The organism is Paraneptunicella aestuarii, from assembly GCF_019900845.1.
Classification (GTDB): domain Bacteria; phylum Pseudomonadota; class Gammaproteobacteria; order Enterobacterales; family Alteromonadaceae; genus Paraneptunicella; species Paraneptunicella aestuarii.
Map to the genome: position 1 here is coordinate 3,633,301 of NZ_CP074570.1, position 922,746 is coordinate 4,556,046.

At 43.9% G+C, this 922,746-nt stretch carries 774 protein-coding genes, 14 tRNA genes, 3 rRNA genes, 1 other RNA gene, 5 pseudogenes and 1 CRISPR repeat array (1 of these 798 only partly in view); of the genes and pseudogenes, 359 read left to right on the top strand and 438 right to left on the bottom strand.

Annotated elements, in window-relative coordinates; translation table 11 throughout:
- Positions 1-119: 119 nt before the first annotated feature.
- The 3 genes from pspC to pspA are packed head-to-tail and all read right to left on the bottom strand — an operon-like array spanning position 120 to position 1,517.
- Entirely contained in the window at positions 120-554 is a 435-nt protein-coding gene (gene pspC, locus KIH87_RS13835) for an envelope stress response membrane protein PspC (protein ID WP_232358451.1), read from the bottom strand.
- Positions 551-787 (bottom strand): envelope stress response membrane protein PspB, encoded by a 237-nt coding sequence (gene pspB, locus KIH87_RS13840; protein ID WP_232358452.1) that lies wholly within the window; start codon positions 785-787, stop codon positions 551-553. The genes pspC and pspB overlap by 4 nt, the downstream gene beginning before the upstream one ends.
- 49 nt (positions 788-836) lie before the next feature.
- Positions 837-1,517: a phage shock protein PspA gene (pspA, locus tag KIH87_RS13845; protein WP_232358453.1), complete on the bottom strand. Its 681-nt coding sequence runs from the start codon at positions 1,515-1,517 to the stop codon at positions 837-839.
- A gap of 214 nt (positions 1,518-1,731) precedes the next feature.
- On the opposite strand from pspA, the gene pspF reads away from it, so the two are divergent.
- Genes pspF through KIH87_RS13875 form a run of 6 tightly spaced genes read left to right on the top strand, consistent with a single transcriptional unit; the run spans position 1,732 to position 8,142 of the window.
- The gene (pspF, locus tag KIH87_RS13850; RefSeq protein ID WP_232358454.1) at positions 1,732-2,820 is read left to right on the top strand and encodes a phage shock protein operon transcriptional activator; all 1,089 of its coding nucleotides are present in this window, start codon (positions 1,732-1,734) and stop codon (positions 2,818-2,820) included.
- Positions 2,807-4,444 (top strand): ABC transporter substrate-binding protein SapA, encoded by a 1,638-nt coding sequence (gene sapA / locus KIH87_RS13855; RefSeq protein WP_408635750.1) that lies wholly within the window; start codon positions 2,807-2,809, stop codon positions 4,442-4,444. The genes pspF and sapA overlap by 14 nt, the downstream gene beginning before the upstream one ends.
- Positions 4,441-5,472, top strand: coding sequence for an ABC transporter permease (locus KIH87_RS13860; protein WP_232358455.1), 1,032 nt, complete (start codon positions 4,441-4,443; stop codon positions 5,470-5,472). The genes sapA and KIH87_RS13860 overlap by 4 nt, the downstream gene beginning before the upstream one ends.
- A complete protein-coding gene (locus tag KIH87_RS13865; RefSeq protein ID WP_232358456.1) occupies positions 5,459-6,352 on the top strand; it encodes an ABC transporter permease subunit in 894 nt (297 codons plus the stop codon). Before KIH87_RS13860 ends, KIH87_RS13865 begins: the two co-directional genes overlap by 14 nt.
- Positions 6,352-7,344 carry an oligopeptide/dipeptide ABC transporter ATP-binding protein gene (locus KIH87_RS13870; protein WP_232358457.1) on the top strand — a complete coding sequence of 331 codons (993 nt, stop codon included), beginning with the start codon at positions 6,352-6,354 and terminating at the stop codon, positions 7,342-7,344. Before KIH87_RS13865 ends, KIH87_RS13870 begins: the two co-directional genes overlap by 1 nt.
- Entirely contained in the window at positions 7,345-8,142 is a 798-nt protein-coding gene (locus KIH87_RS13875; protein ID WP_232358458.1) for an ATP-binding cassette domain-containing protein, read from the top strand.
- A gap of 92 nt (positions 8,143-8,234) precedes the next feature.
- On the opposite strand, the gene KIH87_RS13880 is transcribed toward KIH87_RS13875, so the two are convergent.
- From KIH87_RS13880 to KIH87_RS13925, 10 genes are all read right to left on the bottom strand, one after another.
- Positions 8,235-10,130, bottom strand: a complete 1,896-nt coding sequence (locus KIH87_RS13880; protein ID WP_232358459.1) for a SurA N-terminal domain-containing protein — start codon at positions 10,128-10,130, stop codon at positions 8,235-8,237.
- Between the two features lie 232 nt (positions 10,131-10,362).
- On the bottom strand, positions 10,363-11,985 hold the full coding sequence (locus KIH87_RS13885; protein ID WP_232358460.1) for a methyl-accepting chemotaxis protein: 1,623 nt from the start codon (positions 11,983-11,985) through the stop codon (positions 10,363-10,365).
- Positions 11,986-12,387: 402 nt separating this feature from the next.
- Positions 12,388-12,660 (bottom strand): HU family DNA-binding protein, encoded by a 273-nt coding sequence (locus KIH87_RS13890; protein WP_232358461.1) that lies wholly within the window; start codon positions 12,658-12,660, stop codon positions 12,388-12,390.
- A gap of 294 nt (positions 12,661-12,954) precedes the next feature.
- The gene (lon, locus tag KIH87_RS13895) at positions 12,955-15,303 is read right to left on the bottom strand and encodes an endopeptidase La (RefSeq protein ID WP_232358462.1); all 2,349 of its coding nucleotides are present in this window, start codon (positions 15,301-15,303) and stop codon (positions 12,955-12,957) included.
- Positions 15,304-15,448: 145 nt separating this feature from the next.
- On the bottom strand, positions 15,449-16,726 hold the full coding sequence (clpX, locus tag KIH87_RS13900) for an ATP-dependent protease ATP-binding subunit ClpX (RefSeq protein ID WP_232358463.1): 1,278 nt from the start codon (positions 16,724-16,726) through the stop codon (positions 15,449-15,451).
- Positions 16,727-16,994: 268 nt separating this feature from the next.
- On the bottom strand, positions 16,995-17,624 hold the full coding sequence (clpP, locus tag KIH87_RS13905) for an ATP-dependent Clp endopeptidase proteolytic subunit ClpP (RefSeq protein WP_232358464.1): 630 nt from the start codon (positions 17,622-17,624) through the stop codon (positions 16,995-16,997).
- Between the two features lie 90 nt (positions 17,625-17,714).
- Entirely contained in the window at positions 17,715-19,016 is a 1,302-nt protein-coding gene (gene tig, locus KIH87_RS13910; RefSeq protein ID WP_232358465.1) for a trigger factor, read from the bottom strand.
- A gap of 321 nt (positions 19,017-19,337) precedes the next feature.
- Positions 19,338-19,413, bottom strand: a tRNA-His gene (locus tag KIH87_RS13915).
- 41 nt (positions 19,414-19,454) lie between these two features.
- Positions 19,455-19,531 (bottom strand) — tRNA-Arg (locus KIH87_RS13920).
- A 140-nt stretch (positions 19,532-19,671) separates the two neighbouring features.
- Positions 19,672-19,748, bottom strand: a tRNA-Pro gene (locus KIH87_RS13925).
- A gap of 423 nt (positions 19,749-20,171) precedes the next feature.
- Between KIH87_RS13925 and KIH87_RS13930 the strand changes: the two genes are divergently transcribed.
- Positions 20,172-20,834, top strand: coding sequence for a hypothetical protein (locus KIH87_RS13930; RefSeq protein ID WP_232358466.1), 663 nt, complete (start codon positions 20,172-20,174; stop codon positions 20,832-20,834).
- 194 nt (positions 20,835-21,028) lie between these two features.
- Complete coding sequence (folD, locus tag KIH87_RS13935; protein ID WP_232358467.1) at positions 21,029-21,883, top strand: bifunctional methylenetetrahydrofolate dehydrogenase/methenyltetrahydrofolate cyclohydrolase FolD; 855 nt, start codon at positions 21,029-21,031, stop codon at positions 21,881-21,883.
- Positions 21,884-21,982: 99 nt separating this feature from the next.
- On the opposite strand, the gene KIH87_RS13940 is transcribed toward folD, so the two are convergent.
- Genes KIH87_RS13940 through KIH87_RS13955 form a run of 4 tightly spaced genes read right to left on the bottom strand, consistent with a single transcriptional unit; the run spans position 21,983 to position 26,594 of the window.
- Complete coding sequence (locus tag KIH87_RS13940; RefSeq protein WP_232358468.1) at positions 21,983-23,071, bottom strand: DUF4340 domain-containing protein; 1,089 nt, start codon at positions 23,069-23,071, stop codon at positions 21,983-21,985.
- A 15-nt stretch (positions 23,072-23,086) separates the two neighbouring features.
- A complete protein-coding gene (locus KIH87_RS13945) occupies positions 23,087-24,925 on the bottom strand; it encodes a Gldg family protein (protein ID WP_232358469.1) in 1,839 nt (612 codons plus the stop codon).
- 5 nt (positions 24,926-24,930) lie between these two features.
- Positions 24,931-25,665 (bottom strand): ABC transporter permease, encoded by a 735-nt coding sequence (locus tag KIH87_RS13950; RefSeq protein WP_232358470.1) that lies wholly within the window; start codon positions 25,663-25,665, stop codon positions 24,931-24,933.
- A complete protein-coding gene (locus tag KIH87_RS13955; RefSeq protein WP_232358471.1) occupies positions 25,665-26,594 on the bottom strand; it encodes an ABC transporter ATP-binding protein in 930 nt (309 codons plus the stop codon). Before KIH87_RS13955 ends, KIH87_RS13950 begins: the two co-directional genes overlap by 1 nt.
- A gap of 164 nt (positions 26,595-26,758) precedes the next feature.
- Here KIH87_RS13955 and tsaA point away from each other — a divergent pair, with 164 nt between their 5' ends.
- Together tsaA and KIH87_RS13965 are read left to right on the top strand one after the other, a co-directional pair.
- The gene (tsaA, locus tag KIH87_RS13960) at positions 26,759-27,454 is read left to right on the top strand and encodes a tRNA (N6-threonylcarbamoyladenosine(37)-N6)-methyltransferase TrmO (RefSeq protein WP_232358472.1); all 696 of its coding nucleotides are present in this window, start codon (positions 26,759-26,761) and stop codon (positions 27,452-27,454) included.
- Between the two features lie 271 nt (positions 27,455-27,725).
- Positions 27,726-28,334 carry a hypothetical protein gene (locus tag KIH87_RS13965; RefSeq protein WP_232358473.1) on the top strand — a complete coding sequence of 203 codons (609 nt, stop codon included), beginning with the start codon at positions 27,726-27,728 and terminating at the stop codon, positions 28,332-28,334.
- 493 nt (positions 28,335-28,827) lie between these two features.
- Here KIH87_RS13965 and KIH87_RS13970 read toward each other — a convergent pair whose 3' ends face one another.
- Positions 28,828-31,239, bottom strand: coding sequence for a TonB-dependent receptor (locus KIH87_RS13970; RefSeq protein WP_232358474.1), 2,412 nt, complete (start codon positions 31,237-31,239; stop codon positions 28,828-28,830).
- A gap of 248 nt (positions 31,240-31,487) precedes the next feature.
- On the bottom strand, positions 31,488-34,025 hold the full coding sequence (hrpB, locus tag KIH87_RS13975) for an ATP-dependent helicase HrpB (RefSeq protein WP_232358475.1): 2,538 nt from the start codon (positions 34,023-34,025) through the stop codon (positions 31,488-31,490).
- 374 nt (positions 34,026-34,399) lie between these two features.
- Here hrpB and KIH87_RS13980 point away from each other — a divergent pair, with 374 nt between their 5' ends.
- Positions 34,400-36,274 carry a motility associated factor glycosyltransferase family protein gene (locus KIH87_RS13980; RefSeq protein ID WP_232358476.1) on the top strand — a complete coding sequence of 625 codons (1,875 nt, stop codon included), beginning with the start codon at positions 34,400-34,402 and terminating at the stop codon, positions 36,272-36,274.
- On the top strand, positions 36,271-36,969 hold the full coding sequence (locus KIH87_RS13985; protein WP_232358477.1) for a hypothetical protein: 699 nt from the start codon (positions 36,271-36,273) through the stop codon (positions 36,967-36,969). Before KIH87_RS13980 ends, KIH87_RS13985 begins: the two co-directional genes overlap by 4 nt.
- An 86-nt stretch (positions 36,970-37,055) precedes the next feature.
- Here the strand turns inward: KIH87_RS13985 and KIH87_RS13990 are convergent, their stop codons facing one another.
- The 3 genes from KIH87_RS13990 to KIH87_RS14000 form a co-directional block, all read right to left on the bottom strand.
- Positions 37,056-37,880, bottom strand: coding sequence for a 23S rRNA (adenine(2030)-N(6))-methyltransferase RlmJ (locus tag KIH87_RS13990; RefSeq protein WP_232358478.1), 825 nt, complete (start codon positions 37,878-37,880; stop codon positions 37,056-37,058).
- A 174-nt stretch (positions 37,881-38,054) separates the two neighbouring features.
- The gene (locus tag KIH87_RS13995) at positions 38,055-38,714 is read right to left on the bottom strand and encodes a 2OG-Fe(II) oxygenase (RefSeq protein ID WP_232358479.1); all 660 of its coding nucleotides are present in this window, start codon (positions 38,712-38,714) and stop codon (positions 38,055-38,057) included.
- 160 nt (positions 38,715-38,874) lie between these two features.
- Entirely contained in the window at positions 38,875-39,402 is a 528-nt protein-coding gene (locus tag KIH87_RS14000; protein ID WP_232358480.1) for a hypothetical protein, read from the bottom strand.
- A gap of 162 nt (positions 39,403-39,564) precedes the next feature.
- Here KIH87_RS14000 and KIH87_RS14005 point away from each other — a divergent pair, with 162 nt between their 5' ends.
- Entirely contained in the window at positions 39,565-39,771 is a 207-nt protein-coding gene (locus KIH87_RS14005; RefSeq protein ID WP_232358481.1) for an NF038104 family lipoprotein, read from the top strand.
- A gap of 25 nt (positions 39,772-39,796) precedes the next feature.
- On the opposite strand, the gene KIH87_RS14010 is transcribed toward KIH87_RS14005, so the two are convergent.
- The gene (locus tag KIH87_RS14010; protein WP_232358482.1) at positions 39,797-41,404 is read right to left on the bottom strand and encodes a methyl-accepting chemotaxis protein; all 1,608 of its coding nucleotides are present in this window, start codon (positions 41,402-41,404) and stop codon (positions 39,797-39,799) included.
- Between the two features lie 211 nt (positions 41,405-41,615).
- Positions 41,616-43,802: a response regulator gene (locus tag KIH87_RS14015; protein ID WP_232358483.1), complete on the bottom strand. Its 2,187-nt coding sequence runs from the start codon at positions 43,800-43,802 to the stop codon at positions 41,616-41,618.
- A 355-nt stretch (positions 43,803-44,157) separates the two neighbouring features.
- On the opposite strand from KIH87_RS14015, the gene glgC reads away from it, so the two are divergent.
- Together glgC and KIH87_RS14025 are read left to right on the top strand one after the other, a co-directional pair.
- Positions 44,158-45,447, top strand: a complete 1,290-nt coding sequence (glgC, locus tag KIH87_RS14020) for a glucose-1-phosphate adenylyltransferase (RefSeq protein WP_232358484.1) — start codon at positions 44,158-44,160, stop codon at positions 45,445-45,447.
- A 389-nt stretch (positions 45,448-45,836) separates the two neighbouring features.
- A complete protein-coding gene (locus KIH87_RS14025) occupies positions 45,837-46,874 on the top strand; it encodes an SO_0444 family Cu/Zn efflux transporter (RefSeq protein ID WP_232358485.1) in 1,038 nt (345 codons plus the stop codon).
- Positions 46,875-46,992: 118 nt separating this feature from the next.
- Here the strand turns inward: KIH87_RS14025 and KIH87_RS14030 are convergent, their stop codons facing one another.
- Positions 46,993-47,292 carry a 4a-hydroxytetrahydrobiopterin dehydratase gene (locus tag KIH87_RS14030; protein ID WP_232358486.1) on the bottom strand — a complete coding sequence of 100 codons (300 nt, stop codon included), beginning with the start codon at positions 47,290-47,292 and terminating at the stop codon, positions 46,993-46,995.
- A gap of 209 nt (positions 47,293-47,501) precedes the next feature.
- On the opposite strand from KIH87_RS14030, the gene KIH87_RS14035 reads away from it, so the two are divergent.
- Entirely contained in the window at positions 47,502-47,693 is a 192-nt protein-coding gene (locus KIH87_RS14035; RefSeq protein ID WP_232358487.1) for a hypothetical protein, read from the top strand.
- Between the two features lie 38 nt (positions 47,694-47,731).
- Here the strand turns inward: KIH87_RS14035 and KIH87_RS14040 are convergent, their stop codons facing one another.
- Complete coding sequence (locus KIH87_RS14040) at positions 47,732-47,971, bottom strand: hypothetical protein (RefSeq protein ID WP_232358488.1); 240 nt, start codon at positions 47,969-47,971, stop codon at positions 47,732-47,734.
- Between the two features lie 601 nt (positions 47,972-48,572).
- On the opposite strand from KIH87_RS14040, the gene KIH87_RS14045 reads away from it, so the two are divergent.
- The 5 genes from KIH87_RS14045 to KIH87_RS14065 all read left to right on the top strand — a co-directional run bounded on the left by KIH87_RS14045 (position 48,573) and on the right by KIH87_RS14065 (position 54,843).
- Positions 48,573-49,829, top strand: coding sequence for a hypothetical protein (locus tag KIH87_RS14045; RefSeq protein ID WP_232358489.1), 1,257 nt, complete (start codon positions 48,573-48,575; stop codon positions 49,827-49,829).
- 2 nt (positions 49,830-49,831) lie between these two features.
- On the top strand, positions 49,832-50,293 hold the full coding sequence (locus tag KIH87_RS14050; RefSeq protein ID WP_232358490.1) for a hypothetical protein: 462 nt from the start codon (positions 49,832-49,834) through the stop codon (positions 50,291-50,293).
- Positions 50,293-52,821, top strand: a complete 2,529-nt coding sequence (locus KIH87_RS14055; RefSeq protein ID WP_232358491.1) for an ATP-binding protein — start codon at positions 50,293-50,295, stop codon at positions 52,819-52,821. The genes KIH87_RS14050 and KIH87_RS14055 overlap by 1 nt, the downstream gene beginning before the upstream one ends.
- Complete coding sequence (locus KIH87_RS14060) at positions 52,818-53,894, top strand: HD domain-containing phosphohydrolase (protein ID WP_232358492.1); 1,077 nt, start codon at positions 52,818-52,820, stop codon at positions 53,892-53,894. Before KIH87_RS14055 ends, KIH87_RS14060 begins: the two co-directional genes overlap by 4 nt.
- 130 nt (positions 53,895-54,024) lie before the next feature.
- On the top strand, positions 54,025-54,843 hold the full coding sequence (locus KIH87_RS14065; RefSeq protein WP_232358493.1) for a hypothetical protein: 819 nt from the start codon (positions 54,025-54,027) through the stop codon (positions 54,841-54,843).
- Positions 54,844-54,852: 9 nt separating this feature from the next.
- Here KIH87_RS14065 and KIH87_RS14070 read toward each other — a convergent pair whose 3' ends face one another.
- The 5 genes from KIH87_RS14070 to KIH87_RS14090 form a co-directional block, all read right to left on the bottom strand.
- Positions 54,853-55,839 (bottom strand): DUF2339 domain-containing protein, encoded by a 987-nt coding sequence (locus KIH87_RS14070; RefSeq protein WP_232358494.1) that lies wholly within the window; start codon positions 55,837-55,839, stop codon positions 54,853-54,855.
- Positions 55,840-55,859: 20 nt separating this feature from the next.
- A complete protein-coding gene (locus KIH87_RS14075) occupies positions 55,860-56,867 on the bottom strand; it encodes a CobW family GTP-binding protein (protein WP_232358495.1) in 1,008 nt (335 codons plus the stop codon).
- Between the two features lie 124 nt (positions 56,868-56,991).
- Positions 56,992-57,153 carry a hypothetical protein gene (locus KIH87_RS14080; protein WP_232358496.1) on the bottom strand — a complete coding sequence of 54 codons (162 nt, stop codon included), beginning with the start codon at positions 57,151-57,153 and terminating at the stop codon, positions 56,992-56,994.
- A gap of 148 nt (positions 57,154-57,301) precedes the next feature.
- Positions 57,302-58,729, bottom strand: a complete 1,428-nt coding sequence (locus KIH87_RS14085; RefSeq protein ID WP_232358497.1) for an amidohydrolase family protein — start codon at positions 58,727-58,729, stop codon at positions 57,302-57,304.
- Between the two features lie 103 nt (positions 58,730-58,832).
- A complete protein-coding gene (locus tag KIH87_RS14090) occupies positions 58,833-59,951 on the bottom strand; it encodes an AraC family transcriptional regulator (RefSeq protein ID WP_232358498.1) in 1,119 nt (372 codons plus the stop codon).
- 340 nt (positions 59,952-60,291) lie between these two features.
- On the opposite strand from KIH87_RS14090, the gene KIH87_RS14095 reads away from it, so the two are divergent.
- Positions 60,292-61,896: an ABC-F family ATPase gene (locus KIH87_RS14095; RefSeq protein ID WP_232358499.1), complete on the top strand. Its 1,605-nt coding sequence runs from the start codon at positions 60,292-60,294 to the stop codon at positions 61,894-61,896.
- 63 nt (positions 61,897-61,959) lie between these two features.
- Here KIH87_RS14095 and KIH87_RS14100 read toward each other — a convergent pair whose 3' ends face one another.
- A complete protein-coding gene (locus KIH87_RS14100) occupies positions 61,960-63,831 on the bottom strand; it encodes a S8 family serine peptidase (RefSeq protein WP_232358500.1) in 1,872 nt (623 codons plus the stop codon).
- 561 nt (positions 63,832-64,392) lie between these two features.
- On the opposite strand from KIH87_RS14100, the gene KIH87_RS14105 reads away from it, so the two are divergent.
- Entirely contained in the window at positions 64,393-64,503 is a 111-nt protein-coding gene (locus KIH87_RS14105) for a type II toxin-antitoxin system HicA family toxin (protein WP_232361492.1), read from the top strand.
- A gap of 375 nt (positions 64,504-64,878) precedes the next feature.
- On the top strand, positions 64,879-65,421 hold the full coding sequence (locus tag KIH87_RS14110; protein ID WP_232358501.1) for a toll/interleukin-1 receptor domain-containing protein: 543 nt from the start codon (positions 64,879-64,881) through the stop codon (positions 65,419-65,421).
- Here the strand turns inward: KIH87_RS14110 and KIH87_RS14115 are convergent.
- Positions 65,396-66,557, bottom strand: a pseudogene (locus tag KIH87_RS14115) (IS3 family transposase). The gene KIH87_RS14110 and the pseudogene KIH87_RS14115 sit on opposite strands and share 26 nt — an antisense overlap.
- Positions 66,558-66,644: 87 nt before the next feature.
- Here KIH87_RS14115 and KIH87_RS14120 point away from each other — a divergent pair.
- Positions 66,645-66,995 carry a hypothetical protein gene (locus tag KIH87_RS14120; RefSeq protein WP_232358502.1) on the top strand — a complete coding sequence of 117 codons (351 nt, stop codon included), beginning with the start codon at positions 66,645-66,647 and terminating at the stop codon, positions 66,993-66,995.
- A 660-nt stretch (positions 66,996-67,655) separates the two neighbouring features.
- Here the strand turns inward: KIH87_RS14120 and KIH87_RS14125 are convergent.
- Both KIH87_RS14125 and KIH87_RS14130 read right to left on the bottom strand, forming a co-directional pair.
- Entirely contained in the window at positions 67,656-69,011 is a 1,356-nt protein-coding gene (locus KIH87_RS14125) for a tyrosine-type recombinase/integrase (protein WP_232358503.1), read from the bottom strand.
- A 120-nt stretch (positions 69,012-69,131) separates the two neighbouring features.
- Positions 69,132-69,208, bottom strand: a tRNA-Pro gene (locus KIH87_RS14130).
- Positions 69,209-69,513: 305 nt separating this feature from the next.
- On the opposite strand from KIH87_RS14130, the gene KIH87_RS14135 reads away from it, so the two are divergent.
- The 3 genes from KIH87_RS14135 to KIH87_RS14145 all read left to right on the top strand — a co-directional run bounded on the left by KIH87_RS14135 (position 69,514) and on the right by KIH87_RS14145 (position 70,955).
- Positions 69,514-69,702, top strand: a complete 189-nt coding sequence (locus tag KIH87_RS14135) for a hypothetical protein (protein ID WP_232358504.1) — start codon at positions 69,514-69,516, stop codon at positions 69,700-69,702.
- A gap of 219 nt (positions 69,703-69,921) precedes the next feature.
- On the top strand, positions 69,922-70,107 hold the full coding sequence (locus tag KIH87_RS14140) for a hypothetical protein (protein WP_232358505.1): 186 nt from the start codon (positions 69,922-69,924) through the stop codon (positions 70,105-70,107).
- A gap of 77 nt (positions 70,108-70,184) precedes the next feature.
- The gene (locus KIH87_RS14145; RefSeq protein WP_232358506.1) at positions 70,185-70,955 is read left to right on the top strand and encodes a hypothetical protein; all 771 of its coding nucleotides are present in this window, start codon (positions 70,185-70,187) and stop codon (positions 70,953-70,955) included.
- Here KIH87_RS14145 and KIH87_RS14150 read toward each other — a convergent pair.
- Complete coding sequence (locus KIH87_RS14150) at positions 70,952-71,230, bottom strand: hypothetical protein (protein ID WP_232358507.1); 279 nt, start codon at positions 71,228-71,230, stop codon at positions 70,952-70,954. The genes KIH87_RS14145 and KIH87_RS14150 overlap by 4 nt on opposite strands.
- Positions 71,231-71,307: 77 nt before the next feature.
- On the bottom strand, positions 71,308-71,571 hold the full coding sequence (locus tag KIH87_RS14155; protein WP_232358508.1) for a hypothetical protein: 264 nt from the start codon (positions 71,569-71,571) through the stop codon (positions 71,308-71,310).
- A 276-nt stretch (positions 71,572-71,847) separates the two neighbouring features.
- Between KIH87_RS14155 and KIH87_RS14160 the strand changes: the two genes are divergently transcribed.
- The 4 genes from KIH87_RS14160 (at position 71,848) to KIH87_RS14175 (ending at position 73,168) form a co-directional block, all read left to right on the top strand.
- Positions 71,848-72,105, top strand: a complete 258-nt coding sequence (locus tag KIH87_RS14160) for a helix-turn-helix domain-containing protein (RefSeq protein ID WP_232358509.1) — start codon at positions 71,848-71,850, stop codon at positions 72,103-72,105.
- Entirely contained in the window at positions 72,083-72,361 is a 279-nt protein-coding gene (locus tag KIH87_RS14165; protein WP_232358510.1) for a helix-turn-helix domain-containing protein, read from the top strand. Before KIH87_RS14160 ends, KIH87_RS14165 begins: the two co-directional genes overlap by 23 nt.
- Positions 72,362-72,444: 83 nt before the next feature.
- Entirely contained in the window at positions 72,445-72,714 is a 270-nt protein-coding gene (locus KIH87_RS14170) for a helix-turn-helix domain-containing protein (protein WP_232358511.1), read from the top strand.
- 199 nt (positions 72,715-72,913) lie between these two features.
- Complete coding sequence (locus tag KIH87_RS14175; protein WP_232358512.1) at positions 72,914-73,168, top strand: helix-turn-helix transcriptional regulator; 255 nt, start codon at positions 72,914-72,916, stop codon at positions 73,166-73,168.
- A 137-nt stretch (positions 73,169-73,305) separates the two neighbouring features.
- On the opposite strand, the gene dcd is transcribed toward KIH87_RS14175, so the two are convergent.
- Positions 73,306-73,893, bottom strand: coding sequence for a dCTP deaminase (gene dcd, locus KIH87_RS14180; protein ID WP_232358513.1), 588 nt, complete (start codon positions 73,891-73,893; stop codon positions 73,306-73,308).
- A gap of 185 nt (positions 73,894-74,078) precedes the next feature.
- Here dcd and metG point away from each other — a divergent pair, with 185 nt between their 5' ends.
- Positions 74,079-76,106: a methionine--tRNA ligase gene (metG, locus tag KIH87_RS14185; RefSeq protein WP_232361493.1), complete on the top strand. Its 2,028-nt coding sequence runs from the start codon at positions 74,079-74,081 to the stop codon at positions 76,104-76,106.
- Between the two features lie 124 nt (positions 76,107-76,230).
- Here the strand turns inward: metG and KIH87_RS14190 are convergent, their stop codons facing one another.
- Together KIH87_RS14190 and KIH87_RS14195 are read right to left on the bottom strand one after the other, a co-directional pair.
- Complete coding sequence (locus KIH87_RS14190; RefSeq protein WP_269751477.1) at positions 76,231-77,304, bottom strand: methyl-accepting chemotaxis protein; 1,074 nt, start codon at positions 77,302-77,304, stop codon at positions 76,231-76,233.
- A 123-nt stretch (positions 77,305-77,427) separates the two neighbouring features.
- A complete protein-coding gene (locus KIH87_RS14195; RefSeq protein ID WP_232358514.1) occupies positions 77,428-78,168 on the bottom strand; it encodes a class I SAM-dependent methyltransferase in 741 nt (246 codons plus the stop codon).
- A 91-nt stretch (positions 78,169-78,259) separates the two neighbouring features.
- On the opposite strand from KIH87_RS14195, the gene gloB reads away from it, so the two are divergent.
- Complete coding sequence (gene gloB / locus KIH87_RS14200) at positions 78,260-79,027, top strand: hydroxyacylglutathione hydrolase (RefSeq protein ID WP_232358515.1); 768 nt, start codon at positions 78,260-78,262, stop codon at positions 79,025-79,027.
- 39 nt (positions 79,028-79,066) lie between these two features.
- Entirely contained in the window at positions 79,067-80,719 is a 1,653-nt protein-coding gene (locus KIH87_RS14205; RefSeq protein ID WP_232358516.1) for a lytic transglycosylase, read from the top strand.
- Here the strand turns inward: KIH87_RS14205 and KIH87_RS14210 are convergent.
- The 3 genes from KIH87_RS14210 to KIH87_RS14220 are packed head-to-tail and all read right to left on the bottom strand — an operon-like array spanning position 80,716 to position 83,253.
- Positions 80,716-81,243, bottom strand: a complete 528-nt coding sequence (locus KIH87_RS14210; RefSeq protein ID WP_232358517.1) for a glycoside hydrolase family 108 protein — start codon at positions 81,241-81,243, stop codon at positions 80,716-80,718. The two genes, KIH87_RS14205 and KIH87_RS14210, sit on opposite strands and share 4 nt — an antisense overlap.
- 38 nt (positions 81,244-81,281) lie before the next feature.
- Positions 81,282-82,472, bottom strand: coding sequence for an ABC transporter permease (locus KIH87_RS14215; protein ID WP_232358518.1), 1,191 nt, complete (start codon positions 82,470-82,472; stop codon positions 81,282-81,284).
- A gap of 1 nt (position 82,473) precedes the next feature.
- On the bottom strand, positions 82,474-83,253 hold the full coding sequence (locus KIH87_RS14220) for an ATP-binding cassette domain-containing protein (protein WP_232358519.1): 780 nt from the start codon (positions 83,251-83,253) through the stop codon (positions 82,474-82,476).
- A 179-nt stretch (positions 83,254-83,432) separates the two neighbouring features.
- Here KIH87_RS14220 and KIH87_RS14225 point away from each other — a divergent pair, with 179 nt between their 5' ends.
- Both KIH87_RS14225 and KIH87_RS14230 read left to right on the top strand, forming a co-directional pair.
- Positions 83,433-84,131 (top strand): Yip1 family protein, encoded by a 699-nt coding sequence (locus KIH87_RS14225; RefSeq protein ID WP_232358520.1) that lies wholly within the window; start codon positions 83,433-83,435, stop codon positions 84,129-84,131.
- 127 nt (positions 84,132-84,258) lie between these two features.
- Positions 84,259-84,888 (top strand): hypothetical protein, encoded by a 630-nt coding sequence (locus tag KIH87_RS14230; protein ID WP_232358521.1) that lies wholly within the window; start codon positions 84,259-84,261, stop codon positions 84,886-84,888.
- Positions 84,889-84,937: 49 nt separating this feature from the next.
- Here KIH87_RS14230 and KIH87_RS14235 read toward each other — a convergent pair whose 3' ends face one another.
- A complete protein-coding gene (locus tag KIH87_RS14235; protein ID WP_232358522.1) occupies positions 84,938-85,756 on the bottom strand; it encodes a DUF3025 domain-containing protein in 819 nt (272 codons plus the stop codon).
- Between the two features lie 158 nt (positions 85,757-85,914).
- Here KIH87_RS14235 and KIH87_RS14240 point away from each other — a divergent pair, with 158 nt between their 5' ends.
- Both KIH87_RS14240 and asnB read left to right on the top strand, forming a co-directional pair.
- Positions 85,915-87,537: a M28 family metallopeptidase gene (locus KIH87_RS14240; protein ID WP_232358523.1), complete on the top strand. Its 1,623-nt coding sequence runs from the start codon at positions 85,915-85,917 to the stop codon at positions 87,535-87,537.
- A gap of 511 nt (positions 87,538-88,048) precedes the next feature.
- Positions 88,049-89,719 carry an asparagine synthase B gene (gene asnB, locus KIH87_RS14245; protein WP_232358524.1) on the top strand — a complete coding sequence of 557 codons (1,671 nt, stop codon included), beginning with the start codon at positions 88,049-88,051 and terminating at the stop codon, positions 89,717-89,719.
- Positions 89,720-89,798: 79 nt separating this feature from the next.
- Here the strand turns inward: asnB and KIH87_RS14250 are convergent, their stop codons facing one another.
- The 3 genes from KIH87_RS14250 to queE all read right to left on the bottom strand — a co-directional run bounded on the left by KIH87_RS14250 (position 89,799) and on the right by queE (position 92,005).
- Positions 89,799-90,698, bottom strand: a complete 900-nt coding sequence (locus KIH87_RS14250) for an amino acid ABC transporter substrate-binding protein (protein ID WP_232358525.1) — start codon at positions 90,696-90,698, stop codon at positions 89,799-89,801.
- A gap of 116 nt (positions 90,699-90,814) precedes the next feature.
- On the bottom strand, positions 90,815-91,216 hold the full coding sequence (locus KIH87_RS14255) for a hypothetical protein (RefSeq protein ID WP_232358526.1): 402 nt from the start codon (positions 91,214-91,216) through the stop codon (positions 90,815-90,817).
- 114 nt (positions 91,217-91,330) lie between these two features.
- A complete protein-coding gene (gene queE, locus KIH87_RS14260; protein ID WP_232358527.1) occupies positions 91,331-92,005 on the bottom strand; it encodes a 7-carboxy-7-deazaguanine synthase QueE in 675 nt (224 codons plus the stop codon).
- Positions 92,006-92,132: 127 nt separating this feature from the next.
- Between queE and queC the strand changes: the two genes are divergently transcribed.
- Complete coding sequence (gene queC, locus KIH87_RS14265; RefSeq protein WP_232358528.1) at positions 92,133-92,789, top strand: 7-cyano-7-deazaguanine synthase QueC; 657 nt, start codon at positions 92,133-92,135, stop codon at positions 92,787-92,789.
- A gap of 160 nt (positions 92,790-92,949) precedes the next feature.
- Positions 92,950-93,732 (top strand): serine O-acetyltransferase, encoded by a 783-nt coding sequence (gene cysE, locus KIH87_RS14270; RefSeq protein ID WP_456320194.1) that lies wholly within the window; start codon positions 92,950-92,952, stop codon positions 93,730-93,732.
- 85 nt (positions 93,733-93,817) lie between these two features.
- Here the strand turns inward: cysE and KIH87_RS14275 are convergent, their stop codons facing one another.
- From KIH87_RS14275 to KIH87_RS14285, 3 genes are all read right to left on the bottom strand, one after another.
- Positions 93,818-94,741, bottom strand: coding sequence for a LysR family transcriptional regulator (locus KIH87_RS14275; RefSeq protein WP_232358530.1), 924 nt, complete (start codon positions 94,739-94,741; stop codon positions 93,818-93,820).
- 241 nt (positions 94,742-94,982) lie between these two features.
- A complete protein-coding gene (gene uvrB / locus KIH87_RS14280) occupies positions 94,983-96,986 on the bottom strand; it encodes an excinuclease ABC subunit UvrB (protein ID WP_232358531.1) in 2,004 nt (667 codons plus the stop codon).
- Positions 96,986-98,368 (bottom strand): MATE family efflux transporter, encoded by a 1,383-nt coding sequence (locus KIH87_RS14285; protein WP_408635756.1) that lies wholly within the window; start codon positions 98,366-98,368, stop codon positions 96,986-96,988. The genes uvrB and KIH87_RS14285 overlap by 1 nt, the downstream gene beginning before the upstream one ends.
- 1,091 nt (positions 98,369-99,459) lie before the next feature.
- On the opposite strand from KIH87_RS14285, the gene KIH87_RS14290 reads away from it, so the two are divergent.
- Together KIH87_RS14290 and KIH87_RS14295 are read left to right on the top strand one after the other, a co-directional pair.
- A tRNA-Asn gene (locus KIH87_RS14290) sits at positions 99,460-99,536 on the top strand.
- Between the two features lie 64 nt (positions 99,537-99,600).
- Positions 99,601-99,677: transfer RNA gene (locus tag KIH87_RS14295), tRNA-Asn, on the top strand.
- 37 nt (positions 99,678-99,714) lie between these two features.
- Here the strand turns inward: KIH87_RS14295 and KIH87_RS14300 are convergent.
- Both KIH87_RS14300 and KIH87_RS14305 read right to left on the bottom strand, forming a co-directional pair.
- Positions 99,715-100,002, bottom strand: a complete 288-nt coding sequence (locus KIH87_RS14300; RefSeq protein WP_232358532.1) for a helix-turn-helix domain-containing protein — start codon at positions 100,000-100,002, stop codon at positions 99,715-99,717.
- Positions 99,995-100,306, bottom strand: a complete 312-nt coding sequence (locus tag KIH87_RS14305; protein ID WP_232358533.1) for a type II toxin-antitoxin system RelE/ParE family toxin — start codon at positions 100,304-100,306, stop codon at positions 99,995-99,997. The genes KIH87_RS14300 and KIH87_RS14305 overlap by 8 nt, the downstream gene beginning before the upstream one ends.
- A gap of 253 nt (positions 100,307-100,559) precedes the next feature.
- On the opposite strand from KIH87_RS14305, the gene KIH87_RS14310 reads away from it, so the two are divergent.
- From KIH87_RS14310 to glpQ, 17 genes and pseudogenes are all read left to right on the top strand, one after another.
- Positions 100,560-102,974 carry a zinc-dependent metalloprotease gene (locus tag KIH87_RS14310; RefSeq protein ID WP_232358534.1) on the top strand — a complete coding sequence of 805 codons (2,415 nt, stop codon included), beginning with the start codon at positions 100,560-100,562 and terminating at the stop codon, positions 102,972-102,974.
- Positions 102,975-103,129: 155 nt separating this feature from the next.
- Positions 103,130-103,810 (top strand): hypothetical protein, encoded by a 681-nt coding sequence (locus KIH87_RS14315; protein WP_232358535.1) that lies wholly within the window; start codon positions 103,130-103,132, stop codon positions 103,808-103,810.
- Positions 103,811-103,822: 12 nt separating this feature from the next.
- Entirely contained in the window at positions 103,823-104,251 is a 429-nt protein-coding gene (locus KIH87_RS14320; RefSeq protein WP_232358536.1) for a hypothetical protein, read from the top strand.
- A 221-nt stretch (positions 104,252-104,472) separates the two neighbouring features.
- Positions 104,473-105,057, top strand: a complete 585-nt coding sequence (gene rsxA, locus KIH87_RS14325; protein WP_232358537.1) for an electron transport complex subunit RsxA — start codon at positions 104,473-104,475, stop codon at positions 105,055-105,057.
- Positions 105,054-105,650: an electron transport complex subunit RsxB gene (gene rsxB, locus KIH87_RS14330; protein WP_232358538.1), complete on the top strand. Its 597-nt coding sequence runs from the start codon at positions 105,054-105,056 to the stop codon at positions 105,648-105,650. The genes rsxA and rsxB overlap by 4 nt, the downstream gene beginning before the upstream one ends.
- Entirely contained in the window at positions 105,647-107,785 is a 2,139-nt protein-coding gene (gene rsxC, locus KIH87_RS14335) for an electron transport complex subunit RsxC (protein WP_232358539.1), read from the top strand. Before rsxB ends, rsxC begins: the two co-directional genes overlap by 4 nt.
- Positions 107,786-107,788: 3 nt before the next feature.
- Positions 107,789-108,913 carry an electron transport complex subunit RsxD gene (rsxD, locus tag KIH87_RS14340; RefSeq protein WP_232358540.1) on the top strand — a complete coding sequence of 375 codons (1,125 nt, stop codon included), beginning with the start codon at positions 107,789-107,791 and terminating at the stop codon, positions 108,911-108,913.
- Complete coding sequence (rsxG, locus tag KIH87_RS14345; RefSeq protein ID WP_232358541.1) at positions 108,913-109,569, top strand: electron transport complex subunit RsxG; 657 nt, start codon at positions 108,913-108,915, stop codon at positions 109,567-109,569. The genes rsxD and rsxG overlap by 1 nt, the downstream gene beginning before the upstream one ends.
- Entirely contained in the window at positions 109,566-110,285 is a 720-nt protein-coding gene (locus KIH87_RS14350; RefSeq protein ID WP_232358542.1) for an electron transport complex subunit E, read from the top strand. The genes rsxG and KIH87_RS14350 overlap by 4 nt, the downstream gene beginning before the upstream one ends.
- Before the next feature lie 31 nt (positions 110,286-110,316).
- On the top strand, positions 110,317-110,979 hold the full coding sequence (gene nth / locus KIH87_RS14355; RefSeq protein ID WP_232358543.1) for an endonuclease III: 663 nt from the start codon (positions 110,317-110,319) through the stop codon (positions 110,977-110,979).
- 58 nt (positions 110,980-111,037) lie between these two features.
- Positions 111,038-113,194 (top strand): DEAD/DEAH box helicase, encoded by a 2,157-nt coding sequence (locus tag KIH87_RS14360; protein WP_232358544.1) that lies wholly within the window; start codon positions 111,038-111,040, stop codon positions 113,192-113,194.
- A gap of 2 nt (positions 113,195-113,196) precedes the next feature.
- Entirely contained in the window at positions 113,197-113,877 is a 681-nt protein-coding gene (locus tag KIH87_RS14365) for a DUF2290 domain-containing protein (protein WP_232358545.1), read from the top strand.
- 308 nt (positions 113,878-114,185) lie between these two features.
- Positions 114,186-114,302, top strand: a pseudogene (locus KIH87_RS14370) (endonuclease III); the annotation flags it as partial.
- A 282-nt stretch (positions 114,303-114,584) separates the two neighbouring features.
- Entirely contained in the window at positions 114,585-114,797 is a 213-nt protein-coding gene (gene cspE / locus KIH87_RS14375; RefSeq protein WP_232358546.1) for a transcription antiterminator/RNA stability regulator CspE, read from the top strand.
- 403 nt (positions 114,798-115,200) lie between these two features.
- Positions 115,201-115,584 carry a lactoylglutathione lyase gene (gene gloA / locus KIH87_RS14380; protein ID WP_232358547.1) on the top strand — a complete coding sequence of 128 codons (384 nt, stop codon included), beginning with the start codon at positions 115,201-115,203 and terminating at the stop codon, positions 115,582-115,584.
- 412 nt (positions 115,585-115,996) lie between these two features.
- Positions 115,997-120,526 (top strand): EAL domain-containing protein, encoded by a 4,530-nt coding sequence (locus KIH87_RS14385; RefSeq protein ID WP_232358548.1) that lies wholly within the window; start codon positions 115,997-115,999, stop codon positions 120,524-120,526.
- Between the two features lie 52 nt (positions 120,527-120,578).
- Positions 120,579-121,595 (top strand): glycerophosphodiester phosphodiesterase, encoded by a 1,017-nt coding sequence (gene glpQ, locus KIH87_RS14390; protein ID WP_232358549.1) that lies wholly within the window; start codon positions 120,579-120,581, stop codon positions 121,593-121,595.
- Positions 121,596-121,629: 34 nt separating this feature from the next.
- Here the strand turns inward: glpQ and KIH87_RS14395 are convergent, their stop codons facing one another.
- Genes KIH87_RS14395 through KIH87_RS14405 form a run of 3 tightly spaced genes read right to left on the bottom strand, consistent with a single transcriptional unit; the run spans position 121,630 to position 125,149 of the window.
- Complete coding sequence (locus KIH87_RS14395; RefSeq protein WP_232358550.1) at positions 121,630-122,991, bottom strand: dicarboxylate/amino acid:cation symporter; 1,362 nt, start codon at positions 122,989-122,991, stop codon at positions 121,630-121,632.
- An 18-nt stretch (positions 122,992-123,009) separates the two neighbouring features.
- Positions 123,010-123,858, bottom strand: coding sequence for a substrate-binding periplasmic protein (locus KIH87_RS14400; protein ID WP_232358551.1), 849 nt, complete (start codon positions 123,856-123,858; stop codon positions 123,010-123,012).
- A gap of 52 nt (positions 123,859-123,910) precedes the next feature.
- On the bottom strand, positions 123,911-125,149 hold the full coding sequence (locus KIH87_RS14405) for a DcaP family trimeric outer membrane transporter (RefSeq protein ID WP_232358552.1): 1,239 nt from the start codon (positions 125,147-125,149) through the stop codon (positions 123,911-123,913).
- A gap of 409 nt (positions 125,150-125,558) precedes the next feature.
- Between KIH87_RS14405 and KIH87_RS14410 the strand changes: the two genes are divergently transcribed.
- The 3 genes from KIH87_RS14410 (at position 125,559) to KIH87_RS14420 (ending at position 130,472) form a co-directional block, all read left to right on the top strand.
- Positions 125,559-128,897 (top strand): PAS domain-containing hybrid sensor histidine kinase/response regulator, encoded by a 3,339-nt coding sequence (locus KIH87_RS14410; protein WP_232358553.1) that lies wholly within the window; start codon positions 125,559-125,561, stop codon positions 128,895-128,897.
- Positions 128,898-129,498: 601 nt separating this feature from the next.
- Positions 129,499-129,756 carry a helix-turn-helix domain-containing protein gene (locus KIH87_RS14415; protein ID WP_232358554.1) on the top strand — a complete coding sequence of 86 codons (258 nt, stop codon included), beginning with the start codon at positions 129,499-129,501 and terminating at the stop codon, positions 129,754-129,756.
- Positions 129,757-129,860: 104 nt separating this feature from the next.
- On the top strand, positions 129,861-130,472 hold the full coding sequence (locus KIH87_RS14420; protein ID WP_232358555.1) for a hypothetical protein: 612 nt from the start codon (positions 129,861-129,863) through the stop codon (positions 130,470-130,472).
- 603 nt (positions 130,473-131,075) lie between these two features.
- Here the strand turns inward: KIH87_RS14420 and KIH87_RS14425 are convergent.
- The 15 genes from KIH87_RS14425 to KIH87_RS14495 form a co-directional block, all read right to left on the bottom strand.
- Positions 131,076-131,348: a hypothetical protein gene (locus KIH87_RS14425; protein WP_232358556.1), complete on the bottom strand. Its 273-nt coding sequence runs from the start codon at positions 131,346-131,348 to the stop codon at positions 131,076-131,078.
- A gap of 211 nt (positions 131,349-131,559) precedes the next feature.
- Positions 131,560-131,745, bottom strand: a complete 186-nt coding sequence (locus KIH87_RS14430; protein WP_232358557.1) for a RebB family R body protein — start codon at positions 131,743-131,745, stop codon at positions 131,560-131,562.
- Positions 131,746-131,785: 40 nt separating this feature from the next.
- Positions 131,786-132,049: a RebB family R body protein gene (locus KIH87_RS14435; RefSeq protein ID WP_232358558.1), complete on the bottom strand. Its 264-nt coding sequence runs from the start codon at positions 132,047-132,049 to the stop codon at positions 131,786-131,788.
- Between the two features lie 121 nt (positions 132,050-132,170).
- Complete coding sequence (locus tag KIH87_RS14440) at positions 132,171-132,449, bottom strand: hypothetical protein (protein WP_232358559.1); 279 nt, start codon at positions 132,447-132,449, stop codon at positions 132,171-132,173.
- Entirely contained in the window at positions 132,427-132,954 is a 528-nt protein-coding gene (locus tag KIH87_RS14445; protein WP_232358560.1) for a RebB family R body protein, read from the bottom strand. The genes KIH87_RS14440 and KIH87_RS14445 overlap by 23 nt, the downstream gene beginning before the upstream one ends.
- A gap of 371 nt (positions 132,955-133,325) precedes the next feature.
- Positions 133,326-133,619, bottom strand: a complete 294-nt coding sequence (locus KIH87_RS14450; RefSeq protein WP_232358561.1) for a hypothetical protein — start codon at positions 133,617-133,619, stop codon at positions 133,326-133,328.
- Positions 133,620-133,757: 138 nt separating this feature from the next.
- Positions 133,758-134,021, bottom strand: coding sequence for a RebB family R body protein (locus KIH87_RS14455; protein ID WP_232358562.1), 264 nt, complete (start codon positions 134,019-134,021; stop codon positions 133,758-133,760).
- 64 nt (positions 134,022-134,085) lie between these two features.
- Positions 134,086-134,346 (bottom strand): RebB family R body protein, encoded by a 261-nt coding sequence (locus KIH87_RS14460; protein ID WP_232358563.1) that lies wholly within the window; start codon positions 134,344-134,346, stop codon positions 134,086-134,088.
- Positions 134,347-134,392: 46 nt separating this feature from the next.
- Positions 134,393-134,653 carry a RebB family R body protein gene (locus tag KIH87_RS14465; RefSeq protein WP_232358564.1) on the bottom strand — a complete coding sequence of 87 codons (261 nt, stop codon included), beginning with the start codon at positions 134,651-134,653 and terminating at the stop codon, positions 134,393-134,395.
- A gap of 66 nt (positions 134,654-134,719) precedes the next feature.
- The gene (locus tag KIH87_RS14470) at positions 134,720-134,980 is read right to left on the bottom strand and encodes a RebB family R body protein (protein ID WP_232358565.1); all 261 of its coding nucleotides are present in this window, start codon (positions 134,978-134,980) and stop codon (positions 134,720-134,722) included.
- A gap of 51 nt (positions 134,981-135,031) precedes the next feature.
- Positions 135,032-135,292 carry a RebB family R body protein gene (locus KIH87_RS14475; RefSeq protein WP_232358566.1) on the bottom strand — a complete coding sequence of 87 codons (261 nt, stop codon included), beginning with the start codon at positions 135,290-135,292 and terminating at the stop codon, positions 135,032-135,034.
- Between the two features lie 94 nt (positions 135,293-135,386).
- Positions 135,387-135,605: a RebB family R body protein gene (locus KIH87_RS14480; protein ID WP_232358567.1), complete on the bottom strand. Its 219-nt coding sequence runs from the start codon at positions 135,603-135,605 to the stop codon at positions 135,387-135,389.
- Positions 135,606-135,966: 361 nt separating this feature from the next.
- Complete coding sequence (locus KIH87_RS14485; protein ID WP_232358568.1) at positions 135,967-137,490, bottom strand: sigma 54-interacting transcriptional regulator; 1,524 nt, start codon at positions 137,488-137,490, stop codon at positions 135,967-135,969.
- 1,179 nt (positions 137,491-138,669) lie between these two features.
- Positions 138,670-138,984, bottom strand: coding sequence for a hypothetical protein (locus tag KIH87_RS14490; protein WP_232358569.1), 315 nt, complete (start codon positions 138,982-138,984; stop codon positions 138,670-138,672).
- 123 nt (positions 138,985-139,107) lie between these two features.
- Positions 139,108-139,548: a hypothetical protein gene (locus tag KIH87_RS14495; protein WP_232358570.1), complete on the bottom strand. Its 441-nt coding sequence runs from the start codon at positions 139,546-139,548 to the stop codon at positions 139,108-139,110.
- Positions 139,549-139,737: 189 nt separating this feature from the next.
- Between KIH87_RS14495 and KIH87_RS14500 the strand changes: the two genes are divergently transcribed.
- Entirely contained in the window at positions 139,738-140,139 is a 402-nt protein-coding gene (locus KIH87_RS14500) for a hypothetical protein (RefSeq protein ID WP_232358571.1), read from the top strand.
- A gap of 62 nt (positions 140,140-140,201) precedes the next feature.
- Here the strand turns inward: KIH87_RS14500 and KIH87_RS14505 are convergent, their stop codons facing one another.
- The 8 genes from KIH87_RS14505 to KIH87_RS14540 all read right to left on the bottom strand — a co-directional run bounded on the left by KIH87_RS14505 (position 140,202) and on the right by KIH87_RS14540 (position 149,518).
- Positions 140,202-141,320 (bottom strand): hypothetical protein, encoded by a 1,119-nt coding sequence (locus KIH87_RS14505; protein ID WP_232358572.1) that lies wholly within the window; start codon positions 141,318-141,320, stop codon positions 140,202-140,204.
- A 143-nt stretch (positions 141,321-141,463) separates the two neighbouring features.
- Positions 141,464-142,291, bottom strand: coding sequence for a lamin tail domain-containing protein (locus KIH87_RS14510; protein WP_232358573.1), 828 nt, complete (start codon positions 142,289-142,291; stop codon positions 141,464-141,466).
- Between the two features lie 13 nt (positions 142,292-142,304).
- Positions 142,305-142,934, bottom strand: a complete 630-nt coding sequence (locus KIH87_RS14515; protein WP_232358574.1) for a glycoside hydrolase family 19 protein — start codon at positions 142,932-142,934, stop codon at positions 142,305-142,307.
- 173 nt (positions 142,935-143,107) lie between these two features.
- The gene (locus tag KIH87_RS14520) at positions 143,108-144,451 is read right to left on the bottom strand and encodes a DUF6765 family protein (protein WP_232358575.1); all 1,344 of its coding nucleotides are present in this window, start codon (positions 144,449-144,451) and stop codon (positions 143,108-143,110) included.
- A gap of 303 nt (positions 144,452-144,754) precedes the next feature.
- Positions 144,755-144,964 carry a hypothetical protein gene (locus KIH87_RS14525; RefSeq protein WP_232358576.1) on the bottom strand — a complete coding sequence of 70 codons (210 nt, stop codon included), beginning with the start codon at positions 144,962-144,964 and terminating at the stop codon, positions 144,755-144,757.
- A gap of 58 nt (positions 144,965-145,022) precedes the next feature.
- Complete coding sequence (locus KIH87_RS14530; RefSeq protein ID WP_232358577.1) at positions 145,023-145,907, bottom strand: hypothetical protein; 885 nt, start codon at positions 145,905-145,907, stop codon at positions 145,023-145,025.
- 372 nt (positions 145,908-146,279) lie between these two features.
- Entirely contained in the window at positions 146,280-146,945 is a 666-nt protein-coding gene (locus KIH87_RS14535) for a response regulator transcription factor (protein ID WP_232358578.1), read from the bottom strand.
- Between the two features lie 251 nt (positions 146,946-147,196).
- Positions 147,197-149,518, bottom strand: coding sequence for a TonB-dependent receptor (locus KIH87_RS14540; RefSeq protein ID WP_408635757.1), 2,322 nt, complete (start codon positions 149,516-149,518; stop codon positions 147,197-147,199).
- Positions 149,519-150,144: 626 nt separating this feature from the next.
- Between KIH87_RS14540 and KIH87_RS14545 the strand changes: the two genes are divergently transcribed.
- From KIH87_RS14545 to KIH87_RS14555, 3 genes are all read left to right on the top strand, one after another.
- Entirely contained in the window at positions 150,145-151,440 is a 1,296-nt protein-coding gene (locus KIH87_RS14545; RefSeq protein ID WP_232358579.1) for a GntP family permease, read from the top strand.
- Positions 151,441-151,538: 98 nt separating this feature from the next.
- Positions 151,539-152,582 (top strand): extracellular catalytic domain type 2 short-chain-length polyhydroxyalkanoate depolymerase, encoded by a 1,044-nt coding sequence (locus KIH87_RS14550; protein WP_232358580.1) that lies wholly within the window; start codon positions 151,539-151,541, stop codon positions 152,580-152,582.
- On the top strand, positions 152,575-153,351 hold the full coding sequence (locus KIH87_RS14555) for a 3-hydroxybutyrate dehydrogenase (protein ID WP_232358581.1): 777 nt from the start codon (positions 152,575-152,577) through the stop codon (positions 153,349-153,351). The genes KIH87_RS14550 and KIH87_RS14555 overlap by 8 nt, the downstream gene beginning before the upstream one ends.
- Positions 153,352-153,424: 73 nt before the next feature.
- On the opposite strand, the gene KIH87_RS14560 is transcribed toward KIH87_RS14555, so the two are convergent.
- Positions 153,425-154,285 carry a flagellar protein MotY gene (locus KIH87_RS14560; RefSeq protein WP_232358582.1) on the bottom strand — a complete coding sequence of 287 codons (861 nt, stop codon included), beginning with the start codon at positions 154,283-154,285 and terminating at the stop codon, positions 153,425-153,427.
- 588 nt (positions 154,286-154,873) lie between these two features.
- Here KIH87_RS14560 and rnt point away from each other — a divergent pair.
- Entirely contained in the window at positions 154,874-155,500 is a 627-nt protein-coding gene (rnt, locus tag KIH87_RS14565; protein ID WP_232361497.1) for a ribonuclease T, read from the top strand.
- A gap of 92 nt (positions 155,501-155,592) precedes the next feature.
- Here rnt and KIH87_RS14570 read toward each other — a convergent pair whose 3' ends face one another.
- Positions 155,593-156,198, bottom strand: coding sequence for a peroxiredoxin (locus KIH87_RS14570; protein WP_232358583.1), 606 nt, complete (start codon positions 156,196-156,198; stop codon positions 155,593-155,595).
- 460 nt (positions 156,199-156,658) lie between these two features.
- Between KIH87_RS14570 and KIH87_RS14575 the strand changes: the two genes are divergently transcribed.
- Positions 156,659-156,853: a (2Fe-2S)-binding protein gene (locus tag KIH87_RS14575; protein WP_232358584.1), complete on the top strand. Its 195-nt coding sequence runs from the start codon at positions 156,659-156,661 to the stop codon at positions 156,851-156,853.
- A 171-nt stretch (positions 156,854-157,024) separates the two neighbouring features.
- Here the strand turns inward: KIH87_RS14575 and KIH87_RS14580 are convergent, their stop codons facing one another.
- Positions 157,025-157,369 (bottom strand): Grx4 family monothiol glutaredoxin, encoded by a 345-nt coding sequence (locus KIH87_RS14580; RefSeq protein WP_232358585.1) that lies wholly within the window; start codon positions 157,367-157,369, stop codon positions 157,025-157,027.
- Positions 157,370-157,718: 349 nt separating this feature from the next.
- Here KIH87_RS14580 and KIH87_RS14585 point away from each other — a divergent pair, with 349 nt between their 5' ends.
- The 4 genes from KIH87_RS14585 to KIH87_RS14600 all read left to right on the top strand — a co-directional run bounded on the left by KIH87_RS14585 (position 157,719) and on the right by KIH87_RS14600 (position 163,586).
- Positions 157,719-158,300 (top strand): Fe-Mn family superoxide dismutase, encoded by a 582-nt coding sequence (locus KIH87_RS14585; RefSeq protein ID WP_232358586.1) that lies wholly within the window; start codon positions 157,719-157,721, stop codon positions 158,298-158,300.
- 537 nt (positions 158,301-158,837) lie between these two features.
- A complete protein-coding gene (locus KIH87_RS14590) occupies positions 158,838-160,760 on the top strand; it encodes a PrkA family serine protein kinase (protein ID WP_232358587.1) in 1,923 nt (640 codons plus the stop codon).
- Between the two features lie 15 nt (positions 160,761-160,775).
- Complete coding sequence (locus KIH87_RS14595) at positions 160,776-162,062, top strand: YeaH/YhbH family protein (protein ID WP_232358588.1); 1,287 nt, start codon at positions 160,776-160,778, stop codon at positions 162,060-162,062.
- Positions 162,063-163,586, top strand: a complete 1,524-nt coding sequence (locus KIH87_RS14600) for a SpoVR family protein (RefSeq protein WP_232358589.1) — start codon at positions 162,063-162,065, stop codon at positions 163,584-163,586.
- An 84-nt stretch (positions 163,587-163,670) separates the two neighbouring features.
- Here the strand turns inward: KIH87_RS14600 and KIH87_RS14605 are convergent, their stop codons facing one another.
- A complete protein-coding gene (locus KIH87_RS14605; protein ID WP_332460718.1) occupies positions 163,671-165,227 on the bottom strand; it encodes a hydroxymethylglutaryl-CoA reductase in 1,557 nt (518 codons plus the stop codon).
- A gap of 383 nt (positions 165,228-165,610) precedes the next feature.
- Between KIH87_RS14605 and KIH87_RS14610 the strand changes: the two genes are divergently transcribed.
- The gene (locus KIH87_RS14610; RefSeq protein WP_232358590.1) at positions 165,611-166,282 is read left to right on the top strand and encodes a hypothetical protein; all 672 of its coding nucleotides are present in this window, start codon (positions 165,611-165,613) and stop codon (positions 166,280-166,282) included.
- Positions 166,283-166,311: 29 nt separating this feature from the next.
- Here the strand turns inward: KIH87_RS14610 and KIH87_RS14615 are convergent, their stop codons facing one another.
- Together KIH87_RS14615 and KIH87_RS14620 are read right to left on the bottom strand one after the other, a co-directional pair.
- A complete protein-coding gene (locus KIH87_RS14615; RefSeq protein WP_232358591.1) occupies positions 166,312-167,778 on the bottom strand; it encodes a wax ester/triacylglycerol synthase domain-containing protein in 1,467 nt (488 codons plus the stop codon).
- Positions 167,779-167,793: 15 nt separating this feature from the next.
- Complete coding sequence (locus KIH87_RS14620; protein ID WP_232358592.1) at positions 167,794-168,423, bottom strand: TetR/AcrR family transcriptional regulator; 630 nt, start codon at positions 168,421-168,423, stop codon at positions 167,794-167,796.
- Positions 168,424-168,712: 289 nt separating this feature from the next.
- On the opposite strand from KIH87_RS14620, the gene KIH87_RS14625 reads away from it, so the two are divergent.
- Entirely contained in the window at positions 168,713-169,495 is a 783-nt protein-coding gene (locus tag KIH87_RS14625; RefSeq protein WP_232358593.1) for a ParA family protein, read from the top strand.
- 90 nt (positions 169,496-169,585) lie between these two features.
- Here KIH87_RS14625 and KIH87_RS14630 read toward each other — a convergent pair whose 3' ends face one another.
- Positions 169,586-170,794 (bottom strand): DUF445 domain-containing protein, encoded by a 1,209-nt coding sequence (locus KIH87_RS14630; protein ID WP_232358594.1) that lies wholly within the window; start codon positions 170,792-170,794, stop codon positions 169,586-169,588.
- A 419-nt stretch (positions 170,795-171,213) separates the two neighbouring features.
- Here KIH87_RS14630 and KIH87_RS14635 point away from each other — a divergent pair, with 419 nt between their 5' ends.
- Entirely contained in the window at positions 171,214-172,692 is a 1,479-nt protein-coding gene (locus KIH87_RS14635) for a DUF3336 domain-containing protein (RefSeq protein ID WP_232358595.1), read from the top strand.
- A 284-nt stretch (positions 172,693-172,976) separates the two neighbouring features.
- Complete coding sequence (locus tag KIH87_RS14640) at positions 172,977-173,309, top strand: hypothetical protein (RefSeq protein ID WP_232361499.1); 333 nt, start codon at positions 172,977-172,979, stop codon at positions 173,307-173,309.
- A 156-nt stretch (positions 173,310-173,465) separates the two neighbouring features.
- Here KIH87_RS14640 and KIH87_RS14645 read toward each other — a convergent pair whose 3' ends face one another.
- From KIH87_RS14645 to fadR, 3 genes are all read right to left on the bottom strand, one after another.
- Complete coding sequence (locus KIH87_RS14645) at positions 173,466-174,062, bottom strand: hypothetical protein (RefSeq protein WP_232358596.1); 597 nt, start codon at positions 174,060-174,062, stop codon at positions 173,466-173,468.
- 85 nt (positions 174,063-174,147) lie between these two features.
- Positions 174,148-174,504, bottom strand: coding sequence for a phasin-related domain-containing protein (locus KIH87_RS14650; protein WP_232358597.1), 357 nt, complete (start codon positions 174,502-174,504; stop codon positions 174,148-174,150).
- A 229-nt stretch (positions 174,505-174,733) separates the two neighbouring features.
- Complete coding sequence (gene fadR, locus KIH87_RS14655; RefSeq protein ID WP_232358598.1) at positions 174,734-175,444, bottom strand: fatty acid metabolism transcriptional regulator FadR; 711 nt, start codon at positions 175,442-175,444, stop codon at positions 174,734-174,736.
- A gap of 412 nt (positions 175,445-175,856) precedes the next feature.
- Here fadR and nhaB point away from each other — a divergent pair, with 412 nt between their 5' ends.
- From nhaB to KIH87_RS14670, 3 genes are all read left to right on the top strand, one after another.
- Positions 175,857-177,434 carry a sodium/proton antiporter NhaB gene (gene nhaB / locus KIH87_RS14660; protein WP_232358599.1) on the top strand — a complete coding sequence of 526 codons (1,578 nt, stop codon included), beginning with the start codon at positions 175,857-175,859 and terminating at the stop codon, positions 177,432-177,434.
- A 155-nt stretch (positions 177,435-177,589) separates the two neighbouring features.
- Positions 177,590-178,102, top strand: a complete 513-nt coding sequence (gene dsbB, locus KIH87_RS14665; RefSeq protein ID WP_232358600.1) for a disulfide bond formation protein DsbB — start codon at positions 177,590-177,592, stop codon at positions 178,100-178,102.
- Positions 178,103-178,292: 190 nt separating this feature from the next.
- Positions 178,293-179,324, top strand: a complete 1,032-nt coding sequence (locus tag KIH87_RS14670) for a hypothetical protein (RefSeq protein WP_232358601.1) — start codon at positions 178,293-178,295, stop codon at positions 179,322-179,324.
- A 198-nt stretch (positions 179,325-179,522) separates the two neighbouring features.
- Here KIH87_RS14670 and KIH87_RS14675 read toward each other — a convergent pair.
- From KIH87_RS14675 to KIH87_RS14690, 4 genes are all read right to left on the bottom strand, one after another.
- A tRNA-Ser gene (locus KIH87_RS14675) sits at positions 179,523-179,613 on the bottom strand.
- Between the two features lie 239 nt (positions 179,614-179,852).
- The gene (gene csrA, locus KIH87_RS14680) at positions 179,853-180,074 is read right to left on the bottom strand and encodes a carbon storage regulator CsrA (protein WP_232358602.1); all 222 of its coding nucleotides are present in this window, start codon (positions 180,072-180,074) and stop codon (positions 179,853-179,855) included.
- Between the two features lie 138 nt (positions 180,075-180,212).
- Positions 180,213-182,810 carry an alanine--tRNA ligase gene (alaS, locus tag KIH87_RS14685; RefSeq protein ID WP_232358603.1) on the bottom strand — a complete coding sequence of 866 codons (2,598 nt, stop codon included), beginning with the start codon at positions 182,808-182,810 and terminating at the stop codon, positions 180,213-180,215.
- Between the two features lie 156 nt (positions 182,811-182,966).
- Entirely contained in the window at positions 182,967-183,503 is a 537-nt protein-coding gene (locus KIH87_RS14690; protein ID WP_232358604.1) for a regulatory protein RecX, read from the bottom strand.
- Between the two features lie 17 nt (positions 183,504-183,520).
- Between KIH87_RS14690 and KIH87_RS14695 the strand changes: the two genes are divergently transcribed.
- Positions 183,521-184,705, top strand: coding sequence for a GNAT family N-acetyltransferase (locus tag KIH87_RS14695; protein ID WP_232358605.1), 1,185 nt, complete (start codon positions 183,521-183,523; stop codon positions 184,703-184,705).
- Here the strand turns inward: KIH87_RS14695 and KIH87_RS14700 are convergent.
- Positions 184,685-185,632, bottom strand: coding sequence for a DUF808 domain-containing protein (locus tag KIH87_RS14700; protein ID WP_232358606.1), 948 nt, complete (start codon positions 185,630-185,632; stop codon positions 184,685-184,687). The genes KIH87_RS14695 and KIH87_RS14700 overlap by 21 nt on opposite strands.
- A 546-nt stretch (positions 185,633-186,178) precedes the next feature.
- Between KIH87_RS14700 and KIH87_RS14705 the strand changes: the two genes are divergently transcribed.
- A complete protein-coding gene (locus tag KIH87_RS14705) occupies positions 186,179-189,574 on the top strand; it encodes a S8 family serine peptidase (RefSeq protein ID WP_232358607.1) in 3,396 nt (1,131 codons plus the stop codon).
- Positions 189,575-189,787: 213 nt separating this feature from the next.
- On the top strand, positions 189,788-190,885 hold the full coding sequence (locus KIH87_RS14710) for a hypothetical protein (RefSeq protein WP_232358608.1): 1,098 nt from the start codon (positions 189,788-189,790) through the stop codon (positions 190,883-190,885).
- Positions 190,886-190,995: 110 nt separating this feature from the next.
- On the opposite strand, the gene KIH87_RS14715 is transcribed toward KIH87_RS14710, so the two are convergent.
- From KIH87_RS14715 to metA, 4 genes are all read right to left on the bottom strand, one after another.
- On the bottom strand, positions 190,996-191,616 hold the full coding sequence (locus tag KIH87_RS14715; RefSeq protein WP_232358609.1) for a DUF938 domain-containing protein: 621 nt from the start codon (positions 191,614-191,616) through the stop codon (positions 190,996-190,998).
- A 36-nt stretch (positions 191,617-191,652) separates the two neighbouring features.
- Positions 191,653-194,274, bottom strand: coding sequence for a methionine synthase (gene metH / locus KIH87_RS14720; protein WP_232358610.1), 2,622 nt, complete (start codon positions 194,272-194,274; stop codon positions 191,653-191,655).
- A gap of 11 nt (positions 194,275-194,285) precedes the next feature.
- Entirely contained in the window at positions 194,286-195,344 is a 1,059-nt protein-coding gene (locus tag KIH87_RS14725) for a homocysteine S-methyltransferase family protein (RefSeq protein ID WP_232358611.1), read from the bottom strand.
- Positions 195,345-195,415: 71 nt separating this feature from the next.
- Positions 195,416-196,339 carry a homoserine O-acetyltransferase MetA gene (metA, locus tag KIH87_RS14730; RefSeq protein ID WP_232358612.1) on the bottom strand — a complete coding sequence of 308 codons (924 nt, stop codon included), beginning with the start codon at positions 196,337-196,339 and terminating at the stop codon, positions 195,416-195,418.
- A gap of 206 nt (positions 196,340-196,545) precedes the next feature.
- On the opposite strand from metA, the gene KIH87_RS14735 reads away from it, so the two are divergent.
- The 4 genes from KIH87_RS14735 (at position 196,546) to KIH87_RS14750 (ending at position 202,582) form a co-directional block, all read left to right on the top strand.
- Positions 196,546-197,427 carry an MOSC domain-containing protein gene (locus KIH87_RS14735; protein WP_232358613.1) on the top strand — a complete coding sequence of 294 codons (882 nt, stop codon included), beginning with the start codon at positions 196,546-196,548 and terminating at the stop codon, positions 197,425-197,427.
- Positions 197,428-197,745: 318 nt separating this feature from the next.
- Positions 197,746-198,951 carry a pyridoxal-phosphate-dependent aminotransferase family protein gene (locus KIH87_RS14740; RefSeq protein ID WP_232358614.1) on the top strand — a complete coding sequence of 402 codons (1,206 nt, stop codon included), beginning with the start codon at positions 197,746-197,748 and terminating at the stop codon, positions 198,949-198,951.
- A gap of 217 nt (positions 198,952-199,168) precedes the next feature.
- Positions 199,169-201,784, top strand: coding sequence for a response regulator (locus KIH87_RS14745; RefSeq protein ID WP_232358615.1), 2,616 nt, complete (start codon positions 199,169-199,171; stop codon positions 201,782-201,784).
- 93 nt (positions 201,785-201,877) lie between these two features.
- On the top strand, positions 201,878-202,582 hold the full coding sequence (locus KIH87_RS14750; protein ID WP_232358616.1) for a methyltransferase family protein: 705 nt from the start codon (positions 201,878-201,880) through the stop codon (positions 202,580-202,582).
- 193 nt (positions 202,583-202,775) lie between these two features.
- On the opposite strand, the gene recA is transcribed toward KIH87_RS14750, so the two are convergent.
- From recA to mobA, 4 genes are all read right to left on the bottom strand, one after another.
- Positions 202,776-203,825, bottom strand: a complete 1,050-nt coding sequence (gene recA, locus KIH87_RS14755) for a recombinase RecA (protein ID WP_232358617.1) — start codon at positions 203,823-203,825, stop codon at positions 202,776-202,778.
- A 337-nt stretch (positions 203,826-204,162) separates the two neighbouring features.
- A complete protein-coding gene (locus KIH87_RS14760) occupies positions 204,163-204,906 on the bottom strand; it encodes a sugar nucleotide-binding protein (RefSeq protein ID WP_232358618.1) in 744 nt (247 codons plus the stop codon).
- On the bottom strand, positions 204,906-205,391 hold the full coding sequence (pncC, locus tag KIH87_RS14765) for a nicotinamide-nucleotide amidase (protein WP_232358619.1): 486 nt from the start codon (positions 205,389-205,391) through the stop codon (positions 204,906-204,908). The genes KIH87_RS14760 and pncC overlap by 1 nt, the downstream gene beginning before the upstream one ends.
- 95 nt (positions 205,392-205,486) lie before the next feature.
- Positions 205,487-206,038 (bottom strand): molybdenum cofactor guanylyltransferase, encoded by a 552-nt coding sequence (gene mobA, locus KIH87_RS14770; RefSeq protein WP_232358620.1) that lies wholly within the window; start codon positions 206,036-206,038, stop codon positions 205,487-205,489.
- Positions 206,039-206,807: 769 nt separating this feature from the next.
- On the opposite strand from mobA, the gene mutS reads away from it, so the two are divergent.
- Positions 206,808-209,405 (top strand): DNA mismatch repair protein MutS, encoded by a 2,598-nt coding sequence (gene mutS / locus KIH87_RS14775; RefSeq protein ID WP_232358621.1) that lies wholly within the window; start codon positions 206,808-206,810, stop codon positions 209,403-209,405.
- A gap of 53 nt (positions 209,406-209,458) precedes the next feature.
- Here the strand turns inward: mutS and KIH87_RS14780 are convergent, their stop codons facing one another.
- A complete protein-coding gene (locus tag KIH87_RS14780) occupies positions 209,459-209,863 on the bottom strand; it encodes a response regulator (RefSeq protein ID WP_232358622.1) in 405 nt (134 codons plus the stop codon).
- A gap of 303 nt (positions 209,864-210,166) precedes the next feature.
- Here KIH87_RS14780 and KIH87_RS14785 point away from each other — a divergent pair, with 303 nt between their 5' ends.
- From KIH87_RS14785 to KIH87_RS14825, 9 genes are all read left to right on the top strand, one after another.
- On the top strand, positions 210,167-211,798 hold the full coding sequence (locus tag KIH87_RS14785; protein ID WP_232358623.1) for a CTP synthase: 1,632 nt from the start codon (positions 210,167-210,169) through the stop codon (positions 211,796-211,798).
- A 128-nt stretch (positions 211,799-211,926) separates the two neighbouring features.
- On the top strand, positions 211,927-213,219 hold the full coding sequence (gene eno, locus KIH87_RS14790) for a phosphopyruvate hydratase (protein ID WP_232358624.1): 1,293 nt from the start codon (positions 211,927-211,929) through the stop codon (positions 213,217-213,219).
- Positions 213,220-213,321: 102 nt separating this feature from the next.
- The gene (locus KIH87_RS14795) at positions 213,322-214,014 is read left to right on the top strand and encodes a hypothetical protein (protein ID WP_232358625.1); all 693 of its coding nucleotides are present in this window, start codon (positions 213,322-213,324) and stop codon (positions 214,012-214,014) included.
- A gap of 135 nt (positions 214,015-214,149) precedes the next feature.
- Complete coding sequence (locus KIH87_RS14800) at positions 214,150-216,837, top strand: tetratricopeptide repeat protein (RefSeq protein WP_232358626.1); 2,688 nt, start codon at positions 214,150-214,152, stop codon at positions 216,835-216,837.
- A gap of 437 nt (positions 216,838-217,274) precedes the next feature.
- On the top strand, positions 217,275-218,831 hold the full coding sequence (gene leuA / locus KIH87_RS14805; RefSeq protein ID WP_232358627.1) for a 2-isopropylmalate synthase: 1,557 nt from the start codon (positions 217,275-217,277) through the stop codon (positions 218,829-218,831).
- On the top strand, positions 218,832-219,938 hold the full coding sequence (leuB, locus tag KIH87_RS14810) for a 3-isopropylmalate dehydrogenase (protein ID WP_232358628.1): 1,107 nt from the start codon (positions 218,832-218,834) through the stop codon (positions 219,936-219,938).
- 2 nt (positions 219,939-219,940) lie between these two features.
- Positions 219,941-221,344 (top strand): 3-isopropylmalate dehydratase large subunit, encoded by a 1,404-nt coding sequence (gene leuC / locus KIH87_RS14815; protein ID WP_232358629.1) that lies wholly within the window; start codon positions 219,941-219,943, stop codon positions 221,342-221,344.
- Between the two features lie 7 nt (positions 221,345-221,351).
- Positions 221,352-221,969 carry a 3-isopropylmalate dehydratase small subunit gene (gene leuD / locus KIH87_RS14820; protein ID WP_232358630.1) on the top strand — a complete coding sequence of 206 codons (618 nt, stop codon included), beginning with the start codon at positions 221,352-221,354 and terminating at the stop codon, positions 221,967-221,969.
- Positions 221,970-222,083: 114 nt separating this feature from the next.
- Positions 222,084-223,313: an HD-GYP domain-containing protein gene (locus tag KIH87_RS14825; RefSeq protein ID WP_232358631.1), complete on the top strand. Its 1,230-nt coding sequence runs from the start codon at positions 222,084-222,086 to the stop codon at positions 223,311-223,313.
- A 77-nt stretch (positions 223,314-223,390) separates the two neighbouring features.
- Here the strand turns inward: KIH87_RS14825 and KIH87_RS14830 are convergent, their stop codons facing one another.
- The 3 genes from KIH87_RS14830 to KIH87_RS14840 are packed head-to-tail and all read right to left on the bottom strand — an operon-like array spanning position 223,391 to position 226,183.
- Positions 223,391-224,089 carry a hypothetical protein gene (locus tag KIH87_RS14830; RefSeq protein ID WP_232358632.1) on the bottom strand — a complete coding sequence of 233 codons (699 nt, stop codon included), beginning with the start codon at positions 224,087-224,089 and terminating at the stop codon, positions 223,391-223,393.
- Between the two features lie 38 nt (positions 224,090-224,127).
- Positions 224,128-225,279: a general secretion pathway protein GspB gene (locus tag KIH87_RS14835; protein ID WP_232358633.1), complete on the bottom strand. Its 1,152-nt coding sequence runs from the start codon at positions 225,277-225,279 to the stop codon at positions 224,128-224,130.
- Positions 225,272-226,183 carry an ExeA family protein gene (locus tag KIH87_RS14840; RefSeq protein WP_232358634.1) on the bottom strand — a complete coding sequence of 304 codons (912 nt, stop codon included), beginning with the start codon at positions 226,181-226,183 and terminating at the stop codon, positions 225,272-225,274. The genes KIH87_RS14835 and KIH87_RS14840 overlap by 8 nt, the downstream gene beginning before the upstream one ends.
- Positions 226,184-226,498: 315 nt before the next feature.
- Here KIH87_RS14840 and KIH87_RS14845 point away from each other — a divergent pair, with 315 nt between their 5' ends.
- The 4 genes from KIH87_RS14845 to hemW all read left to right on the top strand — a co-directional run bounded on the left by KIH87_RS14845 (position 226,499) and on the right by hemW (position 230,997).
- Positions 226,499-227,740 (top strand): multifunctional CCA addition/repair protein, encoded by a 1,242-nt coding sequence (locus tag KIH87_RS14845; RefSeq protein WP_232361500.1) that lies wholly within the window; start codon positions 226,499-226,501, stop codon positions 227,738-227,740.
- Positions 227,741-228,033: 293 nt separating this feature from the next.
- Positions 228,034-229,221 (top strand): ATP-dependent RNA helicase SrmB, encoded by a 1,188-nt coding sequence (gene srmB / locus KIH87_RS14850; protein WP_232361501.1) that lies wholly within the window; start codon positions 228,034-228,036, stop codon positions 229,219-229,221.
- A gap of 12 nt (positions 229,222-229,233) precedes the next feature.
- Positions 229,234-229,824: an XTP/dITP diphosphatase gene (locus KIH87_RS14855; RefSeq protein WP_232358635.1), complete on the top strand. Its 591-nt coding sequence runs from the start codon at positions 229,234-229,236 to the stop codon at positions 229,822-229,824.
- Positions 229,825-229,851: 27 nt separating this feature from the next.
- A complete protein-coding gene (gene hemW / locus KIH87_RS14860; protein WP_232358636.1) occupies positions 229,852-230,997 on the top strand; it encodes a radical SAM family heme chaperone HemW in 1,146 nt (381 codons plus the stop codon).
- A gap of 85 nt (positions 230,998-231,082) precedes the next feature.
- Here the strand turns inward: hemW and KIH87_RS14865 are convergent, their stop codons facing one another.
- The 4 genes from KIH87_RS14865 to KIH87_RS14880 all read right to left on the bottom strand — a co-directional run bounded on the left by KIH87_RS14865 (position 231,083) and on the right by KIH87_RS14880 (position 234,545).
- A complete protein-coding gene (locus KIH87_RS14865; RefSeq protein WP_332460719.1) occupies positions 231,083-231,886 on the bottom strand; it encodes a DUF2884 family protein in 804 nt (267 codons plus the stop codon).
- Positions 231,887-232,041: 155 nt separating this feature from the next.
- Positions 232,042-232,530: a PAS domain-containing protein gene (locus tag KIH87_RS14870; RefSeq protein WP_232361503.1), complete on the bottom strand. Its 489-nt coding sequence runs from the start codon at positions 232,528-232,530 to the stop codon at positions 232,042-232,044.
- A gap of 26 nt (positions 232,531-232,556) precedes the next feature.
- The gene (locus KIH87_RS14875; protein ID WP_232358637.1) at positions 232,557-233,561 is read right to left on the bottom strand and encodes a response regulator; all 1,005 of its coding nucleotides are present in this window, start codon (positions 233,559-233,561) and stop codon (positions 232,557-232,559) included.
- A gap of 654 nt (positions 233,562-234,215) precedes the next feature.
- On the bottom strand, positions 234,216-234,545 hold the full coding sequence (locus tag KIH87_RS14880) for a hypothetical protein (protein ID WP_232358638.1): 330 nt from the start codon (positions 234,543-234,545) through the stop codon (positions 234,216-234,218).
- 688 nt (positions 234,546-235,233) lie between these two features.
- Between KIH87_RS14880 and KIH87_RS14885 the strand changes: the two genes are divergently transcribed.
- A complete protein-coding gene (locus KIH87_RS14885) occupies positions 235,234-236,433 on the top strand; it encodes a lytic murein transglycosylase (RefSeq protein ID WP_232361504.1) in 1,200 nt (399 codons plus the stop codon).
- Between the two features lie 59 nt (positions 236,434-236,492).
- Entirely contained in the window at positions 236,493-237,365 is an 873-nt protein-coding gene (locus KIH87_RS14890) for an alpha/beta fold hydrolase (protein ID WP_232358639.1), read from the top strand.
- Positions 237,366-237,438: 73 nt separating this feature from the next.
- Here KIH87_RS14890 and KIH87_RS14895 read toward each other — a convergent pair whose 3' ends face one another.
- The 4 genes from KIH87_RS14895 to KIH87_RS14910 form a co-directional block, all read right to left on the bottom strand.
- On the bottom strand, positions 237,439-238,368 hold the full coding sequence (locus tag KIH87_RS14895; RefSeq protein WP_232358640.1) for a coiled-coil domain-containing protein: 930 nt from the start codon (positions 238,366-238,368) through the stop codon (positions 237,439-237,441).
- A gap of 8 nt (positions 238,369-238,376) precedes the next feature.
- A complete protein-coding gene (locus KIH87_RS14900) occupies positions 238,377-239,078 on the bottom strand; it encodes a hypothetical protein (RefSeq protein ID WP_232358641.1) in 702 nt (233 codons plus the stop codon).
- Complete coding sequence (locus KIH87_RS14905) at positions 239,062-239,613, bottom strand: RNA polymerase sigma factor (RefSeq protein WP_232358642.1); 552 nt, start codon at positions 239,611-239,613, stop codon at positions 239,062-239,064. Before KIH87_RS14905 ends, KIH87_RS14900 begins: the two co-directional genes overlap by 17 nt.
- Positions 239,614-239,861: 248 nt before the next feature.
- On the bottom strand, positions 239,862-240,791 hold the full coding sequence (locus tag KIH87_RS14910) for a hydrogen peroxide-inducible genes activator (protein WP_232358643.1): 930 nt from the start codon (positions 240,789-240,791) through the stop codon (positions 239,862-239,864).
- A gap of 550 nt (positions 240,792-241,341) precedes the next feature.
- Here KIH87_RS14910 and KIH87_RS14915 point away from each other — a divergent pair.
- Positions 241,342-243,027 (top strand): methyl-accepting chemotaxis protein, encoded by a 1,686-nt coding sequence (locus KIH87_RS14915; protein ID WP_232358644.1) that lies wholly within the window; start codon positions 241,342-241,344, stop codon positions 243,025-243,027.
- Positions 243,028-243,259: 232 nt separating this feature from the next.
- On the opposite strand, the gene KIH87_RS14920 is transcribed toward KIH87_RS14915, so the two are convergent.
- The 6 genes from KIH87_RS14920 to KIH87_RS14945 all read right to left on the bottom strand — a co-directional run bounded on the left by KIH87_RS14920 (position 243,260) and on the right by KIH87_RS14945 (position 250,538).
- Positions 243,260-244,525: an inorganic phosphate transporter gene (locus tag KIH87_RS14920; protein ID WP_232358645.1), complete on the bottom strand. Its 1,266-nt coding sequence runs from the start codon at positions 244,523-244,525 to the stop codon at positions 243,260-243,262.
- Between the two features lie 12 nt (positions 244,526-244,537).
- On the bottom strand, positions 244,538-245,215 hold the full coding sequence (locus KIH87_RS14925) for a TIGR00153 family protein (RefSeq protein ID WP_232358646.1): 678 nt from the start codon (positions 245,213-245,215) through the stop codon (positions 244,538-244,540).
- A gap of 62 nt (positions 245,216-245,277) precedes the next feature.
- Entirely contained in the window at positions 245,278-245,994 is a 717-nt protein-coding gene (gene phoU, locus KIH87_RS14930; RefSeq protein ID WP_232358647.1) for a phosphate signaling complex protein PhoU, read from the bottom strand.
- Positions 245,995-246,006: 12 nt separating this feature from the next.
- Entirely contained in the window at positions 246,007-246,819 is an 813-nt protein-coding gene (pstB, locus tag KIH87_RS14935) for a phosphate ABC transporter ATP-binding protein PstB (RefSeq protein WP_232358648.1), read from the bottom strand.
- A gap of 4 nt (positions 246,820-246,823) precedes the next feature.
- The gene (gene pstA, locus KIH87_RS14940) at positions 246,824-248,395 is read right to left on the bottom strand and encodes a phosphate ABC transporter permease PstA (RefSeq protein WP_232358649.1); all 1,572 of its coding nucleotides are present in this window, start codon (positions 248,393-248,395) and stop codon (positions 246,824-246,826) included.
- Complete coding sequence (locus KIH87_RS14945) at positions 248,388-250,538, bottom strand: ABC transporter permease subunit (protein ID WP_232358650.1); 2,151 nt, start codon at positions 250,536-250,538, stop codon at positions 248,388-248,390. The genes pstA and KIH87_RS14945 overlap by 8 nt, the downstream gene beginning before the upstream one ends.
- A 693-nt stretch (positions 250,539-251,231) precedes the next feature.
- Between KIH87_RS14945 and KIH87_RS14950 the strand changes: the two genes are divergently transcribed.
- The 6 genes from KIH87_RS14950 (at position 251,232) to KIH87_RS14975 (ending at position 259,624) form a co-directional block, all read left to right on the top strand.
- Positions 251,232-251,732 (top strand): glycine cleavage system protein R, encoded by a 501-nt coding sequence (locus KIH87_RS14950; protein ID WP_232358651.1) that lies wholly within the window; start codon positions 251,232-251,234, stop codon positions 251,730-251,732.
- A gap of 121 nt (positions 251,733-251,853) precedes the next feature.
- Positions 251,854-253,974: a polyphosphate kinase 1 gene (gene ppk1, locus KIH87_RS14955; RefSeq protein WP_232358652.1), complete on the top strand. Its 2,121-nt coding sequence runs from the start codon at positions 251,854-251,856 to the stop codon at positions 253,972-253,974.
- A gap of 59 nt (positions 253,975-254,033) precedes the next feature.
- Positions 254,034-255,587, top strand: a complete 1,554-nt coding sequence (ppx, locus tag KIH87_RS14960) for an exopolyphosphatase (protein ID WP_232358653.1) — start codon at positions 254,034-254,036, stop codon at positions 255,585-255,587.
- Positions 255,588-256,041: 454 nt separating this feature from the next.
- Complete coding sequence (locus KIH87_RS14965) at positions 256,042-258,642, top strand: TonB-dependent receptor plug domain-containing protein (protein WP_232358654.1); 2,601 nt, start codon at positions 256,042-256,044, stop codon at positions 258,640-258,642.
- Between the two features lie 190 nt (positions 258,643-258,832).
- Entirely contained in the window at positions 258,833-259,420 is a 588-nt protein-coding gene (locus tag KIH87_RS14970) for an RNA polymerase sigma factor (RefSeq protein WP_232358655.1), read from the top strand.
- Positions 259,421-259,624 carry a hypothetical protein gene (locus KIH87_RS14975; RefSeq protein ID WP_232358656.1) on the top strand — a complete coding sequence of 68 codons (204 nt, stop codon included), beginning with the start codon at positions 259,421-259,423 and terminating at the stop codon, positions 259,622-259,624.
- A gap of 64 nt (positions 259,625-259,688) precedes the next feature.
- Here the strand turns inward: KIH87_RS14975 and KIH87_RS14980 are convergent, their stop codons facing one another.
- The 6 genes from KIH87_RS14980 to KIH87_RS15005 all read right to left on the bottom strand — a co-directional run bounded on the left by KIH87_RS14980 (position 259,689) and on the right by KIH87_RS15005 (position 264,766).
- Entirely contained in the window at positions 259,689-261,005 is a 1,317-nt protein-coding gene (locus KIH87_RS14980) for a tetratricopeptide repeat protein (RefSeq protein ID WP_232358657.1), read from the bottom strand.
- A gap of 9 nt (positions 261,006-261,014) precedes the next feature.
- Positions 261,015-261,623, bottom strand: coding sequence for an energy transducer TonB (locus KIH87_RS14985; RefSeq protein WP_232358658.1), 609 nt, complete (start codon positions 261,621-261,623; stop codon positions 261,015-261,017).
- A gap of 2 nt (positions 261,624-261,625) precedes the next feature.
- The gene (locus KIH87_RS14990) at positions 261,626-262,033 is read right to left on the bottom strand and encodes an ExbD/TolR family protein (protein ID WP_232358659.1); all 408 of its coding nucleotides are present in this window, start codon (positions 262,031-262,033) and stop codon (positions 261,626-261,628) included.
- Positions 262,034-262,110: 77 nt separating this feature from the next.
- A complete protein-coding gene (locus tag KIH87_RS14995) occupies positions 262,111-262,644 on the bottom strand; it encodes a MotA/TolQ/ExbB proton channel family protein (RefSeq protein WP_232358660.1) in 534 nt (177 codons plus the stop codon).
- Positions 262,645-262,661: 17 nt separating this feature from the next.
- Positions 262,662-263,993 (bottom strand): MotA/TolQ/ExbB proton channel family protein, encoded by a 1,332-nt coding sequence (locus tag KIH87_RS15000; protein WP_408635816.1) that lies wholly within the window; start codon positions 263,991-263,993, stop codon positions 262,662-262,664.
- Between the two features lie 47 nt (positions 263,994-264,040).
- Complete coding sequence (locus KIH87_RS15005) at positions 264,041-264,766, bottom strand: DUF3450 domain-containing protein (RefSeq protein ID WP_408635817.1); 726 nt, start codon at positions 264,764-264,766, stop codon at positions 264,041-264,043.
- Positions 264,767-265,085: 319 nt separating this feature from the next.
- Here KIH87_RS15005 and KIH87_RS15010 point away from each other — a divergent pair, with 319 nt between their 5' ends.
- From KIH87_RS15010 to KIH87_RS15020, 3 genes are all read left to right on the top strand, one after another.
- Positions 265,086-266,468: a sigma-54 interaction domain-containing protein gene (locus KIH87_RS15010; protein ID WP_232358663.1), complete on the top strand. Its 1,383-nt coding sequence runs from the start codon at positions 265,086-265,088 to the stop codon at positions 266,466-266,468.
- Between the two features lie 444 nt (positions 266,469-266,912).
- Positions 266,913-268,199 (top strand): SdrD B-like domain-containing protein, encoded by a 1,287-nt coding sequence (locus KIH87_RS15015; RefSeq protein WP_232358664.1) that lies wholly within the window; start codon positions 266,913-266,915, stop codon positions 268,197-268,199.
- 266 nt (positions 268,200-268,465) lie between these two features.
- Positions 268,466-269,749 carry an SdrD B-like domain-containing protein gene (locus tag KIH87_RS15020; RefSeq protein ID WP_232358665.1) on the top strand — a complete coding sequence of 428 codons (1,284 nt, stop codon included), beginning with the start codon at positions 268,466-268,468 and terminating at the stop codon, positions 269,747-269,749.
- Positions 269,750-269,839: 90 nt separating this feature from the next.
- On the opposite strand, the gene KIH87_RS15025 is transcribed toward KIH87_RS15020, so the two are convergent.
- From KIH87_RS15025 to phoB, 7 genes are all read right to left on the bottom strand, one after another.
- Positions 269,840-271,138 (bottom strand): hypothetical protein, encoded by a 1,299-nt coding sequence (locus KIH87_RS15025; RefSeq protein ID WP_232358666.1) that lies wholly within the window; start codon positions 271,136-271,138, stop codon positions 269,840-269,842.
- 316 nt (positions 271,139-271,454) lie between these two features.
- Positions 271,455-274,100 carry a TonB-dependent receptor domain-containing protein gene (locus tag KIH87_RS15030; RefSeq protein WP_232358667.1) on the bottom strand — a complete coding sequence of 882 codons (2,646 nt, stop codon included), beginning with the start codon at positions 274,098-274,100 and terminating at the stop codon, positions 271,455-271,457.
- A 149-nt stretch (positions 274,101-274,249) separates the two neighbouring features.
- Positions 274,250-276,994 (bottom strand): hypothetical protein, encoded by a 2,745-nt coding sequence (locus tag KIH87_RS15035; RefSeq protein ID WP_232358668.1) that lies wholly within the window; start codon positions 276,992-276,994, stop codon positions 274,250-274,252.
- A 292-nt stretch (positions 276,995-277,286) separates the two neighbouring features.
- A complete protein-coding gene (locus KIH87_RS15040) occupies positions 277,287-278,090 on the bottom strand; it encodes a 2OG-Fe(II) oxygenase (RefSeq protein ID WP_232358669.1) in 804 nt (267 codons plus the stop codon).
- Positions 278,091-278,093: 3 nt separating this feature from the next.
- On the bottom strand, positions 278,094-279,026 hold the full coding sequence (locus tag KIH87_RS15045; RefSeq protein WP_232358670.1) for a PstS family phosphate ABC transporter substrate-binding protein: 933 nt from the start codon (positions 279,024-279,026) through the stop codon (positions 278,094-278,096).
- Positions 279,019-280,332 carry a phosphate regulon sensor histidine kinase PhoR gene (gene phoR / locus KIH87_RS15050; RefSeq protein WP_232358671.1) on the bottom strand — a complete coding sequence of 438 codons (1,314 nt, stop codon included), beginning with the start codon at positions 280,330-280,332 and terminating at the stop codon, positions 279,019-279,021. The genes KIH87_RS15045 and phoR overlap by 8 nt, the downstream gene beginning before the upstream one ends.
- Positions 280,333-280,581: 249 nt before the next feature.
- Positions 280,582-281,271 carry a phosphate regulon transcriptional regulator PhoB gene (phoB, locus tag KIH87_RS15055; RefSeq protein ID WP_232358672.1) on the bottom strand — a complete coding sequence of 230 codons (690 nt, stop codon included), beginning with the start codon at positions 281,269-281,271 and terminating at the stop codon, positions 280,582-280,584.
- Positions 281,272-281,680: 409 nt separating this feature from the next.
- On the opposite strand from phoB, the gene KIH87_RS15060 reads away from it, so the two are divergent.
- The 21 genes from KIH87_RS15060 to KIH87_RS15160 all read left to right on the top strand — a co-directional run bounded on the left by KIH87_RS15060 (position 281,681) and on the right by KIH87_RS15160 (position 306,201).
- Positions 281,681-283,432, top strand: coding sequence for a sensor histidine kinase (locus tag KIH87_RS15060; protein ID WP_232358673.1), 1,752 nt, complete (start codon positions 281,681-281,683; stop codon positions 283,430-283,432).
- A gap of 155 nt (positions 283,433-283,587) precedes the next feature.
- Positions 283,588-284,487: a recombination-associated protein RdgC gene (gene rdgC / locus KIH87_RS15065; protein ID WP_232358674.1), complete on the top strand. Its 900-nt coding sequence runs from the start codon at positions 283,588-283,590 to the stop codon at positions 284,485-284,487.
- Positions 284,488-285,353: 866 nt separating this feature from the next.
- Positions 285,354-285,914, top strand: a complete 561-nt coding sequence (locus KIH87_RS15070; RefSeq protein ID WP_232358675.1) for a GNAT family N-acetyltransferase — start codon at positions 285,354-285,356, stop codon at positions 285,912-285,914.
- Between the two features lie 201 nt (positions 285,915-286,115).
- Complete coding sequence (locus tag KIH87_RS15075) at positions 286,116-287,324, top strand: ATP-grasp domain-containing protein (protein ID WP_232358676.1); 1,209 nt, start codon at positions 286,116-286,118, stop codon at positions 287,322-287,324.
- A gap of 9 nt (positions 287,325-287,333) precedes the next feature.
- A complete protein-coding gene (locus KIH87_RS15080; RefSeq protein ID WP_232358677.1) occupies positions 287,334-288,656 on the top strand; it encodes an ATP-grasp domain-containing protein in 1,323 nt (440 codons plus the stop codon).
- The gene (locus KIH87_RS15085) at positions 288,643-289,701 is read left to right on the top strand and encodes an NAD(P)/FAD-dependent oxidoreductase (RefSeq protein ID WP_232358678.1); all 1,059 of its coding nucleotides are present in this window, start codon (positions 288,643-288,645) and stop codon (positions 289,699-289,701) included. The genes KIH87_RS15080 and KIH87_RS15085 overlap by 14 nt, the downstream gene beginning before the upstream one ends.
- A 1-nt stretch (position 289,702) precedes the next feature.
- On the top strand, positions 289,703-290,605 hold the full coding sequence (locus tag KIH87_RS15090; RefSeq protein ID WP_232358679.1) for a dihydrodipicolinate synthase family protein: 903 nt from the start codon (positions 289,703-289,705) through the stop codon (positions 290,603-290,605).
- A 25-nt stretch (positions 290,606-290,630) separates the two neighbouring features.
- On the top strand, positions 290,631-291,005 hold the full coding sequence (locus tag KIH87_RS15095) for an L-rhamnose mutarotase (protein WP_232358680.1): 375 nt from the start codon (positions 290,631-290,633) through the stop codon (positions 291,003-291,005).
- A gap of 50 nt (positions 291,006-291,055) precedes the next feature.
- On the top strand, positions 291,056-292,072 hold the full coding sequence (locus KIH87_RS15100; protein WP_232358681.1) for a beta/alpha barrel domain-containing protein: 1,017 nt from the start codon (positions 291,056-291,058) through the stop codon (positions 292,070-292,072).
- Positions 292,072-292,743, top strand: coding sequence for an HAD family hydrolase (locus tag KIH87_RS15105; protein ID WP_232358682.1), 672 nt, complete (start codon positions 292,072-292,074; stop codon positions 292,741-292,743). The genes KIH87_RS15100 and KIH87_RS15105 overlap by 1 nt, the downstream gene beginning before the upstream one ends.
- Before the next feature lie 23 nt (positions 292,744-292,766).
- The gene (locus tag KIH87_RS15110) at positions 292,767-293,480 is read left to right on the top strand and encodes an SDR family oxidoreductase (RefSeq protein WP_232358683.1); all 714 of its coding nucleotides are present in this window, start codon (positions 292,767-292,769) and stop codon (positions 293,478-293,480) included.
- A 29-nt stretch (positions 293,481-293,509) separates the two neighbouring features.
- Positions 293,510-294,244 carry an SDR family oxidoreductase gene (locus KIH87_RS15115; protein ID WP_232358684.1) on the top strand — a complete coding sequence of 245 codons (735 nt, stop codon included), beginning with the start codon at positions 293,510-293,512 and terminating at the stop codon, positions 294,242-294,244.
- Between the two features lie 9 nt (positions 294,245-294,253).
- Positions 294,254-295,477 (top strand): hypothetical protein, encoded by a 1,224-nt coding sequence (locus tag KIH87_RS15120; RefSeq protein ID WP_232358685.1) that lies wholly within the window; start codon positions 294,254-294,256, stop codon positions 295,475-295,477.
- A gap of 87 nt (positions 295,478-295,564) precedes the next feature.
- On the top strand, positions 295,565-296,839 hold the full coding sequence (locus KIH87_RS15125; protein WP_232358686.1) for an ATP-grasp domain-containing protein: 1,275 nt from the start codon (positions 295,565-295,567) through the stop codon (positions 296,837-296,839).
- A 19-nt stretch (positions 296,840-296,858) separates the two neighbouring features.
- Positions 296,859-298,151 (top strand): lysine N(6)-hydroxylase/L-ornithine N(5)-oxygenase family protein, encoded by a 1,293-nt coding sequence (locus KIH87_RS15130; RefSeq protein WP_232358687.1) that lies wholly within the window; start codon positions 296,859-296,861, stop codon positions 298,149-298,151.
- 146 nt (positions 298,152-298,297) lie between these two features.
- The gene (locus tag KIH87_RS15135) at positions 298,298-300,247 is read left to right on the top strand and encodes a class I tRNA ligase family protein (RefSeq protein WP_232358688.1); all 1,950 of its coding nucleotides are present in this window, start codon (positions 298,298-298,300) and stop codon (positions 300,245-300,247) included.
- Position 300,248: 1 nt separating this feature from the next.
- A complete protein-coding gene (locus KIH87_RS15140) occupies positions 300,249-301,151 on the top strand; it encodes an ABC transporter substrate-binding protein (RefSeq protein ID WP_232358689.1) in 903 nt (300 codons plus the stop codon).
- A gap of 11 nt (positions 301,152-301,162) precedes the next feature.
- Complete coding sequence (locus tag KIH87_RS15145) at positions 301,163-302,269, top strand: NAD(P)/FAD-dependent oxidoreductase (protein ID WP_232358690.1); 1,107 nt, start codon at positions 301,163-301,165, stop codon at positions 302,267-302,269.
- A 10-nt stretch (positions 302,270-302,279) separates the two neighbouring features.
- Positions 302,280-303,533: a succinyl-diaminopimelate desuccinylase gene (gene dapE, locus KIH87_RS15150; RefSeq protein ID WP_232358691.1), complete on the top strand. Its 1,254-nt coding sequence runs from the start codon at positions 302,280-302,282 to the stop codon at positions 303,531-303,533.
- A 20-nt stretch (positions 303,534-303,553) separates the two neighbouring features.
- The gene (locus tag KIH87_RS15155; RefSeq protein WP_232358692.1) at positions 303,554-304,723 is read left to right on the top strand and encodes an HlyD family efflux transporter periplasmic adaptor subunit; all 1,170 of its coding nucleotides are present in this window, start codon (positions 303,554-303,556) and stop codon (positions 304,721-304,723) included.
- Complete coding sequence (locus tag KIH87_RS15160) at positions 304,720-306,201, top strand: MFS transporter (RefSeq protein WP_232358693.1); 1,482 nt, start codon at positions 304,720-304,722, stop codon at positions 306,199-306,201. Before KIH87_RS15155 ends, KIH87_RS15160 begins: the two co-directional genes overlap by 4 nt.
- 40 nt (positions 306,202-306,241) lie before the next feature.
- On the opposite strand, the gene KIH87_RS15165 is transcribed toward KIH87_RS15160, so the two are convergent.
- Positions 306,242-307,075: an HDOD domain-containing protein gene (locus KIH87_RS15165; RefSeq protein ID WP_232358694.1), complete on the bottom strand. Its 834-nt coding sequence runs from the start codon at positions 307,073-307,075 to the stop codon at positions 306,242-306,244.
- Between the two features lie 357 nt (positions 307,076-307,432).
- On the opposite strand from KIH87_RS15165, the gene KIH87_RS15170 reads away from it, so the two are divergent.
- The 3 genes from KIH87_RS15170 to KIH87_RS15180 all read left to right on the top strand — a co-directional run bounded on the left by KIH87_RS15170 (position 307,433) and on the right by KIH87_RS15180 (position 311,417).
- On the top strand, positions 307,433-309,115 hold the full coding sequence (locus tag KIH87_RS15170) for a dipeptidyl-peptidase 3 family protein (RefSeq protein ID WP_232358695.1): 1,683 nt from the start codon (positions 307,433-307,435) through the stop codon (positions 309,113-309,115).
- A 249-nt stretch (positions 309,116-309,364) separates the two neighbouring features.
- Positions 309,365-310,969, top strand: a complete 1,605-nt coding sequence (locus tag KIH87_RS15175; RefSeq protein WP_232358696.1) for an SIR2 family protein — start codon at positions 309,365-309,367, stop codon at positions 310,967-310,969.
- Positions 310,962-311,417, top strand: coding sequence for a nucleoside 2-deoxyribosyltransferase (locus tag KIH87_RS15180; RefSeq protein ID WP_232358697.1), 456 nt, complete (start codon positions 310,962-310,964; stop codon positions 311,415-311,417). The genes KIH87_RS15175 and KIH87_RS15180 overlap by 8 nt, the downstream gene beginning before the upstream one ends.
- A gap of 146 nt (positions 311,418-311,563) precedes the next feature.
- On the opposite strand, the gene KIH87_RS15185 is transcribed toward KIH87_RS15180, so the two are convergent.
- From KIH87_RS15185 to KIH87_RS15210, 6 genes are all read right to left on the bottom strand, one after another.
- Positions 311,564-312,370: a hypothetical protein gene (locus KIH87_RS15185; protein ID WP_232358698.1), complete on the bottom strand. Its 807-nt coding sequence runs from the start codon at positions 312,368-312,370 to the stop codon at positions 311,564-311,566.
- A gap of 66 nt (positions 312,371-312,436) precedes the next feature.
- Positions 312,437-312,634, bottom strand: coding sequence for a hypothetical protein (locus KIH87_RS15190; protein ID WP_232358699.1), 198 nt, complete (start codon positions 312,632-312,634; stop codon positions 312,437-312,439).
- A gap of 305 nt (positions 312,635-312,939) precedes the next feature.
- On the bottom strand, positions 312,940-313,188 hold the full coding sequence (locus tag KIH87_RS15195; RefSeq protein WP_232358700.1) for a hypothetical protein: 249 nt from the start codon (positions 313,186-313,188) through the stop codon (positions 312,940-312,942).
- 109 nt (positions 313,189-313,297) lie between these two features.
- Positions 313,298-313,996: a hypothetical protein gene (locus tag KIH87_RS15200; RefSeq protein WP_232358701.1), complete on the bottom strand. Its 699-nt coding sequence runs from the start codon at positions 313,994-313,996 to the stop codon at positions 313,298-313,300.
- Complete coding sequence (locus tag KIH87_RS15205; RefSeq protein ID WP_232358702.1) at positions 313,989-314,576, bottom strand: sigma-70 family RNA polymerase sigma factor; 588 nt, start codon at positions 314,574-314,576, stop codon at positions 313,989-313,991. The genes KIH87_RS15200 and KIH87_RS15205 overlap by 8 nt, the downstream gene beginning before the upstream one ends.
- Before the next feature lie 8 nt (positions 314,577-314,584).
- Positions 314,585-315,226: an energy transducer TonB gene (locus tag KIH87_RS15210; RefSeq protein WP_232358703.1), complete on the bottom strand. Its 642-nt coding sequence runs from the start codon at positions 315,224-315,226 to the stop codon at positions 314,585-314,587.
- A 164-nt stretch (positions 315,227-315,390) separates the two neighbouring features.
- Here KIH87_RS15210 and KIH87_RS15215 point away from each other — a divergent pair, with 164 nt between their 5' ends.
- Together KIH87_RS15215 and KIH87_RS15220 are read left to right on the top strand one after the other, a co-directional pair.
- Complete coding sequence (locus KIH87_RS15215) at positions 315,391-315,777, top strand: DUF6516 family protein (RefSeq protein WP_232358704.1); 387 nt, start codon at positions 315,391-315,393, stop codon at positions 315,775-315,777.
- Positions 315,770-316,204: an HVO_A0114 family putative DNA-binding protein gene (locus KIH87_RS15220; protein ID WP_232358705.1), complete on the top strand. Its 435-nt coding sequence runs from the start codon at positions 315,770-315,772 to the stop codon at positions 316,202-316,204. The genes KIH87_RS15215 and KIH87_RS15220 overlap by 8 nt, the downstream gene beginning before the upstream one ends.
- Positions 316,205-316,327: 123 nt before the next feature.
- Here KIH87_RS15220 and KIH87_RS15225 read toward each other — a convergent pair whose 3' ends face one another.
- The 7 genes from KIH87_RS15225 to folB all read right to left on the bottom strand — a co-directional run bounded on the left by KIH87_RS15225 (position 316,328) and on the right by folB (position 321,664).
- Positions 316,328-317,743 carry an NAD(P)(+) transhydrogenase (Re/Si-specific) subunit beta gene (locus tag KIH87_RS15225; protein WP_232358706.1) on the bottom strand — a complete coding sequence of 472 codons (1,416 nt, stop codon included), beginning with the start codon at positions 317,741-317,743 and terminating at the stop codon, positions 316,328-316,330.
- A 13-nt stretch (positions 317,744-317,756) separates the two neighbouring features.
- A complete protein-coding gene (locus KIH87_RS15230) occupies positions 317,757-318,062 on the bottom strand; it encodes an NAD(P) transhydrogenase subunit alpha (RefSeq protein WP_232358707.1) in 306 nt (101 codons plus the stop codon).
- Between the two features lie 16 nt (positions 318,063-318,078).
- A complete protein-coding gene (locus KIH87_RS15235; protein ID WP_232358708.1) occupies positions 318,079-319,245 on the bottom strand; it encodes an NAD(P) transhydrogenase subunit alpha in 1,167 nt (388 codons plus the stop codon).
- A 173-nt stretch (positions 319,246-319,418) separates the two neighbouring features.
- The gene (locus KIH87_RS15240) at positions 319,419-319,784 is read right to left on the bottom strand and encodes a histidine triad nucleotide-binding protein (RefSeq protein ID WP_232358709.1); all 366 of its coding nucleotides are present in this window, start codon (positions 319,782-319,784) and stop codon (positions 319,419-319,421) included.
- 127 nt (positions 319,785-319,911) lie between these two features.
- Positions 319,912-320,709 carry an undecaprenyl-diphosphate phosphatase gene (locus KIH87_RS15245; RefSeq protein WP_232358710.1) on the bottom strand — a complete coding sequence of 266 codons (798 nt, stop codon included), beginning with the start codon at positions 320,707-320,709 and terminating at the stop codon, positions 319,912-319,914.
- 44 nt (positions 320,710-320,753) lie between these two features.
- A complete protein-coding gene (gene folK, locus KIH87_RS15250; protein WP_232358711.1) occupies positions 320,754-321,242 on the bottom strand; it encodes a 2-amino-4-hydroxy-6-hydroxymethyldihydropteridine diphosphokinase in 489 nt (162 codons plus the stop codon).
- 56 nt (positions 321,243-321,298) lie between these two features.
- Complete coding sequence (gene folB, locus KIH87_RS15255; RefSeq protein WP_232358712.1) at positions 321,299-321,664, bottom strand: dihydroneopterin aldolase; 366 nt, start codon at positions 321,662-321,664, stop codon at positions 321,299-321,301.
- Positions 321,665-321,784: 120 nt separating this feature from the next.
- Between folB and plsY the strand changes: the two genes are divergently transcribed.
- Positions 321,785-322,381 carry a glycerol-3-phosphate 1-O-acyltransferase PlsY gene (plsY, locus tag KIH87_RS15260; RefSeq protein ID WP_232358713.1) on the top strand — a complete coding sequence of 199 codons (597 nt, stop codon included), beginning with the start codon at positions 321,785-321,787 and terminating at the stop codon, positions 322,379-322,381.
- A gap of 46 nt (positions 322,382-322,427) precedes the next feature.
- Here the strand turns inward: plsY and tsaD are convergent, their stop codons facing one another.
- Complete coding sequence (tsaD, locus tag KIH87_RS15265; RefSeq protein ID WP_232358714.1) at positions 322,428-323,462, bottom strand: tRNA (adenosine(37)-N6)-threonylcarbamoyltransferase complex transferase subunit TsaD; 1,035 nt, start codon at positions 323,460-323,462, stop codon at positions 322,428-322,430.
- Positions 323,463-323,820: 358 nt separating this feature from the next.
- Between tsaD and rpsU the strand changes: the two genes are divergently transcribed.
- The 7 genes from rpsU (at position 323,821) to KIH87_RS15300 (ending at position 334,438) form a co-directional block, all read left to right on the top strand.
- Positions 323,821-324,036 (top strand): 30S ribosomal protein S21, encoded by a 216-nt coding sequence (gene rpsU, locus KIH87_RS15270; protein WP_008845199.1) that lies wholly within the window; start codon positions 323,821-323,823, stop codon positions 324,034-324,036.
- A gap of 60 nt (positions 324,037-324,096) precedes the next feature.
- Entirely contained in the window at positions 324,097-324,543 is a 447-nt protein-coding gene (locus KIH87_RS15275) for a GatB/YqeY domain-containing protein (RefSeq protein WP_232358715.1), read from the top strand.
- A 456-nt stretch (positions 324,544-324,999) separates the two neighbouring features.
- Positions 325,000-326,778, top strand: coding sequence for a DNA primase (gene dnaG, locus KIH87_RS15280; RefSeq protein ID WP_232358716.1), 1,779 nt, complete (start codon positions 325,000-325,002; stop codon positions 326,776-326,778).
- Between the two features lie 380 nt (positions 326,779-327,158).
- Positions 327,159-328,997, top strand: a complete 1,839-nt coding sequence (rpoD, locus tag KIH87_RS15285; RefSeq protein ID WP_232358717.1) for an RNA polymerase sigma factor RpoD — start codon at positions 327,159-327,161, stop codon at positions 328,995-328,997.
- A 400-nt stretch (positions 328,998-329,397) separates the two neighbouring features.
- Positions 329,398-332,463: a PAS domain-containing protein gene (locus tag KIH87_RS15290; protein ID WP_232358718.1), complete on the top strand. Its 3,066-nt coding sequence runs from the start codon at positions 329,398-329,400 to the stop codon at positions 332,461-332,463.
- A 232-nt stretch (positions 332,464-332,695) separates the two neighbouring features.
- Positions 332,696-333,154 (top strand): NUDIX domain-containing protein, encoded by a 459-nt coding sequence (locus KIH87_RS15295; protein WP_232358719.1) that lies wholly within the window; start codon positions 332,696-332,698, stop codon positions 333,152-333,154.
- 42 nt (positions 333,155-333,196) lie between these two features.
- Positions 333,197-334,438, top strand: coding sequence for a serine hydrolase domain-containing protein (locus KIH87_RS15300; protein ID WP_232358720.1), 1,242 nt, complete (start codon positions 333,197-333,199; stop codon positions 334,436-334,438).
- 63 nt (positions 334,439-334,501) lie between these two features.
- Here the strand turns inward: KIH87_RS15300 and KIH87_RS15305 are convergent, their stop codons facing one another.
- Positions 334,502-336,415: a methyl-accepting chemotaxis protein gene (locus KIH87_RS15305; protein WP_232358721.1), complete on the bottom strand. Its 1,914-nt coding sequence runs from the start codon at positions 336,413-336,415 to the stop codon at positions 334,502-334,504.
- Positions 336,416-336,693: 278 nt separating this feature from the next.
- Between KIH87_RS15305 and KIH87_RS15310 the strand changes: the two genes are divergently transcribed.
- The 3 genes from KIH87_RS15310 (at position 336,694) to KIH87_RS15320 (ending at position 340,062) form a co-directional block, all read left to right on the top strand.
- Entirely contained in the window at positions 336,694-338,451 is a 1,758-nt protein-coding gene (locus KIH87_RS15310) for an acyl-CoA dehydrogenase family protein (protein ID WP_232358722.1), read from the top strand.
- 325 nt (positions 338,452-338,776) lie between these two features.
- Positions 338,777-339,427: an OmpW/AlkL family protein gene (locus KIH87_RS15315; RefSeq protein WP_232358723.1), complete on the top strand. Its 651-nt coding sequence runs from the start codon at positions 338,777-338,779 to the stop codon at positions 339,425-339,427.
- Between the two features lie 173 nt (positions 339,428-339,600).
- A complete protein-coding gene (locus tag KIH87_RS15320) occupies positions 339,601-340,062 on the top strand; it encodes a methyltransferase family protein (protein ID WP_232358724.1) in 462 nt (153 codons plus the stop codon).
- Here the strand turns inward: KIH87_RS15320 and KIH87_RS15325 are convergent.
- From KIH87_RS15325 to KIH87_RS15345, 5 genes are all read right to left on the bottom strand, one after another.
- Positions 340,059-340,322 carry a DUF1289 domain-containing protein gene (locus tag KIH87_RS15325; RefSeq protein WP_232358725.1) on the bottom strand — a complete coding sequence of 88 codons (264 nt, stop codon included), beginning with the start codon at positions 340,320-340,322 and terminating at the stop codon, positions 340,059-340,061. The genes KIH87_RS15320 and KIH87_RS15325 overlap by 4 nt on opposite strands.
- 136 nt (positions 340,323-340,458) lie before the next feature.
- Positions 340,459-342,534 (bottom strand): M13 family metallopeptidase, encoded by a 2,076-nt coding sequence (locus tag KIH87_RS15330; RefSeq protein ID WP_232358726.1) that lies wholly within the window; start codon positions 342,532-342,534, stop codon positions 340,459-340,461.
- Between the two features lie 291 nt (positions 342,535-342,825).
- On the bottom strand, positions 342,826-346,020 hold the full coding sequence (locus tag KIH87_RS15335; RefSeq protein ID WP_232358727.1) for an alpha-amylase family glycosyl hydrolase: 3,195 nt from the start codon (positions 346,018-346,020) through the stop codon (positions 342,826-342,828).
- Between the two features lie 257 nt (positions 346,021-346,277).
- Positions 346,278-346,733: a hypothetical protein gene (locus tag KIH87_RS15340; protein ID WP_232358728.1), complete on the bottom strand. Its 456-nt coding sequence runs from the start codon at positions 346,731-346,733 to the stop codon at positions 346,278-346,280.
- 121 nt (positions 346,734-346,854) lie between these two features.
- Positions 346,855-350,943, bottom strand: coding sequence for a two-component regulator propeller domain-containing protein (locus KIH87_RS15345; RefSeq protein ID WP_232361505.1), 4,089 nt, complete (start codon positions 350,941-350,943; stop codon positions 346,855-346,857).
- 226 nt (positions 350,944-351,169) lie between these two features.
- Between KIH87_RS15345 and KIH87_RS15350 the strand changes: the two genes are divergently transcribed.
- Both KIH87_RS15350 and KIH87_RS15355 read left to right on the top strand, forming a co-directional pair.
- The gene (locus KIH87_RS15350) at positions 351,170-352,474 is read left to right on the top strand and encodes a M12 family metallo-peptidase (protein ID WP_232358729.1); all 1,305 of its coding nucleotides are present in this window, start codon (positions 351,170-351,172) and stop codon (positions 352,472-352,474) included.
- Between the two features lie 59 nt (positions 352,475-352,533).
- Entirely contained in the window at positions 352,534-353,526 is a 993-nt protein-coding gene (locus KIH87_RS15355) for a calcium-binding protein (protein ID WP_232358730.1), read from the top strand.
- A 155-nt stretch (positions 353,527-353,681) separates the two neighbouring features.
- Here the strand turns inward: KIH87_RS15355 and lpdA are convergent, their stop codons facing one another.
- The 4 genes from lpdA to KIH87_RS15375 all read right to left on the bottom strand — a co-directional run bounded on the left by lpdA (position 353,682) and on the right by KIH87_RS15375 (position 360,679).
- A complete protein-coding gene (gene lpdA / locus KIH87_RS15360) occupies positions 353,682-355,103 on the bottom strand; it encodes a dihydrolipoyl dehydrogenase (RefSeq protein ID WP_232358731.1) in 1,422 nt (473 codons plus the stop codon).
- 286 nt (positions 355,104-355,389) lie between these two features.
- Positions 355,390-357,066, bottom strand: a complete 1,677-nt coding sequence (gene aceF, locus KIH87_RS15365; protein ID WP_232358732.1) for a dihydrolipoyllysine-residue acetyltransferase — start codon at positions 357,064-357,066, stop codon at positions 355,390-355,392.
- Between the two features lie 21 nt (positions 357,067-357,087).
- On the bottom strand, positions 357,088-359,760 hold the full coding sequence (gene aceE, locus KIH87_RS15370) for a pyruvate dehydrogenase (acetyl-transferring), homodimeric type (protein ID WP_232358733.1): 2,673 nt from the start codon (positions 359,758-359,760) through the stop codon (positions 357,088-357,090).
- Positions 359,761-359,920: 160 nt separating this feature from the next.
- Positions 359,921-360,679, bottom strand: a complete 759-nt coding sequence (locus tag KIH87_RS15375; RefSeq protein ID WP_232358734.1) for a GntR family transcriptional regulator — start codon at positions 360,677-360,679, stop codon at positions 359,921-359,923.
- A 576-nt stretch (positions 360,680-361,255) separates the two neighbouring features.
- On the opposite strand from KIH87_RS15375, the gene KIH87_RS15380 reads away from it, so the two are divergent.
- Positions 361,256-362,908 carry a methyl-accepting chemotaxis protein gene (locus KIH87_RS15380; protein WP_232358735.1) on the top strand — a complete coding sequence of 551 codons (1,653 nt, stop codon included), beginning with the start codon at positions 361,256-361,258 and terminating at the stop codon, positions 362,906-362,908.
- 79 nt (positions 362,909-362,987) lie between these two features.
- Here KIH87_RS15380 and ampE read toward each other — a convergent pair whose 3' ends face one another.
- Both ampE and ampD read right to left on the bottom strand, forming a co-directional pair.
- Positions 362,988-363,848 carry a beta-lactamase regulator AmpE gene (gene ampE, locus KIH87_RS15385; RefSeq protein ID WP_232358736.1) on the bottom strand — a complete coding sequence of 287 codons (861 nt, stop codon included), beginning with the start codon at positions 363,846-363,848 and terminating at the stop codon, positions 362,988-362,990.
- Complete coding sequence (gene ampD / locus KIH87_RS15390; protein ID WP_408635818.1) at positions 363,835-364,419, bottom strand: 1,6-anhydro-N-acetylmuramyl-L-alanine amidase AmpD; 585 nt, start codon at positions 364,417-364,419, stop codon at positions 363,835-363,837. Before ampD ends, ampE begins: the two co-directional genes overlap by 14 nt.
- Before the next feature lie 203 nt (positions 364,420-364,622).
- Between ampD and KIH87_RS15395 the strand changes: the two genes are divergently transcribed.
- The 10 genes from KIH87_RS15395 to KIH87_RS15440 all read left to right on the top strand — a co-directional run bounded on the left by KIH87_RS15395 (position 364,623) and on the right by KIH87_RS15440 (position 375,847).
- Complete coding sequence (locus tag KIH87_RS15395) at positions 364,623-365,171, top strand: retropepsin-like aspartic protease family protein (RefSeq protein ID WP_232358738.1); 549 nt, start codon at positions 364,623-364,625, stop codon at positions 365,169-365,171.
- A 72-nt stretch (positions 365,172-365,243) separates the two neighbouring features.
- Positions 365,244-366,113, top strand: a complete 870-nt coding sequence (gene nadC / locus KIH87_RS15400) for a carboxylating nicotinate-nucleotide diphosphorylase (protein WP_232358739.1) — start codon at positions 365,244-365,246, stop codon at positions 366,111-366,113.
- Between the two features lie 324 nt (positions 366,114-366,437).
- Positions 366,438-366,845, top strand: a complete 408-nt coding sequence (locus tag KIH87_RS15405; RefSeq protein WP_232358740.1) for a pilin — start codon at positions 366,438-366,440, stop codon at positions 366,843-366,845.
- Between the two features lie 84 nt (positions 366,846-366,929).
- Positions 366,930-368,147, top strand: coding sequence for a type II secretion system F family protein (locus KIH87_RS15410; protein WP_232358741.1), 1,218 nt, complete (start codon positions 366,930-366,932; stop codon positions 368,145-368,147).
- 166 nt (positions 368,148-368,313) lie between these two features.
- The gene (locus KIH87_RS15415) at positions 368,314-369,201 is read left to right on the top strand and encodes a prepilin peptidase (protein ID WP_232358742.1); all 888 of its coding nucleotides are present in this window, start codon (positions 368,314-368,316) and stop codon (positions 369,199-369,201) included.
- On the top strand, positions 369,198-369,833 hold the full coding sequence (gene coaE, locus KIH87_RS15420) for a dephospho-CoA kinase (RefSeq protein ID WP_232358743.1): 636 nt from the start codon (positions 369,198-369,200) through the stop codon (positions 369,831-369,833). The genes KIH87_RS15415 and coaE overlap by 4 nt, the downstream gene beginning before the upstream one ends.
- Positions 369,834-370,005: 172 nt before the next feature.
- Positions 370,006-370,758, top strand: coding sequence for a cell division protein ZapD (gene zapD / locus KIH87_RS15425; RefSeq protein ID WP_232358744.1), 753 nt, complete (start codon positions 370,006-370,008; stop codon positions 370,756-370,758).
- An 18-nt stretch (positions 370,759-370,776) separates the two neighbouring features.
- Positions 370,777-371,001: a DNA gyrase inhibitor YacG gene (gene yacG, locus KIH87_RS15430; RefSeq protein WP_232358745.1), complete on the top strand. Its 225-nt coding sequence runs from the start codon at positions 370,777-370,779 to the stop codon at positions 370,999-371,001.
- Positions 371,002-371,150: 149 nt separating this feature from the next.
- Complete coding sequence (locus tag KIH87_RS15435) at positions 371,151-373,511, top strand: BspA family leucine-rich repeat surface protein (protein ID WP_232358746.1); 2,361 nt, start codon at positions 371,151-371,153, stop codon at positions 373,509-373,511.
- A 62-nt stretch (positions 373,512-373,573) separates the two neighbouring features.
- Positions 373,574-375,847 (top strand): BspA family leucine-rich repeat surface protein, encoded by a 2,274-nt coding sequence (locus KIH87_RS15440; protein ID WP_232358747.1) that lies wholly within the window; start codon positions 373,574-373,576, stop codon positions 375,845-375,847.
- A gap of 45 nt (positions 375,848-375,892) precedes the next feature.
- Here KIH87_RS15440 and mutT read toward each other — a convergent pair whose 3' ends face one another.
- From mutT to mraZ, 20 genes and pseudogenes are all read right to left on the bottom strand, one after another.
- Positions 375,893-376,276 (bottom strand): 8-oxo-dGTP diphosphatase MutT, encoded by a 384-nt coding sequence (gene mutT, locus KIH87_RS15445; protein WP_232358748.1) that lies wholly within the window; start codon positions 376,274-376,276, stop codon positions 375,893-375,895.
- Positions 376,277-377,065: 789 nt separating this feature from the next.
- Positions 377,066-377,143, bottom strand: a pseudogene (locus KIH87_RS19515) (SEC-C metal-binding domain-containing protein); the annotation flags it as partial.
- 87 nt (positions 377,144-377,230) lie between these two features.
- Positions 377,231-379,768, bottom strand: a pseudogene (gene secA / locus KIH87_RS15450) (preprotein translocase subunit SecA); the annotation flags it as partial.
- Between the two features lie 362 nt (positions 379,769-380,130).
- Entirely contained in the window at positions 380,131-381,048 is a 918-nt protein-coding gene (locus KIH87_RS15455) for a M23 family metallopeptidase (protein WP_232358750.1), read from the bottom strand.
- A gap of 270 nt (positions 381,049-381,318) precedes the next feature.
- Positions 381,319-382,233, bottom strand: a complete 915-nt coding sequence (lpxC, locus tag KIH87_RS15460; protein WP_232358751.1) for a UDP-3-O-acyl-N-acetylglucosamine deacetylase — start codon at positions 382,231-382,233, stop codon at positions 381,319-381,321.
- 226 nt (positions 382,234-382,459) lie between these two features.
- On the bottom strand, positions 382,460-383,611 hold the full coding sequence (gene ftsZ, locus KIH87_RS15465) for a cell division protein FtsZ (protein ID WP_232358752.1): 1,152 nt from the start codon (positions 383,609-383,611) through the stop codon (positions 382,460-382,462).
- A gap of 58 nt (positions 383,612-383,669) precedes the next feature.
- On the bottom strand, positions 383,670-384,899 hold the full coding sequence (gene ftsA, locus KIH87_RS15470) for a cell division protein FtsA (RefSeq protein ID WP_232358753.1): 1,230 nt from the start codon (positions 384,897-384,899) through the stop codon (positions 383,670-383,672).
- Positions 384,900-384,968: 69 nt separating this feature from the next.
- Entirely contained in the window at positions 384,969-385,712 is a 744-nt protein-coding gene (locus KIH87_RS15475) for a cell division protein FtsQ/DivIB (RefSeq protein ID WP_232358754.1), read from the bottom strand.
- On the bottom strand, positions 385,713-386,657 hold the full coding sequence (locus KIH87_RS15480) for a D-alanine--D-alanine ligase (protein WP_232358755.1): 945 nt from the start codon (positions 386,655-386,657) through the stop codon (positions 385,713-385,715).
- The gene (gene murC / locus KIH87_RS15485; protein ID WP_408635761.1) at positions 386,657-388,126 is read right to left on the bottom strand and encodes a UDP-N-acetylmuramate--L-alanine ligase; all 1,470 of its coding nucleotides are present in this window, start codon (positions 388,124-388,126) and stop codon (positions 386,657-386,659) included. The genes KIH87_RS15480 and murC overlap by 1 nt, the downstream gene beginning before the upstream one ends.
- A complete protein-coding gene (gene murG, locus KIH87_RS15490; protein ID WP_232358756.1) occupies positions 388,123-389,253 on the bottom strand; it encodes an undecaprenyldiphospho-muramoylpentapeptide beta-N-acetylglucosaminyltransferase in 1,131 nt (376 codons plus the stop codon). The genes murC and murG overlap by 4 nt, the downstream gene beginning before the upstream one ends.
- Complete coding sequence (ftsW, locus tag KIH87_RS15495; protein WP_232361507.1) at positions 389,250-390,746, bottom strand: cell division protein FtsW; 1,497 nt, start codon at positions 390,744-390,746, stop codon at positions 389,250-389,252. The genes murG and ftsW overlap by 4 nt, the downstream gene beginning before the upstream one ends.
- A 41-nt stretch (positions 390,747-390,787) precedes the next feature.
- On the bottom strand, positions 390,788-392,143 hold the full coding sequence (gene murD, locus KIH87_RS15500) for a UDP-N-acetylmuramoyl-L-alanine--D-glutamate ligase (protein ID WP_232358757.1): 1,356 nt from the start codon (positions 392,141-392,143) through the stop codon (positions 390,788-390,790).
- Between the two features lie 32 nt (positions 392,144-392,175).
- Positions 392,176-393,261, bottom strand: a complete 1,086-nt coding sequence (gene mraY / locus KIH87_RS15505; protein ID WP_232358758.1) for a phospho-N-acetylmuramoyl-pentapeptide-transferase — start codon at positions 393,259-393,261, stop codon at positions 392,176-392,178.
- The gene (locus KIH87_RS15510) at positions 393,255-394,652 is read right to left on the bottom strand and encodes a UDP-N-acetylmuramoyl-tripeptide--D-alanyl-D-alanine ligase (protein WP_232358759.1); all 1,398 of its coding nucleotides are present in this window, start codon (positions 394,650-394,652) and stop codon (positions 393,255-393,257) included. Before KIH87_RS15510 ends, mraY begins: the two co-directional genes overlap by 7 nt.
- Positions 394,649-396,187 (bottom strand): UDP-N-acetylmuramoyl-L-alanyl-D-glutamate--2,6-diaminopimelate ligase, encoded by a 1,539-nt coding sequence (locus KIH87_RS15515; protein ID WP_232358760.1) that lies wholly within the window; start codon positions 396,185-396,187, stop codon positions 394,649-394,651. The genes KIH87_RS15510 and KIH87_RS15515 overlap by 4 nt, the downstream gene beginning before the upstream one ends.
- Positions 396,177-397,976, bottom strand: coding sequence for a peptidoglycan D,D-transpeptidase FtsI family protein (locus KIH87_RS15520; RefSeq protein WP_232358761.1), 1,800 nt, complete (start codon positions 397,974-397,976; stop codon positions 396,177-396,179). The genes KIH87_RS15515 and KIH87_RS15520 overlap by 11 nt, the downstream gene beginning before the upstream one ends.
- Positions 397,976-398,299, bottom strand: a complete 324-nt coding sequence (gene ftsL, locus KIH87_RS15525) for a cell division protein FtsL (protein ID WP_232358762.1) — start codon at positions 398,297-398,299, stop codon at positions 397,976-397,978. Before ftsL ends, KIH87_RS15520 begins: the two co-directional genes overlap by 1 nt.
- Positions 398,296-399,234 (bottom strand): 16S rRNA (cytosine(1402)-N(4))-methyltransferase RsmH, encoded by a 939-nt coding sequence (gene rsmH / locus KIH87_RS15530; protein WP_232358763.1) that lies wholly within the window; start codon positions 399,232-399,234, stop codon positions 398,296-398,298. The genes ftsL and rsmH overlap by 4 nt, the downstream gene beginning before the upstream one ends.
- Positions 399,231-399,689 carry a division/cell wall cluster transcriptional repressor MraZ gene (gene mraZ / locus KIH87_RS15535; protein ID WP_232358764.1) on the bottom strand — a complete coding sequence of 153 codons (459 nt, stop codon included), beginning with the start codon at positions 399,687-399,689 and terminating at the stop codon, positions 399,231-399,233. Before mraZ ends, rsmH begins: the two co-directional genes overlap by 4 nt.
- 434 nt (positions 399,690-400,123) lie before the next feature.
- Between mraZ and glpK the strand changes: the two genes are divergently transcribed.
- Together glpK and KIH87_RS15545 are read left to right on the top strand one after the other, a co-directional pair.
- The gene (gene glpK, locus KIH87_RS15540) at positions 400,124-401,611 is read left to right on the top strand and encodes a glycerol kinase GlpK (RefSeq protein ID WP_232358765.1); all 1,488 of its coding nucleotides are present in this window, start codon (positions 400,124-400,126) and stop codon (positions 401,609-401,611) included.
- A 135-nt stretch (positions 401,612-401,746) separates the two neighbouring features.
- Positions 401,747-402,706 carry a hypothetical protein gene (locus KIH87_RS15545; protein ID WP_232358766.1) on the top strand — a complete coding sequence of 320 codons (960 nt, stop codon included), beginning with the start codon at positions 401,747-401,749 and terminating at the stop codon, positions 402,704-402,706.
- Between the two features lie 17 nt (positions 402,707-402,723).
- Here KIH87_RS15545 and KIH87_RS15550 read toward each other — a convergent pair whose 3' ends face one another.
- Positions 402,724-403,653, bottom strand: coding sequence for a diguanylate cyclase domain-containing protein (locus tag KIH87_RS15550; protein ID WP_232358767.1), 930 nt, complete (start codon positions 403,651-403,653; stop codon positions 402,724-402,726).
- A gap of 55 nt (positions 403,654-403,708) precedes the next feature.
- Positions 403,709-405,106 (bottom strand): PhoH family protein, encoded by a 1,398-nt coding sequence (locus KIH87_RS15555; protein WP_232358768.1) that lies wholly within the window; start codon positions 405,104-405,106, stop codon positions 403,709-403,711.
- A 527-nt stretch (positions 405,107-405,633) separates the two neighbouring features.
- Between KIH87_RS15555 and rapA the strand changes: the two genes are divergently transcribed.
- The 5 genes from rapA to KIH87_RS15580 all read left to right on the top strand — a co-directional run bounded on the left by rapA (position 405,634) and on the right by KIH87_RS15580 (position 412,373).
- Positions 405,634-408,510 (top strand): RNA polymerase-associated protein RapA, encoded by a 2,877-nt coding sequence (gene rapA, locus KIH87_RS15560; RefSeq protein WP_232358769.1) that lies wholly within the window; start codon positions 405,634-405,636, stop codon positions 408,508-408,510.
- Positions 408,511-408,538: 28 nt separating this feature from the next.
- A complete protein-coding gene (locus KIH87_RS15565; protein ID WP_232358770.1) occupies positions 408,539-409,231 on the top strand; it encodes a pseudouridine synthase in 693 nt (230 codons plus the stop codon).
- A gap of 92 nt (positions 409,232-409,323) precedes the next feature.
- The gene (locus tag KIH87_RS15570) at positions 409,324-410,409 is read left to right on the top strand and encodes a DUF3530 family protein (RefSeq protein ID WP_232358771.1); all 1,086 of its coding nucleotides are present in this window, start codon (positions 409,324-409,326) and stop codon (positions 410,407-410,409) included.
- Between the two features lie 187 nt (positions 410,410-410,596).
- A complete protein-coding gene (locus KIH87_RS15575; RefSeq protein ID WP_232358772.1) occupies positions 410,597-410,920 on the top strand; it encodes a hypothetical protein in 324 nt (107 codons plus the stop codon).
- Positions 410,921-411,068: 148 nt separating this feature from the next.
- The gene (locus tag KIH87_RS15580; protein ID WP_232361508.1) at positions 411,069-412,373 is read left to right on the top strand and encodes an AmpG family muropeptide MFS transporter; all 1,305 of its coding nucleotides are present in this window, start codon (positions 411,069-411,071) and stop codon (positions 412,371-412,373) included.
- A 7-nt stretch (positions 412,374-412,380) separates the two neighbouring features.
- Here KIH87_RS15580 and KIH87_RS15585 read toward each other — a convergent pair whose 3' ends face one another.
- The 6 genes from KIH87_RS15585 to rppH form a co-directional block, all read right to left on the bottom strand.
- Complete coding sequence (locus tag KIH87_RS15585) at positions 412,381-413,337, bottom strand: GGDEF domain-containing protein (RefSeq protein ID WP_232358773.1); 957 nt, start codon at positions 413,335-413,337, stop codon at positions 412,381-412,383.
- A gap of 3 nt (positions 413,338-413,340) precedes the next feature.
- On the bottom strand, positions 413,341-414,351 hold the full coding sequence (locus tag KIH87_RS15590; protein ID WP_232358774.1) for a response regulator: 1,011 nt from the start codon (positions 414,349-414,351) through the stop codon (positions 413,341-413,343).
- Positions 414,352-414,406: 55 nt separating this feature from the next.
- Positions 414,407-415,240, bottom strand: coding sequence for a thymidylate synthase (locus KIH87_RS15595; protein WP_232358775.1), 834 nt, complete (start codon positions 415,238-415,240; stop codon positions 414,407-414,409).
- 40 nt (positions 415,241-415,280) lie between these two features.
- Positions 415,281-416,078: a prolipoprotein diacylglyceryl transferase gene (gene lgt / locus KIH87_RS15600; protein WP_232358776.1), complete on the bottom strand. Its 798-nt coding sequence runs from the start codon at positions 416,076-416,078 to the stop codon at positions 415,281-415,283.
- A gap of 226 nt (positions 416,079-416,304) precedes the next feature.
- Entirely contained in the window at positions 416,305-418,584 is a 2,280-nt protein-coding gene (ptsP, locus tag KIH87_RS15605) for a phosphoenolpyruvate--protein phosphotransferase (protein ID WP_232358777.1), read from the bottom strand.
- 7 nt (positions 418,585-418,591) lie between these two features.
- On the bottom strand, positions 418,592-419,125 hold the full coding sequence (gene rppH, locus KIH87_RS15610; protein ID WP_232358778.1) for an RNA pyrophosphohydrolase: 534 nt from the start codon (positions 419,123-419,125) through the stop codon (positions 418,592-418,594).
- Between the two features lie 101 nt (positions 419,126-419,226).
- Between rppH and mutH the strand changes: the two genes are divergently transcribed.
- On the top strand, positions 419,227-419,910 hold the full coding sequence (gene mutH / locus KIH87_RS15615) for a DNA mismatch repair endonuclease MutH (RefSeq protein ID WP_232358779.1): 684 nt from the start codon (positions 419,227-419,229) through the stop codon (positions 419,908-419,910).
- A 28-nt stretch (positions 419,911-419,938) separates the two neighbouring features.
- On the opposite strand, the gene KIH87_RS15620 is transcribed toward mutH, so the two are convergent.
- Together KIH87_RS15620 and KIH87_RS15625 are read right to left on the bottom strand one after the other, a co-directional pair.
- A complete protein-coding gene (locus KIH87_RS15620; protein WP_232358780.1) occupies positions 419,939-421,048 on the bottom strand; it encodes a helix-turn-helix transcriptional regulator in 1,110 nt (369 codons plus the stop codon).
- Positions 421,049-421,119: 71 nt separating this feature from the next.
- The gene (locus KIH87_RS15625; RefSeq protein WP_232358781.1) at positions 421,120-422,604 is read right to left on the bottom strand and encodes a CYTH domain-containing protein; all 1,485 of its coding nucleotides are present in this window, start codon (positions 422,602-422,604) and stop codon (positions 421,120-421,122) included.
- A gap of 263 nt (positions 422,605-422,867) precedes the next feature.
- Between KIH87_RS15625 and KIH87_RS15630 the strand changes: the two genes are divergently transcribed.
- The 14 genes from KIH87_RS15630 (at position 422,868) to KIH87_RS15695 (ending at position 435,822) form a co-directional block, all read left to right on the top strand.
- Entirely contained in the window at positions 422,868-423,515 is a 648-nt protein-coding gene (locus KIH87_RS15630; protein WP_232358782.1) for a TIGR04211 family SH3 domain-containing protein, read from the top strand.
- Between the two features lie 487 nt (positions 423,516-424,002).
- Positions 424,003-427,161: a bifunctional proline dehydrogenase/L-glutamate gamma-semialdehyde dehydrogenase PutA gene (gene putA, locus KIH87_RS15635; protein WP_232358783.1), complete on the top strand. Its 3,159-nt coding sequence runs from the start codon at positions 424,003-424,005 to the stop codon at positions 427,159-427,161.
- 145 nt (positions 427,162-427,306) lie between these two features.
- Positions 427,307-427,588 carry a cell division protein FtsB gene (gene ftsB, locus KIH87_RS15640; RefSeq protein ID WP_232358784.1) on the top strand — a complete coding sequence of 94 codons (282 nt, stop codon included), beginning with the start codon at positions 427,307-427,309 and terminating at the stop codon, positions 427,586-427,588.
- Between the two features lie 60 nt (positions 427,589-427,648).
- Entirely contained in the window at positions 427,649-428,398 is a 750-nt protein-coding gene (gene ispD, locus KIH87_RS15645) for a 2-C-methyl-D-erythritol 4-phosphate cytidylyltransferase (RefSeq protein ID WP_232358785.1), read from the top strand.
- 11 nt (positions 428,399-428,409) lie between these two features.
- Positions 428,410-428,898: a 2-C-methyl-D-erythritol 2,4-cyclodiphosphate synthase gene (gene ispF, locus KIH87_RS15650; RefSeq protein WP_269751498.1), complete on the top strand. Its 489-nt coding sequence runs from the start codon at positions 428,410-428,412 to the stop codon at positions 428,896-428,898.
- Positions 428,899-430,011 carry a tRNA pseudouridine(13) synthase TruD gene (gene truD / locus KIH87_RS15655; RefSeq protein ID WP_232358787.1) on the top strand — a complete coding sequence of 371 codons (1,113 nt, stop codon included), beginning with the start codon at positions 428,899-428,901 and terminating at the stop codon, positions 430,009-430,011.
- Between the two features lie 47 nt (positions 430,012-430,058).
- Positions 430,059-430,805, top strand: coding sequence for a 5'/3'-nucleotidase SurE (surE, locus tag KIH87_RS15660; RefSeq protein ID WP_232358788.1), 747 nt, complete (start codon positions 430,059-430,061; stop codon positions 430,803-430,805).
- Positions 430,806-430,809: 4 nt separating this feature from the next.
- On the top strand, positions 430,810-431,460 hold the full coding sequence (locus tag KIH87_RS15665; RefSeq protein ID WP_232358789.1) for a protein-L-isoaspartate(D-aspartate) O-methyltransferase: 651 nt from the start codon (positions 430,810-430,812) through the stop codon (positions 431,458-431,460).
- Positions 431,457-432,035: a YqaA family protein gene (locus KIH87_RS15670; protein ID WP_232358790.1), complete on the top strand. Its 579-nt coding sequence runs from the start codon at positions 431,457-431,459 to the stop codon at positions 432,033-432,035. Before KIH87_RS15665 ends, KIH87_RS15670 begins: the two co-directional genes overlap by 4 nt.
- A gap of 5 nt (positions 432,036-432,040) precedes the next feature.
- Positions 432,041-432,859 carry a peptidoglycan DD-metalloendopeptidase family protein gene (locus tag KIH87_RS15675; protein ID WP_232358791.1) on the top strand — a complete coding sequence of 273 codons (819 nt, stop codon included), beginning with the start codon at positions 432,041-432,043 and terminating at the stop codon, positions 432,857-432,859.
- A gap of 84 nt (positions 432,860-432,943) precedes the next feature.
- Positions 432,944-433,924 carry an RNA polymerase sigma factor RpoS gene (gene rpoS / locus KIH87_RS15680; protein WP_232358792.1) on the top strand — a complete coding sequence of 327 codons (981 nt, stop codon included), beginning with the start codon at positions 432,944-432,946 and terminating at the stop codon, positions 433,922-433,924.
- A 229-nt stretch (positions 433,925-434,153) separates the two neighbouring features.
- Positions 434,154-434,369, top strand: a complete 216-nt coding sequence (locus KIH87_RS15685) for a hypothetical protein (RefSeq protein WP_232358793.1) — start codon at positions 434,154-434,156, stop codon at positions 434,367-434,369.
- Between the two features lie 73 nt (positions 434,370-434,442).
- Complete coding sequence (locus KIH87_RS15690; protein ID WP_232358794.1) at positions 434,443-435,342, top strand: hypothetical protein; 900 nt, start codon at positions 434,443-434,445, stop codon at positions 435,340-435,342.
- Positions 435,343-435,522: 180 nt separating this feature from the next.
- Positions 435,523-435,822, top strand: coding sequence for a DUF6170 family protein (locus KIH87_RS15695; RefSeq protein ID WP_232358795.1), 300 nt, complete (start codon positions 435,523-435,525; stop codon positions 435,820-435,822).
- A 75-nt stretch (positions 435,823-435,897) separates the two neighbouring features.
- Here KIH87_RS15695 and KIH87_RS15700 read toward each other — a convergent pair whose 3' ends face one another.
- The 10 genes from KIH87_RS15700 to ccmA form a co-directional block, all read right to left on the bottom strand.
- Entirely contained in the window at positions 435,898-436,761 is an 864-nt protein-coding gene (locus KIH87_RS15700) for an MlaA family lipoprotein (RefSeq protein WP_232358796.1), read from the bottom strand.
- Positions 436,758-437,987 (bottom strand): c-type cytochrome biogenesis protein CcmI, encoded by a 1,230-nt coding sequence (ccmI, locus tag KIH87_RS15705; RefSeq protein WP_232358797.1) that lies wholly within the window; start codon positions 437,985-437,987, stop codon positions 436,758-436,760. Before ccmI ends, KIH87_RS15700 begins: the two co-directional genes overlap by 4 nt.
- A complete protein-coding gene (locus KIH87_RS15710) occupies positions 437,984-438,475 on the bottom strand; it encodes a cytochrome c-type biogenesis protein (protein ID WP_232358798.1) in 492 nt (163 codons plus the stop codon). The genes ccmI and KIH87_RS15710 overlap by 4 nt, the downstream gene beginning before the upstream one ends.
- Positions 438,476-438,511: 36 nt before the next feature.
- Positions 438,512-439,102, bottom strand: coding sequence for a DsbE family thiol:disulfide interchange protein (locus KIH87_RS15715; protein ID WP_232358799.1), 591 nt, complete (start codon positions 439,100-439,102; stop codon positions 438,512-438,514).
- Entirely contained in the window at positions 439,102-441,120 is a 2,019-nt protein-coding gene (locus KIH87_RS15720) for a heme lyase CcmF/NrfE family subunit (protein WP_232358800.1), read from the bottom strand. Before KIH87_RS15720 ends, KIH87_RS15715 begins: the two co-directional genes overlap by 1 nt.
- 9 nt (positions 441,121-441,129) lie before the next feature.
- Positions 441,130-441,615, bottom strand: coding sequence for a cytochrome c maturation protein CcmE (gene ccmE / locus KIH87_RS15725; protein ID WP_232358801.1), 486 nt, complete (start codon positions 441,613-441,615; stop codon positions 441,130-441,132).
- 99 nt (positions 441,616-441,714) lie between these two features.
- A complete protein-coding gene (gene ccmD, locus KIH87_RS15730) occupies positions 441,715-441,936 on the bottom strand; it encodes a heme exporter protein CcmD (protein ID WP_232358802.1) in 222 nt (73 codons plus the stop codon).
- Positions 441,926-442,681 carry a heme ABC transporter permease gene (locus KIH87_RS15735; RefSeq protein WP_232358803.1) on the bottom strand — a complete coding sequence of 252 codons (756 nt, stop codon included), beginning with the start codon at positions 442,679-442,681 and terminating at the stop codon, positions 441,926-441,928. Before KIH87_RS15735 ends, ccmD begins: the two co-directional genes overlap by 11 nt.
- Before the next feature lies 1 nt (position 442,682).
- A complete protein-coding gene (ccmB, locus tag KIH87_RS15740; RefSeq protein WP_232358804.1) occupies positions 442,683-443,348 on the bottom strand; it encodes a heme exporter protein CcmB in 666 nt (221 codons plus the stop codon).
- Entirely contained in the window at positions 443,348-443,974 is a 627-nt protein-coding gene (ccmA, locus tag KIH87_RS15745) for a cytochrome c biogenesis heme-transporting ATPase CcmA (protein WP_232358805.1), read from the bottom strand. The genes ccmB and ccmA overlap by 1 nt, the downstream gene beginning before the upstream one ends.
- Positions 443,975-444,161: 187 nt before the next feature.
- On the opposite strand from ccmA, the gene KIH87_RS15750 reads away from it, so the two are divergent.
- On the top strand, positions 444,162-446,132 hold the full coding sequence (locus tag KIH87_RS15750; protein ID WP_232358806.1) for a hypothetical protein: 1,971 nt from the start codon (positions 444,162-444,164) through the stop codon (positions 446,130-446,132).
- Positions 446,129-446,479 carry an EscU/YscU/HrcU family type III secretion system export apparatus switch protein gene (locus tag KIH87_RS15755; RefSeq protein WP_232358807.1) on the top strand — a complete coding sequence of 117 codons (351 nt, stop codon included), beginning with the start codon at positions 446,129-446,131 and terminating at the stop codon, positions 446,477-446,479. Before KIH87_RS15750 ends, KIH87_RS15755 begins: the two co-directional genes overlap by 4 nt.
- A gap of 208 nt (positions 446,480-446,687) precedes the next feature.
- On the opposite strand, the gene KIH87_RS15760 is transcribed toward KIH87_RS15755, so the two are convergent.
- Positions 446,688-450,584 carry an amino acid adenylation domain-containing protein gene (locus tag KIH87_RS15760; RefSeq protein ID WP_232358808.1) on the bottom strand — a complete coding sequence of 1,299 codons (3,897 nt, stop codon included), beginning with the start codon at positions 450,582-450,584 and terminating at the stop codon, positions 446,688-446,690.
- A gap of 681 nt (positions 450,585-451,265) precedes the next feature.
- Here KIH87_RS15760 and KIH87_RS15765 point away from each other — a divergent pair.
- The gene (locus tag KIH87_RS15765) at positions 451,266-452,189 is read left to right on the top strand and encodes a DMT family transporter (RefSeq protein WP_232358809.1); all 924 of its coding nucleotides are present in this window, start codon (positions 451,266-451,268) and stop codon (positions 452,187-452,189) included.
- Positions 452,190-452,323: 134 nt separating this feature from the next.
- Positions 452,324-453,016 carry an HAD family hydrolase gene (locus KIH87_RS15770; protein WP_232358810.1) on the top strand — a complete coding sequence of 231 codons (693 nt, stop codon included), beginning with the start codon at positions 452,324-452,326 and terminating at the stop codon, positions 453,014-453,016.
- Between the two features lie 38 nt (positions 453,017-453,054).
- Here the strand turns inward: KIH87_RS15770 and pptA are convergent, their stop codons facing one another.
- The 31 genes from pptA to KIH87_RS15925 form a co-directional block, all read right to left on the bottom strand.
- Complete coding sequence (pptA, locus tag KIH87_RS15775) at positions 453,055-453,279, bottom strand: tautomerase PptA (RefSeq protein WP_232358811.1); 225 nt, start codon at positions 453,277-453,279, stop codon at positions 453,055-453,057.
- A gap of 158 nt (positions 453,280-453,437) precedes the next feature.
- Positions 453,438-453,857, bottom strand: coding sequence for a DUF2802 domain-containing protein (locus KIH87_RS15780; RefSeq protein WP_232358812.1), 420 nt, complete (start codon positions 453,855-453,857; stop codon positions 453,438-453,440).
- A 231-nt stretch (positions 453,858-454,088) separates the two neighbouring features.
- The gene (locus KIH87_RS15785) at positions 454,089-454,577 is read right to left on the bottom strand and encodes a chemotaxis protein CheW (RefSeq protein ID WP_232358813.1); all 489 of its coding nucleotides are present in this window, start codon (positions 454,575-454,577) and stop codon (positions 454,089-454,091) included.
- Positions 454,578-454,600: 23 nt separating this feature from the next.
- On the bottom strand, positions 454,601-455,419 hold the full coding sequence (locus KIH87_RS15790; RefSeq protein ID WP_232358814.1) for a chemotaxis protein CheW: 819 nt from the start codon (positions 455,417-455,419) through the stop codon (positions 454,601-454,603).
- On the bottom strand, positions 455,416-456,195 hold the full coding sequence (locus tag KIH87_RS15795) for a ParA family protein (protein WP_232358815.1): 780 nt from the start codon (positions 456,193-456,195) through the stop codon (positions 455,416-455,418). The genes KIH87_RS15790 and KIH87_RS15795 overlap by 4 nt, the downstream gene beginning before the upstream one ends.
- A gap of 43 nt (positions 456,196-456,238) precedes the next feature.
- Positions 456,239-457,342, bottom strand: coding sequence for a protein-glutamate methylesterase/protein-glutamine glutaminase (locus KIH87_RS15800; protein WP_232358816.1), 1,104 nt, complete (start codon positions 457,340-457,342; stop codon positions 456,239-456,241).
- A 392-nt stretch (positions 457,343-457,734) separates the two neighbouring features.
- On the bottom strand, positions 457,735-459,981 hold the full coding sequence (locus KIH87_RS15805) for a chemotaxis protein CheA (RefSeq protein ID WP_232358817.1): 2,247 nt from the start codon (positions 459,979-459,981) through the stop codon (positions 457,735-457,737).
- A gap of 13 nt (positions 459,982-459,994) precedes the next feature.
- Positions 459,995-460,741, bottom strand: a complete 747-nt coding sequence (locus KIH87_RS15810) for a protein phosphatase CheZ (RefSeq protein ID WP_232358818.1) — start codon at positions 460,739-460,741, stop codon at positions 459,995-459,997.
- Positions 460,742-460,776: 35 nt separating this feature from the next.
- Positions 460,777-461,160: a chemotaxis response regulator CheY gene (gene cheY / locus KIH87_RS15815; protein WP_232358819.1), complete on the bottom strand. Its 384-nt coding sequence runs from the start codon at positions 461,158-461,160 to the stop codon at positions 460,777-460,779.
- A gap of 46 nt (positions 461,161-461,206) precedes the next feature.
- Positions 461,207-461,932: an RNA polymerase sigma factor FliA gene (locus KIH87_RS15820; RefSeq protein WP_232358820.1), complete on the bottom strand. Its 726-nt coding sequence runs from the start codon at positions 461,930-461,932 to the stop codon at positions 461,207-461,209.
- The gene (locus tag KIH87_RS15825; RefSeq protein ID WP_232358821.1) at positions 461,929-462,795 is read right to left on the bottom strand and encodes a MinD/ParA family protein; all 867 of its coding nucleotides are present in this window, start codon (positions 462,793-462,795) and stop codon (positions 461,929-461,931) included. The genes KIH87_RS15820 and KIH87_RS15825 overlap by 4 nt, the downstream gene beginning before the upstream one ends.
- Complete coding sequence (gene flhF / locus KIH87_RS15830; protein WP_232358822.1) at positions 462,792-464,198, bottom strand: flagellar biosynthesis protein FlhF; 1,407 nt, start codon at positions 464,196-464,198, stop codon at positions 462,792-462,794. The genes KIH87_RS15825 and flhF overlap by 4 nt, the downstream gene beginning before the upstream one ends.
- Positions 464,199-464,223: 25 nt before the next feature.
- A complete protein-coding gene (gene flhA / locus KIH87_RS15835) occupies positions 464,224-466,323 on the bottom strand; it encodes a flagellar biosynthesis protein FlhA (protein WP_232358823.1) in 2,100 nt (699 codons plus the stop codon).
- Between the two features lie 180 nt (positions 466,324-466,503).
- Entirely contained in the window at positions 466,504-467,628 is a 1,125-nt protein-coding gene (flhB, locus tag KIH87_RS15840) for a flagellar biosynthesis protein FlhB (protein ID WP_232358824.1), read from the bottom strand.
- Between the two features lie 12 nt (positions 467,629-467,640).
- Positions 467,641-468,420 (bottom strand): flagellar biosynthetic protein FliR, encoded by a 780-nt coding sequence (gene fliR / locus KIH87_RS15845; RefSeq protein WP_232358825.1) that lies wholly within the window; start codon positions 468,418-468,420, stop codon positions 467,641-467,643.
- 6 nt (positions 468,421-468,426) lie between these two features.
- Complete coding sequence (fliQ, locus tag KIH87_RS15850; RefSeq protein ID WP_232358826.1) at positions 468,427-468,696, bottom strand: flagellar biosynthesis protein FliQ; 270 nt, start codon at positions 468,694-468,696, stop codon at positions 468,427-468,429.
- Positions 468,697-468,706: 10 nt separating this feature from the next.
- Positions 468,707-469,438: a flagellar type III secretion system pore protein FliP gene (gene fliP / locus KIH87_RS15855; protein WP_408635819.1), complete on the bottom strand. Its 732-nt coding sequence runs from the start codon at positions 469,436-469,438 to the stop codon at positions 468,707-468,709.
- 25 nt (positions 469,439-469,463) lie between these two features.
- Complete coding sequence (gene fliO, locus KIH87_RS15860) at positions 469,464-469,766, bottom strand: flagellar biosynthetic protein FliO (RefSeq protein WP_232358828.1); 303 nt, start codon at positions 469,764-469,766, stop codon at positions 469,464-469,466.
- Between the two features lie 124 nt (positions 469,767-469,890).
- Positions 469,891-470,328: a flagellar motor switch protein FliN gene (gene fliN, locus KIH87_RS15865; protein ID WP_232358829.1), complete on the bottom strand. Its 438-nt coding sequence runs from the start codon at positions 470,326-470,328 to the stop codon at positions 469,891-469,893.
- 21 nt (positions 470,329-470,349) lie between these two features.
- A complete protein-coding gene (gene fliM / locus KIH87_RS15870; protein WP_232358830.1) occupies positions 470,350-471,408 on the bottom strand; it encodes a flagellar motor switch protein FliM in 1,059 nt (352 codons plus the stop codon).
- Positions 471,409-471,427: 19 nt separating this feature from the next.
- Positions 471,428-471,949 (bottom strand): flagellar basal body-associated protein FliL, encoded by a 522-nt coding sequence (gene fliL / locus KIH87_RS15875; RefSeq protein WP_232358831.1) that lies wholly within the window; start codon positions 471,947-471,949, stop codon positions 471,428-471,430.
- Between the two features lie 250 nt (positions 471,950-472,199).
- Positions 472,200-474,047 carry a flagellar hook-length control protein FliK gene (locus KIH87_RS15880; RefSeq protein ID WP_232358832.1) on the bottom strand — a complete coding sequence of 616 codons (1,848 nt, stop codon included), beginning with the start codon at positions 474,045-474,047 and terminating at the stop codon, positions 472,200-472,202.
- Between the two features lie 229 nt (positions 474,048-474,276).
- A complete protein-coding gene (gene fliJ / locus KIH87_RS15885; protein ID WP_232358833.1) occupies positions 474,277-474,720 on the bottom strand; it encodes a flagellar export protein FliJ in 444 nt (147 codons plus the stop codon).
- 3 nt (positions 474,721-474,723) lie between these two features.
- Entirely contained in the window at positions 474,724-476,055 is a 1,332-nt protein-coding gene (gene fliI, locus KIH87_RS15890) for a flagellar protein export ATPase FliI (protein ID WP_232358834.1), read from the bottom strand.
- A gap of 72 nt (positions 476,056-476,127) precedes the next feature.
- Positions 476,128-476,919 carry a flagellar assembly protein FliH gene (gene fliH, locus KIH87_RS15895; RefSeq protein WP_232358835.1) on the bottom strand — a complete coding sequence of 264 codons (792 nt, stop codon included), beginning with the start codon at positions 476,917-476,919 and terminating at the stop codon, positions 476,128-476,130.
- A 27-nt stretch (positions 476,920-476,946) separates the two neighbouring features.
- A complete protein-coding gene (gene fliG / locus KIH87_RS15900; RefSeq protein ID WP_232358836.1) occupies positions 476,947-477,999 on the bottom strand; it encodes a flagellar motor switch protein FliG in 1,053 nt (350 codons plus the stop codon).
- Between the two features lie 2 nt (positions 478,000-478,001).
- Positions 478,002-479,705: a flagellar basal-body MS-ring/collar protein FliF gene (gene fliF, locus KIH87_RS15905; protein ID WP_232358837.1), complete on the bottom strand. Its 1,704-nt coding sequence runs from the start codon at positions 479,703-479,705 to the stop codon at positions 478,002-478,004.
- 15 nt (positions 479,706-479,720) lie between these two features.
- On the bottom strand, positions 479,721-480,047 hold the full coding sequence (fliE, locus tag KIH87_RS15910) for a flagellar hook-basal body complex protein FliE (RefSeq protein WP_232358838.1): 327 nt from the start codon (positions 480,045-480,047) through the stop codon (positions 479,721-479,723).
- Positions 480,048-480,259: 212 nt separating this feature from the next.
- A complete protein-coding gene (locus tag KIH87_RS15915) occupies positions 480,260-481,609 on the bottom strand; it encodes a sigma-54-dependent transcriptional regulator (RefSeq protein WP_232358839.1) in 1,350 nt (449 codons plus the stop codon).
- Positions 481,610-481,613: 4 nt separating this feature from the next.
- Positions 481,614-482,885: a sensor histidine kinase gene (locus tag KIH87_RS15920; RefSeq protein WP_232358840.1), complete on the bottom strand. Its 1,272-nt coding sequence runs from the start codon at positions 482,883-482,885 to the stop codon at positions 481,614-481,616.
- Between the two features lie 200 nt (positions 482,886-483,085).
- Positions 483,086-484,567, bottom strand: coding sequence for a sigma-54 dependent transcriptional regulator (locus KIH87_RS15925; RefSeq protein ID WP_232358841.1), 1,482 nt, complete (start codon positions 484,565-484,567; stop codon positions 483,086-483,088).
- Positions 484,568-485,032: 465 nt separating this feature from the next.
- Here KIH87_RS15925 and KIH87_RS15930 point away from each other — a divergent pair, with 465 nt between their 5' ends.
- A complete protein-coding gene (locus tag KIH87_RS15930) occupies positions 485,033-486,043 on the top strand; it encodes an IS110 family RNA-guided transposase (RefSeq protein WP_232358842.1) in 1,011 nt (336 codons plus the stop codon).
- A 349-nt stretch (positions 486,044-486,392) separates the two neighbouring features.
- Here KIH87_RS15930 and KIH87_RS15935 read toward each other — a convergent pair whose 3' ends face one another.
- A complete protein-coding gene (locus KIH87_RS15935) occupies positions 486,393-487,193 on the bottom strand; it encodes a flagellin N-terminal helical domain-containing protein (protein WP_232358843.1) in 801 nt (266 codons plus the stop codon).
- Positions 487,194-487,538: 345 nt separating this feature from the next.
- The gene (locus KIH87_RS15940; protein ID WP_232358844.1) at positions 487,539-487,811 is read right to left on the bottom strand and encodes a hypothetical protein; all 273 of its coding nucleotides are present in this window, start codon (positions 487,809-487,811) and stop codon (positions 487,539-487,541) included.
- 787 nt (positions 487,812-488,598) lie between these two features.
- Between KIH87_RS15940 and KIH87_RS15945 the strand changes: the two genes are divergently transcribed.
- The 9 genes from KIH87_RS15945 (at position 488,599) to KIH87_RS15985 (ending at position 501,654) form a co-directional block, all read left to right on the top strand.
- A complete protein-coding gene (locus tag KIH87_RS15945) occupies positions 488,599-489,897 on the top strand; it encodes a GGDEF domain-containing response regulator (RefSeq protein WP_232358845.1) in 1,299 nt (432 codons plus the stop codon).
- A gap of 391 nt (positions 489,898-490,288) precedes the next feature.
- Positions 490,289-492,577 carry a LamG-like jellyroll fold domain-containing protein gene (locus KIH87_RS15950; protein ID WP_232358846.1) on the top strand — a complete coding sequence of 763 codons (2,289 nt, stop codon included), beginning with the start codon at positions 490,289-490,291 and terminating at the stop codon, positions 492,575-492,577.
- Positions 492,578-492,811: 234 nt separating this feature from the next.
- A complete protein-coding gene (locus KIH87_RS15955) occupies positions 492,812-495,097 on the top strand; it encodes an LPS-assembly protein LptD (RefSeq protein ID WP_232358847.1) in 2,286 nt (761 codons plus the stop codon).
- Positions 495,098-495,112: 15 nt separating this feature from the next.
- Positions 495,113-496,396, top strand: a complete 1,284-nt coding sequence (gene surA / locus KIH87_RS15960; protein WP_232358848.1) for a peptidylprolyl isomerase SurA — start codon at positions 495,113-495,115, stop codon at positions 496,394-496,396.
- An 11-nt stretch (positions 496,397-496,407) separates the two neighbouring features.
- Complete coding sequence (gene pdxA / locus KIH87_RS15965; protein ID WP_232358849.1) at positions 496,408-497,397, top strand: 4-hydroxythreonine-4-phosphate dehydrogenase PdxA; 990 nt, start codon at positions 496,408-496,410, stop codon at positions 497,395-497,397.
- A complete protein-coding gene (gene rsmA, locus KIH87_RS15970) occupies positions 497,398-498,213 on the top strand; it encodes a 16S rRNA (adenine(1518)-N(6)/adenine(1519)-N(6))-dimethyltransferase RsmA (RefSeq protein WP_232358850.1) in 816 nt (271 codons plus the stop codon).
- A gap of 2 nt (positions 498,214-498,215) precedes the next feature.
- Positions 498,216-498,599 (top strand): Co2+/Mg2+ efflux protein ApaG, encoded by a 384-nt coding sequence (gene apaG / locus KIH87_RS15975; protein ID WP_232358851.1) that lies wholly within the window; start codon positions 498,216-498,218, stop codon positions 498,597-498,599.
- A 100-nt stretch (positions 498,600-498,699) separates the two neighbouring features.
- On the top strand, positions 498,700-499,506 hold the full coding sequence (locus tag KIH87_RS15980) for a symmetrical bis(5'-nucleosyl)-tetraphosphatase (RefSeq protein WP_232358852.1): 807 nt from the start codon (positions 498,700-498,702) through the stop codon (positions 499,504-499,506).
- Between the two features lie 123 nt (positions 499,507-499,629).
- Complete coding sequence (locus tag KIH87_RS15985; RefSeq protein WP_232358853.1) at positions 499,630-501,654, top strand: HAMP domain-containing methyl-accepting chemotaxis protein; 2,025 nt, start codon at positions 499,630-499,632, stop codon at positions 501,652-501,654.
- A 171-nt stretch (positions 501,655-501,825) separates the two neighbouring features.
- Here KIH87_RS15985 and folA read toward each other — a convergent pair whose 3' ends face one another.
- The 4 genes from folA to rplU form a co-directional block, all read right to left on the bottom strand.
- Positions 501,826-502,314, bottom strand: coding sequence for a type 3 dihydrofolate reductase (gene folA, locus KIH87_RS15990; RefSeq protein ID WP_232358854.1), 489 nt, complete (start codon positions 502,312-502,314; stop codon positions 501,826-501,828).
- A gap of 30 nt (positions 502,315-502,344) precedes the next feature.
- Positions 502,345-503,499, bottom strand: coding sequence for an Obg family GTPase CgtA (gene cgtA, locus KIH87_RS15995; RefSeq protein ID WP_232358855.1), 1,155 nt, complete (start codon positions 503,497-503,499; stop codon positions 502,345-502,347).
- Positions 503,500-503,656: 157 nt separating this feature from the next.
- On the bottom strand, positions 503,657-503,914 hold the full coding sequence (rpmA, locus tag KIH87_RS16000) for a 50S ribosomal protein L27 (RefSeq protein ID WP_232358856.1): 258 nt from the start codon (positions 503,912-503,914) through the stop codon (positions 503,657-503,659).
- A gap of 16 nt (positions 503,915-503,930) precedes the next feature.
- Positions 503,931-504,242: a 50S ribosomal protein L21 gene (gene rplU / locus KIH87_RS16005; RefSeq protein WP_232358857.1), complete on the bottom strand. Its 312-nt coding sequence runs from the start codon at positions 504,240-504,242 to the stop codon at positions 503,931-503,933.
- A 231-nt stretch (positions 504,243-504,473) separates the two neighbouring features.
- Between rplU and ispB the strand changes: the two genes are divergently transcribed.
- Positions 504,474-505,445 carry an octaprenyl diphosphate synthase gene (gene ispB, locus KIH87_RS16010; RefSeq protein WP_232358858.1) on the top strand — a complete coding sequence of 324 codons (972 nt, stop codon included), beginning with the start codon at positions 504,474-504,476 and terminating at the stop codon, positions 505,443-505,445.
- Positions 505,446-505,494: 49 nt separating this feature from the next.
- Here the strand turns inward: ispB and KIH87_RS16015 are convergent, their stop codons facing one another.
- The 5 genes from KIH87_RS16015 to KIH87_RS16035 form a co-directional block, all read right to left on the bottom strand.
- A complete protein-coding gene (locus tag KIH87_RS16015; RefSeq protein ID WP_232358859.1) occupies positions 505,495-505,932 on the bottom strand; it encodes a hypothetical protein in 438 nt (145 codons plus the stop codon).
- Positions 505,933-506,165: 233 nt separating this feature from the next.
- Entirely contained in the window at positions 506,166-507,461 is a 1,296-nt protein-coding gene (locus KIH87_RS16020; protein WP_232358860.1) for a pyridoxal phosphate-dependent aminotransferase, read from the bottom strand.
- A 605-nt stretch (positions 507,462-508,066) separates the two neighbouring features.
- Positions 508,067-508,681 (bottom strand): hypothetical protein, encoded by a 615-nt coding sequence (locus KIH87_RS16025; protein WP_232358861.1) that lies wholly within the window; start codon positions 508,679-508,681, stop codon positions 508,067-508,069.
- The gene (locus tag KIH87_RS16030) at positions 508,678-508,914 is read right to left on the bottom strand and encodes a hypothetical protein (protein WP_232358862.1); all 237 of its coding nucleotides are present in this window, start codon (positions 508,912-508,914) and stop codon (positions 508,678-508,680) included. Before KIH87_RS16030 ends, KIH87_RS16025 begins: the two co-directional genes overlap by 4 nt.
- Entirely contained in the window at positions 508,904-509,185 is a 282-nt protein-coding gene (locus KIH87_RS16035; protein ID WP_232358863.1) for a helix-turn-helix domain-containing protein, read from the bottom strand. Before KIH87_RS16035 ends, KIH87_RS16030 begins: the two co-directional genes overlap by 11 nt.
- A gap of 120 nt (positions 509,186-509,305) precedes the next feature.
- Here KIH87_RS16035 and KIH87_RS16040 point away from each other — a divergent pair, with 120 nt between their 5' ends.
- Positions 509,306-509,587 (top strand): helix-turn-helix transcriptional regulator, encoded by a 282-nt coding sequence (locus KIH87_RS16040; protein WP_232358864.1) that lies wholly within the window; start codon positions 509,306-509,308, stop codon positions 509,585-509,587.
- Between the two features lie 244 nt (positions 509,588-509,831).
- On the opposite strand, the gene secF is transcribed toward KIH87_RS16040, so the two are convergent.
- The 3 genes from secF to tgt all read right to left on the bottom strand — a co-directional run bounded on the left by secF (position 509,832) and on the right by tgt (position 512,573).
- Positions 509,832-510,773: a protein translocase subunit SecF gene (gene secF, locus KIH87_RS16045; RefSeq protein ID WP_232358865.1), complete on the bottom strand. Its 942-nt coding sequence runs from the start codon at positions 510,771-510,773 to the stop codon at positions 509,832-509,834.
- 306 nt (positions 510,774-511,079) lie between these two features.
- Positions 511,080-511,418: a preprotein translocase subunit YajC gene (yajC, locus tag KIH87_RS16050; protein WP_232358866.1), complete on the bottom strand. Its 339-nt coding sequence runs from the start codon at positions 511,416-511,418 to the stop codon at positions 511,080-511,082.
- A 33-nt stretch (positions 511,419-511,451) separates the two neighbouring features.
- The gene (gene tgt, locus KIH87_RS16055) at positions 511,452-512,573 is read right to left on the bottom strand and encodes a tRNA guanosine(34) transglycosylase Tgt (RefSeq protein WP_232358867.1); all 1,122 of its coding nucleotides are present in this window, start codon (positions 512,571-512,573) and stop codon (positions 511,452-511,454) included.
- A 502-nt stretch (positions 512,574-513,075) separates the two neighbouring features.
- Between tgt and KIH87_RS16060 the strand changes: the two genes are divergently transcribed.
- Together KIH87_RS16060 and KIH87_RS16065 are read left to right on the top strand one after the other, a co-directional pair.
- Positions 513,076-513,768, top strand: coding sequence for a substrate-binding periplasmic protein (locus KIH87_RS16060; protein WP_232358868.1), 693 nt, complete (start codon positions 513,076-513,078; stop codon positions 513,766-513,768).
- A 166-nt stretch (positions 513,769-513,934) separates the two neighbouring features.
- Positions 513,935-515,992: a TonB-dependent receptor gene (locus KIH87_RS16065; protein ID WP_232358869.1), complete on the top strand. Its 2,058-nt coding sequence runs from the start codon at positions 513,935-513,937 to the stop codon at positions 515,990-515,992.
- Positions 515,993-516,099: 107 nt separating this feature from the next.
- Here the strand turns inward: KIH87_RS16065 and KIH87_RS16070 are convergent, their stop codons facing one another.
- Both KIH87_RS16070 and KIH87_RS16075 read right to left on the bottom strand, forming a co-directional pair.
- Complete coding sequence (locus tag KIH87_RS16070) at positions 516,100-516,723, bottom strand: DUF6151 family protein (protein ID WP_232358870.1); 624 nt, start codon at positions 516,721-516,723, stop codon at positions 516,100-516,102.
- 197 nt (positions 516,724-516,920) lie between these two features.
- Complete coding sequence (locus KIH87_RS16075) at positions 516,921-517,628, bottom strand: alpha/beta fold hydrolase (protein ID WP_232358871.1); 708 nt, start codon at positions 517,626-517,628, stop codon at positions 516,921-516,923.
- Positions 517,629-517,957: 329 nt separating this feature from the next.
- Here KIH87_RS16075 and KIH87_RS16080 point away from each other — a divergent pair, with 329 nt between their 5' ends.
- A complete protein-coding gene (locus tag KIH87_RS16080; RefSeq protein WP_232358872.1) occupies positions 517,958-518,569 on the top strand; it encodes a hypothetical protein in 612 nt (203 codons plus the stop codon).
- Between the two features lie 14 nt (positions 518,570-518,583).
- Entirely contained in the window at positions 518,584-519,402 is an 819-nt protein-coding gene (gene rlmA, locus KIH87_RS16085; RefSeq protein WP_232358873.1) for a 23S rRNA (guanine(745)-N(1))-methyltransferase, read from the top strand.
- Positions 519,403-519,462: 60 nt separating this feature from the next.
- On the opposite strand, the gene KIH87_RS16090 is transcribed toward rlmA, so the two are convergent.
- The gene (locus tag KIH87_RS16090; RefSeq protein ID WP_232358874.1) at positions 519,463-521,970 is read right to left on the bottom strand and encodes an alpha-amylase family glycosyl hydrolase; all 2,508 of its coding nucleotides are present in this window, start codon (positions 521,968-521,970) and stop codon (positions 519,463-519,465) included.
- 251 nt (positions 521,971-522,221) lie between these two features.
- Between KIH87_RS16090 and KIH87_RS16095 the strand changes: the two genes are divergently transcribed.
- Together KIH87_RS16095 and KIH87_RS16100 are read left to right on the top strand one after the other, a co-directional pair.
- Positions 522,222-522,803: an HAD family hydrolase gene (locus KIH87_RS16095; protein WP_232358875.1), complete on the top strand. Its 582-nt coding sequence runs from the start codon at positions 522,222-522,224 to the stop codon at positions 522,801-522,803.
- A 160-nt stretch (positions 522,804-522,963) separates the two neighbouring features.
- Complete coding sequence (locus tag KIH87_RS16100; RefSeq protein ID WP_232358876.1) at positions 522,964-527,415, top strand: Ig-like domain-containing protein; 4,452 nt, start codon at positions 522,964-522,966, stop codon at positions 527,413-527,415.
- Positions 527,416-527,516: 101 nt separating this feature from the next.
- Here the strand turns inward: KIH87_RS16100 and KIH87_RS16105 are convergent, their stop codons facing one another.
- The 3 genes from KIH87_RS16105 to KIH87_RS16115 form a co-directional block, all read right to left on the bottom strand.
- Positions 527,517-528,344, bottom strand: a complete 828-nt coding sequence (locus KIH87_RS16105; protein WP_232358877.1) for a polyphosphate kinase 2 family protein — start codon at positions 528,342-528,344, stop codon at positions 527,517-527,519.
- A 243-nt stretch (positions 528,345-528,587) separates the two neighbouring features.
- Complete coding sequence (locus KIH87_RS16110) at positions 528,588-529,136, bottom strand: ssDNA-binding protein (RefSeq protein WP_232358878.1); 549 nt, start codon at positions 529,134-529,136, stop codon at positions 528,588-528,590.
- Between the two features lie 228 nt (positions 529,137-529,364).
- Positions 529,365-530,060, bottom strand: a complete 696-nt coding sequence (locus tag KIH87_RS16115; RefSeq protein ID WP_232358879.1) for a S24 family peptidase — start codon at positions 530,058-530,060, stop codon at positions 529,365-529,367.
- A 177-nt stretch (positions 530,061-530,237) separates the two neighbouring features.
- Between KIH87_RS16115 and KIH87_RS16120 the strand changes: the two genes are divergently transcribed.
- From KIH87_RS16120 to KIH87_RS16215, 20 genes are all read left to right on the top strand, one after another.
- Entirely contained in the window at positions 530,238-530,582 is a 345-nt protein-coding gene (locus KIH87_RS16120) for a Mor transcription activator family protein (RefSeq protein WP_232358880.1), read from the top strand.
- A gap of 339 nt (positions 530,583-530,921) precedes the next feature.
- On the top strand, positions 530,922-531,248 hold the full coding sequence (locus KIH87_RS16125; protein ID WP_232358881.1) for a phage holin family protein: 327 nt from the start codon (positions 530,922-530,924) through the stop codon (positions 531,246-531,248).
- A 291-nt stretch (positions 531,249-531,539) separates the two neighbouring features.
- Positions 531,540-532,067, top strand: coding sequence for a hypothetical protein (locus tag KIH87_RS16130; protein ID WP_232358882.1), 528 nt, complete (start codon positions 531,540-531,542; stop codon positions 532,065-532,067).
- Positions 532,067-532,657 (top strand): phage baseplate assembly protein V, encoded by a 591-nt coding sequence (locus KIH87_RS16135; protein WP_232358883.1) that lies wholly within the window; start codon positions 532,067-532,069, stop codon positions 532,655-532,657. Before KIH87_RS16130 ends, KIH87_RS16135 begins: the two co-directional genes overlap by 1 nt.
- Entirely contained in the window at positions 532,654-532,989 is a 336-nt protein-coding gene (locus KIH87_RS16140; protein WP_232358884.1) for a GPW/gp25 family protein, read from the top strand. Before KIH87_RS16135 ends, KIH87_RS16140 begins: the two co-directional genes overlap by 4 nt.
- Complete coding sequence (locus KIH87_RS16145) at positions 532,986-533,876, top strand: baseplate assembly protein (protein ID WP_232358885.1); 891 nt, start codon at positions 532,986-532,988, stop codon at positions 533,874-533,876. Before KIH87_RS16140 ends, KIH87_RS16145 begins: the two co-directional genes overlap by 4 nt.
- Complete coding sequence (locus tag KIH87_RS16150; protein ID WP_232358886.1) at positions 533,869-534,480, top strand: phage tail protein I; 612 nt, start codon at positions 533,869-533,871, stop codon at positions 534,478-534,480. The genes KIH87_RS16145 and KIH87_RS16150 overlap by 8 nt, the downstream gene beginning before the upstream one ends.
- Positions 534,481-534,893: 413 nt before the next feature.
- Positions 534,894-535,649, top strand: a complete 756-nt coding sequence (locus KIH87_RS16155) for a phage tail protein (protein WP_232358887.1) — start codon at positions 534,894-534,896, stop codon at positions 535,647-535,649.
- The gene (locus KIH87_RS16160) at positions 535,646-536,488 is read left to right on the top strand and encodes an NHL repeat-containing protein (protein ID WP_232358888.1); all 843 of its coding nucleotides are present in this window, start codon (positions 535,646-535,648) and stop codon (positions 536,486-536,488) included. Before KIH87_RS16155 ends, KIH87_RS16160 begins: the two co-directional genes overlap by 4 nt.
- 362 nt (positions 536,489-536,850) lie before the next feature.
- On the top strand, positions 536,851-537,507 hold the full coding sequence (locus tag KIH87_RS16165) for a phage tail protein (RefSeq protein WP_232358889.1): 657 nt from the start codon (positions 536,851-536,853) through the stop codon (positions 537,505-537,507).
- Positions 537,508-537,510: 3 nt separating this feature from the next.
- Positions 537,511-538,185 carry a hypothetical protein gene (locus KIH87_RS16170; protein ID WP_232358890.1) on the top strand — a complete coding sequence of 225 codons (675 nt, stop codon included), beginning with the start codon at positions 537,511-537,513 and terminating at the stop codon, positions 538,183-538,185.
- A 5-nt stretch (positions 538,186-538,190) separates the two neighbouring features.
- Positions 538,191-538,595 carry a hypothetical protein gene (locus KIH87_RS16175; RefSeq protein ID WP_232358891.1) on the top strand — a complete coding sequence of 135 codons (405 nt, stop codon included), beginning with the start codon at positions 538,191-538,193 and terminating at the stop codon, positions 538,593-538,595.
- A gap of 207 nt (positions 538,596-538,802) precedes the next feature.
- A complete protein-coding gene (locus tag KIH87_RS16180) occupies positions 538,803-539,963 on the top strand; it encodes a phage tail sheath subtilisin-like domain-containing protein (protein ID WP_232358892.1) in 1,161 nt (386 codons plus the stop codon).
- Entirely contained in the window at positions 539,963-540,475 is a 513-nt protein-coding gene (locus KIH87_RS16185; RefSeq protein WP_232358893.1) for a phage major tail tube protein, read from the top strand. Before KIH87_RS16180 ends, KIH87_RS16185 begins: the two co-directional genes overlap by 1 nt.
- Before the next feature lie 165 nt (positions 540,476-540,640).
- Positions 540,641-540,889 carry a phage tail assembly protein gene (locus tag KIH87_RS16190; protein WP_232358894.1) on the top strand — a complete coding sequence of 83 codons (249 nt, stop codon included), beginning with the start codon at positions 540,641-540,643 and terminating at the stop codon, positions 540,887-540,889.
- 38 nt (positions 540,890-540,927) lie between these two features.
- On the top strand, positions 540,928-541,035 hold the full coding sequence (locus KIH87_RS16195) for a GpE family phage tail protein (RefSeq protein ID WP_232361509.1): 108 nt from the start codon (positions 540,928-540,930) through the stop codon (positions 541,033-541,035).
- The gene (locus KIH87_RS16200; RefSeq protein ID WP_232358895.1) at positions 541,028-543,076 is read left to right on the top strand and encodes a hypothetical protein; all 2,049 of its coding nucleotides are present in this window, start codon (positions 541,028-541,030) and stop codon (positions 543,074-543,076) included. The genes KIH87_RS16195 and KIH87_RS16200 overlap by 8 nt, the downstream gene beginning before the upstream one ends.
- Positions 543,073-543,519, top strand: coding sequence for a phage tail protein (locus tag KIH87_RS16205; RefSeq protein WP_232358896.1), 447 nt, complete (start codon positions 543,073-543,075; stop codon positions 543,517-543,519). The genes KIH87_RS16200 and KIH87_RS16205 overlap by 4 nt, the downstream gene beginning before the upstream one ends.
- Positions 543,516-543,719, top strand: coding sequence for a tail protein X (locus KIH87_RS16210; RefSeq protein ID WP_232358897.1), 204 nt, complete (start codon positions 543,516-543,518; stop codon positions 543,717-543,719). The genes KIH87_RS16205 and KIH87_RS16210 overlap by 4 nt, the downstream gene beginning before the upstream one ends.
- Positions 543,710-544,723, top strand: coding sequence for a phage late control D family protein (locus KIH87_RS16215; protein ID WP_232358898.1), 1,014 nt, complete (start codon positions 543,710-543,712; stop codon positions 544,721-544,723). Before KIH87_RS16210 ends, KIH87_RS16215 begins: the two co-directional genes overlap by 10 nt.
- Before the next feature lie 23 nt (positions 544,724-544,746).
- On the opposite strand, the gene KIH87_RS16220 is transcribed toward KIH87_RS16215, so the two are convergent.
- Complete coding sequence (locus KIH87_RS16220) at positions 544,747-545,391, bottom strand: hypothetical protein (protein WP_232358899.1); 645 nt, start codon at positions 545,389-545,391, stop codon at positions 544,747-544,749.
- Complete coding sequence (locus KIH87_RS16225) at positions 545,384-545,653, bottom strand: helix-turn-helix transcriptional regulator (protein WP_232358900.1); 270 nt, start codon at positions 545,651-545,653, stop codon at positions 545,384-545,386. The genes KIH87_RS16220 and KIH87_RS16225 overlap by 8 nt, the downstream gene beginning before the upstream one ends.
- Before the next feature lie 153 nt (positions 545,654-545,806).
- Between KIH87_RS16225 and KIH87_RS16230 the strand changes: the two genes are divergently transcribed.
- The 9 genes from KIH87_RS16230 (at position 545,807) to KIH87_RS16270 (ending at position 550,937) form a co-directional block, all read left to right on the top strand.
- Entirely contained in the window at positions 545,807-546,013 is a 207-nt protein-coding gene (locus KIH87_RS16230; RefSeq protein ID WP_232358901.1) for a hypothetical protein, read from the top strand.
- 480 nt (positions 546,014-546,493) lie between these two features.
- Entirely contained in the window at positions 546,494-546,781 is a 288-nt protein-coding gene (locus KIH87_RS16235) for a helix-turn-helix domain-containing protein (RefSeq protein ID WP_232358902.1), read from the top strand.
- A 1-nt stretch (position 546,782) separates the two neighbouring features.
- On the top strand, positions 546,783-547,496 hold the full coding sequence (locus KIH87_RS16240; RefSeq protein WP_232358903.1) for a hypothetical protein: 714 nt from the start codon (positions 546,783-546,785) through the stop codon (positions 547,494-547,496).
- Positions 547,497-547,600: 104 nt separating this feature from the next.
- Complete coding sequence (locus KIH87_RS16245) at positions 547,601-547,744, top strand: hypothetical protein (RefSeq protein ID WP_232358904.1); 144 nt, start codon at positions 547,601-547,603, stop codon at positions 547,742-547,744.
- Between the two features lie 193 nt (positions 547,745-547,937).
- The gene (locus KIH87_RS16250) at positions 547,938-548,645 is read left to right on the top strand and encodes an AraC family transcriptional regulator (RefSeq protein ID WP_232358905.1); all 708 of its coding nucleotides are present in this window, start codon (positions 547,938-547,940) and stop codon (positions 548,643-548,645) included.
- Positions 548,646-548,747: 102 nt separating this feature from the next.
- A complete protein-coding gene (locus tag KIH87_RS16255) occupies positions 548,748-549,086 on the top strand; it encodes a tRNA-binding protein (protein WP_232358906.1) in 339 nt (112 codons plus the stop codon).
- Positions 549,087-549,184: 98 nt separating this feature from the next.
- Positions 549,185-549,616: a transcriptional repressor gene (locus KIH87_RS16260; RefSeq protein WP_232358907.1), complete on the top strand. Its 432-nt coding sequence runs from the start codon at positions 549,185-549,187 to the stop codon at positions 549,614-549,616.
- Between the two features lie 362 nt (positions 549,617-549,978).
- Positions 549,979-550,446: a chemotaxis protein CheX gene (locus KIH87_RS16265; RefSeq protein WP_232358908.1), complete on the top strand. Its 468-nt coding sequence runs from the start codon at positions 549,979-549,981 to the stop codon at positions 550,444-550,446.
- Between the two features lie 71 nt (positions 550,447-550,517).
- Positions 550,518-550,937, top strand: coding sequence for a secondary thiamine-phosphate synthase enzyme YjbQ (locus tag KIH87_RS16270; RefSeq protein ID WP_232358909.1), 420 nt, complete (start codon positions 550,518-550,520; stop codon positions 550,935-550,937).
- A gap of 24 nt (positions 550,938-550,961) precedes the next feature.
- Here the strand turns inward: KIH87_RS16270 and KIH87_RS16275 are convergent, their stop codons facing one another.
- The 12 genes from KIH87_RS16275 to KIH87_RS16330 all read right to left on the bottom strand — a co-directional run bounded on the left by KIH87_RS16275 (position 550,962) and on the right by KIH87_RS16330 (position 564,498).
- Entirely contained in the window at positions 550,962-551,597 is a 636-nt protein-coding gene (locus tag KIH87_RS16275) for a DUF4919 domain-containing protein (RefSeq protein ID WP_232358910.1), read from the bottom strand.
- Between the two features lie 65 nt (positions 551,598-551,662).
- Positions 551,663-553,054 (bottom strand): replicative DNA helicase, encoded by a 1,392-nt coding sequence (dnaB, locus tag KIH87_RS16280; protein ID WP_232358911.1) that lies wholly within the window; start codon positions 553,052-553,054, stop codon positions 551,663-551,665.
- Between the two features lie 167 nt (positions 553,055-553,221).
- Positions 553,222-554,193, bottom strand: coding sequence for a DUF4097 family beta strand repeat-containing protein (locus KIH87_RS16285; protein WP_232358912.1), 972 nt, complete (start codon positions 554,191-554,193; stop codon positions 553,222-553,224).
- 26 nt (positions 554,194-554,219) lie between these two features.
- Complete coding sequence (locus tag KIH87_RS16290; RefSeq protein WP_232358913.1) at positions 554,220-554,747, bottom strand: hypothetical protein; 528 nt, start codon at positions 554,745-554,747, stop codon at positions 554,220-554,222.
- Positions 554,734-555,306: an RNA polymerase sigma factor gene (locus KIH87_RS16295; RefSeq protein WP_232358914.1), complete on the bottom strand. Its 573-nt coding sequence runs from the start codon at positions 555,304-555,306 to the stop codon at positions 554,734-554,736. Before KIH87_RS16295 ends, KIH87_RS16290 begins: the two co-directional genes overlap by 14 nt.
- A gap of 177 nt (positions 555,307-555,483) precedes the next feature.
- Positions 555,484-555,936 carry a 50S ribosomal protein L9 gene (gene rplI / locus KIH87_RS16300; protein WP_232358915.1) on the bottom strand — a complete coding sequence of 151 codons (453 nt, stop codon included), beginning with the start codon at positions 555,934-555,936 and terminating at the stop codon, positions 555,484-555,486.
- 31 nt (positions 555,937-555,967) lie between these two features.
- Positions 555,968-556,195: a 30S ribosomal protein S18 gene (gene rpsR, locus KIH87_RS16305; RefSeq protein WP_232358916.1), complete on the bottom strand. Its 228-nt coding sequence runs from the start codon at positions 556,193-556,195 to the stop codon at positions 555,968-555,970.
- 24 nt (positions 556,196-556,219) lie between these two features.
- Entirely contained in the window at positions 556,220-556,609 is a 390-nt protein-coding gene (gene rpsF / locus KIH87_RS16310) for a 30S ribosomal protein S6 (protein WP_232358917.1), read from the bottom strand.
- Positions 556,610-556,826: 217 nt separating this feature from the next.
- Positions 556,827-557,726 carry a DMT family transporter gene (locus KIH87_RS16315; RefSeq protein WP_232361510.1) on the bottom strand — a complete coding sequence of 300 codons (900 nt, stop codon included), beginning with the start codon at positions 557,724-557,726 and terminating at the stop codon, positions 556,827-556,829.
- Between the two features lie 256 nt (positions 557,727-557,982).
- A complete protein-coding gene (locus KIH87_RS16320) occupies positions 557,983-559,800 on the bottom strand; it encodes a trans-sulfuration enzyme family protein (protein WP_232361511.1) in 1,818 nt (605 codons plus the stop codon).
- A gap of 718 nt (positions 559,801-560,518) precedes the next feature.
- Complete coding sequence (locus KIH87_RS16325; RefSeq protein ID WP_232358918.1) at positions 560,519-561,466, bottom strand: alpha/beta hydrolase; 948 nt, start codon at positions 561,464-561,466, stop codon at positions 560,519-560,521.
- Between the two features lie 329 nt (positions 561,467-561,795).
- On the bottom strand, positions 561,796-564,498 hold the full coding sequence (locus KIH87_RS16330) for an alpha-amylase family glycosyl hydrolase (protein WP_232358919.1): 2,703 nt from the start codon (positions 564,496-564,498) through the stop codon (positions 561,796-561,798).
- Between the two features lie 309 nt (positions 564,499-564,807).
- Between KIH87_RS16330 and KIH87_RS16335 the strand changes: the two genes are divergently transcribed.
- Positions 564,808-566,403 carry a metallophosphoesterase gene (locus KIH87_RS16335; protein WP_232358920.1) on the top strand — a complete coding sequence of 532 codons (1,596 nt, stop codon included), beginning with the start codon at positions 564,808-564,810 and terminating at the stop codon, positions 566,401-566,403.
- Positions 566,404-566,479: 76 nt separating this feature from the next.
- The gene (locus KIH87_RS16340) at positions 566,480-566,869 is read left to right on the top strand and encodes a hypothetical protein (protein WP_232358921.1); all 390 of its coding nucleotides are present in this window, start codon (positions 566,480-566,482) and stop codon (positions 566,867-566,869) included.
- Between the two features lie 126 nt (positions 566,870-566,995).
- Here KIH87_RS16340 and KIH87_RS16345 read toward each other — a convergent pair whose 3' ends face one another.
- The 9 genes from KIH87_RS16345 to KIH87_RS16385 form a co-directional block, all read right to left on the bottom strand.
- Positions 566,996-569,152 carry a S46 family peptidase gene (locus tag KIH87_RS16345; protein WP_232358922.1) on the bottom strand — a complete coding sequence of 719 codons (2,157 nt, stop codon included), beginning with the start codon at positions 569,150-569,152 and terminating at the stop codon, positions 566,996-566,998.
- A gap of 125 nt (positions 569,153-569,277) precedes the next feature.
- A complete protein-coding gene (locus KIH87_RS16350) occupies positions 569,278-569,724 on the bottom strand; it encodes a PaaI family thioesterase (protein ID WP_232358923.1) in 447 nt (148 codons plus the stop codon).
- A gap of 105 nt (positions 569,725-569,829) precedes the next feature.
- Positions 569,830-570,558 (bottom strand): RipA family octameric membrane protein, encoded by a 729-nt coding sequence (locus KIH87_RS16355; protein WP_232358924.1) that lies wholly within the window; start codon positions 570,556-570,558, stop codon positions 569,830-569,832.
- Positions 570,555-571,310 carry a DUF6445 family protein gene (locus KIH87_RS16360; protein WP_232358925.1) on the bottom strand — a complete coding sequence of 252 codons (756 nt, stop codon included), beginning with the start codon at positions 571,308-571,310 and terminating at the stop codon, positions 570,555-570,557. Before KIH87_RS16360 ends, KIH87_RS16355 begins: the two co-directional genes overlap by 4 nt.
- 319 nt (positions 571,311-571,629) lie before the next feature.
- A complete protein-coding gene (locus KIH87_RS16365; RefSeq protein ID WP_232358926.1) occupies positions 571,630-572,205 on the bottom strand; it encodes a glutathione S-transferase family protein in 576 nt (191 codons plus the stop codon).
- A gap of 62 nt (positions 572,206-572,267) precedes the next feature.
- Complete coding sequence (locus tag KIH87_RS16370) at positions 572,268-575,441, bottom strand: efflux RND transporter permease subunit (RefSeq protein ID WP_232358927.1); 3,174 nt, start codon at positions 575,439-575,441, stop codon at positions 572,268-572,270.
- Positions 575,438-576,568 carry an efflux RND transporter periplasmic adaptor subunit gene (locus tag KIH87_RS16375; RefSeq protein ID WP_232358928.1) on the bottom strand — a complete coding sequence of 377 codons (1,131 nt, stop codon included), beginning with the start codon at positions 576,566-576,568 and terminating at the stop codon, positions 575,438-575,440. The genes KIH87_RS16370 and KIH87_RS16375 overlap by 4 nt, the downstream gene beginning before the upstream one ends.
- A gap of 327 nt (positions 576,569-576,895) precedes the next feature.
- The gene (gene erpA, locus KIH87_RS16380; RefSeq protein WP_232358929.1) at positions 576,896-577,240 is read right to left on the bottom strand and encodes an iron-sulfur cluster insertion protein ErpA; all 345 of its coding nucleotides are present in this window, start codon (positions 577,238-577,240) and stop codon (positions 576,896-576,898) included.
- Positions 577,241-577,309: 69 nt separating this feature from the next.
- Entirely contained in the window at positions 577,310-578,032 is a 723-nt protein-coding gene (locus tag KIH87_RS16385) for a DUF6776 family protein (protein ID WP_232358930.1), read from the bottom strand.
- 265 nt (positions 578,033-578,297) lie between these two features.
- Between KIH87_RS16385 and KIH87_RS16390 the strand changes: the two genes are divergently transcribed.
- Positions 578,298-581,057 (top strand): ATP-binding protein, encoded by a 2,760-nt coding sequence (locus tag KIH87_RS16390; protein WP_232358931.1) that lies wholly within the window; start codon positions 578,298-578,300, stop codon positions 581,055-581,057.
- Positions 581,058-581,093: 36 nt separating this feature from the next.
- On the opposite strand, the gene KIH87_RS16395 is transcribed toward KIH87_RS16390, so the two are convergent.
- Both KIH87_RS16395 and KIH87_RS16400 read right to left on the bottom strand, forming a co-directional pair.
- Entirely contained in the window at positions 581,094-582,329 is a 1,236-nt protein-coding gene (locus KIH87_RS16395; protein ID WP_232358932.1) for an oligosaccharide MFS transporter, read from the bottom strand.
- A gap of 27 nt (positions 582,330-582,356) precedes the next feature.
- On the bottom strand, positions 582,357-583,865 hold the full coding sequence (locus tag KIH87_RS16400) for a glycoside hydrolase family 32 protein (RefSeq protein WP_232358933.1): 1,509 nt from the start codon (positions 583,863-583,865) through the stop codon (positions 582,357-582,359).
- A 429-nt stretch (positions 583,866-584,294) separates the two neighbouring features.
- On the opposite strand from KIH87_RS16400, the gene KIH87_RS16405 reads away from it, so the two are divergent.
- Complete coding sequence (locus KIH87_RS16405) at positions 584,295-586,784, top strand: TonB-dependent receptor domain-containing protein (RefSeq protein ID WP_232358934.1); 2,490 nt, start codon at positions 584,295-584,297, stop codon at positions 586,782-586,784.
- 106 nt (positions 586,785-586,890) lie between these two features.
- Here KIH87_RS16405 and KIH87_RS16410 read toward each other — a convergent pair whose 3' ends face one another.
- On the bottom strand, positions 586,891-587,919 hold the full coding sequence (locus KIH87_RS16410; protein ID WP_232358935.1) for a LacI family DNA-binding transcriptional regulator: 1,029 nt from the start codon (positions 587,917-587,919) through the stop codon (positions 586,891-586,893).
- Positions 587,920-588,220: 301 nt separating this feature from the next.
- On the opposite strand from KIH87_RS16410, the gene KIH87_RS16415 reads away from it, so the two are divergent.
- Together KIH87_RS16415 and KIH87_RS16420 are read left to right on the top strand one after the other, a co-directional pair.
- Positions 588,221-589,906 (top strand): chloride channel protein, encoded by a 1,686-nt coding sequence (locus KIH87_RS16415; RefSeq protein ID WP_232358936.1) that lies wholly within the window; start codon positions 588,221-588,223, stop codon positions 589,904-589,906.
- A 27-nt stretch (positions 589,907-589,933) separates the two neighbouring features.
- Positions 589,934-590,365, top strand: coding sequence for a CopD family protein (locus KIH87_RS16420; protein ID WP_232358937.1), 432 nt, complete (start codon positions 589,934-589,936; stop codon positions 590,363-590,365).
- Between the two features lie 2 nt (positions 590,366-590,367).
- Here KIH87_RS16420 and KIH87_RS16425 read toward each other — a convergent pair whose 3' ends face one another.
- The 4 genes from KIH87_RS16425 to KIH87_RS16440 form a co-directional block, all read right to left on the bottom strand.
- Entirely contained in the window at positions 590,368-591,870 is a 1,503-nt protein-coding gene (locus KIH87_RS16425) for a methyl-accepting chemotaxis protein (protein ID WP_232358938.1), read from the bottom strand.
- Between the two features lie 258 nt (positions 591,871-592,128).
- A complete protein-coding gene (locus KIH87_RS16430; RefSeq protein WP_232358939.1) occupies positions 592,129-592,290 on the bottom strand; it encodes a hypothetical protein in 162 nt (53 codons plus the stop codon).
- Positions 592,291-592,835: 545 nt separating this feature from the next.
- Positions 592,836-596,000, bottom strand: coding sequence for an efflux RND transporter permease subunit (locus tag KIH87_RS16435; RefSeq protein ID WP_232358940.1), 3,165 nt, complete (start codon positions 595,998-596,000; stop codon positions 592,836-592,838).
- 6 nt (positions 596,001-596,006) lie between these two features.
- Positions 596,007-597,200 (bottom strand): efflux RND transporter periplasmic adaptor subunit, encoded by a 1,194-nt coding sequence (locus KIH87_RS16440; protein WP_232358941.1) that lies wholly within the window; start codon positions 597,198-597,200, stop codon positions 596,007-596,009.
- A 131-nt stretch (positions 597,201-597,331) separates the two neighbouring features.
- Between KIH87_RS16440 and KIH87_RS16445 the strand changes: the two genes are divergently transcribed.
- The 5 genes from KIH87_RS16445 (at position 597,332) to KIH87_RS16465 (ending at position 602,297) form a co-directional block, all read left to right on the top strand.
- Positions 597,332-597,976 (top strand): TetR/AcrR family transcriptional regulator, encoded by a 645-nt coding sequence (locus KIH87_RS16445; RefSeq protein ID WP_232358942.1) that lies wholly within the window; start codon positions 597,332-597,334, stop codon positions 597,974-597,976.
- Between the two features lie 131 nt (positions 597,977-598,107).
- Complete coding sequence (locus KIH87_RS16450) at positions 598,108-598,542, top strand: hypothetical protein (RefSeq protein WP_232358943.1); 435 nt, start codon at positions 598,108-598,110, stop codon at positions 598,540-598,542.
- Positions 598,543-598,656: 114 nt separating this feature from the next.
- Positions 598,657-599,667 (top strand): aspartate carbamoyltransferase, encoded by a 1,011-nt coding sequence (locus KIH87_RS16455; protein WP_232358944.1) that lies wholly within the window; start codon positions 598,657-598,659, stop codon positions 599,665-599,667.
- 75 nt (positions 599,668-599,742) lie between these two features.
- Positions 599,743-601,029 (top strand): glutamate-1-semialdehyde 2,1-aminomutase, encoded by a 1,287-nt coding sequence (gene hemL / locus KIH87_RS16460; RefSeq protein ID WP_232358945.1) that lies wholly within the window; start codon positions 599,743-599,745, stop codon positions 601,027-601,029.
- Positions 601,030-601,169: 140 nt separating this feature from the next.
- Positions 601,170-602,297, top strand: coding sequence for an adenylate/guanylate cyclase domain-containing protein (locus KIH87_RS16465; RefSeq protein ID WP_232358946.1), 1,128 nt, complete (start codon positions 601,170-601,172; stop codon positions 602,295-602,297).
- A 33-nt stretch (positions 602,298-602,330) separates the two neighbouring features.
- Here KIH87_RS16465 and KIH87_RS16470 read toward each other — a convergent pair whose 3' ends face one another.
- Together KIH87_RS16470 and mrcB are read right to left on the bottom strand one after the other, a co-directional pair.
- Positions 602,331-602,735 (bottom strand): DUF1801 domain-containing protein, encoded by a 405-nt coding sequence (locus KIH87_RS16470; protein WP_232358947.1) that lies wholly within the window; start codon positions 602,733-602,735, stop codon positions 602,331-602,333.
- Positions 602,736-602,750: 15 nt separating this feature from the next.
- The gene (gene mrcB / locus KIH87_RS16475; protein ID WP_408635820.1) at positions 602,751-605,018 is read right to left on the bottom strand and encodes a penicillin-binding protein 1B; all 2,268 of its coding nucleotides are present in this window, start codon (positions 605,016-605,018) and stop codon (positions 602,751-602,753) included.
- A 312-nt stretch (positions 605,019-605,330) separates the two neighbouring features.
- Between mrcB and thpR the strand changes: the two genes are divergently transcribed.
- Positions 605,331-605,876 (top strand): RNA 2',3'-cyclic phosphodiesterase, encoded by a 546-nt coding sequence (gene thpR / locus KIH87_RS16480; protein ID WP_232358949.1) that lies wholly within the window; start codon positions 605,331-605,333, stop codon positions 605,874-605,876.
- 5 nt (positions 605,877-605,881) lie between these two features.
- On the opposite strand, the gene KIH87_RS16485 is transcribed toward thpR, so the two are convergent.
- From KIH87_RS16485 to KIH87_RS16580, 20 genes and pseudogenes are all read right to left on the bottom strand, one after another.
- Positions 605,882-606,919 (bottom strand): GGDEF domain-containing protein, encoded by a 1,038-nt coding sequence (locus tag KIH87_RS16485; RefSeq protein WP_232358950.1) that lies wholly within the window; start codon positions 606,917-606,919, stop codon positions 605,882-605,884.
- Between the two features lie 188 nt (positions 606,920-607,107).
- Positions 607,108-608,682 (bottom strand): methyl-accepting chemotaxis protein, encoded by a 1,575-nt coding sequence (locus KIH87_RS16490; protein WP_232358951.1) that lies wholly within the window; start codon positions 608,680-608,682, stop codon positions 607,108-607,110.
- Positions 608,683-608,699: 17 nt separating this feature from the next.
- Positions 608,700-609,350, bottom strand: a complete 651-nt coding sequence (locus KIH87_RS16495; protein WP_232358952.1) for a DUF6436 domain-containing protein — start codon at positions 609,348-609,350, stop codon at positions 608,700-608,702.
- 54 nt (positions 609,351-609,404) lie between these two features.
- Complete coding sequence (locus KIH87_RS16500) at positions 609,405-611,138, bottom strand: hydrogenase maturation protein (RefSeq protein ID WP_232358953.1); 1,734 nt, start codon at positions 611,136-611,138, stop codon at positions 609,405-609,407.
- 1,265 nt (positions 611,139-612,403) lie between these two features.
- Entirely contained in the window at positions 612,404-613,081 is a 678-nt protein-coding gene (locus tag KIH87_RS16505; RefSeq protein ID WP_232358954.1) for a hypothetical protein, read from the bottom strand.
- 184 nt (positions 613,082-613,265) lie between these two features.
- Complete coding sequence (locus KIH87_RS16510) at positions 613,266-613,439, bottom strand: response regulator (RefSeq protein ID WP_232358955.1); 174 nt, start codon at positions 613,437-613,439, stop codon at positions 613,266-613,268.
- Between the two features lie 179 nt (positions 613,440-613,618).
- Positions 613,619-614,801 (bottom strand): annotated as a pseudogene (gene tuf / locus KIH87_RS16515) (elongation factor Tu).
- A gap of 74 nt (positions 614,802-614,875) precedes the next feature.
- Positions 614,876-616,978 (bottom strand): elongation factor G, encoded by a 2,103-nt coding sequence (gene fusA / locus KIH87_RS16520; RefSeq protein ID WP_232358956.1) that lies wholly within the window; start codon positions 616,976-616,978, stop codon positions 614,876-614,878.
- Between the two features lie 42 nt (positions 616,979-617,020).
- Entirely contained in the window at positions 617,021-617,491 is a 471-nt protein-coding gene (gene rpsG / locus KIH87_RS16525) for a 30S ribosomal protein S7 (RefSeq protein WP_232358957.1), read from the bottom strand.
- Positions 617,492-617,567: 76 nt separating this feature from the next.
- Positions 617,568-617,942, bottom strand: a complete 375-nt coding sequence (gene rpsL / locus KIH87_RS16530) for a 30S ribosomal protein S12 (RefSeq protein ID WP_232358958.1) — start codon at positions 617,940-617,942, stop codon at positions 617,568-617,570.
- 320 nt (positions 617,943-618,262) lie between these two features.
- Positions 618,263-622,447: a DNA-directed RNA polymerase subunit beta' gene (gene rpoC, locus KIH87_RS16535; protein ID WP_232358959.1), complete on the bottom strand. Its 4,185-nt coding sequence runs from the start codon at positions 622,445-622,447 to the stop codon at positions 618,263-618,265.
- A gap of 115 nt (positions 622,448-622,562) precedes the next feature.
- On the bottom strand, positions 622,563-626,591 hold the full coding sequence (rpoB, locus tag KIH87_RS16540) for a DNA-directed RNA polymerase subunit beta (protein WP_232358960.1): 4,029 nt from the start codon (positions 626,589-626,591) through the stop codon (positions 622,563-622,565).
- Positions 626,592-626,857: 266 nt separating this feature from the next.
- Positions 626,858-627,232 carry a 50S ribosomal protein L7/L12 gene (rplL, locus tag KIH87_RS16545; protein WP_232358961.1) on the bottom strand — a complete coding sequence of 125 codons (375 nt, stop codon included), beginning with the start codon at positions 627,230-627,232 and terminating at the stop codon, positions 626,858-626,860.
- Positions 627,233-627,292: 60 nt separating this feature from the next.
- Positions 627,293-627,817: a 50S ribosomal protein L10 gene (gene rplJ / locus KIH87_RS16550; RefSeq protein ID WP_232358962.1), complete on the bottom strand. Its 525-nt coding sequence runs from the start codon at positions 627,815-627,817 to the stop codon at positions 627,293-627,295.
- 251 nt (positions 627,818-628,068) lie between these two features.
- A complete protein-coding gene (gene rplA, locus KIH87_RS16555; protein ID WP_232358963.1) occupies positions 628,069-628,764 on the bottom strand; it encodes a 50S ribosomal protein L1 in 696 nt (231 codons plus the stop codon).
- A gap of 3 nt (positions 628,765-628,767) precedes the next feature.
- Positions 628,768-629,196 (bottom strand): 50S ribosomal protein L11, encoded by a 429-nt coding sequence (rplK, locus tag KIH87_RS16560; RefSeq protein WP_232358964.1) that lies wholly within the window; start codon positions 629,194-629,196, stop codon positions 628,768-628,770.
- Positions 629,197-629,628: 432 nt separating this feature from the next.
- Positions 629,629-630,165, bottom strand: coding sequence for a transcription termination/antitermination protein NusG (gene nusG, locus KIH87_RS16565; RefSeq protein WP_232358965.1), 537 nt, complete (start codon positions 630,163-630,165; stop codon positions 629,629-629,631).
- Complete coding sequence (gene secE / locus KIH87_RS16570) at positions 630,165-630,542, bottom strand: preprotein translocase subunit SecE (protein WP_232358966.1); 378 nt, start codon at positions 630,540-630,542, stop codon at positions 630,165-630,167. The genes nusG and secE overlap by 1 nt, the downstream gene beginning before the upstream one ends.
- Positions 630,543-630,580: 38 nt before the next feature.
- A tRNA-Trp gene (locus KIH87_RS16575) sits at positions 630,581-630,657 on the bottom strand.
- Between the two features lie 267 nt (positions 630,658-630,924).
- Positions 630,925-631,710, bottom strand: a complete 786-nt coding sequence (locus tag KIH87_RS16580; RefSeq protein ID WP_232358967.1) for a substrate-binding periplasmic protein — start codon at positions 631,708-631,710, stop codon at positions 630,925-630,927.
- A 286-nt stretch (positions 631,711-631,996) separates the two neighbouring features.
- On the opposite strand from KIH87_RS16580, the gene pyrC reads away from it, so the two are divergent.
- Positions 631,997-633,031, top strand: coding sequence for a dihydroorotase (pyrC, locus tag KIH87_RS16585; protein WP_232358968.1), 1,035 nt, complete (start codon positions 631,997-631,999; stop codon positions 633,029-633,031).
- Positions 633,032-633,089: 58 nt separating this feature from the next.
- On the opposite strand, the gene KIH87_RS16590 is transcribed toward pyrC, so the two are convergent.
- Positions 633,090-634,241 carry a Na/Pi symporter gene (locus KIH87_RS16590; RefSeq protein ID WP_232358969.1) on the bottom strand — a complete coding sequence of 384 codons (1,152 nt, stop codon included), beginning with the start codon at positions 634,239-634,241 and terminating at the stop codon, positions 633,090-633,092.
- 437 nt (positions 634,242-634,678) lie between these two features.
- On the opposite strand from KIH87_RS16590, the gene purE reads away from it, so the two are divergent.
- Both purE and KIH87_RS16600 read left to right on the top strand, forming a co-directional pair.
- Positions 634,679-635,170, top strand: coding sequence for a 5-(carboxyamino)imidazole ribonucleotide mutase (purE, locus tag KIH87_RS16595; protein WP_232358970.1), 492 nt, complete (start codon positions 634,679-634,681; stop codon positions 635,168-635,170).
- On the top strand, positions 635,167-636,303 hold the full coding sequence (locus tag KIH87_RS16600; RefSeq protein WP_232358971.1) for a 5-(carboxyamino)imidazole ribonucleotide synthase: 1,137 nt from the start codon (positions 635,167-635,169) through the stop codon (positions 636,301-636,303). The genes purE and KIH87_RS16600 overlap by 4 nt, the downstream gene beginning before the upstream one ends.
- A gap of 12 nt (positions 636,304-636,315) precedes the next feature.
- Here KIH87_RS16600 and KIH87_RS16605 read toward each other — a convergent pair whose 3' ends face one another.
- The gene (locus KIH87_RS16605; RefSeq protein WP_232358972.1) at positions 636,316-637,023 is read right to left on the bottom strand and encodes a uracil-DNA glycosylase family protein; all 708 of its coding nucleotides are present in this window, start codon (positions 637,021-637,023) and stop codon (positions 636,316-636,318) included.
- Between the two features lie 122 nt (positions 637,024-637,145).
- Positions 637,146-637,451: a DUF962 domain-containing protein gene (locus KIH87_RS16610; RefSeq protein ID WP_232358973.1), complete on the bottom strand. Its 306-nt coding sequence runs from the start codon at positions 637,449-637,451 to the stop codon at positions 637,146-637,148.
- Positions 637,452-637,597: 146 nt separating this feature from the next.
- Here KIH87_RS16610 and trxA point away from each other — a divergent pair, with 146 nt between their 5' ends.
- Both trxA and KIH87_RS16620 read left to right on the top strand, forming a co-directional pair.
- The gene (trxA, locus tag KIH87_RS16615; RefSeq protein ID WP_232358974.1) at positions 637,598-638,443 is read left to right on the top strand and encodes a thioredoxin; all 846 of its coding nucleotides are present in this window, start codon (positions 637,598-637,600) and stop codon (positions 638,441-638,443) included.
- Between the two features lie 61 nt (positions 638,444-638,504).
- Positions 638,505-639,470, top strand: coding sequence for a zinc transporter ZntB (locus tag KIH87_RS16620; RefSeq protein ID WP_232358975.1), 966 nt, complete (start codon positions 638,505-638,507; stop codon positions 639,468-639,470).
- A gap of 25 nt (positions 639,471-639,495) precedes the next feature.
- Here KIH87_RS16620 and KIH87_RS16625 read toward each other — a convergent pair whose 3' ends face one another.
- The 9 genes from KIH87_RS16625 to KIH87_RS16665 form a co-directional block, all read right to left on the bottom strand.
- Positions 639,496-640,215: an HAD-IA family hydrolase gene (locus KIH87_RS16625; protein WP_232358976.1), complete on the bottom strand. Its 720-nt coding sequence runs from the start codon at positions 640,213-640,215 to the stop codon at positions 639,496-639,498.
- 156 nt (positions 640,216-640,371) lie between these two features.
- A complete protein-coding gene (xerC, locus tag KIH87_RS16630) occupies positions 640,372-641,274 on the bottom strand; it encodes a tyrosine recombinase XerC (protein WP_232358977.1) in 903 nt (300 codons plus the stop codon).
- A 38-nt stretch (positions 641,275-641,312) separates the two neighbouring features.
- Positions 641,313-641,996, bottom strand: a complete 684-nt coding sequence (locus KIH87_RS16635) for a DUF484 family protein (RefSeq protein ID WP_232358978.1) — start codon at positions 641,994-641,996, stop codon at positions 641,313-641,315.
- The gene (gene dapF, locus KIH87_RS16640) at positions 641,993-642,823 is read right to left on the bottom strand and encodes a diaminopimelate epimerase (protein WP_232358979.1); all 831 of its coding nucleotides are present in this window, start codon (positions 642,821-642,823) and stop codon (positions 641,993-641,995) included. The genes KIH87_RS16635 and dapF overlap by 4 nt, the downstream gene beginning before the upstream one ends.
- 32 nt (positions 642,824-642,855) lie before the next feature.
- Positions 642,856-644,106, bottom strand: a complete 1,251-nt coding sequence (gene lysA, locus KIH87_RS16645) for a diaminopimelate decarboxylase (protein ID WP_232358980.1) — start codon at positions 644,104-644,106, stop codon at positions 642,856-642,858.
- Complete coding sequence (gene lptM / locus KIH87_RS16650) at positions 644,106-644,303, bottom strand: LPS translocon maturation chaperone LptM (protein WP_232358981.1); 198 nt, start codon at positions 644,301-644,303, stop codon at positions 644,106-644,108. The genes lysA and lptM overlap by 1 nt, the downstream gene beginning before the upstream one ends.
- Before the next feature lie 40 nt (positions 644,304-644,343).
- Complete coding sequence (locus KIH87_RS16655) at positions 644,344-645,507, bottom strand: HD domain-containing phosphohydrolase (protein WP_232358982.1); 1,164 nt, start codon at positions 645,505-645,507, stop codon at positions 644,344-644,346.
- Between the two features lie 370 nt (positions 645,508-645,877).
- Positions 645,878-646,864: a lipase secretion chaperone gene (locus KIH87_RS16660; RefSeq protein WP_232358983.1), complete on the bottom strand. Its 987-nt coding sequence runs from the start codon at positions 646,862-646,864 to the stop codon at positions 645,878-645,880.
- Positions 646,865-646,960: 96 nt separating this feature from the next.
- On the bottom strand, positions 646,961-647,881 hold the full coding sequence (locus KIH87_RS16665) for a triacylglycerol lipase (protein WP_232358984.1): 921 nt from the start codon (positions 647,879-647,881) through the stop codon (positions 646,961-646,963).
- Positions 647,882-648,216: 335 nt separating this feature from the next.
- On the opposite strand from KIH87_RS16665, the gene rraB reads away from it, so the two are divergent.
- From rraB to KIH87_RS16695, 6 genes are all read left to right on the top strand, one after another.
- Entirely contained in the window at positions 648,217-648,570 is a 354-nt protein-coding gene (gene rraB / locus KIH87_RS16670; protein WP_232358985.1) for a ribonuclease E inhibitor RraB, read from the top strand.
- Positions 648,571-648,593: 23 nt separating this feature from the next.
- The gene (locus KIH87_RS16675) at positions 648,594-649,823 is read left to right on the top strand and encodes a nucleoside recognition domain-containing protein (RefSeq protein ID WP_232358986.1); all 1,230 of its coding nucleotides are present in this window, start codon (positions 648,594-648,596) and stop codon (positions 649,821-649,823) included.
- Positions 649,824-649,882: 59 nt separating this feature from the next.
- On the top strand, positions 649,883-650,740 hold the full coding sequence (locus KIH87_RS16680) for an alpha/beta hydrolase (RefSeq protein WP_232358987.1): 858 nt from the start codon (positions 649,883-649,885) through the stop codon (positions 650,738-650,740).
- Between the two features lie 216 nt (positions 650,741-650,956).
- Positions 650,957-651,793 (top strand): HDOD domain-containing protein, encoded by an 837-nt coding sequence (locus tag KIH87_RS16685; RefSeq protein ID WP_232358988.1) that lies wholly within the window; start codon positions 650,957-650,959, stop codon positions 651,791-651,793.
- 256 nt (positions 651,794-652,049) lie between these two features.
- Positions 652,050-653,186 (top strand): GGDEF domain-containing protein, encoded by a 1,137-nt coding sequence (locus tag KIH87_RS16690; RefSeq protein ID WP_232358989.1) that lies wholly within the window; start codon positions 652,050-652,052, stop codon positions 653,184-653,186.
- 224 nt (positions 653,187-653,410) lie between these two features.
- Positions 653,411-653,959, top strand: a complete 549-nt coding sequence (locus KIH87_RS16695; RefSeq protein WP_232358990.1) for a DUF3016 domain-containing protein — start codon at positions 653,411-653,413, stop codon at positions 653,957-653,959.
- Between the two features lie 106 nt (positions 653,960-654,065).
- Here the strand turns inward: KIH87_RS16695 and KIH87_RS16700 are convergent, their stop codons facing one another.
- Together KIH87_RS16700 and KIH87_RS16705 are read right to left on the bottom strand one after the other, a co-directional pair.
- Positions 654,066-654,425, bottom strand: coding sequence for a hypothetical protein (locus KIH87_RS16700; protein ID WP_232358991.1), 360 nt, complete (start codon positions 654,423-654,425; stop codon positions 654,066-654,068).
- Between the two features lie 100 nt (positions 654,426-654,525).
- Entirely contained in the window at positions 654,526-654,837 is a 312-nt protein-coding gene (locus KIH87_RS16705; RefSeq protein WP_232358992.1) for a hypothetical protein, read from the bottom strand.
- A gap of 143 nt (positions 654,838-654,980) precedes the next feature.
- Between KIH87_RS16705 and KIH87_RS16710 the strand changes: the two genes are divergently transcribed.
- Positions 654,981-655,172, top strand: coding sequence for a hypothetical protein (locus tag KIH87_RS16710; RefSeq protein ID WP_232358993.1), 192 nt, complete (start codon positions 654,981-654,983; stop codon positions 655,170-655,172).
- 1 nt (position 655,173) lies between these two features.
- Here the strand turns inward: KIH87_RS16710 and epmB are convergent, their stop codons facing one another.
- Positions 655,174-656,199 (bottom strand): EF-P beta-lysylation protein EpmB, encoded by a 1,026-nt coding sequence (epmB, locus tag KIH87_RS16715; protein WP_232358994.1) that lies wholly within the window; start codon positions 656,197-656,199, stop codon positions 655,174-655,176.
- Positions 656,200-656,244: 45 nt separating this feature from the next.
- Here epmB and efp point away from each other — a divergent pair, with 45 nt between their 5' ends.
- The 3 genes from efp (at position 656,245) to KIH87_RS16730 (ending at position 658,653) form a co-directional block, all read left to right on the top strand.
- Positions 656,245-656,814, top strand: a complete 570-nt coding sequence (gene efp, locus KIH87_RS16720) for an elongation factor P (protein WP_232358995.1) — start codon at positions 656,245-656,247, stop codon at positions 656,812-656,814.
- 84 nt (positions 656,815-656,898) lie between these two features.
- The gene (gene epmA / locus KIH87_RS16725; protein WP_232358996.1) at positions 656,899-657,885 is read left to right on the top strand and encodes an elongation factor P--(R)-beta-lysine ligase; all 987 of its coding nucleotides are present in this window, start codon (positions 656,899-656,901) and stop codon (positions 657,883-657,885) included.
- A gap of 96 nt (positions 657,886-657,981) precedes the next feature.
- On the top strand, positions 657,982-658,653 hold the full coding sequence (locus tag KIH87_RS16730) for a flagellar brake domain-containing protein (protein ID WP_232358997.1): 672 nt from the start codon (positions 657,982-657,984) through the stop codon (positions 658,651-658,653).
- Positions 658,654-658,658: 5 nt separating this feature from the next.
- On the opposite strand, the gene hutH is transcribed toward KIH87_RS16730, so the two are convergent.
- From hutH to hutC, 3 genes are read right to left on the bottom strand one after another with little or no spacing between them, the layout of a single operon-like run.
- Positions 658,659-660,176 (bottom strand): histidine ammonia-lyase, encoded by a 1,518-nt coding sequence (gene hutH, locus KIH87_RS16735; protein WP_232358998.1) that lies wholly within the window; start codon positions 660,174-660,176, stop codon positions 658,659-658,661.
- A 13-nt stretch (positions 660,177-660,189) separates the two neighbouring features.
- A complete protein-coding gene (gene hutU, locus KIH87_RS16740; RefSeq protein ID WP_232358999.1) occupies positions 660,190-661,887 on the bottom strand; it encodes a urocanate hydratase in 1,698 nt (565 codons plus the stop codon).
- A gap of 15 nt (positions 661,888-661,902) precedes the next feature.
- On the bottom strand, positions 661,903-662,622 hold the full coding sequence (gene hutC / locus KIH87_RS16745) for a histidine utilization repressor (protein WP_232359000.1): 720 nt from the start codon (positions 662,620-662,622) through the stop codon (positions 661,903-661,905).
- Between the two features lie 114 nt (positions 662,623-662,736).
- Here hutC and hutI point away from each other — a divergent pair, with 114 nt between their 5' ends.
- Positions 662,737-663,975: an imidazolonepropionase gene (gene hutI / locus KIH87_RS16750; RefSeq protein WP_232359001.1), complete on the top strand. Its 1,239-nt coding sequence runs from the start codon at positions 662,737-662,739 to the stop codon at positions 663,973-663,975.
- A 158-nt stretch (positions 663,976-664,133) separates the two neighbouring features.
- Here hutI and KIH87_RS16755 read toward each other — a convergent pair whose 3' ends face one another.
- Complete coding sequence (locus KIH87_RS16755) at positions 664,134-666,485, bottom strand: TonB-dependent receptor (protein ID WP_232359002.1); 2,352 nt, start codon at positions 666,483-666,485, stop codon at positions 664,134-664,136.
- Between the two features lie 260 nt (positions 666,486-666,745).
- Between KIH87_RS16755 and KIH87_RS16760 the strand changes: the two genes are divergently transcribed.
- Complete coding sequence (locus KIH87_RS16760; RefSeq protein ID WP_232359003.1) at positions 666,746-667,759, top strand: LacI family DNA-binding transcriptional regulator; 1,014 nt, start codon at positions 666,746-666,748, stop codon at positions 667,757-667,759.
- A gap of 38 nt (positions 667,760-667,797) precedes the next feature.
- On the opposite strand, the gene KIH87_RS16765 is transcribed toward KIH87_RS16760, so the two are convergent.
- The 3 genes from KIH87_RS16765 to KIH87_RS16775 all read right to left on the bottom strand — a co-directional run bounded on the left by KIH87_RS16765 (position 667,798) and on the right by KIH87_RS16775 (position 670,490).
- Positions 667,798-668,283, bottom strand: a complete 486-nt coding sequence (locus tag KIH87_RS16765; protein WP_232359004.1) for a hypothetical protein — start codon at positions 668,281-668,283, stop codon at positions 667,798-667,800.
- Between the two features lie 12 nt (positions 668,284-668,295).
- The gene (locus tag KIH87_RS16770) at positions 668,296-669,045 is read right to left on the bottom strand and encodes a hypothetical protein (RefSeq protein WP_232359005.1); all 750 of its coding nucleotides are present in this window, start codon (positions 669,043-669,045) and stop codon (positions 668,296-668,298) included.
- A gap of 278 nt (positions 669,046-669,323) precedes the next feature.
- Positions 669,324-670,490 (bottom strand): methionine aminotransferase, encoded by a 1,167-nt coding sequence (locus tag KIH87_RS16775; protein ID WP_232359006.1) that lies wholly within the window; start codon positions 670,488-670,490, stop codon positions 669,324-669,326.
- A 256-nt stretch (positions 670,491-670,746) separates the two neighbouring features.
- Between KIH87_RS16775 and KIH87_RS16780 the strand changes: the two genes are divergently transcribed.
- Positions 670,747-673,023: a TonB-dependent receptor gene (locus KIH87_RS16780; protein WP_232359007.1), complete on the top strand. Its 2,277-nt coding sequence runs from the start codon at positions 670,747-670,749 to the stop codon at positions 673,021-673,023.
- Complete coding sequence (locus tag KIH87_RS16785) at positions 673,020-674,324, top strand: PepSY-associated TM helix domain-containing protein (protein WP_232359008.1); 1,305 nt, start codon at positions 673,020-673,022, stop codon at positions 674,322-674,324. Before KIH87_RS16780 ends, KIH87_RS16785 begins: the two co-directional genes overlap by 4 nt.
- 186 nt (positions 674,325-674,510) lie before the next feature.
- On the opposite strand, the gene KIH87_RS16790 is transcribed toward KIH87_RS16785, so the two are convergent.
- The 3 genes from KIH87_RS16790 to KIH87_RS16800 form a co-directional block, all read right to left on the bottom strand.
- Positions 674,511-676,283 carry a cache domain-containing protein gene (locus tag KIH87_RS16790; RefSeq protein ID WP_232359009.1) on the bottom strand — a complete coding sequence of 591 codons (1,773 nt, stop codon included), beginning with the start codon at positions 676,281-676,283 and terminating at the stop codon, positions 674,511-674,513.
- Positions 676,284-676,360: 77 nt separating this feature from the next.
- Positions 676,361-677,032, bottom strand: coding sequence for a beta-phosphoglucomutase (gene pgmB, locus KIH87_RS16795; RefSeq protein WP_232359010.1), 672 nt, complete (start codon positions 677,030-677,032; stop codon positions 676,361-676,363).
- A 15-nt stretch (positions 677,033-677,047) separates the two neighbouring features.
- On the bottom strand, positions 677,048-679,396 hold the full coding sequence (locus KIH87_RS16800; RefSeq protein WP_232359011.1) for a glycoside hydrolase family 65 protein: 2,349 nt from the start codon (positions 679,394-679,396) through the stop codon (positions 677,048-677,050).
- Positions 679,397-679,543: 147 nt separating this feature from the next.
- On the opposite strand from KIH87_RS16800, the gene KIH87_RS16805 reads away from it, so the two are divergent.
- On the top strand, positions 679,544-680,818 hold the full coding sequence (locus tag KIH87_RS16805; protein WP_232359012.1) for an MFS transporter: 1,275 nt from the start codon (positions 679,544-679,546) through the stop codon (positions 680,816-680,818).
- Positions 680,819-680,961: 143 nt separating this feature from the next.
- Here the strand turns inward: KIH87_RS16805 and accC are convergent, their stop codons facing one another.
- Genes accC through aroQ form a run of 3 tightly spaced genes read right to left on the bottom strand, consistent with a single transcriptional unit; the run spans position 680,962 to position 683,255 of the window.
- The gene (gene accC, locus KIH87_RS16810) at positions 680,962-682,317 is read right to left on the bottom strand and encodes an acetyl-CoA carboxylase biotin carboxylase subunit (protein ID WP_232359013.1); all 1,356 of its coding nucleotides are present in this window, start codon (positions 682,315-682,317) and stop codon (positions 680,962-680,964) included.
- Between the two features lie 11 nt (positions 682,318-682,328).
- A complete protein-coding gene (gene accB / locus KIH87_RS16815) occupies positions 682,329-682,784 on the bottom strand; it encodes an acetyl-CoA carboxylase biotin carboxyl carrier protein (protein ID WP_232359014.1) in 456 nt (151 codons plus the stop codon).
- A gap of 30 nt (positions 682,785-682,814) precedes the next feature.
- Positions 682,815-683,255 (bottom strand): type II 3-dehydroquinate dehydratase, encoded by a 441-nt coding sequence (aroQ, locus tag KIH87_RS16820; RefSeq protein ID WP_232359015.1) that lies wholly within the window; start codon positions 683,253-683,255, stop codon positions 682,815-682,817.
- A gap of 598 nt (positions 683,256-683,853) precedes the next feature.
- Between aroQ and upp the strand changes: the two genes are divergently transcribed.
- Positions 683,854-684,432 carry a uracil phosphoribosyltransferase gene (upp, locus tag KIH87_RS16825; RefSeq protein WP_408635821.1) on the top strand — a complete coding sequence of 193 codons (579 nt, stop codon included), beginning with the start codon at positions 683,854-683,856 and terminating at the stop codon, positions 684,430-684,432.
- A 76-nt stretch (positions 684,433-684,508) separates the two neighbouring features.
- Here upp and KIH87_RS16830 read toward each other — a convergent pair whose 3' ends face one another.
- Both KIH87_RS16830 and cutA read right to left on the bottom strand, forming a co-directional pair.
- On the bottom strand, positions 684,509-686,344 hold the full coding sequence (locus tag KIH87_RS16830) for a protein-disulfide reductase DsbD (protein WP_232359017.1): 1,836 nt from the start codon (positions 686,342-686,344) through the stop codon (positions 684,509-684,511).
- Positions 686,341-686,658 carry a divalent-cation tolerance protein CutA gene (cutA, locus tag KIH87_RS16835; protein ID WP_232359018.1) on the bottom strand — a complete coding sequence of 106 codons (318 nt, stop codon included), beginning with the start codon at positions 686,656-686,658 and terminating at the stop codon, positions 686,341-686,343. The genes KIH87_RS16830 and cutA overlap by 4 nt, the downstream gene beginning before the upstream one ends.
- Positions 686,659-686,888: 230 nt before the next feature.
- On the opposite strand from cutA, the gene KIH87_RS16840 reads away from it, so the two are divergent.
- The 7 genes from KIH87_RS16840 to KIH87_RS16870 all read left to right on the top strand — a co-directional run bounded on the left by KIH87_RS16840 (position 686,889) and on the right by KIH87_RS16870 (position 694,450).
- Complete coding sequence (locus KIH87_RS16840; RefSeq protein ID WP_408635822.1) at positions 686,889-687,368, top strand: FxsA family protein; 480 nt, start codon at positions 686,889-686,891, stop codon at positions 687,366-687,368.
- 387 nt (positions 687,369-687,755) lie between these two features.
- Positions 687,756-688,046: a co-chaperone GroES gene (locus tag KIH87_RS16845; RefSeq protein WP_232359020.1), complete on the top strand. Its 291-nt coding sequence runs from the start codon at positions 687,756-687,758 to the stop codon at positions 688,044-688,046.
- Positions 688,047-688,111: 65 nt separating this feature from the next.
- A complete protein-coding gene (gene groL, locus KIH87_RS16850) occupies positions 688,112-689,758 on the top strand; it encodes a chaperonin GroEL (protein WP_232359021.1) in 1,647 nt (548 codons plus the stop codon).
- Positions 689,759-690,762: 1,004 nt separating this feature from the next.
- A complete protein-coding gene (ltrA, locus tag KIH87_RS16855) occupies positions 690,763-692,421 on the top strand; it encodes a group II intron reverse transcriptase/maturase (RefSeq protein WP_232359022.1) in 1,659 nt (552 codons plus the stop codon).
- Positions 692,422-692,558: 137 nt separating this feature from the next.
- Positions 692,559-692,711 carry a YegP family protein gene (locus KIH87_RS16860; RefSeq protein WP_232359023.1) on the top strand — a complete coding sequence of 51 codons (153 nt, stop codon included), beginning with the start codon at positions 692,559-692,561 and terminating at the stop codon, positions 692,709-692,711.
- A 695-nt stretch (positions 692,712-693,406) separates the two neighbouring features.
- Positions 693,407-693,589 (top strand): hypothetical protein, encoded by a 183-nt coding sequence (locus tag KIH87_RS16865; RefSeq protein WP_232359024.1) that lies wholly within the window; start codon positions 693,407-693,409, stop codon positions 693,587-693,589.
- A 96-nt stretch (positions 693,590-693,685) separates the two neighbouring features.
- Positions 693,686-694,450: a hypothetical protein gene (locus tag KIH87_RS16870; RefSeq protein ID WP_232359025.1), complete on the top strand. Its 765-nt coding sequence runs from the start codon at positions 693,686-693,688 to the stop codon at positions 694,448-694,450.
- Between the two features lie 13 nt (positions 694,451-694,463).
- Here KIH87_RS16870 and KIH87_RS16875 read toward each other — a convergent pair whose 3' ends face one another.
- On the bottom strand, positions 694,464-694,739 hold the full coding sequence (locus tag KIH87_RS16875; RefSeq protein ID WP_232359026.1) for a hypothetical protein: 276 nt from the start codon (positions 694,737-694,739) through the stop codon (positions 694,464-694,466).
- A gap of 352 nt (positions 694,740-695,091) precedes the next feature.
- On the opposite strand from KIH87_RS16875, the gene KIH87_RS16880 reads away from it, so the two are divergent.
- The 4 genes from KIH87_RS16880 to KIH87_RS16895 all read left to right on the top strand — a co-directional run bounded on the left by KIH87_RS16880 (position 695,092) and on the right by KIH87_RS16895 (position 702,317).
- Positions 695,092-696,258, top strand: coding sequence for a DNA cytosine methyltransferase (locus KIH87_RS16880; RefSeq protein ID WP_232359027.1), 1,167 nt, complete (start codon positions 695,092-695,094; stop codon positions 696,256-696,258).
- Positions 696,251-697,033, top strand: coding sequence for a PmeII family type II restriction endonuclease (locus KIH87_RS16885; RefSeq protein ID WP_232359028.1), 783 nt, complete (start codon positions 696,251-696,253; stop codon positions 697,031-697,033). Before KIH87_RS16880 ends, KIH87_RS16885 begins: the two co-directional genes overlap by 8 nt.
- A 457-nt stretch (positions 697,034-697,490) precedes the next feature.
- Entirely contained in the window at positions 697,491-699,617 is a 2,127-nt protein-coding gene (locus tag KIH87_RS16890) for a sensor domain-containing protein (protein ID WP_232359029.1), read from the top strand.
- A gap of 327 nt (positions 699,618-699,944) precedes the next feature.
- Positions 699,945-702,317: a putative bifunctional diguanylate cyclase/phosphodiesterase gene (locus KIH87_RS16895; protein WP_232359030.1), complete on the top strand. Its 2,373-nt coding sequence runs from the start codon at positions 699,945-699,947 to the stop codon at positions 702,315-702,317.
- A gap of 53 nt (positions 702,318-702,370) precedes the next feature.
- On the opposite strand, the gene KIH87_RS16900 is transcribed toward KIH87_RS16895, so the two are convergent.
- Complete coding sequence (locus tag KIH87_RS16900) at positions 702,371-703,561, bottom strand: E22 family MetX-like putative esterase (protein WP_232359031.1); 1,191 nt, start codon at positions 703,559-703,561, stop codon at positions 702,371-702,373.
- 279 nt (positions 703,562-703,840) lie between these two features.
- Between KIH87_RS16900 and KIH87_RS16905 the strand changes: the two genes are divergently transcribed.
- Positions 703,841-704,236, top strand: coding sequence for a hypothetical protein (locus KIH87_RS16905; protein WP_232359032.1), 396 nt, complete (start codon positions 703,841-703,843; stop codon positions 704,234-704,236).
- A 2-nt stretch (positions 704,237-704,238) separates the two neighbouring features.
- Here the strand turns inward: KIH87_RS16905 and KIH87_RS16910 are convergent, their stop codons facing one another.
- Positions 704,239-704,991, bottom strand: coding sequence for a phosphatase (locus tag KIH87_RS16910; protein ID WP_232359033.1), 753 nt, complete (start codon positions 704,989-704,991; stop codon positions 704,239-704,241).
- Between the two features lie 252 nt (positions 704,992-705,243).
- On the opposite strand from KIH87_RS16910, the gene KIH87_RS16915 reads away from it, so the two are divergent.
- The 4 genes from KIH87_RS16915 (at position 705,244) to KIH87_RS16930 (ending at position 710,632) form a co-directional block, all read left to right on the top strand.
- Positions 705,244-706,686 carry an AsmA family protein gene (locus tag KIH87_RS16915; protein ID WP_232359034.1) on the top strand — a complete coding sequence of 481 codons (1,443 nt, stop codon included), beginning with the start codon at positions 705,244-705,246 and terminating at the stop codon, positions 706,684-706,686.
- 159 nt (positions 706,687-706,845) lie between these two features.
- The gene (locus KIH87_RS16920) at positions 706,846-708,411 is read left to right on the top strand and encodes a SulP family inorganic anion transporter (RefSeq protein WP_232359035.1); all 1,566 of its coding nucleotides are present in this window, start codon (positions 706,846-706,848) and stop codon (positions 708,409-708,411) included.
- A 295-nt stretch (positions 708,412-708,706) separates the two neighbouring features.
- Complete coding sequence (locus KIH87_RS16925; protein ID WP_232359036.1) at positions 708,707-709,423, top strand: hypothetical protein; 717 nt, start codon at positions 708,707-708,709, stop codon at positions 709,421-709,423.
- Positions 709,424-709,651: 228 nt separating this feature from the next.
- Positions 709,652-710,632: a bifunctional helix-turn-helix transcriptional regulator/GNAT family N-acetyltransferase gene (locus KIH87_RS16930; protein ID WP_232359037.1), complete on the top strand. Its 981-nt coding sequence runs from the start codon at positions 709,652-709,654 to the stop codon at positions 710,630-710,632.
- 57 nt (positions 710,633-710,689) lie between these two features.
- Here KIH87_RS16930 and KIH87_RS16935 read toward each other — a convergent pair whose 3' ends face one another.
- Positions 710,690-712,117 carry an aldehyde dehydrogenase family protein gene (locus KIH87_RS16935; RefSeq protein ID WP_232359038.1) on the bottom strand — a complete coding sequence of 476 codons (1,428 nt, stop codon included), beginning with the start codon at positions 712,115-712,117 and terminating at the stop codon, positions 710,690-710,692.
- 77 nt (positions 712,118-712,194) lie between these two features.
- Positions 712,195-713,838 (bottom strand): acetolactate synthase large subunit, encoded by a 1,644-nt coding sequence (locus KIH87_RS16940; protein WP_232359039.1) that lies wholly within the window; start codon positions 713,836-713,838, stop codon positions 712,195-712,197.
- A 630-nt stretch (positions 713,839-714,468) separates the two neighbouring features.
- Here KIH87_RS16940 and KIH87_RS16945 point away from each other — a divergent pair.
- From KIH87_RS16945 to KIH87_RS16960, 4 genes are read left to right on the top strand one after another with little or no spacing between them, the layout of a single operon-like run.
- A complete protein-coding gene (locus tag KIH87_RS16945; protein ID WP_232359040.1) occupies positions 714,469-715,434 on the top strand; it encodes a MipA/OmpV family protein in 966 nt (321 codons plus the stop codon).
- A gap of 7 nt (positions 715,435-715,441) precedes the next feature.
- Positions 715,442-715,831 (top strand): DUF3019 domain-containing protein, encoded by a 390-nt coding sequence (locus tag KIH87_RS16950; protein WP_232359041.1) that lies wholly within the window; start codon positions 715,442-715,444, stop codon positions 715,829-715,831.
- Positions 715,831-716,532, top strand: coding sequence for a response regulator (locus tag KIH87_RS16955; protein WP_232359042.1), 702 nt, complete (start codon positions 715,831-715,833; stop codon positions 716,530-716,532). Before KIH87_RS16950 ends, KIH87_RS16955 begins: the two co-directional genes overlap by 1 nt.
- Before the next feature lie 53 nt (positions 716,533-716,585).
- Positions 716,586-717,809, top strand: a complete 1,224-nt coding sequence (locus tag KIH87_RS16960; RefSeq protein ID WP_232359043.1) for an ATP-binding protein — start codon at positions 716,586-716,588, stop codon at positions 717,807-717,809.
- A 34-nt stretch (positions 717,810-717,843) separates the two neighbouring features.
- Here KIH87_RS16960 and KIH87_RS16965 read toward each other — a convergent pair whose 3' ends face one another.
- On the bottom strand, positions 717,844-718,206 hold the full coding sequence (locus KIH87_RS16965; RefSeq protein WP_232359044.1) for a hypothetical protein: 363 nt from the start codon (positions 718,204-718,206) through the stop codon (positions 717,844-717,846).
- A 389-nt stretch (positions 718,207-718,595) separates the two neighbouring features.
- On the opposite strand from KIH87_RS16965, the gene ccoG reads away from it, so the two are divergent.
- From ccoG to KIH87_RS17000, 7 genes are all read left to right on the top strand, one after another.
- Positions 718,596-720,053, top strand: a complete 1,458-nt coding sequence (ccoG, locus tag KIH87_RS16970) for a cytochrome c oxidase accessory protein CcoG (protein ID WP_232361512.1) — start codon at positions 718,596-718,598, stop codon at positions 720,051-720,053.
- Between the two features lie 103 nt (positions 720,054-720,156).
- On the top strand, positions 720,157-721,146 hold the full coding sequence (locus tag KIH87_RS16975; protein ID WP_232359045.1) for a serine/threonine protein kinase: 990 nt from the start codon (positions 720,157-720,159) through the stop codon (positions 721,144-721,146).
- 240 nt (positions 721,147-721,386) lie between these two features.
- Positions 721,387-723,105 (top strand): acetolactate synthase 3 large subunit, encoded by a 1,719-nt coding sequence (locus KIH87_RS16980; protein ID WP_232359046.1) that lies wholly within the window; start codon positions 721,387-721,389, stop codon positions 723,103-723,105.
- A 1-nt stretch (position 723,106) separates the two neighbouring features.
- Positions 723,107-723,604: an acetolactate synthase small subunit gene (ilvN, locus tag KIH87_RS16985; protein ID WP_232359047.1), complete on the top strand. Its 498-nt coding sequence runs from the start codon at positions 723,107-723,109 to the stop codon at positions 723,602-723,604.
- Positions 723,605-724,266: 662 nt separating this feature from the next.
- Positions 724,267-725,832, top strand: coding sequence for a S8 family serine peptidase (locus tag KIH87_RS16990; RefSeq protein WP_232359048.1), 1,566 nt, complete (start codon positions 724,267-724,269; stop codon positions 725,830-725,832).
- A 229-nt stretch (positions 725,833-726,061) separates the two neighbouring features.
- Positions 726,062-727,633, top strand: coding sequence for a S8 family peptidase (locus KIH87_RS16995; RefSeq protein WP_232359049.1), 1,572 nt, complete (start codon positions 726,062-726,064; stop codon positions 727,631-727,633).
- Between the two features lie 173 nt (positions 727,634-727,806).
- Positions 727,807-730,899 (top strand): ligand-binding sensor domain-containing diguanylate cyclase, encoded by a 3,093-nt coding sequence (locus KIH87_RS17000; protein ID WP_232359050.1) that lies wholly within the window; start codon positions 727,807-727,809, stop codon positions 730,897-730,899.
- A gap of 215 nt (positions 730,900-731,114) precedes the next feature.
- On the opposite strand, the gene KIH87_RS17005 is transcribed toward KIH87_RS17000, so the two are convergent.
- The 7 genes from KIH87_RS17005 to KIH87_RS17035 form a co-directional block, all read right to left on the bottom strand.
- A complete protein-coding gene (locus KIH87_RS17005; RefSeq protein WP_232359051.1) occupies positions 731,115-734,036 on the bottom strand; it encodes a hybrid sensor histidine kinase/response regulator transcription factor in 2,922 nt (973 codons plus the stop codon).
- A gap of 93 nt (positions 734,037-734,129) precedes the next feature.
- Positions 734,130-735,305, bottom strand: a complete 1,176-nt coding sequence (locus KIH87_RS17010) for a heme biosynthesis HemY N-terminal domain-containing protein (RefSeq protein WP_232359052.1) — start codon at positions 735,303-735,305, stop codon at positions 734,130-734,132.
- Positions 735,302-736,672: a uroporphyrinogen-III C-methyltransferase gene (locus KIH87_RS17015; protein ID WP_232359053.1), complete on the bottom strand. Its 1,371-nt coding sequence runs from the start codon at positions 736,670-736,672 to the stop codon at positions 735,302-735,304. Before KIH87_RS17015 ends, KIH87_RS17010 begins: the two co-directional genes overlap by 4 nt.
- Entirely contained in the window at positions 736,672-737,442 is a 771-nt protein-coding gene (locus tag KIH87_RS17020; protein ID WP_232359054.1) for a uroporphyrinogen-III synthase, read from the bottom strand. The genes KIH87_RS17015 and KIH87_RS17020 overlap by 1 nt, the downstream gene beginning before the upstream one ends.
- Positions 737,442-738,371 (bottom strand): hydroxymethylbilane synthase, encoded by a 930-nt coding sequence (gene hemC / locus KIH87_RS17025; protein ID WP_232359055.1) that lies wholly within the window; start codon positions 738,369-738,371, stop codon positions 737,442-737,444. Before hemC ends, KIH87_RS17020 begins: the two co-directional genes overlap by 1 nt.
- A gap of 128 nt (positions 738,372-738,499) precedes the next feature.
- Positions 738,500-738,877, bottom strand: coding sequence for a DUF2914 domain-containing protein (locus tag KIH87_RS17030; RefSeq protein ID WP_232359056.1), 378 nt, complete (start codon positions 738,875-738,877; stop codon positions 738,500-738,502).
- Between the two features lie 81 nt (positions 738,878-738,958).
- Positions 738,959-739,630: an alpha/beta hydrolase gene (locus tag KIH87_RS17035; RefSeq protein ID WP_232359057.1), complete on the bottom strand. Its 672-nt coding sequence runs from the start codon at positions 739,628-739,630 to the stop codon at positions 738,959-738,961.
- Between the two features lie 237 nt (positions 739,631-739,867).
- On the opposite strand from KIH87_RS17035, the gene gmk reads away from it, so the two are divergent.
- From gmk to KIH87_RS17075, 8 genes are all read left to right on the top strand, one after another.
- Positions 739,868-740,521: a guanylate kinase gene (gmk, locus tag KIH87_RS17040; RefSeq protein WP_232359058.1), complete on the top strand. Its 654-nt coding sequence runs from the start codon at positions 739,868-739,870 to the stop codon at positions 740,519-740,521.
- Positions 740,522-740,609: 88 nt separating this feature from the next.
- Positions 740,610-740,882 (top strand): DNA-directed RNA polymerase subunit omega, encoded by a 273-nt coding sequence (rpoZ, locus tag KIH87_RS17045; RefSeq protein ID WP_232359059.1) that lies wholly within the window; start codon positions 740,610-740,612, stop codon positions 740,880-740,882.
- A gap of 118 nt (positions 740,883-741,000) precedes the next feature.
- Positions 741,001-743,127 carry a bifunctional GTP diphosphokinase/guanosine-3',5'-bis pyrophosphate 3'-pyrophosphohydrolase gene (gene spoT / locus KIH87_RS17050; protein WP_232359060.1) on the top strand — a complete coding sequence of 709 codons (2,127 nt, stop codon included), beginning with the start codon at positions 741,001-741,003 and terminating at the stop codon, positions 743,125-743,127.
- A 10-nt stretch (positions 743,128-743,137) separates the two neighbouring features.
- Entirely contained in the window at positions 743,138-743,521 is a 384-nt protein-coding gene (locus tag KIH87_RS17055) for a Rid family detoxifying hydrolase (protein ID WP_232359061.1), read from the top strand.
- 37 nt (positions 743,522-743,558) lie between these two features.
- Positions 743,559-744,293: a tRNA (guanosine(18)-2'-O)-methyltransferase TrmH gene (gene trmH / locus KIH87_RS17060; RefSeq protein ID WP_232359062.1), complete on the top strand. Its 735-nt coding sequence runs from the start codon at positions 743,559-743,561 to the stop codon at positions 744,291-744,293.
- Positions 744,294-744,360: 67 nt separating this feature from the next.
- A complete protein-coding gene (locus KIH87_RS17065; RefSeq protein ID WP_232359063.1) occupies positions 744,361-745,062 on the top strand; it encodes a peroxiredoxin-like family protein in 702 nt (233 codons plus the stop codon).
- Positions 745,063-745,185: 123 nt separating this feature from the next.
- Complete coding sequence (gene recG, locus KIH87_RS17070) at positions 745,186-747,267, top strand: ATP-dependent DNA helicase RecG (protein WP_232359064.1); 2,082 nt, start codon at positions 745,186-745,188, stop codon at positions 747,265-747,267.
- Positions 747,268-748,035, top strand: coding sequence for a class I SAM-dependent methyltransferase (locus KIH87_RS17075; protein ID WP_232359065.1), 768 nt, complete (start codon positions 747,268-747,270; stop codon positions 748,033-748,035).
- A gap of 24 nt (positions 748,036-748,059) precedes the next feature.
- Here the strand turns inward: KIH87_RS17075 and KIH87_RS17080 are convergent, their stop codons facing one another.
- Positions 748,060-748,455, bottom strand: coding sequence for a DUF3718 domain-containing protein (locus KIH87_RS17080; protein WP_232359066.1), 396 nt, complete (start codon positions 748,453-748,455; stop codon positions 748,060-748,062).
- A gap of 447 nt (positions 748,456-748,902) precedes the next feature.
- Positions 748,903-749,301, bottom strand: a complete 399-nt coding sequence (locus KIH87_RS17085; RefSeq protein ID WP_232359067.1) for a DUF3718 domain-containing protein — start codon at positions 749,299-749,301, stop codon at positions 748,903-748,905.
- Positions 749,302-749,665: 364 nt separating this feature from the next.
- Between KIH87_RS17085 and KIH87_RS17090 the strand changes: the two genes are divergently transcribed.
- From KIH87_RS17090 to KIH87_RS17100, 3 genes are all read left to right on the top strand, one after another.
- Positions 749,666-750,847 (top strand): BaiN/RdsA family NAD(P)/FAD-dependent oxidoreductase, encoded by a 1,182-nt coding sequence (locus KIH87_RS17090; RefSeq protein ID WP_232359068.1) that lies wholly within the window; start codon positions 749,666-749,668, stop codon positions 750,845-750,847.
- Positions 750,848-751,315: 468 nt separating this feature from the next.
- Positions 751,316-751,696, top strand: a complete 381-nt coding sequence (locus KIH87_RS17095) for a hypothetical protein (protein WP_232359069.1) — start codon at positions 751,316-751,318, stop codon at positions 751,694-751,696.
- Between the two features lie 17 nt (positions 751,697-751,713).
- Complete coding sequence (locus tag KIH87_RS17100) at positions 751,714-752,142, top strand: hypothetical protein (RefSeq protein ID WP_232359070.1); 429 nt, start codon at positions 751,714-751,716, stop codon at positions 752,140-752,142.
- Positions 752,143-752,357: 215 nt separating this feature from the next.
- On the opposite strand, the gene KIH87_RS17105 is transcribed toward KIH87_RS17100, so the two are convergent.
- The 3 genes from KIH87_RS17105 to KIH87_RS17115 form a co-directional block, all read right to left on the bottom strand.
- On the bottom strand, positions 752,358-752,930 hold the full coding sequence (locus tag KIH87_RS17105; RefSeq protein ID WP_232359071.1) for a hypothetical protein: 573 nt from the start codon (positions 752,928-752,930) through the stop codon (positions 752,358-752,360).
- 127 nt (positions 752,931-753,057) lie between these two features.
- The gene (locus tag KIH87_RS17110) at positions 753,058-753,855 is read right to left on the bottom strand and encodes an ankyrin repeat domain-containing protein (protein ID WP_232359072.1); all 798 of its coding nucleotides are present in this window, start codon (positions 753,853-753,855) and stop codon (positions 753,058-753,060) included.
- An 11-nt stretch (positions 753,856-753,866) separates the two neighbouring features.
- Positions 753,867-774,371, bottom strand: a complete 20,505-nt coding sequence (locus KIH87_RS17115) for a putative Ig domain-containing protein (protein ID WP_232359073.1) — start codon at positions 774,369-774,371, stop codon at positions 753,867-753,869.
- 1,153 nt (positions 774,372-775,524) lie between these two features.
- Between KIH87_RS17115 and KIH87_RS17120 the strand changes: the two genes are divergently transcribed.
- The 3 genes from KIH87_RS17120 (at position 775,525) to KIH87_RS17130 (ending at position 781,882) form a co-directional block, all read left to right on the top strand.
- The gene (locus tag KIH87_RS17120; protein WP_232359074.1) at positions 775,525-777,495 is read left to right on the top strand and encodes a choice-of-anchor X domain-containing protein; all 1,971 of its coding nucleotides are present in this window, start codon (positions 775,525-775,527) and stop codon (positions 777,493-777,495) included.
- Between the two features lie 439 nt (positions 777,496-777,934).
- Positions 777,935-780,067, top strand: a complete 2,133-nt coding sequence (locus tag KIH87_RS17125) for a hypothetical protein (RefSeq protein ID WP_232359075.1) — start codon at positions 777,935-777,937, stop codon at positions 780,065-780,067.
- Between the two features lie 69 nt (positions 780,068-780,136).
- The gene (locus tag KIH87_RS17130) at positions 780,137-781,882 is read left to right on the top strand and encodes a hypothetical protein (RefSeq protein ID WP_232359076.1); all 1,746 of its coding nucleotides are present in this window, start codon (positions 780,137-780,139) and stop codon (positions 781,880-781,882) included.
- 346 nt (positions 781,883-782,228) lie between these two features.
- Here the strand turns inward: KIH87_RS17130 and KIH87_RS17135 are convergent, their stop codons facing one another.
- Both KIH87_RS17135 and rho read right to left on the bottom strand, forming a co-directional pair.
- A complete protein-coding gene (locus KIH87_RS17135; RefSeq protein WP_232359077.1) occupies positions 782,229-782,807 on the bottom strand; it encodes a hypothetical protein in 579 nt (192 codons plus the stop codon).
- Between the two features lie 231 nt (positions 782,808-783,038).
- A complete protein-coding gene (rho, locus tag KIH87_RS17140; RefSeq protein WP_232359078.1) occupies positions 783,039-784,304 on the bottom strand; it encodes a transcription termination factor Rho in 1,266 nt (421 codons plus the stop codon).
- A 378-nt stretch (positions 784,305-784,682) separates the two neighbouring features.
- Here rho and KIH87_RS17145 point away from each other — a divergent pair, with 378 nt between their 5' ends.
- Together KIH87_RS17145 and KIH87_RS17150 are read left to right on the top strand one after the other, a co-directional pair.
- Positions 784,683-785,168: a GNAT family N-acetyltransferase gene (locus tag KIH87_RS17145; protein ID WP_232359079.1), complete on the top strand. Its 486-nt coding sequence runs from the start codon at positions 784,683-784,685 to the stop codon at positions 785,166-785,168.
- Between the two features lie 141 nt (positions 785,169-785,309).
- The gene (locus KIH87_RS17150) at positions 785,310-785,966 is read left to right on the top strand and encodes an OmpA family protein (RefSeq protein WP_232359080.1); all 657 of its coding nucleotides are present in this window, start codon (positions 785,310-785,312) and stop codon (positions 785,964-785,966) included.
- 77 nt (positions 785,967-786,043) lie between these two features.
- Here the strand turns inward: KIH87_RS17150 and KIH87_RS17155 are convergent, their stop codons facing one another.
- Positions 786,044-786,382 carry an antibiotic biosynthesis monooxygenase family protein gene (locus tag KIH87_RS17155; RefSeq protein ID WP_232359081.1) on the bottom strand — a complete coding sequence of 113 codons (339 nt, stop codon included), beginning with the start codon at positions 786,380-786,382 and terminating at the stop codon, positions 786,044-786,046.
- A 287-nt stretch (positions 786,383-786,669) separates the two neighbouring features.
- Here KIH87_RS17155 and KIH87_RS17160 point away from each other — a divergent pair, with 287 nt between their 5' ends.
- Both KIH87_RS17160 and KIH87_RS17165 read left to right on the top strand, forming a co-directional pair.
- A complete protein-coding gene (locus KIH87_RS17160; protein ID WP_232359082.1) occupies positions 786,670-787,158 on the top strand; it encodes a hypothetical protein in 489 nt (162 codons plus the stop codon).
- 291 nt (positions 787,159-787,449) lie between these two features.
- Positions 787,450-788,754, top strand: coding sequence for an inosine/guanosine kinase (locus KIH87_RS17165; RefSeq protein WP_232359083.1), 1,305 nt, complete (start codon positions 787,450-787,452; stop codon positions 788,752-788,754).
- Positions 788,755-788,879: 125 nt separating this feature from the next.
- On the opposite strand, the gene tuf (KIH87_RS17170) is transcribed toward KIH87_RS17165, so the two are convergent.
- The 8 genes from tuf (KIH87_RS17170) to murB all read right to left on the bottom strand — a co-directional run bounded on the left by tuf (KIH87_RS17170) (position 788,880) and on the right by murB (position 793,527).
- Positions 788,880-790,064, bottom strand: a complete 1,185-nt coding sequence (gene tuf, locus KIH87_RS17170) for an elongation factor Tu (RefSeq protein ID WP_232359084.1) — start codon at positions 790,062-790,064, stop codon at positions 788,880-788,882.
- Positions 790,065-790,134: 70 nt separating this feature from the next.
- A tRNA-Thr gene (locus tag KIH87_RS17175) sits at positions 790,135-790,210 on the bottom strand.
- Between the two features lie 3 nt (positions 790,211-790,213).
- Positions 790,214-790,288, bottom strand: a tRNA-Gly gene (locus KIH87_RS17180).
- A 179-nt stretch (positions 790,289-790,467) separates the two neighbouring features.
- A tRNA-Tyr gene (locus KIH87_RS17185) sits at positions 790,468-790,552 on the bottom strand.
- A gap of 8 nt (positions 790,553-790,560) precedes the next feature.
- A tRNA-Thr gene (locus tag KIH87_RS17190) sits at positions 790,561-790,636 on the bottom strand.
- 164 nt (positions 790,637-790,800) lie between these two features.
- The gene (locus tag KIH87_RS17195; protein WP_232359085.1) at positions 790,801-791,532 is read right to left on the bottom strand and encodes a type III pantothenate kinase; all 732 of its coding nucleotides are present in this window, start codon (positions 791,530-791,532) and stop codon (positions 790,801-790,803) included.
- On the bottom strand, positions 791,513-792,511 hold the full coding sequence (birA, locus tag KIH87_RS17200; RefSeq protein ID WP_232359086.1) for a bifunctional biotin--[acetyl-CoA-carboxylase] ligase/biotin operon repressor BirA: 999 nt from the start codon (positions 792,509-792,511) through the stop codon (positions 791,513-791,515). Before birA ends, KIH87_RS17195 begins: the two co-directional genes overlap by 20 nt.
- Complete coding sequence (murB, locus tag KIH87_RS17205) at positions 792,508-793,527, bottom strand: UDP-N-acetylmuramate dehydrogenase (protein ID WP_232359087.1); 1,020 nt, start codon at positions 793,525-793,527, stop codon at positions 792,508-792,510. The genes birA and murB overlap by 4 nt, the downstream gene beginning before the upstream one ends.
- A gap of 384 nt (positions 793,528-793,911) precedes the next feature.
- Between murB and rpoS (KIH87_RS17210) the strand changes: the two genes are divergently transcribed.
- The 4 genes from rpoS (KIH87_RS17210) to KIH87_RS17225 all read left to right on the top strand — a co-directional run bounded on the left by rpoS (KIH87_RS17210) (position 793,912) and on the right by KIH87_RS17225 (position 798,435).
- A complete protein-coding gene (gene rpoS, locus KIH87_RS17210; protein WP_232359088.1) occupies positions 793,912-794,877 on the top strand; it encodes an RNA polymerase sigma factor RpoS in 966 nt (321 codons plus the stop codon).
- A gap of 255 nt (positions 794,878-795,132) precedes the next feature.
- On the top strand, positions 795,133-796,728 hold the full coding sequence (locus KIH87_RS17215) for an AbgT family transporter (protein ID WP_408635766.1): 1,596 nt from the start codon (positions 795,133-795,135) through the stop codon (positions 796,726-796,728).
- 149 nt (positions 796,729-796,877) lie between these two features.
- Positions 796,878-797,972, top strand: a complete 1,095-nt coding sequence (gene hemH, locus KIH87_RS17220) for a ferrochelatase (RefSeq protein WP_232359089.1) — start codon at positions 796,878-796,880, stop codon at positions 797,970-797,972.
- Complete coding sequence (locus KIH87_RS17225) at positions 797,965-798,435, top strand: YaiI/YqxD family protein (RefSeq protein WP_232359090.1); 471 nt, start codon at positions 797,965-797,967, stop codon at positions 798,433-798,435. The genes hemH and KIH87_RS17225 overlap by 8 nt, the downstream gene beginning before the upstream one ends.
- 784 nt (positions 798,436-799,219) lie before the next feature.
- On the opposite strand, the gene KIH87_RS17230 is transcribed toward KIH87_RS17225, so the two are convergent.
- The 4 genes from KIH87_RS17230 to proB form a co-directional block, all read right to left on the bottom strand.
- Complete coding sequence (locus KIH87_RS17230) at positions 799,220-801,088, bottom strand: tetratricopeptide repeat protein (protein ID WP_232359091.1); 1,869 nt, start codon at positions 801,086-801,088, stop codon at positions 799,220-799,222.
- A gap of 41 nt (positions 801,089-801,129) precedes the next feature.
- Positions 801,130-801,537 (bottom strand): hypothetical protein, encoded by a 408-nt coding sequence (locus KIH87_RS17235; RefSeq protein ID WP_232359092.1) that lies wholly within the window; start codon positions 801,535-801,537, stop codon positions 801,130-801,132.
- 495 nt (positions 801,538-802,032) lie between these two features.
- Positions 802,033-803,283, bottom strand: coding sequence for a glutamate-5-semialdehyde dehydrogenase (locus KIH87_RS17240; protein ID WP_232359093.1), 1,251 nt, complete (start codon positions 803,281-803,283; stop codon positions 802,033-802,035).
- Between the two features lie 142 nt (positions 803,284-803,425).
- On the bottom strand, positions 803,426-804,532 hold the full coding sequence (proB, locus tag KIH87_RS17245) for a glutamate 5-kinase (RefSeq protein ID WP_232359094.1): 1,107 nt from the start codon (positions 804,530-804,532) through the stop codon (positions 803,426-803,428).
- 569 nt (positions 804,533-805,101) lie between these two features.
- Here proB and KIH87_RS17250 point away from each other — a divergent pair.
- From KIH87_RS17250 to KIH87_RS17270, 5 genes are all read left to right on the top strand, one after another.
- Positions 805,102-805,944: a MipA/OmpV family protein gene (locus KIH87_RS17250; protein WP_232359095.1), complete on the top strand. Its 843-nt coding sequence runs from the start codon at positions 805,102-805,104 to the stop codon at positions 805,942-805,944.
- A gap of 5 nt (positions 805,945-805,949) precedes the next feature.
- On the top strand, positions 805,950-806,468 hold the full coding sequence (locus tag KIH87_RS17255) for a DUF3019 domain-containing protein (RefSeq protein WP_232359096.1): 519 nt from the start codon (positions 805,950-805,952) through the stop codon (positions 806,466-806,468).
- A gap of 184 nt (positions 806,469-806,652) precedes the next feature.
- On the top strand, positions 806,653-807,366 hold the full coding sequence (locus KIH87_RS17260) for a porin (protein WP_232359097.1): 714 nt from the start codon (positions 806,653-806,655) through the stop codon (positions 807,364-807,366).
- A gap of 326 nt (positions 807,367-807,692) precedes the next feature.
- Entirely contained in the window at positions 807,693-808,424 is a 732-nt protein-coding gene (locus KIH87_RS17265) for a response regulator (protein WP_232359098.1), read from the top strand.
- A 28-nt stretch (positions 808,425-808,452) separates the two neighbouring features.
- Complete coding sequence (locus KIH87_RS17270; RefSeq protein ID WP_232359099.1) at positions 808,453-809,799, top strand: ATP-binding protein; 1,347 nt, start codon at positions 808,453-808,455, stop codon at positions 809,797-809,799.
- A 26-nt stretch (positions 809,800-809,825) separates the two neighbouring features.
- On the opposite strand, the gene KIH87_RS17275 is transcribed toward KIH87_RS17270, so the two are convergent.
- Positions 809,826-810,221 (bottom strand): glycine zipper domain-containing protein, encoded by a 396-nt coding sequence (locus KIH87_RS17275; protein ID WP_232359100.1) that lies wholly within the window; start codon positions 810,219-810,221, stop codon positions 809,826-809,828.
- A gap of 224 nt (positions 810,222-810,445) precedes the next feature.
- An RNA gene (rnpB, locus tag KIH87_RS17280) (RNase P RNA component class A) lies at positions 810,446-810,854 on the bottom strand.
- A gap of 423 nt (positions 810,855-811,277) precedes the next feature.
- On the opposite strand from rnpB, the gene KIH87_RS17285 reads away from it, so the two are divergent.
- Complete coding sequence (locus KIH87_RS17285) at positions 811,278-812,765, top strand: hypothetical protein (RefSeq protein ID WP_232359101.1); 1,488 nt, start codon at positions 811,278-811,280, stop codon at positions 812,763-812,765.
- Between the two features lie 35 nt (positions 812,766-812,800).
- On the opposite strand, the gene rsmI is transcribed toward KIH87_RS17285, so the two are convergent.
- Positions 812,801-813,640, bottom strand: a complete 840-nt coding sequence (gene rsmI, locus KIH87_RS17290) for a 16S rRNA (cytidine(1402)-2'-O)-methyltransferase (protein WP_408635767.1) — start codon at positions 813,638-813,640, stop codon at positions 812,801-812,803.
- 343 nt (positions 813,641-813,983) lie between these two features.
- On the opposite strand from rsmI, the gene KIH87_RS17295 reads away from it, so the two are divergent.
- Genes KIH87_RS17295 through KIH87_RS17310 form a run of 4 tightly spaced genes read left to right on the top strand, consistent with a single transcriptional unit; the run spans position 813,984 to position 817,377 of the window.
- Positions 813,984-815,771 (top strand): penicillin-binding protein activator, encoded by a 1,788-nt coding sequence (locus KIH87_RS17295; RefSeq protein WP_232359103.1) that lies wholly within the window; start codon positions 813,984-813,986, stop codon positions 815,769-815,771.
- Positions 815,740-816,117, top strand: a complete 378-nt coding sequence (locus KIH87_RS17300) for a YraN family protein (protein ID WP_232359104.1) — start codon at positions 815,740-815,742, stop codon at positions 816,115-816,117. Before KIH87_RS17295 ends, KIH87_RS17300 begins: the two co-directional genes overlap by 32 nt.
- Before the next feature lie 53 nt (positions 816,118-816,170).
- Positions 816,171-816,758 (top strand): phosphoheptose isomerase, encoded by a 588-nt coding sequence (locus KIH87_RS17305; RefSeq protein WP_232359105.1) that lies wholly within the window; start codon positions 816,171-816,173, stop codon positions 816,756-816,758.
- A 1-nt stretch (position 816,759) separates the two neighbouring features.
- On the top strand, positions 816,760-817,377 hold the full coding sequence (locus tag KIH87_RS17310) for a BON domain-containing protein (RefSeq protein ID WP_232359106.1): 618 nt from the start codon (positions 816,760-816,762) through the stop codon (positions 817,375-817,377).
- Positions 817,378-817,483: 106 nt separating this feature from the next.
- On the opposite strand, the gene KIH87_RS17315 is transcribed toward KIH87_RS17310, so the two are convergent.
- The 8 genes from KIH87_RS17315 to zapE form a co-directional block, all read right to left on the bottom strand.
- Positions 817,484-817,969 carry a ClpXP protease specificity-enhancing factor gene (locus KIH87_RS17315; protein WP_232359107.1) on the bottom strand — a complete coding sequence of 162 codons (486 nt, stop codon included), beginning with the start codon at positions 817,967-817,969 and terminating at the stop codon, positions 817,484-817,486.
- A 9-nt stretch (positions 817,970-817,978) separates the two neighbouring features.
- On the bottom strand, positions 817,979-818,611 hold the full coding sequence (gene sspA / locus KIH87_RS17320) for a stringent starvation protein SspA (protein WP_232359108.1): 633 nt from the start codon (positions 818,609-818,611) through the stop codon (positions 817,979-817,981).
- 143 nt (positions 818,612-818,754) lie between these two features.
- Positions 818,755-819,489 carry a cytochrome c1 gene (locus tag KIH87_RS17325; RefSeq protein WP_232359109.1) on the bottom strand — a complete coding sequence of 245 codons (735 nt, stop codon included), beginning with the start codon at positions 819,487-819,489 and terminating at the stop codon, positions 818,755-818,757.
- The gene (locus KIH87_RS17330; protein WP_232359110.1) at positions 819,486-820,754 is read right to left on the bottom strand and encodes a cytochrome b; all 1,269 of its coding nucleotides are present in this window, start codon (positions 820,752-820,754) and stop codon (positions 819,486-819,488) included. Before KIH87_RS17330 ends, KIH87_RS17325 begins: the two co-directional genes overlap by 4 nt.
- Before the next feature lies 1 nt (position 820,755).
- The gene (petA, locus tag KIH87_RS17335; protein WP_232359111.1) at positions 820,756-821,349 is read right to left on the bottom strand and encodes a ubiquinol-cytochrome c reductase iron-sulfur subunit; all 594 of its coding nucleotides are present in this window, start codon (positions 821,347-821,349) and stop codon (positions 820,756-820,758) included.
- Positions 821,350-821,861: 512 nt separating this feature from the next.
- The gene (gene rpsI, locus KIH87_RS17340; protein WP_232359112.1) at positions 821,862-822,254 is read right to left on the bottom strand and encodes a 30S ribosomal protein S9; all 393 of its coding nucleotides are present in this window, start codon (positions 822,252-822,254) and stop codon (positions 821,862-821,864) included.
- Between the two features lie 13 nt (positions 822,255-822,267).
- Positions 822,268-822,696 (bottom strand): 50S ribosomal protein L13, encoded by a 429-nt coding sequence (gene rplM, locus KIH87_RS17345; protein WP_232359113.1) that lies wholly within the window; start codon positions 822,694-822,696, stop codon positions 822,268-822,270.
- A 298-nt stretch (positions 822,697-822,994) separates the two neighbouring features.
- The gene (gene zapE / locus KIH87_RS17350) at positions 822,995-824,092 is read right to left on the bottom strand and encodes a cell division protein ZapE (protein ID WP_269751499.1); all 1,098 of its coding nucleotides are present in this window, start codon (positions 824,090-824,092) and stop codon (positions 822,995-822,997) included.
- Between the two features lie 315 nt (positions 824,093-824,407).
- Between zapE and KIH87_RS17355 the strand changes: the two genes are divergently transcribed.
- From KIH87_RS17355 to KIH87_RS17365, 3 genes are all read left to right on the top strand, one after another.
- Positions 824,408-824,851, top strand: a complete 444-nt coding sequence (locus KIH87_RS17355; protein WP_232359115.1) for a ZapG family protein — start codon at positions 824,408-824,410, stop codon at positions 824,849-824,851.
- A 222-nt stretch (positions 824,852-825,073) separates the two neighbouring features.
- On the top strand, positions 825,074-826,444 hold the full coding sequence (locus KIH87_RS17360) for a DegQ family serine endoprotease (RefSeq protein ID WP_232359116.1): 1,371 nt from the start codon (positions 825,074-825,076) through the stop codon (positions 826,442-826,444).
- Positions 826,445-826,661: 217 nt separating this feature from the next.
- Positions 826,662-827,741 (top strand): trypsin-like peptidase domain-containing protein, encoded by a 1,080-nt coding sequence (locus KIH87_RS17365; protein ID WP_232359117.1) that lies wholly within the window; start codon positions 826,662-826,664, stop codon positions 827,739-827,741.
- Here the strand turns inward: KIH87_RS17365 and KIH87_RS17370 are convergent.
- Positions 827,728-828,552: a hypothetical protein gene (locus KIH87_RS17370; RefSeq protein ID WP_232359118.1), complete on the bottom strand. Its 825-nt coding sequence runs from the start codon at positions 828,550-828,552 to the stop codon at positions 827,728-827,730. The genes KIH87_RS17365 and KIH87_RS17370 overlap by 14 nt on opposite strands.
- 72 nt (positions 828,553-828,624) lie before the next feature.
- Here KIH87_RS17370 and KIH87_RS17375 point away from each other — a divergent pair, with 72 nt between their 5' ends.
- Entirely contained in the window at positions 828,625-829,182 is a 558-nt protein-coding gene (locus tag KIH87_RS17375) for a DUF1415 domain-containing protein (RefSeq protein WP_232359119.1), read from the top strand.
- Between the two features lie 176 nt (positions 829,183-829,358).
- Here KIH87_RS17375 and KIH87_RS17380 read toward each other — a convergent pair whose 3' ends face one another.
- The 7 genes from KIH87_RS17380 to glnA all read right to left on the bottom strand — a co-directional run bounded on the left by KIH87_RS17380 (position 829,359) and on the right by glnA (position 836,230).
- Positions 829,359-829,649 (bottom strand): hypothetical protein, encoded by a 291-nt coding sequence (locus KIH87_RS17380; RefSeq protein ID WP_232359120.1) that lies wholly within the window; start codon positions 829,647-829,649, stop codon positions 829,359-829,361.
- Between the two features lie 143 nt (positions 829,650-829,792).
- Positions 829,793-830,143, bottom strand: a complete 351-nt coding sequence (locus tag KIH87_RS17385; RefSeq protein ID WP_232359121.1) for a hypothetical protein — start codon at positions 830,141-830,143, stop codon at positions 829,793-829,795.
- A gap of 871 nt (positions 830,144-831,014) precedes the next feature.
- Entirely contained in the window at positions 831,015-831,434 is a 420-nt protein-coding gene (locus KIH87_RS17390) for a hypothetical protein (RefSeq protein ID WP_232359122.1), read from the bottom strand.
- A 91-nt stretch (positions 831,435-831,525) separates the two neighbouring features.
- The gene (gene glnG, locus KIH87_RS17395; RefSeq protein WP_232359123.1) at positions 831,526-832,944 is read right to left on the bottom strand and encodes a nitrogen regulation protein NR(I); all 1,419 of its coding nucleotides are present in this window, start codon (positions 832,942-832,944) and stop codon (positions 831,526-831,528) included.
- Positions 832,941-834,008: a nitrogen regulation protein NR(II) gene (gene glnL / locus KIH87_RS17400; RefSeq protein WP_232359124.1), complete on the bottom strand. Its 1,068-nt coding sequence runs from the start codon at positions 834,006-834,008 to the stop codon at positions 832,941-832,943. Before glnL ends, glnG begins: the two co-directional genes overlap by 4 nt.
- Before the next feature lie 87 nt (positions 834,009-834,095).
- Positions 834,096-834,638: a DUF4124 domain-containing protein gene (locus KIH87_RS17405; RefSeq protein WP_232359125.1), complete on the bottom strand. Its 543-nt coding sequence runs from the start codon at positions 834,636-834,638 to the stop codon at positions 834,096-834,098.
- A 182-nt stretch (positions 834,639-834,820) separates the two neighbouring features.
- On the bottom strand, positions 834,821-836,230 hold the full coding sequence (glnA, locus tag KIH87_RS17410) for a glutamate--ammonia ligase (RefSeq protein ID WP_232359126.1): 1,410 nt from the start codon (positions 836,228-836,230) through the stop codon (positions 834,821-834,823).
- A gap of 428 nt (positions 836,231-836,658) precedes the next feature.
- Between glnA and typA the strand changes: the two genes are divergently transcribed.
- Positions 836,659-838,500 carry a translational GTPase TypA gene (typA, locus tag KIH87_RS17415; RefSeq protein ID WP_232359127.1) on the top strand — a complete coding sequence of 614 codons (1,842 nt, stop codon included), beginning with the start codon at positions 836,659-836,661 and terminating at the stop codon, positions 838,498-838,500.
- 163 nt (positions 838,501-838,663) lie between these two features.
- Here typA and KIH87_RS17420 read toward each other — a convergent pair whose 3' ends face one another.
- Positions 838,664-839,044, bottom strand: a complete 381-nt coding sequence (locus tag KIH87_RS17420; RefSeq protein ID WP_232359128.1) for a GFA family protein — start codon at positions 839,042-839,044, stop codon at positions 838,664-838,666.
- A gap of 123 nt (positions 839,045-839,167) precedes the next feature.
- Between KIH87_RS17420 and KIH87_RS17425 the strand changes: the two genes are divergently transcribed.
- The 7 genes from KIH87_RS17425 (at position 839,168) to KIH87_RS17455 (ending at position 847,931) form a co-directional block, all read left to right on the top strand.
- The gene (locus KIH87_RS17425; RefSeq protein ID WP_232359129.1) at positions 839,168-839,674 is read left to right on the top strand and encodes a DUF2244 domain-containing protein; all 507 of its coding nucleotides are present in this window, start codon (positions 839,168-839,170) and stop codon (positions 839,672-839,674) included.
- Positions 839,675-839,909: 235 nt separating this feature from the next.
- Positions 839,910-841,553, top strand: coding sequence for an endonuclease (locus KIH87_RS17430; protein ID WP_232359130.1), 1,644 nt, complete (start codon positions 839,910-839,912; stop codon positions 841,551-841,553).
- A gap of 241 nt (positions 841,554-841,794) precedes the next feature.
- On the top strand, positions 841,795-842,961 hold the full coding sequence (locus KIH87_RS17435; RefSeq protein ID WP_232359131.1) for a tetratricopeptide repeat protein: 1,167 nt from the start codon (positions 841,795-841,797) through the stop codon (positions 842,959-842,961).
- Positions 842,962-843,249: 288 nt separating this feature from the next.
- On the top strand, positions 843,250-843,588 hold the full coding sequence (gene glnK, locus KIH87_RS17440) for a P-II family nitrogen regulator (RefSeq protein WP_232359132.1): 339 nt from the start codon (positions 843,250-843,252) through the stop codon (positions 843,586-843,588).
- 20 nt (positions 843,589-843,608) lie between these two features.
- Positions 843,609-844,874, top strand: coding sequence for an ammonium transporter (locus KIH87_RS17445; protein WP_232359133.1), 1,266 nt, complete (start codon positions 843,609-843,611; stop codon positions 844,872-844,874).
- A 325-nt stretch (positions 844,875-845,199) separates the two neighbouring features.
- Entirely contained in the window at positions 845,200-846,888 is a 1,689-nt protein-coding gene (gene ggt, locus KIH87_RS17450; protein ID WP_408635768.1) for a gamma-glutamyltransferase, read from the top strand.
- A gap of 119 nt (positions 846,889-847,007) precedes the next feature.
- A complete protein-coding gene (locus KIH87_RS17455; RefSeq protein ID WP_232359134.1) occupies positions 847,008-847,931 on the top strand; it encodes a Dyp-type peroxidase in 924 nt (307 codons plus the stop codon).
- Positions 847,932-848,025: 94 nt separating this feature from the next.
- On the opposite strand, the gene KIH87_RS17460 is transcribed toward KIH87_RS17455, so the two are convergent.
- The 4 genes from KIH87_RS17460 to KIH87_RS17475 all read right to left on the bottom strand — a co-directional run bounded on the left by KIH87_RS17460 (position 848,026) and on the right by KIH87_RS17475 (position 852,831).
- Positions 848,026-849,444 carry a M16 family metallopeptidase gene (locus KIH87_RS17460; protein ID WP_232359135.1) on the bottom strand — a complete coding sequence of 473 codons (1,419 nt, stop codon included), beginning with the start codon at positions 849,442-849,444 and terminating at the stop codon, positions 848,026-848,028.
- The gene (locus tag KIH87_RS17465) at positions 849,428-850,771 is read right to left on the bottom strand and encodes a M16 family metallopeptidase (protein WP_232359136.1); all 1,344 of its coding nucleotides are present in this window, start codon (positions 850,769-850,771) and stop codon (positions 849,428-849,430) included. Before KIH87_RS17465 ends, KIH87_RS17460 begins: the two co-directional genes overlap by 17 nt.
- A gap of 106 nt (positions 850,772-850,877) precedes the next feature.
- Positions 850,878-851,777, bottom strand: a complete 900-nt coding sequence (locus KIH87_RS17470; protein WP_232359137.1) for a carbon-nitrogen hydrolase — start codon at positions 851,775-851,777, stop codon at positions 850,878-850,880.
- On the bottom strand, positions 851,770-852,831 hold the full coding sequence (locus KIH87_RS17475; RefSeq protein WP_232359138.1) for an agmatine deiminase family protein: 1,062 nt from the start codon (positions 852,829-852,831) through the stop codon (positions 851,770-851,772). The genes KIH87_RS17470 and KIH87_RS17475 overlap by 8 nt, the downstream gene beginning before the upstream one ends.
- Before the next feature lie 145 nt (positions 852,832-852,976).
- Between KIH87_RS17475 and KIH87_RS17480 the strand changes: the two genes are divergently transcribed.
- Entirely contained in the window at positions 852,977-853,570 is a 594-nt protein-coding gene (locus KIH87_RS17480; protein WP_232359139.1) for a DUF2238 domain-containing protein, read from the top strand.
- 77 nt (positions 853,571-853,647) lie between these two features.
- Here KIH87_RS17480 and KIH87_RS17485 read toward each other — a convergent pair whose 3' ends face one another.
- A complete protein-coding gene (locus KIH87_RS17485) occupies positions 853,648-855,063 on the bottom strand; it encodes an FAD-dependent oxidoreductase (protein WP_232359140.1) in 1,416 nt (471 codons plus the stop codon).
- A 12-nt stretch (positions 855,064-855,075) separates the two neighbouring features.
- A complete protein-coding gene (gltB, locus tag KIH87_RS17490; protein ID WP_232359141.1) occupies positions 855,076-859,542 on the bottom strand; it encodes a glutamate synthase large subunit in 4,467 nt (1,488 codons plus the stop codon).
- A gap of 684 nt (positions 859,543-860,226) precedes the next feature.
- Here gltB and arcB point away from each other — a divergent pair.
- Positions 860,227-862,581 (top strand): aerobic respiration two-component sensor histidine kinase ArcB, encoded by a 2,355-nt coding sequence (arcB, locus tag KIH87_RS17495; RefSeq protein WP_232359142.1) that lies wholly within the window; start codon positions 860,227-860,229, stop codon positions 862,579-862,581.
- 30 nt (positions 862,582-862,611) lie between these two features.
- Here arcB and mgtE read toward each other — a convergent pair whose 3' ends face one another.
- The 11 genes from mgtE to KIH87_RS17550 form a co-directional block, all read right to left on the bottom strand.
- Positions 862,612-863,970 (bottom strand): magnesium transporter, encoded by a 1,359-nt coding sequence (gene mgtE / locus KIH87_RS17500; RefSeq protein WP_232359143.1) that lies wholly within the window; start codon positions 863,968-863,970, stop codon positions 862,612-862,614.
- A gap of 210 nt (positions 863,971-864,180) precedes the next feature.
- Positions 864,181-864,453 (bottom strand): HPr family phosphocarrier protein, encoded by a 273-nt coding sequence (locus tag KIH87_RS17505; RefSeq protein ID WP_232359144.1) that lies wholly within the window; start codon positions 864,451-864,453, stop codon positions 864,181-864,183.
- Positions 864,454-864,490: 37 nt separating this feature from the next.
- Positions 864,491-865,336, bottom strand: a complete 846-nt coding sequence (gene rapZ, locus KIH87_RS17510) for an RNase adapter RapZ (protein WP_232359145.1) — start codon at positions 865,334-865,336, stop codon at positions 864,491-864,493.
- The gene (gene ptsN, locus KIH87_RS17515; protein WP_232359146.1) at positions 865,333-865,776 is read right to left on the bottom strand and encodes a PTS IIA-like nitrogen regulatory protein PtsN; all 444 of its coding nucleotides are present in this window, start codon (positions 865,774-865,776) and stop codon (positions 865,333-865,335) included. The genes rapZ and ptsN overlap by 4 nt, the downstream gene beginning before the upstream one ends.
- 26 nt (positions 865,777-865,802) lie before the next feature.
- Positions 865,803-866,090, bottom strand: coding sequence for a ribosome hibernation promoting factor (gene hpf, locus KIH87_RS17520; protein WP_232359147.1), 288 nt, complete (start codon positions 866,088-866,090; stop codon positions 865,803-865,805).
- A 27-nt stretch (positions 866,091-866,117) separates the two neighbouring features.
- Positions 866,118-867,602, bottom strand: a complete 1,485-nt coding sequence (locus KIH87_RS17525; protein ID WP_232359148.1) for an RNA polymerase factor sigma-54 — start codon at positions 867,600-867,602, stop codon at positions 866,118-866,120.
- A gap of 66 nt (positions 867,603-867,668) precedes the next feature.
- Positions 867,669-868,394, bottom strand: coding sequence for an LPS export ABC transporter ATP-binding protein (gene lptB, locus KIH87_RS17530; RefSeq protein WP_232359149.1), 726 nt, complete (start codon positions 868,392-868,394; stop codon positions 867,669-867,671).
- Positions 868,394-868,909: a lipopolysaccharide transport periplasmic protein LptA gene (lptA, locus tag KIH87_RS17535; RefSeq protein WP_232359150.1), complete on the bottom strand. Its 516-nt coding sequence runs from the start codon at positions 868,907-868,909 to the stop codon at positions 868,394-868,396. The genes lptB and lptA overlap by 1 nt, the downstream gene beginning before the upstream one ends.
- A gap of 16 nt (positions 868,910-868,925) precedes the next feature.
- A complete protein-coding gene (lptC, locus tag KIH87_RS17540) occupies positions 868,926-869,495 on the bottom strand; it encodes an LPS export ABC transporter periplasmic protein LptC (RefSeq protein WP_232359151.1) in 570 nt (189 codons plus the stop codon).
- A gap of 58 nt (positions 869,496-869,553) precedes the next feature.
- Positions 869,554-870,528, bottom strand: coding sequence for a KpsF/GutQ family sugar-phosphate isomerase (locus KIH87_RS17545; RefSeq protein WP_232359152.1), 975 nt, complete (start codon positions 870,526-870,528; stop codon positions 869,554-869,556).
- Positions 870,529-870,548: 20 nt separating this feature from the next.
- Positions 870,549-871,511, bottom strand: coding sequence for a calcium/sodium antiporter (locus KIH87_RS17550; protein ID WP_232359153.1), 963 nt, complete (start codon positions 871,509-871,511; stop codon positions 870,549-870,551).
- 401 nt (positions 871,512-871,912) lie between these two features.
- Between KIH87_RS17550 and KIH87_RS17555 the strand changes: the two genes are divergently transcribed.
- The 9 genes from KIH87_RS17555 to KIH87_RS17595 all read left to right on the top strand — a co-directional run bounded on the left by KIH87_RS17555 (position 871,913) and on the right by KIH87_RS17595 (position 882,509).
- Entirely contained in the window at positions 871,913-872,710 is a 798-nt protein-coding gene (locus KIH87_RS17555) for an ATP-binding cassette domain-containing protein (protein ID WP_232359154.1), read from the top strand.
- Positions 872,710-873,489: a lipid asymmetry maintenance ABC transporter permease subunit MlaE gene (mlaE, locus tag KIH87_RS17560; RefSeq protein WP_232361515.1), complete on the top strand. Its 780-nt coding sequence runs from the start codon at positions 872,710-872,712 to the stop codon at positions 873,487-873,489. Before KIH87_RS17555 ends, mlaE begins: the two co-directional genes overlap by 1 nt.
- A gap of 12 nt (positions 873,490-873,501) precedes the next feature.
- A complete protein-coding gene (gene mlaD, locus KIH87_RS17565) occupies positions 873,502-873,969 on the top strand; it encodes an outer membrane lipid asymmetry maintenance protein MlaD (protein WP_232359155.1) in 468 nt (155 codons plus the stop codon).
- A 46-nt stretch (positions 873,970-874,015) separates the two neighbouring features.
- Entirely contained in the window at positions 874,016-874,660 is a 645-nt protein-coding gene (mlaC, locus tag KIH87_RS17570) for a phospholipid-binding protein MlaC (RefSeq protein ID WP_408635823.1), read from the top strand.
- Positions 874,660-874,965, top strand: a complete 306-nt coding sequence (locus KIH87_RS17575; protein WP_232359156.1) for an STAS domain-containing protein — start codon at positions 874,660-874,662, stop codon at positions 874,963-874,965. The genes mlaC and KIH87_RS17575 overlap by 1 nt, the downstream gene beginning before the upstream one ends.
- 29 nt (positions 874,966-874,994) lie before the next feature.
- Positions 874,995-875,255: a BolA family protein gene (locus KIH87_RS17580; RefSeq protein WP_232359157.1), complete on the top strand. Its 261-nt coding sequence runs from the start codon at positions 874,995-874,997 to the stop codon at positions 875,253-875,255.
- A 169-nt stretch (positions 875,256-875,424) separates the two neighbouring features.
- Positions 875,425-876,690, top strand: a complete 1,266-nt coding sequence (murA, locus tag KIH87_RS17585) for a UDP-N-acetylglucosamine 1-carboxyvinyltransferase (RefSeq protein WP_232359158.1) — start codon at positions 875,425-875,427, stop codon at positions 876,688-876,690.
- A 530-nt stretch (positions 876,691-877,220) separates the two neighbouring features.
- A complete protein-coding gene (locus KIH87_RS17590) occupies positions 877,221-879,347 on the top strand; it encodes a methyl-accepting chemotaxis protein (protein ID WP_232359159.1) in 2,127 nt (708 codons plus the stop codon).
- A gap of 108 nt (positions 879,348-879,455) precedes the next feature.
- Positions 879,456-881,206: direct repeats of the CRISPR family, unit length 32 nt; unit sequence GTTTCAATCCACGCACCCGCGTAGGGTGCGAC.
- Positions 881,207-881,479: 273 nt separating this feature from the next.
- A protein-coding gene (locus KIH87_RS17595) for an IS630 family transposase (RefSeq protein ID WP_232359160.1) occupies positions 881,480-882,509 on the top strand; the annotation gives its coding sequence in 2 pieces (ribosomal slippage) (positions 881,480-881,932 and positions 881,934-882,509; 1,029 coding nt in all).
- Between the two features lie 177 nt (positions 882,510-882,686).
- On the opposite strand, the gene rrf is transcribed toward KIH87_RS17595, so the two are convergent.
- The 5 genes from rrf to KIH87_RS17620 all read right to left on the bottom strand — a co-directional run bounded on the left by rrf (position 882,687) and on the right by KIH87_RS17620 (position 888,197).
- Positions 882,687-882,802, bottom strand: a 5S ribosomal RNA gene (gene rrf, locus KIH87_RS17600).
- A 143-nt stretch (positions 882,803-882,945) separates the two neighbouring features.
- Positions 882,946-885,821, bottom strand: a 23S ribosomal RNA gene (locus tag KIH87_RS17605).
- Between the two features lie 225 nt (positions 885,822-886,046).
- A tRNA-Ala gene (locus KIH87_RS17610) sits at positions 886,047-886,122 on the bottom strand.
- Between the two features lie 232 nt (positions 886,123-886,354).
- A tRNA-Ile gene (locus tag KIH87_RS17615) sits at positions 886,355-886,431 on the bottom strand.
- A 246-nt stretch (positions 886,432-886,677) separates the two neighbouring features.
- A 16S ribosomal RNA gene (locus KIH87_RS17620) occupies positions 886,678-888,197 on the bottom strand.
- Together the 16S, 23S and 5S rRNA genes with 2 tRNA genes alongside form the textbook arrangement of a ribosomal RNA operon.
- Before the next feature lie 518 nt (positions 888,198-888,715).
- Between KIH87_RS17620 and KIH87_RS17625 the strand changes: the two genes are divergently transcribed.
- Positions 888,716-889,495 (top strand): hypothetical protein, encoded by a 780-nt coding sequence (locus KIH87_RS17625; protein WP_408635770.1) that lies wholly within the window; start codon positions 888,716-888,718, stop codon positions 889,493-889,495.
- A gap of 101 nt (positions 889,496-889,596) precedes the next feature.
- On the opposite strand, the gene rplQ is transcribed toward KIH87_RS17625, so the two are convergent.
- From rplQ to KIH87_RS17740, 23 genes are all read right to left on the bottom strand, one after another.
- Complete coding sequence (rplQ, locus tag KIH87_RS17630; protein WP_232359161.1) at positions 889,597-889,998, bottom strand: 50S ribosomal protein L17; 402 nt, start codon at positions 889,996-889,998, stop codon at positions 889,597-889,599.
- Positions 889,999-890,041: 43 nt separating this feature from the next.
- Positions 890,042-891,031 (bottom strand): DNA-directed RNA polymerase subunit alpha, encoded by a 990-nt coding sequence (locus KIH87_RS17635; protein WP_232359162.1) that lies wholly within the window; start codon positions 891,029-891,031, stop codon positions 890,042-890,044.
- Between the two features lie 26 nt (positions 891,032-891,057).
- Positions 891,058-891,678 carry a 30S ribosomal protein S4 gene (gene rpsD, locus KIH87_RS17640; RefSeq protein WP_232359163.1) on the bottom strand — a complete coding sequence of 207 codons (621 nt, stop codon included), beginning with the start codon at positions 891,676-891,678 and terminating at the stop codon, positions 891,058-891,060.
- A gap of 24 nt (positions 891,679-891,702) precedes the next feature.
- Positions 891,703-892,092, bottom strand: a complete 390-nt coding sequence (rpsK, locus tag KIH87_RS17645; protein ID WP_232359164.1) for a 30S ribosomal protein S11 — start codon at positions 892,090-892,092, stop codon at positions 891,703-891,705.
- Between the two features lie 15 nt (positions 892,093-892,107).
- On the bottom strand, positions 892,108-892,464 hold the full coding sequence (rpsM, locus tag KIH87_RS17650) for a 30S ribosomal protein S13 (protein ID WP_232359165.1): 357 nt from the start codon (positions 892,462-892,464) through the stop codon (positions 892,108-892,110).
- A 170-nt stretch (positions 892,465-892,634) separates the two neighbouring features.
- Positions 892,635-892,748: a 50S ribosomal protein L36 gene (gene rpmJ, locus KIH87_RS17655; protein WP_039969906.1), complete on the bottom strand. Its 114-nt coding sequence runs from the start codon at positions 892,746-892,748 to the stop codon at positions 892,635-892,637.
- A 23-nt stretch (positions 892,749-892,771) separates the two neighbouring features.
- Positions 892,772-894,091, bottom strand: coding sequence for a preprotein translocase subunit SecY (gene secY / locus KIH87_RS17660; protein WP_232359166.1), 1,320 nt, complete (start codon positions 894,089-894,091; stop codon positions 892,772-892,774).
- A 6-nt stretch (positions 894,092-894,097) separates the two neighbouring features.
- Complete coding sequence (gene rplO, locus KIH87_RS17665; RefSeq protein ID WP_232359167.1) at positions 894,098-894,532, bottom strand: 50S ribosomal protein L15; 435 nt, start codon at positions 894,530-894,532, stop codon at positions 894,098-894,100.
- Position 894,533: 1 nt separating this feature from the next.
- The gene (rpmD, locus tag KIH87_RS17670) at positions 894,534-894,716 is read right to left on the bottom strand and encodes a 50S ribosomal protein L30 (RefSeq protein WP_232359168.1); all 183 of its coding nucleotides are present in this window, start codon (positions 894,714-894,716) and stop codon (positions 894,534-894,536) included.
- Between the two features lie 6 nt (positions 894,717-894,722).
- Positions 894,723-895,223 carry a 30S ribosomal protein S5 gene (gene rpsE, locus KIH87_RS17675; protein ID WP_232359169.1) on the bottom strand — a complete coding sequence of 167 codons (501 nt, stop codon included), beginning with the start codon at positions 895,221-895,223 and terminating at the stop codon, positions 894,723-894,725.
- Between the two features lie 9 nt (positions 895,224-895,232).
- Positions 895,233-895,586: a 50S ribosomal protein L18 gene (rplR, locus tag KIH87_RS17680; RefSeq protein WP_232359170.1), complete on the bottom strand. Its 354-nt coding sequence runs from the start codon at positions 895,584-895,586 to the stop codon at positions 895,233-895,235.
- 12 nt (positions 895,587-895,598) lie between these two features.
- Positions 895,599-896,132, bottom strand: a complete 534-nt coding sequence (gene rplF, locus KIH87_RS17685) for a 50S ribosomal protein L6 (RefSeq protein ID WP_232359171.1) — start codon at positions 896,130-896,132, stop codon at positions 895,599-895,601.
- A 12-nt stretch (positions 896,133-896,144) separates the two neighbouring features.
- Positions 896,145-896,537, bottom strand: a complete 393-nt coding sequence (rpsH, locus tag KIH87_RS17690) for a 30S ribosomal protein S8 (RefSeq protein WP_232359172.1) — start codon at positions 896,535-896,537, stop codon at positions 896,145-896,147.
- Positions 896,538-896,549: 12 nt separating this feature from the next.
- Positions 896,550-896,855: a 30S ribosomal protein S14 gene (gene rpsN / locus KIH87_RS17695; RefSeq protein WP_232359173.1), complete on the bottom strand. Its 306-nt coding sequence runs from the start codon at positions 896,853-896,855 to the stop codon at positions 896,550-896,552.
- A gap of 11 nt (positions 896,856-896,866) precedes the next feature.
- Positions 896,867-897,406, bottom strand: a complete 540-nt coding sequence (rplE, locus tag KIH87_RS17700; RefSeq protein ID WP_232359174.1) for a 50S ribosomal protein L5 — start codon at positions 897,404-897,406, stop codon at positions 896,867-896,869.
- A 16-nt stretch (positions 897,407-897,422) separates the two neighbouring features.
- Positions 897,423-897,737 (bottom strand): 50S ribosomal protein L24, encoded by a 315-nt coding sequence (rplX, locus tag KIH87_RS17705; RefSeq protein WP_232359175.1) that lies wholly within the window; start codon positions 897,735-897,737, stop codon positions 897,423-897,425.
- Between the two features lie 12 nt (positions 897,738-897,749).
- Positions 897,750-898,115 (bottom strand): 50S ribosomal protein L14, encoded by a 366-nt coding sequence (gene rplN / locus KIH87_RS17710; protein ID WP_232359176.1) that lies wholly within the window; start codon positions 898,113-898,115, stop codon positions 897,750-897,752.
- 415 nt (positions 898,116-898,530) lie between these two features.
- Complete coding sequence (locus KIH87_RS17715; RefSeq protein WP_232359177.1) at positions 898,531-898,995, bottom strand: GNAT family N-acetyltransferase; 465 nt, start codon at positions 898,993-898,995, stop codon at positions 898,531-898,533.
- Positions 898,996-899,567: 572 nt separating this feature from the next.
- Positions 899,568-901,226, bottom strand: coding sequence for an amidohydrolase (locus KIH87_RS17720; RefSeq protein WP_332460721.1), 1,659 nt, complete (start codon positions 901,224-901,226; stop codon positions 899,568-899,570).
- Between the two features lie 14 nt (positions 901,227-901,240).
- Positions 901,241-901,981, bottom strand: a complete 741-nt coding sequence (gene rlmB, locus KIH87_RS17725) for a 23S rRNA (guanosine(2251)-2'-O)-methyltransferase RlmB (RefSeq protein WP_232359178.1) — start codon at positions 901,979-901,981, stop codon at positions 901,241-901,243.
- Positions 901,982-901,987: 6 nt separating this feature from the next.
- Positions 901,988-904,456, bottom strand: coding sequence for a ribonuclease R (gene rnr, locus KIH87_RS17730; protein WP_232359179.1), 2,469 nt, complete (start codon positions 904,454-904,456; stop codon positions 901,988-901,990).
- 110 nt (positions 904,457-904,566) lie between these two features.
- The gene (locus tag KIH87_RS17735) at positions 904,567-905,187 is read right to left on the bottom strand and encodes a tetratricopeptide repeat protein (RefSeq protein WP_232359180.1); all 621 of its coding nucleotides are present in this window, start codon (positions 905,185-905,187) and stop codon (positions 904,567-904,569) included.
- A 169-nt stretch (positions 905,188-905,356) separates the two neighbouring features.
- Complete coding sequence (locus KIH87_RS17740) at positions 905,357-907,504, bottom strand: hybrid sensor histidine kinase/response regulator (protein ID WP_232359181.1); 2,148 nt, start codon at positions 907,502-907,504, stop codon at positions 905,357-905,359.
- A gap of 823 nt (positions 907,505-908,327) precedes the next feature.
- On the opposite strand from KIH87_RS17740, the gene KIH87_RS17745 reads away from it, so the two are divergent.
- Both KIH87_RS17745 and KIH87_RS17750 read left to right on the top strand, forming a co-directional pair.
- Positions 908,328-910,013 (top strand): methyl-accepting chemotaxis protein, encoded by a 1,686-nt coding sequence (locus KIH87_RS17745; RefSeq protein WP_232359182.1) that lies wholly within the window; start codon positions 908,328-908,330, stop codon positions 910,011-910,013.
- A 79-nt stretch (positions 910,014-910,092) separates the two neighbouring features.
- On the top strand, positions 910,093-911,247 hold the full coding sequence (locus KIH87_RS17750) for a DcaP family trimeric outer membrane transporter (protein ID WP_232359183.1): 1,155 nt from the start codon (positions 910,093-910,095) through the stop codon (positions 911,245-911,247).
- 72 nt (positions 911,248-911,319) lie between these two features.
- Here the strand turns inward: KIH87_RS17750 and KIH87_RS17755 are convergent, their stop codons facing one another.
- The 5 genes from KIH87_RS17755 to KIH87_RS17775 all read right to left on the bottom strand — a co-directional run bounded on the left by KIH87_RS17755 (position 911,320) and on the right by KIH87_RS17775 (position 916,195).
- Complete coding sequence (locus KIH87_RS17755; protein WP_232359184.1) at positions 911,320-911,742, bottom strand: helix-turn-helix domain-containing protein; 423 nt, start codon at positions 911,740-911,742, stop codon at positions 911,320-911,322.
- Positions 911,743-911,922: 180 nt separating this feature from the next.
- Positions 911,923-912,618, bottom strand: coding sequence for a TorF family putative porin (locus KIH87_RS17760; protein ID WP_232359185.1), 696 nt, complete (start codon positions 912,616-912,618; stop codon positions 911,923-911,925).
- Between the two features lie 189 nt (positions 912,619-912,807).
- Entirely contained in the window at positions 912,808-913,338 is a 531-nt protein-coding gene (locus tag KIH87_RS17765) for a response regulator transcription factor (RefSeq protein ID WP_232359186.1), read from the bottom strand.
- 11 nt (positions 913,339-913,349) lie between these two features.
- Complete coding sequence (locus KIH87_RS17770; protein ID WP_232359187.1) at positions 913,350-914,723, bottom strand: sensor histidine kinase; 1,374 nt, start codon at positions 914,721-914,723, stop codon at positions 913,350-913,352.
- A 233-nt stretch (positions 914,724-914,956) separates the two neighbouring features.
- On the bottom strand, positions 914,957-916,195 hold the full coding sequence (locus KIH87_RS17775; protein ID WP_232359188.1) for an NADH:flavin oxidoreductase/NADH oxidase family protein: 1,239 nt from the start codon (positions 916,193-916,195) through the stop codon (positions 914,957-914,959).
- 76 nt (positions 916,196-916,271) lie between these two features.
- On the opposite strand from KIH87_RS17775, the gene KIH87_RS17780 reads away from it, so the two are divergent.
- Both KIH87_RS17780 and KIH87_RS17785 read left to right on the top strand, forming a co-directional pair.
- A complete protein-coding gene (locus KIH87_RS17780; protein WP_232359189.1) occupies positions 916,272-916,697 on the top strand; it encodes a MerR family transcriptional regulator in 426 nt (141 codons plus the stop codon).
- Positions 916,698-916,750: 53 nt separating this feature from the next.
- The gene (locus KIH87_RS17785) at positions 916,751-917,521 is read left to right on the top strand and encodes an SDR family NAD(P)-dependent oxidoreductase (protein ID WP_232359190.1); all 771 of its coding nucleotides are present in this window, start codon (positions 916,751-916,753) and stop codon (positions 917,519-917,521) included.
- Between the two features lie 282 nt (positions 917,522-917,803).
- Here the strand turns inward: KIH87_RS17785 and KIH87_RS17790 are convergent, their stop codons facing one another.
- Positions 917,804-918,412 (bottom strand): carboxymuconolactone decarboxylase family protein, encoded by a 609-nt coding sequence (locus KIH87_RS17790; protein ID WP_232359191.1) that lies wholly within the window; start codon positions 918,410-918,412, stop codon positions 917,804-917,806.
- Positions 918,413-918,662: 250 nt separating this feature from the next.
- On the opposite strand from KIH87_RS17790, the gene KIH87_RS17795 reads away from it, so the two are divergent.
- The 3 genes from KIH87_RS17795 to trmB are packed head-to-tail and all read left to right on the top strand — an operon-like array spanning position 918,663 to position 921,051.
- Complete coding sequence (locus KIH87_RS17795) at positions 918,663-919,598, top strand: ABC transporter ATP-binding protein (protein WP_232359192.1); 936 nt, start codon at positions 918,663-918,665, stop codon at positions 919,596-919,598.
- Positions 919,599-919,600: 2 nt separating this feature from the next.
- A complete protein-coding gene (locus tag KIH87_RS17800; protein WP_232359193.1) occupies positions 919,601-920,380 on the top strand; it encodes an ABC transporter permease in 780 nt (259 codons plus the stop codon).
- Entirely contained in the window at positions 920,380-921,051 is a 672-nt protein-coding gene (trmB, locus tag KIH87_RS17805) for a tRNA (guanine(46)-N(7))-methyltransferase TrmB (protein WP_232359194.1), read from the top strand. Before KIH87_RS17800 ends, trmB begins: the two co-directional genes overlap by 1 nt.
- 67 nt (positions 921,052-921,118) lie before the next feature.
- Here the strand turns inward: trmB and KIH87_RS17810 are convergent, their stop codons facing one another.
- Positions 921,119-922,746 carry the 3' end of a tropomyosin gene (locus KIH87_RS17810; protein ID WP_232359195.1) on the bottom strand. 3,373 nt of this gene lie beyond the right edge of the window, so 1,628 of the gene's 5,001 nt are visible here — the last part of the coding sequence; its start codon lies off the right edge, out of view; it ends in the stop codon at positions 921,119-921,121.

Consider the following 922,746-nt stretch of genomic DNA (forward strand, 5'->3'; position numbering starts at 1 on the left):
TTGTAATGCAAGCGTTACAAAATTAAATTAAGACACTGATTAATATAAATATTTCAGTCACAAAAAAGGCAACCAATGGTCGCCTTTCGTATCAGATTAAGTTTGTAAGTTGAATCTAACTACAAATTTTTGAATTCTCGATTCAATTGGAATTCCGAAGAAGTGACATAACTCTCCATTTTTCTCAAGCGCGTCTCCAATTTGCCAAAACTGCTTTCAATGTCGACGAATGCCTGAATAGGCGGCTCTCCTGCTTGCCAAACTCTTGATTTCACTTCAATCTTGGTCTCAACTTTAACATTGCCAGAAGAAGTTCTGTTTCCGCTTCCATCAATTGAGCCGGTACTCTTTAGTCCTTTAGGTTTCTTTTCCAGAATAAACCAGCCAACGATGTAGGCCATCAGGAAAAAACTCCCTCCTGTAAGCAAGAATCCTGACACCATAATGATTCTTACCAACCAAAGTTCCCAGCCAAAATACTCAGCAACGCCAGCACAAACGCCAGCGATTTGGCCTTTGTCGGGATCTCGGTATAACTCTCCTTTTACCTTCATACCTTCTTCCTCCATTCAGGCGTTTCGGCATCCAGAATTGCTTCTAATGTCTGAATACGTTCAGCCATTTGTTCAGCGGTCTGCGCCAATTCATTCAACGACCGTACCTGCTCTTCAGACAATCCCTGACTAATCTGTCTCTTACTTCTGTAATGTAACACTAACCAAATAGGCGCAACAATGACCAAAAATACGATGATTGGCGCTACAATTAAACCGATTAACTCTTCCACCTCGCAATCCCCTCTCGACTTATCTTCACTGAAATACTGGCACTAACAATTACTCTTGTGGGCCTTCACTACTTTTAGCCTGAACTTTCTTCTTCAATGCTTCAAGTTCACTGTCGATCTTGCCATTTTCTTCAAGCTCAGCAAATTGACGTGCTAATGACTGCTTCCCGATATCATAAGACTCAACCTGAGATTCAATGCTATCGATCTTGCGCTCATACTGTTCAAAACGTCCAATAGCATCATCAACATTAAAATTATTCAAACGTTTCTTCACTTCCAGACGTGAACTCACTGTTTTCTGACGCATCAGAATCGCTTTTTGACGATTTTTCGCATCGGCCAGTTTGTCTTGTAGCTGAGTGACTTCATCCTGAAGCTTACCGATTTGCTCATCCACCAAGCCTAGCTCACGTTCCAGCGCATCAGCATGATCAACACACTTCTGCTTTTCCATAAGTGCAGCACGAGCCAAGTCTTCACGTTCTTTACTGATAGCTAACTCAGCCTTACTTTGCCAGTCATCGGCTTCACTTTTCCATTTGTTAATCTGCTGAGTTAATTCTTTTTTGTTGGCAAGGGTTTTTGCGGACGCTGAACGCACTTCAACCAATGTATCTTCCATTTCCTGAATGATCAGTCTGACCATTTTTTCTGGATCTTCTGCTTTGTCCAGCAACGAGTTGATATTTGCATTAATAATATCTGTAAAACGAGAGAAAATTCCCATATTCTAATACCTCAAAAATTATGATGTTAGGGTATCTTTCAGATGCCAATTTCTGTAGACGTGGTCAGACTCATTCAAATAACAGGCCAATCCGTGCTTTTATGTAACTTCATGATAAATAAAAATAAAATTTTAAATAGGCTTTTTAGCAATAGTGGAATATTATTAGTTAAGGCCACAAATTAGTGAAATTTACTAATTTTTGAGGAATCTAATGAGTCGGTTTCGTCAGCAAGATAATTTAATTGGACAAGCAAACAGTTTTCTTGAAGTTCTCGAGAAAGTATCTCAAATCGCATCACTGAATAAGCCAGTGCTCATTATTGGTGAACGGGGAACAGGTAAGGAACTGATTGCCGCTCGCCTACACTACCTTTCCAAACGCTGGGATCAATCCTACCTAAAGCTTAACTGCGCAGCACTCAATGAAAACCTGCTCGAATCAGAGTTATTTGGCTATGAAGCAGGCGCATTTACCGGAGCGACCAAGCGCAGAGAAGGCCGTTTTGAACTCGCCCACAACGGTACTTTATTTCTTGATGAACTAGCCAATACATCTGGATTGATTCAGGAAAAACTGCTTCGAGTCATTGAATATGGAGAATTTGAACGTGTTGGGGGCTCTCGCTCGGTAAAAGTAGATGTGCGCTTAGTCGCCGCCACCAACGAAGATCTTCCCACTCTTGCCGATCAGGGAGAATTCCGTGCAGATTTGCTGGATCGCCTTGCATTCGATGTCATCACGTTACCGCCACTTAGAGAGCGTCGGGATGACATACTCGTACTCGCCGAACATTTCGCAATCAACATGGCTCGCGAAATGGAGATGGAACTATTTAGCGGATTCACAGAGAAAGCGCGTCAAACCTTGCTGGACTACCATTGGCCGGGTAATGTTCGTGAATTAAAAAACGTTGTCGAACGTGCCGTTTATCGCTGTAACAATCCCTATTTACCAGTGCATGACATCATTCTCGACCCATTTGAATCAATCTATCGACCTCAAACCCGTATGAAAACCAAAGATAGGGTTGCAGAGACCGCCATTGCCCAATCTGTTCAAGAGACTCCCACAACATCAATCTCGAATGAAGCGATTGCTCCGAGTAAGCCAATTAACTTCCCGGTAGATTTAAAGAAAAGTAGTCAGGACTTTGAAATAGACTTGATTAAACAAGCACTTGCAGACAGCCAATATAATCAAAAACGTACTGCAGAAAAACTGAGCTTAACCTATCATCAGTTAAGAGGCTATCTCAAAAAGTACAACCTGCTGGATCAAACCGAGAATGCCGAAAGTTAAATTGCTGCACACAAATTGGCGCTGGCTCACAGTATCAATATTCACCTGTGCGTTTCTTTCTGCCTGTACTGAATTTATGGAATTTAATCCCGGCAAGAATGGCCTCGTTTATTGTTCCGAAGGTAATCCAGCAACGTTCAACCCTCAACTTGTTACATCAGGTATAACGTCAGATGCAGTGTCCTACCAGATATATGATCGCCTGATAGAATTTGATCCTGTTACCAGCAAGATAGTGCCGGGGTTGGCCTCAAGCTGGATAATCAGCGACGATGGCCTTATTTACACTTTCCAACTCAGAAAAAACATTCAGTTTCACTCTAATAATTATTTTACTCCCTCAAGAAGTTTCAACGCAGATGACGTCATTTTCAGTATTAATCGCTGGCGCGACCCTGAACATCCGTATCACAACATATCTGGCGGTCAGTACCCTTATTTTTCAAGTCTTGAACTGGAAAAAGTCGTTGAAGATGTAAAACGTATCAACGGCTATCGAATTGAAATACACCTCAATAAACCCGACAGTTCATTTCTTGCCAATTTAGCCACCGATTTCGCCATCGTACTCTCTGCTGAGTACGGTGAATATCTGTTAAGAAAAGGCATACCTGAAATGCTGGATCATGACCCCATCGGCACAGGTCCTTTCCGCTTTCAGAAGCACCAAAAAGACCGATACATTCGCTACTTTAAAAATGACAAATACTGGCGAGATATTCCCATTGTTGACCAACTCATTTTCGATATAACCCCCTCGAGTTCTATGCGTTTAGCCAAGTTAATGACTGGAGAGTGTGACGTCATATCCTTGCCGGCTCACAGTGAACTGGAAATTATTCGTGAACGTCCTAATCTGCAATTGGACGAAAAACCCGGATTAAATGTCGGATTTTGGGCTTTCAATACTTCCCGAGCGCCGTTCAACAATGTGGAAGTACGAAAAGCACTGGCAATGGCTATCGACAAATCAACCTTGCTTGAAGCTGTTTATTTCGATAGTGCCATTAGAGCAAACGGCCTTGTTCCTCCTTCGTCTTGGGCGTATCAGGAAGATCTAAAAGGCACTAGCTACAATCCTGTTTTAGCAAAAGAACTTTTGAAGAAAAATGGCATAGGCGAAGGCTTCAGTATGGACATCTGGGCCATGCCAGTTGAGCGTAAATACAATCCAAATGCAGTTATGATGGCAGAGATCATGCAGGCTTACTTACGCAAGGTTGGCGTAGAGGTAAATATTGTCAGTTTTGAGTGGAATTCCTTCAGACGCAGGCTCACTGAAGGGAATTATGATTCCATTTTAATAGGCTGGTCGGCCGACAATGGTGATCCTGATAACTTTTATCGACCTCTGCTCAGTTGCGCGTCTATTGAATCAGGCACGAATAGAGCCAAATGGTGTTCAGAAAAATTCGACGAACTGATTAATGAAGCGCTCACCTACTCTGATGAAACAACGCGCGCTGCTTTATACCACGCAGCCAATGCAATTATCGCAGACCAGATTCCTTTGGTTCCGATCGCTCATGCCTATCGTTATCAAGCGTACAGAAATAACGTTAAAAACCTGGAAATAAACCCCTTTGGTGGAATTCGATTTGGCGGAGTGTATAAAGAACAATGAACTTATACTTCCTACGCCGATTAAGCCTGCTCATTGTGACGCTAATGGTGCTCTCATTAGCCTCATATTGGCTTGCCCACATTTTCCCCGGTGATCCGGTAGTTAACTTATCTGGACGCAGCAACACCACGCCAGAAGAATACAAACAATTAGTCGAATATTACTATCTCAATAAAAGTGCTTTCAGCCAGTATTTACGCTATTTGGAACTGCTATGGCAAGGGGATTGGGGAACCAGCTTTACTTCTGAACAACCGCTTTTCGATGAAGTACGTTTATTACTTCCAGCCAGTATCGAATTAGGCAGCTATGCTTTATTGATTTCATTACTGGTTGGTATACCAATGGGGTTTATCGCCGGTTTGAATCACGGAAAATTTTCCGATGCCACGTTACTAGGCATAAATCTCATTGGCTATTCCATTCCGGTTTTTTGGTTGGCGTTACTACTGATATTGTTTTTTTCACTGCAACTGGGATGGTTCCCTATTTCTGGCAGAATAAGCCTGCTGTATGAGATTCCCAATAATACGGGATTTATTATCTATGATATTTTAACGGCAGATATTCCCAACAAGCGCGCCGCACTTGTTGATGCGCTAGGTCACATGTTATTGCCGACCATATCAATATCCATTGTAACCAGCACTATCATCATGAAGACGACTCGCCGCTCCGTTATCAATGTGATGTCCAGTGACTATATTCGAGCGGCTTACGCCAAAGGCTTAACTAACTCTCAAGTATTCTTCAAGCATGGTTTACGCAATGCCCTATTGCCCATCATGCCGCAAATTGCCATGCAGTTTACAACCCTGCTAACTAACGCCATGATAGTAGAAACGATTTTTTCCTGGCCAGGTATAGGCAACTGGCTCATTCAAGCCATTTATCAACAAGATTATCCGGCTATTCGTGCAGGCATGCTGTCAGTAGCCAGTCTGGTGGTGATATTTACTGTCTGTATCGATGTTTTGCATAAACTGATTGATCCACAAAGGATGTATTTTAAACGTGTTAAAAACTAGTTTATATCAAGAAGAACTGCATCCTTCACCATTACAACAGACCTGGCTCGAATTCAGTAAAAGTCATGTGGCTTTCTTTGGCCTATGCTGCTTCATGTTTTTTGTCTTTTTAATGCTGATCGGGCCATATATCGTGCCTTATACACCGCAAACACAACATACTGAAGCATTACTCATTCCGCCTGCCTGGGCTCCCAATGGCGGTATTGACTTCATGTTAGGAACCGATGCTTTGGGTAGAGATATTCTAACCCGGGTTATCTATGGCAGCAGAGTCACCTTTGGCATTAGCCTATTTCTGGTCATGATTTCCCTGATTGTGGGAGTTGTCATTGGTGCTTTGGCGGGTATGAACCGCGGTATGCAAAGCAGTATGCTAAATCACTTGTTGGATTCCATCATGGCAATTCCAACACTATTGATAGCCATTATCATTGTAGCTATTTTAGGGCCAGGTCTGGTCAATTCAATGTGGGCCATTACGCTCGCACTAATACCACAATTTATCCACTACACACGGGATGCCGTGAAAAAAGAATTGGATAAACCCTACGTTACCGCCTCTCGCTTAGACGGTGCATCCAGAATGCACATTTTCATCCATTCTGTTTTCCCTAATATCATTCAGATGCTGGTTGTTCAAGGTACACATGCTCTTTCCACGGCGATTTTGGATATCAGTGCTCTAGGATTCCTCAGCCTTGGTGTACAAGCCCCCAAAGCAGAGTTAGGCGCAATGCTATCGGAAGGTTTAGATATCGCCTATATAGCCCCTTGGAGCATTGCAGCCCCTGGAGCGGCAATATTTTTGATGATTGTCTCCATCAATTTAGTCGGTGACGGTCTACGTACCGCACTACACAACAGGTTGCTGCACTAATGCCTTTACTCGATATTAAAAATCTTACTTTGGAAATCCAAACCACCAATGGCTGGGTAAAGGCTTTGGACAAAATCAATTTGTCGATTGGAGCCAACGAAATACGCGCATTAGTCGGCGAATCAGGTTCAGGAAAAAGCCTGATCGTAAAAGCCATTGTTGGGGCGTTGAACGAGGGATGGAGAATCGCAGCAGATCGTATGGATTGGCGAGGTAAAGACCTCACCTTACTGAGCCCGGAAGAACGCCGACAAATTACACGCGAAGATATCGCGGTTATATTTCAGAATCCAGCAAACTCACTGGATCCAACGGCAACGCTGGGAGAACAGTTAGAAGAAGCCATTCCTGAGCACCTTATCGGAAAAGGCTGGTTCTGGGAGCGCAAAGCGCGGCGCAATCAAATCGTCACGGCTCAGCTACATAAAGTCGGCATACGAGAGCATGAGCTATGCGTCTCCAGCTACCCACACCAAATTCCGGAAGATATTTGCCAGAAGTTTATGATTGCCATGGCGTTGGTGTCGGAACCCACCCTGCTGATCGCAGACGACCCAACCATGGGCATGGAAATCACCACCAAGATTCAAATTCTAAAGTTACTCAACAGGCTAAACAAAACCAAAAATTTGAGTATTTTGTTTGTAAGTCACGACCTGTTAGCCATTGCCAGTATTGCTGAAACCATGACGGTTTTATATTGCGGGCAAACGGTAGAAAGTGGCAAATTGATGCAGTTACGCAAACGCCCTCTGCATCCCTATACCAAAGCTCTGTTAGATAGCGCTCCAAGTTTCAGTAAGGATTTACACCCAAAAGCAGATTTGAATGCGCTGGAAGGCACTATTCCCACGTTGCAACATTTGCCGATTGGTTGCCGATTAGGCCCGCGATGCCCAAGAGCACAAAAGGAATGCGTTAAAATACCTACAGTCAGACATATTCAGGATCATTTATATGCCTGCCATTTCCCACTACACAGGAATCGCTAAGTGACGCCGGTACTTTCAGTAAAACAACTTTTACTTAAGCGCAAAACCAGACGTAGTTGGAATCCAACGAATTCTGATCAATTTGTTGTAGGGCCAATTAACTTTGAAATTAAAGCCGGAGAAACCATCGCGGTTATTGGTGAAAACGGCTCTGGTAAATCGACAATAGCAAACCTGCTTGTGGGCGTTGATACGCCAAGCTCGGGCAGCATATTGTTAAATGGTCAGAAACTGCAACACAATAATATGAAACAGCGCAGCTTGAATATTCGCATGATATTCCAGCACGCCCGCGAATCATTAAACCCCGCAGTCACCGTTGGAAATATCCTGGAAGAGCCACTAAAGCTGAATACCGATTTAGAACCAACGGCACGCTTGGAAAAAATTAACGAAACCTTGCTTCAAGTCGGACTCTTAACTGAGCACGCTCATTTCTATCGCCATATGCTCTCAGATGGACAGAGCCAGCGTGTTGCCTTAGCAAGAGCATTGATTCTGAACCCTCAGGTGATCGTAGCAGACGAACCTTTTGCGGCACTGGATCCCTCTGTACGCTCACAAATGGTCAACTTGCTTATGCAGTTGCAACGCAAGCTTGGTCTAAGCTTTATTTTTATCTCTCACAACCTGGGCATAGTACGTCACATAAGTGACCGTATTCTGGTTGTGCGGGAAGGCAAGATTGTTGAGTCAGGAAAAACCGAGACAATTTTCAACTGGCCAAAAACCGAGTACACGAAGAAGCTTATCAACGCATACAGAACGCTGGTTGATAATCGAGTATTTAACCAATAGCGCTTTTGCCTTAATAAAGAACACAAAATGAAGAACACAAAAAGAAAGCCAGCATTAAGCTGGCTTTCTTTTATCTATTTGGAGATAAGCGGTTAATTAGCCGCTTGAGCTCTCTTATACTCTATATCAGCTTGTTCTTTCAGAACCGCCAACACATTAGAGAAGTTATCCTGGCCTTTTCTCATTGCCAATCGTTGAGCCACAGCTTTAACTTCATTGTTATCCAAAGTATCTACCGGGTTCACTTTCTGCAATTCCAACAAGGCAACATCACCGTTAGCCATTTCAACAATCTTACGGCTATCAGTTACAGACAACTTGAACAATTCAGTTCTTAACTGCGAGTCCATAGCACCAGAATATCGGCCTACGCCTGCTTGAACTTGCCATTCCAAAGAATGTTCAGCCAATTTGGCAGTAACATCGTCACCATTAGCAACTGAGTCTTTCAATGCAATCATCCATTCTTTTGCAGCAGCAACTGCTTTTTGCCTGGTTAACTCAGCATCAATATCTGCCGTTACTTCTTCCAGAGATTTAGTTCTGGCATCCTGGTGGTCAGTAACACGAACAAACATCAAATGGTCATCAGAAACACTCAACGCATCACTATTAATTCGTTCTGCAATAAAGTCTGCAGAGAAAACAGTATCCAATACAGTCAAATTCGCTAAATCAGCGGGCGCAGTAGAGCGGCTAAACAAGTCTGACGTTTTCACTTCCAAATTAGCGACTGTCGCAACATCCTGCAAAGAATCCTGAACTTCAAACGCCAATTCACTCATTTGCGTTTGATATTCATAGAACAATTCTGCCGCTTTATCATGTTTCAGAGTTTGAGCGATTTCATCTTTCACTTCATCGAACTCTTTCACTTGTACTGGCTTAATATCGGTCAGCTTAATAATGTGGAAACCGAACTCGCTTTTCACGACCTCAGAAATATCACCCACATTTTGTAAACCAAATGTCGCTTCTTCAAAAGCAGGATCCATCACGTCACGACCAAACCACTCAAGGTCACCGCCATTTTCAGCGCTGAAAGCATCTGCAGAATTATCACGCGCCAAAGCTGCGAAATCCGCACCAGTATTGGCAATATTCAGCAAATCTTGTGCTTTAGCTAACGCAGCGTCTTCATTATCACCAAATTCAATCAAAATGTGCGAGGCGCGACGCTCTTCAGGCGTTTGGTAATTATCCATATGCTCCTGATAGAAAGTGTTAACGTCAGCATCGGTAACTTCAACCTTTTCCATCAAATCAGAGATTTTCAGGTCAACATAGGCGACTTTGACCATTTCTTCGGTTTCAAAGTTAGCAATGTTACTCTTGTAATATTGGTTACGCTCTTCATCTGAAATGCTAACGTTTTTAGCGAATTCATCCATCGATACAGCAACAAAACGGGCATCGCGAGTCTGCTTCTGTAATTGCAATGAATGGCGAGCTTCACTATCCAAAGTAAAGTCAGTACCTAAAAGGATCTGAGACAGTTGTTGACGAGTCAACTCCATGCGCAAGTTGTCTCTAAAATCAGTCACTTTAAAGCCTGACTGGCGAATAAGTGTCTGAAAACGGTCATTGTTAAATACGCCATCAACCTGGAATGCTGGAATGCTGAAAATAGCGTCTTTAACTTGCTCATCACTGACGCGTAAACCCAGTTCTTCGGCCTTTTGATCCAACAATTTATCACTGATCAATTTATCCAGAATGCTTTGACGGAAATTAGCCAGGTAATCTTCATTCGAAGCTAATTGAGAAAAAGCTTCTCCCAGTTGCGATTCCATTCTGGCTCGTTCACTCTGATAAGCTCTTTCCAGAGTGTTACTGGAGATATCTTCACCATTCACTGTTGCAGCAGGAATTTCACTGCCTGAATTCAAGTAACTTCCAACACCCGCAAATACGAAACTCAGGATAACCAATCCTAAAATAACTTTGGCGATAATTCCGCTGGCGCCTTCTCTAATTTTATCCAACATTGTATTTAATACTCTCCAGATAGAGTTCTACACTCATCCGCTAACAGGCTGAAGCATTTGAACTTAACAGCGTGCCAGGCATGTAATTTATGGCTAAATCTAATATCAGGTCAGATGTAATAAACGCATCTAACTATCAGATTCAAGCCCTCAAGCAAAAAATTTGACGCGGTATTATAGACTAATATTTAACTAGGGAATACTGACAATTTTTAACCAGCTCAATAACAGTCTAACGGTCAACCAACTCCGATACAGCTCGGTTTAATTGATCACTGGCACTTTGCACACTTCGGGATAAATCATCGCCTTGAGAAAGCTTTATATATTCGTTAGTCGATGTAATGACATCATTCACAACCTGGGTCATTTCATCAGAAATTCCCTTTTGAGCATCACATGCCTGTTCCAGTTGCTCAAAAGCCTGTTTTAAGGTTTTGACATTTTCTACCACAACATTTAATGCTTGTGTTGCACGAAGAGAATCATCGGAATTTTTACGGGTTAAGTCTCGCCCTGCTCTCATCGACTTTGTGGCATCTTCGGTCATACGAGTAAGCTCAGAAATAATTCGCTCAATCTCATCGGTCGATCCCTGTGTTTTTAATGCCAAACTCCTCACTTCCTCAGCTACAACAGCAAAGCCTCTCCCCTGTTCACCAGCTCGGGCAGCTTCTATAGCCGCATTCAATGACAGCAAATTAGTTTGATCGGCAATTCCCTTTATCACATTAGTCACATTGGCGATTTTGTCGCTTTGAGCCTGAAGCTGTTCAATTTTATCTGCGGTTTCAGACACTCTATTCACCAGGCTTTCAAACCCTTTATTGGCCTCAAGAAATATTTCAGAACACACATCCATATTATTCGCCACTTCTTTAGTGGCAACATTCGCTTGCGATGCATAAGAAATAATATCTACAGACATTTCCCCTAATTCAGATACTTTATTTTCCAAATAAGAGGAAGTGCGAGATTGCTTTTCAGCTCCATCAGAAGACAAACGATTAATCTCGGCCAAGGTATCGAATCCCTGATTCACTCCAGTTTCAGCCTTCTCCAGATAAACCACGGCCTGACCAAGATTAGCTTGTAAAATTCGAACTGAATCTGCCAATCGGCCTAATTCGTGCTCACTTTGATAATCCAGTTTTTCGTTGTAATTTCGATGGGCTAAAGCATCAATGCTTTTGATGATGCGTTTAATCGGGCGAATCACTTGATGACGCAACATATAAAGAACAAATGTCGTGGCGCCAATTGTCAGTAAAAATACCAACACTAAAATTAACGTTGCCGTACTGCTGGCTGTAGCTCGGATCTCTTCAAGGTTATGGGTTGACTCCATCCGAATGCGTTCCGCAGCGTCCTCAAGTAATTTTGCAGGTTCTCTATCAATGCCTCTAACGAAAAGGTCGGCTTGCGTATGGTTAAAGTCATTATTCTGAAATTCTCTGAAACCATCACGATAAGTGATCGACATCGCTTTATGTTTCTCACTGAATGCATGAAGTAATTGTTTGGTTTGCGGCGACAGAGAGTGCTGCAAAAGTAATGTCTGTATGTTTTCTTGCACCAAAGATTCGCGCTGAATAAAACTTTGCCAATACTTTTCTCGACTAGTTCTATCACTGCCTCGAAGCAGGACATTCTTCCACTCTTGAATTTGTGTTTTAAAATTCTGTGAGGAATCATTGATCAGACGCTCAGAACCAATAATGTCACTTTCTACAAGTTCCATATCTGACGCATTGTTATTTAGCTGAATTAAGCTAAACACATTGAGCAATGTCAAAATACAAATCACAGAAATCACCGGTGTACTTATTAATACACCCAAACTTCCTTTCTTCATTTTGTTCTGCACCTGAATAATAAAATACCCATAGCGCTCACCCACAAACAACTATTCCCCTGAAGAGAATCGATCATTTGCAACGGATGAAACCGCCCCCAACCCAAAACACCACCACGATATGCAAAAGAGTGTACAAAACTTAAACACAATGAGTCAAAATTTTACCATCGAAAGATATAGTTAATATTTTACAAAGACTCGGGGAAATTTAGCGACGAACAAACTGAACAAAAAACAAACAGAAATTAAATAAAGCGGAAAGGTTTTCTACGGATTGTAGATATCGAATAATGAAGGCAAGGAGAAATAAAAAGCTTATTGGTTAGAATAAATAATCAGACATAAAAAAGCCCCTGCAAATGCAAAGGCTTTTAAAGCTACTAAACTGGAAGCGTTAGCTTAGTTGCAAGCGTCACGCAATGCTTTACCAGCTTTGAAAGAAGGCACTTTAGCAGCAGCAATTTGGATTGTCTCACCTGTTTGAGGGTTACGACCACTACGGGCAGCACGCTCACGAACAGAGAAAGTACCGAATCCAACTAGAGCTACCTGGTCGTCATTTTTAAGTGCTTCGGTAACTGCATCAGTAAATGCATCCAAAGCACGACTGGCAGCAGCTTTAGAAATATCAGCACTTGCAGCAATCGCGTCGATTAGTTGAGCTTTGTTCACAATATCATCCCCTTCAATTGTTATTATTAATGTTCCGCACAATTGTTGTTGCAGAGACGTTATAACAAGCTTGATAAGTAACTTCAAGCAATGTTTAACAATTATTTAAAAAGTTGGTTGGATCGCCGAAACCCTTAACTGACAAGGCTTCCAGCAAATCTGGTATAAAGGCTACCACAACTTTTCAGTTTGGGAAGCCTTTTATTATCAATTTATTTAAAAAAATGCGGTAAAAATGGGGGCAAAAGCCCCTTCAGACACCAAAACTGCACGAAATTGGCAAGTTATTTATACCTAACTAGCCAATTCTATACCTTCAGGGTTTTCCTGAAGCGCAATTTTAAGCACGTCATCAATCCACTGAACAGGGTGAATTGCGAGGTCTTGTTTTACATTTTCCGGGATTTCTTCCAGATCACGTTCATTATCTTTTGGAATAATAACCGTCTTAATTCCACCTCGATGCGCCGCCAATAGTTTTTCTTTCAAACCACCAATTGCCAACACTTCACCACGCAGGGTAATTTCACCTGTCATTGCAACATCACATCTAACCGGATTGCCTGTTAAACTGGACACCAATGCAGTACACATTGCAATACCTGCACTAGGGCCATCTTTCGGTGTTGCACCTTCTGGAACGTGAACATGAATATCACGCTTTTCATAAAAGTCGTCATTAATACGCAATTTCTCAGCACGGCTACGCACGACTGTCATCGCTGTTTTAATGGACTCCAACATGACATCACCTAATGAACCTGTGAAAGTAGTCTTGCCTTTACCGGGTACAGATGTCGTTTCGATAGTTAATAAATCGCCGCCCACCTGAGTCCAGGCCAATCCGGTAACTTGTCCGATTTGATTATTCTTGTCAGCCTTACCATAGTCAAAACGCTGAACGCCCAGGTAATCTTTAAGATTGTCCTGAGACACAACCACCGATTTACAATTCTTATCGGTCAGAATTTGCTTCACCGCTTTACGGCAAACTTTAGAAATTTCCCTTTCAAGACTACGTACACCAGCTTCACGAGTGTAGTAACGAATCATGCCAATAATGGCGGAATCTTCGATTGTCAGTTCACCTTTTTTCAAGCCATTGCGTGACATTTGCTTTTTAATCAAATGCTGTAATGCAATATTCAGCTTTTCATCCTCGGTATAACCCGCCAAACGAATGACTTCCATACGATCCAATAAAGGACCTGGAATATTCATGCTGTTTGACGTTGCCACGAACATAACATCTGACAGATCGTAATCCACTTCCAGATAATGATCGCTAAAGCTGTTATTTTGTTCTGGATCCAATACTTCCAACAGTGCAGATGCAGGATCTCCACGCATGTCCGAAGACATCTTATCGATTTCATCTAACAGGAATAATGGGTTCTTGACGCCAACTTTAGCCATTTTCTGAATCAGTTTGCCAGGCAATGAACCAATATAGGTACGACGATGTCCGCGAATTTCAGCTTCATCACGAACGCCACCCAACGCCATACGGATGTATTTACGACCCGTAGCTTTAGCAATGGACTGACCTAATGAGGTTTTACCTACACCAGGAGGCCCAACCAAACATAGAATGGGGCCTTTCAATTTTTTCACACGCTGTTGAACGGCAAGATATTCAATAATGCGTTCTTTGACTCTTTCCAACCCATAATGATCGGCATCCAATACTTCCTGAGCCAGATTAAGATCTTTCTTAACCTTACTACGTTTGAACCATGGAACATTCACCAACCAATCAATATAGCTTCGAACGACGGTTGCCTCAGCCGACATAGGCGACATCATTTTTAACTTATTCAATTCCGCCGTTGCCTTTTCCATAGCATCGTCGGTCATTTTCGCATCTTCGATTTTCTTCGCTAATGCTTCAAATTCATCAGGCGTATCATCCAGCTCACCCAGTTCCTTTTGGATCGCTTTCATCTGCTCATTCAGATAATACTCACGCTGGCTTTTTTCCATTTGCTTCTTAACGCGAGTACGGATTTTCTTCTCAACCTGCAACAGGTCGATTTCGCCTTCCATCAGAGCCATCAAGTATTCCAATCGTTCAGAGACGTTGGTCATTTCCAGCACTTTCTGTTTTTCAGCCAGCTTCAATGGCATATGAGCAGCCATGGTATCAGCCAAGCGCGCCGCTTCATCAATACCATTTAAGGAAGTCAATACTTCAGGCGGCACTTTCTTGTTCAGTTTGACATAGCCTTCAAACTGGGAAATCGCTGAGCGGATCATCACTTCCTGCTCAGCTTCAGGCAAATCGATATCATCATTGCGCACAACATTGGCAATGTAATAATCGTCTGTTTGAACGTATTCCTGGATACTTCCTCGTTGATTACCTTCAACCAGAACCTTTACCGTACCATCAGGTAATTTTAAAAGTTGTAATAAAGTAGCAATAGTACCAACGGTATAAATATCATCGGTTTTCGGATCATCAACACCCGCATCTTTCTGTGCTACGAGGAAAATTTGCTTATCTTTATCCATAGCCGCTTCCAAACAGCGGATAGACATTTCCCGTCCAACAAATAAGGGAATGACCATATGGGGATAAACTACAACATCCCGCAACGCTAACACCGGCATTTCGATAGTGGTTAGCTTTTCTTCACTCATTTTCACTCTCTTTAATTTGGTTCGATTCACTTAATGTTTAAATATGGGGTTGGCAAGACAAACTTCAAACATTTATTTGGTAAATCGATTTCTACCGAAGAATTAAAAAAAAGGCCCTCAGGGCCTCTTTTTAAAAGTTGCATTATTACTCGGAAGCGGCTTTTTTCTCAGTCACGTTGTCGTAAATAAGAATAGGTTTTGATTCACCTTTTACCACCGTTTCATCGACAACAACCTTGCTTACATTTTCCATAGAAGGTAATTCATACATGGTATCCAGCAATATTGCCTCAACAATTGAGCGTAAGCCACGAGCACCGGTTTTTCTGTCCATAGCTCGTTGCGCAATCGCATGAAGTGCATCATCACGGAATTCCAAGTCCACATTCTCCAATGCAAATAAAGCTGCATACTGTTTGGTTAATGCATTTTTAGGTTCTTTAAGAATACGAATTAACGCATCTTCAGAAAGCTCTTCCAAACTGGTAACAACAGGCAAACGACCAATAAACTCTGGAATCAAACCATATTTGATCAAATCTTCCGGTTCCACCTGCTGGAACAGCTTACTCAAACTTTTCTTGTTCTCCTGGCTCTTGACCTCGACACCAAATCCAATGCCAGTACCAGTGTGAGAACGCTGTTCAATAATCTTGTCCAGCCCGGCAAAAGCACCACCGCAAATAAACAGGATTTTAGAAGTGTCTACTTGCAAAAACTCTTGCTGAGGATGTTTTCTACCACCTTGAGGTGGAACGGAAGCAATGGTGCCTTCGACCAGTTTCAACAAGGCTTGTTGAACACCTTCACCAGACACATCACGGGTAATAGACGGATTATCCGACTTACGTGAAATCTTGTCGATTTCATCAATGTAAACGATACCACGCTGAGCTTTCTCGACGTCGTAATCACATTTTTGTAGCAGTTTCTGAATAATATTTTCTACGTCTTCACCAACATAACCCGCTTCGGTCAGCGTAGTTGCATCAGCCATAGTAAAGGGAACGTCCAGCAAACGAGCCAGAGTTTCTGCCAATAGTGTTTTCCCCGAACCGGTAGGACCAATCAGCAAAATGTTACTTTTGCCAAGCTCTACACCGTTGTGGGTATCACCATTGCGGAGGCGCTTATAGTGGTTATAAACGGCAACCGACAATACCTTTTTAGCGTAATCTTGCCCAATGACGTAATCATCCAAATGGGTATGAATTTCAGTAGGCTTAGGTAGTGCGTTTTCCTTTTTCCTGGGTGAGATTTCTTTAATCTCTTCCCTAATGATGTCGTTACATAACTCGACACATTCATCACAAATAAAAACAGAAGGGCCAGCGATTAGTTTGCGTACTTCGTGTTGGCTTTTGCCACAGAAGGAGCAATACAATAATTTGCTATCGCCGTCTCCACTTTGTTGCTCACTCATTTAATACACACCTCTGCATGGTTCGAATCGCCTTAACATCAAAAACAGGCCATTCTCCTAAACATATGGGCATCTGACTATTTATCAAAGACAAAATAACCAAGCACTCTATGATGCTCTAACTGCTTCGAAAATTAAACCGACTTGTTTTGGTATAGTATGTAAGTAGCTAACTCACAAGCACTTTTAATTGAAAAATGTTTGCTACCAATACAGGTTAGTTTGCAGTTGGTTCAGATACCAACGATGTTCTTTCGACAAGGCTAAATTAAGCCTTGTTATGGGCATCCATTCGATTGAACAAAACCTGATCGATCAAACCATATTCTTTGGCAGCTTCAGCGCTTAGGAAGTTGTCGCGATCTGTATCTTTGATAACTTGCTCGTAATCACGACCAGTGTGTTCAGCCAAAAGTCTGTTCAATTTTTCTTTAATTGCCAATGTTTCCTTGGCGTGAATTTCAATATCAGACGCCTGCCCCTGGAAACCACTTAGTGGTTGGTGGATCATCACTCGAGAGTTATTTAAGCAATAACGTTTCCCTTTAGCTCCACCAGATAGAAGGAAGGCTCCCATACTACAAGCTTGACCAATACAAACCGTACTCACGTCAGGTTTGATAAAATTCATTGTGTCATAAATCGCCATTCCAGCGGTTACAGAGCCACCGGGAGAATTAATGTAAAGGAAGATGTCTTTTTCCGGGTTTTCAGCCTCAAGAAATAACAGTTGAGCCACAATCAAATTGGCCATGTGATCTTCAACCTGCCCAACCAAAAACACAACATTCTCTTTCAACAAACGAGAGTAAATGTCATAAGAGCGCTCACCTTTAGAGGTTTGCTCAATAACCATTGGAACCAGGGCATTATGTACTTCGGGAACAGGATTAAACATATTTTTGATGTCTTAAAATAAAAAAATGCTCAGTAGGTACTGAGCATTTAAGCAGGAGGACTATAACAAAGTCAATTCAATACAAACATTTTATGCTTGTTTGTTCATGATCTCGTCAAAGTCTTTATTCACTTCAGTTACAGAAGCTTTGGCAAGAACGGCGTCAATCGCCTGATCTTCCAGAGCCAAATTCTGCATCTGTTGCATCAATTCATTGTTGCTCTTGTAGTATTCAATCACTTCTGCCGGATCTTCATAAGCTGAAGCAGTTGTTTCAATCATGGACTGAACGCGAGCCTGATCAACTTTCAAATCTTCAGACTTGATGACTTCACCTAGTAATAAACCAACAGAAACACGGCGACGAGCATTTTCTTCGAACAACTCATCTGGCAATTCAGGCATATTACCAGTCATACCTTGACCGAAACGTTGCATTGATTGACGGCGCAAAGAGTCAATTTCTTGCTTAACCAATGCGGCAGGCAAATCAACAGGGTTAGTTTCAACCAAACCAGCAAGCACTTGCTCTTTAACTTGTGCTTTCAAAGTATTGTCCAATTCGCGCTGCATGTTGCGCTTAACTTCATCACGCAATTTGTTTAAATCGCCGTCTTCGATACCGAAAGTTTTAGCAAACTCATCGTTCAATTCAGGCAATTCCAATTCTTCTACTTTCTTCAAAGTAATTGCGAATTGTGCCGCTTTACCTTTCAATTGCTCTGCATGGTAATCTTCAGGGAAGTTTACGTCGGCAACAAACTCATCACCCGCTTTCTTACCAACGATTGGCTCTTCAAAGCCAGGAATCATTCGGCCTTTGCCCATTTCCAGAGCGAAGTTTTCAGCCTTACCGCCATCAAATTCTTCGCCATCAATAGTACCAACGAAGTCGATAGTGACTTTATCGTCTTCCTTAGCAGCGCGATCAGCCTCGATCCAGCTTGCATGTTGCTTACGCAACGTTTGCAGCATGTTCTCAAGGTTTTCGTCTTTGATTTCTACAACAGGCTTTTCGATTTTGATTTTATCCAGATCTTTCACTTCAATTTCTGGGTAAATTTCAAAAGCAGCAACGAATTCCAAATCATGACCATCTTCGTCTTTCTTAAGCTCGAAAGAAGGCATGCCTGCAGGAGAAAGCTTTTCCTTAGTCACAGCTTCAAAGAAATTACGCTGCATAACTTCACCAGCGATTTCCTGGCGAACAGCTTTACCGTAACGCTTTTGAATAACAGAAACAGGGACTTTACCAGGACGGAAACCATTAATACGCTGGGTCTTGGCCAACTGTTGCAATCTGGATTTAACAGCAGAATCGATAGTATCTGCTGGAACAGTAATAGTAAGGCGGCGTTCTAGACCTTCATTTGCCTCTACTGAAACTTGCATTCTTTTACCTCAACTTTCGTGCCGCAGCACTCTAAACATTGTTTCCAGTCCCATACCAATTGCCAACGTTTTGTGGCGGATTCGGTAACCTCAATGCTGTCTATTTGGGAAGCTGGTCACATTACATGACAAAAAAGACGCAGTAGTATACCGATAGCAATACAAGGAGTCGAGGGATAAAATGCAGGATAAGCATATCAATTTAAATAAAATGCAAAAGAGTGGAAAAACAGCTAAAAGCCACGCGCCACAAGACATAGAAATAAAGAGGAAATTAGAAATAAAAAGGGAATAAAAGGAATAATTAGAGAAGAGAGAAAATGGGGTGGACGATGGGGCTTGAACCCACGACAACCGGAATCACAATCCGGGGCTCTACCAACTGAGCTACGCCCACCACTGGGACTATCGGCTTAATCCATAAGCCTTGAATGTAAATGGCGCGTCCGGCAGGATTCGAACCTGCGACCCACGGCTTAGAAGGCCGTTGCTCTATCCAGCTGAGCTACGGACGCATCAAAATGAGCCGAGTATAAAACCTTTGACTGAATAACTTACTTTACTCAAACAACGGCTATCCTGCTGTGCTCAATGTTGTTATAAAAATTATCACAACATTTCGACCGATACATTCAAATACTAACGTAGGAAAAAGTGGTCGGTGAGACAGGATTTGAACCTGCGACCCCTTGGACCCAAACCAAGTGCGCTACCAAACTGCGCTACTCACCGACTTTTTCCTGCCACTAAATTCCTCAGTGGCTACGGGGGGCGGATATTACTGATTTGGTTCTATGTCGTCAAACACTTTTTTTGCATCTTGTTTTGACTGCTGTTTTTTACGTCAAAAGAGACGAATTTCATTCTGATTTAGCGCCATATTCAGATTTACCTCAACAGGTAGTCCCCCTACAGCTTTGCACATGTTTATGCGTGGAAAATCAGCTCTCGAATCAAGTCAAACTCATCTGTTTCACGTTCTAATACTCACCTTTAGGTGAAATAACCTGAAATATGTCACACGCATTCCGGTTGCTACTATGCTCGTCGCTGATGAGGCATGAAACGAAATTCAGAATGTCTGAACGAGCCATACTCATCCCCAATACAGCACATTTGTTTTTAACCATATCCAAAATTAAAAGGAATAAATCAATGTCTAATGAAACCAGAACCGTACGAATCGCTAACCACGCAAGATTTCCAATTCAAGAGCTGATTGTTCATCATTTTCAGTATACTGGCAGTGATCCAAACAAAAATCGCTACAACGAAAAAACAGTTTTATTTTCAGCGAAAAACAGCTTGGGAAATACTCTATCATTACCTGAAGGTGGCAACATAGAAATCCAGCCAATGGACGGTTTATTCAATCAAGGTGATAAGTATTACGATCTTGTAGTTAATCCAAGCCATAGAAGCCATTGGAATGTAGCGTGGCGCTGCGCAGAGGATGACGGTATTTACTACCTGATTCAGGATGGCGGGAAACTGATGAAGCTATTGGATTCTGCTGTTTCCGACATTTTAAAAGGAATCAAAGCTGCGTTAAAATTCTTTGAAGATACGGGCGCTGAAGCAGCAATGGCTGGCACAGTAATGGCCAGTGTCCATACATTTTTTAAGAATGCCGAACAAGATTCAGACACCATTGAACATAAATTCCATGGCGACTCAACTTGCCGTCAGGATATCCACCTTGGAACCGACGGAGATACTGCTAACACTGTAGACAGAATGAAAGCCGTATTTAACTCTGACAACAAAAAACAATACTGCTCTGTACAGAGCTTCGGCTTTGGCTCAAGCGATGCATAAACAGGCGCAAAAGTAAGCTAGCGGAAGATTCATTTCCACTTAGCACAGTGGGCAGCTTGCATAAGCTGCCCACTGTTTCCGCAAACAGTATTATAAGTATCTTTTAATACACTATTTAATTCTCTCAGAGTTTGCCAAAATTCCTCACTTCGTGAGAAAATGCCCGTCTACATGACAGCCACGGCAAAGAAAATATGACCGCACAAATTATCGACGGAAAAGAAATAGCAAAACACATTCGAGAGCGCGTTGCGCTGCAGGTAATGTCTATTGTTCGTTCAGGTAAACGACGCCCTGGACTTGCCGTTGTTGTTGTTGGCAATGATCCAGCGTCACAGGTATATGTACAAAACAAGCGTAAAGCCTGTGAAGAAGTTGGATTTCTGGAGCGCTCTTACGATTTACCTGCTGACACCACACAAAAGCAGCTGCTGACCTTGGTCGATGATTTAAATGACGACCCTGAAATTGACGGCATCCTGGTTCAACTTCCACTACCTGCGGGACTGGATCCCAGTGAGATCCTTGAGCGCATACACCCAACCAAAGATGTTGACGGTTTTCACCCCTACAATATTGGTCGTCTGGCGCAACGTATGCCAGCACTTCGCCCTTGCACACCCAAAGGCATCATGACCCTGATTGAATCAACCAGTCGCCCGGTAAAAGGCTTGGACGCGGTTGTGGTAGGTTCATCCAATATTGTTGGACGCCCAATGGCGTTGGAGCTTTTGTTGGCTGGCTGTACAACCACAATTTGCCACAAATTCACCAAAGATCTGCAAAGCCATATTGAACGCGCAGACTTATTAGTTGTCGCTGTCGGTAAAGCGGAATTTATTCCTGGCTCCTGGATTAAAGAAGGCTCAATCGTGATTGATGTAGGTATAAACCGTACCGAAGACGGGGGATTAACCGGTGATGTTGAATTCGCAACGGCTCATGAACGTGCAGGCTGGATTTCTCCTGTGCCGGGCGGCGTTGGCCCCATGACAGTAGCCAGTTTGATTGAAAATACATTGGAAGCTTACGTTAAGTACCATTCTTAACATATTCACAGCTTCAATTTTCCATTTAAAAAAGGCGCTGAAATCAGCGCCTTTTTAACATTTTTCGTAAATTCAGATAACAAGCTCCAAAATTAGGGGCTAATTGGTGTTTTCAGCACTTTCACTATTAGCTTCAACATCACTTACCGCAGCTTCATTTTCCTCAACAGGCTCAGACAAAAAGTCTTCCACTGTTTTATCAAACTGATTCGCAGCAAACGACGTGATTTGGTATTGCCATTGCGTCCAATAAGGTGATGGAGCAGTATCAGGAGCAACACCAGAAGCATTACCATCCATATCAAAACGTATCCAGGTTTTATCTTCAACATTGCGCATACGGACACGAATTTCACGCTCATCAAAAGTGCTCAGTTTTAATGATTTAATAGTATTCACATCCTGCCAAATGCTTTCATCAATGGCCGATAAATCATCAAACTGTAATTCCACCAAACTGCTTACCGTGCTGTTTAAAATCGAGCTATAACGAAGTTCACGGCCTTCTGGCATATTTTCCAATTGGTAGTTATCATCTTCTGACATGTTTTTGGATACTGTCCAGCCATGTCCTTTATTTGCTCCACCATCCTCTAGTGTAAGCGACTTCACCTGCTCAGGAGCCACATCCAAAATCGGCTGTAACAGCCAATCCATTTGGCTGTCTGGTAAGGTAATGATTTGGTCGATAAGCCAGGATTGAGTATTACCATTCACCCGCACATAACTGCCGCCCGTACTGGCATTTCCCACTAACAGATCAACAATATTAGTATCTGCACCTGAGCCAGACTGAACTTGCAACAGCACCGATTGGGCATCTTCGGCTTCCAATGGCTCTACGCCCAATCGTGCATACTTGTCTGCCTTACTGGTTTTAGGTTCCACTTTTTGTGCAGAAACCAATTGCTCAAGCAAAGCACTCAACTTTTCCTGAGATACGGGATAGCCATGATAATTGCTTGCAATCCACTGAGTGCCGTTTGACGTTATTTCACGCTTGGCATCAAGCAAAATACCATCGGCATTTTTTATCAGAAAATGACTCACTTGCGCTGCTTGTTCCTGAATATCAGGAAACATCTTGCCTTTAGAGGTTTCTGTCACCTTACCTGAAGGCGTAAACAGCACGCCTAAAATCACGGCGATAGTGACTAATCCCAATAAGGGTAAAACATGTTTATTCATTTTCCCTCCTGCAATCTACGACTTGTATCGAGTACGCAATGAACGCATCACAAACGCTAACATCAGCACCAATAATATTGGCATCAAAGCGATATTCAGAAATTTCAGGCGACTCCCCAAACTTTCAATATCCTTGTCCAATTGATGGCGCACTTCACGCAACTCTTTACGAATCTCAATACGCTTCTCGTTAAATTCCTTAATCGCCTCTTCCTGCTCTTTGCTCAGTGTTAACGCACCACTTTCCATTTGCTGTGACTGCAATTTGCTAAGTTCCGCTTCGGTTTCATTCAGCTGTTGCTCAAGAATTTTTTCTTGATCCATAAACTTCATTTCCGCCACAGCCGTTAACTCTTGCACCTTGGTAAATGGGCGCGCATAAGTGCCTCGGCTACGAATGCTAATGAGAGAATCGCTCCCCGCCATGTTCTCCACCGCATTAGTCAGCAAAGCGCCATTATCGGCAAAAGGCGTAAACACCGTTTGACCGAAGAAGTTAGCCTGACTAACCCAAAAACGGTCTGCCAGAACGTCAGTATCAGCAATCACAACAACATTGATGTTCGCTTCAGCGATATAGTCCATACCGCCTTGCTCATTACCAGCCAAGGCTTTATCAAATGCCGATTTGGCGTTGCCCTGAAAACGCGCTCCCAAAACCATTTCGCCTTCGGTACTCGTCATTTGATCCATTAACTGATCAGGGTCGCGAGTCATGGCATACACCATGGCATTAGTGTGAGTGCTATATTCTGATGAATGCAGTAACGGATGCATTTCCAACTGGCTACCTTCTGCTAATTCCAGACTGCCGAAAGAAGCTCCATTAATCATATCCAACGAGGAGGTGATGACATCATTTTCATCCAGATAGGCTTTATCCAAACCAATAAAACCTACGTGTTTAGTTACGCCTTTTTGAGTACGAATATCTAACCCTTTGGCAGCATCCAACACCACTTGTTCAGGCTCCATTCTGATACCCCAGGCATCAAACAAACGAGATAAACTAGAAGTATTTGCCGACGCCATGCCCGACATCGCCGCCATAGGGTCAGACTCGTGATGAGGATCGACGAAGGTCAGCAACTTGCCGCCCGCCATCACAAACTGGTCGATGGCATAGAGGGTTTTCTCCGATAAATCCTGAGGGTGAATCAACAACAAAACGCCAACATCTTCAGGCACTTTGTCGAATTCCGCAGGCAAGGTTTCAACGTCATAAAGCTCTTGTAACTGAGCATAGAAATGCCAGGGCGGATCAAACTGCCCTGTCATTGGGTTTTGCCCACCCGTGACACTAATGCCTGAAAGCAGTCCTACCTTCAAAGGCTCAGGCTCGCTCAGCAAGTAAATTAGCTGGCTAATGTCATATTCCAAAAAACGCTCTTTTTGAGGGTCGAAAAAGCCAATCACTTGCTGGTCATCTAAAGAGTTTCTCCCCGCCAGACCAAAGTAGATAGATTCTTCCGTACCCGGCATCATGGCAGCCGTTAAGCCAAATTCACTGGCTTGATCTTCAGCCTCTGAAAAAGGCTCAGGATCGACCAAATGCAGTTGAATTTTTCCGTCAGAGGCATTGGCATATTCCTTCAACAAGCTCTCAACCCTGTTCGCATAATTACGCAAACTGGTTAAACCTTCAGAAGTCTTATCTGAAAAGAAGAAATACAAATGAACAGGCTCATCAATGCCATTAATGATTTCTTTACTGCCATCAGACAGGGAGTAAACCTTATCTTCAGTTAAATCAAAACGTGCCGAGCGGAATATTTGATTGTTCAATAGCACCAAAGCAAAGAACAACACCACCAGCAACAACATGGAAATAGGTGTAGAAAATACTTTTTTCATTGTGCTTAATCCGCCTTCTTCTGTTCAATTAACATCAAACCCGCATACAACCAAACGCCGATAACAACTGCGAAATAAACCAGATTGTTTAATGCAATCACGCCTTTCGCCATGTTCTCGAAGTGAGTCATAAAACTAAAGGAAGCAATGGTGTCCAGCAGTACCGTTGGCAACCAACCTTGAAAGGCGTCCAACACGATACTGGAACCACTCAGCACAAACAGGAAGCACACCACAACGGCGAGAATAAACGCCACAACCTGGCTTTTCGTCAGCGCCGACATACAAATGCCAATGGCTAGAAACGCGCCCGACATCAACCAGCTGCCGATATAAGCCGCTAAAATAATGCCGTTATCAGGATTGCCCAGATAATTCACAGTTAGCCAAAGCGGAAAGGTCAATAACAGCGACAAACCCAGCACACTCCAGGCAGCCAGGAACTTACCCATCATGGCTTCAAAAGCCGAAATCGGTAAGGTCATCAGCAATTCAATGCTGCCGCTCTTACGCTCTTCCGACCAGGTACGCATTGCCATAGCTGGCACCAAAAACAGGTACAGCCAAGGGTGGAAGTTAAAGAAAGGGAGTAAATCAGCTTGTCCACGCTCGTAAAAATTTCCTACGTAGAAAGTGAACACGCCCGACATCATCAGGAAGATGATAATAAATACATACGCCACTGGCGTGGCAAAAAAGCTGGCAAACTCACGCTTAAAGATAATACGAATATTGTCCATTATGCCGCCACCTCTTCGGTTAATTCTCTAAACACATCGTCTAAACGCCCTTGCTCAACAAACATGGCCTTAGCGGTTAATTGTTTGTCTTGCATAAAACGTGAGACGGCTTCAATTAATGGTTCTTGCGCATCTTGCACCGGAATAAGGGTTAATATGCCGTTCTCATGGTCGAGTTCTAGCGCAGCAACGCCTGAAATATGTTTGAAAGCTTCGACATCGGGCATAGCATCAAACTGCAAACTTACCGCTTGGAAATAGCGAGAACGCTGCTGTAATGCCAAAGGCGTGCTATCGAATAACATCTGCCCACCAGCAATGATCATGGCGCGGTTACATACAGCAGTGACCTCTTCCAGAATGTGCGTGGAAACAATGACCAACTTGTCTTTGGACAAGTTCTTGATCAGTTCACGAACATGATGTTTTTGATTGGGATCCAGACCATCGGTAGGCTCATCCAGAATCAAAATTTCCGGATCATGCAAAATAGCCTGTGCTAATCCAACGCGGCGTTTAAAGCCTTTAGAAAGGTTATCGATTGGCTTGTCCAACACGCTTTGTAGCTGAACCTGAGCAATCACATCAGCAATGCGCTTTAGCTTATGCTCGCCCTGTAAGCCTCGAATATCAGCAATGAAATTCAACATTTGAATTGGCGTCATATCACCATAGGCAGGCGCACCTTCAGGTAGATAGCCAATGCGCTTTTGAATCTCTCGCCTCGACTCATCCATTGCCATATCGGCAATGCGAATTTCCCCCGAGTCGGGAGAAAGAAACCCGGTGAGCATTTTCATTGTTGTCGATTTACCTGCGCCGTTTGGCCCAAGAAATCCAACCACATCACCCGGTTTTATTTGAAAGGAAAGATTGTTAACAGCAGTAAAATCGCCGAATGTTTTTCTTATATTGGTGACTGTGATCATGATTATCCTCATATGATCAAAGAATTTCATAAAAATGGCGATGCCAAATATGGAGCGTTGAGTTTGAAATTCAAGCGTTTTATCCTTACGCGGAAATGAATTCACATAATATTCAGCTTCCAGGCATCAAAAACCTCACACTAGAGCAATAAAGAGCATAAAACGTGAACATCGACCCCATTGGCTACATTCAAACGCCCTACAAAGAAAAGTTTGCCATTCCAAGGCAACCGGGGCTGGTTTCCTCAGCCAAGGGCATCATCAAAATGAGCGCGGCTTATGCCGATATCAACGCCTTTAGAGGCATAGAACAATTTAGTCACTTATGGCTGATATTCCAGTTTCATCAAGTAGAACAAGGTAAATGGACGCCCTTAGTGCGCCCACCACGCTTGGGTGGAAATGACAAGCTGGGCGTGTTCGCTACGCGCAGCACTCACCGCCCAAGCAACATGGGCATGTCGGTAGTCAGTTTTGACAAAGTAGAACAGAAAGGCAAAGACGTGTTAGTACATGTGTCAGGTGTAGACCTAATGGATGGCACACCGATCCTGGACATCAAACCCTATATCGCCTACGTCGACAGTATTCCAAACGCCCAAAGCGGTTTTGCCGACACAGCGCCCACAACTTACCCGGTAAAATATTCAGAAACAGCGATTAACCAACTTGGTAAAGTTGAAAACAAATATCCAGAATTAGAGCAACTGATCACCGACACATTAGCCTTCAACCCCAGCCCGGCGTACCACAACAAGCAAGATGAAAATCGTGTTTATGGCGTCAAGTTATTGGACTTTAACGTCATCTGGCGATTACACAACGGCACCGTTGTGGTGACAGGGATTGAACGGATATAGATAGCTATTTTTGATAGACGCACTGGATGGCGCATCAAGTGCGCCATGACAAACAACAGGCACTCTGCCCTAATCAATCCGCCGTCATGTAAGAACCGAACATGGGTCAAAAACCACCTCACCACATTCAACCATGTTTATTCGCGCTTTCCCTACCAATCAATATGCTAAAAATCACCGCCATTCAACATGGATATTATATTTACCGGAAAAGTTTCCTCAGTGATATCATCACTTTTCTTTTTTAAAGCTATCAATAGCAGGAATCCTTATGAACAAACAGTCTTCTTTTCTTCTAAAAACCGTACTTTGCTTATCCGCTTTAGCAGCAACTCAAGCGACAGCATATACGCCTCAAACCATGCTGTCAGACGCTAAAGATTCTCGGACAGACTATATTCTGAGTGCTTCAATGAATGATGGCTCCAGGAATTGTGGCTCCATCCAACAAATTACTAACGGCTGGAAAATTGATACAGAAGCTTATTTTAACCACAACGATTTAGCCACAAACACCATGATTGCATCAGCGGGTGGCTATTTCTCGACTGCCACAGGAACCTTTACCGCTCCCATAAACGGCTTATATAGCGTTAATTTTTCTATGCGTATTTCAACCGGTAACGGAGATATTACGTTACGACATAATGGCACTCGAATTGCGGCCACAGGCACAAACCTGGTCGACTATACACAGACTGTTAGCGGATGGAGCACTTGGTCGACTCACAGTGTTTCAAAAAATTTGTATATGAATGCAGGAGACACATTAAATCTTTGGTACGAATCTGGCTCAACCACTGATTGCAGCATCGAAACATCATTCAAATATAATCACTTCAACGTTAACCTGATAAGAGCCGTTGGCGGCGCAGGTTAAACGTTCGTTCCTTTATATTTATTTTATACTCCTTTTAAAGCCCTCCCCTGTTCGAAGAAAAGCGTCAAGGGGAGGCTGAAAGGAGTGATGATATGAATAGCCCTTATAAATAGACGCTCTGGATGGCGCATCAAGCGCGCCATGACAAACAAAGCAAACAGCAGCTCATAAAAATACAGACTCATAAAACCAGACAGGCACTAGCGAATTCTCTCAGAATTCTTATCAGCGAATACGCTTGAACACCATGCTTCAACAACAGCCGTGGTATCTATCACTACCAGGCTAATTCCAGCCATGTTTATTCACTATCACTATGAATATTCTAAACATCACAGGGCTTTGTTAATGATATGGACACTTCCATCTAAACCTAAAGATCAACCAATAGGAGGATGTACTATGTTCGCATCACTAAGAAAGCCACTTCGAACTTATAAAGAAAAAGGCTGTCCATCAAGAACAGCCCTTTTTCTATTTTCAGATTATGTTGTTAGAACAAGTAGTCCAACGACATGTAAAAGTTACGGGGTCTGGCGTAGATCACATTTTCATAGCCTATTGCGCCGTTTGCATCACCGCCTACTTTATAGAGTTTGTCGGTAAGGTTTTCGACGCCTAACGTTAAGCTCCATACTTCACTGACATCAGTATATTTCAGTGCAGCATTCCAGGCAACATAGCCTTCATCGCGAGTATAAGGAGTGTTAGCAGCCTCGAATTCCTGTTCGTCCTTGTACACGCCGTCGACTCTGGCTGTTAGTGTACTGCCATTGTCTAACTCGGTTAGATGGGAGATACCTAAGCTAGATACCCATTTCGGTGTAAAGACGAACTTATCTTCAGTGGTGATCCCAGCGGCTTGGGCTTCCGGTGACACTTCATCGTATTGTGCATCCAGATAGCCTACAGAGGCGTTTATCAAAATAGAATCAATTGGCACCCATGTGGTTTCTATCTCAAACCCTTGAATTGTTGCTTTGGCAGCATTGGTCTGGAATGTGGCAATTCCGCCTTGGTTTGCGGCAACAATCATGTCTTCAAAATCGCTATAGAAGATGGCGGAATTGATTCGCAGGTTGTCTGTTACATCAGACTTTATACCAAATTCATAAGTGGTCACCGTTTCTGGGTCGAATGTAGGCAAACATTCATTGCCTTCGCCACAGCTGCCGTTACCCAAAGCGATAAATGCCTGAGCATCAGGTGTGCTGAAGGAGGTATTGGTTACTCGCCATTCAAAACCACCTGATTTAAATCCGGTAGAAACTGAGCCATACACTCTTGTGTCTTTATTGACGTCGTAAGACAGGTTGACGCGCCAGGTTAACTCATCAAACGAAATGGTATTCTCGACCGGGTCGATCAAATACTCTGTTGTGTTAACAGCGCGTCTTGGAATGCTGGCAAGAGTCGAGTCACAAGCCGCACTTGGCGCTGTCGGACGAAGGTCAATCGAACAACCGGGATAAGCGAAAGCATTAGGTGTCGCATTCTTTTCTTCATCGGTGTAACGAACACCAAAGGTAAAGTGCAAGTCATCACTGATATCGTAAGTGCCTTCACCATATATTGCATAGTTGGAGTTATCGGTGATACCACCGAAGTGAATCGGGTACAAAGTACCTTGTAGCGCACCATCAAAATCCAATTGGTTATCTGATTCTTCTTGGTAATAGAAAGCGCCAGCCACATAGGTTAAGTTTCCAGACACACCATTGATTCTTAAATCAACGGAAGTTTGCTCTGAATCGTAGCTTTCCCTGTTTTCAAACACATTAAGAGGGCTTCCATCGACCTGACGAGCAATGTCTGCCTCAAGCTGGCGATGTGCCAAAATCAATTTTGCCGTCACATTATCGTTAATATCGTAGGTTGTGCCCAAAGACAGTCCCCATGCATCAATGTCATTTTGTGACAAGGTGTTTTCTCCGGTAGCAAAGGGCCCCAGCTGTTGCGATTCGTTATAGCAATTAATGCCTTGGCTACTGTCACCCGCTACGCAACCTTCCGCAGTTGAAGAAGGAGCAAAACCTGCTGATGCGTTAAAGCCATTCCATGCACCGGGTAAGGTCAGACTGTCCTGAAAATAGGCGTTTACTTCTGGCGCTGATTCTTCTCTTTCGCGCACATAATCGGCGATAAGTTTGAAACGTAATTTATCAGATGCCTCTATTTCGAACTTTGCACGAGCCCCTTGAGCATTAGTATTGCCTAATTTTTCACTGTCGGGCACATTCACTCTTGTCACTGTTCCATCACGTTTGCGTGACATAACATTAAATATTCCGCTAACCGAATCGGTTATTTCTGTTTGGAACGTGCCGAATATTTCTTGTCTACCCTGATTACCTAATATTGCTCTTAGTTTCCCTTCTGTATCACCGTGAGGATCATTGGTAGTAATTGAAATTGCGCCCCCAATGGTATTCCGGCCAAACAGGGTTCCCTGAGGACCACGCACAACTTCCACGCTTTGAATATCAGCCAAATCAAGCACAGAGCCTATGGTTCGTCCCATGTACACTTCATCAACATAAATACCGACACCGGGATCCACAACCGGTACATAATCGTTTTGTCCTATACCGCGGATATACACGACAGCATTGGAGCTGGAACCAGACACGGTTCCCGAGGTACTAAAGCTTACATTTGGAGCAATGTTTGCAATACCGGTCAGATCCGCTACGCCCATTTCTTCCAGTAAATCCCCCTGAACCGCCGTAATTGAAAGAGGTGTATCCTGAATGCTTTCAACCCGCTTACGGGCGGTTACAGAGATAACTTCAAGTTCAAATCCTTTGTCGGTTCCATTTTTCTCTAATTGTTCTTGTGCCAGAGCAGTTCCTGCTTCTGACAATAAAATAGATGAAACAGCAAGACTTAATAATGTGCGTCGCATATACCCACCGGTTACTTATCATTAGTGTATTCACAGAGCTGTAGCCCCATGAAATTTAACAAATATTTAAAGTTCGATTAGCATAAAGGCATAGCCACACCCAAACAAGATGAGTGAATATGAATACATATTTAGAATGTGAATGTTGGCTATGATGAACAGTGAAAGAAATGAGTCGGGCAGAGCTGCCAACCACTCGATTTTAGAGAGCAAGGCGTTAACTTAACGCTTACAAAAGCGTTGAACGTCTATCCCCGTGGCTTAATCGACCTACCAGGCTCTGCTTCCAATGCGTTTTCAGGCCAGCGATGCTTGGGATATTTTCCTCGCATTTCCTTCGCAACTTCTAAATAAGAGGATTGCCAGAAGTTTTCTAAATCGCTGGTTGTCTGGATGGGTCGTCTTGCAGGAGAAAGCAATTCAAAGCGCAGTGGCACTTTACCCTGAGCGATACGAGGTGATGTGATTTGTCCGAACATTTCTTGAAGGATCACCGAAACGGTTGGGCCTTGATGTTCGTCATATCGAATATCTACTTTTTTATCACTGGGAGTAACGTATTGTTCAGGCGCATGTTTGGCTAAAAACTGTTGCTCTTCCCATGAAAGGTTGCCGAGCAATAACTCATAAACATTAATCTGCTTGAGCTGTTTAATGGTTTCAACCTGCGTGATGTAGGGCAGTAACCATGTATCCAGGCTATTTAGCAACTGCTGTTCAGAGATGATTGGAAACTCATTCAGGATTTCACCAAGCCATTGTGCTCGCCTTACCCAAGTCGTGCATTGCTCAGTCCAGTTTAAGAAAGTTAACCCTTCTTCTTGTAAAATATCAGCGACACACCGGGTAAATTCGGTTTTAGGCACGGAGTTCAATGCTTCCTCTTTCAATACCAATGCTCTATAGCTGGTTATCTTTCGGGCGAGGATCTGCTCTTTTTTCGCATCAAGGCGGTAGTGGGTCTTTTCTTCAATATATGCACTTATCGCTTCTTGCATCGGCTCAGAATCAATCGGGGCACAAGTGTAGATAGTCCCATCTTTGTTTTTGCCATCACAGTCACAGACCACAATCCAGGGCGAACCTTGCATACTGTCTTCGTCTCGCAAAGTGACACCTCTGCCATTTGCCAGCAGGTATTTGTTGTTGTTTTTGCTGTTTTTATTGAGAGAACCGCGAACCTTGGCAAGCCTGTCGGGATAAGCTCTGAGCAATAGCAGCCCTGAAAGTTGTTGAATATCAGACAAGCTCAATACATTTGCGTTAAAGAAGGAATTAAGGGAAACATTGACTCTGGAAGCCAGGTTGATGGCAGTGGTTCTCACCTGCTCCAGCACACCTTTGTTAATACCCAGATGGTTTTTGACCAGGCTGCGCTCTTGCAAAAAATCGCTTAAAATCATCACCCGTTCGGTAATGTCTGAACTATGGGAATTCACAAGAATATCGCGCTCACTCAAAAGTGCCGCCAGCAAGCAACTCAGCACTTTTTCGATGTCTGAATTACTCGACAAAATCATACTGGCAAGTCGAGGCGTTAAACCCAGTGACAGCGCCTTTAAGCCTAGTGAGGTTGGCTTGTTATTCACATCTAACAAATTAAGGGACTGATTAAGCGTGCGAGCAACTTCATAGTGATGTTGAGGCGGAGGTGTTAACCAATTCGCGTCTTCATATTGAGTTATGCCCCATGCCGCCAGTTCCAATACCACATCGGTTAAATCGGTGACGGTGATTTCCTCAGCTTGAAACGCCTTCAAACTATTTTGTTCAGTTTCACTCCACAAGCGAATACAGTGCCCTGCTTGAATACGGCCTGCTCGACCAGCGCGCTGAGTGGCAGACGCTTTAGAGATTGTCGTCATTTCCAGGCGCGACAAGCCACTTTTTACATCGTAGGCGAGGACTTTCTCAAGCCCGGAATCGATCACTGTGGTAATGCCTTCAATGGTTAAACTGGTTTCAGCAATATTGGTGGCAAAGATAACGCGACGTTTTCCATCATCGGCTTTGCCAAGCACTTTAGACTGCTCAGATAGCGTAAGTGCGCCATAAAGCGCCAAATACTCCACATTGGAGAAAGGCAAAGATGCCGTGACTTCCATACAACGCTGAATGTCAGCTTGTCCCGGTAAGAACACCAAGATATCGCCTTGTGCTTGCTCACTTAAGGCTTTATTGACTGCCCGCATAATGTGTTCCGACAGTTTGGCTTGCGCTTTGCCGAAATACTCGACCGAGACAGGAAAAGTGCGACCCGGGCAGCAGATCACAGGCGCTTGGTTGAGGTAATTCGACACTTGCTCGGTATCAATGGTGGCTGACATCACCAGAATTTTAAGGTCTTCCCTGTACGCTTCTTGCGCCTCCAAGGCCAGCATTAATGCCAAATCGGCATGAATAGAACGCTCGTGAAACTCATCAAAAATAACCAAGCCAACATCGCTAAGCTCAGGGTCGCTTTGCAAGCGCCGGGTCAATACACCTTCAGTGACTATCTCTAAGAGTGTTTGCTCTGAAACTTTGCGCTCATTACGGATCTGATAACCAACTCGCTCACCCACCTTTTCATTCAATTGCTTCGCCAAATAAGACGCAATTGACCGCGCTGCGACTCGCCTCGGTTCGAGCATCACAATCTTTTTCCCTTGAGCAAGCTCACTTTCCATCAAACGCAAAGGCACTAACGTAGACTTCCCCGCCCCCGGCTCGGCTTGTAGTACAAGTGATGAGTTCTGTTTTAAGGCAGAAAGAATATTGGGAATATGCGCTTCGATAGGTAACAAAGTGACAAAGCCAGATAAATTTTTGAGGGGGAGATAATAACAGATTAGTGTATGGGGTACTCAAGAGGTGTGGGGGATAATGAGAACCTATGTTCCTGCTATTATTCCCTGCATGAACGATACTTAACGAATAAAATCACATACTCAATTTCAATAGACAAGCTCGTTTATAGATAACAATATGCACAAAAACATTTCACAGAACCTTAATAAACAAGCACCAAAAACATCAAAACTCTAAGTTATCGACCCATTCAAAGATTCCTTTAGCACTTTGTATTATATCAATTTATACTTTTATCAAGGTTAACAAAATTGACCCGGCGCCGCTTTGAGGTGAAAATTTTTTCATCTCAAAAATGGATTGTCGGTACATGGAAACCTTTCAAAAGAATCTGAATTTTCTGTCTCAACACCAACCGGAATTATTCAAAAAGTTTGTCAATTTTCGCCCTGTTAAACTTCTGTCCAACGCTTCTCTTGTCAACGATATCGAGCTGGACGGTGAGCCTTTTTATGGCATGGATGGTCGCATCGCCAGCGAGATGCAAGTAAAGCATTACTTTAACTTTCCCACACACTATTCACTGACGTACCGCTCACAACCGGGGAATGGTTTTCTTCATCAGGTTGTTATCAATAATCTTAATGAGAAAGCCAAACAATTGGGCTATAAGCCGAGAGCCAAGCCTTTGGTCAGCAACCTGCTCGCTTTAGGCAGTGGCTTAGGCTTTCAAATAGCCGCTCTGCAACAGCAACTCACCTTTGCCAATATCATTCTGGTGGAACCTGAAGATGAAATGTTGTTCCACTTTCTGCATTACACCGACATTGATAAGCTCAGTCAGCAATGCGCTCAACTCGGTGGAACCTTCAATATACTGCAACCCTCCAGTTATCAGGCATTCGCGGATATGACCGCTAATCTGGCTGAGCAAATCGGCTACAATGTGTTTGCCGAAATCAGCGTTTTTCGCCATTACGAAACCCCGCTTTTTGACAACATATTGGAAAACTTTAAAGACCTGAGAAATAGCTGGGTTTCGGCTTGGGGATTTATGGATGATGAATTGATTGGACTGCTGCACACACTGGATAATGCCAAAACCCACTCGTTTGTAGCCGACACAGATGCCACAGCAAACAAAAGTAAAACATTCATCCTCGTCGGGAATGGCCCGTCATTGGATAAGGATATTGATACGCTAAAAAAGTATCAGGATAAGTTCATCATAGTCAGTTGCGGCACGGCGTTAGCAACACTGATCCGCGCTGGTATTAAGCCCGATTTTCATGCCGAAATGGAGCGCAGTAACTTTACTCCCATCGTGCAAAACAAGTGGTTTACTCAAGAGTTTTGCGACAGTACCACCTTATTAGCGCTGAATACCGTTTCTTCAGCTATTACCCGTCAATTTTCCAGTTGTTTACTCTTTACCAAAGGGCAAGATGTCGGCGCTCATATACTGGAAAAGGCGGGTGAACATAAATTCACCCAGCTCTATTACTGCAACCCAACTGTTGCCAATTTCGCCCTGTCGGCAAGCTTGGCTATGGGCGCTGGGCGAATTGTGCTTTTAGGCTGTGATCTGGGGTTTAGAGAAACAGGCAAGCACCATGCGTCGGGTTCAGATTATTTTGAAGCAAATAGCAGGCTTGCCAATATCCAGCCCCATGCAGAAATGAAGGCCGTAGATAATCAAAACCGTGCGATAGCAACAACACGCATCCTCAACCTTGCCCGAAAAAATATGGAAAAGCTGGCAAGCAGTCATAACAACACCGAACTGATTAACTGTTCCAACGGCGTCAAAATTGCCGGGTTTCAATGGCAAAGCTTTGAAGCATTTGCCAATCAACATGCAAGAGAAGACAAAGAAACCAGCTTTACCCTTTCCCTGATCGATCTGGAATTTAAGCCACACCAGATACAACCTGTCATGCAACATTATATGGATACCGCAAACCATATCATCAGCATCCTCGAACAAGAATATAAAGAGCACCACATTCACAAGTTGTTCAATCAGGTAGCAAAGTATTTAACGCAAATAAAAGACTTACACCGCGCCGATATCTTTTTCTCCGGTATTACCAAATATTTCGCAGCATGTACTGCCGGACACCTTTCCCGAATCGCCTCAAACAAGAGGCAGGAATATTGTGATTTCGCCTTACAGGAAATCATCAATATGTTTCAAAGAGCGATAACCAAGCTCGATAATTTAACCAAGGAGAAGCAACTATGAAGTTTAATGTTAAATCTGCATTACCTTCTGCTGCTGTAGCAATGCTGGCAATATCAACTGTTGCAAAAGTTGATAAGGCATTATCTTTTAACGACATGGACAAGTGGGATGTTCCAACTCATACCAAAGCCTCCCCGGAACTCGACAACGCTTATTCCGCCAATGACAGCTTTGGGGCGTGTGATTCTTCCAGTTCATCCGACAGTTTTGGTGCTTGTGATTCTGCCGGCTCAGGTGATTCTTTCGGGGCTTCGGCTTTTGCGCCGTGCGACCCTCAAACCGGTATGGACAGCTATGGCACTTGTGGCGGCGGCACAGTTCAACATGCGGTATTCATTATTGAACGCGATTTTATCTCCGACAATAACTTCTCTGGCGAATACGTTACTGACACACTCTGCGTTAAATATGATCGCGATCAGATCATTGCTCAAGCATTAGGAGATCAGAACAGAACCTACCTGGCAACAGGTAAATATAACGCTACCAATGTTATTAGCATGACCCTCGTCTCAGATCCCAACGTTAAAGGTGATTTAATGGCGAATATGTATTTCTATGGGCCATATTGGGACGGTTATTGGAGAGGAACCTGGAATAATAGAAATGGCGAGGGTGATGTGCAAGCTCAGGTGCTCAATGGGAATTGGGCTTATTATTCCCATGGCTGTAGTTATGTTTTTGGTCATCACTAGCCAGGAAAATTCAGCCGTGAAAGAAAGTTAATCTTTCAATATACATCAGGCCATCATTTAACTTGATGGCCTTTTTAAGAAAATTGTCACTCATCAAGTAATTGTTCAAATCGCACTCGCGCAACACCATCCTCAGAGAGCATACCCGACACTTTCGGCATCACATTGTTAAACTTGTCGGCTAATGTCCAGGGCGGATTCACCACTATCATTCCCGATGCCGTCATACCCTTTTCCGATTCGGCTCTTACGCCCATTTCAAACAATTGCACATTGCGCATTGTCGACGCTTTAATTGATTGCTCCATGGCATCAGTGAATTCGCGATCCACCACCGGATACCAGAGCAAAATCATAGTTTGCGGCATCTTCTTGTAGGCTTTTTCCATCACATCAACAACGGTTTGGTAATCGCTTTTAATCTCATAAGAAGGGTCGATCAATGCAATCGCTCTACGGCTTTTATTGGGTAACAAGCCTAACAAACCTTGAAATCCGTCCTCATGCTTTACGTAACAAACACGTCGTTGTGCGCAATGACGCTGCAAATCGACGATAGTTTGAGGATGCATTTCGAACAGCCAGGCATGTTCACCTTCTCGTAGCATTCGTTTCACCAACATAGGAGACCCCGGATACTCACGCTGTTGTAAGTCCTCACTAACCAAGTCATGGTAATGCTCAAAATCTGGCAGGGTACTCCAGTCCAGCTTTAACACGCCCTGGTCACTTTCTGCGGTTTTACGCGCTTCCGTTGAATCCAGCGAATACATTCCGCCACCAGCGTGTGTGTCGATATAATCGAAGGGCTTGTCTTTTTTCTGAAGGTGGTGAATACACTCAACCAATATCCAATGCTTGATTACATCTGCGTGATTGCCAGCATGGTAACTGTGTTGATAACTGAGCATGAAAATGTCCTGATTAAAATCTGATTTAGCGCTTACATTTAGCACGATTGAGCACTTAGCTCTTGGCATTTAGCCGGGTTCATTGAACGGAGATAGTTTAATAGATACTAAACTCAGATGCTCAACTAAATCCTCTCCTTAACATTCAATTGAGCACCTAAAAACTTGTGAAAGTTACCGTGAAGGATCCACCTTATGGGCATTAGAGCCATTAACCCGGAACCAACCAGCAATAGAGTAACGATCAGCCTTTGCAGGCAACACTTCATGAGGAAATTCTTCACTCAGAAACACCACAACAGTACCCAGTTTCGGGGCAACATAAATTCCGTCGGCATCATCGTCGGAGCGATATAACACCAATTCACCACCATCTTGTTCTTGCCAATCAGGGTTCAAGTACACCACCATCGACAACACTCTGTTTGCCTCTCCCCGGAAGGCGTCATAATGGCGTTTATAAAAATCTCCTTTGCCATAATGAGCGAAATGGGTTTCATAGGAAAACAGTCCAAGGAACAAACGACGATTTACATATTGTTGGAACAGTGCACACCAGTTCAGCCAAGACAGCCCAATCTCGGATGCGCCGGTAATCCAGCAAATTTCGTCTCGGCGGATCACTTCGCTTTTTGTGAAATCGGTTTTACGACCAATACCGGCTTTCTGAAATTTCGCGGAACTCATTTCAAAAGCATAATCTTTCAGGCCAATAGCAAGAGCTTCCGGCAAGGCATTGGTTTGAATACTGAAGCCCTGGCTATGCAAATCTTGCACTATGCGTTCAAACAGGTCTTCAGATACAAGTTGTTCCAGAGGTAATGTGTCGCTCATTTATCGCCTTCGCAAAAATACAAAGCAATTTAACCTCACCGGCACAGTTAAGGTTATTGATAAAGTACGCCACACAACGGGGCAGGTAATATAGGTCAAAAACCAAGCTTGTTGTGGGCGATGCTTTATACTCTTGCCTTCGACAAACGGCAAGCAAAAACTAGTGGCGATGCAGGTAACGGATAAGGTATCTACTGGAAGGTGGCATATAGGTATTTCCACTTCGATCCCGGCACATCTGCCCACCAATCAAGGCTCGATGCCCATCCCAAAAACCTTCTTTTTGTACACCCCAGCAGTGATTGGGCAAATCACGATAACCCGCACTATAAACGGCTAAATTGGGCAGATTAATGACGATATTTCCTTGCTCTTCCCAATGCTGCCAATGCCCTCGCCGTTCACGTTTTTTACGTTTATGTTTCCAGCCATCCTGTTCATACCAACCATCATAATCATGCCAGTCTCCGGTTGCATGTTCCTCGCAATAATGTTTAGCCTGATACTGATTGTTCTGATACCGAGAAGAATACCGATGCTGCTTATGTGATTTATGTTTTCTTTCTTGTTTATCACCTATTTCAATGACGATATTGGCGTCATCAAAATCCCAGTTTACACCCGCAAATGCTTGATTGGTGCATGCCATTATCAGTAATGTCGATAACAGCAAATGTAGGTTTTTCATAGCTCGTCCTCTTAAATCTGAAGAAAAAACGTCACGAGAAAACAGGTTTTCAGTATTAAAGTGAGCGAATGAATTGTTCCTTAACTTATTTTTAACAGGTTTTCATATTCGAAAAACCGGGTTAGTATCCGAGTTTCTTCTCTAGACCTTATAACAGGCGCTATGAACAAATTCCTATTGCTGTTTTTCCTTATGTTGAACCTGTCTGGATGCGTGGCCGTTACGGCTGTATCAACAGCGGTAAGCGTTACTACGACCGTTATTGGCGGAGCGGTAGACGTTGTCGATGCAGTCACACCCGATATCATTGATGACGAGGATGAAGAGGAAGAGAACGAAGAAGATAGCTCGGATGCTCACGAAAATTAACGTAAGCACCCGTTGGACATGAAACCTAAACTCTAAATCGGTTCGCTACTTCATTAAGCGACCGAGACACACCAGACAACTCATTCGCCGCAGAGCGAGTCTCTTTACTGGTATCCCTAACCGCCGTACTGGCAGCTTCTATTTCATCAACACTGGAGCGCATTGCACTGGCATTCGCTTTAATATCCTGAGCCAAATTCGCTAAATCGTGGTTCTCGTTGCTTAAGGCTTCAACAGTATTGGTAATTTCACCCAGCGAAACCACGGTTGATTCAGCCAACGCAACGGATTCATTTGCCTTCGCTTTATTGGAATCCATCGTTGTTACCGTTGAAGAGATGGAAGAAACGATGGTATCCAGAATCTTGTTGATCTCATGGGTCGAGTCATGAGTTCGAGAAGCCAGAGTACGAACTTCATCTGCCACAACGGCAAAGCCTCGACCAGATTCCCCGGCACGAGCCGCTTCAATCGCAGCGTTCAATGCCAGAAGATTGGTTTGCTCTGCAATTTCAGCAATGGTTTTCACCACTGAACCGACTTTATCGCCGGCATTTTTCAAACTCAGCAACATTTCAGCCGACCTTTCAACATCACTGGCAAGCACAGAAATACTGTTAGAGGTTTTTGACACATTCTCTGCTCCCTGCTTCACCTGCTGAGCACCAGTACGAGCCATTTCTGAAGCGCTTAAAGAGCGGTTAGCACTCACTTCAATGCAATTTTCCAAGACTTCAATTTTATTGAACAGTTCTGAAACCTGCTTAAAGAAAGTTAAGACTTGATCGTCAGATAACCGGGCTGACATATTCAGCTTTTCTACCGATGACAACATAGCGGATGCCGAGTGCTGAATTTCCATATTCCCTTCACGAAACGCAACCAATAGCTGGTTAACACTGCTGGCAGCATCACTAATTTCATCATTGGTATCAACAAGGATATTCTGGCGTAAGTCTTTCGCAACCGCGACATCGTCCAATTGTTCAGACAAAGATTTGACAGGTTTAACAATACTGCGTTGTGAAAAGCCAAAGGCTAGTAACGTGATTAACGCAATGGCAACAACGCTGAATATAATCAGGCCGCGCATTAAGGCAATTTCATGGCTAATTTTGGCTGATGCATCTTCCGCCTGCTCACTCACCATGGACTTTACCTTATCCAGCTTGCTGCGAAACTGTTCGGAAGCACTCTGGATAATATTAAGCTGTTCGCGGGCGCCATCCCAATCGACACGTCCAGCCGACATAATCTGCTGTAACTTGCCTAACTCAGTCCAGACAGTCTCTTTCTCGGCTTTAAGCCCTAAAGACTTGGCAAAGGGTAACTGTTCCAATGAACGTATCAACTCATCCAGTTTTGCATCGTACTGCTCCACCTGCTGAGTAAACATTCCCTGCTCCAGTGAGGTGCTATACAAACCAAAAGCCGCAATTTGCATGGCACTTAAATTAGCTGTGGCATTTTCAGCGTTTCTTAATGCAGGTAAGGTTTTTTGAGCAAAATAGTCTTTTTGCTCGTTAATCGCAGTGGATTCCTGATACAGAAAAGTCGCAGTGATGATCAATAGCACCAAAATGGCAGAATAACCCAGCATGACTTTCTTGCTAATAGAATCAAAAATCGACATGAATGTACCTTCACTTTTAAGTTGAATTAACAATGTTTCGAAGCGCATTTTGTATAAGATGATGGGGCAGGAAAATAATAAGCTATCCGCCTAAATACGACCAGCAACACAATAGCCATCGACCTGCGTAAACTAGCATACTTAAACGATAAATCTACGGATTATTTTCCAATACTGATGATTCTTACAGACTGATGAATAAGCATACCATTTAGGCTGACATGGCTTTATCAATAGTCTCCATCAAGATATTTTTATCAATAGGTTTACTTACATGGAAAGCCATTCCAGCCTCTTGTGAGGCGCGTTTATCACTTTCGTAAGCATGAGCCGTGAGCGCTATAATAGGCACCGATAATTTCAATTTCGTCTTAATAATTTTGCTGGCCTGTAATCCATCCATTACTGGCATGTCCACATCCATCAAGACCAAATCAAAACAATCTTCCTGCACCGCTTGCACAGCCTCTTCCCCGTTACAAACATGCTTCACACTATGACCGTTTCCTTCCAACATATGTTTCACAATTTGTGCATTTATCTCATTATCTTCCACAACCAAAACTCGAAGCGCCCGTTTTTCGCCAGATTCGGGTTCTGCACGACCAAGCGCAACTTTCATGTCACGCGTGATAGCGTAAGGGTTAATGGGTTTGGTATAGAGTTTCCAGAATAAATTGGAGAAATGTGGCAATGAGTCCAACTCATCAGACGCCGCAGACACCATGATCAATTTAGGGCATTTACTACCTAACCTGGCCTGTAAAGCTCTGGCAACTTCAATGCCATCCATTCCTGGCATATGCAGGTCGATGAATACGGCAAAATAGTGGCTAATGTCCTTCTCCTGACGCAAAAACTCTTCTCCCGATAGGAAAATATCCGTTTCCATATTCACCTGGCGCAAGATTAATTGCATATAGCGACAACTGGTGTCCAGATCGTCAATCACCGCACAATGCAGAGTGTCGTCAGCACCCGAAGGAGGATGCAATACAACTTTATTGTCAGGTTGTCCTAGTGGTATCTGAACGTAAAAGGTTGAACCTGCATCTTCTTCACTTTCAACCCAAATACCTCCCCCCAACAGTTCGGCTAACTCTTTACAAATCGACAACCCAATGCCTGTTCCACCATATTGTCGGGTGCGGGAGTTATCAACCTGATTAAAGCGTTGAAATATATCGTCCAGTTTTTCCGGGCTAATACCAATGCCGGTATCCTGAACCACCAGCTCTAACATCAACCCCTTATCCACTTTAACACCAGCGGTTACAGTAATGCTGCCGCTGCTGGTAAACTTCACCGCATTATTGAGCAAATTATTGATGATCTGGGATAACCGGGTGGAATCGGCGCGTACCCAAACAGGTAAGTCGGTATTAGCCACAAATCGAAATTTAAGATTTTTGCGTTCACAGGTTATGGCAAAAGGAGACAAACAACTATCAAGCACCACTGGCAACTCAAAGTCGTGTTCTTCCAGTTCGGTTTTACCTGACTCAATTTTGGCAATATCCAAAATGTCGTTCACTATGCTCAGCAGATGTTTTCCAGCCTGATGCGCCTTAAAAATAAACTCTTTGCGCTTTTCATCATTCAGTTCAGATTCGGCTAATTCCAACATCCCCAACGTACCGTTCAGAGGGGTGCGCAACTCATGGCTCATGTTGGCAAGAAATTCTGTTTTGGCAATCGTTGCCCTTTCGGCAGCTTCTTTAAGTAAAATGGCATTTTTACGTTCATCTTCCAATTCATCGGTACGACGCAAAATGCTCTCTTCCATCGGTTTAAAAATGAAGATGGCTTCCATTACCAAAACCAGCATAATAAGGCACCATGCCGCAGAGCCTACAAATTGCAACATTTCCACAGAAGAAGCTGTTTCTGACTCAAACTGACTGACTACAGCATCCAAATCCATCAACAAAGCCTCAATATGCTCTGAATTAAAAACGTAGGATTTGCTCGCCTCTCTATTTCCCTCAGCAACATTACGCGCCACTTGAATATATTCCTGAACCCGCTCATGAAGGCTGGGGGCGCCCAGAAATAATAAATCTCGTAGCTCGGGGGATAAATGCAGCGCTTCTTCTGGACTTGTCGCGCCATCAGTGATGGTCTTATGGTTTAACTCAAAACGGGTAATAGCAGAACGTAATGCTCCCAGGGTTTGTTCTTCGGATTCAGAAAAGTTCTCCAAGATATGAACTTGCAGTGCAATTTTTTGTGACAGCATCCGTTGCATACCTGAAATATTCACAACATAGGCATCATCATATTGTTCAGTCAATATTTTAGCGACCCACAAGCCCGTCAAGGTGACAATAAAGGCTATAAATGCCAGTGCCAATAGATACCGCTGTCGAATGCCTTTGCCTAGTACACTTTCAATCATAGTTGCGCCCGTTTTATATTCCTCTTCCGATAATCATTTAAGAAACCATACGTAAATAGCCATGCTCCAAAAAGACTAAGTAAGTTTCCTGAACCTTTACAATTGTGCCTGACAGTCTAGAGTTAACTATAGCTAATAAAATGAGTTTTTCTGCATTTGGTTCCGCCTTTAGTCGAGATTCAAAACCTGAATATTTACAAACAAAATATACTTCAAAATAAGATTTTGACTTCGACAAGAAAACTATCCAGAATTAACTTTTTCGTAACAATTTCACCTTATTATTGGCGACAATCAAAGCAATTAGAGTGAAATAAGTTACTCTTATTGAAACTCGCATGAGAGAAAATAACTCATGAAAAAATCAGATACTCGCTACATTAGTCGTTTGACTAAAGACACGCTAGCCATTGTATTAGCTGGAGGAAGAGGCAGCAGACTGCACGAATTAACCAGCCTGCGCTCCAAACCGGCAGTTCATTTTGGTGGCAAATTCCGCATCATTGATTTCCCTTTATCCAACTGCATCAATTCTGGCATCAGGAAAATAGGCGTTGTCACTCAGTACAAGGCTCATTCTCTAATCCGACACTTGGTAAGGGGGTGGGGACATTTTAAAAATGAATTAGGGGAATTCATTGAGATTCTTCCTGCGTCACAGCAAATATCAAATGATTGGTATCAAGGCACAGCCGATTCTCTTTACCAGAATTTAGGGTTTATCCAGACACTGGCTCCCAAGTACATTATGATATTGGCGGGTGATCAGGTGTACCAAATGGATTATGGCGACATGCTGGCTGAACATGTGCAAAGTGGTGCCGACTTAAGTGTTGCCTGCATCGAAGTTCCTGTTGAACAAGCCGCTGGCGCGTTTGGAGTGATGACAGTAAATGAAGATGGCAGAATCACCGCTTTTGAGGAAAAACCCCCGCATCCAAAAGAATTAACCGATAAACCCGGCTATACCCTGGCCTCAATGGGTAATTATATATTCAACACTGAGTTTCTGATTGAGCAACTCCTGGCTGACGCAGAAAAGCAGGACTCCTGCCACGATTTCGGCGCTAACATCATCCCTTCCAGCATTGCTGATTTTAATGTTCACGGATTTCGTTTTCGAGACAGAAAAGATGATGGTCAGGATAAAATGCCGTACTGGCGTGACGTCGGTACTTTGGACTCATTTTGGGAAGCCAATATGGATTTGGTGGCGCCCGATCCAGAACTCAACATTTATGATCGCAGCTGGCCAATTTGGACTTATCAGGAACAGCTTCCCCCAGCAAAATTTGTCTTCAACAATGAGGAAAGAAGAGGGCAAGCTGTGGATTCAATGGTTTCCGGCGGTTGCATCGTATCAGGTGGCAAAGTCTCTCATTCAGTATTATTCTCCAATGTCCGCGTTAACTCTTACTCGGAAGTAAACTCTTCAGTATTGCTTCCCAACGTAGTGGTTGGTCGCCATGCCCGCATTCAAAACGCTATCATTGACAGCGCCAGTATCATACCTGAGCATATGGAAATAGGATTTGATGCTGAATACGACAAAGCCCGAGGATTTAGAATTACCGATAAAGGAACTGTGTTAGTGACCCAACAAATGTTGACAAAATATAAGGAGAAGTTGGCAAGCTCGCTCTAACGCTTTCAATCGAATATCAGGGGCTGCTGCACTTGCGTCAATACTAAGCGGCAATAAATAGCAGAACAGCCCCTAAAAACCACCCGTGGATTGATTTGAGATCGTAAAGGTCTACAATGCCAATAATATCCTGTTGTTGGTTAATTAACCTCAGCTGCGCATAAGAAAGCGTTTTGAGTCGGTTATTTTTAGCGACTTCTTCGTTAAGTTTACTTGCAATAGTCTCACTATTGACGCGTATACTCGCCTGGAATTCACTAAAAGTAACGTTCCTCAAAATATTCTAGTGACATATCTGGGCTCATATGATCAATAACCGTTTGAAATATATTGAGTTTCATATTGCTATTGTTCGCTTTCTTATGCGCAGCTGAGGTTAAATATCTAAAATGAACGTCGTTATTAATTTTTGGGAACTCTTCACTCAATCAGCCCCCTGGCTGATGTTAGGCTATCTCATGGCCGGGCTAATTAACGTTTACCTGCCAGAATCCTGGCTGCAAAAACAGCTTGGACAACACTCATTCTGGCATTCAGTAAAAGCGGCATTTATTGGCGCACCACTACCTCTTTGCTCCTGTGGCGTCATACCAACTGCTTTAGGTTTACGCAGACGCGGCGCTTCGAAAAATGCAACCGCCTCGTTCATGGTTGCCACACCCGAAACGGGCGTTGATTCTATTGCGATGACCTACGCCCTTTTAGGGCCTTTAATGGCAATTGCCCGCCCCATAGCCGCAATATTCAGCGCTATTTTAGCAGGTGAAGCCGTTCGCATGGTGACTCAACCAGAAACAGCTCCCCAAGAGCCCCCAAAACCGTCCTGTTGCGGAGGCAAAAAAGCTCAGGAAGAACCCAATGATCTAATGAAAATATTTAACTTTTCATTCGGTAAGCTACTGGCCGACACGGTTAATTGGCTGCTTATTGGCTTGTTATTCGCAGCTTTGGTCAAAACCTACATTCCCGAATCGGCCATTGCCGAATGGGGAGATAGTATGCTGACAATGGTGATCATGATCCTGATCAGCATTCCCATGTATATTTGCGCCACCGCTTCAACGCCTGTCGCTGCAGGAATGTTATTGGCAGGGGTATCGCCGGGAAGCATTCTGGTATTCATGCTAACCGGCCCCGCCACCAATATCGCGACACTGGGCGCGCTGGCGAGCGAGCTGGGGAAAAAAGCCATGGCGGCTTATCTGTTTGGTGTCATTGTTGGAGCTGTTATCGCAGGTTTGGCACTGGATGCCTTTATCGCCATGACAGCACTTGAGGCCGCTGTGAAAGTACAAATGCACGAGCATGAAAGTATGTGGCTATATCAAACAAGCGCCGTGGTATTGTCACTACTAATGCTACGTCACTATGTAAAATGGGTGATGAATAAATTGCAATCTGAAGAGGCCGTCTCTCATCATCATTGAAGACAGTATCACCAAAAACAGTAACCTGAATGTGAAGATATTTGGCGCCTCGGCTTAATGATGTGAAAAATTCAGTAAAACGTAAAAGCGGCGCCAAACACCTTATTCTGAAGAATCTTTAAACGAATAGCGCTTCCATCTTGCCTGCAAGTTTGAAATCCAGTTCGCTGATCCCGCCAGCATCGTGGGTTGTCAAATTCACTTCAACACGGTTGTATACGTTAAACCATTCAGGGTGATGCTTAAGTTTCTCAGCCCAAATAGCAATTTGAGTCATCCAGCCAAAAGCGCGAATGAAACTCTTAAACTTGAATTCTTTGTAGAGTTTACCGTCTCGAATTTCCCACTTAGCTTCCAACCCTTCATTTAAACTGGCTAAAGCAGATTGTATTGACTCTTCGCTTAGTTTTTCAGCCATATTTATTCCTCAATATATTTCATTAAGAGCCGCCTCTAAGCGTATGAGGCGAACAAAAAGTTCACAAGGGGCATACTGATAAAAATTAATACCTAAAAATCCAGGCCCAGTATGATAAAAATGCAGTGGGATCTTGGAGTTATAATAATGAAATAGCAATAGAACCAAACACCATTGCCTAAATTTTGATGGAATACAGCTTTTACAATATGGTAGATAACATCCCTGTTATGGGGGGGATCGTCCTTAAACCTGTCGCTGTTTTGCTCGTTTTATACTTCTCCAACAAGTTCAATGAACATCTATTTAGCGAAGATAACAGCAAGAACAATGATCCCGGCGGCACTAAAGGCAACATAAGGCCGACATCACATGAAAAGTCCTTTAATCAGACAAACTAAATAACCGGCTCAAAACGCTTTCTTATGCGTAACTGAGGCTAAATAACAAGGCTTTCCGCAATTTTTGATGACTTTGAGGCAATATTTCTCTCACAAAGAGAACCTTCATACCCATTAATGACTTCATAAGCGACATCCAGATCACCAAACTCCTCAATTAAATAACCGCTGTAGCGCTGCTTCACAGCCAGTTGGTCTGCTTCCAAGCTCAACCGTAACCAGGTTTTCAGTAACGGATAAGGAATACTGGAATATTTGAAACCATGTTCATCGCCCATAACCCACTCCAATGATATCTGTCGCTGATTAAGTGGAGCAATTATAGGTTATTTAGTTTACCTTTAAAATGATTTTTTAGGCATTGTATAATCTCACATACGCAAGGCAATAAATTGGTTAAAAATGAACCTTTTACTCTACTTTTATTCCTACAAAATAGCTGCTAAAGTGAGCAAATATTTACTCATCCTTATTGATGCCTAAATCGCCGTTTGATAGTGGTTTTTAAGCTCGTGAAATCGTTCAAAAAGCACCACAGAAGTGCTTTGAACTCATGAGAAAATTACTCTTCATAAGCTGGAAAAATATAAATTATTATTTTTTAGTAAGTTACAAATGTATCTTTGCGTTAAAAGATCTGGATAAATAAGCTTGATAGCCAAGAATTTTCAGGGACTATCACTAAAATCCGTTCCAATTTGAAGTGAACAATAAATAGACAATAGAAACTGGGCAGCATTCAGGCAGTGAGACTGAAAATTCCATAACAACGCCTTTCTTGTTGAATTTTCTAGTAAAGCAATAAATCTCAATTGTTCTTACAGATTGGAATATTAACCATATGAGACAAAAAACTGTTTTATACAGTCAGGAAAAAACATGCGTTTAATTTACGCCTTACCCATCACCTATTTAGCAGGACTGTTACTTGTCAGTTCACCCGCCCATTCAGCCCATTCGCTAGACGACAACTGGGAAGTAACCGGATTTGGCACTATAGGATTCGCTCAAACTGACAAATATCAAGACAGAACCCTTCGACGTAATGTTTACCAAGACAGTAGAAAACTCCGGGACGATCCCTTCCTGACCGATTCCCGCTTTGGCTTACAAGTGCATGGGACTATTTCAGACCACTGGGAAATCACAGGCCAAGTCATCGCTCGCTACCAAATAGCCAGAAATCCCGAAGATTACATTCGCTTCCTGTTTATGCGTTATCGTCTTGATAACGAATGGCAACTAGCGCTAGGTCGCCAGCCTTTCGACCTGTTTTTCCTTTCCGATCATCGTGACGTAGGCTATTCCTATGATTGGGTACGCCCACCTACAGAATTATATGGTTTTATTCCTTACGACTCGTTTGATGGCATTAAAGTCACCAAAGAATGGGGAACCTTTGATAGCGCCTGGAGCTGGAATGCATCCATCGGCAACATCAAATCCAAATTTGAAAGTGGTGCCACCATCGAAGATGAGCAGAATGAAACCACAACGGCCAAACCCATTTACGGCACAGAAATCAATTGGCAATCAGACACTTGGCAAATTCGCGCCAATATGGCTTTGTTAAAATTTCGTCAGGAAATTGATAGCGAAGAAAACCTGCGTCAACTCATGGAAAGTATCACACCTTTCTGGCCAGACTTTAAACGGGTAATTGGCGATTTTGTTAAAGACACAACTCTGAGATATGGTGCGATTGGCGCATCATGGCAGGACAATGGCTGGAAAATTCAAACTGAATTCAGCATCCTCGACGCGGACTTCGTGAACTTCAATGGCGAAAGAGCCTACTTCCATGTAGCACACAGATTCCAAAACTGGTTGCCATTCGTCACATTAGGTTATGCTCACGACAGTAACTCACACAAATACACTCCACCACCTCAGGGCTCTGGGTTAGATACCCTGTACGAAGATGTACAAGAGGAAGTAATAAGTTTTCGTCATAACCAACACAGCGTAAGTGTTGGCGTTAGATGGGATTTTGCACGCCAAAAAGCCCTGAAAACACAATGCGATCGTTTTTTCTTCAAGGAAAACTCCGGCAGTTTGCATGTTAGAGTCGATGAAAAATACCGACAAAATGAAACCAAGACCTGGTGTTCAATTTCTTTTGATTGGGTGTTCTAACAATGCAGCGAATCCTTATTTTAATCATTTGGTTATTCTCTGCATTTGCAGTGCAACCCCAAGCCAATGAAGTTCAGCACGAACCTTCATGGCTGGTTGTTGTCAATAGCAATTCAGGGCTAACCAGTTTGTCGCAAGAGCAGGTCATCAGCCTGTTTCTAGGGCGAACACAGTTTTTGCCTACTGGCTCCAAAGCCAAGCCCTTTGACTTCCCGATAGAATCAAACAATCGCGCTAGTTTTTATGAAGCCTTAACAGGCAAAAATATCGCCGACATTGATGCTTACTGGGCTCGCTTACGCTACTCGGGTAGAGCGTCACCGCCCTTACCTCTTAGCAATAGCGAAGAGATCATCAAGCGACTTCGGGAACAAGATTCAGCAATCGCCTATTTACCCGCAGAGTATGCCAGCAGTCTTGATGAATTAGGACTAAAAGCGGTACTGACAATGAGGTACAACTAATGCGCTTTCGACATTTGCAGCACTATATTTTTATGATCATGTTTTGCTGCGCCTCTTTGTTGTCCGTCGCATTTAGTATTCTTGGCTTTCACATGATCCAGAATGATGTGACCAAAGAAAGCCATCAACTCACCCAAAACCTGATGGCCGCAGTTAAGGGAACAGCAACGGCTGCGGTTTTCTCCAACAATGAAGCCGTAGGCCAGGACGTTATTGATGGCTTGCTCAGTAATAACGTCGTTTATTCCGCTAAACTCATCGGCTATTCAGACGACAATATTGAAGGTCTATCGCTAAAAGGTATTAACGAGAAAGGTCACAGCTCTTTTGAACCCATTATTGTCAAGATATCCTCACCCTTTGATGACCGCAAAATATTGGGTGAACTCATCGCTCAGCCAAACGAGGAATGGGTGCAAAAAGCATCTGTAGACGCCTCGTTCACGATGACGATGAGCCTTATTATCGTTATCTTCTCATCCTGTATGCTCACTGCTTATTTGCTGAAATTATTTATTTCACGGCCATTGGTCGATGTAGTTGAGCAGTTAAAAAAGATCCGCCCAGGCAGCAAAGCCAGATTGACGCTCCCCCCCCATTTGAAAACCAACGAAATCGGTTCTCTGGTTGCCGGGTTTAACAACATGTTACGTCGCATCAACAAAGCCATGTTGGTCGAGCGCGGTTTGCGAAGAGACATGGAAGAAGTGCAGGTCAAACTGGAAAAAGCCAAAGAACAAGCGGAATATGCAACCGAGGCGAAAAGTAACTTCCTAGCCACTATGAGCCATGAGATTCGTACCCCCATGAACTCAATTCTCGGGTTTGTCGAATTAGCACTGGAAGACGCCAATATAGGCAAGGAAACCCGTCGTCAATTACAAATTGCTCACAACTCCGCCAATTTCCTCCTGCAACTAATCAACGACATATTAGATGTCAGTAAAATTGAAAGTGGCAAGTTAGAACTGGAACAGCGTCCTTTCGACCTCACAAATTTATTAAGAGAAATTAGTGATTTAATGGAAATTAAGGCTAGGGAAAAGAGCCTGAAACTGAATTTAAGATGTCCCACACTGGACAACCCTCAGTATATCGGCGACCCATTCCGATTAAAGCAAATTCTCATCAACCTTGTGGGTAACGCCATTAAATTCACATCCGAAGGGAAAGTGGAATTAGAGCTTGTAAAACAAGGGGATAACACCTTCAAATTCTCTGTTTGTGATACGGGAATTGGTATTGCAGATGACAAAATTCATCAGATACTCAAGCCTTTCACACAAGTTGACGCTTCCATCACTCGCCAATTCGGCGGTACAGGATTGGGCACAACCATTTCCGCCGAGCTGGTACAAATGATGGGCGGTGAGCTGCATATATCCAGTAAGCTGGGCATGGGGAGCTGCTTTTATTTCTATATCGATCTATTGCCAGATGAAAGTGCTCCAGCCCCCACCCCAAGGCCGCAAGCAGACCATTCAACGCCTCGTTCACCAACAGTAGATACCCCTCTAAATATTCTCCTGGTTGATGACGTAGTTGAAAACACGACACTTGCCAAAATTCGTCTGGAAAAGGAAGGTCATCAGGTATCGACCGCATTAACTGGCGAGGAAGCGACCGAAGCCACTCAACGGCAACTATTCGACATGGTATTGATGGATATTCAGATGCCGGATATGGACGGATACGAGGCTGCTGAAATCATTCGCAACCAAAATGAACACAACAAACACATGCCCATTATTGCCCTGACCGCGAATGTCATGAGTGACGACATCATAAAGGCGAAAAAGGCTGGCATGGACGAATATGTGGGTAAACCGATCAACTTCCCGCTACTGTTTGAAAAAATCCGCACACTGACAAGCCAAAGCTCAGGTGAAGAAACTCAAATAATAGAGCAGGTAATTGATGAAAATGTTGAAAGTATTGCCTTAATTGACTTTCAACAAGGTATTGATACCTGGCAAGACGAAACCGCCTACTACGGCGCATTGCACAACTTCGCCAACAACTACAGTGATATCTTCTGGGATATCAAGTTTCATGTGGATGAATACCAATATCGAGAAGCAGAATTGTTGCTGCACAAGCTGAGAGGCGTATCAGGTAACTTAAGCTTAAACAGGCTACATCAGTTCACCAAACCGCTGGAGAAGGCATTGGACAATAACAAGGAAGAGGAAATTAAAACCCTGTTAAAGTCCTTTATGCTCACCATTAATGAAACCCTCAGAGCCATTGGTACGCTCCCCATGCCGAGCCAAAGTGACACCAAATTTAATGCTGAATTTAAACGCAATAAAAGCCTATGCGTAAAACCGCTTGTAGCCGTGCTCGAAGCATGTATGCAACATGATCCCGATGCATCTGAAGAAGCCATCAAGGACATGAAGCAATATATCGAATCCAACAAAATCATTGATATTGATAAATGTATTCAAAATTTCGATTTTGAAGGCGCAGTTGAACTACTGAATGAATTGGCCGATGAACTGGGATTGGAGTTGACTGAACAATGAGTACAGAAAACACTGAAAAACAATGGCGGATACTGGTTGTCGATGATGAACCGAATAACTTGCAGCTGTTGCGACAACTGCTAAAAAACCAGTATCACATATCCCTTGCCACCAGCGGACATCAAGCGCTTGAAGTAGCAGAAAAAGTCAAACCAGACCTGATCTTACTCGACATCATGATGCCGGGGATCGACGGATATGAAACTTGCACACAGTTCAAGTCGAACCCCGAAACGGCAGCCATTCCAGTGATTTTTGTCAGTGCAAAATCAGAAGTGCTCGACGAACGCCGAGGCTTTGACGTCGGTGCAGTAGATTACATTACCAAACCTGTGTCGGGCCCGATTGTTCATGCTCGTATCGCTACCCATTTGGCGCTATACGACCAGCAACGTACATTTGAAACCCTACTACTGCAACGCACAAAAGAACTGGCGGAAAGCCAGAAAGCCGCTATTCATATGCTTGGGGAAGCCGGTCACTACAATGACGAAGACACTGGCGTTCACATCTGGCGCATGGCAGCCTATGCCGAAGCCATCGCGCGAAAAGCAGGTTGGCATGTGAAAAAAGCTCGTCAATTACAATTCGCCGCACCGATGCACGATACGGGCAAAATAGGGATCCCCGATGCCATATTAAAGAAACCCGGAAAACTCACGCCTGAAGAGTGGGTTATCATGCGCAAGCATACCGAAATTGGGTATGGCATTTTAGTTAAAAGTGATACCCCACTCTTTAAAATGGCCGCAGATATTTCCCTCTATCATCATGAAAAATGGGATGGCTCTGGCTACCCACAAGGGCTGTCCGGTGAACGAATACCTGAATCGGCACGTATCGTCGCACTTGCGGACGTGTTTGATGCACTGACGATGGAACGCCCCTATAAGAAGGCTTGGTCAGTAGAAGAGGCTTTCGCCGAAATAGAACGTTGTCGAGGCCAGCATTTTGATCCCGTCTTGACCGACCATTTTCTGGAAATCAAAGATGAAATACTGGCAATAAAGGACACATGGGATACCGCTGAAGCGAAAATGCGAGAATCAGGACAAACCTTTTTAACCGTGTAGAAGTTTGAATTGCGCCAACAGATTGACTTATCAGCAGCTTATGCCAAGCTGACACAACGATGGTAGATATTTTTACAGCACACTCTGCCGCTGTGAATATCTCTAAAACTCAAGGAAAAGGACTACTAGCATGACACTACACAGACACACCGTCCACAAAGCGTTCACTCAATCGGTCAGGATAACTGCCACATTGGTTTTACTCGGGCTATTCAGTAGCCACAGCCATGCAGGTGCCGCCAAAGTCGCAACCGAAATAGCCACAGAATTTGCCGAGCTATTTGCCAAAAAGAGTGCCGATGACGTCGCACAACTTGGCAAGTATGCCGACGAGGCAGCCGATCTTGCCCTACTACGTAAACTAAACGTTAAGCCCGGCACTTACTCTGACGAATTAATGGATATTTATCGGAAAAACGGCACCGACTTACCCATTGAAGAAGTGAACAACCACTTAAGAAAACGCACGTTGGGCTTAGCGCCTCTTGGCAGTATCGACCCTCAAACAGGTTTACATGCCCCATACGGCGATGAATTTCAGGAAATCTCTTATCATTATCTGGACAAAAACCTGACAGAACGCTCAATAGGCGTCTCTGATGAAGCCACGCCATCCGGCACTCGCATGCTGACTTACAAGAACAGGGAAGTGACAAGTGAGTGTTCTAAAAGAGCGGAGTGGGACAAGATATATTCAATGGCAGAAAATCTTAAAAAACGCTATACCAACCTGAAAGAAGAGAATGTCACCAGCACCATGGTTGATATCGCCAATGAGATACTAAACCTCATTCCCGGCAAATTCCTGATGATTCGAGAAGACAAATATCTGATTGATATTAAATCGCCCAATATCTGTGGCGCTTCATTTAAAATCTCTCGTAAAGGCTTTGAAATCAAGCTTGCCAAAAAAGGCGCGGGCTACGCGACTATCGAGCATAATTTTTAAGTAATGGCTTCAATTATCAGTGATCATCCCGCTCCAACGGATCCCAAGATAGATAACCAGCCCGGCGATTGCGGTCAAACTCAGCGGATATAAGGGAGTATCCGCAAAAATCTCATGTGCGAGATAAAACAGATAGTAAATACCGCCCATCGCCCCCCACAATAAAAACACATTGCGTTTTATCCAGGTGCCAATAGCTAACAACGCTAAATTGAATGCAAAGAATAGCGACTGTTCCCAGAGCTTGTCTGGCACTTCAAGCATAATGCCGAGCCACACCAAAGAGACCCCGAGAATATAGAGCCAAAATGTAAAGTCTTTTCCCTCGACAACCTGTTGCCCCATCACTTTCTTTTCTACCAACAGAGCCAAGAATGTAATCACACCACCAGAGATGGCAATAACCCAATGCCATGTTTCAAAATATTCATCATAGCCCAACCAGACATAAGGAAATTCGATAAGCAAATAGGCCAAGCACAGCGACACGGGCATCATCAAAAACGGGACTTGCAGCCACTTGAGCACACATAATGCACCCACAAACGTGGCAAAAGCAAAAGACCAACAAAAGGTGCGGAGCAATAATTCATTACTTGCCGTATCTTCTGGCCACCAGCCCATCGCCAATGCAATGCCGTAGCACAATAAGGGAATGACAAACACCAAAAAGGTGGCACTGATCCCAAGCAAATGAGACTGCTGCTGACGCTGAAAATATTGAATAACAAAAACCGCTACGCAAACATAAGCAACACAAATACCGATAATGCCCCAGCCACCCAACGCATCTTCACTGATGGACAACAAAAAAACCAAAGCAACGTAAGCGATAACACCACCGACGTTATATAAAACACTGGGGACGGATATGGATGAATGAGCAGCTGAGGAGTTTTCAGCCCTAGCCAACTCCATCAGTTGCTCATATTGAACTTGCGTGATGATACCGCTATCAACCGCTTTTTTTAATTGTTCCGGGCTTAGATTATTCATTAGGGCGTCTTGTTCTTTTGCTATTGATTACTGCTATCAATCACAGCATGACGCAACTCAACTTCGATCTTGTCAAAATCCAGTGGTGCATCGGTGATCACTTCAATACGACTGTCCATCGCTTCATCCAAAGAGGAAACACTTAACACACCATCGGCTTTATTAAAGACAAAAATGCCATTCTGAGTGATAAAAATGGCCTTCAAACGTTCAACTTCGACACCAGAAAGCAAAGGGAAAAGGCGATTAAAATCAAAGACTAATTCTGGTTCAAAACGCGCCCCTTTGGTTTCAAAACCTGGTGCAGGCTTGGGCAAATCAAAAAAGCCATGAAACTGCATGGAAGGCTTTTCGCTTCCGCCATTCTGAACTTCCGTATTTGAACTGTGCTCATTAAAAAAACCAGAAGACTCATTCAGCCAATGCCAATCCAGTTGCCCCTGAACCACGGGCTCTACAGGCACACTAGATTTGCCCATCTTATCGAGAAAGGCTTGCAGGTTTTCCAGTTCATTGCCTTCATACAAGTCAGATTTAGAAGCAATAATTCGGTCAGCAACAGAGATTTGCTGCCGGAAAATATCATGGTTTCGATAACGCTCATCGGTTACTTTGCGAGCATCCACCAGCGTTAACGTAGCGCGCAAATCAATGATGCTGCGATAATAGTCTGTGTCGAATGTGGCTAGCACCTCTTTAGGATGCCCTAAACCCGTAGGCTCAATAAGCAGACGATCAGGTTTTGCTTCACTCAACAACAAATTCAGCGCCACTTGCATCGGCAAACCCGACACACAACACATGCAACCACCCGGCACTTCCTTAATAAAGACCCCTTGATCCGTTCCTGACGCACCAGAAAACATACTGCCATCCACGCCTATCTCACCAAATTCATTGACCAATACCGCCCAGCGCTCAGAATCGGGCTTGTGCTTGAGTAAATGCTGAATCGCGGTGGTTTTACCTACACCTAAAAAACCGGTAATAACATTAGTGGGAACGGGATGATCGATAACAGAACTCAAAATAGGTCACTCTCAATAAGGAAATTCAGGCAATGAAAAACCGTCGTCAATGCCACGGCTGCCAACAATATTGTTACATTATAACAATATAGAAAATGCTTCAATGATACGCTGAAAACAGGCGTTATTTTTTGGATCGAGCAAACAGTACAAAAGGCAAGGCAAGAGGCCCAAACAACAACGCCATCATTATCCAGAACCTGACATCGGCATGTCGTCGCTTGGCTATCCAGTATGTACAACCGATACTCAACAGGGTTAATAGAAGCAACATTATAATCGACATGCACGACTCCTTTTATATTCAGCTATATTCAACGATCATCAACTCAAACTTTAGAACTCGACTGTAACAGAGAATGCAGGTTTAGCTGTTAAATCCTTGCATTAAGTTGTTACAGCCCATTTGCTGCTCACATGATTGTGATCAAGCTCTAATAATTCGACATAATTAAAAGTAGTTCAGATAACAAATTATATTCATCTCTGGCTTTACTAATCAGGGATTCAAGTTCCGATTTAGGCAGCCAGTCACCCTCTTTCACCACGCCGTTCAATTCGGATAACGCATTCACATCGTCAAGAGGGTTTTGCTGAACCACAATCAAATCCGCTTTTTTACCCGGTTCAATGCTTCCCATCGTAGCGCTCTTACCTAATGCCTTGGCTGCGCCAAGCGTGGCGGCATAGACAACGCTTGTGGCTGGCACACCGGCGTCTTGCATCAAACTCATTTCCTTCAAGGTTGCCAAACCATGTGGTGCTAACAGCACGCCAGAATCCGAACCTACCAGTAAAGGCACTCCCGCTTGATACAACTGCCGAGTTATGTTCTGCAAATACGCCAACTCGTGCTCATTAAATCGAGCTTGTTCTTCACTGCTTTGCAACCACCTCTGAACCTGATTATGCGATTCTTCCCAAGCAATAATGGGTGACACATAACCCTCGGGCAATCCAGACACAAAGCGCTGCTTTTGCACACTAATTTGAGTCAGTTGCCAGAAAATGCTCAAGGTTGGGGTCACAGGAACATTCAGCTCAACCAGTTTCTGAATCACTGCTTGTAAAGCCTTATCATCCTGCTTGAAGTTTAACGGCCCCTGAAAGATATCTTCCATATGCTCCAATGACTGCATATCTTGGAGTAAATCCCACTCAGCGCCCCTTGGCGGGTGAGGAGCATGTTTCGCAACCGGCATCGCAAGCTCATTGGCAATTTTAACCACAGCTTGCAAATTCTCGGCAGACAAACCGCCATAGGCTTTGATCAGATCAAAACCTTGCGCTTTGGCAAGTTCCACAAAGGCTTTAGCTTGCTCGGGAGAAGAAACACCCCACGTCATAGGCCGAGCCGGGTTTTCCGGAGAATCTTGCTCCATAATAGGGCTGCTCACCGTCATATCACTGCCTAGCCAAAGATTCTTTTGTAGTTCGTCACGCCATTGTAGATGCTGCTCAACGCCATTCATCACTCGCACATGAGTCACCCCATGAGCCAAAGCCAGCGCCAACGCATTGCGGGAATAAGGGTGAACATGCATATCAATAAGTCCAGGCAGCACATAGGCTCCTTTCACATCAATAATTCGAACCATCTGCTGACTAAGTTTATAAGACATGGCCTGCACGTCTGCGATTTTGCCATTATGAATTAACAAGCGTTGTGAAGGGGTTACTTTGCCAGAAACAACATCAACTACATTGGCGTTTTCCAGTGCTAACCACTTTATCGACGACTGTTCAAAACTGTTTTCAAGCACGTAGTCATTTAGCTGAGGATAAAAGCCCTGACACCCCATAACGAATAACAGTATTCCGAACCCACACGCCCTTACTATTCCCCAAAAACATCGAAACATAGCCAATTCTCCAATAGACCTTAATCAACCGATTAGCCTAAGGAGATTTAGCAAAGATGCGTCCTCGATCACGATTCTGAACGTTTTTTCTATTGATGAAGCATTATGTGTGCGCTCTTTTGTAAGCGCTCGGGGTCATTCCAGTCAGGGATTTAAAGGCATGATTAAAGGTCGATTTAGAGGTAAAGCCGGCATCCATCGCCAGGTCTAATAACTTCCGCTCACTACCCTGCTGTAATTGCTGACATACAGAGTCGATGCGTAAGCCATTAATATAATCATTAAAATTGTGCTGTTGCGACAAATTCACCGCTCTGGAAATATCCCGCGTTGATATTCCAGACAACTCAGACAGTTTCAGCAAGGTCAGCCTTGGCATAAAGTGCCATTCATTATCCAGAATTTGCTGTTGTAGCTGCTCAAAGACGGTTTGATAGAAAGCCAAATTCTCTTCATCATTAATGCTGTCCAACGGTGATTCATCCCGTTTGCTTTCACTTTCTTGTTCATTTAAAGAATTCGTAGAGGACTGTTTCCGATAATTTATATCCAATTGCTTTGCATCGCTCACAAGATCGGATTCACTACGCAAACTGAACAACTCCCGATTAACAATCAACTGCTGCAACACAATTCCGGTAAACAACACAGCCGCAACCGTGCTAATTCCCTGTCCCATCACATTTAATTCGTGCCCTAGTAACGGCTGAATATTTAAGCGAACATGGTTCAGTAAGCTAATGAATGTAAAAATCACCACCAGCCACACTAACCAACCCAAAGACAGCTCTTCAGCATCAGAACGTTGTCGCAACAAGGCCAGATGAAATGCACGCAGATGACGCAGGGATAAAAAAGCATAGGTCAGTCGCGACAAGGTTCCTGCCGCAATCACCATTTGAGGATCATAAGTAAAAGGCAAAGCCAGAAACATCGGCACAAAATGCAACCAATCGGTTGAATGCAAGCGCCCGCCCGCGTTCTCTTGAACCGCAAGATAAATAGCAGGCCCAAACCCAAGCACAAACACCGGCGTTACCAAATACCAACCTCGAGTAATGTTCAGCTCTTCAAGCAAGTTAAACAATGAGCTCAATGCAACCAGCAGCAGCAATACAGAATAACGTCGAAACTGGGGATTGTGAGCAAAAACAGCCAGCCCAAACAACGACAAAGTCAGCAAACTTACCTGCAAGAAATTAACAAAACTGATTGTGAGCACATTGACCTCTGTTGGTTTAGGAGAAGTGAACGATGAGTAATTCTGCCAAAAAAGTTAAATAACCGATTTCTATCCCGATTCGAGGTTAAATATTCAAATCTAACCAGGCAATTTATAGCAGCCCCCCTGATATAAAAAGCCTTTTTAACCAAGCAGTGGAACCATTGATGCCTCAACATGGTCAGTTTTGAGTAAACATCCAAATTCACAGCCTAAAAAATCAGCAACCTTCATCGACTTTAACGCTCGGCTTCTGTATAGTGCGCGCCAATTTGGTTGGTCAGGTAAACACCGCTTCAACTTGTGTAAACAATCCTCTTAAATTCAGGAAGTATCCCTTTTGATTACCATTGCAAACATCACCATGCAATTTGGCGCACAGCCTTTATTTGAAAACATTTCGGCTAAATTTGGTAATGGAAACCGCTATGGCCTGATTGGCGCAAATGGCTGCGGCAAATCAACACTCATGAAAATTCTTAGTAGTGATCTTGCCCCCTCTGCCGGGAATGTTTCGCTTGCACCCGGCACTAAATTAGGTGTGTTAAGCCAAAACCAATTTGCCTTCGAGGATTACAGCGTAGTGGATACCGTCATCATGGGTGACACTAAACTATGGGAAATCAAACAAGAGCGTGATCGCATTTATTCGTTACCCGAAATGTCCGAAGAAGATGGCATGAAAGTGGCGGAACTGGAAACCGAATTTGCTGAAATGGACGGTTACACCGCAGAATCGCGTGCGGGCGATATTTTGCTGGAAGCGGGCATTGCCGAAGAATTTCACTTCGGTTTAATGAGCCAGGTCGCGCCGGGCTGGAAAGTACGAGTGTTATTAGCTCAAGCGCTATTTTCTGAACCCGATATTTTATTGCTGGACGAACCCACCAACAACCTGGATATCCACTCAATTGACTGGCTTATCAACGTGCTAAAGCAACGCAAAAGCACCATGATTATCATTTCCCATGATCGTTATTTCTTGAATTCTATCTGTACCCATATGGCAGATATTGATTACGGTGAATTACGTATTTACCCGGGAAATTATGATGCATTCCAAGCAGCAGCAGCCTTGGTTCAAGAGCAGCTTCATCATGAGAACTCAAAGAAAAGTGCAGAAATCGAAGAATTACAAGCCTTCGTCAGCCGATTTTCGGCCAATGCCTCAAAAGCCAAACAAGCAACATCACGAGCTAAAAGGCTAGAAAAAATCGAATTGGCAGAAGTCAAAGCCTCTAGTCGCCGTTCCCCTTACATCGCCTTCAAACAGCACAAAAAGTTGCACAGACAAGTCCTTATTTTGGAAGAACTCGGTCACGGTTTTGATGAAGGTCCATTATTCCAAAAGGGTAACCTCATTTTAGAAGCGGGCGCCAGAATGGCAGTAATAGGTGAAAATGGAGCTGGCAAAACCACCTTTTTAAAATGTTTGATGAACGAAATTCAAGCCAATCACGGTACGATAAAATGGTCAGAAAACGCAGTGATTGGATATTGTCCTCAGGACAGCTCCAAGGATTTTGATTGTGACCTCACTCTGTTTGACTGGTTAAGCCAATGGAGAACAGAAAAGCACGACGATCTGATCGTCAAAGCCATGTTAGGCCGACTGCTGTTCACCGCCGATGACTTCAACAAGAAAGTAAAAGTCTGCTCAGGTGGAGAGAAAAACCGCCTGTTATTCGGCAAGTTGATGATGATGGATATCAATGTATTAGTGATGGACGAACCGACCAACCACATGGACATGGAATCCATTGAATCCTTAAACAAAGCATTAAAAGCATTTGATGGAACACTGATTTTCGTTAGTCACGACACGCAATTTGTGTCATCGCTTGCAACCCATGTTATTGAAATAAAAGATCAAAGCATGGACATATTCCACGGCACTTATGATGAGTATCAAGCTTCGCAACAGAAGAAAATTCAAGCGGCTTAATTCACCAATAAGGCTAAAAGCCCAAGCCTGAACTGTCAGACTTGGGCGCTATTCAAACTCGCATTACCAGTTAATTCCTATCGCCAAGCGCAGATCGCCTTCACCACTGTTTGAGAAACGGTGAATCTTGAAGTCATAATCCCCGGATGTCGCAGGCGTGAACTCAACCACTTCAAAAGCATTGTTCACAGAATACGAACCGGTAATCAGGTTGCCATTGGGATCGTACACTTTCAGGTCTAAATCCATGTTGGGCTTCTTATTGTCATAGGCATATTGCCCGGGAACCAACCAGGAAATAACAGCTCGAACAGGCACACCAGCGGAAAGATAACGTGTTTTGATGATTTCATTATTGGCATCAAAGTGAGCACCATTAGCGCCTTCCCACCACTCTGAATTCCACGAGTAATAAGCATCATAAAAATCAACCGCACCCACTCCATCTTTTTCACTCAGACTGGTCGCCCCTTCAATATTCTTGCGAGAAGACGCCAACATCACACTTTTTAACGCCTGAGGATGGTTTTTAAAATAGTCATAGGCTCCTAGCAAATCGGCAGCAAATGCCGCCGCGTTAGGGCTCGCATAACTGGTTCCAGACCCGGAACCCGCCGCACCTGTATCAATGCTGGTTCCAGGAGCTACAATCTCTGGCTTCTCAGCATTGGTATCAGGATCGGTAAAGGAAGACGATGCGCTCATAGTGTCGGTCGCGTCATCGTAATTTCCCACTGTCATCACATTGAAAGCCTTCCCGGGAGAAGTCACATTGCCGTCACTCGTGCCCCGGTTTCCCGCCGATTTAAAATTTAATACCTTGTCGTTGTAGGCAAAATTGTCAAAATCTCGATCCAGTGAACCATAGGTAGTGCTAGAGCCTGAACCCCAAGAGTGATTGGTAATATAAATCGCAGGATTATAACTACTAAAATTCACAGAATGATTAGAGCCACAATACAAATGAGCCTTGGGGGAGCCTTTTTGCAGAATAACCCCGACTCGATTTCCATGCCCTGAAGTGCCATGAGATCCAATCTCGGTATAAAGCGAAGTATTGAGATATTGCGTATCCGGGCAAGCCGTACCATTAGCCTCTCTCATGTAAATACCAATGCCATCACCTTGCCTTGTTGCATAAGGAAACGCATATTGGGTCAACTTCATTTCCGCATGTGCACCGTCAAGCTCGCTCTCTTCGGCTTCCACCAGCTCGACACCCGCAATCAACTCTGGATGCTTCTTAGCCAAATTTTCCATCTTATTCAAAAATGAAGGTAATTCATTCATCTGCACAGATCGTTGAATGGAACTAGCGCTAGCATTAACCTCCAAAGAAGCCATTTGCTTAACATCCCAACCTGCCAGCTCAAGGAATCGCTGTTTCTGCGCTCGGTTTTTCGCAGCCCTTTGCTCAAAGCGAGCCGACAAATCCACCTGTTCATTAAGGTTCATCACACTTAGCGAATCAGGATGCACCTCCAATCCATTACGCGTTGACAGTGAAGCTTTACCATTCAACACCTCAAGCTCACCACTCGCCGTTGGCGTGCCAGTCTCAATGTCTTCCCTTAGCACAATTCGAACATCAACACTTATACCTTGATCCTGCTCAGCCATTCCCGCCTGAGAGCTCGCAGAATATTGGCTTAGGACTTTTTGCAAACCCGCCCCAACTAGAGGACGAACATAGTCGGGAACAGAAGCCACTTGACGCCCGTTCTCGTCAAAGTTCATCAACGTAACGCTGCCATCCCGACCGATGATTTTAGCTTGAGTGTATTCCTGTCCATTACGCTTAATTTTCTCTTGAGCAACCACTTTCTGCTCACTGGATAAGTGAGAATTAAGAAAGTCTTGAGCAGCAAAAGTTGTTGAGGACGCCAATAAAGCGGCAATGGAAGATAAAGTGAAAGCAATTTTAGTATTTTTCATTTTCATTCCTGAATGGAAGTCGATAGATATCAAGCACGTAAACCCCATACGCTTGAATTTACCCACGCCCAGAACCAGTAAACGCCACTATAAATACGGTGACACAGTTCCAAGGCGCAAGCGTTATGCCCTACGACAAAAAATAAGCTGCCATCACATTTCAGAGCAGGATTTTTAAAGGCATGTAAAAGGGCAAAACTGAAAATTGGATTTTTTATTTACCCTTAAAGACGTTGATACATTCAACCGGGATTGGTGTCAAGGAGAGCCAATTTTTAGGGAGTGGTTTGCAGGGATAAATAGAGCTGACTCTTATTATTCCCTGAATCGTCAATATTTTATGGAAGTATACAGAGCCACAAAATCCAACATTGACATCACAGACCGATATTTAACTAAATTCATACCACCGTTGGAGTTATAAAAATTGACATTTTTGGGTTATCAGGATTTTCTTTAACAGACGGGTGGTTCAGCAATCCATTCAACAGGAGATATCAGTGATTGAATTCTAAAGAACTAATAAAAGAATCGGAAAAGGATGGCTGGGAATGCATTCGAGTGAAAGGTTCACACCACCAATTCAAGCATAAGATCAAGCCGGGAATAATTACGCTTCCCAACCCCAAAAAGGGTCTGGGGAAAGGCTTAGTAAATAATATTGGGGATTAGTGTTTGTGCTCAGTGCTTTGATGTTATCGAGCCGCTGTTTCTTATAGCTTGGTGTCGATTCACGGTATAGAACTTAGAGTGGAAATTCTCTCTTTCACGCACCTAAAGGCTCGTTTGTAACAACTTAATATTTCTATGTATTTGATAGTAAAGATATAAATAGAACACTTGCCGGATTTACAGAGACCTCTGTAAATTACAATTCTCGCTTTCACCAAAATAACCAACTCAATTAAGGGTAGATTTTTCGGCTATTTCACTGTTAAAATTAAGGAATGTTTACGAAGTGGTGAGATTGGAGCATGACTAATGCTCGTTATTACCGAGAATTCGCAGTAATACACTGTTATGCGAAAAAATAGGAGTTCAGCTTCGATGATAATAAGTGTTTTCTTGAGCCATAATCACGCAGACAAGGAATTTGTTCGAAAATTGGCTAGAGATTTAGGAAATCACAACATTAAATGCTGGCTTGATGAAGCGGAAATGAAAATTGGGGATTCTCTGATCCAGAAAATTAGAGATGGAATAGATACTGTCGATTATTTTGCTGTAATTTTATCCCCAAACTCAGTAAACGCGCCGTGGGTGGTAAATGAACTGGATGTGGCAATGAACCATCAGATAAGTGGGAAATCCATCAAAGTTCTTCCGATCATGCTTAAGGAATGCGATCCGCCAGGTTTTTTGGTTGGTAAACTTTATGGCGATTTCAAGGATGAGAGCAAATATATAGAGTCATTTAAAAAACTATTAAACTCTATCGGCGTAGTTTTTAATAAAAACGCGATGAGCGATGACTATTTCCCAAATAATTTAGGGACTGCCGTCGACAAGGCTGCATCTTATAATTTGCCACTAATGAGTGCTCCATTTCATCGCCCTGTAGTGGTCAACTATTCCCGGACAGTAAATTAAGTTTTTCTTCAGCTAATGCTGGTGCAATCATCCCATTGTGACTATGTGGTCGCTGATGGTTATAGTAGTCCATCAGGTAGTAGCTAATGTCTCGCTCTGCTTGCAGATATGACTGATAGCCAGTTGATGGTATCCATTCCGTTTTCAAACTTCTAAACACACGTTCCATTGGGCTGTTATCCCAACAATTCCCTCGACGGCTCATGCTTTGTTTCATACGATAGCGCCACAGCCTTTGACGAAATTTAAGTGCACCATATTGACTCCCTTGATCTGAATGAAACAAGACATTCTTCGGCCTACCTCTTTGCTCGTAAGCTCTGTCCAGGGCTTTAATAACCAATGCGGTATCAGGATGTTCAGATAACGCCCAACCAACCACTCTGCGAGCATATAAATCCAGAATGACGGCAAGATATATCCATTTATTGCCAGACCAGATGTAAGTAATATCGCCGCACACACCTGATCCGGCTCTTCAACATTAAATTCACGAGCCAACAGGTTCGGAATATCCGGCCTCTCAACCAATGCTACTTTATATGAGTGGCTTCCAGGCTGGGTACTGACCAACGCCATATCTTGCATAATACGGCGGACTTTAAACCTGCCGACGACGATGCCATTTCCGTTCAACATGGCGACTAATGTGCGACTCCCGGCAGACTGGCGACTAAGATTGAAAAATTCATGGAGCATTGCTCTTAACACCAACTCATCACGTTTAATTGACTTGTCTCGCTCACGGTAATCGTAATAACTTGAGCGCGGTACGCTAAATGCGTCGCAAAGTACCTCAATGCTTTCATGCTCTCTTAATTGGTCAATCAGCGCGTATTGCTCCATTCGTCTGACATTAAGAGAGCCGTAGCCTTTTTTAATATGGATTTCTCTCTTTCCAGGCGGTTAATTCGTGCTTCAAGCTCCTGGATCTTTCTATGTTCAGCAGACAGAGCCTTGTTTTCTGGAGTAAACCCACCTCGTTCTTTTTTCAATTGCTCAACCCAGCGACGCATCGCCGTTTCACCAACATCCAGAGCTCGGCAAGCTTCTGGAATTGAATAACCCTGATCAAGAACAAGGCTTGCTGCTTCCAATTTAAATTCTTGAGTAAAAGTTCGACGTTGTTTTGACATTAGACACCTTTCTATTGAGTGGTAAGAATACCACCTAAATTGGTGTCCGGGATTATTAGACCACTACACCCATTTCAATATATAGGCATGAACATAGATAGGGCAGAAAAGGCGGTCGGAGTCAAAGCGAATGATGTTGGTAACATCATAGTTGAGAGCGACGAATGCCATATGCTTTTGGAGGCAGAAGGCAATTTTATAAGTTATGTTGATATAGAGCTGAAAAGAACAGCTCCACATAAGCAGGATCAGGAGTTTGATTCTGAATCAATACTTGGAGCATTGAGTATAAGCTTGTCGGAGCTTGAGTTCATAAGAAAGAAAACGCACTACCATACCTACTATGATCATCGTAGAAGATTGAAAGTTGGAGTTTCCTGTCAATATGATGGAGCACCAATTTCTGTAGGCTTTAGTTCAAAATACTACGGCCAGTAGTGCCAACTACGCATAACAAGCCAATGCACGCGGAGCCAGCTACGTTGCGCAAAATGTGTGGTGTCGCTTCGCTCTTTTACCACAAATTTTGCTCCACTACGCCGGCCCGGTGATTGGGGCGTCAGGAGACAGAAATGTCAGACAGCATAGATGACTTCTTAAACGGAATGATGGAGCTTAAGGACGATGATCAGCTTTATAGCTCCTACAAGAATGCCACTTGGTAAGCCTTTAGGCGATGGTGTCCATCGAAGACGAGGTATGCACCACCATGATGAATCACTCTGGTTGGTTCTATCTCCTGCCCTGCCTCTAAGCTGGTGGCTATGCGATCAACCATAACTTCAAGCCTTATGTTTTGACTTCCTTTTGCCCTCCTTGAAGCATGGCGTCTGTACGAACTTGAAGACGTGGATCTGTGGAGATCTCGGAAAGTGGAAGGTGAATCTTAATGGTCTGTTGTTCTCTCATGATCCTTATGTCCTATCTCCGGGGTATCTTCAAGGCGTAACCGTACGTTGCAATTCATCGACAATAATTAAAAACGCTGTAAGGCTTGATACTAAAGGGAAAACTAAAAAATCAAAAGCCGTACGGAAAAATCTAAAATCAAGACTTTTTTATTTTTTGAGCTTTTGTTTCGTAATTGCGCGGAACATTTTAATTCACCCAAGGCTTTAAGACTTCCGCCTCGGTTAGCCTTTCAATATAAGGCCATAACTTGCCATTGTTCTTATGTTTGCTGTATAGGTCATACGTTAGTGACAAACGCTTGTGACCTGCGAGTATTACCGCGAGTTCTTCGGGGCAACCTATCGCTTCTAACGCTGTTGCAAACTGCCCTCTTAGACTATGTATACCCGTGATATAGCCCTCTTTCTTCTCAAAGCTTTTTGTTATCTTAGCGATCCGGCTTGAGATTGAATTTACATCGTCTTCGCTTGCAATCTCCGGGAATAAATAGTCGTGTCCCTCTGAACGCGACAAGGCATCTTTAAGCAAAGGTAAAATGTGAGAGCAAACAGGAAGGACGCGTACAGCATTTCGAGTCTTTCCTTTCCATATCTCGATCACGAAATCACCTTCATGATCAACAACTTGTTCCCTTTTGGCTCTCGCTAATTCCGACAAACGGCAACCCAAGAAAGGTAACATACGTATAAGGCTATATGTCGCAAAGGGATACGGCCATGTATCAGTGGTTACATTTTCTAGCGTGGTTTCTTTTAGTAAAGTCCAGGCCTCCTCCTCACTAAAATTTCTAAAATGCTTTTGCTCTCGCTGTTCTTCTGTCGCTTCTATCCTTGCGACTTCCCAAGGGTTTACATTTTGTTGAAACTTCTCTCGGGCGCGTCCCCAGCTCCAAACCTCGGCCAGTTTAGATTTATAGTGAGCAACAGTCCCAGCGGAACGTCCACCGTCTAATAGGGCATCTATGAACTTTTGAGCCACACCAGGAGAAATGCTCTCTGGGAATTCCTCAGTATCCAAATACTCAAGGAGTTTCTTAGTGGCTGTTACCACCATATTTCGGTATTTTTTGGGCTTCTTATTTTGGTTAGCTGTGAGCCATTCGTCTTTTAATTCGGAGATTGTAAGCCTGAATTCTTCTGAGATCTCGCCAGAGCGAGCAGATTTGAAAGCCTCAACATATGCCTTGCCATTTTCTTTTCCGGCGTCTGTAGGAGCAAAGGCGTTGTTAAACATATTCTCGGCGTCACTCTCTTGGCGAGCTTGACGAGCTTTCCTTTTCTCTTTTAGAAAGACTTCGCGCATTTCCGAGAAGAAGTCTAAAAAACGGCTCTTGTCGTTTACCGTAGACTTTTTCCTAGCCTCAATCTCTAGGTTTATTTTTGTGTTGATGGCATCTCGTTTAATACGGGCTTCGCTAACATTATGCGTTTCCAAACTCATACAAATATATGTGCCTTCGTATTTCTCAGACAATACTTGTGGGACTCGACGTCGAAAAAGCCATACACCAGATGGAGTTTGTTGAAGGTTTCTATTACTCATTTCAGGCATCCTGCATCATGCGAATGAACACTCGGATGTGCACTCGAATGAACACCTATATAAAATCCTGATTTTAAGGAATAACGTAATAGACGCTAGAAAGCAAGAAGGGTGCGGAATTGGTCGGTATGAGAGGATTTGAACCTCCGACCCCTGACACCCCATGACAGTGCGCTACCAAGCTGCGCTACATACCGACCGAAAAGGATTTACAAACTCGTTATACATTGAGAAGTACATCTCAACGTACGCCAGTTTGAGCGGTGCATTATATATAAAAACCAAAGGATGTCTAACCCTCTTTCGGTTTAATATGGTGAGCCTGTTTCAACTGGCTACACTTCGAGCAGATGTAAGAAACTTCCCCGTTCTGCATCAATCAATACGCTAACTGACGCGATCCCCTTTCAGCATCCTATTTTTACCATCATTTTATTGTAAGAAAGCCTTGATAGGGATAATATACTAACCGTTTCAGTATGACGTTTAGAGAGTAATGCTTATGAATATGAAGACGAAATTAAGCGCGTTTATGTTGTTTGCGTTAGTTTGCGCTTCCCCGGTACAGGCTTGCGATTGGTTCGATAGTTTGTTTGGAACAATTACTATTGAAGCTCAAGCGGGTAATTCGACCATAACAGTTATGGGGCCTGGTGGCGGTGGTGGCGATCCGGGCGTTGATCCCGAATAATTAACATTAACAACATAAGGATTCACTATAAAATGGAGCCTGTTTCAACTGGCTACACTTCGAGCAGATGTAAGAAACTTCCCCGTTCTGCATCAATCAATACGCTAACTGACGCGATCCCCTTTCAGCATCCTATTTTTACCATCATTTTATTGTAAGAAAGCCTTGATAGGGATAATATACTAACCGTTTCAGTATGAAGTTTAGAGAGAAATAATTATGAATAAGAAGACAAAATTAGGCGCGATTGTGTTGTTTGCGTTGGTTTGCGCTTCCCCGGTACAGGCTTGCGATTGGTTCGATAGCTTGTTTGGAACAATTAATGTAAACAATGAACCTGTTATGGGAACTATGGGCGCTGGTGGTGGTGGCGGTGATCCTAAGGGGCCAGTAGATCCTAATTAATCCATTACGTTATTGCCGGAAATGCGGTAACTCCGGCGCGGTTATTCATCAAGAATTACATACAAGGAACCTTTTCAATGAGCGCATCGTTTATGGTGATTGTCTCGCTACTGTATATCGTATTGCTATTTGCCGCGACAATGTACAACCATAAAAAAGAAGAAAAAGACCTCTTTATCAGTAGTGCTTTTGCATTGTTTATCTACGCTACATGCCATTTAGGCAATACTTTATGGGTGTCAGCACTTCCACGAAACGAAATATTAGGTACTCATTATTTATATTTCGCCGCATTTCAAGCACTCCTAGCTACAGGTTTGTTTTTGATCAACCGTGAAAAAATGCGCGTGATCATGTCGATTACCATCTGGTTGCTAGTTGTAGAAGCGCTATTAGGTTACGCTGTGCATCTTGATAGAAATGTTGTCGCCCTAAATGGCGCAGCAACACCGAATATGTCAATCTCTGCAAGTTGGCTATTATGGGATCTAAGAAATTGGATTTCACAATTTAATACTTTCACTGTGTTACTTGCCTTAACTTTACCGAAAATTTATCAGGTAAAAACCGACATGCATCCTGTTGATGCATATGACATTCAGGAAAAAGTGAAAGCCTATTTGGATATGTTTAATCCTTCTTGGCGTATAACCCGAGCTAACGCATTCCTTAACGTTGGTGGTGAAAACCTATGTTTTTTTGACCATGAAGAAAACGGGGAAGGCGTACATAGAGCCGAAGCAGGTATAATACTGCTTAATGAGGTGATTAAGATTTGTTGCTATGAACCCCATAGAACTAAGCCTGTAGGCGTATTTGGGCGCTTTGTCTATTGGCTTAGAAGCTAATCCCCAAAGAGCTCAGCATTATCGACATATAAATCAAAGAATCGGCTAAAGGAAACTTGGCCGATTTTTGTTTTCTCCGCCAGTCTTCTTATAAAAATACCATTCACATTCCCAGCATCTACATAAGCTTTAAATAGCTTAAGGCGTCCTTCGTCTGGCACTTCGTCATAGAGTTGTTCAAACAACTTGGCGTAACTTCCATTATGTTCTGTTTGAATGAGATAACGTAAACGACGAGTCAATAACTCATTGGTGGGCAAATTAAATTCAAACATAACAACCTTAATATATTTTACATCTGCGGTAATGAAACAAGTCAATGATACTACGCAAAGACACCAACGCGAGGGCGTTAGTCTTTTGGATTTTGCTCTTTGTCTTCCGGCTCTTTGCCAAGGAAAAACTCGCCCATCGTGACATTTTCAAGACCGAATGTCTTTACCAACAACGCCACAAATTCCATTGAATAGGTTCCCCGATTCAAGTTGTTGATCATTTGCTGAACTTCGCGGTAATTCTCTTCTTTCCTACCGTATAGCTTGCGGAACATCATCCGAGCATTTTCGTTTTCGTCTCTCAGTTTCTTAACAAATTGCTTGTGCGGTGGGTCTTGCATGTTTTTGTTTTTACATATCATTCCGGCAGTTGTGAGTAATTTAAAGCACCAACGCATAAAAAGCAAAGCGGTTCTCGTTCAAGCCATGTACATACCTCAGCACACCCCAAAGGCAAATTATTTTTAATTTGAACAAACCTCTTGTTGACTTTTCACCAAATCTTTTTTAGTTTGATTATCAAATTAATTTTAGTTTGAATGTGCGTATTTATGATTTCATTTAGATGCCATCACTTGAAATAAATGAATACGTTAGCGTAAGGCAAAAAAAAGAGCATGAGAGAAGTAACACATAGGGATCTCGACTTCATTCGCATTGTTACAGGACGCACGACAAAGCAAATAGCCGAAGACATCGGGGTTACTCGTAAAACCTTTGAAAATTGGGCGAAAGGTCAAGGCTGCCCTGATGCTAATCAATTTTTCAGGATGTTAGCAGCATGTAACGTAAGCCTAGATGATTTGATCTTAATTCTTACCTTGAGCGATAGAAAAAAAGAATGGACATCAAATGAAACACATAACAGGGGATGAGCTACAAGCCATCCGAAAATATGGAAGAAAAACGATCGCTTTTATTTCTCAAGAATTAGGAATTAGCGTCAAAACCCTTATGAATTGGGAAAAGGGGGTAGGTACTCCGAACACAAACCAATTCATAAATATACTGAAACTGTGTGAAGTTGACTCTTATTTATACATTGACCAACTAATGAACAGTGCTCCAGATACGGTATTCGATGCAAGGTTCATTAATGATTTATGTAACAAAAAAGGAAAGCGCGGCTAACGCTTGTTCTCGTGATAAAGACTTTTAATAGCAGCGTTCAATAGGGGAAACAGGGACGTTTCATTCCAAGAAAAGATAAGGCAATGAAAGAGATTAAAGGCGGTGACATAAAAGCGATCCGGCAGTATGCCCAAATGTCGGCAGAGCAATTAGCAAAAGCGGCAGGTGTCACAGTATGCACCTTTATGAGTTGGGAAAGAGGCCATACAGCGCCCAGCATCAACCAACTAATAACGCTGCTTAGAGCGAGTGGGATCGACTCAGAGACATATTTAAAACAAGTGTTTGCTGCGCAACGTTCAACACTGTTTGATTTTTTTAAAGTGGTGCAGTTTAGCCGTGTCAAACGTTAAAGCGGCTTTGCTTCGTATTCTTATCTTCGTTCTTTCAATGGGTGTGACATACCTATTCGGGAAAGAAATTCAGAGCGAAATACAAAGCATCAAAGCTCACTCACCAAGCCCGACATATTGTGACAGTCGTCCCCTGAAAAGCTGTCGTCCGTAACGTTAAACATGATTATTCAAGGTTAAGTTAAACGAGGTACATCAAATGAAAATCATTAAAGGAGTCGATCTAAAAGCGATGCGCCAGTTTGCAAAATTAACGACTGTGCAAATGGCAGAAGCCGCAGGGGTTAAAACCCGTAAAACATACGAAAACTGGGAGAAAGAAGTCGGGTGTCCCAGTGTTAACCAGTTTTTCCAAATGGTAGCGGCTTGCGGGTTAAACTATAAGGACGTATTGGAAGTTTATTTACCTGCGCAAAAACAGAATATGGGAGACACAGGGAGCCAAGGAAGATAATAAAATAACTCAACGGGGTTTTGCTATGAGTAAGGCAGTTTTCACCTTTTAACTTGCTCATAGCCTTTTTTCAATTTCTGTTGATTGGCGCAAAAAACACGTCATTCACGCCAATAAAAAACGCGGGACTATTCGGTTTACTCGTCGTCAGCGCCAATTCGGCTGGCGATAGCTCCGTCTTGTCCGCGGTATTTCGCGTCGGTTCTGGCGTTGTAAGGTTTTTCTGCAAAATCCGACAACAACTCAAAGCTTAATGCACCAATTTTCATATTGGGTTTTAACGCGAGTGGCAGTTTACCACTATTGAAAAATTCCAATACGATGTTGCCGTTCCAACCCGGATCGATTCGGTGTGCCGTTACATGAACCATTAGCCCCAAACGCGCTAGAGAAGATCGCCCATCTAACCAGCCGACAATATTGGCGGGCAACTTAACGGATTCCAGCGTCATCGCCAATGCCAGCTCTCCGGGATGTAAAAAGAAGGCTTTATCATCGGCTATTTCGATTTCATCGCTCATAACCGATTGTAGAGCGGCTTCGATGTCTGACTTTTTGCCACTCAAATCAATATAGGGAGCGGCGTGGTCTTCAAAGACCCGAAACTTGTTACCCAATCGGATATCAACGGTTAGGCCGCTGATCATGTCGGGTTTTGGTGATGGTGAGATGCCGATAATGCCATCTTCCAGGTATTTCATTATATCTTTGTCACACAAGCGCATTTACTTAATCCTCTATGAGCCGGGGCTATTATCTTTAGGCTAGCCGCCAGCTTCAACTAATATTAGAAAAATAGTCGAAAAACATCGTGGGTTGTGTCGCATTTCGCACAATATTGCGGATGCAAAGAAGTCCATTTTTCGGTAACATCGGCGGCCTTTATTTTTAACTATGTATGTAAATGACGATGACGGGTACACCAAGAAAAATCCTCATTACCAGTGCGTTGCCTTATGCCAATGGCTCCATTCATTTGGGTCACTTGTTAGAGCATATACAAACCGACATCTGGTCTAGATTCCAAACCGCTCGCGGGCATGAATGCTACGCGGTATGTGCTGACGACGCTCACGGCACACCTGTGATGCTAAAGGCGCAGGAGCTTGGGATCACGCCTGAGGAAATGGTGCAAAGAACACAGGCTGAGCATCAGGCCGATTTAGAAGCCTTCGGTGTTCACTACCATAACTATCACAACACGCATTCTGAAGAGAACCGTGAGTTATGTAGTGGCATGTATGAATCGCTAAAAGCCAATGGTTACATTTCACAGCGCACCATTAGCCAGTTGTTCGACCCTGAAAAGCAAATGTTCCTACCGGATCGTTTCGTTAAAGGTACTTGCCCTAAATGTGGTGCAGAAGACCAAAACGGCGACAACTGTGACGTTTGCGGCGCAACGTACAGCCCAACAGAATTGAAGGATCCACGTTCTGTGGTTTCTGGCGCAACGCCAATATTAAAAGATTCCGAGCATTACTTTTTCGATTTGCCGCAGTTTGAAGAATCACTGCAAAAATGGCTCAAAGGCGGCAATGTTCAACCTGAAATCGCAAACAAGCTGCAAGAGTGGTTTGAGCATGGACTACAACAGTGGGACATCAGCCGCGATGCGCCTTATTTCGGTTTTGAAATTCCAGGTGCGCCCAACAAATTTTTCTACGTTTGGGTTGATGCACCGGTTGGCTATCTGGCCAGCTTCAAAAATTACTGCGACAAGCATGGCGTTGATTTTGACAGCTTCTGGTCTGTAGATTCCGACGCAGAGGTTTACCATTTCATCGGTAAAGACATCACCTATTTCCATTGTTTGTTCTGGCCGGCAGTATTAGAAGGTTCCGGCTATCGCAAACCAACGGGGGTTAACGTTCATGGTTTTGTCACTGTGAACGGTGCCAAAATGTCTAAGTCCAAGGGTACGTTCATTAAAGCCCAAACCTATCGTAATCACCTTGAACCGGATTATTTGCGTTACTACTTTGCTTCCAAGCTCAGTGACGGCGTCACCGACATCGACCTGAACTTTGAAGACTTTGTGCAAAAAGTGAATTCAGATTTGGTTGGTAAAGTGGTTAACATTGCCAGCCGTTGTGCCGGTTTTATCAGCAAGAAGTTCGATGGCACTCTGCTATTGCCAAGTCAGCTTCCATCTGAACTGACCGATATGCAAGCGGCATCAGAAAGCATTGCGCAATCCTTTGATTCACGCCAATACAGCAAAGCTATTCGCGACATTATGGCGCTGGCAGACAAGGCCAATCAGTACATTGATACCGCAGCTCCGTGGGTGACGATTAAGGATCCTGAGAAGCAACAATTTACTCAAGAGGTTTGCTCAGTAGGCATCAATGCGTTCCGTATTTTGATGACATATCTGGCTCCGGTATTACCGGAATTGACCAGTAAAGCGGAAGCCTTCCTGAATGATAAATTGACTTGGGATAGCGCTCAGAACCTGTTGAATAATCATCAAATCAACACATTCAAAGCACTGATGCAGCGTGTAGACATGGACAAGGTAAACCAAATGGTTGAAGAATCCAAAGAAGACTTAAAAGCCACTGCAACAGCGCAACCTACAGGCTGGCTGGCGAAAGACCCCATCGCAGATGAAATCACCTTCGATGATTTCGCCAAGGTGGATTTCCGTATCGCCAAAATCGCCAAGGCAGAACATGTTGAAGGCGCAGACAAGTTGTTGAGATTGCAACTGGATCTGGGCGGCGAAACCCGTCAGGTATTTGCTGGTATAAAATCGGCCTATCAACCTGAGCAACTGGAAGGCAAGCTCACAGTAATGGTAGCGAACCTGGCACCTCGTAAGATGCGCTTTGGTATGTCGGAAGGCATGGTGTTAGCTGCTGGCCCTGGTGGTGAAGATCTGTTTATCCTTGAACCTCACGAAGGTGCAGAGCCAGGCATGAAGGTTAAGTAGTTATTGAAAATTGAATAACTCTTGATAGCTGAATAATCACGGCATCCAATAACAGAAAAGGCACTCTACAAAGAGTGCCTTTTTGATGTCAGTCTTAATATTACGATAACTTGTAAGTTAACCGTTATATATGGCTCGCCAATTTTTCCAGACTAGTTAGCAAATCACCACTGGCCTTTTCCATTCGACGTAGCGCTTCAATGGTTTTCACATCAATACCCGATGCACCCGCTTGAATAGCTTGCTTGCCTAATTCATGCACTTTTTGCAAAGCACTTTCAACCGCTCTGAATTCCGACATACGACCATACTTTTCAGAACCTTCTGACTGCAACCAACGGGCTAAATCAGTTTCGCCATAAGCAGGAATATGCCCTCTACCACCTTTACCCATCAAGGATTCATAAACAGCAGACTTAAACAACATATTTTCCATCTGTCCGAGAGACAACACACCTCGCTCAGAACAGCTGCGAATGGTATTACGCATAGACGCTGACATGTTCAGCACTTGCGTTACCTTGTCTTTTACTTCTCCGGTTTTCTTCACCAAAACCCGAGACTTTTCAGATACTTCATTGATGTTCGATTCAATGCTCTGAGTACCGCTTTCAATCTTCTCAACCAGGTTGTTAATTTCCTGAGTTGATTCTGATGAACGCATTGCCAGGTTACGTACTTCTTCCGCAACTACGGCGAAGCCACGCCCACTTTCACCCGCACGAGCAGCCTCAATCGCCGCGTTCAATGCCAGTAAGTTGGTCTGCTCTGCAATGGAGTTGATCACGCCAACGAAGTTGCTGATGCTGCTTGCCAAGCCGGATAATTCTCCAGCGTGAGTAACACCTTGTGCTGCAATTTGATCAATCTGGCTTAAGCCACTTTCCGCTTCATCCAGCATTTCTGCAGAACCGGTAAATAAATCTTCGGTATTCTCCAAACGATTTCGCTCAGAAACCAAGGCATCAATAGTACGGTTTTGTACCGCACGTAAAACGCCCAATCCACGCTGACCTTCTAATAAAACTTCTCCAGCAGAGACATCGCTATCATTCTGACTCTCTCGTTCTGCGATGACTGTCTCAGCATCAGTCAACAAATTCTCGAGCTCCCTTACTCTTTCGTGAAGTGAGTTGTTCTCATCTGATAATTCTTTAATTCTTCTGAGTTCTTCTTGGTTATCTTTTTTCCAGAACATATGGTTATGATCCCATGGAGTAGTTTATTAGGAACGGAGTGTATCAACGTTATTTATCGGTCAATATGACAATTTCAGCAACTATTTTTTCCATTAAGCAATGTCATCAGCAGAGAAAATACTCTACTCAGAAGCAGCATTTCGCATGCTGGCTCCAACAGTGGCAAATCGGGTTTTAAGTTTCCATGCTGGCTTGATTAAAGATAATGGATACTCTCGTTTTTTACCAATAATCAAATAAGCCGATGAGAAAAAAGGTAAGTATTTACTCGCAAATCGATACCACCAACTATCGGGGTTAATTTTGGACTCAAAAAACAACGATGAATAGACAAATCGTTGTTCTCCAACAATCTGATACCCCAAGAGACTCAACCAGTCCCGAACACGATGAGCACTAAAAAAACGGGCATCGTGCAGAATGTTATTATTTTTGAAAGGCAACCATCTCAGGCAACCAGGTATGCTGAAAGGGTTAAAACCCACAATAACGACATGTCCGTCAGGCATCATGCAACGATCAACTTCACGCAACACCTGATGAGGATCCTGAGAAAAATCAAGTTCATGAGCCAGCACAAAAGCGTCGATACAACGTTCAGCGAAGGGAAGTTCATAGGATTTACTGATGACACCCGCATTAGTTGAAGCGTGGTCAGCCACATTAATACGATGTTTTATCGGACAGTCAGACAGGCTAAGCTCGCTGCTTAGATTACCCAGCTTGACAAGATGATAACCAAACAACTGACGACTCACCGACGCTAATTGCTCATCGGTCATGCGTTTTAAATCGTCACCTAAATGCAAAGCTTTCCAGCTATTAGGGTACCTTGGAGGATGACTTCGTAAAGCTGGCTTCATAAAAGCGCTTAAGTATCTTGGATTTACCTGTTATGAACCCCATAATACTGCAATTGTTCCCTAATCAATAACAAATTTTACAGGCTCGCTCATGCTCACTATCCACCCTATTCCAGCCTTTACCGACAACTATATTTGGTGCCTGTATAACGATACTTATGCTTATGTTGTTGATCCGGGTGAACATCAACCTGTCATAGATTTTCTGCAAACCAATCACCTGACCCTCGCTGGCATTTTGGTGACTCATCACCACAATGATCACATTGGCGGGATCCGCCAGCTTATTGCTCAATATCAGGATATTCCCATATGGGGGCCAGCAACCGAGCGCTTTCCTTTTGTGAATCGAAAGGTTAAAGAGGGTGATACCGTAGAGCTCGATAAAATAGGAATTACATTACAAGCATGGGAAGTGCCAGGCCACACACTGGATCACATTACTTATATTGGTGACAACAAGCTGTTTTGTGGCGATACCATGTTCTCTGCTGGTTGTGGGCGTTTATTTGAAGGCAATGCTCAGCAAATGCAGAAGAATTTTGATCGCTTCAGAACCCTGCCCGAATCAACCAAAGTCTACTGCACCCACGAATATACATTGTCTAATCTGGAATTTGCCTTGGCAGCATGGCCCAATAATGGCAATATCGCCGAGCATAAAACTTGGGCAAAAGAACAACGAGCGCAGCATCAACCTACATTACCCAGTAGTATTGCGCAGGAAATTCAAGTAAACCCTTTTATGAATACAAACAATGCCGATATTAAAATGAATGCAGAACGGCATTTTAGTGCTAAGTTTGAAACGCCAAACGATGTTTTTGCCGCTTTACGCCAATGGAAAGACACGTTCTAACTTGAAATAGAGACATAGATAAAAGTAGCAATGATACGAATGAAATTAGTTTGGGGTGCGCTGTCGTGTTTGTTTTTGTCTGGCTGTCAGCTAGCCATTACACAAAATACGTCACAACCAGAAGAAATCAATGACTCGGGATTTATTGCCGTTGAACAGGTGCATCAGTGTGACTATACCCCCGACGTTGCCGATTTAACCTTTATCTGTGAAGAAGAAAGTGATGGCACTATTCCAGTATTGCATCCTATTCAGGAGCTGGAGTTTCATTTTACTCAGGATCAGGCTATTGCTGAAAACAGCAATGATATCTGGCAACACATCAAATCAAAGCTAAGCTTTGAAGTACCCGACAACCAGCGTATTCAAGAACAACAACGCTGGTATTTACAAAATCCGGATTACATGGCGCGCGTAAATAAACGTGCAGCACCATTCTTACATCACATTGTAAAAGCTATTGAAGAACAAGATATGCCGATGGAACTGGCGCTGCTTCCTATTGTAGAAAGTGCCTTTGATCCTTTTGCCTATTCTCATGGTCGCGCAGCCGGTATGTGGCAATTTATTCCTGGCACAGGCAAACGTTTCGGCTTGAAACAGAACTGGTGGTATGACGGCCGACGCGACGTTATCGCTTCAACAGAAGGCGCTCTGGCCTATCTCACCTATTTACATGATAAGTTGGATGGTGACTGGCTTCATGCTCTTGCGGCTTACAACAGCGGTGAAGGCCGAGTATTAAAAGCGGTTGCCAAGAACAAAAAACATGGTAAGCCAACGGATTTCTGGTCTCTGGATCTTCCCAGAGAAACGCGAGCTTATGTCCCCAAACTACTGGCGCTAGCCGACCTGCTTAGCAATAGCCAGAATTATAATTTCCCTTGGCCAAAACTGGAGAATAAAGCCTTCACAGAAAGCGTTGATATTGGATCTCAGATTGACTTGGCCTTAGCTGCGGAAATGGCAGGCTTAACAGTTGAAGAACTACACGCTTTAAACCCGGCATTCAACCGATGGGCAACCGACCCCAAAGGGCCTCATAGACTACTGCTACCCGTTGATCATGTTGCTCAATTCCAGACGGCATTGGCTGAAACCGAAAGCAAGGACAGATTGAACTGGGTTCGACATAAAGTACAAAATGGCGACAGCTTATTAAAAATAGCCAAGCGTTATCACACTTCGGTTGATGTTATCAAACAGGTCAACGGCCTACGCGGTAACGTTATTCGCGCAGGTGATCATATGTTGGTTCCTGTGGCTCTGAAATCGCTGGATTATTATTCTCTGTCTCAGGAAGAACGCCTGAAATCGACCCAAAATACGCGCCACGGCTCTTATAAAATCACTCACACCGTGCGTTCAGGTGACACCCTGTGGGACATCAGTCAAGAATATAAAGTGAACGTTCGTCAGCTAGCGAAATGGAACGGCATGGCTCCTACCGATCCACTGAAACCAGGAAAAGAATTAACGGTTTGGGTCAATCAGGTCAGTTCGGATCAGTCTTCAAATGCCGTAATGAGAACCTTAACCTATACCGTGAGAAATGGAGATTCTCTAGCCAGAATCGCCAGCAAGTTTAAGGTTAAAATTAACGATATCACCCGCTGGAATCAGTTGAGCAAAAGCAAATACCTGCAACCGGGTCAAAAGCTTAAACTGTATGTTGATGTGACCAAAACCTAACGAACAGAAATACCATCAACACCTTCCAAAGCACGGTTTATCCAACCTAACAGGAATTTCTTCTGCTCGCTATTCTTGTTGCAGATTTGTGCGTAGCGAGCAATTTTTTGCAAGGTATATTCAGCAATGAATAAAGCATCGTCAAAGGTATTCAGCTTTTGCAGGGTTTTGCTACCAATAATGCCATCAGCATCCGCGCCAATCACTTTTTGAGCCAGGCGCGATGCGGTTGGAATGCCGGCATTCACCGCAAAATCAAAAATACAACTGGCGACTTTTTGCGATTGAATATCATCCCCTCTCACCTTGTTCCAGAACTCTTTTTTATAGAAGTCACTAACCAATGAAGGCAACTGGGCATTATCCGGATCAGCCTCCACTAACGACCAACCAACCCAGTTCGGATGGTATCGCTGAGAAATACCAGCATAGGTTCTACCGCCAGTATCATCAGTAATATTGGTCAACTTGTAACCCCCTTCTTTTTGAATCATTTCATCAAAGGATGGTGTGAATTCAGCCATGCAGACTCTCCATTTGTTGTTAACAAGCTCAAAAAATGCTATCGAAACAGCACTTTTTCTCGTTTAAACCAGACCACACAGAACCATAAACAAGCGCCAGCAATCAACGCCGTTGAAGCAAAGATAGCAAGTAGCGCAGAATAATCCATTGTTCCCTTCACCAATTCCTTTAAGGCCAGCGCCACATTAGTTAAAGGCACCCATGCCCATCCATCTTGCAGTGTTACTCCCGGCAACATGGCAAAAATGATAGGGATAAACACAAAGATCATTAAGAATCCCATGTAGGTTTGAGCTTCTTTATAGCTTTTGGCATAAATCGACAAGCTCAATGTGAGGGACGCAAAAATCGCGACAACCGGAATTAACATCAGCAAGATTAAGGTAAAATCGAGCAACCCGATTTGCTCTACCAACTGACCAATAACGGCTACTGCCATGCCCTGCCCTATCAGAATGCCCCAGCCCACCATGCTTCCTATTGCCATCACCGCCGATGTCATACCGGCAATGGCAACGGTGAAGAACTTGCCTAACACAATTTCATGGCGAGGAATGGGTGCAAGCAACAAGGTTTCCAGCGTTCCCCTCTCTTTTTCCCCAGCACCCAAATCAGCCGCGATATAAACCACGCCCTGCAACAGTAAAACAAAAATAAAATACGGGATCAGGCCACCGATTTTCTCGCCAATGTCTTCTCGCGTATCGGCAAGGTTGATTTTATTTAGCACTATCGGGTTGAGAATGGCGGTTTGTTGTTCAGGTTGAATTCCTAACTGTTGGAACACCGACAGACGCTTTTCCTTCGCGTACTTTTGCACTTTCTCATTTAAACGCCCAAACGTGTTGTTCAGGCTGGCATCGTTCAAGTACAGTTCCAGCTTCGCTTGCCCGCTCTTTAAAACATCACCATCAGCGTTTTTAGGCAGCACCAGCACAAAATCCAGCTCACCATTTTGAATTCGCAGCTTGAAATCACGTTCATCTAATTCAACTTTGAGATATTGCTTATCTTCGGTTAATTCAGTCACCAACGCCTGATGATACTCAGGGTTAACCACGGCATATCGAAGCACTTTAGACTCAACATCCAGCACAGCTTTTTGAGCAAAATAAGCCACGCCGCCGAAAATAAGGGGGAAAATGAACAAAGGTAAGGCCACCATAAAAAACATAGCACGCTTGTCTCGTAGCAATTCGAGCAGCTCTTTACGCATTACCAGCCACATATCAACCTGCCTCCTGTAATGTGTGCATAAAGGAATGATGCAAGGATTCCTCGGACAAAGCCGCAAATGCCGAAAAACTGCCGTTAAAGGTGTTTTTACCTAACTGGATAACACAAACCTGATCACACAAAGCCTGTACTTCGTCCAAATGATGGGTGGAAAAAATCACTGGCGTGCCATTGGCTTTTAATTGCCGTATAAACTCCAGAACCGTTTGCGTTGCCATAATGTCCAGCCCGGTTGTGGGTTCGTCCAGGATCACCACATCAGGTTCATGAATAACGGCTCGAGCAATGGCTGTTTTTTGTTTCATTCCCGTGGAATAGGTGTCGCATCGACGCTCAATAAAGGCTTTCATATCTAACCGCTCGACAACATCATCCAAGCGTTGCTGAATCACCTTATTAGCAAGCCCATGCAAACGCCCAAAATACTCAATGTTTTCTCGCCCGGTTAATCGCCCATATAAGCCAGTAGAGCCTGACAGAAAACCAATCTTCTTACGCAATTGGTCTGGATGCGCAGTAAGTTCTTGTCCATCCACAAAAATGCCGCCATTATCTGGCGTTAAAGCTGTAGACAAGATTCGAAGCGCGGTTGTTTTCCCTGCGCCATTTGGCCCGAGCAGCCCCAACACCTGGCCTCGCTCACACTCAAAACTGACATCCAGCAAGGAATGGAAAAAGCGCCCACGCAAACGAGGATCCTTTAATTCCTGCTCCTGCAATTTTTTGGGGTCAGCCAATTCAAACTTTTTCCCGATATGTTGAATACTGATCAAATGAACTCTTCCTGTGCCGATTATCAATTAACCAAAACAACCTAACAGCTTTGATTAAACGCAAAAAATGACTATCTAAACAGATAACTCTACGATGCAAAAGCGGTCATCTGCGAGAAAATATGTAAAAATACGCTCAGGTTTACAAATACAACGGCGCAATATAGGTACACTAAATAATGCACCCCATTTCCAATCCATTTCAGGCTTGCAAACAAATCATACTCAAACCCAATTCGGTTTTTGCCACCCTGCGAGAAAAGCAAAACTGGTCATGGATACCCTTTTTCCTGATCGTTGCCGCTAATATGCTACCGGGATTATTGTATTTTCAAACCATTGATTTCGATTGGTATATGGAATTGCTAACCAGTTCACAGTATGGACAAGTCAGCCCGGCAGAACAGGAAACTTTCAAGAACAGCATGTCACGCGAACAAATGCGTTACCTAACCATGCTCGGCTCGACAGCAGGCTTGGCAATCGCTAACGCCATATTCGCTGTGTACATCAACCTGTTCACCAAAAGCGACGAAGAAAACACGCGCAACTTTTCAGACTGGTACGGATTCGGATGGTGGGTGTCACTGCCAAGTGTAATAGCCGGGTTTATCGCCACAGTCATTATTCTGCTGTTTGGTAGCGAACAAATGCTACCCACCATTATTAACCCAACGTCGTTGGCATTCCTGTTTAATATGCCATTAGACTCACCACTTCTGATGTTTGGACAAGTGGTGCGCCTGGAAAACTTCTGGACTATGTATTTGATTGCCGTTGGCTTAAGCCAGTGGACCAACCTGCCATCCCGTAAAACGTACCTGATAGCGGTTGTCCCCTATTTTATTATCTGGTTCGCTTTACTGCTCGCAGCGTGATTGAGAATACTGGATGCCGCATCGCGGTGCGGCATGACAAAAAAGCGACAACACTGGCATCATTCTAAACTCGTTTAAGAATCTAACGTTTAATACACCACTCACTCTGTAAAGAGGTGCTGAAATAATGACAAATATACCTCAAGAAAAATTGCAATCAGATGTTGCCGTACAATCCAATGCAGGCATATATACAGCTCGCAGAGCAGCTGAACATCTTCTTCATGAAATAAATAGCAACCATGAATTCCTGATTCCCTCATTTTTATCTTCAATAGCAGCAGGAATAGAGGGGGAAATAAATACTGCCTATATAAATCATTTTCATAAAAAATTTGGGAAACAATATACCAAACATATAAAACCTTACCTTTTCATGAAGATATACGATAGGCTTTCGCAGCTTCCAATTGTCCTCTCTGGATTTAAATATATGCTTAACGATCAGGATGAACGAATTAAAGCTATTTTTGAATTATTTGAGTTAAGAAATAGAGTTCTACACATTAAACATCTTCATCACTATGCTGATATTTATCAGGATGAAAATGGCAATATCCTTAATATAAATTATCACACCCCCAATCACCCAGACCCATACAGGGAACACTTCGCTAACTTTCCCAAAATAGAAGAATTAAATAGTTATTTAGAACTTTTTTACAAAGTAATCAGAAAGTTTAATAACCTATCCGACACCATAAATAGAAGAAACTTTAATCCTGAAGGTTGGTTCATTCGTATATCAAAAACCTAACAATCTGTTTGGAACTGACTCTCAAAAGCAAAAGGACAACACGATTCGTTCATAGCTTCACCCGCTTAGGTCGAAAATACTGTGTATTCAGATAAAATTCCTCTGATTCATTGTCCTTCCACCAGCCAGGAATGCCTAACAATGGCAAGGGGGATAATTCGCCTTTTTTGGTAAAGCTATGAGGTTGATTAGCGAGCTCAAGCAAGCGAGTGTCCAATTGCTGATATTGCTCAGCTAGAGATAATTGCCAAAAGTCTTTTCCAACCTGCACTCCCAACCATTTTCCGGTCAAGCCGACATGAGGTTTCATCAGCATTTCGTAATTGGCATGGCCGAAGACATAAGGGCGTACACATTGAGACCCTCTTAACCAGTCACTTCTACGTTGAACAAAGGCTGCTTGCCATTGGTGTTCTCGCAATAAGTTCGCCATCTCAGGATCGTCGTAAGCCAGCACCACACCGCATTCATCAAAGTGGGTGACTCTATCGCGTCGTGGTGTTCGGGGAGTTAAACCATGCTGTTCAATTTCAGCCATATGAATGTGGTTCAACGCCCGTTTGGTGTCAGGGAACAAGCCCCAGATGCAGGCATTAAAGAAGTCGTGCCAATTACTACTACGTGTAGGTACTTGCTGGTCTTGAAAGATAATTTGTTCGTAATAGCGATCGTCTTCAATCTGTTCGATGAACGTCATACCTTTACTCGCAGTATGCAAAACGTCGCTAATTTGCTCGGAAGTCAACCAATCCGATAGTTCTGAAAAATTTGCTAACAAAGACAAATCAGAAAAAGGTGTACTGGAAAAATGACTCGCCTGCCAAGTTTCAGTACGGGGAAATGCGCGGTAATTATGTGGTTTACTCATTAAATACTTGTCAGTCGAAGAACAGGTTAAATGCCAATACTTGCACGCAAAGCACATACAAGAGTGGTCAATGATTCGGCTATAGCATAGTTTTTTATGTTTCGGCGGTGTACTCTATTGCGGAATTTTTACAAAGTAAAATGTACGATGGAATTTCCATGAATAACAACATCAAACGCACATTAACAACGACCATTCTAGCTGCTGCATTTACCGTGCAAGCAGGTGAAAACAACTTTGATCAGGCTTATAACAGCGTCAGCGAAGCGGATTTACGTAGCCACGTAAAAACCTTGGCATCTGACGAGTTTGAAGGTCGCCAGCCCACCACTATCGGTGAAGAGAAAACCCTGGATTATCTTACCAGGCAGTTTACTGCACTAGGTTATCAACCCGGCAACAATGGCAGTTTTTTGCAACCTGTTGAGCTGGTTCGTATTGAAGCGGATCCAAATGTCACATTACAAATTGGTGATGACAGTTTCGAATACAAACAAAATATGGTGATTGGCACTTCCCGTGAGCAAGAATCCGTATCGTTAAAAGATTCTGAACTGGTCTTCGTAGGTTACGGTGTTAATGCCCCAGAATACGGCTGGAACGACTACGCAGGTGTTGACGTAAAAGGCAAAACGGCAGTGATTCTGGTGAACGATCCCGGATTTGCCAACCCGGACAGCGGTAAGTTTCAAGGTAAAACCATGACTTACTACGGTCGCTGGACATACAAGTATGAAGAAGCCAGCCGCCAAGGTGCCGCAGGCGCTCTGATCATCCACGAAACCGCTCCCGCTTCTTACGGCTGGTCGGTTGTTGCCAATAGCTGGAGTGGCCCTCAGTACCATTTGGTAACGGCAAACGGCAATAAAGACAGAGTCGCTGTTGAAGGCTGGCTTTCTGTTGAAGCCGCTCAAACTGTATTCCAAAAAGCCGGGCTTGATTTTGAAAAGCTGAAAGAACAGGCGAAAAATGGCCCAACAGCCAAAGCCATGAGCGTGAAAGCGTCGGTAACCGTTAAAAGCAGCTTAAAACGCTCCAAGAGCAATAACTTTATTGCCACTTTACCCGGCAGCAAAGCACCAGACGAACACATTATCTACACCGGACACTGGGATCACTTGGGCAAAGACCCATCGAAGAAAGGCGACAATATCTATAACGGCGCTCACGACAACGCAACGGGCACTGCCAGCCTGATCAGCATGGCAAAAGCGTTTGCCTCGTTGAAGCAACGCCCAGCTCGTTCGGTTAGCTTCCTGATTGTCACCGCTGAAGAACAAGGTTTGTTAGGCTCCAAATACTATGCCGAACACCCGGTTTATCCGCTAAACAAAACAGTGGCTAACCTGAATTTGGACGCGATGAATATTCTGGGTCGAACCAAAGATGTCGCTGTAGTCGGTTTCGGAAAATCTGAATTGGAAACCTACTTGACCAAAGCTGCGAAACGCCAAGGCCGAATCATCACTCAGGAAGATCGCCCGGAAGCAGGTTACTACTACCGTTCGGATCACTTTAGCTTCGCCAAAAAAGGCGTGCCAGCGCTGTATGCAGAAGGTGGTGCAGAATCTGCTGATGAAGAAAGTGCCAAGTACCGTAAGAAGATGAAAGTCATCTTAAACGGCTGCTATCATCAGGTGTGCGATGAATACCGCGATAGCTGGGACTTTGGCGGCATCATTGAAGATACACAAATGTTTTTTGAAGTGGGATACGATTTGGCAAATTCTGACGATTGGCCAAAATGGAACAAAACCAGCGAATTCCAACGTCCAGAATAGTTTCACATTCCATTTCGGGTTGTCATAGCGACCAGAAAGTATAGGTTTTTACCCAAAGGCTTCCACCTCGGAAGCCTTTTTTCATGTTTAGTGCGATTATCTGCGTTTTTTTGCAAATTCCCCCTTGCAATTTCCTGCATTACTGGCAGAGTCGTAAGCATTACTATCTTGTGTCGGTTGACCCAAAGAAGCTCAGTCAAAATGATTAATTTGAATAATCTCAATATTAACAATCTCAATGACAATTTGTTGTCATTGCGAAATTGGCTGATTTAATCGGTAAGGAAGGTGACAGAAACGTAACAATAAACATCACACCGTTTGTCTGACATTAAAATACCAATCTGAACCTTCCCTACACAAAAATTCAAGTGTCTACCTTTTGCATAGTTATTCATATCGCTCTGATCCGATCACTGTTATGCAATTTTTGATTCGCTTGTAGTAATTAGTCGAACTTACGATAGTTGACTACCATCCATTAACACAAACTGTAGAGAGACAGTCATATATGTGCGGTATATTCGGTATTTTGGACATCAAAACTGATGTTTCCGAGTTAAGGACCAAAGCCCTTGAGCTTTCTAAATTATTGCGCCACCGCGGCCCGGATTGGTCCGGGATTTGGAATAACGACAACGCGATCCTCTGCCATGAGCGCTTGGCAATCGTTGACGTTGATAATGGTGCCCAGCCTTTAACTAGCCGAAATAATAATCACATTCTTGCCGTCAATGGTGAAATCTATAATCACAAAGATTTGGAAGCTGCATTAGCAACGCCTTACGATTTTAAAACCAAATCTGATTGCGAAGTGATCCTGCCGCTATTTGCAGAAAAAGGACCAGCGTTTATTGACGAGCTCAAAGGCATGTTTGCTTTTGTTCTTTATGATCAGGAAAAAGATGAATACCTGATTGCTCGCGATCACATGGGCATTATTCCTCTTTACACAGGTTTCGATGAACATGGTAACTTCTATGTCGCTTCAGAAATGAAAGCTCTGGTTCCCATTTGTAAAACCGTTCAGGAATTCCCTCCTGGTCATTATTTGTGGAGCCGTCACGGTAAACTGACCCAGTATTATCAGCGTGATTGGATGCAATACGAGAACGTTGCCAACAACGAGTCCAATCTGGATGAATTGAAAGCCGCTTTTGAGAAATCGGTTAAAACCCACTTGATGTCTGACGTACCTTACGCAGTATTGTTGTCTGGTGGTCTGGATTCCTCTCTGGTTTCTGCTGTTGCAGCCAAATACGTTGCCAAGCGTATCGAAGACGAAGATAAAAGTGATGCCTGGTGGCCTCGCTTACACAGCTTCGCGGTAGGCTTGGAAGGCGCACCCGATTTGTTAGCAGCGAAAAAAGTCGCTGACATGATTGGTACAGTTCACCACGAAATTCACTTCACAGTGCAAGAAGGTTTAGACGCCATTCGTGACGTTATTTACTTCCTTGAAACCTACGATGTCACGACCATTCGTGCCTCAACGCCAATGTACCTGATGAGCCGCAAGATCAAGGCCATGGGTATCAAGATGGTATTGTCTGGCGAAGGTTCAGATGAGCTCTTTGGTGGCTACCTGTATTTCCATAAAGCGCCAAATGCAAAAGAATTCCATGAAGAAACGGTACGTAAACTGGATCGCTTACACATGTTCGATTGCGCTCGCGCGAACAAGGCAACCTGTGCCTGGGGTGTCGAAGCTCGCGTTCCGTTTTTGGACAAAGAATTCATGGATGTTGCCATGCGTTTAAATCCAAAAGACAAGATGTGCTCTGGCGAGCGTATGGAGAAATGGATCCTGCGTAAAGCCTTTGATAATGGTGAGTATCTACCACCTGAAATCTTGTGGCGTCAGAAAGAACAGTTTGGTGATGGTGTTGGATATTCCTGGATTGATTCCATCAAGGAGTTTGCTAACGAAGCCGTTAGCGATCAGCAAATGCAAACCGCTGAGTTCCGCTTCCCAATCAATACACCAGAAACCAAAGAAGGTTACTTATACAGAAGTATTTTTGAAGACTACTTCCCGCAAGAAAGTGCCGTAAAATGTGTGCCCGGTGGTAAATCTATCGCGTGTAGCACAGTAGAAGCTCTGGCTTGGGATGAAAGCTTCCAGAATATGGCCGATCCTTCTGGTCGCTCTGTTATTGGTATTCACGGCAGCAAGAAGTAGAGCCGCACTCGTGAATTAAAATGTTGGGCTTGTTGAGTTTTCACTACCAGCAAGCCTCTACTTTTTAGACCAGTTTCACTTACTCACTATTTTCTTTTACTTTTTCTTGCTTCTTTACCGACTTATCCGCTTTAAACCACAATTCTTTGCGATCTAACGGTGTGTTTTCTGGCAATATTGGGTTCTCCAGTTCAAACACGATACGTTTGTCCAGATTGGCCTTTTCAAGATATTTGCGGTGAAACTGCATGAATAACTTATCGAATTTCCCATTAGCAATGGCTCGCTCAAATCCGGTTTTAACCAAATTCGCCAATACCACGTTCTTCTTGTTGAAGAAGAAATAGGTTGCCGTGGGATAATGCACAGCCAAACGCGGCTCTAAATGCAGATAGTTAGGAAAAGCTTCGTGTTCCAGCTCGCGCCACACTTCAACAATGGAACGCGGGAAAAAGCTGGCTGCATCGGATTTCAGCATGGTGTAAATTCGAGGATGATCTGAAGCGGTTGCCACCTCAAAGCCATTAGCCTGCAAAATTTTCACATCCGGCCAATCAGAACCCTGTATTGGCGTAAATCGGCGTAATTCCTGCAATTCTTTCACTGGTGCTAACAGGTCGGCATAATCATCGGTTACCAGAAATAATCTTAATCCGATTAAGCCCTTATAAATCGGAATGCGAACGGGGAGCAGCTCTTCTTCACGAACGGTGTCGGTCATACTCCAGATAACATTGATTTCACGGTTTGCTTTTAACTGCTCAATGGCTCGCCCTTGTAATACCATTTTGTTGGATTGAATTAGTCGGTATTTAACGTTGGTTTGTCCTAAGGCTAACCCCAATACCTGCAATGGATAACTGTTTGACATATCCACTATTTCGCTGGTACGAGCGTAACGAATGTTCCATGTCGCAGCATGGGCAGCAGTTGCGCTCAACCCAATCAGCACGATGAACAAATTCAAAAACAGGCGCATTTTGCTTTGCTTACTCCGGAAAAATACAGCGACAGGGCTCAGCCTACATTGATTTTCACTGTTTATACAATGTTTTACGTTGTTAGTTCTGTTTTACTTGCAAGGAAGATATCGGCCTAGAGCAGTTTAGCTAATTCCCGCTCTTCATCATCCATGACAGTGACTATCACCTTCAAATCATCTCCCACTGACTGCAAGGTGTAAGAAACATAACAGGAAAACAAGCGCTTATTCTCTTCCGCGTAGAAGTTCCATTTTACGTTGGTAAACTGGATATTGTCAGACAAGCGCATGGTTTGGCAGACATCAGGAACAAAATCGACAGCGCCAATCTTTCTTAAGCGCTCCATTAAGCGCTCGATATACATCACAACATCCTGAGTAGAGGTAAACACATCCTTATTATCGTCACTCATGATCACCGCAGGGATAAAATACAATTCTGCAACCGCATTGGCATCATAAGCCCTATACGCTTTTGCATATTTATCAAAAAAAGCCTGGGTACTTTGGGGCATTGGGAAACTCCTCTGATGCAGTTTGTCGCTTGGTTTCAAGCGTGAATATCACATTAAGAATAGGACAAGATCTGCTAACTTGCTCCACCTCATATGCGATATCTCACATTTAACTTATTGAATTCCCAAATACTTGTGAGTTTGCAACGACAAGCGCCAATTCTTCGCAATACAGGTATCAATCGCCAGTTTCGTTGCTCTGGGAAGCTGGCTAATAGGTTGCAGATATATCAAACAATCTTTCTTTACGTCCGCTTGTAACAATGCTTCCAACTCTTCAATATGCACTTCTGTTGCCACAGGATGCTTGATTTCATTGGCTCTGGCTAACGCATCTGGCAACACTTCATAGCCACCACGCATATTTACTTTGGGGGAAACCGTCACCCAGGTTCGAGGATCAACCTTAATCTCAAATGTGCCACTGGTTTCAATTTGCACACTGTAGCCCGCATCATGCAACACGGTCGTTAAAGGACGTAAGTCGTACATAGCTGGCTCTCCGCCAGTAATAACAACATGTTTTGCGGTATATCCCTGCTCACTGAATAGCGCTAATAATTGTTGTGAATCTGCCGCAAACCAGTGCTCAGTATCAGCTGTTTTGGCGAGCACTTCCCGAGGTGATTGCTGTAAGTCTTCCGGTATCTCCCAGGTATGCTTGGTATCACACCACGAACATCCAACCGGACACCCTTGCAAACGTATAAAGATAGATGGCGTACCTGTATAGCTCCCCTCCCCTTGAATGGTTTGGAACAGCTCATTGATTTTATATTCGGTTTGCATCGGGTCTTTATCCTTATTTGTCCTTATTGAAACTTAATCGCTCTGACTGGTACGTAATTGCTTGTGGCAGTCTTGCCACCAGTCATTTAAAATTGCGCTTTTCGTGCATTATAGAGATAGCAAAGGCATGGCTCAAAAGGTTGTTGTAATTTATTCCGGTGGTATGGACTCGTTTACAGTATTGCACAAGGCATTGCGTGATGGTTGCGAAATCTACGCACTGTCTTTCAATTACGGGCAACGCCACAGCAAGGAACTGGAATATGCCGCCCGAGTCTGCGCCGATTTAGACGTTCATCACAAAATCGTTGATATCAGCAGCATCAATCAACTGATTGGCGGTTCTGCCCTTACCAGCGACATTGATGTGCCTGAAGGCCATTACGAAGAACCCAGTATGCAACAAACCGTTGTACCTAACCGCAATATGATTTTGCTGTCGATGGCGGTAGGTTATGCGGTTTCTCTGAATGCGAACAAGGTTTATTATGGCGCACATTCAGGCGATCATGCCATTTACCCGGATTGCCGTCCCGAATTCGTATTGAAGATGAATGATGTATGTCAAATAGCCAACTACGAGCCCGTCGACATTTACGCGCCCTATTTAAATGACAGCAAGATCGACATTCTGAAAGACGGCCTAACTATGGGATTAGACTATGGACAAACCTGGACTTGCTACAATGGTAGAGAAAAAGCCTGTGGCAAATGTGGTGCTTGTCAGGAGCGACTGGAGGCATTCGAGCAAAACGGTGTCACCGATCCCTTGTTATACGAGTAAAATTCTCTGAACACTAAATGACCTAAGCAGACATATGCATATAACAGTTCAGATTAGAATTTCAATTCTCGGGGTTTAATTTTTAAAATGAGGGCGTATATTGTTTGGAATAAAATATTACCTCACTAGAACTCACTAGAAAAAAAGGCGTAACATCATGGTGAAAGAAAGTTTTTGGCAACGGCTTCAAAAAGAAGCTATGGAAGTAGTCACCTCAGAGCCCTTGTTAGCGAGCTATGTTCACGCCTGTATCTTAAACCATCGTAATTTTGACTCTGCATTAAGTTTTATTCTATCGAATAAAATGGCTGATGATGTCATGCCCGCCCTGTCTATTCGTGAGTTTTTTGATGACGCGTTTAAGGAAGACCCAAGCATTGTGGAAGCTGCATTAGCAGATTTAAAAGCAGTTTACGATAGAGACCCTGCGGTAGAGACTTATCTGACCATTTTGGCTAATTTTAAAGGCTATCTAGCACTTCAAGTACACAGATTAGCTCATCATCTTTGGCGCAAAAACAGAAAACATTTAGCGCTATTCTTACAAAGCAGAAACTCGGAAGTCTTTGCTGTGGATATTCATCCTGCCGCCAAAATCGGTAAGGGCGTTATGTTCGACCATGCAACCGGTATCGTCGTAGGTGAAACCGCCGTTATCGAAGACAATGTTTCGATTCTGCAATCAGTCACATTAGGTGGTACTGGCAATGAATCAGGCGATCGACATCCCAAGGTTCGCGAAGGTGTGTTGATTGGCGCAGGTGCAAAAATTCTGGGTAATATCGAGATTGGTCGAGGTTCCAAAGTGGGTGCAGGCAGCGTGGTACTGAATAATGTACCAGAACATGTCACCGTTGTGGGTGTCCCCGCCAAAGTAAGAAGCACTTGTGTTGGCAACCCTGGTGAAACCATGGATCAAACCGACTTTGCCGGTGCAGATTAATCATCCACAGTGAACATTAAAAAAGGTGTCTGACTTAGACACCTTTTTTATGTGCTGCTTTTATGTGCTGGGGATATCAAGCAAGCTAGTGGCCCGCTTGATTCTCAATAAAATAAGCCAACTCTTTAATACAGTATTTGAGAACCGGGTTTAAACGCGTGTTTTTACCATTAAGTACATAAAGCTGTTGCTCAAACTGGAACAGTTCACCACCAATTGGCGTAAGTAGCTCTCGCCCCACCTCAGATTCCGCCAAATAGTCAGGCAATAATCCAACATACTCACCACTCAGTATGGCTGATAAGCACGACTCGTAAGAGTCTGAGAATGTCTGAATAGAAAGACGATTTTCACCACGCACGTAGTTACCGGATGGCATGCCTGAAATCCCGACAGCAGGATATTCTTGCACATTCAAAGGAGTCACTTTACGCGCCCATTTTTTAGCAAGTGGATGATCTTTCAAGCAATACAAACGCCCAACACAAGAGGCGTTAATTTCGTGAAAATTCACTGACTCAGGCTTAACCATATCGTAGCAGGACACCACTAAATGGCACTCACCCGATAAAGCAACATGCTCGACTTCATGGTAAAGGCGGGTTTGAATGTTGATATGAATATCATTGAATTTCTTCATTGTGCTACGCACTGCCTGAGCAACTGCAGCAACCACACTAGGAGGCAAGCTTGCCATGAGAACCAAAGTCACATGACCAGAGTAATCATCATGTAAGCTCTTAAGGTTAAACACGAAGCTGTCAAACGCGTTGAAAATACGCTTGGTTTCCTGAAAGACCAGTTCACCCTCTTTGGTCATTTGGAAACCACCGCGACCACGATGACACAACACCAAATCAAGTCGCTCTTCGAGCTTCTTGATCGCAGCACTGATATTGGGTCTTTGCATTCTCAATACCGGCTCTGCAGCGGTAAATCCGTTACAGGACGCAACGGCATAGAAGACTCTAAGTAATTTTATATCCGACTCTTGCAAACGATTCAGCATAATTTTGTCACCTGAAAAACGGCAGAAAAATCCTTCTGAGAGCACCCTTATCAGGCACTGTTTTCTAAGGTATAAGTTTGCATACTATACTGATATTTCTCTTATGCGCAAACACTGATTGTAATATTCTTTCAAAATCCTTGTTTTGCCCGATAAGCAAAACACACGAAAAAAATAAATTAACTTATTGTTTTTAATAAAAATAACGAAAAACCATTCGGATAATTATCAACTCCAAACTCTAGGAAACTTCAACCATCTTTGCGCGCAAAATTTCTACCTGATCACGCAATGCAGCGGCTTCTTCAAATTCCAAATTACGGGCATGTTCAAACATACGTTTTTCCAATGCCGCAATATCGGCCAACAATTGTTTACTATTGTGAGTTCGATATTCTGCTTTCGGTTCAGCCACTTTACGTGAGTCTTTACTTGATTTGCTTTCGCCAAGATCCATGACATCGGTTACAGGTTTATTCAAACTCTGCGGCTGAATGTTATGTTCTTCGTTATACCTTTCCTGCTTGGCACGACGACGCTCGGTTTCTTCAATCGCTCTTTGCATCGACCCTGTAATGGTATCGCCATAAAGAATCGCCTTACCATTAAGGTTTCTGGCTGCGCGACCAATAGTCTGAATTAAAGAACGATCAGAACGTAAGAAGCCTTCTTTATCAGCATCGAGAATCGCCACCAGCGATACTTCCGGCATATCGAGACCTTCACGCAGTAAGTTAATACCTACCAGCACATCAAATCGTCCCAAGCGCAGATCTCGGATAATCTCCACACGCTCAACCGTATCAATATCTGAATGCAGGTAACGCACCTTAACGCCGTGTTCGTCGAGATAATCACTTAAATCTTCTGCCATACGCTTGGTAAGCGTGGTCACCAAGACCCGCTCATTCACCACGGTGCGTTTACGGATTTCAGATAGCAAATCATCAACCTGGGTCGACACAGGGCGCACTTCAATAATGGGATCGAGCAAACCTGTTGGCCTTACCACCTGCTCAACCACATCACCTGCGGATTTTTCCAGTTCGTATTTTCCGGGCGTCGCGGAAACATAAATGGTTTGTGGCGACAAGCGTTCAAATTCATCAAATTTCAGAGGTCGATTGTCCAGCGCTGACGGCAAGCGAAAGCCGAATTCCACCAAGGTTTCCTTACGAGAGCGATCGCCTTTAAACATGGCACCGATCTGGGAAACCGTGACGTGAGACTCGTCAATAAACAACAAGCCATCTGATGGGAAATAATCAATCAAGGTTGGTGGCGGCTCACCGGGTTCTCTACCCGACAAATAACGAGAGTAGTTCTCAATGCCGGAGCAATATCCCAACTCCAGCATCATTTCGATATCAAACTGAGTACGCTGAGTAATACGCTGCTCTTCAACCAGCTTGTTATTGTCTTTCAATTGCTCTCGACGCTCTTTCAATTCTTCTTTGATATGGTCGATAGCGCTAAGAATTTTTTCACGAGGCGTAACGTAATGCGTTTTCGGGAACACTGTCGCTCTGGCCACATTTTTTTCAACCGCGCCGGTTAAAGGGTCGAAAATGCTGATCCGTTCGATTTCTTCATCAAACAGCTCAACCCGAATCCCTTGCTTGTCTGAATCCGCCGGAAAGATATCAATCACGTCGCCACGAACGCGAAAAGTACCACGCTCAAAATTCACATCGTTACGGCTATATTGCAGCTCAGCCAGACGACGCAAAATATCGCGTTGATCCATGAGGTCTCCCTGACGCAAATGCAACAGCATCTTCATATAAGACTCAGGATCACCCAAACCATAAATCGCAGATACACTCGACACAATAACAACATCGCGGCGTTCCATAAGCGCTTTGGTTGCCGATAATCGCATCTGCTCTATGTGGTCATTGATAGAGGCGTCTTTTTCAATAAAGGTGTCGGTAGTGGGAACGTAAGCTTCGGGCTGATAATAGTCGTAATAAGAGACAAAATACTCAACGGCATTATCCGGGAAGAACTCTTTCATCTCCCCGTATAATTGCGCCGCAAGCGTTTTGTTGTGCGCCAGAATAAGCGTTGGCCTCTGTGTTTGTTCAATCACATTGGCCATAGTGAATGTTTTACCGGAACCGGTTACTCCCAGAAGGGTTTGGCATGCCAAACCATCACTTAATCCCTCAACTAACTGCTCAATGGCTCCGGGTTGATCACCAGACGGCTGGTAATTCGAGTGGAGCTTGAATCCTCTGGACATTACCCCTCCTGCAAGGCAACCTCTTTTTGCTCAGACAACGACATTTCTTCATTGAGTAAGCGATTAAACCAAATATAAGACACGGTACCTGCTCCCATGTAAGCAACAACGCTGCCCCAGAAGATGCCCTTCAATTCAAATACCATGCTACCCAAATAAGACACAGGGATTAAAAATACAAACAAGCGGATCATGCTTAATACTAGTGCAGACATGGGTTTATGCATGGCGTTAAAGGATGAATTGGTCAAAATGACAATACCTTGCAAGCCATAACCGAGTGGCACAATCATCAAAAATAACTGGATCAAGCGTTCTACTTCCGGATCTTTAGCAAAAGCCATAGCAATGAGAGGCGAAGCAGCCCACATAACGAAGAACACGAATAACTGCCAAACCATAATAAATTTCATCGTCTTCAAATAAGCTTCCTTCACTCGATGCATTTTCTCAGCACCATAGTTTTGACTGATGAAAGGTGGCAAAGTCATCGACAAGGATAAAGTCACGATACCCGCAATAGATTCCAGACGGCTTCCAACCCCCCAGGTTGCAACAGCCGCAGAACCATAACCCGCGACAATAGCAGTAAGCACCCCATTTGCGATCGGAGTCAACATATTGGAACCCGCAGCAGGAATACCGATTTTTAGAATACCGCTAAATGCATCATTAAATTCAGAAGGACGTAGCAAGCGTGGCAGGATCAACTTACGTTTTATCGCCAACAAATAGATGACATGGCCACTTCCCACGGCCCAGGCAATCATTGTTGCAATAGCCGCACCTTGAATACCCAAGGCAGGAATAGGACCAAAGCCAAAAATCAAGATAGGATCCAAAACGGCATTAATTAAACCACCATAAGCCATAATCATGCTGGGTGTTTTGGTGTCGCCATTGGCACGCAGTACGCTGTTACCCACCATAGGAATAGCCAGAAAAACACTGGCAATATACCAAACATGCATATAATCCTTGATATACACCATTTGACCTTGCTCAGCGCCTAACAGGTTGAATATGGGTTCAATAGTCACCCAGCCAATCAAGGTCACTAAAATGCCAACCAACACAGCCAAAGTTATCGCACCACTCCCGACAATATGAGCCTTATCTGCGTTTTTGGCGCCAAGCAGTTTGGCGACGGTAGCAGACGTACCTACGCCCAACCCAACATTCAAGCTAATAATGGTAAACGTTACTGGAAATGTGAAACTAATGCCCGCGAGTTGCTCAGTTCCTAACAAACTGACAAAGAATGTATCGACCAATCCAAACGTCATTAACAGGATCATGCCGAACACAACTGGCATCGTCATATTTTTAATTGTCTGACCGATGGGGCCATTCAATAAGTCATTGTTATTACTTGTGCTCACGCGCTTGTTCTCTGTAGAAGGTATATATCTATTGGAATACGTTTCTGAATAACAAAGAACCAGAAGACTGGTCGGGAAGGGCTATTCAGTGCTAATTTGTGCTGCCCTGGTGAATACAGCTATTTACGTCATCAGAGCATTGAATGCATGGCTCGGAATTAAATGCCGACCAAAGAGGGCTATTCTAGAGTATGTACCAACATAACACTACGCTTTCTGAATATTTCGATACAAATATTCGTTCTAACTCATACCAAAGAATTTACCTTAAAACTCAGGTTTTACTTCTTAACAAAACTGTCATTTTTCAGAGTTATGAGAAAAGCTCGTTTTTCATTTTCGAGAGAACAAGGACAACCACATTTCGCAGGCAATAACAACACCTAAAATTCTCAAAAATCAAGTCGAGTTAATCAAATTTTATCCACTTATTCACGACAACCATAAAAACAACACACAAGCAACCTTTATCCTGCTCACTTTTTAACCTCCATAGTGAAATGTATTTACCACTCAATTTTATCCAATTGTTTTTAAACAAAAATTTTATTTTTTAAAATTTTTCTCAGAAATTGTATTGACAACAAAAGCACTGGCCTGGAGACACTTACCACAATTTCATTAACATAGTTATCCACAGATCTGGTGGATAACTGAAGCATTCCCAGTATCCACGCCAGATTAAGGGATATTGGTTAAAAATAAGGTAAGCCATCACTAACTTTCCGCACACGAATTTTAGGTTATAAAATTATTTAAACTGTTAATTTATACAGTCTAATGCCATGTATATATATTGATTTTTCATAAATCTGTCATTTATATGCCTCACCACTGAGGGCACATTCTTCGGTATAAATAATCATACACAGGCACTTTAAACGATAATTAGATACGGAAAACCCACACGAATAATTGAAATGATCAGAAATGAAGCAAAAGTTGATGCAACTTTAAGCAACTAAAAAATATTGCATAGATTCTGTTGACACAGCAAAAAACGATAATTATTATTCGCCCCCGTCTTGAGGTGGTTATTCAAGGTTTAACGCCTTTATTTTAAACACTTTAAGCGGCAGGAAATATTCTGTTCCCCCTTAGCTCAGTTGGTTAGAGCGACGGACTGTTAATCCGCAGGTCCCCCGTTCAAGTCGGGGAGGGGGAGCCATCCTACTTCTTTCTAATAAGTAGTCATGGTTCCAGATTAATTCCTCATAAAATCACATTTCGATTCCCCCTTAGCTCAGTTGGTTAGAGCGACGGACTGTTAATCCGCAGGTCCCCCGTTCAAGTCGGGGAGGGGGAGCCAACTTCAAAAAGACTGGCTCTAACAGCGAAAACTCAATTTACCTCAAATCACTAAACACTTCTGGATGTTGTTCAGCAATACGAAGTAAAGCAATTGCTGATCCTTGAGGGTTTCTTCTACCCTGTTCCCAATCTTGTAACGTTCTTAAGCTAACACCTAATAGTCCAGCAAAGGCTGACTGAGACAAATTCATTTTCTTGCGGATCTCCTTTGGTGGTGAAGGCTGTGAAAGCTCTGTTGTTCTTAAACTTGCTTTCCCTTTTTTGAAGTCTTTAATTTCCTTGATACCTTCCAATATTTCAGCACCAATATCTCTATTACTCATTGTCTATCGCCTCTGCAATTTGTTTCAATATATGGCTTGGAATCGTTGTTCTTTCAGATTTACTGTAAATGGTTAACATCCAAATTTCGTACTCAGATTTCTTCCAGTAATAAATGGCACGGACACCACCACTTTTACCTTTTCCTTCTAGTGCCCAGCGAACTTTCCGGACTCCTCCAGTACCTTTGACAATGTCGCCTGCATCAGGCTTTTGCAATAAATACGATTGCAAGTTCCGGTAATCCTCATCATTGAGATAATCCGGTAACATCTTGGTAAACAGACTCGTTTCAATAAATATCATCTAGCTAACTCCTTGCTTCCTTATCACTATACGGCAATGCCGTTCAATTTAACAATGCAAATAATCATTCCCTCTGATACAGCTTACAATAATTACAGCAAACTACTCACTTCCGCCCTAACCAAGTTTCCTCTTTGGTAATCTCATGCTTTTTCAGTGAATATTTCCGTCCTTCATGTCATTATCCCCAGCGACAGAAATACTTCCCTGAAGAAACAACGAAAAAGAAACCTATAAAAAATAGAGGATGGAAATGCGATTTCTAGTTGGATTTATACTGGTTCTGCTGACCACAACAAGTAATGTGGCCTTGGCTGAAGAAAATAAAACACTCTCCCCCACTGAATATGTACAAAACCTGGAAAGCAAGCAGGGTTTCTACACCTTTTACTACCGCCCCAGCGACGGCAAGCTTTATTTGCTTGTTAATAAGTCACAACTTGACGATGAATTCCTGTTTCAAAGCAGTTTGCCATATGGCATGGGTTCAAATGATATTGGGCTGGATCGAGGCCAACTAGGCGACACCCGCCTAGTTAAGTTTGAACGTTTTGGTAAGCGCGTTTTATTAAAGCAGTTAAATACTGGCTATCGCGCCTCAACCGACAACCCGGCAGAAAAGCAGTCTGTGAACGAAGCCTTTGCCAGCTCGGTAATTGCTGGTTTGGAAATTGTTGCTGAATCAGACGAGCAATTGCTGGTGGATTACACCGATTTTCTGTTATCCGATATTCATCGCATTGGTGAAACGCTGAAAACGCAAAAGCAGGGTTCTTATAAAATTGACGCGACAAGAAGTGGCGTCCATGCAGAAAACAGCAAAGCCTTCCCAGATAATATTGAGCTAGAATCGTTAGTCACTTTCGTCGGCAGCGATGCGGGAGATTTTGTAAAACAGGTCACTCCTTCTTATGAAAGTATCACTGTGCACTTGCATCACTCTTTAATTCGCCTGCCAGATAACAACTACAAAACTCGCGTTTTCCATCCCATGTCTGGATATTGGAGCATTTCCCATAAAGATTATGGTACAGCGATCGATGAACCTCTTGTACAGCGCGTTATTCCACGCCACCGATTAGAAAAGAAAAACCCAACAGCCAAAGTCAGCGAAGCCGTTGAGCCCATTGTGTATTACCTCGACCCCGGAGTGCCAGAGCCAATTCGCTCGGCTCTTAAAGACGGCGCCATGTGGTGGGATCAGGCTTTTGCCGCAATTGGCTATAAAAATGCGTTTCAAGTTAAAGACTTACCACAAGGCGCAGACCCAATGGATGTGCGCTACAACACCATTCAATGGGTGCATCGTGCTACTCGCGGCTGGTCTTACGGCTATTCGGTGATTGACCCAAGAACCGGTGAAATTTTAAAAGGCCATGTCACATTAGGTTCATTGCGCGTTCGTCAGGACTTGCTTATTGCGCTTGGCTTAACCAGCCCGTTTGATGACAAACAAACGAATGAAAAACAGGCCGATATCACGCCACAAAAAGACATGGCGCTAGCCAGAATTCGTCAACTTTCGGCTCACGAAGTAGGACATACTTTAGGCATCGCTCACAACTTTGCCGCCAGTGAAAATGGTCGCGCTTCGGTGATGGATTACCCTCACCCACTGTTAACATTAAAGCGAGGCAAGATTGACTTATCCAACGCTTACGACACGGGCATCGGCGAATGGGATAAGCATGTCATTGCCTACGGTTATCAAAACTATGCCAATGCAGAACAAGAGCAAAAAGGGTTAATGAACATCATTCACAATGCTCAAAAACAAGGGCTGGATTTCATGTCTGACCCCGACGCTCGCGGCATCGCATCAGCTAACCCTCAAGGCCATCTATGGGACAACGGCAATAACCCAATCAACGAATTGAAAAATGTCATGGCTGTGCGTAAAACGGCACTTGAAAACTTTGGTCTGAATAGCATTGCGCCAGGTTCTCCGTTGTCACAATTGGAAGAAAACCTTGTACCTATTTACTTGCTACATCGCTTTCAGTTAGAAGCTGTCGTTCGACAAATTGGTGGCACAGCTTACAGCTACGAGACTAAAGAGGCAGGTAAAAAGCCTCAAGGCATCAGTCCTGTTACCGCAAAGCATCAAGAGCAAGCACTTAAGAGCTTGTTAATAGCACTGGAGACAGAAAACCTGAAACTTAGCGATGAATTGTTAAGCTTAATCACTCCTCAGGCCTATGGTTATGAACGCACAAGAGAAGCATTCAAAGGCCAAACCTCTCAAGTGTTTGACTCGTTGGGCGCAGCCGAGTCCCTCAGTGCTCATATTGTCAAAATGATACTGCATCCAGCACGTTTGAACCGATTAAGCTTGCAGAATCAAAAAGACTTCAACATAAGCACACTGATTGATGAACTACTAAAAGCCACGTTTAGCGCCAGCAAACCCGAATCTGACATTCAAAACAGAGTGAATCATGTAGTCGTCAATGCTTTGGTCGAATTACTGGAAAAACCAGAGCTTGGCATTGAATCAAAAGCTGTTATTCATGATGCCTTAACTGCACTGGTAGAAAATGCCGGAGACGATGATAAGGCAAGCAAGTCTCAGAAGCTTATTATTAGCTGGCTAGAGCACTATCTAAGTGAAGGTGAATGGAAAGGTAAACTCAATACCGCCCCTCTTCCTCCGGGCTCACCGATTTAATCGCCATTGATACAAAACAGAACGTTAGGCTGGAGCAAGTCTCTGGCCTAACCCTTTGATAATCAAAACTCCATATTTTGATTAAAATTATTCAACCTTTAAGCTGCAACAAACGGTAATATTTAAAACCTATTACAGAAATATAAAGGCGCAGTGTGTATATTAGTCCTATTGATTCCCAAGAATATGTGGAAAAGTTCAAAACACTCAAAAATTCAGATGCATACAAAAGAACTCAATTATTAATTCAAAAAGGTAAACAAGTTAAAAACATCGTCAAAAAAAGAGAATTCCCCTGTGGTAACGACCTCCAAATAGTGAAGCAATTTATAGTCGATATAGAAAGCTGGAAATACGGTATGGAAATAAGGGGGTGCAAACCTTTCTATAAAAGACATCTTGCTTCAAATAATGCAAGCTCTATTACCAACGCAGTTACTGATGTGTGTAGTTCCGTTCAACAAAACAAATCGGATGCAGACGTGTTGAAACACCTGAACTATCTTAAAGGTATGGGAAGTATTAATGAAAACACGGATATGTCCAAAATTAGCCAAAAAATGGCTTCAGCAGTATTAAGATTGCTCTATCCCGAAAAGTACGGCGTTGTAGATTGGAGAATCGCAGCAGTTTTAACAAATAGTAAAGGCTCAAACAGCAAACTAAGAGACAACTTCAAAACCATAAATGCAAGTGATGCTTCAGAAATGTTTGAACTTTATAGAATCATATCAAAACAAGTATTGAACGATACTGGCGAAAAAATAAGCCCGGGAGATATTGAATCAGTTCTATTCGATTTTTCTTTTCAACTATACCCTATTAATTACAGTTGACGAGAAATCATTATGATTAGATTTACCGAAGGAATGAAAAATTTAGAAGATGAGGCGACTTTTTTTTCTCTCTCAAGTGAATACCTAGAAGCTGCTGAAACTCTTAACAAAATCCCTCCAACAAAAGTCAACTATTGGATTATTACATACTACCTATTAGGGCATTCAGCAGAACTAAGCTTAAAAAGCTTCTTGTTTAAAAGAGGAATGTCACTCAAAGAGCTCCGAAAAATCGGTCATGACTTGTTCGAACTTTTGGATAAGGCCAAGAATCATGGAATACAAGATTTCAACTCTATTCGCAGCCTATCACCGATTTATAAAAGTAAAAAATTAGAATACCGACAAAGAAATATTGAGAGCTTTCCACCAATAGACAATCTAATTCTTGAAGTTAAAGAGTTACACCTCATGGTTTTTGAGAGCATTAGTTACTTCTGAACTCATCGCATATGGAGCCAATAGTAAGTAATAACAAAGTTATGATTACAACTTGAATCCAATGCTCTTCCAAGGAAAACTCTTAAATATTAAAAACCACGAATTCACTCCCCCACCCATTTTTCAGCGAAAACATAGGCTTTACTTGCACACCATAAGCTGCTCAAGGATAATGTGCCGCAATTTCACAACCTAAATTAACGCAGCATTTCCACAACTGAATGTCAGAGTTTTTATTATTGTTAATTGGCACCGTTCTGGTGAACAACTTTGTTCTGGTGCAATTCCTCGGGCTATGTCCTTTTATGGGGGTTTCCAACAAGTTGGAGACCGCGATTGGCATGTCTATGGCAACCACTTTCGTACTGACCATCGCGTCAATGTGCAGCTATCTGGTTGAGCAATACATTCTTGTTCCGTTGGAAATTCAATATCTGCGAACCCTCAGCTTTATTCTGGTCATTGCGGTTGTGGTGCAATTCACTGAAATGGTGGTGCATAAAACCAGCCCGGTGTTATATCGTTTGCTTGGTATCTTCCTGCCTCTTATCACCACTAACTGTGCCGTTTTGGGCGTAGCTCTGCTGAATGTAAACAAACAGCATGATTTCGTGGAATCCATTATTTATGGATTTGGCGCTGCGCTGGGATTCTCTTTGGTGCTAGTGCTATTTTCAGCCTTGCGTGAACGCCTGGCGGTTGCTGATGTACCTGTGCCATTTAAAGGTACAGCCATTGCCATGATCACCGCCGGGTTAATGAGTCTGGCATTTATGGGCTTTACCGGATTGGTGAAGTTGTCATGACCCTATTCGCTATTATCGCCGTTGCCGTTCTTGCCCTTTGCTTTGGCGCAATTCTCGGCTTTGCCGGCATTAAGTTTAAAGTGGAAGGCGACCCTATTGTCGATCAAATCGACGAACTGTTACCGCAAACGCAATGTGGTCAGTGCGGCTATCCAGGTTGTAAACCTTACGCAGAAGCTATCGCCAACGGAGAGGAAATCAACAAATGTCCTCCAGGCGGCGATGCCACCATTAAAAATATCGCCAATTTACTGGGAGTTGAAGCCAAGCCGTTGAATGAAGCTCATGGCGAAGCGGATGTGAAAAAAGTCGCTTATATTCGCGAAGATGAATGCATCGGCTGCACCAAGTGTATTCAAGCCTGCCCGGTTGACGCCATTCTCGGTGCCACTCGACAAATGCACACCGTCATCATCGACGAGTGCACGGGCTGCGACCTTTGTGTTGCCCCCTGCCCTGTTGATTGCATTGATATGATCCCGGTTGAAGAGAACAGTAAACATTGGCGCTGGCAATTAGACGCCATTCCTGTCACCCAAATCACAGTGGCAGACAAACAAACGCCTGAAAGTGAAATAAGGGAAGCCAGTTGAACAGTATTATCGAGCGGATAAAACAGCATCGTCTTTGGGACTTCCCGGGTGGCGTTTTCCCCCGTGAAGAGAAACGTTTATCCAATCAATTTGAAATCTCCGAAGTCAGCTTGCCATCGGTATTCTATATTCCACTCAAGCAACACATAGGTGTGGAAGGCGGTTTGCAGGTAGCCGTGGGCGACAAGGTATTAAAAGGCCAACCTCTTACCCACAGCAGTAATCCTTTTGCCGTTCCAGTACATGCGCCAACATCGGGTGAAATTACTGCGATTAAAGAACATGTATCGGCTCAGCCGTCAGGGCAACCTGAGCTCACCATAGAATTAACCCCTGACGGGCTGGAAAAATGGACTGATTTATCTCCTGTTCAGCAATACAAAGAACTGCCCAAAGCCGAAGTGGTTGAGAAAATCTGCCAGGCTGGCATTTCTGGCATGGGCGGTGCGGGCTTCCCCACTCACATCAAGCTGTCCACCGAAAAGAAAGTAAAATACCTGATTATTAACGGCGTTGAGTGTGAGCCTTATATCACCTCTGACGACCGCCTGATGCGCGAGCATAGCTGGCAAATCCGTCAGGGCATTGATGTATTGGTGCATTTACTGGAACCCGAGTGCGTGTTTATTGCTATCGAAAACAATAAACCCGAGGCGATACAAGCGATGCAGGTCGCTTGTCAGGAAGAAGAAAAATACATCATCTGTGAAGTGCCCACCAAGTACCCTGCAGGCGGCGAGAAACAGCTGATTCAGGTACTCACAGGTCAGGAAATCCCTAAAGGAAAGCTACCTGTCGACCTGGGCATTATGATGCAAAACGTGGGAACCTGCTTTGCGGTTGCCGACGCCATATTCGCAGGTAAACCGCTGGTACAAAGGGTTGTCACCCTTACAGGCAGAGCCTTGGAACAGCCGAAAAATGTCTGGGCTTTGTTAGGCACGCCAGTTGAACACCTGCTCAACGAAGCGGGATACAGTCCGAAAAAGCAGAAGCAACAGCGCATCGTCATGGGCGGTCCCATGATGGGCTTTACCATAGCCTCACCGTTAGTGCCTGTTGTAAAAATTACCAACTGCTTACTCGCTCCCACAGAAAAAGAAATGCCGACGCCCGGACAAGAAATGGCCTGTATTCGTTGTGGAGCCTGTGCCGACGCCTGCCCTGCCGGGCTGTTACCGCAACAATTGTATTGGCATGCCAAAGCAGGCGAACTGGACAAACTGCAAGAGTTTAATCTGTTCGACTGTATTGAATGTGGGGCTTGCGCCTTTGTTTGTCCGAGCAATATTCCCTTGGTTCACTACTATCGACAAAGCAAAGCCGATGTTCGTATTAACGAAGAACAGAAGCAAAAATCAGACAAGTCAAAAGCTCGATTCAATGCCCGCAAAGACCGTTTGGAACGCGAAAAAGAAGAACGCGAATTAAAACGTCAACAGTCTGCTCAAGCCCGAGAAAAGCTGGTTGAAACAGAGAAGCAAAAACAAGCCGAAATAGTGGCGTCAGCAAGCGAAGCTAAAGTTGAAGCTCAAATTGCAGCCAAAGCAGAAGACAAAAACAGCAAAGTCGCAGCCGCTATTGCTCGTGCCAAAGCCAAACGCGAAGCGGCTCAAAATGATTCAACTTCAGAAACACCGGCCAAAGTAGAAGAAGCACCGGCGGATACCCCAAACGCCGAAGAAGACGATAAAAAAGCCAAAATCGCAGCGGCTATCGCTCGTGCCAAAGCCAAACGCGAAGCGGCTCAAAATGATTCAACTTCAGAAACACCGGCCAAAGTAGAAGAAGCGCCAGCGGATACGGCAAACGCCGAAGAAAACGATAAAAAAGCTAAAATCGCAGCGGCAATTGCTCGCGCCAAAGCTAAACGTGAAGCGGCACAAGCACAAATACAAGAACCAGCTCAAGCACAGATACAAGAACCGGTTCAACAAGAAGTACAATCTGAACCATCAAGTTCACCGAGCTCAGAAACTTTACTAACTTTACCAGCTTCACCACAGCAAGATGAAGACCCGGAAGAAGCCCGCCGTAAGCGCGTCGAAGCCGCTATTGCCAAAGCCAAGGCCAGAAAAGCCGAACGAGAGAATGAGCAAGCAAAATCAGATAAGCCAAATTCAGGGGAGCAATAGTCCATGTCACTATTAATGGCGAGCTCTCCACACGTACATAAAAAGCGTACTACCTCCGACATCATGCAGTTGGTGATGCTCTGCGCCCTACCCGGCATTGCCATGCAAACCTGGCATTTTGGCTGGGGAACCATTATTCATTTAGTTCTGGCATCGGCTGTGGCAATCGTAACCGAAGCCACCATGTTGGAACTGCGCAAGAAGAATATCGAACTGGCAATTAAAGACTGTTCCGCCTTATTAACCGCGTTATTGCTAGCCATCAGCATTCCGCCTTTTGCGCCTTGGTGGATCACTGTCATCGGCGTATTTTTCGCTATCGCCATTGTTAAACAGCTCTACGGCGGCCTGGGATTTAACCTGTTTAATCCAGCGATGGCGGCCTATATCGCCTTACTGATTTCATTTCCTGTGCAAATGACATCCTGGGCTCCACCTGCCAGTGTCGCGGAACAAAGTCAGGATTTCATGGATGCCTTTTCCATCATATTCACTCAATACAGCGTGGAAGGATTCAGCGTCACACAAATGCGAACCGGTGTTGATGGTTTCACGATGGCTACGCCTCTGGATCAGGTAAAAACCGCCATTAGCCATAACATGACTTACAGCGAAAGCCTGCAAGGTGGCATATTTCAAGACGGCTGGAGCATCGGCTGGATGTGGGTCAATTTGGCCTTTCTTGCCGGTGGTTTGTTACTACTGCAACAGCGCGTGATTTCGTGGCACATTCCTGTATCCATGTTGGTAAGCATGGCGTTTTTTGCCGCTGTGTTTAACTTGTTAAATGCCGATCACTATGCAACGCCCATGCACCATTTATTGAGTGGTGGAGCCATGTTAGGCGCCTTCTTTATTGCCACCGACCCAGTCACCGCCGCCACCAGCAACAAAGGCCGTATTATTTTTGGTGCCATGATTGGCTTCTGGGTGTTTGTTATTCGTACCTGGGGTGGCTATCCAGACGCTATAGCCTTTGCTGTCGTTATTATGAACATGGCTGTGCCCGTGATCGACTACTACACCAAACCGAAGCCCTATGGCTATATAGAAAAGACAAATGTAGAAAAGACAAATGTAGACAAGAGAAATGTAGATAAAGATACGGAAACAGGAGGCGCTTCCTGATGAATGAAACCGTACTGCGCCATGGCTTATTATTAGGTTTGTTTGCCCTTGTTACATCGGGTCTAATTGCACTCACACATTGGGCAACAGCCGATCGCATCGCGGCTCAAGAACGCCAAACCCTGTTAAATACGCTGAATAAAATCATCCCACCAGCACAATACAATAATGACGTAGCCAGCGACTGTACGCTGGTGAACGCACCTATTCTGTTTGGTCTGAATGAGTCAGGTAAATCAGCAAATCAGTCTTTGCACCTCTATCGCGCCCGTATGGACGACGCTCCGGTTGCACTTGCGGTGGAAGCCATTAGTCAGGATGGTTACAGCGGGCAAATCAAAATGCTGGTGTCACTGCTTGCCGATGGCAGCATAGGCGGCACCCGTATTATTGCTCACAAAGAAACCCCGGGATTGGGCGACAAAATCGAAGAGCGCGTGAGTAGCTGGATCACGGTTTTCAGTGGCGAACCAGCCGATAATGTTCACGACTCGGTTTGGGCAGTGAAAAAAGACGGCGGCAAATTTGATCAGTTCACCGGCGCAACCATCACACCAAGAGCCGTTGTAGCTGGCGTTGGCAACGCAGTGAAATATATGCAAACCCATTGGGATGAAGCCTTTTCCGCAAACGCGACTTGTGGAGCAAACGAATGAAAAAAGAACTCCTCGAATTAGCCTGGCAAGGCTTGTGGAAAAATAATCCTGCGCTGGTTCAGCTATTGGGTTTATGCCCGCTATTAGCGGTCACAGCCACCACCATTAACGGCTTGGGTTTGGGACTTGCTACCACCTTCGTATTGTTAGGCTCAAACTGCACCGTATCTGCCGTGCGCAATTATGTGCCGAAAGAAATCCGTATTCCGGTATTTGTGATGGTTATCGCCGCCTTTGTGACCATTATTCAACTGCTCATGAACGCCTTTACCTATAACCTGTATCTGGCTCTGGGCATATTCATTCCATTAATCGTTACCAACTGCGCCATTATTGGCCGCGCCGAAGCCTATGCATCCAAGAACCCCGTAAAACTGGCAGCAATGGATGGCTTGATGATGGGATTAGGCTTCACCGCTGTATTGGTCGTGTTGGGCTCAATGAGAGAACTATTGGGTAACGGAACTTTATTTGACGGGGCTCACTTGCTCTTTGGTGACTGGGCAAAAAGCCTGAAAGTCGTCGTTTTTGAAACCGACAGCCCTTTCTTGCTTGCAATATTGCCACCGGGAGCCTTCATCGGCATGGGCTTTTTAATCGCCTTGAAAAACGTCATGGACAAACGCTTGGAAGCCATCTTTGAGCCGAAAGAAGCGCCGCAAGAGATCCAACGAGCACGAGTTACAGCAGCCAATATTACCGACTCTGGTATATAAAAAGAGCAAGAGAAAGAACAACAACACCGACATGAATAAACAAAAACGCATTGAAATTCTTACTCGCTTACGAGACGACAACCCACACCCCACCACAGAACTAAACTACAGCTCTCCTTTTGAATTGCTGATTGCTGTGATCCTGTCGGCACAAGCAACGGATGTGGGCGTAAACAAAGCCACCGACAAATTATTCCCCGTAGCCAATACGCCGGAAGCGATTCTGGAACTGGGACTGGACGGACTCAAAGACTACATTAAAACCATCGGCTTATTTAACGCCAAAGCCGAAAACGTGATGAAAACCTGTCAAATACTGGTAGAGCAGCACAACTCAGAAGTCCCCGAAAACCGTGAAGCACTGGAAGCCCTACCCGGCGTAGGACGCAAAACAGCAAACGTAGTTCTGAATACAGCCTTCGGCTGGCTAAAAGATAATGAAGGTAGATACTTTATTGCGGTTGATACCCACATTCAACGCTTAGCCAATCGCACCGGTTATGCTAAGGGCAAGACTGTTGAGCAAACTGAACAAGCAATCATAAAAAATACACCGAATAAAGCTGAATTTATGTTTAACTTGCATCATTGGTTTATTTTACATGGTCGTTACGTATGTACTGCCCGAAATCCTAAATGCGGTAGCTGTATAATTGAGGATCTGTGTGAATTTAAGGATAAAACATGCGATTAAGAACGTCTTCTTTTACTGCTGCCAATTGGATGAGCCATGCTAAGAAGGATATAAATCTATGACCGAAAGATTAAACATAACACGCGGTGTAAATAAAAAGCCTGTAGCAACTGATGCCTTAATTAATTGTATCGATAATGTACAAAACATTACTGGAGAAACTTTTACTGGTTACCCTCTCATTGCAACTCCAGACGGTAAGTACTCCATTGATGCTACTTTAGTTAGCCCGTCAAAAGGAATCATACTTTTCGACTTAATAGAAGGTATGAATCTCGCAAATTATGAAGAACGTCAAGATGATTTAGCTAACAAGATCGAAGCTCGCTTAAAATTACACCGCGAACTGGTAAAAGGCAGACAGCTAGCCGTCCCATTACACGTAATTTCATTTGCGCCCGGAATGAATGACAACGACGTTGTCCTCGATGAACTCTATCCACTCGTCAATGAAAGATCACTCCCTGAACTATTGAATAGTATGGATTGGAATGAGGGTTCTGATGAGCTATACCGGATGACTTTATCAGCGGTAGAAAGCTTAAGTAGTATCCGAAAAAATCGATCAAAGCGCGAGGTGGTTCGTCCAGATTCACGTGGGGCGAAACTAAAACAGTTGGAAGACTCTATTGCGACTCTAGATCATAGGCAAAACAAGGCAGTTATCGAGACAGTAGATGGTGTTCAACGTATCCGAGGTCTAGCTGGTTCAGGGAAAACCATAGTACTAGCTCTTAAAGCTGCATATTTGCATACTCAATACCCAGATTGGCACATAGCTGTAACCTTCCATACTCGCTCCCTTAAAGGTCAATTTCGGAGATTGATAAATAACTTTTGTATTGAGCAAAGTGGTGAGGAGCCCGATTGGACAAAAATAAGAGTTGTTAATGCTTGGGGTGCACCTGGTGGAGACTCGCGAGACGGTATTTATTATCAATATTGTCGCGCTACCGGAGCAGAATTTTACGATTTCCGAAGTGCGGCCAATAAGTTTGGTGGTAATGAAAGAGCATTTGATGGTGCTTGTAGCGCCGCTTTGATTCATGAATCAGAAGCAGCACAACTCTACGATGTAATACTTACGGATGAAGCTCAAGACTTCGCACCAAGCTTTCTAAAACTTTGTTATTCAATGTTGAAACAACCCAAACGACTCGTATATGCCTATGACGAACTCCAGAATCTTTCTGGAACTTCACTTCCTCCGCCTGAAGAGATTTTTGGTAATAATAACGCAGGGCAACCGCTTGTGACTTTTGGCAATGACCGGAAGCGTGATGTGATATTACAAAAGTGCTATAGGAATTCGCGACCTGTTTTAGTGTCAGCGCATGGTCTGGGCTTTGGTATTCATCGTCCAGCGCCCAATGGTTCTCCTACTGGGCTAGTTCAAATGTTTGACTACCCAGCCCTATGGGAAGAAATTGGCTATAAGGTAAAAAACGGTCAATTAGCTAAAGGCCAGCGAATTACTCTAGAGCGCACTGTAGATACAAGTCCAAGGTTCCTAGAAGATCATTCACATATTGACGACCTTGTTCAATTCATTAAGTTTGACGATGAAGATCAACAAAATACTTGGTTAGCTCAACAGATACAGGAAAATTTAACAACGGACGAACTTAGGCATGATGATGTCATTGTAATCCACCCTGATCCCATGTCAGCTCGTCGTCGTACTGGCCCCATTCGAAAGCTTCTGTTCGATAGAGGAATACAGGCGCATTTGGCAGGTGTCGATACTGATGCAGACGTATTTTTTAAAACAGATACTCAATCTGTGACTTTTACGGGAATTTATCGCGCCAAAGGAAACGAAGCCGGAATGGTTTATGTTATTAATGCTCAGGACTGTAATGGAGTGGGCACAGGATTGGCTAGCTTAAGGAATCGCCTATTTACAGCTATAACTCGAAGCAAAGCATGGGTTAGGGTTATCGGCTATGGCTCTGCAATGCAAGATTTAATAAATGAGTTTAGTATCCTTAAGCATAACGGTTTTGTATTGGATTTCACTTATCCCGATGACGCATTACTAAGTAAACTGAGAGTCGTACATAGAGACTTGTCTCCTCAAGAAAAGCAACGCCTCGAGAAAACCAAAAGTCAACTCGCTAATCTCTTGGGAGATATAGAAAATGGAGAGTTGCACCCAGAAGACCTTGATCCAGAAACACGAGAAAAGCTTAGAAGGCTGCTAGGGGACAACTAACAATGCCTCTGCAACCACAGAATATTAAAACCGACATCGATGGCCTAATAGCGGAATTGGTCAGCTTAGGACTATGCGACGACCCTAGTTTTTCAGCTATCAGATCTCATGCCACTGTTGACGAAATCACTTTTAGTGGTTCTGAACACATATCTATTGCACTTACCGATATTGAATATTCAGAAATTTACGATGAATTGCATGGAAAACGTTCATACAATATGAAACTTATTGATGGTGCGTTGATCCAGATGATGTACCGACTCGATAAAGCAGGAAACCTCCAGCAACACAGGCTCGCGTTTTATCCTTCTCCGAGTTTGCTGCCGTTTAAAAATGATCCTGATTCGTATATTCAGGATGAATTATTCATCGATATAATCCAAAGAAGAATTACTCCATTCCCTCTTCGATTTGATTTTGATGCACGGGCAGATGTTCATGTTGATGTCATACATCCAATAAGTCATCTTACATTAGGAGATGTTGAGGGCTGCCGCATTCCGGTTTCTGCTGCTCTAACACCCCGTTGGTTTATTGAGTTTATACTTCGCAATTTTTACCAGACTGATGAGCATGATTTCATCAGCGGCTTGCCACAGCACAACATATCATTCCCTTTATCCATCACAGCCAACGAGAGAAACCTGGTGCACATGATGATCCCATATCAGGATCGTTAATGAATAAGCTACTCAAAGAACTATCTTGGCGGCCTTCGTTTGTGGAATACTTGTGAAGGTTTGTCCTCAATTTCATCAATGAAGTCCTCTGCATCCGACTTAAACTGATTGTTCTCGTATCTCATACCCCAACGTTCAGCAAGCCGTTCTTTTAATGCTGTCAGACAGTATCTAACAGCGTTCGAATGCTCATCAAGCGCTTTTTTAATGTCTGGTGTAATTGAGCTAAGCAACTCACGCCCGCGCGTTATCTTTTTGTTCAGATCATTGCACTGAATTTCGAGCTCAAGCTTTTCAGCTCTCAGGCCTTACAAGTTCACCACTGGCTAATCCTGCACGGAAGATATACCTGCGTGGCAAGAAAGCCACGCTGTGGCTCGTGTTTGATTGAAGACTTGTGCGAGTTTAAAGAGAAAACCGAGTGATTAATCAATAATCAGGGCATTGAAGATGTATACAACTAATCACTTACATATCCAATTTAAAAATAAAACAATAAATGCCTGTACATATAACGTTCAACAACGTACTATTCCGCTGCTTTAGAGATTTAAAGCTTTTTCTATTACTGCACTTTGCGTTTCTCTTTCCTCTTTTATTAATTTAAGTCGAACTTGTATTTTCATTTGCTCTAACGGTTAATGTTTTATCTATGGCTTTGTCGGTGGTTTACCACCAAAATATTTAATTAATAAAAGGTTTCAAATATGTCTAATTCTGTAAATGGCGTAGTTAAGTGGTTTAGTGAAGATAAAGGTTTTGGTTTTTTAACGCCTAATGGTGGTGGTAAAGACGTTTTTGTTCATTTTCGTTCAATTGTATCTGAAGGTTATAAATCGCTAACTGAAGGTCAGCAAGTACAATTCACTATTGAGCAAGGTCAGAAAGGGCCGCAAGCTGCGAATGTGATGGCCGTTTAAACGAAAAAATTCTACAAAGGCTAGCTCAGACTAGCCTTTCATTACCGTAATACTCTCTCCTTGAATTAATCCCCAGTTTTTTGCCCTACCAACCTGAGCTGCGCATAAGAAAACGCTCAAATTAAAAAATAAATACTTATATTTCAATGAAATACAAATTAAATCTCTATTATATGGGAGCACAACTGTGCAATCATCCCGTATTCAATCGGGGGGATTTTAGGTACTTGAGGATAATGGCTATCAGGTAGCTTGAACACTTCAGCAATATGCATTCGCTGATGTGCTACCATATTGGCAACGTCCGTTATGTATAGCATCAGCTTAAATGATGCCCGGATTTGAACCTTTTATTCCTTGCTCTTCCAATCAATAAGATAACCAAATGAAAAAGGATCCTGTTATGAAACTACTTCACACCATGCTGCGTGTTGGCGACTTACAACGTTCTATTGATTTCTACACTCAGGTGTTAGGCATGAAATTATTGCGTCAGAGTGAGAATGCTGAGTACAAATACACATTGGCATTTGTGGGTTATGGCGATGAATCAGACCATACGGTATTAGAGCTTACCTATAACTGGGGCACTGAAAAGTACGATTTGGGGACGGCTTTTGGGCACCTGGCGATTGGCGTGGATGACATTTACCAAACCTGCGAGGCTATTAAGGCCAAAGGGGGTGAAGTGTACCGTGAGCCTGGCCCGGTGTTAGGGGGCACAACGGTTATCGCGTTTGTTCGCGACCCAGATGGTTACGCTATCGAGTTAATTCAAAGTCATTGAGTCTGTTAATAAAATTCTCAATACTTTTGTATTACACCCAAGTTTTTCTCAAACTTAAACATTGTCTCAGTCCTGTATAAATAAAGGGCTGAGAGCTTTCGTTTAGTTTCCTTAACAGGTTCAAGAATAGAAAATATGATTGGGATCTAACAATTACGATTGACCTTGTCATCAATACTTAATACGTTTATATCCTCTACCCTATCCCAATGGGCAAATATAATAACCAAGTGTTGATGTACGATAAAATAATTAGCTTAAAGTGGGAAGAAAGGCTGCAAATAATTCATTATCTGCCAAACTTTTTTTATAGAAATCGAACTTTAGGGATCAATAAGTTGCGTAAACCTGTGTCACGCATCATCAGTAATAATAACGTCCTCAAAGTAATATGAATAAGCTGATCAGAAAGATGTCAATTAGCCTCTTGGGGCTTAGAAAAGCAATCCCGTTACTCGCAGCATTTCTATTGAGCCTGCAGGTTTCTATTGCCTGTGCATCGCAAGATTTCAGCCAATATCTTACTCGCTTATCTCCAAGTGAAGGACTGTCGCAGAGTGATGTTACCAAAACACTGCAAGACAAAGAGGGTTTCATTTGGATTGCCACCCAAATGGGGCTCAACCGCTTTGATGGCTACGATGTTAAGCAGGTAAAAGGCCCCAATAATATCTTTGAAAAAGAAGCTATTAGTACCCTGTTTCTGGATAACGAGGGATATTTGTGGGTCAGCACAGGGTTATCAGGCTTATATCGACTCAACACATCCACGTTTGAAACTGAAAAGTTTACCAATTTAGAAAACTCACCGGGCAGGCTCCAATCAACCGATGTCTCAGCGATCACTCAAAGTGACGACAACACGTTATGGTTAGGCATTGCCAATGGTGTCCAAAGGCTGGATATCGCCAATAAATCATTTACCCGATTTGAAATCATAGAAAGTAATGACGACTACGTTCGAGAACTGTTGTTGAAAGACGACATTCTTTACATTGCGACAACAAACGGCTTGTTTACGCTAGACACACTCAATAACGAAGTACAGCCTCTTAATCACCTTCCCGCGGGCTTCAAGAACAGAGATAGTAACAATACAAAAATGCTCCAGCACTGCAAGGAACTCGGGCTGCTGGTTGGTACTGTGGAGGGGCTATTTCGCATTAAAATTAATGGAAGAAAAGATTACAGTGCGCCAGAATTACTGATTGCCGATTTAAACATTTGGGATATTGATAAAACTGGCGATAAGTATTACATCGCCACCAATCAGGGATTATTTCTCTTTGACACAAAAACCCATCATATCCAATTTCTGCTTAATTTTAGCAGCTCAAGATACCGTACAGCCGATGACAATATTCTGGATCTGTATCGCGACGATACTGGCAACCTTTGGTTAGCATCTCGTTCTCAGGGAGTGTTGGTCTGGTCAGATATATCAACCCGTTTTAGTCATGTCACAACTCGAACAATGCCTCACATTAGTAATGAAAATGTGTGGAATATCCACGAAGACAATGACGGAATGATTTGGATCGCAACAAACAATGGACTAAACCGCTACGACATAAACAACAATACTGTACAGTCATATATCGTTAATCCAGACAAGAAAGCCGTCTCTGGAAGACAGGTTATTCGTAATATTTATCCTGACTCTCAAGATGATAATTTACTCTGGATAGATAACGACGAAGGTTTATTCAATTTCAATAAAACCACTGGCGAACTCAGTCGTCCATTTATGCAGGACTATGCCAGAACCATTGTTGAAGAGAACTGGACACTTGGAACCTATATTCAAAACAATGAACACATTTATTTTTTCAGCCAGAATAATTACTACCATTTCAATGCGATATCTGGCGAAATCAAACCTCTTCCACAATTAGCAGAACAAGTTAATCCTGCACTTGGCGTGGCATTTTTATCTGCCTTACCGAACAGGGAAAACACCGTGCTGTTAAGTGCTTCTGGTCAGTTATTTGAGTACAACCTGAAAACTGAAGAAGCCAAACTTATTTACCAGGTGAAAAACTACCAACCTCACGCCTTTGATTATGTAGACCGCTGGTTAGTCGATAAGCAAGGCGTACTCTGGCTAGCCGTGGCAGGCGAAGGTTTGATTGGGCTCGATAGCAACACCTATGAAGAATTATATCGTTTCAACAATTCCAATTTATTACTCACCAGCCATGTCTACGCATTGCAGATGGATGAGTTTAATAACATCTGGTTTAGTTCCCAGTCAGGGCTTTATCGCTTGCATGAAGACCGCAATCATATTGAAACCTATATTGCCGAAGACGGCCTGTTATCCTCTGAATTCAATGGTTCATCGTCTTTGAAGCTTAAAGATGGTCGTATGATCTTTGGTTCGCCGTTAGGGATAACAATACTTTCACCCTCTGATTTCCAACTAGATAACACAAGCACGCAGGAATATAAGGTTGTGCTCAGTGATATATCCCTGCTGTCAGATGGAAATACCAAGAAAACCTTCATAAATGGGGCAAACATTGTATTGAACCATGACCAATATGGTTTGAAGTTGCAATTCTCAACCTTGGAATATATTCAGCAGAATCGCACTCAATACGCCATTCAGCTCAAAGGCCCTGTTTCAATGGAGTTTAACAACTATAACTCTAACGAGTTTATGCTCCCCAAATTACAACCGGGCGAATATCAGTTGCTGGTAACAGCCGATCATCCTATTCACGACACCCAGAGCACGCCCCTTTTAATGCAGATAAAAGTGAACTACTCACCGTGGAACTCACCAGGAGCAAAAATTTCCTACCTGTTAGTCATTGGTAGCGCTTTGCTGATTTTCTTCATGAAGCGCAGAGAAAAGCAGCTGGAATTGCTGAAAATGCATCAGGAAACGAATGAAAGCAGAAAACAAATGCAAATGGCGCTTTACGGCACCAATAGCGGCATTTGGGATTACCATATCCATAACGACACCTTATATGAAGAACGAGTAGCGAAAGATCTTGGATACAGTGATTTAAAAGGGGCCATCACTATTCAAGACCATACTCAATTGCTAAAACCCGAGCATTACCGTCAAATTAAACCTCTTTGGTTAGATTTTCTGGGCAGTCACAAAACCGAGTGGGACGCCACTTATCAAATGCGCGCCCAAAACGGCAACTGGCTTTGGTACAGAGATGTTGGACGAGTCGTAGAATGGGATGAAGATGGAAAACCAGCACGCATTATTGGAACTTATACCAACATTACAGAAACAAAGGCAAATCAGGAACAGGCAAAACTATTTGGTGAAGCCTTTAGCCAGATCAACGACTGGGTACTGATCCTGGATGCCAAGCTAAATCCCATTACGGCAAATGAAGCCTTTATGAAGGTTTTCGATTTGACTCGGGAAAACACGCAACAGACTTTAAAACAGCTGTTAACTCGACTTGGTGGACAAAAATATCAGGAATTCAAAGAAATACTGAAATCACTCAACCCCAGAGAAAGCTGGCAAGGGGAAGAGGTACTTGAAACGCCGTCGAATGAAAAGCATCCGGTGCTGATCAAAATCAACGCCATCGCTCGCCAAAATAGTATAATTTCCCACTATGTAATTGTTATTTCTGATATTACCAATCAAAAACATGCAGAAGAAAAACTGCGTCATCTTGCTCATTATGACTACCTGACCGACCTGCCCAATCGTCAGTTATTATTTGAAAAAATTGAAGCGAAAATTCGTCGCTCCCAAATGCCATTTGCCGTGCTATTTATTGATTTGGATAAATTCAAACAGGTGAATGACCTGTATGGTCACTTTGTCGGTGACAACTTATTGAAACATGTTTCGTCACTGCTACTTGACTGCGTTGCCACCAAAGATATCGTGGCACGCCAAAGTGGTGATGAATTTATCGTGCTGATTAATGAAATGACAGACATCAATGAAGTCAGTCAAACAGCACAAAAGATTCTGCATGAGCTTTCCAAAACCATCGTGCTGGGTGACTTGCACGTCAACATTACTTCCAGTGTGGGAATAGCAACCTACCCAGAAGATTCCGATGATGCCAACGAGCTGATCAAAAAAGCCGACCTTGCCATGATCCACGCCAAAAAAGCCGGACGAGGCGAGTTCCAGTTTTTCACTCAAGACATGAACGAAAAAGCACATCGTCGTATCACGCTGGAAAACGATTTAAAAGATGCTTGCCGTCAAAATCAGTTTATGAATTACTATCAACCTATCATCAACAGCCGTGAAAACCGCATGGTGGGTGTAGAACTGTTGATGCGCTGGCAAAATAAAGATGAAATGGTTCCGCCTTCTATTTTTATTCCCATTGCAGAAGAGATTGGCCTGATATCTCAAATGACCATTAATGCCATAGACACGGCATTAGACGATTATGCCACCTACTTTAGCCAGTACCCGGATTTCTACGTGTCCATCAACCTATCACCTGTTCATATCTTGCAGGAAGGTTTGAGTGAAACGCTGGTTGGTTTGCTGCATATTCATAATCTGCCTTCCAACGTGTTGCGTCTGGAAATTACCGAAACCACCTTATTAGCCGATTTAGACATTGCGCTAAAAAGGCTAAAAGAACTGCGGGATTTAGGCTTTAAACTACTGCTTGATGACTTTGGAACCGGCTATTCCTCAATGGGATATCTGAGTAAGTTCTCCATCGACTATATCAAGATAGATCGCAGCTTTATTAATGATTTGGAAAACAATACCAATCGCTCGATCGTGAATTCCATCATCACTCTGGCGAAAAACCTGGGGCTTAACTGCATTGTGGAAGGCGTAGAAAACCGCGCTCAACTGCGTTATGTGGAAAGTTTAGGGTGTGAACTCATTCAGGGTTACTTATACAGTAAACCTCTACCAGTGAAAGAAATAGCGCAAATCCCCTTTGCGAAAACCTCTGTCACCGAGCTGTCATAAAAAATCGTTATAGGTTAACGTCTTATCAATCTAATCTGAACAAGGAACCCCCGTGAGAGCTGCTCGTCTCGTATTTCTTTCTGCCCTGTTGCTATCATTTACCGCTCAAATATTTGCACAGCCTATCGTTATTGCTCACAGAGGCGCTTCTGGTTATTTACCAGAACATACGTTAGAAGCTGTGGTGATGGCTTATATGCAAGGGGCAGACTATATCGAGCAAGACGTGGTGCTGAGTAAAGACAACATTCCCGTGGTATTGCACGACATTCACATTGATACCATCACCAATGTCGCAACGCAATTTCCGGATAGAAAACGCGATGATGGTCGTTACTATGCGATTGACTTCACGCTGGCGGAATTAAAAACATTACGCGTATTTGAACGCAGAGATGAAAAAGGGGAGCAAGTATTCCCTGATCGCTACAAGGGCGATGCCCACTTCACTATTGCTACCTTGCAAGAAGAATTGGAGATCATCCAACAGCTAAACCGCCAGCATAAAAAGCAAGTTGGCTATTACGTAGAAATCAAAGCCCCAAAGTGGCACAAGCAGCAAGGTAAGGATATCAGCACCATTACCCTAACCCTGTTACGCAATCATGGACTAGACACCCCCGAATCCGCCATTTACATACAGTGCTTTGACTTTGCCGAAACCAAACGCCTGAGACACGAATTAAAAGCCCAGTTGAAACTGGTTCAACTCATTGCCGAGAATGACTGGCAAGAAGCAGAAACGAATTATGACTACTTGAAAACCGAAGAGGGCATTAAGGAAATCGCGACAGTGGCACAAGGGATTGGCCCCTGGATACCACAATTATTAAAGCGAGATAGCAATAAAAAGTTAGTAAGCACTGGCTATGCTGAAATTGCTCATAATGTGGGGTTAAAAATCCATCCCTATACCTATCGAATCGACGCTCTGGTATTGGATTCAGAACAAACCGAACTATTGGATGCCCTGTTCAAAACAGTAAAAGTCGACGGTGTATTTAGCGATTTTACCGATGTAGTGCGTGCTTATCTGAACAACAATATGGATAAACAGGCGATGCAGTAAACATCGCCTGTCGTCACGTATTCTTCACCAAAGCTTATGCGTGGATTTTATCCGTTTCATGAGTATCCCGCTCTGATATGCCGGGTTCAGATCCATCGAATTCAGAACCATCCGGCGGAAGCGGCAGTTCTCTCTTGGGCAACACCATAGTAATGATGGCACAAGAGCTATGCACAATCGCCAATACCCGGAACGGCGCAATGATAGGGTCGATAACCACAAATAACACCAATACCGCATCCAGTGGTAATCCAAGTGGCCCCGATACCAATGACAACATGGTTAACATCGACACACCGGAAGAGCCAGCCGTTGCCGTTCCTGCCAATAATGAGCCCAAAATCACCACGATAATCAACCCCGGATCCACATCCAGGTTGTACACCTGTACAACAAACATAGTAGCCAAGGCAAAGTAAAGCGTGGGGCCAATCCGGCACAAAGTAAAGGTGAGTGGCACCAGCAAATCCACGCTTTGCTTATCAAAGCCTAAACGTTTATTAAGCGCTTCCAGGCTGGCTGGCAAACTCGCCATTGAATTGGCGGTGCTTAAAGAAATGGTGATCGGATCTTTTAGCGCCTTCATCGAGCCCCAGAAGGTGTCGGTACGCTGCCAGATAAACAACGACATAATGATAAAAAGCAGTACAAAACTAAACACAACAATCGGTACAAACTTAATCATGGCAATCAGCGCATCGGAGCCAATTTGGGACATAGTAGAAGCTAACAACCCGCACAAGCCAAAGGGAAAGATATACATTAACCACTGCACCAGCTTGTTAAAGGAAGAATAGATAGCTTCAAAGCTGACACAAATGTGCTCTGACACATCTTCTTTTAACGTCCCTATGGCAAAACCAAATAAGATGGCAAAGAACAGCACTTTAATGGTTAAACCACTGGCAAGCGCCTCAAAGATATTAGAAGGCACCAGATTCAGGAAAAACGCCTGGATCAATGAGTGCTCTTCGGGCTCTTTATAAGGTTCATATAGATTGACTTCCAAATCAGGCGCAGACAAATCCTGAATGATATTACCAATAGCCGCCATGGATTCTTCACCCAGATTACTGCCCGGATTAAACATCAATCCAGAGAAAGTACCAATACAGCTTGCCAGGATCATGGTGCCCAAAAACACTTTTAACAAGCGACCAAGCTGGTTCTTCTGTCCTTTCTGTTTTAGTAAACGACCAATGCTAAGAGAGATAGCAGTAAGCAGAATGGGCAATACACACATGGTCAGCATATCAAGATAAAAACGACCAATAGGCGCAACCACTTCAATCCATTCGGTCTTCACCAAACCAATGTAAATCCCTAGCCCTGCGCCTAAAAATACAGCTCGGTTGGTTTTTAGATGTTGCAGATATGGAACAACTGAATAAGACATTTCGATTTCCTCCCTGACTTAGCTTCGATTACGGTGGATGGTTTCAATCACATCCGGATAGTTAAACAACACTTTGTTTGCGGAAAGCTCCAATCCTAATGACTGAATGTAAAAATCCAGCATCGATTTCAGAAAATAGCCATCGGGAGGCAGAGCAATGCCTTTGGGATCAAAATCTTCCTGCAACACTACAGTGAGCAAATGAACCGCGTCATTTTTGTTATCTAAAATGACTTTTTTGATCTCAGCTTCGTCACGAAAAGCAGCAACCACTTCCTGATTACGCACCGCTTTGACCACCTCTTTCCAGGATGGATATTCGCGTATTTCCATCTGTTTGAAACGCTGTCTGGCGTAGCCAACATAAGAAGAATTGCCAATAACGCCCAAGGTTCCGCGCAAGTCCTGAATGGTTTCCTGTTTGGAACGGCCTTTTAGTTGCTTCTCAAGCAAAACCCGGTTGACCAGCAAGGCTTTTTTCAGGTTGATATAGGGCTTGGTAAACAACACCATTCCCGCTCGGCGCACAGTGATGCTCAATTTACAAATGGCCATATCTGCCTGTCCATTCGCCACCATAAACACCGTGTCATTGAGGGTTTTGGCACTTCGGTCAAACTCCACTTCCAAACCTAGGTGCTGGGCAAATCCCTTAATCAGCTCAACGTCTACGCCATCAAGCTCTCCTTTGTCATTAAGATAATAAAATGGCGGCGTATCTTTGTGATACATGGCAACTCGCAGTTTGCCTCGCTCATAGATGGGCTTCAATGCAGGGTTTTGCTGCATGCTGGCATGATCGACTGCCCATGCCCAAGCTGGGCATAACAGCAAACAAAAGGTAAATCGAATTAAAAATGAAATCATGAATATAAAACTCCCTGATATCTACTTCTGGAATCGCTTTATGACATCAGAACTAAAAGCGATATTTCATTGATGCCTGAATTCGGCGCACAAATCCCGATTGCTCATCAATCAGTGTGTCTTGTGCGGTCAGAGCATTGTCTCGAATCAAGTAATCCGTGCGTTTAGCTAGTGAATACTCCAATCCCAATTCGGTTTCTGGAGACAAACTCCAAATCAAATTGGTATGCACCGAATGATAAGATTTCAGTGGTTGCTTAAACGCGCTGAGAAAATCAGAAGAACCGTCAGGCCAATTGACCTTTACATAGCCAGTATTGAAGTTACTGCGTAGAGAATCGCTCCAGCGCAATTGATAGCCGAGGTATCCACCCCACGCTTCAAGTAACTCAAGGTCATAGCCAGATTCGGTTTCCGTTAAATAACCGGTATATCTTGCTGACTCCTGGATATAGCGTCCCAAACCTTTGCCGTGACTAAAATGGAATCGTAGCTGTTGCCTGTCACCAAGATGAATACGGCCTGATACCCCTACTCCATGGGCCAATTCAGTCTCGGTTTCCAGATAAGGTTCCGTTAACGCAGAAGCCGCACCCGGTGACACGCCAGCTTTAATGGCACGACTCACCAATTGCAATGAGACATGACCCCATTCATCCTGATAGATAATGCGATGAGTTAAATCAAAAAGCGGATCCAGCTGAGAAACGCTGGTTCCAGCACCAAGCCCAGTGGTCACAATATCCGATTCCGGATTCTCAAGTGCATGGCTCAAATAGAATTTACCCAACTGGTAGCTGTAGCGAATTTGCCCCTGACGTAAAAATGCCTGCCCGGTATCATTGGAAAAATCCAGATTCTCAGGAAAGCTTTTCACATCAACGTAATTCGACCATGCCTGACCAACCAGCCAGTTTCCCACCTCAATATAAGCATGACGCAAGCCCGGTGTGACCGAGTTAGTTACTACTTCAGAGTTAGTCGGACTATTGCTGCCACTACCAAAAAAGTCCCATTCGATAACGGTTTTTATTGGCATGTCAGAAATTTGGTTCGTCGACGTGATCCTGACTCTGGATTCGCGAGCATGAAACCGTATCTGTTGATCCGAATACCCTTGATCATCGGTGTCGATCTGAGTGTAGTTGATGCGATCACCACTTTTCTGATCCAAATCGTAAATGCTATCAACCTTCAGATAGCCGCTGATTTTGACCTCCCCATACGCCAGATTTGACGTTCCTAATGTAAACAAAACAATAAACAGCCAATGTTGCCAATAATGCTTCACGCAATACTCCTGATGATTAACTTAGAGTGTCAAATGTAGAGGGCGCGCCATATAAAGACTCGGAGGATCACTTGGCTAATCAGGGGAATTTTTTGATTACATTAAAACTAAATATCTGTGTTTAATTGTCAGTCACCCATAGAGATTTATCGCAAACTCGCCGTGGATACTTCCATGTAGGCTCCACAGCCGCTTCGTCGATTCATCAAGTGAAAAGCAGGGCTGAGGGTTTGCTCCTAATTCTCTACAGATGACTGATAGTTCGGAACAGGTATGTAGAGCATGTAGAACAAGATTGCTCATTACACCACTAAAGTATTGTGTTGCAGGCTGATTTGATTCTACTTTTCCTGAGAAGTTGCAGGTATCATGTGGCCTATCCTGAAATGATTGAGTAAGTTGGCACCCAGTGTTCAGTATTTGGTTTCTGATCAGCATCGCCGTTGCCTATTTAGGTTTGATGTTTGTGGTGGGGTATTTAGGAGACAAATATCTTCCAAAAAACAAACCTCGCCCTTTTATATACAGCTTCGCACTGGGCATTCACTGTACGACATGGTCATTCTTTGGCACCACCGCTCAATCGGCTCGCTACGGCTGGGAATTCACTCCCACCTATGTTGGCGCCATTCTTCTTTTTGCCCTCGGCTACCCACTTTTAATTCGCACTGCCCGGCTTTGTAAACAGCATCAGGTCAGTTCATTGGCTGAATTGTTGAGCCTACGCTTTAACCGTTCCAACAGCATTGCTGCACTGGTCACGATTGTCAGCTTGATTGGTGTTGTTCCCTACACCTCATTACAGTTGGACGCGCTCACCACCAGCATCGTATTTCTTAGTGATGAACCCACACAAAGCAGTGGCGACGCCAGCCTGTATATCTGGGTATTAATGGCGGTATTTGCGGTTTTATTTGGTACGCGCAGTAGTAACCTGACCGAAAAACGCAGCGGCTTACTTGCAGCAATCGCCTTTGAATCTGTCGTCAAACTACTCGCCTTTATCGGCGTAGGCTTGTATATCGTTTATGGTATTTTCGACGGCATGTTTGATCTGATCGCTCAGGCAAGCCAACATGCCGAAGCGCAAAAAGTGATAAAGGGGGAAAGCGCCTGGTTAGCCTATTTTGGGCACATTTGTTTAGGCTTTTGCTCTATGTTCTGCCTGCCTCGGCAATTTCATATCAACTTTGTGGAATACAACAGCAATGAAGAAATCCTTCAGGCACGCTGGCTGTTTCCTCTTTATCTGTTAGCCATCAACTTTTTCGTCCTTCCTATCGCGCTTGCAGGCACCTTGTCGTTTAGTGGCAGTGACATTAATCCTGATATGTTTATTTTGGCACTGCCCCAGCAACAAAATAACGAACTCTTCACACTGTTAGGCTTTCTGGGTGGCTTGGCTGCTGCCACCAGCATGATCATCGTTGCAACCTTAGCCATGGGGATCATGATCGCCAATAACCTCATCACTCCCTTGTGGTTGAAGGTACAGCTTAGAACCGGTCATTCACAAGGTATTAAAAACAATGTTCTGTTACTGATCCGGCGTAGCACGGTAGTGCTGGTTGTTGGTGTGTCCTACATCTATTATCACACCGTTGGGCAAACCGAACCGCTCGCCAATAGCGGTATTTTATCGATTGCATTATTGGCTCAATTTACACCAGCCCTGCTCATCAATTTGATCTGGCAAAAAAGCAATCGAATGGCTTTTTGGACCAGCACTCTGGCAGGCATTATCGGTTGGTTCTACCTATTGTTATGGCCCAGCATAAAACACACTTACGCCTTTGCACCCGCACCGAGTGACGCCGACTTAAGTCAGGGCTTTCTCATCAGCATGGCAACTAACGTGCTGTTGTACTTATTGTTCACCAGCCTGTCCCGTTCTTCACCAGTGGAAACCAAAGAATTCAGTGAACCCATTGCCATTCAGTCAGAGCAACTCAATGGCATCGTCGGGCGCTTGCTTAACCGGAAAGACCTGAAACGCATCAACAAACTACTTGGCGAACAACCCAACTCGGGCTATATCTCTCCTCGTGCTTTCGGGAAACTGGAAAAGATCCTGAGTGCTCATTTGGGTCAGGGCGGTAGCCGTATGTTGCTAACCGCCATTACGGATCGTAAGTCGTTAGATCTTGATGATCTGCTCGCCTGGGCGGAGGAAGCCAGCCAAACCTTTCAATTTAATCAGGAATTATTGCAAGCCTCCATGCAGCATATTGAACAAGGGATTTGTGTTATCGATCGACAGCTTAATCTGGTGGCATGGAACAGTTATTACGAGAAAATGTTCTCTTACCCATCTAATTATCTGAAAGCGGGATTGAGCATGGAAACCATTCTCAGGTTCAACGCTCAACGTGGACTCTTAGGCAAGAAAATAGATGCCGATACAGAAATTCAAAAGCGTTTGGATTTTCTCACAGCGGGTAGTCGTTATAAGTATCGTCGTCATCAGCCCGATGGCAGATCTATTGAGCTCCAAGGCAGTCCTATGCCTGGTGGCGGCTTTGTTACCACCTATACCGATATTACTGACTTGATTCACACGCAAGAACAACTACAGCGCTCCAAACAGGATTTGGAAAAACGTGTCGAAGAACGTACCAAAGAATTAAGCCGAGCTAATCAGGCACTGGCCTTGGCAAACCAAAGCAAGACTCGTTTTCTGGCAGCAGCAGGACACGATCTGATGCAACCCTTTAACGCCGCGACGCTTTATGCTTCGATGCTAACAGAAAACACCAAAGGCTCGGAATTAGCCAACATGAGTGAAGGCTTGAAGCAGTCTCTACACAATGCCGAAGAGCTACTTTCAGCATTACTGGATTTCAGCAAGTTAGAATCCGGTGTACTCAAAGCCTCGCCCAGTTACTTCCAACTCAATGAAGTATTAGGGCCATTGGTAGCCGAAACCTCGATTGTTGCGTTACAGAAAGGCTTGGAATTACGGTATGTGCCTTGCCAACACTGGATTTACACCGACAAGGCTTTGTTTCGACGCATGATTGCTAACCTGCTTTCAAACGCCATTCGCTATACTCCAAAAGGCAAAGTATTGGTTGGAATAAAGCGCCGAGGCGAACAACTGCTTATTTGCGTTGCAGATACCGGGGTAGGCATTCCCACTCACAAACAGAAAGAAATTTTTGAAGAATTCCAACAACTACATCAAAGCGAGACCAAACAAGGGCTAGGCTTAGGCTTAACCATTGTAGAACGAATGAGTGAGTTGCTTGGTATTCCTGTTGGATTAGCCTCAACGCCAGGAAAAGGCACCGTCTTTTTTGCCCAAATCAAACGACAGTCTCCACCTTATAAGCGCGACACACAAACCCCGCTCGTAAAACAGGATCCCAAGTTCAACATGCAAGGAAAACGGGTCTGGATCATTGATAATGATATTCAAGTGCTAAATGCTGAACGCGATTTATTCCAATCCTGGGGAGCGAAAGTATTAACCGCCAATAATGCAATTGAAATAATTAGACAATGCGACAATAACACTCCCCCCGACTTATTAATGGTCGATTATCATCTTGATGATGGTAAAACGGGCAATAACGAAGCCAATACAATATTTGAATTTTTGGGGCAGACGGTTCCCACTATTCTTAATAGCGCAAATCATGACGATGAAATTCGTGAGCAAGCTATTGAAGCTGGCCTGGAATTTCTACATAAACCATTGAAAACAGCCAGTCTTAAGCGCTTGTTAAAACGTCTGCTGGGAATTTAATCCTGAGCCAATCCTAAATTGTTTCAGTTCAAATGAAAGTATTATTAATCAACAAGTTACATTCTTTCCATAATAAGTAATATTCTTCATATAAAACAATTTTCTATTAAATTAAACAGCCTTGATGAGATTGAACATTAGTGCATTTTTAATTCACTTCCCACACTGTAGAAAATATATGCAATTGATACTTACTTATCCCAAACTCTGATTAGCCAGAACCTTTTCAAGTAAATATTCCGTTAATTTTTTAAAAAATTTCAAATCATTTATATGATATTTTTCCACAATAACATGTGGTTAATATGTCGATATATTCGTCTCATACCACATATAAAAAACTCTTTTTATCAGGCATAGGCCACAGAAATGTTCGGTAAATTCAAGTCAATTACCATATTTCGTCAACAAAAGTAAAAAATGAATTTGAAACGATCTCATAGAGCTTTTAAGCAATTCTTGCTGTATTGTTCAATCAGGACTAAACTTTTTCACTTCATTGTGTAAAATACAATCCGAACAGCAGAATGACAATTCCCATTCAATGGAAATGGTATCGACTTGCTAAAACATATATTTGTCTCAAAGTGGTAAGAATTAAATGACCAAGAATGAATTAATTCTCTCAGGGAAACATCTTGTAGCTCTGCGCCAATATGCGAATAAATCACCAGAAGAAATGGCAAACGCAGCAGCGGTACAAAAATCAACCTATTTAGATTGGGAACAAGAGAAAGATCATCCTGATATTGAGCAATTTCTGGCAATGGCTAAATTGTGTGGAATGACAAGTGTCGATGCTTTAATTGAAGAAATTAAACAGTTAAGTGAAAGTTATGCCGAGACGGATATTAAGTAAAATACTCCAGCATTCTTATCTTTTTTGGCAATAGAAATACCCGAGTTATCAACATATTACTTTGATAGGCTTCTGATTTTCCTGTAATAACCTGGAAGCCAATCATGCAAACTCAAACCTTTTTGCAGTTAATTCAACAGCACTATCAATTTAATCGAGCCAATAAGATATTCGCCAAACCAGAATTAAAATATTGCTGGAAACACTGGCTATCAACCGAGCTTATCATCAGCCTGGATAATATTGGTGAAATTGAAATTAATGCCCCTTACATTGCTCCGGAAAATAACGATGAAGACAATGCGTTTTTAAGTTTTAAAACCGGTGATAAAAAAGCCACCACTGTGGAAAAACGACAGGCTTCAAAATGTGACTTTTTAATAACTCGTGACAATAAGCTATCTTATGTTGAAGTGCGTTGTGTGCAATCAGAACAGCTTTTACAAGCTCGCGAATTGAAAAAATTCACAGCCGATATAGAAAGGGTTAACGCATTAAAAGAGGCGAATCCGGCTCTCAACATTCTGACCTTATTTGCCATCTATGGACAATTTCAAAACAAGGATATGCAGAAATTAACCAGTCTGGATAATAGTGAAAATACAGGTTACGTGCTGGATACGGATATGACGGGCAGCGGCAGCATCGCTCGCTTTTCTCAGGTTCGCCGCGACGGTTCACCTCGCATCATGCTATTTGCACATACTGCTCGTTAATTCTATCTGATGATTTAAGGGGCAATCGCCCCTTCCCCTATATCCCCCCTGCTCTATCTCTTAGTCACATCTTTTTATGTCAGATAGATTCTATTCATCATGATAATTATGCTTCTGTTATTTCTTTGGGTTTCTTGTATGACACGTCCTTCGGACGCGCCAGTTACTTTTCTTGTCTCTGAACAAGAAAAGTAACCAAAAGAAATCAGCCCCAACGGTTAACCCATTCCTGTGCTTCTCGAATCTTGAAAGCCGGTCTCACGGTGCATCCATGCACCGGGCAGCCCTAATTCATCATCCCTGATGAATTGCTTTCAATATTCTTGCGATGCTCGGGATTAACCGAGGAGGAACAGGCCATTCTTCAAGCTTCATACCACGTCAAAGAGAATAAGGTGACATATAGCTATTTGTATAATACGCAAACGATTAAAAGACCATTCATTCGACTTGTGACTAAGAGCCACCCAGCTAGGGATAAGGAAATATTTTGATATGGCTATTTTTAGCGACTTCATCGCTTCCCCTCAATTTCCAAACCAGACATAAGTGCGCTTTCAGCAAGCCCATTGTGCACCGTCAAATCAGAAGAGAAATGAGAAGCTACTCACTAGGATAATCTTTGGCGATTTTCGCGGCTTTCTCACCAATATCCGCAAAGCTTTCCGCCCCTTTTGTCAGCACTTTTTGGGCTTCTTCAATCACAGTCGCGTATTTGGTATCACCCGTTGCCAATAACTTGGCCAAAGCAATACCAATGGTAGTGGTAGTAATAGTGCTTAAATTACGAAGGTTGTCCGACGCATCCTGAATCGCAATAGCCGTAGACTGAGCTACTGCCTGATGCGCTTTTGTCAGAGCTTGATTACCCGCCATTACCGTTTACGCAAGTTCAGCAGTGAAGGGAGCTTGTGCAGCTTCAAACATCGAAAATCGATTAGCACGAAGTACAATACTAATGTGTGTAAACAACACAGTTGTTGAATTGTTACTTATGCGAATAATCATTCGATAAATTTGAAACACAAACGTTTACTCCGGAAAAGCCAGAAGAGAACTCTTCTGGCAATGTTGACAATCAAAAGGCTTAAGCTTGAGCCAGGATAATGGCGCAAGCACTGGATACAGCGGCATTTGCGATAGTTTGCATTCCTTGCTGAATAGTGGTGGCGTTTTGCATCACCAATCCGACAGTATCCGCCATCGTAGCTTCACTTAGCTGACTAATAATCTCAGCCACCTCTTCGGTACTTGCTTCATTTTCTTCTGACATTCAGAGTCTCCTGTTCAGGCCTTATGAATATTAACGCTGATTAACCCTTTTCAATCACTTCCTCTGCCGCCCTGCTCAGTGAAGATGTGGCGAGAGCGGTAAGAGAGTTCACCCCCTGCACTGTCGCAGCCTGTGAAGTAATTCCCCCGTACTGCAAGGATGTAGTGGCATTGTTACCCGCATTAGACAGAGCCAACCCTGTCGCTGCAAACAACGCACTCATGGCGTTGGATGGAACCCCAGCGATAACCTGAGTGTTTGTCTGGGTAACTGAATCAGTAATAATCTCATTGACTTTTGGCATATTGCTCTCCCAATTATTAAGTCACTATATAAATGGCGATCACGTATAACTGGATATCAGCCATACGAACCGCACAGGTAAATCGGTTCTACTCATGACAATGCAGTTGTGACAATGCGAGCTATGATGCTCCCGCATTATTGGACTGAATCACTTCATTGATGCTGTCCAGATGAGCACTGATCTCTCCCATGGTTTTCTCCAGTTGAGAGTTAACTGACTGCATCATGCTATCGACGCTTTCTTTGACCCCATCAATCCGATCCTGCGAGGATATTTTCTCAAGAGCGGCACGATTTTCTTCTATCAGCTTCAGCATATTTCTGGTCTGCTGCTCAGCCATTTGCGACATTTTAGATAAGTCGCTCCATCCGGAATCATCTTGGCTCTGTTGACTCATTTGAATCTCCCAAACCAGTCGGTTTTATAGTGGAGTCAGTGTTTTCCTGAGTGTCAGACTCTTTTGTGGTTGTGCTTGCGGTTGCGGTTGTGCTTGCGGCAGTATTTCCTGCAGGTGCAGTATCGTCAGGTTTCTTGCGCCCCAGGAAATTGCCCAGATTTAAGCGTTTGGTAAAGGACGATTTTTCCGTTTTTTCTGGTTCTTTTACAGCTTCTGAACCAGCTTCTGGACTCGATTCTGATCCGGCTTTTGCAACCTTCTTAGGTTCAGGCGCTTTGCCCCCGGAAAGCTTTGCCGACAGGATCAACTTACAGGCATTGGTTGTTGCCGCAAGTGAAGCCAGGCGCGCACTTTGCTGGTTATTCACTTCATTATGCATCGACAAGCCAAGTGAGCCAGCAAAACTGGTTTCAACCAAGGTGGTAGGCTGCACAGAAAACGGGCTATATCGCTCCGTACCGCCTTTATCCTTATCTTGTTGGTCATTTTTATTACTATCTGTCATAGGTTTTGCTCCTGGCGCAAAGTATGTGGATCACATGGATACGTAGATGAAAGAGTAAAAAAAACCGGCAATAAGAAATCGGTCGATTTAATGATAAATAGGGCTGAATCAATGAGACTATTTCAGACATCAATCTTTACCTGAAAAGACTTAAAGAGAGTTTTAAATCAGGGGTAACAATCTCATCTTCGATGCACAGGCTTTGCTGGGAATATGTAGAAAGCAGATTAGTGAGTTCTTGTGAGGCTAAGCCAACCTCATACATCAACTCAAAACGAAAGTGACTTACTCAAGCACCTTGGCGCAAGTCACCGAAATATAGCAGGGGATATTACATTGTTAAGGTAAGTGGTAAGGAAACACACAATGAATTAACTGGATTCATCATGCAAAACAACAGCAATCTTCTCACCGACACTACCAAAGTTTTCCACTCCACGTGTGACCACGTCCTGCGCTTCATGGATAACATCAATATATTTTGGGTCACCTGTTTCAATGAATTGCGACAAAGCCACCCCAATTGCAGTGCTACTCAAACTGTTCAAGTTACGCAAGTTGTCCGTCGCATCTGCCAAAGCCAATGCCGTCGACTGAGCGATAGACTGCTTTGCATTATTCACCGCTGTATAAGCGGGTTCAGAAGGCTCTTTATTCGTGTACATAGATAAACCTCAAAAAATGAAATTCGCCAAACTCTGGTAGAAACACATGCAAACCTATGAACTATTCAGATCATAGATTCACCCGCTCAACCAGAGGGAAGCCTCTATCGAGCAAATGCTCAATAGAGGCCAGATTCATTAAGAATCTTTTTCAATCACACCTTCAGCGGCACGACCAATAACAGAGCTACCGATAGACATCAGTGAGTTCACGCCTTGGACAGTAGCAGCTTGCATTGTGATTTGCGCTTGCTGTTGTGCAGCAGTCGCGTTGTGAGCAGCATTACCTAACGCCTGGCTGGTAGACATCAACAAGTTGCCCATAGCCATTGCTGGAGATTCGCCAACAACTTTAGTGTTTACCTGTGTTACGGAATCAGTGATTTGTTCATTTACTGGCATAGCAGTATTCCTCTTTTAGTTTAAACAAATGAATTAATTGCAAAACGCAATTTATTTGGAAAAATTAACCTTTTTCCAGGATTTCTTCAGCGCCACGACCCGTTACCGCTGTGCCCGTTGCCATCAGAGAATTAATTCCCTGAACAGTGGCAGCTTGCATGGTAATTTGGCCTTGTTGCTGAGCCGAAGATGCATTCAAAGCAGCAGTGCCTAAAGCCTGGCTGGTAGGCAAATACAAGCCGCCCATTGCCATTGCTGGAGACTCACCCACTGCTTTGGTGTTGACCTGAGTAACAGAATCAGTAATTTGATCATTTACAGGCATCGCCTTTTCCTCATGTTAAATTGATGAAACAACCTCTATTGAGAGATTAGCCCTTCTCAATAATGCCCTCGGCGCTGCGGCCTACAACCGAGCTACCAATAGCCATCAAGGAATTCACACCTTGTACTGTCGCAGCTTGCATTGTGATTTGAGCTTGTTGTTGTGCCGCAGTCGCGTTGTGAGCAGCATTCGCTAGCGCCTGGCTGGTTGACATCAACAAGTTACCCATTGCCATTGCTGGAGATTCACCAACCACTTTGGTGTTAACTTGTGTTACAGAATCTGTAATTTGCTCATTTACTGGCATAATTAATTCCTCTATTAATTTCCTAAAAAGTTATCTGGGTTATTCCGAAAAAAGGGTTGAAACCACTTAACCTTTTTCCAAAATTTCTTCTGAAGCACGACCAATCACAGCAGCGCCTATCGCCATCATGGAATTGACGGCTTGTACGGTTGCAGCCTGCATCACAATTTGTGCTTGCTGTTGGTCATTAGCTCCGCCATAAGCGGAAGTACCTAATGCTTGACTGGATGACATGAACAGATTGCCCATCGCCGAAGCAGGCGTATCACCAAGCACTTTGGTATTGGTCTGGGTGATGGAATCTGTTATTGATTCATTAACTGGCATACCTAATTCTCTCCGTTATATAAAAGACACATGGAAACACCGTATTTGGCGTTACCCTTTCTCGATAATTTCTTCAGCACTACGCGCGAGAACCGAGCTACCAGTTGCCATCAGTGAGTTAATGCCCTGAATGGTTGAGGCCTGCATTACAATGCTTCCTTGCTGGTTTATTTCTGTTGCATTATGCGCAGAGGATCCTAGCGCCTGGCTGGTTGGCAAAAATAAGCTACCAAGAGCCACTGCCGGGGCACTTCCAAGACTCATGGTATTCACCTGAGTAATGGAGTCTGTAACTTGCTCGTTTACAGGCATTTTCATGTCCTCGTTAATCTAAAAATGATTACTCTATGAGTAACCGACTTATCCTGAGTAACACCGAAAAAGCATTCAGTGCCTCTCTGAATACTTACTTGGTTTGTGCCGCACCAATCGCTTGGATAACACCCACGCCAAATGACGTGTTCGCGCTGATAATGATGTTTTGCTGCTGCTGCACAAAAGTGGCATTGTGAGCGGCATTGGCTAATGCCTGAGCGGCAGACTGAACCAACATGGAACGCGCTATTCGCGGAGAATACTTGTCCAGTAATTGATTGGTTTCTTCTACTACATTGGTGTCGCTCATGCTCATACCCTGATATTCAACGATGGTGCTATGCTAAAATCTCAAGCCCGAAAAGAATCGGTTTAAGCTACGCTTGATTAGGCTTTTTTAGGGAAGCTTTACAACCATGAAATGTTTTTGAAAAAAATTAAAGTTGGCAGCGAAAACCTATAAATTCAAAGAACAAAAAATAAGCAAGCACTCACATACTTAAAGTGTTTTACTTCAAATAAAGGGGGTAAGGTGAAGCAGAAAGATAGGTGTGTATTTGACAATAGCGTTTGAAAATGGTGCTTGAAAAAAAGCGGGGGAAAAGAAGACACTTGCTGGCTCATCCCTGAACTCAGCTCAATACAAATGTTGCAATATGGATTAGGGTAAATTAACCGTTCTTACACAGATTTTTAAAATTACGAGGCGTCATGCCAATCAAGCGCTTAAAGATTTTCTCGAAGTGACTCAGATCTCCAAACCCCACTTCCAACGACACATCGGTAATACGAATGTTTGGCTTGGAACGAATAATTTCTTGCGCTCGCTCAACACGCATACGAGCCAAAAGCGGTTTAAAGCTCACTGCCAAACAGCTCTTAAACAGAAAGGATAAATGAGAAGGACTAATAAAGGCATTGTTAGACAAAATGGTTAAAGTCACTTCCTGACAATAATGATTACTCAGATACTTTAATGCCTTCTGGAGTCCAGGATGGATCCCTTCAAGCGCTTCAAAACGCTTGTTCAATAGAATATCGATCAGTAAGTCGGTGTTCTGTTTCAGATCTTTTTCAGTGGGAACAAATCCAGGTTGTTCGAACAGGTTCTTAGGCTCAGTTAATACCTCGGGCGCAAATTGCTCAATTTCAGCAAGACCAATATTTCCACTATCGGACAAGCTCAGTAATCGAACAATAACGCGCTCTAACTCGTCATAATTCTCAGGCCAGTGGTACTTTTGCAAAGTATCAATCGCTTCGGAGGAAATGCTCTGGTCATCATCCAGGTGGTATTCACTGACCAGCTTTTCAATAATGCTGGGAATATCTTCTCGACGCTTTTCCAAAGGTGCAATCCAGACACTTAAAAAGTTAAGCTCCGAAAACAGCTTTCTGGAGAAACGCCCCTGCTCGACCAGTAAAGGAAGAGAGTGTGTTGTGGACGCCAGCAAGCGCACATTGCTAACATTGGCTTGCACATCAATTAGCCCGGTTAACTTCACTCGCGAAGATAGCAATTCAGTTAATACGTTTTGTTGATCCAGAGACAGTTCATCAATGCCATTAATAAACACGCATCCACCCTGGGCACGTTTCAATCCTCTAATAAGCTGACGTTGGAAAGTGACGACATTGGCGGACGCACAATTCACTTCAATGAAAGGCTTCCCGGACAATTGGCTATTGCTATGAATAGCACTGGCAACAGCCAGTTTCTCACAGCCTTGAGCACCACCAATGATCACCGGGCAATTAGCGCTTGAGGCTTTTTCGATAAAGGCTTCCAACTCAAGTAAGGCGTCGCTATACCCGGCCAAACTTAATTCTTTACCAATATAGTGCTGGATTAATTCTGTCGCTTGAAATCGCTTTAATAGCAAAGCAATTTTATGAGTTAGGGCAGGTACAATTCCATTTCCTTCACTCTCAAAACCAGAGCTGTTAGTAATTTTTAAATCACCTAATTTCTGTTTCTGATATAGAATTGGATAGGTAATATAACTCTCACTTCGCTCATCATATAAACCCAATTTTATTTCCGCTGGCAGTGCATGTTCCAATGAAGTTTCATCCAGATGAATTAATGCTGATTTAAAATGACTATCAACAATAGTTTGATTCAAATGGTGTTGAAGAGAATCTGTTCTATTCTCATTATATGAGAACTTATTTACTGCATAATTATGGCTCATTTTACAAGACTCCATTTTACATTCCTGATAAAAATTAAGGCGAAAAGGAAGTCTTGAATGCACTACAAAAACATACTTACAACCATCAGGAAATGCATTAAAAAATGAGCATTTCACATCAGTTTAGTACTGCCTCATACTCCCTTTAATATTTCGCACTTCTCAATAGGGAGCTTAAAATTAATAGAAACAGGGCCTCGTTAATCGGGTTAATTTATGCCCGTTACTATATTTGGAAAATATTTTTCGTCGAAAATGACGATTTTTCCAAAACAAAGAAAATACATATTTGAAAAATTAAAACCATTACAAATTCTTACAAAGAATGTATGAGGAGTATCTGACAAGATGGATAAATAAAAGAAGGTAAGTTCGATTATTAATAAATTTTAATCAAGGATATTTTTGAAACCTAAATATTTCATTTTCGACACTAATATATCCAGGAGTAGCAATTCAACTTTTTTCGCCAAAAAGTAAACAATGTGAATATTTATTGATTTTTCATGAAATTAATAACTTAAATAAAAATTATCGAAACTTTTATTTAAATAAAAAATTTCATGACCAATATGAATAACGAATTTCATCGAAGATCTGTTCCAAAATAGAAACATTCATTAGCTGGCAAATCACTATTATCGAATTTCCATTACTTATAGAAGAATCCTGGTGGTTCAAAACAGGCACTCTACATAACTGTCCAAATAATCAGTCACCTACAGAAAATGATAAGTACCTCCCAGGCACGGATGAATAAAGCCTTGAGGCGAGATATAAAACACTGCCCAGCCAATTCCGAAACAACAAATTATGAAGGGATTGAAGGGTGCCATGAGCCATGAATGGCGTGTCAGGATTGAAATGATTGGCAAACGCTTGCAATGAATTGGGGAAAAGGCCTGCGCTTTTATCAGCTATGTACATCATCACCTTATACAGTTTCTAACAGCAAAAACGACTTGCACCTCTCCCATTTCCACTAACAGTCAATGTTAATAAATAATTGTTCCAAACTATCAGTCAGCAACAGAAAGTTTTGAGCAGACTCTCAGCCCTGTTTTTCACTTAATGAATCGGCGAAGCGGCTGTGCAGCCTCAATGGATTCCTTTCTTAAATAAAGAGGCGGCAAGTCTGCAATAAATTTCTGTGGCGAACTTGCAGTTAATCACACTTATTTAGAAAGCAGATGTCACCGCACTGGTTAACACCTGCATAGCAGCATTAATCGCTTTTTGAATTTGTGATTTGGTTTGGATCTCCAGCCCCACCAATTGGGCTTCCAGCACCTGCTTTTCTCTCTCCAATTCCTGTTCAAATTCACTTTGATCAATATCGCCATTCATGAGTGCCTGAGACAGTTCTTCTATCGCCGCTTTATGGTTTTGTAGCGCTTGCTTCATTTCGTCTGAAAACTGTTCCTTGCCTTCATCAACAGCATTTCCGGCACTTTTCACCATGTCGTCAAACACACGGTTAAAATCAATACTCATAATCATTCCCTCCAAGTGGAACTGGTTAACCTAAACTCGGGATAAGAAATACATTCCAACGCACCGAATGTAACTTCAAAAATTACGATATTTCTTATCCAAAGTTCAGGTTAGTTAACTGGTTTAATTAATGGGTTTAGACAATTCGCCAGTAATCATGGCGTCGAATACTTGTGTAAACTGCTCACGATGCCTTTTGATAATAAAATCAGACACCGTGTCTTTTTCCTGATGCGCCTTCTTATCCTGCAACCACAGGTCAATGGCAATATCCACCTGCTTCAAGGTCAACTCATTCATAGGGCGGTACTGCTGCATTCTGCGTAACGCATTTAACTCAACTTCAATATCAATATATTGAGAGTCGGATTGTGTGTAGGTACGCTCCTCTTTCGGCAGATACATTAGCCTTAAATAGAACCCATCAATTCTTGACGACACCTGCATCATTTTGTTGAAAGAGACTTGGTCAAAATCCGAGATAATCTGCATTGAGCAAGCCGATGCCAACAAGGCCATTAGCAGCACAGCATAACGAAGTGGTTGTTTAATCAGATATTTCATCACCGGTTCCCCATGATCCTGTTATTGTAGTGTTCCCCGCCAGGTTAAGCGGTGAGATAACAATGTATACGTAAACGTGAAAGATAAACACGGAAAAATCCATTGAAGATCCTGCGAAAAATCACCGAGCAGGATTTTCATATAACGATAGGATCAAGGCTTCAAAGCGTGATGTAACGAGGTCTTAAAATGGAAGGTAGCCCAGATAAAAGCTCTCAGGATCAGATCAAACTATTAAAGTCGGTATTGAAGATGCTGCGTAAAGCAGTGGACAACCCGGACTTAACGCCCAAACAAGTCAAATCACTCAGTACCGTGAACAAAGATTTATTAAAACTGCTTATTGGTCAAAGCACACCGAAGCAGGTGCAAGACTCGTTGGAAAAATTTAATAAGGCATTAAGTAAGACACTCACAATGAAACCTGTTGTTCCAAGCCAGAGTTCTTCATCGGAGAGCGGGGCTTCCTCGGAAAGTAGTGCTTCATCGGAAAGCAGTTCTTCGTCAGAGAGAGGTTCGTTTTCAGGTGATGACTCCAACTCAACCACTTCCAACTCAGGCACTATTCATTCAGAAAAAACACCGAAATAGACTCAGTCACCCATAGAAATTTATTGAAAACTCGCCGTAAATTATTACTGGGAGGCTCACACTTATTTAACCTGATGTGATGCGTCTTTAGGTTTGTCGATGCTGTTGCGAATATTATCGATAACTTTATCCATAATGGAAAACAACACTTCAACGTTGTATCCCATCAGAAATGCCATTGCCATCGGTGACATTGACACCAGCGCCAGCTCATCATCAACCCTTAAGATCCAACCGATAACCAACCCGCCGAGCGCTCCCAGGGTAATGCGCAGTCGATAGCGGATCTCGCTATCAAAGCCATAAGTTAACGACTTAATTTCGCGCGCCAGTTCTCGTAAAACAAAAATCAACGACCCCAACAAGCCATAAAGGAGGGGTAAAACATAATTCTGAAAAGCACTCAGAATAAATTCGGCTGACAGGATATGCTCAAAAAAGACGATCCGAACTTCATGCATACTACGCTGTAATTCAAGGGCTTCGATAGCATCAAGATTCAACTTTTCATTTTCCAGCAAGCGCTTACGTTTTAGTTCATATTCTTGTTGAAAATACTTGGGCAATTCATATTCGAAAGAGGTTCCCAACGACCATACCCGGCTCCACCCCAACAACAAACGATAGTTGGCATCCAGACGCTGGTTATCGACTTTCAACTGTTCCTGCAACTGCTTCTGCTGTTGTTCGTCGCCTTTCGTTTGGGTCAAGTGCAGGATTGTACTCTCCCGGGAATCGAAAAGATCTTTCAGGTTATTGTGCAGGTCATTGCCAAATAACCAGTAAATCTGGGTGAACACCAGGGTAAACAGCACGCCTAACGCATACACTCGGTACAGGGTAACCGCAGATTCTGCCTGGGTTTTGGGTCGCTTTTTATCTCGTTGTTTAGGAATAACCGCATTAATGGTATCGATGGTTACCGGGTAAACCATGCTGGCAAGTTTGTCATAAGCCATGAAAAGCGAGTGTTCGTCTTTTTCTGTCCAATCGTTGTTAAGCAGCTTGTATTTGGCAGCGACAAAACTCTGAGTCAGTTCTGCGTCTAACGTCATATCTCCTCCCCGGGAGATATAGCAAATCAACCGTTGACCATCTTCAACGGTTTGACGTACTTCCGGAGAAATATCAGAAATGCCCATTCCTTTATTGGTACGTAACGTGTTGTGACGTGTAGACATGTGATGTTCAACTCAGTGTTAAATAAGTGTAATTAACTGCAAGTCAGCCACAGAAATTTATCGCAGACTCACACTGATTCAGTCCCTTAAATCTGTGAGTCTGCTTATTCACTTCAACAAATCAAGCTTCAACAAACAGTCATTTAGTAGCTGAATTCAGATACCTTATGATCCTCTTCGTTCAACAACTGAGCGGTATCGCCTTTGTTGTTCCATATGGCTCTTTTGCTGTTAAAGGAGAAGCCTCCGAATTCAGGATGCGCCTCATTGGTATAAACTCGAAATGCGCTTTTCGGAGCCAGGTAGGTTTGCTCAGGAAACGTGTATTCCTGTCCACCGCCTGATGTAATTTTCCAGTTGCACAGTTTCAGGTGCATGTCGCTGGTATTTCGGATCTGGATATACTCATCACCTTCACGACCCTTTTCCTGACCATCGAACTCAATATGTTCAATGACCACACTCTGAGAAGCCGGTGCTGCGTAGGCAATGCTGGAGATAAGCTGTCCTTTGGAATTGAATAGCTGACCAACATCTCCCTTGTTATTCCAAATGGGTTTTCTGGACTCAAAGCTATATTCATGACCAAATTCGGTATAAATGCGAATGATTTGACCCGATTTAACTTCACTCCCTACCGGGAAAATGAAGTCTTGCCCTTCGTCTCCCGCGTTAACGCGCCACAGAGACATATCAATTGAGCAAGGTGCGCTATTGTAAATCTCAACATATTCCTGAGCGCCCACCTGAGAGGCTTGATAGTTGATGCCAGAAAATTGCACGCAGTAAGGTGCAAAAATCTGCAATGCGCTATTCAACCACTGATGATAAGGCAACACTGCCGGATTGCTTTGCGACTCAGCCAGATGCCGAGTTGCAGTTTGCATTTGATCCCAGCATTTTTCACTGTCTCTCTCATATGGAAAAGTCTGTAACTGTCCCATAAACCCATTCATATCAAACTGACTCATAATTGTTCTCTTCCTATGCAATGTTTAAAACGTGTTTACAGCGATCCAGATAGTCTTTGCGATCATCCAAACCGTGGGTTCCCCCATTGATCTTTTTCGTGACTGTTAGCACATCATCATTGTCAGCCACTTCATTCAGGTTACGGCTGTTCCAATACCAACATGCCACAGAAACAGACACTTTAGGGTCATCGCTAACCAGATCCGGGTTGGCGATTAAGTCCAGGCCAATTTTCTGAGAGCAGGAGTGATAGTTGTCTTTACCGGTTAGCTGAATCAATCCTCGTCCGCGATATTTCCATCCTTCGCCACTTTCGCTATCACCATTGCCCATTCGGTTAGCGTAAACCACATTGGCAATACGCTCGGGTTGGCGGTGGTATTCCTGAGCCATTTCATCCGTCGTGAAATACTTACCGAATACCGATCGTAATGCGGCCGCGCTATAGTTCAGGTTTTCAACGGAATGACGTAACGCGCCGCTTTCATGCGCGACCTGCGCGATAAAGTGAGCAACACGTAAGGGTGTATCAATGGAAAACTGGGGTAAAACGTCATTCAACGCAGGCAAATATTTAGCCAGGTTTTCCTCGCTGGCGTTGGGGATCATTGCCTTTAGATCATCAGCTGATATTGGAAACATACAATTTCATCCTTTGAGTCAGATTATTTAACTTATTCGTTTCTGCAATCTGGTGGCATGTTCGACACAAGCATTAATGTAAAAAGCGCTGTGTAAAAACAAATCCCTTTGCATATATCCATCTAACCACGTCATTGCAGGAAAACCATCTTTGAATACGAAAGCTTGCAGGCTTACACTTTTGGCTGCGGTCGCCATTGGAACTCAGGGTGCTCCTCAGCCCACTTAACACACCACTGATAATGAATTGCCGAAGCCATTTCCATCAGGTGCAATGTGCTATTTTGGGAAATATTGACCGTGCCATAACGCGTTGTGGGTAAACCATCGATCACCCCCAACTCTTTACGATGCAGTTCATCAAATTGTCCGGCATTACGGTTCCAGCGATGATGCTCTTTAAGCTGCTTTGCCAGTTCAGTTTTACGCCATAGTTGCTCGCTTTCTGCAACCGCGAACAATTTGGTGTCATCCAGTTGATGAGGAGCGTCGATGCAATTCAGAATGTCATCTGGCAAGGCACAAGGTTGATTGTGCTTATTCACAAGCAGATCATTTTCACCGCCCAGACAACTCACCATTAAAGTACGCAGCCAATACCAGGCTTGGCGATATTGTTGTGGATTATCACGAAACAGGTATCCACCTTGTTTTAACCAGGCAGCCGGGTAGATGAATTTCAACCATGAGTAATCAGGGAAATGCCCCATTTGACCGTGACCACGACATGCGGCATTACCCGGAGCATTAGGTGCAGCGGCGCAATCGGTATCCTCAGCGAGTACCCAAAGCGTCCCTTTCCAGCTAGTGTTCTCTAAAATGTCGGGGGCTCCTGTTGAGGCATACACATAATTCAGCGTACCTGCACCATTGATTTCCTTACTGGCAATGCCACTAAAATCCTGATGTGCCCAGGTATCAGCCAAAACATGCATACGCACGCCCAAAAGCACCAAGGCAAGCTTTTTAGGGTCTTTCACTGGTGCATAGGGCACATTGCCCAGATAACGCTTTAAAATCGGCTCTATTTCACCCGACTTGGCCTCAGTAATCTGACGATATTTAACGATGGTATCCAGCATCATATGCAAGGCAAAAGGGCTGAATGGACGGCACAGAAGAGGTTTTTTACTTGGCGTTAAATTGGTTTCTCTGGCTTTAAAATGCTGTTTGAAATCCGTTACCCACACAGGCAATGGATCTTTGCCCCAATACTGAGACAAAACGTCTCTTTCATCATGTGCGCGATTACCCGGAGGAAAATGAAATGCATTCCAAAGATGCTCGTCATAGTCGCCAATCATTTTCCAGTCGATCGTCTGACAGGAAAGGTGGGGATAGCTAATCTTCACAACCTCTTGTTGCTGTTCATTTTTTAACGACCAATAAGACCAATAGTCCGAATTGAAAAAATCAACGAACTCTGCCGCATTCGCAATAAGGGTCGCTTCTTGCCCGCTAAACCCTGCATGTAATGCCGCTGTCGCTGTGCCGTAAAAATGAAAATCAGTATCCATTAGCTCTCCCCACCTAAGACCTGCCAATCTGAAAAATCGGTACGGACGCTCACTCCATGCTAAATGCCACGCTCGTCGCTAACGGCTTTCGTACCAAATCATACAATGCTGTTTATGCTACTGTTCAGGGGAAAAGAAACTTGTCAGAAATAACGAAAAATACTGGCAATTCAGGCATGAGAAAGTGGATTGGACGATTCAGCATGAATCAATGTCAGGAATAAAAAAGATACTGAGAACTCATACTGCAGGTTCCCGAATGAGAACCTGCACAAACACTTCAACAAACAACAATCCCTGAATTCACCAATTATCCAGTTTTCGGATATCCATCCATTCTTCACGATGAGAGATAAAACTTTCTGGCAAACGAAAACGAACCACTTTTAATGATGCGATATCAAACCGTTTACCAATACGAATGTTTTTAACGTACCCTTCCGAATTCATCTCATCTTTCGCGATATCTTCTTTAGGATCTTTTTCTTTAGGGATTTGGACTTCACTATTCATGCTATGAGTCTCCTCAAATGATAAAGGGCTTATGCCTTTAACCAGGCTTAGCCTGGTTTTAGTGGCGCAAATAAATGCGCTTGCCACCGGTTCTCGGGCAACGGTATTCAACATCAACATTCACCTTGTGCTCTGGGTCGACGTAGTGTTCAAATTCCGATTCTTCCAAACCCGACTCAAGAAAATGCTTCACCACAGTATCCTGTCGTCTGTCGATATTGCGGAAGTTGGCGACCCGGTGACGAACAGCTCCCCAATCGAAAGGTGGCATCCTGGCTTCAAACAATAATTGTTCATAAGGAATGTAATCCCGCTCGTGCTCCCTGATTTCCCTTTTGCAGCTCTCAGTGTGAGGACTACAACCGAGTAATCCAGTGTTTCCCATTCCGGTAACACTCATCACAAAGCCCCAACCATGCATAGCTACAGCTCTCAAATTCTGAAACCCATAACCTTCTGTCTGCACGAAAGTATTGCCATTAGCACGAATACCATTCTCATCAGGCACCAGACCAAATAAAATGTGTCCGCCTGTTGGCAAGTCTATTCCATATTGTGGATAGTCATTTTCATCACCACAGGGATAACCATCAGCGATAGTGTAATGAGATGACAATTGAAAGGGTTGATGCCGCTCACTTCTTGGAATTTGTGAGTCTTTGGCATAGCGGTAGAAACTGGTCGTTTCCGGCGCGGCTGCAAATTGGCGTAATTCTGAGTAAATTTTCCCCTTGTCATTAAAGACAATGTGCGCCCCCTTGTAATACTCAGCTAATGCTGAAGGGGATATTCGTGTGTAAATATGATCCTGTATGACCATCACAAAGCTGTATTCTGTGGGATATTTGTTTCTTAAATCCAACAGAATCATATTGAGTTTTATCTTTTCGTTACGTGACAAATCTCGCGTTTGATAGCGAAACCCTGATCTATCAGTTGCCATAACAATCTCCCGAATTATGTGTTATTTGCACCCATATCCGGAAAAGCCAGCAAATGGATCAGCTAAGCCGCGAAGACTCTAGATCAGAAATAATAAATACAACGAACAACTGGACAACTCATCTGATTAATCAAGCTCTAACAACGGTGAATAGACTGCAACTGCACTTCCCGGACTGGGATATTAGGTTTTTTATTTCAGAGCTCTGAATAGAGGCTCTTGCTACCAGATTATGTGCTGCAAGGGAGGGAATACTCGGGGGAAATAACGGTTAATTTTTAAACCACACAAATTAAAAAGACGGATTAAGAATAATAATATAGATATTAATATCCCCAACTAACTCAATATGTTAGATGAAATATATGAAAACTACTCTGAACTTGATTCACTTTGACCTTCAGCACCCATAGCTTGTTTAAAGATAACGCCAGCCTGAGTGCGATTATAGACCTGTAGCTTTTTCAGGATTGCCGAAACATGTTGTTTGATCGTGGTTTCCTGCACATTCAGCTCATAGGCGATCTGTTTATTCAACAAACCATCAGCCAGTAGTTTTAATACACTGAACTGATGCGGTGTTAGCAACTTCAACTTTTCCGCAAACTGCTCAGATTCGGGCTCATTAACGTGTTGTAACTGCAAAGAAATGTTTTCCGGCAACCACTGTTCACCGTCAAGCACCGTCTCAACTGCTTCTGATAACACGGAGATAGGAGATGATTTTGGAATAAATCCACTAGAACCAAAGTCCATGGCTTTTTTGATAGTAATGGGATCTTCCTGCGCAGAAACAACCACAACAGACACGCCAGGAAAGGCATTCACGATTGAGGTCAATCCCGTCAGACCGTCATTACCAGGCATGTTCAAATCCAGTAATACCAGCTCAACACTGTCATTTTGTTCCAGAAGGGAAACCACTTCCTGAAAATTGGCAGCTTGCAAAATCTCACTTTGCAATACGGTAGCAACCGCTTGAACCAAGGCACTTCTGAATAATGGATGATCGTCTGCGACGATAGCTTGAGCCGACATACTTACTCGATATGAACGTTCAAAAATGAGTGACTAATTAAATAGGACTGAAATGGGATGTCAAGTTCTGAAAAACGCCAGAGAGCCCCAAAGAAACATATCTGACCAGCTGCTCCATTCTCACTAAGCAACCCCTCCTCTCCCAATGAAAAGCCCCCCAACAAAAAGTCACCCAACAACAAATAGTCCAAAAATAAAAAAGTCAGCCACCTCAATAATGAAATGGCTGACCAACAACACACAATGATATGTTAGAACTGATAACCAACAGTCAGGTGAATCGTTCTTGGATCACCGTAGTAACCAATTAGCGTGTTATCACCGCCCAAGCCCGGTATGTAACTGCCATCATTAGCCACTCCGACGAATTGATAACCACCTACCAGATATTCTTCATCAGTCAGGTTTTTAACGTGCAGGGCAGCCGTCCAGGCACCATCAGGGTGATACCAGTTAAGCCCCATATTCACTAAGCCATAACCATCCTGCACCATCAAATTGTCCAATTCATCAATGCCGTATTCGCCACGATAGTAGTAGTTAGCGTTAAATACCCAATCCCCCATGCTGTTTGAGAATGCATAATTCGCAGCAATGTTGGCGGTTAATTCAGGCGTGTTAGAAATAGTGAAGTCATCAGCACGGTTTTCACCATTGATAATGGCTTCTTTAAACTCGGCATCAATGTAGCCAATGTTAGCCGTAAAGGTGAGGTCATCAGTAGCTACGTAGGTTAAATCCGCTTCAATCCCCCAGGATTCCGACTTACCAATGTTACCCAGGAACTGATTCAGCACTGTCGCATCTTCAGAAGGTTCAACCGTAATGTATTGACGATCTTTATGCTCCAAAGCGAATACGGTTACGTTAGCACGGAATACGTCATTCCAGTCACTCTTCATGCCCACTTCAACAGAATCAACAATCTCTGGGTTAGCCGCATTCTCATCGCTGCTGGCTCGAGGGTTAAAAGTACCTGATTTGAATCCTTGACCATAACTGGCGAAGAACATCACATCATCATTCATTTGATACTCAACTCCGATGCGAGGCGTAAAACGAGACCAGCTTTCAGATTTAGGCGCATCTAAAATGCCATCGCCATCCGTGTCTACACCTAACACCATTGGGAATGCTAATGCAGCGTCACGGACATAGCCCGGAATCCAACCAGATTCAGGGTAAACATTTGAGAGTGTTGTCCCATTACGTACAAACGCTTCTTTTTCATCATCTGTGAAACGAGCACCAACAGTTATAGACCATTGGTCAGTCAAATCAAAAGAGCCCTGAGCATAAGCCGCCACACTGTTACCATTGTTACAACCAGAGACTTCACGAGTAAAACCGGTTGTAAAATCAGGAAATATTCCAGCGTCCCTTAAATCCAGACCCAGCACTTCCAAAATCGCATCAAATGTACCGCAAGACTCTGCGTCGTAGTAATACAAGCCACCAACTAATTTAAACCCACTGCCGTAATAGTTAGCTTGTAATTCATGAGTTGTTTGTTCATCTTCATAGACTGCTGGAACATCGAATATACGCAGAGGAGTGTTGTCGAAGTCGATATTGGTTGGAGAATAACCTTCGCGATCAGAGAATACATATTTGAGTGTTAACTCATCAGATACTTCCCAACTGGCCGTAAGATTAACACCTTCCATTTCAACTTTATTATAGGTTGGCATACTCGTATAAGAGTCAAACACACTATCTGGTACTGGGGCATTCGTCCGAGTGCTAGGAAGAAGACGATAACCGCCTTTGGCGTTGGAATCGTCTTCAGTTTTGTCCCAGTTCAGTTTCAGGAACAAAGAATCGGTTGGGCTCCATTCAAGCGTTGCACGTGCAGCCGTTAAATCCTTGTTATAGTTTTCCAAATCCTGATTAGGCAAATCGGAAATCAAATATTCCCCAAAACCGTCACGATTCAACGTGGCAACACCAAAGCCAAAATAAAGCTTGTCATCAATCAGTGGCACTTGACCAGTTAATTTCAGGTCACGTTGATTATAGCTACCAATGGTCGCTTTAACGTTCATGGTAGTATCACCCACCATTGGCTTGGTCACATATTTGATGGCACCACCAATGGTATTTTTACCGTATAGTGTACCTTGAGGACCGCGTAATACTTCGATTCGCTCTACATCCAACAGATCAAGCACAGCGCCTTGAGGACGAGCAATGTATACGTCGTCAACATAAATACCAACACCGGGCTCATAACCCCAAAGCGGATCTTGTTGACCTACACCACGAATAAATGCAGTAATGGTTGAGTTAGTACCACGACTACGCTGTAAGGTAGTATTAGGAGAAAATTGTTGAACTTCAGTAACGACTGAAATCCCCTTTTCAGCCAGCTGCACTTCACCAATAGAGGTTACTGCAACAGGGACTTCCTGAAGGTTTTCCGCAATTTTACGTGCAGTGACTTCGATCTTTTCCAGACCAGAATTGTTGTTTTGCTCTTGTTCCTGAGCAAACGCACTGCCTGACATTGCGATACAAACAGCCAAAGCACACAGGCTGGGGCGTGAAGAAATTACGTGATAGGGTGTGTTCATACTACTAATACCTTTATTTACCTTATAGCGGTCGGTTCGAAACAGGTTTTATTGTGATAAAACTCAACGCAATGTGCTGTAACGCACTTTTTTGTTGTTTTTAACTTCTATGGCGTTCCGTTCATTCGCACCGTCTTAACCTGAACTCGGGATAAGAAACGTTAAACATTCAAATAAATTAATTACCATTTATAAAAACCCTTGCTTAAATTGCTCACCCAAGTTGAACGAGTGGGGTTGAACGACTGGTTTTTATCAAAGCACCTAACTTGCCTGAATGTTATTAATCAGGATGACTCGAATAATGGATTTATCACCCTATTCACCCGCAACTACCCCTGTGTTTTAGGCGCCATTCCTGAATAACACGCACATGTTCTAACGTTTCTTATCCCGAGCTCAGCTTAATGTACACTTACATATGTGAAAGCTGTGAACATTAGCCATGCGGGAAGAGAATACCCTAGTTGGCCTAATACGTATGCTGTACGATAGTACTATGGTCAATCCGGCTTAGTTGTAACAACATACCTATCAAAATGTTTTCCATCCAGAATGTCGCCTTTCTTTATGAAAGCGAGTTCGGTAAGGTCAGAACAATTCACTTCGTTTTTTAAGGTATTAATATGCTGAGTTTTCTTGGCCTCGTGGGCGGATTAGCCTTGCTCATTTGGCTCACAATTAGAGGGATGAATTTGTTCATCGCAGCGCCGCTTTGCGCTCTAATTGTTGGTTTAACCGGGGACTTACCCGTATTCATCGGCGATCAGAACTTTGTGACCAGTTATATGTCTGGATTCTCGGGCTTTATCGCTTCCTGGTTTTTCATGTTTTTACTGGGTTCTCTGTTTGGCAAGTTCATGTCAGACACAGGCGCAGCCGACTCCGTCGCTCGCTGGATTGTCGGTAAATTAGGTGAAAAACATGCTGTTGTCGCAGTGGTACTGGCTTGTGCCGTATTAACCTACGGTGGCGTGAGTGTTTTCGTTGTGGCCTTCTCGGTATACCCAATGGCCTTGAGCTTATTCAAAGATGCCAATTTACCACGCCGCTTTATTCCCGCAGCTCTTGCCTTCGGTTCTGTCACGTTCACCATGACCTCAGCAGGTTCACCAGAGATTCAAAACTGGATCCCGATTAAATATTTGGGAACCTCGCCTTTTGCCGCTTGGGAAGTGAGCCTTGTCGTAGCAATTGTTATGGCAAGCTTAGGTTTTGCGTGGCTTAACCGCATGATCAAAAAAGCGGTTGCCAACGGCGAGCATTTTGAAGCGATGGCAGGCGATCCTGATATCCCTGAGCGTAAGTTACCTAGCCCAATTACTGGCGTGATCCCGTTATTGGTTGTACTGATTATCTCTTTCAGTTTCCATGAATCACTGCAACAACTGGCTTTAATTCTGGCTTTGGGCGGTGGCGTGCTTACGCTAATGATCATTAACTTCCAATACTTTCACGACCTCTCTAAAGCCGTTAACGAAGGTACAACCGGAGCCTTGGTCGCTATCGGTAACACCGCTGCTGTGGTTGGATTTGGTTCCGTTGCCAAAGCAACACCCGCATTTATGACTGCTGTAGAAATGACAACCAGCATCCCGGGCAATGAATTAATAGGCGCAGCAGTTGCCGTAAGTATTATTGCCGGTTTAACGGGTTCAGCCTCTGGTGGACAAGCCATTGCGCTTCCTTTAATTGGGCCGCATTACCTTGATCAGGGTGTCGATCCTGAACAGCTGCATCGTATTGTCTCCATCTCTTCCGGAGCCATTGATTCACTGCCTCACAATGGTTATGTGGTAACAACAATTCGTGCAATTTGCCGAGAAACCCATCAGCGCGCATATGCAGCAGTTGGCGCACTGACAGTTGTCATTCCGTTAATAGGTTTGGCTCTGGCAGTAACTTTATTCAATATTTTCTAAAAACGACCAGTTCCCGGGGCTTGGTACGTAATGGGTAAACAATAAGTAGTCATTGGCGAGGAGAGGCAACTCACCTCCATTGTTTCAGGTATATAAACATGTCTCTACATTCTGGTTCTTCTGGCAAGAAATCCGTCAAACAGAAGCTCTTCCACTTTAGCCTTTTTGCCAGCGCAATTGCGATTTCCTTTTCAAGCTACAGCGAGCCGCTGGCACTAAATCTGGATTTATCGAAAACCACAGTATCCGGATTATCCAGTGGAGGCTACATGGCAACACAGTTTCATCTGGCTCATTCTGAGTTAGTTCAAGGTGCCGCCATGATCGCCAGTGGCCCTTATTTCTGTGCTCAAAACAGCCTGACCACAGCGTTGTCGCAATGTGTGGGAAAATCTGGAGCATCAATTGAGCTAAATGCTTTGGAAACCCAAATAGACCGTTGGCAGCAAGAAGGCAAAATAGCCGACACCAAGTCTTTGCAAGACGACAAAATCTGGATATTGGGCGGTACACTGGATCAGAAAGTGGGGCGCAGTGTTGTATCGGCTCTTAACCAGCAATACCAACAGTGGATACCGAAAGACAATATTCAATATGTGCAAGACAAAGCCTTTGCTCATCATTTTCCAACAGCGAATGAAGGGAGCGATTGTAAAAAGTCAGAATCACCTTACATCGGCAATTGTCAGTTTGACGCCGCAGGCTCTTTGCTTACTCAGCTGTATGGCAATTTGACCCCTGCCACTCAAGCGTCGCAAAGTCACATTCATACAATAAGCACGGAACAATTGCCGAAGGAACAACAAGACACGCTAGCGACAGAATCTTATTTATACGTGCCTGAAAACTGTGCTGAAGGTAAAGCCTGTTCACTGCATATTAGCTTCCACGGTTGCAATCAAAATGCCGAAGCCATTGGCACTGATTATGTTACCAAAACTGGCTTAAACCGATGGGCCGAGAGCAACAATATTGTGGTGCTTTACCCGCAAACCAAAAACAGCACAGTACTCCCTTTCAACCCTCAAGGTTGCTGGGATTGGTGGGGTTACACCGATGGCGATTATGCCACTCGGAATGGTAAGCAAATCAAGGCGGTATATTCACTTATTCAACAGATTTCCGGGAGACAAAATGGCTAGTCAAATGAACAAAAATATCTTGGTGACAGGCGGAGCCAGTGGCATCGGTTTTGCCATTGCTGAATACCTGGGCAAGCAAGGTAATCATGTCATTATTGCTGACTTAAATGGTGACGCAGCCAATTCAGCCGCAAACAAATTAAAAGAACAATCTATTTCGGCATCAGCCATTGAAATTAATGTAGCTGATAGCGCTGCTATTGCATCGCTTCCTGAAAAGCTGGCCGACACTCCGGTTGATGTTTTGGTCAATAATGCCGGTATTCAACACGTATCCAGGCTGGAAGATTTCCCGGCGGATAAATGGAGTTTGCTAATACAGGTTATGCTGGTTGGCCCAGCCATGCTAACACGCGCCCTATTACCAACCATGAAAGAACGCGGTTATGGACGAATTATTAACGTTGGTTCCATCCATTCTCTTGTGGCTTCTCCGTACAAATCAGCTTATGTAGCTGCGAAACACGGTTTGCTGGGATTTGCTAAAACTCTGGCTCTGGAAACAGGCGACGTGGATGTAACCATCAACACCCTTTGCCCTTCTTATGTGAAAACCCCTCTGGTTGAAAAACAGATTGCTTCACAGGCGAAAGAACATGGCTTATCAGAAGAAGAAGTGGTGAACAAAATCATGCTGGAACCCATGCCTAAGAAGGCATTCATTGGTCTAGATGAGTTAGCTGAGACAGCCGCTTTCTTGATGAGCAATGCCGCTAGAAATATCACAGGACAAACCATTGTTCTGGACGGTGGCTGGACAGCTCGTTAATCTTAATTTTTACTGATGACTAATATGCAAATGGCGGCCTAGGCCGCCATTTTGTTAATTCATTCCTGAACTTTTAAGACTTCTGCATCCGAATAACAACGCGTCGGTTTTTCGCTCTCGCCAGACTATTGTCGTTCGGTGAAATATGGCGACGCTCACCGTGTCCGGTCACTTCGATACGTTCAGCTGCAACGCCCATTTTTTCAAAGAAGGTTTTAATTTCGTTGGCGCGTTTTATGGATAACTGTTCATTGCTGTAACGACCACCGTAGCTGTCGGTATAACCATCCAGTAATACCAGTTCCAAGTCAGTGTCTTCCTTCAAATATTCGCCAATCATATTCAGCTTTTGCTTGGCTCCCCGAGTAAGGTTAATACTGTTCTTTTCGTAAGAAAGCACTGTGTAGGAAATGTCATCAAAGCTGAACGGCAATAAATTGGAAACGCAATTGACAAAGCTCTCATAAGGCAAAGCGAAATTACTGGCATTCAAGGCAACCGCAACACTGTCATAACGACTGTACCAGTCTTGATAATAAATGGTCGGCCAATAACCTTTTTCCAGTTCAGACAGCATGGTCCATGCGGCCTGTTCAGGCAAATCGCTATCATATTGCTTGCGAATATTCATATCGGCAATAGGACGCTGTAATTCGCCGGGCATCCAGCTTGGCGGCACAGAATAGACATAAGCCATGCGATAGTCTTTCGGAAGGCGACGCATATCCAGAGTGAATTCCATGTTCAAATGCTTGCTGGCAACACTGGAAAAGATGGCTTTACCGTAGCCGGGCAAATCATGGGTAAGCGTACACTCAAGGCGATTGGGAACGTTGATACTCCATACGGAATCTTCAACATTCGCAGAATAGTGGCGAACGCTGGCACTAGCGCCGAAGGAAAATAATAAGAAACCAAATACTAACTTTTTCATACCGGTGGTGATCCCAACTATTCAAGTTCAAGCAGCTCAAGCGCAAACTAATCAAGCGACTCAGGCAAATGTAAACTCTTGCTTCTACTTGTATCTGTTTGCATCGGCTTACCTGAACATGCCAAAACAAACTGGAATATATTGCAACTCTTTGGCTTTGTATCGGCATATAAGCCAATCACTTAAAGGCTTTTTGAACAAGTACCGTTTCACTTGGAAACACTACGCAAAAAAACCAGCCCCAGATGTGTCTGATTCCTGAAAATCCAATAGTCTCAATACCCGGCTCTATGCCTTATTTCCCTATCGTTATTTCTAAAAGCTAGAAACCTGTAGAGCCGCCACCGGAACCAAGCTTACTACCAATTCAAATAAAACATCAAGTATAGCTTAAGCAAACAGGCATAATGCTTTACAAACCCTGCAAACTGTTCCCCCTTGCATACATAGCACTTTGATGATTTTTTCGCTTTTCATTGCTAAAAGTACCAATAAAGATCGGCACACAGGTTGTATTTTGCTAGGATCGCCTCTGGTATTTTGCCTTGGTTGCGATAATTTATGGAGTTAAGCTCATTCGATATGTCCATGCCGGAAGATAAATTCCAGCTATGTAACCGTTTCCGTGGATATTACCCGGTGGTTATTGACGTAGAAACCGCAGGATTTAATGCATTGCAAGACGCTTTGTTGGAAGTGGCTGCAGTCACTCTCAAAATGGATGAGAACGGTCAGCTACACATGGACAAAACCTTTCATTACCATGTATTGCCTTTTCATGGTGCCAATCTGGAACAATCAGCTCTGGATTTTAATGGTATTGATCCTTACTGCGCACTACGTGGCGCTATTTCTGAACAGGATGCCATTACCGATCTTTGCAAACACATCCGTAAAGGACAGAAACAGGCAAACTGCCAACGCTCAGTGATAGTGGCGCACAACGCAGCCTTCGATCAAAGCTTTATCAATGCGGCGATTGATCGTGTTGAATTAAAGCGCAGCCCATTTCATCCTTTCGTGTCTTTCGACACAACCAGTCTGGCAGGATTAGCATTTGGTCAAACCGTTTTAGCCAAAGCCTGTAAGGCTGCAGGCATGGACTTTGATCAAAAAGAAGCGCATTCAGCCATTTACGATGCACAAAAAACAGCGCAACTATTCTGCACTATCGTTAATAAATGGCACGATGGTGTGGGTTGGCCGATGAGCTAATCAGGCTCCCTGAACTGAAAAGAAAAAAGGATGAAGCCTTACGACTTCATCCTTTTTTGAAACTGAATTTTCAGCAGCTAACGGATTATAAGTTATAGCTGATCTGAGTTTTCAGACAAGTATGCAGCAACACCTTCCGGGCTTGCATTCATGCCTTTCTTACCTTCTTGCCAGCCAGCTGGGCAAACTTCACCGTGTTCTTCGTGGAAGTTCAACGCATCAACCATGCGCAACATTTCGTCGATGTTACGGCCTAGAGGTAGATCGTTAACAACCTGATGGCGAACGTTACCAGCAGCGTCAATCAAGAAAGAACCACGGAAAGCAACACCAGCTTCTGGATGCTCAACATCATACGCTTGGCAAATTTCATGCTTAACGTCAGCAACCAAAGTGTACTTAACAGGGCCGATACCACCTTTTTCTACTGGAGTGTTACGCCATGCGTTGTGAGAGAATTGAGAATCGATGGAAACACCAATTACTTCAACACCACGCTTTTGGAACTCTTCATAACGCTTGTCGAAAGCGATCAATTCAGAAGGACAAACAAAGGTAAAGTCCAGAGGATAGAAGAAGATAACTGCTTTTTTGCCTTTGATTTCTTCAGACAAAGTGAAGCTATCTACGATTTCACCATTACCTTTAACAGCGGCTGCAGTAAAGTCAGGAGCTGGACGACCAACTAATACACTCATTGAGTTCTCCGATAAATGTATAACATTGAAAAGAATCGCTAAATAATATTTGCGAGCGTGTTCAGCCGCTCCTACTGAGTTAGAACAGTGTGCCGAACTTAAACGCGGCTATTACACAAAAACAGTGCGCAAAATCAGCTAAAAAATGCACAACTCTAACCCAGTAGGAGTAGGCTGATACACAATATAGTGACGGTTAGTAAAAAAACCAATTGATTTAGTTAATTGTCTTATTCGATAAATTCAATTCATGGCAATCAAGATGAACGAATCAGCCGAATATTTGATCACAAAATAATATGATTGAACAAAAATTCCTCTTGCATTATTACAAATAACAATTATTATCATTTACAGTAACATTTAAGAAAGAAACTTAAGAGAAGTTGGTATAGATAACTCTCTCAGGTCGTTACAAACAACAACGTTTTTACTTACAACCCGAGCAAAAGAGACCCAAATGTACGTTTGCCTTTGCAATGCCATCACCGACCGAGCTATCCGCAAAGCCGTGGAAGAACAAGGCGTGGGTAACATTCGCGATTTACGCCGTAGCCTTGGCGTTGCAAACCAATGTGGCAAGTGTGCTCAGGTTGCTCAAACCATTATCGACCAAACCATAGTCGATAGCTCATTGTTTAAAGAAGTATCCTGAGACGTCTAAAGTCTTCGCTTCTATCTCATCACAAGTTCATTCTATTCTGCTATTCACAGACTATTTTAATTAAGAAGAAAAGACCCGCTCGTCTGTTTAACTGAAAGGAAATGGGTGCATGTGAGCAGGGCGTTTAGCCCCACTCTCAAAAAAAGAAATCGGTATAAGAAGCTATTCTGCGTCGCCAGCCGCTTGCTGAGCTCTGGCAGCGGCTTCTTTGATAATAGGCTGCAACTCACCTTGCTGGAACATCTCCATAATAATGTCACAGCCACCAATCAACTCACCTTCAACCCACAATTGCGGGAAAGTCGGCCAATCAGCATATTTCGGCAATTCAGCACGAATATCAGGGTTCTGCAAAATGTCGACATAAGCAAATGGCTCACCACAGGAAATCATGACCTGAGCAGCTTGTGAAGAAAAACCACAGCTAGGCAGCTTGGGAGACCCTTTCATGTACAAAAGAATGGGATTTTCGGAAATTTGCTGTTTAATTTTATCAAGGGTTTCCATTAAGTTTTACCTACATCAAAAATATCAAATATTAATTCGCATCTTTGCCTGTTGAAAAGCCGATTTCACAGGAGTGCTAACAATTAATGATAACGCTCTCTTTTCTCAACAAGCAAACTGACATGCCAGACAGATGATTATTGTGTCTAAATTTAGCTTTTCAAGTTCTTCTTAATTCTTTTTCTTATAACATTTTCGAAAAAAGCATCTTGTATTTATTCGAGCCATACCCATATCGGGTGACAGCTCAAAACGAGACAATTTATACGCAAAAAGTTGTCATCCAAGTCTTTAATTTGAAGTATTTCCGTACTAGGATTGCAACCCAACTCAATACTGGAGAATCACCATGGCTTTTGAATTACCCCCACTCCCATACGAGAAAAATGCCCTAGAGCCGCACATTTCTGCTGAAACTCTTGATTTCCACCACGGCAAACACCACGCAACTTACGTTGCCAAGTTGAATGGCCTGGTTGAAGGCACTGATATGGAAAACAAATCTCTTGAAGAGATTGTTAAAACTTCAGAAGGCGGTGTATTTAACAATGCAGCTCAAATCTGGAACCACACTTTCTACTGGAACAGCCTGAGCCCAAATGGCGGCGGCGAACCAACTGGCGCATTAGCTGACGCTATCAATGCAAAATGGGGTTCTTTTGAAGACTTCAAAGCAGCGTTCAACGACAAAGCAGTAAACAACTTCGGCTCTAGCTGGACTTGGTTGATCAAAACTGCAGACGGCGGCCTGGATATCGTGAACACGAGCAATGCAGCAACACCGTTAACAGAAGACGGCGTTACTCCTTTGATGACTGTTGATTTGTGGGAACACGCTTACTACATCGACTACAGAAACTTGCGTCCTAAGTATATGGAAGGTTTCTGGGCTTTGATTAACTGGGATTTCGCAGCGAAAAACTTCGGTTAATTACCAGAATTAAAAATGATTTTTAGAGCCCTCTTTCGAGGGCTCTTTCATATTCAAAATTCAGACACGCATTTTCACTCAAATCGTAATTCCCCCAGACACTATCTAATACGACGCCCCTAACGAAATCGTTCAACAAACAAGCACCTGCCCCTATACTTTCGTCTACATGGAAAATTTTTTTTATTTTCTTAACACCTTGCCAGCTCAGTCTTTGCGCACTCTGTAACGAATTTACTACTTTAAATTCAGATAATTGCCCCCAAACATTTATTGGACAATAACCTATTTCATGGAGTAGCTTTTTAAACATAGTAGCGGTAAATGAAAGAGTTCGAAGTAATGGAGACAGAACAACAAACTGATCTCCATCAATAGCGAGCAAAATATTGATAATAAAATATTTTGTTACTTAGATTCTTGGCTCGGTTAGTTCAAAAAATGCAACGCAATAGATGCATTATGGTCTAACCTTAAAAGTAGAGCTGACGCATAGAAAGAGATTGCGCCCAACCTGTTCCCAAGCTGGAGGTCGTCATGAGTATTTTCGAGCATTACCAACAACGTTACGAAGCTCACAAGGAAGAAGAGTATTCCATACAGGAATATTTAGAGCTGTGTAAAAATGACCGCACGGTTTACGCCAACGCGGCAGAACGCCTACTACTAGCAATTGGCGAACCCAAGCTAATTGACACATCACAAGACCCTGCCCTGAGCAGGATATTTTCCAACCGAGTCATTTCTCAATATCCAGCCTTTAGTGAATTCTATGGTATGGAAGAAGCCATTGAGCAGATAGTGTCTTACTTAAAACACGCAGCTCAGGGTCTGGAAGAGAAGAAACAAATCCTGTATTTACTGGGGCCTGTTGGTGGCGGTAAATCCTCTTTGGCTGAAAAGCTAAAAGCGCTAATGCAGAATGTGCCCATTTACTCCTTGAAAGGCAGCCCGGTAAACGATTCTCCATTATGTCTTTTTGATGTGAATGAAGATGGCGACCTGCTTGAGAAAGAATACGGCATTAACAAACGCTATCTGAAAACCATTATGTCTCCTTGGGTACGTAAGCGTTTGCACGAATTTAATGGCGACATTACCCAATTTAAAGTCGTTAAAACCTTTCCATCCATTCTGGATCAGGTGGCTATTGCCAAAACCGAACCCGGTGATGAAAACAATCAGGACATCAGTACACTGGTAGGTAAGGTTGATATTCGCCGTTTGGAAGATTTTGCTCAAAACGACCCTGATGCCTACAGCTACTCAGGTTCCTTATGTAAAGCCAATCAGGGCTTAATGGAGTTCGTAGAGATGTTTAAAGCACCGATAAAAGTGCTGCACCCTCTACTAACCGCCACTCAGGAAGGGAACTACAACCCGACCGAAGGTTTCTCTGCACTGCCTTTTGATGGCTTGATTCTGGCTCACTCAAACGAATCTGAATGGCAAGCATTCCGTAACAATAAGAACAACGAAGCCTTCCTGGATCGTGTTTACATCGTAAAAGTTCCTTATTGTTTGCGCGTGTCTCAGGAAATCAAGATTTACAACAAACTACTTGAATCCAGTGAGTTAACAGAAGCCCCCTGCGCTCCAGGCACATTGGAAACATTGGCTCAATTCACCGTATTGTCTCGCTTAAAAGAGCCTGAAAACTCCAGCATTTACTCGAAGATGCGCGTCTATAACGGCGAGAGCTTGAAAGACACGGATCCCAAAGCCAAGTCGTATCAGGAATATCGTGATTATGCCGGTGTTGATGAAGGTATGGACGGCCTATCAACCCGTTTCGCCTTCAAGATCTTATCGAAAGTCTTTAACTTCGATCATCAGGAAGTCTCGGCTAACCCGGTTCATTTGTTCTACGTGTTAGAACGTCAAATTGAACGAGAACAGTTCCCGAGCGATCTGGAAGACAAATACAAAGAACACCTGAAAGGTTATCTGGTTCCCAAGTACGTCGAGTTCATCGGCAAGGAAATTCAGACAGCTTACCTGGAATCCTACTCAGAATACGGTCAGAACCTGTTCGACCGTTATGTCACCTATGCTGACTTCTGGATCCAGGATCAAGAATACCGAGATCCTGAAACCGGGCAGCTATTCGATCGCGAAGCGCTAAACGCCGAGCTAGAGAAGATAGAGAAACCAGCTGGCATTAGTAATCCGAAAGATTTCCGTAATGAAATCGTGAATTTCGTATTGCGTGCCAGAGCCGGAAACGAGGGCAAAAACCCTGCCTGGATCAGTTACGAGAAACTTCGTACTGTCATTGAGAAGAAAATGTTCTCCAATACAGAAGATCTACTTCCGGTCATCTCTTTCAATACCAAAGGTTCTGCGGACGATCAGAAGAAACACGATGATTTTGTCAAACGCATGACAGAAAAAGGCTACACGCGGAAACAAGTACGCCTGTTGTGTGAATGGTATTTAAGAGTTAGAAAATCGTCTTAACCTGAGAGGTGACGTATGGCGCACTTCATAGATCGAAGACTGAATAGCAAAGGTAAAAGCACTGTCAATCGGCAGCGCTTTATCCGCCGCTATAAACAGCAGATAAAGAAAGCCGTCTCCGACTCTATCAGCGAGCGCAGTGTTACCGATATTGATTCAGGTGAATCGGTCAGCATTCCGACCAGAGACATCTCTGAGCCAATATTTCACACTGGAAAAGGTGGTAAACGGGAAATGGTTCATCCCGGTAACGACCAGTTCTCTGAAGGTGACAAAATCCAGCGCCCACCGGGCGGCGGTGGAGGCGGTGGTTCGGGTTCCGGTGATGCCAGTAATTCAGGCGAAGGGGCTGATGATTTTATCTTTCAAATTTCGAAAGACGAATATCTCGACTTACTGTTTGAAGATCTGGAACTCCCTAACCTTAAGAAAAACCAGCTGAATCGAGTCATTCAGTACAAAACTCATCGTGCTGGCTATCAAACAGATGGTATGCCAAGCAATCTCGACATAGTCCGCTCCCTTAAAGGTTCGGTCGCTCGTCGTATTGCTTTGACGGCTAGCAAGAAGAAAAGAGTGAAAGAACTGGAAGCTCGAATTGAAGAACTGAAAAACGACAAACATGAGCATCATCTTGAAATTATTGAATTAGAAAAAGAAATTGCCGAGTTAAAACGTAAAATTGCTCGCGTGCCATTTATCGACACCTTCGATTTGCGTTTTAGAAACTATGAAAAACGTCCGCAGCCCACCAGCAAAGCGGTTATGTTCTGCTTAATGGACGTGTCGGGTTCAATGGATCAGGAAACCAAGGACATGGCGAAGCGTTTTTACATTTTGCTCTACTTGTTCCTGACCCGAACTTACAAAGATGTGGAGGTGGTTTACATACGCCATCACACCCAGGCCAAAGAAGTGGATGAACAAGAGTTTTTCTATTCGCAGGAAACCGGCGGAACCATTGTATCCAGTGCCTTAAAATTGATGGATGAAATAGTCACCGATCGTTACCCGAGCCATGAGTGGAATATCTACGCGGCGCAAGCTTCAGACGGTGATAACTGGGCTGATGATTCGCCTCTATGTACTGAAATTTTACAAAAACGGTTGCTCAATATGGTGCGCTACTACGCCTACATTGAAATAACCGAACGACAACATCAAAGTCTGTGGCGGGAGTATAAAAAAGTCTCAGAAGCAAACAGCAACTTTGCCATGAAACATATTCGCAAGGTTGAAGATATTTATCCTGTATTCCGTGAGTTATTCAAAAAGAATGTAACTTCACAGGAGGTTAGCTAAGTGCCAAGAGCCAAGAAAAAAGTGACGCCATTGAGTGATGGCCCAGACTGGACATTTGAGCTACTAACCGAATACGAACAAGAAATTGATCGCGTTGCAAAGCACTACGGTCTGAAAACCTATCCTAACCAGATAGAAATTATTACTGCGGAACAAATGATGGATGCCTACGCCAGCGTAGGTATGCCCATCAACTATACCCATTGGTCTTTCGGCAAGAAGTTTATTCAAACCGAACAAAACTATCGCAGAGGCCAAATGGGCTTGGCCTATGAGATCGTCATTAATTCCGACCCTTGTATTTCCTACCTCATGGAAGAAAACACCATCACCATGCAAGCGCTGGTTATGGCACATGCCTGCTATGGACATAACTCTTTTTTCAAAAATAACTACCTGTTTCAAACCTGGACAGACGCCAGCTCTATTGTGGACTATCTGGTTTTTGCCAAAAAATACATTGCCAATTGCGAGGAAAAATACGGCATTTCAGAAGTTGAGAGTATTCTGGATTCTTGTCATGCCCTGATGAACTACGGTGTAGACCGTTACAAACGCCCACAGAAAATTTCCATGCAAGAGGAAAGGGAAAGACAAAAAGAACGGGAAGAATACCTGCAATCACAGGTTAATGATTTGTGGAGAACCATCCCGGAACATAAATTGTCATCCGAACCGAAAAAGATACGCTTTCCAGAAGAACCTCAGGAAAACATCCTGTACTTCATCGAAAAAAGAGCACCTTTATTGGAATCCTGGCAGCGTGAGCTGGTGCGTATTGTTCGCAAAGTATCGCAATACTTTTATCCGCAAAAGCAAACTCAGGTAATGAATGAAGGCTGGGCCTGCTTCTGGCATTACCACATTCTGAACCACTTGTATGATGAGGGGAAAGTAACGGATCGCTTCATCTTGGAATTTCTGCACAGCCATACCAATGTGGTCATGCAGCCTGAATACAATAGTCCTTATTACTCAGGCATTAACCCTTATGCGCTTGGTTTTAATATGTTCATGGACATCAAACGCATCTGCCAGGAACCTACCCAGGAAGATTACGAATGGTTCCCGGATATTGCCGGTAAGGACTGGTTGGAAACCGTGCATTTCGCCATGAAGAATTTCAAAGACGAAAGCTTTATCAGCCAGTTTTTGTCCCCCAAACTCATGCGAGATTTTAAATTTTTCGCCGTAGAAGACGATGAGAAGTTTTCCTTTTTAAAGGTTTCGGCCATCCACAATGAGCAGGGATACTACAAAATTAGAGAAAAATTGTCTTCGCAATACAACCTCTCGAACAGGGAACCCAACATTCAGGTATACAACGTAGATATTAGAGGTGATCGCTCACTAACATTGCGCTACGTGCCTCAAAATGATGTTCCTTTGGCCGAAAGCAGCAGCGAAGTGTTGAAGCATTTACACAGACTATGGGGATTCCCGGTGAAACTGGAAGTGCAGCCTGAAGACGGCGATCCCTACATTCTGGATACCTGTCCTCCTACCGAAGAGCTGGATGATTAGAAACTAAATTACTGTTCATAAAATCGGGCAATGGATTCACTCATTGCCCGTTCACATTAAAAACACCTAAATCTCAAATCCAGACTAGCGATTACGCCCATATTGCTCATGGGACGATACCCAATCAGATGATGAAATCGCAGAGGCTAAAGATATCTCACCCGCCAAGACAACAGCGCCAACGATTTCAGCGAACTTCAACACCTTGTCACGCCCATAGCAATCCATCAACTCCAGGCATTCTCTTTGCGTACCAATCCCCGTACCGCCGCCGTGAGTCGCCACAATCAATGAAGGAATAGTAATCGACAAATACAAATCCCCTTCATCGGTCAACTCGGAATACAAAATACCGGCAGATGACTCAGACACGTTTGCGACATCCTGCCCAGTAGCAATAAACATAGCCGTGATCCCGTTAGGTGAGTGCAACCCTGTATTATTGACTCCCGACAAAAACGACCCTACAGCAGCCACTCGACCATGATAATCAATCTGTTTAGGATCAACGCGCATAACGTTGAGTAAGTGCTCACGTTTTAACGTGATTTCAGAGATCACTCGTTTACCACGAGTACGCATAATATTGATTTGAGAGGCTTTTTTATCGGTCGCGAAATTAGACTCCAGATAAAAATCCGTCACTTTATGCTTCTTGTAGTTATCCAAGATCCACCCCGAAGCAGCAAAGGTAGCACGGCCTACCATGTTCTGACCTGCTGCATCTCCGGTTTTGAAATTAAAGCGCAAGAAAGCAAATTTATTCGATAGAAAATGGTCAATATAGGTTAACTTGGCGACGGAAGAAGTCGCTTCCGCTTCTTCTTTAATATGTGCGAAGTTTTCCTTAATCCACGCCACAAAGTCCCGAGCTCCACGCGCATCTTCAAAAACGAAAACGGGCGCGCGTTGCATGGCATCGTCAACCACAGTGGATTTAACACCACCACTCATATTCATCAGCTTCATACCACGGTTATACGAAGCCACCAGAGTGCCTTCTGTGGTTGCTAATGGCACCAAAAATTCGCCCTTGGCGTATTCACCATTCACCACCACTGGTCCAGCGACACCAATGGGAACTTGCGCCACACCAATAAAGTTTTCAATATTGCCGCGCAGTTCATGCGGGTCGATGGAATATTTTGCAACATGATTAATCGATGCGCCGGAAAAATCTTCAAAGTACTTCTGGCGTTCCTTAATGATCTCATCGCAATAATCATCGTCTTCATCACGAGGGATACGAGTGATCTTGTGTTCTCCCTCAGAAGCAATCACATCTTCCACTTCAAATTTCAAAGAGCCAAAAGGCGTGGCTTCAAAAGACAAACCCACAACCTGTTTCTTGTCATGGGTCAGATTAGGATGTCCATCAATATGAATATGAACCACGGTTCTTAATGGAAATTCAGTGCCATTCTGTTTATTCAGTTCTTCCACCGAGACTTCTTCGTTTTTGCCAAAACGCACAGAAACGCTACTTAATGGAACCTGGGAGCCGTTGATCCTGACAGCTGTGATTTTTTTGATTACCGAATCCTTTAATCGATTCTTGATAGAAAAATGAATACCCTGCTCATTATTGGTTAAACTGCCTCGGGTATAGAGTTGCTTAAGGAGGATACTTGGAACAAACATGAAGGCACTACTCCGCTTATTATGGTTTAGGTGGCTGAATCTTATTCAACGGAAGCTCGGGTCAAATGTGTAGCAAAGACAAAGGCTTTGAAAAACATGAAATTCAGTATAACGCCTCACTGTAAAATTAACATTTATTTAACACTTCGCATTTTACTGAAAACACACGATATAAATTCACGCCACAGAGAAATTAAATAGCCAAAAATAAAATTAAATACACCAATCTCTGGGTATTCTCAAACGATTATTCACACAACACCTTTGTTTTAATCAATAATGCAGTAAACTGAAATCAAACGTCGATATGGTATCGAACACAGAACTCATCACCACCCGATATGTCATTAAAAACTAAGATAAAACATTGGTTTTTCAAATTATTGATCCACAGCAAACGAATTAAACAGGTTAGCTTTACTGCCGACGAATTAAACGAAATGCTGGCGGCTAATTTACCAGAAACCTTTAACCTCCCGGTTCCGGGTTGCCGAGGCTGGCTGGTGGTGGAATCGGCAAACTTGTCTATGCCTTTAAATGACAACCTGATTGACGTTGCACTTTTCTGTTCCATGAAAATTGAAAGTATGGCAACACCGATTTATCGAGCTCATTTATTAATTAATGTCGCTGGCACACCGTCTTATGATCCCGAAACCAGCATGGTAAGAATGCAAAACATTGAAGTGGTTGGAGTGCATTTGGTCAAGGATGAGTATTCACTGATTAAAGATACCAAAAGCCTGATTAATCAATTGATTCCTTCTCCGGTTACCAGCCTGGTAGCAAACACCTTAAAAACCACACTGCAATTATTTAGTGCCGGTGCCTATCAGGAAGTATCCGATTACCTGTCTTTGTATTTACTGGGTAGTAAGCAAAAAATTGTCGATTACCATCGCCCTGAAGTAGAGAAAATTATCACCGAAATGGCAGAATCAGGGGATCTGGAATATGAAATGGACAGGGATATTTTGGAAGAACACCTCTTTGCCGACTTAGGCAAAGAGGTGGAAGTACAAAACGGTGAACTGGTGTTTATCTTTCATCGCTAAATAACTTGATATGCAAGACGAGGCTCAAGCTAATTTGAGTCATCTTCATCAGGATAATGATTCTCATCAATAATCGCTTTGTGATCATCAATAACGCGCTCACCAATATCCTGAATACTCACGGTGTAATCCTCAACGCTCTTTTCCAGCAATTCAAAGGCATCATTAAAATACAAAGCCATATTCTCTACTGATTTAATTTTACGGTCGCTACATACAATCCCAACGTTAGCTGTATCACCATAAGTCAGTAAGGTAATGTTCACACCGCCACCGGGTACAATGGTCGAGATAGGGTAAACCGCGAGCAATTTCGACTCACCAAAATAGCGAATCTCCTTTGGCCCAGGCACGTTAGAAATCAAGATATTGGCGATTGGGCGCACCCAATCAGAAATACGCAGTATTTCAAACAACAAGGCAAATGATTGAATCAATACCGTATAAGCACTGAAAGCTGCTGGATGCGCTCTTCTCGCGGCACGTTTAACAATGCGGTGATTCTCAATGATCTGGCGCAGACGAATATAAGGGTCGTTCTGACCATGAGCCAATTTCACGGGTACAATGGCAATCTTGTTACCACTGGTATTATCACCGGGCTTACGCATGTTAATGGGCATGTTGGTATAAAGCGCTCTTTCGAATATCTGGCCTTCATCCGATAAATAACGACGAACACCGATGTCAAAGCAACACAGTAAGACCTCATTCACTGTGGCACGAAGCTTTTTAGCTACCTTTTGGACTCGTTGAAAATCCATATCAACAGTAGACACCACCCGCCCCTGCTTAACCTGACCGGTTAACATGGTCTTGGTTCCCGTAAAGGGGATCGGCATGTATTCGCGGTTGATATAGAGAATTTTTAGCCAAAGACGCAGCATGATCCAAAAGAGATCGATAACAACAACGATAGATTCCCACACCGCGGAAAATACACGCGCCAGGAACTTTTTCTTAGGTCGATGACGACGCTTACGCTCAACCGCCCAAATTGGCGTGAAACTCTCTTTCTGAGGTTCTGGCAGATAACCGGCCTGAAACCACTTCACCATGCTGGCACCATCGCCATACATATGATGAATTTTAGTGTAAATGGCGAAACGATTTCCGGTTTTACCGCGAATGACCACATACTGCCAAAGCGGCTTGTCTCTATCCAGCCTTGGCTCATGTAGCCTGGCAACGACTTTATGAAGTTCAAGGTTGTCGGAAACATCATCGATGTCCATCACTTGAACATGGTAATTCATGTCCAGTTTATCGACGCTTTTTAACCATAAAGGCAACCCCAGAAACGTCCTCACCACCATATTAAATGGCACGACGGCTTGCGAAAATTTACGCAATTCGACGACCAGATTATCAATGTAATCTGCCCCGGCATCTGATGGCATTTCCAATAATTGTAAGCTCGCAACATGCTTGGGGTTATCTTTCGACTCGGTGATCCAGAATGTCATATCCAGAAAACTGATGGATTTTCTCATCATTATTGCCCCATCGGTTTATAAGCTTTCGTTTTGAATATCCTGATTTAAGCGCTGCAATACGTCTTCTTCTACATTTAAATAAGGCGTAAACAGGAACAATACATGACTTAAAAGCTGGAAGATATAATGTTCAGAATCAATATCTTCCCCTTTCAACAAGGTATAGTTCTGAGCCTGGGTCAACATCATCGACATCATCTGAACCAATTGCTCAATTTGCTTACTGGTCAAATTCATTGCGCCTTGCTCTGCGTACCTTTGCAGCATAATCTGGAAGCAGGATTCCTTGGCTTGCAAAACCTTTTTGAATCCTTTGGCAATCCCGGGGAATTTGGCGATAGTGTCCGCAGGATTGTGATACAGGAATCGGAACAGGTGGATGCTTTCCAATAGCATCAGCATAAAGTAAAAAAATTCTTCGACCGTTAATTCAGACTCGGCAGGTGACACCAGGATCTTGTTAATGCGTTCCTGATACATATCGAACAACGCACTCACAATCACCTCTTTACCTTTGTAGTGGTAATAGAGGTTTCCCGGACTAATATCCAGTTCAACCGCTATATCAACGCAACTTACATTCGCTTCCCCCTGGTGATTAAATAACTCCAGTGACGTTAGTAATATGCGTTCTGCTGTTTTCATACTGGTGCGTACTCACCCAAGTTTGAATTGGAAGCCTTAAAGATTGTTCAGGGTTTGATACTTATTCAAGAAAGAGCAAAAAACGCTAAACAACAAGAATTTGCATCATATGACAAAGTGTTGCTATTTGCTATTTCTGTCTGGAATTTTCTACCCCTGATAAACACTCCATAAACACAATCCCGACATTGGTGACTGATCAGACCAGAAATTATGGTAAAGTAACCCAGCAAATAAAGTGGTATCGCGCACAAACACAGCAACACATATCGACCAAATGGGTACAGCAATGATAAGGGTATTGTTTAATAAAAAAGGCGGTGTAGGAAAATCCAGTCTGGCGGTGAATTTAGCGGCAATTTCTGCATCCAAAGGATACAAAACCCTATTGCTGGATTTAGATACTCAATGTAATGCGACCAGTTATCTTAACGCTCAAACCGAGGTTCAGGATGACACCATCGCTGGTCTGTTTGAGCAAACCATCACATTCCATATTCGCAGACGCCCTGCCGATGAATTTGCGGTAGCAACCAGCATAGACAACTTAAGCATTATTCCGGGCTCAACACGACTCAGTGAAATAGAGAGTGAACTGGACAGCCGTCACAAAATCTACAAATTACGTGAAGCACTTGATGCGGTACGAGACAAGTTTGATCGTATTTACATCGACACACCACCTGCACTGAATTTTTATAGCCTGTCGGCTTTAATCGCCGCAGACTCGGTACTGATCCCGATTGATTGTGATGATTTTGCCATTCAAGGCTTATTTAGCTTGCAGCAGCACATCGCTGAGATTCGGGAAGACCACAACGAGAAACTACAAATTGAAGGTATTATTGCGAATCAGTATTTATCTAACGCCAAACTGCCCAATCGCATCATTGAAACCTTGCTGGACGAAGGCCATCCTGTATTACCCGTCTATGTAACACAATCTGTGAAAATGCGGGAATCTCATCAAGAGAAAAAACCGTTATTACAGCTTGCCCCAAAACATAAACTGACTCAGTGCTTATTGGATATTCATGAATATTTGGAACAAGAAGGTATAGGCCACTTATAAGTGAAGCCAAGTGTAATGAGAGGGCAATAAGTACGTTTGATATCTTTCATATCTTCGCTTTGACATGCCGTCAGTCGACAGCATGTTCCGCTACACGAATACGAAAAACACTTGAAAGAAGCCAGCCGCCATTCCCAGCACAGCGCCGGTGACGATCAACTTCCACTCATCTGCTTGATACGCAGGACGCAAAACGCCTTCAAATTCTTCCGGTGTCAGTCCCTGCATTTTTTTACAAAGGTCATCACCAATATTCAATGCCTGATGTGCATAATCGTAGGCATAAGGTAGATAACTTTCAGAGCGTTCAAACAAACGCTTTGCAGCCAGTTCTTTCATCTTGTAGTAATTTTCAGAGCCCACGCCCAAAGCAAAATAAGGTTGCGCAATAGCAACATAACGTTCAATGGCATCGTTAACATGCAACTCCACCAGCTCCAATAAATTTTCAGAACCAGAACCGTGGATAACAATGTCGGCGATATTTTGTGAATTCATCAACTTCTTGTCGATAATCTCCGAGTACACCTCGGATACTTCTTTTTGACGCTTCAGGAACATGCCCTGAATGGTAAACGGGCCAATTTTAACCGGGTGTTTAGGTTCAAAAATAATCTTGATGGCAATCCAGTTAGTGGCATACCCCACAATCAAACCGCCCAAAGGCAAGATCCACCAAAGCTGATAGAAATACCAGAAGACCATGGTTGGGAGACCAAACAGAAAACCGAAGTAGAAACCGGAACGTTCAATAAAGGGGAATTCCTTAGCACCCGCTTTCAGGAAAATCTCATTAATTAATTCGGGATGTGCGACCAGCTGTTTAACAACGAGCTCTTTGATATCCAGAATTTCAGTAACGTTATGCTTAAAATCAGAAATGGTCTTTTGAACAACATTGGGAATATCCATCTCAATGCGGGCGTAAACCAGATTCTTGCCTTGAACCGGCAATGCCGCCCAAGCGGTAGGCGCCACTTCTTGCATAATATCATTCACCAACTTGCGAATAATTTGCTTCAAGCGACGCTGAATACTATTGGTAAGCTCCTTCGGATCTAAACGATCAACGATTTCCTCAACGCTTAATAACCGCCCTAACACCAATTCGACTTCAATCTCAGCCATTTCCTGACGTTTTGCGGGAATTAATCCTTGCCAACCAAAAATAGGCTTAATCCCAATAAATTCAATGGGATAAAACATCATTTTTACAGCAAGGAAATTGGTGAACCAGCCCACTATCGCACTGATAATCGGGATAGCCAGCAAGATCAAATGTTCAACAGTTAATTCCATAGATTTTATTTAGCGCAATAAGGGTTTGTTGACCCTAAACTCTAGTTAATTATTATCATTGCAGATCGCAGGCTCATAGGCTGTCAGGCTAACCATTGTAATTAGAATGGTCAATCTAAAAGTCGAGTATAGTCAGCATGTTAATGTAAGCATAATTAGAGGATGAATTTAAAACAGATACACTTATCTCATTCGCCCATCATATTTAATAACATATTCTTTTTTAGCTGGACGTTGAATATTGCCAATAGGTTCAGGCTGCAAATACACTAACACAAAGGCTGTTTACAATTTTTTTGCAATTGTAAACGAATTATATCGCCCCTATATAGTCTAAAAAGCGTAACATAAGTTCTTGGTAGCCATTTCTAAAAAAATCAGTTTAGATAAAAATGGTAAACAACCAGATGTGAGAGTTTATGAGTGTATTATCTAAATTAGCCAGTGTCGAACAAGCCATTCACAACGCCGACACCTATGAAGAGTATTATGAAGCCAGTCTGGAGCATGATGCCCTTTCCGGTGCCAATGAGTGGAAAGCCGAAGACAAAGCCAGCGAGTATGACTACAAGCTGATCCGTAAGCGTGTGGATCGCTTAAAGTTCGCTAAAGCGCACGGCGATCCTGCGGGATTAATGTCCGTTCTACATGAAGGTATTCATGGCAATTTAGGTAATATCGCCAACCCTGAAATGAATCATAATGCCAAGATTGGCACCAAGTATTTAATTCAGGAGTTTCTTGATCAGGTCTGTGATGCTTTGCGCATTATCTATCACGCCGATGAAAATGAGGTCGATTTCTACGAAAAGCTGTCATTTTTTGAAGAAACCTATCACTCATTTGGACAAAGTTGTTTAATGCTAAGTGGCGGTGCTGGTTTGGGCTTCTTTCATTGTGGCGTGATTAAATCTCTGGTTGATCATGACCTCATGCCCAACGTCATCAGCGGTGCCAGTGCGGGTTCGATTATTACAGCCATGGTGGGTACTCGCACCGACGCAGAACTGCATCACGAGATATCCGCCGAAAATATTTATGAGAAATTCCGTAAATGGTGCATCTGGAAAGGTTTTGGAAAAGGCAGCTTGTTAGATAGCACTAATCTTGAAAATGCACTCATTGAAATGTTTGGCACAACCACATTTGAAGAAGCTTACAAAAAGACAGGCCGAAAGATTACCATTACGGTTTCACCTGCTGACTTACACCAATATCCTCGTTTGTTGAATGCGAAAACCTCCCCCAATGCCATCATCACCATGGCAGTACGCGCTTCAACAGCCATTCCGATGTTTTTCACCCCAGTGCAGTTAAAGGCCAAAAATGCCAAGGGAGAAATTCATCCTTACATTCCAAACCGAAAATTCTGTGACGGTTCAATCATGGCTGACATGCCCTTTGAGCGCTTAGCGCGTTTATATGGCGTTAACCATAGTATTTGCAGTCAAACCAACCCGGTTGCTGTGCCGTTCTTGTCGCGCAGTAAAAAGCACTCCAAGGGCATATTGTCTACGACCAAACGACATGCTTTTAATCTGGCGAAAATGAATAGTATTTATGCGTTCGACATTCTTGAGAATCTGGTTGGAAACAGCAGCTTAAAACTGGGCATTCACAAAGTTCGCTCGGTGGTTGAACAACAGTATGTGGGGGATATCAATATTATCCCTCAACGCAGTCTGGACAATGTGCGCAAAGTGTTTGCAAACCCGACTGTTGAGGATATTGCAGAACTGATTAAAAACGCAGAAAAAGCGACCTGGCCACAACTAGACTTAATTCGTCGCAATACTCAAATAAGTAAAACCTTTCGTAAATACCTGAAACTGCTTAAGAAACGCGAAGAGCAGCTACTGTCAGGACAACATGGGTTACGCTTGGTAAAAGCCGGTTAACCATGTAGGATGACGCACAGGATGATAATCAGGCTGGGTAAGGTTTAACTCTGCCTGCTATTGTTAACTAAAGCGCGCTGATCGTTGATGTATAAATTTTGTTCTAAATAGACGCATTTTAATTGAGCCGCAGTCTTGAAGGCATCTCTCAATAAAACGAAAAGGACTCAGTCGAGAGACGGCAGTAATGAGTAAAATGTATCTATAACGAGCCATTCTCACAATAGATAGGACAGCGCCTGTATGCGAATATACGTATGTGTGATGACTGACTTATTGAGACTATTACCTTGTCACTACCACTCTATAAAAAATTGAATGTGCTGTTTCGCGTCGAACCAGGATGTCTTGGGCCGAATGGCATCGAGCATATCGAAGCATTTTGTAAATTTGCCAAAAAAGATATTGCCAATCTGGACTCAGGTTATATTCGCTGGGTCATTACTCCCCGCTATGATAAGTCGCTTCCGGAAATGGAATATAAAGTACGGAACAAAATCCTGACGCAAGAAAGAGCAAGCAAGTATCTGGCGATGTTAGATAAAAGTCTGGATGAGTTTGAAGAGCATTTGCAAGAGCGATTGGCTGAATTGATTGATCAGTTCTTAGGGCGCTGATCGATTCTTTTTCTATCCCCCATTTATGCACATAAGTTTCTGAACATAAGAAAAAGCGATGAGCTGGAGCAAGATTAGCTCATCGAAGTTGGGATAAAAAGGTTCAAAGCAGTATTACTATTCGGGCTGACTTAAGCCTGGGCTTAATAAACGCGATTAACTATCAGCCCCTGTATCGGTTTGGCTCGCGTTAGTGCTTTTACGACGAGTTGTCGTTTTGGCAGCCGCAGTTGAAGTTGTCGATTTAGCTGTTGTTGATTTAGTTGCAGAAGTCTTGCTCTCAGTCGCTTTCGCAGCAGTTGCTTTTCTAGCAACGGGTTTTTTAGCTGGCGTTACTGTTTTCACTTCCGCTTTTTGAACCGCTTCTTTTGGAACTGCCTTTGTTTGAGCAGCCTCTTGTTCTGATTGCGGCTTTTGCGCTTTTTGTTCAGCTAATTTGTCAACAACCTTTGTCAGCATATCCAGTTTCTGGGAAAGCTGATCCAATTCATTTAATTGAGGATCGTTATTAAACCCCAATTTCTTTCTAATTCGTGAGATGCGTCTGTCTTTAATGGCTTGGACGCGCTCATTAATGTGCAAATCTTCCTCTACCTGCTCACCTTTCAACAACAGGCTATTCACAAATCCGTTAAAATCTTCCATCAACACATCCAGCTTGTGAACCGCATAATCTTTGCCCAAACCACAAATACCCAAACCAGCCATTAACACCTGACGGCTTGCTTCTTCAATATCTTTTACTGTTTTCATGTGGAGCTCCATATTAGACGGAATGGAATTACTCTAAGCAGAGTAGATAGCAAAAAGGGCAACACAACGTTGCCCTTCATATTCATTACTTGTCTGCAGCTAATTTAGCAACGGCAGCAGTCAATGCGTCGATTTTGGCAGAAAGCTCAGCAATTTTTTCGTCATTGCTTTGCTTGTCCAAACCTAACTTGGAGCGAACTTCAGCAACGCGCGCTTCAATGTTGGTTTTCTCTTTGATTTTGCCTTTCGCTTCACCTTCAAGTTGCTCACCTTTGCTTACCAGGTCATCAAAAACCTTGTTAGCCTCAGCGTTCAACTTCTCATAACGGCCTTGAACTTCATCAATGCTCTTACCGTATGCGCCCAAACCTGCTAACCAGATTTTACGTGCGAATTCTTCTGCGTCGTTAACTTTACCTTTAATTGCTTCCAATTTAGTCATTGTCATGCCCTCAGTTAAATTTGAATCATTAATTTTTCAATCTGTGGGAAAGCTTAAGAAAATAAATTAGAAACCGCATACTAAGTTTTAAAATAATAATGAATTATTGTTATTTATAATAAAAAACAAAGTGTTATAGAAATGAGTGAAAATGGGGATAAATGGAAAGAAGCAGCTTCCTGAGTTTAATAATCAGCAAGCTACTCAAATTCTGAAACTAAAATGTGGGTTAATCAACCAGACCTTTTGGTAATTCGTTACGGATTTCCGACCAAATCTTACCGCTGTCGATACCGTATTGACGAACTAATTGCGGTACTTTTTCATGCTCACCACTTTCAGCCAATAGCATTAAGTTCTTGTAAAACTCTCTGGCAACTTCTCTGGAGCGAGGATATGAGAAATAGAATCCACCAATTCTTGAGTAAAGACCTTTAAAACCATTCATCATCAGAACAAATACCCGATTTCCCGATGACATCGCAAAGTCATGAATAATCTGATAATCGTAATTCGCAAACTCTTTACCATCGTCAGAAACATGTTCATGATCTTTCAAAATTTCGATCACTTTCTCTGAGCGCGACTTAATCGCCAAACGCATGATAATAGCGATTACATTGGTTCGGGCAGCCAATAAGTCGTCCACCAATTCAGGAATACCTTCTTCATCCAAACGAGCCAGCGTTTCCAGAATATTTAGTCCGCAGGTTTCCCAGAAATTATTCACCCGGGTAGGCTTGCCATGTTGAATCGTTAACCAGCCGTCACGAGCTAATCGTTGTAGAACCTCTCGCAGCGTAGTTCGAGTTACACCGATGAGCTCCGATAACTCTCTTTCGGCAGGAAGAATGGTGCCAGGAGGAAAGCGTCCACTCCAAATGGACTCTACTATATACTCTTCCGCGAACCCGGCGGGGCTTTGCGCTTTATAAATCATCTACTTGCTCACATGCTCTTATATTTGGGTGCTGTTAACGACAATTTCGCTGATAGCTTGCTTGATACCAATACGCGCACTGGCAAAGCACCTTCTTATTCTCTATTCGAATCACCATAGGGTAATGGTAACCAATACTTACAATTGAGTATTTATTTAACCCTTATTTCACATATCATCAAGAACTTGATGTATGCTGGTCGGATCATACGATAATACTGTAGCTAACTCTATCCTGTAGCGACCTATTGAGCAAGGAAGCATTAATGTCAAGCTTGTGATTTATCGTGGATTTAGTTAAAAAGGTATCCTAAACAAAAATAAAGTGTGCTTTGTTTTTATTAGTATTTTTATGACTAGGCTAAACTAGTAAAATGCAGCACACAAAAAATCCTTCAAGGAACATAAACCAATGCAACAAACCATGGTACAAGCGTTATACAAAAATTTCCTTGGCAACGCTCCAGACTGGTATAAGCAAGCCATTATTGGATTCCTTATCATTAACCCGTTTTTATTCACCATGAGTCCATATATAGCAGGATGGGCACTGGTTCTGGAATTTATCTTCACTCTGGCAATGGCATTGAAGTGTTATCCATTGCAGCCTGGAGGATTGCTACTCATTGAAGCAATCTTTATGGGCATGACAAGTACCGACCTCATACGGCATGAGATTGAGGTCAACCTTGAAGTTATCTTGTTGTTAGTCTTCATGGTTGCTGGTATCTACTTCATGAAAGACCTGCTACTGTTTGCTTTCACCAAGCTACTTATTCGTCTTAAGAGCAAAGCAGCCCTGTCATTAGCCTTTTGCGGTGCTGCTGCGGTACTTTCAGCATTCCTTGATGCATTAACTGTTGTGGCTGTAATCATTACAGTGGCGACGGGTTTCTACTCCATCTACCACAAAGTCGCATCCGGGAAAGAATACCACCACGATCATGACCATACCGAAGACGAACATTTACATCACCTGAGCCGTCAAGATCTGGAAGATTTCCGTAGTTTTTTACGTAACCTGATGATGCACGCAGCTATCGGTACAGCGTTGGGTGGCGTAATGACAATGGTTGGTGAGCCACAAAACCTGATTATCGCTCATAAAGCCAATTGGGATTTTATTGAATTCTTTATTCGCATGAGTCCTATCACTATTCCGGTCTTTATTGCCGGGCTTATCACAACCTTTTTCCTCGAGAAATTTAAATTATTCTCTTACGGTGCTCAGCTCCCCCAGCCTGTTCGAGAAATATTAATGGAATACGATGCGCATTTAGATGAAAAACGCTCCCAAAGAGAAAATGCCAAACTGTTGGTGCAAGGCGTCGTCGCGGTCTGGTTGGTTATCGGCTTGGGCTTGCACTTGGCTGCTGTTGGCTTAATCGGCTTGTCGGTTATCGTACTTACCACTTCATTCTGCGGTATCGTTGAAGAACACGCCTTGGGGCACGCCTTCGAAGAAGCACTGCCTTTTACCGCGCTGTTATGTGTTTTCTTTGGTGTTGTCGCCGTTATTATTCAACAACAACTATTTACCCCTGTCATTGACTGGGTACTTACCTTTGAAGGCAAAACCCAAATGCTCATGTTCTATCTAGCGAACGGTTTGCTTTCCATGGTCAGTGACAACGTATTTGTTGGCTCCGTATACATCACTGAAGTTGGTGCAGCTCTTGAGCATGGGCACATCACGCGTGACGAATTCGATATGCTGGCTGTTGCCATCAACACAGGTACAAACTTGCCAAGCGTGGCAACGCCCAATGGTCAGGCTGCATTCCTGTTTTTGTTAACCTCTGCACTAGCACCATTATTGAGATTGTCTTATGGGCGCATGGTATACATGGCTTTGCCATACACTGTTGTACTAACACTGGTTGGCCTGGCCTCTGTTTATCTGAATTTGTATGACATGACCGAATGGTTCTACGAAATGCATTGGATAAACCACCACACTCCAGGATTAGGCGCCTCGCCAAGCCATTAATTTTTTGGCAAATTCCTGAACTACACCAGTATGTGGCAAGTTGATACACTCTATCGCTTGCCACTTCTCGCAAAATACACTAAAAACAGCCCTTAATCAGACGCGCTCGTAACGGATCCGCGATTTTTCATTCTAATAATAAAAAGGCCATCGTCATGATCAACTTTCTCGCTAGATTATCCAACCAACGCTGGGCATGGGGGACTTTGTTCTTTTCAGCATTGGCTCTGGAAGCCTCAGCTTTATACTTCCAGTATGGAATGGGACTGGAACCCTGCATTATGTGTATTTACCAGCGCACAGCCGTTCTGGGCGTTTTACTCTCAGGCTTACTGGTATTCCTGATGAATAATGCGCTAACCCGACTTATCGGCTTTATTGGCTGGGGGGTCTCAGCGATATGGGGATTATTGATTGCTATTGAGCATGTCGATATTCAAGGCGCAGCCAATCCCTTCTTCGTCACCTGCGAAATTGTGCCGAACTTTCCCGTGCCATTACATGATTGGGTTCCCTTCTTCTTCGCCGCAACAGGCGATTGCGGAAAGATTGATTGGGAATTTCTGACGTTAAGCATGCCACAATGGATGATTGTTATCTTTGCAGCTTATAGTGCAGTGTTCACCATTAGCCTGCTGGCTCGTCTTTTCTACCATCGTGCTATCTAAATCGGCTAAATCTGTTACCAGGCAGTTGTATTAAACACACAACTGCTTTACCCATTCCCCCACTCTGGTTTGTCAATATCAGAAGTAAGCTCTCCGCCCATAGACATCACACCATTAAGCTCTATAATGGTTAAAATTAATACCAGAAAAATAATCTGAACAGCTTAAGAATCAAGCCAATGGGGGATATATGGCAAATAAACCGCAACGTCGTGGATACATGTACACTCCCTTTGGTGGCAGAGAAGCACTTAATTCAGCCTTAGGCGAAAATATGGCACGACTGAGTGCCGGTAAAAGTCCTCGTGGTTTGCTAGCCTCTTCTCATCGAAAAGCGGATGAACTGGAACAAATACGACAGCACACATTAACCAATTTAGGCCGTTCAGTAACGAATTCAGAAAATCAGTTACGCCAAATACCTGGGCGATTTAGACAAGCTGATAATGACCTGCTTGCCAGAATAAGAGCTTCTGTAGAGCACCCGGGAGCAACTGCACAAAGTACACGAGAAGCGCGTCGTGATGCGAAAGCAGATCATTCCATGGATAAAACCATGATCAGCACAACTAAACTACAACATGAAGCCAACTTATCAGTTAAAAGGCCTCAGCGAGATGCATTGCAAGCAACCCGCATATTGAACACCAGCCCAGGCATATATCCGGATCTATTTCCCAGACCCTTGGCTCATGTTAGACCTGATACGCCCTATTCAGCCGGAGACAAACTCTACATTCTAGGACATGGAGCGCCAAACTCAGATCGCATATATGCCCAAGGCAACGGTCTAGGTGGAAGTATGTCAGCTAAAGAATTGGCTGACCATCTGCAACAAGCCGGACTACACAAGAATGCGGTTGACTTACGCTTAACCGCATGTCAGGGCGTGCCCGTAGTGAATGGAACAGGAGACCCGGTACAGAAAACCAAAAACTCTGGTTCCCTGGTTCCTGAAGTAGCCAAAGAGATGGGACGTAGAGGGTATAACCACCTAACAGTGACAGGATACCAAGGAAATGGCGTAACCTTTCCTTTTAACTCAAACACCCATTTACGCTCCAGCCCTGATGACGATCACAATCGAGTGAGAAGACAGGACGCTGCTATCAGCTATTCAGCACGAGATATGCGTCCCAGAAGAGCCTCTTTCTCAAGTTCAAGCAGCCAACCGTTAGCGAACAATGTGGGTGGCAGAGGTAGACGCAACAGCCTAACCTAACACTCAGAGCTCATTTGATGCATCACACCTGAACAAAGTAAGGCCATCATCCTCTCGGTTATTCATGAAGCAAGGGACATTATGTCCCACCTTGCATTTAAGCCATCTGTGGATCAAAAATAAAAACCACAGCCCCAAAAACAACAAAACCCCGCATACGCGAGGTTGTAGTGACGTTTGCTAAACGTCCAAAAACAATGGCGGAGAGGGAGGGATTCGAACCCTCGATACCAGTAATAGGTATGGTTCCTTAGCAGGGAACTGGTTTCAGCCACTCACCCACCTCTCCGAATTGTTGCCATTTAACCTACTCTTTTGAAAGAGTTAAAGGGCTAAATGTGGATGCGAAGTTTAATGATTGGAGAAAGGAAGTCAACGAATTTTTATTGATTCACGCTCGTCTGCTGAGGATTTGTGCAATACGAGGAAATATTATTGAATGTTCGATTCAAGTCGGATTAAAAAAGTGAAAGCCAGATAGCAAAAAAGGCCGCAATCGGCCTTTTTGTAACAGCAAACAGGAAACCCTTATTCGCTGTCGTTTCGCTCTGCAGCAGCTTGTTCGTGAGCTGCTAATTGCGCATTCTTTTCAGCTTGTATGCGCATATAGATTTCTTCACGATGGACAGATACTTCTTTAGGCGCATTTACACCAATTCGTACCTGATTTCCTTTAACACCCAAAACAGTGACTGTCACTTCGTCACCAATCATAAGGGTCTCACCAACACGTCTGGTCAAGATCAGCATTTTGTTACTCCTGTTCCGTACTCCGAAATTTAAGTGTCCTCTTAAACATTAGCTTAGTTTGCCAGTAAAACCAGCGAAACCGTCCTGCTAACACCATTCCTTGTTTTTGTGTCACAGCAAAAACTGGTTAGGCGAGGATTATAGCTTATCCTGTAACCATGTCGAGACCGAGTTCAGCGCATTTTCTAGGTTTTCCGGCTGATTTCCGCCAGCTTGAGCCATGTCGGGTCGGCCGCCGCCCTTGCCACCAACCTGCTGCGCGACAAAATTGACCAATTCACCCGCTTTCACTTTTTCGGTTAATTTTTTTGTCACACCGGCGATTAAGTTTACTTTTTCACCAGATGCAGTGGCCAATAAGAGCACAACTTCGCCAATTTGATTCTTCAAATCATCAACCATGGTTCTTAACGCGCCAGCTTCAACCCCTTCCAAACGTGATATCAACACATTAGTACCGTTAATTTGTACCATGGCAGAAAGCAAATCTGAGCTGGCATTGCTGGCCAACTTCTGCTGCAACGCTTTGTTATCTTTCTCAAGCTGCTTCTGTTGTTCCAGAAGTTGATTCAAGCGAGCAGCCAGTGATTGTGCATCAGTCTTCAACTGCTTGGCTAAATCATTCAGTAACTTACTTTCAGATTGAGCAAATTCAAGAGCAGCCTGACCTGTCACAGCCTCAATACGGCGAACACCGGCAGCAATACCGGCTTCTGAAATAATACGGAATAAACCGATATCACCGGTGCGAGATACGTGTGTACCGCCGCAAAGCTCCAATGAAAACTCACCCATGGAAACGACACGTACTTCATCGTCGTACTTCTCACCAAACAGCGCCATGGCACCAGCCGCTTTCGCTGAATCCAAATCCATTAATCGGGTTTGCAAGTCATGATTGGCACGAACCTGTTCGTTAACCAACACCTCAACTTGCTTCAATTCATCAGCTGTTACGGCTTCCAAATGGGAGAAGTCAAAACGCAGCTTGTCTTCTGTAACCAATGAACCTTTCTGGTTTACATGAGCACCCAACACTTGCTTTAACGCAGCATGCAATAAGTGAGTGGCACTGTGGTTTAGCTTGATATTGGCACGGCGTACAGTATCAATTTCAGCGTTGGCGGCTTCGCCCAGTTTTACTGTACCCGCCATTTTCCCTCTGTGGGCAATAGCCTGATTCAGTTTCACTGTGTCTGTAACAATGAAGTCACCACCAGCAACCTTGATGTGGCCTGTATCGCCAACCTGACCACCAGATTCTGCATAGAAAGGCGTAATATCCAGAACCACAATGCCTTCTTCACCGTCATTGAGTTGCTCAACAGATTCGCCATTCTTATACAACTCAATAACCTTGGCTTGCCCTGATTCATGATCGTAACCGGTAAAGTCAGAGGCTTTATCAGAAGTGATCTGATCATTGTAATCCGTACCAAATTGGCTGGCTTGTTGCGCACGTTGACGCTGTTTGGTCATTTCAGCTTCAAAGCCTTCCATATCCAATTGCAGCTCTTTTTCGCGCAATACGTCAGCGGTCAAGTCAACCGGAAAGCCGTATGTGTCATAAAGCTTGAATACCACTTCACCTGAAAGCGTATCGGAACTCATGTTTTGGATGGCATCTTCCAGAATCGCCATACCGCGATCCAGCGTTCGAGCAAACTGCTCTTCTTCCAGTCTTAATACTTTTTCGATAATTTCGCGTTGTGTCTTCAACTCTGGGTAAGCTTCGCCCATTTGCTCGATCAACGCAGCAACCAGCTTATAGAAGAAAACGTCTTGAGCACCCACTTTGTAACCATGACGTACAGCACGACGAATAATACGGCGCAATACATAGCCGCGGCCTTCATTAGAAGGAATAACACCGTCGGCAATCAGGAAGCTACAGGAGCGAATATGGTCAGCAATAACGCGCAAGGATTTGTCATCCAGCTTATCGCTACCACACACTTTCGCAGCCGCTTTAATTAGAGCCTGAAAGATGTCGATTTCATAGTTACTATGAACGTTTTGCAGAATTGCAGAAATACGTTCCAAGCCCATGCCGGTATCAATAGAAGGCTTGGGAAGCGGATCCATTTTACCGTCAGCAGAACGGTTAAATTGCATGAAAACCAGGTTCCAGATTTCAATGAAACGATCGCCGTCTTCTTCTGGCGATCCCGGAGGGCCACCCCAAATATGCTCACCGTGATCATAGAAAATTTCAGAACAAGGGCCGCAAGGGCCAGTGTCACCCATTGACCAGAAGTTGTCGGATGTCGCAATACGAATGATCTTTTCTGCTGGCAAACCAATCTCATTTTGCCAGATGCCATAAGCTTCATCGTCTTCTGCGTACACAGTGACCAGCAACTTTTCAACAGGCAGTTGTAGTTCTTCGGTTAGAAATGTCCAGGCGAACTTGATAGCGTCGGATTTGAAATAGTCGCCAAAGCTGAAATTCCCCAACATCTCAAAGAAAGTATGATGACGAGCAGTGTACCCAACATTCTCTAAATCATTGTGTTTACCACCGGCTCGCACACAACGCTGCGACGTTGTCGCTCGTGTATAGGAACGTTGATCTTGACCAAGGAAAACATCCTTGAACTGGTTCATGCCGGCATTCGTGAACAATAAAGTAGGATCATCTGCCGGTACCAGGGACGAACTTGCAACTTCCTGATGGTTGTTGCGAACAAAAAAGTCGAGGAAAGAACGTCTAATTTCAGCAGTACTTTTGTACATTGCAAATCCTGTATTTATCAATTGGGTACTCGTCAAATTTAAGGGCGGCACAATATCATGGATCCGCTGATAAAAACAGCGTCTGAGCGATGATTATCAATATCGAAAAAAGGAATTTTGGCAGGAGAATTTACCCCAGGAATCACGCTCGCAAATTTAGCCGTCAAAATCATTAAAAGGGTAAACACCGAAGACCTCATGAGCATTAAAACCACGATTACGCAAAAAATTGCAACGCTTGGCGTGCTCTTTGGCATCTCGGGGTTTGCTGTCACCGAATTTAGATTCGGCCGCCTCTCGCGCTTGCTCTTGCCAATCCACATCCAACTCTTCTAGCACCAACTGCAAAACACTGTTGCTAATCCCTTTGTGTTGTCCTTCTGCGAGAATATAGTTCTCGCCGTATCCTTTACTCAAACGTCGATGCACAAGTTGTTCTGCGAAACGCCTGTCGGATTGCAACTCAGATTCCTGATATTTCGCCAGCACTTCCAGACACAAATCCTTGGGATAACCTTTTTGCTGCAATTTTCTAATAATCTCATTGAATCCATGTTCCCGTTGTGCAAGATAACGGGTAATAGTGAACTGAATCTGCCTGCGGATTTCATCCTCGTTAAATTCAGTGCTATTGTCGGTGTCGGTTTCACCGCTTGTTTCAATGTAAGAACTGTCAAAATCATCAATATCCATATAGCTCGATACTCAATATGTCTGAAGAGATAGAAATAACCAGTAAGTTTATCAGTAATATTCAGGAAATCGATCCTCAACAATGGAATGCCTTGCTACCCAAAGAAGGTAGTCATTATCCATTTGTTCAGCATCGCTTTTTAGCATTATTAGAATCCTCTGGTGTCGTCGGAAAAATAGATGATGAAAAAGAAGAAGCGTTTGATACAGGCTGGCAACCTTTTCACTATTGTGTATTTAAAGAAGAGCAGCTCATCGCTGCCATGCCTCTTTACCAAAAGCAACACAGTATGGGCGAATACGTGTTTGATTGGGGATGGGCTGACGCTTACCACCGATACGGACTGAGCTACTACCCTAAACTAACGGCCTGCATTCCCTTCACCCCGGTAACAGGGCCTAGATTATTGTTACATCCACAAGCACCTGAACATATCACTCGTTGGATAACACAAGACTTGTTGCAACAAACAAGGCAATCCGGGGCTTCATCAATACATGTGTTATTTCCAGAACCCTCTCTGTCAGAGCAATTTAAAGCACAGAACTGGCTGCAACGTAAAAGTGTGCAATTCCAATGGTTCAATCATCACTACACAAACTTTGAGGACTTTCTGGCAAACTTTAGTTCTCGCAAGCGCAAAAATGTGAGGAAAGAACGCGCAGGTATTGAAGATTCCGGCATCAAAATCGAACGCTTGTCTGGCAATGAGATAACACCACAACACATGCAGTTGTTTTTTCATTGCTACCAACAAACCTATTTAAAACGCAGCGGTCACGGTGGTTATCTGAATAGAGAGTTCTTCATGGGGCTTCTTGAAATCATGGCTGACAACTTAATGCTCGTCGTTGCATCCCGTAATTCGATTCCCATAGCATCGGCTTTGTATTTTAGAGACAACACTCACCTTTACGGCCGTTATTGGGGCTGCTTGCAAGACGTCAAGGATCTGCATTTTGAGTGTTGTTACTATCAGGGAATTGAATACTGTATTGAGCAAGGGTTAAAAGAATTTAACCCTGGTACACAAGGCGAGCACAAAATCCAGCGAGGCTTTGAACCCATTTTTTGTTACTCCAACCATTGGCTGGCTGAACCCGCCTTTCATAGAGCAGTACAAAATTTCTTATTGGAAGAAGAGCCTCATATCAACCTATACAAGCAAGAAGCTGAAAGACTACTGCCCTTTAAACAATAGTTTTTGACCTGTTTGCACCCCACCTAACACCAAAGCACCAACAATAAGGCCGATAAGCAAACTGAATAATACGGGCAGTATCATGGCAAGTGCGGAACCTATCACTTCGATATTCTCAGCCCAGAGACTGACAGGTTCCAACAAATGATGAATAAAGGGTACGCCATGAACAATAATACCGCCGCCAACAAGGAACATGGCAATGGTTCCAACTACCGACAAGGATTTCATCAAGAATGGGGCAAAACGTAATAAAGCTCTCCCCAAAGCACGTTTGAAAGGCTTTACACTGGAACCTTGAGCATCACGAAGCAGGTACAATCCAAGATCATCCAATTTTACGATAGCGGCCACCAGCCCATAAACAAACACTGTAAATCCGATCGCTAATAGTGAAAGTGACACTATTTGCTGACCCAATTCAGCCTCTTGCATAGACCCCAACATGATCACCACAATTTCAGCCGATAAAATGAAGTCAGTGCGTATAGCCCCTTGTACTTTTTTCTTCTCAAATTGCAGCATATCTGCATTAGGATCCGTTAACACCTGCATAATCTCCTGCTGATTACGCATATCGTCTTCGGGATCATGCAGAAATTTATGTGCCAATTTTTCAAATCCTTCAAAACACAAGTAAGCACCACCCAGCATCAGAAGAATCGTAATCAAAACAGGTAAGAAAGCGCTGATCAGCAGCGCTGAGGGAACAAGAATGAGTTTATTAAGAAAAGAGCCCTTAGCCACCGCCCAAACCACTGGCAGCTCCCGCTCTGCTCTAACTCCAGAGACCTGCTCAGCATTTAACGCCAAATCGTCGCCTAAAACACCTGCCGTTTTCTGAGCAGCAACTTTAGAAATAACAGCAACATCATCCAAAACCGTTGCAATATCATCAATGAGAGCTAATAAGTTACCAACAGCCATTTAAAATCCCTTAACTTTTGTGTGTAAATCGATTTAGATATTTTCACGAGTACGAAAATCAAAATGCGTAATAATCATAAGCATTTATATTCAGATAAGAAAGAATGAAATGCTTTTATATTTTTTATCTAAGGCTTATTAGTTATTAAATGAAATACCTCTGCAAGTTTATCTCACCACAGATCAAGAAAATGACATAACCTATTGTTTATAATGAAAATAATAAAAAACGTTAAACGCTGGCATTTGGCCATATCAATTCAGCTTATTACTCTAGAGGTAAATTAATTACTTTTTATTACAAGAAAATATTGGCTGTTTTCTTTGTCTCGGCTAGTATTTTTACCACCTTACTTTGAAAGGTACACATTTGTAATTGTAAACGTCTTTGCAACATTCTGAATTTAGTTATGTTTCGGTAAATAACAAAAATAATATCAATTAGAGTTGTCACACGATTTATCGCATCTCACGAAACATTTATTGGTTTACCTGCAGCACTCCCTGTTCAAATGTATGCAAACAACTATAAGGTGGTCTAATCACATGTCATTTAATCAACCGTTAGCGTCTTCAAAGACAGCTCTCGCAGTGTGTCTTGCTTTGGGTACTATCGGATCTGCCGCTGTCATGGCTGACGATATCAACACAACAGGTAAACAACCCTCAGTAGTCAAAACCATTAACCCATTATCTGAAACAAAGAAACCCTTTGTTAACAGTATTGGCAAATCAACCTACATTGTTCGCTTGCAATCGCCTTCTATCGCAGCGTACAACGGAGGAATTGGCGGTATGATGGGTACCAGCCTAAAATCCTCTGGTAAGAATGTACTGAATGTTAAAGCACCCGAGGTGCAAACCTACCGTACGTTTCTTGAAACTCAACAACGCAACGTGATGCAAGCCAGTAATCAAGCAATTGGTCGTGACATCAGTGTTAAATATCAATATAGCCATGTATTCAATGGTATGGCGATGGAGCTGACCGATCAGGAAGCCAAAGTTATCGCAAAGCTTCCTGGCGTGTTAAGTATTGAAAAAGAACGTTTTGAACAGCCCAACACCGATGCAGGCCCAGCCTGGATTGGAGCAACCAAATTCTGGGAATTCGATAAAAAAGGCTTAAAAGGCAATGCCGGTGAGGGCGTTGTTGTTGCCGTTCTGGATACAGGTATCAACCACGACCATGCTGCTTTTGCAGACATCGGTGGTGATGGTTACGACCATACCAACCCGCTAGGCAGCGGAAATTATATTCCAGGAAGCTACTGTGATGTCGTTGATCCTAATTTCTGTAACGATAAACTTATCGGTGCATGGAATATGGTTAACTCTCCACAGGATCCTCATTCACCAGAAGATTCCGATGGTCACGGTAGCCATACAGCGAGCACTGCAGCAGGTAACGTTGTCACTAACGCAACCTTGGTAGCACCAACCGCAGATTTGGTCGTAGAAGCTTCTGGTGTCGCTCCTCATGCGAACATTATCGCCTATGACGTTTGTATCGACAGTTGCCCAGGCTCTGCATTATTAGCAGCCGTTGAGCAAGTCGTTATTGACGCATCTGCACTACCTAATGGTATTCAAGCATTAAACTACTCTATTTCTGGTGGAGAAGATCCATACAATGATGCAGTAGAACTTGGCTTCCTGAACGCGACAGCAGCCGGTATTTACGTGGCTACCTCAGCGGGTAACAGTGGCCCAACAGCCGGTAGTACAGGCCATGCTTCACCCTGGGTTTCCACGACTGCCGCATTGACCCATAACAGAACGTTAGTGAATAGCGTTGTTGGCATGACCAGTGACGGAGCAAGTCTGGCTGATTTACAAGGTAAAGGCTTTACTTCAGCATACGGTCCTGCCGACATCGTTTATGCAGGTGATTTTCCAACCACTGACGGCACATCGAATGAAACCAATCCAGCTCAATGTCTAGAGCCATTCCCTCCCGGTCATTTTAACGGTGAAATCGTTATCTGTGATCGCGGTAGCATTGCTCGCGTAGACAAAGGTGCCAACGTATTAGCTGGCGGTGCAGGAGGTTTGATTCTTGTCAATGCCGCAGCAAATGGGGATTCAACCAGTAACGACGCTCATTACTTGCCAGCCGTTCACTTGGGCTACACAAATGGTCAAACATTGAAAGATTGGGTGGCTAACAATACCAATACTCGCGCTTCTATCGGTGGCAATTCATTACTGTTGGACAAAGATATTGCTGATATTACCGCAGGATTCAGTTCTCGTGGCCCAGCGTCCAAAATTGATGTTATCAAGCCTGATATTGGCGCTCCGGGTGTTGATATTATCGCAGCCTATAACACCACAGAAACCAGCTCTGGCGATGAGTATGGCTTCTTGTCAGGAACATCAATGTCCAGCCCTCACAACGCGGGCGCAGGCGCGCTTATTGCGGGCTCTACTGACTGGTCTCCTTATGCCATTAAATCGGCTATTATGATGACCTCCAAAGGCGCAGGGATCTTCAAAGAAGATGGGGAAACTCATGCGGATGCCTTCGACACGGGTGCGGGTCGTATTAACCTGAAAAACGTTCTGAACGCAGGTTTGATTCTGAATGAAACACCAGAGAACTTCCTGGCTGCCAACCCAGCCTTGGGTGGTGATCCCAAGTCGTTGAACATCGCCAGTATGCAAGATAACAACTGTGTACACGGCTGCACCTGGACAAGAACCGTCACCAATGTCAATGACCGTGCCACTTCATGGTTGTTGTCTGGCGTTTCTGAAGCAGCGGGCTTCAACGTTTCAGTAGATCCATTCTTCATTCGTCTCGAAAAAGGCGAAAGTGCAGATATTCAGGTCTCAGTAGATAGCGCCTTTGCTGAAGCAGATTGGAACTTTGGTCATGTGTTAATGTTCCCTCTGGATATCGATCTGGAAATCCTGCATATGCCAGTAGCCGCCTTTGCTTCCAAGTCGTCAACGCCATACATGGTTTACACCGTTGATCAAGCGGAAGTGAAAAAAGGCGATGTGGTAACCTACCAAATCGACCTGAGTAACGGCCCTCTTGAAGATACCATTACGGTAAGTTCAACCTTACCTCAAGGTCTGAGCTATGTTGAAGGTTCTGCGACTCAAAGCGTTGCCCAAGGTACCACTGACAGCGCATTTGCTTTCGATGGCAATAGCTTCAACTGGACAGGTACATTAAACAAATCAGCATTGGAGCTAAATGCCTCTACTGATTCACCAGCAGGTTACTTGCCTCTGAGTCTGTTTGGTGTAGCGCCTGAAACCTGTCCATCCAACTGTGACGATGGTGCGTTAATCTTCAGTGTTGATTCGTTCACCTTTAACGGTGCAACTTACGACCAGGTCATCTTCTCAATGAACGGTACTTTGGAAGTAGGTACAGCCAGCGGTGTAGCTATCTCTGCAACTAACAGTCAACTTCCAAACGAAGCGGCACCAAATAACATTTTGGCTCCGCTGTGGACAGATCTTGATCCTAGCTCGGGCGGTAACTTTTACGTTGCCTCATTGGGTGATGGAACCAATAGCTGGACTGTATTTGAGTGGGAGAATGTACCACGTTTCGGGACAGATCCTTCTGATCCGGCCAACACCCACAGCTTCCAAATCTGGATTGAAGCGGGTAACAGCGGCAACATCTGGTATACCTATGGCCCTCAAGGCGACTTGACAGGTGTTAACGTTACCGTTGGTATCGAAAACGAATCAGGAACCACAGGTACAAGCGTTTACTACAACGGACAAGGCACATTGCCAACAGCGGGTTCTGAGTTGAAAGCTCAAAACGTTGTCGGTGGTACTGCCAGCTTTACTTATCAAGCAACGGTTGATAAGTGTAAGCGCCATAAAGGTATTGTCAGTGAAGTAACCGTAACTAGCGGCACAGTCACGGAAAAGGCAATTGCTACTTCAAGCTGTGCCAGACGTCACTAATCGTTAATAAGCATGAGTAGCAACTCTGGTTGCTACACGTTTAAACAGACAATGCCAGTCAGACTGACTGGCATTTTTCGTTTTAAGCGTTGTATTTTCTTTTATATTGGGTTTCAGCCAAATAATTACTGTTTAATCAATTGAAAATCCAGAGTTACGATATCTAGCGGCTTTTACACTTTGCTCTCAATTAATCACCACAGAGAGCATAATATGAGCATCTTCGATCGATTTAATAGCAATTGGTGTGACTCGGGCTATAAATCACACGCAAATTCTTACCGTGACAGTATTGACCTCAACACAATTTCTCATGGCATCAGTTTGCTATGGCAAATGCGTTCAGATGAAACCATTGCCGAGTGTGTAAGCCTGTTGGCGCCAGAAGCATGGTTTGCACTGGACACAAACATTGCACTTTTAAGCAAGGCCGGATTAAGCGGCAACACCGATCAGGAAACCGCTGTGGGATTGTCTCGGATGGGTGATTATTTATTTACCTCTTCCCCCATCACAACCTATAGAGGACTCTACGACCATTTCCAGAACTATCTGGAAAACTCCAATCCTTACGCCAGAGAACTCAGTTTTAAGGAAATTGAGCAAGAGATTATCCTTGCTCCCAAAGATGAATTTAGTACAGCGATTGAATTAATTAAGTCAGACAAACCGCAACTACTTAATGCATTTATAATGGCAAAATCCATCATTGATATGGGCGAACTGCCACAACTGGATGTCTCTATTTCAGCGTCAGAGATCATTGGCTACGTCAAAACGGCGGTTGAAAAAGGTACACTTTATGTTGCAGGTCAAAAACTTGGTGCGGCACTGGGAACGGTCAGCCCATTCACTTCAGGAGGAATGGTACTTGCTCCCTGGGTTTCTCTAAGCAGTTTCTCTGGCTATATGAACACTCAGTCTCACTTGTATGATTTACTTGAGATTACTGCCCCTCTTAATGTACACAATGCCACTATCATTGAAGGCGTGAAAACAGCAATAAACGAAATTGACATTGGTGCGATGAAATCTGCATTCGCGGTTACCCCTTTCGGCGTGATCTTCACTTTATATGGCGTAGGTAAAAAATGCGCCGAAATCATTAAGGTAAAATCAAAAGATCACAATGCGTTGGCAGGTAAACTATTAACCATTGCCAAAGATTGGGAAAACAAATCTCTCGACAGATTAGTGTGCCTCATGTTGCTAGCAAATCAGGCAAAGGAACTTCGTGAACTCATCAAAGCTCTGTGCAACAAAAATACTCAGGATGCGCAAAATAAAATTGCAGGATGGCTAGAACCCTAAACTTCCCTGATACACGCTTTAAAAATAAGCTCCAAATTTGAAGTAAAGAAGCGGAAACAATAAGCAGAGTAAAACCTTCCATTTACTCTGCTGTTAACACTTTTCAAGACTCAAGCTTTCAGCCAAACCAGCAAATGGTTATTAGCCGGCATGTCGATGACGTGTGTTAACTGAAGTGAATGTTCAGAGGTAGATGCCCATTGTGTTAATTCATTGATATCACGATAGCCACCGAAGCCTTGTAAGCGAAGATGCTGATCAAATTCAAGATTACTCTGGCTGGTAAATTCCCCATCAAACTTGAATGGGCCATATTGGCAAAATACGCCATTCTTGGTCAAGTTCTCAGCAACCATTTGCATCATCAGCTTTGCTTCATCAGGCTGCATAATATGCGCAGTGTTAGCGGAAAAGACGGCATCAAATAGAGCCCCCGCATCAGGCCAGGGATCGACGCCAATTGTTAAAGTTAACGGCGATCGCCAATTACTGAGAGAGGCTTGATTATCAAGATTAGAGTCTTCACCCCAGGCAAGAATGCTGGGATGATTTTCTGGCACATCACTGGTTTGCCAGATTAGATGAGGCAGTGCCTGTGCAAAGAAAACAGAATGCTGCCCCGTACCAGAACCAATTTCCAGCACATGCCGAGACGGTGCAAAAAACTGCTGCAACTGTTCCAAAATCGGTAATTTATTATTCTCACACGCTTGGGAAAATCGCTTTTGCACTGTCTCGTTTTCTCTCTTTCTCTTACTTTGAAACGGTTATTTATAACTAATATTAGGCCCTAACCAGCGTTCTGCTTCTTCCAGGCTCATGCCTTTACGCTGGGCATATTCAGTTACCTGATCTTCCTGAATTTGCGCAACCGCAAAGTAACGCGACTCAGGGTGAGAGAAATACCAACCAGAAACCGAAGCGCCCGGCCACATAGCGTAGCTTTCGGTTAGCTTCATTCCCGTATTGGCTTCTGTATCCAACACCTTCCAGATACCCGCTTTCTCGGTATGCTCAGGGCACGCTGGGTAACCCGGAGCTGGACGAATGCCTTGATACTTCTCGCGGATCAACATGTCGTTATCCAGATCTTCATCCGGCGCATAGCCCCAATGTATTTTACGCACCTGCTGATGTAAATATTCAGCAAAGGCTTCTGCCAAACGATCACAGACCGCTTTTACCATAATGGCGTGGTAATCATCATGCTGCTTCTCGAAATGGCCTGCAATATCGTCTTCCGCGATACCCGCCGTTACCGCAAACGCACCGATATAATCATTCACACCAGCAGGCGCGATGTAATCACTCAAACAATGATTCGCGCCTTTAGGCTTCTCGGTTTGCTGACGCAACTGGCTACTGGTGTACAACACTTCGGAACGAGATTCATCAGCAAATATTTGAATATCGTCACCAACACGGTTAGCCGGGAACAAACCAAACACGCCTTTAGGCTGCAATTTATGCTCGTCTTTCAGTAATTTCAGCATGGCTTGAGCGTCATCGAACAGCTTCTTCGCTTCCTCACCCACCACTTCGTCATCAAGAATACGAGGGTATTTGCCCGCTAAAGACCAGGTCATAAAGAACGGTGTCCAGTCGATGTAATCAACCAAGGTGTCTATCGACACTTCAACACTCTGTACGCCCAGTTGCTTCGGCACTGGCGGCGTATAGCTGCTCCAGTCGGTCACAAATCCGTTCTCACGGGCTTGCGCTAATGTCACCGGACGGCTCTTGGGCTGGCGACGAGCGTGTTGCTCACGCACCACTTCATATTCATCTCGAATTTGCTGAACATATTCATCTTTCGCTGTTGGCGTCAGTAACTTCTGGCACACACCCACCGCACGAGACGCGTTAGGCACGTAAACCACCGGCCCTTCATAATTTTGTTCGATCTTCACAGCGGTGTGAGCTTTAGAGGTAGTCGCACCACCAATCAACAATGGAATATCGAAACCGGTGCGCTGCATTTCTTTAGCAACATGCACCATTTCATCAAGCGAAGGCGTGATCAAACCCGACAAACCAATGATGTCTGCATTCACTTCTTTGGCTTTTTTCAGAATGTCGGCACAAGGCACCATTACGCCCATGTCGATAATTTCGTAGTTATTACACTGCAACACCACGCCAACGATATTCTTACCAATGTCGTGAACATCGCCTTTTACCGTGGCTAACAAGATCTTACCGTTGCTGCTACCGGCTTCTTTTTCATCTTCAATGTAGGGTTCGAGGTAAGCAACGGCTTTCTTCATTACGCGCGCAGACTTCACCACTTGCGGCAAGAACATTTTGCCTTCACCAAACAAGTCACCAACCACATTCATGCCGTCCATCAACGGCCCTTCGATAACATGCAAAGGTTTTTCTGCCGCTAAACGCGCCGCTTCGGTGTCTTCTTCGATAAAGTCTGTAATACCTTTCACCAGCGCGTGTTCAAGGCGCTTGTTGACGGGCAGTGAACGCCATTCCAAATCTTCTTTTGCTGCCACTTTACCGCCACCTTGGTACTTAGGTGCAATATCCAGCAAGCGTTCAGTCGCATCGTCGCGACGATTCAGAATCACATCTTCAACAGCGTCACGTAGCTCTTTGGGAATTTCATCATACACTTCCAACTGACCGGCATTGACAATGCCCATATCCATACCCGCTTTAATCGCGTAGTACAGGAATACCGAGTGCATGGCTTCACGCACTGGATTGTTACCACGGAATGAGAAGGAAATATTCGACAAACCACCCGATACATGGCAGTGCGGCAAATTGGTAGTGATACGACGAGTCGCTTCAATGAAGTCGACAGCATAGTTGTTATGCTCTTCGATCCCGGTGGCAACCGCAAAAATGTTCGGATCGAAAATAATGTCTTCTGGTGGAAAGCCCACTTCATCCACCAAAATGCGATAAGAACGCTCACAAATCTCATATTTGCGCGCTTCGGTATCCGCCTGTCCTGTCTCATCAAAGGCCATCACCACAGTTGCTGCGCCATAGCGTCTAATCTTCTTGGCCTGTTCTTTGAAGTTCTCTTCGCCTTCTTTCAAGCTAATGGAGTTAACAATGGCTTTACCCTGAACACATTTAAGACCGGCTTCGATAACACTCCACTTGGAGGAGTCGATCATAATAGGTACGCGGGAAATATCCGGTTCAGAGGCAATCAAATTCAGGAAACGCACCATTGCCGCTTCGGAATCCAACATGGCTTCGTCCATGTTGATATCGATAATTTGTGCGCCACTTTCAACCTGCTGTCTGGCAACATCAAGGGCGGCTTCATAATCCCCATCAAGGATTAAACGCTTAAATTTTGCAGAGCCAGTAACGTTAGTACGTTCACCGACATTGATAAAACGGGCAGTTGCTTGAGACATAATATTCCCTATTAGTGGACAAAGGGTTCTAAACCGGACAATCGCATTTTCACTTCACGTTTCACCAACTTTCGTGGTTCAACGTTCGCCACCGCATCGGCAATGGCTTTGATGTGCTCAGGTGTGGAACCGCAACACCCTCCCACCAGGTTAACCAACCCGGCTCTCGCCCATTCACTGATTTGTTCCGCCATGTCTTGTGGCGACAAATCATACTCACCAAATTCGTTAGGAAGACCCGCATTCGGGTACGCTGATACATAGCGATCGGCAATATTGGAAATTTCCTGTACGTACTGGCGCAGTAAATCTGGGCCCAAAGCACAGTTCAATCCGAAAGTAATCGGATTCGCATGACGTAGCGAATAGTAGAAGGCTTCAGCGGTTTGACCCGACAAAGTACGACCAGAAGCATCAGTGATAGTGCCGGAAATCATAACCGGCAATTCCACCTGCATTTCTTCAAATACTTCATCAACGGCGTATACCGCAGCTTTGGCATTCAAGGTATCGAAAATGGTTTCGATCAGGATCAGGTCAACCCCACCTTCGATCAAACCTCGGCACGCTTCTTTATAGGCAGCAACCAATTGGTCAAAATTCACATTGCGCATACCAGGGTCGTTTACATCAGGGGAAATAGATGCAGTTCTGTTTGTTGGCCCTAGTACACCAGCGACGAAACGTGGTTTGTCGGGTGTTTTTTCGGTGTATTCCTGCGCAATCTTTTTGGCAATTCGAGCGGCAGCAACGTTAATTTCATAGGCAAATTCCTGCATATCGTAATCAGCCATTGAAATGGTAGTCGCGTTAAAAGTGTTGGTTTCCAGAATGTCGGAACCCGCGTCTAAAAACTTACCGTGAATTTCTTCAATAATTTGCGGTTGAGTCAGGGATAGAAGGTCGTTGTTACCTTTGACATCACTGTGCCAATCTTTAAAGCGTTCACCGCGATAATCAGACTCAGTGAGCTTATAGCCCTGGATCATGGTTCCCATACCGCCATCAAGCAACAGTATTCGCTTTTGCAACTGCTTCTCAAATAATGCCGCAGTATTGTTGTCAGTCACTTCATTTCCCCTCTGTTATGACGCTCATACACTACGTCGCCATGTCGAAATATTGTTTACTTACCGATTATTTAGTCAGCAGACAGTTCCGCCAGGTTATAAGGCGTTGTTTGATACACGTAATAATTCAACCAGTTGGTGAATAATAACGAACCATGAGCTCGCCACGTCACACGCGGCTCAGCCGTCGGATCATTATTAGTGAAATAGTTTTCAGGAAGTGCTGTTCCCACACCAGAATCAGCATCCCGCAAGTATTCTTGCTGCAAAGTGTTAGCATCATACTCTGGATGACCAGTCAAAAAAACTACCCGCTTATCACTTGATGCTACTAGATATGCCCCAACTTGATCAGACCCGGCTAATACCTGTAATCCGGGAATGCCTTCGTATTCTTCAATGGCAATTTGACCATATCTTGAGTGAGGCGCGCCAAACACAGGATCAAAACCTCGAACCAGTTCATTTAAAGGTTCATACACCTGATGCTCAAACACGCCAAACAGCTTGTTGTCACGAATTTGGCGATTCACGCCGTAGTGATAATACATAGCGGCGTGGGCAGCCCAGCACAGATAAAGGGTTGATTGCACATGACGACGCGCCCACTCCATCACCTGAGTAATTTTGTCCCAATAGGAAATGTCCTGATAAGGCATCAAGGCAATGGGCGCACCAGTGATAATCAAGCCATCGTAGAACTTATGTTCAACCTCGTCGAAATGGTGATAAAAGTTGTCCAAATGCTCTTGTGGCGTGTGTTTGGAAGCTCGGTTATCAATACGGATCAAATCAATATTAATCTGTAGCGGCGTGTTAGATAACAAGCGGCAAAGCTGCACTTCGGTTTGGATCTTGTTAGGCATGAGATTCAAAATGCCGACTTCCAGAGGACGAATGTCCTGATTACTGGCTCGTTCCGAATCCATGACAAAAATATTCTCGTTAAGAAGAATATTCTGCGCAGGTAAATCACTTGGAATTCGAATAGGCATTAGGTTTCACATCCACTAAGTCAACTATTTCAGCTAGATCGCTAACCATTCCTCCGTGAATCAAACAAACTGCTCCCGATATTGACGGAGAAATTAACATCTTTACGTCTAGACGTCTATAAGTATATTTATAATTTCCGGATCTCATCTGTATCTCCTCTTCGACATTCGCTGTAATATGCAAGCCCTATCAAGGCAGTCATATTTTGAGTATTCCCAAGCAAGGTTTTCCTATGTACGCCAGTATCAATCGTTTATGCATTTACCCGGTCAAATCCTTAAAAGGCATTGAAGTCCAACAAGCCAAATGTTTACCCACCGGTCTGGAATTCGATCGTGAATGGGTGGTTGTTGATCATAAAAACCGTTTCATGACTCAGCGCCAGCTTCCCAAAATGGCCACCATAGAAACCCACATTAGCAATGATAGTCTGGTTTTATCACACTCAGAGCATGGCGCGATTCACGTTCCTCTGAACACTCCACCTTGGCAGGATCCGAAAGCAGATACTCGGGAGATCATCGTTTGGAAAGATAAATGTCAGGCTTTTGATGAAGGAAAAGCCGTATCTGACTGGCTAACAGATGTATTGGAATTTGCTGCAAAAGGCACTCTGCATTTAATGCGTTTTCCTCAACAGGAAAAACGCGTAGTGCAGCCCAAGTTCACCCAACGTGACGACGGCGTTCTTAAATTTGCCGATGCCTGCCCTTATCTGGTGGTCAATACGGAATCACTGGACGCCTTAAATACCGAATTGGAACAACAGCAATTAAGCGCGATCGACATGAACCGTTTTCGCGGCAATATTGAGATTTCAGGCATTCCAGCCTGGCAAGAATACCAAAGCAGTAAAATGACGATTGGAGATGTCATACTAAAAGCGGAAGGGCCTTGTCATCGCTGCCCAATGCCGGGAATTGATCAATTGACTGGCATAACAAAAGAACCGGGGCAACCCTTTAAAACGCTTATGGAGCTTGATGTTCCGGAAGGGAAAAGCGGGGCTTATTTCGGAATGCATGCAACATTTTTGTCTGGTGAAGGAAATACCATCGCTGTTGGCGATCAGATAGAGCTGATTTAATTACAAACTATTACTTTATTTTTCATAGAGATATGAATCTCTAAACACGAGCATAAAGGAAAATTTCAAAGTTGGATTTATACTGGTTGAAAAAGCCGTTAATAAGCCATTGCATCCTGTTTGTATTTAGCTAGAATCAAGGGCTGAACAAAGGTGAATAGTTCATGTCAGAGCGCGGAGTATAGACTGGCATGCAAGTCAATTTTCTGTACCGGATCCATCCTGTCTAACCTTGATTGTGGCATTGTTTAATACTCTTTTCTCTGATCAACATTGAGCATAACCCATACTTAACCCTATAGATTAGCAGGAACGATTTTGGACTTACCTATCCCTCACAACATTGTGCCCCTTGATAACATTTTGCCAGATGAACCACTACTTATGATGGGAGCAGGCCCAGTGCCAATTCCAGCGAAAGTAGCGGCGGCCAACGGCATTGTTATCAATCACCTGGGAGATACAATGTCGCAAATTATTGAGCAGGTGAAGGTAATGGGTCGCTATGTCTTTCAGACGGAGCGCGGCACTATATTAGGTGTTGCGGGCCCAGGTTCCGCTGCCATGGAAATGGCGGTTGCCAACATCGTTGTCCCCGGCGATAAAGTCCTTAACATCTGTAATGGCTTCTTCAGTAACCGCTTGTGGGAGATGTCCAAGCGTATTGGTGCTGAAACGGTAAAACTGGAAGTGCCTGATGCTGTATCTGTTTCACCGCAACAGGTTGAAGAATACATCATCACTCATAAACCCAATGTGATTACCATTGTTCAAGGTGAAACCTCGAACACGGTATGCAATCATCAACTACCGGAAATTGCAGCGCTAGCCAAACGCTATGGCTGCTTCATTATCGTGGATGCAGTTTGTACGCTAAGCACTATGCCGTTAAAAATGGATGAATGGGGTGTAGATGCCGTTATTACGGGGGGTCAGAAAGGCTTGTCCTGTATTCCAGGCATCTCATTGGTAGGGTTCTCTGAAGCAGCTTGGACACACATCCACAATAGAAAGGACGACTTAAAGCACTGGTGTCTGGATGCCAAACTTGCGGATCAATTCTGGAACAAAAAATCCTATCACTACACAGCGCCAGTATCGGGCATTTTGGCTATTCACGAAGCATTGCGACTAATCTGCATTGAAACCCTGCCGATTCGCTTTGAACGTCATAGACGCTGCTCAGAAGCATTGCAAAATGGCATTGAAGCCATGGGATTAGAGCTGCATGTTCAGCCCGAATCAAGGCTTAATTCAGTAGTCGGTATTAACCTGCCTCAAGGCATTAATGGCAAGCAGTTGCTGTCTCAGATGTCTTCCCGTTATCGCGTTGAGATTTCCGGTTCATTTGGGCCGAACATAGTGCGTATTGGTCAAATGGGTGAACAATGCCGAGCGCATAACCTGTTCAGAACCTTGCATGCTTTAGGTTCAAGCATCAAGGCATTGGGGCATTCCGTTAACTTGCCTGCAGGCATGGCGATGCTTGAAGATACTTTGGGTAGAGCGAACCTTCCTGAATAATCCAGCAGGTATTATTCTCTTTAAATTGCCATTCTATTTGCCTACTCGAGGGATCCTTTACTCACCGTGTAGGCAAAAGTTCTAATTTCCACTACCATAAAAGTAATGTTTAAGCTTTATTAATCCGGTCGAAGCTTTGTCGTTTATTCAAGCAGTTAGAAACAAACGAGCCAATGTTATTGCTCGCCTTTGCTATATACCAAGAATCCTCGGTTGCTTGCTTGTTATCACACTTATTTGTTCTATTTTTTATCCCAATATTGGCGGCTGGATCGGAGCGGGTTTAATTATTCATGGCCTAATCTGGCCACAACTGGCTTATTTATATGCCAAATACAGTCCCTACTATCATACCGCCGAGTACCATAACCAGTTTGTAGATGCATGCTTTTACGGCCTTTGGTGCAGCACATTTGATTTTCAGGTATGGCCAACTGTGACTTTTTTTCTGGTCAATTCGCTCAATAACCTTGTCACGGGCGGTGTGAAAAACTTTGTTATTGGATTCTTTGCACTTTCAGGAACCATGACGCTTTCTGGCTACTTGCTTGACTCAAGTTTTCAACCAGATTCATCCTTAATTACCTCATTAATCGCTGGCTTTTGCATATACAGTTATGCTGTTCTTATTGGCTATATCTGCCGTATTTACATCAACAAAATACATTCCTCACGCGTTGAGGTACAAAACCAGCGTAACGAACTGATTCGAGCCAATGAAGAAATTTCAGCCATCAATGAAGTGGTAAAAACCATTAATTCCACACTGGATCTGGATGAAATCATGGATGCAGTACAAAAAGCGATGAAAAGCACTCTGAATTACACTCAGATGTGTTTGTTCATCCCAAGCAACCACAATACCTTGATTCCTAGCTATTTCAGAGGCGAAGGCATTTCAGAAGATATTATTATCGCGGTACGGGGCAAAGAGTTTCCTCTAAAACTCGGCTCCAGCATTATCACCGATGCATTTCAGAGAAACGAGGTCATTCTCTTTTCTCCAATAACAGAAAAAGTGATGGAAGGTATGTCATTACTTGATCGTGAACTCATTACTGCCGACCCAATCAAATCCTTACTGATCCACCCGTTAACCATTCAAGGAAAAGTCGTTGGTGTTATTGCTTTTGCCAATAACGAGGAAGATTTCAACCAGGTAGAATCCAGCATTTCTACGCTTGATCAACATCTGTCTCAAATAGCCGGGGCAGTCAATAACGCCTTGATTCATAGTGAACTGTCAAAAGCAAAAACCTTGGCAGAACAAGGAACCCGAGCCAAAAGCGAATTCCTGGCCAATATGAGCCATGAAATTAGAACCCCGATGAACGCGATTCTCGGGCTGGTAAAAATGGCACAGGAAACTGAAGATGAAACCTTGCGTAATGACTACTTAAACAAGGTTGATTCATCGGCCAAAAACCTGCTAACCATCATTAACGATATTCTGGACTTTTCAAAAATTGAAGCCGGCAAAGTCGAGCTCAGCAACAGAGAATTTAGCTTGTCGCAGGTACTCAGCGAACTCAATGGATTAATGAGTATCAAAGCCGAACAGAAAGGACTTATCTTCAAAATTAACAAGTCCAATGAAGTACCAGATTACTATTTCGGTGACGCGCTCAGACTAGGACAAGTCCTTCTAAACCTGGTAGGTAATTCCATCAAATTCACTGATCACGGTCATATATTTGTGAACGTTAAGCTCGTAAGTCAAAAAGATAACGAAACTTTTTTGGAATTTTCCGTGGAAGATACCGGGATAGGATTATCAGAATCGCAAGCAGAGAGGTTATTTCAATCTTTTGCCCAAGCTGATGCCTCAGTCACCAGAAAATTTGGCGGAACAGGCTTAGGATTGTCAATATCAAAGCACTTTGTTGAGCTAATGAATGGTTGCATTTGGGTTGAGAGCAAACTGAATGAAGGCTGCACTTTCTACTTTCGTATCTGCCTACGACAAATCAATAAAGAACTGGTAGATATACTACAAGAGACCAAACAACGTAGCCGTAGAGTTCTTATCATCGATTCTGACAAACAAACCATTAAGAGCATCGCAGAGGCGCTGCAAAAAATTCATTTTATTCCCGAATTCGCAACAGATGAAACCAAAGCTTTGGATAAATTGGCAACCGCCGACGACGAATTTTACGGATGCATTATTGTTGCAGATAACAATCCATCTGCCCTTACCTCTTTCCCCCAATCGGTTAAAGCAAGCACAACTTCCTCCCCCTTGCTAATGCTAACAACAGAAAACATTGCACAATACGCCAATGAACAAAATGCAGGAGCAAGCAACTATACAGGTTTGATCCCAAAACCCATTAATGAACAAAACTTGATTGATAATATTGTAGCGGCATATGAAACCTCTCCAGCACCAACATTAGCCGAACCATATCTTACAGACCCCAATATTCAAGAAGAGGCGGTTAACTCAAAAGAAACATTGAACGACAAGCATGTGCTTCTGGTAGAAGACAACGAAATCAATCAATTAGTAGCAGAACATATGTTGTTGAAAGCGGGGATGAAAGTGGTCATAGCGAACAATGGTGAAGAAGCACTGGAACAACTCTCTGCGCATAATGGTGGCTTCGATATTATATTGATGGATATACAAATGCCGGAAATGGATGGCCATACTGCAACGCAGATAATACGAGCCACAAAAGCGTTTTCACATATCCCCATTATCGCCATGACAGCCCATGCTTTCGATTCAGAAAAACAACGATGCATAGAGTCAGGCATGAATGACCACATATCCAAACCCATCAACCCCGAGATTGTATATAGTACGATGTCCAAGTGGTTGAATTAACACTATCAGTCGTCAGATGTTTTAAGTGCCATGCACTTCACGTGTGTCAGAGTGTTAGTGAATGTGCAATAACATGAAATACAGAGAAATATAGTGTCCCAAGTAACGAGCAAAGCAGTATCCCCACTTCAGTGGTTCAGACTGGTTATGGTGTACACCATAATCCCTCTTGTTTTATTTATCTGTGGAGGTGAGCTCGGTTGGTGGCAAGCATGGTTATATTCCTTGCTACTCATTATTTCAGGCATTGGCGGACGGATATGGGCTGAACAAAAGCATCCAGGGTTAACAGCCGAAAGGCAAAATTCAGAAAATATCCGAAACGCAAAACCTTGGGACAAAATACTTGCTCCACTGATGGCAATCAGTATCAGTTTTCCGATGGTGATTGTAGCAGGCTTAGATCATCGTTTTGGCTGGTCAGCCGACTTTCCACTATGGATAAACTTGATAGGATTCATATTGATATCCGCAGGATATGCTTTTGGCACTTGGGCCTTGATTGAAAACCGCTTTTTCTCCAGCGTAGTCCGCATTCAGATAGATCGAGGCCATAAGGTATGCAGCAGTGGCCCATACCAATTTGTTCGACACCCAGGTTATGCCGGTGTCGTCTTGGCTTCATTCGGTATTGTGCTCGCAATGGGATCGATGTGGTCACTCCTTCCTGCTGTAGTCGCATCAATCATCGCGTTGATTAGAACCGCACTTGAAGATCAGACTCTACAAAAAGAATTACCGGGCTATCAAGAATATGCTCAACGCGTGCGTTATCGGTTAATTCCGGGAATATATTAAAAAACAGGCGGCATACAAGCAGGGTTAAGCTCTAGCCCTTAACTAATTCCCTCGGACTTCCAAACAAAATAAAAACGCGAGCAACATATCGTGTCGCTCGCGTTTTGCCTGTACTTAAAAAATCCCACCTCGAAGCATGTGAGTGATTCGGTATCTAAGAGGTGGGAAAGGGGTGCACGTCCGAGGAGGTGCGCTACGCTAAAGGTTGCTCTTCAACTTCGTCTTTAAGTCCACTTTTAGCTTCTTCTTTCACTGTTTTCAGAAGCAACAAGTCACGAAGTTGAGATTCAATTTTTTGAGCCAATTCAACATTATCTTTCAAATACTTAACCGCATTGGCTTTACCCTGCCCAATACGTTCGCCGTTACAGCTATACCAAGCACCAGCTTTTTCTACAAATTTGTGCTGCACACCCAAATCAATTAATTCAGCTTCTTTGGAAATGCCTTCACCATACATGATTTGGAAATCGGCTTGCTTAAATGGTGGTGCCACTTTGTTCTTAACCACTTTCACTCGAGTTTCGTTTCCTACCACTTCATCACCGTCTTTAATCGCGCCCACTCGGCGGATATCCAAACGAACAGAAGCATAGAATTTCAAAGCGTTACCACCCGTTGTGGTTTCAGGGTTACCAAACATCACACCAATCTTCATACGGATCTGGTTAATGAAGATACACAGGGTGTTGGAGCGTTTGATATTCGCTGTCAATTTACGCAATGCCTGAGACATCAAACGCGCTTGCAAACCAACGTGAGAGTCACCCATCTCACCTTCAATTTCCGCTTTTGGTGTTAAAGCTGCTACCGAGTCAACAATAACCACATCAACCGCACCCGAACGAACCAGCATGTCACAGATTTCCAGCGCTTGTTCACCAGTGTCAGGTTGAGACACCAATAATTCGTCAACATTCACGCCAAGCTTTTTAGCGTAGACAGGATCCAACGCATGTTCGGCATCAACGAAGGCACAGGTTTTCCCAACCTTCTGAGCTTCTGCGATAACCTGCAAGGTGAGTGTTGTTTTACCAGAGGATTCAGGGCCGTATATTTCAACGACACGACCACAAGGCAATCCGCCGATACCCAATGCGATATCAATACTCAATGAGCCGGTGGAAATAGAATCAATGTCCATTGCCTGGTTGTCGCCCAATCGCATGATAGTTCCTTTACCAAACTGCTTTTCAATTTGCCCAAGTGCGGCAGAAAGCGCGCGAGATTTGTTATCATCCATTGTTGAATCCTCTTGTTTTTGTATTCAACTTTCCGATTGGAAAGCCAAATGAATTTTTTAGCGTAAACGGGTTATTAATGCGTTTTTATGTTGTGCATTTATCTTGTGTTTTAGAGCAACGAAACTCACTCATGTTTTATTACCTGTTCGTTGCAACACTATTTCTTTACAGCAGCTTCATTCTTACCAATCCGGATACCCCCAAAGCACTCACATAAAATCAACATAAAATTGCAGTAAGATGCTCTCAGTGTTATGGTTGGTTTCGAATCAGCTTTCAATGTTGAAGGAGTATACTGTATATCCATACAGTTACAATACTGGTTATAAAAGTTTTTTATAACCTATTGGAAATACAAGGAATTTTTACCCTTGTTTCGAGTAATCGCTGATCCTGACACTCTCCCTCTACAGGTAATATCAACCACCCCTTCCCTTGACGATTACGAATCCGATGCACAATGTCGTTAAAACTCATTCTGGCTTCGGCATTGCTGTCAATATGATAAATACGTTCCTCTTTTTGCTCTAGCAAAGTCCATAATATCTGGCAGGTATCATCCATAAATGAACAGGCCGGGATCCAGTTCACGTTAGCATGAATAGCTTTATTACCTTCTGCCATACCCTGTAAGGCAAAATACATGTTATTACCCGGCTGATGCCAATCAATTTGCCAGCCTAATCGACAAATCAATGCGTTAGGATTTACCTCTAAAACGCGTTGCTCACAGAGTATTTTTCCATGCCCGTATTCATCTTGAGCACTGCATTGAGAAGTAACCGTAAATGGCCCTTTGCTGTTCGCATCAAACACCATGGCTGTGCTGGTAAATAGGAACTGCATACCTCTGACATAGCAAATATGCGCCAGAAAACCTGCCCATTCGGGAGTGCCAACAGCAAAATGACATACCAATTCAGGCTTTACACTATCTATAAACTGAGAACAAGCTTCGTAATTTGATGGGTCAATATGATCACGATTCCAGACAATAACCCGATATCCTTGAGCTACAAGAACAGAGGCAAATCTTGGCGCTAAAGTGCCATTCATCCCGGTAATAACGGCACAACGCACTACAAAGCTTCCAAACAATACTGTAAAGCAAATTCAATGGTTTGAGCCCGCACAGAATGGCGGTCGCCTTCAAAGCGTTTGACTTGAGCTGAGACATTTCCATCCACATAACGTCCAAACCACACTGTGCCAACGGGCTTATCTGGCGTTCCTCCGGTTGGTCCCGCAACACCACTAACGGCAACCGCCATTTGCGCATTGGCTTGCTTTGCCGCACCTTGTGCCATTTGCTTCACAACCAGTTCCGACACAGCGCCATGCTCGATCAGTGCTTGCTCACTCACACCTACAAGCTCTTTTTTGGCCTCATTGCTATAAGTAATAAAACCTCGCTGGAACCATTCTGAACTGCCAGAAATACTGGTAATAGCATAACCTATACCGCCACCTGTGCAGGATTCAGCACAACTGATACTCCAACCTTTTTGCAATAGCTGCTTGCCAAGTTCTTCGGCAAGGTCAATTACCGTTTTGTTTAACGTCATAATGGTTGCTCAAACTCAATCGGAAAATGAGCCGTATTATGCATTCCAGACTTTTTGATAGGAAAGAAATTCAGTAAGAAATTATAGATGGCCGATTATTTAGAAGCTTGAGAGGTAAAATCAGCCCATTGGGAAGGCGTATTCACATTCATCATCAAGGATTCGTCAGGACAAGGTAATTCCAAGCGAGGAACGGCTTGAAACAAGCCACGAATTTTCTTATTTTCATCGGATGACAGCACCGATTCCAAATAAGCAACAACATCGTCATGGTAACGGATAAACAAAGGAAGTGGATGATGACGAAAATAACTCACTAAGACCTTTGGATCATCAGGGATAAGCGACACCAAAAGCTCACAGGTTAATAAAGGCATATCAACTGGCACTACCAGAAGATCATGTTGAACATGTAATAGCGCGGCATGGATCCCACCCAAAGGCCCGGAATCAGGGTAAACATCAGGAATACCGTTTAAGCCAGAATCACCGCTAATCAGAACTTGCTGAACTCCAACCTGTGATAGCAATGCCTTGCTCCGCTGTAACAATGTAATGCCATCAATCAACAACATCGCTTTATTCATTCCCATTCGGGAAGAACGTCCTCCAGCTAATACCAGGCCGAAAAAAGCCGCATTATTCATTATCAATTCTGAAGCCATTGCGAAGACAATTAATACCTGAAGGATACTGCTGAAATGAGTGTAAGAACAAGATAGAAAAAAGCCCACTAAACGATGAAGGGCAATCATCACTACATACCTGTTCCAAACTATCAGTCACCTGTAGAGAATTAGGAGCAAACCCTCAGCCGCAAGGAAGCGGCTGTGGAGCCTACATGGAAGTATCCACGGCGAGTTTGCGATAAATCTCTATGGGTGACTGACAATTAAACACAGCTATTTAGCGGGCCAAATATGACTTAAACTTTAAAGAGTCTATATCATGCAGTATAACTAAATGAGTTTTGGAGAAGTCTCGGTTAGCCAATCGTGTTACGCACTAACAACTGGAACTAACTAACCGGGACAGTCACTCCACTTTTACTACAGCACAATAGATGCCAACTTTAATAAACTATAAAAATCAATATGTTGTATAAATTCTGCATTTTTCATCAAATCGTATCTTCACCGTTTTAGTGCAATGCTGATCCATTTAGGTTCATCGTTTTACTAAAAACTATTGTTCCCTACACACCGACACCTCACCGACTGTATTTAGAGAGAAATTTACGGTGAATTGTTGATGCCGACTTTCCTCAATTAACTATTGCTCATAACACCAGCAAGAAAACCACAGGCATACAATATTGCACTCGACAAGGCTGGGTTCGTTAGGCATGATCCTCGGCCTAATATAAAAGCGCGTTAAGCGTTAATAATCAGTAACAGCAATTTCCCCGCAGGCATAATGAACACAGCGATACAAGACCTCGAACAACACACGCCGATGATGCAGCAATATCTGCGCATCAAAAAAGAACACCCGGACATTCTCCTTTTTTATCGTATGGGAGACTTTTACGAACTGTTCTATGAAGACGCGAAAAAAGCGGCGGAGTTGTTGGAGATATCGCTCACTGCGCGAGGAAAATCCGGCGGTAATGCTATCCCTATGGCGGGGGTTCCCTATCACGCTGTAGACAATTACCTCGGCAAGCTGGTCAAGTTGGGGCAATCGGTAGCCATTTGTGAGCAAATCGGCGATCCGGCGACCAGCAAAGGGCCGGTTGAACGTAAAGTAGTGCGTATTGTCACGCCCGGAACCATTACTGATGAAGCTTTATTGCAAAACAGTATCGACAATTTGCTTGCCGCTGTAGTGGAGAACAAAGGTAGATTTGGCTTCGCGACATTAGACATTACCAGCGGTCGTTTTGAGATCACCGAATTAGCCAGCGAAGCGGAACTGGAAGCGGAACTGGAACGTACTAAACCAGCAGAAATTCTCTATCCTGAAGGCTTTCAATATAGCTATTTGATCGACAAGCTTCCGGGTTTACGTCGTCGCCCTGATTGGGAATTCGACTTCGATACATCATGTACACAGCTCAATAAGCAATTCGGCACCAAAGAATTGAAAGGCTTCGGTATTGATGAAAAAGCCATGGTGCAAGCCATTTGCGCGGCGGGCGCCATGTTGCAATACGTCAAAGACACTCAACGCGCCGCCCTTCCCCATATTCGCCGCATTAGCGCCAATGACGATCAGCAAGTATTGCAGATGGATGCAGCCACTCGTCGCAACCTGGAACTGACCCAGAACCTTGCTGGCGGCACCGACAACACGCTGATTTCTGTTATTGATAAATGCAAAACCTCAATGGGCAGCCGTATGTTAAAACGCTGGTTGCATCAGCCCAGCATTGACCGTTTTGTGCTGACTCAGCGTCAGGAAGCGGTGTCGGCTCTAATGCAAAACGGATATCATGACATACAGGAATTATTGCGTCATGTCGGTGATGTGGAGCGTATATTAGCTCGCTTGGCGTTGCGTAATGCTCGCCCTCGCGATTTCAGCCGATTAAATACGTCGTTAGCTTTATTGCCAGAACTGCAATCTCATCTGGACGTTTTCGACAACAACTACCTGCAAGCCTTAGCCAGCACCATTTCCACTTTCCCGGAACAAGTCGAGCTATTAACACGCGCTATCAGCGACAACCCGCCCGTGGTGATCCGCGATGGCGGGGTTATTAGAGAAGGTTATCACTCTGAGTTGGACGAACTACGTTCCATGGCAGATGGTGCCACCGATTTACTGGCAAAAATCGAAATTCGTGAGCAAGAGCGTACTGGTCTTAGTTCATTGAAAGTCGCCTATAACAAGGTTCACGGCTTCTATATTGAAGTGAGTAAAGGCCAGGCGCATTTGGTGCCTGATGATTACACTCGTCGTCAAACCCTGAAAAACAACGAACGCTATATCATTCCTGAGCTGAAAGTGTACGAAGAAAAGGTACTCAGTAGTCAAAGCCGAGCGTTGGCATTAGAAAAGCAGCTTTACGATGAGTTGTTCGATTTGCTCATGCCACAACTTAACGCCATGCTCGATTGCGCTGCCGCCATTGCCGAACTGGACGTACTAGCGAACTTTGCGGAACGTGCTGAAACACTGGAATATAGTCGCCCCGAGCTAACCGACGACACCGAAATCAGCTTTGCTCGCGGTCGTCATCCTGTGGTTGAACAAAAAACGGCAACGCCTTTTATTGCCAATCCCATCTTGATTGATCACAGCCGTAAAATGCTGATCGTCACCGGCCCCAACATGGGTGGTAAATCCACTTACATGCGTCAAACCGCATTGATTGTGTTACTCGCTTACGTTGGCAGTTTTGTTCCAGCGGAAGAATGTCGTATCGGCAAGGTTGACCGTATATTCACGCGTATTGGCGCGTCTGACGATTTGGCGTCCGGTCGTTCAACCTTCATGGTGGAAATGACCGAAACCGCCAATATTCTTAACAACGCCACCGAGCACAGCCTGGTGTTAATGGACGAAATTGGTCGAGGCACCAGCACTTACGATGGCATGTCGCTCGCGTGGGCCTGTGCCGAATATCTGGTTCATAAGCTCAAGGCTTATTGCTTGTTTGCCACTCACTATTTTGAGCTGACCAAATTGGTGGAACGTCACGACAATTTAGCCAATGTGCATCTCGACGCTATGGAATACGACGGCGGTATTCGCTTTATGCACGCCGTTCAGGAAGGCTCAGCTGATCGCAGTTACGGCTTGCAGGTAGCGCAACTGGCAGGCGTGCCCAACGTGGTCATTAACGCAGCCAAGTTCAAATTAAAAGAACTGGAAGAGCAGTCGGCATCATCTAATACTCAATCCTCTGCCGCAGAAAAAGCCGTTATCAGTTACGCTGAACAGCTTGATTTACTATCAGCCGACCACCCGGCGTTGAAGGCATTGCAAGGTATTAACCCCGATGATCTCACGCCGAAAATGGCACTGGATGAATTGTATCGTCTGGTGAAATTGGCAAAAGACGCTTAGTCGATATCAAATACGGTTCACTGGTGCATGTCTTGCACAGGCATCAGTGAATTTCATTTAAAGCCAGTCGTATCAAAGCCCAACCTCTGCAACAATTCCAAAAAGTTGCTAATCATAATAGGTTTTGCAAGAAAGCCCTTCGCTCCCAAAGATATCGCTTCTCTCACATTTTTTTCCGTACTGTTGGCAGTACACATAATCACTTGAATGTCAGGATAATTTTCACGCACCCAACGCAAAATAGACATGCCATCTGTATCAGGCAACTTAATATCCAGCAACATGACTTGATAATATTTACTCTGCAATTGTTCTTTTGCTTGAACCCCATTACAGACGGTGTCTACACTATCAAATCCAAGTTTCACCAAGAGCATCTTTTGATAAGTGCGAACAGACTCGACATCATCCACAATTAACGCATTTACAGTATTCATTTTGATGCAAGGCAAACTCATGAGTTCCCCCTTTATGGCTCCGTAACAATTAGGTTTAGCACAATCTGGCAAAATTGCTCTGAGGTATTAAAAGTACGTTTACAGACGTATCCACAAACAACAACTAAACTGAGAACTAAAAGCACCGAATAGAGACCAACTAACCAGTTCGCCTCGAACAGGCGTGGAGATTATTACCCAATACGTAATTAGCGCGTCTTTTCGATTGTTTGCGGGCATGCAAATGCGTATACTATAGCGCCATCTGTTCGAGTGCTTTTTCGGCACGAAGTCGTAACAAAATCCAACGTCTTAGGTTTCTCAATGACTAATTACATATTCGTCACAGGTGGTGTTGTTTCATCACTAGGTAAAGGAATTGCTGCTGCATCTTTGGGTGCAATTTTAGAGGCACGAGGCCTCAAAGTTACCATGCTAAAACTCGACCCTTACATTAACGTCGACCCCGGCACAATGAGCCCAATTCAGCATGGTGAAGTGTTTGTTACAGACGATGGTGCAGAAACCGACCTCGACCTGGGTCACTACGAGCGCTTTATTCGCACTCGCATGACCAAGAAGAACAACTTCACAACAGGTCGTGTTTATGAGGACGTTATCAAGAAAGAACGTCGCGGTGATTATCTGGGTGCAACCATTCAGGTTATCCCTCACATTACCAACGAAATTAAACGCCGAGTTCAAGAAGGTGCGGAAGGGACAGACATCGCTATCGTTGAAATCGGTGGCACAGTGGGCGACATTGAATCACAACCTTTCCTTGAAGCCATTCGCCAATTAGGTACAGAAATCGGCCGTCACCGTGCTATGTACATGCACTTAACGTTAGTGCCTTACATGAGCGCTTCAGGTGAAATCAAAACCAAGCCAACCCAGCACTCGGTAAAAGAAATCCGTTCTATCGGTATTCAACCCGATATTCTGGTGTGCCGTTCTGAGAAGCCGTTACCTGCCAACGAACGTGCAAAAATCGCGCTATTTACCAACGTACCAGAAAAAGCCGTTATTTCATTGAAAGATGCCGACAGCATCTACCGTATTCCAGCCATGTTGAAGGCGCAAAATATGGATGAGCTGGTGGTTAATCACTTCGGTATTGAATGTAAGGAAGCCGATTTGGTTGAATGGGAACAGGTGCTATACGCAGAATCCAACCCAAGTGGCGAAGTCACAGTCGGCATGGTCGGCAAATACGTTGAACTACCCGACGCCTATAAATCCGTTAACGAAGCACTGAAACACGCCGGTTTGAAAAACCGCGTTACGGTCAATATCAAATATATTGATTCGCAAGATGTTGAGAGCAAAGGCACACAAATTCTGGATGGACTAGACGCTATTCTGGTGCCTGGAGGCTTTGGTGAGCGTGGTATCGAAGGCAAGATCCTCACAGCTCAATACGCTCGCGAAAATAAAATACCCTACCTGGGCATCTGTTTGGGCATGCAAGTAGCATTAATTGAATTTGCCAGACACGTCGCAAATATGGAAAATGCCAACAGCACCGAGTTTAACCCCAACACGCCATACCCGGTTGTCGGTCTGATTACAGAATGGCAAGACAGCACGGGCAGCGTAGAACAAAGAACGGAAAACTCGGATTTGGGTGGCACTATGCGTTTGGGAAGCCAGCTATGTCATGTACTCCCAGACAGCAAAGCGAGAGAAATGTACGGCTCAGACAGCATTTATGAGCGTCATCGCCACCGCTACGAGGTAAACAACAACCTATTACCACAATTACAAGAAGCAGGTTTAAAAGTGACAGGATTGTCGACTGACCGCAAACTGGTAGAGATCATCGAATTACCTGATCATCCCTGGTTTGTCGCAGGACAATTTCACCCTGAGTTTAACTCTACACCCCGCGACGGGCACCCTCTGTTTGAAGGGTTTATAGCCGCAGCGGTTCAGCACCAAAAAGAGGAACATTAGGCTGACCAAACCATGTTGCCATATCCGCGGCGAACGCAATAACCGCAAGCGATATGGCACAGACATGGTGCATAACAAGTCTGGATCCTTGAAACCTATTTCACATTATTTACGGGGCAGCATTAACAATGTCACAGATTACGAAAATCATTGGTAGAGAAGTACTTGATTCGCGCGGCAATCCAACGGTAGAAGCCGAAGTTTACCTGGATTCCGGCAAATGGGGACGCGCATGTGCGCCATCAGGTGCTTCAACAGGTTCCAGAGAAGCATTGGAATTGCGTGACGGTGATAAAGGCCGCTACATGGGCAAAGGCGTAGAAAAAGCCGTTGCCGCAGTAAACAACGAAATTCAGCAAGCCTTGTTAGGCAAAGACGCCCTGGATCAAGCAGGTATCGACCAAATCATGATCGACCTGGACGGCACTGAAAACAAAGAAAAACTCGGCGCTAACGCCATTTTGGCCGTGTCTCTGGCAGCAGCGAAAGCGGCAGCAGAAGAAAAAGGCGTTCCACTTTATGCTCATATTGCTGATTTGAACGGCACTCCAGGCCAATACAGCATGCCAGTGCCCATGATGAACATCTTGAACGGTGGCGAGCACGCCGACAACAACGTTGATATTCAAGAATTCATGGTGCAGCCAGTTGGCGTATCCAGCTTCAAAGAAGCATTACGCATGGGTGCGGAAATCTTCCACAACCTGAAAAAAGTATTGAATGACAAAGGTTTGAGCACAGCCGTTGGTGACGAAGGCGGTTTCGCACCTAACCTGAGCTCTAATGAAGAAGCCTTGGCTGTTATCGTAGAAGCCGTGAAAAACGCAGGCTACGAAATGGATAAAGACGTCACGCTAGCACTAGACTGCGCAGCGTCTGAATTCTACTCAAACGGCACTTACGACCTGAAAGGCGAAGGCAAACAATTCGATTCAAACGGCTTTGGTGACTACCTGGCAGAACTGAGCAGCAAGTACCCTATCGTTTCTATCGAAGACGGTTTGGACGAAAGCGACTGGGACGGTTGGAGCTACCTGACCAAGAAAATCGGCGACCGCGTTCAATTGGTCGGCGACGACTTGTTCGTCACCAACACCAAAATCCTGAGCCGTGGTATCGAAAATGGCGTGGCTAACTCGATTCTGATCAAATTCAACCAAATCGGTTCTCTAACCGAAACCTTGAACGCCATCAGAATGGCAAAAGAAGCCGGCTACACTGCGGTTATTTCACATCGTAGCGGCGAAACCGAAGACGCCACCATCGCAGATTTGGCAGTAGGCACAGCCGCAGGTCAAATCAAAACCGGTTCACTCTGTCGTTCAGACCGTGTTGCCAAGTACAACCAATTGTTGCGTATTGAAGAGCAATTGGGCGACAAAGTGCAATACGCTGGTCGTAGCGCAATTAAAGGCCAATAGGCAAAATTCACAACGCCGCTATGCTCTGCTTAGGCAGAATGAGCGGCGTTTTTGCCTCTGACTTTTAGTTAGCGCCACATCAAGCCATCCAGAGCTGAGACCATGGTTTCCTCGTCAGGTAAACAGACCACCATTTTCCTTAATGGCGCCTCTCGACAAGCCTCTTATGCAGAGCTATGTAATGCGCTGTACGATAAGTCGATTCTGGAACTGGCAGAACACCCCACCCTCAGCAAAACCGCATTACAACAACGACTAGGCAGCCTCACCTATTACGTGAACCTGGCAGCCGAAAAGCTACTTAACTGCGACACACCGCTAGAATTAGATCTTTACAACGGAAGCTGGCAAGGCGCACAAAGCCTGACTTGTAAAACCGAAAACAGCAATACCGAAACCGCCACCAAATGGCTGCTAAAACACGCCCAACCCGGTTTAGTGGTTCCGGTTTATGTAGAAGAACAGCGCGTTGAATACATCGAGCTCGACGTAGTCGACAAGATCGACCTCGACAACAACAAGTTCAGGCTCAACAAACACGGCTGGTTCACCTTCGACGGAATTCACCTGTCATGCCCCATGACCAACCAAGGCGAATCTGGCGCGACTCACTCACCCATGACCAGCATTCGCGTACTTAAACCCAGCAAAGGTTACCTCACTGCCGCTTGCTGTGGACACTGCTGGAACTTAAAAGGCAAAGCCACCACCCCCCGCAGATTATCCCTGCGACAACTCCTGCTCACGACACAGATCAACTGGAAAACCTACAAGTTACATACTGCTAGAAAGTAGGTTTGGTTAATCATTCAGCTCTCCCCCCTTTTTAGGTAACGCTAATAATTGCAATTATATATATTTCAAATATAATTTGGTTACTTTTAATACCTTTTATAAATTATGAATAGTGTTCTAAGAAGAAAAACAGCAATGCTTCTTCATCAAATTGAAGAGTCATTAGGTGAATTTATATTAAAAAATGGGGATTCTTCCTCACTGAATTTGGAAACACTGGAAAATATTCTTAAAAGGGAAGTGGATAAAGGAAGACGATTCAACAAAGGTTCAATAAAAGACATCGTTGAAGCAACTTATTTAGATGAGATTTTTGGCTTTGCTCTGGACATTACACAAGACACTAGTATAGGGGATTCAATAAATTATATTTATTCTCTATTTCATCACCTTGACATTTATGAAATCAGAAATGCAATTTCCCACCCTAATAGGCAATTTTGGGATTGTTATTGGTATAGAGTAGCAGCTATAGCAAGCGACCCCGTCAATGAAATATTAGGTTTAGAATCAGTTAAACAAACTCTAGTAGCTGCCGAAAACAATTTGATAGTTGACCCACCTGAAGAATGGGTCAATAAAATCATTTGGCAAATTCCCAATAATTTACCACATACATTTGATCATGGACTAACTGGCTTAATTGGACGTAATAAAGAGATAGATGAGTTAAAAAAACATATATCAAATCCAAGAGTTAACACTATAGCCCTAGTTGCTCCAGGAGGTGCTGGAAAAACAGCATTAGCACTTGATCTTTTAGAAAAATTGATTTCAACCCCGAGCTCTTCAAAGTTTATAGATGCTGTCATCTACACAACTATGAAAACTGAAAAATTAACTACAGATGGAGTTGTATCTTTAGATGCAATAGAAACAATTGGTGAACTTCAAGAAGCAATAGTTTCTTCCATAAACATTGTATTTGATGAGTCATTTGAAACATTTGATGAAGCAATAAAGGACATGCAGGATAGAAAAATTCTACTTTGCATAGACAATCTAGAAACCCTTTTGAGAGATACACCACAAGCTTTTGAAGAATTAAATTATACCTTACCGGTTCAGTGGCAAATATTAGTAACGAGTAGAGTTTCTGTATCCAATGCGACAGTTTTAAGTTTAGATACACTGAAACAAAAATCTGCAATCCATTTAGCAAGAACTTATGCATCAAAAAAAGGTTCTCTCGAGCTAAAGGAGGAAATTTACTCTTCACTTATTAAGAGCTGTTACTATAATCCTTTAGCTATCAGGCTGACCATTGATTTATTGATAGCCGGAAAAGATTTACCTACATCAGTTGGTGTTGCAAACAAAGAAATAGCCGAGTTTTCATATAACAATTTGATAGAAACTTTAAGTGAAGATTCAATTGAAATATTGGAAACCATATTTGTTGAAGGTGATTCGAATAGATTATCATTATGTGAATTATTAGATCGCTCTTTAGATGACATTGCAATATCAATATTAGAATTATCTAAAACCAGTTTAGTTAGAAGAAACTCGACAGAACAAGGTGAAACATACAGCCTAAGCGACTCTGTACGAGGCCTACTACTTATTTCACCGAGAAATATAAAAGCAAGAACAAAAATTCAAAATAAAATTCACCAAAGACGAAAATTATCAAATGAAATAGACATCAGAAGAGCTCAAAAAAGCATACCACAATGGCACATTGAATTTGTTCCTAAAAACCTTAAGGAAAACTTCAAAGTCTTCATCTCTAGTATAATAAGACATCTAAATAAAGCTAGACAAAGCATTGAGACTGCGGCGTCACTCTATAGAAAACTAAAAGAAGCAGAATCATTTTACTCTGATGAATACTTATTCCACAAAATTTTTGGAATTGTTTTAGAAACCCTCAAAGACTACAATGCTGCAGAAAATAGTTATAAGAAAGCTGCTAAACTAAACCCTGAAGACCCATCATCCAAGTATCAATTGGCCAGATTATATCATTCCACAAAACGTTATGATGAGGCATTAAATCAATACCAAAATTTAATAGAAATGAAGTGGATTAATGAGCAAAAAGAAAATATTTCATTCGGTAAGTCCATACTAAACGGATATTATTTATCACTATTATTTTCAGGTCAATATACTCGAATAGAGGAGGAAACTAAAGATTGGAAGAAAATGGGGATTTATAGGGGGATAGTGGGAACTTTTAGAGTTAGCAGCCTAAAAAGACAAGCCGAAAACACAAGCGAATCAGATCCACAAACAACAATTAACTTTCTAATACGAGCATCAAAAATTTTAGACGATGTATTTAGAAATGATGGATATGTTCAATTTTCTAATAAGCAGGCCATAAAATTATTCGATGAAATTGAATTTTGCTTTTCAAAATCTGCATATCAAGAATTTAGAGAAGAGGGAAAACTTCTATTGGAATTCATATCCAAACATTTATTTGAAGTTATAAGTGAAGAAAAACAATATGATGTAAAACCACTTATAGAAAAGTTAAGCGATATTGCCATATATGGAAACCCATTTACAGCCGAGGTATGGAAAGATATTTCAAATTCTTCATACTCATACGAAAAAGAAGAGGATGGAGTTCCTATTGGGCTGATTTTAGTAAAAATTTCGAGTAGACCAAGCAGTGCAAGCTATTTATTTGCCAAAGATAAATATGGCACTGATTTCTATCTACATTATGAGCAATTTAAAGATGGAAATTGGAAAGTATGGAGCCAGCTGTCTGTCAACGATAACCTTTTTATTGTAGCAAATCACGATGAAGCAAAAGCAGGAAAAGCCATCCCTGTTAGCGAAATATATTTATTAGATGATCTTTAGCTCTCTTAATTATCTAAATACCGGATAGCGCTTCGCGCTTCCGGTACGACAGAAAAACAAATTCCCTAGCCTCAAAACGCCTCCCCCCTAAATTCCCCCATTTTTAAATCTTCACTTGACCTCAAAAGCAATACGCGGTATCTATAACGCCGTCGTGACATTTCATTTACGACCATTTATTGAAATTTTTATCTCTGGAAATAGCGTTTTTTATGACATTTTTGCTCCTCAACAACCTCTTTCTCATGGCAGCCAAGACTGCACGGGTGGGTTGTATTTGTCATAAAGACACAGCGTAAAAAACGCAACAAGATAAACAACCGAATTTTAAGAACCCGTGCCAAGCACGGGTTTTTTCGTTTTTAGGCCATACTTGTTTTGAATTTTAAATTTGGAATTCTAGATTTTGGCAACCGGAATGAAACATTGGAGTTAACATGTCAAATCAGGTTTTATTGTTTGATACCACCTTGCGCGATGGAGAGCAGGCGTTAGCGGCGAGCTTGACCGTGAAGGAAAAGCTGCAGATCGCCATGGCGCTGGAAAGGTTGGGTGTCGATATTATCGAAGCAGGTTTTCCTGTGTCGTCTCCGGGTGACTTTGAATCGGTACGTACTATTGCCAGCCATATTACTCAGTCTCGCGTATGTGGCTTGGCAAGGGCATTGGAAAAAGACATCGACGCTTGCGGGCAAGCCTTGAGCATCGCTGAACAATTTCGCATTCATACCTTTATTGCCACGTCAGAAATTCACGTTAACGACAAGTTGCGTATGTCGAACGACGACGTGTTAGACATGGCAGTCAAAGCCATTAAGCACGCTCGCAAGTATACCGACGATGTGGAATTTTCCAGTGAAGATGCCGGGCGTACCGATATCGATTTTCTGTGCCGCATTGTGGAAGCCGCTATTAACGCTGGCGCAACTACGATTAACATTCCGGATACCGTAGGTTACACCACGCCAACCGAGTTTGGCGGCATTATCAAAACCCTGTTTAACAGGGTTCCCAATATTGATAAAGCCATTGTGTCGGTGCATTGCCATAACGATTTGGGCTTGGCTGTAGCCAATTCATTAGCCGCGGTTGAGAACGGCGCTCGGCAGATTGAGTGTACAATTAATGGTATTGGCGAACGAGCAGGTAACTGCGCGTTAGAAGAAATCGCCATGATCATGAAAACCCGCGAAGCCTTGTTGGGTTATCACACCAACATCAAAACCACAGAAATTTCTCGGACTTCCAAGCTGGTCAGCCAATTGTGCAACATGCCTGTACAGGCAAACAAAGCCATTGTTGGCGCAAACGCCTTTAGCCACTCTTCCGGCATTCATCAGGACGGTGTATTAAAAGCGCAAAACACCTATGAAATCATGACCCCAGAAAGTGTTGGCATTAACAAAAACAGTTTGAACTTGACCTCACGTTCAGGCCGCCATGTTATCAAACATCGTATGCACGAATTAGGCTACAAGGACAACGATTACGACATGGATCGCCTGTACGCCGACTTTTTGCAGTTGGCAGACAAAAAAGGCCAGGTCTTCGACTATGATTTGGAAGCCTTGGTGTTCTTCGATCAGAACAAACAGGAACAAGCCTTCTACAAATTGCAGTATCTACATGCCAATTCAGGCCACAACATTGTTCCTACCGCCACGGTCACATTGAAAATGGGCGAGATTGAAGCCACCGAAGCCGCCACTGGTGTCGGCCCGGTGGATGCGGCATTCAACGCAATACTAAATGCCAGTGGGTTAACCAATATCGACATTGTAGACTTCAAGCTGGATTCCAAAGGCGAAGGTGCCGATGCTTTGGCACAAGTGAGCCTGATCGCCGAATACAAAGGGCGTAAATTTAATGGTATTGGCTTGGCAACCGACATCGTCGAAGCTGGCGTGAATGCCTTAACTTACGTATTGAACAACACTTACTTGGCTGACCAGATTGATCAGCAGAAACAACAACAGAAGATTGCAGGTATTTAAATGGCAACACATCACTTAGCAGTATTGTCCGGGGACGGCATTGGGCCAGAAATTATGGCCGAAGCGATGAAGGTATTAGCAGCGGTAAGCAATAAATTCGCGCTGGATATTAGCACACAGGAATATGATGTGGGTGGATGCGCCATTGACAATCATGGTCACGCATTACCGGAAGCCACTTTAAAAGGTTGTGAACAAGCTGATGCGATTTTGTTTGGCTCTATCGGCGGCCCCAAATGGGATTCATTGCCATTGGAAGAACGCCCGGAACGTGCTGCGCTGTTAACCTTACGTAGCCACTTTGATTTATTCGGCAACTTGCGCCCCGCCAAAATTTACTCAGGCTTAGAGCATTTATCTCCCTTAAGAGCCGACATCGCCGAGCGTGGGTTCAATACATTAGTAGTGCGCGAACTAACCAGCGGTATTTATTTCGGTGAGCCCAAAGGCATTGAAGGAGAAGGCGAAGCACAATTTGCCTACGACACCATGCGCTATACCCGCCCGGAAATTCGCCGTATTGCCGAAGTGGCTTTTCAGGCTGCAGAAAAACGTAACCACAAAGTGACATCGGTTGATAAAGCCAACGTGTTAAAGTGCAGCCGCTTGTGGCGTGAGATTGTGGAAGAAGTCGCTAAAGGCTATCCCAACGTGGAGCTTGAACACATTTATATCGACAACGCGACCATGCAGTTGATCCGCGATCCGGGACAATTCGACGTTATGCTTTGCTCGAACCTGTTTGGTGACATTTTGTCTGACGAATGCGCCATGATCACAGGCTCAATGGGCTTGCTGCCTTCTGCCAGTATCAATGCATCCGGTTTTGGTATGTACGAACCTGCTGGTGGCTCAGCCCCGGATATTGCGGGCAAAGGCATTGCCAACCCTATCGCGCAAATCCTGTCATTAGCCATGTTGTTGCGTTACAGCTTAAATTTGGAAGAAGCCGCCGACACCATTGAGCAAGCTGTTGCCAAAACCATGGCAGACCGCATTTTCACTGGTGAGTTATTAAGTGCCAATGAAAGACATTTAGCTAAATCTACTCGCGAAGTTGGCGACTACATCGTTAACTGCATCGTCAACAGTACCAAGGAGTCGTAATCATGGGACAAACCCTGTACGAAAAAATCTGGAATGCTCACATCGTCGAACAAATCGGTGATGACACCCTGATTTATATTGATCGTCATTTAATCCATGAAGTGACTTCACCCCAGGCTTTCTCTGGTTTGGACGAAAAAGGCCGTCAAGTGCGTCGCCCTGATAAAACCTTCGCCACCATGGATCACAGTATTTCCACGCGCTCATTGGCGATTGATGCTTGCGGTGCCGACAACGCATTGCAACTTCAAACGCTGGCGGAAAACTGCGCTAAACACAATATCGAGCTGTATCCTGTAGGCCATAAAAAACAAGGTATTATCCACGTTATTGCACCGGAGCAAGGCGTGATTCAACCGGGTATGACGGTTGTTTGTGGTGATTCGCACACCGCAACACACGGGGCTTTTGGTGCTTTAGCCTTTGGTATCGGAACGTCACAGGTTGAGCATGTATTGGCAACGCAAACCTTGAAGCAATCCAAAGCCAAAACCATGCGAGTATCTGTGAACGGCAAGTTGCCAATGGGCATTACCGCCAAAGACATCATTCTCGCCATTATTGGTGAAATTGGTCATGCAGGCGCTACCGGACACGTGATTGAATATGCGGGTTCCGCCATTGAAGCCTTATCAATGGAAGAGCGCATGACCATCTGTAACATGAGTATTGAAGCTGGAGCTAAAGCGGGATTGATTGCCCCCGATGCCACCACCATTGCTTATTTGCAAGGCCGTGAAAAATCGCCTCAAGGTGCTGATTGGGAAGCTGCTGTTGCTTATTGGCAAAACCTGAAAACCGACAACGACGCCACATTCGACAAAGAAGTGGTATTACAAGCGGAAGACATCGAACCGCAAGTTACCTGGGGAACAAACCCAGGGCAAGTGATTGGCATTAACACGCCAGTACCTGCACCAGAAGATTTCTCTGATTCCGTAGAGCAGGAATCCACCAAAAAAGCCTTGCGTTATATGAGCTTAAGCTCAGGTCAGAAGCTGTCTGATATTCCTGTCAGCCATGTTTTCATTGGTTCTTGTACCAACAGCCGTATTGAAGATTTGCGTGCAGCGGCAGACATTGCCAAGCGCGGAAAAGTCGCAGATGGTGTCACCGCCATTGTGGTTCCCGGCTCAGGTCAGGTGAAAGCGCAGGCTGAAGCCGAAGGCTTGGATAGCATCTTCACACAAGCCGGTTTTGAATGGCGCTTGCCGGGTTGCTCTATGTGTTTGGGTATGAATGACGACATTCTACAACCGGGAGACCGCTGTGCCTCCACCAGCAACCGCAACTTCGAAGGTCGTCAGGGGCGCGGAGCCCGCACCCATTTGGTCAGCCCGGCAATGGCAGCAGCAGCAGCCTTAAAAGGCCATTTCGTCGACGTTAGAGCATTCAGTCAGGAGTAAATCAGGCATGTCGAATCAAACCCAAACAGGAATTAAGGAAATCACTGGCACAGCCGTTCCGCTGGATAATGCCAATGTCGATACCGACCAGATTATTCCCAAGCAGTTTCTAACCGCCGTGAGTAAAGTCGGTTTTGGCAAACACTTGTTTCACGACTGGCGTTATCTGGATTTGCACGAACAAGAGCCGAATCCCGACTTCGTACTAAACAAGCCGGAATACGCTGGCGCCAGCATCTTATTGGCAAGAGAGAACTTTGGTTGTGGTTCCAGCCGAGAACACGCCCCGTGGGCATTAACCGATTACGGTTTCAAGGTGGTCATCGCCACCAGCTACGCTGACATTTTTTACGGCAACTGCATGAACAACCAGTTCTTACCCATCCAGTTACCCTCAGCCAGCATGGACGAATTGTTTAACGCCGTCGCAGACGACCCGGCAGTGGAAATTCATATCAACCTGCCACAGCAAACCGTTGTGTGCCAGGGAAAAACCTATGAATTCGATATCGAAGAGCATCATAAACACAACCTGATTAAAGGACTTGATGCCATTGGACAAACCTTGCAAGCAGAGAGTGCAATTACCGAGTACGAGTCGAAAATTCCACACTACCGAGCATAAGACTGCACCCAGCTGACATTTTCAAAATGATCACTGCATTTAAGCATTGCCAATCGCATTTTGATTGGCAATACTTAACCATCTACAGCATTAAAAAGTAGGCATCGCAGACTCATGGCAGAAGGAAATTTTAAGCACGTTCTTATTGACGATTTAGTACCAGGTATGTTCGTTAACCAAGTGCTGAAACAGTCCGGACAACTGCGTATTAAAAGCAAAGGATTAGTGAAGAACTGGGATGTGATCGATTCACTAAAAGGCCGAGGTATACAGGAAGTTGAAGTAGATTTGTCACGCAGTATTCAGAAAGAAATAGACAAGCACAGCAACAAGGCCACCGAACAAGAAGTCCCCCAGGAAAACCACTATATTCCGCCCGAGAAAACCGAAGGCGAAGCCCTCAACGACGCACAAAAACTGTATGACAAAGCCAAACTGGCTCACAGCCGTTTCCTGAAGAAAGTACAAGCGGGTGATCTTGGCAATTTACAAGCCTTGAAAGACACCAGTCAGGAGCTTGTTGACTCACTCTTTGAAAACAGTAACGCCATTATGTGCCTTACTTTAATCAAGGAAGATAACGAATATCTGCTGCAACATTCTCTCAACAATGCCATTTTGATGGGGATGTTTGCCAAACATCTGGGCTTTGACAAAGAACTGATTGAAGAACTCAGTCTTGCTGGATTGCTCATGGATACGGGTATGGCGACCATGCCAGACGACATTCATAACAAGTCTCAAAAGCTTTCAAACAGCGAATGGAACATTGTTAAAACCCACGTTGATATCGGCATTGAAATGATTGAACAAAGTGTTGGCGAAGGCGGTGAAATCTCAGAGACAGTCCTGAGCACCATCGCCAACCATCATGAAAGGCTCGACGGTTCAGGCTACCCCGTAGGCAAAAAAGGCGAGAACATATCCACCTACGGACGTATGGCCGCCATTGTCGATACTTACGATGCGCTCACCAGCAACCGTCCTTACCGTAAAGCCCTGCCACCGACTACTGCGCTGAAAAAGCTGCTTGCGGACGATTCTGGCAAGCTGGATCAGTCGCTGGTGCAACAGTTCATTAAATGCGTAGGTGTACATCCCGTTGGCTCTTTAGTGAAACTGAAAAGTGACAAGCTGGGCATTATCATCAAAGCCAATCATATCGAGCCATTGAAGCCGGTTATCATGACCTTCTACAGTATTAAGTCCGGCAACCATACCGAATTGAAACGATTGGATTTATCCAAGGTGAAAGACGACATTGTCACCAGTGTGCGCCCTGAGGAATTCCGAATAAACCTGACCAAGTTCTTCCGAGAGATATTCCTGGCGAATATGAAATAGCGGTTGTGGCTGGCGGATAAATGTAAACAGGCTAGTTAAACCATCAGGTCAAAACAGATAGCCTGGAGCAGATATCGTTATATCTTCACCAAAGTATCGCCATCTTCAACATAGGTCGCAAAACCGTATTTGTTTTTCATGGCTTCCTGAATCGCAGGGGCATATAGGCTTTTTTGCTTGTCGGTCATAAATTCCGCTAACAATACGGTTTTGAACACCATTACCTTTTGCTCAGTCTCTGGTGTGATCACAAACACTTTGTCGGGAAATACTACGTAAACGGTTTGCCCGGTTTGCAGTTTCGCCTGCTCGTATTTGCTATATAACAGCACCACACCAACAGAATGAGCTACCAATGCCAGAGCTTGCTTCAAGCCTGGTAAATTAGCGCGCTGAATTAAACGAATAAAGAAATGACTGTGAAACATGATGTCGGTTGCCAAATCAATTTTCAGCAATTCTTCCAGATCATGTTTCAGCAGCTTTTTAGAATCGATCGTGCTCTTTTGCACCATCATTAATTTGCCAACCCCTTCCTCTTCAAAAGCAGAAGGTTCCAGATAAAAGAAAGTGTGGCAGTAATGCCAGGGGTGACGGCTGGGCTTTTTATATTCAAACAGAGTGACATCTTCATGTGCGGCGCGAAACTGTTCCAAAAAGGTGAGTACCTGTTTTTTGGAATCAAACTGATGTGGCAATTTGTAAAACGCATTCACTTCGGCTCTGGCCTTACGCAGATCTCGAAGAAAATACGCTTTAGCTTCACTTTCCTGCACTCTGTTTCTCTCTACTTTTTTAACTAATCGCTGTTACTTTACCACTCAGATAAAGCTTGCATGCTGAATTCATGCCCCTGAAAACTCAGAATAACATGCTGGGGTTCAATGCGTTCAATACGCAGTTGTCCATCAACCCAGTCACCTTCCCCCAGCTCAATATCATTGACCTTCACCCACCGGTCGGCCGGTTCCGACGCATACATATGAGCAGAGAATGACATTCTCGGCAATGATGACAAAATCCAGCCGGGCATTTGATCAACTCTTGGCACATCGGGCGATACTACCTGATTTAGAGGCTTTTGCTGTTCCGCAGGTTCACCACTTTGCTCTTGTTGCTCCAAATCCGCCATCGCTTTTTGAAACTTCTGTAATAACTCTGGCGAGACATCACCATTTTGCAAAGTCGAATCTACCGATAAAGCTTCACCTTGCTCATTCACAACCAAGCCATTATCTTCCGGCGGTGTTCCCAATATCAGAGGTTTTTCAGCTTCATTATTAACAGGAGTTTGCTGTTCACCTGTTGCGGTATTGCTTACTACTGTGTCCACCGACTGAGTGATTTCTTGAGGAGTGGTTTCAGTAACTTGATTGGGAGTATTCTCAGTAGAAGTTTGTGCACCTAACTTATCTGATGTTTCGGGGGCTGAAGATAAGTCTGTACTTGCCAACTCTTTAGCCTCTGATTTTTCAGCTACTGATTCATTTTTCACAACCGTTTGAGTATCGCCAGCATTCATCCACTGCGAAGCACCAAAACCGATGCCAAAGCCAACAATAATCGTCGCTAAAGCCATTGCGCCCTGTTTCAGATATAACTGCCATGAGTCTGGAATTTCCTGAGCGGTTGGCAAAAACAGGCTTCGGTTAAACTGCTCAGCAAGCTGCGAATCTTGCATGCTTCCTGTATTAGAGCCTTTATCCTGTACGGCTCTACTTGACGTATTGGACTGTAACAAAAACTGCGTCTGAGACTGACGTTGAACAGATTCTTCCCCAGCCAATTCCACAGTTTGAGCTGGATCGATTTCCAACTGCAACACGCCCATTTCCCGTAATCCCTGTACCATAGCGTCACTGCTCACCAAGCCAGACTTGCGAATTCGCACTGGGCCATTTTGTTCCGTGATCTGAATGATCACCATGCCCGGCTTCAATGCATCAATAGAAATACGCTCAGACATACCAACTCCCTGTCATAAAACCCAACAATACCGAAGCGACAAATAATCCAGACAAGATAACCGGCCAGACTTTTGAGCGTCGTTGAGCGACCACATCCTCACCCAATATTTGAGCCGCCGCAGCAAGAAAAACATGAGGTTTTACCACCAGCATTTGCTTGCTGGCCGTTAAGGTTAATGCTCGGTCACATAATAGATTGATAACGCGAGGAATGCCGCCAGTAATGCGATGAACAGTTTTCAGGGTCGCTTCACTAAAGATATTACGATTGCCATTCGCCACTTGCAGTCGGTGCGCCACGTACTCTTTCACTTCCGGGGCGGTTAGCGGTAGCAAGTGATAACGCGCCGTAATGCGCTGGGCTAATTGGCGTAATTCATTGCGTTTTAATAACTGCTGCAATTCGGGTTGCCCAATCAATACCACCTTAAGCAATTTTTCCCGATTGGTTTCCAGATTGGTCAATAAACGCAATTGCTCAAGAACTTCGGGCATTAAATGCTGAGCTTCATCAACGATGAGAACGGTATTGATACCCGCCTGATGGTTCTTGGTGAGTTTGCCAAGGATTTTGTCGGTGAAATACTTTAAACTGGCATCTTGCTGACGATAGTCAATATTCAACTCATCACAAATGGTCGCCAACAACTCCATTGCCGACAGGGTCGGGTTCAGGATCATGGCAACCTGGGTATTCTCCGGCAATTCTTGCAATAATTTCCGCGACACCGTGGTTTTCCCGGTACCAACCTCTCCGGTCAACATCACGAACCCGCCACTTTCCTTTAAACCAAAGGTGAGATGTGCCAAAGCCTCCCGATGTCTCGGACTCATATATAAATAATCTGGATTCGGAGCGATTGAAAACGGATTATCCTTTAAACCAAAATAGTTGAGATACATAACTCATTCATTTTCTTTAAAAAGCGGCACATAAGCTAACGACTTCCATCAGGCAAGTCAAAGCTTGTAATGCTGCCTTGCGGCTGTTCGCGCAATTATAACTTGGTTCAGGCATAATAGGCTGAATATATCCTTACTACATAACTGTTCCAAATAATCAGTCACCGACAGAAAGTTGGGAGCAGACCCTCAGCCGCAAGGATGCGGCTGTGGAGCCTCAAGGGATTGATTTACAGCGAGTCTGCGACCAATTTCTGTCGGTGGCTTGCAGTTATACACACTTATTTAGCGGAAAATTAAGAAGGCACAATGACAATGCAAACCTATCTGGTCGGTGGCGCAGTTAGAGACAAATTATTAGGACGAGAAGTATACGACAAGGATTGGGTCGTGGTCGGCGCATCGCCTGATGACATGTTGAATCAGGGTTATCAGCAGGTAGGAAAAGATTTTCCGGTATTTTTGCATCCACAAACCAAAGACGAATACGCACTGGCTCGCACAGAACGAAAGTCTGGCAAAGGCTATACCGGCTTCATTTGTGACTTCTCGCAAGACATTACCTTAGAACAGGATTTACAACGCCGAGACCTGACCATTAATGCCATGGCATTAGATGAGCAAGGCAATCTGATCGATCCTTTTAATGGCAAGAGCGACCTCGACAATCGTATTCTGCGCCATGTTTCCGATGCCTTTGTAGAAGACCCTTTACGCGTACTCAGAGTAGCGCGATTCGCTGCTCGTTATCTGGAATATGGCTTTCGCATTGCCGACGAGACGTTGGAATTAATGCGTACCCTTGCCCATTCTGGTGAGCTGGAATATTTGGCTGCCGAGCGAGTATGGAAAGAAACGGAACGCAGTTTATTGGGTGAAAACCCACAGGAATATTTCCGTGTACTGCAATCTTGCGATGCCTTAAATTACTGGTTTAAAGAACTGGCTGTGCTTTGGGGAGTACCGAACCCTCCTATGCATCACCCGGAAATTGATTCAGGAATTCATACCTTGATGGTATTGGAACAAGCGGCGAAGCTCTCACCAGAATTGGACGTTCGCTATGCCGCTCTCGCTCATGATTTGGGCAAGGGCATTACGCCCGCAGAAATGTGGCCTCGTCATATTGGGCACGAAACGAACGGTGTGCCGCTGGTAGAATCGATGAGTCATCGCCTGAAATGCCCAACCAAAGCCAAAGACATCGCCAAGCTGGTGTGTGAGCTGCACATAAAGGTACATACCGCTTTTAAGCTGAAACCATCGACTATTGTCAAAATGCTGAATCAGATGGATGCCTGGCGCAAGCCGGAACGTTTTGAGCATATATTGCTTGCCTGTGAAGCCGATGCCAGAGGCCGAACCGGGTTTGAAGATCGTCGTTATCCTCAAGCAGATTATTTGCGTACTTGTTACAAAGAAGCGTCAGATATAGACGTAAAAGCCATTATGGCGTCAGGCGTTCAAGGTGCTCAAATTCGTGATGCCATTGAACGCGAACGGCAACGTAGAGTGGCAGCGGTTCCCAGACCAGAACTGGATAGTAACGGATATTGATGTTTAGAGCACGTTTACTTTGACGACAAAGAATTACCCATAGAAAGTTATAAGCAGAGCCTCAGCCGCATGGAAGCGGCTGTGGAGACTCCAAGGACGGATTCACGGCGACTCTGCGATAAATTTCTATAGGTAATTGAGCATTCAGGACTGTTATTCAGAGTTTAATTGGTATTACCCCTTATTTCTTTTATAATCGCCGACCTTTTATAACGCATACGAGAATCAGTCCAGTGTCGAGTCAATTTGAGCAATTTTTACTTGATGACAAGCTTTGCAAAGCCCTTGCAGATATGGGGTTTACTGAGCCCACCAGCATTCAAAAAGTTGCTATTCCCGCAGCACTGGATGGAAAGGATTTACTGGCTACTGCACCAACAGGTACAGGCAAAACAGCCGCCTATCTGTTACCTGTATGCCAAATGTTACTCGATGTTCCTCGCAGAGAGCCCGGTTCAGCCAGAGTGTTAGTGCTTACTCCTACTCGTGAGTTAGCTATTCAGGTAGCAGAACAATGCGAACGCATCTGCCGTTATACCAAATTATCTTGCGGCGTGATCACTGGCGGTATCAACTACGGTACAGACCATGATTTGCTGGAAAAAAATCTGGATATTTTGGTCGCCACCCCCGGACGTTTGTTCGAGCACATCGAGGGCGAAAGATTCGATTGCCGAGAGATTGAATGCCTGATCCTCGACGAAGCCGACCGCATGTTAGACATGGGCTTTGGTGGCGTCGTTAATCAAATCAGTGGCGAAGCGCGCTGGCGTCGTCAAAGTATGTTGTTTTCTGCCACACTGGAAGGTAACGGCGTTGCGTCTTTTGCTCGCAATATATTGAATGAACCCGTCGAAGTCAGCTCAGATCCTTCACGCAAAGAACGTCCAAAGATCTTGCAATGGATACACTATGCCGACAGTTACGATCACAAGCTGAGTTTACTTTCTCACATCCTGAAAAATGATGCGCAATCCGCCATTGTGTTTGTCAAAACCCGTGAGCGCGTAATGCAGCTACAAGCTCAATTACAGTCTCAAGGGATCATCAGTGTTTATTTGCAAGGTGACATGGCGCAAGACAAGCGTATTCTGGCATTAGATAAGTTCAAACAAGGTCAGGTTAAAATATTGCTGGCGACCGACGTCGCTGCTCGCGGTATTGATATTCCCAACGTCAGCCATGTTATTAACTTCGATTTGCCACGCACTGCCGATGTTTATGTTCACCGTATTGGTCGTACTGGTCGTTCCGGGCAAAAAGGCATCGCGATTTCCATCGTCGAAGCCCACGATATGGCAATACTGGCAAAAATCGAGCGCTACATTGATGAAAAGCTTAAGCCTCGTGTGATCGACGGCTTGCGCCCACAGCACAAAATTGCCGCGCTTCCAGGCAAGAAGAAAGTGAAGATAAAAGGCAAAGCGAAAAGCAAAAAAGCCAAAGCCAAGAAGAAATCCGCCAGTAAAAAGCCCAAGTAGAGAAACCAAGTCATGAAAAAAGTCGTTCTCGCCACAGGCAACCCGGGTAAAGTGAAAGAACTACAATCCTTACTGGCCGATTTAGGTATTGAAGTTGTACCTCAATCTGAATTCGATGTGCCTGAAGCCGAAGAAACAGGCTCAACCTTTGTCGAAAATGCCATTATCAAAGCGCGTAATGCGGCTAAGCATACGGGTTTGCCAGCGATTGCCGACGACTCAGGTTTATCAGTGGATTTTCTGGGTGGCGAGCCCGGCGTTTATTCAGCGCGTTACGCTGGCGCAGATGCTAACGACAGCGACAATATCGTCAAGCTATTGGATGCCATGAAGGATGCTCCAGCAGGTCAACGAGGCGCGAAATTTAATTGCGTATTAGTGTTGATGCAACATGAAAACGACCCTACCCCCATTATTGCTCATGGACAATGGCAAGGCGAAATTCTGCATGAGATCCAAGGCGAAGGCGGTTTCGGTTACGACCCGGTATTCTGGGTAGAATCGCTAAATCGTTCAGCAGCCCAGTTGGAAAAAGCAGAGAAGAACGCCATTAGCCATCGTGGTCAGGCGTTGCAAAAGCTGTTAGCTCAGCTTCGCGATTAACATAGATTCACGCCGTAAAAGTATCCCATGCTCACTGCACCACCACTTTCTCTCTATATTCACATTCCCTGGTGTGTGCAGAAATGTCCTTATTGTGATTTCAATTCCCACGGTGTTAAAAGCGACATACCCGAAGCAGAATACATTCAACACCTTTTAAATGATTTAGCGATAGACGCAAAGCGGGTTGAAGGACGAACCATAGAAACCATCTTCTTCGGTGGTGGTACGCCGAGTTTGTTCTCACCCGAAGGCATTCATGCCATTTTGCAAGGCGTTCAACAACATTTGCCTCTGGCAAAAGACGCCGAAATCACTATGGAAGCCAACCCGGGAACCATAGAAAGCGGACGCTTTGCCGGGTTCCAACAGGCAGGTGTCAACCGTATTTCGGTAGGAGTGCAAAGCTTCCAGACTAACCATTTGCTAATACTGGGGCGCATCCACGACAGCCAACAAGCGATTCAAGCCATACAGCAAGCAGGAAACGTTGGCTTAAACAGCTTTAATATCGACTTGATGCATGGTCTTCCAAAGCAGGATGCCCACTTGGCACTTGACGATCTGCAACAAGCCATCGCACTGAATGCCCCTCACTTGTCCTGGTATCAATTAACCATTGAGCCCAATACCCTGTTTCATTCCAAGCCACCGACATTGCCTCCCGACGACACCTTGTGGGACATCCAGGAACAAGGCCAAGCACTACTGGCAAAAGCCGGATACGAGCAATACGAAATTTCTGGCTACAGCAAACCCGGGCATCAATGCCGTCATAACCTGAATTACTGGCGTTTTGGCGACTACATAGGCATTGGTTGCGGTGCTCATGGCAAAATCACCAATGCCGAAACTGGCACGATTACACGCACTGTCAAGATCAAACATCCTAAAGGTTATATGGATTGTTCGAATAACTACCTTGATGAAAGCTGGCTGGTGGAAAAGGAAGATCGCCCATTTGAGTTTTTCATGAACCAGTTTCGCCTGTTCGAAGCTTGCCCGAAACAGCGCTACGAACACACCACCGGCTTATCCAGTTCAGCCCCTGAATTGCTGAACATTATCGAACAAGCACAACAAAAAGGCTGGCTTATCGACACACCAACTCACTGGGAAACCACCGACCTGGGCAAACGCTTTTTAAATGAGTTACTGGAATTGTTTTTGTAGTCTTTGCAGAAAAGCATAGATGTCAGAGCTCTTGGGATGGCGCATCAAGTGCTCCGTGACAGATAAAGAAAGTCCTTGAAAAATATCACCTCTCAGACAGCTCCTTCTCTCCAACCACAATCACATCATAAGGTTCCAGTTGTTTAATACTGCTTCTTAAGCGTTCTTCGATGTCGTTTAACTGTTCGATACGATTGCAAAACCATTGGGCTTTTTTACGCAATGTGCCAGCTTTGGGCCCCACGGTGCGTTCAATCTCTTCGCCCATTTGTTCCAAACGTTGGGATAACTCGTCAATGCGTTTTTCCATGTTGGCGTCGTTGTTGGAGGTCAGGCCGCCTATGGCTGACAAGATACCGCCCAAAGACGTGCTAATGGCGCTTTCCAGTTCTTCTTCCAGTTCTTCGTCAACGAATTCGTCAACATCTTCCAGACTGCCTGGGCCTATGTAGTAATTATCTCCAGCATGAATAAACTTTTGGTGAACCTTCCTCTTAACTCTTTCTAACGACGATTCAATTTTGTCGTAGCTTTGGTGATCACTGCCCACCAAGCCTACATAGACGTGCTGCACAGTATCCACTGCCAATTCCACGCCTTCCACAGCCAGTAATATCATATTGGGGACAATGTCATGCACTTCGTCAGATAGCGCTTTGATGTCGGCTTGTTGCTCTTCATCAAGCTGGATCCAGTGACCGCCAACAATGAGTTGGTTATCACCATTAATCTGATACCGGGTGATTTGTTCGTCAACAACACGAATATGCTTGTCGTTTACGATAAATCCGTAACGTAAATCAACATCGCATTGCAGCTCGGCTTGAGCATAGCTTGTCATAAAAACAGAAAACGCCATTAGGGCGTATTTGGAGACGTTGGTTAACAAGTGAATATCCCAAATCAATAGCACTTAACTGGGCTATATTGTGCCTTAAAATAGATGTCAGGAAACAATCTTTTAGATAAATGGCTTAAATATCACGGCGATCAGAATTGATCTTTAAATATGAACATGAGTTCTTTGCATAATGGCTGCTCGGCTTATTCTTTTTCCTTGGAAGCCAGCTTTTCCTGTAATTCGTTTAGTGTCACTTCCAACGCTTCACTGCGCTTTTTATGCGCAGCAATATCCGTGACGTCATAAATCATCATGCACAAGTAATCAACTTTGCCTATGGTGTTAGTTAAGGGTGATAATGTGATGTTTTGGTACATGAAATCTTCTGTACCCGTAATAGGACGATAGTTGGGAAACTTAAAAACATAGGGTCGTTGTTCCCAGGTAATAAAAGCCCGGCCTCGAAAATCAAAGACAGGACGGCACTTATTGCGGAACCATTTCTGATTTAAGTCAGGAAACAGATCAAACAGGCACTTTTCACGCACCTGACTGGGTAACATGCTGCTGTGACTTTCCATGAATGCATTCCAGACACGAACACGATAGTCTCGATCGAGCACGACAATACCAACATCCACGGTCTGAACCATGTCCATCATCCAGTGAAATTCTGAAAACTCGTCTTGCATATGCTTGTTCTGAAACGACACGATATCTAGTCCTCCAACAAATGTGACAGCTTATAATTCATCACTTTCATTGATTCTTCCGTCAGTAAAAAGACCAAATCGCAATGCACGTTGTATCCTTCTAATCCGTAACTTAATTCAATGGCAAGTGTGCGATTCCAACGCATCTTATTTTGTGAAATCAATTCAGAAATACTGCGATGCTGCCCTAACACTACCGGATGCCCTTGGCTAAACTGCAAATCCAGTTGGTCTGCTAAACCATTTAAACAGGTGCCAATGAGAATATTGGCAGCATCCATCAGCAATTCCAGTTGCACCTGATCGTCAACCTCGCCTTCAACTCCGAGAATTTTGGCGACATCATCGAAACTTGAGTCACTTAAAATGAATAAGGCTTCGCCACAAACTCCAGGGCCAATAAAGCCCTGGCAAATCCCGGATACCTGATCTTTGAGTTCGATGTCTTGCAACATCATATATAACTCAGACACTTCGATCAGGTTCACGTTGGGTATAGGCAAGCGAACAAAAACATTGAGCAAACGCGCAAGATGATCTCCGGCCTTGCCCATCGCAATATTGGCAATTTCCTGATAACAGTCGCGTATGTCGCTATTTAATTCATCATCAGTTGAACGGGAAAGCTCATGTTCAGGCCATTTGCACTGCATGATGCCATGTTCAATCAACACCTTTTTGAGTACGGCAGGTTTTACTGGTTTTTCAATAAAATCAATAGCTCCAAGCGCTTTGACTCGCTCATGAGCAGTGGGTTGAACATCACCAGAGATAACAATAACCTGTGTTTCAAGATCTTCTCTGAGGATTGCATCAAGAGTTTGATAGCCATCCATAATGGGCATATTGAGGTCGAGCAACAATAAATCACCTTTGCCTTCCTTTAAAGCAGCAATGGCCTCGCCACCATGCTTGGCAAAATGAACTGCAACATCCCAATTTTCAGGTAAACATTTGGCGGCTTGCTTGCGCGCCACCATTGAATCGTCACAGATCAGAACTGAAAACATATACCAACACTTCTCTTTGAATACATTGTTATACCTTGTTCTCTTTGTTCAAGAGTTCCTCTATTACGCAACTAGGGCTTTCACTTCCCCTTTGCCTTTATCCTTTGAAAAACTATCCTCAAGTACATTTCCTACGCCGAAAAAATCAAATTCTGACCTTGATTTCAGTCGCTGTAATAACATAACTCCGAGAAATAACTGTGAAGAAGACTCCCTTCTAACTATAAGATTAGCACTACCCTTGAGGTTTTAAATATATAATTTCATGCAGGGTTGCATTTTAATTGATTGATTTTGTTACTCTTAGTATTACCAAGTCAGCAACAATACCGGCAATACTAGTCTTTAATAGAATTAATACCGTAACAAAATGAAATTACATACTTTGGCTAATACATATTGGCTTTAGCATTCGTGACATCTTTTTTAACTCGAACTTGCCACGATAAAACAACAGCCGATCAGTTAAAGTATGGACTCTGAGAATGACTCGTCAAATATAGTTCTGGAACAAAATTTATAACACGTCAGAGGGAGTCTGTTTTGTAACACAGAGAAAAGGGGCTGCAGGAAACAAGCAGCAATTTTCCGCCAACCCTGACTTTCAGGGAGTGATGATAATGACCCGATAAACTGGGTTGGCGATAAACGAATTTAGATAACGCTATCCTGATGGATCTTGATAAAGATTGAAGTGTCTTTTTTACTGTAATCCAAGCGATACTCTTTACCATTCAACGTTTGCACAAATAGCAAAGTTTTTTCATCGCCAAACACTTCAGCCAAAGTCACATCAATCAATTCCATGTCAAACCTCTTGGCATCACGTTTACTTTCAGGAATTGGTCCATCATATAGTTTTATTCCTCGGTGCGTCACGATCACCGGCGGATTTTCTTCACCATTAAGGATCAATAAATCAAATTTACGAACCTTGTGAATAATTGTATTTCTACCACTAAGTAAGAACGGCTTTTCGTTCATAGGTCACTCCCCAAAGACAAAGCTCTATTATTTTTACATAGTTTACTCGCGAATAATGCGAGAAACATAGCAAATAATTTGCTTTTTGACATCTGTAATATGAAATCAATGGACGTTTATTTTGTTTACTGAACAAAAGTTATACAAAGAGTTACGATATCAGTACGTTAGCGACTTAAAAATATAAGGAAAAGATATCTTTATTCATACCAAAAACAGCATAAAAACAGTGGAGTTTTTGAGGTTTATTCCAGCTTATTCAGCACTGCATAAAAACCCCAAGAATAACCTCTTGGGATAAGGCAATAAGTATGAATTTGATCAACCAAGCTTTACACCCCAAACAAAATGCGAACCAGCACACAATTTACATGGTTGTTACCTAGCCTGACAATAATTAAGCTACCTAAGCGAAATAAGTGAATTCAAGGTATTGATAGCATATGAAAGCGCGAGAAAAGCTAAAAAGCGTCATAGGTTTCGTTGCACGTTTAACCTTAAGCATCTCATTTCGGCCTTGAGAAGATTTGCGGCTACCCCCAGATCAGGTAATATCAACTCAATACAATATATAAGAGAGTTTCCTTTGCGTATTTTTGCTGACTCAAATACCCAACGCATCCCTACTTCCCAATGGCAGCGCACTTGCAAACTTGCCTGTGTCGGTTTCTCACTGCTTACAGCAAACATGGCGTTCGCTTCATCTTCCCCAGTACAAGTTCCGCAAGAGCCAGACGGCTTTGAACAATGCATTAGCGATATTCAGGGTGAAGCTCGAAAAGCGGGAGTATCAGAAGAAACCGTTGTGAATGTTTTAGGTAACAGCAAGTTTGTTTCCAATGTCATCAAATACGATCGCAGCCAACCCGAATTTGTGCAGACCTTTACCAACTATTTTGGCAAACGAGTCAATGACTGGCGCATAAACAGAGGCCGTGAACTCTACAAAGAACATCAGGCATTACTGCAAAAGCTTGCGGCCCAGTATGGTGTTCCAGCTCATTATCTGGTTGCCTTTTGGGGGCTGGAAACCAATTTTGGTAACTACAAAGGCAAGATGCCCATTATTGATTCCTTGACCACATTGGCTTGCGATCCTCGTCGCAGCAAGTTCTTTGAAAGCGAACTGATCCAGGCATTATTGTTAATGGACAGAGAAAACATTGATGTTGAAACCATGCTCGGTTCCTGGGCTGGCGCAATGGGACACACTCAGTTCATGCCTTCTGCTTATATGCGTTATGCCGTGGATGGTGACAATGATGGTAAAGCCGACCTCTGGAATAGCATTCCAGATGCCCTCACCTCTGCCGCCAACTTCCTCAGCAATTTGGGTTGGGAAAGAGGTTATCGCTGGGGAAGAGAGGTTCGACTACCAGAAAACTTTGACTATCAGCTCAGCGGCAAGGATCAACACTACGACCTGACCTTTTGGGGCAAACAGGGTTTAACCCAAATCAATGGCAAACCTCTGGGCAAGGGTGATTTAAAAGCCTCGCTACTGGTTCCTGCTGGCCATAAAGGCCCGGCATTTCTGGTGTATGACAATTTTGATGTCATCATGAAGTGGAACCGCTCAGAGTTTTATGCGATTGCCGTTGGGCACTTGGCTGACCGCATTTCTGGTCAGGAGCAACTATCAAAACCCTTGCCAGAATTACCCATCTATACTCTGGACGATGTACGCCAGCTACAAAGCACTTTGAACCAATTAGGTTTTGATGTGGGTAGTCCTGACGGCATTATGGGGCCAGCAACACGTAAAGGTATCCGTGATTTTCAGGCATCAATAAAGTTGACCGCCGATGGATTCCCGGACAATCAGGTATTCCAGGCGCTGAAACAAGCGGCATCCATAAATGATGAACCTGTGAGTCAAGTACAATAATTGATTCCAGAGCTGCTTGAAGCAACTTTGCATAACCAGATGAGAGGGCTGTATATCCAATGGTTAAATCAATTCATGAGTGGCAAAGCCAAGGTGGTAACTATTTCACCTTCAAGCACCATCGAATTTTCTATAAAACAGCAGGTGAAGGTACGCCTCTCCTGCTAATACATGGTTTTCCAACCGCCTGTTGGGATTGGTGTAAAATTTGGGATGAACTGGCTAGCCATTACAGGTTAATCACCTTTGATCTGATTGGATTCGGCCTCTCCGATAAGCCCAAACAGAATCAATATAGTATTTTCCAGCAAGCAGATATTGCCGAAGCCCTTTTATCTCACCTGAACCTGAAAGAATGCCATATTCTGGCACATGATTATGGTGATACCGTTGCTCAAGAATTGCTGGCCAGACACAACGAGAACAAACTGGCCATTGATCTGCAATCCATCGCTTACCTTAATGGCGGTCTATTTCATGGAGTGCATAAACCGCTTTTAATTCAAAAACTGCTGATGACACCGATTGGGCGATTCCTCGGTAAGTTGATTAATAAGGACAGATTCACTCAGAGTATGCGCACTATTTGTGGCAAAAACTCTCAACCCTCAGAGCAAGAGCTCGACATATTGTGGCAGCTCATTACGCACAAAAACGGCAATGCAGTTATCCATAAAGTCATTCGTTATATGCATGAGCGTAAAAAACATGCCAAGCGCTGGATTGGTGCGTTGCAGCAAACCAAACTTCCCATGCGTTTAATTGATGGAACGGTGGATCCTATCTCTGGTCAGCACCTGATTGACCACTATCAGGAACACATTCCAAATGCCGACACCATTGAGCTGGATGGAATTGGTCATTATCCGCAATTGGAAGCACCTGAAAAAGTGCTGGAATATTACCTGGAATTTCGACAACAGAATATGTGATATATAAAGAAACTCGGCAGCATGGCCAAAAACCGATGCTGCCGCAGGTGGTCGGGAAACCACTAAAACCGAGTTAGAAATTATAAACTTCAGCTAACTCCAACAACTTCTTCTGAGAAATTTTCTCGGTAACACAAGACTTAATATCGCTGTTTTTGAACACATAAATGCGGTCTTTTTTAGCTCGGTTGCGTTTGGTTTTCTCATCGCCAAACTGCTGTAACACGATGCTGACTCGCTCATTAGCCGGTAAGGATCTCAAACCTGAACCATAACGACATAACGCCTCGCCAAGCCCGGTTTCAAATTGAGCTAAAAAGCTTTTGCGCGTCGCTTCTCTTTTTTGCTGCTGTTCTTCCTCTTTTTTACGAGATTCTTCACGCAGCTTGGCTCTGGATTCCTGAACCTTAGCCTGTTCTTTTTGCAGCTTGTCCAGCTTATCTTCTACTTCTTTCAGTTCCGCTTGTAATTCCTTCGCACGTTTCTCGTCAGCATGTTTCATCTCAAACTTAATATCTCGCTGGCGATACGACAAATCACGTCGATCTTCTTCCAATTCACGTTGATCATGTCCCAGGTCGCGGAGCCTTTCATGAACCACTCGTAATCCTTCTTTTGCCTGATCAAGTGCACTGTAGGTAATAAAGTGGACTTCTTTTTCGAAATCACTCATTCCATCGTCATCGTCCAATTCCATTACCGCCTCCGGTGGTTCGGGGGGCTCAGGGATCATGACATCTAATTCCAGCCCTTCCAGAAAGTGACTGAAATCCCAACGACCACCTCTGGAACGCATACTAAATACAGCTCCCTGACCAGCCAAATAGGTTGATGTCACGTTGCTGACTCGCATATCACTGTCTTTTCCAGATTGCTTGAATGTGGTTTGTAAAATAGTGCCCATAATTTCCAGATCTTTATTCAGCCCTTCCAGATCCGGTGTCGCAGCCATTGCTGATGCCGACATCAGGCAAGCTAAAGAGAAAGGTAATAGTGATTTCATCGTGAACCTCATTTATCAAGGGTAATTGGGTTAGTGTCTGACTGTGCCTGCCAGCCATCTTCAGGTAGTCGATAAGAAATATCACGTTCCAAACGAGTAAGTTGTCTGGCGTAATAAACCTGATCATCTGCACGTTGTTGGTTGACGAACTTAATCAGCTCCGCAAAATCTTGCTTGCGCTCGGTTCGATTCGCCGAAAGTAGATACTCTGCAAACTGAGCATTCAGCTGCTTTTGTTGATCCTGTAATTGAGCGGTATATTGCTGCAATTGTGAATTCTGTGTGGTTTGGTACGCAGTGAGTCGTTCATCCAACATGGATTGAATTTGCGTTTTGTCATAATCGTCAGCAAAACCAATTAACACGCCACTATCGGTGATATTGACTTGCAATTTTAAAGTCACCATCAAAATAGCGGCCATTGACGCGGCAAATGACAACAGTGGAAAACCTGACCATTGCCACCAGGGTTTGTTCACCTGGCGATGGTAGGGCGAAGCTCCCGCTGTGATCGTGGCGCTTCTGTTCCACTCAGGAACCGCCACTTCTTCATAATCCTGCCCCAAGGATTCGAATTTGGACATGGTCGCAACCAGTTGGGAAAATTCTCGATCTTCGCGGCACAGGCGTTCAAATTCTGCTTGCTCGTCTTGATTCAGTTGATCATCTAACCAACGAGCAAACAAGATGTCTTTATCTTGCTTCTGCATGGTCAATCTCCAGTATTTGTTTCAATTTTTCCAGCGCACTGTATAAGCGGGATTTCACCGTATTGCTCGGCACATCCAATTGTTGGGCAATTTCATCAAAGGTAAATTGCCCGAAGAATTTCAATTCCAGCACCGCTCTTTGAGCTAAGGGTAATTGTTGCAATGCGCCAATAAGTTGCTTGTTACTCTGATTCATCAATAGCATTTGCTCAGGTAAAGGTTCTTCGCAAACTTGTTCCGGTGCGTCATCCAACCCTTGAGTTGGTTTCTTCTTGCGGTAAAACTCGACACATCGGTAACTGGCAATTCTAAACAACCAGCCTTTAAAACTGCCTTCTGAACGAAAGGTTGCCAAATTGCGATAAACCGAAATGAACACTTCCTGCATCAGATCCAGCGCATCTTCCGTATTTCCGGTCATCCTGATGCCGTAGTTATAAACCGCCTTTTCATATCGTTTGACGATCTTTAACCAGGCATTGTCATTACCGCTTAACGCCTTCTTTATAAGTTGTTCGTCACTTTGTTCAAACAAGATGATAAGTGTCCCAATTAGCATATTCCGGCGAGAATTAACTATCAGCGCATAACGAATATGAATGTTTAATTATTGTTATCTGACTCTTTAAACTGCCTGTTTTGAACAAATTACAGCAAGAGAGTTCAGATGTTCTGGGTATAAAGTCGCGAGTCGTTTTAAAAAAGTTTGGATGAAATGAAAAAATATCGAATTTGTTTGTAGGACTAAAGAGCCCGGTTTGGGATACACCGGGCTCATATTTCCTATTTAAGAACAGGAATAGGCATTAACGGACTAATCACCTCGGCGATTCGGCGGAACAACTTCATACGCGTAGTACCACTGCGCCAAACCAAGCCGATTTCACGATACGCTTTTTCCTCTGCTGGCAAGGAAATTAATCCCGAGTCCCGCAGAATATTATCGTTCAAGGCCAGCTCTGGTAAGAAAGTCATTCCCATCTTACTTGCCGCCAGTTTCACCAAGGTATGCAAGCTACTGGCAGCCAATGAGCTCACTTGCTCTTGATGCTTCAAGCCACAGGCACTAACCGCATGATCCGTCATACAATGCTCCGATTGCAGCAAAAACACACTGTTTTTCGGTAACGTGGTGATATCTACGGGATGTTTACCTTCAGACAAACCTTCGCGAAGCCCTTCCAGTACATTTCTGTCTGCCACTAAATGAAAAGGGTCATGCCCTACAACCATTTGCTTACATCCGGGTGTAGACATAGGTAAAGCCAACACCAACAAATCCAGCGTCCCCTCATTTAACTGCTTCAACAGGTTTTCTGTCGTATCTTCCTGTAGCTGCAAGGTTAACTTGGGCAGTTCTTGCGACAAGCTGGAAATCATGGATTCAAACAGGAAAGGGGCAATAGTCGGGATAACACCAATCTTCACCATTCCCGCCTGCCAGTCACCGGCATTCTGAGCAAAATCCATCAACTCGTTGGCTTGATCCAGCAAATGCTTGCTACGTTCGACAACTTCCAAGCCGAAGGCGGTAAAAATAAAGGTTTTATGGTCACGCTCCAACAGTTGACCATTTAATTGCTCTTCCAGATTTTGAATTGCTGTGCTGAGCGTTGACTGGCTAACATGACAATGCTGAGCTGCGCGGTTGAAGTGCTGCTCTCTATGTAAGGTTACTAAATAGTGAAGATGCTTCAAATTAGGCCACTTCATACTTTGTCATCCTAAAATTCGATTGGGGAAAGATTCTTAATTCGTTTTTATCAATCGTCAAGTAATGGGATGAAAAAAGATTATTTAAAGCGTCAAGAAAAGTGGTTAGAAATAAAACCTGGTATGGAATTTTCTCAGAAAAGGATGAATTTCATTTAATTATAAAAATCGAAAATTGAAATAAGAACGGGAATTAAAAAATAATTAGGCGAAAATATACAGACTTAAAAACACACCTCATTAATTATAAAAACGCCAGCTTAAACACTCGGAATTTCAGATTAACTTTCTACACACCTTGAAAAACAAGAGGCTCAAGCATTTTTAAATTTTCAAAATAAAATTAAATAGATAGTGAACGACTTATTCTTGTTAAAGATCAAAATCTAAAGTTGCAAAAAAAAAGGTTCCCTCCTATTTTTTAGAATAGGTTATTGGGTCTTGCATACCGGGCAAAATCGTAAATTTACCACCCATAATACCGAGTCACTTAATAGTGAAAGTACAATGTACATCTCGCGTATAAACATCCGTAGTATAAGGGGAAGATATGTTTGACAGGCTATCCATCAAACACAGACTTTTATCGATTTCAACAATACCTTTGGTATTACTAGTCGTTATTTTAATTGCGCTAATATCCCAACAAATTGATAAAACCATTGATAAGGAAGTGAAGGTCGTCGAAAGCACCGCTTACGAAAATAAAAAACAGGAATTAAAACAAATAATTGATGCAGCCTACAGCATAGTTAAATCCATTTATGAAAATGGTGGAACCAAAGAAGAAGCGGCAGAACTTTTAACGAAATTCCAATATGGTGGTGACGGTTATTTATTCGGACTGGATAAAGACGCCATTCAAATATTTAGCGGTGGTGCCAATTCAAAGACAGGTATCAGCTATTACGATGTAAAAGATGCAAACGGCGTTTACTTTATTCGAGAATTAATTTCGGCCGGTAGAAAAAATGGGTTAGGTGATGGTAATAACTTCGTGACCTATCACTACCCATTACCCGGGCAAAAAATCCCTGTCGCGAAATTGTCTTATGCCATTTACTTTGAGCGTTGGGACATGATGGTGGGAACAGGTATTTACATCAACCACATCGAAGAACAGGTTAACGCATTCAGAGACAGCATGAACGACTCCAAGAGCAGCATGTTATCTATGGCTGTGATTATATCAGTTGTTGTCTTAGTGCTTTTAATCGGAGTGGGTATGATGGCTGTTCGCTCAATTATCCAGCCATTGGACGAAGTCAACGAATCTATCGAGAAGCTAGCACAAGGGAACGGCGACCTGACCCAAAGAGTGAATGTAAAAGACAGGTTTGAAGTGGGAACACTGGCTGGAAACGTAAATACCCTGCTAGCGAGTTTGCAAAGACTGATTATTAGCATTAAGGATGTGTCTAACGGTGTTAATAATGAAAGCAATGAGCTGGCTAAAGAAGCTGACAGAATGGAATCCTTAAGTATTAAACAGCTTAATTCTGTAGAGCAGATTGCCGCCGCAACAACCGAAATGGCACAAACCGCTCATCATGTGGCAGATAATGCCAATAGAGCAGCCAATGCTGCTCAGGAAGCCAATGAGCATGGGCAGAATGCGCTCGAAAAAGTAGAATCGAGCTGTGAGGAAATGGCTCATCTTAACAACGAAATGATGCGTGCAAGCCAAGTGGTCACGCAAGTAGGTGAAGACGTTGAAAACATTAGCTCTGTATTACAGGTGATAGAGAATATTGCTGGGCAAACCAATTTACTTGCGCTTAACGCCGCGATAGAAGCGGCACGAGCTGGAGAGCAAGGCCGAGGCTTTGCAGTTGTTGCTGATGAAGTACGTAATCTGGCAAGTAAAACTCAGGGAAGCACAGAAGAAATTCAGGAAATGATCACCAAGCTGCAAAATGGATCCCGCTCGGCAGTAGGGGTAATGAGCAGCAGCATCAAACGTAGCCATGCCGCGGAGCAAAGCATCCGTTCTACCGCTGAAATGCTGCAGGAAATCGCAGGAGCGATAAATACCATGTCAGATGTCAATGCTCAGATAGCCGAAGCCGCAAGGCAACAAAATGAGGCGGGCGAGGAAATCAATCGCAGTGTGGTTGAATTATCAGAGCAAAACAAAGGCTTGAGCGAGTTCGCTACCAGGAATGGTAAAACAGCAGAACACATGCGCAAAGACACCAACGAACTGGAAAAACTGGTGGGTCAGTTCAAGGTGTAAATCCATCTCGCATTAAACCTCTAAGCGTAAAAAACCCAGCATCAATGCTGGGTTTTTCCTATTTAAAATGGCTCTGCCTATCTACAATCTTTGAAACTCTCAGTCACTAATTTCAGAGAGAATCTTGCAGCAAAGTGGACGAGATTTAGACAAGGCAGAGACTACGCAGCATAGCAATCCGAGTAGTCTCTAACGACATATAAATTTCATCCAGGAAGGGGCTTTAATGAATCTAGCCAAAGATGCTCTTAATGATCTCATAAAAAATGAACGACAAAATCGCACCAGCAGGCAGTGTTACCACCCATGAAAGAATGATGCTTTTCACTGTGGTCAAATTCAGCGCAGCGATACCACGTGCCATGCCAACACCCATAACAGCACCAACCAGGGTTTGAGTGGTGGAAATAGGCAAGCCGGTTCCAGAAGCGATAACTACGGTGCTGGCAGCCGCAAGTTCAGCAGCAAAGCCTCGGCTTGGCGTCAGGTGAGTAATGCCCTTACCAATCGTGCCAATCACTCGCTTACCAAAGAAGGCCAGACCCAACACAATACCGATGGCGCCAAGAGGTAAAATCCAGGCATCCAGCTCAGCAGATTGAGTGATTTGTCCACCACTATTGACAATGCTCACCACAGCAGCCAAAGGCCCAATAGCATTAGCCACGTCGTTGGAGCCATGAGCAAAAGCCATACAACAAGCCGTTACTACCATCAACAGAGCGAAAATCTTTTCAACATTGTTGAAGTGCATCTGCTTATCGCTGTTCTCATCGAACTGAATGCGTTCAATGGCAATCTTACCGATAATAGCAACCAGTATTGCAATAGCCACGCTCAAGCCATAGCCTGCGGCTGTCGGTAAATCCAAACCAACGTGCTTCAAGCCTTTCTTAATGGTGACCAAAACCAAAATAAAACCCGCAAATCCCATATAGATAGGAACGTATTTCTTGGCACTTTGGAATGGATTTTCAGCGTTAAAAATAAGGTGCTGAGCACTCATAAAGATCATATAGGCAATCAACCCGGCAATAGCAGGGGTGACAATCCATGAGGCAAAAATACCACCGACCTTGCCCCATGACACCGCGTCTCCACCCACCGACATCACCGCAAAGCCGAGGATACCGCCAACAATAGAGTGAGTCGTCGATACAGGCCAGCCCTTATAGGAAGCGACGGTTAGCCACAAGCCAGCAGCCAACAGAGAAGAGATCATGCCATACACCAAGAGATGAGGGGTATCGACAAAGAAACTACTGTCAATGATGCCCTTTCGAATGGTAGCGGTGACTTCACCGCCGGCGAGATAGGCTCCGGCAAATTCAAAGATCATTGCAATGAAAATCGCTTGCTTGATAGTAAGAGCGCCTGAACCAACAGAGGTTCCCATTGCGTTGGCAACATCATTTGCTCCTACGCCCCACGCCATCAAAAAACCGACGACAGCTGCAACCAGAACCAGAATAGCTCCGTAAGTACTAATAATATCCATGTAATATGAACCCTATTCCGACAGCATCACATCAATTTTGGCACCAGCCGACTCAGCAAAGTCCGCCAGCTTTCCAACACGTTCAAAGACATCATACAAAAACATGACATCCACCGGAGATAACTGGGATTCAAGCTTATACAACTTTTCAAACAACCCAATTTTCATTACGTCCGTGTCTTCCTGAATCTGATCCAGTTCTTCAACCATTCTGATCACGATGTCCGCTTCGCGACCTTTAAACCCGGTTTCCAATAGGGATTCCAGTTCATTGATCACTTCTCTGGCCTGTTCGCTGGCGTCAACGCAGCGTTGCAGATAAGCGCGGAAATCGTCTTGTAAGGATTGAGGAATAAGCAAATTCCGCACACAAACGTTAGTGGAAATATATTCGGAACAATTGGCGATTCTGTCTTGTTGTACTAACAATTCAGATAATGAGGATTTACTTACGGGAAGCATGATGTCTTTCGCCAGAATACAACGGACTTCACGCTTGATCTCATCGGCTTCTTTCTCTAATTGACTAATTTCGTCGCGCTTAACGCATGCTTCTTTCCAATTGTTTTGAAAAGTGGCTTCAAAGAAAGGAACCAGCAACTTACAACACTTTGTCACCACATCAATATGCTCTTCAATAGGCTTGATAGGAGACTTTGCAAACATTGCCAGAAATGGATTTATGGTCATTGTTAATCTTACTCGTATTCTATTTATCTGTCGTAGTCAGATAAACTCTCTGTCTGTTTTGATTACTCTTCATCATCTAAAGATGGTTCATTAAAAGGGTTCACAGCATGTCGAATATTAATACCCTCGACGGAATAAATGAGGTATTCACAAATATTCTTACATCTGTCCCCTATTCGCTCCATTGCACGTAATGCCCACAATACATCTAACCAACCGGGCAAAATTTCTGCTTCTTGTTGCATTTCCTGTAGCACAAGAATCAGTAACTTCTTGTATTCCTTATCAATTCTCGCATCATCTTTATGAATAGATTGAGCCGCTTCGACATCCATTCTGGCGAAGGCGTCCAATGTGCCGCGGATCATATCTAAAATTAGGTGTCCTGTGTTAAACATTCCTGCTTTTATTGCTTCGGATGACGGTAAGCTCTTCAATACAACCATCCGCGCAATACGTTCAACTTCATCCCCGATACGCTCGATATCGGTGTTGATCTTCACAATGGTTAACACCAGGCGCAGATCACCCGCAGTCGGATTTCGGCGTGCGATTATACGCATACATTCCTGATCGATCCTCAATTCCATTTGATTTACTTTCGAATCTTCCAGAACAACTTGTTCTGCAACGCGTTTATCATCGTCTCTCAAGGCAACAAGGGTATTTCCCAACTGCTGTTCAACAATGCCCCCCATCGACAGCAAAGCGTTCTTCAGGCTTTCTAATTCCTGATTAAAACGTCCGGAAATGTGTGAACTCAAGCTAAAGTCTTTCATGCTTTGACTCTCCTAACCGTAACGCCCGGTAATATAGGCTTCGGTTTGTTGCTGCTTGGGCATAGTGAAGATGGTATCGGTATCAGCAAACTCAATGAGCTCCCCCTGATACATAAAGGCAGTGTAATCAGACACTCGGGCAGCTTGCTGCAAGTTGTGGGTTACAATCACAACGGTGTACTGATTCTTGAGATCGTTGATCAGCTCTTCGATAGTCAAGGTAGAAATGGGATCCAGTGCCGATGTAGGCTCGTCCAGCAATAAGATTTCAGGCTCCAGAGCCAAAGCACGAGCAATAACCAAACGCTGTTGTTGTCCGCTGGAAAGTAACAGGGCAGATTCAAACAAGGTATCTTTCACCTCTTCCCACAAAGCCGCTCTGTTGAGCGCCATCTCAACCGTATCATCCAAAATGCGTCTATCGGTAATGCCCTTCAAACGCAGTCCATAAACCACGTTTTCATAGACCGACACAGGAAATGGATTGGGTCGTTGAAACACCATGCCCACCTGGGTACGCAAGGCTGGCACATTCTGTTTAGGATGAAAGATGTTTTTTCCAGCAATAACCACCTTGCCGGAAATTTCACACTCAGGATTCAGATCATTCAGTCGATTGAAGCAGCTGATCAAGGTTGACTTACCACAACCGCTCGGCCCGATAATCGCGGTCACGCAGTTACGGGGAATGCGCATGGAAATATCATGCAAGGCTTTGCGCTTACCAAAGTACAAATCCAGATGTCTGACATCAATGGCAATGTCATTATCATCCAGGCTTTCCAGCTTGCGAGCCGAAGGAATATAAGTATCGAAGCCTTCCATTTAATCAGTTACCTATCAAGACTTTATACTGGTTACGCAATCTGTTGCGCACATTAACCGCTATCGTGTTTAAAACCAAGACCACAAGTAACAATAATAAACAGGCAGCAAACATTAAGCTGGCTTCCTGACCTGCACTCTGGCTGTGGAAAGCACCGTCATAAATCAGCACACCAAGGTGCATAAACTGACGTTCAAGATGAATATAGGGAAACTCGCCATCAATGGGCAGTAGTAAAGCAAACTTCACCGCTCCCAACATCAACAAAGGTGCGACTTCACCCGCGCCGCGCGCAATGGCCAAAATAACCCCGGTCATAATACCAGGAGTTGCCAGTGGCAATACCGTCAAGCGAATGGTTTCCAATTTTGTCGCCCCCAAGGCGTAGCTGCCCTGTCGCAATGAAAAAGGCACTCGGCGTAACCCCTCTTCTGTCGCCACAATCACCACTGGCAAGGTTAACAAAGCCATGGTCAACGATGCCCATAATAAGCCCGGAGCACCAAACACAGCAGCATCGGTTCGCTCAGGGAAAAGCCAGGTATCAAGCTGACCACCCACGGTATAAACAAAAAAGCCCAAGCCAAACACGCCATATACAATAGAAGGCACGCCCGCCAAATTCCCCACCGCAATACGCACGATCGACACCACAATATTATTAGGCGCATATTCAGCCAGATAAATGGCAGCCAGCACGCCAAAAGGCGTGACCATGACCGTCATTAACATCACCATTAATACAGTGCCAAACAAAGCAGGAAAAACGCCACCAGCGGTAATGGCCTGCTTTGGAGATTCACTCACAAACAACCAGATTTGCGCAAAGAAATATTGCATTTTCCCCATCAGAGAAACCGCATTAGGAAACAACAAAGATTGAATGTCAGCGACAGGAATATGCAGGCTTTCTCCGTCAGGAAGGCTTATTTTCACTTGAGCTTTCTGCTGTGAGACTTGCAACGCATCCAGCTTTTCTTGCCAGAATTGAAACTGTTGTAAGACTTTCTTATAAGCAGGAGCCGAAGCATCCACTCCTTGTAAACGCATCTCTGCCAGCGATTCATGTAAAGGGGCTAATTGATTCAACTGAATGTCACTAATTTGGCTATTAATTTCCTGTACCGACTCAGTCACTGAATCAAAGGAGGCAATATCCAGCATACCATCATCAACCACGATACCCTGCGGGATTGCCAACAAAAATGAACCATCCTGCATGTTAAACTCAGCCAGGTTTTCAGGTCGTTCCAGATACACAATGCGAGACTTGTCGACAACACTGGGTTTACCACCGCCATGAGCACTAAAATAAGTGCCATCATGCAGCCAAACCCGCTGAATGCGGTTACTGGCAATATCGCGTTCTTCTATATTGGCAAAACGATATTCCAACCCGGTTTCCGTTTGCAAAGTGACGAAATAAGCAGGTTGCAGCCAGAAATGAGCCAAGCCTCGCGTAACGATCAACGCCACAATAGCCAGCAAAGCCATGAGTACCAAGCCCGCCAACGACCCGCTCAATATCATGGCGAAGTTTTGCTTATCAGAATCGCCCAACGTCCACTTACTCATGGCGATACTTCCTTCTTAAACGTAATCGCAATAGCTCAGCGACAGTGTTAATCGTCATGGTAAATATCAACAACAATAATGCGGTCAGGAATAATACTCGATAATGAATGCCGCCGACTTCCGATTCAGGTAACTCAATGGCTAAATTCGCGGTTAAAGTTCGCATCCCCGACATCAAATCCCATTCAGCAATTGGTGTATTGCCCGTCACCATAAGTAAAATCATGGTCTCTCCGATAGCTCGGGAGAAGCCCAGCATTAAAGCCGACAAAATCCCCGGATAAGCCACTTTCAACACAACATTGAGTAGCGTCTGTAAGCGGGTAGCGCCTAATGCATAAGAAGCCCGGCGCAAACTGCTAGGCACTTCAAAAATTGCATCTTCCGCCAAACTATAAATACTGGGCGCAATCGCAATACCCAATGCCATGGCAACAACAATGGTATTTTTACTGTGTGTGTCCATGTCTTTAAGGAAAAAGATAGAAGGCAGATGCAACCAGTTCATCAAATGCATGACCTGCGGCACCAGATAGCCAATAAACAAGGCAAACACCAGCAAGTAAATAAAGCTGAATTGCAAGCTCATGGGCAACGCCATACCAAAGAAGCGCTGCATTAATTTGTTCACCCAAACCAGAAAAAAAGCGAATAATGGCAATAGCAACACAAAACTGATCATGCCCGACAAATATTCCTCTGGTAGTGGTAACAACCAAACTGCGGCAATAAATCCAATCACCACAGACGGAATCGCTTCCAGCATTTCAATAGCAGGTTTTAGCCATTTCCGACTTCCCGAAGGTGCAAAATAAGCCGTATAAACTGCGGCTCCCAAGCCCATTGGCAACGCCACTAACATGGCAATTAATGCAGCTTTAATACTGCCAATAATTAACGGAATAACACTGTATTTCGGCTCATGATGATCAGCCCCGGAAGAGCTCTGCCAAACATATTCAGGCTGCCCGTAACCTTCATATTGAATAGGTAGAAACAAGCTGCGAAAGGTTAAAATGGCATTTGCGTTATCAATACTGGCAACACGAATTTGCTCTGCACTCTTAAAGCCTAATTGTCGATCCAGCCAAATCACATCTTGTAAGTTTTCTCTGGAAACAGGAGACATCAACTGCGACAAAGACTGCTCATTTAACACCTCTCCGGTTGTGGTATTAAACAAGGTAATCTGATGTTCATCGACCAAGACACCAAGCATGTCCAGTGGATGAAATAGCAGCTGCACGAACTGCCCCTGAACAGGAAGCTGGTACAAAGGAGCAAACGCCAACTGTTCTTTATTAGCAAGTGCCCACTTTCTTGCCAGGCCGCTATCATCAATAGCAACGAAGCTCTTGCTGGAAGGCAATGGCACTACATTTTGAATAGGCACGTTACTATATTGCTCCCACAATCTGTCATTGTTCAAAGAGCGATATTGCAAACTACTGCCCATATTAACCAAGGCTGTCATGGTTTCTGTCATGGGAACGACTTGCCGGGCATTGGCATACCAGTAAGATTGCTGCCACAAAGGATCATCGGGTTGCAGCCAATAAAGTTGCCAGCCATTTCGCAACTTTAAATTCACCGCCCATTTATTTTCACCCACAAAAAGCGACCAGTCTTCTATGGATTCGAAAAACAGGTTTTCCAAGCGTGTACTATACACCTGCGCTTGATGCACATCGTCGTTCATCATGGTTAATTCTGACACGCGCAAAATGTGTGTATCTGACAACTGCGCCAAATACATCACCCCGGCAGATACCGACACCCGCACTTTATCCTGACAAGGAATAGAAATGCGTTTCATCACCTGCCATTGCTGAGAAGGCGTTGCTAAAACCCCTTCCCGGCGCTGCGACACAAACAGCTTACAGTCGTCGGTTTGGGAAACAATTAAGGTCGACTGGTGGATTTTTGAAAAGAATAAAACCTGACCGGGAACTGAAGTCTGCCATACATCGGTAGCTCGAATTTCCGGACTTTTGAAAATAGGTAGAACAACAGACAACAGGTGCCACAACAGCATAAGCAGGGCAGCCAGAACAGTCCAACCTCCCAAACGGATCAACCATGCAGCATTGCGGTCTTTACGAATACGACGACGCTGTTGTTTCTGTATTGCGTTTTTTAGCAAACCAAAGGCTCGGCGCTGAATTTAAAACGGGCACATTGTACTTGCGACTGCTTCGCAAATTCCAGCACAAATACACAAAACCAAGAAGAAAGCAGAGAAAAGTAATTAATCTTCTCCTCTACAACGTAATGTACCTGTCTCTCTCCGTTTATACGCATGATCAAGTAAATGATTCCTTTCTCCATTTATCTACGAAAATTCAGAAAGTAGATATTGATTACGAATCTTCTTCAATAGTTTGACGGTAAGCCAAATCCCCCCTCAATTAACCCCGAGCATCGAAAGAATATTGAAAGTAATTCGTCAGGGAAGACGAATTAGGGCTGCCCGATGCATGGATGCATCGTGAGACCGGCTTTCAATATTCGAGAAGCGCAGGATCAGGTTAATTGTTGGGGCTGATTTCTTTTGGTTACTTTTCTTGTTCAGCCACAAGAAAAGTAACTGGCGCGTCCGAAGGATGTGTCATATAAATCCTCCAAAATGAAAAACAAAAGTCGATACGGAATAAGTATTGATTAAAAATACTTTTCAACCATCTGAAATAACAACAGATTATTACCCTTGTTACTGGTGTAAACCGAATCTCTGACGTATAGTTTAAAAGCCGCTAGTATCCTGAATTCGCTGCCAGAGCAAACAGCCTAAATTCAGGTTCCGTATAAACTATCTGCATTGGAACACGTAGTTATCATGAAACCATTTATTATTACCTTGGTAGGAAAAGACAAGCCCGGTTTGCTAGGCACACTTGCCGACATAGTGTATCAACATAAAGGTAACTGGCTCGCCAGTAACTTTGCACATATGGCAGGGCAATTTGCCGGTTTTGTTGAAGTACATATTCCTGAAGATCAAGTTAAAGCACTGGAAGAAGCGTTAACCCAACAAACCGACTTACGCATTACTTTTAATTCGGGTGATGAGACACCTGCTGCACATCAACAAGCCTTGATTAGTGTGGTGGGTAACGACAAACCCGGTATCGTTCAGGAAGTGGCAGCAGCAATTCGTAAGCTCAATTTGAACATCGAGCAATTTGAATCAGCCTGTGTGAGCGCTCCAGGTTCAGGTAATGAATTGTTTAATGCAGAGTTATTTGTCAATATTCCCGAAGACTTTGATATCGACAAACTTCAGGATGCTGTTGAAAAAGTCGCGAATGACTTAATGGTAGACGTCGAGCTTAAATAGACCAAGCCAAATAGCGGTTCCAAACATACAGGAACCGCGAATTGTAATAAACGTGTCACCGAACTGAACGATCATTTTTGCGCCCTAGTCCTATTTTAATCAGGTACAGATATATATCCCTATGATACACGATGCACAGCTCTACTTTCCGAAAGAACTCAGTTGGTTATCCTTTAACGAAAGAGTTCTCCAGGAAGCAGCCGACAAGCAAAACCCTATCGTCGAACGTATTCGCTTTCTTGGTATCTATTCCAACAATATGGATGAATTCTTTCGAGTTCGTGTTGCTGATGTTCGCCGCCAAATAGCCATTCATCACAACAATCAGGATGAAGATAAGGAAGATGCAACCCGCGAGCTGCTGGATCAAATTCAGGAACGGGTCATCGGTATGACCCGTGAGTTTGACCGTATATTCAAAGAATTGGTCACTCGTCTGGGACGATACAATATCCACCTGATTAGCGCGAAGGATACCAATGAGTATCAACAGGAATGGCTCACCAATTTCTTTAAGAATAAAGTGCTTAGACACATTGCCCCGATTTTGATTGATGGCAAAACAGACTTGGTGGGTCGATTAAAAGATTCCGGTACCTATTTGATCGTGCAAATTAAACGTAATAGCAAAAATGATAAATACGCGGTGGTGGAAGTACCTACCAATTACCTATCGCGCTTTATCATGATCCCGCCGGAAAAGAGCCGTAAGAAAAAGCACATTATCCTGCTGGATAACATCATAAAACTGAATCTGGACAGGATTTTCCGGGGCTTTGTAAAGTTCGATTCGCTAGAATGTTATTCCTTTAAAATGACCCGTGATGCCGAATACAAAATCAACGACGAGATAGATGAAAGCTACATGGAGAAAATGTCCGAATCCATGAAGCAGCGCTTGATCGCAGAACCGGTTCGCTTCACCTATGACGCGGATATGCCTGAAGATATGCTCACCTTGCTACGACGCAAACTGAATATCTCGTCACTGGATAGCATCATTGCCGGAGGCCCAGTCAGAAACTTCCGTGATTTTATTGGCTTCCCCAATGTTGGGCGTGAGTATCTGGAGAATCCACCATTACCCGCTATCCACACACAAGAATTCTCGCATTTTGATACGGTTTTCCAAGCCATCACAGAAAAAGACCGTTTACTCTATTACCCCTATCACCGATTCTTGCACCTAACGGAATTTGTGCGCCAGGCTGCGATAGATCCAAGTGTACGCCACATTCGTATGAATCTTTATCGTCTAGCCAGCAAATCGCGCATCATCAATTCCCTGATTGATGCCGTCGATAATGGCAAGATGGTAACGGTGGTAATGGAGCTGCAAGCCCGATTTGATGAAGAGGCCAATATTGAATGGTCAAAAATCATGAGAGAAGCAGGCATCAAAGTATTGCTGGGTATCCCAACCCTGAAAATCCACTCCAAGCTTTGTGTTGTCAGCCGCGAAGAAAAAGGCGATATCGTCCATTACGCCCATATTGGTACGGGCAATTTCAATGAGAAGACCGCCAAGATTTATACGGATTTCAGTCTATTCACCCGCAATCAGGAAATTGCTCAGGAAGCGGTGAGTGTTTTCGACTTGATCCAATTCCCATATAAAACCTTCAAGTTTCAGCATTTACAAGTTTCACCACTGAATAGCCGAACCAAAATTCAATCGCTGATCCGTCAGGAAATCCAGCATGTCATTGAAGGTAAGAAAGGCCGTATCAGGCTGAAAATAAATAATCTGGTTGATAAAGAACTAATCGATGACTTGTACAAGGCAAGTCAGGCTGGCATTAAAATTAAAGCCATTGTTCGTGGCATGTGTAGCTTGATCCCGGGTATTAAAGGCATCAGTGAGAATATCTCGATCATCAGTATCGTTGACCGATTTTTAGAGCATCCCAGGGTTGCCGTATTTGATAACGGTGGGGAACCGAAAGTGTTTATCTCTTCCGCTGACTGGATGACACGTAACATGGATAACCGTATTGAAGTGGGTTGCCCTATCTACGATGAAGAACTGAAAAAACGCATTATCGACATCATGGAAATTCAGTTCAAAGATACCACCAAAGCACGAGTGATTGATCAAACCCAATCCAACAAATATGTGCCCAGAGGTAATCGCAAGAAAATCCGCTCTCAAATCGAAATATACGATTATTTGAAAGATCTGGAAGATGAAGCCGACACATCCGACGATGAATTAGCGCAAGAACATGCAAATGATTTATAGTGTCGAAAGTGGTTATAAAACAGAAAAAAGCGAGCGCTTTTAGGGATACTTGAACGCTCATGACCGAATTTGAAAATGCTTTTGACAGTGTCGCGACCAGAGAAGTCACCAAAGTGGCTGCGCTGGATATTGGCTCCAATAGCTTCCATCTGGTTATTGCTCGTATCGTGGCTGGCTCAGTGCAAATTCTGCACAGAGTAAAACAGAAAGTACGCTTGGCTGAAGGGCTTGATGAGCGCCAGATCCTGTCGGATGAAGCCATTCAAAGAGGCTTGGAAGCACTTCAAACCTGCAAGGAAAGTATGCAGGGTTTCAACCCCGACACAGTACGCATTGTAGCAACACACACGTTACGTCGCGCCAGAAATGCAGACGTTTTCATTAAAGCCGCCAGACAGATCATTCCCTACCCTGTTGAAGTGATATCAGGTGTTGAAGAAGCACGTTTAATTTACTTGGGTGTAGCCCATACATCAGCGGCTTCAGGAAAACGCTTAATCATAGATATTGGCGGCGGTTCCACCGAGTTTATCATCGGCAAAGGCTTTGACCCTCTACTACTGCGCAGTGTAAAAATGGGTTGTGTTAGTTTTACCCATCAGTTTTTTAAGGAAGGCGAACTCAAATCAAAAGCCTTCAAAAAAGCCATTACCGCAGCTCAGCAAGAGCTGGAAATCATTTCGGATCGTTACAGAAGTTTAGGTTGGAAGAGTTGCCTGGGTAGCTCTGGCACTATTCGCACCATCGCTAACCTGATTAGCGAATTAAATGAAGACCCGGATGCAGAAAACAACGAACCGCAACCGCTTGCCAAGATCACCTTATCAGGCTTGGAAAAGTTGATTGAACAATGCTGCGATTGCGGAAAAATCACCAAGCTGGACTTTTCCACCCTAAGCGAAGACAGACGTGTTGTTTTCCCGGCAGGTCTTGCCATACTCACCGCCATATTTAAAAGTTTGAATATCAGTGAAATGGAATATTCACCTTCGGCTTTGCGCGAAGGGGTATTGTACGAAATGGAAGATCGTCTGGAACACCATGATATCCGACAACGCACAGCACAAAGCATGGCAACACGTTATGACGTCGATATCGAACAGGCACAACGAGTGCTGGCAACCACCACTCATTTGTACCAGCAATGTAAATCCTCATGGGATATAAAACGCAATGAACTGCAAAGTATGTTGGGATGGGCAGCCCTGTTGCATGAAGTGGGCTTACAAATAAACTCTCGCGGTGTGCAGAAGCATTCAGCCTACATACTAAAAAATACAGAGCTACCCGGATTTAATCAGGAACAACAATATTTTCTGGCAACCCTGGTCGCTATGCATAGAAAGAAGATTCGTAAAGAAGAGCTGCTCCAACTGCAACAGTTTACGGAAGAAGAAACCTTTAAGCTGATTGTGCTTCTGCGCTTGGGCGTATTACTTAATATTCATCGCCAAGATGACTTGTTGCCCAATATCGAATGTCACGCGGAAAATAATCGTTTGGTATTGTCTTTTCCTGAAAACTGGCTGGAACAATCCATCCTGATGCAGGCCGATTTGGAAACAGAATCCATGCGCCTTAAAAACATAGGGATCAAACTCATCATTCAGTAACGATTTTATTCACTGCTATACCTATGCTTGTCAGCCTCAATTATCCCTGTTTTTATAAACCAACCATCAACATTTTGATTACATAAAAATAACATTCAAGGTTCTTTTCGGCTGGAAAGCATCTATCTTTCAATTCAATCGACTAATGAGCAGTTCGACGCAGTTATCTTCTGTTAATACCAATATATTTACCGAGTAAAAGAAATTGGCAACGGATAGGCAAAATAACCTCTCTGACAAAGAAAATTTATTTCCTCCCCAACCAAAAAAACCATTGTTTTTTGGTTCTTTTCTAACTATAAAGAGGAGTTGTTCTCGCTAGTTCGGGGACAAAAACCAAGGAGCAAATAAAGAGGTCGATACCAAAATCGCGGTCAACGGAAAGACGAAAAAACACAGTAAGTGAACGATTCTCGACCAATAAATCAGTAAAGTAATCCATTGGGGACACACAATGAAAACGCAACTATCCCAATTGTCGAAGAGCATTCGTCTAATTACGGCAGCCTCTTTAACGGCATCATTAACAGTAGCGCTACCTACCATTGCTCAAGAAGAGCAAAGCGCTAATGAATCTGTAGAAAAAATTGCTGTTGTTGGTACTCGTGCAGCACCTCGCTCAATCGGCGACTCTGCAGTACCAGTAGACATCATTTCGGAAGAAGAGTTCCGTAGTCAGGGTTCTACTGACATGGTATCCATGATGCAATCAGCAGTACCATCTTTTAACGTTAACGACCAACCTATCAACGATGCATCAACATTGGTTCGTCCTGCCAACTTGCGTGGCATGGCTTCTGACCATACTTTGGTGTTGGTAAACGGTAAACGTCGTCATCGTTCTGCAGTTATCACCTTTTTGGGTGGTGGCTTGTCTGATGGTGCTCAAGGTCCAGATATTTCAACTATTCCATCTATCGCATTAAAACAAGTAGAAGTGCTACGTGACGGCGCTGCCGCTCAGTACGGTTCTGATGCGATTGCCGGGGTAGTTAACTTTGTATTGAAAGATGACGCCGAAGGCGGATCTTTTGAAGCTCGCTACGGTTCATACTATGAAGGTGACGGCGATACTTACCAGTACTCTGGTAACATTGGTTTGCCGTTCACTTCTTCTGGTTTTGCTAACTTCAGCTTTGAATACCGTGAAGCAGATGCAACTGTACGCAGTGTACAACGCGACGATGCACAAGCATTGTTCGACGCAGGTAACACAGCGGTTGCTAACCCAGCTCAAATTTGGGGTAATCCAGAAATCATGGATGACTTCAAATTGTTCGCCAACATTGGCCTTGAACTGAGCAATAACAGCGAAGCATACCTATTCGGTAACTACGCGACTCGTGAAGTGGACGGTGGTTTCTACTATCGTAACCCACACACTCGTGGCGGTGTATACGCGGGCGAAGAAGTTAATGGTCAAGCAACCCTGTTGGTTGGCGACCTTGACGGTGTAGGCACAGGTATTGACTGCCCAACTGTATTTGTTGGTGACAACGTACTGAACTCTCCAGAATACGCTATCATTGCAGATAACAGCACTGCTGTTGGCGCGAACTGTTTCGCATTCAACGAAATGTTCCCTGGCGGTTTCACACCTCGTTTCGGTGGTACAGTTGAAGACGCTTCAATTGTATTAGGAACTAAAGGTCAATTTGCGAATGAAGTATCTTACGACGTAAGCTTCTCTTACGGTCAAAACGAAGTTGACTTCACAATCCGTAATACAGTTAACCCTTCTTTGGGTCCAAATTCTCCTACAGAATTCAGCCCAGGTCGTTACACTCAAGCAGAACAAAGCTTCAACGTAGACTTGTCCAAACCTTTCGATGTAGGCTTGTCTGAGCCTCTGTTCCTTGCTGGTGGTTTTGAATACCGTCATGAGTCATACGACTCTGTAGCTGGCGATCCTCAGTCTTACGAAGTAGGTTCATTGGCTTCTCAAGGCTTTGGTATCGGCTCTAACGGTTTCCCAGGTCTAGCCGCTCGCTTCCAGGGTAAAGACTCTCGTAAGAGTGTTGCCTTGTACCTTGACTCAGAAGTGTATCTGACTCAAGACTTGATGGTTGGCGCAGCTATCCGTTATGAAGACTTCTCAGATTTCGGTAACACAACCAAAGGTAAGTTGTCTGCTCGTTGGCAGGTAGCAGAAAGCTGGGCAATTCGTGGTGCTGTTTCTACAGGCTTTAAAGCGCCTACAATTGGTCAAAGCAACGTGCGTAACGTAACCACAGCATTCAGTGCTGGTGGTTTGGTTGACCGTGCAACATTGCCTCCAACAGATCCTATCGCGATCCAAAAAGGTGCGACTCCTCTTGGCCCAGAAGAATCAACAGCATACAGCATTGGTTTGGTTGGCGAATTAGACAATGGTCTGTTCTTGACGATTGACTACTTCAACATCGAGCTGGAAGACCGTATTAGTACAACTTCAGGTTTAAGCTTAAGTGATACCGACATCGCAGCGTTATTAGCAGCAGGTGTTAGCGACGCTTCCAGCTTCAGCGAAGTTAGCTTCTTCACCAATGACTTCACCACCACAACCGAAGGTGTAGACATTGTTGCTAACTACAGTATGGAAATGTTCGGCGGCGACACCAAGTTCTCCTTGGCGTACAACTGGACTAACACTGAAGTTGACTCTGTTAAATACTTCTCAATCAACGGTGAACTTCAGAAGAATATCTCTGATGATCGTATCCGTATGATCGAAGACAACTTGCCACCAGTACGTTACAGCTTGACTGCCAACCACACTAATGGTGACTGGCGTGTAATGGGTCGTTTGAACTACTTCGGTAGCATCTTCGAAGACCACCTGGATTCTGGTTTGCCTATCGACAAAGTGGGCTCAGAGTTCACAGTTGATCTGGAGTTGGGTTATACCTTCAACGACAACATCACTTTGATCCTTGGCGCGAAGAATGCCTTCGACGAATACCCAGATGCGAACACCATGTGGGATAGCGAAATTGCAGGCTCTACGTACCCAACCACTTCACCAATCGGTATCAACGGTGGTTTCTACTACTTTAGAGGTATTTACAACTTCTAAGCATCATATTTGATGAATGTAAAAAATGGGGAGCTTGATCGCTCCCCATTTTTTTATATCTATATGTGCTATAACTTGGGTTTTTAGTGAAATTTTTTTCTACGTTAAAACCACATCTTTAGTGTTTAGCTATTGTGTAATATCCTTCTCTGTGATTAAACTATGAACTCATAAATAAGTTTGAGCAATTATGAGCAAAAGATCAGAGCTAGTAGATGTATTTCTTAATTACCGCACCCAGTTAAGACGTGCGGTTAGCGGAATTGTACGCAGCGATGATATTGATGACATTGTTCAAGAAACTTTTATCAAAAGCTACGAAGCTGATTTAAAACAAGATATTAAGTACGAGCGAACTTACATGCTAAGAACCGCTAGAAATCTTGCTTTAAATCATGTTTCCAGAGCTTGCGAAAGAAGCAATGTTTCGATGGAAGAGTGCGGTGAATTTGACACCAATCTCATGGGGGCTCACCTGGAGACCCTATTTGAAAGCAAAGAGAGATTCTTTCATTTCTGCCGAGCTACCGACATGCTATCAAATGAAGTAAAGCGCGTATTTATCCTGAAAAAAGTGTATGGTCTCAGCCAAAAGGAAATTGCGGATCACTTGGGAATTAGTGAAAGCATGGTGGAAAAACATGTAGCTAAAGGGCTACAGAAATGCTCCAACATACTGGAAAGACTTAATTTGTTAACAACAAAAAACAAGTCTGACACAGTCAAACCATCAAGACTCGCTATTCCATCAAATTTATTAGAACTTAGTAAAAGCTAAATGAATACCAAATCTGACTTGGCAAAAAAAGGCGGAGCGCTTGAACTTGCTAGTGTATGGATTAGCCGCATAGATCGAGGTCTGGATCCAGATGAAGAAAAAATGCTGGGTGAATGGTTAAAGGAGTCCGAATGCAATATGGAAGCCTTGTTTAGTCTGGCTACACTTTGGGACAACCTGAGTTCATTGAATAAGTTCAAATAGCACATTTTCATATTAAAAAGCCGCATATAAACTGCGGCTTTTTCGTATCTAAAAGGCTTGTTAGCTATAGTTCAGCCTGCATTCTCTCAAAGCTTTTCTGCTCGCCTGAAACGAAAGACTGCCATTGTTGAGCCATCTTGCGCGTCTGCTTGAATTTTTCAGCCAAGGCTAATTGATTCAACGCCTCATTAAATTCCTTCTTGTTAAATAGCGCCATGCCAATAACCAGATGAGAAGTGCCAGGGTTACGCAATCCACCTTTCTCGATAGACTTTTCCGCTTCTGCAATGGCTTTGTCCCACTGTTCCATATTCAGGAAAATCTGGCTCAACTGGGCATTGAGCTCTCCATCAGTAGACAACTCTGCCGCAGCTTGCATAACCGGAATAGCTTTGTCATTTTCCTTGGCTGCTGCCCAGCATTGTGACAAGAAACGCAAATTACGCAGATTCTTTTCCAGCTTGCCGTTATCAAAGGCTTCTTCCATCAAACGAGCCGCTTTATAAGGCACTTGATGGTAGTAATACAGCTGAGACAAGTTGAAGATATCAGAGCCCTTCTCAACATACCCCTGCTGATAAGCCGACTCCATTACAGCTAACTGCTTTTTCTCTTCACCAATCTCGCCGTACATACCACCTAGCTGCAACCAATATTTAGGCTGGTCGTAATAACGAACTAATTTAACCAGAATATCAGTCACCTTCTTAGGCTGCTTTAGCTCGTAATAAATTGCGCGTTGCAAGATATACCAGTTTTCTTCAGCAATACCCTTTTCAGGATCAGCTTCTACCAACTCAATCGCTTTGTTGATATGAGTTAATGCAACGTCATATTGCTTTTGCTGATAACGAGCCTGAGCTTTTAACAGGAAGTTTTTAGGTGGAATATCACCGGTTTGTAGTGTTTCCCAACGCTCCAGATACTCGATACTTTTATCAAATTTCCCTTGCATCAAGCTCAACTGAGACAAACTAAACAAGGTCGTTTGTTCAAAAGATTCCGGAATAGGCTGTTGTGCAACCACCTGCTCAAACGATGCAATCGCCTCGTCGTATTTCTCGGCATTGTAATAAATGAACCCATAAAAGTTGTACATCATAGCTTTTTCATAGCTATTCATGGAGTCACTTTTATCTTTCACCTTATCCAATACTTCAATCGCCTCGGCAACCTTACCTTCGTCACCCAAGGCCTGAGCGCGAGCTAACTGTTCGTAAACACGAGCTCTTAGTGCCGGTGTACGACGCGTTTTACGTTCTTTTTTCTCTTCCTGTGCATAAGCTTTGCCTGAATCAGCAACAGGAACGATAGAAGGAGCTACCAATATAGCAACGGTTGAAGCCGTCAATATGGAAACTCGCAAGAATTGTTTGATCATTGCGCCTCCTTAACCATCGATCTCAAATGAGATACGGTTTTGAACGCCTGCCACTTCAGTTGGCTCTCCATTCACCACTCTCGCCTTATATTTGAACTTCAATGCCGCGTCGATTGCGGCCTGCTCAAATATGCCTTCAGGATTGGCTTCCACCACGATAGGATCTCGAACCGAACCTTGCTTGGTCACTGTGAATTCCACGATAACATAACCTTCAATACCACGTTGTAGTGCTCTACGCGGGTACACAGGCGCCACCTTAACGATAGGCAAGTATTCACCATCACCAGACTCAAGCGCCAAACCACCACCAAGATCCAGGTCATTGCCCACATCAGCGGCAAAGTCTATATTTCCGCCCTCTGAATTAGGTGAAGCAGAATCAAGTTGTGGTTGGTTCATTTGCGGTGGAGGTTCTTTCGGCGGAGGCGGTTTACGCGGTTTGCGTTCCTTTTTCTCCGCCGATTCTTCTTTCTTTACTCGTACAAAGTCCAGAACACTGCCGCGAGGCGGATCTGTTAATGCACTACCGCCACTCTTGATCAGCGACTGCATCACATAAAACAGCGCCAGCGTAATGCCCAGACTTAATACTAACGCGATTAATATCCGTGACATAATTACTGCTCTGCTGCTGCGATAGATACGTCGTAGGCTCCCGCTGCTCTGGAAGCGTCCATTACTTTAATCAGGGTATCCACATCGGCTTTCTTGTCAGCCTGAATCACCACTGAGCCTTGAGGGTTTTCCGCTTTCAAGCGTTCAATGTTGGCCTGAACTGCACGTTGGTCAACCTTACGCTTGTTGATCCAGATCTCGCCCTTGTCAGAAATAGCCACCAAAATGGTTGCCCGAGGTTTGGAAACTGCCGTTGCAGCTTCTGGACGATTCACATCAATACCCGCTTCTTTTACGAAAGAGGCTGTAACAATGAAGAAAATCAACATGATAAATACAACGTCCAGCATGGGCGTCATGTCAATTGTGGCTTCTTCCTCTTCCACCAGGTTTTGAAAATGTTGTTTCATCTTTCTCTCACTTACCCTTGGTTTGGGTTAAGTGCCGACCAATATCGGCACTCAGTTATGTCTTTCAGCCAATCGGTTTAGCCTTTGTGGCGATCCAGTTGCAATGCATCTTCAATGTGTAAGCGCTCAGACTTGGTGGTACGAACCAACCAGGTAGAAGCAAATACACCAGAAAGAGCGCCAACCATGCCAGCCATAGTAGGAATGGTTGCTTTGGATACACCTGACGCCATTGAACGAGCGTTACCCGAACCGGAAATAGCCATTACATCGAATACTTCAATCATGCCCGTTACTGTTCCCATCAATCCCAACAATGGACACAACGCGACCATGGCCTGGATCACCGGAATTGAAGTTTTCAAGCTCAAATCCAAACGGGAAACCAACATTTGGCGAATTTGCTCTGCGTTCCAACTGCTCTTATCTTTTCGAGCATACCAGTTGGCGATTACGTGCTCTTTTTCCTTGCGATGCCAAATGAAGAAGTACAGTGCACGTTCCAGAATCAGTAACCACATCACCATGATTAGGAAACCAATGGCCAGAAGTACCTGACCACCTGTTTCTGTGAAATCCCGAATGGCTTCTAAAAATTCAATTAAGAACATTGGTCTACTCCTTGAACTTACGCTGTTTGCTCAGCGCGTTCAGCAATGACTCCAGCAGACTGTTCTTGAAGAATACTTACGATAGCTTTACTACGCGTGTTCAGCAGTGCGTACAGTAAGGTAGTCGGAATAGCCACAACCAAACCTAATACTGTGGTGACAAGTGCTGTAGAAATACCGCCAGCCATCAATTTAGGGTCTCCCGTACCAAACAAAGTAATTGCCTGGAAGGTGTTGATCATACCGGTAACAGTACCGAGTAGACCCATAAGCGGAGCAACAACCGAGATAATCTTAACGATGGTCAGGAAGCGAGTCAGCTTCGGCAATTCGCCCAGAATCGACTCAGTCAAATGCAATTCCAATGCTTCAACATCGGCATTTGGATACTGATCACGAACCTGCATCACTCGACCAAGAGGGTTGTCGTTTTTGAAAGTGGTTGATTTCAACTGACGATCAACTTTCACCTTAATCAATGAAAGGGTGATCAATCTTTCCAACGCTAACAACAAACCTACCGCACCAACAGCCAGAATGATGTAACCAACCAAGCCACCTTGCTCAATACGTTCTTGCAAGTTAGGCGCTTGTACCAACAAACCAAGGATAGAACCACCGGTTGGATCCAAACCGAACTCAACAAACTCGCCTTTAGACGCTTGCAGTGCCGCAGCGCTGTCGCCGTATCTGTCGGCTGGCTGGCGAATCAATTCTGCTACAGTGCCCGTTGCACTGTTGTAATCCAGATATTTGCCATCAGCAATCAAAGCGAAAGGCCCAACACGAACCACATCTTTGGTTACTTTGGTTCCACCCGCTTCAACCACGTCGGTAGAAAAGCGTACAACCTTACCGGATTCCGTCATTTCACGTTGAACTTCAAACCAAACGCGCTCAATTTCTTCGATAGACGCCAACTTCGAGCTGGTTCCCATTGATTGCGCCAGGTTATCCAAAAATTCACCACGTCCTGGAATTTCGGCAGAAATCACAGAGTTAGCAAATTTGTTTTTGGTGTCACCCGATACTTGCTGCAACACACCAAACAGTTCTTTCAAAGAACCCAGACGCTTGCTCAAGGCTTCATTCAAATCAGCGATTTTGAACTCGTTCTCTTCGAAGCTGGTTTCCAGACGCTCACTGCGGTTTAACTCGTTGTTACGAGTGTCAGTCGCTTCACGCAACATGCGATCCTGTTCAGATACCTTCGCCATGAACTCTTTTTCACGGCTAGCATTCTGTTGATTCTGTTGGTATTTACCTTCTTCCAACTGCTTCAATAAAGCATCCAGATCCAAAGGTTTGGATTCCGCAGCCATTGCACCGCCAGCCATGAAGGAGGTCATCAATGCAGCAGAGATAAATTTAAACATGCTTTTCATTATTCCCGCTCCTACTCAGTCATCGCCACTGGCAGCATTAGAAGGTCTGGTGCCATTTGTTTCTTCGCCATACGTAGACCTTTCGTTACCTGAGTACGATAACTGGAAGGTAGCGCTTCCCATTGATTGGTTTGCTTGTTCCAAACACCTTGCAAGCTTGCATCACGAGTTTGATATACCAACAAGGTACGACCAACACGCAAGAAATCGACGTCACGCGCAGTACCTTCAACCGTCAACAAACCGGAATACGCTTCCATGGTACGACCGTAGTCCATTTCAACCTGATAGGCTTCCATCACTCGACGGAATTTTTCAGAAACAGACACATCCGCACGATCCATCATGTCGCGCAAATCCGCAATTCGCTTGCTACGCTCTTCCGGCAAGAAAGGCACATCTAAAGACACGAACTGTTCCAAACCGTCGATCATGCGCATCATCAATGGCGTAATTTGACGCTCGATAACGCTGACTTCGTCGATAGACTTGTTCAGGTCAGCCATTTCCTGAACCTGATTCTGGATTTGCTTTTGCAACTGAGCGTTGTAAACACGCAAACCATCGGTTTCTTTATTGATGGTTTTGAATTTCTGAATTTTGCTCTCGATCTTGTCGGTAATACCGTTGATCTTCTCTTGCGAGCTTGCTGCTGACTCGTTGATTTCAGAGGCAGCTTTTACAACAGGCTTTAAATACCCATCTTCTTGTGCAATTCCCGTATTAGCAAAGGCCATGCTGGCTGCTAATACTGCGACTGGGAACGTCTTGGAAAGCTTCATATAGTCTTACCCTAAGCGTGATGATTACTGGCAGAAATGCCCTAATTTTGCTGGGGGCAGTTTAGGCAGGGTATGTGACAGTTTTATTACATTTGAATGAGGACTGGATGAAAACTCTAAAGCTGAATAAAACTAACTTTACAGCAGGTAAAAATATTCATCAGAGATGGTTTAAAAGAAGAGTTCGTTTCAAATAGCGGAAAAGAGAAAAAATTTCTGCAACTTCAATTTTCCTTTACTACACTTTTTTCAGTCAACCAACAAAGGGGATGTTATGCCTTCGGTAGCTATCATCGAAAGCTGTAGTCATACCATTGAAGAAATAAGACATTCAATCGCTCAAACCAACCATAAGATCATTGCTATCACAAGTGAATTTGAAGAGTCGATACTCACCCATCTTTGCCCAGATATTATCATAGCCGACTTTTCGTTCGTGCAACGAAAGCAATTCATGTTGTTTATGGAAAAGCTTCATTCAATTTCCCCCAACACCATTATTATTGCTGCAATAGAAACCAATAACGACGCATTGGTAGAAAAGGCGCTAGAAATCGCGGTTAACGACATCATTCGCAAGCCCATATGCGCTCGGGAACTCGTTCACAGAATACAACTGAACAGTGAGCTCAAGTCATTGCTCAAAGAAGCAAATGCTTCAAATAAAATCGCACCGTCTACCAAGCAAGAAACGCAAAAGAATAATCTGTCATCGGATCAGATTCTGGGCGACAGCGAACAAATTCATCAACTCAATGCCACTATCAAGCGAGCTTCCAGACTGGATTGGAATGCACTAATTCTCGGTAAGTCAGGCTCAGGAAAAGAACTGGTAGCCAAAGAAATCCATAAAAAAAGTAACCGCTGGAGCAGCCCCTTTATTGCATTAAATTGCGCTGGATTAAATGAGAGTCTTTTGAACTCTCAGTTATTTGGTCATGAAAAAGGCGCATTCACTGGCGCAGACAAACAAGTCAAAGGTGTATTTGAACTGGCAGATTCAGGGACATTGTTTCTGGACGAAATAGGCGACCTTCCACTCAGCATGCAAGGGATACTACTTCGTGTGCTGCAAGACAGCCAGGTAACCAGAGTGGGCGCTCAAACCCCGATCAATGTGGATGTTCGTCTCGTATTCGCGACTCATAAACCTCTTCAGCAGTTAGTGCAAGAAGGAAAGTTCAGAGAGGATCTGTACTACCGAATTAACAGCCTGATTATCAATGTGCCCAGCCTTAAAGAAAGACGCTCCGACATTCCGCTGTTATTAACCAGTTTCCTGAATAAGCTATCTATCAGTATTGATGAGGATCCCAAACAACTGAATGCCGACGCCATGCATTGGTTAACGCAGCAATTATGGCCTGGTAATGTTCGACAACTTCAGCAAGTTGCCAGAAAGCTGACCTTGCTCACCTACAAATATATTTCCCTGGAGGATTGTATGGAAGCTTACGGCGCAGAGCATGTAGAACAGAATGTACAACCTCGGCTGGAAATCTCTAACTATAAAAATATTCAACAAAAGAATGAAGCTGAATATATTCGTAAAATCCTAATAGAATGCAATGGTGTCCGTTCCGACGCTGCGAAAAGGCTTGGCATTGGACGAGCTACCCTCTATAGAAAACTGAAATCATTAAATATTGACGATTAACCCAGTCTTATGGAACGGAATTCCCCTTCACATTGCATTTTCTTTTCAGCCCTTGCTTATTATAACTAAGCGAGACTCTCTACACTTACACATCAACCAAAAGCTTCTTCATCAACATAAAACTCCCTTTATCCCCCCCCATTTAAAGCAAATTTAATTTCCAATCACATTAGAGCGTGTTCTTACATGAATGCATTCTACATGATTGATTTTTAAGCATTTAGTTGTTTCATTAATGAGACAGGTGTCTCACGTGTCTCACCAATTCCTTCAAGATTGAGACACTTTTTCCAGCAAACGCATATCGGTAAAAATTACAACCGATTGATTTTTAATGATTTTAGAAAAAAATTATGCACTGGCAATATTTTTGCTCTATTGAAAATGACTTAAACACAAGCAGTTTTAATTTTTAACATAGAGCCAATCTGGAAAACTAAAATAATGAAACTAAATAAACTAACAACAAGCATTTTGAAGGGTCTTTTCGTAGCAGCAGTAAGTGTAAGTGCAGTTTCTGCACAACCAAATCTAAGTTTTGATCAATACGATATCACTCAAGTGGGCTGGAGCGTTGTTTACACCGGATGTACTTTTGATGCTGCGTCTCAAACTGCCACTTACAGCTATGACTTGACTGTAGACAGTGCAGAAAAAGATCTGTCTCACTGGGTGCTTGCTTTCGACACGGATATGGTCATTGTTGATTCTACGGGTAACGCTGTAACCGAATTCGGCCTCGACCCAACAACAGGTGTGTACGGCTTCAAATGGGATAGCGGTCAAGATTCTGGCACAACCCAAACCTACACTCTCACAGTGAATGGTGAATGTAATGCGGTAGCAACTGAGTATTCAGTGAAAGGTGGTACCTACTTCGCCATCGGTGAAACAATGGGGCCTTCAGCAGGTGACGGTGGTGGCGATCCAGAAATTACTACCTATTCAATCTCAGGTTCTCTGTACATAGATGCCAACAACAACCAGTCTCTTGATAGCGACGAGCCAGCTTTGAACAATACCACTGTTCAACTACTTGATGACTCAGGTTCTATCATTGCAGAAGCCTTCTCCGACGGTAACGGTAACTACACCTTTGAAGGTTTGCTACCGGGCAATTACACAGTGGTTGTGCCAGAAGCCACTGCCGACATCGACAGCGACTTTAACGAATCATTAACCGAATACTACAACACCTGGTCAAACCTGACTCCCGTGACAGTTGTCTCTCAAGATGTGGCTGACGTTGATTTTGGTTACAGCGCAGATATGGGTGCAGTGTTGGATGACCTTGACCCAACCGACCCTGACGCTGACGGTTACAGCTTCATCGGTTCAGGTAAAACCATCGGTTTCTGGAAGCATCAACATGCCGTTGCTCTTAAAGGCAAAGGTCGTGCTCACATCGACAGTGAAACCCTGACTGATTACCTGACTACTATCGAATCACTTTGGTTGTCTAACCCTTATCAGTTCGGTGCAGCAAAAATCAGTGCAAGTAACGACATTCTGTCAGCGCGTACTTCTGATGAAACTGAACTGCTGAACAAGCAAATGTTGGCGACTGAATTAAACCATGTTGACGGAAGAGGCTTGACCGACAACCTGGAACTACAAGCTACCTTGCTAGCCTACGGTGAATACGTCAGTGCCTATAATGCTCAGTTTACTCGCGAAGAAGTCCTGGCAGTGAAAGACCTGATGGATACCATCAACAACTCTGGTGAATAGTATTTAATCCCGTCCTCAACTTGTTTTAGCTTGGCCCCATCTTAATTGATGGGGCTTTTTTGTTTGTCTTGCTTGTCTCAACTGTCTCAACTGTCTCAAGAAATGATCCATATCTGAGACACTTGTCCCCTTCCCTTTCAGGTAAAAAAGTTGCAGCAACATGATTTTGATAGGCTTTTTACAACCTGCAAAACTGGCAGCCTTCTTGAATCCCTTACATTCTCACTTTCACCAAAATCTCTTCAACTCCATTGGAAATCAAGCTAATGAAATTAAGCAATTTAACATCATGCATTTGTAAAGCGCTTTTTTTAACAGGTTTAAGTGTAAGTAGTGTTTATGCAAAGCCAAATCATAGCTTTGATCAATATGACATTACCGATGTTGGATGGAGTGCGTCTTATACAGGATGCTCCTTTAATGCCGACACACAAACAGCCACCTACAGTTACCAAATGACAGTAGACAGTGCTGAGAAAGACCTGTCTCATTGGGTACTTGCATTCGATACAGACATGGTCATAGTCGATTCAACTGGCAACGCAAATACCGACTTTGGACTCGACCCAACAACCGGTGTGTATGGCTTTAAATGGGACAGCGGTCAAGATTCAGGTACAACGCAAACTTACACGTTAACCGTCAATGGTGAATGTAATGCCGTGGCGACAGAATACTCAGTGAAAGGCGGTACTTACTTTGCCATTGGTGAAACCATGGGCCCGTCTGCTGATGGCGGTGATGGTCCAGACCCTACAACCTATGCTATCTCTGGCTCTGTGTATATTGATGCCAACAACAGTCAGTCACTGGATATTGATGAGCCCGCTCTCAATAACACAACGGTACAATTACTGGATGCATCAGGCTCAGTGATTGCTGAGACGCTATCCAACAGCAGCGGCGATTACCAGTTTGAAGGCTTATTGGCTGGTAGTTACAGTGTTGTTGTACCAGATACGACCACCGACTTTGAAGGCGACTTCAACGAAACATTAACCGAATACTACGATACCTGGTCGAACATGACTTCGGTCACTATTGATTCGCAAGATGTTGCTGACGTTGATTTTGGTTATAGTGCAGATATGGCAGCTGTGATGCACGACCTTGACTCAGCAGACCCAGACGACGACGGATACAGCTTCACTGGTTCAGGAAAAACCATTGGCTTCTGGAAGCACCAGCACGCCGTCGCTTTGAAAGGCAAAGGCAGAGCTCACATCGACAGTGAAACACTCATTGGATACCTGAACACCATTGAATCACTATGGTTAGCCAATCCGTTCCAATTCGGAACTGACAAAATTAGTGCCAGCAATGAAATTCTGTCAGCACGTACATCGGATGAAACCGAATTACTGAACAAACAAATGCTAGCCACTGAGTTAAACCATGTGGATGGCAGAGGCTTAACAGACAACCTTGCACTTCAGGCAACCTTATTGGCTTACGGAGAGTATGTCAGTGCCTACAGTGCGCAATATACTCGCGAACAAGTGTTGGCGGTCAAAGATATGATGGATGCGATAAACAATTCCGGAGAGTAACGTTCAAGCCAAAAACAACTCCAATTGCAAAGCGAAAAGGCGATGAGGATAAATTCTCATCGCCTTTTGTTTGATACTAACCTGGAAACACTAATCCCAGTCAGAAGCGCTCAGATTGTAATCGTGAGCACTGACATTTCCCTTCAATTTCTCCAGCTTGGTTTCTGACCCAACGATAGCCTGATACCAGGAATCGATCATGGATTTTGAGTTCTGCTCACCAAGAAACTCGGTCAATGTGTCTTCTGGTTTCCATTTACGATCTTGCTTGTTGCCACCAAGATAAACACCTCTTCCATCAGCCAAACCGGGAATGTCTTTATGGTTCAAGGATGTCAATTTGTCAGACACAATGGAAATGCGTTGCGCATGATCTTTATATTCACTCAAGTCATCACCCGATGGAGCGACGATCTGACCCAACCCAAAATTCCCATTAAGGTTCAATGGTTGTAACCAGTCTTGAGTGATACTGGCATCCAATTGCACATTCCATCCAGCTAAAAGCTTGCCGACTTTGCTCACAACAGAACGATAAATATGCAGGCCAACAGGGTCTGCATTGCCGTTTTGAGCAGCTTCAGCGCCTCCATAAGGATACAGATTTCCAACTAATGTTGAATGCGTACCCGGCACTTCATATAAACAGAATGTGCGACCATCTGTATCACCTAACATGGTTGGCATAGTGGTAGCAAAACCATGTGAACGCTCATCGTGAGCATAGAAACCATGAAACTCGCTGACGTGCTCAGGCAGTTCCCACCAATTAGTCAGGTTCTTAACAATGGTGTACACACTTTCCGTCAAGTTCTTCGCTCTGGTAACACCTTGAGACAGCCAGGTTTTAGCGCCCATAATCGCGATGTCTGTCCAGCCCAAATCCAGTGCACGAATATTGGTGCCCAAACCAGATACAGGATCAAAAGCGATAACCTTGATATCCAAATCAATACCAGAATCTTCTTCTGATTCAACCTTATCCCAGATCTTGGACAGCATATGCGCGGCATAGATACAACCAATACCACCACGGCTCCAGCCCATAAGCGTTACAGTCAAGGTTAAGTCTCGCTGATTTTGCTGGCGTTGTTGATTAGCACGAAACAGATTGTCTCTGGCTTCCATCACAAAGTTACAGATGTTCTGAACGTCTTCGCGCATTTTCACACCAAAGGCAGTGCCAACAGTGTTGGTAACAATATTGCCGTCCGTTTTGCTGCCACCCACACCATGAATTCTCAGCACATTGGCCTGTTCCTGATTGTTGATGTTCTTGGCATAGTACCCAAATCGGGAAACGATCTCTCCGTGGATAAAGCGCCCTTCTTTTCTAAAGTCTTTATCGTAATTTGAATCAGTACCGTTATAAAAAACATGTAATCGCATGCTACTTACTCCCGTGGCGGAATCTCATTTGGCTTAAAACGATCCCGGAAAGATTGTCATTAATGCCCGTATATCAGTTTGAAATATCTGACTCAAAAACAGGCAACCGTTTAATCATTTCACGTTAGAGCAGAGGCAGGAGATATACACGGATAAAGGCAGGTAGAAGTCGTTATAACTTGGGATTTATGACAAATGGTAGCAAAAGTGACGCATTCGTTTTTTCTTAAAACGGCTGTAACATTGTTTGTCATCCAAAACAACAAAAGCCGCCCCTTCAACTGGGCGGCTTTTGAACTCAAATAACAATTAAACTTTAGAATTCGCGCTTATACGACAAGCTAAAGCCAATACCTTTAGTTTCAGATCTGAACAGAACATCTTCAAATTGCATTTCCTTGGTTTCATCAAGAAGGTTTTGCACTTTGAATTTCACTGTGCTGTTGAAATCCGGGTAGTAGGTGTACACCAAATCCAATGAGTGGAATGGTTGCTCGTAGTTATCATCAAACCCGTCGATACCCGGAATAATAATACGCTCACCAAACACGTTATACACTAACGATGCTGAGTGGTTGCCATCATCCGAGTCGTAACCCAAGTTAAAGTTAACCACATATTTGGAATGACCTGTCAATCGGCGAGTCAAATTAGTCACAGCCGCAGAAACACGGGTTTGTTCAACAATGTTTTGACCATCCATAACCACTTCTGAATCACTTAAGGTCAAGTTTCCACTGAAGAACATATTGTCCCAAATACCGTCACCAATAAACTCCAATCCTTTCAGGAATTCCACTTCCATACCGTAAACCTTGCCAGTTTCAGCGTTGGCAATACGGATCAGAGGAGGGCCATCCTGTGCAGGTGATTGAACCGCTTCAATCGGTGAATCCATATCCTTGTAGAATGCAGCAACAGATAGGTTGTCGCCATTATCCATATACCATTCCCAACGAATATCGAAGTTATCCATTTTGGTGGTTCTTAAGCCCGGCGTACCCTGAATTGGATAATCCGTAAGAGGATCGATGTAGGTTGAAGGTGATACTTCACGAATATCAGGACGAACAACGGTTGCACCATAGCTGAAACGCAATTGCATTTCAGGGGTTAAGGTGTAAGTCACTGCCAATGAAGGATATAAATCATCTTCCTGGAATACCAGATCCTGCAAACCATAACCGTCTGGAACATCAAACTTGTTGGTCAACGGGTTGAACGGGGTAACCGCTTGACGGTAGTCTTCCCATCTCACACCACCGCTAAAACGCCATGTATTATTGAAGAACATGTCAGCTTCAAAATAATAAGCATCAATTTTCAGACCCGATGCATAATCATCACCGCCAATTGTTGTATTACGGATCAACAATTCATTGTTTGATAACTCTGCCGCATCCAGTGACGAATCACTTAAGATATCGGATAACAAAGAACCTTCCAGATCTGATGAATTAGCAAAACCACGACCGCTGATATCAAAACGACGGTTGGTGGCATAACGGGATTTAGTGACAAAATCACCACCCGCTTTAAATTCCATTTCCCAACGCCCCAAAGTCAGTGGGTAGTTCACATTCCAGCCATAGTTTTCTACGCGGTCATGCAAGTCCTGGAATTGATAACGAGCTGAAGTGGTACTGTTGCTCAGGCCACTTTCATTGACCAAATCAAACAATCCATCTTCGTTGTCGTCTTCAAGAATAAAACGTGCAGATAAACCACCTGGAGCGTTACGGCTTGAACGCCCCAAAGAATAGCGCCAGTCAACACCAAGGAAGCCAAGCTCAGGGAAGGTATGCATACCTTTGATTTGGTTAACAAACAGCTTACGCTCTTCATATAACACATCAAATTCACGGATACGCTGACCATCTTCAAGCAAGATGTTGTTACTTTGACCTTGCTTTTCTTTTAAACGGTCGCTGGTGTCATTCAATACGATGGAACTGAAATCAATGCGGTGATTACGTCTGTAATCAATACCGAAGTTCATCATGCCCGACCATTTAATGGAATGCTCAGTGGTTTGTACGTCATCGAAGAAACGTACAAAACGGACGTTGTCGCCATCACGAGAAGCTTGTTCACCCAAAAACTCTTCCGACACATCCCAGCTATTGTCATAGCCAACAGTCGCTAAAAAGCCTAAGCGAAAATCTTCGTTGTAATCGAAGTTATTACCCAAAGCGAAAGTAAATCCATAGTCAGGATCTACGCTATCCAGATAAGGGTCATAATCTCGATTTAAGTCTTTAACAAAATCACGCGCTTCATTGGCAGTGATATTTTTAAAGAAATTCAAGCTGTCCCATTCTTGCTGAATTGATGCTGGCGCTGCGCGCAAACCATCATCTTTACCAAGAAAGCTACTGCCGTCATTGTATTGATAAGCATCGTCGAAATTGTCGGAGTTACCGCCAATTTTCACACTGCCATTGAAAACAAAATCCGTCGGGATCGTCTTCAAACGAATATCCACGTTACCACCACCAAATGCCGCAGGCATGGAAGGGGAATAGGATTTTTGTACCGACAGGCTTTCAATAATGTCAGATGGAAACAAATCCAGAGGGATAACCGAGCGAGTCGGATCCGGGCTAGGAACAGAACTACCATTCAATTGTGTACTGGAATAACGTTCACCCAAACCACGTACATAAATGAATTTGCCATCAACCAGGGTCAAACCGGTTACACGACGTAAAGCAGAAGCTGCGTCGCTGTCACCGGTACGAGAAATTTGTTCAGCACCCAGGATATCCGCAACAAACGCTTGTTCTTTACGTTCCTGTAGCACTGCTGTTGCACTGCCTTTCAAACGTGTACCAACAGCTACCACTTCCTCGATTGTTTGTTCTTCCTCTTGCTCCTGAGCTAATGCAGGCTGCAAGCTCATCGCGGCAACGACTGCTAAAGTCACTTTTGCCAGAGGATATGCTTTAGAACGCATAGTCATTCGTTACCTCATTTGAAATCGTTAATTCGGGATGTTCGCATGTTACGGTGTTCGTCAACCGACATCCCACCAAAAATTTCACGCGCCTTTTACAGGAAGTGCGCTGCCTTGGCAACGCACTTCGTTATTCTTAAAAAGCGGTTTGAGGTTTACTCAAGACCAACAGTCCAGCCAGCAGTCCAGTCGTTTGACTCTTCTACTGCACCGATGAAGTCAACATTGTCGAAGAATGTGTCACCGGAGAAGTCCTTCGCAGTACCGTTGTAAATAGTGTAGATACCATTTACTACCTCTGCCTGGCTAGCCGCTACCGCGTTACCAGATTGAGTGTTCAGGAACCAGTTTTGCAAATCCACTGCACCAGCTGCATTCTTGAAGTTCTCGCCGTTTTCACAAGCGATAACCGAGTTAGTCATAGTGATAGTGCCATCACCCAGGTTCAATTGGCTTTCAGTTGAGTTTTCAACTTCGAAGCATTCACCCATACCAGCAGGACCAGTGATAACGAAGTTAGCCAACTGAGCACCCGTACCTTCGCGCAAGTAAACACCCTCAGAATCATCTTCACCATCGAAGTTGTTACCGATGATAGTCATGTTCGCAATTGAAGGGTTAGATTGAGGCTGCTTGTCTGGTGTAGAACCATCGTTGTCAGCTTCGATTGCACGGTTAGCATCTGAATCGTCAGCAGCGTGCTTAACCAATACGTATTGCATCTTACCTTGATAACCGTTATCCCAGTCTACGCTGTCGTCCTGGTTACCAGTTAATACAACATATTTCAGGTTAACTGTACCACCGAAGAATTCGATACCATCGTCAGCGTTTTGGTGAACCTGAATGTACTCAACCGTTGTACCAGAACCGATACCACCGAAGGTAATACCGTTCAATTCGTTGTCAGGGGCGATTTCATAGCCCGCGTGCTTAACAACAACATAGCGAAGCGTACCAGAGTTATCTTCTGTATTCGTACCACCGAATACCGCACCTTCTTCTACACCTTCAACTTGAAGTGCACAGTCAGAACCGTCTTGAGGACACTTGTTAGAAGGAGCGTTACCAAGAAGAACCATACCACCCCATTGACCAGCACCAGTAGTTTCACCTAACAAATCCTGGCTGGAAGTGAAAGTGATTGGTTTGGAAGCAGTACCTTCTGCCATGATTTTAGAACCACGGCTAACCACCAGGTAATCGTTACCAGAACGACCGAATACTTTAACGCCCGCTTCGATAGTCAAGGTAGCGCTGTCTGCGTTGTCACCACCCACGAATACAGGGCCAGACAATGCGTACAAGTTACCCGCAGTCAAGGTCAAATCAGAAGTAATACGGCCAGAGATTTGGCAAGTTGTGGTACCAGCAACTGGAGAAATCGCAGTAGTACCAGTAGGGCAACCCGCTACAGGAGCAGAAGCAGTGATTTCACCACCACCGAAGCCAAATGCCCAACCTTGACGCCAATCGTTAGTGCCTACAGCACCGATGAAGTCAGTTGCATCGAAGAAACCGTCAACAGCAGAAGCGTCTGTACCAGCACCCAACAGAGGAGAACCAGCCATAGGGGCACCCGTGTTAGACAACATAACAGATTCAGAAACGCTGTTACCTGTTTGAGTGTTCAGGAACCAGTTTTCCAAATCCACTGCGCCAGCAGCACTCTTGAAGTTTTCGCCGTTAGTACAAGCCATTACAGAACTGGTAATAGTGATAGTACCATCGCTCAGGTTAGCCTGGCTTTCGTCAGAGTTTTCAACTTCCAGACATTCACCCATTTCAGAAGGGCCAGTTACAACCATGTTGTAAATTTGAGCACCCGTACCTTCACGAAGATAAACACCTTCAGAGTCATCTTCACCGTCGAAGTTGTTACCAATGATGGTCAAGTTAGAAATCATTGGGTTAGATTGTGGATCTTTATCAGGAGTAGAACCATCGTTGTCAGCTTCGATACCACGGTTTGCATCGCCAGAGTTTTTGTCATGCTCGATGTAAACGTACTGCATCTTACCGCGGTAGCCGTTATCCCAGTCTACGCTGTCGTCCTGGTTACCAGTTAATACCAAGTGCTTAAGTTCAACGTTACCACCGAAGAACTCAACACCGTCGTCAGCATTTGAGTGAACTTGCAAGTAATCAACTTCAGTACCTGAACCAACACCACCGAAGGTTACACCGTTCAATTCGTTGTCAGGTGCGATTTCATAACCCGCGAACTTAACAACAACGTATTTTAAAGAACCTGAATCGTCAGCTTCGTTAGTACCACCAAAGACCGCACCTTCTTCTACACCTTCAACTTGAAGTGCGCAGTCAGAACCGTCTTGAGGACATTTGTTAGAAGGAGCATTACCAAGAATAACCATACCGCCCCACTGACCAGCGCCAGTGGTTTCACCCACAACGTCTTGCAAAGAAGTCATGATGATAGGCGCGCTTGCCGTACCCGCTGCTTCAATTTTTGAATCACGGCTAACAACCAGATAGTCATTACCGCTTTGGCCGAAGATAACAGTACCTTCTTCAATTGTCAGAGTAGCGCTGTCAGCTTTGTCGTTACCCACAAATACAGGACCAGAAAGCGCATAGAAAGCATCATTAGTCAGAGTTATATCTGAAGTGATGCGACCGGATAAAGTTTGAACAACAACAGACTCACCCAATGCAGCAGAAACCGCCTGACTCAAACCTGCATTGAATTCACCAGGAAGAGGAGTAGTTGGTGTAGTTGGAGTCGTAGGGGTAGTTGAACCACCATTATTCGTTGTGTTGTTGCTATTGTTAACACTGTTATCAACATTGCCTTCATTGATGTTGATGTCGCCGCCACAGCCCACGAGTGTGATAGCTGCTGCCAGTGCAGAAACTTTAAACAAGTCTTTAAGTTCCATTGTTGTGCTCCGAAGTTGGAAATTCGCGTAATAAATAAAACTGGCGCAAGACTAGCGGACAACTGTGACATATTTGTTACAGCCATTTCCTGTCACAAATGTTTAATAATGCTTTCCATCTTGAGGGTAAATTTATTATCAGAAACAAGAGGTTATGAATGAGAGAATCAGAACCGAAAAAGATATTAGTTATCGTAAAAACAAACCGGCTCAATGCTCAAAATAAGAAAAATTGCGCTTTTAAACTAATGACTTAGCAATATTTAATAAATACTCAACAACAGCGGAACAGCTACTGATTAATAGTGCGAAACCACTTGGTGATCACAAACTTTTCGCCAGCAGTTACAGGGTGAGCCTGATGTAGTGTATCGGGATTGGGCACACCATTTGGCAACAGATTGTTCCATACCAGCCCATAACCGCGGGTCGGCTGAAACTTCCGTGACACATTAAGAAACTCTGTTGCTCCACCTTTACAGTCATCATTTAAGTAAATCATCACTGTCCAGGTGCGCTGACCTCTTCGCGACGCATGCTGACGATATTCGTCTGAGCCCGGCTCAAAATAATCGGTATGCTGTTTGAACTCTTGGCCTTGCTGATAACGTTGTGCCTGAATAACTTCATTCTCACCCACACCAAGCTGCAAGGTTTGCACGATTTTGCTTTCCACTTGCGATACAACAGGATCACTAAGGAATGACAAGTTACAGGTGGTGGAAGTGCGAAAACCCTCGTAACCCGACTTGGCACTAATTTTTGAAGGCTGGAAATTAGCCTGAGCAATCCGAATAATATCTTCACATTCTGATGCAGTTAACAAATCAGGCAAACCATACAATTGAATTTGAGGTGTGGAGAAATCCTCTACCTGAATATGGTCGTCAGTTAAAAAACGAGGGCGGGACAGCGTTTGATAAAACGCTTCATCAAAGGGAGTCTTTACATTATCAGGCAGGTTCTTGCCTAATAATGCTTTACATTCTTCAAACTGAAATCCGTTTTCCATCAGGGTATTGAGCAATTTAATGGCGGGCTGCCCCGCCAATAGCTGCTGCAAAATCCAGTTTTTCCAATTTCCCGGCAGGGACATGGCTCAATCCTTTATCAAATAAAGTTGTCTACGAATATCCTTATCCAATACCGAAACATACCCGGCTTTGCTCACCAAAGCCTGTCCGGTTTGAGACATCACAAAATACAAAAACTCACGAGTCATGAAAGGCAAGGCTTCATCTGGAGCTTTATTCACGATCAGATACAGAGTACGAGACAGAGGGTAATCTCCTGACGCAATGTTTTCTGCATTGGCAGGAATATAAACACCACTTTCACCCGCAATTGACAATACTTTCACTCCTGAATAGGCATAACCAAAAGCGGCATAGCCCAAACCGCCTGGCGCATAGGCAACCGACTGGATAATGGAAGCCGAACTGGGCATTTCATTCACTCGTACTTTGAAATCGCCCTTACACAACGCTTTTTGTTTGAACAAACCATATGTACCCGATACCGAGTTACGCCCATACAGCTTTATTGGCAGTGATTTTCCTGTGCTATTTCCCGTGACCTGCATCCAGTTATCAATGCTGCGAGAACCTCCGCAGTAACGGGTCACAGAGAAAATCGCATCCACATCTTCCAGGCTTAAGCCCGATACAGGATTATCCAAAGGCACAAATAGCACAATGGCGTCCAGTGCAGCTTTTAATACAGTCGGTGCATAGCCATATTTACGACGAAAATATTCGATTTCACTGGCTTTAAGCTGACGACTCATTGAACCAATGCTTGCAACCCCTTCGGTTAGTGCAGTTGGAGCCGTAGCAGACCCAATCGCTTGCATCTGCACATTCACATGAGGATAGATTTGTTTGAAATGCTGAGACCAGAGTGCCACAAGATTTGCCATGGTGTCAGAACCGACAATGGTAATCGTTCCGGCAACGCCGGGCTGTTTTTCATATTCATAAGCAGCGCTACCAGCACTGAGAAACAATAGACAAGTAAAGATCAGGCTACGCATGAAGAGCTCTTTTTGCTGTCATATCTTTGGTAAATCCAAATGAAAATTCACTGCCTTCTCCCACTCTACTGGCAATTTCCAGCTTGGAATTATGATGCGACAGAACGTGCTTCACAATAGATAATCCCAGACCCGAACCTCCAGTCTTACGGGAACGCGCTTTATCAACACGATAAAAGCGCTCGGTTAATCGGCTCAAATGCTCAGGCGCAATACCATCACCATTATCTTTCACAGAAAAACGCGCACCAGCCACATTCGCTTTCCAGTAAACCTTGATATCACCGCCGCTGGGTGTGTAATGAATAGCATTAAAGATAAGATTGGAAAACGCACTGCGCAGTTCGGTTTCAACACCATAAACCAACAGGTTGCTATCAATCTCAAAGGATATTTGATGCCCCTTAGCCTTGTTCAACGTTGCCGCTTCGGTCTCAATAGTGCGCAATATCGCAGGCACATCAACCAACTTTTCATAGACACGTTCAGAACTCGCTTCAATACGAGACAAGGTTAACAACTCTTCCACCAGATTTTGCATTCTGGTGGCTTGTGACGCCATTTCCCCATGCGCTTTTTTCAAAAATTCAGGCGGGATCTCTTTTCCCATGGAGAACATTTCCAGATACCCGGTCAATACGGTTAATGGCGTGCGTAATTCATGAGAAACATTAGCCACGAAGTCTTTGCGCATTTGCTCCAGTTGCGACAATTGAGTCACATCACGCGCAATCAATAAATAGTGCTGCTCGCCATATGGCATGATCCGGTACTCAAGAATTTTGTCCATGTTAATCGGTGAAGGTACTTCGATAGGATAATCAAAACGACCGGCATTAAAAAAACTGACAAATTCCGGATGGCGGATCAAGTTGTCGAGTCTGCGCCCGCTATCTTCAGGCCAACGCAAACCTAATTCCAACCGAGCCAAACGGTTACACCAGAAAATATGCCCTTCGGCATCCACAACAACAACAGCATCGGGCAACGCTTCCGAACCTTCTTTGAAGCGGCGAATAAGCACCCCAAGCTGTTTACGTTTGTTTCGCGCTCTGCGCTGAGAATAGTAAATGCCGTCGTAGATATTACCCAGTATTCCACGCGCAGTAGGGGGAGTGATCTTCTTGCTATACCAGAGCCACTGATTAAGTTTAAACAAATTCCAGTAATGAATAACGACCAGAGAGGTCATGAAACCTGCCCATGCCAATAATGCGTGATCGAAATACGCACCAACCAGCATAACGAGCAGAAATACCAAAGACAGCTTTACCAGACTTTTAAACCAGGAAAATGGGTAGTACACAGGCTAATTCAAACCCCTTTGGCGCTTCCTGACGATTGGCAGCAAGAGTAAGACAACATCAGGTGAGAACAACAGTTTATTAATCCCGGAACTCACCGTCTCACCATCTCACTTTTCTTGGCGACTGTGTGGCATGTAATAGCTATCACAACAATCCTTTCAGTCTCTAATTAAGCCAATTCATTTGGTCAGGGCTTTGTAAGAGCTTAGTTAAGTGCTTGGTAAAAATAACAGGCAAGTTCCAAACCACTACATTTTAGCCGAAAAACGATAGCCAGCGCCACGAACTGTTTGGATCATATTTTCATGACCATTACCGGAAATCGCTTTACGTAAACGACGAATGTGAACATCCACGGTACGGTCTTCAACGTAAACATTGGTTCCCCAAACGTGATCCAGCAACTGTTCACGGCTATACACACGGTCGATATGAGTCATGAAAAAGTGCAGTAACTTAAACTCCGTTGGCCCCAACTTTAAGTCTTTATCATTGGAAGACACTCGATGAGAAACCGGATCCAGAATCAAGCCATTGACATTGATCACATCATCAGCCGATGTCGGTGACGCTCTGCGCATCACAGCTTTAATACGCGCAACCAGTTCTTTCGGAGAAAAAGGCTTGGTAACGTAATCATCTGCACCAGCATCAAGGCCACGAACCTTATCTTCCTCTTCACCACGAGCGGTCAGCATAATAATGGGAATATCCCTTGTATGCTCATGCTGCTTTAACTTTTTGGCAAGCTGAATACCTGAGCCACCCGGCAACATCCAATCCAGTAATACCAAATCAGGATAGGGTTCTTTTACCTTCTGTAACCCAACATCAAAGTCCTCTGCTTCAATCACGTCATAGTCGGATTGTTCCAGCACGAACTTCACCATGTCTCTAATAGGCGCTTCATCTTCAACAACAAGAATACGTTTAGACATTCGAAAACCCAGTTATCCAAAAATCGGACGAAATTATTTGTCTATTTTGTGACAATTTCATGAAATCAGTAAAAGATTCGCGTTCTTTGCCCGTTTTCATGCCATGCTTTTAGCAATGCAAGGGAGTATAGCTTGGATTATCAGGATGTTACAGAAATCGCCCAGAGCATTTGAATTAGCAAGCGTCGAGTCCTCTTAGCCAGGAATTAAAAGCTTGGGACATGTTTCTCTTTGTTCACAAATTTACACCATAGACAATTTCCAACATAAAAAATGAACAAAGATAAACACGCCCTCATTCAAAATAATGATTAATCACTGTATGCTATGTTCTGTCTATGCAAACAGCGAACAAAAATATAAAAACAAGGCGTTAGGCTAAAGAACAACAAGTATAAGGTAGGAATTCATGACCAAAGTCAAAACCGGGTTGTCCAGAAAGCTGCTTACCCGCGTTTTGTCAGTGTATTTTGTGCTGACTCTCGTTGTCACCGCTGGGCAAATACTGACCGAATATCTCAACGCCAAAAATCACATTATCGGCGAACTGCAAACGCTGAAAAACACCTTTAGCACCAGCCTTACCCGTGCCATCTGGGAGTTGAATACTCCACAAGCTCAATCCATTGCCGACGGCCTCATAGAATTACCGATCGTAGAAGGGGTTCAAATTCGAGACGAAAACGGCAGTTATATCGCGAATCTGGGCAAAACCTCAGTATTGGAAATCGCCCCCGTCTCCAGCGGCATCATGCACGAGCATAAAGGCGGCACATTCGGCTATACCTTCCCGCTTATTTTTGAATTTTCAGGCCGTACCTCAAATGTCGGCGACGTTACCCTGTATTCCAGCTTTGCCATTATTTTTGAGCGCATTCAGGTTGGCGTCTATTTTCTGGTGGGTAATGCCATTCTCAAAACCGCATTTTTAGTATTTCTGTTCCTGAATGCCTTCCGCACCATGCTCACCGACCCTCTTGGTGAAATGACCCGACAAATGAACGAGTTTGATTTGGAACGTCTGGAAGAATCGCGTTTGGTGGTCAAAATTAAAGATCAAAACGAGTTAATGGTATTGCGAGATGCTTACAACAAGCTGGTTGATGATTTGATTGATTTCCAGAGCAAGCTGGGAGGCGCTCAAATGGAACTGCGCGACGCCAACCGCAAACTCGACGAACAAAACCTGATGTTGGAACAAGAGGTCGCGCGCAAAACAGCAACGCTCAGCCGCATTATGCTGGATTTGGAACAACAGCGTGACGAGCTTATTGAAAAGCAATCGGCCTTAAAGAAGGAAAACGAAAACCGACGTCGTATAGAACAGAGATTACTGGATAAAAACAAAGAACTGGCAGATTCAATGGAAAGCCTGAGAATGGCTCAGGATCAACTGGTTGAGTCAGAACGAATGGCGTCACTAGGCGGACTGGTTGCCGGTATCGCTCACGACGTGAATACGCCGATTGGGGTAAGTGTTACCGCAGCGAGCTTTCTGGAAGAAAAACTTAAGCGATTACGCCTGGACTTCGATGAGAAAAAACTCACGCAGAAAGGCATGGGGACATTTCTGGATGACGCACATCAAACCACCTCACTACTGCTCAACAACCTGAATCGAGCGTCTGATCTCATTGCCAGTTTTAAACAGGTATCGGTAGACCAGACCAGTGAAGCGGTGCGCGACGTTAACATTAAGGACTACTTGCGAGAAATCATTCAGTCTCTGGCTCCAAAACTGAAGAAAACAGAGCATACAATCAATGTTGAATGCCGAGAAAATATGATTGTATATTGTGCTCCCGGCGCCATTGCACAGATCATTACCAACATGATCATGAACTCCCTTATTCACGGTTTTGAACATATTAATGCCGGAAAAATCAACATTATCATCCGTGATGACGACACTCAGATTTACATTGACTATAAGGACAATGGTCGTGGTCTTAGTCCGGAAATGCTGGATAAACATTTTGATGCCTTCGTTACCACTAAGCGCGACAAAGGGGGAAGCGGCCTCGGTACTCACATTATGTACAACCTGGTTACCCAAACACTTGGCGGTAAAATCAGTGTAGAAAGTGAACCAGGAAGCGGCCTACAATACAAAATTCAGTTTCCGCATCACCGTGTCAGCACCGAAACTGAAGCAACTTGATTTAACATCTTCTATAAAAACCAAAAGGCTGGCGAGGTCTTCTATATCCTGATAACCTCGCCCCCTTATTTTAAATAGGTTAACCGTAGCCCAACCATGCAATGCTTCGACATTAAGCATTGATCGGTCAATATATTCGTTAGGAAAGCAATTTAATGTGGTTTAAAAATCTCAAGTTATATCGACTAACTGAGCAATTGAAGATTGATGAAGAAGCTCTACAGGACTTGTTAACAGAAAATGCATTTCGTCCTTGTGGTTCTCAAGAACTGGCAAGCATGGGCTGGACAAACCCTCTCGGTCAGGGAGAAAGCCTGTTTCATGCCGCCAATGGCAATTATTGGTTTACGCTGAAAAAGCAAGAACGCATTCTACCTGCTGCCGTTATTAACGCAGAACTGGATGAGAAAGTCGCTCAAATAGAATCTGACACAGGCAACCCGGTTGGCAAGAAAGCCAAACAGGATCTGAAACAGGAAATCACACACAAATTGCTACCCCAAGCGTTCACCAAAAACAGTGTGATCCACGGCTTTGTCGCACCTAAACACAACTTTGTGTTAATTGATGCAGCAGCCGATGGCAAATCCGAAACCTTCCTTGCCATGCTGCGTAAAACACTGGGGTCACTTCCGGTTGTTCCACTTGCCAGAACCACAATCGCACAAGAACTGACAGACTGGTTAGCATCCGACAGTTGGCCAAGAGACATTGAACTACTGGAAGAAGCCGAATTTAAAGATCCAACAGAAAGCGGCTCCATCGTTAGAGTTAAAAATCAGGATCTTTTCGCCGATGAAATCCGAGCGCATATCGAAGCAGGCAAACAATTGCATAAAGTTGCTCTTAGCTGGAAAGAAACCCTTACAGCAATTCTACAGGAAGACCTCACGGTAAAACGCATCAAATTCTCTGACGTTATGCGTGAAGAAAATGATGATATTCCGAAGGACGAAATGGCAGCCAGAGCCGATGCTGACTTTGCATTAATGGCAGGCGAGCTGATTAAACTGGCTGAATGGCTGGTTAAAGAATTCGACCTAAAAGAAGAATAAAACCTTCACCTTGAATATCATTACTAATCATCTCCAGTGATTGATGATAGATTGGATTATTTGATATTTTTGAAATAATTATGGGCGGAATAGAAACCGCCCGCAATCCACATAAAAGCCACTGCGCAAATCAAAAAGCTCCTCATAATTTCACATAAACGGTTATCGATCTTCATTTATACGACAAAATCATTTCCCTATATTTGAAATTAAATCAGATATTCTTAAGCAAATACTGAACATGAATATATTAGAGCGTGTATATGGTCTCCTCCATCATCGCAAGATAAACAGATGCAATCCCTCACCCAACACTAAAAAGTATTACAAGTTCCTCTAAAACACCGACTTCTTATACCAGGCAATCATCACGCCTTCAAAAGAACAGACCGTTTAATGCATTATGATGTCAAAATTATGCCTTGAATATTAAATTTTTATTGAATTTTTATTCATATGGTAAATTTTTAATAAAATCATAAAATCTCGAATTAACACATAAACAAAAAGTAATACAAACAAGCACCTAACTTAAACGTATTACTAATACATTTAACATGCAATTCAAAATAAATAGAACAAAAAAAACACGAAAATACGCACCATATAGAACGAAACAAAAATTAAAAACACGAACTCACATTCATCTTTAAAAGACATAATCCATTAAAAACTTTAACGATTAAGCCTTTATGGGTATTTTATTTTTTAGATGAAGATTTAGATAAATCCAATAGAAAAAATTCCATAAAAAGACTATAAAAAAAGATAAAATATTCATTATTTACAATTACTTATAAAGTTTAAAACAAGATTCCAAATTCACTTAAAAACTCACAAAAATGGTGCAAAATGTTTTTAAATTAATGAAACTTGATCATTTGCGATTAATATTGGTAGAATATTTTCACTCGTTATTAATCAACTTTTTTGTAGCTCATTTTACGATGAAATATAAAGCCGATGATACAATCACAATAATCAAAGCAAACATTTCACATCTTAACGATGTGGCTCCTCTGTTTGCGCTTTATCGTGAATTCTATAACGGCTTACCTGAGCTAGAGGCGTCTAGAGAATTCATTAAACAGCGCCTAGCCAATAATGATTCGACCATTTTTATCGCTTACATTGATATTAATGGTGAAAAAACTGCTTGCGGGTTTGTACAGCTTTACCCTTCTTTTTCCTCAGTATCAGCAAAGCGCAGCATTATATTAAATGATCTATATGTAGACGAAGCTTATCGACAAAAAGGCGTGGCCAGAAGATTAATGGAGACGGCAAGAGAGTATGCGCAAAGTCAACAAGCGAATGGATTATCCTTAAGTACAGCTCACGACAATGTTAACGCTCAAGCGCTTTATGAAAGCTTGGGCTATGAGCAAGATAAGCAATATCTACACTATTTCCTGTCAATTAAATAGTGTTCTGTTAGGCAAATTCTAATGTTGTTGTAGTATTGGAATTATTCTTGCCTTTTCAAGGCATTAATAAAGCACCACTAATAACAATTCAAATTGTTTCAAGCTTAACATCTCGTTGCAAACTGCAATATTTGGCTTGAACTTATTTCCAATTTGAAGTGGTAGTATTTTAACCATTATTAAGAGTTAAGAATCAATATTATGAATATATTGTGTATTGGTCGCTGTTTCCCGGCGAGTGGTTTCTTTAAAGAGCGCGACCATCGTTTAAGCCTTATTGCGACAAAAGCAGACTTTGTTCAGGCCGAGTATGAATTCGACTACGACAAAGTGTTTATTAGCAAAGAGATCAACAATGACAGCGTTGTTGAGATTGTTGCTGCCTGGAATTCAGAACAAGCCATTGATGCTGTTTGCTGTTACAACGACAAATACTTTGATTTGGTCATTCAACTGGTTGAACGCTTTAATATCCGTTCTATTTTATCCAAAGACGCCGTAGCCAATACCGACAATAAATCCCGCACCAGAGATATTCTGGTACAAAACGGCATACCATCAGCCCAATACGCCATTGTTAACGACGAGCAGGCAGCTCACGATTTTCTGGATAATGTCAGTCAATTAGCCATTCTCAAGCCATTAGCAGCCTCGGCAAGTATTGGCGTATCTCGAGTGGCTTCCCATGATGACGTCTCTCAGGCAATAGTCGCTCTGGAACAACAAGGGCAAGGATTCCCCGCCCTAATGGAAAGCTTTCTGGAAGGCGATGAATTCAGCGTTGAATCTTTCTCCGAAAATGGAGAGCACCGTATTCTAGCCATTACCAAGAAATATAAATACGACAATACCTTTATTGAGCAAGGGCATGCCATGCATGCCGAGTTAGACACCGAGACAGAAACCCAAGTGATTGATTATATCGTCAAGGTGCTTTCTGCTTTGGGTATCGAAAACGGGCCAGCTCACAGCGAAATTATCTTAACCTCCGAAGGCCCGGTTCTGGTTGAATCCCATACCCGCGTCGGCGGTGATCTCATTCATGAGATAATAGAACTGGCAACAGGTGTCGACGTACTCACCTGCTCTGCTCGCCAAATTCTGGGCGAATCAGTGCTTAAAGAGATCCCGGAGCATCTACCCAAAAAGCAATCCGCAGCAGTCTGGTTTGCCTTTCCTAATGTCACCGCTGAAACAACAGTCGAGGCATATAAAGGCAATACCAAAGCGGAAGAGCTGGATGGCATTCACACTTTGAGGTTAATGAAGCCGGCAGGAAGCAAGGTTGTTCCTGCACGCAACAGTTTCGATCGTCTGGCCGTTGCAGTAGCCACAGGTGACAGCCTCCAAGCTGCATTAACCAAAGCGCAGGCAGCGATGTCGCAACTGCAACCACAGTATACGAAGTAGGGGAAAAGGATGACTGACTCTCAATCACACTTGCAACCTCAATCTCATACTGAAATGCCACCAGTAATCGTCGTTGTAGACCCATTTTCCAGCGGCAGTCTGATTGCGCCTGAAGCCGCTAAGCGAGGGTATCGAGCAATCTGTGTCACCACCTTTGAAGAAGTGCCCACTTATTTGAAAGCGGTATTTAGTCTGGATGGCTTCGACGCACATTATTGTCTTGAAGAGCCCGTTGCTCAACTCGCCTTCGATACCGTCATCAATGAACTCAAGAAACATAACATTGTCGCGGTGATTACAGGCAGTGAAACTGGTGTTCCGATGACAGACAAACTTCGTCATGCGCTTGAACTTCCGGGTAATGACCCTGCCACATCACAAAATCGTCGTAGCAAATTCAAAATGCACGAAGCTTTACGCCATAACAACTTGCGCCATATTTCCCAGTTGCTCACCAGCAATAAAGAAGAAATGATGCAATGGGCTGAAGGGCTTAACTACCGTGTTGTACTCAAGCCCGTTGATTCTGGTGGTACTGATGGTGTCCACGTATGCCAAACCAAAGAGCAAGTTGAGCAGGCTTACGACGACATCATCTCCATGCATAACATGTTCGACCTTCCTATCTCTGAAGTGCTTGGGCAACAGTTTATCGGTGGCATCGAATACGTGGTGGATACTGTGTCGATGCAAGGCCATCATGTCGTCACCAACATTTGCCAATATGAAAAATGGGAAATGAATGGTTCCATGCTCTATCGTACCGTGGGTTTTATTGAGCCTAATAATCCCGACTATCAAGTGCTGGTCAACTACACCAAACAAGCACTCGATGCTTTGGGTGTGTATCAGGGGGCTGCGCACTCTGAAGTCAAAATTGATGAAGATGGTCCCGTATTGATTGAGTCTGGTGCTCGTTTACAAGGCTCCAATATTCCCAGTTTTGTTGCCCAGTTTGCCGATTTTAGCCAACTTGATTTATTGGTTGATGCCTATCTGGATCCAGCCGAATTTGAACGCAAGGCAGAACGCGGAAACAGCTACCACAAGTGCGCCAAGATCTTTGGTTTCGTCAATACCAAACCAGTCAAAATCAAGAAAGTGAATTCTTCCCTGATCATCAACTTGCCTTCGCATTATTCCTCTGTGGTTCGCTTTAAAGCTGGCGATACCTTGCCCCCCACCACCAGCATGCTCGACAGCCCGGGCTGGGCGCTGTTGTTGCATCCAGAAGAAAGCGTTGTCGATGACGACATGCGCAAGCTGGAAGCCATGGAACGGGATCACACCATGTACATTCTGGAAAGAGAGAGCGAGCATGAAGCAGTTTGATGTCATCATCATCGGCGGCGGAGTATTAGGCGCCAGCACGTTTTACCATCTGGTAGAAGCTGGCATATCTTGCTGTCTGATAGAAAAAAACACTATCGGCAGTGGCATTACCTCCTATTCAGGGGGCATTGCCAGAGTATTCCACCTCGATGAAAAACAACGACAACAAGCTGCTTATAGCCTGGATTATTTCCAGCACTTTGAGCAACGTACAGGTGAGCCTCTCGCTTTTGTTGAACAAGGTTTCCTGTACTTCCCTGCGCCTGAAAATATCAACGCAAGCCAGCAAGCGGTCGGCGATCATGGCTATGGTTTTACCTCAAGCTGGCTAACACCCGAACAGGTCATAGAACAGTTTCCCTTTATTGCCAAAGAAGAGCTTAAGGGCGCGGTTTGGGAGCCCAAAGCAGGCTATCTTGATCCCATTGCCACCACTCAGGCATGGGTAAACGCAGGGCTTCGACTGGGTGGAACCGTACTTCCCGGATGTCGAGTGATGGAACCGTTATACGAAGGCTCCGAACTCGCTGGAGTGAAAACCAACTTAGGCGATATTCGTGGGCAGCGCATTGTTATTGCAGCAGGCGCAGCTTCAGCAAATCTACTGAAAATGCTCGCCATCGACCTGCCCATATACAACAAAACCATTCAGGTAGATTTGTATCAGGCTCGCGAAGTGAACGCAAAAATGCCTTGCTTTATTGATGCCGAATTTAATCTCAATGGACGCGGCGGCGAACACTACATTTTGCAAGGCATGACTTGCCCCGATGGCTCAGAGCATGAAGAAGCGCTACCCAGCCATCAAGCCATATCACAAAACACAGCGAAAAAACGCTTCAATTGGTCAAACACCAGTGAAGTGACTGGCTGCTATTGCAGTTTAGACACATTCAGCGATCGCGAAAGCGGCTACGCCGATTATGTGGATGAACAGAAACAGGTTCTGCTGCTATCAGGTTTCAATGGTACAGCATTCAAGTTTGCCCCGTATCTGGGGCAACACATTCAACAATTAATATTAGGCGATTCTGGAGATCGATAGCATGAAGGAAATTAAAGGCACACTGCCTTGTATTCTTACGCCATACGACACCAAGTTAAATGTCGATGCTGAAGACTATCAACGTCAGGTTGATCACATCTACAACTCAGGTTGTCAGGGCGTAGTCGTAGGTCAGGTTTCTGAAGTAATGCGACTCACACAGGTAGAACGTTACGAAGTAGCGAAACTGCTTGTTGAATGCAACAAAGACCGTGGTATTACCGTAATGAGTACCGGTGGTGAGTCTACTCGCGCCGCTATTGATTACAGTGTTCAAGCCCAGGACGCCGGTATTGATGCGTTGCTGCTTATGCATCCGTCAACAACGGCACTAAGCGAAGATCAGATGTTCCAATACTTCCGCGACGTTATCAAAGAAGTGGAAATTCCAGTCATCATTCACCACGCCAAGAGCTATGCCAAAAGCCCGCTGTCGATTACGACGCAAGTTCGCATTCTGGATGAATTCGGTGAAGACAGAATTTACTTCAAGCCAGAATCATCACCGACACCGCCCAAGTTAAGCCTGTTACGTGACCAAAGTAACAACCGCGCCAAAATCTTCGAAGGCGACGGCGGCATGATGTTAATCGACTGCTATAAACGTGGTTTGAAAGGCACGATTCCAGCAGCTGAAACCGCTCGCGTCGTCAATGAACTTTGGTTGGCATTGGAAGCAGGTGATTTGGAAAGATCACGCAAAATTGCATACCCATTGTCGTACTTCATGTGCCAGATGATGAACAGCGTAGATTGCTACGAGTTCCTGGCGAAGCACTTACTAAAACGCGCAGGACTGATGAAAAACGCTCTGGTTCGTGGCCCACACGATTACATTCCAGATCAGGAAACCTTGCGCGAAGTTGAGATCACTTACGATCACATTCTTTCACTACTTGATTAATAACTAACACATATAGGAATAAGCAATGAAAAGTTGGGGATTAACCGTCAATATCCGTCACGATGCAGCCGTTGAACAATACATCGAAATGCACAAAGGCGTATGGCCAGAAATCATCGGCCCAGGTGGTGCGTTAGAAGGCTTGGGCATCAAAACCATGCAAATCTTCTATTGCAAACCTTACACCCTGTTCATGTACATGGAGACGGATGACGACTTCACTCCTGCCAATGAATTTAAACGCGCCAACATTGAGTTCGACCCTCGCGTAAAAGAGTGGGACGACATAATGCACGGTCAACTTTTACAACGTACTCCTGGTAACGATGGCCCAACTGAATGGTTCCCATTGACCAAAGTATTCCAGTACGACGAAAGAGAAAACACAGTGGCGTATTAATACGCCACTTTCCACCCGATCCCGATACTGATGCAAGAAGGAAGTTTACGGTGAAAACAAAACTATCTGTTCTGGATTGTACGCTACGCGACGGCGGTTATTACAACGAGTGGCAGTTCAGCGACGAATTCGTTGCTAACTACCTGCAAGTAATGGCCTCGACCGACGTTACAATTCTTGAAGTTGGCTATCGTCATCCGGGCGAAATGAACGCCGAAGCTTACGAGCAATATATCAGCAGCCTTGCTGGTGATAGCAACCTGGACGCAATCACTTTGGCAGTAATGGTTGATGCTAAAAAATTTGTAGGTAAAGACAAAGACCCTAAAGCCATGGTCGATGCATTATTTCTACCTACGGAACAATCCAGAATATCAATGGTGCGAGTCGCCATTCACTACAAACAACTGGACAGCATTAAGGATCTGGTGGATGTTTTTGCCGCATTAGGTTATCGCGTTGTCGTTAACCTGATGCAAATTGATATGGCCTCCCAAGAAGAGCTGACCAGTCAGGTCAATGCCATTAATCAAATGAACAATGTTGAAGTGCTTTACATTGCCGATTCTCTGGGTTCCATGAATCCCGAGCGAGTCGCCAATCTATTCCACTTCTTTAAAGAAGCTTGCAGTATTCCGTTAGGTTTCCATGCCCACGACAACAAAGGGCTGGCGCTATTGAATACCCAAGCCGCCATTTCCGAAGGCGCAGAATTTATTGATGCCACCTTAATGGGAATGGGACGAGGCGCAGGCAACGCCCGAACAGAACAGGCACTTCCCATGCTGTTCGCAGAACCCAAAGGGTCAAAAGAATTACAACGTTTTCTGGTTGATTACCTCACTCCCCTGCACCGTCAATACCTATGGGGAGACGATGTTATGTACCATTTTGCCGCAGACAACGCGATGCATCCCATGTACGTACAAGAGGTTAAACAACGGGTTAACACCGATATGAGCCTGGCAATGGACATATTGGAATCATTGGCAGAGCAAGAATGCCATCAGTTCAACCAAAACCTGGTTGATGAAGCCATCAACCAACATAGCACGGCTGCACAATAATGTTAGTTCAAGACTTTATGGAGCAAGTGAAATACGTGCTATTTGACATGGATGGCACCTTGCTGGACACCAATCAGATGAAGCTGGAAGCCATGACACAAGCGCTTTCAGATTTGGAACGCGGTGATGAATTTCTGCATCACTTTAAACGTAATTTTGGTTGGACTCGAGAAAAGCATTTTGGCTATTTAAGAGAGTCCTATCTGGAGAATGATGCCGCTTTAACACAAGAGTACCGGAATCGTTATGAGCAAAATCTGGCAGACAATCGCCTGAATATCGAATTTTGCACCGGAGCCAAAGAATTAATTGAATCGCTGGCAAACCGCGATATTGGCATGAGCGTTGTGACAGGATCTGACCAAAATGACGCTCGAGAGATACTCATTGCGAAAGGAGTTTCACAGCATTTCGATGAAACCCTCGGTTCGCCCAATATCAAGGCCGAAAGCGTCGCCAGCATCATCAAAAAATACGGTTACAAAAGCGAGGATTGCGTGTTGATCGGTGATAGCATGAACGACCTCGAAGCGGCTGAGATCAATGACATGCCCTTCCTCTACGCAGCGAAATATACCCTGGCAGACCAGGACAAAATTCGCGCCAGAGTTAAACAGGGCGGTCATTGGGAAGTTCACAGTCTCTTGGAACTCGAAGCTGTAAACGTATAACCCATTAACAAGAGGTAGGAAAGTTGAGTGATTTGAATTTTATCGTCATCACCGGCGTCACCAAAGGCCTTGGTAAAGCACTGGCTGAGCAGTTTTTACAGCACGGTGTCAAGGTGGTTGGCTGTGCCAGAAATGCCGCTGATAGCGATTTTCAACATGAAAACCTAACCATCGACAGTGTTGATGTCACCAATGCCCAGGCAATGAACCAATGGGCCAAGAAAGTAATGACTGAGCATGGCTTGCCCGACGTAGTGCTGCAAAGCGCAGGCACAGTCAATGCACCAGCCAATATTGAAGACATTAACCCGGAATTAGTCGCACAAGTCATGAACGTTAACTTCATGGGTGTGGTCTACGGCATGCAAGCCTTTTTGCCCGCCATGAAAGAAGCCGCCGTAAAAGAAATCAATAAAGGTTTCATTATTAACATCAGTTCAGGCTGGGGACGCGCCGGCAAAGAAGGCTTAGCGCCTTATTGTGCATCGAAGTTCGCGGTTGAAGGTCTGGTAGATTCAGTGGCAAGAGAGCTAAATGGCGCAGTAAAAGTCTACGCACTGGATCCAGGTGACGGCATCCAAACCGACATGCTCAATGTGTGCTTGCCCAGCTATTACCCCGATGCTCCCAAGTCAGAGGATTGGGCAGCATGCGCATACGACTATATACAAAAGATGTGGCAGAACCCACCAAGCGAATGCAGCTTGACCGTCGATTTATCTAATCTGCCCAAATAAATAACGTGACAAATAACGAGGAAAAATACATGTCATTTGAACAGAAAAAAGTGTTCATCAGCGGTGCTTACCGTGACTTTGGTAGAACTTTGGCAACTCATTTCGCCGACAAAGGTGCGGAGTTGTTCCTGACAGTACGTGGCGAGCAAGCTCAACGCGAAACGCTGGATTTCTTCCAGTCACGTTGTAAACAGCCAGTACACGTTTATAACTGTGACCTGACCGATCCCAAAGCCGTTGCTGCCACGATGGCAGACATCGCAAAAGAAACCGACACCATGGACATCATCGTCAACAACGCCGCCATGTGGTTAGAAGGCAGCATGAACGACGCCTCTGACGAAGACGTGGTTAACACCGTTAACTCTGGTGTCACAGGCAGCTTATTGGTGGTTAAGAACCTGGAAAAACTGTTGTTGAATTCCAAAACACCAGACATCGTCAACATGGTGTCTGTCTGTGGTATTTCACACTTTAAAGGTTCTTGTGCTCACGAAGCCTTTTACGCCATGAAACACGGCCAATCCGGTATGTCGCAAATGCTCACCGAACGCCTAAAAAGCAAAGGCGTGCGCGTGATTTCTCTGTACCCGCCTGACTTCCACAACATCGCTAAAGATCCAGAGCTGTGGAATGCACCGGAAAAAGCAGAATTTGGCACATACCTGACATCGCGTGAACTGGTCGATACCATTGATTTCGCATTGACTCGTCCACGTAGTTGCATGATGAACCAAATCTTCTTTGAAGATACCAGACACTAAGAGCGCATCATGACAGTCCTTTGCATCGATCCTGTTAAGTCACTGCTCGAGTTCGCTGAAATCGCGGCTCGTTGTGGTCATTCCGTGTTAGTGAGTGACACACAAAGTGGATACACAATGCCCGTTGCTGCAAACCAGTATTCAACCATTAATCTGGTGAATTTGGGTGATGACGAATTACAACACGTCATTCATGAACACAATGTGCAGTACGCCTTTTCCGATACCACGGAAGGCTTTCATCTGGCAGAACGAATTAACAGGATGATCGAAGGACTGACGCCATCTTCCGACGCGCACAAACCTTTATTTGCAGGGCTCAGCGACAAAGCACTGTTAGCCGAGCATCTGCAAAAAAACGCACCTGAATTAGCCTTCCGCGACTTTCAGGTCGTGAATTCAGAGCAGGAACTGAACCAGCTAGTGGCGAATTTGCCAGACAACGAAATGCTGGTAGTTCGTCCTAATCGTTCTTCCGACGACGGTTCCGCCTGTTTTGTTGAACGCGGCGATAGTGTTCCAGCCAGAATTCTGGATTACCTGAATACAGCGGAACAGCATAGCTGCATCGTACACAGGCTCATTCCCGGCGACGCCTACTTTATCAACGGCTTTAAGACCCGCGATGGGCATATTCAGTACGACACCTGGCGCTGTATTTATCGCATTGCCAAACCCTTTGGTTATTTGCATTCGGTACTGGAAACCCGGTTTGAAGATCAAAAACATGCGGCAGTTAAAGCCCACATAGAGAAGCTTCTCAATGCCATTGGCCTGGAATCAGGCCCATTTCATTTAGAAGTTATTTTGGGTGATAACAGTTTTAAGGTGATCAAAGCCGCAACACGATTAGCCGGCGCGCCATTTATTTATTTCTATGAAAAACGAGGTGGTATCAGCCAGTTGGCATCCTGCTTACAGGCAGTATCCGACAGCGCAGCGGAAGAACAACAAAAAGCCGCACAAGAAACCATTAAATACAGTACCGATTTTTCATTTTATCCGCCTCAAAATGGCACGTTAAACCAACTGCGCTTTCAACAAGATCTGGAATCACTGGCGTCGTTTGACGGCTATCTGGATTTTCCCGAGGCAGGACAAAAACTGGAAGCTAAAGGAGGAGAAGTGTCTCCTCTGACGATTTCACTGTCGAACTTCGACATTAATTGCTTAGAAAAAGACATAGAACAATGCATTGAGTTTCAGTCACAAGGGGTTTTTGAACTGGCTTAAACAAAGCCACAAAGCGGTATCCCCGCTAATGAGACAACACGCAGAGACCAAGACGAACAGTAACCAAATTGCAGGAATTAGAACGGAATGAAACAACAAGCCATTATTATCCTTGAACCGCTTAACCATATGTTCAAGGTACTGCAGACAGCTCATGAAAGAGGCTACGTAGCAATTTCCATGAACAGCCTTGGCGCAAGTGCGACACCGCCTTATGAAGCCGCTCAAGCCTGTATTGATGCAGAGTATAAAGTACCATCATGGACAGACAAAGACGCGGTTCTAGAAGTATTCGAACACGTCAAAAACGACTATGACGTGGTAGGGACTTATGCTGGCTCAGAGATCACCTTGCCGTTAGATGCCATATTCCGCGAGCAACTTGGTTTACCCAATTCGGGCGTTGAAACGGTTGTCAGAAACCTCGACAAACTGAAAGTCAGAACCTTATTGCAAGAACACGGCTTAACCAACTTGCGCACGCTTTCCATGTCGGAAATACAAAACCTGACCGAATGGCCATTCCCCGGCAGTACTGCTTTCTTCAAGCCGAATTCAGGTGCAGGCAGCGCTAACGTATGGCATTGCCGAAACATGGAAGACATCAAAAAATGCATTGAGAAATGGAGCCATAAAGACGAAATCCCCTACTCTATTTTGCTCGACCTGATTGACTCGACCGGCCAATACTTTTTGGAAGAAGCCGCCATCGGAAAACTATTCTCCGTTGAATCATTAGTCGTAAATGGTGAAGTCAACGTGATGGGCTTTACCGACCGCGCGGTCTCCGCAAGAGATGCTGCTATCGAAATGGGTTTGTTCTTCCCTTACAAAAACCCGTTCGAGCAACAAATTAAAGACAAGATCACCAAAATCCATCAAGCAATGGGTATCAAGCACGGGCCTACTCACGCGGAAATCATCGTCGATGAGAAAGGCAATATTGAACTGGTTGAAATGAACCTGCGATTCGCTGGTTACGACATGCTGGCAGTGGTAAGTCATTCACTGCAACAAGACGTATCCGAATTACTCATCGATCTGGCTTTAGGCAAACAACCTAAACTGGAGCTGCCAGAAGAAGATCGCAAAGCAGCCGCCATTTCAATGGTCATGCCGCCACTGGATTTAGAAGTTTTTGAATCCATTAGCTTCCCGGACAGTGTGCATTTTTCCAAATTAATGAAGCCGCTGAACCACAAGGTGACATCTCACGACAGCCAATTGGATTACATCGGCTCCTGCGTTTTCACAGCAGAAAGCTATGAAGAGCTATTGCAGAAGAACGAACAAATTAGAAAACAGATTATCGTCAACGGTAAGAGCATAGAGCACTGCCAGAACAACGAAATACATATATAAGTGTTAAGGGAAATCCGGTATGAAAATTTATGATTTTATAGGCATTGGGTTTGGGCCAGCTAACCTTTCAGTGGCAGTTGCAATGGAAGAGTACGGCTTATTGCCCAACGGTCTTGATGTCGCTTTCATTGAAAGCAAACCAGAGTTTGTCTGGCACGGCGACATGCTCTTGCCCGACGCAGAAATGCAGATCTCCTTCTTCAAGGATCTGGCCATGTTGCGCAACCCAACCAGTAAATTCACTTTCCTGAATTATCTGGCACAAAAAGGCCGTTTGGAGTCATTCGCCAACTTGAAGCGCTTTTTCCCGCGTCGAGTGGAATACAACGATTACCTGAAATGGGCTGCGGAACAATTTAACAATTACGTCAGCTACGGCGAGAAAGTCGTTAAAATCGAACCCTTTAGAGATGCTGACGACGGCACAGTAAAATATCTGGCAGTGCATAAAGAAAATATCGCCACTGGCGAAAAATCAGTGATGTATGCCAAGAATGTGTCACTGGCGACAGGTGTCAGCAAAAAGCTACCGGAAAATGTCGATGTCACGCTTAACGACACTATCATGCACTCCAACGACTTCTTGCGTAATTTGGGTAAGAGCTTTGATGACAAAAATGCAGACTACAAATTTGTCGTGGTAGGTTCAGGCCAAAGTGCGGCTGAAATTACCATGCATTTGGCTGACGAATATCCCAACAGCAAAGTGGATTTGTGCTTCCGTGGTTATGCACTAAAACCCGCCGATGAAACTGAATTCGTGAACGAAATCTTTGGCAGCGAAGCCGCCGAAGAGTTCCAAAACTACAGTGAAAAGCTGCGCAAGCAAGTGCTAAACGCGCACCGCGATACCAACTATTCAGTCACCGACCCGGAACTGATCACAGCCTTGTATGAACGTTTATACTTCCAGCAAATCATTGGCAGTAACCAAATCACCATTAATCACTTCCATGAACTCATGGGCGTAGATGAAGAAAGAAAGCTGGCAAAGTTCGACAACATTAAAGACGAGACCCAATCAGAACTGCCTTTTGATGGCTTGTTCCTTGCCACAGGCTACGAGCCACGCATGGTCGAGCTGCTACAAGGCTTTGAAGATTATCTGGTGTACGACGCGCCAAATCGTCTGGCTCTGGACGAGAACTACGTGGTTAAAACCAAAACCAATGGCTTCCTGCCCAAGCTGTTTGTGCAAGGCGCAAGTGAACACAGCCACGGTTTAAGCGAAACCTTGTTGTCTCTGTTGGCTTATCGTTCAGCCAAAATCACTGGTCAGTTAAGTCGCAGAGAAAACTCAATGGCTGTTTAAGCCGATTGATGGGAGTCGTTTTCAACGATGTTCCCTAACGCTCCAATACATATTGTTGTTAGCCGCCGGAACTGAACACTTTTTCAGTTCCGCGGGCTCCTGATTTGAAATGATAACTCGCAGACATGCGGATGTAGGAAAATAGAATGAAAACTGTGAACCTGAATACTCAAGAAACCTTTGAAGCTTATGGTTTGAAATGCCAATCACTGATCCCTAAAGAATTGGTAGACAGACCACCGTTTGGTTCCATGAAAGCCACAGTTGCACCACTGCAAACATCAGTTCGTCATAATCATCATGAAACTGAACTCTTCTTCCTGATTAAAGGTCATGGTCGCGTTAATTCTGACCAATTTGAAGCGCCAGTGGAAAAAGATAGCGTCATTCTATTGCCCGCCTTCTCCGAGCACACTATTACCAACTTGTCGGAAGATGAGCCGTTGGAATTCCTGACATTTTGGTGGGAAGACAGCCAAGCCATTGAGGAAGAACTCAGCAAGCTGAACTTGCAACGCGACCAAGACATTCTGGTCACTGCAACACCGCCAACGCCAAATGGCGACTTGCACTTGGGGCATATGTCGGGTCCTTATCTGGGCGCGGATATCTATTCCCGCTTTATGCGTTACCAAGGCAACCGCGTTCATTACCTGACAGGCACAGACGTAAACCAGACTTACGTTTACACCAAAGCACAGCAGCAGGACAAAGACCCTAAAGCCTTGGCACAGTTCAACACCGACGCCATCAAAGCCACACTGAAAAGCGGTGTTATCAATTATGACCATTTCTACAATCCTTACGAGATGCAAGGTTACAACGAAGAAATGCAAAACTTCTTTCTGGATTTGTTCAACAAGCAAAAACTGGAAGCCAAAACCAGCACTGAATATTTTGATGGCGACAATTACCTGCACGAAGCCTATATCACCGGTACTTGCCCACATTGTGGTGTTTCCAGCGACGGCAACTGCTGTGAAAAATGCGGTTTACCGCATGACATGCCAGAACTAATCGAACCGACCAGTTTCTATAAAGGCGACTTGAGCAAAAAAGACGTTAAGAAGCTGTATTTCCCATTAGAGCAATATCGCGAAAAGCTAATGGCCTACTTCGATGATTTAGACCTGATGGCGCATCACAAGTTGTTTATTCGCCAGCTATTTAGCAAAACCTTGCCCGATATTGCGGTATCGCATCCTGCGCCTTGGGGCATCAAACATACCGTTCCCGGATTTGAAGATCAGATCATTTATGTTTGGGCGGAAATGCTGCCTGGATATTTGATGGCAACCCAGCAATCAAGCGGCAAGCACTGGGGCGATTTCGATTCCCGTGTACAATTCTACGGCTTCGATAACACCTTCTATCATTTGGTACTGTTCCCTGCCATGTTGATGGCGGCAGGTCGTGAAGATGCACTTCCCAGCAGCTTTGTCATCAATGAGTTTTTGCATCTGGATGGCAGTAAATTCTCCACCAGCCGCGAACATTTGATTTGGGCGAAAGACTTTTTTGGCAGTAATTCTCCCGATCTGGTACGCATGTATCTGGCGCGAGTTCGTCCTGAGCAAGCGGTAAACAACTTCTCGGTAAGCGGCTTCGACCTGTTCACTGAAAACTTCGTAGAACAGCGTTTGTTGTCTGGCATAAATCGCTTCTGGGCATTAATGGCAGAAACCAGCAACAATGAAATTCCTGAAGCGGGTGCCTGGAATTCGGCAACCAAGCAGCACTATCAAATTTTGTTAAACGCTTACCAAACCATTTTAAGCGCGCATCAGGCAGATTCTTTCTCCACTCACACCATTATGAGTGCCGTTGAGCAAGCGTCTGAAATCATGGGCACATGCAGCGACATGATCGATTTCCTGAAACAAGCCGAAGAAGAGCGCGCTTTGGTGCGTACTTTGTTGGCATTGTCTGCGCTGAGCTTGAAGATTATCAGTGTTGCCCTGATTGGTATTGCGCCGAATTTCTCAGCTCGACTAATGCAAGAACTTGGCATTGATGCCGCAGCAGGACTGGAAGAACAAGCGAACTTCTTCCCGGGCGGACAAGCGGTTAAACCTGAAAACAAGGCTTATTTCTAATATGGATCAGGATCGCTTGTCTATGGTTCGCTTGTCTATAGATCGCTCAGTAAATATCGCGGTGTGCGGGCCATTAACCGGCCCTCGCAGCGCTTATGGTGACATGCTCAAAGCTGAATGCGAGCACTTGCGCCAAGCGAATGTGCACCTACAGCACTTCGACGATATGGCGAATCCGGAACAGGCTATCGCGGTAGCCAAAACCGTAATCGCTGAGCAATTTGATGTGGTCATCGGCCATTTCAACAGCTATTGCAGTCTGGCAGTTAAAAACCTGTATCGTGAAGCGAAAATCGGCTTTATTTCACCTTTGTCGACCAATCCAGAACTCACTCTTGAACAAGGCGGCGCTCTGTTTTGTCCATCAGACGACGATCAATTACAAGCTCTGGTCAGTGAAGCAGAGAAAGCAGGAAAGCGAATTTATGTGTTTCACGATGGTTCACCCTATAGCAAAAATCTGATCTCCCAGTTAGGACAAAGATTCCCCGAAGAACGCATATTGAATGCCTTTGAACAATTTCCAACAGAAGCAGCAGGCGACAGCATGGTATTTCTGGCTGGAGCCCACTGTAATCTGGTGCAACCGCATATTGCATTACGCAAGGCTTATCCGACATTAAAGATTGTCGGCTGCGATGATTGTTACATCGACGAGTATTTCGATGATCTGGCACACGTCGCAAACCAACATGATTTTGTGATGGGGCAAGCCAAGGGTCATGAAGGCAACTTGCGTAATGCGGTGCAATACTTGAATGATGTGATCCATTCCATCCCTAAAGACACGCCGTTCTTCAATGTGATAGGCCAAAACACAGCCAACTACCAATTTAACGCCAATGGCCGTGTTGCCAGTGCAGTTTGGCAATTATTGCCGCTGCAATCTCTGGTTAAACCCTGATAGGTATTGTGATGCAAAAGACCCATTTTGATATAGCAATTGTCGGTGGTGGCATCATGGGGTTGGCAACCTTGTACCATATCGCCACCCGCACAGACTTGAGTGTTGCGCTGTTTGAGCAGGGCAGATTAGGCGGTGGCTCTACACATAAATCCGGCGGATTTGTTCGAGCGTTTCATGCTAACCCGCAAGAAATCGAATGGTCAGTGCAAACTTTGCGTTTTCTCCGTCAGTACCAATCGGAAACCGCGTTTAATCCGATTGGCTGCTTTTATTTGGCAGACGGTATTGATTCAAATGCAGTGGGACAGGCGCTGGAAACCATGACTCAATTAGGTGAAAAGGTTGACGCATGTTCTGAGCAAGAGATTGTAACCTATTTGCCACAACTGCAACATCAAGCTCGCAAAACCGTGATTCACGAGCCCAATGCCGGGTTCGCAGACCCGTTAAAAACCAGCCTGCTGTATGCTGAATTAGCCAAGCAAGCTGGCGCGACAATATTTGAGTGTGCCCAAATTACCGATATTGAGCAAACTCATATAGAACAGAATGATATTGCAGCAGACAGCCCCCTTACTCTGCACATTAACGGAAGCGAAACACCCATTACCGCAAAAGCAGTGAGCATCAACTTAGGGGCTTGGTCGCCAGAGTTTTTGCACAAACTTGGCCTTCCCAGTGACGTGTTCAAAAAAGGCATACAAGCCGACACTTATTTGGTGAATGAGGAAGACTTTCCTCCTTTCTGTGTGCTGGATTATCAAACCGATATCTACACACGCCCTTTCGGGCATCAGCAACAACTGATTGGCATCGCCACCCAGAAGTTCGATGTTGATTTACACCATCACCATCAATCCGATCCAGCTCAACAGGCTGCCTGTTTGACGCAACTGAATACGCTTATGAATCCGCAACAGGATAAACCTGTCGCGCTAGGCGGCAGAATTGGCTTTGATGGATACAGCAAAGATTTTCGCGGCAAGATTTACCTTAGCAAAGCGATTCCCAACCTTTGCATTTCAGAAGGATGGAGTGGCGCAGGATTTAAAATGGCTCATGGTGCTGGCGAACACACCATGAAGACCCTGTTATCAGCAATATCGGCAATATAGGGAATCACATATGAGCGGGTCGACTTCAGTTTCATCACAAGATGCATTATCCCAAGAGCATGTCTCTAACCTTTATGATGACATCCATCCATTGCACTCCCCTTTGGAAAGTGCCGAATTAGCCGATGAATGTCACCCAGCGGTCAGCTACAGCAAAGAGCTGATAAACCGAAAGTCACTTACGCCTGAAGATGCCGGATGCCAAATGTGGCTGGCAGAAAAGCTGACACATCTGGGCTTTGAGTTTCACCAGTTCATGAGCAAGGATGTGAGCAATTTTATCGCCATTTATGGTAACAAAGGCCCCCTACTGGCATTTTGCGGTCATACCGATGTCGTTCCTGTTGGAGACGCTAACAAATGGCTCACCGATCCGTTTTCGGGCGAGATAATAGAAGGTGAATTATATGGTCGAGGCGTTACCGACATGAAAGGTGGTATAGCGGCCATGCTCAGCGCAGTTGAACGCTTGATTGAATCTGGTAAAGTACCCGACGTCCGAATAATGTTCCTTATCACTTCGGACGAGGAAGGTGAAGCGGATGAAGGCAGTATCCGAATTGTTGAATACCTGAAAAGCAAAAATCTTTTACCTGATTTTTGCCTGATAGGAGAACCTTCCAGCCGTGAACATAGTGGTGACGCCATGTTAGTGGGGCGGCGAGGCGCGATATCAGGGCAATTTGATGTTATCGGAAAGTTAGGCCATGTTGCCTATCCAACCATGCATCACAATGCCGCTCATCATGCGACCCGTATGATGAATGCATTGTTGCAGTTGGAATGGGACAAGGGTTCGCCCAATTTTCCAGGAACCACGTTACAAGTGACCGGCATCGAAACCGGGCACTTTACCGATAATCTGGTGCCAGCAAATTGTACAGTGCTGTTCAATGTTCGATATAGCCATAACTATACCGAGCAGGAAGTCAGAGAACGCATTGAAGAAACATTGAATGCTGTTTATGAAAAGTTTTCCATGTCCTGGACTCGGCCTTGTTTACCTTACATTACGCACTTGCAGGAAGACGAAGAAACGCTGGTGAAGCGACTGGAAAAAGTCATCAAACAGCGTTGCGGTCGTTACCCCATTTTATGTACCACTGGCGGCACTTCTGATGGACGTTTTTTCACAGATATTTGTGATCAGGTGGTGGAATTAGGCTTGCCCAATAAAACCATCCATCAGGTAAACGAACGAGTAAAAGTATCAGACATCATTGAGCTGGAAGGCATTTACTACGATTTGCTGTCCAGCTTCTGAGCAATTGGGAGTTTTGGGATTTGAAATTTGTCATTAAATTATTGTGTGGTCTGTCGGTTGTGGGCGTAATTGCCTACTTCGCCATGCAAGATACCAACGCGCTGGTTTTCGACAATGCCTATATCAGCGGTCGTACCCTGACAATCACCGCCAACAACAATGGTCGTTTGGAGCTTATTGGCAACCTGAAAGACAAGCGCCTGAAAAAAGGCCAAATCATTGCCTACGTCAACCCAACCATCAACGAGTTGGAAATTGACGAGTTACAGGAAGAACTGCGTTTAAGCTTAAATGAAGAACTCAAAACCTGCCTGCAAAAAGACGTAACCGTACTGAAACGCACTGTGGAAGAGCTGGATTTGGAACTGTCGCAGAAAAAATTAAAGCGTTTAACGTCGCTGTCTAAAACGGCTGCGGTTTCTGATGAAGCTGTGGATCAGGCTGATATCGAATTCCATCGCTCGCAGCAGTTAATCAAAATCCGTGAGAAAGAACACCAAATCGACACGCTCGATAATCATTTTGAGATCCTGCAACGCCCTCGCATCAGCTTATTGCTGGCGCGATTGAAGAAAGCATTTTTTACTCGTGAACAACTGATTATTCGCGCCCCTTACGATGGCTATGTTTACGAATACTACGTTTACAACGGTCAGCAAGTGGAATTGGGCGACAAGCTGGTGCTGTTCGTACCGAAAGAAGACATGATCGTTGAAGCCAACGTACTGGAATCAAAACTGGATATGATCCGCCCGAATGACCCGGTTGAAGTTACGTCATTCGTATTCGGTAAAGAGCGTATTTTTGAAGGCAGTATCATTTCGGTGGTTCCTTCCGCTACCTCAACCTTCGCCGGATTACCACGTAATATCAGCGACTCTAACTGGGTTAAGGTTGAGCAACGTGTGCCCGTGCGTATTCTGCTTCAAGGCTCGGAAAAAGAGCTGGACATGCTGCCCATCGGCAGCTCGGTTGAAGTGAAAATGAATCTGGAACAACCCACTCACTACACTTCGGTGCAAGCCAGTTCGGAACCTGAGCCAGCAGCGCCGACAGAGCTACAGCTTGGCATCAATGCGGCCGAGCCAGACCCGAAATGGCTGCGTGAGTATAAAGATCGGCTTAGTCTTATCATTGATGAAACCAGAAAAGCACAAGAGGCCGTCTCCCCCAACGAGTGCGTAATATGAAGAACAGCTTGCAAGTATGGGCAGCGGTATGCAGTCTCTATATGATTCTGTTTACCCAAATGCTCGATACTTCCATAGCTATTTTGTCGTTATTGGTCATCTCCATTGACCTGCATCTGGATGTATACCAATCCGCCGGGATCATGACCTTTTACGGTGTCGGGCTGGTTATCGCATTTCCTATGGGCGCCTTCCTGACCAAGTTCTGGAGTGAAGGCTTGCTGTTTATTATCGGCTGCCTGATCTTTATGGTCACATCACTGGCCTGTGGCCTTGCTCAGAATTCCGATCTGTTTCTGTTCTTCCGCTTTATTCAAGGTATTGGCGCAGGATTCAGCGTGGTGGTTTGCCAGTCGTTAATGATTAAAGTATTAGGCGACGATAAACGCCCGTTAGCCTTATCTCTCACCATGAGCGCAGTTACGCTAGCACCGGTTTTTGGCCCTTTAATTGGCAGCATTATTACTGAATATCTGGATTGGCGCTGGCTATTCCTGAGCAACGTGCCTTTATGTGCCATTGGTGTGTTTTTTGTGGTGTCTTATCTGGAATTCAGCGTTAAGAAAGACGAAAAGTTCCAGCGAGGCTACTTTGTATCACTGCTGTTGTTCTCCGTATTTGTATCCACGGTTCAATTCATCTTTGATTTTGGTGAGAAATTCGGTTGGTTCAAATCTTTCGAGATCCAGACCGCATTGGCTATAGCAATGTCGGTGGCGATTCTGTTCTACTTTTCCAACCGACGCGAAACCGCTCAGATCTTCAATTTCAAACTGCTTTCAGAGCCTGGCTATGGCTTACCCACTCTGGTGCTGACATTCGGCAACGGTTTGATCGTGTCGTCACTGGTAATTTTGCCTATTTGGCTTCAAACCGATTATGGCCTGTCGATTATTCAGGCGGGCTTGATTGTGTCGGTTGCCAGTGCTTTGGCGGCGGTGATATCGCCCATGATAGGTAAGTATTACCCGGAAAAATATTATGTGCCGTTGTCGCTGTTTAGTGTCAGTGCCACCGCTTGCGCTTTCTTCGCCATGTCGCGCTTCTCGCCCGACACCTCGCAAGAATACATTGTGTTCACCCGCATTATTGCAGGATTAGGTATCGCCACCTTTACTGCGCCACTGCTGACAGTTTCCTTTAAAAAGCTGGCGGTGGAAGAAATCACCAAGGCAAATTCGCTATCGCTGACCATGCGCTTATATTCAGCAAACCTGTTCATCACCTTGTCGTTGTTGATATGGAAGCACAAGCAATCGGAACTCTACAGCACCATTACACATGGCGTAGACCGAGCTTATATTATGAATGCATTGGAAAATGGGATTTCAACCGGATTCGGGCATATTGCCAGCACGTTGCGCGTTGATGCCATGAGCCAGATTATGCTGTATTTCGGTATCGCCTTTGCGATAGCCATTATCCCTGTTGGCTACCTGAAATTTCACTTTAGAGTAGAAGAGAAAGCGGCTGATTAACACTAAGCAGAACTGAGTAGAAAATACGCTCAGCGCATGATCAGATAAAAATATCTCTCACCGTTGCCAAACGATCCTTATATTCGTTGCTTTGAAACATATCCATATCTTCAATAACACGTTTTTGCATACACACATTAATCACTGAATTTTTCTTGGACTCAATGAAGCCAGCAGCAACCGCGCCCATGCGTACAAAATCAAGATAGCTTACTTTGTCCGACTGCACTTTCATATCACGCCAACTTTCGGCGACTTGAACGAACTCGTCACCAAACCCCCATTCACGGGTAATAGCACCGCCAATGCGTCCAGCCAGTTTCTGAATGGCCTGATTTAAAAACTTGGGATCAGCAAACTCATTATGGCGCTCTGCTTCAGTTAAAATAGGCAGCACGCCGATATTGTGCATTAACGCCGCCAACGTCATCACATCAATGTTAAGGCCTTTCACCTGATGACGTTCAGAATATGCTTGAAATACAGCCAATGAATTCGCGACCACCTTAACACTGCGATCCCAAACCTGGTTCAGATAAGTCTTCACCACCTCATTCTTGCTTACGAATAGCTGCTCCATCGCCAAAGCAGTGGCAATGTTTTTGATTTGAGTTAATCCAATTCGGGTAACGGCCTGTTGCAAAGATTCAGCACGAATAGAACGACCAAGATAAGCACTGTTGGCAAGCTTGATAATACGAGCACTTAAAGAAGGATCCAAGGCAATGACTTCCGCCATTTTACTCAAACTCACTGTTGGATTTTCAGCGGTTTTACGTACCTTTAATGCGATAGCCGGAAGCGTAGGAAGCACCAGAGTATCGTTGTTTATTTTTTCAACTAAAATCGTTAATAAGGTGTTTTCCGTTGACATCTTTCGACCTAAATTATTGAGCGATAAGCAATTTCCAAACGCGCAACGACAAAGAATAATTCACGCTGAAAACCCAATTAAAAACTCGCCCTAAAAAATAACCTAATCAGAATTTGTTTACTGGCTAGTATCCGCATATTAAAACAGAAGTAAATAGCGCTAACCGCTTCCAGGTATAATTACAGATATCCAATAGCGATGCCTTATTCCGAATTCAGCAAGAAGATAATACAAAGCCTTTTCATTACAGCCCAACAACGGCAGAATAGGCTCACATAGCACTCTGTTCTAGCCGATGCTTCATGTGGCAAGTTCAGAATCGATACCATAATTATAATCAAATCGGGAACGTTCAGAATGAAAAAACACTTACTCGGCACAGCACTCATTGCCGGTGGTCTCATCTTAAGCGGCTGCGGTCAGGCTCCAACCACTGAAAACAAGCCAGCAACCGTTGCAGAAAGTAAAAGTGAAGCCCTGACTTTAAAACCAGAATTTAAGTCTCGTTTAGACATCTACCGCCCGGTAGAACTGACATCTGACATTTCTAAACTGAGCGATAACCAAAAGGCCATGCTAGCTATTTTGATCGACGCATCAGAAATTATGGACGACCTGTTCTGGAAACAATCCTACGGTAAAGATTATCAGGATATGTTGAACAAAATCGCCGATCCTGAAACCAGAAAGTTCACCGTCATCAATTACGGCCCCTGGGATCGCCTGCAAGGTGATGAAGCATTCCTGACTGGCGTTGAAGAAAAGCCACTCGGCGCACAGTTCTACCCTGCCGATATGACCAAAGAAGAGCTGCAAAACAGCGGCTTAAAAGACGCTCGGGGCTTGTATTCCATGATTGTTCGTGGTGACGATGGCAAATTAGCCAGCGTGCCTTTCTCTGAATACTTCAATGAAGAATTGACTCGCGCAGCCAAACTACTGCAACAAGCGGCTGAACTGGCTGACAACAAAGAATTCGCTAACTACCTGAACATGCGCGCCAAAGCCTTGTTAACCGATGATTACCAAGCCTCTGACTTCGCATGGATGGACATGAAAACCAACCCAATCGAATTGGTATACGGCCCTATCGAAACCTACGAAGACCAATTGTTCGGCTACCGCGCCAGCTTCGAAGCTTATGTCCTGCTGAAAGATTTGGATTGGAGCGCGCGTTTAGCCAAATACGCAGCCTTCTTGCCAGAATTACAACGCGGCTTGCCAGTTGATAACAAATACAAACAAGAAATGCCAGGTGCCAATGCCGACCTGAACGCCTATGACGTAATCTACTACGCAGGCCATTCCAACGCAGGCAGCAAAACCATCGCCATTAACTTGCCAAACGACGAACAGGTTCAATTACAAAAAGGCACTCGCCGCCTACAGTTGAAAAACGCCATGCGCGCCAAGTTCGACAACATTCTGGTGCCAATCGCAGACCAGTTAATCGTGCCAGAACAGCGTAAACACATCACCTTCGATGCCTTCTTTGCCAACACCATGTTCCACGAAGTAGCGCACGGCCTGGGCATCAAGAACACATTGAACGACAAAGGCACAGTACGCCAGGCACTACAAGAACACGCATCAGCCCTGGAAGAAGGTAAAGCCGACATTCTAGGCTTATACATGGTTCGCCAATTGTTGGAAAAAGGTGAAATCACCGAAGGCGTATTAGCTGACTACTACGTGACCTTTATGGCAGGTATCTTCCGTTCATCACGCTTTGGCGCATCCAGCGCACACGGCAGAGCCAACATGGTTCGCTTCAACTACTTCCAGGATCAAGGCGTATTCGAGCGCAATGAACAAGGTTTTTACAAAGTCAACCTGGACAAAATGGGCGCAGCAGTAGATAGCCTGTCTGAACTAATTCTGACCCTGCAAGGCAACGGCGACTACGAAGGCGTAGACAAATTAGTGAAAGAAAAAGGCATCATCGGCGACCTGCTACAAGCCGACCTGGATAAACTGGCCAACGCCAACATCCCGGTAGACATCACCTTCAAACAAGGCAAGGACGTGATGGGATTGTAAGGCTGCTTTGAGTAGAACAGCTATTTGAATAGACCTGCTGTTTAAATAAAAATGTAGATGTTAGAAACCGGAGCTTGCTCCGGTTTTTTGTGATAATAGATATTACGCCTAGCCAACCTCACACTTGGACAATATAATACACTTAAATCAAAAATAATATTCGATGAAAAATTCAAATTGAGCTTGTCAAACACAAAGACTCAAAAGCTTTATGGATTTAGTTGATTAGTTAAATCACCAAGGAAACGCATGGTTACCCTACAAGATAGTGACCTAGAAGTCTTAAGAAGGCATTTTAAAGCTCTTTCTCATTTAAGAGAGAGGAAGAATTCGGAAAGAATTGCTTTATTCTTAGGAGCAGGAGCATCAAAGGCTCTTGGCTTTCCAAACTGGCTCGATCTTGTGACAAGAATAGAAAATGAGCCAGAATTTAAAGACTATCAGCCAAATATTGGAAATAATGACCTAACTGTTCGAACACAAGGACTACTTCAACACCTTATTAAAAAAGAAACATTAAAAGACAAGCAAGTGGATGCGGCTTCTGAACGCGCAGCAAAATACAAATGGCTACACATTGTTCATAAGTGTTTATATGCCGAAACCAGTATTGCTAAAGGAAATCTGGCTCATCCCTATTTACCTAGTTTCCTGAGCCTAATAAAAGAATCGCCGTTAACTATCAATTACAATTTCGATGATTGTATCGAACAGATGCTTTCTCAGGCTTACTACCAAGAACAGATTAATAATAAAGAGAAAGTATTTGAAACGGTTTGGGAGCCATCCACTCAATACCAACGATCAAAAGGTGTAATTTACCACCCTAATGGTTTTCTACCTTTTAAATTAGTTGAAGGATATAGCGATAATATAGTATTTGCCGAATCTGAGTTTGCTGATCAACTTATACAGACAATGCATGGTCACTACTCTACTTTAGTTTCACACCTTTCAAGATACACTTCACTCTTAATCGGTTTATCTCTCAATGACCCAACTCTAAAGCACTTGTTAAGGCAAAATACGCAACTAAATCCAGGGCATGTTCATTACTATTTAAAATATTGCAATGAGTTACCTAACGAACATTCAATGAAGGCCGAGCAAGAGGTTAATTTTGAGGTGTATGGTGTCATTACAATTCATTTGACTGACGAAGAATTCTCTTCTTTTGGAAGGTTACTCTCATGTGGAGACGAACATTATGAAGAGTTTACTGACCGCTTAGGATTGCCTGTACAGCGTATTTATTATGTAACTGGTGCCGTTGGTGCAGGTAAAACCACTACCGTTAATAAAATGAAAAGTTTACGATGGTTTGGAGAATGGGTTGAAAGTAAACCCGAAGAATTAGCGAAACCACATACGGAACTAACAAAATCCGAGCGAGATAAAATTGATATTTGGATTTCAGAACAGTTCAGAAAGAAAGACTTTAAAATATCAGGGGTCAAGTGTGGGGTAGTCATTAGTGACAGATCTCCTTTAGATCCTTTGGCATTTGCGAAAGAAAATGCTATCAGAGAAAGAGCATCACAACATTTAGAAATTTTATCCCCGGCAGTGTCCGATAGAAGGCTAAAACCCGGACACATTATACTGTTATCAGCATCAGGCAGTGAATTGCTTTCGAGAGCAAAGCATAGACATAATGTAAGTTCAGAATATTTCGAAACTCAAGAAAAATTAATTCGAAATCTTTATAAAGAACCAAATCCTACAATAACTGAAATATCCACTAGTAATAGAAGCATTACTCAGGTTGTCAAACAAATTGCAAAGGTTATCCATCTGAATCCTTATGAAGAATTTGACATTCACAGCAGACTTGAGGAGTTATCGAATGATTAATGAACGGAATGTAGATGTATACTTTGCAGCTCCATTTTTCTGTGAAGCAGAGAGAGATTTCAACCTAAAGCTTATATCAGTTCTAGAAAATGCCGGGATTTCAGTTTTTTACCCACCAAGAGATGGAATGGTAGCGAAAAGTGAACTTATGGCTACTCCAGATTGGGAAGAAATCTCTAACAAAACATGGGAATGTGACACGACAGCAATAATAAATAGTAAAGTGCTCTTGGCCGTTACTGATGGAAGATCTATTGACGAAGGAGTTTGTGTAGAAATAGGGTTTGCGGCAGCACATTGTGTGCCCATTTTAGCTTATTCCAGTGATGATAGAACTCAATTCCCTTGGGGTCACAATCCGATGCTAGTAAGACCTATTAGTGAATTTATTTCAAGCCCATCAAATATGATAAGTAAAATTCACAACATGCTGGATGCTGCTAAATAACGAATGAAAAAGACCAAATACTTTTTAATAAATAGATGAATTGAACACAAAATTTGAATGCATCCATGACCTAATTATCTGTTAGAAAAGACTTTTTCTCGTTTATAACTGCCGATTAAGAACAGTACTAAGCCCCGCCCCCAACCTCAATAATCCACATCAACCACATCGTCTTTGCCATCGTTCAACTTTCTCTCCAATTTGCCACCCACATAAAGAGCTAAGGTTCTGGCACGATCACAAAGCACGTTTGCGCTGTACAAATGTCGGCGCTCCTCACCGCCTATTCCCCATTGTTCCAGCAGAAATCTGGCACTTTCAATACATTGATAAGCATCGGTTTTATTGTTGCCATCTGGCATGATAAAAATAATGTCTTCCAGCATATGGATTCGTTTAAACACTTTATCCATTTGCACGCTGGAATATTCGGTTTTGTAAATATCAAGTTCTGAGCGAAAGGCTTTGAAGGGCAGCAAAACACTCATCAAAATTACCGCGTTATCCAGATTCACAAATATGCTTCTCACCGTCCATAACCACCATGCACTTTCAAGCTCGCGATTGGGTTGTAAGGCACTATTGAGTGCAACAATATTTCTGTCGATATGAAGGGAAAGATGTAAAACGATTTCAATTAATAAAAGCGAAATAGCTAATTTGGCAGGCCAGTGAAATACAAAACCTTGTATGTGATGATCGACAACCAGGCACAGGATGATAAAACCACATGCCGCAGCCCAATACAGGTAGTAAATGCTCAGCAGGTGTTCTTGAGGCAATATAAATTGCGAATAGATAACTTTTGAAACGGCAAACGTGCAGGCAAGAACAAGAGACATATGAAGAACAGGCTTGTATTCCTTGCGAAAATAGAAGTTATACAAGCCTGCAACTAGAAAGCAGATAGCCCAGACATTACCTATGATAAAAGCGACAGCATAATCAATCATTATTATTCTCTTTATCTGACTGGCTCTACTGCTTATCTCACCGTAAAATAAAAACGTCTATCCAATTTAGTTAGGATCAGGAGGCGGATCGCCACCACCATCGGGTCCCATTGGAACTGGGTTACTCGGAACACTTGTGCAAAAAATCAACCAACAGCCTGAATTTGCAAAACCGGCTTCGCTTTCCGCCTGTAATTCAATAGCACCTGACACACCAGAAACTGCTACTAACATTAACGTTAAAAGGTATTTTTTTAGTTTCATAACTCACTCCTATAGAGCCTTGATGCCACAAGGCAAACAAGACAGGTAAATATAGTAACCTGAATGAATGATGAAACAAAAAGCTAAAACAGACTGATGCTTAACCTTTGCCTTAGCACAAAATACAGCTAGTTTCAGAAGCCTCTTCTTACCTGGAAGTAGATTCTTTTTGAGCGGTTTTACACGCTTTTACACGAACACTGCAAGGTAAGAATAACACCCTAAAAGCGAGAGAATAACGATAAAAATAAACTTTTCAAGATTTTTTAATAAAATGCACGGGAACGTATAAAAATCAAACAACTTTACTGAGATTGCTTCGTACCTAATACGAACTCTTCAAGTGTTATGCCTTTCGTATCCGTATTTTTCAGAAGAAGCTCAAGAAAATCCAAGTTGTAGTTACCCCGATTAACATAGTTGATAAACCGTTGTAGCTCATTCGAGGTTTCAGGCTCATGACCATAAAGTAGCAAGTAAAAATCCCTGTATCCGCCGTATATGTCCTTTAGCTTTTTCACATAAAGTCGCGCTGGATGGATTGTCTTGGACAATGGATGTTCTCAAGTAGAAGAAAACGAAACTATATTGAAACGGGAAATAAAGGTCAAAAAGTTGCAGAAGGATTGATCAACAACATTGCGATCTAGCCTTGCCTAACCCTCACTCACTACAATACAGCGGCGTTTCAGCCTCAATAATCTTCATAATATGCCCATGCTGATCCAGATAAACTTCTACCCAACTTCCTGATGGCAAGGTGTCGGCTAGCATTTCTTCGCTGTTCATCATACTTAGCATATTCAGCAGCTCATTAGACACTTGCAGCACGGTGTCTTCGCAGTTTTCCAGTTCCCAGCCTTGGTCGAAGTGGGTTAGCAGCATGGTTTTTCGGTGAAAGCGTTCCAGGTTGTCGGTTCGGTTGGCGTATTCTGAGGCATATTCCTGATAGTTAACGCCGATTTGTTCGGATGGGGTTTGTTGCGGTGTGTCGTCGATAGAATGAATTTGAACCACCTTGATGTTTTCGGGAGTATTCCAACCTCGCATTGTGACCGAGATAATGCCAACAAACAGCATTACACTGGCAGCTAACGTAACACCTGAGAGTAAGCGGAACCAATTGATTTCCTGTATTAGCTCTTGCATTAGCTCGTGCTTATTTTTCTGCTGATTGTTGTCTCGGCGATTTAATCCAGCAAATACCGACGTTTTAATCGACTCTGGCGCAACCACTTGCTTCTTACGTTGCTGATAGAGCTGATCTAATAACTCGTCTTGACCGTGAGAGCTTTGATCGTGAGTGCCTTGTTCTTGAGCCTCTTGTCCTTGAGCTTTTTGATTGTGGACATCTTTACTCACGGTATTTCTCCAACGACTGGCTTAAGGTTTGTTTGGCGTAACGAATTCGAGATTTAATAGCTTCATAAGGTTCGGCTGTAATCTCGCTGATTTCGGCGACACCAAATCCTTCTTGATACAACACGAAGGCTTCTCTTTGTAGCCAGGGCAATGTCGCCAAAGCCTGATTAAATGCCTGTTGCAGCTCTTGACCTTTGAAAGCCACTTGTTCCGACGGAGATTCCGATGGCGATGCTGAAAGAGTATGTTCAACATCCCCTTCAAGGCTTTGCCAGCGATTCGTTTTACGATATTCATCCACCAGCAAGTTGCGCCCGATGGTGAACAACCAGGGTTGAAAGCGACTATCGGAACGATATTTGTGCCGTTGTTCGATAACCCGTAGCCAGGATTTTTGACAAATATCCTTGGCTAAATCGGCATCTGACAGGGTCAACAGGAAGTGGTACAAGTCCTGATTTGAAGCATTAAATAGCTGCTCCAGGTACTTCTTTTCGCCCGACACGGCATATTGCCCCATCAGCCATTCTTGACTGATGGGTACGGAAAAGAATCCTTTTAACGCTAATGTAATGCTCACAAATATCCTTAATTGTTGCCCAAGTTGAATTCTAACTGTATCAACACATCCGTTTGTTTTACTGACCGCCCATTTTCCATTTTGGGTTTATATTTCCAGCGTTTCAGTGCCCTTTTGGCTTCGGCTTCAAACACTCTTTTGGGTTCAGCATCCAATATTCTGACATTCTCCACCAAGCCTTGAGCATTGATATCGAACATCAGTTTTACCCAGCCTTCAATGCCATTTTGCGCCGCTTTTGCCGGGTACTTAGGTTCAATTTGTACCACGGGTCGTGCATCCCCGCCACCACTGGTTAAATCAATGGTGGTGTCATAGGTATTCCTCGGCACATCAATTGTAAAATCCGTTGGCTCAGAAATTTCATCATTTCCGTCATCACTGATATCCGGAGGTATGTTTTTAGGTTGCACTTTAGGTTCTGGTAGAGCAGGAATTTTTGGTCTGGCCACGACGGCTGAATCTTGCTCTTCAAAGAACGGACTAATAATCGGAGTATCCTTTATTGGCTCCGCCCACTGCTCATTCGTAGTAATCAATTGCTGCATTAGCACGAACAACAGAAAGGTTATGGTGATCGCAGCCAGAGAAAACGCCAAAGCCTTTAACGCAATTCTTGGTAAGCTCATATCAATAGCATGTTGATGCATAGCAACTCCTTGTGTGTTTTCTCCTTATACGTATTAGGTCTGGCAATGGGGTTAAATAAATTGAAATTTTTTTAAACACAGCTCAAAAAACATTCACTCTTGCAATCTACAAACCTTGAGTTATACTCAGGCCATAACAACATTAAGGTAAGGGATGAACCAATATGTATTGCATTGACCATGGATTAGAAGCATTGCTCGCTCTTGCAGGTGAAGAAATGCATAGAGAAGACGGTTATTGGTGGAAAATTGAAGCGTGGCAAGTGCACCCGTCGAAGCATATTCCTCATGGAATTCGCTATAACTTGGCTTTCCACAAGAGACTTCATAACAAACATAACACCCGCATTTTCGCCTTAGATAATGCTCACGGGATAAAAATGCCAAAGAAAGGGAAAGTAAGTGGAAAAAGGCATGAATATGATCATCAACATCGCCATGCAACAGACAAAGGAACGCCTTATGAGTTTATCTCAGCCTTTCAGTTGCTACAGGATTTTTTCACAGGGGTAGACAACACCATTGCAAATATCGAGCGTTCTAATGTCTAAATTATTTGAATTAAAGGAGCAAAATATGAAAGCTAGAATTGGCATTATGTCAGAAGCGTTAGTTAGAAATAGAATGCTGGCGATTGCTTCTGGGTCTTATCAAATCGACGTAAGCGAACCCAAAATCTGGTATAGCTCAATGAACGCTATTTGCCAGATTTTAAATGAAAAAAACATCGAACTAGTTCGGCTGATTAACAAGGAAAAACCTGAAAGTTTGACGGAGCTAGCCCTGCTAACAGGTCGACAAAAATCTAACTTATCCAATACACTCAAAGCACTTTCTGAAAAGGGATTTATCCGATTAGAAAAAAGCCACGGCAATGTGTTAAAACCTGTCGCTCTGTATACCGACTTTGAAATCGTTGTTGATAGCTATTATGAAGACAAGGTACTTAAAGCGGTTGAGGCCATGAAAGCAGCTTGAAAATATCAGTAAAGAACAAGATTAAAAAACCGGAGCAAGCTCCGGTTCTTTAATATCTATTTTTGTCTCTATTTTTCATTTAAGAGACAAAACGCGTTTTAAGCGCGATTAATCAACAAAGGATTAATCATCACCAAATTCACGAATGATAGAGTTCAGCGTTTCTTTCGCGTCACCGTAGATCATACGAGTGTTTTCGCGGAAGAACAGTGGGTTATCTACACCAGCAAAACCCGCGTTAGCAGAGCGTTTCAGTACAAATACGGTACGAGCACGTTCTACTTCAATAACAGGCATACCGTAAATAGGGCTACCTTTCATCTCTTTCGCTGCCGGGTTAACAACGTCGTTAGCACCGATAACAATCGCTACATCGAAGGTTTCCATGCGCTGGTTAACTGCATCCATTTCTAACAATAAGTCGTAAGAGACGTCCGCTTCCGCAAGCAGTACGTTCATGTGCCCGGGCATACGTCCCGCAACCGGGTGAATACCGTAAACCACTTCGCCACCATTTTCTTCCACCAGCTCTTGCAGTTCTTTTACTGCGTGCTGGGCTTGCGCAACCGCCATACCATAACCAGGCACAACCAATACGCTTTGCGCCGCTTCCAATACATAGAAAGCGTCATCAGGTGTCATGGCTTTCAGTTCGCCTTCGATTTTCATGGTGCTGTCAACTGGCTTGCTGAAACCGGATAGCAATACATTCATCAACGAACGGTTCATGGCTTTACACATGATGTTGGTCAGAATGATACCGCTGGCTCCTACTAACAAACCCGCTACAATCAGGATGTTGTTACCGATAGCAAAACCTGCTGCGGTCGCTGCAATACCTGAGTAACTGTTTAATAGCGAGATAACCACTGGCATATCTGCGCCACCGATTGGGATAACCGCCAGAACGCCGAACATGATGGAAACCGCGATGGCTGCGTAAATCCACATTGGATCCTGTGGGTTTTGTACCAACAAGTAACCGACAACAAAGAAATCAACAATAAAGCTGATATTGACCCAGTTTTGGCCTTTAAAGGTAATCGCGCCTGTGGTCATTCTCTCGCCCAATTTGGCCCAGGCGATCACACTTCCCGAGAAAGTGATACCACCAATGAGAATAGAAATATAGGCAATACTTAACAGCAAGCTGGTATTGGTTCCGCCACCCGTAACTGCCGCCGCCATATCAGCAACATCAGGATTAGCCAGTTCGATAACGGTCGTCCAGCCAACAGCCAAACTCGCCAAGCCGCCAAAGCCGTTAAACAATGACACCAATTCTGGCATCGCTGTCATTTCAACACGTTTGGCAAAAACCGCTCCAACCGCACCACCAACAATAATGCCGGCAATGATCCATTGATATTCAATGATATCTTTATGAATCAAAGTAATGACTACCGCCAGGAACATACCCACGGCTGAAACCATGTTTCCCTTACGGGAAGTGGATGGGTGGCTAAGCAGCTTTAACCCCAGAATAAATAAACATGCAGCAACAATGTAAACCGCATTAATCAGTATTTCATTTGACATCGTGAACTACTCCTTATGCGCCGCTGCCCGGCTTCTTGGAGCCAGATTTCTTTTTAAACATCGCCAGCATGCGGTCTGTTACCATGTAGCCACCCACCACGTTAATCGTTGCCAAAGCAACGGCTGCCGTGCCGATAATGGTGGTTAGGGTATCGTTACCCGAGCCAGATGAAATCAACGCCCCAACAAGCGTGATCCCGGAAATTGCGTTAGCTCCCGACATCAAAGGGGTATGGAGTGTGGCAGGCACTTTACGGATCAATTCAAATCCTAAAAAGGCCGCTAATACCACGATAAATAACAGGTAAATAGTTTCCATTTTGCGAACCCCCTAATTAAGCTTGATAATGCTTTTGCAGCATCTCACTGCGAACTGAACCGTCGTGTGCAATCACACAGGCAGTGAGGATGTCATCCTCAAAATCCAACAGGAAATCACCTTTTTCCTTGTCCCAATATTCATCCAGTAGATTGAATACGTTGTTGGAATACATGGCGCTAGCGTCGGTAGAAACCTGATTAGCCCAGTTACCTGTACCAACCACTTTCACACCATTAACATCCACGACTTTGCCGCCTTCGGAACCTTCAACGTTACCACCGTTTTCTGCTGCCATATCCACAACAACACTGCCGGGCTTCATTTCAGCAAGCATATCTTTGGTAACTATTACAGGGGGTTTACGACCAAACAACTGAGCAGTGGTAATGACAATATCAGACTCGGCGATAGCCTGTTTTTGCCCATCTTTCTGCTTCTGCATTTGTTCTTCGGTAAGCGCGTTGGCGTAACCATCCTTGGTTTGCCCAGTCTCACCGAGATTAATTTTCAAGAATTTCGCACCTAGCGATTCAACCTGTTCAGCCACCACTTCACGAGTATCAAAAGCAAGCACGCTAGCGCCCAGACGCTTAGCCGTCGCAATAGCCTGCAAGCCAGCAACGCCCGCGCCGATAATGAATACTTTGGCAGGTTTGATCGTACCTGATGGCGTCATCATCATGGGAAGGATGGTAGGTAGTTGTTGTACCGCTTCCATCACCATGACGTAACCGGCAAGGTTAGTTTGGGAGCTCAGTGCATCCATTTTTTGCGAGCGTGTTGTTCTTGGGATCATTTCCATACTGAGCAACGACACGTTTTTCGCGGTTAATTGTTCTATGAGTGGTTGCTGGAAGAATGGGTCAAGGTGTCCAATAACCAGTTTACCGGCACTAAGTGCCTCTACATCAGACGCTGTAGGTCTACTCACATATAAAATAATGTCAGCAGACTGTATAGCCGCCGCCCGGTCATCGACCAGTTGAGCCCCAGCCTCTTCATACTCAGAGTCCTGGTATCCAGATAGTGTCCCCGCACCACGTTCAACCAAGATACTAGCATTGGCAAGCTTGAGCTTTTTTACGGTTGCCGGTGTTGCAGCGCAACGCCGTTCAGTAGCCGTAGTAGCATCTTGCGGCGCAATGCCTGGAGATTCATTCACTACAAAAATTGTCGACATCGGGTACTTTCCTCCGAGAGTCTTATCAATAGTCCTACACTTGGCTAGCTAAGCCAGCCAAGCCTGCTTCTTCTCACGTGTTTTTGAGTCTAAGTGGACTCTACTAACCAGGAAAATCAATAATTCCTATTGTGACAATCATGTATTGATATGAAGGTCACCGAGTTATTCGGTTACTCGATTTTTAGTCCTTCTTGATACGGAGGCCAGCCTAACGGCTTTCCAGCTAACACATGCAAGTGAATGTGATAAACAGTTTGACCACCGAACTTATTGCAATTCATTACGACGCGAAAGCCTTCTTCAGCAAAGCCTTTTTCGTTAGCAATTTTTGCCGCAACAAAGTGCAAATGCCCTACAACTTCTCTGTCTTCCTCTGCGATATCATTAATCGTAGCGATGGGCTTTTTCGGGATAACCAAAAAGTGTACTGGTGCTTGAGGATTAATATCATTAAATGCGATGGCTAAGTCATCTTCATAAATAATATCAGCCGGAATTTCTCTATTTATTATTTTTGTAAAAATGGTTTCTGACATACCTCTTCCTTTGAAAATAAAAATAACAAAGGGCACCCTTTTTCTTAGAAAATTAGAAAAAAAACACCCTACTACAAAAAACGTTTAGAAAATAGCCCCGAATTTTTAGCGCATTCGAAGCCGGTTATTAAATCAACAGAATCAGTAACAGTATGCCAAGGAAAAGACGATAAATCACGAACGGCAACATACCAATTCGGCCTATCCAGGAAAGGAAGAAGTAGATACAAAGGTAAGCACTTACAAACGACAAAATACTGCCATATAGAATAGCTGACCAATCAACAAGGGAAGGTTCGGAGAGTAAATCCAACGTTAATAATGTGCCTGCGCCAATTATAACTGGAATAGATAACATAAAAGAAAATCGTGCAGCGCTATAACGATCCAGGCCAATCATTAACCCTGCAGTCATGGTAATTCCCGAACGAGATGTTCCCGGAATTAATGCTAAAACCTGAAACACACCAATTAATAAAGCGCCTTTCCATCCCAGCTCTTTTATATTCCGGGTTTGCTTTGCGGTTCGGTCTGCCCATAACAATAACAATCCGAAGAAAATAGTTGTGAAGGCAATCACCCAACCGGATCTGGCGTAATGTTCAATTAAACCTTTTGCCAAAAATCCGATAACAACGGCGGGTAAAGTAGCGGCAATTAACCACCATGCCATTCTGCTTTCATGAGTCGCTTCTGCCCCGGCTAATTGCCCAAACCAGGCATACGCCATTTTGATTAGGTCACGTCGGAAATAAATCACAACGGCAGCAAGGCTACCAACATGAACGGCAACATCAAAAGCCAGCCCTTGTTCTTTCCAGCCAAGGATAATATTGGGTAACAATAAGTGTGCGGAACTGGAAATGGGGAGAAATTCGGTCAATCCCTGAATGATTGCCAAGATGATAATTTCAAATAACGTCACGACTTTTTCCTATTATTATCTTTTCCTGTTTAAATCTTTGCTGTTCAAGGCCACTTGAACTCAACTTGCCAAAGCTTTTGAGAAGGATTGTCGAATGCATTCCATAGCGCTTGATAGGTCTTGCCTGCAACAGGGTGAACAGATTCAGGAATGATGTCAGCCAACGGCAAAAGCACAAACGCGTTATACAGCACTTCAGCTCTGGGTAACACAATAGGCTCATCAACAACCTGGTCATTAAACAGCAGCAAATCTAAATCTAATGTTCTGGGTGCGAATTTCTTTTCAGAAGTCACTCGACCATTGTCTCGCTCTATTTGTTTTAGAAGGCGACAAATGTCTTCCAGTTGCATGTCGGTTTGGGCTCCAACAACCAGGTTATAGAAAGCACTACCGTCAAAACCAACCGCTTCACTTTCGTAAACAGGACTTACTTGCAGTTCGCCAAAAGCAGCCTGCAAAGCATCTAACCCTGAACGCGTATGTTTTTCACGCTCAATGTTGCTACCCAGACTGATGTAAATTTGATTCATTCTTACGCTTTTCTCTGAGTGATATTAAAGGTGTATGTGTGTAATTGTGTGAAGGTTCATTTTTCCGTTGCGAGTTTGCTGCGAACCATTTGCACTGCAACATTATTCGCCTTAGCCAAAATGTCTGGCTTACTGAGTTTAATCTCAACGGTCTGAACCGGGTAGTTTTCCAGAATAAGTTGGCACATCTTGCCGGCCAAATGTTCTAGTAACTTGGGCTGGCAGGTGTTGGTCAGAGTTTCTAAATCACCGGCAACCTGAGCATAATCGACGGTGTCTTCCAAGGAGTCGGTCATCGCCGCCTGTTCAAGGGAAATGTGCAACACAACATCAACAATCAGTTTTTGAGGAGATAGTCGTTCCCAATCATATACACCAATAACAGCAAATAACTGTAAACCTTCGATATGAATTTTATCCATTAAGGTGATACCTTTAGTTTTTGATTGGGATAGATATGACAATTATTGAGGTAAAGTACACCTGAAGGTCATATCAAAAACCGGGGCAGTGTACCTGTTTTATTGGATGGGTCAAAGAACATGACAGCACTTAGTGTACTTCTTATTTGTATGGGATACCTTGCAGGCTCCATTATTGGTGCATTGTTAATTGGTCAACTGATGCCTTTGCCTGATCCTCGCGAGTTTGGTTCAGGCAACCCAGGTGCCACCAATATGCTGAGAACAGGTGGCAAATGGCCAGCCCTGTTCACTCTTTTGTTTGATGTCGCCAAAGGCGCGGTTCCGGTAATTATCGCTCTCGTATTGCAGCAACCAGATTTTGTTGTGAACGCCGTTGCCACCGCCGCGATTGTGGGGCACATGTTCCCGCTGTTTTATGGTTTCAAAGGCGGTAAAGGCGTTGCCACGGCTTTGGGTGTATTAATGCCATTATCCATGACGGTTGCCAGTGGATTAGTGGGGATCTGGATCCTTACCTTTGGCATTTTTAGATACAGCTCATTAGCATCAATAACAGGAGCAATAAGCGCCCCTGTTCTGGGCTACTTGTACTCACCTACTTTTTTGCCAGCAATTTTGGTGATAAGCGTGTTAATTATGCTGCGCCACAAATCCAACATTCAAAATTTATTGGCAGGAACAGAACCTCGATTCGACATTAAAAAAGAAGAGTAGCCTCTTTATAAAGAAGAATAGTCCCGCTTATATATGCTTATGTGAATTAAAGACCAGGCAAACTGTCCAGAGACCAGCGAGGCTGAACCTGCTCGCTAATGTCACCACACTGCCCCGCTTTTAAACGTTGCGCGCCAGCAAAAGCGATCATGGCGCCATTATCAGTACAGAACTCCAAACGAGGATAATACACCTGACCTTGTAGCTTTCTGGTCATGGCTTTGAGTTCTGAACGTAACGCCGAATTAGCACCTACGCCACCGGCAATCACCAATCGTTTCAAGCCGGTATGCTGCAAAGCTCTGCGACATTTAATCGCCAAGGTTTCAACCACTGCAGTTTGAAATGCCAGCGCAATATCAGCCTTATCTTGTTCTGTAAGTCCTTCAGAAGCATTTTCTGATTCCACAGCTTTAATGGTGTTCGCCGCAAAGGTTTTAAGACCGCTAAAGCTGAAATCCAAACCAGGGCGATCCGTCATAGGACGAGGAAAGACAAAGCGCCCCGGAGTACCTTGTTCAGCCATTTTCGCTAACACGGGGCCGCCGGGATAATCCAGACCAAGCAACTTGGCTGTTTTATCAAACGCTTCGCCTGCTGCATCATCCAATGTTTCGCCCAAGGTTTCATATTCGCCGATGCCGTCCACTCGAACCATCATGGAATGCCCACCAGAAACCAGCAAGGCAACAAAAGGGAATTCGGGAGCAGGATCATCCAGCATAGGGGCAAGCAAATGCCCTTCCATGTGGTGAACACCGATAGCAGGAACATTCCAGCCAAAAGACAAACTGCGTGCAAATGAAGAACCAACCAACAAAGCGCCAACTAAACCGGGGCCTCGAGTATAAGCAATACCGTCGATATCCGACGCAACGCAGTTAGCTTCCGCTAATGCCTTTTGCACCAACGGAACCAGCTTGCGAATATGGTCTCTTGATGCCAGTTCAGGCACAACACCACCATAATCTGCATGGAGTTTTACCTGGCTATATAAAGCGTGGCTTAATAAACCTTGTTCGCAATCATAAACGGCGACTCCGGTTTCATCACAAGAGGTTTCAATTCCCAATACTCGCATGAAGTTGTCTATACTCTCTTTTTGGTTGTCTATTTACAGTTTAGTTGTATGGCAATTTTCATGATGGAAGATATGCCAATTTAGATGGCGGCATTCTACCCAAATTTGGCCTGTTTCCCCAAATAGATTTCATCACGGGAACGCCCGAAAGCAGCAGAGAAAATCCATAGCCATTCCTTTCAGGACAACATCTGAACAACATTTGTTCAAACAAGCGGCACAACAGGGAATTATTTCCTTACTCAAACTTTACTTTGTCTGAGGATATGATTAGAATTGCGCACCATTTTAAAGACCCAGGTTATTTTTTAACCGTTAAATTTGAATTAATAGAATTCATTATTGAAGTGAGAGATTAATGCCAATAGTTAAAGTCAGAGAAAACGAGCCGTTTGACGTAGCATTGCGCCGTTTCAAACGTTCTTGCGAAAAAGCAGGTGTATTGTCAGAAGTACGTCGCCGTGAGTTTTTTGAAAAACCTACATGGGAACGTAAGCGTAAAAAAGCAGCAGCTAAAAAGCGTCATCTGAAAAAACTTGCTCGCGAAAACGCTCGTAGAATTAAATTGTACTAAGCGGCTATCTCTCAGCTAGCCGTTGTGCAACATTGTTAAATTAAAGGTTATTGCTATCCAATGTCTCTAATTACGACATTAAAAGAAGCTCAAAAAGATGCGATGCGCGCCAAAGACAAAATTCGTCTTGGTACAATCCGCCTTGCTTTGGCAGAGGTGAAGCAACGTGAAGTTGATACTCGTGAAGAGCTGACAGATGAAGATGTCATCGCTTTGCTAACCAAAATGGTTAAGCAACGTCACGATTCCATCGCACAATTTAAAAAGGCCGACCGTCAAGATTTAGTCGACCAAGAGCAAGCAGAACTGGAAGTTATACAAGAATTCTTACCTGAGCCCTTGTCCGATCAAGAGCTGCAAGACTTAATCGCCCAAGCCATTTCAGAGAGTGGCGCAAGCGGTATGCAAGATATGGGGAAAGTCATGGCTTGGCTTAAACCTAAAGTGCAAGGTCGTGCAGACATGGGCAAACTAAGCGGGCAAATTAAAGCCAAACTAAACGGCTAGTTTATACAGGTTGGCGTCCAGCCAATTTCGGGGTTTTCCATCAAAACAAGATTTTTATTCTCTTGTATATCAAGTGGAATTCCCCCGTTATTTCTTCCCCAGAATGACACTCTTACCTCGACGACATTTAACCCGTGCATTTTGCAGAATTTATTCTCTATAATGACTCGCTTTAGTCTTGTAGCAATAGTTAGTGTATTAACTCCTGATTTGGCTTAATTAACCTCAACTCGGGATAATAAGTAGTGATGAAAATAGTTAACTATTTGTTATAAAAAGAATTATTTTTTAATGTTCAGATACAGCCCTATAGAATACTTTGAGATGAGATACTTTTTAGCGAATTTGAGGCAAATTTACGCGTCAATAGCAAGTCTATTGCAAGTAAATTTAACGAAGAAGTCGCCAAAAATAGCCGTATCAAAGCTCTTCCTTATCCCGAGTCGGGGTTAATAAATGTCTGGCAGAATTCCACGTAATTTTATTGATGATTTACTTGCTCGTACCGACATTGTTGAGTTGATCGATGGTTTCGTCCCTCTAAAAAAAGCAGGGAGAAACTATCAGGCATGCTGCCCCTTCCATAATGAAAAATCGCCATCATTCACCGTAAGCCAGGACAAGCAGTTCTATCATTGCTTTGGCTGTGGCGCACATGGCAATGCCATCTCGTTTTTAATTGAATATGAGCGTTTGGAATTCCCGGAAGCAGTAGAAGAACTAGCGAGATATCACCACTTGGAAGTGCCTCGTGAGCAAGGCAGTTTTAGCAATTCGCCACAACAGCAAGCTAACCGTTCTCAACTGGAAGATGATTTTCAAATCATGGAAAAAGCCAGCCGCTTTTTTGAATCTCAGTTGAAACAAAAAGGGCAAGACTCCGGGGCAATCGAATATCTGAAAGGCCGAGGATTAAGCGGCGAAATCGTCAAACAATATAATATTGGCTACGCCCCTAACGAGTGGGACGCCATTTTAAAAACCTTCGGACAAACACCAGAAAGACAGCAACAATTGCTGGATTTAAAAATGATCACGGAAAATGATCAGCAACGACGCTTCGACTTTTTCCGGGATCGCATTATGTTCCCTATTCGCGATAAACGTGGTCGAGTCATTGGTTTTGGTGGTCGAGTCATGGGCGATGGCAGCCCGAAATATCTTAACTCCCCGGAAACTCGTATTTTCCATAAAGGCAGTGAGCTTTATGGCTTTTATCAAGCTAGGCAACAAAACAGAAAGCTGGAAAGGGTGCTGGTTGTAGAAGGCTATATGGACGTTATCGCACTGGCTCAGTTTGGCATTAGCTATGCGGTCGCGGCATTGGGAACTGCAACCACGCCAGAGCATATTCAAATGCTATTTCGCGCCACCAAACAAGTGATCTGTTGTTATGACGGAGACCGTGCCGGGCGTGATGCCGCTTGGCGTGCTTTGGTTAACGCTTTGCCCCAGTTAAAAGACGGCGTGCATATGAAATTCCTGTTTCTACCTGATGGTGAAGATCCGGATACGATGGTTCGTCGCATTGGCAAAGAGGCCTTTGAGCAATTAATGGAAGAAAAAGCGGTTCCTCTATCGAAGTTTATCTTCGATAACCTGCTACAACGTCATTCTGTCGCCACTTCCGAAGGCAAAGCCTCGTTAAAAGCAGAGGCTGAGCCACTTATTTCCCAAATTCCAGGGGAATACCAAAAGCAGCTGCTGGAAGAAGCCTTAAGCGAACTTACCGGCGAATGGGACAAACATAAAATTCGTAAAGACACCGAACTAGCTAACGCTCAACAAGGTGTTGCCAAACTTGGCTATCAAACACCGCAAGCTCCTAGTTTTTCTCCCGGCAGAATGATGCTTCGCCTGCTAATGGATAAACCATCACTAGCAAAACAATGTCCGGAAATTACCCCTGATGCTTTAAAGGGGCTCAATGTAGGCAATTTGGAAATGCTCATAGAAATGCTATCGCTTTGCTTGCAAAACCCGGATTACTCAACCGCGCAAATTCTTGAACATTTTCGCACTCACCGATTCTCGAAAGCTTTAGGGAAACTCATTGCATGGGATCACGCCGTTCGCTCAAAAGCCATGACAACCGTTTACCGGGACAGCTTCAAGCGATTGATTGACTGGCACTTAAAGGGTCGAATGGAAGAACTACTTTCTAAAGCCCGCATAGGCCAAATCAGTCAGGATGAGAAAAAAGAGCTCACTTTGCTAAGTAAACACAACCAATGAAAGATGTTCTGCTAACATTAAAACCTATGCTCAGAATTGTTCTGAATTAGTCTAAAACAAGCAAGTGTTCACTATTGCGTACATTTGCCTGAATAATATTCAAACAAACATAGGATTCAACGAAAGATAATGACTTGAAAAATCTACTCTAAATCCCATATCAACAAAACGTAGAATGCGCTGTAATTTTTCTGCTATAATGGTCGATTCTGTGTGCATATGAGCAGCAAAAGTTTTACGTTGCTAACTAGGGTTATTTTGTTGGTTGTTATCCTGTTATAGCGCTTTATCACAACAGGATGCACTTATAAAAATGCAACAGAATTAAGAAGTCGAGTGCCCAGAGGGGCTGGTTCTATATTAATTGGTCGCGGAAGTATATGGCAAGCAAGCAGTCTCAGATAAAACTCCTCATTGCTAAAGGCAAAGAGCAAGGTTATCTCACATTTTCAGAGGTCAATGACCACCTTCCACAAGATATTGTCGATTCAGACCAGATTGAAGACATTATCAGAATGATCAACGACATGGGTATTCAGGTATTTGAAAATGCGCCTGATGCCGATGAATTGTTGATGCAAGAGACTACCACTGACGAAGAAGTGGCAGAAGCTGCAGCACAAGCTTTAGCTACGGTTGAAAGCGAAATCGGACGCACCACTGACCCGGTACGCATGTATATGCGTGAAATGGGTACGGTTGAGCTATTGACCCGAGAAGGGGAAATTGAAATAGCCAAACGTATTGAAGATGGTATCAATCAGGTTCAATGCTCTGTTGCTGAATACCCTGAAGCAATTACTTATTTGCTGGATCAGTGGGATCTATACGAAGCGGAAGAAATTCGTCTAAGCGATATTATTCTGGGCTTCATTGATCCAAATGAAGAACAGGATCTCGCTCCAACGGCCACTCATATCGGCTCTGAGTTATCACAAAAAGATTTGGATGACGAAGATGATGATGAGGACGAGGATGACGACAACAACGAAGAAGAAGAAGATAACAGCATAGATCCTGAAGTCGCGAGAGTGAAGTTCTCACAATTGAGAGTTCAGTACGATAAAACACGCTCTGTGATTTCAAGCAAAGGTCGTTCTCATAATGATGCGAAGAAAGAAATTGCAGAATTAAGCGATATCTTCAAAGAATTTCGTCTGGTTCCAAAACAGTTCGACCGCATGGTGCGTAATATGCGCGACATGATGGATCGCGTTCGTGTACAAGAGCGTTTGGTTATGAAATTCTGTGTAGCCAACGCGAAAATGCCGAAAAAAGATTTCATCCAGATGTTTGCAGGCAACGAAACATCGACTGATTGGCTAAGAGCAGCGATTTCTTCTGGTGCTGAATTTTCCGAAATGCTGGAAAGTCTTCAAGAAGAAATTGAACGTTGCATCAGCAAAATCAATCAGGTGGAAGAAGAAACCGGCCTGTGTATAGAAGACATCAAAGACATTAACCGTCGTATGTCTATCGGTGAAGCGAAAGCTCGTCGTGCTAAAAAGGAAATGGTTGAAGCCAACTTACGTTTGGTTATCTCCATTGCCAAGAAATACACCAACAGAGGTTTGCAATTCCTGGATTTGATTCAGGAAGGTAACATCGGTTTGATGAAAGCCGTAGACAAGTTTGAATACCGTCGCGGTTACAAGTTCTCAACCTATGCAACATGGTGGATCCGTCAGGCGATTACTCGTTCCATTGCGGATCAGGCTCGTACTATTCGTATTCCGGTTCATATGATTGAAACTATCAACAAGTTGAACCGTATTTCTCGTCAAATGCTGCAGGAAATCGGTCGTGAACCCACACCTGAGGAATTGTCTGAGCGCATGATGATGCCAGAAGACAAAATCCGTAAAGTGCTTAAAATCGCGAAAGAACCTATTTCAATGGAGACACCAATCGGTGATGATGAAGATTCGCATTTAGGTGATTTCATTGAGGACAATACCATTGTCCAACCGTTGGATTCAGCTACAGGCCACAACCTGAAACTGGCAACACAAGATGTATTGGCTGGTTTGACCGCAAGAGAAGCAAAAGTATTGCGCATGCGCTTTGGTATCGACATGAACACTGACCACACTTTGGAAGAAGTGGGTAAACAGTTCGACGTTACTCGTGAGCGTATTCGTCAAATTGAAGCAAAAGCATTACGTAAATTGCGTCATCCAAGCCGTTCAGAGCAACTACGTAGCTTCCTGGACGAGTAAAAAAACGCAAATCAATGTACCTATCTAAAAGACGGCCTCAAGGTCGTCTTTTTTATTATGCCCCCAAAATCCTACGAAATCCCCCTTCAACAAAATAGAAATATCGTCGTAGAGTCGGAAACTACAGCGATTTAAATGTATCCCTCTCTCACTTTCTAAAAAATATTCAGACAGATAGCTCAAAAAGCGCAATAAATTTAAATATATCCTAAACTTAAGGTTGGTATTAAGCACAATCTTGGTAAGAGATAGATGTGACGCATTGAGAATGAAACCACTAAAATTAAGAAACATATTAATTCTTCCATTCAGCATACTCATTTTAACGTTTTCGTTATTAGTCGGAATACAATCTATTCGCAGTAATGAGGTTTCAATCGAAAACCAAATGCGAGAGATCATGCTGGATACGAATCAGATGATAATGACAGAAATCAATCATCGTCTCATCGTTCCAGAACAGCTTAACGAAGCAAACCGCGACTTCATCAAGAAATATCCACCACAGGAAAACCCCGAACAAATTAATGCCCTGATGCTCAATCAACTTGTGTCATTTAAGGGAGTCGATGCAGTGTATTACAGTTCCAGAGATAACTGGTTCACTGGTTATGCTCGTTTTGGGGACAACCTGGTTCATATGTACGCCAATGAAGAAACCAATTTCAGCATTCATTTTGATCGCCTGGATAAACAGCTTAAAGCGTCTAATACCATAGAAAAAGCACCCGATTTCTACGCTACTCATACTCCTTGGTATAAAGATGCCAGCATTAATGCCTCGAATGGTTGGGGGGAAGTCTTTTCCTACTACGCTTTCCCCACCCTTGCCTTACCTAACAGTATCCGCGTCACCGATGACAAAAATCAGGTCACAGGGGTCATTGGCAATAACCTGTTCCTGGATAATCTCGGCGACTTCCTACGTGACTTATTTAAAAGCCGCACAGGTAGCGCTTTCATCATAGAACCAAATGGTGCCTTAATCGGTAGTTCAACCCTTTATCGTCCCTATATTTTCAACAACGGCAACATCGCTCAAATCAATGCCAATACCAGTCAGGATGCAGTTATTCAATCCGGGATGGAAGTATTTAAAGATAATTACTTGCAGCCTCTTAATGAAGAACCTCATATTCAATCCATTGAAATTGACGGCAAACCTTACCAACTCGGCATCTTTAACCTGAATCACGGTAGCAAGGTTAATTGGTATCTATTTGTATTTTTGTCACAACAAAGCATTTTGGAACAAGCCAACGAAAGCATAAAACAGTCTATCGCCACGATTATTGGAGGCATGCTGCTCACCATTGCCCTGGCCACCTTCCTGGCGAATCGCATCTCGGTTCCCATTTCCCGGTTAAATGATCGCATTAGAGCATGGCGGGATAATCCGGGATTAACGGTGAATCTTGATAACGAAACCTATCCATTTAAGGAAATCCAGCAACTGTCTGACTCAACCTTTCAAATGCAGCGAAGAATTACCAGCGCCTTACAGGAATTAAGAAAGAAAATCACTGAAAATCAGCACTTTATAACCGAAATTGAAAAACTGGCGATGGTGGCAGAGAACACCGATGACATGGTGTTAATTTGTAATGACAAACAACAAATTGAATGGGCTAACGAAAGCTTTTTAACCCAATATGGCCTGTCGTTAAGCAATGTTTTCGACAAAAACGCCTTCGATTTACTCACCCCTCCCGATACCAGCAAAGAAGACATTAAACGCCTGGAAGTACAGCTGGAAATTGAAGGTAGTGCCAGTGTTCAACAGGTTCACTACGACCACAATGGCTCTCCCCATTGGGTTTTGCTCAACATTCACCAGATTAAGGGCAATACAGGCGAAGTACAGCACTATATTCACATCATGCAAGATATTACCGCTCAAAAGAACTACGAGCAGGAACTGACCAAGTGGAAAACCGTGTTCTATGCGGCAGACTGGGGTATTGCCATTTCCGAAGGTGAAAGCATGAACTTGTCATTAGCCAATCCGGCTTTTGCCAAATTGCACGGTTTTGAGCTCAACGAACTGGTCGACATGCATGCCAAACAGTTCTACCCCGATGATGTATTCAACACCATTAAAAGCTACATTGAAGTGGCCAAAAAAACCGGTTCAGTCACCTTTGAAACCGAGCACATTAACAAAGAAAACGTGCGTTTTCCTGTGCTGCAAAACATCTCGATATTCCACGACCAGCAAGGTGAAATTCGCGGTCTGATCTTCTCTGTACAAGATATTTCCGAGAGTAAATCCTTGCACTCACAGCTTGTTCAGTCGCAAAAAATGGAAGCGATGGGAACGCTGGCAGGCGGCATGGCGCACGACTTTAACAACATTCTCGCTTCGATTATGGGTAATGCTGAACTGAGTACCATTTATATCTCCCAGCTTGAACAGCTCACAGAAAGTAAGCCCATACATGACTTGTCGGAACGCCTGGAAGGCATTATTAAATCCTGTAATCGGGCATCGGACTTAACCAACAAAATATTATCGTACAGTCGCATGGATTCGCCTGATTTTGAAAACCTGCACCTGTCGGATGTATTAAAAGAATCCGTGGCAATGGTTGAACCAATGTTGCCAGCCAACATCACAATTCAGCAAAACCTGCAAACAGAACTCGATAGCGTTCTGGGCAATGCATCACAATTGCAACAGGTATTTGTGAACCTGATGACTAACGCTTTCCACGCAATTCAGTCGATACATCGTAAAAATGGTATGGTAACCATCGAAATGAGCAATGTTACCAACCTCGAAGGGCAAATACTGGTTCAACTGAGATTTAAAGACAACGGCTGCGGTATTCCAAAAGCCTCTCTGGCGCATGTTTTCGACCCCTTCTTCACCACAAAGGAAAAAGGCAAAGGAACTGGTTTAGGGTTATCGGTGGTCACCGGTATTTTGCGTGCTCATAGTGTAGAGATAAAAGTCGAAAGCCAGGAAAAAGAAGGTACTGAATTTATTCTGTCTTTCCCAATGAGTACCTTCTCCCAAGCCACAAAAGAAAAGGAAAACAATAAGGTGGTAGATATCATAGGACTTGGGAACCCACATATTGTTATGGTTGATGATGAACATACAATCACCGAAGTATGGGGACAAATCCTGAGTCAGAAGAAATTTCAAGTCACCACCTTCAATCAGCCTGAAAAGGCATGGGAATATATTCAAACTCACCACGAAAGCATTGATCTTCTGCTCTCCGACTATGATATGAAAGTGATGACGGGTGCTGAGCTGTGTGCCAAAACCCGTAAAATTTGCCCTACTCTGCCGATCATCATGCTGACTGGCTTCTCTGAACAAATGGATGAAAAACGAGCTAAAAAAATTGGCATAAAACGTTTATTACTTAAGCCCATTACGCTTAAAGCTTTACTGGAAGCGATTACCTCGGCCTTATCAGAGAAGCCTTCGGAAACAGAAAGTGAAACAGCCTGAACATTATCAAGATAAGCGTGCATAACCGTGGGCGGCTGATAATTCTGAGTAGCAATTTAGTGGTCAAACCAATTTAACCAGAGAATGGCAATATCTCATTTGCACTTAAAGCAAAATTCCAGTTTAATATCAGGAAAAACAAAGATGTAGCACTTCTATTTTGCGATACCTTACAATCCTAGCCAGCGTATTCCTACTCTCAGCCTGTTCAGGAGATTCCCCCTCGGAACCCATGTGCCGAATCAATCAGGATTTTTATGAAGATATATCCTCAAATGCAGGATGTATTGTTCGAGTTGGAGACCGCATTCTAAGCCTGACCAATCGAAAAAGTAGCAAATTCGATATTCCAGGCGGCAATATGATTGTAGGTGAATCTGCGCAATGCACCGCGCACAGAGAAACCTGGGAAGAAACCGGTTTCAACGTAGAAGTAGGTGAGTATCTGGGTACAAGCCCGAAAGGATTTCGTTTCTATGCCTGCGAACTGGACGATGATTTTGGTGGCAAAGTACAAAAGTTCCCGGTTCCTGATTGGGCACAATTTGAAGTCGTCAGTATTCAACTGGTTGATCCATTTATTACCTCGCCGAAAGAATGGCGCTTCCCTGATCAGGTAGTTCAAATCAGAGACATGTTTAATCATATTGGAAGTGAAGAACATAAAGCTCATAACACCTCCAATCAGTAGTTGTCCTAAAGAAGTAGTAATCAAAAATAAGCGTTTAACACAATGGAATATGTAAAGAAAATCGCAGGCGTATGCCTGTTCATCCTCATTTGGTCAGTAATTTCAGTCTATGGAGGGCTATCAGGTTGGTGGTTGAAACCCATCGCTCCCCCTAATGATGCAGAACAATTCTTCTCTTCAACCGTGGAACTGATAGAACAAAATACCAAGGGAAATATCGCATTTGCCTTGATAGAAAACGGCGAAGTGGCAAAAGAATATTTCGTCAGTAAAGACCAGCATATTGATAGAAATTCCCTGTTTCCAACGGCATCGTTCAGTAAATGGATGACCGCTTACGGCGTGATGAAGTTAATAGAACAAGGGAAAATTGACCTCGACCAACCGATTTCCAACTACCTGACCCGCTGGAGTCTACCCAGTAGTGAGTTTGGTTCAGAAAAAGTTACGGTTCGTCATCTGCTTAGCCACACATCAGGCTTAACCGACAAACTAGGGTTTGCAGATTATCGACCAAACGAAACCATGCCTTCTTTGATTGAATCCCTTAACCAACCTAAAGCAAGCAGCGGAAAACAAGTTAAGATAACGCTTGGCGTTCCGGTTGGCGAAGAATGGATTTACTCTGGCGGCGGCTATTTGATCCTGCAATTACTTATCGAAGAAGTCACTCAACAAGGGTTTGCTGAATACATGCAACAAGCCGTGTTCGCCCCCTTATCCATGCAACGTTCAAACTATGATTTCATCGGTTCTCACGAGAATATTTCGAATTTCTACGACCAGGAAGGCAACCCATCGGAGATGTATCAATATGCCTCCAGCGCAGCCACAGGGCTTTCCTCTTCTATCGCCGATTTAACCCGATTTGTGCAAGCCAACATACATCCAGCACAACAGAACGGTGCAATAAGCAAGAATACGATTGATAGCATGCGAACTCCTCTTGGCCACAAACTAGGCGCTGATATTTGGGGATTAGGCGTCATGTTATATGCACCAACAGCCAGTGGTGATTATGTTTATGGACACGATGGCAGTAACGAACCGGCAATCAATAGCGCGGTTCGAATCAACCCGGAAACGGGCGATGCGGTTATAGTTCTGGCATCCGGCAATAAAACATTGGCATCCACCATCGGCTATCACTGGGTATTGTGGCAAACCGGCTATCCAGATTTTCTCGCCTTCGAAGCCGCTTTGCAGAGTGCATTTCAGCCCTGGGCAATTGGCAGCCTGTTGATTATTTTGTTGATGAGCATTCTGTTTATCCGAAGAAGATAGCAACAAATCTCATCTAAAGAGAAAAAGGCCACGCTCGTGGCCTTATCTCCATTCCCCAAAGTATCAGGAACGATAAGAAGCCACTTGAGCGTCAAGCTGTCCAGACAAGCGCTGTAAAATATCACTGGCTTTCGCAACTTCATTGGAAGCCGCAACGCTTTCTTCTGTCTCACGTTGAATTTGTCTCAAATTTTGACTGATATTTTGCGCTACCTGAGCCTGCTCTTCTGTCGCTGTCGCCACCTGATTATTGATACCGCGTAACTGAGAAATCCCACGAGTGATACTAACCAAGGCTTGCTCTGCCGCGAGCATGGAATCAACGCCTTGTTGCGCCTGACCTTTACTGTCACCCATTAAAGCCACGGCTTTATTGGCTTCTTTTTGCAATTCATCAATGGTACGTTGAATCTCTTCTGTTGATTCAGCTGTACGTTTCGCCAGCGCTCTTACTTCGTCCGCAACCACCGCAAAACCACGCCCCATTTCACCGGCACGGGCGGCTTCAATAGCCGCATTTAAGGCAAGCAAATTGGTTTGGTCAGATACGCCTCGAATCACTTCTAAGACACCACCGATCGCTACCGTATGTTGCGCTAGCTTATCCACAACACTCGCCACCCTATCAACGTGACCAGAAAGCTGCTCAATAGAAGCTTTAGCCTTCAGAGACACATCTTGCCCTTGGGCACTGGCCTGTTCCAGCTCATTGGCAGTATCGGCAGCGGCATGAGCATTACTCGCTACTTCATTAACCGACTCGCCCATTTGACTAATCGCTACCACGACGTCTTCGGTATGAGTCGATTGCTGCTTACCTCTAGCCAAAAATAATTGCGCAGACTCAGCCACTCTGTCAGCTTCGCTACGAAGTCCATTACTGGTATTCGCCACTTCTTCCACTGTCTTTTGGATCTTGCTGACAAACGCATTGAATCCTTTTTGTAGCGCCACTAACTCTTCCGCTTGCTGTTCTTCCAATCGAATATCCAGGTTCGCTTCTGCCTTACCCAATTCAGCAAAAACATTTGCTAATTGAGTAATAGGTTTCGTCACCCTGTTAGCTGACCAAAATGCCATTACAGTAAAGCCAACGGCGACCACCAATATCCACAACAACATTTGTGTCAGGTTATCGTTTAACTCGGCAAAGACCTCACTTTCAGGCACCTGAGCCACAACATACCACCCCGCAGATTCAATATAACTACTGGCTATGTATGTGCTCTCTCCCTCAATATCGGTCTTTTTGAGAGTGAATGCTCGCTTACCTAAAAGGCTTTTACTAACATCGTTGCCATATAAGCCAGAAATATCGGTATTCAGTAATTTGCTGTTCTTATGGATCTGGATCATGCCGGCATGATCAACCAAGTAAACAAATCCGGTTTTCGCAATTTTGAAACTGTTCAGCATCTCAACCATTTGGTTAACTGAACGCCCAAAGCCCGCCAACATGCGTCCATCTGTTTGCTGGTAATTAACAAATAGCTTGGTCACACCATCCTCGGTGTATAAGCTTTTCATGCTCGATTGTCCGCTATCACGAAATGCAAAAAACCAGCTATCGTATTGGTCATTTTGCAACACGCGCAAAAAGCCCCCCTGATTCCAATAACGCGCTGTTTGGCGATCGGCTACCGAGACGTTGGTCAGGTCATATTGCTTTTGCAAGTGATTCAGGTATCGGATCAGCTTAGCCTCCTGATCAGCAGGATAGCCCGCCTTGTACCAATCCAGAATAAATTCATCTTGTGCTAATTGCTGAGTCGCATTTTGTAAAAGAGAGATTTCTTTATCGATTTGATTTCGGATCTGCCAAAGAATATTGGGTAATTCAACTTCCTGTAAGCGCTCCGACACCATATTTCTTGAGGATAGCTGCCCAATTAAACCAACCATTAGGGTTGAACTGATAACAGCGACTAATAACGACAATGTGAGTTTTTGTTTTATCGATAAAGCAGATAAATTCATACAATTAGATAACCTTCGTTCAAACAGCTTCCTTTTCAACACTAATATTCCTATCCCCAACCGGGAATTCGACTGACCCTCAACCTTAAATAAAAAATCGGCTAAAGCAAGTTTTTTAACCGAGCTTTATTTTAGAACCTGAGTTTAACGATCATAAGTGGATAGATATCTACACAATCGGCGCAAATAAGAGCTGATAAAGTTACTGGCACTTGGCAAGGGTATTCGCTAAACTAATCAACTCATCTGACCACTTAAATATTAACCAGGAGTTACCCATGCCGGAATACCGCGCTCCACTCACAGACCAGCAATTCCTTCTACATGAATGGTTGGACATAGCCGGTCATTATCAACGCATTGGTAAAGGCGACTTCGACCAAGAGCTTATCAACGAAATATTACAGCAAGGCGCCAAGTTTGCAGAAACCGAGCTGGCTCCATTAAATCGCAATGGCGACGAACAAAGCTGTAAGCTAAGTGATGGTAAAGTCACCACGCCTGACGGCTTCGCCAGTGCTTATCAGAACTACATCGAAAATGGCTGGAACGCCATGCTGGGCAGTGAAGATTTTGGTGGTCAGGAATTACCTTATTCAATGGCAGTGCCATTTCATGAAATGATGATTTCTGCCAACCTGAGCTGGCGCCTGATCAGCATGCTGACAGAAAGCTCCATCCTGGCTCTGGACAAACATGCCGCAGACTGCCTGAAAGAGATTTATCTGCCCAAACTGGTATCGGGTGAGTGGACAGGCACTATGTGCTTAACCGAGCCTCAAGCAGGAACCGACCTGGCGTTATTGAACACCAAAGCAGAGCCTCAAGCCGACGGCTCCTACCTGATCAGCGGCAGCAAAATCTTCATTTCCGGTGGTGATCAGGATTGGACTGACAACATCATCCATCTGGTTCTGGCTCGCTTACCCGACGCACCTCCTGGCGTAAAAGGCATCAGCCTGTTTATCGTTCCTAAATTTCTGCCTAATGACAATGACGAGTTCAATGTACCGAACACATTAGGTGTGGGTAGTTTGGAACATAAGATGGGTTTGAAAGGTTGCCCAACTTGCGTTATGAACTTTGACAGCGCCAAGGGTTGGTTGGTTGGTCAGGAAAACAATGGCTTGGCCTGCATGTTCACCATGATGAACGACGCTCGTTTTCAAGTAGGCTTACAAGGATTAGGCATTGCCGAAGCGGCTTATCAGGGTGCTGTTGCCTACGCTAAAGAGCGCTTGCAATCAAGAGCGCCTCAGGGTGTACAGCAACCAGACCAAAAAGCCGATGCCATTATCCACCAGCCTGATGTACGTCGTATGTTGCTGACACAAAAAGCATTGACCGAAGGTTGCCGAGCATTAGCACTGCTATACGCCAAGAATATGGACATTGAGCGTTTTGGCACAGATCAAGAGAAGCATCAAGCCGGCGAACTGCTCGCATTTCTGACTCCGATTGCCAAAGCCTTCTTTACCGATGTCGGTCAGGAATCAGCACAAATCGGTGTACAGGTGTTTGGTGGTCATGGTTTTATTCGTGAATGGGGCATGGAACAGCTTATTCGTGACAGTAGAATCACCCAGCTATATGAAGGCACTAACGGCATTCAGGCACTGGATCTGATTTCCAGAAAACTGACCCGTGACGGCGGCAAAAAACAAGCAGTTACTCTTGCTTACTTCCAGGAAATCGCTAACAACATCAGTAACGCCAAAGATAAAGAACTGGCTTTGAGTATTCTTGCTGAATGGGATCAGGTATCTCAGGCACTGATGGGACAATCTGGCGAATATGTCGCATCCGGTGCTTACGACTACCTTCTGTTTAGCTCCTACAGCCTGATTGGCGTTTGCTGGCTAAGTATGGCTGACACCGCAAGCCAAAGTGACAATGAAGTGCTAAAAGCGAGCAAGAGAAAAACCTGTGATTTCTACATCAAACGTTTATTGCCTAAAAAGGAGCTGCACAAGCAATCCCTTACTTTAGGTAGTGAAGACCTGCTGGCATTAAAAGAAGACGAATTTATCGTTTAACTCTTTGCGTTTCAGATATCCTTGGTGAAAAGGCTTCTTGATATATAGAAGCCTTTTTCTTTTTCACTCATGTGAAAACTTGCAATTCCAGCAATACTGAGCAATATTTTTCTTGGGTACAAACCTTTGCTTATATTTCGCTCACAGAGAACGAAATTTATGCACAAAGATCAAAATGCTCAGGTTATTTACCCCTTCTAGATCATAGGTTGAGCGGTTTGCAGCACAACCACCACCTGCTGTTGATTCAGATCAAGATGTCGGATCTCTATAGTCCGATAATACCCGCAGAAATTAAGCACAACACAATTTAGGAAGCACACACATGTTAACTAAAAAACTGGCAATTGGTATTTTCGCAGCAATGGCAGGTTTATCCTGGGGTACCAGTGCCTACGCAGCAGACGCAGGCGACTGGTTGGTAAGAGGACGTATCATCAACGTTAACCCTAACGATGATTCTGGTGAAGTCACCGGCATTTCGGGTTCTGGCGTATCTGTCGATAGTGCTACCACGGTTGAACTGGATTTTACCTATTTCCTCAACAACAACCTGGCGCTTGAACTTATTTTGGCAACGACAAGCCACGATATTAATGGTGCTGGCACAGTTGCGAGCCTTGGCAAAGTCGTAGACACCATGGTATTGCCACCCACATTAACCTTGCAATATCACTCTGACATTAGCGAAGGTGTTCGCGCCTATGCCGGTATCGGTGTGAACTACACATTGTTCTACAGCGAAGATGGTACTGGTGCGTTTGAAGGTGCCGATGTTGATCTGGACAGTTCATTTGGATTGGCCGGTCAAGTTGGTTTTGACTTCGACTTGAACAAAGATTGGTTCCTTAACGTGGATGTTAAATATATCTCCATCGACACCACTGCCGAAATCAATACAGGCACATCCATTTTGAAAGTGGATGCTGATATCGACCCTTGGGTATTCGGTATTGGTATCGGTACCAAGTTCTAAGGATTAACAAAATCCACCTCGGCGTGTTGGGATTTCATCGTTCCCAATGCGCCCTGTCACTCTTCTCTTGTTCTACTCTCACTTGTCATAGAAAGTAGAAAGCAAAAGGATTTGCTGTTTTTCTCCAGCCATATATCCTGAGTTCACATTGATTCGACAATACATAAATAACAATGAAAGTTCTGGAAACCAAAATTCCGCCGCTTTTAATGGTGGTTATTTTTATCGTAATCATGTGGTTAATGGATAGCCTTATCCCTGCCATAGCAATCCCCCCAATGTATGCAACCACTTTCTCCATACTGATACTTATCATTGGAGGATTGTTCAGCGCTTTGGGTGTACTGGGATTCAGACAAGCACAGACCACGGTCGATCCGACCAAACCAGAAAAGTCCAGTTCACTGGTAACACAAGGTGTGTATCAATACAGCCGCAACCCAATGTACGTAGGCTTCTTATGCTTCATTCTGGCGTGGGCACTGTTTTTAAATAATCTGTCGCTATTCCTGTTCGGATGGTTGTTTGTTCCCTACATGAATCGCTTCCAGATAAAAATTGAAGAAGACGTGTTGCTAAAGATATTTGGGCAGGAATATCAGGAATACATGAACAAGGTCAGACGCTGGCTTTAAGATTTTGGGGAATTATCTCCCCACAAATCCATTTGCTCCTTATCAGCCGCATCGCCGTCCTTCTTCATGGCTGCGCGTTCGGCGCGTTTCCTGCGCATGGCACAGGCTTTTAAAATCTTACGCTTCACATCATCATCCAGTTTTTGCCAATGCAAACGCTCATCTCGACTTCTAAAGCATCCTAAACAAAATCCATTTGGCCCGGCTTGGCAGACACCAATACAAGGACTCGGGATTTCAAAGATTTCAATTTGCTTCAAAGTCAGTTACCAATCTCAAGGGAAAAGGGAATCGTTGATTTTAATCATGCCAAACATGCATTAAAAAAGGCAGCAGGAAAACCTACTGCCTTTTCGCCTGGCTATCAAGTATTAATGATAGCGAGCAGGATTCAAGTTACCAGATAACGACGCGCTCAGCTGGCTCAACATACATGCCGTCGCCTTTTTCAACACCGAAAGCATCATAGAAACCGTCGACATTAACCAAAGGTCCAATAACACGGTAACGAGAAGGTGAATGACTGTCACTCAGGATTTGAGCACGCAATCTGTCTTCACGATACTTTGAACGCCATGCTTGTGCATGTCCAAGGAAGAAACGTTGTTCGCCAGTGAAACCATCGATAACAGGCGCTTCTTTACCATGTAAAGACAACTTGTAAGCTTTATAGGAAATAGCAACACCCGCTAAATCACCAATGTTCTCACCTTTAGTCAATTGACCATTGACATGCAAGTCTTCGATTGGCTCATAGGCATCATACTGAGCCGCCAAGCGCTCACCCAATACGTCAAAAGAGCTACGGTCACTGTCTTTCCACCAGCTACGCAAATTGCCATCGCCGTCGTATTTAGAACCCTGGTCGTCAAAGCCGTGACCAATCTCATGACCGATAACCACACCGATCGCACCATAATTCACTGCATCGTCCGCTTCCATATCAAAGAAAGGAGGTTGCAAGATACCAGCAGGGAACACGATTTCATTGCGTGTAGGGCTGTAATAAGCATTGATGGTTTGTGGTGTCATCCCCCAGTCAACAGGATCCACTTTCTGAGCAATACGTTTAACCCAGAAATCTTGCTCAAACTTGTTTGAACGCATGTAATTACCGACCAAATCATCAGCTTTGATTTCCAATGCTGAGTAATCACGCCATTTGTCGGGATAACCAATCTTGGGAGTGAATTTATTCAATTTTTCCAATGCCGCTTTCTTGGTGTCTTCAGACATCCAATCCAGCTGTTTGATACTCTCACCGTAAGCAATAGTCAGGTTCTCAACCAAGGCAGACATTTTTGCTTTCGCTTCAGGCGTAAAGTGTTTCGCTACATACTGTTGACCCAACACTTCACCAAGTACGGTACTCGTCGCATTTACTGCACGTTTCCAGCGAGGTTGATTCTCAGGCACACCATTCAAAGCGGTTGAATGAAATGCAAAATTCAAATCGACGAAGTCTTTACTTAAACGTGGTGCATAGGTATCCAACAATTTGAAAGTCATGAAGGCTTTCCATGTTGTAACATCTGTTGCAGCAAATAATTCAGAAAACGTTTGGAAATAAGGCAAGTTGCGAACTACCACTTCCTGAGCATTCTCCAAGCTGGATGCTTTCGCATAAGCATCCCAGCTAAAATCCCCCATCAACGCAGTCAATTCTGCTTTGGTATGACGATTATAGTTTTTCTCTGCATCACGGCTTTCAACACGACTTAAGTGCTTCTGAGCAATTTGAGTTTCTAAAGCAACAATAGCTTCTGCTGCTTTATCTGCACCTTCGTAACCGCCTAAAGCCAACAAATCAGCAATGTATTTTTGAAGGTCAGCACGGAAGTTTACGTACTTATCTTCATCTTTCAGATAGTAATCGCGGTCAGGTAAAGTCAAACCTGACTGATACATATACATGGCATACTTTTCAGGATCTTTAGCATCAGGCCAAACGTAGAATCCGAATGGTGCCTCAACGCCCACTTCGAATAAGGTTCCCATCATTGCCGCTACACCTGACTTGTCTTTCACGGCTGCAATCGCATCCAAATCAGACTGCAAAGGCTTAACACCTAACTCATTAGCCAGGGTTTCGTTCATGTAACTGTTGTACATGTCACCCAGCTTCTGGTTGTTAGCGTTGCTCTTGTCAGTAGACGACGCTGCGTCTTGAATAATAGTTTTCAGGTTTTCCTGTGTTCTGTCGTGAACGACATTGAACATGCCAAAACGCGATTTATCGGCAGGAATTTCAGTTTCTGCCAACCAGTTACCATTGGCATACTGATAAAAATCATCTTGAGGGCGCACTTGCTTATCAATAGCGCTCAGGGTCAAACCGGACTTCAGCACAACCGCTTCAGCTTTAGTTTCTGCTTTTGCGGTAGATTGCGTTTCTGAATCGTTAGGGCCACAGGCTGTCAATGTTCCCAGTGCCAGGGAAATTGCCGCAGCAATAGAAAGACTCTTGTTCATTTTATTTCCTACGAACTACTTATTATATCGAATAAACCCAGGGTCGGATGAACAGTGGGCGATGTTAATAATCTTGATACAAAATTTAACAAAACACGCAGTCTAATCCTTGTTGCAACAAGACGCAAAACCCAATAAAAAGCAACGAAAGGATTAAGTGTAATTAAGTGTGACGAGTCTGGATGAAATTTTAAGAGAAACAGAAAGTTAGATTGTCTATATATGCAATAAACAGATTCAACAGAAGAACATCCCTGTTCTATCGAATTTCTATAAAAAGATAACCGGGTTCTATCTTAAGTAAGTACCATCAACGCCAATCTTACCTGGGCCATTAAGCACATAAACACCAATACTGTTGCCTTTAACCGTAAAGCTGATTGAACCACCAGACACATTGATAATATTACCTGTTACAGCATCTTTATATGTACCGTTTGGAACACCCGACACAGTAATATTCTGATTTGAACCCGCAGCCAATCCAACAACGGCATAACTGTTTTGTGCAGGATAATCACGCACAAAACTCATACCTGAACCCCACTCGTTCACCTTGGTTGTCGGTGCTTTTTGCAAGGCAGGAATCGCTTTGCGGATCTGGTTTAAACGCTTGATGTGTTGGTACAACGGATGTGACTGAGTTGTCGCCAGGTCATCCAAATGAGGGCCATAATAAGCGCGACCGGTTTGATCCACGGTATCGTTAGCGTTAGCGATGTCTTGCGGTAAGCCCGCCTGGAACATGATTTCCTCACCATAGTACAGGGTTGGAATACCACGGTTTGTCCACAACAGGTTATATACCAAAGCCGCGTTAGACTCTGCACCGCCATAACGGTATTTAAAGTCATTGTCCGGGCCCACATCATGGTTCTGGAAGAAGGTCACCAGCTTGGTAGCATCACCATAAATCCAGTCCCAACCTAACATGCCACCAATGCCACCTAAACTCCCATGAGTCACATTGTCACGGAATGTAGAGAAGATAGAGAAATCCAGTACAGAGAAACCGGAATCACCACCACCATTAGGATTCGATGGGTCTTGCGTTGTACGTGTGTACCACCAAGGGCGGATCACGGCTGAAGCATTATCATTAGCAATTTCAGACCCTAAGCCAGTGCCTTTTACCAGGTTTTCACCAAACACAAACAAGTCAGGTTTATGCGCTTTCCAGTTGTTCACATATTCCAACAATTCGTCACGCTCAACGTGCTTCACGGTATCCAGGCGAATAGCGTCTACGCCCATATCCAGATACATGCGAATAGCACCATTAATGTAGTCTTTTACATTTTGATTTCCCGTTGCCAAATCAATGGTGTCGCCAGCCATATGTTTTTTCTGTAGTGCAAGTGGATTTTCCCAGTCACCACCGGCCATGAAGCCATCAAGGTGATACCAGTTTGGATCCAATCCTTGAGCATCAATGCCAAAGAAGCGATTTGGATCGTAGCCAGCTAGCGGTACAGTGGTTCCGGTTTTAGGATCAACTAGCGGAACAATGCCATCAGGATCAGAATTGTGGCGGTCTCTAAACCACTGCGGCGCTGCGCTGTTATCGTTGTCATCACGATTGGCAGCCTGATAATCACCCAAGTTACCGAAATACGGATCATTAGAGATTTGACCTTGAGTGCTACCTGCAGGCACGTAGTATTTAATCGGCAAATGGTCGATCCAGACCTGATCACGTAAACCATATTGGCTGGAGTGGTTGATGACCACGTCTTGTACTACTTTCAAGCCTTTCGCATGAGCAGCATTAATCAAGTCCTGATAAGTGGCATCGGCAGATTCCAGACGAGGGTCGACTTTATAGAAGTCGTATGCATGATAACCGTGATAATCCAGACCACTACGATTTTCTACTGGTGGCGTTACCCAAATCGCAGTGAATCCCAGATCCTTGATGTAATCCAGCTTGGAGATCAAACCTTTAAAGTCGCCTCGCCAATGTGGGTCGCCTGCTTTAATACGATCGCGGTTGTAGTAGTTGTTGCTGCTATCACCGTCATAGAAACGAGCGGTAAGCAGGAAGTAGATAGTCTCTTCACGGAAATCAACGCTGCTTTGTTCACCAATGAAGTAAATAAAGCTTTGTTGCTGCTGATTACCAGAAGCGTCTACAGCCAGGGTTTTAATAGTCAGATCGGCGCCACCGCCAACATCTTGCGCCAGAATCGTCTCGCCCGTGTACTGCTGAGAGCTGGTGGTTGGCGTTGAGCCATTGGTGGTGTAATACAATACGGGTGCTGTGTCTTCATTATCAGTGATACTCAAGGTAATCGACTGACTCGCAACATAGTTGCCTGCAGCAGGGTTAGCCGTTACAGAAGGAGGCGTCATGTCTACACCTGCCACAGCGGTAGCAGTCACAGTAAGCGTATTGGCATTGAAGCAAATATCGTAAGTGGTATTCGCACTCACCACATAATCTTGCGCCGGATAGCTATCGGTCCAATCAGCATAATGGTCGATTTTAAATCGTGGTGAACCACCTGTATCGCCTGTGCCAAAAGCTTGCTGAGTACAATAATTGATATTGTCTGAGGTGCTCATTTGAGTGGCAGACCACGCATTAGGTGTACCACGGAAGTACCAACTATCAGCAGGTTGCTCGTTCTGCACAGTAATCGTCACAGAAGCACTGCCTGTCGCACCTTGGTCGTCTGTGACCGTCAAACTAACGGTTTGCGCTCCAACCGAGTTAAAGGTAATGCTGGTGGTTTGTGTTGTAGCACCATTACTCCAGCTATAACTGGCAATGCTGCCGTCCGGGTCTGAGGAACCCGCGCCACTAAACAGGATCTGAGCACCAACGGTAACGGTTTGGTTCGCTGGCGAAATCGCGGCAGAAGGAGACAGGTTGCCTGATTTAGGCGTCAGGCTATAGGTTAACGTGTCTTCGTTAACTTCAACCACATATTCACCAGAAATGCTGGTGTAGATATCTCCACCGGTAAAATCGAGAATGCCGTCGCTTTCGTTATCACCGTAATTCTGAGACCAATCACCTAACACATCGAATTTAAAGCGCTGGTTCGCTTCACCAGTGAAATTAATATTGGCTTGCCAAAGACTGGACGAAATGCGCGTCATTGCCGTATTTGCCCAGGCATTAGGCGTACCACGGAAATTAAGGCTTGGGAAACCGTTCACATCGCCACAACTGGCAACCTGAGTGGCAGTTACCGCTTTAGTGCTGGCATCGAACCCAATAATGTAGCTGGTATTAGCACTAACTGTGTAGTCAGTAGAGGGATACGCCTCACCCCAATCACCAAAGCGATCCACTTTAAAACGTGGGCCGCCACCGCCGTCACCCGTACCAAACTGCTGACAAGTCTGAAATTGATTCCCGGAGACAAAATCCATTTGTGTTGAACCCCAGGAATTCGAAGTCCCTCGGTAAAACCATTCAGCGTGAGATACTCCGCTGAACAGTACAAGGGTTACTGCTAAAACCGATGTTGATCTCATTAAAAATGTCCTGTGTTAGTAAACGTTAATAAATTTACTTATTGATAACAATTTTTTTACCAACCCAAGTATCGGCTAATTGACTATTCAGTAAACAGTATGAATTCGTATTCATCCTCCAGTGCATACGTATGCATCTATTTTTTACCTGAATTGAAGTGAAAAATAACAGCGGATAACGACATACCCAGGCGGTTGAAATCAAATCGCAGCAGAACACCAAATTAAACTACCGTGAAACGGTTTAAAAACAAAAGCTACCCCCCTTGGCAATTACACTGCCCAAGTGAAATTGGTAGTTTTTTATTTCCCGACTGTAGATAAAGATTGTAATTAAAATTCATTCCCGAAGTGATAGAGAGACCACCTATATAAAATTCAAACTCAATGTCACTTGCTTGTCCCAATCCGAGCTTTATATCCACAGCGATTTGACAAATCTCATACGGTCCTTGTGGTTTGGCTTCATTTAGCATCGCATTGAAGTCAAGTTGTCTGGTAGAAGCAAACTGACCATTAAAATACGTTACAAGGCTGGCTGTTTGATTGTCATTAATCTGAAAAAGCCCATCCTGATACTCAAAATATAATGTTAAGTCATTCGACTCTTCCGGGCTCATAGATTCTATAGTCATGGTCTGAGAGAAACTGTAATTCTGTGGTTCACAAGAGCAGGAATACGGCAAGGCAGAACTAAAACTCGATGGTTGCATCACAGCCCCCTTTTCAAATTAGGTTTTATTTTTACACATACTAACACCCAATAGACATTTCAGAAAATAGCAATATCGTGCAAATGGGTGGCAGCATAAAAACTAAAACCAACCCAGCCAATCATTCAAGTCGAGATTCAATATATTCGGTAGGTGAAATACCATAATGCGATTTAAAACTGCGAGAAAAATAATTTTGAGACTGAAAGCCTACATCTAAAGCAGCCTGGGTAACTGTCATTCCCTTTAATAATAATTGTTCAGCTTTTGATAAACGATAACGACGAATATATTCATTCACCGTAATGCCTGTCATCGCTTTCACCTTTCTTAGCAAAGTGCGTGGTGTAAAATGCATTTCATTTGCCAGCCATTCAACATTGAGCTCAACATTTTGATAGTGCTCTTCTACCAATAATTTAAAACTGTGCATAAACCCGCTTTCTTGCTTTTTCAGCGATGCCGATTCTGTTGAGGCGTCGACCAATGCCTGGCTTAACTCATTCAAATGTTTCTGTTGTTGCACCGCAATGAGATCCAGATGATTCCGAATTTTAAGATTCAATTCTTCGCCATCAAAGGGTTTGGAAAGATAATCATCAGCCTTTGCCTTCAACCCTGAAAGCCGGCTTTTTCTATCATTTAATGCGGAAAGCAAAATAACAGGAATATGGTTTGTACGAGAATCATCTTTGATAAGCTTGGTTAACTCAAAACCATCTTTGCCCGGCATCATCACATCTGAAATAATGATGTTCGGGATATCCGTTTGTGCAACTTCCACTCCCTCATCAACTGAATTTGCAGTTAACACCTGATAATGCTCGTCGAGTGAATCTTTGATGTAGCTACACATTTGGGGATTATCATCAATAATCAAAATCGTAGCGCCCGTGATAATATTTTCTTCCTCAACGAACATGGGCATATTAGAAGTTGTATCGTCCTCTTTTACATCATTGGATTTTCTATCTGACTTGAGTTGCACTGGAACACAAATATCGGGTAATAATTCCCTTTCCATCGGAAAAATAACCGAAAATTGAGAGCCACGCCCCAATTCACTAACAATGCTAATCCTTCCTCCAAGCTTTTCAACCAATTGCCTAACCAGTGCCAAGCCAATCCCAGCTCCAGGACTAAACACCTGCATTGGATTACGAATACGCGTGAACCGCTCAAAAACCCGGCTTTGATCTTCCAGGGAAATACCAACGCCAGTATCTCTGACACTAATAACAACGTGCTTTTCATCATGCTCGCCCACACTCAATTCAACATGTCCACCTTCGGGCGTGTACTTTAAAGCATTGGATAACAAATTAGAGACTATCTTTTCCAATGCATCTTCACTGCAATGAATGAGAAAATCCCCTGAACACTGTAACGAAAATTCAATATTCTTCCCTTTGAAAGCAGATTCAAAACTGAAATACATGAAGCTGGCTGTATCACTAACAGAAACAAGCGTTAGGTCAGTCTCTTTTACATATTCAAACCTGGCCATATCCAATAGTTGATCAACCATCACCAACATTCGCTCGGCATTATCTCGGGCAATTTCTACATTTTTCCTTGTTTTACCATCCCTTTCTGTATCCAAAACCGTTTTAAGTGGCCCAAGTATTAACGTCAGAGGAGTTCTAAACTCATGAGATACATTGGCAAAAAGCGTATTTTTCTGTTGTAACAACTCTTCAATGGTTGCGGTTCTTACTCTTACTTTTTCACGCAGAACTTCATTTAACTTCACCGTTTTATAGGTTCTCCAATGAATAAAAAACCAGATGCATAAAACAAAAGTAGCGGCATAAATACCATAAGCGACACTCGACAAATACCAAGGCGGCAATACTAGAATTTGTAGCTTATTGTCAGCCTCACTCCATACACCATCACGATTACTCGCTTTCACTTTAAAGTTATACGAACCCGCAGGAATATTGGTGTAGGTAGCTATGCGCCGGGAAGAATCCGTTGATATCCATTCATCATCCCAACCATCGAGTTTATAAGAATATTGATTACGTAAAGGATCGGAAAAATGCAGTGCTGAGAATTCAATTGAAAACAACCGGTGTTCTGCGGTCAAAGTAACCGCTTTCTGGGCATATATCGGATAGCTTTTTATAGCGATATCAGGCGAGCTATCGTCTTGAAAATTAACCGGCTTATTGGCGAGTAAAAAGTCGGTTAACACAACTTCCGGAGGAGTTTCCGATGTGGGAATTTGCTCTGGGTAGAAACGATTAAAACCATTAATGCCACCAAAATACAAAGCCCCGTCCTTACCTTTCATATCCGCATCCCAAAAACTGAATTGCTCATTCTGCACACCATCGTCAACCGAATAGTGATGAAAGGTTTCATTAACCGGATTAAAGCGTGCAAGGCCATTATATGTACTCAACCATAAATCACCTTTTGCATCATCCTGAATTCCCGCCACAACATTATTAGGCAGTCCATCTTGTTCCTTGTAATGAATAAAATGATGATGATTCTTGTCGTAGAGATTCAGCCCACCTCCCATGGTTCCAATCCATACTCTTCCAGATTGATCCTGATACAGAGATAAAACGATATCGTTATTTAAACTGTATTTATCATCCTGTTTATGTCGAAAACTCTCTATTATTGTTCTTCTTGGATTAATTCTATTGACCCCACCATCATGAAAACCAACCCATAGAAACCCACTTCGATCTTCCAATAAACTTGATACACGATAATGATTAATGCGAAATAAAGACTCGGATTCAGGAGTAAATTGAGTAAATTGATTAGTAACAGGATGGTATCGAAAAAGTCCGTCGGAAAAAGTACCAAACCACATGTATCCCTGGCTGTCTTCCAGTATTGAAAGCACAAAGCTATCACTCAGAACAGGATCAAATCCCGCCACCTGAACCATATTTTTAAACTCACCAGAATCAACGAAATAACAAAACAAGCCTTTTTCTCTGGTTCCTATCCATATATTCCCTCGACTGTCCTGATATAAGCTTTTAACAGACACGGCATTCTCACCGACCGTATCTCGCCCCCAGATCTGCCGCTGAAACACTAACTTCTGAGACAGTATGTGTAACCCATTCTCGGTTCCAATCCAAATTTCGCCATTAGCGGTTTCAATAATATCGTTGACCGTATTTTTAGACTGGGTGGCTTTGTCTACACCAAAATAGCGATAATGAGCGAAAGCCGTACTCTGCTGATTAAGTTTGAAGAGTCCTTGAGCGTGGGAACCAAACCAAAGTTGCTTGTCTCGATCCTGATAAATAAGATTAATTCGATTAATGCCATAAAATCCTCTACCAAGGGCTCTAACCGACACATAAGCACCAGATGCTCTGCGATATACTTTCAACCCATCCGCAGAATCAATCCAAAGATTGCCATCCAGATCTTCAAATAATGAAAAAACTTCCGCCGTTTCTGGAAATGGAGAACGACACAAATGTTCCCGACCATCAGACATGGTTTCTATGCACAATAATCCCTTATCCGTTGTTGCAGCCCATAACACGCCCTGACTATCTACATGTAAAACATTGACTTCCCCGGTCGTTAACGGCTCACCTTTCGGTAAATTTACAATCTCTAACTTTTGAAAATGCTGTGTCGTTAAATCCAGCTTACCTATGCCATTTTCTTTAGTACCTATCCATAATATCTGGCGATTTTTATCTAAAGCTAACACTCTAATACGATCACCATTTAAGGAATCCGGATCATTATCATCATGCACAAATCGGACAACATGTTCCGATTTCGGATCGAAACGATTTAATCCACCACCATAAGTGCTAATCCAAAGATAACCTTTTGAGTCTTGTGTGATTCGGGAAACTTTATTACTACTTAACGAATCCTCGTTCATAGGATCGTGACGATAATGAGTGAACTTCATTGTCTCTGGATCAAGGCGATTTAGCCCGTTAAACGTGCCAATCCATATGATGCCATCCCGATCTTCAAACAAAGCAAATATGTGGTCACTAGATAGGGTATTGCTTCCCCCTTCACCTGACTTAAAAGTCGTGAATTGATAGCCATCAAACCGATTCAACCCTGAATTTGTACCAACCCAGATAAAGCCCCGTCGGTCTTGAACAATCGCTCGAATCGTATTTTCAGACAGTCCATCGGCAGAGGTGTAATTAGTGAAGTGATAATTCAGTGAAAATCCAAAGCCTTGAAAGGACATAAACAATAAAGCATACCCCATACATCTACACAGCGTAGTCAAATACTTAGAAGTCATTGTTTTCTTCACTGGAACGCACGTTGTCGGATTCCTGCTGACGAATGTCAAAAATGTGCATGTACCAAGCTCGCATTGATAGGTAGCTTTATTATCCGAAAAGGATAGCACAACCCTTTCAGGAATATGAATATCACTATGACATTTACGATATAAAAAGAGACAAACCATGAAAAAAAGCAAATTAGCCACGGCGTTTATTGCTTGTATAAGCATCAGCCCATTAATTCATGCAACGCCTTTAAACATGGAACTCAACACTCAGGTACAAAAGGAAACCTACAATAACGATCTTTTCACGTATGAAACATCTCGCTCCTCATCTATTTCAGAAAGCCCGGTCTACTTGAAACTGGTTAATGACCCCAATGTTATTTCTGTTCAACAAGTCAACATCAATACAAGTGCCATTGATGGAGCCAGTTCAACACTTAACCTCAATCTTGGCCCAGGAATGACCTTTACAGCCAAAAACTCAGAAAGTTACTGGTTGAGTAGTAAGTACCAAGCCTGGACCGGATATATTGAGACAGGTGTAAATTCAACTCTGCAACCAGGTGAAAAAAAGCTCAATCTTAACCACATCAACCTTGTTAAAAACAACAATCGAGTTCGTGGTCAATTTAATATTGGTGACAGAAATTTTGAAATTCGTACAACAGAAGAAGGGGCATACATTCTAACTGAGCTCAACTATCTGAATTTACTTGAGGAAGACTTACCTAACGATATGACGCAACTGAAAGGTGAAGAAGAAACCTCGAGTAGAGTAAGCTCTGAACTTTCACCTTCGGCAACCTCAGCCACTATCAGAATTATGCAAATCGCCACGCCAGAAGCTGTGTCCGCAGAAGGTGGTCAAAACTCAATGCTGGACAGAATGTACAGCCACTTAAGTATCACCAATCAAATATATGCCAACAACGGGCTCTCAATCACAGTACAAAATGCGGGGATGTATAACACTGGAACGAGCGAGCTAAGCAATTTCAATAGCAATTTAACTGGCTTGGTTAATACCAGTGATGGCTATCTCGATGACTTTGCCGGCTACATCCGTGACGTACAAGGAGCTGACGTCGTTGCGCTTATTGCACACGGCCCGTCTTCTGGTCTATGTGGCAGAGCAAGTGCCATCAAAGCATCAGCAAGTAATGCATTTTTTATTATGAGCACAGGTTTGAGCTGTGAATATACAAAATCTTTCACTCATGAATTAGGGCATTTATTTGGAGCCAGACACGACGCAGCTCACGATTCGAGCACATCACCTTACGCTTACGGACACGGCTATGTGAACACTGGGGCAGGAATAAGATCCATTATGGCAACCAATTCCAACCCCGGTACGCGAATACTAATGCTATCTACAGATGATCAAACCTACTCAGGTGCAACCATTGGAACAGCTGCTCTGGAAGATAACGAAAGAGTGCATGATGTAAGAAAGTCAGTCATGGCTGGTTTCCGTTAAAAAACAACGCTTCACAAAAAAGAAAAATTCAATTTAGACAAATTAAACGAGATAGAAAAATGAATAGAAATACAAAACTTATTAGCAAAGGTTTCACTGCCAGCCTTATCACTCTGGCTCTATTTAATGCATCAGCAGCTTATGCAGATTTCTGCCCGATGCCAATTGGTACTCCAGGAAATATACTCACTGGTACTGCTGGTGACGACACCGTTTACCTAAACAGTGGTTCAATCGGACATGCATCAATCTACAATGACGCAATTACTGGCGAAGGTGGTAACGACACTCTGTACGCCAACAAAGGCGATGACTGTATTCACGGTGGTAGCGGTAACGACATTCTAGGTGGCAACGACGGTAATGACCTTCTAATTGGTGGTAGCGGCGACGACATTCTATATGGTGCCAGTGGTGACGATACACTGGATGGCGGCCCTGGTACAGACGAAATATATGGCGGTTCAGGCAACAACAGAATCATTGGACGCGATGGCAGCACCGATATGCTGGACGCCAGTAAAGGCAGCGTTATTGCTCTGTTGGATCACCATGATCAAAGAGTAAATCTGGGTAGTGACGACAAAGTGATTATGCTGGTTGCTGTAAACGGCACAATGATATCCAACGCAGGACAAACCTACTTTGGCGGCGAAGAGAACAACGTCTACATGTTCTACAATACAAATGAATCCGGTAAGTTGAAAAAGGCACTATCTGTAGAAATGGATTTATCTCAATCTGCTCAATGGATGCTCTCTGCTCATGTTGCCCAAACCGAGAAGCTGGATCTGCTGTCGATGAAAGAATCGACTGAGCAACAAGGAGTAAACATTTCAGATTATCAAGGCAACAACCAATTAGTGTTTGTTGGCATGTCTGACTTTGATTTGCAGTTTACTCAACAAGGAAGCAAGGTAGCCATTTCAAATCAAAATGGTGTTCAACTTGGTTCATTGGATGGCGCTTCTTTTAACAGCATGTCATCTTTCCAATTTGAAAATGGCACGTTGAGCAACAGAGAAATGCAGCAACGTCTTGTTAATCAATAAACCGAATATTCAATAAACAAGACGCGTATTTATCAAACAAAAAGGCCGCTCGGGATTACCCAGCGGCCTTTTTTAATTCGCTATGCCTAAAATTATCGAGTTCAAGGCTGAAAGCGGAACGTAGAAGCACTACTTGAGCACTTCTAAATACTCGCCTATTTCTTTTTCGCTTTAGGGTTAGGTAAATCGGTGATACTGCCTTCGTATACTTCCGCAGCCAAACCGATAGACTCATTCAGTGTCGGGTGAGCGTGAATGGTCAATGCGATATCTTCTGCATCTGCACCCATTTCCACTGCCAAGCCGATTTCGCCCAGCATTTCACCTGCGTTGATACCGATCATCGCGCCGCCCAGAATACGGTGGCTGTCTTTATCGAAAATCAACTTGGTCATACCTTCAGTTCTGCCAGAAGCAATGGCGCGGCCTGATGCAGCCCAAGGGAAAGTAGCGGTTTCGTAATTAACACCCTGCTCTTTCGCTTCTTTTTCAGTTAAGCCAACCCATGCCACTTCTGGGTCAGTGTAAGCCACTGATGGAATGCACTTAGGATCGAAGTAGTGCTTCATACCAGCGATAACTTCTGCCGCTACGTGGCCTTCGTGAACCGCTTTGTGCGCCAACATAGGTTGACCAACCAAGTCACCGATCGCGTAAATGTGAGCAACGTTGGTTTTCATTTGCTTATCAACATTGATGAAACCACGCTCATCAACGGCAACGCCCGCTTTGTCAGCATCAACCAACTTACCATTTGGACGACGACCAACCGCAACCAATACTTTGTCGTAACGAACAGGTTCAGCAGGCGCTTGCTTGCCTTCGAACGTCACGTACAAACCATCGTCTTTAGCTTCAACCGCAGTCACTTTGGTTTCCAACATCACGTTGAATTTGTCTTTTACATACTTCTGGTAAATCTTGATGATGTCTTTGTCCGCAGCAGGGATAAGTTGGTCCAGGAACTCAACCACATCAATCTGGCTACCCAAAGCACGGTAAACCGTCCCCATTTCCAAACCGATGATACCGCCACCCAATACCAACATTTTCGCTGGAATGTCTGCCATTTCCAAAGCGCCAGTTGAGTCGATAACACGAGGGTCGTCATGAGGAATGAAAGGCAATGCTACTGGCTCAGAACCTGCTGCAATAATCGCATTGTCGAAAGTAATAGTGGTTTTGCCATCTTTACCTTCAACTTCCAGCGTATTGGAACCTGTAAATTTACCGTAACCTTGTACATGCTTGACCTTACGCATTTTAGACATGCCAGCCAAACCTTTGGTTAATTGACCAACAACAGAGTCTTTCCAGCCTCTTACCTTGTCCAGATCAATTGTAGGTTCACCGAACGTTACACCATGAGCGGCCATTTCTTTGGCATCGTCAATCACCTTTGCTACGTGCAAAAGCGCTTTAGATGGAATACAACCAACGTTCAAACATACACCGCCAAGAGTTTCTCTGGCGTCTACAAGAACGGTTTCAATGCCTAAATCAGCTGCTCTGAAAGCAGCAGAATATCCGCCTGGACCGGCGCCCAGCACAACTAGCTGAGTTTTCATTTCACTCATGGGGTGACCTCAATGACTTTTTGATACAAGGTTAATTGTTCTAACTATCTAACTAATAGTGGTGTCGATGTCTTTTATTGCGCTTTTGTTTTACGCTTATTTTGCTGTTTCTTCTCTTCATTGCCTTCCTTGCCTTCCTTTATATCCCTTGGCATCGACACACAAATATCGAATCCGAGACAAAATGTTCTCAATTCTGGCCCGGATTCAATTTTTTATACTTTGCGGGCGCAATTCTAACGAGCTGCGCCCTATAAGGCAAAGGGTTAAAGCAGGTTTCTACCTGTTAAAGCACCAACCTGCGTATATCACCTAATACCCCAGACAAATGAACAGCGAATCGAGCGGCTACAGCCCCATCAATCACACGGTGATCGTATGACAACGATAATGGCAACATCAGTCTCGGTTCAAAGTCTTTGCCGTTCCATTTCGGCTTAATTTCACTCTTCGATACACCAAGAATAGCAACGTCTGGCGCATTAACGATTGGCGTAAATGCCGTACCACCAATACCACCCAAGCTGGAAATAGTGAAGCAGCTACCCTGCATATCCACCGCTTTCAGTTTGCCATCGCGTGCTTTCTCACTGATTTCCATCAACTCACGCGACAATTCCATGATGCCTTTTTTGTCGACATCACGAACCACCGGCACTACCAAGCCTCCCGGTGTGTCCACCGCGATACCAATATGATAGTACTTCTTCTGAATAAGTGATTCGCCCGACTCAGATAAAGAAGAATTAAATACCGGATAAGCCTGTAATGCACTGGCAACCGCCTTCATGATGAAAACCAACGGGGTGATCTTCACATCAGACTTCTGCTTCTGCCCAATGGCATTCTGGTCTTTACGGAATTGTTCAACATCCGTGATATCCGCTTCTTCAAATTGAGTTACATGAGGAATGGTGACCCAGTTACGATGCAGGTTTGGCCCGGAAATCTTCTGAATGCGCGTTAGTGGCACTTCTTCAACTTCACCAAACTTGGCAAAATCCACTTTTGGTGGAGCGAGCACTTGCAAACCACCTGAGCCAGAAGCAACAGAAGAACCTGCATTCATCTTGGGTCGAGACAGTTCATACTTCACGTAGGATTGAACATCTTCTTTCAGGACACGGCCTTTGCGTCCTGAGCCATTAACCAGACTCAAATCAACACCAAACTCTCGTGCTAAACGACGCACGGAAGGCGACGCATGCACTTTGCCGCTTTTCTCTTTTTCACCCGCGGAAGGGTGATGAGGTACAGGTGGCGCTTTAATTGGAGCCGCTTGAACCGGTGCTGAGACGGCGGTACTGGCAACAGGTTCAGGAGCCGCAACAGGCGCTTGCACAGGAGCAGATACCGCTCCTGCCACTTCCAGTAACAACACCAATGAACCTTGCGAAACCTTATCGCCTACTTTTACTTTCAATTCTTTAACGACTCCCGCTTGTGGCGCAGGAACATCCATCGTAGCCTTGTCTGTTTCAAGCGTAATTAAGCCCTGTTCTTCTTCCAGAGCATCACCTACAGCAACCAACACTTCAATCACGTCAACATCCGACGCATCACCAATGTCAGGCACTTTGACTTCAATAATTTTCGGCTCGCCACTGGCGACAGGAGCTGGCGCGACTGGTGCTGGTGCAGATTCTGCAACGGGTGCAGCTTCTACAGGTTTTGCTTCTTCCTGAACCGGTTCAGGCACAGCTTCTGCCGGAGCCGCCGCTGCATCCGCGCCAGACATTTTCATGATCAAAGTGTTTTGACTAACTTTGTCACCCACTTTAACCAATATCTCGCCGACAACGCCGCTAAAAGGAGCCGGAATATCCATGCTGGCCTTATCACTTTCAACCGTAATAAGTGCTTCTTCTGCTTCGACTGTATCGCCAACTGCGACACAGATTTCAATCACTTCAACTTCATCACCGCCCACATCAGGAACGAGTACATCTTTCATAGTTGCCATCAGAAGTTCTCCTGTTCCTAATTACGCGTAAAGCGGGTTGATCTTCTCTGGATTGATGTCGAAACGTTGCATCGCATCAACCAGAACGGATTTATCCAAATCACCGGCTTTCACTAATTCATACAAGCTGGCGATGGCGATGTACTTGGCATCCACTTCAAAGTGATGACGCAAGTTAGCGCGGCTGTCAGAACGACCGAAACCGTCTGTACCCAACACTTTATAAGCGCCCGGGACAAAGGCTCGAACCTGATCAGAATAAGCTTTCAGATAGTCAGTGGCAGCGATCGTTGGCCCTTTATTGCCTTTCTCCAATACTTTGGTGATATAAGGCGTTTTCTGATTACCATCAGGGTGCAGCATGTTGTAACGCTCAACATCCAGGCCATCACGACCCAATTCGTTGAACGAGGTCACACTGTAAACCTCAGAACTAATGCCAAACTCTTCTTGCAACAACTTCGCAGCTTCACGCACCTGTAACAAAATAGTGCCGGAACCAAGTAGCTTCACTTCAGCTTTAGCGTCTTTGGCAACCACATCATCCAGTTTATAGATACCTTTTACGATACCTTCCTCAACACCTTCAGGCATTTCAGGTTGAATGTAGTTCTCGTTCATCACGGTCAGGTAATAGAACACGTTTTCCTGTTCTTCACCCATACGACGCAAGCCGTCTTGAACGATAACCGCAACTTCATAACCATAGGTTGGGTCGTAACTGATACAGTTCGGGATCATGTTCGCTTGCAATAAGCTGTGGCCATCCTGATGCTGCAAACCTTCACCATTCAGTGTGGTTCTTCCTGCCGTACCACCGACCAGGAAACCGCGAGCCTGTGAGTCACCAGCCGCCCATGCCATGTCACCAATACGTTGGAAACCAAACATGGAGTAGTAAATATAAACCGGGATCATTGGCAGGTTATTGGTGGAATAAGACGTACCCGCCGCTAACCAGGAAGCCATTGCGCCCAGTTCGTTGATACCTTCCTGTAATACCTGACCTTTCTTGTCTTCGCGGTAATAAGCAACCTGATCCACGTCTTGTGGTTCGTATTTCTGGCCTTCATGAGCATAAATACCCACTTGACGGAACAAGCCTTCCATACCAAAAGTACGCGCTTCGTCAGGGATGATTGGCACAATGCGCTTACCAATTTGCTTGTCTTTGAGCATGGCTGTCAAAATACGGACAAAAGCCATGGTAGTTGAAATTTCACGATCATTAGAGCCTTTCAACACGGCATCAAAGGCTTTTAACGGCGGTGCAGGCAATTCTTCCGTACTCTTCGCCAAACGACGCGGCATAAAGCCATTTAATGCATCGCGACGAGTACGTAAGTATTTCATTTCCTCACTCTCGTCATCAAACTTGTAGTAAGGCAGTGAAGCTAACTCTTCATCTTTAATTGGAATATTGAAGCGGTCACGGTAAGCACGAATGCTGTCCATATCCATCTTCTTAACCTGGTGAGCGATGTTCTTACCTTCACCGGCAGCACCCATGCCGTAACCTTTAACGGTCTTAGCCAAAATAACCTGTGGGCGACCTTTGGTTTCAACAGCACGTTTGTAGGCTGCATACACTTTGACCGGATCGTGACCACCACGGTTTAAGCGCCAGATATCATCGTCAGACATGTTAGAAACCATGTCTTTTAGTTCAGGATACTTACCAAAGAAGTGTTCACGAGTGAATGCACCACCTTTGGCTTTAAAGTTCTGATACTCACCGTCAACGGTTTCGTTCATCAGCTGCAATAGCTTGCCAGAAGTATCACGGGCCAATAGAGGATCCCAGTAGCGACCCCAAATGACCTTGATCACTTCCCAACCGGCACCACGGAAAGTCCCTTCCAATTCCTGAATGATCTTGCCGTTACCACGAACAGGGCCGTCTAAGCGCTGTAAGTTACAGTTGATAACGAAAGTCAGGTTGTCCAACCCTTCACGGGTTGCCAAACCGATTGCACCCAAGCTTTCTGGCTCATCAACCTCACCATCGCCCATAAAACACCATACGCGCTGGTTAGAACAATCTTTAATGCCACGGTCTGTCAAATATTGCAGGTAACGAGCAAGATAAATGGCTTGCATTGGACCCAAGCCCATCGATACCGTTGGGAACTGCCAGAAATCAGGCATCAGTTTAGGGTGAGGATAAGAAGACAAGCCCTTGCCATCGACTTCCTGACGGAAATTGTCCAACTGTTCTTCAGTCAAACGGCCTTCAATGAAAGCACGTGAGTAAATACCCGGTGCAACGTGCCCCTGAATAAACAGGTAGTCACCACCGTCATTATCATTAGGTGCACGGAAAAAATGGTTAAAACCGATGTCATAAAGCATCGCAGATGAGGCAAAACTGGAAATGTGTCCACCGAGTTCCAAATTCTTTTTGGAACCACGCAATACCATCATCAGTGCGTTCCAGCGGATCGCTGAACGGATAGTATGCTCAATGGTTTGGTCGCCCGGCATCGTCGGTTCCTGACCAGCAGGAATCGTGTTGATATACGCAGTTGTTGCGTTAAAAGGTAAATGAGCCCCAGTGCGTCTGGCTTTCTCGATAAGCGTTTCCAACAAGAAATGCGCGCGGTCTACGCCTTCTTCTTCCAATACGGCTTCTAAAGCATCAAGCCATTCTTGCGTTTCTTGTGGGTCAAGATCAGGTTGCATCATATCAGACATGGTGCGTTCCTATTTGTTTGGTTGTTCTTCAGTAAGGATGGTGTTTCACCATACTACTTACCCTGTTCATCGTTGGAGACGCCAAAACCTAACTGCTCACCACTAAGGTCATTGGTTACTCCTGCATGTCATATAGACGAAGGCAGTCCCGCCTTTCTTATTATTCTTTTGTAATTTCAATGCGACGCAAAGCACGTTGCATTCGCGAATCCTGTCTATTAATTTCCAGTAGGGTTTGTTCAATAAAAGCCAAGTGTTCATTGCTGGCATGGCGAGCCTTTTCAGGGTTGCCAGCCACAATGGCAGACACAATCACTTCACGTTGCTTATGGATCTTTTCACAAGCATCCGGACGTACTTGCAACATCTTCAAGTTAGCCTCGATGTTTTCTTTCAGCAGTGACATCAAGTTGCCCATGACATGGCTTAACACCATATTGTGGGAACCTTTTGCCATGCAGAGATAGAAATCAGCAAGCTCTTTCGCCAAATCAGAAATCGCGCCTGTTGCCACTTCATTCTGCACACGTTTAAAGGCAGATTTCAGCGCATTGCAATCGTCCTCGGAACCACGCAATGCCGCGTAGTAAGCGGCCATACCTTCCAATGCATGGCGAAATTCCAACAAGTCGAATTGACCTTCTGGACGCGCAGCCACTAGTTGCATTAAAGGGTCGGTTACTTGAGGCGTGAGTTGTTCGGCGACATAAGTGCCACCACCTTGTTTGCGATACAGCAATCCTTTACTGACCAAGGTCAGAATCGCCTCACGCAAAGATGGGCGCGACACCGCAAACTGTGCAGCCAATTCCCGTTCAGAAGGCAAACGCTGACCAGGCAATAACTGACCATCGATCAACATGCTTTCCAACTGCTCGGCAATGACTTCCGCCAATTTTTTTGTTTGAATTTGACCCATATCGACATTTCGTTGCAGTGCATTCAAGGCGGTATTTTCAAAAACAAGAGTCTCAAAACAAGAATCTCAAGGCAGGAATCTCAACGCCGACTTAGGCAAACCCTTAAAACACTGACTATAGTAATTTGTGGTATTCTCATCCCCACTCCGGGTAAAAACCTTAAATATTAATTCAAATATTCAGACTAAACTCCGAAATGGTAAAATGGTCTTACCAATTTTGAACAAAAAGCATATACCAATATCACGTGAACGTAAACCCGGTCGACGAACAAACAGGTAAATTTTATTCACCCTAAATGCAAAGTGTTTTGTAAAGCTGAGTTATGGCGGGCACTTTAAAAGATTATGTAACCACCTCTGACCAGTTAATCAGACGTTAACAGCAACATAATCGCACCTCCAAAATGTAAAAATCCGATTAACACAATCGATTTTATTTCACTCACCCCACAGGGAATTATCTCCATTTTCATCTTATGCTTATTTATGCGCGATCGAATCTGGAGCTCAAAAAGTCATGAGCCCATTGTTTGATTGCTCGGATCACAATAACAAATATCATTTTGAGGTTTGATGATGACTAGTTGGGTAATGACTCTATCGGTAAAAGGAAGGCTTTTGTTGGGCTTCAGTATCACACTCGCACTGATGATATTGCTCACCATTGTTGGTGTCGAAAAAGTCAATTTTATCGACAAAGCGTTGACTGAAATTACCGATATCAATTCGCTTAAACAACGATACGCCATTAATTATCGCGGCAGCGTTCACGACAGAGCCATAGCCATAAGAGATGTTGCTATCGCGCGCACAGAGAGTGAGTTAGCATCGTTTGAAACAGAAATTGATCGGCTCGCTCAATTCTATCGTGAATCAGAACGTAACATGGATAACATGTTATCTTCCGATATCGATTTCTCCTCTGAAGAGAAAAAAATTCTGAATCATATTAGCGCCATCCAATCTAAAACGCTGCCCCTCATTGAAACCATCATTGAACGTAAAAAACAAAATCAGGATGTGCAAAGCCTTGTACTTGATCAAGCTCGTCCTGCATTTATAGAGTGGTTGGATACCATTAACGAGTTTATTGATTATCAAGGTGTGCAAAACAAAAACCTGACAGCAGAAACAAGAAATGAAACTGGCGGGTTTTCTCAACTCATGCTTTTTATAACTCTGGGAGCAATTGCTATCAGCGTGCTCGTGGGTTTTATCATTGAGCGCAGTTTTCGCTTGTCACTGGGCGGGGAACCTAACGATGCAGCCAAGACCATCTCGCGCATTGCCAAGGGTGACTTATCAATAGAAACCAAAACCGAATATCAAGACAGCATGTTAGGTTCCATTAACAGTATGACCAGAGAACTAACAGGCATTGTAAGAAGTATTCAAGATGCGGCGCAGCAGCTTTCCACCCAATCAGGAAACCTGTCTGCCAGTTCCAATGAGATATATGAGTCGGCGCGACACCAGGCAAAAGCAACGGAAGATACCTCGGTTAAACTTGAGAACCTGAGAGACAATATTACCAAGGTAAGCGAAATCGCCAGACTAACCGAAGATAATTCCAAACAAACAGTGGATTTCTCTGAGCGAGGAAGAAAAGCCATCAAAGCCACTGCTGAAGCAATGGAGCAGATACTTGAAACGGTAAACAATACGGTAAGGCAGATTCAGAAACTGGCTGAGCAAACTACGCAAATTGGCGGCATTGCCAACGTCATCAGCGGCATTTCCGAACAAACCAATTTATTAGCATTAAACGCCGCGATCGAAGCCGCGCGAGCCGGAGAATCAGGTAGAGGTTTCGCAGTCGTCGCGGATGAAGTTCGCCAATTAGCGCAGCGCACAGGTGAAGCCACCAATCAAATAGAAAGCATGATAAAAGAAGTGCAAGGAGAAGCATCTGCCACAGTTTCCGCGATGGAGAAAACTCAACCTCAGGTTGAACATGGTCGAGCATTAACCCTGGAAGCCAATGAACTATTGCAACAAATTGACTCGCAAGCGCAAAGTACACTGGATCAGGTTGCGGAAGTAGTCACTGTAGCGAAACAGCAAGTTAACGCAATCAACGAAGTCGCCATTCATATGGATGACATTGCGGCATCATCCAAAGACGCCATCAGCGCATTACAGGAAAACCGGGCATCAACGAAAACACTGAACGACCTTTCAGATCGCCTGAAAGTCAACATACAGTTTTTCAAACTGTCGCACTAATCTACTTTCCACTGATATGATCAAAAAGGCCACAGTACACACTATGGCCTTTTTGGTTTTTAATAGACTAAAAGCGACCTTAAGCCATCCAGCCACCGAGGGTTAACACCGCTACTACAACCAGCATCAGCATAACGTTACGTTTTGCTAAACGCAGCATAGTGCAAGGTTCTTCGGTGCAATCGTGTTTACCAGCTTCGACGACTTCAGCGGCTTTGGCAACCTCAGCAATAACCTGCTGTGAACTGGCCTTTGAGTCTCCAAGAAATCGCATCCAGACACCAACACCTTTACTGAAATCTCCCACGAGTAAGAAGCCCAGTGTTGCAAGTCGAACGGGAACCCAATCCAACACGTGCCAGAAGAAATTAACTTCTTGTGCGAAAGGATGACCTTCTTCATTTAACGTTCTTGCAAAATGTCGCACGACCGAATACAGCACCACACCAGCAGCACCCAGCGCAATAAACCATAACGCCACAGCCATATAATGAACGTAATTAACCCAGACAACATGCTGACCAAATGTTCTACCTGAGGAGGGGTCATAGCCCAATTGCTGAGAGTATAAGTCACAAGCTTCCAGATCTCCTCGATTGGCAGCTTGCAAATAGCCTTTAAAGGAAGCGCGAATATTAGGACAACCCGCACCAATCATCAAAACCGCAGTGCCCAGTATCAGTTGCCAAAAGCTGCCTACATTAACCTGAATAGTCCATACCACAGCAGCAGGAAGCAACAGCATGACGTAAAGTTGCCATCCCAGCTTTCTTTCTTTCTTGTTCAATTCATCTTCTGCCGATTCAGAAGCTTCTGACCACCAAGATTTTGTTCTCAGCATTGCTGCATACTTTTCCAAGTAAACATCACTACGCCAAAACTGATTTTTGGTCACTATACGTTCTAAAGCCAATACCAAAAGTAAACTAACTAAGGCCATTTTGTTTCCTGTACTCGTATAAACGATGTCGATACTGACACCAGTCAAAAGACACACCCGGATCGGTTTTGCGTCCAAACGCGATATCATTATGCCCAACAATTCGCCCAAGGGTGATCTCGGGATATTGATCCATAATCGCACTTGATAGCACAACAAGCCGTTGGTACTGTTCTTCGGTGTAAGGTTTTATATCTGTGCCTTCCAGCTCAATACCAATACTAAAATCATTGCACCCTGCATTACCTTGAAACTGCGATACACCAGCATGCCATGCACGCTGATTAAAATTCACAAATTGAATAATGTCTCCGGTTCGACGAATTAAACAATGAGCTGAAACACGTAAATGTGCAATTTCAGCAAAAAAAGGATGCGCATCCGGGTCTAGCTTTCCTGTAAACAAATCCTGAATATAGCCTCCACCAAACTGCCCGGGAGGTAACGAAATATTGTGGATCACCAACACAGAAGGCTGTACATCTTTCGGTCTTTCATCACAGAATTCAGATGCAACAAATTTATCATTGCTCTTATCATCTCCATCACTACCGCGACCGGTATTACACAGCAAGCCTTGTTTTATTAGCACATGATCCCCAGAATTAAAGCTGATACTGGCAAGTGTATCCTAATTTTTTAGGCGACTACATCCTACCAGATGCAACAATTTATGATGTTAGGAAGAGCAGGTAAGCTACAATGAACATAAAAGAAATGAATAAATGTTAAGCGACCTCCTAACCACAAGCCTAACCGCTTCGAGTACTAAACATGCAAAGTGAGCAAGATCCCAATTCTCAGCAACAAGCTGAAGTACAGCAAAAGTCCATGGGAAAATGGATGATGTTTTTTGCCTGGATAGCCGCATTAATTGTGCTCACAACCTGGTTTGACGATCTGCTATTGGAACGTATTAACCCCAATACTGAGCCAACAAGTTACAGCTCTCAATATGGTGGTATTGAAGTCCGGCTCAAACGCAATGCGATGGGGCACTATGTCACAAGCGGCAAGATTAACGGGCAGCCTGTCACGTTCTTGCTCGACACTGGCGCAACCGATGTCTCCATTCCAGCTCATTTGGCAACGCAACTTGGCCTATCGGAAGGCGCTCGACTCAGAACCCGCACAGCCAATGGCACGATAACAGTCAGAGAAACACACATCGATAGTATTAATATCGGTGATATCCAATTAAGAAATATTGAAGGCAATTTGAATCCCGGATTGCACGGCGATGAAATTCTGTTAGGCATGAGTGCGTTGAAAAAGTTAGAATTCCAGCAAAAAGATGGCTGGCTAATATTGCGCGACTATTAGTTCAATAGTTGTTGAGTAGATAGGACGAATTGTCCTTTCGCAAATCAAACTCATGTACCCAAGGGAAAATTCGTGACACAAACCTTTCAAGAATTACTGAATCAGGAAATTGAAGAAAGCGTAGCACACGCTTTATACGAAGATTTAGGTGGGCAAGACGCTCATAGCGGCGACATTACAGCGCAGTTAATTCCGCAAGAAAATCAGCTGGAAGCGGACTTAATCACTCGCGAGCCTTGCGTTTTTGTTGGTAAACGTTGGGTTGAAGAGGTCTTTCAACAGTTGGATCCTGGCGTGCAGATTCAGTGGTATGCCGAAGACGGGGATAACCTGCAACCCAATGATCGAATTTGCACATTATCCGGTAACGCGAGAAGCATTCTGACTGGCGAGCGTACCGCAATGAATTTTGTGCAGACGCTTTCTGCGACAGCAACCAAAGTCTCTGAATACGTATCGCTATTGTCTGGCAGTAAGACTCGCCTGCTTGATACACGTAAAACTATTCCAGGATTGCGCTTCGCCCAAAAATACGCCGTTACCTGTGGTGGCGGCCTTAATCATCGTATTGGCTTGTATGATGCTTTTCTGATCAAGGAGAACCACATTATGGCCAGTGGTTCTATAAAGGCGGCGATTAGCGCAGCTAGACAATTAGCGCCGGAAAAACCCGTGGAAGTAGAAGTGGAAAATCTGGACGAGTTGCAACAAGCGCTTGAAGCTGGTGCAGACATCATCATGCTGGATAATTTTTCTTTGCAAGATATTCAAAAAGCCGTATCAAACAATGCTGGCAAAGCAAAATTAGAGGTATCTGGAAATATAACTAGTCAGCACTTGTTATCGCTCTCTGAATTGGGTGTTGACTACATTTCATCAGGCGCAATTACCAAACATGTACAGGCAGTTGACCTTTCATTAAGGGTGAAAAACCGCATTTAACACCAGAAAGGTTTCTCTATGAATACCAATTAACACGTTATTTTTTCTGATAAATAACGTGTTAATTCTGCACCGATTTACCTATAAATGTTCTAAAGTGTGAAGTGCTTCACACAGAATCAAGTCATCCGCTATTTGATTATCATCACACATGCCGATAATTAAACTTGAGTATGCATTCAAATACTTGTCGAGAAGCAATTGCCTTCTATACTAAATTTGAAAGCGCGGAATTGTCGAACTACGGTCATTTGACACTTCGCCCTACTCGTAACTGTGTGAGCAATGTATTACTGCACGGATTGTGCAATTGGAGATGAACTAATGAAGCAACAAAACAATCAGGGTTTCACCCTTATCGAATTAATGATTGTAGTGGCAATTATCGGTATTTTGGCAGCTATCGCCCTTCCAGCCTATCAAGGTTACACCCAAAGAGCCGGGTTCTCAGAAGTGGTAAATGCCACAGCAAGTGCCAAAACCCAGGTGGAAACCTGTGTACAGGTTACTGGAAGCGCTACAGCGTGTGACGCTGGCGCCAATGGTATCCCGGCAACTATAGCAGCGGCTGCTGATATCCCTGGTGTAGACACTGTGGACGGCGTTATCACTGCAACGTCACCTACTGGTGAATTCGGCGGTGCGACATACATCCTTACTCCAACCATTGCGGGCGGAAGAGTAACAAAATGGGATGTAACTGGTACCTGCCAAGCCGCTCAGCTTTGCTAGTAACATAACGTTCCTCCGAAAGAGCCTGGTCTGGACCACCAGGCTTTTTCTTTTCAACTCAATTTATTCTCAAGAAGAGAAGGCATGGCACAATCAGAGAAACCTCTTGATATATACGTTTGGGCAGGGAAAAACCGAGATGGCCAAGCGGTAAAAGGTGAGTTAACCGGCGCCTCTGTCGGCGACGTGAAGAACCTGCTACGCCGCAAAGGGATCTCAGCAACCAAAGTCAAGAAACAATCTAAACCTCTGTTTGGCGCAGGCCAAAAAATTGAAGTCGTCGATATATGTCTGGTATCACGACAAATCGCTACCATGCTGTCAGCAGGTGTCACCCTTATCCAAACTATCGATATGATAGGTCAGGGTCACGCAAAGCAACCCATGAGAAAGCTTCTCGCCGACATTGGCAATGAAGTCAAATCAGGTAATCCTTTATCCTCAGCTCTTAGAAAACATCCCGATCATTTTGATGATCTTTATTGCGATCTGGTACAAACAGGTGAGCAGTCGGGAGCTTTGGAAACCATATACGACAGAATTGCGACCTATAAGGAAAAAGCCGAAGCGCTTAAATCGAAAATCAAAAAAGCCATGTTTTACCCTATCGCGGTATTAGTGGTGGCCTTTATCGTAACCACCATATTATTGATTTTCGTTGTTCCCCAATTTGAGGACATCTTCAAAGGGTTTGGCGCAGAACTCCCCGCCTTTACACAAATGGTATTGAACATATCGCGATTTGTTCAAGATTATGGAGTTTTTATCGCTATTGGAATGGTTGCCTTTTTCACACTTTTTCAGCGCACCTATAAAAAATCACAAAAACTACGTGATTCACTTGATGCCAAAATACTTAAAGCGCCAGTTGTGGGTGAAATACTACAAAAAGCTTCTATTGCACGTTTCACCAGAACATTATCAACCACATTCGCCGCTGGCGTACCGCTCATTGAAGCGTTGGAATCAGCCGCAGGCGCATCCGGTAACGCCGTCTATCGTGATGCCATTTTGTTTATTCGTAACGAAGTGGCTGGCGGTCTTCCCATGAACGCGGCTATGCGAGCAACAAACGTATTTCCAGATATGGTTACTCAAATGGTTGCCATTGGCGAAGAGTCCGGCTCAGTGGATTCCATGCTTGATAAAGTCGCCAGTATCTACGAACGGGAAGTTGACGATATGGTTGATGGCCTGACTTCGTTACTTGAACCCATGATAATGGCGGTCTTGGGAGTTGTTATCGGCGGCTTGATCATCGCCATGTATTTACCTATTTTCCAAATGGGAATGGTGGTATAACCCCACACTTTCTGGCAAAGTCCTCCTATATCGCCCTTGCCAACACATTAAATCGTACTGATAAAGTGCGAATAGCCAAATTATCAGGGCTGTTCTCAGAATAAAAACAAGCAAGCTGCGATAGAATAAGAAGCAAAAAGATAAAAAGAAAAACGAGCATCACAATATGTTGGAAATATTTGAAATAATGCCTCAACACCCAACGTTCTTCACCGGGGTTGTATTCGTTTTGGGGCTGCTAATCGGTAGCTTCTTGAATGTTGTTATACATCGACTTCCCATCATGATGGAAAAAAGCTGGAAGCTGGAGTTTCAAAGCTATTTCAACCCTGAAACACCTGTCATCCAAAGTACAGAAGACGAAAAGCCTTATAATTTGATTGTTCCGGCTTCGACTTGCCCCAAATGTGGTCACAAAATCAGAGCCTGGGAAAATATTCCCCTCGTTAGCTGGCTAATTCAACGAGGCCGCTGCACCAATTGTGAAAATCCCATATCTGTTCGCTATCCTCTTGTTGAATTACTAACAGGCATTTTCTCCTGCATGATTGCACTCAAATTCGGTTATTCCTGGGAATGTTTAGCAGGGCTATTTTTCACCTGGACGCTGATCGCACTGACCTTCATTGATGCAGACACCATGCTGCTACCCGACCAACTCACTTTGCCTTTAATGTGGCTTGGACTTGTACTCAGCCCTCTAGCCTTATTTATATCTGCTGACAATGCCATTATCGGTGCGGCAATCGGTTATTTAAGCTTGTGGAGCTTATACTGGGCTTTCAAATTGCTGACTGGCAAAGAAGGTATGGGTTATGGTGATTTTAAACTACTTGCCGCATTAGGTGCCTGGGTAGGCTGGTCAAAGCTTGCCATTATCATCGTACTTTCTTCCTTTGTAGGTGCGGTTGCTGGCATCGCAATTCTCGGGCTTAAAGGTAAAGACAAAAATAACCCCATCCCCTTTGGCCCTTATCTGGCTATCGCCGGATGGTTAACATTCATGTATGGTGACTGGATTGCACAACAATACTGGAGCTACATACTGGGATGAGCGAATTCATTGTCGGCTTAACAGGTGGTATAGGCAGTGGCAAAAGCACGGTAGCCAAATTATTCAATGAGCTGGGTATAGACATTATTAATGCCGATGTCATTGCTCGTGAAGTTGTCGCCAAGGGCACACCGGCATTACAGCAAATCGCCGAGAAATTTGGTTCAACAATTCTGACATCAGAACAAGAACTGGATCGCAGAGCACTGAGAAATATCGTATTTACCGATGAAAGCGCAAAAAGCTGGCTCAATAATTTGCTACATCCGCTGATACGTGAAGGCATGATACAGCAAACTCAAGCGGCAAAATCCCAATACTGTATTCTGGAAATTCCACTATTAGTTGAAAATGGCTTACAAGCGCTAGTGAATAGAGTCCTTGTAGTCGATTGCCCGGAAAGCAAACAGGTGCAACGCACCCAGGAACGCGATCAGGCAGAAGAAGCCCAAATTAAAAGCATTATGCAATCACAATGTAACCGTGAGACTCGCCTGCAACATGCCGATGATGTAATAGACAATAGTGGCGATATTGAGCACTTAAAACAGCAAGTTGAACGTTTGCATGAACAGTATTTATTGCAAACTGTACACACTGAGTCACAATTAAGTCATAATTCAGTCAATTAGACAGATATTGCAGACAATTTATAGTTACCTTTATCGCTTTATTAAAATGACTATAACAACTCGAAAAAGGATGAGTGTTGCAATAAAGTTAGGGACAGGAAAAGATTCTGGTGAGTGAGCATTACGGGCTTTACATTCACACTTTGGCCAAGCAGTTTAATAAGAGAAAGTGATGACCAGTACGGTATACGAATTTCCACTAAATGAAAAAGTGCGCACCTATTTGCGCCTGGAGCAGCTATTCAAGCAATTGGATTATGCTCAGAATTGTTCGGAAGACTGGCAATTCATTAGTTTCTTCGACTGCTTTTTCACGCTATTGGACTTGCTGGAACGACTGGATATTCGCACCGATATTTTAAAAGATATCGAAGCGCACAATAAGAATCTCGAGCATTGGTCAAAGCACCCCAAAATTGATCAGGAAGCGCTAAATCAAGCGCTGGAAAAAATTGTCGAACTCAAAAGCAAACTGAAAAACAGCAACAAAGTTGGCGTGGGCTTAAAAGACGATCGCTTTTTGTGTGCTATTCGCCAACGCTTTTCCATTCCTGGTGCAACCTGTAGCTTTGACCTTCCGAATTTGCACTTCTGGTTAAAACAACCGGGAGAAAAAATTAAAAGCGACATTACCCGATGGATAAACGAATTCTCGTTGATTCACCAAGCCATTGATATCACTCTGTCATTCTTGAGAGAAAGGGGACGATTTGAAAATGTTATCGCCAAAAACGGTTTCTACCAAGGCATAGCAGACGACAAAAACGACCTTATTCGCATTCATTGTGCCTGTGATCAAAACTACTACCCAACCCTTAGCGGCAATAAGTATCGTTATGCTATCCGCTTTATGTTTTTTGAACAGGAAGAAGCTGGCAAAGTCGCTATCGACAAAGATACTGAATTTAAGCTGGCCTGTTGTTAGTCACTCATTGTTAGAATCATGAAAGTAAACTGTCCTCAATGCCAGAAACAAATAGAGTGGGATAGCAATAACCCACACCGTCCCTTTTGTAGCAAACGCTGTCAACTTATCGATCTGGGAGAATGGGCTGCCGAAACCCACGCCATTCCAGTCAAGGATCCCCAAAATGACATATTCATCGACCCGGAAAACATCGAAGAAATGTTAAGCCAAATGCCGGATGGATTTTTTAACGAAGATTAAAGTTACGAGCATTTATCAGGCTCTTATAGAAATCTCACCTTAGTCAAAAAAACACAATCGCTTGATAGCCGTATAAGCCTGGAATAAAATCGGCCTTTGATTTTTATGGCAATTACCGTTTATTAAATAATCGTTATAGGGACATTTTCATGTGCTTGGTAAAAACATCCACTATTCGCTTCAGCCTATTCATTTTTCTAACCATTTCATTATCTGCATGTGGCGGAGGTAGTTCCAATTCACTATCTCAGCCACCATCATCCCAACAACCGCCTTCTCAGCCCCCTGCTGACACAACCGCACCAGTCATTACCTTAACCGGTGAAAGCACTGTCAGGGTCGTTGTTGGACGAGAATATATCGAACTCGGAGCCACAGCGCTGGATGAAACTGATGGTACAGTGCAAGTTACTATTTCGGGAACGGTAGATATCAATACAGAAGACAGCTATATCATTACCTATACGGCAAGTGACAGTGCTGGTAACACCAGCTCCGTTGAACGTACTGTTAATGTTGAACCTCAAAGGCCATTTATCACCACATGGAAAACAGATAACGGCGGCGTATCTGAGTATAACCAGATAAAAATAGATACTCAGGGCGATGGATACGATTACTCTGTTGATTGGGGAGATGGAATTGTTGATCACAACGTAACCGGTGATATTACTCATACCTATGCAACTCCCGGCACCTATACGGTAAAAATAACCGGAGAATTTCCACGAATTTATTTTGGCGATGTATATCTGGACAGTCCTGGAAGTAATGGTTCATCCCTCGTCTATGAAAGTGACAATGACAAGCTACGCTCTATAGAACAGTGGGGGGAAATACGCTGGCATTCAATGTCTTATGCATTTAGACGCTGTTGGTTTCTTAATATAAATGCTCCCGACGCACCAGATTTAGAACTCACAACAGATATGAGTTACATGTTTTTAGAATGCTATATCGGGCAGCCGGATCTAAACCATTGGGATGTTTCCAGCATCACTAATATGAGGGGGTTATTTGCTGAGGGCGGATTTAATGGAAATATATCAAATTGGGACGTATCCAATGTTACTGATATGAGTTCCATGTTTTTAGAAAATACCTTTAACCAGGATATTAGTAATTGGGATGTCTCCAACGTCACCAACATGAAGAAGATGTTTTCTGGTTCCTACAGCGTGAATTTCGACGGCTACCTGGAGGATAACCCCAATATTTTTAATCAAGATATTAGCAATTGGGATGTTTCCAATGTAACTAATATGGGAGGTATGTTTTCTTATTCCAAAGCATTCAATCAAGATATTAGTAGCTGGGATGTTTCTAATGTAACCAACATGGCTGGAATGTTCTTCAGCGCTAGTTCTTTTAATCAAGATATTAGTAATTGGGATGTTTCCAATGTAAATGATATGGGAGGAATGTTCGGTAGTCTTTATAGAAAATTCTCAAGCGACTTCGGCGAATTCACTATAGACGAACCATCAGCCTTTAATCAGGATATTAGTAACTGGGATGTCTCCAATGTCACCAATATGGGTCGTATGTTTTATGCTTCCAGAGTATTCAATCAAGATATTGGTAACTGGGATGTTTCTAATGTGACTTACATGGGGGAAATGTTCTCGGGCGCCACCTCTTTTAATCAAGACATTAGTAATTGGAATGTCTCCAATGTCACCAATATGAAAGAGATGTTCGCGGGTCTTTATCTAGTTCACGAATATTTTGGCATCACCGAATACATATTTGAAGAACCATCTGTCTTTAATCAGGATATTAGTATCTGGGATGTTTCTAATGTGACTAATATGCGAGCAATGTTCTCGGGAGCCACTTCTTTTAACCAAAATATTAGTAATTGGAATGTATCAAGTGTCACCAATATGGAGGAGATGTTTTCAGGCGCCACCTCTTTTAATCAGGATCTTGGCAACTGGAACGTTTCCAATGTGACTAATATGGGCAGAATGTTCGCTGGTCTTTACATAACTTCGGAAGATTCGCACTACTTCATATACACCTTGGACTCACCATCCATCTTTAACCAAGATATCAGTAATTGGGATGTTTCCAATGTGAGCAATATGGAAGGGATGTTCTCAGGGGCAACTTCTTTCAACCAAGACATCGGTAACTGGAATGTCGGTAATGTCAACATTATGAATTCCATGTTTAAGGATACCTCAGCTTTTAATCAAGACCTTGGCAACTGGGATGTTTCGAAAGTTGTATATATGAATGAAATGTTTTTTGATGCCACAGCCTTTAATCAAGATATTAGCTCCTGGCAGATCTCGAGTGTACGTTACATGAGCAGTATGTTTAATTTCTTGTCCACAGAGCATTATGATTCATTACTGCTTAAATGGAGTACTCAGACTCTACAACGATACGTGCATTTCGGTGTTGGAGACACCAAATACTCACCATCGTCAAGCAATGCACGAGACTTGCTTATTAACCAATTTAATTGGGTAATCACTGATGGCGGTATGGTTAGTCATTGATCTTTGGTTGCAAAACAAAAGCCGAATTGTATTGCTTCTGAATGACTTATAAGGAAACTTCTGTGTATTTAATTAAAAAGCTCACTTACTGGTTATGTTTCTGCCTTTTTATCACGGTTTTATCTGCATGTGGCGGAGGTAGTTCCAATTCACTATCTCAGCCACCATCATCCCAACAACCGCCTTCTCAGCCCCCTGCTGACACAACCGCACCAGTCATTACCTTAACCGGTGAAAGCACTGTCAGGGTCGTTGTTGGACGAGAATATATCGAACTCGGAGCCACAGCGCTGGATGAAACTGATGGTACAGTGCAAGTTACTATTTCGGGAACGGTAGATATCAATACAGAAGACAGCTATATCATTACCTATACGGCAAGTGACAGTGCTGGTAACACCAGCTCCGTTGAACGTACTGTTAATGTTGAACCTCAAAGGCCATTTATCACCACATGGAAAACATCTGTATATAACCAGTTAGAAATTGGTACTCAGGGCGATGGTTATGATTACTCAATTGATTGGGGGGATGGAACTACTAATCAAAATGTTACTGGTAATATATTCCATACCTATGCTACCCGCGGAACCTATACAATAAAAATAAATGGTAAATTCCCACAAATTTACTTTAAACCGCCGACAATACTCTACGACGATGAAGTTGGTGAAATAGGAATACAGTATAACAGTCATCATAATTTGCTCTTATCTGTAGAACAATGGGGGGATATTCAATGGCGCTCAATGCGTTCAGCGTTCAATCATTGCGTGAATGCTGAAATTGTAGCCCAAGACATCCCAGATTTAAGCCAAGTAACTGATATGTTCCGGATGTTTGAGGAATTCAAAGGAAATATAAATTTAATCAGCAATTGGGATGTTTCCAATGTCACCAATATGTCATATATGTTTTCTGGCGCTACCTCCTTTAATCAAGACATAGGCAACTGGCACGTTTCCAATGTCACCGATATGTCGCACATGTTTTCTGGCGCTACCTCCTTTAATCAAGACATAGGCAACTGGCACGTTTCCAATGTCACCGATATGTCGCACATGTTTTCTGGCGCGACCTCTTTTAATCAAGACATAGGCAGTTGGGATGTTTCCAGTGTGACTAATATGTTTTTCATGTTCGGATATGCTTATGCATTTAATCAAAATATTGGTAACTGGGATGTTTCTAACGTCACCGACATGGCTGCTATGTTTGAAGGTAAAAACTCTTTTTACTATCAAGATCAACCTGATTACACACCTACGTCTTTTAATCAAGATATTGGCAACTGGAATGTTTCCAAAGTAACGACCATGAGTAGGATGTTTGCTGGCTCAAATTTTAATCAGGATATTGGCAATTGGGATGTCTCCAATGTAACTAATATGGATGCCATGTTTTATTATGCAACAGCCTTTAATCAAGATATTGGTAACTGGGATGTATCAAATGTCTCGAGTATGTCGAGTATGTTTAACTATGCCTACGCATTTAATCAGAACATTGGCGACTGGGATGTGTCCAATGTGGACAATATGGGTAGGATGTTTGCAGAGGCAACCTCTTTCAATCAGAACATCGGCAATTGGGACGTTTCTAATGTCACTCGTATAATGTCAATGTTTAATAGTGCTCGCTCATTTAATCAGGACATTGGCGACTGGGATATTTCTAATGTGACTAGTTTAGAGGGTATGTTTTTTGCGGCTAAAACCTTTAATCAATATATTGGCAACTGGGATGTATCTAATGTTACTTATATGAGAGCAATGTTTTCGGGAGCGGCTGCTTTTAATCAAGACATAAGCAATTGGGATGTATCTAAAGTCAACGACATGAAAGCAATGTTCAACAATGCCACGGCCTTTAACCAGAATATCGGCAATTGGGATGTTTCCAATGTCGACGATATGTCGTATATGTTTAGAGGAGCTACTGCCTTTAATCAGGACATTGGCGACTGGGATGTATCTAAAGTCAACGACATGAAAGCAATGTTCAACAATGCCACGGCCTTTAACCAGAATATCGGCAATTGGGATGTTTCCAATGCTAACTATATGTCATATATGTTTAGTGGAGCCTCTGCCTTTAATCAAGACCTTGGCAACTGGAATGTCTCGAATGTTAGAGACATGAATGAAATGTTTAACTCCCTGTCCACAGAGTATTATGATTCATTACTGCTTAAATGGAGTACTCAGACTCTACAACGATACGTGCATTTCGGTGTTGGAGACACCAAATACTCACCATCGTCAAGCAATGCACGAGACTTGCTTATTAACCAATTTAATTGGGTAATCACTGATGGCGGTATGGCTGCAAATTAGTCAAATACTATAACCTGTTTAGATTGACCCTATTATCAATAGGGCTCAATCTAGCAGCCGGGTGATAATCTCCTTATTCGCTTCTGGAAAATCCATACTATCCAAATCGTTCAAAGCAACCCATTGCCCTTCTTGCCCTTCCAAGCCTTGAGGTTCGCCTGAAAAGTCATTGACGGTGTGAACATCCAACATCACATGCTTGTCGGGATATTGATGTTCAATCACAACAAGCGGCTCAGATGAATGCACTTCAATACCTATTTCTTCAGCAAGCTCTCGGGTTAACGCCTGCTCGGTAGTTTCCCCAGCTTCGATCTTGCCACCTGGGAACTCCCACTTTCCCCCTTGATGCTGATGTGCCAAACGACGCGTCAGAAAAGTCATTTCGCCTCTTAAAACCACCCCTACCGCTACTTTCACTTGTTTCATAATACCAACCATCAAAAACGAAAAAGGCTCTCACAACGCGTATGAGAGCCTCTCAATAATTCTTTATTTCAAACCTCAAATTCAAATCTGTTAAATTCGAAGCTCACAATATACTTAATGCCAACTTAGGATTAGCGCTTTTATTGATAACGGAACAGAAGAGCTGAGCACTTCCAACAACAGTCCCTATAATCACACCACCTGTAAGCCAGCATATTTTGCTGTAGAGCAAGGCGAGAGGGCGCAGTGTACGAACAACTCTCAATCCTCAAACTTAGGATTAGCGCTTTTATTGATAACGGAACAGAAACGCTGAGCACTTCCAAAAACAGTTCCTATAATCACACCACCTCTAAGCCGATATATTTTGCTGTAGAGCAAGGCGAGAGGGCGCAGTGTACGAACAACTCTCAATCCTAAAACTTAGGATTAGCGCTTTTATTGAGAACAAGGCGAAAACGCGGAGTGTACGAGTAGTACATGAACACTTCCAACGAAGTTATCAATAAAATAAGCAATCCTATAAGCCGATATATTTTGTTGTAGAGCAAGGCGAGAGGGCGCAGTGTACGAACAACTCTCAATCCTAAAACTTAGGATTAGCGCTTTTATTGAGAACGAGGCGGAAGCGCGGAGTGTACGAGTAGTACATGAGCACTTCCAACGACGTTATCAATAAAATAAGCAATCCTCTAAGCCGATATATTTTGTTGTAGAGCAAGGCGAGAGGGCGCAGTGTACGAATAGTACATGAGCACTCTCAACGCAGCTAAACACAAAATAGGCGGCTTAGGACAATTTACCGTGGCATTGTTTGTATTTCTTGCCCGACCCACAAGGACAAGCCTCATTACGCCCTACTTTCTGCTGGCGTTTGGTTACTGTTGGGCCTTGTAGATCGTCGTCAAATCCTGCGTGCTCAAATTGCATTCTGGCACTTTCCGCTTCTGCTTGTTGACGGCGTTGCTCTTCGACGGCTTCTACGTCTGATTCTGCACGCACCTGAACTTTGCTCAGGATACCGACCACATCAACTTTCAACGCTTCCAGCATGTCGGAGAACAATTCAAAAGACTCGCGTTTATATTCCTGCTTAGGGTTCTTCTGGGCGTAACCACGCAAATGAATCCCCTGACGCAAGTGATCCATTGCAGCCAAATGTTCTTTCCAGTGGCTGTCGAGGCTTTGCAACATGATGGCTTTTTCGAAATGACGTAGCACATCGGCTCCCACCATTTCTTCTTTCTCTTTGTAAGCTTCGGCGACTGACTCGTGAATGCGCTCACGCAATCTTTCTTCGTATAGCTTGTCGTCATTATCCAGCCATTCCTGAATTGGCATGTCGATCATAAACTCTGACTTCAAGCGCTCCTGCAATCCGGGTACATCCCACATTTCTTCCAGAGATTCTCTTGGAATATATTGTGAAATCACATCTTCCAGAACGTCATGACGAACGGCTTCGATAGTTTCTTTGATATCGCCTTCTTCCAACAGCTCGTTACGTTGCTCGTAAATGACTTTACGCTGATCGTTGGCAACATCGTCAAACTCAAGTAGCTGTTTACGAATATCGAAGTTACGGCCTTCCACTTTGCGTTGTGCATTTTCGATAGCCTTGGTTACCCAAGGGTGCTCAATGGCTTCACCACGTTCCATTCCCAAGCGCTTCATCATGCCAGCCATACGCTCAGAGGCAAAGATACGCATCAATGGATCTTGCAGTGACAAGTAGAAACGGGAAGAACCTTTGTCACCCTGACGACCTGCACGGCCACGAAGCTGGTTATCAATACGACGAGATTCATGACGCTCAGTACCAATGATGTGTAAACCACCGGCATCTAAAACTTCATCGTGAGACTTCTTCCAGGCTTCCTTGATCTTGGCAATTTGCTCTTCAGTGGGGTCTTTCAATTCAGCCACTTCAACTTGCCAGTTACCACCCAATACGATATCCGTACCACGACCGGCCATGTTAGTAGCAATAGTCACGGCTCCGGGCTTACCCGCTTGGGCAACGATTTCGGCTTCTTGTGCGTGGAACTTGGCGTTCAATACTTTGTGTGGGATTTTTTCTTTTTTAAGGATTTTTGACAGCAATTCCGAGTTTTCGATAGACGCTGTACCCACCAATGTTGGCTGGCCTCGTTTTACGCAATCTTTGATATCTTCAACAATAGCTTCGTACTTTTCTTCCGCTGTCAGATAGATCAAATCCGCCATGTCATTTCTGACCATTGGCTTGTTGGTTGGCACAACAACGGTTTCCAAGCCATAAATATGTTGGAACTCGAATGCTTCAGTATCAGCAGTCCCTGTCATACCCGCCAATTTGCTGTACAAGCGGAAATAATTCTGGAAGGTGATAGATGCCAGGGTCTGGTTTTCATTCTGAATTGGCACGCCTTCTTTCGCTTCAACAGCCTGATGCAGACCATCAGACCAGCGACGCCCTTCCATAGTACGACCAGTGTGTTCATCGACAATCACCACGCTGTTGTTACTGACGATGTAATCAACGTCTTTCTGGAACAACTTGTGTGCACGCAATGCAGAATTAACATGGTGCATTAAAGAGATATTAGCCGGGGCATACAGTGAGTCGTTCTCATCAAGAATCCCCTTTTCTTTCAGGATTTCTTCGATGCGAACCTGACCACGTTCAGTCAAATGAATTTGTTTGGCTTTCTCGTCGATAGTGAAATCACCATCACCTTCAACGCCTTCTTCGTCTTCTTTTTCCTGCTGAACCAATTGCGGGATCAGTTCATTCATTTGCTGATACAGAGCTGAACTGTCGTCGGCTGGGCCAGAAATAATAAGAGGAGTACGCGCTTCATCAATCAGGATTGAGTCAACCTCATCCACAATGGCGTAATGTAGCGGGCGCTGAACACGTTCATCTGTAGAGAACGCCATATTGTCACGCAAATAGTCGAAACCAAATTCGTTATTGGTTCCGTAGGTAATGTCCGCTTGGTATGCCTCACGCTTTTCTTCCGGATGCATACCAGGAATATTACAGCCAACGGTTAAACCTAAATATTCAAATAAAGGGCGGCTCCAGTCAGCATCACGTTTTGCCAGATAGTCGTTAACTGTAACGATGTGAACGCCTTTGCCAGTCAAACCATTCAAATAGGCCGGTAATGTCGCTGTAAGGGTTTTACCTTCCCCGGTGCGCATTTCAGAAATTTTGCCATCATTCAGCACCATACCACCGAGCATTTGTACGTCGAAATGACGCATTTGGAAAACTCGTTTACTGGCTTCTCTTACTAGAGCAAAAGCTTCCACAAGCACTGAATCGGTACTGGCACCGTCCAGAAGACGTTGCTTCAATTCTGCACTTTTGTCTTTGATTTGCTGCTCAGACAGAGCTTCGTATTCTGGCTCTAATAAATTGATTTGAGCAACATGTTTGTTCAGTTTCTTGATGATGCGGTCGTTACGACTACCAAAGACTTTTGTGAGAATGTTAGACAACATGGATTTTTCGTTTCCCAATATTTCTTATGCTATGCAAATTCCGCTGCAATTTACATTTTTGTCAGCCTCATCAATAACAGACTGAGCTTTATTCAGTTAAATCAACACACATCCCTGCCAAGCCACCTCGGCAAAGACCCGTCACCTACGTACTGGAAGTTTGAGCGCCGCGACTAAAATAGAGTGTCGCAAATACAATGTCCACAGGCTAATGAAGCTCTATATGTGTACACTCAGGCTAATAATCAATACGTGCCATAATATTTCTTTGAACCCGCAGGATTTTACACCTATCTATACATAAAACAATCGGCTCATAAGAGCCGATTGTTTCTAATTATCTAAATCTTACTGGAATAAAGTTAATTTACCGCCGATTCTCGATAAACATATTGTAATGGGTCGAGCTGCTTGCCGTGTTTCAACACTTCATAATGAACATGAGAGCCCGTAGAACGCCCGGAGCTTCCCATGGCTGCGATATGCTGCCCTTTAGTAACAACATCGCCCACTTTTACCAACAAATCCTGATTATGTCCGTAACGAGTAACCAGGCCGTCGCCATGATCAATTTCGATCATGTTACCAAAGCCATAACGCTGACCAGACCAAGTGACTAACCCTGCACCTGTAGCAAGAACAGGAGAACCCATTTTCCCGGCGAAATCCAAACCTTTGTGCATTGCAGGCATGCCGTTAAAGGGATCTTTACGAACACCGTAGTAGGACGACAGCCAACCGGAAGATATAGGACGCCCTGAAATATAGGCTTCAGCATTGATATCATGATTCAACATAATGGTTTCCAGCGCTTCAAGCTGTTGAGTCTTGTCATCCAATACCAACAACATGCTATCAATTTGCTGTAGAACATCTTTGCTGGACTCAATAGTAACATCAACATTGCCAGCAGACGGCCCGCCCATCGCAGGAGGTTCTTCCAGATTAAATTCACTGACATCCAGATCGGATTCCAGAGCCAGCTTTTCTCCCAGCGCGTTCAGACGTTGCAATTGACTTTGCATTTCTCCCAGCTTCATCAGCATGCCGGTTAATTGCTGTTCTGTATTTTGCTTGAGAACTTCAACTTCCTGACGCTGTTGAATGAGACCACTTTGAGTGAAGGCGATACGTGCCTGGGTATCAGATGGAGTGTGAGTAGAACGGCCAGCCATAAAGATTAGGCCAGCGACCAGCACGGTTGCCGCAACTAACTGTCGTCGCGACAAACTGTAGATAAATCGAAATCGTTTACTTCGATATAAGACGGTAAAACTCATACTATTCTTTGTATTTCCAATCTGTTTATCAACGTATTTTACGGTTTCAAAGGCTCAGTAATCATGAATAAAACCATGAATATCCATGTGTAATCAAGAGCAACCATGCATGTAGCACATACGCTAACATATTTTGTTACGTGTTATGTTTAGCCAATATAACACTCTCAGTCAAAAAATCAGTAGCCTTTTTCATACCAAAACATATTTGCTTTCTGATTTTTCAAAAAAAATGCCGCTTGAAAGCGGCATCTTTAAAGACTTTTAGTGTTAGCTCATCCAGGCTGGCAAACCAAACTGAATTGGAGAAGATTCAGTTTCATCAAAGCTAACAAATTCCCAACTCTGCTTATCTTGCAACAGTTGGTTTAACAATTTGTTATTGAGTCCATGCCCTGATTTAAAGGCTTTTAACTCACCAATAATACTGTGACCAGCCAAATACAAATCGCCAACGGCATCCAGGATCTTATGCTTAACGAATTCATCGCTATAACGCAGACCTTCCTGATTCAGAACACGGAATTCATCTAATGCAACCGCGTTTTCCATGCTGCCGCCCAAAGCCAGATTATTGGCATGCATAAATTCCAAATCTCTCAGAAAACCGAAAGTGCGCGCACGGCTTACTTCGTCAATATAGGAATCGCTGCTGAAATCCAGCACCATGTGTTGGCGGCTCTGGCTAATTACCGGGTGATCGAAGTCAATTTGAAAATCAATACGGAAGCCTTCATAAGGATGAAACTCAGCCCACTTATCTCCGTCTTCGACGCGAACCTTACGTTTGATTTTAATGAACTTCTTGGAAGCATTAAGCTCTTCAATACCCGCTGACTGCAACAGGAATATAAACGGGCTGGCACTGCCATCCATAATAGGAAGTTCATTACTGTCGACTTCAACAATAATGTTATCAATTCCCAACCCTGCTAAAGCAGACGACAAATGCTCAACGGTAGAAATGCTGTCACCGTTTTCATTGCTCAGGCAAGTACATAACATCGTATCCCCAACCAGATCTGCCTGCGCAGGAATATCGGCGTGAGGGACGAGATCGATGCGTCGAAACACGATGCCCGTATTGGCTGGTGCTGGTCTAAGGGTCATCTGTACCTTGTCACCCTTATGTAGCCCAATCCCTGTGACCGAAACCGATTGTTTAATGGTACGTTGTCTAATCATAGATTCTTGTATTTGCTTATATTTCTGCCGTTAACAAGTAGCAATTACTGACCAAATAGTCAAAAAGGCCGGGCATTGTATGGATTTTTGTACAAGTTGTCAAAAAACTTACATAAACCCATCGGACACAAATAACACTTTTGTCTCAGTTCGGCACATTACCCCAAAAGTCGGCAGAGTGATTAGATACCGCTTTTGGGATAAGGTTCCGTATCAGAAACAAAATTTAGTCTGCTTGCTTTCTCAAGAACGCTGGAATATCTAAATATTCCAAATCATTTCCTGTTTCAGCCTTGGTATCATCAGTACCTGTCGCTCTGACTTTTTCACTGGCATAGTCAACTTGCGGTTGCAAACGGAAATCATTGTCACCATTAACAACGCGTGACGCACGATTGCTTACCAGAGAAATTTCCGGCTTGCGCTCACCAATACCCGTTGCAACCACGGTCACACGGATTTCGTCAGCCATTTCCATATCGATAACCGTACCCACAACAACCGTGGCGTTTTCAGATGCAAAGGCTTTAACCGCATTACCAACAGTTTCAAATTCGTCGATGGCGAAATCAGGGCCAGCAGTAATGTTAACCAAAATACCGCGAGCACCAGACAAATCGATATCTTCCAATAATGGACAGGCAATCGCCGCTTCTGCCGCTTCTTCTGCTCTGTCTTCACCCGTTGCGGAACCGCTGCCCATCATAGCCGTTCCCATTTCTGACATAACAGTACGAACGTCAGCAAAGTCAACGTTGATAAGACCAGGACGAGTAATCAACTCGGCAATACCTTGTACTGCACCGCGCAATACATCGTTAGCAGAACTGAACGCCTTTAATAGCGGAGTTCCGCGCCCCATAACTTTCAACAGCTTTTCGTTGGGAATGGTAATCAATGAATCGACGTACTTTTCCAGCTCTTGAATGCCTTCTTCAGCAATAGCAATACGCTTCTTACCTTCAAATGGGAAAGGCTTGGTCACAACGGCTACCGTCAAGATATTAAGCTCTTTGGCAATCTTGGCGACTTCCGGCGCTGCACCAGTGCCTGTACCACCGCCCATACCGGCAGTGATGAAGATCATATCCGCACCTTCCAGTGCCTGACGGATTGTTTCACGATCTTCCTGTGCCGCAGTACGCCCTACTTCAGGGTTAGCACCTGCACCTAAGCCTTTTGTTACCTCAGAACCAATTTGCAAGGTAACATTGGCAGATGAGCTTCGCAGTACCTGAGCATCAGTGTTAACAGCAATAAATTCAACACCCTCAATACTATGCGAAACCATGTGTTCTACGGCGTTTCCGCCACCGCCACCGACTCCGATGACTTTAATTACAGCTTCTTCGCTGTGGCTATCCATTAACTCAAACATAATCACTCTCCGAAATTTAACGCACTTTTAAATGCAGTGACTGAAAGCAGTCCCCACACTAAAATTCCCCTTTAAACCAGCTTTGCAAGCGTTGCCAAACGCTTTCGCCAGCTTTGTTTTTATTGGTATTCTTTGCCTGCGCCATCTCATTACCATAATGTAATAAGCCAACCGCAGTGGAAAAGGCTGGATCTTCAACATATTCAGACAACCCTTTCACCTTTGTCGCTCGTCCTACGCGAACCGGCATTTGGAAAAATTCCTCAGCAAACTCAACCGCCCCTTCCATCTTGGAAGAACCGCCAGTTAGCACAAGACCCGCAGCAATCTGCTCACCCAGGCCACTGTTACGAATTTCTCTATGTACCAGTTCAAACAACTCCTGATATCTGGGCTCAATCACTTCTGCCAATGTATGTCTCGACAATGAACGAGAAGGTCGCCCGCCTACGCTTGGCACTTCAATGTTTTCTTCCATGCTAACCATGTCTCTCAGCGCACAGGCGTAGTTAATCTTTATCTCTTCCGCATGGCTAATCGGCGTGCGGAATATCTTGGCAATGTCGCTGGTAATCTGATTACCAGCCACCGGAATCACTGCCGTATGGCGAATTGCGCCGTCGGTATACAACACCATATCAATAGTGCCGCCACCAATATCAACAACACAAACACCTAATTCTTTTTCATCATCCGTTAGTACCGCGTAACTGGATGCCAGCGCAGAAAATATCATATGATCCGCTGTCAGCTCGCAACGTTCAATACATTTCACTAAATTCTTTGCCATATCATCCGCACAAGTAATGATATGTGCCTCAGCTTCCATTCTGACTCCCGACATGCCAATCGGATTTTTAATGCCTTCCTGCACATCTATCGTATATTCCTGCGGTAACACATGCAGTAAACGACGTTCTGCCGCAATTGGCACTGAACGCGCAGCGTGGATAACATTATCCACATCGTCTTGTGTCACTTCCTTATTATTAATAGGCACCATGCCACTTTCGTTCTGGCATTGTACATGGCGTCCGGAAATAGACATGAACACAGATGAAACGCGGCAATCAGCCATTAATTCCAATTCTTCAACAGCGCGCTTAACCGACTGAACCACCAGATTCAAATCATTTACACCACCTTTATCCATACCTCGAGCTGCATGTGTGCCAACACCCACGATGCTGATGTCACCATCTTCCAGCAACTCACCAACAACGGCCTTTACCTGACTGGTGCCGATGTCGAGTCCAACGATTAAATTTCTGTCTATGACTTTTGACACGCTTTATTTTGCCTATCTCGTTATCTGCTCATTCATTCCCGGAATTTCCGGAACCTTTATCTATTCAACTTATGACGTTTTTTTGCCTGGCTCTTTCCAGCCAACCGCTAATCCGGTGTCATACCGCAAATCCACATAGTTAACGGCTTTATCCTCTTTCAACAGCAGTGGATAAATATCAATAAACCGCTGTAACCGTCCCATGAACTCGGTACGCCCCAAATTCAAATCTATATCGTTGTGCAAACGTAGCTGCCAGGCAAAACGCTCACTCAACGAAAGCTCCACAATACGCAAACCCGTGGTTTGCAATAATTCCTGCATGGAGCGATATCCTTCCAATGCTGCCTTTTCACTTCCACCCGGCCCTAACAACATGGGCAGGTCGGATAATGCTTCTGGCACTTGTGCCTGAAAGCTGCCACCGTACTGATTCAGCAACATATCGTCGTGCCATCTGGCAACCGCTGTTTGCTCAACCACGTACACGCGCAATGTATCTGGCCATTCCTTACGCACTGAGCTTTTATAAACCCAAGGCAACGCTTCAATATCATCGTGAACCTTGTCCACGTCCAAATCAAAGAAGCTTCCGGTTTGCCCTCGTTTCACTACGGCTCGAATATCTTCGTCCTTAAGATAAGTGCGCTCGCCCGCAATCAATATTTGTCGCAAAGGCACACGCTGTTCATCTTCCAGCCATTGCATCAGGCCATGCCACAGGTATATCAACCCCAGCATCACCAATGTAAAAAACACCAACCCCGTCCACAGTTTTATGTTGCGCAACGGACTGGTATGTTCAGAACTCACCTACGCTCCAGTACGAAAGCTCGTTTCTAAAATCGTCAGGCATAATTCTTTAAAATTTAACCCGGACTGTTTAGCCGCCATAGGTACTAAACTCTTTTCAGTCATTCCCGGTACAGTGTTGGCTTCCAAAATAAACATCTCGCCTTGTTGCGACTGCATAAAGTCAACGCGCCCCCAACCTGAGGCTCCCAAAGCTTTATACGCTTTAACCGCTAATTCTCCGAGCTTTTTCTCGGCTTCTGCTGGAAGGCCGCCCGGACAATGGTATTCGGTCTTATTCGACTCGTACTTAGCGGTGTAATCGTAAAAGACTCTTGGTGTCGTCATGCTGATCGAAGGCAACGCCTTATCTGCCAATATCGAAACCGTGAACTCCTTACCATTAACAAAGCGCTCTACCAAAACATTGCTGTCGTATTTAAAGGCTTCCTGTAAGGCGTGTTCAAAATCTTCAACACTGCTGACTTTTGCCATGCCAATGCTGGAACCTTCCAATGAAGGTTTCACCATAACAGTACCGCCTAGCTCTTCTAGCACAGCCGCCAAATCGACCGATTCATGTTGACGAATAACTCTATAATCTGCGGTTGGTAAACCCGTAGCCTGAAAAATCTGTTTACTGCGGATCTTGTCCATGCTCAGTGCAGAACCTAATACTCCGCTACCAGTATACGGGATCTTCATGCAATCCAACGCGCCTTGCAAAGTTCCATCTTCACCACCACGACCATGCAAAATAATAAAAACACGATCAAATTTATCTGTGACCAACTCAGTAATGGGGCGCTCTCTGGGATCAAAACGATGCACATCCAGACCAGCTCCCTGCAATGCAGCCAACACCGCACTACCTGAACGCAGGGAAACCTCTCTTTCAGCAGAATCACCGCCCATTAACACAGCGACTTTTCCAAACTCTTTTACATTACGAGTAGTGGCTACCATTATTTATTTACTCCTGCATTACCTGAACGCAGCTTGTTCTGCTGAAATTTACTTTCTTCCAATCGCTTGGCGACCTGACTGATATTGCCCGCGCCTTGAGTCAAAATCACATCCTGATCTTTGATAATGTCGGCAAGCACTTTTGGCAATTCATCTGTGCTGGCTACATATACGGGCTCAATCTGTCCACGCTGACGAATGGAACGGCATAGCGATTTACTGTCTGCACCTTCAATCGGCTCTTCGCCGGCAGGATATACATCCAGCAACAGCAATACATCAACCTGAGACAACACGCGAACAAAGTCTTCGTACAAGTCACGAGTCCGGCTGTACCGATGCGGCTGATATGCCATAACCAAACGTCGCTCAGGCCAGTTATTGCGCGCCGCTTCTATCGTTACCGCCACTTCTGTTGGGTGATGCCCATAATCATCAACCAGGGTCACGGTTCCCGTTTCACAACTAAAATCGCCCAGCATTTCAAAGCGTCTACCTATTCCCGAGAATGTCGCTAACGCCATTTGAATATCTTCGTCGGAAATACCTTCCTCAGTGGCAACCGCAATCGCCGCCAAGGCATTTAATACATTATGTTTACCCGGCAAGTTGACCGTAATAGGTACGTCTTGCCTGTCTTTGCGTTGCAACATAAACGAGCTCTGGTTGTAACCAGACACCAAATCCACCGCCCGAACATCAGCATCTTCATGCAAGCCGTATGTTACATATTGTCGGCCTAACCCCGGAGCCAATTCGCGAATCACGGGATCATCGACGCACAGCACAGCCAAACCGTAAAAAGGCAAGTTATGCAAGAACTCAACGTACGTGTCTTGCATCTTCTGAAAATCCCCGCCATAGGTGTCCATATGATCGGCTTCGATGTTAGTCACCACCGACACCATAGGCTGCAAGTGAATAAATGACGCGTCACTTTCGTCTGCCTCGGCAATAAAATAACGGCTGCTGCCTAACTTGGCGTTGCTACCCAAACTGTTTAACTTGCCACCAATCACGAAAGTGGGATCCAATCCAGCCTGCCCAAACAAAGTAGCAAGCAAGCTGGTTGTGGTGGTCTTACCATGAGTTCCGGCCACCGCAATGCCATGACGAAAACGCATCAATTCAGCCAGCATCTCGGCTCGGCGAATTACCGGAATACGCGCTTCATTCGCTGCCATCACTTCCGGGTTATTCGGGTCGATAGCGCTAGACACAACCACCACGCTGGCTGTCGCCACGTTCGCTTTGCTGTGCTCAAAAAAGATTGTTGCACCCAAGGACTGTAAATGCCTTGTCATTTGGCTAACTTGCTTGTCGGAACCAGAAACCTGATAGCCCTCGTTCAACAACACTTCTGCGATGCCTCCCATGCCAACGCCGCCGATACCAATAAAATGGATCTGCTTGATTCTGCGCATTTCTGGCACTGCATATGCCGTTGATACCGTTGGAGTCATGCTCATGCCGCCACTCCGGTGACATTCAGGCTGACTTGCGCGCAGATTTGAGCGACTTGTTGGGTTGCATCATGTTTTGCCAATGACCTAGCCTTACTTCCTATGGTTACTACTTTTTCAGGGTCGCTTAACAACGTTCTTAACATGCCAGTTAAGCCACCGGATACTAATTCTGTTTGCGGCAATAATAGCGCCGCCTCTTTGTCCACCAACGACCTTGCATTCAAGGTTTGATGATCATCGACCGCATGAGGCAACGGCACAAATATGGCGCAACGCCCCGATGCAGCAACCTCTGCAACAGTTAACGCACCAGCACGACAAATAATGATATCTGCCCAGCTATAAGCGCTAACCATGTCATCAATAAACTCCGTCACATCCCACTGGCATTGAGCACTATCTGCTTCACCTGCCTCACCTAACTTAGTGCGATAAGCAGTCGTTACCGCTTCAACATGGCCTTTGCCACATTGATGCTGAACAACAAGTTTGGTGTTGGACTCTTGCATTAGCGCTTTAAGCGCATTCAAGGCTTTGGGCACCTGCTCGTTTAAGCATTGCGCGCCAAGACTGCCGCCAACAACCAACAAATTATAATCATTCCCATGAACAGCCTTTTCCGGAACGGCATTAAATTCATTGCGCACCGGATTGCCGACCCATTTTGCTTTGGGATTACCCTGAAAACTTTGATCAAACCCAACTAATAAGCGCTTGGCGACATGACTCAATAGTCGATTGGTCATGCCGGGAACCGCGTTTTGTTCATGAATAACCACTGGCACGCCCATCAACCAGGCAGCAATACCGCCAGGGCCACTGGCAAACCCGCCCATTCCCAACACCACGCTTGGTTTGAATTTGCGGATCACCTGAATGGCTTGCCAAATCGCTTTAATAATCAAAAATGGCGCCGCTAATAAGCGCATCACACCATTACCGCGAACCCCTGACACATCAATAAAACTGATGTCAAAGCCGGCTTTTGGCACTAACTGAGCCTCCATTCTGGCAGGTGTACCCAACCAATGGATTTGCCAGCCCTGCGCCTGCAATTCTCTGGCAACAGCGATACCGGGGAATATATGCCCACCAGTACCACCAGCCATGACCAGTAAACGCTTACTCATGAACGCCCCCGGCGATAATCAATATCAGCATCAAAAGGAGGTTCATCGTCTCCAATAAGCTCTTGATCATAGTCAGCGTTTACATCATCCATAAAATCATCCAGCTCATCGGTATCCAGCACTTTTCTGGATACTGTTTCAGAATCAGACTCTGATTCTTGCTTGGAACGTCGGCTAAAAAGACTTTTCCACTTACTGGTTTTCGTTTCTTCCTGAGAGTCGCTAATCTCTGCTGAGACAGCTTCTTGGGATTTAGATTCAGATTTAGAGTGAGCTGCGCGCTTTTTATCACTTTTACTCATGGCTTGCACGCCCATGACGCGTAACTCAAAATCAATCCGCACCAGTATCGACACGGCAATACACATAATGATCAAACTGGAACCGCCAGAACTCACCAAAGGTAAGGTCAAGCCCTTGGTGGGCAGCACGCCAGAACTAGCTCCAACATTCACAGCGGTTTGAAAAGCAATCCAAACCCCAATGGCATAAGCCAGATAAGCTTCAAAAGCCAAGTTCTTTTGTAACGCACGGTTGCCAATAACCAGCGCTTTCACCACGATAAAAAAGAGCAATCCGAGAATCGCAATCACCCCGGTGAAGCCCAGCTCTTCTGCAATAATAGCGACAATAAAGTCGGTATGCGCTTCGGGAAGAAACTCTAACTTTTGTAAGCTATTTCCCAAACCTTGACCAAACAGGTCTCCACGACCAAACGCCATTAACGACTGAGTAAGCTGATAACCAGTACCAAAAGGGTCAGCCCAGGGGTCTAAAAACGCGGTGACACGCTTCATGCGGTATTCTTCAAACACAATCAAGGCAACAACCGCCGAAATACCAGCAAACGCCAAGCCGAAGAACTGCCACAATTTCGCGCCAGCCAGAAATAACAAGCTCACGGTCGTGGCGAACATCACAATGACTGTGCCCAAATCAGGCTGTTTAAGTAATAACAATGCCAACACAAAGAAAACGATCAGCGGCTTAATAAAGCCTTTGATATTCTCCGTTACTTCACCATAACGACGAACCAGATAACCCGCCAGATAGCAGAAGAAAAACAGCTTTGCCGGCTCTGCGGCTTGTACCGTAAAGGGGCCAATCACAAGCCAGCGGGTACTACCATTAACGGTGCGCCCTACCACTAATACAGCTAACAACAATAAAATCGCTAATAACAAGAGCCAGCCATTGCTCGCTTTCCACCACGACATGGGGATCATCATAGTGATCATGCCGGCTGAGCAGGCGATTGCCATGTAAATGCCGTGGCGGATGGAAAAATGGAACGGATTGTTAAACATCCTCTCAGCGACGGGAATGGACGCAGATGTCACCATCACAAAGCCCAAACACAACAAGGCAAAGGCCACCAAAACCAACATAACGTCGTAGGCTTTATATTGCTTGCTCTTCTCATATCGCTGTTGAAACAACTGCTGCAATGAACCAGACACAGAAAAACTCGAACCCTGCGTCTCATGGCGCATGGGTCGAGTTGGATGCTGTGGATGCATTGCAGAACCTAACATCAGGACAGAGCCTCCACTGAATCAATGAAACATTGACCACGATGCTCATAGTTACGGAACATATCCAAACTGGCACAGGCAGGAGACAACAATACCGCATCACCTTCGTTAGCCACTTTAGCCGCTTCGGCTACCGCAGTCGGCAAATCAGCCACAAGCTTGGCATCAGCCTTAAGCTGTTTCAGAAGAAGAGCGTCTTTGCCGTACAGGAATAAGTGATCGACCTGTTGCTCAAAGGTTTCTCTTAACGGAGACAAGTCCGCCTGTTTGCTGTCACCACCGGCTAATAAAATAAGCTGCCCCAAAATAGTAGGGCGCAAACCATGAACTGCCGCTAGTGTCGCGCCTACATTGGTCGCCTTGGAATCGTTGATCCAATCAACGCCATATTTATTGCTGACTTTCTGGCAACGATGAGGTAACCCGGCAAATTGAGTCACCGCCTGAATAATGTCAGCATCACGAATGCCCAACGACTTGGCCATGGCAGCGGCAGCCTGAATGTTCATCAGGTTATGCACGCCTGCCAGCTTGATCTCACTCGCAGGTAAAAAGCGCTCGCCGTTATAGGTAATAGCAGACTTATCTTCCGTTAAACCCCAGCCACCTTCTTTATTTTCGGCTGAGAAATACTGAACAGATATACCAGAAACAATCAGGTCAGGGCTTGGCAGGGTATGAATGTCATCCAGATTACAAACCACCTGCTTTGCATTGTCATAAATACGCAGTTTCGCAGCGGCGTAATCATCGAAGTCCGAGTATCGATCCATGTGATCGTCGGTAATATTCAAGATACAGGCAACGTCTGCTTGCAAGCTGTCGGTACTTTCCAACTGAAAACTGGATAACTCTAAAATAAATACGTCTGCATCAGCATGGGTTTCCAGTAACTGCAATGCTGGCGTGCCGATATTGCCACCTAGCGCAGGTTTCAGCCCTGCCTGGGACACAATTTCTTGCAACAAGGACACAACCGTAGACTTACCGTTAGAACCCGTTACTGCCAATAATGATTTATTCGGCATCCATTCATTGAAGAACAAGGCGAACAGCTCGATGTCCCCCATCAAGATTTTGCCGTCTTGTGAAGCCTTGGCGATAGCGGGTGTACTCAAAGCAATACCTGGGCTGACAACCAACACATCAGCCTGCTGTAACATTGCCTCGTCTAACTTACCCAAGGTAACAGGTATCGGTAAATCAATGGATTCGAGCACTCTGGTATCCATCGCGCTTAGAGTTAGCCCCAGGCTTTTTTGGTGCTGTAATAAAAAACGCACGCACGACAAGCCGGTGATACCCAAGCCAATCACTGCGATGTTTTTATTTTTTAAACAGCTCACACTTCTCATCAATTCTCTTACCTTAGCTCTTATCTTAATTCTTATCTTAATTTAAGCGTCGCTAAACCAATCAGCACCAAGATGATAGAAATAATCCAAAAACGAACAATCACTCTAGGCTCTGGCCAACCTTTCAGTTCATAGTGGTGATGAATAGGCGCCATACGGAAAATACGCTGCCCGCGCAGCTTGAAAGACCCTACCTGTAAAATCACCGATAGCGCTTCCATTACAAATACACCGCCCATGATCACCAACACTAATTCCTGACGAACCAAAACAGCCAAGATGCCTAATGCACCGCCTAACGACAAGGAACCGACATCGCCCATAAACACTTGCGCCGGATAAGTGTTGAACCACAAAAAGCCTAACCCGGCACCCACAATGGCAGTACACACCACGGCCAATTCGCTGGTCAGGGGCAAATGTGGAATATTCAAATAAGCGGAAAAGTTCACGTTTCCGGTCACATAAGCAAAAATAGCAAAAGCCCCTGCAACCAGAATCGTTGGAACAATGGCCAAGCCGTCCAAACCGTCGGTCAGGTTCACCGCATTACTGGTTCCCACGACAACGAAGTAAACCACCACCACGAAAAACAGGCCAAGCTGTGGCATCACTTCTTTGAAGAAAGGAATAATCATCGCGGTTTCATTCGGATCCTGACTGGTCGCATACAGGTAAAACGCCACCACAATGGCAACGGTCGATTGCCAGAAGAACTTCCAGCGGGCAATTAAGCCTTTGGAATCTTTGCGGATCACTTTGCGATAGTCATCCACAAAGCCAATGATGCCGTAAGAAACAATAATGCCAATCGTCACCCATACGTACTTATTACTTAAATCAGCCCACAGTAAGGTGCTGATCAAAATAGCAGCCAAAATCAGTACACCACCCATCGTTGGAGTTCCAGACTTGGACAAATGCGATTTAGGCCCGTCATCACGCACGGTCTGACCAATTTGCATGGTTTGTAAATAGCGAATAACCCGAGGCCCCATCAAGATGGCAATCAATAACGCCGTTAACGTGCTCATAATGGCGCGCATCGTCAAATAGGAAAAGACGTTAAATCCAGGGTCGACGAATTGCTCTAACCACTGAGCAAGGAGGATTAACATGCCATCAGCCCCCTAAAGCGTTCCAACTTTCCCAACGGAGATTCCTCCAGGGCAGATACCACTCTTTCCATCCTGGCACTACGAGATCCTTTCACCAGAATACTGAGATCACACTTTTCATTGCGTAAATCTTCTGTCATCTGAGCCACTAACTCGTCAACATCAGTGAAATGCTTTCCACGCGCTTCCATCATGTCGCTACTGTGCTGGCTTAACACACCCAAGGTATACATGCGGTCAATACCACCTTGCTTTGCATATTCACCTACCTGTTCGTGGTAATAGCGAGCTTTTTCGCCCAATTCCGCCATATCACCCAATACCAGAATGCGACGTCCTGAGAAACTGCCAAGTAAATCAATGGCAGCATTAACAGAAGCCACGTTAGCATTGTAAGTGTCATCCAATAGGCGCACCTGGTTGGTCAATTGCTTCACATTCAAGCGACCGTGAATTTGCTGCATGTTTTGCAGCCCCATCTTCACATCTTCCAATGTTGCACCAACCGACATGGCTAATGCCGCAGCCACCAGCGCATTGTTCACGTTGTGCATACCCGGAATAGGTAAATCGACCCAAACCGAGCCTTGTGGTGTGCGCAAATCAAATTGGGCACACCCATTCATACCCAGCGTGACCTCATCGGGCATATAGTCAGCCATTTGCTCCATGGAAAAGGTTTCTTGAACTGCATGAGCAGACTTACCTTTCCAGAACTCATAAAACTGGCTATCTAAATTCAAGATTGCTTTGCCACCATCACGCAAACCTTTGAAGATTTCTCCCTTTGCTCGCGCAACCCCAAGCAAAGAGCCAAATCCTTCGAGATGCGATGCAGCAGCATTGACGATAGTAGAAACATCAGGGTTTACCAAGCCACAGGTATAGGCGATTTCGCCTCTGTGATTTGCGCCCATTTCGACAACAGCGAAATCGTGAGTTTTATCCAAACGCAATAGGGTCAGGGGAACACCGATGTCATTGTTAAAGTTGCCTTCGGTGGCCAACACGTTGCCGCGACAAGATAAAATGGATGCCACCATTTCTTTAACTGTGGTTTTACCGCAGCTTCCGGTAATGCCAACAGTACGAGGATTCACCTCTTCTTTCACCGCAGCACCTAATCTACCCAACGCTAGTTTGGTGTCGCTGACTTTAATTTGCGGAACGGGAACATCCACCCAATGATCCACAATCGCCGCCACCGCGCCTTTATCAATAGCCTGTTGAATAAATTCGTGACCATCGAAGTTCGGCCCGGTCAGGGCAATAAATAAATCACCGGCGACAATCTTGCGGGTATCCGTACTCACACTGGAAATTTCCAGATTCTCACCTTGCAGCGAACCATCAACTTTTCCAGCAATCCAATCTAGTGTTGTGGAAATCATCGCTCTTCCCCTTGTAAAAGTGTGTTCAGGTAATTGCGTTCGTCATAGGGCAATGTTTGCCCATTTATTATTTGGTAGGTTTCATGGCCCTTACCTGCCAGTAACACCAAGTCATCTGGTGTCGCTTTTCGCAAAGCTGTTTTAATCGCTTCTTTACGATCCGGCACAATCAAAATGTGCTCTGAGTCTGGCCTATCCATGCCCGACAAAATATCCTGGATAATATCCTGAGTATTTTCACTGCGGCTGTTATCGCTGGTCAGAATAATCGCATCTGCACCTTGCTCTGCCGCCTTACCCATTAATGGACGCTTGCCTTGATCCCGCTCTCCGCCACAACCAAACAAGCACCAAAGCTTGCCTTTCATGTGTATTTTCAACGAGGCCAGCACTTGTTCCAGTGCGTCAGGAGTATGGGCATAATCAACAACAAAAGTTGCACTGGGCTTACCGCTGCCAGTTAAGTGGTTTTTTTCAGAACGGAACAGCTCCATTCTACCGGGAACCGGCTGTATCTGCCCCAGGCATTTTTCCAGCTCGGATAGTTCTGCACCCAAACAGAGATACGCCGCCACTGCGCCAATCAGGTTGGCAACATTGAATTCACCCAATAATGAAGTAGTTACCGGCACCTCACCCCATGAGGTATGCAATATGAAACTAATTCCGCGATTGGAATACCGAACCTCTCTGGCGATACAGAACAAGCCTTGCTCAGGCGTTGCTATTTCTACGCCAAAGAAGACAGGTGTTACGCCTTCCGGCATCATGGCTAACCAGTTTTTATGCTCAGCATCACCGGCATTCAAAATCATATGTTTCAAGCCTGGCTGCTTTAACAACATACGTTTGGCTTTTGCGTACTCTTCCATATCACCGTGATAATCAAGGTGATCACGACTTAAATTGGTGAAAATAGCCACGTCGGTATGCAAATGCTTGATACGGCTTTGCACCATCGCGTGTGATGAGGCCTCAAAGGCGACGACGTCCGCACCTTCCGCGCTCAATTCCGCCAAAATGCGATGCATGGTCACGGCAACGGGCGTGGTATTAATGGTTTCTTGCAAATCACCCAAAAAGCCAGCACCTAACGTGCCGATGAGAGCCGCTTTCTTATGCAGCAACTGACCAAGCTGAGCGGCAAAATGCGCAGTCGAGGTTTTACCATTGGTTCCAGTAACAGCAATGGTCTTCATGCTCTGTGAAGGCTCACCATAAAAGGCTTCTGAGAGCTCTGACAAACGATGGAACAAATCATAGAACTTAATAATGATACTGTGCTCACGCATTTCAGTATCGCCATGCTCTGATTCATCTTCTGTTTCAGCAATGATCACTTTTGCCCCAAGGCTAACCGCTTGAGGAATAAACTCACGCCCATCCTGACGATGGCCGTTTACTGCCACAAAGGCTTTGTGAATACCCACTTCACGGCTATCAATGGCCAAATCGACAATGTCGATAGAAGGCGCTTCAATACCGAAAGGTTGTAATAGGGTTTTTAAATCCCTTGTTTGCCATTTAGGAGTCATGCTTTCCTCCCCTAAATTCCTGGCTTTCATAGGTTTCCTTGTTATGCGAGGCAATAGACGATACATCTCGACCATCTGGCGGTACATTCAACATTTGCAATGCCCCTGACATGACGCGAGAAAAGACAGGAGCGGCGGTATCACCGGAATAATACAAATCACCACTAGGCTCATTAATCATGATCACCACAGCCAACTGTGGGTCAGATACTGGTGCCAAGCCCGCAAAGATATTGACGTATTCTTCCCCATATCCACCCGCAACCGCTTTACGGCTGGTTCCGGTTTTACCGGCTACACGATACCCAGGCACTTTCGCTTTGGTGCCGGTTCCACCCGGTAAAACCACGTGTTCCATCATCTCAACAATGGCTTGCGCAGTGTTAGCGGATAACACACGCTCTTTTTCCACTTTGTGCCCGGATGATTTCACAATAGATAGCGGCAACTTGTAACCACCGTTCCCCAGAACCGAGTACATACGCGCCAACTGCAATGTCGTCACCGACAAGCCATAACCAAAAGACAAAGTGGCTAATTCAAAGTCAGACCAACGATGGCGATCATGGAAAATACCTGAGCTTTCGCCCAGCATGTTAGTGCCAGTGTCACCGACCAACCCCATGCTGTGATACAAATCGATAAAGTGCTCTTTAGGAATAGAGAGCGCCAGTTTAGACGTTCCCATATTGCTGGACTTCTTGATAATTTCGATGAGATCGACTTTGCCGTAGTTGTGAGAATCCTGAACGATACTGCCCCCCACTCGCATCCAGCCGGGATTAGTATCAATGATGGTTTGCTCGTTGGCACTGCCGAATTCCAAAGCGCCAATAACCGCTAACGGTTTTACCGATGAGCCCGGCTCAAAGGTGTCGGTAATGGCTCGGTTACGAATGCGATGTGCCGACACGTTATGACGATTATTAGGATTAAAAGAAGGGCTATTGACCAGCGCCAGCAACTCTCCGGTATGTACGTCTGCAACAACGGCGGAACCAGAGGTAGCCTTAAGATATTGTACAGCCTGCTTCAGCTCTCGATAAGCGAGTGCCTGAATGCGCTGGTCAATAGTTAACTGGATATCAAGCGGTTCCTTGCCTTTCTCTTGCGACAACAGTTCCACCTGTCGACCTTTCGCATCACGACGAATACGGCGCTTGTCTGGTGTACCGCTCAAATGCTCGTCGTAAACACGCTCAATACCTTCAATGCCGCGATCATCTACATCGGTAAATCCGATCAAATGTGCAGATACTTCCCCGGTAGGGTAATAACGGCGAGACTCATTTCTTAAATGCAATCCGGGAATTTTCAGCTGCTTAACATAGTTCGCCATGGCAGGTGAAACCTGACGTTGAACATAAACGAAACGACGTTTTGGATCTTCAACTTGAGCCGTCAGCTCTTCCAGAGACTGACCGAGCACTTCTGCCAACGCTTCCCAACGGCGAGTATCCGCTAGCGCATTATTTTCATGAATGATTTTGGGATCTGCCCAAATGGCTTTTACAGGCACACTCACCGCCAATTCCTGACCGTTACGATCCAGAATCAAGCCTCGGTGTACCAAACGCTCGCGAGTTCGGATAGTCCGGTTATCGCCCTGCTTGATTAACATGTCGGGCTCAACCACCTGGATATAGGCAGCTCGAACCGCCAAGCCAGTGAAAACCAGACTCACTGCCGCCAGAACAGTCAAAAAGCGCCACTGAACCAAACGTGGCGTTTGCGTGCCTTTAGCTTGCTTCAACGGTTTTGCCATTCTGTTAGCTGCTCGATTAGACATTACTTCACCCTCACCACAACTTCTTCATCGGGTGCTGGGCGATACATGCCAAGCTGCTTTTCAACGCGGGATTCAATGCGGTTGTGTTCAGTCAGAGCACTTTGCTCCAGAACCAGATTACGCCATTCCACATCCAGCAAATCGCGCTCCGCCATCAAGGTTTCCTTGGCGATTGAGAGCTGACGATTATGGTGTGTACCAAGAATTACGGAGATCGCACTTGCTACAACCATCAAAAACAACAAAACTCGCACGGGGTGGCGAGTCAAATCTGAGGCGATAATACCAACTAAATTAAAGTTGGTTTGAGTCTTGGGTGTCATAACTTTTCTGCCACCCGCAACACCGAGCTCCGAGCCCGAATATTGTCCTCGATTTCTTTAGCGGAAGGTTTAATCGCCTTGCCAATGGTTTTCAAAACTCTTGATGCGGCAATTTCAGATTCTAAAATAGGCATTCCATGAGGGACTTTCATGCCTTGGCTTTGTTCCCGCATAAAACGTTTAACAATACGATCCTCTAAAGAGTGGAAACTGATCACCGCCAAACGTCCGCCGCTTTTTAATGCCTCAGCAGCAGCTTTCAAGCCCGTTTCAATTTCGCCCAATTCATTGTTTACGTGAATACGAATCGCCTGAAAACTGCGTGTAGCCGGATGCTTATGCTTGTCTTTCACAGGCACAGCTTCATCAATTAATTTGGCAAGCTGCAATGTGGATACAATGGGATTCTCATCACGAGTCGTCACAATGGCATGAGCAATACGCTTGCCAAATTTCTCTTCACCATATTCTTTGATCACGCGAGTAATTTCGTCAGCCTCGGCATGAGCCAGCCAGTCAGCAGCGCTTTCACCTCTAGAGGTGTCCATGCGCATATCCAGCTTACCGTCACGAGAAAAACTAAAGCCTCGCTCGGCATCATCCAACTGAGGAGAAGACACGCCTAAATCCATCAAAACACCATCCACCTTGCCTTGTAACCCTTGTTCCTCAATCACATGGCCTAAGTGAGAGAAAGGCACATGAAAAATCGTAAAGCGAGGATCAGAAGCCAGCGCTTTGGCTGCTTCAATGGCTTGTGGATCACGATCCAATGCAATTAGGCGTCCCCTGTCAGAGAGAGCCTGCAAAATGTGGCGGGAATGACCACCACGACCAAAGGTAGCGTCAACATATACACCGTCTGCATTAATGTGTAATGCATCAATGGATTCCTGAAGTAGCACAGATGTGTGGGTAAAAGTGCCAGTGTTCATAGGGAGAAATCCTGGAGGTTCTCGGTGAGTTCAAAATTGGCGTTTTGTTCAGCTTCAATGTCAGCTTGAACCTGTTGATTCCATGCCTCGGTAGACCAGATCTCAAACTTGTTGAGTTGTCCGACTAACATGATGTCTTTGCCAAGATTCGCGTGTTGACGCAGTGGTGCAGAGAGTAGAAAACGACCATTTTTATCCATTTCACCTTCCATAGCATATCCAAGCAATAGTCTTTGTAGACGGCGTTCCGCCGGGTTCATGCTGGATAAACGACTAAGCTTTTGCTCAATCTCTTCCCATTCAGGGAGTGGGTAAAGCAGCAAACATGGCTGTTTGATATCAATTGTGCAAACGAGCTGTCCCTGACAATCGTCCAGCAAGAGCTGACGGTAGCGCGTTGGCACCGTTACTCGCCCTTTAGTGTCCAGACTGATTGCGTTAGCGCCGCGGAACATTCCCCTAGCCCAAAAGTTGTTTTTGTTATTTGAATCGACACAAAAGATGACTACTGTTCAAACAGATCCACTTTATGCCACTTTTACCCACAATTCACAGTTTAGGAACCACACCCTGCCCCTGTCAAGCTAAAAAAAGTATCTTCAGCGATTCGCCCAGGTTCTTTTCTCAGCAATAAAAGAAAAGTGCTTAAAAAGGAAAAACTTAAGGAAGAGTACGAAAAATCAGCCTTGACGATTTTTTCTCGTGTAAAAATGTGCTTTGATAGGAGAAATACTAAATTGGGTTAGATATAGCGCCGGATACGTTTCAATAGCCAGCGATAACATGTGTTCTTCTTAGTAGAAGAACTAGAGATAGAAAACAAGTCGCACCGTATCAATACGATATAAAAAACGAGCACAAGAACGACAAGAACAATAAGGCTACGAATATGAACAACTGCATTCTCGCCATTGACCAGGGCACAACCTCCAGTAGAGCCATCGTATTCGGTGAAGACAGCTCGATACTATTTACCGAGCAGCAAGAATTCCCACAGCATTATCCTGCCGATGGCTGGGTTGAGCACAACCCGGAAGATATCTGGCAAACCACCTTGAATGTCTGTAAAGCCGTAATCACCAAAGCACAAAAAACTGGCGCCAATATTGTTTCTATCGGTATCACCAATCAACGGGAAACCACAGTCGTATGGGACAGAGAAACTGGCAAGCCCATCTATAATGCCATCGTCTGGCAAGACAGACGCACCGCAAAGCTCTGTGATGAACTGAAACAAGCCGGGCATGGTAAAGATGTGAGTACACGCTCTGGGTTGTTGCTGGATCCATATTTCTCTGCCACCAAAATAAGCTGGATACTGGACAACGTCGCCGGCGCTCGTGAACAGGCAGAGCAAGGTAAGCTTGCCTTTGGCACCATAGACACCTTTTTAATCTGGCGCTTAACAGGCGGCAAAGTTCACGCCACCGACGTTACCAATGCCAGCCGCACCAACCTGTACAATATTCATGATTTAGCCTGGGATGAAACATTGCTGCAATTGTTCAATGTGCCCTCCTCTTTGTTGCCGCAAGTATTGGAATGTGCTGATGATTACGGCACTACCGACCCCAATGTATTAGGTGTACAGCTTCCCATTCAAGGCGTCGCGGGCGATCAACAAGCCGCTACCATCGGACAATGCGGTTTCCACAAAGGTGATATAAAGAGTACCTATGGCACGGGATGCTTTGTGTTACTGAACACTGGCGATGAAGTGCTGCAATCACAAAATCACCTGCTTTCAACTATTGCCTACCAAATAAATGGCACCGTTCATTATGCACTGGAAGGTTCTATTTTTATTGCCGGAGCTGCCGTGCAATGGTTACGTGATGGTATTAATGTCATTGAACACGCCAAACAAACCGAAGCGCTCGCCAAATCCCTCAGTTATGACCACGGTGTGTATATGGTGCCAGCTTTTGCTGGAATGGGAGCCCCTTATTGGGAACCAAACGCCAGAGGTGCGATATTCGGTCTAACTCGCGGAACGACGGAAGCGCATTTAAGCCGAGCCGCACTTGAGTCTGTGTGTTATCAAACCAGCGATCTATTACAAGCGATGGCAAAAGACGGTGTGCAAGCCGAGTCATTGAATGTAGACGGTGGCATGGTGGCGAATGACTGGGTATGCCAGTTTCTGGCCGATGTGTTGGATAAACCGGTGAACCGCCCGAAAGTCATGGAAACCACGGCATTAGGTGCGGCGTATTTGGCAGGATTAAAAGCAGGAATTTACGCTTCGACCAACGACCTGTTGCAACATCGTAAACTCGACAAACACTTTAGTCCGAACATGCCATCGTCACAGCGAGATGAATTACTACAAGGTTGGCAATCAGCAATACAAGCAACTTTGACGTTTAAGCATTAAAATACAAGTACATGTACATTAAAAACGAGGCTGAAATTGTAAAATTCAGCCCTTTTGAATCACTGCCGATATACTGATGCAAAGGAAGACTGGATCCATAGCGGAAAAAACGATTTAAGAAAAAGATGATACCGAATGCCTAAGATAGTCCTATTCACAGCACTACTATTGCTTAACCTGTCAGCGTTCAGCTTGCCTGTTTTTGCCCAGCAGAAGCAATTTAATCGCAGTGAAACCGACACAAGCATAAGCTTCGACTATATGTGGCAGGATTCATCGGAAGTTGCCCACACACTTCATTTTACTTTTGAAAAGGCCAAGCTACAGGAACAGTTCCGTCATACCAAGGCCTATCGCAAAGAAATCGCGTTGCGTTATGTGTATATTGCCTTGCAAAAAGAAGTACAGAAAATCAGCCCAAAGGACGCTAAAATTCAAATTCGCAAGCTGCCTCAGGAAATACAAATTCAGGTAAAAGCTACTTCTGGAGAAAAACAAAAAGAATGGCTCGACGCCATGCTACAAGCGAAAGAAGAAGCTTTCGATAATTACCTAAACGAAAACCACTATAATCGCTACAAAAGCCCAACAGGGGAAGAAGGGGTAAAACCGGATCACACCCGCTTTATTAAAGAAAATATTGAGTTATTGCTCCCGGTAGCCCAAGCGATTTACGACAAACTACTGGAAGACAGCTCTACTCGCGCTTACGTCAACCTGTTACTCAGCTGGATCCAGAGCATTCCCTACAATCCTCTGGAAGACAGGCTTACATCCAATGGTTCTGGCTATCTTCCACCTTCGGATGTGATTAACAGCAACCTGGGCGATTGCGATAGTAAAGCCGTACTCACTGCCGCCTTACTGCGTTCCTTACTTCCCAAACTCAGCATGGTCGTCATATATCTACCCAATCACGCTATGCTTGGGGCGAGCCTTCCACACAGAGAAGATGAGCTAACGGTGAATATCAATGGTATGGATTATTTGCTGTTGGAACCCACTGGGCCAGCACTATTAAAAGCGGGAGAGATTGCTGAGTCGAGCCGTTACTTTCTCGACAGTGGCATGTTTACCCATGAGAAAGTGCCTTGAGACAACAAAAAGCGCCTTTATTCAGCTAAAATCTCACCGTTGGAATTACTCACTCTATTCTTCCCCGCTTTTTTAGAGCGATACAGGTTTTTATCCGCTTCTTGCAATAAATCAATTCGCTTGGAATCCTTTTGCGGGTAAATACTCGCCACCCCACCACTAACAGTCACGATACTATCAACCGATGAATATTCGTGAGGCAATGCTATTTTCATTACGGCTTTTCGAACCCGGTCGGCTAAATCCAGAGCCTTCTTTTCGGGGCAATTAGGCCACACAAAGACAAACTCTTCGCCGCCATATCGAGCCACGAAATCCCCAGCTCTTCGCGCTTGAGAAGACAAGGCAACAGCCACTCGCGCCAAGCAATCATCTCCAGCAACATGACCGTAATTATCGTTGTAAGGTTTAAAGGAATCGATATCAAACATACCGATTGAAATGGGGTACTGATTACGAATAGCTCTGCGCCACTCTTGTTCAAAGGTATCATCAAAGTAGCGTCGGTTTGGGATCTTGGTTAAACCATCAATATTAACCATTTGCTCCAGCAAATCGGTCTTCAACTTGAGCAAAACCTGATTTCTCACCCGCGCTTTCACCAACGCCATATTATAAGGTTTGGTCACATAGTCAGCCGCGCCCATATTCAGGCCACGAACCTCGTCATCTGGTGAACATTTACTGGTAGAAAAGATGATGGGAATGTCTTTTGTTGCAGGGTTCGTCCTTAATTCATGACACACTTCGTAGCCATTCATATCGGGCATGAGTATATCCAGCAAAATGGTATCGGGAAGCTCATGCTCCGCCAATTCCAAAGCCTCTGCCCCGGAACTGGCGGTTAGAATGTCGAATTCATCCTGAAGTGTATGTATTAACATGTCCTTATTAATAGATTCATCGTCAACAATTAATACCGTTGGTCGATTTAACTGACTTCCCACACAACTACCTTATTTACTCTATTTAGATGAACCCAGAATAAGAACATGCTTTGTTTTACAGATTTTCCTCGGCAAACTCGGCTAATCTGCTTCGTACCACGCCATCCAGGTTAATATTCGCACTGCCGGAGAAGTTCTTAAACTTCTCAACCAAATAGGTCAAACCGGAAGTGACTGGAGACAAATAGTTACTATCAATTTGCGCTAAGTTACCGCCACATATAAGTTTAGTACCTTCTCCACAACGAGTAATAATAGTTTTTAATTGTGATGCTGTCAGATTTTGAGATTCGTCCAGAATGACAATTGCATTCTGAATACTACGACCACGCATGAAGTTCACCGACTTAAACTGAATATTGGCCTTCTCCATAATATAGCTCATGGAACCAGTCACATTCTCGTCGTTCTTATGCAACACTTCCAAAGAGTCGGTAATTGCCGCCAACCAGGGCGCCATTTTCTCTTCTTCAGTTCCCGGCAAGAAACCAATAGACTCAGCAATTTCCGGCGTGCTTCTGGTGACGATGATCTTGTCGTACATATTTTTCTCGACCACCATTTCCAAAGCCGCAGCCAACGCCAGCAAGGTTTTACCGCTACCAGCCGGGCCGGTCAAAATCACCAGATCAATCTGAGGGTCGAGCAAGGCATGTAGCGCCATGGCCTGGCCTATGTTTTTCGGGCTAATGCCCCAAGCGCTACGCCCCATCAAACGTTCGTAGCCCATGTCGAGAAGCTCAATGTTTTTCTCGTCCATGTATTCCACGATCGCGGCAAAATTCTCCGATTGATCCAGAATGAACTCGTTTATGTAGGCCTCTGGCAACACATCACGGCTGATTGTGTGAATGGTATCGCGGCCTTCAGAACGGCTCTCGACCGATTTTACGCTATCCCAGAAATTGCCTTCAAAACGGTAATAGCCTTTGAACAGGAATTGAATATCGCTGATCAGCTGATCGGTTCGATAATCCTCTACCAAGGCCATGCCTGCGCCTTTTGCTTTCAGGCGCATGTTGATGTCTTTGGTCACTAACACCACTTGTCGAGGCGCTTTGACTTTCTGCAAGTACAACGCCGCGCTAATGATGTTGTTGTCGTTCTCGTTCTTGGTGAACACCTTTTGCTCATCGGTCATCGTATGATCAGCAAATATCGACAAACGGCCGGTTGGCGCTGACTCACCAGCGGTTGTGCCAGCTAAACTAACACCATCAACCATTTGTTCTGGCGTTGCATCACGCAGAACATCTTCCATTGCACGTATCGACACTCGAGCATCGCGGGCAACATCTTTTTTACTGTCTTTAATGTAATCCAGCTCTTCCAATACGGTCATTGGAATAACAACGTCATGCTCCTTGAAAGATAAAAAAGCGAGAGGTTCGTGAAGAAGAATATTGGTATCGAGTACGTATAGTTTGGTTTGAGAGGCAGGTTCTTTTGGCATTCGCTTCTCCGAGTCGATTTGTGGTATCTGGCTTTCGCGAGCCCGAAATACAGAAGCTCACGTTTACCAACCCGAGCTTGTCAGGCAAGCTCTACTTACAAGTTATAGCCAACTTTATGCTTCCCACAATAAAACACTTTTATCTGACATTCACCTACTTTATTTGCCAGATTGCGTTTCATTTAATCAATCAACCTATTGAAGTTGATCCAGCTCACGCAAGTGCAGTGAAAAAATATGAATTACTGCTTTGTGAGAATGGGATCAGAAACGATTCTCCGGTAGAATTCACGCTTTTCCCGAAAACTCGGCGCTACATACCTGTACCAAACTATCTGTCATCCGTAGAGAATTAGGAGCAAACCCTCAGCCCTGCTTTTCACTTGATGAATCGACGAAGCGGCTGTGGAGCCTACATGGAAGTATCCACGGCGAGTTTGCGATAAATCTCTACGGATGACTGACAATTAAACACAGCTATTTAGTTACTATAGTATTAGCGCATTAACAGATGTAAAACGAATTTAATGAATCAAACAGCAGCTTTTTATCCTGGCCAACGCTGGCTCAGTAATGCCGAAATGGAACTCGGACTTGGTACTGTCATTGCCGTCACAGACAGAGCGATCAATTTATTATTTCCAGCGACGGGAGAAGGTCGCAATTACGCCATAAAAGACGCCCCGCTGACCCGCGTCGCCTTCAGTGCTGGCGATACGGCTGACCACGCAGAAGGTTGGAGTTTCAGTATCGAATCGGTACAAGAGCAAAACGGCATGCTGACTTATTTTGGCGTCCGTAGCGACTCAAAAGAAAAGGTGGAAGTAAAAGAAACCTTTTTAGCACACGATTTCCAACTGAACGCCCCTGAACAACGCTTATTCAGTGGTCAGTTTGACAACCCCAAATGGTTCGATATTCGTAAGCAATGTCTGTTACAACAGCATGCACACCTAACCTCACCCTTATTAGGTTTTGTTGGCGCACGAGTAGAACTGATTCAACACCAGATCCACATTGCCCGAGAAGTGGGTCAACGTTTCGCACCACGTGTTTTGCTAGCTGACGAAGTGGGTTTGGGTAAAACCATCGAAGCGGCGTTGATTATCCACCAGCAACTATTAACCGGCAGAGCGCAGCGCGTGCTAATTGTTGTGCCTTCAAGTCTGGTGCATCAATGGCTGGTTGAAATGCTGCGCCGGGTCAACCTCGCCTTTGCTATTTTTGATGAAGAACGCTGTGACGCAGCCAGTGAAGATGGCGGCAATCCTTTTGAAAGCGAACAGCTGATTTTATGCAGTCTCGATTTCCTGACCGAGAACGAAAAATACTTCGGCCTTGCCCGCGATGCGGGCTGGGATTTATTGGTCGTAGACGAAGCCCATCACCTACGCTGGAGTCCGCAAGAAGCGTCTCAGGAATATCAGGTTGTTCAGGAAATTGCAGCTAACACCAAAGGCGTGCTTCTGCTTACTGCTACACCAGATCAACTTGGTCATGAAAGCCATTTCGCTCGCTTACGATTATTAGATGCCGACCGCTTTCATGATTACCAACGTTTTATTGAAGAAGAACAACAATATGCTGAGCTGGCGCAAGCCATTGCGCCTTTATTGAGCATTCTTGATTCTGGTACAAGCCATATCGACACGCTAAGCCTTGAACATATTAAGGCAATAGAATCCTTTGCAGGTAAGCAGGAGTGGTTGTCTGCACCTGAACAACTGAAACCAGACGCTATCAACAAGCTGATTTCCGAGTTGCTGGATCGACATGGAACCGGACGCTTATTGTTCCGTAACAGTCGCAACAATATTGCAGGTTTCCCGAAACGTATTCTGAATTCCTATCCATTAGCTATGCCTGCAACCTATAAAGAAGCGGCAGAAAGTGGCAAACCGGATATTCATCCAGAAGCGGGTTTACGTAAGCGTTTGGCTCCTGAAAAAGCCATGCTGGATGCCAAAGAATGGCACGATGAAGACCCAAGAGTCAGCTGGTTTATCGAAAAGTTACAAGCACTGCAAGGCAAGAAAGTCCTGACTATCTGTGCCAAAAGCTCCACAGCCTTAGCCTTGGCTGAAGCGGTTCGCTTAAAATCAGGCATTCGCACTGCGGTTTTCCACGAACACATGACTATTGTGGATCGCGATAAAGCCGCCAATTACTTCGCTCAAACCGAAGACGGTGCGCAAGTATTGATTTGTAGTGAGATCGGCAGTGAAGGACGCAACTTCCAATTTGCCCATCATCTGGTTCTGTTTGATTTACCATTAATTCCCGACTTGCTGGAACAGCGTATTGGACGCCTTGACCGTATCGGTCAAACTCAGGACATCAACCTGCATGTTCCTTACTTCGAAGGCTCAGCTCAGGAAGTGATGCTGAATTGGTATCATCAATCGCTGAATGCGTTCGAGCATACCTGCCCTACTGGCGGTGTAATCTATGAACAGGTGCGTGAAGAGTTAGGCAACTGTCTGCGTCAACCTCAAGATAGCGACGCTACAGCGCAGCTGATCGAATCGACCAAGCACCTACACCTGGACATGCTACAGAAGCTGGAACAAGGAAGGGATCGCCTGTTAGAACTGAATTCTTCGGGTCAGGGCAAAATCGCACCATTTATCGAATCCATCCAAGACTCCGATGATTCTCCTTATCTGGAGAAATTCATGAGTAATCTGCTGGATGGGCTTGGTGTTGCGCAAGAAGAGCGTGACGAGGAAACCTACTTCCTACGTCCAACTGAAAGCATGATCAGCACCTTGCCAGGTATGGATGATGAAGGTATGACGGTGACTTATGAAAGAAAAACCGCCACGCAACTAGAGCATGTTCACTTCCTGAGCTGGGATCATCCATTGGTGAATAACGCCATGGACATGCTGTTGGCGGAGAATAATGGTAAGAGCTCCGTTTGTCTGTTTACCGACAAAACCAAACCCGCCGGTTACTTTTGGCTGGAATGCCTATATGTGCTGACAGGTCACGCCGACAAGTCTTTGCAATTGCATCGTTTCTTGCCTCCAACACCAATCAATATCAGTCTTGATGCCAAGCAGACACTGATCACCGACGAGTTCCAGGATCTGCAATCAGTAAAAGGCAAGATAGGCCGCCAATTGTGTCAGGCTCTGAACAAACACATTACAAAGACATTGGAAAGCGCTTCACAACTCGCAGAAAAACAAGCCAACCAGATTATGCATACCCAAGCTGAACAGGTGAAACAGCTATTGGGAGATGAAATCAATCGCTTGTTATCTCTGAGCAAAATCAATCCATCGATTCGAGAAGAAGAAATCCAGTTTCTGCAAACTCAATATGATGGCTTGTTGAATGCCATTAGCAGCGCCAAGGTTCGTCTGGAAGCGGTTCGCCTGATCGTAAACAATCCATAAGCCTGTTTATTCAATGGCATGACTCTCAATGGCAATATTGAATTACCAACCACCCACCAATCCATACATTAAGGTCGTCTATCAAGACGACCATGTGTTGGTATTGGATAAGCCCAGTGGCTTGCTTACCGTGCCGGGAAAAGCGCTGGAACATAGAGATTGCCTGCAATTACGAGTGCAACGAGTCTTTCCCGAGGCTCGCATTGTGCATCGGCTGGATATGGCAACCTCCGGGCTTATCGTTATGGCTTTTGGAAAATCCAATCAAGGCGCGATAGGCAAGCAATTCGAACAACGGCAAGTAGACAAAACCTATCAGGCTCTGGTTTGGGAGCATATTGAGGATGATAGCGGCACTGTGTCTTTACCTCTTATTTGTGACTGGCCGAATCGCCCGAAACAAATGGTGGATCACGAAAGAGGCAAACCCGCCACTACACACTGGCAGGTCAAGTCACGCAACCTGGAAAACAATGTCTCTCTGAAAAAGAACATCCCTTTTAGTTTAGTGGAATTGAAACCGGTAACGGGACGTTCCCACCAATTACGAGTGCATATGTTAAGTCTGGGACATCCCATATTGGGTGATCGGCTGTACGCACATGAACAAGCCTTGGCTGCTCGCCCGAGGTTACAACTGCATGCATGTCAGTTGTCATTTAAGCATCCACAAACTGACGTGCAATTGAACTTTGAATCACCTCCCCCTTTTAATATTTAATAACGAGTTTGAATTAATAAAACTTCCAAAATTAAAGAGATAGCGGAAGAAACCGATATAGTCAGCATAAACATCAAATCGGGAAATGGGCTTTGTTGCGACGCTATCCTTTTATCATTCTTCTGACGCTTGTGGCACTTATGCTGTTCACGGCATGTACCTTTGCACAGGAGCAGCAACAAACGGAACAAGCCAGTCAAAGGCAGCAAGAAAATTCAGATACCAGCAATGGAGCCCAAGGCTCGAATGAAGAAGCTGATACAAAAAAGAGCTCGGAAGAGAACGCTGGAGAACAAGCCCCAGTCGAGCCCAAACAGAAACTCCCCAACCGAGCTAATTTACCGCCTCCGGTTAATATCGCAATAACAGAGCAAATTAAAGCCGACATTCAACGCTCAATCGAGCCAGATTTTTATCGAACCACACTGGTTGGCGAAGAAGAAATTCTTGTGGTTATCAACGAAGCCAATATCGCCCTCACCAAAGGCGTTGCTATTATCGTTAGCGAATCTGGCGTGAACAGCTTGAACAAATTTGCTTTAGCTTCTCTGGTTGAACCCATGAATGATCATGGCTGGGTGACAATATTGGTTCCGGCGCCTACGTTGGGGCTAAGAGGTTATCAGCAACCACCTCCAACCGATGCTAATGCAATGATGAATAATGGACAGAATGACATTCAGGTTAACGCGAACAACAAAGAAAACATTGCCCCTTATTATCAGTCTCCACTGATTCATGAAGACGATTTTAAAGCTCACGAGCAACATATGTTGCAGCTGATGCAGTCTATTGTGCAATACAGCAGCAACTATCCAGGGTTCTTTCTGGTAATAGCACAAGGCACCTCTGCGGCCTGGCTAGCGAAAATCTATTCAGAGCAACAAATTCCTCAACCCGATGCCTTTGTCGCAATCAGTGCCAACTGGCCTGAGCATAAATATAATAAAGAATTACCGGAGTACATTGCCCAAATGCACGCCCCTGTTTTGGATATTTATAATCGTTGGGATACGGAATGGACAACAAAAACGGCCAAAAAACGCTCAATCGCAGCAGAGCGAGCATTGAAATTACATTACCGACAACGAGAAATTGTGGGTCAATCTTTTGATCACAATCAATTCATATACCTGTCTAAAGAAATTTATGGATGGCTTACGTATATGGGTTGGTAGCACTTACTAACCCTAAAAGAACCAGGTAAATAATAACACCAATGGCGTTTTATCAAGTCATTTTCGGTATTCAAAATCATACCAGTTTTCAACCAGATACTTTTATGTATTCCTATCGCCAAGATAAACCGAAAAAAAGCAACTATACTCACAGCAAGTGACTTAACTAAATCTTTGAATACTATCTGTGACAGTTGAAAGCTTTATCAATGCCAAAGCATCTCAGTTAGCTTACTTTGTCAGAGCCTTCTGGGAAGAGCGTATCCCTTATTCAGAAATGAATCTGTATTTCTGGGATACGCTTGAGGAATGGGTTCAGATAGAAACCTCAACCCATGAGCCCGACTCTCATAAAGAGAGGGTATTCTGGCATCTGCTACACCAAATACACTTTTGGCCTGAGCATAAGCTCATGCTCGACCCTTACCTGCGCACCGAACTACTGACCTGTGTAGAATTTCTGGAAGGCGCTCAGGTCTATCCTCTTGATTGTGTGGGCGTGCGTCCTTAAGAATTTAAAAACTTGTTTAGTTGCTTTCCCAAGACAAGCATGATCAAATAGCCACAATATAATAATAACGCTAGCTATCAGGTCATTCTTGAACCAGTTCATCCAACACCTTTCACACTATAAAGACAAACGGATCCTGACGATTTTCATGTTTGGTATCTCTCAAGGATTCCCTTGGGTGATGATCGGTTCTGCGTTAACGGCCTGGTTAAAAGAAGCGGACTTATCACGCTCCGCCATCGGCTTATTTGGTGTTATTTTCGTTTCCTACTCCATCAACTTCTTATGGTCGCCATTACTGGATCGATTCCAACTTCCTCTTCCCGGGATCAAAAAAATGGGATTGCGTCGAGGATGGATCTTCTCCATGCAGCTATTTATAGCCGCTTGCTGCATAGTCATGGCAAATATGGAAATTAATCAAAGCCTATTCTATATCGCGTTGCTGGGATTAGTTATAAGCATCTGCTCAGCGACTCAGGATGTGGCGATTGATGGCTATCGTATAGACATTATTCCTACGGAAGATAAAGACAATCTTTCCGCCGCATCAGCCGCGGCAACAGCAGGTTGGTGGACGGGTTACGGTGGCTTGGGTGCTATTCCTTTTTTTATTGCGGACATCCCAGGCTGGAGCTGGTCTCAAAGTTACTATGTACTGGCAGGAATAATGCTGCTACTAGGTGTTCCGGTTCTGATGGCGAAGGAACCCAATATTGACCGGGAGCGAATGCTGGAAGGCGCTGACAGGTTTTATCATTCAGCCATTGATAGTGCAATACAAGCGAAAACCTGGCAGCGCATTACAACCTGGCTGCTCATTACCCTGGTTGAACCCTTTCGAGAATTTTTCAATCGTAACGGGGTCAAATTGGCTTTATCGGTTCTGCTTTTTATCTTCCTGTTCAAAATGGGTGAAGCTTTTCTGGGTAGAATGTCGATTGTCTTTTATAAAGAAATCGGCTTCAGTAATACCGATATAGGCAGCTATTCCAAACTGTTGAACTGGTGGGTGACCATTCTCTTCGCCGCTATTGGAGGACTGGTCAATATTCGCTACGGCATTTATCGAGGTTTAATGATTAGCGGTATCGCCATGGCATCCAGCAACCTGATGTTTGCCGCTATTGCCATTGTGGGACCAAGTAAACCGCTTTTCATTGCTACCATTTTTGTTGATGGCTTCACCAGCGCCTGGTCGTCCGTCGCCATGGTCGCCTTTATATCACTAATGTGTAATCGCGCCTTTTCTGCCACTCAATATGCCCTGATGGCATCATTGGGCGTACTCGGACGCACAGTATTAGCTTCATTAAGTGGTTTTATCGTGGACGGAATGGATGGCAACTGGGCAGGGTTCTTTGTATTAACCACTGTGATGGTATTCCCCAGCCTCATATTTCTCTGGCGTATCAAACACCATATAGATGGCTTGGAAAGCAGAAATACGTAAGTTCAGGTTATTTATTTAAAACCGTGCGATTTCTGCCACTTTCCTTGGCTTCATACAATCCTTTATCAGCACGATCTATCCAGACTGAATGGGAACTGTAAGATGGATCCAGTTTGGCAACGCCCAAACTCACCGTAAATTTGATAGGCTTACCTTCGTATTCAACAGGTAAATGCTCTGCCAATTTACGAATTCGCTCAGCTACCACAAATGCTTTATCAGCATCAGTATCCGGTAAAATAACCGTGAATTCTTCACCACCGTAACGCCCTGCAACGTCGGTTTCCCGGATCGCCGTAGTGATAATACGCGCCATCGTCTTGATGACTTTATCTCCAGCAGGATGCCCATAGTTATCATTAATAGATTTAAAATGGTCAATATCCAGAATAATCAGAGATGCATTGCCACCTGAGCGCTTGCTACGTTTGTATTCATGTTCACACTGTTCTTCCCAGTAACGGCGGTTATACAAGCCCGTTAAACCATCGGTGCGACTCATTTTCTGCAGTTGTTCGTTTGCAGCCTGAAAACGCTGTTTACTAATAGCCTCATCGGTAACGTCATAAACAACAGTGCAGATTTGCTCGACTTCACCAGACAAAGAAGTAAGCGGGAACATAGTCACGTTCTGATACATGTCCTCAACCGACGAGGTAATAGGACGGTAAGCAGGGAAACGAAACAGGTAGTTACGTTGTTCCCAGATAATAAACGCCGGGCTACGCAGTTTGAAAACCGGATCACACTTTTGGCGAAACCAGCTTTCATCAATTTCAGAAAACAGTTCAAACAAGCATTTATCAAGTACAGTAGAAGGCATCATGCCGCTATGATTCTGCATGAACTGATTCCACATCTTAATATTGAAGTCACGATCCAAAATCAGGATGCCAACTTCAATAGAACCCAGCAAGTCATGCTTAAGATGAAAATCTTCGAGAGCGCTCAGATCTTCTGTCATCTGTTACTCCACAAAATTCACTAATTTCTGGAAGATCATTTCCATCGCCGTATCCGGGAACATCAACATCAGGTCGAAGTGGATATCGCTGTCTTCAATAGAATAGGCAATCTCAATGGCAACCACCTTATTCCAACGACTGATACTACTTTCAAGTAGCTGCTTTAAATCACAATGTCGCCCAAGCACAATGGGATGATTTTGACTGAATCTCACATCCAGTTGCTCAGACAAAGCATTCAAACATGCACCAACAAGAATATTGGAAATGTCCATCAGGGCTTCAAGTTCCAACTTCTCAGTCAGGTTATTACTACTGTATTTAAGCAACTTAACCATACTGGCAAAGTTGGCGTCATTAAAAATCAGTAATGCTTCGCCGTTAATACCAGCACTAACAAAGCCCTGAGAAATGGCAGAGACCGAATTATTCTCATGAATTTCCGCGATAGCCATATGCAACTCGGTAGAAGCGATCTCATTCACATTGGGGATGGGCAAGTTAATAAAAACACCGAGCAATCTAGCCAACTTATCTCCCGCCTGCCCCATGGCAACGTTTGCCATTTCACGATAGGCGTCGAGTTTATCCACTCCTTTTTCCGGAGTGTTAACCATGGCAATAGAAGAATGCACAGACACTTCACCTTCATACAAACCATATTGGCTCAGGATCTGGCATAACTTGGCCTGATCAACAGGCTTACGAATAAAATCAAGTGCTCCTAACTTCATCATCCGATCACGCGCTTCAGGCTGTACGTCACCGGAGACAATGATAACCATGGTGGGAAGGTCTTGTTCCTTAATTCTGAGCATGGTTTGATAACCATCCAAAACCGGCATATTAAGGTCTAGAAACATCACTTCGGCTTTGCCCTGGGCAATCATTTCCAGTGCTTCTTCGCCATTTTTGGCATAGCTAACATCAACGTCCCAACCTTCCGGTATGGATCGTGCCATTTGCTTTCTGGCAAACCCTGAGTCGTCACATATTAAAACCGAAGTTGTCATCGGGAGACTTAAACCTTCAACAGTTACTATATTAATCAGTAAATTATAATTTTTATTATATTGCTACTGGTGCCTTAATATGAGGATGGCATTCATAATCCAGTAGTTCAAAATCATCATAGGTGTAAGCAAAAATATCTGTTACACCGGGTTTTATTTTTATTGTAGGCAGTGAATAAGGTTGACGCGTTAACTGCAACTCAACTTGTTCCATATGATTTAAATACAAGTGAGCATCACCAAGTGTATGAACAAAATCTCCCGGCTCTAACCCGCAGACTTCGGCAACCATCATGGTTAACAACGCATAACTGGCAATATTAAACGGCACACCTAAAAATACATCGCCACTACGTTGGTACAACTGACAGGACAATTTACCATCAATTACATAAAACTGAAACATGGTATGACATGGCGGCAAGGCCTGCTTGTTTTGAGCCGCATTCTCTTTTGGACTTAGAGACGAATCCGGTAGTGCTGATGGGTTCCATGCACTCACGATCAAGCGACGAGAATCCGGGTTGGATTTGATTTGCTCGATCACGTCAGAAATCTGGTCAATACTGCCGCCTTCAGGAGTTGGCCAACTACGCCACTGGTAACCATAAACCGGCCCCAACTCACCTTCATCGGTTGCCCATTCATCCCAAATACTCACACCATTTTCATTCAAGTAAGCAATATTGGTTTCTCCTTTAAGAAACCAAAGCAACTCATGAATGATGGAACGTAAATGACACTTTTTAGTTGTCACTAACGGAAATCCATCCGCCAGATTAAAACGCATCTGATAACCAAAAATACTCAGTGTACCCGTACCAGTTCGATCTTCTTTCTTAACGCCGTTGTCTTTTATGTGGCGCATTAATTCTAGATACTGTTTCATTTAGATTGCTTACTTTTTATCTACTAAATCAATTACTCATTCATGCATTGGCGACATGTTGCTTTTTATAGGCATAGATAATAAATCCGATACCAATAAAGCACATAGGTAGTGACAACAACTGTCCTTGCGACAGATACTCGCCATACAATCCAATGTGCGCGTCTGGCTCTCGATAAAATTCCACAATAAATCGGAACAAACCGTATCCCAGCAAAAACAGACCAGAAATCACTCCAGCCGGACGAGGCTTAATCGACACCAGCCACAGCACAGCAAACAACACTACACCTTCCAGAAAGAATTCATAAAGCTGCGAAGGATGTCTTGGTATTGGCCCCGCTCCAGGAAACACAAAAGCCCAGGGTACATCAGTTGTGCGCCCCCACAATTCCCCATTAATAAAGTTTCCAATGCGCCCCATGCCTAATCCTATCGGAACAAGTGGAGCCACAAAATCACCGACCATCAATAATGAAGCTTGCCTCTGTCGGGCAAAATACATAAGGGCGGCAATAACACCGAGCAAACCACCATGAAAGGACATTCCGCCTGTCCAGATTTTAAACAGATAAAGCGGCTCAGATAAAAATAAATCGAACTGGTAAAAGAAAACATAGCCAACGCGACCACCAATAATCACGCCAAGGAATCCGAAAAACAACAAGTCACTTAATTGTTCCTCAGTCCATCCTGTACGATACAAACGACGTCTTGCCAGCCACCACGCAGCGCCAAAACCTATCAGGTACATCAAGCCGTACCAACGAAGAGCCAAAGGCCCCAACTCAAAAATAATCGGATCAATTTCAGGGAATGTTAAATAGTTATTTGCCATTAAATCGTTTTCCAAAACAGCGTAGTGTCTGTCGTTTTATCTATTGTTATAAATAGCGCTTCCAAGCATCCGAAGCCTTGGGTTTTATCATTCGCCCTGTTAATTACTCCAAATAAGTAATGGTTAAAGCAAAGACTTCGAGACTGGCCGAAAAAACGCAGAATGTTATCAGAAATGGCAAGCATACAACACTATTGTAAACAGAATATAACCCGGCAATTAAAGGTTACTTGCCCGCTCTCACCAAGCCACCCAGCCCCATATTTTCCAGTTCAAGATTTAATAATTCCTGTACTTCTTCGGGATCAGATTTTTGCAGAATATCTGCCAACAATTGCTCAGCTCTAGCCAGTTTCATATGACTAACCACCCACTTTGCTTTCGCCAAATTCTGACCATTAACGCTTAACTTGCGATATCCCATTGCCAATAACAACACGATACCACCAGCATCTGAAGCCATTTCACCGCATAAAGTGATAGGTTTATCCAAACCTGACACAGTTTCTGCTATTTGTACCAACACCCTCAAGACAGAAGGGTGGTAACTATTATAAATATTGGAAACTCTGGCATTGTTTCTATCCACAGCCAACAAATATTGCGTTAAATCATTACTGCCAATTGAGAAGAAATCCACCAGCTTGGCAACTTCATGTAGTTGATAAATGATCGCGGGCACTTCCAACATAACACCCACTTTAGGGCGATTGAGTACCTGATTTTTCTTCACCGCATCTTCATTCACTTCATAATATGCTTGGCTAATTAGGCGTTTGGCTTCTCGAACTTCCGACAAAGAGGTAATCATAGGCAGCATAATCTGCAAATTCGAATAGCCAATACTGGCTCGCAACATTGCCCGCACCTGAACAATGAAGATTTCAGGATGGTCGAGTGTCACTCGAATACCACGCCAACCCAGAAATGGATTATCTTCGGTATAATTCAAATAAGGCAGCGGCTTGTCGCCCCCCACATCCAGGGTACGCATGGTGACGGTTTTGTCTGGGTATGCAGTCAACATCTGACGATACAGCTCGACCTGCTCCTGCTCTGATGGAAACCGCTCACGCTGCATGAAAGGAATTTCGGTACGATATAGACCAACACCATCACCAGAAGCCAGATAATTGGCATCCAACTCCGCAGACAACCCGGCATTAATAAGCAATTCGATACTGCAGCCATCTTGTGTTGTGGCTTCGATATCAGCGTATCCAGCAATCGTCTGTTCCAGCTCTTGTTCTTCTTCGACCAACAGTTTGTAGTGCTCTAGAGTCCCTTCGTCCGGGTTGACTTTGATCTCCCCAACATAACCATCCAGCACCAATTGCCGTCCACCAAACAACGACAAAGGCACATCAGAGATCCCCATTACCGCCGGGATCCCCATCGCTCGAGCTAAAATCGCAGTATGAGAATTTGTCGCGCCTTTCAAGGACACAATCCCTTTCAAACTGCCCGCCGGATATTCAGCCAACATGGCGGCAGAAACTACATCCGCGACCAATATCACTTCATCCGCAACTTGTTCGAAATCAGTCTTCTCAGCGACCAGATGCAAAAACACTCTGTTACTCAAATCAGCAACATCGATGGCACGTTCTCGCATGTAAGGGTCAGACATTCTGGAAAAGCGATGCTGATAATCTTCCGACACGATTTTCAAAGCCGATGCAGCATCCCAACCTTCTTTAATCTTGTCTTCCACTTCATGCCCAAGACTGTTGGCATCAAGCAATAGATCATACATTTGGAAGATAGTGGCAACATCTTCTGGAACGCTACCTTCAATACGCTCATTCAGCTCGGCAATATCTTGCTTGGTTGCCACAACCGCAGCTCGATATTCTTTAACTTCCCGCTTGGTTTTCTTACTCTTACGCAGTACATAATCTCGAAGATGGGCTCTGGCACTAGGCACCACGCCTTCACCAATTGCCAGGCCGGGAGAACCAGGAATACCCCAGATAGAGCGCTGCTTATGAGTTTTAACTCCAGACTCGCTAAGTTGCAAAGCGCCTCTGGCTTCAGCATTGGCAATCTCTAACGCCATTTGAACAGCCAACGTCACTAGCAAGGCTTCATCTTGCTCACTAAATTTTCGACGCTGCTTTTGCTGAACACTAATAACGCCAAGCACTCGACGTTGATGAATAATGGGGGTGCCTAAAAAGGCATGATAGGATTCTTCTTTAACTTCAGGGTAGTGTTTGAAACGCGGATGCGCTTGAGCATCCGCGACATTGATAGGCTCTTCTCTTTGCCCGATAAGGCCAATGAGCCCTTCCGAAAACCCGATTGCCACGCGCCCAACGGCGTCGGCAGACAAACCTTCTGTGGCAACCAAACGAAAGTGTTGTTCTTGATAGTCAGCCAAATACACACTGCAACAGTCGATTTGCATAACCTCAACCAAACGTTGAGCAACACATGTCAATGCTTCTTCCAAAACCGGGATCTGGCTGATTTCCTGCACTATTTCCTTCAGTTTTGTGAGCATAGTGCGGTTATCTCCTACGCCTTCGTTTGACTCTTTTCTCAGGACTAATTTTACTTGTCAGAGAATGAATGGGCATTGCGGTCGTTACAAACTCTTTCATGACCTTTCGGTACACATCGCGTTTAAACGACACAACATTACGCACCGGATACCAATAACTTACCCAGCGCCAATCGTCAAATTCAGGGTGTCCTGAATGTAACAGATTCACATCTTTCTCATCACAGGTAAGCTGCAACAAGAACCATTTTTGCTTTTGACCAATGCATACCGGATTGGAATCCCGGCGAATTAAACGTTTGGGTAAACGATAGCGTACCCAATTTTTCGTGATCTTAAGAATTTTAACCTGATGTGGCTTTAATCCGACCTCTTCGTTTAACTCTCTATACATCGCCTGTTCGGCAGTTTCCCCATCGTCAATTCCGCCCTGCGGAAACTGCCATGAATGTTGACCAAAGCGTCGAGCCCAAAAAACCTGACCGCTAGGATTGCAAATAATAATGCCAACATTCGCGCGGAACCCTTCTGTATCTATCACCTAGACTCCGGGCGCATAACCATTAGATGTTTTCCATTCTTCCACAAACTGATACGCTTTCAAAGCTTTAGTTAAATCACCAAGGTGTGTTGATCTTTCAAATGAGTATTTCAGTTCCCTCTACCCCACCTAAAAGCCAGTCAGAACTTATGGAAAGAGCCATGTCACTGGCTGGTTATAGTCTGGGAGAATTAGCCCAATTCGCTAATATTCGTATACCAAACGACTTTCGTCGTGAAAAAGGCTGGACGGGTCAACTTATCGAGCTATTCCTTGGTGCTGAAGCGGGCTCAAAACCAGAACAGGATTTTCCCGCATTAGGCATAGAACTAAAAACCATTCCTGTTGATTATCAAGGGCAAGCGTTAGAAACCACTTATGTCTGCTATGCACCATTGATGAATGTGACAGGCATCGAATGGGAAACCAGCAATGTACGCAACAAACTGGCGCAAGTGCTATGGCTACCTATTCAAGGGCAAAGAGAGCTAGCGCCCGCAGAACGATTGGTAGGTAGCGCCTTTTTATGGCAACCCGATGTGTACCAGACTCAACAGCTTAGACAAGATTGGGAAGAGTTAATGGATATGATCGCATTGGGTGAAATTGAAAACGTTACCGCCCGACATGGCGAAGTATTACAGCTACGCCCTAAAGCAGCCGATGGTAATGCACTTACCGATGCCATTGGTAAAGGCGGTGTAACCATCAAAACTCGCCCAAGGGGTTTTTACTTAAGGAAATGCTTTACCAATACCTTGCTAGCGCAGCATTTTGGAGATTAGAGATAGCAAAACACAAGGATGAAAAACGTTAATCCTCTACTTCTGCGTCTACACTACGCCCCATCTTACGAATATATTGAACAAAGATATCGCTAAGATACTTTTCTGAATCAAAACCCAGCCGTTTGGCAACGGTAGAGACTTTAATATCAGTACGAGTCAGCAACAACTTGGCGTATTCCAAACGATAGTGATAAATAAAGGCTCTAAAATTGCGATTCAAAATAGAACGGGATGCCACTGCCAGTTCAATAGGTTCAATGTTGGCAACATCGGTAATGTGTCGCAACTGTAAGCCTTTCTTTCGGTAAGCCTTATATTTGATAATCGCCTTTTCTGCTTTACTTAACACATCCTGCAAATGCTTTTCACTAAAACCGTGTTTTTCAAGCTGCTTATAATCCAATGGGCAAAGAGCGAAGCGACGACGTTCAACCATGCTCATCATGACAATACAGAAGATCAACGCATACAAAATGGCTACACCAGTCTGCCATCCAGAAATAGGCACCAAATCAAACGCCACCAATAATATGGTGAAAAATACCGTTATCCCAATCGAAAGTAAGCCAACCATTGTGGTTTTGATGGAGTTAAAACTATATAAATTAATATCAACAACATGCTCAGAAATGTGTTCCTGGTAAGAACTGACACTGCGTAAGCTCAAGGCACTGTATACCACCACAGCAATACTGATACATAAATGTAAACCATAGTACATCCAATGATCCCAGATATTACCCACTAGTGGTTGTTCAGCCATGGCAATTTTCGCATCAGCAGGTAACAACAACCCCGGAACTTGCGCAGCAAAAAACAAAGCGATAATGCCATAGTGGATCATGCTACTGCCAGGCTGCTCAAACAGCATTTTACGAATAGACAAATAACACAGAACAGAAATAAGAACGGGCACAAAAGTAAAGGTAGATAGAAGATAGGGAGCTTTATATATCCAGCCATATGCTATCAGCACATCGTCAGCCAGAATAAAAGGGCCAAAGAAAATACAAATAAATGCCAAAGCCGAATGAGGCAGAATATCGTAACGTACCCAAGCGGACATTAACGGAATAATCCAGATCAACAGGGTCGATAATATGGCAATGTGGTATGGCGATATCACGTCGTTCATTTGTTACTCTTGACCCATGGCTGGTAGCTGCGAAAAACACAATTACAGCCGAGGCTTATTATTATCGTAGGCTACAACTGCGTGAAGTTATACTTTTCCTCGTCCATCAATTCCAACATATGTTGTTGTTTAGTATGGCACCATTGCATCAAAACATCTTTTTCTTCCAACTGACTCTTGGAAAGATGATTTTCCAGAACGCGTAATGTGTGCAGCTCGCGAATACCATCCAGAATGTTCTTCCAGTTTAATTCGTCCGTTGCCACAACAGACATCAATTCATCGCTCAAAAACAGATCCATATACCACATCCGTCGCAACAAATCGGTTTGAGCTAAATATTGGGTTTTTGAAATTTGTCCAGCATCATTCAATACCTGCTTAATTTCATGAGCAACGTTTTTCACCCATTCCACGGCGCAGGTTTCAATACGCTCCAGATAACCTTTAGACTTCACTCTCCACGGCCTTTCAACCAATAAAGACAATATATCTAATTGCACTGAAACATAGGATTTATCCTGTATAAGATTCTCAGGACGATGCTTCTCAAGCAAATTCCCCACAGAAGCTTTCAATTCCCTGCGTAACCGTTCGTTGCTGGCCAATTTTTTACGAAACGCGCCCTTTTTAGATCTCAACTCACGCAGTGCGTCCAGTTCACTTGTCCATTTCCAGGAACTTTCAAGCACTTTCAATTTATCGGCCACTTCCAGCAATTCTTCACAGTCTAATTGCTTGCCAAATTGGGTCAGAAAAAATTGTAAGAAACGAATAGTGCGAGCAATACTACGCAATTCGCGCAATTTCTTCTCTTCGATAAACACCTGTTCACAATGTTGCCAATGTTCCAGCACTTTCTGCAAACAGGCTAACAGAGCATCTTCCAGACTACCGGATGAAATCTGCGGTAAGCTTTCTCTTAATCTCAATCGTTCCAAAGCAATACCATCAACCAAACGATAACCGCGTTGCGCCTTGCTTTGACTACCTAACCGAAAATTAAATCTGTCCAACAGTTTTTGGCTTAATTCAACCAAAACCTTGGGGTTACCATGTTTCAGTTCCAGCTCAATTTCACAAATGGACTCTTGGTGTTTTGCCGTTTCAATGGCTCCGGAATCAAATACCAGTTCAACTTCGCTACCAGCATAATCAAGCAGATAAATTTCCCGTTGAAACTGAGTGTCGAACAGGCAAGTCAGCTGATCCTGCAATTCGTCCACTAACACACCATCTGGCCAGGGAACATCGGTAAATAATTTGAGATTAGGTGTATTGCCCTCAATCGCCACGTTGTATTCGGGACGCTGGTGCAGCCCGCCCACAACCGAACCTCGGGTTTTAATGGTTTGCTCAAAAACGCCATCTTTTCCGCGCACGCGGCAAGCCATCTCCATACGGTTTAATGCCCTATCAGGCGTATCGTAATAGCTGTTATATAAGAGGCAGGATTCGTGTGAATATTTGGTAGCGAGATTCTCAACAAAGCAGGATTCTAACTGTTTACCTGCATCGGGACTGACCAAAAGCTTCAGTTCAATTTCATCGGCCATTGTAGTGTGAAGAGTTTGTATTCTCGATCGTAGATTAAAAAAGACACCTTATCCTGAGTCTGCGCTTTACGCAATCAAAATCATGCGCCTCTTGCGCCTGCCCAACTTTCAACAATGTCAGATTCAACATTACAGCCATACGGAAATCTACACGACAATGCTCGTTGTCGAAAAAGCCCATACCTCCCTCAACAATGAATGTTGCCTTTCTATATAGTTCGACCTAACATCTTGTTTGTAATACTGGTTTCAGGATGGAGAGAATGTTGTTTCAACTAATTAAAAGAGTATCGGTTCTGGCACTTTTGACGGTTTCCATGCAAAGCGTAGGGCAATCGGAAAATGACAGAGCAAACGAACCAGGAACGGTAAAAGCCAATTCAAGTGCAAACGGTGAAGTACGCTACATTACCGACGAGCTCTATACCTTTCTGCATGCAGGCCCGGGGAGGAATTTCAGAATATTGGGATCAGTGCAAGCAGGCTCAAAAATCACACAACTTGATGTCGATTCAGACAATAATTTCGTAGAAATCGTTGATGACAAAGAGCGCAGGGGATGGGTCGATGGACGCCATGTTGTCGCTCAGGAAACCCTTCATGCGCGCCTTCCAGTTTTGGAACAGCAGTTGGCATTTAGTGCAGAACAACTGGTATCTCAGCAAAATAAAATTGATGAACTGAGCAAACTCATTGAATCTCTGGAAAAAAGCAAGACGAATATAGAAACCCAGTATAACAAGCTGCAACAGGAGCATTCACAGGCGCAACAGCAACTTTCGCAAAACGACAGCACCGAGAAAAAAGATTGGTTTATGCGTGGAGGCATGCTGTCTCTGGCGGGTGTCTTGTTAGGTGTTTTGCTATCGCTGGTATTGAAACGCCGTCGCCGTCAGGATAGCTGGATGTAATATCATCCCCGCTGTTGAATGAGCGGTTAAATTCAAAGCTTGAAATTAAAAGTTCAAAATATGAGCTTCAAGGCTTGGCAGGTCGGAGCTGTTAAGCCTTCTTTGCTTCCATCGAATGACACGGATTTGTTAAATTATTCACTTCACCCAATCACGGGCACGCAATACAAATTCTTAGCCATGAAAGCTATAACTCAGTGTTGGCAGGGGTTATAGAAGGACATTATTATAACTGTTTCAAATTCTTTACAAAATTAGCAATTCCACCAACAATTACCTCTATGTCAGGCATTGGTTTTACGCCAATTTTGCAAATAATGGCGCCAGTATCAAGTCAGTATCCTGATACTTCCTGAGTTATTGCGAATCAGGCACACATAACCCAAAAAGACAAATATAAAATTATAGAGAAGATCACGGCGTTCTGTCCGACTTACTCACCCTAACATTTTGATGTAAGAACATCCTGTATTCGGAGGCATATGCTATGTTTCGTGCTAGTGAATTAAATAGTGCAACATACTCTATCCCATCACTTGAACAGTTGCGGAAAATTATCACAGACAACTACATTGTCGACGAAACTGCATACCTGCAAGAACTGATGACACTGGTCAATCAGGATGAATCTACCTTAAGCGCGATTCGTAGCGATGCCGTTACCCTGATCAACAAAGTACGAGAAGAAGCCCAGGGCGGCGACAGTATTGATGCCTTTTTACAAGAATACAGCCTTGATACTCAGGAAGGCATTGTATTGATGTGTTTGGCAGAAGCTTTGTTGCGTATTCCCGATCCTTCTACTGCCGATGCACTTATCAAAGACAAATTATCCAGCGCTAACTGGAAAGCCCACTTGAAAAAAAGCGGCTCTCTGTTAGTTAACGCTTCAACCTGGGGCTTACTGTTCACAGGCAAGATATTGCAAACCAATGTGCCAGAATCAGAACAAAATACTCTGGACAGATTAATCAATCGCCTGGGTGAACCCGTTGTACGCAAAGCCATGTATGCCGCAATGCAAATCATGGGTAAACAATTCGTATTGGGTCGCAATATCGGCGAAGCACTAAAAAGCAGCAAAAAGCAGCGCCAAAAAGGCTACACCCATTCCTATGACATGTTAGGTGAAGCGGCATTTACAGAAGATGATGCAAAGCGCTATTTCGATGCCTATGCAGCAGCTATCAAAGCCATTGGCAATGAAAAGTTTCCAGAAGCGCACCCAGCTCCACCAACTATTTCCATTAAGTTGTCGGCGCTTCATCCTCGTTATGAAGTGGCTAATCAAGAGCGCGTCCTGAATGAAATGTATGAGCGTGTAAATCAACTTATTCAACTCGCTCGTAGCCTGGATGTGGGTATTAGTATCGACGCAGAGGAAATGGACAGACTAGAGCTGTCGTTAAGCCTGTTTGAAAAATTATATCGCTCCGACGCCGCTAAGGGCTGGGGCTACTTGGGATTAGTGGTTCAAGCTTATTCCAAACGTGCGCTTCCAGTTTTAATGTGGGTGACTCAACTGGCAAAAGAGCAAGGTGATTTGATCCCTATTCGTTTGGTTAAGGGCGCTTATTGGGACTCGGAAATTAAGTGGACTCAAGAGAAAGGTTTACCGAGCTATCCCGTATTTACTCGTAAGGCCAGCACAGACGTCAGTTATCTGGCCTGTGCCAAGTTCCTGCTGAGCGAGCATACCGAAGGCTATATTTTCCCGCAATTCGCAACCCATAATGCACACACGCTATTGTGTATTCAACGCTTGGCAGGCAGTCGTCACATGGAATTCCAACGCTTACATGGCATGGGCGACGAGCTGTACAACACGGTAATGTCGGAAAACGACAAATTGAATGTTCGCATTTACGCCCCTGTTGGCGCTCATAAAGATCTGTTGCCTTATTTGGTGCGCCGCTTGTTGGAAAACGGTGCCAACAGTTCTTTTGTACACAAACTGGTAGACCCCAAAACCCCTGTTGAATCACTGGTAGATCACCCGCTGCAAACCTTGAAGGAGTACCCGACCATGGCAAATGACAAGATCCCACTTCCAACGGATATTTTCAGTGATCGTCGTAATTCAGATGGCACCAATATCAATATTGAGTCATTGCTAACGCCTTTCCTTGAGCAGGTCAGCAAAGCAGCTCAGCAACAGTGGCATGGTGGCAGCATTGTTAATGGTGAAGTGATCCACACTGGCGACTCAGTTAGCGTTTTCAGCCCACAGAATAAAGACCAATCGGTTGGCAAAATCCATTGGGCAGATAAAGCCACCACAGAGCAAGCTCTCACTGTTGCTCATCAAGCCTTCCCACAGTGGAACAAAACAGATGTAAATAGCCGCGCCAAGCTGCTGGAAAACCTGGCTGACCAGCTTGAAGCGAACAAGCACGAGCTTATTGCCATGTGTACATTGGAAGCGGGTAAGTCTCTGCAAGATGGCATTGACGAAGTGCGTGAAGCGGTCGATTTTTGTCGTTACTACGCGGTTCAGGCTCGCAAATTATTTGCAACAGGTAAACCATTAGAAGGCCCAACAGGTGAACGTAACGAGTTATTCGTTACCGGAAAAGGCGTGTTCGTTTGTATCAGCCCCTGGAACTTCCCATTAGCTATTTTCCTGGGACAAGTGGCAGCGGCATTGGTAACAGGTAATACCGTAATCGCCAAACCTGCAGAGCAAACCGGTCTGGTTGCTTTCCGTACCGTTGAACTCATGCTACAAGCAGGTTTCCCGAAAGATGTTATTCAATTTCTTCCGGGTAAAGGTTCCGAAATTGGCGCCCAGCTTACCAGCGATACTCGTGTTGCGGGCGTATGCTTCACAGGCTCAACCGATACAGCCAAGCGCATCAATTTATCATTAGCACACCGAGATGGTGCTATTGCTACCTTGATCGCTGAAACAGGCGGTCAGAATGCCATGATTGTTGACAGCACAGCCTTGCCAGAGCAAGTAGTCAACGACGCATTAACGTCCGCCTTCAAGAGCGCTGGCCAACGTTGCTCGGCTTTGCGTGTTATGTACATTCAGGATGATATTGCTGAGCGCGTGATTGAGTTGATTCAAGGCGCAATGAAAGAGCTGGAAGTGGGTGACCCGATGTCGCTGAAAACCGATGTTGGCCCAGTCATTGATAGCATGGCACAAGCAAACTTAAATGCTCACATTCAGTCAATTAGCCAACAAGGCAAAGTTATCGGTCAGGTCGCCATGCCGGATTACACGAAGAATGGTTCATTTGTACAACCAACAGCTGTTGAAATCGATTCTATTAAGCGCTTGGAAAAAGAACACTTTGGCCCGATTCTGCACATTGTTCGCTTTAAGGCCGGGCAACTAGATCAGGTGATCGCAGATATTAACGGCACCGGATATGGTTTAACCCTCGGAATTCATAGTCGCAACGAATCTTTTGCTTTGAAAATTGCTCAGAATGTGAATGTAGGTAACGTCTATATCAATCGTAATCAGGTTGGTGCGGTTGTGGGTGTTCAACCCTTCGGAGGTCAAGGGCTTTCGGGCACCGGCCCCAAAGCAGGTGGCCCTCACTACCTGACTCGCTTTGTTACAGAGAAAACCATCAGCAACAACATTACCGCCATCGGTGGTAACACGACATTGTTGAGCTTAGACGAATAATCAGCCACAGCTAATCACAACTCTTATGGCTCACGATATTCTTTCTCTTGAGAACAATCGTGAGCCAATTTCAACGGCAATGTTGCCACTTGGCAACAAATACGCATAATAAACAACATTCATATTAAATCGGCAGAATCCCTGGATGGGCAGAGCAGTCTCTCTGGTACTTCTCGTTTGCTTGGCATTATTGCAATACCGCCTCTGGTTTGGGAAACACAGTATTCCTGACTATTGGCGTCAAAAGCAGGAAGTGCAACAGCAAGAATTACAAAACGCAAAATTGCGCCAGCGTAATAGCTTGCTACGTGCGGATGTACAGGATCTGAAAATTGGTTTGGAAGCAATTGAAGAAAGAGCCCGAAATGAATTGGGATTAATCAAGCCAGGTGAAACCTTTTATCGTATACTTCCCTCCGATAATTAATGGGATTCAGCGCATCCCCCAACTGAAACCAAAAACTCAGATAAAACCCAATTATTAGACATGAACGATGCCTCACAGCCTAATCTTCGGCAATTTTCAGTAATCGTGCCTGCCGCAGGCATTGGACGCAGAATGGGCGCCAATTGCCCCAAGCAATATCTGCCATTAGCCGGCAAAACGTTACTGGAATGCACACTGGAACGGCTCATAAGCCATAACCAGATTAACCATATCGTATTAGCCATTAGCCCAGAAGATGAATACTTCCCACAGTTACCCATCGCGAATGCCGATTGGCTCACCGTAGTTAAGGGCGGTAAAGAAAGAGCAGATTCCGTCCTGGCGGGTCTTGAAGCACTTAATGCTGAGTACAACGAAAGCAGCGATTGGGTTTTAGTTCATGATGCTGCGCGCCCGTGCATTACTCACAGCGATCTGGATAAACTGCTAGCACTTTACGAAACAGGTATCGGCGGCATTCTCTCCATGCCAGTTCGCGACACCATGAAGCGAGCCAGTGCAGAACATCCCAATCTCGTGTCTCATAGTGAAGCAAGAGCTCATTTGTGGCATGCCTTAACGCCCCAGTTTTTCCCTAGGCAAGCGCTTCACGATGCATTGAAAAAAGCACTGGTTCAAGGGCTTAGCATTACAGATGAAGCATCAGCCATTGAGCTGATGGGGGGTTCCGTTAAGTTAGTCGAAGGGTTAACCAGCAATATCAAAGTGACTCACCCTGAAGACCTTGGCTTGGCAGAGTTTTATCTGCAACATCATTCTTCCCGCACACAGATGGAAAAACCAGCATGAATTTAGGACAAATCCGTATAGGCCAAGGCTACGACGTACACAAGTTCGGCGGTGAAGGCCCAATTATTATTGGTGGCGTCAGTATCGACTACGAACAGGGATTACTGGCACATTCAGACGGTGATGTATTACTACATGCAATATGCGACGCCTTGCTTGGCGCCTTAGCGCTGGGCGATATTGGTCATCATTTTCCCGATAATGACCCTGCATACGCCAATGTTGATAGCCGTGAGCTACTTCGACAAGTGATGAAATCGGTGAAAAGCAAAGGCTATGTGATTAATAATCTCGATTCGACCATCGTGGCTCAAGCGCCCAAAATGGCTCCTCATATCGTTCAGATGCGCGAAATCATCGCCAACGATTGTGCATGTGACATTGACCAGATCAATGTAAAGGCTACTACTACTGAAAAGTTAGGCTTTACGGGGCGTAAAGAAGGCATTGCCTGCTACGCGAGTGTTATTTTGATTAAGGCTCAGGATAGTAACCAATAAATGACAAACTTAAGCACCGAACACTGGAGTTACTTCCTTGGCAAACCAGAAATCACCGCTGTATTAAAGCAACAGCCCGAAGATTTTCAGGTTACAGAAATACTGCCTTTTGAACCTTGTGGCGAAGGTGAGCACATCTTCCTCTGGATTGAGAAAACAGGCTTGAATACCGCTTTTGTTGGAGAGCAATTAGCAAAATTTACCGGGTTACATCTTCGTAACGTGAGTTTTGCTGGGCGAAAAGACAAACATGCCGTAACTAAACAGTGGTTCAGTATTCACGCGCCGGGCAATCAGGACTTCGACTGGTCATCATTTGAATTAGAAGGCTGCCGCATTCTCAATGTTATCAGGCATAACAAGAAACTGCGTACAGGCAGTTTAAGTGGCAACCGTTTCTCTATTACTCTGCGCGAATTAAATACAACTGAAAGGCTGGAAGAAAGACTAAACCAGATTCAGTTAAATGGTGTACCCAATTATTACGGGCAACAGCGTTTTGGTGAGATTCGTCAAGCTACAGATCCTCAAACGGGAGAGTCTTTATCAGGAGGTTCTCTTTTAGGTGGCTCTCTTTTGGGAGGAAATCTGGCCCTCGCTCAAAAAATGATTCAGGGTGAAGAAATCCGTAACCGTAATAAGCGCTCAATGGCCATTTCCGCTTTGCGCTCGTGGCTATTCAATGAGTTTGTGCATCAACGGTTACAGGCGTCTCGCTCGTTAGAGCAGCCGCAACCCTATGAGCACGCCCTGCCAGGTGATGTTTTCATCTTATCCGGAAGCAACAGTTTTTTCTCGCAAGAGGAATTAGACGAAACGATTCACAATAGGCTTCATGAGCGAGACATTAATCTTTCCGCACCGTTATGGGGTAAAGGCGAATTAGATTCCAAGCTGGATGCTCTTAAGCTGGAAACAGAAATAGCCGCTCAGTTTGATGACATCTGTCAGCATCTGGCCTCTTTGGGTCTTAAGCAAGAACGCCGAAACATTTGGTTATTTCCCAAAGCAATGCAGTGGCAAATACAACATAATACAGTAACCATTACTTTTGAGTTACCTTCCGGTTGCTTTGCAACCTCAGTCATCAGAGAATTAGCCAACACGCTCTGACAACAAGCAACACCAAAAGCGTAGAACGCGATTTTAGGGGAACCGAAATGAACATTTTGTTAAGCAATGACGATGGTGTCCATGCCGAAGGTCTTGCAGTGCTTCACTCACTATTAGCCAAAGAGCATGAAGTTACCGTGATTGCCCCTGATCGAAACTGCAGTGGCGCAAGCAATGCTTTATCCTTGATGCAGCCATTACGCATCCAGGAAATGCATAATGGTTTCCACGCAGTTAATGGCACACCTTCAGACTGTGTACATCTGGGTATCAACAGCTTTTTAGATAATGATCCTGAATTGGTTATTTCAGGTATTAATCATGGCCCCAATTTAGGTGACGATGTTATCTATTCAGGCACAGTAGCCGCCGCAACCGAAGGGCGCTATATGGGATTACCCGCCATTGCGGTATCACTGAACAGCAGAACCGGAGAACACTTCGAAACGGCAGCCAAAGTGGTATGTGACATTGTTCGCCATCTCAAAGAACATCCGCTACCCGCAGATCAGATACTTAACATCAATGTACCCAACATTCCTTATGAAGAATTAAAAGGTATTCAGGTAACTCGACAAGGCAGACGCCATCGCGCTGAATCAATGGTAAAATCGCAGGATGCTGCCGGACGTGAGATATATTGGTACGGTAGTGTAGGCCAAGAGCAAGATGCCGGAGAGGGTACTGACTTTTACGCCGTCGCAAATGGCTATTGTTCAGTTACGCCGCTAACTGTCGATATGACCGCTTACCAAAGCCTGGAAAACATGCAAGACTGGATCGAAAAATTATAAAACCATGAGTGGATACAAACTGCAACAGACTCGACGTGGCGAAGCTTTAGCGCAACTGCTGCACAAAGAAGGTATTCGAAATACCGAAGTATTGAAGGCTATCGCCAGTACCCCTAGAGAAATGTTTATTCCTGATGCTCTGCAACATCAGGCATATCTTAATACCGCACTGCCAATCGGCCAGGGACAAACCATTTCTCAACCTTATATCGTCGCCAAAATGACTGAATTATTGTTAGAGGGAGAACATCCTCTCAATAAAGTGTTGGAAATAGGCACAGGTTCAGGATACCAATCAGCAATATTGGCGCAATTGTTTTCCCATGTTTACTCGGTTGAACGCATTAAGTCACTGCAGTTTCAAGCCAAGCGCAAACTACAGAAACTGGATTTACACAATGTCAGTATGAAGCACGGTGATGGCTGGGAAGGATGGCCGAGTAAAGGTAAATACGATGCCATTATCGTTACGGCTGCCGCTCGTAACCTACCAACACAATTATTAGGGCAACTGGAAGATGGTGGACAGCTGGTGATCCCGGTAGGCACAGATAATCAAATGTTAGAGTTAATCACTCGTCAAGGTGAAGAATTTGAAACCCGACACATTGAAGCGGTGCGCTTTGTTCCTTTGATTCCTGGGGCGTTATCTTGAAGTTATTCCAGCATCTGTACAATGCATGCTTAAGATGGGCAAAACATAAACATGCCCAATACTACCTGTTTGTAATGGGCTTTTCCGAGTCCGTCTTTTTCCCCATTCCACCCGATGTCATGTTAGCCCCCATGTCACTGGCGAAACCTCAAAAAGCGTGGTTCTATGCCATGATAACTACGTTATCATCGGTATTAGGTGGAATTTTCGGCTACATGTTGGGCGCTTATGCCTTTGAAAGTTACATTCAACCACTAATTGTCGAATGGGGTTATCAAGGCAAACTCGAATTAGCTATTTCATGGTTTAAAGAATACGGAATAGGGATAGTATTTCTTGCAGGCTTTTCTCCCATCCCGTATAAAATATTTACATTATCAGCCGGTTTTTTAAATATGGCCTTTTTGCCTTTTATCGTTGTTTCAGCAATTAGTAGAGGCATGAGATTTTATTTAGTGGCAGGATTAATGTATTGGGGAGGAGAAAAAATGGAAGAGAAACTAAGACAATATATAGATTGGATTGGATGGATAACTATTGCTTTGGCAATAGTTGCATATTTCATTTTTAGGTAATGATTATGCTTAGAGCTAAATATCCATTCATTTTGCTCTCCTTTTTTCTAACAGTTTTTTTAACTGCCTGTTCCAGCCGCCAACAGCCCGCCCCGGTCGTTAATTTAGGTGCAAAATCAAAAATAAATGTTATAAAAAAAGAAGCGATTAATTCAAAATATTATATCGTCAAAAAAGGCGACACTTTGTATTCAATTGCCTTCTCAGCGGGAAAAGATTTTCAAGAAATAGCCCAATTAAATAACATAGAAAAGCCTTATTCTATCTACCCTGGACAGCGTCTTTCTTTAATTACGTCAAAAACTCGGCAGGAAAATAAATCTACCGACAAAAATAAAAGCAATTCAAAAAACGAACTAAATCAAACAGTTGATCAGGGCAAAAAGTCGGCGTATGGTAGTCCTGATAAAGGCGATTTGGAATCAAACAAATCACCGTTTCCTTCAACAATTAGTAAATGGAAATGGCCAGCCAAGGGGAAAATTATAGATAAATTTTCATTGGCTCCTGAAGGAAATAAAGGTATCGACATTGCCGGGAAAAATGGAGACCCAATATATGCTGCCGCGGATGGAAAGGTAGTGTATACCGGTGATGCCTTAAGAGGTTATGGAAAACTCATCATTGTTAAGCATTCTGAATCTTATTTAAGTGCTTATGCTCACAATGATAAATTTTTGGTTAAGGAACAAGAATGGGTCAAAGCAGGGCAGCAAATTGCGCTTAAAGGAAATAGCGGCACGGATAAAACCATGCTTCACTTTGAAATTCGTTACAAAGGCAAGTCGGTTGATCCACTACGTTATTTACCGCAAAAGCGATAAAAATAAGAAGAATAAAAAACAAGAAGAATAAGAAATAAAATCGGGGGATAGGTATAAATTTACACCATGCAGGAGAATTAACTCATGGCAAATGATACCTCAGTCGTCGAAATTGAAACCTCAGAAGAAGCAGAATCTGATACAGATATTGAATTAGCGGATTTAGAAGAATCCGAACCAGACTCTCTAGAAGATATTCTGGCAAATCAGGATGATTTACATAAAAACCTGGATGCAACCCAGTTGTATTTGGGTGAAATTGGTTATGCACCTCTATTAAGCGCCGAAGAAGAAATTTACTTCGCCCGACGAGCACTTAAAGGAGAAGAAGCGGCGCGCAAGCGGATGATTGTCAGTAATCTACGATTGGTAGTGAAGATTGCTCGACGCTATAACAATCGCGGCTTGGCGTTACTCGATCTCATTGAAGAAGGAAATCTCGGTCTTATTCGAGCCGTTGAAAAGTTCGATCCAGAAAGAGGCTTTCGTTTCTCCACCTATGCAACCTGGTGGATCCGTCAAACCATAGAACGCGCGATCATGAATCAAACGCGTACTATTCGACTTCCCATTCATATCGTTAAAGAGCTGAATGTGTATCTGCGTGCCGCGAGAGAATTGGCGCAAAAACTGGATCATGAGCCTACAGCGGAAGAAATCGCATTGGCTTTGGAAAAACCAGTTAAGGATGTCACCAAAATGCTCCGCCTTAACGAGCGTATCACTTCCGTTGATACACCGTTAGGTAACGAGAATGACAAAGCTTTGCTGGATGTATTGTCAGATGAATCTCATCACGGGCCTGAAGATGAGCTACAGGATAACAATGTCAGAAGTAATATTGTTTCCTGGCTAGAAGATCTTAATCCCAAACAAAGAGAAGTCTTGGCACGACGATTCGGACTACTGGGATACGAGCCATCGACACTGGAAGATGTTGGAATTGAAATAGGATTAACTCGTGAACGTGTTCGTCAGATTCAAGTCGAAGCACTACGCAAACTAAAGGAACTTCTTTCTACTCAAGGACTGAATCAGGAAGCATTGTTTAGTCATATCGAATAAAAACCTAAGTCTCATACCATAGAAAGTGTTTCTTATCTAATAAGAAGCACTTTTTGTATTTAAATCACTCAAAAAATTAGAGCTTAACCAATTGTTTTTATTACCATTTTCATATATAGGTGAAAATTTACGGACATTTAGATAACCTTTTTTGACTACAAATAAGACTCATAAGTATTTATCATAATTACCGAATTTAGAACTTTCTCAGTTCAATAAAGAGGCAAAAATGAAAATGATGAAATTGTGGGTTACGGTTTTTCTAACAGCAATAACGTTTGCTAATACAACTTACGCTACAGAGAATGATGCAAATTCTCCCCCTGTACTAAAAACCGAAAATCTGGAAAAACTTGATGGGTGGTGGAACTCCCTCTCTTTGAGTAAAATAATTCTCACTGGTGAATCTTCATTAACAGGACCAGGTGTTAGCGGTGATCCATGAGCAGCATTATTGGATTGATTAGTGTAGTTTGAGTCAGAGTCCTTCTGACTCCATATTTTGTTTTGAGTACAATATGTTGGATTTAGCAATTGCATTCGTTGTTAGCAATGTGTGGATTATTGGTTTTTTCGTAGCATCTCTTTATAACTATTACCTTCGCCCTGAACACACTCCTATTATCCACGTGGCCTTTATTACTGTAGTGGTATTTGCCCTATCGCATATTGCTTATTCACAGTGGGTTTCAGTTGCTCCAGACAAACTGAAAGTTCATTATCTTTACTTATCGTCTTCTGCTTTTTTATTAGCCAGTACAATCTATTTAAATACCAAACGAAAAGGCTTTATTTTTTATTGGCCAATTAGGTTGATAATCGGGCTGATGCTGTTTGAAACACTAATAACACTCCTCATACATATTGATAGAAACATTTTTCCTTTAAATGGTGCGCAGGCTCCTAATGTTGACAAAGAAAATTCATGGTGGCTTTGGAGTTTCAGGAATCTGCTGAGCCATGTAAATAATATCGTTATGCTAATAAGCTTATTTTTGCCCGTCAGTCTGGTATCAAAAATTAAAAATTATAATCAAGTGACCGAAGCTAACGCACCAAATGTTTATATTCTAAATACCTCTGAACACCCAAGGATTGTGCAGCTCAATACAAAACCAGGATTTAGAAACCTTCATTCAGAGCAATACATCAAAGAAATAGACAATGCCTATGCACGTGTAGAAAACATACAGGATCTGATTGATGCGATGCCACAGGGTGAAGCCAAAAATGCCGCCAACCAATTTGCATATACCGCTTCCGAACTCATTACTCGCCAAGACCAATCCAAGATGGATTTTATGAAGAGCATTACTCTATTGTGTGACAATGCCAGAGACTATGCTATTTACGTCGAAAAGCAGGAAGAAGCCGAACAGCTGAAAATACAGGAAAAAGCACAAGAACAAGCGGGTTAGCTACTCTTTAAGTAGATAATTGTATCTGCAGGCCATTCCTGAATGCTCCTGCTCAGCTAAGGTTATCAATGTCAAAAAACCAATTTACTAGCGCTTATACTCGGAACCCGGTATCCTCACGGCCTTGTGCTACCTATGATTTGATATTGATGCACAATCCTATCTAGAGGCTGGTAAATAATGGCGTTTTATTTTTCATCAAAGCAATTACCCGGACTGGAAAATAGCAGTGTACAAGAGAGGCTTGAGGCGATTAACCAAGCGAATCGTCAGTTAACAGGCCCTGAGAAAATGCTGTTGAATATCACCAAGCTTTTGATCATTACACCCACTTTCCTGTTATTAGCCTGGTACTATGATCAATGGTTTAGCGTCTTGATCATCGTCGCTGGCATTGCAGCTTATCCTTTAATACTCAGACCTTTGCAATTATCGTTATGTGCAAAGTACCTTGCAGCCAAACCAGATAAGCAACAATAGAAAGAGACAATTCTGTAATGACCATGAGAGCAATTCATTCCTGATATATCCAATCAGATAAATTGCCCTCAAAAACTATTCGATACCTTCCAGATAAGCATCAAACTCAGACTCAAGATCTTGCTCTTCCTCTGATTTTTTCTGCTCTTCGCCATTATTCACTTTGTTTTGTAAACGCTGGAAGTACACATCTTTAACAAACAAATAAGGGTCTAAAGAAGAATTAATAAGCTCTTCCTGCTCAACCAAATCAGCTCGCGCTTCCAAAGCCTTCACCGCCGATTGCACAATAGAAAGATAAATATTTAAGTCTGCCAGAGGGAAATAGGCATTATCGACAAACTTTCCTGAACCGCTTCGAATATCATTAGGCCCAATAGCTGGCAACATTAAATAAGGCCCAGTGCCGATACCCCAGGTCGCTAATACCTCACCAAACTCTTCAGGATGTCTCTCCAGCCCGATTTCTTTTGCCACATCAATCGTACCAAGCAAACCAATGCTGGAGTTAATCACAAAGCGTCCAAGACTGGTAAAGGTGCCTTCGAACTGCCCTTGCAGCAAATTATTAATGGTGCTGGAAGGCTCTTCCAGATTCAACGCCGCATTATGGATGCCTTTACGCATAAAATGCGGCACATATTCACGGTAGCCAACAGCAACCGGACGAAGCAAGGCTTTATCCAGAAAATCCCAGTTAAACGCCCATATTGAACGGTTAACCGATTCCAAAGGGTCTCTTGGATCATTAGCAGAAGCGATTTGTTCTTCATTTTCTTGCTCAGAGCTTGCCTGTTCAGAACCTTCTTGCTCAAAGTCACCTTGCTCACTAGCTGCCTGAGTATTCTGTTCCTGTTGTACCTGCTCATCCACATGTTTGGATGATGCACAGCCGGTTAATGCCAGACAGCCGATAATAAAGACATAACGCCAAATCATTGTGATAGCTCCTGATCAATAACAATACTTACCTGATTGCGCTCAAACTTACTCAACGTCATCACCGCTTCTCCCTGCATCTCTTGTTCGCCCACATCCACCTTGTCATCCAACGAGATACGAGCAACGACCTGCGCTTCTTGCAATCCTGACAAATTGAAACCCGCCATCATGGCATTGCCGTCGGTTAATGTGACGGTCACCGGGAATTGGCCTAAAGGTTGACGAATAACAGCGGCAGGCATTTTCATTTCAGAGTTCGCTTTTCTGGCAAACACAAATAACATCGCCTCTTTCGGCAATTTATCTTTCAGTCTCTGGGCAATATCAACCTTAACCATAAGCTCGGTTTGTCCATGCTGCAACAGTTCAATTTTCGTTTTAATCGTCTCTTGAAGCGGGTCTTCAGGCGCAATTTGTAGGCTGAGTTCTTGCCAGGTCATCACAGCTAAATCCTTATCGCCACTTTGCTCAGCAGCAATTGCTAACAACCCCATAGCATCTTTCTCGCCCGGCGAAGCCTGTAAGGCTCTTTGTAAAATCTGCCTGGCTTTTAAGATCTGAGGCTTTTGATTCGTCATGATCAACATCTGGCTGTAGCTAATCAGCGTACCAATTCTATCAGGTTCCAAAGCCAGGGATTTTTCAAAAGCAGACATAGCCTGCTCGACATTTTGCATCGACGCATAAAGACGTCCGAGCAACAACCAACCCACAGCATCATCGGTTTTTTTAGCCAACTTGGTTCTTAGTGCCAAGGTAAAATTCTGATATTCGAGTTGAGTCAAAGAAGCATCACCACGTACTACTCTTTCACCCAACTCTGGTAAACGAGCCTGTGCATCTTGCCAGTTTTGAATATCGCTGATCTCATTACTATACAGATAACTTCCAACTGCCGTAGCAATCGCGATAAAAGTAAAAAGCAGCAGAACAACAGAAAACCCTGAAGCGTTTTTTGTCGCTTGGACTTTATTTTCACTGGCAACAGAAACTTCCAGCACTAACGCTTTCTTCAGCTCTGACTCAGCAGCTTGTTTGTCTTCATCAGACAAGATACTTTCCTGCAAGTCACGTTCTATCTCGGCAACACGATCTTTTACTAACAACACATTCAAACGTTCTTGTTCTTGATCGTGTTGATTTCGTTTTAAAAGCCAAGGCCAGAAAATTACGATTAAAGAGAGAAAAATAAGTGCGACTGCACCAACCCAAAATATTGTCACTTGTATTTATCCAATAATTCGTCAGCTTTAGACTCGTCCTGATCGACGCCATCTTGTCCGGAAACATCATTGTTTGATGCCACGGAATCCGCGTCGGTTGCATTCATTCGGCTTCGAACAACCAAAGCAGCAGCAATCAACACAAAGAGTAACGGCAGTAACCATAACCAGATGGTAATGGGTGTTACAGGTGGTTGATAATGAACAAAATCGCCATAGCGAGCTTTCATGTAATCAATAATCTCTTGCTTGGATTTACCTTGCTCAACCAACTCGAATACTTTTCGCTTTAAATCCAATGCGATCATGGCATTAGAATCACCAATGTTCTGGTTCTGACACATAGGGCAACGCAGCTCGGCTTTCAATTCCAGAAACAGCTTTTGCTTGCCTGGATCCTCAAACTGAAACTGAGTATCGGTTGTCGCCCACACAGAAAAGCTTAGAGCGACAAAGCTCCAAAGAAAGACCAATCTGAACCAATGCATTATTTTCACTCAGACATTTCCACTATGATTCGTTTTTTAGCGACCAGCACCTTGGGCTGACGCTTTATCTTCAGAATAATAAGCAGCAAACTTTTCCTGCCAAACACGTGGATTCAAATCACCCACATGGTGAACTCGCACAACACCCTGCTCATCGATCAAAAAGGTTTCCGGCGCACCAGTCACCCCTAAGTCCATGCCATAACTGCGCTGCGCATCAAAGATATTAAACTGGTAAGGGTCACCATATTTGCCGAGCATTTCACGAATTTCCCATTGCAATTGAGGCAAGGGTTTGGCTCCAAAATCCGGGTCATTATTGAGTTGATAATACAAGCCAACAATGCGAATACCTTGCTTGCGTAACTCAGCCAAATAAGGCAACTCAACCGCACAAGTCACACACCAGACGCCCCACACATTGAGCAAGGTCTTTTGCCCCAGGAACACCTCTTTAGTGTAGATTTGTTGCGGATCCATCACATCAGGCAAGGCAAACTCGGGTACTTGCTTATCAACCGAAATCGACACTTCGTAGCGCGCTTCGGAAAAGAGCCCTTTTAACAAAAACAAAGTAATAGATAAAAAGGCTCCGAGAGGGATTAAGAAAAATAGTATTTTTTTCATTATCCTGCGGCTCCTTGAGGTTCATTCGTAGCAGGCTGATTCTTTTGGGAAGCGCTATCATCAAGTTGCTCTGCGTTCTTACGAGCAAATCGAGATAAGCGATAACGCTTGTCTGACATACTCAACAACCCACCGGCAGCCATAATAAATCCACCTAACCAAATCCACACCACTAAAGGTTTAACGTATAAACGTAGCGCCCAGGAACCATCTTTAAGTTGATCGCCCAATGCAACAAATAAATCGCGTAACAGAGTGCTATCGATAGCAGCTTCGGTCATGGTAGAGCGTTGTACCGTGTAAAAACGTTTTTCCGCTTTCAACCGAGCAATGAAATCGCCCTCTTTGTGAACTTCAACAATACCAGCTTGCCCTGAATAGTTAGGCCCATTCAACGATTCAATGCCTTTGAATGTAAACTCATAACCAACCAGCTCGACTTTATCACCCTCATCCATGCGCACTTCAATTTCCTGACTGAACTGACTGGTAACAGCGATACCCATTAAGCTAATGGCAAAGCCCATATGCCCTAGAACCATTCCCCAGTGGCTACGAGAAAGGCTGGCTAAACTGGCTTTACTGACACCCTGTTTATTCACTCTCAACAACACTTCCTGCACTGTCATAACACCAATCCAAATGCTCAAGAAAGTCCCTAACAATGCGATCATCACCAGTTTGTCGTAAGCAAAATTAATCAACAATGCGCCCAACGCCGCAATGACGGTCGTCATCGCCATTTGCTTATTCAACTCTCCAATCGACTGCTTTTTCCAACGAGATAAAGGCCCTATGCCGAGCAAAAAGACAAAGGGCACTATCAGAATGGTAAACATCTGATTAAAGAAAGGCTCACCGATAGAAATGGAACCCAAGCCCAGTTCTTTATGCACCAAAGGCAACAAGGTTCCTAACAACACCACCATGGTGGCAGCGCTCAACAACACATTGTTGCCAAACAACATGACTTCACGAGACATCAGCCCGTAACGCCCAACGCTTTTTAGCTGGCTGGCGCGCAAGCCATAAAACAGCAAGGAACCGCCAATAACCAGAATCAACAAACCAAGAATGAACAAGCCACGAGCCGGGTCACTGGCAAAGGAATGCACAGAAATAATCACCCCGGAACGCACCAGGAAGGTTCCAAGCAAGCTCAGGGAAAATGCAGAAATCGCTAACAATACTGTCCATGATTTAAATAGTTTACGTTTTTCCGTGACCGCTAGAGAATGCATCAACGCAGTACCCGCCAACCAAGGCATAAAAGAGGCATTTTCGACCGGATCCCAGAACCACCAGCCGCCCCAGCCAAGCTCGTAATACGCCCACCAGCTTCCCAATACGATACCGACGGTCAAAGACGCCCAGGCAGCAATTGCCCAGGGACGAGCCCAACGAGCCCAGACTGAATCCAATTGTCCGGAAATCAATGCAGCAACCGCAAAGGCAAAAGTAACAGAAAAACCCACATATCCCATGTATAACATAGGCGGATGAATGATCATGCCAATGTCTTGCAATAAGGGATTCAAGTCTCGACCATCAACGGGATAAAAAGGTAATAAACGCTCAAAGGGGTTGGATGTGAGCAGGATAAACAAATAAAAACCCGTACCAATCAGGCCAAGAATGCCCAGCACTCTGGCAACCATATGTAACGGAATCGAGCGGCTAAACCAGGCAACAGCGCATGTCCAACCGGAAAACATGACCACCCAGAACAGGAAAGAGCCTTCATGCCCGCCCCAAACAGCCGTGTACTTATACTGAATCGGTAACAAGCTATTCGAGGTATGAGCCACATAGGACAAACTAAAATCATCGGTAACAAAAGCGTAGGTTAAACAACCAAAAGAAAAAGCGGTAAAGAGAAACATGCCTGACGCCAACGGCTTAGCCATCGCCATCAAATTCTCATTACCTTTTTGTGCGCCCCAAAGCGGATATACCGCCATTAGCATCGACATTAACATTGCCAATGCTAATGAGAAATGTCCCAACTCAGCAATCATAGTAAGTACCTACTCGCCTTCTGGCTTATTGTATTGCTGATATTGAGAAGGTTTCTCGTGCTTAATGCCTTTCATTGCTTCGGCAAGTTCAGGCGGCATATATTCTTCATCGTGCTTAGCCAATACTTCATCCGCCACAATAAGATTACCTTCCTGCAAAACGCCGGTTGCCACAATACCCTGACCTTCACGGAACAGGTCTGGCAAGATGCCGTGATAAGTCACTTTTACCAGAGGGCCAACATCAATTAAATCAAACTCCACATCCAGTGAATCATGGCTACGTTGAACCGAGCCTTCGACCACCATGCCACCAATTCTCAAGCGTTGACCAACAGAAGGTTTCACGCCATTTTTGCCGTTCACGATTTCAGAAGGGGTATAAAAAAGATCAATGTTTTGATTCAGGGCGTATAACATCAGCCCAATAGCAGCAGTCACAATCACAATAACGGCTGAGACAGCAAATAAACGTTTTTTTCGTCGTGGATGCATGATTTGAATTATTCTCCGCTATAAAACTTGAGCGCCAGTAACAATCTCAACTGGATCAGGAAACCATCACTGCTCGCGCTTTTAACTCTGTTTCGCTTACTATTCTCGTACCTTAGTCTCTCTAGCTTTTTTCTCTTTTGCTTGAGTAACTCGCTGTATGCGGCGATGTTCTTTCAATACTTGCTCGCGAATTTTTCTGGCTCGCCATTTGTTTTCAATCACCAATGCCACCAAACTGACCAGGGTGACGAAAAAAGCCAACCAGACATAAAAGCCATATCCGCCCATATCCAGAAAGGCACTAAAAGAATCAAACTGCATTACCAGTCTCCTCTTTTAATAACATGCTCTGGACCCAAGGGCGTCGCATTTCTCGAGTGAGAATTTCATTCTGCAAACGTTTACAGGTAAAGGCTGCCACTAATAGGGCAAAGCCCAGAATATTGATAAGCAAAGGCCACAGCATTGAAGCCGCAATAGAAGGCTGCTCAAATTTGGTAATCGTGGCTCCCTGATGCAAGGTGTTCCACCATTTCACGGAATAATGAATGATAGGCAAATTCACCACACCCACAATCGACATCACGGATGCCGCCTTACCGCCTTGAATTTTGTCGTCAAACGCACCGTACAAGGCAATAATGCCGAGATACAAAAACAACAAAATAAGTTCTGATGTCAGTCGGGCATCCCATACCCACCAGGTTCCCCACATGGGTTTCCCCCACGCAGCCCCGGTAAACAAAGCAATAAAGGTCATAATGGCCCCAACCGGAGCAATCGCCGCCACGCCCATATAACAGGTTCTGATTTGCCAAACCAAACCAATAAATCCAAGAATCGCCATTGCCGCATAGGTACTCATAGACAACATGGCGGTAGGGACATGAATGTAGATGATACGGAACGAGTCCCCTTGCTGATAATCAGCAGGAGCAAAAACGAGTCCCCAAAAAGTGCCACCAATCAAAAGCGCAACGGCAAAAAATAGAAACCAGGGGTATAAACGACCACATAACTGGTATGTCGCTTCGGTTTTAGCGTAAGGATGTAACCACTTCCACATGTTAGTTCTGACTCACTTTAATTGCATGAGCTACGGCAAATGGTGCTAGAGCAAGTGCCAGCAAAAGCATGGCGGCAATGATAGCTAATTGAGCCAAATAAGGTAGATTCAAGCTGGCACTTTCCACCGTTGCAGTAGCAAAAATAAGTAACGGAATGTAAACCGGGAGCAAAAGTAGGCCGAGTAAAGTGCCTCCCTTATTCAACCCGGCAGTGAGTGCCACCGCAATAGCACCAATCAGGCTCATTAAAGGAGTTCCCAGTAATAAGGTAAACAAGAGCGCCCAGTACATATCCCAGGTCAAGTTCAAAAACAAAGCCAATATGGGCGACAACAACAAAAGTGGTAATGCGCTCACAACCCAATGCACAGTAATCTTGGCTAAAGCCAGTAATGGCAGCGGATAAGGGGTAAGAATGAGCTGCTCCAGTGAGCCATCGAGAAAGTCCTGCTTAAACAGTTTCTCCAACGCTAATAATGAGGCTAAAAGCGCAGCTACCCAGATAATCCCCGGCCCCACTTTTTGTAGTGTTTGCGGTGAAGGGCCGATCCCTAACGGAAACATGGTCACGACTAATAAACAAAACAAAACCGGCTGCAAAAACTCCGCATTTTGACGAAAAGCCAACACCCAATCACGCTTAAACATAGCCCAGAAGACTTGCATTACCAACTCGCCTCCAACGCTAAAATGTTGATATTGATTTCAACTGAAAAGTCCTGATGGGAAGTGGTGATAATGGAACCACCAGCCAGCACCTGCTCAGCCATTTTTTGCTGCAACATCTGAACACCTACCTTATCCAAAGCGGTAAGCGGTTCGTCCAGAATCCACAAGGCAGCAGGAGCGAGCCATAACTTGGCTAATGCCACACGGCGCTGTTGTCCTGCCGACATTTGGCGCACAAGCACATCTTCCATACCGATCAAGGCAAGATCATCAAGGACTTCGAGGATGTCATCAACTGAACGGTGAATTTGGCGTTGTTGTAGCCAGAATTGCAGATTTTCCAAAGCAGAGAGGTTAGCGCTGAACCCCAACTTGTGACCGATATAAATCAGATCTGACGCATACTGAGTGTTGTCTTCATAGATATTTTGTTCAGACCAGAAAACAGTGCCTTCTTCCGGGCTTGCCAAACCGGACAATATACGCAACAAACTGGTTTTCCCTGCGCCATTAGGCCCAGTAACGACGAGCATTTGCCCGGGTTCTACGAGCAAATCCAGATTGTCAAAAAGGAGTCGATCTCTTTTGATACAAGATAACCCCTGAGCGTGTAATCGGGACAATTTTCCACCAAGGATGCAAAAAACCCGCGCATAATATCACAGCACATGGTGGCGTGCTGTTTTTTATCGCCAGATTTTCAATAGTGACCAATAGGGTTTAATGCCATACTCTTATTTGAATTAAATGGTTGCATAGAATCTACAATTTAAGCTTAAGCTCCAGGCAAAATGACCCGATAAACTAACTATGGCGCAGATCCTGAATACACAAACAGCGACTCAGACGATCACCAATAGTTCTCAGCAACTTGGTGATGTAGCGCTATCCAAGCTTCAAGGGCAACTGGCACAACTGCAACCCACTGCCAATGGCGGCGCTCAATTAGTATTAAACGGACAAGCCATTAGCCTGCCACGTCTCCCGCAAAACGATAGAAGCCTGCAACAAACCCAGCAGGTCAAACTGAATATATCGCAGCAAAGTACACAAACCTTTTTGGAATTGGTCAAACCAGGCAATACAACCCAATCATTGCAATTAAGCCCTACCCAAGGGAAGCAATTGCTGAATGTTATCGCCAACAGCCCTAGCGTACTTGCAAACTACACGCCCGGTGTTATCGAAGCCAAAGTATTAAAAGTGGCAGGCGACCAATTAATGCTACAAGTGAGCGGTAAAACGCTTACTTTGAATGTCCCTAATGCTTCAGCGCAATTTAAAGAAGGCCAGTTGATATCATTGCGACTGCTGGCAAAACAGGATAGCTGGCAGTTAGAAATCAAAGATCCCAAGCAAGGTGCCGATTCCGCCAAGCAAATACAACCAACGGCTCGCCAATTGCCTCAAGTATTAGCGGCAACCTTGCCTCGGAACACGCCATTGATGTTGGATAACCAAGATAAAGTCGCTCACCTGAATATTCAGCGAGTGCTGCCCTCTTCGTTACAAATGGGATTTAAGCCGGAAATGCCGGGACTGCCTACATTCAGCATCGACAAACATCAGCAGTTGAAGATGAGCTGGAGCCAATCAGAACAGGTTTTAGCCAAACTGCCACTAGAAGGTGGATTAAAACAAAAAGCCATTGATGTGGTCGCAGGAAGCATGATTCAAAGCAACGCCAGTAATCCGATTAATGCCGGTCAAACCCGATTATCGCCAGAGCAAATAGGCAAAATGCAGATTAGCCAGGAACTGGCGATGGAAATGACGACTCAGGCAGATAAAACCGCCGTAAGAGCACTTGCCAGAGAAACCATTCTGGCTTCTGTCGATGGCAACAAGATCCGCTCCGACTTACAACCACTCATGCGAGGACTACAAGCCAAAGCCGATTCACCCAGTTTCCTCATCAACAATCTGGAAAAGTCGTTGAGCAGTATTGTTAGCCAGTTGAACTCCCCTATTGGCGAGTATGTCTCGGAAATGAGCAAACTGATCAGCAATGACAAACTGAATCAGGCCAATGGGCAAATAACCGCTCAAGAGATCAAACAGCTCTTAACTGCGGCACCATTACCTGTTACGCCGTCAACCATAAACAGCCCACCACCACAGGCAAACTTTCTGGCTGGCTTAATGGGAATGCTGCAAGTGTCGTTAGCCGCGAGACTAATGCGGCAACAGCCGGAACATTTGGACAAACTCACCCAATTGCTGGTGCCATCGCTGATAGCAAGTGATGGTAAAACCGATGGCAAGCAAAAAGTCAGTAAGAGTCTGAGCGACTTCTTTCAAGCCGACAGCAAGCTTCAGATATTAAAGAATATCGATAAGCTGTTATCCGGACATCAGTTCAATAAACTCAGTAATATGGAATCCCAGCTACAAGGGCAAGACAGCCTGTATTATGTGTTGCCCATTGGCGATAACGGACAACGCAAAGATTTAGAACTGCTAATAAAGCGGGAACAGGAAAAAGACCCCAAAACCAACAAAGCCAAGGTCAAAGGGACGTATTGGGCGCTCACCATGAAATTACCGGTCGGCGATATTGGTGAGATTCTGGCAAAAGCGAAAATTAACGGAAACAATCTGGATTTGGATTTCTATACCTCGAATGATGCCACCAAAATACTGGTGTTTAACTTTATTCCTGTTCTTAAAAAACGCTTTGAACAACTGGGCATTGATATGGGCAACTGCCGCTGCCAGTTAGGCAAAATTCCCGAAGCGTTACAACAGCGTCCTTATCACCTGTTTGAGGCAAGAGCATGAGCGAAAGCGAGAAAGAGCAAGTAGAAGAGCCAGGAACAGAGGGCAGCCAAAAAGAAAAGCGTCAGGCTGTTGGCATCAAGTACGAACAAGGTGAAACACCCAAAATCGTTGCCAAAGGCTTTGGCGATCTGGCAGACGAAATTGTTGCTCTGGCAAAAGAAAACGGTGTGCTGGTGCATGAAGATGAGCACCTTAGCGACTTTTTGGCTCGTTTGGATTTAGGGCAGGAAATCCCACCAGAGCTGTATTATGTGATTGCTGAGCTCATTGCTTTTTCTTATGTATTGCAAGGCAAATTCCCCGATAGCTGGAAAACACTACATAACAAAGTGTCGGAACAGGCTTAGATTATCAAGCAACCTGCACGCGGTAGACAGGCAGCTTACAAATTCCGAAATGCCCATTTTATATATTCAGTTATGTTATCCATTGAAACTCATGAGCAGACCCTCCGTCGCAGGGATGCGACGGTGGAGCTTCCATGGATGGATTCACAGCGAGTCTGCGATGATTTTCTATGGATAACGCTCTCCCCAAAAGGACTGATATTAAGCATCAAGAGGCGTTAATCTCATCCCAAATCGCATCAGCCAGCTCTTTGCTGCCTTTTTCCTTCAATAACTCATAATGATCCGACTGCAAATGAATGGTTTGCGGAGGCGTTACCGAGAAACTGGCCGCATTTTCAATAAAGGAATAGTTGTCACCTGAGGCTTTAAAAATGCGAATAGGCGCTTTTATCTTACGCTCATGCAACTCTTCAAAACTGTATTTAAAATCGTAAGTTTGGGTCACGATGTTCACTATCCGCCTCACCAGCAAAGGCTCAAGATGACGGAAACGACTACAAATGAAGTTCACAAAACTGGCTTCATCAACAGTTTGCTCCAAACAGGGCTTTAGCATAGGGCTATGGATATTGTGCGCAAACACCGAGAACAAAATAGTCACAAAGACCGGGTTATCGAAGTCAGCTTCACCTTCATTTTGCTCTTCCAGCTCAGAGTAAATCTTGGGTGAACCCGGAGCGATCAAGTACAAAGACTCAATCTCATCACCAGCTTGCTCCATCTGATGTGCCGTTTCAAAAGCAACACGCGAACCGAAAGAATAGCCCCATAAGGTATAAGGCCCTTCCGGCTGAATACGCTTGATTTCCACGATATCTTCCGCCGCCATGTCTTGAATCGTGGCGTAAGGCGCTTCACCTGCGTTAATACCCTTGGATTGCACGCCGTAAAAGCCGCGCTTTGGCTCCATCAACTCAGCTAAACGACGTAAATTCATCGGGTAGCCACCTAATCCCGGCCAGCAAAAAATTGGTGTAGCCTCTACGTCATTCATCTTGATCAAACGAGAAACCGGTTCCGTATTCTCGCTCTCAATCCACTTGGCAAACTGCGCGATAGTCGGGTACTGAAATAAGACCTGCAATGGAAAGTTAGATTGAAACGCAGAGTTAATACGGTTAACCAATGCCACCGCCATTAAAGAGTTACCGCCCGTTTCAAAGAAATCATCTGCCGCGGAAGCAGAATCCCACTTCATCACATCTTTCCAGATTTTCCCGAGGCGCTTTTCAGTGTCTGTTTCTAAAGGCACGAATTCACTGCCCGATGAACATTGCTCCACTTCTTTAGAACTGGACAGTGCCACGTAATCAACCTTGCCATTGGCTGTCTGAGGCAGGTTGTTCATGATCAATACTTTGTTAGGCACCATAAATGAGGGTAATTGCTGACCTAAATCATCACGTAGTATTTCCGCCGGCCCTTTCATATGCACGGCGTCTTCACGCATCCCTTCACTGACATATTGTGCCTGGCTGATATGCCCACCGATGCAAAAATAGAATGCATCCATAGGATCATTCACAGCTTCCAGAATCGCCCTCATTTTACGCGCTGAAGGCAAGTCATTTCCTGATTTGGAGCTATAGCCGGAAGACATCATCCCCAACAATAAATCGTTACTTTGAAATGAATGCAGTTTGCGTCCCAAATTAATATAGTGCATCCACTCAGGCGCACCATTGCTGATCATGGCAATACCAAAACTGGCGCGGTCATACACTTGCTGGTTAATGGCGATCACTTCTTTACGAGCAATCAGTTCGCTACCTATTAATTCAAATTCACCATCAGCATAGCGATACATGCCTTGCGGCATTCCCGGCACATAATTGGCGTGAGTTTGCACATATAAATCAACATGGGGAGACGGCTGCATTTGTTCCAAAGAAGCGATTTCAAACTGCCCCATGTAGTAATCGTAGTCGTCACCATCGTACCAATCAGGCAGTTTTTCATCATATGATGACAGCCCAATTGCGAGTCCAAATTCAGGCAATTTCTCATCGAACACACCCAGCATATGCCCAGTTTCCATTTCCAACACTTCCAGAATGTTGTTCTTGTAAACAGGCTCGATACCGTCATGTTTACCAAGAAAATGAAGATGGATTGTTGGTGCTTTGGCTTGAGCTTGAGGCTTTTTAGCCACTAACACCAGTTCATGGGACACAGGGTGGTAGTAATAAATGCCGGATTCCAGATCGAACAACTGATGAATTTCCAGATAGATTTGCGTGGCATATAACGCACCGGGAGACGCAAAGGCATATTTGGGCAACAAACGCTGCTCACTTTTAAACTGCCCAAAATAGCGAAGCAAAGTGCCAAACTCATCAAAGCTGAGCTCAGTCAATGGGCGCGATTCACCTTTGAATTGCTTTGGTTTCAGTAATGTTTTTAAGTCATCTACCGTAACGATTTCGCCATCAAAGAAGCGATAGGTTTTACGCCCAAACGCATATCGACGTTGTTCTTTAGTCGCCTCATTATTCGGTAGCGGAATATGTAATCGGTCTTTACACAGGTTCTCGCTACGGCAACCGGCATTAGATAACTGTGCCTTGACCTGAACTTTGTTAGATTTGGATTGATGGTGGGAGTCGTGATTGCCCTGATCCATCAAGGCTGCTTCCTTCTCATTCAATTGCACACAGGCGATCAGGTTCTGGTATCCCGTGCGAGGATCATTCTTAACCAGAACAGCCGCGGTTTTAATCCATGAATGGGCTTCGATAGCATGACGTATTTCGTCAAGCTCAACGCGATAACCGCGAAGTTTTATCTGGTTATCAACACGCCCTGCAAAATGCACATCGCCTTTGCTGTCTTTTTGTGCCAAATCACCAGTGCGGTAAATGCGCTCATATCCGGGTTCATCAGAAAAGGGGTTGGCCTGAAACTTTTCTTCGGTCAAGTCAGGTCGGTTCAAGTACCCTCGCGCTACCTGAACACCAGACACACACAACTCGCCGATTTCCCCTTCCTTTGCCAGTTTACCTGTCAACGTCACAATGTAATAACGAGTGTTATCAACGGCCTGACCGATGGAGATAGCATAGGGGTAATGCGAAATCTGATCTTTATCCAGTACGAAAATCGACGTATTGATACTGCATTCACTAGGGCCGTAGAGATTTATCAACTCGCACTTTCTTAACGTATAGAAAAACTCCTGTGACAAGCTTTTAGTTAAGGTTTCGCCACCACTAAAGACCTTGTTTAAAGAAGTGCAATCCACAAAAGAGGGATTATCCACCAGAGCCTGTAACAAGGTCGGAACGCACTGCAAGGAAGTGACTTGATGGCGCACTATGGTGTTAATCAAAGCATCGGGATCGCGATAACATCCGGGAGGCCCGACCACGACCCGACAACCAAACACCGGTGCCAGGATCTCCCACTGCGCCGCATCAAAACTCATGGGCGTTTTTTGCAACACCGCATCGTTTTCCCCAAATTCAAATGTGCGTAGTAAATACTGCATTTGATTGACGATATTGCGATGCTCGATCATCACGCCCTTGGGCTTACCCGTGCTTCCCGATGTATAAATAATGTAGGCTAATCCATCAACACTCGGCCTCACAGGCCATGACAAGGCACGATTATCCTCATCATCAATTTCAGTAGATGGAATATCTTCAGGCGAGAAAACCTTAACATTTGGCGGCAAAATGGCGTTAATTTGGCCTTTTAAATGACTTTGCGCATAAATTGTGGTGATCCCTGAGTCCTCGATCATGTAACGAATACGCTCAGAAGGATAATCAGGAGATAAAGGTAAATAGGCTTTACCTGAACTTAAGATGCCCCAGGCTCCACACATCATTGTAACCGAAGGTTCACAATATAACCCTATGCATTCACTCTCAGACTGATTATGTATGGCGATATAATTACCAATGCGGCAAATTTCCCGATAAAAGTTCAGGTAATTCAATTCACGATTGCCATCAACAACAGCGCATCGTTCGGGACTACTCAGAATTTGCTGTTCCAGCATATCAATCAAAGTGCCAGAGGTATGAATCTCTGCTTGCCACAATTCGTCATTTTGTGCATCACTTTGATTTTGAGCCTTAATTTCCACCATAGTCATACTGAGAAATTCCCGCTGCCTTCGAGGAGGAGGGAAATATATTTCCTTTTATAAGACTAAAATGTCAAGCCTATTATTTTATAAAACATGCTCTATATCGGTGGTTTAAAATTTTTATTTATAAACATAAATCACCAAAACAAGTAGAACATGATGACAAAATCAGCAAAAGGACGTTCAAAAATATTAAATCGTTCAATTTCATTGTGAACAATACAGTTTATTTTTAGCTTGTTACGCTATGCGATCGATATCTAATTTTTATAAAAACTTCCCAAACATCATGATGGTCAATTTTTTATTTATTCCAAAATTAAATATTGTTTAGCATTTAAAATGCTCTTAAGTTATTAGAATGTAACTTAATTAAAAGATACTTTATATGAAGATAAATTCATATAAATCATATTCACAACGGGATAACCTGATCTTCAGACCGCTTTACGAGCATAATAAATACAACAGCCTGAGGCTGAATATCAGAAAGAAGCACCAGGCACGTAACCAATTAACAACTTTTTCTTTACCTGTACTTTTGCTTTTCACATTTCAGGCTCAATTAACGACATGGGTTATCAGCAAACCGGACGAAAAGCACCTGACGTGTAACAAAGCCTCTCATTAAAGTTCGGTATAGAAATAATGAAAAACGAAACGACATAACCAACCGGGGATAGTCTAATGACCAAGGGAAATACTTGGCTAAATGTTTTTTTAACCGCACTGGCTCCCACAATGTGGGGCAGTACTTATATTGTCACAACAGAGCTGTTGCCTGACAACATGCCGCTATTAGCCTCAACGATTCGAGCACTTCCAGCAGGCTTATTGCTATTGTTAATCTGCAGAACGATGCCATCGGGAAAGTGGTGGGGAAGGATTGCCATTCTGGGTGCGCTCAATATAGGTGCTTTTTTCTACTGCCTGTTTATGACCGCCTATTATCTACCCGGAGGAGTGGCTTCGTTAGTTATGTCGGTGCAACCCATGATCGTCATTGCCCTAAGTGCGCTGGTGCTAAATACCCGATTCCTTAAAGTTCATATTTACGCTTCACTTCTGGGCATTGCAGGCATTGCGCTCCTGGTTCTTAACTCCACCATCAATTTAAACTGGCAAGGCGTAGTGTCGGGTTTAATTGGCACCACCTGCATGGCAACCGGCATCGTTTTTACCAAGCATTGGGGAAGGCCAGAAGGTTTGTCTTTACTGGGGTTTACTGGCTGGCAACTGACGTTTGGTGGTTTAATGCTACTTCCTATTGCATTATTTCAAGAAGGCATACCCGCAACACTAACGACAACCAATATCGCAGGCTATGCCTATTTGAGTCTGGTTGGCGCTTTGCTTGGCTATATGCTGTGGTTTAGGGGAATTGAAAAGCTACCCGCCGTTACCATTTCTTTCCTGGGTTTTCTTAGTAGTCTGGCAGCATTAATTTTAGGTTATGTTTTTCTGGATCAGACCTTCACCACATTACAAATACTTGGCGCAATTGCCATTGTTGCCTGTGTTTATCTCTCGACACCCAAACCTCAAGCGGAAGTGAAAGAAGACATAGTTAACGCCGATGATACGTCGAAGCTGGAGGAGCAAAGAGCCTGATATTGCTTTAAACGCAAGAGCGTGGGCTTGCGGATAAGGTATGGAAAAAGTATAGAGAAAATATGTATCAACTGATTCTGCATTAGCGTTTCAGTTGCTTATCATAGCCAACAAAACATCCAGGGGGTTTCGTCATGCAAAGAAGTCGTCAGTTTCAACCTGTTGTTATTTTTGATCTAGATGGAACCTTATTCGATACACCAAGGGCAATCGTTGAAGCCTTTACCTACACCTTCAATGAATTACAGGAAGAAATACCTCAACATCGCAATATTCGCTGCACCATAGGCATGCCATTAGAGAAAGCGTTTGCGTCATTAATGGAGCTTCCGGTAGAACATGAACGTGTCGACAACGCCGTTCAGGAATACCAAAGACAGTTTCGTCAACGAATATTGCCCAAGGCAGAAGAGCTTCTTTTTGCTGGTGTCACTGAAGGCCTGGATAAACTACTTGAACAAGGCATGGCGTTATCGGTTGCCACTAGCAAATTTGCCAGAAGCGCTAACGCTTTATTGGAATCTGCAAAAATCGACAGATATTTTGACATTGTAGTCTGTGCCGATGAGGTGACAAACACGAAACCGCACCCAGAGTCAGGATATAAGGTTCTCGATCACTATAAAGCCAATGTTGACGCCGCCATTATGGTGGGTGATACCACTCATGACATGCTGATGGCGAAAGCAATGGGATGTGCCGGGCTAGCGGTAACTTATGGTGTCCATACTCCGGAAACGCTGCGAACCAGCGATCCAAAATGGTTAGTGGACTCATTTGATCAAGTTACTGACGTTATCCTGCAACACTTTTCCGTTTCAGATTAATACGATTATCAAGCTCTGTTGCAACCGCAAACAGCCCATTAATAAATGGGCTGTTTAATCACTTTATCTGGCTTCGCGTTGATTTCAACATCAACCACTGTCTCTTGCCATTTCTCAGGTTCAATTTGCTCCAGAACGATAGATACAACCTTATCAGGGCAATCAAACACTTTAACCATCGTCGCAGTCATCTCATCAATAAGCACCTTTTTTTCTTCTGGAGAGATATCTGTCGGAAAACACTTAATATTGATATGAGGCATAAAAATCCTTTAATTATAATAGGTTATAAAACAACAAAGGGGTTTCCAGATACAACTATTTTTCTGAAAAACAGCCTGCATTGTATCAACGATAGAAAGAGGGTGTTAATTATTACCTATATGATTTTAAAACAAGGAATAGATGGTGTTTATATAGATTATTTCTTATGCAGGCTAATGAGTAGTTCCGCTTCTGCGCGAGGAATGTCGCACTCCTGCATAATCTCCTCAATTGATGCACCAGCGGCCACCAATTTATTGGCTTTAGTATATAGAGGGCTACTGGCTTCCTGATGTTCAAACTCAACCTGTCGGTTGGCTATCTCAGTTTGTTTATTTTCCAGCGTTCTGATACTGGCTTCCAGTTCCTTGACCCGGTTTCCCAGCCCCAACATACCAGTGCGTATCTCGTGCAACATATCTTGCAGTTGATTATAGCCTTTCTCGATACTTGGCTGCCGTTGCTCCAGTTGTTGTAACTTCTGCTGTAATTGCTGACGATTTTGCTCACCACGCAAATAGAAGAACACAGCCAAAATAATAGCGATGCCCGCAACTAATAGCGAAATGTACTGCATTATCAACAAGTAAGAAGCCTCTTATGAGATGTTAACTCTGCCAGTATAGCCCGAACAGAATAAAGAATGCTGCATTTATTAGCAAAATGGAAAGGATTAAATGTCAAATTAAGACTGGCAGACGATATCAGGGATTGACTCCCTAAATACACATACAAGTGAAGGGCGCTTACGGCACCCTTTAAACGAGAAAAGAAAGCTCCCGTCAGGAAAGTGCGAGAGCTCAAATGATTATATTTTGGAGATTTCGTCCCACTCATCATCAGTGAGCAATTTATTCAAATCCACCAAAATTAATAGCTCGCCATCACGATTAGAAACGCCCTGGATAAATTTAGCGCTTTCTTCAGTGCCCACATTCGGCGCACTATCGATTTCGGATGTTTTCAGATAGACAACTTCAGCTACGCTATCAACCAAAATACCGACAACCTGTTCATCTGACTCAATAATAACGATACGAGTATTATCAGTAGTTTCAGCTGACGGCAAACCAAAACGAGAGCGAGTATCAATAACCGTAACCACGTTACCGCGCAGGTTGATAATACCCAACACATAATCTGGTGCTCCCGGTACAGGCGCAATTTCAGTGTATCTCAATACTTCCTGCACCTGCATAACATTAATGCCATAGGTTTCGTCACCAAGGCGATAAGTCACCCATTGCAGGACTTCATCATTTACATCTTCAGCAGTGTTAGTTCTTTCATCACTCATGAAATGCGCTCCATTAGATCGCTTTATTGTTCGTTACTTGTGAGCCCTTTATCAAGCATATCAATTAATTGGGTAATATCGAGCAAAGCACACATCTTTTCTTTTACCATGCCGGCAAGCCAGGGTCTTTTCCCCCTTTCTTCACGCCATTTAACGTCATCCGGACTTAAGGTAACCGTGTTAATCAGTGTTTCACAAGTCAATCCCCAACGGCTCTCACCTAGCATTATAAGATATTGATAATTTAATGATTCTGCCAGTTTTTCGTTGTACTTTTCTGGCATTACCCATTTTGCTGTATCGACCGTATTCAATTTTTCTTCACGATGCAACATAATCCCCATAAACCAGCTCGGTTTTCCGAACAAGGGGCTTGGTTCTTCCAGATTATGTATACCGCCCAGCTGAATGAGAGGAACAGCAAGAGTTAAACCAGCAACTTCAAAGAACAATGCCTGGAATCGACCGCCTTTTAGTATCTCCAAACTATCAATGGATGTTTCTACTTTCTCCGGCAATTCCAGTTCTGGCAATATTTCAGCTATTGGAGCAGAAATAGTTCTAGAAGCAGGTGTCGATACGGGCTCTGGTGTCTTTTCCTCTGGAATTTTCACCCGCGGCGCTTTTACTTCAACTGCAGGTGGTACATCTACAACTTCTTCAACCATCACTTCTTCAGCAATGATCTCCACAACAGGTTCTGGTGCTTTAGGTTCAACCTTTTCCAGCAATCGAGCAACAGATTCACGCTGAACCTGATCTTTAACAAAAGGTTCATCTGTCAGCAAGGCTGACAAATATTCTTCCATCACATCTTCATTTGCAAATGATCCGTTGTTCATAGCGATGGCTCTAATGATTGAATGTAGTTAAGAAGGCTATTGTACGCAAAAACACCTCTGGAGCGAGGGGCGAATACAGATGGAGGCGTCTGCGCCTGACTTGCGTCTCTAAAGCGGGTATCAACGGGAATAACACTTGACCACACCGACTTACCATAAGATGTACGCAACTTTTTATAGGCATCAAGAGCAGCTTTAGTACGCTTATCAAACATTGTGGGTACAATCGTATAGTTAAACTTCTTGTTCTGCGATTTTTCCATGATCACCAGTGTGTGCATCATGCGATCCAAACCTTTTAAGGCTAGAAATTCTGTTTGAACCGGAACCAAAATTCGGCTACAGGCAGCTAGAGCATTCACCATCAAAACACCAAGCACTGGCGGACAATCAATTAATACATAATCAAATTCGTCCTGAATACTTAGCAAAGCTTTACGAAGAACCAACCCCATACCGCCTTTTGTGCCCATCTGTCTATCAAGTGTAGCCAGAGCCATAGTGGCGGGCAAAATAAACAAAGAATCGAGCTTGGTAGGGCATAGGCAATCCAGAACTTTGTCTTTAGTTAATGAATCACCCGATAAAAAGACATCATATACACTACTGGATAGTTCTTCTGAATCAATACCGAAATAATAGCTGAGTGATGCGTGAGGATCAGTATCCACAAGCAATACGCGCTTACCTCTTTGCGCCAACAGGCCACCCAAAGTTACCGTGGTAGTGGTTTTACCAACTCCCCCTTTTTGGTTAGCAACCGCCCAAATGATCACAAATTTGCCTTCTACCTTAAATTAAGAATATTATTCCGAGATATTACATCTCTCTTTTAATGGAATCAGCCATTTCAGACAAGGCTATGCTACGCTCAGCAATATTAGCCTTGGCGACAGCTTGGGGCATCCCATAAACCACACAGGATTGCTCATCTTGAGCCCAAATCCTGGCTCCTTTATCCTTCAATTTTCGACACCCTTCTCGTCCATCAGCCCCCATTCCAGTCAGTATAATACCCAAGACATCTCCACCATAAACATCCGCTAAAGAATCGAAAGTCAGGTCAACGCTGGGTTTGTACGTCATACTATCATGGATGTTGGAATCCGTAATGCTGATTCTGGGATTGGAAGGCGTCCCTTTTACCAACATCTGTTTTCCTCCAGGAGCAAGATAAGCAACCCCCGGGCGTAATACATCACCATCAGCAGCTTCTTTCACTTTAATCTGACACATTTGGTTCAAACGCTCAGCAAATGCCGATGTGAACGTACCCGGCATGTGTTGCACTAATATAATAGGATATGAAAAAGTCGCAGGAATTTCAGTCAAAATAGTTTGTAAGGCAACTGGGCCACCCGTCGATGTACCAATCGCTAACAGCTGATAACGCTTATGGCGGCTGGAAAAAATATCTCGTCCTGTATCAGCCAAACTGTCAGAACGAATGAATGTTCGGGTTGCCTTGGTCTTGCCCGGAGTAAATGCCAACTCGGGCGCTCGCCTGAATCGACCAATAGTACCTTTGCGTAAACCTAAAGCTCTGACACGCGATTGCAGCAGTTCAATAACTTCTTTACGGTCTCGGGCAATGTCCTCAAACTTTTTAGGCAGAAAGTCCAAAGCTCCAGCTTCAAGTGCATCTAACGTAGCTTGAGCACCTTCGTAGGTCAGCGAGGAAAACATAATGATGGGAACCGGATGTTGATTCATTATTTCCTTAACAGCCGTAATTCCATCCATTATCGGCATTTCAACATCCATAGTAATGACGTCAGGATCAAGCTCCCGCACCATCTGAACGGCTTCTTGACCGTTTTTAGCTTCACCGACAACTTCTAACTTTGGATCCTGCTCCAAAATCTCTCGAACTCGTCTTCGAAAGAAAGTGGAATCATCAACGACCAACACCTTATAAGGCATTATACAAATCTCTTATTTTTCAAAAGGTACTCGCAACAATGTGAGTATCTGAATAATTCATTTTAAGGGAAACACGGGAATAATCTTTCAATCCGGCTAGTCCCAACTGCGAATTTGACATCAGCCAACTGTGAGCTCTTATACAAGATTTAGAGATAACCCTATCTCAAGTGTAGTCAACTAAACTCAAAGGAAACAATTTAAATTGAAGATAGCAATTCAGCTTCGAATGAAACCAAAAATGAGTTCCTACAGTTCCCTTGCTGTTTAGCGACATCATTCACAGTCCTGACTGCAACTACTTGGAACCATTAAGAAAATAGCTCCCTGAACCATACGTATTTCCCGACAAATTCATGCCGGGAAATGCGAGGTATGTAAACCAACAAGCCTTATTTCAGGGCTTTTTTAGCGTACCTTTTCAATAAGCTTGGTATATCCAATATCAAAGCAATTCCACCGTCACTGGTAATTGTCGCACCAGCCATGCCAGGAGTACCTTGTAATAGTTCATCAAGCGGTTTAATAACCACTTCTTCCTGTCCAATAAGAGCATCAACAACGAAACCGACTTGCAATGTACCCATTTGAACAACAACAACATGCCCTTTGGCACGTTCAATAGTGCCAGGCTTACGGCGCAACCATTCTCGCAAGTAGAATAGCGGTATCGCTTTTGAACGAACAATCATGGTTAGCTGTCCGTCAACAGTATTGGTTTTGCTCAAATCGACATTCAAAATTTCATTGACTGAACTCAATGGCAACGCGAAGGTTTGTCCACCGACAATAATCATCAATGTTGGCAAAATAGCCAGTGTGAGTGGAACCTTGATTTCAAGTCTGGTGCCCACTCCCATTTGAGAATGGATATTGATCGAGCCGTTTAACTGATTAATTTTGGTCTTAACAACATCCATACCCACGCCTCGACCAGAGATATCGGATATCTCGGTTTTGGTCGAAAAGCCGGGGGCAAAAATCAAATTGAACGCTTCAATATCAGACATACGAGCGGCTGCATCTACGTCTAAGACGCCACGAGCAATCGCAATACTCTTTAATTTCTCAGGATCCATACCCTTACCATCATCTTCAATGGTTAGTAATATATGATCCCCTTCCTGAGCTGCCGCCAATTTGACAGTACCGGTACGAGGCTTACCGGAAGCAGCACGCTCATCGGGCATTTCAATACCGTGGTCAACAGAGTTACGCACCAGGTGAACCAATGGATCAGCCAATGCCTCGACCAGGTTTTTATCTAAATCGGTTTCTTCACCTTCCAGCTCAAGAACAATTTCTTTCTTCAAGCTGCGAGCCAAATCTCGAACAACACGAGGGAAACGACCAAATACCTTCTTGATCGGTTGCATACGAGTTTTCATGACAGCTCCTTGCAAATCCCCGGTAACTACATCCAGGTTTGCAATGGCCTTGCCCATATTCTCGTCATTAATATTAATACCTAGGCTTAACAGGCGGTTACGCACCAACACCAGCTCACCAACCATATTCATAATCTGGTCAAGGCGCTTGGTGTCTACACGAACCGTTGTTTCAGCTTGAGGAGGTGGCGCGGCGCCTTTCTTGTCATCCTTCTTAGGTCCAGTAGCAGGTGCTGATGCAGCTGGACTAGCAGCGGCGATACTTTGAGTAGCCTTCACTTTATCAGGTTCTGACTTACTTTCAGGCGCTTTTACAGGCTCAGCTTTAGGAGCTGCGGGCTTATCCTTGGGCTTGGTTTCAGAAGGCTTCTCAGATTTAGGCTGAGAGGGTGCTGTGACACTTGGACCTTTACCTTGACCATGAAGTTGATCCAGTAAAGCTTCAAATTCATCGTCAGTAATATCTTCGTCTTCACCAGTGGAAGACGCTACAGGAGCAGGTTTAACTTTGACTGGCTCAGGAGCCTCATCGTCCTCGGAACCGAACTTGCCCTTACCATGTAATTGATCCAATAACGCTTCGAATTCGTCATCGGTAATATCTTCATCGACATGACCTTTAGGGGAAGGGCCTTTTTTACCAGCCTCTTCATCCTTACCTGGGGCACCGTTAGGTCCATGAAGTTCGTCTAATAGTTTCTCAAATTCATCTTCGGAAATTTCGTCAATACCGCCATCACGACTATCAGAAGAGTCATCATCTTCACCAAATAAATCAAGCCCCAGATCGTCATCATCAACATCAGGAACTATAGGTGATGATGCAGGCTCTGGCGCAACAGAAACTTCTTCATCCTTGCTTTGAGGTTGACTCAATCTATGCAGGGTTTCCAACAATTCAGGAGACGCGGGTTGTAAAGGCTCTCTGGATTTGACACTTTGGAACATTTCAACAACAACATCTGTTGCCTGCAGAATGACATCCATTAATTCAGGAGTTAGCTTGCGCTGTCCATTACGCATTACGTCAAAAACGTTCTCTGCGCCGTGACAAACATCTACCAGTTCAGTCAGCGATAAGAAACCCGCCCCACCTTTTACAGTGTGATAGCCACGGAATATCGCATTCAACAAATCTGAATCTTCGGGATTATTTTCCAGATCGACGAGTTGTTCTTGTAGTTGCTCCAGAATCTCTCCGGCCTCGACCAAAAAGTCCTGAAGGATATCCTCGTCCAAGTCAAACGACATATATCAGTTCCCCCTAGAAACCCAAGCTTGAAAGAAGATCGTCAACATCATCCTGACCAGTCACAACATCATCTCGGCTTTCGGCGTCAATAATAGGACCTTCAGGAGATTGGGCTGCTTTCTCTCTCTTTTCTTTTTTAGAGGTTTCACTCACCTCTGGCTCACCGAACACTTTTAATACGTTAACCAGGCTGTCTTCAACTTCCTTCACCAACTCAATAACTCGGCGAATGACCTGACCGGTTAAGTCCTGATAGCCTTGAGCCATCAACACTTCAGTTAGCAAGCCTGTTAATTGGGAAGAGTCATTACTGGACTCTTCCAGAAACTTATCAACACTATGGCATAATGCTTTAAATTCACCCAATTCCAATTGGCGAGACATGAGTTTCTTCCATTGGGGAAGAATACCATTAATATCAGCGCACATTTTCTCGGCAATGGGCATACTACTTTCAACAGCATCCATGGTTTGGTTCGCTGCCTGCTCGGTAGTTTCAATAACATAGTTTAGACGAGACTGAGCATCGGGAATGTCTTCTGTCGCCAAGTCAGCAATTCGAGAATCAATGTTGAAACTATTCAATGAATCGTGCAACTGGCGTGTCAATTTTCCGACTTCCGCAAACAATTCCATGGAATCCTGAATTTTAGTCGCTTCCAACAAGGCGGTGGCGGCATCGTTGTCGCCAGCTTCCAAAAACTCAACTAATTGTTTGGCGTCGTCTAACGACATAGGTGCATTTGTAGCGGAGCTCATAAGACTTCACCTCTGTATTGCAGGTTCAGCCGGAACTAACCCAAGCGCTCAAAAATTTTGTCAAGCTTTTCTTTCAAGGTCGCAGCTGTAAATGGTTTAACAACGTAGCCATTCACGCCAGCCTGAGCCGCTGCAACAATCTGTTCTTTCTTAGCTTCTGCTGTCACCATTAAAACAGGAGTATGTTTCAAATTATCATCAGCTCTGATTGCACGAAGCAAATCAATTCCTTGCATACCAGGCATGTTCCAATCTGTTACCACAAAGTCAAAATCGCCTTGTTGTAACATCGGCAGAGCAGTGCTTCCATCGTCTGCTTCTTGCACATTGGTGAAACCCAAGTCTTTTAATAAGTTTTTAATGATACGTCTCATTGTCGAAAAGTCGTCAACAACAAGAATTTTCATATTTTTATCCAAAACCGCCTCCAAAAAGGACCAGACCAACAGCTATTATTGTACTTATTTATTCTGCTTGCCAAGCCTGCATACGAGATTTAAGTCTAAGCATTGCCTGACTATGTATTTGACTGACTCGAGATTCACTGACTTCCAATACTTCACCAATCTCTCTGAGGTTCAGTTCCTCGTCATAATACAAAGAAAGTACTATCGCTTCACGCTCTGGCAAGGTTGTAATGGCATTTGCCAATGCCTTCTGGAACTCCCCCTGCATTAAATCATCCAGAGGGCGATCACTACCTTTATTATTTTCCGTTGTTAATACATCTTCCGTGACACCCAAATCTTCAATTCCCACCATTTTGCCTGAATTTACTTCATGCAGCATTTGGTGATATTCATCTAATGATACGCCCATTTTCTCGGCGATATCAGTATCTTTTGCATCGCCTCCGGTTTCGCGCTCAACAGCATGAATGGCTTCAGCTATGGCACGTCCATTTTTATGAACGGAACGAGGTGTCCAATCACCTTTACGAATATCATCAAGCATAGCGCCTCGAATTCGTATCCCGGCGAAAGTTTCAAAGCTGGCGCCTTTACTTCCATCGAAGTTACGCGCAGCTTCCAATAAGCCAATCATGCCGGCCTGAATTAAGTCTTCAACAAGAACACTGGCTGGCAATCGAGCCATCAAATGGTGAGCAATACGCTTTACTAATGGTGCGTGTTGCTCGACCAATTGCTGCTTATTATCTAATTGTTGATACGCCGCTGCTTTGTTATTCACGCTTGGTCACTTACCGCCTGTTGTTTCACCAACTGTTCCAGGAAAAACTCCAAATGACCTCCTGGTTGTGCAGGAATCGGCCAAGTCAATGCTGTTCTGGCCAAATTCATAACTGCCACAGAAGCTGGCGAATTGGGAAACGCTTCCACTATAGCTTTTTGCTTACGTACCGCCTTGCGAATATTTTCATCATAAGGAATGGTCGCAACTAATTCCAGAGCCACATCCAAAAATCGGTTTGTTACTTTGGATAGTTTAGCAAATAACTCCTGACCTTCTCGTACATTTCGCACCATATTGGCAACAATCTTAAAACGAAACACACCATGGTCACGATTTAATAACTTCATTAATGCATATGCATCGGTTAAGGATGTTGGTTCATTACAAACAACAACCAACACATCCTGCGATGCCCGGGCAAAGCTTAATACCATGCCGGAAATACCCGCCGCTGTATCAACAATAAGTACATCAACAGGTGTACGTAATTCACTAAACGCCCTTATTAAGCCAGCATGTTCTGCGGGCGTCAATTCAGTCATAGACTGTGTACCTGACGTTGCTGGCGCAATTTTAATTCCGTGAGGGCCTTCTACAAGAATTTCGTCCAGAGTACATTCACCAGACAAAACATGCGAAAGATTTTTCACTACACGCAATCCCAGCATAACATCGACATTGGCTAAGCCCAAATCGGCATCTAACACCAATACGCGTTTACCTAATTTAGCCATTGAAATAGCAGTATTCAAGGTAATGTTAGTTTTACCAACACCCCCTTTTCCGCCTGTAACGGCAATAACTTTAGTTAAGCTAGGCTGGTTCATTTTTCTCAAACTGCTTGCTTGATCCTCGATCATACTGCGACTGCTGATTGTTTAAATTGTTCTGCCGTAGTATGCGGTAAACAGTATTTTTTATAAAGCTTTGCTGCTGCCGATACCAAATATTTTGCTTCTGCCAACTTCAAATCTTCCGGAACCCGCTGCCCATCAGTCAGGTAACTCACAGGTACCCGCTTCTGAATAGCAACACTTACTGCTTCACCAAGGCTGTAACATTCATCCAACTTTGTAAATATACAACCTTTCATCATATCTTGCTGAAAAGCTGTAAAAGTTTGTTCAAGCACTTGCCTTTGAGTATTCGCCTGAACCACCAGATACATATTAATATCAGCATTTGTTTTACTGCTCAATGCTTCTAACTGTTTGATTAATCTGGTGTCTCTTTGACCAAACCCTGCAGTATCTATTAATACTAATCTCTTATTACGGAATTGATACAAAACATCTGATAACTCTTGTGCGTTTGATGCTTTTTTAACCGGACACCCCAGAATTTTGCCGTAAGTTGCCAGTTGGTCATATGCCGCAATACGATAACTGTCAATTGTTACCATAGCCACTTGATCTGCGCCATGTTTTTGTGCGAATTGTGCAGCTAATTTCGCAATTGTTGTTGTCTTACCGCAACCGGTAGGGCCAACCAAAGCAACAACACCTCCTTTTTCAAGGATATCGTTAGAGCCTGTTTTCAAGCGGTTAGCCAATAATTTAAGAATAAACAACCAGGCTTCACGCTCATCACAATTCTCAGGCGCATAGGACACAACCTCTTCCGCCAAGTCACGGTTAATTCCCATGTCTAACAAGCGAGAGGTTAAATAGGCTTGTAAAGGATGACTACGCTTCTTTTCCTGATTAATAAGACCAGATACCTGAAATTCCAAGACATCTCTTAAAGATTTTAATTCCTGGCGAATATCATCCATCGCACTGTTGCTAACAGGCTCTTGTGGCAAATCACGTTTAGTATGGGCAGACATCGCCGTGACGTTACTTGCAGGTTCTTTCGATGTGGCTACCGACATTTTCGCTGCAGCTGCTGGCTGATAGGGAGCACGTTGATTTCTCAATTCAGGCACTTCAGCATCAGCAGATTGAGTGCCTGTTGCTTTATATTGCTTTTCCAACAAGGCTTTCAAACTATCGGAGCCCGATTCGCCAATGACTTCACTTAATGTAGGCGAACGCTTTCCTTTAGGAGCGACAGGCGCTTTAGCCAATTCAGGAATAGGATTAGACGCAACTGGCTTAGGCGTACCCATTTTTGGCGCTGGCTCTTTGTCGTAAGCTGCGACAATCTCAATACCATCACCCACTTTTTTATTTGACATGATAACGGCGTCGCCACCTAGCTCTTCTTTTACCTGATTTAGAGCGTCGCGCATGTCTTTACCATAAAAGCGTCTAATTTTCATACGTCACCTTCGTACTTTGGTCAGCTTATTGCCCAATAGAGCTGACAATCTTAATTTGCTTGTCGTCAGGAACTTCTTGATACGACAACACATGCAATCCAGAGATACTATGTTTCAAGAATCGGGAGAGAACCGGACGTAACATGCCCGATGTCAATAATATGGCAGGCTCACCTTCTAGCTCTTGTTGCTGTGAAGCCTCTGATATTGAGCTCTGGAGCCTTTCAGCTAATCCAGGTTCGATGCCAGCGCCATCTTCTCCCCCAGCTTGCAACGACTGATGCAACATCTGTTCCAACTCTGGAGCCAAAGTAATGACAGGTATCTCTTTATTGCCGCCATTAACCTCTTGAAGAATCAAACGTTTCAGGGCGATACGGACTGCAGACACCAATACATCAGGGTCTTGGCTCTTAGGCCCATACTCGGACAAGGTTTGAATAATGGTACGTAAATCACGGATCGGAACACCTTCATACAATAGCGTTTGCAATACGCGCACTACGGTACTTAGAGGAAGAATGTCAGGCACTAAACCTTCAACCAGTTTCGGATTGCTCTTGGCCAGCATATCCAACAATTGCTGTACTTCTTCATAACCCAACAACTGATAAGCGTTATTCGTTAACAACTGGCTTAAATGCGTAGCCACAACAGTAGCCGCATCCACAACGGTATAACCCAATGTTTGAGCATGTTCGCGTTGCTCAGGACGGATCCAGACAGCATCCAATCCAAAGGCAGGATCATGAGTCGGTGTGCCATCCAGCTTACCAAAAACTTGTCCCGGATTAATCGCCAACTCGTCATCATGGCTAATTTCCGCTTCACCTACGCTAACACCCATCATAGAGATGTTGTAAGTATTCGGGGTTAAATCCAGGTTATCGCGAATATGTACAGGTGGAATAAGGAAGCCCAGCTCTTGCGACAATTTCTTACGTACGCCTTTAATACGTTGCAGCAATTCACCACCTTGCGCTTTATCGACTAATGGAATTAAACGATAGCCCACTTCCAAACCAATGGTGTCAACCTGTTGTACGTCATCCCAGCTAAGCTCTTTTACTTCAACCGGTTTATGAGATTTCTCAGGTAAGTTATCAGTCACAGCAGGAGCAGCTGCCGCTTTCGCAGCCTGCTTTTTATCCCAGTAAGCATAACCAGCAACCAAAGCACTAAAACCAAGGAACGCCAAATGAGGCATACCCGGTACAATACCCATCACAAACAAAATACCTGCCGTTACCCATAAAGCACGCTCATTACCTAATTGCTCTTTCATGACCGAACCCATTTCCTGGGTGTCATTCTCACGCGTTACGATAATCGCAGTAGCAACAGACAATAATAGTGAAGGGATTTGTGCAACCAAGCCGTCACCAATAGTTAGCAAGGTATAAATTTCAATCGCGTCAGAAAATGCCAAACCATGCTGGATCATGCCGATGAACAGGCCGCCAACTACGTTGATCAACATAATGAACAAACCTGCGACAGCATCACCTTTTACGAATTTTGACGCACCGTCCATCGAACCGTAAAAATCCGCTTCTGCGGTTATTTCTTCACGACGCTTACGCGCTTCATCAGAATCAATAAAACCAGCATTCAAATCGGCATCAATGGCCATCTGCTTACCAGGCATGGCGTCCAATGTGAAACGTGCACTCACCTCTGAAATACGTCCCGCACCAGCAGTAACAACCTTAAAGTTGATGATCAACAAAATGGCAAATACAACAATACCAACAGCGAAGTTACCACCAATAACAACCTCACCGAACGCTTGGATAACTTTACCAGCCGCATCACCACCTTCATGGCCTTCCAGTAATACAACACGGGTAGAGGCGATATTCAGCGCCAATCTCAATACCGTTGCAATTAGCAGAATAAATGGGAATAAGCCAAACTCGACCGGCTTCTTGGTAAAAACAGAAACCAAAATTACGACCAGAGACAGCGCGATATTGAAACTAAACAGGATATCCAGCAGGAATGCTGGCATGGGTAAGATAACCATTCCCATGATCGCCAGAAGAACAATCGGCGCACCCAATCCCTGAGTAATCTGCTTAACCTGGTTTGGATCAATTCTATTTAGGTAATTAGCCAGTTGCATAGAGGTTGTGCTTAACAAAAATTGACAAGTGTCTGGTTAAAGCAATTTACTTGCCAATTCCAGATATCAATTAAATACACAACTCCAAAGGCTTATCAGATAAGGCGTGAAGAAATATTAGTCAGGCACAATGTGCATGTAATTAATATCGTTTTAATGTAATAAACGCACTCGCGCAAATTAGTGACGTAATTCTGGCGGTATAGGAAGATCTTTCGACAAAGGCTTGGGTCGACGCCCTCTTCCTTTCTTGAATTTCTTCAACTGGAAGACATAAGCCAATACCTGTGCAACAGCCATAAACAGCTTCTCAGGAATTTCCTCATCCACTTCGGTTGTGTAATAAATGGAACGAGCCAACATGGGAGACTGAATAATAGGCACTTGATGAGCATCGGCAATTTTCCGAATATGCATTGCCAATTCGTCGACACCTTTGGCAACCACTACTGGCGCTCGATTACCATTGTCTTCATATTTTATGGCCACAGAATAGTGCGTCGGGTTGGTTACAATAACATCAGCTTTAGGCACTTCCTGCATCATACGACGAGCCGCAGCCTGAAATTGCAACCTACGAATACGGCTTTTAACTAACGGATCACCTTCAGCATTTTTACGCTCGTCCTTAACTTCCTGTTTGGTCATTTTCATTTCTTCATGATGCTTGTATTTTTGATATGGGGCATCAAAAGCAGCAATAGGAAGCATGGCGCAACAAATGATAATAAAGCTCCAACCAATTAATTCTAATGCGTGATAGATATTTCGAGGATAAAGCTCCATATCCAAATGTAGCGCTTCATCTTGAAAGAAGCTCAAAACCATATACGTAATACAAGCCACAATCACAAACTTGGCAATGGCCTTGAGCAACTCAACCAAGCCGTTTGGGCCAAACATGCGTTTAAGGCCATTGATAGGGTTCAACTTACTCATTTTGGGCTGTGCTGATTGCCAGCTCCAGTTGTATCCGCCCAGCGCGATACTTCCATAAAAACCCGCAATGGCAACAATCAACAAATAACTGATAACAGGTATCGCTATTTCAGAAAAAGCATATCCCCACGCCTGAAACATATGATTGTAATCATAGGTTTCATCCTTGGATAACGTAAACATGCGCTCCATTATCCGATACATGGCAATACCGATATCCCGCCCTAAAATAAAAAGCGTAATGGCACTAAATAGCAGAACCAATGCGGTAGACAGCTCGCGAGAGCGAGCAATTTGCCCCTTATTTCGCGCATCCTCTAACCGCTTGGATGTGGGTTCCTCCGTTTTATCATGTGTATCAGCCATTAAGCCACTCCTCTAGGTACAGACCCGTAAAAGGTTACACATTAACAGTTGAGCTCTTTCCCACTGCATCTCAAAGTGATCGGTAAAGTTACTTAAATTCACCAGAATAATGATCAGGCCGGTAATTTGAGCGATAGAAAAACCGATGGTAAAAATATTCAGTTGTGGCGCAGCCTTCGTCATTACCCCAAATGCCAGGTTAATAATCAACAAAGACACTATAGGCGCAAGAGAAATTGTCAGGGCAGAAACAAACATCCACGCCCCCCACTCTGCAATACTGCGCAATTGATCCGGCGTCCACCAACCACTTGCAACCGGGAATGCATCCAGGCTGGCAACAATCATTCGTATCATGGTCAAGTGACCATCAAACGCCCAAAACAGCAAGGTTGCTAAAATCAGATAGAACTGACCAACCGCAGGAACGTTAATGCCGTTTACAGGATCCACAATTGACGCAAATCCCAAACCTGTCTGCATAGCAACCACTTGTCCTGCCAAAACAAAGGTATTCAAGACCATGGTAGAGATAAAGCCAATGGCAATACCGATAATCAGTTGCTGAACGACCAAAACAAACGTGCCAACATTCACTAAATCTTTCACAGGCACAGGATCGATAACCGGCATAATCATCAAAGTCAAAACAAAAGTAAATAAAGCTCTGACAGGAGGCGGAATGGTTTTAGCACTAATACCAATCATGGCGCCAAACATGCCCGATATCCTCATAAAAGGCAGCAGCAAATCAGCCAAAAACTGGTTAATGGTATTTAGCGCAAAATCCATGTCGAATTACCCAACTACCTGAGGAATTCTTTCAACCATACCGATAGTAAAGTCCATGACTTTTTGCACCAGCCAATGCCCTCCCCACATCAGTGCCAATAAAGTGACAATCAGACGAGGCAAGAAGTTAATGGTTTGTTCGTTAATAGATGTGGCAGCCTGAAACACAGCCACAATCAACCCCACCAACATACTGGGGACAATGATGGCGGAAACCAGCACTATCACCATAGAGAGTGATTCTTGCAGAATTTCGACAAAGACCTCTGGACTCATAACATAGCCCTCACATTCCGAAACTGGTTGCTAAGGTTCCAAATATCAGGTTCCAGCCATCGACCAGTACGAATAACATCAGCTTAAAAGGAAGTGACACTATCATTGGCGACAACATCATCATCCCCATTGCCATTAAAACGGAAGCAACAACCAAATCCAGAATCAAAAATGGAATAAACAGCATAAAACCAATCTGGAACGCTGTTTTCAATTCACTGGTGACAAACGCCGGAATCAATACCGTCATGGGAACATCATCGGTATCTTCCACCTGATCCTGATAGCCCCCAATCTCGACAAAAGTTTCTAAATCCTTGATACGGGTTTGAGACATCATAAAGGCGCGAAGAGGCAACTTGGCCTGTTCAAATGCTTCCTTAGCCGAAATAGTTTCGTTCAAGTAAGGTTGAAGCGCATTTTCATTCATTTTGTCAAATACAGGTGCCATGATGAACATACTTAAAAACAGGCTGACCCCAATAATAATCTGGTTCGAAGGTGCCTGTTGTAAGCCGATGGCCTGACGCAATATCGACATAACAACGATAATTCGGGTGAACGATGTCATCATGATCACAAAGGCAGGAATCAATCCCAAGGCCGTCATGATAAACAGCGCCTGCAGTGACATGGTGTAATCCTGAGTTCCATCAGGATTTGTCGTCACAGTAAGCGCCTTTATCCCGGTATTAGCCCAAGCCCAATCCGGCATAGCAACCAAAATGATAGCCGTGAACATTAATAACACTGAACGCATATTCATATTAATCCTCTCTACCTGATTGAGCCTGCTTCTGGAGCAGTTGATTAAATCTGGATTTGAACTTCGCTCCCGGATTATCAGGTTGTATTGGTGTTTCCAACTTGGTTAGGTGATTGATATTGTGTGCCGTTATACCAATCAAATGTTGCTCATCTCCCACTTGTATCACCACAATTCGCTCTCGAGCCCCGGTCATCATGGAAGCGACCACCTGCATTTGAGAACTTCCGGTTTGAGTGACGTTAAACCGACGCATGAGATAACCCAACATCAAAACCACGCCAATAACCAGTACCAGTGACATAAAGACTGACACCCAAGTGCTGGCTGAACCGATAGTTTCTGAGGATTTTTCTTGTGCCAAAGTGGCGAATGGAAGGAGAACGAGAGGCGCTATACAGCATAGACCTCTCAGTATCTTATTGATTTTACTTGAGCTTTTTAATTCTTTCGATTTGACTAATAACATCCGTTAACCGAATACCAAATTTATCGTTGACCACAACTACTTCCCCATGAGCAATCAACGTGCCATTTACTAACACATCTAATGGTTCACCAGCAACGCGGTCAAGCTCCACAACTGAACCCTGGTTCAATTGCAGCAAATTACGGATGCTAATCAAACTCCTGCCCACTTCCATAGAGATGGTAACAGGAATATCAAGAATTGTATCAAGTTTACGTTTTTCATCGCCGCTCAGATGACTGTCGTCTTCCAATTCATCCAACTCGGCAGGTCTAGCACCCAGCAAATCGGCATCATCCGCATCATATCCAGATGATGAGCCTTCATCTGCTTCCGCTTCAGCCTGTTCTGCCATTGCGGCTGCCCAATCGTCCATACCGTCGTCTTCAGTACTCATACATCACCTCATGTTTTTCCATTACAAATCCTCTTCCAGGATATGTAATTCAGCATCACTGTCTATTCTGCGCCCACCTTTGGTTAACAGGTGCAGCTGAGATTTCACCGAAACAGGTCTCGGGATCTTCTCTTCAATCTTCAATGCCAGATATTCTCTGGAACGTCCCAACTTACTTCTGAATGTGGGTAGTCCTTCTATCAGCACTGTAATAAATTCCGGCATTTCGATGGGGATAATATCGCCATCTTTGAGATCCATCACTTTACCCAACGGCATACGGATATCCATCATGTGCGTACTCAGTTCAACCTGAACATCCAGAATTTCGTCACGTAGCGCTCGGCTCCAGCGTAAGTCTGTATCTTCCTTGTCACTTTGAACACCCGCATCCAACAATTCCCGAATAGGCTCCAACATGGAATAAGGTAAGGCAACGTGGAAGTCACCACCGCCACCATCCAACTCAATATGGAACGAACTGATAACCACAACTTCTGTCGGGTTAACAATGTTAGCCATTGCCGGGTTAACTTCCGAGTCAAGATACTCAAAAGAGACATCCATGACCGGTCCCCAAGCTTCTTTGTAATCCTCAAAGATAATCTTGAGTAGCATCTGAATAATACGGCGTTCCGTTGGCGTAAATTCACGGCCTTCAATCTTGGCGTGATAACGTCCATCACCACCAAAGAAGTTATCCACCAGAATAAACACCAAACGCGCCTCCATGGTGATTAGTCCTGTACCTTTGAGAGGTCTGAATCTCACCATGTTTAAACTGGTTGGAACAAAAAGCGTATGAATGTATTCACCGAATTTAATCATCTGGATGCCGTTAATCGACACCTCAGCAGAACGGCGCATCATATTGAACAGACTCACCCGCATATGACGAGCAAAACGTTCGTTGACCATCTCCAGGGTAGGCATTCGCCCACGCACGATACGGTCTTGAGAAGAGAAATCATATTCCAGTGCCGAAGAACTCGACTCCGACTCGTCGATATCCTCTTCATCGACCTCATCGACCCCATGGAGCAGGGCATCAATTTCGTCTTGTGAAAGTAAATCGCTCACGTTGCGCCTCTATTCTCTGTTACTGCATAACAAAACCAGTAAACAGTACATTCTCAACGACATCTTTACTGGCAATTTCCTGCATCGCCTTTTGCACTTCACGCAAAGACTGATCACGCATTGCCACTTTACCAACTTCAGTTACCAGGTCATCAGCACTGGAAGTGCTAAACACTCGCAGCAATGTACCCTCGATCATTGGAATATGCATTTTGGCCAGTTCTTCGTTATCCGAACCTCTAACCATCAATTGTACTTTAATCTGTACCAACCTATCTCTACCTGCGCCGGGCACGTTAAAGATAAATGGTCGTGGCATTGCAACATAAAGCGCAGTGCCAACATTCGCCCCCTGAGCACCTGGGACAGCCCCACCTTGCCCAGCATTTTGAGGCATTGCCTCAGGTACAGGTTCACTACCACCTAAAAAGAAAAATGCACCACCACCAGCAACAACAAGAACAGCAACAATAATGATGATCAACATCATCTTGTTCTTCTTGCCACCACCGTCTTCCATTTCTAATTCTTCATCTGCCATGCTTATCTCGCTAGCTATTAACTTAACTCAACAACTGTATGGGCATCAAAAACCAGCTAAAACTTAAGCAACAGCCCACAAATTCTTGTCTCGGGTGTAGCATTATTGCTGTTTAGACTAACCTCGCCAAGCAATAATTCCACTCTTCATAATTATCCCTTTTCATTATGAATTGTAGGCGTTCCTCAATCAATCTTGTTACTTTTCATCTGAAACAAAGCAACAGTTCACAAATTTGACGCTCATTTCATCAGGCAAAATAATCAATGCCATTTACCGAGCCATTAACCATCCGCACGGTTTGTTGTTCAACAAACTCTTCTTCCACTTCATTGCCTGAGCCGCCTGAGCCACCAGCAAACTGTCCATTTGCATTTTCAGCATCCTGCTGTTTAGATTCTTGCTCAACAGAAGACTGTCCCAATTGAATACCCTGCTCGTCCAATAACTCTTTTAATCTTGGTGCAGCATGCTCCAACGCTTCTCGGGCTTGTTGAGTCTGAACCACAAAGTTAACCGTTGCAGCTTCACCCGACATATTTACCTTGATCTTCATGGTGCCTAAATCCGGTGGATCCAAGCGAATATCGGCTGTCATATTCTTCTGATTAACCATCAACTGCACTTTGTCAGCCAGGTTCTGGGGAGCATCAGGTTTATGAATGTTAACCGTTCTATCCATCTGATTAGCGGCCTGTTGACGAGCACTTTCCAACTGAGCCACATTCGCCTCTTTGGCATTAGCAGCCGAAACCGACTTAGCCATTTCCGCATTTCCTGCTTTCTGATCGACTAACTGAGCAGCCATATCCATCGTGCTGTTAGTGCTAGCAAGGACTTGCTGTAATTTCGCCTGATCCATCGCTGCTGATGAGTTATCCCCTGTCGCGGCCGCCACAGCATCTTTCACCACTTGCCCTAAATCATTGCCTGATTGCTGCCCTTGCTGTGCTTGAGACTTCAACTCTTCAACCCCCGCCTTAAGCTTATCGACAAAGGTTTCTTTCACCTCAGCAGATACTGATTCCTTAGGCAGTACCTGATTTGCAATATGCTCTGCGGCTTTTTGCAACTGTGTCGGATCTGCATTGACTAATTTATCTAGCAGAGGATCATCGGTTTTAATTTCAGCGTCCGCTTGTACTGTCTGCTCACCTGCCACATTGCTCATCAAATGTGTCAAAAATTTGGAATCTATCTGTAACCAGTCCTTGCCAGTTAATTCTTTCAATGGTGAATCCTGCAACTCAGGATTTTGTGTCAAAAACTGATCGATCATAGCATCCAGCTGCAGCAACTCTTCTTCAGATACGTCGTCTTTCTGTGACAGTGAATCAATCATTGCCAGAATCTCTTGCAATGACTCATTGCTGATACTTTGTTCATCTGTGGGCATGTCAGTAATCAATTCAATATCAGAAACACCTTCTTTCAGCGCATCGCTTTGAACTGCATCAAATTGACCATTCAATAATTTATCCAGCTCACCCTGCATATCGGTTTCAACAGCCACATCAGCCTTAACACCATCACTTTCCAACTCCGCTTTGTCGGATCCCTGACCGTGTAACTTGTCGAGCATAGCCAACCAATCAAAATGCGTTGCTGCTTCTTGTACCAATTCGCTTTGCGCTTCGTCAGGCTCAGCAGATTGCTGCGCATTATCCTGTTGTCCTTCAGCAGAGTCATTCTGGGCAGACTCACCTTCCGCTTTTACTGAATCTTGTTGATCTTGTGATGTTGATGCTTGCTCATCGGTTGTCGCTTCTTTCTTAGCAACCGAATCACCAGGATCATTAGCATTCTTTTGCTGGGCAACGGCTTCAGATTGCTCTGTCTGTTTGGCTGACTGTTGAGTAGCTGCCGTATTTTCTACCGAATTGGAAGCCTTTTCAGAACCCTGAACGCTTTTGGTGCTATTACTATTCTTGTAGGCAGGGGGAGGCGTTGTCTTCTCTGCTGCATGACTACGCTCCAACATAGAAGCAAAGTCTTGGCCTTTCCCGGAATATGATGGTTGTTCGGAGCTCCCAGAAGCAATACCTATTTGAACATTTGAGGCAATGTCTGTCTTTTTAGCGGCAAGTTGTTGCATCATTGGTCGCAATCCTCATTTAATTCCTAATTCGATTAACGAGCTAACTCATTAATATTATTATATTTTTAACTTTAGCCTTCATCATTCCGGCAATAAAACCGGATGATTTCAGCCTAACAGGCAATGGTTATTGCCTAATTACAGCTTCAATACAAAAGCTCAGCAAAAACTGTTCCAATTTTGAACAATAGCAACAAATAACTTCATTATTGTTGTCTTCTAACGTCGCTTATCGGGCCTTACGTATAAATTTCTGTAGTGCAATCTCATCCATCATTGCCTGTTCAATCCGAGCTTCTTTCGCCATCGCAATCTGTTTCTTTTTATCCAGCAACATTTCTATCGCTTTACGCTTTTGTTGTTGCTTTAACCACAGACTTTTCCGTTGCTCAGCAGCCAGTACCGCGTTGTGAATAACCTGTCTTTGTTGCTCACAGGCGCGATCCAATTTGCTAATAAAACCTTGATGCTGATTAAAAGACCTGGCTTCCAGTCCTGTTTCCCTGCCTTTTTTCTGGATTTGACGAAAATACTCCAAGCGATAATTTTCCAGTCCTTGCAACTTGGTGCGGTTTTGATTCACAAACAGCATTGCCTTTTGGTAATCCATCGCCGCTTTGTCTTCTTTTTCCTGCTCCCATTGAGCCAGCATAACAAGTTGAGCTTTTGCCATAACCTAGCCTCCCTGGCGCATTGCCTGAGTCAACTTAACCATTTCCTGCAAACTTTCATCGTAAGGAATAATCTCTTTCATTTTTTGTTGCAGGAATTTATTAATGATTGGTTCGGCCTTTATAGCCAGGTCAATTCGAGGATCCGTTCCCTTGGAATAAGCTCCAATACTGATTAAGTCTCTATTTTGCTGATACGTGGAATACACCTGCTTTAATGCTCTGGCAGTATCCATATGCTGATCACTCACCACCATTGGCATAACACGGCTAATTGATGCTTCTACATCAATGGCAGGAAAATGGCCTGAATCAGCCAATGAACGCGCTAAAACAATATGCCCGTCCAGAATCGCCCTGGCAGAATCAGCAATAGGATCTTGAAGGTCATCGCCTTCTGTTAGCACGGTATAAAATGCGGTAATCGAGCCCTGATTCTCAGCGCCATTTCCAGCACGTTCAACCAATGCAGGTAAACGGGCAAAAACCGAAGGCGGATAGCCCTTGGTCGCTGGAGGCTCACCGACAGCCAGTGCAATTTCACGCTGTGCCATGGCATAACGTGTCAACGAATCAATAAGTAACAGTACATTCATGCCTTGATCACGAAAATACTCGGCAATGCTCACCGCCGTTTCGCAACCTTTTAAGCGCATTAAAGGAGAAGTATCTGCGGGTGCAGCGACAACGACAGATTTCTGACGTTCTTCCTCGCCCAAGATATCCTGAATGAATTCCTTAACCTCTCGACCACGTTCGCCAACCAGACCCACAACTACAACATCCGCCGTTGTACCTCGGGTCATCATGCCAAGTAGCACGCTCTTACCCACACCACTACCGGCAAACAAGCCCATACGTTGGCCTACACCCACCGTGATCATGGAATTAATAGCGCGCACACCAACATCCAGAGGTTGCTTTATTGGTTTACGAATAAGGGGATTCATGGGAGGACGGGTAAGAGGAACGCGTTTGTTTGTTTTAATAGCGCCCAAGCCATCTAAAGGTTGACCGTTACCGTCAACAACACGGCCTAACAACTCCATACCTACAGGGATGCCTTCCTGACGACTTAGCGGCATTACCCGAGAACCAGGAACAATACCTTTTACCGCTTCGGTAGGCATGAGATAGGTAATGGATTCAGCGAAACCGACCACTTCAGCTTCAATTTCACCGTCAATAGTTTGAACCAGACATTGACTACCAACAGGCAGTTGGCAGCCTACCGCTTCGAGCGTCAAGCCCACTCCACGTACAAGTTTGCCCGAGGCAACGCTCACTGATTGCGGAACTTGAGTTTGTAATTCTCTGACTTTATTCAGGAAATCCATAGCGCACTTTTCTATTGGTTGTTCTTGGTTGAGACTCAACGGATCAGAGACAAGCGCGTTATGACAATGCCATTATTCCGACACTTGCTCAGACGATAATCCTTGCTCTTGCAAGAATCTGTCCAACACGTCACGACAACGTCTTTCAACAGTGACATCAACCGCATTGTTGTCGGTCATAATGTCGCAGCCACCACGCGAAAGTTCAGGCGCTTCCACGAATATCCAATTGTGGCGCTCAATGTCTTCATCTGAAAACTGTGTTTTCACTAACTCAATATCTTCCGGATGCATACGAATTTGGTAGGCGTTCTCTCGAATGGGAAGGACTTTCAAACCGTCGGCTAATGCCTGAAAAATAATATCTGAATTGGTTTTAACTTCATGGCGAACCACAGATCTTGCCAAGCTTACAGAAAGCGCCACCAATTCTTTTTGCAGTTCACGTTCCATTGATGCAATCGGATTGTGTAGTGTGGTCATTAGCTGTTGCCAAATAGCCACTTGCTCAGCAATTTCGCTTTGTCCTTGTTCTAATCCTTCCGCATGACCCGCTTCCAGACCTTGTTGATGACCTTCCTGCTGACCTTTTTCTAATCCTTCCTGATACCCCTTTTCCATGCCTTCCTGCTGCCCCTGGGAAAAACCTTCCTCATAGGCTGCACGGCGAATTTCTTCAATTTCTTCGGCAGTAGGAGGAAGAATAACCACTTCCTCCTCGGGGGGTTCATACTTCCATTCCTCTGTACGGTTCAAGGCATTGGTCTGATGTGTGCCCTTATATAGCTTTTTATCGACAATAGGGAGTTCCCAAGATTTGGCTTCTTCAGCCAATTGTTCATCCAAGGTTCTTGCGGTTATCATTATTTACCCCAAATTTAAGGAATCAGCTTACAGGAACTCTTCGCCACCGCCGCCGCCAAGCATGATTTCACCGGCGTCAGCCAAACGTCTGGCAATGGATAGAATTTCTTTCTGTGCAGTTTCAACTTCACTGACACGTACAGGGCCAAGCGCTTCCAAATCATCCATCAACATTTCCGCAGCACGCTTCGACATGTTGCGAGTGATCTTGTCTTTAAGCTCGTCCTCAGCACCTTTGATGGCCTTGATAAGTACATCTTGCTGAACTTCGCGCAAAATGGTTTGCATAGCGCGGTCGTCCACATCCACAAGGTTGTCGAATACGAACATAAGGTCTTGAATCTGTTGACTCATTTCTTCGTCTTGCTCGCGGATTGCGTCCATCAACTGACCTTCGATATTGGTATCCAGGTAGTTCATGATTTCTGCCGCAGACTTCAGGCCGCCCATCTTCGCTGCTTGCGTACCCGCCTGACCAGCGAACTGTTTCTCCATGATTTCATTCAATTCTTGTAGTGCCGCTGGTTGTACTTCTTCCAGGTTGGCAATACGCATCATCAAGTCCAAACGAACCTTTTCCGGGAACTGCGCCAAAATTTCAGCAGACTGCTCCGCTTCCAGATAGGCCAATACAATGGTCTGAATCTGAGGGTGCTCGTTACGGATAATGCCCGCAACCTGTTTGGAATCCATCCATTTCAGTGAATCCAAACCTTTAGCACCACCACCTACCAAAATCTGGTCAATCAGGTTGGCCGCTTTGTCTTCACCCAAGGCTGCGGTTAACGCTTTTTTCACGAAGTCCTGACTGTGGAAACCGATAGTGCTGTAGTTCTGGATCTCTTCGATAAAGTGCTTATGTACCGCTGTTATTTTTGGTTGGGTCATTTCATCCATGGTCGCCATGGCTTGACCTAACTTTTGTACTTGCTTTGGTTCCAGATGTTTCAAGATCTGTGCGGCATCTTCTTCTGACAAACTGAGCAGAAGAATCGCAGCCTTTTCGACCCCCTCCAGCTTACTGACATCGTAAGTTGGAGCACCGTCTAAAGTTTCTATTTTTGCGATTTTAGTAGCCATTGTTATTCATCCATCATCATCCAGCCACGAACTACCTGTGCAGACAGTTCAGGCTCGTTAGCAACCAAGGCGCGTACTACTTTTAATACGTCTTCGTCTTTATGCAGGTCTGGCAACATTAGAGAACCATCTGGGGAGAAGCCAACCTGACCTTCGTCAAACTCTTGAGATAGCATACTAATGGTCTCGTCACCCAGATCCAAGCCTTCATCCATGCTGTATTCATCAGCTTCTGTTGTATCTTCAGGGTACAGCAAGCGTTTCAACATTGGTTTCACGATAGCCAGCATCAATACAATGATAACCAAACCACCGACAGCCCACTTAACTGCGCGCATAAACCATGCTTGCTCCCAGATTTCCTGCTTAATCATGTCAGAGTCATCCACTCGACTGAATGGAATGCTGACCACTTCAAGAGAATCGCCACGAGTGACGTCAAAACCAATGCCACCTTGCAACAAGCGACGCAAATTCAACAATTCTTCCTGTGAGCGCGGCTGCGCAGTAGGATTGCCTTCAGCATCAGTTGTTGACAGGTAATCAACCGCAACGGAAACACTCAAGCGACGGATTACGCCAGTCTGTTGTTTAGTATGACTGATAGTCGTGTCTAATTCATAATTACGAGTCGCTTCTTTGCGTGAACTGCCCGGAGTAGAACGTGTAGAGTTTGAACCCGTTGCCTGTTGAGGAATAGTAGAGTCCAGCGGCGGCTGATTGGTCAACGCACCAGGGATACCAGCAACAACGCTACCTACCGTGTTATTTTCCATGGTCATTTCACTACGAACGGCTGGTAAATCAGGGTTATAACGCTTCTGGGTTTGCTCAACAGAAGTGAAATCCATGGTCACATCAACTTGAGCCGTGTAATTCTCCATGCCCAAAACAGGAATAAGAATAGAGTCGATCTTTTCCAGATATTCTTTTTCACGTTGCTTTTCAATTTCATATTCTTTACGTGAACGAGCAGAAAGAGAATCTTGTGAACCTGAATTCAACAGGCGTCCATTATTGTCTGTAACAGTAACGCGGCTTGGTTCCAAACCTTGTACGGCAGAAGCCACAATATCCACAACCGCATCCACTTCTTCACCGGATAAGATAGAACCGCGGCGCATGGTAATAACAACCGTTGCACTGCCCTGCTTTTCACGACGTGCGAACACGTTCTCTTTAGGTAATGCAAGTAGAACTTTAGCGCGAGAAACGGAAGACATTTCTTCAATGGTGCGCGAGATTTGCTGTTCTCTGGCGTGCTTCAAACGCTCCTTTTCAACGCGTTGGCTTACACCGAAGCCCATATCCTGCATGATGATTTCATCACCCGCTTTAGGATCCTGATTGATACCTTGACGAGTTAAACCCAAGCGGATATCACGGAATTGATCTTCAGTAACATAAATAGTGTTACCTTCGAGGCGGTAAGGAATTTCGTTTTGATCCAGATAATCCAGGGTTTCAATCAATTCTTCCGTTGGCATTTTCGCCAAAGGACGGTAGTCAGGTTCCTGTGCCCAAATCACAATGAAGATTGCAATAGCGACACAAATTACCAAGGCAATAACCAGCACGATTTGACGTAGCATATCGACACTGCCCAAGGCCTCCATAAACCCGGATTTTTGCTCTGTATTTAGATCTGAGTCCAATGAATCGACACCAGATGTTACAGCTAATTCGGTTCCAGTTGCTTCAGCCACAGTTCACCCCTTCCGTTACACCGGCATGTTCATGATTTGTTTATAGGCTTCCATCACTTTATTACGCACCTGAACGGTTGCTTCAAAAGCGATGCCGGATTTTTCTTTTGCCACCATGACGTCTGCCAGGCTTAAGCTCTTGTCACCCATCTCGAAAGCCATCTGCTGATTACGTGAATCTATTTGCATACTGTTCACGTTATTTACAGCATCGGCCAACATATCAGAAAAGTTTTTGCTGGCAGGGTTTACTTGAATAGATGGTGCTTCAGGCAAGCCAATTTGGGCTTGAGCAGCCATGGTTTGCATTTCACTGAATAAAGCTTGTGCTTTAATGTCCATCGTTATCCCCTCCTCAGGGTGACTAATAATTGACACAACATCAATTTGTTGACTAGTTACCTAGAACAAAGCAATTGGCGTGCCAAATTAAAATTAGTTAAATATCAGTATGTTAACTGACACTTTTCAGAGTGGAATAATTGACGATGTCTTTTTACAGGCGAAAGCCAGTGCAGTAATGCACTGGACATTTAACCTATTTGGAAGGAAATCTATGCAGGAAACTCAATCCCCATTTCTCGCATTTTTGCCAGTTTGTACCTGAGTGTTCTCGGGCTAATGCCTAGCTTCTCAGCCACTTTTTTACGACTACCATGACAAGAAGCTAATGTATCCAAAATAATTTGATGCTCTTGCTGACGTAGCTCGTTACCCAACACACTGGCGGTTTGAGTTTCTTCAATATCATCCTGAATATCTGCTGGCGCTTCCGTCATAATAGAATCGATCATTAAATCGGTTGCTTCAATTTGATGCCCATTGCACAGAATCAAAGAACGCTGGATGACATTTTCCAATTCTCGAACATTACCCGGCCATTGATATTGAGCCAGTTTATTGCGTGCTGATGCAGACAATACCGGAATAGCAACGCCTTGTTGCTTGGCGTGGCGCTCTATCATGTGCTTCGCCAAAGGCACAATATCGTCAGGACGCTGTGCCAAAGGTAGCCAGGTAAGCGGGAACACATTCAAGCGATAATATAAATCTTCGCGGAATTTCCCTTCTTGCACAGCCTGACGCAAATCACGGTTACTGGTCGCGATAACGCGTAGATCAAGGGCAATGGTTTTACGACTCCCTAGTCGTTCGACTTCACGTTCCTGCAACACACGCAGTAGCTTCGCCTGCAAAGCCAGATCCATTTCAGTTATTTCATCTAATAAAATCGTTCCGCCCTGAGCCTGTTCAAATTTTCCAGGGCAAGCTTGTAAAGCTCCTGTGAAAGCGCCTTTTTCATAACCAAATAAAGTGGCTTCCAGCATATTCTCGGGAATAGCAGCACAGTTAATCGCCACAAAAGCTTCGTCGTGACGGTTTGACTGGTCATGAATATAGCGAGCCAAGACCTCTTTACCTGAACCACTTGGCCCTAACACCATGACGGTTGCATCGGATTTCGCCACTTTAGACGCCAACTCTAATAGCTGCTTACTGGATTTATCACCCACAACGGGCGCATACGCTTCCATTTTTCTCGCCGGTGCATAACGCCCAACAATGTTGAGCAATACTTCTGGCGAGAATGGTTTTGCCAGATAATCGGTCGCGCCTTCCCGCATAGCGAAAACGGCGTCATCGATAGTGGCATAAGCCGTCATTAATAGAATGGGTAAGTTCGGAAACTTGGTTTTAATGCTCTGCAGCAGGTTTAATCCTGTGATGCCGCCAAGCTGAATGTCGCTAACAACGATATCAATATGAGAATCCTGCAATCTTGCCAGAGCCATCTCTGCGCTGTCGCAGGCTAACACATCATATCCCCCAAGGATTAAGGTATCGGTCAAGGCTTCTCGTAAACCTGGATCGTCTTCAACTAACATGACATTTGCTTTTAACATGATCTTAGCTCCTCATCGCTAGAGCAGGAGAACTCTGTGAATTTTTGTGAATAGGTATATTGTCTTCGAGTGACTCTTCGCATACCCGGTGAATAGGTAGGTGCATTCCAATACAAGCCCCACCCGCATTCTGATTGCGCACGGAAACATGGCCTTTGTGCGCCTGAGCCACTGATTTAACCACAGCCAACCCCAATCCGGTTCCCTGAGAACGCGTGGTGAAGAAAGGCTCAAAAATATGCGCCATTTTGTCTTCGTCGATGCCAGTACCGGAATCAACGATAAATACATCAACATCGCTCGGGTTATCTGGATTACGCTGCGCAATAAAGCGAATCGGTTCGCCTTCGGGAGAATGTTGCAGGCTGTTATGAATCAGGTTTTGCAGCGCACTTGCCAACGCGGTCTTATTACCAAGAATGATCAAATCTGGCTCAGGAACATCCATCACCAAACTGCATCCTTTAGTCATTAGCATGGCTTCCGAACCAGCATAAACTTCGTTCATCAACGACTGTAACGACACTTCACTGACAACCTGCTCTTCTCCACTTTTGGCGAAAAGCAGCATGTCGTTAATTTGGCTTTCTAAATCTTTCAAACGTGACTGTAGTTTTTTACAAAACTGCTCTCTGGCGTCAAATCCAATGGTCGGATTCAATAGATTGGCTGCATACAATGTTGCTGCCGATAACGGCGTTCTAAGTTGATGTGCCAATGACGCAACCATCTTGCCTAAAGAAGACAGGCGTTGCATATGGCTAACGCGTTGTTGCAGCAATCGGGTTTCGGTTAAGTCAGTTAACAAAATCAGCTGGCCGGGTTCTTCTTCCAGAGGCGAGATAGATAGTTTGACTCGGCGTCCATCATGCAATGAGATCTCATGACCATCATCTTTTCTTGGACGAAATGAACGAGCAATAATGGTACGCCACAACTCACCTTCAAGTGGTTCTCCCAACATATCTTCCGCAACAGCGTTTGCTTGCCGAACGATACCTTGACCGTCAACCAACACCACACCAGCGGGCATAACATCCAGAATATGTTTCATACAACGCGGGGAGCTAAAAGGTGCTGAGCTATTTTTTGCATCTTTACGGCTTCGACGTCCCTTGGCGATCAATGGCATAGACACAGATTCAGATGAAATCTGTTGATCACTACCAGCAATCGGTATTCCGGAGTGCTGTAGATGTTCTTGTCGATCTACATGTCGATGTTCAGATGTTTGCAGACTATTGGACTGCATATTGACCTGCACGTTAACCTGCATAGCCACCTCGCGTCAAATTAATAACAGTGAGTGCAAAGCAGATACCGTGCCAATATTAATTATTGTTTTATTTCAATGCATTAGAGTATTTTTAAAGTGCGAATTACAGCGCCAGTTTTTTGGCAAGGCGCTCTTATTATCAATATGAGCGCCTTGTTTTGATTCATGAAGCATGAGGTTCAATAAGCTAAAAATATCGCCTACTTGGAGATATTGTATTTACGCATTTTTTCCACCAGCGTTGTTCTTCTCATGCCCAAGAACTCTGCTGTACGAGCAACAACCCAATCATGTTGATCCAATGCTTTGGTGATCATGTCGATTTCCAGATTCGACAAATAATCTTTCAGATTCATCCCTTCTTCCGGCAATGTTATGGAACCCGGTTCAGGTATGCTGAGAGCCATCCCTTCAGAACCAGAAGACTCTACATTAAATTGTTCTTCTACATCAGAACTATCGTCGCTGTCATCATCAAAATCACCGAACAGCGAGTTTAACGCTTCCCTTTCCAATAATTCATCAGGGTATTCGGGTTGATATTCAGCAAATTCAACATGCTGATATTTGGGTGGTAAATCTTGCACATTAACAACCTGATTCGGGCACAGAATAACCATACGTTCAACCAGATTGGACAATTCACGTACATTACCTGCCCACTTGTGCTCCATCAAAGAATTGAGGGCTTCTTCGGTAAACTTCACAGATTTACCTTCTCGCACTTCAAATCGAGAGATGATCTCTTGCAGCAATAAGGGAATATCCTCTTTGCGTTCACGCAACGAAGGATTTTCGATAGGAAACACATTCAAGCGATAATACAGGTCTTCTCGAAAATCGCCGGACGAAATCATGGATTCCAGATTTCTATGTGTCGCCGCAATAATACGAACATCGCATTCAATTGGCTTAGTACCACCGACACGCTCATAAGTACGTTCCTGAAGTACCCTCAGCAGTTTTACCTGCATTTGCAGTGGCATATCACCAATCTCATCCAGGAATAATGTACCGCCTTGAGCCAATTCAAAGCGACCTTTACGAGAACTCACCGCTCCGGTAAATGCGCCCTTTTCATGACCAAATAATTCACTTTCCAATAACTCTCCCGGAATAGCACCGCAGTTTACCGGAATAAAGGGCCCTGACTTACGATTTGAAAGATAGTGAACGTTACTGGCAATAACTTCCTTACCTGTACCAGATTCCCCCAATACAAGCACATTGGCATCCGTAGGAGCCACCTGCTGGATCATACGGCGAATTTCCTGGATCTCTTTGCTTTTACCCACCAAATTCTGGAATTTAGCATCCCGAAGTTGTGATTCAGTACCAGGTTTATGCTTTATATATTCCTGACAGCGATGTAATAAGCGGGTCAAGATGGGATAAGTGACAGGCTCCTCAAGCTCACCAACCACATTCACCAATTGCTGTTGCAACTGGTGTTGGTCATTGATAACGATAAAAGGTAACCCCGGAAATAGCTTCACAAAGCTATGAGCATTTTGAAACTCGTCACCAGCAAGAATGATGGCACCTATACCTGAAGCACTACGTAAAAACTCTTCAGCTTGATCAATAGGCTGCACAACACATTCATCACCAATGAAAGTGCAAACGGTTTGTAAATTTTGATAGCGCGATTCTAGTGTACTTATTATCAGGATACGGCTCATTGGGTATTCAACCAGTTCCTATTTTTTAATCCCTAGTTTGCTGTTGAAAAGTCATTGATGCAAGTCCGTTTTTGCAAAAAACGTCATTTATTTGACGATAAAGTCTAGCAGTGTTTTAAAAATGACACATAAAATAAGTTGTACATATAAAACTATTAATTAACCCCAACTCAGGATAAGTTGTGGTGACAAAAACAGCTAACCAATTGTTATATATAGATTTATTTGGAAATTTTTAAAAACGACCATTTAGAATACTTTGAGATGAGATACTTTTTAGTGAATTTGAGGCAAATTTACGCGTCAATAGCGAATCTATTGCAAGTAAATTTAACGAAGAAGTCGCTAAAAATAGCCATATCAAAACACTTACTTATCCCGAGTTGATGTGATGGTCTCCTCCCTTTTACGGCATCAAAGTGCCATGATTGAATTTGTCTAACAATCAAAACGGGAGAAGACCAAATGCAGATTACAACAATTGACCTGGATTTAGCAAAAAACGTATTTCATGTGGTGTGCTGTAATGCTCAAAACCGGGTCTTAAAGCGCAAAGTGCTCAAACGCCAACAAGTATTAAATTATCTGGCCAGGGTTCCTGCTTGCCTGGTAGCGATGGAGGCGTGCTCAACTTCTAATTATTGGGCACGGGAAATAGCAGCGCTGGGTCATAAAGTGAAGTTATTACCTCCACAGCATGTGAAAGCGTTTTTAACGGGCAATAAAAATGATTTCAATGATGCTCTTGCTATCGTGGTTGCTTCACAGCAATCTCATATCAAATCGGTTGAAGTAAAAACAGAAGAACAACAAGATAGCCAGACATTGCACAAGATGAGAGAGCTGGCGGTACGGCAAAGAACAGCGCTATGTAATCAAATCAGAAATTTGATGAGTGAACGAGGCATCATTCTTAAACCGGGGATTCAGGCATTAAAGTGTGGTGTATCCGAATTATTGGGACATCCTCAGAGGTTGTCCGGCATGATGAAAACCTTGTTGCATCATTTGTACAGTCAATTGACTAGATTAGAAGACTCAATTGCAGAATATAACAAGCTTATCCAGCAAGAAGGGCAAAATAACGATATTTGTCAACGTCTACAAAGCATTCCTGGTATAGGGTCTTTAGTAGCAAGTGCCTTATTCAACGAGATAGGTAACGGTAGTGCTTACAAGAAAGGACGGGATGTATCAGCCTCGTTGGGGCTGGTTCCCAAACAATATAGTAGTGGTGGAAAAGACCGATTGTTGGGGATAAGCAAAAGAGGCAACCGCTATTTACGTTGCTTGTTAATATTGGGGGCTAAAGCGGTGGTTTCCAGAGCCAAACATAAAACGGATCCTCTAAGTTTATGGATAAATCGGCTTGTGGCTCAACGAGGACACAATAAAGCATGTGTTGCTTATGCCAATAAAATGGCAAGAATGGCGTGGGCAATCACGGTATCTGGCGAGCTGTATCAGCCCGCTTAAAAAGTAAAACTCTCTTCAGCAAATTGCGAAGGTTGTATTAATAGATGACATAACAGGTCAAACCGGCATTGTGAAAACCTGATAACCCCAGCGGTTAATAGACCGACGAGCTGATAAGGTCACAATGTGCGTTTTACATCAAGGCCAAAAGCTGACAATAAAGAAGCTTTATAAACAGGCCGCATATATGGCAGCAAACCTGTCCCTGTTATCAAAAAATACATTCTTGCAATACGGGAGGAGACCATATATGGGGTTAATCAGATGGACTTAAAGAATTGTAAAAACAGGAAAACCCCGAGAACTTACGCTCTCAGGGTGGGGGTAAGGAGATTGTCAATGTGAGGCTTTAGCCTAGCAGCGATAACACCTGATTCTGGTTCTGGTTCGCTTGGCTCTGAACAGCAATAGAAGCCTGACTTAAAATATCATTCGACGCTCTTTCAGCAGTCGCCTGAGCATAATCCAGGTCTCCAATTCGGCTGTTAGCTGCCGCAACATTTTCCTGAGTTTGAGCCAGATTACGAGCTGCACTTTCAAAGCGATTCTGAATAGCACCCAGTTCAGCACGTTCACTACCAACGTACTCAAGTGCATCATCAGCTGCAGACAGCGCATCTTGAGCACCTTGAGCAGTTGTCACATCAACACTCAAAATGCCACTTAGTGCAGAAGCAATGTCTTTCGTTCCTACACTAATGTTTTGCCCTGAATTGGCACCCACCAGAAAATCCACGCTACCATCAGAAGTTAACAGCTTTTTGCCACCAAACTCAGTTTGCTCAACAGTTTGCTGAATATTCTGTTGCAACTGGCTAATCTCAGACTGAATCGCTTTGCGATCACCAGCACTCAGAATGCCATTGCCAGCTTGAATAGATAACTCACGGATACGGTTAACATCGCTATTAATACCTGACAAGCCACCTTCAGCAACTTGCGATAACGATATACCGTCTAATGAATTACGATACGCCTGACCAAGCCCATTTTGTTGCGCAGTCAAGCGGTCAATAATTTGTTGTGCGGCAGCACCATCAGCAGCTTTATTAATTCGCTTACCCGATGCTAAACGCTCAAACAACGTGTCTTGCTTATTTTGCACCTGTTGCAAAATAGACGAATTGTTCTTAGTACTTAGATTAATCATAATCTACCCCCTTTATACCTCATTGGTGAGTATAGCAAAGGCATGCTTAAATAGTAACCAGACGAATGTTATTAATATTGATACTTGTGTTAACTCTGAATACTAAAGAAAAGATAAAAATAGCCGAGGAGATAGAAAGCGACTCCGACCATCCTTTTTTACTTATTGAAAATTAAGCAATAAACGAATTTTCAACCGTTTTCACTATTGCTATCAATGCCTATCCGGGCATCACTTTTATTCATTGAAAATCAAGTAAAAAGGGAAGCGCAATGACTTCCCCATATAGGTATTGCTGCAATTTTTTATACCAATAACTGATTAATTAAGCCCAGTTAGGGATAATTAAAACGGATTGCCGCCATTAACAGCATAAAAACCTAATCCTCCACCAGAACTATATTGCTCAACGGCAACGAGTAAAGGAGTGACGACACACTTCTCAGCTTCCCAAGTAATTTTGGCATTAACATTGTGAGGTGTGGATGTTCCTGACAAATCAATCTGCCCCATTGTACCTGCCGCCATTACAGCGCTATTGGTGCTTCTTGGGTCGTTTGTTGATGAGAATACAGCATACACATTTGAACTATCAGTTGCGCTAAATATCTGTTCCAAACTATCAGTCACCTGTAGAGAATTAAGAGCAAACCCTCAGCCGCAGGGAAGCGGCTGTGGAGCCTACATGGAAGTATCCACGGCGAGTTTGCGATAAATCTCTATGGGTGACTGACAATTAAACACAGCTATTTAGGCTGCCCGGAATTTCCGTTAACGTAATTCAAGCCTACTTTTACCGTTACAGACTCACCCGAAATATTGTGGATCATGAGATACCCCACACGAGTATTCGCATCATTAACGTAGGTAGATATTACTCACATATGCTGAATTTGAATAAATAAAGGGCGTTCCTTCAATCACTTTAGCAGTACATTGAACTGCTTGAACATTGACTGAAACCCAAAGAGCCAAAGAAGATAAGGCAACACCTAACATTTTGATTAACTTAATAATTGATTACCTTTACTTTTACACAAAAACATAAAGACATGAGCAAAAATGAAAAACAAAGCCATGTCACTCCTATACTCCTATTTATAGAAATATATAAAAGCCCACACAAACGACATCAAAAAACCTTTAATTTCAATTACTTAAAAAACAAACAGGTGTTAACAGCCTAATTCGAAATGGAATATTAAAGAACATTTACAGTAGTAACAGCAACACTATCAATAAAAAACAACACAGAAATCAAAAATAATTAGTACAATTTAATAACATTTTTATTGCCTCACGAAGTTCATCAACAATATTAAAATCAATCAACAAATTAATTGGAGTAAAGATTAGAAAAAACATACCATTAAACTTGACGATTTAACTAAGAGTCTATTGCTGAATGAACTTCCGTGAAAAGAAAAGGAAAAATACACCTTCTTATCAAAAGCCGATTGATAAACCACTTCTATTAATTGAAGACAGCAGAAGCATTTCCAATATTATCGAGAGTCATATTCATGAGAAATGGGGCTGCCCAGTTCATAAAGCGGGGAGTTACGCTGAGGCCATAAAACAATTAAAAGCCCATCGCACGGAATACTTCCTGGCTATTTGTGATCTCAACTTACCTGATGCACCCAATGGTGAAATCATGGACTTGATCAAGCGTACTGGCTTACCTGCAATAATCATTACAGGTTCAGTGGAAAAAGGTCACAAACAAAAGAGCGACTATAATCGAATTTTTGACTTCATACTCAAAAGCCAGCCAAACTCCGTCGGTTATTTGATCGAGCAAGTGGGGCGCTTCTACTATAACCAATATACAACTTTACTGATCGTCGATGATTCCAAATTATCTCGAGAAATGCTCAGCCAGGTTTTATCTGATCAAAACTTCAAGGTGCTAACAGCCGACAGCGGAGAATCTGCTCTGGAAGTTATAAAAAAACATCCTGAAATCAAGCTGGTTGTTTCTGATTATGTGATGCCCGCAATGAATGGCGTTGAGCTCACTGTGGCATTACGTAAAAAACATAACAAATCCAAACTTGCGATCATTGGCATTTCATCCGACAACGAAGCCAGACTAGGCCTGGAGTTCATTCGTAATGGAGCTAATGACTTCCTGACCAAACCATTCCTCATTGAAGAACTAAGTATTCGGATTAACCAAAACCTGGATACGATGAAATATATTGAAGTCATCGAGAACATTGCAAACAGGGATTACTTAACCAACCTTTACAACCGTCGCTATTTTTATGATGAGGGTTATGGGTTATTAAAGAATGCCATGAAGTGCGATGAGCCTTTCTGCACCGCTATCTTCGATATTGATTTCTTCAAAAAAATTAACGACTCTCATGGACATGATGTCGGTGACAAGGTACTGGAACAATTTGCACAACTTCTAAAGCAATACTTTTCTAATGACCTCATTGCACGCATTGGAGGAGAAGAATTTGTTGCCATCATTAAAGCCCCTGCACCTGAAGCCAGACAACAACTGGAAAAGTTTAGAGAAGCTCTCAGTAACACACGTTTTGAGTATGAAGATAATCTTATTCCTGTTACAACCAGTATCGGATTTAATTCAATCAAAGAAGCGTCTCTGGATCGCATGTTAAAAATTGCCGACGATTATCTTTATCAAGCCAAAGAATCAGGCAGAAACAAGGTGATGGGAGCAGAATAGTCAAGAATGGAGAAATATACTTCTCCTTTCTCCATCAACATCATCCATCGCATATGCTTTTCAAATTCGAAGTAATTATCTCCCTTTAAATTATTGAAAGTGGGAACAATCCTTTACTGCATAATCTAAATAAATGTGCGTAATTACGAGTCACCTATAGAAAGTGATAAGCAGACCCACCGTCGCAGGAAAGCGACGGTGGCGCTTCCACGGATCGATTAACAGCGAGTCTGCGATAAATTTCTATTGGTGACTGATAGCTTGGACTCATTAACTAGAGTATTAATTTAACCTATAATAAGCTGTAATATGGTGTAATAGTCTTCCCTGCCGAGATTACTTAACATCGACAAAACATCAATAACCTTGATCTTTGTCTAACGAGCACCTCATGACACAAGCAGTAGCATTTTCCCCTTATGCACCTACAGAACAAGCCGTTCCGAATCACTTTGCGAAATTCGATTTTTCTATTGAATGTTGGTTAAAACTACAAGGACACGGCACCCTATTCCAGCATAATCCCGCTCCTAATATAGCCTTTTCGGTTTCCGTTTCAGAAGAAGGTAACCTATCGATACATTATCGAAAAAGAGAGCTAAATATTAACCTCATTAGTGTGCAGGGAGGGATCAATCTGGCACGCTGGACACATACTCTCATTATAAAAAACCAACAATCCATTCAACTCTTCGCAAATGGTACACCTATCGTTATGCGCGAAATGCCTTGCCACGCAAATAATACAAACGTCAATCAGCAGCATCCGAAACAGATTAATAATGTCATCCAGGGATTGTTAATTGGCGACAATTCCATCCCAAATACACTCAACGGCATCATAAAAGAACTCACTGTTTGGAACATAGCGCTACCAGAAAAGGACGCAAAAACACATTACGAACAAACATTTTGCTCATGCCGGAAACCCAATGACATTAGCGACCCGATATTTTCGAGTAAAAGCATTCAATCAGCGATTCCAGTAGCCAAACTTAAGCACTTCATCTCACTGACATTTGACAATCAATCAAATTACTCATTGCAAAAAACAGAACAGAATCAAAACAGCTCGTCAGAATGGCCTCAATACATAGCACCAAAAGAATCCATTTCTATCAACTATGAAGAAGTATCCTATAGCCACTTCGTCACACGCCAAGCAATGTATATGGCACAGCAAAACCCCAAAGTAAAATTTTGCATTACATTAACCAAATCAGAACATGCAAGTCAGTCTTTGGTTAGAGTAACTACATCCAAATACCTGAGCAGAAACATACAAATTCAGGAAAACACTGATACTCATCTCAAAGCACATGTTGTGATTTATAATGTTTCCGAACATTTAACCAACGAACCTCTTCAACCAGATCTGAAAAGTTCAAAACAGAACGACAGGCACGAAGAAATTTCCACAATCAATAACGCTCAAATGGTGAATCGGGATATTTCTCAAATCGATCATGTTAAATTCGATCCCGATACTCAGATTGCATGCATTGGTGCAGGGGGGAAAATAAGCCAGATCACAGCAAAGTTGGCTATGCACAACGTCATGATTGCTCATGGAATTGACGCCAACGCCAACATTACAACATCTATCTCAGCTCACCACACAGGCCCTTGGACAAGAACAAGAGGAATGTGTACTGAACACCTGATTGCAGCAGAAGTCGTATTACCCGATGGTTCTTTGGAAACGACTTCCGAAATACATTCTCCACAGCAATATTGGGCTATAAAAACACAAGGCCATCCACAATCAGGCACAGTCACTCAATATTATTTCAAAACCTTCCCCATGCCAGCACAACTGCTTAAATTTGAACTGGAGTGGAATCCCTATACATCATACCCCCTACACCTCAAAGGAATACCAACACTTGATGTGCTCTCCATATGGGAGCAACTGATTGGGGCATCACACATTGAACAGCTAACAGGTTCATATTTGAAAATTAATGCGACTTCAGGAGCAACCAAACATCAATTTGACTATCGTTCATGTGTCCATAATTGCCAGATGCATGGATATTGGCAAGGTTCTCCTATGGAGCTGGAAGATTTTATTGAAAATAAATGGGGAGCCGCTGGGGCAAAACCTGACAATATCAACATCCAGGGAATAGCCGGACTGGGGCATAATTACCAAGCCGAGTTGAATCATTTATGGTTTAGGGAATCCGTTCATAATGTGTGTTTGGAAGAAATAAAACACGATAAATTCAATTTGCCTCCCGACCAAAATGATCCACTATTACACCAAACAGTGATTAGTTTTTCCTCTCATAAAGGCTTAGGCCAACAGGGTCACAAGGCTCTTTTGCATAGCTTAAATAATGAGATTGCGCATGAAACAGCCCGACAACTAGGTATTTTTAATTATGTGACGCTTGAAGCCATTGCAGGAAAACATTTTAAAGCCAAACACTCTAAAAAAGTAAACGAGTTAACGCCATATCAGCGCTCACTTTACGCTCTTCGATTCCAAGCAAGCATACCAATCCAGAGCCACACTTCAAGAAATGACATAACTCTTACTCACACAATAACTCAAGCTCAGCAATGGATAGACAATTGCAAACAATTGCATTTGCCGAACACATCAAAATTATTTCGAGCCAGAAAAAACCACTATCAACAACATAATTCGAATAGAAACAGTCTGATAACCTGATAAGTAACCTGAATTCGGGATAAGTAAGTAGTAATGTAAATTCCTCTAATTTGTTTACACTTGGAACTTAGACGACAAATCCATGTCTACCTTGCAATTGTTGCATGACTGAATCGGTTAAAAATCGAAAAAATAAGGAAAAACAGCACGATGAAAGAGCACCGAAAAACACTCTATTCAAGCAAATTTCAATAATTAATCTGGCTTTTTTTAGTTCTGCACTGGTAAATACCCGTGGAAGCGATAAAATTGCCTTCTAAATCACAGAAATCCTGTTCATTTAAGGCTTCATTTTTTAATCACTGTATGAATCGCAACCACTTTTATCCCTCTCTCGTTTTGCTTGGTATTGCTGCTCCGCTGGCAGCACAAGAGCAATGCCTTGCTCCTTTGGAAGCCTTTAATACCGAGACATTGGCAAACGAAAAAGAAATCGTGGTGAAAGCCAATAATGTTGAAATTCAGCAAGACACCATCGCGCGCTTTAAAGGAAAAGTTGAAATATCGAATCAAAGTGCCCGTATTAATGCTGAACACGCGATTATTGATAAAGATGCTCAATTATTGTCAGCAAGCGAAAATATTCGTTATGCCGACAAACAAATACAGGTAGATAGCAAAAACGTTACGCTGGATTTATCAAGCAACAGTCTGAAGCTGGACTCCACAGAATATCGCTTGCGTCAACTCTCCGGTAGAGGAGCGGCCGATACAATAGAGCTCAATGAAGATGTCGGCTTAAAGTTGCTTGATGTGAGCTTTAGTAGTTGCCCTGCAAACGCCGAAGATTGGCGCATTCAAGCCAGCTCCATTGAGTTGAAGCCAGGCGAGCTATGGGGCACAGCGAAACACACCCGTTTTTATGTCAAAGACATTCCCGTTTTATATTTGCCTTATTTTTCATTTCCGGTAACAGAGCTTCGTCAAACGGGTTTACTATTTCCTAATATTTCCAGTTCAGACAGTACAGGTCTGGCTTATGAGCAACCTTACTACTGGAATATTCTGCCCAATCTCGACGCAACCATTTCTCCTCGCCTGATGTCGAAAAGAGGCGTACAGCTAAAAACTGAAGTTCGATACCTGACCAAACAGCATTCAGGAGAAGTCAATCTCGAATACTTAAACAATGATAACGACAGCGTTACAGACAAAACCCGCTATTTTTATCGTTTAATGCATCAGGGAGAGCTCAATAATGCCTGGTCAATCAGTGCAGATATGAATGGCCTGAGCGACGACAACTACATCGTTGATTTAGGTTCTGATTTTTACAATCGTGCCGACACTCATTTGTTTAAAACATTCGGCGTCAGCTATCACGGCGACGATCTCTATTTCAGTGCTCGATTCCGGGATTTTGAAATTATTGGTGATCACCCCAGTAGTTATCGTGCATTACCGGAAATGAAGCTGAATTACGAATTATTGGATTCAGAGCATTTATCGCTCAACATAGATTCAGAATTAACCTATTTCGACAATGACGACGCCGACGTTCCCAAAGCAACCCGTCTTCATATAGCGCCAACCCTCACATTCCCTTTCAGAACCAGTTGGGCGGAATTTCTTGCTGAAACTAGCTTATTACAAACTTTCTACTATCAGGACAATATTGATAATTCCCCCCAGTTGGACAGAAATGCAGAAAGAACGTTAGGTCGGGTTCGACTATATGGTGCGATGTCACTGGAAAGAGAGATTAGCTGGTTTGGCGACGACGCAATTCAAACACTGGAACCCAAGTTTCAGTACCACTACACCAGCTATCAAGATCAAAACAACATTGGCCTGTACGACACCACCCGCCTGTTGAATGACGTTGTAGGTCTCTTTCGTGGTCAGGAGTTTACGGGACTGGATCGCATTAGTGATACCAACCAAATTGCACTGGGTGTGACATCCAGAGTATTGGATTCAAATAATAAGGAACAACTCAGTATCAGTTTGGGTCAGATATTCTACTTTGACGATAATCAGGTATTAGAAGCAAACAAGGAAGACAACCGCTCAGCACTGGCTGCTGAATTAGATTGGCGTATTAGCCGTCGCTGGTTTGCACAATCAGAAGTACAGGTTTCCAGCAAAAATCAAAAAATTGAACGCAGTAACATTTCATTGGAATATCGTTTATCCGATGACAAACTGCTGCAAATTAACCATCGTTATGTCCGAGACTTGTCGGGAGACAAGATTGACCAGATGGGTTTAACCGCAACCTGGCCGATTAGCAGTGAATGGCACTGGGTTGGACGCTATTACCGGGATCTGAATTTACACCGCACAACCGAGAGTTATGCCGGTGTTCAGTACGAATCTTGCTGCTGGGCTATGCAATTGGTTTGGCAGCGTCACTTAACAAATCGACTCGATGTACTTGGTAACCAGAGTTTCAACGAGTATGATTCCGGCATTAACTTTAGATTCGTATTCAAAGGAATGGGCAGTGGAAGTAGTAGCAGAAAGCTACTCAATGAAGGCTTGTATGGCTACCGTCGCCCCTATTTTTTAAGTAATTAAATAAGTCATTTATCCATGAATTACAAACGTATATTACTCACTATCGCCTTATTGATGCCGCTGACATTACAAGCGAAACCCCAATCTTTAGATCAGGTCGCGGTCATTGTTGATCGAGGCGTGATATTAGAAAGCGAGATTCAAACGCTGTTAAAAACTGTACGAAGCAACTCGATTAAAAATGGGCAAACTCTGCCATCAGAAACAGTATTGCGTACACAAGCCATTGAAAGACTGATCACCCAAAATCTGCAAATGCAATTAGCAGAACGCATGGGTATTCAGGTTAGTGATCCGCAGTTAGAACAAACCATTGCGAATATCGCTCAAGAACAAAACATGAGTATAGAAGAACTGCGTAATGACATCCTTAAAGATGGCATGTCATACGACGATTATCGTCAACACGTTCGCACAGAGCTGATTACCGGTGAAGTCACCAGAGCGAATGTACGCCGCCGTATTTACATTACGCCTCAGGAAATCAACAACCTGGTTAAGTTGATTGATGAACAAGGTGCTGAACAGGTGGAGTATCATCTGGGTCATATTCTAATCGGTTTCCCTTCCCAGCCTTCACAGGATGACATTGATTCCGCCAAGAACCGTGCAGAAAAAGTGCTGCAATTTCTAAAAGACGGCTCTGATTTCTCAGAAATTGCCGCCACAGCATCATCAGGCGCAAAAGCATTAGAAGGCGGTGACTTAGGCTGGATGAACGAAAACTCAATGCCCACTCTATTTGCAGAAGCGGTACAAGGTGCAAAGAAAGACGCGTTAATCGGCCCAATTCGCAGTGGTGCAGGTTTCCATATTTTGAAAATTAAAGATATTCGCGGTCAACAAGTTGCAGAAGTCGAAGAAGTGAACTCTCGTCACATCCTGATAAAGCCCACGGTGATTCTAAGTGAAGAACGTGCTCAGGAAATGCTGAAAGAATTCCGTACTCAGGTTTTAGCAGGTGAAGCTAAATTTGAAGACTTGGCAAAAGCCCATTCTGTTGATCCGGGTTCAGCACTGAAAGGTGGGGAGCTGGGCTGGTCAGATCCCAACGTTTACGTACCAGCATTTAAAGATGCATTAGAGAAACTAAGCAAAGGTGAAATATCAGAGCCATTCCGCTCCATGCATGGTTGGCACATTGTTCAACTCATCGACAAACGTGTCGGTGACGTTACTGAAAAACTGAAAACAGAAAAGGCTTACCAGCTATTATTCCAGCGCAAGTACGCAGAAGAACGCGATTCCTGGTTACGTGAAATGCGTAACAATGCCTTCGTCGAAATCGTCGCTGAATAAACTCAGGAAAGATGACAATGCCCATTAAACTCGCAGTCACTCCCGGAGAACCCGCAGGTATAGGGCCGGATCTGATTATTCAGCTCGCACAATTAAACTGGCAAGCACAATTAGTTGTATTTGCCGACAGAGACATGCTGCTTCAACGAGCGGAACAGTTAATGTTACCGCTCGAGCTGATTGACTACCATCAAGGGTGTCAGGATTTGCTTAAACCAGGGCAGTTATATCTGGTACATATTCCCACTCAAGTGCAGGTTGTAGCTGGTGAACTGAACGCTGAAAATGGTCACTACGTGGTTGAAACTCTGCGGCTAGCAAGTGAAGCCAACATCAACGGAGAGTTTGATGCCGTTGTTACAGGCCCCGTTCACAAAGGTATTATCAACCAGTCAGGGATTTCATTTAGTGGTCACACTGAATTTTTTGCCTTGCAAAGCAATACACCTGACGTAGTCATGTTACTGGCAACAGAAGGCTTGCGTGTTGCTCTGGTAACAACACATATTCCTTTGGCCTATGTCAGTAAAGCCATTACACCGGAAAGGTTGGAGAAAGTGATCTCCATTCTGCATGACGATCTTAAAAGTAAATTTGGTATCGACAAGCCGCGTATTTACGTTTGCGGACTCAATCCTCATGCGGGTGAAAATGGTCATATCGGCAAAGAGGAACAGTTGGTTATTACACCAACCTTGGACATGCTTCGTGCAAAAGGCTTAGATCTTGTCGGCCCATTACCCGCGGATACCATTTTCCAACCGAAATATCTCAATGACGCTGATGCAGTGTTAACCATGTATCACGATCAGGGGCTGCCGGTTTTAAAATACAAGGGGTTTGGTGCCTCTGTGAATATCACATTGGGACTGCCTTTTATTCGCACCTCAGTGGATCATGGAACCGCCGTAGAACTAGCGGGTACAGGCAATATTGATAAGGGCAGCTTCAAAATTGCTCTACAACAAGCGATAGAATTGGCTGAAAGTCGGAAAGAATAAGTGAATAGTAAAACCCATTTAGGGCACGTTGCCAGAAAACGATTCGGACAAAATTTCCTTAATGATCAACGCGTCATTGACGACATCGTTTCAGCCATTAATCCTGTTGATGGTGAGAACCTGATAGAGATAGGCCCCGGTTTGGGAGCATTAACGGAACCCGTTTGCGAACAGGTTTCCCATCTCACCGTAGTCGAGCTGGATAGAGATTTAGCTAAACGATTAACAAGCCATCCCTTTATTCAAGACAAATTAACCGTAGTAGAAAGTGATGCAATGAAATTTGATTTCAGCACATTGGCATCACCAGACAAACCGTTAAGAATCTTTGGCAACCTGCCCTATAACATCTCAACACCCTTGATGTTTCATCTATTTGAGTACACTGACTGTATTCAAGATATGCACTTCATGTTACAAAAGGAAGTGGTGAACAGATTGGCAGCTTCCCCGGGGGGCAAAGATTACGGTAAATTATCCATCATGGCGCAATATTACTGTCAGGTTATTCCTGTTTTGCATGTGCCTCCACATGCCTTTAAACCTGCCCCGAAAGTGGATTCAGCCGTTGTTCGACTTGTGCCTCATAAGTCAAGACCTGTTGAGGTTGCAGCACCGCATTTTCTTCAGCAAGTGTGTGCCGCAGCATTTAATCAACGTAGAAAAACCCTACGTAACAGTTTGAAAGATTATATCTCAGCGGAAGAAATTGAAGCTCTAGGTATTAATCCCGGTGTTAGAGCGGAAACCTTGAGCCTGGAAGAATATGCCAAATTGGCTAATGTCATTGCGAATCGCGACTCAACAGAAGAGTAGTCATGAATCAAGAAATTGCAGACCAAGTTCTCATACAGGTTAAAACACGCTATTTAGCCGAGCACCCAGCAGCAAAAGCTGATAAATATGCATTTGCTTATGACATCGATATTCATAATCAGGGCAGTGACACGGTTCAATTGATTAACCGCTATTGGTTAATTACTAATGCCAATGGTGAGAAAACAGAAGTGCATGGTTCTGGAGTAGTAGGAGAGCAGCCAATATTAAAACCTGGTGGTTCATTTCAGTACACCAGTGGTGCCGTACTCGAAACCCCTGTAGGCACAATGGAAGGCTACTATGAAATGAAACTGGATAATGGTCACTTATTCAAAGTGCCTATCCCCATCTTCCGACTAGCGGTGCCTAATTCTATAAATTAATTAAACTTTTTTTCTCGCGTGCCGAAATAATGATTTCTGAATTTAGGGAAATAATATCGGCATACTATGTTCCGACAAATTCAATTAAGGTACAATCTTGGTGGCTACTTACATAGTAGGTGATATTCAGGGATGTTACAGCGGATTGAGAAAACTGCTGGATAAAGTCGGTTTCGAGCCCAAACACGATATGCTTTGGGCTGTTGGTGATTTAATAGGTAGAGGGTCTGAATCCCTGCAAACAATGGAATACCTTTGTGAGCTGGGGGACAAATTTAATTGTGTGTTAGGAAATCATGATCTGCATTTCCTCGCCGTCCACAACAAAATTCGCACAGCGAATCCTAAGGACAAATTCGAACCTTTACTAAATTCACCCAAAGTAGACATGTTTGTGCAGTGGTTGAGAAACAAGCCTCTGGCATGCAAGCTGGCTCCAGATCTGTTTATAAGTCATGCCGGACTATATCCTCTTTGGGGGGTTGAGCAGGCATTGGCATATTCTCAAGAGGTCGAAAGATTTCTTGAAAGTGACTGTTGGGTCGAGCTGTTAGAGCACATGTATACAACAAGAGAAATCGCCTGGAGTGAATCATTTTCATACATGGATAGGCTAGGATTCATCATTGATGCCTTTACACGTATGCGTTATCTGTGTGAAGATGATAGCCTGAATTTCTCATGTAAAAGCCCGGTGAATGAATCACCTCAGCATCTTAAACCCTGGTTTGAACATAGCAGGATTAAGGCGCTCAAGGGTACCAAACTGGTATTTGGACATTGGGCAGCACTGGAAGGACAAACTCCCTACGAACATTGTGTCGCTCTCGACACAGGGTACATTTGGGGCATTAAACTTTCCATACTATGTGTGGAGAGCATGGATATTGTCTCCGTGTCCCAATAAAAATTAAAGTTGTGTTTAAAAACAACGATTAATATAACGCAAAGAAACAAAATAAGAGCCGGAATAGACGCGGTAAATTAAACGATACGGCCAAATGTCTTGGAAAACGCATTGGGAGAAGCAATGAATATTACAGTTGCCAAACGCATCATAGGCGGTTTTACAGCAATCAGTGTACTCTTATTCCTGATAAGTATTACGTCCTGGTTTAGTCTTAGTAAAATCAATAGCGCCTCTGATGAAGTAATCGATCTGGCGATCCCAACCCTTGTGCAAAGTAATCAGTTAAAAATATTACTTTCGCAGATAAGTACCATTACTTATCAAGGCTATTACGAGCAAGATCTTGCTTCTCTGGAAAAGCAAAAGAAGAAATTTGAAGAATATAAGGCTTCATTTGGTACAGAACTGGATTCCCTCAAGCGTGTAGTAGCAAGCGAACAAGGGTTGAGAGCAGCCAGTAACAAACTGGATGAACTATACCAGCCTTATTTCGGTCATGTTGAAAGCATATTTAACGATAAAGACACTATTCTCTCCATTACCAGTCGATTAGAAGAGCAACTAATGGAAATCGAAGACGATGTTGATAACACGTCAACTCTGATTCTCGATTTCAACTATAGTGATGCCGCACAAAGCAACCCTTCCCTAAAAGCAGCAGCCACAGTTGGTGAGTCTTTGGATAACAGCTTGATGTCAGTTGTTACCGCAAGTGATGCATTTACCAAAACCCGCGATACCGCCCGAGCCGAAACCCTTGGAAACGAGGTGAAATTGCTGATAGAGCGTATTGCCGAGGAAGGTGGTGAGATGCAAGCAAAATCTCAGGGGAAAGACGCATCAGGTGCTATTAGCGAAGTTCAGGAAAATATAAATTCACTTCAAGACAAGTTAAAAGGCCCGAGTGGTTTGATAGCGAATCATAATCAGCGTATTGCCAGAATGGATAGCGCCAGAGCCTCTCTGGAAAAAGCTCTGAACGCCATGCAAAGCACAACCGATCAACTCAACACTCTTCTTTCATTGGGTGACTCTAAAGCAGATACCATCAAGGCAGAAGTAACCTCTAGCGTATCTTCTGGTCGCTGGAGTATTGGTATTATTACTCTTATTTCAATTGCGGTAGCTGCAGGCGTTGCAATTGTAACTGTACGTGCTATCACGATTCCTCTGCAAAAAGTTAACGACATGCTAAATGTTGTCGCAACTGGTGACCTGACTCGCAAGCTGGATGACAAATCTAAAGACGAGTTTGGTGATTTGGCAAGAAACTGTAATGCTCTCATAGATAGCCTTAAAGACCTCATATCGGGCATCAGTAATGGCGCCACTCAGCTTGCAGCGGCCGCAGAAGAAACATCTTCCGTAACAACACAAGCCACTCGCTCAATCCAAGAGCAGAAATCTCAAGTTGCCCAGGTTGCTACTGCTACCACTGAATTAAACAGTACAGCGCAACTGGTTGCTAATAGTGCGGAAGATACTTTGGCGCAAATCGGTAATGCTAACGTTGAAGCCGAAACGGTTAAGCGTATTTCCGAAGACAACAAGAACACAATTATGGTATTGGCAAAAGACGTCGAATCTGCCGCCAACGTTATCAACAAAGTACAACAAGACAGCGCCAGCATTGGTGGAATTCTTGACGTAATTCGCGGCATCGCCGACCAAACTAACCTGTTAGCACTTAACGCGGCTATTGAGGCGGCTCGTGCAGGTGAACAAGGTCGTGGCTTTGCGGTTGTTGCTGACGAAGTAAGAACACTTGCCAGCAGAACTCAAGAATCGACTCAGGAAATTCAATCAATGATTGAAGTTCTACAAGCAGGTGCTGAACAAGCCGTGTCGGTAATGCAAAAGGGTAAAGAGCAAACCAGCCTATGTGTAACCCAAGCTGAAAAAGCGGCTGAAGCGCTTAACTCAATTACCAGTGCAGTTCATAGAGCTCATGATGTCAGCACTCAAATTGAGCAAGCAGCGAAAGAGCAGCATACGGTATCTCGCGACATCAGTGAAAAACTGGAAAACATTGTTAACATTGCAGAAGAAACCGCAGCCGGTGCACAGCACACTTCGCGAGCCAGTCAGGAAGTTGCCGGATTGGCCGAAGAACTGCAATCGTCTGTTCGGAAATTCCGGGTTTAATTAACAGAGCACGGTCTTTGCAAGAAACAAAAAGAGCAAAGCAGAAATGATAAAAAACGGGGAGCTTATGCTCCCCGTGCTATTTGTGATATTTAAACAAGTAAATTATTCATGCAGTTTCAACTTTCCTGTTTTTCTGACTGTTTCAGCGGCTTTTTCCAAACCTTCTTTTTACATCCGCTTTAGCGTAACAAACCGATATGAATAAGGATTTTTATCATCAGCTTGAAAAGCCTCCGATTCAACTTCACTCCATTCGCAATGAGATTCATAATCAGGAAATTGAGTATCACCCTGCACTTCCAAATCAATAAAAGTCAGGTACAACGTATCGGCTTGAGGCAAAAACATCTCATAGATTTTTCCACCACCGATAATCATTACTTCTTCAATACCTGACACTAACTCCAACGCCTGTTCTGGCGTAGTAACAACATCAGCATCGCTCGCATCAAAACCCGAAGCGCTGATCACAATATTCTGCCTGCCCGGTAGCGCTTTACCTATAGACTGATAGGTCTTCCTTCCCATGATCACTGGCTTGCCCATTGTCACTTGCTTAAAATGCTTAAGATCCGCAGGCAAATGCCAAGGCATGGCATTATCAGCACCAATCACACGCCTATCAGCCATCGCAGCAATAAGGGAAATCTTACTCATAACTCTCTACAGAAAGATAATCAGGTTTATTTACTTTTGATAAATCACTTCGACATCATAATCATCGTCGTCATCATCAAAATCGTCATCTTCATCGTCGTCGTCAAGAATTTCGTTGTGGTAGTTATCCCACTTAAACTCAACTTTCTTATCTTCTTCTGGATCCACTTCCTCAACAGGCAAAGACTGCAACAACTCGATAATTTCATAACAAAGCTGCTCCGTCCCATCCTTTTGAAAAGCAGAAATCATGAAATGAGGGGCATCCCAATCCAATTCCTTTCGGATTTTCTCACACAACTCATCAGCTTCTTCAGGCAACAACAAATCAATCTTGTTAAAGACTAACCAACGAGGCTTACTAGCCAATTCAGGACTGTATTTCTCCAATTCACCAATGATGGTTTTTGCATTTTTAATTGGATCAGACTGATCAGCGGGCATAAGATCGATCATGTGTAACAATACGCGGCAACGCTCAAGATGCTTCAAGAAACGAATACCAAGCCCGGCACCATCGGCAGCACCTTCAATTAGCCCAGGAATATCTGCAATAACAAAACTCTTTGCTGCGTCCAGACGAACAACGCCCAAATTAGGCACTAACGTAGTAAAAGGGTAGTCAGCCACTTTAGGCTTCGCAGCAGAAACACTGCGAATGAATGTTGATTTGCCGGCATTAGGTAAGCCCAACAGGCCAACGTCAGCAAGCAGCAACAATTCCAGTTTCAGATTACGTATTTCACCGGGAGTACCATTAGATTTTTTCCTTGGAGCGCGGTTCGTGCTGCTTTTAAAACGAGCATTACCCAATCCATGAAAACCACCTTTAGCGACCATAAGACGCTGGCCGTTTTTCATGGTTTCGCCCAACACTTCAAGAGTGTCAGCATCTATCGCTCTAGTACCAACAGGCACCTTCAAAACAAGGTCTGAGCCGCGTCTACCAGTACAGTTGGTACGTTGCCCATTCTGTCCTCTTTCTGCACGATGAAAACGCTCAAAACGATAATCAATGAGCGTATTGAGGTTTTCATCAGCCTCAATATAGACGTCACCGCCATCGCCGCCATCACCGCCGTCAGGCCCACCTTTCTGAACATATTTTTCACGTCGAAAGCTGATTATACCGTTTCCACCATCACCGGCTTCTACCCGGATTTCAACTTCATCAACAAATTTCATTGCTAATACCTAATTTACGGAATACCCGCACCAATACATAAACGCTTTAAAAGCACGATTGAATACAACAGACTGGCAATTGTATATCAAGCTTGCATTAAAACAAAAAGCCCCGCACAGGCGGGGCTTTTCAAATCAATGATATAAGCTGCTGATATTATTCAGCGACGATGCTTACATATTTACGATTTTTAGGGCCTTTGATGTCGAACTGAACACGACCATCAGACAAAGCAAACAAAGTGTGGTCTTTACCACAGCCTACATTGTCACCCGCGTGGAATTTAGTACCACGTTGACGAACGATGATGTTACCCGCCAATACTGACTCACCACCGAAACGCTTAACGCCAAGACGTTTACTTTCTGAGTCACGTCCGTTACGAGTACTACCACCAGCCTTTTTATGTGCCATTTGTTATTACTCCTACTTATCCGGCAATGCCAGTAATCTTCACTTCAGTGAACCATTGACGATGGCCCATCTGTTTACGTGAATGCTTACGACGACGGAATTTAACAATCTTAACTTTCTCGCCACGGCCGTGAGTAACAACTTCTGCAGTTACTTTACCGCCTTGAACATACGGGGTGCCTATTTTTACATCGCTACCGTCACCAACCATCAATACATTGTCAAATTCAATGCTTTCACCTGGCGCGACTTCAATTTTTTCTAGGCGAACAGTTTGGCCTTCAGCCACACGGTGTTGTTTGCCACCACTTTGGAAAACCGCGTACATAACTTACTCCGCTCTCGCGTTACTTATCTAACGCATAAAGGATTCTAAAACAGGGCGCGAATTGTACGTGAACAGCCTTCTCGCCGCAAGCCCAAATATGAATTTTATTTGTACAAATTTGGAGTTTTTTCACTCAGATATCAACTGAATATCTCAAACACTGGATACTTGCCATGAATTCTGTAAAAATCGCCGCACTTGAACAACTGACCAAACTCAAATCCTATCTTCATGGACATGCATAAAATCCAACAATTAACCGAGCATGACATGCTCGCCGTGAACCAACTGATTCAAGAGCAAGTTGCGTCAGATGTCTCATTAGTTAATCAACTTGGATTTTATATCGTCAACAGTGGCGGCAAACGTTTACGCCCCTTGTTGTGCGTGCTGGCGTGTCGAGCCTTGGGTATTGAAAACAAGCAACACCACACGCTCGCGGCGATTATTGAATTTATTCATACCGCCACCTTATTACATGATGACGTTGTGGATGAATCAAGTCTTCGTCGAGGCAAAAAAACGGCAAATGAAGTGTTTGGTAATCAGGCCAGTGTGCTGGTTGGCGACTTCCTCTATACCCGCTCTTTTCAGATGATGGTCAGTTTAGAAAAGATGCGTGTCATGGAAATTTTGTCTGATGCGACCAATGTCATCGCAGAAGGCGAAGTATTGCAACTTATGAACTGTAACGATCCTGATACAACTGAGGAAAGTTACATGCAGGTCATCTACTGCAAAACCGCCCGCTTGTTTGAAGCTGCAACTCAATTAGCCGCTGTACTGACAGATAAGCCAGATCACATTGAAAAAGCCATGCAAGACTATGGCAAATACCTCGGAACCGCTTTCCAGCTAGTTGATGACATCATGGATTATTCATCATCTTCAGATGACATGGGCAAAAACCTTGGTGATGATTTGGCGGAAGGCAAGCCGACTCTCCCCCTGCTTTATGCAATGTGGCATGGCACAGAGGCGCAACATGCCATGATCCGCGAAGCCATTGAAATGAGTAATGGTATGGACAATCTGGACGCAATCCTGGCCGCAATAGCCGACACTCATGCCTTGGAATATACCAAGGAACAAGCGTTAAAAGCCAAACAACAAGCGTTGGATGCTTTGGAACAGATTCCCGATTCAGAATACAAAGAAGCCTTAAAAACCTTGGCGGAAGTCGCTGTTGAGCGCATAGCCTAAGTACAGCAGAAAGTGCAGTAGAAAGCGCAGAAGAAAAAATCCTCTTAAACTAAGCTTGCTCTATCTGAGGTTGGTTTTCGTCGTCATCAATCAGTATTTCAGAAGTATCCGCCTCTGAAAACTCGTTGCGCATATGCTCAAAAGAACTGGGTAATACACTCACTCCCAATTTGTCACCCAGCTTAACAATGGCTGGCAAAGTGATAGGAGAAAAAGGTAACACCACCATAATGCCCAAACCGACGCTACGCACAACGTCCACAAATTGCTGGTTGGCAAAGCGCATTTCTTCTTTGCTCGCCTTACCCATTGTATATCTATGATATATGCCCAGCATCTCCTTGGTTTCAATCGTTTCCTGAGCCAGACCTTTTTTAATCACCAATAGATGCCGACGCAACGAAATCATCATTCGTTGCTTCGCTATCTGACCTGAACCACCAATATAGGACTTCAGGTAATGTTTGGTCTTAAAATAGATCTTCATGGTTAATATATTTACCAGCAATTAAAAATATTGCAACTCTTCCTTAAATACATATTTTCGGAACCGACCTTAACAAGGTGTAGATTACCTGTGAAATGTAGTCAAAAGATATTATCAGAAAATCATGACAATAAATCGAATAGTATCAATGGATATTATGAACAGATATGACCGAAAAACAGAAAAAGCCACGTTTACAGTGGCTTATGGCGAAAAAAACGGTGTCACTCTATTTAACCAATATCTTCCATAAAGCGTCCAAATGCCTGAATAGAACGTTTCACTCTGGGGGCATATGCTTCAATAAAAGACTCATCCAAAGCAAATTGTGGATCCTGTTTCGCTTTAATGTAAGCTTCAAGCGCTTTTTCACCGTCATAATCACAGCCCGATAATCTTAGCGTCAGCACCTCAGGTTCCGCGCCAAAGGCAACACCAGGCAAGCTGGAAAGGTTATACTTTTGCAAAAGATGACTTGCCAGATCTTGGGATGTTTTGATGCCTGCCGCCTCTAATTTGTCTCTAAAAGCATAAAAGTCAGGGTAATTGTAGAAAGCACCTTGAGGTGTAGGCGCTTTAACCCCCAACGCTTTAAGCCCCTCGCTGATATAGCGATTCACAAAACAATGCAGTTCACTACAAGCAGCAATATGCGCTTCAATATCATCATGTCCTTTATAAGCTTCGATAGAAGCGTACTGAATAGGCGCAGGCACACAAGACCACAACTCGCTGGCAATATTAGTTAACCTTTGGAATAAACCCGGTATCGCTTTAGGAATCAATCCCAATCCTATTCTCCATCCTCCAAGAGACAAGTGCTTGGAAAGCCCGGTTGATACAGCGGTGATTTCCGGAGCATATCGCGCAATGGTACGATAGTGATTATCGTTTGAAATAAATCCATAGATTTCATCGGAAATAATAAAAATGTCTTCTTCCTGGCAGACTTTAACCAACGCCTGTAATTCATCCTCTGAAATCGTCAGTCCGGTTGGATTCGACGGATAGTTCAACAATAACTTACCGGGATTCTTCCCTTCCTGACGGGCTTGCTTGATGGTGTTGCGTAAAACGTCAGGAGCAATATGAAAACCGTCGTCATTCAGCTCAGTAGGCACCTTAATCACTTCCGTACCGAGCATGTGCGCCTGAGGTTTGTAGCTTACCCAGCTCGGTACTGGCATCAGTAAATCACCAGCCACCGCCATTTGCAGACTATAAAGAATCAACTTGGAGCCCGGAGCGATCAATACATCAAACTGTGATGTATCCAACCCTACTTTTTGTTGGTAGTAATCGGCCACCGCTTCCCTTAATTCAGAAAGCCCAGCTGTGGGCAAGTATTGTTTAAAATGGGTATTCTCTTGTAATGCTTTTGCTAAACGTTCTGGAACCGGAAATGGAGATTCACCAAATCCCATGTGCAGGATGTCTTCGCCATTAAGTCGCTTTTTAACCACCAGTTCATTAACAGCAAGTGTCGGAGACAATTCAAATTCAGTTTGTGTTTTAGTTAACGCAACCACGGTAACAAAATCCTTAAGGTATTAGATTAAATGCGACTTGGTTTACTCACCCATGAACGGAACTCACGAATGCAGCCAGTGAAACTAGCCACAATGACTCGCAGTTCGAGAGCAAGCACTTAAACTTCTTACTACAAATTAAGCAGGAAACCAGGATGATATGAAAAATTCTATCTCGCTGTATAAATAACCTGAAAGCGGCCAATAGAAGGTTCACAGAAATCATCATGGCATAATCAAATGGAGGTAAAAACCTATGCATAATGACAACTAATTCTATTTTAGAATGAATCGGTTAATGGAATTGGCATGGCTAAGGGCTAAGGGCTAAGGGCTAAGCTTATCAGGTCTATCTAAATAAGTGTGCTTAACTGCAAGTCAGCCACAGAAATTTATCGCAGACTCGCCGCCTCTTTATTTAAGAAAGGAATCCATTGAGACTCCACAGCCGCTTCGCCGATTCATTAAGTGAAAAGCAGGGCTGAGGGTCTGCTCAAAACTTTCTGTTGCTGACTGATAGTTTGGAACAGCCATTTAGCTTCTTATTTTTTATTGAAATACCATATTCAGGTAAAGTCTCTCACGAAGGTAGTTGTGAAAAGGATCTATATCAAATTCTGTTGGCTCTGTTGACGCATCGTATTGGTCACTGTTGACCAAATAATCAGGAATTGCATACCAAAAAGAATGTACTTAATTTCAGCATAGCTGTAGAAAAGCCAGTTCCACTCCCAGAAATATTGAGCATACGTTTCCGGAACCCCTAAATGCTCCATATTGCGCAGTAAATTCTCAATTAAGGCCAGAATATCAATCCAGATATACACTCGCATAAGGGAGAACATCGCCAGATCGGCCTTAGTAAAATGAAAACTATCCGACGCCACATGATGGCGACGCAGATAACCATTTAATAGTGGAGCCCGTAGCGCAACTAAATACTTGCCGACTACATCAAATAATAGGTGAACAATGAAAATAGTATTGTTGACCCATACCGTTGGCCCATTCGGATTATCAACAGGGATCCAATAAAAGGCGAAGCGCTCAGCCAAAATGAGTGACAAAATCAGTATGCAGAGAGAACTAATGTTTGCATCAGAGCGGGCATGGTACAAAGCAAAGCCAACTCCGATAGCAAGAATAATTGCGTTTAAAAACGGATCAGATATCCAAATGTAGAGCGCTACTGAAAGCGCAATAAATGGAAAGTGCTTCACTTAGGACGAGTACCTCTATCGCCGCTGGAGTTCAAAGTTACAGTGTCGTCTTGTTCAGCTTTCAGTAAATTCTGAGCCTCAATGCTGATACTAACAGTGGAGTCTTGTGAGGAAGACTGAGTTTGCTTGTAAGAATCCTCAGCTGATTGGCTCTTATTGTTTTGTTGTAATTGTTGAACAGACTGCAACTGAGACAGGTTATTAGCGCTAATACCGGATATGTCATTTGTCATTTTTATACACTCGCTTTCTAAATATATTAATGTCTTTCAGCTTTCGAGCTGCGGCCTTAAATTGCTCTCGAATAGGATGCATATCAAAATTACAAAACTCGCACAGCTCTATGAACTGGTTCATATTGGGTGCTCCAATGTCTTTTTCCCAGTTTTCGTAGGTGGCTCGTTTAACGCCCACTTTATCCGCCATTTCCTGCGTTGTTTTATTTGCTGCAAGACGCATACATCGTAAATCAATACCTTGTATGACGATAAATTTCTTTGACATTCATACCTATACTAAATAAAGAACAAAATGGATATAAATATTTTTATCAATGTAAAGATATTTTAGCATTTATGGAGGTACTCTAAACCAACATTATAAAAAACACAACAGGGTGAAATTATGAGTTATGTATCTGGATCTGACTTAAGAAAGATTAGAATGTTAGCAGGAAAAACCACAAAACAGATGGCTGAATTAGCTGGAGTAAAGACAAGAAAAACGTATGAGAACTGGGAGAAAGACATTGGTACGCCTAGCTTTAACCAGTTTGTGTCATTAATTGACAGCTGTGGTTTTAAGCCTGCAGACATAGTGAAAATTTTTATCGATAGAAAAGAATGCAACACGCAATTAGATGTAGGTTCAGCACTATTAAAATTATCAGAATTAGATAGATTTTAATTTAAAGAGTGAATTAATTTTCACCTTTACTTAATTTGCCATTTCATCTGTGAAATTAATTTCACTCTAAAGATATAATTAATTTCACACCTTTACATCTTCGAATAGCATAATTAAATAAAAGTAACTAAAACGACTCTCACAAAAAATACTCAAATAAAAACGGCGGACCAACTTAACAATTAGTCCGCCGTTCAAATTGTCACAGCATTCTTACGAACACTGCCTAATCGGTTTTAATGCACTAAGGCATCATATCCATATCAGCGCCTTCTTTTTCCACTTCCTGAGGGATCAGGTCTTCTTTACTGATACCCAACATAAGGGCCACTAAACTAGCCACATAGATTGAAGAGTACGTACCGATAAATACACCAAATAGCAATGCTGTAGAGAATCCGTGAATCAACGCACCACCAACATAAAACAACGCGATAAGAACGAATACGGTTGTTGCTGACGTGATAATTGTTCTGTTAAGCGTCTGAGTTAGTGAAATATTGATAATCTCTTCAGCTTCAGCCTTGCGGATCTTTCTGAAATTCTCACGAATACGATCCGAAACAACGATGGTGTCATTCAATGAATAACCAATTACGGCTAATACGGCAGCTAACACGGTTAAATCAAATTCCAGCTGTAATATCGAGAACAAACCAAGAGTGATGATAACGTCGTGCGCAAGAGCAATAACAGAGCCCAATGCGAAGCGCCACTCAAAGCGCATGGCAACGTATATCAGGATACATAGCAAAGCCACCAGCATTGCCAGACCGCCTTGTTCTGCCAGCTCTTCACCAACACTTGGGCCTACGAATTCAATACGACGCATTGCCACTTCATCGCCAGCACTGCGCAAGGCATCAATAACAACTTCGCTAATTTCAGTCGCTTTAACACCATCTCTCGGCGCCAGGCGAATCAAAACGTCTTCACTAGAACCAAAGTTTTGAACAACGGCGTCTTCGAAACCATTCTGCTGTAAAATCGTTCGCATCTTGGGTAAGTCAGCAGGGTGCTCATAACTCACTTCGATGAGTGTTCCACCAGTAAAATCCAATCCCCAATTTAAGTTGTTGGTTACTAGCGAGAAGATGGAACCAATGATTAATAGCAGAGAGAACAGCATTGCCGGGATCCGCATCTTCATAAAAGAAACGGTGCCGTTCAACTTGAGTAATTGCATGTGTTTTCTCTCCAAAAACGATTAATGCGTTATCACACTTGCTACCCTGCTCGCCCGAATCTGTCGGATCAAAACAGAGTAAATAAAAAGATGATCACAAAATCATCAACAGTATTAAAAATCTGGTTACTGATACAAAGAGCAATGAAAAAGATAAACAACAAATACGATTTCAAGTTCTGCCGAGCATGTTTCTATTTGAAAAATAATTGTCGTGATATTTCGTGTTTATCTTGAATATTGCTTTGTTTTTCATTTAAAACGCCAGAGAGAAAACACTCTCCAGCGTTACTCACATCCAGAAATTTAAATATTTTTCATTGTGCCTTTTGGCAATACAGCGGTAATTGCCGCTTTCTGAACCACAATGTTGTTGGTTTCATTCAGACTGATTTCAACGAAATCTTTGTCGTCGGCAACTTTAGTAATCTTGCCAACCAAACCGCCCTGAGTCAGAACCTCATCGCCCTTTGCCAAAGAAGCCATTAAATTTTTGTGCTCCTTAACACGCTTTGCTTGAGGACGATACAGCATGAAGTAGAAAATCAAGCCGAATACACCCAGCATGATCAACAATTCCATACCACCGCCCTGTTGAGCACCTGGAGCAGCTTGAGCATAGGCGTTACTAATAAAAAAACTCATTGTTTTCCCCTACTAATGTTTTCTTTGTTACTTTTATGATGTTTTTAATTCAGGAACCGGCTTGTCCATTTTGGCGTAGAAAGCCTTCACAAACTCATCCAGTTCATTGTTCGCAATTGCGTCACGTAACCCCGCCATCACGCGTTGGTAATAACGCAAATTATGAATCGTATTTAAGCGCGCACCCAAAATCTCATTGCACTTATCAAGATGATGTAAATATGCACGAGAATAGTTTTTACAAGTGTAACAATCACAACTTTCGTCTAAAGGCCCTGTATCCGTCTTGTGTCGAGCGTTACGGATCTTTATGACACCTTCTGGTACAAACAGATGACCATTACGCGCATTACGCGTTGGCATAACACAGTCAAACATATCAATGCCACGACGCACAGCCTCAACGATATCTTCCGGCTTACCGACGCCCATCAAATAACGAGGCTTGTCTTCCGGGATCTGATGAGCAGTATGATCCAATATGCGGATCATGTCTTCTTTGGGCTCACCCACCGACAAACCACCAATGGCATAGCCATCAAAGCCAATATCGACTAATCCACGCAAAGACACATCTCGCAACTCTTCATGCATTCCGCCTTGGATAATGCCAAATAATGCCGACGGATTATCACCATGTGCATCTTTACTACGTTGCGCCCAACGTAAAGACAGCTCCATGGAAATACGGGCTTGAGTCAAATCGGCAGGATACGGCGTGCACTCGTCAAAAATCATTACGATGTCAGCGCCCAAATCGCGCTGAACTTCCATTGAACGCTCGGGCGTCAATAAGATTTTTTCTCCGTTGATAGGAGAACGGAATGTCACGCCTTCTTCGGATATTTTGCGCAAATCGCCCAAACTGAATACCTGAAAACCACCGGAATCGGTCAGAATAGGTTTGTCCCAATGCATAAAATCGTGCAAGTCACCGTGCAACTTCATGATTTCTGTACCAGGACGCAACATAAGATGGAAAGTATTACCCAGGCAGATTTCCGCGCCGGTCTGTTCCAATTCTTCAGGGGTCATCCCCTTTACCGTGCCGTAAGTACCAACAGGCATAAAAGCCGGGGTTTCGACAACGCCACGATCGAAAATCAAACGTCCTCGTCTCGCTTTGCCGTCAGTATTCTGTAATTCAAATCGCATAGCTTACCTTGATTAGGGGCAATGAAAGCCCACACAGGCGTAAACACCTTTCAAAAATTCGTGGGATTATATACAAAATGCGCTAAGCGAGTAACCGTTTATTGGGCTTTCGGCAACCTTTCCACAGCAAAGTAAAGATATTCCGAACAGGAAGCTTCTCACGATGGCCTATTTGTTATTGTTAACCATGAGTTTGAAGGAAAAAACGATGCTTTTTTATTCAACACCCAACAGCTTTACGGTAACTATTAAACCCAATTAATAAACAAAACGAACCGCGCCGGTAAATTATCAAACCGGATTACATTAATTATCAAAAAAAGTCGGTTTTTTCTTCGATTATTAGCGTTCAATATGGTTACATAGCGCTCATCGAGGTAGTGCACTATATTAACCATTGAGTCATTCAAAACCCAATTACCAAATGACACAGGCAACTAGAAGCAAACTCACAATTCGATTTTTCTTACTACTGCTATTCAGCCTCAGCAGCTGTCCATCTGTGCTTGCTCGTACACTCGAAGCCGCAGTTGGATGGACGAAGCCGCCCTATATCATTGCAGAAACAGATTCAGGCTTTGAATTGGATCTGGTGCGACAGGTTATGAAGTCACTTGGTCATAAAATCAACCCAATCTATGTTCCCTATGGCCGCTCTTACAGTATGCTGGAAAATAATCAGGTTGATTTAACTCTGACATTAAGCGAACAAGTTGGCGTTCATATCAGTAAACTCAGTGATGTTTATGTCACGTACCAAAATGTCGCCATTAGCCTGAAGAAAAGCAATGTTACGATTAACCAAATAGCCGATTTGCAACATTACTCGGTCGTCGCTTTTCAGAATGCCAGAATGCTATTGAATAAAACCTTCTCCGATGCTGTCGCTAAAAACGATATGTATATAGAGTTGCCGTATCAACGAAATCAGGTTGAGATGCTATTTAATGGCAACACCGATGTTGTTGTAATGGATATCAATATATTCAACCACTTAAGCCGTGAACTTACCGGTAAAAACCAAATGGAAAAGGTTAACGTCCATAATTTATTTCCGTTGAATCACTACCGTGTCGGTTTTGCCGATCCGGTTCTGCGTTATGATTTTAATCAAGCACTGGGTAATTTTGTCGAAACACAGGAGTATCGCGATCTGGTAAAGAAATACGATTTGCACACTATCAGCATCAACTAAATCTATATCCGCTCCATTCACTTCCTTATCCAATCTCTCTAAATTTCACCATGTGCAGTAACTACGCGGCCTGCGACATATTGTCGCACTAGTGTTTTTTGCATTGCGGAAGGGCATTTAAGCTCCCAGAATACGCTCCAAAAGAGACTCGACTTTGGAGATAAACTTGTTTCACCCAAAACGTACCGCCCTCAGCGTCATGTGCGCGCTCATGCCATTTTACGGTCAGGCTGAAAATGTTGAAGTGATTACCATCAAAGCTCAGCAACAGGCTCTGCAATCAGAATCACAATTTGCAGTAGGCAATACTATTAATGCCGACAGCGCCGACTGGCTATCTTCTGTTGCCGGTGCTAATACCAACAAAAATGGCCCGGTATCAGGCATAGCTCAATATCGCGGACTCTATGGTGATCGAGTATCAGTAAAAATTGACGGCCACAATATCATCGGTTCTGGCCCCAATGCCATGGACGCACCGTTAAGCTACGTTGTTCCAGTGATGATGCAATCCATGTCGGTATATAGAGGCATTGCCCCTGTTTCAGCAGGCTTGGATACACTTGGTGGCGCAGTGTCCGTGAAATTAAGAAAAGCGGAAGCAGCAACATCAGATGACATTACCGTATCAGGTTTGCTACAAGCCGGTTATCGTCACAATAACGACGCCACCAGCTTCTCTTCTATTCTCAATGTTGCCAATCAAGAACACGCGTTACTGGCGTATTACAGCAACTATCAAGGTGACGACTTTGAAACTGGCGATGGCCTGACTATTCGCCCAACCGAATTTGATAAAACTCAATTTGGCCTTGATTATCGCTTCTACCATAGCAAAGGACAAATGGGCTTTAGCTATCACAATGTCGATACCCAAGACTCTGGAACCCCTGCTCTCCCCATGGACATCGACTTTGTGGAAGCAGATCGTTTCGATCTTTCCGGCGAATTGAACGTTGACGAGTGGAATATTGAATGGGCATTAGGCTTGTTGTCGTCCGATCACGCCATGGATAACTTCCGTATGCGCACGAACATGATGCCCGACATGCATAGAAGAACCGATGCCAAGGCTGATACCGTTGATTTTAAACTACACGCAAGCTCCCATTTTGGCTACAGCACCTTAAAGATCGGCGTTGACGGTTATATTTCAGAGCATGATGCCACGATCACCAACCCTAACAATGCCATGTTCAAGGTATTGAATTTCAGTGAAGTGGAAGACAACCGAATTGGCGCTTTTGTTGAGTGGGGAATCGACTTTGGACAAAACCACCTTTCAGTTGGTGGTCGCGTGAAGATGAACGATGCCGATGCCGGCGATGTTTCTCACCATATGGCAGGTTCTAACGCCATGATTGCCATGTTGGTTAACCGCTTTAATGCCGCCGAGAAAGCGCAATCGGATGTCACCATGGACGTTGCCATTAACTTTAATCGTGAACTCAATGATTCAACCACGATCTATGTGGGCACAGGTATCAAACAACGCGCGCCCTCTTATCAGGAACGTTATTTGTGGCTGCCAATGCAGTCAACCGGTGGCTTGGCTGATGGTAAAACCTATGTTGGTAATATTGAACTCAACCCGGAAACGGCATACCAATTTAATGCAGGATTAAGCTACAGCAACGGCGATTTTCATATTGCGCCGAATGTGTTCTATCAGAATATTGACGACTACATTCAAGGAACACCTAGCGATAACCCTGCGGTACGCATGGTTGCCAATATGATGGGAGATGCAACGCCATTACAGTTCAGCAACCTCGAAGCCAAATTATACGGTGCAGATGTTAACTGGTTTTACAAAGTGAGCAGCAACATACAGCTATCAGGTATCGCGACTTATGTCCGTGGTGAACGCAAGGATATTGATGACAACCTGTACCGCATAGCGCCGCCCAATGCCAACCTTCGATTCAGTTATATTGCCGACAACTGGCAAGGCGATGTGGTGTTGACCGGCTATACCAAACAAAACAAGGTCTCGGCGCTGAACCAAGAGCAAAAAACGGCGGGTTACGGCACGCTAGATGCGTCATTTAGCTATTTTATGAATGACTTTACCATCCAATTGGGTGTCGACAACCTTCTGGATAAAGCCTATGCAAGCCATTTGGCAGGAACCAATCGCGCCATGGGAAGTGACATTCCTGTAGGCGTGAGAGTGCCAGCTGAAGGCAGAAGCGGTTTCGTAAAATTACAGTACCAGTTCTAATTCCAATTCTTATTAAAAAGCAGCCAAAGCAGTGCGTTACAAGGAAAGTAACGTGTTGCTTTTTATCTTTATTTTTTATCTTTATTTTTTATCTTTATCTCTCATCTTTACGACTTCGCAACGACTCTTGGCTCAACGATAGGTTTACCATTTTTCAGATAAACGGGACTCGGTTTACCTTTACCGGTGAAAAGCCAGCCAAGCAGTTTCTTAAACACGCGTAACATAACAGCACCTGTGTTGCTTCTGTCTTCCACTTCCTTTGGAATTTTACATTCCGCACGCTCCAGGTTCACAGCGCCTAACAAAGGGCCGGTTTTACTCTCAGCATCCGGTTTATCAGCAATAAAATTATGAATAATCCCAATGAAAGGCACCCAAGGGCGAACCGTGTAACCAATTGGTGTGTTACAACATTTGGCATACCAACGATGCGATCCTCGTTTGGTTAAACGTAAACAGGCCACATGCTCTAAACCGCTATCCAGAATAACGCTTGATGGTGGATAATGGATGAGTTCGGTGCCCCCAAATTCATCCATAATATCTGTTTCCGATAGCTGCCTGGCAAAATCCCGACAATCCTGACAATAACAAATCAAGCGAGTACCAAGCTCTGGCGTCGCATTTAGCACTCTGCCTTTTACCTCACCACATCGGCATTGCAGCGCCAGATCTTGCTCTAATTTTTGCTCTACTTCTTGTTCTAAATTTTTCTCAAAATTTGACACAGGCAACCTCAATTCAAAACCAGCTTCATTTGGAATGACCGAGTTTGAAAGAGGTGAAAATATTTTTCAATATATTCCAGTGCGCATACACGAGAGGAAATCGTAAGAAAAGGTGTGAAATTAAACAGGTAACTAAAGAAAAACCTCCCATAGGCAATGCAGGTGTCTATAGGAGGTTAAATAACGAGGAGCGAGAATTAGTTCTGAATCAGATCCACTTGTTTTTGATAAGTATCTGTTTGTAGGCCAAAATGCCCCGTGGCGTATGTGTAAGTTCCATCTTCATACCAGATACTGCTGCTATGAATACCACCCACCAGGCAAACTCCGGTGGCACAAACGATTTGATCCATGTAACTCTTAATTGAATACACATAGCGACCAAACTGTTCACCATATAATCCATTCAAGAATGGGCTATTGACGGACAGCCCATAACTACCACAGGTTGAACTCCACACATTTAATGGATAAGTACCACAAGTCCATAAACCACGCACTGCGCCAGCAACGCCCACAAAGGTTTCAACCTTATTGGCAACACCCAGCTTCAAGATTTGTTGTGCCGCCAAGGTTACGCCCATTGAGTGACCGATAACGTCAATATCACCCGTGCAGGATTTTGTTAAAGCTGCTTGAATCGCTTCACGCACTGGTGTTTCTTCTGAACCATAATGATCGTTACAGCCCGCACATGATTTTGAGCCCCAATTGGGACGGAAGATTTCACTGCTGCTGTAACCGCGCGATATCAACTCATTATAAGTATTGTTCCAACTGGAAGGGTCGGCAGTATTACCATGAACTAACACTACCGCATCTCTACAAGCAGCGGATGATGCGAATGCAACAATAGACAAAAGGAGCAACCCTGCTCGTAATACAGATTGGTATAAGTTTTTCATGCTCACTCCAAATGGATAATTTTAAAACCCAGATGTTAAAGCATTGTTACTTTTTTGTAGACAGTACTTTAGTAGTGTGAAAATTAACCACGTATTTAAACGGCATTATTTGCGATGGTTTTCAGCCAATAGAGGCAAACTTTCTGGCAAAAAACATCAAGTTACCGTTACAATTTCACCTCTACTCTCCCAAATAAGAATAATAAGTGCGCACAACAACAAGAAAACCGTTCAAAAACAAGCTATTCAAATTCTCGAATTCCGTCCACAAATGGGGTGGTCTCATACTGGCTTTGCAATTACTTTTCTGGATTGGCGGTGGACTGATAATGAGCGCGATTCCGTTAGAAAAAGTTCATGGCAAGCATTTAGCGAGCTCGAAAGTAAACAACACATTATCTGACAAACACAGTTATTCACTGGATAAACTCATTAACGCTCACGCCAATGTTGAAAATATTCAGGTCGGATACCGTTTAGAACAACCCATTTATGTGGTCAGTTCCGATACCGGGCAACATCTGTACCATGGCATTACAGGTGAAAGTCTTGAACAGCTAAGTGAGCAGGAAATTGATGCACTTGCGCAACAATATTATCTGGGAGACGGTGAATTACTAGTTAGTAAGCGTTTACTTTCGCCACCTCATGAAGCATCACGAGCGAAAGGTGAAGTTTGGCAAGTGATGTTTGATGACACTTGGAATACCACCTTATACATAGCACCAGACAGCGGAAAACTCATTCATGTACGCAGTGATATATGGCGCTTATTCGACTTCGTCTGGATGTTGCATATTATGGATTATGAAACCCGAGATGACTTCAATAATCCATTATTAATCAGCTTTGCAGCTGCATCCGTACTGTTTACACTTTCCGGAATGGTACTGCTATACAGAACCTACTTGCCCCACTTTCGCAGGCGCAATAAAAAATAATTTCAGGAATGAACATGTGGAAATGCCCGGCGTGTGATGCCGAACTTATCAAACAACATACGACCTGGCGTTGTACTAACAACCATTCTTATGATCAGGCTAAAGAAGGCTATGTAAACCTGTTATTGGCAAACCAAAAACGTAGTAAGGAGCCGGGTGACAATAAAGCCATGATCAATGCCCGACGCGCTTTTTTGGAACGCGGTTTTTATCGCCCCTTGGCAGTAAAACTGGCAGAACTGATCACACAATTCACTCACAATAATCCATGCCATATTTTTGATGCCGGTTGTGGTGAAGGTTATTATCTAAATGTGATCAAGCAACAACTTGAAGCAGACCAGAAAACAGTTACGACAAATGGCTGTGATATCTCAAAAGTTGCCATTCAAAAAGCAGCAAAGAAATACAAAGATTGCCACTTTGCCGTTGCCAGCAGTTTCCACTTACCCGTTGTTAGTGATTCTCAGGACGCCGTGATCCAGGTTTTTGCTCCCGGCAGCCATGAAGAGGTGCATCGAATATTGGCAGATGATGGGATCTGGTTACATGTGAGTCCTGCGGCAAACCATCTACATCAGCTTAAAGATCTGATTTATGACACAGCCCAAACTCATGAGGCTAATCAGGAATCTATCGATGGCTTTTCAGAAGTAACCAATGAAGAACTGAGTTTTGAAATTCAACTTGATGATACAAAAGACACCTTGAATCTACTCATGATGACCCCTTTTTACTGGTCTTCTCCTGAAGATAAAATTCAGCAAATTCAAAAATCACTAAAGAAAGTAACCACTCACTTTCACATTAGAGTTTTACAGAAAACGACATAAAAAAGCCGCCACTGTATAAAGTGGCGGCAAACAACAGTTAAGTCGTTGAGGTTTTAAAACTTATTTATACAACACCGTTACCGCAGTGCCTTGAGCGGTAATGCTGCCGCTTACAGAACGAGGGCTAGCCGACGGAGGATTACCATTTTCCATCGCTACTTTCCATGTACCTGAAGGTAACGAATAGGTGTAGTTGTCAGCACTGTTGTAAATCACAATGATGTCAGACCAACTGTCGCCATTTGCAGCACCGTTAATGCGGTTGATCACAACACCATAACGAGGGCGGCTAGTGGTAACGTTGTTGTTCACTTCACTCCAGGTATTCATACGGAAACCCGGGTGAGCATTACGCATCGCAATCACACCAGCGTAGTAATTGAATACATCGTTATTATCCACTTTCCACTGCCATTGATATTTATTCACACCATCACCGGCATTGTAGCTGTTATGAGCGCCACCTTTGTCACGCATCATCTCAACACCGCCGTGCAAGAATGGAATGCCCTGACTGGTCAGAACCACGCCATTGGTGAAGTTTTGAATACGACGCAGATAAGGATCGCTATGAGCAATGCCTTTCAAATCTGCCCATTCAATGATCTTGTCACGCAGGGTCAAATTATCGTGCGCTGATACATAGTTGATGCTTTGCTCAGGATCCATGGCAAACATGGCATCCCAGGTATCAATTACGGTGTCTTTATTGTTCGCATAACGGATGGCACCACGGCTTCCCACTTCAATACGCCAGGTATCCGGGCTTTCATTCATGGCATAACAATCGCCAGTGTTACAGCCACCATTGTCATTCTGACCTTTCAAGGCTTCACGGAATTTAGGGTTGAAGACACCAACATGAGCATCATGAACTCGACCAACAGTGCCTAAACGAACACGGCTAGATTCACGCTCATCAACACAGCCAAAACAGCCAGGCCAAGGTTCGCCGTACATCAGGATATTACGACCCGGTAATTCGGTGTCTAAATGACGACCCCAGCTACCAAAATTTTCGTAGCCAAAAACACCAACCAGGTCGAAACGGAAGCCGTCGATCTTGTATTCCGTTGCCCAATATTCCAAAGAATCACGGATCATACGATTAACCATTGGCACACCGTCATCAATGGTATTACCTACAACCAGATCCTGCTTGTAGTAGTACTTGCCAGTGATGTCTTCAAACATTTCGAAGCCATAGGTATGGTTATAAACCACATCCATAATCACGCGAATTCCCGCTTTATGGAACTCATTCACCATGTTCTTAAATTCACGCACACGGTTTTCATAATTGGTAGGTGTTTTTGAATAACGCTCTTCAGGAACATTGTAGTTACGGGGATCATAGCCCCAGTTGTAGCAAGGGTTAGAGTCTGGCAAGCCATCACAAGTCGCGAAGTCATAAACTGGCAACAATTGAACGTGGGTTACACCCAATTCTTTCAAATGGTCGATACCCGTTTTCACGCCATTGTATGTGGTGCCCGCTTGCGTCATACCATCGTATTTACCTCTGTTCACAGTGGAAACACCTGATGTGGGGTCAATGGTAAAATCGCGTACATGCACTTCGTAAATAACGGCGTCTTCACGTTCAACCAATGTAGGTGCTCCAGCCCAGCCTCCTGTAGGTTGTACACGCGACATATCCATAACAATATTCTTGTAACTCTGAGGCTTGATCATCTTGCCGTAAGGGTCACGCACATCAATACCATTGATATGGAAAGTGTATTCTTTCAGGTGCAGATTGCCCGGCACGGTTACCTGATAAACATCGGTGTATCCATTGAAGTTAGACACTTTGTTCATGGTGTACAGAACACCATCAACGGTGACTTTAACGTCGGTATGATCCGGAGACCAAATCGAGAACACTGTCTCTGTTGGACTATAAACCGCGCCCAGCATATCGACATTTGCAGCACAATTGCTGGTACATGGGCCTGCAGGAGCAATGCTGTAACTTAAGGTTTGATCGTTAACAGTAACCAAATAGTCACCCGAAACACTGGTGTAAATGTCAGACCCGGTCTGCTCCAATGTTCCATCAGCATTGGTATCACCGTAGTTGGTTGCCCAATTACCATACACATCAAATTTATAACGCTGATTGGCCTGCCCATCGAAACTGACAGTGGTTTGCCAGGTGTTGTCAGCCACCAGATCCATTGCCGTAGTCCCCCAGCCATTTGCCGTGCCACGGAAATACAACTGACCGAAGTTTTGGGCAAAGCCACTGGAACCGCAACTGCCCACCTGTGTTGCCGTGATGGCATTGGTAGATGCGTTAAACTGGATTTGATAAGACTTGTTGCTGCTTACCGTATAATCAGATGTTGGGTAGTTCTCGCTCCAATCGCCGTAACGATCAATTTTAAAACGAGGCCCACCATTGCCATCACCTGTACCAAAGGTTTGGCAGGTACTATATTGGCTTCCACCGTCAGCCGTCATGGCTGTTGTACCCCAACTATTTGGCGTACCACGGAAGAACCAATCCGCATGAGCCACACTACTCAATGTCGTAATGGCTAACAATAACGAAAGTTTCTTCATGTTATTTGCTCGACTAGTCATCATCGGTATTCCGATTCTTGTTAGAAACACACACAATAAAGTTTTGAACTTACAAACTGTAAACATAAATTTAACAATTCGGAATATTTTTTGACCGCAAATAGCAATGAATACGTATGAAATTTACATAAGCGAAAGTTATTTTCTCAATGAGCAAACAATTTATGCTGGTATTCATCATCATTGGCAGGTAACGTCAATAAACAGAGACAAATGGATCCAACAATAGAATGAAGCCCAATATCCAAGGCGTAATTTTCGACCTGGACGACACCTTACTGACTGCCAATATTGATTTTGCCGCTATTCGTGAAGCAATTGGATGTGAACCTGGTAAAGATATTCTTGCCTATGCTGCCAGTCTGGATAGCACTAAATCTCAGTGGGCTTATGAAATAATCCGTGAATATGAATTGCACGATGCTAAAGACGCACAATGGATACCAGGCGCGAAAGACATGCTCGACGCACTCCATGCCGCCAACATTCCCACAGCCATCGTGACCAGAAACAGTCAGGAAGCGGTACAAATAAAACTGAGCAACAATCAGGTCAACATCGATCGTGTGATTACACGAGAACACGCTCCCCCCAAACCCGATCCAACGGCACTATTACTACTTGCACAAGAATGGCAATTGAATCCCAAAAATGTGGCTTACGTGGGTGATTTTCTTTATGACATCCTTGCAGCAAACAATGCCAATATGCACGCTTGCCTGTACCTGAAAAGAGGCTGGGTAGATTACGCCGAAAAAGCAGATTTCACGTTTGAAGATTATACGGAACTGCAGCGATATGTATTGGGGTAACTCTAGTGCCTCATATAAATAATAAATTTCTCAAATTATCCAATTTTTTATACAATTTTTTCAGTATCAAGGAAAAAGTAAGGGGTGGTGAAAAATACACTCGCGGCAGCTTTTAACACGAAAGATACTGTATATTGGATTATAACTATTGGAAATTTTCATGATGAAAAAGTATTTCTGGAAGATAGCCCCCCTTTTTGTCGGAGGCTTAGTAAGTCATTCAAATGTCGCATTAGCCGACACATTCCCAAGCTTCAACTATAACTATTCAACAGGTCAAAAAACAATCACAGGTAGCGCAGTAGATCCTGACTATCCGTCAACCGCCGTGAGGCTCACTTTTTGGATAGGGGGTGTAGGCACAACAGTCTATGCCAGCGGTGGAAATTTTACTTATACCATACCGTCACAATTCTATGACGGAAACTCGCACGCTGTTGACATCTATGTGATGAACATCAAAGACGATGGTACATCTCCTGGTACAGCTGACAATAGAACCAAATACTCTACCAGTATAAAAGTCACTCCGAACAGAGCACCTGTGGCAAATAATGATTCTCACAGTGCTAATGAAGATGGTTCCAGAACCGTAAATGTATTGGGTAACGACTCTGATCCTGATGGTGATTCCATATACGTTTCCAGCGTAGGTTCACCTTCTCATGGTTCAGCAGTAAAAAGTGGCAGCAATGTTCTTTATACGCCAAGCAGTAATTATTGCGGTAGTGACAGCTTTAGTTACACCATCTCTGATGGCAAAGGGCTAACGGATAGCGCGACCGTCAGTATGACAGTTACATGTGTTAATGATGCTCCAATAGCTAAAAATGACTCACATAGCGTAAATGAAGATGGTTCCAGAACCGTAAATGTATTGGGTAACGACTCTGATCCTGATGGTGATTCCATATACGTTTCCAGCGTGGGTTCACCTTCTCATGGTTCAGCAGTAAAAAGTGGCAGCAATGTTGTTTATACGCCAAGCAGTAATTATTGCGGTAGTGACAGCTTTAGTTACACCATCTCTGATGGCAAAGGGTTAACAGATAGCGCGACCGTCAGTATGACAGTTACCTGCATTAACGATGCACCTGTTATAACGGGTCAGAAACCATTATCAGTTAATGAAGACTCCAGCATTACACTTTCTGCGAGCAATTTTTACATCTCCGACCCTGACAGCAGTAGTTTCACGCTCGCTGTTCATCCGGGCTCAAATTATAGTGTTTCGGGTACCACAGTTACTCCAAGTGCAAACTACTCAGGCTCACTGAGTGTTCCAGTTTCAATTTCAGATGGTCAATATAGCGATGACTACACAGCTTCGATTACCGTTAATGCAATGAACGACAAGCCTGTTGGTTCTGTGGATACATATGACGGAATCAATAAAAAAGGAAAAATCACAGGATGGTGTAAAGACGAAGTCGTGAACAGAGTATCGATTTGGCATGACGCAAATGCCAATGGAAGTATTAACACCGCCGATGGTGACACGCATTTAGGCTATTTATACTGTAATCAATCACGTTCAGATGGTTACTCAGGATACGGATTCGAATTTACTATCCCTACCTCATTTAAAGGTGGCGCAAGTGAAACCTATTTCATAACCGCTATGGACTATGATTTAAATGGAAGCCAAGTCCCAGCCCCAGGAAATTACACCTTAATTGGCACTCCAACCATTGATTACGCATTTGAATCACCAAATATTTCAGACATCGTTTTTAATCCACAGAGTCCATCAACAATCACTGTTGGAAACACTATCAATGTTGCAGTCAGTATAAACGACCCGGATAATCAATATCAAAATGCACGTATACTGGTAAATGGTAGTCAAATAGCTACAGGGCTGTCAGCAAGCTGGTCTCCTGACGTCAGCGGAGCCTATTCCATTACAGCAGAGATTACGAGCATAAATGGACAAATCGCAGATACAGAAACTCGCTCCTATACTGTTACCGTTGAAGCTCCTGTAAACAACTCACCAACAGGTCAAGTTAACACATACGCAAATGACGGATTAATAACAGGTACTTGTTCTGATGACGCCATCCATAAAGTACGTATATGGCTAGATGCAAACAAAGACAGTCAAATTAACGTAGCAGATGGAGACAAATCATTAGGTGATGCGTCTTGCGATCAAAATAATGGAGGTTACTTTTCATTCAGCATTCCAGCTGAATACCATGGCTCTGAACAAAACTATCGGGTTATCGTTTTGGATTATGATGCTGAAAGCAATCTTGTTGCTGGCAGCTATACCGATTTGGGTTATCACCTGATTAACGTCACCATTACGAATGCAATTCCTACTGTTGATATCCTTAGTCCGATTGGCACGATATCGCATTTGCTAGCAACCCCTTTAACTCTGCAAGCAACTTCATCTGATACTGATGGCTCGATCGTTAAAGTCGAGTTTTATATTGATGATGTGAAAGTCAGTATAGATGAAGATAGTGTTGACGGTGTGTATACAGGGCAATGGTCTACGCCGCCCCTCGGGAACCATATATTGAAAGCTGTAGCTTATGATGATGATGGAGACTTCGCACAAGATACGGAAGCTTTCAATATTAGTAATGCTCTCCCTGAAATTTCCATCGTGTCAGGATATTACCCAAACACAAACGCTATTGTTCAGCTCAACCCGACAGACAAATTGGTTATTGCAGCTTCTGACGACGGTTACGTAAACTCCGTTAATGTTACAAACACTGTTACTGGGGAGAACTCAACGGCAACCCTCGTTGGTAGCTATTGGGAAGTTGAGTTATCTAATCTGGCATCAAGCCCAGGACTTTACTCACTTAACGTTACGGCAACAGATGATTTAGGCGCAACAAACACTTTGACCATTAATGAAAAGTTCAATGTTTGTACAGGAAATGGTAGACCAAGCCCTCTGAACCCGAAAGAATTTGGAGCAGGCTTCAGTAGTACCGATACCGACGCTTTTCAGGCAATGCTGGCTTGTGCCGACTCAACAAATGCCGTTACCTTGGTTTTTGAAGCAAATAAGCAATATAAACTGAACCAACCGTTCGAGATTACCTTCCCGAACATTACCATTCAAGGAAACTATGCTGAGTTGATTCAGAGTGAATTGTTTGTAAAATCCGGGAAATCGTTATCAGACTATCAAACCGATTCTGGTGACTTATTCTCTGACATCGTTGACATAGCACCATTGTTGAAATTCACTAACAACCAATCAGTCAATATTTCCAATCTGAATGGAACATTTGCTCCATCAGAGCGTGCGGACGAGTGGTGGTCATTGTGGTTATCACAAGATTTTAGTGGTGGCTCAGAAGATGAATCTAAAGCAAAAAGAAATGATGCTTTTGTTTATCTGTACAACGTTAAAGCAATTACTTTAGATTCAATTAATGCAAATAAATTTGTAAAAGGTATATACATAGATAAAACGCATCAATACTCTATCTCAAACATAGAATTCACCGGAATTATGGATGAGTTAGATAAGTTTATAGGTTTAACCAAACACTATGTAATACATGAAAAGGATGTTTATGCCCCTCTTGACTATGTGATGCAATCTAAAATACCAACATCACTTTCAGATCCTGTTAAAGCTAAGGAGCAAGCAGCGTACGACCAATGTGTAAATGATTACCCAGAAACTCACAATGAAAATTGTAAAGATAAGAAAGCTGAGTTAGATAAGGTTAAATTGCCATTTAATTACGAAGGCTCCGCTGTTCATAAGCAACTTGAAGAACTCACAAATAGAGAGCGATGGGCTAATTTCAGATATATGGATACGATAGACGGCATAACCACACTAGAGAATAGAATATGCCCTGTATACGGCAGAGAATTCGTTACAAAAGATAAAAGTAAAACATATCACTTTTACAGATGCCGAACAGGAGGTAATTATAATGTTGCAGTGTATATTGTAGGTATAAACCAAGCTTGTTCAGAGAATGGGTGTCGAATTGTAGACAATATTAAAACAAAACATTCTGGAGCGGCTATCGTCACTGGCGGTACTCAGCAAGATATACAGGTTAAGAATGTTACATGTGGTAAAGAAGTTATAGACCCAGACAATCAAATAGTACACTGGGACAACTGCGTATACTTATCCAGCTCTTATAACAGTTATGTTGAAAATACAACAGCATACAATCTGTTAGGGGCCGTTGTAAAAGTAAGAGGTGCAAAAGGAGTTGTAAACGGAGTACATGGAAACAATGTCAGACTTTCGGTAGTCATGGAATCAACAACCAGCCCAACCGAGTGTAAACATAACAATAGCAATACTTGTGGGAACATTGATGAGGCCGAAATTAAAAATATTGACGCAACAGATAATAGAGTTGGATTAGTATTGCTGCAAAAAAATCAGGGTGATGGTGAACTAGTCAGCCTTACCATCGATCCAGACTTCTCCGCAACAAAAATCGGGGATTCGTCACACTCACTAGTCACAAATCAGTATTACGACGTTAAAGTTACAGACTGCAAAAATGCAGCTTCAGAACAAACGTTCACGCTTACCAATAATATCGGCTTAGTAGTGAATAATGATCAAACGAAAGAGAAGACATGCGTTTGGAATAAGTAAATACATTTTTCACAACATGTAAACTACACTATCACCAATGCCTGTCAGTTAAACTGACAGGCATTTTTTTAAATATAGAAAATAAAAACGGCTGCCAACACTTACTCTTTCGGCGTAATCCCCAAATGTTTCTCAGCAGCCTTGATTAAACCATCATCTAAAGGTGGTGGTGTAAGATCAATACCTTTAGAAAGTCGTTTCACAATCGTTTCCAAAATATTCACTCTGGCGAACCATTTCTTTTTAGCTGGAATGATCTGCCAAGGAGCAGCTTCGGTAGAGGTTTGTTGCAGCATCATTTCGATAGCATCTTCGTAGTCATCCCAACGAAGGTGGTTTCGTATATCTTCTTCAGTTAGCTTCCAGCGTTTGACAGGGTTGTGCAACCTCTCATCAAAACGATGGAGTTGTTCTTCCTTATCAATATGCAAAAACAGCTTGATGATGTGCACCCCATCATCAATAAGCATACGTTCAAATTCGTTAATTTCCTGATAGGCTCGTTGCCATTCCTGCTCAGTTGCCAAGCCTTCCACTCGCTCAACCAAGACTCGACCGTAGTACGAACGATCAAAAATACAAAGGTTTCCAGGCAGTGGTAAACGTGATTGAAAACGATATAAATAATGCCTTCCCTGTTCATCAGCCGTAGGAGCACCAATGGGATAAACCTTATACCCTCTGGGATCCAGTTTCTCAGTTAAACGCCTGATAGCGCCCCCTTTACCTGACGCATCCCAGCCTTCAAACACCACGATTGCACGTTGATTTTGATGAAAATAGGCTTGTTGTATTCGCAACATTTCGTGCTGCAATTCCTTAAGCTGCTTTTCATATGTCTTTTTATCTTCGATATATGCAGGTTCAAAATCAACATCAGAAAGCTTTGGAGGATGTTTCAGTAATTTAATTTTAGACGGTTGGTACATTGAATTTCCGCAGAGCCAAGAGCATTGACTAAATCTAAAGCTTCCCTTTAAATTGTTCAAACACTCATTAGGTTAAAGTCGATTCAACCAAGTCTAAGCACTAAGGGAATCTAAACTTGGGCGGAATGACTTCCGCCCATAAATGGTTCTCCGTAACCAGTGAACATATAAGTTCCTTTTTTACTGTGTTATCGATTATAAGGACTGTTACTTAAAGAATAAGTTAGATGGTTACACTGATAGTTAGGCTGCCAGGTTTTTGCTTTTTCCGCCATTCAAGTCGGCAAACCCATCCATCGCATCTGCAACACTGACATAAGTACCATCCAAAGGCTCTCCATGCTGTGCAAATTGAATAGCGACAAGTTCAGCGTTTATGCGCTTGCCATAGTGATTACTTTGAGTCCATAGGCGAATTTTGGCGTTAACATAACAACCAGCATAAATAGGGCTTTCAGCTTCGTTCAGAATAACTCCTTTACCATCGGTACTGATCACTAATGGCTTTTCTTTACAATTCGCAGATAACACTTTGTAACCCTTGTATTCAGGACGTGACTTTTGCTCACCATCACGAATACAGATCTTGTCACTGGAAACTTCCGCCCCCTTAAATCTTGTTTGAATAAGCTCAGCAATTTGGTTCTCCAGAAGTTCAATTGCGGCTTTATTACCAACAGGATCAAGCATTAATGTCGCACCACATCTGCCTTCTTCGCCATTATTAATAGGTCGACGAAAAAGATGGGGAAAAGACACTCGTACATTTTTTATCATGATGAAATCAGACATTTGGATATTCCTCTATGTTGTTCTCAAAAAGACGTTTATTGGGACTTTGTTAGCAATAGCCCTATCTTTCTTAAAGAGATATAGTTTCCTAAGCTTGTTAATGACATTGATTCTTAGATAACTAAGAATGGTAGTCAAGAAATAATTATTAAGTTTTCTAAGGAATTTTTAAGGTGAAATGAAAAAGCCCACGTGATGTGGGCTTGAGTGTTCAAAAAGAACGGAAAATTATCTTAAGACCGAGTACCAGAAAACTCGACCAATCACTCGAATATTTCGGGATTCTTCCCAACCATATTTTTCATCAGGGTATTCTTCGGAATTAAAACTTTTCAGTCGAATTCCTCCACCCGGTATTCTATATATAAGTTTGACGCGCAACATACCATCATGATCGATTGCGTACATTTCACCATCCTTAATGGTATTACTTGCGGTATCAACACCGACTGTAGCACCATCAGGAAGTACGGGTTCCATGCTGGTACCTCTCACCTTTACACATGCGGCATGTGAGGGGTCAACGCCACTTCTTTTCAATGTCGATTTAGCAAATCGCAGCTTCGGTCCATGATTCTCTCGCACAGCGTGCGCTCCCATTCCTGCCGATACTTCTACTTCTGTATAGAAAGGCAACTCCACTTCATCCTCACCTAACGCTGTTCCATTACCCCATGGCTCAATTGCACCAGCCCATTCAGCATTGGGTTCATAAGATACAGTCCTGTCTTCACCATATAACAACCAGTCAGGCTGGCACTGTAATACTTTGCAAAGTGCGATTAACTTTTCACCATTGGGTTTGGTTATACCATTCACCCATTGACTGACACCACCGCTGGAAACCCCGGTGGCCTTAGTAAGATCAACGCCTTTGAGCCCTAAAGCTTTCATGCGTTGTTTGATTCGATCTGAAATATCCATAGTTTTAGTATTCTAAACATTGACAAGTTTAGTTTCATGAGATTAATATCTTAGAAAACTAAACAAAAGATTAGCATTGATTCGACGTTATTCATAAATTCTTCGCTTCCCTGCTGCTCTATTTGAATCAAACGCCTTGCTACACGCAAAGCAAACAATTATTTAAAGAGGTACTTTATGTCAATTTTAGATGAAATTGCAGAAATCATTGGTTCTGATGCCGCCATCAAACTCGGTCAAACGATGGGAGGTGCCCGTATTTACTTCCCTATTACGGCTAAGGAAAATCATCCACTGACGATCATTTTAGGTCAGGAGGATGCTCAAAAATTATGTGACTACTATGCAGGAGATACCTTAGATATTCCCAGTAAGCGCATATTTAGAGAGCTAAGAGATAAGATTATTCGTAGCGATTATCACTCTCTGAAACTTGAGCAAGGCAGTAGAGCTAATCATTTAGCGTTAAAATATGGATTGTCTCGACGCCAGGTATTAAACATCACAAGACAGGCAGCTTAATCAAACTTAAACATTAACTCGCTGAGCAGAAATAAGACAAAATCAAGCAAACACAACTTATCGATCATCTCGATGAAAACCAGAATTGAACCTGAAATATTTTAAGAAACACCAAACACGTAACACGCTACTTCAGGGGCAATATCTGGTTAAAAACAATCATAACGAAGTGCAGGTTTACACCTAAACCACTCCCGTATTCCCACGCAAAATACTGACTTAAATAACAGTAACTTCAACGTCGCTTTTGATGCTCTTGTTTGTAACAAGGCAATGTAATAACGCCAATAGCTATAAAACCTATTCAAAAGCCCCTATACCATGAGGAAAAGAATCATCATGCCAATGAATGATCCTAACAATTACAATGTTCTTACTTATTTCTGGATGCTATTTATTGCCTCATGGGGAGGCGCTGTTAACTACATTAGTCGCGTTAAGCGAGGTGTTGTCTCTAAATTTTCGTTTCTTGAGCTAATGGGCGAATTAGTGATTTCCGGATTTTCAGGCGTACTCACCTTCTGGCTTTGCGAAGCCATGAGTGTAGAACCGCTCTTCACTGCAGCTTGCGTCGGTATTGCAGGGCACGCGGGGGGAAGAACCGTGTATTTTCTAGAGCAAATCATGATTAAAAGACTGGAAAAAATCGCTAAAAAGTTCGATTAATCAGCCCCCCATGCGCAAAACCACGTCACATTGAGTGAATCATTTCACCTGATTATCAAACACAAAACTCGCTAATTTATTCACCATGATGAACACCAAAAATCTTCATCATCGAACCCGTTCCAGTGGAATATTGAAAAATCCAATTTGGAACAAAACAGTCAACCCCGTTCCTGACTTGCCTTATCTGGTAGAAGCAACCTTGCCCCTGGAAACAAACAGGGGCCTTTTTAACAAAGCGCATAGTCAATTCATTTGAATTTGCACAGGGAACATTGCCGGGAGAACAAAGTGATATTTAAAGATTTGCGTCAAGCAATTATTGACAAAATCAGTCTGGAAATACCGGATCTTCAAGCCGTCGATCCCCACCCCGGACAATTTAACCTTAATGAATTGAAACGGATTACAACCTTGCTGCCAGCAGTAAGGGTCGCGGTGCTCAATACCCAGACGATTAGCCTTGTTGGAAATGGAGAAAAAGACATTCCACTGCAACTGGCCGCTTATGTCGTCACTGAAGATGGAACCTCTCCAAAAGACGAGTCCGCGATGGAATATGTTGAAGCTTTACTTGAACTGATCCCTGAACAGCGCTGGGGAATGCCGAGAGTTACCGATGCCAGAAACATTCAAGCTCAGAACATGTTCACTGCCGAGGCAGATATTTATGGCGTCGCAATGTGGTCAGTTACTTGGGAACAATCCATTCGAACAGGTACGGATGTCAATCTTGGTGGCACAACGCCAAGTGAAGTGTATTTGTGTGGTGATTCCGATAATTTCGGCAATGAGCCAGCTTATGACAGGGTGGCATAATGTTGAGCAGCATATTACAACGTCTAGCAGAAGTTGAACGCAGACTGGCAAACGTCTTCGTGCTCGGCACTATCATTGAAACCAACTATGACAAAGCCTTGGTAAAAGCCAAAGCTGGAAACATGGAAACCGGCTGGCTTCCCTGGATCACCAGCCGAGCCGGTAATGATGTGGACTTCTGGGCTCCTGAAGTCGGAGAACAAGTGCTCATCATGTCTCCCGGTGGAGATCCGGAATTTGGTGTCATTCTTCCGGCTTTATATCAGAACAATTATCCCGCAACCGACAATCGTTCAACCATTAGAAGAGTGCGCTTCGCAGATGGCGCTGACTTTAGCTATGACCGAGAAGCAAAGGCACTCAAGATCATTCTCCCTGCCGGAGCCACCAGCGAACTGGTTTCCGATGGAGGTATACAACTCACGGGAAATACCACCATTCAAGGGCAACTTCACGTTACGGACAACATCAAAGGTGACAAGGACATCACAGACCAAACTCGTTCAATGCAGGCTGATCGCGACATCTATAACGACCACGATCATCCACATGGAGACCCAATAGTGGGCAAGGTGAATCAGAAACAATGAACGGCATGAATAAAGAAACTGGGCAGCTATTAAAAGGGCACGCCCACCTAAAGCAAAGTATTACCGACATTTTAACCACTCCTCTTGGCAGCCGAGTGATGCGCCGGGACTACGGAAGCCGTCTATTTGAATTGGTAGACGCTCCCAGTAATGAAGCCAACATCACTGAATTCTATGCCGCTACCGCAGAAGCTATAGAGCAATGGGAGCCAAGGTTAAAACTGTTAAATATCAGCGTTACCAACGCTGAAAACGGTCATATCACAATCGATCTGGTAGGCGAGTATTTGCCAGACGGAGAAGTTATCAAACTAGAAGGGCTTGTTGTATGAATAACGCAATTAATTTATCTCAGCTACCTTCTCCAGATGTTATCGAATCGTTGGATTACGAAGCCATTCTGGAGGGGATGCTGGCAGACTTACGTAGCCGAGCACCTGAATTCACAGCTACAGTGGAATCTGATCCGGCTTATAAAATATTAGAAGTAGCGGCGTATCGCGAACTCTTGCTGCGCCAACGCATCAACGATGCCGCACGCTCTGTCATGCTTGCTTACGCTAAAGGTTCTGATTTAGATAATCTGGCAGCCTTGTTTGGCGTAACACGACAAATCACCCAAGCAGGGGATCCAAATGCTTCACCACCAGTACCAGACACCTATGAAGATGATGAAAGATTGCGCAAACGCTTACCGTTATCTTTAGAAGGATTCAGCACAGCCGGGCCTTCAGGCGCATATCGATTCCATGCATTGAATTCATCTGGCGAAGTTAAGGATGTTTCCATTATTAGCCCAACTGCAAGCCAGGTCACTGTCACTGTATTGGCTAATACTGGAGATGGCACACCTTCGGCGGAACTACTTACTACTGTAGATGAACATCTGAACAGTGATGATATTCGCCCTCTTACTGATCAAGTCACCGTTCAGTCGGCAACCATTGTCCCTTACCAGGTGGATGCCACTCTTACTTTCTATTCAGGGCCTGATCGTGGAGTCACTATGGCTACAGCCCTTAAGAAAGTAGAGGAATATGTCTCGAATCAACATCGGCTAGGCTACGATATCAACTTATCCGGTTTATATGCTGCACTACACCAACCAGGCGTGCATAAAGTGACCTTGACCAGTCCGGTAAGTGACATTGTCATTACGCCAGAACAAGCGGCCTATTGCACCTTGTTAACGTTGCAAGATGGTGGCCTGGATGAGTAGTTCAATCTTACCGCCAAATGCAACGACTCAAGAACAAGCAATGGAATTATCCATTGCTGGCTTGAGTGAAGCCAAAATTAACATCAAGGACTTATGGAACCCTGAAACTTGCCCTCCAGAATTTCTTCCCTGGCTAGCTTGGGCATTCTCCATTGATAATTGGTCACCCGACTGGCCTGAAGCTCAAAAGCGTTTAGCCATTCAGGATAGCTTTAAGCTGCATCAGAAAAAGGGAACCATTGGTGCAGTAAAAGATGCCCTATCAACCATGAGCATCAATACTGAAATTGCCGAATGGTGGGAAACTGGCGATCAAGCAGGAACCTTCAAAGTCTCAGCTTTGGTCAGCCAGCAAGGCATTGATAATGAGCTCATTCAAGAAATTGGCAACGCAGTAGAAGCCAATAAACGCTTGAGCGCACATTACACCCTGTCACTAACGCTCAACAGCGAAACCGACACGCGCTACCTGTTAGGGAGCTTCGGAGCCTCAATTGCAACCGTTGAACCTTACTCATTGCGAGAACTCAATTCCGACGCAGACTTTACCTATATCACAGCATCGATGGGCGCATTAGTCGCTACGGTGGAAGCAATACCATAAGTCACTCAACACTTACTCCCAATAACAACTCCCAGAATGAATTCAGCGGCGTTCAGTCGCTGATACATTCTCCTCTTTTGCTGTTACATCTCACTCTCCAACATCATACAGTCAGCCTCTTTTTCTCATTCTGCGATAGCATTTTTCCAATAAAGAAAACCTTTCACAATCAAGTGCAGTATTTCACCTCTCACAACGGAAACCGCAGTGCAAAAATGTGTTTAGAAATTGAAAAAACGTAACTCAAAAAATGCATTAAAGGCAGAACTCACAATGCTATTTGCAATGGTTTCTGCGCCTATCAGTTAGCAACTGATAACTCACTGAAAACCGATTTACTAACAAAATTCAACACACATATCTGTTCTTCCCTTTGCAGGAAAGGATGGTGAAATGTGAAGGAAATACGTTCAATGACTCAACAATTTTACACGGTACTCACCCACACAGGCGCGGCAGTTCTAGCCAACGCCAGTGCCCTTGGACAAGGTATCAAACTGACTGAATTTGCTGTCGGAAACGGTGGCGGCACCTCTTTTAATCCTGACCTGGAAACACTGAAAAACTTATCAGCTCTGACAAACGAAGTGTATCGTGGAGCCATCAATGAGTTAAAAGTGGATCCTGAAAACCCAGCCAGATATTACGCTGAAGGCATAGTTCCTGTGTCCGTAGGCGGATGGACAGTAAGAGAAGCTGGCTGGTTTCTGGATGACGGCACCCTGTTTGCCGTTACCAAATACCCACCCAGTTACAAAAGCATTCCTGCAGATGGTGTAGCGACGGAATTACCCGTTAGAACTTACATCGCAACAGGCTCAAGCAACAACGTCGAGCTCAAAATAGACCCAACGGTTGTATTGGCAACTCGGGAATATGCTGACAGTAAAATACGTTGGGAAGAAATCACCGTAGATACCAATGCAAAAGATGGCCAACGTTACAAGTTTATGGGTGCCAGTATCCTTACTCTACCGGCCGCAGGAGGTGACCCAGTTTATTTTGAGGCAGCCCTGAATAGCGGCGTTTCAGAAGAGACTCCCGCCAAAATTGTAGTTGAAGGCGGTGCTCAAATTAATACCAGCAAAGGGCTATTTACCGATTTTCTGGTCACTCAACCCAAAGTGACCTGGAGAGCAGATTTTGAAAATGGAGAGTGGACATTATGAGTTCTATATCAGATAAAAAATTGATGAGTTCAGGTTCATCTGAACCCGTAAATTCAATTAAGCCAATTTACAACAACGATGATGTTTTTATTGATTCTTCAGGTGGAACCTGGTTTAAAACAGGCTATGTAAGTGACGATACAGCTAGTTATCCATTAGCAACAATCAAGAAATTTGGTAAAACAGGGTTGACGCATGCCATTAATGGATATACAGGTTTAACTGAGGATTCTCTGTATATCTGGGTATTAGCAGGCACAACGGTTTACCAATATGATAAAAATTGGACAGCGACAGGGGTCAGCTTTTCAATATCCAGTTTTGATACAAATCCTCAGGGAATATTCGCAGATGAAAGCCATCTCTGGGTTATAGGTCGTACATCTTTAGATGTTATAAAACTTAACAAAGATGGCACTGCTGCTGGAGGAAACTTTAGTATATCCACAGGAACATCAGTCCCCGAATCAATCGCAGTAACGACAGACTATGTTTACATTGGTGATGGAAACAGTCGAATAAAAGTTTGGGACAAATCCGGAACACACATCACAACATTAGCCACATGCCCAGATGTTCCTAATGATCTTATCGTGAAAGATGGCCTGCTGTGGGCATTAAGTAATTACGCAATTTATATTTACGATTTTACTGGCACACTATTATCTTCCTATCCCGCAACTAGTTACTGCAAGTCATTTATTAGCGCAGGTACGGATGCCTTGTGGATTGTAAGAACTGATAATCTAGCCTATTTACATGCCGACATTATTGGTGAAGAAAAGGTAAAAACTCATACGGAAACCGGATACAAATATTTCCTGAAAGTTTTAGATTAAAATCCACGCTTTGAAAACTTAGCGAAATAATATCCCTTACATAAGCCTCCTTCCCCTTAAGGAGGCGTATGTTCTACTAAAGACTACCCACACTAAAATAGCGTTAATCTAATTTCTATTTATTTGAGCGCAATATTTCCCCTGCTTTACCCAATAAAAACACTTCAAAATCAACTCTCAATGTGAAAACAAAAATCAAACTTCCATTACACCTGCTAACCATCAATAAAAAACAACAGTAATTCTAATTTTTGTGGCAATAAACAAACCGCCACCCCGAAAATAATTTTGAAAACTCAATTCAGTTAAAGCCTATACCCCTTAACCAAGGATATGGCTCTACTGTGAAGGGAATAATTAACATGACTCAGCAATTTTTTACGGTGTTAACCAACGCCGGAGCCGCGGCCTTGGCAAATGCCTCAGTGCTAGGGCAAGGCATTAGCTTAACGGAATTCGCCGTTGGCGATGGTGGGGGGGACACATTTAATCCTGACGCACAAACAATGAAGGGATTTTCAGCGCTCACAAACGAACTTTATCGAGGAGCGATCAACGAACTCATCGTTGATCCTGAAAACCCGGCAAGATACTACGCAGAAGGCATTGTTCCTTTAGCAATTGGCGGATGGACAGTTCGTGAAGCTGGCTGGTTTTTAGATAATGGAACGCTTTTCGCGATTACCAAATATCCACCAAGCTACAAAAGTATTCCAGCCGATGGCGTAGCAACGGAACTACCGGTTAGAACCTACATCGCTACGGGTTCAACTGATGCCGTTGAACTAAAAATTGATCCAACCGTTGTTCTGGCAACACGAGCTTATGTAAGTAACTCCATTAGCGCTCTAACCAAAGCCGATGTTGGACTTCCCAACGTTCCAAACTACGGAGCAACCAGCTTATACGACGCTGCCGCAACCGATAAATTAGCAACTCAAAAAGCCGTACACGATGCCCATCAAGAACTGAAGAGCAGAGTGGATGATCTGGAAATTTACGCATTATCAGGAATTTAAATTATGGTAGATATTACAAACTTAAAGACTCAAACAGAGGCGAAAATTGCCAGTTTGACAGGAACAGAAACGGATTCCGAATTATTAGCCTTATCAGCAACGGCGAATAGTGTAGGCGCTGTTCGTACCGATTTAGACACCATCATCCAAAATCGTATAACAGCTCTGGCAGGCGCAGAACCTAATAACCACCTGCTAGCCTTGGCAAAGTCGTCAGAGGGAAAGTCATCCTTTGGTGGTGTTAAGCCTTCATCTTTACTCTTAAAGTCAACAACATGTGCCTCAAGAATTGGTGGATTTAAATATGCCAGTCTCTTACCACCAACAACAGCAACATGGACCCCAATATTAAACGTTAATGGCGCAGGAATATTCAGGTTTGCAATGCTTTACTGCACTGGAGGCTCTGAACGCTTCCATCTACGTGTAATTTGTGATGGAAAAACACTTTTAGATACATCAGAAGATAGTGAAATTTGGGTCACCCCAACCGGGGCATATGTATTTGTAGGAAATTATTACTATTACTGGAGCGACAACGGAAGTCTCAGTTATGCAACATCTCAATTATCCACCGATGCACTTGTATTTAACAACAGCTGGAGCATTGAGCTTTTAAAAAATGTTACCAATAATAGCCCTATAACGCTTGCCTACGACTACACTTTAACGGAGTAAATATCATGAAAATTAAAAACTTAACGAATCCAGGAAAAGCACCAGTAGATGGAGACCGTATTCTGAAAACGTTTCCAAATGGGGCGACAGAAGAAGTGAGCTATTATCTTCCTCCTGAAGAAGTAGTAGAAAACAATATCAAGATTTCCACAGTAGTCTGGTTACGTGAGCACCTTGCCGGCTTAGAAAGCAAAATTCGACTATATACTAAAAGCTCAGAGCAATACTCAGCTGACGTTTCGGTGTTTATGGACATGATTAGCGACCGTTCCGGAAGCGCCTTGATCGTATCTGACGAAGACTATGCTGCGGGTATTTCAACTCTGTTTAAAGCGGGCTTGATTGATACATCCAAAGCAACCGAGTTACTAACACTTGGCAAGCATGACCCAGATATGTATCTGGTTTAAAAGTAGAAGATAATTCCAGGTTGAATAAGTCACTAATCTAAAAATCAGGTTAATGATGTAATCACCCTACACACATTAATTATTCCGGCATTTTTTAATAACAAATCACGTATCACAAAGTGAAACCTTTCACCTCATAACCCGCTTCCACGTCCGGCATTCTACACACTCCTAACAATTCTTAGTCCCAACAAAAGAGGAAATTATATGCCTGAACAATTTCTACACGGAGTAGAGGTCGTTGAACTAAATGGTGGTTCTCGACCCATTCGCACCGTAAAAAGTTCTGTCATCGGTATTGTCGGTACAGCCCCTACAGCTGATGCTGCCAAGTTCCCTGTTAACACTCCTGTATTAGTAGCTGGAAGTCGCACAGAAGCGGCAGCTCTGGGTACAACGGGTTCATTGCCTTCAGCAATTGATGGCATCTTCGATCAAGCGGGTGCAATGGTCGTTGTAGTACGTATTGCAGATGATGCGTTACCTGCCAACGAAACAGCCAATGTTATTGGTGGTGTTGATGGTACATCGGGTCAGTATCAAGGTGTTCATGCGTTTTTGGCTGCAGAATCCATGCTGGGTGTTGCTCCGAAAATTCTTATCGCACCAGGCTTTACTGACCAACAAGCTGTTGTCACAGAAATGTTGACTATTGCAGACCGTTTGCGTGCAGTGATTATTGCCGATGGCCCAAGCACGAACGATGCTGACGCAGTTACTTATCGCGCTAACTTTGCCAACAGTCGTGTGTATCTGGTTGACCCAGCAGCTCGCGTGTTCGACACCACAACGTCTACCGAAGTCGTTCAACCTATGAGCTCTCGTGTTGCTGGCCTGGTTGCCCGCACTGATAACGAAAAAGGTTTCTGGTGGTCACCTTCCAATCAGGAAATCTACGGCATCGTAGGTACTGAACGTGCTGTTGATTTTACTTTGGGTGACAGCAACGCACGTGCTAACCACTTGAACGAAAATGACATCGCAACCGTTATTCAAAAAACCGGGTTTCGCCTATGGGGTAACCGTACTTGCTCAAGCGATCCTAAATGGGCGTTTTTGTCAGTGCGTCGTACCGCCGACATGATCAACGAAAGCTTGTTGCGCGCTCACTTGTGGGCTGTTGACCGCAACATCACCAAAACTTACATCGAAGATGTGATTGAAGGTGTTAATGCTTACCTGCGTAGCCTTCAAGCGCAAGGGGCGATTTTGGGTGGCAAATGCTGGGCAGACCCAGACCTGAACACGCCAGCCAACATTGCTCAAGGCAAAGTGTTCTTCGATTTCGACTTCACTCCGCCTTATCCGGCAGAGCATGTCACTTTCCGCTCCAGCCTTGTAAACGACTATCTTGAGGAGATTGTTTAATGTTTAGAGATACATTGAGAAGTATGAACCTGTACGTAAACGGTAAAGGCTACGCAGGTGTAATTGACGAGTTGGTATTGCCAAAACTGACTCTTAAAACCGAAGAATATCGCGCCGGTGGCATGGATATGCCAATTGAGCTGGATATGGGTATGGAAAAGCTGGAAACCTCATTCACTTTGTCAAAATTCGACAAAAGCTTATTGAGCTCATACGGCTTGATGCAAGGAAACCGTGAATTGTTACCTTTGACCATCCGCGGTTCTGTTTTCTCTGAAGAAGATGGTTCTGAAATTCCAGTCATTATCTCCATGAACGGCATGGTTAAGGAATTGGATTTCGGCACCTGGAAATCAGGCGAAAACGCCACTTTGAAGGCCACAGTGTCTTTGCGCTACTACAAGCTACAACGCGACGGTGAAGAGATTCACGAAATTGACGTAGCCAACATGGTTCGCAAGATCAATGGTGTCGATCAGTTAGAGCAGACACGTAAAAACATCGGTTTATAAGTCCAGAATTAATCCCTAAGGCTTAAAACCCCTTGTAAGTTAGAGGCTTGCTTTCCGTTTGAATTAACAACGAATGGAACGGCCTCTGACTTCACAAAGCAACAACATTAACTAATCGGCTGAAATATCCAGCCAAACCAACATCCAATAGAAAAAGGAAATGAAATGTCTAACTCAATTCAACTGAAATTCCCGGTTCAAGCAGAAGGCAGAACCATTGAAAGCATCGAAATTCGCCGTCCTAAAGCACGCGATTTAAGAAAAATGGAAACCGCAAAAGGCGGTGACATTGCCAAATCAATTGACTTGATTGCCAACCTGGCTGAACTACCACCTTCGGCAATTGAAGACCTGGATGCAGCAGACTTTCAAGAGTTAAGCACCATGGTGGCTGGTTTTTTAGATCCGAAATAGTTCCCTCTGATATCTACGCGGTATTAGCTGATTTGGCGGTGGTATTTCATTGGCCACCGTCAGAACTTTGGGAACTGGATTTGGAAGACATTTCTCGTTGGCATCATTTAGCAAAATTAAGAGTAGGAGTAGCGCAACATGGCTGACCTAAGTGCATCAAAACTACTTGAAGCCCTTAATCGTATTAAGGCTCCCATTGAAGCAATTACTAAAGCTACCGCGGAGATGTCGGAAAGCTTTAGTCCGGCCAATAATCGGCTCGGTGAATTATCAAACGGTATGAACAATGCCGAAAGTTCAACACTGAGTCTTAGCCAAAAAATAGCAAAAATTGGGGTTCAAGCAGCGATAGATTACACAAATAAGTTTCTTGACGCTGAAGACAGCACCAAGAAATTCATGACTTCTCTGGAAGCCATTGAAGGTAGTTCAAAAAAAGCAAAAGAAGCCGCCGAATGGCTTACAAAATTTAGCCTTAAAACCCCGTTTGACGTAGGTAAAATTAATCAAACCTATCTCGACCTCAGAAACAAAGGCATTCAACCAACCCAGGAAATGATGAAAGCCCTGGGAGAAGTAAGCAGTGCCACAGGAAAAGAGCTATCTGCGGTTGGTGACATTTACGCCAAAGCCAGCGCAGGCGACGAACAAGCGCTTGACGATTTGGATGTGAAAACAACAACCAAGGGCGAACAAATCACCTACGAATACACCACCAAGAATAACGAAGTCAAAACGATAACGGTAGACAAGAACAACACGCAAGAAATGCAACAGGCATTATCGCAAATATTTGACGATAAATATGCTGGCAGCATGGACAAAATGGCAAGCACTTGGACTGGCAGAATGACTCAAATCATGAACCACTGGAGCAAATTCAAGTCCACGTTAACTGATGCGGGTATCACTGATTTTCTGAAATCCAAACTGAAAGATGAGATGACCAAAATTAGTGATATGGCAGCCAAAGGCGAGTTAAAAAAATACGCACAGGATATGATAAAGCTTGGTCAGGACGCACAAACCACAGCTAAAGACAAAATTGGCTTACTGAGCAGAAAAATGCGTGCCTACAACAGGTTAATGCGCATGTCTACAAGACGTGCAATGCCAAATTTCAGAAAAGCCATGGTAGGTGCAGCAATGAATATGGAGCTACTTGCTGTAAGCGCATCATCTTCAGGCGGTATCGTCTCCAGAGTTTTGGGAACGATGGTATCAGGTTTGAGAGCTGTCGCGATTGCTATGGCGGCAAACCCGGTTGGCGCAGTTGTAGCAGCTATTGTCATCGCAATCGCCCTGGCAGCAGCCTTAATTTACAAATTTTGGGATCCAATCAAAGCCTTTATTGGCGGAGTAGTAGAAGGTTTGAGCGCGGCTGCGCAACCCATATTAGACGCTTTCCCTCCTTTACAGCCGATTTTCAGCGCTGTTGGCAACATGATTGGAACCGTTGTCGATGCCATTGGCAGTTTATTTGAACCCGTTCAATCAACCAGTGCAGACTTAGAGAGTGCAGGAAACGCAGGGAAAAAATTCGGTGAATTATTAGCATTTGGAATCAATCTACTTGTCACTCCAATCACCTGGTTGGTTGACAGTATTTTGTGGATAGCAGACACATTGGGATCTGTCGGCGGATTCATTGGCAACTTATGGAACAAGTTCTTTGGGGATGAAGAAAAAGAAATATCAATAACCAAGAAAATTAACCTAAAGACTAACGAAAGCAAGGTCGTTGCTGAAAAGGCAATGAAAGCAGGGAACATTGTTCAGCAACCAAAGAAAAATGAAAAAGCCCAAACAGCTAACCAGAAAATCACACAGGAAACTGAAAAAGCGGGTGACATCACTAAAAAAGTCAAACAATCAGGCGAAATCATTCCATTCCCACAACAAAAACAAGAATCCAGTGCATCTTACTCTAAAGAGCCCAGTTCACCTGACTCTGCTGAACAATACACATCAACACAAGCCCAAGTGAATTATGAGCCTGTCAGGTTAAATGCCTCATCACCAGCTCAAACCACAATAAGTAACCATTTTACCATTAATGCCGCTCCAGGAATGAGTGAAATGGAAGTGGCTCATCTGGTTGAAAAGGAGTTAAACAAAAATGCAAAAGCAGCTCAAACTCAGCAACGAGCAGCGCTTTATGATTATCAGGAGTACGCAATCGCATGATGATGTTATTAGGACAATACCACTTTAGCGTCGACACGGCAGCTTACCAATCCAAGAGCCGAACCACATCTTATAGATGGGGAAAGCAGGAGCGACTTGCTGTAGACCCTGGTCTACAATTTGTTGGCCCCGGTGACGACTCTATCAGTATCGAAGGCGTTGTATATCCTCACTACAAAGGCGGTTTAGCTCAGCTAGAGCGCATGCGTGAAGAAGCAGGAAAAGGTCGCTCTTTGCTACTCATTGAAGGCACAGGCACCATTTTAGGACGTTGGGTCATTGAGAGTATTAGTGAGAATCAAACGGAATTTACCAAGTTTGGTACGCCCAAACGAGTAAACTTTACTATGTCACTAAGTAAAGCTCTCAACACCAGAAATACCATATTGAACCTGCTTGACCGGCTTAATGCATCTCGACAAAATCGAGGAGGATTCATATGAGATATCGTACTATTCAAGGGCAAACAGTGGATGAAATTGCATGGCGATATTATGGCTATACGCAAGGTTCTACCGAAGCTATTTTGAACGCAAACTGTGGCCTGGCTGATTACGGAGTGCGATTACCGGGAGGGTTAGTTATCGACCTACCGGAATTTGAACCACCGCAACAGGCGCAAGGGGTTAGATTATGGGATTAACACCTTCGTTCAAGATCTTAGCCGAATCGAATGATATCAGCGCAAAAATAAAACACCATCTGATAGGCATTACGGTCACAGACAATGCCGACAACAAATCAGACACGGTAGAAATCACCCTTGACGATGAAAACAATCAATTCGCTCTCCCTGAACCTAAAGCCAAACTGGAAGTTTGGCTTGGTTACAAAGAAACCAAATTGCAAAAACTCGGTATTTTCACTGTTGACGAAATAGAGTTCTCAGGTTCGCCAAGCACCTTGGTTATCAGAGCCAAATCAGCGGATTTGAATGAAGGCTTAAAAGAACCTAAAACCAAAACCTGGCAAAAACCTGGAACCAATCCCGAGCGCATTAAACTAACGGAAATCGTTGAGGAAATAGCTGAAAACAACAACGTTACAGCTAAAATTGGTGCGGATTTTAAAGATGTTGATTACGATGTGGTTAATCAGACCAACGAAAGTGATCTGAACTTACTCACTCGACTGGGAAGTAAACTGGGAGCGATAGCTAAACCGGCAGATAACAAAATATTGTTTATCACCAAAGGAGAAGCTAAAAGCGCAAGCGGAAAAACACTTCCGCAAATATTTATTTCTCCTTCCGATGTCAGCAGTTGGAGCGTATCCATTGTAGAAAGAGGCAATTTCAATAGTGTAGTTGCCACATACTACGACACTGCTCTAGCAAAAGAAGTTGAAGTACCCGCAGGCAAGGAAAAGCCTGTTTATAGCTTCAGCAAAAAATTTAAGGATGAAGCCGAAGCTAAACAGGCTGCAAATTCTCAGCTAAAAGCCTTTCAACGGGGTAAGAAAAAACTGTCCCTGCAATTGCCTGGGCATCCCTCTTTGATGGCGGAAGCAAAATTGACGTTATCTGGATTCAGAGATGGCGTAAATGGTGATTGGGTCGCAGAATCGGTTACCCATACTCTTGGAGAGCAAGGCTATACCGCCAGCATTCAGGCAACCATTAAAGATCAGTTTGAGGAAGGAAATTAGAGCGTGTTAAACACGCTCTAATCTCAAGAATTCATCAATCGTTTTTCGATCGGATAAACACCCGCAGGAAATAAAAGAATCAGGAATTCTAACCCAGTTACGGTCAACACCATGAAGACGTAATTGTCATAAATCAACCGACAGTTACTGGCTAACCAACAAGTAATACCGTCGACAAACTCAGAGGACAAAAATAACTTAAAAAATGAAGGAATATAAATATCATCAAGATTTCTTAACAAATGCTCAATAAGCATCAATACGCCAATTAGCAGATGAAGCATTTGCATTAGCGCCAGCAACAAATCAGTGTTAGTTGTAAACCACTCATCCTCATCCATATGCCATCCCATGCTTTCATGTATACCTCTAGTAATAGGCACTCTGAAATAAATCAAAATCATTACAAACAAATCAATGAGCACATACGAAAAATACAAACCATAGGCATTGAAATAAAGAAACAGATTCTCGTACAAAACCAGCTCAAACAATTTTGTAAACATCAGTATTGTTGCAAGAGAGACAACATTGACATAACGAAAATTACTCACAATAACCAAACCACATGATGCAATGTAAACAAGATCGACGAGTTGATGTTCACCCCGATAAGCAAATCCAAATGCTATTGATGCTATAACCACATATAGAAAATACTTAATCATCTTTCCTGACCGAAAGCAGATCGATGACTTTCTCTTCATCACGTCTTTGTTCTACCGCCATAAGATACTTACCAACACTTATCTTGCAGTAGAAACATATCTTGGCGAATTGAATAATACTTGGGCAGCCAACATCATTTTCCCAATTAACAATGGTTTTACGACTAACCCCAACAAAATCAGCCAATTTTTGTGCAGAAACTTTTGGAGGGCCATTTCGGATACGACGAATGTCAATTCCTTTTATTTTTATCAGATTCATATTCACCATCCTATGTAAAAGAGTCAAGGAGACTGTCCAGATAAAAAAATATTGTAAAGTTAATTACTCACTGAGAGCATTTTTGTAAATATTTTTACTCAGTAACTTTAGTATTATGAAAATCAATATGTTACACGGACTAAGAAGTTACTTATGGATATCATTGAACTCATTGAAAATATGCAAAAAACATTAAGCCAGACTGAAGCTGTCTTAATCGCGACCTCAGCAAATGACCAGTTTACCTCGTTAAATGAGGACACTTTGTCAAATCTTCTATGGCTTATCGGCGATAATCTTCGAAATGTAAAAAAAGATATGAATGCTCTACTTGAGGGTATAGAACATATAAATGCATAGATAATACCCCTGCAATTTTCACGTTGGGAAAACTGAAATATTATCAATACAGCTTTCCCATTTTCATGTCCATGAAAGGTGTATCTACCTTGACCTGTATTCCGGTTTTATCGCTCTCTAACATTCAATGAGAGCATTCGCTATTTTTACAGCTAGATAAAATTTATCAACAGGTAAACCAGCGGGATAAATAAAAATTAAGTTTAAGAATCAAACAGTTTTTTTCAAACCACAATAAAAGTATGGATTTGAATTCACATATCTAAAGTTCTAGATTAAAATATGTCCACTAGGAGATCTGACAAAAACGCATTGTTTAAGCAATATCGCGAAACATACCTACATGTTAATAACTTTTCGGTTATTTTTATACCCACCAAGCGCGATCATGTTTAAGCTGCTAACATTGTATAGAAGTTATACAGTTTTATACTGCGATTTTTGTTATTACGTAAATTCATTTTGGGTTAGTGAATAAATATGTCTGGCACTTTATATAGTACAAAGCAAGAACACATTGAGCTTTCCGCGACCTTAAAGCAGGTAAGAAAAGAAGTTCCAGGAAAGTTTACTCAGCAAGAACTTGCTGATCGGCTGGGCCTCAGTAGGGAAACTGTCGTTGCAATAGAAAATTGTCATTTAAGTGCAATGGAATCTCTGGAACTGGCAACTGTAGAAAAATGGTGGAAAGTCTGCAAACAAAGAGGTATAACTCAGAGAACCAAAGAGCGATTTGTCGGTCTGATCACAAAGATCCTTCATATATAATTTGTTTTTTTCTCCTGTTGTTGAAAAGTTTGTACGCACATTCATTGCATTATCTCTGGTCTCAGCCGGAATCTACACCTTTGGTAATGCACAACTCTTTGATCGTCTTTACATCCTCATCATATTAACCGTTGGTTTTTTCGTCAGAAAAGACATCAACATGGTAGGCATAATTGCTCTGTTAGGAGCACAACGCCTTGTAGAAGAAGCTGGATATGTCTTCATTCACAGCCAGTTTATTCCTATCAAAGCTATGATTTACCTATGTTGTACCGTCGGCCTATATAAAATCCGATTTGACCCATTTCGATATCCCCTTGGAATCATATTAGCCATTTCAATTTCTGCTGAATTTTACTGGTATTACACTGATTACAAAGCGCCTGTTGTATGGTGGCATGTACTACTTATTACAAATTCCATGCTAGTCAGGAAACTGATCTGGATGCGAGAACTCTGGACTAAGCGTCATTTTCCAGGAAAGGCTCGTTCACTTGATATGGATTATTATATTTACGAACTCTGCAAGGTTTACATCTGGGTTAATATAGCCATGGTATTGGAATACATGGTTAGGCACATACTCCTTAAGAAACAAATCCTGTACGTTTATTATTCTTTTCCCTATGTCGTTCACAGCATAACAGTGGTGACATTGTTGTTACTGGTGGATCAGAGTATTAAAAGTATCAATGCCAGAATGATTAAAGTTTAATCTATTCAATTCAATCTCAACCCTTCATAATTTCTCTGTGGATTGCATTCCATAATGTGGATTTAGACCCACTCATATTCATTTGTAACCGAAGAGAGGAAATTATGAAAAAAGCTGTAATCACCGCATTATTGGTTTCTACGTTAACGTTATCAAACGCCGCAATGGCAACAGGTGGAGCACTAGGTGGTGACCCTGAAAACAACTGTACAACCGTCTGGTATGAATTGATATTTAATTGGTTCTAAACAGAAAAAACCAGCTAATAGCAAAAACAAATTCTTACGGTGAGAGTGCTTCAGCCTCTCGCCTGTTTTTCTGCAACTCAAAAACATCCAACTCGCATCCATTGCTAAACACTCCTTATGCCCTACTATTAATGGGTATCACAAGCGTGCTGAATATACACATTACTGAACACGACCATCACATCAGGCTAAAATGAAACACTTTTCTATTCGTTCATACACAAAACGACTAAGCAGCCACATTCACAACTACCATCAATTGGTTTTTCCAATATATGGCACCATTGATATGACAGTGAATAATTTTCACGGAAGTGTAAATATTGGCGAGTGTATAGTTATTCAAGCGAATCAACGGCATGGTTTTAAGGCTCATCACGAAGCCAGATTTATTGTCGTCGATACTCCCACACTACCGGAAAATATTCTGGAGCTTAATCCCCCCAAATTCCGCATTTCTTCAACCTTGCTACGATTTATCCAATTTATAGAGGAACAGCTAACTCAACCCATTCCTGATCAATTACAACACAGCATGTACCAGCTATTTGAACAACTCCTCACGCAGCAGGCCACACATGCAAAAATTGATAAACGCATCGAAAATGCCCTGAACATCATTCATAAAAACCTATCTATTCCTCATAGCATTAATGATTTATCTCGTCAGGTTCATCTAAGTCAAACTCAATTTAAAGTGCTGTTTAAAGAGCACATAGGCACAACTTGCCACCAATATTTAACTCAATGTCGAATGGAAAAAGCCAAAGCCCTGCTTACCAATACTGATACGCCCGTGAATCTCATTGCAGAACAGGTAGGTTACACCTCCCCTTCCAGCTTTAGCCGGCAATATAAGGCATTCTTTGGACATCCACCCAAACGGCATAGTCAAAATTAGCATGTCCGTCTTTTCCGCTCAGTAAAGCGCCTCTTCCGCACACAAAGAAAATAAAAGCTCATTATTATTATCGCTTCCTTTATCAATATATGGCGTATTTGCATGAACAACTTAAGTTGGGATGATTTCCAGAAAGTAGAATTAAGAGTGGGTACTATTATTACTGCCGAACCCTTTCCTGAAGCCAGAAATCCGGCTTATAAGCTCACTATTGACTTCGGAACCGACATTGGCATCAAAAAATCCAGTGCTCAAATAACCCGAGTTTACTCATTGGAAGAATTACCAGGTAAGCAAATCATTGCCGTAGTTAATTTTCCGAAAAAACAAATCGGCCCCTTCATGTCAGAATGCCTGGTAACCGGGTTTTATCGTAACGATAGAGAGGTAGTTCTCGCGGTTCCAGACACAAAGGTTCCCAATGGTTGTAAACTCGCCTAAATCTAACCCAATACTTACAAATCTATTCATTATTACAATAGACACATCACCGCCATGCTATGTTAGACTTGTCGCCATACCAGTGACTAAAGTAACTCATGGATCAACAAGTATTAATTAAAAAAGCTCGTCATTTCTGTGAATCGAAAGGTGTACGATTTACAGCCTTACGAGAAAAGGTATACAGCATTCTTTTAAGTCATCAGAATGCTGTCGGCGCCTATGATTTGCTGGATGAACTAAAGAAAACAGAAGACTCAGCAAAACCAGCCACAGTATATCGAGCTTTAGAATTCCTTTTGGAATTAGGTATGATCCACCGACTCGAATCGAATAATGCGTTTATCGCCTGTCACCATTTTGGTTGCAGCCATCCGGTACAATTCCTGATTTGTGATACATGCGGAAATGTTCAGGAAATTCAATCTGACGGATTACAAGACAAGCTTGAAAAACAAGCGCAGTCGGTTGGGTTTCGAGTCACCAGACAAACAATTGAAGCTCACGGAGTGTGCTCTCATTGTCAGTGATGTAGTCAGAACATCAAAATAGATGGCATTTGATGGCAATATTCTCAATGTGTCGATATTCTGACTCATCAATGGCACATAATGTGCTTTAATTAAAAGACCAAGATTGAAATCAGAAAGTACCAATAGCGTTAAACCCAGAACGATAAAAATGCGGGATGTTTGCTTTCTCGCTCTATACATAAAGTTTTAACGCTTGAATATGATTTCAAATTACACATTTACTTGTGAATGAAATATTTTTACCATTCACATAAGTTAAAACAACTTGATAGTTCAGAACATCTCAGCAGTATGATTAGCTTTTTGAATACAACTTGTTTCCTTATTGAGACTGACTAGCAACGGAAAAAACGACCAATATGAATGCAGAATTTATCAATCCTTTTATAGCGGCATTTAAAAACGTACTGGAAACAATGGCGATGATGACCCTCACCGCTGAAGCTCCAAAGAAAAAGGAAGACGATCTGGCTTGCGGTGATGTCACCGGTTTGCTAGGTATGACAGGCCCCCAACTCAAAGGCTCATTCTCCATTACCTTTGAGGCTCCACTGGCACTAGATATCATGAGCAAGATGTTGGGAGAGAAGCCCACTACAATTAACGCTGAGGTGATTGATTTGGTCGGTGAACTGACCAATATGGTGGCTGGTGGTGCCAAAAATACACTAGGAGAAAGCGGATTTGATTTCGGTATGGCGACCCCCGTTGTAGTAAGCGGTAAAAATCACACAATTTCACATCGAGTAGATGGCCCTAAGCTCATTCTTCCTTTCAAGGGGGAAGCTGGTCGTGCATTTATCGAAATTTGTTTCGAAAAAGCTTAAACCTTAAGTTTTGCCATTAAAGGAACGCATTGCAGTCGCGTTCCCGTTGACGTACTCAAGAGCTTTAATGCATGTGGATCCAACGAACCATTCAACTGAATGAAAAATCACGAGGCTTTCATCTCATCACTCGTGAAATTCAGCAACAGTTACCTGAGTTACACTCCGTACAGGTAGGTTTGTTGCACCTTTTCATTCAACACACCAGCGCCAGTCTCACTATAAATGAAAATGCCGACCCCACAGTGCGTAGTGATATGGAAGCACATATAAACAGAATGGTTCCCGAGAATGCTCCCTATTACAAGCATACTTACGAAGGGGCAGATGATATGCCCGCTCATATTAAAGCAAGCCTGCTAGGAAATAGCGTGAGTATCCCAATATCCAATGGGGAGATGGCATTGGGAACCTGGCAAGGTATTTATTTAGGGGAACATCGAGATTACGGTGGTAAACGTCGTATTTTAGCCACCATTCAGGGTCAATAGCAGCTATATCTGTTCAGAATAAAATTATAGGTCGCCGTAGCCTTTTTCCAACTGAATGGAAATATCAAAGTAGAGATCAAATTCTTCTTCAATCTCCGATTCCATCACCGTCATCACATCGTAGGGCTTGCCTTTATGAAACCTGAGCCCCTGCTCTTTTACTTCCAACCCTAACATGCCAAGAAAGGTTTTTAGTTCTCCGATACTGATTGTCGTATAAGCTGATTCGAAAGTACGTCCATTACCGCCACTAGAAATAGAAGAGAACAAGCCATTTAACACGTACTGGTGATAGTTGGCGCGCTCTTCATTATGAAGCTCCAAATGGCACACCATCGCCAAATAGTGTCCATCCATGCTGATATAAGCCGTACTCAATATCTTGTCAGCCTGATTCACACATCCCTGGTAATCCTTTTCATCAAAGCGAGCAAACGCTTCCTCTATCACACTTTGGGAAACGACACCGTATGGGTCATAGTGAATCGTATCGGTATAAGCCATACGAAGACCGAGAAAATCGGCGTCGGGAGACTGACTCTTGATATTTTCCAATAACATCTGATATTTAAGCTGATACTGAACCTGTAAGCGCTCACTTGTCGTTTGACATCCAAACAGGGACAATATTGCCAGGACACTGAGAAAAACCTGTTTCATCAGGTAGTTACCTCGCAGAAAAATCTGCAAATAATCAATAAACGACTAACACACCGCTATACTGGCTAGTAATCATCCATCATAGCGGGTGCAGCATAATTATCAAATCGGGAAAATTTCCCCTGGAAAGTCAGGCGCACTGTACCAATAGGGCCGTTACGCTGCTTACCGATAATAACCTCGGCTACGCCTTTGTCGGGAGAATTTTCGTTATAAACTTCATCACGGTAAATGAACATGATCAAGTCGGCGTCCTGCTCGATAGAACCTGATTCACGCAAATCTGAGTTTACCGGGCGTTTATCCGCACGTTGTTCCAAACTACGGTTAAGCTGTGACAACGCCACCACAGGCACTTCCAATTCTTTTGCCAACGCTTTAAGAGAGCGGGAAATCTCGGCAATTTCCAAGGTTCTGTTATCAGAAAATTGTGGCGCTCGCATTAGCTGCAAATAGTCCACCATGATCAAACTAATACCACCATGATCTCTGGCAATCTTACGAGCTCTGGTGCGCACATCCATGGGCGTCAAACCCGAGGAATCATCAATAAAGAGGTTATTCTTTTCCGCCATAAGCTTCATGGCATCCGATAATTTCACCCAATCTTCATCGTTCAATTGTGCTGTACGAACACTGGTTTGGTTTACCCTGCCAACAGAAGCCAACATCCTCATCATAATCTGCTCAGAGGGCATCTCAAGGCTGAATACCAACACAGGTTTATCCTGCGTCAACATAGCATTTTCACACAAGTTCATGGCAAATGTGGTTTTACCCATTGAAGGACGTGCTGCCACGATAATTAGATCCGAGCGCTGCAAGCCACTGGTCTTCTTATCCAAGTCGACATAACCCGTCGAAACCCCGGTGATCTCGCTTCCCGCTTTCGCTAACGAGTCAATACGGTCGATGGTCGCACCAAGAATCTGTTTTAAGGGCTGAGGGCCTTCACTTTGAGTGGTTCGCTTTTCTGCAATTTCAAATACTTTGCTTTCAGCCAGATCCAGAATGTCACTACTGGCTCGCCCTTCTGGGTTAAAACTGGCTTCTGAGATTTCATTCGCCGCGCCAATTAACTCGCGACGAATGGCCTGTTCTTTAATGATTTCAGCATACGCCACAACGTTTGCGGCACTGGGAGTATTTTTAGCCAACTCACCAAGGTAGGCAAAGCCACCCGCTTCGACAAGCTGCTCATGATGTTCCAAATCTTCCGATACCGTAACCAGGTCTACAGGTTGGTTACGCTCTAATAATCGAATGATAGAACGATAGATGTATTGGTGAGAACGGTTGTAAAAATCAACGTCAATTAATACGTCGGTTACCTTATCCCATGAATCTGGAGCAATCAGCATACTTCCCAACACCGATTGCTCGGCTTCAATAGAATGGGGGGGAATTTTTAGCTTTGCGACCTTGGATTCAGGATCTTTGGCTGGCACACCTTTCACGTTACTAATCTCGTCAACTTACCTCAACGTTTCATTATCCTAGAATACACTCTCCTTAGCCAGTTTTCCTTAAAAGCATTTAAAAAAAAGTGCATCACTAAAAAACCGCTGCCATCCTTGGCTTTGCTCTATTATTATTCTAAACAATATATTTATTATTCAAAAGGTTAGTCTATTTTTTTAAGTAGCACCTTACCACTCACTGTTGAAACAGAAACCTCAGCTTCTCCCTCTCCAGTAGTGAAATTTAACCATCTGCCGGGACCATAGCGATCACGTTGCTGCTCATCTTTAGTGATCTCATTTACAATACGTCCCCCCGCATGCGCTTCCACTTTGAATCGAGCAGAAACATCCCGAGGTACAGCTAATTGGATTTTGCCACCGACACTGCTCACTTCTATATCCGCGTCTTTTACCGGTGCAAACTGAGCTTCCACCTGACCATTCACCGTAGAAATTTCAAGTCGATCAATTCTATCCAGCTTTAAATCAATGTGGCCATTAACAGTTTCGACGCTCACTTCTTTGCTCTTAATATCAGAGGCAATATGCCCATTAACCGCACTAAAGTGGGCTTCGCGAGCCTCAGATTGCTTGTCATCAATGCTGCCGTTTACCGTTTCAATTCGAACATCGCCATTTAGCTGCTTGCTAGACACATCTCCATTCACAGACTCAATCCGAATTTTACCTTGCGCATCGCTCAGGTTAATTTTGCCATTAACCGTTTCAACCCCAACGCCAGAATGTAATTTATCCAAGGTCACATTGGCATTCACACTGGTATAACTTACAGGCCCATTACGTGGTACGAAAATCTCCAAATCATCACCACCGCCATTACGCGATTGGCGATTGTTTCGAGGCATTTCAACTTTAATTTCAATACCTGAGTCAGTGCGTCGAAAAACAAACTCCTCAGCGTTATCATCCAGCTCACCTTTTACCTGTATCAACTCCTTATCCCAACCGGTGATTTTAGCCTTACCATTGAGGTGCTCAATCTCGATAAAGTCGCCAGCTTTCGCTTCCAAAGTGGCATCCACTTTTTCTCCACTAAGCGCACTAAAGCTGAACATTGATAAAGCGCTAAGAAAAAAGAAGCTGGGAAAAATACTATTATTCATACGATTCATTCTGTCTCTCCTGATCCTGACAACAGTTATATCTGCTGCCATTTCGGCTCATAAACGGTTTCAATTAATGAGATTTGTTGCTGGTGCACCTGTTGCAACATTTTTAACAAGGCCATGTTATTCGGGTCGTTTTGCAAAGCGAGTTTGATAGCTTTAGCGGCATCATCCAGCTCTTGAAGCTGTTCCTGCCAATTATTGGTCACTGCGCTCTGCCCTTCATAGCTGGCTAATAAAGCCTGCTTTTGCTGTTGATGCTGTTCTTCCAACATCTGAACTAATTGCTCAGACGTAGGGTAATTACTTGTTTCAGGTACATTTGAATAATTTGCCCACATCAGTACCGCAACAAATACCACACTAGCAGCCATCGCAAAGGCAAACATAGGCTGACGAATGCTGGAAAACCATCTTCTATCATCTTCATATCTAGAAGAAACCTGCGTCGATGACTCAGTAATCGCAATATCAATGCCTGTCCATAAATCGCGCTCAGGCTCAATGCTGTTAGGCATTTCATTAATTCGTTGCTGCAAATCCTGCTCAAACTTCTTCATCTGCATACCCCATCCAGGATTTAATTAATTGCTTGGCGCGGTGAAACTGCGCCTTACTGGAGCCCACGGCAATATTCATCATGTCGGCAATCTCTTCATGGCGATATCCTTCCAGTGCATGTAACACAAATACTATGCGGGCTCGCTCTGGTAATCGGGAAACGTACTGTTCTAAATCCACCTCATCACAAGAGCCTTGTTCGGGGCTCATGTCAGCTTCACTGTCTTCCAGATTAAACAAATTCTGCCAAAAGCTCTTTTGTGAACGTAAATATGAAATGGTCACATTCGAGGCCACACTGTGCAGCCAGGTTTTAAATTGGCTCTCACCTCGGTAATTCCCCAATTTTTTCCACACCTGGATAAACACTTCCTGTGTAGCTTCTTCCGCCATAGCTTGCTGCCCGGTTAGCCTCAAGCACAACGCATAAACCCTACCCACATGCATTTTATAAAGCTCATGGAAAGCCTTGCGATCACCTTGCCTACTTGCCTCAATCAAATGATTAATCTGTGGCAACGGCACGATATTGTCGTGGGATGTTTTTGCTACTGCCAAACCAATGTTCCGATGTTTATGTTATTCGCCAATACACAATGGGATTTAATATTTGAAAGGTTAGTCGCCAATCAATTCAGAAAGGTTTAAATGAAAAATAAAAAAATAATGGCCTAAAACGAAAAAAGCACCAACTCTTACGAGTTGATGCTTTTTGAAATCCGAAGTAAAAAGCAATTAAGCTTCTTTGATCACAACCACTTTGATTGGAGCAAATACTTCTGAATGTAATTGCAAGTCGATTTCGTACTCACCAACATCACGGATAGTACCGTGTGGCATACGCACTTCAGACTTGGCAACCGCAACGCCAGCAGCTGTAACAGCTTCGGCGATATCGCGAGTACCAACAGAACCGAACAATTTGCCTTCGTCACCTGCTGGAGAAGCAATAGTTACTTCGCCCAGGCTAGCAATTTGCTCAGCTTTTGCTTTAGCGTTTGCCAATACATCAGCAATTTTCGCTTCAAGCTCTGCACGACGTTGCTCGAATTTTTCAACGTTATCTTTAGTTGCAGGAACAGCTTTACCTTGTGGGAACAAGAAGTTACGTGCGTAACCTGCTTTAACTGTTACTGTGTCGCCCAAACCGCCCAAGTTGGCAATTTTGTCTAGTAGAATGATATTCATCTTGCTACCTCGTTAAATTCGCCAATGACGATTACTTGTGAGAATCAGTATAAGGCAACAAAGCCAAGAAGCGAGCACGCTTGATAGCCGTTGACAACTGACGTTGATATTTAGCACTAGTACCAGTGATACGGCTAGGTACGATTTTGCCATTCTCAGTGACATAGTTTTTCAACAAACCGATGTCTTTGTAATCGATCTCTTGCACGCCTTCAGCAGTGAAGCGGCAGAATTTACGACGTCTGAAATAGTTAGACATTTTTTATTTCCTCTATCCTAATTCTTATGCTTCGTCAGATGCGGCTTCAAAAGACGCGTCATCTCGTTTAGCAGGTCTTTCACGATGCTCAGGCTTGTTATCATTAGCCATTGGTGATGGCTCAGTAACAGCATTTTTAGTACGCATAATCATGTTACGCAGCACTACATCGTTGAAACGGAAAGCAGTTTCCAGCTCATCGACCGCTTCAGAAGTAGCTTCTGCATTGATCAATACATAGTGAGCTTTGTGCAGCTTCTCGATAGGATAGGCTAGTTGACGACGGCCCCAATCTTCCAAACGGTGAATTTTGCCACCATCGGCAGTCAGGATACCTGTATATCTTTCGATCATACCAGGTACTTGTTCACTCTGATCAGGGTGAACCATAAATACGATTTCGTAATGACGCATTGTAAGCTCCTTACGGTTAGTGCCTTGTATAGCTCAGCCACACTATGTGAAGGCAAGGAACGGTTGAATGTCGGCTGATTTAAGGGCGCGAAGTATACGTTAAGTTCTGCTTAAAACACAAGCATTAATTCATCAACACCAAGCCTTGGGCATAAGCGTGGAACGTCACGGAATTCTTAAAGCTTCATATTACGAATAGAGAATTACGAATAGAGAACTAAAACATTGCCTGAACTTTGATGAAAAAATCCTGCCCCAACAAGATCATGACTCCTGCAACGGCAACACCTGACCACAACAAAGCCCGTTTAGGTATAGATTCCCCCATCACTCGCGCCACGAGCAACGACAACAATACGCTGGTGGCGAAAAGCGTTTGTACTACTGCCGCAGGCGTATGAGCAAAAGACAGCATCTGCAAGTACATCGCCGCCAACGTGCCCACAAAACTTGCAGCCACCAGCAAACTCCAGGCTTGAGAAGGATTAGTAGTTACAGGCAGCCAGGGCTTCTTACGCCAAACCAGCAGCAACATAACTATCATCAAACCACCTACCAATCGAATCAATGAGGCATCGGCCGGTGTGGCTTCTCCAGCGGTTAAAATATCGCGACTGATCACAGCGCCAACCGATTGACAAACTGCTGCACCGCCAGCAAACCAATAACCCGATGGTTGAACCTGCTCATATTGGCTCCGCTTGTTCTGCTTCACAATCATATCGACAGAAAACAGTACGACCGCAGCGCCTAACCATTGTTGCCAGGTTAACCATTCAGAAATCCACGCCATTGCCAACAAGGCAGTAAACACTGGCGCAAAGGTTTCAGCGATCAATACCGATTGGCTATCGCCAATTCGTCGCAGTGCAGCAAAAAAGAAGGTATCACCAATACCAATGCCAATAATGCCGCTTAATAGCAGCCAGAAGATTTGGTTTTGAGTTAACGACAAGGGAGCAGGATCTAACCAGCTAAATATCACTAATCCAATAATCGCCACCACGCCTTTCCATAAGTTCAACGACAACGCTGAAAAGTGACTCCCTAAAATCCTGAACATACGCGCTGCCACCGCCCAACACAGCGCTGTTAATAATGCGGCTACTTCTCCAATCAAGCTAACCTGAACCTTACTGCAAGATAAAAACGAAGCGGGATAATAGCAGGATGTTTCGAGGATAAAAATCAGGCTCTTATTCTTTGCTGAAATTTGATAAGAGCCCGTGTTTAACAAGTCAGCCACAGAAATTTAATCGCAGACTCGCGCTCTCTTTATTTAAGAAAGAAATCCATTGAAGCTCCACAGCCGCTTCCTTGCGGCTGAAGGTCTGCTAAAAACTTCGGTGCTGGCTATTTAGATGTAAAGCCTGTTATGCACCCACAACATGATCAGAGGTAAAACGCCCATCCAACAGCTCACGCGTGCTTGCCACACTATGATAATGCTGCTGACACATGCGATTAGCCGTTTCCAGATACAACTCATCCACCTGTTCTGGCGACATAAAACCATCACTAAACCCAGGCAAAACCGGGTCGATATGCAAACGCACCACATTAATAAAGTGCGCAATCAACTCCTTGATGTTTTCGGTTCCCACCGCAATACGCATGGTTGTCAGGTAAATACCTGCATCTCGTTGCTCAGCTTGCCCCATTTCAGAGTGTGACGTTAACGCTGGGCACAGAATAATGGTGTTGTTCTGACCAATGCTCACCTGATGGCTAAACGCCGGTTCCAACGCATCAAAGAAACGCACAAATGTATCGCGCTCTAATCCGGCCTTTTCCATATCAACGGTAAATAGCGCACAAGGCCAACCGTGGCGCATCAGCTTCTTACGGATATTGGCATTCGGATGACTATTAATACTATGGCAATGCACATTCATCGCCGGATGCGAGAACAAGAACTCACTCAACACCTGAGTATTAATACTCTTGCTCAAAATACGTTGTTCAAGAGTTTTCATGCCCGTCAACACGTCAAAAGCTTTCTCTGAATCCAGAAACGCGCCTTTGATGTAATACACATCCCAGAACATGGTTTTGCTCCAGTCATAACCTTTTTCGCACTGGCCTTTGGCCTGGAACATACGCCAGGTTTCTGCGATCACCACACCCGCCGTTGTGGCACCACTACCGCAGATATCCTTGGTATAGCTGTGTACCACATAATCCGGACGCTCACGCTTATCGGAACGTTGCAGAGGCTGGTTCAAAACCGGCGTTGCCAAGGTAGAATCCAGCATCACCACATGGCCGTCTTTGTGCGCAACACGACAAATTCCCGGCACATCCAAAACGTAACCATGCGGGTTACAAGGTGACTCAATGTACACATGCAGTTGCTTGTTTTGCAGACGCTTCTGATGCTTCAACTTCACTTCTTGCATAAATCTGGCAAATTCAGCTTCTTCATAGCCATCAAACCATTCAATTTGAATATCCAGACGGTTTTCACGAGCGAAGAAATCATGCAACAACTGATACACGCCGCCATAGACATTGCGCGACACAATCAACACATCGCCATGTCCAAGCACATTCGACAGCATGGCATCAATCGCCGCCATACCCGAGTTAAAGTTCCACGCCAAATAATCCGCAGCAAAAGGGCCCGCTTCCAACTCAACAATCGCGTTCGCCAGAGAAATATTGGTCGGGTTCAATAAACGGGAATAAATCTGGTGTGTGGCTTCTTTGCCCTGAAAAGCATCATCAACCCACTCGGTACAGGCATAGACATAAGTTGCAGTACGCACCACAACCGGTGTTGCAGAGAAAAGCGCCGTGACATTGTCAAATAAAGGATAGTGAGACTTTGACACCTGCGAACCGGTTTGCTGCTGCAAACTCTGGTAAGTGGCGCGAAACGGGTTTTGCAAGGTATCCAGCACCTTGGCGATTTGGAACGACAAGAATTTCTTGGCATTGAAATAGGCGATCTTGTCTTTGCGGTCTAACGTCGCTAACGTGCGGTTTGTCACCTGCCACAAATTGCTGATATCCAACTGCGCCTGATACAAATGCATTGCTGCGTCATACAGGCTTTGACCATATTCACTGCTCTTATCAATACCGAAATGCTGCAATTGTTCTGCTGCCAGCTCTGGAATAGAGTTCGCTTGTGTAGAGTTACGTTTGGGAGATAAAACTTTTGCTTGTTCTAATTGTTTGTCTTGCATGGAAATACTACTTGTTGTGCAGCCAACAACGATATAGCAGAAGCCTAAACGTCTACTACCCGTCACTCAGCCTTATTACTAAAAGATCTTAATTATTAACCTTTGTTTAACATCTCCCCAAGACACAGATGTGTTAAACCAGCGAGGCATCAGGAAACATATGTTTACTGGCTTTAATGACTGGCAATAATATTTCACGCACATTTTCAGGATACATATTTGACCATAAATGAGTTTGTGTATTGCCCTTCAATAGAATAAATGAGAGTAATGAGGAAACCTGTCTCTGGATGGCGGCTCAAGGCCGCCATGACAGTGAATGATGTGAGAGATTTTGGAGATCCCGAAACAAGTTCGGGATGACGCAGGTTGGCTCGGAACGACGCTGGTTGGCTCGGAATGACGCTGGTTGGCTCGGGATGACGCAGGTTGGTTCGGAAAGACGCTGGTGCGCGCTTTCTCTGTCGTACCGGAAGGTCGTACCGGAAGGTCGTACCGGAAGCGCGAAGCGCTGTCCGGTCTCCATCCTAAAGCAATCCACTGAGCGAAAGGATTTGCAAGTCGAATAGAACCAACAAAGCACTGGATGGCGCATCAAGTGCGCCATGACATAGAACTTACGACATTGAGAGCACGCCATAACAAAGAACACTCCAAGGTGAGAGTGCGCCATGGCGAAGAGCACACGAAAGCAAGTATGTACCTACGAGCTCTACCACTAATTTTTACCAAATAAGAACATCAACGGCACATGTAACCTTGCATTCCAGCTTATTTCATCGTGCGCTGCACCTTTGAATACCTGAGTTGTCCAGTTAGCGTCAGAATAGCCTCGTTGCTGGATCACCTTGTCGGCCTGTTTCTGTAGCTCAGGGTAATACTGATCCAGCGTTTCTGTGCCCAAATCAAAATACAATCTATGGTTTGAGGGGTCGGGTAAATGCGCTGCCATATAGTCAAAAAAAGCTTGAGGAACTGGATTTGCTTTCCCTGAAACAGCACTTGGTATTGCCCCCGGCCAATGAGTAGAAATACAGGCCGCCGCACCAAATACATCGGGATATTCACTAATCGCATACATAGAAATTAAACCGCCCATGCTGGAGCCCATAATCGCGGTATGTTTTGCATCAGTTTTTACCGAGAAGGTCTTGTCTATGTATGGCTTTAACTCCTGTACCAAAAACTTCAAATAATTGTCAGACTCGATACGACCCGCAAACATTTTGCTCCCGGGCACTCTCTCTATACTTAACACCTCTGTCTGTTGCGCAGCACTTAGAGCCTGAAAGGGTTTCTGCGGGAAATACTCATCCATGCGTTTGCCCTTGTCCCTAAAATCACCGTTCGTCACCCCAACAACAATAAAATCAGTCACTTTACCCGAAGCGATCAACTGCCCGGCGACTTCGTCCACTCCCCATTCCTGTTTATTCCAGGTGGTGCTTGCATCAAACAACATTTGCCCATCGTGCATGTATAAAACGGAGTAGGTCTTCTTGTTGCTGTAGCTGTCAGGCAACCAAACAAATACGTCCTTATCATCAACATACTTGGATGGAAATCTTTCAATCTGATGCAATGAGCCCGTAGAAACCAGCATCGCATGTGAGAAATGAAAAGTAAGTAATAACAAACTACAAACAACAATATTTAATAGATACATAGATATGAATAAGCATGGGAGATAAAGGATAAGACGACTATAAAGGCAGGGTTAAAACAACACCAGACATCAAACAATGGATGCATACGAATTCATTGGATTAGAACAAGAGAGATTCGGCTTCCCTGCCAACTAGACACGTCCCCGGAGCAAATTCATTGCGGTATTTTTCTTGTAGACACTCATATGAAAACCGCATCAACAAGCTATAGCAGATAATCCCTATAAGGAAAGTTAGGGAGCCATTTTTATTAGCTTTTTATCCTTCTATTTAGCCCTTTTTATTATCGAAAGAATCAACCAGGTAACAGTTCAGAACCGCCTGCCACCTACTCTAAAGACAATAACAGGTCATCCATAATTTTTACGTTTAATGTTCCAGAATCGCCAAACTGCCATGCATCCGCTTTATCACCTAACTCGCGATAAGTCCCTTCACCACTAATATCCCAAGTGGTCACATACACATTTGTCCCTCTCCAGGTTGGAATGCCTAACTCTTCTCCCTGATATAAAAGACGGATCTGCTTATTCTCCTTATCAACACTCACTTTCGGCGCAATACCCGCCCTTTCACCTTGCCGTGACGGATTCCGAGCATTAGTGCCAAATAAGTAATTCCCCCATCCATACACAACATTGCCTAATTCCCAATCTAATCCGTTAGGCATAACCCCGCCGATTTCCGGCAGCTCCCTGGCTCCCGTCACAGTGGAAAAATCAAAGAAAATAGTAAACGCGACATTATCGAAGCCATTGGATGGCCCCCACACGTCAGAGATTTGCTGCATAGTCAGTACCAGCTCCAGATTCGCGCCCGCCGCTTTTGCATCCACAGCCAGAATGTCCATTTGGCGCTGACTATTGGCATGTTGAGGTTGTTGATACAAACCATTCAAGCCTTTGTCGTCATTAACCGGATCTTGCTTACTGGATTCAACCTCTGGTCTAGTCACTAACGTAGTGAAGATCTGGCGATTAGAAGTCACACCCAACTCAGGTGCATACACTTCGAGACTATATTCATTCTTACCCCAATTACGCACTGGCAGGGTGAAATCAAAACGTCCTTGTGAGTTGGCTTGCAGCTTTCTGGCTCTGTCGAGATTGCCGTTCAAAATCAACAACAACTCAACATTAGGTTCGGTAACACTGCCACTAATTTGAATATCACGGTCAAACACCTCACCATCAATGTTATCATCAAGCACGATAGTAATATCGTCATTGCGGCTAGATAGCTGGCGAGATAACTCTTCCGTAGCATCACCGTTTTCTTGCTGTTGGCTATTCTTCAAAACAACAATGGATTTAGCTGGCAACACCATATTTAACGTTCCGCCAGAGCTAACCAGAGGAACCTGAACATTACCTTCTTTAAATAATATCTCGGGAGTCATTCCACTGGTAAACCCGGAAGCCAAATGATTCACCAAGGTGCTATGAGAAGCGGTATTCATTAACACCAGCACATTGTCGCCCTGATACTGTCGACGGAATGCTAATATGCCCGAACCTGTGTCAGTCGCGTGTAGAACCTTTAATGTTCCGCGGCTCAACACCTTGTTGGCTTTACGCACCTCAGCCAGCTTTTGAATAAAGCGGAACATTTCCGATTGAGTATCGAAATGATCCTGCTCAGCCAAATAGCCACCTTTAAACATGGCTCTACGGCTTTCACGCATGGCTTGCTCAGAACCCTGATAAATCACCGGAATACCGGGAATCGTAAATATCAGCGACAACGCCTGTTTAAAATCAGGCAAACTGCCGCTGGAAAGAAAACGCTTAACGTCGTGGTTATCAACAAAATTAGGCACTATGTAAGGGTTGGGAAACTGCATATGTTGTTCTAAACGATAGGCCAAATAGCTGGGAGGCTTGCCCTCGGCAAACACACGGTCGATTTCGTTATATAAAGGGAAACCAATAACAGAATTAAACTCAGGCTTGTCTTTGCTGCCATAAAAGCTTTTCAGTGATTTTTCACCACTGTCCTGAAAGGGTTTGGACACGTCATACACTTCACCAAATGCCAGAAAATCCTCTTTCCCCAGCTTTTTAGCATGAGCATAAATACCATCATCGTCATGGAAGAAACGATTCCAGAAAGCGTGATCGACGTACTTCACCGTATCGACCCGATAAGCATCAACGCCGGCTTTTTCAATCCAGTCGCGGTATATCTCTTTGAAAGCCGTTATCACTTCCGGATTTTCAGTGTTGATATCCGCCAAATTCGCCAATTGATAATTAGTGACCTGATGCTTGTCGTCAAAATCCAGAATACTGGGCGTCCAATGGTAGATACCCGCTTTTTCATGTTCAGGATCCAAACGATTAATTTTGTCGAAAGGAGCTTGTTCTGGCGCAGCAAATTTTCCGGTTTCAAATAACTCGAAATTCGCTGCCGTGTCATCAGGGTCGTACTCTTTTCCTTGTTCATTCCCCTCTTTATTTGCATTTGCCCGATACCCAAAATAAGGTGCAGTATGGTTAACCACAATATCCTGAATCAGGTACATACCGCGTTGATGCAGGGATTTAGACAATATTTGGTAGTCTTGCAAAGTGCCGTAATGCTCATCTACCTTACTAAAATCGCGAGCCCAATAACCATGATAACCACCATAGCTCGACTCATTACTCCACCATAAATTGGCCACTGGCGGCGTTAGCCACACCGACGTAGCACCCAACTCCTGAATATAATCGAGTTTTTCCGTAATACCGGGAATATCACCGCCGCTGTAATGGCTCTCTTTGGCAGGATTATATTCGCCCATTCCCTGATCATTATTGCTTGGGTCGCCGTCATTAAAGCGGTCAATCATCAAGAAGTAGATAATCTGATCTCGCCAATCAGGGGAAGCGACATGCAAAGCATCAGAAGTACAGTCAGAAGCTGTTAAGCAAGGTGTTTCCTTTGTTCCCGAAGCCGTTTCTTTTGGAGGTGGTGTGCAAGCCGTTATTGCCATAACACTGGCAGCCATGCCAATAGCCAATGTATAAGACCTGATCTGTGTTCCCATTAAATGCCCCTGATAGATGTCACATTGTCTATTTCACCGACAATTTCTATGCATGTGAAATTTCCGTAGGGGTTTACTTTAGGGAGAGCTTAAACATATTTCCAGCAAAAGGATCATTCAAACGTATGCATTTGAGCAATCAAGGATTCTAAAGCAAAATCTCAAGCAAACATGCTTCTAGCTTGGCACTTTTTTATCCAGTGAATTATAGTTAGCAGCGGTAGGGAATTTTCCCCCTGCTAATTAATGCAAATACAACCCAAAGCCCAAATAAAATAAGATTCAAATAAAACAAATGGATGCACATTCATGAATAAGCCATTCTTACAGCTCGCCTGTGCAATTAGTCTTATTGGTACAAGCTTTTCCAGCCTCGCAGATTCTTCCGTTTCAATCCCCACAACCAATCAGCAATATGCCAGTTACGTGATACTGGGGCAGGCTCCCGACGGTAGTAATGTGGCTTTGGCGAGAACAGTCATTGACACTGGTTTAGATTGCCCAACCCTATTAGCCGAAGGCAGTAAAACGCCGATATCCATGATCACGCGTGATAACCCCAATCACTTTTCAGTAATGGTGTGCGAAGCCTTGGTCAATTTCGACACCAGCTATCAAATTCAGTTTTCCAACAAATCCATTGCCCTTCCTGTCGTCAAATCCAACCCAGAGCATATTCAGGTATTTGGTGATACAGGTTGTAAGTTATCAAAACCGGGGAAATCCGGCGGTTGTTACTTCAACTCCCCCGCCATTCCGTTCAAGATCATGGCCGATAAAGGAGCCAGAAAAAATCCAGATTTAGTGCTGCATATGGGCGATTTCAACTACCGTGGCACATCGGGTAAAACCCACTTTACTCAAAAAGATACCGATGGAAAATTAAGCCAACAAGTACAATGGCCTTATGATGCGGGTGATGGTTTGAGCCAGGCAGAACAATGCGGGCAAGCTCCCGGCACACCGTTTTATTCGCAATCAGCACAGAACTCAAACCGCCCTGATATTTGGCGCAACTGGCACGACGATGTATTCAAACCCGCCGGTAAGCTGATGCTAACCGCTCCATGGTTGGTAGCACGCGGAAATCATGAACTGTGCAGCCGCGCAGGCCCAGGCTACTTCTACTTTATGGATCCTCATTCCAACCTGATTGCTGGCGACCAACAAATGAGTTGCCCAACGCCGGATATAAATAAAGGCGCAATGGCAAACAGCCTGCAAATTCCCAGCTACAAAGTCAGCTTTAATAATCTGGATGTCGTAGTTGTCGATTCCGCCAATGCGTGCGACAGCTACACCAATTCACCATTTGAAGCGGTTTACAAAAAGGTGATGCTAGATGTAAACACTCTAGCTAAAAATGATGCTCAACCGACATGGCTAGTCACTCACCGTCCGATCTGGGGTATCGACAGCTACGAAGCCAACACCAGCACAGGCTGCACAAGTAAAGATCAATACGCTTGTATCAACCAAATGATGCAAACGGCGATAAAAAGCCTTCCTTCCCAAGCGTTGCCTGCCAGCATCGACCTGATCCTGACCGGACACATGCACAAATTTGAAAGCGTCAGCTTCCCCGGCAGTAACCGCCCCCCCTCGTTAATTATCGGTTCAAGCGGCGTAGAACTGTCAAATTCAGCGCCCTATGGTGCAACGCAAACCACCATAGATAACCTTCCCGCAACGGTGCTAAGCACCAGCTCAAGCATCACCTATAAAGGCAAAACACAGCCAGCTTTTGGTTATATGTCGATAAAACTGGATAACAAAGGCGGATGGAAAGGAGAACTTCACGGCGCCGAGCAAGACAGGGTTCTGGTCAAATGCAGCAGCGAACAAAACCTGGCTCAAGGCGTCTGTGAACTGGATAAGAATGTTGGGGTTGTAACGGGGATATAAAAAGGTGTTATACGCTTTTGATAAAGTAGATTGCCCTACTTGTTCACCCTATTAACACAATAGAGGACTTCAAATAGTGAAGAAAATTCATTCTGCACTTTTGGTCTGCATTACCATGACATTTAGCGTTGCATCAAAAGCAGAGAGCAATTGTGAACCATTTAACAGCGCCAGATTTGATGTGGCTAAGAAAAAGTTTGAGAACTATGTTTCAGGCAAAGACCGCCCTTATGAAACGACAGAGGAATATTTCCTTTCTCAACCAGCAATGTTAAAAGCTCGCGCTCTTGACGAAAAAATGCGTAATACCCCAGGAATGAGTGAAGAGACTATTCATTCAGAAATGAAGTTGTTAGAACAAGAACTACAAGAAGAGCTGACAAATGCAAAACAGAAACAGTCTGAATATCTAGGCGTGCCTGTCGAAAATGTTGATGCATTTATTCATTGTATGAGTTCACACTAATACAGCTTTCTCTATTTTCAGTAACGATAAATACTATCACCAATAAAAAACGCCAAGGCATAACAGCCTTGGCGTTTTTTTAATTTCCAATCAATAGCTTTAATAAGCTATCCGCAACCTCTGCAATTAATGAACAATCGCCATTTCTTCCAGCAGGTTGGTTGCGCCGTCTACGTTTTCCATTACCCATAGCATGTAGCGGCTGTCTACGTGAATAGAGCGGTTAAGGTTGTCGTCGAAGTCCCAATCGCCGATGACGCTTTCAAATACGCCGTCGAACAGCAATCCAACCAGCTCAGCTTTACCATTCAAGGTTGGAGAACCTGAGTTACCGCCGGTGGAATCAAGGGTGCTCAGGAAGTTCACCGGTACAGAATCCACAGGCGCATAGTAGTAATTGCCGTATTCTTTGTTTTTCACCAAGTCTAATAAGCGTTTAGGCGAATCAAAGGGGTCTTCACCGGTTTCTTTCTGCTCTAAACCGCGTAGCGTGGTGAATGGCAACATGAAGTTTCCATCTTTTGGTGAGTAACCACGAACGTTACCGTAAGTCACACGCAATGTGCTGTTAGCGTCGGCATAAACCGGCTTACCGATGGATTGATTGTAAGCAATGATGGCTTCCATGTATTTAGGACGCAAACTTTGGAACTGACCCGCAATAGCCTTCGCGCGTTTTTCCATTTCCATGTCGCTTTCGTAAGTGGCTACAGCCAACTGAATGAATGGGTCTTTACTGGCTTTAAACTCTTCCACAGAGGCATTCATCCACTGCAAACGAGTAGCTTCATCACCCAGTTTGGTGTTGGCATACATCTTATCCAGCTTCTTATCTAACGCCTTTTCATTCGGCTTGCTCAAACCCATAAACTTGTCAAAAGCTGCGTCATGTTGTGATTTATCCAATGCCGCATAGGTCATCATAAAGTGTTTCAACGCAGCTTTATCAACCACCGGAGCATAGCTACTGGAAATACGCTTCAAACGCTCTTCAAAACGCTTCATATCACGTTCCTGGAAACCACTTTCGCGCTCCATGTCAGGTTTGGTTTTCTCATTTGCCAAGCGATACAGGTCTTTCGCAGAGGAGAACAAGGAAGTACGGCTCATGTATCCCATCACCAGATCTCGCTGCCAATACATTTGCTCTTTGGCAATAAGCTCGTTCAACTGCAGCATGATTTCGCCATACTTACTCATGCGAGCTTTGTCGGCTTTGATCCAGGCGTTCAGATCTTTCTCTAACTGATCTTTACGCTGTTGAAAATCACTGCGGCTATAGCTGTTTAACATGCTGCCGTAGTTTTTCGCATAGTTTGCCAAACGAGCCATTTCACTTTCGTATTTAACGCGTTCATCCGAACCTTCTGCTGTCACGCTGGTAATGATGTCCATGAACTCTTCACGATACTTTTTCGCTGTCGGATATGAATGACTGAAAGCATGGCGTACTTCCTCCGCTAAACGATAACGGTTAGTTCTGCCTGGATAGCCCGCAACCATAACGAAATCGCCATCATTCACGCCCTTCGCCGACACTTTTAAGAAGCTTTTGGGTACGTAAGGAATATTGTCTTCACTAAAATCGGCAGGTTTACCGTCTTTGCCAACGTAAGCACGATAAAAAGAATAATCACCGGTGTGACGAGGCCACATCCAGTTATCAATATCGCCGCCATACTTACCTACTGAACCCGCAGGCGCATGAACCAAACGCACATCGCGAATAGCCAAGGCTTTCATCAAGTAGTATTCCAAACCACCATGAAAACTGGATACCTGGCAGCGATAATCAGTATCTTGCTCACATTCAGCTACCAATTCCTTACGCTTGTTTTCAATCGCTTCATAACGCTCAGCGCCCGTTAGTTTGCTGTCTAAAGAACCGGTGATTTTGGCAGTTACATCCACCACTTTCTCGGTAACATAAACACGAGAACCCGGTGCAGCTTGCAATTCTTCACTAAGCGATTTTGCCAAAAAGCCTTTTTGAATCAGGTTATTATCAGCAGTAGAGTTATGCTGAATGCTACCGTAGGCACAGTGGTGGTTAGTAATGACCAAACCTTTAGGAGAAACGAAAGAAGCAGTACATCCGCCTAAACTCACCACGGCATTCATTGGGAATTCGGTTAATTTGGAAATATTTTCAGGATTAATCTCCAAACCTTTTTCTTTCAGAATATTTTCCAATGCCGGAAGCTGATGAGGTTGCCACATGCCTTCATCAGCAACAGCTTGTGTTGCCAGAACAGCGGCGAACAGTGTCACCCATTTTTTCATTATTATTGTTCCTGTCTAGATTAAAATCGCAGCAGTATACCAATCCGAAATGTTCACGAACATGGCAATGCGTTGAATGACCTTTTCATATAGGTAAGATTTTGTATGCAAATGTTTAAACTTGCTTAAAGGTTCAAGTCATATCCCATCGCATCAACCAATGGCAATTTGCCTCGAACAAAAATCCCATTGCCACGCCCCACCTCTTTTTCACGGATATCGTAAACAATAGATTCAGCAATAAACTGGGTACGGCTCTGGCTAACCACTTTCCCCACGGCTCTGAAAATTCCGTCTTTAACCGGGCGCGTCAGATAAGTAGTAAATGACGAGGTCAATACAAAGAACTCAGTATCCATTGAATTGGCAGCAAAGTAAGCTGCGTCATCCAGCATTTTGAAGTACACCGAGCCATGAACTGCATGCCCTGCGTGATGAAACTTTTCACTTAACGGAATAACGATTTCCGCTTCACCTTTCGATACTTTGATGGTGGGATGATAGATTTCCTGATTGATTGGCGCAGCCAGATACATACTTTCTAGCGCTGAATAATGGGATTGATGACTCATATCGGATTCTTATTTTTTGCAGTAGAAAAGAGGGTAAGGATTGTGGCATGGGTACTGAGCGGGAACAAGTAGCACTCTTTAACACGCAAAAAAATTGTAAATATATCAAAGATATTTTTTAATTGCTGACTTTCTTAATATTGCCTTATGTGTATACACACCTTGATATGTTGCCCCCAACCAGTAAAACGACATGCTAGCAGCTAAACTCAGTAAAATAATAAATAGATAAAACCAATTAACGTTTTTTGACATATCAAATTCGGGCAGAGCGTATACCACTAACCCTACCCACATAATTGAAACATAAAAGCTAACCAATTGATTTATTTTTGATACAGATAAGCTTGAAGGCCCCGTAAAAGCATGACTGATTTTATCTTTCCAGTGATCTCTATATTCATCCTTTTTTATAGTCTTTCTATCTTTTAAAAGCTCTCCGACCGATTTTAACTTATGCCTCTCAAGCTTGGTTTTATACAACGGTCCAATAACATCATCCTCTAAAGAAGTAACGTGGTTTTCCCAATTTTCTTGCCACTGTTTGCTACCTCTATTTACAAAAAACCAAGCAGCAGAAAAGGTGTATCCCAGACAAGATAAAATTACAGCCAATCCTTCTTTGATTTCAGAATTGGAAGATGCCAAAACAGCCATGTATCCCGCCAGAATTACCCCAATAAGAGTCCAAAAATAAGTAGCCCTTTTCCAGTAAAGTTCAATCTCAAATTTTCGAGTATCTAAAGCATGTTCCAAAGCCTTACTCTTTTTTTCCTTTGAAAAATGCTTGTGGTATTGCTCCTCTTCTAAAATTTCATCTTCTCTCTGATTCATGCTTGTTCCTGCAATATCTTCAACTCAGCATTCAATGTTAAACGCCCTGTTTTTGGGTCGTCACTCAACCCGGCGACATTAGGAATGTCACCCGAATGCAACAAATTACAAGGATACAAAACCGCACGATTAAACCAGGCTGGAACCGTATGAATACGCTCAAACAGGTTGGTATCACCCATAATGTATTCTGCTGCTGGCATACCTTCGGTACTGGCCTGAAGCTGCAAAGCTTGCTGATACTCAAAAGCACGAGACTTGGATACGGTTTCAAAACCGGTTTTACGATGACGATAAAACGATGTGCCGCCTAACGGCTCTTTGAACAGATAATTCACCAAAGCAAACTTGCTTAAATCGGTAGAATCAAAATGCGGAATACATTGCATGGGCGACAGCTTGGCTGGTGGTACATTGGTTAACGAAAATGCCGTAAATCCCAACTCAATACGATGCGGTCTATTGTCTAAATGCTGTTTAAGCAACAATCCAAGCTCTTCTTCTAGTACGGCTTTAACGCTTCCATCCAGCGTCTTACGCAAGCCAGGATAATAATCCTCAGGGCTTTGAGTAAAACCACCACTTTGTGCAGCCAAGGCTACTAATTTTTCAGGGTTATGCCAGAAATTATCAATAACAAGCACAGGGCTCTGTTCTTCACCAACATAACTTACACACACAGAGCATTCTGCGTTTAAATGAAAGTCGTCATCACTTGCCAATGTTGAATCCAAACGGCTTTTTGAGCTCATAGAACACCTTATTATTGTTGTTTTAAAGTCTTACCACCTTAACAAAAACATAATGCGGGCGTTTTCGGGAGTCAAATAAACATACCGAGATAGAAACAAGAAAGCGGAAGGAATTCGGGACGAAGAAAAGCAATAACGAATAGAAAGGCAAAATGAAGCCGCTTATTACAACGGCTTCATCTACATAACGGTTCCAAATAATCAGTCACCTACAGAAAGAGGGGAGCAGCCCCTCAGCCGCAAGGGATTGATTTACGGCGAGTCTGCGTTCAATTTCTGTTGGTGACTTGCAGTTATGCGCACTTATTTAGAGGACTTGTTAATCGTGCGGCACAGTCTCTTTTACAATGCTGCGCTCTTTGTTATCAGCATAGAACTTGCTCACTGCCGAATACTCCGAGAAATCATATAACTTGCGGAAATTGAACCAATCCAGCATACAGTACAAACAAATCGCCGGGTAATCCCAATGATTGAACGAACCGCTTTGAACTTCTTTTTCCAACGTCTGGAACACTTCTCCCATTCGCTCACGTTGCACATTGAAGTACAAACGATCTTCACTGGTATCAATACCAGAGTTCGACAAAATGTACATTTGCACCATTGAGTCGTTAACTGAGTCAATCAGGGTGAGCAAGTTTTCCTGTTCCCAGCTGATAGCTGGCAACCCCAATTTTTCAGTCACGTAGCGGAAAATAACCCTGGAATCGAAAATCACTTTTTCGCCATCTTGTAGCATGGGGATTTTCAATGTCGGATTCTTTTCCTTCAACATACTACGATGTTCTGGATTGAATAACTGGACGTTGGAAAATTCATAATCATGATCTTCCAACAAAATGCGCAAACGTCTTACATAAGGAGAAGTTACCGAGCCATATAAGGTGATCATTGTCATTCCTGTTGTTAGTTAACGATATGCCGAGCCTTCTATTCCAGGCTCTACGTCTTGCATTAATTTGTACGGTTTACTACTAATGGTGTATCAAACTGCTGAGCTTCCGCTTCTTCGCTTTGCAAAGAACCCGCTTTTCCGCGTCTACGCCAACGGTCGAAGCGAATTTTGAGCATCAACATACAAGGGGTCAAAATTAAGGTCAATACTGTGGCAAATGCCAAGCCACCAGCGACCGCAGTAGATAACTGCGACCACCACTGGGTAGAAGGCCCACCAATTTCAATGGTGCGATTAATAATGTCGATATTGGTCTCAAACACCATGGGCAAAAGCCCTAAAATCGTCGTTACCGACGTCATCAATACGGGGCGAATGCGTTGAGCGCCCGTACGAATAATGGCATCAACTTCTGGAACGCCTTCTTTACGCAGCACGTTGTAGGTGTCAATCAACACAATGTTGTTGTTCACCACTATTCCGGCCAAGGCAATCACTCCAATCCCGGTCATAACAATACCAAAAGGTTGCTGCGTAAGAATCAGTCCCAAGAAAACCCCAACGGTAGAAAACACCACGGCACTTAACACCAAAAATGCCTGATAAAAACTGTTGAACTGAGTCACCAGAATAATGGCCATCACGAACAAGGCCACCATGAAAGCATTCTCCAGAAAGTCCTGACTTTCCTGCTGCTGTTCGTTCTGTCCACGAATGGTAATGTTCACGCGAGGATCAATGCCCAAGGTGGGTAGCAGTTCCTGCAACACGGGCAGCTCTTTGGTTAACTGCTCACCGGGAACCATATTGGCTTCAACACGAATAACACGACGACTATCGATATGACGGATAACATCGGTTTTGGGCTGCGCTGAACGCTCAACGAAATTGCCAATGGGAACCAGTCCTTGAGCCGTCTTCAAACGTAAATCATCCAGCTTTCCAATAAAACGATCTTCCTCGGGAAAACGTACACGAATGTCCAGCTCGTCATCGACATCATCAGGGCGGTATTCCCCAATCTTCAAGCCGCCAGTAACAAACTGCACCGTGTTTCCGACCAAAGTCGCGTCGGCACCAAACCTTGCCGCATCGCTACGATCCACTTTCAAACGCCATTCTATGCCCGGCTTGGAAGCGGTATCGCTAATGGATGTGAACTTGTCATTTTTCGCTAATGCCGCATGAATAATATTTGCCGCTTCCTGCACCAAATCAGGAAAACGCGAAGAAAGTTCAATCTGTAAATCCTTGCCTTGCTGTGGCCCACCTTGCTCAGGTGTAACCTCAATATCCAAACCCGGCATACCGTATAAGCGAGACTCCACTTCCTTCGTCACCTCGTCAGAATGTCGTCGGAATTGCCAATCCACCAGATTAAGATAGATGTATCCGATCTGATCCTGTCCACCCGTTCGGGAATACATTTTTTCCACTTCCGGCATATCATACAAACGCTCTTCGACTTCTTTTACGATCACGTCTTTTTCCAGAATCGACATATCGCTATAAGAACGAATGGTGACGTTGACACCCGACACATTCAAATGCGGGAAGAACTCCACGCCCAAGCCCGACATACCAAAGGCAACTACCGACATAATGGCTATCAGGAATGCAGCAATCAGCACCTTAAACGGATGCGCTATCGCTTTTTCCAAAATCCGAACATATTTGCCAATGAAACCCGTCAGCAAATGTAAATCGCCTTGTTCAGCAAGTAGCGCCTGTTGTTTTTGCTCAGGGGTCAAAAAGCGTTGCTTGCCAATCAATGTGCCCATGGTCGGCACAAATACCAACGCCATCACCAACGACGCCGACAACGTAGCAATCAAGGTAAATGGCAAATACTTCATGAACTCGCCCATCATGCCCGGCCAAAATATCAGCGGCGCAAAAGCGGCTAACGTGGTTGCTGTAGAAGCAGTAATTGGCAAGGCCATATGCTGTGCGGCTTTAATATAGGCTTGTTTTCTGGATACACCTTCACCCATAAGCCGATCGGCAAATTCAGTGACAACAATGGCGCCGTCAACGAGCATTCCCACCGCCATAATCAAAGAAAACAACACAACGGTATTCAAGGTATAACCAAACAGGGAAATAATCAGGATGCCGGTTAAAAAGGAACCGGGAATCGAAATGCCAACAAGGGTAGCGGTACGAAGACCTAATATAGCGACAATGACGACGGTCACTAACAGAATCGCCGTAGAAACGTTATTTTGCAGATCCGACAGCATCATGTTGACGTCTTTAGTCTGGTCGCCAGCATAAGTCACCAACACGGCATTAGGCCACTCAGGAGTCTGCTTCGCGGCTTCAACCAGTGCCTTTACCTTGGCAACGGTTTCAATGATGTTTTCACCGGGACGCTTTTTCACTTCCAGCGACACCGACGCTTCACCATTCATACGCGCATAGGTTTCGGCATCTTTATACGCTCTGCGCACAACCGCAACATCCTGAAAGGTAATGACTTTATCGCCATCCACCTTCACCGGTTGTTCCATAATGTCTTTGATATTCTCAAACACCGACGGCACTTTAACCGCAAAAGCGCCTTTGCCTGTGTCGAGTGTTCCCGCAGGAACCAAGCGATTATTGCGAGACAGCAAATTGAAGATATCGGTTTGATCCAGACCGTAGCTTTCCATCAACAAGGGATCGACAATAATCTCAACCATGTCTTCACGATCACCACCCACGGTCACTTCCAGCACTTCGGTCATGCCTTCCAGTTCGCTTTTCAGATCACGCGCGAGTGTTAGTAGTGCGCGCTCACTTACGGGGCCATAGAAAACCACCGTAATCGCTGGCTGCTGATTCGCCATGGTCACTTCGTGGATCGTAGGCTCTTCGGTTTCAGTTGGCAGTTCAGCTCTGGCAACGGTGACTTTGTCGCGCACATCAGCCAGTGCTTCTTTCGGATCGCTGCCAGCATAAAACTCCAACGTGATGTTGGCATGTCCTTCTCCGGCTGTTGCCCGCATTTCCTTAATACCGTCGATGCTGCGCAGTTCATTCTCCATGGGCTTTACCAGCATACGCTCGGCGTCTTCTGGTGAAATACCGTCATGGACAATAGAAACGTAAATAATCGGAATGGTAATGTCCGGGTTCGCTTCCTTGGGAATGCTGACGTAAGTCATGGTGCCGGAAATTAATAACAGCACCAAAATCATCGACATGGTACGGGTGCGTTCTATCGCACCTGCAATCAGGTTATTCATTTAACCCCCTGCGCCATACCGTTGTTATTTTCCGAAACGCTAGCGCTCTGAGCCTGTGACAATGTCATCTCTTTCACGACCTCAACTTCATCACCTTCACGCACAAAAGCCTGACCCAGCGTGATCACATCAGCCTGTTCTCCCAAGCCCGTTAACCACACACCGGTGCTATCACTTTTCACCATATTAATAGGCACAAAATGAACTCGGTTCTGCTCAACCACTTTAACGCCCAAATTTCCTCTTTCATCCAAAGACATGACCGATGGCGTAATTTTTACAGCCCAGGTTTTTTGTAGAGGAATAGAAAGTTCCGTGCTCATACCTGCGCGCAATTTGGCATCAGGGTTAGGAACGGCAACTTCAATCTTGAAGGTATTCGTGCCTTCATTGGAAACGCTGGAAATATAACGCACCTGACCATGCAAATGATTACCAGAAACCAGGCGACCAATTGCTTCGTAACCTAATTCCAGTTCCTGCACACTGCGCTCGGTCACATCGGCCTTAATCACCAAAGGATCCAAATCCACCACCGTAGCAACCGGATCACCCACACTTAAGTAATCACCCACTTCCATGTAATGCTTGTTCATGACGCCATCAAAAGGCGCTCGAACGGTTGTGTTACGAATTGCCAATTCTAAAGCGGTAACTTGAGCCTGAGCCTTGGCAACAGAAGCTTCTGCCTGCGCTTGCGCCACTTCCGATTGCAAGCCTTGCTTACTTAGGGATTTGGCACCAACCAATTCAATCTCAGCCTGTTTCAACGCGGCTTTTGCAGCATCTAATTGCTGTTCCAGATCGTTCTTATCCAGCTCCACAAGGGCTTGTCCTTGTTGCACTGGCTTGCCTTCCAGAACCAGAATATTGATTACCTGCCCTTTCACCTCAGCACGCAACGTCGCTGTACGATCCGGTTCAGTACGCCCATAAACACGCACTTCCCGATCCACTTCTTCAGCGTACATGGTCGTCACTTTCACTTTTTGTAACTCGGGAACTTGCTTCTCATCTTTAGGATGCACAGCTTCAGCTTTGCCCAGCACACCACTGGCAACCCAAACACACAGCACAATAAATATGATCAGAGCAATCCAGTGAGGCTCTCTACGTAACTTTGTCATCAATCGGGACATTCTAATATTCCACTCAGGATCCGGTATCCATTCTCCTCACAATGTTAGGAAAACAGCGTTAATTAGACATTGGAGTACGACCACGATGAGTACATTCATCGCTTATTCTTTGATTAAGCTAAATAGCGAATAAAAAACAGGCAAATTTAGCAGGCGTAAGTTTACTGTGAAATCGATTGAATTGCCCGTTGGAAATAGTCAATTCATTAAACGAATATGTTTCAATTCGCAAATATTGTTAATAAATCGAACTCGGGCCAAGAAAGCCTTTTGAAGTTAATACAGCAAACGAGAAGTGTACAAACAGAGGTAAGATCAAATACTAAAAGAAGAGCCGCAACCACATGTAGTTGTCGCGTTCGGGTTTTCCACTACAAAGCGAGCTCCATGCAAGCCTTCAGAATAATCAACAACACCGCCGACCAAATATTGCAAGCTCATGGGATCCACAACCAGGGCAACATTTTGCTTATTAATAACAGTATCACCGTCATTCACTTTTTCATCGAAGGTAAACCCATATTGAAAACCTGAACAACCACCACCTGTAACGAATACACGTAGCTTCAAATTCGGATTTTCTTCTTCCTCAACCAGAGTTTTTACTTTAGCTGCAGCAGAATCAGAAAACTCGATTGGAAATTCAGGGTTAGCAGACATTGAGTCCAGTCCTCACAGGGGTTATATCAGAATGAATCGGGCGAATTATGTAATACCTGAGTATTTTAATCAAGTATTGTCAACCGCGGTATTTTCAGGATGAGGCTGCCAGGCGAAGGTACGTTCCAGATTTCGTTTCCCCCATTTCGCCTCACTTAATACCGACTCAACCTGTACTCGTTCAGGTAAAAAGCCCGGCGGTAAGCGAAACTCACCTTTCAACACTTCAAAGTAGCGAAAATTAAACACCAGAAATTCACTGCTTTCGGGAATTAGGCTGGTAAGTTCATGCTTTGCAGGTTTGCCGTTTTGGCTGCCAATCAAGGTTACAGTAACATTACCTTTCACCTTGTCGCGGCGTTTGTCGTGTTGCATTAGTATCAACGCATAGCGGAAGTAATTCTCGCTATTGGTTTCTGTTACTTCAAACGAATCAATAACAAAGCCTTCCTGATCCAGCTCTGGAGCCATGACTTTCTGATAGAAAGACAACTCTCGACGCAACTCGATCTGAGCCTCGATCTCCTCCTGAATCGTCTGCTGGCTTTTTTCATTAGCCAAGCGAGAAACTTCCAGTTCAATACCAAGAATATTAAGGCGTTTAACCAGGTCTTCATTTTCTGATTTTAGATTTCCCAGAGAGTGTTCCAACATGGCTAGGCGTTCGCTTTGAGTGTCGATTTTCCAGCCTTTCAAATAAAAGCCTGCGCCGAAGCTGGCGGTCATGGCTAAAGCCAGCAACACATAAAACCAAAATGTACCAAAGCGTTGTTTTAAAGACGTCAAAGCCAACCTTTACTCATGGGTATTCACAGAGTGCGCAAGTATCTCAAAGGCATAGACGTTTGGCTATGCTATTTGAATTATTTCCTGAAATTGCAGAATCTATCTCGCTAAAAAATGTTCTGGCTTGAAACATGATCAAGAGCTGATTTTCTACTCATTCAGAGCTATATTCATAAATACCCTCAGCTTTCTTATGCGCAGCCGAGGTTAAATAGTCTAGCCAAGAAGTACGCTACTCAAGTATCCATATTCAACAGCTTACGGAATCGTAATGGGCAAAATCAATTCATTCAAAATCGTCAGCGCCATTGCTTTACTGGTATTTCTGATGGCAGTAATCAGCATCATCGAACTGCTGATTATGCATTTTCTTCCCTTATTAGAAGCGGCTTTTCCAGAACTACCCGCTTCGTATCTGGACGCAATTGTTCTCTCCATTTCTATAACACCAATACTGGTTTTACTACTCAAGAGCAAAAGTAGTGAAACTATTATCAACAGCGATAGCATTCAACGAAAAATCTACTTTGCTTCCGGCTTGCCTCTTCTGATTGCGATAGGGCTATTACTTTATTCCATCGACCTGAAACGACGAGACATACAAGCACTCACCCATACCGATGTATTAATTCAGGTGAATGACAGCACTCAGAAACTTCTGAATACACTTAGCAAAGAGCTGCAAGCATCCAGCCTGAAACTCCATAGCAATTTAAAGCAAAGTTCATTAAAAGAAATGCAGGAAAATACTAATCAGCAGCTACAAAACTGGATTGAATTAATTGCCAAATTAAAAAAAGGAGCCAAACCTGAAGCTTTCAATAATAAATACTACAACCAGCTATTAGAGCTAAGACAAAGCGTGCTTATTGGCGCCTCCTGGCCTGACATTGTGCGCCAATACAGTACCATCACCAGCCAGATTTTGAATGAAATCGCACATAACACTAGCTTGCAGCCTTATGGCAATATTGAGTTGATACAAAGCCAGCTTGTCCAGGTGTTTAAACTGAATTTACTTAATGACATGACCTATACCGTGTTAAATGCTGAACAGTTCAGAAAACAGGCTTCCCCCACGTCCCCCAACCGCACACCGATTGATGAAGAATTACAAGAACTGAAATCTATTATTCAAAAGGATATTGAGTACGAGCAGTTGATCATTGATAACCTTTATACTGTCGCCACGCCGCAACAAACAGCTTATCTGGATGACTTGTTAGCCAACAGCACGATGCAGAAAGTGCATCAACTACAGCTTACTCATTCCAAGCGCTCCAACGCCTTACTCATTTCCAGGTTGCAAACTTACATTGGCTACAATGGCCTGATTCACCAATTTAAGAATTATATATTGCGCGGCGATGAAAAATACGTTCAAACCTTTCAAGCGTATTACAAGGAAACCTTAACTATTCTTGGCAAGCTGGAAAAAGCTCAGTACGCGGATGAACACTACCATATGCATTTAAAAGCAATCCGAGCAGTGCTGGAAGAATATGCTGAAAAAATACCTTTGGTTACCCAAATGCATAACCAAAACGCAACCGTAGTCACTATCGATCGCACGGTGAAAGTCGATGATATTCCCGCCATTGGCGGATTACAGTATTTAAATAATTTTATCTGGGAATTTTCACTGCCACCGACACTGGAATTATTGCAACAAAAGTCAGCTATTTTAGACAGTGCCGAACATTATTATGGGAAACTATTGGCTGAACATATAAACACGTTAGTTGACGCCAAAAACTCTGACATCTACGCCTACTCAGCCATTGCCCTGATATTACTCATTGCCGTTATATTTTTAGTTATCATGGTGAACCTGGATTTATCTACTGCTTATCAAGCGAGACTGGAAGCGGTACGCCAAGCGCAAAAAGCCAATAGTATGAAAGATATCTTCCTGTCGAACATGAGCCATGAGATCCGCACACCAATAAACGGTATTTTCGGCACGCTGCAAATCCTGAGCAAATCCCCCCAAACCTCAGCAAACCAAACACTGATATCCAAAGCGTTACTCTCTGCACGGTCGTTATCTACCATCATCAACGACATTCTTGATTTCGCAAAAATTGAAGCCAACATGCTGTCACTTGAAAACATTCAATTTGAGATTAGTGAAATTGCTCATCTGGTTATTTCCGATTTGGACAACAAAGCTACGCGCAAAGGCATTAAGTTAGAGCTGAACTTTGCTGAAGGTTTCAAAGATGGCTGGGTTGGTGACCCCACAAGAATTCATCAAATTTTGCTCAATCTCGTCTCCAATGCAGTGAAATTTACCAAACGAGGCAATGTTGAAATCACCATAGGTAACACCATTGATGACAGTGTGCCATGCCTCTATATCAAGGTAGCCGATACAGGTGTTGGCATGTCTGAAGAAGCCATTCTTCGATTGTTTGACCGTTTTGAGCAAGCAGACAAGTCAACCACAAGAGAATTTGGCGGAACCGGATTAGGCATGGCAATCACCAAAAGCCTGGTTGATATGATGCAAGGCCGAATTGAAGTTATCAGTACCGCCAATGTAGGTACAACAATAGAAGTTTTCCTTCCACTTGAGCAAACCAGTATCTCTCACTCTATCGCCGAAATGAATGCAAAAGAAGAAGTTGAACCACCTTCCTTAAAAGGAACGAAAATCCTGTTGGCGGAAGACAACGAGATTAATCAGGTAGTGTTTGAATCCATGATGGGGCCAACTCATGCCGACCTTAGGCTGGTAGCGAATGGTCAGGATGCCATAAAGCTGGTATCCCAAAACAAACCCGACCTTATTTTCCTTGATATTCAAATGCCGATTATGGGTGGGGAAGAAGCCTGTGAACGAATTAAGGTGCTATATCCTGACATTCCAATCATAGCCCTTACCGCCAATGTTATGCAGGAAGATGTAAAACGTTACTATGAGACTGGCTTTGATGATTTCATTCCCAAGCCCGTTGATATGAATTTGCTCTATAGAGTGCTCATCAAATATCTTCGGGAACAAGGTAAGCACTCACTAGCATCCTGAATAGCTACGACATTTTGAATCATTGCCAGATAGCTTTTAGCCAAACTGCATAGCGCGCTGTAATTCCTGCTTCTTGCCAATCAGTAACTTCATAGACAGCAACAGGAATACCGCCGATACACTCGCCATAATCACATAACTTTGCTGGAAGCCAATGGCGTCATACATAGCGCCAGCAATGGGTGACAGCACAATGGTGCCAATTTGAGTAATCAGTGAAAATCCCACCAGATACAAGGTTGAAGACAAACGATCATCAAAGTTGTGATTAAGATACTTAAACATCGACACCATCAAAATGGGCAGTTCAATGGCATGGAGTATCTTAATCGCCGAGATCAGGTACAAAGATTCCACCAGCGACGACCCATAAATACGCAATACCATAATACTGCCAGCCAGAATCAAACCATTTTTAGCGCCAGTACGGTTCACAATCCAGGGAGCCAGAAAGAAGAAAATCGCCTCCAGAAAGACCTGAGCCGAATTCAGATAACCATACATGGAATTACCCTCTTCCACCGTCGGGAACATAGACGAAAAGTACACAGGAAATTGCTGATCATAAGTAATATAAATAGAACTCACACCGAAAACGTACAGCATGAGGTAATAGAAATCTTTCAATTTGAACAGGTTTGCCACATCAGCCAGCGTAACCTTTTTGCTTTGATTGAAATGCGCTTGCACATTGCTGGGCACTTCGATTTTCACAAACCAAAGAATCGACATAGGCACTATCGCCAACACAGAGGACAGCCAGAAATTCAGTTCAGGGTCGATATTGATCAACTGACCCGAGAAAAAAGCAGACACCGCCCACCCTAGCGATCCCCAGGTTCTTACCGAACCAAATTCCATGTTGTTCAAGCGTAAAATACGCTCAATGTAAGTTTCAACCGCACCCGCGATGGCTAGAAACACAAATGACATATACAAAGCACCAACCACTGCGCCAAGATAAAAGTTGTACAGCAAAGCAGGTTTTAAAACATACACAAACACCGCCCCAACGGTCATTAGCACGAAGATGTTAAGCCACAGCAGATATTGTTTTTCTTTTATCTTGTCTTGAATGTAACCCAGCATGGGCTGGATAAACATGGCGGAAGCGGCGTTCATGGAGAAGATGATCCCAACCTGTGTACCCGACAGTTTCACCGCCTGACTTAACCAGATTGCGTACATGGAATACACGAAGGAATAGCAAATAAACAGGGTGAACATGAAAGAACTCAGTACCCAGTAATCTCGCTTTTTGGAATCTACCATTACAGCCACCGCGTTAAATAAGTTAGCTTACGATTTCGCCCAAATACTCTGTAGTTGAGCAATGTTTAGTGAAGATAAGGTTAAGCCCGGTCGCTGCTGAGGCTGTTCGACGCTAAATCTACACAATGGAGACCGGGTAAAACAAGTGCTCGTTAGGCATGTCGTCCCCCCATTGATAAAAATTTCCAGTGAGGCGCGATCTTTGATAATGCGCACATCCAATTCTCGCGCAGCTGAACCATCTGCCAAATCAAACAAAGGGGCATGTAATGGCTTTTTAAACGCTGCATTAGAGAGCTGGTGGCTCGCCTGACTGCGATCCAAAACCACACTGTTTGACTCAGTGCAAATCGTCACTGAAACCTGCTCGCCTTCTTCATTGCTGAACAACAAGGTTAACTTGCCCGCCTGTTTATTCACTTCATTCAGCGTAAAGCGAATATCGCATAGCTCAGGAATCTCGTAGCCATCGCTATGTTCGGGATTTGATGCAGATAAAGAGCAAGGTTGGCTAATTTGCTTGAGCTCATCAACCACTCGCATGGCTAAACGCAATCCGGATTGCGTCTCTTGCAACGACAAAGTACGCGGCAAGGTCATTGCGCCTTTCCATGGCATCGTAGGTTGCTCAACGCCGTACATCCAGTTATTCATCCAGCCCAGTAAGATGCTCCTATCGTCAGGCGTATCCGACCAGGTGACTCCGGCGTAATTGTCGGCGCCAAAGTCGAGCCAACGGACATCTTGATGCTCCGGTTTAAACTGAACACCGTCAAAGTCACCAACAAAATACTGCGTGACGGAGCCGCCCATGCTGGGGTCGCCTTTATTCAGGCTAACAATGAGTATCCACTTGCGTTGCCCGGTATTGGTGCCATTTTTCATTACAGGCAAAACAAATAAATCGGGACACTCCCAAACTCCGGCATGCGATCCCTGACCTTGTCCAAATTCACTTAACCATGTCCAATTTAGAAGATTGGGAGAGCCGTAGAAAAAGATACGAGCGCCAACAGCCAGGCTCATGATCCATTGACCACTCGCATCATGCCAAAACACTTTGGGGTCACGAAAATCCACATGATCGTCGTTAGCGATCACCGGATTATGCGCATAGTCGTGCCAGGTTTCTCCTGCATCCAGACTGTAGGCAATGCTCTGAACCTGATGATTGTAGCGAGAGTTATGAGTGAAAATGGCAATCAGTGGAGGATGCTCACCGCCTTGTTGCAGACCGCTGGTATTGTGCCAATCAACCACGGCACAACCTGAGAATATGTAACCAAGTCCGTCGGGTTGCGAAGCAATCGCGATGTCTTTTTCTTGCCAGTGAATTAAGTCTTCACTCACGGCATGACCCCAATTCATGTTGCCCCATACCTTGTCGGAGGGGTTGTACTGGAAGAACAAATGATAAACCCCGCCGTAATACACCATGCCATTGGGATCATTCATCCAGTTAATCGCAGGAGAGAAACGCAACTGTGGGCGATATGCTTCAGAGTATATTTTAGGCGGTTTGGAAAATGGGCTCATGAATACCGTTCTTTCTCTCAAATACAGGTTAAAATACTTTTCTCACTGGTTCCGGCAGTTTTCTCATTACTTTTTGCAGTACAAATCCGCACTTAACACTACTTTGTAGTCGCATAAGAGTCGTCGAATAAGATCCCGAAACCAATGATAACCATACAAACTGTTAACAAACTCACTATAAACTTAATCATTTAAGTTAATTAGTCAATAGAAAAAATGAATTCAATATTCCAGATCAACATTATTTTAACAAAGCTCTATAAATTAGAACAATTAAGCATTGAATACATATTTTCACTATGCTAGCTTAAAACTTAATTGTTTAAGTTTGCGGTCTAAAACGAAGTCTTTACAGGCTGATTATCGCCCTCATGACCAGCAAGCTTTTGTTAACACTTTGATTACATAAGCAGTAAGAATAAGAAGGTCATGATGGATAACAGATTAAGATATTCCGCGCTTGCTTTTGCGGTAAGCTCACTACTTGGCACTTCCGCCTTGGCGCAAGAAAACACTAAAACCCAAAATCCGGATGTTGAGCGCATTGTTGTTACCGCTGCGGCTCGTAGCCAGTCGGTACAAGAATCCAGTGTTTCTGTCAGCAGCGTGTCAATTGAAAGCCCTGTTGCCAAGGTCGCTCGTACAACAGCTGAAATTTTCCGTTCCATTCCCGGTATTCGTTCCGAAAGCTCTGGCGGTGAAGGTAATGCCAACATTGCTGTTCGCGGTTTACCCATTTCCAGCGGTGGCGCCAAATTCCTGCAAATTTGGGAAGACGGTTTACCTGTACTGGAGTTTGGTGACATTGCCTTTGGTAACGCTGATATCTTCTTACGAGCCGATAATAATGTCGCTTATATTGAAGCCATTCGAGGCGGCTCAGCCTCAACGCTTGCCAGCAACTCTCCCGGTGGTGTTATCAACTTCATCAGTAAAACCGGAATGGAAGCGGGCGGCTCTATCGCGTTAACTTCAGGATTGTCTTACGACAGCACTCGCATTGATGCCGATTACGGCGGCGAAATCAGTAATGACATGTATTTTCATATTGGCGGATTTTATCGCGTCGGTGAAGGTACTCGTGAAATCGGCTACGACGGTCAGGAAGGCGGACAAATCAAAGCCAATCTGACCAAAGAATTCGAAAACGGCTACATTCGTGTTTACGGCAAATACCTGAATGACAGAGCCGTCGGCATTTTACCTATGCCTATCGCGGTATCGGGTACGAACAGCAATCCTTCTTATTCCTCCATCGCTAACTTTGATGCTACGCAAGACACGGTTCACAGTGAACATGTTCGCCATTATTCCGTATTGAATCAGGCTAATCAGGCGGTGAATGAAGATGCTCAGGATGGCATGCACCCGGTAGTAAAACAGTTCGGTGTCGAACTGTCTTATGATTTCAGTAATGACTGGAATGTGACGAACCGCTTTAAAGTGGCAAATATTTCAGGCTCATTCCGCTCCCTTTTCCCTGCTCAAGTGGGTACAGCTGACGAACTCGTCAATTCCACGGCAGCCTACTTACTTGGTGGAGATTTCGGAGCTGCGCTTCCGGAGGGAGCGAACTTAACCGCAATGTATGCCACCGGCCCCAATACCGGGCAAGCCGTTCCGGCTAATGCCAATGGTAATGGCCTGCTAATGCGTACTCATACCTTCAATACCGATCTGGAAAGTCTGGATAACTTGATGAACGACTTAAAAGTCAGCAAGGAATTCCAGTGGAACGGTGCAGATGTGCATTTCAGCGCCGGTTACTATCATTCCAGCCAGGATGAAAACACCGTTTGGACCTGGAGCAGCTTACTGCAAGATGTGGTAGGTGACGGCAAATCAGCCTTCGTCGATATCTACAATAACGGTGTAAAGCTTACAGAAAACGGCACTTATGCTTATGGCGTTCCGTTTTGGGGTAACTGCTGTACTCGCGTTTATGACATCAATACCAAAATTGACGCCTACTACATGACATTAGGCGCTGACTTTGATGGCTGGAATATTGATGCCAGTATTCGTTATGACGATGGTAATACCAGTGGTTATGAAATTAGCAATATGGTTGCCAATAACTACGATGCTAACGGTGACGGCACAATTCAGGCAATTGAAAATCAGGTAGCCATTTTTGATTTTGCTAACAAAGGCCGTGTCGACTTTGACTACGATTACTTCTCCTATTCCTTGGGGGGTAACTATCAATTCGATGACAAATGGGCCATGTTCGCCAGATACAGTAAAGGTTCACGCGCTAACTCAGGTCGCTTGTTATTTGGCAAGATTGCACCAGACGGTTCTGCTCGCGACGGCGATATCATCAACCCGGTGAAACAAGCAGAACTGGGCTTGAGGTACGGCGAGCGCAAATACAACTTTGCCGTCACTTTATTCGATGCCAAGACTGAAGAATTGCTCTCGAATTCATGGGAAGACTTCAACGCCAAACTACGCCATTACGATGCACAAGGTATTGAGTTTGAAGGAACCTACAATCTGGATAACCTGACCGTAAAAGGCGGATTCACTTATACCGATGCAGAGATCTCAGCAAATGAAACAGACCCATCATTGGTGGGCAATCAACCTCGTCGCCAGGCTGAGTGGATGTATTCATTCTCTTCAACCTACAACGCAGACGATTTTGCCTTGGGACTAAATCTGGTTGGAACAACAGATTCCTATGCACAGGATGACAACTTGCTGGTTATGCCCGGTTACACCACAGTTGGGTTGTTTGGCGAATACTTCATCACCAAGAGCCTGACAGTATCTTTAGCCGTGAACAACCTGTTCGACAAAATGGGGATTACCGAATCTGAGGAAGGCGCCATCGCAGAAAACATGACGAATTACCTGCGCATGCGTTCTATCAACGGTCGTACAACCAGCGCCACGATTCGATATACATTTTAAATAATGGCACATAGCTGCGGGTCACTCATAAAAAATGGTGAGTAGACCCGCTGCGAAAGCAATATGATTGCCGCTGTGGACTTCTTGAATCAATTCAGAAATGTTATTAACAACTTCCACCTTCCTGAATGGTATAAGGCGTCACTTGTCCTTCCTGCGTGTCATTAACAAAAAACTCTGCGATTAAGCGCCCTTTTTCTTCGCTATGTTGACACACAGTAGTTAAACTCGGGCTGCAGTTGCGTGATTCTTCAATGCCGTCAAAGCCAACAATGCGGAGATCTTCTGGCACTCGTAATCCGAGACGATTAGCTTCATTCAGTGCAGCCAACGCAATGCGATCACTCATGCATAGCAGAACATTAGGTTGAGGATTCGACGATAGTGCTTCTCGAGCAGCTATAACGGCCGTATTTTGCGTACTCTCGGGAATATTCCAGATACGGTCATGCGCAATTTCAACGCCGGATTCCGTTGCCGCCTGCAAATAGCCTTTTAAGCGATGACTGGCAACGGTGTAATCCAAAACATCATCGAGATTGTAAACGCGGCAAGTCTGCTCAATGTCCAACAAACGTAATCCCAGAATAGCAATGCGATCATTAGCAGAATTAATAGCTCGTTTGGCAATTTCATAAGCTGCCTGCTGATTGTCGATCATCACCGAAGCGCAGCCTTCAATAGCGAAATCCATTGTGACCACTTTCTTGTCGGTGGCATTAAGTTCTTTGATTATCTGAGGGTTGGTAGGTGCGCCAATACAGATAAATCCATCAACGAAATCCACAACAGAATTGATAGAGTCTGAGCTACCAGCAAACAGCAGTAAATGAATACCGTGCTTTTCTGTAATACTGGAGACCCCGGTAATAACCGTACTGGCAACAGGATCGGTGATCATGTATTCAAGGTTATCGGATAACACCAAAGCGACAATGTTAGACTTGCCTTTACGTAGGGATTGCGCAGCTTTGTTCGGGCCAAAATAGCCTAACTCAGCGCAGGCAGCCAAAATTTCATTGCGGCGCTTTTTAGACAATTGATCTGGGCGATTAAAGGCATTCGACACCGTAGCACTTGAGACATTAAGCTTCTGAGCAATGCTTTTTAATGTCCAGTTTTTCTTGGTTTCCATAAGTCTCCATTCAGGCTCTATCGAAACAACACCGACCCGATTAGCTTTACTAACAATTATGCGAAAGCAAGGTCCTTAAAACCTACCATGCCTGCACTCTCGCTCGAAGATAACTAATTGAAATTAAAGCGTTGAATTATAGCAAAGCCAATATATTGAGGAAATCCATAAAGACAATTTGTCACATATCCTCCAGCTATCTGATTTAACCTGAATAAACTGGTCTAAAGACTTATCAACAATTAGACATCGCCCCCCAACTATCGGTAAAGTAATAAAAAAATAAAACAATGCTACTTCGATGCTGACAACAGCTTTACAAGAAGAACTCGCCAAACCCAGAACCACGGTACAACTTTGTATTTTAGGCATCATCGCGGGAATTTGTTCAGCATCCCTCATCATCCTGTTTCGCCTGGGCTATGAATCAATACAGCTGCAATACCTGAGCGGTGTAGGTGACTTTGCCTCTCTGGATCCCGTATATCGCTTTTTACTGCCCATAGCAGGGGCTCTGTTTATTATTATTTTCGCCTTTATTACCGGCTTTAAACATTATCGAATGGGTATTCCATTTGTGATCCATAGAGTCAAACAACACTATGGCACCATCCCCATCCGAACCACGTTAAACCAGTTTTTTGGCGGCATGATCGCTCTCGCAAGTGGTTTTTCCGTAGGACGAGAAGGCCCTTCTGTTCATTTGGGGGCTGCGGGTAGCAGTTTTCTTGGAACCTGGTTAAGACTGCCCTATAACGCCGTTCGAATTCTGGCAGGGTGTGGCATTGCGGCTGGTATATCAGCGTCCTTTAACACGCCCTTTGCCGCAGTCATATTTGTTATGGAGGTCGTGCTTCGGGAATACCGCATTCACATGTTTATTCCCGTCATGCTGGCTGCCGCTTGTGGCTCAATTCTGACGCAAGTGGTATTTGGTCATAGCCATGAACTGGACTTTTTAACCGTCATTCATATGGACGGTTGGTTGCTCGCTTACCTGATACCCTTCGGCATGTTCTTTGGCGCAAGCGCAACCTTCTTTAATGAACAACTCATGCGCATCATTAAATGGTTTCGCCCTATGAGCATGATCAATCGACTGTTACTGGCAGGGGTTATCACGGGGGCTGTTGGATTGCTGGCTCCGGATGCGATGGGCACAGGCTTAAGTGCGGTTAATTTGGTCGTACAATCGCCAGATGATTTAAACCTTCTGTTATTGGTATTAATCGCCAAGGTCTTTTTAACCATGGTCGCCATTGGGCTGGGTATTCCGGGTGGTATTATCGGGCCAGTGGTTGGTATTGGGGTGTTAGCTGGCGTCATCATGTTACTGCCATTACAGTTGGTAGCTCATGGACAACAAGATCTGACGGCCAGTTTTGCCCTTTTAGGCATGGCGGCGTTTATGACTTCGGTGCTTCACGCTCCACTGGCAGCACTTTCATTTGTGATGGAGTTATCTCATGATCCAAGTGTGATCATGCCTGCCATGCTGGTTATTGTGTCGTCGTTTGTCACAGCCAACCAATTATTTGGTAACCGTTCTATTTTTATCCGCCAATTGGATTATCAGAAACTGTCCTACACCACATCGTCTATTCGGGACACCCTGCAAAAAGTCGGGGTGATGGCCCTTATAGACAAAGAATATAAGCTGTTTAGCGATGACGTCTCCAACAGAGCCATTCTCGATTTTCTGGACACCGCGCCAACGCATCCTGTGGTAAAGAAATCACAGTATGAAATCGACGTGAGCTTTGAATTAGTACAATATGACATCAGTCTCAATCCTCATGATGATGCTCCGCTGGCTTTCTTCACCATGCAAGGTGTACCATCCGAAGCAACCCTTGCTGAGGTGTATGAATTACTGCAAAAAGCACGTGAAGGTGCGGTATACATTTATCGTAATCATAGCAGCAATATTATCGGTGTAATCACTTGGGACAGTGTACGTAACTACCTGTATAAGCAAGATTTTTAACAAGTCTTTAAATCAAGAGTAAAGCCAATGTCTATTCTGTGGCTTAAAGCCATTCATATCTTTTTTGTTATCGCCTGGTTTGCCGGTATTTTCTATTTACCGCGTTTATTTGTATATCACGCCGACGCAACAAACCTTGCCGTTAAAGAGCAGTTTAAAATCATGGAACGTCGCTTGTGGTGGTTCGTATTGCCCTTTGCCATTCTCACCGCGATTACCGGTGTGGCTATGATTTACCAATATGGTAGCGACTGGCTAAAAGCGTCGCCCTGGTTACATGTTAAGTTAACCCTGGTGGCAGGCGTTTACGGGTATTACTTCTATTTATACAAGCTGATGAAACAGTTCGCAGCAGATGAAAACACCCGCTCAGCACGTTTTTATCGCATACTGAACGAGTCTCCGGTATTGCTCTTGTTAGCCATTGTCATTTTGGCTGTGGTAAAGCCTTTAATATAGGTTTAGGCGCTCAATTTTCTGGAATCAATTCCGACGCGCACGGCTCCCCAGTGTTTACCGTCAATAAAAATAGGGATCGATAAATCGTTGATCACTTCGCCTGTATCACGAATATAGGACTGAAACAAAAATGGCTCAGTATTTTTAGCCAACTTGATACCAACCGGATCTGAGAAAATCCGTTTATGGCGGCATGAAGCAATATCAATATCAGGATTACCCGATGGTTTTTTGGAGAACTTGGAATTGTGAGCCGGTGCATAGCCTTTGTTATCAACGGCCAAGGCGTAAACACAGCCATCAAGCTCTTTCACGGTAGAATCGTAAATTTCCGTTAATGCTCGCTCAACGTAGTTGTCGTAAGACGTGGTAAAGCGCTCAGGATTGCTATTGGGAATATACTGATACTTCTGATCAAACACATTCAATCCTTGCTTCTTGTATGCTTCCATCAATATATCTCTGGTACGATCCCTTAGCCGTTTAGTGGCATCAGAAAGATCATCAAACACCGTTTTACCCGTTCTAAAATGAGCTAACTCACCTTGCAACACTTCTGTTCTTGCTCTTAATTCAGTGGAAAAATCAGATGCCTGGGCCATAGACCTCTTCACATCTTTACTCATTGAAGAAATCGAATCGATTTTGTGTTGCATGTTCTGGTTCGTATCGCTCACATGCACGATAGCCGACGCAATTTGTTCGACTCGAACATTAAGATCTCTGAAATCCTGCACGAAGTGAGTAAAGTTGTCTGCCGTAGAAGATAAGGAACTTGCCGTTTGATTAGTATCTGCAACGATCACTTTGTTTTGTGAACGCGTTTTATCAACCAAAGAGATCATTTCCGATGTATGACCCGCAATCTCACCAGTAGCAGAACTGACTCGTTCAGCCAGATTACGCACCTCATCGGCAACAACTGCAAAGCCTCGCCCCGCTTCACCAGCACGAGCAGCCTCAATCGCAGCATTAAGCGCCAGCAAATTGGTTTGTTGGGATATATCGGTAATCAACTGACCAATTTTTTCGATAGACTGAGCACGATTGTAGAGTTGCTCCACCTGTTCAGCAAATGACACCATTTGCTTCGACATGCTCTCCATTTTTTCCCTGACTAACGAGATTTCCTTCAACGACTTCTCTGCGGTATCCAAATTAGTGGTAGAAACCTGAGCGATTTGCCTGGCATTGTCTGAAACAGACGCGGATTCATTTGCAACAGAATCACCATCACGCTTCAACTCTTCAGACAATGCCAGCTGAGAATCAGCCATTGAGCCTGTGGTATTAACCAAATTCTGCATTTGTGCCATAACAGTAGCAATTCGAAAACTACCACTGCGCGCAGTGATGACTAACTCCCGAACCATATTCAAATAATCATATACAGGTTTGGAAACCGGATTATCAGATTCAACACGATCGGATAAAGTCACCTCATATGCGGTAAGTTTTTTTAAGAAATCAGGAAGATTGTCTTTATTTCTTGAAAAAATACTCATAGCTAAAACTACTATTAAGTCACAACATGTTAACAATATTTTAACTATAGGGAATTTATAAAAAAATGCACAGAATATTTCTTCAAGCAGGACTAAAGTTGCAGGCTAAAAATAGCTTCTTATTATCTACACAAGATTTTTAACAGCGGTTAAAAATAAAAACGAATAAAAAGCCATGAAAAATTTTTTAAAAGGTTCCTCAATAACAGGAACCTTTAATACTTAGAAAAAAATTAGCATCAAATTACGAATGCCAAATTACTCCAGTTCGCAAGGAGTTTCACTCTTTGGGTGGTTGCAAGAGTAAGTAGGAGAAGGGCTAGAAGTTAGCTTTGAGACAAAGTCCGCGATCTCACCAGCTTGAGCCGAACCAAAAGAAAAGAAAGCCATTGATAACGCCATTACAATTAATTTTTTCATAATAATATCCTTAACAAAAATTTAATTAAGCAATTCCACTTGAACTGCCAATTAATAATTTCACCAATTTAGAAACCATTCAATTAACAATTTGAAAGAAATATTAACTGGATGTCATAAAGTTTTTATATTTCTAATGAAATAAAATCCGAAACACAATAAAAACGTTTTAGACAGAAGAATGAAAATAAAAAATGAACACTCAATGAAAACAAAAAACCTTATAAATAAGGCCATGCAGCACAATCACACAATAAGTTATTTACAAAAATGAATAAATACAATTAACTATCCAATTCCATAAACATGTAAAAAAATGTAATTAATAGCAAACGTAAAGTATGCACCGCATTTAAAATAATTGCGGTGAAAAAGTTAAATGCCAAAGAATTTGCAACCATTATAGATACAGGACAATACAATTTTTGAGTAAATATCAAGCAATCATATCTTCAGTATTTAATGATCTTTTGAGGTATAAAAAAGCCCGACCGGGATATAAAATGGTCGAGCTTTATGTATGTGCAGAAAATAAACTAGCCAAATTAAGCTTGCAGCGGTACCTTTGATTTCCACTCTGCACGTTTCGCTTTACGCTTCACAATCATAGCCACCACAACAGGCGTAAATACCAAACTCAAAATCACTGAGAAGCCAACGCCCCCCGCCAAAACAACGGCTAATGGGGGCCAGAACGAGCCTTCACTAAACAGCAATAAAGGAATGAAACCGCCAACCGTGGTCACGGTAGTAGAGAGAATATGACGGCTACAATTCATGGTTTCTGTGACAATTTCGTCAATGTCACCCGCCTTTGCGAGGTGATTACCATTAATAGCAGCGATCACCACGATAGAGCCATTGATCGCAACACCGATCAGGCCAACACTGCCAAGAATGGGGTTAAAGCCAACAGGCAAGCCGGATATCCACAAACTTAGCATCCCCAAGCCAACAGAGAGCACTGCAACAGCGCCAATCACTGCCGCTAAACGCACGCTATTGAAAGACAAGATCAAAGTGGCAATCATCATCACCATCAATACTGGAGCATAAGTAGCCAGTTGCCCCATGGCTTCTTTCTGTTTGTCGGCATCACCTTTCATTTTCAGGTAGTAGCCATCAGGCAATTCAAAATCTGGCCCAGCAAGAATTTCCATCAAATAGTTACCGGCATCAACCGCCGATACGCCAGGCATCAGGAAGGCTTCAATCTTATTAACACGCACGCCGTTAATGCGAGAGATGCCACTCACGGTCGGACGTAGTTCAAACTCGCCCAGCGCAGACAATGGCACCCAGGTTTGATTGGCACCCAAGTGAGAATTAATCAACGGCAATGTCGATAAGGCGTCAATACTATTACGCTCAGTATCCGCAATGCGAATTCGTACTGGCACTTCCTCTGTACCTTCCAAAATAGAGCCGCCCACTTGCCCTTCAACCGCAGATTGCAATTGCTGAGCAATATCAGTCAGCGTTAAATCCGACAACTGTGTACTGTCGCTGGTGGTCGCCATCACCAATTCAGGCTCGCCAATCGTGACAGAAGCCGTTGAGTGAGTTAATCCCGGAACCTGGGACATCGCCAAGCGAACCTTGTTGCCTAACTGGTTCAACACGGTTAAATCTGTACCGTAAATATCAATGCCGATAGGCGCATAAATAGGCGGCCCTTGTCCAAAAGCACGCACCACGATTTGAGCATTGGTAAACGATTCATCCAGCTCTTTTTGCAGTGAGCCAATCAGATTCTTGGCTGAAAGAATGGAATCGGTTGTTACTACGGCTTGCGCATAATGAGGAGTATTGTCGCGCGTCATAATCTGGTTGTAGTAGAAGGAGGGTATTGAAGCGCCTACCAACCAGGCACGTTCGGTTACACCATCCTGAGCGATAAGATGCTTGTCAATCTCTTCAACCACAGAGCGAGTTTGATGAATAGACGCCCCATTCGGCAACCAGACATAAATTTCAAATTGATCTCTGTCTGCGCTAGGGAAAAACACGTTTCCTAACTGCCCTGCCAACACGAAACCAATAATAGGAATAGCAACACTCACGCTCAGAGCGAGCAAAGGTTTGCGAATAGAGCGATTCAAAAAGGCTCGAAACCAGTTCGATGCCGCAGGCATTTGAATGCCTTGCTGATACCAGCGCACATTTTTCATTTCAGACTGCGGAGCACGTTTCAGATAACGCGCTGCCAGGGCGGCAATAATAGTGAGTGAAATAAACAATGAACCGATAAGCGCCATGACCACGCTGATAGCAATCGGCCCAACGAAATCACCAATATTTCCCGGCAACAGGAATATTGGCATAAAGCCAAGCACCGTGGTCAAGGTTGAAGCCAATAAGGGAACAAACAAGTGACGAATGCTTTTCACCAATGCCTGCAAGCGGGTCAAATTGGTATGTACCAGATTAGCGCGGATTTCATCGGTAATAACAATGGCGTTATCAATGAGCAAACCTATGGCAATGATGATCCCGAAAATCGACATCTGGTGGATCTGCTGCCCATAAAAACTCAAGGAGAAAATGGTAAAGGCCGCAGATAAAGGCAATGCCAACCCCACAATCCACGCGGCTCTGTTGCCCATAAACAGCATCACCACCGCCATCACCACCAAGCTGCCCATCAGAAGATTTTCAGTCAAATCATTCAGACGCGCTTCGGTATATTTGTTTTGATCAAACACGATGTTGGTTTTAAGCGTACCTTGATATTGCTGAGCAAAAGCATCCACTTCCGCCAAAGCATTCGCCATCCAGCGATCAACCCGCACATTGGTTTGCATCCGGGCAGCTATGATCACAGCCTCTTTGCCTTGATACATGGCAATTTCATCAGGTGGGTTTTTCCAACTACGTTTAACGTCAGCAATATCGCCGAGTCGCAAGTAGTTCCCCTGAGACGAGGTTAACAGTGGAATATTACGAATGGTATCGAGGCTATCCAGCTCTTCTGCCACTTGAATACGCATATTTTGCTGTTCATTGCGTACCACACCTGCGGGTGTTTTAGGGTCATTGGCAGCAACCAATCGGCTGGCTTGTGCGACACTGAGGCCGGCACTGCTGAGCTGCTGCGCACTAATCGTCACACTCACTTCTTCTTGAACATCGCCATAATTACGCACGATTTCGGTGCCATGCACATTACGAATACGATCGGATAATTCATCAGACATTCGCGACAAAATCATGGGATCCAGATTCTGATGCTCGTCGGCTTGCAAGGCTACCATCAAGGTAAAGGCCGATGCGGCTCGCTTATCATCCAGTTGCGGTTCGCCTACACCACTTGGAAAATGCTGGCTGGCATCACGTAAGCGATCTCTAATCTTTGAGAACACGCCTTCGTTGGTTGTCTTATCTACCCATGGCTGCAATTCCACAATAATGACGGAAATCCCCGCTCGGGTTGTAGAGCGAAGCTCCTTGATCTCAAAAAGCTGGCGTAGTTCGTCTTCAATAACGTCTGTGACCAAGGCTTCCACTCGCTCAGCCGAAGCTCCGGGATAAGGAGTAATAACCAGAACGTTACGGGTGTCGATACGGGGATCTTCCAAACGTGGCAAGTTAGCCACTGCCGACATCCCTGCGACCAGCAGAATAATAATGCTTAATACCAGTAAGTGCCCACTACGGAAGAATCGCGTGTACCAAGGTGGATTGGTGGCAATATCATCTAACTCATGCATGTTGAATTACCGCTTTGCCAGTTGTTGTGCTGTCGACGGTTGTGTCGATATTAAAGAGGCTGCCACGATTTGTCCGGGAACCAGGCGATGAGAGCCTTCAACCACGACTAAATCGCCATGTTGCAAAGCCCCCGACACATAAGCATGAGTGGAATTGTTATAGAGCACCGTCACAGATTTAGGAATAATCTTCTGGTCAACACCTTTGTCTTGCACGGTATAAACCGTCCAAAGTCCTCTAACACCACTGGTTAAAGCGCTTTTAGGCACCCACATACCACTTTCTTTAACGGTTTGAGGAATAGATAAAGTCAGTAAATCGCCCGGCAAAACAGAATGCCCATCACTTAGAGCGAAGATGATATCAATGGTGCGTGTATTCACATTTCTGGCACGTGCAATAGACTTAACGCTGGCTTCAATCTGTTTGTTATCGAACTGAGCCAATAAAGGATACACATCGCCCACTTTCATGTTAAAGGCTTGGTCTGTTCCTAATGCAATGCGGACTTCAGTCACGCTATCTTGCTGCACCACAAATACGGGTTGGCCTTGAGCTACAACCGAACCCGGATCAACAGGACGCGACAAAACAGTGCCGGAAAAAGGCGCGACAATTTTGGACTTGGCCAGCTCAACGAGCAGCCTTTCTTTGGACGCGACGACTTGCTGCACCAAAGCTTTGGCTGCAACTTCACGCTCACGGGCTTCATCCAAACGCTGTGGCGATTCCAATTTATCTTGTACCAGTTTGGCAATTCGGCTTGCAGAGATCTCGGCTAAACGGGCATCCGCCTGAGCTCTGGCAACCGTGGCTTCGACTTCCAGCATTTGCGCATCAAGGCGTTGAGTGTCTAATTCAGCCAGCAAGGCGCCCTGCTCAACAAACACCCCCTCATCAACGTAAGCAACAGCGACTGTACCTGCACGTTCAAAGCCAACGTTTGCTTGTTTGGAAGGTTCCGCTCTACCCACCGCGCGCATTTGTCTTTCATAGGAATGCAGCAGCTCAACCGGGAAAACTTCAACTTTATGTACTTTAACTTGCTCGCTATCAGCAATAGCCTGCCCAGAGCCTGCGGCATTAAGCAAGAAAATCAAAAGCAGGAAAGGTACAATCAAAAAAACGAACAGTGTCGGAGATAGCGACTTACTGTGCGAGACTGTGTTGTTCGGCATGTAAACCTCGATAAACTTCATGGTATGAACAAAAGCGGGTTGAACTTGGCTGAAAAAATACTAGACTGTCTAGTTTGATAAATCAATAAAAATACTAGACCGTTTAGTTTGATAAATAATCTGAACATTTTAAAAAGGTAGTAAATAGACTTATGAACCAAGAGCGCAAGCCCGGGGCAGGACGCCCAAAAAGCGAAGAGAAGAAACATCAAATCCTGTGTGCCGCAACAGATTCATTCCTTGAATGTGGCTTCGCCGGGACTTCAATGGATCAGGTTGCGAATCTTGCTGGCGTGTCGAAACAAACTGTCTATTCCCACTTCGAAAACAAAGACACGCTGTATATCGAAGTCATTAAAGCCAAATGTGCTGAATATCAGTTAGACGAAGAACATATTGAAATGGCAACAGAAGAGCCGGAACAAGTGCTCAGAAAATTGGGCATGCAGTTCATTCAGTTGTTGTTAGACCCCAATGTTATCCGCATGTACAAAATGGTTATTGGTGAAGTCAACACAACCACCAATGTTGCAGAGCTATTCTACAATGCAGGTTCACAACGTGGGTTACACTTGGTTGCCCAATACTTGTTAAAACAGCCTAATTACCCGGTTTCGGAAAAAACCGCCTTTGAACTTTCCACCTTATACTTCAATTCACTGAAAGGTGAATATCACATGAAAAGTATGCTCAACATTCCCTTTAATGCGCAAAAATCGGAACTGGAAGAGCATGTACAGCGCACGGTGAAGTGGGTCATGCTTTGCCTGAGGCACGAATCAGAACAACAAGCCTAAGTTGTACTTAACATTTGAATCGCCAAAAGGTTTGAAAAAACATAACGAATAACAAAGCGTTGTGGCTGGATTATTCCCCATGCATTCGCTAAGATTTCAGGCAGTATAAGAATCTGTTTGGTCGTAAATTTATGAAGCAGTTAACAATTATAATAAGTCTTCTGGTAAGCATCTTAAGTGGATGCTCACTTACAGACCATTCCAGTTCATCCAATTCATCGTTTTCAACAGCATCTTCAACAAACCATAGCTCAAGTTCCAGTACAACCATCTCAGGGTTGTATCAAAATGCTAAAGAGGATGCTCAAATCGCCATTTCTGTAAAAGATTTTCGCTTGTTAACCTTCAAGGACACTGAAGGCTCGCTGCCTGGTGTGACGGATTATTTCAAAATCAGCAAACTACTGACTCGTTGCGGCTCGCGCTTTTTGCCCGGCAGCGGTGTATTAAGTGAATCGGGATTTCAAAACCCACAACAGAAAGCCATGTACCAGTACGCTCATCATTACAATGAAATTATATTGAAAGCTTGTAAGGCGCACTTTAGTCAAACTGGGCCAATGTAAATAATCAATATAGACGAATAGCTCCTCTGATTGAATCAGATCAAAATATCAGGGATCAGCGCAAACTGATTCTGTTACAATAACAAGCATAAATACATACCGGAATGAGAAGTTATGAACTCGCTTGTAGGCCAGCATGTTCTTTCTGTCGATCAGTTCGATCGCGACACCATTAAAGAAATATTCACCGTTGCGGATCAAATGCGCCCTTATGCCAAAAGAGAAAAGCGCACATCGGTATTAAACGGGGCTATTTTGGGCAACCTGTTTTTTGAGCCCAGCACCAGAACCCGAGTCAGCTTCGGCACTGCATTTAATCTATTGGGCGGCTTTGTACGTGAAACTACCGGCATTGGTTCCTCGGCTCTGGCAAAAGGGGAATCGCTATTTGATACCGCGAGGGTATTGAGTGGTTACTCAGATATCGTAGCCATGCGCCATCCCGATTCCGGCTCAGTCGCTGAATTTGCAGTTGGCAGCCGGGTTCCCGTTATCAATGGCGGTGACGGAGCCAACGAACATCCAACGCAAGCCTTGTTGGATCTCTACACCATAGAAAAAGAACTGGCCTATCATGGCGGTTCACTGGATGGTATGCATATCGCCATGATCGGCGACTTAAAATACGGGCGTACCGTGCATTCCCTCTCCAAGCTATTGACTCTGTTTAAAAACATCCGCTTTACCTTAATTTCTCCAACAGAATTAGGCATGCCAACCAAGGTGCTGGATGTCATTGAAAATGCAGGTCACAAGTTTCATATTACTGATTCAATGGAAGGCCAGTTTGATGCCGACATTTGCTATCAAACCCGCATTCAGGAAGAGCGCTTTCCATCCAAGGAAGAAGCCAACAAATATCGTGGCAAATTCCGCTTAAACCAGGATATTTATACTCGTCATTTCCAATCCAAAACGGTCATTATGCACCCTCTTCCTCGTGACTCCCGTGCCGATGCCAATGAATTGGACAACGACTTAAACATGAACCCTAACCTGGCCATTTTCCGTCAAACCGACAATGGCGTATTAGTAAGAATGGCCTTATTTGCCATGACCCTTGGGGTTGAGCATCTGGTTGCCAAATACGAACACAATGTTCCCTGGTACAAACCAACAGAATAATAATTCGGGTATTTAACAGACAAACAGTTGTATTACGTCTATTAGCCAAGCCTGAAATAGCAAGAGCGATAACGAATGAATAAATCTGAAGCACTATTACAACGCGCCCAGCAACATATTCCCGGTGGCGTGAATTCTCCGGTTCGAGCCTTCAAAGCGGTAGGTGGTACGCCTCCATTTATCCAAAAAGCCGATGGCGCTTATCTGTTCGATGAAGACGGCAATCAATACATTGATTACGTACAATCCTGGGGGCCAATGGTATTAGGCCATAACGCGCCTCAAATCCGCGAAGCGGTGATGTCTGCCGTATCCTCAGGTTTAAGTTTTGGCGCACCAACGTCATTGGAAGTGGAAATGGCCGAGCTGGTCAGTTCGCTGGTTCCTTCCATGGAAATGGTACGCATGGTGAACTCAGGTACAGAAGCCACCATGAGTGCAATCCGACTGGCAAGAGCCCACACTGGACGCAACAAGATCATCAAATTTGAAGGTTGTTACCACGGTCATGCCGACAGCTTATTGGTAAAGGCGGGCTCTGGCGCTTTAACCTTGGGTGTTCCCAGCTCTCCGGGCGTACCGGAAGATGTGGCTAAACACACATTAACGCTGGAATACAACAACCTTGAACAAGTCCGCGACACCATGCAACAACAAGGTGATGACATCGCTTGTATCATTGTGGAACCTGTAGCCGGAAACATGAACTGTATTCCTCCTGTAGCCGGATTTTTAGAAGGACTTCGTGAAGTCTGTTCAGCACATGGCAGCGTACTGATTTTTGATGAAGTTATGACAGGCTTCCGCGTTGCTTTAGGTGGCGCTCAAGCTTATTACAACATCAAGCCCGATCTGACTTGCTTGGGTAAAGTTATCGGCGGCGGTATGCCAGTAGGTGCTTTTGGTGGTAGCAAAGAAATCATGCAGAAACTGGCGCCAAGTGGCCCGGTTTATCAAGCTGGTACATTATCAGGTAATCCTATCGCCATGACAGCAGGTTTAGCTGCATTAAAAGCCATTCAGGAACCCGGATTCTATGACACCCTTACCGCTCGCACCGAAAAGCTAGCCAAAGGCATTCAAGCCGCAGCAGACAAGCATGGCATCCCGTTAACCACCAACTATGTTGGTAGTATGTTTGGTATTTTCTTCACGGATTTGGACAAGGTCACCAATTACCAACAAGCTATTAACTGTAATACCGCACAGTTTAATGACTTCTTCCATCGCATGTTGACCAAGGGTGTGTATCTGGCTCCTGCGTCCTATGAAGCGGGCTTTATGTCGATTAGCCATAGCGACGAGATCATTGACAGAACCATCGCCATCGCTGACGAAGTATTTGGTGAGCTGACTCAATAGTCCGCTATTATTCGGATTGACTAAATTGGCGAATACTTGACCCATTGGTTGAGAATTGCATAGACTAGGGGCTCTTAAGCTTTAGGTTTAAGAGCCCCTTCTTGATAATTCAGGTAGACGATCCAGGTAGATTATAAACTGTGAATTCAGACATTTGGTTCCAGCCTCTAACCGTGATTTTGCTCATTGCCCTGCTCATTTGCTTCGGGGTAATTGGATGGCTGTATCACAGACTAAGACAGTCGAATCCACATAAATACCAACGCCCTATTGTTAAGCTTAATCTGCCTGATCCTAATGATGTACTGAACTTTCGCCAGTACGAAGATCACATCACAACCAATCATGAGATAAATGAAAAAGATCTCGACGATGACCCGGTTCTGGCCAACGCAACCTTTCATAAATTTGTCCCCAAGCAGTTTGTGCACCACTTCACCAAAGAAGGAAAACAGCAGTTAGAACTGGGGCAGGCTGACGAGGATGAAGTAGCGATTTTATTTTGTGATATTCGCGGCTTCACCACACTATCTGAAAGCATGAGTCCGCAAGAGCTGATGAATTTTCTGAACTCTTACTTTTTGCGCATGAGCGAGCCCATTCATCGTCATAATGGATTTATCGACAAGTTTATTGGCGATGCCATCATGTCGCTGTTCGATCATCCCGGCGGCTCAGCAACAGAAAAGGCGAAAGACGCTTTGCACGCCGCCATTGATTTGCGCAAAACCATTAACATCTACAACCAACACCGTAGCAACAGCGGTTATCCGCCAGTGAACATTGGCATTGGCATTCATTTTGGCCCCGCGATTCTCGGTACTATCGGCTCTCATGTGCGCATGGACACGACTGTCATTGGCGATAGCGTTAACATTGCTTACCGCCTGGAAACGCTCACCCCAATCTATAATTGCGACATCATCGTCAGTTCCCAATTGTTAGAAACGTCAGGTGCTAAGGATATCTATGAGCATAGATTACTGGATTGGGTGCGAGTGAAAGGCAAGCGTAATCCGGTCGAGATTTATGAAATTCTGGCGCATTTACCAGAAGAAGACAAAGCAAGAAAGCTTTCAACGGCACCACTCATTGAAGAAGGATTAAAAGCGCGTAAAGTGCAACATTGGGATTTAGCGTTGAAATATTTTCGTGAAGCTCAGGTTATGGATATGAATGACAAGGTCATTCGTCATCATCTGGCACAATGCCATAAAATGCGCAGTGAACCGGTTCCCGCAGATTGGGATGGTTCCTTGATGATGTAAGCACTTGCTTACATTGTTTCTCTTATTCCTCAGTTACGCCCCTAACAAAGGCAGATGCTTGATTTTGTGGTACGTCATTGCCAATTTCAGACAATGCTTTAAAGGCAGTTCAAGAACTGTGTCGTTGATACCCAGAACTAAAGCCCGGTTGCCCTGAAATTGAAACTGTTCTCCGTAAATTTCCCTGAAAGTCTCCACCAGACTTGATTGGCAATTAAAGTACAAGGCATATTGATCTGGAGATTTCGCCTTCCAATCAAATCGAACGGCACTACCGCCTTTAACTTGATAACTGGGCTCACCCCACTTCAACGATTCTTCAACCTCATCAGCACCAATTTCCTGAGCAACACTGAAAATCAACTGTCGTAAATACTCCAACTTGGGACGAACATCATCGGGATAAGAGTCGAACTTTGCCGCAACATCAAAATTCATCGAGATCGGTTCCCCCTAATCACCAAAGAGTCGCTCCCAGAAGCTTTTCTCTTCTTGAGGAACTGGTTCTGGTGGTGTGATATCACAACTTCCCGGTTGTGGTAACGCATTCAACACTGCCGGTAAAGACAAACTGCCCTTACAACCTCTTGGCACCACTGAACCAGTATCGGGATTGAAATGAGCAATACCTAATTCAGATGGAAAACGTTGTGCCAGTGACCTCGGTTGCTGCAAGCTTTGGAATTGAGTGTAAAGCGCCAAGGCTCCGCTAGCTCCGGTTAAATGCGTGGTTTCATTATCATCTTTACCAATCCAGATAGTCGCCAGAAAGTCGTGATCAAATCCGCTAAACCAGCTATCTCGATAATCATCCGTGGTTCCCGTCTTACCGGCTAAATTCACTCCCGGGAAAGCATTTTTAAGGGATTTAGCGGTTCCGGTTTGAGTCACCTTATGCAAGGCATAATTCACCAAATAGGCGGCTTCTGGTTCAACCGCAATATACTCAGGCGCATTAAACGACCACAATAACCGACCTTCATTACTACTAATTGCGGTGATCGCATGCAGTGGGATAAAACGCCCCTCATTAGCAATGGTCTGGTACATCTGATTCACTTGTAATGGCGACAAGTCCACAGCACCCAAGGTCATAGCAGGATAAGTAGGAATATTCTCCTGCACACCCAAACGAGTCATTGTTGAGGCAATATTATCGGTTCCCAACGCCATACCAAGATGCACAGTTGGCACATTCAAAGAGCCAGACAAGGCGTCCAGCAATGTGACTTTTCCCCTGAACGTTTTATCAGCATTTTGCGGTTGCCAGTATTTACCGTAACTGCTTTTCAGCTTAACGGGTTCATCCTTCAGCATGGTAGCCAGATGATAATCAAAAGGTTGTTCCAGAGCGGTCAGGTAGATAGCAGGTTTAACAAGAGAACCAATGGGACGGCGAGCATCCAAAGCACGATTAAACCCTTTATAGTCAACATCTCGACTGCCCACCAATGCCCGAAGCTCTCCAGTATCAAAATCCGTCACGACCATCGCCATTTCCAGATCTTGTAACTTACGTTGCTTTTCAACTGCGGGCAGAGCCGATTGTGCCGTTTTCTCGGCATTACGTTGCGTATGCGGATCCAAAGCAGTAAACACTCGAATACCAGATTGACGAGCATCAGGATCAGGCAAAACCTGCCTTAGTTCCCGCTTGACCTTATCCATGTAAGCAGGGTGAACTTGTCGTGCCAGTTGTGATTTGGAGACAACACCTAAAGGACGCTGCACATAATGTTCATATTCTTCCGAACTAATGTGCTCATTCTCATACAACAATCTCAGGATCAGATCTCGACGCTGGGTGACTCGGGCGGGATAACGCCTTGGGTTATAACGGGACGGCCCTTTGATAATGGCAACCAGCGTGCTAAGTTCCGCTAGCCCCAATTCCTGAATGGGACGATCGAAATAATATAAACTCGCCAAGCCGAATCCATGCACGGCTTGCTGCCCGTTTTGCCCCAGAAATACTTCATTTAAATAAGCTTCCAATATATCGTCCTTGCTATATTGCCAGTCCAGCAAGACAGACATATAGGCTTCCTTAAGCTTACGCCATAAGGATTTTTCCCGGCTAAGATACAGATTCTTGACTAACTGCTGGGTTAGCGTACTGCCACCTTGTACGGTGCGCCCTGCTGTTAAATTAGCAACCAGCGCACGAGCAATGGACAGCGGAGCAATTCCATAATGGTGATAAAAGTCTTTATCTTCGGTGAGCAATAACGCCTGAATCAATCCGGCAGGAGTATCTTGCAGGTTAATCAGCATGCGATCTTCACGGCTACCGCTAATAAAGCGCGTCGCTAACCAGGGCTCTAATTTCGCCTGAGTAAGCACTTCGCCAGATTCCATATCCATAATTCCAGCAACTTTTTCGTTTCGGATATGAATATCAAGAAATTGCCTTGCTTCAGAGTGATCGGAAAAATCAAAGGCTCGGCGAGCAATATTAAAGCGCCCGTTCCAGTAGCTGTATTCACCCGCACCAGTGGGTTTAGTCACTTTTCGGTAACCCAGCAATTCGAGCTCTTGCTGAACCTCTTTCACAGACATCGCTTCGCCGCGTTGAAACACTAATGGACGAGCATAGATTTGCGCAGGAACCTGCCACTTGTTACCCGAAAAACTCTGTTGAATTTGCACATTCAGGTAGAAGCCATAAGCCACAATAACCAGCAATAGCATTAGAGCCACTTTCCAAAGCTCTTTTTTCATCCATTGTTTAAAGCCGGCTTTAACACCACGAGCAGGCTTTACCGGGGAAGAATGATCAGCTTTTCCTTTAGGGGCAGTTTTCGCTTTAGATTGTGTTGTGGTTTGCTTTTTTGTCACCAGAATCCTGAATCCATATCCAAAATAACCTCCGTATTCTAACTCGCACCGAATCTATTGTCTTTTTCAGTTTAGGAGACATGAAACCCTGTCCATGGAATGTTCACTTTTCCAGCGATTGAGACTTCTTACGTTCCTATCCTCTGCGATACGTACTAAGCTAGCCTTATATCCACAAGAAAGTTGTAGTGACATATGAGAACCTTCTTCGCTCTCGATTTAGCCCCCAAACTCAAGCTGGATATTGCTCAGTGGTGTAATAAAGCCCTGCCCAATATGGATGGAAAGGTGGCAACCGCCAATTACCACATTACTCTGTGCTTCAACGGCAAAACCTCTGAGAATCAACTGCAAGAAATGCAAAGTGCAACTGATACACTGTTAATGAATCAGTTTGATTTGAAACTGGATGATTTCGGCTACTTCACCAAACCCAAAATCTGCTTTATTGGATGCCGGGAAATTCCTTCTCAACTACATCAATTGAATCAAAAACTGGAGCAAATTGCTCAGCAAGCGGGGTTCCGTCTCGAAAAGCGTCCTTACGTTCCTCATGTAACACTATTTCGGCGCCTACTCATGCCACCGCCAATGCCTTTGTTATCACCGAACTTTGCCATGCGAGCAGAATCATTCAGCTTATATGAGTCAATGTCGCAACGAAACGGCGTGGTCTACCGTCCCATTTTTACCTGGGAATTAGAGAGAGACTATCGCCCCAAGGCGATGCAAGGGGGTTGATTGGCTTAAAACATCTGCACATCGCTTTCAATTTTTCCGGGGGCAGAGAGTTTTTCTTCCGCGACGAGCTCTTCGTAGCAATACACTGCATTTCTACCATTCTCTTTGGCGTAATACAGGGCTTTATCGGCATGATCCAACAATACGGATTCAAAGATATTTGGAGATACTGCGGTCATACCGCCACTTACAGTCATACGTCCCACCAGAGGAAAATCGGTTTGGGAGATAGACTCTCTAAATTCTTCAACTCGATTCAAAGCATGTTCTTTGGTCGTTGGTTCCAGAATCAACACAAATTCTTCACCACCAAAACGAAAGACCAAATCCGATGCACGAAAGAAGGATTTTAATTTCTGTGCGAATGTCAGTAACACTTCGTCACCACATAAGTGACCAAATGAATCATTAACAGCTTTGAAATTATCCAAATCAAATATAACCAACCAGGGCATGTCACCATCAAGGTGATGTCGTCGAGAGATAGTGCGTTGCAACTCTTCTTGAATTCGAGATTGCATTTTGAGTAGAAACTTCAATCGACTTTCAAACGAGTGGCGACTATACAAGCCCGTTAACTTATCCCTCTCACTAGCAGTAATTAGTTCAATATAATTGCCATATATTCGGCAGAAAGCGTTAAGGAGGTTTTCCGCTTCCGAACTAAGCTTTTCGGTTTGAATAAATAAACAAGTACGCTCATCAAGAGAACCGACTGGCATCCAGATTAATGTATCACCATTATCGTTAGTGCCGCTCATACTGCTTCCATACTGGAGACACGACATCATCAAAGGATCGCATTCATGTACCAGCTCGCAAGTGCTCCAGCGGTAATTTGGCTTTTCATCGACGATTTCCAGTCCAACCTTAAGCATGACATGGCGCTTGTGTCCCGCATTAAAGGCCAGATAAATCCCTATTCTTTTTATGGGAACATACTCAGCAAGTGTGCTTAACAAGCTAAGATCCAGTGAATCTATATCACTGTTGTTCGTCAATTCTATGACTGATTCCAATATTTTGGAGTGCATCGTGCTCATCTCGAAAACCATTCACTATTAGTAAAATATAAACGATAAAAAGAATATCTCTATTAAACTTAGAATTTCGCTCTATTTTTATCAAAATGCACCCAAAACACACCTAATAAAAATCAGAAAACAAAAAGGCAAGCCCATGAAGCTTGCCTTTAAAATTATTTGTATCCTATTGTAACGGAAAAAGAGATTTACACCACAAAATGAGAGACGGCTTCGTCCAGCTTTCCAGCTGTCTTGGAAATATTCTTACTGGCGTAATAGGTTTGTTCAGTATAATTAACCGCGTTGTCTGCTAATTTATTAACAGCCCCCAGCTCAACAGACACCTGAGCAGACACTGTCACCTGTTCCTCTGTCGCGCCCATAATATCGCCATTCATGTGAGTAATCGTATTGATTGCGTCGATGATTTTCCCCAACGCCTCCTTGCTCGAAGTGGCTTGCTGCACGCACTGGTGAGCCCGATCCTGGTTTCGTGTCATGGCTGTTACGGCTTTTTTACTTTCCGTTTGTAATACGTCAATCATGCTACGAATCTGATCCGTACTCTGTTGAGTTTTGGTCGCAAGCGCCCTAACCTCATCGGCAACCACCGCAAAGCCCCGCCCGGATTCCCCAGCACGAGCCGCTTCAATAGCAGCATTCAGTGCTAGCAAGTTAGTTTGTTCGGCAATACCAATAATAACGTCCAGTACAGAGCCAATTTTCTTGCTCTCTGAAGCCAGTAGGTTAATTTCGCGCGACGTTTCCTCAACTTCATTGGATAACTGGTTAATCGTATCAACACTGTTATTCAATACCCGCTCGCATTCTTTGGCGCTTTTATCAGCGTGTTTAGACGCTTCCATTGCGCTGCTCGCGGCAGTTGAAGAGGTTTCAGATACCGCTTGCAAACGTCCACTCAATGACTCAATGGTATCCAACAGCTTCGCAATATCATTCTTCTGCTTCTGAATATCATCCAAAGAAGTACCACTATTTTCCGTTAGCTTACTAACCGTATCATTGAGATTATCTACCCCGGCTTTCGCTTCTGACACCGCTGAATGAATGGCATCCATAAAATAGCTGTAGTCTTTAGCAAAGTTACTTCTGGCATTTTTAGGGCGATAGCTGATGTTAATTCTGTCATCAACAACGGTTAAATTACCGGCTATTTCGTGCAATTCTGCATTTTGAACATCGCTGGCTTCGCCCTGATAAGCCATCCAACCTAATAATGAACTTTCAAAGACAACGTAACCGGCGTGAATTAATACGCGCTTGAAGCCAGTTTCAGGGAAGATGTACACACCAAAACCCACACCTTGCAGGTAGTTGAATAGCAAGTGGTGAGTTGCAATAACCACGGTTGCAGTCAAAATGACTTTCCAATCCCGATAGAACAGCAACAGAGCTAGCAAAGCAAACACGGCAAAGTGCGCTTCGATGACCCCGTGGGATTGATGGATCTGCAATGCAGCAAAAAACATAAGAGCTACGCCGACTGAATGACGCGCAATAGCACTCCCCGGTAGCTTGTAGATAATAAAGCCAGGAACAACAACAGACCCAAGACCGATGACAAAAAACTCGGCCCAGGTATCATGCATTCCCGACATCATAAAGGAAATAACGCCCAGTGCGACCAGCACTTTGAACATGACTTTGTCGGCTTTGGCATAATTGTCACGCATATAGTTATTCATCATTTCACCTGAATAACTCTTGCCGACATCACTAGAACGATTAGATAAGAGTTTTACATTTACAGCCTGGTTCATATCAGCTCCCCAACGGATTAGGTTGCCCTGGATTTCCAGGGACAATAGCAACCATACCCAGAGGTAAAAGGGTAATACTTCGATTTCCCATCAAAAATACTATCCAGCACCCCTTCAACAATCCCATTCTCATTTGGCAAACAAACGCCACCTTCAGAATAAGGGCCAAAGTAATTCATCTTCCCAGAGGCCTGCACTACAGCAACGGCGGGTGTCGCTGGTGGCTCTATTTCCAAAGCCAATTTCTCATATGCGACAAATTCAACCCGTTCGTAAGGTAACACATTCAACCATTGTTCCAAATATGCTTCATAGTGCTCGTGCGAACTTACCACGAAAAAAACTGTATTTTCTGAATAATTTGTAATCAAAGATCGAACATGCTCACTATTGGCCTGATCGCAGGTACAATCAGGGTTCCAAAAGTGAAAAACATAGGCTTTACTGGAATCAAGACCTGAGTATGAAGATAAATACGTATTAAGGGCTTGTGAAAACTCTCCACCTTCGAAAAAGACCTGCATTTGCTGCTCATTCTGATAAAACAAGCGCAAATCTTTTCCTTGGAAAAGAAACATTGCAACGCTGGTACCCAGCACCCAAAAAGTGAATAAAATCAATATGGATGCGGGTACTTTCGACTCCGAGTCAACTTGTGTTGCACTCATAATCACCAGCCCAAAAAGAAATTAAGAAAACAATATTAGCCTAACATCAACCAATTAGTATTCCTTCTCAATAACTTCCTTTCTATGCGTCGCTAAATATCTGGGGGTTTCTTCAGGTTTAACCTTGTGTACAAACCCTCTTCTCATCTCATGATAACTTTCATCTTCGCCAAAGAAATTAATTCGCATATTTGCAAGTTCTTCGTCACGATACTCAGAAAGAGGCTTAACACGAGAGTCTTTCGCCAGCTCATCCGCTTTATTTTCCAGATAACGGATCAAATGCTTATCGTTAGCTTTCTTCTCAGCGATTCTCACGATTTGATCATGGAAAGAAGAAGGATTGTGCTCATCCTGATAAATAACATCATCCAGCAAGCCGATTTGTTTGGCACGCTCCGCACTAATAGGCAAACAATCATCTGTCAGCTTTTTAGCCATATGCTTACCAACGCGCTTGGGAAGCAAATAAGTCCAATATTCAGAACCATATAGCCCGCCCATCGATTTGTAGTGAGGATTCAAAATAACACCTTCACGAGCAATAACCTGATCGGCACCTAATGCCATCATGACGCCACCTGCACCTGCACTACCATGCATTGCAGAAAGCACATATTTATTCGTGGTATTGATCAAAGCTTCCACAAAACTGTTGATAGCATTGATATTGCGCCAGGATTCATCAGCCGGGTCGTCTGCAGCTTCAATCACATTGAGGTGAATACCGTTCGACCAGTAATCACGTCCGCCCATCAATACGATCACTTTCGCGTCTTGACGTTTGCGAACCTCATTGAAAGCCTGGGTTAAACGCTCACACTGATCGGTAGACATAGCGCCGTTGTAGAATTCGAAGTACAAATAGGCCACATTGTTGTGTTCTCTGTACCAAATTTCTTTATAGGTCAAAGCCGTTCCGGCATAGAGCAAGTCAATGTTCGATTCAGGAACATCTTTAATCTCGTCACCCAATACCTGTGCGGCAGGCAATTTAAAGTAGTTTCCGTAAAGATCGTTTTTCTTCTTAAGGTGGGTAATCCACACGGCACCATCAACCGTAGCACGACAAATAGCACCAAAACGTTTCGCCAGAATTTTCCCAGGAGGCCCTACCATTGAACCTTCACGATGGGCGCCAAAAAGAAAATATTGATTTCCATTGATGGTATCCAGCACACCCGGAGCACCGTCAGAGCATCGGATCTTGCGCAAAATGTCATCTGCGCTATCAAACTGCCAGTTGATTGTGCGTCTGGACTGAGGCATAGGCGGTCTGAATTTGCCTTTTACGTCTCGGCGAGAATAGTCAAGCGGCTCAGGTTCGTACAAACCGTTCTCAAAACGTTTAACGACCAAGTGCATCACTTTCATGGCAGTGTTTGCCAAGTCATCACGATAAATACTGCTCTTACTGCCTTTACGCAACGCAAATTCACCCGTCGCCCAAATAGGGCCGGAATCCACTTCATCAGCAGCTTGAACCGCTGTTACCCCCCAATATGGCAACTCTTCATACAGAGCCCAATCAAGAGAAGCAGACCCTCGATCACCTTTAATCCCGGGATGCACAATAATGCAAGGTACTTCCGTCCAAATATCCTTGGGAATAATGAACTTCAGCATAGGGCACAGGATTAAATCAGGTTTAAACAGCCGAATTCCTTCTCGCAAGGTTTCATTACTTATAGCCAGTTCAATGCTTACTTCGTGTCCACGTTCCGAAAGTTCAACATGTGCTCGCTGAGTCAAACTATTATAGCTAGAGCTAAGTAACAATATTTTCATCTTCGTATACCTGTCATTACAGAAACTGATTGCCGCCCTATCCACAAGTGCTACGTGCGTCGTGCGTATCCCTTCAGCCCCGCATAACCGCGTCGCAGAGCGAACAACATAGGTAAGATGTATTAAGCACGGCAGACTCTAAGAAGGGTCAAATTATTGCTCACCAAATATTCATTTGTACAGACTTTTATTACAACTTAACAGAATAGCCTTAAAACCTAAGGCTCAGCCCCTCGGTACAGCATGACCTGCATATAATTTCTTTATGGAATAGGGACTTATATTTCCAGAGAAAAAGTGACACATGCAAACCAATTATATTTTTACCTTTGTTACACTTTAATATCTTTGAAAAAAATTCACATATATAAAGGCAAAATTTAAAGGTAGCCTAACAAATGTGAAAAGCAATTTTTCCAAAAAGAATAACAATAACCCAAAAGGAAGCCGGTTAAATTAATGGCATACTGAATTCAACGTTAAGAAATGCAGAATTGAGTGAAAAGATCAGTAAAACCGAGCGGCTATGTAAAATTATTTTCCACCATAACTCATTATGACTTTATAGAACAGTGCAAATCTTAAAAATAGAAAATCCATTGAATTGAAACAGATATACTTTTCGTTACACTCAAGCACAAAAGTCGTAAGACGATTCCGCAATATGCCAGCCACGAAAGAACAACTTAGCGTTTTATTCCGAAGTGAGTTCGCTCAAGACAACATCGTTATTAAGATGTTTGCACAATGGGAGCGACAATCCGTCATAGAATACCTGACAGAGTGTTAACGGTTTCAGATCCTGTACTGATGTCTACCGCAGATGCGGCCTTATGCGTTGCGATAAGATAATGCGAGAACCAGGCTTGGTAGCAATGGCTGTAACAACCAGTCTGAATCTTAACTTCTTGAGTAAACCTTTTTCAAACAAGGACTTATCGGTATATGCAAACTCATTAAGCTGGGAAAAACACTGGCGGTAGGTGAAGTCTATTCACCCCAACTCGGGATAAGTTGTGGTGATAAAGACAGTTAACCCATTGTTATAAATAGAGTTATTGGGAAATGTTCAAAAACGAACATTTAGAATACTTTGAGATGAGGTATTTTTTAGTAAATTTAACAAAGAAGTCGCTAAAAATAGCCATATCAAAACACTTACTTATCCCGAGTTGGGGTTATTTATACTCGAAAGGAGATAATAATGTTGTTGCTCACGCTGTAGAAACTTATTCACTATCTCCAGCATGAGCATAAAATACAGGTTATTTGTAATGGTCGGTACTGTAGTACAAAGGTTTCATTGCACCACACAGGGTTAACTTGCTGACTAATTCACCCTCAGGCGGCACAGCGGAAGACGCTGTAATGTCGGTAACACAACTGACATCTTGATAAAACAAAATCAGCTGATCATAGCTTGGAGGTAGTTGGATTTGATGCACCAATAAACGCTCTTTACTGTCCAGAATGATCGAATCATATTTGTGTTGTGGACTTGAGGGTTGTAATGATTCTTTTGTAATTTCCCGACTATAAAGCTGCTTTTCAAACTCAACCGGCATTCCCTTATAGGTTAATACTCCGCCCTTGTCATAATGCCCCATGTAAACATCCAGTTTTATGGAAACTCTTTCCCCTCTCATTAGGCGTTGAATATTAAAAGGCTCTGTTTTAACAGTCACCAAATCAGCATCTCTCACCATATAAATTAATGAGGGTTCTACTGCTTTCAGTTTATAAACCAACTGCACATTTCCCGGCTTGCTATAGGTAGGAATATTGGATGCATAAATAGTGTAACCGCCATTCACCAGGATCAGATTGTGTACCCCCATATAAGAAGGATCTAATGGCGGCGGCACATTCTCCTCTTTAGCTTGAACAAAAGTGCTTAACAAAAAAAGCAGCATCAAAGACAAAAATTTAAATTTAACTAACATAATACCTGTTCGATATGGTTTATTAGCCCAAAATGATACCCAATAGAGTAACCATCGTAGAATCTTCCTAAACGTTACTAAATTTACCAGTATTTTAAAAGTTTACTTATTGCACGTTGAGCATAAATAGCAATAACAATTAGGTCGGACAAGAATGCAGATTTCATACCCTGTGCTATAACTTTTAAAGCAGATCAATATCAGAAATAACCAAAGCATAAGGCTTATTGGCAGCCATCATTTCAAGCGCTTCTGCGCCGCTACTGGCGACATCAAAATGAAAGAGCTTCCTTAAATTACGTTGATAAGAGTTCAGAATATTAACTTCATCATCAACCAGTAAAATTCGCTCTTTCATCACCCGATACCAGAAGTGTTTTATTAGTGGAAATCAGAGCGAATAACAGGGTTAAAGCGCTCTACCTTAATACTGTAGATGCTGATAGTGAGTTTTGCGAAAAGAAATGCTGCAAAAATGGCGGGGCAAAAACAACAAAGGCGCTCGTTGAGCGCCTTTGTCTAAGATGCAATTATCAATTACTCGATAATTTTAGATACAACACCTGCACCTACTGTACGACCACCTTCACGGATTGCGAAGCGAAGACCTTCGTCCATCGCGATTGGCGCAATCAATTCAACTGTGAATTTCAGGTTGTCACCTGGCATTACCATTTCTACGCCTTCTGGCAATTCTACTGCACCCGTTACGTCTGTTGTACGGAAGTAGAACTGTGGACGGTAACCTTTGAAGAATGGAGTGTGACGACCACCTTCATCTTTACCCAATACGTATACTTCTGCTTCAAACTTGGTGTGAGGCTTGATTGAATTTGGCTTACACAATACTTGGCCACGTTCTACTTCATCACGCTTGGTACCACGAAGAAGAACACCTACGTTCTCACCCGCACGACCTTCGTCTAGAAGCTTACGGAACATCTCTACACCTGTACAAGTAGTTGTAGTCGTTTCTTTGATACCTACGATCTGAACTTCTTCACCTACTTTTACGATACCTTGCTCTACACGACCTGTTACTACTGTACCACGGCCTGAGATTGAGAATACGTCTTCGATTGGCAAAATGAACGGCTTGTCAATGGCACGCTCTGGCTCTGGAATGTAAGAATCCAATGCTTCGCCCAATTCGATGATTTTTTTCCCACTCAGCATCACCTTCCAACGCTTTCAACGCTGAACCTTTGATTACTGGCAAGTCGTCGCCTGGGAATTCGTATTCGTTTAGAAGTTCACGAACTTCCATTTCTACCAATTCCAACAACTCTTCATCGTCAACCATGTCACATTTGTTCATGAATACGATGATGTAAGGTACGCCTACCTGGCGACCCAACAAGATGTGCTCACGTGTTTGTGGCATTGGGCCATCAGTAGCAGCTACTACTAGAATCGCGCCGTCCATCTGAGCTGCACCAGTGATCATGTTTTTAACATAGTCAGCGTGTCCAGGGCAGTCTACGTGTGCGTAGTGGCGAGATGGAGTGTCGTATTCTACGTGTGAAGTAGAAATGGTGATACCACGCTCACGCTCTTCTGGTGCATTGTCGATTTGATCGAATGCTTTCGCGCTACCACCGTAGGTTTTTGCCAATACAGTAGTGATCGCTGCTGTCAAAGTAGTCTTACCGTGGTCAACGTGGCCGATTGTACCTACGTTTACGTGCGGTTTCGTACGTTCAAACTTTTCTTTTGCCATTGTTCTCTTTTCCCAAATAAAATTTAAAAATCAGTCAGCAACTTGGGATTGCTAACTAAAAGATAAGTAAAATGCTACATTCTCGATTCAATGATTGCCTTGGCAACATTGTTCGGTGCCTCTGCATAGTTCAGAAACTCCATAGAATATGAAGCTCTGCCCTGTGTTGCAGAACGCAAATCAGTGGCATAACCAAACATTTCAGACAATGGGACTTTGGCGCGAATAATCTTAATTCCGGCCACCCCGTCTTCCATACCTTCAATCATTCCACGGCGGCGGTTCAAATCACCAACCACATCACCCATCCAATCTTCAGGTGTTGTTACTTCTACCTTCATGATGGGTTCTAACAACACAGGAGATGCTTGACTGGCACCTTGCTTGAAGCCCATGGAACCGGCAATTTTAAACGCCATTTCCGATGAGTCCACATCGTGGTAAGAACCATCGTATAACGCGACTTTAACGTCAAGTACCGGGTAGCCTGCAAGCACACCGTTTTGCATTTGTTCCTGTATACCTTTGTCAACAGCAGGAATGTATTCTCTAGGAACAACACCACCTACAATCTCGTTAACAAATTCATATCCGGCGCCTTCTTCCTGGGGTTCGATTCTTAGCCATACATGACCATATTGACCGCGCCCACCAGATTGACGCACGAACTTACCTTCCACTTCCACAGATTTGCGAATTGTCTCGCGGTATGAAACCTGAGGTTTACCCACGTTACATTCCACCTTGAATTCACGCTTCATACGATCCACGATGATATCCAAGTGTAGCTCACCCATACCAGAAATGATGGTTTGCCCCGACTCTTCATCGGTGTGGACTCTGAAAGAAGGATCTTCAGCCGCTAATTTACCTAATGCAACACCCATTTTATCCTGGTCTGCTTGAGACTTAGGCTCAACAGCCACAGAAATGACAGGCTCAGGAAACTCCATTCTTTCCAAAGTAATAATATGCTCTGGATCGCATAGGGTATCTCCGGTTGTTACATCTTTTAAGCCGATAGCAGCAGCGATGTCTCCTGCGCGAACTTCTTTTAGTTCTTCACGATCTTTAGCATGCATTTGCACGATTCGACCAAAGCGCTCTTTCTTCTCTTTCACCGAGTTATAGACAGCGTCACCAGAATTAACAACGCCAGAATAACAACGGAAGAAAGTCAAAGTACCAACGAATGGGTCTGTCGCAATTTTAAATGCCAAGGCAGAAAACGGCGCTTTGTCATCCGCAGGACGCTCAGCCTCTGTTTCATCCTTGTCATTCAACACACCTTTAATCGGCGGAATATCTGTAGGAGCAGGTAAAAATTCTACAACCGCGTCCAGAACGGCTTGAACACCTTTGTTCTTGAACGCTGAACCACATGTCGCCAATACGATTTCGTTATTCAAAGTACGAATACGTAGACCTTGTCGAATTTCCGCTTCGCTCAATTCACCTTCTTCAAGGTATTTATTCATGAGTTCATCGTTTGCTTCCGCAGCAGCTTCGATCATTTCGATACGTAGCTCTTCTGCATCATCAAGCAATTCAGCTGGAATATCTTCATAAGAGAAGGTCATTCCCTGGTCTTCATCATTCCAGTTAATGGCTTTCATCTTAATAAGGTCAATAACGCCCTTAAAGTTTTCTTCCGCTCCAATATTCAAATGAATAGGAACACAGTTTGCACCGAGGCGCTTACGGATTTGATTCACAACACGTTTAAAATCCGCACCCGCACGATCCATCTTGTTGATGAAAACCAAACGAGGAACGTTATATTTATCGGCTTGACGCCATACAGTTTCAGATTGTGGCTCAACACCAGATGAGCCACAGAAGACAACTACAGCACCGTCTAATACCCGTAACGAACGTTCAACTTCAATGGTGAAGTCTACGTGTCCTGGAGTATCAATGATATTGATACGGTGTTGATCAAACTGACTTTGCATCCCTTGCCAAAAGCAAGTGGTTGCCGCAGAAGTAATGGTAATACCACGTTCCTGCTCTTGTTCCATCCAGTCCATAGTGGCTGCGCCATCATGAACTTCACCGATCTTGTGTGAAAGACCCGTGTAAAACAACACACGTTCAGTCGTGGTCGTTTTACCCGCATCTACGTGAGCACAAATCCCAATATTACGATAGCGTTCTATAGGGGTAGTACGTGCCATAGTTTCCTCTCAAATAGCTTACGAATAATCTTAAGCAGATGACTACCAGCGATAGTGAGCGAATGCTTTGTTCGCTTCAGCCATGCGGTGAACATCTTCACGTTTCTTAACAGCAGTACCTTTGTTTTCTGCTGCATCCAGCATTTCTGCTGCCAAACGATGTGCCATTGATTTTTCGCCACGCTTACGTGCAGCGTCTACCATCCAGCGCATACCCAATGCATTACGACGAACTGGGCGTACTTCAACAGGAACCTGATAGGTAGAACCACCAACACGACGAGATTTAACCTCGACAGATGGACGAATGTTATCTAGCGCTTCTTCAAAAACAACCAAGTGGTCTTTGCCTGATTTCTCAGCAGCAATTTCCAAAGCACCGTAAACGATTTTCTCAGATGTGGATTTTTTGCCGTCTAACATGACAACATTAATAAACTTGGCAAGCAATTGTGATCCGAACTTAGGATCAGGTAGGATTTTACGTTGTCCTACGACTCTTCTTCTAGGCATCTTAATTCTCCGAAAATTTTCAGGTATTACCCAAAACAGTTAATGTTTATTGTTTGGCCTTACTAACGGAGAACCGTTAAGACTTGGGCCTTTTCGCCCCATATTTGGAACGTGCTTGTTTGCGATCTTTAACACCTGCGCAGTCAAGCGTTCCGCGAACAGTGTGATAACGTACACCTGGCAGGTCTTTAACACGACCACCACGAATAAGAACAACACTGTGCTCTTGCAGGTTGTGACCTTCACCACCGATGTATGAACTTACTTCAAAGCCATTCGTTAAACGAACACGGCATACTTTACGTAGTGCAGAGTTTGGCTTCTTTGGAGTGGTTGTATATACGCGAGTACACACACCACGACGTTGTGGGCAAGCTTGCAATGCAGCAACGTTGCTTGGAACAACCTTGTTGCGGCGCGGCTTACGCACTAACTGGTTAACTGTTGCCATTAAATTAGCTCCTAATTACAACATATTTTTCAAGACGGAAGCGCTGCGAACAACACTTCAAACAAAAAATCCACAATAGCCCCATAATTGGGGTCGCGGAATTCTAAAGACCTAAGCAGGGACTGTCAACAATTTGGGGGATTTTCAGGCAGATTAAGCGATTCTAGAGGGCTAATAATCGATAACGAGTGTAAAGCTAGAGTCACTATTCAGAGAAAGAGGGTCAAACCTCTGAATCAGCGCTGTAGAAAATAGAAACCCCGGTCTTGCGATCGGGGTTTAAAAAATCTGGAAAGCTCAAAGAGTTTCCCTAACGGGTATTATTCTTCAATAGAAGGCATATCCGTTGAAACTTCCGCATTTAACGCTTCCGTCAACGCCTGTTCTGCTTCTTCAGCCGATACAGACAACTCTTCTTCCATACCTGACATACGCTTTTGAGCACGACGTTTATGGTATGACAAACCTGTACCTGCCGGAATCAAGCGACCAACAATAACGTTTTCTTTCAGACCACGAAGATCGTCACGCTTACCTTGAACAGCAGCTTCTGTTAGTACGCGAGTTGTTTCCTGGAACGACGCAGCAGAAATAAATGATTCAGTTGAAAGCGAGGCTTTAGTAATACCCAGCAATTGAACCTCATATTCCGCAGGCATCTTGCCTTGTTTTTCCAACTCACGGTTAGCAATGCTAACGTCAGAAACTTCACACTGTTCACCTTCAAGGAACATACTGTCACCAGGATGAGTAATAACGCACTTACGCAACATTTGGCGAATAACAACCTCAATGTGCTTATCGTTAATTTTTACGCCCTGTAGACGGTAAACTTCCTGAACCTCGTTAACAATGTAGTTAGACACTGCACTGATACCACGTAGACGCAAAATGTCATGTGGGGATTCTGGTCCGTCGGCAATGACTTCACCACGTTCAACGCGCTCACCTTCAAACACGTTAAGTTGACGCCATTTAGGGATCATCTCTTCATACTGTTCACCTTTCTCAGGTGTAATGATCAAGCGCTTCTTACCTTTGGTTTCTTTACCGAAACCAACCGTACCAGAAACCTCTGCCAAAATAGCAGGTTCTTTAGGCTTACGAGCTTCGAACAAGTCAGCAACGCGCGGTAGACCACCCGTGATGTCGCGTGTTTTCGAACTTTCCTGAGGAATACGCGCTAACACGTCACCAGGGCTCGCCGTAGCACCATCAGAAATTTCGATGGTAGTAAAGCTTGGTAAGCGAATTTCCTGTAAACCAACTTCTTCAATATCCAAAATCAGTTTAGGTTCTTTCGCAGCGGCTTTCGCCAAATCTTTAACAACGATACGTGACAGACCAGTGATGTCATCTTGCTGCATCTCAGTGTTACTGTCGTCAACGTCAGAGAAGTTAACTTTCGCTGTACGTTCAGTTACGATTGGATGCGAATGCGGATCCCAGTTAGCAACGATATCACCAGATGTAACTTTTGCACCATCATCAACGCTCAATATCGCACCATAAGGCACTTTATAGCGCTCTTTTTCACGACCGAATTCATCAATAACGGTTAGTTCAGTTGAACGTGAAACGATAACTAACTTGCCGTCTGTGTTACGTACGTTTTTAGAGTTATGAAGCTTCAAGCTACCGTTGTTCTTAATTTGAACACTGTTTTCCGCCGAGGCTCTTGATGCTGCACCACCGATGTGGAACGTACGCATCGTCAACTGTGTACCAGGCTCACCGATTGATTGAGCAGCGATAACACCAACTGCTTCACCAGCCGCAACCATATGACCACGAGCAAGGTCACGACCATAACACTTGGCACAAACACCAAAGTCATTGTCACAGGTAATTACTGAACGAACGATAATTTGGTCTACAGAGTTGGCTTCCAACAAATCAACCAGTTTTTCGTCCAGAAGAACATTACGCTCAACCAGGATTTCAGTGGTTCCAGGCTTAACAACATCTTCTGCAACAACACGGCCCAATACGCGCTCACGCAATGGTTCTACAACGTCACCACCTTCAATAAGAGGCTTCATCACGATACCTTCGAAAGTACCGCAATCATCAGCGTTGATTACTACGTCTTGTGCAACGTCAACCAAACGACGAGTCAGGTAACCCGAGTTTGCTGTTTTCAATGCTGTATCGGCCAAACCTTTACGAGCACCGTGAGTTGAGATGAAGTACTGTAGTACGTTCAGACCTTCACGGAAGTTTGCCGTAATCGGTGTTTCGATGATTGAACCGTCCGGTTTAGCCATCAAGCCACGCATACCAGCCAACTGACGAATCTGAGCGGCACTACCACGAGCACCAGAGTCAGCCATCATATAAACTGAGTTGAAAGAGTCTTGCTCTTCCATTTCGCCATTACGGTTCATAACCTGTTCTTTAGACAGGTTTGACATCATGGCTTTAGAAACGCGTTCGTTAGCAGCAGACCAAATATCGATTACTTTGTTGTAACGTTCACCCGCTGTTACCAAACCAGATTGGAACTGCTCCTGAATTTCAGCAACTTCGGCTTCTGCGCTTTCGATAATTTCAGATTTTTCATCTGGAATAACCATGTCATCGATACCGATAGATGCACCCGCTTTCATCGCGTAGTGGAATCCGGTATACATGATTTGGTCAGCGGTCAATACTGAGTATTTCAAGCCCAGACTACGGTAACAAGCGTTCAATAAGCGAGAAATGGCTTTTTTACCCATAGGCTGGTTCATCAGGTCAAATGGTAAACCTTCAGGTAAGCACAAGGACAAAATGGCACGACCAACAGTGGTATCAACCAGTTTAATTTCTTCAGAACGGTTGCCGTCTTTATCAATAGTAACCTGGTTAAGACGAACTTTAACGCGCGCATGTAGTTCTGCAACTCCGGTACGGTAAGCTTTTTCAGCTTCCTTAGGACTTGCGAATACCATGCCTTCACCCGGTGCATTAACACGCTCACGAGTCATATAATACAAGCCCAATACAACGTCCTGAGATGGTACGATGATGGGTTCACCGTTTGCAGGTGACAAGATGTTGTTGGTAGACATCATTAAAGCACGAGATTCTAACTGTGCTTCAATCGTCAACGGTACGTGTACCGCCATTTGGTCACCGTCGAAGTCGGCGTTATAAGCCGCACACACCAGCGGGTGCAACTGAATCGCTTTACCTTCGATTAGAATCGGTTCAAAAGCCTGGATACCCAATCTGTGAAGAGTAGGAGCACGGTTCAATAATACCGGATGCTCACGGATAACCTCGTCAAGAACGTCCCAAACTTCCGGCGCTTCGCGCTCTACCATCTTCTTGGCAGCTTTAATGGTTGTCGCCAAACCGCGACCTTCCAATTTGCCGTAGATGAAAGGCTTGAACAATTCCAAAGCCATCTTCTTGGGAAGACCACACTGGTGCAAACGCAAAGTAGGACCAACTGTAATTACAGAACGGCCTGAATAGTCAACACGTTTACCCAACAAGTTCTGACGGAAACGACCTTGCTTACCTTTAATCATGTCAGCAAGCGATTTCAGAGGGCGCTTGTTAGAACCAGTAATCGCACGACCGCGACGACCATTATCCAACAAGGCGTCTACCGCTTCTTGCAACATACGTTTTTCGTTACGAACGATGATGTCAGGCGCAGCCAAATCCAACAAACGCTTCAAACGGTTGTTACGGTTGATAACGCGACGATACAAATCGTTCAAATCTGAAGTTGCGAAACGACCACCGTCCAGAGGTACCAATGGACGCAAATCCGGTGGCAATACTGGCAATACCGTCATGATCATCCACTCAGGCTTGTTACCTGATTGCTGGAATGCTTCCAGTAGCTTCAGACGCTTAGTAACCTTTTTACGCTTGGTTTCAGATGTAATGCTTGGCAGTTCTTCACGCATTGAAGCAACATCAGAATCGACATTCAAATCCAGTAACAGGTCGAAAATCGCTTCCGCACCCATTTTGGCTTCGAACTCGTCGCCGTGCTCTTCCAATGCATCCAGATATTCTTCTTCAGTAAGAAGTTGGCTACGCTCAAGGGTAGTCATACCTGGCTCAGTCACCACGTAAGATTCAAAGTACAATACGCGTTCAATGTCACGTAATGTCATATCCAGCATCAAACCGATACGGGATGGCAATGATTTCAAAAACCAAATGTGGGCAACTGGACTGGCCAATTCAATGTGACCCATACGCTCACGACGCACTTTAGTCAGTGTTACTTCAACACCACATTTTTCGCAGATAACACCGCGATGCTTAAGGCGCTTGTACTTACCACACAAGCACTCGTAATCTTTTGTAGGGCCAAAAATACGGGCACAGAACAAACCGTCACGCTCTGGTTTAAAGGTACGGTAGTTAATGGTTTCTGGCTTTTTAACTTCACCGAATGACCATGAACGGATCATATCTGGTGACGTCAGACCGATTCGGATCTGATCGAATTCTTCTGTTTTATTTTGCTGTTTGAGAAACTTTAGTAAGTCTTTCACAATGTTCTCCCGACGGAGTCAACCAACCTGACAGGGCTGCGCGAATATCGCTTGCAGCCCTTACCAACTGCTCTTTCTTTATGGCTTCTATTCAACATAGAAGCCACAGAGCGCCCTATTGTTCTTCCAACTCGATGTTGATACCCAGAGAACGAATCTCTTTCAACAATACGTTGAAAGATTCCGGCATTCCGGGTTCCATACGGTGATCCCCGTCCACGATGTTCTTATACATCTTGGTACGACCATTCACGTCATCGGACTTAACAGTCAACATTTCTTGAAGAGTATAAGCAGCACCGTAAGCTTCAAGTGCCCACACTTCCATCTCCCCGAAACGCTGTCCACCGAACTGTGCTTTACCACCCAACGGCTGTTGAGTAACCAAGCTGTACGAACCTGTAGAACGAGCATGCATTTTGTCGTCAACCAAGTGGTTCAACTTCAGCATATACATGTAACCTACAGTAACCGGACGCTCGAATTGTTGGCCTGTACGACCGTCGTATAGTCTGATCTGGCCACTTTCAGGCAAATCAGCCAACTTCAACAACTCTTTGATTTCAGCTTCAGTAGCACCATCGAATACTGGCGTAGCAGTCGGTACACCACGACGCAGGTTTTCAGCCAAGCGTCTTACTTCGTCATCAGTAAAGGTTGATAAATCAACTTCCTGACGACCAGTACCGGAGTTATATACTTCTTGCAGGAACTCGCGTAATTTCGCCAATTCTTGCTGTTCTTTGATCATGCGATCAATCTTCACACCCAAGCCGTTTGCAGCCATCCCCAAGTGAGTTTCAAGGATCTGACCGATGTTCATACGTGAAGGTACACCCAGAGGGTTCAATACGATATCAACCGGCGTGCCGTTTTCATCGTAAGGCATATCTTCAACTGGCTGGATAGACGAGATAACACCCTTGTTACCGTGACGACCCGCCATTTTGTCACCCGGTTGAATTTGACGCTTAACAGCCAGGTAGACCTTAACGATCTTCAATACACCTGGAGCAAGGTCGTCACCTTGAGTGATCTTGCGACGTTTCGCTTCAAACTTCTTATCGAAGTCTTCTTTGGTTTCTGCGTATTGGTCAGCGCTTTGTTCCAACTCAGACTGTGCATCTTCGTTTTGTAGTGGAATATCGAACCATTTTTCTCTTGGCAGAGTATTCAACTTATCTTCCGACACGCCGTTGTTAATTAACAAGTTACGTGTACGGGCAAAGATGCCGTCTGCCAAAATACCAAATTCGTCCCCCAGGTCTTTCTTGACCTGACGAAGTTGCATGTCTTCGATTTCCAAAGCACGCTTGTCTTTTTCTACGCCATCACGAGTGAAGACCTGTACGTCGATAACTGTACCGTGAACACTGTTAGGTACACGCAAAGAGGTATCTTTAACGTCAGACGCTTTCTCACCGAAAATAGCACGTAATAGTTTCTCTTCTGGCGTCAGTTGAGTTTCACCTTTAGGTGTTACTTTACCTACCAGAATGTCACCACCTTTAACTTCTGCACCGATATAAACAACACCAGATTCATCCAGTTTGCTTAGTGCAGACTCACCCACGTTAGGAATATCAGAGCTGATTTCTTCAGGCCCTAATTTAGTGTCACGAGCAATACAGCTCAATTCCTGAATGTGGATGGTTGTGAAACGGTCTTCTTGAGCTACACGCTCAGAAATCAGGATCGAGTCCTCGAAGTTGAAGCCGTTCCAAGGCATAAATGCGATGCGCATGTTCTGACCAAGCGCCAATTCACCCAAATCGGTTGAAGGGCCATCAGCCAATACATCACCAGCAACAATGGGTTCACCAACGTTTACTGTAGGCTTTTGGTTGATACAAGTGTTTTGGTTAGAACGCGTATATTTAGTCAGGTTGTAGATGTCGATACCGGCTTCACCCGCAACCATTTCGTTATCATTTACTTTGATAACAATACGGCTGGCGTCAACGTAATCAACAACACCACCACGCTTGGCAACAACGGTTACGCCTGAGTCGATAGCAACCGTTTTCTCCATACCAGTACCAACCAGAGGCTTCTCAGCTCTTAGTGTAGGTACGGCTTGACGTTGCATGTTCGATCCCATCAAGGCACGGTTTGCGTCATCGTGTTCAAGGAACGGGATAATACTGGCAGCAACTGAAACGATCTGTTGCGGCGCAACGTCCATGAATTTAATGTCTTCTTTAGACATCAAGGTGAATTCACCTTTATGACGACATGGAACCAGGTCATCAGCCAAACGACTGTCTTCAGTTAATACCGCGCTTGCCTGAGCGATTGGGTATAAACCTTCTTCGATGGCTGACAAATACTCAACGTCATCCGTTACGATACCATCAACAATCTTACGGTATGGCGTTTCCAGGAAACCGTAATCGTTGGTACGGGCATAACAAGACAATGAGTTGATCAAACCGATGTTTGGACCTTCAGGAGTCTCGATAGGACATACACGACCATAGTGAGTTGGATGTACGTCACGAACCTCAAAGCCGGCACGCTCACGAGTCAAACCACCAGGACCTAATGCAGAAACACGACGTTTATGTGTAACTTCTGACAATGGGTTGTTTTGATCCATGAACTGAGACAATTGGCTTGAACCAAAGAACTCTTTAACCGCAGCAGAAATTGGCTTGGCGTTGATCAGGTCTTGAGGCATTACATTGTCTAAATCGCCCAAGCTCAAGCGTTCTTTTACTGCTCTTTCAACACGAACCAAACCGACACGGAACTGGTTCTCAGCCATCTCACCAACACTACGGATACGACGGTTACCCAAGTGGTCAATATCATCAACATCATCTTTACCGTCACGGATAGCAATCAGCTGTCTCATAACGTCGATAATGTCCATTTTACTCAATGTACCTTCACCAATCAGTTCTTCTCGGCCTAAGCGGCGGTTGAACTTCATACGACCGACTGAGGAAAGGTCATAACGTTCTTCAGAGAAAAACAAGTTGTCGAACAATGCTTCAGCAGCATCTTTCGTTGGCGGTTCACCAGGACGCATCATGCGGTAGATCTCTACCAATGCTTCCAATCTGTTGCTACTAGGGTCTATACGAACAGTATCAGAAATGTATGAACCATGATCCAAATCGTTGATGTACAGAGTTTCAAAACTGTCGAAACCAGCCTGGGTAATTGCATGAATATTTTCCAGGGTTACTTCATCGTTAGCATTTACGATGATTTCACCGGTTTTCTCATCAATGTAATTAACAGCGTAAACACGCCCTAACAGGAATTCTGCTGGAACTTCCAGTTCAGCAATGCCTGCTTTTTCCATTTGACGAGTGTGGCGAGCAGATACACGACGGCCAGCTTCTACAAGCACATTACCTTCGGCATCTTTAATATCGAACTTCGCAGTTTCACCACGCAAACGATCCGGTACGATACTCATCAGGAATGACTTCTCTGAGATACGAACCGTTTCTTTTTCGAAGAACAAGCTCAGAATTTCTTCTGTGCTCATATCCATTGCACGCAAGACAATTGTTGCAGGCAGCTTACGGCGACGATCGATACGAACAAAGAGATTATCTTTAGGATCGAATTCGAAGTCTAACCAGGAGCCACGGTAAGGAATAACACGAGCGTTATATAACACCTTACCAGAAGAGTGAGTCTTACCACGGTCGTGATCGAAGAATACACCGGGTGAACGGTGCAACTGAGAAACGATAACACGTTCAGTACCATTGATAACAAAAGTGCCGGTGTCCGTCATTAACGGAATTTCACCCATATACACTTCTTGTTCTTTGATATCTTTTACAGTGCCTGGCGCTGCTTCTCTATCATAGAGAACCATACGCAATTTAACCCGTAGAGGGGCAGAATAAGTCAAGCCTCGAATTTGACATTCTTTCACATCAAATACTGGCTCGCCTAGGCGATAATTCACATATTGCAACTCTGAACTGCCAGAGTAGCTTTTAATTGGGAATACCGAACGGAACGCCGCTTCCAGGCCGTATTGGCCTTCTGGATCAACTTCTATGAACTTACGAAATGAGTCAAGTTGAATAGAAAGAAGGTATGGGATTTCCAATACCTGTGGGCGTTTGCCAAAGTCCTTGCGGATACGTTTCTTTTCGCTATAAGAGTAAACCATGGATTCCTCAGTCTGCTGATTTTTGACCCTAGTTGCCGACTGTTTAGCGTAGCGGCAATTCTCAGCACCGTTTTAGTAACGTTTACCGACCCAATAAACCTAAATACCTTAGGTGTATATGGATTATTTTTTAGATAACGCTTCCTGACGCTTTATAAGGATAGGCAATCAACGGTGAAGCTGCACTATCCCACAGCGCAAAAAGGCTGGTGGTTAATTAACCACCAGCCTGTGCCATTTCTGGCTGTAAACTGTTTTGCAACAGATTACTTAACTTCAACAGTTGCACCAGCTTCTTCAAGTTCTTTTTGAAGTGCTTCAGCTTCTGCTTTAGAAATGCCTTCTTTGATTGCTTTAGGAGCAGCTTCAACCAACTCTTTAGCTTCTTTAAGGCCAAGACCAGTTGCGCCACGAACAGCTTTGATAACAGCAACTTTGTTAGCGCCGAAAGCAGTCATAACAACGTCGAACTCAGTCTTTTCTTCTGCAGCTTCAGCAGCAACAGCAGGACCAGCAGCAACTGCAACAGCTGCAGTAGCTTCAACGCCGAATTTTTCTTCTGCTGCTTCGATTAGCTCAACCAATTCCATAACTGGCATTTCAGCAATCGCATTCAAGATATCTTCTTTAGTTAGAGCCATTTCTCTAAACTCCTGGGTTAAAAATGTTAAAACAAATATTCAAGTCTTAAAGACGCTAAATTATTTAGTGTCTTTGATAGCCGCCAGCACGCGAACAAATTTGGTAGGTACTTCGTTGATAGTACGAACAAATTTGCCAACAGGTGCTTTGAAGGTAGCAAGAAGTTTTGCCAGAGCTTCGTCGCGAGTCGGAAGTGATGCAACCGCATCTAACTTTTCTGGACCAAGTAAGCCACTACCGATTGACAATGCTGTTACTTTTAACTTGTTGTCTTTCTTTTCTTTCGAAAAATCTTTGAAAAGACGAGCCGCACCACCTGGAGCTTCCATAGAGAAGCCATAGATAAGTGGACCAGTTAAAGCACTGTCCATATCAGCGAACTTACTGTCGGCTAAAGCGCGTTTTGCCAAAGTGTTTCTGATAACTCTCAGATATACACCTTGCTCACGAGCCTTAACACGCAGAGCAGTCAAGTCTGCTACTTCCATTCCGCGATATTCAGCGACGGCGACGGATAGCGCTTGAGACGCTACGTTGCTTACTTCAGCAACGATCTCTTTTTTTGCTGCTAAACCTAATGCCACTGAGATCACCTCTTAGTTACCGGGAATCAGACGAACTTCATCCCAAGTTTCATAGATTGGCAACACGTCATTCTGTTTCCAGCTTCGGTGCTACCGTTCCACGGTGTTCATTTCCCCAGAGAGTCTGAGCTGAACTACCGTCTGCGTAGGCTTTCACGATTAAGCATTTACTCTATGAGTATTTGCGCCTACGGTCTTGGACGGGAACCTGAATTCCGGTTAGGAATATTCAGGCTCCAACCCACATTCGATTAAACTGCCAACGAACTTTGGTCGACAGATACGCCTGCACCCATAGTGGTGCTCAGGCTGATTTTCTTAAAGTAAGAACCTTTTGCACTTGAAGGCTTGGCTTTCTTAAGCGCGTCCAACAATGCTTCCAGGTTTTCCTGGATTTGCTTAGGTTCAAAAGATGCCTTACCGATGCTAGCGTGGATGATACCGTTCTTATCGTTACGGTAACGAACCTGACCCGCTTTTGCATTCTTAACCGCAGTTACAACATCAGGAGTAACAGTGCCAGTTTTAGGGTTAGGCATAAGGCCACGAGGGCCAAGGATTTGGCCTAATTGACCCACAACGCGCATTGCATCAGGAGAAGCAACAACAACATCGAAGTTCATTTCGCCTTTTTTGACTTGCTCAGCCAAATCTTCCATACCGACTACGTCAGCACCCGCTGCTTTAGCAGCTTCGGCAGCAGCGCCCTGAGTAAATACCGCTACGCGCACATCTTTACCAGTACCGTGAGGCAATACTGTTGCACCACGAACGTTTTGGTCAGATTTACGAGCGTCGATGCCCAGGTTTACTGCAACATCCATGCTTTCAGCGAACTTGGCGGTTGCCAATTCTTTCAATAATGCAATAGCTTCATTGATTTCATAATCTTTAGTTGCATCTACCTTTTCACGGATAGTACGCATACGTTTAGTTAGCTTTGCCATGAATTAGCCCTCCACCTTTAGACCCATACTACGTGCAGTACCAGCAATAGTACGAACACCAGCTTCCATATCGGCAGCTGTCAGGTCAGGTTTTTTCGTAGTAACAATCTCTTCCAACTGAGCACGGGTAACTGTACCCACTTTGTCAGTATTAGGACGACCAGAACCACTCTTAATGCCAGCAGCTTTTTTCAACAAGAAAGATGCTGGTGGAGTTCTAGTTTCAAAAGTGAAAGAGCGATCTTCATAAACAGAGATCTGTACAGGGATAGGCATCCCTTTTTCCAGGCTTTCTGTTCTAGCGTTAAATGCTTTACAGAATTCCATGATGTTCACACCATGCTGACCCAAAGCAGGACCAACTGGTGGACTTGGGTTTGCAGCGCCAGCGGCAACCTGCAACTTAATCAAGCCAACAATTTTCTTAGCCATTTCGGTTGTCTCTCAATGTGGGTTAAACGCCTCGCAAGTAATGAGTTTACCTGCTCAAACGGCTTCCCGTGTTATAAAAGGCCGCAGATTATATTTTAATCTCACTGGCCTGACAAGCATTATTGAGCTCTTTTTTAAATATTGGTCTTGATTTTGCTTTACGGAAAATGATGGTGATATTTTCAGATAGTTAACTGACTGAAAACACGCCGAAAAACTGACAGTATTTATAGTGCAAGGACTATCCTTTGGCAACTATATAAAGTAGGTGTACAAGGAATCTTTACAAACTGGAAAAGGGGCCGATGCTTTTTTTCCTGAATTTTCATAAATAAGGGACTGAAAAAAGAAAAGCGAGCAACTTGTGCTCGCTTTCGAAATTTCTCTGTGACCAAAGTAAATTTCTTGAGTTTAAGACTCAGTAACTCAGTCTTACCCCTTCTCTACCTGACTGAACTCTAGCTCAACAGGAGTAGAACGGCCAAAGATCAAAACAGAGACTTTCAAACGGTTCTTCTCGTAGTCGACTTCTTCGACTACACCATTGAAGTCTGCAAAAGGACCATCGGTAACACGAACCACTTCGCCCGGCTCGAACAATGTTTTTGGCTTTGGCTTATCAACCGACTCTTCAAGACGATTCAAGATAGCGTCAGCTTCGCGCTTGCTGATTGGTGCAGGGCGATCCGTTGTACCACCAATGAAACCAAGAACTCGAGGAACACTTTTCACCAAGTGCCATGAGTCATCGTTCATTTCCATTTCAACCAATACATAGCCTGGGAAAAACTTGCGTTCGCTCTTACGCTTTTGACCGGCACGCATTTCTACGACTTCTTCAGTAGGTACAAGGATTTCTCCGAAGTACTCTTGCATCTCGTGCATTTTGATGTGTTCTTCAAGAGTTTTCTTAACTCTGCCTTCATAGCCTGAGAAAGCTTGTACAACGTACCAACGTTTTTCTGACATTAGATACCCACTCCTGTGATAAATGAAACCACGCGAACAGCAATGCCATCTAAACCCCACAACAACAGAGCCATGACAAAGGTCGCTACCATAACAATCATAGTCGTTTGAGTGGTTTCCTGGCGAGTGGGCCAAACAACTTTGCGTACTTCGATGCGGGCTTCAGAAGCAAAATTCACAAATTGCGTTCCTTTACCTGTTTTCGATGCGATAAGTAAAGCTACGATTACAGCAACAACAACACCGACTGCCCGGATTAATACTGATGCCTGATCAAAATAATAATTACCGCCTACCGCAGCAGTAAGTAACACAATCACCAGTAACCATTTGAACATGTCAAATGAACCAGCATTGTTGGCCGCATTCTCACTCATTTCTAAACCTTTTCTGTACGTTACACGTCGCTTAATTCTGGCAGGGGTGGAGGGACTCGAACCCCCAACCATCGGTTTTGGAGACCGCTGTTCTACCAATTGGAACTACACCCCTAAAATCTCTTCCCTATCCCTTCCTTCGTAAAAACCAAGCATTCGAGCTACAACCACATTACCTCTGTGAACTGCTCTTCGTTATTTGGGAAAGCTCAGAGCCACGAAAAAGGAGGGAGCGGTATTATACTCATTAGTGGAAATGATACAAGCTAGAGCGAGAGGATATTACTTATAAGCAAAACGATGAGTAATAAAATCAGGGGATTGTCGGCCAAGAAACCCCCCAAAACAGGGGTAGAACAGCACGCGATGATACGAAGACAGCTTACTTATACCTGTCAAGAACCCGTAAACGACCACGATCTTGTTCTGGCAGGCTACGTTTAAAGCCGTTGATATATTCAGGTCTAGCTCGCACTTCCTCTAACGCCTTTGTTAAAGCGTCAACGACCGCTTTATCAGTGTTAATGTTCGCAGCAAGGTAAACATCGCGATCAAAATCTTCCGGGAAAAACTGTACGGACAATTGTGTTTCATCAAAACCATAGGCTTTAGCAAGGGGATGAATGAGTGTCAGATCTCCAACAAATAAATCAATTTTACGGCTGAACATCAGGTTCACAAGCTCTTTCAGAGTACCTCGTAAAATGAAATTTTCATCTTCTTTAAACCCCAGATCAATAAAATACTGTTGAGTAAAATCCTCCCTGATTACCCCTAAACGCCATTTTTTAACATCATCAAATGTTTTTAGTTTTATGTCTGTTCGATCTGAAAGATGAACGAAACCCAGCTTAAAGTGACCAATAGCCCCAATCCAGGCGAAATGTCTTTCGCGATTTTGAGTTCTTAAAATAGAGTAAATCAGAGTATTTTTATTGTTCTTGGCAATATTGTAAGCTCTAGCCCAAGGATAAACTTTAAAGTTCGCTTCTAACCCTGCTGTTGCTAATACATCTCTGACAATTTCGGTGCTTCTGCCACGCAATTCCCCGTCAACCATATACTGCAATGGAGGTGTTTCTTCGGTAACAACCTCCAAAGTCTCAGCATAAGCTCCATAGCAAAATAACGTAGCCCAAAACCAAAAAACGAATAAAAATCGATACATGAATAGCCAGGTACTAATGGCAGTTGTCTAAGTATAGAACATGAAAAAGCGCTTTAGGAGAAGAATCATTAAAATATGAACTTTCATGCTATAACTTCGCTCAAAGAACATGACTTTTAATATAAATTCACCCTTTTGCAGCAAATAATTGACCGAAAGTGCTATAAATTGACAAAATTTCTGTAAATCCTGCAAAAACCCTTAATGGATAGCGTACTATTTACGATAACCGTACCGGTTTAATAACATTTATCTATTAAAAAAAGAGAGCGCATCAGGAACAGCTATGACAGAGCTTACCATTATCCAACCCGACGATTGGCATGTTCATCTTAGAGATAACGACATGCTTCCCGAAACAGTGCCAGCAACGGCTAGATGCTTCAGAAGAGCCATTGTAATGCCAAACCTGGTTCCTCCTGTCACCAATGCTGAAATGGCTCTGCAGTATCGCTCAAGAATTGAAGCGGCTGCTCCAGCCGGAAGTGATTTTGAACCTCTATTAACGCTTTATCTTACAAATAAAACGCTCCCCGAAGATATTATTACGGCTAAACGGGCAGGCATTCTCGCTGCCAAGCTTTATCCTGCCGGTGCAACGACCAACTCCGATGCGGGTGTAGCTTCTTTATCAGCTCTCTACCCTGTTTTCGAAACGATGGCGGAACAGGGGATGTTGTTACTGGTTCATGGCGAAGTGACTGAATCTCACGTGGATATTTTTGATAGAGAGCAGCGCTTTATCGATGAACACCTGCGTGCTATCGTCGAAACCATCCCCAGCCTCAAAGTGGTGATGGAACATATCACGACTAAAGACGCCGTCGAATTTGTAAGTGGTGCAAGCGACAATGTTGCAGCCACGATCACTCCTCAACATTTAATGCTTAACAGGAACGACCTGTTAGTTGGCGGCATTCGACCACACAATTATTGTTTACCTGTTTTAAAGCGCAGCACCCATCAAGAAGCGCTACAAGAAGCCGTCTGCAGTGGTTCATCCAAGTTCTTCCTAGGCACAGATTCTGCACCTCATGAGCAAAGAAATAAAGAAAACGCCTGCGGTTGTGCCGGGTGTTACAGTGCCTGGAGTGCCATTGAACTCTACGCTCAAATTTTTGAAGACTTGGGAATACTGAATAAACTGGAAGCCTTTGCCAGCTTCTACGGTCCTGACTTTTACGGTCTTCCAAGAAATACCAAGACTATAACGTTAGTTCAGGAAACCTGGCAGATTCCAGAGAGTATTCAGTTACCGAATGGGCAGCCTATTGTGCCGTTTCATGCAGGACAAACATTACGTTGGAAGCTGGTGCAGTAAGCGAGATGTTGACGCTGAACTATCTGTCAGATAGTTCAGCATTCAATAAGAATAGTAATTACCCAGCAACCGTAATAATGGAAAGAGGAAGGATAAAAAACAGAGTCAGGATGTAAGCCAACCCGTATAACTTCTGCTCAGCCACATTCACAGACAGCTGATATGACAGGTTCAATGGAATGTTTCTCAAGAACTTCACTCCATAAATCACAACGACACCCAATACGTTATACATTAAATGTACAAAAGCGATCTGCAAAGCAAACCCCGCATTCGGGCCTGTAACGGCAATCGCCGCTAACAACGCGGTAATACATGTGCCGATATTCGCCCCCAGTGTAAATGGATAAATGTCTCGCGCAGTTAACACGCCATTTCCAACCAAAGGAACCACCAATGAAGTGGTAGTAGAAGACGACTGAACCAAAACAGTCACTACAGTACCAGAAGCTATACCACGTAACGGCCCCTTGCCAATGCTGCTATGCAGGATATCTTTAGCTTTCCCGACCATTAAAGACTTCATCGTCTTACCCATAAAGGTAATTGATATAATAATCAGGGCAACACCAATAATAGCCATTGTTACACCGGCATATACTGGAGACATAAAAGACAACCAGTCGGTTAGCACTGTACTAAAGGGTTGAGTAATCACTTTTATCGGGTTAAAGCCACCAATCACCATACCTGAGCTAGAAGAAAAAAGCTCCACCATGGCACCGCTTAATTTTTCCAAAAAGCCGAATGCAATTTCTAGAGGCAAAAAGATGAAAACGCAGATAACGTTGAAAAAGTCGTGAATGGTTGCGGCGTTAAAAGCACGCTGAAACTCTTCTTTGTCGGCAACATGCCCAAGGCTAACAATAGTGCTTGTAATGCTGGTGCCAATATTCGCGCCCATAATCATGGGAACAGCAATTTCTATCGGCAAACCACCGGCGACCATCGCGACAACAATTGAGGAGACTGTACTGGAGGATTGGATCAGAGCGGTGGAAACCATCCCAATAATCAATCCAAGAATGGGGTTAGCCGCAAATTCAAATAACGACTTGGCATGTTCACCGGTAGCAAGTTTAAAACCGGAACCGATCACTGTAACAGCAAGTAAAATACCGTAGACCAACAGTGCCAATAGTGCCCAATTCCATTTGTTGCTGCGTTCCGTTAAATCCGCACTTGCGAATTTCGTATCAGGCTGATTCATGTAACATCCAATAAATTTACTCAGGTGTTTTCTATTCAACATTCAACATTCACAGAACCGCCTTTCGCTCCCATCAACTCAATTTACGTAAGAACTAACGGAAGCACTATCTTGATGAATTATTAAACACCCAATGAAAATGGCGAGGGGATTCTAGCCGAATTACGACCAAGATTCCTACAGTATTTTTACATTATGATGAAAAATAGTTAGAAGTTTGCGACAAAGCAAACTTACACATAAACAAGAGTTCTACTCACTGCCTATCTGAGGTACAATTCGCCTTTTTTGATAGCCTTGCTACAGTATATTTAACCACGTTTGAGTTAATCTTCCCTTGGACTGATATCCCGGAATCCAGCGAATTTCAACCTGAGAGCCTTATTAGTTTCAAGGTGATAAAACCGTATTAACTGTTTGTAATTTATGAGGAAGATATGTCTAAAGTAGCCATAGTCATGGGTTCACAATCCGATTGGCCCACAATGCAACACGCAGCACAAATGTTGCAAAGCTTATCGGTGGAGTACGTGGCTCGTGTCGTGTCGGCTCACCGCACACCAAACTTGCTGACCGAGTTTGCCGAAAGCGCCGCAGACAACGGATTTGAAGTAATCATTGCAGGCGCTGGTGGTGCTGCACATCTACCCGGTATGATTGCCGCTCATACTCATTTGCCCGTTTTGGGCGTTCCCGTCAGTTCCAAAAACCTAAAGGGGCTGGATTCCCTTCTTTCTATTGTACAAATGCCTAAAGGGGTTGCGGTTGGCACCTTAGCCATTGGTGATGCCGGCGCTGCAAACGCAGGTTTATTGGCAGCACAAATTCTGGCGACCCATGATAAAGATCTGGCTCAACGCATTATTCAAATGCGTAAGGAGCAAACAGAAAAAGTTCTTCAAAACGCAGAATTGGAGCCTATCGAATGAATGTGCTGATATATGGTAGTGGCCAACTTGCTCGCATGATGTACCTGGCGGGTTGTCCTCTCGGAATTTATATCAATGCTGTAGATGTTGTAAAAGAACAGGTTGTTGATCCTGTCACCAAAGAGCCTCGTTCCATGACATTGGAACAGGCCATTGAAGATGCCGATGCAATTACCGTCGAGTTTGAACACATTCCAGAACACTTACTGGAAAAAGCAGCTCAGACAGGCAAATTGCGCCCAGGCATTGATGCCATCCTCGCCGGAGCTGATAGGGTTAGAGAAAAACGGCTACTGGACAAGTTGGGTGTTCCCAACTGCCCTCATCTTATCATTGATGATGTACAGCAATTACCCAACGCCGTTACGCAACTCGGTGACAAGATCATTCTGAAAGCCAGTCGCGATGGCTACGATGGCTATGGGCAATGGCGTATTCAATCCGCTTCCGATCTTCAAAAAGTCACCGAAGAGTTAGCGCAGTTGGATCTAAAGTCCGTTCCACTGATTGCAGAGAAAATGATGCAATTTCAACGGGAATTATCTTTGGTTGGTACACGTAGCGAAAACGGCAATTTTGAATTTTATCCCTTGGTTGAAAACCGCCATCATCAAGGGCAATTGCACCTCACGATTGCCCCCGCTCAGAACATCACCGATTCACTCACTGAACAAGCTCGCGATGCATTTTGCAAAATCGCAAACAAGCTGGGTTACATTGGTGTGCTAGCCGTTGAATTCTTTCAGGTAGATGGTCAACTTTTGGTAAACGAGATTGCACCTCGTGTGCATAACTCCGGTCACTGGAGTATGCAAGGAGCAGATACCTGCCAATTCGAAAACCATTTGCGTGCTGTCTGTAATTTGCCCATTGGTGATGTATCAACACATGCTTATTCTGCAATGGTCAACATTATTGGAGCTGGAAGCTTCTCAAGAGATATGTTGGCAATTCCGGGATGTCATCTGCACTGGTATGGCAAAGAGGCTCGAGCCAAGCGCAAGTTAGGCCACTTTAACTTGAATGCCCCTAGCTATCAGGTGCTAGGGCAAAGGTTAGAAAGCCTCTCCAGGCATCTTCCTGAAGAAGCATTCCCGCTTTTGAAGCCCGCAATAAAAGAGCTAAGTATTTAGCTCTTTATTGAATTAAACATTATCCAAGGGCGCGTAATCTGACTTGATATTCACATCATGAAAATCACCCCATGCATTCTCATTGAGGAATTTGGGAACCAGATCGCGCGCTCTCCCACCATACTTTTTTGAATATCTCCCCCACCAGGCACATCCAGGATGAGGTGTAATCAATACCGGAATACCGGCTCTTTCAGCGATAACTTTGCCAACATTTCCAGCCAATCGAGATGTAAAAATAATCAATTCTGGCTGCAATAATTCCAACAAAGACTCAAAAACCGAGATAGATACCTCTCTATCCAAAGGTTTAACTTTTATGCTACCCCCAGTGTTCTCCGCTGGCCTTTGGAAGAAATTGTAATAGGCAAAATGATTAAAAATCTGTGAAGGCCGTGAATATTGCAAAGAACATGCGTTTATTGCCTTGCCTAAATTTCGATAAATGGAAAACGACTTTCGAGGAAAGTTTTTATCAATATTGCACTCAATAATCCCAAACGTTGAAATCCATTTTCTCTCATCATCAGTGAGGCTCGACTGTGAGCCTGAATACCAGGCATCAGGATCTAAATGTATAGTCGCCGTTTCTGGTAGAAAGTGGCTTTCGCCAATAATCAGTAATCGCTTATGAGCCCCCGAATGGTAATGCTCACCAATCCATGGCTTCATGCAAGGATAGCGTGAATAGTGTTCGACTTCTTTTAATCTTTCAAACATATCAGGTTCTGTTCTCTATCAGAAAAACAAGCTGCAAGTGGGACTCAAGCAGCTTGTTAGATTGTATTAAGCAGAACAGTATATGTTTACGAGAACAATTTAAAGGTAACAATAAATACCAATTAAAATTTAATCTTCCCTGTCAAAATATCCTTAAACATCACCCAATCGCCCCAGAAACTGTATAGCGGATAGGTGAAGGTAGCCGGTTTATTTTTCTCGAAAAAGAAGTGTCCAATCCAGGCAAAACCATAGCCAATAAAGGGCAAGGCAATAAGTCCCGTCCATTGTTGAGTAGTGAAGACCCAAGCCAACACAGCCAAAACAAAGCACGAACCAATAAAATGTAAACGGCGACAAGTTTTATCTGAATGCTCAGATAAATAGAAAGGGTAAAACTCAGCAAAACTTTTATAGTTCTGAGACATAGCAGGCCAACTCCTCCAGCTTTGTATTGGCTGAAATATAACATGGCTTTTTCCGCAAAGGCTATTCCATTCAATCACTCACTTGTAATCATCCCGATAAACCCTATATTAACGGGCAAGCTAACAATTTAATCAATCACATCATTATGGAAAATATTATTAATATCACCCCAGAAAATTTTCAGCAGATCATATTAGAAGCTTCTCAGGAAAAACTGATCATGGTCGACTTCTGGGCTGATTGGTGTGAGCCCTGCAAATCGCTGATCCCCATTCTGGAAAAACTGGCTGCGCAATATTCCAATGACTTGATACTGGCAAAAGTGAATTGTGACGAGCAACAAGCTATTTCCATGCAATTTGGCGTGCGCAATTTACCGACAGTTATCTTTGTAAAAGACGGCCAGCCTGTCGATGGTTTTGCAGGTCTGCATACAGAGCAGCAAATTCGTGAAATGTTAGAAAAACACCTTCCTTCTCAGGACGATGCCTTATATCAACAAGCCTTAATGCTTTGTCATGAGAAAAACTTTAGCGATGCTTTTACCGCGGCCAAGCAAGCTCATGAGCTTGCCCCAGAACGCGCCGATATCAAAATACTACTGGCGGGCATCAATGTTGAGTTAGGTAAAATTGAGCAAGCTAAAGAATTGATCTCAACCATCGGGCTTGTGGATCAGGATGCTCAATATCAAGCCGTGTTGAGTAAGATTGAACTTGCAGAACAAGCGGCTGATACTCCAGAGATCCAAGCACTGCAAAAAATGTTGGAAGACGATCCTGACAACATGGAAACCAAAGTATCTCTCGCCGTGCAACTGCATCAAGCAAACCGTAGTGGGGAAGCGCTAGACTTGTTATTTCAGGTGTTAAGAAAAGACCTGAACTTTGGTGAAGCCAAGAAATTCGCTTTAGATATTATCAACGCACTACCAGAAGGCGATGAATTGGCATCCAAATTCAGACGTAAAATTTACAGTTTAATGTACTAGGGAGCTCCCTGTGGCTACACTCATACCAACGCTACGCTAACAGTAGAGAAAAAGGTGGAATATGTCCGAAGGATTACTTTGGGGATTTAAACGAAGTACCGAAAATGGATTGCAACCGATTAATGAGCTGAGTGAACTCAAGGTTGGAGATCACACAAACAGTCTTATCTGGTTGCACTTCAGGAGTGATAGCCCTGACACCCTTGAGCATTTAGAAGCTTTAGGCATTAGTCAGGATGTCATTGAGGTCTTGTGTGCTGAAGCAACTCGACCACGCTTTATTGAAAGCTCCAAGGGGCAAGTCATCTTTCTGCGAGCCATTAACAAGAATGAAAATGCCGATGCAGAAGACATGGTGTCGCTACGTATCTGGTTGCACGAAAATATTGTTATCACGACCCGGAGAAAAGAACGAGGTTTACTCTCAACAGTTAGAATTAAAACCCTGTTTGAAGAAGGTCAAGGCCCGGAAAGCGCTACAGAACTGGTATGTGAGTTAGTCAGCACTATCACTCAGATCATTGGAGAAGTTGTAGAGGAACTGGATGACAAGCTTTCTGAATGTGAAGAAATCGCAGATACCGGTGATTCAAACCAACTTGAGATTGTTCAGATCCGCAGGCAATGTGCCAAGTTACGTCGATTTCTTGCACCACAAAGGGAAGCACTTAAAGATCTCTACCGAAGCAGTAAAGGCTTTGCAGATGCCGAGCAAATCCAACTGCGCGAACAATTTGATTCCATGACCAGACATGTTGAGGAGTTAGAATTAATTAAAGAGCGAGCCTTGGTGCTACACGATGAGCAAAAACAACATATTGCAGAGCAGCAAACAACTCGCCTGTACGTGCTATCTCTGGTCACAGCAGTATTTCTTCCGCTTTCATTCCTGACAGGCGTGTTTGGTATGAATGTGGCTGGGTTACCGGGGTTAGAGAATCCAGAATCCTTTTTTTATTTAATGACTGGGATGGGAATTATCGCTGTGGTTGTATTGCTATTGATGCGGTTAAGTAAATGGTTCTAGTTCTAACTTTAGATAGAACCTTTTCCTAACACAGCAACTGCACTAACTCATCCAAATCGGAGAATTCTACATCAGGTAATACCTTTGCGGGCTCCCTGGCCATATTCATCTCACGATTATGAGCATACCAGGCCGAACGAAAGCCATTGTTAACACTACCCCACACATCGTTAAATAAATTATCACCAACGTGCAAAACTTCACGCGACGACAAATTCAAATGATCTTTAGCGCGATCAAACATGAAAGGCTTGGGCTTCATAGGACTTTGCAAACTGGCATGTAAAGTCAGTTTGAAATACTGACCAATGCCAACACGGTCAACATCGACATTACCATTGGTGATAGCAACGAGCGGATATTTATCAGCCAATGCATCCAAGACTGCATGGATTTTATCTTCCACTTTAAAGTTGCTACGATGAAAACTGAATGTCTGAAATGCCCCCTCTACTGCTTCATCCAAACGGCCATTAGACACGCCACATTCAATTAAACCACGACGTAATACCGTTTTACGCAGCACTATCATGTCATTGACATAGTGGGGGAAATCTTTCAAAACTTCACGTTTCAGCGAAAACCAAAAATCCTGAGAATAATCTTTGGTTTCTGGATATCTGTCAGCCAAAAAATCAAACTGCGCCTTTTCAGCAATACGCAAAATCGGATGATTGTCATAAAAAGTATCATCCAAATCGAAAGTCACTGCTTTAACAGGTTGCCAACGACGATAGAAGATCACAACAAGTTCCTTTATTGCTATAAAACCTGAACTCAGGTTATTTAACTAACAGATGAAATGGTATCAGGGGGTACAGTAAACCACGAAAGAAATATTTTTACCAAGAAATATCCTCTGTTTAACCTGAACTATGTTATTTCCTTAAAACAAAAACCATCATTTCTTCGCTCTGGGATGAGCCTTATCGTAAACCTGTGCCAAATGCTGAAAGTCTAAATGAGTATAGACTTGAGTCGTCGATAAATTTGCGTGGCCTAATAGCTCTTGTACACCCCGTAAATCGCCGCTGGATTCCAGCAAATGTGTGGCATAGGAATGTCGAAGTTTATGAGGACTGACAGGACGATGAAGGTGCTGCTCACGAGCCCAATGCTCCATGCGTTTGGCAATTTGACGAGTGCTAATGCGCTGTTTGCGTTTCGATAAAAACACAGCTTGCTCACCAATATCAGCCAATTGTCCTCGTATTTTCAACCATTCAGACAACGCTTCTCTGGCAACCTTCCCCACTGGCAGGATCCGTTCCTTACTGCCCTTACCTCGAACTCGAAGCCGTCGCCCGGCATCTTCAATATTCACCAGATTAAGCCCTGATAATTCCGACAAACGCAATCCGCAACCATATGCCAATTCCATAATCGCTTTATCACGAACAGCCAGTACAGAGTCATCATTAATATTGAGTAATTGCGTCATTTCATCAACGCTAAGCTGCTTCGGTAATGGTCGTCCCTGCTTCGGCGCACTAATGCTTTGAGCGGGATTATTCTGCAACACCCCCTGACTAACCAAAAAGCGGCAAAAAGTGCGTAAGGCAGATAGACGAAGTGCAATACTGCGAGGACTTAAATTATTTCGGCGAGCTTGAGCAAGAACCGATTTAACATGCTGGCTGGTTAACTGAGACCAATCTTTGACAGGGATTTGTGAAGCGATCACCAGCAATTGTCGCTGATAATTATCTAGAGTTTTGCCCGACAGATTCCTCTCATATTTCAAAAATCCAACAAAATCGTCGATGTTGTTAATCAAGGCTTGAGGGATCTGTTCATCGCTCATAGGCAAAACTCTTTATATTTCCTTGCAATATTCTCCAATTATCCCAGCACTTTGCAGACCAATAAGGTCAGAAGTTGTTGCAGTTGGGCAATTAGCAAGGTATCCATTTCTGGAGAAAAGTGATCCGGCTCTTTACTGGCAATGGCAAGAATACCAAGTTCACCGTCGTCCCCCAGTAACATCAAGGCAACCGATTCCACTTCTTGCTCACCAAATAAAATGGCATTCTCTTGTTGTGTCATACGACCGAAGAAAAAGCCTTTCTGCTTGAATCGTTTGTTCTTCAATAAATCACGATCTGCTTGAGAGAGCGCATTGTCTGCATTAAATATGCTTAACGCCACAGCGGCTAATGCAAATTCTTTTTCGATGCTGTCATTTAGTGTCGTGCGCATTTCGTCAATGCTATTACACTGAAACAGCCGCAAATTCAGCTCAGCATACAGGCGATAAATCTTTTCATTGTGTTTGGCAACGGTCATTAGTTGACTGATTTGCACCTGTAATTCATGCACCTTATCTCTTAGCTGTTCTGATTGCAGCTCAACCAAAGACACCGCGCCTTTCTTTTGATGGGGGATCTTTAATTCTTCTGCCAGTAGAGGATACTGATTAAAAAAATCAGGATTTGCCAATAGGTAATTCTTAACCTGCAGGGCATCCAGCTCAATCGCATCATCCTGATTTTTCGTTATTTTTATTGTATTACCTGATTCACTCATATATTGATGCTTCCATCAAAAACATGCTCGGCCGGGCCGGTCATTTTTACTACACTATCATTACCGTTATACCGAATTCTAAGGGAACCACCAGGTAAGTCCACCCTCACATCATTTCCCAACTTATTCTGAAGCTGCCCAACTACGGCTGCAGCACAGGCTCCGCTTCCACATGCCAAGGTTTCACCCACGCCTCGTTCAAACACACGTAACTTAATGTGCTCCGGAGATAATATTTGCATAAAACCAACGTTCACACCTTCGGGGAATCGCTCATGCTTTTCCAGAGCAGGCCCCAGCGTTTCTACCGGTGCGGTGTCGACATCATCGACTTCCAATACACAATGAGGGTTGCCCATAGAAACAGCGCCATAAAACACGGTGGTATCTTCTACACGAATAACGTAAGTGCTTTCCTGTTTGTTCGCTTTCATCGGAATTTCGGCTGGCAATAACAGGGGTTTCCCCATGTTGACCGTTACCTGGCCATCATTTTCCAGATACAACACCATGCGCCCAGCTTTGGTGCTAACAATAATCTTATTGCGATTGGTTAGCCCCTTCATTTTAACGAAGCGACCAAAGCAACGAGCGCCGTTGCCGCACTGCGACACCTCGGAACCATCCGCATTGAAGATTCGATAATGGAAATCCTGATCAGGATCGTAAGGCGGTTCAACCAATAACATTTGGTCGAAGCCGACACCAAAATTGCGATCCGCTAATTGACGGATCTTTTCTTTCGAGAAATACACGTTTTGAGTCAAATTATCGATAACAACAAAGTCATTACCCAACCCGTGCATTTTAGAAAAATTAATCAGCATGGAGACAACCGTAACACATTAATCGAACTAGTTTATGGGAGTTTGCACTCACCTTTCCAGAGATCTTGCAATTTTTCGCGCTCTCTTACTAAATAAACCTGGTCGCCGTCCACCATAACTTCGGCAGGTCTAACGCGAGTATTGTAATTAGACGACATCACAAATCCATATGCACCGCAGCTTCGCACGGCAATCAAGTCTCCTTCCTGTATCGCTAATTCACGATCTTTACCCAGAAAGTCTCCAGTTTCACAAACTGGCCCCACGACATCATATATGGCCTTGTGCGTTGATTCGCAACGATTAACCTCAATAATATTTTGCCAGGCGGAATAGAGTGAAGGACGAATCAAATCATTCATTGCCGCATCAATAATAGCGAAGTTTTTCTCTGCATTTTTCTTCAGGAATTCAACCTTTGTGACAAGAATGCCAGCATTTGCAGCTATCGCTCTTCCCGGCTCAAAAATCAAGGTGAGTTCTGGACGATCTTTCAGCCTCTCAGCCAAGGCTTTAGCGTATTCATCAGGATGCGGAGGCGTTTCTTTGTTGTAAGTGACACCTAATCCACCACCCACATCCAGGTGTGAAATATGAATTCCTTTTGCGGCCAGTTCATCCACCAGCACTAATAGTCTATCCAAAGCATCAACGAAAGGTTTAATGTCCGTTAATTGAGAACCGATATGGCAATCCATTCCCACAACCTTGATATGTTCCATTTGAGAAGCTTGCTCATAGATAGAAATAGCCACTTCTCGTTCAATACCAAATTTGTTGGCCTTTAAACCTGTTGAAATGTAAGGGTGAGTACCAGCATCGACATCCGGGTTAACACGCAAGGAGATCGGCGCGACTTGGTTCATTTCTCCTGCCACTTTATTAATACGCAATAATTCGGCTTGCGATTCCACGTTAAAACACATGATATGTTGTTCTAACGCATAGCGGATCTCGGATTCGGTCTTCGCTACACCAGAAAAGACAACTTTTTTAGGATCACCACCGGCTTCAATCACTCTCGCCAACTCACCACCAGAAACGATATCAAACCCTGAGCCCAGGCGAGCGAGCACGTTCAACACTCCTAAATTTGAGTTCGCTTTTACCGCATAACAAACCAGATGAGGTCTTGCACCTGCAGCTTTATCGAATGCATGCCAATGGCGCTCAATGGTAGCACGGGAATAGATATAGGTAGGTGTGCCATATTGTGCCGCGATATCTTCAACAGCGACATTTTCGGCAAACAAGCGTTGCCCCTGATATTGAAAATAATCCATCAGTTGCCCTCAGCTTGTTTTGGTTCTGGCTGTGATTGTGTGTTGGTTTCAGATTCAGTCTGTTGTGATTCAGCAGATTGAATGGCGTCCTGTTTATTCTTTAGCTTGTCCAGATCCGGAAGATACAGTGGCCCTTTTTGCCCACATGCCGCTAATAAAAATACAGATAAGGCGATAAATAACCGACCTTTTCTCATTGCAAACCTCAAATACTTCTTTTACTGGAAATGACCAGGTTTACTCAGTCCTGGTCAGTAGTTTGCCCATCGCAACATTAAACAGCTTCATCCATTTCTGGCAAAATTGCCCCTTCGGCAAGCTATTCATTTCGATGACTGCGCGTTTTTTCGGTCGTTTAAGATGATTGTCTTTTGCACGTTGATGAGTCAGCGCTTCAAAGGTATCTAAAATACCTAACAGCTTTGCGCCCTCACAAATGTCTTTTTCTTGTAATCCCAGTGGATAGCCAGAACCATCGCAACGCTCATGATGCTGCATAACAATTTTACGGGCTTCGTTCCACTGATCCAGATGTTCCAATAATCTTGAGCTTTTGTAAACATGGGAACGCAACAGATTAAATTCTGCAATTTCGAGTTCATCACGCTTATGCAAAATATTGAGTGGCATGAATGCCATACCAAAATCGTGAACATAACATGCGACCAATAACTGATCGTTATCGATAGGCTCACCAGCCAGTTTATTGATAAACAAGGCCAACTTGGCAATTCGATCTCCACGTCCTTCCCAATACATCGAGCGACGCTCAATAGGTTTCATTAACTCTCGGAAGAAGCGAATATCTATTTGTTTATCTTCACTGATTTCGTTTGGAATGCCGATATCTGAAAGCGGATCAGGCTTTTGAGAGCCATTACCAGACGGGCTTTCGCTGCCCCTACCTTCACCGTGTTCATCAGACTGAGCATCCAGAGAAGGATCAAGCAACAAAACACACTCTTTCAGTAATTTCTCATGCTGGTCAGCATTGTCAGGCTTAATACGATTTATATGCTTAACCAAATGCTTGAACAGCTCGTCGTCATACTGAGCTGAACCAGTATTAATGCAACTTTCAACGAAGATTTTAACGCGATCCATACTTAACAGAACCAGATCACTCATGGTACTGGTGTAATTGATTTGACCATTACGCAAAAAGTCGAGCAAATCTTCAACATGCTGCAACAAGGGAATAAGTGGCGAGAAATTCACCATTCCCAAATCACCTTTAATAGTGTGAATCGAACGGAACAAAGCGCGCTGTAATTCGTTGTCTTGCGGATTCTCTTCCAGATCAATTAATGTCTGTTCGCTTTCTTCGTACAGTTCATTGATCTCTTCAAGCAAATCACCAAGAATTTCGTCGTCTAAGTCTTCGTGTTCAAAGGTCTGCATGTGTCCAATTGCCCTCAATTAAATGACCTGTAATATCACTAGCGGATAATAGTACGCTCAATGATGCTCGTACCTAGTCGGACTTGTAAATATGATTATAGGGGAAGCGGGATCAATATGCACTCAAGGTTCATTGACTCGCTCACCACTATGATAGCGTATAAATGTCATCGATTCAGAATCTAATACGCCTTAATATTTTACCTTATCAATATTCCCGAAACCGAGTTAATAAGACAACAATTTTCAATCGATTTTACGATTGAAAATGTATTGAGTCGTGTTGAGACAAAATAGCACGATTCAGAATGTTCGGTTCGAGCAGAACCTTATGTATATCAGATGGAAGACAAATTTACGAAAAAAATACTTATTGTCCAGCAGATAAAAGCTTGGGGTTACGTAAAAACACATCAAGGCGTTTTTGTTCCTGGGCTGTAAACCCTTCCTCTCGCAATGCCTGTATTTGTTGCGCTTGCTGTTCAGGTGTGAGCGATGTATCGGCATCAATGCGTTGCATTTGTTGTTTAAAATCAGAAACCCGTTGCTGCCATTGATCAGCATTATCCAATGTTGCAGACAATCGTTGTGCCGCTTCTTCACCATATTCAGCACTTAAACGTGCTAAACGTTGTTCTTTGGTTAGTGACTTAGCTTCTTGCTTCAAGGTTTGTAATTTGCGGATCTCCATAGAAGGCTGCAGCGCCTCGCGGGCAGATTCAGATAACTGAGCAATGTTCTGCTGCAAAAGTTGTTGTTTTTGTTCTGGTGTTAAATCTTTGTCTTGTTGAATACGCAGCCTTGCCAAAGCCATTTCATCATATTCATTTTGTTCTGAGAATAATGCTTGAATTTCCTCGGCAGAAAAGTAATCCAGACGTAATTGCTGCATGGCATAAAGAACATCCGACATATGATCAGCACTAAATATTCGCTCATGATCCAGCGATTTAATCTCTGACAAGGCATCCTTGTACTGCACATATCGAGTGAAAACATCTTGCAGAATGTCGGAGGCTTCTGAGTCATAACCATTTTGCATAGCCCACTCATGTAATGCCTTGAGCATAAGGGTCTGATTACGTTCTTCATTACCAGCAATGATTTCATCGAACAGCACCAAAGTCTCCGCAGACAGTTGGTATGCTTTGCTTTCACCTTGAATAAGTTGGTTTGGATTTTCTATGTACTTATGCTCAGAGGATACACTTACTGCATCATTGCTGTTCGCGTCCATTTGCTTAGTGGTTTGTCTCTCATGGGAAGTGGATTCATCCGGCTTAAAATTCCAGTAACCTGTTGCAACCAAAGCGAGTAAAACGATGGGCAGCCATACTCTCCTGACAAACTTCCTCATGACAAACTCCAAAGACTAAAGGCAAAAATGAAGAAAGGAAGAAGCACCCTGCCAGCGAACTAACAAAGTGCTTCTTTGCACGTGAGAATCGGTAGATTACAGACCTTTGTTTTTCAGTCTGTTAGCGTGGCTTCTAAACACATTCTTAGGATCAGTTTCCCAAAGATCGGTAATACCAAATGTTTGGTTCACTTCGTCCAAATGGTTCATGTCGTAGTGATCATTAATCACTTTACCCAAACGAGAGCTACAAGATGAAACCAAGCCATCATCAGCACCAGGAATAATCCAGGAAGTGATTTCCATGAATGGGTCAACAGGATCGAAAATATTGGTATAAGGGTCTGCACCGCTCCATGAATAGTAATAGACACCATTTCCAGCTAATTCATCGCCCTGACCACAGTAATAGCTTGGAACACCCTCAGGGTAACGACTGTTAAACTGAATCGTCCCTTGAGTTGTTAATGAGTTCAAAGCGGCAATAGTGTCGGTAGGTAATTCTGAGTGACCAGACAAGTATTCAATTAGATTGGTGAAGGCATTCACAACTGCGCCAATGATGTACTCAGAAAATGAACCTTCAGGAATAACGCCACGCATTGCGTCAGCAACTGGCGAGCCCCAGTTAACACCACCAACAGAAGTCACAGAAGCTACCAACTCAGGTGCTACCGATGCAACATAACGAGATGTTGGGCTACCATGGCTATGGCCAATCAGGTTGACCTTTTTAGCACCTGTGATCGCCAAAATTTCGCGTACCTCTTGTAGAAGTTGCTCACCGCGAACCTCTGAACTGTTACCAGCAGATACGCTAGTAACAAAGACTTTCGCACCATCCTTGCTAAGAGCTTGAGGAATTCCATAGAAGTAATCAATTCCAAGAATATCATCAAAGCCAAACAATCCATGTACCAAAACGATAGGGTATTTAGTTTGGGTGTAGGTTCCAGCATTAACGGTTGATGCAAGACACATCAGTAATACTGCGAACAGCTTGACACAATGTTTCATAAGGATGCTCCAAATTAGCAGTGGGTAAATTGGTAACCTGCGACACATCTTTCATTATTATCACTTCATAGGGTCGAGATGAGTTAACTGGTTAATATTCAATCGCGGTAAATATTATTCTGGTCTGACCAGTATAGTCAACACCCAATTTTCATTTTTTTGATCTTTTATTAACTTCTTTAACATTTGCCGAGGTGATGTATTTAACCAAAGCTAAATTAAGTCCAGCCTTTGAGCAGACGAACCCAAACACTCGATCAAGAAGGTCGCGCCAACCAGAAAAGCAAGATACACTTGCCAACATTCCTCCTTTCCAACCAAGGAACACTAGCCTTATGAGTACGTTTGATGCCACACCAGACTGGTATGAATTTAACAGTGAAACCGTTGACGCTTTATTAGCTGACGGCAGCAACCCAACACTTCCGCATACCATTGAATATCATTTGGCTGGAAAAGACTTCGACAAACTGGAAAAAGCCGCTGTCGATTTATTCAAAGCCGGGTTTGAAGTGAGTGACGCAGAAGAACTGCAACTTGACGATGGCAGCAATATCTTCAGCTTCGATGCCATCAAAGAAATGAAGCTGGATTTGGATACTCTCAACAAAGACACCAAATTCCTGCTTGAAATCGCAGAGAAACATGGCGTGTTTTACGACGGTTGGGGCACTTACTTCGTTGAATAATCAGGTTTATTGAGTCACCAACCGTGCTGAACCGAATCTGGTTGTCATTCTTTTTTATCGCTGCCATATCAGCGCTATATCAATGGCTATGGCTCGGTAATCAGGCCATTTTTACTGACCTGATCCAAGCCATGTTTGATATGAGTAAAGTCAGCGTCGATATTGCTATCGGCCTGGTTGGTGCGCTTAGTTTATGGCTCGGTATTTTTAAAATTGCTGAACACAATGGCTGGATCGGCAAAATTGCCACTTGGCTTACCCCTCTGTTTCGTCGCCTGATGCCAGAAATTCCCGCCAAGCATCCGGCAATTGGCTCTATTACTATGAATTTATCCGCCAATGTTTTGGGCTTAGATAATGCCGCAACGCCTTTGGGAATTAAGGCAATGCAAGACTTGCAGAGTCTGAATAAAACCCCTGAATTTGCCAGCAACGCTCAAATTCTATTTTTGGTGCTAAACACGTCATCTGTCACCCTGTTTCCCATTTTTGTTTTTGTCTACAGAGCTCAGCAAGGTGCCGCCATACCGACAGATGTGTTTTTACCAATATTAATCACGACAAGCTGCTCTTCCATCGCAGGTTTGCTCGCTGTTGCCGCAGTTCAACGCATCAATTTGTTTAATCAGGTCATTTTGCTCTACGCCACCTTAGCCTTTGCGGTTCTGGGTGGCTTGCTGTTGTACTTCGTGACCTTGCCGGCAGCCTTAGTAGGGGAACAATCGGCATTACTGGCAAACATTCTGATCTTCTTTTTTATCGTCGGAGTGTTATTCAGTGCCTATCGACAGAAATTAGACGCCTATAGCTTGTTTATCGAAGGAGCCAAAGAAGGATTCAAACAAGCCGTTTTTTTGATTCCTTACTTACTGGCAATGCTGGTGGCTATTGGTGTACTACGCGCCAGTGGGAGTATCGATCTTTTTGTTGCTGGCATAGCAAAACTGTTCGCCGCCTTGGGTATGAATACCAACTTTGTCGACGCTTTGCCGACAGCTATCATGAAGCCTTTGTCTGGCAGTGGTGCAAGAGCCATGATGGTAGAAACCATGCAAGTGCATGGCGCTGATTCATTTGCAGGTCGCTTAGCGTCAATTTTTCAAGGCTCAACAGAAACCACCTTTTACGTACTCGCGGTGTATTTTGGCGCGGTGGGAATTAAGCATAGTCGTCATGCGATACCCTGCGCTCTTGTTGCTGACGTAACAGCCATTGTCGCTGGCACGACTATCGCCTATATTTTCTTTAGCTAATCAAGCCACTTTTTTCTATTCAGGTTGTATCTACCTTAACCATCATATGGGACATCAATATGCATTCCAGAATGTTAAGTAGTACCTTTTTAATGTATTTAGGCTTAATGCTGACCGCCTGTGACTCCGTTTCGAAATCGCAAGAACAGACAACTTCAACGGCCAGCAACAATGTACAAGTGCTGGAAAATGTCCTGACGATCCCACAACTCAACAGATCCAGAACAATTCGTCTGTATTTACCGCCCGACTATGAACAAAGCAATGTACACTACCCTGTCGTTTACATGCACGACGGACAGAATTTGTTCGACAATAGCACCGCTCCCTACGGTGAATGGCAGATAGACGAAAGTCTGAATGAGCTCGCCAGAGACAGTCAATTCAATATTATCGTTGTAGGAATAGACAACGGCGGTGACGACTATCGACTACACGAATTAAGCCCTTGGGAAAATAAAGAGTACGGCAAAGCTGAAGGCGAAGAATATGCAGAATTTATTGTTAAAACCCTGAAACCCTATATTGACCAGCGCTATCGAACCTTACCAGAAAGAGAAAATACTGCGATATTCGGCAGCTCTATGGGTGGGCTGATATCACATTATCTGGCTTTCAATTATCCAGAAGTGTTTGGCAAAGTTGGCATTCTCTCACCTTCATATTGGTATTCTGAGCAAGTATTCGACTTCACGTATTCTCATCAACCCGAGCAATCATTGGCAATTTATATGGCGACGGGCGCTAAAGAACCTGAGATAATGCGCGACAATCATCGCAAAATGTTGCGTGTATTCAGTGAAACAGGCAGTGATAACATCAACGTTAGAGCACACATTGTGGCCGAAGCTGACCATAATGAGAGTTTTTGGTCGAACGAATTCAAACTCGGTATTCTGTGGCTGTTTCAAACCTGATAGAAATACATAACAATGAATGATAATTGGATTCAGCCTAACGGCATTTGATTAACATTTATTGTTAATAAAGTATCTCTAATAAGACTAAATTTGCCTCTCACATAACGAAGCGGATTAATTTATTCTCAATATCCCGTTTGAGTTTGCTTAGGTTTTTGTAATAATTCATTCCATTGATATTTGAGTAATTTTTGCAAGGAAAAGGGTCGATCAGTGACTGCCAAGAAGTATGCCTCCAAAGTAAAAGAATCATTTGCCTTACCGGAAGTATGCGTAAGTATTCGCAATATGTTAGATAATCCTCAAACGGATGCCGATGATATTGCGGCGTTAATTTCACTCGATCCATCGTTGTGCTCAAAACTGCTTAAACTCGCCAATAGCGCACTATTCAGATTTCCTTCTCAAATCAGTTCTATCAGCAAAGCGATCAATATTATTGGTGGCGAAGCCCTGTATATTCTGGTGATGTCGGAAACAGCAGCAAATGCTTACCAGCATTTCGCTAACGAAGTCGTCGACCTAAAGCGCTTCTGGAAACAAAGTGTGCTATGCGGGATCATGGCTCAAAATTTATGTAAAACACTCAGAGTGAGGGGCAGCGAACGCTTTTTCCTGATGGGGTTGCTGAATAACTTTGCCGAATTAGTGGTAGCCAAGCAATCTCCAACCATCGCCAAAACTTGCGAAGCAGAAATCAGCTCTGCCTTTCCCTGGCAATCGCAGAAAAAACACTTGGGATTTTACTACGCGGATTGCACAGCAGAAATCTTGAAGAACTGGCAACTACCGACTCAGCTTTATGAACCTCTGCATCATATTCACGATGCTCAGGCAGCGATTGATAATAAAGAAATTGCGGTACTGTATTTGGCTTACAGAACTTCACTTAAAGTGACCTATCCAAAAGAATTGAGCAGACGTAATCCAATAGAAGGGCGAGTCATGGACGCCTATGAATTGCTCTATGAAGATTTGGATGGCGTAATGAAACAAACCGAAATGGAAGCGAGAGAAATGCTACACCTGTTAAATCCAGGTTTGTTTTAACAGGTTTGACCACTATCCAGCTTGGTATTTTCAGGCTTGATTTTCGAGTTATGATTTATCCAAGATAATAATAATTTATAAATTAAAAACAATAAGTTAAAGCTAAGACTTATAGCGACCACTCGGCATTTACCAGCTTGGCGACAAAGCCAAGAAAAGCGGCATCAAAAGTATTACAATTAAAAAATGCTCGTTGTTTGTTTAACAACATCCAACTTAACCATCACTTGGAGCAATCTTTCGGGAATTGGTACTTATGAAGGATCCTCGTCTTGCCTCAGAAGAATTCCAGCGCCGTATTGACTTTGATTTTGTCAAACGAGCGATGCCGGGTCTTTTTATTTATGCGGTGGTTTGGCCTATTCTTTTTCTGGCAACGGGCTATCACGAGGTTGCCCCCCTATTTTGTTGGAGCATGGCTGGAGCTTTTACTTTCTTCAGTATCGCCAGATACACTTTGGCAATGACGACCAGAAAAGTTTATGACCTCTATCCAACATTCTGGCGTGTATCTCAATTTATCTGCACCTGTGCTCACGCCGCCTTGTGGAGTGTCTTGTTCTATCAAGCAAATCATTCACCCGATTTTGAAGCAATGGCAACCCCTATTAATCTAACCACAGCAGGTATTGCCAGTGCATCATCGATAGCACTCATCCCTAAGCTTAGATTGACTCAAACCTATGTAATTATCACGCTGCTGCCTACGGGAATGTTGACATTACTGGATCCAGAGCAATGGCATCTGGGTCTGATTGTTATCTTCTTCCTAATCTATATGCTTGTTGTTAACTATCGTATTTACAGAGAGTATTTAAGAGCTTTTAAAATCGAATGCTCATTGCAGGAAAAGCAAGACGAACTACGTAATATCAGCCAAACCGATTTCCTCACCAAAACCTACAACCGATTATTTTTTAATGAATGCATTTCGCAGCAATGGTTTTTATCACAGCGCAATAAAAAGCAAATCGCATTACTGATGATCGACATTGATCACTTCAAGATCATCAACGACAAGTACGGCCATATCTTTGGTGATGAATGCCTGGTTCACACTGCCAAAGTTATTCGCCATGTCGCCAAACGTCGCAGTGACATGGTGGTTCGATATGGTGGTGAGGAATTCGCCGTTATTCTGCCACAGACAGACATCATCGCTGCAACACGGATTGCTGAAGCGATCAGGGTTGCAATGGATACTACAGAGTTCAGCTTTGATAATATCACTATCACCATTACCGCCAGCGTCGGTGTTTGCGCCATGCTGCCCATCGGTAACGATTACAAAGTGTTACTTCAACAAGCTGATGACGCATTGTATAAAGCTAAAAACAATGGTCGGAATCGGGTTGAGATTTCAGATCTAAATCATGTTGAAGATATTCCTTGAGTCGTCACATCAAGGCACTCTGTTTTCAAAGTGTTTGATTGATCTCAAAACATGAGTGAGCAGGAAATGGCTCAATAACATAACAACTGATCAATTGAGATCACTTAACTAACGCATTAGAACGACAAAAAAGATTCAGGCAACATTCACGATTATTTTCCTAGCTTTACTATAATCAGTTGTCTGATTAACAAGTCGCATGTAAATGCCATAAAGGACTGGTTATGAAAACGTTATTAGTTAAAGCAAGCATCGTTGCCTTATTTTGTTCATCTTTCGCATTCGCAGAAGATACCGAAAACAATGACAATAAGCCCGACAGGGTTCAAATCGAATGGCAAAATCCCAAAGACTACTCGGATGTTCGTCCCGCCAATCAGTCAGCAGTTCACTTTCGTGAACACACTTTTGAAGAAATCGACAAGCTTCTGGAAAAGCTGATGAAGAAACAGCCTGAAGGACAAACATTGAAAATGACGGTCACTGATCTGGATCTAGCCGGTAGAGTTTGGCCGGGTCATTTTGTGGGAATGGATACACCTAGCGATGTACGCATGGTGAAGCGTATTGATTTCCCATCCATGGATTTCTCTTATCAGCTACTCGATGCCAATGGAAAAGTTATTCAGGAAGGTACTGAAGAAATTAAAGATATGTCATTTCAGGATAGATCAAGCCGTCGTTTCCAAAATGACACTCTCCATTATGAAAAGGTTATGATCCAAGACTGGTTTAACAAGGCATTTCTCAAAGACAAGTCAGAAGACGAATAGTCCGACAATTATCAAATGCATCATTGCCTTGGTATCACAGCCAAGGCAATTTAATCTCACTAAACATTGTGCTAAAGCAATAGAATTAGGAAGGTTGAAAAACCGATTATAGAAGGCGAGAAATAGCCTGATAAACTTCCGCCGCCTTTTCAGCAGACAAATTATTTTTCTGCGCACTTCCTTCGCTACTTGAAACTCTTACAAAGCCATCACTGCCTTGTTGTTGTTCCTGTTGCTTTTCAGTCCTTTCTTTGGCTTTATCCCTCTGTTCATCAAACTGTTCACGTAGCGTGCGCTGGTTCTCATCCGCTTTTTGCAGAATGCGAGCCTGTGGAGATAATTCGACTTCTGGGCGGTTAGCCGAGCCAATACCATAAGCATTAGGGCGAGACTCGGCCTCAGCAGTAACACTGGTATTCTTGGTAATACCCGAATTTATGCTTCCGATTGTGGCTGTTACTTCCATAACAACTCCTCACTCTACCTAACTTTAATTATGGTAAATTCTGATTAAAAAACAACCTTTGATATTGTCATTAAGTGTTTAAAGCTATACCCAACTCGTCCTAATCTTTCAAACTCTGTTGAAATTGGGCTAAGGTTTTAAACATGATCTCCATCTTTTTGACCACATCGGTTAAGGATTGTTGCATCTCTTCCTCATTAGCCCCTTGCAATAGATCAACATCTTTAGATAATTCCTCTACATAAGGCTTAAACTGTTTGCTGGAAATCTGGAACCCTATTGACTCCTCAAAGATAGAGCCAAACTTACCCTTACCTTGAGCCTGTAACTTAGCCAAAGAGGCGTCTGCATCGATAGCCTTACGATATAAGACTTGAAGATTTTCTTTAAGTTGAGAAATTACCGAATCCATAAATTTTAAAAAGCTGCTAAAGTTTACTCAATATTTGCCGATAAGCATTCGAAGGCGGGCAATTCTGCCTGTTTTTTAACTCGGCGACAAGCTTCTCAGGTGCACCTGGCAAGATTGGCGCTCAATTCAAGAGGAAATTTGGTATGGAACTTTCAGGTACTAGTACCTCATCTGTGTCCGACGCTTCTGTTGAGCTTCGTGCTGCAAAGTTGGCAAAAAACCAACAAGAGCAAGTAGGCGAACAGTCGCTTCAGCTATTGGAATCATCAGCTGGCGTACCGAAGTCATCTTCTGCTAATCCTGCTCTGGGTTCGAACGTAGATACATTCGCTTAAGCTAAGGATGAAGATGTAAATCCAAGGGCGTTTTGCCAGGTTGGCCTCCAATTTCACGGACGAGTTTTGGAACCAGGAATCCTGGCAAACGCTTTATTACTTCCGCCTGAATTTTCCGCGCACTCTCATCATCAACCGCAAAATGGCTAGCCCCCGCGACTTTATCCAGCATATGCAGGTAATAAGGTAAAACCCCTGCTTCATAAACCGTCTGATTTAGCGCTACCTGTGCATCAGCAGAATCATTGATACCTTTTAATAACACGCTTTGATTAAACAGGGTTACGCCTTGTTCTTTTAACATCTTGATAGCGCCTATCAGATGCTCATCAACTTCGTTCGCATGATTAATATGCAAAACCATCACTGGCTTTAAGCGCGTTTGAGTGAACCAATCCAACATTTCCAAAGTAACGCGTTGTGGGATCACAACAGGCAGTCGCGTATGAATGCGAATATGACGAATATGCGGTATTTGTGTGATCTCATTGGTTAGCCATTCAAGAAAGTTATCTTTAGCCATTAATGGATCACCGCCTGAATATATCACTTCATTGATGTTCTCATCAGCCGCGATCTGTTCAAGTACCGCTTTCCACCCATCTCGATTCAAGTGGTTATCTTCATAGGGAAAATGACGTCGGAAACAATAGCGACAATTAACAGCACAGCCGCCACGAACCAACAGCAGAACTCGGCTCTGGTACTTATGCAACATTCCCTTGATGCCGCTATCCTGTTCCAATAAAGGGTCTGCAACGAAACCGGGAGCTTGCACAAACTCTTGGCGCAAGGGTAATACTTGCATTAATAGAGGATCGTGGATGTTACCTTTTTCCATCTTCTCAACAAAAGGACGAGGTACACGCATTGGAAATAACTTTCTGGCGGCGAAGTCTGCGCCAAGCTCAAGACTGTCGATTTGCAGATAGTCTAAGAGTCTTTCCGGATCAGTGAATGCCGCAGCTAACTCTTTTTGCCAAAGGCTCTCTACAGGTTCAAGTTTTTTAGGTATCATCTGCGGCAACTATGTTCGTAACAAATTTAAAGAATACTATCTCAAGAGGATAACATGGCGATTTACAGCACCAACGAATTTAAAGCGGGCCTTAAAATAATGTTAGATGGAGAGCCTTGCAACATTTTAGAGAACGAATATGTAAAGCCAGGTAAAGGACAAGCATTCAACCGCGTAAAAATCCGTAAGCTGATCTCAGGTAAAGTATTGGAAAAAACCTTCAGATCAGGTGACTCCGCAGAAGGTGCTGATGTTATGGATCAAGAGTTGGCGTACTTGTACAACGACGGCGAATTCTGGCATTTCATGAACAACGAATCTTTCGAACAAATCGCAGCAGACGCAAAAGCCGTTGGCGACAACACCAAATGGCTGGTAGAAAATGACGTTTGTACATTAACGCTTTGGAACGGTTCACCTATCGCAGTTACACCACCAAATTTTGTTGAGTTAGAAATTACTGAAACCGATCCTGGTCTGAAAGGTGATACAGCAGGTACTGGCGGTAAACCAGCAACGCTTACGACTGGCGCTGTAGTGCGCGTACCACTTTTCGTTCAAACTGGCGAAGTGATCAAAGTTGACACTCGTAATGGCGAATACGTTTCTCGCGTTCAAAAATAATCTGATGATTAGCGCTTGCTTGTGGCTTCGCAAGCAAGCGTAATATCAATATCGTTTTTATAAACAACTCAATATATTCCCGTAGTGAACCATTCCTCTCACGACCAATCCTGGCAGCCAACAGCAAGTATCGAAAACTTACGTCATCGCGCCCGCATTCTGGCTCAAATACGTGAATTTTTTGCAGAACGGCAAGTCATGGAAGTTGATACTCCCTGTTTGGCAAGTGCTCCGGTAACTGATCCCCACTTAGCTAACTTTTCAACAAAATGGTTGTCTCCAGACTCTTCACAGGTTCAAACACTGTATCTGCAAACATCTCCGGAATATGCCATGAAACGCCTGCTCTGTTCCGGTAGCGGCAGTATTTACCAGTTAGGAAAAGCCTTTCGCAACGAAGAATCGGGGCGCTACCACAATGCAGAATTCACGATGCTGGAATGGTATCGTGTCGATTTTGATCACTGGCAACTGATGGATGAAATTGAGCAGTTACTAGCTCATATCATGCCTTGCCCAAAAGCCATCAGAATCAGCTACCAAGAAGCGTTCATTAAGCATTTGGGTATCGATCCTCTCACAACATCGATGGAGCAACTAAAACACAAATGCGATGAGCTCGGCTACGACAATATTACCCGTGACGAAACCCAATCAGACACTTTGCTACAACTGTTATTCAGTCATCACATTGAACCCGCATTTGATACAACCACACCTTGCTTTGTATATCACTTCCCCGCTTCTCAAGCGGCTCTTGCTCGCTTAAACCCGGAAGATGAAAGAGTTGCTGAACGTTTTGAGCTTTACTGGGGTGGTATTGAGCTTGCCAATGGCTTTCATGAACTGAGCGATCCCATTGAACAAGCACAACGCTTTGCTCAAGACAACCTGTTACGCTCACAATCAGGCATCCCGGAAGCTCAAATAGATAAGCGATTTTTACAAGCGCTTCATGCCGGATTACCGGATTGCGCCGGCGTTGCTTTGGGCGTGGATAGATTAATTATGCTTGCCACAAATTCATCTCATATCGAACAGGTAATTCCCTTTACCACCCATAAAGCATAAGGCTTTCAGCCGATTCATAACAATCTTATTTTTGGTAAATTCCGCCATCCGTTCCATACTTTTTATATCCCGAGTCATGAATCGTTATGAGATCAAATGGAAGCACACAAGCTAAACGGTGAAGCATATACTCTGTATTTGAGAGATCATTTACGTGCAGGTCAATTCGTTGACATTGAGATCAAAACAGTGAAGAAGCGCTTCCATAGCAAACTCATTGGGTTAAAAGAATCTGAATATCTTATTGTTGAACTCCCCGACATCAGAAAATATGGCTACCTAAAAGATGAAATTACCGATCAGGCCAGCATAGTGGTACGAGCTATTTTTGAGAAAACATCAGGTGAATGTATTGCATTTAACTCCAGGGCATTAGCCAAGACCACGCTTCCCGACAAACTTCTATTTATCTCGTTTCCTACAGATCTAATCAGTACCGAATTAAGGAAAGAAGTTCGAGAAACGGTAGACATTAAGGCCTTCATTTCACATGGTGATACAATTTACGAAAGCAACGATAGAAAAGTTGAAGGCAGGATCACCAACATTTCTCCTGGTGGTTGTCACTTCGAGATACCGCATGAACGCGCAATGATACTAAAAGAAAAGAAGGTGATTGTTGAGTTTGTGCCACCGGGACAAGACGAAGCCGTTAAGCGCTTTGCTTTTATTCGTTCACTACACAAGTGTGAAGACTTATATGCCTTGGGCTTGGCTTTTGAAGAAGATGAGGCTCCTTTATTTCAGAGCCTCGGGCATAATGTGTAACCGACCTAAAGCTGTAATTCAGGCACCAGCTCGTTAAATTCTCCCGCTTTCACAGCCGAAGATATTTTCTCGATATCTGGAGAGAAATAGCGATCGTGATCATAAAAAGGAACATGAGCACGCACGGTTTGATAGGCACGTTCAAGGGTATTAGTGCTTTTAAGCGGACGACGAAAATCAACACCTTGTGCCGCAGCCAGTAATTCTACCGCCAAAATACCTCGTGTATTTTCAGCCATATCACTCAGTCTACGTGCAGCGAAGGTTGCCATCGACACATGATCTTCCTGATTAGCAGAAGTCGGCAAACTGTCTACCGAAGCGGGATGCGCCAAGGTTTTGTTCTCTGATGCCAGAGCGGCAGCCGTCACTTGTGCCAACATAAAACCTGAGTTAACGCCACCGTTGTTGACCAAAAACGGAGGCAAGCCGCTGAGGTTTTTATCGATCAATAAGGCAATACGACGTTCAGCCAAAGCGCCGATTTCCGCAATAGCCAAAGCAATATTGTCAGCAACAAAGGCGACAGGTTCTGCATGGAAGTTTCCACCAGAAATGATGTCTTCACCGAAAATCAACGGGTTATCTGTGACGCCATTGGCTTCAATCAACAAGACTTTGGCAGCGTGCTGCAATTGGTCAAAACAAGCGCCCATGACCTGCGGTTGGCAGCGTAATGAGTAAGGATCCTGTACTTTTTCACAATCGGTATGAGATGCACCAATCTCAGAATTTTCACCCAATAAGTTTCTGAAGCAGGCAGCCAAATGCATTTGCCCGGCCTGCCCTCGCGCCTCGTGAATACGAGAATCAAACGGCGCACGGCTACCCAATGCCGCTTCCACGCTCAATGCTCCGGCGATGGTTCCAGCCATCATCAGGTTTTCAGCTTGAAACAGGCCAGATAAAGCCAATGCGGTAGAAGCTTGCGTGCCATTTAACAATGCCAACCCTTCTTTAGGAGCCAGTGTCACAGGCTCAAAGCCTGCGATTTTCAATCCTTCTGCACCCGTCAGCACTTCGCCATTATGGCGAACATGACCTTCTCCAATTAATGGCAAACTCATATGAGCCAAAGGCGCTAAATCGCCACTCGCACCCACAGATCCTTTTTCAGGCACGCAGGGGTAAACACCCGCATTGACCATGCCCATTAGCATGTCCAGTAATACAGGTCGAATGCCGGAAAAACCTCGTGCAAGAGAGTTAATTTTTAAGAGCATCATCAAGCGAACAACATGATCTTCCATCAACTTGCCAGTACCTGCGGCATGGGAAAGCACGATAGATCTTTGCAGTAATTCCAATTGTTCTGGAGCGATACGCGTATTCGCCAACAAACCAAATCCAGTGTTGATCCCATACACCACTTTGCCAGCAGCCAGTACACTGACAACGCTTTCGTTGGAAGCCTCAATGGCAGGAATGGCAGAGTCAGATAATGTAAGTTTGCAAGCACTTACATGCACTTGACGTAAGTGATCTAAAGTCAGTTGACCGGGCTTAATATTCAATTCAAACATGTGCGTACTCCAATTATTTCCCGGCATCCAGCATAGGTAAATCTAACCCTTGCTCACGAGCACAATTAATTGCGATGTCATAGCCAGCATCGGCATGCCTCATAACACCCGTTGCAGGATCGTTCCACAACACACGCGCAATACGTTTGTCGGCTTCTTCTGAACCATCACAAACAATCACCACACCAGCATGTTGACTAAAGCCCATGCCCACACCACCACCGTGGTGCAAGCTTACCCAGGTCGCGCCACCCGCTGTGCTCAATAACGCATTCAATAACGGCCAATCAGACACGGCATCAGAACCATCAAGCATCGATTCAGTTTCGCGGTTAGGGCTGGCAACAGAGCCAGAATCCAGATGGTCTCGACCAATCACAACCGGCGCACTTAACTCGCCATTACGTACCATTTCGTTGAAGGCCAGAGCGATACGCGCGCGGTCTTTCAAACCAATCCAGCAAATTCGTGCAGGTAAGCCCTGGAAATGAATACGCTCACGCGCCATTTCCAACCAGTTGTGCAGATGCGCGTTATCAGGAATCAGCTCTTTCACTTTAGCGTCGGTTTTATAGATATCTTCTGGATTGCCCGATAACGCAGCCCAACGGAATGGCCCAATGCCTTCACAGAATAACGGGCGAATATAGGCAGGAACGAACCCCGGAAAATCAAACGCATTTGCCACGCCTTCTTCAAGCGCCATCTGACGAATGTTGTTGCCGTAGTCCAAGGTTGCCGCACCACGTTCTTGCAAGGTCAACATAGCTTGAACCTGAATCGCCATCGACGCTTTCGCCGCTTTCACAACTGCCGCTTCGTCTTTTTGACGCATCTCGGCAGCGTACTCCATTGTCCAGCCTTTTGGCAGGTAGCCGTTCAGAGGATCGTGAGCAGAAGTCTGATCTGTCACCACATCAGGGTTAATGCCTTTTTCCACCATTTCAGGGAAGATGTCAGCCGCATTGCCCAACAATCCGATCGATGTCGGCTGCTTGTTATCCAACGACTCTTGCAACATAGCCATTGCTTCATCCAACGATGTTGCTTTTTTATCGACGTATCCCGTACGCAAGCGGAAATCAATGCGGGTCTCGTCACATTCAACGGCAATCATAGAAAAGCCAGCCATAGTCGCCGCTAGCGGTTGAGCTCCGCCCATGCCACCAAGTCCCCCAGTAAGTACCCACTTACCAGAAGCATCGCCATCAAAGTGTTTACGAGCTACAGAACCAAAGGTCTCATAAGTTCCTTGTACAATGCCTTGTGAACCAATGTAGATCCAGCTTCCTGCGGTCATTTGACCGTACATCATCAAACCTTTTTTATCTAACTCGTTGAAGTGTTCCCAGTTCGCCCAATGAGGAACCAGATTTGAGTTAGCAATCAATACCCGAGGCGCATCAGCATGAGTTTTAAACACGCCAACCGGCTTACCCGATTGAATTAACAACGACTCATCATTTTCCAGACGCTGCAACACTTCAACAATTTTGTCGAAGCATTGCCAGTCGCGGGCAGCACGACCAATACCACCATACACCACCAGATCTTCTGGACGCTCAGCCACATCGGGATCAAGGTTATTCATTAACATGCGCATAGCGGCTTCGGTTAGCCAGCTTTTGCAACTTAATTCTGTGCCGTGTGGCGCTCGGATAACACGAGAAGTATCGTGTCTTAAATCCTGCTTTTGATCAGAATGGCTCATGATGTTTCCTGTCTTCTAAATTTTTTTGGATGGGTGAAATGTCAAATGACCACCTAATCGATATCGATGTCCGGGATGGGTCAATATGGCAAAACTCACCACTGCTTTTTTCGACCAGGTACGGCGCTGTACTTGCAAGCATGGCTGCCCCGGTTCAATGTTTAATAATTCAGTACGATTGGGTGTTGCTAACACCGCTTCAATCTGGTGATCCGCATCAGTTAGCGGTGCGATGTGAGTCAAATAAATATGCGGCGTGGTTTTCTCAAAATCCTGTCCCAGATACTCAGGTACGACTTTCGGGTTAACATAACGTTCTTCAAGCTGCACAGGCACATTATCTTCAGAATGCACAATGATGCTTTGAAACACCGAGTCGCCCTGTTGCATTCCCAACTGGTGCGCAACCTGCTGCGAAGCCGGAATGGCTTGTAATGATACCTGGCGAGCCGAATGTTGATGCCCACGCTCAGCGATCTCATCAGCAATGTTGCGAATCGCAATTAACGACGATTGACTTTTAATACTGGCAACGGCATTCGCAGCTCCTTGGTTACGCGTGATAATGCCTTGGTCAGACAGTTCCTGTAACGCGCGGCGTGCAGTCATACGGCTGACATCAAACTGCTCAGCCAATGCATTTTCCGAAGGCACTGTCGTAAACTCAGGCCATTCGCCAGATTCAATCTTTTGCAATAAAGATTGCTTAATCACTTCGTACTTACTTTGTCTCATCGAATTGTCTGGGCAAGCTGAACATTGAATGAAATATAAATTGGCATATTTCACTTGTATATACAAGATTAATTCATCAAAATAGTCGCCAATACTTCGTTAAGGACTCTTGCCATGACACATCAAGACTCAACGCACTCGGCAGTGCTGCTACTGAATGCCAATATCGCACCAATGGATAGCGGCATTGCGCCTGAATCATTCATTCACAATGGTGCCGTCTTGATTGAAAACGGACTGATTAGCTGGGTTGGCAAAGAAGACGAGATGCCTTCTCTGCCAACAGAAGAAATCCGCAAGATTGACTTCCAAGGCCAATGGCTAATGCCCGGCTTTATTGATTGCCATACCCATCTGGTATTTGCAGGCAACCGTTCCAATGAGTTCGAAAAAAGACTCAACGGCATATCCTACAAAGAAATTGCAGAGCAAGGTGGCGGTATACTCAGCACGGTCAATGCCACTCGAGCTGCCAGCGAAGATGACTTATATACACTCGCCAAGAAGCGCGCTTCGGCCATGCTTAAAAATGGCGTGACGACGATAGAAATCAAATCAGGCTATGGTCTGGACTATGAAACAGAAAAGCGTGTTTTGCAGGTGGCGAAACGCCTATCAGAGTCCTTATCGGTCAATATCAGCAAAACCTATCTTGGCGCACATGCCATTCCACCCGAGTTCAAAGGCAGAGCCGACGAATACATTGCCATGGTGTGTCAGGAAGTAATGCCAAGACTGGCAGAAGCCGGACTAATTGACGCTGTTGACGTCTTTTGCGAGAACATTGGTTTTAATCTGGAACAGACAAAAGCGGTATTCGAACAAGCCAAAGCATTAGGGCTTGCCATTAAAGGCCACACCGAGCAACTATCGGCAATGGGTGGTAGCGAGTTGGCTGCCAATATGGGTGCACTCTCCGTCGATCATTTGGAATACTTGCAAGAATCCGACATTAAAGCCATGAGCCAACAAGGTACTATCGCAACTCTGTTACCTGGCGCATTTTACTATTTGCGCGAAACACAGCTTCCCCCTATTCAGCTACTGCGCCAATACAATGTGCCTATGGCGATAGCCACAGACTTCAACCCAGGTTCCTCCCCCATCGCGTCGTTGCCACTAATGTTAAACATGGCTTGTACCCTGTTCGGCATGACAGTGGAAGAAGCCTTGCAAGGAGTCACAATAAACGCGGCAAAAGCATTGGGAATGGAGAATCAGGTCGGAACATTAGAAGTCGGAAAACAGGCGGACATCGTTTGCTGGGATATTTCACACCCAAGAGATCTGGTTTATGAATACGGTGTCGCCAGCCCCAAAATGGTGATGCACAAAGGAAAGGTTGTTCTGTAAGGGCTCCTGAAAATAAAAAATTCCCGTGACACCAAGGGTGAATAGCTTGGTGATCACGAGAATCAAACGGGAAATCCAGGTTGGATTACTCAAACAGAGTGGTAAAAAAGAGGGCTACCCGACGCAGGCAGCCCTATACACTCAACAACACTTAAACCTTAATAGAACTCGTAGCTTACGCTGAATGTTGCTGTACGAGGCATGATGAAACGACCGTTATTGGCACCATTACTTCTTGGATCACCCTCAGTTAAACCATCATTATCCGTAACATTTTGCATAGCTAACTCAAACTTCAAACCACCTTCTGTAAGCAAATTAAACCCGATATCAATCTGCTCATAGGATGGCAAATAAACAGTCACTTTTGACGGGTCAATATTACCTAAACCATCGGTTTGATCTTCATACTCAAAGTTTGATAGGCGCTCGTCAACAGCAATCAAAGTACCGTAGATATTCGCTTCCATTCCACCTACTTCGAAGGCGTAGTTAGGCGTTACACGTACTTGCCAGCTTGGTTGACGGGGAGCTTCACTACCATTAAATACTGTACTATTTGTTACTTCACTATCCTGGATGGTTGCATTTAATGAGACAGAGAAACCGTCATCATTGAAATAGGTAGAATCAAGTTCAATACCATAGGCTTCTGTGGTAAATCTTTCAGATGGAGCACCAGGTCTAGGCACGAAAGTGTCACCAATTACTTCATTGTAAAAACCTGTTGCATAAAGACTGAAATTGGTACGAGCTAACTTATACCCTAGCTCATACTGTGTGACATCCTTAATCAGATTATCACCACCAGTATAGGCACCAAAGTTGTCACGGAAGTCATCGAAGTAAGGCATTTTGCTACCTTCACTGGCGCGGAAGAACACACCCATGTTGCGTTCAATCTGGTAGTTCACACCCACAGTCCATGCAGTGTCGGTTTCATCATATTGAACCGCTTTAGTAATGATGCCATCCAAACCTTCATCAACGGTATATTCAATCTCATGACTTTCACGACGAATACCCACATCCGCGCTTAACTTGTCATTAAATTGATATTCCAAGGCACCGTAGAATGCGGTTGTTTGACCATCGCCTTCACTGTTGATGTCGTAGTTCCAGCCACAACTGTCGTCGTTATCGTTACAATCAATCCCGGTCAGGTTCTCACCACCTGGACGGATCACATGATAAGACTGATTACCCAACGACCACCAATCATGAGCAGAGTAATCTGAACTGTATAGACCAATGGTAGCTTTCAACTGATCCACTTGTTTTGTGATCGCCATGTCATTAGTCAGTGCTTCTAACTCTTTATACACAACCCAGCGACCAATCTGCTGAACCATAGTATCGCCAGCATAAGTGTTACCGGTTACAGCGCCAACAGCAGATGTACCATTGTCAGCAACGCTGGACAACAAAACAGGATCGCCATTTGGCACCAATCCCAACGTATCAGCATCGCCCGAGGTATAAGCAAAGCGGTCTACGAAAGTCCAGCCATTGCCTAGTTCAAGGTTCAATGAACCACCACTGATAGACCCTTTCCAACCACGGCCATCACCGAAATCGTAAGATTGAGTTGTGCCATCCGGGCCATATTGAATTGTGCCCTGACGGTTTAACGTACCTAATTGCGTATATTCATTGTCGACGCCATCAACGAGAGGGGTTGGCAAATACCAGGCACCGTGATCATCAGTCACACGGGTAAACAGGTTTAATTTACCGTTATCAAATTCTTTGGTGATATTCACAGTGAATTGCTGGCCTTTCTCAGAGTTAAAACCCGCGTCACGAATACCAGAACTTTGCTGAACGTAGCCACCCACCATGTAGTACAGGCCATCAGCAAGACTGCCGCTTAATACAGCGTCAAGGCGTTGCAAATCGTAGGTAGAAGTAGTGTATTTGATCGACCCTTCGGTTGCTTCACCACCTTCTTTCAAAATAAAGTTTGTTGTTAAGCCGGGTTGACCGTTTGAAACAACTGAAGCTGGACCACCACGCAAGGCATCCATAAATTCAATGGTTTCGTCTACCCGGAACATGGTGGAGTTTTCAAGGAACGATAATGTGGGCGGCTGAAATACAGGCACACCTTGTAGTTGCACTGTCAAAAATGGCGCATCGCCACCACCGGGGAAACCACGAACAAATACGTTCGCACCAGAAACACCACCCGAGCTTTCAGCCCAAACACCAGGAACTGCTTTAAACAAGTCAGCCGTACTTTTCGGCGCCAATTTCTTAATCGCATCGGCACTTAAGGATGTCGTTGCATAGCTTGAGTCAACTTTACGAACAGCCTGACCACTAGCTGTACCCGTTACGATAATCTGCTCATAAAAATCCTGAGTTTTCTTTTCTGCATTTGGCTCATTATCAGATTGAGCCATTGCCAAAGGGGAACAACAGCAAGCCAATGCAACAGCAGCGGCAAGGCTATTTACTTTCAGAGACTCTTTACTTCTAACACTAAACTGAGAGGCTTGTTTTTGCATTTTCTTTGTTCCAATTGTTCTGTGCGGATGTAAACCATATGTTAAAATGCAATCGTTTGCAAACACAAAATGCAAACGATTGCATTTTAATAACAATTCGTTTCAAGTTATGCTTTATACTGGGTTTCCAGAAGGATAAAAATGAAACGCTCACTTGCCGGAAATAACCGTGGTATCATTTTTTAAGCAGCACAAATTGTAGTTTTCATAGGGCAAACCTGGTGCACCCTGGTAGCAAGAAGCGACCTGAGAGACAGAACATGACAAAAAAAATATCAACGCTGGCAGATATGGCGAAATTAGCAGGAGTATCCGAGTCCACCGTATCCAGAGCCCTCAGCGGCAGCAAGCTAGTCAGCGAACGAACCCGCGAACGCATTCAGGCATTAGCTCAAGATGCCGATTTCAGCGTTAACACCAGTGCTCGTAACCTGCGTTTACAAAAATCTAACACTATCGCTGTCGTATTGTTAATCAGTTCTGAAAATGACCAGTCAGCTACCGACCCTTTTATTCTTGGCCTACTTGGCGTTATCGCCGATGAGCTCACCAAGAAAGGTTATGACATGCTACTTGCGTCGCACAAAACTCAAGACAAACTCTGGCTGGCTCGCTATTTCGACAGTAAACGCGCCGACGGCGTTATTGTTTTCGGACAAGGTGACGACCCATCCGCCTTCGACAAACTGGTCAACGATGAAATGCCGCTCGTTGTCTGGGGAGCGAAAGAACCCAACGACAGATACATCACCGTAGGTACGGACAATTTTCAGGGCGGCAAATTAGCAACGGAACACCTTATCGCACAAGGCTGTAAACGCATCGCTTTTGCGGGTCACTTATCGTTTGAAACCACTCTCAGACATCAGGGCTATCAGACCGCCATTAAGAATGCAAAACTGGGCGAGGAACCTCATCTCGATGTTCATTTCACTTATCAGGATGGATATTCTGTAGCTGACAACCTGCTGCAAAGTAAAGCCTTCCCGTGGGATGGCATAGTCGCCGCCAGTGACACCATTGCACTGGGCATGATTAAAGCCATTCGTGACTATCGCGAACAAGGTAACGAGCTACAGGAAGTCGCTATCGTCGGATACGACGATATCCCTGTCGCCGGATTCACCCACCCTTCCTTAACCACCATCAAGCAAGACACACATGAAGGCGGTAAGCTGCTGGTGGAAAACCTGTTTAAGCAAATCAATAAGGAAAAAGTGGAATCCAGTGTGATGGAAACAATACTGGTTGAGCGGGAATCGAGCCAAATATAATTAACCCCATATATGGGGTTAATTAGCTTTTTCCTCTATTAGGACAAAGAGCCAACCGTTCGCTTATAAATAGTTAAAGCAAGATCTCTGTGGATATCCGTTGATTGATGGAAATGTATTTCATGTTGGTATTTAGGCCATTGTCCTGAAAGCAACCTACAAAAGTAGGCCACTTCAGCTTCTATAATCTCCATTCCATGTCTGGAAAGATACCCATCTATACTAGTCACGAGCCACACATTTAACTTCAATTCTACTTTTTGATACTTCTTCCATTTATAACCATGATAGCCATTTTTTCCCGAAGCCCTGAATCCAGATCTGAGCCGTTCAGACATAGACCGTGTAGTTATTCCGACATAAAGCAGATCTTGCCCCTCACTTACTGTATATAGCTTGGCTAAGTCTTTAGTAGTTGAAGGTTTTGAAAACTGACAATCTTTCCCATCTCTTTTTAGGGAGTAAGAATCATCATTATTAATCAACAGATTGTATTCTTGAGGCTCAATCAATTTCATAGTCATATAATTTGACCATTAGTGTGGTGCACCTTCGAGCTCAAGAATAAGTGCCTCAATTTTTTTATTTATCTCAGAAACATCTCCACCACGATTTTTTAGCTCGTCACTTTTTGCATTTAGGCGAAAGATAAGATCTTCTATTTCAGATTTACTACGCTTTCTTTGATCCAAAGCTTTGGTTATTTCCAGAAGGCCATAATAAAATGAACAACGATTTTGGTAATTGTATACATCCCGTAAACCGGACTGCACCGAATAGTCATCCATACTAGAACTCATGCCTTTTGAAATCACAGCAAATTGTTTTTCCCTCGCGGAAACCGTAGCCCGAACAATCGTTGTACCTAACGCTTTTGCATAAACTTCTTCATTCACTAATGAGCGAGTGGAATTAGTAAAAGTGGCTCCAGCAGCTAATGCCGCTTTTGCACTCTCTCCACCAACTACTGTTCCAACCGCAGATAAAAGATTAGATAATGAGCCCGTTGAAACATTCCAGGTATTTAACCCAGCCATAATTGATGCTTGATGCCGTGCACATGATCTATCGGAGATAGTCAAAAGATCTTCCAGCAGTGCATTTCTGGATTTTTCATCACTCACAGCATTGACTCTTTGCTGAAGCTTCTTTACATCAACGATATCTGTATCTGCTTCCAGTAAATCTGATTGCTGCTTAAAAAGTGGATCTGCTTCATAGAGTCCAGAAACAGATGAACAACCATAAAGCCCAACTAACATTAAGATTATTAGTATTTTTTTCATTATTAATACTTCCTTATCAATAAGAAGCGCTTTTTCCGAGAGAAACAAACGTATTGCCCATCAATGCTTTAATCGAGTTGAAAGATAATTAAAAGCAAATACATTACTCAAAAGAAAATTGCTCAAGAATATGAAGGTGTTTTCATTTCCTAAAATTGTATAGCAGCCACAAATTATATCCGCAAATAATTGCGTAAAAAGCGTCGTATATAGCAACATAGAATATTAAAAAACCAAATGAAGGTACGAAGCTCGATCAACTTTTCGTCTCATTTTAGCTAAAGTAAAGAAAGCCTTTCCGCAGCCTTAAGCAATGTCTCTTCGTCTTTGGCGAAACAGACTCGTATGATCTTGTCATGATAATCAGCGCCATAAAATGGCGATAAGGGCACTGTGGCAATGCCTTTTTCTTTGGTCATCCATTCGGCGAAAGCCATATCGTCTTTGTCGCTGATTTGTGAATAATCCATCAACTGAAAATAGGTGCCTTTGCATGGCAACAAAGTAAATCGACTACCTTGCATGGCGTTAGCGAAAAAGTCCCGTTTTTGCTGGTAGAAGGTACGAAGCTCATCCACATGCTGCGGCTGTTCAGCAAGCATATCGGCTATTGCCCATTGCATCGGGGTACTGGTGGAAAAAGTGACGTACTGGTGGATTTTGCGAAACTCAGTGCTCAATAGTGCAGGAGCCACGCAGTATCCGATTTTCCATCCCGTAATATGGAAGGTTTTACCAAAGGACGACACCACAAAGCTGCGTTGATAAAGCTCGTCGTAACGCAACATGCTGTGATGGGTTCCGCCATCAAAAACAATGTGCTCATACACTTCATCGGAAATCACATATAAATCATGTTCAGTAACCAAAGCCGTCAGTTCCTGAATATCCTGCTCGGTAATCACAGTCCCGCTCGGATTATGAGGAGAATTAAGCATAATGACTTTGGTTTTTGGTGTAATGGCTTGTCTCACCTGTTGCCAGTCAATTTGGTAGTTGGGCGCATACAAAGGAATATGTACGCACTTACCACCCGCCAGCTCAATACCCGGCTCATAACTGTCGTAAACCGGATCAAACACTATCACTTCATCGCCCGCATTCACCACAGTTTGAATCGCCACAAACAAAGCTTCTGTCGCTCCGCTCGTTACTGTGATTTCTTCCAATGCGATATCTCGTCCGTAACTACGCTTAACCAAATCCACAATTTGCAAATTAAGGGCGGGAACTCCCGTCATGGGCGCATATTGGTTTTTGCCTTCAACAATATGAGCTTGCGCCTGATGTGCCAGATATTCAGGGCAATCAAAACTGGGAAAGCCCTGCGACAAATTAATCGCATCATATTCCGCAGCCATTGCCGACATGGTGGTAAAGATAGTCGTACCAACATTCGGCAATTTTGATTTAATAGATTGAGACTGAGGGCGCTTTATTTGCATGGCTGGAGCATCCACTTGAGTGAAAATTTATCGGTGAAGTTTTTACGATGCTAACACCCAAAAGCCACGTTGAGTAGCTCTTGCGTTACTCTTTGAAACAGCCAAATTGCATGCCCAGCTTTACATGGTTCACTCTTATTTCTGCAATTTTTCGTTTCACGAAAAAAATCACCTCTGATCTGCGACAATTTGCCACATTGTTGAAATTGTTACCCTATGTAAACTTCGATCCCAAAAAATAATGGGATCAGTTGTAATGATCAGGAAATCTGTATTTTTGTTAACCGGGGGCGTATTTCTCAGTGGAATCGGCTATAGCAACTTAAGTCTCGCCGATAGCGAAGACAATATAGAAAAAGTCGTGGTTTGGGGTAGCGATTCAACCTCGAATCAATTCACCACCAATCCCTCATCACGTGTCACCCCCGAAGATTTGGAAAGCGTTAATATCGTCACCACTGAGGACATCGTAAAATACGAGCCCAGCCTGACTATTCGACGTCGTTATATTGGTGATGCCAACGGTACTTTGGGTATTCGCGGTTCCAATATGTTTCAGACCAGCCGTTCGATGGTCTTTGCCGATGGCGTACCTTTGCACTACCTCCTGCAATCACGCTGGAATGGCGCGCCTCGCTGGACAATGGTTTCCGCCAGTGAAATAGCAGACGTACAAGTGCTCTATGGCCCATTTAGCGCACAGTACAGCGGTAACGCTATGGGCGGCGTAGTGCTTATCGAAACTGCCATTCCTCAAGAATTTGAATTCCATTTTGATACCAGTGTATTCCAGCAAGACTTCAATGCTTACGGCTTTGATGACAAAGTGAATGGCAATAAGTCGTTTGTATCGGTAGGCAATAAGTTTGGCGATCTTAGCCTTTATGCGTCCTACAACCGCTTGGATAACGACTCACAGCCACAGTCGTTCTACTACGGCAGTAACGCCAATAGCTCTGGTGCAACTGGAGTCACTGGCGGTATTGTTGAACAAGACCAATATGGCCGTACACAGCTATTTTTCGGCGATACAGGTATCGTCAATGAACGAACCGACAACTACAAGTTGAAAGTGGGTTACGACTTTGAAAATTGGTCGACATTGATGAACATCGCCTTTGAAGACAGAAATTCCAAAGCCAATAACCCCAATAGCTACCTTACCGACAGTAACGGCAGCCAAATTTATAGCGGCGTTGTCACTCAAGGAGATCGCACTATTAAAGTGCCAGCAAGCAGGTTAGCGGTAAAAGAACAAGTTCGCCAAAGCCTGTCAATTGGGTTACGCGTAAGAGGCGATCTTTCGGATAATCTGGCATTGGAAGGGAATATCAACCAATTTGATATCCTCAAAGATGAAACCGGAACATCGGCGCAAAACCCGCAAGACCCAAGCTTCACTGTCGCAGGTCAAATTGCTGATTATGACGATACAGGCTGGACAACAGCAGAAGTGAAACTCACAGTACGAGAACTTGGCAGTGATGCCTTGCAGCTCGTCACCGGAGCCAGACTCGAATCCTACGAATTAAACTACTCGTTATATAGTGCGCCAGATTATCTCGAACTCAGTAACACAACGCTCACCAGCCAAAACGGAGGCAAAACCAAACTGGCGGGCATATTCAGCGAACTTGGATGGCAAGCAACTCCCGATTGGGATGCGACACTGGGTTTACGTTATGAGTCTTTCGATAGTTCAGGCGGTTATTTTAGCAGTAATAACACTAGCGGATTAACTCAAAATCAGGTTCCGTCATCCTCGGAAAGCCGCTTCTCTCCCAAACTGAGTATTGGCTACCAACCAGCAGAAGATTGGGATATTCGCTATGCCTTCGCGCAAGCTTATCGCTTCCCCATCGTTGAAGAACTCTTCGCGCAGTATCAAGCCTATAATGCGATCAGCGTTGCCAACCCGAATTTGGCTCCCGAAGCAGGACGCCATCACAATCTGTCGATTCAAAAACGTCAAGACGATGGTTTGCTACAACTGAATATCTTCATCGACGATATTGATAACGTGATCGAATCTCAGTCGCTAACTCTGGCAGGCGGGCAATCCTTACGTACCTTTATTCCGGTTGATAACGTATTAACGCGAGGTATTGAATGGATCGCTCAGCAGAAAGACTTTCTCATTCCCAACTTGAACCTGCGCTTTAACGCAACCTACACGCGCTCTGTTATCGAAGAAAATAACGCCGAGCCCGATTATGAAGGCAAAGACTATCCCAGAATCCCCAAATGGCGCACTAACTTAAATCTGGATTACAGCCTGAGCGAGCAATGGTTAGTAGGTGCCAACATACAATATGCGAGTGACAGTTACGGCCAACTTGACAACTCAGACACAGCAACCGGTGTGTATGGTGCTATCGACAGTTACACCCGAATTGGCCTGACAACCAAATATCAATGGAACGACAACCTGTCGTTTCGAGCTGGCGTAGACAACCTAAGCAACGACATCAAATACGTGGCTCACCCCTGGCCTGGCCGCACATTCTACTTTAGCGTGGCATACGATTTATGAGTTCTTCAGTAGCAAGCAAACGTATTTATGCCACGCTATGGCGCTGGCACTTTTACGCTGGAATCTTCTGCATTCCCTTTGTCATCATTTTATCGATTTCAGGCGCAATATATCTGTTCAAACCACAACTTGATGGCTATGCAGAATCCCGCTTTGTTGTTAAAGAAACCGCCCAAAAAGCGCTGCCGAATGAACAGATTCAAGCAGCCCTGAACGCTTTGCCGGGTAGCCGATTTATCAGCTACCGACTTCCCGCATCAAATACAGAAGCGGTGCGCTTAACGCTGCGTCACCAAGGTGAGAAATGGTATGCCTATGTCAATCCCTACTCGCTTGAAGTCATGGACACCCTACCTGTCACGAAACGATTGAGTGAGTGGTCGAAAGAGCTGCATGGCGAACTGCTTATGGGCAAAACCGGTTCTATTTTCGTTGAATTAGCAGGAAGCTGGGCAATCGTGCTGGTCTGCACTGGCCTATATTTATGGTGGCCTCGCTCAACCAAAGGTTTAGCTGGCGTATTATATCCACGATTGAGCGGAGGACGGCGCCAGTTTTGGCGAGATTTACATGCAGTAACAGGCATTTGGGTATCGGGATTAGCTTTGTTTCTGCTGATTACCGGACTGCCCTGGACAACCGTTTGGGGAAATGGCTTTAAATCTATTCGTAGCTATTATTCGCAATCTATCTCTCAGCCAGCGACAGAACAAAGCTGGTCAACCGACCCCGCACAGGCAAGAATGGAATGGATGGCAAAAGCCACAGATGTCTTCGACCTTAAACCGGAAATCTATCAACAAGCGAACCAGCTTAACTTGTCTGCCCCCGTTGAACTCTCAGTTAGCAATGCCAAAGTCAATCAATGGAAAGCCGCATCTTTGGATCAAAACCGTCCAAACAGAAGTACAGCCTGGATTGATAATAATGGAAAAGTGGTTCGCACCAGTCATTTCGCCGACAAATCAACACTGGATAAAGCCATTAATATCGGTATCGCCGCGCACGAAGGGCAGCTATTCGGACTCGCTAATCAGCTACTGGGAGTCTTTACTGCCATTTGCTTGCTGATACTCAGCGGTTCGGGTTTCTGGTTATGGCTGAAAAGAAAGCCAACAGGCGCATTAGGTGCACCACCTTCGCAACAAACAGGCCGATTTATTCTGGTGAGTGTTTGGGTAGCCAGTATTCTACTGCCGGTCGTGTTTGCATCACTCACTGTAGTCTGGGCAATAGAGTGGCTGATACTGAGCCGCATTCCTAAGTTTCGCCTGTACTTTAATATTCCTGCACCAAGATAAGTACCTGCATTCGGGATAAGCGTTACCAATCACATACCTAAATTACTGTTCAAAATAATCAGTCACCTACAGAAAGTAGTGAGCAGACCTTCAGCCTCAGGGAAGCCGCTGTGGAGACTCCAGGGATGGATTTACGTCGAGTCTGCGATCAATTTCTGTAGGTGACTTACAGTTGTGCACACTTATTTAGATGTGATTGGTATTTTCTCGTGCCGGCTCCCCTGAAAGTTTACCGTACACGGGGATTTTTAGTATCAACTGGAATCCCCCCTGCTCTGTTACAGGGCTGACAATACTGACATCTCCACCAAGGTTATACACGACTGTGTTGTGGATAATACTGAGTCCTAATCCTGTACATTGTTTGTTTCTTGCCGTTGTATAAAAAGGTTCAAATAAATATGGGAATAGATCAGCGCTTACCCCTGGCCCATTATCTGTCATCGTTAAGAACAAGAAGTCGCCCCGAATCTCTGCGGCAATATTTAGCTGAGGCTCAACAGCCTCGCCAACGCCATGCTGGAGCATATTTGAAAATGCATGAGTAAGAATATTGATCATATCGGGGTAATTACAGGTAATGACCATTTTCTCATCAATATCAATATTCACGACGGCCTTTTGTTCTTTGACCTGATTTTCAAATGAATTCAGTACATTTAATAAGGTCTCTCGCACTGAAATCTGCTTTTCTTTGTATGAATCATTATTCGCCGTCAGACCTTTAAATTTCTCAACCAACCGGGTAATGCGCAACAAATTAGACTCGACCAGTGCAAGCGCTTTGCCCGACGACGTCAAAAAGCCCTTCAATCCCCCTTCTGTCAGCTCTTCTCTGGAGTATTTATCAGCCAACTCACTAACATTCGAGACAGCAATACTGTTTGCTGTGTTCGCAACGCCAAGAGGTGTATTGATTTCGTGAGCTAACCCTGCAACTACCTTATTCAATGACGCTATTTTTTCCTTTTCAACGATGTAACTGAGCATATTTTTATTTTGCTCTTCACTTTTTTCTAACGCGGCTTTTTGCTGCGCTTCAATTTCTTTTCTCTTTGCAATAGAACGATTCACATAATAAATAATGAACAGAAAAACCAAGCCAGTAAAAAGTATACTACCAGCCAACACGAAGGCTTTTACCGTTGATTGGTGATAGAAACTTCTATCCATCCGAAAAACGACATATCCCATTTTAGAGCCATTAAAATCTTTAATAACATCAGACGTATATAAATACTGGTTTTCACCTACTGTTTTTTTCCAGGAAACTTGTGGCGCAGCAAGCTGACTTGCCAAGCCATTCTTTTCAAGCTCATCATTACTCAACGTGGAAGCGTAAAGTATGTACTTACCTTTATCTTCAAAGTACACAGCAACATCGGCTTTCGCATCTAACGCAAAGGTATTCAAAAAGGCTTCATCAAATGAAAAGCCTAATTCCACGCTGCCGATTAATGAATTGTTATTATCAAAGATAGGAACCACGCCTCGAATACCAACACCGTATACGCCCTTCTCAAGCCCAACGATAGAGGTTTCCCTTGCCAAGGCTTCAACCAGTGTATGTCGAAAAGCAACAAGGGAATCGCCGAATAAATGAGGGGCGTGCATACGTTTAAAAGACTCACCGTTGGGTGTATGGAATTGAAATTGTTTAACGTTGTATTCAGACTGAAGCAGTCTCCAGGTTGATAGCATGATACTTTCCAGCGTATCTCTATCAAATTCAGACATGGCTTGCTTAACGTTTTCCTGATTCGCCAAAGTCGCAGCAATATTAACAGCGGTGCGTCCTTTAGCCTGAATTTGCGAAATGAAATCTCGATATAAAATCTGCGATTCGCGTTTCTGAGATTGCTCAATAAGCGATAGCGACTGCATCAACAACATCATGACACACACCAATAATGTGACAAATGAAGCCGCATAGGAGACAAGGCGAGTAGGAAATCTCATAGCACCTAAAAAATAGTTTCTTTAAATAATAGCAACTTTTTTAGATACATTTTGTAGAACAGCTAGCACAGCCCAAATTAAAGCTGATTCAGCAATCGTAATATTTGCCCTAAGGTAATATCACCGGTTTTAGCGACGATTTCGTCGGCGTGACCAAGTTGCTCAGCACTGCCCACGCCGATGGCTGGCATGTTAGCGGCTTTAATTGCAGTGACGCCAGCAGAGGCATCTTCAATACCGACACAGCTTTCAGGCGCAATACTTAAGGCTTGTGCCACTGTCAGGAAAATCTCGGGATGTGGTTTGGTATTTTTGATTTTGGCGGCATCAGCAACAAAATCAAAGTCTTTAATCAGCGCGATCTTGTCCAGTACAAACAAGGCATTTTTACTAACGGATGCCACGCCAAGGGCAAAATCATCGGATCTTAAGGATGCCAATAGATCACGTACACCAGGAAACACGTCTTGTGGCTTCATATTAGAAATCAACGATTGGTAATGCTTGTTTTTCTGTTCAGCCAGCGCCAGAAATTCTTGCTCAGAAAAGCGCTGTTCACTTTGATCCAGAATGAACTTCAACGAATTTAAGCGATCAATACCTTTCAACTGCTCGTTACTTTCTTCATCGAAATGCACACCGACCTGTTCTGCAATATGTTTCCAGGCCAGAAAATGATAATGAGCCGTGTCGGTTAACACACCATCCAAATCAAAAATAACGGCTTTTTGCGCTGAACTTGCACTCATGAATACACCTCAATTTCAGGAATTGACTGTTTGAAAATTTAGCTGAGCATTGATGCCGCTCTTCAGTGACACGGTTTGCTCATAACAATACACAGTAATCTCGTCGCCCGATAACAACTGCAACTGCAACCCCTGCTTATCCATGTGAGCCTTGATTTTGCGCCCCTGGTAACTAATCACCTGAGTCACCGACTGCCATTGTTCAGGCATAGCCGGCTGAAAATACAAGCCCTCTTCACGTAAACGCACGCCCATGAAGCCAAACACAACACAATTCCAGGCTCCCGCCATACAGGCAGTATGTACACCGTATTCGGTGTTGTGATGCAAATTATCCAAGTCCATACGCGCCGAATCACCAAAGAATTCATAAGCTTTTTCCATGTTGCCCACTTCGGCGTACAGCATACTGTGAATACAGGAAGACAAGGTTGAATCATGGGTAGTTAAGGGCTCGTAATAAGCCAAATTGCCACGTTTCTGTTCTTGGGTAAAATCATTGTCGCCAAGTAGCATTGCCAGAATCACATCGGCTTGCTTGAGCACCTGAAAGCGATAAATCACTAACGGATGATAATGCAGCAATAATGGCGATTTTTCTGCCGGATGATTAGCGACATCCCAGACTTCTTTATCCAGGAATGAATCATCTTGTGGATGTAAATTGCGTTGCTGATCAAAGGGCAGATACATTTTATCGGCCATTTTACGCCACTCTTCGACTTCACCATCATCAAGGTTCAATCTAGCTTTTAGCGCGGAATATTCAGTGACGGTATCCAATTGCAGCTTTTGTAATGCTTCAACAGCAAATAGCAAATTCTGTTTTGCCATGTAATTGGTGTAAAAGTTGTTGTTTACAATAGCTGTGTATTCATCAGGGCCAGTCACACCATCAATACAGAACGCACCACCTTTATTGCTATTGAAGTGGCCTAATTGTGCCCATAATCGAGCAGTTTCAATCAGGATTTCCACGCCATATTCACGCATGAACTGCCAGTCGTTCGTTGCCCTGAAATAGGTTCTCAAGGCAAAAGCAACGGCGGCATTAATGTGATATTGAGCGGTACTGGCAGGAAAAAACGCCGAACACTCTTCACCGCTAATAGTGCGCCATGCAAACAAAGCCCCTTTGTCGTGCGACATCTGACGCGCACGTTCACGCGCTTTATCCAGCGTATGATAACGATACAACAGCAATTGTTTGGCGATTTCAGGCTGAGTGAGCGCAAAGAAAGGGATAATGTAAATTTCAGTATCCCAGAAATAATGACCATCATAACCAGGGCCAGACAAGCCTTTGGCAGCAACAGCGGATGTCCCATTACGGCCTGCTGATTGGAATAACTGAAACATACTAAAACGCAAGCCTTGCAACATATCGCCAGATTGTTCATCTTGCTCTTCATCAGAGAGCGACATTTCCAATTCAGCATTACGCCAAAAATCGTTATAAACCCCTACATGACGCTGTTTAAGAGCTTCATAATCAGACTCTAATAACTGAGCCATTGCCTGTTGGCTAATTTGTTTAACCTGCTCGGCATCTTTACCGCTATGAAACAGCACATATCGCGTTAATTCGGCGCTTGAACCGGCAGGAATCGTGATTTTATCCGCTTCACCAGCAAGCAGAGTTCGGCTTTCATTGCCTAATTTCAGGCTGTCATGGCAAATGGTTGAGACCAGCGTATCAACGCCTTCGATCGCATGAATACAACGAACGAAGTCATTTCCTCTTTCAGTATTTAATAAGGATAAGGTATCAGAAATAGACAACTCACCCGCTCTTGGATCATCGGGATTCGTGACCATCCCATAAGCATCGTCAATATCAGGAGTGAGTGTTAATTCCAGATCTTGATCAACCGCCGTAAATACCAGTTTCAAGCACAGAAGATTATCTTGCGCGACAGAAACAAAACGCTCAGCGTCAACCTTACCCTGACCGCCACGTTTAAATTGATATAACTTGCTGCGAGAGAGAATTCCCGTGCGCATATCAAGCTGTCGAAAATGCTCAACAATGTCATGCTCACCAGCGAATTCAAAGCCAATCTTCTTGGCGTTAGGGACTTGCAATAACTTGTCGTTATAAGTAGCAAAAGCATAAGCAGATTCGCCATACGGGATAGGTTCGCGGCTATATAAACCATTTAAGTAGATGCCTTCGCAGCTAATCTCATTACCCGCATGTTGAGATGGGTTTGCACCACGAGCTTGCCATCCCTCTTCAGGCGTTCCACGTACACCAATAAAGCCGTTCCCTTGAGAGAACAGGGTTTCTGACAACCTTAAATTAGTGACGGCTTGCATGTCTTCATGCAATACCCAGGATGGCTCTGACTCGATGTTCAACATCTCTAAACTCACACTCGCTTGTTCAAATTTGTTTCAGGTTTAGATCTAGTATTACTGCATTAAAGAATCTTTGCAATCGTTTGCAAAAGATTTATTTCCATGTAAGAATTTAGTTAACCTAGTGTAAAAACTGCGAGAAACACTCAAATGGAAAACACTCAGATAGCCCAACAAGCTGCAACCCAAAGTAACGGGCATCTCCGTGTTTTGCTGGCGTTGATTAGCACTTACATCGTGTTTGCGATTTTGTTAAACAGCGTCGGAACCGTGATTTTGCAATCCATTTCCAGTTTTGGCGTAAGCAAAACCTCAGCCAGCACTTTAGAAGGTTTCAAAGACATTCCTATCGCAGTGGTTTCTTTCCTGTTTGCCGCTTATTTGCCTAAATTTGGCTTTAAACGCGCCATGCTCACCAGCATGTTGATTGTTGCCAGCACCAGCTTGCTCATGCCGATTGTGGGTAACTTTATGATGACCAAGCTGCTGTTTTTGTCGGTTGGCGTTAGCTTCGCGCTGGTAAAGGTCTCGGTTTATGCCTTGATAGGAAAGGTTTCCCACAGTAAAACAGCTCATGCCTCCAATATGAACATAGTTGAAGGGTGCTTTATGGTTGGCGTACTAATGGGTTATTGGCTATTTGCCATGTATATCGACCCGGATCATCCTGAATCCATGCAATGGCTGTCGGTTTACTGGCTTTTAGCTGGTATATGCATGGCGAACTTCTTATTGCTTTGGTCTACCGACCTTCCTGAAGACAAGCATGAATCAGAACAGGTTTCGGGCAATAGCTTTGCCTCCATGTTGAAACTGGCTTGGCTGCCCTTTGTGGTAATGTTCGTGATTTGCGCTTTTTTCTACGTGCTAATAGAGCAAGGTGTTGGAACCTGGTTGCCCACGTTCAACAACACAGTGCTGAATCTGGCGAACCACATCAGTGTGCAAATCACCAGTATTTTTGCTGCGTGCCTGGCTATTGGTCGTCTATCTGCCGGGGTTGTTTTGCGTAAGCTTAACTGGTTCCCTTTCCTGATGATTTGCCTGTTTTCCATGGCAGGGCTGATATTATTGGTTATTCCGATGGCTCCGGAAAATACGGGGGGCGAGTTGATTCAAAGCTGGTCAGCAGTCCCATTAGCCGCTTTTATTCTGCCATTGGTTGGCTTATTTATGGCGCCGATTTACCCGGCGATTAACTCCGTTGTATTAAGCTCGCTTCCTACTCATCAGCATGCTGCAATGACCGGCTTGATTGTGATCTTTTCCGCACTTGGCGGCACTTTGGGTAGTTTGACCACGGGCATGATATTCGAGCATTTTGATGGCCAAACAGCGTTCTATTTTATGTTGTGCCCCATCGTGATTTTGGTGATTTCACTGAGTATCTATAAGAAGCTTTTACCTGCGGCTCATGCGGATTGATCTTCTGATTGCTCTCTACTTACTCTTCATCATACTGATGAATATCAACATCTCAATTCCCCCATAGCAAACGCCCATAAAAAAACTGCGCTCTAAATACATAGAGCGCAGTTTTTAAAATCAGGATAAGAGATTTCTTAAGTTTATTGAGCTTCTTCCTCGTGTTGCAACTTCCATTCAAGATACAGAATGTTAGTGCCACCATTACGGAAGTTCTGGTCTGACATAATACGTTTTTGCAGCGGAATATTGGTCTTGATACCGTCAACAACCAATTCATCCAATGCATGACGCATACGGGCAATAGCAACATCACGACTCTCACCATAAGTGATCAGTTTACCGATCATCGAATCATAGTAAGGCGGTACTGTGTAACCAGAATAAATGTGAGAATCCCAACGCACTCCCATGCCACCCGCAGGATGGAATCGAGTAATAGTTCCAGGTGATGGAATGAAAGTTTTCGGATCTTCAGCATTAATACGGCACTCGATGGCATGGCCTCGAACACGAATTTCTGACTGGTCGATAGACAACGGCTGACCTGCAGCAATACGTAATTGCTCCTTAATCAAGTCAACGCCAGTAATCATTTCAGTCACCGGATGCTCAACCTGAATACGTGTGTTCATTTCAATGAAATAGAACTCGCCGTTTTCATACAAGAACTCGAAAGTACCCGCACCACGATAGCCAATATCCACACACGCATTACAGCAACGCTCACCAATGCGAGCACGCATCTCAGGAGTGATACCTGGTGCTGGCGCTTCTTCAACCACTTTCTGGTGACGACGTTGCATAGAGCAATCACGTTCACACAAGTGAACCGCATTGCCCTGACCATCAGCCAGAACCTGAATTTCAACGTGACGTGGGTTTTCAAGGAATTTCTCCATATAAACAACGTCGTTGTTGAAAGCAGCTTTCGCTTCAGCCTTGGTCATCGCGATAGATTCAAGCAAATCTTTCTCATTATGAACCACACGCATACCACGACCACCACCACCACCGGCAGCTTTAATGATAATCGGGTATCCAATACGCTTGGCGATAGATTTGTTAGTATCGCCATTTTCACCTAGAGGCCCATCAGAACCCGGTACGCATGGAACACCCGCTTTCTTCATCGCTTCGATAGCAGAAACCTTATCGCCCATCAAATTGATGGTGTCAGCTTTAGGGCCAATGAAGATAAAGCCGCTTTTTTCAACCTGCTCAGCAAAATTAGCATTCTCAGCCAAAAAGCCATATCCAGGGTGAATAGCAACAGAATTGGTAACTTCTGCCGCAGCGATAATAGCGGGGATGTTTAAATAACTTTCTGTTGCTGATGCACGACCAATACAAATAGATTCGTCAGCCAACAACACGTGTTTGAGATCTTTATCCGCCGAGGAATGCACAGCTACCGTCTTGATGCCTAACTCTTTGCAGGCACGCAAGATCCGTAGGGCAATCTCGCCACGGTTTGCAATTAGAACTTTATCCAGCATAGTGCACCCGCTTATTCGATAACGAACAGCGGCTGGTCGAATTCGACCGTGCCTTGGTTTTCAACCAAGATCTCTTTTACAACACCAGCTTTGTCACTTTCGATTTGGTTCATCATCTTCATCGCTTCAACGATACAAAGCGTGTCGCCCACTTTTACAGTGTCGCCAATTTCAACGAAGGCTTTCGCACCTGGAGAAGATGAACGGTAGAAAGTGCCAACCATTGGAGAACGAACAATGTGACCTGAAGGCGCAGCAGCAACTGGCGCTTCCGCAGCCGCAGGCGCAGCAGCGGCTGGAGCAGGGGCTGGTGCAGGAGCTGTATAAGTAGCTGGAGCCATAGCATACGCCGGGGCAGCACTGTAGCGGTTAATACGTACAGATTCTTCACCTTCAGTAATTTCCAACTCAGCAATACCAGACTCTTCTACCAGCTCGATGAGTTTTTTGATTTTTCGAATATCCATGGGTCAGTCACTCATTATAAAAATTAAAAATTAAGATTGCGCAGACAGTTTTGCTACTGCCGCTCGCAACGCGAATTCGTAGCCCAATGCACCGAAACCACAAATCACCCCTTGCGCAACATCCGCCAAATAGGAGTGTTTACGGAAGGGTTCACGGGCGTGAACATTAGACAAATGCACTTCAATAAAGGGAATGGCTACACTTAGTAATGCATCACGAAGAGCAACACTGGTATGGGTAAAAGCGCCAGGATTGATAATAATGAAATCCTGACTTCCCATAGCATTGTGGATCTTCTCGATCAACAAATGCTCGGCATTGCTCTGATAATGCTCCAAGGTTACGCCTAATGTTCCGGCTAACACATCCAGACCATTAACGATATCTTGCAAAGATTGAGAACCATAAACCGCTGGCTCACGCTTACCCAGCATATTTAAGTTAGGGCCATTAAGTAATAAAATCCGCATAAACTCTCACCTAAAATACGCTATTTTGCATACATCTTCGCAATTAAGCTGCCAAAATGGAGAAAAATGCAAAGCAACCTGATTTTTCGCCAAAATTGAAACACAAATGCTAATTATAGGCGCATCTGCATAAATGACAGCAATTTACTGGTCTTATCAGCGACGATAAGCACAAAGTTCTACTATTTCACACTTAAAAAAATTAAGCAACGGCAAGCGAGGTAAAATTTTTATCACAAATAGATTAAATTTAAAACTATTTCCCCGACAATTTGCGAGAAAAATTACTACCAAGCAGGTAATAAATCACCATCAAAACTAACCTAAGTATCAAAATTCTTCATTTTCGAGTATTTTCTGCCTCAAATAACGATTATTTCTAACAAATCCCTCCAATATTCCAATAAATTTTCATATGAAAGGCTGCAAATGAAATTTCAGGTTAATTTTTTAACCTGAAAATATAAAAAATGATTGCTTCTACCTGTATCCTCTCTAATATAAAAAAATACTCACGACTCAACTTAATATCTGGACGGAGACAGTTGTGCCTGTACACCACATACACCACCCCTTACTGGAACATAAAATTAGCCTCATGCGAGAGCTAAACATTAGTACGAAAAGTTTTCGCGAGCTCGCCAGTGAAATAGGCAACCTTCTAACTTACGAGGCAACACGTCACCTTCCGACAGAAGAAGTTGAAATAATGGGATGGCAAGAAAAACCCATCAAAGTTAAGCGTATTGTGGGAAAAACTCTCACTTTAGTACCTATTTTGCGCGCAGGATTGGGAATGTTAGACGGCGTAATGAGTCTGGTTCCCACCGCCAAAGTCAGTGTTGTAGGTTTATACCGAGATGAAGAAACATTAGAGCCTGTAGCTTATTTCGATAAGGTCGTTAAAGACATCCACCAACGAACAGCGCTGATCGTGGATCCCATGCTCGCTACGGGTGGAACAATGAAAGCCGCTATTGAGCTGATCAAAAGCAAAGGCTGTACCGATATTATGTGCCTGGTATTGCTGGCTTGTCCTGAAGGTATTAAGACGATTACCGATGCTCACCCCGACGTCGATATTTACACAGCAACCATTGATGAGGGACTCAATGAAAAAGGTTATATCATCCCTGGTGTGGGTGATGCTGGAGACAAGATATTCGGAACTCAATAATTAAATAACTAAATTCAATAACTGCGGATTCCGGCTTAAAAACAGGAATCCACAGTTATCCGTTACCCGATATTAATCACTTCAAAGCGCGATTAATATGCTCAGCAAAGCGATCTGCCGGCATAAACCCCGTCACTCTGGCTCTTTCCAATTCTGTTCCATTCACATCAAAAAACATAATGGTCGGCAGCCCTAACACGCTAAAGGCTTCCTGGAACTCCAAATTTTCAGGCGTGTTGTCGGTAAGATCGATTTGGAATAGCTCGGTATTCGCTAATACGGCTTTCACTCGAGGATCCGGAAAGGTGTATTTTTCAAATTCCTTACAAGCCACACACCAATCCGCATAAAGGTCGATCATTACCGATTTACCCTGAGCATTGGCTTGCGCGACTTTTTGTTCAAAATCAGCGTAATTCTTCACAATCTTGAACTGCAAATGCGCCATTTCTGTACCAACTTGCTGTGCAGTTTCCGGCATCAAAGAATCACGAATTTTTTCATAACCATAAATGGCAGAAGCAAACATTCCCAAGAAAATGACAACCGTTCGAACACCCTTCCAGAAGGTCAAGACCGTTTGTTGATTCTTCTCATAGTAGTAACCAAACATGGCTAAGCCTAATACGCCCCAAACCATGCTTATCCAGAAACCACTATACATGCGTTCAACGAACACCAGCGCCACAGCCAGCATCATAAAACCGAACGTCACTTTAACCACATTCATCCAGTTGCCAGCTTTAGGTAGCAACTTACCGCCAGTCACAGCAAAGGCAACCAGTGGAATACCCATGCCAAAACTAAGTACGTAAAGCGCCGTAAAGCCCAACATCAAATCGCCGCTTTGCGCGATATAGAGCAAAATAGCGGTTAACGGTGCTGTAGTACAAGGCGACGCCACTAATCCGGAAATCGCTCCCATCACAAACACGCCAAAGTAACTGCCGCCTTTTTGCTGGTTGCTCAGATTATTCAGTTTAACCTGCCAACTTGACGGCAATTGCAACTCATATGCTCCAAACATCGCCGCAGCCAAGGCAACAAACACCACGATTAAAACCGTCAAAATGGCAGGGTGCTGTAATGCTGCCTGAAACTGCACACCCGCACTGGCCACAACCAACCCTAACAATGAATAGGTCAGAGCCATCCCTTGAACGTAAATCAGAGACAAACTCAACGTATGACTGGTGTTAGCGTTCTTTCCTTGTCCCACAACAATGCCAGAAATAATGGGATACATGGGAAATACGCATGGTGTGAAAGCAAGGCCAATACCCAGCAACAAAAAGCCTAACAATGTTAAAAACATACTGTCCTGGCTTTTTAGCAAATCCAGTAACTGGAATTGTTCAGACACAGGCGCGCTTGAACTTTCTTGCTCTTTAATCGATATAACCGAAGAAGGTTCTGTTGCATGGTTGCCAGAATCAGTTGCCTTGGCAACTACCTCAGACAAATACACAACCTTTGTCGTAGGCGGGTAACACAATCCGAGCTCGGCACAGCCTTGATATTGGATCTTAACCACACCATCGTTAATGGAATGCTTTATAGGAAACTGAACATCTACGTGCTCAAAAAAGACATCCGACACGCCGAAGAATTCATCTTCTATTTCGCGAGCTTCAGGGAAAACAGGCTCCCCCAACTCGGCCTGTTTCACCACGGTTTTAAATTGTTTCTTGTAGAGGTAGTAACCCTCAGCAATTTGCCAGCTGAGCGTTAGTTGATCGTCCTTTTGATAAAAATCGAACTGAAATGCCTGATCCACAGGCAAGAATTCCGGCTGCTCCTGGAACAGATCTGACATAAAGTCATTTTGCTGCCCCTGAACATGGAACGTAACACTAATAAAGCAAAAGAAAATCCAAAAAATACGAGCAAATAGAGGGTTTATTTTATTCATTTAACACTTTTTCTTATCCAATCTGCGTAATCTTCACTGGCATGACTAATATCCAACACAACCCATTCAGGCAAATCATACGAATGTAATTCAAACATACTTTCACGAAGCTCCTTTTCCACTGATTTTTTGGTTTTAACGATCACCTGGCATTCCTGATCCTGCTGAACCGTCCCTTCCCACATGTAAACAGAAACCACTCCGGGAACAATGTTCACACATGCAGCCAACTGGGATTTAACCGCACGATATGCAATATCTCTCGCCACCGACATATTGGGGCAAGTACACAAAATTACGCAAAAGTCTGACATAACAGCTCCTATGACCTGCAACACTGCTCGATAATTTCACAGCAATGTCATGATAAGTGATAAACTTGGCTACCAACAGGCATTTTTAGCTGGCGTTCAGAGGAACAACCATGCATGCCCGTTAAAATTTCATCTATTGAGAAATCAACATTTACCACAATGTTGTTCCTTTAAAATTAGAACAAATTGGGATTACCGTGTTTTTTAAATTATTCATTCTGTTTGCCGTCATGCCTATTGTAGAAATTTCCCTGTTGTTGCAGGTGGGTGACATCATCGGCGGCTGGAACACTTTGGCGATTGTGATCATCACGGCATTTATTGGTGCATCACTGGTTCGCCAACAAGGAACACAAACCTTTGTTCAAGCGCAGCATAAAATGCATCAAGGACAGCTTCCCGGTCAAGAGCTTGCCGAAGGATTATTATTATTAATTGCTGGCGTGCTATTAGTTACCCCGGGATTTATTACCGACATTATCGGCCTGCTGTTTACCTTGCCCATCACTCGTCCTATGATTGCCAGCTACCTGGTTAAAAACTTCTTCAATAAAATGACGATGAATGCCAATCAATCGTTTACCTACACCTATCACTCAGAACATCACCGTTCAAATTCACAATCCCAAGAAGACATTATTGAAGGTGAATTTCGCCGAACCGACAATCCTGCAATCAAGGATGTAAACAACGATAAAGAACAGCCTTAAACCACACTACCTTTCAAGAGATGATGATATACATCAGCATGACGAAGAGGCTCTAAGAAAATCCTTAATATCGCCGTCATGCCGCACAACAATGCCGCACAACGATGCGGCATCCAGAATGCATTGGTGTCATTCCAAATTCATTTCGGAATCTCTGGCTTAAACGTCAAATAGAGCATTTTATTAACCAGAAATCACCGCTTTCGCCGAACAATGAAAAAAAATACAAATTTTTTTAAAAAAGATCCTTGAGATCATTGCTGCCACCCCCATTTACGCTGGCAACAAATTCAACGGAGTAGATCATACGGTCTACTCGAATGTTTTATTGAGTTCCATAAGGAACAAAATTAAATCTAATCTTGCATATTTCAGGAGATTGAAAAGATGGCAATTCGTCCTTTACACGATCGCGTAATCGTTAAACGCCAAGAGCAAGAAAGCAAATCTGCTGGTGGTATTGTACTAACAGGCTCTGCCGCCGAAAAATCAACTCGCGGTAAAGTTGTTGCTGTTGGTAATGGTCGTATTTTAGAAAACGGTGAAGTTCGTGCCCTAGATGTAAAAGTTGGCGATATCGTTGTTTTTAATGATGGTTACGGTGTGAAAACCGAAAAGCTTGATGGTGAAGAAGTGCTTATCATGAGCGAAAACGATATTTTGGCCATCGTTGAATAATCGCTAAATAGACATCATCAAACCGTTTTTTCAGTTTTAAAAGAATTTTGAGAGGAAAATAAACAATGGCAGCAAAAGAAGTCCGTTTTTCCGACGACGCTCGTGCAAAAATGCTTAACGGCGTAAACATCCTTGCTAACGCAGTAAGAGTTACTTTGGGTCCTAAAGGCCGTAACGTAGTTTTAGACAAATCTTTCGGCGCTCCTACAATCACTAAAGACGGTGTATCTGTAGCCAAAGAAATCGAACTTGAAGACAAGTTTGAAAACATGGGCGCTCAAATGGTGAAAGAAGTAGCGTCTAAAGCAAACGACGAAGCAGGTGACGGTACAACTACTGCAACCGTATTAGCGCAAGCTATCGTAACCGAAGGTTTGAAATCAGTTGCAGCGGGCATGAACCCAATGGATCTGAAACGCGGTATCGACAAAGCGGTAGCCGCTGCTGTTGAGCAACTAAAAGCCCTTTCTACCGAATGTAAAGACAGCAAATCTATCGCTCAGGTAGGTACTATCTCTGCTAATGCTGACGAAGAAATCGGTAACATCATTGCAGAAGCAATGGACAAAGTAGGTCAAGAAGGTGTTATCACTGTAGAAGAAGGCCAGGCTCTGGAAAACGAACTGGACGTTGTAGAAGGTATGCAGTTCGACCGTGGTTACCTGTCTCCTTACTTCATCAACAATCAGGAAAATGGCACTGTTGAACTAGACAACCCATACATCCTGCTGGTTGACAAAAAAGTTTCTAACATTCGCGAATTGCTACCTACTTTGGAAGCTGTTGCAAAAGCATCCAAGCCTCTGTTGATCATCGCTGAAGACGTAGAAGGCGAAGCATTGGCAACATTGGTTGTAAACAACATGCGCGGCATCGTAAAAGTAGCGGGCGTCAAAGCACCTGGTTTCGGCGACCGTCGTAAAGCCATGTTACAAGACATCGCAACGTTGACTGGCGGTACTGTTGTTTCTGAAGAAATCGGTATGGAACTGGAAAAAATCCAGTTAGAAGATTTGGGTACAGCAAAACGCGTAGTTATCAATAAAGACAACACAACGGTTGTTGATGGCGCGGGCGACCAAGACGCAATCCAGGGTCGTTGCGCTCAAATTCGTCAACAAATCGAAGAATCAACTTCTGACTACGACAAAGAAAAACTGCAAGAGCGTTTGGCTAAATTGTCTGGCGGCGTAGCAGTTATCAAAGTTGGCGCAGCCACTGAAGTTGAAATGAAAGAGAAGAAAGACCGCGTAGAAGACGCGCTTCACGCAACTCGCGCAGCGGTTGAAGAAGGCGTAGTACCTGGTGGCGGTGTTGCTTTGGTACGTTGTGCTGCTAAATTGGCAGACCTACAAGGCGACAATGAAGACCAAACTCACGGCGTGAAATTGGCACTTCGTGCAATGGAAGCTCCTCTACGTCAAATCGCACAAAATGCGGGCGCAGAAGGCTCGGTTGTTACCAACAATGTTAAAGCTCACGACGGCAACTACGGTTACAACGCAGGTAACGACACCTACGGCGACATGTTGGAAATGGGTATCCTTGACCCAACTAAAGTAACGCGCTCTGCATTGCAATTCGCAGCGTCTATTGCCAGCTTGATGATCACCACCGAAGCCATGATTGCTGATGCACCGAAGAAAGACGGTGGCTCAATGCCTGACATGGGTGGCATGGGCGGCATGGGCGGTATGGGCGGTATGATGTAGTGCGACGAGAGTCGCACCGCGCTAACGTAACTTTATGATTTCAATAGAAATATAGAGTTACGTTCCCTTGGGCTGAGTGGTAGACGATACCCTCAGCCACCTTTACTCAGCATTAGCTGAGCCCCTTAAGAACGTTGAAGGTCAACACATCTAATGTGAACGTTCGAGTTAATGGTCATAAGGATTATGACTTTAATAGCTGACCTAGCCTTCTAAATAATCAGATTTATATCTGCATACTTCAAAGTATCCATGGCAATGCTGTCTTTGATGGTTATGTCCTCTGGAATATGTCAAATAGCGCAGCGATAGAAGCTGCTTTGATGATTGTCTGACGTATTCGTCAACGATCAGACCTGTTATTCAGCTAACAGTAGCCTAGGGTTAGTGCGTCTGGAGTGATCCGTTCGTGCGAAGCTACCCAACAATGTACCTCTGCATCTGCGGATTAATTCACCGTGAGGTGGTTAATGTATTGGTTAAAGGCAAACCGATACGGGGCTAGGCTAGTTGGTATGGTTAACGTAAGTGAACTACTGATAAACACCGTCAACCGCAATAAGCGAAATGTCTTTGTTACGCTTAGACCAAAAGGTATGTGGCTGGTTATTCCTTTTACATCTGGGAATACGCTGACATTCAGCCATCGGTGAATAGGTAGAACCTAACCCAACTTTGTCATCAAAGTGGAACTCGGTAAGCCCGACTATCCGCCCGACTTCTCTTTGAGAATGTCAGGCAGGTGAACCGTAAGGCAAACTGTTGGATAAGCGGGTAAAGGATATTGGAAAAAGCGAATGCCAGTTTGTAATGAGCTGGATAGGGATTCAAGCTTTGTCCCAACCGGAAACGGTGCAGACTTCCAATTGGTCTTTAATCGTGTGAAGACGTGTAAAGTCTTTATAAATGCGTTCATCCCGTGGGGAGAAATATCCATCCTCCTCACGGGAGTAGTAGATATTTCGTTCTCATGGCATGAACTTCTAATTTAGGAGAACAGCAAGATGAGTGCGACATTGTTAGTACCTGCGTTCCCACACAAACCGTCGAGTTGGCACAGTATTAACTGGGGTAAAACGCAACGGCAAGTGAGAGGACTACAAGTACGGATCGCGAAGGCGACTAAGGAACAACAATGGCGCAAAGTGAAAGCTTTGCAACGTATGTTGGTACGTTCGTTTGCAGCCAAAGCAATGGCGGTTAAACGAGTGACGGAGAACAGAGGTAAAGGAACGCCCGGTGTTGATGGGCAATTGTGGAGTACCCCTGAGTGCAAATGGAGGGCTATTTTTCGATTAACGCGAACAGGTTATAAACCCATGCCTTTACGGCGGGTTTATATTCCTAAAGCAAACGGCAAACGCCGTCCTTTAGGCATTCCGACTATGCTTGACAGATCGATGCAAGCTTTATACTTGCTCGCTTTAGAGCCTGTTTCGGAAACCACCGCAGATCGAAATAGTTACGGCTTTCGCCCAATGCGTGCTACTGCCGATGCAATCGAGCAATGCTTTGTTGCGTTAAGCAGGAAGAACTCGGCCAAATGGATCTTGGAAGGCGATATTAAAGGGTGCTTCGACAATATTAGCCACGACTGGTTACTTGCCAATATTCCATTGGATAAACAGGTACTCAGAAAATGGTTAAAGGCCGGATTCATGGAATCAGGTAATTTGCATCCGACAGATGCTGGTACACCTCAAGGTGGGATTATCTCACCTGTACTGGCAAACATGGCATTAGATGGTTTGGAATCGTTTCTGGAATCTCATTTTGGGAAAAAGAACACCAAAGCCAGCTATAAAACCAAAGTGAATTTTGTGCGATATGCTGACGACTTCATTATTACAGGTATCTCGAAAGAGTTATTGATTGATGAAGTCAAACCACTTGTTGAAGCCTTTATGGCTGACAGGGGTTTGCAGCTATCACCTGAGAAAACTTTAGTGACTCATGTGTCGGAAGGCTTTGACTTTCTTGGTCAGAATGTTCGCAGTTATAACGGCAAGCTGTTAATTAAGCCCAGCCGGAAAAACATGCGTAATTTACTGGCAAAAGTGAAAAGCATTATTTCAGGTAACAAAACGGTGACAGCCAGTTTATTGGTGAAACTGCTTAACCCTGTATTGCAGGGTTGGGCTAACTACCATAAACACGTTGTCGCCAAAGAAACCTTTAATTATGTGGATTATCGGGTTTGGAAAATGCTTTGGCAATGGTGCAAACGGAGACATTTAGGTCGGCGTAAACGATGGATTAAAACGAAATACTTTCATTCCATTGGCAACCGTAGCTGGGTGTTTTCCGGTGAACCAAAACCAGGAGTTAAAGCTTGGCTGGTTTATACCATGGACACGGAAATTAGGAGGCATATAAAGATCAAAGCAGAAGCTAATCCCTATCTGCCGGAATTTGAGATGTATTTTGAACAGCGCCTTGAGCGTTTGTGGAAATCCTCAATGAGTGGCAGAGAAAGGTTGCTCACGCTTTGGTTGAGACAAAAGAAACGCTGTGTTATTTGCAACCAACTGATTACCAAAGAAACAGGATGGCATATTCATCATATTGTGGAACGGGTAAACGGGGGTAGCGACAAACTCAGCAATCTGGTGTTATTGCATCCTAATTGTCATCGGCAAATTCACCATAGGACAATTATTTAATCTTTTTTTATTGAGTTTTCATAATTAGCCCATAATTACCAAAACAAGGTTATTGTAGGTTTTGCTGCACACTCTAATCAAGGTTATGGAAGGATTACTACCTTTCTATTTAATAATTTAAACTATAGGTATTTATCATGGATAAATGGGAATTTTACAAAGATGGTTCTAATCAATGGCGCTGGCGTCGTACAGCACCTAATGGACGCATTGTTGGAGCATCAAGTCAGGGTTATGTGAATAAGTCTGACTGTGAAGACAATGCAAGAAGAAACGGTTGGAACGGATAAGTCGCTGGTCTGTACTTAGGTACTGACTTATAAAGGCTTGAGCCGTATGCGGGGAAACTCGCACGTACGGTTCTTAGGGGAGGGACAGCCAGCAATGGTTGTTCCTTACCCGACAGCCATTCCATTAAATTCTAACCCTTTAAAATCAAGGGGTTACAAAACTCTGTAGACAGTAATGTAGACAGTAAAAAGGATGCAGTTGTAAACAATTGCATCCTTTTTTATGCCTGCTATTTACCCTCAAACCAAGCACACTCCCCCAATTCCTGCGAAGTCAGGAACCCATAAACACAAGAGCCTACAACAGCGTTTTTTATTCAAGATCTCAAGGCTATGGATTTCCATCTTCATGGGAATGACAAAAAGTGGGGGAATAACAGAGATTCAGCTCATGAAAAAACCTGAGATGAATTCACGTCGGCACGTCGGCACGTCGGCACGTCGGCACGTCGGCACGTAAAATGGTAGCGATACGGTCTCAAATTCCACCGTCATGCTGATGCATATCAGCATCTCTTGAAGGGCTTTGTCGCTACGAACTGGATGCCGCATCGTTGTGCGGCATGACAATGAAGTTTAAACCTATTTTCCGCATCCCTGATCACTTCGGTAACAAATTCAACCATAATCTTGCCATTTATTTATGCGAGGGTTAGTATTCTGACCTTCAGATCATTTATGAAGACTAGATTTGTATGAAAACGAAATTGAAATTAAGCGCCATTGTATTGTTTGCCTTAATGAGCACAGCACCTGCCCAAGCATCGGATTGGTTAAGCTGGTTTGGCCTTGAGTTAGGCAGCGGCACACCTGTAGTAAGCACAACTGGCGTTGGTGGTGGTGGCGGTAATCCCCCAGGTCCTATTGATCCCAATTAGTTGTAGTAATTAACGTTAATTGAATAAGTGCCGGAAGAAGTGGTAACTCTGGCGTTAAAACTGACTAAAAAATAAAAACACAAGGACTCTTTTTCAATGAGTTTATCAGTTATGGTAATCGTTTCGTTGCTATATATAGCATTGCTATTTTTAGCAACAATGTACAACCACTATAAAGGCCATAAAGACCTGTTTATTAGTAGTGTATTTGCACTACTTATGTATGCAGCTGGACATTTAGGCAATATGCTATGGCTATCCACTCTTTCTCCTGATGAATTATTAAAAACACACTATTTATACTTTGCAGCCATGCAAGCCATACTTGCGACGGGGTTATTCATAATCAATCGTCACAAACTACGAGTGATCATGTCTATTACCATCGCATTGTTAGTCGTTGAGGTATTACTGGGCTACGCAGTACATATTGATAGAAATGTGATTGCGCTTAACGGTGCAGAAGCCGCTAATATGTCCTTAGCTACCAGTTGGTTCTTGTGGGATATGAGAGATTACCTTTCACAATTCACAACCTTCACTGTTCTGCTTGCCCTAACCTTGCCCAAAATTTACCAGGTTAAAAACGACGATAACACGGTCAGCTTTAGCATACTTGAAGCGGTTGAGGCGTACCTGGAAAAGTTTAGCCCTGATTCAAAGCTGCGTAGAAAGGCACAAGCTTATTTATATTACAGTGCGCAAGGATTATGTGAAACCACAGGCTCAGAAGCCGATTTCGACCATTACGAAGTGGGAACCATGTTGCTAAACGAAGGCATTAAAAAGTGCTGTTACGAGCCTTGGCGAACCAAGCCGGTTGGTTTTTTCGGACGCATTGTTTATTGGTTGAGAAGCTAATAGCTTGAAGCACTCATTTAAATAAGTCTTCGTTATTAACATCCAAATCAAAAAGTCGGCGCAAGGGTACTTCGCCGACTTTTGTTTTTTCAGCCAGCAAGCGAAAGAAATTGTGGTTGTATTGCCCACGCTTAAGGTAAAACTCAAAGCGAGCAATACCGTTAAGCTCGACGTCTTGAGGATACATTTTTCGATAAAACTTACTGATATTGCCGTCATATTCGGTCATTAACAGGTAGCGTAAACGACGCTTCAAAATTTCATCGGTCGGTAAATCAAATTCAAACATAAAGATCTTGGCTTACTTAAGCTTCCAACGGTAACAAAACGCCACGATAGTAACACACATAAAGCGCGTTATTTTAAGCTCAATGACAATATTTCTGACCACAACTATTGGAAGCAATTTAAACCACCACTGTTCCCAATAACGAAAACCGCATGGTTTCACTTTTCTATACCCCAATGATACTTGAACCATGATGATTTTCTTAAAATTTTGCCTCTGAAATAAAGAGACTTTTTATGACAGCCCCTCTAAAAAGATTTAGACTTTACCCACAATAAGAGCACCTTCGAAGCTTTCATTGTGTCTATTAATTTTTAAACATCAGCTTGTAACTATAGAAGTCGTAATTCCGATGACAAATATAAGATCTCTATCTAACACCCCTGCCTATCCTTTAATCTCTTTATTTTCCGGAGGAATGGGGCTAGATATCGGGATGGAAGCAGCGGGGTTACATATTGCTGTGTCTCAGGATTTTGATAAATGGTGTGTCGAAACAATTAGAGCCAATAACCACAAAGCTATTGAAGGTGATATTAAAGAGCTCATCCAAAAAGATCCCTCTTGTGAATTCCTTTTAAAAGAAGCCCAAATTCGTGCTAATGATGTATTTGCAGTGATTGGAGGGCCTCCATGCCAAGCATTCTCTACAGCAGGGAGACGAAGGGGTGAACAAGACGAACGAGGCCAGTTATACCAGCAGTTCGTTCATGTTGTTACTTCTATTCGTCCTCGTTTCTTTGTAATGGAAAATGTTAAAGGATTAGCTTCCATGATGGTAAACAAAGGGACTAATTCCGAACGTCCTTTACTGGAAGTAATTCTTGAAGAGTTCAAACGGATTGGCTACCACACGGTACATGATGTGGTAGATGCCGTTCATTATGGAACCCCACAATTTCGCGAAAGGTTAATTATTATTGGCAGCAGGGACAATGAACCAATTTACATACCAATGCCTACCCATTTTCATTTTCACCAAAACCCGGAAATGAGGTGGCGAACGTTAAACGATGCATTGAAAGGATTAGATGACCCAGGCCCAAGCGGGAAACTTTCAGAGAGAATTCTCAAATATCTCAAGTTAGTCCCCGAAGGTGGAAACTGGAAATCACTTCCTCAGAATATCGTGGAGGAGGCTATGGGCGGCGCATATAAGTCAGGAGGGGGAAAAGTTGGATTTTTTAGGAGATTAAGCTTCAACGAACCTTCCCCAACGTTAGTCACAAGCCCATCTCAAAAAGCAACATTATTAGGGCACCCCAGGGAACTTAGGCCTTTGTCTGTAAGAGAGTATGCAAGGATACAAGGTTTTCCTGATAACTGGATTTTTAAAGGTTCCTTGGCAAACTGTTACAAACAGATTGGAAATGCTGTGCCGATCCCATTAGGGAAAGCTATAGGGGAAATGTTGCGTGCTGTCGCAATGGGTAACTCAAAAGTTTATTCCAAACGTATGAGAGGAACCTCTGTTCATAATAAATTGAAGAATTATCAAATAGGGAATTTTTATGATTAATCAAAACGACTTGGATAGCGAAATTAACAGGTTACTAGAAATACTTTATTCCAAACGCTTTTTAAAGCTTGAAGAAATTGACCTGAAAAGATTGCTAAAGAAAAACCCATATTTATTTAGAGCTATTGGCTTAAATGACTGCTCCGAACTTATAGAAGCTCAGCTTGACGCTTTCTTGTCCAGTTCGGATGAAACACTGTTTGGAAATGATTTTTTTGAGCCACTTGCTTTTTGGACAGCAAAAAATGCCGTTCTTGTAGATCAGACTGAACAGAGAAATGTTACTGTTGGAAGCGCTTCAGGTACTGACCTTGCAATCGAAACAGCAAGTGCTTATTTAGCTATCGCTGTAAAATCAGGTACCAATATTTTTAACTCTCAAAGCACTAAAGGGCAGTCAACGGAATTCTTAGAGTTAACATCCCGCTTGAGAAAGCTAGGAAAAGAGATTAGGCCAATCATTGGTTATGGGTATGGACGAAACAAAGCGGGAAAAAAATCAAAAACGGAAAAACATGCTGGTCAAGCGTTCTGGACACTGCTTTCAGGTGAGGAAAACTATTACCTTAGAATATCAGATTCTATTGGAAAATTTGCAGCCGAACACAGGCAACAATATATAGAGTCTTACAAAAAAACAAAGAACAGGCTCCTAAAGCAACTAGTATTAAATTTTGTAGACGATAATGGTGAGCTAAATTGGCACAAAATTGTTGAATACAATAGTGGCATTGTAAAGCCGAAAAAATTGCAAGAACCATCCAGTCTTGAATAAACTCCACCTATTGAGTGTAAAAATGCTTTGGGCGTACCAAGTTGAGTGGCTATGCCCAAAATGCATAGTCAACTGAGCAACTCAATAACGTTTCAATTAAAATTAACATTCCTTTTACAAATCAATTCTTTTCCACATCAAAGAAATCCTCATCATAAATTTAATCAAAGCCCTATTAAGTTGACTCACATCAATAAAAAGAAAGCTGAATACATTACTCTAGCTTGGCGTGAGCGCATCCTTTTATAGCCCGTTAGCGCAATTTATAGGCCATTTAATCACCCCTTTTTTCGGTATCGAACCAGCAATGAAGAGCCTTTGTGGCAAGCTGCTTACAGAGGGGGATTGCTTGACTGCTCCGACAAGTTACTTTTAATTGGGCCTTTAATTTACCTTTGATTAACCCTTAGTTACTATACTGTAAGCGCTTTCACTACACTAAATTAAGATATTCACAATGAATTCAAATGCCATATCTGGACAAGAATCGTTAGCTCGAATTGAAAACAATGAGTTACTGAATGAAATCAGTAAAATTTCAGGTACTGGTGGTTGGATATATGATGTTGAAACCAAAACCATGGAATGGACTGACGAAACTTACCATATCTACGGCATAGAAATTGGCAGCGATATCAATGTTGCAATAGGGATCAGCCATTATCCGGGAGAATATGGCAAGCAAATTGAGACCTGCTTTAACAATGCAATTGAGAAAGGAATTGAGTATCAGGAAGAACTTCGTTTTATCAACGCAAAGGGCGAAGCGAAATGGATAAGAACCACAGGAAAAGTTAAACGCAATAACGGCAAAATTACCCACATTTATGGTGCATTTGAGGATATTACGCGCGAAAAGGAACTCATTGCCCACGAACAAAATACCGCTCTGTACCTTGAAACGATCATCAATAATTTGAACGATGCCATTGTCACGGTCGATGAAGAAGGCACTATCCTGTCAGCAAATAGAACGGTTGAGCGCATATTCAAATGTCAGGCCGACAAACTGATTGGTCAGTCGGTTAACGTACTGATGCCGCAACCTTATGCGTCGTTGCATCACAAATACATGAAGAACTACCTCAAAGGAGGTAAAGCCAAGATCCTCGGAGTTGGCAGGGAATTACCCGCTAAGCGCTTTAACGGCGAAGAGTTTCCAATGGAGCTTTCACTTAGCGAAGTTAATCAGGGAGGTAAAAGCATCTTCATTGGCATTATTCGAGATATTACAGAACAAAAGGAAGCCAACGAAAAAATCTATCAGCTCGCCTACTTCGATCCTCTTACCCAATTGCCCAACCGACTATCCTTTGAAAAAGACCTCACAGACGTACTGATTCGAGCCAAATTAGCCCAGTACGACGTGTATTGTGGCATGTTAGATATTGACCGCTTCTCTCAGATTAATCTTATCTACGGTAAGCAATCTGGGGATTATGTTCTCAATATGATGGCAAGCCGTATTCAGGCCGAGTTACCTAAAACATTCCGCCTGTACCGTAACATGGCCGACTCATTTTTCTTGCTGAATCTGTTGCCTATTTCCAGCAAGGATGATTCTGGATTCGCAGAAATTGAGAGGGTAGAGAAGATTATTCAAAGCACTGTTTCAGATATCATTGCCATTAAAGCCAACTCTCAGAAAGTCACCTTAACCATAGGTTCTTTGTGTTTGCCATCGCATGATATTACCCATGAGAAACTCATCCAATTATTAGAATTCGCGTGCCATAAAGCAAAAATACAAGGTAAAGGCTGTCGGGTATCCTTACGTCAGGAAGAACAGGCGATATTTGAACGCCAAACCAAATTACGCCACTCCATTCTGAATGGCATTGCTAATGAGGAGTTTTTCATTGTTTTGCAACCTCAATTCACTGCATCGGGAGAACTGATCGCCTCAGAAGCGCTACTACGTTGGAAATCTTCTGAATTTGGCATGGTAAGCCCCGATGAGTTCATTGATATTGCAGAAAACAACGGTGATATCGTGTTATTGGGCGATTGGGTAATCAATGAAGTATGTAAAGTCATCCATCAGATGAATGAGGAATCCATTCCTTGTAAAGTCGCGATCAATATTAGCGGGAAGCAGGTGGTGCAACCGAATTTCTGCTCCCAACTTAAGCTTCGTTTAAATCAGTGGAATGTCGCGCCGAGCAGCATTGTACTGGAAATAACAGAAAGCACCTTGGTAAAAGATGTTGAGCTGGTTAGAGAACGCATGATCGATTTGTCCAATCAAGGGTTCCGCTTTTCCATTGATGACTTTGGCACAGGCTATTCCAGCCTGAGCTACCTTAAAGAGCTACCTATTCACGAATTAAAAATAGATCGATATTTTATTGAAGAAATCGAACACAACAACAATGAAATAGCCATTGTGAATACCATTATTGAAATGGCAAGAGCTCTTGGTGTTTATACGGTTGCAGAAGGCATAGAAACACCAGAACAATTGAAATATCTTGCGCAACGTGGGTGCAATTATTTTCAGGGTTTTATGCTGTCAAAACCCCTTCCCGTTGATAAGTGGAAAAAGCTGCTTAAACAAACAAAAACGACAAAAGAAACGGCTTAATTTAAGAGCGATTTGTCATTTATTTCCCTGAATACCGGGATAAAAATCAGACTATTATTATAGTTTTTAGTGGATTACGCATGCTGTATGTGCCCCCCCAAAATGACTCCAAAAAGGCTTGATTTCTCTCATTTATTCAGTAGGTTATTGAATAATCATTTTGACTTATTTAGTCAAAAATCATCCAAAAAAACAGACAAAGCATGTTACTATGCCAGAAGTGAATCGCCTAAAACCGGGAATTATCCCTACCTCAAGCTTGACACAAAAGGTGGATGGTGATTTTTTAATCCAAATGTCGATGCAATTTAAATGTGGAGACACTTTGTGCCACCAACAGAAACTATAAATAAAATCGTTGCGGCAACTGTCACATATCCACCGGAGCATATAAATGTTCTGGTTTCTTCACTATTGCAAAAGTTGCAATCGTCACTAAAGGCTGAGTATTCATTCATTGCATCTTTCGATTCCATTTCCCCAGAAACGTCTGGCAAGTCACAGGAATTGGCAACGGTAAGCACCCTGTGCTTCATCGATCATGGTGAGATTTGCGATAACCTGCAGCTACCTGTCACTCATTCACCTCTTGCTGAGTCGTTAAACAATAAAAACTGCCTGCTCAGCAATAAGGCTCAACAGTCCTACCCCGAAGCCCAATTTCTAAAAGACAAGCATATCTCGGCATATATTGGTGTTCCGCTGCGTAATGCCAGTGCAGAAATCATTGGTACGCTTGCGGTGATGTATCAGTCACCAATTCAATCAACCAGCAAAGCCATTTCTATATTACAGCGGTTTGGCAAGCAGATTTCCTTATTGCTTGCAAACATGGCAAGCAATGCAGACTGCGCGAAAACACCAGATACCGGCACTTCCACAGCATTACAAAACTGGACGGAAGAAGTGTACACAATGTTTGGGCTGAAAAAGGCTGACGAAACAGAATCACAGGATCAGCAACAAACATTTTCAGCAGAACCTCAATATCAGGTCATCCAATCAATTGAACAAACCCATGCCCGATACCTGGAAACCATCATTGACCATTTACATGATGCTGTTGTCACCGTGGATACCAGCGGCATCATCCTGTCAGCCAATCGCACGGCTGAGAAAATGTTCGAGTGCGAAATTTATGATTTGGTTGGCCACGATATTTCATCCTTGATGCCTGAACCCTATTCTTCACTGCATAAAAGTTACATGCAGCGCTATTTAACTCATGGCGAAAGCAATGTTATTGGCAAACCTCAAGAACTGCCCGCGCTGAGAAAATCAGGCAAAGAGTTTCCAATGGAAATCTCCATATCGGAGGTTGAGCAAGACGGTGAGCATTTCTTCATTGGTATCATTCGCGATATTACTGAACGCAAGGCTGCGAAAGATCAGATTTACCAACTGGCTTACTTCGACAGCCTGACCAAGCTGCCGAATCGCATTTCTTTTGAGCGCGACATTCTGGAAATTCTGACACGCTCGAAACTGGCTAACGCCAACATTTACTGTAGCATGCTGAATATTGACCGCTTCTCTCAGGTAAATCTCATCTATGGCAAGCTCACGGGTGATTATGTTCTGAAGAAAGTCACCCGACGTATTCAGGCAGTGCTAGACCGTCCTTTCAAGCTGTACAAGAATGTCGCTGACAGCTTTTTTCTGCTTTATCAGGCTCCTATCTCACCGCAAGATCAAACTATTACCCAAAAAATTCGCGCCTTGGAGCACGCCATTCAAGGCTCGGTATCATCTCAAATTTCCTTGAAGGGCAACTCTCAGAACCTGACTCTGGCCATTGGTTCTGTGCAGATATCGTCTAAAGATATTGATCACGATAAGTTTGTTCGGTTACTCGAATTTTCTCAATCAACAGCCAAGAAACGAGGGCTGAATAGCCGCTTCCGGCTTTGTGACGACGAAAGAAAAACCTTTGAACGGCAGACCACAATCAGCCATTCCATTGTCAAAGGCATGGAAAACAAAGAATTTAGCATTCAGCTCCAGCCTCAGTATTCAAAGACCGGCAAACTCATATCATCAGAAGCCCTATTACGCTGGAACTCACCGACTTTAGGAGCAATATCGCCAGCGGAGTTTATCCCTCTATCAGAAGACAATGGCGACATTATTATGCTGGGCGAATGGGTATTAAATGAGGTTTGCAAAACCATGCAACCCCTTATTAAACATACGCCTCACTTAAAAGTTGCAGTGAACATTAGTGGCAAACAGGTAATGCAACCCGATTTTTGCCGTCGCTTAAACGCTGCGCTTAGCAAGTGGAAGATATCACCGTCAAATCTGGTGTTGGAAATTACCGAAAGCACTTTGGTAAGAGATCTGGAACTGGTGCGAGATCGCATGAACAAGCTTGCATCTCAAGGCTTTCGCTTCTCCATTGATGATTTCGGCACTGGCTACTCAAGCCTGATCTATTTGCGTGAATTACCCATTGATGAACTTAAGATTGATCGCTATTTCATTGATGAAATCACGCCCGATAAACCAGAAGTACCTATTGTGAATACCATTATTGATATGGCAAAAGCGTTAGGAATAAGTATTGTGGCGGAAGGTATTGAGACGAAATACCAACTGGATTACCTCATTAACAAGGGCTGCCATTATTTTCAGGGGTTTTACCTATCGAACCCGCTCTCTCCGCCAGACTGGATCAAAGAACTGCAAGAACACGCGTAGCTCTTTCAAAACATAACCTGAGTCCAAACGATTAGAACTCAGGTTCATCCATATTAATCAGCCAAAAATGCTCTTAGTTTTTCCGCTTTTTGTTGAATTGAATAGACACCATCCAAATGCCCTTGAGTGCCTTGCAGCTCTGCATACTCACTTGCTTTATTCAATGCTCTCAACTCGTCATGAGCCTCTTTTGCCATGTAAGGCATCAAAAGCAAATCGCCAGAAGAGGGTAAGAACAGTGACTTGGCTTTGATCTTGGATAGCCCATTCTTCATATCGCCATCGTGACCAGTCACAAAAAGCTGACAAGCTCGAATCAAATACAATACATGGTTTGCATCCATGATCTCAGCACGGTTTCTGGCAACCCCCTGCAACCAATCAACCGCTTTATGATTAGCCAGAATATCCATCATTGGTGCTTCTTCCAGTGGGGAATGCTGTGCGTTCACCTGATTAATAAATTTGGGATGCAACGCTTGCTGGGTAATCACCATCAATGAACCAGCCAAGCCATCAAGAGGCGCATCGCCATCATAGTAATTACCTTTATTCCATTTAGGGTCTAACGTAATGGGAACCGCCCATTGATGCAAAGCTAAGGCAGTCCAGGCATCGGACTGACCCATGCCAATCACTGACACCATACGCGGTACGCGATCAGGATAAGCAGACGCCCAATCAATCGCTTGCAATGATCCCATTGAAGCGCCCACAACCGCGTGTAATTTGCCGATCCCCAAACTATCCAACAAGGCTTTTTGCACATTCACAAAATCGCGAATAGTCACCACAGGAAAGCTTAAACCATAAGGTTTACCGGTATCTGGATTGATAGAGGCTGGTCCGGTTGTGATAACGTTAGGATCATGCACGCCGGCATTCACTAAAGTATCAACACTCAGGACATAATACAGGTTGGTATCAATGGCTTTTCCGGGGCCAATAATCGCATCCCAATAACCCGCTTTAGCATCATCTTGATGATACTTGCCTGCTGCATGAGAGTTACCGGAGAAGTAGTGAGTAATAAGAATAGCGTTCGACTTATCCTGATTCAGTGAGCCATAGCTTTCCCAACCCACCTTCACGTCTTTAATCATCTTGCCGTTAAAGGTTTGAAAGTTGCTGATGGTGAAGCTCTTTTTTTCCACCAGCCCAACATCAGTGTTTATTTGATTGGCTTGATCCGCAAAAACATAGCCACTTAATACGAATAACCAGGCACATACTAATTTTTTCATTTTCATCATTTCCTGGACTAAACCACTACCAGACCTAAAAGCGGTATTATTGATTCAATTAAACTGCACGCCCATAGTACTTAAGTACTGTGGGTAAATCATGCTTGTGGATTAAAAGGTTTATTTTAGCCCGGTTTCGCCAGAATATTTACCGGCGAAGTGTGAAATTCCGACACATGCAATGGATTTTCGAGAAATCGATAGATTACGGTGCTACCTTTAAGGTAACGTGAGCGCCGGAAAGCTATCACATCAGTATCAGAGAGTTTTCGATCCATTATGTCGCAGATCGCCAGTTATCAAATTTGTTCCAGTAAAAACCTTATCCAAGTTCGTATTACAGGTACTTGGACTATCAGCATAGATCTAGCCTATTTATCTGAATTGTCTGAAACCATGTCAAAAGCACGCAATACACCATGGGCAATGGTAGTTGACATGAGGGGCTTCCTATTGCCTGAGGAACTGCTCGATTCAGAGAAAAAAATCACAGCCAATATTGATTTGGATAGACGAAATCAGCTCGCCGAATGCTGGATTGTTGACCACATAGAACAAAGTGAAAATCTGGAAGGCTTTATTACGGGTTCAGGTGTTCCCTTAAAAAAAGTATTCACCGAGCAAGAAGCCAGCCAATGGCTGGCTAGCTTTGGTGTTCACGTTCAGGCTTTATAAAGCTACAAAGTTTGTAACCAGTCACTTAATTCTTGCTCAACTTTTTTTCCGTGCTCTGATAAAAATCCAAGAAAGGTTTTGGCATCTCGGTTTATGACTCTTTCAATGGGAAACCCCACCTTTTCGGCTTTAGCGACGCAGTGAGTGACGTCTCCTACGTGATAGGCGATATGTGCGTCACTGGAAAACACCACTTTCCAATCCAATTTATCGACTAACTCCAATATTTGCAGGCAGAACTCTTCGCTGCCCAAACGGGAATGCGAGAATGAACTATTGTTAATTTCCACCAGCACATTGTTATCCCTCGCAGCTCGTACCACTTCTTCATAATCAAGAGGGTAATTCGGGTTTCCGGGGTGGCCTAAAATATGACAGGTTCCAGATTCGATAGTATTAATCATCGCCTTGGTATGAGTGGCTTTATCAACAGGCTCAAATACAGGCTCATGAAAACTGGCAATGACAAAATCCAGAAAAGGCTGCATTCGTTCCGATACATCCAATCCCCCCTCCATCGGCATAATGTTACCTTCTATACCTCGTAGCATGGCAACACCATCAACCACTCTTGGAATAATCTGCATATTGCCAAAATGCCAAGGATGTGGCGAATCGGGCATTTCTGGCGCATGGTCAGTAATGGAAAACATCTGCATGCCTTTCAATTTCGCTTGCGCAAAATAATCATGCACTGTGCTGTAGGCATGGGTACTGGCAACGGTATGTGAGTGTGTATCGACGAGGATTTTCATAGGACATTCTCCGAATTGGTGGCGGGGGTTAAATAATACGTGATGCCAAAGCGAAAACCTATTGCGATTTTGTTACTCAAGGCAGCTGAAACGTTATTTCATATAAACATTAAAAACATAATTCTGATCAATTATCTGCCCCTTGGAAATCACACTATTGGGGGATTTATGCTATTAATACACAGAGTTGTATTTGAGAAATTTTATTGACGCCTTTTACTGATACTTTTATTGCTATGTAGGGAGAAAGCCTTGTCTAAATCATCTGTTGTCAAAATTATTTTAGTATTACCCATCCTGTTTATTTTGGCCGTTCTTCTATTATGGGATCCAAATTGGTTCAAGCAGGACATTGAAGCTCAGCTAAAAACGGTTCCACATGTTGGGGTAAAGTTTGGCAATATCCATCATTCTCTGATGTCTCCCGGGGAATTATCTGTTCAGGATATCAAGCTGGATGGCGAGCTTGTACAAGGCAATATAAAAGCGCTACAGGTGATCACTCAGGTCAATCCTCTTTTATCTAAAGAAGTGATTGTGGATGACATTACTCTAAATTCACCTCAGCTCACCTTTGACATGGACAAAATTAATGCGTTAGCGAAAGCCAATGAGGGCAAAGAAAAACCCCAGCCTGAAACAAAAACGCAAATTGCTCTGCCTGTTACACAGGCCAGAATTCAGAATATTCATATCACCAACGCATCAATTAAAGATGTGTCTTCACAGCAACTGATTGATATCTCAGGACTAAACATTACCATCAGCAACGTGCAGTTAGTGTCAAATTCACAGATTTTAACACCTGAAAATATGCCTGATGTGAAGCTGGCTTTATCCAGTGACAGCAACAATGTCATGGGACAGGTTCTGGGTAAACTGACCATGGCATTGTCGGGCAATATCCACAAAATCAATTTACAACAGTTAAGCCTGGCAACAGAAAGCAGTAAGCTAAATCTGACTGGCCAATTTCTGGATGTGATGACAAATCCTCAAGCCAGTTTGAAGATTGCAGACAGCCAGCTGTCGCTTGCCGACTTTTCTCATTTTTTCAAAGACTTGCCCATTCAGCCCGTGGGTCAATTATCGTTGGCAGGCAGTTTGGATAACCTGATGGCAACCGCCGACACCCAGACGTTGTTAAAAAGCCTGAACGGCAATATTGATTTAGGTTTGGACAATGCCAAGCTGGAAGGGATTGATATTAATCAGGTTGTAAAAGCTATCAAGGAAAGCCGTGAAACCGATTTGAAAGATATTGGTGGTTTCTTAATTTCCGGCCCCATAGGCATTTTAGCGACACAATTGTTCGACCTTGGTTCGGGCTCGTTGGCAATGGAAGGCGAAACCAAAATCCCGCAATTACTGTTCAAGAGCCAAATCGATAAAGGTGTTCTGAATATGCAAGATACCGCCTTTGCCACAGACAAATATCGAATTGCGCTGGATGGCGGTATCGATATTGCGGCGCAAAAATTCAAAGATTTCACATTCTCGATTCTTGATTCAAAAGGCTGCGCCGATATCAAACAAACCCTAAATGGTGATATCAACTCCCCGAAAAGCGCCGTTGCAAACTCGTTGCTTGAAACTGTTATCAGCCCAATCAAAGGCTTGCTAGGCGGGGTATCCAAGAAGCTGAGTGACTGCAAACCAGTCTACGAGGGTGAGGTTAAACATCCTAAAAAGTAAGGGCAATTGCACATTTAACATTCTGTTAAAGGATCTCGACTATGATTACTGGTAGAATCTGCGCCCAATTTTGCCAGTGTTGTGTATAGCAAATCGCCAATTTTAACCATTGGCTGTACACGACTCTTGAATTTGAATCGCTAGTAGTCGGGGAACCAGATGTTTGATTTGATAACCAGCCGGGACAGCAACGTTAAGAATGACGTGCTTTCCGGTATCACAGTGGCTTTGGCATTAGTGCCAGAAGCCGTCGCTTTCGCCTTTGTTGCAGGCGTAGAACCTATGATTGGGTTGTACGCCGCCTTCATGATGGGCTTAATCACGTCTGCGATTGGTGGACGCCCAGGAATGATTTCCGGTGCAACTGGCGCGATGGCTGTGGTCATGGTTTCTCTGGTTGCCCTGCACGGCGTTCAGTATTTATTTGCCGCCGTCATTTTGGCAGGGGTTCTGCAAATACTGGCGGGGATTTTCAAGCTAGGAAAGTTTATTCGACTGGTTCCCTACCCCGTTATGCTGGGCTTTGTAAACGGCTTGGCGATCGTCATATTTCTCGCTCAACTTGGGCAATTCAAAATAGTTGATAACCTTGGCAACCATGTTTGGATGCAAGGCAGTATGCTTTACATCATGCTTGGATTCACAGCCTTAACCATGGCGATTATCTTTTTCCTTCCCAAATTAACGAAAGCGGTTCCTGCTTCACTCGTTGCCATTGTCACCGTAACCGCATTGGTGCATGGATTGGATTTGGAAGCTCGCACCGTTATTGATTTTGTTCGCGATATGGTTCCCGCAGAACAAAAGGCAACCGTAACGTTAGCAGGTGAGCTACCGTCATTTGCTATTCCAACTGTTCCATTCAACATGGAAACTCTGATGATAGTGCTGCCCACATCTATTATTTTGATGCTGGTTGGATTGATTGAATCATTGCTAACCATGTCTTTGATTGACGACATGACCGATACTCGCGGCAAAGGCAATCGTGAATGTATTGGTCAGGGTGTTGCCAATACCGTTAATGGCTTCTTTGGTGGTATGGGTGGCTGCGCCATGATTGGTCAAAGCATGATTAATATCAGCTCTGGTGGTCGTGGACGCCTGTCGGGGATCACCGCAGCATTAGTCCTGTTGGCTTTCATCCTGTTTGCCGCGCCTCTGATTGAAATGATCCCCCTTGCAGCATTGGTTGGCGTTATGTTTATGGTGGTCATTGGTACGTTTGAATGGGCAAGCTTCCGCATTATGCGTGGCGTTAACAAAGAAGATGCCATTGTACTTTTCTCTGTTACCGCGATCACAGTAGCCTTTGATCTGGCCATTGCTGTTGTGGTGGGTGTAATCATGTCTGCACTGGTGTTCGCTTGGAAACATGCCACTCACATTGCCATCAAATCTCATGTTGATAACGATGGCTGGAAAGTGTACGAATTAGACGGCCCACTGTTTTTCGGCTCAGTGCTGCATTTCAGAGATTTGTTTGATCCGCAAAATGACCCAGAACATGTGGTTATCGACTTTGCCAATTCCCGTATTTGGGACTCATCTGGACTAGATGCTATCGACGGATTAGCGGATAAATACCTGCAACAAGGCAAAAAACTGCATATTCGCCATATTAGTTCTGAATGCCGTGATTTACTGACTAAAGCGCAATCTTACGTTGAAATGAATGTTAACGAAGATCCTCGTTATCGTATCGCAACAGATAAATTAGCTTAAAAAAGCAATCCACACAGGCTCGACAGCTGCCTCCCGGCGGCTGTCACCCAACTAACCACTTTCTCCGTAACAACACTCATACAACAAAACAGATTATTTAATTAACAATCGATTGCAATAACATCAAAACTGGTAAATTATATTACCTGAATATACCCGGGATTACTCACTGTTCTTTGTAGGAGTGTTGTAGTATCGATGTAATGCCTGTCGAAGTGAAGTCTGGCAAAACCAAGCAATTTAGCTATGCACAGTGGGAAGTCCTGTTCTTAAATCAGCAGATGAGAGGGCAGTTATGTTAAGTAATAAAATATTAAACGTATTATCCAAAGCATTGCTCGTAACTTTATTCTGCGTATTGAGTGGAACCAGTTTTGCAGCCGCCAAACGCACAATAACCTTCACCAACAATACCGGCCAGGATGCTAACGACCTGCATATTGAATTTAAGCAGGCAGCAACGAACACAGATTCTGGCGCATTTGGTAATGTGCAAGGCGACAGCACCAGCAAGCATGATTATGACGGTGGCGCTGTGGCTAATGGTGCAAGTACCACATTGAAATTTTCAACCACATCAAGCCGTCTGACCATTAACCGTTGGTGGTGGACACTCGATGGTCAGCGAATCGGTAGTATTCAAAGTGAACAAGCATTTGCTTCGGCTCATATCGAGCAAGAAAACGCTAAACCGGGTGATCTGATTACTGTGGCAATTTCTGTCTTTGCCAAAGTATTTGAAGCGTTAGACATCGTGGTGAACTGGACGCTGACCAATCCACAAGGCGACGTTATTGCTGCAGGCTCACAGCCAATGCATGCTCCGCCAGGGCATCAAGTTGACATGCAAGTGTGGACTGGTCCTGTCGATGAAATAGGTATTTATCATCTGCAATATGATGCCATTGCCGCTTCTGGTGAAGTTTCAATTGGTGAAGGCGACTTGGTTGTCGACGAAGGCATGCGCCCAATAGCAGTCGATGAAGATGAAGCTCAACCGGTGCAGTTTTAGAGGCGATTAATGGGTAAAGACCAATAAAGTTTACTGCTATTTAATTTTTTATATGCATACCTAAAGAGCTCTACGGAGCTCTTTATATCTTCTTCAATTCCCCTGTAAAACGTTATTTCTTATACCGAGTTCAGGTTAACTATTTTAATTTTGCCATTTGATTTTACGTAACCACTTACGTATATTATTTCCAATAATCATCTTGTATCTATTCTGAAGTGATAACATATGAAGACTATTGAAGAATTAGGCGCTATGTTTCTGGGTACTCGCCTCAAGCGATTGAGCGACACTCTCTATGATGAGATAGACAACATCTACTCCACGCTCAATATCAATCTGAAATCTCGCTGGACTGCCGTATTATTTCTTCTGCATGAAAATGGCGATTCTGGTGTTACCCAAATTGCTGAGCATATGGGGCTGACCCATCCTGCCATTAGCCAAATGAGCCGCAAACTTCTGGATGCAGGATACATAGAGAGCAAAGCAGACGATCAAGATGAAAGGCGCCGACTGTTAGGACTAACCGATGCAGGTAAACAGTTAACTCAACAACTCACACCCATTTGGGAGCATATGCGTGTCTGCCTGAATGATCGAATTGCAGCCTGCCAGGATGATTTACTCAACGCCATATCTAACCTTGAGCAGCAACAGATAAAGCTTCCGTTATCGGAACAAATACTGCAACTCACTCAGTTACAGGATGCCAGTCAAGTAGAGATCATCCCTTATTCCAAGGAATATGCGAAAGACTTCAAACGCTTGAATATTGAATGGCTTGAGAAATACTTCTATGTAGAAGAAATTGACGATCTGGTGTTATCCAAACCGAAAAAGTACATCCTTAACAAAGACGGACAAATATTCTTTGCTCGCTATAACGATGAAATTGTGGGGACATGTGCCTTGTTGAAGTCTGACTATACGGGCTTGTCGCAAGACGCGAGCAAGAAAAACTGCTTCGAGCTAACCAAAATGGCAGTTACCGAGAAGTATCAAGGTTTGAAGATAGGCCGTAAATTAATGGAAGCGGTCATTGACGCTTTCCATAAAAGTGGCGGCGATCTGCTCTTTCTTGAGTCCAATAGTCGCTTAAAACCCGCGCTGCATTTGTACGAGTCGATGGGATTTGTGCATAAACCCAAGCTGGATAATTCACATTACCAACGCGCTGATGTGTATATGGAATATGTGGGTAAATAACCAGTGTCTCCTCAGCCGCCTGGCTGCGACTGAGGAGCTGCTCACAACTACCGTTACTTAAGGCGTACGCAAGACCATTAAACGCAGTTCTGTCATATCTTCCATCGCGAAGCGGATACCTTCTCTTCCCAAGCCGGATTCCTTAACGCCACCATAAGGCATGTTGTCAACACGCCAGCTAGGCACATCACCAATAACAACGCCGCCCACTTCCAACTCATCCCATGCTTTATGGGCTTTATAGATATCGCGAGTGAAAATACCAGCCTGCAAGCCAAACTGACTGTTGTTCACTTCAACAAGCGCTTGGTCGAAATCACTGAAAGAACTGATGATAGACACTGGCCCAAAGGCTTCTTCAGCATTCACTTCGGCGTTTTCTGGCACATTTTCCAATACTGTCGCGCTTAACATTGCGCCATCTCTGTCTCCGCCACACAATAACGTTGCGCCAGCAGCAACGGCATTATGAATCCAGCCATGCAATCGTTCCGCTTCTGATTCGGAAATCATAGGGCCAATGAAAGTATCTTCGCTGAGCGGATCGCCATGTACCAAACCCGCCACCTTTTCCACGTAACGGGTTTTGAATTCAGCGTACAGCTTTTCATGCACCAGAATACGTTGAACACTGATACAACTTTGTCCGGACTGATAATAAGCACCAAAGATAATGCGCTGGATCGCGTCATCCAGATCCGCATCTTCATCCACTACGCAGGCAGCATTACCACCTAACTCTAAAATCACCGGCTTCTTGCCCGCTTTGGCTTTCAAATCCCAGCCGACTCCGGGCGAGCCCGTAAAGCTGAGCAATTTGAATCTGTCATCTGTGGTAAACAAATCAGCGCCATCACGGCTGCAAGGCAAGATAGAGAAAGCCCCTTCAGGTAAATCGGTTTCAGCCAGAATTTCACCCATAATCAACGCACCAAGCGGCGTTCGACTTGCAGGTTTTAATACAAACGGACAACCCACCGCCAGTGCTGGAGCCACCTTGTGAGCAGCCAAATTCAATGGAAAATTAAACGGCGAAATAAAAGAGCAAGGGCCAATAGGCACGCGCTTATACATACCGGAATAACCTTTTGCTCGTGGCGTGATTTCAAGATTCATCACTTCTCCACCCATGCGAACCGATTCTTCAGCCGCAATGCGAAAAGTGTCGATTAAACGAGTGACTTCTCCGCGAGCATCTTTAATGGGCTTACCCGCTTCAATGCACAAGGAGTAAGCCAGTTCTTCAAAACGTTCCTGAAAACGCTTAATGCAGTAATTCAAAATGTCCTGACGTTGATAAGCCGGCATTTTGCGCATGGCTTCCTGGCTTTCAACGGCAGCTGCAATCGCTTGGTCAATCACTTCCGCATTGGCTAAGGCAACGTGAGTGGCAACATCACCGGTATATTTATTGGTTACCGGTAAAGATTTGTTGGCGAACACAGGTTTGTTCGCCAGATAATAAGGATAGGCTTCTGCCAACATGAAAGATCTCCTTTTTTAAAATTTGGGCTTCTTTCTCAAGCTCTTTTCTCAAACTCTTTTCTTAAATAAATTTCTTCTTACTGCAGCTCTCGGCTACGCTCGCGAATGGTCGAATTTAACGTCTCATCGTTCAGACTATAGTCCACAGGCACATCGATAACATGCACTCCCGGTTCATTCAAACATGCCTGGACTTTTGGCAACAATTCCTCGGCGGATTCAATACGCCACCCATTTGCCCCATAGCTCTGTGCATACTTCACAAAATCAGGGTTGCCATAGTCCAAACCAAAATTGGGGAAATCCATATTGGCCTGTTTCCATTTGATCATACCGTAGGCATCGTCACGCAGAATGACAACAACAATATGCAAATTCAAACGCACCGCGGTTTCCAGCTCCTGGCTGTTCATCATGAAGCCACCGTCACCACACACGGTCAGTACAGGCTTATGCGGATACACCATTTTCGCGGCCATCGCAGAAGGCAAGCCAGCTCCCATAGTCGCCAAGGCGTTATCCAGCAATAGTGTGTTTGGAAAGGCTGCCGGGTAATTACGTGCAAACCAGATCTTATAAACACCATTGTCCAGCGTAACAATGCCGTCTTTCGGCATTGCTCGACGAATATCTTTCACGAAACGCTCTGGCAATATAGGAAAACGTGAATCATCTTCCGATTCTTTACGGTGTTGCAAATAAGCCGAATGCGCTTTACTGAAGAATTGAAAATCCCAGTGAGCCTGTGAATGAATGGCTTCTTTCATTTGCCAAATGCTGTTAGCGATATCGCCAACCACTTCCAGTTGAGGAAAATACACAGGATCAACCGATGCCGACGCAAAGTTCACATGGATCACCTTGGCGCTGTCTGCATTCATAAAGAAAGGCGGTTTTTCAACAACGTCATGACCCACATTAATGATCAAATCGGCAGCTTTTAAAACGCGATGAACAAAGTCACCATCCGACAGCGCCGTATTGCCCATAAACAATTCATGAGTTTCATCCAATACACCTTTGCCCATTTGTGTTGTCACAAAAGGAATACCGGTTTTTGCCACAAATTCCGTTAACATTTTGCTGGTTAACTTGCGGTTCGCCCCTGCACCAATCACTAACACAGGCGAACGCGCCTGCTCGATCATTTCTACCGCTTTATTAATCGCTTTATATTCAGCGAGTGGACGGCGCACGGTACTTGCCGGGATCAACGGCATACTTGTATGTTCTGCGGCAATATCTTCTGGCAATTCAATGTGTACAGCGCCCGGTCTTTCTTCTTGCGCAACCCGAAACGCTTCTCGCACAACGGAAGGAATACGATCTCCACTAACCACCTGTGTTGTGTATTTGGTGATGGGGCGCATCATATCGACGACGTTAATCACCTGAAAGCGACCTTGCTTGCTGGTTTTAATGGGCTTTTGACCAGTAATCATCAACATGGGCATGGCGCCAAGCTGAGCATAGGCTGCAGGCGTCACCAGATTGGTAGCGCCAGGCCCCAAAGTAGAGAGACACACGCCCACTTTTCCGGTTAAACGACCATATGTCGCAGCCATAAACCCTGCACCTTGCTCATGGCGCGTGAGTACCAGTTTGATGGATGAATGACGTAATGATTCCAGTAAATCCAGATTTTCTTCTCCGGGAATACCAAACACATATTCCACACCTTCGGCTTCAAGTGCTTTAACAAATAAATCAGATGCTTTCATTGCGACTCCCTTGAAAATGAATTGATGCTATAAGAGCAAACGGATGTTCTAACGATTGAGTTCCTTAAATAGTGGCGTGTTTCGTTGAGAAATAAAGTTTGAAAAAACGATTGTAAATATCAATAAATTGGAAATAAGTCAGATATGGTTAAAAAAAGAGCACGTCCGTTGTGCAAATGAATTTCCAGATGAGATATCAAGTGTCAAACATCAAGCGTTGTAAATAACCTCAACTCAAGATAAGAAAAGAGGTTAAGTAGGAAATCAGTCGGCCTAAATCAGTTGCGTTCACATATCTAAACGGGCTAATTTTCATACCTTTACATCCTAAAGACTAAATCGATATAAATGGTTGATCTGGATCAGTTGATACATGAGCAGGAAGCTCTAAATATCGAATAACCTCCAGTAAACCAACACTATCCGTAAAGAAATATTTACCAACATCATTAAGGCGGCTGAACCCCGGCATTCATAGTAGGTATAGGTAAAAATATATTCCGATCCAATCTGTGTAGATTTGTGTTTATTTGTAATCTGCTACTGAGTACAAGCAATGAATCTGATAGTATTAGAAACTGAATCAGTCCTTGTATTTCTCGTTCAACTTTAATCAGGATATAAAAGACCTTGTTACTTACCCTTTCAAATAAGTCGGTGAATACAGCATTTCTTGCTCTGCTGACACTGTTTACACACTATGGTGCAATGGCACAGGATAGTGCAGAGGCAGTTGAATCAGGGAAAAACTGTGACAATACAGGCTGTATTGAGGTTGATTCCTGGCACTTGGCAGTTGCTTTGGGAGTAGGAGCGAAAATAAACCCTCTGGTAAATGGCGATGATTTACCTTTAGTCATACTTCCCGATATCGCTTACTACGGCGAAAACTGGTATTGGGATAACGCCGAAGTGGGTTATCAATGGAATGCTTCATCAAACTGGAATATCGAATCTTTTGTCAGTGTTAATACTGAAAAAGCCCTGTTTACTTTTTGGCATCCAGGCAATCTTCTTCTGGCTGGATCATTCTCATCCATTACGGCTAAGCCAGTAGGTGATGATGAAGGTGGCGACACAGGCAATACACTTCTTCCCCCCACTAGTCGAGTGAGCAATTCTGCTTCTTCTGAAGAAAAGGTATCTGTCGATGATGTTGCTCATAGAGACTGGGCATTGGATGGCGGATTTAGATTTCACTATTCATCAGAAAATAGTGAGTGGGCACTTACTTTAGCCACAGATGTCAGCAGTGTTTATAATGGTCAATGGTTAAAATTCGATTATTCAAACAAATTCGACTGGCAAGGTTGGCAAATACAACCTACCTTATCAGTAGAATGGAAAAGTAGAGAGTTAACAAACTACTACTATGGCTTGGATGCTGATGATAATTTGCCAGGCGCTTCGTTGTATGAGGCCAAGGCAGGTTGGCAGCCTGCAATTAAACTGATGGCGATGAAGCCAATCAATGACCAATGGACTTGGTTAGTGATGGCTGGATATCAGTATTTGCATGGGGGAATGCGACGCAGCCCGATCGTTAATAAGAAAAGCATAATTACTGCGTTTGCTGGAGTTTCATATCGCTTCTAGGAAGTTTTTGAGCAACGGAATATTGTTGTTCATTATGTATGCAGGGTTGTTCCATAGTGAGGTGAATGCGCTACCTACTGAATGGGATGTTATCCCCTCGGCGTGTGTCGTAGACAGGCCGGGCGATTTCTGTCGTCTTGAATTTGAGATCATCACGACCGCAGGTGAACGAGCTTCCCTATCATTACCCGCATGCCTCTATCTGGAAAAAGAACTCATACAATGTTGGGAACAACTTCCTGAGCACATAACAGCCAGTGTTGAAATAAAGGAAACAAACACTTTACTTCTGGTAGATAAAAATAAAGAAGTCTTATTAGAGAAAAAACTGGAAGTAAAATCTATCCATCCTGTTAGACAACGACGCCGAGTGCGTTCTCCCTGGAGTATGTTCTAATGCATTACATAGTTCTGGTTGAAGATGATGCCCGACTCAGTCAATTAATCGCCGACTATCTGGGTAAAAATGACATGCAAGTCAACGTTCAGCCCAACGGCGATTACCTGGTTGAAGAAGTTCAACACAACGATCCCGATTTAGTTATTCTTGATATTATGCTACCTGGTGCCGACGGCTTTAAATTATGCCAGGAATTACGCAAAACATACCATGGCCCCATCATTTTTCTCACCGCTAAAGACGACGATATTAGTCAGGTTCTGGGGCTGGAAATGGGTGCTGACGATTATGTTCTGAAGCCTGTAGAGCCTCGGGTCTTACTGGCTCGAATTCATGCTTTATTACGCCGGGTTTCCCCTCCAGCACAAACCTCAGGAAAAGATAACGATACCTTGAAATTTGGCGGCTTGCGCATCAACAAGAGCACTCGTTCAGTCACACTGAATCGTGAAGATATTATTTTAACCAGCCACGAATTCGATATGTTATGGCTGCTGGCTCAAAATGCCTCTCAGGTTGTAAGCCGAGAAATCCTTTACAGAGACATCATTGGACGAGAATACGATGGCCTGGATCGTTCTGCTGACGTACGAATCTCACGCTTAAGAAAAAAACTCAATGACAACGCGAAATCCCCATTCCGCATAAAAACCATTTGGGGCAAAGGCTTCTTCTTTGTGGCTGATGCCTGGGACTAATAGCGTTTTATCAAGAGTGAGCGTTATATCGGTGAACAAGAGCAGTCATTACCATGTTTAGGTTATTCGCCAGCTTATACCTGTTTGTCGTGGTGTCGCTGATCAGTTTGACGGCACTCCTCGAACACACATTGCAGCCAAAAAGTTCACAAGCTCAAGAACCCAACCTGTCTCGTTTGGGCACCATACTTAGCCACCAAACCGGGGCTTCCATTGAGTCATTGGCAAAGCAAAGCGGAGCGCAAGTTGAACGATATCCATCAACTCACATCAGGCTACCGGAGAAGCAGCAGCAAGATATAAACAAAAAAGGCTTTATCATCTTGCATGACCAGAAATTAGGCGCACAACTTTTCTTGCTGGATAAAAATAACGGCGAGTTTATTACCGTTACTTATCCTAAAGAGCCTGAAACCAACGTTTTTCTATATAGCGGACTTTTTTTCCTGCTAATGGGGCTTGCTCTTGCTTTTTGGACATGGCCTTTATGGCGAGATATCCGTATTCTGGAGCGAACTGTTCGCAGGGTAAACCGCGACGGTACATTGCCTGAAATCCATTTAAGCCCAACTTCCAGCCTTAACAATATCGCCAAAGCTCTGGCTTCTTTGGGTGCTCAAGTGCAAGAGCTGTTGCAATCTCAAAAAGAACTGAGTGGTGCCGTAGCTCATGAATTTCGCACACCAATATCCCGGCTGAAATTTGCCTTAGCCATGCTGGATGACTCACAAAACATTGATGTATCAGGAATGCAAAGCGACGTTAATGAACTGGAAAGGCTGGTGCAGGAAATGCTCGACTATGCCACGTTGGACAGTGTCGATCCTGGGCTTGCTATGGCAGAGATCCCCTTAAGTGTCGCTTGCGGAAAGCTGATCGATAAACTATCTGAAACAAGCAATATTCAAATACAGCTTTTTACCAACAATCATGAAGGCAATATTATGGGTGATGGGCATTTCATTGAAAGAGCCATCCAGAACGTACTGGGAAATGCATTAAAGTATGCAAAAACTCAGGTGCAAATCCATATCGAAGAACAAGATAACGAAGTTATTGTCATGATTGACGATGATGGCCCCGGCGTCGCAAAGGCAGACCGAGCCCGTATTTTTGAACCTTTTTTTCGCCCCGACGGAGCACGTTCTCGTGACAAAGGTGGAGCCGGCTTGGGATTAGCCATCGTGTCTCGAGTACAAAAATGGCATAAAGGAAGATGTATGGTAGAAGAAAGCCCATTGGGAGGGGCTCGCTTTATCCTGAGCTACCCGAAATAAAAAATGAATCCACTTCCTAATGTTAAATTTTTCGTTATGAAGTCTTTAAGACCTTAGAGCGGGAAATTTCGCTGCAAAAATAAGACAGTGTGGAACCATAAACGTATGGATTCTTATCCCCCTCCACACAGTACAGGCGATGGAAACGAGCGATGTTATCTCTACTGGCTGTCACGTCATATAAATAGTCTTTCTGTCCTTTGTTCAAAGCAGAAAAAGCAACCTCAGTATTATTTCTTAAAGACTCTAATTCACGGTTTTCCTGATAATTGGAAAGCGCAAGAAGCCACTCCGTCACCGAATCTTGGGCGTCAGAGAGAAAATACTGCACAAACGAAGATTGCAAAATCACAATCAATGCAGCGATTTCAAGAATTAATACGAATCCTCTTTTCATTGCTTCAAATCAAACCAGGCCAGTTACTGATAGCATAAACTAATTGAGTGTAAATCACACAACTAATAGGTATCTCTGGTGATAATTATAGGTATAGTTTCAGACATCTTGCGAATTTTTCCACCAACACCTTACTGTTAACCTTTTATTAACAATACCAAGAAAAATAAGCTATTGAGACAGTATAAAATTCACAGCCATAAATTCTTTGAAGCAAATTTATCTTAACTTCATGATGAAAAGGCATACCTAAATTAATATTAAGGGACTACAATAACAAGGAAGGTTACATGCACTGGTAAATAGGTTGACCGCTCCTTCACGAGCCTCACAAAAATGACCCAGTACGAATAATGGCACATAACTCCCGAGGTAGCTTAAAGGGCATTATGAACGAGAATCCTGAATCCAATACAGCGACCGGAGAACCAGAACGGATCCCGGTAAAGAATATCACGCCAGTAAAAGTTCATCGCCCAGACAAAGCCAAAAATGACAGGTATCAACCACGCAGTCATATCTACGTTAGACAGGTTAAAGGCGCACTGGAAACCTTCCGCAGAACATTTGGTGCATTCTTTATACTTCTTTTTGCTGGCACTCCCTGGATCACTTATGACGGACATCAAGCAATCTTGCTTGATATTGGGCACCAGCGCTTTCATATTTTTGGTCTGACACTTTGGCCGCAAGACCTCACCCTGCTTGCCTGGATTTTTATGATAGGTGCCTTCGCCCTATTCTTTATTACCGCATTCGCAGGCCGTGTCTGGTGCGGTTTTATGTGTCCTCAGACCACCTTTACCTATATTTTTATCTGGTTTGAACACAAGCTGGAAGGAAGCCATAACAAGCGCGTGAAACTGGATGAACGTGCAATGGATTTTGATAAGTTTTGGCGTAAGTCGTTGAAACACATTTGTTGGCTACTGGTAGCGCTACTCACGTCGATTACTTTTGTTGGCTACTTCACACCCATAGGTCAGCTCTATCTCAACATATTCACCTGGAGCACCAGCTTTTGGGCAGGCTTCGCCATTCTTTTCTTCACCTTCTGTACATATGGAAATGCAGGCTGGATGCGTGAAATCATGTGTACTCACATGTGCCCATACGCACGTTTCCAGTCGGTCATGTTCGACGCCGACACATTAATGGTGGCGTACAACAACAAGCGAGGTGAGAAGCGTGGCCCTCGCAGCCGTAAGATGACACCAGAACAAATCGCGGAAAAAGGACTGGGTGATTGTGTAGACTGCAACCTGTGTGTTCAGGTTTGTCCAACAGGCATTGATATCCGTAACGGGCTGCAATATGAATGCATTAACTGCGGAGCCTGTATTGATGCCTGTAACGGGGTGATGGATAAAATGAACTCCCCCAAAGGGCTCATCAGCTTCACCTCAGAACATAAGCTACAAGGCAAAGAAGTCCATATTGTTCGCCCTAAACTCATCGGGTATGCCGTCGTGTTGACCATCATGGTGGGCTTGCTTGCCGCACAAATAATCAACAGGGTTCCACTTGAGGTGGATATCATTCGAGACCGCGGAGCACTCTACCGTGAAACCAATGACGGTTTAATTGAGAACGTGTATACCCTAAAAGTCTTGAATAAGTCCCAACAAGAAATGACTTACCTCATTTCTGTTGAAGGGCTTAAAGACTATCGTTTAACCGGTAAAAAAGAAGTCACGGTATCGGGAAGTCAAATAGAAACCTTCCCCTTGAGTATCGCGGTGAATCCTTACGATTTGGACGAATCCATCACCAGTATTCGCTTCAAGGTTATTAGTACAGATGGTAAAGTGCAGGAATTGGAACCGAGCAAGTTTATTTCTCCATAGCAGAAACAGTACACTGTTAAACGACTCAAAGAGAAAAGCGCCAGTAACAAAATAGACTGGCGTTTTTGTTATATACAACCTTATACGGGATCCTCAATAGGTAATGACTCAGGAACAAAGCTTTACATTCGCCGAACTCACGCCAGACCTTATTCTTGATGCAATCGAAGCCATTGGCATTCGAGTTGATTCGGGATTACTCGCTCTTAATTCCTATGAAAACCGTGTATATCAGTTTCTGGATGAAGATAGACGTCGCTACGTTGTAAAGTTTTATCGTCCTCAGCGCTGGACGGCTCAACAGATACAGGAAGAGCATGATTATGCTCTGGAGCTTGAGCAACATGAGATCCCTATTGCAGCACCACTAAAGCTAAATGGCGAAACCTTACATCAGCATCAAGGCTATTACTTTACAATCTTCCCTTCCGTTGGTGGACGCCAGTTCGAGGTGGATAATCTGGATCAGCTGGAATGGATGGGACGCTTCATTGGTCGTATTCACGCCGTCGGTGCCCGCCAACCATTTAAATTCAGAGACAGCTTTACTACGACGACCCACTTACTGGAACCTTTACAACAATTACAGTCCAGTAAATTAGTGCCAGCGCATCTCCATACCTCTTTTTTCACAATTTTGGTTCAGGTTGTCGATCTCGCCAAAAGTCTGTATTTGAAGCACAACTCTTTCCCAGCCCTGCGTTTACATGGGGACTGCCACCCAGGAAACATACTGTGGCGTGATGGCCCCACCTTCGTTGATTTAGATGATTGCCGTAATGGCCCGGCCATGCAAGATATCTGGATGATGCTGTCTGGTGACAAGCAACAGCAAATATTGCAGCTCGACACCTTACTCAACGCCTACGAAGAATTCCACGAATTTGATACGGCACAGTTGAGCTTAATTGAGCCATTACGCGCCATGCGAATGGTGCATTACATGGCTTGGGTGGAAAACCGCTGGCAAGATCCGGCATTTCCCAGAGCATTTCCCTGGTTTGCTGATGATAAATATTGGGAACAACAAATTCTGTCGCTAAAAGAGCAATTCTCCGCCCTGCATGAAGAACCTTTGCGATTAATGCCCTAAGAAGCCAGAGGCGAAATTTCTACAAGAAGAGAACTAAAAAGCAAAAACCCTAAAAATTGGATGAAACATTTCATTCAACATGGTTTTTTATTACATTTTTGCAACATTTATCACGTTTATTTTCAGTATTAAGGATGAAATTCTATTTTTATCTCATGAAATGTTTCATCTTCTCCCCAAGTCCCTTATATTCTCTGCTAGATTATTTTTAATAGCTAAATTTCTTAAGGAGTTGTTCAAGTGGAAATGATGTCTGGTGCCGAAATGGTCGTCAGGGCACTTCGGGACTCCGGGGTTGAATACGTTTTTGGATATCCCGGTGGTGCCGTGCTTGATATATATGATGCATTATTTGCTCAAGATGATGTAAAGCACATCCTCGTCCGTCATGAACAAGCCGCTGCGCATATGGCTGATGGGTTTGCCAGAGCAACCGGACAAACCGGTACAGTGCTCGTCACATCAGGCCCAGGCGCAACCAATACCATTACCGGTATTGCCACTGCTTATATGGACTCCATCCCCATGGTTGTACTTTCCGGTCAGGTTCCTTCCACTCATATTGGGGAAGATGCCTTTCAGGAAACCGATATGATAGGTTGCTCACGCCCAATCGTGAAGCACAGCTTTCTGGTGAAAAGAGCCGAAGACATCCCAACGGCAATTGCCAAGGCCTATTATATTGCTAACACGGGTCGTCCTGGGCCTGTGGTTATTGATCTACCAAAAGATATCGTCAATATTCAGGAAAAGCACCCCTACCACTTTCCCAAGAATGTCAGTTTGCGCTCTTACAACCCTACTGATAAGGGCCATAGCAAACAGATCAAGAAAGCAGCGCAGGTATTGAAATCCGCTAAGCGCCCGGTTATCTACCTTGGTGGTGGCGCGTTAAAAGCCGCAGAAAGTGGCGAACTTCTAACATTAATCGAGAAGTTACAGGCTCCTGTCACCAACACCCTGATGGGGTTAGGTGCGATACCAGGCCAACACCCACAATGCATTGGCATGTTGGGCATGCACGGTACACTGGAAGCCAACAAAACCATGCATAACGCCGATTGCATATTAGCGCTTGGTGCCCGTTTTGATGACAGGGTGACAAACAACGTAGATAAGTTCTGCCCTGACGCAGACATCATCCACGTAGACATTGACCCGGCTTCCATTTCCAAGACAGTACGCGCTCACATTCCCATTGTTGGCTCGGTAGAAAAAGTCTTAGAGCAGCTAGCAGCACACTTGAAAGATGTCGATAGTGCTTCTCAAAAGAAAAAACTGGCAGCCTGGTGGCAGCAAATACAAGAATGGCGTGGACGCCAGTGCCTAACCTATGAATCGGATGCTGATTTAATCAAACCACAGCAGGTTATTGAATCTTTGTATAAACATACGAATGGTGAAGCCTATATCAGCTCCGATGTGGGTCAACATCAGATGTTTGCGGCACTCTATTATCCATTTGCCAAACCTCGCCAGTGGATTAACTCTGGTGGCTTGGGAACCATGGGCTTCGGGCTTCCTGCCGCCATGGGAGTTCAATTCGCGTTTCCGGGCGCGGTATCTGCCGTTGTCACCGGTGATGCCAGTATCCAGATGAATATTCAAGAATTATCTACCTGCCTGCAATATGATCTTCCTATCAAGATCATTTGTTTGAACAACCGCTCTTTAGGCATGGTAAGACAATGGCAAGACATGATTTACCAAGGCAGACACTCCCATTCATACATGGAATCCATGCCTGATTTCGTCAAGCTGGTTGAAGCTTATGGACACGTGGGTATTAAAGTCGATCACCCATCTGAACTGGATAAAGCCATGCAAGAATGCTTTGCCCAAAAAGACAAATTGGTCTTTGTTGATATCGCGATAGACCCTAATGAGCACGTATATCCCATGCAAATTAAACATGGTGCTATGTCTGACATGAAACTAAGCAAGACGGAGCGTACTTAAGATGAGACGGATAATTTCTGTATTAATGGAAAACGAACCCGGCGCTTTGTCCCGAATTATCGGTCTTTTTTCACAGCGTGGTTACAACGTTGATTCCTTATGCGTTGCGGCAACAATGGATCCTACTTTATCGAGGCTGACCATTACCACTAACGGTGATGAGAAAGTGATTGAGCAAATTACCAAGCAAATCAATAAATTAGTTGATGTGTTTAAAGTGATGGATCTCACAGAAGGCGACCATCTTGAGCGTGAATTGATGCTACTAAAGGTCGCGACGCCTAATGACCAGGTTCGAGCAGAAGTAAAACGCAATGTTGATATATTCAGAGCGCAAATCGTGGACGTTAGTTCCAAGACCTACACCATTCAGGCTACGGGTTCCAGCGAGAAAATGGATGCCTTTTTGCAAGCGATGGCTGATTACACAGACCTAATTGAAACTTCGCGTACAGGTGTTTGTGGCCTAGCTCGCGGTGAAAAGTCACTAAAAATTTAATCGTTATTGATATTTAAAAGCGCTCATTGGGGATCTCAATGGGCGTTTTTTGTTTGATCACACCAAATATTCCAATAATCGACACAACTCTTCAAAATCCATTCAGAAAATCGCTATAAAGCAACTCATGGAAACTGAATATTTCACCCTGAATACTCAGAAATTGAAACATGACAAATGCATGACAACAGTATGAATCCTAAACCTTTTTAGGAACATAACTTCATAAAAAGCATAGCCGTCAATTCTTAATTGGTATAATTAAATTGCCAAATCAAGTTCATTAAATAGTCAAACCTTTTGCATTGCAGAAATCTTCTTGGTAAATTTAATAACCAGCAATCGGGTAACATATATTACCTCAAAAAAATTATGACCAATATTTAGTTAGAGTAAATAATCCTTATTTTTCAAAAAGTTAAACATTGCCTTTAAGTGGTGTCGTAAATTTACCAAAACTTGTCGCCTCGTTACTAACGATGAGTCAAAAATTACACGTAAATTACAACTAACTCACGGACAGAATGATTATGAAAGACGATTTAGAAAAGTTGAAAAACATCTGAACAGTCATTCACCAAGGAGCAGTAAAAAAGTGACCTATCAGGCACCAACATAATTAAAGCAATTTATAACTATAGTGAGTTGAAGGAATAGAAATTATGAAAATGAAATTATTTACCTCTGCAATCCTTGCCACGGCAGTTACCGCTGCTTTCTCTGCTAACGCAGCCAATGACAGATATATCATTCAAGTTGATAACGCTGGTAAAGGCATCGTAAAAGCACTTGCCAAACAAACTGGCGGTGAAATTCATCTTGAATCAGATGGCTTCTTCGCAGCAACTTTCGCGGGCAAAAGCCTTGACGACGTGAAAGGTTTATTAAACAACCCTCACGTAAAACTGGTTGAAGAAGACCAAATTCGTAAACCTCTAAGTGTTTGGAATGACGATGCTGGCGACCCAATGACTCAGCAAGTTGCTCCTTATGGTTACTACCAAGCCCAAGCAGATCAAGTAACATTCAACCCTGCTGCTGGTATCAAAGTGTGTGTTATCGACTCAGGTCTTGATTCAAGCAACACCGATTTCAACTGGGCAGGCATCACTGGTGATAACGATCCAGGCACTGGCAACTGGTTCAATCATGGTGGCCCTCACGGTACTCACGTAGCCGGTACTATCGGTGCAGCTGACAACAGCTACGGCGTAATCGGTATGGCTCCTGGCGTTGACATGCACATCATTAAAGTATTCAACGAAGCTGGCTGGGGTTACTCCTCAAGCTTGGCAGCTGCAGCTAACCTTTGTGCTAACGCAGGTGCTGACCTTATCAACATGAGCCTTGGTGGTGGCGGTTCAAGTGCAACTGAAAAAACAGCTTTTGAAAACTTCCAGGCTGGTGGCGGTTTAGCGCTTGCTGCAGCAGGTAACGATGGTAACAACGTAGCTTCTTATCCTGCAGCTTACTCAGCCGTTATGATGATTGGCGCAGCAGACGCTAACAACAACATCGCAGATTTCTCTCAATTCCCAACCTGTCTGTCTGGTCGCGGAAAGAGAGCGACATTCGACGACACAATCTGTGTTGAAGTTGCAGCAAGTGGTGTTGACGTACTATCCACTTACCCAGCAGGTTTAGCAACGTCTTCAACTTTCTCTGCCGGCGGCGCAAGCTTCGCTTCTTCTGCGATGGAGAACTTTGGCTCTGCATCTGGTCAGACTTACTTCATGGGTACAGCTGAAGCAATTGACTCTGGCGCAGCAGGCAAAGTATGTGTTATCGACCGCGGCAACATTACTTTCCACGATAAAGTCGCTAACTGTGAAGCTTCTGGCGGTATCGGTGCAGTTATCGTGAACAACGTAGCAGGCATGTTATACGGTACATTGGGAGATCCAAATAACACTTCTATCCCGGCTGTTGGCGCGGCGTTAGAAGACCGTACAGCAATACTTGCAGCATCTACTGCTACTATTGATATTACGACAAGTGATTACGGAACCATGAGTGGTACATCAATGGCTACACCAACCACTACCGGTGTTGCTGCTTTGGTTTGGTCTAATCATCCAACTTGTACTGGTGAACAGATTCGCGCAGCGTTGAAAGCAACTGCTGAAGATCAAGGTGCATCAGGACATGACGAGTATTTCGGTTACGGTTTGGTTAAAGCTGCGGCAGCCAACACCTACCTGAATACTTATGGATGTGCTGGACAATAATCACAAGTATGGCGGGCGTAATGCCCGCCCTTCAGCTATTGGAACTGATTGATTTTCACCCGACAACCATGTAGCCTCTTTCGCCGTTATTCGTAGAAAACGTGCCATAAAGTAAGCAAGTCGGGTTAAATTAGTTACACGGAAAGCTGCTGTCTTATTGGTCCGAGCATCAGTATTTGCCTCGGTTTGTTAATAACGAATGATTAAGTACAATCCAGGAAATATGATTATGAAGCTGTTTTCCAAAGCCTTACCCAGTTTGATGGTTCTCGCAACCACCGCGTTTATCATCAACCAAAACGACTCGTCGACAGAACAAAATTACATAGTTATGGCTGATTCTTTGGCTCAAGCCAAAGCAGAGGTTCAGGAAATCGGCGCTAGCATCGACCACAACTTACCTATCGTAAACGGCGTTGTTGCCTCTTTAACTGAATCCCAGGTAGCCAAACTAAAAGAACAAGGTGATGTTCGTTTATTCGCAGATAGCAAAGTGACGCTGGCTGCTACGGGTTGGGGCTCAAGAGCAAAAGCTTCAGAAGCAGTCGTGCCACTGCAAACAGGTGTACAGAATCTTCATGATGCGGGTATCTTTGGTAGCGGCGTAACAGTCGCGGTACTGGATACCGGTTTCAAAACCATGAACGGATTACGTGTTGACGCTTATGGCAACAAACGCGTTTATGGTACTTACAATGCTATTGATAAAAGCATCCTGCTAATGGATGAAGAACAAAACGGTCACGGCACTCATGTGACCAGTATTATATCCAATAGCGACAAAGACATTTACAACAAATACTACGGTATTGCCCCTAATGTCAGATTACTTAGCTTAAAAGCCTTCGATGAAAATGGTGCTGGCAGCTATGTTAACGTTATTGATGCCATCCAATGGGCAATTCAATACAAAGACGACTTTAATATTCGCGTTCTGAACATGTCATTCAGCGCACCAGCACAAAGCCTGTATTGGGATGATCCGGTAAATATCGCCGTCATGAAAGCATGGCAGGCAGGCATTGTCGTCGTCGCTTCTGCGGGTAATCGCGGCAATACAAGCAACGCTATTGGCGTACCAGGCAATGTCCCTTATGTCATCACCGTTGGCGCAGCGTCAGATAATTTCACAACCGACTCTGCAACTGATGATTTCGTAGCATCTTTCTCTTCTGTCGGCCCAACATTTGAAGGCTTTGCCAAACCAGAAGTGGTTGCTTATGGTGGTCATGTGGTTGGCTTGATGGACAAAAACGCTCAAATTGCTAAGAAATATCCTGAGTTCCACGATGGTGGTCAATTTTACGCCATGTCAGGAACCTCTCAAGCAGCTGCCGTTGTTTCAGGTGTTGCGGCTCTAATGATTTCCTATCAGCCGGATTTGACTCCAGATCAGGTTAAATGCCGCTTGTTAGAAACCGCTCAGCCATTTATGGATGGCGACATTGCGACTGAAACAGCCTTTGCTCAAGGCGCAGGTAGCGTTAATGCAGAAGCAGCAGTATTCAGCACTGCTGATAATTGCGCCAATCAAAACATGGACATTGATGCTGATATCAACGACGTAGCTCATTATCTAGGCCCTGTGTTTACAGAAAGCTCAAGTGAAATGCAAATTCTGGATTCTTCGGGCAATTTGTGGCGAGATGGTAATTTATGGCGTGACGGAAATTTATGGCGCGATGGTAACTTGTGGCGTGATGCTTACATCGCCTCTGAAACCGACACCTGGAGCGGCGCACAGATTAATTTTACAGACAATTTGGACATTGCGGTTAACCCTTGGGTTGACGAAGAATAGTCCAAAAAGTAATAAACAATAAAAAAGAATTGGGCTCAGGCTTTTACCTGAGCCTTTTTATTTGTTAAAACATCGGATTGCGTAATAAAAAATTAATAGGCTCGATGTTCTACCGCAAACTTCTGTTACTGACGTTTATATATTTTTCGTCCATTTTGGCTCATGCAGCCGAGATGCGCTTTGACGTGTACGATATAGACAAAGGTTTGGTTCAGGAAACCGTTCGCGGCATTATTCAAGATAATCGAGGATTCCTCTGGATTGCCACCGAGGAAGGTTTAAACCGATTCGATGGTTTCACCTTCACACCATTCAGACATAACCCGGAAGACGCTACCAGCCTTTCTAACGATGTTATTACCGACATGGTTATCGATTCCGAAGGTTATTTATGGATTGGCACTTTTGGTGGCGGCTTAAATCGCTTCGATCCACAGAACACCAGTGCGACACGTATCGCTGAAAAAGAGTTATCCAGCGACCGCATTCAATCTCTTTTTATCGACTCGCAAAAACGCATCTGGGTTGGCACATTTGAACATGGACTGGATCTCATTATCCCCAAAGATGGTGGATACGAGTTCGTTAATTTCAAATTACACACCGGAGGCATAAATCACCCTTCGATCACGGCTTTTGCTGAAGATACCCAAGGACGAATCTGGGTTGGCAGTGATGGTGGTGGCGTTGATATTTATGATCCGGATCGTGGGTACTGGCAGAACCTGAGCCAACTTCCTAACGGGAACAACCTGCAAGGCAAACATGTGCGCAGCATGTTACGAGATAAAAAAGGCAACATCTGGATTGGAACAGCTTCGCATGGTTTGCATTATTACCAGTTAGACAAAAACCAACTGGATCAATTTACCTATAAGTCTGAAAGCAAAAACAGCCTGAGTAATAATCGTGTTCTCAGCTTGCTGGAAGATAATCAGGATAACCTCTGGGTAGGAACAGACGACGGCATCACCATGATCACCGACGAAGAGTTTATCCATATCAAACATTCAGATACCAACCCGAATAGTCTCAGTAACAATCGTATTCTTAGCATGTTTCAAGATGCTAATGGGTTAATTTGGTTAGGCACTTATCGCGGCTTGAACAAATGGAACCCCACCACGAATCGGTTCAACCACACGCTACCGAAAGTATCAGACAAATATAACCACTCGGTAATCACCGGCTTCGCCCAGTACAGCAATCAGGACTTAGTCATAGCAACCTATGGCGGCGGTGTATTGAAACGCAGAGCCAATAGCAATGATTACGAACTGTTCACCAAAGACCAGGGGCTGCCAGATAATCGCATCATGGCACTTTACATCGATAAACAAGATGGTCTGTGGATTGGCACCAGAGCCAAAGGATTAGCCTATTTGCCCAATGGCAGTAATCAATGGCGTCACTATGAGCATGATCCTGAAAACCCAGACAGCCTGCCAGCCAACGGTGTTACTGACATTCTGCAAGACCAAAAAGGGGATATCTGGGTAACCACCTATAAAGGCGGTTTAAGCCTCAAAATTGGCGACAAATTTAAAACCTATTCAGCCAATAGCGATGACCCTGAATCCTTGTCCAGCAATAAAGTGATGCAAATCCACGAGGATCAACAAGGTCAACTATGGCTAGCTACTGAAGCAGGTTTGAACCTGTTCAACCCTAAAGCCGGCACTTTTACCAAATTCAGACACGACCCTTCCATCGCCTCCAGCCTAACCTCTGATATGGTCTGGCAGATCTTTGAAGACAGTGGTGGCAACTTCTGGATTGCCACAGAAGGCAATGGCATTAATTTATGGCAACGTCAGGAACGCATTAAAGGTTTACCGGTATTTAAACATATCCAACGGCAACAGGGGCTGTTGAGCAATACCGTCTATGGGTTTGCCGAGGATACAGAAGGCCGTATATGGATGTCATCCAACAAGGGATTAAGCCGCTATAACCCCAAAAATAGCCATATAGAGCATTTCGATAAAAGTCATGGACTGCAAGGTTATGACTTTAATATCGGGGCAGTCATGAAAGGCAAGGATGACAACATCTATTTTGGTGGCAGCAACGGTTTTAATCAGTTTTCAGCTCACTTCGATCCAATCAACTCGGAGCCACCTAATGTTGAACTTATTGGCGTATCGGGGCTAAAAGAAAACAAACCATTATCAGAAATAATTTCTGGTGTGACCCTGGCTTACAACGATTATCTGGTCGCATTCGACTTTGTCGCTCTGGATTTCGCAGCGCCAGAAAAGAACCAGTACCAATACAAACTGGAACATTTTGATGCTGACTGGGTAAATGTTGGTAACCTTCGCCGCGCCACCTACACCAACCTGCCAGCAGGAAAATACACCTTTATGGTCAAGGCGTCGAATAACAACGGCACCTGGAGTGAGTCTCAAATTAATCTCCCAGTGACAGTAGAACCTGCACCTTGGCTAACGATATGGGCATTCGGTTTATACGCCGCCATTATTAGCGGTTTCATCATGACGTTAATCCAAATTCAGTTGAAAAAGTTTGCTCATGAAGAAAATCAACGTAAAAAGCTGGAACAGGAAGTTGCACAACGTACCAAAGAGCTGGCTGAACAGAATAAAAAGCTCACGGCACTGAACAATGAACTAGAAGTGGCTTACCGCGTTGACGCCTTAACCGGGCTCAACAACCGTCACTTCCTTAATGCTTATTTGGGTAAACGTCTATCACTGATTGATCAGGCACACATGACCCACAAGGAAGACGCGCCGCACATGCTGATTATGTTGTTGGACATGGACAACCTTAAGCCTATCAACGACAACTACGGTCACGCCGCCGGTGATGCTGCCATATGCCATTTGGCACGACTGGTACAAGAGCGTATTCCACAGGAGTTCCATTTAATCCGCTGGGGTGGCGATGAATTCATGCTGGTAGGAGAAATACGTAATAAGCAAGAAACCTGCGCCTGGATAGAAAACCTCTATGAAATGCTTGATGCAGGCAACTTCTTCTATTTCAAACAGAAAATTAAACTGAGCTGTTCTGCTGGTTTTGCGTTCTATCCATTTGATCATGAGAACCCCAGAGCCCTGTCATGGGATCAGGTTTCAATGGTTGCCGACAAAGCCCTCTATTCAGCCAAGATGGATAAAGGTCATTGGTGCGGTGTTGTGGGTCCAACTCGCGAGATCAACGAGCTCTATCTGAACGAATTACTTCGCTGCAAACATATTAAGGAAGTATCCGGACTGGTTAATTTGATGGATATCTAACCGTTGCTGCTTGACTACACACCTGAGCTGCGCAGTAAGAAAAGACGAGGGGAGAATCGCAACAGGGGATACCCTCACAGTTGCTCTTGTTGTTGCTCTTTCTGATAATAGCTCTTTGATTACATCTTTATTCCATTCTTAGTGAATCGAAATGATCAAAGAGTCTCAGAAACTCTCAAGCATGAACCCCATACTGGTTCTCAAAGTCCTCAGGATTAAACCTGAGCCTGTTTTTGGTAGGAGCTAGGGGTTTCCCCCTGCCATTCTTTGAAACACTTGGTGAAGTAAGCCTGGCTGGAGAAACCAACCTGATCCGCGACCAAGCCAACCTGAATTCCAGTGGTCAACAAACGCTTGGCTTTCATTAGGCGGAATTCTCGCAGGTACTCACCCGGCGTTAAGCTTAATACACCGCGCATTTTACGTTGCAGCTGTCGTTCACTTAAACCTAACTGCCCTGCAAGTTCACCCATATTAAAGCTTTCATCCTGATAATGCTTTTCAACCACGCTATTTAACTTCTTCAAGAAAGCCGAAACCGCAGAATCCTCAGTAACAACCTCAATTCCGTCTTCATCAGCATTACCAAACGCTTGTTCACTCAACAAACGAGATTTCAATTGCGTTTGAGCCGCTTCTCTGCCCGCTAATAAATTACGTAACCGCAGCAGTAATTCCTGATAATGGAACGGCTTGGTCAGGTAATCATCAACCTTCTTCTGTAACCCTTCCAGCTTACTATCCATGTCGGCCTTTGCAGTTAGCATCAGTATGGGAATATGAGCCGTAACATCATTGGCTTTTAACTGCTCAACCACCTGGAACCCGGAAATATCCGGCAGCATAAGATCGCAGATAATAATATCGGGAACCTGATCAATAGCCGCTTTTAAGCCCTTCTCACCCAAACCGCAAATATCGGTTTCAAAGTTTTGCTCAGTAAGGTGGGCAAGATATTCCTGCATGTCTGCGTTGTCTTCAATAATCAGCAAACGATCTCGTTCTTTACTGACCCCGCCGGTCTCATTCTCTCCCTGATAAACAAAACCGCTATCTTCCAGTGAGAAATCAACGGGTTTGATTTCACCTGCAAAATACTTGGGCGCATCCACCAAAGGAATATCAATAATAAAACGAGTGCCTTTGTCAGGCTCAGATTTCACGCTTAATTTCCATGAATGAGCTTCAATCAGTTCATTCACCACCGACAAACCAATACCCACACCAAAGGTTTTCACATTCACACCTTTAGCACGTTGAAAACGGCCAAAGATTTGTGATGACTCGTTGGAGTCAAAGCCTTTTCCTGTATCCGTTACGATAATACTTAGCATCTTGCCGTTAACGTCCATATGCAGTGTAATCGTCCCTTCTTCCGGCGTGTATTTATAAGCATTGGTTAACAGGTTGTAGAGTATTTGCTGCAAGGAATCTTCATGAATATCCGCCCACAAGCTATCCACCAGCTCATATTCGAACTTCATTTGTTTTTGTTCACACAGCGGAGCAAACAATTCAACCGCGTTTCTCACTACGTCGGACAGGGGCTGTGTCGATGCATTTAGCTTGGGAGCACTGGTTAGCTTTGACAGCATTAACAATTGCTCAACCATTTTTAAGATACGGGCATTGTTACGAAGCGCTGAATACATTCTCTTCTTCAACGATTCATCCAGATTGCTGTCAATCCCTTCTTCCAACGCGCCTTGAATAATGGTCAGCGGGGTGCGGAATTCATGGGTGATATTCGCGATAAACTTGTCTTTCACCGAAAGCGCTTGCTCTTCCGCCAGCTTCAGCGTGCTGATATCGACAAAGCTAATAGCCAAGGCATTGTTGCTTTCCATAGTACGCATATAACAAGGAATACTGTGTCCAGCGGCATCCTCTAAATTCACTTCCCTCTGCTCCAAACTCACCAGACTATTGGAGTTTAACGACGTTTCCATGCCTTTAAAGAAGCGAGCAAATGGTTCATCTTTGGGAAACAGACCACTGAAAAACTGCCCTTTTAACTGGCTGGCCTGATATCCCAACAAGTCTAACAACGCTTTATTAGCAAAGGTGATACGCCCGGAAACGTCGAGCTGTACTAATGGAAATGGTGAGTGAGTCTGCTCATTCTCTGTCGGATTAGTACGCGGCAAACTCTCATATTTGGTTCGTAATCGACGATAGCGATTAACAATGAAATTCTCTTGCTTCGAAATCAAAACAATAAAAGACAATACCCAAATAGCAAGTAACCATTCACGATTGACTTCGGCTTCATCAAAAAACCACTCCATACTATGACCCGTAGCATGAATGATAGGTAACACGGTAGCAGACACCAACAATGGCGACGGAAACCAGGAAGGCAAAGTACGGCCTTCTTTAGGGATAGCATCGATTTTCGGGTTCAACGCCATCGTGAAGCACAAATACGGTACATACCAGATAGTATGTTGCAATGGATGGGTAAAACGTTCAATCAATCCTGCGGTCTGAATCAGTTCGACACTATCAAGCATTAAAAACACGAACGACCCGGCACCAAACCACAGGTAAGTTCTAAAGTTATCGGCTCGACGACTTTGCAGCGCTTTCGTCCAAAACAGCAGCATTAAATACACATCAAGCACGATATAGAAAAGATAGGAAGAATAGAGCTGTCTAAATTCGTTTTGGCTCAATTGGCTGGGTATCAGCACCAGATAAGCAAACAAACCCAGTACAAAGAATATTGCGCCATATTGTTGCAATGCCAACACGCTGCGGTGACGCGTTTGGTAATTCTTCAAAATCACCGCAAATACCATCGCCATAAAAAAGCCAAAGTATCCGTATGCAGCAATCTTTAAAATCGCTTCCTGAGAACGTAAATAGGCTGAAATCAAAATGCCCAGTTTAGTAATAAACCAGACCACCATCGCCAGACGAATATTGAACCAAAACAGTCGCTCCCCAAGGTTGCCGGTTTTTCCTTTCATGCGAAAAGCGGCAACGATGGTCACAACTCCCATGAGGAGTTCAATCAGGTTCTCATCAATCCAGGCAACCTGAGCATTGATCTGATCCTTAAAGAAGGAAATGAAGATGATCAGGAGAACCAGATAAAAAGCTCTGGAAGGTTGGAACAGGTATTTGTGCATCATGATGCGATACTCTCCGCAAGCACAGGCAAATCAGTTGACCTGATTTGTTCTGTTTGAAGAATATTCGCCACTAATATCATGCGTACTACCCAGTTAACCAGCAGTCATGCATTGCTTATACAGCTGCAACGCCCCAGCGTTGTCATGTTGACTTTCTTTCACTTTTGCCAACAGCAACATATCGCTTCTATCTTGACGTAATGTCAGTGCCTTTTGCAAGGCTTGAGCGGCTAAACCATAATCTTTGGTTTGGTAAGCCAAGTCACCTAATATTGACAGCATTTCAGCATTATTCGAGTCTTTTTTTATCCAACCTTCCAATAACTTGATCGCAGAAGCAGGATTTGGCAAGCGTAGCTGCCTAAACAATGGTAATAATCTTGGGTCTGGCGCTTTCTTCTGAAAGTGCACCAATGCCTCTTCGGCGTCCTTATACATAGCCTGATCCAGCAATTGTCGGACATAAGCAGCCTGATTCGCAGGGTCGTGACGGACTTTACGAGGCTGTTTTAACCACATGGATTTCAGCTGATAAGCGCCTTCTTTGCTGGCAATCTCGGCATATGTCCCTTGAGCCGCCTTTTCTTCCCAGTCTTGCGCTTTCTCTTTTGGCAGATACTTTTTCCAAACGACCAACTTCTCGCTAAGCGTGTGCCAATCACCACGCGCAATTAACGCATGAGCATAATGTTCTATTACATTCACTTGCTTCTGATGCACATCATCCAGATTGGCCAATATCAATATGGCGTTGTCATAATCTTTTTGTGCAGAGTAATGCTCACTCAAATACAAACTTGCAGCAACTTTAGCTTCTTCAAACTCCAACGCCTGTTGCCAATAATCAACCGCAACGTCAATGTTGCCAGATTGCTTTTCCACTTTGCCTAGCGCGAGTAAATCCAAACCCGAGAAGTCTCCTCCACGGGCTTTCAGCAATCGTTTTCTGGCAATGGTCAAATCACCTTCTTCCAGCGCCAACATGCCACTACGAAACGCTTTTTGGATACGGCGACGGCTAAAGCTTCCAAACCAGCGTTGAGACCCGGAAATAGCACCGAAGGTCATGCCCAGTAGCTTTTTGAGTAGCCAAAGCCCAACAAATGCCAGCAACACTAAAAGCACAAACGAAATAACCGTCAGCTCAACAACTACGGAACCAAAAGAAATCAGCACATAGCCTTTATGGTCGGCTAACCAGGGGCCGACAAACATGCCAGCAACAGCAATGGCAGCCAAACTGAGTACAAACAGGGCAACCCGGATCATAATACAGGCTCCTGTTCTGAGGCGTTTTCGATTGTTTGCTTGTCAGAATGAGTCCCTATCTCTGAGCCTTTTCCATGGTTTGCCAAATGTAATTTTAACGCTTTAGCAACAGCCAGTTCCTGTGGAACCCCGGATGCAAAATCCTGTTGCGACAATTCATTCAGGGATTCAAGGAAGGCTACCGCTGCGGTTTGCTGCAAGTCAAAATACTGAGTTAAGAGGTTCTGGCTCTGTTCAATGGCAGCTCGGTACAAGGCGAACTCTTCTCTTAGCAAGGCATTCTGAGCAATAAGCAATTGGTATTTCAGTTGCTCTTTAACCAACCATTGTTGTTGTTCATTAATAAAAGGAGAAACGGGTTGTTCTGTGTAGGACACTCTAAACAAATTGTCAGACACCCACTGCCCCAACTTAGCCCAAAAACCAGTGGCTTGTACGTCGTTAAATGACGACGTTTTGTAGAAAGTCTCGGGTTGTGGAATGGCTAAATCTGCCACACGAGAATATAACGCTTGTAGGCGAATAGCGCTGTCGGTAACCGATACTACTTGCAATGAACGCAAAGCTTCGACATCGTTGGCAAGCGCTTGTCTCACCATGAGTAATTCAGGGTCATTAGCTTCAGCTAGGCGGCTGTCGGCATCACGCAACAAACTGATAGCCGTAGCGCTGTCTTTCTCCAGCCATAATTTACGCCCCGCCATGCGAACCAGATAATCCGCTTCAGCCAACAACCATTCTCCGGTTTTTAATCCGGAAACCTGTTGCACTTGCTGGCTAAGACTATTTAGAGTGCTTTGATATTGTATCAGCGCCTGATCCACACTCTCACTTTGCTGCTTCATACGGCTATTCATGTCTGACTGCTGTTGTTGCAACGCACGATCAAACTGTCCTGAAAATTGCTCTTGCAGGTTTTGTTGCAATTGCGCCGATTGCTGCTCCTGATTGCTCAGGAACTGCTGCCAATGTTGCCATCCCAAAAATCCAGCATAAGCAATCGCAGCGAGAAACCCCAGATTGAACAGCACCAATAACCAAACTAAAGGCTTGCTTGAGGACGAGGATGCAGTCTGCGCTTTCTGGCTTGCAACGGGGGCTTTATTCATTGTTGGTTTTGTCTCGTTATCTGCTGTTTTTTTATCTGATGTTCTTTGCTTGTCAGTTTCAGATTTGGAAGCCTCAATACTTTTCGCGAGCTTATCTAAAGCGGCTTGTTGCTCTGATTGTTTTGAAACTGGAGTTTGCTTATCTGTTACCCGCTTTTCTGCCTGTGTCTTTTCTTCGTGCTTTTTTTCCACATCGGCGGCGTTATCAGATTCCTGACTCACTTTTCCTTTGGGATCATTTGTCGATTCACTGCTCATTACTTAACTCCAGGAAACTGTTTCATTGCAGCTAACAAAGCTGCGTCATTCGCTTTAGTGCTAACAAAAATATCACCGATGCCCAAGGTTTTTGCAATCTCAGCCACACGATCACCAACCACGATCCAGGACAAACGACGCAACCACTCTTTATCTAAAGAAGGCTCATTAAATGCGGCTTGTAGAAGTTCGCCACTGGTTGCCACCACACAACCAATGTCAGATGCATGCCAGTCTTGATACTTAACCCAATCGGGGTTACTGACTCTGCGATATAGATTCCGTTCTATTACTTGATATCCCATTGCTGTTAATTGCGGGGTCAATAATCCCCTGCCACCAAAACCTTTTAGCAATAATGCTTTGGGTTTAGATAGGCTCGTTACTTCAGGTGCCGAACTGTATTCCTGGATGAGCGACAGTAAGCCTTCACTGGTTTCCAATTCAGGATAACGCACGCTTCCATCACCTAAATTCAGGCGCTCGGCACTACTGGCGCCTACAGCAAAAGTAGCAAATATCGCATCACGACCTGATCCTCGCATGAATCGGTGCAATTGCTCTCCCGCGAATTCAGCAACCGCGGTACTCGTCACCAATAGCAGGTCTTCGCTCTGCAAATCGGCCAAGTCCTGTTGCAATAACGCTAACGATTCAGGGTTTGGTTCCAGCTTCAATAAGGGTAAAGGCGCGCACTCAATACCTTGCTGAGCAAGAAACTCACACGTTCGCTGGCATTTACCTTCAGGCCGAATAATTAAATAGCGCATTACGCACCATGCAATTCAGCCAACAACTTGTCTGCTCCTTGAGCCAACAATTCTTCTGCCACCTGTTGCCCTATTTTTTCAGCCTCAGACAACAATCCCTTCTTTTCCGATCTCAATATGGTTTTTCCGTCAGAAGAACCTACCAAGCCTCGCAAATAAATTTCATCACCGTGCAACTCAGCAAAGCTGCCAATAGGCACCTGACATCCACCTTGCAAACGTGCATTCATGGCACGTTCTGCCTTCACTCGAATTTCAGTCTCTGAGTGATTTAACGGAGCTAACAAAGCAATTAATTCTGCATCGTCATCACGGCACTCAATACCCACCGCGCCTTGCCCAACAGCCGGTAAACTTAACTCTGCGGGTAAATATGAACGAATGCGCTCCTGCATGTTCAAGCGTATCAATCCGGCAGAAGCAAGAATAATGGCATCATACTCACCGTCATCCAGCTTACCCAGGCGGGTATTTATATTACCCCTTAAGTCTTTAATCACCAAGTCTGCCCGTAACGCTTTTATCTGACACTGACGACGCAGACTGGAAGTCCCAACTACTGCCCCTTCGGGCAATTCATTCAACGAGGCATACTGATGACTAACAAAAGCATCACGAGGATCTTCTCGCTCACAAATGGCATGCAAACCAAAGCCTTCGGGTAACTCTACGGGTACATCTTTCATGGAATGCACGGCGATATCAGCTCGCCCTTCTTGCATGGCAATTTCCAGCTCTTTAATAAACAAGCCTTTCCCGCCCACTTTGGCTAGAGGTGCATCAAGAATTCTGTCTCCCTGGGTTGTCATGGGAACCAGTTCTACGGTCAATTCGGGGTGATGTGTTCGGAGTAGATCCTGAACATATTCTGCTTGCCACATTGCAAGTGCGCTTTTACGTGTTGCTATGCGGAGAATTCGTTGAGTCATTCAAATAGCCTGGAAAATAAAATTGATAAAATAGGAATGGTATCACTGTTTCTTGCCAAGCGCCTGACTCGACTGGCTAAGAAAGTTAGGATGGCGAAAAGAGCGATACCCTGAGTGCTTATTGAGCATCACTGGAACAAACGGTAAGTAAATTCATGCGCTTGTAGCTGCTGACCATCCATCCAGACTTGCACTTGCCAGTTGCCTTGCATCGCATCATTCATGCGCTTGCTGGAATAGGTTCGCCAGTTGTTACTACCAATCTTCAAGTCAATGACCGCTTTCTCGACACCATCAAGTAACCATTTATGCTGCAAAACCTTACCATTCATATTAGTCAGATGATTAAAGTAATACACTTGGGTAATGGTATTTGAATGCCCAACCACATCGTTTGCCAAATCGTCGGTTGGTTCCCGGTCTTCGATAGCACTGGTTAGTTGGCTACGTACGATGTCGGCTTGAGCGCCGAAAGCCAGCATCAAAGCGACAAAACTAATTAACATTATTCGAACAAGACGCATGAGTTTCGACCTCTACTTTCTATATACGCTCTACAAACAAGTCGTCGATGAATCAACCCCCACTTATTTTAGTCGGGCTTGCAACCATTTAGAAATATCCTGAATTTGCTCAAGGCAAACATTGTGCTGCATAGGGTATTGCGCCCATGAAGCATTAAATCCTTGCTCAATCGCTTTTTCGTAAGCAGTACGCCCCAGAGCAATTGGCACAACATCATCGTATACGCCATGAGCAGAAAAAATTGGCGTGGTTTTATTGATATCAGGCCAATTCTTGGCGTTCATATCGGGCTCACACATATAAGTCGACAAGCAAATCAACCCCGCCAACTTATTGGCGTAACGCAAGCCCAAGTGATAAGCAATTACTCCCCCTTGAGAAAAACCCGCCAGAATAATGCGATTAGACGGCACGCCATTAGCAATCTCAGCTTCAATCAAGGCTTCCACTCTCTGAGAAGAATCTTCAACTCCTTCCATGTCTGCACGATCTTGGAACGATAGGCTTTTAAGGTCGTACCAGGCACGCATTTGCATACCGTTATTGACGGTAATAGGGCGAATCGGTGCATGAGGAAAAACGAATCTCACAGCCAAATCCACTGGCAGATGTAATTGCGGCACGATAGGGGCGAATCCATTCCCAGAGTCACCTAAACCATGCAACCAAATAACAACAGCATCAGGTTTTGTGGCAGGATTAACTTCAACGTAGGGTAAAGCTTCAACGGACATTCTGTCTCCAGGGTACATTTCCAATGTGGTGAAAGATTTCTCATTCAACTCAAGACAGCTTCAAATTAAGCCATACCAATGGTTGAGTTTCTTTCCCACTCTATGTTGTGATGGTTTACACGCTAATTTACTATGCATAGCAGTGAATGCAAAACAAGTTGTGCTAATATTGCACTGGTAACCGTCTCAAATATGTAAAAACTCAACCCCATAAAAACAAAGAGAATCGCGATCACCATGTCTAAAACACCTGGAAATCTATTCATTCTTGCCGCTCCCTCAGGTGCTGGAAAATCGAGCCTGATCAAAGCGCTGATAGAACGCTATAAAGAAGATACTCAACATCCGGTACAAGTTTCCGTATCTCATACCACTCGCAAGCCAAGACCCGGCGAAGTGCATGGCGTTCATTATCATTTTGTCGATGAAAGCACGTTCAAAAAGCTGATTGAGGAAGATGTGTTTTTTGAATGGGCTGAAGCTTTTGGCAACTACTATGGCACTTCAAAGCAAACCATAGCAGACACACTACAGCATGGTATTGACGTGTTTTTGGATATTGAATGGCAAGGTGCTCGTCAGGTTAAATCGCAAATCCCCGATGCCAGAACCATTTTTATTGCCCCTCCTTCCAAGAAAGCCCTGCATGAACGTTTAACCAATCGTCAGCAAGATTCCGCCGAGGAAATTGCACGCCGCATGGAGAAGGCTGAATCGGAAATTTCACACTACCATGAATTTGATTTTATCGTCATTAATGACGACTTCGATCAAGCACTAAGAGAAATTGACGCGATCGTTATCAGCCAACGTCTACGCAAAGCTAAACAGGTCATTCGATATAAAGCATTGTTCGACGATTTACTGTCCGGAAACAAGCCGCAGCCATAGCATATTTTGCTTGGCTATTGCTCAATAAATGAGTAAACTACGCGACCTTTTTTGTAATGCCTTATAAAATTAACGAACGGAGAACGACATGGCACGTGTAACCGTAGAAGATGCTGTGAAGAAAATTGGTAATCGTTTCGACCTGGTAATGGTAGCCGCTCGTCGTGCTCGCCAAATCGCCACCGAAGGCAAAGATCCTTTAGTACCGGTGAGCAATGATAAGGCAACGGTAACTGCTTTACGTGAAATCGAAGAAGGCTTGGTCACTGCAAGCACCTTGGACGAAGCAGAAATCAGAGATCAACAAGCGCAAGACGAACTGGAATTTGCCTCTGTTGGCAATATTTTGTCAGACCAGTAATAAAAAATTCCGCCTTCGCAAGCTAAATGCCGTTAAATCCGGCATTTAGCCATTGCATCCTAATAAAATCCCCGTATTCTTTACTTTATCCAGCAATTAAACTATCGCGTCGATCTGAGTGTATCTTTTTGAGGGTTTAAAACAAAAAATTACCGAATACTTACCACCAAGGGAAATTAAATTGGTGGAAAGCGCATTTGTGTTGGCAAAAAAAGCCCACGAAGGCCAAATGCGTTCCAGCGGTGACCCATACATAACCCACCCTGTCGCCGTCGCCAGCATTCTAGCGAGCATGCGCCTGGATCATGAAACCCTGATGGGTGCTTTACTTCATGACGTTATCGAAGATACCAGCTACTCCAAGCAAGATTTAGCTGAAGAATTTGGAGAAACCGTTGCTGAATTGGTAGAAGGTGTATCCAAACTGGATAAGATCCAGTTTCGCAGTAAGGAAGAAGCGCAAGCGGAAAACTTTCGCAAGATGATGATGGCAATGGTAGAAGATATTCGCATCATTCTCATCAAGCTCGCTGACCGAACCCACAATATGCGCACATTAGGTTCACTTCGCCCCGACAAACGCCGCCGCATCGCCAGAGAAACCCTCGAAATCTACGCTCCCATTGCTCACCGACTGGGTATTCATGAAATTAAAAATGAATTGGAAGATCTGGGCTTTCAGGCCATGTTTCCTATGCGTTACCGCGCCCTGCGTTCCGCAGTAAAACAAGCAAGAGGCAACCGTAAAGAAATTATTGAGAATACCAAGCAGGAAGTGATCAGCCGCTTAAAAGAAAGAGAGATTGAATCGGATGTATCCGGGCGCGAAAAGCATTTGTATTCCATCTACCGCAAAATGAAGAACAAAGAATTGATGTTCAATCAAATCATGGACATTTATGCCTTTCGGATTGTGGTGAATTCTATTGATGACTCTTATCGTGTGCTAGGTTGTATGCATGGCCTGTACAAACCCATTGAAGGCCGTTTCAAAGATTACATTGCCATTCCTCGTACCAATGGCTACCAGTCATTACACACTTCTTTAGTTGGCCCACACGGTATTCCGGTGGAAATACAAATCCGTACCAAAGAGATGGATGAGATGGCTGACAAAGGCGTTGCTGCTCATTGGGAATACAAAGAGGGTGAAACCAAAACCTCATCAACGGCACAAACCCGAGCTCGCAAGTGGATGCAGTCACTTCTGGAATTGCAACACAGCGCCAGTTCTTCTTTTGAGTTTATCGAAAACGTCAAAGCCGACCTTTTCCCTGACGAAATTTACGTGTTTACACCAGAGGGCAAAATTATCGAATTGCCCATGGGCGCCACCCCCGTTGATTTTGCCTATGCGGTACATACCGATGTAGGCAACTCCTGTGTTGGTGTAAGAGTGGATCGCAACACGTATTCCCTAAATCGTCGTTTAGAGAATGGCCAAACAGTAGAAATCATCACTTCGCCAAGAGCCAATCCAAACGCAAACTGGCTGAACTTCGTTGTTACCGCTAAAGCGCGAGCACACATTCGACAATTCCTGAAAAATCAGCGTTCCGAAGAAGCAATCAATCTTGGTAATCGTTTACTCAGACATGCAATGGGATCCGTACGACTGGATGATATTCCACAAGAAAGTATCGATCGCGTTGTTCAGGAAACCCAGCATACAAGTTTTGAAGCCTTGCTTGCCGACATTGGTCTTGGCAACGAGTTAAGCGCCATTGTGGCTCGTCGCCTGATTGGCGATGATCAGAAAAGCGAAGCCTTGGCAGATAAAAGAACCAATGTTGCTATCAAGGGTACAGAGGGGCTGTTGGTATCCTATTCCCCGTGCTGTCACCCTATTCCAGACGACCAGATTATTGCCGTTTTAAGTCCCGGAAAGGGAATGTTAATACACCAGGTAGGTTGCAGTAATATCAGGAAGCTGGTAAAAGAAGAACCCCAAAGGGTACTCCCAATGAAGTGGGAAGAAGGTGCGACCGGAGAGTTCAAAGCCGCCCTACGGGTAGAGTTGATCAACCATCAAGGTACATTGGCGACTCTAACCAACAGTATCTCCGCCTGTGATTCCAACATCATCGGCTTACAGACTGAAGAAAAAGAAAGCAACATTTATTACATCGACTTGGAACTTACCACCAAGAATCGACACCACCTTGCGACCATTGTTCGTAAAATTAGAGCAATGCCCGAGGTTCAGTCGGTATCAAGGCATAGTAAGTCCAAGCAAACTTCTTGAGGGATAGTGAATGAGCAGGTCAATTATTCATACTGATAACGCACCACAAGCGATTGGTACATACAGCCAGGCTGTGCGTGTAGGTAAAACCGTCTATTTGTCGGGGCAGATTCCTCTGCGTCCAGACACGATGGAAATGGTTTCTGATAATTTTGAAGAGCAAGCACAACAAGTATTTTCTAACTTGAAAGCCGTATGTGAAGCTGCAGGCGGTACAATTCAAGACATGGTGAAAGTGAACATTTTCCTGATCGACCTGGGCAACTTTGCCAAAGTCAATGAGATCATGAGCCAACACTTCGCAGCACCTTTCCCCGCCAGAGCCGCGATTGAAGTTAAAGGATTGCCAAAAGGCTCTCAAATCGAAATTGACGGTGTTTTGGAATTACCTTAATTCCCAATCACCAATAGTAGATATAAGTAGATAAGTAGTGACCCCTGAGCGATATCAACGGATACGAAGAATACTCAATAGAAGGCAAACAGACATTACCGTTTGCATGGAGCAAGTACACAAAACGCATAATCTTTCAGCAGTAATGCGTACTTGCGACGCGATAGGGGTCCATCAAGTCCATGCTATTTTGGACGAAAAAACACGCTTACGAAAAGGCACGTCCAAAGGTAGCCATCTTTGGTTACGCTGTACTCATCACGATACCATTGCTGACGCAGTCACTGAATTCAAGCGACAGAAAATGCAGGTATTGGTCACACATCTTTCTGATGATGCTGTGGATTTCCGTGATATTGATTACATCCAACCTACCGCCATCATATTAGGGCACGAAAAGCATGGTGCCAGCGATGAGGCGATAGCCCTTTCAGATAAACGTATCATCATTCCGATGATGGGCATGGTGCAATCACTCAATGTCTCTGTTGCAGGTGCGTTAATCTTGTATGAAGCGCAACGTCAGCGGCAATTAGCTGGCATGTACGACACCCCCCAATTGGATGAAACGATTTGCCAGCAATTAATGTTTGAACGAGGCCACACCAAACTTCACGAACAATGCATGAAAAAAGGTCTGCCTTACCCCGCAATTGGCGAGCAAGGCGAAGTGATCGCCGATGAACGCTGGTGGCAACAAATGCAATTAACGCCGGAAGCTCTGGCGGCACTGGAAGCAGAAGAAGAAGAAGGCGAAGAGATAGAGTTTTAATTAACCTGAAACCATGCGATCCTGACTCAAGGCAAATCTCCACTTCCGAAATAAAAGTGAAAACGAAATGAAAGTCTTCTCGGCTTTATCGGGTCAAACTCGTGACATTAACTACAAACGACAGACCATGACTCGACAATTACTCAAATCGCTAGCCCTTACACTTTTATTCACAGCCGTTTTTGCTCACGCGGCTCCGCATAATATTGCAGCAAACGCAGATAGCGTAAAACCTATCCTGAATGGACAAACCGTCCCCAATTCCACCCTGTATCAATTGGATGAAAAAGCGGTAAAACTGCACGACATCATCAAAAACAAGCCTACCGTTATCATTTTCTACCGAGGAGGCTGGTGTCCGTACTGCAATGCACAGCTTGCCGGGTTAAAAGACGTTGAAAGCAAAATCATGAATTTAGGTTATCAGCTTATCGCTATATCTCCAGATAGCCCAGCCAAACTGAAAAAACAAGCCTTTGAAATTCAGCAGAAAATCCAGCTAATGTCAGACACCCACTTTAAAACCATCGAAGATTTTGGTTTGGGATTCTATCTGGATGAAAAAACCTCGGATATCTATCGCAATAAGTTTGGTATTGAATTTGCCGATCTGGATGGCACGAGCAAAGTGGCACTTCCGGTTCCAGCTGTGTACATCGTAGATCAAAAAGGCATGGTGCATTTTCAATATGTAAACCCCAACTTCAAAGTAAGATTGGCTCCGGAATTACTCTATCAAGCAGCGAAAATCGCTAATTTAGGTAAATAGTCCAAGCCCTTACGCACAGATGTTGCTCAATTAACGAGTTTTGCCTATTTCGGCATTGATATTCCGATAAAATAAGCGAAACTAGGCAATTAGCAACATCAACTGGATAGCCAATTTACATCTATGCTCACCCCCGGGAAAACGCCAATTACAGACTTAAAAGGCATTGGTGAAAAAGTCGCTAAGAAATTGCAAAACCTGGGTATCTACAGCATTGAAGATGTACTTTTCCACCTTCCCTCTCGCTATGAAGACCGCACCCGAATCTACCCAATCAGAAATCTACACCCCGGTATTCACGCCACGGTTGAAGGCACGGTTGAAAGGAGCGACATAAAATTCGGTAAAGCCCGTATGTTGCTCGTCACCATTTCTGATCAGAGTGGCCGAATTGGTCTGCGCTTCTTCCATTTTTCAGCAGCCCAAAAACAGCAGTTAATTCCGGGCACCCGGATCCGTTGTTTTGGTGAAATCCGAGGCAGCAATATGGGGCTGGAGATCATTCATCCAGAATACAAAATCATCAAAGATGACGCACCACTCGAAGTTGAAGACGCCCTAACGCCCATCTATCCAACAACGGAAGGTATCAAACAGCTCACCTTGCGTAATATCAGTGAACAAGCCCTGGCCTGGTTAAACCGAGGGCATTTGGCAGAGTTGCTACCCGAATCCTTTTATCAGCACCAAATTAGTCTAAAAGAAGCGTTAAATACCGTGCATCGTCCACCACCTGATATTGCGCTTAGCTTACTTGAAGAAGGCAAGCACCCGGCACAAAAACGTTTGATTATAGAAGAGCTACTGGCGCAAAACCTCAGTGTGCTTAAGGTGAGAGAGCAGTCGAATAAAACACACAGCGTTGCCATTCAAAAATCCTCCAGATTGGTTCCTCAACTTCTGGCTCAACTCCCTTTTAAACCAACAGGCGCACAACAAAGAGTCGTCAACGAAATTAGCGCCGATCTCACTTTACAGCGCCCAATGATGCGACTGGTACAAGGTGATGTGGGATCGGGCAAAACCTTGGTTGCCGCTATTTCGGCGCTTCATGCATTGGAAGCGGGTTATCAGGTAGCGCTCATGGCTCCCACTGAATTGCTGGCGGAACAGCACGCGAATAATTTCCGTAATTGGCTTGAGCCACTTGGTGTTCAGGTAGAATGGTTAGCAGGTAAGCTGACCGGGAAAGCTAAGCAAGCAGCACTGGATAACATTGCCAGTGGTGAAAGCAAAATGATAGTAGGTACTCACGCACTATTTCAAAAGCAAGTAGAGTTTTACAATCTGGCACTCATTATTGTTGATGAACAACACCGTTTTGGCGTTCATCAGCGTTTAGCTCTAAGAGAAAAAGGCGCAGGTCCGAATGCTGATATTTACCCTCATCAGCTCATCATGACAGCGACACCAATCCCCAGAACGCTTGCCATGACAGCTTATGCGGATCTGGATACCTCGATCATTGATGAACTTCCTCCGGGAAGAACGCCCGTTACAACCGTGGTTATTCCAGATACACGGCGAGAAGAAATTATTGAACGAGTCAGACAAACCTGTACCAAGGATAATCGCCAGGTGTACTGGGTATGCACACTTATTGAAGAGTCGGAAGTGCTGCAATGTGAAGCCGCAGAAGACACCTGCCAAGTGTTACAGGCAGCCCTGCCTGAGCTGAAAGTTGGACTGGTTCATGGTCGAATGAAAGCGGCGGAAAAACAGGAAGTAATGCAACAATTCAAAGACAACTATTTGAATCTGCTAGTAGCAACCACGGTTATCGAAGTAGGTGTAGACGTACCCAACGCCAGCCTGATGATCATCGAAAATGCCGATAGATTGGGACTTGCTCAATTGCACCAGCTAAGGGGACGAGTAGGACGAGGTAGCGTTGCCAGCCATTGCGTGCTCATGTATCAGGCTCCATTAAGTAAAACCGCCCAAAAGCGATTAGGCGTACTACGAGACAGCAGCGATGGCTTTGTTATTGCTCAAAAAGATTTGGAAATAAGAGGCCCAGGAGAACTACTAGGCACAAAACAAACCGGACTTGCAGATCTAAAAATTGCCGATCTCATTCGTGATGCAGAGCTCATTCCACAAATTCAGCAATGGGCAGTGCAGTTATGGCAGCAATATCCGTCTTACGCCAATGCCATCATTCACCGCTGGCTTCCCTACAAAGATAAATATGGGCACGCATAAATGTCGACCTTACCTCCTCTTTTTTTAACGGATTTGGATAGCGAAGATCAGGAATCAGCAAAGCAGATTGCCGATAAGTGGGGTTTTACGATAGTAAGTATCCACCCTGAAGACTTATATCTCACCTTCAAGCAAGGCATCTTGGCGATTCAGGATGCGACACAACCGAAAGAAGGTGCCGTATACGTAGACTTTGCTTCAGACGCGCTAAGTTATCGCCGTAAACACGGTGGCGGAAAACAGGAAAGTATTGCCAAAGCCGTTGGCGTGAAAGGGCAGAACACTCCATACGTTGTGGATGCAACTGGTGGACTAGGTAGAGATGCCTTTGTATTGGCAAGTTTGGGGTGTAAGGTCTGTATGTTAGAACGTTCACCTGTAGTCGCCGCATTACTTGAAAATGGTCTACAGCGCGCAGCTCAGGAACCTGAGTTACAGGATTGGTTACCACAGAACCTGTTTTTAAAGCAGGGAGATAGCATAGAACTTATGACGCAATGGGAAGAAGAAAAGCCAGAAGTGGTATATCTGGACCCAATGTTCCCGCACAAGAAAAAATCAGCCTTGGTAAAGAAAGAAATGCGTTTGTTTCAAAAGCTTTTGGGAGGAGATGCCGATGCAAACAAACTACTTGCACCGGCACTTGAACTAGCAAACAAACGAGTTGTGGTTAAACGACCAAGCAGTGCTCCATATTTGGCAGATAAAAAGCCAAACAGTAACATTACCAGTAAAAAACATCGTTTCGACCTTTATATCAATCCCTGACACACTCGTTTAAAAAGGCTGCTTTTAACCCAATCGCTCTAACAAAGCAGCGCCAGTAGGTGAGCCTATGTGCCCATTCTCTTCAGCCCACTGCTTGATGGTTTTGCCATCAGCTTCAGGTTGACTTAATTCAGACTTACGCATTTGTTTAATCAAGTATTCCCCAGCATCACCAGCGCCGCTAGCCATTGCATGACGAATCAGGGATAAACCACTACAGGTAATGCCTGTATAGTAGTCACTCAACGTCACTTTATATTCTTTTTTAACTTTATTGATTTTCTTACGCAGCTCAGATTTGTCATTGTTTTTAACAATCGTACAAATGTTTGCCAAATCATCACTAATATCAGCCATGCTTGGTAAAGAAATGACAATTGCGCAAAACGCCATTCCAAGTTTTAAGAAAATTTTACTCATCGTTTCACCTTTTTCCTCAATTCCTCTCACTCACTCAACCTCCATAAAATAGTAGCAGACAAACGAAAGAGATCACTAAACTTCCCAAGGAAAAAGCAAAACTTCCGTCATTTCAAATGCATACTATAAAGAAAGCAAGCAATGCGAACGCCGACTCAAGGTAACTACTGCCCTTTCATCGATAGTGATAATAATACCGACATTTTAGATATATTTCTTACTAAATTTTTATAAAAATCAATTTTTAAAACCTTGGCGGTCAGTTATTTTCACATTAAGCCAATTAAACTGGGCATATTAATGTCTTGTTAACATTTTAAACGAAAATAAAACACTTAAACCAAAAAAATGGAAAGCAAAAATAGATTAGATTTTGAGGAAAACCAGACAAGAAGAGAGAAGGCGGTCGCAGGGAGTCAACCGCCTTCTCAATATGGGAAACACAAATTAACCGTTGATACGGCTCACTAAAGCAGAACCCACCGGGCTAGCAATGTGACCATTTTCTTCAGCCCACTGAAGAATGGTCTTACCATCTGATTCAGCTTGTTCCAAATCAGATTTGCGCATCTGGCTGACCAAATACTCTCCAGCATCGCTTGCACTAGTAGACATTGCGTGACGAATCATGCTGTTTCCTTCACAAGAAATACCAGCATAAAAATCACTTAGCTTTAATTTATATTCTTTTTGAACTTTCTTAAGCTTTTTACGAAGCTCTGATTTATCGTTGTTTTTGATAATTGTACAGATATTCGCTAATTCAAGACTCGGATCCGCCATGGAAGGACATGACAAACCAAAGATTACGCCTGCCAAGGCTAATTTTAAGTAGAGCTTGCTCATCAATTTCACCTATGTAACTGAACTTATTAACATCACACTTAAGATATACCTACAGGTTTTATCCACTGCTAACCTGTTCAGCTCTTACCGGTACAACTTTTGAACAACTATCTCAAGCGGGCGCCTATTTAACCAATCCAAGATTAACAGGTCAAGATGTTTGGGGAAATATTATTATCTTATATATACAAGCATATGCTCATAATAGTTATGGAGCATTAGTATGAGGATGTAATATTTTTCCCTTATATGATAATAAGTTAGACATATTATACAGCCAATAAAATGCTTTATCTTAAAGAGGCGTACCTCTCAAAACTTGGGTATACTGCTCGCCAGTCATGAATAAGGTGCAGTCAAAGCTGTGACAAAAGTAGATGTAATTATTATTGGTGCTGGCGCAGCTGGCTTATTTTGCGCGGCTCAGGCAGGTTATAGAGGCCGCTCGGTCACAGTGCTCGACCACGCCAAAAAGGTAGGCCGTAAGATATTGATGTCAGGCGGAGGAAGATGCAATTTTACCAATATGTACACTTCCCCTGACAACTTCCTGTCAAAAAACGCTCATTATTGCAAATCTGCGCTCAGTAAATACACTCAATGGGACTTCATTGCACTAGTCAATGAATATGGTATTGCCCATCATGAAAAAACGCTGGGGCAATTATTCTGCGATGACAGTGCCAAAAACATCGTCGATATGTTACTTACTGAATGTCAAAAAGCGAAAGTCAATATTCGTACTCAAACAGAAATCCTGGAAATAGAAAAACAGGAATCAGGTTTTAAAATTCATACCAATAGCGGCGAATACATATGTGAAAGTCTGGTTGTTGCTACTGGAGGCTTATCAATGCCAAAACTTGGTGCAACACCTTTCGGTTATCAAATAGCAGAACAGTTTGGTCACACAATAGAAGCAACACGAGCTGGTTTGGTTCCATTTACCTTACATGATCACGATAAAGCGGCACTATCAGAACTATCAGGTATATCAGTAGAAGCGGTCGCCAGTTGCCATAACACCAGCTTTAAAGAAAACATCCTGTTCACCCACAGAGGGCTCAGCGGCCCGGCTATTTTGCAAATTTCATCTTATTGGACACCCGGTGAAACCGTCGAGCTAAACCTAAGCCCTAACCTCTCATTATTAAATGAATTGCAACAAAAACAAACTGAATCACCAAACGCTCAATTGGGCACAGTGCTATCGCACTATTTTCCCAAACGCTTTGTACAAACCGCCCTTTCCTATTTCAACCTGGAAAACAAGCCATTAAAACAATATCAAGGAAAGCAACTACAACAAATAGCAGAGACATTTGAACAATGGCACCTAAAACCCAACGGCACTGAAGGATATCGAACCGCCGAGGTAACGCTAGGGGGAGTGAGCACCGAACAGCTCTCATCAAAGACAATGGAGAGCAAACTTGTGCCTGGTCTATACTTTATTGGCGAAGTCGTCGATGTTACCGGTATGCTGGGAGGTTTTAATTTTCAATGGGCATGGAGTTCTGGCTGGGTAGCTGGGCAGGTGTGTTGATCTTGTTTTCGCATAATAAAGTCTGCCACTACACGATTTCTGAGGGAGAGAAAAGTTCAAATCATATAGTCAACAAAACCTTCATGTATCGAAAACTGTTAAAAATTATATCCGCGATGTTCAGTAAATCGTCAACAGATTAATGTAACAGGCTTGTATTTCCGCATTGTCATGTCTCAGGCTCCTTCCAAGCAAATGTACGATTAGTTACATATCCCACTCCTTAACGAATTGGTTTCTTACCATCACGTATGTAACCTGATTTGGCGTTTAGACATAGTAAACACGTCACGGAAACTGGATGAATGCAAAACAGTGCTCCGCCAGTCAATGGTTGCTTTTAGTGAGTCTGCTTTGCCCACTGTGAAATGCTTTTACTTATTCCAATCGGAATCGAACGCTATGGAGGGTTTGACGTTACCGTTAAAAAGAAAACGTATAAGTAACAAGGAAATAAAGGAAAATAGTATGAAAATAAAAAAGGTATTAATGACGACGCTATGCGCTACTGCGCTTTTAAGCGCCACAAGTGCTCAAGCAGCCTGGTACAAAGAATGTCGAGGGCACGCTGGTTCTGCATGGCAATTTATCCCCTCACCTGATACCAATCAATCTCCACAGGAAATGAACATCGGTAATCGCTGGTATACAGTAGATTCTAACAATTCCTGTAGTTTGACTAATCCATCAGCGTGTTCGAATTACTCATATGCTTTGCTTCAGATGTCAAAAGCTTCTGTGGAAAAAAACTGGGGATTTGTACTTCAGTGGCACAATCAATCACCCGATTGCTGGGCACTTGGCGAGGATAAAACCATCCCTCAACGTGTCTTGTTAGTCACTTACTAATGATGAAGGAAAAGGAAATGAAGAAAAAGCTAATGATAGCCCTTGGGGCACTGGCAACACTGGCCCACTTCAATGCTTCTGCAACAGTATGTCAGGACAAGGTTACCGGCATGGGAGTCATCCAAGCCTATGGCATCTATGAAGTAGAATTAAATCACGGAAAGTATGAATACTATAATTTAGGCACTTCTAGAACTGATTTTGATACGGCTCTGGATGCTTACAAAAACGGTAAAACGCTTAAACTGACCTTCTCTACCAACGAATCCTGCGCAACCATTCGCTCTCAGAGTTACATGCCAGACACCGTTGAAATCTACACCTCTACTGGTGGTGGCGGTGGTGGCGGTGGTGGCGGAGACTGCCCTTTTAGAGATGGAAAAAGTGACAATCCGGAAAATGTTAAAGCAGAAGGAGAGTCAATTATCAACTGTGATATTTACTAACGGTATCCAGTAATAGTTAACTTAACCCGGCTCAGTGTAAAACAACTGTCCGACACTGCCCCGGGTTTTTAGCAACAATCTTAAATTCCCTAAAACGACAGCAATTCCCACCCATAACTGACTGAATCGCCAATAAAAATTTAGACGCTTCTCATCTGTATAGACAGTATTGGTAGAAAATACAGCAGGAAAACTCTAATTATGGATGCAACTAATTAGGGGAGGTTTACAGCACCATTTTGAGCTTGTTCAGCTATTAAAATCTCAAATATACAAATTTGATCCAATTTTATTTTCTCTGATGTTTGATAATCTGTAGGTCCTTCACCAGCAAAGACAACATAGGAAAGTTTTATAAGAGAATCTTTGTACTTCTTTTTAGAAATCTGAGCATGTAGTGGTTTCCACAAACAACCAACATAAACCTGTTGTCTGAGAAAACGAACTAATTCATTTTCACCAACTAATATTTTTTCTGCATGGTATTGCTTTACTTTAACCGGTGTTGAACTCCATTGTCCTTGAAGTGTTATCCCCTTATGCTCCTCTTTGACACGGTCATTAAGAACACTGTACGAAGCAATATTCTTAATATAGGTAACATAGGCAAGCAACGCCCCTAGTAAAGATAATATAACAATGAAATAAGGATTAGATACAAGACCTCTAAATTTAAAAATCACATATAATCCCCCACCCACAAAGAAACCAGCTCCCAAGCCCAATATGATATAAAAAGCTAGTGCTGGTTCTTGATTTAAATATGTATACTGAACTGCCCAATCCATTTCTATCCCCCTTATTTAAATCAAATAAAATTCCTAATAGCATATATATAGTCCCTTGCCAGACATCAATTCTACAGCATTGCAAAGCCGCGTTATTAGCATTGTATTCGTTAACCAGACGACTCAACTAATATTGAACCCGCCCATAAACCATGTCCCACACTTCACTTTCACTCGCAGGATGCTTTTCTAAATATCTCTTCAACCTGCCGCTTGCAGGGAATTTCACGCCCTTACTGCGAAGAATATCAATGGTCTGTTCCTTATAGGGTTGCATTTCCGTGTCAACAATCACTGTTTCAGATAGCATCCCTAAGCCTTGTAAGTCAGTAGAAAATCCATGTTCCAGAAGGTAGACGACCAGATCAAATCGTCCGGGTGTTATGCACATTGTCGCAGCGGTATGACGTAGTCGGTTTTGATATTCCATCTTCGCCCCATACTCTAAAAGAGTCTTAATATTATCTAATCGTCCTTGTTCCGCGGCCACCATTAACATGGATTTGTCATCATTACCGATTTGGTTAACATCCCCACCATACTTAATCAGCAACTCCAAAAATTCGGGCTTATTTCCCCCTGCAGCAAAATACATTGCGGACACTTGTCTATCAGGGTCAATATAATTCGGGTTTGCCCCCTTTTTCAGCATGTATTCTATCGCTTCCAAATCTTTCGCATGCTCTTCAGCCAACAGCCATAAAAAAGGAGTAATCCCTTCTTTTCCAACCGCATTAATATCAACACCATCATGTAACAGCTTGTCGGCTCTGTTGTAATCGCTATCCAACACTGCATCGACAAACTCTGCTACATTTGGAACAAATGCCTCTTCCAATTTCATTCCCCCAATTAATTCTTCTTTACATCCGATTACAGCCAAAAACATGGCTACAATCACGCAATATCTAACCGTTTTTATCACCTTTACTCCCGTTAAATTCGAATGTGTTTCAACATATCTGCGGTTAATTGACCGTTGTGCAACGCATAACGTGTGGAAGAAATAATATAGTCCATTCCATGTAAATCCAAAGTATTGGCTATACGTTGGTAGCTACTCATTTGTGTGCCATCAAAATTATATGATGAAAGAACCTCTCTATTCCCATAGGCAGAGTCTAACGACATGACACCAAAAGCATCCGTATCAACCTGATCACCGGAAACAAAATCAATCAACATATTCCCAGTAGCCACAATATTCTTCAGTAATGTTCCTGCAGGTTTAAGGGCTCCTTCCACTAACCAACTATCTTGAGTTGATGACAATATTTCCCCTTGTAAGTTAAATGCTGCAATACGGTCACTGTATCCAACATTGAGGTGATGACGGCTTATGGTTGAATCGCTTAATCCCTTTGCATTGAGAGTTATAGAGTTAAAACCTGTTCTCAATGATTGGGCAGCAGCTAAACCACCTCCCAATGAGTGACCCGTAAACTCAATATTGCCATTCAACTTATCATTTAATGCAAAAGCGTCCGCCAAACCTAGCGCCTTAGTAAATTGCTTAGTGGCAAAGCCCATCCCATCAGCAATATTAGTTACCCAGTCAATACCTGTATCCGTCCCTCGGTTTGCATAAATATACTGTGCGGCACCATTGGTAATACTGTTATTACGGTACAATGCTCCGAAATAGCCAGTTGTCTTATCTACAAAGTCAGAATCCTTAAAGCCTGATAAGGCATATAAGTCACTTCCGGTAACCCGGCTAATACCTGTAGGTAGCAATGAAACTTCATTGCCATTAGCCATACTTACAGTTAACGAGCTATCAAAATACACGTCTTTATTGATAAGCATGGTGGATAGTAATTTCGAAGTTCTTAGTAGAGTATCATACCCCTTGGTATCAGAAGACACGCTAGCCAACATACTATTGATATCATCAACATCGCGTTTTGCATCCAGCAAATTCGCAACCTGGCTGGCTTCCTCATAAGATAAATCCGGCTTTTGCTGCATCACCTCATCAAGTAGCGCCAATTTTTCAGGATCCGTACTCAGCTCAGTGCCAATATGACTAGGAATTTCACTAATGCCGAAACGCTCCATCAACTGCTGAACAGTATCAGTATCACTTATTGCACCACTGTATAGATCGCTAAGCTGAGTTGATGCGAGCAAATCTTCCTTAGACATTTTAGGAGTTGCGGTTTTTTGGCTTGTCCTAACAATACTATTCCCAATCGCATTGCCAAATACATCGGTAGCGACATTCTCAAAGTTCCAACTTCCCTTGTTGAAAAAGCCTTTCTTAATTCCATAGCTAATACCGGCTCTGGCGAAGCCTCCTGCGATATCTGAAGCAAATTCATCGCTTAATAGCCCTCCTTCCGATATTGGACCTCCGTCAAGGTTCCAATGTGAGGCTATCGCTGCAGTTCCAGCCGCTACTGCGACATTTGCCCATGAAAATCCACTTGGTCTTCCCACAAGTTTGTTAGCAGCTGCACTTGATATTGCACTTGTTGCAGCCAGCGCAGCTTTACCTACCTCAGTAAACTTGCCTGCTTCAAAAGCCCATTCAGCACCTCTGAGGTAGCTACCAGCACCCGCAGTGATCCCAGCAGTCAAGCCAGAAACAAACGCTCCTTTTAAGTCAAATCCGCTTTGAACCCCCAAAGCTATTCCTGTAGCTTGTCCAGCTAATGAACCAACAAATCCACCCACACCAGCTGCAACAGCACCTGTAACTCCCGCTCCACCACTCAATGCAGTAGCTCCTGCCGCCCAAATACTCTGACCAGATGCCGCAGCCAAAGCACCAGCAGTTGCAACCGTTACGACAATGGCTACAGCTACAATGAGCAGGGTCGCCACCATATTACATCCAGCCTCTTGAGGCGGTGGCACATAAGCAAGCGGGGCTGCCGTACTTCCAATCTTGTCGATGATGTTGTCAGGCTTAAACACATCAAACCGGTTTTCATTGGTTTGACGCTCTGGAATTTCCAGCAACTGACCTTCGGTCAATTCACTAGCACCATCAGCATCGAGGCCATTGGCATCTGCAATGATGTACCAATAATCGGCGTTACCGTAGAACAACGTCGCAATTTGACGCAAATTCTGACCAGGTTGCACAGTAAAACGAGAAGACGAACCAACATTACCAGGATCAACACTTTCAAAGTGTTGATGTCTAATATTTACCTCACCATCTTCATTAAATTCACCCAGATATTGGTTATTGGCATATAAATAATGACTTGGCGATATTCTACCTTCTTTAAACCCTAATGAAGCTGCCGTTGGAGTAACGTAACTACTAATCGCATTGGTTTGAGTGCCTGACTGTTTTTTAACCAAATTGCCACTTGCACTGTAGTCAAAATGGCGAGCAGAAATCTCGCTATCTTTATCCCTTTTTCCATCCTTGTTCAATAAATAGGACTCAACCGCTATGCGGTTGCCCTCTGCATCGTAATGGCTCTTTGACTCTCCCGGAAGATAACTTGCACCTTCATTACTGTTTGTTGGTATACCAACTCCTGATACCAATTTTTCCAGATATTGCTCGCGGCCTTCATACTCGTAACTGTACGACTTGGTATCCACTCCCGAAATTTGATATTGCTGGTTAGTAACGGTTTGTAAGCGCCCAACTCCATCATAAACTTGATGGTCTTTTCTTAATTTAGTGTGTTCGGCTTCACTTGTTGTCAAGGTAAATTGAGAATAGTTTTGTGCCAGGAAGGTCTTCTCTTCCCATGTACCATCGACTTCAAACCCGCCATGCAGATCAAGCACAAAATTGCGATTACGAGATTCCCAAGTGCCCCAAGCACTCAGTTTCATCCCATAAGTCGTCGTGGAATTTAGCTTGCCATCGGCGTTGTAGTCGAAGACTTGTCGATCAGCTTTAAAACCAGCAACATCAATCCAAATAGACTCGTATTCTGGATGCTCGGTATCATCTGTTTCACCAGTAAAATACCGAATTTCCTGCTCTTTGCCTTCAGAATAATAGTTCTGAGTTTCTGTGACTTGTCCCAGATTGTTATAGCTATGCTGCACCGTTTGAATATGACGTTTGCTTTGGACATAGTTTTCCGCAGACATGCCGGGGTTAAGCAAACGATCGCTGTAGTAGTCGATATTAGTTGAACCAACTTTAGTCAGGTTTTCCTTAGAGAAATTCCATATTGTGCTAAAGGCATCTGTGAGCTGACCACGTTGGTTATAATCCATGTAAGTCGCTTTATAGCCACCAGCACTAATTATTAGATTATTTCGACCTGCAGCATCGTATTCAAGGTATTGCCCCGTTGTACCTAAAACAATTGTTCCATCGAGCATTGCACCACTATCGATAGTAACGCGATTTGCCGCATCGTAAGTGAACCAGTACTCCTCTACTTTTGCATTTTCATCAATGTCCAAATTGGTTGACGTAGTTAAGGTGATCTCACCATCTTGCGCACTAAATTCGACAACCAGATTCGCGACAAGCTCCGCAGGTGGGGTTCCTGTTAGTAACCCCGTTTGAGGATCAAAGGTTAACCATGTCTGGTATTCTTCAGGTATGTCTACGAAAGTCGTGCTTTGACTGGTTGTGCTTTGAACAGTAGGTTCACTGCTTGAAAGAAAACTCACCTCATTCGCTGTTACTAAACTCGAAGTTGATAGCAACGCGTTATAATCCAACGCTGGCTCACTTAAGCTATTACCCCCTGCAGTTTGTACACTTAACGCTGCAGGAGCCGCCGCTGGAGCTTCGATTCGAATGCCGTAAGAGGCATTTTCACTCAAGCCTTTGAAGTATTGACTAACATCGAGAACAAACTCTTTTGTAGCAACGGCTTCAATTGTAGGTGGCTTTTTAGCAAATGGCCCCTCAACCCTAAGCTGTGTTTCTACTTCAACCCGATCTCCCAACTCATCTGTTGCTGTAACTCGAAGTTCCAGAGGCTTATCGGTAACGTGCTCGATACTCGCGGTACCAACGAGCTCACCATTGACAACTTGTAACCAGTATTCACTACCTGCCACTTGATATATGCCATTGGCATTTTTAACTTCTACAGTAATATCAGGGCTACCAACCAGATCGGCAAAGTAGCCTGCCACATCAATACTAACAACATCCTGATAGCCTACAGTTTGCGGCGCCATATCGATACTGGTAATTACCGCTTCTCTGGGTTTGGCAACAGTAAGATTAAGCGTAACAGCAGCTGTTTCACCCAAAGTATCAATTGCTGTTACGTTCACATTTACTTGTCCTTCAAACTCTGATGGCACATTGCCATAAAGCTCAGAATTTTGCGGATCCCAGGTTAACCACTCGGGTACATTAGTAGCTTGAAGGCTAAGACTGACTTCTTCAGGATCAATAAAAGTTACGGGTATACGAACAAAGCTACCCGCCTCAATGGTGAAGGCTTCATCACCGACATAAACCGGTGCTAAATTATCTTCAAGTAAGGGAGTGATGTGCTCGGGCTTTAAAGTGTAATCAGTAATAACCAAACTAAAACTTTGCGCATTAGGGTCGGTAAGCCAATTTTGAATTCGAACACTACCCGATGTGTTGTTAAAACGAATGAGCAAGTCGTCCCCATAACGCACAAAACGCAAGTCTTGCTTGTTAAAGTCCATCATGCGGATCACGTTTAATCCACTAACGTCTGAAATAGTGTCATGACCATCACCTAAACGATAGGTATACTCATCGTGCCCAGCTCCCCCGATCAGGGTGTCATCACCTAAGCTACCATCAAACTTGAGGTTCACCTGAGCCGAACTCAGGTCAATGACGTCATCACCGTCTGTTCCAACAATGCTTAAGTTACGTGCTATACCGTTTCCAGTTTCATAATCACCGTTATCAAACGAAAGCCCCTCGATAACAACTAAACCATCTTGTAACCAGTTCTTTATGGTGATGCTGTCATTATCAGAAATATGAATCACCAAATTTTCGCCATCAGCAGTATAGGTCAATGCATCTTTCAAAATACCCGGCCCGAAGTGAATAACGTCGGAACCTCCTGCATCAGTGATAAGGTCATGACCATCGCCCACATTAAAGTAGTAATGATCAAAACTACTTCCGCCGTGAATGGTGTCGTTACCTTTACCTGCTGTGTGATTCAAATCGGTTTGAGCATGACTGAGATCAATGACATCATCACCATCTGTCACAGCAAACTGTACACGCTGACTTATGGAACGGTCTGTGAAGTAACCTCCGTCGGCAAAGGACAAGCCTTCTATTCTTACCTTGCCATCTTGCAGCCAATCCTTAACCGTAATGCTGTCGGTAGCAGAAATATGAATAACCAAATCATTAGCATCAACATTGAAGGTTAAAGCATCTTTATTGATGCCCGTTCCGAAATGAATAACATCGGACCCTCCAGCATCAGAGATAACATCATGGCCGTCGCTCACATTGAAGTAGTAATGATCAAAACTGCTTCCACCATGAATGGTATCGTTACCTTTACCTGCTGTGTGATTTAGATCGGTTTGAGCATGGCTAAGATCGATTACATCATCACCGTCTGTGACAACAAACTGTACGCGCTGACTTATGGCGCGGTCACTGAAATAACCACCATCGGCAAAGGACAAGCCTTCTATTCTAACCTTGCCATCTTGCAACCAATCCTTAACTGTAATGCTGTCAGTGGCAGAAATATGAATAACCAAATCATTAGCATCAACAGTAAACGTTAAGGCATCTTTGTTAATCCCGGTTCCGAAATAGATAATATCAATCCCACCAAGATCGGTAATGACATCATGCCCATCACCGACATTAAAGTGAAACTTATCAAGATCGGTTCCCCCATGAATGGTGTCGTTGCCCTTTCCGCCAACATAATGAAGTTCGGTATTAGCATGAGAATAATCGAGAATATCGTCACCATCGGTTCCCTGAATACGCAATATTTGACCGATACGCTTGTCGGAAATATAGCTTCCATCATTGAAACTAATGCCTTCTAAAGCAATCTTTCCTTCCTGGATCCAGTTTTTAAATGTAATAGAGTCATTCGCAGATAAGGTAATAACCAAATCATCTCCGCTGACTGAAAATGTGATGTCGTCCGTAGTAATCCCTTCACCAAAGAACAAGAGTTCGATACCCGAAGTGTCAGAAATAACATCGTGTCCATCACCTAAGTTGAAATAGAAACGATCATTACCTGTACCGCTATAAATAGTATCGTTTCCAATGCCCCCGGTGTAACTCAGGTTCCTGGCAAGATTACTTACATCAACCGTATCGTCACCATCGGTAGCGGTAAGTTGAAGTCTTTGAAGAATATCTGAACTGGATAAGATATCTCCATTATCAAATTGGATACTCTCTATTGCAGGTAAACCGTTTTGCACCCAATTCTCAACGGTAATACTATCGGTTGCTGAAATATTGATAATCAGTTTGTCTTGGTTAGCAACAAAAGTGATGACATCTTTAGTAATGCCTGCGCCAAAGACCAATGTATCTACACCGCCATCGTCACTAAGCGTTTGATGACCATCGCCTAAGTTGAAGTAGAATGTATCATCTCCTGTTCCTCCGGTAAGAGCAGAGGTGGTGGTCTCAAGCATCTGCTGAGTAGCAATACTTTGAGTCACAACAGACGATGGTGATAACAGTTGTGAGAATGAACTGAGGCTCGGAGCACTTGCAAAGGTCGAGTAAGCAGAAGCGCCTCCACCAGAACCTATAGATAAACCACTAACGGATACAGATGAGGTTCCTGTGCCATCACTTACAGTCAAAGTAACAGAAAAAGTACCGGAAGCATTACTGGGAACGCTATAACTAACAGGCATTGACCCTGTCAATGGATTGGGAGCCCCTATACTAAAACTGATTCCTTTACTTGAGCTGAGAGAATAACTCAGTGAGTCGTTATCACTGTCGAGCCATTTATTTAAATAGAAGACACCAGAGCTACCCGGTGTGACATTATTCAACGCCTTTTGGATACGAGACTCTGCATCACCCGAAGTTGCCTGATATGGTAATCGGTTTCCGTTGCTTACAGTCAAACCAAACGTCTTACTTGATTGTGCTCCATATTGATCCGTAGCCGTCACTGTAAATCCGTAGGAACCAGCCGTACCTACAGCTGGAGTACCGCTAAATGTTCCGCTACTGGAAATACTTATTCCTGACGGCAAAGAAGTGGAGGAAAAGGTGATGCTGTGGCCTTCCGGGTCAGTCGCCAAACTCCCTAAATTAATATTGAAGGACACGCCTTCTGTTAAGTAGTAGTGATTAGTCCCTGTCCAAGTCGGGGCTTTATTTACGGGCTTGGCAGCAATTGCCAGTGAAAACTGCTTACTTGCAGTTGCTCCTTTCGGATCTGTGGCAACTACAGTAATGGTATGGTTACCCACAGCACTGGCCGTTGGGGTTCCTGAAATCACTCCAGAGCTGGAAATACTTAAACCTGATGGCAAGCTTGGTGAGCTATAGGTTAAGGCTCCATGCTCAGGATCTGAAGCATATGCGCTAACATTTAACCGAAATGTCTCCCCCTCAGTCGCGGTTTGAGCCGGGATGTTAACCCATATTGGCGCTTTGTTTACGGGTGTAACATTGAGTGTGAAATTAATCGTTGCGGTGCTACCAGACGGATCTCTCGCAACAGCAGTTATGGTGTAATTTCCAGACAAAGCAGAGCCTAAAGTTCCTGAAATTAGACCACTGGTTGACATGGTTAATCCGGACGGCAAATTAGGCGAAGAGAAGGTTAACGTTTCCCCATCGTTATCATAAGCATAAGGTGAAACATTAAAACTAAATGATTTAGCTGCTTCACCATATCTGGTAGTAATAGGATTCCAACTCGGCCCCTGATTAGTGTTTTCAATCGACAGGGTAAAAGTTGTCCCGGTACTATTGCCAGAAGCGTCGGTAGCCAAGATATGAATAGTGTGATTGCCCGCAGTTGTACTATATGGCGAACCTTGCAATACCCCTGCTGACGTAAGCGTCATCCCAGCAGGCAAATTCAATGCTCCAAATACGAGACTCTCATCATCTGACGCATAACCCGCTAAAGATACTGACTTGTATTGCCCTTCTTTGAAGTATTGAGTGGGAATTGGACTCCAAACAGGGACTATATTCACATAAGTAACCGAGTTCCCCGTGACCGATAATGAACTGGAAGCCCCCTTATTATCTGTTGCCTCAATCGTAATGGTAAAGTCATACGAAGCGGTAATGCCACTGGGTACAACAAAATCAACCGTAACAGTCTCTGTTGTAGTGTTAGCGTAATCCGTTGTAAAGCTCAGTCCACCGCCGCTGGCAGTATAATAAATTTGATCACCGTCCGGGTCTGTCCACGCAGGGAAAGTAAAGCTTCCTGTTTGACCTGGAGAAAGATTCTGCATTTGACTCCGAATAGCCTGCACTAATGATGCATGACTCGGAGGTGTCACATTTCGATTTACATCGGTGATGTTGATAGTAAACGCTTGCTCTTTTGTTTGTCCCAACGAGTCTGTAACGATAATAGTTATAGGATGTGCACCAGAAGATTCAAAATCGGGCTGTCCGTAAAATAATCCATCCTCAGAAAGAGTGATACCATCCGGTAAAACATCACCAGTGGTAAAAGTAAATGGCCCGGTTCCTGTCACTCTATCTGCAACACTGATTTCCTGATATTGATTTTCAAGCCATGTCAGGTCAGTCGCACCTTCCCAAGCTGGCGGAGGAGGCGGTATGTAGTCTTCACCCACCTGCAAGGTAACAAGCAGTTTGGTACTGTTACCTACGCTATCAGTCACCACCACTTTGAAATTATTGGGCCCCAAAACTGGATTGGTTAACGTACCTACAATGGTGTTGTTTTGGATGCTTAGTCCGGCGGGCGGATCGATTAATTCCAACAACGACAAACTAACACCACTGTTGGGACTTAACCCTGCTAGTACATCCCAACTTACTGCTACGTTTCCGGGAGTATCATGAGTCAAATTCACGACATTAAAAGTAGCCGGATTGATGGTGCTCTGAATACGTTCAACTCTTTGACCTACACCATCAGATACAGTTAATAAAAACTCAATATTACCCAGCGGCGCACCTGCTGGTATTTTGTAGTTGATCTTTCGAAATACAATGGGGTTATCTTCAACTCCACGAGTCTCTACCTTGGTTTCACCAGATAAACTCGATGCAAATCCAGAAATGGAAGGGGTAGGCAATAAACTCAACTGAATAGCATTACCAGAAGGCGATGCATATTCAGGAACCCATATAAAGTAATCCTCACCCTGCATCACATTGGCAAGAGGCTGTGAAACAGAGGTGGCGAAGTCTTGGGCAAAATATGCTGGGTACTTGGGTTGAGGCAATAAGTGCAAATTCGCACTTAAATCAATTTCTACTAATTCAGATCGTCCTGTAGGATTCCCCCCACTCATCTCTTCGACTTTGATGGAAAATATATCTTGCACGGCATCGTACAAGCCAGGAATGATATTAAGCGTTAAGTTTTCCTGATCAAAGGTAATGAAGCTATATTTGGTATCCAAAACCCTCATATCTGCATACTCAGGAATAAGATCACTCAATATGATGCTATCCGGTCTTAGGATCTCTACTGAAACCACCTCGTGATGACCCGCAACAATATTCCCGTTACTGATAACAACAGGTTCACCTTTTACTGTCGGATCTGCTTCTTCATAAGCATTGATAGACAGCTCGAAAGGAGTTCCGGCCTCACCTTTCACAACAAAGTTATAACGCTGAAACTTCTCCGTTTCATCAACATACGCAGGCGTTAACTCCAAGACTCCGGAAGGTTCAACATCAATCGTATGCACCAATGGCTGACCTTCCAGATCTTCATATAACGGCAACCAGAAGTACCCAGTTTCACCAGGCCTTAGAGAGGAAATAAAGTTAGCTATTCTTGAGTTATAAACCTCTATTGGTTGAGGTTTAGGTGGAGAATTAATATCTAGCGCATTAACCGTTATAGTGAAGAGGTGCCTGTTACCAAAGTTATCATCAATACGAATAATGTTTTCGTAAGTTTGAGGCGTAAGAGTTCCTTTATCCGCTTTTAAATGCCCATTTTCGAGATAGAAAGGCGCTTTAACACTATTAAAATAAGAAATGATCTGAACGTTAACGCCCGTTCCCAATGTAAGTAAATCATGGATATCAACATCAATACTGTCATCGGAATCAATAGTGATATTTGTTAGCTCATCATTGACAGTAAACGTAGGTTCAACTATCTGACTTTGAACTCGATGCTCTACTGAGTTATGCCCATCAGAAACAGTAATAATAAATTCAACTGGTCCATTAGCGGCACTCTTTGGCACAGTGTATCGAATCAACGGATTATGATTGATTGAATCAACAAAAGCAGTTTCTTCAAAACTAAACCCTGGAATGGCAGGATCTGTTGTGATGCTATAAGAAACCTGCTGACCTTCGATATCAATATATCTGGGGAACCAAATATAAAAGTCTTCGCCTCTTACCACTTTGGAAAGTGGGCCATTTACCCAACGTTCAAAATCGGCCTCAAAGGTTGCTGGTTTGCTCGGTACCGGCTCAAAATTCAGTGTGACAAAATCCACCACCAACTCTGTTTTCATCGTTGGGTCATCGGTTTGCTCTGCCAATATCTTGAGCTTTCCATCAGCTATGCTGCCTGGCCATTTATCATTGGTCCAATACTCAACTTTGTAAAGCTTTTGATCCGGACTAACACCTTTGATTTCGAAGTCTAACCCAAGCTCAACCAAACCTTCAAAATAGTAATCTAATGGATCTGAATTGGCGTCCTGAAAAACAGGCATCATGAAAAATCCGCGCCCAGATGAACTCAGTTTCAGTGGAGATAAATGCTCTGCTACCAGCCCGGGATCCACTCTTGGTCTAGTTTGCAGTTCTATATCTGTAGGAGTGCTACTGACAAACTCTCCATTTTTATATATTTCAATATTAATATTACGGGTTGCTTGAGTAATAAATGCGCTTGAATCAATTTTGATAATATTGCCAACAAGAGCTGGTTCTTGAATTAATGCTTTAGGTTCCAAGCTGTCTACAATCTTAAATTCAACGCCTTCTACCCCACCAGAAAAATAGTCAAACAGATCAATGAAACTTACGCCGTCCTCTTTCAGGTAAAGTCCTTCATCAGGCAATATTAAAGATGCTGAATCAACTGTAAGCTCCAGTTCAAAATCCGTAGTAAGGGGAGTTGCATTTACATCCGTGGCAATCACATGAAGTTTAAAACTTTCGCCAATTGCAAACTCAGGAACGACCAGATCGGCCTTGGTTGAAATTGACAGTGTTTTCGTCAATGCATCGTAATCGTACTCAAGCCACTCGTTTGGAAAACCGGTTGTTTCGTCAACTTCCACGCTAAAACTGATGGCGTTGTTTTCCGGGTCTTCAATGAAATCTTCGAGTTGAATGTGATAGTCAATAACAGTTCCAGGTTCCAGTAATGGAGTATCAAAACCTGTAGTCCCGGATTTAAATCTTGGACCCTGATTCTGAACAACTGGTAATTTGAATGGAATAATAGTGAAACTATCAGGGAAATTAGTATTTCCGTCCTGTACCTTAATAACAAACTCTTGCAGTGAATTAGCTAATTCTACCGGTACTTTATTACCCGGTTTTAAACTAATAATTAACTGTCCGGTAGCATCAATATTTGCTTGTAACCAGCTAATTTCAAGTTGTGTGGCCTGATCCAATAAGACTACAGATGGTATATCACCATCTTCGTCATATATGATGTTGTTAATATTCCCTAGAATGGCTTCGTATTCTGTTGCATTTGCTGTAGCAGGAGGGTAACTAAATCCCTCAAAATCAGATAATAGAACCGGGGAATGATTTTGCTCAACAACATAGTTTCCGCTGTACCCGTTAAACGCCTGAACCAAACGTCTGTTGCCCATTGCATCGTAGTGATACTGAATAGCAGAGAGCAGAATCTTTTCGTCAGTATTATCTCCTTGTGCTCTTACCGTAACACTGTCGATTCTTCCCAATGAATCATAAACTGTCGTTAGATATTCAGTGGTAGACTGACCCAGTGTATTTTTGGTGGTGCGCTTCTCAAAAATAACGCGCCCTAATTCGTCATAACCAAATTCACTGTATATACCCGAATCAACACCAGAACCATTGGTGCTTGAAATGGACATTAATGAGCCATAGTCATTCTCATAAGTTTTGATCTGCTCTATTTTTCCATCAGATTTCAGATCAATTTTCACTTCTTTTAGTTGACCATTCTGGTCATATTGGTAACGAACGGTATTTTCACCTAAATCATTCAGGCTTTGCATTTGACCGTAATAGTTATAAGTCCAGGTATTAATATCCTTATTGCTGTTAGCACCATTAGCGTTGGCTAAATTGTCATACCTTTGAACAGTACGATTTCCTCGTCGGTCATATTCATAACTTATACTTATTTTTTCCGGTGTTCTTGAACGCAGTAAATTACCTTGAGTATCGTATCGGTAGTAGAACTCGGCTCCTGCCGCATTGGTTTCCACAACACGCTGTCCAAGAGCATTGTATTGCCAAGCCTTCAGGCGAGTATAAGATTCCGCATTGTTGGTATCGGTAGTTATGTCACCCTGCTCAACAACTCGTCCTAAATGATCTAACGTTTGAACCCTAATAAAACCGAGAGCATCTTGAACCGCTACTTGTTCGTCAAAGATATTGTAACCATACTGGGTCACTCCACCTGTTGCATCAATGTCCTGTGCCAATAATCCCGATTGATTGTAGCGCCTATGAGTAGCATTACCATTGGCATCAATACGTGCAATCAAACGCCCATCAAGATCATAGTAGTAACGATATTCTGGACGAGCATAGAACTCTTCGCCTTCATCTGAAACGTGTCTTGAAAGCGGGCGACTTTCCTTTATCAACTGGTTGTTATGGTTAAATTCATAGTTATAGGTGTCGCCATGTGCATTGGTCACCTGGATGACATTGCCCCAGCGGTCATATTTTTGGGAGGTTGTGACAATTTCCGGAGTATTCTCGTCTTCAATAGCATTATAAATATTTGCCTTGGTAAACTCCTTTAAAGCTCTACCAAGCTCGTCATATAGGACTGTACTGGTTTGGGTGTATGAACGAGAAATACTATATGCCTGAGGTTCTTGCCCTGACCAGTTAGTATTGCCTTGCCAAACTCGATGACCTTGTAAATCGTATAGATAAGCTCTTTTAATGCCATCCTGACCTTGCCCAGCTTCGAGATAGCCGGCATCGTTGTATCTATATTGTTCCTGAAGGGTGGCTGTTCCTGATGTGTTGTTGAAGAATCGGTCACCTTTAGCGACCACTTCACCATAGGCATTGTATTCAAATTGCGCACCGCCCTCTTTGGCAACTAAATCCAATGAAGCTGGATTGTCCCCTTCATACCGCAGATAACTAATAGAAGTCTGCTGCCCTATATCATTGTAGGCATAATTCGTGACCGCCTTTTTATAAATGGTTTTTGGAACATCAACATTATCCCAACTCCCTGATTCAGGTTGGAGCCCTTTAACATCGACATTAACCTGCATTCCTGCAAAAACTTCGACACTGAACTTCACTTCGAATACAACATCACCCGCAACATCAGTGACAATTAGTGTGACTTCCTCATGGAACCGTTCTGTGGCAGTTCCAGACAAAATTCCGGTCTGGTAATCAAAGTTCAACCATGCAGGTAACTTGTCATTCCGTTCACTTGCAGTAAATCCCTCTTCAGGAATTTCTCTTGAAGATAGGAAGAAGTTAGTATCTTCGTGTTGGTACTCCTCCCAAGCCTGAGTTCTTTTTATCTGCTTTCCAGCAAAGTCATACTCAAACTCCGTGATATTACCTTCCGCATCAATTAGCTTAACCAATTGATTATTTTCATTGTAAAACTGACGGGTAACGCGATCCTGGATTGATTGAGTGGTAGTATCACCATCACTTTCCTGAGTGATTTGCAAAACATTGCCATGAGCATCTGTAACATAGTGTGAAATCTGCTCAATTGATGTCTGTGAAGAAGCTAATGCACCATAATTTAACGTTGTGCTATTGGTCACCACTTGAGCAAAGCCAGCACTAACAGAAATAACACTACCTTGAGCATCATAAACCGTGCTGGTTTGTTGACCATTTTTAATTACATGGGTCACATTACCCAGCTCATCATATCTGTTTTCAGTAACGCTGTTATCGATTTGATCGTCGTAAGTAAATTTAACGACTGCATTCTCAGCCTGATATACGACGTCTTTTTGAGTCGTAAATCTCACACGACCTAATTTATCGTATGCAAATGAAGTGTAACGATTCTTCGATTCGCTCTGTTCATCAACTTTATCCGGGCTCGGCTTACCGGAACTCGGTATGCTGCTCAAAGGCTCCGCATATTCAATGACCTGAATGACTTCGCCATAATCGTTGTACTTCCATTCCGTTAAATATTGACCCGCATCAATGAAGTGAGTGCGATTGCCCAACTTATCATAGTAATAATATTCTCGACTCCATTCCGCACTATTACGCCTTTCAAGCTTTTCGGTAAGTTCCCCAAACGCATTGTATCGAAGTACAGTTTCAGGCTGCCCGACCTTGGTAGCGATGTTTCCTTGAGAATCCAGTTCAGCATAAACAATGGCGGGCTGTTTCGATGATGTTTTACGCCCCAAAGTATCATAGGCGTTTTCAACAGCTCGGCTATTGCCCAGAGTGCTGACATCTATATCGCCTATTTCAATTTCTTCTCCTGACCCTGGATTAATCTGCTTTTCGTATCTAACAATATGCGTTTGATTACCAAGAGCATCGTATCGATACTCAGTTACATAACCCTCGGAATCAATATCAAACGCGACTCGTCCAACTTCATCATATACCTTGTAGCTGTATACATTCTTCACTCCAGATAAGGTATTTACCTGAATGTGATTAACCACGGCTTGTCCCAATGCATTATATGTAACTTTAGAGACTGTTTTTGGTGAGCCTGTTGTTGCAGCTTCAAAGATGTGCGTTTGGCGTCCTTGAGCATCGTATCCCATTACCGATGTTTTGGCGTCGAGAACCGGTGAGGAGGCTGTATTAGAAGTGACATATCCATTGGTGATATGAGTAACATTACCCAGCGAATCATATTCCATTTCTCGCACAATACGGGCATTTTCAACAATAATAATTGAACCGTTTTTCTGCTCACCAATATTTTCAACAACCGGGCCAATCTCGCGAGCAACTCGTCCTGCGCCATCATAGTAATAATGCCAAACGTTACCTTTTTTATTGGTATAAGTATCTTTCTGCCCTACAGAGTTGTATGTCCATGATTCGGTTTTACCTTCAGCATCAACAATACTTGAAACTCGACCTGCCCGATCATATTCAGTTGTTGTGATTCGAGCATTAGACTGCACAGGTAAACTACCTAACGGTGTTTGACCCGAACTTAAATCATCATAAGTAAGCGTGCCACTGTTCAGTTTGCTGGAAAATACGCCTGAAATGGATATATTGTCTAAATCAAAAACAAGTGTTTTATGAAGCTGACCGACAGCATCATATTGATACTCGGTAATGCCTTTCAGGCTATTAATTTCAAAACGAAGTCTGCCGGCCTCGTCATAATAAAACTGCGTTGTTCGATCGGCAGCTGAGGTGTCAATTAAGGCTATAATTTGCGATTCGGTGTAAACACCACTGAATGAAATTGGTGTAGAGTAAGCAATGGTTCTGATTACCCGTCCAGCTTCATCGTAAACGCTCTCTTTAACAATTGCTTTTCCATCAAGCGTTTTGTGCAAACTAAAACGAACTTGACCATTGGCATCATATACCGAGGCTGTAATTTTATCGGTGCTTGAGTTACCAGCGGGTAATAAAGCCGCTAACTCAACGGTATCCAATTGCCCTGCAATTAAGTCATTAATCTGGCTTCCGGTTAGCTCCAACTCATTAGAATACTGATTTTGTTGAATAACTCTTCCAGCAGCATCAAAGACATTCTGCTTAACTCCACCTGCGGCATCTATAGTTAAAATTTGACGCCCACCATTGTCATAGACAAAGTATTGAGTACGCTTATCTGCCGCCGCTATATTGCTTTCAATAGTGTCAACAGTGACATTGTTTGGATAAAAACGTTGTACCCAGCCATCAACCGTATTAATGACCGGAGCAACACTTTCAGTCTCTAAAGCCTCAGATGGATCCGTAAGTGACTTATCCAAGTACAGGCGCAATGAATCAACATAAACAGACTGTGATGTTCTTCTACCGTTTAGGTCGTAAGTGTAGTGAGTTACGGAATCCGCCTCACCTATTACATAAGTCAACTGACCTTTAGCATCATAAAAATACTGGGCAACATACCCTGATGCATTAATGCTCACTTTTACTCTGCCAGCAGCATCGTAACGGTATTCTGTTGTTAACGCTTCTCCATCAGGATCAACTATGGTATGCGTTCTTTGATTATTATCATTAAAAACGTAGGCGGTTGTTATTGCCTCAGGGGAACCAAACCCTGAGATTTCTTTAACGCGATTACCGTTTTTATCATATTCAAAGCGGGTATGCTCTAATGCGCTCGTCAAGACCCCATCAACGACAGAGCCTTTTTTAATATCAGTTACTTCGCCATATGCATTGTAGGTAATTTCCGTGCCATCACCATTTGGCTCAACAACCAATTCCTTACGATTAGCATTGTCATATTGCGTAACTGTTGTTTTATTCAGTGCATTGGTAACTTTAACCTGTCGCCCAAATACATCGTATTCAACACTAGTCTTTTCAGTACGCCCCTGTACTTGTTTTAATTGAATGACTTTGCCCGCTTTATCATCAAACTGGTAATGCGTTTCAACACCATTTGCATCTGTTGCTTTAATTACTCGTCCAAAGGCATCGTATTCAATTCGTTGAGTTAAGGATGCACCAAGGGTATCAATGACAGTGCTTGAAAGGCCGCCAGACAAGTTATAGCCGTAGCTGTCAACTCGGTGATGACCATCTGATAGCAGGGTGGTAGATTGCTTCACTTCACCAAAAGCATTGTAGTCATTGTCAATCCAACTTCCGCCATTTGATTGTTGTATATCGAGCAATCCACGCTTAGTGTAGCTTTGTTCAACAACAGTATCCTGAACAGAGACTAGTGAAGATAGATTTACCGCTACCTCGCCAATATCACCACTGGCTAAAACAGAAGCATCAAGAGCATTGATTGCTAAATGATTAGCATAGGTTCGTGTGCTTACCAACTCACCAAACGCGTTAAACTCATACTGCTCTACTTCTCCCAAGGCATTAATGACTGCGCTCAGTCTGTCGGCACTATCATAGAAAAAATAATTGATATTGCCTTCTGCATCGGTTGAGCTGATTAGCCTTCCTTGATTATCCCAAGTCTGATGCGCACCTTTACTTTGCGCCAAGGTTGCAATATTTTCGACCGTAATATCCGTGACCGTAGCAGACTCTTCACCATTTAAACTGGTGACAACTCGCCCTAAAATATCTCGCTCGATTAAAGTCTGACGCTCACCAACTTTGGTACCTATTCTCTGCCCGACATCATTGTAAAAATACTCGGTCACTGCGCCATTATGAGCCTGAGTTTGAGTGCTGATTAAACCTGATTCGTTGTAAGTGTATGTTGTTCTAAAATCAGTATTGGCATCGTAGGCAGGCAATTCATCTAAATCACCAAGCAACCAATTTAAGGCAAACCGCACAGCATGTTCAGTTGACGTTTCTAATTGACCATCACTATTGTAAGTAAAGGTCTCTTGTTTACCCTGCTCATCAATATGAGCAATGACTTGATTAGCGCCGTTATATAACCATTGTTCTAAACGCGCATCTGTATCGGCATTTAGTTTCGAGACAACCTGAGTAATATCTCCCGCATTAGCAACAAGTTCATCTGTATCTTGAAGATACGTCAGTTGACCAATCAGATTGCCCGATCGATCATAAAAATACTCTGTAACACGCTGTGTAATCACCTCATCCGTAAAGGAATGAGTTGTCATTTCAGCCAAAAGCTGACCTGAACTGTTGTAATAAAACTGTGTTGAACGATCCTCCGCATGAGTTGTAATAGCAGGAGAGGTAGTTAAATCCTGAATTGGAATAGTTATCGCTGTAGCATAGCGTGTCGTTTGAGTGGTTTGTCCCAAACCATTGTATTGATATGCAGTGACATAGCCAGCAGCATCTACATCATAGGTTTTAAGACCTGAATTATCATAAAAATGCCAGGTTTCTCGGTCTTTACCTTCAGCGTTACTTAAATCGGCTGGCAATGAAATTACCGGGATTTCGGTGTCCATCCAGGAAGATGTGTCGACAAGATTGGCGTAAGATAAGGTTCTTACCACCTGGCCAGCGGCATCATACACAAATTGCGTTACTGCTCCGGTTACATCGATACTAAATTTGAGCCTGTTCGCTTCATCGTAAACACTGTAGCTGAAGGAGCCATTTTGATGTTGTCTGGCAACTTCCCGACCTTGCTCATCATAGAACCACTTTTCATTTCCTAAAGCAGATTCATACCCGGCCTTACCATACTCAATTAGAATCAGTCGACCCGCATCATCATAAGTTTGGGTAGTTAAGAAACCGTTAGCTGAGGTAATGGATATTTTTTGCTGTGCATCACTGTAAACATACTGAGTCAGGCTATTATCTGGAGCCGTTTCTGTCTTTATGCGCCCCAAACCATCATAGGTAAAGGCTCTGCTATGACCTGTAGAGTCTGTTTCAGACAACAATCTTCCGGCAGCATCATAAGTAAAAGTGGTGACTTGAGGAGATACTCCCTCACCGTCTACATTCACTTCTTTGAAAACGGTTCTTGAGGCAAGATTACCTCTAAAATCATAAGTATAAGAAACTAAGCTAATGTCGTGAGGAGCAAATTCACGGTTTTCAAATTCGCCAACCCAAGCCTCCAAATCAACTCTGGAAGGATGATCATTTTCCCCCAAAGAACCTATCAATTCACTTGCATCAGCAGCTCTGTAAATAATCTCATCTGAAAGCTGATTCAAGCTGTTATAACGATACTCTGTTACATATCCTTCTGGAGAGATTTTATAAAGAAGTTGCTTGGTAGAATCCTGGTAAACATACCGAATACTCTGGGGAGCGGCTGCACTCTCTACACCCTGTAATCCGTCAGGATCAGGCACCGCAAAAAAAGTTTCTTTAAGTAATAGGTTCAGTTCATTTTCATAGTATCGCTCAATGCGATTACCAGACGCATCTTGTTCCCAAATTACGTTCCCCTGGTCGTCGTAACCAAACTCCGTTTTTAGTCCCAAACCATTAGTAATAGAAACAACATTACCTGATGCATCATATTCATATTGAGTCGCAACATCCTGCCCGTTAACAGAGACTGATTTCTGAGTTAACTGCCCTTTACTATCAAAATCAAAGGTATAGGTATTACCGTTAACGATTACTTTTGTAGTATCCGTATCAACGTAACTGTAGTTCGTTTCCTCTTGATTACCATTGGTAATCGACTCAACCCTGTTTTGGCTATCATAAGAAAAACTTAAACTGGTACCATCTGATTGGCTAAGAGTTTGAATTAATTTGCTGTCAGGAGAAACATAGGTGTAGCGTGTTTCGTAAATGGGAGAATCGACTTCGCCGGGATTTAGATCAACCAGAATAGCGGTAAGGCGTTTCTGGTCATCGTATTCATACTCATAAATGCTTAATGCTTCATTTTCTTCTGCGACGACTAATGCTGTCAGGTTTCCATCTGAGTTATAGGTTAAGGTAGTGGTTTCTACACTCGTGTCTGTATCCGTAATTATTGATTCAAGAAGACCCGTAGTGTCACTATAACTGAAATGCTGCCCCTTCCCCTCCCAATTCAAAATAGCCAGCAATTTTCCACCAGAAGCAAGTGAAGCATACTGCATTCTATTTTGGCTTGATCCCTCAATATATGTCACTTCCTGAGTAGTCGCATCAATTTGTAGCTTATCGTGAGCACCGCTACCCTGCACACTGGTATAACCCAGGCTCTCATCATAATGAAAAATTTGTGCTGAACCATCAGCTGTAATTCGTCGAATACTACTTCCAACCGTATTCAACTCACCTTCCAATGAAATAGAACTCAGGAAACCTAATCGCCAGTTATCAATGTCCCCTTCAAAAGTCCCCATACTGTTGTAGGTTCGTAAGACACCAATATTCATTCCCAAGGCTGCCAGACGTTCATCCTGCCCTTGAATTATAAGGTTCCCTGTTGCGGCATTAACATAGACACTCTCCCTGCTTTGTCCGGTTTGCGCTTGCCCATGAGTTCCTGCTTGCCCAAGAGCGCTTAACGAGCTATTAAATAAACCAGCCAAATCACCTGTTACTACTGCAACCACAATAATGCTCCTATACCTTAAATTCAGATCAACCTATGACCTTATGAACGCTTTCCCAGCCCAACCTTTTTTGATGAATTTGCCAACAGAAGATCGAACCACTACCAGCTACACCACTCCACGAATTAAGAAATTTGTTTAATATTTTTTACCAATCCAAGCTAACCATTTGTTTTATTTGCATTTTTAATAAAAACCGTCCCCAAAGCCCTCAATGCATTAGCGGTGAAGTGATTCACTAAAAGCAAAATCAAGTAGAAAGTAAGAAGAGGAGTAAAGATATATGACAAATCCCCATGCATAATTTTGAATTGTAGAAACAAGCATGGTTTAAATGAGGGATTTCAATAATTTTTTATTTATGAGTATGTATTTAACCTGAAATTAAAAATTGTCTAAAATTAGCATACAAAAAATAGATATATCAATGCGTTATTTGAAATGTTTTCATCACAAACAAATAGAACTCTTTGATATCAAATTTTGCTTAGCTAACTCGAAGAAATTTATGCGTAGATAGTAACTCTATTGAAAATAAATCTAACTGAAGAGTTGCTGAAAAAAGCCATATGAAAAATCTCGCCATTCAAACAAGATTTTATTTAACACCTCTAATGCAAGGCAATTATTCCACCTCTATTTTATTGATGTACATGGCACATTCATAAAATATAAAATCACCATATTTCTTTTTGGTAGCACGAAAAATAAGACAAGAGAACATTCTCATCATCGAATTATAATCAGGATTCAGCCACGAGAAATTGCATTATTCAAACCCGTCATGAGCAGCCTCGACACGTTCTAAGATAGCCTCAAACTTCCACTCAAGCAATGAAAAGGCATGGCGTTAAAAAATACATCCAATAATCTTTCGGTTCCTAAATAACAGTAAAAACACAACACAAAAACAAGCGAAAAACCTTTCACTACAATAAGAAACCCTTGAGCAGAAATAAACATCAGACCAGTCCACCCATTGAAAAAGTAAATTAATGGACTAGTTTTATACTTCATATAAACAGAACTGGTAATTTTCAACCCTTAATATTGTATAAACAGACTCGCTTTTTCATTCTTAATTTATCCAATATTAAATGGACTGACGCTTTTGTTTATAAAAATTATGCAATGCTAAAAAGGGGTAAGTTATATGAGTTACAAAAAAGTGTGCGCCAGCATCACTGCTGGAGCACTGTTATTAACTACGGCGGTGACTTTCGCTAGTGGAACTGGTGACAACCCAGTTGCGCAAAACGCTGTAATTGAGCGGGTTGCGCCAAATATGGTTCGCTTACAAGTTGAATTTGAGGGGCATGTTGGTGGCACGCTAACTATTAACCACCAAGCAGGTGGAACGATACTTTTTGATGATGGAAGCAATGGCGATAACAATCCTGATGATGGCGTTTTCTCCGCAATTGTAGAATTTGATGTTGGCAGCTGGATCGCAAACAACCAACGCCTGGCTGATACGGTCACGGTGAACCCTGTACCGATATTCCATCCTACAGGTAGAAATATCATTGGTTATCAAAGTTACACCCTTCAAGGGGAACAAATTATTGTATCTCAGAACATGAAAACGGGTGAACAAAGGTCTTTTTCTCTTCCGTTGTTAGAATCTGCATTTCCTGTTGGTGCGCCGCCAATGCCTATCCCAGTTAACGGCCCTCTTTGGTTACCAGCTCCTGAGTTTGTCAATAATGGCGGTGGATCAATTCAATCAATAGCAAGTATAGGGCTAGCAGCAACCCCTCCCCCTTCAGGCTTCTGGCCTAAATCACTATTAATTCAAGCTCCACCTGTATTGCAAGATCCAGGCAGAACCTGGTCTTGTTCTAATGGTCCTGGAGGGCCGTCAGCAGGTAACCCGCGCGGTAACTGGACGTTCTGGAAGCTAATGGAAAATATGGTGGGACTGGCTGTTCCGAATGACGCTGCAACCTCTAATTTTATCCGTAATATTTTCTCTCATTACAATGCACCTCAAGTTATCAATGGTCACGTTGTTAACCCTCGCCCACCAGTGTTCAACCAAGTCATTGCTAACTGGGAAGCGATGAGCGGTGTCGGGCCTGGTGGAGTATTAAAACCCAAATTCAGTCCATTCGAGTTGATGGCTATTGTATTACGCCCCGACCTAGCTTCTCAAAGTGGCGCTACAGGTTATGGTGGAGGAAGTGCAGGTGAAGGCCGTTTTGTTTTTGGTTTGCACGACGGTAACTGTAATCAAACACCACCTTTAACTGTCATTCTTGAGTATGACGTGCCGCTAGTACCTCAAAGTTGTACCAGCACTCAAAACTGGGTTACTCAATGGTTTAACCTGCAGTTTTTAACTGGAGCTTCATATAACAATCAGTTAGATGCCCTGACCCAAGTATTTTCAGGCCTTCATGCAGCTTTATCTTTGAATCCCAGAGCAACTAATGGTAGTGCTATCAATCAGGTTCGCACCAATGACTTTTTCCTTGGCCCTTGGGAAATGCGTGAATTTGTTCTACCAGCTAACATGGGTGGTTCAGGCTTCAACCTGTTTGAAACTGATGTGAAGCAGGAACCTGATATTTCTTACAATCTTGGCGGCGCAAATAACTTTGTACTTGATGATTATATGAATGTGAATTGGCCAGCTATCACTGGTGGAACTCATATTGTGCCGTTGAATTACACTTTGAGCATATCTCCATTCACCAATCATAATATGCGCGGTGCTTCGGCGCCTGCTCCACAAGTTTGGGATGCAGTGCCAACATCGGCAGTACCTGCAACACCCTCGACGTTCTCTGCTGGAACTGTTTTGGATGACACCAAGTTCTTATTTGCTGTGAATACTTGTAGTGGTTGTCACACTACCGAAACGGCCACACCTTTTGTTCACATTGATCCAAACAATCCAGGGCCTGGTGCTGGGCCAGCTGCTCTTTCAGGCTTCTTAACTGGCATTAATAATGTTCCTGATGCCAGAGGTGCAGCAGTTCCGCCATTATTCTGGGACTTTGCTGACCTAACGCGCAGAGAGCAGGTTATGAATAATATGATGGCAATGAGTTGTACAAACCCGAATGCAATCCTTCAAGCTATTCAAACAGCCCCCCCAATTGCTGTTGGCCATCACTAAGATTGATTTCTGTTCTTAATATATGAAGGCAAAGGGCGAACTTAATTCGCCCTTTTTTACCGATAAAATCGTCCCCCCAACTCGGGACTAGAAGTGATTACAAGACAACCCAATCAATTGTTATAAATATTAAAATACTCTATTTAGAATACGTTGGGATGGATACTTTTTAGTGAAAAAGTCGCTAAAAGTAGCCAAATCAAAACGCTTTCTTATCCCAATCCGGAATGAAATATTCACATATTCGTAAAATCCTCTCTATTTCATACCCAGTTTACTCATTCAGACTGAGCTTTTCTTTTCTCTTACACCGATGATTTCTAACTGAATTTCCCTATCAGAAATTCAAACCTAATAGAACACACAATAAGTCCAGGATATTTAAATGCTTCGGTCATTATCTCCTGAAGTAATGGACAGAACGTTAAAGAGAAATAGTATGTTTAGAAAAACACGAAAAAATGAACAGGCCAGACAAGGCCTTTTTCGAAAAAGTATTTCCAGATTGCTGGTTGGTACGCTGACACTATCCTTGCTGGCTGCATGTGACGACGACAAAGAAATAATTGTCTATGTCCCCGTTGAACCCACTCAACCTCAACCAACGATCGTCAATTATAATTACTACACTGAAGATCATGCTACGGCACATGAAATCAACATTGATTACGATGCACTGAGTGTCAGAGAAAGTACCATCGCTCAACACTTTCCCCTGGAAATCAACGTTACTGCAAACGCTATAGGTGACGATGATATTGAGCCCTATGCCGCATTTTATATTCAGTTGATTCCTGCTGATGCCACGACATTTTCACTGGCGGAACCTCAATACAAGGTAGGCACCTTTCATTTCGATGCTGATGAACATTTTAATGAAGATACGGGATGGAGATCATCCATATCACAAAGCTTTCGCTTAGATCTTCCCAACACTATTCCTACTGGTAGTTACAGGATTGTTGCCTTAAGTGCTCATGCCCTGATATCCGCACAACACGACGAAAAATTTTATAACACCAGTGGATTACAGGCCGCCAATCTTGGGCTGGATAATCTGGATCAGCTGCCCACAGTGGACATTGTGGCAAATGATGAACATGCCTATGATCACGAAATCCATGGCAGTCACTCACGGGATACTGCGGTCTCTTTTGATATTAATGCAACAGAGGCATCCGAAGAATTAATCCAGGTTGTTATTGAGCATTACCTCTGGGGCGACGAAGGCGCTGCACCGGAAGCCAGAATCAGTCTGGAAGCCTTCATTGCCGGAGAATGGCAAGCGATGGAATTGGTGGCAGAAGACAACGATGAAGTTTTAGCAAGCAAATTCCACGAATTACTTAATAAAAAACCCTTTTCTACCGGGACAGCACTGCGCAAAAATCAGGGGTTGGCAGGGTTCTTTAACAAACAACAAAAGTTAGCGCTTTACGAACAGCTGGAAAGTTCTGGAAATATTGCACTTTCGGTTCCATTGCGTCTGAACATTTCTGATTCCGATGCGCAAGAATACGCTGACGCAGACCTGTCAAATAATACAGAACTGCTAGAACCTATTGTTGTTCTGGCGATTGCAGCAAATGCATTCCGTGATCAGGAAGAAACCTCACTGTCTTCCATTGAAATAGCCAGTGCCTTTTCTGAAGGAACTCATTCTATTTTCAATAATAGTTTTGATAAATCCTACTCTGTTGATACCGATATCATTTCCCTTGATTTAGCTTCGATTTCCGAAGATACCACAGTGCAATATACTCTAGGTCCCTCCAATCAACCTTCTGTCATTTTTGAAGCCCAATCAACAGTGAATTTTGAAGTATTGGGAACAGGAAATGTAAAAGCGGTTGATGCCACAGCTTCATTCCAGGCTGGACTACTTGATACAAACGGTTGGAATGTCAATATTGGCGGGCAAATCCCGGAATTTGACGACAACGGCCTGGCATTGGATAACGGACAATTAGTGCTGGAAGACTATACGTTATTTTCAAGTACTGCGAGTGTAGACATTGCCTTTCAGAAAGATTTCGACTGGAAAGTGAGCAGGGATTTAACGCTTGCTCAAAAATCCATTCCTATCGGTATTGTTCCGGTTTCACTCTCAGCAGGAACCAATGGTGATATCACTTCCAATCTGTCACTCAGTGGCGACAGCAGCAACCTGACTCTTAATGGTATGCCGATAAGCTCAGACGTTGGCGCCTGGCTAAACGTAGGAATAAACCTCAATCCCACACTGGTAGACATTGATATTCTTAGCGTTGATCTTATTTTGAATGCTGGCTTTACCGTTGACGCAACATTACTGCAATCAGATATCAACATTGATCACGTCGGTTATACGTACAGTAATGAGGAATGGGCTGCAACAGGATCAATCTCTTCTGATGTTAACCTGATTAGTGCAGAACTGGATGCAACGGTTCAGGTTGGTGCTGCAGTTAATTTGGATGTGTGGGTTGATACCATCAATAGCACCTACTACATCGTCAACGAAGATAATGTACAAATTGCGTCTACCGATGGCTTCCTTTTAAGCCCGGTATCAGACTCATTCTCCTTCTAATTCCCACAAAGCAAGGCTCAACCGTTCTTTGAGCCTTGCTTCACAAACAATGGTAACTAATAACACCTTATGAAATACAAAATTATTTCCGCTTTTATTATTTTAGTGCTCACCGGGTTGTATCTGTCTCAACACGATTTTAAACCTGACTCGGAACAACCAGACAACAACGAATCACCGTCAAACCAACATCACCATGCGACAATAGTGGCAGGGAAGTATACCCCAGAGACCAACTTCACCTCCGCATGTTCATCCGTCTTTACCTTTGAATCGACAATCAACCAACAAATGATTCAAGGAAGATTATTCTTAAAGGGCTTTGGTCAACAGCCTATGGGACATGCTTTTGCACTGCACATAGAAACCGATAACCCCGTTAAAACGACATACTCACCCTTTATCGTTTACACCAATGAATTTGGCGTTTTCAAAGAAAGCCTTCTTCCTTCAGCACTATCAAATGTGCAACAGCAAAAACTATTAGCCTTCTTTTATGCCATGCAGTGGGCCCGGAACTACCCATCAAGAGAGACCGATGCAATAGGCGAATACGCGGTAAAATATCAGGATGATAAGAAAACCAAACTGGGTTATGCCAATAATAAAGAAATCAACATTGTTCATCACGAAGCGCAAGTAAGTTTCACCGATAACAGCTGCTACTGGGATGAATTGAAAACGAATGAAATACTGAATATTGACATAACCGCAGTTGGACAAAAGATTCGAGTAGAATCAGACACCCTTTTTGAACGATTAGAAGATGCTCATATCCCAAGACCACTTTGGTTATCAGGTAATCATGATCAGGCCGTGGAATTTATTAAGAACTACCAACCGCCTAAAGTCGAAAGTCATTTTATGGTTCCACCCGATGACCAACTCACAGAACTGTTTGAACATGCAAGTCGTTCACAGAGTCGAAATCTCATTTTGGCTCTACTGGGTCAGGAAAACTTTGTTAATGATTTCGTGGAAAAACTGAAAGATAACCGCAGCCAACTTCCGGAAGTATATATCGCACGAATAATTGCGTTGATGTCTGTGAAAAACACGGAAACAACTCAAAATGCCATTCTTACCTTACTTGCAACAGAATCAGTAAATAGTAAGCACAGATTTCAAGCGGCGGTAGCAATGGGGGATTTCAACTCACTGTATATCCCGGACGTATCTTCAAAAATACTGGAACAGTTTAACGGCACCACACAACCGGCGGCATACCGCTCTGCCTTGGTAGCTTCTCTGGGTCGCCTGGCATCCAATATTAAAGACAAAAACCCCGCAGTGTATCGAGAGATAACCATGGGCTTATTTCAACAACTGGAAAAGACCCAATTACATTCCCAAGCCAAAGGCTCGAGAAACGAAAAGAACATCCTGCTGGATGCTATCTATAACAGCAAAGTTCATTCCGAAGATTTATTACAAAAACTGGATATGTACTCAAAAAGTGAAGACCCCTCTGACCGGGCAAAATCGGCTGCAATATTCGCAAGTGCAGGAGAATCACAAAAAGTAAGCAACATATTAAGGAAAGAAAACGATCCAGCGACACAAATTGCCATATTACAGAAAGCAGCACTAAATCCAGTGAATATTGCAGAGTCAGTCACTCCACTCATGAGCTCTCGACACTCTCAGGTTAGAGCAGAATCTATCAATTACCTAGCCAGGCAAACAAACCTGGATGAAACAAGCTGGGCAATCATAGCTAACCAATTTCATCACGAAAATACCGCCAGCAATCGCGGGGCCATATTCGACATACTCAAAAAACACAACAAGTTAGCGCTATTGGAATCCAGGTAACTGAAATCAGCTGCGTATAAGAAAACGTTTCGAGACCCACAGTCAATTTCAACAACATATTCTCTAAATTCACTTACAACAGACTCGAACGGTACATAAATTTTTGTATGCCAATAGTTTTCTTATACCAGCTCCGTTTGAAATTTCTATGGATTAAATCACCCCACATTTAGGGGCTGTTGCACTTTCGTGAACAATTTCGCAGCAGTTTCGATGAGAATTGGATGAGGTATAGACAGCATAGTGCTCTCTGTAATCCGTCACCAAGAGTATTAATCTCATCCCGGCTTTGCCTGCGAGTTGGTTGCATATGCATTTTGATAAAGTTTCTGCATCCTTTTACCCATCAAGCTCTCGACAACAATTTAAACATCAATTCGGTAATGGAAACCTTCTGCTTATCAGCCACATTCTCTTTCTGTTCACAAAGCAAAATACAGTCGATATTGACAGGAAATTCGCCATCAATACTGGCTGCCTTCTCAATACTCTGCATAAACCAGCGAATATCCATCAGCCTTTTTCGATAAACCTCGATCATCTGCGACATAATAATCAATTCCCCTCGATTCATATTGCGCCGATGTTCCGGGTTAATATAACGGCGACTCAAGTAAGTGCCCGCATGTATTTGATGCCATCGATTAAGCACTTCTATTTCCGACCATAACCGCGCTTTTTCAGGTTCTATTTGCAAGGTAACTTGTATGTATTCATCTATCGTCGATATATCTTCAAGTTTAATTGCGAACAAATGGCACAAGCGTTCAATAGTCGGTTCAACGCCAAGACTACTTGCTGGTACTTTAATCTGAATATCGTTTCCCTTTTCTTTTGGGAACCAAGATTGTGTGCAATGAAATATGCACTGAAAAGAATGGCTATTTAATGACGTGTTGAGTTGGTTTATCCCTAATTGCAACATGTTGTTCTCCTTAACAAACCGAGAACACATCCTAGCAACTTAAAGGAATGTTGCATAAGTATAATATTTATACATTTGTATAAATGTATGGAAATATTATTTACGAAAAAGAAACGAATCCCTTAAACGAAAAATCCGATGTTTGACTTGAAACAAGCTAAACACCGGATTTTAAATCTGAATCAGAATGCCCAGAAACCAACCGCTCAAGGCATTCAGGATTTAGCAGAATTAAGATTTCTGCCTACGCATTGCGTCGAAGAATTCATCATTGGTTTTGGTCATAGAGAGCTTACCAATCAAGAATTCCATTGCATCAATTTCTGACATCTCATGAACGATTTTGCGTAAAATCCACATTTTTTGCAGTTCATCAGGTGCCGTTAGCAGCTCTTCACGACGAGTACCAGAACGGTTGAAGTCAATGGCAGGGAACACACGTTTTTCAGCAATCTTTCTGTTCAGATGCAATTCCATGTTACCCGTACCTTTAAACTCCTCGTAGATAACTTCGTCCATCTTGGAACCGGTATCAATCAATGCGGTTGCAATGATGGTCAAGCTTCCGCCTTCTTCAACATTACGAGCGGCACCAAAGAAACGCTTAGGCTTATGCAATGCGTTAGCATCAACACCACCAGTAAGTACCTTACCGGAGGAAGGAATAACTGTGTTATAAGCACGCGCTAAACGAGTAATTGAGTCAAGCAGGATAACCACGTCTTTTTTGTGCTCAACCAAACGCTTGGCTTTCTCGATAACCATTTCAGCCACCTGAACGTGACGGCTTGCTGGCTCGTCAAACGTAGAAGCAACTACTTCGCCTTGAACCAGGCGCTGCATTTCTGTTACTTCTTCCGGACGTTCATCAATCAACAACACCATCAGTTGGCATTCCGGATGATTGGCCGTAATAGACTGAGCAATATTCTGTAGCAGCAATGTCTTACCCGCTTTTGGCGGAGCCACAATCAAACCACGCTGGCCTTTACCGATCGGAGAAGCCAAGTCCAATACTCGCGCAGTGATATCTTCGGTACTACCATTACCACGCTCCATGACCATACGTTCGTTAGCATGTAGAGGAGTAAGGTTTTCAAAAAGGATTTTATTGCGGGAGTTTTCAGGCTTGTCGAAGTTAACTTCATTGATTTTTAAGAGGGCAAAATAACGTTCGCTGTCTTTTGGAGGTCTGATTTTACCGGAAATGGTATCACCAGTGCGAAGGTTAAATCGTCTAATCTGACTTGGCGAAACATAGATGTCATCAGGGCCAGCCAAATAAGAAGAATCTGCCGAGCGTAAAAAGCCGAATCCATCTTGCAAAATTTCCAGAACCCCATCACCAAAAATGTCTTCGCCACCTTTAGCGTGCTTCTTCAACACTGCAAAAATAATATCTTGCTTTCGCGCTCGAGCCATATTCTCGATAGCCATTTCTTCAGCAAGGTCGACAAGTTCATTAATGGGTTTCTTTTTTAATTCTGTTAGATTCATAACGGTGGGTCTTTAGATTTGTAGAGTGCTAACCAGCTTTGATTTTTTTGAAATCAGTCAATTAGCTATTAGTGTTAATTCTATTTAAGTGTTAAAAATTAAAGGTAGAAAATGTGAAAAACTGAGGCGTACAGGTGTAAACGAAATTAAGGTAGCACCAATCCACCTTACCGTCTAGGAAAAAGTATGTGTTTTACTCATTTTACCGCCATTTGCCCGAATAAACAGGCGGAGCAGTTTTTTCTACCATGTAATTCCTTTACTGGCAAGCCTATATTTCACATCGTATAATCCCGACTTTCTTAATAAATGAAGTATAAAAGCACATCCAGCTTATATGCCATCTCCCCTACAGAGTAAACCTAAGGATACTCCCTAATGCAAATCACACTAGAAAAAGTCGACTATAACAACCTAAAACATCAAGCTGATTTACTATCACTACTTGATCACTATGCAATGGACGAAATGGGTGGGGGTAAGCCACTGTCGGATTTTTCCAGAGAAAATCTGCTAACCAGCTTAAGTAAGCTACCCCACGCTTTTAGCATTATTCTATATGTCGATGATAAACCTGCCGCTTTGTCTAACTGCTTCGAAGGGTTTTCAACCTTTGCCTGTAAGCCGTTAGTGAATATTCACGATTTTGTAGTACATAGTGACTTTAGAGGTAAAGGATTAAGCAAAACGCTAATGAACAAAGTTGTCGACGTCGCTAAAGAAAAAGGATGCTGCAAGATCACTCTTGAAGTGCTAACAGGAAATAAAGTGGCCTATCAGTCTTATTTGGCCTTTGGCTTTAAGCCCTACGAATTATCTCCAGAACATGGTGAAGCCAAGTTCATGGAACTTTATCTCAAATAATTCATATCATTTCCCACCTTAAAGAATTCGAGAAGGCTTGCGAGCAACAAGCTTTCTCTGCATTTAGAAAAAGTTCATACAAAATTCAGCCAAGAAAACTAATATTACTTAAGTAACTTTGGCCTGAAGGATTAGCTATAAATGGCTACACGAAATATTGCATTAACCTCTTTACTCTCCGCCACACTCATTATGGGTGGATGCGCAACGAATAATGGAAACCAGGATAACCAGGCTACAGGAACCGCTGTTGGTGCAGTTCTGGGAGCGCTGTTAGGTAAAGCAACCGGAGATCATGACAAAAGCAGGTATGTTTGGGGTGCCATTGTCGGTGCCATCGCTGGTAATGCTATTGGTTCTTATATGGACAAGCAGGAAGCTGAGTTCCGTAGAGAACTATCTGATTCCGGCGTATATGTATACCGTGACGGCGACAAAATTCACCTATCATTACCCGGTAATATTACTTTTGAAACTGGCAGTGCCAATATTACTCCCGAATTCTTTCCGATCCTGCAAGATGTTGCGCTTGTCTTGAACAAGTACAACAAGACAACCTTAATGATCTCGGGACATACCGACGACACAGGCTCTGCAGAATTGAACCAAAATTTATCTATTGCTCGTGCAAACAGTGTTAAGGCCAATTTAGTAAATCATCAGGTTGACCCCCGTCGTATCACGACACAAGGCTATGGGGAATTTCAGCCATTAGTACCTAATACTTCGGAAGAAAACAGGCAGCAAAACCGACGCGTCGAATTAACCATCATCCCAAATAAAAAAGAATATAGATAAAGAACTGATTTTATTTTGACTCCATCCTACAAACTGCGGTTTACCCAGGCTTCGCCCTGGGTCTTTTTTATTTCAGACTAGTCAGCAGAAAAATCATATTGTTTTTCAACTTTCGCAACCCGCAGTGTATACCCCTGATACCATTTTTCTTTTCCAAGTTTTCTGGCGATAGCATGATCCGATTGCATTTTCCACTGCTTGATAGAATCCAGATCTCGCCAATAAGAAACGGTGATCCCTGCTTCCCCATGCGTTTCTCCACCGGCACTATCAACACCAAGAAATCCCTCTTGCTCATGAGCTAACTGCCACATTTTTTCGGCTGTATCATTATAACCGTCCAGTTTTTCGGTCTTAATGGATGAAAAAATAACAGCGTAATAAGGCATTTCGGGTAATTTAGATAGAATTTTCATCAGTAACAACATTCCATAGTGGGATAGTTTGATTGAAATCATTTTTTATAAATTGAAAGAAAACTTCAATAAGAATGCGCTTTAATACCTATATTGGATTAAAAAGTTGTATTTTTTCAGTAAATAACAGCAATCAACTGTACATAAATACAGTAAAAGTGTACAGTTGCAGATTAATGCTAGTACCGAAGTCCCCATGATATGTAATATGAAAACTTAAGCGGGATTGAACCCCGGTTAATATTCTTAACTTTACATTCAATAATGTACTGAATTTTTTAACCGAAATGCGTAGTATTCAACTTATGGTAAAACTTCATTCAAAAGCCGAATTTTCTAAACGCCTGCACAAAGCGCTTGATTCATTGGGGTGGAAAGAACGCGGCAGGGCTAAACGCCTTAAGCTCTATTATGATGAGCACGGCTTCGATTTGTCTGAAAAAACCTTTCAGAAATGGCTTACCGGGCAGTCTTATCCAGATTGGGATCATCTTTACCACCTGATACATCTAACAAAAAGAACTATTGAATATCTGGTATACGGCGACGAATATTCCGCGTTAATTAATAAATCCGTGGCAAAAGATAATGATGGAAGTTTTTATCTTACAGAAGATGAGCTACAAAGAGCCTTCGTATCGACCATCGATCAAGCTCTCGCTTTTCACTTAATGACACTGGGAGAATCTATTACTCCTCACCAGATATACAGCGCCTTAACTCGTAAACTCAATATAAGCTCACGCATTCTACACAATGAAAAAATAGGCACCTAGCCTGATTATTCACATAACCAACCACGTGCTCAATCTTATTAATAGGTAATGAAGGGCTATTTAGCCCTCTCAGGACTGAGTTAAGCTAACAGCAAATTTAACAAAATTTAATATCAAGCTTGCCTTGCCTATCCCGCATGTGAAAAAATGCGCGGCTAATTTAAGCAGATGTAATTTGTGTCGAATGTCGCGAACCGCAGCATTTAGCTTAGCGGATAAAATTCAAATAACCTGGAATTGTTAATTGAATGTATAATCTTCATCGCACAATAATTTTACCTAAAAATTCAAATGAAATTTCCTGGTCGTCGTAAACACAAACACTATTTCCCCATTCAAGAGAAAATTCTCATGAATGATAATAATGAGTCAGCGCAGCAACTTCAAAGCAGCCATATTGTTGGAATCGATCAGGTTCTTGTTGATATTGAAGCCAAAGTCGAAGACAGCTTTTTAAATAAATATGGTTTGCAGAGAGGTATGTCTCAAATCATATCCGACTCATTAACCGACGATCTCTATGAAGAGTTGAAGACCAGAGAACTCATCAATTACGAGCATGCAGGCGGTACTATCGGTAACACCCTGCACAACTACTCAGTATTGGCAGATGCCCACTCAGTGCTACTGGGGGTTATGTCCGAGAATATTCGCATTGGGAATTACGCTTATCGTTATATTTCCAATACATCCAGTCGAGTAAACCTGAATTATTTACAGCCTGTAGATGGGCCAATTGGCCGCTGTTTCACCCTAATCGACAGCAGTGGTGAACGCACATTTGCCATCAGCCCAGGTCACACAAATCGTTTGCATCCAGACAATATTGATGACGACATCATTAAGTCGGCTTCAGCCCTATTAATCAGTTCTTACCTTATGCGCACCCAAGAAGGTGACAGTATGGATAAAGCCACCTTTAGAGCTGTAGAAACAGCAAAAGCAGCAGGCGTTCCTGTTGTACTAACACTGGGAACCAGACATTTGATTGAACAAGATCCGAAATGGTGGCGCGATTTTGCAAAAGAGCATGTTGATGTACTCACCATGAATGAAGAAGAGGGTGAAGCACTAACAGGTGAAACTAACCCACTTCTGGCAGCAGATAAAGCTTTAGATCTGGTCGATATGGTCATGTGTACTGCGGGTTCAAAAGGGCTTTATATGGCCGGCTATACTGACGAAAAGTTCAAAAGAGAAACCGAACGCCCTCTTCTCGATGGCGCAATTAAAAACTTTAATCAGTACGAATACTCTCGCGCCATGCGATTAAAAGATTGTGAAAACCCTATTAGAGCCTATACACACGTAGCGCCGTATATGGGCGGGCCCGTTAATATCAAAAATACTAACGGTGCAGGCGATGGCGCCTTGGCAGCCGTACTGCACGATATGGCAGCCAATGATTTCCATAAAATGAATGTAACCAATTCGAGCAAGCATACTCAAAATGCCCTAACCTATTCCTCATTCTCACAAATCAGTAAATACGCTAACCGTGTAAGCTATCAGGTATTAACGCAGCATTCCCCACGATTATCCAGAGGATTGCCTGAGCGAGAAGACAGTCTGGAACATTCTTATTGGGCTGAATAATAGATAGGATTGAGTTGAAGAAGAGCTGCCAATGGCAGCTTTTTTATTATCTGTTTCAAAGCAAATAGGCTTTAGAAACAACAAAGGCGCTCGTTGAGCGCCTTTGTCTAAGATGCAATTATCAATTACTCGATAATTTTAGATACAACACCTGCACCTACTGTACGACCACCTTCACGGATTGCGAAGCGAAGACCTTCGTCCATCGCGATTGGCGCAATCAATTCAACTGTGAATTTCAGGTTGTCACCTGGCATTACCATTTCTACGCCTTCTGGCAATTCTACTGCACCCGTTACGTCTGTTGTACGGAAGTAGAACTGTGGACGGTAACCTTTGAAGAATGGCGTGTGACGACCACCTTCATCTTTACCCAATACGTATACTTCTGCTTCAAACTTGGTGTGAGGCTTGATTGAATTTGGCTTACACAATACTTGGCCACGTTCTACTTCATCACGCTTGGTACCACGAAGAAGAACACCTACGTTCTCACCCGCACGACCTTCGTCTAGAAGCTTACGGAACATCTCTACACCTGTACAAGTAGTTGTAGTCGTTTCTTTGATACCTACGATCTGAACTTCTTCACCTACTTTTACGATACCTTGCTCTACACGACCTGTTACTACTGTACCACGGCCTGAGATTGAGAATACGTCTTCGATTGGCAAAATGAACGGCTTGTCAATGGCACGCTCTGGCTCTGGAATGTAAGAATCCAATGCTTCGCCCAATTCGATGATTTTCTTTTCCCACTCAGCATCACCTTCCAACGCTTTCAACGCTGAACCTTTGATTACTGGCAAGTCGTCGCCTGGGAATTCGTATTCGTTTAGAAGTTCACGAACTTCCATTTCTACCAATTCCAACAACTCTTCATCGTCAACCATGTCACATTTGTTCATGAATACGATGATGTAAGGTACGCCTACCTGGCGACCCAACAAGATGTGCTCACGTGTTTGTGGCATTGGGCCATCAGTAGCAGCTACTACTAGAATCGCGCCGTCCATCTGAGCTGCACCAGTGATCATGTTTTTAACATAGTCAGCGTGTCCAGGGCAGTCTACGTGTGCGTAGTGGCGAGATGGTGTGTCGTATTCTACGTGTGAAGTAGAGATTGTGATACCACGCTCACGCTCTTCTGGTGCATTGTCGATTTGATCGAATGCTTTCGCGCTACCACCGTAGGTTTTTGCCAATACAGTAGTGATCGCTGCTGTCAAAGTAGTCTTACCGTGGTCAACGTGGCCGATTGTACCTACGTTTACGTGCGGTTTCGTACGTTCAAACTTTTCTTTTGCCATGATAGTTCCCCAGCAAAACTTTTTTAATGGATGGTTAAAAGTAAACTGTGGGATGAAGGAACTGAAGAGATGGTGCTGATAGGCAGATTCGAACTGCCGACCTCACCCTTACCAAGGGTGCGCTCTACCGACTGAGCTATATCAGCGAATGGAGCGGGCAGCGGGAATCGAACCCGCATCATCAGCTTGGAAGGCTGAGGTAATAGCCATTATACGATGCCCGCTTACCTACAATGATCTCTTGAGGCCACCTCATCCGAGAAATTCGGTGGAGACGGTAGATATCATCCCGACCAAGCTCCACTATGCAATCGCGCTACTAGCCCATTGCAGAAATTTTGTGGAGAGGCTGAAATTGACGACCTGGCTCCACACACAGCCGCCGAAGCAGCTGTTGGAAATTTGGTGGAGGGGGCTGGATTCGAACCAGCGAAGGCGGAGCCGTCAGATTTACAGTCTGATCCCTTTGGCCACTCGGGAACCCCTCCAGGATTGATGGTGCCGGCTGCCGGAATCGAACTGGCGACCTACTGATTACAAGTCAGTTGCTCTACCAACTGAGCTAAGCCGGCACTGCATCAAGTGGGTGCGAATTCTAGAGTAATGATTCCAATGGCGCAATAGATTATTTGCAAAAAAACCTTATTTTTTTATCGTTTGCTCAAATTGAAACCAAATCGTTCATTTATCAGCATTATTTGCACAAATAACAGGCGGTTATTCTAAGAGATTTCTCTTATTTCAGGAATAAACGCAATCCCTGAAATACTAAATCGGGCTCAATATTATATTTCCGGTTTGCATTAAGGGTCACATTGCGCAACATTTCTGCTGAACCACCCAACAATATAAACGAATAATTTTCAACCAACTTCTGCAATTCTTGTTCTGCTTGTAATAAAAAGCCGGCTAAAGCAGCGAGGCATCCTTGATTAACACAGCTTTCTGTCGTTTTTCCGATAAGAATCTCTCCAGGATATTGATTGTCAGCAAAAATCTTGTCGGTATTACTTACCAAGCTATTTCTCATCAATTCAAAACCAGGAGCAATCCAGCCGCCGAGGTATTTACCAGCATGAACAAAATCACAGGTAGCCGCAGTACCGAAATCTAATATTGCAACCGCGTCGTTGGTTCGCGTAGCAACAGCAAGAGCACACAACCAGCGATCAATTCCCAATGTTTCGGGCTTTTCATAAGGACAATCAATACCAAACGCCGATGCCGAGGTTTTTACTTGAATAACCTCCACGCCCTGAGCTTTTGCCACATCAGATATACCATCAATGACTTGTTGTTTCGCAACAGAAGCAATTACTGCTTTCTGACAGCCCACAAAGATAGATGCCGGAACATTTTCTCTGGGAAGCGTTTGAATTGAAGACAACACGCCATAGTGATCGCAGTACACGTATTTGGTACGCGTATTGCCAACATCAATCAGAATATTACGAGTCAGGTCTGACACTGACTTCTCCTCCATAAAAAGAGCGTAAAACGCTGCGTCCTTCGGAATCCTTGATTTCCAATTGCAACGCCCCTGATTCATCAATACCTTTGGCGACACCCTTTATATCTGTGCTACCAGTGATAAGTTTCACGGGATGGTTCTGATAAGTATCCAAGCTGTTCCACTCATCCACAAAAGGTTTCAACCCCGTCACTTCAAACTCCGTTAGCACCTTATTCAATTCACGAATTAGGGCTACAGCCAGCAGATTTTTGTCCGGCATCGCAGGAAGCATGGAATTTAAATCAGTGAAAGGTTGATCAATTTCAGCCACGTTGTCTGGTAACGCCACATTAATCCCAATACCAATAATACAGTGGCAAGCGCCATGGAGCTGCCCATCAACATCAATTAATACGCCAGCCAGTTTCTTTCCATTACTATAAACATCATTTGGCCATTTCAACGTAACTCTTTGGTTACCGAAAGACTTCACCGTTCTCGCGACGGCCACGCCAATAGCTAAACTTAGCCCTGATACGGATTGATAGCCTCCAGCAAAAGGCCAGTACATGGATAAGTACAAACTACTACCAAAGGGTGAAACCCACTTCTTCCCTTGCCTGCCTCTACCTGCTGTTTGTGCCTCAGCCAAGCACACGGTTCCTTTTTCGACTGATTCTTCCTCAGACTGATAAATATGTTTTAAATGATCATTAGTCGAACCAATCACATGTTCCACATGTAGTTTTTGCTCACCATAAGTCTCAAGTTCGGACAACATTCTCTCTTTATCATAAAGAGAAATAGGGCTAGCCAATTTATATCCTTTCCCGGTAACAGAAAAAATATCCAGCCCCAGCTCCTGCAACGCCTTTATATGCTTGGCTACCCCGGCTCTCGAAATCCCCAATTGATTACCCAGTTCTTCTCCGGAACAGAATGCTCCAGACGCCAAGGCTTGCACAATATGGTTACGAGTATCGGAATAACTCATAAAGATATAACTCCATTTCGACCAATTAAACGCACTTCATTTTCCAGTTGAATACCAAAGCGCTGCAATACTGCAGATCGAATTTCTCGGGCAAAAGTCAGTAATGAAACCCCACTTCCACTACCTTTATTGACTAACACCAATGGTTGATTTTGATGACAACCAATTCCATCAAAGTGTTTTCCTTTGAACCCACACTGTTCAATAAGCCAAGCCGCAGGTACTTTTATCTTTATTGCGTTCTGTATTTTTCCATCTTCATTTTCAGCATTAAAAAAAGGCATGTCAGGAAATATTTCTTGTAAAGATTTAAATTTCTCAAAAGAAATAATTGGGTTTTTAAAGAAACTTCCAGCATTACCAATCTTTTTTGGATCCGGTAATTTTTGCTGCCGAATTTCCACCACTCTATTAAATACATCTTTGGCAGCACAACCCAAGGGAAGTGTATCCAATCCACGATAATTTAAATTCGGATTCCAGGTTTTGGGCAGCAACAATGCAACTTCGGTAATCACTTCAAACTGTTTCTCATGACTTTTAAAAATACTGTCCCGATAACCAAAACAGCATTCTTCTCTGGTATAGGTCTGCCAAGTTTTTCGCTTAATATCAAAAGTAGTAACCGAATGGCACATGTCTTTAAACTCTATGCCATAGGCGCCTATATTCTGCACAGGAGCAGCGCCAACAGAACCTGGGATCAGGGCCATATTTTCCAAGCCGTAAATGCCTTTATCTAACAGAGATTCCACTAGGCAATGCCAATTTTCACCTGCCTTCACTGAAATAAGAAATTGATTTTCTTGCTCTTTAATCTCAACACCCTTAGTCAGGATGTTCAAAATCGAACCAGAAAAATCCTCCACAAAGACCATATTAGTGCCTTCACCAAGAATGATAAAAGGAGTATCGAAAACAGGTAAACGACTCAACAAAGATTCATCTCGAATCTCCGATATCGAGTCAGCCATTGCACTTAACCCAAAACTGTGAAGAGGTTTTAAATCAATCAAGGTTCTCCCCTTGGCAGCAATACATAACACACGCGCATACGAGCGAAAACCCACTACATATTGAATACACGTTATTCAACAAATTAAATCTCATACCGGAAGATAATGTATCAGTTAATCAAATTAACTCTTTCTTAAATGTTTTATTGACAATTTACTTGCAGCGAAAAATCCACCCAATTTTCTAACCCAAATTTAAGAATTAATTAATTTATTGGTCACTTAAATTACCTAAAATATCCTTTACTAATACTAAAGACTAATAAAATTACAACTAAAGGCTAATACCTTTACGACCCTCATCAATTAATAATTACCCTAAATGAAAACAACAAGAAATTGTTCGCTTTTTCAAAATCTTGTTTATTACTGAGGAGGTCTATCATGACTGTTCAAACTCAAGAATTAGAAGTTTTATCGGATGATAATTTAAATGTCGCAGAGAACCTAGAGCAATCTGAGGATGCCGATATTTCTGAGGACAGCCAACTCAGTGATTATGCAAGCGATTCTTGCGATGCCACGCAGATCTATTTGCGAGAAATCAGTAAGTACCCGCTTTTAACAGCAGAGCAAGAAGTTGAATTTACGCGCAAAGCGCAAAAAGGTCATACTCCTTCGCGTCAACGTATGATTGTCAGCAACTTACGCCTTGTTGTTAGAGTCGCCAGAAACTACCTGAAAAGCGGAATGCCGCTTCTGGATTTAATCGAAGAAGGCAACATGGGCTTAATCCGTGCCGTGGAAAAATTCGACCCAGAACGTGGATTCAGATTTTCAACCTATGCAATTTGGTGGATTCGTCAGTCAGTTGAACGTGCCATTATGAATCAGAACCGCACAATTCGTATTCCAATTCATATTTCAAAAGAATTGAACTCGTACTTGCGCGCTTCTCGTGAACTGGCACAAAAACTTGATCACGAACCAACTGCTGAAGAAATAGCAGAATTAGTAGGCAAGCCAGTAAGAGAAGTTGCGGAAACATTAAGACTGAATCAAAAAGTCACATCTGTTGACACTCAAATTGGCGAGCGCAAGAACAACGCTTTGGTCGACATTATGGAAGACGACCAAAGTAATACACCGGAAGATTCACTGCAAAGTAATAAAATGCAAAAACAAATCGTTTCCTGGTTGTATGAATTAAGCCCTAAACACCGTGAAGTTATTGCTCGTCGTTTTGGATTACTTGGCTACGATGCAGCAACATTGGAAGAAGTCGGCAATGAAGTTGGATTAACTCGCGAAAGAGTTCGTCAGATTCAACTAGATGGTTTGGGTTTATTGAAAATTAAAATGGCTCGACATGGTCTGGATTTCCAAACCCTGTTAAGCAATTTGCACTGATGTTTGACGTTCATTTGTTCTATTCCTCGTAACATTTGTTATTTTGCAGCCTGCCATCAGGCTGCTTTTTTTTGCCTGCAATAATCTAAACCTATTCCCAATGTAAACTGGGTAATCACGCATAAACACTGAACCATATCACCTTGTTTACACCTGGAAGAGGTCATTTTTAAACCCCAATATTTTAGAAAATTGTCATTTCAGGTAGAATGCACGATTTTGTAAAAATAAGAATTCCAAGAAAGAGGACGTAGCTTGATATCTGACGCAGAAAATTATCAGGGAAAAGACAGCAAACCCACAGGAGCCTTTGCTCGCTTTTTGGCAACTGTCGAATGGCTTGGCAATCTACTTCCCCATCCAGTGACATTGTTTGCGCTGTTTGCTCTTTTCATAGTAGTGCTCAGTGGCATTCTGGGTTATTTCGATGTGAGCGTTCTGGATCCAAGGCCAGAAGGCGCCAAAGGCCGCGAAGCAGATGGGGTCATAGAAGTCATCTCCCTCATGAATGCCGAAGGCTTACAACGCATCGTCACCGGGCTTGTTAAAAATTTCACTGGCTTTGCCCCTCTGGGTACAGTGCTTGTCGCCTTATTAGGCGTTTCTGTCGCAGAACATTCCGGACTGCTTTCCACAGCCATGCGTTCACTGGTTGTCAATGCCTCTAAGCGCACTGTAACCGTCGTTATTGTCTTTGCCGGCATCATATCAAACACAGCCTCAGAATTAGGCTATGTCGTACTTATTCCTCTTGCTGCCATGATCTTCCATTCACTAGGCAGGCATCCATTGGCGGGATTAGCCGCAGCTTTTGCTGGTGTTTCAGGGGGTTATAGCGCCAACTTATTGTTGGGTACAGTTGATCCTCTACTTTCCGGTATCACCGAATCTGCAGCTCATATGATAGACCCAAGCTACCGTGTTGGCCCAGAGGTAAACTGGTACTTTATGTTCGTCAGTACCTTTGTTGTGGCGGCGATGGGTGCCATCGTTACTGAAAAAATTGTCGAACCAAGACTCGGTAAATATGACCCTTCGGAAGCGTCCGTCGAACTAGGTGAACAGAAAATTGAAAAACCCACCGACCAGGAACGCAAAGCTCTTAAATTTGCGGGTCTTGCGTTTTTTGCGGTTTGTGGATTGTTGGCTTGGTCGGTAGTTCCAGAAGACGGCATTCTTCGTCATCCAGAAACTGGCGAGGTCGCAGGTTCACCATTCCTCAAAGGTATCGTCGCCTTCATCTTCATTTCTTTTGCTATTCCAGGCTTCGTTTACGGACGCATCGCTGGCACTATGAAAAACGACAAAGACGTCATTAATGCCATGGCGAAAAGCATGGGTACCATGGGCTTGTATATCACACTGGTATTCTTTGCCGCTCAATTCGTTGCTTTCTTCAAGTGGACAAATTTGGGAACCGTTATGGCAGTTAAAGGTGCCGGCTTTTTACAAGCTGTCGGCCTGGATGGCCCGGAAATTTTTGTGCTGTTTATTCTTATGTGCGGCATCGTCAACCTGTCATTAGGTAGTGCATCAGCGCAATGGGCTGTCACCGCGCCTATTTTTGTGCCAATGCTCATGTTGGTTGGTTACTCTCCGGAAGTTATTCAAGCTGCTTACCGAATTGGTGATTCAGTGACTAACGTTATCACCCCAATGATGAGTTACTTTGGTTTGATCCTTGCCATAGGAGCTCGCTACAAGAAAGACATCGGCATGGGAACCCTCATCGCCACTATGCTGCCTTACTCAATGGTATACATAGTGGGCTGGACGTTGCTGTTCTACATCTGGGTATTCCTGTTAGGCATGCCAGTAGGCCCGGGCGCAGCCACCTACTACGGAAACTAATGCCTACAAGCCTTTATCATTGGCTAAAATGAATAAACCGATCTATGCTTGCGGCCATAAACGCAAGCATAGATTTAAGCGCCAGGATACAACTAGTGCTCAATTCATGCGCAACTTATGTTCAACACAAGAGAACAGCTAACTGACCAATGAAATATCAAGGAAATACAGACTTTTCTCATCATCAGGCCGACAAAATCGGAGTATTAATTACCAACCTGGGTACTCCACAAGCGCCAACCAAACAAGCACTCAAACCTTATTTAAGAGAGTTTCTTTCTGATCCTCGAGTGGTTGAGGTGCCCAAAGTCATATGGCAATTAATATTGAACCTGATCATATTAAACGTGCGCCCCGCCAAATCTGCCCACGCCTACGCCTCGGTCTGGACAGAGCAAGGCTCACCGTTGATGCAACACACATTGGCTCAGAAAGACAAATTAGCCGCTAAACTGCATGACATGTTTGGCGACGACGTTATTGTCGATTGCGCCATGCGTTATGGCAACCCCGCCATTAGTGATGTGATCGACAGCATGTTAAAACGCGGTGCTCGCAAACTGATCGTGTTACCGCTATACCCGCAATACTGCGCTTCCACCACTGGCAGCACCTTCGACGCTATTGCCCACGACTTCACGACTCGTCGCTGGTTGCCCGATTTTCGCTTTATCAGCCACTATCACGACGATGAGCGCTATATTCAAGCCATCGCCAACAGCATTGAAGCGCACCAGAAGCAAAATGGTAAGCCCGATAAACTGATTTTTTCCTATCATGGTATTCCACTGCGTTACCTGAAAAATGGCGACCCGTATCATTGCGAATGCCACAAAACCACACGCCTGGTTGCTGAAAAACTGGGGCTATCCAAAGACCAATACATGACCACCTTCCAGTCCCGATTTGGACGCGAAGAATGGTTACGCCCTTACACAGACGAAACCCTGAAATCACTGCCAGCCCAAGGTGTAAAATCCGTGCAAATGATCTGCCCGGGCTTCTCGGCAGATTGTCTGGAAACCATTGAAGAAATCGGCGTAGAAAATCGCGGTTATTTTATGCAAGCGGGGGGCGAGGACTATCAATACATTCCTTGCCTAAACAGCAGCGACCAACACATTGAGATGCTAGCAGGGTTAGTGGGCGATAACTTACAAGGTTGGAAGTCAAGTTCACAAGAAGACATAAACACTCGCGCAGAACAGTATGCGCAACATCAAAGTGAGAACCCAAATGTCTGAACGAGCGCCCCAAATTTGGGTTGATGCCGATGCCTGCCCGAAATACGCACGAGAAACCCTATGCCGAGCAGCAGACAGAACTCACATTCATATCACCTTTGTCGCCAACACCTACCTGCGCTTACCGCCATCCGCGTACACGCAATTTGTACAGGTAGAAAAAGGCTTTGATATCGCCGACAACGAAATCGTCAAACGCGCCCAGGACGGTGACTTGGTTATCACCAGCGACATCCCCCTTGCATCGGAAGTTATCGATAAAGGAGCCCTGGCACTTGCGCCACGCGGAGAGATGTTCACCAAAACCAATATCAAATCACGCCTGAACATGCGCGACTTTATGGACACCATGCGCGCCAGCGGCGTAGACACCGGCGGCAGCCCCCCCATAAGCCAAACCGAACAACGAGAATTCGCCAACGAACTGGATCGCTGGCTGGCGAAGAATAAGCCTAAAAATTAAGTCGATAGAGCTCCTGAGATAAACTCAGTATGACGCTCATTCTCTATATCAGTTTTGTTCTATATAAACCTTACGCTATAGAAGCATTAAGCCAGATGATGTTTATACTCAATATCGTCATTCTGGCGAAGGTCTGAATCTCTCACCAATTCGGCTTGACCCAAAGCGACGTTAGTAGTTCAATCCCCCACTAGCTTGTCATCTCCATGCAGATGGGGATCCATAAACTCGGAATTTGAACCAAAGTACTTCGTTGCAAGCAACTGCGTTTATGGGTTCCTGCCTTCGCAGGAACGACAGGAAGTGTATGGATTTAAGCTTGGAATAAAGAGATGCTGATAGCCATCAGCATGATGAAATAAAATGTCATACAAACCATTCCTGCCGTTTTTCTATATGGCAGTAATGATCCAACCAAAAAACAACGGCTCTTCACTTTTAAAATCACATCCCAAATCGCATTTAAAATCACACCTACGAAGCCAGTTTAAAAAAGCGAAAAAGCAGGTAGATCAGATGATAGACAACAGCGCCGATGCGAGCTTATTCGCGTTGGTGGACGAGTGAATCTGGTTGAATAAGATTCAATAAAAAGTAGCAAAAAAACACCAGAAAAATACGGCTTTTAAACAAATCATCCAAGGCACAACCTCAATCCTCTATTACATTTATCATTTGTTTAAAAGCCGTAAGGTATCGCGTAACTTATTAACCTAAAACAATATTCTAAACAATGGCCTGTACCTATATACCTCTTGAAAGAATCAGACGCATTCAAACCAAATTACACAGACTGCTCTACATTGATAATTTGCCATGCCAAAAGCACATCCGACTCCAAAGACTGAACATCAAAATCTGATGCCACTTCACCACTTTTTAATTTTTCAACAAATGACTGAATAACCATTAAAAAGTTTCCAGCTACAGTTTTTGTATGAGGATGTTCCTGACCTAACTTTATTTTCATTATAGCTAAAGCTCGTTTATACAACGGCAACGCCCTGTCATACGCTCCCATTGCTCTGTGTAAACCGCCAAGATTGTTTAACGTCGTCGCGACATCTGGATGCTCGGGACCCAATACCGCTTCACTAATAACTAACGCTCGCTCATACAACGGCAACGCCTTCTCATACGCTCCCATTGATTCATATAAACCACCAAGATTGTTTAACGTCGTCGCGACAGATGGATGCTCGGGACCCAATACCGCTTCACTAATAACTAACGCTCGCTCATACAACGGCAACGCCTTCTCATACGCTCCCATTGCTCTGTGTAAACCGCCAAGATTGTTTAACGTCGTCGCGACAGATGGATGCTCGGGACCCAATACCGCTTCACTAATAACTAACGCTCGCTCATACAACGGCAACGCCTTCTCATACGCTCCCATTGCTCTGTGTAAACCGCCAAGATTGTTTAACGTCGTCGCGACATCTGGATGCTCGGGACCCAATACCGCTTCCCTAATAACTAACGCTCGCTCATACAACGGCAACGCATGAAGGTAGCTGCCCTGATATTGAAAACGATAAGCCGTTTGGTGCAATGCCAGCGCAAAAGTGCTGCTCTTATGAAAGATGTAGGTGAAAAACTGTTGTAGAGGCTGTAATAAATGAAAATCTCCGGGAAATCGACTGTTAAAATGTTCGTCAGACAAACTAGCAATTATTTGCTTTAAATAAGCATCTAATGTTTTTTCCTGAATAACAGATATTAACGAACCAGATTCATTCCCCGTGTTAAATAGTTGTCTGGCAACATCCGAAACAACTGGATGCAGGTTATAACGTCTATCTTCAGTTCTAGCAATCCATCCTAGTTTCTCAAGCTGATTAAGTTCTTTAAGACTCTCTAGCTGGAACCACTCTTTGACTCTCTTTTTATCAAAATCTGCACCATTAAAATGCCCTAATAAAAATAAAATATGCTGATACCTTTCATCCAGCTCAGCAATATTAAATAATGACCGTAATGCATCGGTCAGGTGTTCTGTATGATCCTTACCATCTTTTAGGTAATCAGCTTCTTCATCCAGTGCATGACTCAAATCGAAACCATGTTGCTTTAACTTTTCCAGCATTTCGGACGGTTTAAGCTCACCGGCATCCATCGTTTTTGCGATCAATTCGATCGTTAACGTATGTTGCCCGGCTTTAGCAATAAGCACCTCAACCAATTCTCTTTCTTCAGTTTTATAAAAACACTGAAACAACTTGTAGCAATGTTCTTTAGAAAGAAAGCCTACAGGCTGGGCAACAAACCCCTGGAGTTTTTGTCGAGAGGTGGCTATTAGGGTAAAACCTGCATGACCTATATTCTTGAATTGGTGAAGCAGATGATCATCAGGATCACGAATATCATCTAGAACACAGAGAATTTTTCCAGTGAAATGACCAAAACGTTCGATAAGCACGGCAGGATCATCTTCTATTTTCAGCCGCTGATAAATTTGACTTCCCAACAAACCGGTTTCTATGCCGTCCCTACAACTTACCCAGGCAATATGATCAAAGTGAGATAAAGCAACGCCATTAAACCACCGGGCACAAAGCGTAGATTTACCAATGCCCCCTAAACCGGAAAGTAATACTAAATTCTTGTTTTTTTCATTAACAACGGCTTCGCTTAAAGCATCCAGTTCCACTTGCCGTCCAACAAAGTCAGGGCATTCAGGAGGGCAAGTGGTTAAGACTTTTTTGCAGGAGCAACCTCGCTTTCTGTTGATTGCCCTTTAGTATCGAAATTTAATGTAGGATTATTAAGTATAGCGCCCTGAAAATTAAATTGATTATGAAGATCGCCCTCAATATTCGTTTCCTGCTTATTTTGGGTATTCTCTTGCTTAACGTCTGCTAAGACTTTATTCCACAAACTTGAAGACTGAATATACTCTGTTAATGCAGTTGTATCTGCTCGCACTTCCTGAGGAATGTTTCCGGTCAGTTCTGAGAGGCTGGTCGCGGTTTCATCACTAAAGATCCAACCTTTTAGCTTTTCCCTTAAGTGCGGAACCATAATTGCTCCGCCGTTTTTTAATACGTCGTAAGTAAGATTAATAAATACGCCCGCAGATAGAACGGCTACATCCATCATGGTAAGAAATCCTTTAAGCAAGTTAACATACCACCAAGCATATTTTATTAATGGATATTTTTAAAGGCTTTTAAAACTGCATTTATCTACTGGGATTTTCGGACTCCCGTGTTCTATTAAAGCGAGATTAGATTCCCGCCTGCGCGGGAACGACGGGAAGTATATGGATTTAAGCATCGTCATTCTGGCGAAGGCCAGAATCTCTCACCAGTTCTGCTTGACCAAAAACAACATTAGTCGCTCAAGCCCCCACTAATTTGTCATTCCCACGCAGATGGGGATCCATAAACTCGGAATTTGAACCAAAGTACTTCGTTGCAAACGACTGAGTCTATGGGTTCCTGCCTTCACAGGAACGACGAGAGGTGTATAGATTTAAACTTGGAATAAAGAGATGCTGATAGCCATCAGCATGACGAGATAAAATGTAATACAAGCCATTCCTGCCATTTTCTATATGGCAGGAATTATCCAAATAAAAGTCAGGGGCAATCTCTACCCCCGAATTTGTCCCTCGCCTAACACGACAAACTTTTCTGTCGTCAACGATTCTGCGCCCATTGGGCCGTAGGCGTGAAGTTTGCTGGTAGAAATGCCGATTTCTGCGCCCAGGCCAAGTTGTCCGCCATCGGAAAAGCGCGAAGAGGCATTGACCATGACCACCGCAGAGTTAATCTCGCGAGTAAAGCGGTTGGCGGTGCTGTAATCCTGAGTGATGATCACGTCGGTATGGCCTGAGCCGTATTCCTGAATATGCTCGACCGCAGCGTCATAATCAGCGACGATACGCACAGCAATTTCCAGTGCCAGATATTCAACATGCCAATCCTCTTCGGTCGCGGCTTCGGCCCCATCAAAATACGAAATAGCCTTTTCACACGCATGGACTTTCACCGATTTTTCCGCAAAGAGCTGAGCAACCACTGGCATAAAGTCAGCCGCGATGGATTCGTGAACCAGCAAGGTTTCCAGTGAATTACACACGCTAACACGTTGAGTTTTTCCGTTGTCGAGAATATTGAGCGCCTTGGCTAAATCCGCATCCTTGTCCACGTACAAATGACACACACCTTTATAGTGTTGGATCACGGGAATGCGGCTATTTGCCGTCACGTAGCGGATCAAACCTTCTCCGCCGCGAGGAATAATCAAATCCACGTCATCGCTCAAGGTAAGTAATTCTTGCATGATGGCGCGGTCAGGATCAGGGATAACGACAACCGCATCCGCAGCAACACCATGCTGTTCAAAAGCAGCATGTAAACATTCAGCCAAAGCCAGATTGGAGTGAAGTGCTTCTTTGCCACCGCGCAAAATCACGCCATTACCGGCTTTAAAGCACAATGCAGCAGCATCAATAGTCACGTTAGGGCGAGCTTCATAAATCATGGCTATTACGCCAAGCGGGATACGCATTTTTCCCACTTGAATACCACTGGGCAGGCGCTTGATATTATTGATACTGCCAACCGGATCGGGCTGACCCGCAATTTCTCTCACCGCATCGGCAATGCCTTGCAAACGCGCATGATCCAGCATCAAGCGATCCAGCATGGAAGCTTCGATACCATTTTGTTCAGCGTCTTGCAGGTCTCGCTTATTCGCGGCAATGATGTGCTCTGCACGTTGATGAATTTGCTCCGCTACGCTCATAAGCACAGCGTCTTTTTCCTGACTGGATAAATTGGCTAATTGCCTCGACGCCAGTTTGACTTTCTTGGCGGCGTCTTTAACAGAAAAACTCATTCACTACTCCAACTATTCTTTTCACTATGTTCTTTTCGCACTGGCTTTGTCACAGCATCGCCCATTTAACAACTTAAGGTCAGTGCTCTATCTACTTTCTTGTTATTTTTCTGTCGTTTTTTATGTTCTATTTACCAGGCTCTTATTTACTAAAGACCAGCACCATATCATCCCGATGTACCACGGCTTCACCATAAGTGTAGCCAATGGCCTGTTCAATTTTGTCGCTACGTAAGCCTTTAATGGCACTTAAATCGTCAGAGCTATATAAGGACAATCCTTTGGCAATATTGCCTCCATCAAAGACGATGTTTACCGCTTCGCCCGGCTTAAACCCACCTTTAACTTCGATAATCCCCGACGGTAACAGTGAAGCACCTCGTTCTGTAATCGCCTTACGAGCGCCGTCATCCACATGAATTTCGCCCGCAGTTTTCAAAGTGTGCTTTAGCCAGCGAGCACGAGCATTGTCTTGGGTTTGCCCGGAACGAAACAGCGTACCTTTGACTTTACCCGCTAATAAAGCGTCAAACACGTCGCCTTTACGACCATTTACAATTAGCGTTTGAATACCACTTTTACTGCATTTTTCCGCCGCTTCCAGCTTGGTTTTCATTCCGCCAGTACCAACACTGGAACCTGCGCCACCAGCAAGTTTGAAAATTTCCGGAGTAATGGTTTCCACTTCCTCAATCAAAGTAGCATCGGGGTTCTTACGCGGATCTGCCGTAAATAGGCCATCAATATCAGAACAGATAATCAAGGTGTCGGCTTGAGAAACCAGTGCTGTGTATGCAGCCAGATTATCGTTATCGCCCACTTTAAGTTCGTTAACCGCAACCGAATCGTTTTCATTCACGATAGGCAAGGCTTCTCTTGCCAACAGCTCGCGCAGGGTGTTTTGAATATTCACATAACGAGTGCGGTTGTGCAGGTCGTCATAGGTGAGAAGGATTTGCGCGCAAGGGAAATCAAAAAAGCGCGCCCAGTTCGCCATCATACGAGTTTGACCAATCGCTGCCATCGCCTGTTTTTCTGCGATCGACGGCGCATGGCGCGTAGCTACATTGGCGCGTCCGGCGGCAACGCTGCCAGAAGACACCAACACAACCTGTTTGCCTTGCAATCGGCTTTCGGTAATAAACCGGGCGATGGCTAATAAATATTTCGCGCTGCATTGAGTACCGTCGGGCGCAATAAGAGCGCTCCCAACTTTAATCACCGCTCTTTGCCATTCAAAATTCAACATACCCAAACCTCAGACTCACGCTGCACCAGTTAAGCCATAAGACTCAAACCATTAGACTCTATGCAAAAGAATAGAGCCGTTAGATTACGAAAAATACGGCGATACACAAGTAAGAAACAGGGGTGAAAACACAAAAAAACTCAATTTGTGACAAAACAATACATTTAACTAACAGATTGAGATAAAGAAGTTGTCCAAAATCCATGAGTCGAGTCAGAGAAACAGAGTCTGAAACCTGAAACCCGCTGACTGACAACCAGATGAAAACACACACACTCAACGTGATCACTACTTTTGACTCAAGAGAATCATTAATCAAATTGCAACGACAGGGAAAATAGCCAGGGATGGTTTTCTTGTTTTCAGCTCTACTTCAAGTGTGATCAAATTCATCTATTTCTCTCATATTCGTCGATATTTCACATTTCTTCACAAATAGCCCGCTTGACTAAGAGAAGGTGGGATTCTACATTAGCGCCCTGATTAAAGGCTGCGCCCTTGTTGATACTCAGCACCTTACAGATTTCTTCACCTTGTCACTCAAGCATTAACCAACGTAGGCACCACTAATGACAAGAATAAACAAGCTGGCTACCTGTCTATTGCTTCTGATTAGCCTTGCTCTATCCATTACTGCCAACGCCAATGCAACAGAAAGCGAAACCACCAATGCACCAGTGAATGAAGAGGATTTTCATTGGGAAGTAGATGTGGGTTTATTGTTGAAGCACAGCCAAACCCTAATCGACGGTTTAAAGTACGAAAGTAGCGATGCTGATCTGGATCTGTGGCTATCCGGCGGAGCTTATTATAAGAACTTTTTTATTGAATCCACACCTCGCATGGGTCGCCCGATAACCATCGGCTACACTCTAAAGCGCACGAAAGACATACAATTTAACCTGATCACTGGCACATGGTTTGGTCCCATTAGAGAAGATCAACAAAAAGATACCCATATTCTGGATGGCATTAAAAATCGCAATCCGTCGCTGGAAGCCGGGATAGAAATGAGTTATCGCTTCGACGAAGTAAACTTAAATATTCGTATGCTTCACGACATACTATCGGAGCATAACGGCAGTTTGCTTAGTGTGAATGTATCTAAAGCCTTCTATACCAAAACCATGATGATACTGCCTACGATAGGATTATCTTATTTGAGTGAGAATGCCGTGGATTATTATTATGGCATCGATGAGGACGAAGCGACGCCAACCCGACCAGTCTATCAACCGTCGGGAACCTGGGTTGCCAGTTTACATCTCTACCTTGAGCGTCCCTTAAGCGAAACCTGGTCTGTAATTAGCACAGCAGGTTACTTTACAGTGGGTGATAGCCTGTCGAACAGCCCCATTGTGCAACACGATTACGGCTATAACATCAGCGTTGGCGTGTTGAGAGTGTTCTAATCAATATGCAGCCACGCCGTCACTTTCCAACAAAGCAAATTAAGCGACACTCTATATTGTTTAGAGTGTTTGGTGCGCTTGGAGCCTTTAGCACCATGTTGGCTGTATCTCCAACTTTAGCTCAGGAATCCAATAGCGCTTTTGAGCCTGAAAATGTGGCAGAACAAAAACCATCTGGCGTTGAACTAAAAACGCCTGTGCCAACTCTAGTCGCCAGCCCCGGGCTCTGCGAATTACAAGAAGGGCAAACCGTTTGCAGCATGAATACCACGCTGATATGGGAAGTACCCCGTGCAGGCCATTATTGTTTGCGCGAAGCAGAACAGAAACTAGCATTGCGCTGCTGGGACAATAACTGGTCAGGCACGTTACAAGTGAATTTTGAAGCGGGTAATAATCAAACCTACCTGCTTACTCGCGGCGAAAACGGTACTATTGCCGCGAAAACCACCGTTACTGTTACAAGTACACTGGTACAACGTCTGCGCGCCAAACGTCGCCGTAGTTTCTGGCGTATTTTCTAATTTAATTTCCAGACTTTCTGCTGTTCTCGTACAAATAACAACCTGACTTTAACAATTTTTGACATCTGGAAAGCAATTTTACATCTCGCTGACAAAATGCCACATAACCCTTAAAGATTAAGACAGGGAAGCGCCTTAACATGCACCTAATCCATTCAGGGTAACAACATTAAGGAACTTGGAAATGAAAAAATTATTAACAGCACTGGCTCTGGTATGCGCCTCAACAAGTGTATTGGCAGATAGCTTAAGCCCTGCGAATCCAGTCTTGCGCCCCATTACGCTGGTCGATGGTGAAGTCGCCATCACTGGTGCTCTAGCCTACGGCGAAGAGAGCAACGGCGATAACTCATGGCAACTGGGCTTTAATGCAGGTTACGGTATCACTGATGACTTAACGCTTGATTTCTCCGGCCTTCGCTATCGCTTCCTCGCTCGCGAGGGCAATAAAGAAGGTTTAGAACTAACAGCTGGTGCAGGATTGCACGGCATGTACGAAACCCAGATGGAAGGCGATGATGAAACCTTCGGTTATGGTTTCGATATTTCAGGTAAATACGTTTTCAGCGATGACTTTGCCGTTAACTTTGGCGCTGGCTATACCTTATGGAATGGCGACGTAGTCAGTAACAGAAAAGAAACCTTCTATTCTGTAGGCGTACAAAAGAATATTGTTGAAAACCTAACGCTGATGGCGAATTACACTTATCGTGATCTGCGCGATTTTGAACAAGATCATGCATACTCAGCCACCATTGGGGTTAACTACAATCTGAACCGCAACACGGATATCGGCGTGTTTATCAGCAAAACAGATTTTGATACCTTGAAGAATGGCTATGAATCAGACTCTCAGTTAGACAAAGAAATCGGTATGTTTTTGCAATATCGCTTCTAACGCAAGTTGAAATTATCATAACAAGCAGCACAGTAAGGGGTAGAATAGCCTTACTGTGCTTTATTGATCTGAAAGCGTCGACATCTAAATAAGTGAGCATAACGACAAGTCACGCACAGAAAGTTGTAAGCAGCCCCTCAGCCGCAGTGAAGCGGCTGTGGAGCCTCAAGGGATTGATTTACGGCGAGTCTGAGGCAAATTTCTGTGCGTAATTGATGGCTCGGAACAACATTTACTCCCTGAGAGCGTTATTTAATGTCGATTCCCTCTTCAGCTCATACACTTTCGTTGCAATACTATTCAAAACAAAGGGACATCACACACTCATGACAACTGCAAATAACGAATTGGGTCATGTTTTTTTGGTCGAAGATGACACAAGTCTGGCTTCTCTGGTAGAAGACTATTTTACAATGCAAGGTTTTAAAGTCACGATCGAAGGCCGGGGCGATCTTGCTACAGCGCGAATTCTTGCCAAACAACCCGATGTGGTCATTCTGGATATTATGCTGCCCGGCAAAAATGGCCTGGATATTTGCCGTGAATTACGCGCTCAGTCCGACCTTCCCGTAATTATGCTCACCGCTCGCACAGACGAAATTGACCAAATCGTAGGATTAGAAGTCGGTGCCGATGACTATATTTGCAAGCCGGTTCAACCACGCTTATTGCTAGCCAGAATCAACGCTTTATTACGCAGAGCGCATCAAACAGAAAGCAATAACAAAGACGAAAATAGCAAAGATATTTTTCAGTTTGGTCAGTTAGCAATCAACAAAATTAAGCAGGAAGTGTTTATTGGTGACGAGCAAATAGACCTGACCACCAACGAACTGGAACTGCTGTGTTTGTTTGCTGCTCATGCTGATCAAGTGTTGTCTCGTGATGATTTGCTTAACAACCTGCGAGGATTTGGCTACGACGGCCTGGATCGCACGGTCGATATGCTGGTCTCAAGACTACGTAAAAAGCTGCATGATTCCTCAAACAAACCACAAAAAATTAAAACCGTGTGGAAGAAAGGATACTTGTTCGTTTCTGACGCATGGCAAAATTAAAAAGCCCCATAGGTTGTAAACTGCAAAGATGAGAAGCCTGTTTTTTCGATTGTACCTGTTGCTCACGGTTGCCATTGTTGGTTTGGGCTGGAGTATTGATCAATTCATTGATAGCTATGATAAACAAGCTTCACTCACCACCGATCTGGATATACACAAAGGGACATTATTCTTACTGAATAAAGAACTAAAACGCCAACAGGAAGGCGAACGTTTGGCTTATCTCAATGCCGTGTCTTCTTCTTTTGGCTACCCGGTAAGCCTTATCAACCAAGAGCAGTTGGGCACTCAAGCATGGCAAAACCTGCAAATGAACGAAGAACAGCAGCATTATCTGAATATGGGCGGCATTGTCACCCTGTTTAATGATATTGAAGGAACAAGCTGGTTCATTCAAAAACTGTCAGACAGCCATCAAGTTATCGTACTGGGGCCGATCATCAACGGCACAGCCAGCCAGCCGACAGCAATCTACACCATGGTGTTCTTTGGCGGGCTTGCCTTTGTGGTTTTCCTCTGGGTATGGCCCATCTCCAGAAGTTTGATGTCGCTGACCAAAGCTGCAACCGCGTTTGGCAAAGGAGACTTTTCAGTTCGAGCCACCACGGATATATCAAGGCCGCTTCATGAATTGATTGTCCGCTTTAATGCCATGGCAGATCGTATTCAGCGCCTGATCAAATCTCATAAAGAGTTATCTCATGCGGTTTCCCATGAATTACGTACCCCCATTGCCCGAATTCGCTTTGCAATGGAAATGGTTCGAGATGTAAAAGAGGAATCTGCCCGACAAAAGTATCTGGATACCATGGATGAAAATATTGAAGAATTAGACAGCCTGGTTGATGAATTACTGACTTATGCCCGATTTGATCGGGAAGATCCGAAACTCACCATCGAACAACATAATCTGGTGAACGTTATTAATAACATTGTCGATAAATTCCGCGCCCCCAATGCCAACTTGCGCTTCTCTGTACTTTGCTCAGATGAAGGGAGAATTACAGACAAAAACCTAAGCATTCTCTGTGATTTCGATAAAGACGCGATTACCCGTATTGTCGATAATCTGATCCGCAACGCTGTACGCTATGCAAACCAAGATGTTCAGGTTGTCATTCTTGATGAACAACAACATGTATCAGTACATATCAATGACGATGGTGCAGGCATTCCCGAAGAAAACTGGAACAACCTGTTTGATCCTTTTGTTCGGCTGGATCAAAGTCGAGACAGAACGTCAGGCGGCATAGGACTAGGGCTTGCGATAGTAAAGCGCTATATAGAATTACATAAAGGAAATGTATCGATCGGAAAATCGGAAATTGGTGGCGCGAGTTTTAAATTACAGTGGCCTAAGCAGCTACAAAATTAAGAAGTGGGTTTTAAGAAAAAGAGAAGTTAGCTCGTAGACTCTACAACATTGTAACCACGCCCTTGCATACAACGTATCACAATCTTTTTTCTTTCATCTCTGGCATCGTAAGCACCACCAGCCATGCCAATGGCGGCACCAATAATAGCTCCGGCAATAGTGTCTTCCTTACTTTCGCCTATGCCGGATAGCGCTCCAACAACAGCACCGATAATGCCATCAGATTTAGTATCTTCGTTAATATAGTCTCGCTGTTGCGCCACTTTCTGGCAATCAGCCAAATCCGTTTCATAGTTAGCTAAATCACCACCATCAACAATTGGACGATGTTGCGCGCCGGTTGATAAACATCCGGTTAATGACGTGAGAATAATGCTGGTAATAAGAAGTTTTCTGCCATATTCAGCGCCATCACTAATCATTGTACAACTCCAAACATCGTGGTCTTGATGGCAGAATAATGGCAAATTTGAAGAAAATTTACTGTATAAAAGTGTATAAAAGTTAATTTTATAAAAAAAATTTACTACATTTTAAGCCTTAAAAGGATGCCAAAAGCAGTACACTTTTCAATCACAGAGCGGCTAATTCGTATAACTTCCGATAATCAAATAAGCCCTGAAAAATCCCCTCTAGACAAAAGATAATGTGGAGTTGGCCGATAAGCCGGGTTCTGTCGAGAACAATCATTCATCTAGGCCAATGATCACTCATTGGCTCAAGCAACCTACCCGGTTCCAACGCGGGTCACGCCATACGGAACCCTATTTGGTCTTGCTCCAGGTGGAGTTTACCATGCCACAAACTGTTACCAGTTGCGCGGTGCGCTCTTACCGCACCCTTTCACCCTTACCAACAAGTCGAAACCTGCTGGCGGTCTACTCTCTGCTGCACTTGTCGTCGGCTCACGCCGCCCAGACGTTATCTGGCACCTTACCCTTTGGAGCCCGGACTTTCCTCCACCTCGCTACCTGAGCTCACTATTAAAAACGGTATTACTGACTATACTATTTAATGAACTCAGGTAGCGAGGCAGCGATTGTTTGGCCAACTCCACGGCGCATTCTAAGCAATTATCAGGGGTTGTAAAACGAAATCTTTATGCTAGATAATGGGGCTCCAAACAAATCGTCGATACTTTGCTCTATTTACGAACGGAATAAGAGTGAAATTTTAGTTTGGAAGCTAAATCTAAATTGATGCACCTGAGAATGAAAGGTAGGAGTTTGTCTTGTATTCCCTATTTCCCCTGTGCAACAAATTTCGATGACCCCTAAGATGCAAGTTTGGAGTCGGGGATTCAGGTGGAGGCAGTACTGTGACTAGCATAACCATTACGTAAAAATTCGGTGTCATCTGACAGGCCACTGAGGTTTAGAGGTCATGTAGGTAGTAACAACGTCAGAACATATGAGTATATGAGCAATCATCTCATCAAGTTAACGAACTGCAATCCAGATAAATTTAAGGTCGCATAGATGCTTCACGGTAAAATAGAAGATTCGATTTTTTCTAAAGCAATAAAAAGTCTCGTTAAGCGGATACATGATCAAACACCCGTTCAAGACTCTCTATATGAGCAAGCCATAATTTACTTCCGGGAACAGATTGAAGTAGAAAAACAACTGGCTTTCGCTGAACAGAATATTCAGGAATCAAACAGCGCTCTGGCGAACAATTCAGATGCAAAAAAAGCCAAAAGTCTGGAAGGCCAGCTTGATAAAGCTAACAAGATGCATCAAAGCCTAAAGCAAGAGCAAGAGAAGAAGCGCCAGCATAGATACAACCATGTCGTCAAAATCTCTAATGAAATTCTCGATTTATTGGATGGTGAAACGCAAGAAGAGGCCAATAACAATACAGCTAAAATGCTTGGAACCTTGCAACTTATCTCTCCCATTGAAGGCAACGGTATAGCGCAAGCGAACCAGCGAACCAAGCATTTATATAAAACCGCCCTGTGTTTGAAGCTACTAGACTATCTGCTGGAAAAGAAACTCATTACCAACACCTTTGTATTACAGAAATATCAGGAACATCAAATCTGGAAAAGTAGTAAAGACCAGTCCAAGCCAGAACATTCGCCCTTTAGAACCGATGTTCAAATTCCATTAATTATTGCATCTCTATTTCAAGATGTAGGGCATTACCATCCGGACGCCCAGCTTATATTAAAGGGGCCAGACGGCAAGCTTGATGAATTCAGAGCATTAGACAAAGACGAACGTACTCAATTATTGAAGGTCAGCTATCAGCAAGCCTTACGCTATGTCACCTTTGGCGTTGGCATTGACACTTACAAAGGTAACTCTAAGGAAGATAGAGACATCTTCTATAAGGAAGAACAGGAAAAGCTGAAATTCACCCGTATCCTGTTAAAGAGTGCTATTAACCCGGAACAAGGCATTGGTAACTTGCTGAAAGTACCGCAGGTATATTGCTCAGTTGTGATGTCGACCAAGAATAACTACGCCTACGAACACCTGCCAAGAGTGAAATTGGTCATGGATAAAGGCGCAGAAGTCGGCGCTTATAGCAAGGCGGTATCCGACGCGCTGATCACCATTACCGGCGTATTCCCACAAGGTTATGGCGTCACTTATATTCCAAAAGATTCAGATCGTCAGGATCTGGATCGTTATGAATATGCCATTGTTGTTGGCTTGTTCCCGGAAAATATTGAAGTGCCCGAATGCCGGGTTGCCACTCGAAACCTGACCTTTAATGCCTTTGGTGTGAATGTAATCGTTAGTAAAGAGAACAATTTGTACTTCAATGTCGCGCGTAAAAAGCTGGAAAAGATGAGCGAGGAACGTTTGGAAGAAATCTTACGTAAGTTATGGTCTAACTATGAACAACGTAAACATCTGGATTTGATCCCCAAATGCTGGTTCCCATACGAATATTTTTCCTATTCAAAGTTCCAGAACATATGGAACAAAGCCAGTGAAAGAGTGAAAAACTAAGGCGTTGCTTCATAGGCAACGCCTTACACTTCAATTTACTTCATTGATAAACCAATCTGGTATAACTGGTTCTTCTTCAAATCATAGTGCTTGGCGACAACAGCCGCCGCTTTCTTCAATGGCATTTCTTCCGCCAACACCGTCAACAAAGACAAGGCTTCCGCAGGAATATCCTGCTCGCCCTTGTCAGCTCCAGCAATCAACAAAACAAACTCGCCCTTGCTGTGAGCGGGATCCTCGGCTAACCAATCTAGTCCATCCTGAGCCGTACCAGAAACAAATGTCTCATACTGTTTGGTAAGCTCTTTCGCGATAACAATGTGCCGATCAGGATACAAATCTCGAATCACAGTTAACGTATCTTCCACTCGTCTTGGGGACTCATAGAAAACACAGGTGGCGATTTCATCCGCCAAGACTTCCAACGCTTGTTGTTTCGCCACTTGTTTAACAGGTAAAAAACCCCTGAAACTAAACTGATCAGTCGCCAATCCGCTGGCACACATGGCGGTAATGACAGCACTTGCGCCGGGAATAGGAACAACGTCTATACCTTCCTGACGGCACAGATTCACCAAATGATACCCAGGGTCGCTAATCAACGGCGTACCGGCATCTGAGATTAACGCAATAGAAGCGCCCGATTTTAGCTTCTCAATGAGATGGCTGGCGCGTTGCTTCTCATTGTGATCATGCAGAGACATCATCGGAGTTGAAATGGCATAGTGCTGTAGCAATTTCTGACTATGACGAGTGTCTTCTGCCGCAACCACATCTACCTGTTGTAATGTCGATATCGCTCGATAAGTAATATCTTCAAGATTACCGATCGGAGTTGCTACGATGAAAAGCTTGCCTAACGACACAGGATGCATCCCTTATTGAGTTCTAAACTGGCGCATTTTAAACTAAGCGCGCACTTGCCGTGTAGGTATTGTTGCAAAAACTGATTTTTAGCGCCAAATTTGCACATAAATGCAGAACAATGACACAAACACCGCAGAATGTTACACAAACAACGGTGATAATCGCTCAATGTAAGGTATGATACGAAAGCTCAATGAGCATTCTCTATCAAGATTGCGGAATAATATTATTTCTGGATATATGACAAGTCTCGAACAGACAGCCAATCACGCTCAACGCAACAATTTGAGAAGCATCGGATTTCCGGCGAGATACCCTGCCCTGCTTTGCCTGCTGATTCTGTGCCTGTTTATGTTACTGTCCTCTTGTAGTAGTCCTTCACGCACAACTTCTCCACGACAAGAACAGCCCGGAAAAACACAAGAGATTCAGCAACCTAAACCATTCACTGCCAATGATTATGTTGAGTTATCCGAGCAATATTCTGGCATTCAACGTCTGGAATACTTGCTGAAGGCAGCCATAGAGTTCCAATCGGTTTCCTGCCCTAAAAGTCAGGTTATTACATCCCTTATTGCACCTAAACTGAGCGGAGAAAATCGCTCCGAAGCTTATCTGATTGATGCCGAGTGCGCTTTTTCTTTAGAAGACTATGAACAAGCCGAACGTTCATTATCAGAAGTCACCAATAGCGCAGCTTTCATGCAGCGAAAAATAATCTTGCAAGCCAGCCTGCATAATCAACATAAGCAATGGTGGCAAGCTGCTCAAACCTTAGCTCAATTACCTGATGAAGACGGTCAAATTTCACTGCAAATCTGGTCATTGCTGGATAAGTTATCACTAACAGAGCTACAACTTAAAAGTCAAAAATCGACATTGTTACAGCCAACATTACAGCTATTGTTGATGCAAAGACTCTATGCTACTCAGCCAGATAAACTGCAAATGGCAGTACAAGAGTGGCAAGCGAGACACTCATGGCACAAACTGGCGCAACAACTACCAGACTCACTGATTCATTCACTTACAACCCGGATTTTTCGTCCCGGAAAAATGGGAGTGATCCTGCCCTTGTCAGGAAAACTGGAGAATCAGGGGTTAGCAGTGAAAGAGGGTATTCTCGCAGCCTATTTCAACGAACAGCAACGTCAATCTCAAACGGCAAATCCAAGACCATTACCCGAGCTCGTTTTTATCGACAGCAACAATAATAACCTCTTGTTGACCGAGCAATTCGCAGAATTAGACTTTGTATTAGGGCCATTATTAAAAGAAAACATTGCCAAATTTTCTCCTTATATTCAGTCCCCATCACTAGCATTGAATTATGTTAATGAATCTCTGGAAGCTGGGCTTGTTGAATCCTCAGAGCACTACTTTTTTTCCTTGTCTCCAGAAGACGAAGCATCACAAATGGCGAGGCACTTATTTGAATCAGGGTTAACCAAACCTTTACTTATACAGGCTGAAAACCAGGCCGCTGAAAGGATGTCACAAGCCTTTGTTCGTACCTGGACAAATTTAGGAATGAATAAAGTCGAGTCGATTACCTTTAACAATAATCAGAACATGCGCGATCGAATCAGCGCATTGCTCGATGTAGCCGACAGCAAAGCCAGAATCAAAGAAATAGAATCGTTGCTGGTAAAAGAGTTACATTCTTTTGAGCGCAACCGACGTGACGCAGATGCCGTTGTGATATTTGCCAACGCCCCTCAAACGGAACTAATTAACCCGATTATTGAATCAAGTATCAGTCCATTTGCCGATATTCTTCCTGTATTTGCTTCATCTCGCAGTTACAGTACGCAAAAAAGTCTGAACAGTATGCGAGATCTTCGCAATTTACGTTTTATTGATATGCCCTGGATGTTGCCAGATCACGACTACGACTCGTTACACAAGTTGTACATCTCGCTTTGGCCAAAACATCAAGACACCAATTTACGTTTGTTTGCAATGGGTTATGATGCTTTTAATGTCATTGAACATTTAAAGCCATTGCAACAACTCCCCCAGTACCGATTTACCGGGTTAACCGGGGAAATATACATGGATAACCAGCAGCAATTAAGGAGAATACTGCCATGGGGACAAATCAGGGATGACAAAGTGGTCAAACTTTCAGGGAATTAAGCGCCGTTTTTCTCATTTGATTGGGGCGAGCGCCGAAGACAAAGCCTGCCAATATTTGTTGGAACAAGGATTAGTCTTAATAGAAAGAAATTATCGCTGCCGGGGCGGAGAAATCGACCTGATAATGCGCGACAATGAACAATTAATATTTGTTGAGGTCAAATACCGAAAACAAAAGCAATATGGTTATGCCGCTGAGTATTTCACTGAACAAAAGCGGAAAAAAGTACAGCGCGCCATTTTGCACTATTTAAAAGCGGTCAGATTAAACCATGCAACAACAGCAATGCGTATTGATCTGGTCGCCATAGACGATAATCAGATCCAATGGCTTAAAGCAGTCTGAAGCCGTGAATAGGATATCGATTAAAAGAAACTAACGAAACATACTGACTCATTATGATTGAACAGATTAAAGCCAATTTTACCGAAAGCATTCAAACCAAAATTGCAGCAAGTGAGGTGCTTCCCGAAGTGATCGCTAAAGGCGGTCAAATGATGGTAGAAGCACTAATAAACGGAAACAAGATATTAAGTTGCGGTAACGGTGGTTCAGCCGGTGATGCGCAGCACTTTTCTTCCGAATTACTAAACCGCTACGAACGTGAGCGCCCTAGTCTACCCGCAATGGCACTATCAACGGATTCATCAACTGTGACCTCCATTGCTAATGACTATAGTTACGACGAAATTTTCTCCAAGCAAGTGAGAGCATTAGGACAACCTGGTGACATCCTGCTGGCGATTTCAACCAGTGGTAATTCTCGCAACGTGATTAAAGCTATGGAAGCCGCCGTTAGCCGCGATATGCGTATTGTTGCGCTAACAGGTAAGGATGGCGGTGAGATGGCAGGTCTTTTAGGTACAGAAGATGTGGAAATCCGGGTTCCTTCAAGCCGTACCGCAAGAATTCAGGAAGTTCACTTGCTGGTTATCCATAACCTTTGTGAAGTCATTGACGATAGCCTGTTTCCAGAAGGTGCATAACATGCCTCGACCAGATAAAGGAAATACTCTCACTAACAGGATAAAAGGAATTGGGCTGGTTTTACCCATTACTCTTTTGGCTTCTTCGTTGCTTTCAGGTTGTGCAGCTTTAGTTGTTGGAGGTGTTGGTGTTAGCGCGGTCACCATGAGTGAAGACAAGCGCACCATTGGCACTCAAATTGACGATGCCACGACTGATGCAAAAATTGAGAATGCAATCAGCAAAGTTGAAGAGCTAAAGGAAAACTCGAACATTAGTGTTCATGTGTATAACGGAACCGTGTTATTACTAGGTCAGACTCCTAATGGCAACTTGCGCATCAAAGCCGAACAGGCAGCTGCAACCGTTCCGAATATCCGCAAGATCCACAACCAGATAAGAATTGGTTCTCCAACAGCTGCGACGACAAAAGCCTACGACGTTTGGTTAGCATCAAAAGTTCGCGCCAATTTGCTGTCAGACAAAGAAGTCGACTTCCTGAAAATTGACGTAGCAGTGGAAGATTCCGAGGTGTTTTTGATGGGCTTGGTTACACAAACGCAAGCCGACAAAGCTATCGAAATAACACGAAATATTGATGGTGTGGTAAAGGTCATCAACGTGTTTGAAATCCTGTAACAGACTCATATTAAATATAAAAAAGCCCGCGAGGTTTATTGCTGACTTCGCGGGCTTTTTTTGAACAGTGCTATTTGCATATCACTGTTCAGTATCCGTAGATGCTCTACTTTACGACTTTAAGGGATGGACGTCCTTTTGGCGGTTTAGGTGGTTCAGCAGAATGATTGCCTTCGCTTTCAACTTCTTCCCTACCATCAACACTTTTCAGCCCCTGAGACACTGGAGATTTCTCCTGAGCCACAGCCTCGGCCTCCATCTCTCCCTGTTCAGCAGATTGCCCATCCTGTTGCATGAAAATAGTGCCAGCACCATTTTCTCTGGCAAAAATAGCCAACACCGCTTTACAAGGAATAACCAGCCTTCTCGATACACCAGAAAAGCGAGCATTGAACATGATCCATTCATTCCCCATTTGCATATCGACACACGCGGTTGGTGATACATTAAGAACAATTTGACCATCTTTCACATGTTCTCTTGGCACCTCAACACCTTCAACTTCGGCGTCAACAGCCAAGTGAGGGGTAAGATCATTATCAACAATCCATTCGTAGTAAGCTCTAAGCAAATAAGGTTGATTGGGTGTCATATTCTTATCCTAAAGAGGGTTATGGATTTCACGTTCCTGATCGGTCAATGACGCCCTGAACGAATCTCTTTCGAATACGCGGTTCATGTAAGCCTTAATCTCACGGCTTCCATTACCTGACAACTCAATGTTTAATGCCGGTAATCTCCACAATAATGGAGCCAGATAACAATCAACCAGACTAAATTCTTCGCTCATAAAGAATGGTTGCTCATTAAACAACGGAGCCAAAGCCAAAATTTGCTCACGCAAATCATTACGCGCAGATTCCACATCACCATCACCTGCCAAAATTTGGTGTGCCAGTGTGTACCAGTCAGTTTCAATGCGGTGCATCATCAAACGACTTTGACCACGAGAAACCGGGTAAACGGGCATTAGTGGAGGATGAGGAAAACGCTCGTCCAAATATTCCATAATAATATTAGATTGATAGAGCACGAGTTCACGATCAACCAATGTAGGAATAGTGCCATACGGATTTACTTCAAAGAGATCTTCAGGCAGATTATTTGGCTCGGTGTAATTAATCTCTACTCCAACACCTTTTTCAGCAAGTACGATGCGAACCTGGTGGCTGTATATGTCCAATGTTCCTGAAAACAATGTCATAATCGATCGCTTATTTGTGGCAACAGCCATTAAAACTCCTCCGATATTCTCTCGATTGTCAGCAGTCTAACAGCAAGACAACATCACTTAGCTATCAAACTTAAATCAGATAATGTACAAAACAAAAGGGGGCGATAGTGCGCCCCCAGTATTTTAACAGATATTCAGCAAAATTAGTGAACGTCTCGCCAATATTCTTTTTTCAGTAAGAAAACAAAGACAAACAACACTAAAACGAAGATCAGAACGTTCTTACCAATAGCTTGACGCTCAAGCGCAATCGGTTCACCTGTGTATACCAGGAAGTTAACAAGATCCAATACCACCTTGTCGTATTCACTGGCACTCAATTCACCTGAACCATCAGACTTGATGCCAACATAACGCTCGACCATTTCGCCATCAACCATTTGCATTTCATTCGTCATACGAGGAACGCCTTGCAATTCTTGCAATACGTGAGGCATACCTACGTCAGGAAATACCTTGTTGTTAACGCCAAAAGTTTTTGACTCATCAACATAGAAGGTACGCAAATAGGTATAAAGCCAATCAGCACCACGTACACGGGCAACCAGCGTCAAATCAGGAGGAGGCGCACCGAACCACTTGGCAGCTTGCTTTTCAGGGATAGCGCTTTCCATATGATCGAAAACTTTTTCACCTGTAAACTGCAAGTACTCTTGACCTAATTCGTCAGGAATTCCCAAGTCAGCAAATGTACGTTGATAACGCTGATACTGCATTTGGTGGCAGCCCAGACAGTAGTTCATGAACGTACGAGCACCACTTTGTAGTGATTCCTTATCCGTTAAATCATAGTCTGCGTGATCCAGCGGGTAATTACTGCCGGCAGCAAATACCAGGCCGGGAACAAGCAAACAAACTAATGCTAATAGTTTTTTCATTTGGTGATCCTCTCTGGTAATGGCTTGGTCGCTTCATTTTTGCTGTACAACCAAAGCAATCCGAAGAAGCCGAAATACATGATTGTCAAAATTTGAGAAGCAACAATCTTCCAGTTAGCTTGAGGAGTACCACCCAAATAACCCAGGAAGATAAACACACCAGCGAAAATTAACAGGTTCCATCTGTGCAAACCTGAACGATAACGCCATGAACGAACACGACCACGATCAATCCAGGGTAACAAGAACAAGGCAATAATTGCTGCAAACATCGCAATAACACCAAACAACTTGTCAGGTACAGCTTTCAAAATCGCGTAGAAAGGTGTGAAGTACCATACAGGGAAGATGTGCTCAGGAGTCTTCAATGGGTTAGCAATTTCAAAGTTAGGATGTTCAAGGAAGTAACCACCCATTTCTGGATTAAAGAACATCACGTAAGCAAATGCTGCCAGGAAGAAACAGAACGCCACCATATCTTTCATCACGATGTGAGGGAAGAAAGGCACTACGTCATCAATAATGTCGTATTTCTTGGTGTAGTATTCATGCATGGCAAATTTGGTTTGCTGATCTTCAGGAACAGAACCTTTTGGACGCTTAACTTCAATACCATCAGGGTTATTTGAACCTACTTCGTGCAACGCTACGATATGCAAGAACACCAAAATAACCAGCACCAAAGGTAAGGCAATAACGTGTAATGCGAAGAAACGGTTCAATGTGGCACCAGAGATAACATAGTCACCCTGAATCCACTCAACCAAATCTGGTCCAATAACAGGAATAGCACCAAACAGAGATACGATTACCTGAGCACCCCAGTATGACATTTGACCCCAAGGCAATACGTAACCCATGAAGGCTTCAGCCATTAGTGCCAGATAAATGAACATACCGAACAACCACAGCAGCTCTCTTGGTTTCTGATATGAACCGTAGATCATGCCGCGGAACATATGCATATACACAACGATGAAGAAAGCAGAAGCACCGGTCGAATGCATGTAACGAAGTAACCAACCGTACTCTACGTCACGCATAATGTATTCAACAGAAGCAAAAGCACGTTCAGCTGAAGGTTCAAAGCTCATCGTCAACCAGATACCAGTAACAATCTGATTGATTAAAACGATAGTTGCCAGGAAACCGAAGACATACCAGAAGTTCATGTTTTTCGGTGCTGGATACTGAATAGCGTGCATGTTAGCAACGCGCATCATTGGAATGCGATATTCAATCCAATCAAGAAGATTTTTCCACATGTTAGGCAACCTCCCCTTCTTTACCGATCAGGATTCGGTTGTCATCAATGTAGTAATACGGTGGAACAACCAAATTGGTAGGAGCAGGAACGCTTTGGAATACACGTCCAGCCATATCGAACTTGGAACCGTGACAAGGGCAGAAGAAGCCTTCCGGCACACCTTCAACGTACTCAGAAAATGCACCATCTTTTAAGTGCTGAGGAGAACATCCCAAGTGAGTACATACACCAACCAACACCAGATATTCTTCTTTCAAAGAACGATATCTGTTCTTGGCAAATGTAGGTTGCTGCTCTACGTCAGAGGCAGGATCTCTAAGTTGGTCTTCATGATTGGCCAACGCAGCAAGAATTTCTTGTGTTCTGCGTACGATCCAGACTGGCTTCGAACGCCATTCCACACGCATCATTTGACCAGGTTCAAGTTTACTAATATCTACTTCAACATCCGCGCCGGCTGCTTTAGCTCGGGCACTGGGATTCCATGAAGCGACAAACGGTACAGCGGCTCCAATCACTCCGACACCGCCCACAACCGAGGTTGCTACGGTAAGGAAGCGTCGCCGACTATTATCTACAGGCGCGTTGCTCATCCAATTTTCCCCAAAGGTTGGATTTAGAGAGTTATTTTCATTTGATACGAATGTATTCAGGAATACCAAGCATACGGACTACAACCCGCCAGCGGCTTACTATTGGAACCACATCTTTCTGTGTTTTTATGTAAACGCACCAATAGCGCTACAAACCGGTATCCTTACTAGCAAAAAACCAATAAATCAAAAACCTTGACTAACTACGGGTGAATTCCTGACTCTGTAACAAATATTGTTCCGGTTTTTACCCGGGCTGCATGATAAAAGAAAACCCTCATGAAACACAAGGGATTCCTGATGAAAAGCACTAATATTGATCGGATTTTGCACTATTTAGCTGCAAAGAGCCTATCCAAAGACATTGAGCATTAATTTAACCGGACATTATTTCAAGAATTGATGACATTTTTCTTATCGTAGAAAATAACGACCAATACTGTGCTTTTTCGACCCAGAAAAACAAAAAACCCGGAACAAGTCCGGGTTTTTGACAATTGACAACAAACGAATTAACGCTTGGAGAATTGAGGCTTCTTACGTGCTTTATGAAGACCAACTTTCTTACGTTCAACGCGACGAGCGTCACGAGTAACAAAGCCAGCTTGACGAAGTGCTGGACGCAAAGCTTCATCATATTCCATCAACGCACGAGTAATGCCGTGACGAATTGCACCAGCCTGACCGCTAATACCACCACCAGTTACAGTGATGTACAAGTCAAACTTTTCTGTCAATTCAACCAACTCTAGAGGTTGACGAACGATCATACGTGCAGTTTCACGACCAAAGAACTCTTCCAAAGAGCGTTTGTTTACAGTGATGTTACCTGTGCCTGGACGCAAGAAAACACGAGCTGTAGAACTTTTGCGGCGACCAGTACCGTAATATTGATTATCAGCCATCGATCAGTGCTCCTTAAATGTCCAAAACTTGAGGTTGTTGAGCAGCATGACTGTGCTCTCCACCTGCGTAAACTTTCAGCTTACGGAACATTGCACGACCAAGAGGGCCTTTAGGCAACATACCTTTAACCGCTTTCTCAATGATCATCTCAGGCTTATGCGCTTGTAACTTCTCGAAGTTAACTTCTTTCAAGCCACCTGGATAACCAGTGTGAGAGTAATACATCTTGTCTTGTGCTTTGTTACCAGTCACAGTGACTTTCTCTGCGTTTACAACGATGATGTAATCACCAGTGTCAACGTGAGGAGTGTATTCTGGCTTGTGCTTACCACGTAAACGACGCGCTGCTTCAGTCGCCAAGCGACCCAAAGTTTTATCAGTTGCGTCAATAACAAACCATTCACGTTTTACCGTTTCAGGTTTAGCTACAAATGTTTTCATCTTAACATTACCCAAATAAATTCAGACGTTCGTCTATTATCTCAACCCGGCATCAATCCGAATTGGAGACGCCTAATGATCAGTTATGCCACCCCTTCGAGTAACCTGATTTGTACGCACTTTCCCTGTAGCCGTAACTGGGCAGGGCGCGAATTATACAGATTCTGAGGTAAAAAGCACCCCCTATCTATGCAAAAAGCGGAAAAAACAGCGAAAAAATAAACAATTTTTCGCTGTGCGTAGAAAATACAGATAAGTCTTTAAAAATAAAGAAGAAATAAAATGGATATAGCGTCAATCAGGGTAAATGTTCTCGAGCCAGATACTCGTGAGATTGCATTTCCTTTAAGCGACTAATGCAACGTTTAAACTCAAAGCTTAATTGGCCTTGAGTGTATAGCTCATCAATGGGCACCTCTGCGGCGATGATCAACTTCACATTGCGCTCATAGAATTCATCGACCATGGCAATAAAGCGTCGAGCCTTATCGTCAACTCGCGCGCTCATTTGGGTCACATTCGCCAGCAATACCGAATGATAATAGCGGCTAATTTCCATGTAATCATTTTGACTACGAGGGCCACCACATAATGCATCAAACTCGAACATCACAACGCCATCTGCATTACTCATGGTTTGAATAACACGCCCTAAAATTTCCAGGGGTTGCTTTTGTTCACACGCTTCTGGCGCTAATTTGGAAAAATAGTCATATAAATTAGCGGTTGCCTGTTCATCCAGTGGGTAATGGTAAATCTCCGCTTGCTCCAAAGTTCGCAAACGATAATCGACACCACTATCGACATTCACCACTTTGGTATGGGCATTAAGCAAAGCAATTGCGGGCAGGAAGCGAGCGCGCTGCAAACCGTTACGATATAGTTCATCAGGAATAATATTGGATGTCGCCACCAGCACAATACCGTGCGAGAACAATAGCTCAAACAACGTACCTAAAATCATCGCGTCAGTTATATCTGAGACAAAGAACTCGTCAAAGCAAATCACCTCCGCTTCTGATGCGAAGCGTTTCGCGACTATCTTAAGAGGATCCGACTCACCAGAGAGCACTTTCATCTCTTCATGCACTCGATGCATAAAACGATGGAAATGAACCCGCATCTTTCTTTCGATGGGCAAGCAATCGTAAAAAGTATCGACCAGATAGGTCTTACCTCGACCAACCCCACCCCAAAAATACAAGCCTTTAATAACAGGCTTAGTGACTTTTTTTCCAAGCGCACCTTTTAATTTGTCGCGCCAGGAAGAAGATGAAAGGGGTTGTGTCAGTTCGTCGTATAAACGTTGCAACTCGATCACCGCATTTTCTTGTGCGGCGTCATATTGAAAATCATCGCGCTGCAAATCCTGCTTATATTTCTGCAACGGCGTCATGGCTGACATAATTTCCCCAAACATAAAATTGATGAAAATACCCATTCACCAGGGTGAGCCCCGGGGTACAAATCGACAGGAGAGGCATTATAGAGCGCCGCCGAAATAAGTGAACCCGGAACGAGCTTATTTTTCCTGCAAATACATGAATAAATATCATCACTGGTAACAAGAAACTGCTTAACACTTCTCAGATAATGCTGATAATAGCCGCTATACTTTATGAACCACAGTGACTGTTGATCATTTTAGACGCTCAGCAGCCATCTAGGGAGTTTCATAAGTTGTAGTCAAACTGGTTTAAGAGGAACAAATATGGACTGGCTCGTTGGTATATTATTAGTAGTCGTTGGGGCAATTGTTGGTTTTTTCGTTGCGAAATACTTTCTTACACAATCCGGAAAGGCAAAAACCAAATCTCATACCGAACAATCTGAACGAGAATTGCTCACGGAACAAGCGCTTATACACGTATCTCATTCACGTAAAATGTTAGAAGAAATTCAGCGTCAAAGTAATGCATTACAAGCTCAAATGGATGCTTACGAAGACATCATTATTCAAACCAAAGGCATGAAAGACGGGGATTCACTACCCTTTTTCAGTGATCAGGCCACCACCTTTTTACGCAGCAAGCAAAAAGAGGTCAAAACCACCTCTCAAGACATCGGTTTTCAGCCTCCCGATTACTCTCAAGGCAATTCAGGTTTGTTTGGCTCTTCCAAAACTGAATCTGAACGAAAAAAAACGGGTTCTTGATGACCGGAACTTTGCCCCCAAATTGGAGTCACTTGAAGGGCGTGTTGATCTTTCACAGATAATTTTGCAGCAACCCGTATGGAATTGACTCATTGTTGCAGCCTTTTGACTTAGCTCACTAAGCCAGTAAGGCTGCATCACAATCTAAATCCGTATATTTAGAGCAAAATTTATCAATGAAAGATCAACACGCCCTATTTTAAAAACGGAGAAAAACTGCAAATGAAAAAAATAGTTTCCTGTACTGCAGTCTACGCTGCAGTTTTAGTCAGTGGCTTGGCAATGGTTTCCCCTGCTCAGGCAGCACTTCCTTTTCTCAATAATGATGAAGTTCCGACGTTAGCTCCAATGTTGGAAAAAACGACACCGGCAATTGTCAGCATTTCCGTTGAAGGTAAGCACAAAATAAGGCAACAGATACCTGATCTTTTCAGGTATTTTTACGGCCCGAATGCGCCCAAAGAGCAAGTTCAGGAACAGCCTTTTAAAGGCTTGGGAAGCGGTGTCATTATTGACGCTAAAGAAGGTTATATCGTCACCAACGCTCACGTAGTCGACAACGCTGATGAAATTATTGTTTCTTTGGGTGATGGGCGCGAAGTTGAAGCGAAAAAGATTGGTGAAGACAAAGACAGCGACATTGCACTGTTGAAAGTCGAACCCAATAACCTTAAAGAAGTTCCATTAGCTGATTCTGATAAATTACGCGTTGGTGACTTCGTTGTCGCTATCGGTAATCCATTCGGTATCGGTAAAACCGTAACTTCCGGTATCGTCAGTGCTTTAGGCCGTTCAACCGCCGGTGGCATTAACCTGTATGAAGATTATATCCAAACCGACGCAGCCATTAACCGTGGTAACTCTGGTGGCGCGCTGGTAAACCTGAAAGGTGAATTAGTCGGCATCAACACTGCGATTATTGGCCCCAACGGCGGTAACGTCGGTATCGGTTTTGCCATTCCAGCCAACATGATGAAAAGCCTGGTCGATCAAATCATCAAATACGGTGAAGTGCGCAGAGGTTTGCTAGGTATTACCGGTCAAAATGTGGATGCAGGATTGGCTGAAGCCATGGGGCTTGATGTGAATCAGGGTGCTTTCGTCCGCGAAGTAGCCGAAGACTCGGCTGCCGCCAAAGGCGGAATTGAACCAGGCGACATCATCATCGAGCTAAACGGTAAAAACATTGAAAGCTTCAATGAATTACGCGCTAAAATCGGTACTTTAGGTGCAGGAACCGAAGTCAAATTGAAAGTATTGCGTGAAGGTAAACGCAAAGACATCAGCGTTACACTGGATGACTTCACTGCTCGAAATATCTCAGCAGAAGAAATTCATCCTGCACTCGACGGGGCGACATTGGCAGACGGTGAAACCGAAAACAATGAGCAAGGCGTTGCGATCACCGAGTTGACTCGTCGCTCTAATGCAGATCGCTTAGGATTGCAGGAAGGTGACGTCATTATTGGTGTAAACCGTAAACGCGTGACAAACGTCGCCGAGTTACGCCGAGCTCTGGATGACAACGAACGAGGCGTTATCGCACTAAACGTTAAACGTGGTCGTTCTTCACTTTACCTGGTCATTCGCTAATCCAATATCTGGCTCCGGTTTCAAACCGGAGCCACTATTTCTCAACCATATTCACTCCATCTATTTGAACTCTTTCACAAAAATCCTCTTACATGTCGCGAATTGTAGCCTCATAGGCTATTCTGATACCTCATTCAATGTTATTCTCGCGTCCCAGATCCAGAGAACGATGTCGATCCACAATAGACCAACAATAGAACAATAAAGCGACTTAACTTTGCAGAATTGGCTAGCTTTCCTCATTAAATCCGTCCTACTGGGCTTGATCGTTTCAGGCTTGCTGTTATTGCTCATGCCCAAATTACGCTCGGGTGACGGCTGGTCAGTTCCCTGGTCAAAAGAGCAGCGTTACAATGTAGACAAAATCAGCTTTAGTAGCGCCATCAATAATGCCGGCCCTTCTGTGGTCAATATTTATAGTTTTAGCTACGACACCCGTTCCCTGCTTTATAATCGACGCCCAACCGAGCGAACCAGCCTGGGTTCTGGCGTGATCATGACAGAACACGGACACATTCTGACCTGCTTGCACGTTATTAACGATGCTGACTACATCGGTGTCGTACTTAATGACGGACAGTTTTACGAAGCTCAGTTAGTCGGACACGACTGGCTAACCGATTTGGCAGTGCTAAAAATCTCCGCAGAAAATGCGCCAGTGATCCCGCAAACAGAAGATCCTCACACTCAAGTGGGTGATTTGGTGTTAGCGATTGGCAACCCATACAATCTGGGGCAAACCATCACACAAGGTATTGTTGGTGCAACGGGTAGAGCTCGCATCACCAACAACGTCGCAGGTTACGCCAACTTCATTCAAACCGACGCGGTACTTAACGAAGGTAATTCAGGGGGCGCCTTGGTTGATAGCAATGGCTATCTGATCGGTATTAACAACGCCAACTATAAAACGCTGGACAACCGCCGCCGAGTGAAAGATGTTCCCGGTGTTTTCTTTGCTGTTCCATACAAATTAGCTAAAAAAGTAATGGATCAAATCATTGCTAATGGACGCGTTATCCGTGGTTATTTAGGTGTTTCAGGCAATGATATTCCCGGCCAATCCGGATTAGCTATCACGAACATTACTCCAGGTGGCCCAGCAGACGCAGCCGGACTGGAAGCCAATGATGTCTTACTTTCGATCAACGGCATTCGCATTGAAGGCGCAGCTCACGCACTAGAACTGGTGGCTGAAACCAAGCCCGGCACTATTTTGAATTTTGAAGTCAGCCGAAACGACCAGATATTCACGTTACCGGTGAATATTACCGAGTTGCATATTAGCCAGCAGTAGGATTTTTCTGGTTCTTCCACAAATACAGCGTTCTCAGCAAATCCCAAAAATCTGCATTTAACCATAGCTTTTTTGTTTGATAAACAAAGAGTCCATAAGAGCTAAACTGCTCTGCCTCGATCAGTTCAGCGCCTAATCCATCGAATTGGTTATTGGTAAAAAACACCAGCTCCTTGCTGTGCTTTTGCTTTCGACTATTGGTAGCGAAATCCACTAAAGCAAAGAAACCAATTGCAAACTGAGGCTTAACGCTCTTGCCGTTCACCATACTCATTTGCTCAATCCAGAGCAATAAGTCCTGATAAGCCACATAATCGCCGTTTGCACCATGTAACAAACCGCTATAAAAGAGATTCGCTTTGTGCAGCTCCGGGATATCTTCCTGATTATTGAAATACTTGCCGGTTAAGTGATTGTTTTCCCAATTTTCGCTCAAAGCCATGTCTTTATTGCATTCAAAAGGATCGAGCCCCAACCAGCCCTTAAATTGAATATAGCTAGCCGTAACTTCGAAAGGAAACCCTATATCGCAACCTCGCTCCGACTTCCAGCGAGAATTCGCCTCCCCAGCGTCGCCATCCCAAACAATGTCGTGGCGATAGAGAGTGTAAAATTGAAATATGGGTTCACCTTTACAATCGGTTTCCCCCTTATTGCGGCAGATCATTTCTAGCGGAACCGATGCGGTAAGATGCTCGCTGTCCTGACCAATAAAATGCTGATAAAAGGTAACAAAAGAATAGTATTCCGACGTGTAGTGACCATCGTCATCGAGCCAGGTATGTTGTGGATTTATCCTTTTGTTCTGCATGGCACCTCTCAAAAGCAAACTTTTCTCCAGTTAGGTTACAATAGGCGTTTCCCGACACCAATAAAAGTATTTATGGATCACAGAGACATCGCTATTGCGCAAACTCAGCAATGGGTAAGTAACGTCATCGTCGATTTGAACTTATGCCCTTTTGCCGGGCGCGAAGTGCTCAACAACACCATCCGCTACCAAGCCTATCGCGGCATGGATTTTGTTTCCTTATTGGAAGCCCTGAAAGACGAGTTTTATTTTCTGGACACTCACAAAGAAACAGCAACAAGCTTAATTATTTACCCAGAGGAATTAGGTCAGTTTGATGACTACCTGGATTTTGTTGATTTAGCCAATGATGTCTTGCACGCATGTGGTTATGAAGGTGTTTATCAACTAGCCACCTTCCACCCTGAATATAGCTTTGAAGGTACTGAGGCAAACGACGTGGAAAACTATACCAACCGCGCACCCCATCCTATGCTGCACATTATTCGAGAGGATGATTTGGAAAAAGCACTAGCCGGATATACCAACCCGGAATCTATTCCAGAACGAAACATAAAGCTGATGAATAAGTTAGGGCTTACACACATGAAACAGCTTTTACAGCAGTGTGTTCAATGCCAAAAAAAATAAAGTGGTTTCAGTTAAAATATTAAAATTTGGCTTTGTATAAGATCTATTTAGATATTCTGATGCAGCATCGCCTTCAAGAAGGGTTTAAAAATGGAGTTCTGGTATCTCATAAACGTCCTCCTGATGAGGTTCAACGCTACAAAGTGAAGCAATTTTTGGCAGCCTTGTTAAGTGTTTTATTCTTCATAATCTTCGGCATCAATATCCATTACAGCAAGAAACTCTTGAAGAGAACTATACAGTTGAAAGCTGGGATAATCCTCAGGGAAAGCCTCTGGTCCAGAGCCCCAAACAAGATGTACACTTGCATAAGAACCATCGCTTAATCGTGTAAGCACATCATCGTTATCAATCCTGCGACCTATTACGATTGGCGTCTTTCTAAAAAGAGGGTGTACCTTTGTTATTTCAAGTTCTACCTGCTTTTGCACACCGGGAATTTCAGAATCGAACTGAATTTTTTCCACGGGAGTTTATATGTTATTTCTTCCATACTCGTTTTGACATTTTGCCCCCCAATAAGGGACTGATGATGTTTGGCTAAACTTGTGTAGCGAAACGGAACTGAGAAAAACTTTAACTGTCCCGTCGTAATTGGCTTGTTATGTGACTAATCACATACCACATCATTGTTTTTATTAAGAGTAATTACTACTCTTTTGTGAATCTCATTATTAGTAACATAACCACAACTACCCCGAAGCATTACTAAGTTTTCACTTTTGAATTGGTAGTTATAAACACCATCGCTTTGTTTTAGAAAATAGTGCAATGTGTTCACCTCACCATCTTCTAACATGCCAAAGTTCAAATTGGAATTTGGTAAAGCGACCTCAGCTTGCTCGACGACATTACCTGATTTATTCACTATGGTAACACTAGGCATGACAAATACGCTGCCATAATAGGCAACGACCATTACCACAAGAATAGAGATTACAATTCTAACGACCAACTTCATATCGATTCCATAGACACACTATGCTTTGCGCCCTTTTGAATAACTTGCCATGTGCAATGTTTAGTAAAACCTGCAATTTGATTCTAAATAAGTGTGCACAACTGTAAGTCACCTACCGAAATTGATCGCAGACTCGACGTGAATCCATCCCTGGAGTCTCCACAGCCGCTTCGCCGATTCATTAAGTGCAAAGCAGGGCTGAGGGTCTGCTCACTACTTTCTGTAGGTGACTGATTATTTGGAACAGTAATTTAGTAAATCTTGAACTTCCTTAATAGCGTACAAAAAACGTTGTAACCAAGCTTCGCTATCACTTAGATGTGAGACGCAATATTTTCTGACACTATCAATACCGCTACCATAATGAATTTCATGTGGGTAACTACTAACGCATATTTTATCTAATTTAACCCCATATATGGGGTTAATTTATCATTCTCTGAATTGCCACCCCGTATATCCAATTGAGCTAAACTTAACAAGTTCTGTTGTTCGTCTTCCGTAAGCGATAATACTATTTTGATTTTTGTTGCAAATTAAACGTTCAAATACCCCAGTGCGAAAATCGAAAGAGTCACTCCCTTTTAAGAAAGAGACAAACTCAACATCATGAGTTAACGAGAAAGAACTTAAGGGTAAGAAGGAAAGAACCAGAAGTATTTTTATAGAACTCCTTTGCCCTTATGATAGACACCGAGATGTAAAGACATGGGGAACAGTAGCGCAGCAACACTGTATGTATCAATCCCTGCGGGCTGAATTGTTAGTCATATCCTACTCTCCCTGCTTTTAATAATACCCAATCAGATGCATTAAAATTTATGCCCAGTTGTCCTTTAAAGCACGTTTATTCATAAACAGCCAAGTCATTTCACAACTTATCCCGAAACTCGGGAGCAGGATTAAACTCACTCACGCGATACAAAGTGTTATAGCGTCCATCATCACTTTTATAGATAAAGCGCTCTGCATCTATATAGACAATTTCATCGCACCATTTAACGCCAGCAGGAACTAATGAAGGCTCGGAGGAATAGGTGATTTCAACACAGCTATAATAGGGAGAACTCCCCATAATTTTATAATTTGCTTCCAACTCAAAATAACGTGAGATCTCCGCAAGGTATCCCCAGGACAAAATCTGCCCCTTCTTTGTATACTCATCAAAGCTGGTGAAGGTCTTGCCTTCATCTTCGGAAGAACCCCAAACACCGACTAATAAAGCCTGAATATCAGCATGGCAATTTAAGCTAACCAGAAGTGAAATTACTGCAAAGAAGCGTATTTTCATTATGAACTCTGTCGTTGTTTCTATGGCAATAATATCCCGTCTTTACCGGATAACAAGAACAAACAACATTGCCGTTTCTAAATCAAATACCTTATTGTCCTTCCAACATCCCCAATTCTTTTAACTTTCTGGTGATGGTATTTCTTCCCCATCCCAAGCGCTTTGCAGCATCTTGCTTATGCCCATGAGTATATTTAAGTGCTTGCTGCAACATGATTTTTTCAAACTCCTCCTGAGCATCATTAAGTATGTTGTTTTTGCCAGCCTGTAATTGTTCAAACACCCATGACGTGAGATTGTCTTGCCAACTTCCACCGCTCACGACCGTCTTTAACGTAGCAGGTTGAGTTTGTATTTCGGGTGGCAAATCATCAGGAGAGATCTCTTTTCCGCTCGCCATCACCGTTAGCCAGCGACAGACGTTTTGCAATTGACGAACATTGCCCGGCCAAGCCAGTTGAGCAATCAGCTTTTCGGTTTCTTTCGACAAGGTTTTGGTTTCAATTTTCAGTTCTTCTGCTGCGGCATTTAGAAAGTGACTCGCCAATGGAACGATGTCTTCTCTGCGCTCAGACAATGTAGGCAGATGAATTCGGATAACATTAAGTCGATGAAACAAATCTTCCCGGAATTTACCTTCGCCAACCAGCTTTTCCAAATCCTGGTGAGTCGCGGCGATAATACGCACATCCACCGACACCAGATCATGCCCACCAACACGATAGAATTGCCCATCAGCCAACACTCTTAGCAAACGAGTTTGCACCTTTACTGGCATGTCTCCAATTTCATCCAGAAACAAAGTGCCGCCATTGGCCTGTTCAAAACGACCTTGTCGTGTTGTTTGCGCTCCGGTAAACGCGCCCTTTTCATGACCAAACAATTCAGATTCGATCAGCTCGGCGGGAATTGCTGCCATGTTCAAAGGAATAAAGGCTTTGTCAGAACGAGGACTGTGCTTATGCAATGCCTGTGCAACCAGCTCTTTTCCCGTGCCTGATTCACCATTAATGAGCACGCTGATACTGGAACGAGATAGTCGACCTATGGCGCGAAAAACTTCCTGCATGGCAGGAGCTTCACCAATAATTTCGGTTCGAAAGGTATTCTCTTCCTGTTTACGCGCTTTATTCTGACTACGTGCATGAGACAGGGCTTTTTGTACAATATGAACCGCTTCGTCCATATCAAAAGGCTTGGGCAAATATTCAAACGCCCCACTTTTGTACGCACTGACCGCGCTGTCCAAATCCGAATGCGCTGTCATGATAATAAAAGGAATATCTGGCTGGATGCGATGAACTTCACTCACCAGTTGCATCCCGTCCATTTGCTTCATGCGAACATCAGAGACAATCACCTCGGGATAGCTTCCCATCTCAATTTGATGCAACACATCTTCTGGATTCTCATAGCTAAAGCATTCAATGTTGGCTGCCTGCAATGCTTTTTGTAATACCCAGCGAATTGAGCTGTCGTCATCGACGATCCAAACTGGTGCAGAATTCATGAAGTAGACTCCTGTCTGTTAATAGGAAGCAAAATGCTAAAAACGGTGTGTCCAGGCCAACTTTCTACTTCAATTTTGCCCTGGTGATGCTCAACCAGTGATTGAGCAATAGATAACCCCAAGCCAGAACCATCACTTTTGGTGCTGATCATGGGATAAAACAAGGTATCTCGAATTTCTTCCGCAATGCCCGGCCCATCATCAACGATCTTGATCTCCACACAGAGTGGGTAGCGGGTTCCGTAGATCATCTGCTGGCGTTGAATACGTGTAACAAAGGAAATATTGCCTCTGCCTTCGAGCGCTTGCAGTGCATTTCTGGCAATGTTCAACACAGCCTGTTGCAGCATGTCCTCATCTAATAGCATGTCGGGGATACTGGGATCGTAATCGCGTTCTACCGAAACCCCGTCACCACACTCCAAACTGATTAACGTGCGAATTTGCTCGATAATTCGATGCACATTTTGCATACGGAATTTAGGTACTGCATTCGGGCCAAGTAAGCGGTCAACCAGGTTTCTTAAGCGATCAGACTGCTCAACAATCAGAGTGGTATATTCTTTTAGCTCTTCGTCATGAAGCTCTTTACCCAATAGCTGAGCCGCACCTCGAATGCCCCCCAGAGGGTTTTTAATCTCATGCGCCAAGCCTCGAATTAATTCTTTTGCCGCTTTATGGTGCGCCCAATGTTGATTATCCAGATACAGCTTTCTCTGGTGGTCAATAGGAATTAGTTCCAGCAATAAAGCCGGAGTATCGCAACGATCAAAGGGGCTGATAATGGCATCCACTACACAGTGTCGCCCAGTGCTGAAGATCAGTTGTAGCTCACCTTCGGTGTAGCTTTCATGATGCTCAATAGCATGACGCAGACGCTCTGTTTTAAGATCATCATTAACCAAAAACTGCAACAATGGCTGATTGTGTAATTGGTTTTTACTCAATTCAAACATTGATTCAGCAGCGTTGTTTGCATATTGAATAACCAGCTCTTGATTCAAAATCAATACCGCTGTTTTTAAGCTATCCAATAATAATTCGTTCGTTATTGTTCTACTCATAATGACAAATTGTAGCTGGTTGCACCAAAAAAGTGCACCCCTCAATAAAACTTGTACTAAGACAGTAGAGCCGAGCTCTTGAAACCCTTAATTGGCTTGGTTTAGTGCAGAAGCTCTATGAAAATACACTTGATGTATTGGACTAGATGCAATTAGCTTGCCTTTGTTGTCCATTAATCGAAGTTGTATTTTATGAGCCCCGCGATTAATGCCTTCGAGCTGGAATTGGGGCTGATTAGCCGAGGCCATAACCTCACCATCAATCAGCAACTGGAACAAACCTCCTGCATTAGGAGTGATCTTTCCTGAAACAGTCAGCGCGCCCGCATTGTTGCGTATTGTGGCTTCAGGTTGAGGATGGGTAATTGTTAGCTTATAGATTTTCTTCGGTGTGGGTATTGGTGCCTGAGGTGTTTTTGTTGCACCACTTTTCACTGCACCAATAGAGGGCTTTGACGTTTCTATCACATTCTGTTGCAGCTGATTCTCCTCAACAGGAACGGCGTCAGGCGTAGGTATATCGGTATAAATCACCGTGCCATCTTCCAATGTTCGCTTATAGATAGTCGCGTAAGCTGCTGCGCTGACTACAAGAAAAATAAGCAATAGATAGCGAACAATATGAGTCATCAGCCTGATAAATGATCCGAAAGGTTAATGGCGATAGGGTAGCTGCTAATTCCCGATAAGTAAAAGATCCAAACCCGAGCCATGTATGAAGATTAATAACCACAGTCGATATTAACCGGCATACATTCAAACACAAAAAAGCCCGCTAAAAACGGGCTCTCTAAAAAGATAAGGTACTGAGCTTAGATGCTGTAGTACATATCGAATTCAACAGGGTGAGTCGTCATGTTCAATGTCTCAACATCTGCACGCTTAAGTGCAATGTATGCGTCGATCATGTCATCACTCATTACGCCACCAACTGTAAGGAATTCGCGGTCGTTATCCAACGCGTCCAAAGCCATTTCCAAAGAGCTGGCCACTGTTGGGATATCTGCTGCTTCTTCCGGCGGCAAATCGTACAAGTCTTTATCCATTGAATCACCAGGGTGAATCTTGTTCTTGATACCGTCAAGGCCTGCCATCAACATTGCAGCGAATGCAAGGTACGGGTTAGCTGCCGGATCAGGGAAACGCACTTCGATACGACGTGCTTTAGCACTGGTTACGTGTGGAATACGAATTGATGCAGAACGGTTACGTGCTGAGTAAGCCAACATAACAGGTGCTTCAAAACCAGGAACCAAACGCTTATAAGAGTTAGTTGCAGGGTTAGTGAAAGCGTTCAAAGCACGAGCATGCTTGATGATACCACCGATGTAGTAAAGTGCTTCATCAGACAAACCAGCGTACTTGTCACCTGCGAAGATGTTCACGCCATCTTTGCTGATTGATTGGTGACAGTGCATACCAGAACCATTGTCACCAACAATTGGCTTAGGCATGAAAGTCGCCGTTTTACCGTATGCATCAGCAACGTTATGCACAACATACTTATAAATTTGAATTTCGTCAGCTTTAGTTACCAAGCTGTTGAACTGAGTTGCAATCTCGTTTTGACCCGCTGTTGCCACTTCATGGTGGTGAGCTTCAATTTTCAAGCCCATTTCTTCCATTACCAAACACATCGCTGCACGCATGTCATGGAATGAATCAACAGGAGGAACCGGGAAGTAACCACCTTTAACACCTGGACGGTGACCAAGGTTACCGCCTTCAACTTCAACACCTGATTTCCACTTTGCTTCTTCAGAATCAATCTTATAGAAAGAACCACTCATATCAGTGTGGAAACGGATGTCATCAAACAAGAAGAATTCTGGCTCAGGACCGAAGAAAACCTGATCACCAATACCAGTAGATTTCAAATACTCTTCTGCGCGCTTGGCAACAGAACGTGGGTCACGGTCATAACCTTGCATGGTAGCAGGCTCAAGAATGTCACAACGAATGTTGACTTGAACTTCTTCTGAAAACGGATCCAAAACCGCAGAATTTGGATCAGGCATCAACACCATGTCGGATTCGTTAATAGTTTTCCAACCAGAGATTGAAGAACCATCGAACATTTTACCTTCTTCAAAGAACTCTTCATCTACCAGACTAGCAGGAATAGAAACATGCTGTTCCTTACCTTTAGTATCTGTGAAACGTAAATCAACAAACTTGGCTTCGCTCTCTTTGATAAGATCCAGCGCGTTTTCTACGGACATATTTTCCTCCAGATGGATAACGAGCTCATGGTGTGCACCACACCATGAAAAATTTGGTCAAAATTTGGTTTTCGGAAAGATATCATGCGTTTTCCTGAACTGATGAAGCATCAAGCGAATTTTGTGCCAACTTGGTGACACAATAAACCCTTTATAAATCAAGCTATTGCCACAGGGTAATCAAGATACCCAGCAACAAAATGCACCAGCATGAGGCGCAATTGCACCATTTCAATGCATCGCTCTTTTTTGCTTTCCGACGTTGCCCCAAGATCACACTTTCCTGCGACAAAATGATGTTTTTATGACGAATCTAAAAAAAGCTCAAATGTTCATCGCAAAACGTTAAGTAAAGCTGTAAAATCCGCCGCCTGCAAATTCATGACGTCTGGAAGTTCCAGAAAATTTATAGTTAAGAGATGACTCGAATGAGTGCAAATAACGATTCGATCGAAAAATTACGCAACATTGCCATAATCGCACACGTAGACCATGGCAAAACTACACTTGTAGATAAGTTGTTGCAACAGTCCGGCACATTAGAAAGCCGCGGCGGTGTAGAAGAACGTGTAATGGACTCCAACGCCATTGAAAAAGAACGTGGTATTACCATTTTGGCAAAGAACACTGCCATTCGCTGGAATGATTACCGAATTAACATCGTAGATACTCCTGGACACGCCGATTTCGGTGGTGAAGTAGAACGTATCATGTCGATGGTAGATTCCGTTTTATTGTTGGTTGACGCACAGGAAGGCCCAATGCCACAAACTCGTTTTGTGACGCAAAAAGCCTTCGCTCAAGGTTTGAAGCCTATTGTTGTTATCAACAAGGTAGACAAGCCAGGAGCCAGACCAAGCTGGGTTATGGATCAGGTATTTGACCTGTTTGATAATCTTGGAGCAACTGATGATCAGTTAGACTTTCAGGTTGTTTATGCGTCTGCGATCAATGGTTGGGCTTCCTTAGAAGAAGGCGTACAAGGCGAAGATATGACCGCTTTGTTCCAAACCATCATTGATCAGGTTGCACCACCCAAGACCGATGTGAACGGCCCATTACAAATGCAAATCTCCCAGTTGGATTACAACTCTTATCTGGGCGTTATCGGTGTTGGTCGTATTACGCGCGGTTCAGTGAAAGTCAACCAACCGGTTACAGTTGTGAACGCCAAAGGCCAAACTCGTAACGGTAAAGTCGGCCAAATCTTTGGCTATCTTGGTCTGGATCGTTATGAAGTCGAGAGCGCACAAGCGGGCGACATTATTGCAATCTCAGGTCTGGGTGAGTTAAAAATCTCTGACACCATTTGTGCTCAGGGTCAGGTTGAAGCATTACCGCCATTGTCAGTTGATGAACCGACAGTAACCATGACCTTCCAGGTTAACACCTCCCCATTTGCGGGCAGAGAAGGCAAGTTTGTAACGTCGCGCAACATTTTGGAGCGTTTGCAAAAAGAATTGGTTCACAATGTGGCATTGCGCGTTGAAGAAACCGACGATCCAGATAAATTCCGTGTTTCAGGCCGTGGTGAATTACATCTTGGTATCCTGATCGAAAACATGCGTCGCGAAGGGTATGAATTAGCGGTTTCTCGCCCTGAAGTTATCATCAAAGAAATTGATGGTGAAAAACAGGAACCTTTTGAAACACTAACGGTTGACGTGGAAGAAGCAAACCAAGGCACCGTTATGGAGCAGCTTGGGATCCGTAAAGCGGAACTAAAAGACATGTCTCCAGATGGTAAAGGTCGTGTTCGTCTTGACTTCATCATCCCAAGCCGTGGTTTGATCGGTTTCCAAACTGATTTCATGACCATGACATCAGGTTCTGGTTTGCTGTATCACACATTCGATCATTATGGCCCTTATAAAGGTGGCAACATCGGTCAGCGTAAGAACGGCGTATTGATTGCCAATGCTCCCGGTAAAGCTCTTACCAATGCTCTGTTTAACCTGCAAGAACGTGGTCGCTTATTCATCGGACACGGTGTAGAAGTTTATGAAGGTATGATCATTGGTATTCACAGCCGTGACAACGACCTGACAGTAAACGCACTAAAAGGCAAGCAACTAACCAACATTCGTGCAGCGGGTACAGATGAAGCCCAAACACTAACACCACCAATTAAAATGTCATTAGAACAAGCAATGGAATTCATTGACGACGACGAATTGGTTGAAGTAACACCGGTTAGTATTCGCATGCGTAAGAAGCTGTTAACTGAAAATGACCGCAAACGCGCATCACGCGAAAAGAATAAAGACTAGGTCATTTAAACCTGAAATTTATTACTGAAGTGTTTTAACAAAGGTCGCCAAGTGCGACCTTTCTTTTACTTATCTACCTATTTGAACCGACAATTCCAGCTTTGATTTAATTCCCGTTTTCATTGCAGGGATAGATGACACCTTTCCTACATTATTACCCTAATCATTCTTTTGATTTATGAGCTAATACGTGGGCATTTTCCTCCCAATTTTGTCCATCAAATTCAACAATATTAATTTTGACAGGTCGGACATCCAAGCAATTAACATTGATATCGATACCGTCAGGATTTGAACGTGGCGTATAGAAAGGTTTAATTCCACACACCTTACAAAAAGTATGTTTTGCTATTCCAGAACCGAATGTATAAGTATTAATAAGCTCCTCACCTTGCAGCAATTTAAACTTACTTAAAGGCACAATAAGATGAAGATAACCAGCCTTGCTACAAATTGAGCAGTTGCAATGTTCCACTTCAATTTCTTCGGGTGCCTCTACCTGAAACTGCACACCGCCACAATGGCAACTACCTGAATAGATCATTGAATTTATTTCCCTGGTTGATATCAAAATTAATCTTTACACTGCGCTAAGATTAAAAATACTGAAGCAGAAAATCTATCATAAGTTTCAATATTAAAAAGCGAGCTCCGGAATCAACCCAATATGCTAATTAAAACAGAAGTAACCGACGGAACACGCCTAGAGCTGTATCCCAATCGATCAGCCAGCTGGAAGCAAGTAAAGCTACTTATGTGGATATTCGCGTCGGTTTGCCTATGTATTGCCTTTGCCTGGGCCTTTGTAGGAGCCTGGTTGATTCTGCCGTTTGCCGGTTTGGAAGTCGGGTTGCTTATCTTTGTTATGTACTATGTGACTCAAATGACTCATCGAAAAGAAGTAGTTCAAGTGACCGAAAGCCACATTTTGGTGCAATCAGGAATTAAGGCGCCAACCTTAAGTTGGACATTAAACAAAGAGGCAACAAAAGTGCTGATTATGGAAGTTCGACATCCCGAAGATCCCCCTTGTGTTCATTTGGTTGATGACAAACAACGTCTGGAATTAGGACGTTACTTAAATATTGATGACAAGAAACTTATGATAGATGAGTTAAAACTACTGGGTCTTCCAATAAAAAATATTAAGAAAAACATACAACTTGTAATTTAATTACCCTAACATCTCAAAAGCTATTTTCTTTAACATTATTTCTTAACGCTATTAGCTAGTCTTATTTTCTTTTCTCAAAATGTAATTATTTGTTTCTTTTTTACCCAACTTAATAGAAAATATTTATCCAAAGCGTGCGTATTGACATAAAAAATAACAAAAACTGTCATTTTACTCATATATAGTGTGCGCCGCTTTTTTAAACATTAATAACAATTATTAGGCGGAGAGAAACATGAAAAGAACAGTCTCGGCAGCATTAATTGCATTATGCTGTAGTCAAACTGCCATGGCACAAGTGTCGAACGGTGATTTCGAAAATTGGTCAGGCAGCACCCCTACCGGCTGGACAACTATTGACTCTGGTATCAGCGTTGCCCAATCTACCACTTACTCATACACAGGCAGTTCATCAGCCAAAATTACAGTAAACACGGGAACTCAGGCTTCAACCGATTTCCGTCAAACTATCAACGTAACTTCTGGTCAAACCTACGATTTCAGTGTTCGCATTTATCACACTGAAGGTAATGTTCAGGCTCGCCTATATGTTGGTAACTACCTGAATTATTCCAATAATTCACTCACGAATCAGTGGCAAGAGCTAACTTATTCATACACGGCAAGTACAACTGGTACTCTTGAAGTGGGTTTGCGTTTTTATGATCAAACTGGCTTCGATGGCTCTGAAGTGGTTTATGTAGATAGCTTCTTACCTACTGATACTTCTGGTGGCGGCTCAGGTGGTGGCGGTGGTGGCGGTGGCAGCTGTGCCAATACCGCTGCAACATTCAGCCTGACCACAGACAACTACGGCAGCGAAACCAGCTGGGACGTAAAAGACAGCAGCAACACCACGCTATATTCTGGCAATGGTTATGCTAGCAATACCAGCTACAACGAAGAATTTTGTTTAGCTGATGGTGACTACACATTCACTATTTACGATAGTTACGGCGACGGCATTTGCTGCAGCTTCGGTAATGGTGCTTACAGCATCACCAGCGGTGGTCAAACACTGGTTTCTGGCAGCAGCTTCACCAGCTCTGAAACCAAAGCATTTACTATCGGCGCTGGTAGCGGCGGTGGCGGCGGCGGTGGTTCCGGCGACCTTACCGGTTATTACCAAAACGCCTCCGGTTTAACTGGCTATGCTTTGAAAACCGCACTACACAACATCATCAAGACTCATACGTCCCAAGGGTATAGCGCTCTGTGGACTTTCTATAGCGCGAATGAGATCGACCGTTACTATGAAAATGATGGCACTATTTTGGACATCTATTCAGAAAACCCAACTGGCGGCGACCCATACAGCTACATTAAGAGCACTGATCAATGCGGCACATACAGCGGTGAAGGCAACTGTTACAACCGTGAGCACTCTTTCCCTCGTAGCTGGTTTGGTGGTGCTATTGAACCAATGAACTCAGATGTTCATCACATCTTTGCTTCTGACGGTTATGTAAACGGCAGACGTAGCAGCTTCCCATACGGTGAAGTCGGCTCTGCTTCTTACACATCAAACAACGGTTCTAAACTGGGTACAGGTTCAGGTATTGGCTACACAGGTACTGTTTTTGAGCCAATTGATGAATTCAAAGGTGACCTGGCTCGCGCCTACTTCTACATGGCAACGCGCTATGAAGACCGTATCGCAGGTTGGGAAACGAACAGCACCTCTTCAAATGACGTACTCAACGGCACAAATACGCAAGTGTTTGAAGCTTGGACGTTAGCAATGTTGAAACTGTGGCATACACAAGATCCGGTTAGTCAAAAAGAGATTGACCGCAACAATGCTGCACAAACCTTCCAAGGTAACCGTAATCCATTCGTTGACCATCCTGAATTCGTTACTGAAATCTGGGGCAACTAATTGATTTAGAAGAATTCACATCTTCGTTTTAAAAGGGAAGCTTCGACTTCCCTTTTTTATTGCAGTTATCGTTATGAAACATCTGAAAAGTGTTAAACCTGACAGGAGAATGAAACATTCTGTGCAAATATTGGTCTTATATTAAAAAAACAACATAGGATAAACTCAAATAGCAGCGCGATGAATAACATTGCGAGCCATGCCAAGAACCGCTAAGTTTAGATAAAGGGTGGAGGTAACTATGACAGCACTACGTTTATTCCTGTTTTTCGTGCTTGGCGCGGGACTATTGGGTTGCCAATCAACTCAGACAACTCAAGTACCAAGCGAGCAGAACATTCCTCAATTTCTGGATCTCTCATTTCCAGAGTACACCAAGGTTACTATCGAATCCCCCGAACAAATTTTTGCATTGAATGATGACGCAAAGCGCTTTGTCGCTCGCCGACTTCTCGGTGAAAAAGATCCTGCGGAGCGAATAGACAAGCTGCTAAAAGCCATTTTCGATCATTCGGATATCAATCTCTATTACCTGAACAATGCCAATACCATCGCAGCCGACACCTTTGATAATAAGGTTGCCAACTGTCTTTCCATGTCGATTATGACCTATGCCCTGGCAAAAGAAGCTGACTTAAATGTCGACTTTCAGGAGGTTCAAATTCCTGAATACTGGACACGTCGAGATGGCTACAGCTTTTTAAACGGTCATATCAACGTACGACTTACCCCCAAGGTCGGTAAGGATCAATATTATTTCAGTGCAACAGGCAAAATCGTTGATTTCTACCCTTTGGCGCGCAAGCAACACTTCCCTCAAAACGATGCCAAAGTGAATCGAATCATCGCCATGTTTTACAACAACAAAGGCGCTGACGCCCTGATACAAAAAGATTTCACTCAAGCCTATGCCTATTTTCGCAGTGCCATATTAAGCGACCTAAGTTTCCAGTCATCCTGGACAAACCTGGGTACGCTATATCGCATGACCGAACATTATGATTGGGCAGAAAAGACCTTTCTTCACGCCATTAAATTAGACGAAAATGATTTAACAGTATGGGAAAATCTGGCTTTGCTGCATAAGCGCCTAAACCGTTTCGATAAAGCAGACAAGATCATGGCGCGCATCGAAGAAAAACGAAAAGCGAACCCTTATTACCACTACATTTTGGGTGAAGAAATGCTGGACAAAGAAGAGTGGGAGCAAGCCATTACTCACTACAAACGCGCGATTCGCATTGATAATAGCAAGCACATGTTTTACTTCGGGTTAGCCAAAAGCTATTACGGCCTTGGTGACAAGGAACGCAGCCTTTACTACATGAAAAAAGCCGCTCGTAACGCTGACTACATAGATGAACGTGAGCGTTACCAAGGAAAAATGGATCTGTTAGCCAGCCTCTAGAGCCGAGCTATTTCGGCTCTATTCCTTCACCCCAAACTTTAGAACTCCCAATTTTCGATAGCTGTCAGCAACAGGAAATCGGGAGTTTTTTCTTCCGCTGATGAATTTTGCACCAATTGCTAACAAAGTCACAATTAATGCGCACCAAATCTGTGCATTATCGCAAGAAATATATTACACAAAACTCATAACCAATTGATTTTTAATAGATATATTTAATGGCACAAGTTTTGTTACATCCTGAACAAGAGTTATCAAGATCAAACACACTTATTTGGGAGCGATGTTATGAAACTAGTAAGTGCCATCATAAAGCCTTTTAAGCTCGATGATGTGCGAGAAGCCATCTCTGAAATCGGTATCGACGGTTTAACTGTCACCGAAGTCAAGGGCTTTGGTCGCCAGAAGGGACATACTGAACTATACCGTGGTGCAGAATATCAAGTGGATTTTCTACCGAAGATCAAACTCGAAATTGCTATACAGGATGATCATGTAGATCGATTGGTTGAAGCCATCGTTGATGCTGCCAAAACAGGCAAAATTGGTGACGGTAAAGTATTCGTCTATGACCTTGAGCACGCAGTTCGCATTCGTACAGGCGAAACTGACGGCGACGCAATTTAATTCCATTTGGAGGTTATATAATGGAACAGACTTATCACTTACAGTATGCACTAGACACCTTCTACTTCCTGATGTGTGGTGCATTGGTTATGTGGATGGCGGCAGGTTTCGCCATGTTGGAAGCCGGCTTGGTTCGCGCCAAAAACACCACTGAAATTCTGACCAAAAACGTCGCTCTTTATGCTATTTCCTGCACCATGTATTTGATCTGTGGTTACATGATCATGTACGACAAAACCCTGTTCCTATCAGGCATTGCAGATGTTGATGTAGCAGGTACATTAGCTGAATTCGCTGGTCGTGAAGACGGTTTTGAAGGCGGTGCGATTTACTCTGGCGCTTCAGACTTCTTCTTCCAGGTGGTATTCGTTGCAACAGCAATGTCTATCGTATCGGGTGCGGTTGCAGAACGTATGAAGCTTTGGACTTTCCTTGCATTCGCCGTTGTGATGACGGGTTTCATCTACCCAATGGAAGGTAGCTGGACCTGGAATGGCTCTGCGGTATTCGGTATGTACACACTTGGCGACCTAGGTTTCTCTGACTTCGCCGGTTCAGGTATCGTACACATGGCAGGCGCTGCTGCAGCTTTATCCGGCGTGCTTCTACTAGGCGCTCGTAAAGGTAAATACACCTCTGACGGTCGTGTAAACGCAATCCCGGGCTCTAACCTGCCATTAGCCACGTTGGGCACATTCATCCTGTGGATGGGCTGGTTCGGCTTCAACGGTGGCTCTGTATTGAAACTGGGCGATATTTCCAATGCCAACTCAGTAGCCATGGTTTTCCTTAACACTAATGCCGCCGCCGCAGGTGGTGCAATTGCAGCGCTATTGCTTGCCAAAGTCCTGTTTAAGAAAGCTGACCTGACAATGGCTCTAAACGGCGCATTAGCTGGCCTGGTTGCCATTACTGCAGAACCTTCTACTCCAACTGCATTACAAGCAACCATTATTGGTGCTGTAGGTGGTTTGTTGGTGGTGTTCTCAATCATTGGCCTGGATAAACTGAAAATCGACGATCCGGTTGGTGCAATCTCAGTACACGGTACAGTTGGCTTCTTCGGTTTAATGGTAGTGCCTTTCACTAACACCGAAGTGACTTTCTCTGGTCAGTTAATCGGCGCAGCCACTATCTTCATCTGGGTATTCGGCACTAGCTTCGTCACCTGGTTGGTACTGAAAGCAGTCATGGGTCTACGCGTAACTGAAGAAGAAGAATATAAAGGTTTGGATATCGTAGATTGTGGTTTGGAAGCATACCCAGACTTCAGTGTACGTCAGTAAGCTAAACCTATAGTTAACTCCGATAGCACTAAAATTATTAGAAGTACCTCCGCCGATATTTTTGTCCTGTGGAATATCGGCTCAAAGGATACCACCTCCGATCTTGTTAAGAGTTCGCCCGGCTAAAACCGGGCTTTTTATTTTCCGTACACAATGATTCAAACTGTTTGTTCACAAATTGATCGTAAATTGCCGCCATATCACCTCAAATAAATACCATCCCTATCTTCATGCTGGCATAGTTCATGAACAGTGCTAGTATTCCGTGCATACTTAATTGATGCACCTATGTTATTGAAATGCATTGATCTGTTGGGAGAAGTGAATGTTAAGAATTATCAGCAGCCTCATGGTTGCGCTTTTTTGTATGAGTTCGGCACAAGCTTATGACCGTGTGACCGGGAAACATTTCGCTAGTCGTTCAGAGGTCATCGCTCAACATGGCATGGCAGCCACCAGCCAACCACTGGCAACACAAGTTGCTCTGGATATTCTGAAACAAGGCGGTAACGCCATTGATGCAGCAATTGCAGCCAACGCAATGTTAGGTTTAGTGGAACCGACAGGCAATGGTATTGGCGGAGACCTGTTTGCGATGGTCTGGGATGCCAAAGGCAAAAAACTACATGGCCTGAATGCTTCCGGCCGCTCTCCCAAATCTTTGGAAATGAGCCACTTTAAATCCCTTGGATTAGAAAGCATTCCCTCTTATGGCCCTCTACCCGTGTCAGTTCCTGGTGCTGTCGACGGCTGGTTTGAACTACACAAAAAGTTCGGCAAGTTACCTATGTCTGAAGTGCTAGCACCAGCCATTCGTTATGCCAGAGACGGTTTCCCGGTTAGCGAGCTCATTGCGTATTATATGGATCGTTCAGTCGAACGATTGAGTAAGTATCCGGGATTCAGAGAAACCTACATGCCCAATGGCAGAACACCCCGTAAAGGCGAAATCTTTAAAAACCCCGGTTTGGCATCAACTTATGAAAAAATTGCCAGTGGTGGACGCGATGCCTTTTATAAAGGAGACATCGCTCGAATTATTGCTTCCTATATGAAAGAACAAGGAGGCTTTTTGTCTTATGAAGACCTTGCCAGCCACACCTCTGACTGGGTAGATCCGGTTTCCACCAATTATCGCGGTTATGATGTGTGGGAATTACCGCCAAACGGGCAAGGTATTGCTGCACTGCAAATTCTCAATGTTATGGAGCTTTATGATGTCGAAAGCATGGGCTTTGGCAGCGATGAATACATCCACACCTTCGTTGAAGCCAAGAAATTAGCCTTCGAAGACCGTGCCAAATACTATTCAGACATGGCCTTTAACCAAACCCCGGTTGATTGGCTGATCTCGAAAAAATATGCTCAACAACGTAAACAACTGATCGACGCCAACAAAGCAGCCAAACGTTACGACGCAGGCCCATACGAAGGTGACACCATCTACATGACCACTGCCGACAAAGACGGCAACATGGTGTCATTGATTCAAAGTAATTATCGCGGTATGGGCTCGGGCATGACACCACACGGGTTAGGCTTCATCATGCAAAACCGTGGCGAACTCTTCGCTTTGCAGGAAGACCACTTCAACGCTTATGCTCCCGGCAAACGTCCATTTCACACCATCATCCCGGCTTTTATCACTAAAAATGGTAAACCTTGGGTGAGTTTTGGCGTAATGGGCGGCGGCGCTCAACCACAGATGCACGCTCAAATCGTGATGAACCTGATCGATTTCGGTATGAACCTGCAAGAAGCTGGCGATGCGCCTCGCATTTTACATAGCGGCTCAAGCCAGCCAACAGGCGAAATCATGGAAGATGGCGGTTACGTAAGCCTGGAAAATGGATTCAGTGCAGGTACGCGCCGGGAACTAATAGAAAAAGGCCATGTGTTAAGAGAAGTTTCAGGCTGGTTTGGCGGCTACCAAGCCATCATGCGAGACCCCAAAACCGGTGTCTATTTCGGTGCCTCGGAAAGCCGTAAAGACGGGCACGCCGCAGGTTATTAACCCCTCTGATACGCTGAACCAAACAGCGCACTAAAAAGTAAGTTGAATTTGGCATCGGGTTAGGTATAACCTGATGCCCGTTTAAAAATCAATATATTCAACGCACTGGATAACCCTGCATGCCGCAAGCACAAAAAGGCATATGTGCCGAACCGAATCTGCACGCACTCTACCTGATGTTTAATGTTCATGAAGATCATGACGAAGAAGTTCGCCGTATTTTGGCGCAAATTCTCAATATTTTTGATCACTATGACGACGAACATTACGAGGCAATGGTGTCGGGTGTGATTGCTATCGGCAGTAACTACTGGATGGAATTGTACCCCGGCTTCTTACCCGCAGAGTTAGCCCCCTTTCCAGACATGCATTGTGAAGATCGACACGCCCCGGTAGTACCTTGCGACCTGTTCATTCAAATGCGCGCTGATCGCGCAGACATATGCCATGCAATGGGAACCGCCGTATACGACGCATTAAAGCCCCATGTAGAATTAGTCGAACAAATTAAAGGCTTCCGCTTTTTGGATGGGCGTGACCTGACCGGTTTTGTCGACGGCACAGAAAACCCCAAAGGCATGCACAAGCTCGACGTTGCTATTATCGGTGATGAAGATCCTGAATTTGCCGGTGGCAGTTATATCCACATCCAACGCTATCGCCATAATTTGAGCAAATGGAACCAATTGGATGTACCGCATCAAGAAGAAATCTTTGGTCGCACTAAAACCGACGACATTGAATTTGCCAGCGAGATGAAAAAGCCCTTTGCTCACACCAAACGCACTAATCTGAAAGATGCCAATGGCAATAGCATTGAAATTCTACGCCAAAGCATGCCGTATGGTGATATGAAAGAGCAGGGATTATTCTTTGTCTCTTGCGCAAAAAGCCCACAACCTTTTACCAAAATGCTGGAAAGCATGATCTTCGGTGATGCCCACGGCAACTACGACAAGCTCATGGACTACACTACCGCAGAAACGGGCGCGGCTTTCTTCGCTCCGTCAGTAGATTTTCTTAAATTTCAGGGAATGTCTTAGTTCGTCTTAGAATGCCTTTAGAATGGGAGAAGGTGCCGCATAGAACCACGCGGCACATAAACCTGAACTGCGCGGCTCAGGTTAAATACAAACTTTAAAAAGCAACCTCAAACCCCACCTGATTAATATCCACTTCGGTGACTTTGCCATACTTTTTCAGCACATCACGGATTTCATCACCTTTACCAATCACCATAAATTGCAGGTTATCCTGAGGAAAGTAGGTGTTGATAAGCTCTTTGGTCTTTTTCAGGGTGAGGCTATCCACCTTTTCCTGAAACTGGTTAATGAAGTCTTTGTCGTAGCCATAAATAAACATGCCTTGTAATAAACTGGCGAGTTGCTCACTGGTTTCAAATTTCGGTGGAAACTGGCCTTTTACGTAGGCTTTAGCTGAACTTAGCGTCTCGGCATCAATGCCTTTTTCCCACAAACGAGCATAGGTTTTTAGTGCCAAATCAATCGCTTCTTCTGTCGTTTTAGTATCGGTAAAGGTTGATATGTGGAAACTACCCGCCACCTTATGAACGTTAAAACTACTACGAGCACCATAGGTTAACCCTGCGTTAACGCGCAATTCGTCATTTAACCAGGAAGTAAAACGGCCGCCCAATATGGTATTAACCACAAACAAAGGAATGTATTCTTTGTTGCTGTATTCAATTCCATGTCCACCAATATAAAAGGTGCTTTGGCGAGAATCGGATTTATTCACTAACAACACACGGCTTTGAGTTAACTTTGCTGGGCGATTCAGTGACACTTTTTGTAATTTTTCAGACTCAAGTGCTTTGCCTTTCCAGTGACCAAACAAGGATTTAATTTGCTGCAACATATCTTTACTATCGAAGGCTCCCACCATAATAACTGCGGTATTTTCTGGTCGATAGAATGAATGATAAAACTGCCACAAGGATTGGATCGTGAGTTGTTTAACGGAATCTTGAGTACCGTTAACGATATTACTGTACGGCGAATCGGCGTAAATCATTTGATGAAAGTAATCGGTTGCAACACTTTGGGGACTTTCCTTACGTTGCATTAATTCATCAATATGACGTTTCTGGTGCTTGGAGAATTCTTCTTCGTTAAATACCGGACGTTGAAGCAAATCAGCAAGCACGGGCAGCACATCTTTACTGTCTCGAGCCAGAAAAGAAGCACTTAATGCGCTATATTCCAAGCTGGCATCGGCACCAACTTCTGCACCGCGAAATTCAAGAAATTGTTCCAGCGCTTGTTTTTCGAGCTTTTCTGTACCAAACATTAATCCTTGCGCTGTCGCCTGAGCCAAACCTGCCAGCTTTCCATCTTCAACAGCACCGGCATTGACAACAATATTCACATCAATGGTAGGTACTTCATGTTGTTCCATTAAATAAACCGTTAAACCATTATCCAGAGTCAACTGTTGATAATCAGGCAAACTAAAACTTGTCGTTTCAGCTCTGGCAACAAAGCTAAAGCCAATCAAGAGCAAAGAAATAACGCGATATTTAGAGATCAAATTCATCACTATCCTCCCTGGAATCCAACACACCTACGGTACGGTTTTTCTTGGTGAGATAAGTAGCCGCTACTCGTTGAATGTCGGCAGCTGTCACTTTGGCAAAATCATTTGGAGCAGAGAACATCTTGCGATAACTACCATGATAGATCTCATAGTTCCCCAACAAATTCGCGCGATCACTGATAGTGGCAATGTCGCGATAAAAAGCGACTTCACGCTGGTTTTTCGCACGCTGCAACTCTTCTTCTGTTACTCCGTGTTTTGCAACACGGGCAATTTCCTTGAGAACAGCGGTTTCCAGCTCAGCGGCAGATACCCCTTGACTGGCAATGGCATAAAGATAAAAAAGATTAGGGTCGATACTATCAGGAACATCAGTGCCAACATCCATTGCCAACTCATTTTCGTGCACCAATTTAGACACTAAGCGAGAACTGTTGCCTTCGGTCAGAATGTCAGAAAGCAGTACCAAGGGATAAAAGTCTTTATGCTGGTTCGCCGGAATATGATAGCCCATCATAATGTTAGGGGATGTCACCGATGGCTTATGCACATAGACTCTGCGCTCCCCTTTCTGTTCAGGTTCAACAGTGTGAACAGACTTGGGTTCTTCCTGTTTGGGAATAGACTCAAAATGCTTCTTCGCCAATTGCTTTACATTATCAGCCTTGACGTTACCAACAACGATGGCAACCGCATTATTCGGCGCATAATAGATTCGATGGAATTCTTTCAGGTCTTGCATCGTCCAGTTTTCAATGTCCGACGCGTGACCAATAATAGGCCAACTATAAGGGTGAGCTCGAAAAGCGGCACTCTTCACCTCTTCCCAAATAGTTCGATAATTGGAATTTTCCAATCCGGTTAAACGCTCAGATGTCACCACTCCGCGTTCACTCTCTACAATATTGGGATCCAGAGACAAGCTGGCAATACGGTCTGCTTCCAGTTCAAACATCTTGTCCAAACCATCAGCCGGGAACCATTCCATATAGGCGGTAACGTTCTCCGAGGTGTAGGCATTGTTGGAACCGCCATGCGCTTCCATCACCTTATCGAACATTTTCGGCCCGTACTTTTTCGCTCCATTAAACATCATGTGCTCAAAAAAATGGGCTATTCCCGTGGTGCCTGGGGCTTCATTACGAGAGCCCACTTTCCAGAAAATATACAAGGTTGCATTGGGAATGGAATCGTCTTCCATCACCAAAAACTTCATGTCGTTTTTAAGAGTAAACGTATGAACATCGTCGACAGTCACTGCCGAACCTGCTTGAGATAGAAGAAGAGTAAAAACCAACAAGCAGGGTTTGAGTATTTTGAGTCGCATTTTATCACCAGCTTCCGTACAACAACCGACAAGCACGACTCACATCTATACATCATTGGGTTTAAACAAAATTAAACCCGAAAATCACACTCGTCGGTTAATTATTTTAATCGCGCCAGCGTCTGGTTATATCAGAGTATGCATCAATGCGTCTATCTCTAAAGTATGGCCAAATGCGTCTGACCGATTCACATCGTTGCATATCGAGTTCAACAACAAGGTTGCATTCCTCGTCAGAAGGCGCTTTAGCCAATACTTCACCTTGAGGGCCACTAATAAAACTTTGTCCCCAAAATTGAATTCCAGGATAGCCGTCAATGGGTGAAGCTTCAAAGCCGGTTCTATTAGCAACGATCACAGGTACAGAATTCGCCACGGCATGACCACGTTGAACAGTAAACCAGGCGTCATGCTGACGTGCTTGCTCTTCTGGCGTGTCTGTCTTATCCCAACCAATAGCGGTTGGATACAGCAGGATCTCAGCGCCCGCCATTGCCATCAAACGAGCCGCTTCGGGATACCATTGATCCCAACACACTAATACACCTAACTTGCCGACACGGGTTTGAATAGGCTCAAAACCCTGATCGCCCGGAGTGAAATAGAACTTTTCATAAAAGCCCGGATCATCAGGAATGTGCATTTTGCGATACTGTCCAACCATCCCTTCTTTACCGTCAAACACCACTGCGGTGTTGTGATATAAGCCTGCACTGCGCTTTTCAAATAAGGAAGTCACCAACACGATATCCAAATCAGCCGCTAACTGACCAAAGAAATCAGTTGCCGCGCCGGGAATGGTTTCTGCCAAATCGAAATACTCGGTATTCTCTTCCTGACAAAAATACAAGGTGCTATGTAATTCTTGCAGCAACACCAGTTTGCAGCCTTCATCCGCCAATTTTTTAACTTCTTCAGCCGTACGTCGCCAGTTGGCCTGTTTGTTGTTATCAGCAACAGCTTGTTGCACCAAGCCTACTTTGAGCAGGTTGCTTGAATTACTCATAAATGTGGATCCCCGAGTTCGCTAATTGGGTTATCTCTGGTTTGAATGTACCGCAGGGTACTTGCATGGAAATGCAGTGTAAACTGCCAAATTGTTGTACCAAGGGGCGACAATTAATGGCAACTACCGTGAAATCAGGGTAAGCCTGCTTTAATACCTCAATCGCGGCTTCGTCTTCCTTCTCGCCATAAACGGGAGCCAGAACGACGCCATTGCTGATTAGATAGTTCGCATAAGAAGCAGGTAAGCGCTCACCATCTTCATTCTCGATGTAAGGCAAGGGCAATTCAAAAATTTTATGCTCAGGTAACTGAGCCTTCGCTTCGTTCACCAGAGCACTTAAGCCTTCATAATGACTGTCGTCAGGTCGATTAAAACAGGATTGAATAACCAGCCCTTTGGCTTGGGTAAAGCGCACCAAGGTATCGATATGTCCGTCAGTATCATCACCTTCCAGATGACCATGTTTAAAGATCGTCACCTGCTTGGCACCCAACGCTTGTTGCAATAACTGTTGGTTTTTTTGTAGTTCAAACTGCCCATTACGTTCTGGGTTGGATAAACATAACTCGGTCGTTAATAGATGGCCTTCGTCATCAATTTCTACCGCGCCGCCTTCCAGCACAAAATCAACCACTTGCATAGGCTGCTGACATAATGTCGCCAACACCATTTCGTTCATCTGATTGTCTTTACTGGCATTAAACTTGTTACCCCAACCATTAAAACGAAAACTCACAGGCTGAAATTCACCATTTTTCGTACAGGTTAGAAAGCCATAGTCGCGGATCCATGTGTCATTGTAATCCGCAGGAAGCAGAAGTAATTTGGTAATAGATTCCGGCATCGTCTGCGCAATAAGCTGCTGACAAGCTTCGATTTCTTGTTCCCGGATCAACATCACAACCGGTGTGTTGTTGCCATTCAAGGTACTAATAATATTCAAATAAGTCTGGCGCACATCAGCAAGCCAAGGCTGCCAATCAGTTTGTGCATCAGGCCAGGACAATAACACGGCTTCTTGTGTATGCCATTCAGGTAATAATTGCTGCATTGAGGTGTTTTGAAAATTGACAAAGAAAATTGCACGAATTGTAGCAGTGAGAGCTTGCTGCCGCAAAATAGCAAATGCATGAACGCGTAAGAAAATAGTATGATGGCAAACAGATTAAAAGTTTAATCTGTCATGGAGCAGAACGATGCCGGCAATTTGGATTTCTACTTTCACAGCAGTATTGATTTGGTCAGGGATAAATCCCAAAGACCAATTCACATGGTTCATGGAAGTTCTTCCTGCACTCATAGGCGCTGTCGTGCTTGCTTTAACCTATCGTTCTTTTCGGCTAACGCCCTTACTTTATATCCTTATTCTATTTCATTGCCTGATTTTAATGGTTGGTGGGCACTACACTTACGCCGAAGTACCTCTTTTCGACCACATCAGGGATATCTTTGACAGCAGTAGAAATAACTATGACAAAGTTGGTCACTTTGTTCAGGGTTTTGTTCCCGCAATCATCGCTAGAGAAATTGTTCTGAGAAAGAAAATTATCAGAGGAAATGCATGGCAATTTTTCTTTATTGTCAGTTTCTGTCTCGCCTTTAGTGCGTTTTATGAACTGATTGAATGGTGGGTGGCATTAGCTACGGGGGAAGGAGCAGAGGCATTTCTGGGAACCCAAGGCTATGTCTGGGATACCCAGTCAGATATGGGGTTTGCGATGCTTGGCGCGATCATTGCCCTGACAACATTAAGCAAACTGCATGATAAGCAGCTTAAGACGGTTAACTAACCAGAGCTGGCAAAGAATAAAAAAGGGTTGCCGAAGCAACCCTTTGTGAATTTTTAATCATGAGATAATCAGGCTTATCAAACGCCCAAATAATCCATAATGCCGTCGGCAGCTTTACGCCCTTCATCAATGGCGGTGACCACCAAATCAGAGCCGCGAACCATATCACCACCCGCGAAGATTTTCGGGTTAGAGGTTTGGAATGCGTATTTGCCACCAGCAGGTGCGCGCACTCGTCCTTTTTCATCCAATATAATACCGAAGTCGCTAAACCAGTTAGCCGGGCTGGGTTGGAATCCAAAAGCGATAATGACTGCATCCGCAGGAACAATGTGTTCAGAGCCAGGCACGGTTTGCGGGCTGCGACGCCCAGCACTGTCGGGCGCGCCCAATTCGGTTCTAACACATTTCACACCACAGGTATTGCCATTCTCATCAAGGGCAATATCCAACGGTTGAACGTTGAATTGAAACTCAACCCCTTCTTCACGAGCATTTTGCACTTCACGGCGAGAACCAGGCATGTTCTCCTCGTCACGGCGATAAGCACAAATAACTTGCTCCGCGCCTTGACGCACAGACGTACGCACGCAGTCCATGGCAGTGTCACCACCGCCAAGCACCACCACCTTTTTGCCTTCCATACTGATGTAATCGTTGGGATCTTTTTCCAGACCCATCACGCGGTTGGTATTGGCAATCAGGAAAGGTAACGCGTCATACACGCCGGGAGCCGATTCGTTATCGAATCCACCTTTCATGTACTTGTAAGTTCCCATTCCCAGGAACACGGCATCGTATTGATCCAGTAAATCCTGGAAGCTCACGTCTTTGCCAATCTCGGTATTGAGCACAAACTCAACGCCCATGCCTTCAAAGATGTCGCGGCGACGCTGAATCACTTCTTTTTCCAACTTGAATGAAGGAATACCAAAGGTTAACAAGCCGCCAATTTCTGGGTATTTGTCGAAGACCACAGGCTTCACACCGTTACGTACCAGAATATCGGCACAAGCGAGCCCGGCAGGGCCAGCTCCAACGATAGCGACTTTTTTATCTGTCGCGACCACTTCCGACATATCCGGGCGCCAACCCATTGCGAATGCGGTATCAGTAATATATTTCTCAATACTGCCAATGGTAACCGCACCAAAATCTTCATTGAGCGTGCAAGCGCCTTCGCACAAACGATCTTGCGGACATACGCGTCCACAGACTTCAGGCAAGCTGTTTGTTTTGTGTGATAACTCCGCAGCTTCAAGAATTCGTCCTTCGTTCGCCAACTTCAGCCATTGAGGAATGAAGTTATGCACCGGACATTTCCACTCACAATACGGGTTGCCACAGTCCAGACAACGATCGGCCTGACCTTCGGTTTGCGATTGCGATAGTGGATGATAGATCTCGCCAAACTCTGCACGACGCACGTCAATAGGCTTCTTCGGCGGATCGATACGTTCAACATCTACGAATTGATATACATTCTTTGCCATTATTCTGCCTCCCTACTGTGCCTGAATCCGCAGTTCTTCTGTAGAACGGCTGATATGACCCAGCAGGCTCTTAACGTCACTGGTTTTAGGTTTAATCAAACGGAATTTACCTAGATATTCATTGAAATTAGTCAGAATATCCAACGCTCGACGACTACCGGTTTCCGCATAATGTTGATTAATCAAACCACGTAAATGCTCAATCAAAATGTTCTTGTCTTCAATGCTCAAGGCTTCAACCAGCTCTTGGTTGATACGGCGTTCAAGGTCATTGTCCTCGTCCAGTACGTAGGTGAAACCACCTGTCATACCTGCACCAAGGTTAACGCCGACTTTGCCCAGGATCACAATAATGCCGCCTGTCATATATTCACAAGCGTTGTCACCAACACCTTCAACGACAGCAACCGCGCCCGAGTTACGCACAGCAAAGCGCTCACCCGCAGTGCCTGCGGCGAACAACTTACCGCCAGTCGCACCATACAAACAGGTATTACCCATGATGGCGCTTTCATGGCTGATATAGTCCACGTTGCGAGGCGGATAGATGACCAGCTTGCCGCCTGTCATACCTTTGCCCACATAGTCGTTGGCATCACCAACAAGCGTCATATGCAAACCACCCGCGTTCCAAACGCCAAAACTCTGGCCTGCCGTACCGGTTAAATTAACATTCACCGGATAATCGGCCATGCCTTGGTTGCCATGATGCTCAGCAATAAAACCTGACATCAAAGCCCCGACAGAACGGTCGGTATTGCGCACAGAATAATTCAGCGTTTGACCCGACTTGTTCAACACGGCGTCTTTGGCATCTGCCAAAATCTGCAAGTTCAATTCGCCCTTATCCAAAGGCTGGTTGGTGGTTTCTGAACAGAACAAACGTGTGTGAGAACCCTCTTCCGGTTTTTCCAGAATCGGAGATAAATCCAGTCTATTCTGCTTGGCATTGATGCCATCCAACACTTGCAAATATTCGGTTTTGCCAATGATATCCTGCAAACTGCGCACACCAATCGAGGCCAAAATCTCACGCACTTCCTGAGCAATAAACTGGAAGTAGTGCATGACCATTTCTGGCAAACCAATAAAGTATTCGCTACGTAGTTTTTCGTCTTGAGTTGCCACGCCTGTCGCGCAGTTATTCAAATGGCAAATACGTAAGTATTTACAACCTAACGCCACCATTGGGCCAGTACCAAAGCCAAAGCTTTCTGCTCCGAGCATTGCGGCTTTCACCACATCCAGTCCGGTTTTCAAACCACCGTCGGTTTGAACACGTACCTTATGGCGCAAGCCATTTTCAACCAAAGCTTGTTGAGTTTCCGCCAAACCTAATTCCCAAGGACAACCGGCATATTTAACCGAAGTTAGTGGGCTTGCCCCTGTACCACCGTCGTAACCAGAGATGGTTATCAAATCGGCATAGGCTTTGGCAACGCCCGTGGCAATAGTGCCAACACCAGGTTCGGAAACCAGCTTCACAGAAATCAAGGCTTTCGGGTTGATTTGCTTCAAGTCGAAAATCAGCTGTGCCAAATCTTCGATAGAGTAAATATCATGATGTGGCGGTGGAGAAATCAGGGTTACGCCCGGTACAGAAAAGCGCAGTTGAGCAATATAGTTATTCACCTTATCACCCGGTAACTGCCCGCCTTCGCCCGGCTTCGCACCTTGAGCGACTTTAATCTGAATAACTTCGGCATTCATCAGGTAATGCGGAGTTACACCGAAGCGCCCCGAAGCCACCTGCTTGATTTTCGAATTACGTTCAGTACCAAAACGCTTGGGATCTTCGCCACCTTCACCTGAGTTAGACTGACCGCCCAAACGGTTCATGGCAATCGCCAAGGCTTCGTGGGCTTCAGGACTCAATGCCCCGATAGACATTGCTGCCGTATCAAAACGCGGATAGAGGTTTTCAGCGGGTTCAACTTCCGAGATATCAATCGCTTGATGCCCTTTAGTAATACCAAGCAAATCACGGAAATGCGCAGGCTGACGTTCATTCACCAGTTCTGCGAAGACTTTGTAGTCTTCGTAATTACCCGTTTGAACTGCCTTTTGTAGTGTCGTGACAACATCAGGGTTGTAAGCATGGTATTCACCACCGTGAACATATTTCAACAAGCCGCCATGTCTGATGCTCTTACGATTAACCCAGGCAACGCGGTTAAGGTTTATTAGATCCTGTTCAAAATCATCAAAGCCTGCGCCCTGAATACGGCTTGGTACGCCTTTAAAACAAAGTTCCATGACTTCGTTAGAAATACCAATAGCTTCAAACAGTTTGGAACTACGATAGCTGGCAACCGTCGATATGCCCATCTTGGACATGATCTTGTATAGCCCTTTGTTAATGCCTTTACGGAAATTAACAATGGCTTGCAAGTAGCTAATGTTCAGCTCGCCTTTTTCCACCATTTGCTCAATGCTTTCATAAGCAAGGAATGGATAGATTGCTGTAGCACCCAAGCCCAGCAATACCGCAAAATGATGCGGATCACGAGCCGAAGCGGTTTCTACCACGATATTGGCATCACAACGTAAGGCTTTATCAATCAAACGACGCTGTACTGCACCCACCGCCATCGCCATTGGAACAGGAATTTTATCTTTTCGAATTTGACGATCCGACAAAATAATAAAGGCGGCATTCTTCTGTTTGATCAGGTATTCAGCTTCGTCACAAATGCGTTCAATCGCGCGCTTCAAACCTTCATCAGCTTTGTAGTTCAGGTCGATGTATTCGGAATAGTAATGCTGAGGATCAAACTCTCTAAGCTGTTTCAAATCGGTATAAGTCAGTATGGGTGACTCAAATAATACCCGATCGGCATATCCAGATGTTTCGCTGAATACGTCTTTTTCCCGACCAATACAGGTTGCCAACGACATAACGTGGTTTTCACGCAGTGGATCTATTGGCGGGTTGGTTACCTGGGCAAATTGCTGCCGGAAGTAGTCGTAAATAATACGCTGTTGGCTGGACAAAACCGCCATTGGCGTATCGTCACCCATAGAACCAACCGCTTCCTGACCATCACTGGCCAATACTTTGACCACTTGTTGCAGTTCTTCATAGCTGTAACTGAACTGCTTGTGGAAAGTGGCCAGCATGTTGTCATCGAAAGCACGTTTACCTAACAAGCTGTGATCCACTTCTTCGATGCACTTCAGCTTACGAATGTGCTTGTTGATCCATTCGCGATAGGGCAAGCGCTGCTTAAGATCTTCATCAATCTCATTGCTACGCCAGATTTTTCCGGTTTTGGTATCAACGGCAAGCATTTCGCCCGGGCCTACACGACCTTTTTCAACAACGTCTTCTTGCTTGTAATCCCAGATACCAACTTCTGATGCCAAGGTAATAATGTCATCTTTCGTGATGACATAACGCGCTGGACGCAAACCGTTTCTGTCTAGGTTACACGCCACATGGCGACCATTGGTTAGAACGATCCCCGCCGGGCCGTCCCAAGGCTCCATGTGCATGGAGTTAAACTCGTAGAAGGCTTTTAGGTCTTCGTCCATGGTGTTGTCGTTTTGATAGGCTGGCGGAACCAACAAACGCATGGCACGGAACAAGTCCATCCCACCCGCTAAAAACAACTCCAGCATATTATCCAACGAGGATGAATCCGACCCGGTTTCATTGACAAAAGGTGCGGCATCGTGCAAATCAGGAATTAAAGGCGTGCGGAACTTGTAGGTTCTGGCATTTGCCCAATCACGGTTGCCACGGATAGTATTGATTTCACCATTATGTGCCAAAAAGCGGAATGGTTGCGCCAGAGGCCAACGGGGTAATGTGTTGGTAGAAAATCGTTGATGGAAAACACAAATACTGGCTTCCAGCTTTTCATTCGCCAAATCGAGATAAAAGGTTGGTAAGTCTTTAGGCATTACCAGACCCTTATAAACAGTTACCAGTGCAGATAATGATGAAATATAGAAATCTTCATCTTCTGCCAGTCGTTTCTCTGCTCTGCGACGAGCCATATATAAGCGGCGTTCCAGATCGTGCTCGCGCCAACCTTGTGGCCCGTTCACAAAAACCTGTTCAATTTGCGGTAAGCATTCACTAGCCAAATCCCCTAAAATAGTAGGATCGGTAGGTACAACACGCCACCCAAGCACTGCAAGGGTTTCTTTTTCTAACTCTTCGGTAAGGGCGCGTCGAGCAGCTTCAGCACGTTCTTCATTTTGACTAAGAAAAACCATGCCAACAGCATAATTCTTGGCGAGTTTCCAACCATGCGCTTCGGCAACTTCCTGGAAGAATGAGTCGGGTTTTTGCAATAGCAAACCACAACCATCACCGGTTTTACCATCAGCTGCAATACCACCTCTATGCTGCATTCGATCAAGAGCATGGATGGCTGTTTTAACCAAATTATGGCTGGCAGTACCTTGGATATGGGCAATTAATCCAAAGCCACAATTATCCCGAGAATCATTCGGGTGATACAGTTTCATTAAGCTTCAACTCCTCAACCATGGACTGGGTAGGGTAAGAAAGTGGTTTTCAAAGTATCAGTTGTCGCTATGCTTCGAGTTTGGCATATGTTTTGCGTTCAATTTACCTGCGACCATTATCAAATATAGTCGAGATCAATCATTCAAGCTCGAAATCCTGTTTCTGCCGTATTGTTATAATTGTGATTGTATTTGGAGCATTTGCGACACTGAATTCCACACATCTTGTCCACGTCCGCGTCTAATACGCCTGTGGCACAACCCCACAGCATCTGCAATTTGCTCTCTAAATAACCAGTAGAAGTACGAATCTTTATGCATATTTCTCAAACTGGGCTAGACAACATACATTCTTATAATTAAGAAATCAATTCTCCCTCAATGCAAAAACTTAGTGATTTAATGCTACGAACCGGTGCAATGCAGCCAAATAGTGCAATAAAATCCTAAAAAAGCGCCAATTATGTGAGACTTCTTCTCTATCCTACTCACACCTTACTACCCTATATTCTTAAAACTTATTCTCACTATAAAATAGTTATACCCTTTTGATGCATAGGTACCCACCTTACAAATGACTTGCCCTCATTAATTCCTGAACGCTGATGCTTTGGTCATACTTAAATTCCTGATAGGATGCGTGCACTTTTTCTATTGCCCTTTTATCTATAGAGAGTTTTGGTCATGTCTCCTCCACACGACAATATGGATACATTAGCGCTACGTTTAGCTCAGTGGATTAGTCGCATCGGCGCATTTAAAAGCAGCTTCGCACTATTAATGATTTTGCTTGGCCTCAGTGTTCTGGGCTCTCATATATTGCGCATATTTCTGTCTGCAGATAACAATACCGAAGACTTTGTTATTGCGGTGATCTTGACGCTAATCGTCGCCCCCTGGGTATTGCTGTTTTTCAGTGGTCTGGTTAAGCAATTAGTGCGCTCCAAAGAGTCATTGCAAATGGCGATAACTGAGCTGGAGCGTTTACGCGCTCAAGATCAGCATGAAGCAGGTCAATTACGAGGAGATATTGATCGACTCAGTCTGGAAATTGAAAAGCGCCAACAAGTTCAGCTCGATCGTGAAAAGGTATTTGCTGAGCTGGAAGACCAAATGCAAAGCCGTTCGGAGAAAGAACAGCAAGCGTTACGCCTCTCTACCCTTTTGCGCTCTATTATTGATGCTTCACCGGATTTGATTTATTACCGAAATCAGGAAGGTAAGTTCGCGGGATGTAACCGCGTCGCAGAGCAGCTAACCGGAAAATCCGAAGAAGAGCTGATTGGCTTAAGCCCTCATGAGGTTTACGACGAAGAATTAGCCAGCCAGGTGGTCGCCAGTGATAACGAGGTATTGGAAAGCAATGCCAGTATCACCGAAGAGCTTTGGTTGCGCTTTGCCGATGGACGTCGCCGTTACTACGAAATGCGTAAAGTACCATTTTTCGATCCTAATGGTGTGCGCTTAGGCTTACTGGCTTTCGGTCGAGATATAACCGAACGTAAACAAGCCGAAGACGCTATCGCCAAGGCCAGCAAAGACAAAACCGCCTTTATCGCGACCATTAGCCATGAATTACGCACGCCGCTTAACGGCATTGTTGGCTTAAGCCGAATGCTGCGTGACACAGAGCTATCGAAAGAGCAGTTCAACTGGGTAAGTACCGTTTATGCCAGCGCTATCACGCTTGGTAATATCTTTAATGACATTATCGACCTGGACAAACTGGAACGAGACCGATTGGAATTGTCCCTGAAAACCGTCTCTCTGAGCGATTTTGCCAGCGAAATCGGCAGCGTTATCGAGTTATTGGCAGCAGATAAAGGGTTGAAATACGAAACACACATTGTTGATCCTCTTCCTGAATTTGTGGAAGTGGATGGTACACGTCTACGTCAAATCCTCTGGAACTTGCTATTTAATGCGGTGAAATTCACACCTCAAGGCATGGTAAGTTTAAGCGTTGCGGCCACACAACCAGAGAATGATCAGTGCCTGGTGAAATTTCAAGTTTCTGACTCAGGCATTGGCATCCCGGCTTCCGAAGTCGATAAAATCTTCGCCATGTATTATCAGGTGGATAGCCCTAACCATAAAAGCGCTACAGGCACAGGGATTGGTTTGGCTATTTGTCACCAATTAGTGTCCATGATGAATGGCAATATCACTGTTGATAGCAAGGTGGGTAAAGGTACAACCTTTACTGTCGAATTACCGGTGGAAGTGAGTCACACAGGAATGAAGGTAGAGAAGTTGTTAGTCAAAGGACTCAACATTCTACTGGTGGAAGATATTCATCTGAATGTGATGGTCGCCAAAGCCTTGCTGGAAAAACTGGGGCAACATGTTGATGTGGCAATGGACGGCGCGGAAGCGTTGGAGAAAGCCAGAGCCAATCAGTACGACTTGATCCTGCTGGATATTCAGCTACCCGATATGAACGGCTTTGAAGTAGCCAGCAAGTTCCATGAAGAAGACCTGGTCAGTGGTACACATATTGTTGCCCTGACCGCGAATGTCATTAAAACACGCCAGGAATATCTGGATAACGGTATGGATGACGTTATCGCCAAACCCATCAAGAAGAGCCGAGTTATTCAGGTATTCAACCAGTTATTTGCCGATCACGAGCCACCAGCCATCGAGCAAGAGCCAGTAGCACAGCCTATTGAGAACAAGTTAGGCGCGGTTCTGGATATGGAATTATTGAATACCCTGGTAGAGACCATTGGCATTGATATGGTCATCAACAGCTTAAATGTATTCAAACAGAGTATGCCGGGCTATGTGGAAATGCTGAAGCTGAGTTTGAGTGCCGAAGAGAAAGATGAAGTCTGTTCTCATGCCCACAAAATCAAAGGAGCAGCAAGCTCAGTTGGGTTGACTGGCGTGCAGAAAGTGGCGAACCAAATCCAGCAAGGAGACCACCCGGCCTGGTGGCAAAATGTTCATGACTGGGTCGAAGAGCTGGAACAGGCTTACGAACATGATATGCAGATTCTGGAATCCTGGTTACAGGAACAAGAGCAGGAAAACTAAGAATTAACTCGAAGCTTAGGCTTAGAAGGATTAGACAAGAAAGATTGTCGCAGTGCCAAGGAAGGCGAAGATTCCAACAATATCCGTTACTGTCGTTAAAATCACACTACCGGCCAATGCCGGGTCGATATTCACTTTCTTCATCGCCAATGGCAACACAGCACCCGCCAAGCCAGCGACCACCATATTAATCAACATAGCGAAAGCGATAATAATCCCCAAGGTTAGATCTTGCTTCCAAATGGCAACAACCGAGGCAATTAACAAGGCCCACATCAAGCCATTCAATAATCCGATAGCCAGTTCTTTTCCAACCAACCAGCGAGAGTTAGCCGAGCCTACATGCCCCAAGGCCATACCACGGATAACCAGAGTTAAGGTCTGGTTTCCGGCAACACCGCCCATACTGGGCACAATGGTGTTGAGAATCGCCAGCACTGCCAGTTGGCTCAAAATCTCTTCAAACATGTTGCTAACAGCGGCGGCCATAATCGCAGTAATAAGGTTAACCCCCAGCCATACTGAACGGCGTTTGGTACTTTTAACCACGGGAGCGAAGGTATCTTCCTCGTCATCCAAACCCGCCATACTCATCATGGAGTGCTCCGCGTCTTCACGGATGATATCAACCACGTCGTCAATGGTAATACGCCCGACCAGAATGCCAGATTCATTCACAACCGGTGCCGATATCCAGTTGTGGCGTTCAAACAGTTTGGCAATCTCGCCTTCAACCATATCTACAGGAATGGTCAGTGGCTCTTCGTCCATCACTTCATCAACCGTGCTGTCTGGAGCACTGGTCAATAAGCGCGGCAAAGAGATTGTGCCAATCAACTTGTCATGACGGTTAGTCACATAGAGAGTATCTGTGCCTTCCGGAATTTCACGCTTCAACCGCAAATAACGTAAAATAACGTCGATTGTGACTTCCGGACGCAGCGTAATGGTGTCGGTGTTCATGATGAAGCCAGCAGTTCCTTCACCATAAGAGAGGGCTTGCTCAGCGCGAACACGATCCTGGGTATCCATGCGGCGCAAAACATCTTGCACCACCTTATCGGGTAGACCATTCAGCAGTTCTGCAAGGTCATCGGTATCCATGTCTTCCAGCGCTTCGGCCAGCTTATCTGGAACCATGGTTCGGATGATGCCGTTACGTACATCTTCCGAAAGTTCTTCTAATACGTCACCGTGAAAATCAGGATCGAGGAGTTGCCATAGCACCGCACGGCTTTTAATTGGGGAGGCTTCCAGAAGCAGGGCAACATCAGCAGGAGCCATATGTTGAAGCATCTTACGGACATGAACATACATACCACTGCCAAGAGCCTGATTAATCGACTCTAGCTGTTCGGCAACATGTTGTCTTTCGAGTGCTTCTGCCATGTCATCCCTTGTGGAAGTTCAGGTTTAATTATGTGATAAAACCGATATGAGAAACCTGAGTAATGAATTCATTATTATTATTCAGATGACGATAGTATGACTTCGCCAACGTTTTGTTTTATCTGACTAATTCGTTTGTTGGTTAGGTCTGCTTAACCTGCTCTTATAGCCGTATAGTCTATAACAAGTGTAGCAAGAAAGGTACGGGTGTTATTCTTCTTCGTTGAATTTTGCCGTAATGAGCTCTTCAATCGCAGCTAAAGCCATTTCAGCATCTTCACCTTCCGACACGACCGTCACTTCTTTACCCTGATAGCTTTCCAGCATCATCAGGCCCAAAACACTGGCGGCAGAAGCAGTTTTGTCTCCCTGTATCAGGGTGATTTCAGCTTTAAACTGTTGGGCGACTTTAACAAGCTGCGTTGCAGCGCGAGCATGTAAGCCCAGTTTATTTACAATAACAAGATTCTTTTCCAGTCTCATACACTCACTCACTTCAATCTTACAGGGTAGATTGGCATTAACTGCTTAATTCGCGGTGTCTCACTTGTACATCTGGATGAGAGGCTTTAAATACATTAGCTAACATTTCGACGACATATACCGAACGGTGTTGACCACCAGTGCAACCAACGGCGACAGTAACATAGCTGCGATTATTGCGTTCCAAATGCGGTAACCAGGTCGCAATTAAACTTTGGATTTGCCAGACAAATTTGGCAACGATTGGTTGAGAACCAAGAAACACCTGAACAGGTGAGTCAAGGCCGGTTAATGGCTTAAGTTCAGGTTCCCAATGAGGGTTGGGTAAAAAACGGGCATCAAACACATAATCGGCATCTTTAGGAATACCGTGCTTGAAGCCAAAAGATTCAAATACCAACACTAATCTTGAGCTTTTCTTGCCCAAAATGCGCTCTCGCACTAATTCTGCCAATTGATGAACCGATAGCTTGTCGGTATCAATATACAAATCAGCACGCTCAGCGATTGGAGCAAGCACTCTACGCTCAGCTTTTATCGCCTCAGTAAGAGACATTTTTTGTTTCGAAAGCGGATGCAGACGACGAGTTTCACTAAAGCGCTTCAATAGCACATCGTCACTGGAATCAAGGAAGACAACGGTCACTTCCCAATTAGTGGGTAAGTAATCAAGAATTTCGTTCAGTTCGTCAGGATCTTTGGGAATGTTTCTAACATCAATGCTCACCGCCACTTCTTCATACTCATTTTCAACCGTATGGGTGAGGGTTGGCAGCAAGTTTACCGGAATATTATCGACACAGTAGTAGCCCAGATCTTCCAACGCTCTGAGCACGATGGTCTTTCCTGAACCTGAGTGACCACTGATGATAATCAGTTTCATACCAAAGCCTCATACAAAGCTTGTTCTGACTCAGCTTTACGTAACTTACGAACAATGTCTCGATCGTTGAGTTTATTGGCAATCGCTGAGAGGATTTTGAGATGGTCGGTGGTATCGTTTTCTGGAACCAGAATCGCAAAGAAAATATCAACAGGTTGATTGTCGATAGCGTCAAACTCTATTCCATCCTGACAGGTAATAATTAAAGCGATAGGTTTTAGCAAACCGGGCAAACGTCCATGAGGAAGTGCAATGCCATGCCCAATGCCCGTACTTCCCATGCGTTCTCTACTCAATAAACTGGTGAGAACTTCCTCTGAGTCTATTTCATCAGACACATCTGCGGCTAACAGACTCAAAAGTTCAAGGATTCGCTTTTTACTTGAGCACCCAATGGCACGTTTAATGCCGTTGGGTGCAAGGATGTCTTTAATATCCATTTTTCTGGTACTGCTTTAAGCTCTAATTAGTGCTTTTTAAGTTTCTCTTTGTATTTAATAACCTGGCGATCCAGTTTATCAATCAAAGAATCAATAGCAGCATACATATCTTCATGTTCAGATGCCGCGAAGATTTCACCGCCATCAATATGTAGTTTAGCTTCTGCTTTCTGACTTAGCTTCTCTACATTCAGGATCACGTGAACATTATTAATATGATCGAAGTGACGCTCCAATTTAGTAAATTTATTATCAACATAGTCGCGTAATGCGTCGGTAATTTCTACGTGATGACCAGTTAGATTAATTTGCATGATCGTCTTCCTTTTTTGGGAACGAGCCTATAACAAGCTCTTACGTTGGTTAGACGGAGGGATCGAGAGCGATTCCCGGTATTTTGCGATTGTTCGCCGAGCCACCATAATACCTTGGTCGGCCAACAATTCGGCAATCTTGCTATCGCTGAGTGGTTTAGCCTGATTCTCGGCAGCCACCAGCTTTTTAATCAATGCACGAATAGCGGTTGAAGAGCATTCTCCGCCATTCTCAGTAGCAACATGGCTACTAAAAAAATACTTCAACTCAAAGATACCTCTGGGAGTATGCATATATTTCTGGGTCGTAACCCGGGAAATTGTTGACTCATGCATATCTACCATTTCAGCCACATCATTTAACACCATAGGCTTCATCATTTCAGGCCCATGTTCAAAAAATCCTTGTTGCTGTTGAACGATACAATTGGCTACTTTCAACAAGGTTTCATTGCGACTTTCAATACTTTTGATAAACCAGCGCGCTTCTTGCACATGATTGCGAATAAACTGGCTATCATTGCTGCTTTTGGCACTTTTACTCATCGCAGCATATTGCTGATTAATATTCAGCTTTGGCACGCTATCAGGGTTTAATTCTACCATCCAACGTCCGTTTTTCTTACTTACCGATACATCAGGAATAATGTAATCCGGCTGTTGGGGATTAATTTCACTGCCGGGATGCGGATTTAACGTCTGTAATAACCGCAGCACTTCACGAAGTTGCTCTTCTTTCAGCTTAGCCTTACGCATTAATGTGCGGAAGTCTTTGCTCATTAACAGGTCTGAAAAATTTTTCAGAATGTCACGCGCTTCTTTCAGCCAAGGCGTGTCATCTTTAAATTGTGATAGCTGAACCAATAAGCATTCTTGTGGTGTATGAGACGCACATCCAACAGGATCGAACCATTGAATACGTTTACGAACACATTCCACTTCTTCCAGCTCTACATCTTCCAAGTCTAAACCCTGAAGTATTTCTTCGCTGGAAATCTTTAAATATCCGGAATCATCAACCGCATCAATAATAGCAATGGCAATAGCTTCGTCAGTTTCAGAGAAAGGGGTTAAGCGCATTTGCCACAGCAGATGATCCTGAATGGAATCGACCGTTTCTCCCTGATAGACATAATCATCGTCACTGCCGCTGGAAATAGGAGAAGGTGCGGGAGCTGAAGACGCACTGTAATATTCGTCCCAAGTGCTGTCTACTGGCAACTCGTCAGGCATTGATGCACTTTCCAGTACATCAGAGGTATCCATTGAATCTGATGATGTATCAGGATAATCATCACCATTTAATTTTTCTAACTGGCTGTCGAAATCATTTTCGTTGTCAGAGCTATTGTGGTCATGCTCTTCAATTTCCAACAAAGGATTAGCATCTAACGCTTCCTGTATCTCCTGACGTAAATCAAGCGTAGACAATTGCAGCAATCGAATTGCCTGCTGCAATTGTGGCGTCATCGTTAATTGTTGACTGAACTTAAGCTGTAATGATGGTTTCATCTATATTGGGTGCTTATATTTTCGGTCGTTGCGAGGCTTTGTTATCCGCTTCTTCCAATTGTTTAACTATAACGTGAATTGTTCGCCCAGGTATACATCTCTGACCTGTTGATTGTTTAAAATCAATTCTGCGTTTCCTTCGGCGATAACTTGACCATGGCTCACAATGTAAGCATGTTCACAAACATCCAGCGTTTCTCTTACATTGTGGTCGGTGATTAAAACACCAATGCCACGCTCTTTTAAATGTTGAATAATCTTCTTTATATCATTTACCGAAATCGGGTCAACTCCAGCGAAAGGCTCATCCAATAATATAAATCGAGGATTCGCAGCCAGAGCTCGGGCAATTTCAACCCGACGACGCTCGCCGCCCGACAGACTCATACCTAAATTGTTACGAATGTGTCCAATATTGAACTCATCCAACAAGTCATCGGCTTCTTGTTCACGTTGCTCATCACTCAATTCTTTGCGCGTTTGCAATATCGCCATTAAATTCTGATATACGGTCAATTTTCGAAAAATCGAGGCTTCTTGCGGCAAATAACCAATACCATGGCGCGCACGAATATGCATAGGTTGTAGTGTCAGGTCTTGCTGATCAATGAATATCTGCCCTTGGTCTAATGGAACCAAGCCTACAATCATGTAAAAAGTGGTCGTTTTACCCGCCCCGTTAGGACCCAGTAAGCCAACGATCTGCCCAGCACTGACTTCAATAGAAACGTCCCGAACAACTTGTCTGGATTTATATGACTTGGCGAGATGCGTGGCGCATAAGGTAGACATTATTTTTTGTCTTCTCCCTTTTTCTTCGCGGCTTCTGGACGGAAAACCGTAACAACTCGACCTTCTTCACCGTTTTGGCCTTCGGCTGATAGCTGCTGCTTATCGAGATTAAAAGTGATGGAGTTACCTTTTACCATGCTGCTGTTTTGATGTAGCTCTGCATCGCCTGTTAAGGTTAACGTGCGGTTTGATACTTGATATCGGATCTCATTGGCAACGGCGCGAATGTCAGAACCATCGTCCATGGTTTGGCTGTAAATAGCAGGATTACCACGAGCAATAAAAACTTCTTTGCCTTCACCTTGAGAAGCATTCACTTCCACTTCCTCAGCGTCAATTTTCAATGAGCCCTGAGAGATATGAACGTCTTCTTTAAAGATAGATGTCTTGCTTTTACCATCGACAAACTGGGATTTTGAATCAACCGTAATCGGCAGTTTAAAATCCTGACTGTCGGCTTGCACCAAACTAATGCAACCGACCGCTACGGCACATACCAATGCCATTTTAGCCATTCGCTTACATGACATATTAGTTAACCGCTTTAGGGTTAAATACGGTTTGAACATGATCAATTAACTCAAACTTTCTGGTTAATAAGTTAGCGACAAATCCATTGCTATGAATAACATAATCCTGACCGGTAATGATCACTGGTTCATTGGATGTCATGGTCTTGTCAGTTAAATTTATTTCTATAAAACTGGTTTCAATCTGCTGCACAAAACCTTCGTCATTCAAGGTTTTAATCAGTACATTGTTTTCCAGCTGAATACGATTATCTTCGTATAAAGTACCTTCCAGAGCATTCACCTGCCAAGGCGACTCTGTTCGCTCAGTAAAAATAGTGTATCGAGGACGCTCAAACACTGTGAACCCAAGCTCTTCAAAATGTTCCATTTTGGTCGCGAAAACCTTATGTGACACCATCCCCTGCTTGTTATACAGGGTACTGAGCATTTCATTTGCCTGGTAGTTAGCTTGCCAACCAAGCTCATCCTCTTCGGTCTGCTGTTCTTTGTCTGTTTCCATCCACATGGGGAGATTTAATAGCAAAATCAATAGAAACAGGAAAAGAATACTGACGGTTAAGCGATTCATAGCCACCCTCTACCAACAAGTGGTGTCTCTGAGTTAAAGACTATGAATTCACAAAGCATCAAGCGACTCCGGCTTTTAACAAATCAAGCATATTCAGTGCGCCAACAGGGATGCGATTGTTATCTAACACCACAAGTCCATTGATACTGCGGGTTTCCATGATGTTAAGCGCTTCAGCTGCCAGCATATCTGCGGTGACCGTTACCGCGCTTTTAGTCATGACATCAGCAATCGGCGTATGATGGATATCAACTTTAGCATCAATAACGCGTCGCAAATCACCATCCGTAAAAATACCTTCAAATTGACCGGCATCGTTCACAACAGCAGCCATGCCCAAACCTTTATTGGAAATTTCCAATAAAGCTGAGCTTATGGTTTCTTTGCTATCCACAATCGGAACCTGATCACCGGAGTGCATGACATCAGCCAATTTCAATAACAACTTGCGTCCCAAAGCACCCTGCGGGTGAGACAACGCAAAATCATCGGAAGAAAACCCTCTGGCATCCAGCAATGCGATGGCTAACGCATCTCCCATAACCAAAGTCGCGGTTGTACTGGATGTGGGCGCCAAACCAAGGGAGCAGGCTTCTTTTTCTACCTTGATACAAAGGTGAACATCTGAATATTCCGCCAAGCGTGAGGCAGGGTTCCCAGACATGGCAATAATACGGATCCCCATGCGCTTCACTACGGGTAATAAAGCGAGCACTTCATCCGTTTCACCGGAATTGGAAATGGCCAGCAACACATCCTGCTTGCTGAGCATGCCCAAATCGCCATGGCCAGCCTCTCCGGGATGCATATAAAATGCAGGCGTTCCCGTACTGGCAAGTGTCGCAGCAATCTTATTAGCTATGTGGCCCGACTTACCCATACCAGTAACAACAACCTTGCCAACACATCCCAACATCATTTCACACGCTTGGCTAAAATCTGTAGAGATATATTGCTTAAGATCTTCTATGGCTTTGGTTTCAATCTCTAGTACACGTAGACCGGAGTTAATGTAATTATCAGTATTATTCATTCTAAAAAGTCGTAAACATCTTAAATACTGTGCAGCAATACAACCAGGTACGCCACGAATCCAGCTAATAACAAGCCGCCCTGCCAACGATTGATACTGCGGTTGCCACCAATATTGAAACTAAAAGCGACCAGTAACATGGTAGCACCGAGCATGACGTACATATCCCGGTCGATGGCACCTGGGTCAATAGCCCCCGGAGCAATGAGTGCCGGCATCGCCAATACCGCCAATATGTTGAAAATATTGGAACCGATGATGTTACCCATTGCCAGATCGTCTTCATTTTTCAGTACGCCAGCAATACTGGCCGCCAACTCAGGCAAGCTGGTGCCAATCGCAATAATGGTCAACCCGATAACCAGATCGCTCATACCAAAATGGCGCGCAATCACTACCGCGGAATCCACCATATAACTGGCACTAATCGGCAAAATGAACAGACCAACAACGACCCACGTAATAGCTAAGCCCGTTCCAACATTAACCGGTAACTCTTCATCAACCTCGCTGCCCAAAGGGTCTCGCTTGTCGGCTCTTATTGACAACCAGGTCAATCCACCGATGACAAAAAAGAACAGCACCATCAACACGGCGCCTTCCCAAAACTTAAAGATATAGTCAGCTAGAAACAGAGAAGCAATAAGGGAAACGATCATTAACAGAGGTAATTCTCGTTTAATGGTTCCAGAACGAACCATAATAGGTTTTAACATTGCGGTAAGAGCAAGCACCAACATGATATTGGTAATATTTGAGCCGATGGCATTACCGACGGCAGTATCCGGAGAACCACTGTAGGAAGCCGTCGCAGCTACCATAATTTCCGGGGCAGAAGATCCCATTGCAACAATAGTCATACCAATGACCATTGGCGATATTCCAATATTTTTTGCCAGCGCAGAGGCGCCGTAAACGAATCTGTCAGCTCCCCAACTTAACGCGATGAGGCCAAGGATAAAAACAACGATTTCTACGAGCATGTTATCTATTGAGTTAACTGGTGATTATTTTTTCAGGCGCGATTGTCGCAAATTGTAAGCCTCTTGCCTATTAACTATGACTGAATTATTTCAATCTGCCGTGTTTCTACCCATAAATTGACAATTTTATACAAACAGGGTTCCCGAACTGATGTAACATACTGTGAAATTTGGGTGTCCCGGTCAGGTTTTAATCCTGGCCAATGCATATTGGCCTTTTATGTTCAAATTTAACTGCCGGAACTCCTCTAAAATCATTCGATTTTTTAACTAATACGTTGTTACTTTTTGACTTTGTTTTCCCGACTTGAAAAACCGTAAAATACCCATACTTAACGTGGCACCTCAAACGTCTTTCTTATACGTTTTTGCCTCACTGACGATCAGGAACGAATACTTGCATGGATAATCTCGTTGAAATTGACAATATGTGTTTCAGTCGTGGGTCACGCGTAATCTACGACAACGTTTCCGTGCGCATTCAAAAAGGCAAAACAACGGCGATAATGGGACCCAGCGGGATAGGTAAAACAACCTTGCTGAAGTTGATTGGTGGGCAGTTGATACCCGATAGTGGCGACATTCGTTTTAAAGGCAACTCCTTAGCTCAAATGAGCCGCAATCAGCTATTCAAAGCTCGTCGTGATATGAGCATGTTATTTCAAAGTGGTGCTTTATTTACGGATATGTCGGTATTTGATAATGTCGCCTTCCCTCTTCGTGAGCATACGAAATTATCGGAAGAACTGATTAAGACCACCGTATTAATGAAGTTACAAGCTGTGGGATTACGAGGTGCAGCGAGTTTAATGCCAAGTGAGCTATCTGGCGGGATGGCAAGACGTGCGGCGCTGGCAAGGGCGATCGCACTGGATCCAGAATTAATTATGTATGACGAACCCTTTGCCGGCCAGGATCCTATCTCAATGGGCGTATTGGTGAAGTTAATTAAAGAACTCAACGATGCCCTGAACCTGACCAGCATAGTCGTGACTCACGATGTCACCGAAGTAATGACCATCGCTGACTATGTTTACGTGTTAGCTGATAAACGCATTATTGGTGAAGGAACTACCGAAGAAATCGAACAATCGGATTCTCCGCTAGTACAACAATTCTTGCGTGGTGAAGCAGATGGCCCAGTACCATTTCATTATCCAGCCAAGGATTTCGCCAGCGTATTAGGAGAAACATTGTGATGGAATTCTTTGCTCGAACAGGTCGCCAAACCATTGAATCCTTCGCCACAATGGGGCGTGCCTTTTTCGTATTGATGGGCGCTATTTTTGCTCGCCCTCAATTGATAAAGAATACACCACTGACAATTAAGCAGATTTACATTGTAGGCGTTCAGTCCTTACTCATTATTGGTGTATCCGGCTTGTTTATCGGCATGGTTATGGCGCTCCAGGGCTATACTGTACTAGTAGATTACGGTGCTGAAGAAAGCTTGGGGCCAATGGTTGCTCTGTCACTACTCAGAGAGTTAGGGCCAGTAGTAACCGCCTTATTGTTTGCCGGTAGAGCGGGTTCTGCCTTAACCGCAGAAATCGGCTTAATGAAAGCAACGGAACAACTGAGCAGTTTGGAAATGATGGCAGTAGACCCTTTACGCAGAGTTATCGCTCCACGTTTCTGGGCTGGCGTTATTTCGATGCCAATGCTGGCGGTAATTTTTAGCGCTATTGGTATTTTGGGCGGGCACTTGGTTGGCGTTGATTGGCTAGGTGTCGATTCAGGCAGTTACTGGTCGATTATGCAGTCGTCGGTAGATTTTAGAGACGATGTTGTAAATGGCATCATTAAGAGTTTGGTTTTCGCCTTTGTCGTCACCTGGATTGCAGTGTTTAGAGGATACGATTCCATTCCTACATCAGAAGGAATCAGTGCTGCTACAACGCAAACCGTGGTGCATTCATCCTTGGCAGTTTTAGCTTTGGACTTTGTTTTGACAGCATTAATGTTTGGTACGGAATAGTAGGAGAATAACGTGACATCAAGAAAAATTGAAATTGGAGTCGGGCTCTTTGTCACTTTGGCTATTGCGTCGTTACTAATGATGGCCTTGAAGGTTGCAGATCAGGGAATGAGTGGTAATGGGGAAACCTATAGCTTATTCGCCAAATTCGACAACATCGGCGGACTTAAAACCCGCTCAGCGATCAAGGTAGGTGGTGTTGTTATTGGTCGAGTGGGCAATATTGAACTGGATTCTGAAGATTTTACGCCAGTGGTAGAGCTGGTGATAAGCAAAGAATATGAAGGATTTCCTGATACCAGCTCAGTTTCGATACTGACATCAGGCTTGCTCGGTGAGCAATATATCGGATTTCAACCAGGGTTTTCATTTGAAGGAATCGAAGTATTGGAACCCGGTGATTATATCTCTGATACCAAGTCAGCTTTAGTATTGGAAGACCTGATTGGTCAGTTTTTATTTAGTCAAAAGAATGATTAAAGTCATAAGGATAAACTTGCAAATGCAAACAACTAACTTTCACTCCATGTTAAAAATATCAACGTTACTCATGTTGTTATCTTTACTATTCAGTGTTGGTGCCTTCGCTGAAGAAGAGGAAGATAACCCATATTCATTGCTGGAGGTCGTTGCAGGTAAAACATTTAAACGTATCAAGGATGAACAGCCTCAAATTCAGAAAAATCCAGATCATCTGAAAGAGATTGTAGAGCAAGAGCTGCTGCCTTACATTGATTATCAATTTGCCGCCCTTAAGGTATTAGGTAAACACTATCGTTCTGTACCTCCAGAGAGAATCCCCGATTACTTTCAGGTTTTCAGAAAATATCTGATCGCTACCTATGCAATCGCATTAGGACAATATGACAATCAAACCGTCGAGTTTGAGCCAGAGAAGGACTACGACAAACGCAAAGACGTAACAGTTAGAGCTTTGGTAAAAGAGGAAGGTCGCCCAGATATCAAAATTGCATTCAAAGTGCGTAAGAATCCTAAAACTAAAGAGTGGAAAGCTTACGATATGATTGCAGAAGGGATCAGCATGGTTTCCAGCAAACGTAGTGAATTGGAATCTATCTTGCGTCAGGACGGACTGGATAAAGTTATCGAGATGATGGAAGAAAAAAATAAACGCCCCATCGTTTTGAACGACATTCAGGAACAAGCCTAATGAATGTAGCTTCCCTTGTTACTGTCTCGCAGAATGAATATGCCATTCAAGGCTCATTGGATAACGAGACAGTTCCTGCATTGTGGAAACAATTGGAAAGCACAATCAAATCAATCAAGAGTAAGTGCATTACTCTTGATTTATTTTCAGTAGAGAATATAGATACCGCTGGAGTCGCTTGTTTGGTCAATGGCTGTATTTATTGCAATAAAAAGCAAATCACCATGACCTTAAAAAATGTCCCCGATAGTATCTATAAATTGGCAAAAATAAGCGACGTAGATGGAATATTAGGGCTACAATAGGCACAGTTTTACTTTTCAGTTTAAGCATCATGCAACCAGAAGAAATTAAATCCATTCTTGAACAAAACCTCAATTTATCTGAAGTACACGTGACAGGTGACGGCTCTCATTTTCAGGTAATTGCTGTTGGCAATATGTTTGATGGAATGAGCCGAGTGAAAAAGCAACAAGCTATTTATGCTCCGCTCAATGCACATATTGCAGATGGCACACTGCACGCCGTTTCAATTCGTACTTTTACTGATGAAGAGTGGCAACGTGACAAAAAATTAATCTTGCCTGACGCGTAATCATAATTGCATAGAAACAGAGTATCGAATCTAAAAAACACAAGACCGATACCTGATTCTATCCCGCATTAAACTTATATATACGTAACACTGCTGAAACTACAGCCGTAATTATGGCATTATGTTTTTAATTCCTGACGACATTAATTCTATTCAATAAGGTCTGTAAATGGACAAGCTTCTTATTCATGGTGGCGTATCACTAAAAGGTGAAGTCACTATTTCCGGCGCTAAAAATGCGGCCCTTCCAATCCTGCTGGCAAGCCTGTTAACAGACAAATCGTGCACCTTTACCAATGTTCCGGATTTAAGAGATGTAAACACCAGCCTTGCTCTTCTGAAACAACTGGGAGCTCATGCTGAACGTCAGGATGACGGAAGCGTGTTCATCAATGCAGAAACCGTTAACAACCAAACCGCCTCTTATGAGCTGGTGAAAACCATGCGGGCATCCGTATTGGTGCTCGGCCCTTTGCTTGCCAAATATGGTCAGGCCACAGTGTCACTTCCCGGAGGCTGTGCAATCGGTGCGAGACCAGTAAACCTACACCTCGCAGGTTTGGAGAAAATGGGCGCCGAGATAGAAGTAGAAGGTGGCTACATTAAAGCCAAAGTCAAAGACCGACTAAAAGGCTGCAATATTTTTATGGATATGGTCAGTGTTGGCGCAACTGAAAATTTAATGATGGCAGCGACTCTGGCTGACGGACAAACGGTTATTGAAAATGCAGCACGCGAACCTGAGATTGTCGATTTAGCTGAGTGCCTGAATGCCATGGGCGCAAAAATCAGCGGCGCTGGCTCACCTAAAGTTACAATTGAAGGCGTAGACAACTTGCACGGCTGCCAGTACCACGTATTACCCGATCGTATTGAAACAGGTACTTTCCTTGTTGCTGCCGCAGCAACAAAAGGACATGTTAAATGCATTCATGCTGCACCAGATACGCTTGATGCAGTATTGAATAAACTGGAACAAGCTGGCGCTGAAATCACAACAGGGGAAGACTGGATCGAGCTAAACATGCACGGTCAACAGCCTAAAGCCGTTAACATAAATACCGCCCCTCATCCGGGTTTCCCAACCGATATGCAAGCACAATTCGTTGCTCTTAACGCTATCGCTTCAGGTACTGCCACCGTCACAGAATCTATCTTTGAAAACCGTTTTATGCATGTTCCTGAATTGCGCCGAATGGGTGCAGATATTGAGCTGCGAGGTAATAGTGCCATCACAAAGGGCGACTCGCTGTTGAAGGGCGCCCCCGTTATGGCGACCGACCTTAGAGCGTCTGCCAGCTTGATCATTGCTGCATTAGTAGCAGAAGAATGCGAAACCCTGATTGATCGCATTTATCATCTGGATCGAGGCTATGAAAAGATCGAAGCTAAATTAGGAAATCTTGGCGCGAATATTAAGCGTGTAAGCGAATAACAACGGCTGTTAGCAATAACCTAGAACTCAAAAGTGTGTCGGTTTGCTCTGAACAAATCCAATTGCAAGCCGGCATTATATCTGTGAACGCAGATTCTGCTAAAACAATGGGAATAGGCTTTTGCGGTTCTTCTTTCACCATTAGTCACTTAACACCAATTGCACCACTAATAGGCATGATTAAAGCAGATAGCCAAAACCTATACTCACCAACCTTCGATAATAATGCGACTTTTCTCCTCACATCGCCTAATTGCACAATATTGATGCGCGATCGTAAGTAAGCACCAAAATATTGCACGCCTAAAAAATATCGTTCACATTTCCATCAAAATTAAATTCAACTTCATCGTTAAAAAGACCGAAATGCCATTAAAAAATAGTAAATTTTTATTCAAAATCGTATAAGTACGGCTAATAAATTATCTTTGGCACATTTCCTGATAGGTATCCCAACACGCACCTGATAAGGCGCTTCGACTTCCCAAGTGAATCTTGTAATGAGGTATTAAATGATCAAGAGCACAAATATGTCACTCAGCGCCCAAGAGAAAACCTGGCTTCCATGGTTTGGTTCAAATGGTAAGTTCTCACTAGGCTGGTCATGCTTCCTCAATAAGCATCGCTATCCTTTTGTAGAACGAACCTTTGAAGGTATTGCAGCCACTCGTCAGGATCTCCTGCAAGATTGGGCCTCGAGTCAATGGCAATTTCTGGAAAGTGTCGCGGATGAATTCCAGTTCAGCCCCAATGGAGAAATCGAAAGCTCCACTCTGCAATCAAAGTTTAAGCAAAGTTCCGATATATCCGAGCTGTTTATTATTGATCAAGAGGGAATTGTTATTACGTCAACATACCCAAAGCGCATCGGCTCAAAGGATCTCAATCCCAAAGCCGTAGAAGAAGGTTTTATCTCACAATTCCTTCATGGCCCCTATATCGATCAAGTGACAAAAGACCTCGGCCCAACGTCTTCCAAATTTCATGATGCCGTGACATTGATGTTCTACCTGCCATTAACCGCACCTAGTGGTTCGTCAATCTGTCTTTGTGCCAGAGTTCCCAATGATGTTATCGGCGATCTCATTCAGCGTGAGGCTGGACACATCTATCAGGATTCCGGTGATAACTATCTGTTTATGGTGGATTCGAAATTTGATCCGAGCATACAGCAAGGTACAGCACTCTCACGTTCACGATTTGAAGATCGCACATTCTCTCTGGGAGACAATCTGAAAGACGGGGTTAGAACCGATTGGGGTATAGTTAGTGTGCGAGACCATACCGAGCTGGAGCTCCGCTTTACGGATCCCGCAACGGGGGAACTTCATCCGGGGGTCAGGGAAACCATCAGCAACGGTCAAAATCTATTTGTTACCTACCCAGCGTATTCTGACTATCGTCATATACCAGTTATCGGTAAGGGAGTAACTTTCACACTCCCAGGCTCCAGGGATCGTTGGGGAATGATGTGCGAAGGAGATTTGGAAGAAGTCTATCGTGGTCGCTCATTGAGCTACGACCTGATGCGTCAGTACCTGTTTTTCAATCTTCTGGCAGTGATAACTGCACCGCTATGCTATTCATTATTAGAATGGAATTGGCTTTGGTCTGGTATAGCCACAACAGCCGTTGTTATCACATCAGCTATCGTTTACAGCAAACGAGGGCTATCTCGGGTTTCACGTCGGCTGCACAGAATGACCGATGTCATCCGAGGCATTGCAGAAGGTGGCGGTAATCTCAAACAACGTTTGGATATTGGAAGCAAATCCAATGATGAAATCACCGAATTAGGGCGCTGGATAAATAGCTTTATCGACAGTCTGGACAGCACCGTCAGTAAAGTCATGGGGGTCTCCAGCGAGGTTAAGGAAGCCAAGGCTATTCTGGTGGAAAAACAGGCTGAGTTTAGTGATAACGCAACCAGTGTATTGCAACAGATGCAATTGTTAATCGAACGATTAAAAGCGCAATTACACAGTGTTAAGGAGGCTTCACAAGAAGTTGAAGGGCTCCGCACAGGCTTGGATTCAGCAGCTCAACGAACCAAAAGTCAATTCCTTGCAGTAAAGGATCAAACTGAAAGTATTCGTGCTTCTATCGAAAACTCAGTAAAGACTATCCATCAATTAAACGGTAATGCCAACAACGTAGGCTCTGTAGTGGATCTGATCAGCGAGGTAGCTAATCAAACCAACCTGCTAGCACTCAATGCAGCCATTGAAGCCGCAAGAGCAGGAGAACAAGGAAGAGGATTCGCTGTCGTAGCAGACGAAGTTAGAAATCTAGCGGGGCGCACGGCTGAATCAACGTCAGAGATAGGCCAAATGATCAATGCTATACAGACAAACGCTCGTAAAGCAGTAGAGATTATGGAATCTGGCGTTGCAGGTGTTGAAAATGGATTACGCACGGCAGAAGAAGTGAGCAAAGATGACGGCGGTCTATCGGATATAGTCGTTCAAACCCTATCGACATTATCCAACATCAATCAAAAAGGTACCGAACAATTAGAAAGTGCCCAACAAGTGACTCATATCAGTTCGAAGTTACAAAACTCATTGATTGAAGTACGCCTGGGCACCAGTTCAGTTGATAGCAGTGCTAACCGACTCGAGCAGCTTATGTCTCGATTCCAGGTAACTGGGACTTAATCCATTCAAAGGTAATGCCCTTCATAACATTGGAGGGCTTAGCATTAATATCATCGCACAGCAAAGGGTGCGACTCTTCATGGTCAATTGAACCGTCTTGGTTAACTGATTTCAATCCACGCACCCGCGTAGGGTGCGACTTGTTTACCACAGGTTAAAAATCAATCTATTTTATGTTTCAATCCACGCCCCCGCGTAGGGTGCGACTTTAGAATTTTAGATGGTGATTTGATAGAGGTGGCGTTTCAATCCACGCCCCCGCGTAGGGTGCGACTGAGGCCGTGGACGAAAACGGCGCAAACAAAGAATGTTTCAATCCACGCCCCCGCGTAGGGTGCGACGCTCAACGAGGATGCGTGGGATCAGAATGATCCTCGTTTCAATCCACGCCCCCGCGTAGGGTGCGACCATTGAGCATCAAGTCGATGAAAGTTTAGATTTGGTTTCAATCCACGCACCCGCGTAGGGTGCGACAAAGAAAAACTATTTCGACTGCTTCACCAGCTTGTTTCAATCCACGCACCCGCGTAGGGTGCGACTTTGGGGCGGACATTCTTCTGGTGGAGGAGGGCTGTTTCAATCCACGCACCCGCGTAGGGTGCGACTTCTGGCGTGTATCGTGTGCAATCTTTGCAACGCGTTTCAATCCACGCACCCGCGTAGGGTGCGACTTCAGCACCTGAATGAACAAGGTGTTGTGAGATTTGTTTCAATACACGCACCCGCGTAGGGTGCGACAATTCTAATGGCGTACACAGTAAGAGCAACAAGAGTTTCAATCCACGCACCCGCGTAGGGTGCGACCAACGCGCTTGTGAAGGTGGACGATTACCTCAAAGTTTCAATCCACGCACCCGCGTAGGGTGCGACAAGTGCGAGCAGTTTATTTATCTGCTCTCGGTAGACGTTTCAATCCACGCACCCGCGTAGGGTGCGACTATTTGCTCTTGCTCGTTCTTGGGGACAACAAGGTTTCAATCCACGCACCCGCGTAGGGTGCGACGTTTTGTCATCATCATTATCACCTTGCATTGCATGGTTTCAATCCACGCACCCGCGTAGGGTGCGACCTCCGTCTGCATTGCACACCCAAAGAAGGATCCACGGTTTCAATCCACGCACCCGCGTAGGGTGCGACCCTCCATGACAATGGGAAAGGCTCGCATTCCAGGTTTCAATCCACGCACCCGCGTAGGGTGCGACCACTTAGTAGTGAGTATCCGGTTTTAGATTCTAGTTTCAATCCACGCACCCGCGTAGGGTGCGACAGCAGAAGATGGGTTTATATATCCAAACACCGTAGTTTCAATCCACGCACCCGCGTAGGGTGCGACTAAGTTGCTACCGCAAGCCGGAAACGACGAATTAGTTTCAATCCACGCACCCGCGTAGGGTGCGACGGTTCTCACCGATTGAATGACGAATCCACGTGGGTTTCAATCCACGCACCCGCGTAGGGTGCGACCAATGCTCACCGATGAGCTAGGTGGTGTGTGGCTGTTTCAATCCACGCACCCGCGTAGGGTGCGACCCACTGCCGCCCCCTTTTACCCCATATCCAGGGGTTTCAATCCACGCACCCGCGTAGGGTGCGACTAGCTTTGCAGTAGCTTCTGCCGATTCTTCGGCGGTTTCAATCCACGCACCCGCGTAGGGTGCGACTAAGGATCTGCATACTATCTAGTTCGACGTTGTGTTTCAATTCACGCACCCGCGTAGGGTGCGACGCGACCACGCCGACCCTGATATTGATGGTGACGGTTTCAATTCACGCACCCGCGTAGGGTGCGACTGGCTTGTTAAGTTTGTTGGCGCTGATGGAGCGCTGTTTCAATTCACGCACCCGCGTAGGGTGCGACAGCGTCCTCTGTGATACTGATTACAGAAGGGCTGAATGTGGCATTTCCGCTAACCTCTGCAAAAACACCACACGCAAACAATAAAACAGTCCTGAGATTTCTTCAATGTCTTGTGGTTAAAGGCTTGCAGCCTTCCGCTAATCTACCGGGTTTTTAATGAGCACCGCAGGTTAGCGGTAATTGACTAATCTGCATTTTTACAGAGCTAACCTTATACCAATCCCATTAAAAATATGATCTAATTAAGTCAGTGAAGACAAAACAGATAATTAGATGCTAAAAAAGATAGATTTCACAGCGCTTTCCAAAAAGGAAACTAACGCAGCTAAAAGGATCAGGTTACTTGCATTGGCTCATTACAGTGAAGGAATGAACAAAGCACAAATAGCTAGAACACTTAAGGTCAGCAGGGCAAGTGTAAATAAATGGGTAGCGGCTTTTCTGGATAAAGGAATTGATGGCCTGGATGCCAAATCTCCTCCCGGTCGTCCTGCATCGCTGTCATCAGAACAGATAAAAAAGCTATCTCGCTATATTGAATATCATAGTCGTTCTGATGTTGGGGGAAGACTGACGGGAGCCGATATCCAAGCCTGGATATCGAGCCATCTGAATGTGGATTATAAAATGTCCAACATTTACCGTCTCTTGCATCAATGGGGTTTTTCATGGATTTCCAGCCGTTCAAAACACCCTAAGCAATCGCAAAACGCTCAGGAAGAGTTTAAAAAAACTGGAGATTAATGTGATCAAACTTTGTCCAGGACATCTGTCTCTGAACAATGTTGATATATGGTTTCAGGATGAAGCTCGCTTTGGTCAGCAAAATACCACCTCTCGTTTATGGGCGATAACTGGCAGTCGCCCACGCGCAGTCAAACAGCAACAATTTGAATATGCCTATCTTTTCGGTGCTGTCTGTCCCGCAACCGGTGAAACAGAAGCGCTCATAACGCCGTGGGTCAACAAGGATGCAATGACATTGCACTTGAAACAGATTTCTGAACGTACTAAACCGGGGCGAATGGCTGTCGTCATCATGGATGGCGCAGGATGGCATACAGAGGACACGATCCAACAGTTTGATAATATTCGTATGCTAAAGCTTCCTCCCTACTCACCGGAACTGAATCCGGTTGAGCAGGTATGGAGTTGGCTTCGTCAGCACGCACTATCCAATCGCATATTTGAAGGGTATGAAGATATCGTGGATGCATGTAGTGACGCCTGGAATACATTTGTCAAAGATACCCATCGTGTTATCTCTTTATGCACCAGAAAATGGGCACAGTTAAATGGCTAGGTTTTTAATGGGATTGGTATTACTCGGGCAGTCCCAGCCCTCGCCCTAAAGGGCCATGCTAAAGCATGTTCAAAAACGCTCCCGACGTTTTTGTCACTACGTTCGAGTAGCATCCAGATACACAGTTAAATAAAAAAGCCCCTGTCTTTCGACAAGGGCTTTTTTATTAAATTAGGAGCCTGGCAGTGTGCTACTCTCACATGGGGAAACCCCACACTACCATCGCCGCTAGTACGTTTCACTTCTGAGTTCGAGATGGATTCAGGTGGTACCGTACCGCTATTGCCGCCAGGCATAAACTGTCACAATGTAAAAAAAGCTGTCATCAAATTCGAATCAGGACGCTAGTATCAGTATCCTATCAGACTTGCGAAGTCATCATTCAACGCCAAGCGCTACTCGTTCACATTCGTTACTTAAGTCAACTTGGGGTTGCATGGTTAAGCCTCTCGGGCAATTAGTACAGGTTAGCTTAACGCCTTACAACGCTTCCACACCCTGCCTATCAACGTCGTCGTCTACAACAACCCTTCAGGACGGTTAAACCGTCAGGGATGATTCATCTCGAGGCTCGCTTCCCGCTTAGATGCTTTCAGCGGTTATCGATTCCGAACATAGCTACCGGGCAATGCCATTGGCATGACAACCCGAACACCAGCGGTTCGTCCACTCCGGTCCTCTCGTACTAGGAGCAGCCCCCCTCAATCATCCAACGCCCACACCAGATAGGGACCGAACTGTCTCACGACGTTCTAAACCCAGCTCGCGTACCACTTTAAATGGCGAACAGCCATACCCTTGGGACCGACTTCAGCCCCAGGATGTGATGAGCCGACATCGAGGTGCCAAACACCGCCGTCGATATGAACTCTTGGGCGGTATCAGCCTGTTATCCCCGGAGTACCTTTTATCCGTTGAGCGATGGCCCTTCCATACAGAGCCACCGGATCACTATGACCTACTTTCGTACCTGCTCGACGTGTCTGTCTCGCAGTTAAGCTGGCTTATGCCATTGCACTAACCTCACGATGTCCAACCGTGATTAGCCAACCTTCGTGCTCCTCCGTTACGCTTTGGGAGGAGACCGCCCCAGTCAAACTACCCACCAGGCACTGTCCTCACCCCAGATAATGGGGCAAAGTTAGGACATCAAACATACAAGGGTGGTATTTCAAGGATGGCTCCACACATACTGGCGTACGTGCTTCAAAGCCTCCCACCTATCCTACACATGTAGGGTCAATGTCCAGTGCCAAGCTGTAGTAAAGGTTCACGGGGTCTTTCCGTCTAGGTGCGGGTACACAGCATCTTCACTGCGATTTCAATTTCACTGAGTCTCGGGTGGAGACAGCGTGGCCATGGTTACACCATTCGTGCAGGTCGGAACTTACCCGACAAGGAATTTCGCTACCTTAGGACCGTTATAGTTACGGCCGCCGTTTACCGGGGCTTCGATCAAGAGCTTCGCTTACGCTAACCCCATCAATTAACCTTCCGGCACCGGGCAGGTGTCACACCGTATACGTCCTCTTTCGAGTTAGCACAGTGCTGTGTTTTTAATAAACAGTCCCAGCCACCTGGTCACTGCGACCTCCAATCGCTTAGAGAGCAAGTCTCATCACAATCAAAGGCGTACCTTCTCCCGAAGTTACGGTACTATTTTGCCGAGTTCCTTCACCCGAGTTCTCTCAAGCGCCTTAGTATTCTCTACCTGACCACCTGTGTCGGTTTGGGGTACGGTTTGTATGCACATAAGTTTAGAGGCTTTTCCTGGAAGCAGGGCATCTGCAACTTCACTGCCGTAGCAGCTCGTCTCGTGCCTCAGAATTAAGAGTCCGGATTTGCCTAAACTCTCTTCCTACACACTTTCACATGGACAACCAACGCCATGCCTGCATAGCCTTCTCCGTCCCCCCTTCACTGTACATACAAGTACGGGAATATTAACCCGTTTCCCATCGACTACGCATTTCTGCCTCGCCTTAGGGGCCGACTCACCCTGCCCTGATTAGCATGGGACAGGAAACCTTGGTCTTCCGGCGTGGGGGTTTTTCACCCCCATTGTCGTTACTCATGTCAGCATTCGCACTTGTGATACCTCCAGCAAACCTTTCAGTTCACCTTCAACGGCTTACACAACGCTCCCCTACCCAGCATACAAGTATGCTGCCGCAGCTTCGGTGTATAGCTTAGCCCCGTTACATCTTCCGCGCAGGCCGACTCGACTAGTGAGCTATTACGCTTTCTTTAAAGGGTGGCTGCTTCTAAGCCAACCTCCTAGCTGTCTTAGCCTTCCCACATCGTTTCCCACTTAGCTATAACTTTGGGACCTTAGCTGGCGGTCTGGGTTGTTTCCCTCTTCACGACGGACGTTAGCACCCGCCGTGTGTCTCCCGGATAGTACTCACAGGTATTCGGAGTTTGCATGGGGTTGGTAAGTCGGGATGACCCCCTAGCCCAAACAGTGCTCTACCCCCTGTGGTATTCGTCCGAGGCGCTACCTAAATAGCTTTCGGGGAGAACCAGCTATCTCCCGGTTTGATTGGCCTTTCACCCCCAGCCACAAGTCATCCCCTAATTTTTCAACATTAGTGGGTTCGGTCCTCCAGTTGATGTTACTCAACCTTCAACCTGCCCATGGCTAGATCACCGGGTTTCGGGTCTATACCCTGCAACTAAGCGCCCAGTTAAGACTCGCTTTCGCTACGGCTCCCCTATTCGGTTAACCTTGCTACAGAATATAAGTCGCTGACCCATTATACAAAAGGTACGCAGTCACAGAACAAGTCTGCTCCCACTGCTTGTACGTATACGGTTTCAGGTTCTATTTCACTCCCCTCGCCGGGGTTCTTTTCGCCTTTCCCTCACGGTACTTGTTCACTATCGGTCAGTTAGGAGTATTTAGCCTTGGAGGATGGTCCCCCCATCTTCAGTCAAGATAACACGTGTCCCGACCTACTTAATATGTGAATATGATGTCTTCGTGTACGGGGCTATCACCCTGTATCGCGGAGCTTTCCAACTCCTTCCACTAACATCATAATCATCGGCTAACCCCCGTTCGCTCGCCGCTACTAAGGGGATCTCGGTTGATTTCTTTTCCTAAGGGTACTTAGATGTTTCAGTTCCCCTCGTTTGCTTCTACACCCTATGTATTCAGGTGCAGATAATCCCTAAGGATTGGGTTGCCCCATTCGGAGATCGTTGGCTATAACGTTTTTTGTCAACTTACCAACGCTTATCGCAGACTAACACGTCCTTCATCGCCTCTAACTGCCAAGGCATCCACCGTATACGCTTTGTCACTTAACCATACAACCCCAAATTACCTAAGTAATTCAGAGTCATAAAGCTGTGACTTCGCCGCTTTCTTGTCAGATAGGATATCTAATTTGCTAGAACCCTAATTCTTTAATACTTACTTGATGATTTTTCAGCTTTTCCACATTGTTAAAGAACATTTAAGGCAAAACCTTAATGAATTTAAACACAACGTATAAATTCATTAAGATTCTTGCACAAAGAAGTAGGAAGAAATGGTGGAGCTAAGCAGGATCGAACTGCTGACCTCCTGAATGCAAATCAGGCGCTCTCCCAGCTGAGCTATAGCCCCATTTTTCTTGCTGCTTACTTTCGCTTCACTCGTCGTTTTTCTTCGTATCTCACTCAGTCATTTACTCAGTGTAAACTCCTTCGTTCGCTACTCGAAAAGCCTCGACTGAAACGAAACTACTTGCAATAACCGTATCTGTTTATTTAGATTTAAATCTTTTTCATTCGAGGCATTTGATGAGGACGCTTAGACCACTAAGCGACGAGTCAAATAGCGAAGAATGAGGATGATTTGGTAGGCCTGGGCAGACTTGAACTGCCGACCTCACCCTTATCAGGGGTGCGCTCTAACCAGCTGAGCTACAGGCCTATCTTGCTGCGCTCTTTAGTCTTATATCGCGTTTTGCTTCCTCATTCAGTCAGTCATTTACCTTGTGTAAACTCCTTCCTTCATTCGTCGCAAAGCCTCATCTAAGACTAAATTGCTGGCAACCTATTTCGCCAACAACGACTGCTGTCAAAGCGAAAACCTTTAAACAGGTACGACTTACTCTTTGCTCTTATTCTCAATAAAACAATCTGTATGGACACTCAGTCAAAAAAGACTAACTTTTCGTAAGGAGGTGATCCAACCCCAGGTTCCCCTAGGGTTACCTTGTTACGACTTCACCCCAGTCATGAAACACAAAGTGGTAATCGCCCTCCCGAAGGTTAGACTAACTACTTCTTTTGCATCCCACTCCCATGGTGTGACGGGCGGTGTGTACAAGGCCCGGGAACGTATTCACCGCAGTATTCTGACCTGCGATTACTAGCGATTCCGACTTCATGGAGTCGAGTTGCAGACTCCAATCCGGACTACGATAGGCTTTAAGGGTTCCGCTCCACATCACTGCTTGGCTTCCCTCTGTACCTACCATTGTAGCACGTGTGTAGCCCATCCCGTAAGGGCCATGATGACTTGACGTCGTCCCCACCTTCCTCCGGTTTGTCACCGGCAGTCTCCTTAGAGTGCCCAACTTAATGCTGGCAACTAAGGACAAGGGTTACGCTCGTTGCGGGACTTAACCCAACATCTCACGACACGAGCTGACGACACAGCCACCTGCAGCAGAGCACCTGAAGGCATCTCTGCCAAATTCTCTGGATGTCAAGGGATGGTAAGGTCTTCGCGTTGCATCGAATTAAACCACATGCTCCCCGCTTGTGCGGGCCCCCGTCAATTCATTTGAGTTTTAACCTTGCGGCCGTACTCCCCAGGCGGTCTACTTAGCGCGTTAGCTTCGCCACGCATCGTTATAAAACAACACACAGCTAGTAGACAGCGTTTACGGCGTGGACTACCAGGGTATCTAATCCTGTTCGCTACCCACGCTTTCGCACATGAGCGTCAGTCTATCTCCAGGGGGCCGCCTTCGCCACTGATGTTCCTCCAGATCTCTACGCATTTCACCGCTACACCTGGAATTCCACCCCCCTCTAAACGACTCTAGTTTGCCAGTTCTAAATGACTCTCCCAGGTTGAGCCCGGGGCTTTCACATCTAGCTTAACAAACCGCCTGCGTGCGCTTTACGCCCAGTAATTCCGATTAACGCTCGCACCCTCCGTATTACCGCGGCTGCTGGCACGGAGTTAGCCGGTGCTTCTTCTGTGGTTAACGTCACAGCTGGCAGGTATTAACTACCAACCTTTCCTCACCACTGAAAGTGCTTTACAACCCGAAGGCCTTCTTCACACACGCGGCATGGCTGCATCAGGGTTTCCCCCATTGTGCAATATTCCCCACTGCTGCCTCCCGTAGGAGTCTGGGCCGTGTCTCAGTCCCAGTGTGGCTGATCTTCCTCTCAGAACAGCTAGAGATCGTCGCCTTGGTAGGCCTTTACCCTACCAACTAGCTAATCTCACTTAGGCTTCTCTTTTGGCGAGAGCTAAAAGCCCCCTTTGACCCTCAGGTATTATGCGGTATTAGCAGTCGTTTCCAACTGTTGTCCCCCTCCAAAAGGCAAATTCCTAAGCATTACTCACCCGTCCGCCACTCGTCAGCAAAGAGCAAGCTCTTCCTGCTACCGTTCGACTTGCATGTGTTAGGCCTGCCGCCAGCGTTCAATCTGAGCCATGATCAAACTCTTCAATTAAATATCGAAATAATAAATTTTTGGTTAGCACTCTTCTAACGAGTGCCCACACAGATTGTCTTATTGAATTGTTAAAGAACAGTTGCTTTCGAAGACCCTCCCAGCCTTGGCTGAGAACCCCTCGAAGCGGACGCGCATTCTACGCTACTAGCTAAAAGTGTCAAGAGTTTATTTTCAGAATTCCGAACATTTTTAGCTCTCTAAAAAATAACTAAATACTGCTATCTTTTAGGTTCTCTTAATGGGGCTTTACACCCTTCCGTAAGAGAGCGTGCATTTTACAAATAGTTTTGATTTGGTCAAGTAGCGAAATCAAAAAAAGTGATCTTTTTTCAATAACACAGGTAATTTGTAAATTTTTTGTTTAAATTATTAAATTTGTGTAACATGTGAACCTTTTCTCGCCATGGAAGTCATACCAGAGATAGCGCGGATATGCGGATATTTTGCTAGCAGTTAGGTATCGCAATAACGATTATTACAAGCGCTTGCGCATGAAGGTTCACTCAAGGTTGTCCATGATGTTTAAGAAAAGTACTCTCGCATTAACGTTGTGTATCTCTATATATGGAAGTGCTTTTGCGTTTACGGATATAGCTGAAAATGAAAATAAGCAATTAAGCGATGAATTCATTCAGCGACAAGTACAGGAAAACATGTCTGTAGGCCGAGCAATTAAGAGTATCGTAGGCCATTATCCCGAGCATACTCAACAAGTAGTTAGTAGCGCTTTGGATCTCTACCCTGAGCAGTATAAGGAAATAATTCATGCTGCAATTTCTACAGAACCATCCTTAACACAAATTATTGTCGAAGTAGCTATTGATAAAGGTATAACAAGCTGCTCCAACATTGTGGAAACTGCCATTAGCGCGGAGCCCAGCTATGTTGATTTCGTTGTCAATGCTGCAGCTCATAGCACCCCTGAGGATTTGCAAGAAATAGTTAGAGTTGCCGTTATCACTGAGCCTGATTCAGCAGATACCATAGTTCAAACTCTAGCAAAATCTCACCCTAATGATGTCGTCAGTATTTTAGCTACAGCAATAGAAGCCGTTCCCTTCGTTGGAGAATATATAGTAGATGCATTACTCGCGGTTTTCCCAGGAAAGGCGGAACAGGTTATCAGCACTGCGGTGAAAGAAAGTATTACTGATGATGAGCATGTCAGAAAGATTTTAGAAACTGCGCAGAGTGCAGGGGTAAATGAAAAAGATTTAGCGAATTTTGCTCGTGAAGGTGGTGCTTCGGAAGCTCTTGTTGCTCAAACTCTAAATAAAGATAAAGACAAAAACTAAACTAGCTCACTGTTATTTCTCTATAGGCTTAATTCTTCTCTTGAATTTTAGGCAATAAAAAACCGGGCTATGCCCGGTTTTTTAATTTGGCTCTGCTGCAATTATTCTGCCGCAGTCTCTTCAGTCGTCTCTACTGCTTCACCAGAAGCACGATCAACCAGTTCTACATAAGCCATAGGTGCATTGTCACCAGTACGGAAACCGCACTTCATGATGCGAGTGTAACCACCTGGACGCTCAACATAGCGAGGACCAAGTTCGTTAAACAATTTACCCACTACTTCTTTATCACGAGTACGAGCAAATGCCAGTCTGCGATTAGCAACACTGTCTTGCTTGGCCAATGTGATTAGAGGCTCAAGTACACGGCGCAATTCTTTAGCTTTTGGCAAAGTTGTTTTGATAATTTCATGCTTTACCAATGAACCTGCCATATTACGGAACATAGCCTGACGATGGCTGCTGTTTCGGTTAAGCTGACGACCACTCTTACGATGGCGCATAATTCTACCCTTCCTATAACAATCGGATTAACAGGTAATCAGATTACTCTTTTTCAGCAATGCTTTCTGGTGGCCAATTTTCCAGGCGCATACCCAGAGATAGACCACGAGAAGCCAACACGTCTTTGATCTCGGTAAGTGATTTCTTACCAAGGTTAGGAGTTTTCAACAACTCAACCTCGGTACGTTGTACCAAATCACCGATATACTGAATCGCTTCAGCTTTAAGACAGTTAGCGGAACGTACTGTAAGCTCCAAGTCATCAACAGGTCGAAGAAGAATGGGATCAAACTCTGGTTTTTCCTCTTTCTCTTCTGGTTCTGACATATCACGAAGATCCACGAAGGCATCCAGTTGCTCTGCCAAAATAGTTGCAGAGCGACGAATAGCTTCTTCTGGATCGATAGTGCCATTAGTTTCCATATCGATGATCAGCTTATCCAAGTCAGTGCGTTGTTCAACACGAGCAGACTCAACATTATAAGCAATACGCTCAACAGGGCTGAATGAAGCATCAACCAATAGACGACCGATCGGACGGTCATCCTCTTCAGAGGAACGACGTGCAGAAGCTGGTACATAACCACGACCCATTTCAACCTTAATACGCATACTGATTTCAGCGTCTCCGGTCAAAGTACAGATTACGTGGTCAGGATTAACGATTTCAACATCACCATCGTGTTGAATATCACCAGCTACAACAGGGCCTGCACCAGATTTAGTTAACGTCAACATTGCTTCTGTTTTGCCTTCAAGGCGCACAGCTAAACCTTTCAGGTTAAGCAAGATTTCGATTACGTCTTCTTGCACACCCTCTTTGGTGCTGTACTCGTGCAAAACACCATCAATTTCTACTTCAGTCACAGCACATCCAGGCATAGACGAAAGTAAAATTCGACGCAACGCATTACCAAGTGTATGTCCAAAACCCCTTTCCAGCGGTTCCAGAGTGACCTTGGCGCGGGTTGCATTGACGTTTTCAATCTCAACTAACCTTGGTCTAAGGAAATCAGTAACAGAACCCGACATTGTATCCTCTCTTTAACTAGCCAACTTTACTTACTGTAAAGTTCAACAATAAGTTGTTCGTTGATTTCTGCAGACAAATCGCTTCTTTCAGGGATGCGCTTGAACGTACCCTTCATTTCCTTTCCGTCTACTTCAATCCAGGTTGGTTTTTCGCGTTGCTCAGAAAGCTCCAAAGCAGCAGCGATACGCGATTGCTTCTTGGATTTTTCGCGAACAGCTACAACGTCTTCGGCTGATACGTTGTAAGATGGAATATTTACAACCTGACCGTTAACCATAATCGCTTTGTGGCTTACAAGTTGACGCGCTTCAGCACGTGTACTTGCAAAACCCATACGATAAACAACGTTATCCAGACGCTGTTCCAACAATTGCAACAAGTTTTCACCAGTGTTGCCAGTGCGTCTTGCAGCTTCTTTATAGTAGTTACGGAATTGCTTTTCCAGTACGCCGTACATACGACGAACTTTTTGCTTTTCGCGCAACTGTACACCGTAGTCTGAAAGACGACCACGACGCGCACCGTGTTGTCCAGGGGCCGTTTCAATATTACATTTTGAATCTACCGCACGAACGCCACTTTTCAAGAACAAGTCTGTGCCTTCGCGACGACTTAGCTTGAGTTTTGGACCCAAATATCTTGCCATGATTATTCTCCAACAATACGCCGATTAAACGCGACGTTTTTTCGGTGGACGACAACCGTTGTGAGGAATAGGCGTCACATCGGTAATGTTGGTAATGCGGTAACCTGTCGCATTCAGTGCGCGAATTGCAGATTCACGACCTGGGCCAGGACCTTTTACAAACACTTCCAAGTTTTTCAAACCATATTCCTGTGCAGCGGTACCAGCACGCTCAGCAGCAACCTGCGCAGCAAAAGGAGTTGATTTACGTGAACCACGGAAACCAGAACCACCCGATGTTGCCCATGCAAGTGCATTACCTTGGCGGTCAGTAATCGTCACAATGGTATTATTGAAGGAAGCATGGATGTGAGCCATCCCATCTGCTACCTGGCGTTTTACGCGCTTACGCGTACGAGTTGGTGCTTTTGCCATATCTTATTCCCCCGCTTACTTCTTAATAGGCTTACGAGGACCTTTGCGAGTACGAGCGTTCGTTTTTGTACGCTGTCCACGCAGAGGCAAGCTACGGCGGTGGCGAATGCCACGAAAGCAGCCTAGGTCCATCAAACGTTTGATGTTCATTTGTACTTCACGACGCAAGTCACCTTCAACAGTGAACTGTGCGACGCGATCACGCAACTGATCCAATTCAGCTTCGGACAAGTCTTTAATTTTAGTAGTTTCGGCAACACCAGCTTCGGCACAAATCAATTTTGCGCGAGTCGTACCAATACCGTAGATTGAACGAATTGCAACCACAGCATGCTTGTGTTCCGGAATGTTAATGCCAGCTATACGGGCCATTAACAGCACTCCTCTATATAAGTTAGTCGCCAGATAAAAAGCCCGTAAGGATACTTATCCGGCATATTAATTGCAAATATTTTAATCAGAACGCATTCCATCGAAACGGAAACATTCAAATACTGCGTAAAGTGTCCAGCTACAAAATGCAACTGGACAGTTTTATCCGCTTAGCCTTGTCTTTGCTTATGCTTAGGCTCACTGCAGATTACACGCACAACGCCGTTGCGCTTGATAATCTTACAGTTACGGCATATTTTCTTTACGGATGCACGAACTTTCATTTCATCACTCCGTCAGTGCCAACTTAGCGACCGTAGCCTTTAAGATTGGCTTTTTTCAATACATTCTCATATTGATGAGACATCAAATGAGTTTGTACCTGTGCCATAAAGTCCATGATTACTACAACGATAATCAACAAGGATGTACCGCCAAAGTAGAACTGAACGCTCCACGCAATCATCATGAATTCGGGCACTAAACAGATAAAGGTAATATATAAAGCACCAGCTAATGTCAGGCGAGTCATTACTTTATCAATGTAACGCGATGTTTGTTCACCCGGACGAATACCCGGAACAAACGCGCCAGACTTTTTCAAGTTATCCGCTGTTTCGCGAGGGTTAAATACCAACGCAGTATAGAAGAAACAGAAAAAGATAATAGCTATCGCATAAAGCATGACATACAAAGGTTGACCAGGAGACAACATCACAGAGACGTCTTGTAACCAGGACAACGCTTCATTTTGACCAAACCAGGTGGCGATTGTACCAGGGAACAAAATAATGCTTGATGCAAAGATAGGTGGAATTACACCAGCCATATTCACCTTCAAAGGAAGGTGAGTGCTTTGCGTCCCCATCATTTTGCGACCTTGCTGTTGCTGCTTCGCATAGTTAACAACAATGCGACGCTGCCCACGCTCAACAAAGACAACAAAGTAAGTTACCGCAAGGATAACGATGCCAATGAAGAACAGGAACAACAGGTTCAAATCACCTTGTCTTGCTTGCTCTACCGTTTGGCCAATAGCCGTAGGTAAACCAGCAACAATTCCGGAGAAGATCAAGATAGAGATACCGTTACCGATACCTCTTTCTGTAATTTGCTCACCCAACCACATCAGGAACATAGTTCCAGTGACCAAGCTGACAACTGCCGTAAAATAGAACCCAAGACCAGGATTGACAACCAAGCCAGAAACCAGATTGGGTAAGCCAGTAGCAATACCAATCGCTTGGAAGATAGACAATACCAAAGTGAAATACCTTGTATATTGACTAATCTTGCGTCTTCCAGCCTCGCCTTCTTTTTTCAGTTCCATCATTGGTGGGTGCACCACAGTTAATAACTGAATAATGATGGACGCAGAAATGTAAGGCATGATCCCTAGTGCCAACACAGAGGCACGCTCAAGCGCGCCACCTGAGAACATGTTGAACATTTCAACAATAGTACCTTTCTGTTGTTCAAAAAGGTCGGCTAGCACCGCAGGATCAATACCAGGGATCGGCACATAAGAGCCAAATCTGAATACGATGATTGCTCCAAAAACGAACAACAATCGCGACTTCAGTTCACTCAAACCGCCTTTCGCTGAATCAAGTCCTGGTTTTGCCATGGTAGGTTATTCCTCTACTTTACCGCCAGCAGCTTCGATTGCTTCGCGGGCGCCTTTAGTTACCTTCAAACCTTTAACAGTCACCGCACGAGTAACTTCACCGCTTTTCATCACTTTAACGTACAGGCGGTCTTTTTTGACGATGCCAGACGCTTTCAAGCTTTCAAGTGAAACTACTTCGCCTTCAACCTTGCAGATTTCATTCAGAGTAACCTGATCCGCAAACAAAGATTTGCGAGATGTGAAACCAAACTTAGGTAAACGGCGCTGGATTGGCATTTGTCCGCCTTCGAAACCTGGACGCACAGTACCGCCAGAACGAGACTTCTGACCTTTGTGACCGCGACCACCAGTTTTACCAAGACCTGAACCAATACCTCTACCTAGACGTTTTGCGGGCGTCTTGGCTCCTTCAGCAGGAGCAATTGTATTTAAACGCATGTTACTCTCCTACTACCTGAACCATGTAATAAACTTTATTGATCATGCCACGTACCGCAGGCGTATCTTCACGCTCTACGACATGACCAATGCGACGCAAACCCAAACCAACCAAAGTCGCTTTATGCTTTGGAAGACGACCAATTGAGCTTTTGGTTTGCTTAATTTTAATCATGTTAGCCATGTTTAATTACCCCAAAATATTCTCAACGGACAATCCACGCTTAGCAGCAACTTGCTCAGGTGACCTCATATCAGTCAACGCTTTGATTGTTGCTCTTACCACGTTAATCGGGTTTGTGGAGCCATAACACTTAGACAATACGTTTTGAACGCCAGCAACTTCCAAAACCGCACGCATTGCACCACCGGCGATGATACCAGTACCTTCTGATGCAGGTTGCATGTAGACTTTAGAGCCTGAATGACGACCCTTAATAGGGTGTTGCAAAGTATTGCCATTCAATTCTACTGTGACCAGGTTACGACGCGCTTTTTCCATTGCTTTTTGAATAGCAGCAGGAACTTCGCGAGCTTTACCGTAACCAAAGCCAACGCGGCCATTGCCATCGCCAACTACAGTCAACGCGGTGAAGCTGAATATACGACCACCTTTAACCACTTTTGCAACACGGTTAACAGCGATCAACTTTTCCAGCATTTCACCATTTTGAACTTCTACTTTAGCCATAAATCACTCCTAGAACTGAAGACCAGCTTCACGAGCTGCATCAGCTAGTGCCTTGACACGACCATGGTATTTGAAACCACTTCTGTCGAATGCCACTTCTTTAACACCTTTTTCCAAAGCACGTTCTGCAATCGCTTTACCAACGAAAGCAGCGGCTTCAACGTTGCCGGTGTTCTTAAGGCTGTTACGTACATCTGCCTCAACAGTTGATGCCGCAGCCAACACTTCTGAACCCGTAGGGGTGATCAGCTGTGCATAGATGTGGCGAGGCGTACGGTGAACTACCAAGCGATGAGCCGCCAGTTCACGGATTTTATAACGTGCGCGGGAAGCGCGACGTAAACGAGATGTTTTCTTATCCATCGTACTAACCCCTTACTTTTTCTTGGCTTCTTTACGACGAACGATTTCGTCAGAATAACGAACACCTTTACCTTTATAAGGTTCAGGTGGGCGATAACCGCGGATGTTCGCCGCAACTTGACCAACCAACTGCTTATCACTGCCTTTAACCAGGATTTCAGTTTGAGTTGGTGTTTCAACGGTAATGCCAGCAGGCATTTCGTAAGCAACCGGGTGTGAAAAGCCAAGAGTAAGATTTAACTTACTACCTTGAGCTTGAGCACGATAACCAACACCGTTTAACTCAAGTTTCTTTTGGAAACCATCAGTAACGCCGATAACCATCGCATTCAACAGAGCACGAGCAGTACCTGCCTGCGCCCAACCGTCAGCGAAACCTTCACGAGGAAGAGCTTTCAATTGATTCTCTTCCTGAACGATTTCTACTGCGTCGTTGAATACACGTTCCAACGTACCGTTTTTACCTTTTACTGTGACGCCTTGTCCGGCGATGACTACTTCAACACCAGAGCGGACTTCCACAGGAGCTTTTGCTACGCGTGACATTAGTGCCTCCCCTTATGCTACATAGCCGATGATTTCACCGCCCATGCCTGCATTACGAGCAGCACGGTCAGTCATCACGCCTTTTGAGGTAGAAACAATCGCTACACCTAGACCACCCATCACTTTTGGCAGCTCATCTTTTTTCTTATAGATGCGCAGACCTGGACGGCTTACACGTTCGATAGTGTCGATAACTCTCTTGCCCTGGAAGTACTTCAAAGTAACATTCAGTTCAGGTTTAACGTCACCTTCAACAGCGAAATCTTCGATGTAACCTTCGTCTTTCAACACTTTGCAGATAGCAAGGCGTAATTTAGAAGAAGGCATAGAAACAGCGATTCTGTTAGCCATTTGGCCGTTTCTAATGCGGGTAAACATATCCGCGATTGGATCTTGCATACTCATATTTGCTACTCCTTACCAGCTGGCTTTTTTCAAACCAGGGACTTCGCCACGCATCGCAGCTTCACGAAGCTTGATACGGCTCAGACCGAATTTACGAAGGTAACCATGTGGACGGCCAGTAACACGGCAGCGGTTACGCTGACGAGTACGAGCAGAATCACGTGGCAGTTGTTGTAGCTTGAGTACAGCAGCCCAACGATCTTCATCAGAAGTGTTTACATCGCTAATGATTGCTTTTAACTCAGCACGCTTGGTTGCATATTTTGCAACTAGCTTTGCACGCTTTACTTCACGCGCTTTCATTGATTCTTTTGCCATAACCCTACACCTTATTTACGGAACGGGAAGTTAAAAGCAGATAACAATGCTTTTGCTTCAGCGTCAGTGTTAGCAGAAGTAGTGATCGTAATGTCCATACCGCGAACCTTATCCACTTTATCGAAATCGATTTCAGGGAAAATGATTTGCTCACGGATGCCCATACTATAGTTACCACGACCATCAAATGACTTAGGATTTAAGCCACGGAAGTCACGGATACGAGGAATTGCAATTGAGACTAAACGCTCAAAGAAATCCCACATACGCTCACCACGCAGGGTTACTTTACAGCCAATCGGATAGCCCTCACGGACTTTAAAACCAGCTACAGACTTACGAGCTTTGGTGACAACAGGTTTTTGACCTGCGATCAGCATCATGTCGTTTGATGCATTTTCCAAAATCTTTTTGTCTGTAATGGCTTCACCTAAACCCATGTTTAGAGTGATTTTTTCCAATCGAGGGACTTGCATGACACTTTTGTACTCGAACTCTTTGGCAAGAGCTGGTACGACAGAGTCTTTGTAGAAATCATGCAGTTTCGCCATCGTCTTCTCCAATTAATTAAATTGCTTCACCGTTAGATTTGAAGATACGAACTTTTTTGTCGCCTTCAACACGGAAACCTACACGATCTGCTTTACCCGTTGCAGGGTTAAGGATCGCTACATTTGATACGTGAATGGGTGCCTCTTTCTCGATGATGCCACCAGCGATGCCAAACTGAGGGTTAGGCTTCTGATGTTTTTTCACCAAGTTTACACCTTCGACGATTAGACGGCTTTCTTCAGTAAGAACTTTAACAACTTTGCCAGTCTTACCTTTGTCTTTACCTGCTAATACGACGATTTCATCATCACGACGAATCTTTCTTGCCATTATCGTGACTCCTTATAGTACCTCTGGCGCCAATGAGACGATCTTCATGTTATCAGCACGAAGCTCACGGGTAACCGGACCAAAGATACGCGTACCAATTGGCTGCTTGTTGGCATTCAACAATACAGCAGCGTTACTGTCGAAACGGATCAAAGATCCATCAGGACGACGTACACCGTGCTTAGTACGCACCACCACCGCGTTTAACACATCACCTTTTTTAACTTTACCGCGAGGAATTGCTTCCTTAACTGTAACTTTGATGATGTCACCGATACCAGCGTAACGGCGGTGAGAGCCACCCAGAACCTTAATACACTGAACCCTGCGAGCGCCGGAGTTGTCGGCAACATCCAGGTTAGTTTGCATTTGGATCATTAGTTAGTGCTCCGCTTAAATCAAAACTCTCTCGAGTAATATTGATAGCAAAAAGTCGTTGCTTTTCTGTGCATAACACCTAAAAACAGGCGACTTTCTATACATACCCCCACAAAAAGGGCGCGGAATCATAACAGAAAAGAAAGGTGAAAGACAGATCAAATATCAAATTAATTTGATGTCGTAAAAACAGGTGCTTTTGGAAGTAAAAATAACCGAAATGAAGCCGGTTAACGGGCGCAGATTGTATTCGTTTATCGAGAGAAAGTAAAAGCTATTTATTGGATTGAGAGGTAATAATAGCTTCAGGTAATTTAAGAGAATCGTTTTTGCTTGAAGAAGCAACTATATAGTTAATATAAGCTTGTAACACACTTGAAGTACCGAGTAAGAAACATTAAAAGAGTTACGCTTCTTAATAAATAGAAAAAACCTGCCGGGTTACCAAGCCCCAGTAGGGATCAAGGTATTTGTCCTCGTCAAACCTTCCCTGAGTAAATTCGCTAATGGCTTTGCGCCAAAAAGTAGTGGCATAGTCAGCACCTTCAATTTGTTTTACCACCCAGGCTCCTGGATACTTCTGCCAAATAGAAAACGCCAGTTTAATGCCCAAATGACGCAGACGAAAGCTAGGCACAATATAGAACTCACACACTTCATAAGAGCGCACTTGCTCTAACGCCAATACGATAAATCCTGCTGGCACATCATTTTCATAGGCCAAAAATGCCAAAGTTTTGTCATTAAGGTGAGTATCTAGCGAAAACAAACCGTCAGCATTCGGCATTTTATGTGTAAGTGCCGAAAACTCAGCTTCATAGGCTTGCGCTAAATTAAGGTAGATATACTCATTATGAGGTTGCACCTGAACTATCTGCATAACCTAACCAACACGTAAATTGAAAAGGCATTCAATGTAATTTCAGTTAGATTGGAGTGCAAGTAAAGCCAACATCATCTTTTTAAAAAGGAGTAGCGAAACCCAATATTTTTCCTCTGTAAATGCGCTCAAAAGTGCTCTCAACCAATATTCAAGTGGGCTTTCCTCTGGTAGTGGTTGATGCCAAGGTGTTCTATAAACAATATAAATTCAATGAATTTGCAAGCGAGGAAAGTAAATTATTTATTACTATTGCAGATGTTAAAGCTAGCTCGAATGAGTCATCTGATACCTGCAACCTTAAGAACTCTTAATAAAACAGGTATTCAGATTTAGCGCTATTAAACTACTTACCTTTAGGGGGGTTATTACCGCGCCCCGGGCCAGAAGGGTTACCAGTTTTTGATGGCCAGTTAGGATTGTTGCTCATTTAAATTCACCCAAGATTGATTGAGTTTATATCCATACTTCCTACAACCACCCAATGGACATGAAATTACATTCCGTAGAGGAACAAAACCGAAATTTAGGCGATAGAGGGGATTTTCAAGAGAAGAAATAAAAAATTTCACTTAAAGGACTTTATCCCCCGCCACCCAGGTTTCATTGACTTTAATCTTCCAGATGTCTTCAGGTATTACTTCAAAGTAATCTTGCTCGGTGAGAATAAAATCGGCTTCTTTGCCAACTTCCAATGTACCAATCAGGTTTTCCTGATGCGCGGCATAAGCGGCATTAAAAGTGAACATTTCCAGTGCCGTTTGTCTATCAACGGCTTCATTTATATACCAACCACCTAAAGGTTCATTATTTCTGTCCTGACGAGTCACAGCTGCATGTAATCCAAAGAAAGGTTCTGCAGGCTCAACAGGAAAATCAGAGCCACCAGCTAACACTACACCCAATTCACGTAGCGAAGCCCATGCATAAGCGCCTTTAATACGTTCTTTTCCTAAACGGTCTTCGGCCATGTTCTTATCACTGGTCGCATGGGTTGGTTGCATGGAAGCAATAACCTGTAATTGCGCTAAACGTGGTAGTTCTTGCGGCCGGATAATCTGTGCATGCTCAATTCGATGACGCAATTCAGCCTTACCCGCCACGTTATGCCATTTGGCAAATTCATCCAGAACCAGGGTATTGGCTCTATCACCAATAGCATGAATATTCACTTGAAACCCCGCTATCATGGCGGCATCAACGTATTTCCCCAAATTTGGAATAGAATGCAACAGCAGTCCTTTTTGCCCCGGTTTATCCGAATAATCATGATGCAAAGCCGCACCACGGCTGCCTAATGCACCGTCGGCAGAAATCTTGACACTGCGAACCGACAACATACCATCGTCCGATTCATAAATGCCGGCTTTCAAGACATCGTCTGCACCCTCAGCTGTGACCGCCAACATGGCATAAACTCGAATAGGTAGCTTGCCTTGTTGTTGTAAAGTTTTATAAGAGTTGATGACTTCCGGGCTTACACCTGCATCATGCACCGACGTTAAGCCCGTAGCCGCTAACGCATTTAAGCTTTTCAATAAATAGAACTGGCGCTCTTGTTCCGTGATTTTTGGCATCACCTTGTAGACCAAATCCATAGCATTATCGATCAACACGCCCGTTGGATTGCCCTGTTCATCCTTAATAATATCGCCACCAGCAGGCGACACCGTAGTGCGGCTTATGCCCGCCAACTCCATTGCCTTTGAGTTCACCCACAAAGCATGACCGTCGATACGAGCCAACATTACAGGGCGTTCAGACACATATTCATCAATGGCTTTTGCTGTGGGAAACTGTTTGCTTGTCCACAGTTCTTGATTCCAACCTCTTCCTGTCACCCACCCCGTTTGCTTCTTTTGTGATTGTTCACGAATGCGTTTTTGCGCCTCAGCCAACGAAGCGGTACCAACCAGATCAACACTGGACAAGGCCATTCCATAACCCAGTACGTGACCATGCGCATCAATCAAACCAGGCAAAAGTGATTGGCCTTTGCCATCAATCACCTTATCGAACTTGCCTTCTTCAGGTGTTTTCTTATAGATACCGGTTATCTTGTTGCCATCGAATGCCAAGGCTTCGAATTGAACCAGCTGTTTCTGAGCATTTAAGCTATACCCCTTCACATTGTGAATGAGAGTCTCAGCCATCAATGACGAACTTACAGTGAATGCGCCTATGGCTGCAAAACACGTAGAAATATAGCGTTTCATGCCCATTCTTCTCATTGCGACTCCAACCTTTACCCTAATCTTTGCCTAACGACTTCATACAAACACACTCCTGTCGCGACAGAGACATTCAAGCTGGATACGCTTCCCGCCATAGGTAACTTCACCAATTCATCACAGGTTTCCCGGGTTAATCGACGCATACCTTTACCTTCTGCGCCCATCACCACAGCTAATGCACCATCAAGTTTGCAGTCATAAATAAGCTGTTCTGCTTCACCGGCAGTACCAATCACCCACACACCGGCTTCTTGCATTGCGCGTAAGGTACGAGCCAAATTAGTCACTTGAATAAGAGGGATAACCTCCGCCGCGCCACAGGCGACTTTACGTGCAACAGGAGATAAGTTGGCAGATTTATCTTTCGGCACAATCACCGCATGAACACCAGCGGCATCAGCTGTACGCAAACAAGCACCGAGATTATGCGGATCAGTTACGCCATCCAGAACGAGGAAAAATCCATTGGACTGATTTTCCAGCAGATTCTGCAAATCTTTTTCATCAAACACTCGACCCGGCTTGGCTCGCGCCACTACGCCCTGATGTTGAGCTCCATCCACCTTATCGTCGAGCGCCTTGCGTTGACAGAATTGAACTGAAATTCCCAATCTACGCGCTTCATTAATCACATTATTCAGACGCTGATCTTCACGTCCTTTTAAGGCAAACATTTCAATAATACGCTCTGGCTCTTTTGCCAGCAGTGATTCCATCGCATGAATACCGAATAGCCATTCATGTTGTGCCATACAGAATTATTTCCTCTTCTTACGCTTACTTGAGCTGCCACCCTTACGATGGCTTGATGCTTTACCAGAACTGGATTTTCGAGCTTTAGTTGAATCCCGTTTACTTGAAGAACGTCGGGAACCGGGTTTATCTGAACCCCCTTTCCCTGCACCGTGCTTTCCGGAATCCTTACGGTCTGAACCGTGTCGACCCGAGTCGTGTCTGCCAGAGTCTTTTCTACCAGAATCATTTCGCGCAGAGTCCGCGTGCTGAGCATTTCTCGCTGTTCGAGAACGTCTTACCGCCTTCTTACCTTTCGGCATAGGCATATCCAGCACGAAATCAATTTTACGCTCGTCCAGACTGACCGATACCACTTTAACAGTAACCTGATCGCCCAAACGGAATGTCATGCCTGTGGCTTCGCCAACCAGACACAACTTCACTTCATCATAATGGTAGTAATCGTTGCCAAGGGAAGTGATATGTACCAAACCATCAATATGGAACTCAGCCAAACGGACAAAGAACCCAAAGTTAGTAACGGCAGAAATCACACCTTCAAAGCTATCGCCCAGATGATCCTGCATGAATTCACATTTCAGCCAATCAGCAACATCACGGGTTGCATCGTCGGCACGGCGCTCGGTCATAGAGCATTCTTCACCTAATACAGCCACTTCCGCTTCAGCATATACCTTGCCACCGGTGAGTGATTCACGATTATGCGCTTTATCATTAATCGCTTTCAAAGCACGATGCACAACCAGATCAGGATAACGACGAATAGGCGATGTAAAGTGAGCGTAAGCCTTTAACGACAATCCAAAGTGGCCAATGTTTTCATTGGAATACACTGCTTGTTGCATTGAGCGAAGCAGCATGGTCTGGATCAATTCCTGGTCAGGCCGCCCATCAATCAATTTAACAACTTCACTAAAATCTCTTGGTGTCGCGCTTTCGCGAAGGTTATGCTCAATGCCCACTTCCGCTAAATAAGACAGGAAGCTTTGAATTCGTTCTGGATTTGGCTCGTCGTGAACACGATACAAACCTTCCGCTTTATGTTTCAACAAGGTTAACGCTGCTGACACATTCGCCATGATCATACATTCTTCGATGATCATATGAGCGTCATTGCGGATCAGCGGCACAATATGTTCAATTTTACGCTGAGCATTAAAGACAAATTTGCTTTCCTGAGTCTCAAACTCAATAGCACCACGGCGGCGACGCGCTTTTTTCAGTGCTTTGTACAAACTATGCAGTTCATGCAAATTATTAACGTGAGCTTCGTAGCGTTGATGTAATTCCGGGTCGCCCTGCAAAATGTCCCACACCTTGGTGTAAGTAAAACGAGCTTTAGAGTTCATCACGGCTTCGTAGAAACGATGATCTTTCAGTGCGCCATTTTTGCCAATGTGCATTTCGCACACCATACACAAGCGGTCAACATTCGGATTTAACGAGCACAATCCGTTAGACAGCTTTTCGGGCAACATGGGAACAACTTGCTCGGGAAAATACACTGAGTTTCCTCGAAGTTGCGCCTCTTCATCTAACTGAGTGCCAGGTCGAACATAGTAACTCACATCAGCAATAGCAACCCAAAGCTTCCAGCCACCATCACCATGAGGTTCACAATAAACTGCGTCATCAAAGTCCCGAGCATCTGCGCCATCAATGGTCACCAACGACATTTCACGCAAATCAACACGTCCCGCGTAAGCTTCCTCGGGAACCGTATCGGCAACACCGGCAACCTCACGTTTAACTTCTTTTGGCCATTCATGAGGAATATCAAAAGTGCGTAGCGCGACTTCAATCTCCATACCCGGAGCCATATGCTCACCCAACACTTCCGTGATTATCCCTAATGGGTTAGCTCGCTTGCGTGGGCGCTGCGTAATTTCCACGACCACAACATGCCCTTGACGAGCGCCTTTAACATGTTCAGGTGGAATAATAATTTCATGATGAATGCGAGCATCGTCAGGAATGACCAGAGCAACGCCATTCTCCATATAAAAACGCCCTACAATAGGCTCAGTTCTGGGAATGATGACATTGACAATTTGCGCTTCTCTGCGGCCCTTTAAATCTTTTGTTCCAAGGCGCGCTGCAACAATATCGCCGTGGATCAGCGATTGCATTTGTTGAGCAGAGATATAAAGGTCTTTACCGCCTTCCTCTAATTGCAAGAATCCATAGCCCTCGCGGTGACCAATAACCTTGCCTCTGGATAAGGTCTCAGGTTCGCCTCTTTCATACTTCTTGTGACGATTAAAAATGACTTGCCCTTCTCGCTCCATTGCCCTTAAGCGGCGCTGGATGGCGATTCGGTCTTCTTCAGTAGAAGCACTTACCAGATGACAAATTTCCAGAAATGTCAGCGGCGTTTTGTATTTGTCGAGCAAATTAAGAATGTACTCACGACTCGCCACAGGCTTGTCGTACTTGGCTTTTTCTCGTTCGAAATGAGGGTCATCTTGCATAGGGAATGGGCAGACCTGGTTTTCCTGCTATATTTTTAGCCCAATTATAACCAGCATCAGATATTTAAGTAGCGATATTTTTATTTTCGTTGTTAACCTGTATAAGAAAATTAGGAATCGAGTGGGCGGCGTGCATGTCGCACAGCCTTGGGATGCATCAATTTTTCCAAACCAGCCAAACATTCCGCAATTTTTGCGTGGGTTTTCTTATCGTCAGTAATCGCGTTATACAACCAATGGTAGGCATTCTCGAAATCATAAGGGCTACCATTGCCTGCGATAAAAAGCTCCGCTAACTGTATTTGAGCTTTGAGATTTCCTAGAGAACTCGCTTCTCGAAGGTAGGTAACAGCACGTTCAACATCCTTTTGTACTAACTTGCCATTCGCATAATATCGTCCCAATTGCTCCAATGCTGCTGGAAGTCCCTGCAGAGCAGCATCTTCCATGAAGCGAATGCCTCGCTCAGGACTAGCATCAACACAGACCCCCCAAGCCAGCATATCGCCCCACAAAAATTGATAAGCAGGAACCTTTAATACTTCCGCTCGGGCTTCAATATCCTGAACTAACTGGCAACGATCCATAACAACGCGATCCAGATGTTCATTGCGTTCAATCATGCGGATCAGTTCATCTTGGGTATACAATTGCACTGCTTTCACTTCTTCAGCAGCATAAGCAGGCATCCCAAACAAAATCAGAACAGTAAGTAACAAGGATCTCAGCATGATTTTTCCCGAATAATTTAAATTCAGCACTCGTAGCAAGCCGTCGTATTAGTCTAGTTATCGACAATTACCGAAATTGGTAAAGTGATAATTTTAATCAGAGCAATTTTTAATCGACAAAAGAAAGTGCAAATTTCACGCCGTTTAATCCTGAGCGATTAAATATTGATCAATGACTTGTCGTGATCGTCGAGTTGCTACTAAGCAATACCTCGTTGATAACCGAAACCAACTGTTCTCTCTGGAAAGGTTTTCCTAAATGCTGATTGAATCCAAGCTGATGATAAAGTTCTACTTCATGGCTTAACACATTGGCCGTTAAGGCAATAACCGGCAATGATTGCCACCTTAAATCCGCTCGTATGAGCTTTATTGCCTCAATACCATCCATTCTCGGCATTTGAATATCCATCAGAACAACATCAAAGTCTTCCTTTTCCAGTAACGCCATCGCCTCGACACCATCATCGGCTATTTGTACAGATGCTCCTTCCAGAAATAGCATCTCCTTGGTAATAAGCTGGTTAATGTCGTTGTCTTCAACCAGTAACACCTTTAGTCCTTGCAGATTAGTGCGTTGACCTTTAACAACCCCTACACTTTTACCCTCATACATGTCATAGCTAATAAAACACGTAAACGTGGTGCCTTCATCTTCCTGACTCACCGCTTTAATGCTACCACCCTGCAATTCCAGCATTTGCTTTACAATAGCCAATCCCAAACCGGTTCCACCAAAACGCCGACTGGTTGAACTGTCGGCTTGAGTAAAACTGTCGAACAGCTTGCCTAATTGTGCCTTCTTGATGCCAATCCCGGTATCTTGCACTTCGATGCGCAGATTCAATTTCCCTTTCTCATCACCACTGCCCGGTAACGCTCCCATTGTTAAACGCACTTCACCTTGCTCAGTAAATTTAATGGCGTTAGAGCAGAGGTTAATCAGTATTTGCAGCAACTTGGTAGGATCCCCCAGCACTTTTTGTTCGACACGTCCTTTGCCTACGATATCCAGCGTCACCCCTTTACTCTGAGCCATGTGTGACAATTGATTTTTGACTTGAGACAGAATATCGGCTGGCACAAAAGGCACATTCTCAACTTCCATTTTTCCCGCTTCTATTTTGGAAATGTCGAGTATCTGATTAATGATATGCAGCAGGGTATTGGCTGACAGTTCAGCCTTGGTTAAAAACTCTCGTTGCTTGTCGGTTAATTCCGTATCCAACACTAATTCCAACAACCCCATCACACCATTAATTGGGGTTCGAATTTCATGGGACATGGTTGCCAGAAAGTCAGATTTCGCCTTACTTGCTTGTTCCGCACTGTATTTTGCTTCCCGAAGTGCCATTTCCATTTTCTTGGTATCGGTAATATCAACATACGAAACCAAAACACCAATAATACTGCCTTGCCGATCCTGTAGCGGAACCCGGTTAACAATCAAATATCGCTCGGAACCATCTTCTTCACGTAAGTGTTCGAGCAAATTTAGCATGGAGCGACCAGTAGCAATAACATTCATATCTTGCTCTCTGTATCGCTCGGCATATCTGCGATCGGCTGATAAATCGAAATCTGTCTTTCCGACGACTTCCCTCGGCGACACCAGCCCTGCTTCTCTAGCAAAGTGTTGATTACATCCCATGAACCTTAAATTGCGATCTTTCCACATCACACCAAAAGTCAAAGTGTTTAATACCGCAGACAGTATCAGCTCGGATTTCTCCAATTCTACTGTCCCTCGATCGACTTCCTTCTGTAGTTGTTCGGAAACCCGAACTAATTGATTAAAAAAGTAATCCACCACATACAGCAACACCATGCCAATGAATACAAAACCAGTAATATTGTTGATCCAGGCTTGTGGTGTCAGTACGTAATCGGGAGGAATTCTGGGGAAAACCAAGTCTCCCATATAAGACCAGTAAAGGTGTATACCCATGATTAAGACGGAAACAAATGAGATAATCACCGCCGCCCGGATATTAATAAACAAGCGACTAAAAATCACAGAACCTAATAATACAAAAGTACCAGCCCCCGATAACCCAAACGTAAACAAACCAGTAGAACCAATAAAAAACAGGCAACCTACCACGATATAGGCTTTCAAATCGGTAACAAGCCGATGTCTAAATAGGGCGGCAAAAGCAAAAATGATAGAAATAACAATATGCGCCCACATTATGGGCAAAAAGCCAACTTCAAAGGCTCGATAGAGAGAACCGGCGAGGGCAACAACTATGACAAAGAATGCCCCGACCAAAAACCGATTGATCAGTCTATTCTTAATACTGTTAACGTCATTCACACCCATTAAACTCTTTACATCGGGAATGTTTTGCAAGATAGCCAACAAGCAGAAAATATTAACATGCTCATTGATGGATAATTTAAGTGTACAAGCTAGCCAGAAAAAAAACCTGCTTTTGCCCTCACAATTTATAAAGTTCGCTTGTAAGCTTCTTCGATTATGACAACAAAAAATGATTATTTATTCTCATATAAGTCAGAAAAGATGCGCAGGAAAATAAACGCTAAATCTGCCTTGACAATTAATAATGATGTATTTCAAAAATCACAGATTGAAAGATGAATAAATTATAAACAGGGACTGATTACTTACCCTGAAAAACAAACCTAAAGAATATTCTTTTTATTCCGAATAACCAGAAAAAATAGAAAACCGCCTACAACTTCTATATATTAAAAAGCTATAAAAGCCAAACTTAAAATGTTTTAAAAAATAACAAAAAATCAAAATATAACAATGAATATCAATAAGTTAACTTCACTTTCTTTATATATCTCTTATTTTCGGAAAAAAGATTACACTGAGACTAATGTCCGACAATGTAAAGATTACCCCCTTATATCTCCTGTGATATAAACGCGCTCAACAACTGTTAACTACTTGTAAATTAACTTTTTCAACAATATTGCTAAACCTGTAATTTACTTCTACTTTTAATACGAAGAATTACATTAACACATCACAAAATGAGTGAAAAATACGCTTCTTTTTACGTGTAGAAAAAGCTATTGCAGGTGTATTAATAACATTGCAGGGAATACATTTATCACCTGTTAAACTTCCTTCAACAATGTTCAGTGAGTCTTAAAGCGAGGATTTTATGTTTGACCGCTTATCTATAAAACAAAGATTGCTTTCCATCTCGATCATTCCACTACTTATTCTCGTTTCCATTCTTTTATTTATTATTTTTCAACAAGTGGAATCCCTTATTGAAAAGCAAGTATCTGAGATTGAAAAAACGGCTTATGAAACTAAAGAACATGAACTCAAAACTATTGTAGAAATCGCCTATGCCACAATAAAGCCCATATATGAGAATGATGGTAATAAAGAAAGCGCTATTGAGCTGCTAAAGCGTATGGAATTTGGTGAAGATGGCTATATCTTCGGCTACGACAAAGATGCAATAAGAATCTTCAGTGGTATGAGTAATGCAAAAGTTGGAGAAAGCTATTACAACTTTAAAGACGTTAATGGTGTTTACCTCATTAGAGACTTGATTGAAGCTGGTCGTAAAAACAAACTGGGCAGCGGTGATGAATTTGTCAAATACCACTTCCCTCGCCTTGGTCAAACTCAAGCTTCTCCCAAGCTTTCCTATTCTATTTACCTTGATAAGTGGGATCTCATGATAGGTACAGGTGTATACATTGATCGCATTGACGCCTATGTCGATATTTTTAAAGATTCTTTGGAAAATGCCCGTAGCGGACTTATTGCTGCTACCATTACCGTATCCCTTATCTTGCTAGTGGTGTTAGTTTCCCTAAGCTTCATTGCCATCAGATCGATCATTAATCCTTTAGCTGAAATAACACAGTCCATTAAAAAGATCTCTATGGGTAACGGAGATCTAACCCAACGCCTCAATATCAAAGATCGCTTTGAAATGGGCGCATTGGCTGATGAAGTGAATTCATTGTTAGATTCCCTGAAATCACTAATCACTAAAGTAAGAGATGTGGCATACAGTGTTGAAAGCGAAAGTAGTAACTTGATTAAAGAAGCAGAAAAAATTCGCTCAGGCAGTATGTCTCAACACAAATCCATTGAGCAGGTTGCCACCGCAACAACTGAAATGTCACATACCGCAGAGCAGGTTTCTCACAATGCAGAAAATGCCGCAGTTGCAGCGCGAGATGCCGACAATCACGGTAAAGAAGCACTGACTACTGTTGAAAGTAGTTGCGAAGAAATGGCCAAACTCAATCAGGAAATTAACAAGGCCAGTGCCGTTGTTACTCAGGTTGGCGGAGATATAGAAAATATCAGCACCGTTTTGCAGGTCATTGAAAATATCGCCGAACAGACTAACCTTTTAGCATTAAACGCAGCAATAGAAGCGGCCAGAGCCGGCGAACAGGGAAGAGGTTTCGCGGTTGTTGCGGATGAAGTACGTAATCTGGCAAGTAAAACTCAAGGTAGCACAGAAGAGATTCAGGAAATGATCACCAAACTGCAAACAGGTTCAAGATCTGCAGTAAAAGTGATGGAAGAAAGCATTAAACGTAGTGAATTGGCTGAGCAAAGCATTCGTACAACGTCAAATAAATTAACAGAAATTGCTGGCGCAGTAGCAACAATGACAAACGTTAATACTCAAATTGCTGCTGCCGCAAAAGAACAAAGTATCGTTGGGAATGAGATAAGCAAGAGCATCGTTGCTATTTCAGACAAGAACAGTGACCTCGCTCAAATTGCAGAAAATAATGGCAAGGCGACCGAAGCCATGCGCAAGAAAACCATTGACTTAGAGAAGTTGGTAAGTCAATTCAAAGTGTAGTTACAACCATATCAGACTGCAGTAGGCACCTTGGTGCTTTGAATGATGAAAATACCGAAAGACAACTCTGGGGTTAACAATGAAAACCAAAATGACACACTCACTGGCATTAGGTTTGGCAGGGTTTGCGCTTGCCACTCCTTCATATGCCGCCGTAATGGATAGTACTAATGTAAAATTTAGTGGCTATATAAAGTTAGATGCGATGTCCAGCACATACAGCGATGGCACCATAGGCGCTGGGAGTATAGGTAGAGACTTCTACATACCAGCTCTAACACCTGTCGGCGGAACAGAAGAAAGTTCCCAATTCGACGCGCACATCAAGCAATCCCGTTTTCGCTTCACCGTCGATTCCATGTTAGAAAACAATGAGAAGATTACCGGTGTACTGGAATTCGATTTTCAAGTAACGCCAAATGGTGACGAGCGCATCAGTAACAGTTATTCACCTCGTGTGCGCCACGCGTTCATTAAATACCAAAACTGGCTCTTTGGTCAGACATGGTCAACCTTTATGGATGTAAGCGCACTGCCAGACTCAGTCGACTTCATCGGTACTACTGATGGCACAGTGTTCGTGCGCCAGGCTCAAATTCGCTACTCTATGAATGGCTTCGATATTGCGCTGGAAAACCCAGAATCAACCATCACACCTTATGGTGGCGGCGGCAGAATCGTATCAGACGACAATTCCACACCGGATCTGGTACTCCGTTACACAAGCAAAGGAGACTGGGGACACTTCGCCATTGCGGGTTTAGCTCGCCAATTGAAATACGTGAACGGCGGTATTGATGACAGTGTTGGCAGCTATGGCTTATCACTAAGCGGTAAAATGAATGTTGGTAAGGACGATATTCGAGCCGTTGTTAACTGGGGCAGCGGCCTTGGTCGATATGTTGGTTTAAATACCGCAAACGGTGCAGTATTAGACGCCAATAATGAGTTGGAAGCTATTGACTCCATGGGATTCTCTATTGCCTATCGTCATTGGTGGGATGATAAGTTACGCAGCAGCTTCATCTATTCAACCTTACAAGTTGATAATCCAACGAACCTGACAGGAATGTCAGTGACAGAGCAGACCTATAGCGTAAGAGCAAACCTGATGTATTCCCCCACAAAAGAATTAACCTTTGGTGGAGAGTATACCTTTGCAAAACGTGAGCTGGAAAACAGCGCCGATGGCGACATGAACCGACTGCAACTAATGGCTAAATATGCTTTCTAGATAAGCGATAATAACTGGAAGAGCAGTTTAATAGCTTGCTCTCCCAGTTATGTTTTTCCGTTACCAATCCTTTTATGCCCATGCACGCTTAATATCGGTCGCTTTCGGCAGCACTTTGTTACCAGTATACCGACGATACAACATTCGACCGAGCAACTCGGCGACTTCACGGGTGGTATCTTCAGCCATAAGCAGAAGACCCAAATCCTCCCCTTCTTTTAAAACGAAGGCAAAATCCTCGATAAGCTTGTCCTGGCTAACATCGGGTTGAATGCCATTAGCACGCATTGCCCCCTGACCAGTAATAAGCCACTCCATGGAAATGCCCGTTCGTTCATAAGCGCTGTAACACGCCTGGAAGGGAATTTGGTTACGGTTAACCCAGCCATTAATCGTGCTGGGACTGATTTGCAGTTGATTGCTCAACTGATAGTTGTTGTCTACATCAAAGGCGTGCCGAAGCCGCTCAAGGATGGCATTGAGATCTAAGTTCATAATTATTTTTTCTTTTATTAGTTATATTACCTTTCAACACTTCATGTACGATAATTTCACATATGAGAAACGTACACAATAACTAATGGAAATATAAAATACCAATAATGTCAAAGGAAAGTGAAATAATGAAAAAACAATGAACTAAAAATAAATAAAATTGGACACCAAATATACTATTTAGAAGGAATAGGTAGCAGATAGGACAAATTTATCTTCGGCAACATCTCCGAACAGATCTTGACCAGAACTGGTCGTACCATTGAAAGATAACGAAAGATCGACAATTTCGACTTTAACGATGAGCCCGAGATCATAATAAACATAACTATCTTCCAGAGCATCTTCGAGATCATAATATCCAATCTGGAAGCCTAAAGATGTGTTTTCATTTAAGTCAAAACCATGGTGATATTCATAGCGAATACCGCTTTCATCGAGAGCAAATATGTCGTCTGTGTACCCCAAACTGAAGGTTCCATAAGCGGTTTGATAATTAATCAGTAATTCCAAATAATCCAGATTGGTATGTGTATCAGGGTACTGATAGGAGATTAAAGAAAATACAGCCGAACGGCTTTCAGCCAATTCGAGTTCATAGCCAACAATTAAATCAACTTCAAGCTTTGCACCTAAGTCTCCAGGATCATTGTCATCAACAAAATCAACATTTGATAGGAACAATTCCCCATACCAACCTTGCTCATGAGATACGATTAAATCCAATTGCAAGGCCGGTTTTTCAAGAGTTTGAGACACACCAGTAAAGCGGTAATCCGATGTAGCAGTAACGGAACCTTCCACAGCGGCTAAAGTAGTGAAGGCAGGGAAAGTCAGCAACGCCAGCAAAGGTGAAGCAATAAGCGTGTGTTTCATTATTGTTATCCTTTGAAATAAACCCGAAACTCTATTGAGCTTACAAAGGCAGCACTTTCGAATCTAGTACACAACCGGGATTTATACCAGCCAACATAATGAACCGGTCTACCGCCATGCTATCAGCCTTTATGACCCTAAACACTGGCTTATTAGGTTAATATCCAGACCTTTAAACAAGCAAATAATTTACCAAGACGCTTTCTTTTGCAGTTTCCTTTGCAAGGTTCGACGATGCATACTCAACGCTCTGGCGGTAGCAGAAACATTACCATCATGTTCCAAAAGCACTCGCTGAATATGTTCCCATTCCAATTGAGCAGACGAGATAACGGAATGTTCTTCTTCCTCAATTTCAGCTGCATCCCCCTGCAAAGCTCGCAGCAAAAGCTCGAAATTGACGGGCTTGGTAAGATAGTCATCAACGCCCTTTTTTACCGCACTAACCGTACTGGCAATGCTGGCATACCCTGTCAGCACAACAATGCGTGAATCTGGCCATTGCTGGCGGATCTGCTCAACTCCCGTCAGCACTGAATACTGACCCAAATTTAAGTCCAGAATCAAATAATCGAATTGCCGCTCATCAGCCAGCAAGTGGTCGATATGATAGAAGGCAATCGCGTCATAACCACGCTTAATCAAACGCCGTACCAAGGCATCAGCAAACACCTCATCATCGTCAAGGACTGCTAACACGCCACTGTTGTTTTCATTCACTTCATCAATTCCTATCGCGTTTGTGGCAAAAACACACTTATGTGAGTACCAGCCTCAGAGCCACTATTCACCAACGACACTCTACCACCCGCTTGTTGAATAGCGGCATGAGCCAATGCAGCTCCAATTCCTAGCCCCCCGCTTGCGCTTTTCACGAAGCGCTGACCAAACTGTGTCAACTTACCAGCTTCAATGCCTGCACCATTATCTTGAATCAAAATTTCGATACCAGATTCAGCAGCAGTCACATCTATTTTGACCAATGGGCTAGCAGAGTCCTTACAAGCATTCGCCGCATTATCCAGCAAATTCATCAGTGCAAAGCTTAAATTGTCATCGTACTCAACCTGAAGCGATTTAACGTCTTCCCCCATATTGAGCTGGTACTGCACTTCGTTACGCGTCACCCACCAGCTTTCTATTAATTCCGGTAACCAATTTTGAATAGCATCTCTACGTAATTTATCTGGATCGTAATCACGAGTAGAAGCTGCCAACTTATGTAAAATCTGTTCGCAGCGTTGTACTTGAGTACAGATTTGCAGGTATACCTCATTATCTTGCCAATCACCCGCAGGTTCAGATTCAGCTAGTTCCTCCAATAACATAGTAATTGAGGAAATAGGCGAAGCTAAACGATGAGTCGTATTCGCAGATAACGTGGCAAACGCCATAATTTGCTGCTCACGCAATTGCCTCTCTCGCATTTCTCCCAGCGATTTTTGGTGGCGACGAATCAAATCAGCTTGGTGGGAAATAAAACCTGTGAGCAAGATAACCGAAATACAAAATGTAATCATCATACCTTCGATGTGACTGCTCATATCCATATTACTATGCTTCATATCAGTGTGATCCATAGCAGATTGAGCAGGCTCGGATGAATGAGACATATGCTGATGATGCTCACTTTGCATTTGCATACTGTGCTGCATGGAATTTTCTTGTGCCGAACTATCGGACATTTCTTCCAGGTGCAGATAAGTCAAAATGCCGTAGCTAAACATGGCTAAGCCAGCAATGAGCCAAGCCGTTTTTCGGCTACAAATCAAACTGCCAATGAGAGCAGGAAATAACAAAGCAGAAACCCATCCAGACATAACGCCTTGATGGGTATAGAGAAACCAACTGATAAAAAGAATATCAACCAGTAAACTGATTGCAATGTTGGTTTGTTCTTCAAAAGCATCCCGATAAAGAACAAACAGCACACCTAACAAGCTGTAGCAAAACACCACCAGCCAACGATAACTATCGACGTCATTCTGCCCAGTTGCAGCTAATCCAAGAAACAAAACCAGCAAAATCAAGCCAAAGCGTAACCAGCTTAGCCACACAACACTGGACTGATTTGGACTCAGACTATTTAAAAATTCCCGGGACATGATCGAATGCGTTAGACCAGATAAAACAAAATGGCGCACATCATACCTCATAACAACTAATGAGAGTACGACCCGGATCTTGCACTAAATTACTGTTCCAAATAATCAGTCACCTACAGAAAGTAGTAAGCAGACCCTCAGCCGCAGGGAAGCGGCTGTGGAGACTCCATGGATGGATTCACGTCGAGTCTGCGATCAATTTCTGTAGGTGACTTACAGTTGTGCATACTTATTTAGTCCACCTCTTCTGAATATCGAGTACGATACCGTTTGGTTAATTTGCTGGTACGAATTTGATCAAGCAGCAATGACCATATGGGCGAAGGATGCTTTAAAGGTGGCTGGCCACTGCCAAGCAAGCGCAAATTACGCTTTATCATTGCCATCACAGCCAAACCGCTTAAAGTTTTATCTCGCCAACTCACTCTAGGAATAATGCCCTTCATTGCGGGCTCCTGTTGCCATTTCGCAGGCAAATCAGGTGTAAATGCCAAAGCACTTGCCATGCCAACAAGCGCAATATCACTATGCAATACTTGCTCGACCGTTTTTAAGCGACTGATGCCGCCCGTGGTCATAACAGGAATATCAGTGCTTTTTGCAATACGCTGTGCAAATTCGAGGAAGTAGGCTTCTCGTGCCAGCGTTCTGGAATCAGCAGAGCGCCCCTGCATTGCCGGAGCTTCGTAACTTCCACCAGACAACTCAACCACATCAACGCCAAGCCCCGACATCATGGCCGCCACTTGTTCTGCATCATCAATATCAAAACCACCACGTTGGAAGTCGGCGGAGTTTAGCTTCACAGCCACCGCGAAGGTCGGAGAAACTACAGCGCGAATAGATTGAATCACCTGCAACAATAAGCGCGCTCGATTCTCAAGGCTTCCGCCCCATTGATCATCTCGATGATTTACTAAAGGAGATAAAAACTGAGCTAACAAATAGCCATGAGCCGCATGAATTTCAACGCCATCAAAACCGGCTTTCTCGGCTAATTGAGCCGTTGTCGCAAAACGACGAATAACATCCTCAATTTGTTCTTCTGTCATGGGTATTGGCTGCCCAAACAATTTGGAATGCTTACCCATATTCAAAGCAACATCGGAAGGAGACAGTACCTTTCCCCCCATGCGCTTGAACACCTGCCTTCCCGGATGATTTATCTGCATCCATACCTTGGTATTGTTACGTTTAGCTGCCGTTGCCAAGCGTTTGAAATGTTCAAGGTTTGTTCCTTGTTCAAGTACCACCCCACCCGGCCCCGTCATTGCCAAATGATCGATCATGACATTTCCGGTGATGATCAAGCCAACACCACCATCGGACCAAGTACGGTACAAATGAATCAATTCATCGCTAGGTAACTGCTCGGCGCTCGCCATATTTTCTTCCATAGCAGCCTTCACCAAACGATTTTTCAAGGTTAAGCCACAAGGCAATTCAAAGGGCACAAAAGCAGAATGGGGCATACGCTAACTCACAAAAAAGAATAAGTTTAGATTTGCCAGAGCATAACCTTTAAGTTAACTTTAAGGTCAATAGCATTTGCAAATTATCAAGGCCATCATTATGCGAATTGGTGAACTGGCAAAACTCAGCGAGTTACCCACCTCAACCATACGTTTTTACGAGCAAAAAGGCTTACTTCCAAAAGCAGAAAGAACAGCCAGCGGTTACCGTCTCTACGACAACGCTGCGCTCGATAGACTGCAAATTATCAAATTTGCTCAAAGTGTTGGGTTTTCCCTGGATGAATTACCCAAGATATTTTCCGCAAACGGACTGAATCATGACGAGATCTTGTCTCGATTAGAACAGAAATACAAAGAAGTCGATGTTTTGTTACAACAGCTGTTACTCAAAAAACAACAAATGGGCGAACTTATGTCACGTTTAAAAAGCACATGGGACAAAGGTCAATGCATGGATAAACGTGAACTCGCTCAAATTCTATCAAATACAGATTTCTAGGCTTATTGTCAGAATCAACATACAGCCTATAAAAATTTAACAGAGGACACCCTATGAACCCGAACTTCAGATTAGATGGAAAAATTGCGCTGGTGACAGGTGCATCAAGTGGTATTGGTGCGGCCTTGGCAGCAGGACTGGCAGAAGCAGGCGCAAAAGTGGTACTAGCTGCACGACGTGTTGAAAAATTGCAAGGTAATGTAGAGCAAATCCAAAACAATGGCGGCGAAGCCATGGCTGTTGCAATGGACGTAACAGATAAGGCCAGTATCGAAACCGCGTTTGATCAAGCTGAGGCCACCTTTGGCACAGTAGACATTATCATCAACAACGCCGGTGTTGCCGACCCCAAACCCTTTATAAAAACAGAAGACGAATCATTTGATTGGGTTATGGATACTAACGTAAAAGGCGTCTGGAATGTTGGGCAAGTCGCTTCCAAGCGACTTATCAAAGCAGAAAAACCGGGATCTATTATTAATGTGGCTTCTGTTTTGGCCTTCGGCGCAGCCTTTGGTTACTCAGCTTATGCAACGTCCAAAGGCGCGGTTCTGCAATTAACTCGCTCAATGGCTCTGGATTTAATGAAGTTTGGTATTCGAGTAAACGGCATCGCACCAGGTTGGTTTAAAACCGAAATGAACGAAGCCTTTTTTAATTCAGAAGAAGGCCAATACTATGTGAAGAAACAAATCCCGGCACGACGTTTAGGCGAACTGCCAGAATTGATTGGCCCGGTGCTACTGCTAGCCAGCGACGCAGGTTCCTACATCAACGGCACAGTGCTACCCGTAGACGGCGCACACCACACCGCACTGGTTTAAGTTCATTTTTGTATGCAGTTTAGAGCTACCAATTAACACTAAATAGCTGTGTTTAATTGTCAGTCACCCATAGAGATTTATCGCAAACTCGCCGTGGATACTTCCATGTAGGCTCCTAATTCTCTACAGGTGACTGATAGTTTGGAACAGGTATGTAGCTCTAAACTGCCTGAACACTTCAATCTATTTCTGATGCGATAGTTTTTGCGAGTTCGCGGCGGATTTGCGAAGCAATAGCACGACTATTGCGACCCCCTCAACAAAGAGCCAGCAACAAAGAAATCATGAAAACTCCCCCTCAGAAACGTGCTTACCACCCGTCCAACCGCCTCGTTGTAACACCTCATCCCCCAACGCCTTGGGCGCACTTTCCAACGATGTCGCCATTGAGTCATTCCAACGATTCAAGAAGCCGTACAAACAAATTGCACCTAAAATCTCGACGATTTGATTTTCTGTCCAATGGGCTTTCATTCTTTCCATGAGCGGTTCATCAACGGCATTTGGTACTGAACCTGCGGCTAGCGCATAGTCTAAAGCAACCCGCTCCGCTTCAGTGTACAAGGGGCTGGTTTGATATTCCCAAACAGCTGCTACTTTTTCATCAGAAATTCCGTGGATTTTAGCGGCAATCAGTGAATGAGCTTCACAATACTGACAACCTGCGGCACGGCTGGCGAAATGGGCGAGAAGGCGTTTAAATCCTTGGTCAACTTCACCATCAGCAGCCATTACGGCTTCAGTAAGAACGCCAAAACCACGCACTATCTCTGGCTTGCGCTGCATGGTCAGTAGTGAATTAGGGACAAATCCCAGAATGCGTTCAAAAATGGCAAAGTCATCAGCAAGTTCCGGAGTTGTGCTAGCGGGAAGAGGTTCCAGGTGAGCCATATCAGTTTCCTGTTTTTATTATTTGGAAATTAAGTAACCCAACCTTAACACGAATAAAATAATTCGAAAAAATAGGCGAAATTGTTCTTGAACAATCTCTGTTTTGATATGTTTGCAGCCATTATAATGAGCGATAAACCTGCTGTAATAACCACAGTTTTTATATGCTTTAATATGATTTTTAAGGCTAAACCTTGAAAATTCATCGTTAAGCTTCATTTTAAGAACAATTTCCCAAGTAGGACAGGCCATGAAAGCACTTGAAATTACAGGGCTCACCAAGACTTATGCTGGTGGAGTAAACGCCCTGAAAGGTATTGACCTCTCAGTAGAAAAAGGCGACTTTTTCGCTTTGCTAGGGCCAAATGGGGCAGGTAAATCCACAACAATTGGCATTATTAGCTCACTCGTCAACAAATCGGGCGGGGATGTGAAAGTGTTCAATCATTCTCTGGACAACGAGCTTGTCGAAGCCAAGTCTTGTATTGGCTTAGTGCCTCAGGAATTCAACTTCAACCAGTTTGAAACATTGCTACAAATCGTTGTGAATCAGGCGGGTTATTATGGTGTTCCACGTAAAATTGCCACGGAACGAGCCGAAAAGTATCTAAAACAGTTAGATTTGTGGGAAAAGCGCAACAGCCCTTCGCGCACTCTTTCTGGTGGTATGAAGCGCCGTTTAATGATTGCCCGTGCGCTTATGCATGAGCCGAAAATATTGATTCTGGATGAACCAACAGCGGGTGTAGACATTGAAATTCGCCGCTCCATGTGGGAATTCCTGAAAGAAATCAATCGTCAGGGCATCACGATTATTCTGACCACCCATTATCTGGAAGAGGCCGAGATGTTGTGCCGTAACATTGCCATCATCGACAAAGGTCAAATTGTGGAAAACACCACGATGAAATCCTTACTCACCAAGCTTAATGTCGAAACTTTTGTGTTGGATCTTTCTGCAAACTCAAACACACCTAAACTCGACAAATATGAGTACCGCTTAATTGATGATCACACATTAGAAGTGGATGTTCCCAAGGAAGCGGGTATGAATAATTTGTTCCAGCAACTTTCGGAACAAGGTATTGAAGTATTAAGTATGCGTAATAAAGCGAACCGTCTGGAAGAACTCTTTGTTCGTTTGGTCGAAGATGGTCGTAACGCCAAGAGTCAAAAAGGAGAGTAATCATGAGCACTGCAACTAACCGCAACCTGATCGCACTCAACACTATTTGGCGCCGTGAAGTCACTCGCTTTATGCGTATTTGGGTACAAACGCTATTACCACCAGTGATTACCATGTCGCTGTACTTTGTCATTTTTGGCAACCTGATTGGTAGCCGGATTGGTCAAATGGGTGGCTTTAACTACATGGAGTTTATTGTACCGGGATTAATTATGATGTCGGTGATCACCAATTCCTATGCCAACGTGTCATCGTCGTTTTTCAGCTCCAAATTCCAACGTAACATTGAAGAATTAATCATATCGCCCGTTCCAACCTGGGTCATCATTACAGGCTATGTGGCAGGCGGCATGAGCCGCGCTATTCTTATCGGTATTATCGTGACCAGCATTTCCATGCTCTTTGTGGATCTGAATATTTATAGCATTAGCGCCATCGTTATCACGCTGCTTTTAACCTCTTGCCTGTTTTCCACTGCGGGGCTAATTAATGCCGTTTATGCACGTAATTTTGACGATATCAGCATTGTTCCAACCTTTGTGCTCACTCCATTAACCTATTTAGGCGGAGTGTTCTATTCCTTGTCATTGCTACCTGAATTTTGGCAAATGGTGAGCAAAATCAATCCTATCGTGTATATGGTCAGTGGCTTCCGTTATGGCTTTTTAGGGCAATCAGACTTTGACATCACAACATCGGTCGGGTTGCTTGTCGTGTTCAATGCCATTTTCCTTGGGATTGCCTACCGATTAATTGATAAAGGAACAGGAATTCGCGCCTAATGGAAGGAAACTCAAGAAGGATCACGACTAATCAGGATGGTCCTCACGAAAAAATACCCGAACTGATTAAACGCTATCTGGAACACCCGTTTAAAAAACCAGTTAGTGAACATACGCAGTTGGCATTTGAACAGGTATGCGATTGGCTGGACGATTGGGCAACCGATGGCAGTCAGCCTTTAATTATGGATTCCTGCTGCGGCGTGGGTGAGAGTACGCAACGCTTAGGCAGGCTATTTCCCGATGCCAAAGTCATTGGCTTGGACAAGTCCCGAGTCCGCACTGAAAAGCACGAAAAAGTCTTCGAATTACCAGAAAACGCCAGCATATGGCGGGCGGATGTCATCGACTTTTGGCGACTAGCGGTAAACGCCGGTTGGAAGCTAACGGCACACTATCTGTTATATCCCAATCCTTATCCCAAATCCCTTCAAGTACAGCGACGCTGGCATGGTTCGCCGTCTTTTCTGGATATTCTGAAACTCGGCGGCAGGCTGGAAGTACGAAGCAACTGGAAAACCTATCTGGAAGAATTTGCCATTGCGCTGGATGTGGTCAATATCGAATCAGAGCTTAACGAGTTAGATGTGACCGACCCTTTTACGGCTTTTGAACGCAAGTATAATGCGAGCGGGCAGGCTAATTGGCAGTTAGTGGCAACGCTAAGCTAAAGATTCCAAGAATATTAAGCAGAAAAGAAACGCCCTCATTGAGGGCGTTGTGTTATATAACAATGGGTTAAGGGCAATGATACCAGACTCCGTCAATAGGATCATAGTAACCACAGTTGCCTCCAGCACCACCGCCACCAGAACCACCGCCTGTACTACTTTGATGATACGATTCAAGTGTAGAGACTTTACTTTTCAAACTACTGATATCTGAAGCTGCACTAGTCTTCCAAGTCTTCAAACTACTGATATCTGAAGATGCACTAGTCTTCCAAGTCTTCAAACTGCTGATATCTGAAGATGCACTAGTCTTCCAACTCTCCAAAGACGACAATCTTGAATTGTGAGAGTTTAGTGTAGTCACAGTGCTACTCTTCCAAGTCTCCAGTGAAGATAACCTGTTAGCATGGGCACTCAATGTACTCACGGCACTAGTTTTCCAAGACTCCAAGCTACTGATCTTATTTGTATTGCTTGTAATGCGACTTTCATGATTCGCAAGTTTTGTATCATATCCCGCTAATTTACCTTCTATATTATTGATTTTATTAGTGTTAGAACTAATGCGTGAGTTATGACTCGACAAAGTAGAATCATGTCCGTTTAGGCGAGTGTTTTGAGTGGTATTAACAGACGCAAGGTTTGATATCGAAGCAGAATAGCCATTCACATCAGCCTGCAAATCCATTAGTACATTACCAAATTCATCTAGTCGGGAGCTATGCGATGCGAACAATGTATCGTGAGCATCAATGCGGCTGTCCAACGTATTTAGACGGTTATTTTGAGTATTGTTTAACGTATTAATGTTACTGATAGCCGTGTCATGCTCTGACAAACGCGTATTTTGCGTCGCGTTTAAGCTATTAATACTCACTACGGATCCATCAAGCGAACTTAAACGGCTGTTTTGAGTATTGTTTAATGCATTAATGTTGCTAATCGCCGTGTCATGGCCTGACAAACGGTTATTTTGCGTCGCATTTAAGCTATTAATGCTATCAATAGAATCATCAATCGAATTTAAGCGACCATTCTGCTGATTACTCAACGTTTGGATACTCGCAATAGCGCTGTCGTGCGCAGACAAGCGACTATCTTGTGTATTGTTTAATGCATTGATGTTGCTAATCGCGGTATCGTGGCCTGACAAACGATTGTTCTGCGTCGTATTTAAGCTATTAATGCTATCAATAGAATCATCAATCGCATTTAAACGGCTACTTTGCTCACTATTCAAAGTTTGAATACTCGCAATGGCGCTATCATGTCCAGACAAGCGACTATCTTGTGTATTGTTTAATGCATTAATGTTGCTAATCGCCGTGTCATGGCCTGACAAACGGGCGTTTTGTGTCAAATTTATATTCTTGATACCGTCAATGGAATTATCATGAGAATCCAAGCGATCATTTTGAGCACTGTTTAAGGCGTTAATATCTGAAATTGCACCATCATGATTACTCAAACGCACATCTTGAACTGAATTATGGGCGTTAATGCTTGAAATAGCGCTATCGTGAGCTGTTAAGCGGCTGCCGTGACTATCAAGAATAATACCTTGTATTAACAGTTTCGAATCTTGCTCAGCATTGATCACATTGATCAATGCAATATCACCATCGTGTCCATCTAAGCGCGTTTCCGCTGCTGTTGCGCGGTTTTCTGCAACATCCAATCGGCCTTCTGCTGAAT

What these genes read in the sequence shown, in the direction of transcription:
- pspC (WP_232358451.1), bottom strand. Translation starts at nt 554, where the DNA reads ATGAAGGTAAAAGGAGAGTTATACCGAGATCCCGACAAAGGCCAAATC.
- pspA (WP_232358453.1), bottom strand. Translation starts at nt 1,517, where the DNA reads ATGGGAATTTTCTCTCGTTTTACAGATATTATTAATGCAAATATCAAC.
- pspF (WP_232358454.1), top strand. Translation starts at nt 1,732, where the DNA reads ATGAGTCGGTTTCGTCAGCAAGATAATTTAATTGGACAAGCAAACAGT.
- sapA (WP_408635750.1), top strand. Translation starts at nt 2,807, where the DNA reads ATGCCGAAAGTTAAATTGCTGCACACAAATTGGCGCTGGCTCACAGTA.
- KIH87_RS13860 (WP_232358455.1), top strand. Translation starts at nt 4,441, where the DNA reads ATGAACTTATACTTCCTACGCCGATTAAGCCTGCTCATTGTGACGCTA.
- KIH87_RS13870 (WP_232358457.1), top strand. Translation starts at nt 6,352, where the DNA reads ATGCCTTTACTCGATATTAAAAATCTTACTTTGGAAATCCAAACCACC.
- KIH87_RS13880 (WP_232358459.1), bottom strand. Translation starts at nt 10,130, where the DNA reads ATGTTGGATAAAATTAGAGAAGGCGCCAGCGGAATTATCGCCAAAGTT.
- KIH87_RS13885 (WP_232358460.1), bottom strand. Translation starts at nt 11,985, where the DNA reads ATGAAGAAAGGAAGTTTGGGTGTATTAATAAGTACACCGGTGATTTCT.
- lon (WP_232358462.1), bottom strand. Translation starts at nt 15,303, where the DNA reads ATGAGTGAAGAAAAGCTAACCACTATCGAAATGCCGGTGTTAGCGTTG.
- clpX (WP_232358463.1), bottom strand. Translation starts at nt 16,726, where the DNA reads ATGAGTGAGCAACAAAGTGGAGACGGCGATAGCAAATTATTGTATTGC.
- clpP (WP_232358464.1), bottom strand. Translation starts at nt 17,624, where the DNA reads ATGTTTAATCCTGTTCCCGAAGTACATAATGCCCTGGTTCCAATGGTT.
- tig (WP_232358465.1), bottom strand. Translation starts at nt 19,016, where the DNA reads ATGCAAGTTTCAGTAGAGGCAAATGAAGGTCTAGAACGCCGCCTTACT.
- KIH87_RS13930 (WP_232358466.1), top strand. Translation starts at nt 20,172, where the DNA reads ATGTCTAATGAAACCAGAACCGTACGAATCGCTAACCACGCAAGATTT.
- folD (WP_232358467.1), top strand. Translation starts at nt 21,029, where the DNA reads ATGACCGCACAAATTATCGACGGAAAAGAAATAGCAAAACACATTCGA.
- KIH87_RS13940 (WP_232358468.1), bottom strand. Translation starts at nt 23,071, where the DNA reads ATGAATAAACATGTTTTACCCTTATTGGGATTAGTCACTATCGCCGTG.
- KIH87_RS13945 (WP_232358469.1), bottom strand. Translation starts at nt 24,925, where the DNA reads ATGAAAAAAGTATTTTCTACACCTATTTCCATGTTGTTGCTGGTGGTG.
- KIH87_RS13950 (WP_232358470.1), bottom strand. Translation starts at nt 25,665, where the DNA reads ATGGACAATATTCGTATTATCTTTAAGCGTGAGTTTGCCAGCTTTTTT.
- KIH87_RS13955 (WP_232358471.1), bottom strand. Translation starts at nt 26,594, where the DNA reads ATGATCACAGTCACCAATATAAGAAAAACATTCGGCGATTTTACTGCT.
- KIH87_RS13965 (WP_232358473.1), top strand. Translation starts at nt 27,726, where the DNA reads ATGAACAAACAGTCTTCTTTTCTTCTAAAAACCGTACTTTGCTTATCC.
- KIH87_RS13970 (WP_232358474.1), bottom strand. Translation starts at nt 31,239, where the DNA reads ATGCGACGCACATTATTAAGTCTTGCTGTTTCATCTATTTTATTGTCA.
- KIH87_RS13980 (WP_232358476.1), top strand. Translation starts at nt 34,400, where the DNA reads ATGGAAACCTTTCAAAAGAATCTGAATTTTCTGTCTCAACACCAACCG.
- KIH87_RS13985 (WP_232358477.1), top strand. Translation starts at nt 36,271, where the DNA reads ATGAAGTTTAATGTTAAATCTGCATTACCTTCTGCTGCTGTAGCAATG.
- KIH87_RS13990 (WP_232358478.1), bottom strand. Translation starts at nt 37,880, where the DNA reads ATGCTCAGTTATCAACACAGTTACCATGCTGGCAATCACGCAGATGTA.
- KIH87_RS13995 (WP_232358479.1), bottom strand. Translation starts at nt 38,714, where the DNA reads ATGAGCGACACATTACCTCTGGAACAACTTGTATCTGAAGACCTGTTT.
- KIH87_RS14000 (WP_232358480.1), bottom strand. Translation starts at nt 39,402, where the DNA reads ATGAAAAACCTACATTTGCTGTTATCGACATTACTGATAATGGCATGC.
- KIH87_RS14005 (WP_232358481.1), top strand. Translation starts at nt 39,565, where the DNA reads ATGAACAAATTCCTATTGCTGTTTTTCCTTATGTTGAACCTGTCTGGA.
- KIH87_RS14010 (WP_232358482.1), bottom strand. Translation starts at nt 41,404, where the DNA reads ATGTCGATTTTTGATTCTATTAGCAAGAAAGTCATGCTGGGTTATTCT.
- KIH87_RS14015 (WP_232358483.1), bottom strand. Translation starts at nt 43,802, where the DNA reads ATGATTGAAAGTGTACTAGGCAAAGGCATTCGACAGCGGTATCTATTG.
- glgC (WP_232358484.1), top strand. Translation starts at nt 44,158, where the DNA reads ATGAAAAAATCAGATACTCGCTACATTAGTCGTTTGACTAAAGACACG.
- KIH87_RS14025 (WP_232358485.1), top strand. Translation starts at nt 45,837, where the DNA reads ATGAACGTCGTTATTAATTTTTGGGAACTCTTCACTCAATCAGCCCCC.
- KIH87_RS14030 (WP_232358486.1), bottom strand. Translation starts at nt 47,292, where the DNA reads ATGGCTGAAAAACTAAGCGAAGAGTCAATACAATCTGCTTTAGCCAGT.
- KIH87_RS14035 (WP_232358487.1), top strand. Translation starts at nt 47,502, where the DNA reads ATGGTAGATAACATCCCTGTTATGGGGGGGATCGTCCTTAAACCTGTC.
- KIH87_RS14040 (WP_232358488.1), bottom strand. Translation starts at nt 47,971, where the DNA reads ATGGGCGATGAACATGGTTTCAAATATTCCAGTATTCCTTATCCGTTA.
- KIH87_RS14045 (WP_232358489.1), top strand. Translation starts at nt 48,573, where the DNA reads ATGCGTTTAATTTACGCCTTACCCATCACCTATTTAGCAGGACTGTTA.
- KIH87_RS14050 (WP_232358490.1), top strand. Translation starts at nt 49,832, where the DNA reads ATGCAGCGAATCCTTATTTTAATCATTTGGTTATTCTCTGCATTTGCA.
- KIH87_RS14055 (WP_232358491.1), top strand. Translation starts at nt 50,293, where the DNA reads ATGCGCTTTCGACATTTGCAGCACTATATTTTTATGATCATGTTTTGC.
- KIH87_RS14060 (WP_232358492.1), top strand. Translation starts at nt 52,818, where the DNA reads ATGAGTACAGAAAACACTGAAAAACAATGGCGGATACTGGTTGTCGAT.
- KIH87_RS14065 (WP_232358493.1), top strand. Translation starts at nt 54,025, where the DNA reads ATGACACTACACAGACACACCGTCCACAAAGCGTTCACTCAATCGGTC.
- KIH87_RS14070 (WP_232358494.1), bottom strand. Translation starts at nt 55,839, where the DNA reads ATGAATAATCTAAGCCCGGAACAATTAAAAAAAGCGGTTGATAGCGGT.
- KIH87_RS14080 (WP_232358496.1), bottom strand. Translation starts at nt 57,153, where the DNA reads ATGTCGATTATAATGTTGCTTCTATTAACCCTGTTGAGTATCGGTTGT.
- KIH87_RS14085 (WP_232358497.1), bottom strand. Translation starts at nt 58,729, where the DNA reads ATGTTTCGATGTTTTTGGGGAATAGTAAGGGCGTGTGGGTTCGGAATA.
- KIH87_RS14100 (WP_232358500.1), bottom strand. Translation starts at nt 63,831, where the DNA reads ATGAAAAATACTAAAATTGCTTTCACTTTATCTTCCATTGCCGCTTTA.
- KIH87_RS14110 (WP_232358501.1), top strand. Translation starts at nt 64,879, where the DNA reads ATGATAATAAGTGTTTTCTTGAGCCATAATCACGCAGACAAGGAATTT.
- KIH87_RS14120 (WP_232358502.1), top strand. Translation starts at nt 66,645, where the DNA reads ATGAACATAGATAGGGCAGAAAAGGCGGTCGGAGTCAAAGCGAATGAT.
- KIH87_RS14125 (WP_232358503.1), bottom strand. Translation starts at nt 69,011, where the DNA reads ATGAGTAATAGAAACCTTCAACAAACTCCATCTGGTGTATGGCTTTTT.
- KIH87_RS14135 (WP_232358504.1), top strand. Translation starts at nt 69,514, where the DNA reads ATGAATATGAAGACGAAATTAAGCGCGTTTATGTTGTTTGCGTTAGTT.
- KIH87_RS14140 (WP_232358505.1), top strand. Translation starts at nt 69,922, where the DNA reads ATGAATAAGAAGACAAAATTAGGCGCGATTGTGTTGTTTGCGTTGGTT.
- KIH87_RS14145 (WP_232358506.1), top strand. Translation starts at nt 70,185, where the DNA reads ATGAGCGCATCGTTTATGGTGATTGTCTCGCTACTGTATATCGTATTG.
- KIH87_RS14150 (WP_232358507.1), bottom strand. Translation starts at nt 71,230, where the DNA reads ATGTTTGAATTTAATTTGCCCACCAATGAGTTATTGACTCGTCGTTTA.
- KIH87_RS14155 (WP_232358508.1), bottom strand. Translation starts at nt 71,571, where the DNA reads ATGCAAGACCCACCGCACAAGCAATTTGTTAAGAAACTGAGAGACGAA.
- KIH87_RS14160 (WP_232358509.1), top strand. Translation starts at nt 71,848, where the DNA reads ATGAGAGAAGTAACACATAGGGATCTCGACTTCATTCGCATTGTTACA.
- KIH87_RS14165 (WP_232358510.1), top strand. Translation starts at nt 72,083, where the DNA reads ATGAAACACATAACAGGGGATGAGCTACAAGCCATCCGAAAATATGGA.
- KIH87_RS14170 (WP_232358511.1), top strand. Translation starts at nt 72,445, where the DNA reads ATGAAAGAGATTAAAGGCGGTGACATAAAAGCGATCCGGCAGTATGCC.
- KIH87_RS14175 (WP_232358512.1), top strand. Translation starts at nt 72,914, where the DNA reads ATGAAAATCATTAAAGGAGTCGATCTAAAAGCGATGCGCCAGTTTGCA.
- dcd (WP_232358513.1), bottom strand. Translation starts at nt 73,893, where the DNA reads ATGCGCTTGTGTGACAAAGATATAATGAAATACCTGGAAGATGGCATT.
- metG (WP_232361493.1), top strand. Translation starts at nt 74,079, where the DNA reads ATGACGGGTACACCAAGAAAAATCCTCATTACCAGTGCGTTGCCTTAT.
- KIH87_RS14190 (WP_269751477.1), bottom strand. Translation starts at nt 77,304, where the DNA reads ATGTTCTGGAAAAAAGATAACCAAGAAGAACTCAGAAGAATTAAAGAA.
- KIH87_RS14195 (WP_232358514.1), bottom strand. Translation starts at nt 78,168, where the DNA reads ATGAAGCCAGCTTTACGAAGTCATCCTCCAAGGTACCCTAATAGCTGG.
- gloB (WP_232358515.1), top strand. Translation starts at nt 78,260, where the DNA reads ATGCTCACTATCCACCCTATTCCAGCCTTTACCGACAACTATATTTGG.
- KIH87_RS14205 (WP_232358516.1), top strand. Translation starts at nt 79,067, where the DNA reads ATGAAATTAGTTTGGGGTGCGCTGTCGTGTTTGTTTTTGTCTGGCTGT.
- KIH87_RS14210 (WP_232358517.1), bottom strand. Translation starts at nt 81,243, where the DNA reads ATGGCTGAATTCACACCATCCTTTGATGAAATGATTCAAAAAGAAGGG.
- KIH87_RS14215 (WP_232358518.1), bottom strand. Translation starts at nt 82,472, where the DNA reads ATGTGGCTGGTAATGCGTAAAGAGCTGCTCGAATTGCTACGAGACAAG.
- KIH87_RS14225 (WP_232358520.1), top strand. Translation starts at nt 83,433, where the DNA reads ATGCACCCCATTTCCAATCCATTTCAGGCTTGCAAACAAATCATACTC.
- KIH87_RS14230 (WP_232358521.1), top strand. Translation starts at nt 84,259, where the DNA reads ATGACAAATATACCTCAAGAAAAATTGCAATCAGATGTTGCCGTACAA.
- KIH87_RS14235 (WP_232358522.1), bottom strand. Translation starts at nt 85,756, where the DNA reads ATGAGTAAACCACATAATTACCGCGCATTTCCCCGTACTGAAACTTGG.
- KIH87_RS14240 (WP_232358523.1), top strand. Translation starts at nt 85,915, where the DNA reads ATGAATAACAACATCAAACGCACATTAACAACGACCATTCTAGCTGCT.
- asnB (WP_232358524.1), top strand. Translation starts at nt 88,049, where the DNA reads ATGTGCGGTATATTCGGTATTTTGGACATCAAAACTGATGTTTCCGAG.
- KIH87_RS14250 (WP_232358525.1), bottom strand. Translation starts at nt 90,698, where the DNA reads ATGCGCCTGTTTTTGAATTTGTTCATCGTGCTGATTGGGTTGAGCGCA.
- KIH87_RS14255 (WP_232358526.1), bottom strand. Translation starts at nt 91,216, where the DNA reads ATGCCCCAAAGTACCCAGGCTTTTTTTGATAAATATGCAAAAGCGTAT.
- queE (WP_232358527.1), bottom strand. Translation starts at nt 92,005, where the DNA reads ATGCAAACCGAATATAAAATCAATGAGCTGTTCCAAACCATTCAAGGG.
- queC (WP_232358528.1), top strand. Translation starts at nt 92,133, where the DNA reads ATGGCTCAAAAGGTTGTTGTAATTTATTCCGGTGGTATGGACTCGTTT.
- KIH87_RS14275 (WP_232358530.1), bottom strand. Translation starts at nt 94,741, where the DNA reads ATGCTGAATCGTTTGCAAGAGTCGGATATAAAATTACTTAGAGTCTTC.
- uvrB (WP_232358531.1), bottom strand. Translation starts at nt 96,986, where the DNA reads ATGTCCAGAGGATTCAAGCTCCACTCGAATTACCAGCCGTCTGGTGAT.
- KIH87_RS14300 (WP_232358532.1), bottom strand. Translation starts at nt 100,002, where the DNA reads ATGAGTAATAGAGATATTGGTGCTGAAATATTGGAAGGTATCAAGGAA.
- KIH87_RS14305 (WP_232358533.1), bottom strand. Translation starts at nt 100,306, where the DNA reads ATGATATTTATTGAAACGAGTCTGTTTACCAAGATGTTACCGGATTAT.
- KIH87_RS14310 (WP_232358534.1), top strand. Translation starts at nt 100,560, where the DNA reads ATGCGATTTCTAGTTGGATTTATACTGGTTCTGCTGACCACAACAAGT.
- KIH87_RS14320 (WP_232358536.1), top strand. Translation starts at nt 103,823, where the DNA reads ATGATTAGATTTACCGAAGGAATGAAAAATTTAGAAGATGAGGCGACT.
- rsxA (WP_232358537.1), top strand. Translation starts at nt 104,473, where the DNA reads ATGTCAGAGTTTTTATTATTGTTAATTGGCACCGTTCTGGTGAACAAC.
- rsxB (WP_232358538.1), top strand. Translation starts at nt 105,054, where the DNA reads ATGACCCTATTCGCTATTATCGCCGTTGCCGTTCTTGCCCTTTGCTTT.
- rsxD (WP_232358540.1), top strand. Translation starts at nt 107,789, where the DNA reads ATGTCACTATTAATGGCGAGCTCTCCACACGTACATAAAAAGCGTACT.
- rsxG (WP_232358541.1), top strand. Translation starts at nt 108,913, where the DNA reads ATGAATGAAACCGTACTGCGCCATGGCTTATTATTAGGTTTGTTTGCC.
- KIH87_RS14350 (WP_232358542.1), top strand. Translation starts at nt 109,566, where the DNA reads ATGAAAAAAGAACTCCTCGAATTAGCCTGGCAAGGCTTGTGGAAAAAT.
- nth (WP_232358543.1), top strand. Translation starts at nt 110,317, where the DNA reads ATGAATAAACAAAAACGCATTGAAATTCTTACTCGCTTACGAGACGAC.
- KIH87_RS14360 (WP_232358544.1), top strand. Translation starts at nt 111,038, where the DNA reads ATGACCGAAAGATTAAACATAACACGCGGTGTAAATAAAAAGCCTGTA.
- KIH87_RS14365 (WP_232358545.1), top strand. Translation starts at nt 113,197, where the DNA reads ATGCCTCTGCAACCACAGAATATTAAAACCGACATCGATGGCCTAATA.
- cspE (WP_232358546.1), top strand. Translation starts at nt 114,585, where the DNA reads ATGTCTAATTCTGTAAATGGCGTAGTTAAGTGGTTTAGTGAAGATAAA.
- gloA (WP_232358547.1), top strand. Translation starts at nt 115,201, where the DNA reads ATGAAACTACTTCACACCATGCTGCGTGTTGGCGACTTACAACGTTCT.
- KIH87_RS14385 (WP_232358548.1), top strand. Translation starts at nt 115,997, where the DNA reads ATGTCAATTAGCCTCTTGGGGCTTAGAAAAGCAATCCCGTTACTCGCA.
- KIH87_RS14395 (WP_232358550.1), bottom strand. Translation starts at nt 122,991, where the DNA reads ATGTCTTATTCAGTTGTTCCATATCTGCAACATCTAAAAACCAACCGA.
- KIH87_RS14400 (WP_232358551.1), bottom strand. Translation starts at nt 123,858, where the DNA reads ATGATTTCATTTTTAATTCGATTTACCTTTTGTTTGCTGTTATGCCCA.
- KIH87_RS14415 (WP_232358554.1), top strand. Translation starts at nt 129,499, where the DNA reads ATGACCAAGAATGAATTAATTCTCTCAGGGAAACATCTTGTAGCTCTG.
- KIH87_RS14420 (WP_232358555.1), top strand. Translation starts at nt 129,861, where the DNA reads ATGCAAACTCAAACCTTTTTGCAGTTAATTCAACAGCACTATCAATTT.
- KIH87_RS14425 (WP_232358556.1), bottom strand. Translation starts at nt 131,348, where the DNA reads ATGGCGGGTAATCAAGCTCTGACAAAAGCGCATCAGGCAGTAGCTCAG.
- KIH87_RS14430 (WP_232358557.1), bottom strand. Translation starts at nt 131,745, where the DNA reads ATGTCAGAAGAAAATGAAGCAAGTACCGAAGAGGTGGCTGAGATTATT.
- KIH87_RS14435 (WP_232358558.1), bottom strand. Translation starts at nt 132,049, where the DNA reads ATGCCAAAAGTCAATGAGATTATTACTGATTCAGTTACCCAGACAAAC.
- KIH87_RS14440 (WP_232358559.1), bottom strand. Translation starts at nt 132,449, where the DNA reads ATGAGTCAACAGAGCCAAGATGATTCCGGATGGAGCGACTTATCTAAA.
- KIH87_RS14445 (WP_232358560.1), bottom strand. Translation starts at nt 132,954, where the DNA reads ATGACAGATAGTAATAAAAATGACCAACAAGATAAGGATAAAGGCGGT.
- KIH87_RS14450 (WP_232358561.1), bottom strand. Translation starts at nt 133,619, where the DNA reads ATGTACACGAATAAAGAGCCTTCTGAACCCGCTTATACAGCGGTGAAT.
- KIH87_RS14455 (WP_232358562.1), bottom strand. Translation starts at nt 134,021, where the DNA reads ATGCCAGTAAATGAACAAATCACTGATTCCGTAACACAGGTAAACACT.
- KIH87_RS14460 (WP_232358563.1), bottom strand. Translation starts at nt 134,346, where the DNA reads ATGCCTGTAAATGATCAAATTACTGATTCTGTTACTCAGGTCAACACC.
- KIH87_RS14465 (WP_232358564.1), bottom strand. Translation starts at nt 134,653, where the DNA reads ATGCCAGTAAATGAGCAAATTACAGATTCTGTAACACAAGTTAACACC.
- KIH87_RS14470 (WP_232358565.1), bottom strand. Translation starts at nt 134,980, where the DNA reads ATGCCAGTTAATGAATCAATAACAGATTCCATCACCCAGACCAATACC.
- KIH87_RS14475 (WP_232358566.1), bottom strand. Translation starts at nt 135,292, where the DNA reads ATGCCTGTAAACGAGCAAGTTACAGACTCCATTACTCAGGTGAATACC.
- KIH87_RS14480 (WP_232358567.1), bottom strand. Translation starts at nt 135,605, where the DNA reads ATGAGCGACACCAATGTAGTAGAAGAAACCAATCAATTACTGGACAAG.
- KIH87_RS14485 (WP_232358568.1), bottom strand. Translation starts at nt 137,490, where the DNA reads ATGAGCCATAATTATGCAGTAAATAAGTTCTCATATAATGAGAATAGA.
- KIH87_RS14490 (WP_232358569.1), bottom strand. Translation starts at nt 138,984, where the DNA reads ATGAGTATTGATTTTAACCGTGTGTTTGACGACATGGTGAAAAGTGCC.
- KIH87_RS14495 (WP_232358570.1), bottom strand. Translation starts at nt 139,548, where the DNA reads ATGAAATATCTGATTAAACAACCACTTCGTTATGCTGTGCTGCTAATG.
- KIH87_RS14500 (WP_232358571.1), top strand. Translation starts at nt 139,738, where the DNA reads ATGGAAGGTAGCCCAGATAAAAGCTCTCAGGATCAGATCAAACTATTA.
- KIH87_RS14505 (WP_232358572.1), bottom strand. Translation starts at nt 141,320, where the DNA reads ATGTCTACACGTCACAACACGTTACGTACCAATAAAGGAATGGGCATT.
- KIH87_RS14510 (WP_232358573.1), bottom strand. Translation starts at nt 142,291, where the DNA reads ATGAGTCAGTTTGATATGAATGGGTTTATGGGACAGTTACAGACTTTT.
- KIH87_RS14515 (WP_232358574.1), bottom strand. Translation starts at nt 142,934, where the DNA reads ATGTTTCCAATATCAGCTGATGATCTAAAGGCAATGATCCCCAACGCC.
- KIH87_RS14520 (WP_232358575.1), bottom strand. Translation starts at nt 144,451, where the DNA reads ATGGATACTGATTTTCATTTTTACGGCACAGCGACAGCGGCATTACAT.
- KIH87_RS14525 (WP_232358576.1), bottom strand. Translation starts at nt 144,964, where the DNA reads ATGAATAGTGAAGTCCAAATCCCTAAAGAAAAAGATCCTAAAGAAGAT.
- KIH87_RS14530 (WP_232358577.1), bottom strand. Translation starts at nt 145,907, where the DNA reads ATGGCAACTGATAGATCAGGGTTTCGCTATCAAACGCGAGATTTGTCA.
- KIH87_RS14535 (WP_232358578.1), bottom strand. Translation starts at nt 146,945, where the DNA reads ATGTCGGCTCAAGCTATCGTCGCAGACGATCATCCATTATTCAGAAGT.
- KIH87_RS14540 (WP_408635757.1), bottom strand. Translation starts at nt 149,518, where the DNA reads ATGAACACACCCTATCACGTAATTTCTTCACGCCCCAGCCTGTGTGCT.
- KIH87_RS14545 (WP_232358579.1), top strand. Translation starts at nt 150,145, where the DNA reads ATGCTGAGTTTTCTTGGCCTCGTGGGCGGATTAGCCTTGCTCATTTGG.
- KIH87_RS14550 (WP_232358580.1), top strand. Translation starts at nt 151,539, where the DNA reads ATGTCTCTACATTCTGGTTCTTCTGGCAAGAAATCCGTCAAACAGAAG.
- KIH87_RS14555 (WP_232358581.1), top strand. Translation starts at nt 152,575, where the DNA reads ATGGCTAGTCAAATGAACAAAAATATCTTGGTGACAGGCGGAGCCAGT.
- KIH87_RS14560 (WP_232358582.1), bottom strand. Translation starts at nt 154,285, where the DNA reads ATGAAAAAGTTAGTATTTGGTTTCTTATTATTTTCCTTCGGCGCTAGT.
- rnt (WP_232361497.1), top strand. Translation starts at nt 154,874, where the DNA reads ATGCCGGAAGATAAATTCCAGCTATGTAACCGTTTCCGTGGATATTAC.
- KIH87_RS14570 (WP_232358583.1), bottom strand. Translation starts at nt 156,198, where the DNA reads ATGAGTGTATTAGTTGGTCGTCCAGCTCCTGACTTTACTGCAGCCGCT.
- KIH87_RS14575 (WP_232358584.1), top strand. Translation starts at nt 156,659, where the DNA reads ATGTACGTTTGCCTTTGCAATGCCATCACCGACCGAGCTATCCGCAAA.
- KIH87_RS14580 (WP_232358585.1), bottom strand. Translation starts at nt 157,369, where the DNA reads ATGGAAACCCTTGATAAAATTAAACAGCAAATTTCCGAAAATCCCATT.
- KIH87_RS14585 (WP_232358586.1), top strand. Translation starts at nt 157,719, where the DNA reads ATGGCTTTTGAATTACCCCCACTCCCATACGAGAAAAATGCCCTAGAG.
- KIH87_RS14590 (WP_232358587.1), top strand. Translation starts at nt 158,838, where the DNA reads ATGAGTATTTTCGAGCATTACCAACAACGTTACGAAGCTCACAAGGAA.
- KIH87_RS14595 (WP_232358588.1), top strand. Translation starts at nt 160,776, where the DNA reads ATGGCGCACTTCATAGATCGAAGACTGAATAGCAAAGGTAAAAGCACT.
- KIH87_RS14605 (WP_332460718.1), bottom strand. Translation starts at nt 165,227, where the DNA reads ATGTTTGTTCCAAGTATCCTCCTTAAGCAACTCTATACCCGAGGCAGT.
- KIH87_RS14615 (WP_232358591.1), bottom strand. Translation starts at nt 167,778, where the DNA reads ATGATGAGAAAATCCATCAGTTTTCTGGATATGACATTCTGGATCACC.
- KIH87_RS14620 (WP_232358592.1), bottom strand. Translation starts at nt 168,423, where the DNA reads ATGAAAACAGCAGAACGCATATTACTAACGTCACTGGAGTTATTTAAT.
- KIH87_RS14625 (WP_232358593.1), top strand. Translation starts at nt 168,713, where the DNA reads ATGATAAGGGTATTGTTTAATAAAAAAGGCGGTGTAGGAAAATCCAGT.
- KIH87_RS14630 (WP_232358594.1), bottom strand. Translation starts at nt 170,794, where the DNA reads ATGGAATTAACTGTTGAACATTTGATCTTGCTGGCTATCCCGATTATC.
- KIH87_RS14635 (WP_232358595.1), top strand. Translation starts at nt 171,214, where the DNA reads ATGAGTGTATTATCTAAATTAGCCAGTGTCGAACAAGCCATTCACAAC.
- KIH87_RS14645 (WP_232358596.1), bottom strand. Translation starts at nt 174,062, where the DNA reads ATGAAAACAGTAAAAGATATTGAAGAAGCAAGCCGTCAGGTGTTAATG.
- KIH87_RS14650 (WP_232358597.1), bottom strand. Translation starts at nt 174,504, where the DNA reads ATGACTAAATTGGAAGCAATTAAAGGTAAAGTTAACGACGCAGAAGAA.
- fadR (WP_232358598.1), bottom strand. Translation starts at nt 175,444, where the DNA reads ATGATTTATAAAGCGCAAAGCCCCGCCGGGTTCGCGGAAGAGTATATA.
- nhaB (WP_232358599.1), top strand. Translation starts at nt 175,857, where the DNA reads ATGCAACAAACCATGGTACAAGCGTTATACAAAAATTTCCTTGGCAAC.
- dsbB (WP_232358600.1), top strand. Translation starts at nt 177,590, where the DNA reads ATGATCAACTTTCTCGCTAGATTATCCAACCAACGCTGGGCATGGGGG.
- KIH87_RS14670 (WP_232358601.1), top strand. Translation starts at nt 178,293, where the DNA reads ATGGCAAATAAACCGCAACGTCGTGGATACATGTACACTCCCTTTGGT.
- csrA (WP_232358602.1), bottom strand. Translation starts at nt 180,074, where the DNA reads ATGCTGATCTTGACCAGACGTGTTGGTGAGACCCTTATGATTGGTGAC.
- alaS (WP_232358603.1), bottom strand. Translation starts at nt 182,810, where the DNA reads ATGTACAAAAGTACTGCTGAAATTAGACGTTCTTTCCTCGACTTTTTT.
- KIH87_RS14690 (WP_232358604.1), bottom strand. Translation starts at nt 183,503, where the DNA reads ATGGATATTGATGATTTTGACAGTTCTTACATTGAAACAAGCGGTGAA.
- KIH87_RS14695 (WP_232358605.1), top strand. Translation starts at nt 183,521, where the DNA reads ATGTCTGAAGAGATAGAAATAACCAGTAAGTTTATCAGTAATATTCAG.
- KIH87_RS14700 (WP_232358606.1), bottom strand. Translation starts at nt 185,632, where the DNA reads ATGGCTGTTGGTAACTTATTAGCTCTCATTGATGATATTGCAACGGTT.
- KIH87_RS14705 (WP_232358607.1), top strand. Translation starts at nt 186,179, where the DNA reads ATGTCATTTAATCAACCGTTAGCGTCTTCAAAGACAGCTCTCGCAGTG.
- KIH87_RS14710 (WP_232358608.1), top strand. Translation starts at nt 189,788, where the DNA reads ATGAGCATCTTCGATCGATTTAATAGCAATTGGTGTGACTCGGGCTAT.
- metH (WP_232358610.1), bottom strand. Translation starts at nt 194,274, where the DNA reads ATGTCTCAAGCAACTGCCCGTTTTATCAATGTCGGTGAACGTACTAAC.
- metA (WP_232358612.1), bottom strand. Translation starts at nt 196,339, where the DNA reads ATGCCTATTCGAATTCCAAGTGATTTACCTGCGCAGAATATTCTTCTT.
- recA (WP_232358617.1), bottom strand. Translation starts at nt 203,825, where the DNA reads ATGGATGATAACAAATCTCGCGCGCTTTCTGCCGCACTTGGGCAAATT.
- pncC (WP_232358619.1), bottom strand. Translation starts at nt 205,391, where the DNA reads ATGACGTTAAACAAAACGGTAATTGACCTTGCCGAAGAACTTGGCAAG.
- mobA (WP_232358620.1), bottom strand. Translation starts at nt 206,038, where the DNA reads ATGAATAATGCGGCTTTTTTCGGCCTGGTATTAGCTGGAGGACGTTCT.
- mutS (WP_232358621.1), top strand. Translation starts at nt 206,808, where the DNA reads ATGAACACAGCGATACAAGACCTCGAACAACACACGCCGATGATGCAG.
- KIH87_RS14780 (WP_232358622.1), bottom strand. Translation starts at nt 209,863, where the DNA reads ATGAGTTTGCCTTGCATCAAAATGAATACTGTAAATGCGTTAATTGTG.
- KIH87_RS14785 (WP_232358623.1), top strand. Translation starts at nt 210,167, where the DNA reads ATGACTAATTACATATTCGTCACAGGTGGTGTTGTTTCATCACTAGGT.
- eno (WP_232358624.1), top strand. Translation starts at nt 211,927, where the DNA reads ATGTCACAGATTACGAAAATCATTGGTAGAGAAGTACTTGATTCGCGC.
- KIH87_RS14795 (WP_232358625.1), top strand. Translation starts at nt 213,322, where the DNA reads ATGGTTTCCTCGTCAGGTAAACAGACCACCATTTTCCTTAATGGCGCC.
- KIH87_RS14800 (WP_232358626.1), top strand. Translation starts at nt 214,150, where the DNA reads ATGCTTCTTCATCAAATTGAAGAGTCATTAGGTGAATTTATATTAAAA.
- leuA (WP_232358627.1), top strand. Translation starts at nt 217,275, where the DNA reads ATGTCAAATCAGGTTTTATTGTTTGATACCACCTTGCGCGATGGAGAG.
- leuB (WP_232358628.1), top strand. Translation starts at nt 218,832, where the DNA reads ATGGCAACACATCACTTAGCAGTATTGTCCGGGGACGGCATTGGGCCA.
- leuC (WP_232358629.1), top strand. Translation starts at nt 219,941, where the DNA reads ATGGGACAAACCCTGTACGAAAAAATCTGGAATGCTCACATCGTCGAA.
- leuD (WP_232358630.1), top strand. Translation starts at nt 221,352, where the DNA reads ATGTCGAATCAAACCCAAACAGGAATTAAGGAAATCACTGGCACAGCC.
- KIH87_RS14825 (WP_232358631.1), top strand. Translation starts at nt 222,084, where the DNA reads ATGGCAGAAGGAAATTTTAAGCACGTTCTTATTGACGATTTAGTACCA.
- KIH87_RS14835 (WP_232358633.1), bottom strand. Translation starts at nt 225,279, where the DNA reads ATGTCTGAGCGTATTTCTATTGATGCATTGAAGCCGGGCATGGTGATC.
- KIH87_RS14840 (WP_232358634.1), bottom strand. Translation starts at nt 226,183, where the DNA reads ATGTATCTCAACTATTTTGGTTTAAAGGATAATCCGTTTTCAATCGCT.
- KIH87_RS14845 (WP_232361500.1), top strand. Translation starts at nt 226,499, where the DNA reads ATGCAAACCTATCTGGTCGGTGGCGCAGTTAGAGACAAATTATTAGGA.
- srmB (WP_232361501.1), top strand. Translation starts at nt 228,034, where the DNA reads ATGGGGTTTACTGAGCCCACCAGCATTCAAAAAGTTGCTATTCCCGCA.
- KIH87_RS14855 (WP_232358635.1), top strand. Translation starts at nt 229,234, where the DNA reads ATGAAAAAAGTCGTTCTCGCCACAGGCAACCCGGGTAAAGTGAAAGAA.
- hemW (WP_232358636.1), top strand. Translation starts at nt 229,852, where the DNA reads ATGCTCACTGCACCACCACTTTCTCTCTATATTCACATTCCCTGGTGT.
- KIH87_RS14870 (WP_232361503.1), bottom strand. Translation starts at nt 232,530, where the DNA reads ATGCAAGACGAGTTTTCAGAATTTCACTGGATGATGGACATGGTTCAG.
- KIH87_RS14875 (WP_232358637.1), bottom strand. Translation starts at nt 233,561, where the DNA reads ATGTTTTCAGTTCTGATCTGTGACGATTCAATGGTGGCGCGCAAGCAA.
- KIH87_RS14880 (WP_232358638.1), bottom strand. Translation starts at nt 234,545, where the DNA reads ATGAACGAAAAGCCGTTCTTACTTAGTGGTAGAAATACAATTATTCAC.
- KIH87_RS14885 (WP_232361504.1), top strand. Translation starts at nt 235,234, where the DNA reads ATGGCGTTCGCTTCATCTTCCCCAGTACAAGTTCCGCAAGAGCCAGAC.
- KIH87_RS14890 (WP_232358639.1), top strand. Translation starts at nt 236,493, where the DNA reads ATGGTTAAATCAATTCATGAGTGGCAAAGCCAAGGTGGTAACTATTTC.
- KIH87_RS14895 (WP_232358640.1), bottom strand. Translation starts at nt 238,368, where the DNA reads ATGAAATCACTATTACCTTTCTCTTTAGCTTGCCTGATGTCGGCATCA.
- KIH87_RS14900 (WP_232358641.1), bottom strand. Translation starts at nt 239,078, where the DNA reads ATGCAGAAGCAAGATAAAGACATCTTGTTTGCTCGTTGGTTAGATGAT.
- KIH87_RS14910 (WP_232358643.1), bottom strand. Translation starts at nt 240,791, where the DNA reads ATGAAGTGGCCTAATTTGAAGCATCTTCACTATTTAGTAACCTTACAT.
- KIH87_RS14915 (WP_232358644.1), top strand. Translation starts at nt 241,342, where the DNA reads ATGTTTGACAGGCTATCCATCAAACACAGACTTTTATCGATTTCAACA.
- KIH87_RS14920 (WP_232358645.1), bottom strand. Translation starts at nt 244,525, where the DNA reads ATGGATATTATTAGTACTTACGGAGCTATTCTGGTTCTGGTTGCAGCT.
- KIH87_RS14925 (WP_232358646.1), bottom strand. Translation starts at nt 245,215, where the DNA reads ATGACCATAAATCCATTTCTGGCAATGTTTGCAAAGTCTCCTATCAAG.
- phoU (WP_232358647.1), bottom strand. Translation starts at nt 245,994, where the DNA reads ATGAAAGACTTTAGCTTGAGTTCACACATTTCCGGACGTTTTAATCAG.
- pstB (WP_232358648.1), bottom strand. Translation starts at nt 246,819, where the DNA reads ATGGAAGGCTTCGATACTTATATTCCTTCGGCTCGCAAGCTGGAAAGC.
- pstA (WP_232358649.1), bottom strand. Translation starts at nt 248,395, where the DNA reads ATGAGTAAGTGGACGTTGGGCGATTCTGATAAGCAAAACTTCGCCATG.
- KIH87_RS14950 (WP_232358651.1), top strand. Translation starts at nt 251,232, where the DNA reads ATGAAACCATTTATTATTACCTTGGTAGGAAAAGACAAGCCCGGTTTG.
- ppk1 (WP_232358652.1), top strand. Translation starts at nt 251,854, where the DNA reads ATGATACACGATGCACAGCTCTACTTTCCGAAAGAACTCAGTTGGTTA.
- ppx (WP_232358653.1), top strand. Translation starts at nt 254,034, where the DNA reads ATGACCGAATTTGAAAATGCTTTTGACAGTGTCGCGACCAGAGAAGTC.
- KIH87_RS14965 (WP_232358654.1), top strand. Translation starts at nt 256,042, where the DNA reads ATGAAAACGCAACTATCCCAATTGTCGAAGAGCATTCGTCTAATTACG.
- KIH87_RS14970 (WP_232358655.1), top strand. Translation starts at nt 258,833, where the DNA reads ATGAGCAAAAGATCAGAGCTAGTAGATGTATTTCTTAATTACCGCACC.
- KIH87_RS14975 (WP_232358656.1), top strand. Translation starts at nt 259,421, where the DNA reads ATGAATACCAAATCTGACTTGGCAAAAAAAGGCGGAGCGCTTGAACTT.
- KIH87_RS14980 (WP_232358657.1), bottom strand. Translation starts at nt 261,005, where the DNA reads ATGATCAAACAATTCTTGCGAGTTTCCATATTGACGGCTTCAACCGTT.
- KIH87_RS14985 (WP_232358658.1), bottom strand. Translation starts at nt 261,623, where the DNA reads ATGTCACGGATATTAATCGCGTTAGTATTAAGTCTGGGCATTACGCTG.
- KIH87_RS14990 (WP_232358659.1), bottom strand. Translation starts at nt 262,033, where the DNA reads ATGAAACAACATTTTCAAAACCTGGTGGAAGAGGAAGAAGCCACAATT.
- KIH87_RS14995 (WP_232358660.1), bottom strand. Translation starts at nt 262,644, where the DNA reads ATGTTCTTAATTGAATTTTTAGAAGCCATTCGGGATTTCACAGAAACA.
- KIH87_RS15000 (WP_408635816.1), bottom strand. Translation starts at nt 263,993, where the DNA reads ATGACCTCCTTCATGGCTGGCGGTGCAATGGCTGCGGAATCCAAACCT.
- KIH87_RS15005 (WP_408635817.1), bottom strand. Translation starts at nt 264,766, where the DNA reads ATGGCCTTTGCTAATACGGGAATTGCACAAGAAGATGGGTATTTAAAG.
- KIH87_RS15010 (WP_232358663.1), top strand. Translation starts at nt 265,086, where the DNA reads ATGCCTTCGGTAGCTATCATCGAAAGCTGTAGTCATACCATTGAAGAA.
- KIH87_RS15015 (WP_232358664.1), top strand. Translation starts at nt 266,913, where the DNA reads ATGAAACTAAATAAACTAACAACAAGCATTTTGAAGGGTCTTTTCGTA.
- KIH87_RS15020 (WP_232358665.1), top strand. Translation starts at nt 268,466, where the DNA reads ATGAAATTAAGCAATTTAACATCATGCATTTGTAAAGCGCTTTTTTTA.
- KIH87_RS15025 (WP_232358666.1), bottom strand. Translation starts at nt 271,138, where the DNA reads ATGCGATTACATGTTTTTTATAACGGTACTGATTCAAATTACGATAAA.
- KIH87_RS15030 (WP_232358667.1), bottom strand. Translation starts at nt 274,100, where the DNA reads ATGACTATGCGTTCTAAAGCATATCCTCTGGCAAAAGTGACTTTAGCA.
- KIH87_RS15035 (WP_232358668.1), bottom strand. Translation starts at nt 276,994, where the DNA reads ATGGAACTTAAAGACTTGTTTAAAGTTTCTGCACTGGCAGCAGCTATC.
- KIH87_RS15040 (WP_232358669.1), bottom strand. Translation starts at nt 278,090, where the DNA reads ATGTCCCTGCCGGGAAATTGGAAAAACTGGATTTTGCAGCAGCTATTG.
- KIH87_RS15045 (WP_232358670.1), bottom strand. Translation starts at nt 279,026, where the DNA reads ATGCGTAGCCTGATCTTTACTTGTCTATTGTTTCTCAGTGCTGGTAGC.
- phoB (WP_232358672.1), bottom strand. Translation starts at nt 281,271, where the DNA reads ATGTCTAAACGTATTCTTGTTGTTGAAGATGAAGCGCCTATTAGAGAC.
- KIH87_RS15060 (WP_232358673.1), top strand. Translation starts at nt 281,681, where the DNA reads ATGACCAAAGTCAAAACCGGGTTGTCCAGAAAGCTGCTTACCCGCGTT.
- rdgC (WP_232358674.1), top strand. Translation starts at nt 283,588, where the DNA reads ATGTGGTTTAAAAATCTCAAGTTATATCGACTAACTGAGCAATTGAAG.
- KIH87_RS15070 (WP_232358675.1), top strand. Translation starts at nt 285,354, where the DNA reads ATGAAACTTGATCATTTGCGATTAATATTGGTAGAATATTTTCACTCG.
- KIH87_RS15075 (WP_232358676.1), top strand. Translation starts at nt 286,116, where the DNA reads ATGAATATATTGTGTATTGGTCGCTGTTTCCCGGCGAGTGGTTTCTTT.
- KIH87_RS15080 (WP_232358677.1), top strand. Translation starts at nt 287,334, where the DNA reads ATGACTGACTCTCAATCACACTTGCAACCTCAATCTCATACTGAAATG.
- KIH87_RS15085 (WP_232358678.1), top strand. Translation starts at nt 288,643, where the DNA reads ATGAAGCAGTTTGATGTCATCATCATCGGCGGCGGAGTATTAGGCGCC.
- KIH87_RS15090 (WP_232358679.1), top strand. Translation starts at nt 289,703, where the DNA reads ATGAAGGAAATTAAAGGCACACTGCCTTGTATTCTTACGCCATACGAC.
- KIH87_RS15095 (WP_232358680.1), top strand. Translation starts at nt 290,631, where the DNA reads ATGAAAAGTTGGGGATTAACCGTCAATATCCGTCACGATGCAGCCGTT.
- KIH87_RS15105 (WP_232358682.1), top strand. Translation starts at nt 292,072, where the DNA reads ATGTTAGTTCAAGACTTTATGGAGCAAGTGAAATACGTGCTATTTGAC.
- KIH87_RS15115 (WP_232358684.1), top strand. Translation starts at nt 293,510, where the DNA reads ATGTCATTTGAACAGAAAAAAGTGTTCATCAGCGGTGCTTACCGTGAC.
- KIH87_RS15120 (WP_232358685.1), top strand. Translation starts at nt 294,254, where the DNA reads ATGACAGTCCTTTGCATCGATCCTGTTAAGTCACTGCTCGAGTTCGCT.
- KIH87_RS15125 (WP_232358686.1), top strand. Translation starts at nt 295,565, where the DNA reads ATGAAACAACAAGCCATTATTATCCTTGAACCGCTTAACCATATGTTC.
- KIH87_RS15130 (WP_232358687.1), top strand. Translation starts at nt 296,859, where the DNA reads ATGAAAATTTATGATTTTATAGGCATTGGGTTTGGGCCAGCTAACCTT.
- KIH87_RS15135 (WP_232358688.1), top strand. Translation starts at nt 298,298, where the DNA reads ATGAAAACTGTGAACCTGAATACTCAAGAAACCTTTGAAGCTTATGGT.
- KIH87_RS15140 (WP_232358689.1), top strand. Translation starts at nt 300,249, where the DNA reads ATGGATCAGGATCGCTTGTCTATGGTTCGCTTGTCTATAGATCGCTCA.
- KIH87_RS15145 (WP_232358690.1), top strand. Translation starts at nt 301,163, where the DNA reads ATGCAAAAGACCCATTTTGATATAGCAATTGTCGGTGGTGGCATCATG.
- dapE (WP_232358691.1), top strand. Translation starts at nt 302,280, where the DNA reads ATGAGCGGGTCGACTTCAGTTTCATCACAAGATGCATTATCCCAAGAG.
- KIH87_RS15160 (WP_232358693.1), top strand. Translation starts at nt 304,720, where the DNA reads ATGAAGAACAGCTTGCAAGTATGGGCAGCGGTATGCAGTCTCTATATG.
- KIH87_RS15165 (WP_232358694.1), bottom strand. Translation starts at nt 307,075, where the DNA reads ATGTCAACGGAAAACACCTTATTAACGATTTTAGTTGAAAAAATAAAC.
- KIH87_RS15170 (WP_232358695.1), top strand. Translation starts at nt 307,433, where the DNA reads ATGAAAAAACACTTACTCGGCACAGCACTCATTGCCGGTGGTCTCATC.
- KIH87_RS15175 (WP_232358696.1), top strand. Translation starts at nt 309,365, where the DNA reads ATGGTTACCCTACAAGATAGTGACCTAGAAGTCTTAAGAAGGCATTTT.
- KIH87_RS15180 (WP_232358697.1), top strand. Translation starts at nt 310,962, where the DNA reads ATGATTAATGAACGGAATGTAGATGTATACTTTGCAGCTCCATTTTTC.
- KIH87_RS15185 (WP_232358698.1), bottom strand. Translation starts at nt 312,370, where the DNA reads ATGATTGATTATGCTGTCGCTTTTATCATAGGTAATGTCTGGGCTATC.
- KIH87_RS15190 (WP_232358699.1), bottom strand. Translation starts at nt 312,634, where the DNA reads ATGAAACTAAAAAAATACCTTTTAACGTTAATGTTAGTAGCAGTTTCT.
- KIH87_RS15210 (WP_232358703.1), bottom strand. Translation starts at nt 315,226, where the DNA reads ATGCATCAACATGCTATTGATATGAGCTTACCAAGAATTGCGTTAAAG.
- KIH87_RS15215 (WP_232358704.1), top strand. Translation starts at nt 315,391, where the DNA reads ATGTATTGCATTGACCATGGATTAGAAGCATTGCTCGCTCTTGCAGGT.
- KIH87_RS15220 (WP_232358705.1), top strand. Translation starts at nt 315,770, where the DNA reads ATGTCTAAATTATTTGAATTAAAGGAGCAAAATATGAAAGCTAGAATT.
- KIH87_RS15225 (WP_232358706.1), bottom strand. Translation starts at nt 317,743, where the DNA reads ATGTCAAATGAAATACTGATTAATGCGGTTTACATTGTTGCTGCATGT.
- KIH87_RS15230 (WP_232358707.1), bottom strand. Translation starts at nt 318,062, where the DNA reads ATGGAAACTATTTACCTGTTATTTATCGTGGTATTAGCGGCCTTTTTA.
- KIH87_RS15235 (WP_232358708.1), bottom strand. Translation starts at nt 319,245, where the DNA reads ATGTCGACAATTTTTGTAGTGAATGAATCTCCAGGCATTGCGCCGCAA.
- KIH87_RS15240 (WP_232358709.1), bottom strand. Translation starts at nt 319,784, where the DNA reads ATGTCAGAAACCATTTTTACAAAAATAATAAATAGAGAAATTCCGGCT.
- folK (WP_232358711.1), bottom strand. Translation starts at nt 321,242, where the DNA reads ATGAATCAAATTTACATCAGTCTGGGTAGCAACATTGAGCGTGAAAAA.
- folB (WP_232358712.1), bottom strand. Translation starts at nt 321,664, where the DNA reads ATGGATAAAATTCATATCGAAGGTTTACAGTTATTTGCTGTTATTGGT.
- plsY (WP_232358713.1), top strand. Translation starts at nt 321,785, where the DNA reads ATGACAGCACTTAGTGTACTTCTTATTTGTATGGGATACCTTGCAGGC.
- tsaD (WP_232358714.1), bottom strand. Translation starts at nt 323,462, where the DNA reads ATGCGAGTATTGGGAATTGAAACCTCTTGTGATGAAACCGGAGTCGCC.
- rpsU (WP_008845199.1), top strand. Translation starts at nt 323,821, where the DNA reads ATGCCAATAGTTAAAGTCAGAGAAAACGAGCCGTTTGACGTAGCATTG.
- KIH87_RS15275 (WP_232358715.1), top strand. Translation starts at nt 324,097, where the DNA reads ATGTCTCTAATTACGACATTAAAAGAAGCTCAAAAAGATGCGATGCGC.
- dnaG (WP_232358716.1), top strand. Translation starts at nt 325,000, where the DNA reads ATGTCTGGCAGAATTCCACGTAATTTTATTGATGATTTACTTGCTCGT.
- rpoD (WP_232358717.1), top strand. Translation starts at nt 327,159, where the DNA reads ATGGCAAGCAAGCAGTCTCAGATAAAACTCCTCATTGCTAAAGGCAAA.
- KIH87_RS15290 (WP_232358718.1), top strand. Translation starts at nt 329,398, where the DNA reads ATGCTGGATACGAATCAGATGATAATGACAGAAATCAATCATCGTCTC.
- KIH87_RS15295 (WP_232358719.1), top strand. Translation starts at nt 332,696, where the DNA reads ATGTGCCGAATCAATCAGGATTTTTATGAAGATATATCCTCAAATGCA.
- KIH87_RS15300 (WP_232358720.1), top strand. Translation starts at nt 333,197, where the DNA reads ATGGAATATGTAAAGAAAATCGCAGGCGTATGCCTGTTCATCCTCATT.
- KIH87_RS15305 (WP_232358721.1), bottom strand. Translation starts at nt 336,415, where the DNA reads ATGAATTTATCTGCTTTATCGATAAAACAAAAACTCACATTGTCGTTA.
- KIH87_RS15310 (WP_232358722.1), top strand. Translation starts at nt 336,694, where the DNA reads ATGCCGGAATACCGCGCTCCACTCACAGACCAGCAATTCCTTCTACAT.
- KIH87_RS15315 (WP_232358723.1), top strand. Translation starts at nt 338,777, where the DNA reads ATGTTAACTAAAAAACTGGCAATTGGTATTTTCGCAGCAATGGCAGGT.
- KIH87_RS15320 (WP_232358724.1), top strand. Translation starts at nt 339,601, where the DNA reads ATGAAAGTTCTGGAAACCAAAATTCCGCCGCTTTTAATGGTGGTTATT.
- KIH87_RS15330 (WP_232358726.1), bottom strand. Translation starts at nt 342,534, where the DNA reads ATGAACAAGAGTCTTTCTATTGCTGCGGCAATTTCCCTGGCACTGGGA.
- KIH87_RS15335 (WP_232358727.1), bottom strand. Translation starts at nt 346,020, where the DNA reads ATGAGATCAACATCGGTTTTAGCAGTAACCCTTGTACTGTTCAGCGGA.
- KIH87_RS15340 (WP_232358728.1), bottom strand. Translation starts at nt 346,733, where the DNA reads ATGCAACCATCGAGTTTTAGTTCTGCCTTGCCGTATTCCTGCTCTTGT.
- KIH87_RS15345 (WP_232361505.1), bottom strand. Translation starts at nt 350,943, where the DNA reads ATGTCCTTTCAAGGCTTTGGATTTTCACTGAATTATCACTTCACTAAT.
- KIH87_RS15350 (WP_232358729.1), top strand. Translation starts at nt 351,170, where the DNA reads ATGAAAAAAAGCAAATTAGCCACGGCGTTTATTGCTTGTATAAGCATC.
- KIH87_RS15355 (WP_232358730.1), top strand. Translation starts at nt 352,534, where the DNA reads ATGAATAGAAATACAAAACTTATTAGCAAAGGTTTCACTGCCAGCCTT.
- lpdA (WP_232358731.1), bottom strand. Translation starts at nt 355,103, where the DNA reads ATGAGTGAAATGAAAACTCAGCTAGTTGTGCTGGGCGCCGGTCCAGGC.
- aceF (WP_232358732.1), bottom strand. Translation starts at nt 357,066, where the DNA reads ATGGCAACTATGAAAGATGTACTCGTTCCTGATGTGGGCGGTGATGAA.
- aceE (WP_232358733.1), bottom strand. Translation starts at nt 359,760, where the DNA reads ATGTCTGATATGATGCAACCTGATCTTGACCCACAAGAAACGCAAGAA.
- KIH87_RS15375 (WP_232358734.1), bottom strand. Translation starts at nt 360,679, where the DNA reads ATGGGTCAAATTCAAACAAAAAAATTGGCGGAAGTCATTGCCGAGCAG.
- KIH87_RS15380 (WP_232358735.1), top strand. Translation starts at nt 361,256, where the DNA reads ATGATGACTAGTTGGGTAATGACTCTATCGGTAAAAGGAAGGCTTTTG.
- ampE (WP_232358736.1), bottom strand. Translation starts at nt 363,848, where the DNA reads ATGGCCTTAGTTAGTTTACTTTTGGTATTGGCTTTAGAACGTATAGTG.
- KIH87_RS15395 (WP_232358738.1), top strand. Translation starts at nt 364,623, where the DNA reads ATGCAAAGTGAGCAAGATCCCAATTCTCAGCAACAAGCTGAAGTACAG.
- KIH87_RS15405 (WP_232358740.1), top strand. Translation starts at nt 366,438, where the DNA reads ATGAAGCAACAAAACAATCAGGGTTTCACCCTTATCGAATTAATGATT.
- KIH87_RS15410 (WP_232358741.1), top strand. Translation starts at nt 366,930, where the DNA reads ATGGCACAATCAGAGAAACCTCTTGATATATACGTTTGGGCAGGGAAA.
- KIH87_RS15415 (WP_232358742.1), top strand. Translation starts at nt 368,314, where the DNA reads ATGTTGGAAATATTTGAAATAATGCCTCAACACCCAACGTTCTTCACC.
- coaE (WP_232358743.1), top strand. Translation starts at nt 369,198, where the DNA reads ATGAGCGAATTCATTGTCGGCTTAACAGGTGGTATAGGCAGTGGCAAA.
- zapD (WP_232358744.1), top strand. Translation starts at nt 370,006, where the DNA reads ATGACCAGTACGGTATACGAATTTCCACTAAATGAAAAAGTGCGCACC.
- yacG (WP_232358745.1), top strand. Translation starts at nt 370,777, where the DNA reads ATGAAAGTAAACTGTCCTCAATGCCAGAAACAAATAGAGTGGGATAGC.
- KIH87_RS15435 (WP_232358746.1), top strand. Translation starts at nt 371,151, where the DNA reads ATGTGCTTGGTAAAAACATCCACTATTCGCTTCAGCCTATTCATTTTT.
- mutT (WP_232358748.1), bottom strand. Translation starts at nt 376,276, where the DNA reads ATGAAACAAGTGAAAGTAGCGGTAGGGGTGGTTTTAAGAGGCGAAATG.
- KIH87_RS15455 (WP_232358750.1), bottom strand. Translation starts at nt 381,048, where the DNA reads ATGAGTTTTACCGTCTTATATCGAAGTAAACGATTTCGATTTATCTAC.
- lpxC (WP_232358751.1), bottom strand. Translation starts at nt 382,233, where the DNA reads ATGATTAGACAACGTACCATTAAACAATCGGTTTCGGTCACAGGGATT.
- ftsZ (WP_232358752.1), bottom strand. Translation starts at nt 383,611, where the DNA reads ATGTTTGAGTTAATGGATAGCCACAGCGAAGAAGCTGTAATTAAAGTC.
- KIH87_RS15480 (WP_232358755.1), bottom strand. Translation starts at nt 386,657, where the DNA reads ATGGTAGCCACTACTCGTAATGTAAAAGAGTTTGGAAAAGTCGCTGTG.
- murC (WP_408635761.1), bottom strand. Translation starts at nt 388,126, where the DNA reads ATGAGCATGACTCCAACGGTATCAACGGCATATGCAGTGCCAGAAATG.
- murG (WP_232358756.1), bottom strand. Translation starts at nt 389,253, where the DNA reads ATGAGTAAGCGTTTACTGGTCATGGCTGGTGGTACTGGTGGGCATATA.
- ftsW (WP_232361507.1), bottom strand. Translation starts at nt 390,746, where the DNA reads ATGCGCCATGAGACGCAGGGTTCGAGTTTTTCTGTGTCTGGTTCATTG.
- murD (WP_232358757.1), bottom strand. Translation starts at nt 392,143, where the DNA reads ATGAGAAGTGTGAGCTGTTTAAAAAATAAAAACATCGCAGTGATTGGC.
- mraY (WP_232358758.1), bottom strand. Translation starts at nt 393,261, where the DNA reads ATGTTAATCCTCCTTGCTCAGTGGTTAGAGCAATTCGTCGACCCTGGA.
- KIH87_RS15510 (WP_232358759.1), bottom strand. Translation starts at nt 394,652, where the DNA reads ATGATTTCCACAACACTAGATTGGATTGCTGGAAAAGTTGATGGTTCG.
- KIH87_RS15515 (WP_232358760.1), bottom strand. Translation starts at nt 396,187, where the DNA reads ATGACTCCTAAATGGCAAACAAGGGATTTAAAAACCCTATTACAACCT.
- KIH87_RS15520 (WP_232358761.1), bottom strand. Translation starts at nt 397,976, where the DNA reads ATGTCTAATCGAGCAGCTAACAGAATGGCAAAACCGTTGAAGCAAGCT.
- ftsL (WP_232358762.1), bottom strand. Translation starts at nt 398,299, where the DNA reads ATGACACCCAAGACTCAAACCAACTTTAATTTAGTTGGTATTATCGCC.
- rsmH (WP_232358763.1), bottom strand. Translation starts at nt 399,234, where the DNA reads ATGAACACTGGCACTTTTACCCACACATCTGTGCTACTTCAGGAATCC.
- mraZ (WP_232358764.1), bottom strand. Translation starts at nt 399,689, where the DNA reads ATGTTCCGCGGCGCTAACGCAATCAGTCTGGACACTAAAGGGCGAGTA.
- glpK (WP_232358765.1), top strand. Translation starts at nt 400,124, where the DNA reads ATGAACAACTGCATTCTCGCCATTGACCAGGGCACAACCTCCAGTAGA.
- KIH87_RS15545 (WP_232358766.1), top strand. Translation starts at nt 401,747, where the DNA reads ATGCCTAAGATAGTCCTATTCACAGCACTACTATTGCTTAACCTGTCA.
- KIH87_RS15555 (WP_232358768.1), bottom strand. Translation starts at nt 405,106, where the DNA reads ATGCCAAAAGAACCTGCCTCTCAAACCAAACTATACGTACTCGATACC.
- rapA (WP_232358769.1), top strand. Translation starts at nt 405,634, where the DNA reads ATGAATCAAACAGCAGCTTTTTATCCTGGCCAACGCTGGCTCAGTAAT.
- KIH87_RS15565 (WP_232358770.1), top strand. Translation starts at nt 408,539, where the DNA reads ATGGCAATATTGAATTACCAACCACCCACCAATCCATACATTAAGGTC.
- KIH87_RS15580 (WP_232361508.1), top strand. Translation starts at nt 411,069, where the DNA reads ATGTTTGGTATCTCTCAAGGATTCCCTTGGGTGATGATCGGTTCTGCG.
- KIH87_RS15585 (WP_232358773.1), bottom strand. Translation starts at nt 413,337, where the DNA reads ATGACAGAAGATCTGAGCGCTCTCGAAGATTTTCATCTTAAGCATGAC.
- KIH87_RS15590 (WP_232358774.1), bottom strand. Translation starts at nt 414,351, where the DNA reads ATGACAACTTCGGTTTTAATATGTGACGACTCAGGGTTTGCCAGAAAG.
- KIH87_RS15595 (WP_232358775.1), bottom strand. Translation starts at nt 415,240, where the DNA reads ATGAAACAGTATCTAGAATTAATGCGCCACATAAAAGACAACGGCGTT.
- lgt (WP_232358776.1), bottom strand. Translation starts at nt 416,078, where the DNA reads ATGGCAAATAACTATTTAACATTCCCTGAAATTGATCCGATTATTTTT.
- ptsP (WP_232358777.1), bottom strand. Translation starts at nt 418,584, where the DNA reads ATGCTCACAAAACTGAAGGAAATAGTGCAGGAAATCAGCCAGATCCCG.
- mutH (WP_232358779.1), top strand. Translation starts at nt 419,227, where the DNA reads ATGAGTATTTCAGTTCCCTCTACCCCACCTAAAAGCCAGTCAGAACTT.
- KIH87_RS15620 (WP_232358780.1), bottom strand. Translation starts at nt 421,048, where the DNA reads ATGAACGACGTGATATCGCCATACCACATTGCCATATTATCGACCCTG.
- KIH87_RS15625 (WP_232358781.1), bottom strand. Translation starts at nt 422,604, where the DNA reads ATGGCCGATGAAATTGAACTGAAGCTTTTGGTCAGTCCCGATGCAGGT.
- KIH87_RS15630 (WP_232358782.1), top strand. Translation starts at nt 422,868, where the DNA reads ATGTTGTTTCAACTAATTAAAAGAGTATCGGTTCTGGCACTTTTGACG.
- putA (WP_232358783.1), top strand. Translation starts at nt 424,003, where the DNA reads ATGTTTCGTGCTAGTGAATTAAATAGTGCAACATACTCTATCCCATCA.
- ftsB (WP_232358784.1), top strand. Translation starts at nt 427,307, where the DNA reads ATGGGCAGAGCAGTCTCTCTGGTACTTCTCGTTTGCTTGGCATTATTG.
- ispD (WP_232358785.1), top strand. Translation starts at nt 427,649, where the DNA reads ATGAACGATGCCTCACAGCCTAATCTTCGGCAATTTTCAGTAATCGTG.
- truD (WP_232358787.1), top strand. Translation starts at nt 428,899, where the DNA reads ATGACAAACTTAAGCACCGAACACTGGAGTTACTTCCTTGGCAAACCA.
- surE (WP_232358788.1), top strand. Translation starts at nt 430,059, where the DNA reads ATGAACATTTTGTTAAGCAATGACGATGGTGTCCATGCCGAAGGTCTT.
- KIH87_RS15665 (WP_232358789.1), top strand. Translation starts at nt 430,810, where the DNA reads ATGAGTGGATACAAACTGCAACAGACTCGACGTGGCGAAGCTTTAGCG.
- KIH87_RS15675 (WP_232358791.1), top strand. Translation starts at nt 432,041, where the DNA reads ATGCTTAGAGCTAAATATCCATTCATTTTGCTCTCCTTTTTTCTAACA.
- rpoS (WP_232358792.1), top strand. Translation starts at nt 432,944, where the DNA reads ATGGCAAATGATACCTCAGTCGTCGAAATTGAAACCTCAGAAGAAGCA.
- KIH87_RS15685 (WP_232358793.1), top strand. Translation starts at nt 434,154, where the DNA reads ATGAAAATGATGAAATTGTGGGTTACGGTTTTTCTAACAGCAATAACG.
- KIH87_RS15690 (WP_232358794.1), top strand. Translation starts at nt 434,443, where the DNA reads ATGTTGGATTTAGCAATTGCATTCGTTGTTAGCAATGTGTGGATTATT.
- KIH87_RS15695 (WP_232358795.1), top strand. Translation starts at nt 435,523, where the DNA reads ATGGCGTTTTATTTTTCATCAAAGCAATTACCCGGACTGGAAAATAGC.
- KIH87_RS15700 (WP_232358796.1), bottom strand. Translation starts at nt 436,761, where the DNA reads ATGATTTGGCGTTATGTCTTTATTATCGGCTGTCTGGCATTAACCGGC.
- KIH87_RS15710 (WP_232358798.1), bottom strand. Translation starts at nt 438,475, where the DNA reads ATGCATTGGTTCAGATTGGTCTTTCTTTGGAGCTTTGTCGCTCTAAGC.
- KIH87_RS15715 (WP_232358799.1), bottom strand. Translation starts at nt 439,102, where the DNA reads ATGAAAAAAATACTATTTTTCTTAATCCCTCTCGGAGCCTTTTTATCT.
- KIH87_RS15720 (WP_232358800.1), bottom strand. Translation starts at nt 441,120, where the DNA reads ATGATTGCTGAGTTGGGACATTTCTCATTAGCATTGGCAATGTTAATG.
- ccmE (WP_232358801.1), bottom strand. Translation starts at nt 441,615, where the DNA reads ATGCATCCACGACGAAAAAAACGTTTATTTGCTGTCTCAGCCGTTATT.
- ccmD (WP_232358802.1), bottom strand. Translation starts at nt 441,936, where the DNA reads ATGCAGTTTGATTCTTTTAGTGCCTTTCTGGATATGGGCGGATATGGC.
- KIH87_RS15735 (WP_232358803.1), bottom strand. Translation starts at nt 442,681, where the DNA reads ATGTGGAAGTGGTTACATCCTTACGCTAAAACCGAAGCGACATACCAG.
- ccmB (WP_232358804.1), bottom strand. Translation starts at nt 443,348, where the DNA reads ATGCAAGTCTTCTGGGCTATGTTTAAGCGTGATTGGGTGTTGGCTTTT.
- KIH87_RS15750 (WP_232358806.1), top strand. Translation starts at nt 444,162, where the DNA reads ATGGCGCAGATCCTGAATACACAAACAGCGACTCAGACGATCACCAAT.
- KIH87_RS15755 (WP_232358807.1), top strand. Translation starts at nt 446,129, where the DNA reads ATGAGCGAAAGCGAGAAAGAGCAAGTAGAAGAGCCAGGAACAGAGGGC.
- KIH87_RS15760 (WP_232358808.1), bottom strand. Translation starts at nt 450,584, where the DNA reads ATGACTATGGTGGAAATTAAGGCTCAAAATCAAAGTGATGCACAAAAT.
- KIH87_RS15765 (WP_232358809.1), top strand. Translation starts at nt 451,266, where the DNA reads ATGACCAAGGGAAATACTTGGCTAAATGTTTTTTTAACCGCACTGGCT.
- KIH87_RS15770 (WP_232358810.1), top strand. Translation starts at nt 452,324, where the DNA reads ATGCAAAGAAGTCGTCAGTTTCAACCTGTTGTTATTTTTGATCTAGAT.
- pptA (WP_232358811.1), bottom strand. Translation starts at nt 453,279, where the DNA reads ATGCCTCATATCAATATTAAGTGTTTTCCGACAGATATCTCTCCAGAA.
- KIH87_RS15780 (WP_232358812.1), bottom strand. Translation starts at nt 453,857, where the DNA reads ATGCAGTACATTTCGCTATTAGTTGCGGGCATCGCTATTATTTTGGCT.
- KIH87_RS15785 (WP_232358813.1), bottom strand. Translation starts at nt 454,577, where the DNA reads ATGAGTGATGAAAGAACTAACACTGCTGAAGATGTAAATGATGAAGTC.
- KIH87_RS15790 (WP_232358814.1), bottom strand. Translation starts at nt 455,419, where the DNA reads ATGAACAACGGATCATTTGCAAATGAAGATGTGATGGAAGAATATTTG.
- KIH87_RS15800 (WP_232358816.1), bottom strand. Translation starts at nt 457,342, where the DNA reads ATGCCTTATAAGGTGTTGGTCGTTGATGATTCCACTTTCTTTCGAAGA.
- KIH87_RS15805 (WP_232358817.1), bottom strand. Translation starts at nt 459,981, where the DNA reads ATGTCGTTTGACTTGGACGAGGATATCCTTCAGGACTTTTTGGTCGAG.
- KIH87_RS15810 (WP_232358818.1), bottom strand. Translation starts at nt 460,741, where the DNA reads ATGAGCTCCGCTACAAATGCACCTATGTCGTTAGACGACGCCAAACAA.
- KIH87_RS15825 (WP_232358821.1), bottom strand. Translation starts at nt 462,795, where the DNA reads ATGATCGAGGATCAAGCAAGCAGTTTGAGAAAAATGAACCAGCCTAGC.
- flhF (WP_232358822.1), bottom strand. Translation starts at nt 464,198, where the DNA reads ATGAAAATTAGACGCTTTTATGGTAAAGACATGCGCGACGCTCTAAAT.
- flhA (WP_232358823.1), bottom strand. Translation starts at nt 466,323, where the DNA reads ATGCAACTGGCTAATTACCTAAATAGAATTGATCCAAACCAGGTTAAG.
- flhB (WP_232358824.1), bottom strand. Translation starts at nt 467,628, where the DNA reads ATGGCTGATACACATGATAAAACGGAGGAACCCACATCCAAGCGGTTA.
- fliR (WP_232358825.1), bottom strand. Translation starts at nt 468,420, where the DNA reads ATGGATTTTGCGCTAAATACCATTAACCAGTTTTTGGCTGATTTGCTG.
- fliQ (WP_232358826.1), bottom strand. Translation starts at nt 468,696, where the DNA reads ATGAGTCCAGAGGTCTTTGTCGAAATTCTGCAAGAATCACTCTCTATG.
- fliP (WP_408635819.1), bottom strand. Translation starts at nt 469,438, where the DNA reads ATGTTCACGGCTATCATTTTGGTTGCTATGCCGGATTGGGCTTGGGCT.
- fliO (WP_232358828.1), bottom strand. Translation starts at nt 469,766, where the DNA reads ATGTCACTGGTACTGGTTATTGGCGTGGTTTTGATGTTGGGTTATCTC.
- fliN (WP_232358829.1), bottom strand. Translation starts at nt 470,328, where the DNA reads ATGAGTACTGAAGACGACGGTATGGACGATTGGGCAGCCGCAATGGCA.
- fliL (WP_232358831.1), bottom strand. Translation starts at nt 471,949, where the DNA reads ATGGCAGATGAAGAATTAGAAATGGAAGACGGTGGTGGCAAGAAGAAC.
- KIH87_RS15880 (WP_232358832.1), bottom strand. Translation starts at nt 474,047, where the DNA reads ATGATGCAACAACTTGCCGCTAAAAAGACAGACATTGCCTCAAATGTT.
- fliJ (WP_232358833.1), bottom strand. Translation starts at nt 474,720, where the DNA reads ATGGCAAAAGCTCAACTTGTTATGCTGGCTCAATGGGAGCAGGAAAAA.
- fliI (WP_232358834.1), bottom strand. Translation starts at nt 476,055, where the DNA reads ATGGATTTCCTGAATAAAGTCAGAGAATTACAAACTCAAGTTCCGCAA.
- fliH (WP_232358835.1), bottom strand. Translation starts at nt 476,919, where the DNA reads ATGATAACCGCAAGAACCTTGGATGAACAATTGGCTGAAGAAGCCAAA.
- fliG (WP_232358836.1), bottom strand. Translation starts at nt 477,999, where the DNA reads ATGGCTACTAAAATCGCAAAAATAGAAACTTTAGACGGTGCTCCAACT.
- fliE (WP_232358838.1), bottom strand. Translation starts at nt 480,047, where the DNA reads ATGGACATTAAAGCACAAGCTTTATTCAGTGAAATGCAAACCATGGCT.
- KIH87_RS15915 (WP_232358839.1), bottom strand. Translation starts at nt 481,609, where the DNA reads ATGTTAAAAGCAAATGTCATGTTAGTTGAAGACGATCCAGGTTTACGA.
- KIH87_RS15920 (WP_232358840.1), bottom strand. Translation starts at nt 482,885, where the DNA reads ATGCAGGTTAACGTGCAGGTCAATATGCAGTCCAATAGTCTGCAAACA.
- KIH87_RS15925 (WP_232358841.1), bottom strand. Translation starts at nt 484,567, where the DNA reads ATGAGCCGTATCCTGATAATAAGTACACTAGAATCGCGCTATCAAAAT.
- KIH87_RS15930 (WP_232358842.1), top strand. Translation starts at nt 485,033, where the DNA reads ATGCAGATTACAACAATTGACCTGGATTTAGCAAAAAACGTATTTCAT.
- KIH87_RS15935 (WP_232358843.1), bottom strand. Translation starts at nt 487,193, where the DNA reads ATGATTAATCTAAGTACTAAGAACAATTCGTCTATTTTGCAACAGGTG.
- KIH87_RS15945 (WP_232358845.1), top strand. Translation starts at nt 488,599, where the DNA reads ATGAACTTCCGTGAAAAGAAAAGGAAAAATACACCTTCTTATCAAAAG.
- KIH87_RS15950 (WP_232358846.1), top strand. Translation starts at nt 490,289, where the DNA reads ATGACACAAGCAGTAGCATTTTCCCCTTATGCACCTACAGAACAAGCC.
- surA (WP_232358848.1), top strand. Translation starts at nt 495,113, where the DNA reads ATGAATTACAAACGTATATTACTCACTATCGCCTTATTGATGCCGCTG.
- pdxA (WP_232358849.1), top strand. Translation starts at nt 496,408, where the DNA reads ATGACAATGCCCATTAAACTCGCAGTCACTCCCGGAGAACCCGCAGGT.
- apaG (WP_232358851.1), top strand. Translation starts at nt 498,216, where the DNA reads ATGAATCAAGAAATTGCAGACCAAGTTCTCATACAGGTTAAAACACGC.
- KIH87_RS15985 (WP_232358853.1), top strand. Translation starts at nt 499,630, where the DNA reads ATGAATATTACAGTTGCCAAACGCATCATAGGCGGTTTTACAGCAATC.
- folA (WP_232358854.1), bottom strand. Translation starts at nt 502,314, where the DNA reads ATGAGTAAGATTTCCCTTATTGCTGCGATGGCTGATAGGCGTGTGATT.
- cgtA (WP_232358855.1), bottom strand. Translation starts at nt 503,499, where the DNA reads ATGAAATTTGTTGATGAAGTTGAAATCCGGGTAGAAGCCGGTGATGGT.
- rpmA (WP_232358856.1), bottom strand. Translation starts at nt 503,914, where the DNA reads ATGGCACATAAAAAGGCTGGTGGTAGTACTCGTAACGGACGTGACTCA.
- rplU (WP_232358857.1), bottom strand. Translation starts at nt 504,242, where the DNA reads ATGTACGCGGTTTTCCAAAGTGGTGGCAAACAACACCGTGTGGCTGAA.
- ispB (WP_232358858.1), top strand. Translation starts at nt 504,474, where the DNA reads ATGGACATGCATAAAATCCAACAATTAACCGAGCATGACATGCTCGCC.
- KIH87_RS16015 (WP_232358859.1), bottom strand. Translation starts at nt 505,932, where the DNA reads ATGAAGATCTATTTTAAGACCAAACATTACCTGAAGTCCTATATTGGT.
- KIH87_RS16030 (WP_232358862.1), bottom strand. Translation starts at nt 508,914, where the DNA reads ATGACAAATGACATATCCGGTATTAGCGCTAATAACCTGTCTCAGTTG.
- KIH87_RS16035 (WP_232358863.1), bottom strand. Translation starts at nt 509,185, where the DNA reads ATGTCAAAGAAATTTATCGTCATACAAGGTATTGATTTACGATGTATG.
- KIH87_RS16040 (WP_232358864.1), top strand. Translation starts at nt 509,306, where the DNA reads ATGAGTTATGTATCTGGATCTGACTTAAGAAAGATTAGAATGTTAGCA.
- secF (WP_232358865.1), bottom strand. Translation starts at nt 510,773, where the DNA reads ATGCAATTACTCAAGTTGAACGGCACCGTTTCTTTTATGAAGATGCGG.
- yajC (WP_232358866.1), bottom strand. Translation starts at nt 511,418, where the DNA reads ATGAGTTTTTTTATTAGTAACGCCTATGCTCAAGCTGCTCCAGGTGCT.
- tgt (WP_232358867.1), bottom strand. Translation starts at nt 512,573, where the DNA reads ATGCGATTTGAATTACAGAATACTGACGGCAAAGCGAGACGAGGACGT.
- KIH87_RS16075 (WP_232358871.1), bottom strand. Translation starts at nt 517,628, where the DNA reads ATGAAAAACTTATACCAATCTGTATTACGAGCAGGGTTGCTCCTTTTG.
- KIH87_RS16080 (WP_232358872.1), top strand. Translation starts at nt 517,958, where the DNA reads ATGAGCGCGATTCCGTTAGAAAAAGTTCATGGCAAGCATTTAGCGAGC.
- rlmA (WP_232358873.1), top strand. Translation starts at nt 518,584, where the DNA reads ATGTGGAAATGCCCGGCGTGTGATGCCGAACTTATCAAACAACATACG.
- KIH87_RS16090 (WP_232358874.1), bottom strand. Translation starts at nt 521,970, where the DNA reads ATGAAGAAACTTTCGTTATTGTTAGCCATTACGACATTGAGTAGTGTG.
- KIH87_RS16095 (WP_232358875.1), top strand. Translation starts at nt 522,222, where the DNA reads ATGAAGCCCAATATCCAAGGCGTAATTTTCGACCTGGACGACACCTTA.
- KIH87_RS16100 (WP_232358876.1), top strand. Translation starts at nt 522,964, where the DNA reads ATGATGAAAAAGTATTTCTGGAAGATAGCCCCCCTTTTTGTCGGAGGC.
- KIH87_RS16105 (WP_232358877.1), bottom strand. Translation starts at nt 528,344, where the DNA reads ATGTACCAACCGTCTAAAATTAAATTACTGAAACATCCTCCAAAGCTT.
- KIH87_RS16110 (WP_232358878.1), bottom strand. Translation starts at nt 529,136, where the DNA reads ATGTCTGATTTCATCATGATAAAAAATGTACGAGTGTCTTTTCCCCAT.
- KIH87_RS16115 (WP_232358879.1), bottom strand. Translation starts at nt 530,060, where the DNA reads ATGGATATTTCAGATCGAATCAAACAACGCATGAAAGCTTTAGGGCTC.
- KIH87_RS16120 (WP_232358880.1), top strand. Translation starts at nt 530,238, where the DNA reads ATGTCAATTTTAGATGAAATTGCAGAAATCATTGGTTCTGATGCCGCC.
- KIH87_RS16125 (WP_232358881.1), top strand. Translation starts at nt 530,922, where the DNA reads ATGCCAATGAATGATCCTAACAATTACAATGTTCTTACTTATTTCTGG.
- KIH87_RS16135 (WP_232358883.1), top strand. Translation starts at nt 532,067, where the DNA reads ATGTTGAGCAGCATATTACAACGTCTAGCAGAAGTTGAACGCAGACTG.
- KIH87_RS16140 (WP_232358884.1), top strand. Translation starts at nt 532,654, where the DNA reads ATGAACGGCATGAATAAAGAAACTGGGCAGCTATTAAAAGGGCACGCC.
- KIH87_RS16145 (WP_232358885.1), top strand. Translation starts at nt 532,986, where the DNA reads ATGAATAACGCAATTAATTTATCTCAGCTACCTTCTCCAGATGTTATC.
- KIH87_RS16150 (WP_232358886.1), top strand. Translation starts at nt 533,869, where the DNA reads ATGAGTAGTTCAATCTTACCGCCAAATGCAACGACTCAAGAACAAGCA.
- KIH87_RS16155 (WP_232358887.1), top strand. Translation starts at nt 534,894, where the DNA reads ATGACTCAACAATTTTACACGGTACTCACCCACACAGGCGCGGCAGTT.
- KIH87_RS16160 (WP_232358888.1), top strand. Translation starts at nt 535,646, where the DNA reads ATGAGTTCTATATCAGATAAAAAATTGATGAGTTCAGGTTCATCTGAA.
- KIH87_RS16165 (WP_232358889.1), top strand. Translation starts at nt 536,851, where the DNA reads ATGACTCAGCAATTTTTTACGGTGTTAACCAACGCCGGAGCCGCGGCC.
- KIH87_RS16170 (WP_232358890.1), top strand. Translation starts at nt 537,511, where the DNA reads ATGGTAGATATTACAAACTTAAAGACTCAAACAGAGGCGAAAATTGCC.
- KIH87_RS16175 (WP_232358891.1), top strand. Translation starts at nt 538,191, where the DNA reads ATGAAAATTAAAAACTTAACGAATCCAGGAAAAGCACCAGTAGATGGA.
- KIH87_RS16180 (WP_232358892.1), top strand. Translation starts at nt 538,803, where the DNA reads ATGCCTGAACAATTTCTACACGGAGTAGAGGTCGTTGAACTAAATGGT.
- KIH87_RS16185 (WP_232358893.1), top strand. Translation starts at nt 539,963, where the DNA reads ATGTTTAGAGATACATTGAGAAGTATGAACCTGTACGTAAACGGTAAA.
- KIH87_RS16190 (WP_232358894.1), top strand. Translation starts at nt 540,641, where the DNA reads ATGTCTAACTCAATTCAACTGAAATTCCCGGTTCAAGCAGAAGGCAGA.
- KIH87_RS16200 (WP_232358895.1), top strand. Translation starts at nt 541,028, where the DNA reads ATGGCTGACCTAAGTGCATCAAAACTACTTGAAGCCCTTAATCGTATT.
- KIH87_RS16205 (WP_232358896.1), top strand. Translation starts at nt 543,073, where the DNA reads ATGATGATGTTATTAGGACAATACCACTTTAGCGTCGACACGGCAGCT.
- KIH87_RS16210 (WP_232358897.1), top strand. Translation starts at nt 543,516, where the DNA reads ATGAGATATCGTACTATTCAAGGGCAAACAGTGGATGAAATTGCATGG.
- KIH87_RS16215 (WP_232358898.1), top strand. Translation starts at nt 543,710, where the DNA reads ATGGGATTAACACCTTCGTTCAAGATCTTAGCCGAATCGAATGATATC.
- KIH87_RS16220 (WP_232358899.1), bottom strand. Translation starts at nt 545,391, where the DNA reads ATGATTAAGTATTTTCTATATGTGGTTATAGCATCAATAGCATTTGGA.
- KIH87_RS16225 (WP_232358900.1), bottom strand. Translation starts at nt 545,653, where the DNA reads ATGAATCTGATAAAAATAAAAGGAATTGACATTCGTCGTATCCGAAAT.
- KIH87_RS16230 (WP_232358901.1), top strand. Translation starts at nt 545,807, where the DNA reads ATGGATATCATTGAACTCATTGAAAATATGCAAAAAACATTAAGCCAG.
- KIH87_RS16235 (WP_232358902.1), top strand. Translation starts at nt 546,494, where the DNA reads ATGTCTGGCACTTTATATAGTACAAAGCAAGAACACATTGAGCTTTCC.
- KIH87_RS16245 (WP_232358904.1), top strand. Translation starts at nt 547,601, where the DNA reads ATGAAAAAAGCTGTAATCACCGCATTATTGGTTTCTACGTTAACGTTA.
- KIH87_RS16250 (WP_232358905.1), top strand. Translation starts at nt 547,938, where the DNA reads ATGAAACACTTTTCTATTCGTTCATACACAAAACGACTAAGCAGCCAC.
- KIH87_RS16255 (WP_232358906.1), top strand. Translation starts at nt 548,748, where the DNA reads ATGAACAACTTAAGTTGGGATGATTTCCAGAAAGTAGAATTAAGAGTG.
- KIH87_RS16260 (WP_232358907.1), top strand. Translation starts at nt 549,185, where the DNA reads ATGGATCAACAAGTATTAATTAAAAAAGCTCGTCATTTCTGTGAATCG.
- KIH87_RS16265 (WP_232358908.1), top strand. Translation starts at nt 549,979, where the DNA reads ATGAATGCAGAATTTATCAATCCTTTTATAGCGGCATTTAAAAACGTA.
- KIH87_RS16270 (WP_232358909.1), top strand. Translation starts at nt 550,518, where the DNA reads ATGTGGATCCAACGAACCATTCAACTGAATGAAAAATCACGAGGCTTT.
- KIH87_RS16275 (WP_232358910.1), bottom strand. Translation starts at nt 551,597, where the DNA reads ATGAAACAGGTTTTTCTCAGTGTCCTGGCAATATTGTCCCTGTTTGGA.
- KIH87_RS16285 (WP_232358912.1), bottom strand. Translation starts at nt 554,193, where the DNA reads ATGAATCGTATGAATAATAGTATTTTTCCCAGCTTCTTTTTTCTTAGC.
- KIH87_RS16290 (WP_232358913.1), bottom strand. Translation starts at nt 554,747, where the DNA reads ATGAAGAAGTTTGAGCAGGATTTGCAGCAACGAATTAATGAAATGCCT.
- rplI (WP_232358915.1), bottom strand. Translation starts at nt 555,936, where the DNA reads ATGAATATCATTCTACTAGACAAAATTGCCAACTTGGGCGGTTTGGGC.
- rpsR (WP_232358916.1), bottom strand. Translation starts at nt 556,195, where the DNA reads ATGTCTAACTATTTCAGACGTCGTAAATTCTGCCGCTTCACTGCTGAA.
- rpsF (WP_232358917.1), bottom strand. Translation starts at nt 556,609, where the DNA reads ATGCGTCATTACGAAATCGTATTTATGGTTCACCCTGATCAGAGTGAA.
- KIH87_RS16320 (WP_232361511.1), bottom strand. Translation starts at nt 559,800, where the DNA reads ATGCAAGACAAACAATTAGAACAAGCAAAAGTTTTATCTCCCAAACGT.
- KIH87_RS16325 (WP_232358918.1), bottom strand. Translation starts at nt 561,466, where the DNA reads ATGTATCTATTAAATATTGTTGTTTGTAGTTTGTTATTACTTACTTTT.
- KIH87_RS16330 (WP_232358919.1), bottom strand. Translation starts at nt 564,498, where the DNA reads ATGGGAACACAGATCAGGTCTTATACATTGGCTATTGGCATGGCTGCC.
- KIH87_RS16335 (WP_232358920.1), top strand. Translation starts at nt 564,808, where the DNA reads ATGAATAAGCCATTCTTACAGCTCGCCTGTGCAATTAGTCTTATTGGT.
- KIH87_RS16345 (WP_232358922.1), bottom strand. Translation starts at nt 569,152, where the DNA reads ATGAAAAAATGGGTGACACTGTTCGCCGCTGTTCTGGCAACACAAGCT.
- KIH87_RS16350 (WP_232358923.1), bottom strand. Translation starts at nt 569,724, where the DNA reads ATGAGTCATCAATCCCATTATTCAGCGCTAGAAAGTATGTATCTGGCT.
- KIH87_RS16355 (WP_232358924.1), bottom strand. Translation starts at nt 570,558, where the DNA reads ATGAATCAGAGAGAAGATGAAATTTTAGAAGAGGAGCAATACCACAAG.
- KIH87_RS16360 (WP_232358925.1), bottom strand. Translation starts at nt 571,310, where the DNA reads ATGAGCTCAAAAAGCCGTTTGGATTCAACATTGGCAAGTGATGACGAC.
- KIH87_RS16365 (WP_232358926.1), bottom strand. Translation starts at nt 572,205, where the DNA reads ATGATCACCTTATATGGCTCGGTAACTTCTCCTTATGTAAGACGTTTG.
- KIH87_RS16370 (WP_232358927.1), bottom strand. Translation starts at nt 575,441, where the DNA reads ATGAATAACCTGATTGCAGGTGCGATAGAACGCACCCGTACCATGTCG.
- KIH87_RS16375 (WP_232358928.1), bottom strand. Translation starts at nt 576,568, where the DNA reads ATGACAAAGTTACGTAGAGAGCCTCACTGGATTGCTCTGATCATATTT.
- erpA (WP_232358929.1), bottom strand. Translation starts at nt 577,240, where the DNA reads ATGTCTGCTAACCCTGAATTTCCAATCGAGTTTTCTGATTCTGCTGCA.
- KIH87_RS16390 (WP_232358931.1), top strand. Translation starts at nt 578,298, where the DNA reads ATGGGCAAAATCAATTCATTCAAAATCGTCAGCGCCATTGCTTTACTG.
- KIH87_RS16395 (WP_232358932.1), bottom strand. Translation starts at nt 582,329, where the DNA reads ATGGTAGATTCCAAAAAGCGAGATTACTGGGTACTGAGTTCTTTCATG.
- KIH87_RS16400 (WP_232358933.1), bottom strand. Translation starts at nt 583,865, where the DNA reads ATGAGCCCATTTTCCAAACCGCCTAAAATATACTCTGAAGCATATCGC.
- KIH87_RS16405 (WP_232358934.1), top strand. Translation starts at nt 584,295, where the DNA reads ATGATGGATAACAGATTAAGATATTCCGCGCTTGCTTTTGCGGTAAGC.
- KIH87_RS16410 (WP_232358935.1), bottom strand. Translation starts at nt 587,919, where the DNA reads ATGGAAACCAAGAAAAACTGGACATTAAAAAGCATTGCTCAGAAGCTT.
- KIH87_RS16415 (WP_232358936.1), top strand. Translation starts at nt 588,221, where the DNA reads ATGCTGACAACAGCTTTACAAGAAGAACTCGCCAAACCCAGAACCACG.
- KIH87_RS16420 (WP_232358937.1), top strand. Translation starts at nt 589,934, where the DNA reads ATGTCTATTCTGTGGCTTAAAGCCATTCATATCTTTTTTGTTATCGCC.
- KIH87_RS16425 (WP_232358938.1), bottom strand. Translation starts at nt 591,870, where the DNA reads ATGAGTATTTTTTCAAGAAATAAAGACAATCTTCCTGATTTCTTAAAA.
- KIH87_RS16430 (WP_232358939.1), bottom strand. Translation starts at nt 592,290, where the DNA reads ATGAAAAAATTAATTGTAATGGCGTTATCAATGGCTTTCTTTTCTTTT.
- KIH87_RS16435 (WP_232358940.1), bottom strand. Translation starts at nt 596,000, where the DNA reads ATGCATGAGTTAGATGATATTGCCACCAATCCACCTTGGTACACGCGA.
- KIH87_RS16440 (WP_232358941.1), bottom strand. Translation starts at nt 597,200, where the DNA reads ATGAAGTTTATCGAGGTTTACATGCCGAACAACACAGTCTCGCACAGT.
- KIH87_RS16445 (WP_232358942.1), top strand. Translation starts at nt 597,332, where the DNA reads ATGAACCAAGAGCGCAAGCCCGGGGCAGGACGCCCAAAAAGCGAAGAG.
- KIH87_RS16450 (WP_232358943.1), top strand. Translation starts at nt 598,108, where the DNA reads ATGAAGCAGTTAACAATTATAATAAGTCTTCTGGTAAGCATCTTAAGT.
- KIH87_RS16455 (WP_232358944.1), top strand. Translation starts at nt 598,657, where the DNA reads ATGAACTCGCTTGTAGGCCAGCATGTTCTTTCTGTCGATCAGTTCGAT.
- hemL (WP_232358945.1), top strand. Translation starts at nt 599,743, where the DNA reads ATGAATAAATCTGAAGCACTATTACAACGCGCCCAGCAACATATTCCC.
- KIH87_RS16470 (WP_232358947.1), bottom strand. Translation starts at nt 602,735, where the DNA reads ATGAATTTTGATGTTGCGGCAAAGTTCGACTCTTATCCCGATGATGTT.
- mrcB (WP_408635820.1), bottom strand. Translation starts at nt 605,018, where the DNA reads ATGAAAAAAGAGCTTTGGAAAGTGGCTCTAATGCTATTGCTGGTTATT.
- thpR (WP_232358949.1), top strand. Translation starts at nt 605,331, where the DNA reads ATGAGAACCTTCTTCGCTCTCGATTTAGCCCCCAAACTCAAGCTGGAT.
- KIH87_RS16485 (WP_232358950.1), bottom strand. Translation starts at nt 606,919, where the DNA reads ATGAGCACGATGCACTCCAAAATATTGGAATCAGTCATAGAATTGACG.
- KIH87_RS16490 (WP_232358951.1), bottom strand. Translation starts at nt 608,682, where the DNA reads ATGAACCAGGCTGTAAATGTAAAACTCTTATCTAATCGTTCTAGTGAT.
- KIH87_RS16495 (WP_232358952.1), bottom strand. Translation starts at nt 609,350, where the DNA reads ATGAGTGCAACACAAGTTGACTCGGAGTCGAAAGTACCCGCATCCATA.
- KIH87_RS16500 (WP_232358953.1), bottom strand. Translation starts at nt 611,138, where the DNA reads ATGAAAATATTGTTACTTAGCTCTAGCTATAATAGTTTGACTCAGCGA.
- KIH87_RS16505 (WP_232358954.1), bottom strand. Translation starts at nt 613,081, where the DNA reads ATGTTAGTTAAATTTAAATTTTTGTCTTTGATGCTGCTTTTTTTGTTA.
- KIH87_RS16510 (WP_232358955.1), bottom strand. Translation starts at nt 613,439, where the DNA reads ATGAAAGAGCGAATTTTACTGGTTGATGATGAAGTTAATATTCTGAAC.
- fusA (WP_232358956.1), bottom strand. Translation starts at nt 616,978, where the DNA reads ATGGCACGTACTACCCCTATAGAACGCTATCGTAATATTGGGATTTGT.
- rpsG (WP_232358957.1), bottom strand. Translation starts at nt 617,491, where the DNA reads ATGCCTAGAAGAAGAGTCGTAGGACAACGTAAAATCCTACCTGATCCT.
- rpsL (WP_232358958.1), bottom strand. Translation starts at nt 617,942, where the DNA reads ATGGCAACAGTTAACCAGTTAGTGCGTAAGCCGCGCCGCAACAAGGTT.
- rpoB (WP_232358960.1), bottom strand. Translation starts at nt 626,591, where the DNA reads ATGGTTTACTCTTATAGCGAAAAGAAACGTATCCGCAAGGACTTTGGC.
- rplL (WP_232358961.1), bottom strand. Translation starts at nt 627,232, where the DNA reads ATGGCTCTAACTAAAGAAGATATCTTGAATGCGATTGCTGAAATGCCA.
- rplA (WP_232358963.1), bottom strand. Translation starts at nt 628,764, where the DNA reads ATGGCAAAGCTAACTAAACGTATGCGTACTATCCGTGAAAAGGTAGAT.
- rplK (WP_232358964.1), bottom strand. Translation starts at nt 629,196, where the DNA reads ATGGCTAAGAAAATTGTTGGCTTGATTAAGTTGCAGGTTGCCGCTGGC.
- nusG (WP_232358965.1), bottom strand. Translation starts at nt 630,165, where the DNA reads ATGTCAGAAAAACGTTGGTACGTTGTACAAGCTTTCTCAGGCTATGAA.
- secE (WP_232358966.1), bottom strand. Translation starts at nt 630,542, where the DNA reads ATGAGTGAGAATGCGGCCAACAATGCTGGTTCATTTGACATGTTCAAA.
- KIH87_RS16580 (WP_232358967.1), bottom strand. Translation starts at nt 631,710, where the DNA reads ATGTATCGATTTTTATTCGTTTTTTGGTTTTGGGCTACGTTATTTTGC.
- pyrC (WP_232358968.1), top strand. Translation starts at nt 631,997, where the DNA reads ATGACAGAGCTTACCATTATCCAACCCGACGATTGGCATGTTCATCTT.
- KIH87_RS16590 (WP_232358969.1), bottom strand. Translation starts at nt 634,241, where the DNA reads ATGAATCAGCCTGATACGAAATTCGCAAGTGCGGATTTAACGGAACGC.
- purE (WP_232358970.1), top strand. Translation starts at nt 634,679, where the DNA reads ATGTCTAAAGTAGCCATAGTCATGGGTTCACAATCCGATTGGCCCACA.
- KIH87_RS16600 (WP_232358971.1), top strand. Translation starts at nt 635,167, where the DNA reads ATGAATGTGCTGATATATGGTAGTGGCCAACTTGCTCGCATGATGTAC.
- KIH87_RS16605 (WP_232358972.1), bottom strand. Translation starts at nt 637,023, where the DNA reads ATGTTTGAAAGATTAAAAGAAGTCGAACACTATTCACGCTATCCTTGC.
- KIH87_RS16610 (WP_232358973.1), bottom strand. Translation starts at nt 637,451, where the DNA reads ATGTCTCAGAACTATAAAAGTTTTGCTGAGTTTTACCCTTTCTATTTA.
- trxA (WP_232358974.1), top strand. Translation starts at nt 637,598, where the DNA reads ATGGAAAATATTATTAATATCACCCCAGAAAATTTTCAGCAGATCATA.
- KIH87_RS16620 (WP_232358975.1), top strand. Translation starts at nt 638,505, where the DNA reads ATGTCCGAAGGATTACTTTGGGGATTTAAACGAAGTACCGAAAATGGA.
- xerC (WP_232358977.1), bottom strand. Translation starts at nt 641,274, where the DNA reads ATGAGCGATGAACAGATCCCTCAAGCCTTGATTAACAACATCGACGAT.
- KIH87_RS16635 (WP_232358978.1), bottom strand. Translation starts at nt 641,996, where the DNA reads ATGAGTGAATCAGGTAATACAATAAAAATAACGAAAAATCAGGATGAT.
- dapF (WP_232358979.1), bottom strand. Translation starts at nt 642,823, where the DNA reads ATGCTGATTAATTTTTCTAAAATGCACGGGTTGGGTAATGACTTTGTT.
- lysA (WP_232358980.1), bottom strand. Translation starts at nt 644,106, where the DNA reads ATGGATTATTTTCAATATCAGGGGCAACGCTTGTTTGCCGAAAATGTC.
- lptM (WP_232358981.1), bottom strand. Translation starts at nt 644,303, where the DNA reads ATGAGAAAAGGTCGGTTATTTATCGCCTTATCTGTATTTTTATTAGCG.
- KIH87_RS16655 (WP_232358982.1), bottom strand. Translation starts at nt 645,507, where the DNA reads ATGCAGACCTTTGAACACGAAGACTTAGACGACGAAATTCTTGGTGAT.
- KIH87_RS16660 (WP_232358983.1), bottom strand. Translation starts at nt 646,864, where the DNA reads ATGAGGAAGTTTGTCAGGAGAGTATGGCTGCCCATCGTTTTACTCGCT.
- KIH87_RS16665 (WP_232358984.1), bottom strand. Translation starts at nt 647,881, where the DNA reads ATGAAACATTGTGTCAAGCTGTTCGCAGTATTACTGATGTGTCTTGCA.
- rraB (WP_232358985.1), top strand. Translation starts at nt 648,217, where the DNA reads ATGAGTACGTTTGATGCCACACCAGACTGGTATGAATTTAACAGTGAA.
- KIH87_RS16680 (WP_232358987.1), top strand. Translation starts at nt 649,883, where the DNA reads ATGCATTCCAGAATGTTAAGTAGTACCTTTTTAATGTATTTAGGCTTA.
- KIH87_RS16690 (WP_232358989.1), top strand. Translation starts at nt 652,050, where the DNA reads ATGAAGGATCCTCGTCTTGCCTCAGAAGAATTCCAGCGCCGTATTGAC.
- KIH87_RS16695 (WP_232358990.1), top strand. Translation starts at nt 653,411, where the DNA reads ATGAAAACGTTATTAGTTAAAGCAAGCATCGTTGCCTTATTTTGTTCA.
- KIH87_RS16700 (WP_232358991.1), bottom strand. Translation starts at nt 654,425, where the DNA reads ATGGAAGTAACAGCCACAATCGGAAGCATAAATTCGGGTATTACCAAG.
- KIH87_RS16705 (WP_232358992.1), bottom strand. Translation starts at nt 654,837, where the DNA reads ATGGATTCGGTAATTTCTCAACTTAAAGAAAATCTTCAAGTCTTATAT.
- KIH87_RS16710 (WP_232358993.1), top strand. Translation starts at nt 654,981, where the DNA reads ATGGAACTTTCAGGTACTAGTACCTCATCTGTGTCCGACGCTTCTGTT.
- efp (WP_232358995.1), top strand. Translation starts at nt 656,245, where the DNA reads ATGGCGATTTACAGCACCAACGAATTTAAAGCGGGCCTTAAAATAATG.
- KIH87_RS16730 (WP_232358997.1), top strand. Translation starts at nt 657,982, where the DNA reads ATGGAAGCACACAAGCTAAACGGTGAAGCATATACTCTGTATTTGAGA.
- hutH (WP_232358998.1), bottom strand. Translation starts at nt 660,176, where the DNA reads ATGTTTGAATTGAATATTAAGCCCGGTCAACTGACTTTAGATCACTTA.
- hutU (WP_232358999.1), bottom strand. Translation starts at nt 661,887, where the DNA reads ATGAGCCATTCTGATCAAAAGCAGGATTTAAGACACGATACTTCTCGT.
- hutC (WP_232359000.1), bottom strand. Translation starts at nt 662,622, where the DNA reads ATGAGACAAAGTAAGTACGAAGTGATTAAGCAATCTTTATTGCAAAAG.
- hutI (WP_232359001.1), top strand. Translation starts at nt 662,737, where the DNA reads ATGACACATCAAGACTCAACGCACTCGGCAGTGCTGCTACTGAATGCC.
- KIH87_RS16755 (WP_232359002.1), bottom strand. Translation starts at nt 666,485, where the DNA reads ATGCAAAAACAAGCCTCTCAGTTTAGTGTTAGAAGTAAAGAGTCTCTG.
- KIH87_RS16760 (WP_232359003.1), top strand. Translation starts at nt 666,746, where the DNA reads ATGACAAAAAAAATATCAACGCTGGCAGATATGGCGAAATTAGCAGGA.
- KIH87_RS16765 (WP_232359004.1), bottom strand. Translation starts at nt 668,283, where the DNA reads ATGACTATGAAATTGATTGAGCCTCAAGAATACAATCTGTTGATTAAT.
- KIH87_RS16770 (WP_232359005.1), bottom strand. Translation starts at nt 669,045, where the DNA reads ATGAAAAAAATACTAATAATCTTAATGTTAGTTGGGCTTTATGGTTGT.
- KIH87_RS16775 (WP_232359006.1), bottom strand. Translation starts at nt 670,490, where the DNA reads ATGCAAATAAAGCGCCCTCAGTCTCAATCTATTAAATCAAAATTGCCG.
- KIH87_RS16780 (WP_232359007.1), top strand. Translation starts at nt 670,747, where the DNA reads ATGATCAGGAAATCTGTATTTTTGTTAACCGGGGGCGTATTTCTCAGT.
- KIH87_RS16785 (WP_232359008.1), top strand. Translation starts at nt 673,020, where the DNA reads ATGAGTTCTTCAGTAGCAAGCAAACGTATTTATGCCACGCTATGGCGC.
- KIH87_RS16790 (WP_232359009.1), bottom strand. Translation starts at nt 676,283, where the DNA reads ATGAGATTTCCTACTCGCCTTGTCTCCTATGCGGCTTCATTTGTCACA.
- pgmB (WP_232359010.1), bottom strand. Translation starts at nt 677,032, where the DNA reads ATGAGTGCAAGTTCAGCGCAAAAAGCCGTTATTTTTGATTTGGATGGT.
- KIH87_RS16800 (WP_232359011.1), bottom strand. Translation starts at nt 679,396, where the DNA reads ATGTTGAACATCGAGTCAGAGCCATCCTGGGTATTGCATGAAGACATG.
- KIH87_RS16805 (WP_232359012.1), top strand. Translation starts at nt 679,544, where the DNA reads ATGGAAAACACTCAGATAGCCCAACAAGCTGCAACCCAAAGTAACGGG.
- accC (WP_232359013.1), bottom strand. Translation starts at nt 682,317, where the DNA reads ATGCTGGATAAAGTTCTAATTGCAAACCGTGGCGAGATTGCCCTACGG.
- accB (WP_232359014.1), bottom strand. Translation starts at nt 682,784, where the DNA reads ATGGATATTCGAAAAATCAAAAAACTCATCGAGCTGGTAGAAGAGTCT.
- aroQ (WP_232359015.1), bottom strand. Translation starts at nt 683,255, where the DNA reads ATGCGGATTTTATTACTTAATGGCCCTAACTTAAATATGCTGGGTAAG.
- upp (WP_408635821.1), top strand. Translation starts at nt 683,854, where the DNA reads ATGCGAGAGCTAAACATTAGTACGAAAAGTTTTCGCGAGCTCGCCAGT.
- KIH87_RS16830 (WP_232359017.1), bottom strand. Translation starts at nt 686,344, where the DNA reads ATGAATAAAATAAACCCTCTATTTGCTCGTATTTTTTGGATTTTCTTT.
- cutA (WP_232359018.1), bottom strand. Translation starts at nt 686,658, where the DNA reads ATGTCAGACTTTTGCGTAATTTTGTGTACTTGCCCCAATATGTCGGTG.
- KIH87_RS16840 (WP_408635822.1), top strand. Translation starts at nt 686,889, where the DNA reads ATGCCTATTGTAGAAATTTCCCTGTTGTTGCAGGTGGGTGACATCATC.
- KIH87_RS16845 (WP_232359020.1), top strand. Translation starts at nt 687,756, where the DNA reads ATGGCAATTCGTCCTTTACACGATCGCGTAATCGTTAAACGCCAAGAG.
- groL (WP_232359021.1), top strand. Translation starts at nt 688,112, where the DNA reads ATGGCAGCAAAAGAAGTCCGTTTTTCCGACGACGCTCGTGCAAAAATG.
- ltrA (WP_232359022.1), top strand. Translation starts at nt 690,763, where the DNA reads ATGAGTGCGACATTGTTAGTACCTGCGTTCCCACACAAACCGTCGAGT.
- KIH87_RS16860 (WP_232359023.1), top strand. Translation starts at nt 692,559, where the DNA reads ATGGATAAATGGGAATTTTACAAAGATGGTTCTAATCAATGGCGCTGG.
- KIH87_RS16865 (WP_232359024.1), top strand. Translation starts at nt 693,407, where the DNA reads ATGAAAACGAAATTGAAATTAAGCGCCATTGTATTGTTTGCCTTAATG.
- KIH87_RS16870 (WP_232359025.1), top strand. Translation starts at nt 693,686, where the DNA reads ATGAGTTTATCAGTTATGGTAATCGTTTCGTTGCTATATATAGCATTG.
- KIH87_RS16875 (WP_232359026.1), bottom strand. Translation starts at nt 694,739, where the DNA reads ATGTTTGAATTTGATTTACCGACCGATGAAATTTTGAAGCGTCGTTTA.
- KIH87_RS16880 (WP_232359027.1), top strand. Translation starts at nt 695,092, where the DNA reads ATGACAAATATAAGATCTCTATCTAACACCCCTGCCTATCCTTTAATC.
- KIH87_RS16885 (WP_232359028.1), top strand. Translation starts at nt 696,251, where the DNA reads ATGATTAATCAAAACGACTTGGATAGCGAAATTAACAGGTTACTAGAA.
- KIH87_RS16890 (WP_232359029.1), top strand. Translation starts at nt 697,491, where the DNA reads ATGAATTCAAATGCCATATCTGGACAAGAATCGTTAGCTCGAATTGAA.
- KIH87_RS16900 (WP_232359031.1), bottom strand. Translation starts at nt 703,561, where the DNA reads ATGAAAAAATTAGTATGTGCCTGGTTATTCGTATTAAGTGGCTATGTT.
- KIH87_RS16905 (WP_232359032.1), top strand. Translation starts at nt 703,841, where the DNA reads ATGTCGCAGATCGCCAGTTATCAAATTTGTTCCAGTAAAAACCTTATC.
- KIH87_RS16910 (WP_232359033.1), bottom strand. Translation starts at nt 704,991, where the DNA reads ATGAAAATCCTCGTCGATACACACTCACATACCGTTGCCAGTACCCAT.
- KIH87_RS16920 (WP_232359035.1), top strand. Translation starts at nt 706,846, where the DNA reads ATGTTTGATTTGATAACCAGCCGGGACAGCAACGTTAAGAATGACGTG.
- KIH87_RS16925 (WP_232359036.1), top strand. Translation starts at nt 708,707, where the DNA reads ATGTTAAGTAATAAAATATTAAACGTATTATCCAAAGCATTGCTCGTA.
- KIH87_RS16930 (WP_232359037.1), top strand. Translation starts at nt 709,652, where the DNA reads ATGAAGACTATTGAAGAATTAGGCGCTATGTTTCTGGGTACTCGCCTC.
- KIH87_RS16935 (WP_232359038.1), bottom strand. Translation starts at nt 712,117, where the DNA reads ATGTTGGCAGAAGCCTATCCTTATTATCTGGCGAACAAACCTGTGTTC.
- KIH87_RS16940 (WP_232359039.1), bottom strand. Translation starts at nt 713,838, where the DNA reads ATGAAAGCATCTGATTTATTTGTTAAAGCACTTGAAGCCGAAGGTGTG.
- KIH87_RS16955 (WP_232359042.1), top strand. Translation starts at nt 715,831, where the DNA reads ATGCATTACATAGTTCTGGTTGAAGATGATGCCCGACTCAGTCAATTA.
- KIH87_RS16960 (WP_232359043.1), top strand. Translation starts at nt 716,586, where the DNA reads ATGTTTAGGTTATTCGCCAGCTTATACCTGTTTGTCGTGGTGTCGCTG.
- KIH87_RS16965 (WP_232359044.1), bottom strand. Translation starts at nt 718,206, where the DNA reads ATGAAAAGAGGATTCGTATTAATTCTTGAAATCGCTGCATTGATTGTG.
- ccoG (WP_232361512.1), top strand. Translation starts at nt 718,596, where the DNA reads ATGAACGAGAATCCTGAATCCAATACAGCGACCGGAGAACCAGAACGG.
- KIH87_RS16975 (WP_232359045.1), top strand. Translation starts at nt 720,157, where the DNA reads ATGACTCAGGAACAAAGCTTTACATTCGCCGAACTCACGCCAGACCTT.
- ilvN (WP_232359047.1), top strand. Translation starts at nt 723,107, where the DNA reads ATGAGACGGATAATTTCTGTATTAATGGAAAACGAACCCGGCGCTTTG.
- KIH87_RS16990 (WP_232359048.1), top strand. Translation starts at nt 724,267, where the DNA reads ATGAAAATGAAATTATTTACCTCTGCAATCCTTGCCACGGCAGTTACC.
- KIH87_RS16995 (WP_232359049.1), top strand. Translation starts at nt 726,062, where the DNA reads ATGAAGCTGTTTTCCAAAGCCTTACCCAGTTTGATGGTTCTCGCAACC.
- KIH87_RS17000 (WP_232359050.1), top strand. Translation starts at nt 727,807, where the DNA reads ATGCGCTTTGACGTGTACGATATAGACAAAGGTTTGGTTCAGGAAACC.
- KIH87_RS17005 (WP_232359051.1), bottom strand. Translation starts at nt 734,036, where the DNA reads ATGATGCACAAATACCTGTTCCAACCTTCCAGAGCTTTTTATCTGGTT.
- KIH87_RS17010 (WP_232359052.1), bottom strand. Translation starts at nt 735,305, where the DNA reads ATGATCCGGGTTGCCCTGTTTGTACTCAGTTTGGCTGCCATTGCTGTT.
- KIH87_RS17015 (WP_232359053.1), bottom strand. Translation starts at nt 736,672, where the DNA reads ATGAGCAGTGAATCGACAAATGATCCCAAAGGAAAAGTGAGTCAGGAA.
- KIH87_RS17020 (WP_232359054.1), bottom strand. Translation starts at nt 737,442, where the DNA reads ATGCGCTATTTAATTATTCGGCCTGAAGGTAAATGCCAGCGAACGTGT.
- hemC (WP_232359055.1), bottom strand. Translation starts at nt 738,371, where the DNA reads ATGACTCAACGAATTCTCCGCATAGCAACACGTAAAAGCGCACTTGCA.
- KIH87_RS17030 (WP_232359056.1), bottom strand. Translation starts at nt 738,877, where the DNA reads ATGTTAATTAGTTTTGTCGCTTTGATGCTGGCTTTCGGCGCTCAAGCC.
- KIH87_RS17035 (WP_232359057.1), bottom strand. Translation starts at nt 739,630, where the DNA reads ATGTCCGTTGAAGCTTTACCCTACGTTGAAGTTAATCCTGCCACAAAA.
- gmk (WP_232359058.1), top strand. Translation starts at nt 739,868, where the DNA reads ATGTCTAAAACACCTGGAAATCTATTCATTCTTGCCGCTCCCTCAGGT.
- rpoZ (WP_232359059.1), top strand. Translation starts at nt 740,610, where the DNA reads ATGGCACGTGTAACCGTAGAAGATGCTGTGAAGAAAATTGGTAATCGT.
- KIH87_RS17055 (WP_232359061.1), top strand. Translation starts at nt 743,138, where the DNA reads ATGAGCAGGTCAATTATTCATACTGATAACGCACCACAAGCGATTGGT.
- KIH87_RS17065 (WP_232359063.1), top strand. Translation starts at nt 744,361, where the DNA reads ATGAAAGTCTTCTCGGCTTTATCGGGTCAAACTCGTGACATTAACTAC.
- recG (WP_232359064.1), top strand. Translation starts at nt 745,186, where the DNA reads ATGCTCACCCCCGGGAAAACGCCAATTACAGACTTAAAAGGCATTGGT.
- KIH87_RS17075 (WP_232359065.1), top strand. Translation starts at nt 747,268, where the DNA reads ATGTCGACCTTACCTCCTCTTTTTTTAACGGATTTGGATAGCGAAGAT.
- KIH87_RS17080 (WP_232359066.1), bottom strand. Translation starts at nt 748,455, where the DNA reads ATGAGTAAAATTTTCTTAAAACTTGGAATGGCGTTTTGCGCAATTGTC.
- KIH87_RS17085 (WP_232359067.1), bottom strand. Translation starts at nt 749,301, where the DNA reads ATGAGCAAGCTCTACTTAAAATTAGCCTTGGCAGGCGTAATCTTTGGT.
- KIH87_RS17095 (WP_232359069.1), top strand. Translation starts at nt 751,316, where the DNA reads ATGAAAATAAAAAAGGTATTAATGACGACGCTATGCGCTACTGCGCTT.
- KIH87_RS17100 (WP_232359070.1), top strand. Translation starts at nt 751,714, where the DNA reads ATGAAGAAAAAGCTAATGATAGCCCTTGGGGCACTGGCAACACTGGCC.
- KIH87_RS17105 (WP_232359071.1), bottom strand. Translation starts at nt 752,930, where the DNA reads ATGGATTGGGCAGTTCAGTATACATATTTAAATCAAGAACCAGCACTA.
- KIH87_RS17120 (WP_232359074.1), top strand. Translation starts at nt 775,525, where the DNA reads ATGAGTTACAAAAAAGTGTGCGCCAGCATCACTGCTGGAGCACTGTTA.
- KIH87_RS17125 (WP_232359075.1), top strand. Translation starts at nt 777,935, where the DNA reads ATGTTTAGAAAAACACGAAAAAATGAACAGGCCAGACAAGGCCTTTTT.
- KIH87_RS17130 (WP_232359076.1), top strand. Translation starts at nt 780,137, where the DNA reads ATGAAATACAAAATTATTTCCGCTTTTATTATTTTAGTGCTCACCGGG.
- KIH87_RS17135 (WP_232359077.1), bottom strand. Translation starts at nt 782,807, where the DNA reads ATGTTGCAATTAGGGATAAACCAACTCAACACGTCATTAAATAGCCAT.
- rho (WP_232359078.1), bottom strand. Translation starts at nt 784,304, where the DNA reads ATGAATCTAACAGAATTAAAAAAGAAACCCATTAATGAACTTGTCGAC.
- KIH87_RS17145 (WP_232359079.1), top strand. Translation starts at nt 784,683, where the DNA reads ATGCAAATCACACTAGAAAAAGTCGACTATAACAACCTAAAACATCAA.
- KIH87_RS17150 (WP_232359080.1), top strand. Translation starts at nt 785,310, where the DNA reads ATGGCTACACGAAATATTGCATTAACCTCTTTACTCTCCGCCACACTC.
- KIH87_RS17155 (WP_232359081.1), bottom strand. Translation starts at nt 786,382, where the DNA reads ATGAAAATTCTATCTAAATTACCCGAAATGCCTTATTACGCTGTTATT.
- KIH87_RS17160 (WP_232359082.1), top strand. Translation starts at nt 786,670, where the DNA reads ATGCGTAGTATTCAACTTATGGTAAAACTTCATTCAAAAGCCGAATTT.
- KIH87_RS17165 (WP_232359083.1), top strand. Translation starts at nt 787,450, where the DNA reads ATGAAATTTCCTGGTCGTCGTAAACACAAACACTATTTCCCCATTCAA.
- tuf (WP_232359084.1), bottom strand. Translation starts at nt 790,064, where the DNA reads ATGGCAAAAGAAAAGTTTGAACGTACGAAACCGCACGTAAACGTAGGT.
- birA (WP_232359086.1), bottom strand. Translation starts at nt 792,511, where the DNA reads ATGAGTTATTCCGATACTCGTAACCATATTGTGCAAGCCTTGGCGTCT.
- rpoS (WP_232359088.1), top strand. Translation starts at nt 793,912, where the DNA reads ATGACTGTTCAAACTCAAGAATTAGAAGTTTTATCGGATGATAATTTA.
- hemH (WP_232359089.1), top strand. Translation starts at nt 796,878, where the DNA reads ATGAAATATCAAGGAAATACAGACTTTTCTCATCATCAGGCCGACAAA.
- KIH87_RS17225 (WP_232359090.1), top strand. Translation starts at nt 797,965, where the DNA reads ATGTCTGAACGAGCGCCCCAAATTTGGGTTGATGCCGATGCCTGCCCG.
- KIH87_RS17235 (WP_232359092.1), bottom strand. Translation starts at nt 801,537, where the DNA reads ATGATGGATGTAGCCGTTCTATCTGCGGGCGTATTTATTAATCTTACT.
- KIH87_RS17240 (WP_232359093.1), bottom strand. Translation starts at nt 803,283, where the DNA reads ATGAGTTTTTCTGTTAAAGACGCCGCCAAGAAAGTCAAACTGGCGTCG.
- proB (WP_232359094.1), bottom strand. Translation starts at nt 804,532, where the DNA reads ATGTTGAATTTTGAATGGCAAAGAGCGGTGATTAAAGTTGGGAGCGCT.
- KIH87_RS17250 (WP_232359095.1), top strand. Translation starts at nt 805,102, where the DNA reads ATGACAAGAATAAACAAGCTGGCTACCTGTCTATTGCTTCTGATTAGC.
- KIH87_RS17255 (WP_232359096.1), top strand. Translation starts at nt 805,950, where the DNA reads ATGCAGCCACGCCGTCACTTTCCAACAAAGCAAATTAAGCGACACTCT.
- KIH87_RS17260 (WP_232359097.1), top strand. Translation starts at nt 806,653, where the DNA reads ATGAAAAAATTATTAACAGCACTGGCTCTGGTATGCGCCTCAACAAGT.
- KIH87_RS17265 (WP_232359098.1), top strand. Translation starts at nt 807,693, where the DNA reads ATGACAACTGCAAATAACGAATTGGGTCATGTTTTTTTGGTCGAAGAT.
- KIH87_RS17270 (WP_232359099.1), top strand. Translation starts at nt 808,453, where the DNA reads ATGAGAAGCCTGTTTTTTCGATTGTACCTGTTGCTCACGGTTGCCATT.
- KIH87_RS17275 (WP_232359100.1), bottom strand. Translation starts at nt 810,221, where the DNA reads ATGATTAGTGATGGCGCTGAATATGGCAGAAAACTTCTTATTACCAGC.
- KIH87_RS17285 (WP_232359101.1), top strand. Translation starts at nt 811,278, where the DNA reads ATGCTTCACGGTAAAATAGAAGATTCGATTTTTTCTAAAGCAATAAAA.
- rsmI (WP_408635767.1), bottom strand. Translation starts at nt 813,640, where the DNA reads ATGCATCCTGTGTCGTTAGGCAAGCTTTTCATCGTAGCAACTCCGATC.
- KIH87_RS17295 (WP_232359103.1), top strand. Translation starts at nt 813,984, where the DNA reads ATGTTACTGTCCTCTTGTAGTAGTCCTTCACGCACAACTTCTCCACGA.
- KIH87_RS17300 (WP_232359104.1), top strand. Translation starts at nt 815,740, where the DNA reads ATGACAAAGTGGTCAAACTTTCAGGGAATTAAGCGCCGTTTTTCTCAT.
- KIH87_RS17305 (WP_232359105.1), top strand. Translation starts at nt 816,171, where the DNA reads ATGATTGAACAGATTAAAGCCAATTTTACCGAAAGCATTCAAACCAAA.
- KIH87_RS17310 (WP_232359106.1), top strand. Translation starts at nt 816,760, where the DNA reads ATGCCTCGACCAGATAAAGGAAATACTCTCACTAACAGGATAAAAGGA.
- KIH87_RS17315 (WP_232359107.1), bottom strand. Translation starts at nt 817,969, where the DNA reads ATGACACCCAATCAACCTTATTTGCTTAGAGCTTACTACGAATGGATT.
- sspA (WP_232359108.1), bottom strand. Translation starts at nt 818,611, where the DNA reads ATGGCTGTTGCCACAAATAAGCGATCGATTATGACATTGTTTTCAGGA.
- KIH87_RS17325 (WP_232359109.1), bottom strand. Translation starts at nt 819,489, where the DNA reads ATGAAAAAACTATTAGCATTAGTTTGTTTGCTTGTTCCCGGCCTGGTA.
- KIH87_RS17330 (WP_232359110.1), bottom strand. Translation starts at nt 820,754, where the DNA reads ATGTGGAAAAATCTTCTTGATTGGATTGAATATCGCATTCCAATGATG.
- petA (WP_232359111.1), bottom strand. Translation starts at nt 821,349, where the DNA reads ATGAGCAACGCGCCTGTAGATAATAGTCGGCGACGCTTCCTTACCGTA.
- rpsI (WP_232359112.1), bottom strand. Translation starts at nt 822,254, where the DNA reads ATGGCTGATAATCAATATTACGGTACTGGTCGCCGCAAAAGTTCTACA.
- rplM (WP_232359113.1), bottom strand. Translation starts at nt 822,696, where the DNA reads ATGAAAACATTTGTAGCTAAACCTGAAACGGTAAAACGTGAATGGTTT.
- zapE (WP_269751499.1), bottom strand. Translation starts at nt 824,092, where the DNA reads ATGACGCCGTTGCAGAAATATAAGCAGGATTTGCAGCGCGATGATTTT.
- KIH87_RS17355 (WP_232359115.1), top strand. Translation starts at nt 824,408, where the DNA reads ATGGACTGGCTCGTTGGTATATTATTAGTAGTCGTTGGGGCAATTGTT.
- KIH87_RS17360 (WP_232359116.1), top strand. Translation starts at nt 825,074, where the DNA reads ATGAAAAAAATAGTTTCCTGTACTGCAGTCTACGCTGCAGTTTTAGTC.
- KIH87_RS17370 (WP_232359118.1), bottom strand. Translation starts at nt 828,552, where the DNA reads ATGCAGAACAAAAGGATAAATCCACAACATACCTGGCTCGATGACGAT.
- KIH87_RS17375 (WP_232359119.1), top strand. Translation starts at nt 828,625, where the DNA reads ATGGATCACAGAGACATCGCTATTGCGCAAACTCAGCAATGGGTAAGT.
- KIH87_RS17385 (WP_232359121.1), bottom strand. Translation starts at nt 830,143, where the DNA reads ATGAAGTTGGTCGTTAGAATTGTAATCTCTATTCTTGTGGTAATGGTC.
- KIH87_RS17390 (WP_232359122.1), bottom strand. Translation starts at nt 831,434, where the DNA reads ATGAAAATACGCTTCTTTGCAGTAATTTCACTTCTGGTTAGCTTAAAT.
- glnG (WP_232359123.1), bottom strand. Translation starts at nt 832,944, where the DNA reads ATGAATTCTGCACCAGTTTGGATCGTCGATGACGACAGCTCAATTCGC.
- glnL (WP_232359124.1), bottom strand. Translation starts at nt 834,008, where the DNA reads ATGAGTAGAACAATAACGAACGAATTATTATTGGATAGCTTAAAAACA.
- KIH87_RS17405 (WP_232359125.1), bottom strand. Translation starts at nt 834,638, where the DNA reads ATGACTCATATTGTTCGCTATCTATTGCTTATTTTTCTTGTAGTCAGC.
- glnA (WP_232359126.1), bottom strand. Translation starts at nt 836,230, where the DNA reads ATGTCCGTAGAAAACGCGCTGGATCTTATCAAAGAGAGCGAAGCCAAG.
- typA (WP_232359127.1), top strand. Translation starts at nt 836,659, where the DNA reads ATGAGTGCAAATAACGATTCGATCGAAAAATTACGCAACATTGCCATA.
- KIH87_RS17420 (WP_232359128.1), bottom strand. Translation starts at nt 839,044, where the DNA reads ATGATCTATTCAGGTAGTTGCCATTGTGGCGGTGTGCAGTTTCAGGTA.
- KIH87_RS17425 (WP_232359129.1), top strand. Translation starts at nt 839,168, where the DNA reads ATGCTAATTAAAACAGAAGTAACCGACGGAACACGCCTAGAGCTGTAT.
- KIH87_RS17430 (WP_232359130.1), top strand. Translation starts at nt 839,910, where the DNA reads ATGAAAAGAACAGTCTCGGCAGCATTAATTGCATTATGCTGTAGTCAA.
- KIH87_RS17435 (WP_232359131.1), top strand. Translation starts at nt 841,795, where the DNA reads ATGACAGCACTACGTTTATTCCTGTTTTTCGTGCTTGGCGCGGGACTA.
- glnK (WP_232359132.1), top strand. Translation starts at nt 843,250, where the DNA reads ATGAAACTAGTAAGTGCCATCATAAAGCCTTTTAAGCTCGATGATGTG.
- KIH87_RS17445 (WP_232359133.1), top strand. Translation starts at nt 843,609, where the DNA reads ATGGAACAGACTTATCACTTACAGTATGCACTAGACACCTTCTACTTC.
- ggt (WP_408635768.1), top strand. Translation starts at nt 845,200, where the DNA reads ATGTTAAGAATTATCAGCAGCCTCATGGTTGCGCTTTTTTGTATGAGT.
- KIH87_RS17455 (WP_232359134.1), top strand. Translation starts at nt 847,008, where the DNA reads ATGCCGCAAGCACAAAAAGGCATATGTGCCGAACCGAATCTGCACGCA.
- KIH87_RS17460 (WP_232359135.1), bottom strand. Translation starts at nt 849,444, where the DNA reads ATGAATTTGATCTCTAAATATCGCGTTATTTCTTTGCTCTTGATTGGC.
- KIH87_RS17465 (WP_232359136.1), bottom strand. Translation starts at nt 850,771, where the DNA reads ATGCGACTCAAAATACTCAAACCCTGCTTGTTGGTTTTTACTCTTCTT.
- KIH87_RS17470 (WP_232359137.1), bottom strand. Translation starts at nt 851,777, where the DNA reads ATGAGTAATTCAAGCAACCTGCTCAAAGTAGGCTTGGTGCAACAAGCT.
- KIH87_RS17475 (WP_232359138.1), bottom strand. Translation starts at nt 852,831, where the DNA reads ATGCAGCAATTATTACCTGAATGGCATACACAAGAAGCCGTGTTATTG.
- KIH87_RS17480 (WP_232359139.1), top strand. Translation starts at nt 852,977, where the DNA reads ATGCCGGCAATTTGGATTTCTACTTTCACAGCAGTATTGATTTGGTCA.
- KIH87_RS17485 (WP_232359140.1), bottom strand. Translation starts at nt 855,063, where the DNA reads ATGGCAAAGAATGTATATCAATTCGTAGATGTTGAACGTATCGATCCG.
- gltB (WP_232359141.1), bottom strand. Translation starts at nt 859,542, where the DNA reads ATGAAACTGTATCACCCGAATGATTCTCGGGATAATTGTGGCTTTGGA.
- arcB (WP_232359142.1), top strand. Translation starts at nt 860,227, where the DNA reads ATGTCTCCTCCACACGACAATATGGATACATTAGCGCTACGTTTAGCT.
- mgtE (WP_232359143.1), bottom strand. Translation starts at nt 863,970, where the DNA reads ATGGCAGAAGCACTCGAAAGACAACATGTTGCCGAACAGCTAGAGTCG.
- KIH87_RS17505 (WP_232359144.1), bottom strand. Translation starts at nt 864,453, where the DNA reads ATGAGACTGGAAAAGAATCTTGTTATTGTAAATAAACTGGGCTTACAT.
- rapZ (WP_232359145.1), bottom strand. Translation starts at nt 865,336, where the DNA reads ATGAAACTGATTATCATCAGTGGTCACTCAGGTTCAGGAAAGACCATC.
- ptsN (WP_232359146.1), bottom strand. Translation starts at nt 865,776, where the DNA reads ATGGATATTAAAGACATCCTTGCACCCAACGGCATTAAACGTGCCATT.
- hpf (WP_232359147.1), bottom strand. Translation starts at nt 866,090, where the DNA reads ATGCAAATTAATCTAACTGGTCATCACGTAGAAATTACCGACGCATTA.
- KIH87_RS17525 (WP_232359148.1), bottom strand. Translation starts at nt 867,602, where the DNA reads ATGAAACCATCATTACAGCTTAAGTTCAGTCAACAATTAACGATGACG.
- lptB (WP_232359149.1), bottom strand. Translation starts at nt 868,394, where the DNA reads ATGTCTACCTTATGCGCCACGCATCTCGCCAAGTCATATAAATCCAGA.
- lptA (WP_232359150.1), bottom strand. Translation starts at nt 868,909, where the DNA reads ATGGCTAAAATGGCATTGGTATGTGCCGTAGCGGTCGGTTGCATTAGT.
- lptC (WP_232359151.1), bottom strand. Translation starts at nt 869,495, where the DNA reads ATGAATCGCTTAACCGTCAGTATTCTTTTCCTGTTTCTATTGATTTTG.
- KIH87_RS17545 (WP_232359152.1), bottom strand. Translation starts at nt 870,528, where the DNA reads ATGAATAATACTGATAATTACATTAACTCCGGTCTACGTGTACTAGAG.
- KIH87_RS17550 (WP_232359153.1), bottom strand. Translation starts at nt 871,511, where the DNA reads ATGCTCGTAGAAATCGTTGTTTTTATCCTTGGCCTCATCGCGTTAAGT.
- KIH87_RS17555 (WP_232359154.1), top strand. Translation starts at nt 871,913, where the DNA reads ATGGATAATCTCGTTGAAATTGACAATATGTGTTTCAGTCGTGGGTCA.
- mlaE (WP_232361515.1), top strand. Translation starts at nt 872,710, where the DNA reads ATGGAATTCTTTGCTCGAACAGGTCGCCAAACCATTGAATCCTTCGCC.
- mlaC (WP_408635823.1), top strand. Translation starts at nt 874,016, where the DNA reads ATGTTAAAAATATCAACGTTACTCATGTTGTTATCTTTACTATTCAGT.
- KIH87_RS17575 (WP_232359156.1), top strand. Translation starts at nt 874,660, where the DNA reads ATGAATGTAGCTTCCCTTGTTACTGTCTCGCAGAATGAATATGCCATT.
- KIH87_RS17580 (WP_232359157.1), top strand. Translation starts at nt 874,995, where the DNA reads ATGCAACCAGAAGAAATTAAATCCATTCTTGAACAAAACCTCAATTTA.
- murA (WP_232359158.1), top strand. Translation starts at nt 875,425, where the DNA reads ATGGACAAGCTTCTTATTCATGGTGGCGTATCACTAAAAGGTGAAGTC.
- KIH87_RS17590 (WP_232359159.1), top strand. Translation starts at nt 877,221, where the DNA reads ATGTCACTCAGCGCCCAAGAGAAAACCTGGCTTCCATGGTTTGGTTCA.
- KIH87_RS17625 (WP_408635770.1), top strand. Translation starts at nt 888,716, where the DNA reads ATGATGTTTAAGAAAAGTACTCTCGCATTAACGTTGTGTATCTCTATA.
- rplQ (WP_232359161.1), bottom strand. Translation starts at nt 889,998, where the DNA reads ATGCGCCATCGTAAGAGTGGTCGTCAGCTTAACCGAAACAGCAGCCAT.
- KIH87_RS17635 (WP_232359162.1), bottom strand. Translation starts at nt 891,031, where the DNA reads ATGTCGGGTTCTGTTACTGATTTCCTTAGACCAAGGTTAGTTGAGATT.
- rpsD (WP_232359163.1), bottom strand. Translation starts at nt 891,678, where the DNA reads ATGGCAAGATATTTGGGTCCAAAACTCAAGCTAAGTCGTCGCGAAGGC.
- rpsK (WP_232359164.1), bottom strand. Translation starts at nt 892,092, where the DNA reads ATGGCAAAAGCACCAACTCGTACGCGTAAGCGCGTAAAACGCCAGGTA.
- rpsM (WP_232359165.1), bottom strand. Translation starts at nt 892,464, where the DNA reads ATGGCCCGTATAGCTGGCATTAACATTCCGGAACACAAGCATGCTGTG.
- rpmJ (WP_039969906.1), bottom strand. Translation starts at nt 892,748, where the DNA reads ATGAAAGTTCGTGCATCCGTAAAGAAAATATGCCGTAACTGTAAGATT.
- secY (WP_232359166.1), bottom strand. Translation starts at nt 894,091, where the DNA reads ATGGCAAAACCAGGACTTGATTCAGCGAAAGGCGGTTTGAGTGAACTG.
- rplO (WP_232359167.1), bottom strand. Translation starts at nt 894,532, where the DNA reads ATGCGTTTAAATACAATTGCTCCTGCTGAAGGAGCCAAGACGCCCGCA.
- rpmD (WP_232359168.1), bottom strand. Translation starts at nt 894,716, where the DNA reads ATGGCTAACATGATTAAAATTAAGCAAACCAAAAGCTCAATTGGTCGT.
- rpsE (WP_232359169.1), bottom strand. Translation starts at nt 895,223, where the DNA reads ATGGCTAAAGTAGAAGTTCAAAATGGTGAAATGCTGGAAAAGTTGATC.
- rplR (WP_232359170.1), bottom strand. Translation starts at nt 895,586, where the DNA reads ATGGATAAGAAAACATCTCGTTTACGTCGCGCTTCCCGCGCACGTTAT.
- rplF (WP_232359171.1), bottom strand. Translation starts at nt 896,132, where the DNA reads ATGTCACGCGTAGCAAAAGCTCCTGTGGAAGTCCGCTCTGGTGTTGAA.
- rpsH (WP_232359172.1), bottom strand. Translation starts at nt 896,537, where the DNA reads ATGAGTATGCAAGATCCAATCGCGGATATGTTTACCCGCATTAGAAAC.
- rpsN (WP_232359173.1), bottom strand. Translation starts at nt 896,855, where the DNA reads ATGGCAAAAGAATCAATGAAAGCGCGTGAAGTAAAGCGTGCAAAGCTA.
- rplE (WP_232359174.1), bottom strand. Translation starts at nt 897,406, where the DNA reads ATGGCGAAACTGCATGATTTCTACAAAGACTCTGTCGTACCAGCTCTT.
- rplX (WP_232359175.1), bottom strand. Translation starts at nt 897,737, where the DNA reads ATGGCAAGAAAGATTCGTCGTGATGATGAAATCGTCGTATTAGCAGGT.
- rplN (WP_232359176.1), bottom strand. Translation starts at nt 898,115, where the DNA reads ATGATCCAAATGCAAACTAACCTGGATGTTGCCGACAACTCCGGCGCT.
- KIH87_RS17715 (WP_232359177.1), bottom strand. Translation starts at nt 898,995, where the DNA reads ATGCAGATAGTTCAGGTGCAACCTCATAATGAGTATATCTACCTTAAT.
- KIH87_RS17720 (WP_332460721.1), bottom strand. Translation starts at nt 901,226, where the DNA reads ATGAGAAGAATGGGCATGAAACGCTATATTTCTACGTGTTTTGCAGCC.
- rlmB (WP_232359178.1), bottom strand. Translation starts at nt 901,981, where the DNA reads ATGGCACAACATGAATGGCTATTCGGTATTCATGCGATGGAATCACTG.
- rnr (WP_232359179.1), bottom strand. Translation starts at nt 904,456, where the DNA reads ATGCAAGATGACCCTCATTTCGAACGAGAAAAAGCCAAGTACGACAAG.
- KIH87_RS17735 (WP_232359180.1), bottom strand. Translation starts at nt 905,187, where the DNA reads ATGCTGAGATCCTTGTTACTTACTGTTCTGATTTTGTTTGGGATGCCT.
- KIH87_RS17745 (WP_232359182.1), top strand. Translation starts at nt 908,328, where the DNA reads ATGTTTGACCGCTTATCTATAAAACAAAGATTGCTTTCCATCTCGATC.
- KIH87_RS17750 (WP_232359183.1), top strand. Translation starts at nt 910,093, where the DNA reads ATGAAAACCAAAATGACACACTCACTGGCATTAGGTTTGGCAGGGTTT.
- KIH87_RS17755 (WP_232359184.1), bottom strand. Translation starts at nt 911,742, where the DNA reads ATGAACTTAGATCTCAATGCCATCCTTGAGCGGCTTCGGCACGCCTTT.
- KIH87_RS17760 (WP_232359185.1), bottom strand. Translation starts at nt 912,618, where the DNA reads ATGAAACACACGCTTATTGCTTCACCTTTGCTGGCGTTGCTGACTTTC.
- KIH87_RS17770 (WP_232359187.1), bottom strand. Translation starts at nt 914,723, where the DNA reads ATGTCCCGGGAATTTTTAAATAGTCTGAGTCCAAATCAGTCCAGTGTT.
- KIH87_RS17775 (WP_232359188.1), bottom strand. Translation starts at nt 916,195, where the DNA reads ATGCCCCATTCTGCTTTTGTGCCCTTTGAATTGCCTTGTGGCTTAACC.
- KIH87_RS17785 (WP_232359190.1), top strand. Translation starts at nt 916,751, where the DNA reads ATGAACCCGAACTTCAGATTAGATGGAAAAATTGCGCTGGTGACAGGT.
- KIH87_RS17790 (WP_232359191.1), bottom strand. Translation starts at nt 918,412, where the DNA reads ATGGCTCACCTGGAACCTCTTCCCGCTAGCACAACTCCGGAACTTGCT.
- KIH87_RS17795 (WP_232359192.1), top strand. Translation starts at nt 918,663, where the DNA reads ATGAAAGCACTTGAAATTACAGGGCTCACCAAGACTTATGCTGGTGGA.
- KIH87_RS17800 (WP_232359193.1), top strand. Translation starts at nt 919,601, where the DNA reads ATGAGCACTGCAACTAACCGCAACCTGATCGCACTCAACACTATTTGG.
- trmB (WP_232359194.1), top strand. Translation starts at nt 920,380, where the DNA reads ATGGAAGGAAACTCAAGAAGGATCACGACTAATCAGGATGGTCCTCAC.